We start from the raw sequence: 914,247 nt of genomic DNA, 5'->3' as shown, positions 1-914,247 counted from the left end.
AGGCCTGATCGAGTACCGGTCTGTCGAGCTGCTGCGCAGTGTGGGGATCGCGGACGTGGATCTCGAGTTCACGATCCAGAACGGCCGCATGGAGTTCCGGACCCCGACCGCGTCGACGGTGTTCGACTACGGCGGGCTGACCGGCGGCCGCACGAACTACATCTATCCGCAGCACCAGCTGGTCGGGGCCCTGTGCGACGCGCTGGTCGCCGACGGCGGCGACGTCCGGTTCAGCACGCCCATCGCCGCGGTGCGCCAGAACGGCGACGGTGTCGTCGTCATGCGTGCGGACGGGAGCGAGATCCGCGCGCAAGCCGTGGTCGGGTGCGAGGGCGCGCACAGCGTGGTCGCGACCGCGATGACGGGCCTGCGGACGAACGAGGTGGACCTGCCCGCCCGCATCGTCGCGGTGATCGCCGACGCCCCGCCGTTGGAGGAGCACACGATCTACGGGCTGCACCCGCGGGGCTTCGCGGGGCAGATGCGCAGGGGGCCCCAGCAGACGCGCTACTACGTGGAGGTGCCGGGCACGGACACGGCCGCGGACTGGCCGGAGGACCGGATCCGCGAGGAGCTGGGGCTCCGCCTCGACATCCACGGCAAGCTCGACGGGGTGCCGTTCAGCGAGCCGGTCCTGGTCGATCTCCGCGTTCGCGTGAACGAACCCATGCAGGACGGCCGACTCTTCCTCGCAGGCGACGCCGCGCACCTCATCACGGCCGCGGCAGGCAAGGGGATGAACCTGGCCATCCAGGACGCCGTCGAACTGGCCGCCGGGTTGATCGACCGCCTCGGCCCGGCGGGCGACGACCGCCGCCTGGCCGCGTACTCCGCCACCCGGCTGCCCGCGATCTGGCGGACCGAGGCCTTCTCGCTGTGGTACCTGCGGATCCTCCTCGCCGGCCTCCACGACGGCACGGAGCCTGCGGGCACCGTGCCGGGCGGGTTCACGAACGGCGCGCGGGAGGGCTGGCTGGCGGCGCTGCTGGGCGACCCGCTGCTGGCGCGCTGGTTCGCACACGCCTACGCCGGGGTCGACACCTCGCCCTGAGCCGCTATCGGGCCGCCGCGACGATCTCGGCCAACCGCCCCGCGGTGGCCCGGGCCTGCTCGGCCGTGGGCGCCTCGACCATCACGCGCACGAGCTGCTCCGTGCCCGACGGCCGCAGCAGCACGCGGCCGGAACCGCCGAGCTCGACCTCGGCCTTCTCGACGGCCTCGCGGACGGCGGCCGACCCGGCCACCGCGGCCTTGTCGGCCACCCGCACGTTCTGCAGCACCTGAGGCAGGGGCGTGACGATCGCGGCGAGATCGGCGAGGGAGCGGCCGGTGGCTGCCATGCGCGCCATGAGCCGCAGCGCGGTGAGCAAGCCGTCGCCGGTGGTGGAGTACCGCGGCATGACCACGTGCCCCGACTGCTCGCCGCCGAGGCTGAACCCGCCCTCGCGCAGCTCCTCCAGCACGTACCGGTCGCCGACCGCCGTGGTGCGGACCGTGATCCCGGCCTCGCGCATCGCCAGGTGCAGGCCGAGGTTGCTCATGACGGTGGCGACGAGGGTGTCGTCTGCCAGCTCGCCCGACTCCCTCATGGCGACGGCCAGCACGGCCATGATCTGGTCGCCGTCGACCTCGGCGCCGGTGGCGTCGACGGCGAGGCAGCGGTCGGCGTCGCCGTCGTGGGCGATGCCCAGGTCGGCGCCGTGCGCCCGGACGGCCTCCCGGAGCGGCCCGAGGTGCGTGGAGCCGACGCCGTCGTTGATGTTGAGCCCGTCGGGCTCTGCGTGCAGCGCCACGACGTCGGCGCCGGCCCGCCGGTAGGTCCCCGGAGCGACGGTGGAGGCGGCGCCGTGCGCGCAGTCGACCACCACACGCAGCCCGGCCAGCGGGGCCGGCGTGACGGCGAGCAGGTGGTCGCGGTACCGATCGACGGCGTCGGCGAGGTCGCGCACCCGCCCGATGGCCGCACCGGTGGGCCGTTCCGCGGCGGCGCCCAGCCCGTCCTCGACGGCGCTCTCCACCGAGTCGGGGAGCTTGTGGCCGCCTGCCGCGAACAGCTTGATGCCGTTGTCCGGCATCGGGTTGTGCGACGCGGAGATCATCACGCCGAGATCGGCCCCGAGGTCACCCACCAGGAACGCCACCGCGGGCGTGGGCAGGACCCCGACGCGCACCGCGTCGGCACCGGCCGAGGTGAGCCCGGCGACGACCGCGGCCTCGAGCATCTCGCCGCTCGCGCGCGGGTCCCGGCCGACGACGGCGATCGGGCGGCGCGAGCGGTCGCGCTCGGCGAGCACGCGGGCAGCCGACGCGGAGAGCGCCACGGCGAGCTCCGGGATGAGGAGCTCGCCGTTGGCCAGTCCGCGGACGCCGTCGGTGCCGAACAGACGCCGTGCGCTCAAAACGTCAGCGCTTGCTGTACTGAGGTGCCTTGCGGGCCTTCTTCAGGCCGTACTTCTTGCGCTCGATGACCCGCGGGTCACGGGTGAGGAAGCCGGCCTTCTTGAGCGGCGGGCGGTCCTCGGAGTCGGCCTCGATCAGCGCACGGGCAATGGCCAGCCGCAGCGCACCGGCCTGGCCGGAGGTGCCGCCGCCCTTGAGGTTGGCGAAGATGTCGAAGCGCTCGGTCTTCTCGACCGTGACCAGCGGCTCGCGGATCAGCTGCTGGTGCAGCTTGTTCGGGAAGTACTCCTCGAGCGACTTGCCGTTGAGGCGGAACTCGCCGGACCCGGGCATGAGCCGCACACGGACCACGGCCTCCTTGCGGCGGCCGACGGTCTGGATCGGGCGGTCGGAGTAGACGGCCGGGATCTCGGGCAGCGCGACGTCGGCACCGATCTCGGTGTCGTACTCGTCGGCAGCGTCGGCGAGCTCGGTGGCCTCGGCGTCGACCGCGGCCTCCTCGACGGCCTCGAACTCGGACTCGGGCGTGGTCACGGGCTGTCCCTCTTCTGGCGTGGTCGCTTCTGGAGTGGTCACTGGGCGACCTGGGTGATCTCGAACGCGGCCGGCTTCTGCGCGGCGTGCGGGTGCTCGGGGCCGGCGTAGACCTTGAGCTTCTTGGCCATCGCCCGGCCGAGGCGGTTCTTCGGGAGCATGCCCTTGATCGCCTTCTCGACCAGCCGGTCCGGGTGCTTCTCGATCATCTCGCCGACGGAGCGCTGCTTGAGGCCGCCGGGGAAGCCGCTGTGGCGGTAGACGAACTTGTCGTCCCGCTTGGTGCCGGACACCGCGATCTTCTCGGCGTTGACGATGATGACGAAGTCGCCCGTGTCCATGTGCGGGGCGTAGGTCGGCTTGTGCTTGCCGCGCAGCAGGGTGGCGGCATGCGTGGCGAGGCGGCCGAGCACCACGTCCGTGGCGTCGATCACGTGCCAGGCGCGGGTGATCTCGCCGGGCTTGGGGCTGTACGTGGGCACGGACCTACCTCGTCGCTGTCGTCTGCTCGTGGGAGCTGCCTCTGGTGCGTGAGTGCGGCATGCTGGGGCGCCGGGCCCGTGGGCCGGGCCGTGCGGGCCGTGGTGGCACGGCCGCGGGTGTCCACCCGCCGCACATCGAATAACGAGGGTACCCGCCGCGTCGGAGGAGGGTCAAAACGCCCCCCTCCGACGAAGCGGGACCCCTTCGCTCACGCGCGCCAGCGTGATGCGTTGGACTGTTCGACCTGACGGTAGCTCTCGTTCGCCGTGCCCAGCGCGACGCCGATCCGCCCCAGCACGTTCGCGAGGCCTGCGGCGGCGGTGTCCCACTGACGCTGCTTGGCCTGGTACTCGGTGGCGGCCTGGCCCTCCCAGGTGGCGACCAGCGGCGCCAGGAACCGCTTCAGGTCCTCCAGCTGGCCGGTCATCCGGCCGGCCACGCCGGAGACGTCGGACTGCGCGGCCTCGAGCGCCGCGAAGGTGACCTTGATCTCGCTCATGACTCCCCCTCAGCCCAACGCCGCGCGGATCGCGGACATGTCGCTCGTGTGCTGGTCCTCCTGCGCCTGGTAGCTCACGCCGCTGCCCTGGATCGACTCGCCGATGCCGCGCAGGGCGTCGTTCAGCGCCTTGGCATCGGTGTCCCAGCGCACCATGAGGTTGGCGAACTCGGTGGCGGCCGCGCCCCGCCACGCCCCGGCGAGCGGGGCGAGCCGCGCTCGCAACGTGGCGAGGTCGGCCTGCACCGTGTCGTTCACGCTGAGCACGTGCTTCGCGGCCGCCTGCATCTCCTCGACGCTGGTGCCGAACCCCTGGGTCATGCCGGTCTCCTCCCGTGCGGATGCCGTCACGCTCGCACCGACACCCGCTCCGCCGGGGCGGAATGCGGCGGATCGTTCGCAGCTGTGAACGCTCGGAGCGAGGCGGAGGCCGCTGGTCCCCTCAGCCGGCGCGAACCGACGCCACGACGACGGCGCACGCCGCCCGCACCGCCTCCGCACCCGCGGGCGTGTGCCGGCAGCCGACGCTGAGCTGCGCGTCACGGTCGAGCACGACGTACCAGTCGACGACGGTTCCGCCCGGATCCTCCTGCCGGTACGCGGTGACCTGCCGCCCGGCGAAGTGCCCGGCCGGGTCGTAACCGGAGAACGCGGAGCCCTCCCGCAGCGCGGCGTCGTACGCGGCGCGCAGCTCGGCCCGCGCCCGCTGCGGCTCGGCGGCCGTGTCGTAGCCGAGCGGGGAGCGCTCGACGGCGATCAGGTCGCTGCCCTCGGGCGCGGCGACCGGGGTGAGCAGAACCCTGCGCCGCTCGGGGAGCCCGCCGGTGTGCTCCCAGCCCGCGGGCACGTCGAGCCGGTAGCCGTACTGCACGAGGGCACCCGCCGGCACGGCCTCGGCGCCGGGCGGCACCAAGAGCCACCCGAGCAGGAGCAACGAGGCGAGTCCAACAGCAGCAGCAACCCCCAGAAGCGCCCCCCGCAGGGCCCGCCTCGGACGAGCAGGCAGCCGCGGCAGGTAGGGCCCAGCTTGGAGCCGTACTGCTGTTTCCGGGCGCTCGAGAGAGCAGTGGGGCTCCAAGGTGCGTTCCAGGGCGCCCAGGACCGCGGCCGCCTCCGGGCGTGGAGGCACCTCGGCCTGCGTGAGGCCTGACTCGTCGACCACGCGGGCCAGCAGCGGGGTACGGGCCACCCCGCCGATCAGCACGACGCGGGGAGCGCCCGACACCACCTCGCGCAGCGCCGCCACCGCGGCCGTCAGCGGCTCGGCGAGCAACGGCCGCACCTGCGCGGCTTCGACGCCGTCGACGGCCGGGAGCAGCGACAGCGCCTCCCGCACCGCCCGGGCCGCCGCCGGGTCGCGGCCGGTGTGCGCGGCCACCAGCTCGTCGAGGAGCCGCCCGCCCACCTCCCCGGCGGCAACGGCCCGGACGCGGCCGGCCGCGTCCAGCCGGGTGGCCTCCGTCGTGGACGCGCCGACGTCGAGCACGGCCACCTCGCCCTCGCCTGCGGCTGCGAGCGGGGCGGGCACGGTGCGCACCGCGGCGGCGAGCCCGGCGCAGTCCCGGGCCCACTGCGCGGCGCGTTCGGGCGGCCACCGCGCGGGGTGGACGAGCACCAGCTCCCGCGGAGGCGGGCCGACCAGGTCGGCGAGCAGCGCGGCGACCCCGGGCCCCGAGGCGGGCAGCTCGGCGATCAGCCACGGCGCGCCGTCGTCCCCCGCGCCCGCGATCCGGACGAAGCCGGCGCCTTCCTGGACGGCGACGCGCACGGGGCGCACTAGGCGTCCTCGTCCGGCGGCAGCCACGCGAGCTGGACGCGGCGGGTGTTGCGGCGCCGGTCGACCAGCACCCCGCGCCCCGGCGGCTCGGACGCGGGCTTGGCCGTGCCGAGCAGGGCGCCCTCGTCGGGGCTGCCGTTCATGACGAGGCCCGGAACGGCGAGCTCGCGCAGCCGCCCGAGCACGGGGTCGTACAGGGCCCGCGCGGCCCCGCCGCAGCGCCGGGCGACGACGAGGTGCAGCCCGACGTCCTTGGCCTGCGCGAGGAACTCGACGAGCGGGAGCAGCGGGTTCGCCGAGCCGCCGCCGGGAGCGACGAGGTCGTAGTCGTCGACGAGGACGTACACGTCGGGCCCGGTCCACCAGCTGCGTTCCCTCAGCTCGCGTGGGGTGACGCCGGGGCCGGGCAGCCGCCTGCGCAGCGAGTCGGCCACGTCGCGGGCGGCCGACGCCGTGGCGTCGGCGGTGCTGGTGTAGCCGATCAGGTGGGAGTCCGGGACCGCGCCGAGGAGGGTGCGCCGGTGGTCGACCACCACGATGCGCGCCTCCTCCGGTGGGAAGGCCGTCACGACGCCGTGCGCGACCAGCCGCAGCAGCGCGGTCTTGCCGCTCTCGGCGTCGGCGAAGCACAGCAGGTGGGGGTCGGCGGCGGGGTCGAGCACGACCCGCGCGAGCCGCTCCTCGTCGACCCCGAGCGGGATCCCGGCGGCACCCGGCGGCAGCCGGTCGAGGTCGATGCGGTCGGGCAGCAGGCGCACCGGGGCGAATCCCGGGCCCGGCCGGGCGGCGCCGATCTCGGCCACGAGGCCCGGGAGGTCGCCGGTGGAGGTCCGGGGCGCCGCGACGACGGCGGGGGCGCCGTCGGCCGCGAGCCCGTGCCCCGGGCGGGCGGGCACGCCCGCGGCCCGGCGCCGGTCGACCTCGGACTCCGTCGGCTCCCCCAGCCGCAGCTCGATCCGCCCGCCGACGAGGTCCTTCAGCGCGGGCCGCAGCTCGCTCCACCGGTTGGCCGACAGCGCGAGGTGCAGCCCGTAGGACAGGCCCTGCGCGGCCAGCGGCAGCAGCCGTGCCTCCAGGTCGTCGAACTCGCCCCGCAGGACGAGGTACCCGTCGACGACGAGCAGGACGTCGGTGGCCGGTTCGTCGGGGAACGCGCCAGCGGCCCGGCGGGCCCTGAAGTCCTCGACCGACGCGATCCCGTGCTCGCGGAAGAGCTGCTCGCGCCGCGCGAGCACGGCCGCGAACTCGGCGACGACCCGGCGCACGAGGTCCGGCTGCTGCCGGTCGGCCACGGTGCCGACGTGGGGGAGCCCGGCCAGCGCGCCCAGCGCGCCGCCGCCGAAGTCGAGGACGTGCACGCCGAGCTCGGCGGGCGTGCTGGTGAGCGCCAGCCCCAGCACGGCGGTGGCGAGCACCGAGGACTTGCCGCTGCGCGGGGCGCCGACCACGGCGAAGTGCCCGGATCCACCGGCCAGGTCGACGACGAGCGCGTCGCGGCGCTGCTGGTAGGGCCGGTCGACGAGCCCGACGGCCACCCGCAGCGGGCCGGCAGCCAGCCCGGCCACCTCGTCCAGCGGCGGCGGGTCGCCCAGCGGGGGAAGCCAGACCTGGTGGGCAGGCGGGCCGGAGCCGGCCATCGCCGCGATGACGGCGTCGAGGACGGTGGGCCCCTCGTCGAGGTCCTCGTCGGGTGGTGTCGCCTGCTCGGACTCACGCACCGGTGCCACCCGGAACGGGTGTGCCCGCGGCCGCTGCGGCGCCGGGCCCGCCGAGCGGGGCGCCGTGTCCGGGCCCGACACGTACGCCGAGCGGAACCGCACGAGCTCGCCGGTGCCGGTGGCGAGGAACGCCGACCCGGGCGCGGACGGCAACTGGTGCGCGTCCGGCACGCCGAGGACGGCCCGCGACTCCGCTGCGGAGAACGTGCGCAGCGCGATCCGGTAGGACAGGTGCGACTCGAGCCCGCGCAGCCTGCCCTCGTCGAGGCGCTGCGAGGCCAGCAGCAGGTGCAGCCCGAGCGAGCGCCCGAGACGGCCGATCGTGACGAGCAGGTCGATCAGTTCCGGCCGCTGCGCGAGCAGCTCGGAGAACTCGTCGACCACGACGAACAGGGCCGGCAGCGGCGGCAGGTCGGCGCCGGAGCGCCGGGCCGCGGCGTACTCGGTGACCCCGACGAGGTTGCCCGCCGCCCGCAGCAGCTCCTGCCGGCGCGTGATCTCGCCTGCGAGCGCGTCGGCCATGCGGTCGACGAGGCCGATCTCGTCGGCGAGGTTCGTGATCACCGCGGAGACGTGCGGGAGACCGGCGAGCCCGAGGAACGTGGCGCCGCCCTTGAAGTCGACGAGGACGAGGTTGAGCTCCTCGGATGAGTGGGTGGCGGCCAGTCCGAGCACGAGCGTGCGGAGCAGCTCGCTCTTGCCCGAACCGGTGGCGCCGACGCAGAGCCCGTGCGGGCCGCTGCCGCCCAGCGCCGCCTCCTTGAGGTCGAGGGTGACCGCGCCGCCGCTCTCGTCGATGCCGATCGGCACGCGCAGCCGGTCGGCCTCCGAGCGCGCCCAGCGGGCCCGCAGCGCGGCGATCCCGGCCGGGCCGGGCGCGAGGCCGAGGAGCGCGCGCAGCCCGGGCGGTGCCGCCGTGGCCGCGTCTCCGGCCGTCGTGACGTCCGCCGCGCGGTGGCGCGCCAGCCTGCGGGCCAGCGCCGCGGCCTCCGCAACCGTGAGCCCGTCGGGGCGCCCGATCACGACGGGCTGCTCGTCGCCACCGCCCCGCAGCAGGAGGTCCGGCGCGACCTGCAGCCGCACCACCGACGGGGCCGGGCGCCTGCCCGTGGGGGCTCCGACCCGCAGCACGGAGACGCCGGCGACCCCGGACCACGCCCCCGGCCCCTCGGCGACGTCGTCGACGACCACCAGCAGGTGCGGCTCGCCGATGCCCGGGCCGGGTGGGCGGCCTGCGAGCTCGGCGAGCCACCAGTGCCGCACGTCGTCGGCGTCCGCCGTGATCATCCGCACCGGGCCGACCAGGTCGTGACGACGCGGGTGCCCGGCGTGCGGGAGCCACTTCACCCACTCCCACTCGTGGGCCAGCGATGGCGGCGCCACGACCGCGAGCAGCGCGTCGGCGGGTGCGTGCCAGAGCGCGTACTGGACGACGGCGGCGCGGGCCAGCGCACGCACGCGGTCCATCCCGGCACCACCCGCCGGTTCCAGCCACACGATGCCGCTCGCCCGCAGCGACAACGCGACCGGCAGGTCCGGCACGACCGCGTGGCTCAGCAGGAACCGGCGCAGCGCGAGCGCGGCGACCGGTTCGAGGCCGTCGACCGGCCCGGTCTGCGGCGGCACCAGCCGGGTGGCGAGGCGCTGGGCGCCCCGCCCGACGCGGACGTGGGCGAAATCGGGGTCGGCGGGCCGCCGCTCCCACATCCGGCCCGCCCGCAACACGGCAGGCCACGCGGAGGGCTCGGGGTGCGACCACTCCAGCGCCGCCCGCTGCTCGGCAGCGATCCGCCGCACCCGGTCCCGGAGCACGGACAGGTACCGCAGGTAGTCGCGGCGGTCCTCGTCGATGTCGGCCGTGCGGCTGCCACCGCCGCGCCCGCTGCCGGTGAGCAGCATGCCGAGCGAGGAGATCGCGAACATGCCGCCGAAGAGCCACGACGTCGGATCCCGCACGCCGAGCACGGCGATGAAGCCCACCGACCCGACCAGCATGGCCAGCGGCAGCATCCGCTGCAGCACACCCGCCGGGATGATCCGCTCCGGCTCCGGCGGCGGTTCGAGCGTGAGCTCGCCGCCCGGCATCCTGGGTGGTGCGGGCCGCGATCTACCGGTGCTCATGTTCGGACTCCACGAGTTCTGCGAATCGGCCCCGCCGGGCCACGAGCGCTGCGATGCTAGGCAGCCGACGGGGAGCGCCGGGGCCGTTTGGCAGAACTCGTCCGGCCGGCATCCCGCGGAGGGGACCAGGGACCAGCATGCTCACCGCAGGTCAGGAGGCGGCGTACCGCGCGCCCTACTGCCGCCTCACGGTGCTCGCTCCACGGGCGGCGGTGGACGTCGCGCTGCCCGCGGACGTGCCGGTGGCCGAGCTGGTCCCGATGATGCTCGACCTGGTCGGCGAGCCCCAGTTCGGTGTCCGCCCGGTGCCGTGGCGGCTCACCGGTGCGGCGGGCGCGCCGCTCCCGCCGGGAGCGTCCCTCGCCGAGCTCGGCGTGCCCGACGGCGAGCTGCTGCGGCTCGCGCCGGACCTGCCGCCACCACCCCCACCGGTGTTCGACGACCCCGTCGACGCGCTCGCCTCCCGCGCGGGCGGCACGGGGCCCGACGACCGGCGGTTCCCCGCGGCGGCGGTGTTGCTGGTGGTCGTGGCCGCAGCGGTGCTGCTCGCCGTCGGCTCCCCCGACACCGCGGTGCTGCGCGCGGTCGCCGCCACGCTCGCGGCAGGGGCGGCGGTGGGTCTGGCGGCCCGGTCGGCGCGCGTGGAGCCGGAGGCCCACACCCTGCTCGCGGGGCGCACCGCAGCACTCGCGGCAGTTCCGTTCGCCGCCGCGGCCGGCTGGGCCGCGCTGCCCGGTTCCTCCGCCGCCGCGCAGCTGCTGCTCGCCACGGCGGCCGCCGGCACGGTCGCGGCGGCCGCCCAGATCGCGCTCCGCGTCGTGTCGCCGGTGCTCGTCGCCGCAGTGGTGGCCGCCGTGCCCGTGGGGCTCGGTGCCGTCGCCGTGTTGCGCCTGGAGAGCCCGCTGTCGTCCGTCGCGGCGGCGGTGGGGGCGTTCGCCGTGGCCGTCGGGCCGCTGCTGCCCCGGATCGCGCTCCGGTTGGCCGGGCTGCCCCGCCCGGTGGTGCCCGCCGACGGCTCCGAGCTCGTCGAGGCCGACCGCGGCCCCGACGTCCTGCCACCCGACGAGTTCGCCGAACGCTCCGACCTCGCCCGCGGCTACCTCGCCGGGCTCGCGGGCGGGTGCGCCGCCGTGGCCGTGGCGGGAGCGCTCCCGGCTGCGGCCGCGGGTGGCTGGGCCGGGCCGGCACTGGCCTGCGTGATCATCGCTGTGCTCGCACTGCGGGCCCGCGGCTTCGCCGATCCCGCGCCGTCACGCACGCTGCTCGGCTGCGCGGTCGTCGGCCTGGCCGGGCTCGCGATCCTCACGGCCGCCCGGCCCGAGCCGATTCCGCGGCTCGTGGCGGTCGGCGTCCTGCTCGTGGTGGCCGGGGTGGGCCTCGTCGCCATCGGCCGGAGCAGCCCCGCCGGGTCCCCGGTGGCGCGGCGGGCGGTCGACCTGCTCGACGTGGTCCTCGTCGCGGCGGCCGTGCCGCTCGCCCTGGCGGCCATGGACCTCTTCCGGCTCGTCCGCGGGCTGTGAGCGTGCCGATGCCCGCTCCGGTACCGGGGTCCGCCCCTGGACGGCGCTCGGGCGCATCCCGCAGCGGCAACCGGCGGTTGGGCGTCGGGTTGGCAGCGGCGGCCCTCGTGGGTCTCGCGCCCGCGATCGCCGTCCCTGACGCTCCCCGGGTCACCGCCGTGGTCGCGCCGGCGGCGGCCGTGACCCAGCCCGTGCCACCCGGGATCACCGGTGACCTCGCACCGCCCCCGCCACCGCGCGTCTCGGTGGCGCCACCTCGGGGGCAGCAGCCGGGCCCGGCACCCGGGATCCGGGCGGCCGCACGTTGCGCGCCACCCCGCGCCGACGCACCGGGCGTACCGTCCGGTCCGGGCAGCGTCTCCGCGCGGCTGCGCCTCGCCGACGTGCATCAGCTCGCCACCGGGCGTGGCCAGGTGATCGCCGTGATCGACACCGGGATCGCGCCGCACCCGCTGCTGGGTTCCCGGTTGCGCGGGGGCGGCGACTACCTCACCGGCGGCGACGGCCTCGACGACTGCGACGGCCACGGCACGGCCGTCGCCGGGCTGCTCGCCGCCGGGCCCGTCCGCGGGGAGCGCTCCACCACGCCGGTCGGGATCGCCCCGCAGGCACAGCTGCTCGCGATCCGCCAGTCCAGCCCCTCGTTCGACGTCCCCGCGCCCGACGGCGGCCGCCGCGCGGCGGGCGACACCGCCACCCTCGCCGAGGCGGTGGCGCTGGCCGTCCGCTCGGGCGCGGACGTCGTCAACATCTCCGAGGCCGTCTGCCTGCCCGCGGCGCGCGCGGCCGCGGCGGGCGCTGCGCTGCAGGCGGCGTTGCGGGCCGCCACCGCCGCGGACGTCGTTGTGGTCGCCGCAGCGGGCAACGTGGGTTCGGGCGGCTGCACGGCGAACGGCCGGGGGCAGGTCGCGCTCCCCGGCTGGTACGACGCCGACGTGCTGACCGTCGGCGCGGTCGGCCCGGACGACACCCCGGCCCCGTTCACGATGCCCGGTCCGTGGGTCGACGTGGCGGCGCCCGGCACCGGGCTGCGCTCGCTCGCCGTCGGCGGCGGCACAACCGGCGGCCTGGACGGCACCAGCTTCGCGGCGCCGTGGGTCGCGGGGCTCGCCGCGCTGGTCCGCGAGCGGTTCCCCGAGCTCACGTCGACCGAGGTCGTGGACCGCATCGTGGCCACCGCTCGCCGGGCACCCGACGGTGCCGGCGCGCTGGGGCGCGGTGTGGTGGATCCCGTCGCCGCGCTCACCACGCTGCCGGCGCGCCTCACCGCCGGCCCGGAGCAGCTGGCGAACGCCGCGGCGCTGGTGGCCGAGCTCCCCGGCACCCGGCCGGCGCCGGCCGAGCCCCCTGCGCCCGACCGCCCCCTCGACCTACTGGCCGCCGCGGTCCTGCTGGCCGCGGCGGGCGTCTCGGTGGCGGTGCTCCGCCGCCGCCCGAGGCGCGGGTAGCGCCCTCGCCCCATCCCGACGAACGGCCCTGTTGTGCCACCGAGGGCTGCGCGCTTGCTTCGCGGCGCGCGCAGCCCTCGGACATGCATGGCGTCGGATACACACCGACGAACGCGCCGTTCGTCGGATGGCTACGGGGCCGGGAGCACGTCGACCACCTGCCCCGCAGCGGCCAGGTCCAGGGTCGGCCCGGTCGGCAGCAGACGCAGGACCGCCTCGGGAGCGGGTTCGGTGGCTGTGACGCCCAGCGCGGCGGCGGTGGCATCGTCGGCGACGGCGTGGGCCACGCCGCTGCCGGACACCAGCCACAGCGGCCCCGTGCTCGGTTCCCGGCCGGGCCCGGTGCCGCGGACGGCCCCGCCCGGCCCGACGGCCACCGCGTCGACCCGGTCGCCGGGCCCGTCGGACTGGGCGAGCTGCACGGGGGCCGGGCCCGCGAGGGGCGGCGCCGCGCCCGTCCAGACGGTGCCGTCCGGGTCGCCACCCGCGGCCCACGTCCAGCAGAGCACCGGTGCCTCCGCGGCCTCCGTCAGCCGCGGGGCGACGTCGGGCCAACCGCCGACGGGCAGCTCGTCGACGACGGCCGCGCCGGCCAGCTCCGCGGCACCCACCGGCTGCGGCTCGCGCGCCCCCGAGGCCGCCCCCAGCAGCTCGGCCAGCACCGCGGGCACCTCCTGCACCCCGCCCGCGAGCACCACGTAGTGCTGCGGGGCGGCGCCCGGCGGGCGGGCGACGAGCACGTCGCCGATCCGGCCCGGCAGCCCGTCCGGCGCCCGCCTGCCCCGCCCCGGCACCGCCGGGTTGACCAGCGGCGGTCCCTCGGGCAGCAACGACAGCAGGGCCGGTGTCACCGGCCGCGGCACCCGGCCGGTGATCCCCAGCGCCGCGGCGAGCCGCCCGTCCTCGGCGGCGACGCGGTGCCGCCGGCCCGCCATGACGAGCCACGTGGTGTCGTCCGCGTCGAGCAGCACCCCGGCATCGGCAGGGGGCGGCGGGAGCGGCGGGGCACCGCCGATCACCGTGGTGCCGGCGAGCGCACCCTCGGGCGTGACGGAGTCGCAGACGGCCCAGCCGGGCGCCACCGGCGGCCCGTCGGGACGCACCGCCAGCGCGCCGGGGACGGCGGCAGCGGGCGTGCGCGGGGCGCCGTCGAGGAGGGCGTCCGGGACCGGGACGGGCGTGGCCGCTGCCGGGTCGGCGTCGGTGCTCCCACCGGCCCGCAGGGCGGCGAGCACGAGCCGCGCGGCCGGCAGGTTCGCCACCGGGACCAGCCGGTCCGGGCCGTGGGCCACCGCGTACATGGCACCGGAGCTCGCGCCGACGACCACGGCCTGGCGCGTCCAGTCCGGCTGCGGCGACACCGCCGCGAGCACCGCGGCCCCGCACAGACCGAGCAGCCCGAGCACGACGCCGACCAGCGCGGCGCGCCGCTGGGACCGGATCTGCTCGTGCAGCGGCACCGGGTCGCCGCGCACCAGCGCCGCCTCGAGCCGCCGCAGGCCGAACCGGTAGGCGTCGGCCTGGTCACGAGTGGCCGGTGCCGGCACGGCGGTCGCTCGGCGGGACACGGCCCGACGTTAGCGGCGGTGCCCCGTCCGGCGGGGGCGTTCGGAGGAATCCGGCGACGGCCGCGCTCAGCCGACCGAGATGGCGTCCAGCCGCTCCCGCAGGAACGGTGCGGACACGACCGGCTCCAGGTCGGCCCGCCGCCCCAGCGGCGGCGCGAGCGGCGTGACCAGCGCGTCGTGGTCGAGCTCGAAGAAGAACACGAGCGAGACGAGCTCCTCGTCCGGAGCGTCCGCCTGGGGCGGGAGCACCCGGTGCCGGCCGGAGCGCCAGCGCAGCCCGGTCCAGTGGGCGAGGAGGTCGCCGATGTTGACGGTGAACGCGGCCGGGTCGTACGGGGCGTCGGACCAACCCGCGCCGTCGACGTCGACCTGCAGCCCGCCGGCGCCCGGCTCGCGGTCGAGCACGGTGACCGTGCCGAAGTCGGTGTGGGCGCCGATCCGGAACTGGCCGGGCGCAGGCTCACCGACCTCCCTGAGCGGTGGGTACCGGTTGATGTTGAACGTCCAGGTCGGGTTCTTCGCGAGCGCGGTCAAGGCGTCGCGCTGCAGGCCGAGCGCGTCGGCGCACAGCTCCAGCAGCTCCAGCGACACCGTGGTCATCGCCGCGACGTAGCGGCCGACCGCCTCCTGCAGTTCCGGCACCTCGGCGGGCCACACGTTCGGCGGGAACCACACGGCGTCGACCTCGGGATCCCCGGTGGGGGTGTCCGGCCCCACCGCGAACGACTCCTTGAGGTCCGGCGGGGTCTCCACGCCCTCGACGTTGCCGTTGGCCTCCACGCCCGGCGCGAGCCAACCCCGCCCGCCGATCCGCACGGAGTACTTCTGCTTGACCTCGGTGGGCAGGGCGAAGAACCGCCGCGCGGCGGCCCGTACGTCCGCGCGCAGGGCGTCGTCCACACCGTGCCCGGCCGCCAGCAGGAAGCCGGCCCGCTGCAGCGCGGTGTCCACGGTCGGGCCGATGGTCGGGTCGCCCTCGCGCCAGGCCGCCAGGTCGATCGTGGGAATCATGAAGTGACCTCTCCGATGTCCTCGTACCAGAGCTCGGGGCGTGCGGCGATGAAGTCGGTCATGAGGGCGACGCAGCGCTCGTCGTCGAGCAGCGTGATCCCGACGCCGTGCTCGGCGAGCCAGTCGTGCCCGCCCGAGAACGTCCGCGCCTCGCCGATCACCACCGCGCCGATCCCGAACTGGCGCACGAGCCCCGAGCAGTACCAGCACGGGGAGAGCGTGGTGACCATGATCGTGCTGCGGTAGTCCCGCTGCCGGCCTGCGGCCCGGAAGGCCGCCGTCTCCGCGTGCATCGACGGGTCGCCGTCCTGCACGCGCCGGTTGTGCCCGCGGCCGAGCAGGGTGCCGTCGGCGGCGAACAGGGCGGCCCCGATCGGGATGCCGCCCTCGTCGAGGCCGGTCTTCGCCTCGTCGAGCGCGACGTCGAGCAACGCAGCAGGGTCGAGAGCCACGGACGTCACTCTGCGGTCCCCGGGGTGTGCGCCGCAAGCCGCGGGTACAGCAGCGCGTACACCGCGGCCGCCAGCACGAAGCCGACGACGAACGTCACGTCGCCCACGCCGGGCACGAGCGCCGGCACCAGGCCGGTGAACAGCGCCTGGTTGGAGAACAGGGGTACCGAGACCACGATGCCCGCCAGCAGCGCGACGACGCCCGCGTGGTTGCGGTAGCCGCGGTCGTAGAGCATCCCGACCGACACCCCGTCGCGGCGCAGGTACTGGTCGGTGAGCACCACGCCCAGCCACGGCCCGATCCAGTAGACGATGACGAGCAGGAACGCCTCGTAGCTGTGCGCGGCATCGGCGAGCGCGATCAGGGCGATCACGAAACCGACCACGCCGAACGCGAGCGCCACCACGGCGCGCGCCCAGCGCAGCGGCACGTCCACGCCGAGGCTGAGGAACGCCATCGCGCCCGAGTAGACGTTCAGCACGTTGGCGGCCACGGCACCGAGCGCGATCGCCAGCAGGGTGAGCGCGGCGAGCGCGCCGGGCAGCACGCCGACGAACGCGGTGGTGGGGTTGTCCGACGCCGCCCCGACCGCCGCGGTGGCGCTGACCGACGCGGCACCCACGATCATCAGCACGCTCGTGGAGCCGAAGAGCCCCAGCCCGGCGGCGAGCCCCGTGCGCAGCGGCGGGGAATCGGCGGGCAGGTAGCGCGCGTAGTCGGCCGCGTACGGGCTCCAGCCGGCCGTGTAGCCGACAACCGCCCCGACGGTGAGCAGGAACCCGCCGACGCCGCCCGCACCGCCGTCCACCGGGACGTAGCCCGGGTCGGTGTGGGCGAGCACGATCACCGCGCCGATCGCGAACACGATGGCGAGCACCGGGAACGCGAACCGTTCGAACGCCTGCACGAGGTTGTGCCCGAAGAAGGCGACACCGATCTGCACCAGCACGACGACCACCAGCCAGGCCGCGGCCGGCAGGTCCGTGAGCGACGCCAGCGCGAACGCGGCGCTGACGCTGTTGACGGCGAACCAGCCGAAGCCGGACGTGATCGTCATCAACGCGGAGGGCAGGGCGTTGCCGCGGTAGCCGAACGCCGCCCTGCCGAGCACCATCTGCGGCACCCCGACCGACGGCGCTCGCGCCGACAGCGTCCCGTGGGCGAGTGCGGAGATCCCGTTGCCGAGCAGGATGGCCGCGACGGCCTGCGGGAACGTCAGCCCGAACGCCGACACGGACAGGACACCGACGAAGACCGTGGCGAACTCGAGGTTCGGCGACGTCCACGTCCAGAACAGCTGGCGGGGCCTGCCGTGCCGCTCGGCGGCGGGGATCGGCTCGTTCCCACCCGGCTCGACGGCCGCCACCCGATCGCCGTAGTGGCGGTCGGCGGCGGTGGCAGCGGGTGATTGCTCGGCGGTCACCGCATCACTCTCAACCGCGTACGCCGCCCGGGCAACTGCCCGGCGCAGTCGTTAACCGCGATGTTCGTTCACACGCACGACCGTCAGGTCGAGGGCCCGCAGGATCGCCTGCATCTGCTCGGCAGCGGGACGGCCCCGGCGCTCCCGCAACTGGCGAACGGCCTGGTCGAGCTGCTCCGTGGTGATCGTCCGCGCCGGAACGTGGTGCCCGGGACGGCGGCCGACGTCCAGGGAGACGCCCCTGCAGTCGGCGGCGGTGCGGTCCGGGTTACCCAGCCGGACGTCAGGCGTCGTCGTCAAGGCGTCTCCGTTCGTGGCGCGCAACGGGTGAGGCTCGATCCATCGGGTGAACAACCGAGCCGGCGTCACGGTACGTGTTGTCCCTCTTGGTGGGAATTGCCGGGCAGGAAAATTCACGTACCACGCCGAGAGGAGCACCGAACGTAACCCGTTCGGCCTAGCGGTTCTCAGGCCGGAGGGACGCGCAGGCGCCGCGTCGCATGGGCCCGAGCGGCCAGCTCGGACGCGGGCGGGTAGTCCACCGCCACCAGGGTGAGCCCCTGTGCCGGCGCCACCGGCACCTCGCTCGCGCGCTCCGAGCGCAGCAGCAGATCCGCGGGCCATGCCACGGCACGCCTGCCGCGCCCGACGTCGAGCAGCGCGCCGACCAGGCTGCGCACCATCGAGTGGCAGAACGCGTCGGCCGCCACCGCGGCCTGCACCACCCCGTCGGCATCACGCGACCAGGTCAGCTCCTGCAACGCCCGCACCGTGGTGGCGCCCTCCCGCCGCTTGCAGAACGCGGCGAAGTCGTGCTCCCCCAGCAGCCCGTCCGAAGCCGCCTGCACGGCGTCGAGATCGAGCGGGTGCGGCCAGGAGAGCGTGTCGCGGGCGCGCAGCGGCTCGGCGCCGTACGGGGCCGTGGCGATCCGGTAGCGGTAGTGGCGGCGCAACGCGGAGAAGCGGGCATCGAACTCCTCGGGCACCTGCGAGACGGCCCGCACCCGCACGTCCGGCGGCAGCAGCCGGGCGAGCCTGCGCACCAGCCAGCCCGTGTCGAGGCGCGCCGCAATGTCGGCGTGGGCGACCTGACCGGTCGCGTGCACCCCGGCGTCGGTGCGACCGGCCACGGTCAGGGGCACGGGCTCCCGCAGGACGACGCCGAGCGCGTCCTCGAGCACCCCGCACACCGTGCGGCGGCCCGGCTGACGGGCCCATCCGGAGAAGTCGGTGCCGTCGTAGGAGATGTCGAGCCGGAAGCGCGAGCGCGGCGCCCGAGGAACGCCGTCGAGCCCGCCGTCCTGGTGGACGACGGGCTCGACGGGTTGTTCCTGCGTGATCAGGACTCCTCGGAGTCGCCGTCCTCACGCTGGGAGGCGGGCAGCTGGAAACCGGCGGCCTCGGCGGCCTCCGGCGTCGCGAACCAGACCTCGGCCACGGTGCGGTCGTAGTGCGCCGATCCGGGTACGTGGTACAGCTTCGAGTCCTCGTTGCCCTTGATCGGGAAGCCCTCCGGGGCCTCGGACGCGTCGGCGAGCGGGGCGTGGCTGCCCTCGCCGTACGGCGCGTCCTCGGTGGAGGCGCTCTCCTCGACCGTGTCGGCGGCGGTCTCCTCCGAAGCAGGCGTGGCCTCGTCGGCCGGCGCCGCGGCCTTCTCCTGCCGCTGCTGCTGCGAGGCCGCGACGCGGCGGGCGCGGTCGGCCTCGTCGGTGACGGTCTTCTGCGCGACCAGCTCGATCACCGCCATGGGGGCGTTGTCGCCCTTGCGCGGAAGCGTCTTGGTGATCCGCGTGTAGCCACCGTTGCGGTCGGAGAAGAACGGCCCGATCTCCTCGATGAGCCGGTGCACGACGTCCTTGCGCCGGATCACCTTGAGGATCTCGCGGCGGTTGTGCAGGTCGCCCCGCTTCGCCTTGGTGATCAGCCGCTCCGCGTACGGCCGGAGCCGGCGGGCCTTCGCCTCGGTGGTGGTGATCCGACCGTGCTCGAACAGCGCCGTGGCCAGGTTGGCCAGGATCAGCCGCTGGTGCGCGGGCGACCCGCCGAGACGGGGGCCCTTGGTGGGCTGAGGCATGGCTACAGCTGCTCCGTTTCTGCGTAGTCCTGACCGTCGTCCCCGAAGCGGTCGGGGTCGAACGCGGTGTCGGACCCGTACTCGACGGCGGCGGCCGACGGGTCGAATCCGGGCGGGCTGTCCTTCAGCGCCAGGCCGAGGCCGACGAGCTTCATCTTGACCTCGTCGATCGACTTCGCACCGAAGTTGCGGATGTCGAGCAGGTCGGCCTCGCTGCGGCCCACCAGCTCACCGACGGTGTGGATGCCCTCGCGCTTGAGGCAGTTGTAGGAGCGGACGGTGAGGTCCAGCTCCTCGATCGGCATCGCGAAGGCCGCGATGGTGTCGGCCTCCTGCGGCGACGGGCCGATCTCGATGCCCTCGGCGTCGACGTTGAGCTCGCGGGCGAGCCCGAACAGCTCCACGAGGGTCTTGCCGGCCGAGGCCAGCGCGTCCCGCGGGGTGATCGAGGGCTTGGTCTCCACGTCGAGCACCAGCTTGTCGAAGTCGGTGCGCTGCTCGACGCGGGTGGCCTCGACCTTGTAGGTGACCTTCATGACCGGCGAGTAGATCGAGTCGACCGGGATGCGGCCGATCTCGGCGCCGGTGGCCTTGTTCTGCATGGCCGGCACGTAGCCGCGGCCCCGCTCGACGACGAGCTCGACCTCGAGGCGGCCCTTGTCGTTCAGGGTGGCGATGTGCAGGTCCGGGTTGTGCACGGTGACACCGGCGGGCGGCACGATGTCGCCCGCGGTGACGGTACCGGGGCCCTGCTTGCGCAGGTACATGGTCACCGGCTCGTCCTCCTCGGAGCTGACGACGAGCTCCTTGAGGTTGAGGATGATGTCGGTGACGTCCTCCTTGACCCCGGGCACGGTGGTGAACTCGTGCAGGACGCCGTCGATGCGGATGCTCGTGACGGCGGCGCCGGGGATGGAGGAGAGCAGCGTGCGCCGGAGCGAGTTGCCCAGCGTGTAGCCGAAGCCCGGCTCCAGCGGCTCGATGACGAACCGGGAGCGGGTGTCGACGACCGTTTCCTCGGAAAGGGTGGGGCGCTGAGAGATCAGCATGTGTCGGTGCCTCCTAACACCCTGCGGCAACCGCTATTTGATGCCGCAGTGGACCCCCGGCCCCTCCTGCGGGGCCGGGGGTTTTCGAACTACCTACCCGAAGAGATCACTTCGAGTAGAGCTCGACGATCAGCTGCTCGTTGACCTGCGTGTCGATCTGGGCCCGCTCGGGGAGCTGGTGCACCAGGATCCGCAGGTTCGAGGGGACGACCTGCAGCCAGGCCGGGACCGGACGGTCGCCGAGGAGCTCCTTGGCGATGATGAACGGGTCCGTGGAGAGCGACTTGGGCCGCACGTCGATGACGTCGTACTGCGAGACGCGGTAGCTGGGGATGTCGACCTTCTGGCCGTTGACCACGAAGTGGCCGTGGCTCACCAGCTGCCGGGCCATGCGCCGGGTGCGGGCCAGACCCGCCCGGTACACGACGTTGTCGAGCCGGGACTCGAGGATCTGCAGCAGGTTGTCGCCGGTCTTGCCCTGGCGGCGGTTGGCTTCCTCGTAGTAGCGGCTGAACTGCTTCTCGAGCACGCCGTAGGCGAACTTCGCCTTCTGCTTCTCCTGCATCTGCAGGAGGTACTCGGTCTCCTTGATCCGGATCCGGCCGTGCTGGCCGGGCGGGTAGGGACGGCGCTCGAACGCCTGGTCGCCGCCGACGAGGTCGACCTTCAGCCGGCGGGACTTGCGGGTCATGGGGCCGGTGTAACGAGCCATGTCTGGTTACTCCCTTCCCCTAGACCCGGCGCCGCTTGGGCGGACGGCAGCCGTTGTGCGGCTGCGGGGTGACGTCGGAGATCGTGCCGACCTCGAGGCCGGCTGCCTGCAGCGAACGGATCGCGGTCTCCCGGCCGGAGCCGGGACCCTTCACGAACACGTCGACCTTCTTCATGCCGTGCTCGGCGGCCTTGCGGGCGGCGTTCTCGGCGGCCATCTGCGCCGCGAACGGCGTGGACTTGCGCGAGCCCTTGAAGCCGACGTGGCCCGCGGAGGCCCACGCGATCACGGCGCCGTTGGGGTCGGTGATCGAGACGATCGTGTTGTTGAACGTGCTCTTGATGTGGGCCTGGCCCACGGCGATGTTCTTCTTCTCCTTGCGGCGGACCTTCTTGGGCCCGGCCGCAGCGCGGCTGCGGGGCGGCATTACTTCTTACCTGCCTTCTTCTTGCCGGCCACGGTCTTCTTCGGACCCTTGCGGCTACGGGCGTTGGTCTTGGTGCGCTGGCCACGCACCGGCAGGCCCCGACGGTGCCGGATCCCCTGGTAGCAGCCGATCTCGATCTTGCGGCGGATGTCGGCCTGCACCTCGCGGCGCAGGTCGCCCTCGACGCGGTAGTTGTTCTCGATGTACTCGCGGAGGGCGGCGATGTCCTCGTCCGTGAGGTCGCGCGAGCGCAGGTCCGGGCTGATGCCGGTGGCCTGCAGGATCTCCTTGGACCGGGTGCGCCCGATCCCGTAGATGTAGGTCAGCGCGATCTCCATCCGCTTCTCGCGGGGGAGGTCGACGCCGGACAGGCGTGCCATGCGGCGGTGTTCTCCTCGGTGTTCGCCAGGTCTGCCCAGCGCCCGTCCCGGGCGGAGTTCCGCCCGGGCCCCGGCCTGGTTCCGGGGGTGGTGGCGCCCGTGTGGCGCGGTAGGCGCGCTGGGTTCCTCTTCTGGTGTGCCGCGGCTAGCGGGTGATCAGCCCTGGCGCTGCTTGTGGCGCAGGTTCTCGCAGATCACCATGACCCGCCCGTGACGGCGGATCACCTTGCACTTGTCGCAGATCTTCTTGACGCTCGGCTGGACCTTCACGTCCGTCGCTCTCTCGTTGGTCAGGTCGTCACTTGTAGCGGTAGACGATGCGGCCGCGGGTCAGGTCGTACGGCGACAGCTCGACCACGACCCGGTCCTCGGGGAGGATCCGGATGTAGTGCTGACGCATCTTGCCGCTGATGTGTGCGAGGACCCGGTGTCCGTTCTCCAGCTCCACGCGGAACATCGCGTTCGGCAGGGGCTCGACGACCCGGCCCTCGACCTCGATCGCCCCGTCCTTCTTGGCCATGTCCTCCGCGTTCCGTGACAGGTGGACGTACTCTTCGTTCGTGCTCGGGCACGTCGCTGCTCCGGGACCGTGAGGTGCGGGAGGCACGACGGAACCGGCGCCAGTAGGCGCGCCGAAAGACCAGTGTACGACCGTTGCGCGGGCTCCCGCACATGGGGTAGGCGCCGCCGTCGTCCGGTCTCGCCGGAATCGGGAGGATCCTGTCGGTCCGCCGCGTTACCGTGCTTGACCTCGACTCGGATTCACATGGTCCCGTGGAACGGTGATGACCGCACAGCTCTCCGGCAGCCGGCTACCCCGGCCCCTCCGACCGTTCCGCCACCGCGAGTACCGCCTGCTGGCCACCTCCATGGCGGCGTCGCTGTTCGCCAGCGGGCTGTGGCTCGTCGCAGGCGTCTACCAGGTCATCGCGCTCGGCGGCGGCCCGAGCGAACTGTCGATCGTGGCCACGGCCACCGCCGTGGGGCTGCTGGTCAGTGCCCTCGGGGGCGGGGTCGCCGCCGACCGGCTGCCGAAGCGGGCCCTCCTGCTCGGGGTCGAGGGCGTCCGTGTCGTGTCGGCCGCCACGGCGGGCGCGCTGGCCGTCACGGGGGCTCTTCAGCTGTGGCACCTCGCCGTCATCTCGTTCGTGCTCGGCGCGGCCGAGGCCTTCTTCTTCCCGGCCTACTCGGCGATCCTGCCCACCCTCCTGCCCGCCGACGAGCTGCTCGCCGCCAACGGCGTCGAGGGCACCCTGCGGCCGGTGGCCCAGCAGGCGCTCGGCCCTGCGCTCGCGGGCGTGCTGGTCGGCGCGTTCGCACCGAGCGCCGCACTGCTGCTCGCGGCCGCCATCTACGCGATCGCCGCGGTCACGCTGGTGGCGATGCGGCGGGTCGCCGTTCCGGCGGCGGGCGAGCGCAGCTCGGTGCTCGGCGACCTGGCGGAGGGCTTCCGCTACCTGTTCCGCACCGGGTGGCTGTTCGCCACGCTGGCCTTCGCCACGCTCTACGTGCTCGTGCTGATCGGCCCGATCGAGGTGCTCCTGCCGTTCGCGGTGCGCGACCAGACCGGCGGTGGAGCCAGCAGCTTCGCGCTCGTGCTGGGTGCGTTCGGGGTCGGCGGCGCGATCGGGTCGCTGGTCGTGTCGTCGTGGCGATTGCCCCGCCGCTACCTCACGGCGATGATCCTCCTGTGGGGAGCGGGGGCCGCCCCGCTCGCCCTGATCGGCGTCACCACACACCTGTGGGTCATGGCCGCCGCCACCTTCGTCGTGGGGTTCACCGGCGCGGCCGCGATGGTCATCTGGGGCACTCTGCTGCAGCGGCGGGTCCCGCCGCACCTGCTCGGGCGCGTCTCCAGCCTCGACTTCTTCGTGTCGCTCGCCCTCATGCCGGTGTCGATGGCCGTGGCCGGCCCCGTCGGCGAGCAGCTCGGCGTGCCGATGACGTTCGTGCTGGCCGGGCTCGTGCCGGTGTTCCTGGCCGTCGCCGCGATCCTCGGCTGGCGGCTCCCCGCCGACGAGATCGCCCATCCCCTCGACGGCCCCCTCGACGCCACTGACGACCCGGCGCCCGTGTCCGCGGCCTGACGGTCGGCGGCACGGCTCGTCGGCGCTGAGGCAGCCGAACCGCGGTGAGACCGAGGCCACTGTCACCAGCCCACCAGGTGTCTCGTCTCAGGTGCGACGAGATCGGGAGAGTGGGAGGAGACCGTGATGCGGGTCTTCGTTGCAGGAGGCACGGGAGCGCTGGGTCGGCGGCTGGTCCGGCAGCTCGTGGCGCATGGCCACGAGGTGACCGCGACGACCCGGAGCGCGGGCAAGGCCGGTGAGCTGGCGGCGCTCGGCGCCCGTCCCGTCGTGGTGGACGGGCTGGACGGCCTCGGGGTCGGGCGGGCGGTCGCCGAGGCGCAGCCGGACGCGATCGTGCACCAGATGACCGCGCTCGCCGGGGTGGCCGACCTGCGGCACTTCGACCGCTGGTTCGCCACCACGAACGAGCTGCGCACCACCGGCACGCGGCACCTGCTGGCCGCGGCGCAGGCGAGCGGGGTCGAGAAGGTGGTCGCGCAGAGCTACACCGGCTGGACGAACATCCGGACGGGCGGGCCGGTGAAGACCGAGGACGACCCGCTCGACCCGCATCCGGCGAAGGCGCAGCGGGAGAGCATGGCCGCGGTGCAGTTCCTGGAGCGGGCGGTGACCGGGGCACCGCTCACCGGGATCGTGCTGCGCTACGGCAACTTCTACGGGCCGGGAGCGTCGGAGTCGATGGTGGAGCTGGTCCGGGCCCGCCGGTTGCCGATCATCGGCAGGGGCACCGGGGTGTGGTCGTTCATCCACCTCGACGACGCCGCCACCGCTACGGTCGCCGCCGTGGAGCGAGGCACCGCAGGCGTCTACAACGTCGTCGACGACGACCCGGCGCCGGTGGCGGAGTGGCTGCCCCACCTCGCCGAGGCCGTCGGTGCCAAGCCGCCGCTGCGGCTGCCGGTCTGGCTCGCCCGGGCGGCGGCCGGGGAGGTCGTGGTTGGGTGGATGACCGAGGGCCGGGGCGCGTCCAACGACAGGGCGAAGAGCGAGCTGGACTGGCGCCCCGCCTGGACCAGCTGGCGGGACGGCTTCCGCCATGGGCTGACCGACGTCGCGGAGGCCCGCCCGTGACGGATCCCGAGGAACCGCCGGCAGCACTGCGCCCGCTGTTGTTCTCGATCGCCTACCGGATGCTCGGCACGGTCAGCGACGCCGAGGACATCGTCCAGGAGACCTTCCTCCGGTACCAGCGGGCGCTCGCCGACGGCACCCGGATCGAGTCGACGCGGGCCTACCTCTCCGCCGTGACGACGCGGCTGGCGATCGACCACCTGCGCTCGGCCCGCGTGCGCCGCGAGTCGTACGTCGGGCAGTGGCTCCCCGAGCCGCTTCTCACCGACCACGGCGAGGAGGACCCCGCCGCACACGCGGAGCAGGCCGACTCGCTGTCGATGGCCTTCCTCCTCGTGCTGGAGCGGCTGAACCCGGTCGAGCGGGCCGTGTTCCTGCTCCACGACGTGTTCGGCTACGGCTACGACGAGGTGGCCCGGATCGTCGGCAAGACCGAGGCGAACAGCCGCCAGCTGGCGACCCGGGCCCGCCGCCACCTCGAGGAGAGCAGGCAGCGGTTCGACGCCTCCCGGCAGGAGCAGCAGGACCTCGCCGAACGGTTCTTCGCCGCCGTCACCGACGGCGACGTGGACCGGCTCGTCGACGTACTGGCCGCCGACGTCGTCGTCTACGGGGACGGGGGCGGCAAGGCCCCGCAGTGGATGGTGCCGATCGCGGGCGTCGACAAGGTGGCGCGCCTGTTCGCCGCGGTGGGCCGCCAGATGCGCGAGGTCGGCGTCCGGCTGCAGCTGCGGGAGGTCAACGGGCATCCGGGGGCGCTCGTGCTCGACGCCGACGGGCGCATCATCAACGTCTTCGTGCTCGACCTCGCCGACGGCGTCGTGCAGACCGTCCGATCGGTCATCAACCCGGACAAGCTCCGCCACCTCGGGCCGGTCGCCGACGTGCGGGCCCTCATGCGCGAGCTCCGGTCGCGGCCGGAGTGACACCCGCGAGGCGCGGGCGCCGAGGGCCGCGGAAGGCAGGGCCGAGACGATCGGGCATGGCCGCCAGAGCCTCGGACATGGGCCCCCGGCCTGCTGTTCCCTAGCGTCGGTCCCCTGATCGACGGAGGGACAGGACATGAAGATCGCCGTCTACGGTGCGAGCGGGTTCACCGGAGGGCTCGCCGCGGCCGAGCTGGGCCGCCGGGGCCTCTCCCCCGTGCTCGTCGGCCGCGACGCGGAACGGCTGCGCAAGGCGGCCGCCGACGCGGGGGTGGCTGGAGCCGAGGTCCGGGTCGCAGGGCTCGACGATCCGCGCGCGCTTGCCGCGGCGTTCGACGGCTGCGACGCGGTGCTCAACGCCGCGGGGCCGTTCGCGCTCTGGGGCGAGCCGGTGGTGCGCGCGGCGATCGCCGCCGGGTGCCACTACCTCGACACCGCGGGCGAGCAGGTCTACATCCGGCACGTCCTCGACACCGCAGGCCCCGATGCGGAACGGGCCGGGGTGACGGTCGTCCCGGCCATGGCCGACGACGGCGGCCCCGGCGACCTGATCGCCCACCTGACCGCACGCGAGCTCACGACCGTCGCCGACCTGCTCGTCGTCGACGCGCGACGGCCCGGGGCGGCCTCGCGCGGAACGGCCCGCTCGATGAGCGCCGTCTTCGACGCGGGCCCGCTCGAGTACGTCGGCGGGACGTGGCGACCGGCGACGGGCGGCGGCTCGTGGATCGCCGTGCCCGGCGAGGCCGAGCAGGTCTCTCTGACGCCGTTCGCCCTGCCCGGCATCGTGACCGTGCCCCGGCACGTCCCGGCGGGGCGGGTGCGCAGCGGCATCCGGACCGAGGTGGCCGAGCTGTTCGCCTCGCTCACCCCGGACGTGGTCGACTCGGTTCCCGAGGTGCTGGACCAGGAGGCGCGGAGCACGAACCGCTGGCTGATGCTGGTCGAAGCCGTCGACGACGCAGGGCGGCGGGCCAGGGGCTGGGCGACCGGGCCGGACGCCTACGGCCTCACCGCGGTGATCGCCGTGGAAGGCGCGCGCCGGCTCGTCGCGGGCGGCGCCCCGGCCGGGGCGCTCACGCCGGCCCAGGCGTTCGACGCGGCCGATTTCCTCGACGCCCTGGCCCCCCACGGCGTCACCTGGCAGATCGCCTGACGACGCCGGGCAGCTCAGAATGTGTTCGAGAAGCCCGCATGTGGGCGCAGACGCCCTGTGATCCAGCAGGTCCCGGCCGCCCTGGGCGGCCCGCTCCGCGCTTCTCGAACACGTTCTCAGGGTTGCCCGATCCGGTCCACCTGCTCCGGCGCCACCGGCCGGTGCACCGGGTCGGAGAAGATCACGTGCGTGTTCGGGTCGGCCTGGCTGAGCGCCCACAGCCCCACGGCGTCGGCCGCGGCGAACACCACCGCGGCGAGGATCGCGAGCACCAGCCGCCTGCGCCGGTAACGCCGCCGCCACCCGGCGCTCACCCGCCGGTACGCGTCCGGGTCGGTGCTGACGCCTGCCGCGAGGGCGTCGAACGCCTCGCGCAGCCGCTCGTCGGTGCCCGGTGTGGTCATCTGCGCTCCTCGAGCACTCGCGACAGCGCGGCCATCCCACGGGAGACGTGCACCTTGACCGATCCCGCCGTGATCCCCATCGCGTCTGCGATCTCGCTTTCGCGCAGGTCGAGCCAAAACCGTAACACCAAGGCCTCCCGCTGCCTGGCCGGCAACGCGCGCACCGCGTCCACCAGCGCCTTCTGATCGTCCCGGAGCACGGCGCGCTCCTCGCCGGAGGCCGCGTGCGCCCGTTCGTCACCCGTCCGTGCCGCGTGCTTGCGCACGACCTGCAGGTGCCGGATGCGCATCCGCGTCAGGTTCACCACCACCGAGCGCAGATAGGTGGCGGCCGCCTCCGGACTGCGCAGCCGCGGCCACCTGCGGTAGAGCTGGTAGAAGGCCTCCGCGACGACGTCCTCGGCGTCGTCGGCACCCAGCAGCACCGCCAGCCGCACGAGTGGCAGGTGGTGGACCTCGAAGAGCTCGGCGACGGCGGCCTCCCGGTCGGCATCGGGCTCGGTGCGTGCGGCGGCGCCGCGCACGACCGTGCCGGTCTCCTTCACCCCGCCACCTCCGCGCGCCCGGCGAACACGGGCGTGAACACCGCGGCAACGGCGAGGTTCACCGCCAGCGCGACGACGGCGACGTAGAGCAGGACGGGCCCGATCGCCACCACCGAGGTGAAGCCGCCCGCCACCGCGAGCACGGTGCCGACGAGCATCCCCGCCGCCCAGCCGACGAGCAGCGCGGAGCGGTGCCACCAGCCGGTGAACAGGCCCAGCACGACGGCCGGGAACGTCTGCAGGATCCAGATGCCGCCGAGCAACTGGAGGTTGATGGCGTCCTGCTCGCGCAGCCCGAACACGAACGCGAGCGCCGCCACCTTCGCCAGCAGCGACACCCACCGCGCCACCCGCACCTCCTGCTTGGGCGTGGCGTGCGGCAGGAAGAACTCGGCGTAGACGTTGCGGGTGAACAGGGCCGCCACCGCAACCGACATCACCGCGGCCGGCACCAGGGCGCCGACGGCGAGCGCCCCGAACACCGCGCCGCTGGCCAGCTCGGGCAGGAGCTCCCGCACCAGCAGCGGGACGGCGACCTCGGCGTTGCCCACCGGCGCCACGACACCAGCGGCCAGTGCCGCCACGCCGAGCAGCCCGAAGAGGCCGAGCACGAACGTCCACGCGGGCATGGCGACGGTGCTGCGGCGCAGCGCGTCGGGGCTGTCGGCGGCGAAGGCCGCGGTGAGCACGTGCGGGTACATCGGGAGGGCGAGCGCTGAGCCCAGCGCGAGGGTGGCGAACGCCGGGTGCAACGCCGGATCGAGCAGCAGGCCGCCGCCGGTGCCGTCGGTCCGCAGCTCGCGGTCGGCGCTGTCGAACATCGCGGCGAACCCGCCGAGGCGCTCGAGCGCCACGGTCAGGACCCCGACCGCGGCCCCGAACACGAGCACGCCCTTGACCAGCGAGATCACGGCCGGCACCCGAAGCCCGCTGCGGAACGTCGCGCCCGCGAGCACCGCGAAGACGGCGGTGAGGACGAGGTCACCCGCCAGGCCCTCCGGGTACAGCCCGCCGGCGGCGAGCACCGCGCGCACGCCGAGCAGCTGCAGCGCGATGTAGGGCATCGTCGCAAGCACCCCGGTGAGCGCGACCACGAGCATGAGCGCGGGCGAGTCGTAGCGGGCACGCACGTAGTCGGCCACGGTCACCGCGCCGGTCTCCCTCGCCGCCGTCCACAGCTTCGGGAGCAGCACGAACAGCACCGGGCAGAGGATCACCGTGTAGGCCAGCGGGAAGAAGCCCAGCGCGCCCGTGCCGTAGGCGAGGCCGGGCACGGCGGCGAACGTGTAGGCGGTGAAGATCGAGCCGCCCAGCAGGAACCAGGTGACCCCGGTCCCGAACCGCCGGTCACCCAGCGCCCACCCCTCGAGGTGGGGCAGTACGTCGCGGCGGTGGAACCAGCGGGCGGAGAACGCCAGCATCGACGTCACGCCGAGCACGGCGATGAACGCGAGGGTGGCCAGCGGCTCGTCCATGGCCCCCACACCTCATCAGGCGGTCCCGCCCGTGTCCATGCCCCCTGCAACCGGAAAGTCTGCGATGCATGTCAACCGGGGGCAGGATGTCGGCAACTACTGCTCGGACCACGGCGACGGCGCCGTGGAGGGGCGAGGAGATGTGATGTTGCAGAGGCTGGGATCCCGGCACTTCCCGGGAGGCAGGGCATGACGCTCACCGAGGCACGGCAGCGGATGAACCCGCGTTCGGTGCTGATCTGGACGGCCGTCGCCATCGTCGGCGCGGTGGCGTGGGGCGTGCTGGCCACATCCCGCGGGGAGAACGTCTCCGCGATCTGGCTGGTGGCCGCCGCGCTCGGCTCGTACGCGATCGCCTACCGCTTCTACGCGCGGTTCATCGTCAAACGGGTCCTGAAGGCCGACGACAACCGCGCCACCCCCGGCGAACGCCTGGACAACGGCACCGACTTCCAGCCGATGGACCGGCGGGTGCTGTTCGGCCACCACTTCGCGGCGATCGCGGGCGCAGGCCCACTCGTCGGCCCGGTGCTGGCCGCCCAGATGGGGTACCTGCCCGGCACGATCTGGATCATCGTGGGCGTCATCTTCGCCGGCGCGGTGCAGGACATGGTCGTGCTGTTCTTCTCGATGCGCCGCGACGGCCGCAGCCTCGGCCAGATGGCGCGCGACGAGATCGGCGTCGTCGGCGGCGTCGCGGCCCTCATCGCCGTGTTCGCCATCATGATCATCCTGCTGGCGGTGCTGGCCCTCGTCGTCGTGAACGCACTCGCGCACTCCCCGTGGGGCACCTTCTCCATCGCGATGACGATCCCGATCGCCCTGTTCATGGGCTTCTACATGCGCAACATCCGGCCCGGCCGCGTCGTGGAGACGAGCCTCATCGGCGTGGCGCTGCTGCTGCTCGCGATCGTCGCGGGCGGCTGGGTGCAGAACTCGAGCTGGGCCGATGCCTTCACGCTCGACCCGCGCACGCTGGTGATCTGCCTGATCATCTACGGCTTCGCCGCCTCGGTGCTGCCGGTCTGGATGCTGCTCGCCCCGCGCGACTACCTGTCGACCTTCATGAAGATCGGCACGATCGTGCTGCTCGCGCTCGGCGTGATCTTCACCGCGCCGACGCTGCAGACCGCGGCGTTCACGGACTTCGCCTTCTCCGGCACCGGCCCGGTGTTCGCCGGGTCGCTGTTCCCGTTCGTGTTCATCACGATCGCGTGCGGCGCGCTCTCCGGCTTCCACTCGCTGGTCTCGTCGGGCACCACACCGAAGCTGATCCAGAAGGAGTCGCAGGTCCGGCTCATCGGCTACGGCGCGATGCTCATGGAGTCCTTCGTCGCGATCATGGCGCTGATCGCGGCCTGCATCCTGGACCCAGGGCTCTACTTCGCGATGAACGCGCCCGCCGGAGTGCTCGGCACCACGGTCGAGTCCGCGTCGGAGGCCGTGAACAGGCTCGGCTTCACGATCACGCCGGAGGCGCTCGCCGGCGCCGCTGCCGCGGTGCAGGAAAGCACCCTCGTCGCCCGTACCGGCGGTGCGCCCACCCTCGCCGTGGGCATGTCGGAGATCTTCTCCGGAGCCTTCGGCGGCGACGCCCTCAAGGCGTTCTGGTACCACTTCGCGATCATGTTCGAGGCGCTGTTCATCCTCACCACGGTGGACGCGGGCACCCGCGTCGGGCGCTACATGCTGCAGGACACCCTCGGCAACGTCTACAAGCCGTTCTCGAACGTGAACTGGAAGCCCGGTCTGTGGATCACCAGCGCGGTCGTCGTGCTGGCGTGGGGCTACTTCCTGTACGCGGGTGTCACCGACCCGCTGGGCGGCATCAACCAGCTCTTCCCGCTGTTCGGCATCGCCAACCAGCTGCTGGCGGCGGTGGCGCTGACGGTGGCGACCACGATCCTGATCAAGACGGGTCGTGCGAAGTACGCATGGGTCACGCTCATCCCGCTCGCGTGGGACGCGGCCGTCACGCTCACGGCGAGCTGGCAGAAGATCTTCTCACCCGTGCCGTCGCTGGGCTTCTTCGCCCAGCGCGACCGCTACGCCGCGGCACTGGAGCAGGGCCAGGTGCTGGCCCCCGCGAAGGACATCGACGACATGCACACCGTCGTGCTGAACTCCACGGTCGACGGCGTCCTGTCGATCCTCTTCGCCGTCCTGATCGTCATCGTGATCGTGAACGCGATGTTCGTCTGGTACCGGGCGCTCACCTCGTCCGAGCCGCTGCCGAGCACGGAGGTGCCCGCGACGCCGTCGAACATCGTGGCGCCCTCGGGACTCATCGCCACGGCGGAGGAGAAGCGGGCGCTCGCGGCGGCCGGGGAACGGTCGTGACCACCCTCGCGAGGGCGTGGCGGGGCGTGCGCTGGTACCTGCGCGAGCTCACCGGCGAGACGCAGTACGACCGCTACGTGGAGCGGCACGCCCGCGAGCACGCCGGCACTCCGCCGCTCTCCCGGCGGGAGTTCGAGCGCCGTCGGATCGACGGGCAGGAGCCCAAGCCGGGCAGCCGCTGCTGCTGAGCCCCTCGTAGCAGCGCCACCGTTGCAGCAGAGCCACTTTCCCGCAGTCACGCTGCAGGAAGGTGGCTCTGCTGCGATATGGGCGCCCGCACCTGGCCGAGCGCCCTGTGGTGAGGCTAACCTCACTTCGTGATCAGTCGCTCCACCCACAGGCAGACGTCGGCCGAGCTCGGTCCGGCGGCGTGATGGGCGCCCCGGACCTGCTCACCGCTCGCGTGCAGGCGGTGCGCACGCTGTGCCCCAACATGATCCGGATCGTCCTCGGCGGCGGTGACCTCGCCTCGTACGTCCCGGCCGGCGTGCCGGACGAGGCGGTCGCTCTCTGGTTCCGGGGCGCGGGCCCATCGGCCGAGCCGATCGGCCGGAACTACAGCGTCCGCGCCTTCGACACCGCCCGTGCCGAGATGACCATCGACTTCGTCGTGCACGACGGCGGCGCGGCGGCCCAGTGGGCCAAGCGGGCCACCCCCGGTGACGAGGTGGAGATCAGCCGGCCGCGCAGCTGGTACCGGCCGGCACCGGACACCGAGTGGCTACTGCTCGTCGCCGACCTCGCCGGCCTCCCGGCACTGGCCCGGATCCTCGAGGAGCGGGACCCGGCCGTACCGGCGCACGCCATCGTCGAGGTGATCGACGAGCAGGAGCTCGCCATGCTGCCGGAAGCACCGGGCGTCACCGTGGACTGCAGCACCGGCACCGGCAACGGGGTCGCCCCGAGCGTGCTGTCCGATCGGGTCCGCGCCCATCCCCTGCCCCCGGGCACCGGGTACGCCTGGTTCGCCGGCGAGGCGGGTGAAGCCCGGCAGGTCCGCAAGTTCCTGCGCACCGACCACGGCTGGAGCCGGGACCGGCTCGACGCCATCGGCTACTGGCGCGTCGAGGCCGAGCGCTGGACGGCGCGCTACGAGCGCGTGCAGAACGAGTTGATCGCCGTCTACCGGGGCGCGCTCGAGGCCGGGCGCAGCGAGAAGGAAGCGAGCGAGCTGTACGACGACGCCCTCGAGCGGGCCGGCCTCTGACGCGTGAGTGGTGACGGGTGCTCCCGCACTCGTCACCACTCACGAGCCCGTCAGAGCGCCTTGAGCTCCTCGGTCACCTCGGAGACGCTCTTCTTCGCGTCGCCGAAGAGCATGGAGGTGTTCTCGGCGTAGAACAGGGGGTTGTCGATGCCGGCGAAGCCGCTGCTCATCGAGCGCTTGAGCACGATCACCGATTTCGACTCGTCGACGTTGAGGATCGGCATCCCGTGGATGGGTGAGCTCGGGTCGGTGCGGGCGGCGGGGTTGGTGACGTCGTTCGCCCCGATCACCAGCGTGACGTCGGTGCGGGTGAACTCGCCGTTGATCTCGTCCATCTCCTTGAGCGCGTCGTAGGAGACGTCGGCCTCGGCGAGCAGCACGTTCATGTGCCCCGGCATCCGGCCGGCCACGGGGTGGATGGCGTACTTGACCTCCACGCCCTTGGCCTCCAGCAGGTCGGCCATCTCCTTCACGGCGTGCTGCGCCTGTGCCACGGCCATGCCGTACCCGGGCACGACGATCACCTGCGCCGCGTACGCCATCTGGATCGCAGCGTCGGCTGCGGACGTCGACTTCACGGTGCGCTCCACACCGTCGTCCGCCCCGGGCAGCGTGGTGGTGCCACCGAACCCGCCCGCGACGATCGCCGGGATGGAACGGTTCATCGCCGTGGCCATCAGGTTGGTCAGGATCGAGCCGGACGCCCCGACGATCATGCCGGCGACGATCATGGCGGTGTTGTCCAGCGCGAGGCCGGCGGCAGCGGCCGAGAGCCCGGTGAGGGCGTTGAGCAGCGAGATCACCACCGGCATGTCGGCGCCGCCGATCGGCAGCACCACCAGCACGCCGAGCACCGCAGCCAGCACCAGCAGGCCGACGATCCAGATCTGCGGTGCCCCGCCCATACCGGCCACGACTGCGCAGACGACCGCGCCGAGCAGCAGGAGGCCGTTGACGAACTGCTGCGCCTTGCCCAGCCCGATGGGGCGCCCCGGGAGGATCTCCTGCAGCTTGCCGAAGGCGATCAGCGAGCCCCAGAACGAGATCGACCCGACGATCGCTGCGAACATCGACGCCACGATCACGTGACCGGGCTCGGCGAGGAAGCCGTCCGTGGTGCGGAACTCCGACCACGCGATGAGCGCCACCGCCCCGCCGCCGACGCCGTTGAACAGCGCCACCATCTGCGGCATCGCGGTCATCTTCACCTGCCGGGCGGACGGCACGCCCAGTGCCGTGCCGACCACGAGGCCGACCACGATCAGCAGCCAGTTGTGCTCCACCTGCAGCAGCGTGGCCACCACCGCGAGCGCCATGCCGGCGGCGGCGATCCAGTTGCCGCGCACCGCCGTCTTCGGGCCGGTGAGGCCCATCAGGCCGTAGATGAAGAGCGAGAACGCGATGATGTAGAGGATCGCGACGAGAGCGTCCATCAGGAGTCGCCCTTCCCGTTCGACGCGATCTTCTCCGCGGCCGGGGCCTGCGGCTTGGCCTTGAACATGCCGAGCATCCGGTCGGTCACGAGGAAGCCACCGATCACGTTGATCATGCCGAACGCGATGGCGACGACCAGGAGGATCGCGTCCACGACCGACGGGTTCTCCAGGTGGCCGAGCACGATCAGGCCGCCGAGCAGCACGATGCCGTGGATCGCGTTGGTGCCCGACATCAGCGGCGTGTGCAGCGTGTTGGGCACCTTCGAGATCACCGCGAAGCCGACGAAGCCGGCCAGCACCAGGATCGCGAGGTTCGCCAGCAGTCCGGTTTCCATCAGTCCCTCCCGCGGGTGACGCAGGACTTCGCGAGCACCTCGTCGTCCCAGTTCGGCGCGACGGCGCCGGACTCGTCGAGCATCAGTTCGAGCAGCGCCGAGACGTTGCGCGCGTACAGCTCCGACGCGTGCTCGGGCATCGTGGCCGGCAGGTTCAGCGGGGCCGCGATCGTGACGTCGTGCTTGACGACCACCTTGCCGGGCTCGGTGAGCTCGCAGTTGCCGCCGCTCTCCCCCGCCAGGTCGACGACCACGCTGCCCGGCCGCATGCCCTTCACGGCCGCGGCGGTGACCAGGGTGGGCGCCGTGCGGCCGGGCACGTTCGCCGTGGTGATGACGACGTCGAAGCCCGTGATCGCCTCCTCGAGGCGCTTCTGCTGCTCCGACCGCTCATCGGCTGTGAGCTCGCGGGCGTAGCCGCCCTCCCCCGCAGCCTCGATCCCGAGGTCGAGCCACTGGGCGCCGAGCGAGCGCACCTGGTCGGCCACCTCGGGTCGCACGTCGTAGCCGGTGGTGCGGGCGCCGAGCCGCTTCGCGGTGGCCAGCGCCTGCAGACCCGCGACACCCACGCCGAGCACGAGCGCGGTAGCGGGCTTCACCGTGCCGGCGGCCGTGGTGAGCATCGGGAAGAAGCGCGTGCTGTGCTCCGCGGCGAGCAGCACGGCCTTGTAGCCGGCGACGTTCGCCTGCGACGACAACGCGTCCATCGACTGGGCCCGAGAGATGCGCGGGACCGCCTCCATCGCGAAGCCCTGGACGCCTGCCTTGGCCAGCGCGTCGACGGTGTCCGGCGACGTGAGCGGCGCGAGGAACCCGATCAGCGTGCTGCCACCGGCCAGCTTGCCGATCTCCTCGGGGGTGGGCGGGTTCACCTTGGCCACGACGTCACACGGCCACGGGTCCCCGATCGTGGCCCCCGCCTGCGTGAACAGCTCGTCGGGGATCAGCGCGCCGAGCCCGGCCCCGGCCTCGACCACGACGTCCACACCCCGCGTTCGAAGCTTCTCGACGACCTTCGGCACCAGGGCGACCCGGCGCTCCCCGGCGGCAGTCTCGCGCGGCACCCCGACGGTGGTCCGTCGCGGTACTGTGGATTCTGTATTCACAAGACCGGAGCCTAGCCCACGGCACGCCCGATCAGGGGACGAGTGTGACGTGCGCGGCCCGAACGCGCACTTCGCCCCCTGTGTCTGTGCTACTCGGAAGATCGCCGCCACCGGCTCCGGCGGACCAACGCATGTGTCCTCGGTGGCGGCGCATCGTCCGGGCCCAGCCCGCCTGGCCTTTGGTGGCGCCCCGCATCGTCAGGCCCAACCCCACCGGGCCTTCGGTCGCGCCGCGCATCGTGCGGGGCCGCCCCTCAGAGCTCAAGGGCGCCTACGGCGTCGCTTCGCGATCGCTTCGCGACCCTTGACCTCCGAGTCTCTGCGACCCCTGAGGGCAGCACTACGCGGGCAGGCCAGGGGCCTGCCCTCCTGGCGCGCGGCGCCACCGAAGGCGGTCCCACGGCCAAGATCGAGGCTCCGGCGTGGAAAACGGCCGAAAACGACACGGCAACGCGCCGAACAGCCGATCATGCCGCCCGCAGCGCCGCCAACAGCCGACTTCACATACCCAGTACGGACTTCACACAAGGCCGGCCTTCTGTGAAGTCGCCACTAGGTGTGTGAAGTGGCTATCCGCGGAGGGAGAGGGCTCCCGGGATCGGCCCGAGGAGTCCATCAATGTCGCCGCCGAGCCCATGGTGCGCTGATCGGAACGATCTCCGCAGCTCGCGCGCCCGTTCTCCGCCCACGCGCCCCGTCGAGCGGGTGCCTGGACCGACACGGGGGCGAACAGACACCAGGAGCACGACCGGCACGCAGGCCCACGATCACGTGCCGTGAGACCGGCCTGCCGGCGGCGCCGCGCGCCACGACGGGCAGGCCCCGGCCCGCCCGCACCGCATTCCCCGCACAATGCGCGGCGTCGTCAGGAGGCCTGAACCCGGAAGCCTGCCCGGCAGGGGGATCAGGGAAGGGTGAGGATCCTGGGGCCGTCATCGGTGATCGCGACGCTGTGCTCCCAGTGCACCGCCCGGCTGCCGTCGGCCGTGACCACGGTCCAGCCGTCGTCCAGCTCGACGGTCTCCGGGTCACCGGCAGTGAGCATCGGCTCCACGGCGAGGGCCATCCCGGGTAGCAGCCGCGGCCCTTGACCGGGGTCGCCGTAGTTGGGCAGGAACGGGTCCATGTGCATCGACGTTCCGATGCCGTGCCCGCCGTACTCGGCGACGATCCCGTACCGCACACCGTCGCGCTCACCGGCAGCCTCGGCGGCCACCTGCACGGCGTGCGAGATGTCGGTGAGCCGGCCGCCGGCGCGCACGGCGGCGATCCCCGCGTGCAGCGCCTCCTCGCAGGCGGCCGACAGGGCGAGATCGGCGGACGAGACCGCGCCGATCGGGATCGTCACCGCAGCGTCGCCGTGCCAGCCGTCGAGGATCGCCCCGCAGTCGACGGAGATCAGGTCACCGTCGGCGAGGATCTGGGAGGCCGCCGGGATGCCGTGCACGATCTGCTCGTTCACCGAGGCGCAGATGGATGCGGGGTAGCCGTGGTACCCGAGGAACGACGGGGTGGCCCCGCCGTCCCGGATGGTCTGCTCGGCGAGCGCGTCCAGCTCCGCCGTGCTCACCCCGGCCTTCGCCGCCTCGACGACCGCGGCCAGCGTGCGGGCGACGAGAGCACCCGCGGCGCGCATCGCATCCAGCTCACCGGGGGTCTTCAGCTCGATGTCCCGCCCCCGCCAGCGCGCGATCAACCCGCGAACGCCCCTGCGCCCCGAACTCATCGATCCCGGAGCGCGTCGGAGATCCGGTCGGTGATCTCCTCGACGGCGCCCACGGCGTCGATGGTCACCAGCCGGTCGCGGTAGTGATCCAGCAGCGGCGCGGTCTCCGCGCGGTAGACCTCCTGGCGGCGACGGATGACGTCCTCGGTGTCGTCGGTGCGCCCCCGGCCGAGCAGCCGGCGCACCAGCTCGTCCTCGGGCACCTTCAACTCGACGACCGTGTCGATGTCCTCGCCGCGCTCGGCCAGCAACTGGTCGAGCGAGTTCGACTGGCTCAGGTTGCGCGGGAAGCCGTCGAGCACGAAGCCCTTCGCCGCGTCGTCCTCGGCGAGGCGCTCGCGCATCATCGCGATGGTGACGCTGTCCGGCACGAGGTCGCCCGCGTCGATGTACCGCTTGGCCTCGAGCCCGATCGGCGTCTCGGCGCCCGGCCGCAGGTTGGCGCGGAACAGATCACCGCTGGAGATGTGTGGCACGTCCAGGTGCTCCGCGAGACGCACCGCCTGGGTGCCCTTGCCCGCGCCTGGTGGACCGACCAGAAGAAGACGCACGCGACACCGACCTCCTGAACTCGACAACGAACCGAACCCGACCGATCGACCGACGCTAACGCAGGAAACCGTCGTACTTGCGTTGCATGAGCTGGCTCTCGATCTGCTTGACGGTGTCGAGGCCCACTCCGACCATGATCAGCACAGCGGTGCCCCCGAAGGGGAAGTTCTGGTTCTGGCCTGAGCCGGTGATGCCGAGGAAGAAGTTCGGCAGCACCGCGACGATGCCGAGGTACAGGGAGCCGGGCAGCGTGATGCGGGACAGGACGAACTGCAGGTACTCCGCGGTCGGCCGGCCCGGGCGGATGCCCGGGATGAAGCCGCCGAACTTCTTCATCTCGTCGGCCCGTTCCTCGGGGTTGAACGTGATGCCGACGTAGAAGTAGGTGAAGAAGATGATCAGCGCGATGTACAGCGTGATGTGGACCCAGCTCGACTGGTCGACGAGATAGGTCTGCACGAACTGCTGGAACCCGCCGCCGGTGGTGCCGGCTAGCCGAGAGATCAGGTCCGGCAGGTACAGCAGCGAGGAGCCGAAGATGACCGGGATGACACCGGCCTGGTTGACCTTCAGCGGCAGGTAGGTGGAGGTGCCGCCGTACATGCGGCGCCCGACCATCCGCTTGGCGTACTGCACCGGGATCCGGCGCTGCCCCTGCTCGACGAACACCACGCTCGCGATGATGGCCAGGCCGAAGAAGCAGACACCCGCGAAGACCAGGCCGCCGTTCTGCAGGATGTTGGCGCCCTCGCCGGGGATCCGGGCCGCGATCGAGGTGAAGATCAGCAGCGACATGCCGTTGCCGATGCCGCGCTCGGTGACCTGCTCACCCAGCCACATGATGACCGCGGTGCCGGCCGTCATCACGATCACGATCACCGAGAGCGTGAAGATGTTGGACTCGGGGATCACCGGGAGGGAGCAGTTGGTGAACAGCTGCCCGCGGTCGGCCAGCGCGACGATGCCGGTGGCCTGCAGGATGGCGAGCGCGATCGTGAGGTACCGGGTGTACTGGGTCAGCTTGCTCTGACCCGACTGCCCTTCCTTCTTGAGCTGCTCGAAGCGCGGGATGACCACCGTGAGCAGCTGGATGATGATGCTCGAGGTGATGTACGGCATGATGCCGAGCGCGAAGATCGACAGCTGCAGCAGCGCGCCGCCGGAGAACAGGTTGATCAGCGAGTAGATGCTCGCGTTGTCGCTCTGCTCGACCTGTTCGAGGCACTCCTGGATGTTCGGGTAGGACACCCCGGGCGACGGGATCGAGCACCCGAGCCGGTACACCGCGATGATCCCCAGCGTGAAGAGGATCTTCTTCCGCAGGTCCGGCGTGGTCAGTGCCGACCGAAAAGCGCCTAGCACTCGGTGATCCTCCTGTACTGGGTGGCCCGCTCCGCGGCGGGCCCGTCCGTCGCGATCGAGAGCGACGTTTCGCCGGGCTCCCGCTGGACTTCGACGAACCCGGGCACGAACGACTCTAACAGCGGCCGCTCCACCCGTACGGCACGGACCGGCCCATATCAGGGCCGGTCCGCACCGAACAGGCGTGAACTGTCTACAGTTCCGTGACGCTGCCGCCCGCGGCCGTGATCTTGTCGCGGGCGCTGCCGGAGAAGGCGTGGGCGCTCACGGTGAGCGCGACGCCGTCCAGGTCGCCGTTGCCGAGAACCTTGACGAGCTGGTTGCGCCGCACCGCGCCGGCCGCGACAAGCTCGTCGGGACCGATGGTGCCGCCCTCGGGGAACAGCTGGGCGAGGTCGCCCACGTTCACCACCTGGTACTCGACGCGGAACCGGTTCTTGAAGCCCTTGAGCTTCGGCAGCCGCATGTGCAGCGGCATCTGGCCACCCTCGAAGGCCGGCGAGACGGTCTTGCGTGCCTTGGTGCCCTTGGTACCTCGGCCCGCCGTCTTGCCCTTGCTGCCTTCGCCGCGCCCGACCCGGGTCTTCTCGGTCTTGGCTCCCGGGGCGGGGCGGAGGTGGTGGATCTTGATGGTGGTCATCAGGAGCCGACCTCCTCGACCGTCACGAGGTGACGGACGGTGTGGATCATGCCGCGGATCTGCGGGGTGTCGTCCCGCTCGACCGTCTGGCGGATCTTGCGCAGACCCAGCGACTTCAGGGTGGCGCGCTGGTTCTGCTTGCAGCCGATGCTGCTGCGGACCTGGGTGATCGCGAGCTTCGCCGCGTTGGTCGTTTCGGCCATCACGACCTCGCACCCTGCGCAGCGGCCGCACGGGCCCGCAGCATCTCGGCGGGGGCGACGTCCTCGAGCGGCAGGCCGCGGCGGGCCGCGACCTCCTCGGGCCGCTGGATCTGCTTCAGCGCGTCCACCGTGGCGTGCACGATGTTGATCGCGTTGTCGCTGCCCAGCGACTTCGACAGGACGTCGTGGATGCCCGCGCACTCCAGCACGGCGCGCACCGGGCCACCGGCGATGACACCGGTACCTGGGCTCGCCGGGCGGAGCATGACGACGCCCGCGGCGGCCTCGCCCTGCACGCGGTGGACGATCGTGCCGCCGATGCGCGGGACGCGGAAGAAGTTCTTCTTCGCCTCCTCCACGCCCTTGGCGATCGCCGCCGGCACCTCCTTGGCCTTGCCGTAGCCGACGCCGACCATGCCGTCGCCGTCACCCACGATCATGAGGGCGGTGAAGCTGAAGCGCCGGCCACCCTTGACCACCTTGGCCACGCGGTTGATCGTGACCAGGCGCTCGATGTACGGGGTCTTGTCCTGGGCCGCCCCGCCACGGCCTCCGTCCCGGCGGTCCCGGCGGTCGCGGTTGTCGCCGCCCCCAGGGCCCCCGCCGTCACGCCGTGTGCGTCCCGGCATCAGACGTTCCCTTCCATCTTGTTCGTGTACATCAGAACTCCAGCCCGCCTTCGCGGGCGGCGTCGGCCAGCGCCGCGATGCGCCCGTGGTAGTCGTAGCCACCCCGGTCGAAGACCACAGCGCTGACGCCGGCCTCGCGGGCGCGGGCGGCCACCAGCTCGCCGACCTTCGCCGCGCGGGCCTTCTTGTCGCCGTCCAGCGCGCGGACGTCGGCCTCGAGCGAGGACGCCGAGGCCAGCGTGTGGCCGGCGACGTCGTCGATCAGCTGCACGAGGATGTGCCGCGAGCTGCGCTTGACGGCCAGACGCGGACGCTCGGCGCTGCCGACGACCTTCTTGCGCAGGCGCGCGTGCCGGCGGGTGATCGCGGTGCGGCGCTTGGCCGACACCTGGGAAGCTACGCGCTTCCTGGCGTTGGCGGAGATCGTCTGCGTCGAATCGCTCTGGGCCATGATCACTTACCCGTCTTTCCGACCTTGCGGCGGACGTTCTCGCCCGCGTACCGCACACCCTTGCCCTTGTACGGCTCGGGCTTGCGGATCTTGCGGATGTTGGCTGCGGTCTCGCCGACCAGCTGCTTGTCGATGCCGCTGACCGAGAACCGGGTGGGCGTCTCCACCGCGAAGGTGATGCCCTCCGGCGGCTCGACCACGACGGGGTGGCTGAAGCCGAGCGCGAACTCGAGGTTGGAGCCCTTCAGCGCGACGCGGTAACCGACGCCGACGATCTCCAGCCTCTTCTCGTAGCCGGAGGTGACGCCGACGACGAGGTTGTTCACCAGCGAGCGGGTGAGGCCGTGGTAGGCCTTGCTACGACGCTCGTCGTCGGGGCGCTTCACGAGGATGGCGCCGTCGTCACCGCGCTCGACCGTGATCGGCTCGATGACGGTGTGCGACAGGGTGCCCTTGGGGCCCTTCACGGTCACCGTGCGGCCGTCGATGGAGACGTCCACCCCGGCGGGCACGGTGACGGGCAGCTTCCCGATGCGGGACATGTCTTCTACCCCCTCACCAGACGTAGGCGAGGACTTCCCCGCCCACGCCGTTCTTCTTCGCCTGCTGGTCGGTCTGGAGACCGCTGGACGTCGAGATGATCGCTACGCCGAGGCCGCCGAGGACCCGGGGCAGGTTGGTGTTCTTCGCGTACACCCGCAGGCCGGGCTTCGACACGCGCCGCAGACCGGCGATGCTGCGCTCCCGGTTGCGCCCGTACTTCAGCTCGATGACCAGGTTCTTGCCGACCTCGGCGTCCTCCACGTGGTGGGAGGCGATGTAACCCTCCTTCTGGAGGATCTCCGCGATCGCGACCTTGAGCTTCGAGTGCGGCATCACCACGCGGTCGTGGTACGCCGAGTTGGCATTGCGCAGACGCGTGAGCATGTCTGCGATGGGGTCGGTCATCGTCATGTGACGTCGTCACTTTCCCGCCGTGGTTCCCCGGTGCCGGGGCCTGCGGCGAACAGGATTACCAGGAGGACTTGTTCACGCCGGGCAGCTCGCCCGCGTGAGCCATGTCCCGGACGCAGACGCGGCAGAGGCCGAACTTGCGCAGGACTGCCCGCGGCCGGCCGCACTTCTGGCAGCGGGTGTAACCCCGCACCTTGAACTTCGGCTTGCGCGCGGCCTTGATGATGAGAGCCTTCTTGGCCATCTCACGCCTCCCAGACAGGCAGTAGGGGAAGCCGAGCTAGCGTCTGGGCCATCTCACGCCTCCTTGAAAGGGAAGCCGAGCTTGCGCAGGAGCGCCCGGCCTTCCTCGTCGGTCGTGGCCGTGGTGACGACCGTGATGTCCATGCCGCGCGGCCGGTCGATCGTGTCCGGGTCGATCTCGTGGAACATCGACTGCTCCGTGAGCCCGAACGTGTAGTTGCCCCGCCCGTCGAACTGCGTGGCCGAGAGGCCACGGAAGTCGCGGATACGCGGCAGCGCGATCGTCAGCAGGCGGTCGAGGAACTCCCACATCCGGTCGCCGCGCAGGGTGACCTTGGCGCCGATCGGCATGCCCTCACGCAACTTGAACTGCGCGATGGACTTGGTGGCGCGGCGGATCTGCGGCTTCTGACCGGTGATGGTGGCCAGGTCGCGGACCGCGCCGTCGATCAGCTTCGCGTCGCGGGCGGCCTCGCCGACACCCATGTTGACGACGACCTTGACGACGCCGGGGATCTGCATGACGTTCCCGTAGGAGAACTGGTCACGCAGCTCCGACTTGATCTCGTCGAGGTAGCGCTGCTTGAGCCGGGGCGCGGTGCGCTCGGCGGTGGGTGCGCTCATCAGATCTCCTTCCCGGAACGCCGGGAGATCCGGACGCGCTTGCCGTCGTCGGTGGCCTTCTTGCCGACGCGGGTGGGCTTGCCGTCACCATCGACCAGCATCACGTTCGAGACGTGGATGGCGGCCTCGGTGGTGATGATCCCGCCGGACTGCGCGCCGCGCTGGTTCTGGGTGATCCGGGTGTGCTTCTTGATCCGGTTGACACCCTCGACGAGCACGCGCTGCGTGTCCGGGTAGGCCTGGATGACCTTGCCCTTCGCGCCCTTGTCCTTGCCGGCGATCACCTGCACGGTGTCGCCCTTCTTGATCTTCATGTCAGAGCACCTCCGGGGCGAGGGAGATGATCTTCATGAACCGCTTGTCGCGCAGCTCGCGCCCGACCGGGCCGAAGATGCGGGTCCCCCGCGGCTCGCCGTCCTGCTTGATGAGCACGGCGGCGTTCTCGTCGAACCGGATGTAGGACCCGTCCGGCCGCCTGCGCTCCTTGACGGTGCGCACGATGACGGCCTTGACCACGTCACCGCGCTTCACGCCGGCGCCGGGGATGGCGTCCTTCACCGTGGCGACGATCGTGTCGCCGATTCCTGCGTAGCGCCGACCGGAGCCGCCCAGCACCCGGATGCACAGGATCTCCTTGGCACCGGTGTTGTCGGCGACGCGCAGCCGCGACTCCTGCTGGATCACTTCGCCTTCTCCAGGATCTCCACCAGCCGCCAGCGCTTGGTGGCCGACAGCGGGCGGGTCTCCATCAGCCGGACGCGGTCGCCGATCCCGGCCGTGTTGGCCTCGTCGTGCGCCTTGACCTTGCTGGTCCGGCGGATGACCTTCGCGTACAGCGGGTGCTTCACGCGGTCCTCGAGCTCGACCACGATGGTCTTGTCCATCTTGTCGGACACGACCAGGCCCTCACGGACCTTGCGCTCCCCGCGGACCTGAGCCTTCTCACTCATGCCGCACCCTCGTCGTTCTCATCGGGGGCGGCCGAGAGGCCCAGCTCGCGCTCGCGCATGATCGTGTAGATCCGCGCGATGTCGTGCCGGACGGTACGCAGCCGCCGGTTGTTGTCCAGCTGCCCGGTGGCCATCTGGAAGCGGAGGTTGAACAGCTCCTCCTTGGCCTCCCGCACGCGCAGCACGAGCTCCTCGTCGGAGAGCTCACGCAGCTCGGCAGCGGTGGTCGTGCCTGCGGCCATCAGATGTCACCACCTTCACGGGTCACGATCCGGCACTTCATCGGCAGCTTGTGGATCGCGCGACGCAGCGCCTCACGAGCCGTCTGCTCGTTCGGGTAGCTCATCTCGAACACGACCCGGCCGGGCTTGATGTTGGCGACCCACTTCTCCGGCGAACCCTTGCCGGAACCCATGCGGGTCTCGGCGGGCTTCTTGGTGAGCGGGCGGTCCGGGAAGACGTTGATCCAGACCTTGCCGCCACGGCGGATGTGCCGGTTGATGGCGATACGGGCGGACTCGATCTGCCGGTTGGTGATGTAGGCAGGCTCGAGCGCCTGGATGCCGAAGTCGCCGAAGGTCACCCGCGTGCCGCCGGTCGCCATGCCGGTGCGGTGCGGACGGTGCTGCTTGCGGTGCTTGACCTTGCGTGGGATCAGCATGGGTCAGCTCCCACCCTGCTCGTTCTCGACGGTGGCGGTGGCGGTACCGCCACCCGACGACTGCTCGGCGGCGGCCCGCCCGGCCTCGGTGCCCGAGCCGGTGGTGCCCGACGCACCCGAGCGACGACGCTGCGGACGGTCCCGACGCGGACGCTCCGGAGCGGCAGCCGCGGCAGCGACGCCCTCCCGGCGGCCACCGACGACGTCGCCCTTGTAGATCCACACCTTCACGCCGATGCGGCCGAACGTGGTGCGGGCCTCGAACAGGCCGTAGTCGATGTCGGCGCGCAGCGTGTGCAGCGGCACGCGACCCTCGCGGTAGAACTCCGAACGCGACATCTCCGCGCCACCGAGGCGGCCGGAGCACTGGATCCGGATGCCCTTGACCTGCGGGCTGCGCATGGCGGACTGGATGCCCTTGCGCATCGCGCGGCGGAACGCCACCCGGTTGGACAGCTGCTCGGCGACCGCCTGGGCCACGAGCTGCGCGTCCGACTCCGAGTTCTTCACCTCGAGGATGTTCAGCTGCACCTGCTTCTTGGTGAGCTTCTCGAGCTGGCCGCGGATGCGGTCGGCCTCGGCGCCACGGCGGCCGATCACGATGCCCGGGCGCGCGGTGTGGATGTCCACCCGCACGCGGTCACGGGTGCGCTCGATCTCGACCTTCGAGATGCCGGCCCGCTCCATGCCCTTGGAGAGCATGCGGCGGATCTCGACATCCTCCTTGACGTACTCGGCGTACTGCTTGTCGGCATACCAGCGCGACTTCCAGTCGGTGGTGATGCCGAGCCGGAACCCGTGCGGGTTGATCTTCTGACCCATCAGCGGGTCCTCCCCTTCGCACCGCGGGCGCCGCGACCGGCCTTGACCGGCTGCGACTCGACCTCGACGGTGATGTGGCTCGTGCGCTTGCGGATCCGGTAGGCGCGGCCCTGGGCCCGCGGCCGGATGCGCTTGAGCGTCGGGCCCTCGTCGGCGTAGGCCGCCGCCACCACGAGGGTGTCGGGGTCCAGGTCGAGGTTGTTCTCGGCGTTGGCCGCGGCGCTCGCCACGACCTTGAACAGCGGCTGGGCCGCTGCCTGCGGCGAGAACCGCAGGATGTCGAGTGCCTCCTGGACCGGGCGGTCCTTGATCAGCGCAACGACCCGCCGCACCTTCGTGGGCGACATGTGCACGTACCGCGCCACCGCGCGCGCCCGTGCGGGCGCGGCGGCAGGGGCTTCGGTGGTCTCAGCCACTTCTCTCTCCTCTGCTACCAGTGCCCGCGCCTCGCACGCCCTCGCTGAGCTCGGGCGGGCGCTGCGCGCAGGCGCTGTGTCGATGATTCGCTCGCAAGCTCGCTCATCGCCTACGCGCCTTGCGGTCGTCCTTGATGTGGCCCCGGAAGGTGCGCGTGGGCGCGAACTCCCCGAGCTTGTGACCCACCATCGAGTCCGACACGAAGACCGGCACGTGCTTGCGGCCGTCGTGCACCGCGATCGTGTGGCCGATCATGTCGGGGATGATGGTCGAACGGCGGGACCAGGTCCTGATCACCGTCTTCTTGCCCGACTCGTTGAGGGCGTCCACCTTCTTGAGCAGGTGGTCGTCCACGAACGGGCCCTTCTTCAGGCTGCGCGGCATTTCTTACCTCCCTGCTCAGCGCTTCTTGCCGGTGCGACGCCGGCGAACGATCAACTTGTCGGACGGCTTGGTGCGGCGGGTGCGGCCCTCGGGCTTGCCCGCGGGGTTGACCGGGTGGCGACCACCCGAGGTCTTCCCCTCACCACCACCGTGGGGGTGGTCGACCGGGTTCATGGCGACACCGCGGACGGTGGGGCGCTTGCCCTTCCACCGCATCCGGCCCGCCTTGCCCCAGTTGATGTTGGAGTGCTCGGAGTTGCCCACCTCGCCGACGGTGGCGCGGCAGCGCACGTCGACGTTGCGGATCTCCCCGGACGGCATGCGCAGCTGCGCGTAGGGGCCGTCCTTGGCGACCAGCTGCACGCTGGAACCCGCGGAGCGGGCGATCTTGGCGCCGCCGCCGGGGCGGAGCTCGATCGCGTGCACCACGGTGCCGGTGGGGATGTTGCGCAGCGGCAGGTTGTTGCCGACCTTGATGTCGGCGCGCGGACCGGCTTCCACCGTGTCGCCCTGCTTGAGCTTCGCCGGCGCGATGATGTAGCGCTTCTCGCCGTCGGCGTAGTGCAGCAGCGCGATGCGGCTGGTGCGGTTCGGGTCGTACTCGATGTGAGCGACCTTGGCCGGGATGCCGTCCTTGTCGTTGCGCCGGAAGTCGATCAGGCGGTAGGCGCGCTTGTGGCCGCCGCCCTGGTGCCGGGTGGTGACCCGCCCGTGCACGTTGCGGCCGCCCTTGCTGTGCAGCGGGCGGATCAGCGACTTCTCGGGCGTCGAACGCGTGATCTCGGCGAAGTCCGAGACACTCGACCCACGACGACCCGGGGTCGTCGGCTTGTACTTGCGGATGCCCATATGTGTCGTCAGCCCCTCAGCTCGCCCGGCCGCCGAACACGTCGATCGTCCGGCTCTCCTCGGAGAGCGTGACGACCGCGCGCTTGGTGTCCTTGCGCTTGCCGTAGCCGGTGCGGGTGCGCTTGCGCTTGCCCGGGCGGTTCAGCGTGTTGACGCTGAGCACCTTGACCCCGAACACCTTCTCCACGGCGATCTTGATCTCGGTCTTGTTCGCGTCGGGGGCGACGACGAAGGTGTACTGGCGCTCCTCGAGCAGCCCGTAGCTCTTCTCCGACACCACCGGCGCGAGCAGGATGTCCCGCGGATCGGGGATCACTTGTCAGCCTCCTTGCGCTGCGACGGCGGGGCGGAGAACCCTGCCGCCTCGGCCGCCTCGGCGGAGGCGAACCAGACCTCGGCCTCCGTGCGGGCGTAGAACGAGCTGCCCGGCACGTGGTAGAGCATCGAGTCGGCGTTGCCCTTCACGGGGAAGCCCTCCGGCTGCGAGCCGTCGGCCAGCGGAGCGTGGCTCTGCGGCCCGTACGGCCCGGCCTCGGCGCCCTTCTCGAGCGACGCGGCCTCGCTCTCCCGCGCGATGGCCCTGGCGACCGCCGCCTTCGGCGTGGCGATCGGGCCGGCGAGGAAGGCGTCGAGCGCCTCCTGGGTGAACACCACCGCGTCGTTGACCAGCACGTCGTACGTGTTGAGCTGGTCGGGCGCGATCAGGTGCACCGTGGGCAGGTTCCGCAGCGACAGCCAGCTCGTCTCGTCGTCACGACCGAGCACCACCAGCACGCGCTTCGCCTCGCCCGCGACGGCCTCGATCGCCTTGCGCGCGGACTTCGTGGACGGGGTGTCCCCCGTGACGACCGCGGAGACGACGTGGACCAGCCCGGCGCGCGCCCGGTCGGAGAGGGCACCGCGCAGGGCGGCGGCCTTCATCTTCTTCGGGGTCTTCTGCGTGTAGTCCCGCGGCGTGGGGCCGTGGACCACACCGCCACCCGCGAACTGCGGGGCGCGGGTCGAACCCTGGCGGGCGCGGCCGGTGCCCTTCTGGCGGTACGGCTTCTTGCCGCCGCCACGCACCTCACCGCGGGTCTTCGTGTCGTGCGTGCCCTGGCGGGCCGCCGCCAGCTGGGCCACCACGACCTGGTGCATCAGCGGCACGTTGGCCGTGACGTCGAAGACGTGGTCGGGCAGCTCGACGGTGCCGCCCTTCGTGCCCTCGGGGGACAGGACGTCGACGGAGCTCACTTCACACCACCCTTCGCGGCCGTCTTGACGAGGAGGAGGCCGCCGCGCGGACCGGGAACGGCGCCCTTGATCAGCAGCAGCCCGTTGTCGGTGTCCACGCGGTGCACCGTGAGGTTCTGCGTGGTGACGCGCGCGTTGCCCATCCGGCCGGCCATGCGCAGGCCCTTGAAGACCCGACCGGGCGTGGCGCAGCCGCCGATGGAACCCGGCGAGCGGTGCTTGCGCTGGGTGCCGTGGCTGTTGCCCAGGCCCTTGAAGCCGTGGCGCTTCATGACACCCGCGGTGCCCTTGCCCTTGCTGGTGCCCACCACGTCCACGGCGGCGCCGGCGTCGAACACCTCGGCGGTGATCTCCTGCCCCACCGTGTACTCGCCGGCGTCGGCCGTACGCAGCTCGACCAGGTGCCGGCGCGGCGTGGTGCCCGCCTTGCCGAAGTGGCCGGTGCGCGGCTTGTTCACCTTGCGCGGGTCGATCGACCCGTAGGCGAGCTGCACGGCGGTGTAGCCGTCGGTCTCCGGCGTGCGGACCTGCGTCACCACGTTCGGGCCCGCCTGGACCACGGTGACCGGGACCACCCGGTTGTTCTCGTCGAAGACCTGGGTCATCCCGAGCTTCGTGCCCAGGATCCCGGTGATCTTGCGTTCGGTCATCGGTCCAAGCCCTACTGGATGTTGACGTCGACGCTGGCCGGAAGGTCGATGCGCATCAGCGCGTCGACCGTCTTCGGCGTCGGGTCGAGGATGTCGATCAGCCGCTTGTGGGTGCGCATCTCGAAGTGCTCCCGCGAGTCCTTGTACTTGTGCGGCGAGCGGATGACGCAGTAGATGTTCTTCTCCGTCGGCAGCGGCACCGGCCCGACGACCCGAGCGCCCGTGCGGGTGACCGTCTCGACGATCTTGCGCGCGGAGGCGTCGATGGCCTCGTGGTCATAGGCCTTCAGCCTGATGCGGATCTTTTGTCCCGCCATGGTCGTCGGTCGTCCTTCTCTTCCTGCCGCTTCTGTACGCAAGTCCGGGGTCTGCACACCGAGGAGCGCGCTCACCTGTTGCCTGGGCGGTCTCACTCGTGGTGGCTCCGGTCCACGAGGTCGGGCGTGTCGCGCCGTGACCTCATACCGGTCCCCGGGCCGCCTGCGTCCCCCTGGGGGGTAGCTGTGCTCAGGGGCTGGGCGTGGGTGCGGCGCACTCGAACTCTTGTCCTGGGACGGAGTCCGGGCGCGCCGCAGCCCTACGCGCAACCCGTCAAGGATGCCACACGTCGATGTGGCGCCCTCGACCGGGGGGTGCTACTTGTTGATCTTGGTGACCTGGCCGGCGCCCACGGTCCGACCACCCTCGCGGATGGCGAACTGCAGGCCCTCCTCCATGGCGATCGGCTGGATCAGCTGAACGCTCATCGAGGTGTTGTCGCCGGGCATGACCATCTCGGTGCCCGAAGGCAGCGTCACGACGCCGGTCACGTCCGTGGTCCGGAAGTAGAACTGCGGACGGTAGTTGTTGAAGAACGGCGTGTGGCGGCCACCCTCGTCCTTGGACAGGATGTAGACCTGGCCCTCGAACTCGGTGTGCGGGGTGATCGAGCCCGGCTTCACGACGACCTGGCCGCGCTCGACGTCCTCGCGCTTGACACCGCGGAGCAGCAGACCGACGTTCTCGCCCGCACGACCCTCGTCGAGGATCTTGCGGAACATCTCGACACCGGTGACGGTGGTCGAGGTCGACTTCTCGCGGATACCCACGATCTCGACGGTCTCGTTCACCTTGACGATGCCGCGCTCGATGCGGCCGGTGACCACGGTGCCGCGACCGGTGATCGTGAAGACGTCCTCGACGGGCATGAGGAACGGCTTCTCGGTGTCGCGCTCCGGCTCCGGGATCGACTCGTCGACCGCGTCCATGAGCTCGAGGAGCTTGTCGCCCCACTCCTTGTCGCCCTCGAGCGCCTTGAGCGCCGAGACGCGGACGATCGGCAGGTCGTCGCCCGGGTACTCCTGCGAGGACAGCAGCTCCCGGACCTCCAGCTCGACGAGCTCGAGGATCTCCTCGTCGTCGACCATGTCGGCCTTGTTCAGGGCCACCACGATGTACGGCACGCCGACCTGGCGGGCGAGCAGCACGTGCTCACGCGTCTGCGGCATCGGGCCGTCGGTGGCGGCGACCACCAGGATCGCGCCGTCCATCTGGGCGGCACCGGTGATCATGTTCTTGATGTAGTCGGCGTGACCAGGGCAGTCGACGTGCGCGTAGTGGCGCTTCTCGGTCTGGTACTCGACGTGCGCGATCGAGATGGTGATACCGCGCTGGCGCTCCTCGGGAGCCTTGTCGATCTGGTCGAACGCCGAAGCCTCGTTGAGGTTCGGGTACTTGTCGTGCAGAACCTTGGTGATGGCCGCCGTCAGCGTGGTCTTGCCGTGGTCGATGTGACCGATCGTGCCGATGTTGACGTGCGGCTTGGTCCGCTCGAACTTCGCCTTCGCCACTGCAGGGTCCTCCTGGACTGGTTTCTTCTTGTCCGCCGTGCTGACGGCAGGTCTTGGGGTGGTGCTCGGAATGAGCCGCGGACCTTACCGGCCCGCGGCACACCCCATTTATTCGCCCGTGGCCTTGGCGATGATCTCCTTGGCCACGTTGGTCGGGACCTCCGCGTAGGAGTCGAAGACCATCGTGTAGTTCGCCCGGCCCTGGGTCCGCGACCGCAGGTCGCCGACGTAGCCGAACATCTCCGAGAGCGGCACCAGCGCCTTGACGACGCGGGCACCGGCCCGCTCCTCCATGGCCTGGATCTGGCCACGGCGGGAGTTGAGGTCGCCGATCACGTCGCCCATGTAGTCCTCGGGCGTGGTGACCTCGACGGCCATCATCGGCTCGAGCAGGGCCGGGTCGGCCTTGCGCGCAGCCTCCTTGAGGGCCATCGAACCGGCGACCTTGAACGCCATCTCGGACGAGTCGACCTCGTGGTACTGGCCGTCGAGCAGCGTCAGCTTGATACCGGTCAGCGGGTAACCCGCCAGCACGCCGTACTGCATGGCGTCCTGCGCACCGGCATCGACCGACGGGATGTACTCCCGCGGGATCCGGCCACCGGTGACCTTGTTGTCGAACTCGTACAGCGCACCGTCGGCCGTGTCGAGCGGCTCGAGCTTGATGATGACGCGGGCGAACTGGCCCGAACCACCGGTCTGCTTCTTGTGCGTGTACTCGTACTTGTCGACCGTCCGGCGGATGGTCTCGCGGTAGGCCACCTGCGGCTTGCCGATGTTGGCCTCGACCTTGAACTCGCTCTTCATGCGGTTGACCAGCACCTCGAGGTGCAGCTCACCCATGCCGGCGAGGATGGTCTGGCCGGTCTCGTCGTCCAGGGAGACCTGGAACGTCGGGTCCTCCTCGGCGAGCTTCTGGATCGCCGTGGAGAGCTTCTCCTGGTCGGCCTTGGTCTTCGGCTCGACCGCGACCTGGATGACCGGGTCGGGGAAGGTCATCGACTCCAGCACGATCGGCGCCTGCGCGTCGCTCAGCGTGTCGCCGGTGGTGGTGTCCTTCAGCCCGATGACCGCGTAGATGTGACCGACAAGGGCCTCGTCGACCGGGTTCTCCTTGTTGGCGTGCATCTGGAAGATCTTCCCGATGCGCTCCTTGCGGTCCTTGGTCGAGTTGATGACCTGGGAGCCCGCGGCGACCCGGCCCGAGTAGACCCGGATGTAGGTCAGCTTGCCGAAGAACGGGTGCGCCGCGATCTTGAAGGCGAGCGCCGAGAACGGCTCCTCCTTCTCCGGCTTGCGGAAGGCGGGGGTCTCCCCGTCCTGCAGCGTGCCCTCGACCGGCGGCAGCTCGATCGGCGACGGCAGGTAGTCGATCACGGCGTCGAGCAGGGGCTGCACGCCCTTGTTCTTGAACGCCGAGCCGCAGAGCACCGGGTAGGCGCTGCGGTTCTTCACGATCCTGCGGATGCCGTGCTTGATCTGCTCGACGGTCAGCTCCTCGCCGCCGAGGTAGAGCTCCATGAGCTCGTCGTCGGTATCGGCGACGGCCTCGACGAGCGCCGTGCGGTACTCCTCGGCGCGCTCGCGCAGGTCGGCCGGGATCTCCTCGACGGTGTAGTCCTCGCCCTTCTGGACCTCACCGCGCCAGGTGAGCGCGCGCATCTCGACCAGGTCGACGACACCGATGAAGTCGTTCTCCGAGCCGATGGGCAGCTGGATCGGGAGCGGCTTGGCGGCGAGACGGTCCTGGATCGTGCCGACGGTGAAGTAGAAGTCCGCGCCCAGCTTGTCCATCTTGTTGACGAAGCAGATGCGCGGGACGTCGTACTTGGTGGCCTGCCGCCAGACCTGCTCGGACTGCGGCTCGACGCCCTCCTTGCCGTCGAAGACGGCGACGGCACCATCGAGCACCCGCAGGTTGCGCTCCACCTCGACGGTGAAGTCGACGTGCCCGGGGGTGTCGATCAGGTTGATCTGGTGGTCTTTCCAGAAGCAGGTCGTCGCGGCGGACGTGATCGTGATGCCGCGCTTCTGCTCCTCCTCCATCCAGTCCATCGTGGCCGCGCCGTCGTGGACTTCACCGATCTTGTAGTTGATCCCGGTGTAGAACAGGATCCGCTCGGTGGTGGTGGTCTTGCCGGCGTCGATGTGCGCCATGATGCCGATGTTGCGGACCTTGCCCAGGTCCGTCAGCACGTCCCGTGCCACTTCAGATTCTCCCTCGGATTGGCGCGGACGATCGGCCCGTCACCAGCGGTAGTGGGCGAAGGCCTTGTTGGACTCCGCCATCTTGTGCATGTCCTCGCGCCGCTTCACGCTGGCGCCCAGCCCGTTGCTCGCGTCGAGCAGCTCGTTCATCAGGCGGTCGACCATCGTCTTCTCGCGGCGCGCCTTGGAGAAGTTCACCAGCCAGCGCAGCGCGAGAGTGGTCTGCCGGGAGGCCCTGACCTCGACCGGCACCTGGTACGTGGCACCACCCACGCGGCGGCTCTTGACCTCCAGAGCCGGCTTCACGTTGTCCATGGCGCGCTTGAGCGTGACGACCGGGTCGGTGCCGGTCTTCTCCCGGGTGCCCTCGAGGGCGGCGTAGACGATGCGCTCTGCGAGCGACCGCTTGCCGTCCTTGAGGACCTTGTTCACCAGCTGGGTGACCAGCGGGGAACCGTAGACCGGGTCGGAGACCAGCGGGCGCTTCGGCGCCGCTCCCTTGCGCGGCATCAGCTCTTCTCCTTCTTCGCGCCGTAGCGGCTGCGGGACTGCTTGCGGTTGCGGACACCCTGGGTGTCCAGCGAACCGCGGATGATCTTGTAGCGGACACCCGGCAGGTCCTTCACCCGGCCACCGCGCACCAGCACGATCGAGTGCTCCTGGAGGTTGTGCCCCTCACCCGGGATGTAGGCCGTGACCTCGATGTCGCTGGAGAGCCGCACGCGCGCCACCTTGCGCAGCGCGGAGTTCGGCTTCTTCGGCGTGGTGGTGTACACGCGGGTGCACACGCCGCGCCGCTGCGGGCTCCCCTTGAGCGCTGCGGTCTTGGTCTTGCCGACCTTGTCCTGACGGCCCTTGCGGACCAGCTGCTGGATCGTGGGCATGAACCGTCTGCTTCTTCCCGTCGGTGGTTCTTGGAGCTTCGTTGTGGAGCGGTAGTTCTGGGTTGCTCGTGCGGGCTACCCGGCCCCCGAGGTCGGGCGTGTCCCGAGGTCGGGCGTACTGCTACCCGGGCACCGAGCAATGAGATCGGGGGACCTCACGGGGGCCAGGGCCCGCGCACCCCGAGGCCAACGACCACCAGGCACGCAGATTGGCCCGACCGTGGCCGAGCGCAAGACAACAGGTTACCCGCCCCGTCGGAGAGGGGTCAAAACGGGTCCTGGACAGCGCCTGTCGGTATCGGCAGAGTGCCTCACCGACGCCGCCGCCGCAAGGGGACACGCCCGCTCGCCGCTTCCCAGCCCCCGCTCGTCGCAGGTCACCGGGGCGTTCCCTCCACGTGCGGTGCAAGTTACCGTCCGGTATGCGGTTGCCCCGTCGCGTCGTCCGGCAGCTCACCCGCGGCGTCGTGCGTCCACTGCTCTCCCCTCGGTTCCCGCTCGTCCTGCGACGCCCGCTGCTGGACGTCACCGGTCGTGTCGTGCCCCTCCCGCGCGGCACCCGCCGCAGCCGCGGCACGCTCGGCGGAGTACCCACCGAACGGGTGGCGACACGCGAGGCCGCCGGACCGCACCAGGTGCTGTACGTGCACGGCGGCGGCTACCAGACCGGTTCACCGGCCTCGCACCGCGCGCTCGCCGCGCACCTGAGCCGGGCCGCGGGCGCTCCCGTGCACCTGCCGGTCTACCGGCTGGCACCGGAACACCCCTACCCCGCCGCCGTGGACGACGTGGTGAGCGCCTACCTGGCCCTGCGCGACGCAGGACACCCACCTCAACGCATCGCGGTGGCCGGTGATTCCGCGGGCGGTGGACTCGTCATGGCACTGGTGCTGCGGCTGCGCGCGGCGGGCGAGGAGCTGCCGGGGTCGATCGGGTTGATCTCCCCGTGGCTGGACCTCGACCTCACCTCGCCGCTGCTCGCGGTCAACGCCGGCACCGACGCCATGCTCGACCCGAACTGGCTCCCGGACGCCGTCGACCGGTACTTGGGCGTCGCGGGCCCGCGAGCCGCCGGAGCGGAGCAGGGGCAGATCGACAAGAGGCAGATCGACACGGTGCTGCGGCCGCTCGACGCCGACCTGGCCGGCCTCCCGCCGGTACACGTGATCGCGGGCGGCGACGAGGTCCTGCTCGGCGACTCCGACACCCTGGTGGCGCGGATACGGGCCGCGGGCAGCCGCGTCGACTACCTGCGCGCCGAGGGTCTGTGGCACGCCTTCCCGGTGTTCGCCGGGATGCTGCGCGAGGCCGACGAGGCGGTCGCCGCGCTCGGGGCGGCGATGCGTTCTGACTGCGCCGGGGGCCCAGCGAGCGGGCCGAGTGGGACCACGACGTCGACCTCGCCGGCAGGCGGGTCGCCGTGATCGGCACCGGTGCGAGCGCGATCCAGTTCGTCCCCGCGGCGCGCGCTACCCGTCGGCGGGGCGCGTGGGCGGCGAAGGGGTGGGTGAGCGATCGTCTGCCGGGTGCGGGGCGGTCAGGGCCGCCAGCGCGCGCAGGCCGGCCACCACCTCGGCTCCGGTCGGGGCCGTGTCGGGGTCGAGCAGGTGCTGCATCAGCACGCCGGAGATCAGGGCCGACTGCACGGCACCGATCGTGCGGGCGTCCTTCTCCTCGACCGCGGACTCGTCGATGCCGAGGAGTTGCGCTGCGATCCCCTCCCGCCCCTGCCGCTGCCCGTCGGACAGCTGTGTCCGCAGAGCGGGGTTGTGCTCGGCCTGCAGCAGCGCGTCGATCGTGGCGCGCCACATCGGGCGGTGGGTCGTGTAGGAGCGCACCGTCTCGTCCCAGAACGCCTCGTAGCTCCCCACCGCACCGAGCGCGGCGAGCGCGTTCCCGGTCTCGGTGCCCCACTCGTCGATCGCCTGGATGAGCGCTGCCGTCAGCAGGGCCTCGCGGGATCCGAAGTGGTAGCCGATCGCGGCGTGGCTGACGCCTGCGGCCGCTGCGATCTCCCGGACGGTGCTGCGGGCCCAGCCCTTCTCCTCGAGACACGTGATCGCGCCCGCGAGCAGGTCCTCCCGGTTCCCCATGCGGGCAGGCTAGCGCACGGTTTGCCCAAGTGGTTTGCCCAAGTGGTTTGACCAATTGTGCAAGGCGTGCGTACCGTCCCCGGCACACCGACCGAGGGGGAACAACGTGCACGTCCTGATCTCCGGAGCGAGCGTGGCCGGGCCCACGCTCGCGTACTGGCTCCTGCGGCGCGGCTACGACGTGACCGTGGTCGAGCAGGCGCCCCGACTGCGGACCGGTGGCCACGGCGTCGACTTCCGCGGAGCACAGATGGAGCTGCTGCGCCGGATGGACCTGGTCGACTCCGTGCGCGCCGCGGAGACCGGGATGGGCGAGCAGGTCGTCGTCGACGAATCAGGGCGCGCGCTCGTCACGCTGCCCGCCGCGTTCATGAGCGGCGAGGTCGAGATCCAGCGCGGCGACCTCGCGCGCATCCTGTACGAGCGCACCCGCGAGGACGCCGAGTACGTGTTCGGCGACTCGATCACCGCGCTCGCGCAGGACGCGAGCGGCGTCGACGCCACCTTCGAGCGCGGCGGGACGCGCCGCTTCGACTTCGTGGTCGGTGCGGACGGCACGCACTCCGGGGTGCGCTCCCTCGTCTGGGGCCCCGAGGAGCGGTTCTCGACGTTCCTCGGCTTCTACCAGGCGGGCTTCAGCGTCCCCAACCACTGGGGCCTCGACCACTCCGGCCTGCTCCACAACGAGCCCGGTCTCGGCGTGATGATCTCCAGCGGCCGCGACGCGGCGACAGCGGGTGTCGGGCTGGTGTTCTCCGCTCCACCGCTCGAGTACGACCGCCGCGACCGCGATCAGATCGTCGGCATCGTGACCGACCGGTTCGCCGACGCGGGGTGGGAGGTGCCGCGGCTGCTCACCGGGCTCGCATCGGCGACCGACCTGTGGTTCGACCGGTTCGCCCAGATCCACCTCTCCCGCTGGTCGCAGGGCCGCATCGTGCTCCTCGGCGATGCGGCATGGGCTGCGGGCCCCGGCGGAAGCGGCACAGGCCTGGCGATGGCGGGCGCCTACATCCTGGCCGCCGAGCTCGCGGCGGCGGGCGGCGATCACACGACCGCCTTCGCCCGGTACGAGGCCGCGCTGCGCAAGGGCGCCGTCAGCGGGCAGAAGCAGGCGCGCAACGCGGGCCCCTTCCTGGCCCCGCCGACCACGGCGAAGATCCGACGTCGCAACCGCGTCTACCGGGTGCTGTCGAGCCGCCTGCTGCTCCCTCTGTTCGTGCGCCTGACAGAGGGCTCGGCGAACACGGTGCGACTGGACCGGTACCCGGCCGACGGCACGCTGGTCCGATAGCACAACGGCGTGCCCGGTCGGCGCCTCCCGCCGACCGGGCACGCGAGGACGTCGGGTCTCAGGCGTCCTTCGACCACTCGATGATCTGGAGGTAGTTCCCGTCGGGGTCGGCGAACGTGCCGAACCTGCCCTTCGGCCGGTCCGCGATCGAGATCCACTCCACGCCGGCCGCGTTCAGCTGGGCCTCCACGGCGTCGAAGTCGTCGACGTGGAAGTTGACGATCGCGCGGCCCGGTTGGTCGTTCTTCGCCTCGACGTCGTCGCGCCCGTCGATGACCAGCAGGAAGCCGCCGAGGTCGATCGCGCCCTCACCGGTGAACTCCGGCGCCAGCGCCTTGATGTACCAAGCCCGCAGCTCGGCGGGACGGGTGGTGCCGAGCAGCATGCTGCCGGGCTTGAGCGTCGTCATCGATGATCTCCTTTTCCGCGAATCCGGAACTCAGTCCACAAGTGCGCCACCGGAGAGGTTGACAACTGTTCCGGTCATGGCTCCAGCGCGATCCGAAGCCAGGAACGCGGCGGTCTCGGCGATTTCGGAGAGCGTGGGCAGCCTCTTCAGGAGCGTTCCCTGCGCCAATCCGCCTTCGAGGAACTCCTGGACCGACTGCCCGGCTGCCGCCGCGGACTGCGTGAAGAGGTCCTTCGTGTAGGAACCCGCTGCCGGCGCATCGACGACGGCGTGGGGGCGGATGTCGACCACCCGGATGTTGCCGGGTGCCAGCTCGGCGGCCAGCAGCCGCGAGAACGCCTCCTTGCCGGCCGCGCTCACGCCGTGCCCCAGGATGCCGCCGATGGCCAGTTTGGCACCCGGTTCGGACAGGGTCAGGATGACGCCGGGACGCTCGCGACCCATGTGCCGTGCCACGGCCTTGCTCGTGATGAACAGCGGCCGCAGAAAACCGTCGATCGGCCGCATGAACTCCTCCAGCGAGAGGTCCGCCAGCAGAGTCCCCTGGTCGTGCATGACGCTCACGGCGTTGACGGCGACGTCGATGCTGCCGGCCGTCGCCGCGATCGCATCGGCGTGCTCCTGGACCGCCCGCTCGTCGAGAACGTCGACGTGCGCGGTCTCGACCGTTCCACCCGCCGCGGCGATGTCGTGCGCCACGGCGTCGAGCTTCGCCTGCGTCCGCCCGGCGATGAAGACGCTCGCGCCTTCCCGGGCGAACACCCGTGCGATGGCACCACCGATGGCTCCGCCGCCGCCGTAGATCACAGCGTTCTTCTTCTCGAGCAGCAAGCCGCTCATGTGCGTCCTCCAGGTGTTCGTTTCTTCCGTGATCACGCGGGCTCGGGGGCCACGTCCGCCGCCACTACGGGCTCCGCCGCGTCCGCAGTGGCCGGAGGCTTCAGGAAGCTGGTGGCCCAGGCGACCGGGATGGAGACCATCGCGATGATCAGGCCGATGATCACCGCGGACGAGGCGGTGGAGCTGCCGATCGCCACGCCACCGCCGTATGCGCCCAACGCGATCCCCACGTTGGCCGCGGAGACGGGCAGCGAGGACGCCAGCTGGCCACCCGGGCCGGCCAGGCTCACCACGCGGTACTGCAACGAGGGCACCATGCCCATCGCGAACGAGCCGAGAGCCAGTAGCGCCAGCGCCACGAGCGCGGCGATCGTGCCGGCGAGGTAGAGCACCAGCAGGGAGACCGCCACCCCGATGGCGCCGACGATCAGGGTGCGCGCGGCGTCCTGGTCGGCGAACCGACCGCCTGCGAACGAGCCCACCGCGGCGGCCACACCGTAGGCCAGGAGGAACACGCTGATCAGCGCGCCGGAGATGCCCGTGATGCTCTCCAGGAACGGCACGATGTACGTGAGCGCCGAGTAGACCGCCGCGAACGCCAGTGCGTTCATGAGCAGCGCGGCGAGCACCCGTGGTGCGAACGCGTACCTGGCCTGGCTGCCCGCGCCGCCACCGGTGCTGGACATGGACGGGATCACCACCAGCGTGGCGATCAGCGCCACCACACCGAGCACGGCGACCGCCGTGAACGAACCGCGCCAGCCCAGCACCTGACCGACCAGCGTGCCCAGCGGCACGCCCAACGCGGTCGACACGAAGAGCCCCGAGACGACCACCGAGATCGCCCGGCCCATGCGCTCCGGCGGGACGATCGACATCGCCAGCACGAACCCGACGGCGACGAACAGGCCGTGCAGTGCTCCGACGGTGGTGCGGGCCACGACGAACAGCCCGAATGTGCCGGTCAGCACCGGGATCAGGGTGAGGAGGACGACCAGGGCGACCGTCGCGATCAGGATCGTCCGCTTGTTCAGCCTGATCGTCAGTGCGGTCAGGATCGGGCCCCCATGGCCAGGCCCAACGCATAAGCGGTCACCAGAACGCCCGCAGTGGGGATGGAGACCTGGAGGTCGGCCGCGATCAGGGTCAGCAAGCCGACCACGAGCAGTTCGCCGCTGCCCAGCACGAACATTCCCAGGAACAGCGTGGCCAGAGCGAGGTTCGTCCTGCCCCGACTCAGCGTTTCCGGCTGAGTACTCGTCTGCTTCATCCTGCTCCCTCTCGAGGAATCCCTCGCGCTGGTGCTGCCGCAGAGGGTCGCCAGATGGGCCCGGTGATCTCGACCTCGTCCGCCGAGGCCGTCCTGGCAGTACGGCCATGCACCCCGGTGCTCGGGCCGGCACGTCCTGCACGACCTGCGCCCGAGCAGACCGTAGCCATGTGTGGTTGCAAAAGTCAACCATTATCGCTTGCGTATAACAACTAGGAGCTGTGGTAGTTTCGGATCAGTTCGACGAGGAGGGCGGCATGCCGACCAGCCGTAGCTATCGGGACTCATGTGCGATCGCCCGTGCCCTCGACGTCGTCGGGGAGCGATGGGCCCTACTGGTCGTCCGCGAGCTGCTCCTGGCGCCTCAGCGCTTCTCGGAGCTGCGTCGGGCGCTCCCCCACGTCAGCTCGAACCTGCTCGCAGACCGACTCCGCGAACTGGAGGACAAGGGGGTGATCCACCGGCCGGCACCCACGGAAGGCCCGCGGGCCTACGAACTGACCGAACGGGGCCGGAAGCTGGAACCGATCCTGATGGCTCTGAGCGACTGGGGCATGGACGCGCCGCAACCCCCGCCGCCGAGCTCGCTCAGCGCCACATCCGTGCTGATCTTCCTGCAACGTGCCGCTCGCCCCGACCCCGCGGCGCCGCCGACGAGTTGCCGTCTCGAGCTCGAGGGCCGGGTGTGGACGGTCCGCCTGGCGTCCGGACGGGTCGAGGTGCAGCCCGGTGAACCTGCAACGGCAGCCGCCTCGCTCCGTACGGAGCCCATGACGCTCAGCGCCCTGCTCACCGACCCGGCCACACTCGACACCGCATGCGCCGACGGCAGCGCCACCGTCGTGGGAGATCTGTCGGCCATCGACCGGCTGCTGCGCGCGGTCACCGAGCCGTGGCCCTCCGGCGACCAGCCGGCCGCCACCCAGGAGCGCCACTCAGAAGTGGCCGTCCCCCACAGCCGCTAGATCTCCGGCGCTCGCCCGGCCGCACGTCCACCTCGTGACCGACCCCATCGCCGAGGTCGCCGCCATGGGCGTCCGCACGGCGGACGGCGCGGAGCACGCCGCCGACGAAGGTGTTCGGCCCCGGCGGGCACGAGCTCTCCGAACGGTGGCGCGACGGCGCGAGCGCCCACCTCGGCATCACCGTGCCACGCTTCCCGAACCTCTGCCTGCTCTACGCCGAACACGAGCCTCGGCTCCGGCTCGATCGTGCACATGCTGGAGTGCAGATCGGCTACGTGCGGCAGGCGCTCGAGCTGCTGCGCTGCGGCGTGCCCACGCTCACCGTGCGCCCCGAGGTTGCCGCCCGGTTCGACGCCGAGGTCCAGCAACGCCTCGCCCACTCGGTGTGGACCGGCTGCCGCAGCTGCTACCGCACGGCGAGCCGCCGGACCATGAACAACTGGCCGGGCACGATGCGGGAGTACGCCAGGCGCACGAGGCGCTTGGACGGCGGGCAGTACGTGGCGCAGGCCTGATCACAGACCGAACGGCACTTCCGTCCCGCTCCCCTGGACGGCTGCGCCGCTCGTACAGCCCGGGTCCGTCCACATCCTGACTCAGGTCCGCAAGGGTCCTGAGCTCATCCCCTCCCCTCTCCCGGACGCGCACGATCAGCGCACGCCTGGTCGGGCAGCCCTGCGCACGGACGAGCTCGCCGTCCACGCGGCCGGCGCCACGGTCGTCCCGGTCGGCCACCTCGCCTGAGCTCGGGCTCACCGACCGCACACGCTTACCGCCGCAAAGGAAGAGTGTTACATTGCGATATACCAATATTCGCTGGCCAAAGGGGCCGGCGATCACAGCGGTCGCGCTGGCTGGGCTACCCCGCTCGCCAGACCGCGCAACCAACAAGGAGGTACCACCTTGACGATCGGCATCCTGGGCACCGGACGCATGGGAGTGCGGCTCGCGGCGATGTACAGCGCGGCCGGACGCGACGTCATCCTCGGCTCTCGCGATCCGGACCGCGCCCGGACGATCGCCACCACGCTGGCTCATCCCCGTCTGACGGGCGGCGCCTACCAGGACGCCCTCGAAGCGCCGGTGGTCCTGCCGGCCATCTTCATCCGCGACGGGCTGCTCGATCGGCTGGAAGCGCTGCGTGACCAGCTCGCCGGCAAGATCCTGATCGACATCACCAACCCGTTCAACGACGACTACAGCGACTTCATCACCCCGTGGACGACCAGTGGCGCCGAACAGATCGCCGAGCGGCTGCCCGGGACACGGGTGGTCGGCGCGTTCAAGAACGTGTGGTGGGTGGTCTTCGACGCCCCCGACTTCGACGGGACGGTGAGCGACGTCTTCGTCGTCTCCGATGACGAAGAGGCCAAGCAGCAGGTCGTCCGCCTCGGGGAGGGCACCCCGTTCCGTTACCTCGACGCGGGACGGCTCAGCAACGCCCGCACGGTGGAACGGATGACCCTGCTCAGCGGCGAGCTCGGTAGCCGCTACGACTTCTTCCCCCGGATGAACTACAAGCTGCTCGGCACGAGCTGGACGCCGGGCCAAGCCGATCACACGATCGGGTCGCTGATCGGGTGACCTGACGTGCGCGGTCACCGGCACCGGCGGGACCCGTTGCCACCATCGTGGCCTCGGAACCCCTGGCGCCGGTGGCCGCCGGTCGCTCCTGCCGCGACGCGTTTCTGGCCGACGGAGATCACCGTGGGCCGACACTGACAGATCGAACACGTACAGGAACGGATGGCGTCGATGATCGAACCACTGCAACGCCTGCACGACGCGGGCCTGCACCTACCCGAGGCACCCCCGCCACTGGGCTCCTACGTGCCGGCCATCCGAGCGGGCGGTCTGCTCTACCTCAGTGGCATGCTTCCCCTCCGCCAGGGGGCGCCGGGCGTGACCGGGCGGGTCGGAGAGGACCTCGATCCCGATCAAGGCCGCTCCGCCGCCGCGATGGCCGCGCTCAACGCACTGGCCGTCGTCCACGCGGCGGTCGGCCTCGCCGCCGTGTCCGGCGTGGTCAGGTTGGCGGTGCACATCGCCTGCCCACCAGGATTCCAACGGCACGCCGAGGTCGCCGACGGCGCATCGCAGGTGTTCGACATCGCCTTCACACCGGCACGACACAGCAGGCTCGCCTTCGGCTCCACCGCGCTGCCCGCGGGCATGCCCGTCGAACTCGACGTCATCGCGGCCCTGCGCTGAGGGGGGCCACCGGGCGCCCGCCCCGCCACGGCCCGGAGGTCACCGTGAACCGGCCCGACACCTGGCCCGCACCCGCGGCACACCACCCGCACTGCGACGACTCGCTACAGCACCCCGGTCGCGGACAGCTGAGACCGGGTCCGCCGGTCGACCCGGCGTACCTGATGGATCGACCGCGACCGGGGAGGAACCGGGAGTCGCAGGACTCGCCTCTCGACCAGGTCGAGGACGGATGCGCGTTGCTCGCGATTGTTGTCGCCCCGGGCCGCGGAGCCGACGGGACCATCGCCTGGAACGAGATGCGCGCGCAAGCAGCGGCCCTGTTCGAGACTGCTCCCGAACGTCATGAGCGGCCGACTCCAGCGCCCTTGCGGGACACGTCACAATGCTTCGGCCAACGTATCGAGGAAGCGCTTTATCTCTTCGTCGTCCCGCTTGTAGAAATGCCAGTGGCCGATTTTCTGGCGGGTCAGGAGCTTCGCCTGGTAGAGGATCTTCAGATGCGCGGACACGGCCGGTTGGGACAGCCCGGTGCGTTCCTGAATCACCGAGACACACACGCCTTCGACGTCGAAGTCGCCGATCTCCTGGTGGCCGAAGTTGCGGGCGGGGTCTTTGAGCCAGTGCAGGATGTCGAGCCGGGTGGCGCTGGCCAGAGCGCGGAAGACCTCTTCGCTCACTGCCCGCTCCGTCTTGCTCACAGGGCAGAGAGTACCAGGATGCAACGATTGACAGACATATCCGAATTGCCCATGGCGCTGACTCGCGCCCGGCATCGTGATGCTCGACAACGCCCCGATGTGCTGGCGATCGCGGGGAGGTGACACCCGATCGGGACGAGCGTGCCGCGAGTGCGGGGAGGGGGAAGCAGAACGGGGCCGGTCACCTCCACGGGAGAGAGGTGTCCGGCCCCGTTCAGGGCATCGGGCAGCCGGTCCGGAGGGCCGTCGCCCCCCGGTACCGGATTGCTCCTACCTACCGGTAGTCGCGCCCGAAGTCGTAGTCGTCCAGCGGCACCGCGGCACCGGTGCCCGTGCCGAACACGTCGGGGCTGTAGTAGCCGTCGTCGTAGCTCGGCAGCGCGTAGGCGGCCGCGCGGGCCTCCTCCGTGGGCTGGACCTGGATGTTGCGGTACCGGTTGATGCCGGTACCGGCCGGGATCAGCTTGCCGATGATCACGTTCTCCTTCAGCCCGACGAGCTTGTCGCGCTTTCCGTTGATCGCGGCATCGGTGAGGATCTTCGTGGTCTCCTGGAACGAAGCCGCGGACAGCCACGACTCGGTGGCCAGCGAGGCCTTCGTGATCCCCATCAGCACCGGGCGGCCGGAGGCCGGCTCGCCGCCCTCGGCCACCACGCGCCGGTTCTCCGACTCGAACTCGCCGCGCTCGGCCAGCGCACCGGGCAGGAACTCGGTGGCACCCGAGTCGATGATCGTGACCCGGCGGAGCATCTGCCGGACGATGACCTCGATGTGCTTGTCGTGGATGTCCACGCTCTGCGTGCGGTACACCTTCTGCACCTCACGCACCAGGTGCAGCTGCACCTCGCGCGGGCCCATGACGCGCAGCACCTCGTGCGGGTCGGCCGTGCCCTCGAGGAGCAGCTGGCCCACGTGCACGTGGTCGCCGTCGGCCAGCGGCCGCTCGACGCCGTCGACGACGGTCATCGCCAGCCACTGCCGCTTCGACAGCTTCTCGTAGACGATCTCCTCGCTGCCGTCGTCCGGCGTGAGGGTGATCTTCCAGAAGCGCTCGCCGTCCTCGATGGAGATCCGGCCGTCGACGTCGGCGATCGGCGCCTTGCCCTTCGGCACGCGAGCCTCGAACAGCTCCGTGACGCGGGGCAGACCGGTGGTGATGTCGTCACCGGCGACACCGCCCTGGTGGAACGTGCGCATCGTCAGCTGTGTGCCGGGCTCACCGATGGACTGCGCGGCGACGATGCCGACGGCCTCGCCGACGTCCACCAGCTTGCCGGTGGCCATCGAGCGGCCGTAGCACATGCCGCAGATCCCGGTGGCCGAGGCGCAGGTCAGGGCGCTGCGCACCTTGATCTGCCGGACGCCCGCCGCGACCAGCGCGTCGAGCGCCGGGTCGCCGAGGTCGTCTCCCCGACGCACGATGAGCTGCCCGTCCGGACCCGTGACGTCCTCGGCGGACGACCGGGCGTACACCGAGGTGCGCAGGTAGCGGTGCGGGATCAGACGCCCGTCCGACAGCTCCTCGGTGACCGGCATCGTGATGCTGCGCTCGGTGCCGCAGTCGACCTCGCGGACGATGACGTCCTGCGACACGTCCACCAGACGCCGGGTGAGGTAACCCGAGTCGGCGGTGCGCAGCGCCGTGTCGGCCAGACCCTTGCGGGTGCCGTGGGTGGAGATGAAGTACTCACCCACCGACAGGCCCTCGCGGAAGTTGGACTTGATCGGACGGGGGATGTACTCGCCCTTCGGGTTGGCCACCAGACCACGCATCCCGGCGAGCTGCCGGACCTGGGTCATGTTGCCCGCCGCGCCCGACTTCACGATCGTCGGGATCGGGTTGTCCTCGGGGAAGTTCTCCTCCATGGCCCGGGCGACCTCTTCCGTCGCCTGGGTCCAGATCTTGACCATCTCGTCGTTGCGCTCCTGGTGCGACAGGGCACCGCGCTGGTAGCGCTTGTTGATCTGGTCGGCCTTGGCCTCGTAGCCGTCGAGGATCTCCTGCTTGTTGGCAGGCACGATGACATCGGAGATGGCCAGGGTGACGCCGGAGCGCGTGGCCCAGTAGAAGCCCGCCTCCTTGAGGCGGTCGAGGACCTGCGCGACCTCGGTCATCGAGTACCGCTCGGCCAGGTCGTTGATGATCGTGGCCTGGCGCTTCTTGGGCAGCGGCTCGTTGACGTACGGGTAGTCCGCCGGCAGCAGCTCGTTGAACATGACCCGGCCGAGAGTGGTCTCGGCGAGCCACGGGTCGCCCGCCTGCCAGCCGTCGGCCTCCAGCGAGGTGACGACGTCGGCCGGCGGGACCACGCCGGTGAGGCGGATCTTGATCGGGGCCTGCAGGTGCAGCGCCTTCCGGTCGTAGGCCATGATCGCCTCGGCGGGCGAGGAGTACACCTGGCCCGCACCGGTGGCCTCGTCGCGCTGCCGGGAGAGGTGGTACAGCCCGGTGACCATGTCCAGACGGGGCATGGCCAGCGGACGGCCCGACGCGGGCGACAGGATGTTGTTGCTCGAGAGCATCAGCACCCGGGCCTCGGACTGCGCCTCGGCCGACAGCGGCAGGTGCACCGCCATCTGGTCACCGTCGAAGTCGGCGTTGAACGCCTCGCAGACCAGCGGGTGCAGCTGGATGGCCTTGCCCTCCACCAGCTGCGGCTCGAAGGCCTGGATGCCGAGGCGGTGCAGTGTGGGCGCGCGGTTGAGCAGCACCGGGTGCTCGGAGATGACCTCCTCGAGCACGTCCCACACCTGCGAGCGGCCGCGCTCCACCATGCGCTTCGCAGACTTGATGTTCTGCGCGTGGTTGAGGTCGACCAGCCGCTTCATGACGAACGGCTTGAACAGCTCCAGCGCCATGCCCTTGGGCAGACCGCACTGGTGCAGCTTGAGCTGCGGGCCGACCACGATGACCGAACGGCCCGAGTAGTCGACGCGCTTGCCGAGCAGGTTCTGGCGGAACCGGCCCTGCTTGCCCTTGAGCAGATCGGACAGCGACTTGAGCGGGCGGTTGCCCGGGCCGGTGACCGGCCGGCCACGGCGGCCGTTGTCGAACAGCGCGTCGACGGCCTCCTGCAGCATCCGCTTCTCGTTGTTGACGATGATCTCGGGCGCGCCGAGGTCGATCAGCCTCTTGAGGCGGTTGTTGCGGTTGATGACCCGGCGGTACAGGTCGTTCAGGTCGGAGGTGGCGAAGCGGCCACCGTCGAGCTGCACCATCGGGCGCAGGTCCGGCGGGATGACCGGGACGCAGTCGAGCACCATGCCCATCGGGCTGTTGCCCGTGGACTGGAACGCCGCGACGACCTTGAGCCGCTTGAGGGCGCGGAGCTTCTTCTGCCCCTTGCCGCTGCGGATGGTCTCCCGCAGGCTCTCGGCCTCGGCCTCGATGTCGAAGTTCTGCAGCAGCGTCTGGATCGCCTCGGCGCCCATGGCGCCGGTGAAGTAGTCGCCGTACCGGTCGTAGAGCTCGCGGTAGAGCCCCTCGTCGGCGATCAGCTGCTGGACGTCGAGCTTGTTGAAGGTGGTCCAGATCTCGTCGAGCCGGTCCAGCTCGCGCTGGGCGCGGTCGCGGAGCTGGCGCATCTCGCGCTCGCCACCCTCCTTGACCTTGCGGCGGACGTCGCTCTTGGCGCCCTCCGCCTCCAGCTCGGCCAGGTCGGCCTCGAGCTTCTGGGCCCGGGCCTCCAGGTCGGCGTCGCGCCGGTTCTCGACCCGCTTGCGCTCCACGCTCATCTCGTTCTCGAGCGTGGAGAGGTCCTGGTGGCGCAGCTCCGTGTTCACCGAGGTGATCACGTAAGCGGCGAAGTAAATGATCTTCTCGAGGTCCTTGGGAGCCAGGTCGAGCAGGTAGCCCAGGCGGCTCGGGACGCCCTTGAAGTACCAGATGTGCGTGACCGGGGCGGCCAGCTCGATGTGGCCCATCCGCTCGCGCCGCACCTTGGCGCGGGTGACCTCCACGCCGCAGCGCTCACAGATGATGCCCTTGAACCGGACGCGCTTGTACTTGCCGCAGTAGCACTCCCAGTCGCGGGTGGGACCGAAGATCTTCTCGCAGAAGAGCCCGTCCTTCTCCGGCTTCAGGGTGCGGTAGTTGATGGTCTCGGGCTTCTTGACCTCGCCGTGCGACCACTGGCGGATGTCCTCGGCGGTCGCCAGGCCGATGCGCAGCTCGTCGAAGAAGTTGACGTCGAGCAAATTCGTTTCCTTCGTTCGTATTCGGCTCTGGGCGGCGGTCAGTTGACGACGTCGTCGACGGTCATCGAGTCGGAACCGGGACGGCTGGACAGGTTGATGCCCAGGTTCGCCGCGGCCCGCTCGAGGTCCTCGTCGTCGGTGTCGCGCATCTCGATCGCCGCGCCGTCGCTCGAGAGCACCTCGACGTTCAGGCAGAGCGACTGGAGCTCCTTGAGGAGCACCTTGAACGACTCCGGAATGCCCGGCTCGGGGATGTTCTCGCCCTTGACGATGGCCTCGTAGACCTTCACGCGGCCCACCACGTCGTCGGACTTGATGGTGAGCAGCTCCTGCAGGGTGTAGGCGGCGCCGTAGGCCTGCATCGCCCAGCACTCCATCTCGCCGAACCGCTGGCCACCGAACTGGGCCTTACCGCCCAGCGGCTGCTGCGTGATCATCGAGTAGGGGCCGGTGGAGCGCGCGTGGATCTTGTCGTCCACCAGGTGGGCCAGTTTCAGGATGTACATGTAGCCGACGGCCACCGGGAACGGGTACGGCTCGCCGGAACGCCCGTCGAGCAGCGTGGCCTTCCCGTCCGGGCCGACCATGCGCTCGCCGTCGCGGTTGGGCCGGGTGGAGCCCAACAGCCCGGTGATCTCGTGCTCGCGAGCGCCGTCGAAGACCGGGGTGGCGGTGCGGGTGCCGGGCGGCACCGCGTACAGCTCCTCGGGCATCTTCGACGCCCACTCCGGCTCGCCGTCGATCTCCCAGCCGGACTTGGCGATCCACCCGAGGTGGGTCTCCAGGATCTGGCCGATGTTCATACGACGCGGCACACCGTGGGTGTTGAGGATGATGTCGACCGGCGTGCCGTCCGGCAGGAACGGCATGTCCTCGACGGGCAGGATCTTGCCGATCACGCCCTTGTTGCCGTGACGGCCGGCGAGCTTGTCGCCGTCCTGGATCTTGCGCTTCTGGGCCACGTAGACCCGGACCAGCTCGTTGACGCCGGGCGCCAGCTCGTCCTCGTCGTCGCGGGAGAAGACGCGGATGCCGATGACCTTGCCGTTCTCGCCGTGCGGCACCTTGAGGGAGGTGTCGCGCACCTCGCGGGCCTTCTCGCCGAAGATCGCGCGCAGCAGGCGCTCCTCGGGGGTCAGCTCGGTCTCACCCTTCGGGGTGACCTTGCCGACGAGGATGTCACCCGGCTGCACCTCGGCACCGATGCGGATGATGCCGCGCTCGTCGAGGTCGGCGAGGACCTCCTCGGAGACGTTCGGGATGTCCCGGGTGATCTCCTCGGCGCCCAGCTTCGTGTCGCGGGCGTCGATCTCGTGCTCCTCGATGTGGATCGACGTGAGCACGTCGTCCTGCACGAGGCGCTGCGAGAGGATGATCGCGTCCTCGTAGTTGTGGCCCTCCCACGGCATGATCGCCACGAGCAGGTTCTTGCCGAGGGCCATCTCGCCGTCCTCGGTGCACGGCCCGTCGGCGATGACCTGGCCGGCCTCGACGCGGTCGCCCTCGTCGACGATCGGCTTCTGGTTGTTGCACGTGCCCTGGTTGGACCGGCGGAACTTGTTCAGCCGGTACGTGGTGCGCGTGCCGTCGTCGGCCATCACCGTGATGTAGTCGGCGCACAGCTCCTCGACCACACCGGGCTTGTCGGCCACCAGCACGTCGCCCGCGTCGACCGCGGCACGCAGCTCCATGCCGGTGCCGACCAGCGGGGCCTCGCTGCGCAGCAGCGGCACCGCCTGGCGCTGCATGTTGGCGCCCATCAGCGCGCGGTTGGCGTCGTCGTGCTCGAGGAACGGGATGAGCGCGGTGGCCACCGACACCATCTGCCGCGGGGAGACGTCGATGTAGTCGACGCCCGCCGGGGAGATGTAGTCGAGCTCGCCGCCCTTGCGGCGGACGAGGACGCGGTCCTCCTGGAAGTTGCCGTCGTCGTCGAGCGGCGCGTTGGCCTGCGCGACGACGAAGCGGTCCTCCTCGTCGGCGGTGAGGTAGTCGATCTGGTCGGTGACCCGGCCGTCGACCACCTTGCGGTACGGGGTCTGGATGAACCCGAACGGGTTGACCTGCGCGTACGTGGACAGCGACCCGATCAGGCCGATGTTCGGACCCTCGGGGGTCTCGATCGGGCACATGCGGCCGTAGTGGCTGGGGTGCACGTCGCGCACCTCCATGCCGGCCCGCTCCCGGGACAGACCGCCCGGGCCCAGCGCGTTGAGCCGGCGCTTGTGCGTCAGCCCCGCGAGGGGGTTGTGCTGGTCCATGAACTGCGACAGCTGCGAGGTGCCGAAGAACTCCTTGATCGCCGCCACGACCGGGCGGATGTTGATCAGGGTCTGCGGCGTGATGGCCTCGACGTCCTGCGTGGTCATGCGCTCGCGGACGACGCGCTCCATGCGGGACAGACCGACGCGGACCTGGTTCTGGATCAGCTCGCCGACCGTGCGGATGCGCCGGTTGCCGAAGTGGTCGATGTCGTCGACCTCGACCGGGATCTCGGAGGCGTTCTCACCCTCGCCGATCGCCATCGCGGTCTCGCCTGCGTGCAGCCGGACGAGGTACTCGATGGTGGTGGCGATGTCCTCCTCGGTGAGCGTGCCCACCGACATGTCGATCGAGAGGCCCAGCTTCTTGTTGGCCTTGTAGCGGCCGACCTTGGCCAGGTCGTAGCGCTTGTCCTTGAAGAACAGGTTCTCGAGCAGCGTCTGGGCGCTCTCACGCGTGGGCGGCTCGCCCGGGCGCAGCTTGCGGTAGATGTCGAGCAACGCCTCGTCCTGGCCCGCGGTGTGGTCCTTCTCGAGCGTGGCGAGGACGGTCTCGGAGAACCCGAACCGCTCCCGGATCTGCTCGTTGGTCCACCCCAGCGCCTTGAGCAGCACGGTGACCGGCTGGCGGCGCTTGCGGTCGATGCGGACGCCGACGGTGTCGCGCTTGTCGACGTCGAACTCGAGCCACGCACCCCGACTCGGGATGATCTTGACCGAGTAGACGTCCTTCTCGGTCGTCTTGTCGATCGTGTGGTCGAAGTAGATGCCGGGGGACCGCACCAGCTGCGACACGACGACACGCTCGGTGCCGTTGATGATGAACGTGCCCTTGCTCGTCATCACCGGGAAGTCACCCATGAACACCGTCTGGCTCTTGATCTCGCCGGTGGTGTTGTTGGTGAACTCCGCCGTGACGAACAGCGGGGCGGCGTAGGTCATGTCCTTGTCGCGGCACTCCTCCTCGGAGGCCTTGACCTCGTCGAAGCGAGGGTCGGAGAACGACAGGGACATCGAGCCGGAGAAGTCCTCGATCGGCGAGATCTCCTGCAGGATCTCCTCGAGACCTCCGATCGGGTTCTCGTCGCCGGCGTCGATCCGGCGCTGGAACCAGGCCTCGTCGCCGACCAGCCACTGGAAGGACTGGATCTGCAGGTCGAGGAGGTCGGGCACCTCGAGCGGCTCACGGATCTTCGCGAAGGTGACCCGGGTGGGCGCACCGGGGAAGTTCGGGTTGGCCGAGACGGCAGCGGGCGCGGGGGTCGCGAGGGGGCTGGTGGCGCGGGACGAAGCCAAGATGCGTCCTTCCGAGAACTGCGCTCTCGTTCTGGCGGGCACCGGCTCCACGCGATACCGTCTGCTCGTCCGCCCCGGACGGGAGGTCCGGGGCGAGCGGGCCGACGGATGCAGGATCCGACGCACGCCGTCTGTTGTCATGGCGCAGCCATCGCCATACGCACGTGAGCCCGGAAGGGACACCCTGGAGCGGGAGGACTCCTCTGAGCGCGCGCGAGCTGGACGAGGGCAGCGCAAAGAGGCAGTCTAGCTGCAAATGCAGCCGCTGTCGAGATGGGTCCGCAAGGCAACCATCGAGACCTAAGAGTGACCTGACGAGCGCATCCCGTCAAGACTCTACGCGCCGGTAAGTGGTCCTTTTCGCGGGACGAGCGGCATGGCGCTGCAGCTCCATGGCCTGAGCTGCCGTTCGCCGAGCGCCTCCGCCCCGTCGAGTGACCGCCGAACGGGCGGAACGGTCGATGCCGTCCGCCTGCGGGCTTCACCGGCCCGTCGCCGGAACGTGTCGCCATCGTCACCTCCGGCGGCCGGCCCACCTCTCGGTCAGGGGGCCCCGGAGTTCCTTGACACCGTCTCACGGGCGAGCTGACGATCGTGGCCAGGGGCAGGGAGGCGACGATGGAGTCCGCTACGAGCACGTACGACGCGCGGCCGTGGCTGGCGCGCTACGCCGCCGGGCAGCCGCACGATCTGGAGCTCGAGCACGGCGACGCACTGGCCATGTTCCGGGCCGCGGTGGCGCGCAACCCCGGCGGCGACGCCGTGCGGTACTTCGACGGCCGGATCACGCTGCGCGAGCTCGACGAGCTCTCCGACGCGTTCGCCGCCGGTCTCCTCGACTCCGGCCTGGCGGCGGGCGACCGGGTGGGGCTGTACCTGCAGAACGTGCCGCAGTTCGTCATCGGGCTCCTCGGCACATGGAAGGCGGGCGGCGTCGCCGTGCCGATCAACCCGATGAACCGGCAGCGCGAGCTGGAGCTCCTGCTCACCGACTCGGGCGCCCGGGTGCTGGTGTGTCTGCAGAGCCTCTATCGCGACGTCGCGGCCGACGTGGTCGGGCGCACCGGGGTGCGGACCGTGGTCACGACGTCCGAGCTCGAGTACCAGAGCCGGAACGACCCGCGCGCCTTCGGCGGGTCCGAGCACATCGACGTGCCGGGCACGCTCGACATGGGAGAGCTGATCGGCCGGTTCCGCGGGGGGACCCCGCCCCCGGTGGCGTTCTCGCCCGACGACACCGCGTTCCTCACCTACACGTCCGGCACCACCGGCCCGCCCAAGGGCGCCATGAACACCCACCGGAACGTGGTGTTCAACAGCCAGGCCTACCGCGAGTGGTGCAACCTCGACGCCGACGACGTCGTGCTCGGCGTGGCCCCGCTGTTCCACATCACCGGGCTCATCGCCGGGATCACCACGGCGCTGCTGCTCGGCGCTCCGCTCGTGCTGTTCCACCGGTTCGAGCCCGCGCTCGCGATCGACGTGATCCGCGAGCAGCGTCCGACGTTCACGGTCGGCTCGATCACCGTGTTCATCGCGCTGATGAACGCCCCCGACGCCGAGCGCGACGCGCTCGCGTCCCTGGAGAAGATCTGGTCGGGCGGAGCGCCCATCCCACCGTCGACGGTGAAGGCGTTCTCGGCGACGTTCGGCCGGTACATCCACAACATCTACGGGCTCACCGAGACCACCTCGCCGTCGCACGGCGTGCCGAAGGGGGCCGAGGCGCCGGTGGACGACGCGTCCGGTGCGCTGTCGGTCGGCGTGCCGCTCTACAACACCGTCGTGCGCATCCTCGGCGACGACGGGGAGGAGCTCCCACCCGGCGAGATCGGCGAGATCGTGACGAGCGGTCCCCAGGTCGTGCCCGGCTACTGGAACAAGCCGGAGGAGACCGAGCGCGCGATCCCCGGCGGGGCGCTGCACACCGGGGACGTCGGGTACATGGACACGGACGGCTGGTTCTACATCGTCGACCGCAAGAAGGACCAGATCAACGCAGGCGGCTACAAGGTGTGGCCGCGCGAGGTGGAGGACGTGCTCTACGAGCACGACGCCGTGCGGGAGGCGGCGGTGGTCGGCGTGCCGCACCCGTACCGCGGTGAGACGGTGAAGGCCTATGTCAGCCTCCGGCCGGGGCGCAGCGCCGACGAGGCCGAGCTGATCGCGTTCTGCCGGGAGCGGATGGCGGCCTACAAGTACCCGCGTCAGGTGGAGTTCCTGGACGAGATCCCGAAGACGGTGACGGGCAAGCTGCTGCGGCGCGAGCTGCGCGCCAGGGGCTGACCCCGGAAAGCACGAAGCGGCACCCCCGAGGGGATGCCGCTTCGTCGGACGGTGCCGGGTGTCAGCTCAGGCTGACCTTGGCGCCGGCCTCCTCGAGCTTGGTCTTGGCCGCCTCGGCGGCGTCCTTGGCGACCGCCTCGAGGATCGGCTTCGGGGCCGACTCGACGAGGTCCTTGGCCTCCTTGAGGCCCAGGCCCGAGACGAGCTCGCGGACGACCTTGATGACCTGGATCTTCTTGTCACCGGCGGCCTCGAGGACGACGTTGAACTCGTCCTTCTCCTCGGCGGCCTCGGCCGGGGCGCCGGCGGCGGCCGGGCCGGCAGCGGCGACGGCGACCGGAGCGGCCGCGGTGACGTCGAAGGTCTCCTCGAACTTCTTCACGAACTCCGAGAGCTCGATGAGGGTGAGGTCCTTGAAGGCCTCGAGCAGCTCGTCGGTGGACAGCTTCGCCATGGTGGTTCCTCTTCCAGTGGTGCGGTACGGGGGGTGGTCAGCTCGCGGTCTCGGAGTCGGTGGCGGCCTCGGCCGGAGCCGCACCGCCCTCCTCCGCGCGCTTGTCGGCCAGCGCCTGGGCCAGGCGGGCCACCTGCGACGCCGGGGCGGCGAACAGGCCTGCGGCCTTGGCCATGGTGCCCTTCATCGCGCCGGCCAGCTTCGACAGCAGGACCTCGCGGGACTCCAGGTCGGCGAGCTGGTTGACCTCTGCGACGGTCAGCGTGCGACCGTCCATGTAGCCACCCTTGATCACCAGGCCCTGGTTGGCCCTGGCGAAGTCGCGCAGCGCCTTGGCGGCGTCGACGGGCTCGCCGGTGATGAACGTGATCGCCGTCGGGCCGACGAGCAGCTGCTCGAGCCCTTCGACGCCCGCGTCCTCGGCAGCGCGCTTGACCAGCGTGTTCTTGGCGACGCGGTAGGTCGCGCCGTCGCCGAGCGACCGGCGCAGGGTCGTCAGCTGGGACATCGTGAGGCCGCGGTACTCGGTGACCACCGAGGCGGACGCGCCCCGGAAGTTCTCGGCGATCTCCTCGACCGCCGCGACCTTGTCGGGTCGGGCCATCCTCGCCTCCTCTCGTCGTGGTCGGTGTTCTTCCTGCGGTTCGCACCCACCGACGACCTCGGAAACGACGAACGCCCCGGCGCAGGAGCGCACGGGGCGTGGCGAGGGGCGCGCACGAGCGCACCCCGCGATGACCTCGTCCTCCTGCGCGGGCCGCCCGCGGATGCGGGGCCTTCGTGTGCCCGGTGAGGGGCACAGACCTGCGGTCTTCGGTGGAACCGTCGTCCAGGATACGCGACCCGGTCCGGTGTCCCGCGAGACGGGTCAGAGTGGCGTGACGGCGGCGATCTTCCAGCGGCCGTCCACCCGCTCCCCCGTGACCGCGAGGCGGCCGGCCGCGGCGAGCTGCTGCGACTGCGCGTCCGGCGCGGCACGGGTGGCCTGCTGGTCGACGAACGCGATCAGCACGGCCCGGTCACCGGTGATCTCCTTGACCGCCGTGCGGGTGACCGTGGCCGACACCACCGCCTGCTGCTCCGGCGCCCGGGCCCTGACCTCGCCGAACAGGCGGTCGAACTCGGCCGCGAACTCCGGCGTGATCACGTCGCGGGCGGCGTTCTCGTTCTCGTCGAGCCGCGCGAAGTCGAACGAGTACACGGTCTCGATCGCGTCGGACAGCTGGCCGGCCACCTCCGTGGTGGTCCCGACGTCGACCAGCGCGGTGTTGGCCGCCGCCGGGGTGCCGCGCAGGCGCGCGTCCTGGACGCCTGCGACCACGGCCACGGTGGCGAGCACGAGCACCGCCACCGCGAGCAACGGCACGGCCCTGCGTCGCACGAGGGCGGTGAGCCGGGCCCCGCGACCTGCCGCGGAGGGCTCGGTGGCGTCGTCGCCCGTGCCGTCCGCGGTCGCGGTGGCCGGGGTGGACTCCGCGGGTTCGGCCGCGCCGGTGCGGGCCGTCTTCCGGCCGGGCTCGCCCGCGGCCTTCGCCCGCTTCCCGGCCGCGACCACCGGCAGCTGCTCGGTCCGGCCGGAGGTCTCCCCCTCGGCCTCGAGATCCGCGGCGGGAGCGGCCTCGCCGGCGGGAGCGGGCTTCGGGCGCGGGCGCTTCGGCCTGGCCTTGCCGCCCCCGTTCCGGTCCGGGCCCGCCGGCGGCGCGGCCTCGGGCTTGCGGTCGGGCGGTGCGGCCACCCTGCTGTCGGCGGCGTCGCCCGGTCCGTCCTCGATCCGCTCGGAAGGGCGGGGCACGGCGGGCGCCATCCCGGCCACCCGGGGGCGGCGGGACGGGGTCGGGCGGGGGCGCGGGGAACGCGGACGAGGTGGCATTCGGGGTGCTCCTGTCAGCTCGGCGTGCGGACCGGGGCCACCCGGCTCGCCTTCCAGCCCTGGTCGGTGCGGGTCATCTCCAGCTCGAGCCGCTGGCGGGTGACCACGGGACCCTGGCCCTCCGGCCGGACCTCGACGTCGACGGCCACCAGCACGCGGGCGGTACCGGCACGCACGTCCAGCTCGGCGACGCCGGCGTCCGGCACGGTGGCGACCGTGACCCGCTTGGCCTGCGTGACGACCTGCTCGTACTCGGCGCGGTTCGCGCGGAACTCGTCGAGCAGGGTGCCGGTCGACGTCTGCTCCCACAGGTCCAGCCCGGGGGCGACGTTCTGGTAGTCGAGGGTGTTCAGGTTGATCGCGGCCTGGCGGGCGTCGACCAGCACGGCCTCGCGCTCGGCCGCGAGCTCCAGCCCCTCGTCGCCGAGCGCGAGGACCCACCGGCCGCCGAAGAACAGGGCGGCGAGCGCGGCGAGCGCCACCAGCGCGGCGAGCGCGCGCACGGGGGTGATCTCGAAACGGCGCCGCGGCGGCGCCGGATCCGGGTCCTTCTGTTGCGTGATGGGCTTCTCGAGGACGGTCATGCGGCTCTCCGTCGGGGGTCGGGTCGGCGCGGATGTCCAGGGTCAACTGAGGATCTGGGCCAGGGAGCTGAGCGGCGGGAGCGAGCCGACGCGGTCGGGGATCACGGGAGCGGATCCGGCGGGCAGGCCACCCCTCGGGGGCCCGGACGGGGCGTCGGCGGGCGCCGTCGGGGTCTTCGCGTCCGGGACGTTCTGCGCGCCTCGGACGTCGATCGGGCTCCCCTGGGGTTCGGCGCAGTATGCCTTGCGGTTGATCGGCGCCTCCGACACGTCGCTGCCGGGGCGCCGGTTGGTGCCCTCGTAGCCCCGGGTGCAGGGCGGCGGGTCGAAGAGGTTGCTGAGCACGAGCCCGAGGTGCGCGGTGCCGTCGCCGGGCACGACGGTGTACGTCGTGGTCGTGACGCCCGGGTAGGTGACGAGGATCTGGCGGAGCGCGGCCTGGCGCGGCTCGGCGACGCGCGAGATCGTCAGCAGGTCGGCGATGAGCTGTCCGAGGCCGCTGCCGCTCTCCCGCAGCAGGCCCCTGATCTCGGTGGACGCCTCGGGGCCGGTCTCCATGAGCCTGCGCAGGTCCGGGTCGGACTCGGCGAGCTGGTCGGCGAGCAGCGCGAGATCCTCGCTGAAGCTCCGGAAGGAGCCCGAGACCTCGTTCTGCGTGGTGAGCACCGTGCGGCCGTCCTCGATGAGGCGGATCGTCTCGGGCAGCGCCTCCACGGCGTCCTCGGTGAACGCGTTGGTGGTGTCGAGGAGCTTCTGCAGCGGCAGCGCGGTGTCGGAGAAGGCGTCGCCGAGCTCACCGACGACGGTGCGCAGCGAGTCCAGCGGCACCGACCGGACGAAGTCGTCGAGGCTGACGACCAGCTCCTCGACCGGCACCGGCGTGCTCGTGCGGCCCACCGGGATCACCGAACCGTCCTGGAGGTACGGGCCGTCGTCGCTCGCCGGCAGCAGGTCGACGTACTGCTCGCCGATCGCGGAGAGGTTGTGCACGGCCGCGTCGACGTCGGCGGGGATCGCGGGGGCGTCGCGCCGGATGTCCAGCTGCGCCTCCACCCCCTCCGGGGTGATCGTCAGCGGGCCGACCCGGCCGACGCTCACACCCCGGTACGTCACGTCGGCGCCGGTGAAGATCCCCCCGGACTGGGCGAGCTGCACGCGCACCGGATAGGTCGTGGCGCCGAACAGGTCGCCGAACCCGGCGTAGCGGAACCCGGCGTATCCGACGCCGAGCACGGTGATCAGCAGGAACGCCACCAACTGCAGCCGCACGACCCTGGTGATCATCGGTCACCTCCGAGCAGGCCGCCGAGCAACCCGCCCTCGCGGGTGGGCTCGGCCCCTTCCTCCGGCGGCTCGGCCGAGCCGGAGGTCGGCGGCGGCTGCACCTCACCGGGCAACGGCAGCAGATCGCCCTCGCCGATGAGCGGGAAGTCCGGCAGCGACGGGCTCGTCGGGCCGAGCAACGGCCCGAGCAGCTGCGAGGTGGGCGGCAGCATCCCGAGCGGCCCGTCCGGGCCGGGGAACGGCTCGCCGGAGCGAGCCATGTTCTTGAGGAGCTCGCTCAGGTCGAGGTCGAGCTTGACGTACAGGTTGGAGTAGTCGCCCGCGAACGCGTCGACCGTGCCGTCGCTGAACGGGAAGGTGGGCAGCAGGCTCAGCGAGTTCACCAGGTCGGGCCCCGACTCGACGAGCTTCGCCAGCACCGGCCGCAGCAGCTCGAGGTCGGCGACCACGTCGTCCCGGCTCCGGTTCACCACGTTGGTGGCCACCCCCGAGAGCCGGTCGAGCGCCTGCAGCATGTCGACGAGCTTGGCGCGCTGGTCCTCCAGCTCGCGCAGGCCAGGCGGTAGGTCCTGCAGCGCCGTCTCGATCTGCCCGCTGCGGTCGCGCAGCGTGCCTGCGAGGCGGTTGATCTCGTCGATGGCCCGCGTGATCTCACCCTTGTGGTCATCGAGGGCCCCGACGAGCACGTTGAGGTCGTCGAGGAGCGCGCGGATCTCCGGCTCGTTGCCCTCGAGGGCCTTGTTGAGCTCGTCCGCGATCGTCCGGATCTGCGCGACGACCCCGCCGTTGAGCAACAGCGACAGCGCGCCGAGCACCTCCTCGACCTCGGCGGCCCGGCTGGTGCGCAGCAGCGGGATGGTGGCGCCGTCGGCGATGCGGCCGGGCGCGGCGTTCCGCGGCGCCTGCAGCTCGACGAACTTCTCGCCCAGCAGGCTCGTGGTGCGCACCCGGGCCTCGGCGTCGGGTGGCAGCGCGACGTCACCGTTGACGAACACGGTGACCTCCGCCGTCCAGTCGGGGCCCACCCTGATGTCGCTGACCGTCCCGACCGGCACGTCGGCCACCTTCACCAGCGACTGCGGCACGAGGTCGACGACGTCGGTGAACTCGATCGTCAGTCGGTACGGGTTGTCGCCGAGGTTCGCGCCGCCCGGCAGGTCGACGCCCCGCAGGCCGCCCGACAGCGCGCCGCAGCCGCTCGTGAGCAGCACGGCGGCGGTCGCGGCGGCGGCGATGCGGCGGGTCACCGGTCACCCCCGAACAGCCCCGAGAGACCGCCCGAGCGTTCGTCGGACTCGTCCTGCTCAGCGCCCTGGTTCCGATCGGACCCCTCGGCGTCGTCCGGCTCGGCCCGGCGCGTCGACTCCGGTCGTGGCTGCTGCGAGGTCGGCTCCGCCCGCTCCCCCTCCGGCTGTGCGGACGGGGCGGACGGGGCGGGCAGGCCGGGCAGCGGCAACGCGGCCTGGGGTGCCGCGGGGTCCTTCTCGGTCGGCAACGCGAGCCCCGGCACGGGCGGGGGCTGGCCGCTCTGCAACGCGGTGATCACGTCGGCCGCGCTGGGCAGCGGGACGAGACCGTCAAGGACAGGGGCGAGCTTGCCGCACGGCTCGATGAGCTCGTTCGGCACCGGTCCGCTGCGGCGCAGCAGCTCGCAGACCAGTGCCGGGATCGGCATCGTGAGCTCGTTGATGTCCGCCCGGGCGTCGAGCGTGCCGGACGAGCCGTTGTAGGCCAGCGAGAGGTTGCCGAGCGCCACCGGCGCGACGTCGAGGACCTCGGCGAGGGCCTTGCGCTGGTCGACGACCACCTCGGTGACGTCCGTCAGCTTGTCGACGTTGGACTTGACGAGCTCCCGGTTGTCCCGCACGAAGTCGGCCACCTCGCCGAGCGCGATGGACAGCTCCCGCACCGCCGTGGCCAGGTCGCCCCGCTCGTCGGCGAGGAAGCCGGCGACGTCGGCGAGCCGCTTGTTGAACTCGCGCACCTCGCCGTCGTTCGCGGCGAGCATGGACGTGAAGGACTGGAGCTCCTTCACCGTGCCGAAGAGGTCCTCGCGGGAATCGGCGAGGGTGCCGGAGAGCTCGCCGAGGTTGCGGATCGTGTCGTTCAGCGCGCGGCCGTTGCCGTCGAGGTTCGCGGCGCCGACGTCGAGTGCGTCCGACAGCGCCCCCTGGGCGTTGACGCCGCTGGGCCCCAGCGCGTCGGCGAGCTCGTCGGCGGTGCGTGCGAGGTCGTCGACGCCGAGCGGCACCGCGGTGCGCTCGAGCGGGATCACGGCGCCGTCCCGCAGCTCGGGGCCGCCGGACCAGGTCGGGGCGAGCTGGATGTAGCGGCCGGTCACCAGGCTCGGCGAGACGACGACGGCCATCGCGTCGGCGGGCAGCTTGAGGTCGGGGTCGTCGATGCGCATCTCGACACGCACCCGCGTGCCCTCCGGGGTGATGCTGACGATGTCGCCGACCCGCACGCCCAGCACCCGCACCGAGTTGTCCTCGAACACACCGGTCGCCGACGTGAAGTAGGCGGTGATCATCCGGGACGGGCCCTGGAGCACGAGGTAGAGCGCGCTGGCCACCAGCACGGCGATCACGGCGATGAGCCCGGTGAACTGGAGCTGCCTGCGGTCGGTCGGGGTGAGTCCCATCAGCAGCCCCCTGGGTTGATCGGGCCCGCGGAGGGCGGGAGCAGCGCGCAGATGTAGTTGTCGAACCACTCGCCGTTGCCCGTGGCGTTGGCGAAGAGCCGCACGAACACCGCGAGGTCGCGGATGCCGGCGCCGAGCGAGTCCCGGTTGCGCTGCAGCAGCGCGGCCACCCGGTCGAGCTGCTCCAGCGTCGGCCGCAGCTGCTCCTCGTTGTCGGCGACGAGCCCGCGCAACTGCTCGGACAGCGCGATCGTGCCGTCGAGGAGCCTGCTGATCGCCTCCCGCCTGCGCTGGAGCTCGCCGAGCAGCAGGTTGCCGTCCTTCAGCAGCTTCTCGACCTCGGCGTTGCGGTCGGCCAGCACGCCCGCGAGCTCATGGGTGCCCGCGAGCAGCCTGCGGATCTCCTCGTCGCGGCTCGCGATCGTGGTGGACAGCCGCGAAAGCCCGTCGAGCGCCCCCCGGATCTCCGGCGGGGTGTCGCGGAAGGTGTCCGAGAGCGTGTTCAGGCTCTGCGCGAGCTGCCCCGTGTCGATCTGGTCGAGGGTGCCGGACAGCCCGTCGAACGCCTCCACCACGTCGAACGGGGACGAGGTGCGGGAGAGCGGGATGGTCCGGTCGGGGTTCAGGTCGTCGTCACCCTGCGGGTCGAGCGCGAGCGTCTTGGCGCCGAGCAGGGTGCGGATCTGGATCGAAGCCGACGTGCGGTCACCGACCCACGCGTCGGTGACCTTGAACGTGACGAGCACGTGGTCGCCCTCGAGCTCGACGTCCTGGACGCGGCCCGCCTCGACACCCGCCACCGTGACCATGTCGCCCGCCGTGAGCCCGGCGGCCTCGCGGAACTCGGCCTTGTATGTGGTGCCGCCGCCGAAGAGCGCCGGCCCGTTGAACGCGAGCACCACCACGAGCACGATCGTCAGCAGGCCGATGATCGCCGTCGCGACGGGGTTGCGGGTGCCCGGCATCAGTTGCCTCCGAGCGAGATGTCGGACAGCAGGGGCAGGTCGGGCGCGGGCAGGTCCGGCACGGGAAGGTCGGGCACGCCGGGTTCGCCGCCCGGCAGGGGCAGGTCGGGAAGGGGCAGTCCGGCGAGCGAGTCGGTGTTGCCGCTGTCCTCGCCGTCGGGGTCGGCCCCGCAGCGGGGCTGACCGCTGGCGAACACCGGGATCTCGAAGGTCGGGATGTACGGCGAGAGGCCGACCTTGCCGCTCGCCCCGCACAGGTAGAAGTTGAACCAGCTGCCGTAGCTGCCTGCGCGGATGACCTTCTCGAGCTTGGGCGGCAGGTTCCTGATCGTCCGCTCGAGGTGCTCGTCCTGCGCGTTGAGGTTCTCCGCCAGGTCGCCGAGGTGCCCGATGTCGTCGCGCAGCGGCGGCCGGGCGTCCTCCAGGAAGCCCGCGGTCACCTCGGTGAGCTCCCCGATCGAGACGATCGCGTCGCCGATCGGCTCGCGGTCCTGCGCGAGGCCGGACACCAGCGCCTGCAGTGAGCTGATGAGCTCCGACAGCTGCTCGTCGCGCGCGTTCACGGTGTCGAGCACCGCGTTGAGGTTGTCGATCACCTGGCCGATCACCTCGTCGCGGTCGGCGAGGGTGTTGGTGAGCGATGCGGTGTGGGCGAGCAGGCTCTTCACCGTGCCGCCCTGGCCCTGCAGCACCTGGATGATCTCGAAGGAGAGCTGGTTCACCTGGTCCGGGTCGAGCGCGGTGAGCAGCGGCTTGAACCCGTTGAAGAGCACGGTGAGGTTGAGCGGCGGGCGCGTGCGCTCCACGGGGATCGTGCCGCCTTCGGGCAGCGTCTCGCCGGAGGGCCCCGCGCCCTGCTCGAGCGCGAGGTAGCGCTGCCCGATGAGGTTGCGGTACAGGATCGACGCCCCCACCGACGCCGGGAGCGGCTGGTCGGCCGCCACGCTGAACTCGACCTCCGCGAACCGCCGGTCGGCGATCCGCACGTCGTCGACGGTGCCGACGATCACCCCGGCGATCCGCACGTCGTCGCCGGGCAACAGCCCGCTCGCGTCGGTGAAGCGCGCGGTGTAGGTGGTGCGGGCGCCACCGGAGGCGTTGGCGATGGTCAGGGCGAGCACGGTGGTGCACAGCGCCACCACCACCGCGAGCGACAGGAACTTGACCAGTGGGGCGACCGGGATCCGCTTCATCGCTCGCCCTCGCTGGCGCTCGGACGGCGCTTCGCGCAGCCGCTGTGCTGATGATTCGCTCGCTGACGCTCGCTCATGTCACCTTCACCTCGGTCCCGCGGTAGAGCGGACCGACGAGCATCGTGCTCCACGCGGGCATCGCGTCGGGCGACGTGCCCTGCTGGAGCGCCAGCAGCTCGTTGACGACCTGGCGCTCACCCGGCGAGTTGGGCACGCCCATGTCGGCGCCCGAGTAGGACGTCGGGACGGCCCCGAAGTCCTCCGCGTCGCCGTACTGGGTGGTCGTCGGCGGGTTGTCGTGCGGCTCCGTGCCGTCCTTGAACGGGCCGTCCGGCGGCTGGTCCGGCCCCGGGGTGAGGATCGGGTAGCAGCGGGGGCCACGGTCGTCGAGGTAGCGCGGCTCGTCCTGGTCGGGGATGTACTTGCCCTGGCTCGCGACGATCTCGATGGTGGCGCGCAGGCCGGGGTTGTCGCTGCCGGCGCCGAACGCCTCGTCGAGCCGCGGTACGAGCCCGGCCAGCTGGTTGAACAGGCACGGGAACTCCGGCGAGTACCGGGCGAGGGTCGCGAGCGTCGGACGGGCCGAGTCGGCGAGCGCGATGATGTTGTCGCCGTTGGCGTCCAGGAACCCGCGCAGGTCGTCCGACGCGGCGGTGACGCTGGTCAGCAGCTCGCGCAGCTGGGCGCGCTGCTCCACCACCGTGCGGCTGGTGACGGTGAAGTCCTCCAGCGCGTCGAGCAGGTCCGGGGCGGCCGCGTCGACGTTGCGGGCGAAGTCGGCGAGCTCGGTGATGTCCGCCTGCAGGTCCGGGATGGCCGGGCGGAGGCCCGACGTCAGCTGCTGCAGCCGCACCAGCGTCTGCCCCAGGTTCTCACCGCGCCCTTCGAGGGCCTGCGACATCGCGCCGAGCGTGGTGGCCAGCTCCTGCGGCTCGACGGCCGTGAGCAGCGGGAGCAGGCCGTCGAGCACGCGCTCCAGCTCGCGGGCCGACGCACTGCGGTCCATCGGGATCACGTCCCCGGCCGAGAGCAGCTGCGCGCGCGGGCCGTCGGGCAGCACGAGCGAGACGTAGCGCTCACCGAAGAGCGTCTTGGGGATGAGCTGCGCCGAGACGTTCGCCGGGATCAGGTCGACCTTGTCCGGGTCGATCGTGAGCTGCACCGTGGCGTTCTCGCCGTCGGTGGTGACGGACGTGACCTTCCCGACGTCCAGCCCGCGAACCTTGACGTCGGCCTTCTCGGCGAGCTGGTTGCCGACCCGGTCCACCTGCAGCGTGACCGGAACGCCGCGGTCGAACGCCCCGGCGTAGCTCCCGACCGACAGCCCGACGAGCGCCAGCAGCACGACGACGAACAGCAACCCCTGCAAACGGCGTTTCATCCGGCCACCCGCACCGACGTCTCGGTGCCGAACAGCACCAGCGTGAGGAAGAAGTCGAGGATCGCGGTGCTCACGATCGACAGCCGCACCGAGCGGCCCACCGCGATGCCGACACCCGCGGGGCCACCGCGGGCCGTGTACCCGTAGTGGCAGTGGATCAGGATGATGACGACCGCGAAGACGATCACCTTGAGGTACGAGTACAGGACGTCGGTGACCGGCAGGAACAGGTCGAAGTAGTGGTCGTACGTGCCGCCGGCGAGGCCGTTGATCAACGTCACGTTCAGCCGGGACGCCGCGAAGCTCGCCAGCAGGCCGATCGTGTACATCGGGATGATCGCGATGACGCCGGCGATCATGCGGGTGGTGATGAGGAACGGCACGCTGGGCACGGCCATCACCTCCAGCGCGTCGACCTCCTCCGAGATCCGCATCGCGCCCAGCTGCGCGGTGAAGCCGGCGCCGAGCGTGGCCGTCAGCGCGGCCGCGGCGACGAGCGGGGCGATGTCGCGGGTGTTGAAGTAGGCCGTGATGAAGCCGGTGAGCGCCTCGACGCCGAGCGAGTCGAGCGCGCGGAAGCCCTGCAGACCCACGAGGCTGCCGACGAACAGCGACAGCGACAGCATCACGCCCGCCGTGCCGAGGATGACGATGAGCGCGCCGGACCCGAAGCTGACCTCGGCGAGCAGGCGCCCGATCTCGCCGCGGTACCGGCGCAGCGTGCGCGGCGTCCACGCGATCGCGCGCACGTAGAGCGAGAGCTGGTCGCCCAGCTGGTCGAGGACGGTCAGCGGGCCCGTGACGACGCGCCGCGCCCTGCCGTTCAGCAGCGCCACGTCACGACCCCTTCGGCGGGACGAGCTCGAGGTACAGGCCCGTCAGCACGAGGTTGATCAGGAACACGAGCACGAACGAGATGACGACGGACTGGTTCACCGCGTCACCGACGCCCTTGGGCCCCGGCGGTGGGTTGAGGCCCCGATAGGCCGCCACGACACCGGCCGTGAAGCCGAACAGGAACGCCTTGATCTCGCTCACGACGATGTCGGAGACCTGCGCCACGGCGGAGAAGCTCGCGATGTACGCCCCGGGCGTGCCGCCCTGGACGATCACGTTGAAGTAGTAGCCGCCCGCCACACCGACCACGCTGGCCAGCCCGTTGAGCACCACGGCGGTGGTGGCCATCGCGAGCACGCGCGGCACCACGAGCCGCTGGATCGGCGAGATGCCCAGCACCTCCATGGCCGCGATCTCCTCGCGGATGGTGCGCGCGCCCAGGTCGGCGCAGACCGCACTCCCGCCGGCTCCGGCGATCAGCAGCGCGGTGACGATCGGGGCGGCCTGCTGCACGATCGCGAGCACCGCACCGGCGCCGGTCTGACTCTGCGCGCCGAACTGCCGGGTGAGCTCGGCCAGCAGCAGCGCGATCGTGGCGCCGAACGGGATCGTGAACAACGCCGTCGGCAGCGCCGAGACCTTGGTGACGAACCACGTCTGCTCGATGTACTCGGCCAGCTGGAAGGGCGGCTGGAAGGCGTTGCGCACCACGGCCACACCGAGGCCGAAGAGCCGGCCGACCGGGGTGAGGGCACGGGTGATCGGGGCGGGAGCTGTCATCGGCTGCCTCAGGCCCGGCCCTCGTCACGGGACGACGGGTCGTCGTAGCCGGGGTCGAAACCGCCGATCACCTCGGTGGGCTCGTCGCGGGCGAGGTCCGGCGACGCGAACCGCGGCCGCGGCAGGGGCCGCGGGATCGGACCGGTGGGCGGGTCGGCGGGCATGTCATCCTGCGCGTAGCTGTCGCGGATGGCCTGCTGCGCCGCCGGCGGGAGCGTGTGCAGCATCTGCAGCACGCGCTCGCGCCTGCGGCCGACGGCGCGACGCTCCCCCACCCCGGTGCTCGGCTGAAGCTGCGGCTTGAGCGGGGGCAGGCCCTCCAGCTCGCCCGCCTCCTCCATCTCGCGGGCCGCCTGGGCGGTGTCCTTCTCCTCCGACATGCCGATCGGGCCCTCGCGGCGCCCGTTGAGGAACTGCGCGACCACCGGTTCCTCCGAGGTCAGCAGCACCTCGCGCGGCCCGAACATCGCCAGGTGCTTGCGGTAGAGCATCCCGATGTTGTCCGGCACCGTCTGCGCGGTGTTGATGTCGTGCGTGACGATCAGGAACGTGGCGTCCGTCTGCGCGTTCAGGTCGATGATCAGCTGGTTGAGGTACGCGGTGCGCACCGGGTCGAGGCCCGAGTCCGGCTCGTCGAACAGGATGATCTCGGGGTCGAGCACCAGCGCCCTGGCCAGCCCGGCCCGCTTGCGCATGCCGCCGGAGATCTCCCCGGGGAGCTTGTCCTCGTCGCCGGTGAGGCCGACCATCGCCATCTTCTCCTCGACGATGTCCCGGATCTCCGACTCGGACTTCTTCGTGTGCTCGCGCAGCGGGAACGCGATGTTGTCGTAGAGGTTCATGGAGCCGAACAGCGCGCCGTCCTGGAACAGCACGCCGAACAGCTTGCGCAGCTCGTACAGGCGCGACTCCGAGCACCGCACGAGGTCGGTGTCGTGGATGAAGATGGAGCCCTGCTCCGGCTTCAGCAGGCCGATCAGCGTCTTCAGGAACACCGACTTGCCCGTGCCCGACGGGCCGAGCAGCACCGACACCTCGCCGGGCGGGAGCGTGAGCGTGACGTCGGACCAGATGTTGGCGCGCCCGAAGGACTTGGACAGCCCTTCGACCTTCACCTCGACACCCGCCACCGACGCCTCCTGAACGAATTCCGGTGGGGCCTTGCCGACTCTGGCGCGGAGCTGGGCGGCGGCTCCCATAACGGGTCAACGACACCCGCCGAGGCGGGTTACTCGCGAGTCAGGTCCCGAGCGGGAAGTTGCTCCGATCGGACCGTAGCAGGTCGACCAGGCGCAGTACGCGGTCGCTCTGCGTCCCCGAAACCCCACCCGACCGGCGACGATGTTCACTCCCCGAAATATCTGTTGACGCATATATACGCTTGATGTGATACTTGGGCCGTGGACGTGTTCGAAGCCGTCGCGGAGCCCCATCGGCGGGTACTTCTCGATCTGCTCGTCGAGCGGGAGCGACCCGCGGGCGAGCTCGTCGCGAGCCTGCCCGCGCTCACCCAGCCCGCCGTGTCCCGCCATCTGCGGATCCTGCGCGAGGTCGGCCTCGTCGAGGTCCGCCCCGACGGGCAACGACGGATCTACTCCCTGCGGGCCGAGCGGCTGATCGAGATCGACAGCTGGCTCAGCCGGTACCGCAGGTACTGGCACGACCACCTCGCCGCCCTGGAGCAACACCTCGCAGAACGGAACGACAGATGACCGACGACCGCTACGGAGACCTGGTGATCGACGGCGACCACGCCACGATCACCTTCCGCCGCCACCTGCCTCACCCGGTCCACGCGGTGTGGGCCGCGCTCACCGACCCGGCCGAGCGCGCGGCCTGGTTCGGCGAGACCGTCATCGACGGCCGCGCGGGCGGCACGATCGAGATGGTGGCCGCGGAGCCGCCCGCCGCCGTCGAGCAGAAGCGCATGACCGGCCGCATCCTCGTCTGGGATCCGCCGCACGTGCTCGAGCACGAGTGGCACCAGCGCATCGTCGAGGACGGGGTCGTCCGCTACGAGCTCGTCGAGGACGGCACGGGAACACTGCTCACGTTCACCCACCGCGGCCTGTCCGTCCGCAACGCCAAGGGGTTCATCCCCGGCACCCACGCCTTCCTCGACCGGCTGGAGGCGCACCTCGGCGACGCCCCGCTCCCGAACTGGAGCGAGCGGTACGCCGAGGCGGCCCCGGCCTACCCGAGCTGGGCCTGACGCAGCTGCGCCGGTCTCAGCCTCTGACCGCAGCCGCGAGCGACGCGACGCGGGCCGTGCGCTGCCCGCGTCGCCAGCACAGCACCCAGCGCACCGGGGGCGAACCCGGCTCGAACGGCACCATGGCCAGGCTCGGGCGGGCGAAGTAGTCGGCGGCGTGCGCGGCCAGCGGGCAGACGCCCTCACCGGCTGCGATGAGCGCCATGAGTTCCAGCAGGGTGCCCGCGGTGCGGTCGGGCCCCCGCCGGTAGGGCGCGGCGCGCCGGCCCGCCCGGAACACGGTCTCGCCGTCGAGGTCGGCCAGTGCCACGGTCTCCCGGTCCGCCAGGCGGTGCCCGCGCGCCACCGCGAGCACCACGGGCTCGCGGTACACCTCGGGCCCCTCCTCGAACGCCCCCTCGTCGACCGGGGCGTTCGTGACGGCGACGTCGACCTCGCCATCGCGCAGCAGGTCGAGCGGATCGGTGAAGCCGGTCTCGCGGAACACGACCTCGACGCTCGGGTGCCGCGCCCGGAAGCGGGCGAACACGTCGGCGGCGAGCTCCGCCACGGCGGGCGCCTCCAGCCCGACGGCGAGCGTGCCGGTGACCCCCCGGCCCGCCGCGACCGCCGCGGCGATGCCCTTCTCGATGCGGTCGTGGCCGGCGCGCACGTCGGCGTACAGCGCGGCGCCGACGGGGGTGAGGGCCACCCGGCGGCTGGTGCGCTCGAACAGCGAGACGCCGAACCGCCGCTCGAGCTTCGCGATCGTCTGGCTGACCCGGGCCTGGGAGACGAGCAACCGCTGCGCCGTACGCCCGAAGTGCAGCTCTTCCGCGAGGGTCAGGAAGATCTCGATCTCCCGGCGTTCCATAACTCAGAGGTTATCAGTCCATGCCGGATCCGTCGTTGTTCCCGCAGGTCAGCACACAGATAGTCGAGGCATGACAAGCTTCCTCTCCGCCGCCGATCCCGGTTACGACACCGAGCGCACCGGCTACAACCTCTCCGTCGAACACGAGCCCGAGGTCGTCGTGCCCGCCGCCTCCGTCGACGACGTCGTCGCGGCGATCCGCTACGCCACCGCCCGCGGCCTCGGGGTCGCCGTACAGGCAACCGGCCACGGCCCGTCGCGCAGTGCCGACGGCGCCGTCCTGATCACCACGTCCCGGATGGACGGCATCACGATCGACCCGGTCGCCCGCACCGCGCGCGTCGAGGCGGGCGTCCGCGGCGGTGCGTTGGTGCGCGCGGCCGCCGAGCACGGCCTCGCCCCGCTGAACGGTTCCTCGCCCGAGGTCGGGGTGGTCTCCTACCACCTCGGCGGCGGCATCGGGATGCTCGGGCGCAGCCTCGGCTGGGCCGTCGACCACATCCGCGCGCTGGAGGTCGTCACGGCCGACGGCGTGCTGCGCCGGGCGACGGCCTCCGAGGAGACCGAGCTGTTCTGGGCGCTGCGCGGGGGCGGCAAGGGCACGCTCGGCGTCGTGGTCGCGATCGAGATCGACCTGCACCCGGTGGCGCGGCTGTACGGGGGCGGCATGCATTTCGCCGCGGCCGACGCGCAGCGCGTGCTCACCACCTGGGCCGAGTGGATCCGGACCGCACCGGAGGCCATGGGCTCGTCGGTCCTGCTGATCCGGATGCCGGACCTGCCCGTGCTGCCCGACGCGTTGCGCGGCCGGTACGTCGTCCACGTCCGGTTCGCGTTCACCGGCAGCGCCGAGGACGGGGAACGGCTGGTGCGCCCGTTCCGCGGCCTCGGGCCGGTGACCGACACCGTCGCGGAGATGCCGTACTCGGCGGTCGGCTCGATCCACGCCGAGCCGACGACCCCGGTGCCGTTCCACGCCCGCAACGCGATGCTGGCGTCCCTCGACGCCGCGGCCGTCGCGGAGCTGCTGCGCCACGCGGGGCCCGGCGCGGACGCGCCGTACCTGGTCGAGCTGCGGCTCATGGGCGGCGCGCTCGCCCGGCCCCGGGCGGTGCCCAGCGCGCTCGCCCGCCGCGACGGCGCGTTCGTGCTGTACGCGGGCGCGGCGGCGGAGCCCGAGCAGGTGCCCGCGCTGCGGGCGGCGTACGACCGGCTGTTCGCGGCGATGGCGCCGTGGAGCACCGGCGGGGTGTGCGTGAACTTCCTGTCGGGGCCGGACGTCACCGCGGCGCAGCTGGCCACCGGCTACCTGCCGGCCGACGCCGCCCGGCTCGCGGCGGTCAAGCGCGCCGTCGACCCGGACGACGTGTTCCGCGTCCACCACGGGCGCGCGTGACCGATCAGCCGGCGGCGACCAGCTGCGCGGAGTCCTCGGCGTGGAAGCGCTCCTCGAGCGCCTCCGGGCTCGCGTCCAGGTCGATCGTGCGCAGGTCGGCACCCCTGGCCGTCTCGATCGCGCCGAGGCGGCGGCCGACCTTGTCCATCGCGTACTCCGCCATCTCGTTCATGTCGACGGGGAACGGCGGCGGCCCGTCCCACCGCTCGAACGTCGCGGTCACCACGCCCATCGCCGGAACGAGCAGCTCCTGCATCCGCTCGTCGACGGCGTCCCACAGGGTGTCGTCGGCGGCGACGTGGCGGCGGCAGGTGAACGTGCCCCACGCCATGTGCCGGCGCTCGTCGTCGCCGATGTGCTTGATGATCTGCTGCATCCCGGGCAGGATCCCGCGGCTCGCGCAGATCTTCTGCCACGAGAAGTAGCCGGTGAGGGCGAGCGTGCCCTCGACGATGTGGTTGTACGTCACCGACGCCCGGATCTGGTTGCGCGGCGACGGGTCCTGCGCGAGCGTCTGCAGGCTCTCCGGCAGCTCCTTGGTGAAGATCTGCTGGTAGGGCTCGTTGTCGGCGATGTAGGTGTGCAGGTCGTCGGTGATGCCGACGGCGTCGAACCAGCGGCGGAAGGCCTCGGTGTGCTTGGCCTCCTCGTACACGAACTGGGTCAGGTACATCTCGTCGGCGAGCCTGCCCTCGGCGGCCATCGCCGCGAGGAACGGCTGCAGGTCCTGCGTGACCGACTCCTCGCCCGCCATGAACTGCGCGGCGAGGGAGCAGGTCCACCAGCGCTCGTCGTCGGTCATCGCGGCGACGTCGGCCGCGTCCTGGCTCAGGTCGATGTCCGCCGGGTTCCACTGGCGGCCGTTGCCCTTGGTGAACAGCCGCATCGGGAACGAGTCGAAGTGGATCCCGCCCTTCCGCAGGCTGGTGAAGCCGGTGCGCTCGGACATCGTCGTCCTCCTCAGAATCGGATGAGACCGCGGATGTTGCGGCCCTCGCGCATGTCCTGGTAGCCGGTGTTGATCTCGTCCAGCGCGTACTCGCGCGTGATCAGCTCGGCGAGCTTGAGCTGGCCGAGGTTGTGCATCTCCAGCAGCCGGGGCACGTCGTGCTGGCCGTTCGAGCTGCCGAAGAGCGCCCCGCGCACCTGCTTCTCGTAGAGCGTGAGCTCCAGCAGCGACATGGACACGGTGTCCTCGCCGGGGTGCCCGAGAGCCGTGACGACGACGCGGCCCCGCTTGCCCACCAGCTGCAGCGCCGGCTGCAGCTGCGCGCCCTCCGCGACACCGGTGGTGAGGATCGCGGCGTCGGCCAGCTGGCCGCGGGTGATCGACGAGACGGTGTTCCAGGCCTCGTCCATGCTCGCCGCGACGTGCGTGGCGCCCAGCTCGAGCGCCTTCTCCCGCTTGAACTCCACCGGGTCGACCGCCACCACGTAGCGGCAGCCTGCGATCCGCGCGCCCTGCACCGCGTTGGCACCGATGCCGCCGACACCGATGACGACGGCGGTGTCGCCCGCGCGCAGCTCCGCGGTGCGCACGGCCGAGCCGAAGCCCGTCGTGACGCCGCAGCCCACGAGTGCGGCCAGGTGCAGCGGGAACCCCTCGTCGATCTTCACGACCGACTTGACCGGCACCACCGTGTGCTTCGCGAACGTGCCGAGCAGGCACATCTGCCCGATGTCCTCGCCGCGCGCGTGGAAGCGGTAGGTGCCGTCGAGCTGCGGCCCCAGCGTGGCGCCCGCGCCATCGTCGCAGAGGGCCGTGTAGCCGCGGACGCAGTAGCTGCAACGCCCGCAGCTGGGCAGGAACGTCATGACGACCGGGTCGCCGACCTCGACCTCGGTGACGCCCGGCCCGACCTCCAGGATCCGGCCCGCGCCCTCGTGGCCCCCGACCATCGGGTACGCGACCGGCAGGTCGCCGGTGACCAGGTGCTCGTCGGAGTGGCACAGGCCGCTCGCCGCGAGCTCGACGAGCACCTCGCCCGCGCGCGGCCCGTCGAGCTCGACCTCGCCGACCTCCCACTTCCCGCCGAGTTCCCAGAGCACCGCTGCCGTGGTCTTCATGGCGTCAGCATGACCGCGATCACGTCGGCGCACAGGGGGCCGCGGGTTCCTGCCATGGCCCGCGGGTGCCACACCACCCGTCCGGGTCGGGCAGAACGCCCGACTCGCCACGTCGGGATGTCGGACTCGCCGTGTCGAGATGTCGGACTCGCGGGTGAGTCGGACGTTCGGGCACGCCGTGTCCGGCATTTCAGGCCGACGGGAGGGGGAGCTCGAGGTGCGCGACGAGGCCGCCGTCGTCGCGGGGCAGGAAGCGCAGCTCGCCGTCCATCGCAGCCACGAGGGCCTCCACGATCCACAGGCCCAGCCCTGCGGTCCCCCGGCGCTCCCCCAGTGCCACGCCCTTGGCCGTGACCACACCTTCCTGGCCGGGCGGCAGGCCGGGGCCGCGGTCGCGGACCTCGACGACCAGCTGCCCGTCGGAGTGCCGCAGGTCGAGCTCGACGGGCGCGTCCCCGCTGTGCCGGGCGGCGTTCTCGACCAGGTTCGTGAGGACCCGGCGCAGCCGCTGCGGGTCGCAGCGCACCGCGGCTTCCGGCGGCTCGACGTCTGCCACCCGCCGCTCCGGAGCGACCCCCGCCGCGTCGAGGACGGCATCGGCCAGCTCCGCCAACCGGACCGTCCGCTCGCGCACCCGGCCGAGCGGGCTCCCCTCCTGCACGGCGACGTCGGCGAGGCCGTCGAGCATGTCGCGCAGGTGCACGGCGTGCTCGGCGAGCAGGCGGGTGGCCGTCTCCCGGGCGGGACCGGAGAGCCGGTCGGCGGCGAGGTCCGCCGACAGCGCGGTGAGCGACGCGACCGGCGTGCGGAACTCGTGCAGCACGACGCGAACGCCGTCCAGCCGCGCCTGCTGGGCGGCCAGCAGCCGGGACCTCAGGTCGCGCTCCTCCAGGAACGCCTCGTGCTCGGCGCGCGCCCGCGCCCGCGACTCCGCGGCGGCCTCGTACTGGCGTTCCAGCATCCGCAGCAGCACCCCGACGAGCACGGCGGCCGCGACGAGGTAACCGGTCCACCACACGCCGGCCATCCACCGGTCGGACACCGACACCTGCGGATCGGAGCCCGCGAGTGCGGCGACCGTGAAGCCGGCACCCACCCCGAGGGCGCCGAGCCTGCCCACCACCACACCGCCGCGCACCGCACCCGCGATCACGACGAGGGGCAGGATCGCGACCATCACGCTGTCCGCGCCGCCGGTGAGCCCGCAGGCCAGCAGCGCGAGCGCCGCGTCGACCGAGGTCGCGACCCGCGGCGGGACCAGCCGCCGCCCCCACCACTCCCCGACGCCGAGCACCAGTGCGTAGGCGAGCGTGACCAGCACGAGCGCCCCGAGCAAGGCCGCCCGGCCGCGGGCGAGCCCCGGCTCCAGCACGAGCGCGACCCCGACCGAGCAGACGACCAGCAGCCGGATGACGACGGCCGTGCGCTCCTCCAGGGCGCGGAGAGCCACGTCGGCGTCCATCGGGCCAGCATCTCCCACCGACCCCCACGCCTCGGCACGCCCCGCGGGTGATCCCCGTGCTCGACCGCCGAATCCAGCTCGGTCGCCCGACTCGCCGTGGCGCAACGCACGACTCGCTCCCACCTGGCGCGAGTCCGACATCTCGACACGGTGAATCGCGCGTTCGGACCCGGGCTCGCGGGAGGCGCGGGGTACTACGGTCCACCCCGTGCGCGGGGGCAGGTACGTCGTGGTCATCGTGGACGACCACGCCCTGTTCTCCCAGGGCCTCGCGCTGCTGCTCGAGTCACGCGCGGGCGACACCTTCCTCGTAGCCGGCTCCACCACGGCCGGCGAGCAGGCCGTCGCGCTCGTCGGGCGCGAGGCCGCCGACATCGCGATCGTCGACCTCGCGCTCCCGCCGCTGGGCGGCGTGGAGACGATCCGGCGGATCACCGCCGCCTACCCGCGCACGCGCATCCTCGCGCTCTCGGGCACCGAGGACCTCGGCCTCGCGACCGCCGCCCTGCGCGCCGGGGCCGCCGGGTTCCTGGCCAAGTCGGCCGATCCCGAGGTGCTGGTCGCACCGCTGCTGACGATCGCGGCGGGCGTCCGGGTCGTGCCAGCCGACCTGCTCGACGCGCTGCTCGCAGCGGGTGACCGGACGGGCGAGGGCGTCGTGGAGCGGCTGGAGGACCGGGAGCTGCAGCTGTGGGCGCTGCTCGCGCGGGGCCTGGAGACCAGCGAGATCGCCAAGGTGATGCTCGTGAGCGAGCGGACGGCCAAGCGGATGATCGCGAGCCTGCTGCACAGGCTCGGCGCGGCCAACCGCATCGAGGCCGCGGCGCTCGCGGGCCGCTACGGCCTGCTCGACGACGCCCCCCACCGCCCTCGCTGACACTCCGTCCCCGTTCCGACGAACGGCGCGTTCGTCGGTACCTATCCGACGAACGCGCCGTTCGTCGGTACGGGGTTGGCCCGTGCGGGCCGCGTGTGGCCCGATCGTGGGGTCGCCTGGCCGGCGATCGCTCCGCAAGACTCATCCCGTCGGCAACGAACGGGGAGGCGACGAGTGGCGGCGTTTCGCGACGAGGCGGAGGTCTACGAGTTCCTCGGCGGGATCTTCCGGCGCGGCATGCAGGACCCGGTGCTGGTGGAGAAGCTCAGGCCCAGCGGGATCGTCCTGCGGATCACCTACAGCGAGCCGGACGCCGTGCTCACGGTGGACATGCCGAACACGCAGATCTACGAGGGCGCGGGCAACGGCCCCGAGCCGAACGTCGAGCTGTTCATGAGCGCCGACACCGGCAACCGGTTCTGGCTCGGCAAGGTGATCCTCCCCGTCGCGCTCGCGAAGGGGCAGGTACGGGCCAAGGGTCCGGTCGCGAAGCTGCTCACCGTGCTGCCGATGGCGAAGGGCATGTTCGGCCCGTACCGCGAGCAGCTGGAGGCGGCGGGGCGGACGGATCTCCTGAGCGCCTGAGTCCGATCGGGTGAAGATCCGATTGGGCCACACGGTCCACGCCGATACTCCACTGTGGATACCGTGTGGCTGGACGTCAGCATGTGGACCGGACTGCGCGGCAACTTCCACCCGTTCATGGACATCGCGTGCGAGTCGCCGGACCCACCTCCCGCCGATGCCGGCGAGTGGCAGCAGTGGGCCGGCTCGTACCTGGCCGCCGTCGCTCAGCGGGAGGCATGGCAGGCCGGCCGCTACGCCTATCGCGCGGAGCGCCGCGACGACGGCGGCCACCCGGTCGAGGTCCTGACGCGGGGCCAGTGGGAGTGGAGCCCGACCACCACCCCCGGCTGATCCACGCGCCTACGATTGGCCTGCACAGGCAATGCCAATCGCAGGGAGTGGACCGCGTGGACCGTGCCGACATCGAACGCCGGATCGGCGCACGGAGCTTCGCCCGCCTGCTGGGCGACTGGCGCCCACCAGGCGGAAAGGGCCTCGCCGATGCGCTGGCCGACCGGATCCGGCTGCTCGTCCTCGACGGGAGGCTGCCGCTGCAGACCCGGCTGCCCGCGGAGCGCGAGCTCGCGGCGGCCATCGCGGTCAGCCGCACCACGGTGGCCACCGCGTACGAGGCACTGCGCAGCGAAGGCGTGCTCCGCAGCAGGCGCGGGGCGGGCAGCTGGACCCAGCTCCCGGCAGGCCCCCCGGACGACGCAGGGCCTGCGCCGTTCTCGCCGCTCGGCGACAACGCGCTGTACGACCTCGCGCACGCCGCTCTCCCCGCACCGTCCGCCGCGCTGCGCACGGCCGCCGCGGCCGCCGTACGGGACCTCGACATCCTGATGGCCGGCCACGGTTACGACCTCAGCGGCCAGCCCGCGCTGCGCGCCGCGATCGCCGACCGGTACACCGCCAGGGGTCTCCCGACCACGCCGGACCAGGTGCTGGTCACGGCGGGCGGCGTGCACGGGATCCACCTCGCCCTCATGGTGCTGGCCGGACCGGGCGACCGCGTGCTCGTCGAGCACCCGACCTACCCGAACGCGCTCGGCGCGGTGACCACCCGCGGCGCCCGCCCCGTCCCGGTCCCGATGGCGCCGGCCGGGGACGGAGGCAGCCGGTGGGACCTCGACCTGCTCACGTCGGCAGTTCGCGACGCAGCACCGCGACTCGCCTATCTCATGCCCGACTTCCAGAACCCCACCGGTGCCCTGCTCGACGACGCCGACCGCGCCCGGCTCGTGGAGCTGGCCCGGCGGACCGGCACCACCCTCCTGATCGACGAGACCCTCATCGACCTCGCGCTGGACGGCCAGACGGTGGTGCCCGTCGCCGCGCACGGTGCCGCCGACTCACCGCTCGTGCTGAGCATCGGGTCGGCGAGCAAGACGTTCTGGGGCGGGTTGCGGATCGGCTGGATCCGCACGTCGGCCGCGATGGTGCGCAGGCTTGCCGCGGCCAGGGCCGGTGTCGACCTGGGCGGACCGGTGCTGGAGCAGCTCACCGTCGCCCGCCTGATGGCCGAGCACGACTCCGTCGTCACGAGCCGGCGGCGCGAGCTGGTCGCCGCCCGCGACCACCTGCTCGGCAGGATCGCCCGCACCTTCCCCGGCTGGCTGCCGTCGCGCCCCGGTGGCGGGCTGAGCCTGTGGGTCGATCTCGGCCGGCCCGAGTCGAGCCGGCTGACCAGCGCCGCACGGCGCCACGACGTCCTGCTCGCGGCGGGTCCCCGGTTCGGTCTCGACGGGGCGTTCGAGCGGTACCTGCGGCTGCCGTACACACTGCGCCAGGACCGGATGGACGAGGCCCTCGATCGGCTCGCCGCCGCCTGGGCGGGCCTCGACCGCCCGGGCCCGGCGGTGGAGAGCGAGCCGGTGGCCGTTGCGTGATCAGCCCTCGGCCCCGGACGTGCGAATAGGGTGTCCTCGGCCTCGCGCGAGTGGGCCGGCGCCGTCCCCCGGGAGGCGCGCAGGGAGCGAGGAACGAGCGACGGAGCACCGGGGAGCAGGACGGCGCCTGAATGGCCCGCGAGCCCGCCGGAGCGGAGCGGAGGCAGATGAACACAGCCACAGGACCGTTGGCCGGGCTGAAGGTCGTGGAGCTGGCCGGCATCGGGCCGGGACCGCACGCCGCGATGGTGCTGGCCGATCTCGGCGCCCAGATCGTGCGGGTCGACCGGCCGTCCGGCGGCCTGCAGCTCGGCGACCCGGGCGCCCCGGACCCGACGCTGCGCGGCAGGCGCCGGGTCACCGCCGACCTGAAGGACGAGGCGGGCCGGGAGACGGTACTGCGCCTCGTCGAGCACGCCGACGTCCTGCTGGAGGGCTACCGGCCGGGCGTCACCGAGCGGCTCGGCGTCGGTCCCGCCGACTGCCACGCGCGCAACCCGCGCCTCGTCTACGCCCGGATGACCGGGTGGGGACAGGACGGGCCGCTCGCCGCCCGCGCCGGCCATGACATCAACTACATCTCGCTCACCGGTGCCCTGCACGCCATCGGCCGGGCCGGGGAACGCCCGGTGCCGCCCCTCAACCTCGTCGGCGACTTCGGCGGGGGCTCGATGCTGCTGGTCATCGGCGTGCTCGCGGCGCTCTGGGAGGCGCAGCGTTCCGGGCAGGGGCAGGTGGTGGACGCCGCGATGGTGGACGGCGCCTCGCTCCTCGTCCAGATGATGTGGGGTCTGCGCGGGCAGGGGCTGTGGACCGACGCGCGCGAGGCCAACCTGCTCGACGGCCACGCGCCGTTCTACGACACCTACACCTGCTCGGACGGAAGGCACGTGGCGGTCGGGGCGATCGAGCCGCAGTTCTACGCCGCGCTGCTGGCCGGGCTCGGCCTCGACGGCGAGGGGCTGCCCGACCAGCACGACCCCTCCGGCTGGCCGAAGCTGCGGGCCCGCTTCGTCGAGGTCTTCGCCACGCGCACCCGGGACGAGTGGGCGGAGGTGTTCGCCGGCACCGACGCGTGCGTCACGCCGGTGCTGTCGTTCGCCGAGGTGCCCGGGCACCCGCACGTGGCCGCCCGATGCACGATCGTCGAACGGGACGGGATGCCCCAGGCCGCCCCCGCCCCGAGGTTCTCCCGCACATCCCCCACGCTCCCCGGCCCGCCCGCCGACCCGGAACCGGTGGAGCAGGTACTGGCCGACTGGTCCCGCTGACCCCGACTCGCGCGAGTCGGGGCGTGGATGCGACGAAGCCCCCGGCGCGGGAGGCGCCGGGGGCTTCGGGAAGAAACGTGCGTCAGGCGGTGGCGGTGTCATCCACCAGCAGGTTGCGGGTGCGGTTCGGGTCGACCGGGATGCCGGGGCCCGTGGTGGTGGAGACCGTGACCTTCTTCAGGTAGCGGCCCTTCGCGGCCGAGGGCTTGGCCCGCAGGATCTCCTCGAGGGCGGCGCCGTAGTTCTCCACCAGCTTCTCGGTGTCGAACGAGGCCTTGCCGATGACGAAGTGCAGGTTGGCCTGCTTGTCCACCCGGAAGTTGATCTTCCCGCCCTTGATGTCCTGGACGGCCTTGGTGACGTCCGGGGTGACGGTGCCGGTCTTCGGGTTCGGCATCAGGCCGCGCGGGCCGAGGATGCGGGCGATCCGGCCGACCTTGGCCATCTGGTCCGGCGTGGCGATCGCCGCGTCGAAGTCCAGCCAGCCGCCCTGGATGCGCTCGATGAGGTCCTCGGCGCCCACCACGTCGGCGCCTGCGGCCTCGGCCTCCGCGGCCTTGTCACCGGTGGCGAACACGATGACGCGCGCCGTCTTGCCGGTGCCGTGAGGCAGGTTCACGGTGCCGCGGACCATCTGGTCGGCCTTGCGGGGGTCGACCCCGAGCCGCATGGCCACCTCGACGGTGGCGTCCATCCTGGAGCTCGAGGTCTCCTTCGCCAGCCGGGCGGCCTCGAGCGGGCTGTAGATCCGGCCCGCCTCGATCTTCTCCGCCGCCTGGCGGTACACCTTGCTGCGCTGTGCCATTGCTCTGTCCTCTTGTCCCTTGTCAAGTCGTGGTTGCGAGCCGAGCCAGCTCTCCCACGCGTGCTGCGGCTGGGATCAGCCGTTGACGGTGATGCCCATCGACCGCGCGGTGCCGGCGATGATCTTGGCGGCCTGGTCGATGTCGTTGGCGTTGAGGTCGCGCATCTTGGCCTGCGCGATCTGCCGCACCTGCTCCATGGTCACCGAGGCGACCTTGGTCTTGTGCGGCTCGCCGCTGCCCTTCTCCACACCGGCCGCCTTGAGCAGCAGCCTGGCGGCGGGCGGCGTCTTGAGCTCGAAGGTGAACGAGCGGTCCTCGTACACCGAGATCTCGACGGGCACCACGTCGCCGCGCTGCGACTCGGTGGCGGCGTTGTACGCCTTGCAGAACTCCATGATGTTGACGCCGTGCTGGCCGAGCGCGGGGCCGACCGGCGGGGCGGGCGTGGCTGCACCCGCCTTGATCTGGAGCTTGATGATCGCGGAGAGCTTCCGCTTCTTGGGAGGCATGTCGTTTCCCTGTCGTGGTTTTCCTGCGCGCCGCGGACCTGCCTGCCGCGGCGGGGGTCAGATCTTCGAGACCTGGCTGAACGCCAGCTCGACGGGGGTCTCGCGGCCGAAGATCGACACGAGGACCTTGAGCTTCTGCGCGTCGACGTTGACCTCGTTGATGGTGGCCGGGAGCGTGGCGAACGGACCGTCCATCACGGTGACCGACTCGCCGACCTCGAAGTCGACCTCGACGGCCGCCTTGCCTGCGGCGCCGGACGCGACGTCGGCCTTGGCCCCGCCGCCCGCGGCGGCCGCCTGCTTGGGCTCGACCTTCGGGAGCAGGAACTTGATGACGTCGTCGTGCGACAGCGGCGACGGGCGCGACGTGGCGCCCACGAAGCCGGTGACGCCGGGGGTGTTGCGGACCGCACCCCACGACTGGTCGTTGAGCTCCATCCGGACGAGGATGTAGCCGGGCAGCACCTTGCGCTGCACCTGCTTGCGCTGCCCGTTCTTGATCTCGGTGACCTCTTCGGTGGGCACCTCGACCTGGAAGATGTAGTCCTCGACGTCGAGGGTCTGGATGCGGGTCTCGAGGTTGGTCTTCACCTTGTTCTCGTAGCCCGCGTAGGAGTGCACGACGTACCAGTCGCCGGGCGCGCGCCGCAGCGCGGCCCGCATCTCCTCGACCGGGTCGACCTCTTCCTCGACGGCGTCGGCCTCGGGTTCGGTGTTCTCGGCGTCGGTGTCCTGGACGTCCACGTCCTCGACGGCGGTGTCCTCGGCGTCGGTGGGGTCGTCCGCGTCGGTGAGCTCGGCGTCGGCGGCCTCGGCCGGCTCCTCGACGGTGGCCGCGGCCTCCGCCGCGCCATCGAGCTGGTCAGCCTCGCGCTCGGTCACGTGCCTCTCGCTTCCTTCGTCCGTGTCGTGCGTGCTGGCGGCCGCGGTCACGTGCCGAACACGTACTGCACACCCTGCGCGAACGCCAGGTCCAGCAGCCAGACCAGCGCGACCATGAACGACACGAAGACCAGCACGACGATCGTGTAGGTGACCAGCTGGTTGCGGGTCGGCCAGATGACCTTCCGCAGCTCGGCGACCACCTCCCGCAGGAACCGGGCGAGCTTGGCGAACGGCGACACGCGCGCCGGGCGGGCCTCGCGGACCGCGGCCCGACCGCCCCGCGTGTCGCCGGTGGGCGCAGGACCGGAGCGCCGACCCCGACGGTCGGCGGCGGTGCTCGGGCGCTCCCGCCCGTCCCCGCTCGCCTCGCGTTCCTCAGTCACGCCCGCATCCTCCAGCTCACCAGCGGCCCGGCCGCCGTTCGTGCCTTACTCCGATCCAGCACATCCTGCAGTGGCAGGGGCGACAGGACTTGAACCTGCAACCTGCGGTTTTGGAGACCGCTGCTCTGCCAATTGAGCTACACCCCTAGACCAGCTCCGGCCCATGAGCCGGAGGGGTGCATCACGGATGCGACACACCCAGCACGTCGAGTGTACGGCACCCCTTACGGGCGTCCGTCACCGCACACCCCCGGTGGGGCACCAAGGCCGTGCGTGACCCGCTGGGGGAGGATGCTGCCATGGCTGCCAGCACCCCGACGAGCACGGTCCCCGCCACCCGCCGCATCTCGGCCCGCATCGGCGGCATCGCCGAGTCGGCGACGATGGCCGTGGACGCGAAGGCGAAGGCCCTGAAGGCCGCGGGGCGTCCCGTCATCGGCTTCGGTGCCGGGGAACCGGACTTCCCGACGCCCGCCGCCGTCGTGGCCGCGGCCGAGGCGGCCTGCGCCGACCAGCGCAACCACCGGTACACCCCCGCCGCGGGCCTGCCCGAGCTGCGGGAGGCGATCGCCGCGAAGACGCTCCGGGACTCCGGGCTCGAGATCGCCCCGTCCCAGGTGCTCGTGACGAATGGCGGCAAGCAGGCCGTCTACCAGGCGTTCGCCACATTGATCGACCCCGGCGACGAGGTCCTGCTGCCGACGCCCTACTGGACGACCTACCCGGAGGCGATCGCGCTCGCCGAGGGCGTGACCGTGCCGGTGGTCTGCGGGCCGGAGGCGGACTACCTACCGTCGGTGGAGCAGCTCGAGGAGGCGCGCACCGAGCGCACGAAGGTGCTGCTGTGGTGCTCGCCCTCGAACCCCACGGGCGCGGTGGCCTCCCGCGAGCTCACGGAGGCGGTCGGGCGCTGGGCCGTCGAGCACGGCATCTGGGTGGTCACCGACGAGATCTACGAGCACCTCGTCTACGACGGCGCGGAGGCCGTCTCGATGCCGGTCGTCGTGCCGGAGCTCGCCGACACGTGCGTGGTGATCAACGGCGTCGCCAAGACCTACGCGATGACCGGCTGGCGGGTGGGCTGGCTGGCCGGTCCGGCCGACGTGGTGAAGGCGGCCACCAACCTGCAGTCGCACCTGTCGTCCAACGTCGCCAATGTCTCCCAGCGCGCGGCGCTGGCGGCGATCTCGGGCCCGCTCGACGCGGTGCACGAGATGCGCGCTGCGTTCGACCGCAGGCGCCGCACGATCGTGGACCTGCTGCGGGCGATCCCGGGCGTCGAGTGCCCGACGCCGCGTGGGGCGTTCTACGCGTACGCGTCCGTGCAGGGGCTGCTCGGCAAGGAGCTGCGCGGTTCCCGTCCGCGGACGAGCGTGGAGCTGGCCGCCGCGGTGCTGGAGCACGCCGAGGTGGCGGTGGTACCCGGGGAGGCGTTCGGCACGCCCGGGTTCTTCCGCCTGTCCTACGCCCTCGGCGACGACGACCTGCGCACGGGCGTGGAGCGGATGGGCGCGCTGCTGTCCGAGGCGAAGTGAGTGCGCCGGCCGGGCCCGTCGGGCCCGGCCGGCGGAGGTTCATTTGTCGAGCTCGGCGAGCGCGACGAGCGCCGCGGCCCGGTTCGCGTACTTCCACTTGCCGAGGTCGCCCACGGTCTTGATGCCGAGCTCCTTCAGCGCCTCGGCGTGCCTGTCGCTGAGCCCTTCGAGCGCGGACGGCGGCGCCTTGAGGATCTCGGCGGCCGTCTTGTCCTCCCACGCCTTGTCCACGAGCTTGCCGAACTGCACGACGTGCTCCCTCCCCGTCAAGCCGGTGTTGGCGTGGCCGAGGATCGACCCGAACACATCGACCGGCAACTCGGAGCGGTCACTCCGACGGGACGGCCACCTCGGCGATCGCGCGGCCCAGCACGGTCTTGCCCTCGAACGCGGCCGTGATGGCGACCTTCGCGATGCGCTCGCCGCCCTCGGGCTCGCTGAGGCCGGTGACCTTGCCGCTCAGCTCGACGAGGGCGCCATCGTCGTCGTCCGGGACGACGACGGGCCGCGTGAAGCGCACGCCGTAGGTGCGCACGGCGGCCGGGCTGCCCGCCCAGTCGGTGACGAGGCGCCCGGTGAGCGCCATCGTGAGCATGCCGTGGGCGATGACGCCGGGCAGGCCCGCCGAGGTGGCGACGCGGTCGCTCCAGTGGATCGGGTTGAAGTCGCCGGACGCGCCCGCGTAGCGCACGAGGTCGGCGCGCGTGACCCGCACCGACAGCGGCGGCAGCTCGTCACCGACGGCCGTCACGACTCCCCCTCGGCGGCGGTGACGAGCAGGAGCTTCGTGGTGGCAACCGGCTCGCCGTCGGTGTCGGCGACCTCGCAGCGCAGGGTGAGCATGTGGCTCCCGCCTCGGGTCCTGAGGTCGTCGACGTGGATCGTGGTGACCAGGTCGTCGCCACCGCAGATCGGGCGGTGCAGCGTGATCGACTGGTCGCCGTGGACCATGCGGAGGTAGTCCCAGCCGAACGCCGGGTCACGCAGGAAGGCCTCGATCGCCGGCATGGTGAACGTCACGGCGAACGTGGGGGGCGCGACGACGTCGGGATGGCCTGCGGCCCGCGCCGCGTCGACGTCCAGACACACGGAAGCGCCCTCACCGATGGCGAGGGCGAACTCCCGGATCTTCTCGCGGCCGACCTGGTAGGGAGCGGTCGGGGGCAGCGCCTTCCCGACGTAGGAAACGTCGGGCACGCTCAGCGCGTCTCGCGGTGCTCGCGATGGGTGCCGCAGTTGGGGCAGAACTTCTTGATCGCGAGCCGGTCGGGGTCGTTGCGCCGGTTCTTCTTGGTGATGTAGTTGCGGTGCTTGCACTGCTCGCACGCCAGCGTGATCTTCGGCCGGACGTCCGTGGCCTTCGCCATCGCGGGTGCCTCCTGCTGAGCTGTCTGCTTGATCTGGGTAGAGATGGTAGCGGCGGCCGGACTTGAACCGGCGACACAGCGATTATGAGCCGCTTGCTCTACCGACTGAGCTACGCCGCTTCGCGGAGCCGGGTCAGCCGCTCCGCAGAGCCCCTTTACGGAATCGAACCGTAGACCTTCTCCTTACCATGGAGACGCTCTGCCGACTGAGCTAAAGGGGCGGCAGACCGGGCGGACGGTCACTCCCGCACGGCCGCAGACGATGCTACACAACCCTCCGGTGAGGCCGGAAACGGGTACCTCCTCACCAGCTCGACTTGCGCACCCCCGGGAGGTAGCCGGCGTGCACGAGCTCGCGCAGCCGCACGCGGGACACCCCGAAGGCACGCAGGTGGCCGCGCGGGCGGCCGTCCACGGAGTCGCGGTTGCGCACGCGGGTGGCGCTCGCGTCGCGGGGCTGGCGGGCGAGCTCCCGCTGCGCCGCCGCCCTCTCCTCATGTGTTGCGGTCGGCCGGGCGAGCACGGCCTTCAGCTCCGCCCGCCGGGCCGCGAACCGCGCCACGACGGCCTTGCGGCGTTCGTTGCGGGCGATCTTCGCCTTCGTCGCCATCAGACCTTCCCCCCACGGGCCCTGATCTTCGCCACCGCGGCGTCGACGCCGATCCGGTCGATCGTGCGGATCGCGTCGGTGGACAGGCGCAGCCGCACGTACCGCCCCTCCGCCGGGTACCAGTAGCGCTTGGACTGGATGTTCGGGTCCCATCGCCTGCTCGTGCGGCGGTGGGAGTGCGAGACGGACTTGCCGAACCCGGGCTCGCGCCCGGTGAGCTGGCAGCGTCGGGACACGGTCAGCCCCTCCCGGCGTGCGGGTAGGGCAGGAGCGCCATCTCACGGGCGTTGCGGATCGCGATCGCGACCCGGCGCTGCTGCTGGGGCGTCAGGCCCGTCACCCGGCGGGCCCTGATCTTCCCGCGGTCGGAGATGAAGGTGCGCAGCAGCGTCCCGGGGGATGGCAGCCGCCGGAGCCTGCGGAGGCGGCGGGGCGGGTAAGGACAGTCCTTCCAGTCGACCTCCGTGATCCCCCTCGTGTGCAGGGGGTTGGCCTTCCGCTTCAGCGGCCGGCGCGCGGCGGGCCGCATCTCAGCGCTCCTCGCGGAACTCGACGTGGCGCCGGACCGCGGGGTCGTACTTGCGCAGCACCATCCGGTCCGGGTCGTTGCGCCGGTTCTTGCGGGTCACGTACGTCGTACCGGTGTCGGCCGTCGACCGCAGCCTGACGATCGGGCGCAGCTCGTTGCGAGCCATCTCCCACCCTCCTCACAAACGACATTCATTTTCATCTAGGCTCAACGTACCCGACCGAGGAGGGATTCCGTGAGCCGACCCGAGCTGCTGGTGCTCAGCGGGCTGCACGCGCCGGGTGTCGAGGCCGTGATCGCCCGGATCAGGACGCTCGACCCGGACGTCGCCGTCCTGCACCACGACCTGCGCGACATCGCGTCCGGGCGGCTGTACCGGCGGCTGCGCCACGGCGACCGCGACGATCAGGCGGTGCTGGAGCTCGCGCACGGCTGCCTGTCCTGCACCTTGCGCGAGGATCTCCTGCCGCAGCTGCACGCGCTCAGCGGACCGGGCGGCCCGCAGCGGATCGTGCTGCACCTCGACCCGGTGCTCGAGCCCGAGCAGGTCTGCTGGTCCCTGCTGCACGTGCTCGTCGACGGCGCGCCGATCATCGACCGCGCCGACCTGCGCGGTGTGATCACCTGCATCGATCCCGGCAGCTGGCTCGACGACGCCACCGGCGACATCACGATCGGCGAACGCGGACTGGCCGAGCTGCCCGACGACGAGCGGACGGTGGCACAGGTCGCCGTCGGGCAGGCCGAGTTCGCCGACCTGCTCGTGCACACCGGCACCGCCGACGCCTGGCAGCTCGCCCGCACCGACGCCGTGCTGGAGCGGCTGGCGCCGGGCACGCAGCGGATGTTCCTGTCCGGGCTCGACGCGCGCGTGCTGCTCGCCGACCTCCCACCGGCCGCCCGCCGCGGCCGTCCCGACGACGTGCACGGCCCACTGCTGCGCGGGGAGCCACCGCTCGGTCGCGACTGCGGCGTGCAGCTCTCGGTGTTCTCCGCACGGCGGCCGTTCCACCCGGAACGCCTGCACGAGGCGATCGACGCGCTGCTCGACGGCGTGGTGCGCACGCGCGGTCGGATCTGGCTCGCCACGCGGCCGGAGGCCGTGCTCTGGCTCGAGTCGGCGGGCGGCGGGCTGCGGATCGGGCACGCAGGCGAGTGGCTGGCCGGCGGGGACGCCGACGCGTGGGCCGCGGCGGATCCCGAGCGGCGCGCGCTCGCGTCGCTCGGCTGGCACCCCCGCTTCGGCGACCGCGCCCAGGACATCGTCGTGCTCTCCCACGACACCGACCCGACCGGCATCGAGGCCGCACTCGCCGAAGCGCTGCTGACCGACGCCGAGCTGGCCGCGGGCGAGGCGGCGTGGCGCACCTTCCCCGACCCGTTCGGCTGGTGGCACACCGATCCCTGCGACCCACCCGCCGGACTCGCCGCCACCGGCCACCCGGACACCGAGCACGAGGAGCACTGATGGCCGTCCCGAAGCGCCGCACGTCCCGGTCGAACACCCGCAAGCGCCGGGCGCAGTGGAAGGCGACCCTGCCCGACCTGGTGCCGATCACGATCGCCGGCCGCCGCCACCTCGTCCCCCGCCGCCTGGTGCGCGCCTACCAGCGGGGCCTGCTGACCCCGGAGTGATCCCGCCCGCCCACTCGCGCCCCCGGCGTCGAGTGATGCACCCGGGTCGCGCGGCCCGACAAGGGAGCGTGGGCGAAGAACGGGTGCGTGATGTCCGCAGCCACGCACACCCGGTACTCCGCGGCGCCTTGATCAGCACTTCGGCGCGTTCCCGGCCGAATGTGGCCGTGCTCGCACCCAACCGGTGATCATGGCCGTGCAGCCGCCTCGGGGGGATGGTGCGTGCAGGCCTTGATCAGCAGTTCGGCGCGTTGGCGGCCGGATACCGCCGTCTTCGCGCCAACCCGGTGATCACGGCCGTGCAGCCGCCTCCCGGAGAGGCGCGTGCAGGGGCTTGATCAGCAGCTCGGCGCGCTCCCGGCCGAATATCGCCGTCCTCGCACCCAGCCGGTGATCACGGCCGTGCAGCCGCCTCCCGGAGAGGCGCGTGCAGAGGCTTGATCAGCAGCTCGGCACGCTCCCGGCCGAATACCGCCGTCCTCGCACCCAGCCGGTGATCACGGCCGTGCAGCCGCCTCCCGGAGAGGCGCGTGCAGAGGCTTGATCAGCAGCTCGGCACGCTCCCGGCCGAATATCGCCGTCCTCGCACCCAGGTGGTGATCATGGCCCGTGCAGCCGCGTCCGGGAGGGGACGCGTGCAGAGGCTTGATCAGCAGCTCGGCGCGCTCCCGGCCGAATACCGCCGTCCTCGCACCCAGCCGGTGATCACGGCCGTGCAGCCGCCTCCCGGAGAGGCGCGTGCAGAGGCTTGATCAGCAGCTCGGCACGCTTGCGGCCGAATACCGCCGTCCTCGCACCGAAGCGCTGATCATGCCCGGGAAGCCGCCTCCGGTGGCGCCGCGCGCCCAGAGGGCAGGCCCCTGGCCTGCCCGCGCAGCCTGCCCGAGGGGTCGCAGAGGCTCGCCTGTCAAGGGTCGCGCAGCGATCGCGAAGCGACGCCGGAGGCGCCCTTGACAGGTGAGGGGCGGCCCCGCACGATGCGCGGCGCCACCGGAGGCCCTCCACCGGCCGATACGCGGCCCGCACCACGCGCGGCGCCACCGGACGCCTTCCGCCGGCCGATGCGCGGCCCCGCACCACGCGCGGCGCCACCGGAGACCCTCCACCGGCCAATGCGCGGCCCCGCACCACGCGCGGCGCCACCGGAGACCCTCCACCGGCCAATGCGCGGCCCCGCACCACGCGCGGCGCCACCGGAGACCCTCCACCGGCCGATGCGCGGCCCCGCACCACGCGCGGCGCCACCGGAGGGCACCCGCTCAGGCCTCCAGTGACGCGGCCAGTTCACGCAGGTCAACCGGGAGTAAGGGGTCCCGCCGGACCCCTTACCCGGGATGCGCGGCCGACCCGACGAGCACGACGTGATCGCCCGATGTGCTGAACGGGCCCTCAGGCCGAATCTGGTCCCATGCTCATCGACATCTCGCACCTGACCACCGAGTCCGAGAGCCGCCGCGCCGCGCTGCTGGCCGACGCCGAGAACTACCGGCTCGCCCGGCTCGCCCGCCGGGCCCGCAGGCGCCGGGACACGCCGCGCGGTGATCCGCCCCAGCGCGATCGCTCGGAGCCGGGTGGAACACCGCGCAATCACGAGGCAGGACGTCGGTACGCCGTGTCACGATGACCGGCGTGGCGCGGCTGGGGGTCGGCATCGAGCTGGTGGGGCGCCGGCACGAGGTGTCGGCGCTCACCGACGCCCTCGAACGCGCCGCCGTCGGCAAGCCCACCGGGCTGTTGATGTCGGGTGACGCCGGGGTGGGCAAGTCCCGGCTGGTGGCCGAGGCGGTCGAGCGGGCGGCCGGGTCGGGGTTCACGGTTTTGGTGGGCCGGTGCCTCGACACCGCCGAGTCCGCGCTGCCGTACCTGCCGTTCACCGAGATCGTCGGCGCGCTGGCGGCCACGCGTCCCGAGCTGGTCGCCGAGCACGTCGCGCTGCGGCACCTGCTGCCGGGCGGCCTGGCGAGGGCGGCCGCCACCGGGGAGCAGCGCGACCTGGGCCAGCTGCAGGTGTTCGACGCCGTCCTCTCGGTGCTCGACCACCTCACGGCCGCCACGCCCGCGCTGCTGGTGGTGGAGGACATGCACTGGTCCGACCGCTCCAGCCGCGATCTGCTGTTCTTCCTGCTCTCCCGGCTCACCGGCCAGCGGCTCGTGGTGCTGGCCACCTACCGCAGCGACGACCTCCACCGGCGCCACCCGCTGCGGCCGCTGCTCTCGGAGCTGGTGCGGCTGCCCCAGGTCGAGCGGATCGACCTCGGGCCGCTCGACTCCCGCGAGTCGCTCGAGCTCGTGCGCAGGCTCGCCGACGGCGGCCTCCCGGAGGCGAAGCTGCGGCGGATCGCCCGGCGCAGCGAGGGCAACGCGTTCTTCGCGGAGGAGCTCGTGTCCGCCTCCTCCGACGGCCTGCCGCACGGGCTCGTCGAGGTGCTGGTGGCGCGCATCGAGGGCCTCTCCCCCACCACCCAGCGGGTGCTGCGGATCGCCTCCGTCGCCGGGCGCCGGGTGAGCCACCGCAAGCTCGCGGCGGTCTCCGGTCTGCCCGACGACGATCTGGAGCAGGCGCTGCGCGAGGCGGCCGCGCACCACGTCCTCGTCGCGGCCCACACCGAGCAGCGCGCGTTCGGCGACGACGGCTACCACTTCCGGCACGCCCTGCTGCGCGAGGCGATCTACCACGACCTGCTGCCCGGCGAGCGGAGCCGGGTGCACGCCGCGTACGCCGAGCTGCTCGCGGTGCCGGGGGGCACGGGCCCGCGCGGGGTCGCCGAGCCCGGCCGGGCCGCGGAGCTGGCCCACCACGCGATGGCGGGCCACGACCTGCGGCTCGCGCTGGCGGCGTCGGTGCAGGCCGCGATGGAGGCCGACGACCGCGAGGCCCCTGCCGAGGTCCTGCTGCACTCCGAGCGGGCCATCGAGCTGTGGCGCGCGGTGCCCGATGCGGAGGCGGTGGCCGGTATCGACGAGTGTTCGGTCACCCGGTGGGCCGCGTGGGGTGCGAGCAGCACCGGCGACCCCGACCGCGGCATCGCGCTCGGCAGGCGGGCGCTCGAGCTCGCCGAGGAGCGCGGCGACCCGGCGCTCACCGCCCGGATCGGTCAGCGGTACGCGTTGCGGTTGCTGGATCTGCCGGGCCGGGAGCAGGAAGCCCTCGCCACCGCCCGCCGCGCGCTGGCCCTGCTCGAGCGCGAGCCGCCGTCGTCGGAACTCGCCTGGATCCACACCACGCTCGCCCGGGTGCTCACCCGGATCGACCACTTCGCGGAGGCCGTCTCCGAGGCGGAGACGGCGCTCGCGGTGGCCGAGCACCTGCCGCCGGGTCCCGACAGCGACCTCGATGCCGCCAAGGCCGACGCCCTGGTCTCGCTCGCGGTGTGCGCGGAGTACGGCGGCGACCCCGAACGCGCCCGGCAGCTGCTCGGCGAGGCCAAGTCGCTGGCGCGGCCGTCCGGCAACCTGACCGTCGAGCTGCGCGCCTACTACTCGCTCGGCATCTCCCTGCTGGACGAGGGACGGCTCGCCGAGGCGGGTGCTGAGTTCGCCGCAGGAGAGGAGCGGGCCGCTTCCACCGGCACCACGTGGAGTGCGTACGGCCTGAACCTGCGGGTGGCCCATGTGATCGCTCGGTTCATGCGCGGCGAGTGGGACGCCGCGGAGGCGGCCGCCGAGATCGCGGGTGAGTCGGTGTCGGCCGTCGTCGCCACCCGGCTCGCCGCGGCGGGCCTGCTCACCGCGGTGGGCCGGGGCCGGTTCGGGCCGGTGCAGCGACGGCTCGCGGAACTGCGCGACTCCACACCCGTCGACGAGCAGGTGATCCTGCTGATGGGGCAGGCGGGCGCCGAGGCCGCGCTCTGGCAGGGCCGGCCCGACGAGGCGGCACGCCGGGTGCGGGAGGCCATCGCCGGCCTCGAGATCGGCTCCTACACCGAGCTCACGCCCCACCTCGGCCGCATCATGCTCGGCGCGCTGGGCGCGGCCGCCCACGTCGAGATGGCAGCGGCCGGCCTGCAGCCCGTCGAGGAGGCCACGGCGGAAGCGGGCGAGATGGTGCGGATCGCCGAGCAGGCCGCCGTACGGGGCCTCCCCCGCGCCGGCACGCTCGGGCCCGAGGGCACGGCGTGGTTGCAGCGCGCGCGGGCCGAGCTCACCCGGCTCACCGGTCCGCCCGATCCCGCCGTGTGGCGGGAGGTCGCCGACGCGTTCGGCTACGAGACGGGCGGCACCGGCCCGTGCTCCGGCCCGGCGCCGGTCGGCTACCGCCAGGCCTACGCGCTGCTGCGGCACGCAGAGGCCGTGCTGGCGAGCGGCGGCTCCCGCCCTCCGGTCGAGCCCGATCTGCGCGCCGCGTACGCCACCGCCACCGCGTTCGGCGCCGCGCCGCTCGCCGACGCCCTGCGCCGGCTCGCCGAGCGGGCGGGCGTGCAGCTGGAGGCGGGGGCGCCGAGCCCGGCGCCGGCCGGGGCCGACCCGCTCACTCCCCGGGAGCGTTCGGTGCTCGCGCTGGTGGCCGAGGGCGGCACCAACCGGCAGGTCGGCGCCGAGCTGTTCATCAGCGAGAAGACGGTGAGCGTGCACCTGTCCCGGGTGATGGCGAAGCTGGGCGCGAGCAGCCGCACGGAAGCGGTCAGCATCGCGTACGCACGGGGCCTGTTGGCCCCGGCAGACCGGGAGCCGGCGCGGCCGACCCCTTGAGGATTACCCCTCGGTAACTACTGTGGATGTGATCGGGTCCACAATCGGGGGAGGTCCAAAGATGGGCACGAGCACCGCGACGAGCGTCTGGGCCGGGCGGCCGGACCTGTCCGACATCGGATTCTGGACGGCGCCGATCACCGAGCGGGCCGCCGCATTCGCCGCGCTCCGGGAGCACGAGCCGGTGCCGTTCTTCCCCGAGCCGGACATCGGGCTCCCCCGCGGGCCCGGCTTCTGGGCCCTCACGAGGCTGGCCGACGTCGTCGAGGCCAGCCGCAACGCCGGGGTGTTCATCTCGGGCAAGGGCGCGACCAACGTCGTGGACCAGCCGCCGGAGTTCCGCGAGTTCTACGGCTCGATGATCAACATGGACGATCCGCGGCACGCCCGGCTGCGCCGCATCGTCTCCCGCGGGTTCACCCCGAGGCGGCTCGCCGACCTCACCGACGAGGTGCAGCGCACCGCTCGCACGATCGTCGACGACGTGATCGAGCAGGGCGAGTGCGACGCGGTCAGCGCTATCTCGGCCCGCCTGCCGCTGAAGATCGTGTGCGACATGATGGGCGTGCCGGAGAGCCAGTACGGGTTCGTGTTCGACCGCTCGAACATCATCCTGGGGCCGAACGACCCCGAGTACGTCGCGGAGACCGGCAACATCATCACCGCCCTCCTGCAGGCGGGCCACGACCTGGCCGAGCTGATGCGCGACCTGGGCAGGCACCGCGCCGAGAACCCGACGGACGACGTCACGTCGGCCCTGGTCAACGCGGAGATCGACGGCGAGCGCCTCACCCCCGACGAGCTGGCGAGCTTCTTCATCCTGCTCGTCGTGGCCGGCAACGAGACCACCCGCAACGCGATCAGCTGGGGTTTGCACCTGCTCACCGAGCACCCCGAGCAGCGGGCGGTGTGGCTGGCCGACATCGACGGCGTCACACCCACCGCGGTGGAGGAGATCGTCAGGTGGGCGTCTCCGGTGATCTACATGCGGCGCACGCTCGCCGTCGACGCCGTGCTGGGCGGTCAGCAGATGCGGGAGGGCGACAAGGTCGCGCTGTTCTACTGGGCGGCCAACCGCGACCCGGCGACCTTCCGCGACCCGGACGCGCTCGACGTCCGCCGCTCGCCCAACCCGCACGTGGGCTTCGGCGGCGCGGGCCCGCACTTCTGCCTGGGCGCCCACCTGGCGCGCCGGGAGATGACGGTGATGTTCCGCGAGCTGCTCACCCGGGTTCCCGACATCGCGGCCACCGCACCGCCGCAGCGGCTGACGTCGATGTTCATCAACGGCATCAAGCGCCTACCGGTGGCGTTCACGCCCGGTGGGGTGGGCTGATGGACTACCCGGAGATCCCCGTCGGCGCGATGCTCGCGGGGTCGGCACGTCGCTTCGGGGAGCGCACGGCCGTGCACTACTACGGCCGGGAGCTCACGTTCACGCAGCTGTACGCGCGGGCGTCGGCGTTCGCGCAGGCGCTTCGCGCGGCCGGGATCGGCCGTGGTGACGTCGTGGCGCTGCACCTGCCGAACTGCCCGCAGTACCCGATCGCGTACTACGGCACGCTGATGGCCGGCGCCACCTTCTCCCCGGCCAACCCGCTGCTCCCGCCGGCCGACCTCGCCGCGCAGCTCGCCGACTGCGGCGCCGTCGCCGCGCTGACCTGGGCACCCGTCGCGCCTGCACTCGCGGCCGCGCTGCCTTCCACCCGTATCCGGCTCGTGCTGGCCACCGACCGCGCGCAGTCGCTCGACCCGGGCACCACCGTCGCCGTGCCGGGGGCGCAGGACTTCGAGGTGTTCCACGCCGACGCGCCGCAGACCCCGCCCGACGTCACGATCGACGTGCACACCGATCTCGCCCACCTCGCCTACACCGGCGGCACCACCGGACGGTCGAAGGGCGTGCTGCTGCCACACCGCAACGTCGTGGCGAACACCCTCCAGTCGGCCTGCTGGGGCAGCGGCTCGGTTCCCGACCTCGACAGGGACGGCGGACTCGTGCTCGATCAGGTGGAGCCCCCGGAGGAGCGGCCGGTGCGGCTCGGCACCGGGTGCGCCGTCACGGTCACCCCGTGGTTCCACGCCATGGGCACCATCGGCGGCATGAACGTGCCGATGCTGCGGGGCGACACGCTCGTGCTGCACGACCGGTTCGACCCGGGCGCCTACCTCGCCGACGCCGAGCGGTTCCGCGTCACGACGCTGGGCGGCGCCCCGCCGCTGTTCGGGGCGCTGCTGCGGCACCCGGACCTCGCCACCCGGGATCTGTCTTCGGTCCGGTCGATCGCATCGGGGGCCGCCCCGATGCCGGTGGAGATGATCGAGGCGCTGCACCGGCGCTTCGGGCCGGACGTCGTGATCTCGGAGGGGTACGGCCTCACCGAGGTCACGATGGTGGCCACACAGGGCCCGCTCGCCCGCTCGGCGGTCCGCAAGCCCGGTACGGTCGGGCCGCCGGTGTTCGACACCGAGATCCGCATCGTCGGCCCGGCCGCGACCGGCCTGGAGCCGCTCCCACCGGGCGAACCGGGGGAGGTGTGCATCCGCGGGCCGCAGGTGATGGTCGGCTACAAGGACCGTCCCGAGGAGACGGCCGCCGCGCTCGTGGACGGCTGGCTGCGCACCGGTGACATCGGCACCCTCGACGAGGACGGCTATCTGTCGATCGTCGACCGCAAGAAGGACATGCTGCTCTACAAGGGCTACAACGTGTACCCGCGGGAGCTGGAGGAGCTGCTGCACGCCCGGCCCGGTGTGGTCGGGGCGGCGGTCGTGGGGCGCCCGGACCCCCTGGCCGGCGAGCTGCCGGTGGCGTTCGTCGTGGCGCCCGGCCTCGGCGCGCCGGAGGGCGACGCGCTGATGGATGCGGTCAACGCGCAGGTGCTGCCGTACAAGCGGCTGCGCGAGGTGCACCTGGTGGACGAGATCCCGGTCTCGGCCGCGGGCAAGGTGCTCAAACGTGCACTCCGGGACCGCCTGACGCCGCAGGGTTAACGCCGGGCGACGGGGGCGCGATAGCAGGAGCATGGCTGCTCCTGCCGCGTTCCCCACCTTCCGCGCCACACGTCGCCGACGGGCCGCGCGGGTGCGCGCCGGGATCGCGCTCGTGGGCTACGCGGGCAGCTTCGTCACGCTGGCCGCGATGCTCGTGCTGGCGGCCACGGCGGGCGCACTCGCCGACGGGGTGCCGGCAGACGACTCGACCGTGACCGCGACGTACGAGCGGTAGCGCCCGTCAGGCGGCGTCGGCCTCCGCAGTCGGCTGCGGGATCGGTGACTTCAGCACGTGATCGACCAGGCGCATCACGAGCTGCTCGCCACCGAGCCGGTACCCGAACTCCTCCCATGTGAGCAGCTCACGAGACACCAGCTCACCGACCGGCCCGGGGTACAGCCGGGTGGCGCGGAACGCCGCGGCGCGCAGCCGCATCTTCTCGTGATGGTCCATCGGAGCGGGATCCATTCGACTCACCTCCGCAGTGCAAAATGCGGTCCGACGCGCTCGGCGTTGAGTCGCCGCCCGTGGTTGCTCCCATGGTGAACTACCGGTGTCGGGACGCAAGAGAGAAGCATACGGAAGAGTGAGCGACATCTCATTTCCTGGCCACCTCTCCGGCCGCGCGGTGACCAGGGCATTCCCTGCAATTGCCTGAGCAAACCTCTCGTGCAATTGCCTGGCGATTCGGGTGGCTTCCGCCGGGGCCACGGCCGCCGTAGCGTCGGGCCATGGCGACTCCAGCCCGCTCCACCCTGCGCACCCGCGACGTCCTGTGGGCGGACGTCGAGGACGTGTACGGCGCGATCCTCGCCCACCCGTTCCTCACCGGGCTGGCCGACGGCACCCTGGCCCGGGAGTCCTTCCGGCACTACATCGTGCAGGACGCGCACTACCTGCGTGGGTACGCGCGGGCGCTGGCGGTCTGCGCCGCCAAGGCACCGGACGAGAGCGGCACGGTGATGTTCGCGGAGCACGCGGCGCAGGCGATCGCGGCCGAACGCGACCTGCACGCGGCGTTGATGGCCGAGCTCGGCTCCTCGCCCGAGGAGGCGGCGCTCGAGCCGGTGGCACCCACCACGCAGGCCTACATCAGCTATCTGCTCGCCACGGCATACGGCGGATCATTCGCAGAGGCGATCGGAGCAGTGCTGCCGTGCTATTGGATCTATGCGCGGGTCGGTGACGAGCTGATCGCCCGCAGTTCACCCGACCCGCTCTACGCCCGCTGGATCGCGATGTACGGCAGCGAGGATTTCCAGGCGGTGGTCGACTCGGTGCTCGAGCTCACCGACCGGGTGGGCGAGACGCTCTCCGACTCCGAGCGCGCGCTGATGCGCCAGCACTTCCGTCGCACGTCGACGTACGAGTGGATGTTCTGGGACGCCGGGTACCGGCGGGAGGTCTGGCCCCTCTAACGCTGGTCGAGCCGGTCGGGGATCAGGACGTGGAGCAGGAAGCCGACCACGGCCACCACGATGGCCCCGAGGAACGCCGCGCCGAACCCGCCGACCTCGAACGGCAACCCGAGCCCGCCGGCGAGCGCGCCGACGAGCATGAAGAGCAGCGCGTTGACCACCAGCCCGATGAAGCCGAGCGTCAGGATGTAGAACGGGCAGCCGACCACCTTGATCAACGGTTTCAGCACGGCGTTGACGAGGCCGAAGATCAGCGCGACCCCGACCAGCGTGCCGATGCGGGCGCCGGTGGTGCCGGCCGTGTTGTCGATGCCGGGGACGATCAGGGTGGCCACCCACAGGCTGACCGCCACCACGGCCACCCGGATGACGAGCGCGAGCGCGTTGGACATCCCGATCAGTCCACCAGCGCCTGGTTGATCAACGCCCGCAGCTGCAACCGGATGGGATAGGTGCTCGACGGGAGCAGCTGGGTGAAGAACATCGCGGTGACCTCCGCGGCCGGGTCGACGTAGAACGCGGTGCTGGCGAGCCCGCCCCACGCGTACTCGCCCTCGTGCGTGAGTGTCTTCCCGGCCGCCGCGTCCACGACCACCGACACGCCGAGACCGAAGCCGACCCCCCTGTTCGGCGACTCGGAGGAGATCGGCCTGCCGAACGCCTTGAGGTCGGCACCGCCCGGCAGGTGGTTGCGGGTCATGTAGGCGATCGTGCGCGGGCCCAGCAACCGGACGCCGTCGAGCTCGCCGCCTCGGGCGAGCATCTGGGTGAAGCGGTGGTAGTCGGCGGCGGTGGAGACCAGGCCGCCACCGCCCGACAGGAAGGTCGGCTCGCGGGTGGCGTTGTCGCCCAAGGACGTGTTGCGCAGCAGCCCGCCTGCCGGGTTCGGCATGTACAGGCCTGCGAGCCGGTCGAGCTCGTCGGGAGCGACGTGGAACGCCGTGTCGTCCATGCCGAGCGGCGCGAAAACCTCCTCGGCGAAGAACGTGTCGAGCCGCTGCCCGGACACCACCTCGACGATCCGGCCGAGCACGTCGGTGGCCACGGAGTAGTTCCACTCGGAGCCCGGCTCGAACAGCAGCGGGAGGGACGCCCACACGTCGCAGGCCGTGGCGAGGTCCATCCCGCGGGGAGCCCCGAACTCGAAGCCCTTCGCGCGGTAGATCTCGTCGACGGCGTGGGCGTGGTGCCAGCCGTAGGTGAGCCCTGCCGTGTGGGTGAGCAGGTGCCAGATGCGCATCGGCTCGGAGGCAGGCGCGGTGCCGGGGTTCGCCGCCGAACCGGCGCGGTACACCCGCAGGTCGGCGAAGGACGGGATGTAGCGGGCCACCGGGTCGGTGAGCTCGAGCAGGCCGCGCTCGTAGAGCATCAGCACGGCCGCCGAGGTGATCGGCTTGGTCATCGAGTAGATGCGCCAGATCGTGTCGTCGGCCACGGGGCGCTGGGCCTCGATGTCGGCGAGCCCGTGGTGGGCGTGGAGCACCAGCCGGCCCCGGCGCGCCACCGCGACCGTCCAGCCCGCGAGCCTGCCGTCGTCGACGTAACGGCGGTAGTGCGAGACGACCCGCTGCAGCCGCTGCGCGTCGAACCCGACCTCCTCGGGCTCCGCGTCCACCTTGAGCTCTGCCACGGAGCCGACAGTACCGCCGAACTGATCGCCTCCGGCCGTTGCAGCAAAGCCACTTCGCTGACGTCAGGCGTTCCGGACCGTGCAGGGTGGAGCCCGTGGACAGCACCCTCAGCGCCGTCGTCGTACCGATCCCCGAAGCCGAGCCCCGGGTGGGCGCACTGCGTGCCGCGCTGGACCCGTCCGCCGCGCTCGGCGTGCCGGCGCACGTGACGATCATGTTCCCGTTCGTCCCGCCCGCGCGCATCGACGAGGGAGTACTGACCGCGCTCGGTGAGGTGTTCGCCGCCGCGCCGGCGTTCGACGTCCGGTTCTCGGCGCTGGGCTGGTTCGAGGACGCCGTCTGGTGGGCACCGGAGCCCGCCGAGCCGTTCGTGGCGCTGACCCGTGCGGTGTCCGCCCGGTTCGGTCTGAAACCGTACGAAGGTGAGCACGGCGACGACGTCGTGCCGCACCTGACCATCGGACACCGCGCACCGATCGAGCGGCTGCGCGCCGCGGAGGCCGAGGTGGCGACCGGGCCGCCGGTGCGCGTGGCCGTGCAGTCCGCGGTGCTCATGACCGGCTCCCGCGTTCCCGGGTCGTGGACGACGCTGGCCGAGCTCCGGCTCGGCGGGAGATGATCGGTCGGTGGGCGTGACACGGCGGGTCGGAACGCACGACTCGCCGCACCGGAACGGCAGACTCGCCGTCGGGCCGGCGGGCGACGACGAGGTGATCCGGGCCTTGCTGCGGCGGCAGGCAGCCGGAAGCAGGTCCGACGGGAATCGCATCGCGCTCGCGGTGAGCGGCGGCGGGATGCGCGGCGCGTACGCGGGCGGGATGGTGCACGCACTCACCGACGCGGGGCTCGCGCCGTTCTTCGACGTCGTCTACGGCAGCTCCGCCGGTGCCTTCGTCGGGGCCGGGCTGCTGCTGGGCAGCGGACGGGGGTCGGCGGCGATCTTCTACGAGGACATGGCCTGCCGCGAGTTCATCGACCCGCGCCGGTTCCCGCGCCGGCCCCTCGTGTCGCTGGACCACCTGCTCGACGAGGTCCTCGTCCGCTCGAAACCGCTCGACTGGGAGCGGCTGCGGGACTCCCCCGTGCCGCTGCGCGTGGTGGCGACCGCGCTCGACGATCTGGCGCCGCACGTGCTGGAGCCGGCCACGTCGGCGGAGTGGAAGCTCGCCCTGAGGGCCACCGCCTCGATCCCGCTGCTGGCCGGCCCGGCCGTCGAGCTGCACGGGCAGCGCTGGATCGACGGGTCGATCGGCGAGCCGCTTCCCGTGCTGCGGGCGCTCGCCGACGGCGCGACGCACGTGCTCGCGCTGTTCACCAGGGCGCCGTCCGAGCTGCGGCGCGGCGATCCCGGCGGGCCTGCCGGCTGGGCGCGCGCCCTCGACCGCCTCGCGCCCGGGCTCGGTCAGATGGCGCAGGAGGCCCGGCGGCACGCCCCCGTGCTCGCCGTGCTGGACGATGCCGCGCACCCGTCCCGAGACGGTGCCCACCTGCTGGCGATGCTCCCGGAGCGGGACGAGGGGGTCCGCGGCCTCACCACCGACGTCGCGCGTGTCGAGCGGGCCGCGCAGGCGGGCTACGCCGCGGTGGTCACGGCGCTCGCCCGCGTGCGAAGGTGATCGGATGGACGCCGACGTCATCGTCGTGGGGGCCGGTCTCGCCGGTCTGGTCGCCACCGCCGAGCTGGCCGGCGCCGGCAAGAAGGTGCTGCTGCTCGACCAGGAGCCCGAGACGGGCATCGGCGGGCAGGCGTTCTGGGCGTTCGGCGGGCTGTTCCTGATCGACAGCCCCGAGCAGCGCCGGATGGGCGTGCGCGACTCCGTCGACCTCGCGCTCCAGGACTGGCTCGGCACCGCCGCCTTCGACCGCGGTGTCGACGACCCGGCGGGCGAGGACTTCTGGGCCCGCCAGTGGGCCACCGCCTACGTCGACTTCGCCCACTCGGAGAAGCGCGCGTGGCTGCACGGTCTGGGCGTGCGTTGGTTCCCGGTGGTCGGCTGGGCCGAGCGGGGCGGCGGCCTGGCCGACGGCCACGGCAACTCGGTCCCGCGCTTCCACATCGTGTGGGGCACCGGGCCCGGACTGCTGGACCCGTTCGTGCGGCAGGTGCGGGACGCCGCGGCGCGCGGGCTCGTCGAGCTGCGGTTCCGGCACCGCGTCGACGGGCTGTCGGTCACCGGCGGCGTCGTCGACGGCGTGCACGGCGCGGTGCTCGAGCCGAGCTCCGCGGCGCGCGGCACGGCCAGCTCACGCACCGAGGTGGGCGAGTTCGCGCTGCGCGCGCAGGCCGTGATCGTCACGTCCGGCGGGATCGGCGGCAACCACGACCTCGTCCGCGCGAACTGGCCGTCCCGGCTGGGTCCCGCGCCCAGGAGGATGCTCTCCGGGGTGCCCGAGCACGTCGACGGGCGGATGCTGGGCGTCGCCGAGGAGGCCGGCGGGCGCGTGGTCAACCGCGACCGCATGTGGCACTACACCGAGGGCGTCCGCAACTGGAACCCGATCTGGGTGCGGCACGGCATCCGGATCCTGGCCGGCCCGTCGTCGCTGTGGTTCGACGCGAGGGGCCGCCGGTTCCCCGCACCGTGCTTCCCCGGTTTCGACACGCTCGCCACCTTGGCGGCCATCACCGCGAGCGGCCACGACCACTCATGGTTCGTGCTCACCCAGAAGATCATCGAGAAGGAGTTCGCGCTGTCGGGCTCCGAGCAGAACCCGGACCTCACGGGCAAGGACATCCGCAAGGTGCTCTCCCGCGTGCGGCCGGGCGCGCCTCCGCCGGTGGAGGCGTTCAAGCAGCACGGCGCCGATTTCGTCGTGGCCGACACGCTCCCCGGGCTCGTGGCCGGGATGAACGAGCTCACCGACGAGCCGCTGATCGACCTCGCCGAGCTGGAGGGCCAGATCCTCGCGCGTGACCGCGAGATCGAGAACCCGTTCACGAAGGACCTGCAGGTCACCGCCGTGCACGGGGCCCGGCGCTACCGCGGCGACCGGCTGGTCCGCACCGCGATCCCGCACAAGATCCTCGACCCCGCGAACGGGCCGCTGATCGCCGTGCAGCTGCACGTCCTCACCCGCAAGACGCTCGGCGGCCTGCAGACCGACCTGTCCGGACGGGTCCTGCGCGCCGACGCCACCCCGTTCCCGGGGTTGTATGCAGCGGGCGAGGTCGCAGGCTTCGGCGGCGGGGGCGTGCACGGGCACGCCTCGCTGGAAGGCACGTTCCTGGGCGGCTGCCTGTTCTCGGGCCGCCAGGCGGGCCGCGCGGTGTCCCTCGCCCTCTGAGAAAACGGGTTCGGGGGCCGCAGCGGGCCGTGCGATGCTGATCGCGTGCGCCGGACCGCCGTGATCATGATGCCCCTTCGGGGCTCCTCCGGCGTGCGCTGACCCCAGCCATCCCACCCGATGCCCCGCTGCTGCGGGGCCTACTGCGGTGTCCGCATCCGGGGCGGAACGGACGCCGATGAACGGCTTCTACGTCACCACCGCCATCCCCTACGTCAATGCGGCCCCGCACCTGGGGCACGCGCTCGAGCTCGTGCAGGCCGACGTGCTCGCCCGGCACCGGCGCCGCCGCGGGCAACCGGTGCGCCTGCTCACCGGCACCGACGAGAACGCCCTCAAGAACGTCACGGCGGCACGGGCGGCCGGTGTCGCCGTGCCCGAGTTCGTCGCGGCGGGGGCCGACCGGTTCGCCGCGCTGCGCGGGCCGCTCTCGCTCTCGTTCGACGACTTCATCAGGACCAGCGCCGATCCACGCCACCGCCGCGGCGTCGAGCTGCTGTGGCGCCGGTGCGCCCCCGACCTGTACCGGCGCCGCTACGAGGGCAGGTACTGCGCGGGCTGCGAGCAGTTCTACGCCCCCGCCGAGCTGGTGGCGGGACGTTGCCCGGAGCACGGCACCGAGCCCGAGCACATCGCAGAGGAGAACTGGTTCTTCCGGCTCTCCCGGTACGGGGATGCGATCGAGGAGGCGATCGTGTCCGGCCGCGTCCGGATCGAGCCGGAGACGCGGCGCAACGAGGTGCTCGCGTTCGTCAGGAGCGGTCTCGCCGACATCAGCGTCTCCCGGCCCGCCGCCCGGGCCGGCGGCTGGGGCATCCCGGTGCCGGACGACCCCGAGCAGGTCGTCTACGTCTGGTGGGACGCGCTCGCGAACTACATCACCCCGCTCACCGGCGACGAGCTGGACGAGTGGTGGCTGCGTTCAGCGGAACGCGTGCACGTGGTCGGGAAGGGGATCGTGCGGTTCCACGCCGTGCACTGGCTCGCGCTGCTGACCGCCGTCGGGCTCCCGCTGCCCACCGCGATCTTCGTGCACCCGTACCTCACCATCGGCGGGTCGAAGATCGCCAAGAGCGCAGGCACCGGGGTCGACCCCCTGGAGCTGGTCGCACGCTTCGGCGTCGACGCCGTGCGCTGGTGGCTGCTGCGCGAGGCATCGGGGCGCTCCGACACCGACTTCACGGTCGCCCGGCTCGTCGACCGGGCCGACCGCGAACTCGCCGGCGGCCTGGGCAACCTGGTCCAGCGCCTGGTCGTGCTCGCACACCGGATCGGCGACGGCCGCCTGGCACGCGGGACGCCGGGCGAGGCCACGGCGGCCGCGACCGCGCTGCCCGGGCGGATCGACGCCGCGCTGGCGCGGTTCGACCTGCGCGGGGCGACGGCGGCGATCTGGTCGTTCGTCGAGGTCGCCAACCGCGTTCTGGAGCGGGAGCGGCCGTGGGAGCGCACTGCCGCGGACCGGGAGGGCGTGCTGGCCGGCCTGGTCGACGCGTGCCGGATCACCGTCGGTGAGTGCCTGCCGTTCCTCCCCGACGGCGCGGCGGAGCTCCTGGCCCGGCTGGGTGCGGGCGACGCGGTCGGACCCGCGGGTGCGGTCTTCCGGCGGCTCGGGCCGGTCGCGGAGCCCGCTCGTGTGGAGGCGGAGCCGGAAGGGACTCGTCCACGCCCCCGAGCATGGACGAGTCCCGTGCACGGTGCCGCGCATGGCGGACTTCATCAGCCGCAGGCCAAGCGGTTGACGACGGTTTCAGTCGAGGGACACCCCCGCGGCCGGGGTCACCCGGGCGGCCCGGTGGGCCGGGAGAACACTGGCGAGCAGTCCGGCCAGGGTGGCGATGAGGACGACGGCGCCCAGTGACGGCCAGGGGATGACCATCGTGGCGTGGGTGAGGGCCCGCTTCACGAACGTCTCGTAGCCGACCCAGGCGAACCCGACGCCGATCACGGTGCCGAGCACGGTGGCCACCACCGAGAGCAGCAACGCCTCGGCGGCCAGCGTCCGCCGCAGCTGCCCGCGGGTCAGCCCGAGCGCACGCAGCAGCGCGTGCTCGCGGGCGCGTTCGAGGACCGACAGCCCCAGGGTGTTCCCGATCCCGATCAGCGCGATCGCCACGGAGACGCCGAGCAGGCCGAGCGCCGACCCGGCGAGGAGGTCGCGCTCCCGGTTCGCCGCCGCCTGGGCCTGCAACCGGTCCTCCAGCTGCGCGCCGGCCGCATCCGCCAGCCCGTCCAGGTCGTCGACGAGCTTCAGCGGGTCGGCGCCTGCGGTGGCGCGGACCCACACGACGCGCGGTTCGGGGGCGTCGGTGAGCTGTGCCAGGGTCTGCGGTGCGAGCATGCCGGCCCGGCCCCAGCCGGAGAGCGAGACGACCCGCAGCCGGGCTTCGCGGTCGCCGACGCGCACCGTGACCTGGTCCCCGGGCCGGACGCTCGGGTCGGTGAAGGCGTCCAGGTCGAGCCGGATCGTCCCGGGCTCCACCTGGGCGAAGCTCCCACCGTCGCGGGCCACCTGCGGCGCGGCCGACGTGGTGAGGACCGGCAGCGGTGCGTCGAACCCGGAGACCCGGGCCACGGCGCCGTCCACGGCGACGGCCTGTTCGACACCGGGAGTGCGACGTACCCGGTCGAGGAGGTCGGTGGGGACCGGTTCCTCGAGCGAGGTGAGCGCGGCGTCGATGGGGTTGTGCCTGACGTTCACCTCGTCCAGCCCCGCACGCCAGGTGGCCATCCCGGTGAGCACGGCGGTCGTCAGGGTGGCCCCGACCAGCAGGGCGGCGGTGGTGGTGGCGGTCCGGCGCGGGTCGCGCACGGCGTTCTGGGTGGCCAGCCGGCCGGCGCGGCCGAGCAGCGCCCCGCTGACCCGCACCAGGCGGGGCACCAGCACCGGCCCGAGCAGCAGCACGCCGGTGAACACCGCTGCTCCGCCGGCCACCATGAACAGCGTGCTGTCCCGGACCATCGCGGCCGCGAGCAGGGCCGGCCCGGTGAGCAGGAGCAGCGCGGCGAGCCCCAGCCGCACCCGGCCGGTGGCGGTGCGCACGTCGAGCGCGGCCGGCGGGCGCAGCGCCGCCAGCGGGCTCACCCGGATCACCTGCCGGGTCGGCAGCCAGGACGCGAGCATGGTGACCAGCAGGCCGACGGCGAACCCGCCCAGCAGCCAGGGCACAGGCGGTGCGGGAGCGGCCAACGGGGTGGGGGCGAGGGTGTTGATCAGGGGGAGCAGGCCGTAGCCGAGCCCGACGCCGACCAGCGTCCCGGCCACGGACGCGAGCCCGCCGACGGCGGCCGCCTCCCGGCGTACCGAACCCAGCACCTGCGCCCGGGTGGCGCCGACGCAGCGCAGCAGCGCGAAGTCGCGCAGGCGCCCCGCGAACAGGATGGAGAACGTGTTCGCGACGACCAGGACCGAGACCACGAGCGCGACGCCGGCGAACAACAGACCCATCAACGCCATGAAGTCCACATCGTTGTTGAGCGCGGCCAGGCTTTCCCCGATGTAGTCCTCGACCGGCTGCACCGTCATGCCTTCCGGGAGCTGACCCACTTCCCCCCGCACCGCCACCTGGACGTGGAAGGTGGGGTGGTCGCGCCACTGCAGGTACTGCGGCCACGTGACGTACACCGAGGACTGGGTCCAGGTGGACGGGGAGTCCACGAAGCCGACCACCTCCAGTTCGGCGGTGGTGGCGCCCTCGCCGACCCGGATCCGGTCACCGATCGCGACCTCGTGGGCCTGGGCGTCCCACACGTGCATCACCGCCTCGCCGGTGTGTGCCGGGAAGCGGCCCGAGACGAGCTTCTGCCAGCGAAGCTCCTCCCCGGCCGCGATCGGCCCCACGGTCGTCTCGCCCCGCAAGTCGCCCACGCCGAGTGGGGCGCCGCCTTCGGTGTACGCAGGCAGGTCGACCCGGCCGAGCCCGGACGCGTTGTCGCCGAGGCGGTCGACGAGCTCGATCGCGTCCGACTCGGGTCCGTCCTCGGGCGCCTCGACCACGTGGTCGGCACCGCGGTACGGCGCTCCGGCGTTTTCCATGAACCCGGCCCGTGCCCCGGAGGTGAGCACGCCGATCACGACGACGAAGGCGACCGAGGCGATCACCGCGGTCGCCGCCGCGAGGTAGCGGCGGGCGTGGATGCGCAGGGAGGCGAGGAGGAGGGTGCGCATCAGGCGATCAGCCCGTCCTGCATGGTGACCACGTCGTCGGCGTAGCTCGCGGCGTCCCGGTCGTGGGTGACCATCACGACGGTCCGGCCCAGCTCGCGCACCGCGGCGTGCGGGGGTTGTCCAGCATTCTGGTCACTTCTGCATCCTCGGATCGTGCGTGGGATCGGCGTACATCCGCGGGCAACTGTCATCGACGGCGTCGGGGCGCAGTTCGAAGTGCCAAGGCTCGTTGCGGTAGATCTGGCACAACCCGTACCCGGCGCCGTGGTCGGACAGCCACGCCGCGGCAGCGGTGGGCCCGATGTCGACCGCGTCCCCCGACACGTGCGGAGACGTGTCCGCTGTGGCGACCCACCGGGCGGCCTCCTTCTCCGAGCCGTACTCGGCGATGGCCTCACGAAGCAGCTGATCCTGGTACTCCCGGGAACGCCAGCCGCTGTTGACGGAGAACTCGACCCCGCCGCGCGCTGCGTCCTTCGCGGCCCGGCGCAGCGCCTCCAGCAGACCCGCATCGAGTTCGGCCACGGCCGGGAACTCGTCGTCGAACACCGTCACGCCGTCGGGGACGACACCGTCGGCCTCGCCGACAGCACCACGGCGGTCACCGTCACGATCGTCGCTGCGTGGTGGAGGAGGACGCGGTGGGACGTCATCTGCCTGCCGGGCCTCGGTGGCCGGGTTCGTGGCGGAAGCGGATCGCGCGGGGGCATCGGATGCCGCCGACGGGGACGAGGACGCCCACGTCCGGTAACCGAGGGCTCCGGTCACCGCGGCGAAGACCACCGCCACCGCGATCAGGATCGTCAATCGGGCCGGCCGGGACGCTGTTCGTGCCGGTCCGCGGTGGGACACACCACCGGCCGCCGCAGCATGGTGGTGCCGGGACGGAGGCGCTTGCCGGTACGCCGGCGGCATGCGCCGGCCGGCGGCATCGGGAGCACGCGGGTGCCGGACGTCGAGGACGAGCCCTACCTGGTGGCGGCCGACCGCGATGGGCTGCGTCGGGAAGTCATCGCCGAACGCATCGTCGCCGCGGGTTGCGGCGATCCGGTCGACGGCTCCGCTCGGCGCCCAGGCCGTCCGGCTCACTTCGGGCCCCGGTCCGCGCGCATGAGCTCGTCGCACTTCTCACTCGCGGACTTCATGTCCGGGTCGTCGCCGTAGTACAGGATGTGCGCGTTGGCGTCGGGGTCCGGGAAGTCCTCCACGCCGTTCTCGCGCATGCACCTGGCCGACTCGCGGCGTTCTTTCAGCAGCTCCTGCAGCTCGGCGGGACTCGGAGCGGGTCCCGTGGGCCCGGTCTGATCGCCGACGTCACCGGTGAGGCCGTCCGTCGTGGCCGGCTTCTCGCCGCCACCGCCGCCGGCCTCGGCAGGAGCGTTCGAGCAGCCCGTGCCGATCAGGGCGACCAGGGCGACGGCGGCCACCAGCCGTCCGGACGGCGCCACGCGCAGTACCGCGGGCGTGCCGGGGGCCGAGGACGCCAGAGACCGGGCTGCTTCTCGTGCCGGCGCGTTGGAGGTCATGCCTCCAGTCAAGGAAGGGTGGTGTTGCCGGCACGTATCCGGTTTTCGATATGCCGACGATATGCGCAGGCTCCCCGGCGGCCCTCGCCCGCGGCGCGCTGGTGACAAGTGCTCCTGTTCCTGCTACCCGGGCAGCGGGTGCCAGCGGCCGAGCCCTTGCAGAAAGAGCTCACGACGGGTCGAGGAACGGCGTGAGCACGGCCAGCAGCTCCTCGGGCGCCTCCTCCGGGACGAAGTGCCCGCCCGGCACGCGGGCCGCGGTGACGTCGTCGGCCCAGGCGGCCCAGACCTCAGGGGCGTCGGCGAGCTGCGTCTCGTCCGCGCCGGTGACGACCAGGAGGGGCGCGGCGATCCGCCGCCCGGCATCGCGGTCGGCGGCGTCGTGCACGCGGTCGAGGTGGAAGCTGGCGCGGTAGTCGCCGCACATCGCGGCGATCGTGTCCGGGGTGGCCGCGGCGAGGTACTCGGCCCGGTGCCGGGCGTCGATCGCGGCGGGGCGACTCGTCCAGGTGTCGAACGCGTGGTCCAGCAGCGCGGCCGGGTCGGCCCCGACCAGCCGCTCGGGGAACGGCGCCGGCTGCGCCAGCAGGAACCACGGCCAGTACCCCAGCGACGGCCCGCCGCCCATGCGGGCGAACTGGTCGAGCGTCGACACGATGTTGAGCACCGCCGCCCGCTCGATCCGCTCGGGATGGTCGAGGGCCATCCGGTAGGCGACGCGCGCGCCGCGGTCGTGCCCCGTGACGGAGAACCGCCGGTGGCCCAGTTGCTCCATCAGCTCGACGAGCTCGCGCGCCATCTCCCGCTTGGTGTAGCCCTCGCCCCGCGGTCCACCGGCCGGCGCGCGCGATGCGCCGTACCCGCGGATGTCGGGCGCGACGACGGTGTGGCCCCGGGCCAGCGCCGGAGCGACGCCGGACCAGCAGGCGTGCGTCTGAGGGAAGCCGTGGAGCAGCAGGAGCGGCGGGCCCTGGCCACCCAGGGTGACGCTGTACTCGGCCTCGCCGACGATGACCCGCCTGCCCTCGAACCCCGACCACGGCACCGGCCGATCATGCCGCGCGACATCGGATCCGGCGACCGGTTGCAGGAGCCGGCCGCCCTAGACGCGGGCGGCCAGCTGGGCATCGATCCGGGACAGGACGCTCGCGAGGACCTCGAGGGTGCCGTTCAGGTCGCCCGGGCGTTCGAGGGAGTGATCGGCGCCCGGAACCTCGAAGACCTGCGCGCCGGTGGCGGCGGCCGCGGCGCCGTCCCAGTACGGATCGGCGGTGCCCCCGATCAACAGCGTGGACGCGGCTGCGCGCGCCGCGGCCCGGCGCACGTCCTCGACGCCCAGCAGCGGGGTGAGCCAGATGCCGGGCACGCCCCGCGCGGCGGCGGCCGGCAGCGCGAGCGAACCGAGCGACTTGCCGACGACGAGGTCCCGCGCCGGGTCGGCCGTGGCGAGCACCTCCCCCGCGAAGGCGGCGATCGCACCCTGGTCGGCCGGGTCGAGTCCGGGGACCTTCTCCCAGTCGACCGTCCGGACCGCCCACCCGCGGCCGCGCAGCAGCACGCGGGCGTAGTAGAGCAGCGGAGCCTGCGGACCGTATCCGCGTCCCGGCAGCAGCGTGGCCACGGGCGCGCCGGGGGCGGCCCGCTCCGTCTCGACGGCTGCCATGTGCCGAGGGTGGCACAGCAGCGGCGCCCTGGACAGGGAGATCACCTACTGTCGGGCCGGTGGCTCCCCGGCGCGCGCGGATCGGTGTCTCGATCGTCTTCCTGGTCTGCGGGGCCGCCTTCGCCACCTGGGCCGCCCGTGTGCCGGCCGCGCAGGAGCGGCTCGGTCTCACCGAGGGCGAGCTCGCGCTCGGCCTCTTCGGGCTCGCCGCCGGGTCGGTGCTCGCGCTGGTCGGCGCGGGAGCGCTCGTCACGCTGATCGGCAGCAAGCGGACCAGCATCCTCGGCGCCACGGTGCTGTGCGCCGGTCTGCCGGCCGTCGCGGCGGCACCCGACCTCGGGCTGTTCGTCGCCGCGCTCGCCGTGCTCGGCGCGGGCAACAGCCTGCTCGACGTGGCCATGAACGCCCACGCCGCACGCGTCGAGAATGCCTACGGGCGCCCGATCTTCGCCGGGTTCCACGCGTTCTGGAACATCGGCGGGCTGGGCGGGTCCGGGCTCGCCGCCGGGTTGGCGGCCGCCGACGTGCCGATCGGCGTGCACTTCCCGATCGCCGCCGCGGTCCTGCTCGGGGCCGCGCTCGGGGCGACCACGGCGTTCCTGCCCGGCACCGACCCGGGCGCCGGCGGACCGGCCTTCTCCCTCCCGGGCCGCGCGCTCGTGCCCCTGGGGGTGATCGCGTTCTGCGGGTTCCTCGCGGAGGGCACGGTGAACGACTGGAGCGCGGTCCTCCTCACCACCGCCTCGGGAGCGTCGGATTCCGTCGCGTCGCTCGGCTACTTCGCGTTCTCCATCACGATGATCGGTGTCCGGCTCATGGCGGACCGGTTCGTCGTCCGGGCGGGCGCCGTCCGGGTCATGCGGGTCGCGGCCGCCGTCACCGTCGCCGGCTTCGCGATCGTGGTCCTCGCCCCGGTACCTGCGGTCGGGATCGCCGGGTTCGCGGTGGTCGGCCTCGGCGCTGCGGCGATCGTGCCGGTGGCGTGGAGCGTGGCCGCGCAGAAGGAGCCGAATGCGCCCGGCCGGGCCATCGCCGCGGTCGCGACCTGCGGCTACCTCGGGTTCCTCGTCGGGCCGGTCCTCGTCGGTGTCCTCGCGTCCGCGATCGGCCTGGCCGGTGCGGTCGCCGTGGCCGGTGCGGCCCCGCTCGTGGTGTTCCTCCTCGCACCGTCGCTGCGGGTCGCTGCGAGACTCCCCCGATGACGATCAGTGCGGACCGGCGGGTCTGCTTCGCAGGCGACTCGTACGTCGCCGGCGTCGGGGACCCCGAGCACCGGGGGTGGGTCGGCCGCGTCGTGGCGCAGTCGTACCGCGGCGGACGTCCCGTCACGGCCTACAACCTGGGCGTCCGCCGGGACACGAGCGAGGACGTGCGACGGCGGCTGCCTGCGGAGACGGGGGCCCGCTGGGTCGCGGGCTGCGACAACCGCCTGGTGGTCTCGTTCGGGGTGAACGACACCACCGAGGTCGACGGCGCCGTCCGCGTCACGCCGGAACGGAGCGTGGCCCACCTGCGTGGCATCGCCGAGGATGCGGTCGCACAGGGCGTCCCGCTGCTCGTGGTCGGGCCGCCGCCGGTGGCCGAACCCGATCAGAACGAGCGGATCGAGGCACTCGACGGGCTGTTCGCCGGATCCGCCGATGGGGTGTTCACGTACGTGAGCGTGTTCGGCGCGCTCCGGGTCGAGCGGGACTGGATGCGCGCCGTGGCCATCGGGGACGGTGCGCACCCCGGTGCCGAGGGCTACCGCCTGCTCGCCGAGCTCGTCCGGCCCGCCTGGGAGGACTGGCTCGGCTAGCTCGGCTAGGAGCTAGAGGGCGAGCTTCATGCCCTCGTGCGACGCCACGAACCCGAGGCGCTCGTAGAACCGGTGGGCATCGGTCCGACGCTTGTCGGTGGTGAGCTGGACGAGCGCGCACCCCCGCCGCCGCGACTCCTCGATCGCCCAGCCCATCATCTGCGCGCCCACCCCGCGGCCGCGGACGTCCGCGTGCACCCGGACGGCCTCGATCTGCGCCCGCAGCGCCCCGCGCCGCGCGAGGCCGGGGATGAAGCTCAGCTGCATCGTCCCGATCACCCGTCCCGCGTCGACGGCGACGACGAGCAGGTGCGCCGGGTCGGCGGCGATCGCGTCGAAGGCCTCCCGGTACGGCCCCAGGTCGTCCGCCACCTCGCGCTGGACGCCGAGCTGGTCGGCGGCGAGCAGCGCCACGACCTCGGGCAGGTCGTCGGGCACCGCTCGCCGGAGCGTGACGGTGCCGTCGAGCGTCGCAAGATCCTCCATGCGGCGATCCTCCACGGAACCGCGGCTCGGGGCGATCGTGTTGCCGTGGTTCGCCGCACCGATCCTCGTTGCCCGGTGGGACGCCACGTGCTCTGATGTGCCGCATGTCGTGCGTGCAGATGTGGTGGTGGTCGCCTCTCCGGCGACCGTGACCGCTGCACCGTGCTCGGCCGCCCCCACCGGCCGCCGAGCACGTCACGCCTTCGGTGATCATGCGAGGCGGCCCGATCCCGGAAGGACCGCCATGGCCCGCCTCTTCCCGACCGTGCTCGCCGCCCTGATCCGCGGCGACGACCTGCCCGCCGCGCTCACCGAGCGGGTGATGGACGAGATCGTCTCCGACGCCGCCACGCCGGCGCAGATCGCGGCGTTCGCCGTCCTGCTACGCGCCAAGGGGGAGACCGCGGACGAGATCACCGGACTGGTCGCGTCGCTGATGCGCCACGCCACGCCGGTGCCGATCGACGGTCACGCCGTGGACGTCGTGGGCACCGGCGGCGACGGCGCCGACACCGTCAACGTCTCGACGATGGCCGCGCTCGTGGTGGCCGGCACGGGACGGCGCGTGGTCAAGCACGGGGCGCGCAGCGCGTCGTCGGCGTGCGGGGCGGCCGACGTGCTGGAGGAGCTCGGGGTCCGGATCGACCTGCCGGCGGCCGGGGTCGCCCGCACCGTCACGACCGCGGGCATCGGCTTCTGCTTCGCCCCGGTCTTCCAGCCGGGCCTGCGCCACACGTCGGTCCCCCGCCGCCAGATAGGCGTGCCCACGGTCTTCAACCTGCTCGGGCCGCTGATCAACCCGGCGCGCCCGCCCGCGTCGCTGATCGGGTGTGCCGACCCGGGCAAGGCTCCGCTGCTCGCCCAGGTGTTCGCCGACCGGGGCGTCACGGCTCTCGTCGTCCGGGGCGACGACGGTCTCGACGAGCTCACGACGACGACCACGTCCACGATGTGGATCGCGGACGGCGGCGGGGTCGAGCGGGTGCGTGTCGACCCCGCGGCGCTCGGCATCCCGCTCGCGCCCGCGGGCGCCCTGCGCGGCGGCGACCGCGTGCACAACGCGGCGATCGTCCGCGCCGTGCTCGGCGGGCAGCCGGGGCCGGTCCGCGACGCCGTGCTCCTCAACGCCGCTGCCGCGATCGTCGCCCACGACGGCGCGCACCCGGCGCTCGAGGCCTTCCCGGACGCGCTCGCCCTCGCCGGTGAGTCGATCGACTCGGGCGCCGCCGCCCGCACCCTCGACGCGTGGACCCGGTTCAGTCCCGGGTCTTGATCCGCTTCATCGTCTGGTGGGACACCACCCGCGACACCGCGGGCAGCCCGAGCAGCTTCATGTGGTGCTCCTCGTACGCGGTCTGGTCGGCCACGAGGACGCGGAGGAAGTAGTCGGGTCGCCCGAACATCCGGCGGAACTCGACCACCTCGTCGAACCCGGCCACGGCCGCCTCGAAGTCCTGGAGGGTGCCCAGGTCGGTGACGGTGATCTCCACGGAGACGATCACCTCGAAGCTCTGCCCGGTGGCCACCGGGTCGACCGTGGCCCGGTACCCATTGATCACCCCGGCCTCTTCGAGGCGCTTGACGCGCCGCAGGCACGGCGGCGGCGTCAGTCCCACTCGTCGCGCCAGCTCGACGTTGCTCAACCGGCCGTCACGCTGCAGTTGGAACAATATTTCGCGGTCGATGGCGTCGAGGCGATAGGGCTTGCGCACCAGCGCAGGATATCGGCACAAATGGAAATCACCTTGCGCACAGATCGACATATCGTTCCAGCATGGAGGTCCGGCGAGCCCTGAGCGACGCGCTCTCGGTGGGTTTCGCGGCCGCCGCGATGGGGCTGGCGTTCGGGGTGCTCGTCACCCGCTCCGGCCTCGAGTGGTGGTGGGCCACGATCTTCGCCTCGGTGATCTTCGCGGGCTCGCTGGAGTTCCTGCTCCTCGGTCTGGTCACCGCGCTCGCCCCGCTCGGCCAGATCGCGGCCGCGGCATTCCTGGTCAACTTCCGGCACGTGTTCTACGCGCTGTCCTTCCCGCTCCACCGCGTCCCGGGCGTCGCAGCGAAGGCCTACAGCACCTTCGCCCTCACCGACGAGGCCTACGCCGTGACGGCCCGCCCCGAGGCGCAGACGTGGAGCAGGGAGCGGATCCTGTGGCTGCAGGCCTTCGTGCACCTGTTCTGGGTCGGCAGCGTGACGATCGGAGCCCTCGGCGGAACGCTGATCCCGCCGGGCGTGCGGGGACTCGACTTCGCGGTCACCGCGCTCTTCGTCGTGCTCGGGATCGACGCCTTCCGCGCCCGCCGCGACGTCCCGGCCGCCGTGGTCGCGGTCGCGTGCGCCCTGGCCGGGCACGTCGTGTTCGGCGAGCAGATGCTGGTGGCCGCGCTGGCGATGTTCACCGTGTTCCTGCTCGCCAGGTACGCGAGCCGCCGTGCCTGACGTCGGCTACCTGGCCTCCGTCGTGGCCGTCGCCTCCACCGTGACGTGGGCACTGCGCGCGCTGCCCTTCGCACTGCTCGCGCCGCTGCGCGCCAGCTCGGTGGTGCCCTACCTCGCCACGAGCATGCCCGTCGGGGTGATGGCCATCCTGGTGGTCCACACCCTGCGGCACACACCGCTCACCGCGCCGCCCTACGGCGCCACCGTCGGGATCGCGCTCGCCGCCACGGTGGCGCTGCACCTCTGGCGGCACAACGTGGTGCTGAGCATCGCCGGCGGTACCGCGGTCCACGTGGTCCTCGCCAGCGTCGTGTTCACCGGCTGACCGGTCACGCCGTGCAGTTGGGCGCGGCCGCGGCTCTCGCCCCGGTGAACGGGGCTAATGTCGCACCGTGATGAAGCCTGCTGGTGACGAGCTTCGACCGGATGGTGGCGAGGCACTCGCCGGGTATCCGCAAGAGGAGCAGCTGATCGATGTCCGGCGGGTTGATCGGCCGGATGCTGTGGTGGTGCGTGTCAGCGGCGCGGTCGACGTCCTCACCGCACCTCGGCTGAGGTCCGCGCTCGCCGTCGCCCTGGAACACCTCGACGGCCGCCCGGTCGTCGTCGACCTCGCTGCCGTGCGGTTCCTCGGCTCGCCGGGGCTGCGCGCGTTGGCGGAGAGCGCCGAGCAGGCGTCGACGAAGCCGGGCTTCCAGCCGCTACGCGTGGTGGTCGACAGCAACCGGCCCGTTCTGCGCCCGATCGAGCTGACCGGATACGACGCGATCCTCGCCCTGTACCACGACATCGAGGACGCGGTGACGGGTAACGCGCTCAACTAGCGGGTAGAAAGCAGAACACGCTCCCACCACCGACGAAGGACAGCAGTGATGTGATGCCGCCATCCGAGCAGGACGAGCGGCCCGGCTGCATCCCTCGGCCGCTCCCGGGCGGGGCAGACGGCCCACCGCTCGCCGAGGATCTCCACTTCGAGCTGGCACCGGAGTTGGTGGCGCCCTCGATCGCGCGCGAGCGCTTCGAGCGGTGGTTGCGCGACCTCGGCTGGCCGAGCGGGCAGAGCGACGACCTGGTGCTCGCGCTCAGCGAGGCGGTCAGCAACAGCATCGAGCACGGCTACCGGATCCACCCCGGCCCGGCTCCAGAGCCGCTCGGGGCGGGAGCGGTGGAGGTACGGGCACGGGTGCTGACCGAGGCGAACGGCGTGCGCCGGATCGCCCTCACCGTGCGGGACCACGGGCGCTGGCGCGAGCCGATCGGGCCGGCCCGCTTCCGGGGCCACGGACTCAGCATCATCCGGGCCTGCGCAGACGAGTTCGACATCAACGGCGACGACACCGGCACCACGCTCACGCTCACCTCCCGGGCGGCGCCGGCCCCGCCCGCCGCCCCCTGATCCCGCACCGCCACCGGATCGGCTCGAGTTGTGACATCGAGATCCGGCACATCGGACAAAACCGCCCTAGCATTGCGTGGGCGGGTGGGGACCGCGAGGCGCGGAGGTTCGAGGCATGGGAGCCGATCCTGTGATGGTCGTCGTCCGGGTCAAAGCGCCGGCCGACGTCGATCCGTACACGCTCGAGGCGGAGCTGACCCGAGCGATCTGCGCACGGCCGATGACGGCCGAGCTGGTCCTGCTGCCGTCGTGGCGACGGCGGTCGGAGGGTGGGCTGCGCCGGCACGATTTCGTCGCGCTGCTGTGCGCCGCGAGGACCAGAAGTCCCTCCGAGCTCACCAGGGCCGCCGAGAAGATCATGGGCAAGGCGGTGCGGAAGAGGTTCGGGGTTGCCGCGTCGGCGAAGGTGAGACCGGCCCGATCTCCCGAGGAGATCGACGCCTTCTGGTGCAGCCTGCGAGGCACGCCGTGCCGCCTGTGAGAGCGCGCCGGCGGCGTTCCTTCGGCGGTACCGTTCCCACCACCGACCAGTGACGGGACAGGGCGAGCCGGCCCTGCCCTGGCACGCCTTCCCGCTCGGTCTCCTCGGCACGGACCAGGGTGGCGTCGACCGGACCTGCCGCAGATCGCTGCGCGAGGTGATCGGATGGCTGCCCCACACGGCCGCGCTCGGCGCGGACGGGCTGCTGCTCGGACCGGTCTTCGCGTCCCTCTCGCACGGCTACGACACGGTGACCACCGGACGATCGATGATCGGCTCGGCGCCGTGGCCGAGCTCGACGCACTCCTCGCCGCCGCGTCCTCGCACGGCATCGCCGTCGTGCTGGACGGGGCCTTCGCGTATGCCTCCCGGGCGTTCTGGCGCTGACCGTGCCCGCCGAGCTCGACGACCCCTGGTTCGCGCGGGACCACCACGGCGACCTGGTGCCGTGGCGGGTCGAGTCGCTCGTCACACCGGACTACGACTCCACCGGCTACCAGTCCTACGTCGCGGACGTCATGACGTTCTGGCTGGATCGCGGCGTCGCCGGATGGCGCCTCGACTCGGCATGGTCGGTCCCGGCGAGCTTCTGGCGCAGAGTGCTCACATCGGCGCCGACCTATGCCACTCGACGACGCTGTGATCATGTAGGGCGGCGCGAGAAGGGAAGACATGAAGGCTGAGCCGGTCCACATCCTGCTGATCTCCGGCAGTACCCGCGGCGCATCGACCAACACCGCGGTACTGCGCACCGCCGAAGCCGTCGCGCCGGACGGGGTCACGACCGCACGCCCGGAACTCCTCGCCGCGCTCCCGGCCTTCAACCCCGACGACGACCACGAACCACTACATCCCGCCGTCGCCGCCCTGAGGCGCGAGATCGGCGAAGCGGCCGCCGTGCTGTTCTGCACCCCGGAGTACGCCGGTGCGCTGCCGGGCAGCTTCAAGAACCTGCTCGACGACCTGCAGCGCCACGTGCGCCGACCGCAGGCACCGAGCGACGGGCCGAACGCGAGCTCGGGCGGCTGAGGCACCGCCGGGGCGGGCCGCGAGGCCCGCACCGTCGACGACCGCGAGCCCACCGAGCCGCCCGACGCCCGCAGCTCCGAGGCGCGACAACATCGACGACGCCTCACCACCATCGGCTCAACCGCTCACGATCAACCGGTACCCCGCATCGAGCCGGTCGAGGGTCGACAAACCGTGGTGGCGCTCGTGCCAGACGCCGGAGTCGAGGTCGGCGGCGAGCGCCGACAGGCCGTCGACGAGCTCGCTCGGGTCGGCTTGGGCCAGCATCGAGATCCCTGCGCGCACCCTCGGGTCGAGGTACGCCTCGGGGCGGCGCCAGAAGGCCGCCCCGAAGCCGTCGGTGCAGTCGTGCGGAACCAGCACCGGTTCGACTCGCGCCCCGGACAGCAGCTCGGCAAGACGGGAGACGGGCACCGCGTGACCCGCGCTGACCGCGGCGGCGGCCGGGAGGTACTCGCGGACCAGCCAGAAGTCGCGGAGCACCGACTGGTCCCAGGTGAGGATCACAACCCGCTGCCGGGCGACCCGGCGGAGCTCGGCGATCCCGGCCTCGACATCGGTCCAGTGGTGGACGGTCAGCACCGCGAGCGCGGCGTCGACACTTCCGTCGGACAGGGGCAGTGCCTCGGCCGCACCGCGCACGCAGGGAGCGGCCCCGTCAGGGCGTTGCGCGATCATGATCGAGCTGGGCTCGACCGCCACGACCGTCTCGGCGGGCTCGTAGGAACCCGTGCCGGCGCCGACGTTCACGACACTCGTCATACCGGCCAGCGCAGCGGCCACCTGCGCCGCGATCCTCGGGTCCGGCCTGCGAGTCGTCCCGTAGCTGCGGCCGATCCGGTCGTAGACGGTCATCATCGGATCATGGCAGCGGCTGCTCAGCGGGTGAAGGTCGTGCTGAGTGCGTCCTCGGGTCGCCTCCGGCACGACGATCCACGCGAATACCCTGCCTGCGGTGCCTCGACCGCGTGACCGGAGGAGTCGATGCTGGGATGACGGCAGGGCGACCGATGCCCACACAGGACGACGTGCTCGGGTACTTCGACACGCTGTCGAACTGGGGACGGTGGGGCGACGACGACGAGCTCGGCACTCTGAACCACATCACCGACGACGTCCGGCTGGCGGCGGCGCGGGCCGTGCGCCACGGCAGGAGCGTGTCGTGCGCATGGGAGATCGCCGTGCCGGGGGAGATGGAGCGGTCGACGACGACGTGCCCGTGCGCCGCCGACATGCCTGGCGCAGAGAACATGCCGGTGCGGTTCCACAACGACAGGCGCTGGGGCTTCTCGTCCGAGCAGGTCGGCATCACGTTCCACGGCAACACCGTCACCCACGTCGACTCGCCGTGCCACATCTTCTGGGACGGCACGATGTACAACGGGCGCTCGCACTCGCTGGTCGACCCCGCAACGGGATCAGCATGGGCGGCCGTCACGGCGGCGGCGAACGGGATCGTCACGCGAGGTGTCCTGCTGGACATCGCGAGGGTCCGCGATGTGCCGTGGTTGGAACCGGGGCAGGGTGTGTTCCCCGACGATCTCGAGGAGGCCGAGCGTCGCCAGGGCGTGCGGGTGCGGCCCGGCGATGCGGTGCTGCTGCGGACCGGCTACGGCCGCGTCCGGCACGAGGCCGGTGTGACGCACGGCATCACGCAGGCCGGCTGGCACGCGTCCTGCCTGCCGTGGCTGCACGAACGGGAGGTCGCGCTGATCGGCGCCGACACCCCGCAGGACGTTCAGCCGTCGGGGTACGAAGACGTGTTGATGCCGGTTCACGCCGTGAGCCTCGTCGCGATGGGTCTGTGGATGGTCGACAACTGCGACCTGGAGGCGTGCGCGACGACGGCCGCCGAGCTCGGCCAGTGGGACTTCCACCTCGCAGTCGCGCCGGTCCGCTTCGCCGGAACGTCCGGCAGCCCGGTCAACCCGATCGCCACATTCTGACCGCGGTTCACGAGGGGTGCGATGCCATGAAGGACCGGCCCGCACCTGGCTCACGTGACCGACGCGCGCCCGGGGAGCGCCTGAGGTGACCGGTACTGCCAGTGCCTCCCCCCGGTTCGAGTGCACACCTACCGTGGACTCATGGGCTCCATCGACCCCCGCAAGGAGATCCGGGAGTTCCTGAGCACGCGACGTGCCCGGATCACCCCCGAAGAGGCAGGTCTGCCCGCCTACGGTGGCAACCGCCGCGTGAAGGGCATGCGTCGCGAGGAGGTCGCCATGCTCGCCGGTGTCTCGGTCGACTACTACGTCCGGATGGAGCGCGGCAGCCTGGCCGGCGCCTCGGACAGCGTCCTCGAGGCCATCACCAACGCACTACGGCTCGACGAGGCCGAGCGCGCCCACCTGTTCGCCCTGGCCCGCGAGAGCCGAACACGCAGCCGGCGCTCCGCCCCCTCCACCATCCGCCCCACGATCCAGCAGGTGCTGGACGCGATGACCGACGCACCGGCCTGGGTTGGCAACGGCCGACTCGACGTCGTCGCGATGAACCAACTCGCCCGGGCGCTCTACTCCCCTGTGCTCGCCGACCCCCGACGGCCGGCCAACACCACCCGGTTCGTCTACCTGAACCCGGAGGCAGCCCAGGAGTTCTTCGTCGACTACGACCGGATCGCCGACGACGCCGCCGCCATGCTCCGCCTGGAGGCCGGCCGCAACCCCCACGACAAGGCACTCATCGAGCTGGTCGGTGAGCTGTCCACCCGCTCCGAGCGGTTCCGCCGCCGCTGGGCATCCCAGGACGTGAAGTTCCACCCCCGCGGCCGCAAGCGGCTTCGCCACCCCGTCGTCGGCCAACTCGACCTCGACTCCGAGTCGATGGAGCTCTCCTCCGCGCCGGGGCTGCAGCTCTACGTCTACACCGCGGCCGCCGGCACACCGACCGCCGACGCGCTCACACTGCTCGCCTCCTGGGCAGCCTCCCACGACGGCCTCCCCACCGAGGCCGTCCAGGCCGCCACCAGCTGACTGTCGGGGCCGCGGTCGAGCGCGAACGACGAGGCCTCTCCACGGGTCCCGGGTCTCGGGAGGGAGCGGGAACCGTGCGACCGGCCGCATCGCGACCGGTCGCACGGGAGTGCGTCACGGCGTGACGAGGACCTTCAGGGCGGCCCGCTCGTCCATGGCGCGGTAGCCGTCGGACACCTCGTCGAGGCCGATGGTGCGGTCGAACACCTTGCCCGGGTGAAGACGGCCCTCGAGGACGTCCGGCAGCAGCTCGTCGATGTAGGCCCGCACCGGCGCCGGGCCACCGGTGAGGGTGACGCTCGGGCGGAACAGGCTGCCCATCCCGACCGGGGCCTCCTCGTACTGCGGCACGCCGACCCGGCTGATCACGCCGCCCGCGCGGACCACGCCGACCGCCTGGTCGTACGCCGGGCGGTGGCCGACGGCCTCGAGCACGGCGTGCGTGCCGTGGCCACCGGTCAGCTCGCGCACCTTCTCGACGCCATCGTCACCGCGCTCGGGCACGACGTCGGTCGCTCCGAACTCGCGGCCCAGATCGGTGCGGTCCTCGTGGCGGCCCATCAGGATGATCCGTTGGGCGCCGAGCCGCTTCGCCGACAGCACAGCCAGCAGGCCCACCGCACCGTCACCGATCACGGTCACGGTCGTCTGCTCGTTCACGCCGGCCTTCACCGCCGCGTGGTGGCCGGTGCCGAACACGTCGGCGAGGGTCAGCAGCGACGGCAGCAGCGGCGAGTCCTCACCAACCGGGATCGGCACGAGGGTGCCCTGCGCCTGCGGCACCCGAACCGCCTCGGCCTGAGCGCCGGCGAAGAACCCGCCTTTCGGGCACGAGGTGTGCAGCCCTTCCCGGCAGAACTCGCAGGTGTTGTCCGCGTAGGCGAACGGGCTGACGACCATGTCCCCCTTCTTCAGCCCGGACACCTCCGTGCCGATCTCCTCGACGACACCGAGGAACTCGTGCCCCATCGGCACACCCTTCGCGCTCGCCGGCATCGAGTGGTAGGGGTGCAGGTCGGTGCCGCACACGCACGCCCGCACCACGCGCACGACCGCGTCGGTCGGCTCCTGCAGCACCGGGTCGGGCAGGGTCTCCATCCGGACGTCGCCGGCGCCGTACATGACAGTTGCTCGCATCAGGTCCTCGGAACTGGTCGGTCGGTCTCGACGTCCAGAAAACCCCCGTACGCCGCGCCCAGGGAGTGCCTGATGTGCCAGGTACTGCGAGGGCCCCCAGGACGACGCCGTGCGCCGTCGAGTGGAGGCAGCGCTCCGCGCCGGGGACGTGAAGGTCGGTCCGTGAACGGTCCGTGGACAGTCGTGAGGGGCCGGACACCGTCGGACGGACGAGAACGGCCCCCGACCGCGTTTCCGCTGGTCGGGGGCCGTTCACCCCGGGTGTGGCGGGTGAAGGATTCGAACCTTCGTAGGTTGAGCCGACGGATTTACAGGCAATGCCCGCTCTCCTTCGCGTGGCCTGCTGACCTGCTGAAACAGGGCGGGTCTGCAGGCGGACGCGCCCGGCGCCCCACGGACGACCCACTATGAAGGCGGGATCCTGTGCCCGCACCGCTTGGACGACGTCTACCGGCTCGGCTGCTGCGCATCGTCGGCGCGGCCCACCAGTCCCGGCACGACCAGTCCCCCGCTGGCACTGAGGGCCTTCCGATTGGCCACGCGCGGCCGAGTGCGCATGTGAAGGCACGGCTGCCGGCACCTGGTCGGGCTGCTCCTCGGACATGGCCCACCTGCGCAAGGACCTCGCGCGCCTGGGGGGTGGGGTGATGGAACCTGCGCCCCGGCGGGTGCCAGGCGGTTCTCGACGGTCTTGGCGGATGTGCGCCTGCGAGGTCATCTCGGCGGCGAAGTCGTGGAAGCGCCCGGACCGGTCGGCTGCGATCCGCGGCGAGCGGCAGCGGGTGCTCGAGGCCCCGGGCGGCGGCGCGTGCCGAGTGGGAGCTGTGGCTCCGAGACGGGAAGGAAGAGGGACTTAGGAAGCTGTCACAGCCAGTCCGCAGGGTCAGCGGGCTGTGATCTGCGTACCGTTCGCCGGTGCTCCCCCTGCCCGTGCATCCGATGATCGCGCGCCCGGCGACCGAGCTTCCGACGGGTAGCGGGTGGGCCTACGAGCCGAAGGCGGATGGGTTCCTCAACTGAACTCCACGATCGGGTGTGCCCGTCGGGCTTCGGCTTCGGCGCGGCGTCCTCGCAGGTGGGTGAGGCTTTTCTCGAGCGCAGCGACTTCGCCGAGCCAGACGTTGTCGCGGGCCTAAGCGAGCCGGGCCTCGGCGTTGGCGGTCATCTCCTCACGCCGTCCGAGCTGGGCGCGAAAGAGCCGGAAGAACCGGCAGCGGGTGCAGGCGTGCTCGTGGACGCAGGGTGTGTGGTGCCGTAGGGGGTGCCGAGACGCGAGAACCTGCGGAGTAACCGTCAGTCGTCGATGACACCTTGCTCACGGCAGCAGCTGTGCGTCCACTGCCGCGATCGCCTCAGCCGCCGCCCCAGCACCGCTGCGGCCTCAGGGAGCGACCATGTCAGGAACGACGGTGTCGATCGCCTCGTGCTTCTTCCCGAAGAGCACGTACTCGTCATCCATGATCGCCCGGGGGTTGAACTGCGGGTCGGCGAGGAAGCCGTGCACGCGCCGGCGCTGCATGCCCATATTGCCGCCGTCGTAGATCGGGAAGACCGACGCCTCGCGCAGCAGCTTGCCGAACCCATGGACGGCGTCCAGGCTGTTCACCCCGACGACCTGCATGCACTTGTACACGCAGTCGAACATCATCTCGGTGACCTGGATCTTGTTCATAGCCCCGACGAGCTCCGCGTGCTGGTCGTGCTTGTCGAGGTAGTCCGCGGCCCGCCAGGTGAAGTACCGGCCCATCTCGATCTTCGCGGCCACGTCGCCGAGGACGTAGCCGGCGTTCTGGAAGTGGATGATCGGCTTGAGCGCGCCTGCCGTGTTGTTCCTAGCGAAGTCCAGGGCCTTCTCGTACGCGGCCCGGGCCACACCGACCGCGGCGATCGCGGCGACCGGACCCGACCACGCGAAGTTCCGGTTGATCACGAAGTCGCCGTTGCCCTCGGCTCCGGGCAGCAGGTTCGCCGCCGGGACACGCGCGTTGTCGAAGACCACCTCGGCGTTGGCGGTGAGCCGGTGCCCCTCCTTGTCGATGTACTTGTAGGTGATCCCCGGCGTGCCCCGCTCGATGACGATGGCGGAGAGCCCGTCCGTGCCGCCCTTCTGCGGGTCCGTGCGGACGATCGCCGTCTGCAGGTTGACACCCTGCTCGTCCCAGCCGGCCGCCGACGGCCAGTACTTGCGTCCGTTGAGCACGTAGTGGTCGCCGTCTCGTTCTGCAATCAGGCCGACCCCCGCGGGACGGGGTAGCGGGATATCGAAGTTGGCGGTGCCTCCCGGGTTGCCCGGCGGCTCACTGGCGGTCCAACCACCGAGAAACTCGCCGGACGGGTCCGACGTCGCGGCACGCAGGAAGCGCTCCTTCTGCTCCTCCGAGCCGTACCAGGCCACGGGCATGAGCCCGAGGCCGTTGCACAGGACCGTGCAGGCGAACCCGGGGTCGACGGCGCAGATCTCCTCGGCCGCGATCACGAGATCCACGCACGACACGCCCATGCCGCCGTACTGCCTCGGCAGCATGCACATGGCGATCCCGGCCTTGTACGCCTCGACGTAGGCGGGCTTGGTCCGCTGGACCGCGCGCACCGGGTCCGGCTCCCGGTCGGCCTCCGGAACGATCGGGGCCAGCACATCACGCGCGAAGGCACGGACGTCGTGCTGCAGCTTCCGCTGCTCGTCGGAGAGGGTGAAATTGATGCTCATGCTGCCGGTGCTCCCTTCCGTCGCCGGCCCGGCACGTTGCGATCCCGGCGACGCGCCCGTCCGGCACACCTGTGCCGGCGCAAGGCTTCTCCCAGGGGTCCCAGGCGTGAAGACCGGCGGCGCGAGTCGCCACCAATTGCGCAACTGCGCTTAACGGGCGTGCCCCGATCGGAGGCCGCGGAACGGCGGTCCTACTGCCAGGCCATGATCGCGTCCAGGACGCCTTCGGTGACGGCGCCGGCGAGCTGTGCGAGCGCGAGCATTCGAACGCCGACGGTACGGTAGAACAGCGCGTCGGTGGCCGCTTGCGTTGCCGCGTAGGTGGGGGCATGCAGCCAGCTCGCGACGGGCGCGTGCCCCGTCTTCCTGCCGGGCCTGCTTCCACTGGGCCATGTCGTCCTGCACGAGGTAGTCGCCACCCGGGTGGCCACACTGGCGCGGCCCATTCCGTCCAGCTGGCTCGGGTAGCTCTCCAGCAAGCCGATCAACTACCGGCCCGTCGTGCCGGACAGGGTCGTGGAGCTTGACGTCGACACAGCCTTCGAGCATCAGCGGTGGCGCCACGGAGCACGGTTCGTTTCCGCCCACACCAACAGCCTGCGGACGTTCGGCCCGCGACCCTGTACCCAGCGCTCAGGTTCCGAGTTCAGTCAACTGATCGCGCGATCGCGACCGTCGCCGAGGACCGCGTGCGGCTACAGTCACGGCAGCTGCACTCGCTCACCCCGTTCTTCCCGGACGTGGTCGACGCCCTCGGCACGTGGTTCCGCAACGTCGTGCTCGACGGTGAGCTCGTCGTGTGCGGCGACGGTCGGCTCGACTTCACCGCGCTCCAGCGCCGGCTCGCCAGCTCGCGCGTGGCCGCCGAGGCACCGGCGTCCTTCCTCGTGTTCGACGTGCTCGAGGCGGGCGGAACCGACCTGCGCGCCTATCCGTACAAGGTACGGCGGGCCGTGCTGCAACGGCTGCTCGACGGGCTCGCACCGCCGCTCGCACTCGTGCCGATGACCACCGACGCCACCGCGGCCCGCGGCTGCCTCACCGGGCACCTCGATGCAGGGATCGAGGGAGTCGTCGCGAAGCGGCTCAACCAGCCATACCGGCCCCGCTCGACCTGGCGGAAGGTGCGCGCCTACACCAGCATGGAGGCGATCGTCGGCGGCGTGCTCGGCCCAATCTCTGCACCGGTCGCGCTCGTCCTCGGCCGCCCCGACCAACGCGGCGAACTCCGAGTGGTCGGCCGCACCACGCCGATCCCCCGACACCTGCGGGCCGAAATCGGTACCCAGCTGCGTCCCGCCTGCGCAGCACATCCCTGGCCAGCCGTGCTGCGCCCGGCGCGATACGGAGACAGCGCTCCCGTCGAGTACGCAAGGGTCGAACCGCGGGTGGTGGTCGAGCTGGTCGTCGACGCGGCGATCGGCAGGGTGCAAGGGCGACCCGTCTGGCGTCACCCCGCGAACCTGCGGCGAATACGCGCAGAGTTGCATCCGATGGACCTTTCGCCACTTGCCAGTGACGCCTGGTCAGAGTGAGATCCGATAGCCCTCGGCCTCGGATCCTCTCCTGACGTCGATCAACCCCGAGCCGAACAGCTGACACATTGTTGTGTTAGATGCAACGCGTGGATGAGGTTCTGGATACGCCCGGGTCGGCGCGTTTGGTGCTGGCCGAGGGCGTGTCCTACCTCGATCCGGCGCCGGCGGTGTTCGAGGCGATGTTGCAGGGCTGGGCGCGCCAGCAGCGGGTCCGCTTCCTGAAGGCGGAGACGATCCAGCGTCGGCAAGACCTGGTCCGGCGGGTGGTGCGCTTCTCGGGGCAGTACCCGTGGGAGTGGACGGCGGCGGAGCTCGAGGCGTTCATCGATAGCCGGCGCTCGGCTGCGCAGATCGTCGTGTCGACCGCGCGCGGCTACCTGGGCGGGCTGCAGATGTTCCTGGGCTACCTGACCGACCCGCGCTACGGGTGGCCGGAGGCGTGCCGCGAACGATTCGGGCGCGCGCCGGTGCAGCTGTTGGGCGAGTGGAACACGATCGCGCATGTCAGCGCCTACGAGGGCGGGCCGGGTCGGCGGCCGTTGAGCTATGACGAGGTGCAGGCGTTGTTCGATGCCGCCGACGGGCTCGTGGACGAGATCCGTGCCCGAGGGCGCAAGGGCGGGCTGGCGGCGCAGCGCGATGCCGCCGTGCTCAAGACGGTCTACGCGTTCGGGTTGCGTCGCCAGGAGGCGTGGGGCCTGGACCTGGCCGACCTGCGGCGTAACCCGAAGGTGCCCGGGTTCGGGCAGATGGGGGCGTTGCTGGTGCGGTGGGGCAAGTCGTCGCGGGGCAGCCCACCGAAGCGGCGCACGGTGCTGCTGGTGCCGGAGATGGACTGGGTGGTGCCACTGCTGGAGCAATGGCTGCACGAGGTCCGGCCCCGGTTCGGCCCGGGTGGGCATCCGGCGCTGTTCACCACGGAGCGGCGGGGGCGGATGTCGATGCGTGGGATCAACGATGCGTTCGTCGCGGCCCGCGATGCCGCCGGGCTGGACGGTGTGTTGGATCTGCACTGCCTGCGGCACTCGTATGTGACGCACTTGATCGAGTTCGACTACCCGGAGCGGTTCGTGCAGGACCAGGTCGGTCACGCATACGCCTCGACCACCGCGCTCTACACCGGGGTGTGACTACCGCAACCGGCTGCTCACCCAGGCTCTGCAGGCCCAGGAGCAGCAGTGGGAGGAACAGCGATGATCCGCAAGATGGGCATCGAGTGGCATCTGCGGCTGCGGATGGCCGAGCGCGGGTTGTTCGCCACCTCCGAGCTGCTGCCGCTGCTGGCCGAGCGCGGTATCCACCTGTCCCGGGAGCAGGTCTACCGGCTGGTGACCCAGCCACCGCAGCGGCTGAGCATGGACACCCTCGCCGCGCTCTGCGACATCCTCGGCTGCTCCCCGAACGACTTGATCGAGGTGCAGGCGGTGAACAAGCAGGTCCGCAAGGCGAGTGGGGACGCTGGCCGACCGGCTCCGCCGCCGGTCCGCCGGACCACGATTCGTCGGCCCGGCTCCGGCGGAGAGCCGAGGTGAGCACGGCGGCCGCCGATGCCGCCCGTCAGCGCGTGCTCACGCTGCTCACCACGCAGCTTCCCGACCTGGACGCGCAGGCCGCGGACCAGGCGCTGGTGACGGCGAACGCGGCCGGGCAGGCGTTGTGGGATATCGACAGGCACCTGGCCGTCCACCCGGATGCGCTCGTCTCCGGTTCGCCCGACGTTCCGCCGTCGGTGTTCCGGCTGGTGGTCGTGCTCGAGGCGGCCGGGCATCCGGTGCGCGTGCCGCACTGCGCCGGCTGCGGTCAGCGGAAGCCCCTGCCCCAACGCATCCCGGCCGGACGGGTCTGCGTCAGCTGCCGGTCGAAGGCCGTGCCGCCCCACCCCTGCACCCGGTGCGGCCAGCGGAAGCAGGTAGTCGCGCAATGGCCGATGGGGCCGGTTTGTCGACGCTGCTACCGAGAAGTCCGGGGCAGACCGGCACCCTGCGGCGGCTGCGGCGCCATCAAGCCGCTGATCGGCGTCGACGGCCGCGGCCGCGGCGTCTGCGGGGCTTGCGCCGGAGGGCGCTTCGACTATGTCTGCCGGCGCTGCGGCGGTGGGGAGGAGCGCTACCAGGACGGCAACTGCGTCCGGTGCGTCGCGATCGAACGCCTGCACGAGCAGTTCCGCGGCCCGACCGGCCAAGTGCTCGACGTGTTGGTGCCGCTGCTCGCGGCGCTGGCTCAGGCGGATCGCCCCCGATCGGTGCTGGAGTGGCTGCGCCGAGACGACGGCGGCGCGCAGGTCCTGCGGCAGCTGGGCGCCGCGGGGGTGGAGCCCACCCACGAGGTCCTGGACTCCCTGCCGCCTACGGGTGTGAACGCGCTGCGGCAGATGCTGGTGCACGTCGGGGCGCTCCCGGCTCGGATCGAGTACCTCGAACGGGTGCCAGCCTGGCTGAACCGGCAGCTGGCGCTGCTGCCCGAGCAACACCGCCAGGTCATCCACGTCTACGTCACCTGGTCGGTGCTGCGACGGGCGCGCCAGCGCGCCGCGCACGCCCGCTTCACCGAAGCCAGTGCACACAACCTCCGCGGCCGAGTCAGGGCGGCCCTCGCGTTCCTGCGGTGGCTGGATGAACGGCACGTCGCGCTCGCCGATGTCACCCAGGCCCTGATCGACCAGTGGCTCAGCGAGGGCGCCTGCACCCGGAGGGTCGTCAAGGACTTCCTCGACTGGGCCGCTGGCCGAGGCCTCGCCCCCGAACTCGACATCCGCTACCTACCTCCGTCCGAGCCCGACCTGTCGGTCACCAACGAGGAACGCTGGGAACAGCTGCGCCGCTGCCTCCACGACGCCACGCTGCCCCTCGAAGTCCGGGCCGCTGGCGGGCTCGTCCTGCTCTACGGGCTCCCGGTCAGCCGGATCAGCGAGCTCACCGCCGAGCACCTGATCTCCACCGAGACCGGCCACGTCCTGCAGCTCGGCGGGCACCGCACCGCGTTGCCTCCGCCCCTCGCCGCGCTGCTTACCGACCTCGCCCGCACCGCGGTCACCACCTCAACCGTCGGCCGCAGCGTCCCCGGGCCACGCTGGCTGTTCCCCGGCGGGCTGCCCGGGCAACACTTCACACCAGGCCGCCTCGCCAACATGCTCAATCGCCACGGCATCCGAGTCCGCGTGGGTCGCAACTCCGCGCTCGCCGCCCTTGCCGCCGACATCCCCGCCGCCGCGTTGAGTCCGCTACTCGGGATCAGCATCGAAGCCGCCGTGCGCTGGACCCACCGGGCCAAGCGTGACTGGCAGGCATACATCCAGGCACGAGCGACAGCACCTGCCGCCCCGGATCGTGACAGCAACGGTGCGATGGACGCACCGGCCACCGAGCAGGGCGCATCGCGCAGCGGACGAGTGAGGCCCTAGCCTCCGCCGGCTGCGACGAGGAGGGAGCGCTCTTCCGTGGACGCCTGTGCCCGGGCTCATGACCTCTAAAGGCTTGCCAGATCGCGAGCCGCAGAACGATCACGTGGGAAGGCTTCTTAAACGCCAGGGATCACGCAGACAGAACCAGATGGCTGGATGGACCGATCGGAGTCGGCCTGCTGGGCTGCTTACGAGGATGCTCGGCGCAGGTGTGCTCGCCGTCGCCGCGCCATCCAGCCCGAAGCCGACGATCTCGTGGAGCCGGACTCCCACATGCCTTCCCCATCGATCCCGAACGTCTGCGATCGACACGCCGCCGCAAGCCGATCCCTCCGCCGGCAGGGAACTATCGACGCACCCCTCCTCCGCCGGCGCGCCCCCTTCCCGCTCACGCCGCCGGTCGACGGGGCGCGTCAGCCGAACCCGGGTGGGTCGGCGGACGAGCGGTGCGTGAATGCGTCCCGGAATCGGTCGAGCGCCTCCAGTGGGTCGTGCGAAGCCCAGCCTTCCAATCCGACCACGCCGTCGTAGCCGAGGCGCGCCAGGGTCGCAGCGATGGCGGGGTAATGGATCTCACCGGTGCCGGGTTCGCAGCGGCCGGGGACGTCGGCGACCTGGATCTCCCCGACGACCGGCAGCGCCCGCTCGACCAGCTGCACGAGGTTCCCCTCGCCGATCTGGGCGTGGTAGAGGTCGAGGTTGAGCCGCAGGTGCGGGCTGTCGACGGCCTCGACGAGCGCGAGCGTGTCGGCCGCCCTCGCGAACGGCACCCCCGGGTGGTCGACTGCGGTGTTGAGGTTCTCCAGGGTGAACATGCGCCCGGCGCGCTCCGCCAGCTCGGCGAGCCGAGCCAGCGTCCGCGCCGCGGTCAGCCACATCCGCGGCGTGACGACCGGCGAGGCCACCACGGGCAGGCCGCGGTCGTCGAGGCCGGTGCCGTGCACGTTGAGTCGGGGGCAGTCGAGCTCCTCGGCGACCCGCAGTGACCGCTCCGCGGTGCGCAGCAGTTCCTCGGCTCCGTCCGGGTCGGAGAGGGTGCCTCGGATGTAGCCGGTCATCGAGGTGAACCTCGCCCCGGTCTTGGCGAGCGCGGCGATGTCCTTGGCCGTCCAGTCCCAGATCTCGACCTCGAACCCGAGGTCGGCGATGCGGCGCACCCGCTCCTCGATCGGCTGGTCGAGGAACAGCATCTCGGCGCAGGCGGCGAGCCGGAATCCGGTCACTTCGCGACCTCCTCGATCCGGACCGGACGCCCGGCGCGCACCGATCCGGCCGCCGCCAGCGCGATCGCCAGCGCCGCGCGCGCGTCCTCCCCGCCCACCGGGGCCGGCGTCCGGTCGCGGACGGCGGCGACGAAGGCGGCCAGCTCGGCGACGTAGGCGCCGGCCAGGAGCTCCTGGTCGCTGCGGGCCATCTCGACCGTGCGGCCGGCCGCGCCGGAGAAGATCATCCCGGTGCGGCGGCCGTCGCCCAAGGTCGCCATGCCCCCCGATCCGAACACCTCGCCGCGCACGTCGTAGCCGTACGCGGCCTCGAAGCACGCCTCCGCGACACCGGTGGCACCGTTGGTGAACCGCACCACCACCACCGCGGTGTCGAGCAGCCCGCGCTCCCGCCACTCGGGCTCGACGAGCGCGTCGGCGGTGGCGTAGACCTCGACGGCCTCCGCGCCCGGGTTGAGGAACCGCAGGGTGTCGAAGTCGTGGATCAGGGTCTCGTTGAAGATCGTGTCCGGCGGCACCCGGGACGGGTCGAACCCACCGGGGTCGCGGGTGACCGAGCGCAGCAGCCGCGGGATGCCCAGCCGGCCGTCGTCGAGCAGGGCGCGGGCGGCCTGCCAGTCCGGGGCGAAGCGCCGGTTGAACCCCACCTGCAGCACCACCCCGGCGGCGCGGGCGGCGTCGATCGCCCGGTCGGCGTCGGGCAGCGAGAGCGCCATCGGCTTCTCGCAGAACACCCCCTTGCCCGCCCGGGCCGCGGCCACCACCAGATCGGCGTGGAAGCGGGCGGGCGCGGCGATCACCACCGCGTCGACGCCCGGATCGGCGAACGCCTCCGCCGGGTCGGAGTAGGCGCGGTCCGCGCCCAGGCGCTCGGCCACCCCCGGCGCCGGGTCCGCCACCGCCACCAGCCGCGCCCCCGGGATCCGGCGCGCGAGCGACTCGCCGTGGAACGACCCCATCCGCCCCGACCCGACCAGGGCCACCCCGATCGCGTTCATCCGCTCCTCCTCGAGCCTAGAACGTTCTATGGCGCGCTAGCCTAGAACGTTCTAGGCGAGATCGGTAGGGTGTGGGGGTGACCCGAGCAGAGCGCGCTCGCCGGCCGACCCTCGCTGACGTCGCAGCCAGGGCGGGCGTGTCCGTCGCCCTCGTCTCGATCGTGATGCGCGACGTCCCGGGCGCGAGCCCGGCCTCACGGCAGCGGGTGCTGCAGGCCGCCGACGAGCTGGGCTACCGCCCGGACACCCGCGCCAGGCTGCTGCGCAGCAGTCGCAGCCGGCTGCTCGGCGTCGTCTTCGGGGTGCAGCACGCCTTCCACGGCGACCTGGTCAGCGGCCTCTACACCGCCGCTGACCGCGTCGGCTACGAACTGGCACTGAGCGCCGTCACCCCACAGCGCGACGAGCAGCGGGCCGCGGCGAGCCTGCTGCAGGACCGCTGCGAGGCGCTCGTCCTGCTCGGCCCGCACACGCGCACGGCCCACCTCGCCGAGCTCGCCGCCCGCCTGCCCGTCGTGGTCGTGGCGCGCGCGGTCCGCCACCGCGACGTCGACGTCGTCCGCACCGCCGACGAGTCGGGTCTGCACGAGGCCGTTGACCACCTCGTCGGCCTCGGCCACCGCCGGATCGCCCACGTCGACGGCGGCCGCGCCCCGGGAGCCGCCGAGCGCCGCCGCGGCTACCGCGACGCCATGCGCCACCACGGCCTCGCCGCCGACGTGCATGTCCTGTCGGGCGGGCTCACCGAGGACGACGGCGCCGCGGCCGCCCGCGCCCTGCTCGACCTCACCCCGCGGCCGACCGCCGTGACCGTGTTCAACGACCGCTGCGCCCTCGGCGTGCTCGATGTGCTCCAGCGCGCCGGCCTGGCCGTACCCGGCGACATCAGCGTCGTGGGCTACGACGACAGCCGCCTCGCCCGCCTGTCACACGTCGGCCTGACCACCATCGCCCAGGACATCGAGCAGATCACCACGCTCGCCGTCACCCGCGCGATCGACCGGCTCGAGCGCAACCCGGTCAGCCACCGGGAGCTAGTCGTCCCACCCCACCTGGTCGTCCGCACCACCACCTGCCCGCCGCCCGCCACCTGCCCGCCGCCCGCCACCTGATCGAGCGAATCGTGGCGCGTGGCCCCGACGCCGACGAATGCTCTCTCGGGTCTCACACCAACGGTGGCTCCTGCACACGACTGCTCGAGCAACGTCGGCGCACCGTGCACCGCGGGCCGGGCCAACCTCGACCGCCCGGCACAAGGCACGGAACCCGGCGGGAGAGCTCGCGGCTGATCTCCGCAGCCGCGGCGACCGGCAGGCCGATGGTAAACAGGTCGACGTCCGACTCCGCGATCCGCGCTTGGCCGGTCGCGACGGAGCCGTACAAGTAGAGCGAGACGTTGCTGTCGACCTTGCCGACCTCCGCCACCACGGCGCGAACGACCGGCTCGAAGGCGCGACGGGCACACGATCCCGCGGCGCTCCGGTCATGATCGTCCCGTCAGGCCTGACACCTCACCAGGATCACGCACAGGGAGCCCTCGAAATCCGGGTGGACGAGCGTCACCGCTCAACGAGCTGGGCAACGGCGGCCGGTATCGAAGGACCGCCACGAGATCACCACGGTATGAAGCATCGTGCCTGGCTCACGCACGCTCAACGGAGATCCCGGAGCCTGCGGCGTTCGCCGCGTCCTGCACCCAAACGAGCAGTACTCGACGGTACCCACCCGCGCCCGGCGGTCGAGTACCGCGCGTCGTGGAGCATTGCGCAGGGTTCGAATACCTACCGTCCGCCAGCTGTGCGCTATGACCTCCACCCCAACGACATCAGCGCGGCCGCCTCAGCTTCAGCTGCAGTCCCACATCGTGCCCGGCAGTCTCATCCTTCCGAGTGAAATGAGCGAACGCGCAGCGGTTCGCTCCAATTCAAGCGAGGACGCGGCGCAATCATTCCCTTGGCACGACTGGAAGATCACGCTTCTCAGGGAAGAAGCCGTACCTGCCTTCCGCAGACTTTGTGAAGCGAATAGTTCTAGCATTCTTTTCGGCTACGTCAGCCGGCGGGTCTACGTTCTCCAAAACGATGGTCTGGCCAGGAAAGTCGGTAGCGAGATAGCGGAAGAACGACTCGGCCACGTAACCACTAACGGCCTCCGACTCGGCCTCGTCATCTTGAGGAGGACCGTAGGGCTCTCGGTATGTCACAAGAGGCGAGTCGAGGATTGCGAAACCAGGATGAGGCAAGTCACGCTCAACGCAGTAATTGAGCAATGCCACCTTAAACGCGGCGTGCAAGATCGACCTCATACCCTTCCCGCGATTGGGCCGCGCTCTCCCCGCAACGACAATATCGTCGATTTCTTGGTCAAAGTGAATCGGCTCGTACTCTTGAACTCCCCACTCGGACAGGACTGCCGAGACCGAATCGGAGAAGTCTTTCAGCACCATCCCATTCGGTGTTCCTGCGGGGCGTTGCACGTCCTTGACCGCTTCTAGGCTCTCGCCTTCAGAGTAGGTAGCCCTAATCTCGCCAAGTCGCTCCAGCTGCTCGTAAAGCCCGAGACTTCGCTCGACCTGAGAGCGAGCATCCAACAACGCTGTCATTTCGTCTTTGACTGGTGAGATCTGACCGTCCAGTGCCGTTAGGCTGCGTTCGTGAGTTGCGATCTCCTGCTCAGCAGCCGCGAGCTCAACTCTGGTCGCGCCAGCTTCCCTGTCGAGGTCTGAAATTGTCTTTTGAAGATCCGCCAGTAGCTCGCGTGTCCGCCGGCTTTCAGCTTCCACCGAGACGGCGATATCTGTCGCCTCCCCATGGTCATGATTCAGCGGATTCTGATGCTCAACCTCTGCACCGCAGATACACACACGCCGGGGGTGAAGTAGCCGAAGAGGGTACCAACTTCGCCAACTATCTCAAGCCGCGCCAAATCCGACTCGTACTTCTCGCCGAGGAGGTTGAATCGAGCGGTTAGATTGGCAATTTCGGTCAATCTTTCCTGGGCTCTGTATTGCAGTTGCTACCCAAGCCACCAGGTACCCGACAACGAACTCGATCCCCGTCAGGTCCACGCATCCCCCATCAGTGGTGGGTCTCCGGCAGCACCCCGACGATCACCTGGAGATCAGCAATTGTGGGAGTCAGCCGTACACAGTGCCCGAGTCATGTCGCAGCAACCCGAAGAGATGTAACAGCGCCGGCGGCGATTGGGCACCAGGCGTCATCACTCGGCGGCCGGAAACCGCGCGTCCGGATGCTTACGACGGGCGTCCATCGCGGCTGCCGTGCTGTCGCCGACGATGCACGGAGGCTAGGCACGACCGCTCAAGATGACAGGTCGTGCCAGACACCACGCGCCTTGGCAGCCGGCCCACGGACGGCCCACGGACGGTCGGCCACAGCCGGTGCGAGCCGGACACCACCGGACACACGAGAACGGCCCCCGACCAGCGTTTCCCCTGGTCGGGGGCCGTTCACCCCGGGTGTGGCGGGTGAAGGATTCGAACCTTCGTAGGCTGAGCCGACGGATTTACAGTCCGCTCCCTTTGGCCACTCGGGCAACCCGCCCCGGTGCGCCGTGGCGCGGACACGAGGATACGACAGTGAAAATCCGGGTTCCGCAGGGGCCCGGCCGAGGAGGAGGCACGCGGTGGCAGACCCGTCGTTCGACGTGGTGAGCAAGGTCGACAGGCAGGAGGTCGACAACGCCCTCAACCAGGCCGCGAAGGAGCTCTCGCAGCGGTTCGACTTCCGCGGCACGGGCACCTCGATCGCGTGGGCGGGCGAGGAGGCCGTGACCATCGAGTCGGAGACCGAGGAGCGCGCCAAGGCGGCCGTCGAGGTCTTCAAGGAGAAGCTGATCAAGCGGAACATCTCGTTGAAGGCCCTCGAGATGGGCGAGCCGGCGGTGTCCGGGAAGACCTACAAGATCAGCGGCAAGATCCTGCAGGGCATCGCGGCCGACAAGGCCAAGGAGATCAGCAAGACCATCCGGGACGAGAAGCTCAAGGGCGTGCAGGCGCAGATCCAGGGCGACCAGCTGCGGGTCTCGGGCAAGAAGAAGGACGACCTGCAGGCCGTGATCGCGCTGCTCAAGAGCAAGGACTTCGGGATCGCGCTGCAGTTCACCAACTACCGCTGACGCTCCGGGCCCGACCAGCGTGATCGTCGGTGTGGTGTGTCCCGTGGCGAGCTGCACCGACCTCACGTTCACCCCACTTCGCGTCGCCGCCGCCGGCACTTGACCTCAACGAGAGTCGAGGTTCTACGGTGCTGATCGACTGGCGCGAGTCGTCCACGGCGCTCGAGGAGCAGGTAGTGATCGTCACCATCGCCAGGGTTGCCGACCCCGATCGGTTCCTGGAGGTCTTCACGACCGTCGGCGCGGAGAAGCGGCGGGAGCACGGCTGCCGGGGTGCCCGGGTCTATTTCGATCCCGACGACGCGCACCGGGTGTGGTCGGTCTTCGACTGGGACGCGAAGGACTACGACGAGTTCCTCGCGGACCCCGAGATCCCGGCCATCGCACGAGAGCTCGGGATCCAGGCGCCCCCCGTGCACGTCGTCGCCGCGACCGAGCTCGACGCCTGACCGCTACGCAGGGAGAGAGTTTCGCCATGGCCGGCACGCCCTCGCAGGCCCGCAGGTTCAGCTCGGCGATCGGCGACGACGCCGTCCGCTTCGGCGACGGGATCCTCATCGCGCCCGCCCTCGGCAAAGAGACCAGCAGGTCGATGAGCGCCTACACGTCGTTCTTCCATGCGGGGGCGCGTGCCGACCTGCCGGCCTCCTACGAGGAGGTCTGGGTGGTGCTCAGCGGAGCGCTACGAGTGGGCGCCGAGGGCGACGCCGTGACGGTGCGCGCGGGCGACTTCGTGCACGTTCCGGAGCAGGCGCCCGGGGTCGTCGAGGCCATCGAGGACACCACCATGGTCTGCGTGTCGGTGCCCGCTCATTGACGAGGGCGCCGGTCACAACCACCGCTGGAGAGCGAACGCCTTCCGGTAGCACCGCGCGCGATCAACGATGAGCGCTTGACTCGATCAGCCCCCGCGGTGTGCCATGGCAGTGACATCGGTCACATGGCCGATGGCGCGGAGGTGGATCGTGATCGGCACGAGGACTCCCTTCACCAGCGAACGCGCGCCCTGCGGGAAGCGGGTGAGCGGCACCCGCTACTTCGAGGACGACGGCTCCGGCATCCGGTGTGACGACATCACCTACGCGTGCGGCTGCCGGTCGATCTCCCACCAGTTCCATGACGGCAGCTGCCGCACGAGGGTGACCCGGCACGACGGCCGCGTGCTGCTCAACGAGCTCTCCGCCGAACACGCCGAGTAGCTCCCGATGGGCGACCACGACGTCGTGGTGGTGGGGGGTGGTGGCGCAGGGCTGCGCGCTGCCATCGCGATCGTGGAGGCCCAGCCCCGGCTCTCCGTGGCGGTGGTGTCGAAGGTCTACCCGATGCGCAGCCACACCGTGTCTGCGGAAGGCGGGGCCGCCGCCGTCATCGGCAACGACGACAGCCTCGACGAGCACGCGTACGACACCGTGTCGGGCAGCGACTGGCTCTGCGACCAGGATGCCGTGGAGGCGTTCGTCGAGGAGGCGCCGCGGGAGCTGCTGCAACTGGAGCACTGGGGCTGTCCGTGGAGCCGCCGACCCGACGGCGAGGTCGCCGTGCGCGCGTTCGGTGGCATGAAGAAGATGCGCACCTGGTTCGCCGCGGACAAGACCGGCTTCCACCTGCTGCACACGCTGTTCCAGACGTCGCTGCAGTTCCCGCAGATCGTCCGCTACGACGAGTGGTACGTCACGAAGCTCCTCGTGGACGACGGCGTCGTCCGCGGGGCCGTCGGGATCGAGCTGGCCACCGGCCGGATCGAGGCCATCACGGGACGCGCGGTCGTGCTGTGCACGGGCGGGTGCGGGCGCGTCTTCCCGTTCACGACCAACGGCAACATCAAGACCGGGGACGGGATGGCGCTGGCCTACCGTGCCGGCGCCCCGCTCAAGGACATGGAGTTCGTCCAGTACCACCCGACCGGCCTGCCGTTCACGGGCATCCTGATCACCGAGGCGGCCCGGGCGGAGGGCGGGTGGCTGCTCAACAAGGACGGCTACCGCTACCTGCAGGACTACGACCTCGGGACGCCCTCACCCACGCCGGTGATGCGCAGCATGGAGCTCGGGCCGCGCGATCGGGTCTCCCAGGCCTTCGTGCACGAGCAGGAGAAGGGCAACACGGTCGACACGCCCTACGGCCCGGTCGTCTACCTGGACCTGCGCCACCTCGGGGAGAAGGTGATCGACGCCAAGCTGCCGTTCGTGCGCGAACTGTGCCGGCAGTACGAGCGCATCGATCCGGTGCACGAGCTGATCCCGGTACGGCCGGTGCAGCACTACATGATGGGCGGCGTCCACACCGACATCCACGGCGCCACCGGGCTCGCCGGCCTGTTCGCCGCGGGCGAGGTGGCGTGCGTGAGCATCAACGGCGCCAACCGGCTCGGCTCGAACTCGCTGCCGGAGTGCCTGGTGTTCGGGCGCAGGGCGGGGATCGCGGCTGCCGAGTACGCCGCCGCCGACACGGGGGCCCCGAGCGTCGAGGCCCAGCTCGCCGACGAGCGCCGGCGGCTCGAGCACGACCTGGTGGCCCGCCGCAACGGCCGCGAGCGGATCGCCGACGTGCGCACCGACATGCAGCACGCGATGGAGGGCAGCGTCGGCATCTTCCGCGACACCGAGTCGCTGCTCACGGGCGTCGAGCAGCTCGCCGAGCTGCGGGAGCGGTTCGACAAGGCCACCCTCGAGGACACGAGCCGCACGTTCAACACCGAGCTCGTCGCGGCGCTGGAGCTCGGGTTCATGCTCGACGTGGCCGAGACGATGGTGGCGAGCGCGCTGCGCCGCGAGGAGTCGCGCGGCGCCCACCAGCGCACCGACTTCCCCCGCCGCGACGACACGCGGTTCCTCGCCCACACGCTCGTCACCCGACGCCCGGACGGGGCACCGCACGTGGAGTACCTGCCGGTGACGATCACCCGCTGGCCGCCGGGCGAGCGGGTCTACGGGAGGTGAGCGCGTGCCCGACATGATCACGTTGCAGGTGACCCGCTACCGGCCGGAGTCGGAGAGCGCGCCGACGGTGCAGGACTACGAGGTGCCGATGCGGGAGGAGTGGGCGGTCCTCGACGGCCTGAACTACGTCAAGGACCACCTCGACGGCACGCTGTCGTTCCGCTGGTCGTGCCGGATGGGGATCTGCGGCAGCTGCGGGATGACCGTCAACGGCGACCCCGCCCTGACCTGCGGCACCTTCCTCACCGACTACGCGCCGGGCCCCGTCCGGGTCGAACCGCTGGCGAACTTCCCCGTGATCCGCGACCTCGTCGTGGAGATCGACGACTTCCTGCACAAGCTGCCCGAGGTGAAGCCCTGGCTCGTGCGCGACGACGACGGCGGCGTGGCCGACGTGGAGTTCCTGCAGACGCCGGAACAGCTGGACGCGTACAAGCAGTACAGCATGTGCATCAACTGCATGCTGTGCTACTCCGCGTGCCCGGTGTACGGGATCGAGCCCGACTTCCTCGGCCCCGCGGCCATCGCCCTCGCCCAGCGCTACAACCTCGACTCCCGCGACCAGGGCGCCCACCAGCGGCTGGACGTGCTCGCCACCGATGCGGGTGTGTGGGCGTGCACCTACGTCGGCGAGTGCACCCGAGCGTGCCCGAAGGGCGTGGACCCTGCGGGGGCGATCCAGCGCTACAAGCTGACGGCCGCGGCGCGGACGCTGCTGCCGTGGAGCAGACGGTGAGCGCGCCGTACCGGCAGCCCCTCCCGCTGTTCTGGTGGACGCGCCGCCGCTCGTACCTGCTGTTCGTGCTGCGGGAGCTGTCGAGCGTCGCCGTGGCGTGGTTCGTGGTGCACTTCCTGCTGCTGGTCACCGCGGTCCACCGCGGCCCGGCCGCCTACCGGGAGTTCATCGAGTGGAGCGCGGGCCCGCTGATCCTCCTGGTGAACCTCGTCGCGCTGGCGTTCGTGCTGCTGCACGCCGTCACGTGGTTCAACCTGGCCCCGAAGGCACTCGTCGTGCGGATGCAGGGGCGTCAGGTGCCACCGCAGGCGGTGGCGGCGGGGCACTTCGGCGCGTGGTTCGTGGTGTCCGCGGTCGTGGCCTGGATCCTGGTGGTGATGCTCTGATGGCCAGGCCGTCGAGGGTCGAGGCCGCAGCGTGGCTGATGTTCAGCGCCGGGGGCATGGTCACCGCGTTGCTCGTCCCGGTGCTGATGCTGCTCTTCGGCGTGCTGTTCCCGCTGGGGCTGCTCACCCCACCCGATCACGCCGGGTTCGCGGCGCTACTGGGACACCCGCTGGTCCGGATCCTGCTGCTCGGGCTGTGCGTGCTCGCGCTGCTGCACTGGGCCCACCGGTTCCGCTACACCCTCTTCGACGGCCTGCAGCTCGATCGGATGCGGACGCCGATCAGCGTGCTCTGCTACGCAGCCGTGCTGGCCGGTTCGGTCTGGGCGGCGGTCGTGCTGTTCGGCTAGGGTGTAGCGACTCAGGACGTTGTTGACAGTTCGGTCAGCGTGTCGGCTTGATCGAGGGAGGACCTCCGGGCGGAGTGGGTGTGTCTCACGCACTCGCTCCAGGCCCAGGAGGTCCTCGTGGCGCACCGTAACGCCCGCACCACCGTCTTTGCGCGGCGGCTCATCGTCGAACGCTTCCTCGCCGGGTGGCCAGCGGCGCGGATCGCCGAGCAACTCGGCGTCTCCCGAGCGACGGTGCACAAGTGGGTCCGCCGCTACCGCGAGGAGGGCTGGGACGGACTTGCCGACCGCTCGTCGCGGCCGCACACCAGCCCGAACCGCGTCGCCGCACAGATCGAGGACCGCATCCTCGAGTTGCGAGCCACCGCGCATCGGGGAGCGGTGTTCCTGGCCGGCGAGCTCGGCCTGGTCGCCTCCACCGTCGGCCGGGTGCTGGCCCGCCACCAGGTGCCGCACCTGGCCGCGATCGACCCGATCACCGGCGCACCGGTCCGGCGCCGCCACTGCGGGATCCGCTACGAACGCCCCCACCCCGGGGATCTGATCCACATCGATGTCAAGAAGTTGGGCCGGGTCCCTGACGGCGGCGGCTGGCGGCTGCACGGGCGCCGAGAAGCCCGCCAGAGCGGAATCGGGCGCGGAATCGGGCGCGGGATCGGCTACGACTACCTGCACGTCGCGGTCGATGACCACTCCCGGCTGGCCTACATCGAAGCGCTGCCCGACGAACGCGACACCACCTGCGCCGGGTTCCTGCACCGGGCCGTGGCCTGGTTCCGCGAGCACGGCGTGCGAGTGCTGCGGGTCCTGACCGACAACGCCAAGGTCTACCGGATCGGGCAGGACTGGCGGGCGGTGTGTGTCGCGCTCGGGATCCGGCGCCGGTTCACCAAACCCGGCTGCCCCTGGACCAACGGCAAAGCTGAACGGCTCAACCGCACCCTGCTGACCGAGTTCGCCTACGCCCAACCCTGGCTGTCCAACCACGACCGGCTCACCGCCCTGGACAGCTGGGTCGAGCACTACAACACTCGACGCGCCCACTCCGCCCTCGGCGGCCGCCCTCCGATCACCCGACTCGCCGCATGACCGTCAACCTCCCGAGTCAGTACAGCTAGCGCCTGTTTAGAAAGTGGATCTTCGTCGTCGGCCAGCGCGTGTCGGTCGGCGGAGATGAGTGAGGCCTCCGGTAGATGGATCAACGACCAAGAAGACCATCACCACCGGAGACCTCGTGGGGACCGTACCCGCGGGTGCCCGTCATGACCTCACCGACGCGCAGTGGCAGCTGCTTGCACCCCTGCTACCTGCGGTGAGTGGGCGTGGGCGGCCCCGAACGTGGACCAGACGACAGTTGATCGACGGGATCCGGTGGCGGACCCGTGCCGGCACACCGTGGCGGGACATACCCGAGCGGTACGGGTCCTGGCAGTCGGTCTACGGCCTGTTCCGGGCCTGGCAACGTGACGGCATCTGGACCCGGATCATGGAACGCCTGCAGCAACTCGGTGACGAGGCTGGCCTGATCTGCTGGGACGTGTCGGTGGACTCCACGATCGTGCGGGCGCACCAGCACGCCGCGGGCGCCCGCCAAGACCCGGCCGGTCAAGTCGAACCACCCGGTGATGAGCCGGCCGACCACGCACTCGGCCGGTCCCGTGGCGGATGGACCACAAAGCTGCATCTGGCTTCTGAGCAGGGGCGTAAGCCGCTGTCGATGCTGCTCACCGCCGGGCATCGAGGAGACAGCCCGCAGTTCGTGCCGGTCCTGGAACGCATCCGGGTCCTGCGGCCCGGGCAGGGGCGGCCCCGGACCCGACCGGACCGGGTACTGGCCGACAAGGCCTACTCATCCTGGGCCAACCGCGCCTACCTACGCCGACGCGGTATCCGCGCGACTATCCCGATCAAGCGCGACCAGCAGGCCCACCGGCGTAAGCGTGGATCACGTGGTGGACGGCCTCCACGGTTCGACCCCGACATCTACCGCCAGCGGCATGCCGTTGAGTGCAGCATCAACCTGCACAAACAGCACCGAGGGTTCGCCACCCGCTACGACAAGCTCGCCCTGCGCTTCGAAGCCACCACCCAGATCGTAGAGATCAACATCTGGCTCCGCCGATTAGTAAACACGCGCTAGGGCCGTACCGAGGAGAACCGTCGACGAGCGATCCGCGCACGCCTCGCCGATGCTCCCGCTCTCCGCCCGCGCCGCCCGTCGACGGGGCGCGTCAACGGACTGGGGGTGCGTGAGCGGCGTCGCGGTGCCTGAGCAGGAGCTCCGCCACCGCCGCAGGGGCCTCCACGTGCGCGTTGTGGCCCAGCCCCGGCAGATCGACGGGCGACGGGACGAGCGCGCGCAACTGCTCGGCGCTGACCATGGTGTCGTGCTCACCCCTGGCCAGGACGACCGGAACGGGCGCGGCCGCCAGCAGGGCGGCGAGCTGCGGGTCACCCACACCGAACGCGCGGGGGTCGAGCGCCGGGCGCCACATCCCGTCCCGCTCGACCACGCCCGCGAGCGCGGCGGCCGAGTCGGGGGCCACGAGGCCGTCGAGGCCCGACACGCGCAGGTGCCGGGCCACGGCCTCGTCGCGGGTGGCGAACCGGGCCGGCTCGCGGGCGGCCAGCGCGGCGGCCCGGGCGAGCTCCTCCGGCGTCCAGGCGACCTTGATGCCCAGGCCGATCACCGCGCGGACGCCGGGCCGCGCGGCCAGGTGCAGCCCGACCACACCGCCGAAGGAGTGCCCGAGGACGACGGTGCCGGCCGGGTCCACCATGTCGGCGACGGCCTCGGCCACGCCGGCGAACGTGTAGGCAGGCAGCGGGGCGGAACCGCCGTGGCCCGGCAGGTCGGGCGCCACCCATGCGCCGGGCAGCAGCGGCAGGAGCCCGTCCCAGACCTCGGCCGTGGCACCGAGCCCGTGCAGCAGCAGCACCACCGGTTCGCCCCGGCCACCGGACCGCACCCGCAGCTCCATGCCGCCAGCATGGCGCACGCACCCGCCGTGCACATCGCAGCGCCACCCTGCACACCGTGGGACGTGTGCACCGTGGACGCGGGATGTGCACGGTCGGCTCAGGCGCTGACCGGGGCCTCCATGCGCCGGCAGGCCTGGGCGTAGGCCACCGGGGTCATTCCGATGGCCGCGGTGAAGTCGCGGATGAAGTGGCTCTGGTCGAAGTAGCCGAGCTCGGCGGCCACGTCCGCCCACGGCCGGTGCTGCTCCCGGGCGAGCACGGCGGCGGCCTCGTGCAGGCGGTAGCGGCGCAGCACCCACTTCGGGCTGACCCCGACGTACCGCTGGAACAGCCGCTGCAGCGTGCGGGGGTTGATGTTGAACCTCTCGGTGACGTCGTCGACACGGGCGATCGTGCGGTCGTGCAGCAGCGCGGCGACGATGCGCTGGACGACGTCGACCTGTGGATCCGGCGGCGGCCGGCGCTCCCGCAGGAACTCCTCGACGAGCGCGACGAGCCGGTCGGCCCCGGGCGCCGCAGCCATCCGCTCGGCGAGCGCCGTGGCGGCCGGGCCCCACAGCTGCTCGGCGGGCAGCACGGCCCCGGTGATGTCGGAAAGCGGCCGACCGAGGAACGGCAGGAACCCGCCGGGCCGGAACTTGACCCCGAAGACCCGGCCTGCGCCGCGGTAGACGTAGGTGAAGCGCTCCCGCCCGACGCCGGACACGGCGAACCTGCCCCCGTCGAGCCAGAGGTTGACGCACGGGTGCGGGAGCAGCGTGACGGAGCCCTCCCGCCCCGGTGGCAGGTCCCACGACACGAGCCAGTGGCGCTCCACGAGGTCGGCCAGGTCGTCGGCGGCGGGAAACCGGTCGAGGCAGTAGCGGTCGTCCCCGCGGTCCGGCTCGAATCCCGTGCGCACGCCGAGCACGCCGTATTCGCTCGTGGTGGCGACGGGTCGATCAGGCACGGGAACAGGATGCCCCAGTGGCCCGACACTCACCCCCGGTGCAGGTGCATCTCCTCCAGCCGCCGGATCCGCTCACCCAGCGGTGGGTGGGTGGAGAACAGCCGCGTGAGCTGCTCACCGGCGCGGAACGGGCTGGCGATCATCAGGTGGGACTGCGACGCCAGCTGAGGATCGGGCGGCAGCGGCGCGAGCTGGGTGCCGCGCTCCAGCTTGCGCAGCGCGGACGCCAGCGCGAGGGGGTCGCCGGTGAGCCGGGCGCCGCTCGCGTCGGCCTGGAACTCCCGCGACCGGCTCACCGCCATCTGCACGACCCCGGCCGCGACCGGGCCCAACAGCGAGATCAGCAGCAGGGCGATCGGGTTGGGTCGGTCCTCGTCGCTGCCGCCGAACAGGCCGGCGAACATCGCGATGTTGGCCAGGAAACTCACCATGGAGGCGAGCGCGCCCGCCACCGAGGAGATGAGGATGTCGCGGTTGTAGACGTGGGAGAGCTCGTGGCCCAGCACGGCGCGCAGCTCCCGCTCGTCGAGCATCTGGAGCAGACCGGTGGTGGCGCACACCGCGGCGTGGCGCGGGCTGCGCCCGGTGGCGAACGCGTTGGGCGCCGCCGTGGGGCTCACGTAGAGCCGCGGCATCGGCTGGCGCGCCGCCCGCGACAGCTCCCGCACGATCTCGTACATCACCGGGTGCTCCGGCTCGGTGATCGGCCGGGCGTGCATGGCCCGCAACGCGATCTTGTCGGAGTTGAAGTACGCGTAGCCGTTGACGCCCAGCGCCACGAACAGGGCGATCACGAGCCCCGTGCGGCCTCCGAGAAGCGAACCGACGAGGAGCACGAGCGCGGAGAGACCGCCCAGCAACACGGCTGTCTTCAGCCCGTTCATCGACTTGTGCACTTCCGGGTCCTTCCTCCCCCGGCTCCTTCAACGAGCAACCACCAGGCCGTGTTCCGGGCACTGGTTGTAGATCGTCGCGTCTGAGGGCCCGGAGGGCTTCCGGCTGTCCGCGGCCTCGGGTTGCTGCGCCTGTGATCGACGGGGTGCGAGCACGGCCAGATCGAGGGTGTTGTCGAATCAGGCGTGTTGGTGCCTGTCCAGGCCTGCAGCGATCACGGGGCAGGTCGCTGAGAGGGCGCCGAGTCCGTGGCGGTCGGTGGGGCCTGCTGGCGGCGCCGCGCATCGTGCGTGGCCAGCATTGCGGGCAGGCCGGGGGTCTGCCCGATGGGCGCGCGCCGCCGCCAGCAGGCCGGTCTCACCGAGCACGTGAAGGTGGGCTTCCGTGCCGGTCGCGCACCTGGTGTGCGCTCGCGCGCCCCGTGTCGGCCCACGCGCCTGGTCGACGGGGCGCGTGGGCGGTGAACGGGTGCGTGAGCAGCGGAGATCGTTCCGAGCTGCACACCAGGGGCTCGGCGGGGACGTTGTGGCGCCGCGCGCCTCCGGGCAGGCCTTTGCCTGCCCGCGTTGGTTTGCCCGTAGGGGCCGCAGAGGCTCAGAGGTCAAGGGTCGCGAAGCGATCGCGCAGCGACGCCGTAGGCGCCCTTGACATCTGAGGGGCGGCCCCCGCACGATGCGCGGCGCCACCGAAGGCCCTGGTCCAAGGCGGCTACGGAGACCCTGGCGCCACCGAAGGCCCCAGCACACGCGCACCACAGCTCCCATTGCCCGGACACCTCACCAAAGGCGCCATGACCGGATTCGCCAACACCCTCGATCCGGCCGCGTGCGCGCCGAACCGCTGATCACGACATTCCGCGGAACGCGCCGGGTACGGGGTCGAGGGGAACGGGAGCGAACACGCAAGAAGCCCGGATGTCGGGCGGGCACGAGGTGATCCGAGCCGGGAACGGCGCGCCCATCGCAACACCCGACCAGGCCGACCAGACGGGCCCGCGCTCACGACGCCGAGCGGCATGATCCGAACTAGCGGTTGTCCATTGCTGTGGCCACAACCGTGGACAACCGATACCGCGGATCATGGGAGGCAAGATCCCGTGCAGCGGTTGCCTATCGCTGTCGCCACAGCAATTGACAACCGCTACTGCGGATCATTCGCGCGACCACCGCGAACGCGCCGATGCACCATGATCACGGAATCCGGTGGTAACACCACTGGGCTAGTCCACCCACCACCACCCGTCACCGAGTTCGACGGCACGGCGCGAGGAATCGCCGAAGACGTGCACCGGCTCTCGCCCGACCCCGCGGCCGTGGGCGAAACCGCCCCCTCCGTCGCGGAACCCGAGGTACGCCGGCACCAGGAGCACGGAACCGTCGAGCTGCCTGCTGCTCTCCAACGCCGTCGGCGCCATGCGCCCCGTTACGGAGATCGAACGCAGCCCCGGCGGCAGCTCGACGCCGTAGTAGTCCCACCCACCGGGCGTGCCGAGTCCCCCCGATTCCGCCAGCTCCGCCGCCGCGACGAACTCGGCCCGATGGGTCGTGAACCAGAACCGCGCGAACGCGACGTTCCAGTCCACCGCGAAGCAGAGCATTGCGGCGGCCACCACGACGGGCACCATCGCGACCGCCAGCGGGCTGCCGTACCGACGGACCAGCAGCAGCACCAGCATCGCGGTAGCGCCGATCGCCGCCACCAGCACAGAACCGATCAGCACCAAGCCCAGCAGGAAGAGGTGGTGGACGATCCACGGTCTGAAGAGCAATGCGAGCACGGCGCCGCTCCACGCGGCCAGCGCTGCGCCTGCGGCTGTCCATGTCCGGGAGGGGCGGGGCACGGGGGCTCCTCTGCGTTGCTGTTCGCTCCGGCTGCTGTTCGATCCCTGACGACCCGTCGCGCCCGGGACCGGTTGGGGCGATCCGGGCGGAAGGCAGGATGTGGGTATGGCCACCGACGTCCGCACGAAGACGACCGACGGCGTCGCCGTCCTCACGCTGTCGAACCCGGAACGGCGCAACGCCCTGAACATCGAGCTGTCCGGCAAGCTCGCCGAGGCCGTGCGCGCCGCGGCCGCCGACGACGCGGTCGGCGCGATCGTCGTGACCGGGGAGGAGCCGGCGTTCTGCGCAGGCGGCGACCTGAGCGAGCTCGCCACCGCCGACCCGGCCACGCTGCACACGGTCTACGCAGGCTTCCTCGCCGTCGCCGAGTGCCCGCTGCCGACGATCGCGGCCGTCAACGGTGCCGCCGTCGGCGCGGGGCTGAACCTCGCACTGGCGTGCGACCTGCGGCTGGCCGGGCCGCGGGCGCGGTTCGAGTCCCGGTTCCTCCCGCTCGGTCTGCACCCCGGAGGCGGCTATACGTGGATGGTGCAGCGGGTACTCGGCCCGCAAGGCGCCGCCGCGCTCACGCTTTTCGGCGAGGTCGTGGACGCCGGCGAGGCGGCGCGGATCGGACTGGTGCACCGTGTTGCCGAAGACGTGGTGGGAGCCGCCGTCGAGCTCGCCGCCCACGCGGCGGCGGCCCCCCGTGACCTCGTGCGCACCACGAAGGCGACGCTTCGGCTCACGGCCGGCATGGCGACCCAGGCCGAGGCCGTCGAGGTCGAGGTGCGGGCGCAGGCCGAGTCTGTGCGATCGGTGGAGTTCCGCGACCGGCTCGCCGCCCTCCAGGCGACGATCAGCAGGTCGGGCCGGTAACACCGTGTTTCGACCATGCGAACGATCGGGTGTGACGTGGACCGGGGCGCGACGACACTCCGACGTAGTGCGAGCTAACCTCGGAAGACAACACAGAGCACGCCCCGTCGACCCGAGGACCGACCTCGAATGACTTCTGACACCGCCGTCGATCATCTCTCAGCACCGTCCGGCGGCGGACGTGAGGTAGTAGAGCGCGATCGCGTCGTCATCCGCTTCGCCGGCGACTCCGGTGACGGCATGCAGCTCACCGGCGACCGCTTCACCTCCGAGACCGCGGCGTTCGGCAACGACCTCTCGACGCTCCCGAACTTCCCCGCCGAGATCCGGGCCCCCGCCGGCACCTTGCCGGGCGTGTCGTCGTTCCAGCTGCACTTCGCGAACTACGACATCCTCACCCCCGGCGACCGCCCCGACGTCCTCGTCGCGATGAACCCGGCCGCGCTGAAGGCCAACGTCGGCGACCTGCCCGCCGGCGGCATCCTCATCGTCAACACCGACGAGTTCACCAAGCGCAACCTGACGAAGGTCGGCTACCAGGCCAACCCGCTCGAGGACGGCTCGCTCGAGCAGTACTCGGTGTTCCCGGTCGCGATGGCCACGCTCACCCGCGGGGCGCTGGAGGAGACCGGGCTGTCGAAGAAGGACGCGGAGCGGGCGAAGAACATGTTCGCCCTCGGGCTGCTGTCCTGGATGTACCACCGCCCGCACGAGAGCACCGAGCGGTTCCTGCGGGAGAAGTTCGCCCGCAGGCCCGACCTCGCCGAGGCCAACATCCTCGCCTTCAAGGCGGGCCACGCGTACGGCGAGACCACCGAGTCCTTCGCCGTCACCTACGAGGTGGCGCCCGCCAAGCTGGACGTCGGCACCTACCGGCAGATCACCGGCAACACCGCGCTCGCCTACGGGATCGTCACGGCCGGGCAGCTGTCCGGGCTGCCGGTGTTCCTCGGTTCCTACCCGATCACCCCGGCGTCGGACATCCTGCACGAGCTGTCGAAGCACAAGTCGTTCGGCGTCACCACGTTCCAGGCCGAGGACGAGATCGCAGGCGTCGGCGCGGCGCTGGGCGCGGCCTTCGGTGGCGCGCTCGGCGTCACCACCACGTCCGGGCCGGGCATCTCGCTGAAGTCCGAGACGATCGGCCTCGCGGTGGCGCTCGAGCTGCCGCTGCTGGTCGTCGACGTGCAGCGCGGCGGCCCGTCCACCGGCCTGCCCACCAAGACCGAGCAGGCCGACCTGCTGCAGGCCCTGCACGGCCGCAACGGCGAGGCGCCGCTGCCGGTCATCGCGCCGCGCTCGCCCGCCGACTGCTTCGACGCCGTTCTGGAGGCCGTGCGGCTCGCGGTCACCTACCGCACGCCGGTGATCCTGCTGTCGGACGGCTCGCTGGCCAACGGGTCGGAGCCGTGGAAGGTGCCGGACGCCACCACGCTCCCGACGTTCGACCCCGGCTTCGCCACCGCGCCGAACGCCCCCGACGGCTCGGGCGAGTTCTGGCCCTACTTCCGCGACGAGGAAACCCTCGCCCGGCCGTGGGCGGTACCCGGCACACCTGGTCTCGAGCACCGGATCGGTGGCCTGGAGAAGGCCGACGGCCGGGGCGGGATCTCCTACGACCCGGACAACCACGACCGGATGGTCCGGCTGCGCGCCGCCAAGATCGACGGCATCCCGGTGCCGGACATCGAGGTCGACGACCCGGACGGCGACGCCGAGCTGCTCGTGCTGGGCTGGGGTTCGACCTACGGCCCGATCGGCGCGGGCGCCCGCCGCGTCCGCGCGATGGGCCGCAAGGTGGCGCAGGCACACCTGCGGCACCTCAGCCCGCTCCCCGCAAATCTCGGCGAGGTGCTCGCCCGCTACCGCACCGTGGTGGTGCCCGAGATGAACCTCGGCCAGCTCGCCATGGTGCTGCGTGCGCGCTACCTCGTCGACGTCAAGAGCTACACCAAGGTCGCCGGCCTGCCCTTCAAGGCCGAAGAGCTGCAGGACCTGTTCCTGGACTACCTCAACGGGGTGCGTGCATGACTGCGATCGACCTCGGGCTCCCCTCCCCGGGTGGGCTCGACGGGGTTCCGACCACCGACCAGAAGCAGACCGCCAAGGACTACACCTCCGACCAGGAGGTGCGCTGGTGCCCGGGCTGCGGCGACTACGCGGTGCTCGCCGCCGTGCGCCAGTTCCTGCCGACGCTGGGCATCAAGCGCGAGAACACGGTGTTCGTGTCGGGCATCGGCTGCAGCTCGCGGTTCCCGTACTACCTCAACACCTACGGGATGCACTCGATCCACGGCCGCGCCCCCGCCATCGCCACCGGCCTCGCCACGTCGCGCCCCGACCTGTCGGTCTGGGTCGTCACCGGTGACGGCGACGCGCTCTCCATCGGCGGCAACCACCTGATCCACGCCCTGCGCCGCAACGTCAACCTCAAGATCCTGCTGTTCAACAACCGGATCTACGGTCTGACCAAGGGCCAGTACTCGCCCACCAGCGAGGAAGGCAAGGTCACCAAGTCCACGCCGATGGGCTCGATCGACCACCCGTTCAACCCGATCTCGCTGGCGCTCGGCGCCGAGGCCACCTTCATCGGGCGCGCCCTCGACTCCGACCGCAAGGGCCTCACCGAGGTGCTCGGCGCGGCCGCCGCCCACCGCGGCAGCGCACTCGTCGAGATCTTCCAGGACTGCCCGATCTTCAACGACGGCAGCTTCGACGTGCTGCGCAAGGGCGAGGAGGCCGAGGAGCGGGTGATCCCGGTGCGCCACGGCGAGCCCATCCGCTTCGGCCCGGCGGCCGACGACGGGCTGGGCAGCTACGCCGTCGTGCGCGAGGGCTTCGGGCTCACCGTCGCCAAGATGAACGAGGTGGACGCCGACCAGGTCGTCGTGCACGACGCAGGGGACGTCAACCTGGCGTTCGCCCTGTCGCGCCTGTCCGACCAGGACCTCAACCACACCGTCACCGGCATCTTCCGCAACGCCGACCGCACCACGTACGACGACGCGGTCCGCGCGCAGGTGGCCAAGGCCACGGAGAAGGGGACCCGCGATCTGCAGGCCCTGCTCAACGGCCGCGACACCTGGACGATCGCCGGCTGACCCGGTCGCACGGAACGGGCCCCGCCGGAAGTTCCGGCGGGGCCCGTTCAACTACTGGCGTCGATCAGCCGAACAGCGACGTGACGAGCGACTGGATCAGACCGAGCGGGCCGCTGGGGGCAGGCTCCTCGATCGGGGCCGGGGCAGGCTCGTCCAGCTCCGGCTCCTCCTCCGGGTCGGTCGTGGTGTCCGACTCGTCGGTCGCGGAGTCCGACTCGTCCGAGGTGCTGTCCGACTCGTCGGGCGTGCTGTCCGACTCGTCGGTGGTGGCGTCCGACTCCGGCGCGGAGGTCGACTCGGAGTCCGACGTCGAATCCGTGTCCTCCTCCTCGTCCGGCTCGGGAAGGGTGGTCGACTCGTGCTCAACGGGCGACGCGATCGGGGGGAGCGGAACGATCTGCGAGGCGTTCGCCTCGGCAGCGGACGCGACACCGGCCGAGGCCAGAATCGCGAGAAGTGCGGTCGCACCGACGGTCAGAGTCTTCTTCAGCATCATTTCCTCACCATCGCGACACGTTGTTCGCGATTGCGGTTGTCACCTGATTGGGGAGCGGGGAGCCGCGGGTGAGGCTAGGGGGATCCCACCGAACGTGACACTCGGGTCACTCGATCGAGTGGTGATCCATCACTGAAGCGGATCTTGCTTCGTTTACGGTGCGATCTATGCGTGATCGTCCCACCCGGTGAAACCGGCCGCGCGGGCCTCCTCCGTGGTGCGGAACCAGGCGTCCCCGCGTGTGCGCAGGTAGTAGGGCGAGTCCGGCGTGTGGAAGCGGCGGGAACCCTCGTTGGCCTTGACCTGGTGGTCCGGGGACGGGCTCGAGCCGTCCGCGGCGGGGAGCAGCGAGCCGGGGTACGGCCCAGGGCGAGCGGAGGCCGCCGAGACCGCGGCCGCGGCGGCGGACAACGACGTCGCGGGACCGACGAGACCGGAGTCGAGCGCCGCGAGCGCCGAGCCGGCGGGATGGGGCCTCCGCGGTTCGGGCGGCCTGCGCTCGCCGGGCCCGGCAGGCGATCCGGGGAGTGGCTGCTCCTCACGGGGAGCCGGGATGCTCGTCGCGGCACCGCGGCGATCATCCAGGAGCCCGGTGCGTGGCTGCTCACCGGCGGCTCCCGGGTCCTCCGCCTCGAACACCTCGGGCTCGGCCGCACCGGCCGAGTCGGCAGCAGCGTCGATCTCGGCGCCCGGATCGACCGATCCCGGCTGCTCGGCGGGCGGGTCCGGCTCGGCCACCCGGTCTGCGCGAGCGGCATCGGACGGCTCGGCGACGCCATCGGTGCCACCCGGACCGGCCGCTTGCGTGTCATCGGAAGCACGCGCATCGGCGACCCGCGACCGCGCGGCTGCCTCCGATCCGGCCGTCCCGGCATCAGGATCGCCGGCGGGCTCGGCGGCGGCCGCCTGCGCCGGAGCGGCCCGGTCCGGCGGATCCGCGGCCCTCGCGTCGGTACCGGCGTCCGCGTCCGGCTCGTCGGGAGCCGGCTCGGTGGCCCTGGCGTCCTTCTCGGTGTGCGCCGCCGCGATGGCGGCGGCCCCGACCGCCCCGGCGGCGCCTCCCGCCGCGGCAGCCGCGATCTCGACGTCCGGCGCCCCGGAACCGGTTCGCCGCCGCGAGCGCAGCAGGGCCACCGCGACGAGCAGCGCGACGACCACGACGGCCAGTACCACCCACCACCAGATCTGACCCACGACGCATCCCTTCCTGAGAGCGACCGGACCGGTGCATATCACGATCCGGCGGTGTGCACAGGTGCTCGCCGGCCCGACCACCCGGCCGGGCGCCGTTTGCGGTGTCCGAAGTCGGCTGCGCCGATGGCCGGACTCGTGTGCACGTGCAGGCCCGGGAAAATCTCGGAAGAGATCCAGCGGCGATGTCGAACCGTGGTGAACCCGTTCGTGGCCATGGTGGGAGAACGGCAGCCAGCGCGAAGGGAACCGCGACCATGAAGCTGACGACCTTCACGAATGTCTCCGTCGATGGGGTGACGCAAGGACATCGACGGATCGATGCAGAGACCCGGCGCGGAGCCGGCGCGCCGGACGAGGACGGCAGCAGCGGATTCGAGCGCTTCGGATGGGCCCCGCCGCTGCTCGACGACAGGGCCTCGACGTTCATCAGCCAGGCCTTCCAGCGCGCCGACGCGTTCCTGTTCGGCCGGCGGACCTACGAGATCTTCGCCGGCTCATGGGGAACAGGCATGGATCCGGGAAACCCCGTCGGAGAGGCGTTGAACACGCGCCCCAAGTACGTCGCCTCGACCACGCTCACCGACCTGCGATGGGCGAACACGACCGTCCTGTCCGGTGACGTCGCGGGCGCCACCGGCGAGCTGAGGGCCCAGCCGGGGGGCGACCTGCAGGTGTGGGGCAGTGGCACTCTGATCCGCTGGCTGCTCGACCAGCGACTGGTCGACGAGATCGTGCTGCTCACCTATCCCGTGGTCGTCGGCCAGGGCACGCGGCTCTTCCCCGCCACCGGCCCGGACATCGGACTCGAGCTGGTCGACCTGCAGTCCACCCCGAAGGGGCTGACGATCCACACCTACCGCACCACTGGGCGCCCGCAGTACGAGACGGCCATGACGTGAAGCAAGTCAGCGGCCGTGATCACCTGCTGTCGCCGGGGCCGGGCTCGTCGACAGGGCTGCCCTGGGCCGGGATCTCGGCGGTCGGCGACGCGTCCCGGCGGTGCGCTCCGCCGGCGACCCCGAGGCGGTCCAGCGCCCCGGCAGCGCTCGAACCGAGGCGGCGCCGAGTGGTGGGCTCGTTCCGGTGGGTGTCGAGGTTCGCGAGTGCCGGCTCCGCCGGCGCGGGTGGCGGCGCGGTCGGAGCCGCAGGCTCGATGCGCGGCAGGCCGGCCGCCCGGTGCTGGATCCGCGGCGGCGCGGGGCGGAACAGCGGGTGCGACCGGTGCTGCGGGCGCCCACGGACGAACAGCAGCCACGTCACCGCGGACCCCGCGAGGAACGCGATCGCGCACAGGAACCAGACCCGCGCGAACGTCTCGGCCATGCCGCCTCCCCTATCCGACCGTGATCTCGACCCGTCTGCTCTCCTCCACCGTGGCGAGCGGCCGGATCGCACCGGCACCTCTGGCGGTGATCCGCTCGGCCGGGACTCCGGCCGCCACCAGTGCCTCAGCCACCACCGCGGCCCGCTGGTCGGAGAGCCGCTGGACGGCGTCCGGGCCGCCGGGGGTGTCTGCCACGTGGCCCTCCACCAGCACCGGCACGGCCGGACCCGCCGCGAGCAGCTCCCCTACCCGCCGGGCCGTGTCGGCCGCAGGCCCCGTGAGTGCGGCCGAGTCGGCGGTGAAGCGGATCGGATGCGCGGCCAGCACCTGTGCCAGGTCGGCGGCCGTCGGATCCGGCGGCTCGGCGGGCGCCGGATCCGTGACGACGACCGGCGCGGCAGCGGTCGGAGACGTGGTGGACGGCGCCGTCGCCGGCATCGCGAGCGGCGCGGCCGACGACGGCGGACCCGCCCACGGGAGCGCGAGACCCGCGAGCACGGCGGGCACCGCGAGCAGCGCCACCAGCCACCATGCACGGGCATGCGCCACAGCCACTCCCTGACCCTCCGCGATCGGCCCCTTACCGTGGCACGACATGCGCCGCCAGGCCAGTGCTGTCCGTCCCGACGAACGGCGCGTTCGTCGGACGGGGATCAGGCCGTCCGGTCCACCACGTAGGTCGTGAGGGAGGCCAGTGCTTCCGTTGCCGGGCACGCCGGGAGCTTGCCGAGCTCCGTGCGGGCTGCCGCCGCCTGGTCGGCCAGCACGTCGCGGGCGCGGGCCAGGCCGCGGCCGGTGCGCAGCAGCTCCAGCGCCTCGTCCACCTCGGCGTCGTCGGCGATGGGGCGCGACAGCAGCACACCGAGGCGGTCGACGTCCGGACCGCTGTCCTGCAGGGCGTAGAGCATCGGCAGGGTGTGGATGCCCTCGCGCAGGTCGGTGCCGGGCGTCTTCCCGGAGCTGTCGGACGGCGAGGCGATGTCGATGACGTCGTCGGAGATCTGGAAGGCGGTGCCGATGGTGGCGCCGAACCGACGCAGCGCCTCCACCTGCTCGGGCGCGCATCCGGAGAACATGCCGCCGTACCGGCCGGAGGTGGCGATCAGGGAACCCGTCTTCTCCGCGATGACGGCGAGGTAGTGCTCCACGGGGTCCTCGCCTGGCCGTGGGCCGCGGGTCTCGCGCATCTGACCGGTGACGAGCTCGGCGAAGGTCTCCGCGATGATCCGCACCGCGGCCGGGCCCAGGTCGGCCACGAGGCGCGACGCGTGGGCGAAGAGGAAGTCGCCGGTGAGGATCGCCACGGTGTTGTCCCACCGGGAGTTGGCGCTCTCGGCCCCGCGCCGCATCGTGGCCGAGTCCATGACGTCGTCGTGGTACAGCGTGGCGAGGTGGATCAGCTCGACCACCGCGGCGGCCGTGAACACGTCCTCGTCGTCGGGCCGGGGACCGATCTGCGCGGCGAGCAGCGTGAAGAGCGGGCGGAACCGCTTGCCACCCGCGTCGATGAGGTGCAACGACGTCTCGGTGACGAACTGGTAGTCGCTGTGCACCTCCCGATGCAGCAGCTCCTCCACGCGGGAGAGGCCCTCCGCCGTGGCAGCGGCGAGCCCCGGGTCTGCGAGCTCGACGCCCGCAATCGCGTTCGCGTTCACGTCCCCCAGCTTTTCACGGTCCTCAGCCGACGAAGCCGCCGCCCGCTGCCCAGTTGAGCGCCAGCGTCGGCGCGATCCCGAGCAGTAGCGTGACGATCACACCGAGCGTGATCGCCGCCGTGGTGAACGCACCGGGCACGGTGACGGTCGGTCCGTCGGCGGCGGGCTCGCTGAAGTACATCAGCACGATCACGCGGATGTAGAAGAAGGCGGCCACGGCGCTCGCCACCAGCGCGATCACCACGAGCGGCGCCATCCCGTCCCCGAGCGCAGCGGCGAACACCGCGAACTTGGCGGTGAACCCGCTCGTGAGCGGGATGCCTGCGAGCGCGAGCAGCAGGAACGTCATCACGCCCGCGACGACCGGTGAGCGCTTCGCCAGGCCGGCCCACTGCGAGAGGTGGGTGGCCTCACCGTCGGCGTCGCGGACCAGGCTGATCACGCCGAACACCGCGATGGTGGTGAAGCCGTAGGCCAGCAGGTAGAACAGCGTGCTCGAGACGCCCGCGTCCGTGACGGCCATGGCACCCAGCAGCAGGAAGCCCGCGTGGGCCACGGACGAGTAGGCGATCATGCGCTTGATGTCGGTCTGGGTCAGGCCGAGCACCGCGCCGATCGCCATCGAGACGATCGCCACGGCCCACAGCACGCCGCGCCACTCCCAGCGCATGTCACCGAACGCGACGTGCAGCACCCGCACGATCGCCCCGAAGGCGGCGACCTTGGTGCAGGCCGCCATGAACGCGGTGACCGGTGTGGGGGCGCCCTGGTAGACGTCGGGCGTCCACGTGTGGAACGGCCCGACCGAGCCCTTGAACATCAGGCCGACGACCAGCAGCGCGAGCCCGCCGAGCAGCAGCGCGTCGGACGCCGCGGAGCCGACGGAGGCCTGCGCGATCTCGGTGAACCGCACCGACCCGGCGTACCCGTAGATCAGCGCGAGCCCGTAGAGGAAGAACGCCGACGCGAACGCCCCCAGCAGGAAGTACTTGACGGCCGCCTCCTGCGAGAGCAGCCTGCGCCGCCGGGCGAGCCCGCACATCAGGTAGAGCGGCAGCGACAGCACCTCGAGCGCCACGAACATCGTGAGCAGGTCGTTCGCCGCGACGAACGTCATCATCCCGCCGAGCGCGAAGAGCGTGAACGGGAAGACCTCGGTCTGCATGGTGGGCGCGAGCCCTGGCGCGCCGTAGGAGCGGTCCTGCGGGGGCTCGGTGAGCGAGCTCGTGCCGCCGCCGATGGCAGCACGCGACGCGGCCGACGCGAGGATGGCCCCGCCCGGCTCCACGGAGCGGTCGGCGATCAGCAGCACGCTCGCCAGCCCGAGCGCCAGCAGCGCGCCCCACAGGAACAGCGTGGGCCGGTCCACGGCGAGCGCGTCGGCGATCGTGGTGATGCCGTCCGGGCTGCTGCCCGTGTACAGGCCGAGCGCGAGCCCGGCACCGCCGAGCGCGACGACGGAGAGGGCCACCTGCGCGGGCCAGCGCTGGTGCCGCGGCAGGAACGCCTCGACGAGCACGGCCACGCAGGCCGCGCCGAGCACGATCAGCAGTGGCGCGATCGCGGCGTAGTCGATGGGGGGCACGCTGAGCGAGCCCTGGGCGAGCGGGGTCACCGAATTCCTCCCACCGGGTCGGAGAGGCCCACCTCGTTCATGGTGGCCACCACCGACGGGTTGATGACGTCGAGCACCGGGCCCGGGAAGAAGCCGAGCGCGATGATCAACACGATCAGGGGCGTGAGCACGGCGATCTCCCGGCCGGACAGGTCGGGGAAGGCACCCTTCTTCGCCGCGGCCTCCGGGGCGATCATCGTGCCGGGTCCGCCTGCCCGCTCCAGCGCGCCGAGCACCGCGGCGCCGCGCACCGGGCCCTGCATGGTCTGCTGGTAGACCCAGAGCACGTACAGCGCCGCGAAGATGATCCCGACGGTGGCCAGGATCGTGTAGACCGGCTCCCGCGGGAACGAGCCGAGCAGCACCAGGAACTCGCTGACGAACGAGTTGGTGCCCGGCAGCGCCAGCGACGCGAGCCCCGCGAGCAGGAACGTGCCCGCGAGCAGCGGCGCGAGCTTGTGCACGCCGCCGTAGTCGCCGATCAGGCGGGACCCACCGCGCACGATGAGGAAGCCGATCACGATGAACAGCATCCCGGTCGTGATGCCGTGGTTGACCATATACAGCGTGGCCCCGGCGAACGCCTGGCTGGAGAAGGCGAAGACGCCCAGCGCGATGAACCCGAAGTGGGCGATCGAGGTGTAGGACACGAACCGCTTCAGGTCGGTCTGCGCCACGGCGAGCAGCGCGGCGTACAGGATCCCGATCACCGCGAGCGTGAGCACGAGCGGGGCGAGCCGCTGGGACGCGAGCGGGAACAGCGGCAGGCAGTAGCGCAGGAACCCGAACGTGCCGACCTTGTCCAGCACGCCGACGAGCAGCACGCCGGCCCCGATCGGGGCCTCGGCACCGGCGTCGGGCAGCCACGTGTGGAAGGGCACCAGCGGCGCCTTGATCGCGAACGCGACGAAGAAGCCGAGGAAGAGCCAGATCTGCGTGGACTCCGGCACCGTGGCGGCGATCGACTGGAGTTCCTCCCAGGAGAAGGTCGCCTCGCCGAGGGCCGTGCCGCTCACGACGTACAGCCCGATCACCGACGCCAGCATGATCAGCCCGCCGAGCAGCGAGTACAGGAAGAACTTCACCGCGGCGTACTGCCTGCGCGGCCCGCCGAAGCGCCCGATGAGGAAGTACATCGGGATCAGCATGGCCTCGAAGAACACGTAGAACAGGAACACGTCGGTGGCGGCGAACACCCCGACGAGCAGGCCCTGGGTGGCCAGCAGCAGCGCGAAGAAGCCGGACTCCGTGCGTCCCTCCGGGATCTCCTGGTTCCAGGAGAAGCCCATCACGATCGGCATGAGCACCGCGATCAGCGCGAGCATCACGAGCGCGATGCCGTCGATGCCGAGGGCGAAGCTCGTGCCGAACGCCGGGATCCACGGCACGGAGAGCTCGAGCTGGAACCGCGAGCCGTTCTCCACGGCCGAGGGCGAGTACGACAGCCATGTGATGACCGTGAGCACCAGCGACGCCAGCGCGAAGCCCATCGCGGTGAGCTTGGCGCCGCGCGGGTTGCCCGTCATCGGCGCGACGACCAGCGCGCCGACGAGCGGCAGCACCAGCAGGATCAGGAGAAGCACGCTTCCTCCGTCGTTCATGCGAACCGCACCGCAAGCAGGGCCGCGACGACGAGGACCCCGCCGCCGAGCATGGAGAGCGCGTACGAGCGGACGAAGCCGGTCTGCAGCCTGCGCAGCCGGCCCGAGCTGCCCCCGAGCAGGGCGGCGGTGCCGTTGACCACCCCGTCGACGCCGCGGTTGTCCAGGTAGACGAGCGCACGCGCGAGCCAGGTGCCCGGCCGCGCGATGAGCGCCTCGTTGATCGCGTTGGCGTACAGGTCCTTGCGGGCCGCGCGCACCGGCAGCGCCACCGGCTCGGGCCGCTCCACCGGCGTCGGCCGGCGGCCCACCGTGAGCCAGGCGATCAGCACGCCGAGCGCGGAGAAGCCGACCACCAGGAACGGCACGTACTCGTGGGCGATCGCGCCGCCGTGCGGCTCCTCCAGCTCACCCAGCGACGGGGCGAGCCAGTCGACCAGGACGTGGTTGTAGTTGAGCAGGAAGCCCGCACCGACCGAGCCGAACGCCAGCACGATCATCGGGAGCGTCATGACGGCGGGCGACTCGTGCGGGTGGTAGTCGTGGCCGTCGGCGCTCTTCAGCTTCTCCCAGCGCTTCTCGCCGAAGAACGTCATGAACATCAGCCGCGTCATGTAGAACGCGGTGAGCCCGGCCGCGAGCGTGGCCGCGCCGCCGAACACCCAGCCCTGCCATCCGGGCTGGCCGAAGGACGCGGCGATGATCTCGTCCTTCGAGAAGTACCCGGACAGGAACGGGAAGCCGATCAGCGCCAGGTAGCCCAGCCCGAACGTCACGAACGTGATCGGCATGTAGCGGGCGAGCCCGCCGTAGCGGCGCATGTCGACGTCGTCGTGCATCGCGTGCATCACCGAGCCTGCGCCGAGGAAGAGCCCCGCCTTGAAGAAGCCGTGGGTGAGCAGGTGGAAGATGCCCAGCGCGTAGCCGGCCGGGCCGAGCCCGACCGCGAGGATCATGTAGCCGATCTGGCTCACCGTCGAGTAGGCGAGCACCTTCTTGATGTCGTCGTAGGCGCAGCCGATGATCGCCCCGATCAGCAGGGTGATCACGCCGACCAGCGCGACGACCAGCCGCCCGGTCTCGGTCAGGTTGTAGATCGGGCTCGTGCGCGCGATGAGGTAGACGCCCGCGGTGACCATCGTTGCCGCGTGGATCAGCGCCGAGACCGGCGTGGGGCCCTCCATCGCGTCCGGGAGCCATGCCTGCAGCGGGAACTGGCCGGACTTGCCGCACGCCCCGAGCAGCAGCAGCACGGTGATCGCGATGATCGTGCCGCCGTCGATCTCGCCGATCCGCTCGAAGACCTCGGTGTACTGCAGCGTGCCCAGGTTCGTCCAGAGCAGGAAGATCGCGAGCGCGAGCCCGACGTCACCGACGCGGTTCATCAGGAACGCCTTCTTCGCGGCCGTGGCGGCCGACGGGCGGTCCTGGTAGAAGCCGATCAGCAGGTAGGACGCCAGGCCGACGCCCTCCCAGCCGAGGTAGAGCATCACGAAGTTGTTGCCGAGTACCAGCAGCAGCATCGCCGTGACGAACAGGTTGAACTGCGCGAAGAACCGCCTGCGCGCCGATGCGTCGCTTGGCTCGCCGTCACCGTGCGGTGCCATGTACCCGACGGCGTACAGGTGGATCAGCCCACCGACGCCGGTGATGAGCAGCACGAACGTGAGCGACAGCGGGTCGAGCCGCATCCCGAAGTCGACGGAGAGGTCGCCGACGGCGATCCACTGGAAGAGCGACAGCTCCCGGGTGCGTTCCTCGGGCGCGAGCCCCGCCGTCTCCAGGAAGATCAGCAGGCCGATCACGAACGACCCGGCCACCGTGAGCGCGCCCAGCCAGTGACCCCACGCGTCCGCGCGCCGCCCGAGGACGAACAGCACGAGCGCACCCGCCGCGGGGAGCGCGAACAGCAGCCAGGCGAGCGAGGCCATGCCGGCCGCGGCGCCGACATGCGGCAGCTCAGCGGCCGCGAGCATCGCGTTCACGAGCGGGCTCCGAGTTCAGGAAAGCCACAGCCACGCCACTGGTGGCTGTCTGCCTGCTTCACGACGGCATTCAGCCACCAGACACACATGGCAGGACCGCCAAGGCCAGGAAAGTGGCTTTCCTGAACCTCCGGCGCGAGCGCGCCTGTCGGACGACGGCTTGGCACGGGGAGCTCCTTGCCTCAGTACTTGAGCAGGTTCGCGTCGTCGATCGACGCGGTCCGGCGGGTGCGGAAGATCGACATGATGATCGCGAGACCGACGACGACCTCCGCCGCGGCCACCACCATCACGAAGAACGCCATGACCTGGCCGTCGAGCTCGCCGTGGATGCGGGCGAACGTGACCAGCGAGAGGTTGACGGCGTTCAGCATCAGCTCGATGCACATGAACACGACGATCGCGTTGCGCCGCACCAGCACGCCGACCGCGCCGATCGAGAACAGCAGCGCGGAGAGCAGCAGGTAGTAGGTGGGGGTCACTTGGACTCCTCGGCGGTTTCGTCGTGCTCGGCGCGGCCGCCGGTGAGGGCGTGGGCGTCGGGGCCGGGCTCGTCCTCGATCTCGCGCACCGGAGTGGCGTCGATGATCGCGGAGATGGACTCCGGCGCGATCGAGCCGTCGGGCAGCACGGCCGGCACCGCGACCGAGTTGCCGGTGGCGTAGACGCCGGGGCCGGGCAGCGGGGAGATCCGGTCGTGCTCGCCGCGCAGCCGCGCCTCCACGGTGGCCCGCTGCCCGCGCTTGGCGTGGCCGCGGCCCTGCGCGTACCCCAGCACCATGGCGCCCAGCGCCGCCGTGATGAGCAGCGCCGAGGTGAGCTCGAAGGCGAACAGGTAGTCGGTGAAGATCAGCGCGCCGAGCCCCGTGACGTTGCCGGAGGAGCCGGCGCCGCCGGCGGCGAGGCCGACCGGGGTGACCGAGGTGAGCGAGCGGCCGACGGTGGCCACCAGCAGCACCGCCAGCCCGACGCCCAGTGCGAGCGCCGCGAGCCGCTGCCCGCGCAGCACCTCGACGACCGAGTCCGAGCTGTCCCGTCCGACCAGCATCAGGACGAACAGGAACAGCATCATCACGGCGCCGGTGTAGACGATGATCTGCACGAAGCCCAGGAACGGCGCCTGCTGCACGATGTAGAGGATCGCCAGGCTGAACATCGTGCCGATCAGCCCGAGCGCGGAGTGCACGGCGTTGCGGGCGAACACCATGCCGAGCGCGCCGAGCAGGGCGAGCGGGCCGAGGACCCAGAACGTGATGGCCTCGCCGGTGCTGACGACGTCGCCCGCGGGCGCGGCCTGGGCGAGGAGATCGAGAGTCACTTGACCTGCTCCCCCACCGGGTCGTTCTCGGCTCCCTTGCGGGCGAGCACCGGACCCTGCACGTAGTAGTCCTGCTCGTTGTCGCCCAGCCGCATCGGGTGCGGCGGCTGCTCCATGCCGGGCAGCAGCGGCGCGAGCAACTGCTCCTTGGTGTAGATCAGGTCCTGCCGGTTGTCGTCGGCCAGCTCGTAGAAGTTGGTCATCGTGAGCGACCGCGTGGGGCAGGCCTCGATGCACAGGCCGCAGCCGATGCAGCGCAGGTAGTTGATCTGGTAGATCGCGCCGTAGCGCTCACCGGGCGAGTAGCGCTCCTCCTCGGTGTTGTCGCCGCCCTCCACGTAGATCGCGTCGGCGGGACACGCCCATGCGCACAGCTCGCAGCCCACGCACTTCTCCAGCCCGTCCGGGTGCCGGTTGAGCTGGTGCCGGCCGTGGTAGCGCGGCGCGGCGGGCGGGAAGTCCTCCGGGTACTCCTCGGTGACGACCTTCTTGAACATCGTCCCGAAGGTGACGCCGAAGCCCTTGAAGAAGTCGAACATCTACTCGGTCTCCTTCCCGCTGAGAGCGGGCGTCCGATCCGCCGCGGTGGTCTCCACGCGGCGGGGGCGCAGCTTGTGCCGTGGCGGCTTGGGCACCACCAGGTCGAGCGGGGGCACCGGGTAGTCCGAGGCAGGCTCCACCATCGCCGGGCCCTCCACCTTGCGGTCCGGCACCAGGAACGCCACCAGCAGCACCACCGCCAGCGCGATCCCCAACCCGATCAGCAACGCCGACACCTGACCACCGCTGGTCCGCCAGGTCCGGATCGCGAAGATCGCCAGGATCCACAGCAGGCTGCCCGGCACCAGGACCTTCCAGCCCAGCCGCATGAACTGGTCGTAGCGCAACCGCGGCAGCGTGCCCCGCAACCAGATGAACACGAACAGGAACACGAACGTCTTGATCAGGAACGCCACGAACTGCAGCCAGCCGTTGCCGTTGAGGAACGACAGCGGCCACGGCCACATCCCGCCACCCAGGAACAGGGTGGTGGCCATCGCCGACACCGTCACCATGTTCACGTACTCGGCCAGGAAGAACAGCGCGAACTTCAGCGACGAGTACTCGGTGTGGAACCCGCCCACCAGCTCCGACTCCGCCTCCGGCAGGTCGAACGGGGCCCGGTTGGTCTCCCCGACCATCGAGATCACGAACGCCACGAAGCTCGGCGCCAGAAGCAGCAGGTACCAGCCGCTTGCCTGCGAGGCCACGATGTCGGCGGTGGACAGCGACCCGGCGTAGAGGATCACGCCCACGATCGACAGGCCGAGCGCGATCTCGTAGGAGATCACCTGCGCCGCGCTGCGCAGCGCCGCGAGCAGCGGGTACGGCGACCCGGACGCCCAGCCGCCCAGCACGATCCCGTACACCCCGATCGAGGAGCAGGCCAGCACCACCAGCACCCCGACCGGAAGGTCGACCAGCTGCAGCACCGTCGGCTCGCCGAAGATCGACACCTCGCCGCCGAACGGGATCACGGAGAACGCCACGAACGCCGGGATCGTCGAGATGACCGGGGCGATGAAGTACACCCGCTTGTCGGCCATCACCGGCATGATGTCTTCCTTGAAGGCGAGCTTGAGCCCGTCCGCAAGCGACTGGAGCCAGCCTCCCGGGCCGGTGCGGTTCGGGCCGGGACGCTGCTGCATCCGGCCCACCACCTTGCGCTCCCAGTTGATCATGAAGAGCGTCAGCACCACGCCGATCGCGAACAGCGCCACGACCTTCAGCAGGATCAGCCACAGCGGGTCGTCCGCCAGCAGCTCCTGCGCCCGGTTCATGCCCTCCTGCGCCTGCGCCAGGTTCATGCCGTCACCCCCACCAGGTCGCCGTGGCCGGCGCCGAGGACGGTGCGGACACGGGAGTCACCCGAGTTGCCCGGCAGCCACACCACGCCGTCGGGCAGGTCGGCCAGCGCCACCGGCAGCGTGATCTCGCCGCGGTCGGTGCGCACGGTGGCGGGGGCGCCCTCGGTCAGCCCGAGCACCTCCGCCGTAGCGGCGTTCACCCGGACGTACGCCGGGCGCGCGGTTCCGGCCAGCGCAGGCTCGTCCGTCGTGAGGGTCGAGCCGTCGATCAGCTGGCGCCAGCTGGAGAGCACGGCCTGCCCGAACCCGGGCCGCAGCGGCTCGCTCGCCGGAACGGTCGGCGCGGCCGGGGCGGCACCCGCCCAGCTGCCGAGCCGGGAGAGCTCGCCCGCGGCGGCCGCGGGCGTCTGGGTGAACAGGTCGACGTCCATCTCGACGGCGAGGGTGTCCAGGACGCGGCAGTCCGGGAGCACGCCGCTCGCGTCGAGGGCCGGGCCGAACTCGCGGCGCCGTCCCTCCCAGTTCAGGTAGCTGCCCGCGCGCTGGGCGTCCGGGGCCACCGGCAGCACCACGTCGGCCAGCTCGGTGACGGCCGAGGAGTGCAGCTCCAGGCTCACGAGGAACCCGACGTCGCGCAGCGCCGCCAGCGCGGCGGCCGGGTCGGCGAGGTCGTAGGGGTCGACTCCGCCGACGACCAGCGCAGCCAGCTCGCCGTTCGCGGCGGCGGCGAGGATCTCGTCGGTGTCGCGGCCGGGGGTGTCCGGCAGCGTTCCCGCCGCGAGGCCCCACGCCCGCTCGGCCTCGGCCCGCGCGGCGGCGTCGGCCACCGGGCGGCCGCCGGGCAGCAGCGTGGGCACGGCGCCCGCGTCGAGGGCACCGCGGTCACCCGCGCGGCGCGGGACCCAGCCGATCGCCGCGCCGGTGCGCTGTCCGAGGGCCGCGACGGCGGAGTAGAGGCCGGGCACCTCGGCGGCGCGCTCGCCGACCAGGATCACGCCCCCTCCCCGCAGCGCGTCCACGACGTGCTCCGGCAGGTCGGCCAGTACGGCGGCCTCGGCCCCCGGCACCGCCGGGATCAGGTTGTCCTTGGCCGCCGGTGCGGCGGCGCCGGTCTCGAGCGACGTGCGCTCGACGGCCGGGGTGGTCCACTGGCCGAGGTGGAAGACGCGCTGACCGTGCTTGCGGGCCGCCTTGCGCAGCCGCAGGTAGACGATCGGCGCCTCCTCCTCGGGCTCCAGCGCGACGCAGAGCACGGCGGGCGCGGCCTCGAGGCGGGTGTAGCTGAGGTGCTCGGGGCCCTTCCCGACGACGTGCGAGGCGAGGAACTCCAGCTCCTCGGCCGAGTTCACCCGCGCCCGGAAGTCGACGTCGTTGGTGCCGGCGGCGACGCGCGCGAACTTGCCGTACGCGTAGGCGTCCTCGACGGTGAGCCGGCCACCGGCCAGCACCCCGATCCCGCCGTCGCGGGCCGCCAGCAGGCCGTCGGCCGCGACGCGCAGCGCCTCGGTCCACGACGCCTCGGCCAGCTGCCCGTCGGCGCCGCGGACGAGCGGCCGGGTGATGCGGCCCTTCGACTTCAGGTACCGGAACCCGAACCGGGTCTTGTCGTCGATCCACTCCTCGTTGACGTCGGGGTCGTTGCCCGACAGCCTGCGCATGACCGTGCCCCGGCGGGTGTCGATGCGGATCGCGGCACCACTCGAGGTGTGCTCGTCGACGCCGGGCGTGGAGACGAGGTCGAACGGGCGGGAGCGGAACCGGTAGGCGGCGCTGGTGAGCGCGCCGACCGGGCAGATCTGGATGGTGTTGCCGGAGAAGTAGCTCTGGAACGGCTTGTCCTCGGCCACGCCGATCTGCTGCTGCGCACCGCGCTCGAGCAGGTCGATGAAGGGGTCGCCGGCGATCTCCTCGGAGAACCGGGTGCAGCGCTGGCAGAGCACGCAGCGCTCGCGGTCCAGCAGCACCTGCGTGGAGATCGGGAGCGGCTTCGGGAAGGTCCGCTTCGTGTCGACGAACCGGGAGTCGGTGCGCCCGGTGCTCATCGCCTGGTTCTGCAGGGGGCACTCGCCGCCCTTGTCGCAGATCGGGCAGTCGAGCGGGTGGTTGATGAGCAGCAGCTCCATCACCCCCTCCTGGGCCTTCTTGGCCACCGGGGAGGAGTGCTGGGTCTTGACGACCATGCCGTCCGCCACGGTCATGGTGCAGCTGGCCTGCGGCTTCGGCATCGGCCTGCCGCCCATCTCCACCTCGACGAGGCACTGGCGGCACGCACCGGCCGGGTCGAGCAGCGGGTGGTCGCAGAAGCGCGGCACGATGATGCCGAGCCGCTCACAGGTGCGGATCAGGATCTCACCCTTGGGGGCGTCGACCTCGATCCCGTCGATCGTGAGGCGGACGTGGCCCTCGGGGACGGGCCGCGCCTCCTTCTTCTCCTCGGGGGCGATCGTCATGCCTGGGCTCCAACCAGATCGTCCAGCTGTTCCGGACGCTGCACGGCGGGCTGCTCCGCGATGAGGTCCAGGAACTCCTGGCGGAAGTACTTGATGGCGCTCGTGATCGGGCTCGTCGCGCCGTCGCCGAGTGCGCAGAAGGATCGCCCGAGGATGTTGTCGCAGATGTCGAGCATCGTCTCGACGTCGGCCTCGGTGCCCTGGCCGTGCACCATCCGCTCGAGGATCTGCACCAGCCAGAAGGTGCCCTCGCGGCACGGCGTGCACTTGCCGCACGACTCGTGCTTGTAGAACTCGGTCCACTTCATCACGGCCCACGGCACGGAGACGGTCTCGTTGAAGACCTGCACGGCCGTGGTGCCCAGCATCGAGCCCGCCGCGGCGGCGCCCTCGAAGTCGAGCGGGACGTCGAGGTGCTCGGCCGTGAAGATCGGGGTGGACGAGCCGCCGGGGGTCCAGAACTTGAGCGGGATGCCGTCCTTCATGCCGCCGGCGAGCTCCAGCAGCTGCCGCAGCGTGATGCCGAGCGGCGCCTCGTACTGGCCGGGCCGCTCGACGTGGCCGGACACCGAGTAGATCTTCGGGCCGGGGCTCTTCTCCGAGCCCATCGACCGGAACCAGTCGCTGCCGCCCATCACGATCGCGGGAACCGAGGCGATGGTCTCGACGTTGTTCACCACTGTCGGCGAGGCGTAGAGCCCCGACGTGGCCGGGAAGGGAGGCTTGAGGCGAGGTTGGCCGCGACGACCTTCGAGCGAGTCGAGCAGCGCCGTCTCCTCGCCGCAGATGTAGGCGCCCGCACCGGCGTGCACCACGATCTCGAGGTCGAACCCGGAGCCGAGGATGTTCGTGCCGAGGTAGCCCTTCGCGCGGGCCTCCTCCACCGCCCGGCGCACCCGGCGGATGCAGTGCAGCGCCTCGCCCCGCACGTAGATCGCGCAGAAGTTCGCGCGGATCGCGAAGCACGTGATGATGCAGCCCTCGATGAGCGAGTGCGGGTCGGCCATCATCGTCGGGATGTCCTTGCAGGTGCCCGGCTCGCCCTCGTCGGCGTTCACCACGAGGTACTTGGGCTTGGCTCCCGGACCGGTGGGCCCCTGCGGGATGAAGCTCCACTTCAGGCCGGTGGGGAAGCCCGCCCCGCCCCGGCCGCGCAGGCCGGAGTCCTTCACCAGCTGGATGAGCTGGTCGGGGTGGGCGGTGAGCGCGTGCCGCAGGGCCTGGTAGCCCTCCAGCTGCTCGTAGGTGTCGATCGACCACGAGCGCGGCGACTGCCAGCGCCGGGTGAGCACCGGTGTCAGTTGATCCACAACAGCTTCCATCCGGGCTACTTCCCCTCCGGCAGAGCAGGGAACGCGGGCGGGGAGTCGGGCATCGCGGGGGCGGTCCAGCCGCGCTCGGAGGCGAGCTGCGCGCCGCGCAGCGACTCCGGCGCCGCGGACCGGCCTTCCACGCTGGTCTCCAGGTCCGGGAAGATCCCGGCGAGCTCGAGCTCCACCGTGCGGAAGTCGGTGAGCGGGGCCCCCCGCGTGGGGTGCGGCTTCTCGCCCCGCTGCAGCGCCTCCACGAGGTCCTCGGCCGACTCGAGCGTCTGGTTGTCGAAGTACTCGTAGTTGACCTGGAGCACCGGCGCGAGGTCGCAGGCCGCGAGGCACTCGGCGTGCTCCAGGGTGATCGAGCCTTCTGTCCCGGGCTCGCCCGCGGTCTCCTCGTGCCCGACCCCGAGCTTCTCCGACAGCCGCTTGTAGATGTCGTCGCCGCCCAGGGCCGCGCACAGCGTGTTGGTGCAGACGCTCACCAGGTGCTCGCCACACGGAGTGCGCTTGTACATCGTGTAGAAGGTGGCCACGGCCGACACCTCGGCCGTGGTCAGCTCCAGCGCGTCGGCGCAGTAGCGGATGCCGTCCTGGCTGACGTGACCCTCCACGGACTGCACCAGGTGCAGCAGCGGCAGCAGCGCCGACCGGGACTGCGGGTAGCGCGCGATGATCTCCTTCGTGCGCTGCCGGGTGAGCTCGTCGAACTTCTCGACGACCGGCCCGGCGTCCTCGACGACGGACTCGAACACCACTTCCTCCGGCCCGGTGATCGGGCCGTAGGACTCCGGCGTTCCCTCCGGGAGAGTCATCGCACGACCTCGCTGCGCTCGGTCGACAATGCCTCAGAGCGCTGTGACATTGGTTCGCTCGCAAGCTCGCTCACCGGTCAACACCTCCCATGACGGGGTCGATCGACGCGACCGCCGCGATGACGTCGGCGACCATGCCGCCCTCGCTCATCGCAGGCATCGTCTGCAGGTTCACGAAGCTGGGGTCGCGCACGTGGACGCGCACCGGCCTCGTGCCGCCGTCGGACACCAGGTGGTAGCCCAGCTCGCCGCGGGGCGACTCGATCGCCGTGTACACCTGGCCCGCCGGCACCGAGAAGCCCTCGGTGACCAGCTTGAAGTGGTGGATCAGCGACTCCATCGACTGACCCATGATCTTGCGGACGTGCTCGAGGCTGTTGCCCATGCCGTCGGAGGCGATGGACAGCTGCGCGGGCCAGGCGACCTTGCGGTCCTCGACCATCACCGGGCCCGGCTCCATCTTCGCCGCCGCCTGCTCGATGATCTTGAGCGACTCGTGGATCTCGGCGAGGCGCAGCCGGTAGCGCGCGTAGCAGTCGGCCTCGGTGGCCACCGGGACCTCGAAGTCGTACTCCTCGTAGCCGCAGTACGGCTCGATCTTGCGCAGATCCCACGGCAGGCCGGCCGCGCGCAGGATCGGGCCGGTGGCGCCGAGCGCGAGGCAGCCGTCCACCGGCAGGTAGCCGACGTTCTCCAGGCGCTGGCGCCAGATCGGCTGGCCGGTGAGCAGGTTGTCGTAGTCCGGCAGCCGCTTGCGCATGATCGAGACGAAGTCGGCGACCCGCTCCTCCCAGCCATCGGGGAGGTCCTGGGCGAGCCCGCCGGGGCGGACGAACGCGTGGTTCATCCGCAGGCCGGTGAGGAACTCCAGCAGGTGGAGCACCTCCTCGCGCTCGCGGAACCCGGCCGTCATGCCGGTGAGCGCGCCGAGCTCCATCCCGCCGGTGGCGAGGCACACCAGGTGCGAGCCGATGCGGTTGATCTCCATCAGCAGCACGCGGGCCACCTGCGCCCGGCGCGGCGCCTCCACCCCCAGCAGCTTCTCGACGGCGAGGCAGTAGCCGACCTCGTTGAAGATCGGCGCGAGGTAGTCCATGCGCGTCACGAACGTGACGCCCTGGGTCCAGGTGCGGTACTCGCAGTTCTTCTCGATGCCGGTGTGCAGGTAGCCGATCACCGAGCGGGCCTGCTGCACCGTCTCGCCCTCGAGCTCGAGCACCAGCCGCAGCACGCCGTGCGTGGACGGGTGCTGCGGTCCCATGTTGATGACGATGCGGTCGTCGTGCTCCTCGTCGAGGAACGTGTCCCAGTCGCCGCCGGTGACCGTGTAGACGGTGCCCTCGGTGGTCTCGCGCGCGGGGGCGTAGGCGTCTTCCCTGATCTCTGTCACGTGTAGGACCGCCTTTGATCCGGGGGCGGGATCTCCGCGCCCTTGTACTCCACCGGGATCCCGCCGAGCGGGTAGTCCTTGCGCTGCGGGTGGCCGTCCCAGTCGTCCGGCATGAGGATGCGGGTGAGCGCCGGGTGACCGTCGAAGACGATGCCGAACATGTCCCACGTCTCGCGCTCGTGCCAGTCGGCCGTGGGGTAGACCTCGACGACGCTCGGCACGTGCGGGTCGTCGACGTCGACCGACACCTCGAGGCGGATGCGGCGACGGTAGGTCATCGACGTGAGGTGGTAGACGACGTGCAGCCGCTGCGGCACGTCCGCCCCGTAGTCGACGCCGGAGACCGAGGAGCACAGCTCGAAGCGCAGGCCGTCCTCGTCGCGCAGCGTGCGGCAGACGTCGACGATCGACTCGCGCCGCACGTAGAAGGTGATCTCGCCGCGGTCGATCGTGATCTGCTGCACGGCGCCCTGCGGGATGCCGCGCTCGGCGAGGGCCTCGCCGAACTCGTCGGCGAAGTCGTCGAACCAGCCGCCGAAGGGGCGCTCGGCCGGGGCGGGCACGTGCGCGGGGAGGCGGAGGCCGCCGAAGCCGGACGTGTCGCCGGAGTCGGAGACACCGAACATGCCGCGCCGCTCGCGGGTGGGCCCGATGCGGGTGCCGCCCTCGGGCGTGGTTTGCTCGTCGGCCTCGGTGCCGGACGGCGCGTCGATCGGGGCGGAGGCCTGCTCGACCTCGCCGCCCTTCGCGTCCTGCGCCCCTCGCGCCCGCTGCTCGACGGCGTCGGCCCCGCTCTGCTGCGCGGAGGACCCGGGCGTGCCGGTGGCCGGCTTGGGGTCGCTGTTCTTGTCGTCAGCAGCGTTCTCGTCAGCCATCCCGCGTCACTTCTTCTTCGCGTACTTGATCGACGACGGCACCAGCTCGGTCTTGTGGCCGCTCGCGGCCAACTCGGCGGCCCGCCGCGACCCGAGCGGCTCGTCCATGATCTTGGCGTGGATCTTGAGGATCGCGTCCATCAGCATCTCCGGCCGCGGCGGGCAGCCCGGCAGGTACATGTCGACGGGCACGACGTGGTCGACGCCCTGCACGATCGCGTAGTTGTTGAACATCCCGCCGGACGAGGCGCAGACGCCCATCGCGAGCACCCAGCGGGGCTCGGGCATCTGGTCGTAGATCTGGCGCAGGACCGGTGCCATCTTGTTGCTCACCCGGCCTGCGACGATCATCAGGTCCGCCTGGCGCGGCGAGGCGCGGAAGACCTCCATGCCGAAGCGTGCGAGGTCGTAGCGGGGCGCGCCGGTGGTCATCATCTCGATGGCGCAGCAGGCGAGCCCGAACGTGGCGGGCCACAGCGACGACTTGCGCGTCCAGTTGACCAGCTTCTCGACGCTGGTCAGCAGTACGCCGCTGGGCAGGTGCTCTTCCAGACCCATCTCAGTTCCAATCCAGCCCGCCGCGACGCCAGACGTAGACGTACGCGAAGCCGACCGTGACGATGAACAGCACGATCTCCACCAGCCCGAACACGCCGAGCGCGTCGGCGCTCACCGCGAACGGGTAGAGGAAGACCATCTCGATGTCGAACAGGATGAACAGCATCGCCGTGAGGTAGTAGGCGACCGGCATCCGGCCCCCGCCCACCACCGGCTGGGGCGACGGCTCGATGCCGCACTCGTAGGCGTCGAGCTTGGCGCGGTTGTAGCGGCGTGGGCCGACGTACGGCGCCGCTGTCACCGAGAACAGGGCGAACGCACCTGCCAGGGCGAACAACAGCACCAGCGGGAGGTAGGGGTCGAGCATCCGTTCACCCTCGTCGTCTCGTCTTCGTCTTCTTTGTCGAATCGCTTTATTGATTCCGCCCGGGACCCTAGGTCGGACTCGGCGCCCGACCGGACCCAGGCAAGCCTTACTACAAGCTCGGTGTGAGCCTGGTCATCGCGGTGATCAGACGGTCGCTGACCGCGCCGTCCCTCGGGTCGTACAGGTTGGCGAGCAGCTTCAGGATGAAGCGCATGAGCGTGGTGCGCGGGAGGCCGTACTTCGTGGCCATCCCCATGATCGTCGGGTTGCCGATGAGCTTCGAGAACAGGTTGCCGATGCGGTAGTAGCTGCCGAGCGCCTGGCTCACCGCGGCCGGGTACCCGGCGAGCGCCGCCTCGGCCGATGCGCCGGAGCGGGCGTGGGCCTGCACCGCGCAGCGCGCCGCGATCGCGGCCGACTCCATCGCGTAGGCGATTCCCTCCCCGTTGAACGGGTTGACCATGCCGCCCGCGTCGCCGACCAGCAGCAGCCCCGGCCGGTAGTGCGGGGTGCGGTTGAAGCCCATCGGCAGGGCCGCACCGCCGACGGTGCCCACGGCGTTCTCGTCGCGGTAGCCCCACTCCTCCGGCGTGCCGTCCAGCCACGACTTGAGCAGTGCGCGGTAGTCGGTGCTGCCGTAGGCCTTCGACGTGGACAGGATCCCGAGCCCCACGTTGGAGGTGCCGTCGCCCATCCCGAAGATCCAGCCGTACCCGGGCAGCAGCTTCGGGTTCTTCGGGTCGGAGCGGTCCCACAGCTCCAGGTGGCTCTCGAGGAAGTCGTCGTGCGTGCGCGGGGAGTTGTAGTAGCGGCGCACGGCCACGCCCATCGGGCGGTCCTCGCGCTTGACCATCCCGACGGAGAGCGCCAGCCGCGCGCTGACGCCGTCACAGGCCAGGGTGATCGGAGCGCGGTAGGAGACCGGGCGTTTCTCCTTGCCCTTCCCGACGGTGCCCCTGACGCCGACGACCCGGCCGGTGCGCTCGTCGGTGATCGCCTCGCTGACCGTGGTGTCCTCGTGCAACCGGGCACCGAGCTTTTCGGCGTGGCGCACGAGCAGCTCGTCGAAGTCCTGGCGGGGGCGCACGGCCCCGTAGTTCGGGAAGTTCGCGAGCGTCGGCCAGTCGAGCTCGAGGGTGACCCCGCCGCCCACCACCCGCAGGCCCTTGTTGTGCAGCCAACCGTTCGCTTGCGAGCAGTCGATCCCGAGGTCGATGAGCTGCTTCATGCCGCGCGGCGTGAAGCCGTCGCCGCACACCTTGGGCCGCGGGAACGTCGACTTCTCCAGCAGCAGGACGTCCAGTCCTGCCCTGGCGAGGTATGCGGCGGCGGTGGATCCCGCGGGACCCGCGCCGACGACGATGACGTCGGCGTCCGATGTGGTGGATTCGGGCGCGACCAATGCGGCTCCTTGTGAACGGATTCACGAAGTCGTACTGAGTCTAAGCACCCTGGTCGAGGGATGCCCGCGCAGGTTGGTGACCGGCCCTCGTCGGCGGGGCCACACCCACTCTCACGGCAGGTCGCGCAGCGCCTCCTCGAGGCCCCGCAGGTACTCCTCGCGGGTGCCCTCGGCGATCGCGCCCCACTGCGCAGCCGGACGGCTCAGCGCGGTCGCACCGGTGAAGACGCCCATGCCGTGCAGGTTGATCCAGCGGTGGTCGTAGTCGTGCGGGGTCGCCCGGTCCCACCCGACCACGCGCTCGACGACGGCCCGCAGCCCGGCCGGATCGGCGAAGGCGTGGCGGTTGATGCTCGGGCCGTAGTGCCGCGTGAGCGCCGCGACGGCGGCCCCGGCCGTCGGGTCCGCAGCCCGGTTCGCGTCGAACCGGGCCCGCAGCTGGGCGGCGTAGAACCAGAACACCGCCTCGTCGCGCCGTCCCGCGACGAACAGCTCCGCGGCCGCGGCGGCGAGCACCGGCGGGGCGTACCGCTGCGGAGCGGCGAGCACCGCGGCAACGGCGGGAGCCGGATCGGGACCGTGCAGCGCGGCGAGCACCGCGTTCTGCCGCGAGATGTCGATCGTGGCGTACTCCCCGGCCGGTTGTACCGGGATCTGGTGCCCGAGCGGTTCGTCCATGCGCCCGAGCGTCCGCCGGCCCGCCGGGCAGCGCATCCGTACGCCTACGCAGCCCGGTGGTTCGCCCGTCGACCGGGCCGGTCGGCTCAGCCCGCGCGGGTGGCGCGATGCAGCGCGACGGTGCCGAGAGCCAGGTTCCGCCAGGCGACGTCGCTCCAGCCCGCCTTCGCGATGCGGCGGGCGAGCTCCGGCTGGGCCGGCCAGTCGCGGATCGACTCGCCCAGGTATGTGTAGGCCTCGGGGTTGCTCGACACCCGCCGGGCGATCGCGGGGAGCACGTGCTCGAGGCCGATGTAGTAGGCCACCCGGAACGGCGCGACCGTCGGCGTGCCGAACTCGCACACGACGAGCCGCCCCCCGGGCCGCGTGACCCGCGCGAGCTCCGCGAGCGCCGCCTCGGTGTCGCTGATGTTGCGCAGCCCGAACGAGATCGTCACGGCGTCGAACACCCCGTCGCGGAACGGCAGGTGCAGCGCGTCGGCGGCCACCTTCGGCACCGGGCGGTGGGCGCCTGCCCGCAGCATGCCGAGGGAGAAGTCGGCCGCGACGCACCACGCGCCGGAGTGCCGCAGCTCCACGGTCGACACGGAGGTGCCCGCCGCGAGGTCGAGCACCCGCTCCCCGGGGCGCAGCCCGAGCGCGTCCCGCGTGATGCGCCGCCACCGCCGGTCCTGACCCGCGGTGAGCACGGTGTTGGTCAGGTCATAGCGACGCGCGACGCCGTCGAACATCGCCGCGACGTCGTGCGGGTCCTTGTCGAGGTCGGCCCTGCTCACGCGGGGAACGCTACGCGAGGAGCCCGCGCCCGGCGGTGCCGGGCGCGGGCGGGTTCCGCGGGTCAGGCGGGGCGCAGCAGGTCGTCGAGGCCGACGCGGTGGTAGAAGTCGACCCGGATGCGGTCGCCGTGGTCGAAGACCTCCTCGGCACCGTCGTGCGCGGGGTCGACGTGCACGCGGAACGGCCGCTGGCCCTTGGGCAGGTCGACCACCCGGGCGATCTGGCGGGCCACCTCCGCCGGGTCGGCGTCGGGCGGCGTCAACCGCGCCAGGCGCTCGGCCACCTGGTCGAGCAGGCCGGCGTAGCGCTCCTCGTAGGCGGCCACGACCTCCGCGGTCTCCGCATGGCCTGCGTGGGCGAAGTGGTTCGTCCCGCTCGTGAAGGCGCCGGGCACCACGATCGTGGTGTCGATGCCGAAGCGCGCAAGCTCGGCCGCGTAGCTCACGGCCAGCGCGTCCTCGGCCGCCTTCGCCGCGAAGTACGGGGCGAGGTAGGGCGGGGTGCCGCCCCGGCTGCTGCTGGAGCCGACCCACACCACGAGCCCGTCGCCCTGGGCCCGCAGGTGCGGCAGGGCGGCCCGGTTGACGCGCTGCGTGGACAGCACGTTGACGTCGTAGACGGCCGCCAGCTGCTCCGGGGTGAACGCCTCGGCCGGCCCGAGCACCATGTGCCCCGCGTTGTGCACGACCACGTCGAGGCGGCCGACCTCGGCGATGATGCGTTCGACGGCCGCGTCCACCGACGCCTGGTCGCCGACGTCCATCTCGACGGCGCGCAGGTCGACCCCGTGCTCCCTCGCGTACTCGGCCAGTTCCGCGACGGCGGGCGCGTTGCGGCCGGCGGTCTGGCGCATGCCGGCGTAGACGGTGTGCCCCGCGTCGGCGAGCGCCCTGACCGTGAGCGCGCCGAACCCGCTGGACGCCCCGGTGACGACGATGTTCCTGGTGGTCTTCTTGCTGGTGTTCTCGGTCATGATCCCTCTCCTGCTCAGATGATTCCGCCGTTGGCGTAGAGGACCTGCCCGTTGATCCAGCGGGCCGGGCCGGCGAGGAAGGCGACTGCCTCGGCGATGTCGGCGGGCGCGCCGAGTCGCTCCAGCGGGGCCATCGAGGCCATGTGGTCGATCACCGACTGCTCTTTGCCCTCGAGGTACAGCGGGGTGGCGGTCGGGCCGGGCGCGACGGCGTTGACGGTGATGTCGCGACCGCGCAGCTCCCTGGCCAGGATCAGGGTCATCGCGTCGACGGCGCCCTTGCTGGCGGCGTACGCGGTGTACGTCGGCAGGGCGATCTTCGTCACCGACGTGGAGAAGTTGATGATCGCGCCGCCGCTGCGGACGCGGCGGGCGGCCTGCTGGTCGACCACGAAGGTCCCGCGGATGTTGGTGCGGTGCATCCGGTCGAGGTCGTCGAGGTCGAGCTCGGCGAGCGGCGAGAGCAGCATGATCCCCGCCGTGTGCACGACCACGTCGACGCCGCCGTAGCGCCGCTCCGCCTCGTCGAAGAGGGCGGCCACCTCGTTCTCGTTCGCGACGTCCGCCCGGAACGCGGCGGCGGTGCCACCGGCGGCCACGATCGCGTCGACGGTCTCCTCGGCCCGCCCCGGGTTGCCCGCGTAGTGCACCAGCACGGTCATCCCGTCGGCGGCCAGTCGCTCGGCGACCGCCCGTCCGATGCCGCCCGAACCGCCGGTCACGATCGCGACCCTCGACGTGCTCTCGGTCATGGTCCCGCTCCTTCGTAACGTCGTTTCACTCGATCTGGAACGACGCTAACACCGGAAGTCGTAGCCGCGCTACAGAATCTACGAATCGCTGCTATGACGTGCGTAACACTCGTACGGCTACATCGTTAGTGCCGCTACGCTCATGGGGTGGACATGCGCACGCGGATGCTCGAGGCAGCCGAAGAGCTGCTGAACGCCTCACCGGACCGCGACATCGCCACGCGCGCGGTGTGCGAGGCGGTCGGCGTCGGGGCGCCCGTGCTGTACCGGCTGTTCGGGGACAAGAACGGCCTGCTCAGCGCGCTCGTGGACTACGGGTTCGACCGCTACCTGGCCACGAAGCGGGCCGCCGAACCGTCCGAGGACCCCGTCACGGACCTGCGCAACGGGTGGGACACCCACGTCGAGTTCGCGAAGTCCCACCCCGCCGTCTACCGGCTGATGTTCTCGCCGAGCTTCGCCACGGTCCCCTCCGCCGCGCAGGAGGCGATGCGCCTGCTGCGGGAGACCCTCGACCGGTGCGCGGCGGCGGGCAGGCTGCGGATCGGGTCGGGCACGGCCGCCCAGATGATCATGTCCGCGAACATCGGGGTGGCGCTGAACCTCGTCACGCAGCCCGAGAACTACCCCGACCCGGACCTCTCCCGGCGGGTGCGCGACGCCGTCCACGCCGCGGTGCTGGTCCCCGACCGCGCCACCGCGCACGCAGGCGGCGACGGCTCACTGGTCGTCGCGGCCTTGCAGCTCGCCGCCATCCTGCGCGACCACGAGACCGGACTCGGCGAGCCGGAGACCGCGCTGCTGCTGCACTGGCTCGACACCCTCGCGAGCGTGAGGGCGTAGTCGCGCCGACCGCGGCGCGTGCGCGGCGTCAGGACGCGGCCAGCATCCCCAGCATCCCGGTCACGGAGGCCGGCCAGCCGAACTGCTCCGCCCGTGCCCGCGCCGCGCCCCGCCGGCTCGCCTCGTCGGCGGCGAGCAGCGTGGTGACGCCCGCGGCGAAGGCCTCCGGCCGGTCCAGCGCGGCGGCCCCCGACGGGCCGACGATCTCCGGCAGCGCCGACGAGGCCGACACCACCACCGGCGTGCCGCTGGCGAGCGCCTCCAGCGCGGACAGCCCGAACGTCTCGTGCGGGCCGGGGGCGAGCGAGACGTCCGCCGAGGCCAGCAGCCGGGCGAGCCGGCCGCGGTCGCGGACGAAACCCACGAACGTCACCGGAAGCCCCGCGGCGCGCCGTTCCAGGGCGGGCCTGCGCGGTCCGTCCCCCGCGACGACCAGCCGCACCCGGTGCCCCGCCGCACGCAGCGCGGCCACCGTGTCGATGCTGCGCTCGGGGTGTTTCTCCGGCGAGAGCCGCCCGCAGTGCACGAGGAGGGTCTCGGCCCCGCCCGCGAGGCCGGCCCGCAGTTCGCTGTCGTGGTGGCGGGGCGAGAAGGTCGTGAGGTCGACGCCGAGCGGGACCTGCGCGACGTTGCGCGCCCCGATGCGGTCGAACTCGGCCCGCGCGAACGACGTCGTGCAGACGACGGTGTCGTAAGCGGCGGCCATCCGGGCGTTCGCCAGGTCGGCGACGCGGCGGGCCGTCGCGCCGGGCAGCAGGAACTGGGCGAGCAGCCGGTCGAGCCGCTCGTGGGAGATCACCACGCTCGGCACGCCGTGCCGGGCCGCCCACGCGCCGAGCCCGCGCAGGGTGAGCCGGTCGGACACCTCGATCGCGTCGGGGCGCAGCCGTTCCAGCAACCGCTGCACCCGCCACGGGTCGACCGCCCGGTAGCCGCCGGTGCCGGGCAGCCGGGGCGCGGCGATCGTGACGCGCCGGATCCCGGTGGGCAGGAGCTCGTCCCCGGATCGCGGGCCGGGCACCACGAGCACGACCTCGTGCCCCCGCGCTCCGTAACCGGCGCCGAGGTGGTGCAGCGCGGTGCGCAGGCCACCCGACCGCGGGCCGTAGAAGTTGGCCAGCTGGACGATCCTCAACAGTGCCCCCCGCCGGAAGTCCGGTGCATGTATCGGCGGATCCAGCTTTCCGCTGGGTGTGCCGGCGTGCCGGCCTCGTATTGGACATACTCGGCCGGTTCGCCGGTGCGCCCAGCGGGAAGCTGGGCCGTCGAGGCATGTGCGGGACTTCCGGCGGGGGGCACTAGGCCGCCGCTGCGCTGTGGCCGCCGATGACCTCGGCGTAGTGCGCCAGCAGCTCGTCGCACACCGCCGACCAGGTGCGGCGCAGCACCGACCGCCGCGCCGCTGCGCCGAACCGGCCGCGCAGCTGCGGATCGGCGAGGGTCTCCACCGCGGCCCGCAGCTCGGCGTCCGCTGCTACGGCTGCCGGGTCGTCCGCGGCGGCCCCGTCGGGGTGTGGCGGCACCAGGAAGCCGGTACGCCCGGGCAGCACCAGGTCGCGCGGGCCGCCCGCGTCCGGTGCCACGACGGGCAACCCCGACGCGAGCGCCTCCTGCGCCGCCTGGCAGAACGTCTCGGACGGCCCGGTGTGGACGAACACGTCCAGCGATGCGTAGATCCGGGCGAGGTCGTCGCCCTCCCGGAACCCGAGGAACGCCGCGCCCGGCAGGATCGCCCGCAGGCGCTCCTCGCTGGGCCCGCCGCCCACCACGACGAGCCGGGTGCCCGGCAGCCCTTCCAGCGCGGCGAGCCGCTCGACCTGCTTCTCGGGTGCCAGCCGCCCGACGTACCCGACCAGCAGCTCGCCCCGGGGAGCCAGCTCGGCGCGCAACGCGTCGTCGCGCTTCGACGGGGTGAACCGCCGGGTGTCGACGCCCCGCGCCCACTGGTGCACCCGGGGCACGCCCCGGGCCCGCAGCGCAGCGGTGGCCCAGCTCGACGGCGCGAGCGTGCGGTCGGCCTGCCCGTGCAGCCGGCACGTCCAGCGCCACGCCGCGCGCGCGGTGAGGCCGAGGCCGTAGGAGGAGGCGAAGCCGGCCACGTCGGTCTGGTAGACCGCGACCGTCGGGATGCCCAGCCTGCGCGCCGCCGCGAGCCCCCGGTACCCGACGACGAACGGCGCCGCGAGGTGCACCACGTCCGGCGAGAACTCGCGCAGCGCCGTGAGCACGCGCCTGCTCGGCACGCCGACCGGCATCGACGACACGACCGGCAGGTTCATCTCCCTGATCCGCACGACGGGCGCGCCCGCGTACTCGGTGGGGCCGTCGATGCCGGGCGCGACGACCAGCACCTCGTGCCCCGCCTCGGTGAGGTGCTCGACCACCCGCAGCACCGAGTTGGTGACGCCGTTGACCACGGGGAGGAAGCATTCGGAGACGATCGCGACGCGCACGGTGGCACCGTCCCCCGGCCGGGGATCGCGCCGGTGGCTTGCCATCGAACTGCGAGCCAACTCTGTCTTGTCATTGCCTCCGCTCCGCTCCGGCGGGCTCGCGGGCCTTCAATGCGCCGCCGGCCCGCTCGCGGGTGTCTGTCGCACAGTTGGCCGTGTGATCGTCGGCACGTCACCTGCGTGACGCACCCGGGACACCGGAGCCGGTGACGCTCGGGCCACATGACCGTCCAGCAGGAACCGAGCGCACCCCCGGCGCCCCTCCCTGTGGAAGCCGGGCTGATGTCCCGTGCCCTCGAGGTGGCCGGGCGGCTCGCCAACGACGCGGCCGAGGTGATCACGGCCACCGCGGGCCGGGAGCACCACAGCGGTGCCGCGCACAAGGCCAACCCCTTCGACTGGGTCACCGACACCGACCGGACCCTCGAGCGCCACACCCGCCGGGTGCTCGCCGCGGAGTTCCCCGGCGTGCCCGTGGTCGGCGAGGAGTACGGCGCCGACCCGGACGCGCACCGCGCCCCGTACCGGTGGGTCGTCGACCCGGTGGACGGCACCGCAAACTACGTCGCGGGATTCCCGTGGTGCGCATACAGTCTCGCGCTGGTGGACGCCTCCGGGCCGGTCGTGGGGGTGATCGCCGACCCGAGCCGGGCCCAGATCTACGCCGCCGCCCGCGGACGAGGGGTGCGGGCGAACGGCGTCCCGGTCCGGGTCGTGCCCCGGCCTCCGGCGGGCGGGCTGATCTGCGCCGAGCTCGGACCCGATCGCACCGCCTCGTTCACCCGCCACGCCACCGCGGCCCACGCCGGGATCCGTTCCCTCGGCTCGTCGGCGCTCGCGGTCACCCAGGTGGCGCTCGGGCACGCCGTCGCCGCGGTGCTCGAGGGCTACCGCGAGTGGGACGTCGCGGGCGCCGCCTGCCTCGCCGTGGAGGCAGGCGCCGTGATCGTGGACGGGAACGGGTGCCCCGATCCCCTGCCAACGGACGCCATGATCGTCGCGGTGCCGGGAGCGCTCGACGCCGTGCTGGCCTGGTGGCGCGCGTCCGAGGTCTGACCCGGCCCCCGAATCACGTTCTCGATGCGGGTGAGTCGCGGGCCGGGCGCGGGTTAGGGTCGGGCATCAGTACCACCGTCTCGCGCGCCGGCTTCGCCGTGCGCGCCACGCCGTTCGCGTTCGTCGTCATCTGGGCTTCCGGCTTCGTCGTCGCGAAGTACGCCGCCCCGTACGCGGAGCCGCTGAGCTTCCTGGTGGTGCGCTACGCGGGCGTGATCGTTCTGATGCTCGCCCTCGCGGTCGCGGCGGGAGCGCCGTGGCCACGCGGGCGGCAGGCGCTGCACATCGCGGTGGCCGGCGTCGGGATCCAGGCGGGCTACCTCGGCGGCGTGTGGGCCGCGGTCGCCGCCGGGATGCCGGCCGGCGTCGCGGCGCTCGTGGTGAACCTGCAGCCGGTGCTCACCGCGGTGTTCGCCGGGCTGCTCGGCGAACGGCTGGGCACGCGGCAGGTGATCGGGCTGCTCCTCGGGTTCGTGGGCGTCGCGCTGGTGGTGTCCAACCGGCTCACCACCGAAGGCCTGTCACCCGGGACGCTCGGCCTCACGGTCATGGCCCTGCTCGCGATCACGATCGGCACGCTCTACCAGAAGCGGTTCTGCCCGCAGTTCGACCTGCGCACCGGCCAGGTGGTGCAGTTCGTTGCGTCGGTCGTGGTGACGTTGCCGTTCGCGCTCGCGTTCGAGTCGTTCCGGTTCGACTGGACACCTCAGCTCGTGGGCGCGCTGGCTTGGTCGGTACTGGTGCTCACCGGCGGGGGCATCTCGCTGCTGTTCCTCATGCTGCGCCGCGGCGCAGCGGCCCAGGTCACCAGCTACTTCTACCTCGTGCCCGGGATCACGGCCCTGATGGCGTTCGTGATGTTCGGGGAGTCGCTCGGCGTCGTGGCGCTCGGCGGGATGGCGGTCACCGTGCTCGGGGTCGCGCTGGCCACACGCCGAACCGAGTAGCGTCCGCGGCATGGTGAGCCTCGACGACGTGGCCGGCATGGCAACCGAGCTGCCGGGGGTCGTCGAACTCGAACGGCACGGCAGCAGGGCGTGGGCGGTGCAGGGCACCACGAAGCGCGGCGGGCCGAAGGTCTTCGCCTGGGAACGGGCGTTCAGCAAGGCCGACATCCGCCGGTACGGCGCCGAGACCCCACCGGACGGCCCGATCCTCGCGATCCGCGTCGCCGACCTCCACGAGAAGGAGGCGGTGCTCGCCGCGAACACGGGCGCGTTCTTCACGATCCCGCACTTCGACGGCTACGCGGCGGTGCTCGTCGAGCTGGACGAGGTCACCGAGGCCGCGCTGCGGGACGCGATCCTCGACGGCTGGCTGGCCTGCGCCCCGCCCGAGCTCGCCGATCGGTACCGCGCAGGCTAGTGCTCCCCGCCGGGAGCACTAGGCGCGGCGGCGGCGCCGCAGCCAGAAGGCGATGGGCCCCAGCACGGCCCACACCAGCGCCACGCCGAGGGCGAGGGGGGCCGCCTGATCGAGCGCGCTGCGCCCGGCCACCCGGGCGAGCTCCGGGTCGGCCAGGTCGTACTCGACGGCCACCGACTCGCCAACCTCGAGCCCGGACGGGTAGAAGACCCCGTGCTCGGGCACCACGGTCTCGCCGCTGGCCACCGTGAAGCGGACGACCGTGCGGGCGAACGTCGACCCGTCCAGCACCTCGGCCTGCGCGTAGCCGGGGTTGGCCGAGATGGAACGGTCGTTCACGGCGGCACCGGCCAGCGCGAGCAGGCCGAGCACCGTGGCGAGCACCGCGATCCCCGTGACGATCTCGGAGGCCCTGGTCGCCGCGAAGCGACCGACCGGGCCCACCAGCGATGCCAGCTCGTCGATCGCGCGGGTGCGCCCGGTGCCTGTCGTCTGGGTGCCACTCGTCACGTCCCCCATCGTATGAGGCCTGGTGAGGGCACCGGTGTGGCCGGTGCCTCCCGGGCCGCGCGCACACGAACGCCAACCGCCTCCTACTCTCGGATTCGTGACGATCGCCCCGCTACCGACCGGGTTGGGCGTGCGAACCAGGCTCGTCGGCGACCCGGGCGGCCTGCTCGAGCTGCTTCCCGACGACCGCAACCCGCTGTCGTGGGTGCGGGGATCCGACGGCCTCGTCGGGTGGGGTGAGGTCGCCCGCATCACCGTCGCGGGGCAGAACCGGTTCGCCGAGGCCGACGCGTGGTGGCGCTCCTTCACCGCGGGGCTGCGGGTCGACGACGCCGTCGACGTACCCGGTACGGGCCCGGTGGCGTTCGTCAGCTTCACGTTCGCCGAGAACTCACCGGGCTCGGTGCTGGTCGTCCCGCGGGTGCTCGTCGGGCGGCGCAACGGGGTCGCGTGGATCACCGAGTTCTCCCGCGGTGACGGCCCGCCCGCGGTGCGGGCGGTCACCCCGGTCCGGCCGAGCGGCACGCTGCGGTTCGCCGACGGTCTGCTGCCGGTGGCGGGCTACCGGAACGCGGTGGCGGAGGCGGTCCGCCGGATGCGGGCGGGCGAGCTCGACAAGGCCGCGCTCGCCCACGACCTGCTCGCGGTGGGCGACGCCCCGCTCGACCCGCGGTTCCTGCTCGCAGGCCTGGCCCGCCGCTACCCCACGTGCTGGTCCTACTCCGTGGACGGGCTCGTCGGCGCCACCCCGGAGCTCCTGGTGCGCCGCGAGGACGGCACCGTCTCGTCGCGGGTGCTCGCCGGCACGATCTGGCCGGGTGAGTGCGACGACCTGCCCGGCCAGCTGCTCGGCTCGGCCAAGGACCGCCACGAGCACGCGCTCGCCGTCGACTCGCTCGCCGACGCGCTCCGCCCGATGTGCACCACGCTCGACGTGCCCGAGACGCCGTCGGTGATCGCGTTGCGCAACGTCTCCCACCTGGCCAGCGACGTGCACGGGAAGCTCGACCCGCAGGCACCCGCCTCGCTGCTGCAGCTCGCCGAGGCCGTGCACCCCACGGCGGCGGTCGGTGGCACGCCGCGCGACGCCGCGCTCGCCCTGATCGCCGAGCTGGAGGGCATGGACCGCGGCCGGTACGCCGGTCCCGTCGGCTGGATGGACGGCGCAGGCGACGGCGAGCTCGGCATCGCCCTACGGTGCGCGCAGCTGGACGGGCCGGTCGCGCGCCTGTTCGCCGGCTGCGGGATCGTCGCCGACTCCGATCCGGACACCGAGGTGCGGGAGGCCGCAGCGAAGATGGTCGCGGTCCGCGACGCGCTGGAGGACTCCGGCCAGGACTGACTGCTGGACAAACCCGCTCCTCATGGCATACATGTATGTACATGACTGGACAGGTGGGGTTCAGCAAGCGGTCCCGGTTGGTCGAGGACCTGACCGAGCGGATCCGCTCCGGCCGACTGGCCCGCGGCGAGCGGCTGCCGGGTGAGAACCAGCTGGCGGCGAGCTACCAGGTCAGCCGCGGCACCGTCCGCAGCGCCCTGTCGGAGCTGCAGCGCCGCAACCTGATCGCCACCGAGACCGGCGTCGGTTCGTTCGTCACGTTCGACGGCGTGGCGCTCGACCAGAGCGTCGGCTGGGCCCGCGCCCTCGCCGACGCCGGGTCGGACGTCACCGTGGAGCTGCTCGGCATCGAGCGGGGCGGGGCCGCGGATCTCGTCGATCGCCACGGCCCGCTCGTCACCATCCGGCGGCTGCGCCGGACGGCGGCCGGCCCGGTCTCCCTGGAGACGTCCGCGGTTCCGGCCACCGGCGCGCTCGCCGACCTGCCCGTGCGCGGCCTCGTCGACGGCTCGATCACGGCGACGCTGCGGGCTGCCGGGCTGAGCGGCACGAACGGCGAGCAGTGGATCTCGACCGTCCCCCTCGACGAGGAGGCCGCCGCCCTGCTCGAACGCAGAACCGGTGAGCTGTTCCTCCACTCGACCCGCACCACGCTGACCAGCGACGGAAACCTCGTCGAGCACGTCGAGAGCTTGCTGGACCCGGCGCGGTTCCGGTTCCACCTGACGTTCGGCGATCGATGAGCCAGCTTGCGAGCGAATCGATGTCACAGCGCGAGCGGGACCGGGCGATCGGCGCGCTCGCCGGACTCGCCCTCGGCGACGCGCTGGGCATGCCCACGCAGTCGATGTCGCGGGAGTGGATCACCTCGCGGTACGGGCGCGTGACCACGCTGCTCGACGCCGCCCCCGACCAGCCGATCGCGCCGGGGATGCCGGCGGGCTCGGTCACCGACGACACGGAGCAGGCGCTGCTGCTCGCCGGGCTGCTGATCGACGGGGCCGGCCGCGTCGACGCGACCGCGTTCGCGGACGCGCTGGAGCGGTGGGAGGCCGACATGGTCCGCCGTGGCTCGGCGGACCTGCTCGGCCCGTCGACCAAGCGCGCGATCCAGCGCCTGCGGGCGGGCGAGGCGCCGGACGAGGCCGGTCGCGACGGCACCACCAACGGGGCCGCGATGCGGGTGGCACCCGTGGGGATCGCCGTGCCGGTGTCGGACCACGACGCGCTGCTCGACGCCGTCGTGCAGGCCAGCCGGGTGACCCACAACTCCTCCATCGGGATCGCCGCGGCCGCCGCGGTGGCCGCGGCCGTCTCCACAGGCGTCGCGGGCGAGGGCCTGAGCAGCGCACTCGACGCCGCCGAGCACGCCGCGGCCGCCGGTGCGCGGCGCGGCCACTGGGCCGCGGGCGGCGACATCGCCGCCCGCATCCGCTGGGCCCGCGGCTTCGTCCGCGGCCGGGGCCGCGCCGACCTCGCCGACGCCGTCGCGGACGTGATCGGCACGTCCGTGGCGGCGCAGGAGTCGGTGGTGGCGGCGTTCGCGCTCGCCGAGGCGCTCGGCGACGCCCCCCTCGAAGCGCTCACCCTCGCGGCCGAGATCGGCGGCGACACCGACACGGTCGCCGCGATCTGCGGCGCCGTGCTCGGCGCGCACCACGGCGTGGGCGGGCTGCCCGCGGACCTGCTCGACACGGTCCTGCGGGTCAACGGCCTCGATCCGGCACCCGTCGCCGACGGGCTGCTCCAACTCCGGCACGGGAGCTCGACATGACCACCACCAGCGAAGGCCCCAGCACCGGGAGGGTCGAAGCCGCGCTCGAGACGCGCGGCATCGAGCCGGTGCCCGCCGACGAGCGTCACGGGCGCCCCGCCCAGCTGTTCTGGGTGTGGTTCGCCGCCAACATCTCGATCCTCGGCCTGCCGCTGGGCGCCACCCTCGTGGCGCTGGGGCTCACCGTGTGGCAGGCGGTGGTCGTCGCGGCCATCGGCTCGGTCGGCTCGTTCGCGATCGTCGGGGCGGTGTCGATCGCAGGCCGCCGCGGCGGCGCCCCCGGCCTCACGCTGTCGCGGGCCGTGTTCGGGGCGCGCGGCAACATCGGCCCCACCGCCGTCTCGCTGATCTCCCGGCTGGGCTGGGAGACGGTCAACACGACTACGGCGGCGTTCGCGCTGCTCTCGCTGTGCACGATCCTGTTCGGCGCCAGCCCGGCCGCCACCGACCACCCCTGGCTGACCGTCGCGTGCATCACGGTGTTCGTGCTGCTCACGGTGGTCGTGTCCGGGCTGGGGCACGCCGTGCTCGTGTCCGTGCAGCGCTGGGCGACCTGGGTGTTCGGCGCGCTCAACATCGTGGTCGGCGCCTTCCTCGTCGCCACCGTCGACTGGGCGGCCGTCGGCGCGGCCACCCCCGCGCCCGTCGGCACGATGATCGCGGGCGTCGGCATCATCGCGGCCGGCACCGGCATCGGGTGGGCGAACGCGTCGGCCGACGTCTCGCGCTACCAGGCACCCGGCGTGAAGGCAGGCTCGCTGGTGCTCTCGGCGGCCGCGGGGGCGGGCATCCCGCTGGTGCTCCTCATTTCCCTGGGAAGCATGCTCGCCGCGGGCGACCCGTCGCTGGCCGACGCGGGCGACCCGGTGGCCGCCATCCGCGCCATGCTGCCGACCTGGATGGCGGTGCCGTACCTGGTGGCGGCGTTCGGCGGGCTGCTGCTGTCCAACCACCTGTCCGTCTACTCCGCGGGGCTCACCACCCTGACGCTCGGCCTGCGGATGCCGCGCGTGTACGCCGTGGTCGTCGACGTGGTGGTGACGTTCGTCGGGGCGATCTACTTCATCCTCGTCGCCGACGACTTCTACGGCCCGTTCATCGCGTTCATCAGCCTCCTCGCCGTACCGATCACGGCCTGGGTCGGTGTATTCGCCACCGACATGCTCCGCCGCGAGCACTACGACCCGGTCGCGCTGATGGACGTGCGCCGGACCAGCGCGTACTGGTACCGCGGCGGTGTCGAGTGGCGGGCCGTCACGGCATGGGCCGCCGCGATCGTCGCCGGCTACCTGTTCGTCACCGCCGGCCCGTCGGACGCGCCGTGGTTCAGCGGACCGCTCGCCGGGAGCTGGCTCGGGGAGAACGGGCTCGGCTGGGTGGTCACCTTCGTCGTGGCCGCAGGGATCTACGGCGGGCTGGGCGGGGCCCGGCGATGACCGGCCGGCTGATCCACACCGGGCAGGTGATCCTCGACCTGGTGATGCGGGTGAAGGGGCTGCCGCCGGTCGGCGGGGACGTGTTCGCCTCGCACACCGACCTGCAGCCCGGCGGCGGGTTCAACGTCATGGCCGCGGCCGCGCGGGCCGGGGCCGAGGTCGTGTACGCGGGCGGGCACGGCGGCGGCCGGTTCGGCGACCTCGCGCGCGCCGCCATGGCCGCCGAGGGCATCACGACAGCGCTCCCGCCCACCCCGGGATCGGACACCGGGATCTGCGTCGTGCTCGTGGACGGCACCGGCGAGCGCACGTTCGTGACGGGCAGCGGGGCCGAGTCGACCGTCGACGCCGCCGCGCTCGCGGCCGTACCGGTCACCGCCGCGGACGTGGTGTACGTGAGCGGCTACAGCCTGCTCGTCCCGGACAAGGCGGCCGTCCTGCTCGACCGGCTCGCCACCCTCGACGGCCCGACGGTGCTGGTCGACCCCGGGCCGCTCGTCGGGGAGATCGACCCCACCGCCTGGACCCGGCTCCTGGAACGCACGTCGATCCTCTCCGCGAACGCCCGCGAGGCACGCATCCTCACCGGCGAGACCGACCGCCGGGAGGCCTCGGCGAAGCTCGCCAGGCGCCTTCCCCCGTCGGCGGCCGTGATCGTGCGCGACGGCGCGGCGGGTTGCCTCGTCACCCGCGACGGCACCACGACGCACGTCCCCGGCATCCCGGTCGAGACCGTCGACACCACGGGGGCGGGCGACGCGCACTGCGGTGTGCTCGCCGCCGAGCTCCTGCTCGGGGCGGACCTCGTCGGCGCCGCGACCCGCGCGAACGCGGCGGCCGCCCTCGCCGTGACGCGTCCCGGCCCCGCCACCGCACCCACCCGCGAAGAGGTGGACCTGCTTCTGGCGACGACCTCCTGAACCGGGCGGAAGGCCGGCCCGAGTTCAGGAAAGCCACATTCAGGAACCACAAGGCCCTGAATGTGGCTTTCCTGAACCAGCGACCGAGCCGTCTGGCAGGCTCAGTAGACCTCCGTCAGTACCGCGTCGACGGCCGCGCGGAGCTTCGCGTGTCCTTCCCGTAGCTCGCGGCGCCCGGCGCGCACCTCGACGACCCGCAGCCCGGGCGCCGGGGCGAGCGCGTCGGCGAGGTCCGGCAGCTCCACCTGCACGTGACCGGTGCCGGTCGCCGCGCACAGGGCGGCCAGGTCGACGCCGTGCGGCGTGCCGAACACCCGCTCGAACGCGGCGGCGTGTTCCGGGGCACCCTGCTCCAGCAGCTCGAAGATGCCGCCGCCGTCGTCGTTGAGCACCACGATCGTGAGGTCGGGGCGCGGCTCGTCCGGACCGAGGACGAGGCCGGTGGTGTCGTGCAGGAGCGTGAGGTCGCCGAGCAGCACGTACGCGGGCCCGTCGTGCACGAGTGCGGCACCGACGGCCGTCGAGACCGTGCCGTCGATGCCGGCGACACCCCGGTTCGCGAGCACCGTGAGGTCGCGGCGCGGCACGGCGGCGAGCGCGACGTCGCGCACCGGGTTGGACGAGCCGAGCACCAGCTGCGCGCCGGGCGGCAGCGCAGCCACCAGCTCGCGGGCCAGGCGCAGCCCACCGGGCGCGGCGGGGTCGTCGAGCGCCTTGTCGAGGGCGTCCGCCGCGGCGGCGTCCGCGGCGCGCCACCGGTCGGTCCACGACCGGTCGGGGCGCAGCGGCGGAAGGCTCCCGATCGCGCGGACGCTGCCCGCGACGTCGGTCCATGGCAGGCCGCGGGGATCGGCGAGCACGTGGACCGCGACGTCCGGGTCGGCGAGTAGCCGCTGAACGGGACGGTGCAGCGTGGGACGCCCCGCCACCACCACCTGGGCCGGCCGCAGCGCGGGGACGGCCCCGAGCAGCCACGGGCCGGTGCGCACCGCTGCTCGCCAGGCCGCTGACGCGGGTTCGGCGACCACCGGGACCGGCAGGTCGAGCAGGCCGTCCGGCGCGCCGTGACCGGCGATGACCAGCGTGGGGGCCGACGGGTCGAGCGGCAGCGGTCCCGCATGGCGGGCGACCGGCGCCACCCGCGTCCGCGGCCGGCCGTCCGGCCGGCCCGCGGGAGCTTCGCCGGGGCCGTCGGGCACCAGGGGCTCGGCGAAGGGGAGGTTCAGGTGCACGGGGCCGGGCGGCGCCCCGGTGGCCGCGGCGACCAGCCGGTCGACGAACGAGCGCAGCCGGGCGGGATCGCCGTCCACCGCCGCGTTCACGGCCAGCCGCACCGCGCCGCCGAACAGCCCGGCCTGCTCGATCGTCTGGCTGGCCCCGGTGCCGATCACGTCCGGCGGCCGGTCGGCGCTCAGCACCACCAGCGGAACGCCCGCGTACGACGCCTCCAGCACCGCGGGATGCAGGTTCGCCACGGCCGTGCCCGACGTCGTGCAGACCGGCACCGGGCGCCCCGACCGCAACGCGATCCCGAGCGCGAGGAAACCGGCCGTGCGCTCGTCGATCCGGACGTGCAGCCGCAGCCGGCCGGCCGCGTCCGCGGCGTGCAGGGCGAACGACAACGGTGCGTTGCGGGACCCGGGGCACAGCACCGCGTCGGTGACGCCGCAGCGGACCAGCTCGTCGACGACCAGCCGCGCGTGGGTCGTCGACGGGTTCACGAGACGTGAGCCTAGGCCGGGATGACCTGGAAGGCGGTGGCGAGGCGGGACCCGGGCAGGCGGGCGGCGGCTTCCTCGGCGGCCCCGCGCAGGAACGTCTCCGCGTCGCCCATCGGCCCGCCGAGCGCCTCCAGGTAGGCCCTGTGGGCGCGCAGCGACGCCACCCCGCGGTCGAAGTGCTCCTCGACGTCCACGGCGTGCCCGGACAGCGGCGAGGCCATGACCAGCACCTGGCGCACACCGCTCCACGGCTCGCCGACCTCGGGGAACAGCCAGCGGTTGGCCGCGTCCCGCACGGCGTCGAGGGTGGCCTGCCCGACCGCCCGGTGATCGGCCATGTTGTAGTGCCCGCCCGGGAAGGTGTCGTGGTGGTTCACCGTGATCACCAAATCGGGGCGGTGCCTGCGGATCGCGGCCGCGATGTCACGGCGAAGCGGCACCCCGTAGGTGATCAGCCCGTCCGGGTGGTCGAGGAACTCCACGACGTCGACGCCGACCTCCGCCGCTGCCGCGCGCTGCTCGGCCTCCCGCAGCGGTCCGCACTCGGCAGGCGGCAGCGTGTCGATCCCCGCTTCTCCGCGGGTGACGAGGAGGTAGGCGATGTGACGGCCTTGTGCGGTCCAGCGCGCGACGGCGGCCGCGCCGCCGTACTCGAGGTCGTCAGGATGGGCGACGACGGCGAGCCCGCGCTCGAACTCCTCCGGGAACGGCTGGAATGGTTCGGACATGGGGCGATCTTGCCCTCCCGGCCGCCGCTTCGGGCGCAAGGCGTAGCGTCGACCCGACGAGGGGGGCACGACGCGTGCCCGGACCAGGAGCTTTGATCACATGACCGCCACACGCCCGGCGACGGACCGGCCCGGCGAAACCACCCTCGACCACCTCCTCACGGTGCTCGCCGCGCCCGCGGAGCTGCTCTCCGACCCCGACGGCCAGGTCCGTCCCGAGGGCGCACAGGGCTTCTACGTGGGCGACACCCGCTACTGCAACCGCCTGGAGATCGACGTCCAGGGCGTCGATCTGCAGTTCGCGGCGGCCGGCCTCGATGGGGCCGGCCGCGCGTCGTTCGAGGGCGAACTTCCCGGCGTGCGGGTGCGCCGCGAGCGCCGCATCGCCGATCGCACGGCGGTCGAGGAGATCACCCTGCACAACTCCGGGAGCGCTCCGGTCGAGCTACGGCTGGTCCTGCGCGCCCGCAGCGACCTGTCGGCCACCCCGGTGGTCAAGTCCGGCGCGCCGCTCTCGGAGGTCCCGCCCACAGTCCACGGTGGCGAGATCCGGTGGTCCCGCCACGACGTCGCCGCCTCGCTCACCACGGCGCCCGCTCCCGGCGAGATCGACACCGACGGCCCCGACGCCGTGCTGAGCTGGCCGCTGCGCCTCACCCCGGACGCGCGCTGGGCGCTGCAGGTCGTCCTCACGCCGTCGCCGGCCGGGCCGGAGGACTTCCGGACGGCCGACCCGCTCGAATGGCGGCTGGACGAGCGCGCGGTGGGCGGACCGCGTGGCGACCTGGTGCAGCGCAGCCTCGCCGATCTCGACGGCCTGCTCCTCGCCGACCCGATCGACCCCGCCGACCGGTTCGCCGCGGCCGGGAGCCCCTGGTTCTGCACGCTGTTCGGGCGCGACTCGCTGTGGACGGCACGGATGATGCTGCCGATGTCCACCACGCTCGCCGGCGGCACCCTGCGGGTGCTGGCGCGGCGACAGGGTCGGGTCAGCAACCCGCGCGGCGAGGAGGAGCCCGGCAAGATCATCCACGAGTTCCGGCCGAACGGGCTGCAGGCGGGCGGGCTGGACCTGCCGCCGAGCTACTACGGCACGGTCGACGCCACGCCGCTGTGGTGCTGCCTGCTGCACGACGCCTGGCAGGCCGGCCTCCCCGAGGCGGAGGTGGCCGCGCTGCTGCCGAACCTGGAGGCCGCGCTCGGCTGGATCAAGCGCACCGCGGGCGACTACGGGTTCCTCAGCTACCGCCGCTCGTCCGGCAGCGGCCTGGCCAACCAGGGGTGGAAGGACTCGCCGGGCGCCGTGCGCTGGGCCGACGGGACGATCGCCGCCCAGCCACTGGCGCTGTGCGAGGTGCAGGGCTACGCGTACGCGGCGGCCCGCGGTGGGGCCGCGGTGCTCGCGGCGTTCGACCGGCCGGGCGCCGACGAGTGGCGGCAGTGGGCCGACCGGCTGGCCGCCCTGTTCCGCGCGACCTACTGGATCGACGACCCGGACGGCCGCTACCCCGCCATCGCGCTCGACGGGCACGGACGGGCGGTCACCGGACCGGCGTCGAACATGGCCCACCTGCTGACCACCGGGATCCTCGACCCGGACGAGGCCCAGCTCGTGGCCGACCGGCTCGCCCGCCCCGACCTCGACGGCGGCCGCGGCCTGCGCACGCTGTCGAGCACCAACGGCGGCTACGACCCGCTCACCTACCACCGCGGCTCCGTGTGGCCCCACGACACCGCGATCGCCGTGCTCGGCCTCGCAGGCGTCGGCCGGCACGAGGTCGCCCGCTCGCTCGGTGAAGGCCTCGTCGCCGCGGCCGGGGACTTCGCCGACCGACTGCCCGAGCTCTACGCCGAGATCGACGGCGAGGCCGTCAGCTACCCCACGGCGTGCCGCCCCCAGGCCTGGGCCGCGGCAGGCGCGATCGCGGTGGTGTCCTACCTCGACGCCGGCGTCGTGCCCGCCTGGGCCACCCCGCAGTAGCCCGCCCGCACGCAGGACTCACCGCACCGCAACGCAAGACTCGCCGTGCAGGAACGCAAGACTCGCCGTGCAGGAACGCAAGACTCGCCGTGCAGGAACGTCGGACTCGCCGGTCGAAAACGCAAGACTCACCCGCTTCAGCGGGTGCCGAGGCGGGCGTCGACGGCGTCGGGTGCGAAGACCTCGTCGACCGCCAGCTCGCTCATCCCCACGACCGAGGCGCGGTCGCCGAGCGTCGTGCTCACCACGCGCAGGCGGCGGGTGGCCCGGGGCAGTGAGCGCTGGTAGATCAGCTCGCGCATGCCCGTGACGAAGTACTCGTTGGTCTGGGCCATCTCGCCTGCGAGCACGAGGATCTCCGGGTTGAGCACCGAGACGACGGTGGTCATCACCTCCCCGGCGAGCTGCCCCGCCGCCCGGACGGCGGCGATGGCGTCCGGGTCGCCCTCCTGCACCAGCCGGCGCACGTCCACGGCGCTCGAGACGTCCTTGCCCATGGCGGCGAGCCTGCGGGCGAGCGCGTCCCCGGACGCCACGGCGGCCAGGCAACCCACGGCACCGCACGCACACCGCTCGTCGTGGCCGTACATGCGGATGTGGCCGATGTCGCCCGCCCCGCCGTCGATGCCTCGGTAGAGCCGCCCGTCGATGACGATCCCGGCGCCGATGCCGCTGCCGACGGTCACGAGCAGCAACGCCGGGACGCTCGGCCAGTTCGCCCGCTGCTCACCCAGGGCCATGAGGTTGGCGTCGTTCTCGACGAACACGGGCACGCCGAGCCGTCGCACGAGCCGGTCGCGCACCGGGTAGTCGTGCCAGCCCGGCATCACCGGCGGCTGCATGACCCGCCCGGCGGCGACGTCCACCGGGCCGGGCACGCCCACCCCGAGCGCGACGGTGCGCGCCGAGTCGATCCCGGACTCGGCGACGAGCCGGTCCAGCTCGGATTCGACCGCGCCGAGCACGGGCTCGGGCCCGGCGGCGACGGGCATGTCGAACACCCGCCGGTGCAGCTCCCGCCCGCCCAGGTCGACGGCGGTGAGCTCGACGCGGTCCCGGTGCACGCCGGCGACGAGGACGTGGCCGAAGCCCTCGTCGAAGGCGAGGGCCCCGGCGGGGCGGCCGCGGCCCTCGGCCTCACCGGCCGACTCGCGCAGCAGGCCCGCTCCGAGCAGCGCGTCCACCCGCTGCGTGACGGTGGACCGCGACAGCCCGGTGACCCGGATCAGGTCGCGGCGGGTGGTCGCGATCCCCCGCCGGACGAGCAGCAGCAGCCGGCCCGCCGACACCGGGTTGCCGGACGCGACCCGCTCCTGGTCGATCACCGACATCGGGGCACCAGCTCCACCTCAGCCCTTCTCGGCTCCCGCTGTGAGCCCTTCGGTGAGCAGTTTCTCGCTCGCGAAGAACACGACGATGATCGGGAGCGTCACGATGACGGAGCCCGCCATCAGGACGGTGGTCGGGATCTCGATGCTGCCGGCGAGCTGGGACAGGCCGAGCGACACGGTCCAGCGGTCGCGCTCCTCGATGAGGAAGAGCAGCGCGAACAGGAACTCGTTCCACGCGATCATGAAGATGAACAGGGCGTTCGCGATGATCGCCGGCATGGCCAGCGGCAGGCTGATCCGCCACATGACGCCCAGCCGCGAGCACCCGTCGATCGCGGCGGCCTCCTCGAGGCTCACCGGCACGGTGTCGAAGTAGTTGCGCAGCATGTAGATCGACACCGCGACGACCTGCGAGACGTACACGATCAGCAGCCCGACGAGCGTGCCGCGCAGCCCGATCCGGGTGAAGAACACGAAGAGCGGGACGGCGAGCAGGATCGGCGGGAACAGGTACACGGCCAGGAACAGCACGCCGACCTGCCTGCGGCCGAAGAACTGCAGGCGGCTGACGGCGTAGGCGCCGGGCAGCGCGATCAGCAAAGTGAGCGCCACGGTGCCGAACGCGACGACCGCGCTGTTCGCCAGGAAGATCAGGAAGCCCTGCCCGCCCGCGCTCGGCGGGGCGACCACGCTGCCGTAGCTGTCGAGGTTCACCTCCGACGGCGGCAGCCACAGCGCCCCCGGGTCCTGCAGCACCCGGTCGAGCGGGCGCAGCGACAGCAGGCCCATGTAGTAGAACGGGAAGATCGTGATGATCAGCAGCAGGACGATCGTCACGATCCGCAGGACCCCGAAGACGCGGGTCTCGACGGTGTCGCGGGTCATGGTCGCCATCAGGAGCGCTCCTCCCGCGGCGCCAGCCGCCACAGGTAGAGGCCGATGAGGGCGGCGAGGATCGCGGCGAGCACGAGCGCCTGCGCCGCCGCACCGCCGATGTCCCCGCGGGCGGTGAGGGCGCTGAACACCGAGACCGCCACCACCTCGGTTCCGGCGCCACCGCCGGTGAGCAGGTAGATGTCGTCGAAGCTGTTGAACGTCCAGATGAACCGCAGCACGGCGAGCACGGCGATCGTGGGCAGCAGCTGCGGGAGCACGACGTAGCGGAAGCGCTGGGTGAGGGTGGCGCCGTCCACGGTGGCGGCCTCCTCCAGCGTGGCAGGCACCGCCTGCAGCCGCGCCGTCAGGAACAGGAACGCGAACGGGAACGACCGCCACGCCTCGAAGGCGATCACCGTGAGCAGGGCCGTCGGCACCCCGATCGTCAGGCCGAAGAGCGAGATGTCGCTGCTGCGCTGGGACAGGAACGCGATCGGCTCGTCCCACCCCAGCAGCCTGGTGCCCCAGTGGTTCACGACGCCGAACTGCGGGTTGAGCATCGTGGACCACGAGAAGGTCGCGGCGACGATCGGCGCCACGTACGGCAGCAGCATCACCGCCCGCACGAGCCCGCGGCCGCGGAAGGGCCGCCGCAGCGCGAGCGCGGCGACGAGGCCGAGCCCGATCGCTCCCGCCGTGCCCAGCACGGAGTACGTGAGGGTGGTGGCCAGCGCGCTCCAGAACGTCGGCGCCGTGAAGACGTTGTCGAAGTTGCTCAGCGTGAACTCGCCGAACAGCCCCGAGCTGCGCAGGTTCAGCAGGCGCAGCCGCTGGAACGCCAGCAGCACCGTCCAGACGATCGGGACGACCACCATCGCGAGGACGATCACCACGGTCGGGGAGATCAGCGCGAGCCCGGCGCGGGCATCGGCGGCGGCCAGCGTGCGGCCGGTGCCCCGCTCCTCGGGTGGGGTGGTTCCCGGCGGGCGTATCCCGGCTTCGGTACTCATGCCCCGCGACCCGTCATCGGAGGCTGTCCTGGATCGCGCGCAGGGCGTCGGCGGCCTGCTTCGCGGCACCCTGGGCGTCGGTGCCACCACTCGTCACGGCGGCCACGGCGGCGGGAACGGGCAGCTCGCCGAGCGAGGCGCCGATCAGGTCGCCCTGACCCTGGGTGATCCCCCAGCGGGTGAAGTCCTCGGGGCCGGTGGCGAGGGCGTCCAGCACGTCCTGCGGGTAGAACTGCTGCAGCGGGCCCTCGGTGTCAACGCCCACCGGCAGGGTCTCCCAGGTGTCGACGAAGTCGGTGGCGCCCGGCGAGCTGCCGGTGCGGGCCGGGAACTTGCCCTCCGGGGCGAACGCGAGCCAGTCGACGTAGCCGTCGCTCAGCATGAACTGGACGAACCGCTGCGCCGGCTCGGCGCTGGCGTCGGAGGTGATCGCCCACGAGATCACCTCGCCGAACTGCGCGGGCTCGGTGCCGTCCGGCCCCTGCAGGCCGGTGACGATGGCGGTGTTGCGGGCCAGGAACGTCGGGTCGGCCACGCACTCCGGGCAGCTCGGCTTGGCGTCGTTGCGCAGCCCTGCCAGCTCGTCGAGCAGGAACGTCGACCAGATCGCCATCGCCGACTGTCCGGCGAAGTACGCCGCACGAACGGTGTCGACGTCCTGGGTGCCCGGCACCGAGTAGTCGCTGATCAGCTGGCGGTAGAACTCGAACGCCGCGACGCACTGCGGGCTGTCGATGGTGATCTCGCCTGCCTCGTCCACCATCTGGCAGCCGTTGGCGAGCGCGATGTGCTCGAACGTCTGCTGGGTGAACGCGTCGCCCGGCGCGGTGGCCCCGACGAAGCCCGCCACCTGCGGGGTGTGGAGCGTGCGCGCCGCGTTGAGGATCGCGTCGTAGGTGTTCGGGGCCTGCAGCCCGGCGGCCTCGAACAGGTCGCGCCGGTAGTACAGCAGCTGCGACCAGGCCTCGGTGGGTACGGACAGCTGCTCCTCGCCCTCGCGGGTGAGCTGCAGCGCGGTCTGGTTCCAGGTCTCCGGCCCGAGCGCCTCGACCACGGCGGCCGTCGCCTCGCTGTTGACCAGGTCGTTCGTGGCGAGCGTGCGGACGGACGACAGCGGGATCGAGCCGATCACGTCCGGCAGGTCACCGGCGGCCGCGGCCGCGGTGAGGGTCTGGTTGAACTGGTCCTCCTCGACCCCGACGAGGTCGACCCGGATCCCGGTCTGCTGGGTGAACCGGTCGATGATCGCCTGGGTGGCGGCGACGCGGTCGGGCAAAGTGTCGGCGGTCCAGACGGTGATCGCGTTCGCGTCACCGCCGTCCTCGCCTCCCCCGCCCCCGCAGGCGGAGACCGCCATGACGGCGACGAGCCCTACGGCGATTCCGACACGCCGGGTCACGGTTCTCATCACTGGTTCCCCCATCGCTGCTGCGTCGGCACCCTTCGCGCGCCGCAAGTGAACCCGTTCGACAGCTTGATCCACAACCGCTGGCCGGGTCTTTTTTTGCCTGATGCTCACTCGTAATACGCGCAGTGCTAGCGTCATAAACGTCGGATGTGAGGCGTAGAACGCGAGGTCAGCTCCATGGATGCCGTCGAAGAGGAGCCAGCCAACGGGGACCCGCTCGTGGTGGCGCTCACCGGGCCGCGTCAGGTCGAGGTGCTGCGCTCACCACGTGCCGCGATCCCACCCGGCCACGTACGGGTGCGCACCCTCTACTCCGGGATCTCCGCAGGCACCGAGCTGACCCTCTACCGGGGCACCAACCCGCACCTGGACCGGCGCTGGGACCCCGACCGCAGGCTCTTCGTGGACGAGGCCGCGGTGAGCGCCTACCCGAACACGGTGTGGGGCTACAGCGAGGTCGGCGAGGTCGTCGAGCTGGGAAGCGACGTCGACGACGCCCTGCTCGGCGTCACCGTCTGGGGGCTGTGGAGCCACTCCGGCGAAGTCGTGCTGCCGGTCGAGAAGATCGATGGCCGCGTGCTCCCCGCGGGACTCGACCCGCTCGCGGGCACGTTCGCCCGGGTCGGCGCCGTCGCGCTCAACGCCGTGCTCGCCGCCGACGTGCACATCGGTGAGACCGTCGCCGTGTTCGGCCAGGGCGTGCTGGGCCTGATCGCCACCCAGCTCACCCTCGGCAGCGGCGCCGAGGTCGTCGCCGTCGACGGGATCGAGGCCCGCCGCAAGCAGGCTGCCGCGTTCGGAGCCGCCCACGTCCTCGACCCCGTTGCCGACGACGTGGGCGAGCGGATCAAGGAGCTCACCGGGGGCCGCGGCGCGGACGTCTGCATCGAGATCAGCGGGGCCTACCGCGCCCTGCACGAGGCCGTGCGCGGCTGCGCGGTCGGCGGCCGGGTCGTGGCCGCCGGCTTCTACCAGGGCGACGGGCTCGGGCTGCGGCTCGGCGAGGAGTTCCACCACAACCGCGTGCAGATCGTCTCCTCGCAGATCTCCTCGGCGCCGCTCGCGATCGCCCAGCGCTGGAGCCCCGAGCGACTGCACCGCACCGTGATCGACCTGGTCGCCGCGGGCCGCCTGGACGTGCTGTCGCTGGTCAGCCACGTCGTACCGGCCCCGTTGGCCGCCGACGCGTACGCACTGCTGGACGCCGACCCCGCATCGGCGCTCCAGGTCGTCCTCGACTTCCGCCCCGAACCCGCCATCGAACTCCGGAGCGCCTCATGAGGCTCACCTGCCAGGAGCAACTGCTGCCCGGCGGCACGCTGCAGGAGAAGTGGGACGCCGCGCAGGCGTTCGGCTACGACGGCATCGAGCTGCGCGGCCAGGGTGGGCACCGCATCCGCGAGCGCCTCCCGGAGCTGCACCGCGCCCGCCGCGACGGCGTCGTGATGCCCACGGTCTGCGTGGAGATGCTGCACTTCATCGGCGACTTCGACGCCGACCGCAGGCGCGACGCGCTGGAGAACATGCGCACCCAGCTGTCGGTGATCGCCGAGCTCGGCGGCACCGCGGCGATGACGCCCGCGGCGTACGGGATGTTCTCCCGGCGGCTGCCCCCGTTCGAGCCGCCGCGCGACGAGGCGGGCGACCGCGCCGTGCTGCTGGACGCCCTCGGCGACCTGGGCGAGCACGCGCGTCGCGAGGGCGTGCGGATCCTGCTCGAGCCGCTGAACCGCTACGAGGACCACATGGTCAACCGCCTCGAGCAGGCCGTCGAGCTCGCCGAGGCCACCGGCCTCGACAGCGTGGGCGTGGTGGCGGACTCGTACCACATGAACATCGAGGAGGCCGACCCGCAGAGCGCGCTGGTCGCCGCCGCACACCGCCTGCACCACGTGCAGGTGTCGGACTCCAACCGGCTCGAGCCCGGCGCGGGGCACCTGGACTGGACGGCGTTCGTCGCCGCGCTCGCGAGCATCGGCTACGCAGGCGACCTCGCCGCGGAGTGCCGACTGTCCGGCCCCGCCGAGCAGGCGCTGCCGAAGGCCGCGGCGACCCTGCGCGCCGCCGGGGCCGGCCGTGCGTGACACCGAGCTGCGCCGGCAGGCGATCGACGTGCTGCGCGGCAACTGGGAGCGCGGGCACACCGTGCCGTCGCGGCGGCTCTACCCGCACCAGTGGAGCTGGGACTCCGCGTTCATCGCGATCGGGTGGGCCCGCACCTCCCCCGGGCGCGGGCGCCACGAACTGGAGTCGCTGCTGGCCGCGCAGTGGGCCGACGGGCGCCTGCCGCAGATCGTGTTCAACCCCGCGGTCGCGCGAGACGCCTACTTCCCCGGGCCCGACTTCTGGCGTTCCCGGGACGTGCCTGGCGCCCCGCGGCGCGAGACGTCCGGGATCGTGCAGCCGCCGGTGCACGCGGTGGCCGCGCTCGAGGTCCACCGCGCCTCGCCCACCCTGGGCAGGCTCTTCCTCCGTCGCGTGTACCCCGGCCTGAAGGCCCAGAACGACTACCTGCTGCGCGACCGCGCCGACGGCTCCACCGATGCGCGCGGGGGCCTCGTCACGATCGTCCACCCGTGGGAGTCCGGCCAGGACAACTCACCCGCGTGGGACGCCGAGCTGGCCCGCGTGCCCGCGGACGTCCAGGTGCTGTCCGCGCACCGGCGCCGCGACCTCGACCACGTCGACGCCACCGAGCGACCCACCGCCGCGGACTACGCCCGCTACGTCGCGATCGTCGACAACTACCGCGAGCACGGCTACCGCGATGAGGCGGGCGCGCACCTCTTCGTCGCGGTCGACCCGCTGTTCAACGCGCTGCTGGCCTGGTCGGAGGAGGCGCTCGCCGAGATCGCCGACATCATCGGCAAGCCGTCGGAGCCGCACCGCGAGCGCGCGGCCGCCATCCGCGACGCCCTCATGGCCCGCTGCTACGACCGCGCCGCCGGGCACTTCTTCGCACTCGACCGCGACGGCGAGCGCGTCCCCGAGCACTGCGTCGGCGGCCTGGCGCCGCTGGTGCTCGACCTGCCGGCCGACGTCGTCGACGCCCTGGTGGCAGGCATGACCGGCCCGCGCTTCGCACTGAACGACCGCGTCCCGCTGCCCAGCTACGACCTCACCGGCCCCGCGTTCGACACCACCCGCTACTGGCGCGGCCCGGCATGGATCAACACCAGCTGGGTCGTCCTGCGCGGGCTGGAGCGCCACGGCCGGCAGGCCGAAGCGGCGACCCTGCGCGCCGCCATGCTCAACGCGGTGCGGCAGGAGGGCTTCCGGGAGTACTTCGACCCGCGCACGGGCGCCGGGCGTGGGGTGGCGGACTTCAGCTGGTCCGCGGCGCTGACCCTGGACCTGCTGGCGACGGGCGCCGCCCCCGCCCCCGCCCCGCGACCGCTGACCGGCGCTCCGAGCTGAGGCCCCGGGTCCGTCAGCGGGGCTCCAGGACGCCAGGAGCTCGACGCAGGCGTCGAGGTCGAGCACTTGCCGGAATCCCCTCGCTTGAACAACTGTTGAACCGGTTGTGACGCTGTCGTCTCCCACCACCCGCCTCCTCCAGGTCCGCTCCGTCTACGCCGAACCCGAGGCCCTCGCCTCCCCGCGCGGGCAGCAGGTCCTCTCCCGCTTCCCCGACGCCGAGATCGTCGAGGTGCCGTCGCACTGGCAGATCCCGGAGCTGCACGGCAACGCCGGGAAAGTCGACCGGTGGGTGCGGGTCAAGACCGAGACGCTGGTGCTGGGCGTCAAGAAGTCGCTCTCGGCGCGGCCCAACGGGCGCTCCAGCGACTTCATCGCGCCGTCGACGTCCAACGGGTGCGCCATGGCCTGCGCCTACTGCTACGTGCCGCGGCGCAAGGGCTACGCCAACCCGATCACGGTGTTCACCAACATCGACAAGATCACGAAGTACCTGCGTGGCCACGTGTCCCGGCAGGGCGTGAAGCCCGAACCCGACCAGGTCGACCCCCACGCGTGGGTCTACGACATCGGCGAGAACAGCGACTGCTCGGTGGATGCACTGGTCAGCGACAACGTGGCCGACCTCGTCGCCACCTTCCGCGAGCTGCCCACCGCCAAGGCGAGCTTCGCCACGAAGTTCGTCAACCGCGACCTGCTCGGCTACGACCCGCAGGGCCGCACCCGCGTCCGGTTCTCGCTCATGCCGGACGACGACGCGAAGCTGCTCGACATCCGCACGAGCTCGATCAGCGAGCGCATCGCCGCAATCGACGACTTCGTCGAGGCCGGCTACGAGGTGCACCTCAACCTCTCACCCGTCGTGCTGCGCGAGGGGTGGGAGCGGGACTGGGCGGACCTGTTGCAGCGCCTCGACGGCGAGCTCGGCGCGCCCTTCAAGGAGCAGGCCGCCTGCGAGATCATCATGTTGACGCACAACCAGGACCTGCACGAGGTCAACCTCGGCTGGCACCCCAAGGCCGAGGACGTGCTGTGGCGGCCGGAGCTGCAGCAGGCCAAGCGGTCGCAGACCGGCATGTGGAACGTCCGGTACCGCAACAACCACAAGCGCGAGGGCGTGCAGCGGTTGCAGGACCTCATCGCCGCGAACACCCCCTGGCTACGCGTGCGCTACGCGTTCTGATCCCTCAGTCCGAGACGCGGAGCAGCCAGGACCGCAGGGCCGTGGCCAGAGCGACCGGGGCGTCGAGCTGGATCAGGTGCCCCGCACCGGCGATGCGGGTGAACGCCGCCCCGCGGATGCCCCCGGCGAGCCGCTCCCCGGTCCCGACCGGGATCCACGTGTCCTCGGTGCCCCACAGGACGCTCACGGGGATGTCGATCCGGCCGAGCAGCGCCTCGTTCTCGGCGAGGTAGCGCTCGTCGTAGGCGGCGATCTGCCGGTAGAACGCGGGCTGGCCCTCCTCGCCGAGCCACGGAGCGACGAGCGAGGCGAGGTCGTCCTCGCGCAGCTCGCGGTGGCCGGCACTGCCGATGTACGCCCTGACCAGCGCTTCGTGGATGTACGGCGGCACCTGCGCGAGCACGTCGGGGTGCCGCTTCACGAGCCGGAAGAACGGCGAGCCCGACGGCGGGATCGCGACGACGTCCGCCAGCAGCAGCGACGCGTACGGAACCTCGTGCACCAGGTGGGCACGCAGCGAGACGGCGCCGCCGTAGTCGTGCGCGACGACGTGCGGCCGGTCGAGACCCCAGTGCGCGAGCAGCGCCGTGAACGCGTCGGCCTGCACGCCGAAGTCGACCGGGTGGCCGGGGTCCTTCGAGGAGCGGCCGTAGCCCGGCATGTCCCACAGGTGCACCGTGAAGTCGGTGCTCAGCGCTTCGGCGAACGGCCGCCACAACCACGACGACCACGGCGTGCCATGGCAGAACACGACCGCGGGCCCGGACCCGGCGCGACCCCAGGCGATCCGCCGCCCCTCCCACGAGAACGTCTCACCGAGATCCATGTCCGGCACGGTAGGGCACCACGAGGCGGTCGCAGGCCCGCCGGTCGGTGCCCACCACCGACGTCACCAACAGCCGAGCCCGCTCTCGGATTCTCCGAGCACGTGGCCTTAGGGTCGGTGCGCATGACCGACCCGCGCACACTTCCGAACGACCGTTTCGGGTACAGCGTCTACGCGTTGGTCGCTCATGCCTCCCCCGAGCAGGTGCGGATGGTCGACGAAGTCAGGGAGGCCGTCGGCCAGGAACGCGCCGTCATCCCGGCACACGTCACGGTCAGGGGCACCTTCCACGGGATTGCGAGCCTCGATCAGATGCGCGCGCTGCTGAGGGAGACCGCGGGCGGGCTGGAACCGGCGCAGGTCACGTTCGGCCCCGGCGGATGGACGATCCACCCGGACGGGGACCGGCACAGCTGTGGGATGCCGTGCGTGACGACGCCGGCCCTGGTTTCGCTCCACCATGCCTTCGATGCCGTGATCAGGCCCCGCTCCGTGGACGCCTATGGCGACGGCTACCGCGCCCACCTGACGTTGTTCCAGGACTGCGCCCGGGAGCAGGTCCAGCGGGCCGGGGCGGTGGTCGCCGGGCCGGACATCGGTACCGGGTTCGAGTTCGACTCGGTGGAGCTCATGGGACGGGTCGGCCCCGCCTTCGGAGGCGAGTGGGTGCTGATCGAGTCGTTCCCCCTCGCCCCTCGTCCGCCGCAGGCGGGGTGACGGCGGGCAGTAGCGTGGGTGGCGACATGACCGCCACCATCCAGGCCACCGGGCTCGCCGCTGCGCACGGCGCCCGCGTTCTCTTCTCGGACCTCGACCTGATCGTCTCCCCCGGCGACGTGGTCGGGCTCGTCGGCGCCAACGGCGCGGGCAAGTCCACGCTGCTGCGATTGCTCGCCGGTGAACAGGACCCCGAGGACGGCAAGATCGTCGTCAGCCCACCCGACGCGACGGTCGGGCATCTGCCACAGGAGCCGGACCGGCGTCCTGGCGAGACGGTTGCGGCGTTCCTCGCGCGCCGCACGGGCGTCGCCGCGGCGCAGGCCGAGATGGACGCCGCGGCGGAGGCGCTCGGCAGCGGTTCCCCCGGCGCCGACGACGCGTACGCCGCCGCGCTGGACCGCTGGCTCTCCCTCGGCGGTGCCGATCTCGACGAGCGCGCCGGGGAGATCGCGGCCGAGGTCGGGCTCGGTGTTGATCTCGATGCGGAGATGACCGCGCTGTCGGGCGGGCAGGCCGCCCGCGCCGGGCTCGCCGCGCTGCTGCTGTCGCGCTACGACGTGCTGCTGCTCGACGAGCCCACCAACGACCTCGACCTCGACGGCCTCGAGCGCCTCGAGCGGTTCGTCCAGGGGCTGCGCTCTCCCGCGGTGATCGTCAGCCATGACCGGGAGTTCCTCGCCCGCACCGTGAACCGGGTCGTCGAGCTCGACCTCGTGCAGCAGCAGGTCGGCGTCTACGACGGCGGCTACGACAGCTACCTCGCCGAGCGCGAGGTCGCCCGCAGGCACGCCCGTGAGGCGTACGAGGAGTACGACGAGAAGCTCTCCGGGCTCAAGGACCGCGCGCAGATGCAGCGCAACTGGATGGCGCAGGGCGTGCGCAACGCGCGCCGCAAGTCGACGGACAACGACAAGATCGGCCGCAAGCTGCGCGCCGAGGCCAGCGAGAAGCAGGCCGCGAAAGCCCGGCAGACGCAGCGGATGATCGAGCGCCTCGACGTGGTCGAGGAGCCGCGCAAGGAGTGGGAGCTGCGGATGACGATCGCCGCGGCGCCGCGCTCCGGCACGGTGGTGGCCTCGATGTCCGGCGCGGTCGTCCGGCGCGGGCCGTTCGTGCTCGGCCCGGTCGACGCGCAGGTCGACTGGGCCGACCGCATCGTGATCACCGGGGCCAACGGTTCCGGCAAGTCCACGCTGCTCGGGGCCCTGCTGGGACGCATCCCCGTCGACGAGGGCAGCGCTGGGCTCGGCTCAGGGGTGCGGGTCGGCGAGATCGACCAGGCCCGCGGCCTGTTCCTGGGTCCGGAACCCCTGGTGCGGGCGTTCGGCAACGCGATTCCCGACTGGGCCGAGTCGGACGTCCGCACGCTGCTCGCCAAGTTCGGGCTGGCGGCCGAGCACGTGCCACGCCCGGCCGGGTCGCTCTCGCCGGGCGAGCGCACCCGCGCCGCGCTCGCGCTGCTGCAGGCCCGCGAGGTGAACCTGCTCGTGCTCGACGAGCCGACGAACCACCTCGACCTGCCGGCGATCGAGCAGCTGGAGCAGGCGCTCGACACGTTCCCCGGCACCGTCCTGCTGGTGACCCACGACCGCCGGATGCTGGACACGGTGCGCACGACGCGCCGCTGGCAGGTCGAGGCCGGCCGCCTGACGGAGTCCTGATGCCGGCAATGTGGCTTTGCTGACGTCCAGCGTCAGCAAAGCCACTCTGCTGATCCGAGAGGGACGACCTCAGCTCGGGCGCGCGGGCGGCGACTGCGTCTTCAACGGGTCGCGCTCCACCACGTCGCCCAGCGCCTCGTCGATGCGCTTCAGGACCTCGTCCTCCAGCCGCACGCCGCTGGCGCCGGCGTTGTCGGCCACCTGCTCCGGCCGGGACGCCCCGATGATCGCCGCGGCCACGTTCTGGTTCTGCAGCACCCAGGCCACGGCGAGCTGGGCCATCGTGAGCCCGAGGTCGGACGCGATCGGCGCCAGCGCCTGGATGCGGGTGAGCGTCTCGTCGTCCATCCACCGCTGGATGAAGGTGGCGCCACCCTTCTCGTCGGTGGCCCTGGATCCGGGCGGGGGCGCGGCGCCGGGCTTGTACTTCCCGGTGAGCGCGCCCTGCGCGATCGGCGAGAAGACGACCTGGCTGATGCCGAGTTCCTCCGACGCAGGCACGACCTCGCTCTCGATCACCCGCCACAGCATCGAGTACTGCGGCTGGTTGGACACGAGCGAGAAGCCGAGGTCCTTCGCGAGGGCCTGGCCGTCGCGCAGCTGCTGCGCGGTCCACTCGCTCACGCCGATGTAGAGGGCCTTGCCCGCGCGGACGACGTCGGCGAACGCCTGCATCGTCTCCTCGAGCGGCGTCTCGACGTCGTAGCGGTGGGCCTGGTAGAGGTCGACGTAGTCGGTCTGCAGCCGGCGCAGGCTGCCGTCGATCGACTCCATGATGTGCTTGCGGGACAGGCCGGAGTCGTTCGGGCCCTTCGGCCCGGTCGGCCAGTAGACCTTGGTGAGGATCTCCAGCGAGGCGCGCCGCTCTCCCTTGAGCGCCTCGCCGAGCACGGACTCGGCCGCGCCGTTCGCGTACGCGTCGGCGGTGTCGAATGTGGTGATCCCGGCGTCGAGGGCCGCGCGCACGCACGCGACGGCGGCGTCGTTCTCGACCTGGGAGCCGTGGGTGATCCAGTTGCCGTATGTGATCTCGGAGACCTTCAGGCCGGATCGGCCGAGGTAGCGGTGTTCCACACCTGAACACTAGATCGCGAGGTCGTTGACCGCCCGCAACACAGGGGCCCGCGTGAGCGCCGTCGCATCGAGGTCGCCGCTCGTCACGGTGAAGGTGTGGCTCTCCCCCGCCACGAGCGTGACCATGCCGGTGTCCACGCGAGCGGCGGCGTCCAGCCGGTCGGGGAACAGACAGAGGTCCTTGACGAGCGCGGTCGCGGCGACCCGCACCGTGTAGCCGTCCGGGGTGCGCTCGGCCTCCACCGCCACCGCCTCGGCCGTCGGCACCAGCTTCAGGGCGGTGTCCTCCCGGAAGTACCAGTAGGCATCCGTCCCGACCTGCAGGAACTCCTCCTCGGGCGAGCCCGGGGTGACGAGGCCGGCGGGCAGCGGCACGGCGACCGCGCTGCGCGGGCCGACCGTGACGGGAACCGTCTCGCTCGCGAGCACCGCGCTGCCGGCGCCGGTCCGCCGCCGGGAGACGGTGAGGCGCTGCGACCACTCCCGCGGCGAGTCGTTGTGCACCACCAGCGCGGGCACCCCGTCCCGCGGCTGCACGGTGACGAGCGTGTCGGCGTAGACCCGCCGCAGCACGTGCCACAGCGGCTTGCGGATGCCGCGGGAGTCCACGGCGGCCCACGAGATCACCGGCCAGTTGTCGTTGAGCTGCCAGACGACGGCGCCGGTGTTGCGCGGGAACAGGCTGCGGAAGTGCTCGATCCCGTACCCGACGGCCCGGGCCTGGTTGAGCTGGGTGATCCAGTGCCACTCGTCGATGTCGCGCCACCGCGGCAGGTGGTCGCCGAGGCCGCGCTCCAGCTTGAGGTTGCCGTCGGCGGCCTTCTGGTGCACGAGCATCTGCGGGCCGTACGGGTCGAGGGGCTCGTCGTGCACGACGGACGTCAACGTGGACCAGGCCGGCGGGCCCTGGAAGCCGAACTCGGCCGCGAACCGGGGCGCGTGGTCGCGGTAGGTCGAGTAGTCGACCTGGTTCCACACGTCCCAGAGGTGCATGGTGCCGCTGCACGCGTCGTTGGGATGGATGAACGGGCTGAACGAGTACGGGCTCCCCGGCGAGTAGGGCGTGCGCGGGTCCAGCTCCGCGACGATCGCCGGCAGCAGCTCGAGGTAGTAACCCGCGCCCCAGGTGCGGCCGGCGAGCGGGTGCCGCCAACCCCACTCGACGAATCCCCAGATGTTCTCGTTGCAGCCGTTCCAGAGCGCGAGGCTGGCGTGCTGGGACAGCCGCGTGACGGCCTCGCGCGCCTCCGCCTCGACCTCGCCCCGCAGCGGCTCCTCCTCCGCGTACGCGGCACAGGCGAACAGGAAGTCCTGCCAGACGAGCACGCCGAGCTCGTCGCACGCCTCGTAGAAGTGCTCGCTCTCGTAGATCCCGCCACCCCAGACGCGCAGCAGGTTCATGCCGGCGTCCGCGGCGTCGCCGATGCTGCGCCGGTAGCTCTCCGCCGTCAGCCGGGTGACGAATGCGTCGTCCGGGATCCAGTTGGCGCCCCGGACGTACACCGGCTCGCCGTTCACCGCGATCGTGAAGGGCTCGCCGTGCTCGTCGGGGGCGACGTCGAGCGTCACCGTGCGGAAGCCGACGCGACCGTCCCAGGTGTCCACGCCACCGCCCGCGGTGCTCGCCTCGACCGCGACGGGGTAGAGCGGCTGGTCGCCGTGCCCGCGCGGCCACCACAGGTCCACGTCCTCGACGACGGCCGTGACCAGCACCGACGTCTGCCCTGCCGGGACGCTCGCGGCGGCGCGGACCTCGCCCACCCGCAGCGCGACGGTGGCGTCGCCCGCCGGATCGGCCCATGCCAGCTCGACGTGCGCGGCGAGGACGCCACAGTCGCCGTCCACGGTGGCGAGTGGGCGCACGGACGCGATCCGCACACCGCTCCAGGACTCGATGCGGATCGGCCGCCAGATGCCGACGGTCGCGACGTCGGGGCCCCAGTCCCAGCCGTAGTTGCTGGCCGTCTTGCGGATGGCGTTGTACGGGTGGTGGTTGACGTGCGGGCGCGGCCCGAGCTCGGCGGAGAGCCGCTCGGCGGCGTCCACGGGCGCGGCGAACGCGACGACGAGCTCGTTCTCACCGGCGACGAGCGCGGTGGTGACGTCGAAGCGGTGGGTGCGGTGCTGGTTGGCCGTGCGGCCCAGCTCGACGCCGTTGAGAGTGACGGTGGCGATCGTGTCCAGGCCCTCGGCCACCAGCTCCTGCCGGGCGCCGCCGTCGGGCTCCCAGGCGAACCGCGCGCGATAGGTCCAGTCGGTGCGACCGATCCAGGCGAACGCGCTCTCGTTGTCGCCGTCGAAGACGTCGGGGATCGCGCCGGCGGCCATCAGGTCGGTGTGCACCTCGCCGGGCACGGTGGCCGGGTGTGTCCCGGAACGTCCGTGCACCGACCAGCGGACACCGGCCCCGCTCGTGAGGTGGACCTGGCGGAGCGTGGCGGGGGCCTCGAGCGTCACCGGGCGAACTTTACCGGTTCATCTCGCCGGAACATCCGGACATGACGGCGGGCGGCCCCGATGTCACGGAACCGCCCGCTGGTCGGTCGGTGTCGGTCAGGCCTCCGGTCGATCCTGCACGCCGATCGCGAAGCGCAGCTCCTGCCCACCGTCGGGGCCGGCCACTGGCTGCACGTCCAGCACCTTGTCGTCGAGCACTTGGGCGACCACCGGCTCGAGGAACACGCTCACGCCGTCCCCGGACAGCACCACGTCGTCGTTGTCCGGCCGGCCGGCCAGCGAGAGCTCCAGCCCCTGCTCGGGATCGGGGGCGGAGATGCGCAGACCACCCCCGTCGGGCAGCTCGGCGTCGGTGGTCAGGGTCCTGATGGCTTCGGCCGCTGTATCGGTGATTGCCAACATGCCGCGCCAGGGTAGGCGCGATCGGACGACCTCGCAGACCGTGGCTCAGCCGAAGGTGTCGGGATCGGGCCCGAGGCGGGTTCCGGAGTCGAGCTCGTCGATGGTGGCGATGTCGTCGGGGCTCAGCTCGAAGTCGAACACGTCGATGTTCTCCCGGATCCGCGACGGCGTGACCGACTTCGGGAAGACGATGTTGTCCTGCTGGATGTGCCAGCGCAGCACGATCTGCGCCGGGCTCCTGCCGTACTTCTCCGCGAGCGCGACGACCCGCTCGTCCCGCAGGAGGTCGCCGCCCTTGCCGATCGGGCTCCACGCCTCCGTCGCGATCCCGTGCTCGCGGTGGTAGGCCTGCAGCTCGCGCTGCGCGAGCAGCGGGTGCAGCTCGATCTGGTTCACGGCGGGCACGGTGCCGGTCTCGGCCGCCAGCCGCTCCAGGTGCGGCACCTGGAAGTTCGACACGCCGATCGAGCGGGCCTTTGAATTGAAGGTGCCGTCGGAGAGGATCTTCTCGAACGCGCGCCACGTCTCGACGTAACGGTCGGCGTGCGGCCGCGGCCAGTGGATCAGGTAGAGGTCGACGAAGTCGAGGCCCAGCTTCTGCAGGCTCTCGTCGAGCGCGGCGATGGCCTCGTCGTGACCGTGCCGGTTGTTGATGAGCTTGGTGGTGACGAACACCTCCTCGCGCGCCAACCCGGACTCCCGGACCGCCTTCCCGACGCCCTCCTCGTTGCCGTAGCCCTGAGCCGTGTCGATGTGCCGGTAGCCGGCGTCGAGGGCCGTGCGCACGACCTCGGCCGTCCTGGCCGGTTCGACCTGGAAGACGCCGAACCCGAACTGCGGGATCTGCACTCCGTTGTTGAGGCGGATGTTCGGTACCTGCGACATGGCTACTGTCTACCCTGAGCGTCCGCGGCCGTACCGGCGATCCCCGTCACCCACTCGTTGCCACGCTTCGGCCACCTCGGCGGCCGCGCTCGCGGCCTGGGCGCGCCCGGCGCGCGCCGCAGCGGCGCGGCGTGCCGGGTCCAACACGTTGCGCCCGATCGCGGCCAGCGCCTCGGCGTCGGGGCTGACGAGAGCCACCCGTGCCCCCCGGGCCCGCAGCGCCGCGATCTGCGTCCCGACCCCGATCATGGGGCCGATCGCGCGCACGATCGGCGCCAGCACCACCACCCGGTCGTACCCGGCGGCGAGGTCGGCGTTGGCGGGCGAGCGCAGGCCGCCGTCGACGAGCCGCCGCCCGCCGGTGCTCACGGGCGCCCACACGCCGGGGACCGCGCAGCTCGCCGCCACGGCCTCCACGAGGGGCGCCCCGGAGTCCCGGTCGAGCACGACGAACTCGCCCGTGTCGGCGTCGACCGCGGTGATCCGCAGCGCCCGCCCTGGCCACTCGTGCACCGGGAGCCGCCGTCCGATCACCGCGATCCGGTCCGACGCCGGGCCGGTCCGCGCGCGGAGCGCGAACCGGCCGATCCGCGCACGCACCCGCTGCGGGTCCCGGCCGCCTGCCACCGCGGCGAGGGCGAGCCGCACCAACGTGCCCGAGCCGAGCGCGGCGGCGACCTCACCGTCCGGCGGTACGAGCTGGGCGGCGTAGCGCTCCTCGGGATCGACGCCCGTGGCGAGCTGCGTTCCCACGATCGCTCCCGCGGACGTGCCGACGATCAGGTCGGCACCGGCGAGGTCGATGCCGCGCTCACGCAGGCCGCACAGCATCCCGAGCTCCCAGGCCACCCCGGTGATCCCACCGCCTCCGAGGACGAGCGCCCGACCCATGACCGGAACTGTAGTTGACACCGTTCCATACCTACTAGTAGGTATGGAACCGTGGATGCGCGAACCAGGCTGCTCGACGCCGCGAAACAGCTCGTGTGGGACCGCGGCGTCGAGGCCACCAGCCCGAACATGGTCCTGGCCCGCAGCGGCGTCGGGCAGGGCAGCCTCTACCACCACTTCGGGTCGAAAGCGGCGTGGGCCGAGGCGGCGATCACGGCGCTCGCCGCGGACCTCACGGCCGAGACCGACGAGCTGTTCTCCGCGCACCCCACCGGCGTCGAGCAGCTACGGGCCTACCTGACCCGCCCCCGACCGGCGCTCGACGGTTGCCGGCTCGGCCGGCTCGCGTTCGACCCCGAGATCCGGGCCGACGACGCGCTCAGGGCCCCCATCAGCGCCTACTTCGAGCACCTGCGCGCACTGCTCCGGCCCGCGGTGCACGCCACCGGCGTCGACGACACCGACGGCGTCGTCGAGGCGATCTGCGCCGTCGTGCAGGGCGGCTACGTCACCTCCCGGCTCAGCGACGACCCGGACGCGCTCGACCGGGCCTGCCGCGGGCTGCTCACCCTGCTCGGGATCCCACCCCACTGATCGGAGGCACCCATGCCCCTCGTCCGAGTCGACGCCGTCGCGGCCGACCCGCAGCAGCTGGACGCGATCGGCGACGCCGTGCACGCGGCGCTCGTCGACGGGTTCGGCATCCCGGCCGACGACCGCTTCCAGGTGCTGCGCGGCGCGGCGGGCGACCGCGTCGTCTACGACCCCGGCTTCCGCGGCGTCGACCGCGACGACGGCGCCGTGTTCGTGCAGGTCTTCCTGCGCCGCGGCCGCACCGACGAGCAGAAGCGCGCGTTCTACCGCGCCCTCGCGAAGCACGCCGGGCTCGCCGGGATCGAGCCCCGCAACCTGGTCGTCGCCCTCACCGAGAACGGCCTGGCCGACTGGTCGTTCGGCAACGGCGAGGCCCAGTACCTGGACGACCCGCCGTCATGAGCTCCCCGAGTCGGTCGGCTTCGCCGGGGGCGGGCTGTGGCCGTGCCCATGGCCGTGCCCATGACCGTGCCCATGACCGTGCCCATGACCATGACCCTGGCTGGGGCCGGGCACCGGGTCCCCCGCCCGCAGCGGCGCGCCGTGGAACCGGCCCTCGTGGGCGATGATCGGCCGCTGGTCACCGGCCAGCTCGGGGTGCTTCGCCTCCAGCCGCTGCCGCTGGTCCCACTGCCGCCGCAGGCCGGTGACGTACTCGCGGTCGCCGTTGTACGTGCCGCGCCACGTCTGCGGCATCTGCTCCTTGGAGAGCCCGGTCCCGGCCTGGCCGAGCAGGCTCGGCCCGGCCGGGATCTTCTGCGGGGTGCCACCACAGGCCGGGCAGCCCGGCGTCGGCGCGTCGATCCCGACGAGCCGCTCGAAGCGCTCGCCGCAGTCGCACCGGTAGACGTAGATCGGCACGACTACCAGTTCTCCACGGACTTGGTGAGGATGTCGGCGATGTCGTCCTCGGTGGGCGTCTTCGGGCAGGTGGCGAGCAGCCGCTGCTGCTTCATCGTCCCCGGCACGAGGTCGGGCACGTCCGCCTCCGTGTAGCCGACCCCGCCGATCCCGTTCGGGATCCCGATGTCGCGCATCAGCGAGACCAGCACGGACGGGAGCTGCTCGCGCTGGTCGTTCACCTTCTCCGCCCGCGGGTCGAGCATCTCCGCGGCCCGCAGGTGCCGCTCGGGGGCGCTCTCGAAGGAGAACCGGAACGCCTCGGGCGCCGTCAGCGACACGGACTGGCCGTGCGGCACCATCGGCTCCTCCTGCGGGTAGCCCGCGGGGTGGTAGTCCTTCACCATGCCGGCGATCGGGTAGGCGTTGGCGTGCGGGATGTGCACGCCCGAGTTGCCGAAGCCCATGCCGGCGAACGTGGCCGCCATCATCATGTTCGACCGCGCCTCGACGTCGTCGGCGCCGCGGTGCACCGCGGTGCGGAACGAGCGCGCGATGAGGTCGAGGGACTTCTCGCACCACAGGTCGGACACCGGGTTCGAGCCGCAGTAGGTCACCCGCTCCTCGGGCTTCTTGCGGTCGAACGCGGTGTACCAGCGGGCGGTGTAGGACTCGAGCGCGTGGCAGACGATGTCCATCCCCGAGGCGGCGGTGATCTCCGGCGGCAGGGTCATCGTCAGCAGCGGGTCGATCACGGCGAGGGTCGGGCGCAGCCGCCAGTGGCTGATCCCGGTCTTGACCTTCATCGACAGGATGTCCAGCACGCACATCGCCGTGGACTCCGAGCCGGTGCCCGCCGTCGTCGGGATCGCGATGAGCGGCTTGAGCTGGCCCGGCGGCGTCTTCGCGGCGCCGATCGGCTTGTTGATGTAGTCCATCAGCTCGCCGGGGTGGCTGGTGAGCAGGTTGATCGCCTTGGCGGTGTCGATCGCCGACCCGCCGCCGACGGCGACGAACCCGTCCCACGGCCCCTGCGCGCGGGCGTACTCGGTGGCCTTGTTCATCGAGTCGTCGGTGGGCTCGACGTGCACCCCGTCGAAGATCTCCGACTCGATGTCGTACCGGCGAAGGTTGTCGGCGATCCGCGCGGGCACGCCCAGCGCGTGAACGCCCGGATCGGTGACGATCAGGACCCGGCGTACGCCATAGCCGGACATCTCGAAACCGACCTCGTCGGATGCGCCCGCGCCGAACTTCAGCGGCGGCGCGCCCCAGGTGAAGATCGTCTCCTCGGAGAGGTCGACAGCGGTCATGTGTACGAGCCCTCCGGCGCGGTGCGCAGCTGGTGGATCTGCTCGGCGTCGTGTCCGAAGACCATCTGCGCGCCGGTTCGTTCCTGGATGCCGCGCAGCTTCTCCACGGACGCGTAGAACTGCTCGAGGTTGTTGACGATCGCGGCGGGTGTGGCGGGCGGGCCGTAGCTCTCGCCCATGTACACCGCGTCGGATGTGAAGATCATCGGGCCGGTGTCGGGCAGGTCCACCTGCATCGACATGCACCCCACCGTGTGACCTGGCGTCTCGATCAGGGTGACGCCGGGGAGGAACTCGGTGTCGCCGGAGACGGTCTGGAAGTCGAGCCCCTCGTAGTCGGTCTTGAGGTGCGCGCCGACGAACAACCCGTCGAAACCGAACGCGAAGTCCTTCTCCCGCTGGTGGCACACGAGCTTCGCACCGGTGTTCCGGAACATCTGGGCGTTGCCGGCGTGGTCGAAGTGCAGGTGCGACAGGACCACGTAGTCGATCTCGTCGAGGCCGACGCCCATCTGGTTCAGCCGCGAGTCGAGGTACTCCTCCTCGCTCACGTGGTCGTACGGGAAGAACTCCTGGAGGCCCGTCGGCCCCCACCGCTCCTCCCAGTCACGCGGGCAGCTGGTGTCCCACAGAAGCTTGCCCTCGTCGGTCTCGACGAGGACGCAGTGCGAGGGGACGTCGACCCACGGGGCCGGACCATCCTTGTGGCTGCGGTCGGTGATCGATCGGCCGGGTTTGAGCAACAGCCAGGTCAGGTCGGCGGTCATCGCTCCGCAGGGGATCACGCTCACCTTGTTAGCGGTCGCCATCATGATCCTCTCGACGCTGAGGGAGTGGCCTCCTCGACCGTTGCACCCGGGTTGCGACCCGTCAATCGATGCGCACTGATCGATGGATCAGGTTCGCCGGCCGAGGTGAACGGCGGCGCGTAGGGATGAGGCACCTCACCCAGTGCCGGGGTGGTTCGAGGTTGACGGCTCTGATCGGTGGTTGGAGCATCCAGCAGTCGCTGCGAGCCCGGCGGCCGACGCAGCCGACCACTGAGGAGGCACCGCGATGACCGGCAGTCGCGCGCTCACCCGGACGCCGCGCCGCGGGGCGGACGGACAGCCGTGACCGACCTCGACGAACGGTGGCAGCGGGCGCTGCTCGACCTGATCGCGCGGTCCCATCTCCTCCCCGGGGACGGGATCGCGCCTGCCCTCGACGAGATCCTCGCGCCGCTGCGGCTGCGCACCGAGGTCTACCTGATCGACCACGAGCAGGTCGAGCTGCGGTCGTTGCGGGCCGGCGTCCCGGCGATCCCCGCGGACGGCACCCTCGCCGGCCGGGCGTACCAGCTGGGAGCCGTCCTGGAGGGAGCCGACGGCGACGACCACGTCGTCTGGGTCCCGCTGATCGACGGGGTATCGCGCCTGGGCTTGGTCCGGGTGCAGCTCCCGTCCGACGACGCCGTGGCGCGGGACCCGCAGCTCGGTCCGCGGTGCGCCGTCGTCTGCAGCACGCTCGCCCACGTCCTCGCGTCCAAGCTCCAGCACAGCGACCTGCTCGCCACCGTGCAGCGCGCCCGGCCGATGTCCGTGGCGGGCGAGCTGCTGTGGCAACTGCTGCCGCCGCTGACCGTCGGCACCGAGTCGCTCGCCCTCTCGGCCCTGCTGGAGCCCGCCTACGACGTGGGCGGGGATGCCTTCGACTACTCGCTCGGCGCCCGCGAGGCGCAGTTCGCGATCCTCGACTCGTCGGGGCACGACCTGAGCGCCGGCCTCACGACCTCCGTCGCGCTCGCCGCGGCGCGCACCGCCCGGCGCCAGGGCATGGATCTCCTCGGCGTGGCCGAACGCATCGACGCCGCGCTGGTCGGCCAGTTCACCGACTTCCGTTTCGTCACCGGTGTGCTCGCCCGGCTCGACCTCGTCACGGGTCGGCTGCGCTACCTCATCGCAGGCCATCCCTCACCCTTGCTCCTGCGCGGCGGCCGGGTCGTGGGCAGCCTGGACGCCAGCCGGCGGATGCCGTTCGGGCGGATCGCGTCACTCGCACCGCAGACCGCGGTGCCCGCCGAGGAGCTACTGGAGCCCGGCGACCGGTTGCTCCTGCACAGCGACGGCGTGGTGGAGGCACGTGACGCGGACGGCGCGGAGTTCGGCATCGACCGGCTGGTCGAGCTGGCCGAGCGCGCGGCCGCCGACGGCCTCCCGGCGCCGGAGACGCTGCGCAGGCTCGCCCGCGCCGTCCGCCGGCACCGTGATGGCGAGCTCCAGGACGACGCCACCCTGATGCTCGTCGAGTGGTCCGGCCGCGCGGCCGCCCGGCTGCTGACGGAAGCGACGACCAGAAGGGCCGAACCCGGCGGCGACATAGGGTCGAGGCGTGGATCCTGACTCCCCGTCCGAGCTGTTCGACCCCGCCGCGTGGCGACCGGTCGAGGGCTTCGACTTCGCCGACATCACCTACCACCGGGCCGTCGACACCGGAGCGGTGCGGATCGCGTTCGACCGCCCCGAGGTCCGCAACGCGTTCCGGCCCGGCACGGTGGACGAGCTCTACCGCGCCCTCGACCACGCCCGGCAGACCCCGGACGTCGGCTGCGTGCTGCTCACCGGCAACGGACCGTCCCCGAAGGACGGCGGGTGGGCGTTCTGCTCGGGGGGCGACCAGCGCATCCGGGGGCGCACGGGCTACCAGTACGCCTCCGGCGAGACCGCGGAGACGGTCGACCCCGCCCGGGCAGGCAGGCTGCACATCCTCGAGTGCCAGCGGCTCATCCGCTTCATGCCCAAGGTCGTGATCGCGGTCGTGCCCGGCTGGGCCGCGGGCGGCGGCCACTCGCTGCACGTCACGTGCGACATGACGCTCGCCAGCGCCGAGCACGCCCGGTTCAAGCAGACCGACGCCGACGTCGGGTCGTTCGACGGCGGCTACGGCTCGGCGTACCTGGCCCGGCAGGTGGGCCAGAAGTTCGCCCGCGAGATCTTCTTCCTCGGGCGCGAGTACACGGCGCAGGACGCCCACCGCATGGGCATGGTCAACGCCGTCGTGCCGCACGCCGACCTGGAGAAGGTCGCGCTGGAGTGGGCGCGGGAGGTCAACCGCAAGTCGCCGACGGCCCAGCGGATGCTGAAGTACGCGTTCAACCTCATCGACGACGGGCTGGTCGGCCAGCAGCTGTTCGCAGGCGAGGCCACGAGGCTGGCGTACATGACGGACGAGGCGGTCGAGGGCCGCGACGCGTTCCTGCAGAAGCGCGAGCCCGACTGGACCCCGTACCCGTGGCACTACTGAGCACGGTGCCCGTCGACGGCTCGCCCGCGGCCGTCGACGGGCTCGTCACGGCGCTGCGCCACGCCCTCGCGGGCGGCCCCGCGGTGCTGCCGGTCGGCCCCGGCGAGTCCGGCGTCGCGGGCGATCCGGGCGAGGGGGCCGCGGTCGTGATCGCCACCTCCGGCTCGACGGGCGCCGCGAAGCACGTGGTGCTCTCGGCGGGCGCGCTGCAGGCCTCCGCGCAGGCCACGGCCGAGCGGCTCGGCGGCCCCGCCCGGTGGCTGCTCGCACTGCCCGCCCACCACGTCGCGGGCGTGCAGGTGGTGGTCCGCTCCCTGCTCGCGGGCACGCCGCCGGTGGTGCAGGACCTGCGGGCCGGCTTCCGCCCCGAGGCCTTCGCCGCCGCCACCCGCGAGCTCGGGCCCGACCGGCGCTGCACGAGCCTCGTGCCCACGCAGCTCGGGAGGATCCTCGATTCCGGCGGTGCCGCTCTCGACGCGCTGCGCGGCTACTCCGCCGTGCTCGTCGGCGGGGCCGCCCTCGCGCCGCAGCTGCACGAGCGGGCGCTCGCGGCGGGCATCGCGGTCGTCACCACGTACGGGATGAGCGAGACCGCGGGCGGATGCGTCTACGACGGTGTCCCCCTCGGCGGGGTGCGCGTCGAGCTGGAGGAAGGCGGGCGGATCCGGCTCGGTGGCCCGACCCTCGCCGACGGCTACCTCGGCGATTCCGGGCTCACCGCGGCCGCCTTCGCGGACGGGTGGTTCCGCACCGGCGATCTCGGGCGCTGGCGCGCAGGTCGGCTCGAGGTGCTCGGGCGAGCCGACGACATGATCGTCACCGGTGGGGAGAAGGTCGCTCCCGCGGCCGTGGAGACGGTGCTCACCGCGCAGGACGGCGTGACCGCCGCCTGCGTCGTCGGAGTGCCCGACCCCGAGTGGGGGCAGGTCGTCGCCGCGGCCGTGGTGGTCGACGGCTCCCTCGACGGGGCGCTCGCCGAGCGGTTGCGGGCCGCCGTGCGCGCCGCGCTCGGGCGGACCGCGGTGCCCCGGGTCCTGCGCGCCGTGCCCCGGATCCCGCTGCGCGGAATCGGCAAACCCGATCGGATGGCGACGGCCCGCCTGATCACAGCCGACGCGGGCCCTGCCCCGATCGACACCGCGTCACACCCCCGGAACGGCTGATCTCGCCCTACATCCCTTCGGGCCTGTCACTCTCCGTTTCTTGACGAACACGAAGCATCCTCGGTCTCCTGCCCCCTGAGGCACACCCGTCACAGGAGCACCAGGGACGACAGCATGAAGTGGGGCACGGCGACCGCACTGCTCGGCATCGCGAGCAGCCTCGCGCTCGGTCCCACCACGCCCGCGGAAGCCGGCCCCCCGGCCACCTCCTGGACCGCCGACCTCCGGCACGGGGAGGCCTCGGGCGTCGTGCTCCACGGGGGCGTGGCCCGGATCGACCCGCGCACCGCGTTCGTCGCCGTCGCCGAAGAGGCGCCCGCGGACGCAACGGCCCAGCCGACGGGCCTGCTGACCTTCCCCGCCCGCCGGCTCGATGCCGCGACCGACCGCGTCGCCGTCACGGTGACGGGCCAGGTGCCTGCCGGCGCCACCGCTACCGTCGACGTCAGGGGCCGGCGCGGCACCGGCGGGTGGACGGAGTGGATCCCCGCCGCGCCCGCGCCCGACGGCCCGGCCGTCACGCTCCCGACCGCGTCGGCGGAGGTGCAGGCCCGGCTCGTCCTCTCCGGGGACCCGGGGGCCGGGCCGACCGTCCGGGAGGTCGCCCTCGCCGCCCGTCCGGCGCCACCGGGCCGGGCCGAGTCCGATGGGAGAACGCTCGCAGCGTCCTACCGGGTGTTCGCCACGCGCGAGGGTCTCGTCGGTGGCACCACCGCGAACGGGCACGTGATCCGGGCCCGCGACCACTTCGTGGCGCTCCCGTCCCGCAGGGCACTCGCGCCGCGGGGCAGCAGCGACTACTCGGTCAAGGTGTGCGCGCCGACCGGGCGCTGCGCGTTCGCCCCCGTGTGGGACGTCGGGCCGTGGAACACCCGCGACGACTACTGGAACCCCGGCCACCAGCGGCAGCAGTGGGGTGACCTGCCCCAAGGGGTGCCGCAGGCCCAGGCCGCCCACGACAGGGGCTACAACGGCGGGAAGGACCAGTACAACCGCAAGGTCGCCAATCCGGCCGGCATCGACCTCGCCGACGGCCTCTTCTGGGACGCCCTCGGCCTGAAGAACAACGCCTGGGTCCAGGTCGAGTACCTGTGGACCGGCAAGGAGAGCCTGGCCAGGGTGCAGGCCGGCACCGACGTCCTCGCGGCCCCCGACGCCGCGGCCGAGGTCGTCGGGTTCGCGGCCGGGCGCGCCTCCGTGCCCGTGCAGTGCGTGCAGGACCGCTGGCTGCGGATCGGCCGGAACGAGTACGTCGAGGCCGCCGCGGTCCGCAGCCCACCTCAGGTCGCCGCCTGCTCCCCGCCGAACGCGCCCTGAGAGTCGCAAACCATCACGGCGAGTCTTGCGTTTCCCACGGCGAGTTGCGCGTTCCCCATGGACCAGCCGCACCCACGGCGCGATCGACGGGCGGGATAACGTGCGTGTGTGGCCACGCTCGCGCAGTGGGTGGAGGGTGCTCGACCGCGCACCCTGCCGACCGCCCTCTCCCCCGTCATCGCCGGCACCGGAGCAGCGATCGGGCACGGCGTCGTCGCACCGGGACGTGCGCTGCTGGCGCTGGTCGTCGCGGTCTCGCTCATGATCGGCGTGAACTACGCCAACGACTACTCCGACGGCATCCGCGGCACCGACGACGACCGCGTCGGGCCGTTGCGGTTGGTCGGGTCGCGTCTCGCCGCGCCGTCGACGGTCCGGACCGCGGCGTTCTTCGCGTTCGGGCTGGCAGGCGTCGCCGGGTTGACCCTGATATCGCTGAGCCAGCAGTGGTGGCTGATCGCCGTGGGCGCGGTCAGCATCGTGGCCGCCTGGTTCTACACCGGCGGCTCCCACCCCTACGGCTACCTGGGCTTCGGGGAGATCGCGGTCTTCGTCTTCTACGGTCTCGTCGGCGTGCTCGGCACCGTGCTCACGCAGAGCGGGCCGCCCGGGGCGCTCGCCGTGGTCACCGCGATCGGCGTCGGCATGCTCACGAGCGCCGTCCTGGTGGCCAACAACCTGCGGGACATCCCCACCGACGCCGCCGTGGGCAAGCGCACCCTCGCCGTGCGGATGGGCGATCGGGACACCCGCCGCCTCTACGCAGCGCTGACGTTGCTGCCGTTCCTGCTGTCCGTGGGCGCCGGGCTGCGCAGCTGGCCGATGTTGCTGGCCCTGCTGGCGCTGCCGTTCGCGATCCTCCCGATCCGGGACGTCCTGGGCGGGGCGGAGGGCAAGAAGCTCATCCGGGTGCTGGCCCAGACCGGCGTGCTGCTGCTGGCCTGGTCAGTGCTGACCGCGATCGGCCTCGCGGTCGGACGCTTCGTCTGACGCGACGGGCGGCGGGTCGGACGGCACCGGCCCGTCACCGCGCAGCCTCGCCCGCAGGGCCTCGCGCTCGCGGGCCCGACGCTCCCGCGTCGCGCTCAGCGCGATCTCGAGCCGCGCGCGCAGGCCGCGGAAGAGAACCATCGACAGCGGCAGCGCCACGATCAGCGCCACCAGCACCGCGATGACGAACGGCGCGCCTGCGACCATCAGCAGCGCTGTGACGAGAGCGACCAGCGCCACGCGGGCGGCCGTGTAGAGCGCCACGGTGGCGGCCAGGCCGGGCTGCCGCTCGGTAGGGGTCGGCGACGTCATACGCCGAGCGTACGACCGGTCCGCCACACTGGTCTCCGCACCCGGGGAGACCTGTCCGGTTCGTCCTTTAAGAGCCCTTTACCTGCAGACAACCGTTCGAGTACCTGGGGTCCGAGGTGTCACGATAGCCCGGAAGCACCGCGTTCTGGGAGGTCATGGATGTCGATCACGGCGCACACCGGCAGCAACGAGCGCCTGCTCACCCCCGGCGAGGTGGCAGCGCTCTTCCGAGTCGACCCCAAGACGGTCACCCGCTGGGCGTCCGCGGGCCGGATCGGCTCGATCCGCACGCCCGGCGGCCACCGGCGGTTCCGCGAGTCAGAGGTGCGCAGCATGCTGGCCGACCTCACGAGCGAGGCCACGCTGCCGCCCGCCCGCCCCTGAACGAGCCCCGCTCACAGCACTTCACCCCGCCCCCGCACGTCCTCGGCTAACCTCGGGTGCGGAGGTGGTTCGACAATGCTGTTCCTCATCGCATTCGTCGGCGCCGCGATCATCGCTCTGGTGCTGTGGAAGGCGATGAACTCCGGCGCCGTCGAGTTCCCGCAGCCCCAGCGGCGAGGTCCGGTGGTCGGGCCGAGCCGCGCACCACGCGTGAGCGGCCCGGACGACGATCCCGACTTCCTGCGTCAGCTCGACGAGAAGGTCCGCAGGCGCGACGAGCCGCCAGGAGCCTGAGGCCGGCCGGCCCGCCGAGCGATCAGGCGGGTGGCCCCTCGAACGCGTCGGCCACCGCCGCCGCGAGCTCCAGCAACGCGAGCCGGGTAGCCGGCTCGAGCCGGTCGAGGTCCACTTCGGCGCCCTCCTCGAGGTGGGCGTCGAACGGGATCTGCGCCACCATGCGGCAGCGCGCCGCGAAGTGCTCCGCCACCTTCCCGAGGTCCACCCCACCTGCCGAGCGGTGCACGCTGTTGATCACCGCGACGGAGTTCTTCACCAGGTCGCCGTGGCCGTGGGCGTCGAGCCAGTCCATCGTGGCCGATGCGCTGCGCGCCCCGTCGATCGAGCCGGACGACACGATGATCAGCTGATCGGCGAGCCCGAGCACGCCGTACATCGCCGAGTGCATGAGCCCGGTGCCGCAGTCGGTGAGCACGATGTTGTAGAAGTGCTCGAGCAGCGTGACGGTGCGGCGGTAGTCGTCCTCGCTGAACGCCTCCGAGACCGCGGGGTCCTGCTCGCTCGCCAGCACCTCGAGGCGCGACGCCCCCTGCGAGGTGTAGGCCCGCACGTCGCTGTAGCGGCGCACGCGCTGGGCGTCGCGCAGCAGGTTGCGCACGGTGGCGCTGGTCTCGAGCGGGATCTTCTGGCTGAGCGTGCCGCGGTCCGGGTTGGCGTCGACCGCCACCACGCGGTCGCCGCGCAGCGAGGCGAACGTGGCGCCCAGCGTGGCGGTGACCGTGGTCTTGCCGACGCCGCCCTTGAGGCTCAGTATGGCGATCTTGTAGCAGCCGAGCAGCGGGCGGTTGACCCGCGCCGTCAGCTCCCGCTTGCGGATGTCGGCCGGGCTCTCACCCGGGTTGATCAGCCGCCCCGACAGGAGGTAGACGAACCGCCGCCAACCGGACTGCGGGGGCCTGCGCGTGGGCGTCAGCACCCGTGCGGTGGTCAGATCGGGGCGCGCCGCACGGCCGCTGCGGGCCCGCTGGGCCTCCTGGGCCGCCACCGCGCCGGGGTCGATCCAGCGCGCGGTGCCACGTGGCGGGGTACGGGGCTCGGCGGGCGGTGGCTCCGCGGGCGCCTCCGGCGCGGACTCGTCGGCGCGCAGCTCGTTCGGCATCGTGGTGTCGCCGACGCCGGGCTCGACGGGGCGCGGCGCGTCGGGGTCGGGACGGGGCGCAGGCGGCTCCGGAGGGGCGAGCGGCGCCGCCGCCCGGGAGGTGGGGGCGCCCCAGCGCTCGCGGACGTACCGGCCTACGGACCCGTCCGGGTAGTCGCGATCGTCACCGGTTTGACGCTCTGTCATCAGTACATCCCGCCGAGCGCATTGAGTCGACCGTTGAGCCCCCACACGGACGCCGACGGTAGTCGGCCGACTGCCCGGGGTCGAGGCGCGGCCGGGTGGCGCCGTGTCACGCGGCGTCAGCCCACCCCGGCGTACGAGTGCAGACCGGCGACGACCATGTTGATGAAGAAGAGGTTGAAGATAATCGTAGCGAAGCCGGCGACGTTGACCCACGCCGCCCGACCGGTGCGCCAGCCCGCGGTGGCCCTGGCGTGCAGGTACGCCGCGTAGATCACCCAGGACACGAACGCGACGGTCTCCTTCGGGTCCCACCCCCAGAACCGGCCCCAGGCCGCCTCCGCCCAGATCGCGCCCGTGATGATCGCGAACGTGAACAGCGGGAACGCCACGATCGTGACGCGGTAGGCGAGCCGGTCGAGCGCGTCCGCGGCGGGCAGCTTCTCGGCCACGGCGGCGAGCCATCCCGAGCGGCGCAGCAGGAACAAAAGGCTGACGACACCCGAGACGATCAGCAGGCCGGACGAGACGCTGATGGTGCTGACGTGGATGCTCATCCAGTACGAGCGCAGCGGCGGCACCACGGGTCCGGCGGGCGCGTAGAGCACCGAACCGGCCAGCGCCATCAGGACGAGCACCGGGAACAGCACGAACGGGCCCGCGGGCCGCGCGGTGGGCGACCGGCGCAGCACGACGAGCCACGTGACGACCGCGGCGAGGGTGATCGCCGAGATGAACTCGTACATGTTGCCCATCGGCCAACGCTCGGCCGCGATACCGCGGGTGGCGATCGACGCGAGGTGCAGCACAGCACCGAGCACGGTCACCGCGACGGCCATCCGACCGAACCGCTCGGGCCGGCTCCGCACCGGCTCGTGGTCCGCCGCATCGTCCGCTCCACCGGCGCCCACCAGGACGGGTGCCTGCGCCCGCGCCGCGGCGAACTCCACCGCGTGGAAGATCATCGCCAGCGCGTAGACCGCGGCGGCCGCCACGAAGAGGCGATCGCTGGTGGTGGCGAGTTCGACGAGCATCAGTCCTCCGGTGGTGCCTTCGGTGAGTCCAGCAGGTCCGCGCGCAAGCGGTCGAACTCCTCGCCGTAGCCCGCTCGGTCGGTACGGGCCAGGCCGCCGAGCTCGACGACGGTGCGGGTGCCGTCGTCGGCCGGCGTGAGCCGGGCCCAGAACCGGCGTCTGCGGATCGTCAGCGAGAGGCCGAGGCCGCCGAGCAGGAGCACGGCGAAGACGAGCACGGCCTCCTGACCCGGGTCGTAGCTGACCTGCAGGTAGGCCCAGTCCTGCACGCCGTCGAAGCGGACGACGGTGCCGTCGTCGAGGGTCAGGGACTGGCCCGGCACCAGGTTGGCCCGCGCGATCCGGGCCAGCGCACCGGAGTCGATCATGCGCTGGTCCACCTGGAAGATCGACTGGCCGCGGCCGTCGTCGAGCCCGAGGTCGCCGCGCAGCACGTCGACCGCCACCTCGGGGGCGAGCAGCGCCGGGAACACCGAGGTGACGACGTTCCCACCCGACGACGTGGGAGCGAAGAGCCCGGTGACGGCGAGCTGGGAGGTGCGCCGCTTCTCGTCGTCGGTGACGCCGGGCGGCTCGAACTTGGTGGCGCCCTCCGAGAGCAGGGTCGCCTGGTCGACCGGCCGCCACTGGATCTCGCCGGTGCGCTGCTGCCCGTCCGGCCACGTGACGGTGAAGCGCGGCGCGTACCCGTGGCCGAGCAGGTAGACGCGGTTGCCGTCGACCCGCAGGGGGTGGTTGACCTCCAGCAGGTGGGGGCGCCACTGGTCGACGCCCGCTTCGACGTCCTCCGCGCTCTGGTAGGACAGCGTGCCGCGGAAGCTCTCCGCCTGCCCGTTCGGCTGGAAGTCGGCCTGGAAGTCGTCGAGGCGCACGCAGAACGGGGTGAGGTCGGTGCCGTCGACGCGCAGCCCGGCGCGGAACGTGTCGTAGCCGAGGATGCCGGTGTTGCAGAACTGGCCGCCGCCCGACATGACGATGACCTGGCCCTCGTAGCCGAAGAGCTTGCCGGCGGCGAAGCCGAGGAGCAGGCCGATCAGGCTCAGGTGGAACAGCAGGTTGCCCGCCTCGCGCAGGTACCCCTTCTCGGCGGAGAGCGTGCGCCCGTCCCCGTCCGGTCGCTCGACGAGCCGCCACCCGCGCAGGCGGGAGCGAACGCGCTCCTCTGCCTCGTCGATGCCGAGGTCGAGGGTGGCGCTCGCGTGGTGCGGCATCCGCGCCAGGTTGCGCGGGGTCGCCACCGGCTCCGCCCTGATCACCGCGAGGTGCTCGAGGGTGCGCGGCAGCACGCAGCCGATGAGCGAGATCATCAGCAGCAGGTAGATCGCCGCGAACCAGGGCGCGGCGAAGAGGTCGAAGAACCCGAGGCGGTCGAGCGTGGGTGCGAGCCAGGGGTAGTCGGCGAAGTACTGGTCGACGAGCCGCTGGTTGAGCGACCGCTGCGGCAGCAGCGCCCCGGGGAGCGCGGCGAGCGCCAGCAGGAAGAGCAGCACGAGCGCCGTGCGCATGGAGGTGAGCCCACGCCACGCGTTGCGCAGCACCGCCCACACCCCCGCGAGTCGCGGTGAGGGTGCACGCGAGTCGCGCTCCGGGCGCGCGCGAGTCGGGCTGTCGGTGGACGTCGCCATCTACAGCACCGGGACGAAGCCTGCGATGGACACCTGCAGCTTGGCGAGCAGGGCACCCCACACGCCGGTGACGAGCATGACCCCGACCGCGACCATCAGCGCCCCGCCCGCGAGCTGGATCGCGCGGGTGTGGCGGCGCAGCCAGCCGAGCGCCCGCACGGCCCGCGACGCGCCGAGCGCGATGAGCACGAACGGCAGCCCGAGCCCCGCGCAGTACGCGATCGTGAGCACGACACCGCGCAGGGAACCACCGCCGGTGCCCGCGGCCACCGCGACCACGCCCGCGAGCGTCGGCCCGATGCAGGGCACCCACCCGAGGCCGAACACCGCCCCCAGCAGCGGTGCGCCCCAGACACCCGCCCGCGGCACCCAGTGCACCCGCTTCTCCCGCTGGAGCACCGGCACGAGGCCGACGAACGCCAGCCCCATCACGATCATCACGACGCCACCCGCACGCTGCAGCGCGGCCTCGTTGGCCACGAGCGCGTCGGCCAGCCAGACGACGCCGGTGAGGATCGCACCGAACACGACCGTGAACCCCGCGACGAAGAGCGCGGCGGCCCCCGCCACCCGGAACCGGCCGGACCGCCGCTCCCCCGCCTCCGCGGCCGTGGCCGGTGGGGCGTCCGCGCCGACGAGACCGGCGAGGTAGGCGAGGTAGCCCGGGACGAGCGGGACCACGCACGGCGACGCGAAGCTGACCGCGCCGGCCAGCACGGCCACGGCGGCTGCGAGCAGCAGCGGTCCGGAGACCGCGAGCGTCGTCGAGGGGTCCATCACCCACGAGGGTAGGCCGCGTGCTAGTGGCGGCGCGCACCGGGTTCTACATCGTGTAGTGGACGCGTGGTGCGTCGCGAGCTGCCTGCTCACCGGGGTGAGACCGCCCAGGTCGGCGCGCCATGCCGGTCGTGACCGCCTTCGCCGACCTGCCGCCGCCGGCGTGGGCAGTGACCCTCCGGATCTGCCACGACCGGATCCGGTGACGCGCCCCGAGGGCCCGGAGGTGTGGTTTGCCGCTCGATCCGGCGGGTAGCGGACTACGTAGCGCGACAACGAGACCGACACGTACGGCGCAAGCCGGAACGGAGGTTCGAGATGAGCGACCCGCGGAAGCAAGCGGGCCTGTCGGGGGAGGAACTGGAGGCTCAGGCCGCCACGGCGGTGCCGGACAAGGAGGTCGTCTCGATCCTCGACCTCAACGCGGACATCGATCTCGCGATCGACGCGGCCGCACCGATCGACCTGGCCGTCGCCGCGAACGCGAACGTCGCTGCTCCCATCGACGCCGCCGTCGGGGCCAACGTCCTGTCGACCGGGTCCACCGCGCAGGCGCTCAGCGACCAGGGCGCGCTGATCACGCAGGGCATCAACGCCGACGCGACGGCGCACGCCACCCAGGACAGCGCGATCGACCAGGGCAACGACGTCGTCGACACCGGCGCCGCGTCGACCGGCACGGCCGACAGCCCGGCCACCGGCACCGCCCCGGCGACCGACACGGCGGGGACCGACACGGCGGGGACCGGAACGGCCGACGCCGCCGGGGACAGCGCCGCCTCGCCGACCGGCGCGACGACCCCGGACGGCACCGACGCCACGGACGGCGACGCCGCAGGCACGGCCGGCAGCACCGTCGGCAGCACTGTCGGCAACACCGTCGGCGGCACGACGGACGCGGCGAGCGGTGCACTGGACGGCGACCTGCTGAACGTCGATGTGAACGTCGACGCCGACGCCGACCTGGCGGCACCGATCAACGGCGCGGTGGCCGCCAACGCCAACGTGGCCGCCCCGATCGACGCCGCGGTGGCCGCCAACATCGGGTCGGACAGCAGCGAGGCGGTCGCGGTCTCGCAGCAGGACGCCATCATCAACCAGTCCATCGAGGGGTCGGCCGAGGCGAGTTCCGACCAGCAGTCCGACATCGAGCAGTAGGTGCGGTGGCACGCATGACCGTGCTGCCGTCCACCCCCGGCCGGCCCGGCGACGCACGGTCGCCGGGTCCGGTCGCGAGCCCCTCCGAGATCCTCCGTCTCGCCGAGGGCGTGCAGCTCATCGGCGAGACGGCGGGATCCGGCTATCGTCAGCCGCCGTCGCTGGTCCGCCGCGCGGACGGCCAGACGATCCAGCTCACCCCGCTGCTCTACCTCGTCCTGTCGCACATCGACGGAACCCGGACCGTCGACGAGGTAGCGGCCCGGGTCAGCGAGGGTTTCGGACGGACCGTCACGCCGGACAACGTCCGCGCGCTGGTCGACCGCCAGCTGCGTCCGGTCGGTCTGCTGGTCCGGCCGGACGGGTCCCAGCCGGAGGTGCGCAAGTCCGATCCCCTGCTGGGGCTGCGGTTCCGGTACGCCGTCACCGATCCGGAGCGCACCAGGCGCCTCACCGAACCGTTCGCGCGCCTGTTCCACCCGCTTGTGGTCACCGTGGTGCTCGCCGCGTTCCTCGGCGTGTGCTGGTGGGTGCTGGTGGAGCGGGGCCTCGCCTCCGCGACGTACGAAGCCTTCGACAAGCCGGGCCTGCTGCTCCTCGTCTTCGTGGTCACCGTGCTCTCCGCCGGCTTCCACGAGTTCGGTCACGCGGCCGCTGCGCGCCGCGGCGGCGCCACTCCCGGGAAGATGGGCGCCGGGGTCTACCTCGTCTGGCCGGCGTTCTACACCGACGTGACCGACTCCTACCGGCTCGGCAAGGGCGGGCGCATCCGGACCGACCTGGGCGGTCTGTACTTCAACGCGATCGTCGCCGTCGCCGTCGCCGGTGTCTGGTGGGCGACGGGCTACGACGCGCTGCTGCTCGTCGTGGCCACGCAGATCCTGCAGATGGTCCGGCAGCTCCTCCCGCTGGTGCGGTTCGACGGCTACCACGTGCTGGCGGACCTCACCGGTGTGCCGGACCTCTTCCAGCGGATCGGACCGACGCTGCGGGGCCTCCTGCCCTGGCGGTGGGGCGACCCGAAGAGCACGGTGCTGAAGCCCTGGGCGCGCGCCGTGGTCTCGCTGTGGGTGCTCATCGTCGTACCCGTACTGGCGTTCTCCCTCTTCATCATCGTCATCACCCTCCCCCGGCTCCTCGGCACCGCATGGGCGAACCTCGGGAAGCAGGCGGGCCTGACCGATCGCGCGTGGCTGGACGGGGACCTGCTGGAGGTCGCGGCGCGGGTGCTGGCCATCGTCGCCCTCGCGTTCCCGGTCCTCGCGATCGGCGTGGTCCTGGCCCGCCTGGTGCACCGCATCCTCACGACGACCTGGCGCCGTACCACGGGGAAGCCGCTGCGGCGGGCGCTGGCGGGACTCGTCGCCGTCGTCGTCATCGCCGGCCTGGCGTGGACCTGGTGGCCGCGCACCGGAACCTACCGGCCCGTGCAGCCCTACGAGGGCGGCACGCTGGTGCAGGCGGTGTCGGCGGCGACGTCCGGTCTGCCCCCGCTCTCCCCGGCCGGCGCCACGCCCACCGGGCTCGTCGAGGGACAGCGCGGACGGATGGTCACCGCCTGGCCCGACGAGAACGAGCGTCCGACTCGCGAGAAGCCGAAGCTCGCGCTGGTCCTCGTGCCGCGCGGGTACGACCCGGGCGCCGGCGGCACCACCTCGGGGACGTCCCCGGCGCGCGGGTACGACCCGGGCGCCGGCGGCGCCACCTCGGGGACGTCCCCGGATACGCCACCACCTCCGGGGCCGGACGCCGGCGCGGGGACGGAACCCGGCCCGGACCCGGCCGGCGGTGCGGCGGGCGGCGAACCCGCCCCGCCGGCTCACCCATGGGTCTTCCCGTTCGACCGGCCGTTGCAGCCCGGGGAGGGCGACAACCAGGCGCTGGCCGTGAACACGGCCGACAACACGGTCGCCTACGACGTCGCGTTCGCGCTGGTGTGGGTGGAGGGCGACGTGCCGGCCCTGAACCGGAACGAGGCGTACGCGTTCGCCAGCTGCACGGGCTGTGCGGCGGTCGCCGTCGGGTTCCAGGTCGTGCTCGTCGTCGGGGAGAACCACATCGCCGCTCCGCAGAACATCGCGGCGGCCGTCAACTACGACTGCGTCAACTGCCTCACCTATGCGCTCGCCGCCCAGCTGTTCGTCACGCTGGACGGGCCGCTCAGCGACGCCGGCATGGCCGAGCTGACCGCGCTGTGGGAGCAGATCGAGGCGTTCGGCACGCGGATCCCCGACGTCCCGCTGTCGGAGATCCAGGCCCGGCTCGACGACTTCGAGAGGCAGATCCTGCAGGTCATCGAGAAGGACCAGGGCCCGCTCACCGGGCAGCCGACACCGGCGATCCCCAGCGGCGCCGCCGAGCCCGCCGAGCGCGCCCCCGGCGACAGCACGACGTCCAGCACGCCCGGCCCCGCGCCCGGCCCGGCGTCGCCGGACGGGGCCTCGTCCGCACCGTCGTCGCCGGAGGAGGACGGAACACCGACCGGCGGCGGAACGGCCGGGGACACCGGCGATGCCGGCACCCGCCCGGAGGGCTCGACCCAGCCGTCGCCCGCCGAGCCGTCGCCCGCCGAGCCGACGTCCGCGCCCGAGCCGACGTCCGCGCCGATGCCGCCGTCGACTGCGGAGCCGCTGCCGGGGGGCTGACCGGTCCGGCGACCTGCGCGGTGGTCAGGCCGCCGGGGGCGGTTCCGCCTGCAGGCGCTGGACCAGCGGCATCAGCTCCGGCACGCGGACCACCGTCAGGAACACCGCAGCCACGCGGTGCTGCTGGTCGAGCACCAGCGTGGACGGCACGGTGTTGCGCGGGTAGCCGCTGAGGCGGGCCAGGACGCGGCCGGGCGGGTCGAAGATCGAGTCGAACGTGACGCCGCGATCGCGGACGAAGTCGGCGGCCGCCTGGCGCTCGTCGCGGACGTCGATGCCGAGCACGACGGCGCCGGTCTGCTCCTGCACGAACTGCAGCCCGGGCATCTCCTCGCGGCAGGGGCCGCACCACGAGCCCCAGATGTTGACGATCACGACCTTGCCCGCGTGGTCGTCGAGGCCGACCGTGGCGCCGTCGTGCAGCAGGCTGTCGCCCGAGATGCCCCTGACGGTGCCGCGGCTCTCCGGCGGGTCGTAGAGGATCGTGGTCTGGCCGCCGGGCGCGACGAACTGGAAGTCCCCGCCGGTGGCCACCGCCTCCTTGGTGGAGGAGCAGCCGGCGAGGAACACCGCGACGAGCGCGACGGCGAGCAGGCGGATCATGCGCCCGTCTGCCTCGGATCGCTGCCCCCGGCGGGCTCGGTGTAGCGCAGCTGCGTGAGCTCGCTCCCGGTGAAGACGAGCGAGGTGAGCGACGCCAGCGCGCACTGCCTGCGCCGGGGGTCGTGCCACAGGCGCTGCCCGGTGACGAACCGGCGGAGCGTCCAGATCGGAAGCTGGTGCGACACGCACACCGCCTCGTGCCCGACGGCGAGCTCCCGAGCGCGGTGGACGGCGGCGACCATGCGGTGCGCGATCTGCAGGTACGGCTCCCCCCATGACGGGGTGAAGGGGTCGCGCAGCAGGGGCCAGTGGCGCGGGCTGCGCAGGGCGCCGCCGCCGACGGAGACGGTCTGGCCCTCGAACCGGTTGTCGGCCTCGATCAGGTCGTCGTCCACCTGCACGTCCAGCCCGTGGAGCGCCGCGATCGGCGCGGCGGTCTCCTGCGCGCGTTCCAGAGGGGAGGCCACGACGGCGGTGACGTCCGCGTCGGCGAGCGACTTGGCGACGATCTCGGCCTGGTTGCGACCGTTCTCGGAGAGGTGGTAGCCGGGAAGGCGCCCGTAGAGGAGCCCGGTGGGGTTGTGCACCTCGCCGTGGCGCAGCAGGTGGACGATCGTGCGCGGGCCTGTCATTGGCCTGCCTCGGCGGGCGGGATCGCGGTGGCCGCGGCCTTCGCCGCCGCCGGGAGCGCGTCGGCGATCACCTGCCAGGTGTCGTCGTCGAGCGCAGCGGACACGAACCAGGCCTCGAACGCGCTCGGCGGCGCGTAGACCCCGCGGTCGAGCAACGCGTGGAAGAAGCCGGGGAACCGCCAGGTGGCCGCGGCCTGGGCGCCCGCGTAGTCGTGCACCTCGTCGTCGGTGAAGAACACCGAGAGGAGGTTGCCGGCGAACTGGACGCGGTGCGGCACGCCCTCGGCCTTCAGCGCGTCGCCGATCAGGCCGCTCAGCCGGGCGGCGTTCGCGTCGAGCGCCGCGTAGACGTCCGCGTCGGCATGCCGCAGGGTGGCCAGGCCCGCGGCGACGGCGACGGGGTTACCGGAGAGCGTCCCCGCCTGGTAGACGGGGCCGGCCGGGGCGAGGTAGCTCATGTGCGCCGCGGGACCACCGAACGCCGCGGCGGGCAGTCCACCGGACATGACCTTGCCGAACGTGTACAGATCGCCCGCGACGCCGTCCAGGCCGAACCACCCGGAGGAGGACACCCGGAACCCGGTCATCACCTCGTCGATCACGAGCAGCGCGCCCGCCTGGTGGCAGATCTCCCGCAGGCCTGCGTTGAAGCCGGGCCGGGGGGCGATCGCGCCCATGTTGCCCGCCGCCGCCTCGGTGATCACGCAGGCGATGTCGGCGCCGCGCTCGGCGAACACCGCCCGCACGGCGTCGAGGTCGTTGTACGGGAGCACGATCGTGTCGGCGGCCTGCGCGCCGGTGACGCCGGGGCTGGTCGGGAGGCCGAGCGTGGCCACCCCGGAGCCGGCCTGGGCGAGCAGTGCATCGACGTGCCCGTGGTAGCAACCCGCGAACTTGACGACGCCGCGGCGGCCGGTGATCCCGCGGGCGAGCCGGATCGCGCTCATGGTGGCCTCGGTGCCGGAGTTGACCAGCCGGACCTGCTCGACCGGCTCGACACGGCCGATGATCTCCTCGGCGAGCTCGACCTCGGCGGGCGTCGGCGCTCCGAAGGACAGACCGTGCGTGGCCGCCTCCCGCACCGCGTCGACGACCGCCGGATGGGCGTGCCCGAGGATCATCGGGCCCCACGAGCTGACGAGGTCGACGTAGCGGTTCCCGTCGGCGTCGGTGAGCCACGGGCCGGACGCGGACACGAGGAACCGCGGCGTACCGCCGACCGCGGAGAACGCCCGGACCGGGGAGTTCACCCCACCCGGGATCGCGGCGGACGCCCTCTCGAACAGGCGTCGCGAGTTCTCGGTGCGCGCGGCGGCCTCGGGGCCGGACGGGATCGGCGAGCTAGCCACGGGAGCCAGTCTCACATCCGGCCGTCGGCCGACGTGGCCCGGCCTGGTGGTCCCGACTAGCGCGCGCTCCGGAACCACCGGCTGAGCTCGGGCAGGAACGTGATGACCGTGCCGCCGACCGAGGCCGCCACGACGAGCAGGATGAACACCAGGCTGCCGCTGTCACCGGCGGCTCCGGAGAACATGCTGACCAGCATCAGCAGGGTGAAGCCGACCGTCATGATCGTCAGGATGATGCGCGCCCATGTGCGACCCAGGAACGTCAGCACGGCGAACAGGACGTAGAGCACGGCCACCAGGAGGATGACGGCCGCGACCCCCCGCAGGGCCGAGACGGCCATCTCCGGGGTGAGACCCGCCTGCGCCAGCTGCTCCTCGTACCCCGGTGGGATCGTGCTCGCGTCCAGCGGTGCGGCGAGCAGCAGCACGCCGGCCGCGAGGAACGGGAGCGCGCTGAGGATCAGCAGCACGAGCGAGAGGATCATGAGCCCGGGACGCGAGACCCGGCCGCCGTCGTCGGGGCCGAGACCGGCGGCGTCACCGCTGAACGGCGTGCCTGCGTACTGACCGGGCTGGCCGTAGGGGTTGTACTGCTGCGGCTGGCCGTACTGACCGGGCTGCCCGCCGTACTGACCGGGCTGCCCGTACTGCGGCTGGCCCTGCTGCGCGTACGGGTTGTAAGGAGGCGCCTGGCCGTACCCGGGCGGCGGCTGCTGACCGTACTGGCCGGGTTGGGTGTACTGGCCCGGCTGCCCGTACTGCCCCGGCTGGCCGTACGGCGGCTGCTGACCGTACTGCTGCTGGTCGTACTGCGGCGGTTGGCCGTACTGCCCCGGCTGGGGATAGGGCTGCTGGCCGTACTGGCCAGGCTGCTGCCCCTGGGAATCCGGCTGCCCCGACCCTTCGCCCGGCGAAGCGGCACCCGACCGGTCGTCGGGCTCGTGTCCCCCGCTACGCGGGTCGGAGGGTGTACTCACGGCGTCACCGTAGGACCGTGCGTCCTGGCCTGTCCACGGCTGATCTCAGTCCTTGCGCTTGTGGATGTCCTCGGACATCCGGACCACTGCGTAGAAGAACTCGAGCGTGACCCTGAAGAAGATCAGGTAGAACAGCACGGCGATGCCGCCACCGATCAGGGTGACCAGACCGATGCCCACACCCTGGGCGAACCCCGAGATGAGCAGGCCGATGTAGACCAGGCCCAGCAGCACCATCCCGACGATGTAGAGGATCTTCACGACGGCCGGGGTGGCGAAGGTGTTGAACTCGAAGTCGAACAGAGCCCCGAACGGGCTGCTCGCCTGCCCCTGCGGGCCGCCGACGGGCTGGCCGGGAGGCGGCCCGTACGCACCGGGCTGCCCCGGCTGCTGCTGGTAGCCGCCCCAGGCGGGCGGAGGCTGCTGCTGCCCGAACCCACTCGGGTACGGCGGCGGCTGCTGCCCGCCCTGCCAACCCTGCTGGCCGGGCTGGTACTCGCCGGGAGCACCCGGGTCGTTGCTCATCGCAGATCCTCCACCTGATCAAAGGGGCCGTGATCGTAACCCCTGCGCCCGTTCCGCGCGGGTGCCCCGTGGGAACACCCGGTTGCGAACGGGTCACAGCCGGGTCGCGACCTCTGTGGCCCAGTACGTCAGAACGATGTCGGCGCCGGCCCGGCGGATGCCTGTGAGCGTCTCCAGAACGGCGCGGTCGCGCTCGATCCACCCGTTGGCGGCGGCCGCCTCGACCATCGCGTACTCGCCCGAGACCTGGTACGCGGCCACCGGGACGTCGGACACCTCCGCCACGGCGCGCAGGACGTCGAGGTAGGCCATGGCCGGCTTGACCATCACCATGTCGGCGCCCTCCTCGAGGTCGAGGGCGAGCTCGCGAAGCGCCTCGCGCACGTTGGCGCTGTCCTGCTGGTAGGTCTTGCGGTCGCCGGTGAGCTGCGACTCGACGGCCTGCCGGAACGGCCCGTAGAACGCGGAGGTGTACTTCGCCGTGTAGGCGAGGATGCCGGCGTCGACGTGGCCTGCGGCGTCGAGGGCATCCCGGATCACGCCGACCTGGCCGTCCATCATCCCGCTGGGCCCGACCACGTGCGCGCCCGCCTCGACCTGGGCCACCGCCATGTCCGCGTAGACGGCGAGGGTGGCGTCGTTGTCCACCCGGCCCTCGGAGTCGAGCACGCCGCAGTGGCCGTGGTCGGTGAACTCGTCGAGGCAGGTGTCGGCCATCACGACCGTGGCGTCGCCCACCTCGGCCCGCACGTCGCGCAGCGCGACGTTCAGCACGCCGTCCGGGTCGACGCCCGCCGACCCGGTGGCGTCGTGGCGCTCCGGCACGCCGAACAGCATCAGCCCGCCCACCCCCGCCTCGACCGCCTCGACCGCGGCCTTGCGCAGCGAGTCGCGCGTGTGCTGCACGACCCCCGGCATCGACGGGATCGGCACCGGCTCGGCGGCGCCCTCCTTGACGAACATCGGCAGCACCAGGTGCCGTGGCCGCAGGTCGGTTTCGGCGACGAGCCGGCGCAGGGCCGGGGTGGTGCGCAGCCGCCGCGGCCGGTGGGTGGGAAACGCCATGGGGCCAGCCTACGACCGGGCCTCCAGGACCCTGCGTTCAGGAAAGCCACATTCAGGGCCTACGAAGCCCTGAATGTGGCTTTCCTGAACTTCCGGGCTCAGCGGCGCCGGGCCTTCACCTTCCGCGGCGGGGGCAGGGCGCCCTCCGCGCGGAGCTTCGCAGCGTGGGCGGCCAGCGCGTCGACCAGCGCGGGAACACGCGCCTCTGCCGGCTGCACGTCGACCCGAAGGCCGAACTCGCGGGCCGTCTCGGCCGTCTGCGGGCCGATGCAGGCCACGATCGTGCGGGCGTGCGGCTTGCCGGCGATGCCGACGAGGTTGCGCACCGTGGACGACGAGGTGAAGCACACCGCGTCGAAGCCGCCGGTCTTGATGGCCTCGCGGATCGGGGCGGGCGGCGGCGCGGCGCGCACCGTGCGGTACGCGGTGACGTCGTCGATCTCCCAGCCACGCTCGCGCAGGCCGGCGGCGAGGGTCTCGGTGGCGATGTCGGCGCGCGGGAGCAGCACGCGGTCGACCGGGTCGAGCACGTCGTCGTAGGGCGGGAAGATGCTCAGCAGGCCCTCGGAGGAGGAGTCCTGACCCTCGTCGATCGACGGCACGAGCTCCGGGTTGATACCGAAGCCCCGCACCTTCTCGGCGGTGGCAGCGCCGACACAGGCGATCTTGACGCCGGAGAACGCGCGGGCGTCCAGCCCGAACTCGGCGAACTTCTCCCACACCGCGCGCACCGCGTTGGTGGAGGTGAACACCACCCACTGGTAGCGGCCGTCGACGAGGCCCTTCACCGCGCGCTCCATCTGCGTGGGCGAGCGCGGGGGCTCGACGGCGATGGTGGGCACCTCCTCGGCGGAGGCACCGTGCACGGCGAGGCGCTCGCTCATCGCGCCTGCCTGGTCCTTGGTGCGCGGCACGAGCACGCGCCAGCCGTACAGCGCGCGCGACTCCCACCACGACAGCTCGGCGCGCAGCCCGACCTCCGCGCCGACGGTGACGACGAGCGGGCCCTCGAGCTCGGACGCCTCGGCGGCCATGGTCGCGAGGGTGCTCTGGACCGTCTTCTGCGTGGTGTGCGTGCCGTTCACGGTGACGGCGACCGGGGTCTGCGCGGGGACGCCGTGCTCGGTGAGCGCTGCGGCGACCTCGGGCAGGTGCGACGCGGTGGCGTGCAGCACGAAGGTGCCCGGCGCCGCCGCCAGCCGCGGCCAGTCGACGCCGGCACGCACGTCGGCCTCCATGTGCGCCGAGCCGAGCGGCACGCCCGCGTAGGCCGGCACGGCCGTGCCCGCGGGGACGCCCGGCACGACGTCGAACGGCACGGCGGCCGCGGCCACCGCGATGGCCTCCTGCACGACCGAGTCGAGGGTGAACGGGTCACCGCTGACCAGGCGCGTGACGCTGCGACCCGACTGCACCTCGGTGATGAGGTCCTTCGCGACGTCGCCCGGCTGCCCGACGGCCGGGCGTACCTCGGCCCCGTCGGCGACGAGCGCCAGTACCTGGTCCGGGACGTCCGAGTCCGTGATGACGAGCGGTGCGCTCGCGAGGGCCTCCCGCGCGCGGACGGTCAGCAGGCCGGGGTCGCCGGGGCCACTGCCCACGAAAGCGACCCGTCCCGGGTTGGGCGAAGGTGTCATCTCGGAACTCCCGATCCAGCGTTTCTCGGAAGGGCGTCGAGGCCCCCCATGTCGAGCAACTCGGCGGCCAGTGCCGCACCGAGCTTCTCGGCGTCGTCCATGTCTCCGGTGACGGAGGCGCGCAGCAACGCCCCGTCGATCGTGCCGACCACCGCTCGCAGGGAGAGGCGGTCGACGACCTTGCCGTCGTCGTCCAGATCGGAGACGACGTCCGCCAGCGCCCCGACCGGCGCGCTGCAGCCGGCCTCGAGGGTGGCCAGCACCGCGCGCTCGGAGACCACCGCGGCCCGCGTGAACGGGTCGTCGAGGACCGCGGCGAGGGCGTTGCCGATCTCGAGGTCCTGCGCCCGGCACTCCACCGCCAGCGCACCCTGGGCGGGCGCGGGCAGCATCTGCAGCGGGTCGAGCAGCTCGGTGGCCTCGGCGAGGCGCCCCAGCCGGGACAGCCCGGCGGCCGCGACGACCACGCCGTCGAGCTCGCCGGAACGCACCTTGCCGACGCGGGTGTCGACGTTGCCGCGGATCGCGACGACGTCGAGCCCCAGGCCCAGCGCATCGAGCTGCGCGATGCGTCGCGGCGAGCCGGTGCCGACCCGCGCGCCGGGCGGGAGCTCACCGAGCACCATGCCGTCGCGCGCCACCAGCGCGTCGCGGGGGTCCTCCCGCGCGGGCACGGCCGCGAGGCGCAGCCGCGGGTCGGGCGCGGTGGGCAGATCCTTGTAGGAGTGCACGGCGACGTCGACCTCGCCGCGCGCCAGCGCGTCCCGCAGTGCGGACACGAACACCCCGACGCCCAGCTGCGCGACCGGCGCCGACGAGCGGTCGCCGGACGTGCTGACCTCGACCAGTTCGCACTCGTGGCCCGCGGCCCGCAGCCGATCGGCGACGATCCCGGTCTGGGCCATGGCGAGCGCGCTCGGCCGGGTGCCGATACGCAACTTCATGCGTCCTGCCCCTCGTGCGAGTCGGTGCGGACCTCCAGCGCGGCGAGCACGTCGCCGCTGCGCTGGATGGCCACCGCAGCCGGGGTCTGCGGGTCGAGCTCGAACAGCGCGCGCAGCGCCGCAGCGTAGCTGTCGCCGTCGGGCCCCTCGGCCAGCCGTTTCACCTGCACGGTGGGGGTGTGCAGGAGCTTGTCGACGACCCGGCGGACGCTGCGACCGAACTCATCGCGCACCTTGGGCTCGAGGTCGGGCAGCCGCGAGTCGAGCCGCAGCAGCTCGGCGTCGATCACCTCGGACGCGCGCCTGCGCAGCGCGGTGACGGTGGGCGTGACCTCGGCGGAGCGCTGCGCGGCGAGGTAGGCCTGCGCCTCCTCGGCGACCAGCTGCTGCGCGGCGGCGACGGCGGCGCCCCGCTCCCCCGATGCCAGCCTGCGCTGCAGTGCGGCCAGGTCGACCACCGAGACGCCCGGCAGCTCGGCCACCCGCGCGTCGACGTCGCGGGGCAGCCCCAGGTCGACGACCGCGAGCCGCCGTCCGGCCCGCTCCGCGACCGCCTCGGCCACCGTGTCGAGCTCGACGACGGTGCCGACGGCTCCGGTGCACGCCACCATCAGGTCGGCCCTGGCGAGCTCAGCGGCCAGCCCGTCCAGCGTGGCGGTGCGCGCGGGCGTGCCCTGCGCACGGGTGTTCTCGGCCAGCCGCTCCGCCCGCTCGGCCGACCGGTTGAGCACCACGATCTCCGCGACCCCGGCCCGCCGCAGGTGGGCGGCCGCGAGCGCGCCCATGGCGCCCGCCCCGACGATCACGGCCCGCTGCCCGGCGAGCTCCCCGCCGAGCCGGCCGGCGGCGTCGGCGAGCGACTCGGAGACGACGGAGGCGCCCGCCGTGTCGATGCCGGTGCTGGCGTGCACGCGCTTGCCGACGCGCAGCGCCTGCTGCGCGAGCTCGTGCAGGGTGCGCCCGACGGTGCCGGCCTCGTCGGCCGTGGCGTACGCGGTGCGCAGCTGGCCGAGGATCTGGGCCTCGCCGACCACCATCGAGTCGAGGCCTGCGGCCACCGCGAACAGGTGCTGCACGGCCGAGCCCGCGTAGTGCACGAAGACGTGCTCGGTGAGCTCGGTGAGCGACATCCCGGCGTGCCGCGCGAGCACCGCCGAGACGTCGGCGAGGCCGCCGTGGAAGGCGTCGACGACCGCGACGACCTCGATGCGGTTGCACGTGGAGAGCAGCACGGCCTCCGACACGTGCTGCCCGCGCAGCAGCTCCTCGAGCAGCTTCGGGACCTCGGTGGCCCCGACGGCGGCGCGTTCGAGCACGTGCACCGGCGCGCTGCGGTGCGACAGACCCACGACGAGCACGGTCATGACAGCAACCTCCCCGCCCCGTTGACGGGGTGGCCGTTGACCGCCGTGGCCTGCTCGGCGGCCGCCACGTGCTTGCGCGCCACGTGGAACGCCAGGATCTGCAGCTCCACGGCGAGGTCGACCTTGCGCACCTCGACCTCGTCGGGCACCTGCAGCACGACGGGGGCGAAGTTGAGGATGCAGCGCACGCCCGCCTCGACGAACAGGTCGCACACGCCCTGCGCCGCCTGCGCGGGTGTGGCGATCATCCCGATGGTGACGCCGCGTTCGGCGCAGACCTCGGGGATCGCCCGGACGTGCTCGACGAGGATGCCGTTGATGTGGATGCCGACGAGATCGGGGTCGACGTCGAACAGCGCGGTGACGGGGAAGCCCCGCCCGCCGAAGCCGACGTAGCCGGCGAGCGCGTGCCCGAGGTTGCCGATGCCGACGAGCGCGACGGCCTGCCGGTGGTTGAGCCCGAGGGTGCGCTCGAGCTGGTGCACCAGCGCCGCGACCTCGTACCCGACCCCGCGGATGCCGTAGGAGCCGATGTAGGACAGGTCCTTGCGCAGCTTCGCCGGGTTGACGCCGGTGGCGGCGGCGAGCTCGTCGCTGGACACCGTGTCGGCGCCCTCCTCCGCGAGCTCGCCGAGCTTGCGGAGGTAGACGGCGAGCCGGGCGACGCTGGCCTCGGGGATCGACCGCAGCGGGGCGGGCGGATCCGCGGAGCCGGCATGCGGCGGCTTCGTCACGCTCACGTCTCCTCGATGCTGCTGTGCCCGGTGCTGCCGGCGATGGCGGCGGACCGCCTCGCCTGATGGATTCGAGCCGAATACCCCGGGTCCGGGTGTTGACTGCGACTGGATTACACGGTAGTCGCTTGTGAACGCACGCACAAAGTTGCGATCTTGAACGTCGGCGTGCACACGCGGCCGGTGTGCCGCACTCGACCGATGGTCGTCCCACGACTGCCGCTCGTCGCGGCCACGGATCGGGAGCCCGGCCGTGGCGGCCGCCACCATCTGCACCATGGCCGGGACCTCGGAGATCTCGGTCACGCCGTTTCGGCTGCCATCGGACCCGAGGTCACCGGCCCTGTCGGCGGCCCGGTGCCCGTCTCCCTCCACGGCAGCCTCCCGCGCCGGCAGGTGCTCGTGATCCCGGATCAGCGGTCGATCGACGATCGGCCGTTCCCTTCCGTCGAACGGCGCCGTCGAACGGCGCCGCCGCTGCTCAGCGGACCGAGAACGCGACGTCGGGCCATCCGGTCGCCCCGTCCGGGACGGGATCGGCCTCCGTCGCGGTCTGCACGACGCCGTCGGCGGCGGTGGCCCGGCTGCGCACGGAGTGGCCGCCGGGCGCGACGTCGAACTCCGCGCGCCACATCCGCCACGTGTCGCCGCTGACCTCGGTGGCGAGCTCGGCGTCCTGCCACGGGCCGCCGTCCATGCTCACCTCGACCCGCGCGATGCCCGTCGGCTGGGACCAGGCGATGCCCGCGACCGTGACCCGGCCCGCAGGCAGTTCGGCGAACCCGCGCGGGCTGTCGATGCGCGACTGGGTCTTGATCGGCGCCCGCTGCGCCCACCCGCGTTGCAGCCAGAAGCCGTCCTTCGCGGCGAACGTCGTGAGCTCCAGACCGGTGACCCACTTCGTGGCCGAGACGAACCCGTACAGGCCGGGGACGACCATCCGCACCGGGAACCCGTGCTCCAGCGGCAACGCCTCCCCGTTCATGCCGATCGCGAGCATCGCGCCACGGCCCGGTTCCAGCAGCACGTCCACCGGCGTGCCGGTGTACCAGCCGTCGACGCTCGTGGAGAAGGCCTGGTCCGCGCCCGGCCGCACGCCGACCTCGAGGAGGAGGTCGCGCAGGTCGACCCCCGTGAACGTCGCGGTGGAGATCAGGTCACCTCCGACCGGGTTGGACACGCAGGTGAGCGTGACCGGGCGTTCGACGAGCGGCCGGGAGAGGAGGTCGTCGAAGGTCAGGGTGCGCTCCGCGTCGACCATCCCGTGGATGCGCAAGGACCAGTCCTCGGCCGCCAGCGCCGGGACCCGCAGTGCCGTGTCGATGCGGTAGAAGTCGGCGTTCGGCGTCAGGAAGGTGGGTGTGCCCGCTTCCGGGAAGGCGGCCGAGGCCGGGATCGCGGGGGCGCGCTCGGTGAGCCGGGCCGCCGCGATCCGTGCCGTGACCGGCCCTCTGAGGTCCCCCGCGCCGCGGCCGAGCCACGACCCCACGGCCCCACCGGCGAACGAGGCCACGCCCACGGCCGCCGCCGACCGCACGAGGAGCGCGCGACGGCTCACGTCTGCCGGCCGCACCGCTTCGCCGGGACGGTCCGCCGCGGCGAGCGCGAGGCCGTGCAGCCACCGGAGCACCGCCACGCCCACCACCAGCGAGACCGTCGGCGCGAGCATGTCGAGCGGGGAGAAGGACGGCTCGAACATCACCGCTCCCAGCCCGAGCACGCCGAGCGCGACCACGACCGCGATCCCCGGCCCCGGGTGCCGGCGGGACGCGATGCCCGCGAGCGCGGCGAGACCCGCGATCACCACGGCCATCCCGGCCAGCAGCACCGGCTTGTCGGCGGTGCCGAAGGCGGCCTTCGCGAACTCGACGAGCCAGTGGGGGGACAGGCGCACCACCGCGTCGCCGACGGCGAGGTACGGCGACGACGCCGGCGAGAGGAGGCCCGCCACCAGCTGCCCTGCCGCGACGGCCGCGGCGACGGCCAGCACCCCCACGAGCGCGGCCCACCCCCGCGGGATCGTGGGTGCGGCGGGTTCGCCTGCCCGATCCGGTGCCTCCGTGATGCTCACGGGACAAGTCTGGCCCCGCCCGACCGCCACGGATGTGACGATCCGGGGACGGCGCGGCACTCCCGACCTCGGCGAGGCAGGAGCGTCAGGCCAACGCCGCGCGGAGGCGGTCCTCCTCCACCCGCCAGAAGCCGTGCTCCCGGCCGTCGACCTCGATCACGGGCACCCGGTCGCCGTACTCCGCACGCAGATCCTGGTCGGAGTCGACGTCGACGGTTGTCCAGCCCGCCCCGACGTCGGCGCAGATCCGCGCGACCTCGGCCTCGGCCGCGGCGCAGAGGCCGCAGCCTGCGCGGGTGTAGACGGTGACCCGGGGCGCCGTCACGAGCGCCCCGCCAGTTGACGGCGCGCCACCTTGCCGGTGGGGGTGCGTGGGAGCGCGTCGGTGAACTCGATCACCGACGGCACCTTGAACCGGGCGAGCCGCTCCGTGCAGTGCACGAGCACCTCGTCCTCCGTCAGCTGCGCGCCCTCGGCGCGCACCAGCACGGCCTTGACCGCCTCGCCGCTGTTCTCGTCGGGTACGCCGACGACTGCGGCCTCGGCCACCGCGGACAGCTCCGCGAGCACCGTCTCCACCTCGCGGGGGTAGACGTTGAAACCGTTGACGATCACGAGGTCCGACGAGCGGTCGACGAGGTGCAGGTCGCCGTCGTGGTCGAGGAAGCCGACGTCGGCGGTGCGGAACCAGCCGTCGGCGTCCGGACCGCCCGTGCCGTCGGGCCAGTAGCCGGAGAAGAGGTTGGGCCCGCGCACCGCCACCAGCCCGGTGTCGTGCGCAGGGTCGGAGATGTCCTCGTCGATGTCCTCGGGGTCGGGAGCGGCGACGGCCTCCTCGATGGGACGGCCCTCGCGGTCGACCAGGCGCAGCTCGAGGCCCGGCAGGGCACGCCCGACCGATCCGGGCTTCGGAGGACTGCCGATCGGGTTCATCGTGAGCACGGGGCCCGCCTCGGTGAGCCCGTACCCCTCGTAGATCGGCAGGCCGGTGACGGTGCGGAACTCGTCCAACCACTGCGGCGGCAGCGGCGCCCCGCCGGACGTGCACAACCGCAGGCCCGCGGTGGCCGCGTGCAGGTCGCCGGGCGGGAGCTCGAGCAGCGCCCGGAACATCGACGGCACGCCCGCCATCCCGCTCACGCGTTCCCGGACGAGCACCTCGGCGACGTGGGCGGGGTCGAAGCGCTCGGTGAGCACGACCGTGGCACCCGCCCAGCAGGCCTGCAGGAGCCCGGCGGCGAGCCCGAACACGTGGAACAGCGGGATGGACAGCAGCACCCGGTCGACCGGGAGCACGGGCGCGGGCCGCAGCGAGGCGGTCTGCTCGCGGTTGGCGAGCACGGCCCGGTGGGAGAGCTGCACGCCGCGCGGGCGGCCCGTCGTGCCGGACGTGTAGATCAGCAGGGCGAGGTCCTCGCCGCCGCCGACCGCCTCCACCGCGGGGGGGTCCGCGGCGGGGCGAAGATCGGGCGGCGGGAGCAGGGTCGCCCCGCGCGGCGGGCCGCAACGCTGTGCCGCCTCGTCACCCTCCGCAGCCACGACGACCGCCGGCCGGCAGTCGTCGAGCACGATCTCGAGCTCCCGCGCCACCGCGACCGGCCCGAACGGGACGGACACCGCGCCCGCCCGGAGCGCACCGAGCACCGACACGCAGAACGCCGCGCCGTTGCCGAGCCGCACCAGCACGCGTTCGCCCGCCCCGGCACCCGCCGCCCGCAAGCGGGTGGCCTCTGCGCTGACGGCGGCGTCGAACTGCGCCCACGTGAGCGTGACGTCGCTGGTGACGTCGACGATCGCGGCCAGGTCGGGCGTGCTGCGCGCCGCCCGAGCGACCAGATCGGCCAGGTGGTGCGGGTTCCCGTCCTGCGGGCCGCCGGTAGGGCTGTCCACGGTTCTCCCAGGGGTCGGCGCTGCGCCGGATGGCCTCGACCGCGAGTCTGACACGAACCGGGCGGCGCGGCGGCTGGGAACTGGGCGCTCGGCGCTCCTGCCCGAAGGCATCGCCTCCACGACACGCGGAAAACGGTGACACTGACCGCGCGTAGTCGGCCGCTCACCGGACCGCAGGCGCGGCGAACGGTGGTGCGTGTTTCGCCACATCTGGCCGCCCGTATGCTCCGCCGCTACAGCCAACTCAACGGCCGACCCACGAGATCGTCGCGAAGCTCACCCGAGGGAGTGGCATGCAGCCTGTCGCCGCCGGCGCACCGCGGGCCGACCCGACGGACGCCTGTGCGTTGCGCAGACGCTCGGCACGGCGTCCTGACCAACGACGCACCGACCACCGACCCGGTCACAGGGCCTGCCGGGAGCCATGACCCGTCCCGCGCGACAGCCTCGGCTGCTCCCCACCGAGACCGCCCGTCCCCCCGCGGGTGAAGAGGTACAGATGCCCCCGACCACAGCTCCCCGCGTAGGTCCTCCCGGGCCGGCGGCCCGCACGGGCGCCCCCCGCCCTCCGCTCCCCCTCCCCCGACGGCACAGCCCCGGCGAGTCCGCGCCGCCCGCAGGCGACGCGGCCGGCCGGCAGCACGACGCGACGCCCGCGCCGCACGAGGAGACCGGCGGCGCATGGGCGCTGGTGAAGGCGGCGCAGGAAGGCGACATGGTCGCCTTCGGCGACCTGTTCGACCGCTACTACGACGTCGTCTTCCGCTACGTGCTCTTCCGCACCGGCGACCGCACCCTCGCCGAGGACCTGACGCAGGAGACCTTCGTCCGCGCCCTGCGCCGCATCTCGTCGGTCAGCTACCAGGGCCGGGACATCGGTGCGTGGTTCGTCACCATCGCGCGGAACCTGATCTTCGACCACGTGAAGTCGAGCCGGTACCGGCTGGAGCAGACGACGAGCGAGATCGTCGAGCTCTCGCCGAGCACGGGTGGCCCGGAACAGGCGGTGCTGGACGGCGCCACCAACGACGAGCTGCTCCGCTGTGTCCGGAAACTCAACCCCGACCAGCAGGAATGCATCCAGCTCCGATTCCTGCAAGGCCTGTCCGTGGCCGAAACGGCCGAGATCATGGACCGCAACGAGGGCGCCGTCAAGGCCCTTCAACATCGAGCGGTCCGACGGCTCGCCCAGCTGCTCCCGGAGGGTCTCCGATGATCCGCAGCGATATCGCATCGACCGCCCGTCGCGTTACAGGTGCGGCGAATGAACGACTCAATGCGGTGAACGGTCTTGGCGCCGTAACCACTGGCCGCGCTGCTCGTTGTAGGGCTGAACGCCGCGCCGCGCACGCCCGCGGCACGGGTACTGACAGCGCAGGGATGCAGTGAGGACGGCCAACATGCCCGCCGGACAGGGCAAGGACGCAGAGCGGTTCGCCGCCGCCGTGGAGTCGGGGACACCCCTCGGCATCACGGACGACGCCGATCTGGCGCGGGAACTCGAGATCGTGGCGATGCTGCGGTCGCGGGGCACGGCATTCGCGCCGGACGCCGAGACGAAGGCCCGGGCCAAGCAACGCCTCATGGCAGTGCTCGCCGCCGAGCAGGGCGGCCCGAGACAGGCACCCCGCCCCGCGGCTGCGCCACCGGCGGTGGAGGCGGAGCTCACCGCGCCGCTCGGCCGGCTCGTCGAGCGCCCGGACGTGGACCCCGCGGCCGAGACGACGCTGATGGAGCCGGTCACCGCGGACTCCACACCCGATTCCGACGAGGACTCGGGCACCGTGGTCGAACCGATCCCGCTCCACAGCAGGCGTGCTCGCCGCGCCCGGCACACCCTCGGTCGCACCAAGCGGCCTGCTCCGGCCGGACTGCGTGGCCGCGTGGTGTTCGTCGGTGCGGCCGCTGCCGCGGCGCTGCTCGCGATCGCCAGTGGTGGGGTGCTCGTCAGCAGCGACGCGCTGCCTGGTGACACCCTCTACCCGGTCAAGCGGGTCGCCGAGTCGGCAGGACTCGCCCTCGCCTTCGACGACGCCAGCCGGGCACGCCGGCACCTGGAGATCGCCGCGACCCGGCTGTCCGAGGTGGAGCAGCTCGCCCGCAATTCGCAGACCGCACCGGCGCCCGAGGTGTTCACCACGGCGATGGACGACTTCGACACGGCCACCAGCGAGGGGTCCCAGCTGTTGCTCTCCGCCGCCGAGCAGGACCAGCGCGGCACCGCGGCCGAGGATCTGCACAAGTGGGCCTCCGAGCAGTCCGAGCGGCTCACCGAGCTGGAGCCTGAGCTGCCCGCCGCGGCGGATGCCGACGAGTCGAAGGAACTGCTCGAGCGGCTGCTCGGCCAGACCGCGAGCACCGACGCGGACACCTCTCGGCGCACGGCGGACGAGAGCACCGACGAGCCGGACACCGGGAACGCCGACGAGGACACGACCTCCACCCCGGACAAGGAGGACTCGTCGGACACGAGCAAGACCGACGAGCCGTCGCGCGGTTCCGACAAGAGCACCGATCGCGAGAACCCGCAGCTGCTTCCCGACCTCGCCCCGAACACGAACAAGGGCGAGGACGAGAAGACGACCGGCACCGAGAGCGAGGACGAGGACGGCAAGTCGTCATCCGAGTCGGACTCGGATGACGAGGGTGACGGCAACGTGTCGGTGCCGCTCCCGCTGCTGCCCCCGGTCACGCTGCCGCCGCTCCTGCCGGGGATGCCGGGGATCACCATCGGCTGAGTCGCTTCGTCGTGAAGGCCGCTGCGGGACGCCCTCCCGCGGCGGCCTTCTCGTTGTGCGGGATGTCACGGTCGGCAATCCACTGGTCACCGAACCGCACTCGTCCGTCCGATCGGCAACAGTAGGCTGGGACGACGAATACCCACGGAGGCCCGTAGGTGGTTGAACAAGAACCTCGCGAACCGCTGTCGCCCATCGGCCCGGGCGAGCTGAGCGGGGCCACGGAGACACCGGGCGTGGTCGGTTCCGCCACTGCCACCGATCCAGCGGTACGCGCCGGTCAGGCCGCTGCGGCGGCCGCTGTGGCCGCAGGCGACAGCGGCCCGGCCGACGTCCCGCTCACCGATCTCACGGCCGCCGCGTTCTTCGACGTCGACAACACGATGATGGTCGGCGCCTCGATCTTCCACTTCGCTCGCGGGCTGGCCGCGCGGAAGTTCTTCACCACGGCCGACCTCATCGGCTTCGCGTGGCAGCAGCTGAAGTTCCGCATCGGCGGCCGGGAGACCACGTACTCCACCACCACCGGCCGCGACACCGCGCTCTCGTTCGTCGCGGGGCGTCCGGTGGCGGAGATCACCGCGCTCGGCGAGGAGATCTACGACGAGCTGATGGCCGACCGGATCTGGGCCGGCACCCGTGCCCTCGCCCAGATGCACCTGGACGCGGGCCAGCGCGTCTGGCTCGTCACCGCCACGCCCGTCGAGCTGGCGCTCATCATCGCCCGCAGGCTCGGGCTCACCGGGGCGCTGGGCACGGTGGCCGAGAGCGTCGACGGGCTCTACACCGGCCGGCTGGTCGGTGAGATCCTGCACGGCCCGGCGAAGGCCCACGCCGTGCGGGCGCTGGCCGTCACCGAAGGACTGGACCTGCGCCGCTGCACGGCCTACTCCGACTCGGTGAACGACGTCCCCATGCTCTCCGCCGTCGGCACCGCGGTGGCCGTCAACCCCGACTCCGAGCTGCGCGACATCGCGAAGGAGCGGGGCTGGCAGATCCGCGACTTCCGCACGGGCCGCAGGGCGGCCAAGATCGGCGTGCCCTCGGTCCTGGGTGCGGGTGCGATCGCGGGCGCCGTCGCAGCAGGGCTGGCCGCACGCAAGCGATGAGTTCGCGGCGCGCGGGTGGTCGTACAGACGACCCCCGTCTCCCCGTGGAGGACCGATGTTGATCATCGCAGGTTGGCTTCGCGTCGACCCCGCGTCGCGCACCGACTACCTGGAGGGCTGCGCCGCCGTCGTCGAGCAGGCCCGCAGCGCGCCCGGCTGCCTGGACTTCGCCCTCTCCGCCGACCTGCTCGATCCCGGGCGCATCAACGTTCACGAGCGCTGGGAGTCCGACGAGCAGCTGCGCGCCTTCCGCGGCAGCGGCCCGGACGTCGGGCAGGCAGCGCAGATCCGCGACGCCGAGGTGCTCAGGTATCGCATCTCCGCCACTGAACCCGCCTGAGGGCGGGCGGTCAGCCGAAGAACGCGCTCCGACGCTGGCTGAGCAGCCGGTAGAGCGTGTGCTGGATCGTCTCGCGCACCTGGTCGGTCAGGTTGAACACGGTCATCGGATCGTCCGCCTCTGCGGGGTCGATCGAGTCGGTGCGGATCGGCTCGCCGAACTCGATGTACCACTTCGACGGCAGCGGCACGAGCCCGAGCGGCCCGAACAGCGGGAACAACGGCGTGATCGGGAAGTACGGCGCGTTGAACAGCCGGGCGAGCGGCTTGACGTCGCCGATCTTCGGATAGATCTCCTCCGCCCCGACGATCGCGCACGGGATGATCGGCACCCCGCAGCGCATCGCGGCCGAGACGAAGCCGCCACGCCCGAACCGCTGCAGCTTGTACCGGTCGCGGAACGGCTTGCCGATCCCCTTGAAGCCCTCCGGCCACACGCCCACGAGCTCGCCCGACGACATGAGCCGCTCCGCGTCGGGCGTGCACGCGAGCGTGCTGCCCTGTTTGCGCGCCAGCGCGCCCACCACGGGCAATCGGAACATCAGGTCGGCACCGAGCATCCGCAGGTGCCGTTGCGAGGGGTGGTCGTCGTGCAGGGCCACGGCCGTCATCAGGGAGTCGAGCGGGAGCGTGCCCGAGTGGTTGGCCACCACGAGCGCACCCCCGACGTCCGGCACGTGGTCCATGCCGATCGTCTCCACGCGGAACCAGCTGCGGTACAGCGGCCGGAGCGCGGGCAGGATGACGTGCTCGGTGAGGTCGGCGTCGAACCCGAACTCGTCGACGGCGTAGTCGCCCTCCAACCGCCTGCGCAGGAACGCGAGCGATTCGGCCAGGGCCTCCTCCCACGGGGGCGGGCCGGCGTCCTCGGACTCGGTGACGGGCGGCACCTCGTCGGCGTCACTCCATGTCCTCCGGCGATCGTCGGCGCGCAGCGGGATCACCCGGGCTTCGGACATGACGGCTCGCTCCTCCTCGGCCCGAGGGCCTGCAGGGCTGTGCACGGCGCGGCGGCGGGGCGTCATCGCGGCATCCTCATCGCGGCATCCTCATCCTGGTCTCTCATCGCAGCACGGTCATCGCAGCACCCGCGCGGCGGCGAGCACGCCCTGCTCCAGCGTGGCGAACCGCTCCGGGTCCACAACGGGGCGCAGGCCGCGCCCGCGGACGTAGTCGTCGAAGGCCTGCACGGTGGTCCACCGCGGCGTGAAGCCGAACTGCCGGCGCAGCCGGCGGTTGTCCACCACACGGCCGAAGTTGAGCAGCCGCATCTGCTCCGGGGAGAAGTCGACCAGCCGGGCACCGCGGAACAGCCTGCCCACCGGGCCCACGATCGGGCTCGGGACGGGGATCGGCACGCGGCCCGCCCGGCGGATGGCCTGCGAGAGCAGCAGCACCCCGTCCGCGGCGACGTTGAAGACGCCCGGGATGTCCTCGCTCGCCGCGCGCTCGAGAACCGCGAGCCCGTCCTCCTCGTGCAGCAGCTGGACGCGCGCGTCGTACCCGAGCACGATCGGCACGGCCGGCAGCGCGAAGTACCGGGTGAACACCGTGTCGATGCGCGGACCGATGAAGTTCGAGAACCGCAGCGTGGTGACCGACACGTCGGGACGCCTGCGGGCGAACCCGCGCAGGTAGCCCTCGATCTCGACGGCATCCTTGGCGTACCCGCCGGACGGCAGGTCCTTCGGCGTCATGGTCTCGTCGAACAGGGCCGGGTCGCGCGGGCTGGACCCGTACACGGCAGTGGTGGACTTGAGCACCATGCGCCGCACCGAGGGCGCCTTCTGGCACGCCGCGAGCAGCTGCATCGTGCCGATGACGTTCATCTCCTTCATCGCCACCCGGCCGCCGGACGAGCCCGGGTTGGCCGAGAGCGAGGCGTGGACGACGGTGTCGACCGACGCGGTGGAGATGACCTTCGAGATCAGCGGGTTGCGGATGTCGGCGCGAACGAACTCGGCGCGCCCCATCCGGCGGAGAAGGTCGCGCGGGGGCGGCACGGTGTCCACCCCGAGCACCCGGTCGATGTCCGGGTTCTGCGCGAGTCGGGCAGCGAGATGACCACCGAGGAACCGACTGACCCCGGTGACGAGCACGACGGATGGCGGCACGGCCCTACCCCAGGAACGCAACGGATGCGGCGAGTGACCGATGGTAGACCGCCCCCGGCCGGAGCGTGGCTACGACTTCGCGGTAGTGAGCGGACGCACCGCAGGTAAACGCAATCCCGGGCGCGACCTGGGGCCGCGCCCGGGATCGTTCACTTGCCGAGCTTGCGCCGCTGCACGCGGGTCCTGCGGAGGAGCTTGCGGTGCTTCTTCTTCGACATCCGCTTGCGGCGCTTCTTGATGACGGAGCCCATACGTGGCGGCCCTTCCTGTCGGGACGCGGCCCGGGGCGGGCCACTTTCGTGCGGTGGAGGTGCGGCCGGCCGCATGCAGCGCGACGGGCGTGCGCGGCCGGGCGATGACCGGGGGCCCACTCTACCGGGGGTTCTCGGGCCGGGAGCGCCCCCGGGGGTACGACGGCAGCCGACGACCGGCTCAGCCGGCGTCGAAGTAGGCGCTGCGGAGGTACTCCTCCACCGCACTCTTCGGAACGCGGAACGAGCGTCCGACGCGCGCGGCGGGCAGCTCCCCGCCGTGCACGAGCCGGTACACGGTCATCTTCGACACCCGCATCATGGCCGCGACCTCGGCGACCGTCAGGAACTGCACCTGCGAGAGGTGTATCTCCGAAGGCTCGGACGGCATCGGATCACCGCTTTCGTGGTCGCATCGGCCGCCCGGTCTCCCGTGGCCGGGACGACGTCGATGTTCCGAATGAGCTTAGCGGTGCAGATGTGACGTGATCGAGGGGAGTCGTGCGCAGGAGGGTGACCGGAAGCGGCGCGTCGGGGTGATTCCGCAGCACCGTTCGGGGCAAGCGGGCGTCAGTGCGCTGCCTTGCCCAGCTCCACCGACCGGTCGCGCGCCGCTTCGATCGCCGCGATCAGAGCGGCTCGCACGCCGTGCCGCTCGAGCTCGCGGATCGCCGCGATCGTGGTGCCTGCGGGCGAGGTGACCGCCTCGCGCAGGATCACCGGATGGTCGGCGGACTCGCGCAGCATCCGGGCGGCGCCGAACGCCGACTGCACGATGAGGTCGGCGGCGACGGCACGTGGCAGGCCGAGCAGGATCCCCGCGTCGATCATCGCCTCGACGAGGAAGAAGAAGTAGGCCGGCCCGGAACCGGACAGTGCCGTCACCGCGTCCTGCTGCGACTCCGGGACCCGCACCACCCGCCCGACCGAGGCGAGCATCTTCTCCACCTCGGTGAGCTGCTCGTCGGTGGCGTGCGTGCCCGGGGAGATCGCGCTCATCGCCTCGCCCACCAGCATCGGGGTGTTCGGCATCACCCGGACGACGGGGGTGTCGGCCGGGAGGGCGCCCTCGAACAGCGCCGTCGGGAGCCCGGCGCAGAGCGACACGACGAGGGTGCCGGGACGCAGCACGCGGGCGAGCTCGGTGAGGACGGGCGTGATGTCCTGGGGCTTGACGGCCACCACCACGATGTCCGCGCGCTGGGTCGCGGTCGGCACGTCGACCGCCTCGACGCCGAGCCGGGCGGTGAGCTCGGCGGCCCGCTCCGGGTGCCGCTCGGTGAACACGAGATCGGCGGCGGACCACCCACCGGCGAGCAGCCCCGCCAGCAGCGCCTCACCGATCTTCCCCGCTCCGAGCACAGCGATCCGTGTCATGTGGGGGAACGGTAGTCGCCCCGCTATGCATCGAGTGGGGACAGGGCCAGCTGACGGGCCTGGCAGACCAGCCGACCGGCGGCGTCGACCACCGTGACGTCCTCGTCGAACCAGTCGCCTGCCACCGCCTTCGTCCGCGCCTCGATCCGCAGCCAGCCCGGCGCCGGGCGCTCCCGCAGCAACGCCGTGAGCTGCACGGTGGGCGCCCAGCCGATGCGGCCGCCGAGGTTGAACACGGTGGGCGCCATGATGTCCCCGCCGAGCAGGGCGAACAGGACGTCGGTCGGCTCGCCGCGCGGACGCGCCCAGCCGCGCAGCAGCGGTGGCCCTTGCTCGCCCCGGGCGAAGGCGAAGGTCGGGGCGTCGTAGCGCAGCTCGCATGCGTTCGCGATGCCGATGGCGACGCCCTGCTCCCGCGGATCGATCGCGTCCGCGGTCGGCTCCGCAGGCATCTCGGGTAGATCGCTCCACCGCACGCCGTCGTCCGGCAGCCGGCCCGCGGTCACCGTCGCGGCGAGCACGAGCCGGCCGTCCTGGCGCATCCGGACCGCCACGACCGACACCGTGCGGCCGAGCTTGAGCACCTCGGTGTCGAGCTCCACCGGTCCCGGGTCGGGGGCGCGGAGGTAGTCGGCGGCGACGGCGACCGGATCCGGGGTCGCACCCGGCCTCTCGGCGTCGACGCGGGCCAGGCCGGCGCGGGCGAGCAGCACCATCAGCAGGCCGCCGTGCGCCTTGGGGCCGACCGTGAAGAGGGTGCCCAGCTCGGCGCCGAACCGGCCGGCACCGAGTGGGGTCAGCTCGATCGCCTCGCGGAACGGCCGCTCGGTTTCGGTGCTCGCGGTGGAGGGTCGCACGGAACAGTGCGTATCACCGCGGCCCGCCCCTGCGCGCGCCGATGTGATCCGCGTCTACCGGACGGGTACGGGGGCCGGACGGGCCGTGGGCTGCAGGTGCAGCCGGGCGAACAGCAACGACTCGGCGAGCAACGCCGCGCGCTCGGGCCGGGTGCGGCAGCGCCGCGTGCTGACCTCGACGACGACAACGCCGTCGAAGCCGGACGCCGCGAGGCGCTCGCAGACCTCGGCGCACGGCTCACCGCCACGTCCTGGCACGAGGTGCTCGTCGCGCGGGGCACCGCTGCCGTCGGCGAGGTGGACGTGCGTGAGCGCGGTTCCCATCCGGTCCAGCAGGGCGAGCGCGTCGACGGCGGCGGCCGCGGTGTGGGACAGGTCGAGCGTGTAGTGCGCGTGACCGACCTCGGTGGGGTCGAATCCCGGGCTGTAGGGCACGGTGCGCATGCCGGACCGGGTGATCGGGAACATGTTCTCCACGGCGAGCGCGACCCCGGCGTGCTCGCCCGCACGCGCGACCTCGTCGGAGAACTGCGCGGCGTAGCGGCGCTGCCAGCGGAACGGCGGGTGCAGCACGACGGTGCGGCAGTCGAGGGTGGCCGCGGCCGCCACCGAGCGCCGGATCCGGCCGATCGGGTCGGCGCTCCACACCCGTTGCGTGACGGCCAGGCACGGCGCGTGCACCGCCAGCACGGGTATCCCGAAGCGCTCGGCGAGCCGGGCGACCGCGGGGATGTCCTGGCTGATCGGGTCGGTCCAGACCATCAGCTCGACGCCGTCGTACCCGAGCTCGGCGGCGAGCTCGAACGCCACCCGCGCCGACTCGGGGTAGACCGAGGCGGTCGAGAGCGCGACCGGCGGGGCCGGCGACAGCCCGGGCGGCATCTCGGAGGTCATCTCCCGAGCAACACGAGGATGGCCGGGGAGACCGTGAGGAGCAGGCCGACGAGCACAGCGAACAGGGTGGTGCGCAGGTCGCTGCTGCGCAACAGCGCCCGGACGACCACGACGAGGCCGACGGTGACGAGCACCGCCGCGGCCAGCGCCACCACGGGGAGGTCGCGCCAGAGGAAGCGGAACCCGACCCACAGCGCCGCGCCACCGATCGCACCCGCGATCCACTGCGCGATCACCGCGGCCCATGCCGGGCCCCCGGCCGCCTGCTCCTTCTCCTCCGTCTGGGCGGAGCGGCGGCGGACCGGGGCATCGTCGTCGTCCCCACCGGCGAAGATGCCGGTGGGTTCCTCGCCGACGCCCTTGCGGTCGAGCCCTGCCGGGTAGTCGGCCCGGTAGTAGTCGTCGTCCTCGTCGCCGTCGTCGTCGAACGACACCGGCGCCGCGGCCTGGGTGGGCGGCCCGCCGTCGTCACCGCGGCGCATGCCATCGGTGCGGTCGCGGTGCCACGCCTCCGCGCCCGCGGGCGGGGCGCCCACCATCGTGGACGGCCCCTCGTCCGGCTCGAACTCGTCGTCCGGATCCTGGGGACGGCGCCTGCCCTGGGTGCGGTCGCGGTGCCACGCCTCCGCACCGACAGGTGGCGCGCCGACCATCGTGGACGGGCCGCCGTCGTCGTCGGGGTCGTCGGGCTCCGGCTCGGGCCGCCTGCGCGGCTGCTGGATCCGGCTGGTGACGCCCGGATCGGCAGCGGCCGCCCGGCCACCCCGGACGTGCGGCATCTGCTCGGTGGGCACCTGTTCGTCGACCGGCGGGGCGGCGGCCGGGCCGGGGGCGACGTCGGGCTCCGGCGCCTCCCACGACGGCCGCCCCAGGGAACGGAGGTCCCGGGCCCGCGGCTCGCGACCGTTCGGCTCGGGCTCAGCGCCGCGGGGATCCCAGGCGGGTGTCTCCCGCTCCCGCGGCCGGCGGGGCGGTTCGCCCTGGGGCTCCCATGCCGGGGCCGGGTCACGCGACTCCCATGCCGGCGGCGCCTCCCGCTCCTCCGGCGCCCGTCGGGCACGTCGCGGTGGAGCCTCCACGGGCTCCGGGTCGGCGTAGCGGGGCTCGCGTGCCGGGGCGGCGCCCCACTGCTCCTGCAGGGGGCGGGCGTCCCGGCCTGGTGCGTCACGACGCCCGGTGTCCCAGCGGTCCTGGTCGTCCCACTGCCCGCCGTCCCACCGCTCGGACGCCCAGTCGTCGGCCCCCGGCTCGTCGGCGCCCCACGGGTCGGCGGCCCGCGGCTCGACCGCGCGCGGCTCGACCGGCCGCGGATCAACCGGCCGCGGCTCGACCGGCCGCGGCGGCTCTGGTGCCCGCCGCTCCGGGGCCCTGCGCTCAGGTGCCCGCTGCTCGGGCGCCCACTGTTCGGGTGCCCGCTGCTCGGGTGCCCGCTGCTCGGGTGCCCGCTGCTCTGCAGCCCAGTCGGGGTCGCCGCCGGTGCGGCGCCTGCCGCCCGGGTCCCGAGCGATCGGCGGGGGCGCCGGGTCGGGTGCGGCCCGGCGCGGCTCCCGGGGTGGTGCCGATCGCCAGTCCGACGGATCGGCGGCGGGGGCGGCGTACGCCTCCTCGTCCGGCTCGTCGGTTTCCCGGCGACGCCGCCGACGACCGCCGGACACGTTGCCGTCGCCGTGCGCGGCGAGCAGCTCGGCGACTGTGCGCTGGCGTGGGTGGTCGGTCTCGGAGCTCATCCAGTACACCGTGCCTCGTACGTCGTCAAGCGTCCAAGCCGTTCGGGCGCGTCCTGCGCCGAGCGGTCGATCTGGGCCGTCCCATCGAGCGTGTCGAGCCTTCTGAGGATCACTCCCTCCCGCAACGCCCACGGGTAGATCTCGAGCTGCGGAACCCGCAGGGCCCGCATCGCGGCCTCCGCGACGAGCGCGCCGGCGGCGAGTTGGTGGGCCCGGCTCGCGCTGACACCTTCGAGCTCGGCGAGATCACCGGGCGACATGCGGGTGACGAACGCGGCCAGCTGCCTGAGCGCGACGTCGGTGAGTGTGCGCCGCACCCGGGGCCCGGCACCGGAGGGCGCGGCGCCCGCGAGGCGGGCGAGGGAGCGGAACGTCTTCGAGGTGCCGACGGCGAGGTCCGGCGGGTTCGACCGCCGCAGCTCCTTCGCCACCGGGGCCAGCTCGGCGTCGAGGTGCTCGCGCAACGCCTCGATCTCCTTGCGCCCCGGCGGGTCGGTGCGGAAGAAGTCGCGGGTGAGCCGGGCCGCGCCGAGCGGGAGCGACGCCGCGACGGCCGGTTGCTCGTCGATCCCCGTGGCCAGCTCGAGGGAGCCGCCGCCGATGTCGAGCACGAGCAGCCTGCCCGCCGACCACCCGTACCAGCGGCGGACCGCCAGGAAGGTGTAGCGCGCCTCGTCCTCGCCGGGCAGCACCTCCAGCCCGACGCCGGTGCGCTGCCGCACGCGCTCGAGCACGGCGGCCGAGTTGGTGGCATCGCGCAGCGCCGAGGTGGCGAACGCGATCAGGTCCTCGCAGCCCGCGGCCGCGGCGGCCGCACCGCCCCGCTCGACGGCCCTGACGAGCGCGTCGGACCCCGCCGTCGTGAGCGCACCCGTGTCGTCGAGGTGGTCCGTGAGGCGCAGCTGGGTCTTGTCCGACGTCATCGGAGTGGGGTGGGCACCGCGGTGCGCGTCCACCACGAGGAGGTGGACGGTGTTGGAACCGACGTCGAGCACACCGAGGCGCACGACCCCAGGCTACTGCGCGTACGTGACGCTCTTGTGACCTAGCCGGATGTGAGTCGCGACGGACGGGCTCCTACCTGCGGCGATGCATGAGTTGTCCACATGCCCACATAGTTGTCCACAGGCTCGGGTCGATCGCGCCCACAGGGGCGTGCCGTCCGGGAGGATCGCCACATGGACGGGGAGGGCGAGATCGAACGCGCGGTGCGCGAGCAGTCGGTCGAGCACGCGGAGCCGCGCCGGCTCTCGCTCCGCCTCGACGACGACGTCGAGGAGATCCGTGTTGGAGCGGCTTCCCGGAGAGTCCCCCGGCTGAGCGTAGGGGCATTCCGGACGAATCGCGGGCACCCTGGGAGCATGCGCTTCCACCTACGCAAGACGCTGCGCGTCGGCCCCGTCCGCATCCACCTCACCGAGCGCGGAGTCAAGTCGTGGGGGCTGCGGCTCGGGCGGTGGTCGTGGAGCGCGCGCACCCGGCGGCACACCCTCGACACCCCGGGCCCGGGTTACCTGCGCTCCCGCGGACGGCACCACTAGCAACCGCATTCTCGATCCGCGGCCGCGGCTGTCCCTGCTGCCTACGCCTCGAACTTGTAGCCGAGCCCGCGCACCGTCACCAGGTGGCGCGGGGCGGACGGGTCGGCCTCGACCTTCGAGCGCAGCCGCTTGACGTGCACGTCGAGGGTCTTCGTGTCGCCCACGTAGTCGGCGCCCCACACGCGGTCGATCAGCTGCCCGCGGGTGAGCACGCGGCCGACGTTGCGCAGGAGGTACTCGAGGAGGTCGAACTCCTTCAGCGGCAGCGCCACGTCCGCGCCGTTGACCGACACGACGTGCCGCTCGACGTCCATCCGGACGGGGCCTGCCTCGAGCACGCCGGGCTGGCCGTCGTTCTCGGCACCCGCCTCGCCGCCGCGCCGCAGCACCGCGCGGACGCGCGCGATCAGCTCGCGGGCCGAGTACGGCTTCGTCACGTAGTCGTCGGCGCCCAGCTCGAGGCCGACCACCTTGTCGATCTCGCTGTCCCGGGCCGTCACCATGATCACCGGGACGGCGGAGCGGGTGCGGAGGGCCTTGCAGACGTCGGTGCCGCTCATGCCGGGGAGCATGAGGTCGAGCAGCACGATGTCGGCACCGTTGCGGTCGAACTCCTCGAGCGCGTCCTGCCCGGTGGCGGCGACGGCCGTGGTGAAGCCCTCCTTGCGGAGCAGGAACGCGAGCGGGTCTGCGAAGGACTCCTCGTCCTCGACGATGAGCACCCTTGTCATGGATCTCCTCACCTCACCCGACGCGGTCGGGCACATCGACGGGCCGGCTCGTGGGGTCGGCGAGCCCGTGGTCGGGTACTGCGTCGGGCCCGGCATCGGACCCGCTGGACTCGGTCTCGGGTTCGACGTGCACGGGCAGGCGCATCGTGAACGTCGACCCGGTGCCGGGGCTGCTCCACAGCCGCACCTCGCCGCCGTGGTTGGCGAGCACGTGCTTGACGATCGCCAGGCCGAGGCCGGTGCCGCCGGTGGCGCGCGACCGGGCGGGGTCGACGCGGAAGAACCGTTCGAAGACGCGCTTCTGGTGCTCGGGCGCGATGCCGATGCCGCGGTCGGTGACGGCGATCTCGACCCAGTGCCCGCATCGCCGGCGCGACACCGAGACCGCCGAGTCGGCGGGCGAGTACGCGATGGCGTTCTCGACCAGGTTGGACAGGGCCGTGACCAGCAACGTCAGGTCGCCTTCGACCTCGAGGCCGGTCGGCCGGTCGACGATGATCTCGATGCCGGCCGCCTCGGCGGACAGCCGCGAGCGGGCGAGCGCCTCCTGCACGACCTCGTCGACGTCCACGACCTGCAGCTCCGGCAGCCGCTCAGCGCCGGTGAGCCGGGACAGCGCGATCAGCTCGGTGACGAGGTTGCCCAGCCGGTTGGCCTCGTTGAGGATCTTCGTGCCGAACCGGCGCACCTCGACGGGGTCGTCGACCGCGTCGAGCACGGCCTCGGCGAGCAACCCGATGGCCCCCACCGGTGTCTTCAGCTCGTGGCTGACGTTCGCCACGAAGTCGCGCCGGGTGGCCTCCAGCCGCACCGCCTCGGACGTGTCGGCCGCCTCGACCATGCTGAAGCCGCCGCCCAGCGGGCGCACGTGGGCCAGCACGGCCGCGGGCTGGCGGCCGCGGTGGTCGAGCGGGGAGAGGTCGACGTCCACGGTGGTGCCCGAGTGGAGCACGTGCTGGCTCGCGGTGGCGGCACGCGCATCGGGGAGGTCGCCGCGCACCACGCCGAGCTCGGCGGCGCGCGGGTTGTGCAGCACGACGTCGCCGCTGCGGTCGAGCACGGCGAGGCCCTCGTCCGTGGATCGGAACACCCGTTCCAGCAGGTCGGCGACGGTCGGGTCGGGCACCGGCGCGACCGGCACGGGGATGGGCTCCTCGCGCCGGCGCCCCCGACGGAGCCCGAGCAGCAGGCCGAGCACCAGCGCACCCGCCGCGATCGCCACGCAGAGCAGCGCGTCCACGAGCGCATGGTAGGCAGGCCGACCACGGGTGAGGCCAGCTCAGAAGGCCCGTCGTGACGTGCCTGACGTCGTAGAACGGCTAAATTCCCCGTCCGTTCACGCCCAGTTCACCCAAGCGGGCGATCCGGCGGCGCGGCGCCCATGCCGACGGCGTGCTCGATCGCCGGACTCACCGGGTCCGGACGTCGGACTCGCGTGCCCTCGGGCGAGTCCGACGTCTCGGCGCGCCGGGTCGGGCGTCCGAGCACGCGGTGCCCGGGTGTCGGTGGACGACGGTGCGGGTCAGCGCCCCTGCGCGGCCACTGCCGCCGCCGCCGCGACCGCGGCATCCGGGTCGAGGTACTGCCCGCCCGGCTCCGTCGGACGCAGCTCGTCGTCCAGCTCGTAGCGCAGCGGGATGCCGGTGGGGATGTTCAGGCCGACGATGTCCTCGTCGGAGATCCCGTCGAGGTGCTTCACCAGCGCCCGCAGCGAGTTGCCGTGCGCGGCCAGCAGCACGACCTTCCCGGCGCGCAGGTCGGGCACGACCGCCGACTCCCAGTAGGGCAGGAACCGCTTGACGACGTCGGCGAGGCACTCCGTGCGCGGGACCTCGCCGGCGGCGTACCGGGGGTCGCCCTCCTGGTCGTACTCGGAACCCGCCTCGATGGGCGGCGGCGGCACGTCGTACGAGCGGCGCCACTCCATGAACTGCGCCTCGCCGAACTCCTCGAGCGTCTGCTTCTTGTCCTTGCCCTGCAGCGCGCCGTAGTGCCGCTCGTTGAGCCGCCAGTCCCGCCGCACCGGGATCCAGTGCCGGTCGCACGCGTCCAGGGCGATGTTCGCGGTGGAGATCGCCCGCCGCAGCAGCGACGTGTGCACGACGTCGGGCAGCAGCCCCACCTCGCGCATCAGCTCGCCCCCGCGGCGGGCCTCCTGCTCCCCCGTCTCGGAGAGCGGCACGTCCACCCATCCGGTGAACAGGTTCTCCGCGTTCCACACGCTCTGCCCGTGTCGCAGCAGCACCAGTGTTCCCATGCGCGCAACTCTGCCAGGCCTGCGGAACCTGTCAGGTGGCCACCGTCAGGCTGCGCAGTGATGTCTCGAACACGTTCCCGTACCCGTCCCACGTGTCGGCGAGTGCCGTGCCGGTGACCACGACGGTCTCGGCCCCGCCGTGGAGCGCCACCACTTGCAGGTTGCGCAGCTCGAGGCCGCTGTCGGGGTCCTGGTAGGTGCCGCCGAGCAGGTGCGCGGGCGACCCGTCGGGAAGGGTGACCGGCTCGTCGGCGGTGGGCACGTAGTCCGCGAGCGCCCGCACCTCCCGCCGGGCCCCGGTGACGATGCCGGGCAGGTCGGTGCGGGCGGGCACGACGATCACGTTGATGTTGGCGCGGAACCGTCCACCGGGCGACGCCGACACCTGCGGGTCGCTGAAGATCACGGCGGTGCTCTCCGCTCCACTCGTGTCCACCGTCCAGCCCGGTGGCGGGACGACGTCGAAGCGGCTCAGCGCGTCGCGGAACGAGGCTCCGGGCGGGCGCGGGGACGGGGCCGGGCGGACGAGCGCCGCGGGGTCGGCCGCCGGGGAGCCGGGCACCGCGACGGTGCACCCGGCCGCGCTCGCCGCCGCGACCAGCGCGAGAGCGATGACGATCGTCCGGATGCCCATGCCGCCTCCTCGAGAGGCCTCCGGGTCAGCCTGGCAGGACGCCGCGCGCGTCGCCGCCGGGAACACCCAACCCGCTGAGCACCGCTCGGGTGATCTCGCGCAGCTGCCCGACCTGCTCGGGGGTGAGCCGGTCGAACAGGTGACGCCGGACGCTGCAGACATGGCCGGGCGCCGCGGCCGCGAGCGCGGCGAAACCTTCCTCGGTGAGCTGCGCGAACGTGCTGCGCCGATCCTCGGAGCACGGCTTGCGCCGCACCCACCCCTTGCGCTCCAGCCGCGCGACGGCGTGCGAGAGGCGGCTCTGCGAGCTCTGGGTCATGGCGGCGAGCTCGCTCATGCGCAGGCTGCGGTCCGGCACGTCGGACAGCATCGCCAGGATCAGGTAGTAGGCAAGAGGCATCCCCGCGTCGCGCTGCAGCTGGCGGTCCAGCGCACCATCCAGGAGTGTGGTGGCCGCGACGTAGGAGAGCCACGTCTCCAGCTCGTCGGGCTCCAGCCACCGGGTCTCGTCACCGCTCACGGCCCAAGGATAGCTCCTGAAACTTGAACATTCATGAGTTGATGGCTACTATCAGGTTGAGCTCTCAACCACTGGAGGAGCCATGCCGGTCCAGCGGCTCAACCACGCCGTGCTCTACGTGCGCGACCTCGACCGCAGCGTCGCGTTCTACACCGAGGCGCTGGGGTTCCGGGTCGTCAACCAGATCCAGGGCCGCGCCGCGTTCCTGCAGGCCGAAGGCTCCACGAACGACCACGACCTGGGTCTGTTCGCCATCGGCGCGGCCGCGGGCGACTCCGCCGCGGGCCGGTCGACGGTGGGCCTCTACCACCTGGCGTGGGAGGTCGACACGCTCGCCGAGCTGCAACGGCTCGCGGGCGTCCTGCGCGAGAAGGGCTCGCTCGTCGGCGCGTCCGACCACGGCACCACGAAGGCGCTCTACGCCCACGACCCGGACGGCCTCGAGTTCGAGGTGTCCTGGCTGGTGCCGGCCGACCGGCTCGGGCCCGACGTCACGATGAAGACCGTTCCGCTCGACCTCGACGCGGCCATCGCGGAGTACGGCGCACAGACCCGCGGCGGCGTCGGCGTCTCCGTCTAGGCGGAGATGTCCATCCGGTAGCCCTCGCGGTTGGAGAACCGGGCCGTGACGCTGAAGCGGTCGGCCCGCACCAGCGTCTGGCGCCACTCGACGGGCCGATCGCCCGCGCAGCCCAGCCGGTCGATCGCGAACGCCGCGACGCCGTCGGGGATGGCCAGCAGGTCGCGCTCGCCGGGACCGGGCACGACGGCCCGCACCCGCTCGCTCCCGCCGGTGACGTGCACCCCGCACCGCGACGCGTAGACGGTGTAGAGCGCGGTGCGCCCGAAGTCGACGTCGAGCAGCGGGGCGGCCAGCCGCTCCGGCAGCCAGACCCGGTCGACGGCGAGCGGCTCCGAGTCGGCGAGCCGCAACCGCTCGAGGTGCACCAGCGGCGTCGACTCCTCGAGCCCGAGGCGGGCCGCCACCACCCCGTCGGCGCGCACGTCGAGGGTGCGCACCACGCTGCGCTGGACGCGGCCGGTGGCCTCCACCGCCGAGAACAGGCTGAAGACCTCCCCGAGCGGCTGTTCGATCTCGGTGGGCTCGGCGCGGCGCGGGGTGCGCCCACGGCCGGCGATGACCAGGCCCTCCTCGCGCAGCCTGCGCACCGCCTCACGCACGGTGTGGCGGCTCACGCCGTACTCGCCGACGAGGGCCAGCTCCCCCGGGAAGCTGGCGGCGAACTCGTCCTGGTCGAGGCGTCGGCGCAGGTCGGCGAGAAGCTGTGCCCAGAGCGGCTCGCCTGCGAGTCGGTCGAGCGTGGCGGCGGTCATCGGAGGAGAACTCCCCATCGGTCCGGTGCGGCGTGGACGCATGTGGCCTGCCGCGGACCGCGGGAGCGGCGTCAGCAGGCCGGGTGCGGGCGACACCGGCGGTCGTCGACCGAGAGCTGGTCGGCCCCGATCAGGCAGACGCAGAACGCGCGCCGCTGCGGGACGAGCTCACCGACCATGTGGCCAGTGCACCAGAGCAGCACCGAACGGGCAACGTGGTGTGGCCTACTCCTACCCTGCGGCCGCCGCGCGCAGGCGTTCGGACAGCAGGCGGAGCGTCTCGCGCAGCTCGCGGATCTCGCCACGGCCGAGGCCGGTGGCGGCGCCGACGTTCACCTGCGTCTCCGCGACGCGCGTCTCCAGCCCGCGGCCTGCCTCGGTGAGCGAGACCAGCACCGACCTCTCGTCCCCGGCCTGGCGGGCGCGCGTGATCAGCCCGGCGGCCTCCAGCCGCTTCAGCAGCGGGGAGAGGGTGCCCGTCTCCAGCTGCAGCGCCTTGCCGATTGCGGTGACGGTGGACTCGCCCCGCTCCCACAGCACGAGCAGCACGAGGTACTGGGGGTAGGTGAGGTCGAGGGCGTCGAGCATGGGCCGGTAGCAGCTCGTCATCGCCCGCGACGCGGCGTAGAGGGCGAAGCACAGCTGCTCGTCGAGCGGGGTCGACCGCACCGGTCCTGCCTGCGCCATCCGCACACCGTAGGACTCCTGACGGCAACAGCTCCAGCCGCACGAGCGGGTGAGCGGGGCGCCACCGCGCCGGCACCGACGACGAAATCCGGTGCGGGCTGCGGCCGCATGACGGGATGCTGGCCGGATGGGCACGCTCGGGGACGTGGTTTTCGACTGCCGGCATCCGGCCTCGCTCGCGCGGTTCTGGGCGGCCGCGTTGGACGGCTACCGGGTCGCCCCGTACGACGAGGCGGAGCTGGCGCGGCTGCGGTCGATGGGCGTCGAGGACCCGGAGGACGACCCGTCGGTGCTGGTCGAGCCCCCCACGGGCGGCGGGCCGCGGCTGTGGTTCACGCGGGTGCCGGAGCCGAAGACCGTGAAGAACCGGGTGCACCTGGACCTGTTCGCCGCGGACGTCGCCGCCGAGGCGGAGCGCCTGGTCGGGCTGGGCGCCCGCGTGCTCGCGGAGGTCGAGGACTGGGTGGTGCTGGCCGACCCGGAAGACGGCGAGTTCTGCGTCCACCCGGCGCGCTGACCGGCGGGCTACCCGGACAGGCGGGATCCGGGTCCGGCCAGGATCTCGCGGATCTCCACGGTGTCCTCGTCGGCGTACCGGTCGAGCGTGGCCGCGATGTCGAGCAGGTCGGCGTGGCTGGAGTACTCGCCCAGTTCGGCGACGAGCCGGTCGTCGTGCCCGTTCCACGCGCGGCCGAGCGACCGCACCGTCACCGAGATCGAGATCCGCGCCGACACGCGCACCCGCTCCGACCGGAACGACGCGCGCGACGCCACACTGAACCGGGCCATGCCTCACTGTGCGCCCGGTCACATGGCGGCACAAGCGGTAGGGTGACCTGGTGATCGCCGGAAGGGTGAGGTGGCGCGGACCGTCCGTCTGACGGCCCTGCCCACCCACATGCGGAGCCGTCTTCGGACGGTTGCTCGGCGTACCGGCCGGAGACCGCTCCCGGAACCCCGGGACCACTCCAGTGCATTCGTCCTCCGTTTCGTGGCGGGATGGCGGCGTCCTGCGGCAAGCCCGCTGGCTCACCGCCGATGCCCGCCGCCCACCCACCACCGTTCAGGTCGTCGGTGACGGCCTGTCCGCCGACCGCGCCTGCCGGCTCGCCACCGGCGGCGCCGGCCTGCTGTGGCGCGGCGACTACCACAACGCACGCGCGCTGCTCGACGCCATGGCGCGCCGGATCGACCGGTCCGCCGGCCGGCGCAGGCCGCTGCCGCCCGCCGGGGAGTTCCACCGCCTGCGCCAGCACCGCGCCCGCCGCGCCCGGCTGCTGGGAGCCGTCCTCGTCGAGCTGGGCGCCGGCCACCGGCTCGACCTCGGGCGGGCACCGGACGTGGCCGCCGCGTGCCGGGAGGTCTACGGGCCGTCCGACGCGACCGCGGTGCTCGCACTGCGCGAGCTGATCGGTGTGCTGGGCGCCCACGAGTGGCGCCGCACGGGGATCCCGATCCCCGCGCTCGGTGCGCGCATCCACCCGCACCACGGCGTCTTCGCGCCCACGCGCACCGACTACGTCGACCTCGTCGCACAGGCTCCGCTCCCTCCGGTGCGGACGGCGTTCGACGTCGGCACCGGCACCGGCGTGCTCGCCGCACTCCTGCTGCACCGGGGCGTGCCTGCGGTCGTGGCCACCGACGTGGAACCGCGCGCGGTCACCTGCGCGCGGGAGAACCTGCACCGCCTCGGGTTCGCCGGACGGTCGCGGGTGCTGCAGCGCAACCTGTTCCCGCCGGGTCGCGCGGACCTGGTGGTCTGCAACCCACCGTGGATCCCGGGCTCCCCGACGTCGCCGCTGGAGGCCGGGATCTACGACCGGAACGGCACTGTGCTCTCCGCGTTCGTCCGCGGGCTGCCCGACCACCTCACGCAGCGGGGCGAGGCCTGGCTCGTCGTGTCGGACCTGCCGGAGTTGCTCGGCCTGCGCGACCCCGCAGCGCTGCCGGCCCTCGTCTCGGCAGCCGGACTGGTGGTACTCGGCCGCCTCACCGCACCGCCGACGACCCGGGGCCTGCCCTACGACGACCCGCTCGCCCGGCTGCGCGGCCAGGAGACGATCACGCTGTGGCGGCTCGGCCGGGACTGGGAGTGCTAGTCCGAGACGAAGCAGAACTCGTTGCCGTCCGGGTCGGTGAGCACGTGGAAGCGCCCGCTCTCGTCGACGACGAGACCGCCGACGGGCGTCGCCCCCAGCTCGGTCGCCCGCGCGACGGCCGCGGGGATCTCCCCCGGGTCGACCTCGAGGTCGAGGTGCAGCCGGTTCTTGCCCGCCTTCGCCTCCGGCACCAGCTGGAACGTCAACGCGGGGAAGCCGGGTGGCACGACGTAGGCCCACCCGTCGGGCCGGTCCACCGGCTCGCCGCCGAGCAGCGCGGCCCAGAAGCGGACGAGGCGCGCCGGTTCCCGGCTGTCGATCACGATCTGCTGCAGGCGGATGCGCATCCCGGAACCGTACGGATCCGCGTCCGCCAGGGGCGTAAACCGACTCCGTTCGACGAGACCGCGCACTAGGGTCGCTCCGGTGGCGGAGCGCTTTCTCACGCGTGCGGATCTCCGGGCGGATCTCCAGGAGCTGGGGCTGCGGCCGGGCGATGCGGTTCTGGCACACGGTGCCCTGAGCAAGGTGGGGCGGCTGCTGAACGGCCCGGACGCCGTCATCGGGGCGCTGCTCGACGCGGTGTCGCCCGGCGGCACCGTCCTCGCCTACACCGACTGGGACGCGCTCTACGACGAACTGCTGGACGCCGACGGCCGCGTGCCGGACCGGTGGCGTCCGCACATCCCGCCGTTCGACCCGCGCGCGTCGCGGTCAGCCCGTGACAACGGGGCGCTGCCCGAGTTCCTGCGCACGACGCCGGGCGCGCTGCGCAGCGGCAACCCTGGGGCGTCCGTCGCGGCGCTGGGTGCGCGCGCCGAGTGGTTCACCGCCGATCACCCGCTCGACTACGGCTACGGCCCCGGCTCGCCACTGGCCAAGCTGGTGGAGGCGGGCGGCAAGGTCGTGATGATCGGCGCGCCGCCGGACACCATGACCCTGCTGCACCACGCCGAGCACCTCGCCGACCTCCCGGGCAAGAGGGTGCTCCGCTACGAGGTGCCGCTCGCGACCGGCAACGGCGTCGAGTGGCGCACCGTGGAGGAGTTCGACACCTGCGACCCGGTCGTCGACGGGTTCGCCGAGGACTACTTCGCCGAGATCGTGCGGGACTTCCTCGCGAGCGGGCGGGGCGCGCGCGGCCGGGTCGGCGAGGCCGACAGCATCCTCGTGGACGCGCCTGCGGTCTGTTCGTTCGCCGTCAGGTGGATGGAGAAGCACTGCCCCCGCTGATTGGCATCTTGCTTCCACGCCGGATTGGCCATCGAAGAAGTCCACCCAGCGTCGGAGGATGCAGGGCGTGTACGTGCCCGCCCAGTTCGCCCCCGACGAAGCCGACGTGCAGCGCCTGCTCGCCCACCATCGCGCCGCAGACCTGATCACCACAGGCCCGGACGGGCTCGAAGCCACGATGCTGCCCCTCCTCCACGACCCGGAGCAGGGCACGCTGCTCGGCCACTTCGCGCGCAACAACGACCACTGGAAGCGGGCCGACGGCCGGCCCTGCCTGGTGATCGTCCGCGGACCCGACTCCTACATCAGCCCGACCTGGTACGCGTCGAAGGCCGAGCACGGGCGGGTCGTCCCGACGTGGAACTACGTGACCGCGCACGTCCACGGGCACGTGACCGTCCACGACGACGTCGACTGGCTGGATTCGCTCGTGCGGCGGCTCACCGACGCGCACGAAGCCGACCGGCCGGCACCGTGGGGCGTCGACGACGCCCCCGAGAAGTTCGTCCGGGGTCAGCTGCGCGCGATCGTCGGGGTCGAGGTGCGCATCGAGCGCATCGACGCGAAGTTCAAGCTCAGCCAGAACCGGCCCGGCGCCGACATCGACGGCGTCGTCGCGGGTCTGCGCTCGGTGGGGGACGCCGCCGGATCCGAGGCGGTCGCGGCACACCGGCCCTGACCGGTCCGCGGATCTTTCCGCCGACCCCGATGAGTTCGTGGCTTGCGCCGGGTCATCACCGGCATGGGCGATTCGGATGCCGGCCTGGGCAAGGTCGTTGTGAACAGGGCGATGTCGCTGGACGGCTTCATCGCAGGCCCCGACGACGCGATGGACTGGGTCGTGGAGTACGACAAGAAGTACTCGTTTCCCGAGGTCATGTCGGCCACCGGCGCCATGCTCGTCGGCCGGGGCACCTACGAGGTCGCCAAGCGGATGTCCGACGAGGACACCGACTACGACGGGGGGCCGGTGTTCGTCCTGACGCACCAGCCGCCGGACGAGCCGGAGCAAGGGGTCACATTTCTCACCTGCGATCTCGCGGAGGCCATCGCCACGGCGCGCGCCGCCGCCCGCGGGAAGAACCTGGAGATCCTCGGTGCCGACCTCGCCAGCCAGTGCCTGCGGCGAGGGCTCGTCGACGAGGTACTGGTGTATGTCCTGCCGGTGCTGGTCGGCGACGGCGTGCGCTTCTCGACCTCGGGCCTCGGCAGGATCGACCTGGAACCGTTCAGCAACACGCAGTCGGGTCCCGTGACGATGCTCCGCTTCCGCGTGCGGAAGTAGGCGGCCCAGCACCGAGGCGGCGTGTGACCCGCCGGCGTCCGGTCGCCCCGGGACGCCGGCGAGCACCGCTCCCGCTGGTCAGCGTGACATCAGGGCCGTCCGGACGGATCAGCTCGTCGCGGCTTCCCTGGCGCGCAGGTCCTTGCGAAGGATCTTGCCCGACGCCGACTTCGGGATCTGGTCGATGAACTCGACCACCCGCACCTTCTTGTGCGGGGCGATCCGCTCCGCCACGAACGCCATCACGTCGTCGGCGGTGAGGTCGGCTGCGTTCTCCTGGCGCACCACGAACGCCTTCGGCACCTCCTCGCCCTCGGCGTCACGCACCCCGATGACCGCGGCGTCGGCGATCTTGTCGTGGGTCAGGAGCAGGGCCTCGAGCTCGGCGGGCGGCACCTGGTAGCCCTTGTACTTGATCAGCTCCTTGACCCGGTCGACGATCGTGAACACGCCGTCCTCGGTGACCGTGGCGACGTCTCCGGTGTGCAGGTAGCCCTCGTCGTCGAGCGTGATGGCGGTGGCCTCGGCGTTGTTGAGGTACCCGGACATGACGTTCGGGCCCTTGACCCACAGCTCGCCGCGTTCGCCGGGCCCGACCTCCTCGCCGGTCTCCGGGTCCACGAGCTTGGACACGACGTTCGGGATGGCGAACCCGCAGCTGTTGAGGTCCAGGTCGGGGCGGTCGTCCGGCATGCAGTGGCTCACCGGGGAGAGCTCGGTCATCCCGTAGCCCTGCAGCACCGTGCAGCCGAGGCGCTTGGCGACGGCGTGCCCGAGCTCGGCGTCGAGCGGGGCGGCACCCGAGAAGATCACGTCGATGCAGGTGAGGTCGTACTGGTCGACGATCGGGTGCTTGGCCAACGCGACTGCGACCGGCGGCGCGATGTACACCCGCCCCACCCGGTACTCGGAGATGATCCGGAGGAACTCCTGCAGGTCGAAGCGCGGCATGGTGACGACCGTGGAGCGCTTGTGCAGGCCCTGGTTCATCATCACCGTCATGCCGTAGATGTGGAAGAACGGCAGCACGGCGAGGATCTTGGTGTCGTTGGTGACGTCGCCCATCACGGAGATCTGCTGGAGGTTCGCCACGAGGTTGCGGTGGGTGAGGATCACGCCCTTGGCCCGCCCGGTGGTGCCGGACGAGTAGGGCAGCACGGCGGTGTCGGCCGCCGTCACGGTCTGGGCCGGCGGCTGTGCGGTGGTGGCGAGCAGGTCGCGCAGGCTCGTGTGGCCCTCGGCCCCGTCGAGGACGATGACCGCGTCGTTCGACAGACCGACCTCCGCGGCCGCCGCTCGGGCACGGTCGAGGAACGGCGACACGGTGAACAGCAGCTTCGCGCCCGAGTCCGATAGCTGGTGGGCGAGCTCGCCGGGGGTGTAGAGCGAGTTGACGCTCGTGACGATGGCGTTCGCACGGAGGATGCCGTGGAAGACGGCCACGTAGTGCGGGGTGTTCGGGGCGAACAGCGCCACGACGTCGCCCGCTCCGATCCCGCGTTCCGCCAGTGCCGCTGCGATCTTGCCGACCATGCCCTCCAGCTCGGCGAAGGTGATCGTCGCCCCGGATGAACCGTCGATCAGCGCCGGCGCTCCTGCCTTCTCACCGAAGTCGGTGAAGAGGAAGTCGAAGAGCGACACGTCGGGGATCTCGACGTCCGGATAGGGGCTGCGGACGGGCATGCGGACGCTCCTTTGCGGGTGGCAGTAGCGGGACTCTACCCATCAGTAGGGCGCAATGGTCCAGACCGCATAGTGGCTCCGACCGGCGGCTTTCACCTGAATGGCCTAGCTCGGAAGGGTTGTCTTGATCGTCAGCGCCTGCCAGGGTGAGCGCGCTGGCCCTGGCGAGCCCCACTCGCCCGGCCGGACCGGAGCGGCGTCCCCTCGCCGTCCCGGTTGCCACCGGCGTGCGGTGCCCCCGATCGCACGGTCGAAGTGGCGGTTCCAGCGGAGTGGCCCGAGTTCATGACTCCCCCTCAGATCCCGGGCCGCTCCGCCCTATCCGGGGAAGATTCCCGATGAGCGGCAACGGGTGGCTCTGAGACGGACTTCCGGTAGCGCCGCGGGCCGGCTCAGTCCTCGTGGCTCTCCGGCCGGGTCTCGGAGGTGCCTCCGAAACCCGGTGCGAGGTCGGCGGGATCCGGGCTGTCCGGTTCGGCTTCCGGTCCGCCCTCCGGCGGATCCGGCTGCACGATGCCGGCCGGGTTCGGTGTGACCTCACTCGTGTCGGTACCGGGAGGAACGCTCGACTCCTGCTCCTCGGTCATCACGTCGACCTCGCCATCTCGCTGTGCGGCCTTCGCTGGGCGGCTGCCCACCCACGAACCGGTCCAAACGCACGCGAGGTGAAATGTCAGTGCACGTCGGCACAGCGGGTACCTCCTCAGGACTCCCCATCGGATCCCGGGCCGCTCCGCCCACCCGCTCCAGCCGTGGCAGCCGTACGCCGTGTCCGGACGATCCGGCGGCCGAGCAGCGCGAAACCGGCCAGCACCGCGATCACCGGCAGGAACGGCAGCACGAACCCCACCACCGCGGCCGCCGCCGAGCCGATGGCGCGCAACCCCTCCCATCCTGCGGCGAGGCCGTCGAGGAAACCGGGTGCCGGTTGCGTCTCCGGCGGTGTGGCGGCGCCCGGGCCGCGCAGGTCCACGGTCAGCGTCGACAGCGCCACCTGGTCCCGCAGTGCCGCGAGCCTGCGCGTGAGGGAGTCGAGCTCGGACTCCCGCCGGGCGAGCTCCGACTCGATCGCCACCACGTCGCCGATCGACGTCGCCTCGGCGAGCAGCCCGCGGACCCGCGCCACGCTCGCGGTCTGGGTCGCCACCCTCGCGTCGAGGTCCACGACCTCCTCCGTGGCGTCGAGCACCTGGCTGCTGCGGGCCGTCACGCGTCCGTACCCGGCGATCTCGTCGAGTAGCCGATCGAGAGCGTCGGCGGGTACCCGCAGCACCAGCCAGCTGCCGTTGTCCCCCGACTGCTCCTCCGTGACGAACCCGCCGACGCTCGCGGCGGCCGTGCGGACCTGGCGAACCGCGGCGACCGGGTCGCCCACGTCGACCGTCAGCTGCGCGGTACGCACCAGCTCGCGCTGCACGCCCCCGATCGGGACGCCCGGGGGCTGCGCGCCTTTCCCACCGGCCTGCGGGGCCGCCAGGTCGGTGTCCCCGCGCTCCTGCGCCGCGGATCCCGCACCGATCGCGGGGACCGGACGCGACGGGGAGACGGCCGTGACGTCGCTTCCGCCGCCGCTGTCTGCGCCCTGCACGATCGCAACCGCAGCCATCAGCACCGCGAGCACGACCCCCGACCCGACCAGCACCGCCCGACGCCTGAGCTTCGTCCGCACCACCGCCACCGCCTCCTCGTCCTGATCCCGCAGTCAGGACGGAGGGCAGGGCACGGCGGGTTGGCCGCCGCGGATCACGATCCCGTCACGGCCCCGGCCGGTCCGCGAGACTCACCCGGCTCGAACGCAAGGCTCGCCCTCCCCGAACGGGGAGCTCGATGGCGCGCGACGCGGCGGCGGGTCAGGTGAACAGGTGCTCGAAGGCGCGGAGGTTGGCGAGGCTCTCGCCGCGGTCCTGGCGCCAGGCGTGCTCGCGGCGGATCGAGGTGGCGAAACCCAGCTCGAGCAGCGTGTTGAAGTCGCCGTCGGCGGCCTCGAGGACCTGGCCGAGCACGCGGTCGAGCTCCTCGGCCGTGACGGCGTGCAGGCCGACCCGGCCGATCAGGTGGATGTCGCCGACGCGGTCGAGCGCGTAGTGCACGCCGTAGAGCCGCGCGTTGCGCTGCAGCAGGAACCGGTAGACCGCGTCGTGGGCCTCGTCCGGCTGCCGGCAGACGAACGCCTGGACGAAGAGCGCGTGCTCGCGCACGAGGAGCCAGCAGTGGGTCTGCAGCCGGTTCGTGCCGGGCAGCGTCACGAGGAACTGGCCGGGCTCCCGACGGTGGTGGTCCACGCCGAGCTCGGCCAGCGCGGCGCCGACCGTGGCGTCGACGGCCTGTGGATCCGCTGCGGTCACCGCTCGATCATCCCGGCCGCCAGCCCGGCGCGCATGGCCTGCCGCTGGCGCTCGGCGGACTCGGCGGCCGCGTCGGCGTAGGTGCGGAGGAGCGAGTCGGCGGTGCGGTCCCACGAGAACCGGTGGGCGTGCTGCACGGTGTGAGCGGCCAGCTCGGCGCGGCGTCCGGGCACGAGCGCCACGGAGCCCAGCGCGTCGGCCCACTGCTCGTCGCCGTGGCCGTCGACGAGCAGGCCGGTGACGCCGTCGGCCACCGCGACCGGCAGCCCGCCCACCCGCGCAGCGATGACCGGGGTACCGCAGGCCTGCGCCTCCAGCGCGACGAGGCCGAACGACTCGTTGTGGCTCGGCACGGCGACGACGTCGGCGGCCCGGTAGACGTCGACGAGACCGTCGCGGGTCTGGGGCGGCAGGAAGCGCAGCACGTCGGTGATGCCGAGGGCGGAGCCGAGCCCCTGCAGGGCGGTGGGCTCGGCGAGACCGCTGCCCGACGGCCCGCCTGCGACGAGCACGACCAGCCGGGACCGCAGCGCCGGGTCGCGGCGGATCAGCTCGGCGGCGGCCCGCAGCAGCACGTGCGGCGCCTTGAGCGGCTGGATCCGCCCGGCGAACGCCAGCACGACGGCGTCCGGCGGAACGTCGAGCGCGCGGCGCGCCGCCGCCTGGTCTCCGGGGGTGAATCGGGCCAGGTCGACGCCGGGCGGGATCGCGACGGTGCGGCGCGGGTCGGCGTCGTAGAGCTCGACGAGCTGGCGCGTCTCCTCGTCGGTGTTGGTGACCAGCCGGTCGGCCTCGACCACGACCTGGTCCTCGCCGATCACGCGGACCATCGGCTCCGGCGAGTCGCCCGCGGCGAGCGCCGAGTTCTTGACCTTGGCGAGGGTGTGGGCGCTGTGCACGAGCGGCACGCCCCAGCGGTCCCGTGCCAGCCAGCCGACCTGACCGGACAGCCAGTAGTGCGAGTGCACGACGTCGTAGTAGCCGGGCTCCTGGTGGGCCTCGGTGCGCAGCACGCCGGCGGTGAAGGCGCACAGCTGTGCCGGCAGGTCGTGCTTGCCGAGGCCCTCGAACGGACCCGCGACGACGTGCCGCACGAGCACGCCGGGCGCGAGCTCCACGACAGGAGGGAGATCCGACGAGGTCGCGCGGGTGAAGATCTCGACAGCGACGCCGCGGCGGGCCATCCGGGTGGCGGTCTCCACGATGTAGACGTTCATGCCGCCTGCATCACCCGTGCCGGGCTGCTCCAGCGGCGAGGTGTGGACGGACAGCAGGCACACCCGGTCGGGTCGCCGCGGTGCGCCGGTGCGGGCGGAGGTCACGACCCTGTGTAGCACGCGGCGGGCCGCGTCAACCGGACGAGTCCGTTCCGGCCGGCTCCTCGGTGAGCAGGCCGAGCAGCGCGTGCACGGGGTCGCTCGCGTGCCACCGCCCCGACGTATCACGCCAGGCAGGGACGCGGAACCGGCCCGAATCCGGCCGTTTCACCTGCACCCACAGCTCGTCGTGGACGGTGAGCTCGCCCTCTGGCACCGGCATGTCGAGGGTGTGGCACGCCACGACGATCTCGGCGAGCTCGGCCCAGCGCACGTTCCGGCCGGCACCTTCGACGTCGGCCACGACCACGTCCGACGCGAGGGGGAGGTCGAGCAGGTCGGCCAGCGCCGACGGGTCGCCGCCGGTGGCGAGCTCTCCGGCCGGCAGCACCGCGGCGAGCCACGGCCGGTCCAGCACCATCGCGACGTCGACGTCCGCGACCGACCCGTCCAGGGCCCTGACGCGTTCGGGGAGCTCCAGGTCGACCGGGTCGACGCGGCCGTCGGCCACGGCGTCGGCGAGCTCGGCGTACGCCTCCGCGGCGAGCGCGACGTCCGGGGTGCGGTCCGGGTCGGCCAGCCGCGCCAGCAGGTCGGCGGCCGTCCACGTGTCGGGGACGCGCAGGTCGGCCCGCACCCCGATCGCGGCGAGAACGGCCTCGTCCGGGAGCCCGTCACCGGGCGGCGGGTCGTAGAGCGGGGCCAGGTCGGTTGCGGTCGGGAGCCGCCAGTGCGCCGGGCGGTGGGTGCCGATCCGGGCGTGCCGCCCGAGCCACCACGCCGTGTACGAGCCGGGCGCGGTGAGCGCGGCCCTGGTGTCCCGCTCGCCCGCGAGCAACGCGAGCGCAGCGGGCCACGCGTCGTCGGCCACGAGGTCCAGGTCGCGTACCGCCACGAGGCGCGTCGGCGGGGCCTCGCGCGCGTCCCACCAGCGCTCCTCGTCGTCGAGGTCGTGGTCGGGCGCCACCGGCTCCTCGTCGACGAGCACCGAGAACCCGTCCAGGACACCGACGGCGAGCAGCGCGGCCCGCGGCACACGGGCGGCGAACGCGGGGTCGAGCACGTCGAGCGGGACGTCCGGGGCCAGCAGCGGGCGCAGCGCGGCGTCCGGGAGCATGAGCTCGTCGGCCCGCGCGGGTAGGCCCTCGGCGTCGGGGAGGGCCAGTGCCGCGAGCGCATCGGGGGCGCTCCCGGTCTCGGCGACGAGCGCCAGCACCGCCTCCGCCAGCGGGCGGACGTCCAGCCCGGCCTCGGCGTCGTCCACCGACCGCTCGACGGCGTCGGTCAGCGCCGGGTGCTCCAGCAAGGCACCCGCCTCTGCGGCGCTCGCACCGAGCCGCTCCAGCAGGGGATGCACGGCCTCGGGATGCGCGATGTGCAGCCCGGGCAGCCCGAGAGCGGCGACCCGCTCCACACCACCGTCGGGGACTGCAGGCGGGAGCAGCACCGTCGCCGGCCCGGCCGCCGTCCGGCCGTCGGCCAGCGGGACGGGGAGGGCGCGCAGCTCGTCCGTCGCGCCCGGCATCGTGTCCGCGAGGGGTGCCACGGCCTCGTAGAGCGAGCGCCACCACGACGGCGGCTGATCCACCCCGAGCAGCCGCTGCACCAGCTCGGCGAGCGGCATCCGGTGCACGCCGAGCTCGGCCAGCACGGCCGGGTTGGTGCCCGGCGCGACCGGTGTGAGCAGCCGGTCGAACCCGGCGTCGGCGAGCAGCCCGGGCAGCGCAGCGGCCGGACCGTCGAGCGGCGGGACGTCCAGCCACTCCGCACGTCCCGGCGCGAGCTCAGCGCCCGTGACGGCGGGCAGCCACGCCGCGCCGCGCATGGCGTCGGAGAGCAGCTCACGCAGCTGCCCGTCCAGCTGCGAGCGGGGAAAGCCCGGCTGGGGCGCGAGCGTGAGGCGGGCCTCGGGAGCGACGGCGCGCACCAGGTCGACGTACGCCGCGGCGGCCGCGGCCAGCACCGCGTCGGCGGCCGGGCCCGGCCGCACACGGCGGCGGTCCGGCTCGAGTGGCACGGTCGCGATCAGCCGCGCGGGGAGCGAGAGCCGTTCCTCGGTGCCGGTCGGGGCATGCAGGACGTCGGCGTCCAGGGGGTCCGGGCCCCCGCCCGCGGTCAGCGGCAGCGCCCAGCACACCGACCAGTCCCGCCGCCCCCGCTGCTCGACGGCCTCCGCCCGCGCCGCGACGTCGTCGACGCGACCGGCCGCGCGGGCCAGGAGCCAGCGCCGCCCCGCGACCGTCACCTCGTCGGGACCGGGCCCGTCCGTGCGGGCCAAGACGAGCTCACCGACGACGATCTCGACGAGGTCGGGCAACGCGAGCAGCAGGTCGGCGGCTGCGTCGCGGGCCTCGGCGAGCAGGGCGGCCGCGTCGGCACCCGGTCGCAACGGCAACCGCACCTCGGTGTCGTAGCCGGCGAGCGGGGGTTCGTCGGTCGGCCAGACCAGCCGCAGGACCGGCGGCTCGTCGCGGAGCGCCAGCTCGGCCGCGGGCCCCGGGATCGCGGCGACCGCGGCGGCCGTGCGCTCCGCCGAGAACTCCACACCGCCGCCCGTGCTGAGCACCCGCGGGGCGGCCGACAGCGCCAGCACCGCCGCGAAACCGACGCCGAACCGGCCGACCGAGCTCGGGTCGTCCCGCTTCGCGGAAGCCCGCAACGACGCGAGCGCGGCGACGCCCGCGGCGTCCAGCGGCGCGCCGGTGTTGGCGACCGCCAGCTCGCCGTCACGGAATTCCACGCGCATGCGCCCCGGCACGCCCGCCGCACGCGCCGCGTCGGCGGCGTTCTGGGCGAGCTCGACGAACCACGCGTCGGCGTAGCCGCCGAGCCGCAGGTCCTCCTCTGCGTTGGCGTCCTCGCGGAAGCGGGTCGGCGAGTCCGCCCACGCGGAGAGGACGGCGGAACGCAGCTCCGCCGTGCGATGAGGATCGTCCACTACCGGCCGATCGGCTCCAGGTCGATGCCGTCGTCGTAGACGAGATCGGCGACGGCGACCGGCGACGTGGTGTCGGGTTGCACGTCGGAGTGGGCGCCGCAGCCGAAGCCCATGTCGACCACCGAGCCGTCGGCGGGCGAGTACTCGTTGCCGCACACCCCGAACTCGGCCCGCAGCGAGCCGGCGAGCGGGAAGAAGAAGCCGCAGGTGCCGCACGGTGCAGGGGCGGCGCGGGCCATGTCGGAGGCCGGGCCGTGCGGTCCATCGCGCCAGCGCCGCGCGGCCTCGTCGCGCCCGTGCCGGGAGGGCACGAGGCGTCGGCCCAGCCCCACCTCGAGGGCGACCTCCTCGACGGCCGGGTCGTCGGAGGCGATGTAACCCGGCACCAGCCGTGGATCGTCCTGCGGGGCGGGCAGCAGGTCGCCCACGCCGAGGTCGCCCGGCCGCACGCGCTCCTCCCACGGCACCCACGCAGGTGCCACGAGCGCGTCGGGGCCGGGGATGAGCACGACCTCGCTGACCGTGACGGGCGCGTCGTCGCCCGCCGTGGCCAGCGTGACGCACCAGCGCCAGCCCTGGTAGCCGCCCTGGGTGGCGGCGAAGTGGTGGCTGACGGCGTGGGGGCTCTCTGCGACGGCCTCCAGGTGGTCGCCGACGGCCCCGTCGGCGGCATGCGGGCCGAGGTCCGCCGCGGCCTCATCGACCGCCGCGGCCCGAGCCTGCTCCACCGCGTCCACGAGCCGGGCGGGCGGGTCGAGGGTCGGTACGGCGTTCACCGGAGGGATTGTGCCACCCTCTCCGCCATGACCTTCGGGCGTGCACTGCTCGGGGCGCTGGCACTGGCGCTGGCCGGGTGCGCCGCCGCGGCCCCGGCCCCCGCCCCGGACCCGGCCCCGGACGTGGAGCGGCTGCGCCCCACCGTGCTCGCCGAGCTGCCGCACGACACCGACGCGTTCACCCAGGGACTCGAGCTCGCCCCGGACGGGGCGCTGTACGAAGGCACCGGGCTGGCCGGGCGGTCCCGGCTGCGGGAGCTTGACCCGGCCACGGGCGAGGTCCGGCGCGAGGTGCCGCTGCCCGGCCGGTTGTTCGGCGAGGGCATCACCGTGGTCGACGACCGGATCTGGCAGCTCACCTGGCAGGACGGCGTCGCTCTCGAGTGGGACCGCGCCGGCCTGACGTTGCTGCGTCAGGTGCCGATCGACGGCGAGGGCTGGGGCCTGTGCCGCGACGGCGGCCGCCTCGTGCGCAGCGACGGCACCGACCGGCTGCGCTTCCACGACCCCGAGTCGTTCGCCGAGACCGGGTCGGTCGCCGTCACCCTCGACGGCGAGCCGGTCACCGAGATCAACGAGCTGGAATGCGTCGGCGGGCAGGTGTGGGCCAACGTCTGGCAGACCGACCGGATCGTGCGGATCGATCCGGCCGACGGCCGGGTCACGGCGGTCGTGGACGCCGCAGGGCTGCTCGACGACCAGCGCCGCGCGGGCGCCGACGTGCTCAACGGCATCGCCGCGCTCGGGGGCGACGAGTACCTCTTGACGGGGAAGCTCTGGCCGGCGGCGTTCCGGGTGCGCTTCACCCCCGGCGGATAGATCGCAAAAGGCCCCTGACGTCGCGCCGATGGGTCAGAATGGAGCCGTGGCCCGTCCCGAGTCGCCCCAGCCCCGCCCCGGCCATCGCGGCCGCCGCACGTGGGCCACGGACGACGACGGGCGCACGCCCACGCCGGACGAGCCCGACACCGACCGCTACGTGCCCCCCAGGCGCTACCCGTGGCACGACGACCCGGACTACGACCCGGCGGCCCACCGCCGCACGCCCCCACCGCGCACGTGGACACCGCCGCCCGCTCAGGACGAAATCGAGCCGCCCGCCGAGCCACCCGCCGAGCCCCCTGCCGAGCCGCCCACCCGGCGGATGCCGCGCAAGCTCACCGTCACCCGGGTGGCCGCGCTGCGCAGCCGAGAGCTGACCCAGGGCGGCATCCGGGCGTTCCACCGCGCCACCACGGCCGACGGGGCCGACCGCTCCGGCCTCACCGCGCTCACCTACGCCACGATGATGACCTACGCGGTCGACGCCGCCGTGGCCGTCGCGCTGGCCAACACGCTGTTCTTCGCCGCTGCAACGGCCGAGAGCAAGACGAACGTCGCGCTCTACCTGATCATCACCGTGGCGCCGTTCGCGGTGGTGGCACCGGTGATCGGGCCGATGCTCGACCGCCTGCAACGGGGCCGGCGGGCCGCGCTCGCCGTCTCGTTCGCCGGACGGGCGGTGCTCGCCGTCGTGATGGCCTTCAACTACGAGAACTGGCTCCTGTACCCGGCTGCGCTGGGCGCGATGGTGCTGAGCAAGTCGTTCGCGGTGCTCAAGGCGGCCGTCACACCACGGGTGCTGCCGAGCGCGATCACGCTGGTCACCACGAACTCCCGGCTCACCACGTTCGGGCTGGTCGCAGGCGGCGTCGGGGGCGCGGTGGCGGCGGGCGTCGCCTGGCTGTGGGACTCGCCGGGCGCGCTGATCTTCACCGCGGTCCTCGCGGTGGCGGGCACGGTCGTGTGCCTGCGCATCCCGCGCTGGGTCGAGTCCACCATCGGCGAGGTCGCCGCCACCCTGCGCACCACAGCGCGCGGCAGGCGCACCCCGATGGGCAGGCACGTCACGGTGGCGCTGTGGGGCAACGGCGCGGTCCGGATCCTCACCGGGTTCCTCACGCTGTACGTCGCGTTCGTGGTGCGGGAGCAGTCGGAGGCCGACCCGGCATGGCAGCTCTTCCTGATCGGCATAGTCGGCGCCGCGGCCGGCCTCGGCTCGTTCACCGGCAACGCGGCGGGCGCCAGGCGCCAGTTCCTCAGGTCTGACGCCGTGATCATGTCGTGCGTCACGGCGGCCGTCGTCGTCAGCGCCGTGGCCGCGCTGCTGCCGGGCATCGCCACCGCCGCGCTCGTCGGCCTGATCGGCGCCGCGGCCAGCGCGCTCGCGAAGGTCTGCCTCGACGCGGTGATCCAGCGCGATCTCCCCGAGGAGTCCAGGGCGTCCGCGTTCGGGCGCTCGGAGACCGTGCTCGCGCTCGCGTGGGTCTTCGGCGGGGCGGTGGGCGTGCTGCTGCCGCACGACACGTTCTGGCTCGGCTTCGCGGTGATCGCCGCGGTCGTCGCACTCGCCGGGGCGCAGTCGGCGCTGGTGGCCCGTGGCCGCAGCCTCCTGCCGTTCCTCGGCCACCGGGTTCCGAGGACCGGGTGAACCGCGCTTCCGTACGGTGGTGCGCGTGCCGCGCCGCCTGCTCGCCGTCCCCGTCGCCGCGCTGATCCTCGCCGGCTGCGGGGCCACGGATCCGCCGCCGCCACCCCAGGTGACGTTCACGGCGGGCGCGGCCAGCGTCGTCGCCCGCCCCGCTCAGTACTGCGACGTCGAGCTCACGCAGTGCCTCACCGACGTCGCCGCCCCGGTGCGGTTCGCCGTGCCACCGGGCACCCCGGTGCAGGTCACGGTCCCACCGGAGATCGCGGAGACGCCCTGGCAGGTCGTGTTCAGCTACGCGGACGCGGCGGGCACCGCGACCGACGAGCGCAGCCCCGTGTTCGCCCCGAACGCGCGCAGCGACTGGACGCTGCAACTGGGCGGGCCGGAAGACCGGCTGCTCACCGCAGAGGTGCAGCAGTACGGACCACCCCCGCAGCCGAACCCCCAGACCGGGGAGATGGAGTTCCCGATCCGGGCGAGCTGGGTGCTGAACGCGAGCTAACCCGCCTAGCCGTCGAGGTCGCGGGCCACCGCGCGCACGACGTCGGCGGAGAGCTTGCACGTGCGGCGGTCCGGGTAGCGGCCCCGGCGCAGGTCCGGCTGGACCTTCGTCTCGAGCAACCGGATCATGTCCTCGATCAGGCTGTGCAGGTCCTCGGCCGGTCGCCGCGTGGCCTCGACGACGGACGGCGGCTTGTCGACGAGCCGCACCGACAGCGCTTGCGGCCCGCGCCTGCCCTCCGCCATCCCGAACTCGACGCGCTGGCCCGCCTTGAGCGCCTGCACCCCGGCCGGCAGCGCGGCCTTGCGGACGTAGACGTCCTCGCCGCCGTCCTGAGCGAGGAACCCGAAGCCCTTGTCGGCGTCGTACCACTTGACCCTGCCGGTCGGCACCCTGCTCACCCGTTCCTCGATCGAACCCGACGTCATGCGGCGCCACGGCGGACCGCATGACGAACGCGCCCCGAGATGCCGGGCCGCCACTTGGTCGGCCCATCGAGCGACACCGGGACGCGTGCGCCCCACCCTAGTCCGAGCGACCCACGACGCGCACCCGTTCAATTCCCGCCAATCCGACGGCGGCGCATCCGGGAGAGCCTCGTGGCACTGCCCCGGTCAGGCGTTGCGGACCCTCGCGGCGTCCCCCAGGTCCAGCAGCTCCACGCTCTTCTCCCGCATCTCCACCTTCCGGACCTTGCCGGTGACGGTCATCGGAAAGGAGTCGACCGCCAGCACGTAGCGGGGGATCTTGTAGTGGGCCAGCTTGCCGGCGGCGAACTCGCGCAGGGCCTCGGCGGTGAGCTCCGGCGCGCCCTCCCGCAGCGTCACCCAGGCGCACAGCTCCTCGCCGTACCGCTCGTCGGGAACGCCGACGACCTGCGCGTCGAGGACGTCCGGGTGGGTGTAGAGGAACTCCTCGATCTCCCGCGGGTAGATGTTCTCCCCGCCGCGGATCACCATGTCCTTGATCCGGCCGGTGATGTTGACGTAGCCGTCGGCGTCCATCACGCCGAGGTCACCGGTGTGCATCCAGCGGGCCCGGTCGATCGCCTCGGCGGTCTTCTCCGGCTCCTCCCAGTACCCGAGCATCACCGAGTAGCCGCGGGTGCACAGCTCGCCGGGCTCGCCGCGGGGCAGGGTCAGGCCGGTCTCCGGATCGACGATCTTGACCTCGACGTGCGGGTGCACCCGCCCGACCGTCGACACCCGCCGCTCCAGCGAGTCGTCGGCGCGGGTCTGGGTGGAGACCGGTGACGTCTCGGTCATGCCGTAGCAGATCGTCACCTCGGTCATGCCCATCCGGTCCACGACCTGCTTCATGACCTCCACCGGGCACGGCGAGCCGGCCATGATCCCGGTGCGCAGCGACGACAGGTCGTAGGAGTCGAAGTCGGGGGCGTTCAGCTCCGCGATGAACATCGTGGGGACGCCGTACAGCGACGTGCAGCGCTCCTGCGCGACGGCCTTCAGCGTGGCCTTCGGGTCGAAGCCGGGGCCGGGGATCACCATCGTCGCGCCGTTCGTCGTGCAGCCGAGGTTGCCCATCACCATGCCGAAGCAGTGGTAGAAGGGCACGGGGATGCACACCCGGTCGTCGGAGGTGTAGCCGCACAGCCGTCCCACGAAGTAGCCGTTGTTGAGGATGTTGTGGTGGGACAGCGTGGCGCCCTTCGGGAAGCCCGTCGTCCCGGACGTGTACTGGATGTTGATCGGGTCGTCCGGGCTCAACGCCGCCTGCAGGCGGGCGAGCTCGGCGCGGTCGCCGCCGCGGCCGTCGGCCATCAGCTCGTCCCAGTTCGGCCGCCCGATGAGGATCACCTGCCGCAGCGCGGGGCAGTTCGACCGGACGTCCTTGATCATCGCCTCGTAGTCGGACGTCTTGAAGCTCGGCGTGGCCACGAGCATCGAGATCCCGGCCTGGTTCAGCACGTACTCCAGCTCGTGCGTGCGGTAGGCCGGGTTGATGTTGACCAGGATCGCCCCGAGCTTCGCGGTGGCGAACTGGACCAGCGTCCACTCGGGGAGGTTGGGCGCCCAGATGCCGATCCGGTCGCCCTTCACGACGCCTGCCGCGTGCAGGCCGAGTGCGAGCGCGTCGACGTCCTCGCGCAGCTGCCCGTAGGTCCACCGCCGCCCGCTCGGCACGTCCACGAGCGCCTCGGCGTCGGGACGGGCGGCGGCGGTGCGGTCGAAGTTGTCCCCGATGGTGTCGCCGAGCAGCGGGACGTCGGACGTCCCGGAGGCGTACGACGGAACGGCGGGTGCGGCAGCGGACACGGCGATGGGTCCTTTCGACGTCATCGGCGGTGGGTGCCGCTCATCCTGCGACGGCCGATCCGCCCTCGCCACCTCCGGATGGGGAGGAAACCCGCTCGCGGTCGGCCGATACCCTCGGAAGATGCACGATCCGCGGGTGCTTCTCGACCCTGCCACCGACGCCGTCCGCAAGCTCGCCCGGCGGGGCTACACGCTGGACGTGGCGTCCCTGGAGAAGCTGCTGGCCTCCCGCAACTCGGCCATCCAACGGGGCGACGAGGCACGTGCCGAGTCGAAGCGCGTCGCCACCGCCGTCAAGGGCGCCGCGCCCGAGGAGCGCGAGTCGCTGGTCGCCCGCGCCCGCGAGCTCAAGGCCGTCGTCTCGGCGGCGGAGGACGAGCACCGCACCGCGGAGTCCGAGCTGCAGGAACTCCTGCTCGGCATCCCCAACCTGCCCGCCGACGAGCTGCCCGACGGCGCGAGCGACGAGGACGCCGAGCAGGTGCGCACGTGGGGCGAGCCGCAGGAGTTCGACTTCGCCCCGCTCGACCACGTCGACCTCGGGGAGAAGCTCGGCATCCTCGACCTACCCCGGGCCACCAAGCTCGCCGGGCCGCGGTTCGCGGTGCTGCGCGGCAAGGGGGCGGCGCTCGAGCGGGCGATCGCGCGTTACCTGCTCGACCTGCACACCGATCGGCACGGGTACACGGAGTTCTCGGTGCCCACCCTCGTCAATCGCGTCACGATGACGGGAACGGGCCAGCTGCCGAAGTTCGAGCAGGACCTGTTCAAGACGGGCGTGGCCGACCGCGAGCTCTTCCTCATCCCCACCGCCGAGGTACCGCTCACGAACCTGCACGCGAAGGAGACGCTCGAGCTCGAGCAGCTGCCGCTCGCGTACACCGCACACACGCCGTGCTTCCGCTCGGAGGCCGGCTCGTACGGCAAGGACACGCGCGGCCTGATCCGGCTGCACGAGTTCTCGAAGGTGGAGCTCGTGCGCATCGCCGACGCCGAGCGCTCGCGCGAGGAGCTCGAAGTGCTGCTCGGGCACGCCGAGGCCGCGATGCGGGGCCTCGGCCTCGCCTACCGCGTGGTGAAGCTCGCCGCAGGCGACATCGGCTTCTCGGCGGAGTTCACCTACGACATCGAGGTGTGGCTGCCCGGGCAGGGCGCCTACCGGGAGATCAGCTCGGTGTCGGACTTCGGCACCTTCCAGGCCCGCCGCGCCGGCATCCGCACGAAGGCCAAGGACGGCAGGCGCGGCTTCGCCGCCACTCTCAACGGGTCCGGGCTGCCGATCGGGCGCACGCTCGTCGCGGTGCTGGAGCAGGGGCAGCAGGCCGACGGCTCGGTCCGCCTGCCGGAGGCCTTGGTCCCGTACGCGGGCTTCGAGGTGCTCGAGCCGGCCTGAGACGGCGACTCGGGTACCCCGAGAGCGCCGCTCGCTGGGCGTGACTCCCTTCGGTTCAGGCGAGCGGCTCGTCGGCGAGGTAGGGCGGGGCGGGCTCGTACTGGACGTACCGGCGCACCCGGTGCGCGTGGTCGCGGCCGTGCAGGCGACCCACCAGCCACAGCGCCATGTCGATGCCGGCGGACACGCCCTGGCTCGTGACGACGTTGCCGTCCACGACGTAGCGGGCGTCGCGGACGACGATGACGTCGCCCGTCGCTTCGAGGCGGTCCTCGTAGGCGAAGTGCGTGGCCACGCGGCGGCCGTGCGCCACGCCCGATGCGTGCAGGAGCGCGGCACCGGTGCAAACACTGGTCACCCAGGACGCCTCGGCGGCCACCTTGGTGATCCAGCCGGTGACCACGGGGTTGTGCACCTGGGTCTCGCGGGCGCCGTTGCCACCCGGCACCAGCAGCACGTCCAGCGGTGGGTGGTCGTCGAGCGTGTGGTCGGGCAGCACCCGCATGCCCTTGTTGCAGCGGACGGGGTCGGTGGTCTCCGCGATCAGCACGGCGGTGTCGGCGCCATCGCGCAGCATCGACGACGCGGTGAAGATCTCCCACGGGCCGACGAAGTCCAGCTCCTCGGCCCGGTCGAAGATCAGCAGTCCGTAGGTGGTCACGCGTACTCCCTCATCGATCGGAATCGTTCGCGGTAGTCGGACGGGGCGACGCCGATGTGGCGGTGGAACGCGCGACGCAGCGACTCGCCCGTGCCGAAGCCCAGGCGGCGCGCGATCGCCTCGACGGGGTCGTCGGCCTCGGCGAGCACCCGGCGCGCGGCCTCGATCCGCACCCGTTCCACGTACGCGGCGGGCGGCATGCCCAGCTCGGCGGTGAACCTGCGTTGCAGGTGGCGCGGGCTGAGCCCGGCACGGGCCGCCAGGTCGGAGATGCCGTGCGGCCCGCCGGGGTCGGCGTTCACCGCAGCCACCGCCGTCCGGATGGGGTCGCTGGCCGGGCGCACCGCCCACAGCGGCACGCTGAACTGCGACTGGCTGCCCGGACGGCGCAGGAACAGCACCAGCTCCTGGGCGACCGCGTGCGCCACGTCGCGTCCGTGGTCGTCCTCCACCAGCGCGAGGGCGAGGTCCATGCCCGCGGTGACGCCCGCGGACGTCCAGACCCGGCCGTCCCGGATGAAGATCGGGTCGCAGTCGACGGTCACCTCGGGGTGTTCGCGGCGCAGCTGCTCCTCGCGCCTCCAGTGCGTCGTGACCCGCCGCCCGCTGAGCACGCCCGCCGCGGCCAACAGGAAGGCGCCGCTGCAGACCGACGTCACGCGGCGCGCCCCGGCGGCCGCAGCGGCGATCCAGCCGACCAGCGCCAGGTCCGCGCGGGCCTGGTCGACCCCGAACCCGCCCGTGACGACGAGCGTGTCGATCCCGTCGGGCTCGAGGTCCGCCACCGCGTGCTCGGCGTGGACGGGCAGCCCGCTGTTCGCCCGGACGAGGCCCGATGTGGGCGCCACGATCCGGCACTCGTAGCCGCCGTCGGTCAGCACGGCCGCGTGGGCGAACACCTCGTGCGGACCCACGAGGTCCAGTGGTTGGAACCCGTCGTAGATCACGAGGGCGACGCGGCGCATGCCATCCAGGCTGGTCAGTCAGCGCTCATGGCGTCAACGACGGGCAGCCCACACCTTGCGCCATCGGCTCGGCGTCAGAGCCCGCCGGTGTTGAGCAGCCGATTGGGCGTGCCGCCGGTCTCGCCGCCGCCCACCACGCCGGGCGTGGCGTGCTCGATGATCCACTTCTCGATCACGTCGCTCGGGGTGTCGCCGTAGGTCTGCTTGTACAGCGCGGCGACGCCAGCGGCGTGCGGCGCGGCCATCGACGTGCCCGTGTAGGACGCCGTTCCGCCGCCGGGCACCGTCGAGCGGATGCTCGTGCCGGGCGCGTAGAGGTCCACGCAGCGGCCCGTGGACGAGCTGGCCGCGCGCTGGTCCTCGATCGTGGAGTTGGCGACGACGAGGACGCCGGGAACCGCTCGGGGAGCCACCGTGCAGTCGTCGGCCCCCGAGTTGCCTGCCGACGAGGCCACGAACACCCCCCTGCCGACGAGCCCGGCCACCGCCGAGAGCAGCACATCCGACCCGCCGTAGCTCCACGACATGACCGCCACGGCAGGCGGCTGGGCGTTGGTCGCGACGTGGTCGATCCCGGCGAGCAGCGACGAGAGGGTGCCCGCCCCGGTGCAGTCGAGCACCTTCACCGAGCGCACCCGCGCCTTCTTGGCCACGCCGTGGTCCCGGGACGCCGCGATGCCGGCCACGACGGTGCCGTGCCCGTCGCAGTCGCGGTCGTCCTCGTCCACGGTGTTCAGCACCCACTCCGCCCGCCCCTCGAACTGGGGGTGCGCGACGTCCACGCCGGTGTCCAGCACGTACACGGTGACGCCCTCTCCGGTCGCCTTCGTCGTGTAGCGGTGGTCGAGGGGGAGCCCGCGCTGGTCGATGCGGTCGAGGCCCCAGTTGGGCGGGTCGGGCTGCTCTCCCTCGGTGAGGTCCGGCTCGCGCTTGGGATCGAGCGGCACGACCCGCCGGTCCTCCTCCACCCCGAGCACCCCGCTGCGCGCTCGCAGCCGGTCGACCTGGGCGGGGGTCAACCGGGCCGCGAAACCGGCGAAGGCGTGGTCGAAGGTCACGGTCGGCCGGACACCGAGGTCGGCGGCCGCGGCCGTCGCGTCGGCGGTGGTGCGGGCGTGCACGACGTAGGCCATCGCATCACCGAGGTCGTCCCGGGCCTCCGCACTCCCGGGCAGCGTGACCGCGACGACCAGCTGCAGCACGATCACCACAGGGGCGATGCGCAGGAGGAACCGCGTCACGGTCAGCGACGCTACGGATCTTGCACGGGTGGGAACAGAGCACGATCGTGGCTGGTGTGACATGTGTGACCTATGGTGTGACGCGGCGTTCCGGCGTTCCCGGCACGGGGTACAGCGTCGGGCGAATCAGGAGGTTGCGTCTCCGGCCGCGTGGATCGCCACCTCGGTGGCCTTCACCGCGAACCACACCCGCGCCCCCGGCTCCGCGCCGAGCTCGGCCACCGCGGCTGGGGTGATGTCGGCGGCGAGGCCGTCCACCCACGCCGGCCCACCGGGCGCCGCCGCGGCCCGCAGGCGCACGACGTCGCCGTGCGGTTCGATCGCCGCCACCTGCACGGGCAGCACGTTGCGAGGGCTGCCGTGCGGGCGCTCGGCGAACACCGCCACCGCCGACGGCGGGAACACCGCGACGGCCGGCTCGCCCTCGACGAGTCCACCGTCCCGGCCGGCGACGACGGTGCCGTCCGGGGCGAGCAGGCCGTCGGGGCAGGCGGTGCCGGGCACCAGGTCGAGTCCGGCGATCCGCGCCGTGAACGGGCTGCGCGGGCGGGCCAGCACCTCCCGCGTCGGCCCCTGCTCGACGACCCGGCCGCCGGTGAGCACGACGACCCGGTCCGCCAGCACGAGCGCGTCGAGGGCGGAGTGCGTGACCAGCACGGCGGTCTGGCCGGCCGCGCGCACCACCCGTCGCAGCAGCGAGCGCATGGCGGGCGTCGCGTCCACGTCCAACGCCGCGAGGGGCTCGTCGAGCAGCAACAGGTCCGGGCGCGGCGCGAGCGCGCGGGCCAGCGCCACCCGCTGCTGCTGACCGCCCGACATCCGAGCCGGACGACGGTCGGCGAGCTCGCCCGCGTCCACGGCGGCGAGCAGCTCCTTCGCCCGCAGCTCGGCCTCCCGTCGCGAGACGCCCTGGGCCCGCGGCCCGAACGCGACGTTGCCGAGCGCGGTGAGGTGCGGGAACAGCAGCGGTTCCTGCGCGAGCAGGCCGACACCGCGCTGGTGCGGCGGCACGTGCACGCCGGCGGCCGGGTCGGCGACGGTGGTGTCCCCGAGCCGGACGTGCCCCTCGTCGGGGCGCAGCAGCCCGGCCAGCACACCGAGCAGCGTGGACTTGCCTGCGCCGTTCGGTCCGAGCACCGCGAGCACCTCGCCCGTGGCCGCCTGCAACGTCACGTCCAGCGTGAACGTGGAGCGCCGGACGACGACGTGCGCGTCGAGGGCCGTCACCGGATCCCCTCGACGGTCCGGGGACGGGCGAACGCGATCACGACGACCGCCACCACGACGAGCAGCAACGACAGCGCCACCGCCGCGTCCACGTCGCTCTCCCGTTCCAGGTAGACCAGCAGCGGGAGCGTGCGGGTCGTGCCCTGCAGGCTGCCGGAGAAGGCGATCGTCGCCCCGAACTCGCCGAGGCAGCGGGCGAATGCCAGTACCGCTCCGGACGCGAGGCCCGGCAGCACCAGCGGCACCGTGACGCGGCGGAAGGCGAGCCAGGGGGCGGCACCGAGCGTGGCCGCGACCGCCTCGTACCGGCGCCCCGCGGTGCGCAGCGACCCCTCCAGGCTCACCACGAGGAACGGCAGTGCCACGAACGTCTGCGCGAGCACCACCGACGCCGTCGTGAACGGCACCGTGATCCCGAACGCGAGGTCGAGCCCCCGTCCGACGAGCCCGGTGCGGCCCAGCAGGAAGAGCAGCGCGAGCCCTCCGACCACGGGTGGCAGCACCAGCGGCAACAACACGACCGACCGCAACACCCGCAGTCCACGCACCCGCCCCCTGGCCAGCACCACGGCGAGCGGGCCGCCGAGCACGATGCACAGCAGCGTCGAGATCCCGGCCGTCAGCAGCGAGAGCCGCAGCGCGTCGAGGGCGGACTCACTGAGCAGCAGCTCGGGGAGCCGCGGCCAGTCCGCACGCAGCGCGAGCCCCGCGACCGGCAACGCGATCAGCGCGAACGCGAGCGCGGCCGGCACCCAGAGGAGCCGGGGCAGCCCGACGCCGGTCTCGTGGTCGTCGGAGCGGCGCACCGCGGGCCGGGTCACGGACTGCCGAAGCCCGCCGATCCCAGCACCGCACGCCCCTCGGCTCCCGTCACGAGCTCCTGGAACGCGCGGGCGAGATCCGCATTGGGCGCGTCGGCGATCACCGCGATCGGGTAGTCGTTGACCGCCTGCGCCGCCTCCGGGAACCCGACGCCCTGCACGTCGTCCCCCGCGGCACGGACGTCGGTGGCGTAGACCAGGCCGGCGTCGGCATTGCCGGTGGTGACCTTCCCGAGCGTCGACTTGACGTCCGGCTCCTCGCTCACGGGGATCAGCGTCACGCCCGTGGTCTGCTCGATCTTCTCGGCGGCCGCTCCGCACGGCACCTGCGGAGCGCAGACCACGACCTTCAGGTCGGGACGGGCGAGATCGGCGAACGACGCGATCCCGGCCGGGTTGCCGGGCGGGGTGACGATCTCCAGGACGTTCGTGGCGAACACGGTGGGCTCGCCGTCGACGAGCCCGGCGTCGGACACGGTCGTCATCGTCGAGGTGTTGGCCGCGGCGAACAGGTCGGCCGGGCCGCCGTTGACGATCTGCTGCGCCAGGTCCGAGGACGCGCCGAAGTTGAACACGACGTCGACGCCCGGGTGGACCTCCTCGAACCGCGGCTCGAGCTCGCTGAACACCTCGGTGAGCGACGCGGCGGCGAACACCGTGAGCGTCCGCTGCTCGGGCTGCTGCGGGCCGGACGACCCCCCGCCGCCCGCCCCGCCGCAGCCTGCGAGCAGCACCGCCAGCGCGACCGCAGACGCCGTCCGGAGCCTCATGAACTCGCTCCCGGGGTCTCGACTACCACCGTGGTCGACTTGATCACGGCCACGGCGAGCGCGCCGGGCTCGAGGCCCATCTCCCGCACGGCCTCGCTGGACATCAGCGAGACGATGCGGTGCGGGCCGCACTGCATCTCCACCTGCGCCATCACCCGGTCGGCGACCACGGACGTGACGAGGCCGACCAGCCGGTTGCGCGCGGAGCTCTGCACGTCGGACGGGTCCGGGGGTGCGGTCGCGTGGTCGCGGGCGAATGCCGCGAGCGCGGCTCCGTCGATGACCTTGCGATTCGACGCGTCGACCTGCACCGGCAGCGCGCCCGCATCGACCCAGCGACGTACGGTGTCGTCGCTGACGCCGAGCAGCCGCGCGGCGTCGGCAATCCTGAACTGCGGCACGATCCGCACAATAGTTCCGCGGATGCGACTGACACCACCGTGTTCCCATCCTGTGGTTGGGTGCTGGTCGTGGACTTCGAACCCAGCACCGTGGCTGCCGACCACACAAAGCGGATGCGCGCGTTCCTCGACGAGAAGATCCTCCCGGCCGAGGCCGAGTACGAGTCCTTCCGGGCCGAGCGCCGGGGCACCCCGCAGGAGTGGGACCTGCCGCCCGTCGTCGAGGAGCTGAAGACGGAGGCGCGCGCCCGCGGGCTGTGGAACCTCTTCCTGCCGAGCGTCTCGGGTCTGTCCAACCTCGAGTACGCCCCGGTCGCGGAGGTCTCCGGCTGGTCGCCGACGATCGCGCCGGAGGCCATCAACTGCCAGGCGCCGGACACCGGCAACATGGAGACCCTGCACCTCTTCGGCACGCCCGAGCAGAAGGAGCAGTGGCTCGAGCCGCTGCTGGAGGGCGAGATCCGCTCGGCCTTCGCGATGACCGAGCCCGACGTCGCCTCGTCCGACGCGACGAACGTCCAGACCCGGATCCGCCGCGACGGCGACGAGTACGTGATCAGCGGGCGCAAGTGGTGGATCTCCGGCACCGCCGATCCCCGCTGCAAGATCTTCATCGTCATGGGCAAGACCGACCCGGAGGCGGCGAAGCACCGGCAGCAGTCGATGGTGCTGGTGCCGCGCGACACGCCCGGCCTGGAGATCAAGCGGCACCTGCCCACGTTCGGCTACCAGGACCAGCACGGGCACTCCGAGCTGGAGTTCCACGACGTGCGCGTCCCGGTGTCGAACCTGCTCGGCGAGGAGGGCGGGGGCTTCGCGATCGCCCAGGCCCGGCTCGGCCCCGGACGGATCCACCACTGCATGCGCCTGATCGGCATGGCCGAGCGCGCCATCGACCTCATGGTGCGCCGCGCCCGCTCCCGCACGGCGTTCGGCCGGCCGCTCGCCGACCAGGGCGTGGTGCGCGAGCAGATCGCCCATTCGCGGATCGAGGTCGAGCAGGCCCGGCTGCTCGTCCTCAAGACGGCGTGGCTCATCGACCGGTACGGCTCGAAGGGCGCTGCCACCGAGATCGCCGCGATCAAGGCCCTCTGCCCCCGCATGGCGTGCGGCGTGATCGACCGCGCCATGCAGGTGCACGGCGGCGCAGGCATGAGCGACGACGTGCCACTGGCCGCCTTCTACGTCTGGGCCCGGGCCCTGCGCTTCGCCGACGGCCCCGACGAGGTCCACCTGCGCACGGTCGCCCGCCAGGAACTGGGCCGCCACGACTGACGCAGGCGGGTCCGACACCCCCACCCGGCGAGTCCGACGTTTCCGCACGGCGAGTCCGACATCCCGACACGGCGAGTCCGACGCTCCGGCACGGCGAGTCCGACACCCCGACAGGCGAGTTCGGCGTTGCGGTACCGCGCGCGGGCACGGCACGTGCGCGTACGGCGGGCTCGCCGTGACTGGACGCCGGACTCACCCGCGCCGGATGTCGGACTCGCCGTGTTCGTACGTCGGACTCGGCCAAACTTTTGGACAGCTCGTGGAGCGGCATCTGCGGGGGTTCTGGATTCTGGCAGGCGCAGCTGCGGAACGGTGACCATGCCGTGATCCAGCGTCCCTCCGGGACCCTTTTGGGGCTATTACGCTCGTGGCGTGACGGCAACCGAGCTCGGACTTCCGGCGGTGCGGGGCGCGACCCCCCGCGATCCGGCGCGTCCCGCCGACCCGCGGCTCGTCGACTCGTTCGGCAGGGTCGCCACCGACTTGCGGATCTCCCTCACCGACCGCTGCAACCTGCGCTGCTCGTACTGCATGCCGGCCGAGGGGCTGGACTGGATGCCGCGCGACGAGCAGCTCACCGACGACGAGCTGATCCGGCTGATCACGATCGCGGTGCGCGACCTCGGCGTGCACGAGCTGCGGTTCACCGGTGGCGAGCCGTTGCTGCGCCGCGGGCTGGAGAACCTCATCGCCGCGTCGGCCGCGCTGCAACCGCGACCCGACATCTCGCTCACCACCAACGGCATCGGCCTCGGCCGCCGGGCGGAGGCGCTCGCCGAGGCCGGCGTCAACCGGCTCAACGTCTCGATGGACACGCTCCGGCCGGACCGGTTCGCCACGATCACGCGCCGCGACCGCCTCGCGGACGTCCTGGAGGGGCTCGCCGCCGCGCGCACCGCGGGCCTCGACCCCATCAAGATCAACAGCGTGCTCCTGCGCGGCGTGAACGACGACGAGGCCGTCCCGCTCCTGCGCTTCGCCCTCGAGCACGGCTACGAGCAGCGCTTCATCGAGCAGATGCCGCTCGACGCCCAGCACGGCTGGGAACGCTCCGAGATGATCACGGCGGGCGAGGTGATGGAGCGGCTGCGGCAGAGCTACACGCTCACGCCGGACACCACCGAGCGCGGCGGCGCGCCGGCCGAACGCTGGCTGGTGGACGGCGGCCCGGCCGTCGTCGGCGTGATCGCCTCCGTCACCCGTCCGTTCTGCGGCGCCTGCGACCGCACCCGGCTCACCGCCGACGGTCAGGTCCGCTCGTGCCTGTTCGCCCGCACGGAGACCGACCTGCGGGCGCTGGTGCGGGGTGGCGCGTCCGACGCCGAGATCGCCGACACGTGGCGGCACGCCATGTGGGGCAAGCTCGCCGGGCACGGGATCGACGATCCCGGGTTCCTGCAGCCCGACCGTCCGATGAGCGCGATCGGCGGCTGAGATGACGTCCACGACGACCGTCACCATCACCGTGCGCTACTTCGCGGCGGCCCGCGCCGCCGCGGGCGTCGAGACCGAGCTCCTCGAGGTGGCCGGCACGGTCGACGACGCGATCCGGACCATCCGCGAACGCCACGGCGCCGGGCTGGGCCGGGTGCTCGCCCGCTGCAGTTACCTGCTCGACGAGGTCGCCGTCCGCGACCGGTCCACACCGCTGCCGGCCGGGGCCACGCTGGACGTCCTGCCGCCCTTCGCCGGAGGCTGAGCCCTCAGGGCCACACCGTGACGATGCCGGCGATCAGGACGAGCTTCAGCAGCCAGTCGCCGGCGTGGATCGCGGCAAGGGGCGCGGGCACCCGCTCGTGGAACACCGACCCGGACAGCAGGACGGCCGGGAACGCGACCCAGAGCACGAGCGCGAGCCCCAGTGCCGGGACGAGCCCGCCGATCCCCAGGCCCGTGACGAGCCACGCCACGGCGGCCGCGACGGCGCCGCCCCGGACCAGCTCGACCACCGCCGTGACCGGAACCGATCGGCGCGGCCCGGCGTAGGCGGGCGAGAGCCGCGCGAGCCGGGAGCCGAGGGCGGCGTAGTAGGCGCCGCTCGCCAGGAACGCGACGACGGCGGAGACGAGGACGGCGAGGAGGTTCATGACTGGCTTCTTCCGGTCGGAGGGTGTTCTCGACCGGGACGTCGAGGCCGGGCCGCCGTTCTCGACATCCGCCGCAACAGCGCGGGCTCCGGGTGCGAGCAGTACGAGGTACCGAGCGGGGCGCCGTCGTGCTCGTGGGATCGATCAGCGGGCCGCCGTCCGCTACCCCCCGACGATGTCGCGGTAGCTGCGCCAGGTCCGGGCCCTGGTCGCCACCCCCTCCGCCGCGAGCAGCGCGTGCGCGATCGCCCGGCTGACGACGTCGGCGGCCGCGGCGTGCAGCGCGACGAGGCCGGGTAGGTCCGGGGTGGGCCGGGTTGCGGTGGACAGCCCGAAGACCACGTCGCCGTCGGTCGCGGTGTGGGCGGGCGCGACGGCGCGGGCGAGGCCGTCGTGGCCCATGGTCGCCAGCCGCCCGCACCCGGCCTTGTCCAGCGTGACGTCCGTGGCCACGACGGCGAGCGTGGTGGCAGTGCCCAGCGCGGGCGGCTGGGGCGCTGCGCGCAGCTCGTCGAGGGCCGCGGCGTCGACGCTGACCGCCGGGAACTCGCCGGGCAGCCCGGCGCGCACCCCGTACAGCTCCCCGGTCGCCGGATCGACCGCCGAGCCGGCGGCGTTCGCGACGACGAGGGCCGCAACGACCGCTCCGTCGTCCAGCACGGCGCTGGCCGTACCGATCCCGCCCTTGATCCCGCCTGCGAGAGCACCGGTGCCTGCGCCGACGACACCCTGCGGTATCGGCCCGTCGCTCGCCGCGTCGTAGGCGGCGGCGCCGGTGGCCGCGTCCGGCCGGACGGTGAAGTCGCCGCCGCGGCCGAGGTCGAACACGACGGCGCCCGGCACGATCGGCACGACTCCACCCGGCACGGGGAAGCCGATGCCCGCCTCCTCGAGCCGGGCCACCACACCGCCGGCCGCCGCGAGCCCGTAGGCGCTGCCACCGGAGAGCACCACGGCGTGCACCCGCTGGACGGTGGCACCCGGGTGCAGCAGGTCGGTCTCACGCGTGCCGGGCGCCGCGCCCCGGACGTCCGCACCGGCCACCGCGCCGCCCTCGGGGGCGAGCACGACCGTCGTGCCGCTCATAGCGCCCGGCCCCTCGAGCGAGGCGTGGCCCACGCGCAGGCCGGGAACGTCGGTCAGAGCGTTGTGGGGTCCGGGACGCATCGGATCATCATCCCTGTGGCCGATTCCCGCCAGCAAGCTTTACCGACGTGGGTGAAGGTGGAGGCATGACCGCAGTGCTCGACCGACTGGACGTGCCCGCCCTGCAGGAGCGCCTCGACACCGACGGCGTCGCGGGCACGCAGGCGCTGCTCGCACCCGAGCAGTGCGCGGACGTGATCGCGATGTTCGACGAGGACGAGCGGTTCCGCAGCACCGTGGTGATGGCCCGGCACGCGTTCGGCGAAGGCAGCTACCGGTACTTCGCCGACCCGCTCCCGCCGCTGGTCCAGCAGTTGCGGGAGCAGCTGTACCCGCCACTCGCGGAGATCGCCAACACCTGGGCGGAACGGCTGGGCGAGCGGACGTTCCCGACCGAGCTGGACGCGCTGCTGGCCGAGTGCGCCGCCGCCGGGCAGCACCGTCCCACGCCGCTCGTGCTGCGGTACGGCCCGGGCGGTTACAACTGCCTGCACCAGGACGTCTACGGGGACCTGACCTTCCCGCTGCAGTTCCTCGTGATGCTCAGCCGCCCCGACGAGGACTTCACCGGCGGCGAGAGCGTGTTCGTGGAGCAGCGCCCACGCCAGCAGTCACGGCCGATCGTGTTGCGCCCACGGCAGGGCGAGGCGGTCGTGTTCCCGGTGCACCACCGGCCGCAGCACGGATCCCGCGGGTTCCACCGGGTGCAGATGCGGCACGGGGTCAGCGCCGTGCACAGCGGGAGCCGGCACGTGCTGGGGATCATCTTCCACAACGCCCGGTGATCCGGCGGCCCTGCGCCCGACCGAGACGGCTCGGTGCCGGCTACCCCGGCCTCGGGGCGTCGAGGAAGGCCGGGACGATCGAGGGCAGCTCTGGCCGGTGCATCACCCCGATGTGCGTCGTGCCGGGCAGCACCGCCAGCTGCGACTGCGGGAGCCCGGCGATGTCGCCGTTCACGGCCCCGCCGAGCAGCCGGAAGAACTCCGTGACGTGATCGATGCGCACCACGTCGGAGTCCCCGACCACGAGGAGGACCGGGGCTGCCAGCGACTGGATGGTGCTCGCCGAGTGCTTCGGGTAGTTCAGCTGGAGATCCTTGTTCTTCTCCACCAGCGACCCGAAGTCGTCCGGCCGAGACGCGGCAGCCAGGTAGTACTCGTGGAAGGGCGTGCCGTGCAGCATCTCCGGCTGAAGCCCGGCCAGCCCTTCGATGAGGCCGGGGTGCATGCCCGCCGGGTCGTACATCGGCGAGACGAGCACGAGCTTGTGCACCAGGGCCGGCTCCTTCAGACCCATGTCCAGCGCGACGGCCGCACCGGTGCTGAAGCCGAGGACGTCGGCCTGCTGCACACCGAGCTGCCGCAGCAGCGCGGTGGTGTCGGCCGCCATCTGGTCCACGCGCAACGGCCGGTCGACGTCGGCGGTGTGCCCGTGCGCCTGCTGCTCGACGGCGATCACCCGCCGGTCCCTGGCCAGCACCGGGATGAGCTCGCCGAAGTCGGGCTGGATGCCCGACAACGAGCCGTGCAGCAGCACGAGGGGCCGACCGGTCTCCGGACCGTGGACCTCGTAGTACATCTCGAGGCCGTCGATCGAGGCGTACCGCCCGGGTGCCGGGGCACCGGCGGCCTGCGACGGCTCCGGGCCGTTGCCGGCACCCGCTCCACAGCCTGCGACGGCGGCGAGCGCGGTCACCGCGGCGAGCGCGACACGCGTTGCCCTGGTCATGTAGGAACTCCTGTCGGATGTGGACGGCCACCGGCGAAAGCCGGAAGGTGCAGATCAGTACGCCGGTTCCCGGCTCGTAGTGATCGACACCAGGCCGGTCGCCTGCTGGGCCCGTCGCCCTCGCCGATCATCGGCATGCGGAGCGAACTCGGACACGGGGGCCAGCCTGACAGCCGCGCTTTCGATTTCCTTGCGGTCGCCTGCCGGCTCGGCACAACCGGCGAGGACCAGGCCGTCGATCCGGAGGGACACGCCAAGATCGTTCCGAGACGCGCCCTAGGGTAGGGCGAGTGCGGTTCGGTGTGCTCGGTCCGGTGGCCGTGTGGACGGATGCCGGACTACCGGTCAGGATCCCCGGCCGGAAGGTGCGCGCGCTGCTCGCCGACCTGCTGGCGCACGCGGGCCGTCCCGTTCCGGCCGATCGGCTGATCGACGACATCTGGGGCGAGCGGCCGCCGCCCAGCGCGCAGGCGACGCTCCTGGCGAAGGTCTCGCAGCTGCGCCGTGCACTGGAGGACGCCGAACCGGGTGGGCGCGACCTCGTGGTGTCGGGACCGGCGGGCTTCGCGCTGCGCCCCGCCCCGGACGCGGTCGACGCGCGCCGGTTCTCCAGGCTCACCGCGCAGGCACGGGGAGCCGAGCCGCGGGTAGCGGCGGCGCTGCTCGCCGAGGCGCTGGAGCTCTGGCGCGGGCCCGCCCTCGCCGACTTCGCCGACGCCCCGTTCGCCGCAGGCTTCGTCGCCCACCTCGCCGACCAGCGGCTCGAGGCTCAGGAGGACGCCGCCGAGCTGCGCCTCGAGCTCGGCCAGCACGCCGAGCTCGCCGGCGAGCTCATCGCGCTGGTGGCCGAGCACCCGTTGCGGGAACGGCTGCGCGGCTGCGCGATGCGCGCCCTGTACCGAGCGGGCCGCCAGGCCGAGGCGCTGGCGACCTACCAGGACGTGCAGACCCGGCTCGCCGACGAGCTGGGGATCGACCCGAGCCCGGAACTGGCCGCTCTGCACCAGGCGATCCTCACGAGGGACCCGGCGCTCGACCCGACCCCGCCCACAGCGGGCAGACGCAGGGGCAACCTTCCCGCCGCGCGCACGGAGCTCGTCGGCAGGGACAGCGCCGTGATCGACGTGCGGAAGCTGCTCGGCGCCGACCGGCTGGTCACCCTGACCGGGCCGGGGGGAGTCGGCAAGACCAGGCTGGCGCTGGCCGCGGCCGAGGCCGCCGCTGACGACTTCGACGACGGGGCGTGGCTGGTCGAGCTGGCCGCGGCCGCGCGGCCCGGCGATCCGGACGTGCTCGGGTCGCTGGCCGAGGCCGCCCTCTCGGCGCTGAACGTCCGGGTCACGGCGCACCCGGGGCAGCAGGCTTCTCCGCCCGAACGGCTGGCCGACGTGCTGCGGCCGCAACAGCTGCTGCTCGTACTGGACAACTGTGAACACGTCGTCGAGCACGTCGCCGACCTCGTCGAACTGCTGCTGCGGGCGGCACCGGGCCTGCGGGTGCTGGCCACCAGCCGGGAACCGCTCGCTCTGGCAGGCGAGGTGGTGTGGAGCGTCGCGCCGCTGGACGTACCCCTGCCGGGCGCCGACGACCCGGCACACGTCGCGGACAGCAGCGCAGCCCGGCTGTTCGTCGCGCGGGCCGCGGCCGCGGCCACGAGCTTCCGGCTCGATGCGGACACGGCGGCGCCGATCGCCGTGCTGTGCCGGCGGCTGGACGGGATCCCGCTGGCGCTGGAGTTGGCGGCCACGCGCGTGCGCGCCCTCGGGTTGGACGGCGTCGTGGCCCGGCTGGATGACAGGTTCCGGCTGCTCGGCGTCGGCCACCGCGGTGCCCCGCCCCGCCAGCAGACGCTGCAGGCCATGATCGATTGGAGCTGGGAGCTGCTCACGTCTCCCGAGCAGGTTCTGCTGAGGCGCCTCGCCGTGCACATCGGCGGCGCCACCGCGGATGCCGTCGCGGCAGTCAGCGCCGATGACGATCTGCCGGCGTGCGACGTGCCGGATCTGCTCGCCCGCCTCGTGGACCGCTCCCTCGTCGAGGTGACCCCCGGTGCGGGGCGGCGCTTCCGGCTGCTGGAGTCCGTGGCCGAGTACAGCCTCGGCAAATTGCACGACGCCGGCGAGGACGACGTCCTGCGCCGCCGCCACGCCGACCACTACCTGGCACTGGCCGAAGAGACCGCGCCCGGCCTGCACGGTGCGCAGCAGCCGCACCGGCTCGCCCTGCTCGACGCCGAGACGGCCAACCTGCGAGCCGCGATCGCGGCGAGTGACTCGGAACGCGCGCTGCGCCTGGTCACGACGCTGTGCTGGTACTGGGTGCTGCGGGGGCGTCTTGACGAGGCGCGCAGGGCACTGGACACCGCCCTCGCGCTGGACGGCCCGGCGCCCGCGGGACTGCGCGCCACCGCCGTGGCGTGGCGGGCCGGTATCGCACTCATGCTGGGCCTACCCGAGGCGTCCGCCGCGTACGCGGCGGGTCTGCCGGCCCTGGACGCGATCACCGACCCCGTCGTGCGGGCCCGTGCCACGTGGTTCCTCGCCGACACCGGCACGGCGAGCGATCTTCCCAGTGCCACCGAGCTGTTCGAGCGGGCGCTGGCGATCAGCCGCGCCTGCGGGGACCGCTGGACGGAAGGCGCAGCGCGCCTGGGCCGCGCCAGGCTCGCCCACGTGCGCGGCGACCTCCGCACCCTGGAACGCGAAGCCGGCCGGGCGGCCGAGCTGTTCCGCGAGACCGGCGACCGCTGGGGCCAGCTGCAGGCGACGTGCTGGCTGGGCGCGCTGGCCGAGCTCGGCGCCGACCACGAACGGGCCGCCGCACTGCACCGGGAGGGGCTGCGCTGGTGCGAGGAGCTCGGCCTGTGGCCCGAGGTGTCGTCCCGGCTGGCGTGGCTCGGCTGGATCGCGACGCAATCCGGGGACCACGCCCGAGCGAGAGCGCACGGCGAGCGGGCGCTCGCGGTCGCCACCGAGCAGGGCTTCCACGACGGGCTGACGTTCGCCCGCATCGTGCTCGGCTACGCGAGCCGCAGGCAGGGAAGGCTCGACGCGGCTCAGCAGCATCTCGACACGGTCCTCGACGGCACGCCGCGGTGTGCCGACATCGCGGTCCACCTGCCGATGGTGCTCACCGAGCTCGGCTTCCTCGCCGAGCTACGCGGTGACCCGCACACGGCGTTCCGCCTGCACGGCGAGGCCTACGACCTAGCCCGGAAGATCAGTGCTCCCCGGGACACCTCGCAGGCCCTCGAAGGGCTCGCCGCCGCCCTCGCCGCCGCCGGGTCGCCCGCAGCGGCCGCGACCGTGCTGGGGGCGGCGGCCGCGGCCCGCGCCGCGGCGGAGCTGCCGACGGCGCCCGCCGAGCGCGCCGACGTGGACCGCGCCACCGCCGCCGCCCGCGCCGTCCTCGGCCGGCCCGCCTTCACCGAGGCGTTCGAGGCAGGCGGCGATCTCACGCCCGACGAGGCACGCGTCCATGCCGAGCGCGCCCTCTCCCCCGCTGTGTGACCGCGAGGCGCCGGATTGCAGCAAGGCCACCTTCATGCCACGTCATGGCATGAAGGTGGCCTTGCTGCAACGAGACCGGGCGTCAGCGGCGCGCGCGGCGGATCAGGAAGATGATGAGCAGGAGCAGCGCGCCCCCGGCCACCGGGGCCAGGCGCTTGAGCACCGGGGCGCCCGCCGTGTCGAGCAGGTCGATCGCGTCGACCTCGCTGCGCAGCGGGCCGCTGCTGGTCGTCGCCTTCGGCGCGAGCACCGGCCCCTTCGCGGCGGCCGCTGCCTCCGCCGATCCGCTGCCGTTCGTGCGGCCGCTCGTGGCCGGTGCGGCGACCGTTCCGGCCGCAGCCGCGGGCGCGGACGCACCCTCACCGCTCGGCGCCGCCGGGGAAGGCGACGGCTTGGCCGGGGCGGGCGCCGCCGCTGCGGGCGCCTCGGCCGCCGGCGCGAGCTTGCTGGCCACGCAGGCCGAGAACTGCCCGATGATCTTGTCTGCGACGTCGGAGATGACACCGCGGCCGAACTGGGCGGGCCGGCCCGTGATGGTCATGTCGGTGACCATGGTGACGGCGGTGCGGTTGGGCCCGTCGGCGACCATCGTGCCGGTGACGGTGGCACTCGCCGTGCCGTTGCCGCGGGAGTCGCGCCCATTCGCCTCGATGACGACCTTGTGGTTCGCGTCGTCGCGCGTGACGTACGTGCCCTTCCCCTTGTAGGTGAGCGAGATCGGCCCGAGCTTCACCTTGACGGTGCCGGTGAAAGAGTCGCCCTCGTACTCCTGCAGGGTGGCGCCCGGGAAGCAGGGAGCCACCGTCTCCGGCGTGTTCAGCGCCTCCCACGCCTTGTCGATCGGCGCGTCGATCGTGAACTTGTTCTCCAGCTGCATCTTCTCTGTCTCCTCCAAAAGCCGCAGGACGCCTGCCCCGGATGACCCGAGCAGACGTCCTGCGGAACGAGCGTCAGCCTGCGGCCGCCAACACCGCGCGGCCGGTGAGCACCTTGGCCAGATGTTCACGGTAGTCCGCAGCCGCATCCGCGTCACTCGGCGCGGCGGTGCCCTCGGTGACCCGTTCGGCCGCTGCGCGTACCGCCTCCGCGGTGGCGGGTTGCCCCACGAGCGCCTGCTCCACACCTGCGGCGCGGATCGGTGTGCTGCCCATGTTCGTGAGCCCCACCCGCGCCTCCGCGATCGTGCCGCCCTCGACCCGGACGGCGGCCGCGATCGCGACCATCGACCAGGCCTGCGCTGTGCGGTTGAACTTCTCGTAGTGGCTGCCCCAGCCCGTGTACTTCGGGAACCGGATCTCGGTGAGGATGTCGCCCTCGCCGAGCGCCGTGGTGAAGTAGTCGACGAAGAACTGCGGCGCAGGCACCGTGCGGCTGCCGGACGGTCCGGCGATCACGAGCTCGGCGTCGAGGGCGAGCGCGACCGCACCGAGGTCGCCCGCCGGGTCGGCGTGGGCGAGCGACCCGCCGAGCGTGCCGCGGTGGCGCACCTGGCTGTCGGCGACGGTCTCGGTGGCCTGCGCCAGCAGCGCGACGTGCCGCTGCACGGACTCGTCGCGGATGATGTCGTAGTACGACGTCATCGCCCCGACGACCACGCGGTCGCCCTCTTCCCGGATCCCGCGCAGCTCGGCGATCCCGCCGAGATCGACGAGCAGGGTGGGGGCGGCGAGCCGCAGCCGCAGCACCGGGAGCAGGCTCTGCCCGCCGGCGAGGATCTTCGCGTCGTCGCCTGCCTCCTGCAGAGCCCGGACTGCCTCGTCGACCGACGACGGCTTGACGTAGTCGAACTGGGCGGGGATCACTGGACCTCTCCCTGGGGGTTGTTCGGGTCGATCGAGCCGAGGCCCGCGCCCGGAGAATGGGTGTCGACCGGAGTGTCCTGCGTGGAACGGCCCTTCGCGTCCTGGATGGCCCGCCACACGCGCTGCGACGTGCACGGCATCTCGACCTCCATGACGCCGAGGTCGCGCAGGGCGTCGATCACGCCGTTGACGATGGCCGGGGTGGACGCGATGGTGCCCGCCTCGCCGACTCCCTTCACCCCCAGCGGGTTGGAAGTGGCCGGCGTGCTCACGACGTGGGTGTCGAAGCTCGGCAGGTCGGCGGACGAGGGCAGCGTGTAGTCGACGAACGTTCCGTTGACCAGCGTGCCCTGCTCGTCGTAGTTGGCCTCCTCGAACAGGGCCTGTGCGATGCCCTGTGCGAGCCCGCCGTGCACCTGTCCCTCGACGATCAGGGGGTTGATCACGTTGCCGATGTCGTCCACGCAGACGTACTTGCGCACGCTGACGTGCCCGGTCTCGGTGTCGACCTCGATCGCGGCGAGGTGCGTGCCGTGCGGGAAGGAGAAGTTCTCCGGGTCGTACACGGCGTCGGCGTCGAGCGAGGGCTCCATCCCCTCCGGGAGGTCGTGCGCCATGAACGCGGCGAACGCGATCTCCTGGATGGCCTTGCCCTTGTCCGTGCCGCGCACCGAGAACGTGCCGTTCTCGAACTCGATGTCGTTCTCGTCGGCCTCGAGCATGTGCGCCGCGAGCTTCCTGGCCTTCGCGATCACCTTCTCCGCCGCGTTGACGATCGCGATGCCGCCGACGGCGAGCGAGCGCGACCCGTAGGTGTCGAGGCCCTTCGGCGATATCTGGGTGTCGCCGTGCAGGATCTCGACGTCCTCGAACGGCACGCCGAGCTGGTCGGCCACGATCTGGCTGAACGCCGTCTCGTGACCCTGCCCGTGCGGTGAGGCCCCGGTGATGACCTCGACCTTGCCGGTGGCGAGCATCCGGATGCTCGCGGCCTCCCAGCCGCCCGCACCGTAGGCCAGCGACCCGAGCACCCGGGACGGGGCCAGCCCGCACATCTCGGTGAACGTCGAGATCCCGATGCCGAGCTGCACCGGGTCGCCCGAGCGCCTGCGCTCCTCCTGCTCGCGGCGCAGGCCCGCGTAGTCGAACAGGTCCATCGCCTGCCGCGTGGCCTGCTCGTAGTTGCCGGAGTCGTAGGTGAGCCCGCACACCGTGGTGAACGGGAACTCCTCGTGCTTGATCCAGTTCTGCTGGCGCAGCTCCATCGGGTCGCGGCCGAGCTCGGCCGCCAGCTCGTCCATGATCCGCTCGATCGCGAACGTGGCCTCGGGCCGTCCCGCGCCCCGGTAGGCGTCCGTCAGCGTCTTCGTGGTGAAGACGTTGGTGCAGGTGAACTTGTAGGCCGGGATCTTGTAGATCGCGTTGAACATGAACGCGCCCAGGATCGGCACGCCGGGTCCGACGAGGCCGAGGTAGGCGCCCATGTCGGCCAGCAGCTTGACGTCGAGGCCGGTGACCGTGCCGTCCTTCTTGGCCGTGATCGTGATGTCCTGGATCTGGTCGCGCCCGTGGTGGGCCGCGAGCAGCGACTCCGACCGCGTCTCGGTCCACTTGACCGGCTTGCCGAGCTTCTGCGCCAGCACGACGCAGAGCATCTCCTCGGGGATCACGCCGATCTTGCCGCCGAACCCGCCGCCGACGTCGGGGGCGATGACCCGCAGCTTGCTCTCGGGGACGCCGAGCACCACCGACGTCATCGTGCGCAGGATGTGCGGGATCTGGGTGGCCGAGTAGAAGGTGATCTGCTCGCCGGTGGGGTCCACGACCACCGAGCGCGGCTCCATGAACGCCGGGATGAGCCGCTGCTGGCGGAACCGGCGGCGCACCACGACGGAGTCGGGGTCGGACTCGGCCGCGGCGATCGCGTCGGCGACGTTGTCGCCGGTGCCCGCCTCGCCGGAGTCGAACACCCAGGTGGCGCTCTCGTTGGTGCCGAGGTCGGGGTGCACGAGCGTGGCGCCGTCGGCGAGCGCGGCCTCCATGTCGAGCACCGGGTCGAGCGGCTCGTAGTCGACGTCGACGAGGTCCGCGGCGTCCCTGGCCGCCGCGATCGACCGGGCGACGACGACGGCGACGCCCTCGCCCGCGAAGTGCACGGTGCCGCTGGCGAGCAGGGGCCGCTGCGGCGCCTTCTGATCGGGCGTGATCGGCCACGCGCACGGCAGGCCGACGGACTCGACGCCGAGATCGGCTGCGGTGTAGACGCCGACGACGCCGGGGGCCTTCTTCGCGGCGGACGTGTCGATCCCGTTGATCCGCGCGTGCGCGAACGTCGACCGGACCACGGAGACGTGCAGCGTGCCGGCGGGGGTGATCGCGTCGGTGTACCGGGAGCGGCCCGTGATCAGGCGCGCGTCCTCCTTGCGGACGCGGGCACGCCCGATCTCGCCGGATGTGGTGGGTTCGGCGGTCGTCGTCATGTCACTGCCCTCCCGCGACCGGGCTGGGCGTGTCGACCGGCGCCGTGGCGCTCGGCTTCATCGCCTGCGCCGCGCTCTGCACGGCCCGGACGATGTTCTGGTAGCCGGTGCAGCGGCAGAGGTTGCCCTCGAGCCCCTCGCGCACGGCGTGCTCGTCGGGGTCGGGGTTGTCGCCGAGCAGGTCGACCGCCTGCATGATCATGCCGGGCGTGCAGTAGCCGCACTGCAGCGCGTGGCACTCGTTGAACGCCTTCTGCACCGGGTGCAGCTCGCCGTCGCGGGCGAGCCCCTCGATCGTCGTGACCTCCGCGCCGTCGGCCTGCACCGCGAGCACGGAACAGGACTTCACGCTCTGCCCGTTCAGGTGCACCGTGCAGGCACCACAGTTGCTGGTGTCGCAGCCGACGACCGTGCCGGTCTTCCCCAGGCGCTCCCTCAGGTAGTACACCAACAGCATGCGGGGTTCGACGTCGTCGACGTACTCCACGCCGTCGACGGTGACCCGAACCTGTGCCATGTGACCTCTCCTCACCACGAGCGCTGTGCCGCTGACAGAGCGGCACTGGACGCACCGGGCGCAGCCGAGCCACGCCCGGGTGCCGCGCACGACGTTGTGGCGGCGCCCACAATCAGACCGCCGATCATCCGGGCATGCAAGGGCGATGAACCGCACTCCGTCGAAGGACACCGGCCTGCCCGATCCCGATCGTCGGGCGGTCCGCATTCTCGGAACCAGCGGCGCCTAGTAGTCGCAGATGCGGAACGCGGGCAATGTCAGGTTCACCTGTCCGGACGGCGCGGTGAAGATCACTCGACCCGGGGTCAGAGGTCGGGAGAGCGGTCGGGGCCGGTACCCACCGGGCGCAGCGGCTCGAGCGTGCGGTGGCGCAGCGCACCCCACCACAGGCCACCGCCGTAGGCGAGGTCGTCGAGTCTGCGGGCGAGCACGTACCCGAGCAGACCGGGCCGGTCCGGGGCGTGGCGCTTGCGCCACCAGTCGAGCACGCCTTCGGCCAGCGCGATCACGGCGACGGTGCGGCGAGCGCGGCGTGACACCAGCGCCGCGACCAGCGCGATCGGCCAGTAGTGGCGCGTGACGGCGTCGGCGGTCTGCTGCACCGTGCCGACGGCGCCGAGGCCGATCAGCCTGGCGGCGGTGCGGCGCGGCTCGCGTACCGGCAGCTTTCGCGCGAGCTGTTCGGCGGCACCGGCCGCCACGGCGAGCGCCGCGAGAACCGACCACGGTCGCCCGCGCAGCAGCAGCGCCGACACCGCCGCCGACCAGGTGTTGAGCACCATCGGCGGTACCGACCCGGGGTGGCGCAGCGACAGCGGCGCGGCGCCCGTGCCGTAGTACGCCTTGCGCAGCCACCAGGCGCGCAGCGTCGTCCGGTGCTCGTGCGCCACCCGGGACGCGGGCTCGTAGCGCAGGCGCCAACCCGCCTCGTGCAGCCGCAGCACGAGGTCGACGTCCTCCGCGACGTGCATCCGCTCGTCGAAGCCGTCGCCGACGGCGTCGCGGCGCACCACGAGAGCCGCGCTCGGCACGTAGGCCACCCGGCTCTTCGGTACCACCAGCGCCGGATCTGCGCCCAGGTCCAGCGATGAGCGCACCGACTCGTACCCGCCCAGCCAGCCGTGGCCGGCCAGCGCCACGATCCGCGGCGCCGCCAGCGCCACCACCGGGTCGGCGAAGCGGGCGAGCAGCGGGCCGAGCCACCCGGGCTGCGGGACCACGTCGGAGTCGAGGAACGCGACGAGCGGGGTGCGCGCGGCCGCGAGCCCGGCGTTGCGGGCCGCGGCGGGACCCCTCGCCTCCGGGTGGCGCAGGAGCACCGCCCCCGCCCGCTCGGCGACGGCCCGGATGCCCGCCGCGTCCTCGGAACCGTCGTCGACGACGATCGTGGCGCCGAGGTCGGCGGGCAGGGCGGCGAGCAGGCGGGCGAGCCCGTCGACCCGGTCCTTCACCGGCACGACGACCGTGACGTCCGCCGCGGGCGGGACCGCGGCCGCCGGCACGGACACCGGGTGCGCGATGCCGGCGTCGAGCAGCCTGCGCGCGAGCTTCGCCGCCATCGGGTCGCGGACCTCGAGCGCGCCGTCCTCGAGCCGGGCCGCCGCGGCGGCGGACAGCCGCAGCATCCGCGGCGGGGCACCGCCGAAGAGTGCGGTGCCGTCGTCGACGACGATCGCGTGCCGGTCGAGGAGGATCCGCATCCCGTCCGGCACCGCCTCCTCCACGTGCACGAGCCTAGATCCAACGCACCTCGGAGCCATACTGCTGAGAGTCGGGCTCCGGAACAGCATTACGGCTCCAGGGTGTGGCTGGGATGCTCGTGGGGTGATCGAGCCGCTGCTGCCCGAGTACGGACGCCGTTCGCTCGCCGAGGTGCTGCCGGCGCTGCTCGCCGCGCTCGGCGTGCCCGGGCCCGCACCCGCGCTCGCCGTGCCGCCGATGCGCGCGGCGGCGCTGCTGCTCGTCGACGGGCTCGGCAGCGAGCTGCTGCGCCGGCACGCCGACGACGCGCCGTTCCTCGCGAGCCTGCCCGACCTCGGGCCGCTCACCGCCGGGTTCCCGTCGAGCACGTCGGTCAGCCTCGCGTCGCTCGGCACCGGGGTGCCGCCGGGCGCGCACGGCCTGCTCGGGATCGTGCTGCGCACGGACGGCGAGCTCCTCGACACCCTGCGCTGGACGGTCCAGGGAAACCGCGCCGACGTGCGCGAGCGGCTGGTGCCGGAAGAGGTCCAGCCGGTACCCACCGCGCTGGAGCGAGCCGCGGGCGACGGCGTCGGGGTCACCGTGGTGTCGCTGAGCGAGTTCGAGGGATCCGGGCTGACCAGGGCAACGCTGCGCGGCGGCCGCTTCCGGGGCACGTACGCGATGGGCGACCTGGCCGCGGGCGTCCTCGCTGCGACCGCGGGCCCCGGCCGGCAGCTCTGCTACGGCTACCACCGCGATCTGGACGCGCTGGGACACGTCTACGGCCCCGGATCGCTGCCGTGGCGGCTGCAGCTCACCCAGATCGACCGGCTCGCCGAGCTCGTCGCCGATCGGCTGCCACCGGACGCGGTTCTCGCGATCACCGGCGACCACGGCATGGTCGCGGTCGACCGGCGATACGACGTGGACACCGACGCAGTGCTGTCCGACGGCGTCGCGCAGCTGGCAGGCGATCCCCGCGCCCGGCACGTCCACGTCCGGCGCGGCGCACGCGACGACGTACTCGCCACCTGGACCGAGGTGCTGGGGGACGGGGCGTGGGTCGTGCCCGGGGAGCAGGCGGTCGCCGAGGGCTGGTTCGGCCTCCCGGTGGCACCGCACGCCCGCGACCGCATCGGCGACGTCGTGGTCGCCGCGCGCGGAGGCACGGCCGTGATCCGCTCACGGGGGGAGCGGCTCATCTCGCGCATGCCGGGCCAGCACGGATCGCTCACCGCCGACGAACAGCTCGTCCCGCTCCTGCTCGCCTCGCCGCACCCGACCAGGTGAACTCGTCCGGACACGCCGGGCCGCCAACCTCAGATGTTCCTCAATTCTGTGGCAGCGCGGTCCACGATTCCCTCACCCTGGTCTGACCTGCTGAACGGGGGGATCGCGATGGAGCTCGTCGTCGACGTCGAGCTGACTGTCCGTGACCGGGCCATCCTGCGCGAAGTGGCGCACGGACGTGCCGAGCTCGTCTGGGGCTCGGAGCCCGATCTCTACCTCGACGGTCGCTTCTGCTGCGACCAGAACGCCGTGCACCGGCTGGTGCGCGCGGGCCTGATCGCCCCCGCCGTCGAGGGCACGGTCGGCCAGCGCATCCCGGCAGTGATCACCACGGCCGGCCGCCTGGAGCTCGTGGCCTGACGTCCCGGCTCGCAGGGCGGCGGTAGCGTCCACGCTCGTGAGCGAGCGTCAGCGAGCGAACCGATGTCACAGCGCTAGCGCGAAGCGCCGGCTGAGCGCCGGCGAAGCCGTGCGGTGAGCAAGCCGTCCGCGCGACAGGAGCGCATCCTCGCGGTCCTGCGATCCCGCGGATCCGCGCGGGTGGCCGAGCTCGCCCGCGAGTTCGACGTCTCCCCGATCACGCTGCGCCGCGACGTCGAGGCGCTGGCCCGTGACGAGCAGGTCGTCCGCAGCCACGGCGTCGTCCGGCTGCCCTCGGCTCGGCGCACCGACCGATCACTGCGGCCCGTCGCCGACGTCGTGGTGCTGATGGCCCCGCTGCACAACACCTACCTCGGGCAGATCATCACAGGGGCCCGGGAGGCCGCGGAGCAGCAGGGCCTGCGCTGGGAGCTGCTCGGCGTCGAGGAGAAGGAGCCGACGCGGTCGGCGATACGCCGCGCCTGCGCGGTGCCCGGTGCGCTGGGGGCGCTCATCATCCCGCGGTGGCGCTCGGCCGCCGCCGTCGCGGCCGAGGACACGGTCCCCGCCGACGACGGCACGCCGCTCGCGCCCGCGGTGCTCCTCGAACGCTTCCCGCCGGTGGGCAGCGTGCTCGCCGAGCTCGACGCGGTACGCACCGACCACACCCGCGGGGTGCTGCTCGCCCTGCGCCACCTGCGCGAGCGCGGGCACACCCGGATCCTGCTCGCCGCGCGCGACGACAGCCCGACGGCCCGCACCATCCGGGCGGCGTTCTTGCGGCTGATCCCCGAGCTCGGGTTGCCGCTGCTGGCCGAGCCGTTGCTCAGCGCCCCCGGCGCGGCCCCCGACCCGGCCACGCCCATGCCGTACCTGCCCGCGGCGATCCGGGAGACCGGCGCGACCGCGCTCCTCGCCCACAGCGACGTCGACGCGCTCAACCTCGTCACGCAGCTGCACGCCGCCGGGATCCGGGTGCCGGACGACCTCTCGGTCGTCGCCTACGACGACATGATCGCCAACCTCGGCGGCCCGGAGCTGACGGTGGTGGCGCCGCCGAAGCGCCAGGTCGGACGGGAGGCGCTCGCGCTGCTGCTGGACCGGGTGGAGCGGGGCGGACCGGTGCGGCACGTCGAGCTGCTGCCGGCTCTCGTGGACCGGGGCTCGGTGCGCACGATAGCCTCATTCTGATCGTTCGATCATTTCGATCGTTCGACCTTGATATGGATCCTTCGCTCCGCGATCGTGTGTGGAAAGCGCTCTCTCGATGACGAGGGGAACGTCCATGCCCCACCGATCCCGCGTGCTGGCCTGTGCGGTGACCGCCGCCGTGCTCACGCTCTCCGCGTGTTCGAGCGCGGCGCCACCGCCCTCCGGAGGCGGGCCCACGGTGATCACGTTCTGGTCCTCGCTGCGCGGCACCCAGCCGGTCGTCGACGCGTTCAACGCCACGCACACCGCCATCCAGGTCGACCTCGAGGTCACCCCGACCGGCACCGGCGGCACGAACGCCAAGCTCACGAACGCCACGCGTGCCGGCAACGCCCCCGACGTCGCCACCCTGGAGTACAACGCCCTGCCCGCGTTCGCGCTGGACGGGGCCGTGCTGGACGTCACCGACCGGGTCGACGAGGCGTTCCGCGCAGCGCTGCTGCCGCAGGCGTGGGACCAGACCACGTTCGACGGGCGCGTCTACGCGGTGCCGCTCGACATCGAGCCGATGATCCTGTTCTACCGCCGGGACCTGTTCGAGCAGCACGGCATCGCGGTACCGACGACGTGGTCCGAGTTCGAGCAGGCCGCCCGGGACCTCAAGGCCGCCGCGCCCGACGTCCGGCTCGGCACGTTCTTCACCAACAGCGCACCGCACCTGGCCGGGTTCGCCGACCAGGCAGGCGGGCAGTGGTTCTCCACCGAGGGCGGCCGGTGGAACCTCGACTTCACCGACCCGGGCACCACGCGCGTCGCCGAGTACTGGCAGCGGCTGGCCGACGAGGATCTCGTGCAGGTCGCGCCGGGCAACAGCCAGCAGTGGAACGCGGCGATCAACAACGGATCGGTCGCCACGTACATCGACGGGGCGTGGGCGGCCGCGGCCCTCATGCGCTCCGCGCCCGGCGGCGCGGGCAAGTGGGCGGCGGCGCCGCTGCCCCAGTGGGACCCGGCGCAGCCGCGCGTGGGCGTCAAGGGCGGCTCGGTGTTCGCGGTCACGGCAGGCAGCGAGCACCCGGAGGCCGCGATGGAGTTCCTCCGCTGGATGGTCACCGACCCCGAGGCGTTCCGGGCCCGCCTGTCCAGCGGCGCGAGCAGCATGTACCCCGCGGCTCCGGCCCTGGTCGGTGTGGCGGACGAGGGCTTCGACCGCAGCTACTTCGGCGGCCAGGACGTCTACGCCCTGTTCCGCGAGCAGGCCGCGACCGTGCCAGAGGGCTGGGTCTGGGGCCCCCGGATGACCGCCACCAACCAGCTGATCCAGGAGGGACTGGCCCGCGTCCGGTACGGCGGCACCGTCGTCGAGGCGCTGGAGCAGGCCCAGGAGGAGTCGTTGCCCGACATGCGCGCACTGGGACTGGCGGTGGCCGCACGATGACCACCATCCTCGAGACCCCGACCGCGACCTCGGTAGCCGCCGGCGGCCGGAGCCGCAGCGGCCGGAGCGGGCCACGCGTCCCCGGGCAGCGGAAGGCCGTGGCCGTGCTGCTCGTCCCGTTCGGCCTGCTCTGCCTCGCCGTGTTCGCCGTCCCCGCGGTCTACGCGGTCTACCTGAGCTTCTTCTCGACGTCGCACTCCGGGCTCGGCTTCGGCAACGCGCGCACCGTGTTCGTCGGCTTCCGCAACTTCGTCGTCGTGCTCACCGACCCGAGCTTCCTGCGCAGCATCGGCGTCACGCTTGCCTACATCGTGGTGTTCATCCCGCTGCTCGTCGCGGGTTCGCTGCTGATGGCGCTGCTGCTGGACTCCGGGCTGGCCCGGGGCAGGCGGTTCGCGCAGACGGTGCTGTTCCTGCCGCACGCGATCCCGGGGATCATCGCCGCGATCATCTGGCTGTACCTCTACACGCCGGGCATCAGCCCGGTGCTCGCCGCGCTGGCGGGCCTGGACGTCCGCATCGACTTCCTGGGCCAGGCGCTGCTCATCCCGTCGCTGGTGAACATCGCGCTCTGGGGCGGCCTCGGCTACAACACCGTGATCTTCTACGCGGCGCTGCAGGCCGTGCCGCGGGAGGTGATGGAGGCGGCGGCGGTGGACGGCGCAGGGGCGGTGCGCACCGCGCTGCGCGTGAAGGTGCCCCTGGTGCGCGCCGCGGTGGTGACGGTCGCGATGTTCACGCTGGTGGGCTCGCTGCAGCTGTTCACGGAGCCGATGCTGCTCGCGCAGGCGACCCCGCTGGTCGGGTCGCGGTTCACGCCGAACATGTACATCTTCGAAGCCGCGTTCAACCGCAGCAACTACGGGCTCGCCTCGGCGGCGTCGGTGCTGCTGCTCGTCCTGTGCTGCCTGCTGTCCTACGCGGTGGCCCGCTTCAGCTCGCGAGGAGCCAAGGCATGACGACCGCCGATCGCCGGGTGCACCGCGGCACCCGCGTCGGTGCGATCACGACCAACGTCGTGGTCGCGGCCGGCACCCTGTACGCGCTCCTGCCGCTGATGTGGCTGCTGCTCGCGGCCACGAAGGACACGCAGGCCCTGTTCAGCAGCAACCTGATGGACCTCGCGAACTTCGACCTCGTCGGCAACGTCCGGGCCCTGCTCGCCGAGGACGACGGGATCTACCTGCGCTGGTACGCCAACAGCATCCTGTACGCGGTGATCGGCGCAGCGGTCGGTGCGCTCGTCAGCACGGCGGCCGGGTACGTGTTCGACAAGTACGAGTTCCGCGGGAAGAAGCAGTTCTACGCGCTCGTGCTGATCAGCGTCATGATCCCGGGCACCGTGCTGGCCCTGCCGATGTACCTGATCGCGTCCCGGCTCGGGCTGGCCAACTCGATGTGGGCGGTGTTCATCGCGGTGCTGTTCAACCCGTTCGGCGTGTACCTCGCCCGCATGTTCGCCACCGGCTACGTCCCGGGCGAGGTGCTCGAGGCCGCCCGCGTCGACGGGGCGTCCGAGCTGCACATCTTCTTCCGCATCGGGCTGCGGATGCTCGGGCCGGGCTTCGTCACGGTGTTCCTGTTCCAGCTCACCGCGATCTGGAACAACTTCTTCCTCCCGCTCGTGATGCTGTCCGACGAGAACCTCTATCCGATCAGCCTCGGCCTCTACACCTGGAACAGCGCCGCAACGACCTTCCCGGACTACTACCCGCTCGTCGTGATCGGTTCGCTGCTCGCGCTGGTCCCGCTCGTCGTGGCGTTCCTGATGTTGCAGCGGTACTGGCGATCGGGCCTGACGGCAGGGAGTGTGAAGTAGTGGCGCGCGCGGCGTTCGCGATGGCCACCAGCACCGCCCGGCAGCTGCTGCACCCGGCAGCCGTCGAGCGGATCGCGGCCGCCGTCGACATCGACCCGGACGTGGTCTTCGACGGGTTCGAACGCGCCGATCTCGCCGGCGTGGAGCTGCTGATCACCGGCTGGGGCTGCGCACCGATCACCGCGGACGTCCTCGCCGCGGCACCCCGGCTCCGCGCGATCGTCCACACGGCCGGCACCGTGCGCCGCCACGTCACCGAGGAGTGCTGGGAGCGGGGCATCGTCGTCAGCTCGGCGGCGGCGGCCAACGCCGTTCCGGTGGCCGAGTACTCCGTGGCGATGATCCTGCTCGCCGGCAAGCGGGTGCCGGACATCGCTCGGGAGTTCCGCGCGGCGCGGGCGCAACGCGACTGGAACACGCTCTACCCCGACGCCGGCAACTACGGCGCCACCGTCGGCCTGCTCGGGGCCTCGTTGATCGGCCGCCGGGTGGCCGACCTGCTACGGCCGTTCGACCTCGACGTCCTCCTGCACGACCCGTACGTGGCCGACGCCGAGGTACGGGCGCTCGGCGCCGAGCCGGTGGGGCTCGACGACCTGTTCGCCCGCTCGGGTGTGGTGTCGCTGCACGCGCCGCTGCTGCCCGAGACCACCGGCATGGTCGACGCCCGGCTGCTCGGGCTCATGCGCGACGGAGCCACCCTGCTCAACACCGCGCGTGGCGGGCTCGTCGACCACGCCGCACTGGAACGCGAGCTGCTGTCCGGGCGGCTGCGCGCCGTGCTCGACGTGACGACCCCGGAGCCGCTGCCCCCCGGCTCACCGCTGTGGGACTGCGACGGGGTGCTGCTCACCCCGCACGTCGCCGGGTCGAAGGGCAACGAGCTGCGCAGGCTCGCAGACGCCGCGGCCGACGAGGTGCAGCGGTGGGCCGCGGGTCAACCGTTCGCCCATCCGGTGCGACGCGAGCTTCTCCCGCTGACCGCTTGAGAAGAGGAGACCCCCGATTCCCGTCGACGACCACGACCTGAGCCCGCACACCGGCTGGACCCGCAAGCACTGGACCACCGTCGCCGACGACCTGCTCGCCGCCGTGCAGCGCTACCGCTCACCCCGGGGCGGCCGGATCGACCTGCCCGGCGCGCCCGCGAAGGCCGGCGTCGTCTCCGACGGCCTCGAGGGGTTCGCCCGCACGTTCCTGCTCGCGGCGTTCCGCGCCGCCGGTGACGGGGACGGCACCGCGCTCGCCCCCTACCGCGAGGGCCTGGTGAGCGGGCCGGGGCCGACCGGTCCCGACGCGTGGCCGCCCATCGGCTCGCACGGGCCCGGTGGGCAGCCGATGGTGGAGTCGGCGTCGGTGGCGCTCGGACTGCTCACCGCGCGGCGCTGGACGTGGGATCTGCTCGGCGCCGCCGAACAGGACCGTCTCGAAGGGTGGCTGCGCGGCGCCCTGCGGAACGAGCCCGCGCCGAACAACTGGTATCTGTTCCCGATGGCGGTGGCCGCGTTCCTCGACGAGGTGGGCCGCGGCGACGCCGAGACGGCCCGCGCCATCGACCGCGCGCACGACCTCCTCGAAGGCTGGTACCGGGGCGACGGCTGGTACAGCGACGGTGACGGCCGCGCCTTCGACCACTACATCGGCTGGGCCATGCACCTCTACCCCGTGCTGGTCGCGCACCTGCGCGGCGACACCGCCCAGCTGGAACGCCTCGGCCCGCGGCTGGAGGAGTTCCTCGGCTCGTTCGCCGCCACGTTCGACGCCAACGGGGCGTCGCTCCACCAGGGCCGCTCGCTCACCTACCGCACCGCTGCGCTGGCGGCCGTCGCGCTGGGCGAGGTGGTCGGGTGGACGCCGCTGCGGCCGGGCCAGACCCGGCGGATCCTGTCGGCGGGCCTGCGCTACTTCCTCGACCGCGGCGCGCTCACCGACGGGATCTTCTCCCGCGGCTGGCACGGCCCGCACGCCGCCACCCTGCAGACCTACTCCGGGCCCGCCTCGCCGTACTGGGCGAGCAAGGGCTTCGTCGGGCTGCTCCTACCGGAGACGGCGCCGCTCTGGACGGCCGTCGAGGAGCCGCCGCCGTCGGCAGGGCCGGACCGCACGATCGTCATCCCGTCCGTCGGCTGGCTGGTGCAGACGACCGAGGCGGACGGCATGGTGCGCGTGCACAACCACGGCAGCGACCACCTGAACCCGTGGGACGCCGACGGCGGCGATCCCGACCCGCTCTACGCCCGGCTCGCCTACTCCACCCGCACCGGCCCGACCGCCGTCCGCAACGCGCCCGACAACCACATCGCCCTGCACGTCCGCGGCCGGGAGAGCGTCCGGCGGCGGATCCACCCGATCGGCAGCGGTCCCGACTGGGTGGCCTCGTGGCACCAGCCGCAGTTCCCGGGCCCGCCCGCCTTCCCGGGCGGCCCGCCGGTCGCGGGCGGGCCCGTGCTGCCCCAGGGCCGGATCGAGAGCCTGGTCGTCGCGCGGGGCGCGTGGGAGGTGCACGCCCACCGGCTGCGTGCCGTGCCCGCCGGCACTCCCGTCACGGTGACGGGATGGGCGCTGGCCGCCGCGACCCCGCAGGAGCTCGAACCGCAGGTCGACAGCGTCGCGGTCGCGATGCGCACCGGCGAAACGGCGGCCCGTCTCATCGGCTGCAACGGCTTCGACGCCGCCGAGGTCCAGCGGGCCCCGCAGGGCACGGCCTACGGCGCGTGGGCGCTGGTGCCGACCCTGCGCGGCACCGTGGTGCCGGGCGAGCTGCTGGTGAGCGCTTCGACGCTCACGGCGGCACCCGATTCCGGCGCCCCCGAGGTCGAGGTGGCGGGCGCCGAGGTGTCGATCGGCTGGCCCGACGGTGGCCGCACGACGTGCACCTGGACCGCCCCGACCCCGGTGGTGGTGACGACGCCCTCGCACTCGGACATCGATGTGTGACCGGATCGACCCCAGCGAGCGGATTTTCGTGGGCGACATCGCTCGTTGACCGATGCGTAGCACCGCGGCCGCAGGCTTGCAGCCGCTCCCCCCGCGAACACGCTCCCCCAGGTAGTTGCCCATGTTGTACGGATCCGACGTACCCGATCCCGCCGATACCGTCCCCAGCGTCCTGCCCGGTTACCGGTTCCCCTGCCCGGACATCGCCAGCGTCGACCGGCACATCGCCGAGCGGCGAGAGCACATGGGGCCGCGCTCCAACCTCACCCCCAAGTTCAAGGAGGCGGCACGGCAGGACATCGACCGGCTGCTGGAACGGCGCCTCTACCTGATGACCGTCCACCTCGCCGATCTCGTTCGGGAGTCCGGGCAGGCGGCAGAGGCCGCCTGAGCCGCCACGGCGAGGCGTCCGGGCCGGGGATCGCCAGAAGTGGTGTGAGGGCGGCAGATCGAGGGTGTTGCCTTAAGCCGGCGGATCTCTCGGAGAGGCCGCCGCGACCGCGCTCATGGCTGTCGGTGGGGCCTCCTGACGGCGCCGCGCATTGTGCGGGCAAGCAGATGCGGGGAGGCCGCCGGCCCGCCCGATGGGCCGCGCGGCGCCGCCAGCAGGCCGGTCTCACGGACACGCGACGGCGAACCTCCACGCCGGTCACGCACCCGGTGTGCGCTCACGCACCCCGTGTCGGCCCACGCACCGCGTCGACGGGGCGCCTGAGCTGACAACGGGTGCGTGAGCGGTGCAGATCGTTCGATCAGCGCGGCACGGGCTCGGCGGGGACCCTGATGTGCGTCTCGCGGCGATCACAGCGGCGGTGCCGCGGGGCTGCGCCGGGGGACTGCCCAGTGGGGCGGGCGGCGCCGCCAGCAGGCCGGTGCCACGGGCAGGTGAAGGTGGGCTCCGTGCCGGCCACGCGCCCGGTGTCCGCTCGCGCGCCCCGTGTCGGCCCACGCACCCGGTCGATGGCCTGCCTGGGTGAAGAACGGGTGCGTGAGCGGTGCAGATCGTTCCGAGCAGCACACCAGGCGGCGGAGACGCTGAGGTGCTCCTCGGGCCGATCACGAGCCCTGTCCGCGCCACTGTGGCGGCGCTTCGCGCCCGCTGGAGCGACGTGATCGGCAGTTCGGGGCGTTCCCGTGTCGTTTTGCCCGCTTTCGCGCCGCACCGGAACGCCGAGCGGCCCAGCTCGACGAGCACGGCACGCAGGGCCTCGTGCCCGATCGACAGCGTGCCGAGGAAGCCGTCGTGCTCGCCCGACGCGCCGTAGGCGAGGGGCGGCGCGACCAGCACGGTGACGGGATGGGCGCTGGCCGCCGCGACCCCGCAGGAGCTCGATCCGCAGGTCGACGGCGTCGCGGTTGCGCACCGGCGAAACGGTCACCAGGCTGTTCGGCTGCCACGGTTCCGACGACGCCCAGGTCCAGCGAGCCCCGCCGGGCACGGCCTACGGCGGGTGGGCGCTCGTGCCAACCTCCGCGGCACGGTCGTGCCGGTCGAGCTACTGGTCAGCGCCTTGACGCTCACGGCGGCTCCGTCCGCGGGAACCCCGAAGTTGAGGCCCGACAGCGCGGTCGCGGTGACCTGGCCGGATGGCACCGACACGGCCTGCACCTGGGACGGAGAGCTCCGGAAGCTGACCACGCTCCCCTGAAGCAGGGCCGCTGCTCCGAAGGAGTGCACTTTCTCGCGGTGGCGCGCAAAGAGGCAACATCGGGCGGCTCGATCGCGACGTACGTGCCGCGCTCGTCGAACGCGCATTGGTTATCGAGGGGCGCAGATGAAGAACCAGTTCGAGAGCAACAGCATCAACGCTTCCGTTGTCCAGATCAGTGATGTGATCGCGAATCTCGGCCCAGTGCTCGCGATGTCCGAAGCGGCGACGGCCCGATCCCGGCTCACCGAGGTACGCAACCGCGTCGACGAACTCACCCGGACCGGTGCGGTCGATCAGGCGAGAGCTGAAGAGATGCTGGCGCTGACTCGCGCAGCCGAAGCCGAGATGGGCGGGGACCAGCCGGACCGCGGGCGAGCCATCACCGCGCTGACGCGACTCAAGTCCGTGGCGGAGGGCCTCACTGCGACGGCCGGCATCGCCGAGGCGATCGACGGGATCGTACGAACTCTGGCCGGGGCGTAATGAGCAAGGAGAACAGGTTCGAGCGGATCGACGCTCAGATCGTTCAGATCGCCGATACGATCCACCAGACGACCGGCCCCACGACCGATCCCGGCCGGATCGGGCGCGAATTCCTTGATCAGGGCCAGTACGAACTGGCAGCTCGGCAGTTCAGGGACGCATTGGCCGCAAGGCCGACCGACGTACACCTGAATTTCCTGCGCGCCATCGCCTTGCTGCAGGGCCGACGACCGAACCGCCACAGCAGGGAGATGATCTCCCAGATTCGTGCGCATCTCCGGGCGGCCGCCGACCTCCCGGAGGCGCGTGTTCTGCACGCCCTGGTGATCGAGGATGCCGGGCTTCGCTGGCGGCGGGCGGACCATCCGCCCGAGGACGTCCTCGACACCGCTCGCCACACGGCGAGCGATTCTGCGGAGCTCATCCTCCGCCACGTGCCGGCCCGCGAGGCGCGCGTCTGGCGCGTCCTGGCGCAGCGCCGGGAGGGCGACGGATCACGATGACGACAACGATCGGACAACCGGACACGGAGGAGCGGAGAAAGAAGGTCCGCAAGTACTTCAAGATCACGCCGGACGCACGGGAAGAGACTCGCGCGATCCGTGTGATGTGGGTAGGCGTCGTCGGACTCATCGGCGCAGCCACCCTGCTGATCGCCCAGCAATCGTTGCTGGCTTTGTTGGCGGCCGGTGTCGGCGCCATTGCCGCGCTCCAAGGACGAATCGCGCTCTCGTCCTATCGCAGGCGTTACGAGGCCGCCGAGCCGAAGCCTTCCGATGTCGATATGGACCGTATCCTCAACCAGGACCTCGCCAGGGTGGCCCGTCGCGCAATGGAGCGGCTCGACGTCACGGCGGACGAGTTGGAGCTCCGCAGCTACGAGGTGGATCAGTGGGCGCAGATCAGCGGGCGCCGCAGGCTCGCCGATCAGGGCCGCGGCCCACTGGTGGTATTCGGGCCGGCCGAGAGATCGCGGGGACGGCAGGGCGTAGACCGGGTCTGGCGATTCGCCGTGTACGAGGTCATGGTCATCTGTCCGACCGGACACCACCTGGCAATCTACGAGTGCGTGCTCGATTTCGTTACAGGCCGCCGCAGGAACGAGGACACCCACGAGTACCACTACCCGGACGTCGTCGCCGTCACGACGAAGACGCGGGCGCCGGAAGGATTTCAGTTGATCCTTCCCGGCGGCGGGACCAGCGATACGGCGTTCCGTCACACCATGACCCGTGAGTTCCAGATCATCGTCTCCAGCGGAGATCGAAGCTCGATCATCGTCGAGATCCGAGATGACGACCGGCCGGAACAGGAGTTCAAGCTGCAGGAGTCCGGCATCGACCGTGTGATTGCCGCGGTGCGCCGAATGCTGCGGGAGAAGAAGGGCGGGGTAGCGCCAACTCTGTGACACGACGACACGCACGGCAGGCGGATGCCCGACCGCCTGGCCCGGGTCGTCAGGTCAGGCGGCCGGCTGGGTCCGGGCGCCAGCGCGCGAGACCGGCTGTGAGCTCTGCGGTCATCTCGCCCAGCAGGCGCTCGCCTTCCGGCGCGCTCGCGCCGGTCGGGTCGCCCAGCACGCCGTTCGGGCTCACCGCCGCCACGCCACCCGCCCGCATAGCGGGGAGCAGCTCGGTGAGCGGCGCGGTCGCCCCCGGTTCGGCGGCGCCCAGCCGGACCGCGCCGGGGTCCAGCGCGAGCAGAATCGACGTCTCGGTGCGGCCCGCGTGCGCGTCCCCGCCGGCCACGACGCACGGCGACCACGCCGCGTCGCGGCCCTCGTGGCGCAGCTGCGCCACCGCCTCAGGGACGGTGGGGAGGTTGCCGCCGTGCCCGTTGACGAACACGAGCCGCGACGCCCATCCGAACGCCGAGCGCCCCAGCTCGACGAGGACCGCACCGAGCGCCTCGTGCCCGATCGACAACGTGCCCGGGAAGCCTTCGTGCTCGCCGGAGGCGCCGTAGGCGAGCGGGGGCGCTACCAGCAACGCGGGGTCGACCACGGCAACCCGGGCGGCGACGGCCGCGGCGACCCGGGCGTCGGTGTCGAGCGGCAGGTGCGGACCGTGCTGCTCGAGCGCACCGAGCGGAACGAGCACGGTGGCGGCGGGCACCTCGGGCCACGCCCGGTCACCGAGTTTCATGCGCGCCGTTCGTCAGGTTCCGGCGACCGGCACCCGGAGGCCGGCGAGGGGGCTCTCGTCGCATGCCCGGTCCGGGCGCATCCCGATCGAGACGGGCACGGGACCCCTGGAGTTGCGCGGTGCCGACCGGGAGTGGTCGACGTCCGACTTCGGGATCACCGTGTCGGCGTTCCGGGCGGCGAGGGCCTGCTCGCCGAAGCCGCGGACGCACTCCGGGTCGGGGCCGTCGAGGGGGAGGCCGGTGAAGAACTTGGCCGCCATGCAGCCGCCCTGGCAGGAGTCGTAGAAGCCGCAGCTGCGGCACGCACCGCCGGTCTGCGGCTGCCGGAGCTCGGCGAACAGCTCCGAGCCGCGCCACACCTCCTGGAACCCGCCCGGCGAGCGCACGTTGCCCGCCAGGAAGTTCTCGTGGATCGCGAACGGGCAGGCGTAGACGTCGCCGACGGGGTCGATCAGGCAGACCACCCGACCTGCCCCGCACAGGTTCAGCCCCGGCAGCGCCTCGCCGTAGGCGGAGAGGTGGAAGAACGAGTCGCCGGTGAGCACGTTCTCTCCGCGCGCCACCAGCCAGTCGTAGAGCTGCCGCTGTTGCGCGGCCGTGGGGTGCAGCTCGTCCCACACGTCCGCGCCTCGCCCCGACGGGCGCAGCCGCGTGATGCGCAGCTGCGCGCCGAACTCGTCGGCGATCGCCTTGAACTCGTCGAGCTGGTCGACGTTCTGCCGGGTCATGACCACGCTGATCTTGGGCTGGCCGAACCCGGCCTCGGCCAGGTTCTCCAGGGCCCTGATCGCGGTGGCGTACGAGCCCGGGCCGCGGACGTGGTCGTTGACCTCAGCGGTGGCGCCGTCGAGCGAGATCTGCACGTCGACGTAGTCGGTGGCCGCGAGCTGGGCGGCTCGCGCCTTGTCGAGCTTGATCCCGTTGGTCGAGAACTTGACGCCGACGTCGTGGGTGACCGCGTAGTCGAGCAGCTCCCAGAAGTCGGAGCGGACGGTCGGCTCGCCGCCGCCGATGTTGACGTAGAAGACCTGCATCCGCTGCAGCTCGTCGATCACCGACTTCGCCTCGGCGGTGCTGAGCTCGCGCGGATCGCGCCGTCCGGAGGACGACAGGCAGTGCACGCACGCGAGGTTGCAGGCGTAGGTGAGCTCCCAGGTGAGGCAGATCGGGGAGTTCAGGCCGTACTGGAAGTGCTCGACCAGCTTCACGGGCGCTCCTCGATGGTTCCGTTGGCGGCCAGGCCTGCCAGTGCCCGCAGGTAGGCGGGCCGCTGCGCCTCCTCGACGCCCGCCGCCTCGATCGCGGCGTGCACGGACGGGTGCCGCTCCAACCCGGAGACGACCTCGACGAGCTGGGGCGTCTTCAGGAACGACAGCCTGCGGGTGCCGAAGTGGTAGACCAGCGCCCCGAACGGCTCGGGGCGCACGGCCACGCGCGGGCTGCAGCGGTGCGGCAGCGCGGGGTCGAAGACCGGGGCGTCAGTAGACACCGCACATGCCGTCGATCGAGACCTCCTCGACGAGGGTCTCCTCGACCACGGGCTCCTCGGCAGCGGCCTGGGACTCGCTGGTGGGCGACATGCGCATCCTCCTGACGACGGTGGCTGGGATGTGACGGACGTTAATTGACACGCCGTGTCAAAGACAAGGCCCGGCAGACTGCCCGGGTGGAGTCCGAGGTCCTGTTGCACATGTGCACCGCCGCCGAGTGGGAGTGCGCTCGCGCGGCCGGTGCGGTCGCTCCGCCGTCGCTCGCGGAGGTCGGGTTCGTGCACCTCTCCACGCCCGAGCAGGTGGCGCTCCCGGCGAACCGGCTGTTCCGAGGCCGGTCCGACGTCCTGCTGCTGGTGATCGACCCGGCCCGCGTCGGCGTCGAGATCCGCTGGGAACCGGGGGTGCCGGGCGACCCCGGGTCGATGCGCTTCCCCCACGCCTACGGTCCGGTCCCGACGTCGGCGGTGACGGCCACCCTGCCCTACCGGCCAGGCGACGACGGCACCTTCACCGCACCATCCCTGCCTGCCTGATCCCCGGCGACGGCCCGGCGGGCGTCCTCCGCCACGAGATCGGCGTTGATCGCCGCCCCGGCCGCCAGCCCGGCCGCGGCCGCACCGATCACCTGTGTCTGCACGTCGGTGACGTTGCCGGCGGCCCAGACGCCGGGGACGGCGGTGGCACCGCGCGGTCCGACGGGCACCGCGCTGCCGATCACGTGCTCACCCATCCGCACCTCCTGCGCGACCAGGCCCGGCACCGGGGGCACGCGGGCGGTGAACCGCGGCGCGACGACGAGCACCTCGCGCGCTACCGTCCGGCCCGAGACCAGGCGGACGCCCGCCAGCCGATCGTCGACGACCTCCAGCCCGGCGACCTCCCCATCCACGACCGCGACGCCGAGCGCGGCCAGCTGCTCCCACTCCTCCTCGGAAAGATCGGGTCCGGTGTGCAGGAACAGCGTCAGGTCATCGGTGAGCTGCCGGAACAGCAACGCCTGGTGCACGGCCATCGGCCCGGCCGCCAGTACGCCGACGGCCCGGTCGCGCACCTCCCAGCCGTGGCAGAACGGGCAGTGCAGCACGTCCCGGCCCCACCGCTGCGCCAGCCCGGGCACCTCGGGCAGCTCGTCGACCAGGCCCGTCGCGACGAGCAGCCTGCGGGCCGACTCCGTGCGCCCGTCGTCGAGCCGGACCCGGAATCCCGGCTCGACCTCCACCACGTTCCCGCGCACCACTTCCCCGCCGTAACCGAGCACCTCCGCACGGCCCGCCGCGAGCAGCTCACCCGGCGGCGTGCCCTCGCGGGTCAGGAAGTTGTGCACCCCGTCGGCGGGCGCGTTGCGCGGCTCACCACCGTCCACTACCAGCACCGAGCGCCGGGAGCGGAGCAGGGCCGTTGCCCCGGCCAGCCCGGCCGCTCCCCCGCCGATCACGATCACGTCATGGGTCATGCCGCCCACTCTGGGCATGCGCCGACGAGCCGGCCCGGTTTATTGCCACTCCGGCAAAGGTGATCCGGTGCATCAGCAGTTCCAGCGGGCCCCGGTCGGCGTGGCGCAGCCACAGCGGGGCCGCGACGAGCAGGAGCCCCGAGACACCGGACCAGAGGGCGAGCACGAACCACGGGCCCGTCCCGGCGAACCGTTCCGCCAACCCGAGGCCCCAGCCGTAGCAGAGCACCGCGGCGAGCAGGTTCTGCAGGACGTAGCACGAGAGCGCCGTGCGCCCGACCGCGGTGAGCCCGTGCCGGATCGGGCCGGGCCCGCGGCGGGCGCGCTGCACGAGGGCCGTGCCGAGCCCGAGCAGGCCGAGCGCGACGAGCGGTGGCGCGAGGTAGCGGTCCACCAGGAACCAGTCCGGGCCTGCGGCCGCCGTCAGCGCGTTCAGCGGAACCCCGACGCCGAGTCCGACCACCATGAGCCTGCGGCGGATCGGCGCCGCCGCGTCGGTGAACGCGCCCGCGCGCACCAGCCGGGACCCGGCGAGGAAGAGCACGACGGCCGACGGGACGATCAGCAGCAGCTCGGCCCGGAACAGGGTGGCGTACTCCAGGCGCAACAGGACCTGGCGCGGCCAGCTCGCCGTGAGGGCCGGGTCGGGCGCCGAACCGGACGCGTCGGCGTCCGGCGTCACCACCAGCAACGCCGTGACCGCGAGCAGCACCGCGACGTAGACCGCCCCGACCGCGCCCGCCCACGCCCGCACCGCCCGGTCACTGCGCCCCACCAGGTACGCCACCAGGAACGACGCGATCGCGTACCCCATCAGGACGTCGAACTCGAACACCAGGACGTAGTGCACGAGCCCCTCGACGAACAGGATCGCCGCGCGCACCGGGTACCTGCCGGGCCACGGGTTCCCCCGGCGCACCGCCGACCGGTACTGCAGTTCGATCCCCACGCCGAACAGCAGCGTGAGCAGCGCGAGGAACTTGCCGTTGGTGACCGTCTGCAGCGCGGTCTCGAGCGGATCGCCCTCTGTGAACGCCGTCGAGATCCACGCCGCAGGCCCGCCGGGCCCGGCGAACAGCCAGACGTTCGTGCCGAACGTCCCGAGGATCGCGACGCCCCGGAGGACGTCGAGCGCGTCGATCCGGCCTCGCCCGGCGGTCATGGTCATGGGAGGGAGGGTCACCCGGCGCAGCAGCCCGCGTCGTCGGGCGATGGATCGATCCGGAATCCGACCTTGGATCGACACCGCCCGGCTGCTCGTCGAGGCACGGGTGCCGGTGGGGTGCGCCCCACCCGGATCACGGGGGTCTTCGCCAGGGACGCATGCGTGCGCCGTCCTTGGCGTCTGCGCCGTGGAGCCCACATCGCCGCAGCGCACGAGGACCGATCTCCTGCTGTTCTTCACCGGTACGTTCGCGGTGAGCTGTCTGCTGTGGGGCGCGGCGCTGCTCGCCGGAGGCGACATCGGGCAACCACTCCCCGGGCTCCTGTTCGTCGTGGGCGCGTTCGGCCCGACAGCGGTCGCGCTGCTGCTGTGGTGCGCCGGCAGACGCCGCCCGCGTGGGCACAACCCGTTCCGCGTGGCGGGCCGGTGGTTGCTGCCCGCCCTGCTGCTCGGCGCCACGCCCGCACTCGTCGCGGCCGCTGATGGTGATCGGGTTCGTGCTCGTCGCCGGCCCGCTGTCGGAGGAGTTCGGCTGGCGGGGCTACGCGCAGCCCCGTCTCCGCCGGACGCTCCCGCCGGGGCGGACGGCCGTGCTGCTCGGCCTGGTCTGGGCCGCGTGGCATGTGCCGTTGTTCCTGCTCACCGGCACGACGCAGGCCGAGACCGGGCTGGACAGCTGGGAGACGCTGTTCTTCTTCGCGGCGTTCGTGCCGATGAGCTACACGATCTGGGTGGTGTCGGAGCGGATGCGCGGCGGGGTCGCCGCGGCCGTCGCGGTGCATTTCGCGAGCAACGGCGCGGCCGGCCTGTTCCCGACGTCCTCGACCGCCGGCGCGCTCGTGGCCACGGCGGTGGCCACCGTGATCGCCGTGGCGCTGCACGTACTGGTCGGCCGTAACGGCGTCGCCCGCTGCCGTCGCGCACCGGGACGCCACCGGCGTGCCCGGAGGCGCCTGAGCCCACGTACCACCTTCGATCGACGCGAGCGGCGGGCCACCGCGTGTTCAATGGCTGCGTGAAGGGTTGGCTCGCGGGGCGCGAACGGTGGGACGACGCGCTGCACGTGGTCGGCTACTTCGCGGTCGGCGTGTTGCTGTATCTGATGGTGCCCGACGTCGCACTCCGCTTCGGCGACGCGCCCCTGCCGCCGGTCTGGGCCGTGCTCGGGCTCCTGGTGGTCGGCGCGCTCGGCCACACCCAGCGCCGGGTGCGGCCGGTCCTCGGGCTCGCGATCGCGCTCGTGGCGCTGTTCGGGATGGTGCAGCTGTCGTTCGTGCCGCTCGCGCTGATGCTGGTGCTCGGCGACCTGCTGTACTGCTCGGTCCTCCACGCGTCCCGGCGGCTCAGCTTGGCGGTGGCGTGCACCGCGGCGGCCGTGGCCGGTGGCGCCGCGCTGGTCAGCCTCGTGTACGACGGCGGGCGGGCGGCCGTCCTCACGATCCTCAACCTCGGGCTCGTGCTCGCGGTACCGGTGCTGTGGGGCCGGGAGGTACGCCTGCACCGCGGGCAGGCCGACGCCGAGCGGGAGCGGGCCGAGCAGGCGTCCCGGATGGCCGAGCTCGACCGCGCCGCGGCGGTGGCGGCCGAGCGGGCGCGGATGGCCCGCGACCTGCACGACGTGATCGCGGGGCAGCTCTCCGGCATCGCGATCCAGTCCGAGGCGGCGCTCAACCTGCCGGATGCCGACCCGGCGGTGCTGCGACGGGTGCTGCAGTCGGTGCGCCGCGACAGCGTGGCGTCGCTGGCCGAGATGCGCACGATGATCGGCCTGCTGCGGGCGGACGGCGCGGGCGACGGCGACCCGCGTACCGCGCCCGCCGGGCTCGACCGGCTCGGCGCGCTCCTCGAGTCCGCCGCAGGCACGGGACTGCGGATCGAGGTGGACGACGCGCGCCGCGGCGCGGCCGAGCTGCCGGCCGCGGTGGACCTGGCCGCCTTCCGCATCGTCCAGGAGGCGTTGACGAACGCCGCCAAGCACGCGCCGGGCAGCCGGGTGCGCCTGCACCTGGACCACCACGACGGAGAGCTGGTGATCGAGATCGAGAACGACCTCGTGCCCGGGGCACGGGCCGGTGGGGGCACCGGCACGGGGCTGCTGGGCCTGGGCGAGCGCGCGGACGCCGTGGGCGGCGCCGTCACGGCGGGACCGGACGGCGGCCGCTGGCGCGTGCGTGCCGCGCTGCCCCTGCCTGCTCCGGCCGGAGCGCCCCGGTGAACGCCGGGCCCGTGCGCGTGGTCGTGGCCGACGACCAGGCGGCGATCCGCACGGGGCTGGTGATGATCCTCGACTCCGCCCCGGACATCGAGGTGGTCGGGGAGGCCGCCGACGGGCTCGCCGCCGTGTCCATGGCCCGCGACCGCAAGCCGGACGTCGTGCTGATGGACATCCGGATGCCCGGCATCGACGGCATCGAAGCCACCCGCAGGCTGATCGGGGAATCGGTGTGCGAGGTGCTCGTGCTCACCACCTTCGACCTCGACGAGTACGTCGACTCCGCGCTCGCCGCCGGAGCGGCGGGCTTCCTGCTCAAGTCGGTGGAGGCACCGGCGCTGCTCGCCGCCGTGCGCGCGGTGGCCCGGGGTGACGGCGTGCTCGCGCCCGAGGTCACCCGGCGGGTGATCGCCCGGCTCGGCGCCCCGGCCCGCAGGCCGGTCCGGCCACCCGGCTTCGACGAGCTCACCCCGCGCGAGCTGGACGTGCTCGCCTGCCTGGGCCGGGGCCTGTCCAACGCGGAGATCTCGGCGGAGCTGGTGATCACCGAGGCCACGACGAAGACACACGTCTCGCGGGTCCTCACGAAGCTGGGCCTGCGCTCGCGGGTGCAGGCGGCGATCGCGGCCCAGGACGGTGGTCTGGCCGACTAAAATGAGCAAGTCCGAATCGATCAGCTGCCGTAGATGATCGGTGGCGGGCCGGCCGCCTGACGTGTTGTGCGATCGCACCGGTTCGGTTCGAGCAGGCGCGGCCGATCCGAACTCGCGCGTTCCGCGGAACGCCCGAGGCGGTCCCGGGGACAGGGGTTGCCGGGGCGCGCCGTTCCCGGCTCGGGCCGAACGGAATCGGCGTGGCCGCGGTCTCGTGGTGGGCTCACCGGCTCGCGTCGAATCGCACACGCGGCGTGTGTGGCCGGTTTGGGATCACTACCGAATAGCGTGGTTGCGCGGGTAGCCGTCCCCGGCTTGAGGGCACGCCAGTGATCGACGAGACCGTCACTGCTGGGTGCCTGCGCAACTATCCTGGGGTCCCGTTCCTCCCTTTCCGGATGGTTGTCGGAGCCGTTTGGTGCGTTCCGCAGAACGCTCACGCGGCCGTGCGGATCCGGCGGGGGAGCAGGGCGTCCAGGATGGGGTCCGGGTCGAGGCGGTCGCCGTACCAGTCGGGGGTGAGGGTGGTGTGGTCGATCTGTAGCCAGGCGCGGGTGTGCATTTCGAAGAGGCTTTCGGTGTTGCCGGTCAACGGCGTTGGGATGGCCGGGATCGGGGTGCCATCGGGTCGGCGGAACTCCCACCGGCCGGGCAGTCGGCGGATGCGGTAGCCGTGGTCGTGGATGAGGCGGTGGTGGAAGGAGCAGATCAGGATCAGGTTGTCGACATCCGTGCGGCCGCCCAGCCACCAGGGGACGACGTGGTGGGCGTGCAGATGCCGGGTGTGGGTGCAGCCGGGGAACTGACACCCCTCCCCATCCCGCACGGTCAACGCCGCGATCTGCGCCGGGGTGGCCAGGCGCCGGTTGCGCCCCAGATACATCCGGTTCGACGTGCGATCGTTCAGCAGCACCTGCACCCGGGCGTCACAAGCCAGCCGCTCGGCGGTCGAAGCGGGGACCTCGGGCCCGTCGTCGAGGCGGGCGGTGCCGGTGCTGGCGTCGAGGTGCACGATCACCCGCGCCTTACCGCGCTCCACGACCGGGGCCGACTCCGACTCGGCGTGGCCATTGACCAGGGTGAGCAGCGCGTCCACGCGGCGGGCGGCCACCCGATCCACCGCCGGCCCAGGCTCTTGCTCCAGCGCCCGCTCGTCCACGTCGTCGGGTGAGGGTGTGACCGGGTGGGCGACCGGGGTGCGGGCTGGCACCAGGGCTTCGATCGAGGCGACCAGGGCGGCGCCTTCGTCGGGGGTGAGGCGGGCGCGCAGGACCAGCGACCCGTCCTCGTCCCACTGCCAGGACAGCGACCGCCGCACGGCGTGGTCGGCGGGTGGGGTGTGGCGGCGCCGCACCGCCCGGACCACGGTCTCCACGTGGCTGGCCGTGCCGTGCCGCGCCAGGTTGCGCAGCACCTGCTCGGCGGTGTCCGGGTCGGCCACCGTGGTGTGCCGCAGGTCGGATTCACCGGCGGCGATCTCGGCGGCGAGGCGGGTCAGGGTCGCGGTGTCGGACCCGGTGATCCGGGTGATGGCCCGGACCTTGGAGTAGGAGAGCTGGCCGGCGGCGAACGCCTCACGGATGCGCGGCAGGTTGCGCAGGGCGTGCGCGACGCGGAGGCGTTCGGCGGCGGTGCGCAGGTTCATCCCGGCCCGCCAGGACAGCCAGTGCGCACAGGAGCGGATCCCGTCACCGGCCCAGCCGTTGCGCTGATCGAACTCGGCCAGCAGTTGCAGGAATCGGCATTCGGCAGCGGCGATGTGCCCGGCCAGGCCGAGCAGTTCGGATTCCAGGTCGTCGAGGGGTATGGCCTGCAGTGGGGTGGGGAGCGAAAATGATCGACACGACATACCTCCCGAGGTGTCGGAGCCAATGCTCAATCTAAGGATGGCAGTCGGGTCCGACAATTTCCGCGTTCCGCGGAACGCGGGGACGGGGGACGAAGACAGGCAACTGCTTCGTAGGGAAGCTATAGGCGATGGGTCGGGACCACAGGATAGTTGCCTAGGCACCCGGCGGTGACGGTCTCGTCGAGAACCGCCGTGCCCTCAAGCCGGGGACGGCCGCCAAAGCGACCACGCTATTCGGTAGTGATCCCAACCCAGCCATCCTCCCCACGCGCGAAGCACGCCGGGAACGGCGTGACAGCGCCCGAGACACAGCTGAGGTCGATCGCAACGGCCGCCCGAGGCGACCGGGCTCGCCCACGAGAGAGGCCGAACGCGGACGCCGGCACCCCGATCAGACGCCGCAATGGTTCCCGCGACGGTGTGATCTCCCCCGGCAGGCGGGCAAACGGGCCGGAGTACTGATACCGGTGCGGATTCGGTCACCGCCGTGCGGCCGTACGGTCCGCTGCACATGCCGAGCGAGAGGACGTCGCCCTCATGACCAAGGTGATCGCCGACATCTCGATGTCGCTGGACGGATATGTCACCGCACCCGGCGCGGACGAGGAGCACGGTCTCGGGATCGGCGGCGAGGCGATCCACGCGTGGGTGCTCGAGGAGCCCCGCTCTCCCGTCGACGAAGCGGTACTGGCCCGCAGCTTCGACCAGACCGGCGCGGTGGTGATGGGGCGGCGGCTGTTCGACGTCGTGGACGGGCCGCACGGCTGGAACGACGACGTCGGGTACGGGTACGACCAGGACCAGTCGGCTGCACCGCCGTGCTTCGTCGTCACCCACGCGCCGCCTGCCCAGGTGCGGCTCGCGTCCCGGTTCCGGTTCGTGACCGAAGGGGTGGCGGCCGCGATCGACCAGGCGCGGGCGGCTGGCGGCAAGGACGTCTTCGTCATGGGCGGCGCGAACGTCATCGACCAGAGCCTCGCGGCCGGGCTGGTCGACGAGCTCCGCATCCACCTGTCCCCGCTGTTGCTCGGCGGTGGCACGCGGCTGTTCGACCTCGTCGGCCCGACGACGCTGGTCCAGCACCGAGTCGCCGCGGGCGACGCATCTCACCTTCGAGGTCGTCGAGGACCAGGCAGACGACCGACCGGCTCACCCGAGATGAGCGCGCTCAGGCGTCCTCGTACCGGTTCTGCACCTGCCGCCCCGCGGCGTCGAAGTAGTACTCGCCGTCCGAACCGGAGATCTCGATCTCGTAGAACTCGCCCGCCGGCGTGACCTCGATCTCCCACTTCTCGACCACCCCGCCGGCCGTGCCCCGCACGGCCTCGCGGACAGGAGCCGGGAAGCCCGCGCCGTCGACGACCTCGACCTCCGTCTCCAGCCACTGCCCGGAGGAGTCGAACTCGGCCTCGAACGCCCCGTCGTCACCGCCGAAGGCGGCCTCCCAGCCGTAGGGCTGCCGCTCCCACGTCACCGGCTCGGCGCCCGGATACCGCTGCTGGAAGGCCTGCTGGACGGGCGAGGGTGCGGCGCTGCAGCCCGTCGCGCCGGTGACGACCAGCGTGGCCGCCATGACCGACAGGATGCGAGCGGCTCGGGTGATCACCCGCGGAACGTACGGGGTCTCGGTGAACTGCGGGGGGGCGCGCCTCAGCGGACCTTTGCGGAGAGCTTGATCGGGTCGCGGAGATCCGCTGCCGCCGTGCGGGGGGCCGAGGGGGCGGCGGCCACGGAGACCATCGCGACGATCGCGGTGAGGGCCGCGAGCGCGATGCGCGAGACCGGCCGCGTGCCCGGACGGCCCAGGCGGTGGCGCCCGTGGTTGACGACCCGGGACCGCGCCGACGACCGGAGTGCCAGCGACGCGGCCGGCGAGGCCGGGTCGGCCGAGAGGGCGGCCGCGACGGCGGCGGCGGGAGGCCTGCGACGCGGATCGTCCTGCATCATCGCGTTCAGGACGGTGCTGAGCCCGGCGGGCAGCCCCTCGGGCACCGCCGGGGAGCGGTACAGCCGCGCGGTGGCCGACTCGACCGCCGCACCGGGGTACTCCCGCCGCCCGGTGAGCGCCTCCAGCAGCACGAGACCGAGCGCGTAGACGTCGGTGGCCGGCGCCACGCGCTCCCCGCGGACCTGCTCGGGAGCCAGGTAGGCGGCGGTGCCCACGACGCAGCCGTCGGCGGTGGCCGCGGTGGCCTCGAGGGCGCGGGCGATGCCGAAGTCGGCCAGGCGCGGACGCCCTCCGTTGCCGAGCAGGACGTTGGCCGGCTTGACGTCGCGGTGCACGATGCCCACCGCGTGCACGTAGGCCAGCGCGTCGGCGAGGTGGGCACCGAGCCGGCGCACCGGGCCAGGGGCGAGCGGCGGGCCGGAGGCGATCCGCTGGGCGAGGGTCGGCCCCTCGACCAGGTCCGTGACGACGAACGGGCAGTCGTCCACCAGCCCGCCGTCGTGCAACCGGACGAGCCCCGGATGGTCCAGCCGTGCCAGCAGCGCCATCTCCTGGCGCTGCTGCCTCAGATCTCGCTCCGACCCGCCCGGCCGGAAGCACTTGATCGCTACCTCGACACCGCGCCGCAGGTCACGGGCCCGGTGCACGACGGCGGACGAACCGGCGCCGAGCACGGGCCCGAGCTCGTAGCGGCCGGCGACGACGCGGGGAGCGTCGCCGAACGCAGCAGCCTCGTCGGGGGCCATACGGAAGTCTTTCCCCCGTACGGGGCAGCTACGCACGGATCCGGGAAACTTGGACCCGGACGTGCGTCACCCGTTGGCGGCAGTGGTGAGTGCCCGGCGGGTGAGCACGCGTGCGAGGTGACGCCGGTACTCCGCGGTAGCCCCGGTATCCGTGGGCGGCTCGGTGCGCTCGGCGGCGAGCGCGGCGGCCTCCTCGATGGAAGCGCCGTCGGCGAGCGCAGCCTCGGTCTGCGAGGCCCGCAGCGGGGTGGGGCCCATGTTCACCAGTCCCACCCGGCCGTCGACGACCGCGACCCCGACGATCGCCCAGTCGTTGGCGCGCCGGGTGAACTTCTCGTACGCCCAGCCCGCTCCGCCCGTGCGCGGCACCCGGATCTCGACGATCAGCTCGTCGGGCTCCTTCACCGACGAGAACACGCCGGTGTAGAAGCCGGTGATCGGCACCTGCCGCTCGCCCCGCGGGCTGCGCAGCACCACCGTGCCGCCGAGCGCGAGCACGGCGGCGGGGAGGTCGGACGCCGGGTCGGCGTGGGCGAGCGAGCCGCCGAGCGTGCCGCGGTGGCGCACCTGCGGGTCGCCCACCGTGCGCGCGACGGCCGGCAACAGCGGGCACTCGGCCGCCAGCACGTCCGAGGTCTCGACGGTGCTGTGCCGCGTGCCTGCGCCGATCGCGACCTCGTCGCCGTCGACCCGGATGTATTGCAGGTCGGCCAGCTTGCCGATGTCGATCACCAGCTCGGGCGCTGCCAGCCGCAGCTTCATGACCGGGAGCAGCGAGTGGCCCCCCGCGAGCAGCGTGGCGTCCTCGCCGTGCTCCTCCAGCAGGGCGAGGACCCCGTCCACCGACTCGGGACGCGCGTAGGCGAATCCGACGGGGATCATGCGGGGCTCCCGGTGGAGAAGCCGGGCGCGGTGAGCTCGGCGGGCGAGTCCTCGGCCTCCGCCGGGTCCTTCCCCGCCGCGGCGAGCACGGCCCGGACGATGTTGTGGTAGCCGGTGCAGCGGCAGAGGTTGCCCTCGAGGCCCTCGCGCACCTCCCGCTCGGACGGCTGCGGGTTCTCCGAGAGCAGCCCGACGGCGGCCATCACCATGCCCGGCGTGCAGAAGCCGCACTGCAGGCCGTGCTCGGCGTGGAACGCCGCGGCCACCGGGTGCAGGTGCTCCGGGTCGGGCGAGAGCCCCTCCATCGTGGTGACCGACTGCTGGTCGGCCTGGACGGCGAGCACCGTGCACGACTTCACCGACTCGCCGTCGAGCAGCACGGTGCACGCGCCGCAGGACGTGGTGTCGCAGCCGATGTTGGTGGCCTTGAGCCCGATCACATCGCGCAGGTAGTGCACGAGGAGCAGGCGCGGCTCGACCTCGGCACTGGTCGGCTCGCCGTTGACGGTGATCTGGACCTTCTCTGTCATTTCGCGCCTCCGGCGGCCTGGATGGCCTCCCAGACCCGCAGCGGGGTGGTCGGTATGTCGATGTGGCGGACGCCGAGATGGGACACGGCGTCGACCACCGCGCTCTGCACGGCGGGGGTGGCGCCGATCGTGCCGGCTTCGCCGATGCCCTTCGCGCCGATCGGGTTGAGCGGCGTGGGCGTCTCCATGTTCACGAGCGTGAAGCTCGGCAGCTCGGCCGCGGACGGGAACCCGTAGTCGGCGAACGTCGCGGTGAGCGGGTTGCCGTCGGCGTCGTAGACGACCTCCTCGAGCAGGGCCTGCGAGATGCCCTGCGCGATGCCGCCGTGGCGCTGGCCCTCCGCGAGGAGCGGGTTGAGCACCGGGCCCGCGTCGTCGACCGTGACGATCCGGTCGACCACCGCCTTGCCCGACTCGACGTCGACCTCGACCACCGCGACGTGCGCGCCGAACGGGAACGTCGCTGCCCCGCTGTCGAACGCGGTGTCGACGCGCAGCTTCTCCTTCGCGGCCAGCTCGGCGAGGTCCACGCCGGTGCCGGTGCCCTTCACGGTCACCCGGCCGTCGGCGACCTCGAGGTCCTCGACGCTCGCCTCGAGCAGGTCGGCCGCGCGCTGCTTGGCGATCTCCACCAGCTGGCCGGCCGCCTGGTACACCGCGACCCCACCGGTCTGCAGACTCCGGGAGCCCATCGTGCCCACGCCGCGCGGGATCAGGTCGGTGTCGCCGTGCTTGACGGTGATCTTCTCGATCGGGATGCCGAGGTGCTCGCTCGCGAGCATCGCCCACGCCGTCGCGTGGCCCTGACCGTGTGGAGACGTCCCGGTGAGCACGGTCACGGTTCCGTCGGCGTGCACCTCGACCGAGGCATCCTCGCGGAACTCGCCGCCGCCGGTGATCTCGACGTACGCGGAGACGCCGATGCCGAGCTGCACGGTGTCGCCGCGCTCCCGCCGAGCGGCCTGCTCGGCCCGCAGCTCGGCGTACCCGGCCGCCTCGAGCACCCGGTCGATCGCCTTGGCGTACTCGCCGGTGTCGTAGACGGCGCCGCCCTTCGTGGTGAACGGGAACTTGTCCGGCGCCACCACGTTGCGCTTGCGCACCTCGGCCGGGTCCATGCCGATCTCGGCCGCGAACAGGTCCATCGCCCGCTCGATCGCCGCGGTGGCCTCCGGACGGCCCGCGCCGCGGTAGGCGCCGGTGGGCGTGGCCGTCGTGACGAGCACCCGTGCCCGCGACTCGACCTTGGGGATGTCGTAGACGCCCGGAGCCATCTGCCGCGTGAAGAACGGGAGGAACGTGCCGATCGCCGGGTAGCCGCCCGCGTCGGCGAGCACGTCGAGGCGGTAGGCGAGGACGGTGCCGTCGCGGCGCCCGCCGATCGTCAGGGTCTGCAGCTGGGCGCGGCCCTGCACCATCCCGGTCATGTTCTCCGAGCGGGTCTCCGTCCAGCGGACGGGACGTCCGACCTGCTTGGCGAGCCACGCGACCAGTGCGAACGTCGGGTCGGCCCCGATCTTCGCGCCGAACCCGCCGCCGACGTCCGGCAGGATCACGTGGACCTGGGATGCATCGATGCCGAGCCAGCCCGCCACCTCGTCGCGGGCCATCTGCGCGTTCTGCGAGGAGGCGAACAGCGTGAGCCGCCCGTCGTCGCCCCACACGGCGGCGGCGGCCCGCGTCTCGAGGGGGGCGGCGGCGAGGCGCTGGTTCACGATCTCGCGCGTGACCACGACCTCGCAGTCGTCGAAGAGGTGGTCGTCGAACGGCCCGTCCTCGAACGTCAGCGCGAGGTTGGTGCCGGCGTCGTCGAACAGGACGACGTCGTCGGACAGCGCCTCCTTCAGTCCGATCACGGCCGGCAGCGGGTCGTAGTCGACCTCCACCAGCTCGGCAGCGTCCTGGCCCTGGTACGGATGCTCGGTGAGGACGGCCGCGACCGGCTCCCCCACGAAACGCACCCGGTCGGTGGCCAGGAACGGCCGGACCATCGCCTTGTTCGCCGCCGGGAACAGCAGTGCCGGCCCGAAGTCGAGGTCGGCGGCCGTGAACACCCCGACGACGCCGGGCGCGGCCTTGGCCGCCTCGACGTCGATCCCGGTGATCCGGCCGTGTGCCAGCGGGGACCGCACGAGCGTGAGGTGCAGTGCACCGGTCAACCGCTCGTCGGTCAGGTCGTCGGTGTACGTCGCGCCCCTCGAGAGGAACACCGGATCCTCTGTGCGGACCACGCGCGTGCCCATGATGCTCATCGCCCGGGATGCTAGCCCTCCGACCCGCCCGGGCGCCTGTACGGCGGCGATCCTTCCGCGGCGTGGAACCTGATCAACCGGTCAGGTCGACGGGCGGCGCTCGCGCAGCGCAACCAGGCACTCACCCCCTTGGTCGACAGGGTGGCGCTGCAAGATCTGATCCTGCAGCGGAATTTCCTGCGCAGGAAATTCCTTCGTAGGATCAGGGCGTGAGGTTCCTGAACCGCGTGGACGAGCTGGCGCAGCTCCGTGCGCGCGTGAACGGCGGCGACGCCGAGCTGCTGGTCGTCTACGGGCGACGACGGATCGGGAAGACCGAGCTCCTCACCCACCTCACGAGTGGTGTCAGATCGCTGTACATCGAGGCCACCGACTCGGTGCCGGCGGATCAGCTGCGAGACCTCGGCGCGGAGCTCGCGCGCGTGTCGGGCGACGAGCTGCTCGCCGCCCAGCCCCTCCTGAGCTGGTCCGCCGCGCTCGCCGCGATCGGCCGGTTCACCGGAGAGCAGCGCACCCTCGTGGTGCTCGACGAGTTCCAGCTGCTCGCCAGGCGTTCCCCCGAACTGGAGACGGTGCTGAGCCAGTGGTGGCGGACCACCGGGAGGCGGCTCCCGATCGTCCTCGTCCTCGCCGGCAGCGAGCTCTCCTTCTTCGAGGACGAGGTGCTCGCCGGGCAGCTCTACGGCAGGCGCACCGGACAACTTCGCCTCGAGCCGTTCACCGCGCGCGACGCAGGACTGTTCCAGCCGGGGTATTCGGCCGAGGATCGGATCCGCGCGTACGCGGTGTGCGGTGGCGTGCCGTACTACCTCGACCGTTTTCTGGACACCCGCACGCTCGCCACGAACCTCCTCGAAGAGGTGTTCCAGCGGACCGGCCTGCTGCACGACGAGGCCGAGCTGATGCTGCGGCAGTCGATACCGGCCCCGGCGAACCACATCGCCGTCCTGCGATCGATCGCTCAAGGGCACAACCGCAACAACCAGATCAGCCAGCGCACCGGGCTCGCCGCGGCCCACGTCACGAAGCTGCTGGACGTCCTGGAACGACTCGGTCTCGTCGAGCGGCTCCGGCCCATCACGGCGTCGCCGAAGGCGCGGCGGACCGCCTATGCGATCGCCGACCCGTTCCTGCGGTTCCACTACAGGTTCGTGGAACCCGCGCGCTCCCAGCTCCGCACGACGTCGCTCGCATCCGCGTACGTCCAGGACACCGTCCTTCCCCAGCTCGACGCCTTCACCGCCCGGACGTGGGAAGAGGTCTGCCAGCAGCACGTGCTCGCGACCGTGCCCGGGGTCACCGCCGTCGGCCGCTGGTGGGGTCCGGTCCCGACCGGCGACGGGCGGCGCACCGAGGAGCGGGAGATCGACGTCGTCGGGGTCGACGGCGAACGCTCGGTCGTCGTACTCGGCACGTGCAAGTGGACCGCGCGCCCGGCCGGCCTCGGAGAGCTGAACCTGCTGGACCACCTCGCCCCTTTCGCGGGGGCCCGGGCGGCGCGGCGCTTCGTCTTCTCCCGCAGCGGGTTCGACGTCGAGCTGACGGCCCGGGCCGCCCAGGACCCCACGGTGACGCTGGTGTCGCCGGCGGACATCTACGCCTGAGGCTCCGTCCGGAGGCCACCATGGGGACGTGGCATCCACCGTCGAGGCCGAGTTCGCCGCCGCCGTCGCCCCGTTCCGCGGTGAGGTCATCGCGCACTGCTACCGGATGCTCGGCTCGCTCACCGACGCCGAGGACGTCGTGCAGGAGTCCTGGCTGCGGGCGTGGCAGGCCTGGCCCGGCTTCGAGCCCCGCCTGGACGACCGGGAGCGGTCCGTCCGCGCGTGGCTGTACCGGATCGCCACCAACCGCTGCCTGACGTTCCTCGGGCGCGCCGCGCGCCGCGAGCTGCCCACCGCGGTGACCCCTGCCGAGGCGGAGGAGGTGCGGTGGCTGGAGCCGCTGCCCGGCGACCGGATGGCGTATGCCGACCGCCTCGACCCGGCGGAGCGGCTGGTTGCGTGGGAGAGCGTCGAGCTGGCCTTCCTGGTGGCGCTGCAGCACCTGCCGCCCCGGCAGCGCGCCGCGCTGCTGCTGCGCGAGGTGCTGGGCTACTCGGCCGCCGAGACGGCCGGCCTGCTCGACACCTCCGTCGCGTCGGTGAACAGCGCCCTCCAGCGCGCCCGCCTGCTGCGCGAGCGGCCGGCACCGGATCGGAACACCCCGGAGACGGCCGAGCTGGCCCGCCGCTACGCCGCCGCGTGGGAAGCCGGTGACGTCGACGCGATCGTGGCGATGCTCGCCGAGGACGCGCGCTACTCGATGCCTCCGCTGCCAGAGTGGTACGCCGGCCGAGCCGCGATCCGGGAGTTCCTGGTCACCGGGCCCCTCACCCACCGGTGGCGCTTCCTCGCGACGAACGCCAACGGCATGCCGGCGTTCGCGACGTACATGTGGGACGGCGCCGCCCACGTCCCGATGGGGCTCGACGTGCTCACCGTGCGCGGCGGCGTGGTGCACGAGGTCGTGTCGTTCCTCGACGCCGACTTCGCCGAGTTCGGGCTTCCGAGGCGGATCGACGGCGAGCCCGGCTGAACGGTGCCGACCCGACCGATGAGTTCCCGCGCCGGTCGGGGTTGTCCATGGCGACCCCCCGACGAAAGGAGCAGGACAGTGGCCGAAGAGGAGATCCGGGAGCTGATCGAGCGGTGGACCGCCGCCGTGCACGCAGGCGACCTCGACACCGTGCTGGCCGACCACACCGGCGACATCGTGATGTTCGACGTGCCCCCGCCCCAGGACGGCGTCCGCGGCATCGAGCCCTACCGCGCCACCTGGCCGGGCTTCTTCGAGTGGCAGGCGAAGGGAGCGACGTTCGAGATCGTGGAGCTCGACGTCACGGCCGGCGAGGACGTCGCGTTCGCGTGGGCGCTGCTGCGGTGCGGCACCGCCGAGGAGCACGCGGCCCACCCCGAGCAGCGGCTGCGGATCACGTTCGGCCTGCGCAAGGAGAACGGACGCTGGCAGGTGGCCCACGAGCACCACTCGTTCCCCGACAAGACCGCCGTCGCGGACGTGCACCCGTAGTCGACCCCTGTGTCAGCAAAGCCACTTTCATGACACGTGAGGACATGAAAGTGGCTTTGCTGACATCTCAGGCCAGGGGGAGGTGGAGACGCCCTCCGCCCTCCGTGAACTCCGCCGCCTTCTCCGCCATGCCGGCCTCGATCGCGGCCACCGTCGTCAGGCCGTTGGCCTCGGCGTAGTCGCGGACGTCCTGCGTGATCCGCATCGAGCAGAACTTCGGCCCGCACATGGAGCAGAAGTGCGCGGACTTGGCCGGTTCGGCGGGCAGGGTCTCGTCGTGGAAGGCGAGGGCGGTGTCCGGGTCGAGCGACAGGTGGAACTGGTCGAGCCAGCGGAACTCGAACCGGGCCGCGGAGAGCGCGTCGTCACGGGCCTGGGCGCGCGGGTGCTCCTTGGCCAGGTCGGCGGCGTGGGCGGCGATCTTGTAGGTGATCACGCCGGTCTTCACGTCGTCGCGGTTCGGGAGTCCGAGGTGCTCCTTCGGCGTGACGTAGCAGAGCATCGCCGTACCGGCCTGCGCGATCCGGGCCGCGCCGATCGCGCTCGTGATGTGGTCGTAGCCGGGCGCGATGTCGGTGGCGAGCGGGCCGAGGGTGTAGAACGGCGCCTCGCCGCACCACTCCTCCTCCAGCCGCACGTTCTCGTCGACCTTGTGCAGCGGGACGTGCCCGGGCCCCTCGATCATCACCTGGACGTCCTTCGCCCGGGCGATCGCGGTGAGCTCCCCGAGGGTCTTCAGCTCGGCCAGCTGCGCCTCGTCGTTCGCGTCGGCGATCGAGCCCGGCCGCAGCCCGTCACCGAGGGAGAAGGTGACGTCGAAGGCGCGCAGGATGTCGCAGAGCTCGGAGAAGTGCGTGTAGAGGAACGACTCGCGGTGGTGGGCGAGGCACCAGGCGGCCATGATCGACCCACCGCGGGAGACGATCCCGGTGACGCGCTTCGCGGTGAGCGGCACGTAGCGCAGCAGCACGCCCGCGTGCACCGTCATGTAGTCGACGCCCTGTTCGCACTGCTCGACCACGACGTCGCGGTAGAGCTCCCACGACAGCTTCGCGGGGTCGCCACCCGCCTTCTCGAGGGCCTGGTAGATCGGCACCGTGCCGATCGGGACGGGCGAGTTGCGCAGGATCCACTCGCGCGTCTCGGAGATCTGCCTGCCCGTGGAGAGGTCCATGACGGTGTCGGCGCCCCAGCGGGTGGCCCACACCATCTTCTCCACCTCCTCCTCGATCGAGGAGGTCACGGCGGAGTTGCCGATGTTGGCGTTGACCTTCACCAGGAACCTCTTGCCGATCACCATCGGCTCGGACTCGGGGTGCCGCCGGTTGGCCGGGATCACCGCCCGGCCGCGGGCGACCTCGTCCCGCACCAGCTCGGCGTCGACACCCTCCCGGATCGCGGCGAACCGCATCTCCGGCGTGATCACACCGGCCCGGGCGTACGAGAGCTGGGTGCCCGGCTCGCGTGCCGCGATCCACGGGGCGCGCAGCGGCGGCAGCCCGGCCGCGAGGTCGATCGTGGCGGTGTCGTCGGTGTACGGGCCCGAGGTGTCGTAGACGTCGTGGTGCTCACCGGTGGACAGTTCGATGCGGCGGACGGGGACGCGCAGCCCGTCCGGTCCCTCGAGATACGCCTTGTGCGAGCCCCTCGCGGGGCCGGTCGTGACGGACGGCGCTACAGCGGTCATCGCTGGTGTTCTCCCTACGTCGGCATTACCCGGACAGGTTCTGCGGTCGGCTGCACATGCCCTCTCAGCCCGTTGCGCTCACGAGCTCCCGCGGTGTGTTCAGTTGTGATCGGACTTCAGACGGTCTGCTCCCACCAGTTCCGGACCGTCCACAGCGGCGAGATCGGGCCGTGGCCCGCGCCGAGGGGATAGGAGTGCCGCACGGCCTCGACGACGTAGCGCTTGCCGAACGCGACGGCCTCCGGCACGGACATGCCGCGCGCGAGACCCGACGCGATGGCAGAGGCCATGTTGTCGCCGCCGCCGTGGGTGTTGCCGGTGTCGAACCGGGGCCCTGGCAGCTCGGTGAAGGTGTGGCCGTCGTAGAGCAGGTCGACGCACACGTCGGTGTCCTCGCGCAGGTGCCCGCCCTTGACCAGCACGTACTGCGGCCCGAACGCGTGCATCACCTTGGCCGCCTCGTACTGGGCTGCGCGGTCGTGGACGTCGACCTCGGCGAGCAGCCGCACCTCGTCGAGGTTGGGTGTGGCCAGCAGGGCACGGGGGAAGAGCAGGGTGCGGTAGGCGTCGAGGGCCGAGTCGGCGAGCAGCGGGTCGCCGTGCATGGACGCGGCGACGGGATCGATGACCAGCGGGATGCCGACTCCGCCGATCCCCACCCGGTCGCACGCCGCGACGATCGCCTCGATGATCGGGGTGTCGGCGAGCATGCCGGTCTTCACGGCGCCCAGCGCGATGTCCGTGGCCACGGCCTCGATCTGGGCCGCGACGGTCTCCGGCGGGATCGTGTGCACGCCGGTGACGCCGGTGGTGTTCTGCACGGTGACCGCGGTGACGGCCACGCAGCCGTGGGCCCCGCAGGCCGCCATGGCCCGCAGGTCGGCCGCGACGCCCGCGCCGCCGCCGGAGTCGGTGCCCGCGATCGTCATGACGGTCGGGGGTGTGGTGCCCACCGTGGGCTCAGCCATTTTCGCCTCCCTACGCCGGCATTACCCGGACAGGTTCCTGCGGTCGGTGGCGCACCAGCCACCCTCTCAGCCCGCTGCTGCGAGCTCCCGTCTACGCCCGACCGTAACCCGTCCGGAGGGGCGAGGGAAGATCCGGCAGGGCCGCCGTGTTGGACCACCACATGCCACTCGAGGGTGAATACGAGATCAGCCCCACCGGATGGGTGCGGGAGCAGACCGAGAAGATCTTCGAGACCGGGACGACGGAGAGCGTCGACATCAAGGGCCGTCGCGTCGTGCTGTTGACCACCCGCGGCGCCAAGACGGGCAAGCTGCGCAAGGTGCCGCTGATGCGCGTGGAGCACGGGGGCCACTACGCCATCGTCGCTTCCCTCGGCGGCGCCCCGAAGCACCCCGTCTGGTACTACAACGTCAAGGCCGAGCCGCACGTCGAGCTGCAGGACGGCACGGAGACCGGTGACTTCAAGGCGCGCGAGGTCACCGGCGAGGAGAAGGCGATCTGGTGGGAACGGGCCGTCGAGGCCTACCCGGACTACGCCGACTACCAGAAGAAGACGACCCGCGAGATCCCGGTCTTCGTCCTGGAACCGCTCGTGGCCTGACCCGATCACGGGCGGTCCCCGTCGACCGCGGCGAGGTACGCCCGCAGGACGGGCGCCGCGATGTGGGCCGCGTCGCCCCGTGAGCCGCGCCGGTCGTGCTGCACGTAGGTGACCGCCGCGACGCGCAGCCGGCCGTGCTCCCGCACGAGCACCGGTCCACCGGAGTTGCCGCGCTGCACCCGCCACGGCGTCCAGAGCACGGCGCCGCCGTCGCGCGCGACGAGCCGACCGACCCCGATCGCGGGGAGCGGCACCGGGTTCGCCGGCCAGACGAACCGCGGCACCCCGCCGTGCGGGTAGCCGACCGACAGCGCGAGCGCGTCCACCGCGTCCGCCGTGGAGATCTGGAGCGACTCCACCGGGAGACCGGCGGAGTCGATCCGGAGCAGGCGCAGGTCGGACTCCTGCGCCAGCTGCCGGCACCGCGCTTCGTCGAGGTCCGGCACGTGCTCGGCGAGCGCCCCCGCGAACCGCTCGGGGTCCGGGCGCGGGAGCGGGGCGGCGGCGCGGACCGTCCCGGCCACGCTGACGCGCGCCGAGCGCGCGGCGCCGATCACGTGATCGTTGGTCACCAGGTCGGCATGCCTGCCGTCGTTGCGGATCACGAACGCGGTGCCCCGGCTCGACCGCGTCTCGATGCTGACCACCGCGTCGATCTCCGGGGGCGGGTTCCCGGGCAGCTCCACGGCCTGCAGCGCCGTGCGTGGCCACCCCGAGAGCCCGAACCGCCCCGAGACCGTCACCCGCCCCGACGCGCTCGAGCCGGCGCCGGCCAGCTCGTCGAGCGCCTCCCCTGCCGTCACCACGGGTTGGGCCGTGCGGATCATCGGTGGCCGTCGCGCGTGCACCCGCCAGATCAGCACCCCGGTCACGACCGCCGTGAGGACCCAGCCCGCCGACGCCGACCAGCCCGGGATGATCCCGGTCTCCACGAACGGGGAGTGGATGAGCTGGACGGTGACGCCCGCTCCCAGTGCCGCGCCCGGCAGGCCGACCAGCCGCTCGAACAGGCACATCCCGCCGAAGACCGCGACGGCGGTCGCCACCCCGCAGGTGATCAGGACGGTCGGGTCGGACGTCCGCCCCGCGGCCACGAGGACCATCGCCGCGGTCCACCCACCCGCCAGCATCGCGGTGGCGGGCGGCGCCCACCACAGCAATGCCCGCAGGAGCGGGTACCGCTGCGCCGGGACCTCCTCCGGCTTCACGCGCAGGACGTGGGCCGTCTCCGCGTCCGGTGCGGACCTGATCTCGATCATCGACGGGGATTCCTCTCCATCTGGCGGCCACGGCGGCCGCCACGGTTGAACTGCGCCATCACGCGAACCTCCCGGGGAACACCCTCATCAGTTCGTTCCACGTGGCGGCCAGGCCGGGATGCAGATCGAGCGTCGGGACCCAGTCCCGCCGGATCCATTCCAGCCGGCTGGTTTCCCGATTTCGGCGGAATCCGATGTCCCGCGAGCTCACCACGGCGAACACCGTGGTGAACCCCCAACCGCCGTGATCGTCCAGGAACGACCCGAGAATCGTGTAAGCCGACGGGAGGAGGCCGCCTTCCTCAGCGGCTTCCCGGATCGCCGCCTGTTCCGCCGACTCGCCCGCCTCGCGGGCGCCGCCCAGCAGGCCCCAGGTCCCCGCGTAGTCGCCGCGCGCCCGCTGCTGCAGCAGGAACCAATCCATCCCGTCGCCGTCGCGGTACCAGGGCAGGAGGCCGGCGGCGCCGTGGATGCCCCAATGGTTCTCGCCACACTGGCACTCGAAACCGTTCGGGCCGGGCGGCCGCACCGAGCGTTCACCGACGAGCTGCGCCGCGAGCACCTCCGCCGCCCGCGGCGTGTGGAAGGAGACCTGGTCACCGGAAGCGTTCACCTCGCCGCCGGCCAGGAAGTCGCGAACGCTGTACAGCACCGGTCCCCGCACCCAGTCGAACGCGTGCCTGCGGCCCTTGAGGCGCATCATCCGGACGAATTCCTGGTACTCCCGGCTCGCTCTCGGGAACCAGATCCCGGACATCTCGTTCAACGCCTCGGCCGGTACGTCGAACCGGAGGACGACCGGAACTCCCCCGTGCGCCTGCGCGCGCTTGCGTGCCATTCGGCGGGCGTCCCAGTGATCGGGTGTCGTGTAGAAGCCGGTTCCGAAATCGGTGCGATCGCGCTGAACGGAGAGGTCGATGCCCCGGCTGCGGATGCTGTCGGCGCCGCGGTCGGTCGTGCCGTGGTACAGCGTCACCGTTCCCGACATCGCGGTACCCGGCTGCTCGCCCGGCGCGTCCGGATCGGGGGGCGTCCAGACCTGCATGGACGGCCGCGGCGCCACCCCGGTCCCGACCGCCTGAACGGTGGCCGTGGCGTCGGCCATCAGGGCCACGACGTTGGCGTTCGGGCCGGCCGCCGAGATGGCGCCGGGCAGGGGGCCGAGCACGTCGAGCACGCGCGACGACCGGGCGGGATCCGAATGGAGCGCGACCACCACGGCGGCGTGGACGAGGCTGAGCCACGAGCCGTTGCGCTCGCCGGCAGGCGTCCGCGTCACCGCCGAGGCAGCGCGCAGCACATCCGTCAGTGCGCTCGTGTGCTCCGCGAGGTTGCGATCGGTCCACAGCCGCACCAGCCGCGCGAGGTCCCGCGCATCCCGCCGCTTCTTCGGCAGCTCGCGCAACCACCCCGGATCGCCGACGAGCGCGACCAGGACCCCGAGCGCGACCCGGGCGGGCAGGCTCGCCGTCGGCCACCACTTCGCGAGCCAGGACGGCGAGCCCAGACGCGGTGCGATCCAGCGCAGGTAGTCGTCGGCGAGCTCTCGACCACCGCGGAGGGATCCGGCCAGCAGCCTCTCGGCGATGCGTTGCAGGGCGGTCTCGTACCCGTCGCGGGCGGCACCGTCCTCGACGATCCGCTCGAGAACCAGACCCGCGACTCCCCAGAACGCCGGATCGTCGGCGTCCGTGGCACGCAGGCGCTCCAGCGGATCGGCGGGCGGCGGGGCCCGGCTGCGTGCCCCGTCGATCGCCTCCCGGAGCGCACCGAGCCGGGCCAGCTCGGCGTAGCGCTCCTCGCCGACCGCGACGACCAGGCCGTCGGCGTCGTACCACGCGAACGTCACGAGCCGCTCGACGAGATCGGCCGCCTCCGCTTCCGACACGTGACCACGCAGCTCGGCGGCGAGCAGCTCCCCGCGGAAGACCAGCAAAGCCTCGTCGGTGCGCAGCCCCGCCACGGGCGGATCCCGGTTGCCCCCTGACCCGTCCGGAGGCGCCGCCTGCTCCTGCCGGATCCGGGCCAGGGCCCACGTGATCAGCTGCGTCTGTTCCGGGCTGAAGCCGGGCCGGTACGCATGGTCGGGCAGCCGCTCACCCGGATGGGCCGCGGCCGCGATCTCCTGCGCCTCCGCGAGCTGCTCGCGCAGCCAGCCGGGCAACCGCCCCGCGGCGACGACCTGGCTCATCCAGTCCACCCGGGCACCGACGATCAACCGCCGCGCGGGGTCGCGGATCACCGCCAGCAGCTCGGCGCGCCGCTCGACGACGTACTCGTAGCCGGCGAGCACGTCGGCCTCGGTCAGCACGCCGAAGATCTCCTGCGCCGACCGCGTCTCGAACGGTGCTCCCTCGATCACGATCTGGAAATGCGCCTCGGCCGGCTCGGGGTCCAGCCTCATGCCCGCGTCGAAGTCGACCAGCCCGACGTTCCCGAACCGGTCCAGGACGAGATTGATCTTCTTCACCGCGCGCAGGTCGATGTCGCCGAGCACCGATGCGATCCCGAGGAGGCGGGCCACCTGGGCGCGCTGGAGCGGCTCGTCGAGGTCGACCTCGCTGCCGCCGCGGTAGTGGCCGACCTCGACCGTCTCGCCCGCCCCCAGCACCACCCCGCCGTGGGGGTCCAGCACGTGCTCGGGCAGAACGGCCGGCCAGGTGAGCACGGCCGGTGCGCCCAGTACCCGGTACGCGGCCGCGGTGTCGAGCGCGCGGTCCAGGTGCTCCGGGCCGCGGGGGTGCACCACCAGCAGGCGGGGATCGGGGCCACGCACCCTCACCAGCACGGCGGTCGGCAGGCCGCGCTTGCGGTCCAAGGTCGCCACGTACTCGACGGCGGGCAAGGTCGCAGGCGCCACGGCCACCCGGTCGCCGAGGGACGGGTCAACGTCCCGCACGACGGGCCGCCACCCATTGTCGGGGTTGCCGCCGTACAGCCCGCGCACGATCTCGTGTTCGAGCGCGACCCGGGTCTGCTCGTCGAACCCGCTGATCACGGCGCCGGACGACTCCACGGGGGTGATCACCGCGAGGCGATCGACGTCGAGGACGTGGAGAACGCGCACGTCGCGCAGCCCGCGCACGGCGAGCGCCGGGGTGCGGCCCGCGCGGAACGGCCACAGGCCCACCGACACCCAGAGCCCGCTCGGGCCGAGCTCGAGCGGATCAACCGGGACGAGATCGTTCCGGGCCCACAGCTCGCGCACCTCGTCCAGCACCGGCGCGACCGCGGCCGGATCGGTGACGACGACGAGACCGCGGTCCGATTCGGCGATCACGACGCCGCGCCGTTCGGTCGGCCGGTGCGCTCCGCCACCCAGACCCGGGACGATCGCCGCCGCCATCGCGGCAGCGCCCGCGTCCCCGCCCACGTACCCCCAGAGGGCGGCGCCTGCGATGAGGCCTGCGCCGACCTGCCACGGCGGGCGCAGCTCGTACCAGGCCCGCACCAGGTGGCGCACCCAGTCGGCGGGGTCGCGCCCACGCAGCTCGGGCACGGTCACGACGACCAGCGCCACCAGCCCGGGCAGGACGGCCAGCACCAGGCCGACGACCACCGCGGGCACGCCGTACCCGGTCGCGGCCGCCACCCAGCCGGTCGCCGTGCCCAGCAGCACCCACCGCAGCCGGCTCACCAGTCCCTTGCCTGCGGCGACGGCGGCGTCCAGTGGCCACCGCAGCAGGTCGACGATCGCCTCGCCGATCGTCCCCAGCGTGCGGCCGACCCACTCGCCCGCTGCCCTCAGCATCCGGTAGACGACGTAGGCGGCCGCGAGCAGCACGAGCGCCTTCAGGACCGTGGTGTCCCCTTCGGCGGCGGCTGGTGCGGCGTGGTGCAGCGACGTCGCCTCGGCCGTGCCGCTTCCACCTGGCACCGCCGCCAGGCCCCACCACGCGGCGCCGGTGAGTCCGGCGATCGTCAGGGCCGTCCCGAGGCCGGAGCCACCGGTCCGTCCGGTACCGGGCCGGGCCTGCCACAGGTGGTAGCGGGCAGCGGCGAGCGCGAAGCCGGCCAGGCCGGGCAGCTCGTCGGGCAGCTCGCCCTCCACGTAGGCGAGCAGGCCCGCGGGCGGCTCGCCCGGGATCGTCCAGCGTGCCAACACCGCGGCCAGCGGGTCGCCGAGTTCCGCGGGGAGCCTGCCGATGAGCAGGCCCAGGCTGCGGTGGGCCTGTTCGAGATCCGCACGAGTCGGGCGGTGGCCGGTCGACGGCGGGGTGAGCGCCCGGCGGATCGCCGCGAGGCCGGCCGCGTCGACGGCGTGGTGCAGGTGCACGCGCCAGGCTGTGGGCTGCCCGACGGCGAGGGCGGCCTCGGCGAGCCGAGCGGCCGGGGACCTCTCGGCGCCGAGCAGCACGGACGCCAGGTCGATCGCACGATCGGCCGCGGCGGCGTCGGCGGGGGGACCCCGCGCGGCCTGCAGCTCCAGCCACCACCTGCGGGCGAGGTGCACCAGCCGGTCGAACGCGGCGTCGAACCCGGCATCGGGGAGGCGACCGTCGCGGCGGGAGCCGAGCTCGGCCGCGATGTGATCCAGGGCGAACTCCACCCGGCGCAGGTGGCGCCGCGCCTCGCCGGGGCGGCCTGCGTCCCGGGCGGCGCCGGCCAGGTCCAGCCGCAGGGCGACGTGGTCGAGCAGCACTGCAGGCGTGGCGCCTGCCGCACGAACCTCGGCGCGGGCGGCGGCGGCACCGGCGACCAGCAGCGGGGCGACGAGCGCGGTGGCCAGCCCGCTCTCCCGGTCGATGTGCGTGATCATCCCGGCGACCTGGCCGTCCTTGGTGAGCACCGGGCTGCCCAGGGCAGCGGGGTCGAGCGGTGCGGCGAGGGTGACCGTCGCCGGACCGGTGGCGACGACCGGGGCGAGGGTCGGGCGCAGCACCTGCGCGGCGTCCCGGGCGGCCACCAGCAACGGCGTGCCCACCGCCACCGCATCCGTGGTGACGGGGAGCGGCACGGCGTGCAGCCCGGGCACGTGCAGCACCACGAGGTCGGCGGTGCCCAGGTCGAAGCCGAACAGCATCCGGCCGAGCCTGCGGGCCCGCGCGACGAGCGGGGCGGCCACCCCGAACGAGTCCGGGGTCAGCGCGATCACCTCGTCCGGAGCCACCCCGTCGACCGTGACGTCCCACAGGTCACGGCCGGCGAACGCGCTCAGCGGGGCGAGGACGAGGTCGGGGGCGACCGCCCATCCGGTGCCGAGCAGCTCGCCGCCGCCGCGGACGGCCAGCACCGAGTCGACGAGCCACATCTCCCGTTGCGAGAGGTCGCCGGTCGCAGTGGGGAAGGCGTTCACCAACCGATGCCGGCCACCCCGGACCCGCTGGACCACGAGCACCAGCTCCGGGGCATCGGTGGCGTCCGGGCCGAGCAGCCGCAGCCCGTCCGGGACGGCGCTCGCGACCCGGTGGATCTCCGTCCGGCCGATCACCGCGGCCGGGCCGCGCGATGCCTGCCACGCCCGGCCGATCAGCGCGATCAACCACCCGCTGCGCTCGATCGGGCTCAACGGGCGGTGCTCGCCGACCAGCCAGGCCGAGGCCAGCGCCGTCAACGGTCCACCCGGTGCGAGGGTGCCCGGCAGCTCCAGCCCGGTGTCGCCGGGCGCGCGCGGCGGGACCGGTGCCGGTCGGACGTCGAGAACGCTCACCCATCCGCCGTCGTCGAGCACCAGGCCGGGATGCTCGGTCACCGCGGCACGGACCAGCTCGACCGGCGCGGGGGCCAGCTCGGCCAGGGACGTCAGCGTCCTGTCGAGGCCGTCGCGGTCCATCACGTCGAACACGCGCTGCCCGATCCGGTGCAGCACCCCGGGCGTGCCCGTCGCGGCGAGCAGCTCGGCGGCCTGGGCCTCGGCCCGGTCCAGGGCATGGGCAGGGTGGTCGTCCACCCGCGCGGGCCAGGCGCCGGGCCGCGCCAGCGCCGCGCGCGCGGCGGGGATCCCGTCCCCGGCCCGCGCGAGCCGGACCAGGGCGGCGTCGACCCGGCCGAGCTCCCACGCAGCCGACGCCCACTCGACCTGCCGCACCACGAACCGGATCAGCCGGCGCACCCGGAGGGCCTCCTCGACGGCGGCGGGAACCCCCCGCACGAGCGCGGCGAGCCGATCGTCGAACTCGACGAGCGGGTCGTCCACCCACAGGCCCCGGCGGACCGCCACGGGCAGCTGCAGGATCCCTTCGAGGAACAGCGCCCGGTCGGTGACGACCGTCGACGCGTCGAACGCCAGGTAGACGACCACCACCTGATCCATCCCCGCGGCTGCGAGCATCTCGGACAGCCGCTCGTTCAGCTGGTCGACCAGGGCCAGGGTGGAGGGCTCGGCCGCCCCGGCAGCGTGCGACGTCAGCTCGTCGCTGCGCCGCTCGATGGCGTCCGCCGCGGCCCGTTCGGCCAGCGCAGCGCGCACCAGCTCGACGTGGGTCGCGGTCGGTGCGACGCGCTCACCGGCGCTGTCGTAGGCGATCGCGTTCACGAGCGGGAACGCGGCGGCCAGCAGCCGGATGATCTCGGCTTCGTCCTCGTCGTGGGTCAGCCCGGCATCGTTGCGTTCCCTGATCCGGCCCTGGCGGTGGAAGAAGTCCTCGTGCGCCAGCAGCTGCTCGAACAGCCCGGCCACGCGCAGCCGGTACAGGGTCGGGGCGAAGACCACCACGACGTCGCGGTCGGCCCAGTAGTATCCGACGAGCCGTCCGGGCAGGTCGGCGAGCCCGTTCGCGCGCAGCAGGTCGTACACCGCCTCGTCCAGCGGGATCTCCAGCACGCCGGGCGGCGCTCGCGGGTCGGCGGGGTCGTTCTCGTGGGTGGTGCCGAGGCGCTCGAGCTGGGGCAGCAGCTTCACCCACCGGTCCTCCCGGCCCGTGCCCCACTCACCGTCGAGCACCGCACCGCTCTGCCCGCTGGGACCGGGCGGGTTCACCGCCCGGTCGAGCTCGGCGGCGAACAGTTCGCCCGCTGCCCGCTGACGCGCCGTCATCCCGTCGTGCAGCCGCCGGGCGTGGCCCAGCAACGTTCGCCAGTGCTCGGTGAGCGGGCCGGGATCGGCGAGCGCCTCCTTCAGCGTCGTCTCGTACTCCCGCCACCTCGCGATCTGCTGATCGGCGTTCCGCCGCGCGTGCCGGGTGATGTTCGCGTCGTACAGGTCCTGGTAGGCGATCAGCCACAGTTGCCATTTCAGGCGGAAGCCCATCAGTCCCTCGATCAGCGGGTCCGGAACGCCCGCCGCGCGCACCGCGTCCATCTCGTCGACTACGGCCTGGCTGATCGCGTCCCGGAGGGCTTCCGCGGCCGGGGTCGGGGTGCCCAGCTCCGGGATGTCGGACAGGGACTCGCGCAGCCGCTGGTGGGCGATCCAGACCTCGACGACGGCCGGCGCGGCGGCGGGATCGGCGAACAGCCGGTCCAGCGTCTCGCGCAGCTGGACGACGGCGTCGTGCCAGTCCTCACCCCGGACGGCCCTCGGGTCGACGAGCAGCGCCAGCGCGGCGAGATCGGTGGACCACCGGGGTTGCCACTCGGACAGCCGGCGGGCCGCCGCCTCGACCGGCCCCACCGCGAGCGCGGTCGGGTCGGCCTCCAGCGCGCGCAACCACTGCTCCACCAACCGACCAGCGTTCTGGCGGCGCCGCTCCCGCCACGCGCCCAGCTCGTCGGGCGAGGTGGGCCGCTCGACGCGGTAGGTGTGCTCGTGGTCGAGCACCTGCTCCAGCCAGTCCGCAGGCAGCAGCCCCCCGCGCTGCAGCCACCGGATGACGGCCAGCTGTTCGTCCGTCACGTACACCCGCCCGTCGAGGGTGTAGGCGATGACGTTGCGCAGTGTCTCGTCGCCGATCCCGTGATCGCGCAGCGCCCGCGCCGGCACCAGCACGCCACGGCCACCGCCGTGCCGCGTCGGCAACGGGGACGGCGGGGTCTCCCGCAGCGCGGCCTCGTAGCCGTCCCGCGCCGCGTCGGAGAGTTCCACCGCCAGCGCTCCGGATCCGGTGTTCCTGCCATCGGCGGCGTCGGGCTCCGCGCGGTGCGCGCGCACGAACCTGGCGGCACGTTCGCGGGCGCCCATCACCGCGGAGTTGGCCAGCAGCGCCCAGCGCAGCCATTGCGGTACCCAACCGAACAGCGCGTGCAGCAGCTCGTGGACGGGGTCGATCATCCGCAGCAAGGTCACCAGGCCTGCGGTCGCCACCGCGATCACCACGACGTTCGCGGCGAAGACCACGACCGCGGCCAACCGCGTACGCACGGACACGGGACCGCGTGGCTGCGGGTTGCGCGCGAGCTCCACGACGGTGTGGCCCGCACCGAGAAGCCCGAGGACCCCGACCAGGCCCAGGTAGAGCCCGGCGTGCCAGGCGACCGGCTGCCCGCCGAACAACGGCAATCCCGCCCAGGCCAACCCGACGACCGCCGCGGCGACCGTGAATCCCACGACTGCGGCCGTCCCGGTGAACGGAACGGCCTTGCGGCCCCAGGAACTGCTGCGGGCCAGCGAGCCGGCCACCCCGGCCACCGCGGAGAGCCCGAGGACCGCAGCCAGCGACCCGACACCGGGTTCGACGCCGAAGACCGGCAGCCCCCACGCCAACAGCCAAACCTGCAACAGGAACCCGATGAGCCCGATCACCTTGCTGGTGCGCGCCAGCTGGCGACGCACCTTCGCGGGCGCGCTCGAGAACTCCGCGGCCAGCGCGACGCCGACGGCCCAGACCAGCCACGCCCCGAAGCCGAGGGCGACGTACACCAGCCACGTCGGAGCCACCCAGCCACCGACCGCGACGCCGGCCGTGCCGGCCGCCGCAACGCCCGGGGTGGCCGCCAATGCCAGCGCGGCGACGGCCCCCACCACCGCGGCCCGGGCCAGGCCTGCCGCCCAACGGGCCAGGCCTGCCGCTGCCCGGCCACCGGTCCGTGCCCAGAACCCGGCGACGCCGGACGGGCCGCCGCTCGACGGCCTCGACGGACCCGCAGGACCCGACGGGCCTGCCGGTGGCGGCCCGCGCAGGTTGTGCCCGAGCTCGGCCAGCCCGCGCTCGATCAGCACCACCTGCTCGCCGGTCAGGCCGATGGCCCGCAGCTCGCCGGCGGTGTGGGTGATCAGGTCCCCGATGTTGAGGATGCCGTGGCCCTCGAGCACCGCCATGATCTCGGCGGCGGTGGCGTTGCCCGCCTGCCCCGCGATCGCGGCTTCGAGCCGGGCGATCGACCCGACCTTGAACCGGGTCACGAGGCGCGCGACGACGAACATCACGCCGGTGACCACCACGTAGCCGATCCCCAACGTGAGCTCGACGGCCCCGGCGGTGGCGACGGTGAGCCCGCCCGGGGCCAGCCCGGCCACCACGAGCTGCGTCAGCCCGACCCCGGCGGCGGCGCCGAGCTGGGTACCCACCAGGAACCGGCTGGTGCCGGCCACGCCACGGGTCAGCGCCGTGGTCGGACCCATCGGCAGCTGGAACGCGATGCTGACCGCCACGAACATCCCGACCAGTGGGATGGCCGAGCTCGCCGCGTGCGGCCATGCCAGCAGCGCCCCCAGGAGCAGCGGCACCGTGACCATCGGGAGCGAGGCGCCCACCAGCGTGCCCATCCACGGCCGCTTCGCCTTGGCCCCGGCCCACCACCCGTTCGCCCACACCGCCGCGTACCGGTGCACGAACGTCACGACCGCGGCCGCCCACACCACGAACTGCGCGTCCAGCCACGGCATGTGCACCTTGAGCATCGGCGAAACCGCGCCGAGCATCCAGCCGATCGGGAACCCGATCAGGAACCCGAGCAGCGGCACCGACACCACGAACCGCAGCGGCGCCCGCCACGCCCGCTTCGCCGCGGCGGCCATGCTGTCGCGGGCCTGCCGCCACGACGAGCCCGCCACCGCCGGGGGTGCGAGCCCACCTCGCAGCGCCACCCAGGTGGCGGCGCTGAGCGCTGCCGTCATCAGGCCGAGCGCCACCGCGGCGCCGCGCCATCCGGACAACACGAACACCGAGCCGGCCACCGCCAGCGGTAGCCAGGCCCGGCCCACCGACGACCACGTCTGCACCCGGTCCTGCCGGTCCCCGGCAGCGGCGGCCTCGAGCGGGTGTCGAGCCAGCGACGCCTGGAAGATCGCCGATGCTGAGATCATCATGCCGCCCAGCCCGTAGAGGACGAGCAGCACGCCGAACGCGGCGGGCGCCACCGCGATCGCGGCGAGGGCGGCGGAGGCGGCCAGCCCGATGCCCAGCGCCGCGTTCACCCCGAGCCGCTTGCCGAACACCGCGTTCACCAGCAACGACAGGCCACCCACGCCCCAGCCGGCGAACGCCAGCAGCAGGGTCGACGTGGCCGGGACGCCGTAGGTGGCGGCGATGTCGAACGTGGCGTAGGTGGCGGCCATCGCCACCGTCATCCCGACGCCCACGTGCAGGCCGAGGAGCTCGCCCTGCCGGGCGCGCAGCCACCCGGACAGCCTGGCGCCGGCAACCAGCCGCTCTCCCGTCCCGCGCGCCAGGCTGCCGGACAGGGCCGTCGCCCGCGCCAGCACCAGCCGGGCGACCAGTCCGATGGTGTGCAGCCCGTGCCACAGCCCGGTGTGCCGATCGGCGGCCAGGTGGAAGTCGTGCTCGTGGGCCAGCAAGCGCGTCCACCAGCTCGCCGGGAGCCGGCCGGCGCCGATGAGCGCGTCGATCTCGGCGAGGGTGTCGGCGAAGACCAGCACCACGCCGCGGGCATGCCAGCCGAACGCGATCACACCTTCGGCCCCGGCGGGGCGCAGACCGGCCGGCGCCACCAGCACGGTCACCCCGGGCGGGGCGCGCGGCAGGTGCGAGAACCGCTCGCGGTCCACGGGCACCGCGGCGTCGTACAGCGTTCGCGCGGCGCCCTCCATCGCCCGCAGCGCCCGGTGCCCGAACGGGTTGACGGCCACCAACCCGCCTTCGCCTGGCGCGGTGCCGCGCAGCGCTGCCTCGACCCGGGCGAGGACGCGCTGGTCCCGGTCCTTGTTGAGCAGTCTCGCCGCCTCGGTGGGGGTGACGAGCCGGACCGACGCGGTTTCCCTGCCGCCCTCCACGTACGGGGTGGGATCGGGTGACAGCGGGCTCCCACCGTCGCGAACGCCGAGGTAGAAGCGGGTGATGGTGGTGTTCCCCCGGTGGTCGCCGAGGTAGCCGACGATCCTGGCGCGCAGCCCGGTTTCCTCCCAGACCTCGCGGTGCGCGTTCTGCTGGGCGCTCAGTCCGGGTTCGACGCGCCCCTTGGGGAAGGTGAACCGATAGCCGCCGAATCCTCCCTTCGGTTCGATCAGCCACAGCTTGCCCCGTTCGACGATCACGATGCCCGCGGAGACCGTCGCTGCACTCGGCAGCGGCGGTTCGGACACGTCGACGTCGGCGATGGCGGCGAAGGCCGGCTCGGTGGGCAGCGTGATCCCGGCGCGGTCGGCGATGTCGGCACGGCGCGCCTTCAGCCGCGCGGCGAGCATCCGCGTGGTGTGCGGCGCGAACCCGGCAGCGTTGACCGCGGCATCGATGCGTTCGGATGAGACACCGGCGACGAGCTGGGCGGAGGCCGTCAACTGGGCGTCGGTCATGTCGCCGAACACCGAGGCGGCCTGGGGGTTGCGGGCGTCCGGATCGTGCGAGCTGGTCCGTCCGCGCAGCACGTCCCACTCGGTGACGACGTCGCCGAACGCGGCGCCCTTCGCCGCGCCGCGAGCCCGGAACAGCAGGCCACCACCGAGGTCGGCCCAGAACGGCTCGTCGCCGTCGGTGAGGATGTTGTCGCCGCTGCCCACGACGTCCCAGTTGCCCAGCCAGGCAGCGGGGGCGAAGCCCTGCTGCACCCTGGCCCGGTAGTGCCGGCTGCGCACTCGCTCCCCGAAGTCGTGGCGTGCGTCCGGGCGGATCTTCGACGCGACGCCCAGCCGGCCGCCGGGGAGGATCACCAGCCGCAGCTCGGCCGTGTCGACGCGAGCCAGCCGGGCGAGTACCGCGGTCAGCACCTCGTTGCGGGCGTGGTCCTTCGAGTGCGATCGCTTGACGTAGTAGTCGGTGCCGTCGGCCGCCCGGTAGGTGCCACCAGGGTTGGAGCCGCGCTGCCCACCGACCTTCCTCCAGCCGCGGGCAACCACCGGCGTGAACCACTCGAGCACATCCCCCGTCCCCGCCGCGGCGAGCTCGATCGGCGACGGGGCGGACACCTCGTCGAGCAGGTGTTCATCGGCCCAGGTGAACTGGTAGTCGATCCCGGGGAACGGGGACGGGGTGATGCCGACGAGCACGGACCGGTGCCCACGGGGCAGCAGTCCTTCGTTCTTCGGGTAGATGCCCGTCGCGGCCAGCCAGACCGCGTTGTCGGTGAGGTAGGCGTTGAGGACGGACAGCCCGCCGCGGGTACTGGCGTAGGCCATCGCGTAGTCGCGCTCGTAGCTGACGAACTGGATGGAGTCGGTCTCCCGCACGTCGCCCAGCGCGAACGGAGAGCTCGACTGGCCTTCCGCGACGATGGTGGCCGCCGTGGCCGGATCGGCGGGCAGCGGCGGCAGGGTGGGGTGCCAGCTCTCCCCGCGGTAGACGACCTCGACGGGCGCGCGCCCGGCCAGCAGGAGCGCGTCGTCCACCTGCTCGGCCTCCCGCAGCAGGTCCGGCCTGAGCTCGTCCTCGGGCGGATTGCTCCCCCACTGCTTCAGACGCTGCAGGTAGGCCTGCACCTGACGGTTGTTGCCGCGGAACAGCTTGATCGCGTCCCGCAGCTCCTGATCGCGCTTCACCAGCCTCCACCAGCGGGTCGACCGCTCGCGGGCATCACCGGGGGTGGTCGGCTGCGCGGAGGTCAGGGCCGCGGGGAGCTCGGTGGCCTCGGATCGGCTCGTGCGCCGGCTCTGGGTGAGCACCGTCCGCGCGCTGTGGTGCCGGCGCCAGGTCGTCGCGTCGGACTGCAGGGACAGCGAGCCCATCCGCACCACCACTCGCAGGGGCCCGCTGACGTCCCGCAGCTCGTCGGGGTCGAGCGGATCGGCCAGGCCGGGCTCGGGCACCTCGAGCTGGTACTCGCTGACCAGTGCGTAGGCCGCGTCGCGATGCGCCGCCACGGACACCAGCAGCCGCGACGCGTGCTCGACGAGCTCCTCGAGCCGCCAGTCCTCATCGCCCCGCCGCGAGTCGACGGACGAGCGGGACGGGGTGTGCCGCGCGATCCGGCCGAGGAGGAGTTCGAGTTCGTCGATCATCAGCGTGAGCCGGTCGAGCAGCCGGCCCAGCCGCTCGCCGGTCTCACCCGCGTCGACAGCGGGAAGCGCGGCCCGCCATGCGGTGATCCCCTCGCGGAGCCGCACGAGAGGGCCTGCTGCGTCGACATCGCCGGGCAGGCCGGCGACCGGTTGCCCGGTGGGCGCCTCGGGCTCGAGCGCGTCGACGACCACGACCCGGACCAGCTCACCGTTCGGGCGGGTGAGTAGGAACATCCGTTGATCGCCGATGAACAGGTGGTGCACGTCGAGGCCGCCCGCCCGGGCGACGGGCGCGTGGCCTCGTGGATCCTCGGCCAGCAGGCTCGGGGCTGGCGCACCCGCCTTGGCGACGATGAGCATCAGCGCCAGCCGGCGCAGCGGGGATGCGGCCTGCCAGAACTCGTCCAACCAGCCCGGCACGCTTCCCCGTCCGGTGGCGGCGGCGAGGGCCTCGGCCAGCCAGGCGGGCGGAACCGCGAGGTCGCTCGCCGCGGCCGGCTCTCGCACCCCGCCGTCGAGGGCGGCGGCAAGGGTGGTGAACGCCGCCCGATCCAGCCCGTCCCGCGGCCCGATCGGGAGCTGAGCCAGCTGACCCAGCAGGTCGGTGACCTGCCGCCAGTACCCGAGGTCGCCGGGTTCGCCGGCCAGCCGGCCGTACAACCGTGACAGCACCGAGTACAGCTGGGCACGGTCGTGGGCCGCGACGGCGTCCGCCGCCAGGTCGAGCGCGGCCAGCTGGTGGAAGACGCCCGCGAGGCCGAGCCGCTCGCCGGCCAGGCCGAAGTCCGGCCGTTCGCCCCGCAGCGCCTTGCGGGACTCGGCCAGCACGTTCGAGGCCGCCGGGGCCAAGGCGTCGGTCAGCTGGCCGGGCGAAACCTCGGCAAGGCTGAACACCCCGGCCGCCACCAACGCCTCGGCCGCCGGTGCGCGCTGCTCCCGGCTCGCCCCGGCCCAACTGTCGGCCAGCTCACCGGCCAGCTCCTCGACCCGGCCGTGCCGTTCGTCGCGGGCGACCATCGCCACCAGCAGCCGCAATGCATCCGGCACCAGCCGCTTCGCCTGCTGGAACTCCTCGCGGGTGTGGTTGTGGTACCCGGGGTGGCGCAGGAACCTCCAGCCGTTCTGTTCGATCAGCGCCAGAAGCGCGTCGATCGTGAGGGCGAACCTGCCCAGCAACCAGGCCAGCGGGTCCTCGCCCCTGTCGGCGGCCCCCCGCTGAGCCGCGACCGCGGCGAGCACGTCACGCCAGACGGCCAACCGCGGGCCCGGCCCACCGGCCACCATGTCGGTGACCAGCATCTTGACCAGCTCGCCGTCCGGGCGCGTGATCAGCAGCACGCGAACGTCGTCGACCGTCGCCTGGCGGACGTCCAGTCCTGCGACCCGGGCGATCGGGGCGCCGCCGGCCTGCCACGCAGCGCCCGCGCGCAGGAGCGCGATCCGCAGGTCGGGGTGCCACAACACCCACGGCACCTCGACCGGCTCATCGTTGTTCCTCAGGAGTGCGGCCGCCGCGGCGGACCGGCGCACCGAGAGCACGCGATCCGTCCCCTGGCGCAACCGCATCACGTCGGCACCGTCGCCGTTGTGTTCCTGCACCCACGGGGCGGGCAGGTACTCGCCGACCGCGCGGGCGTAGTGGGCGAGGCGACGCGCCGCCGGCGTGCGGGACCGCACCACGGGCCCCAGCTCTCCCCACACCCACCAGAACGGGATGTGCAACCCGAGCCGGCTCCGCGCGGGCCGGTGGGTGAAGCGGTGCCGGCCGTCCCGGCGCGCCCAGGAGTAGAGGTCGTGCAGCGCGCGGTGGTTCCCACCCGCGATCAGGGCCTCGATCTCCCGATGCGCACGCACGGGCGCGCCGCCTGGGTCCAGCGCGGTTTCGATCGGCAACGCCAGCTGGACGGCGTAACCGGGCTCGACGCCGAACCAGTGCGCCAGCAGCGCCACCGCCGTCATCTCCGCCAGGCCGGCGGCGTCGGCGCCGTAGATCCGCAGCACGCCGGTGGCCGGGTCCCACCTCGCGCCCGCGTCGATCGGCAGCCCGCCGCCCGGGTCGGCGACCGGCCCGGTCATGCGGTGGAACGCGATCGGGAGCAGCGGCCTCCGGCCGAATCGCAACCCAGCGCGGGCCCGCAGCAGGAGCACCGCGGGACCCCGGTGCCTGCCGGCGAGCAGCTCCGAGGTGGCCCGGGCCAGCAGCGCCGGCAGCGAGAACCCGCGCGCGCCGCGCAGCTCGGCGGCGAGGTCCGCGACGGTGTCCGGGTCGGACAGCTCCGAACCGGACAGGGCGGCGACGAGCGCGGGCTGCCACAGCGGCGAGCCCGCGCCGTGCGGCAGGCGCACCCAGCCGTGCCGGGCGAGCCACGGCCACTCGCGCAACGCCGCCTCCCGGACCTCCTGCCACACGTGGTCGGGTCCGCGCGAGCGTTCGCTCCATCCGGAGAACCGGTCGCGCTCGTGCCCGTACCGGCTCCACCGGTCGGCCTCGACGTGGCGGTGGCGCTCCTCGACCCGGGCGTCGGTGGTGTAGCCCTGCCCCTCCACCTCGGCGACGGTCAACCGGTAGAGCAGCCCGGGCACCTCCGGCACCCCGGCCCGAGTCAGCGCCTCGGCGAGCTCGCGCTCGGACACGACGACCAGGTCGGTGGCCTCCGCGGGCAGCATCCGCAGCAGCCGGCGCGACCGAAGCGGTCGCAGCGCCGGCAGAACGCCGCTCAGCGCGTCGCGTTCGGAAACCCGCAGCTGCCCGACCCCCGGTGGACCGTCGAACGCCTCGTCGTCGGTCTCGCCGTAGCGGTGGAAACCCAGCTCCAGGCCGTCGGCCTGCTCCACCAGCAGGGTCACGTCACGGTGGTTGCGGCGCACCTCGTCGGCCTTCGCGGCGAATTCGGCGGCGTAGTCGAGTGCCGCCCGCAGGAACGCCCGTTCGAGCTCGGAGGCACCGAAGGCGTGGCGAATCCAGGTGACGAGCGCGCCTGCGTCGGGGTCGAACTGCTCGATCAACCGGTCCAGGAACGGTCCTGCGAGCTGCCGGAGCTGGGAGAGGGTCCGCACCGGCACCCACTTCGCGGAGATCCCTGCTGCGTCCGCTGTGCCGCCGACCGCCAGGCGCGCTACCCACGGCACCTGCGCCGCGCTGAACCCGGCCCACGCAGCGAAGTGGGTGGCGACCAGCGCGTAGACCTCGAGGCCGTCGCCTCTCAGGCCGAAGAGGTGCAACCGGCGAACGCCGTCGGCCCCGACGTCGAGCCGGTACTCGGCCGCCGTCAGGTACGGGACCGCATCGCTGGTCAGCTCGTTGGTGCCGTGGTGCCTGACCAGCACCGGCAGGTCCTCGGCCGTCCTGCCGGACCGTGCCAGCAGCTCGCCGACCGCCGGGCCGTCGGTCCGCCCCGAGACCAGCTCGACCGTCGCTCGCCGCCACAACCCGACCCAGTCGCGCACCTGCGCCGGCGCGTCGCTCGGCAGCGCCGGCATCGCCCGGAGGTCCTCGATCTCCCACTCGTCGAACGTGGTCGGTCGGCCGGTCGGCCCGTGGCGGCTGCTCGACCGGACCCTGACTCCGGGGATCGGCGCGAGCACACCCGATTCGGCTCCCGCCTCGGGCAGCAACACACCGCGCTGTCCCTCTCCGCCGTGTCCCTCGCCGCGCTGTCGGTCGCCGCGCTCCCCGGCCGGTCCTCCGAACCCGCCGTCCGGCGGCAACACCACCATTGCGAGCCCGCCGACCGCGGTGACCCCCGGAATGCCGACGGCGGCGCCGATGGCGACCCCCGCGGCGAAGGAAGCGACGCGCAGCAGGAAGGCGTGGCCGACGTCGCTACCGGCCGCGGCCAGCAAGAGGTGCAACCGGCTCGGCATCGGCGACGCCGGGTCCCACCGGTGTCGCAGCACGGTTCCCACCTGCCGCAGGACGACGGCTTCCAACAGGATCACCAGCCCGGCGCCGACGACCTCCCACCCGGCGCCGGCCGCGATGAGGCTCCCGCCGGCCGCCATCCCGGCCCCGGCCAGGACCTCCGGCCTCAGCAGCGCTCCGATCAACGTCCTGACCCACGACCCGCCACCACCGCCGGCCGCAGCCCCTTTCCGGGCCTCCTCGGGGGGCGGGCCGCGCGCCGGGTGCAGGAACCGCTCGCGGTCCAGGGGATCGGTGCTCGCGTGCGGGACAGCGGCGCCCTGCTCCAGCAGCACGACGGCCACCACGGGCCAGGCGATGGCGAGCCCCGGCTCCAGCGGCAGCGTGGGAACGTCGTCGACGGGGAACCAGCGAACGTCGGCGCTCTCGCCGCGCGCGCTACCCGACAGCCTTGTCGTGATCAGCGAATCGGCGTGCCCGAGCACGGTGACGAACGACCAGTCGCCGTGGTCGTCCACGTAGCTGCGTCCGGCCAGCGTGTAGTCGTGGCCGACGCGGAGCCCGGTCTCCTCGAACGTCTCCCGGACAGCGGTCCCGTCGGGGACCTCCCCCGGCGCGGCGGCACCACCCGGCAACCCCCACGTGCCCGCGTGCTGGTTCCTCCTCGCCCGCTGCTGCAGGAGCACCCACCGCGTCCCGTTCGGTGCGCGATGCACGAGCAGCAGGCCCGCTGCGCCCGCCGGTCCCCGATGCCGGTGACCGCAGCCCGTGCAGGAGGTCCACCGCGGCTTCCCGAAGCGTGGGTGACGAACTGCGGGCGGGGCCGTGGGCACACCGAGCCGGCTGCGGACGAGACCGAGGAAGCCGTCCAGGCTCTCGACGGAAGCGCCGCCGGCGAGGCCGGCCGAGCCGTGCTCGGCGAGCAGGCCGAGGAACCCGCCCCACCAGTGTTTGCCCAGCAGGCGGTACTCCTTGGTGTGACGCACGGTCGCGCCCACCATCTCGGTGGTCAGGTACGCCACCCTGTCGGTGGCGTCGAGGGACACCACCAGCCGGTTGGCGAGCCGGACCGCCTCCACGGCATCCGTCCCGCGACCCGCCAGGACCTGGGCCAGGTTCGTGGGCGCCACCACCCGCACCTCCCAGCCGCGCAGCCGGGTGCGCAGCGGCCCGAGCACCCACCGCTCCGACCGGAGCAACGCCCGTGCGCTGCCCGATCCCCGCGGGGACCGGCCCGCCGCGGCCTCCCACGCCTGCGCCAACGCCGTGCGGATCTCCCCCTGCTCGTTCTCGGTGAACGGACGGGTACCGACCACCGCGTCCGGCACGACGGGAACCCGCCGGAGCAGCCGCCACGTCCAGCGGTGCCCGGCCAGCCACGAGCGATGGGTGAGATGAACGACCTCCCGGGCGAGGCGGTGCGCCGCCACGTAGACCGGGAATCCGACCACCAACGGCGGACCGAGCGCGGTCACCAGGACGACGGCCACCGCCATCCCCGCCCCGAACAGGAGGTAGCGGCCCGGGGACGGGGTCTCCCCCTTCGTGAAGAGCCGCTCGACGGGGTCCTTCAACGTCGCCACGTGGTACAGCGACCGGTACTTGCCCCCGCGGGCGATGCGGGCGGCCAGCGCACCGCGCAGGACCTCGTCCCGGAGTCCGGGCCACGGCGCCTCCGGCCCCTCGGGGCCCGCCTCGACCAGGACGAGTGTCCAGCGCCCCCGCCGGTCCTGCTGCTTGTACAGCACGTGGAAGGTGGTGCCGGGCCGGAAGGTCACCTCGTGGTGAGCGGGGACGCTCGAGACCAGCCCGCTGTACCCCCCGGTGACCGAGAAGATCCGGAACTTCACCGTCGGCGAGAAGCCCTTGCGCTTGCTGGCGCTGATGATCTGCGACTCGGTCACCGTCCGGCCGGGCACGTAGCGCTCCACGAACCGGTTCGCCGAGCCGGCGCTCTCGAAGTACACCCCCCGGTTCACCCAGCCGCGGACCGGGAGCTGGTTCAACCCGGACACCAGCATGCGGATGTGCACCGTCCACCTGGCGAGCTCGGCGACGTCCACCGAGCGCAGCGCGCGGTTGAACCGGGAGCCCCACCTCGTGTAGTCGCGGCCCGCGAGCAGGTCCTCGGCCGGCACGCCGGCCAGCTCGGGATGCCAGGCGAGCAACCTCCGGAGCGACGGCGCGATCAAACCCCGCTTCATCAGGCGCATCCGGTGCGTGCCGAGCAGCTCGCGGTACTCGGCGCGCTCGGCGTCGGTGGCCCGGTACTCGTGGCCCAGCCACCACTCGCGCATCACATCGGTCAGCGCCACCCGCGAACCGTCGTCGGAGACGAACAGCTCACCACCGGATGCCCCCACCACGTACCGGAGCGTGTTGCCCGTGAGCGAGAACCGGCGCTCGACGTCGCGCACACCGAGCACGCCCTCCGGACTCCCCCGCAGCAACGCCACGATCGCGCCGGTCAGCCGCTCGACCTCGCGCGCGGTCGGCTCCGCGTGCGCGGCCGACCGCGGCAGCCGGCCCATGACCGCGTCGACGTGCCGTTGGTGGACCTCCTCGCTGCGCAGGCCCCGGACCCGGTCGTCGATCTCGATCCGCAGGATCTCGCCGAGCAACCCGGCCGCACGCAGCCGCGCGAACATCTCGTCGGTGAGGACGACGACCGCGCCCTCTTCCGTGTGCAACGTGTAGGCGCCCAGGTGGTCCGCCACGCGGCCCAGGCCGCGCACGCGCAGGAACGCACCCGGCACCAGGACCACCTGCACCGGCGGTCCACGAGGCGACGCAGGCAGCTCGGCCGGGTTGATCGGCTTGGCCACGCGGCGCCGCAACGCCGACCTCAGCACCGACTGCAGCAGCGGCTCATCACCGGGCAGGAACCCACCGTGGATCGCGGCACCGTCGCCGCCGCGGACGGTGCCGGCCAGCAGGGCGGCGGACACGGCCGGCCAGGTCGCCGCGAGACCCGGGTGCAGCGGCAGCGTGTGCAGCTCGTCGACCCGGACCCATCGCAGTTCGATGCTCTCCTTCCTCGCCTTCCCCGACATGCGGGGCCGGACCAGCGAGGCGGCGTGGGCGAGCACCGTCGTGTAGGCCCAGTTGCCGTGGTCGTCGACGTAGCTCCGCCCGGCCAACGTGTAGTCGACCGAAGCGCGGAGCCCGGTCTCCTCGAGCGTCTCCCGGACCGCGGCCTGCTCGGCGGTCTCCCCCTGCTCGAGAGCCCCACCGGGCAGCGACCAGGTGCCCGCGTGCTGGTTCCGGCTCGACCGGTGCTGCATGAGCACCCAGTTCGTCCCGTCCGGCGCGCGGTGCACGAGCAGCATTCCGGCCGCGCCGTATGCGCCCCAGTGCCGCTGGCCGCAAGCGGTGCAGTCGGTCCATCTACGCGGCGCCGGCCGGCCGGGCCAGCGGGCGGGCGGTGCGGCGGCGGCCGCGGAGGCCGGGCCGGTGAACAGACCGATGAAGCCGTCGAGGCTCTCCACCGCGGTGGTCTCGCGCCGCGTGGATCCGGAGAACAGCTCGGCCCACCAGTGCTTGTCCAGCAGGCGGTGGTTGTCGGTGTTCCGCAGGGTCGCCAGCACCATGTCGGTGGTGACGTAGACCGCATGATGGGCGGCGTCCACGGACACCACCAGCTGGCGGGCGAGCGTCCGGGCCGTCTCAAGGTCCATTCCTCCGCGGACCAGTTCCCTGGTGACGTGCCCGGTCGCGACCATGCGGATCCGCCAGCCCGGCAGCGCGTGCTGGAGCGGCCCGAGCACCCACCACCGCACCTTGATCAGATCCCATGCGCTGTGGAGGTGGTGCGGTAGCCCCGGCGAGGTCCTCGCCGACGCCCACGGCAACGCGTCGGCGAGCGCATGCTGCTCGTTCTCGCCGAGCGGGCGGATGCCCAGCGTTCCGCTCGACAGGTGAGGGGACTGGCGCAACAGCGATCCGCTCGCCGCACCCGCTGCCGACCATGCGTGGTAGCCGAGGTGGAGGAGCCCGCGGCCGAGCATCGTGAACGGCCGCAACGCGAAGGCCAGCCCGATGGTGACGACCAGCAACGCACCGGCCACGACCACAGCCGCAAGCCACAGCGGCAGGAGGACCACCATGGAGATGAGGACGACCGGTCCCGACGCGAAGAGCATCATGTCGTCGATCCGGTCGCCGATCCGCTTCAGCGTGTGGCTGTGCGCCTCCGGGATGAACTTGCCGCTGCGCGCGACCCGAGCGGCCAGCTCGGCCCGCCGAGCCTCGTCGCGGACTCCGGGCCACGGTGCACCCGGCCCCTCCGGGCCTGCCTCGACCATGACGATCGTCCAACGCCCGCGCCGACGCTCGTGCCGGTGGACGACGTGGAACGTCGTGCCCGGGCGGAACACGACCTCGTAGTCCGTCTTGCTCCACGAGACCAGCTGGCCATCCCCACCGGTGATCGAGAAGATCCGGAACCGAACCGTCGCCCGGTACCCCTTGTACTTGCTGGTGCTGATCACCTGCGACTCGGTCACGGTCCGCCCCGGCACGTAACGCTCGACGTACCGGGCCGCCTCTTCCCTGCTGCCGAAGAAGACGCCGCGGTTCACCCAACCGCGGAACGGGATCTGGTTCAGCCCCGAAACCAGCAACCGGATCTGAGAGGTCAGACCGGCCATCTCGGTCAGCGCCAACGACCGCAGGGGCCCGTTGAAGATCGCACTCCGCTTGACGTATCCCCGAACACCGGACAGGTCCTGCCACGGCACGTTGGCCAGTTCCGAATGCTTGGCCTGACGCGCCTTGATGAAGTCCTCCCAGATCGCGAAATGCGCGGCCCGTTCGGCGTCGCTCACCCGGAATTCGTTGCCCAGCCACCACTCGCGCATGACCTCGGTGAGCGCAAGCTTGGACCCGTCGTCCGAGATGAACAGCTCTCCCTCGGATGCCCACTCCACGTAGCGCAGCTCGCGGACGCTGAGCGAGAACTGCTCCGCGACGTCGTTGGCAGACCGCACACCGTCGGGGCTCTCGCGCAGGACCGCCACGATCTCGCCGGTCACCCGGAGGATCTCGCGCGCAGTCGCCTCTGGACGCCTGCGCGGCGAAGGCAGCCGCTCCATGGTCGCGTCCACCAGCTGTTGGTGGGCGTCCTCGTCGCGCAGGGTGTGCACCCGGTCGTCGATCTCGATCCAGAGGATCTCGTCCAGCAGACGGGCGGCGCGCAGCCGAGCGAACATCCGCAGGGTGAAGAACACCACCGGGCCGTCCTCGGTGTGCAAGGTGTAAGCGCCCAGGTGGTCGGCCACCCGGTTCAGGCCCCGCTCCCGCAGGAACGCGCCGGGAACCCGGACCACCGGTGCCGGCGGCGGACCGCGCGGCGACGCCGGCAACCGGGCCGGGTCCAGCGGCTTCGCCACACCCCGCCGCAGCGACTCCCGCAGCACCGCCTGCAACACCGGCTCCTCACCCGGCAGGAACCCACCCCGGATCGCCGCGCCGCCGGTGGACCGGGAACCGGTCAGCGCCACCCGCGAACCGTCGTCGGAGACGAACAGCTCGCCACCGGATGCCCCCACCACGTACCGGAGCGTCTTGCCCGTGAGCGAGAACCGGCGCTCGACGTCGCGCACACCGAGCACGCCCTCCGGACTCCCCCGCAGCAACGCCACGATCGCGCCGGTCAGCCGCTCGACCTCGCGCGCGGTCGGCTCCGCCTGCCCGAGGCGGGGCAGCCACCCCAGCACCGCGTCGACGCGTCGCTGGTGGGCGTCCTCGGTGCGCCGGCCCTGTACCCGGTCCTCGATCTCGATGCGCAGGATCTCGCCGAGCAGACCGGCGGCACGCAGCCGCGCGAACATCTCGTCGGTGAACACGACCACCGGCCCGCGCTCGGTGTGCAGTGTGTAGGCACCCAAGTGGTCCGCCACCCGGCCCAGGCCCCGCACCCGCAGGAAGGCACCCGGAACGACGACCGCCCGGACCGGCGTGCCGCGCGGGACGCCCGGCAGCTCGGCCGGGTCCACCGGTCTCGCGATCCCCCGCCGCAGCGCCGCCCGCAGGAGCGAAGCCAGCAGCGGTTCCTCCCCGGGCAGGAAACCACCCTGGACGGCAGCACCGTTGCCGGCCGAGATCTGTCCGAACTCCCGGGCGGTGCGCAGTGGGGACGACACCAGCAGCAGGGCCGGTGCCCATCGGCCGAGACCGGCGACGAGCAATGTGGGCACCAGCCCGAATTGCGTCGCGGCGAAGCCGGCGAGCAGGGCACCGGGTGCCATGCCGATCCGGGAGATCCACTCGATTGCGGCGAGGGTGCGGGTTTCCAGCTCCGGCGGCGTGACTGAAGCACGGTAGGGACCGGTGACGACCATCGACACTGCAGCCGACGCGCTCGCGACAGTCAGGGTGGCGGCGACGAGCAGGATCCCCCACCCGGGCTGTGCCAGCGGCAACAGCAGGTAGAGCGGCCCCGGCCAGACCGTGGCGATCCAGAAGAGCCGTGCGTTGCCGACCCGTTTCGCCTTGAGCCGGCCGGACCACCCCACCGGCGCGGCGGTGGGTGGAGGTTGGAGCAGCTGACGCGCGAGCCGGGCGCCGAGAACACCGCCGAGCGCGGCAACGCTGGTGACGGCGCCGAACTGGAGCGACGAGGCGTCGAGCGACTTGACCAGGAACACGACCAGCAGCGCGCTGGTCGCCGCGGAGAAGGAGTTCGCAGTCGCGTACACCGCACTCGTCCTGCCGAGCACCGGATGGCCTGCGACGAAACGCACGCCTTCGGTGATGCCGCGCAGCGTGCTGAACGCTCCCGCCCTGGTCGACGCGCGCTCGCCCGGTGCAGGGCTGCCTTCGATGGTGCGGACGCGGGTCAGCGCGAACGCGTTGAACGCATAGGAGGCGGCATCGGCGACGATCGCGGTCACGGTGCCGATCGCGGAGGCCAGCGACACCCCCAGGGTCGGCCCGGCCGCTCGCGCGACGGACTGGTCGGTGAGCAGCTTCGCGCGGATGTCGCGCAGGCGTCGCTGGTCGCCGCCGGCGAGCGCGTCGACATGGGACTGCGCGGCGATCTGGAAGAACACCTCCAGCAGAGCGAGACCGCCGACCACCGCGTAGAGCTGGGCAAGGCTGAACACCCCGGCCAACGCGGCGAGCGGAATCGATGCCAGCAGCACCACGCGCGAGAGCTCGATGCGGATCATCAGCGGCCGCTTCCGCACCCCCTCCAGCCAGGAGCCCGCGGGCAGCGACACCAGCAGGAAGGCGACGGCCGACAGGAACGTCAGGACGCTGACCTGCAGCGTCGAGGCGTCCAGGACCGTCACCGCGATCCACGGCACCAGCAACGTCGAGACCTGCGAGCCCAGCGCGCTGACCGCTTGACCGGACCGGTACCACGCGGAGTCGCGGTCGGCGAGCGCCATGGCCGCGATCAGCGGCGCGGCCAACTCGGCGGCATGTGCGGCGTGTCGGTGGCCGGTGTGCTCGTCGCCGTGCAGGTGGAAGTCGCGCTCGTGGACGAGGAGCCGGTACCACCACCGCGCCGGCAACCGACCGGCCCGAACGTGTCCGGAGATCTCTTCGAGCATCGCCAGGGTGACGACCACGACACCGTTGCGGGCCTGCGGTACCGCATGGTCCTTCCATCCGAACGCCACCAGCCGGTCGGCATGGGAGACCACGACGTCATCGCCCGCCACCAGCACCCGGACGCCGGGTGGTCCCGGCGGCATCCGGAACGCCAGCCCCTCCAGCGGGACCAGCTTGCCGGCCTGCGTGCGCAGGTCTCGCACCACCTGCGCCCGCTGCGCGCTCACCAGATCCTCGCCGAGCACCACCGCCCCACCGTCGCCACCCGGTGCGATGTCGTGCCGGGGGCCGGGCCCGGCACGCTCGGCCTCGTAGTAGCGCCGCACCGCCCGCTCGTCCAGCCCGGCCCAGTTGCGGAAGTCGGACCGGTAGCCGTTCCTGGTCAGCAAGCGGTCCGCCGCCCGGACCGCGCGGGCCCGGTTGTAGCGCTGCAACGCGACCAGCAGGGTGTTCCACACGAAGAGCCCCGCGTCATCCCAGAACTCCGAGCCGAACCCCCCTGCCGTCGCCTCGTCGAACATCTGCGCGCTCGTGGAGATCACCACCGCGAGGTGGAGCATCTCGTTGAACACGCTGCCGCCGAGCGCGAACCTGGTCACCGCCTCCAACGGGGGCTGCCTCCCGTCGAGCCGGTAGTTGCGGGAGAGGCGGCCCTCCCAAGGCACGGTCAGCCGCCCCACGGTGCCCATCACGACCCGGCGGACCAGTGGGCTGCCGAACCGCTCGTGCCGGCGCACCGACGCCTCCGCGTCGCGCGGGATCAGGTACCGCAGCAGCATGCCGCGCACGGGGCCGACGCCGGTGTGCTGCAGCAGCTGCCGCACGGTCGGCGGCGGCGTCCGGCGGGCCCGGTCGAGACGCTCGAGCAGCTCGGCGGCGACCTCCTGTCGCGAGCGGCCGTCCGCCGAGCGGGTGTGCCCCTCGATCCGGAACCGGGTCTCGTAGGCGATCAGGTCGGTGAACCACTCCGGGTTCAGGCGACCGGACTCGACGAGCCGATGCACCTCCTCCAACACGTGTTGGAAGATCACGATCGCCCCGTTGGGGGCGTCCACCGGATGCACCCACCCGAACGCGACCAGCACCTCACGTGGGTTCGACACCCCGGCGTCACGCAACGCGGCAACCGTCGACGCCTCCGCGTCCCACGTCCAGATCGGGGGCGCCCACCGCGGCGACGGCCGCGGCAACAGCGGGAACTGCCACCACGCCACCGAACGCATGTACAACACGAGCTCGGGCATCCGCCGCAGCACCGCTCTGACGACCGGGGTGACCAGATCACCGACCGCCAGCGGGCCGCCCCGCCCGCCACCGCCCGCGGTACCGGTGTCGGTCGCGCCGGTCTCGGCCGCCGGCCCCGACCCCGGCGGAGGTCCTCGCGGTGACTCCGGCAGCCGGGCCGGATCCCGCGGCCCAGCCACACCCCGCCGCAGCGCCTCTTGCAGCGGCTCCTCGCCGGGCAGGACGCCTCCCCGGATCGCCGCACCGGCGTGCGGTCGGTGCTCACCGCCGTCGCGAGTGACGGCCGTCCAGCCGGTTCGGGCGAACGCTGCCTCGACGACAGCCGTCAGCAGCCGGTTCTCGGCGTCGGTGTCGGCGTACGCGCGCCGGCTCCGGGTGAGCACGGTGAGCTCGGCGCCGGCCACGGTGCCGGCCGCCGGCACCAGTGCCTCGGTGCTCGGCCCGGGCACCAGCCACAAGGTGCCGTCGGCGCGCAGCTCCCAGCCCACGGGTGCCCCGGTGCCCATCAGCGCGGCCGCTTCGGGGCTGCCCACCTCGACCGCGCCCTCGGCGTTCTCGCGGTGGCCGTGCGGGTTGGCGAACGTCGGCAGCGATGCGGCGAGAACCTTCCATGCCTGCCGCCCGGTCGTCGGGGCCGCCGGCTGCTCGACGACCAGCAGCCGCACGAGCTCGTCACCCTCGACGATCAGCGAGTACACCGCCCCGTCGTGCAAGACCTGCCGGACGGTCAGCGAACCGGACGCCAGCACGGGACCGCCCGCGGCCCGCCACAGCCGCGCGACCAGCTCGAAGGTTCCGAGCCTCGGGTCGAGCAGCGGGGTCGAGGCGGGGAAGTCGGCATCCACCAGCAGCGGTGCGCTGACCCCCGGCCCACCCAGCCGCCACAGGTCGCGTCCACCCCGGGTGACCGGGGTGAACCCGGCCCGGTCGGCGAGCCGGACCACCACCGCGTCACCGGCGCCGAGCGTGATCGCCAGCCGGGCGTCGGCGACGATGGCCCTGACCAGCGCGGGGTGCACCGCGACGGCCGGCTCGAACGACTCGTACCGCTCGGCCAGCACCATCTCGCCCGCCGTGTGCAAGTGCTCGACCAGCCAGCCGGTGATTCCGGCGTCGAGCCGGGTGACCCGGCCCGACCGGTTGTCCGCCAGCGCGCGGGTCGATTCCAGCAGGTAGCGGTTGACGATGTACCCGGCCTGCTCGATGCCGCCCGGCACGGCGGCGACGTCGGCCAGGCCCGCCTCGGCGTCGGTGAGCAGCTCCGCCGCGTAGTCGCGGTCGTCCTCGCCTGCGTACCGGTCGCTGAGCAGGTCGTGGGCCAGCACGAGCCGGTCGCGCGCGGCACGCAGCATCCACGCCACCGTGTCGGGGCGCACCCGGCCCTGCGCGGGCGCCGTGGCCGGGGACCACACCTCGAAGGTCTCGGTGTAGGTGCTGGGCAGGGGGCGGTGGCCGGGGATGGTCACCCGGGAGGCCGGGCTTGCCGCGAACACGTCGGCGGAGATGCCGCGCGCCGTGCCCTTCTCGTCGAGGTCGGCCTCTGCCCCGTTCCACTTGCCGTACGGGAAGAGCTGGATGCTCCGGGCCCGGGTGACCGCGCCCGAAGCCGTGGGCAGGAGGTCCGGGTCGTACCACGTGGTCGGGCGGGTCTGCTTGAGGTGGTCCACGCCCAGCTCGGTGGCCCATCCGGTGAGGAACCCGACGAACGCCGGCCCGAGGTCCAGATCCCCGCGGTCGGTCATGACGTGGCTGAGCGGGAGGATCTCGTTGTCGGTGACGAACACCGCGAGCCGGGCGATCCGCTCGCCGACGGAGCCGTGCGCGTCGAGCTCGCGGGCGTAGATCACCGCGATCCGCGGGTGCAGCACGTTCTCCTGGGCGTACTCCCGCTCCACCCCGGTCAGCAGGTGCTGGCAGGCGTTCCCGAACCCGCAGCCCAGGTGGAGGATCTCCACCGGGTCGGTGGAGACGTCGAGCTGGACGTGCCGACCGTCGATCGAGAGACGCTCCGGGGCCGGGGCGTGCTCGCGCGCCACCCACGGCCGTACCCCGCCCAGCCGGACGGTCAGCTGGTCGTGCCACCAGGTCCAGGCCACGGTGGCTGCCTCGTCGGCGTCACCGCCGCGGTGGAGTACCGCGAAGTAGCGGGCCAGCAGCTGCTCGAGGTCCCAGCGGCTCTTCCCCCGGTACTCCACCAGGGCGTTCCACAGCATGCCCCCGGGCTTGAGCTGCACCGCCCGCGAGGGCGACAGCCACACCCGCAGCAGCGCCCCGATGCTGCGTCCGACGGTCCGGCGCAGCTGCCGCTCGTACGCGGTGAGCGGGGCGGCCCGCTTCGCCGCGCGCGCCGGTTTTCCAGCGGCCAGCGTGCGCAGGTCGGCCTGGACGGGCGCGGTCAGGTCCAGCTTCGCGAGCACGCCGTCCAGCCGGGCAAGTGTTCGCGCCAGGCCCAGCCACGCACCCAGGTACAGCTTGCGGTCCTGGCCCCACTCGGCGCCCGGCGCGTTCGCGAGCAGCTCGTCCAGTGCAGGGCCCCATGTCATGCCGAGCAACGCCTCGGTCAGGTCCGACAGCACGGCCGCACCGCGGCGGCGCTTGGGCAGGTCCGCCAACCACGGCGCCCGGCCGGTGGCCGCGATCAACAGCGCCAGCGCGAGCCGGTCGCGCATGGACGCCTTGCGCGTCCACGACCGCTCCAGCCAGTACGGCCGGCCCAGCGCGTCGGCCACCCAGCTCGGCAGGGTGGCGACCGCGCTCCACGCCGGGTCGTCGGCGGCGGCGAACGGGCGCCGGGATGCCTGGAACAGCCGGACGACCAGCACGGTCCGCCACGCCTCCGCCCCGGCGACCGGTTCGGCGGCCAGGTCCCGCAACACACCCATCGCGGTGAGCCACAGCTGCGTGCTCGGCGAGGAGCCCAGGGAGCGGTCGTCGGTGATCCGGAGGATCCGCCGAGCCAGGTCCAGCCGCCGCGCGACCACGGCCAGCTCGCCGGTCAGCTGTGCGCGCACCGCCGGGTCCGCGACCTCGGCGAGCCGCTCGGTGAGCAGGGCCGACTGAGTCGTGGCGTCCGCGACCTCGGAGTACGCCGCCGCCGTCCAGCGCCCGGGCCGGTGCTCGGCCGCCGCCGACAGCGCGGACTCGACGATCGAGGCCAGCTCGGCCAGGCCCTCGGCCACCGACGTCCGCAGGCCGGCCTGCTCGGCCGCCAACGCGTCCAGCCACTGCCCGACCAACCGCTGAGCGCTGCCCCGGCGCCGCTCCCGCCACGCCGCCAGCTCCTCGACGGACACCGGGCGGTCGACCCGGTACGCGTGCTCGTGCGCGAGCACCCGCTCCAGGAAGTCCGCCGGCAGCAACGCCTTGGCCTGCAGCCGCCGCATCACCGCCAATTGCTCGTCGGTGACGTACACCCGCCCGTCGAGCGTGTACGCGATGACGTTGCGCAACGTGGTGTCGCCGACACCCCGGTGCCGCAGGTCCGCTGCGCGCACCAGCCGGCCGCCGGCGCCGCCGCCGTCACGGGTCAGCAGCCGGGTCGGCGTGGCCGCTCCCAGCGCGGCCTCGAAACCGTCACGAGCCACGCCCAACGGCTCCACCGCCAGCGCACCACCGGACGGTTGCCGAGCGCCGCACGCTTCGCAGAACCGATGGTCGGGCGCGACCACCTCGCCGCACTGCGCGCAGTCATGCGGTGCCGCGGCTTCTTCCCGGGGGATGTCGGTGGCGAGCGCCCGCTCGGCGCGTTCGAGGACCTCTCGTGCCTCCGAGCGCGAAACCGGATGCGCGTCGGCGCGAGCGAGGAACGCGCGGAGCGCCGCCAGTTCACCGATCAGCTCGCGGTGCAGCCCACGCAGGGTCTGGCCACCCGGTGGGGCCAGGTCGCTGACGTCTTCCCACACCATGTGCGCCAGGTACGCGCCGTCGTCGTGGCGGGTCAGCCGCAGATCGCGGACCACGAATGCGGAACCGGGGATGAAGGTGAGCTCGTGGAAGAGCCCCCCGGCGAACCAGTCGATCACCCGGAAGGAGTCCCGGCCGGTGCGCGAACGGACCTCGATGGTGACCGGATTCTCGCTGTAGTACGCGGTGCGCAGCCCGGCGGTCGGGTCAGCGCCCGGCGGCGCGTACCCGGGGATCTCCGTGCTCCCGAACCCGGGGTCGACCACGAGCCCGCCGATCGGGTGGGTCTCGGGGAGCCGAGCGATGTCCCGCTGGGACAGCCAGATGCCCCGATAGGCGGAGGTGCCGCTGACGGCGGGTAGCTGGTTGAACCCGGAGGTCGCGGTCCGGATGAAGGCGTCGTGGCGCCTGATCTGCTCGGGGTCGCCGGAGCGCAGCGCCGCATTGGGTTCGGCGTAGAACGCCGACAGGTACACGATCATCGCGTGCAGGTCCGCACGCGGGATGTCGCGGAGCGCACCCCGGGACTGGATCGTGTCGATCAGCCGGTGGATGCGCGTGGCGATTCCGGAGTCGACCGGCGGGTTGGCCAGGTAGCGACGCTGGTCCTCGGCGGAGGAACGGAAGTCGGGGTTGCCGTAGTACTCGCCGTACGCGGCGGCGGGTTGATCGCTGGTCACCGGGAGGGGGTCGGTGCCCAGTGCCGCGAGCACCGGGTGGCGTGCGAGGACGGCCTCGGCTTCGGCCGCCAGCGCGCGCAGCCACTGCCCGGCCAACCGCTGAGCGCTGCCCCGGCGCCGCTCCCGCCACGCCGCCAACTCCTCGACGGACACCGGGCGGTCGACCCGGTACGTGTGCTCGTGCGCGAGCACCCGCTCCAGGAAGTCCGCCGGCAGCAGGCCCTTGGCCTGCAGCCGCCGCATCGCCGACAGCTGCTCGTCCGTGACGTACACCCGCCCGTCGAGCGTGTAGGCGATGACGCTCCGCAGCGTCTCGTCGCCGACGCCGCGCTCGCGAAGCGCCGCCGCGGACACCAACAAGCCACCGGCGCCACCGTCACGGGTCAGCAGCCGGGTCGGCCGGGCCGCCCCCAGCGCAGCCTCGAAACCGTCGCGGGCCGCGCCCAACGACTCCACCGCCAGCGCACCGACCCGCGGACCACCGGCCGGGCTGGGCGGCGGGCCACGCGGGCGGGCCGCCGCGAACGGCAGCCTCGGCGCGATGTCCTGCTTCCAGGTACCGGTCGCGCGGACCCGGCGCAGCCCCTCGACCCCGAGGAAGGTGATCAGGCCGTAGGCGCCGAACACCAGGCTCGCGACCTGGACGGCCAGGTTGTCCGGGTTGAGGTTGATCAGACCGAGTGCGATCAGCGAAGCGCCGATCGTGAAGTTCGCGGTGGCGCCGCGCTTGGGGGCCTTGCGGCCGAGCGACAGCTCCAGCGCCACACCCAGGCGGGAGGCGTAGTAGGTGGTGCCGGTGAGCACCGCCGCGGACAGCGCCGACAGGAAGTTCAGGTCGGCCGCGAACTGCACGGTGAGCAGGAAGTTGGCGAGCGTCAGCACCGGGAAGCCGATGACCTGCACCATCCACCGGAAGCGGGGGTGCCCGCCGATGTCGTAGCCGGCCCAGCCACTCGCCGCGGAGGCCGCGGCGTGCAGCAGGAACGCGGCGTCGGCCACCGCGTAGATGGCATTGACCCAGAACGCCAGGCCGCCGCTGGCCGCGGCGAGCGCGATGTGCCCGATCAGGTTGACGAGGAACGTCGCCGCCAGCGTCGTGTGCAGGGCCCGGCCGAACCGCCCGGAGTGCGGGTTCATGTCCATGATCGAGTTGGCCGTGGCGCCGATCAACCGGCTGATCCGGTCCTGGTAGATCGAGTACTCCTTCACGGCCAGCTTCTGCCGGTCCGAGACCCGCTCGTCCGGCAGCAGCGGCACGTGGCGCAGCGCCGCGGCCAGGCGCATGAACTCGTCGGTGAGGCGGTCGAACTCGGCCAGCACGTACCGCAGGTGATCCGCCCGCCCGCGGCCGGGCACCGGCTCCAGCTCGTACGGCAGGTTCTTGCGGATCAGGTGCGTCTGCCAAGCGATCACGTTCAGGTCGACCCGGCCCCGCTCGATGATCGACTCGCCGAACACCCGGGCCTGCTGGGTGTGCGCGGTGCGGGTCAGCGTGATCGTCCCGCGCACGATGAACGCCAGGCTGTTGGTGATGGTGAGGATCCCGGTCGGCGCCAGTGCGGTGACCGGCCCGAACGCCATCGCCACCCCGATGGCCATCAGCGCGCCGCCGATCGCCATGTTGATCCGGAAGTTCCTGCGCAGGGTCTGCCGCATCTCGCGGATCGCGTTCTCGCTGTTCCCGGCCTCCTGCTGCGTGGCCTCCACGTCGTCGCGGACCGCGTCCATCCACTCGGTGCGCCCCGCCGACCCCGGGGTGGTGCCGGTGGCGGTGTCGACCTGGGCGGCGAGCACGATGGCCTGGACGCTGTAGTCGACGCCGAGCTCGGTGGCCCGCTCCGCCGGACGCAGCCCGCTGCGCTCGAGCCACTTGTCGGCCAGCCCGTCGAGCCGGCCGTTGACCTTGGCCACCTGCTCGGAAGCGGCCAGCTGCAGCGCCCGCTTGTAGAGGCCGAACGTGTTGCGGCCCTCCACGACGGCCGGGGTCACCGCGTGGTGCCAGCGCAGCATCGAGCGCATCTGCTCGTGCGCGTGCCAGTTGCCCGGGCCGACCAGTACGTGGTCGGGGTCGACCGTCCGCCCGCCGACGCGCTGCTCCTCCACCCACGACCGGACGAACCGCTCCCGCTCGATGGGCAGCGCCCGCAGGAAGCCGTCCCAGCGCCCGGAGGTGATCTCGGCGAAGGCCCACTGCTGGCCACGGCGGCGCGCGTTGCCGTACACGCGGTTGGCGTTGCCGTGCAGCATCAGCTGGACGGCCCGCTTGCCGCCCCGCTGCCCCTCGATCTCCTCGAACAGCGGCGTCATGTCGTGGTAGTGCCGCTCATAGTTGTCCTCGGTGGGTGCCTTGACCGAGTCCGAGCCCCACAGGAACCGGGTCGGGTGGTCGAGCACCAGCCGCACGAACCGCTTGCGGATCGCCTCGCTGGCGTAGATGTGTTGTGCGAGGTCGTTCCAGGAGACGTCGAAGTTGACCTGCTCCTCGGGGAAGTTGCGCAGCACCCAGTCGATCGCCTCGAGGTGGTTCTCCGAGAGCGTGGTCCACTTCCCGGTGCCGAGGTGCGCGAGCACCACGTTGGCCTTGGGGTACTGGCGCAGCAGTCCGAGCAGCGGCACGAAGAAGCGCTCGTCGGGGGTGCCCGCCCGGTAGAGGCCGTCGGCGCGCAGCCGGGCGAGGCCCGCGTCGTTGTGGATGATCACCATCTGGCCGGTCTCGGCGGAGGCCTGCAGCAGCTCGCGGGTGTGCGGCGAGTACATGTCGGGCGCGGCGTCGGGCAGCGTCGCGGCCAGCCGGTGCTTCGACAGGTCGGCGAGCAGCGTGCGCAGCGCGCCGACGTTCGCGCTGAGCCGCTCGAGCAGCTCCAGCGGGTCGAGGCCGGTGCCGGTGTGGTCGGTGGGGAACACGTCGACCAGGCCGGGCGCCACCTTGTGCAGGTGGGTGAAGCTGATCTTCTCGGTGCGCAGCGCCTTCTTGACGACCTTGGCGGCGCTGATCAGCTTGCCCGCGTAGTCCACGTACTCCGGGTTGAGCACGTGCGCGGCCTGGGGACCGAGCAGCCGGGTCACACCCTCCTTCGCGAAGGTGGTCTCGGCCACCGCGTAGGCCATGTCCGGGTGCGTGATCAGCATGGCGTGCAGGTAGCCGCGCGCACCCGGGATGTCCAGCCGCGCCCCCGAGATGCCCGGCACCACTCGCCACCGCAGGTTCTCGTCCAGGTTCCGGACGCTGTCGAAGAGCCGGACGTCGGGGAACTTGCCGCGCATGGCGAGCATCGGGATGTTGAAGGTGATGCCCAGCCGGTAGACGCCGATCTGCGCGTAGTAGAACGTGCCCGACCCGGCGGTGAACAGGCCCATGCCGCGCTGCGGGATCGGCGAGAGGATCACCGTGCCCTGGTGCCCGGCGCCCCGCATCATCTTCAGCTGGTTCTCGATCCGCACGTAGCGCGGGTCGGAGTAGTCGTTGTGGTGCAGGTGGGTGTCCCACAGCAGCCCGAGCGCGCGGCGCTGCTTGCCGATCAGCTCGGCGGCCCTCCGCTCGACCCCGAGCTCGACCAGCCGCTCGCGCAGCAGCTCGACGTCACGGGTGTCGATCGACGCTGCCGATGCCCGGTACTCGGCCGGCACCGGCGGCACGCCGCTCACCCATGCCCGCCAGCGCGCCCACGCCGCGGCCCGGACCGGGATGAGCTTGTCCACCCAGCGCAGCCGCTCGCCCGGGTTCGCCTCCGGGAACCGGGTCATCTCCGCGACGGTGTCGAACGGGATACCGGTGGCCTTGTGGATCCGGAAGTTCGACATGCCGTTCTCGGACGCCTCCGCGACCGCGCCCTTCACCGCGTCGTAGAAGGCGACCAGGGCGTTGCCCTCGTCGACCAGCTTCTCGTCGACCCACTCGGTGGTGTGGCGCAGGTCGTGGCGCATGCCCTGCAGCAGGGCCCGCAGGAAGTCGGTGACATCCGTTCCCGCGGTCCACCCCGACGGGGCGATCGACTGCTTGCCGGCGACGACGGCGGCCTCCGCGACCACGGCCGGCAGCTCGAGCAGGGTGGCGGCCCGCGCGATCGCCGCGCCCTCGGACAGGCTCGCGTCGGCGTCGCGCAGCGCCTCCACGGTGAACGTCACCCAGTCCCTGCGGTCGTCCCACCTCTCCACGGCGGTCTGCAGGTCGCCGACGGCCGCCTCGTAGGCGTCGAGCGTGCGATCCACGGCCTCGGTCTTGGCGTCGACCACGGCCATCAGCTGCCGCTTCACGGAGAACGCGTAGCCGTGCCTGCGGGCCCAGCGCTGGTGCCGCCCGTGCTGGGTGACGGCCTCGTGCTGGGCGCTGAGCACCGCGCTGTGGAACTCACTGGCGTAGCGCAGCACCACGGGCCGCCAGCGCGGCTGCCCGGCGAAGGCGTCGAGGATGCGGTCACGCACCTGGCCGTACTCGCCCGCGAGCACGGCCAGCACGTCCGCCCGGCCGTCGGCCACGAGCTGGGCGAGCTCGCGGCGGGCGCGTGCGGTGAGGAGCTCGCCGTCCTGGTGGGCCGGGTCGGCCACGGCGCGCTCGGCCAGCACCGCGACGGTGTGCGCCTGCTCGTGGGTGAACCCGGCCCACGGCGCGAACAGCGCCTCCACCAGCTCGTGCAGCACGCCGGCCGCATCGCCCGCGTAGACGTGCAGCGTGCCGTCCGGACCGAACCGGTGCCCGGCATCGGCCGACAGGCCCGTGCGCGGGTCGGCGATCGGCCGGTTCAACCGGCGGAACACGATCGCGGGTGGCGCCCTCGGGGCGGCCGGGTACCGGCGCCGCAGCTCGGACGCCGCCGGGCCGTCGAACACCCCGTCCAGGTACTCGGCGGCGGCCTGTCGCCACAGCCCCACCAGGTCGGACGGCTCGCCGGGCCCGACCGGCACGGTGCCGCCTGCGCGCAGCCGCTCTGCCATCTCGGCCCGCGTGTCCCGGGACAGGACCCGCCCGCCCAGCTTGCGGCCGAACGCGGTCTCGTCCATCCGGGAGCCGTGCGGCTTGCGCAGCCCGGAGGGGGACGCGGGACCCGTTGAGGTGGATCCACCGGGGGTGACGACGCCGCCGCCCATGGCCTTCTCGGCGTCCAGGGCGGCGCGCGTGGACCGCACCTCGTCCGTCGAGCGCTTCACCGCAGCCTCCAGCCGCTTGCGGTGCGCCTCGACGGCGCGCAGCGCCCGGCCGGGGGCCATCTCGAGGATGTCGGGCGACAGCGGGTCGCCCGGCGGGTCGAGCGTCAGGTCGGGATTGCGGGAGATCGCGGCCACGACGTCCACGCCGAGTCCCAGCGCGGCCGCTACCGCCTTGATCACGTCGGCATCGCTCCGGCGGCCGGTGGAGCGCAGCTGGCTCACCAGCCACGGCACCGAGCCGTGCGTGAACTCGTGCAGCCGGACCACGGCCTCGTCGTTGCGGGCGAGCGCCTCGTCATGGGCCACCGCGGCGGGGGTCGGGACCCGCCCGGCCTCCACCCAGCGGGTGACCTCGCGACGAGGCAGGCCGAGCAGCCTGCCCACCTGGCGGGCCGAGAGCCCGTTGTTGAGGGCGTGCAGAGCGGCGTCGCGGCGCAGCGCGATCAGCTCGTCCGGGCCGAGGGCGATCACGGTGTGGTCGACCGGCCGGTGCCACAGGCTCCACCGCCGGACCACCAGGTCGCCCACCACGGTGAACCGCTCGCTGAGGGCGACGGCCTCGCGCATCCGGCGGATCCGCGTCAGCCGCGGGTCGTCGATGGGCAGCGCGATGACGTCGCCGCGCATCACCCGCCGGACGCGGTACTCCGCCCACCAGCGGTACGCCTCCCGTGCGCCGCTGCGCACGTGCCGCACCGGGTGCGCCAGCCCGCTGTCGACGAGCCGGACCAGGTCGGCGACGGCGCCGAACATCTCGCGCAGCCACTTGATCGGGTGCCGCAGCTCGAGCAGATCGACGTCGCGGCCCGTGGTGACGCCGATACCCATCAGCACGATCAGCCCGGACACGAAGGCGGCCGCGACCTGGTCGGCCACCGCGGCCGGCAGGCCGACCAGCGCCGCCACCCCGCCGAGCACGACCACGAGGGAGCCGAACGCGTCGGACAGCGCGTGCGCCGCGGACGCCTTGCCCGTGCTGTTGCCGGTCCGCTGGTAGAGCCAGAAGCCCACCCCGTTGGCGACGAGCCCCAGCGCGCCGGCGCCGACCACCCACCACGGTGATCCCGTCAGGTGGTGCGCGCCGCTGATGGCGTCGACACCGATCAGCACGCCGCTGACCAGGATGGCGACCCCGATCAACCGGTCCACGGTCGTGTCGAACCGCTTCGCCGCGATCCGCGCCGCCACGATCGCCAGCAGACCGGGCATCAGGTCGGCCAGGTTGTGGAGCGCGTCGGCGAGCACCGCTCCGGAGCCGGTCAGCAGCCCGATGACGATCCCCGACGCGGCGGCGACCGTGAGCACCGGCAGGGCGATCCAGGCCGCCCCGGCCAGTCCCAGCCGGGCCCACTCGCGCTCGATCGAGGTACCCCGGGCGATGTCGGGTACCTCGACCTCCCCGTGTCCGTGACCGTGCTCGGTGCGCGCGTCCGGCCGCCAGGACCCGACCCGGCGTTCGAACAACGCGGCCGACCGCGTCGTGACGCCGGTCGCGGTCCGCACGTACGTGAACCCGAACCGCAGGTGCAGCTGGTGCAGCTCGGCGTTGGAGGTCCACGCGTCCAGCCGCACCCACTCCCGGCCGGAGTCGACGGCGATCCGGTCGGCGTGCGCGAGCAGCGCTGCGCCCACGCCCTGGCCCGCGGCGTCCACGCCGACCATCAGGCGGTGGACCATCACCGCGGTCGCCAGCTCCTCGGCCGTCCACAGGCCGGGCGTCGCCTGGAAGTCGATCGCGATCGTGCCCAGCACCTTGCCGTCGCGGGTGGTGGCCATCCAGGTCCGCCCGGCCCGCACGGACTCGGCCACCCGCGCCCGCCAGGTGTCGAGTGTGATGCCACCGGTCCACTGGTCCGAGCCGCGTGCCTCGAGCCACTCCGCCCGCTCCAGGCGCAGCTGCACCACCGCGTCGACGTCGGCATCGGTGGCCCGGCGGATCACCAGGTCCGGGTTCGCCGCGCCGGCCGGCCCGCCGAGGGCCGCCCGGTGCCGCCACCACGCGCGCAGCCCGAACCAGGCGGCCACCGCGCCGGCGAGCGCGCCGATCGCGCCGCCCACGACGAACAGCACGCGGGCGACCGGGGAGGTCCCCTCGTTCCCAGGCGGTGCGCGGATGCCCGGCTGGCCCGTCCGGGAGTTCGTCGTCGCAGGCGACGTACTCGGTTGCGCCTTGCCGGTCGCCGGCGTGTTCGGCGCCTGCGTGCTCGGCACCACCGCCGCGGGCGGCCCGGTACCCGGGTTGGCGGGCGCGCTGACCGAGGGCGCTGCCGGCGACTGGCTCTGCGCCGGGCCGTTGTCGAGCGGCCCGCCGAGCAGCAGCACCGCGAGGACACCGGCTGCCGCCGCCACGCGCGCGACCCGCCCGGGGCGGGCAGGGCCGGTCGGCCCGGCGCGCGGCCCGGACGGACCGACACCCGGGCCGGACGGACCTGCGGATCCGCCCGGCCCGCCCGGACCGGTCGGCCCGCTGGGGCCGGTGGGCCCGCGCGGCCCGGACGACGGCGGGCCGCCCGGGTGCGCCGGCAACGACCGGTTGGGCACCTCACGGCGCGGGATCAGGCGGACCAGGCGCTCCACCAGACCCCGGACGACGATGACGATCGGCACGGAGGCGCCGATCCCGAGGCCGACGAGCTGCACCCACGTGTTGCCCGGGTTGAGGTTCATCAGGCCCAGCGCGATCAGGGAGGAGCCGATCATGAAGTTCGCGGCCGCCCCGCGCTTGGGCGCTCGCCGGCCCAGGTTCAGCTCCAGCGCCACACCGCGGTTCAGCACGTACGCGGTGGTGAACGTCAGCACCAGCGCCGAGAGCGCCGGGATCACCTCGCCCTCCGCCGCGAACTGGACGCCGAGCAGGAGGTTGGCCGTGGTCAGCACCAGGAAGCCGGGCACCTGGACCATGAACCGGAACCACGGGTGGGTGCTGGTGTCGTAGCCTGCCCAGCCGCTCGCGGCGCCCGCCACGGCGTGCAACCCGAAGATGGCGTCCGAGATCGCGTACGCCGCGTTGACCGTGAACGTCAGGGGGTCGTTCGCGGCCACCGCGAGCGCGATGTGCCCGATCAGGTTCACCATGAACGTGGTCGCGAGCGTGGTGTGCACCAGCCGGCCGGTGATCCCGGAGTGCGGGTTCAGCCCGACGATCGAGTTGGCCGTCGCGCCGATCAACCGGCTGATCCGGTCCTGGTAGGTGGAGTACTCGGCCACCGCGAGCTTCTGGCGGGCCGCGACCGAGACCCCGTTCAGCGGGGTGTAGCGGATCGTGGCCGCCAGCTTGAGGAACTCGTCGGTGAGCCGGTCGAACTCGGCGAGCTTGGCCTCCACCAGGTCCGGGTCCCGCTTGCCGACCACGCGGGTGAGCTCGTCGGGCAGGTACTTGCGGATCAGGTTGGCCTGCCAGGCGATCACGTTCAGGTCGATCCGACCCCGCTCGATGATCGACTCACCGAACACGCGGGCCTGCTGGCCGTGCCCGGTCCGCGTCACGGTGATCAGGCCTCGCGCGATGAACGCGAGGCTGTTGGACATCGCCAGCACGCCGGCGGGAACCAGCTGCGGGATCGGCCCGAACCAGGCCAGCCAGGCACCGGTGGCCATCAGCCCGGCCCCGATCGCCATGTTGATGCGGAAGTTCCTGCGCAGCTCCTTGCGCAGCTCACCGATCCTGCGCTCGGTGGCGTTCGCCTCCCGCTGGGTGCCGTCCACGTCGGCCAGCACCTTGTCCATCCACTCGCGACGGTCGGGACCGCCGCTCCTGGTGCCGGTGATCAGGTCGACCTGCTGTGCCGCCACGATCGCCTCGGGCGTGTAGTCGACGCCGAGCACGGCGGCGTCGTCGGCGGGTCGCAGCCCACCGCGCTCCTTCCACGACAGGGCCAGCTGGGTGAGCCGTTCGCTGAGCACGATCTTGGCGTCGAGCGCGATCAGCCGCAGGGCCCGCCAGCGCAGCCGCAGGGTGTCCTTGCCCGCCACGACCTTGCCGGTGACCGCCCAGTGCCAGCGGACGAACGACTGCATCTGCTCGTGCTCGCGCCAGTTGCCCGGACCGTCCGCGACGATCGCCCCACCGGCGTCGCGCGTCGCGACCCGGCCCGCCCTCTGCTGCTCGTCGACCCACTCGAGCACGAACTGCTTGCGGTTCTCCGGCAGCGCGTCGAGGAACGCGTCCCACTTGCCCGAGGTGATCTCGGTGAACGCCCACTGCTGGCCGCGACGGGTGGCGTTGCCGAGCACCCTGGCGGCGTTGCCGTGCAGCATGAGCTGGACGGCCCGCTTCCCGCCGGCCTTGGACTCGATCTCCTCGAACAGCGGCGTCATGTCGTGGTAGTGCCGCTCGTAGTTGTCCGGCGTCGGCGCTTTGACCGAGTCCGAACCCCACAGGAAGCGCGTCGGGTGGTCGAGCACCAGCTGGACGAACCGCTTGCGTGTCGTCGCGCTGGCCTTGATGTGCTGGGCCAGGTCGTTCCACGAGACGTCGAAGTTGACCTGCTCCTCGGGGAACTGCCGCAGGATCCAGTCGATGACGTCGAGGTGGGTGTCGGAGAACGTGGTCCACTTGCCGAGCCCGAGGTGCGCCATCACCACGTTGGCCCCCGGGTACTTGCGCAGCAGCCCGATCAGCGGCATCAGGTAGCGCTCGTCGGTCTCGCCGGCCTTGTAGAGGCCGTCGATGCCCAACCGGGCCAGGCCTGCGTCGTTGTGGATGATCACCATCTGGCCGGTCTCCTGCGAGGCCCGCAGGAGCTCCTCGGTGTGCGGGCTGTACATCTGCAGCTCGCCGGTGTCGGACCGGTAGGCCTTCGCCGCGGCGCGGGCCAGGCTCTTCGCCTTCCTGGACAGCGACAGCTCGTCGAGCAGCTGCTCCAGCTCGTGCCGGTTGTCGTTCAGCCGCTCGAGGAGCGCGACCGGATCCAGCGTGGTGCCCCCACCACCTGCCGGGAACACCTCGGCGAGGCCGGGGGCCACCTCGACCAGGTACTTGCGGCTGATGTGGTGCTTGCCCAGCGAGCGCTTGACGTGCCGGGCGGCGTCGATCAGCTTGCCCGCGTACTCCAGGTAGTCGGGGTTGAGCACGTGCGCAGCCTGGCGGCCGAGGAGCCGGGTCACGCCCTCCTTGGCGAACGTGGTCTCGGCCACCGCGTAGGCCAGGTCCGGGTGCGTGATCAGCATCGCGTGCAGGTAGCCCCGGGCGCCCGGTATGTCCACCCGTGCCCCCGAGATGCCCGGGATGGCCCGCCAGCCCAGGTCGGCGTCCTTCGTCCTCAGCTCGCGCACGCTGTCGAACAGCCGGACGTCGGGGAACTTGCCGTGCATCGTCAGCATCGGCACCCCGAACGTGATGCCGAGCCGGATCACGCCGATCTGGGCGTAGTAGAAGCTGCCCGAGCCTGCGGTGAAGATGCCCCGTCCGCGCTGCGGGATCGGCGAGAGGATCACGACGCCCTGCATGCCCGCGGCCCGCATGTACTTCAGCTGGCTGGCGATGCGGGTGTAGCGCGGGTCGGAGTAGTCGTTGTGGTGCAGGTGGGTGTCCCACAGCAGCCCCAGTGCACGGCGCTCCTTGCCGACCAGAGCCGCGGCCCGCTCCTCGACGCCGAGGGCGACCAGGCGTGCCTGCAGCTCCCCGAGATCCCGGGTGTCGATCGAGTTCGCGGCGGCCCGGTACTCGCGAGGCGGCGCGGCCTCCGCGTGGGCCCAGGCCCAGATCGCGGCGTAGGTCTGGATGAACTTGTCCACGATCGGCATCCGCTCGCGCGGGTTCGGCTCCATCCGGCCGGTCATCGCGGAGACCGTCTCGAAGTCGATCCCGGTGGACTTGTGGATGCGGAAGTTCGACATGCCCTGCCGCGAGGCCTCGGCGACCGCGCCCTCCACCGCCTGGTAGAAGCCGGGGGCCGCCCCGGCCGGGTCCTCCCGGGTGAGCGTGTCCCCGAAGACCCGCAGCGTCTGGTCCACCCGCATGCTGGTGTCCTCGAGCGCGCCACGGCGGGTGTCCATCATCGCGCGGAGCTGCTCGGCAGCCGGCACCTCCGGGTTCCAGTGGTCCGGTGCCGTGGCGGGCAGGCCCGCGTGGACGGCGTGCGCCACCACCGGGGCCGGCAGGTCGAGCAGCGTGCGAGCCCGCTCGATCGCCGCTTCCTCGGAGAGCGCGGCGTCCGCCGCGCGTAGCGCCGCGACCGCGAAGGCGGCCAGGTCGGCGCGGCCCGCCCAGTTCGTCACGGCCTTGTCGAGCTGGGCGGCGGCACTGGTGAACTCGTCCGCCGCCGCGTCCAGCCCGGTGCTCGCGGCGGCACCGTTCACCGCTTCCACCAGGGTGCGCTTGATGCTCGGGAGGAACGCCCGGACCCGGGCGTTGCGGCGCCTGTCGAGGAACTCGTCGACCAGCGGGCCCAGGGTCTCCTCGGCGAGGCCGTGGAACGCTTCGGCGTAGCCGAGCAGCAGGTTGCGCCATGCCGGCTGGCCCTCGAACGCCTCGAGGATCTGCCCGCGGACCTCGTCGTACCCGCGCACCAGCACGGTGAGGGCGTCGGTGCGACGCTCGCGCGCGAGCTGGTCGATCTCGCGGCGGGCGCGGGCGGTCAGCCAGGAGCCACCCTGCTGCGCCGGGTCGGCCACCCCGCGCTCGGCGAGCACCGCGATGGCGTGCGCCTGCGCGGGCGTGAAGCCGGCCCATGGCGCGAAGAGCGCCTCCACCAGCTCGTGCAGCACACCGGCGGCCGTGCCGGTGTCACTGACGTAGACGTGCAGCGTGCCGTCCCCGCCGACCTTGTGCCCGGCGTCAGCGACCAGCCCGGTGGCCCGATCGACGATCGGCGCGAACAGCCAGTGGAACTCCACCGTCGGCGGGCCCCGCGGGTACCGGGCCAGCAGCTCGGACAGCGCGGGTCCGCCGACCACACCGTCCAGCAGCTCGGCGGCGGCCTGCTGCCACAGCGGCATCAGCTCGGCAGGCAGCCCCGCCAGGGTGGGCAGCGTGTGGGAGCGCAGCTGGTCGGCCAGCCCCGCCCGCTCGTCGGGGCTCATGCGCACACCGAACAGCCAGCGGCGGAATCCGGACTCGTCGAGCCCGGAGCCGTGCGGCTTGCGCAGCCCGCTCGCCGACCCGGTACCCGCGGTGCCGCCGGTGGCCCCCGTGCCCCGGGCGGCGCGCTCGGTGTCGAGGTCCCCCTTCGCGTCGCGCAGCGCCTCGGCCGCCTCCTCCGCCTTCCTGGCCAGCTGCGCGACCTTTGCCCGCACCGCCGCGAGCGCCTGGGTTCCGCTCATCTCCAGGATTTCCGGAGCCAGCAGCGCCGGCGGATGCACCTGGTGACGCTGCCGGTCCAGCGCCCGGACCTCCCGCCAGTCCATACCCACCGCGCCGGCGACCCGCTTGTAGACCAGCAGCTCGCTGAGCAGGCCGTCCTTGCGCAGCCACATCACCAACCACGGCACCCAGCCGGACACCTTCGCCAACTCCGCCTGCGCCTTCGCACTCGCGTCCAGTGCTGCCCGGTAGGCGTTCTCGGCGTCCGTTGGCCTGCGGCCGGACCCGTGGCCGGTGAGCCGCCCGAACGTCTGGCCCAACCTCCGGCCCGACACGGCCAGCAGCGGGCGTAGCCCGAGCCAGGCCACCAGCGCGTCGACGACGGCGCCGGCAGCGCGGCGCACGATCCGGCGGATCCCCAACGGCGGGGCCTGGAGGCCGGGAGCCCCGGTCGTCGACGTCACGGTCGGAGTGGTCGGAGTGGTCGGGGTGCTCGTCGACGTCGCGGGCGTCGGACCGATCGGTCCCGGAGTGCCGGACCCCGGTGTGCTGGGGCCGTCCGGGCCGCCCGGTGGGCCGCGGATGGCCCAGATCCAGATCAGCGTGGTGATCACACCGATCACGCCACCGGTGATCGCGACCGCGGCGGGCAGCGCCGGCCAACCCACGAACAGCGCAGCCGCAGCCAGCGCGTTCACCACCGTGAGCGCCGCTGCGACCAGCGCGTGCCTCGCCTTCGCCCAACCCGTCAGCTGAGGCCGGGTCAGCGCCCAGTGCAACAGACCGGCCAGCGTGAGCGTGCCGGTCACCGTGATCAGCAAGGGCAGGTGGTGCAGCTGGTAGAGCAGCCCGTACACGGCGATCGTCGCTGCCGAGTACACCGTGAAGAACTTGACGAGCTTCGCCGGCAGGTCCCGGCGGAGCACCTTGCCGAGCAGGTGCAGCAGCGCCTCCCCACCGAACCCGGTGAACGTGGTCACCACCAGGGCGAACACGACCGGGTGGATGTTGACGATCGTGTCGTAGGTGGGGTGGAAGACCACCGCGTAGACCATGAACGGGATCGAGACCAAGGTCGCGGTGGCCCCGAGCGTGGCGAGGCGGTCGGTGACCCGGTTCCACCACGCGGTGAACGTGACCTTGGCCGGCGTCGACGTGGTGAAGAGCGCCGCCAGCATCGAGAGCGCGCCGACCACCGTGGTCACCGCGGCCACACCGAACAGCCCGGAGATCCACCGGTTCGCGTCCGGTGCCGCGGCGTTCAGCATCCCCTGCAGGTGCAGCGGGATGTTCACCGACAGCGTGGCCACGATCGCCGTCAGCAGGCCGCGCTGCACCCACACGTTCTGCGACAGCAGCAGCTTGAAGGTGTTGAGGCTGCCCCGTACCTGGAACGCCACCATCGCGCTGATCGTCGGCAGCGCCCAGAGCATCTGGGCTCCGGTGGCGGCCACGAACACCGCACCCACCGCGATGTGCACCAACCCGGCCGGGCTGAGCACCACCCTGGTCACGGTCTTCGTGTTCTGCCACAGCCGGTCCGCCCACGCCCGGAGTGCGGCACCCCAGTACGACGCTGTCCACTGGATCGGCCAGGCGTCCCGGAACGCCCGGAACCGGTCGGCAACGGCCGCACCCCACCCGGACACCACCGCGCGCACCGCGTGGAACGCGGCGATCAGCTCGGCGCGGGTCGGCGCCCGGATCTGCGCCGGTGTCCACCTCGACCGCGCGAGGGCCACCGCCGCCGCACCCGCGACGACCACTCCGGCGAGCGTCGCCGTGGTGCCCGTGCCGAACACGACGAGCGTGGCGCCACCCGCGACACCCAACCCGGCACCCACCCGCAGCGCGGCACGAGCCCGGCCCGGTCCCATCGGTGTGGCCCACAGAGCCTCGGCTGCCCGGGCCGCACGGCCCGGTAGCCCGCGCACCGCGTGAACGAGCCGCGCGGCATCCCACGACCGGATCGAGCTCACCAGGCGGCGCAGCCCGAACCAGGCCGCCAACCCGACGACCAGCGCGCCGCCGACCAGCAACAGAACCTGCCCGACGCCCGACGGCGGGCCCCGGATCCCGGGCTGCTCGGTCGGGTTCGTCGCCGGACCGGGCGTCTGCCTCACCGTCGCCCCGGGCGTCTGCGTCGCGTCCGGTGTCCCCGTCTCCGGACCGGTCGTCGGAGTCTGCGACGTCGGCGGCCCGGTCGTGGGCGGCCCGGTCGTCGGGGGCGTCGTCGGCTTGTCGGTCGGCTTGTCGGTCGGCTTCTCCGACGGCTGCACCGGCGGCGGAGCCGCGCCGGGCACGTTCCAGTTCTCGCCCGGGTGGATGAGGTTCTCGTCCCGGCCCGCGAGCGTGTCGCGGTTGGCGTCGGCGATGTCCGTCCAGTCGCGCAGCCCGAACCGGTGGGCGATCCAGGTCAGGTTGTCGCCGTGGCCCTGGGTCTTCCAGGTGTTCCCGGTACCGGCGGGGGCCGCGAACCGGGTTCCCTCGGGCAGCGTGGCACGGTCGCTCGCCGGCAGGCTCATGCCGGGGTTCGCCGCCTGGATCGCGGCGCGCACCGAGGCCGGGGTCGTGGCCAGACCGTCCGCCAGGCTCGCCACCGAGTCGGGCCGCTGTGTCACGACGTCACGGCCGGCATTCGTCTGCGTGTCCTGCCCGGTCAGCGTCGGCAGGTTCAGCACGGTGCCCGCGCTGACGTTGGTCATCTCGACCTGCACGACCGCGTTCGGCTCGCGCACCGGCGCGTCCGGCTGGTGCGCCAGGCCGCCCACCATCGACAGGCCCAGCACGCCGAGCACCGCGGTGGCGGTGACACCGGTGCCGATCCGCCTGCCCATCCGGACCGGCATCGGCGAGCCGCCTCGTGCCGGGTGCGTCCAGCGGTAGGTCAGGACGGCTGCGGCCGCGACGAGCACGCCGCCGCTCACGAGCGTGACCGGGTGCAGCAGGCCGTGCTCGAGCACCCACCACAGACCGGTCGCGGGGATGCCCGTGACCGCGGAGGCCACGAGGACGACCCTGCCGATCCGCCGCGCCATGGTGGGCGAGCCACGCGACCGCGGGTCGCCCATCCCGTGCAGTGCCACGATCGTGATCGCGGCGGCCAGCCCGCCGACCAGCACCAGCAGCGGGGCGGCGAGGCCGTGCCCGGTCAACGCCAGCCACCCGGCGGTGCCCAGCACGGGGGCAGCCGTCGACAGCACGCCGAGGAACCCGCGCGGCACGTCCGGCTGCAGTCCGGCGGGACCGAACCGGCCGGTGCCCTTGCGCGCCGGCGCCGGCAGCCGAGCCTTCAGCGCCTGCAGCACGCCGTTCAGCAGTCGCACACCTGCGGCGATCGCCCCGCCGACGGCGAGCAGGCCCACCCCGGGCACACCTGCGAACACCAGCGGCAACCCGAGCAGGCCCACGCCGACCAGCGTGATCAGCGCCGGGCGCTGTGCGACCGGGACGACCAGCAACGGAGTGCCGATCAGAACCCGGTCCCTCCACCGCCGGGCGGCCATGCCGCTGGCGGTGGGTGTCGGGAGGCTCGCCTCGGCAGGCGGGCCGCGGTTCCGGACCAGGTGGACGATGGCGACCACGGCCCCGGCCAACGCCATGCCGGCCACACCGAGCGCGATCATGCCGGGCGCGCTCATACCGGCCAGGACCGCCAGTCCGGCACCGGCGGCGCCGGTCAGCGCGCCCGCTCCGGCCGCGACGCGGGCCGGGAACCGACGCTGCTGTGGCGCAGGCCCGATCGGAGCCTGCCCGTGCCGCGCGCCGACGTGCGCGTCGAGCACCAGCAGAGCCACGTGCTGGCTCATCCCACCCACCTGGCGCGCCTGGGCCGGCTGCGCCATCCGGAGCGAGCCGGACCCGTAGGAGACGAGCGTGGCCACCTCGGACTCGGTGAGCTTGCCCTCGCGGGCCCGGACGAGCAGTGCCCGGGCGGGCTCCGGCAGTCCGTCGGCGAGCACCGAGAGCTCGGCGATCGCAGTCGTCAGCCGCATCCGGTGCATCCAGCCGAACGTGGCCGCGCGGTTCGGGTCACGGGCCTGCCCCGCCGCGATGTGCAGTGCGGTGAGCAGCTCCTCGTGCCCCCACTCCAGGTTTCCGGCCAGCTCTGCGGCGACGTGCCGGTCGCGGGTGTCTCCTCGGCGCCCCGGCACCGCACCGCGCGCCCCGAGCTGGGCGATCGCCCGGCGGACGGCCCGGATCGTGTGGGCGGGCAGGTCGAGGTCGGCGAGCTGGTCGCGGGACAGCGCTGCCAGCTGCGCCAGCGAGGTGATCCCGGTCCGGACCAGCACCCGGTAGACCCGCTCCTGGTGCCGGGCGGGCAGCTGGACGATGAACTCCTCGATCCGGTCCGCGCGCTGCCAGAGCGCGGCCCGCTCGGCCGGGTGCAGGTCGAAGTCATGCACCGCGCGCAGCGCGTCGCGCACCTGCCGCCACAAGCCGGTGCTCGCAGCCGGGTCGCGCAGCATCGACTCGACCGCCTCGCGCAGCGTCGCGGCGCCCAGCTCGGCCTCCGCCCGCGCGATCGTGCGCTCGCGCATGCGCCGGTGCAGCTGGTGAAGATCCAGGCCGACCATCTGGGCCATGACCTGCTCGGGCAGCCACTCCACGATGTCCTCGGGGCTCAGCCAGTCCGCATCGTCCACGAGCTCGTCGCGGACCGCCCGCCGCAGGGCGTCGATGCTCATCCCGGCCGCCTCGGCGAGGACCTCGTCCCGCATCGCCTCCCGCGCATCCGCCGGGTCCAGCCCCCTGGCCGCCAGCCGGTCGTGGACCTTCTCCCACAGCTGCTCGACCGTCAGCCCGACCGCCTGGGCCAGGAACTCGTCCGGCACGGACTCCCACAGCTCCATCAGGTCCCAGCGGTCCTGCCCGAACAGGACGACCTGGTTGCGAACCCGCTGCAGCAGCTCCTGGACGCTCATCCCGGCAGCGGCGGCCACGACCTCGTTGCGCACCAGGTCCCGCACGTCCTCGACGTCCAGCCCCAGTGCCTCCGCGAGCAGCGGCAGCGCGACCGCCTCGGCGATGATCGCGTCGCGCGCGTCCGCCTCGGTGCGCACGCCCCGGCCGGCGGGTTCCCGGCCGCCGAGCAGCGCGTTGTTGTGGAACTCGCGAGTCAGCTTCTCGCCGATCCCATCGATGATCCCGGCCACCTGGTGCGGCTGGACGGCCGCGTGCCGGTCGAGGATCTGCTCGTTGAGCCGCCGCGCGATCGCCGCTTCCGACAGACCTGCCGCGTAGTCCAGGAGCGCCCGCAGCTCGCGGTCGCTCAGCGCCGTCAGCCGCAGCCGGTCTGCCGGATCGACCCGGATCGGCGCCGCGTCGAGTTCGGGCTCGGCCGTCCGCTCCTGCTCCCGATGGGCCAGCTCCTGCGCGGCAACGACAAGGGTCGCGACGAACGTCGGGCGGTCCAGCCCCAGTTTCCCGCGCAGTTCGGTGTTCCGCTCGAACGCGCGCAGCTCGTCGGCGATGCTCTCCTGCCGCTCGAACGCACCAGCGAGGTCGTCCTGGGTGTACTGGTACGGCATCCAGGTCCGCTGCGGGATCAGCTCCGCCAGCCGCTGAGCGGCCGCCGGGTCGGCGTCGTTCACGTATTGCTTCGCCAGCTGCTGGACCTCGGTGTTCTGCTCGTCGGAGAGCCCTGCGACCGGCTCCTCGAGCAGGGCCGCTTCCAGGTGCGCGAGGTCGAAGGCGACGTCACTGGGAAGGGCCGGGAGGTTCACGACCTCGTCGCCCGCCAGTACCTGCTTGGCGAGCTCGACCTCGGCCTTGGCCTCGTTCTTGGCGGCCTTGTCCGTAGCGGCCGAGGTGCCGAACTCCAGCTCGAGGAGCGTCTTGACCTCGTTCTCGTGGCGGGCGACGCGGAACAGGGCGTCCAATCCGTCGATGTCCACGGCTTCGGTCAGCTCGCTGGTGACATCCCGTACCGCTTCGTGGCGCTGGTTCGCCCGGCGCTGCAGGACCCGGTCCTCGGGCGAGCGGTGGATGATGGCGCTGCCGTTCTGGCCGTTCCGGGCGGCGCGACCGCGCAGCTGGCCATCAGCCCGCGCCGACACCTGCTCGCCGAGGCCGATGACCGCCAGCCCGCCGCGCGCGTCGAGGTCTGCGCCCTCGGCCTTCTGGCGGGCTGCCACCCGCGCGTACACCGCCTCGTACTCGGCCTGGTAGCGCGCCTTGTCCCGGCTCCAGCCCGGGTAGCGCCGGTTCATCTCGCGCGCGGTCATCCACACCACGTCGCCACCGAGCATGATGTCGGTGGCCCGGTTGCTCATGGTGCTCACCGTCACCGCGCCCTTGCGGCCGGCCCTGGCCGTGATGACACCCTCGCTGCCGATGTTCTCCGCGGTGAGGGTGCGGTGCTCGACCCCCGCCTCCCGCAGCATCCGCGAGATGATCGCCGCCTCGGTGGCGTCGGGGACGTCGATCAACACCGGGCGCCCGTCCGCGTGCGCGGTCACCGCGTCGGCCACCACGCCCTCCCGGGCCGACTGCCGGTTCGGGTGGTCGACTGGGTCGAAGTCGATCCGGTGCACCCCGTTGTGCGGCTCCAGGTAGATCACGTCCTTGTCGTACTGCTGCCGGAACGCGGGCTCGGTCTCGCCGATGACGCCGGTCATCCCCGCGGTGTCCCGCTCGCCGATGAACTCGCGGATGCTCATGGAGGCGACCGTCCGGGACGGCTTGCCGATCTCGAGGTCGGGGTGGTTCAGCGACTCGGCGTACTCGATGGCCTCCTGCAAGCCGTTGTTGAAGCGGCGCCCCGGAAGCGGACGGCGGTACTTGCCGACGAGCACGACCATGTACTTGCCCGTGACCGGGTGGGGCTTGACGACGTAGTCCAGTCCTGGGGAACGGCCGCCCTCGTTGAGCACGTGACGTTGCGTCAACGCCTGGTTGATCCGGTTCACCAGCGGGTCGTTCTCCGCCAACTTCCGGCCGCCTCGATCGGCCGGCAGGCGCTCGATGAACTCGAGGCCCTTCGTGGTCACCTTCGCGGTGCCGCCGTGCGCATCCCACTCGATCTTGACGTGCGCGGTCCCGTCACCGTTGCCCACATCCAGCCGCGCGGCGATGTTGTAGGCGTACTCCAGTTCCGCGAGCGGCACCTCCGCGTTCGGGACCTCGTCGGCGATGCGATAGCGCATGTTCGCGTCGTCGATGAGGAAGAGGTCGACCTCGTCGAAGATCAGGAACCCGCCCCGGCCGTCCTGCACCGGCTTCTTCGCATCGCGGGTCAGGTCACGCAGCTTCACCAGCGCCGCGCGGTCGCCGCCCCGCGCCTGCTCGAGAAGGGTGGTCAGCTCTGCCTTGTCGAGCTGTGGGATGCCCGATCGGTCGCGCAGCAGGTCGAACACGATCTCGGCGGTGCCGACCGTGACGTCCGCCTGGTAGGCGTCCCGCTTCCCGGACGGGCTCCGCGTGTCGACCACCAGCTCCGCGGATGCGCCGAGCCGCCCACCGATCCGCTTGACCTCGGCGACGGCCTTGCCCGCGGAGTTGTCGTCGGTAGTCAGCCAGTGCACGCCACGGCCGTCCACCGCCCGCACCAGCGCTGCGACCGCGCCGGCGAGCGTCTTGCCCTCGCCGGTCCGCATCTCCACGACGTAACCGCGCACCATCGCGAGCGCGCCGGCCACCTGGTCCGGGCGCACGACCTTGCCGTCCTGGAGCCCTGGCTTGCTCGGCCGGGCCGAGGCCTCGCACACCAGGCCCAGGCACTCCAGCTCGACGTCCTCGATGCGACGCTCACCGCTGGACACCTGCCGGGTGAGCTCTTGGTACCGGTCCCGCAGCCACTTCGTGGTGCGCCAGCCGAACTTCCGGATGTGGCGGTGCACCGCCGCCAGGTCCGCCTCGGACAGAGCCTCGGCACCGCGCATTCCGACCGTGGCAACCCGCCCCGCGTCCTCGCCGGTCGGCTTGTAGTAGAAGACGTCGCCCGCGCCCTGCAGCGCAGCTTCGATCTGCGCCTCCGGAACTCCCAGCTCCCGCGCCAGTTCCTCGGCAGGAGCCGTGTAGCCCTTCTTGGCCTCGATCCTGGCCGACATCGCGTCGCGCACCTGGGCGGCCAGGGCCGGGTCAGGGCCGTACGCGCCGTCGCCGGGCTCTTCGGTGATGCGTGGCCCGCCCTCGGCGGCCGCGCCGCGCTCGGGGTCGAGCAGCGCGTCGATGACCTCTTCCATCGCGCGGTTGCCCGCTTCGAAGGCGTCGTCGTGCTCGTTCCTCCCCTTCGACGACTCGCTGGAGGCGTCGTAGGACATCCGGAGGCCGTTCTCGCTCGCTCGGCCGTGCCGGTAGTGCCGGACGAACCCGACCTGCTCGCCGGTGGCCGGGTTGGCTTCGACGAAGTACTCGAAGTCGCCCAGGTCCCCCTGCTGACCGATCCGGTCGGCGAGCTCCTGCTCCGTCATCGGCTTGCGCGTCAGACCCCTGCGGATCTCACCGGCGACCTCGCTCGCCCTGCGCACGGGCATGCCGCGCATGGCCCGCGTCAGCTTCTTGGCCGTGGGCCCCTTGCCCGCCGTCCGCGAAGCCGTGCCGCCACCCGGCTGGGTGGGCGGCTCGGACGCAGTGGCGACCGAATCGCCCTCGCGACCGGAACCGGTCTTCGTTGCTTCGATGCCAGCGGGCTCACCCGCTGGTTCTGCCGCTCCCCGCTTGGCGTCGGCGTTCTGCTCCGCCGCCGAGGAGGCGCGGTTCAGGGAGATCTCGGTGTTGCCGTCTTGGTCGTGGATCTCCTCACTCGGGTTGCGCTTCTGACCTGCCGACCGTGCCTGTCCCGCCTCCGTCCTGTCGATCGGCGCCTCGACGGTACGAGCGCCTTCCACACCGACGTTGTCCCGACCGGCAGCGTCCGTCGCGACGGCGTCCTTGCCCGCCTGCTGTCCGCTGCCTGCAGCGTCCCGACCGATGCCGTTCGGCTCGGCGGGAGCGACCTCCACCCGGCCGGCGTCGCCGGCCTTACCGGTGGTCGCGGACTCGGCCGGGGGCGGAATCCCGGTCGCGGTGTTGGCATCGTGGTTCGGCGCCGGTGCCTCACCGGAACTGGTCTTCGCGAGGGGCCCGTCGACCGAACGTCGCCCGGCAGGATCCGGGCCGGCGCCCGAGTCTGTACCACCCGGCTTGGGGCCTGGCGGGTCGCCACGACCGGATCCGGCATTCTCGTTGTTTCGCCCGACCGGCAAGGCCGGGTTCTCCGGGCCGCCTGGGTTCGGCGGAAGCTTCTGTGGTTCTTGCGGCGTCGGGCCCGAGGACTTCTCGGCTCCGGCACTCGTGCCGTCGGCGGTACCGCGAGGGCCGGGGGCGGTGGTGACGCCACGGTGTCCACCACCGGTAGCGCCGCTGGAACCGGGTTCGGCGGTACCCGTCCCGGTGTGGGCGGTGTTGATGCCTTCCTTACCGCCCGTGGCCGGCGTGGGCGCGGCGATCGGACCGGAGCCCGACTCAGCGACGGCGCCCGCGGCCACGGACTGACCAGTCGGGTTCGAGGGCACGGCGGCCGGCGGGTCCCGGGCGCCAACGGCACCGGGAGCCCCGGGGCTCGCCAGCTGGGCCTGGTCGGGCCGAACGGTCTGTCCGACACCCCGGGTCGCGACTGGTTCGGACCCCGGGGGCGCCAGGTCCGGCCCGGCCCGCGGGGGCGCGGGCGGCTGCTGCCCGCCAGGTTGCGCGATCTCGAGGCCGGCGCCCGGGTCGGACCCGCCCATCGGGTTGCTCCCCGGTCGGGCACCCGCGGCGACGCCTGCGATCCCGTCGCCGGACGCTTCGCCGGCGACGGACCGCCCCTGCGAGCGGGCCGGGACATCGCCCGTCGCACCTTCCCCGGCCGTGCGCGGTGCAGCAAGGCCCGCCTCCTGCTCAGCAGGCGCCGGAACGGCAGGCCGATCCCGTTCGGCTCGGCTCAGCACGTCAAGGGCGTCCTGCTCGGCACGGGCCCGAATGGCGGCCTCATCCTGCTGGGCGCGGGCCCGGATAGCGGCCTCGTCCTGCTCGGCACGGGCCCGGATGGCGGCGACGTCCTCCTCCGCACGGGCCCGAATGCCGGCCTCATCCAGCTCCGCCCGAGTCCGGCCGTCAGCGATCTGCTGCCGATCCGCCTGGTCCCGAAGCGCCGCGGACTCCTTGTCACCCGTTGCCCGGGCCTCAGCCGCCTCCTGATCGGCGCGTGCCCGAACCGCCGCGGCCTCCTGGTCGGCCTGCTGCCGGACCACTGCGGCGTCGCGATCCGCTTGCGCCCGGATCTCGGCGGCCTGCCGATCCGCCTGCTGCCGGGCCGGGGTGTCAGCGGCGTCGCGCGCCTGCCGCACAGCGGCCGGGGCGTCGAGCTCGGTGCGGGCCGGAGCCTCCTCGCCGGCCCGGACCCGCCCGGCGACGCCGTCCTCGACCGGACGGGCGCCCGGCCCCTCGGTGACGCCCTCGCCCGCGGGCCGCGGGTTGGCGGACTCACCCATGTCACCGCGGGTGGTGCCACGCGGCGAAATCGTGGCGGGGTCGGCCGGCTGCTGGCCGCGGCCGCCGACACCGTCAACCGCGGTGGCGGGGTCCGTGCCCGGCCGGGCCTGCTCCCCGGGCACACCCGTCGCCTCGTGCGCCGTGGACGATCCGGTCCGCGACCCACCGCCGCGGTTGAGCGGGTCACCGGCTCCGGGATTGGAGCCGGAGCCGCGTCCGGTACCTGCGGGCGCGGAGCCCTCGGACGATGTGCCGCCGGACCCGGTACCGGACCCACCCGTGGCTCCGTTGCCGCCGGGACCGGAGCCGCCGCTGCCTGCACCGCTCGCACCCGAGCCGGTGCCCGTGCCGGATCCGCTCGTGCCGGGATTGGCCGGCGGTGGCGCGGCGGGCTTGGGCGGTCCAGGCGGCAGGCTGCCGGGCGGGGTGGCCGGCGAGCCACCCGGCGGGGTCCCCGGCGGCGCGTCGCCCTGAGGCGGAGTGGTGTTGCCGGAACGGGCAAGGCCGACCGGGAACCGGGTCTTGGTGACCATGCCGATCCCGCCGATCGCAAGCGGCGCGGCCATCATCGACCAGGTCGCCCACAGTCCGGACACGGCCTCGGACCGCTGCGCCGGGGTCATGTCCCTCTTGTTCTTGTGGTACGAGATCGTGCCGTCGACCGCCGTGTAACCGAAGACACCGAAGCCTGCCCAGTTGAAGGCGCTGTGGGCATACGCGGCCCGGGAGGCCGTGCCGTTGACCATCGCCTTGATCCCCGGGCTGTACGCCTGGTGCGCGGCCGTCCACGTCCCCTGCCATCCGGGCGCGCCGGTGGCCCACTTCCCGCTGAACGTCCGCCCCCAGAACGACGTGCCGGCGCCCGCGGCACCTCTCGCTCCTGCACTCGCCGCGCCCGCCGCCGCCTCCGCGGCGGTGGCTCTGGCGGCGCCGGTGAATGCAGCCTTGATCCCGATGCCCATACCGGTTGCGGCCAGCAGGTTGCCCGCCATGCCGATGTAGTCGGCCCGGGCGGCGGGGTTGGACCAGCTGTTGGACTGGCCGTGGTTACTGCGGTTGATCATGTTGGAGGCCACGTCGTACGTGGTGTAGGCGATCCCGCCTGCGATCAAGGCGGTACCTCCGATCGCCGCGGCAGCGCCGAGCGGTGAGGCAGCACCCAGGGTCGCCAGCGTGGCGAAGCCGCCGCCGACCCACAGCAACGCGCCGCCGACCACCATGGCGCCACCCACGACCCAGTGCTTGGCCTTGTCCCAGCCGGAGATGTGTCTGCCCGACGTGGTGGTGAGCTCACAGCCGCAGTCGGTGGCCGGCTTGTCGGTGCTGTCGAGCCTGCCGAACTTGTCCACGCCTTCGATACCGAGATTCGACGGCGCGATCAGCGTGCCGTCCTCTGCGAGCATCTCGTTGTTGTTGCGGAAGTCGTCGAGGCTGCCGAAGTGCGCACCGGTCGCATCGATGTAGCGGTAGCTGCCGTCGTCCTGCTTCACGCGGAACAGGGTGACGGTGGTCCACCCGCCCTCCTGGTTTTCGGTGTCGGGCTGGTAGTACGGCATTCGGATCGCTTCGACCTTGCTGCCGTCCCCGGCCTTCTCGCCGATGGTGTTCAGCACATTGCGGGCCTGCTCGCGCGCCTTCTCGTTGCGGTCACCACCCAACTCCTCATAGATGGCCGCGAAGCTGCGGTCGATCTCCTGCGGACGCCGCTCGGCCTCCATGATCTTCGGAGTCCGCCCGAACGCTGCCGCAGCCGCCTGCGCATCGAGGTCCATCGTCTCATCGATGATCTTGCGCAAGGGGCCCTGGTAAGCGTCCCAATCGGCCTTGAACTTGGCCGCCGCGTGGATGTAGCGGAAGTCCTGCAACATGGTCGAGGGCAGAGCTCTCCCGCCCATCAAACTCTCGTTTGGCGCGATGCTATTGCCCGGCTTGTAATTCTTGGGCGCCGCGAACGGCTTGTCGCGAACCGCGTTGTATTGCAGCTCGGTGAGCGAGGTGAGCGTCCCGAACGTCTCCGACAAGGTCTGCTGACGCTTCTGCGGCGACACCGAGAGTCGCTGGTAGAGGTTGTTGACCCGGTTGTGCCGGTCGAAAGCACCGTGCAGGTCGCCGGCCCATGCCTGGTTGCCGGAGGCGTCCGCGTAAGCCAGGTCGGTCTGCCGGAGCACCTTCTCCTTGGCGTCGATGTCGGCTTGCAGCGGTCGTGCGATCGCGGTGATCGCGTCCTTCTCGCGGTTGATCGACTGGTACTCGCCCTGGAGCCAGATCGACTCGCCGACGGTCGGGCCGCCGCGATCCTTGATCCGCTGGAAGGCGGCGTTGTACCTGGCGACGCGGTCGTTCAGGTTCTGGCTGCGCTCCCCGATCGCGGACTGCAACGCCAGCTGGGCGTTGCCGACGTCCTTCTGCTGCTCGGCGACGATCCGGATCGCCTCGTCCTGCTGGCCAGGCGTCGGCGCCTTCGACGGGTCGTAGCCCGGCACCAGCTTGTCGATCAGCTGGCGGTTGTTGCCCACGGCCTGGTTGGCGGCGGTGAAGTCGTCCATCGACCAGGACGCGTGACGCATCGCCTGCAGCCGGCTCTGCGCCGGCAGCCACTTCTCCAGCATGCCCGGTGCCTTGTCATCGATCTCCTTGCGGAGGGGATCGATCTCGGCCCACTCGCCTGCGTCGATGTGGTTGTCGCCCTCGAGTGCGTTCTCGGTCAGCCCGGCCAGCTTGTCGATCTTCGGCTCGAGCTCCTTGTACTTCGGACCCATGTCCTTCTGGGTCACGGTGTCGTCCAGGATGGACATCTGGGCGCCGTCGAGCTGGGCCCGGGACAGCTCGCCGATGTCGCGGTTGTGGGCCGTGATCAGGTCCTCGCGACCGGCCGCCTTGAGCTGGTCGATCTCGTTCTGGCTCAGCGGCCGCCGATCATCCGGCTTGCGGTCCAGCAGCTTCTTCCCGTCCGGGCCGGTGACCTCGGAGAGATCCTTCGCGGTTTCCTCGGTGACCTTCAGGCTGGGGTCGAGCACCGCGACCATCGCCGCGATGGTTCCCTTCGGGGCCTCGATCGACTCGGAGCCCGAGCCGCTGCAGTCGCCCCCCTCCGCGCAGAAGCGGCCGGCGTGCTTCCCGTCCTTGTCGCGGTAGAGCAGCCCGGTGCGAACACCGATCGGGTTGCCCTCGGCGTCCGTGTACGGCTTGCCGTCCTTGTCGACCTTGACGGTGGCGTTCTGGATGTCGCCTTCCTTGTTGAAGCCGTAGCAGCCACCGCCTGCGCCGGACGCGTTGCAGATCGCGCCCCCGCCCTGACCGTCGGCGCTGCGGTTGTACTGGGTGAACCCGCAGTAGTCACCGGCCGTGCAGGATTGCTTGTCCCCCCACGGGGTGTAGCGCGAGACCGGTCCGCCGTTGCTGTCGTCGAACAGCTCGACGCTGCCGTAACCGTTCGGGAAGCGGCCGGTGCCGGTCGGCAGCTGCTCGGTGATGCGGCAGTTCTTGCACGCCGTCACCGGGTCGTAGATGGCCTTGCCGTTCGCGCCGTCGTTGAACGAGCCCGGCATGGTGCGGATGCAGTCGCCCTCGCACCACAGGGATCCGCCCTTGCCGTCCTTGTCCGGAGTGGTCCCCTTGATCCCCTGGCTCAGGTCGCCGCCAGTGATCTGGATCTTGTAGACGTTCTTGCCGTCCTCGCCCTTGTAGTTGGGGTCCACGAACTGGATGTAGCCGGTGGTGTTCTTCACCGAGTAGATCCCGGGGCTCCCGTCGCGCGAGCGGCCGATGATGTCGGTGACACCGACGTTCGCGCCCTTGTTGTCCGCGTGGACGATGTCGCCCTGCTTGTTGGTGAAGTGGCCCGGCCCGATGAACTTGATCTGCGCCGGGCTGCCGTTGGCGTCCTGCGCCTGGATCTGGCCCCACTTGCCGTCGATCGTCAGGTGCTCACCGGTCGGGGAGGTCCACTCGCAGCCGCCGTTGCACGTGGAGGTGAACGGAGAACCCTTCTTGTTCGAGAACCGGACGTTGTTCTGTCCCTCTTCGGCAGCGGCCTTGCGCGTGAAGATCATCTTGTCGCCGCTGCGCCCGTCGACAGCCATACCCTTGCCGCGGGCCCACGCCTCGGCGTTGCCCTCGGCGTCCTGGGCCATCCCGACGCCGTTCTCGCCGCGCACCTCGTGCCGCTTGTCCGGGCGGCCCGCCACGGGCATCGAGCCGTAGTAGTCCCCGTGGGGGTTCCTCTGGCCGTGGTCATTGCCGCCGGTGATCCCGTCGATGGTCTTGCTGCACGGGGCCTGGCAGGTGTACGTCGTGGGCTCGTCCTGGCCCTTCGGCTTGATCTTGATGACGATCTGGCCGTTCTCGCCGGGCGTGACCTCGACGGCGTCGTGGTTCGGGTCGACGTCCTCGATCTTGATCGGCTTGCCGTTCTTGTCCACGGCCATGCCGAGGCCGCTGGTGTCGACCGGCTTGGCCGGGATGAAGTCGGCACCACGTCCGCCCTTGTCACAGGAGCCGTTGCCGGTGCATCCGGCCTCGGCGACACCGTCGGGGCCGGCGATGGCCACCGCCCAGGCGCCACAGCCGCCGTTGCCGGAGCCGGAGCAGGTCGCCCACTTCTCCGCGATGTACTTGCCGTACGGCGTGTTCAGTTCGTCGTACGCCTCGGCGTGCGCGGAGTAGGTGGCGGTGCAGTTCGCCGCTCCGGAGCAGGACGCGCCTGCGTTGGCGAAGCCGTCGCCGGCCACCGCGTAGGCCATCACACCGACGCCGCCGCCGCCCATGCCGCCACCGCCGGAGCCGTGTGCGTACGCCTTGGCCCACGACCCGGAGGGGTGCGAGTCCGACGCCGACGCGGTCGCCGAGTACGAGTGGGTGCAGTTCGTGCCCGGCGACCCCATGCACGATGCCGACGCCGAAGCCGAACCCGGGCTGGCCTGCGCGGACGCCGACACCATGACGCCACCGCCACCCATGCCACCGCCACCAGAACCGTGAGCGTAGGCATTCGCCGAGGCACCGGCCGCCGAGGCCGACGCGGACGCGGTCGCGGAGAACGAATGCGTGCAGTTCGTCCCCGGCGACCCCATGCACGACGCCGACGCCGAAGCCGAACCCGGGCTCGCCTGGGCAGACGCCGACACCATGACGCCACCGCCACCCATGCCGCCACCGCCGGAACCGTGAGCGTAGGCATTCGCCGAGGCACCGGCCGCCGACGCAGACGCGGACGCGGTCGCGGAGTAGTGGTGGCTGCAGCTCGTCCCCGCGGTGCCCGTGCAGGACGCCGACGCGGCCGCAGAGCCCGGACCCGCCTGCGCCGTCGCGGTGGTCATCGCCTGGCCGCCGCCGAAGGTGCCGGCGCCACGACCGGTGGCCGATGCGTTCGCGCTGGTTCCCGGACCGGTGGCCGAGGCCGCACTGTGTGCCCGGTAGGAGTAGCGGCAGCCGGATCCCTCGCTGCCCTGGCAGGCCGCAGCGGCCATCGCCACGTCGTCGGTCGCCTGGGCGGCGGCGGTCGTCGTGCAGCCACCGTTGGCGTTGTCGCCGCAGCTGGCCGTCGCGACAGCGGAGTTCCCTCCGGTCGCGGCTTGCGCGTCGCTGCGAGTGGAGTAGGAGCAGCTGGAGCCATCGGTGCCCTGGCAGGTCGCGGAGGCCTGCGCTCCGGCTTCCTTGCTCGCCCCGACAAGGCTGGAGCCGGCGCACCCGCCGTCGGCGCCGGCGGTGCAGTCGCTGCGCGAGACCGCCGAGCTCGTGCCACCCGGCGCGGCGGCCCGCGCGACACCTTCGGTGTGCGTCCTGCAGCCGGTACCCACGCACTGGGCGCTCACCTGGACTGCGTTCTCGGCGGCGAGTCCGCCGGTAGCGGCCTGGCAACCTCCGGCCGCCTGGCAGGTGGCGGCGGCGTTGCCCCGAACATCGCTCGCGCCGACTGCATTCGACTCGGACGTGGCCCGGGCGGCGCAGCCGGCCTTGGTGCCGTCGTCACATACGGCGGTCACCGACGCGGTCGTGGTGGCGAACCGCTGCTCAGCCTTGGCTCCCGGCGCGGTGGCCGCGGTCGCGGAGGCGACGCTGATCCGTGCCTGGCATGCGGTGGTGCCGGCACAACCGGTCGACCCCGTGGCGGTGCTGGTGCTGCGCTCACCCTTGGGACCGGCGACGGCCCTGACGCTGCCCGTGACCTTCCCGGTGCATCCGGCCTCGGGGCACACAAGCTGGGAGCTGGCCTGGGCGCTGCCGGAGGAGCCCGGAATCCGCTTGGCATCCTTGCCGCTACCGGTGGTCTGGCCGGAGTCGCGGAAGGCCGACGCGATGGCGTCGCTCGCCACGACGCACCCGCCCGCAGCGGCAGTGCAGGTGGCCGCGGTCTGCGTCCGACCGGGCATGCCGCTCGTGCCACCGGTGGTCGCGGCGGTGCACCCGGCCCCGGCGCACTGCGCGGTCGCACCCGACTGCGACAACGTGGCCGGCGCGTCGGTGACCGGCTTCGCAGCCAGCTTCGCGGCCTCGGCGGCGGTCTTGCGCGCGTCCTTCGCCGCGGCTGCGGCGTCGGCGGCGGTCTTCAGTTGTGCGGCGGTCGCACCCGGACGGGCGGCGACCTTCGCGGCCTGCGCGGCGAGCCGCTCGGCTTCCTTCGCCTGCTGCTCGGCCTGCTCGGCCTGGGTGTTCTGCTGCTCCGCGATGATGTCGGCCACGACCTGGCCGGAGCCCGCGGAGGAATCGGTCTGGGCATGGCAGCCGCTGACCGAGCTGGTGCAGCTGCCGCTGGAGGTGGTGGTGCCGGTCCCCGGAGGACCACGCGCCCCGTTGCCGTCGTTCACCGCCGAGGGCCCGTCCTGACCGGTGGCCGAGCTTCGCGCCGTGCCGGAGCACAGCGTGCCCCCGGCGCAGTCCATCGTGGCCGAGGCCATCGACCAGCTCGACGCACCCTGCACCGTCGGGCCACCCGAGTTCGCGCTCGAACCCGGCGCCACCGGTGCGGGCACCGTCGCCGGCTGGTCGGAGCCCTGACCCTGCTGCCCGTCGGCAGGCGTCTGCCCCTGTTCCCCGGTGGTCTCCGAGGCGACGGTCGCGTTCGCCGTCGAGCGGGCCTGCACCAGCGGCGCGATCACGTTCCCGTCCGGGCCGCTGGACGCACCCGAGTTGGTGACCGCCTGGCACACCCCACCCGACACGCCCTCACACGATCCCTCGGACCGCGAGCCGCGCGGGTCGGCCGACACACTCGGGTCGGTCGCGGACGCCGCGCTGGTGACCTTGCCCGTGCAGGCCGCCTGGCCCTCGCACACCAGCACCGCACCCGCCGCCGAGGCCGCCGACGGACCCGCCACCAACCGGGCGGTGTTCACCGGCTGCGCCGTCCCGTCCGCCTGCGGACCGGACAACGCCAGCGCCGCACCCGGACCCGTCGACGCCGTCGACACCGACCGCACCTGACAACCACCCGTGCCACCGGTGCAGGACGCGATGCCCTCCGAGGTCCGCGGCTTCCCGCCCGCGACCGCACCGTCCCACGCGCTGGTGGTGGTGCGCACCGAACCGGAGCAGGCCGTTCCCGCGTCACAGGCCAGGCTGGCACTCGACGACGAGGTCGAGGACGGCCCGGACAACGACTGGCCCGGCAGCGGCTTCCCGGTGTTCGGGTCCACCGCCACGAAGTCCGGGGCACTGGAGGCCGACGACGAGGTCTCGCCGGAGCAGCCACCACCGGTCACCGTGCACTCCGTGGTCGCGGAGGTGCCGCGGGCGTGCGGGGACACCCCGGTGTCCCGGGCGCTGGTCGAGCTGGTCGCGGTCCCGCCGCACTCGGTCGCGGCACCGGAGCACTGCACCGAACCCGCGGCGTGGGACACGCTCACCGGGCCGGACACCGCGGCCACACCGGACGCCGGGTCGACATCGGCCGGGTCTCGGTCGGCGACCGTGGTGTCCGCCGCGGTGGTGCAGCCACCACCGGCACCGTGCGCGGTGCAGGACGAGGTGCCCGTGCTGTCGCGCACACCCTTCACATCACCCGACGCGCCACCCGCGGTCGTGCTCTTGCCCGACGCGACACAGGTCGCGGCGGCGCACTCGATCTCGCTACCCGCCGTGCTCGATGCGGTCAGCTCCCGCGCGGCCGGGGCCTTTGCCTTCGCCGCGGCACCGAGCTGGTCCGACCAGGAGGTCTCACCGGCGTTGTCGGACACCTGGGAGTCCGACTCGATCCCGCACCCACCGGCCTTCGCCTCACACGACGAGGAAGCCTTCGTAGTGCGAACCGGGGCCGCCGCCCCCGCGGTCGCCGGGGCACCGGTGACGGTGCCGTTGGTGGCGCTGCTGGCCTTACCGCTGCAGCCGGCCGCGTCGCAGTCGACGTTCGCGCCCGCAGAGCTGGAGGCGGTGGCGTCGCCGTCGGTCAGCGCCGCGGGCCGCACCGTCCCGCCGGTGAGCCGGTCGGTCCAGGAGTCCTGCTCGTCGACCTGGCTGTCCACATCGGTGCTGCTGTAGGCCTGGCAACCGCTGCCCGCCGACTCGCACGACGCGGTGCCGGAGCTCTTGCGCTCCGCACCCGCGGCGACCCCACGGCCGGTGCCCGCGGTGCTGGTCGTGCCGGTACCGGTGCAACCCGCCTCGCAGTCGACCTCGACCACCGCGTCGCTGCTGCCCGCGCTGCCCGCCGAGTCCTCGTCATCCGCGCCGGACCGGCTGCGGGTCGTGCACCCGCCACCGGAGACGGTGCACTCGGCCTTGCCGTTGGTTGCCGACTCCGGCCCGTCCTGCGCGGTCTTCGCCGCAGCGGCGCCGGCGCCCTTCTCCGTGCCGGTCTTGTGGCCGGCGTCGGTGGTGCTGCTCGCCGACCCCGTGCACTTCGCCGCGCAGTCGACATCCGCGTCGGCCACGACCTCGTCGGTGGACTCCTCGTCGCCCAGGTCCACCTTGCTGGAGGTGCCACAGCCGCCGGCGCCCTCGCAGTGCGCGGTGCTGCTGCCCTTCCGGCTCGCCTGGTCGGTGTCCCCGTTCGCCGCGGCGGTGGACGCCAGCCGGGCCTGCGGGCGCTCGCTGCCCGAGCCGGTGCTGCTGCTGTCGCAGCTACCGCCCGCGGTGTCACAGCCCGCCTCGGCACCCTCGCGATCCGCGGAGGAATCGGTGCCGCACGCCCCGGTGCACGCCGCCTGCGCGGCCGTGCGACGTTCCGCACCGCCCGGGGATGCCCCCTCGCGGGCGGGTCCGGACGAATCCGTACGACAGCCTCCGCCGCCGGACTCGCACTCCGCCGACGCACCCTCACGATCGGCCCGGCTGGACTGCCCACAGCTGCCCGGGTCGCCGTCGCACCTCGCGGACGCCTTCGTCACCTCACCGTCGGCACCGCGACTGGACGCACTACTCCCACAACCGGTGTCGTCACACGAGGCCTCGGCCTTGGAGTCGCCCGCCGACGAGGACGCGCCACACCCGGACGACACCCCGGACAGGCACACCTTCCGCTCGGAGTCCCGCGTCCCGTCCGCGGACTCGCTCGCCGACCCGCAGGCCGTGAACGCCCCGTCGGAGCCACAGCCGGCCGCCGAGCCCTCACCGTCCAGGTCGTCCTCCGACACCGTCTCCACGTGCCGGTCGGTGGCGTCCATCAGCTCGTCGGTGGCCTCGTAGACCTCGTCACGCTGCTTCTCGTACGCCTTGACGTTCTTCTTGTGCGCGGCCGCGGTCACCGTGCCGCCGGCGACCTTCTTCTCCTCGGCCTTCAGCTTCTTCTCGCTGTCGCTGAGCTTCTCGTGCCCGTCGACGACCTCGTCGACCAGCTCGGCGCGATCCTCCGACAGCTCCGCCCGGTCCGCCCCGTACTGCTGCTGCAGCTTCTTGTGCTCGGCGGCCTGCTTGTCGTACTCGGCCTTGGTGGCCTTGCCCGACGCGACGTCCTTCTTCGTCTGCTGGAGCTTCTTCTCGCTCTTGTCGACCTCGATCCGGCCCTCGAGCACCCGCTCGGTCTGCTCGGCCGAATCGTCGGACTCCCAGTTGTCATCGTCGTCCTCGTCGCGCGGTGGCGCCCGGGACCGCGTGTCCGAGAACTCGCGCGAGGACAGCGTGGACATCTCATCCGAGGTCAGATCCGAGCAACCGCCGTCGCCGCACAGCTGCTCGCGCTCCTCGGCGTCGAGGCCGGCCAGCTTCTTCGCCGTCGCCTTCTCGTCGTCGCCCGCGGACAGGAGCTTGGCGAGGGCCTTCTCGTCCTGAGCCGACACCTTCTCGTCGCCGGCCTTGCCGTCGGCGCGGGTGTCGCCGCGCTGGATCGCCTTTCGGACCTCACCCTCGATCCGCTTCACGTCGCCCTCGGAGACATCCGCGTGATCGGCGGCCACCCGCGCGGCCTCGCGCACCAGCCCCTTGACCGCCTTGCCGACGTCACCGTCGACCTCGCCGTCGGCGACGTCCCGCGCGAACTCACCGGCCCGCTCGACGAGGCGCCGAACATCCGCGCCCCGGTCCTTCTTGCCGTCGTCGCTCTCGTCGTCGCCGCGAGCCAGCGCCGACCCGATCCGCTCGGACACGGCGCGCCGCAGCTCGGCCGAGGCACGATCGGCCTTCTTGTCGGCAGCCTTGTCCGAGTCGTCATCGGCGCGGTGCCGCGAGCCGACGGCCTCGGCGATGTCACCGGCCAGCTTCGCCCACTTCTCGGCACGCTCACCGGAGTCGGGCTTCTTCTTGTCGTTCTTGCCGGACCGGTCCCCGGCCCGTGCCTTCTCGACGAGATCGTGCACCCAGCGAGTGGCTTCCCCGGCACGGTCGCCGCGCTCGTCATCGTCCTCGTCCGAGCGGCTGCCCTCACCGACGAGCTCCGCCAGGGCCTTCCTCGAGCCGTCCTTCTCGTCGGCGGAGTCCGCCGCCTCGGCCAGCCTCTCGGCCAAGCGACGGCCGGATTCCTCCTCGCCGTCCTCACGCTCGGACCCCGCCTTGCGCGCCCGGTCCGACAGCTCGCGAACTACGCTCCGTAGCCGCTCGCGGTCGTCGTCCTTCTTGGCCGAGCGCTTGCCCTCGTCGTCGCCCCGCTTCGATCGAGCGCCCTCGACCTTCTCCGCCACGTCCTTCGCGAACCGGCGCACCGCGCCCTCGACGTCGTCGCCCGCCTCCGAGACGCGCTCGCCCAACTCCTTCTCGAAGCGGCGTGCGCCGTCCTCGTCGCCGTTGCCGTCCGCCGCCTCCACAGCGTCGCGCGCGGCCTTCTTGCGGCGCGTGTCCTTTGCCCCGTCGTCGTCGCGATCGGCGGCACGCACCCGCGCCGCCCGGCCGTCCTGCTCCTCGTCCTCCGACCGCGCATCGCGATCGCCGACGCGCTCGGCGGCATCGTCGGTGGCGTCCTCCGCGGACTCCCGAGCGCGCTCGGTCCGCTCCCGCGCCTCGCCGAGCGCTCCCCGCACCCGCTCCCGCACGGCTTCCCGGATGCCGTCGCCATCGCCGCGCTCGGCGGCCTTCCGGACCGCGGCGACGCTGTCCCCGCCGTCGTCGTCCGACTCGGCGCCGTCCCGGCCACGGGCGTCGCTGCCGTCATCCTCGCCGTCGGTGTCGCGACCTCCGGAGCGCTCCTCGGCCCGCACCTTCTCGGTGTCGGCGTCGCCGAGCCGCCCCGCGGCCGCTCCGTCGGAGTCGGCGCGCTCGGAGCGATCCCGCTCCTTCGCGTCCTCGGCCTCCGACTCGTCCTGCGCGGAGTCACTCCCCTCGGACTCACGCTGCCCGGACTCACGTCGCTCGGAATCGCGCTCGTCGCGCTCCTCGTGCCGAACCTGCGGGTGATCGTCCGCGTCGTCGTTCTCGCGCTCACCCTTGTCGCGTTCCCGGTCGTCACCCGAACGCTCGTCGGTGCCGTCCTCGCGGGAGCGACGCTCACCCTCGTCGTCGGACTCCTCGCGGTCCTTCTTCTCGGACTTCTCGTCCTTCTTCTCGGACTTCTTCTTCTCGCTCTTCTCCGACTTCTTCTCGGACTTCTTCTCATCCTTGTCGGACTTCTTCTCCGACTTCTCGGACTCGTCCTCGTCCTTCTTGTCGGACTTACTTTCCTTCTTTTCTTTCTTTTCCTTCTTTTCTTTCTTCTCGCTCTTCTCAGACTTCTCGGACTTGTCGTCCCCGCCGCCGTCGGAGTCACCCCCGCCGTCGGAGTCGCCACCGCCCGAGTCGCCATCGCCGTCGCCACCTTGCCTGCTGCTTGCACCTCCCTTCATCAGGCTCTGCTGGACGGCCGCCGCCGGCACCACCGCAGCCGCGGACGCGGGCGTCGCGAGGAACGCCGCCCCGATCCACATCACCACCACGGCACCGGCCAGACCGAACACCCACCGCACGACCCACAGGAGCCGGTCCATCGGCGAGAGCCGCAGCCGCACGACACCAGCGCACGCGGAGAGGCCGGCGGCCTCACCGTCGTACGCGAAGTGCGTGGACATGGCTGCGACTCCCACAGGGTCGGTGGAGAACTACTGATGAGGTTCCGAGGCCTGCGACATCAGGCCCACAGGACGAAGAGAGGCATGCGAAAACAGGCTGATCCCGCACGTCGCGCCTGAGGCAGCGACCCACAGCCAGGCGGTGGATTCACGCCCGGCAGCCTTGCGGTCCCGACCCGCCCGTCGCGCAACGTCAGCAACAAGCAGATCCAAGATCGCAACCTCCTCCATGGGAGGAAGCCATCCGGAAGCTACCAGATGTTCATCAACTTCGTCGAGCCCTGTCGTGACATCGCTGCCCGACCGCCCCGATGCCACTGGTCCGACGCGCTCTCGCGGCCGGATCGGGCACCGCGGGCGGCGGTCGCGGGCGCGGCCGGAGCAGCGTCACCCGCCGAGCCGTGCACGCCCTCCGGGCCGGACATCCGAGCCACGAGGCGGCGGCGCGTCCGGGGTCCACGGAATCGGGCGGGCAGGCGCGGGTCCGGTCGTGGCTACGCGTGAATGGGCGCGACAGTGCCGCGGAGCGCGGCGCCGCCGAGCGCGCCCGCGGCTGCGGTGCCCCCGCACCGTCGCGCACGGAAGCCCCAGCCCGATCGATGTGCCTCCCTTTCCGGGCCGGTCCGACCACCCCGCGATCGCGTTCTCCGCGACGGCTCGCGTCTCCGCCGGGCGCATGACGAGCAGGAGGCGAAATCACGTCGTCCGGACGGGCAAGAATCGATGAACGTTCGTCGTCACCGCACGGGTGGAGCGATCTCATCAACGGTGATCCCGGCGACGCCGCCGTCCTGCGTCTCATCCGAGTGGTCCGGAAATGGCCCCGAGCACCCCCCGGCGTTGCGTCGACGTTCGGGGCGTGATCGGGTGAATGGGAGAGGAGGACGCCGGATGCCGCAGTGGACGCGCAGTCGACGAGGCTCACGCCGGACGCGCGAAGGCGCACACGAGATCGCCGCGCGCCATGCAGCCGGCGTCGATCTCTGGCGCGCGGGGCGCGCCGAGGAGGCCGTGGCCCTGATCGAAGAAGCCCTCGAAAGCTGCCGCGTCGGGCTGGGAGAGGACGACCCCGCCACGCTCACCGTCGCAGGCAACCTCGGCGCCGTCTGCTTCTCGGCAGGCGCGTGGCAGCGGGGCGTCGATCTGCTGGCGGCGAGCGTCGCCGATCGCACGCTCGTGTTCGGCCCGTCCGACCCCCGCACGCTGACGGCCGTGGACGCGCTCGCCACCGCCTACCGCGTCGTGGGCCGGATCGACGAGGCGGTCGCGCTGTCCGAGCGCGTGGCCGCCGAGCGCAGCCGGGCGCTCGGCCCCAGCCACCCCGACACCTTGACCTCACGGCTGGGGCACGCGCTCGCGCTGGCGGCGTTCGGCGACACCGAGCCGGCGCTCGCCCTCCTCGCCGCTGCCCTGAACGACGCGGAGCGGGCGCACGGGCCGCGTCACGAACACGTCATCGCGTTGCGCGCGAACCTCGCGGGCTGCCTCGCCCTGCTCGGGCGACCCGCCGAAGCCGCAGGCGAACTGCAGCGTGCCGCAGCCGACGCGGCTGCGCTCCTCGGCCGGGGGCACCCGGAGACCGAGGCGCTGTTCGCCGATCTGGCGCACGCACACGATCGGTCGTGGTTCTTCTCGATCGGCCGGATGGCGGACGTGAGCCGCGACCGCGGCTGATTCACCGGTCGTCGCGCAGGACCCCGGTAGTCACTCTCCGTAGCAGCGGGCGGGACGCGGCCGACGCCGCAACCACGAGCCCGACGCCCCCGGCGAGCGTCGCCGCGAGCACGGCGAGCCCGGACGGCTCCAGCACTCCGGACGCGGCCGCGAACGGGGACGCGCACAGCAGGCCCATCGCCAGCGCGATGGCGCCGACCACGAGCAGCGGGCGCAGCGTCTCCGCCCGGCGGGCGGCGTCGAGCACCCTGATCGGGGTGCCGGCGAGGCTCGACAGGCGCAGCGTGCGGCGGTGGTCCAGCACACGGGCGGCCGCGGTGGTGCCGGTGGCGGTGGCGGCGATGAGGAAGGTGCCTGCGAGCACCACGAGCGCGCCGGTCCGCAGATCGGCCACGAGCTGCCCGCCCTCGGCATCCGACTCGCGTTCGGTCAGCACCGGCTCGTCCGCGAGCGGTGCGAGCGCGGTGCGCACGACGTCGCGGTCGGCGGGGACCGTGGGAGCGACGGCGAGGCCCGGCTGCCCGTTCACGTCTGCCGGCACGACGTCGGCGGCGATCCCGCGCTCGACCAGCCGCGCGCGGACGGCCGCCTCGAGGTCGGCGACCGGTCCCGACGAGACGACGCGCAAGGCCGTGTCGTCCCCGTACGCGGCGGCCGGAACCGCGGCCGTCAGCGGTGCCAGGAACCCCGCCACGAACACGGCCATCGTGAGACCGGCGACCGGCCGGAACGCACCACGCGGGTCGTCGAGCAGCCTGCGCCCGGCGAGCAGCGCGGCCGGGGTGCGCGCCGAGCGCGCCATCCCGGCGCCGAGCAGCCGCACCACGAGCGGCCCGATCAGCGACACCGCGCCGAACATCGCGAGGACGCCGACACCGAACACCAGCCCGACGAGCGCGGCAGGTGTCACCTGGCGGGCACCGTTCGCGGCCGCGAACACGGCGACGCCGCCTGCGAGGCCGAGCAACCGCAGGAGCCGCGCCGAGCCGGGGCGCTGCCTGCGGACGACGCCGAGCGGTCCGATCACGACCTCGCGCATCCCACCGAGAGCGGACAGCGTCGCGAGGACGGCCACCCCGGCCACGATCCCGGCGACCGTCGCCGGTCCGGGACGCAGGTCGCCTGGGAACCACGCGCTCCCACCGAGTTCGATCGCCGCCAGCGCGGGCGCGACCGTCCACTGCAGTACAACGCCCGCCACGGCCGCCACGACGGCGATCACCGCGACCTCGGAGACCGCGGCCACGGTCACCTGCCCGGTGGACGCGCCCAGCAGGCGCATTGTCGCCAGTCGCTCGGCGCGCCGGACGGCACTCAGCCGGGCCGACGCACCGAGCAGGCTCGCCACCGGGAAGACGAGCAGCGCCGCCGCCACGTACGTGAGCTGGCGGTAGATCATCAGCAGGTCCGACGGCGCCGCGCCGAAGGCGGAGACCGGCACGGCGTCCGGGAGGTCGGCCGGTGCGGCGCCGACCACGGCGACCAGCTCGTCGGGCCCCATCAGCCCGGCGTCATCGATCATTCCCGCCGGTGCCGGGAACCGGGCGGCGAGCTGGTCCGGCGGGAGCTGCCGGGCGAGCGCGGCGAGCGCGGGCGAGAACCACACCTCGCCCGGCGGGGGGATCCTGGGCAGCCCCGGCGGGGTGGGAGCGCCGGGGGCAACGGCCGCGACGTCCACCCGGTGCACGACCCGGCCGGCCGCAGAGTCGACGCTCGTCCGCACCAGCGCGACGGGCACGCCGGCTCCCGCCGTCACGTCTCCGGTGCGCCACCCGACGCGGTCCTCACGGGCGTCCCAGCCGTGCACGGCGCCGAGCGCGACCGCGAGCAGCGCCGTACCCGTCGCGATCCCGATTCCGACCAGCGAGGCCGCCGTCATCGCGCGGCTCCCACCGAGCCGCAACAGCCGGAGGGAGAGCGCGGCGGAACGGACGATCACCGCGGACCGCCGAACCCGACGGCGGGGACCGGAACCGGGTCGGTCCGTCCGTCCCGCAGGACGATCACCCGGTGGCACCGCGCGGCGACATCGGCGTCGTGGGTGACGACCACGAGCCCGGTGCCGGTGCGCGCGGCGAGCCCGGTGAGCAGGTCGATCAGCGTGCGGCCCGTGTCGGTGTCGAGCGCCCCCGTCGGCTCGTCGGCGAACACGACCTCGGGCCCGGTCACCAGCGCTCGCGCGATCGCCACCCGCTGCTCCTGGCCCCCGGACAGCTGACCGGGCCTGCGCTGCTCGAGCCCGTCGAGGCCGAGCGCGGGGAACCACTCCGCGGCACGCGCCACCGCGGTACTGCGACCCACCCCGCCGAGCATCAACGGCAACGCCACGTTCTCGACGGCGGGCAGCTCCGGCAGCAACTGCCCGAACTGGAACACGAAACCCAGCCGCGATCCGCGCAGGGCGGTGCGCCGCGCCTCCGACCACCCGTCGATCCGGTCGGCGCCCAGCCACACCTCGCCGTCGTCCGGGCGCAGGATGCCGGCGAGGCAGTGCAGGAGCGTCGACTTGCCGGATCCGGACGGTCCGGTCACGGCCACCACTTCGCCGCGCTGGACCACGAGGTCCGCGCCCAGCAGCACCGGGGTCGCACCGAAGCGGTGCGTGAGCCGGATGCCGCGCAGCGCCGGTGGGCCGACCGTCACCGGCGGTTCCCGTCGGCGAGGTTCTCGAGGAGCGGGAGCGTCGCCATCACCACGAGGATGAGCACCCCGCCCACCCACGCCGCCGTGCCGAGGAACGCCACGATCATCTGTGCCATGCCGACACGATCGTCGGGCGGCACGGGCGCCCGCCTCGGCCGCAGGGCGGAACCCCGCACAGGCGGCTCGTACTTCCGGCCGAGGGGACCGCCGGCCTCCGCACATAGGCTCGTGCCGTGATCCGCCTGCTCCGCTGGATCCGGCGGCACGTCGGACTGGTCGCCGAACTGGCCGCCTACGGCTTCTGGCTGATGGTCGACCTCGTCGTGTCGGTCGTCGCGGGTCCGATCGGCGTCCTCGTCCCCGCTGTGGCCGTCCCCCTCGTCGTGCTGGCGCGCAGGCGACCCGGCGCCCGGCTGGTGCCCTCGGCCGCCGTCGCGATCGGCCTGTCCGTCGCGATCTCGCTGGTCTCGGCGGTGCAGGCCGCGGTGCTCCCGGTGATACCGGGACCGGTGTCCGCGCTGTCGTTCACCGAGCAGCTGGCGCTCGCCGTCGTCGTCGTCACCGTGCTGCACCGGTGCCCGCTGCGGCCCGCCCTGGTGCTCACGGCGGCCGCGGCGGTGGCCATCGTCGGCTCGCCGATCATGCGGGAGACCGAGACCGCCGCGAGCGGGTTCGGCGTGCTGTCGGCGCTCGGCTGGGGCGGCGCCGTCGCGGTCGGGCTCGTGCTCCGGGAGATCGACACCCGCAGGCGGGCCGCGGTGGAGGACATCCGGTCCACCGAGCGGATGGAGCTGGCCCGCGAGCTCCACGACGTCGTCGCGCACCACGTCACGGGCATCGTCGTCGCGGCCCAGGCCGCAGCCGTGGTCGCCCGCACCTCCCCCGACGACGTCGACCGCGCGCTCGCCGCCATCGAGCACGCGGGCACCGACGCGCTCACCGCGATGCGGCGGATGGTCGGGGTCCTGCGCGGGCAGGACGCCGAAGGCGGGCGGACCCCCGGTGCGGAGCTGGCCGAGGTGCGCACGCTCGTACAGCGGTTCGACCCCGACGCCCGCCTGGTACGCCTGTCCACCGACCCCGGGCTCGAGCACGCCGTGCTGCCACCGGGGGTGGCCGCGACCGGCTACCGGGTGGTGCAGGAAGCTCTCACCAACGTCCGCCGGCACGCGCCGCACGTCGCGACCGTCGAGGTGGACGTCCGGATCCGCGAGGAGGCCCTGCTGGTGTCGGTGCGCAACGACGGCGTCCCCCAGGCCCCGGTGAGCGGGCGGGTCGGAGGCGGGTTCGGCCTCGTGGGGATGGGTGAGCGGGTGGCCGCGCTGGACGGCACGCTCGCCGCGGGACCGACCGCTCCCGGGTTCTGGACGGTGTCGGTGCGGCTCCCGCTGCGAGGCGCCCGATGATCCGGGTGCTGCTCGCCGACGACCAGGAGATGGTGCGCACCGGCTTCCGGCTGATCCTCTCCGCCGAGCCGGGCGTCGAGGTGGTCGGCGAGGCCGGCAACGGCGTCGACGCCGTCACGCGGGCCCGGGAGCTGCGTCCCGACGTCGTGCTGATGGACATCCGGATGCCCCAGCTCGACGGTCTGGAGGCAACGCGCGTGCTCGTCGCCGACCCGAAGCCGCCGCGCATCGTCGTCGTCACGACGTTCGACCTCGACGAGTACGTCTACGGCGCGCTCCGCGCGGGCGCGTGCGGCTTCCTGCTCAAGGACGCGGGCCCGCGGCTGCTCGTCGAGGCCGTGCGGGCCGCGGCGGCGGGCGATGCGCTCGTCTCACCGTCGGTCACGGTGCGGCTGCTCGAACACCTGGCCACCAGCCCGGTGGCGCGCACACCGCGGCTGCCCGACCCGCTCTCGCCGCGGGAGCTGGACGTCGTGCGCGCCGTGGCGCGCGGCCGCACCAACGCCGAGATCGCCGCCGAGCTCTTCGTCTCCCTCTCGACGGTGAAGACGCACCTCACGAACATCCAGACCAAGCTGTCGGCCCGCAACCGCGTCGAGATCGCCGCGTGGGCGTGGGAGCACGGCCAGGTGCGCTGACCGCTGTACGGGGTGGCCACACAGGTGAGCGGTCGAGGAGAGGGGAAAGGCGTGCACACGCGAGAGGCCCCGGAGAGCCGGCGGCCGCCGTCGCGCCCGAGCCCGGAACGGCGCGCCCACCGCAACCTCACCCGACCAGATCAACTCGACGGCCCCGTTCCAGCCTGGCCGACGGCGCGAGCGGCATGCCACCGCTGAACGCGCCTGGCGGTGCCACCACCATGATCACGAAACCCGGGGGTAGTGCCGGCTAGGCCGTTGCCACGATCAGATAGCGCTCATCCTCAATGTGGCCTCCCCACAAGGCCGGGTCCGGCAGGTGGTGCAGCTCGACTGCGCTGGTCGCGCTCCGGACGAGCGGAAGCAGGTCCTCGGCAGGCAATCCGGCGCCCGTGTGCCAGCGCCCTTCCACGAGCACCAGCCGACCACCCGGCACGAGCAGGCTCGCCCAGCGGTGCAGGACTGCAGGCACGTCGGGCAAGGCCCAGAGGACGTGCCGTGACAGCACGACGTCGAACGGCCCACCTACCTGCGGATCGCGCGCATCACCCTCGAGGAGGGCGACCTCCACACCCAGGCGCCGGGCCTTCGCGGCCGCCTGCTCGAGCATCCGGGGAGAAAGATCGATCCCCTGCACGACGAAGCCGAGCGCTGCCATGAGGACGGCCACCGATCCGGTGCCGCAGCCGACGTCCAGGACCCGCGCCGGTGGCACCGGGAGCGCGTCCTGCAGCAGCGCCGCCCAGGCTGTGCGGACGCGCGCATCCGAGAGACCGTGATCGGGCTGCTCGTCGAAGCGGTTCGCCTGGTTGTCCCAGGCCTCCCGGATGGCGCGCGTCACACCGGCGACCGTACCGACGTCAGCCGAGCTCGGTCGGCACCGCGACGACGTCGACCATCGCCCCGTTGCGCAGCACCGTGACGGGGAGCGGCACGCCGATCGCGTCGCCGAACAGCTGGCGTTGGATGCCCTGGGCGTCCTGCACGGGCCTGCGGCCGACGTCGAGCACGAGGTCGCCGGCCCGCAGCCCGGCCCGCGCAGCGGGGCTGCCGCCGATCACCTCGGCGAGCCGCAACCCGTTCTTGCGCCCGTACTTCTCCGCGACGGCCGTGGGCACCGGCGCCGGGCTCCCGACCACGCCCAGGTAGGCCCGCCGCACCCGTCCGTGTGCGAGCAGCGTCTCCACGATCCGGCGCGTGGTGGCGTTGACCGGGACCGCGAGACCCAGCCCGATCCCCGCCACGGCGGTGTTGATGCCCACCACGCGAGCGTGGGAGTCGGCGAGTGCACCGCCGGAGTTCCCCGGGTTGAGCGCGGCGTCGGTCTGGATCACGTCCTCGACCACCCGCCCGGCCCGGCCGCTGCGGGTGGGCAGGGCCCTGCCGAGCGCGCTCACGACACCTGCGGTCACCGAACCGGCGAGGCCGAGCGGGTTCCCGACCGCCACGACGAGCTGGCCCACCACCAGCCCGTCGGCGTCGCCGAGGCGCGCGGGCGGCGGGAGGTCACCGGGCCGGTCGGCGCGCAGGACAGCCAGGTCGGACAGCGGGTCGGTGCCGACGACGGTGACGCCGGCCTGGGTGCCGTCGACGAAGTCGGCGCGGCCCGTGCGCGCCTCGCCGACCACGTGGGCGTTCGTGACGAGGATCCCGTCGCCGGGGACGACCACCGCGGACCCGCTGCCCCGGCCGGTGCGGACGGCGGCGACGCGCCCGGTGAGCTCGGCCGCCACAGCGCTCACGGTGCGGGAGTAGGAGTCGAGCTCGTCCATGACGGCCTCCTCGCGATTACAGCGTTGCACGTCTTGCGTGCACGAGGAGAACGCCGTGCCAGACCTCCGTGTTCCGCAGCGGCGTCCGCGCGTGGCTCGACTCTTCGAAGCGACATGCCTCGTGCGCCGCGAGCGCGCCGGGAAGGGCCCGCGAGCCCGCCGGAGCGGAGCGGAGACGATCAAGCAGAGTGGATCGGGCCCTCGCGCTCGGCGAGCCTGCTGCCCACGCCGCCCCAGTGCAGGGCGATCATCTCGGCGGCGATCGAGACCGCCGTCTCCTCCGGCGTGCGGGCGCCGAGGTCGAGGCCGATCGGGGAGGACATCCGGGCGATCTCCTCGTCCGTGACGCCCACCTCGCGCAGCCGGGCGAGGCGGTCCTCGTGGGTGCGCCGCGAACCCATCGCCCCGATGTAGCCCACCTCGGGCAGCCGCAGTGCGACCTCCAACAGGGGGACGTCGAACTTCGGGTCGTGGGTGAGCACGCACAGGGCGGTGCGCCCGTCGATCCGCCCCGCCTCGGCCTCGGCCTTCAGGTAGCGGTGCGGCCACTCGACCACCACCTCGTTGGCGCCGGGGAACCGGGACGCCGTGGCGAACACGGGTCGTGCGTCGCAGACGGTGACCCGGAAGCCGAGGAAGCTGCCGATCTTGGCGACGGCGGCGGCGAAGTCGATCGCGCCGAACACGATCATGCGGGGCGGCGGGGCGAACGACTCGACGAACACGTCGAGGCCCTCGCCGCGGCGCTGGCCGTCGACGCCGTAGTGCAGCATCGCGTTGCGGCCCGCGTCGAGCAGGCCGCGGGCGTCGTCGCGGACGGCGTCGTCGAGGCGGTCGGAGCCGGTGCCGCCCTCGGTGCGGTCCGGCCAGATCACGAGCCGCTTGCCCAGCCGCTCCGCGGGCCCGGCGACGACGGTGGCGACGGCCACCGGTGAGCCGGAGCGGATCGCGTCGGCCACGGTGGCGAGCTGTTCGTAGGTCGTGCGGTCGACCTTCTCCACGAAGATGTCGATGATCCCGCCGCAGGTGAGCCCCACGGCGAACGCGTCGTCGTCGGACACGCCGTAGCGCTGCAGCACCGGCCGCCCGTCGGAGAGCACCTGCTGGCCCAACTCGTACACCGCGCCCTCGACGCACCCGCCGGACACGCTCCCGACGGCCTCACCGCCGGGCCCGACGAGCATCGACGCGCCGGGCTGCCGGGGCGCGGAGCTGTACGTCCCGACGACCGTGGCGAGGGCCGCGGTCTGCCCGTTCTTCCACCAGCCCTCGAGCTGATCCACGACATCACGCATCTCGTACCACCTCGAGCAGTCGTTCCAGGGTGGCCAGACTGTGGCCCGCCAACAACTCGTCCAAGAACGGCAGCGCTGCGACTATTCCGCCCTGCACGGGCGCGTAGCCGTCCTTGCCGACGTGCGGGTTCACCCAGATCACGCGGTGGGCCAGCCGGCGCAGCCGGCTCATCTGTTCGCGCAGCACGTCGGTCTCGCCGCGCTCCCAGCCGTCGGAGAACACGACGACCACGGCCCGCCTGGCCGCGCCGCGCTGTCCCCACCGGTCGACGAAGGCGCGCAGCACCTCGCCGAGCCGGGTGCCCCCCGACCAGTCCGGGATCGCCTTCGCCGCTGCGGCGAGCGCCCGCTCCGGGTCGCGCATCCGCAACTCGCGGGTGACCCGGGTGAGCCGGGTGCCGAGCGTGAAGGCCTCCACCGAGGCCGGGCCCCGGCGGACCACGACGTGCGCGAAGCGGAGGAGCGCGTCGGCGTAGGGCTCCATCGAACCGGAGACGTCGAGCAGCAGCACGACGCGGCGAGCCCGCCGGGACCTGTCGCGCCTGCGCAGCTCGCGCAGCTCACCGTGGTTGCGCAGGGCGGCCCGCAGGGTGCGCCCCGGGTCGGTGCTGCCGTGGGTGGACGGGCGCAGCCTGCGCGACGCGCGGGTGGGCAACTGCGGGCGCAGCAGCGCCATCAGCCGGCGCAGGTGCTCCCGCTCGGCGGGCGTGAGCTCGCCGAGATCGCGGTGGCGCAGGATCTCGGTGCCGCTCGCCCGCGCGTGGATCTGGGGGGAGTCCGAGCCCTCCTCGCCGCCCTCCGCCTCCTCCGGGGTGAGCGCGGCCAGCCGCGGCGGAGGCGGCGGCCGCTCGTCGCGCACCTGGGTGCGACCACCCTGCCCCGGCTCGAACCAGCCGGCGAACGCCTGGTCGTAGCGCGGCAGGTCGTCGGGGTCGGAGCAGAGGGTGAGCCGCCCGGCCCAGTACGTATGCGTCCGGTCGGTCACGTCGAGCGCGTCGAGCGCGGAGAGGAAGGCCACCACCCGGTCGGTGGTGATGGCGAGCCCGGCGTTGCGGAGCACGACCGTGAACCCCACGAGCCCGGGGAGCGGGTCCGTGGCCTGCGGTGTGAGCGTCGGTCCCATCCGGTCTCAGGACGCGAGGAGGGTGTCCAGCTGGACGCGGATGCGATCGGCGTCCTCGCGGTACTTCAGGACGGCACCCAGCGTGGCTGCCGCGGCGTCGACGTCGAGGTGCCGGGCGCCGACCAGCTGCAGCGCCCGCGCCCAGTCGATCGTCTCGGCGACGCCGGGCGGCTTGAGCAGGTCCAGCTGGCGCAGCTTCCGCACCGCTCCCGCGACCTGGGCGGCGAGCCGCTCGGGCACACCGGGCAGCCGCGAGTGCAGGATCTGGATCTCGCGCTGCAGGTCCGGGTGGTCCAGCCAGAGGTAGAGGCAGCGTCGCTTGAGCGCGTCGTGCACCTCTCGCGTGCGGTTGGAGGTGAGGACGACGAGCGGCGGTTCCTTCGCCCTGATCTCGCCGACCTCCGGGATCGACACGGCGTGCTCGGTGAGCACCTCGAGGAGGAAGGCCTCGAACTCGTCGTCGGCGCGGTCGATCTCGTCGATCAGCAGCACGCTCGGGCTCGTCTGCAGGGCGCGCAGGATGGGGCGGGCGAGCAGGAAGCGGGGGTCGTAGAGCGAGGCCTCGACCGCGTCGGCGTCGAGGGTCTCCCCGGTGGCCGACGCCGCCGCCTCCAGGGCGCGCAGGTGCAGCAGCTGCCGGGGGAAGTCCCAGTCGTAGAGGGCCTGGGAGGCGTCGATGCCGTCGTGGCACTGCAGCCGGATCAGCTCGGCGTCCAACACCTGGGCGAGCGCCTGCGCCAGCGCGGTCTTACCCGTGCCCGGTTCCCCCTCGCAGAACAGCGGACGGTTCATCTGCATCGCGAGGAACGCGGCGGTGGCGAGTCCGTCGTCGGCGAGGTAGCCGGTGGAGCGCAGGGCCGCCGCCAGCTCCGCGGGCGACCCCGCGGCATTCGAGGGGCGTTCTGTCACGGTTCCAGCATGACGGACCGGCAGCCGGGCAGCCACTACTGGTGAGCCCGGTCATGCCTGCTGCGTAACCGATCGATCACGGAGCGTCACATTGAACGCGGCGCAATCGGTAATACTTCCGGTTTGGAGATATTGGTTCCGCCGTGATGGAACCGTGATCAGACCTCTGCTGACCTGGGCGTATCCGCTTATCGTCAAGTCAATCGCTCCATTAACGTGAGGTTGCTCACGTCTGCAGAGTTTGACGATTCGCGGGATCCGGCTCGTACGGTCAACGAGCGGTCGGATCGGAAGGTTCGACCGAAATGCATCCGGAACCGTCGCACTACACCCGGTCCCACGGTTCCGGTCCGTCGAGCAGAAGGCGGGGCCGGGTCGAGCACGGCATTCATGAGTGCCATCCCCCGTGGCAATTCATGATCACCAGAACGTGATCAGCGGGCTTCCTCCAGCCCGCTGACGAGCACGTTCGCTTCGTCAGTGCGAGCAGGAGACACCGAAATGACTTCACGACCCGATTCCCGCCTGGGCCGAAAGCTGGTGCGACTGGCCGTCGTCGGTGCAGTTGCGGTCGGCGCCCCCTTCGCCGTCGCCGGGACCGCGAACGCGGCCTCGACCTCGACCTGGGACAAGCTCGCGAAGTGCGAGAGCGGCGGTAACTGGAAGATCAACACCGGAAACGGTTACTACGGTGGTCTGCAGTTCAGCCACCGCACCTGGCGCGCCCACGGCGGCCAGGGCATGGCCCACCAGGCCAGCAAGGCGCAGCAGATCAAGGTCGCGGAGCGCGTCCTCGCGAACCAGGGCTGGAAGGCGTGGCCGTCCTGCTCGAAGAAGCTGGGCCTGCGCGGCCGCGACTGATCCGATGGCGAGGCGCCGATGCCGAGCCGGCGGCGCTCAGGCCGAGCCGACCCACTCGTCGGTGCCGTCGGCGAACAGCTGGTGCTTCCAGACGGGCAGCAGGCGCTTGACCTCGTCCACCAGCTCGGCACAGGCCGCGAAGGCCTCCTTCCGGTGATCGGCGGCGACGGCGCAGGCCAGCGCCACGTCGCCGATCCCGAGCGGGCCGATCCGGTGGCTCACCGCGATCGCTCGCACCCCGACGGCCCTGGCCGCGACGTCCGCGGCGACCTCGGCCACGACCTTCTCCGCGGTGGGGTGGGCGCTGTACTCGAGACCGCGCACGGCGCGCCCGCCGTCGTGGTCGCGCACCACCCCGGCGAACGTGACCACCGCCCCCGCGGCGGCCTGGTCCACGAGCGCCGCGTGCTCCGCGACGTCGAGCGGGGCCTCGCCGACCTCGGCGCGCAGCACGGCGGCGCCGGTCCCGGTTCCGGTCATCGGTGGTCCCCTCCTCGCAGCTGGTCGACGGCGTGGTCGAGCACGTCGGCCAGCACGGCCAGACCGTCTCGAACTCCACCTGTCGATCCGGGCAGGTTCACGACCAGTGTGCGCCCCGCGACGCCGGTCAGCCCGCGCGACAGCACCGCCGTCGGCACGGTCGGGGCGCCGGCGGCCCGGATCGCGTCGGCCAGCCCCGGCACCTCGTAGTCGAGCACGCCCCGGGTGACCTCGGGGGTGGCGTCGGTCGGCGAGATCCCGGTGCCACCGGTCGTGATCACGACGTCGACCCCGTCGGCGACGGCCGCCCGCAGGGCCTCGCCCACGGGCTCCCCGTCCGGTACGACCACGGGCTCCGGGGTGGCGTACCCGCGTTCACGCAGCCACTCGACGATGATCGGGCCGCCGCGGTCGGCGTAGACGCCTGCCGCCGCCCGGTTCGACGCCGTGACCACCCGCGCCCGCCGCTCCGCGGTCACGACCGGTCCTCGGGCCGGGTCCAGGTGCCGGTCTTGCCGCCCTCCTTGCGCTCGACGCGGACCGCGTCGAGGACGGCGGCGGGATCGACGGCCTTCACCATGTCGTGCAGCGTGAGCCCGGCGACGGCGACGGCCGTCAGCGCCTCCATCTCCACGCCGGTGCGGTCGGTGGTGCGCACCGTCGCCCGGATCCGGACCTCGTCGCCCTCTGCCTCGAGGTCGACCACGACACCGCTCAGCGCGATCGGGTGGCACAGCGGGACCAGATCGGGCGTGCGCTTGGCGCCCATGATCCCGGCGATCCGGGCCGTGGCGAGCGCGTCGCCCTTGGGCAGCCCGTCGCGGCGCAGCAGGTCCACCACCTCGGCCGTGGTGCGCAGCCGTCCGGTGGCCACGGCGGTGCGCGCGGTGGCCTCCTTGCCGGTGACATCGACCATGCGGGCCGCACCGGCGGCGTCGACGTGGGTCAGCTCCACAGGGGAACCCTACGACCTCGACCGTGACCGGGCCGAGACCCACTAGAAACGTGATCTAGGCCACTACTTAGCAACCTGAAAATATCTTGACCGTTGAGCGGGACGTCGCAGCTGAGCTGCGCAGATCGAGCGTTCAACCGCTGTTCACTCACCGCACCGAGGATGCCGGTGGCCGCGGCGGGGGTTTTCGATCGGCTGAACCGGACGTAACGTCCCTCCTCGGTTCGCCCGGGTGCCCCAGATCCGGACGGATCCCGGGAATCGCAGCGCTCCCCTGTCCGGCGATCCCGGCCCCGCCCCCGACGAAGCGCAGGACAGGAAACGGACCCGCGGCCGATCAGGCCGCGCCGCCAGCTCCCCGGCGGTCGTCGTCCGGATGCGCAGCGCGCGGAGTTGCCCCATGGCCCGCTACCGCGGCCGTCACCGTGCCCCGAGCAGGACCGGTCGGACCATCGCCCGCACCGCCGTCGCTGGCGCCGTCGCAGGCGCCCCGCTGCTCGTCGCAGCCCCCGCCAACGCCGCCCCGGACTCGGCGTGGGACAAGCTCGCCCAGTGCGAGAGCGGCGGCCGGTGGGACATCAACACCGGAAACGGCTACCACGGTGGCCTGCAGTTCTCGCCGAAGACGTGGTCGGGCTTCGGCGGCAAGGAGTTCGCTCCGGTGGCCTACAAGGCCAGCCGTGAGGAGCAGATCATCGTCGCCGAGCGCGTGCTCGCCAAGCAGGGCTGGAACGCCTGGCCTTCCTGCTCGCGCAAGACGGGCGTCCGCGGCGAGTCCTCCACCCAGCGCGAGGCCTCGGCACGCAAGTCCGGCAACTCCGGCGAGCAGGTGCGCCTGGCCGCCCAGGAGACCACGACGAGCGGCGACTACGTCGTCAAGCGCGGCGACACCCTCGGCCGCATCGCGGCCGCCAACAAGGTCGCAGGCGGCTGGAAGGCGCTCCTCGAGAAGAACCCGGCGCTGAAGGCCGACCCGGACAACCTCAAGGTGGGCCAGCGCCTCACCCTCTGATCCCACGCCGAATTCCGCGCTCGCGCACCGACCTCAGTCGGTGTGCGAGCGCGGAATTCGTTGTGCGACACGATCGAGCTGCTCCGGCGTGTCCACGTCGTCCGGCACGGCGAGGTCGCCGCACTCGATCAGTTCCAGGTCCGGGTGGCCCGACAGGTACGTGCGGGCGCCGGAGTCGCCAGTTGCCGCGTCCCGGACACCGGGCCAGTGGGCCCGCCCGAGCAGCACCGGATGGGCCGGCCGACCCTCGTAGGCCGCGCGGGCGAGCACATCGGGGGAGGACAGGACCGCGAGGCGGGCCACTGCCGCAGGGGTGACCCCGGGCAGATCCACCAGGTGCACGAGCGCGGCGTCCGGCACCGGATCCAGCCCTTCGAGCGCGGCGAGCCCGGCGCGGAGGGACGCGCCCATGCCCTCTTCCCAGTCCGGAGCGAGAACCGCACGCACACCGGACGGCAGCAGCGGCTCGACCTCCTCGGCCGCAGCACCGAGGACGGCCAGCAGCGGCGTGCAGCCGCCGCCGGCGAGCACCTCGACGGCCCGCCGGACGAGCGGCTCGCCGTCGAACCGCACGAGCGCCTTGGGCCGGCCCATCCGCCTGCCGGCGCCTGCGGCGAGCAGCAGCCCGGCGGGGGCTATCGGTTGATCTCCGTCCTGGGGTGGACGTAAGGCACCTCGTCGAGCGGGAACTCCACGTCCCCGAACGGGGAGAGCGAGCCCTGAAGCGGGCTGGCGAGCTCGGTGACGGGGTGCTCGCCGTCGGGAAGTTCCGGCCACGTCGGGTCGATCCGGCGGGAGCGCTCGGCCACTGTGTCCTCCTCGTTCTCGGTGGTCACCAGCAGTATCCCGCACCGGCTGCCGAGCCGTCGCGGACTACCGTGGAAGCGATGCCCACCAGAGTGTCCCGCCCGGCGGGGCTCGGCTCGTCCCTCGACGGCCCGGCCGCCCGCCGGCTGCGTTGTCGGCAGGCCCGAGTACGCCCAGTACGCGGGCCTGCCTCCGCCTTGCCCGCGGACGGCTGGATCCGCCGATGAACGCACCAGCCCCACCGGGCGGGACACTGGTCGACTGGCTGCGCGCCCAGGACGACGAGACGCTCGCCACGCTGCTGCGGCTGCGCCCCGACCTCGGCGTGCCGCCGCCCGCGGACCTCGTCGTGCTGGCCACCCGGGCCGGCGTCCGCGCCTCCGTGCACCGCGCCTGCGACGACCTCGACAGCGTCACGCTCGCCGTGCTGGAGGCCGCCGTCGTCGCCGACGCCGACACCACGCCCGTCGCCGCCGCCGAGCTCGCCCGGCTGCTCGGCCCCGACCTGCCCGCCGGCACGCTCGACGCGGCGCTCCGGGCCCTGCGGGCCCGCGCGCTGCTCTGGGGTCCCGACGACGCGCTCTCGCTCGTACCCGCCGCCCGCGATGTGGTGCCGCGGCATCCCGGTGGCCTCGGGAGGCCTGCCTCCGGGCCCGCCGGGTCGTCCGCGCTGCCGGAGCTGCTCGCCGCCGTCACGCCCGAGGAGCGCCGCGTGCTGGAGGCCTTGGCCGCAGGCCCCCCGATCGGGCGCAGCCGATCGGGCACCGACCCCGACAGCCCGGTCGGGCGGTTGCTCGCTCGCGGGCTGCTGCTGCGCGTCGACTCCGAGACCGTCGAGCTGCCCCGCCAGGTCGGCCTCGCGCTGCGCGGCGACCGGCCGATGGGTCAGGTCCCGGTCGCGCCGCCTGACGTCGGCGCCGTGGACCGGGGCTCGGGAGTCGTCGACCGCACGGCCGGTGGCGCCGCGTTGGAGGTGCTGCGCCGCCTCGACCTGCTGATCGCCTTCTGGGCCCACACGCCGCCGCCCGTGCTGCGCTCCGGCGGCCTCGGCGTGCGCGAGCTGCGCAGGGCCGCCCGCGAGATGGACACCGACGAGACCACGGCGGCCCTGCTCGTCGAGCTCGCCCTCGCCGCCGACCTCGTGGGCGAGAGCGACGGAGTAGCTCCCGACTGGGTGCCCACCACCACCGCGGACGTGTGGGCGGCCGGCGGGCCGGAGACGCGCTGGTCGGCCATCGCCCGCACCTGGCTGGACCTGCCCCGCCTCCCCGGTCTCATCGGCCGCAAGGACGACGCCGGCCGCCCCATCTCCGCGCTCTCCGACGGCGTCCGCCGCCCGCTCGCGCCCCGAGACCGCCGCCGGGTGCTGGCCGGGCTCGCGGAGCTGCCACCCGGCACCGCACCAGCGTCCGCCACCGCGCTCGCCGACCTGCTCGCCTGGCGCGCCCCGCGGCGCGGCGGGCGGTTGCGCGACGAGCTCGTCACGTGGGTGCTCGCGGAGGCCACGGTGCTGGGCGTCGTGGCCCTCGACGCCATCACCGGGCCGGGTCGGGCGCTGCTCACCGATCCGGATCGGATCGTCGCCGCCCTGCGCGTCACGCTGCCCGAGCCGGTCGACCATGTACTCCTGCAGGCCGACCTCACCGCGGTCGCCCCCGGGCCCCTGGAGACCGCGCTGGCGCGCGAGCTGGACCTGGTGGCCGACGTCGAGTCGGCGGGCGGGGCCACGGTGTACCGCTTCACCGAGGCCACGATCCGCCGGGCACTCGACGCCGGGCGCTCGGCCGCAGATCTGCACGAGCTGTTCGCGAAGCGCTCGGCCACCCCGGTGCCGCAGGGCCTCACCTATCTCGTGGACGACGTGGCGCGCAGGCACGGGCAGCTCCGCGGCGGCGTGGCGGCCTCGTTCCTGCGCTCCGACGACGAGGTCCTCGTCGCCGAGGTGCTCGCCCACCCGGGCACCGCCGCACTCGAGCTGCGGCGCATCGCCCCGACGGTGCTCGTCTCCCCGCTGCCGCTGGCCGAGCTGCTGGACGCACTGCGCGCGGCAGGCTTCAGCCCGGCCGCGGAAGACACCGGAGGGGCCGTGCTCGACCTGAGCGACCGCGGCCGCCGCACGTCCCCCCGCCGCCGCACGGCGGCCCGAACGGGCCCTCCGGAACCGGACGCCGAGCAGCTCGCCGCGCTGGTGTCGCGCATGCGGGCGGGCGATGCGATGGCCGGGGTCCGCAGGGGCGCCTCCGCCGCCACCACCAACGGCTCGACGCTCGACATGCTCCGCTCGGCCGCGGCCGACCGCCGCAGCGTCTGGATCGGGTTCGTCGACGCCCACGGCGTGTCGAGCGAACGCGTGCTCGAACCGCATTCCGTCGGCGGTGGCGTGGTGGAGGGCCGCGACGCGGTGGACGGTGCGGTGTATCGGGTGCCGCTGCACCGCATCACCAGCATCGCGGCGGTGGAGGACTGACCCTGATACGAGCCCGTGCCTCGGTGTGAGCAGCACGCGGCCGCGTGGCCGTCCTTCTCGCGCCGACGGCCACCCGCCGCCCGAGGCCGGGCGGCGCCGTGGGTCAGCGCGCCCCTGCGGTCATCCGGTGGTGCATGGCGTGCTCCACCAGCGCGATCAGAGTCTGCTTCGTGGACTGGCGGTTGCGCGCGTCGCAGCTGATGATCGGGATGTTCGCGTCGATCGACATGGCTTCCCGCACGTCCTCGATGCGGTGCTGGAGCAGCCCGTCGAAGCAGTTCAGACCCACGATGTACGGCAGGCCGCGGTCCTCGAAGAAGTCGATCGCCGCGAACGAGTCGGCGAGCCGGCGGGTGTCCACCAGCACCACCGCGCCGATCGCACCGCGCACCAGGTCGTCCCACATGAACCAGAAGCGGTGCTGCCCGGGGGTGCCGAACAGGTACAGGATCAGGTCGGCGTCGAGCGAGACGCGACCGAAGTCCATCGCCACCGTGGTGGTCTGCTTGTTCGGCGTGGCGGCGAGATCGTCCACGCCCGCGCTGGCCTCGGTCATCACGGCCTCGGTGGTGAGCGGCATGATCTCGGACACCGAGCCGACGAACGTCGTCTTGCCGACACCGAAGCCGCCGGCCACCACGATCTTGGCGGAGATCGTGGCCGCCGTGGCGATCGCCGGGGGCCGGCCGGGGTAACTAGAGCCGACGGAGTCCACTCAACACCCTTTCCATCAATGCGAGATCCGGCTCGTTGCCGGTGCTGCTCGCTGTCTGGTGCACGGTCACCAGGTTGAGCCCAACCATGTCGCCCAGTACCACCCGGGCCACGCCGAGCGGAATCGACAGGAGGGCCGCGACTTCGGCGACCGACCGCGTCTGCTCGCAGAGCTCCGCGACGGCCCGGTGCTCCATCTGAAGCAGACCCATCTGGTCCTTGGCGCGCTGGCTGGTCGAGACGAGCGCCTCGATGGCCAGGTCGAGGCCTGACTTCGTGCGTCCGCGGGTCCAGGCGTACGGTCGGACGGCGGATGCCGCGCCCTCCAGCCCTCCCTGGTCTGCAGGGACCCCGCGCAGGTCGATCGGCGCCGTGGGCTGCCCGGGCAGCGGCGCCTGGGGCACCTGCGCCGGCTGCGGCGCCGGCATGGCCGCAGGAGCGGGCGCCTCCGCGACGGCGCCCTCGGGCGTGTCGACGTCGGTTCCCCGCCTGCGGCCCCACCGCCTGCGGCGGGACGAACGACCAGCGTCGAAGCTGAAGCCGTTCATGACGTCGGCGAAAGTCGGCTCCGACGGTTGCCGGCGCTCGTCGTCGGGACCGGTGCTCATCGCATGGCCTCGCTTCGCTCAGCCAGCCCGTCGTGAATGAACGCAGTGCGCAGGCGCTGCGACAATGGTTCGCTCGCAAGCTCGCTCACGGGACGTTCACCTGCTTCCTGCCGATCGATGGCTGCGGTGTGTGGTGGACCGGGCGGTGACCGCTCAGCGGCCGAACGTTCCCTGCAGTTCGGCGCGCAGCTCGGGGGTGAGCAGCTGACCGACCCTGTCGACCAGCAGCGTCATCTCGTATCCGATCAGGCCGATGTCACAACTCGGTGACGCCAGCACCGCGAGGCAGGAACCGTCGCTGATCGACATCAGGAGCACGATGCCGCGATCCATCTCGACGACCGTCTGGACCACACCGCCAGCGTCGAAGCAACGCGCCGCGCCCTGGGTGAGGCTGACCAGACCCGACGCAACCGCGGCGAGCTGATCGGCGCGGTCGCGCGGGAGCCGGTCGGATGCCGTGAGCAGCAGACCGTCTGCGGACACGACGATGGCGTGGGCCACGCCGGGCACACGCTCCGCGAAGTTCGTGACCAGCCATCCGAACCGGCTCGGCTGGACCTGTGGCACCGTCATGAGGACTCCTCGTCGTGATTACCACCCGCATTGGCGGGACCCGTACCACCGTTGTGCTGCTGAGCGCCGCGACCCCTGCTCTCGCGACCCTGGCGAACGCCCTGCTGGTAGCTCGCGAGACGGCCACGGATGCTCTCCGCGCTGCGAGTGGAACCTGCCGGCGGTGCCAGTACCGAAGATCCTGCACTGCCGGGCACCAGTCGCGCACGCGGCCGACGCTTCGGCAACCCGGCCGCCGTGAGCTCGTCAGGACGCTCCTCGAGCGCGCCGCTGGCAGCCCGCCATCCCTCGTCGGCCATGCTCGCGAACTCGTGCTCGGCGGGCGGCTGTGGCTGCTGCTGCGGCTGTGGCTGCTGCGGCTCGGGCGCCGGCGTGATCGGAACCTCCGCGGTGGGCGGCGGTGCCGGGACCGGAGCCGGAGCGGGCCGCGGGGACGGCGCGGGCCGCGGAGTCGGCCGCGGCGCCGCGGGCGGCGGAGCCGCAGGCGGCCGGGCGGCAGGCGGTGCAGCAGGCGGCGGAGCGGCAGGCGGTGCAGCGGGCGACGGGGCAGCGGGCGGCGATGCACTCGGCCCGGCCTCGGCCCGCGCGGTGCCGTTCTGCTGCTCGTACTCGACCGGGATCTGCCGGTTCGAGCGGAACCACGCCGACGCGATCTCCTCGAAGATCGGGGTGGTCTCCCCGAGATCGAACCCGGTGGCCGGCCGGCTGCCGATACCGGGAATGGGAGCTTCGGAGATGACCGGCACGCTGGGCGCGAAGAGCGTGTCGGCATCCGACGCCTGCGGTGCCGACTCGGCCGCCGGGGCCTGCTCCTGGGCCGGCGCGGCGCCGGCCTGGGAGAACGGCCGCGGTGTCGGCCGCGGCGTGGGCCGGGGAGCCGGCTGCGGGGCCGGCGCCTGCGCCGCGGGCTGCTGGTGGTCCGGCTGCCGCGGTGCAGACTCCTCCTCCGCCTGCTCCTGCGCTGTCGCCTGCGATTCGGTGGACCGGGCCTCGGGCTGCTGCGTCGCGGGCTGCTGCGGCTCCGCCGACGCGCGGCGCACCACGGGCATGGGCATCGTGGGCGGGGACACCGCGGCAGCGCCCTCGCTGCTGCGCTGCTGACCCGCGAACGGCTGCTCCGCCTTCTCCTGCTCACCCTGCGACGGCCCGGCCCAGTCGGCCGCGGCCCGCCGCTCCCGCTCCGGCTGCCGGGACGGCGGCGCCTGCCGGGACCGCGTGGCAGGCGGCTGGGCGGAAGGCGGCTGGGTGGCTGCCGGCGGGGCGGGGTCGGGCTCGGCGGCCGGCTGCTGCTGCGCCGACTGCTGCTGCGCCGCTCGCTGCTGCTCCTGCTGGGACGGGGTCTGCTCCGCCGCGGGCCACGACGGCAGCCCGGGCCGGCCGGGCGTGCGCCGCGGCAGGCCGGAGGGGGTGGGGGGCGCGACGGGCGGCACGGCCTGCCCGTTCACCGGCTTCCCGGACTGCGGGTCGTGCTCCGCGCCGGTGGCCGATCGGTCCGTGTCCTGGTCCGTGCCCTGGTCTGCGCCCGGGTCCGAGCCGCCGGCGAGGCCGACGGCGTGGCCGTTGCGGGGCTCGGCGCTGCCCTGCTCGGGCATCGCGGCGGCCGCCTCCTCCGCGCGGGCGGCCGCGGCCCGTGCCGCGGCCTCCTGGTCGCGACGGGCCTGCGCGGCGACCTCGCGAGCCTGCTCCTCGGGGGGTTCGGTACCGCCGCGCTCGGAGCGGTCGCCACCCTCGGGAGGTCCGGACGGGCCGCCGGGGCGGAGGGTGGATCCCGGGCGCCTGCTGGGCAGGGCCGGCGGCTGGTTGCCGACCGGGCCGCCGGGCGGCGGGGTGAACAGCTGCCCGTCGCCGCCCACCGGCGCGTCGAAGACACCCGTGGGGTTGGCGGTGCCGTCGGTGCCGGCGATCAGCGCAGAGAGCCCACCGCTGCGCCCAGTGCCGTTGACACCGCGCTGCGGCGGCACCGCGGGACGCCCGCCCCCAGCGCCCGCGACGAGGGGGAGGCTCGCGGTGCGGCTCAGCTCGACCGGCTCGATGGACGGGATGAGGTGCGCCGGAACGGTGACCGAAGCGGTGAGGCCGGATCCCTGGCCGCCCGCCGACGAGCTCAGGCGGACGCCGATGCCGTGGCGGGTGGCGAGGCGGCCGACCACGAACAGGCCCATCCGCCGCGACGCCGACACGTCCACCGACGACGGCCCGCCGAGGCGCTGGTTGGCGTCGGCCAGCTCGTGCTCGGCCATGCCGACGCCGCGGTCGGCGATCTCGACCACGATCGACCCGTCGCTGGCGCGAGCGGTGCTCATGACCACCTGCGAGTCGGGCGGGGAGAAGTTGGTGGCGTTGTCCAGCAGCTCGGCCAGCAGGTGCACGACGTCGGAGGCCGCGCGCCCGGCGACCGTGGCGGTGGGCGGGGTCTGCACGACGATCCGCTGGTAGGACTCGACCTCCGACACCGCGGCCCGGAGCACGTCGACCATCGGCACCGGCGCGATGTTGCGCTTGGCGAGGTCGGTGCCGGCGAGGACCAGCAGGTTCTCGCTGTTGCGCCGCATACGGGTGGCGAGGTGGTCGAGCTGGAAGAGGTTCGCCAGCTGGTCGGAGTCCTGCTCGTTGCTCTCCAGCTGCTCGATCAGCTGCAGCTGGCGTTCGACGAGCGCCTGGCTGCGGCGGGAGAGGTTGACGAACATCGCGCTGACCCCCGCCTGCAGGGCGGCCTGCTCGGCCGCGAGGCGGACGGCCTGCCCGTGCACCGCGTCGAACGCGCGGGCCACCTGGCCGACCTCGTCGCGCCCGACGAGGGGCACCGGGTCGACGGTGACGTCCGGGGCGTGCCCGGCGCGCATGCGCTCGACGGCCTCCGGCAGCCGCCGCTCGGCGACGTCGAGGGCGGACGAGCGCAGCACCCGCAGCGAACGGATCAGGGCGCGGGCGAGGAGCACCGCCACCGCGATACCGGCCAGGAGGCCCAGCATCAGGACCACGGCGTTGACGCCGGCGAGGTTGCTGGCCTCCTCCTCGGCCGCGACGCTCGCCGCCACCAGCTCGTTGCGCAGCAGGTCGCCGGAGCGTTCGACCGCGGCGCGGGAGCCGTTGTAGGCGGTGTCCCACTCGTACGACGGGACGGTGATCGGCCGGTCCGGTGGCGTGCCGACGATGGTCGCCTCGAGCCGCTCGCGCTGGGCGTTGGCCGCGTCGTCGAGGAAGTTGCCGAACCGGACGAACTGCTCGGCCGTGAGCGCGGCCTGGTAGTCGCGGAACGCCCCCTCGAGCTCGGTGTCGGTGCCGACCTCGGTGGCGTCGGCGGGCGGCAGGCTGCCCGAGCGGATGGCCGCACCGAGGATCGTGTGCTGCACGGCGAGCTGCTCGCCTGCGGCCTTGACCGCGTTGAGCGCGTCGGCGAGGCCCGCGGTGCCCGGGGTGCGCACCTCGCGCAGCAGGGCGCGGTCGAGGACGTCGAGGCTCGTGATCACCTCGCTGTAGCGGTCGAGGATCTGCCTGCTGCCGATGCTCGGGTTGTCGGTGACGTCGGCGCGCAGGTTCTGCAGCTGGCCGATCTGTCCCTTGGTCTGGGCCAGGGCCGAGAGGCTGGTGGGCTCGAGCCCGGGGGCGCCCTCCAGCGCGGCGAGCATCTCCTCGGCCTCGGCCTCGCTCTGGTTGAAGCCGATCTCGAGGACGCCGCGGTCACCCTGGCGCCCGCCCGCCACGAAGAGCGTTGCCTCGTCCCGTTCCTGGCGGAGGGCGTCCGCGGTGCCGGCCACCCGCTGCTGCACCTCGACCAGTTCGGTGCTCTGCCCGAGCTCGGCGGCAGCCCCTGCCTGGTCGGAGACGCGCAGGATGCCGAGGGCCAGAGCGAGCAGTGCGGGAACTATCCCGACCACCACCAGCTTGGCCGTCAGCGTCCAGTTACGCGGGTTCAGCCGCTCGGACCAGGACTGCCTGGTCTCGGTGCTGGTCACGTCAACGTCCCCCTGAGGATTGCCGGCGACGATCTGCCGCACTCTGGCACGCACACGCAACTATTCGCGAGTGCGAGCCGGACGAGCTGCGGCCCCTGGTCGGTGGGTGGCCGGGTACGGGCGTGATGCCCGGGCAACAAGAGCATCGGGTCGATCCGTCGCGCCTTCGGTCGGGGGCGAACCGGTCGGGTGTCCCGGCCCGCGTCGTGCGCGCTCCGATCCGACACGCGCCCTCTGGGGAAGGGCGTTGACCTCCCGGACCCGGTACGATCGCGGTGGCACACGTGCGCTCTCGGACAGAGCCCGGGAAGTATAGCCCGAGCTCAGAGGGCCCCCATCCGTCGAGGTCGGCATCGCCGATTCGTTCCCCCGAATGGACCTACCAAGCACGCTGTGTAGCGTCTCTCGGGGCTCCATTCGCCTGCAAGGAGTACGCACCGATCATGACCGACGGGCCGCTCATCGTCCAGTCCGACAAGACGTTGCTGCTCGAGGTCGACCACCCCGACGCCCCGGCAGCGCGCGCCGCGATCGCGCCGTTCGCCGAGCTCGAGCGCGCGCCTGAGCACGTCCACACCTACCGCGTCACCCCCCTCGCCCTGTGGAACGCCCGCGCCGCGGGCCACGACGCCGAGCAGGTGGTCGACGCGCTCGTCCGCTACTCGCGGTACGCCGTCCCGCAGCCGCTGCTCGTCGACGTCGTCGACACGATGGGCCGCTACGGGCGCCTGCAGCTCACCAACTCGCCGGTGCACGGGCTCGTGATGGTCGCGCTCGACCGCGCGGTGCTGGAGGAGGTGCTCCGCCAGAAGAAGATCGCCCCGCTGCTGGGCAACCGCATCGACGACGACACCGTCGCCGTGCACCCCTCCGAGCGCGGGCACCTCAAGCAGGCGCTGCTCAAGATCGGCTGGCCCGCCGAGGACCTCGCGGGCTACGTCGACGGGGAGGCGCACCCCATCGCGCTGGCCGAGGACGGCTGGTCGCTGCGCAGTTACCAGCGCGAGGCCGTCGAGGGCTTCTGGGCGGGCGGCTCCGGCGTGGTGGTGCTGCCGTGCGGGGCCGGCAAGACGCTCGTGGGTGCGGCGGCGATGGCGCAGGCCCAGGCCACCACGCTGATCCTGGTGACGAACACCGTGGCGGGCCGCCAGTGGAAGCGCGAGCTGGTGGCGCGCACCAGCCTCACCGAGGACGAGATCGGCGAGTACTCGGGCGAGCGCAAGGAGATCCGCCCGGTCACGATCGCGACCTACCAGGTGATGACCCGCAAGAGCAAGGGCGAGTACAAGCACCTCGACCTGTTCGACTCGCGGGACTGGGGCCTGATCATCTACGACGAGGTGCACCTGCTGCCGGCGCCGGTCTTCCGGATGACGGCCGACCTGCAGTCGCGGCGGCGCCTCGGCCTCACCGCCACCCTCGTCCGCGAGGACGGCCGCGAGGGCGACGTCTTCTCCCTCATCGGCCCGAAGCGCTACGACGCGCCGTGGCGCGACATCGAGCAGCAGGGCTGGATCGCCCCGGCCGAGTGCACCGAGGTGCGCGTCACGCTCACCGACAACGAGCGGATGGGCTACGCGGTCGCCGAGGCGGAGGAGCGCTACCGGGTGGCCTCCACGGCGCACACGAAGCTCGCCGTCGTGAAGGGCATCCTCGGGCGCCATCCCGGCGAGCCGGCGCTCGTCATCGGGGCGTACCTCGAACAGCTGGACGAGCTGGGGCAGGTGCTGGACGCCCCCGTGATCCAGGGGTCCACGAAGAACCGCGAGCGGGAGGCGCTGTACGACTCCTTCCGCCGGGGAGAGCTCCCGGTGCTGGTGGTGAGCAAGGTGGCCAACTTCTCCATCGACCTGCCCGAGGCCAGCGTCGCCATCCAGGTCTCCGGCACGTTCGGCTCCCGCCAGGAGGAGGCGCAGCGGCTCGGCAGGCTGCTGCGGCCCAAGGCCGACGGCCGGCAGGCCCACTTCTACTCGGTCGTCTCGCGCGACACCCTCGACACCGACTACGCCGCGCACCGGCAGCGCTTCCTCGCGGAGCAGGGCTACGCCTACCGGATCGTCGACGCCGACGACCTGCTCGGACCCGCTGTGCCCGATGTGAGCTGAACGGGCGAGCCGGCGTATTTCTGTCACCCGTCCCGGTGTCCTCGCTGTGCACGAGCTCTGGGCAGGTAGGACACTGGCGGCGCCCGCGACCAGGGAGCGGTCATCAGCACACTCGGCTGGATCATGGTCGTGGCGGCGGTCTGGCTGGCCGTCGCCGCGGTCGTCGGCGTGCTCATCGGCCGGATGATCCGCGAGCGGGACCGTCAGGTGCCCCCTGCTCCCGAGCCGCCACCGGCGACCGACGCCGAGACGCACGCCCGGACGCACCGGGTGCACGGCCGGGGCAGGCAGCGCCGCTCGTGACGGCCCACTCGGAGAAGCTCTGCGCACCCTCTGCATTCGGGGCTGTCGCAGGCTCGTGACCTGTGTCATCGTCCGCGGATGGCGTCGAGTGGGGAAGCCGCGGCGGAGCGGGTCCTCGGGCAGGAGCACCTGCTCAACACGCTGCTCGCCGAGCGCGACGGGCTGCTGTCGGTGCTCGACCGGGTGCTGGCGCTGCACGGCACCGCACGGCTGATCCGCGAGGCCGCCGGGGCCGACGCGGGGTTCGTCGCCGAGGTCGAGGGCACCTCACAGGCCGTCATCAGGTGGCTGGCCGGCAACCGCACCGACTCCCTGCAGGACCTCGCCGTGCCGATCGGGCAGGGTGTCGGCGGCCGGGTGCTGGCCCTGGGTCGCCCGGTGCGGGTCAGTGACTACGTCACCGCGCGCACCATCACCCACCAGTTCGACGGGCTCGTGAGCCGTGAGGACATGTCCGCGATGCTCGCGGTCCCGATCCTGGAGGACCGGCCAGGGAGCACCCGCACGGTCGCCGTCGCGTACGCGGCCCTGCGCGGACCCGGCCAGTTCGGTGACGATGCCGTCCGCGCCGTGCAGGCGGTGGCGGCCGACGCGGCCCGTGCGCTGCGCCTCGCGGACCGGGCCGCGCTGGTCCAGGCAACTGCCGTGGCGGCGGAACGGCAGCGGATGCAGGCGGCGCTGCACGACTCGGTCGGCGCCATGCTGTTCTCGATCGGTGCCCAGGTCCGCGACCTGCGCTCGACGCTGCCGGACAACCCGATCCTGCGTTCCCGGCTGGGGCGCCTCGAGTCCGACATCTCGGCGGCGTCGCTCGCGCTGCGCGAGGCGCTACTGGCACTCGCCGAGTCGAGTCCCGAGCGTGCGCTGCCGATCGAGATCGCCGAGCACTGCCGCAGCTTCGAGGCGCGCACCGGCGTGCCGGCGAGGTTCATCCAGCTGGGGCAGGTTCCCCCGCTGGACGCCGAGCGGACGACGTTGCTGATCAGCGCGGTGCGGGAGGGCCTGCTCAACGTCGAGAAGCACGCCGAGGCCGCCGCCGTCGTGGTCAGCCTCGGCGAGGTCGACGGTGGGGTGCAGGTCGCGGTGGCCGACGACGGTGCCGTGCGCCGGGCGGACGGCGGCGAGGAACCGGGCGACGGCACCGGGCTGGGCGTCCGGCTGCTGGCGGACAAGGCGTCCCGGCTCGGCGGCCGGGCGAGTCTCGTGCACGACGAGGACGGAGGCACGACCCTGCGGCTACTGGTGCCCGGACCGCCCCGATGACCCCGGCCCGCGTCATGGTGGTGGACGACCACCCGGTCGTCCGCGACGGCGTCGCGCTGCTGCTGCGGAACGAGCCGGCGCTGGTCGTCGTCGGGTCGGCGGAGAGCGGGCGGGCGGCGCTCGAGCGGGCCGCCGCGCTGCGTCCCGATCTGGTGCTGCTCGACCTGCGACTGCCCGACATGCTCGCGCCCGAGGTGGTGTCCGGGTTGCGGGCAGCGGTGCCCGCGGCTCGGGTGGTTGTCTTCACCGCCCACGGCGACCACCACGGGGTGCAGGCCGCCCTCGACGCGGGCGCGCACGGCGCGTTGCTCAAGGACGCCGCCGTCACCGACCTCGTGGCGGCGTTGCGCCGCGTGCTGCGCGGCGAGCGCGTGTGCGATCCGCGGATGGTGCCCGACGAGCCCCCCGGCCGGTCCGCGCTGGCCCGCAGCGGGCTGACCCGGCGCGAGTACGAGGTGCTGCGCCTCGCCGCGCAGGGCCGCACCAACCCGGAGATCGCCGAGACCACCGGCCTGACCCGCAACACCGTGAAGACGTACCTGCAGTCGGCGCTGCACAAGCTGGGCGCCCGCAACCGCGTGGAGGCGATCGGCAAGGCGAGCGAGGCCGGGCTGCTGTAGTAGTTGCAGCCGGAGTTCATGACGGTCGGTAGGCCCTTGATCGGCAGTCGGTACGAGAACGGCCGGATACGAGGGTGTTGCCGAATGAAGCGCGCCTCTTCGGCAAGGTGGTGATCATTCCGAGATGAGCACCGCCGCCCGCGTGGGGGCGCTGAGGCGCATCTCGCGCCGATCGTGAGGGCCGTCGCCGGTGCTGCCACCCTCGCCTGACCCGAGATCGGTGGTTTGGCGCGTTCCTGGCCGTATTCGGCCGTCTTCGCACCGAAGCATTGATCATGCCCGCCCACACCGCCTGGTCAAGCAGCGCCATCGTCCCCGCCGCCCAGACCACCTCGGCGCCCGGATTCGGCGACACCTTCATATGACCGTTGTCGCGCCGAACCGCCGATCACGGGGCGCCGGTGCGTTTCAGCGGCGGCGGGCGCGGCGGAGGCCGAGGCGCAGGCGGCTGCGCCCCGGCTGGGCCGCGGGCCCGGGCGCGCGCCCGTTGCCGGGGCGGGCGGCGCGTTGCATGACGCCTGCCGGGTCGTCGCCGAACCGGCGCATGGCGCGGGCGACGGCGCTGGCCCGCCCGGCCACGCGGTGCCGGAGCGGCGACCGGAGCCCGAGCCGCCGGGCCGAGCGCGCAGCCCGCGCGATCGCCCGCCGCTCCCTGACCGGCACACCCCATGCCTCCGGGTGCCGGGTGAGCCAGTGGTGCCGGTGCGCCGTGTAGGGGATCGAGCCGAGGTAGACCAGCGCCACGATGCCCAGCCCGAGGAACGGCACGGTGATGAGCACGGCCGCGGCGATCGCGACGAGCACCAGCAGCGGCGCGATGTAGTTCGGTGACACCCGGACGCTCTTGAACGACAAGGTGGGCAGTCGGCTCACCATGAGCGCCGCGATGACGAGCGCCCACCCGGCCACCAGCGGTGGAGCCGACCACCAGCCGGGCCCGAAGTGCAGCGTGACGTAGAGCGGGATCCCGGCCGACATGGCGGCGGCGGGCGCGGGCACGCCGACGAAGAACTCCCGCGTGAACGGGAACTCGTCCTCGACGTCGAGGAGCGTGTTGAAGCGGGCGAGCCGCAGCATCATGCAGACGGCGAAGACGAGCGCGACGATCCAGCCGTACTGATTGCCCTCCAGCCCCCAGATGTAGAGGACGAGCGCGGGCGCGACGCCGAACGAGACGAGGTCGGCGAGCGAGTCGAGCTCGGCCCCGATCCGGGTGGTGGCGTCGAGGAGGCGGGCGAGCCTGCCGTCCAGCGCGTCGCACAGCGCGGCGGCCCCGACGGCGGCGACGCACAGCTCGAACCGTCCGCTGAGCGCGAAGTACACCGCCGACAGGCCGGAGCACAGCGCGAGGACGGTGACGGCGTTCGGCAACAGCCGCACTCCCGCGCGGTAGTTGGGGGCGGTCATCTGACGCTCCTGGGGAGTTCGGCCAGCACCGTCTCGCCGCCGATCGTGCGCTGCCCCGGCGCGACCGTGACGCGCGATCCGGGCGGCAGGTAGACGTCGACGCGCGAACCGAAGCGGATGAGCCCGAACGTCTCGCCGGCGGCGACCTCGTCGCCGGGGCCGATGTCGCAGACGATGCGGCGTGCGAGCAGCCCTGCGATCTGGACGACACCGAGCCGCGTGCCGTCCGTCGTCTCGAACAGCACGGCGTTGCGCTCGTTGTCCTCACTGGCCTTGTCGAGGTCGGCGGAGAGGAAGGTGCCGGGCCGGTAGGACACGTCGAGCACCCTGCCGTCGACCGGCACCCGCTGCACGTGCACGTCCAGAACGGACAGGAAGACGCTGACGCGCGGCGCGGGTTCCGGTGGAAGGTCCAGTTCGGCGGGGGGCGGGACGTCCGAGACCGTGGCCACCGTGCCGTCGGCCGCGGCGAGCACGACCCCGGTGAGCGGGGGACGCACCCGGCGGGGATTGCGGAAGAACAGGGCGGTGGCCGCGGTGGCGAGCAGGCCCGCGACGGCGCCTCGACCCGTCGCTACCCGGACGGCGGCGGCCGCGCCCGCAACCGCCGCGACGAGCGGGCGCCCGCCGGGGTGCATGGGCGGGATGGTGGCCCGGATCAGCCCGGCGACGTGCGGCAGCGACAACGCTGCGCCTGATTGCCTCCGCTGCGCTCCGGCGCGCTCGCGGGCCTCCTGAGGCCGCTCGCTGGGCAGGGCGGACGCGGCATCGACAGGTGGCCTCGGGTCGTGCATGGAAGCGGATCGGCTCCTCCGGCGTGGCGACCCCGTCGGGCCGCGGTGGCGGCGGCTACGGTACGCCAGGGAAGGTGGGCGCCTGCCGATGTGGTCACGTTCCGCGAACTCGCGGTGACGTGGGCAGGAACCGGGCAACGCAAAGGGCCGGGGCCGCCATCCCCCGAGACGACGACCCCGGCCGTGGAACCGCTCGTCCGCTCCCCAGCGACGGGCGGTAGGTCCAGTGCGTTGTGGCCCGGTTACCCGGTCCACTCCCGAATTATCCCCGAGCCCCCGTTCAATCGTCCAGGTCACAGGGTGAGGAACCCCGTGATGTGCACCGATCGGCCGAACGCTCACCAGTAAGACGCTCCGCAAGCTTCGATCGTTGCCTGCTTCGTTTGTGATCCGCACCACAATCTACTGGGCCATCACCCGTCCAGCAACCATGTCTCGACACGCGATCCCTCCGGCAGATCCGTGACGTCCTCGGGCACGACGACGAAGCACTCGGCCCGGGCGAGCGCGCCGAGCAGGTGCGACGCCGGCCCGCCGAGCTCCCGGACGGTGCCGTTCACCGCATCGAGGACGCCTCGCCGGAACTGCCTGCGCCCCGCGGGCGAGCTCCAGCGCTCACCCAGCGTGGCCGTCACGACCGGTCGGCGGGGATGCGGGTGCCCGAGCGCGGCCCGCAGCGCGGGCCGGACGAACACCTCGAACGACACGTGCGAGCTGACGGGGTTGCCGGGCAGCGTCACCACACCGACGCCGCCCAGCTCGGCCAGGCGTCCGGCGCCCTGGGGGCCGCCGGGCTGCATCGCGACCTTCACGAACTCGACGCCGCGGCCGGTGAAGGCGTCCTTCACGACCTCGTAGGCGCCTGCGCTCACCCCGCCCGACGTGAGCAGGAGGTCGACGCTGCCGTCGGCGAGCCGTTCACGGAGGCGCCCGAGGAACTGCTCGACGTCGTCGGGGACGAAGCGCAGCAGCTCCGCGCTGCCGCCTGCGTCCTCGACCGCGGCGGCGAGCATCGGCCCGTTCGACTCGTAGATCTGCCCGGGCCGCAGGGGCGTGCCGGGGGCGACGAGCTCCGACCCGGTGGAGAGCACGAGCACGCGGGGCCTGCGCCGGACCGGGACGGTCTCGCAGCCGACGGCCGCGGCCACGCCGACCTGCGGCGCCCCCAGCACCGTGCCGGCGCTCAGCACGACCTCGCCCGCCCGCACGTCCTCTCCCGCGCGCCGGATGTGCGCGCCCGGGGCGGGCGCGGCCGAGAGCCGCACGCGGTCGAGACCACCGTCCGTCTGCTCGACGGGGACGACGGCGTCCGCGCCGGCAGGCACCGGCGCCCCGGTCATGATCCGGTGGGTCGTGCCGGGGCGCAGCGGGGGGACGTCCGTGCGGCCCGCCGGGATGTCCGCCTCCACCGGCAGCTCCACGGGAGCGCCCGCCACTTCGGCGGCCCGTACGGCGTAGCCGTCCATCGCCGAGTTGTCGAACGAGGGGAGCGCGACGCCCGCCACGACATCGGCCGCCAGCACCCGCCCCCGGGCCTGCCCGACCGGGACGTCTTCGGCCGGCATCGGGGTCAGCAGCGCGGCGACGACCGCGCGGTGCTCGTCGACACTTCTCGGGGAGCTCGCCACGGGGGACATCGTGCCGGACCCCGCTCGCTCGTCCCGGACGAGAGGGGCGATCTGGGGTAGCGTCGGCCACGTCAGCGAGTCATCCCGGCGGCATGGTCGGTGGCACCAGGCCGCCCGAGATGGCTCGGTTAGCACAACTGCACGCGCAGTACTGCAACATGGAGGTGCCGTGGCCCAGGGCACGGTCAAGTGGTTCAACGCGGAGAAGGGCTTCGGCTTCATCGCCACCGACGGCGGGCCGGACGTCTTCGTGCACTACAGCGCGATCCAGTCCGAGGGTTTCCGCACCCTGGACGAGGGCGACCGCGTCGAGTTCGAGACGACGGCCGGTCGCGACGGGCGCAGCCAGGCCGACGCCGTCCGTCGGATCGGGTAGGGCGGCGACGCTCCACGGCGTATCGGGGGGATCGGCGAGCAGCCGGTCCCCCCGACCCGTCTCCACCGGGAGCCTCCGGCCGGGTCGCTTGCACTCGTATGCCACGAGTGCTAGAACCGGAACTGGCACTCGGGACGGTAGAGTGCCAATCGTCGGGCGGGTGAGATCGGCGCAGGGTTGTCGATCGTCCGTCGCGGGCGCGCGCTCGACACGAGACTTTCGGGTCATCCCAATCGGAGGACTACACCCCCATGGCGAAGCAGATCGCGTTCGACGAGGAGGCGCGCCGCGGGCTCGAGCGTGGCATGAACACCCTCGCCGATGCCGTGAAGGTGACGCTGGGCCCGCGCGGCCGCAACGTCGTGCTGGAGAAGAAGTGGGGCGCGCCCACCATCACCAACGATGGTGTGTCGATCGCCAAGGAGATCGAGCTCGAGGACCCCTGGGAGAAGATCGGGGCCGAGCTGGTCAAGGAGGTCGCCAAGAAGACCGACGACATCGCCGGTGACGGCACCACCACCGCCACCGTGCTGGCCCAGGCCCTCGTCCGCGAGGGGCTGCGCAACGTCGCCGCCGGCGCGAACCCCATGGCGCTGAAGCGGGGCATCGAGAAGGCCGTCGAGGCCGTCTCCGAGGCGCTGCTCAAGTCCGCCAAGGAGGTCGAGACCAAGGAGCAGATCGCGGCCACCGCGTCGATCTCCGCGGCCGACGCCACCATCGGCGAGCTGATCGCCGAGGCGATGGACAAGGTCGGCAAGGAAGGCGTCATCACCGTCGAGGAGTCGCAGACCTTCGGGCTGGAGCTGGAGCTCACCGAGGGCATGCGCTTCGACAAGGGCTACATCTCGCCCTACTTCGTCACCGACGCCGAGCGCATGGAGGCCGAGCTCGAGGACCCGTACATCCTCCTCGTCTCGGGCAAGATCTCCACGGTCAAGGACCTGCTCCCGCTGCTGGAGAAGGTCATGCAGACCGGCAAGCCGCTGGCGATCATCGCCGAGGACGTCGAGGGCGAGGCCCTGGCCACCCTGGTCGTCAACAAGATCCGCGGCACCTTCAAGTCCGTCGCCGTCAAGGCACCGGGCTTCGGTGACCGTCGCGAGGCGATGCTGACCGACATGGCCATCCTCACCGGTGGCGAGGTGATCTCGGAGAAGGTCGGCCTCAAGCTGGAGAACGCCGACCTGGGCCTGCTCGGCCGCGCCCGCAAGGTCGTGGTCACCAAGGACGAGACCACCATCGTCGACGGCTCCGGCGACGCCGACCAGATCGCCGGGCGGGTCAACCAGATCCGCTCCGAGATCGAACGCACCGACTCCGACTACGACCGCGAGAAGCTGCAGGAGCGGCTGGCCAAGCTGGCCGGCGGCGTCGCGGTCATCAAGGCAGGCGCGGCCACCGAGGTCGAGCTCAAGGAGCGCAAGCACCGCATCGAGGACGCGGTGCGCAACGCCAAGGCCGCGGTCGAGGAGGGCATCGTCGCCGGCGGCGGCGTCGCCCTGATCCAGGCCGGCGCGGGTCTGTTCGAGGGCCTGGGCCTGGACGGTGACGAGGCCACCGGCGCGAACATCGTCAAGGTCGCGCTGGAGGCCCCGCTCAAGCAGATCGCGGTCAACGCCGGCCTCGAGGGCGGCGTCGTCGCGGAGAAGGTCCGCGGCCTCAACGCCGGCGAGGGCCTGGACGCGGCCACCGGCGAGTACAAGGACCTGATCAAGGCCGGCATCATCGACCCCGCCAAGGTCACCCGCTCGGCCCTGCAGAACGCCGCCTCCATCGCGGCGCTGTTCCTCACCACCGAGGCCGTCATCGCCGACAAGCCGGAGAAGAACCCGGCTCCGGCCGGCGGCGACCCGTCGGGCGGCATGGGCGGCATGGACTTCTGAGTCCGCCCCAGCAGTACCCGCACGTCCCGCAGGGGCGGCACCCGCACCGGGTGCCGCCCCTGCGGCGTTGCGGGCGGGATCGGTTCCGCGTCCGGCCCTCCTGATCACGGGCCCGGAGCGTCTGCGAACCGGCTTTGCTGCAACCGCGAGCCGGTCTGACGCCCATCGGGGGAATGCGCATTCCTGCAGCGCGTGGGCGGGGTAGGCTCGCGCGACGCGGACCCGGTCGGGTCGCGTCGACACCAGCGTGGCGTCCGGCGGTCCCACCCGGTGTACCCCCAGGGAGGGAGGCCCGAGATGAGGGAGCGCGGCGATCGGATTCCCGGCGCGTCGGTCACCCTGCTCGACGTCGCCAAGGCGGCGGGCGTCTCGCTGGCCACGGCGTCGAGAGCGCTCAACGGCAGCACCCGGAGGGTGCGGCCCGACCTGCAGGAGCGCGTGCTCGCCGCGGCGGACGCGCTGCACTACTCGGCCAACGCCCAGGCGCAGGCCATGGCGCGGGGCCGCACGAACATCGTGGGGCTCGTGCTCAGCGACGTGGCCGATCCGTACTTCTCCTCCATCGCGGCCGGGGCGATCCGGGCCGCCGAGGAGGAGCAGCTCGTGGTCACGATGGCGTGCACGTTCGGGCGGGAGGAGCGCGAGCTCGACTACCTCGCGGCCCTGCGGGGGCAGCGCGCGCGAGCCGTGATCATCGTCGGGAGCCGGGTGCAGGACCGCGGCCTGCTCGACCGGCTGGGCGCAGAGGTGCGCGCGTTCGAGCAGGCAGGCGGGCGCGTGGCGTTCGTCAGCCAGCGCAAGATCCCGGCCGACACGGTGGTGGTGGAGAACCGGGGTGGGGCCCGGGCGCTGGCCGAGGCGCTCTGCGGGCTCGGCCACCGGCGGTTCGCGGTGCTCGCCGGACGGTCCGACCTCCTGACGGCTCGTGACCGCAGCGCCGGGTTCCGCGAGGGTGCCGCCCGCGCGGGGGTGCGGATCGACGCCGACGACGTCGTGTACGGCGGGTTCACCCGCGACGGCGGCTACGCGGCGATGAACGAGCTGCTCGAGCGCGGCACGGACGCCACGTGCGTCTTCGCGGTCAACGACGTGATGGCGGTGGGGGCGATGGCCGCGCTCCGCGACCGCGGGGTGGCGCTGCCGTCCGGGATGGCGGTGGCCGGCTTCGACGACATCGCCCCCCTGCGGGATGTCACCCCCGCCCTCACCACCGTGCGCCTGCCGCTGGAGGAGCTCGGCGCGGGCGCGTTGGAGATGGTGCTGCAGGAGCCGGCCGAGCAACCGCGGGTGCGCCGGGTGCGCGGGAAGGTCGTGCTGCGGGAGAGCACACCGCCGCTCGACGCTCAGGCGCCGCGGGCGTAGCGGCCGGGCGTCGTCCCGACCAGCCGCGTGAAGTGCCGGTGCAGGTGCGCCTGGTCGTGGAAGCCGACACCGGCGGCCACCTGCGCCACGGGCTCGCCGGTGAGCAGCCTGCGGCGGGCAGCCTCGACCCGCCGCCCGACGAGGTACCGGTGCGGCGGCAGCCCGTACGTTCGCGTGAACGTGCGCACCAGGTGCGCCGGGTGGGTGTGCAGCTGAGCGGCGGCATCGCGCAGGACCAGCCCCTCCACCATGCGGGCGTTGAGCAGGTCGCGCAGGTCGGCGGCCAGCCGGTCGGGCGCGGGTGGCGGCACGGGCGCCCGCAGGTGCTGCCGGATCCGGTCACCGATCAGGGCGAGGCGGCTCTCTGCCTCCAGCCCGGCCCCGGGTGTCTCCAGGACGCGGTGCAGCTGGTGGACGCGCGTGCGCAGCAGGGGGTCGGCGAGCGCGGGCGCATCGACGGCGCGCCCGGTGAGCGCGGTGTCGAGGACCTCGGCGTCCAGGTAGAGCACCCGCTTGCGGAAGCCGTGCGGTGTGGCAGAGCGCCCGGTGTGCGCGATGTTCGGCGGCAGCAGCGTGACGCCGGGGCGCAGGGCGCCGTGCTCGTGCCGGTCGAGGTCGTAGCGGATCGCGCCCTCGTCGACGACGAGCAACGTCCAGGTGTCGTGGGTGTGCTCGGGGTACGCGTGATCGGTGAACCACGCGTGGAAGACCTCCGCTATCCCGGGCACCCGCGGAGCCCACGCCCGCACGGCAGGCACGTGAAGAACGTACAAGACCGGGCACGGCGCGGGCGGGCACGCTCGGGACGTGCGTTTCGACACCAAGATCGCCGTGTTGCTGCGGGACGACCTGCAGGTCTGGCAGCGGCTGAACGTGACCGCGTTCCTGGCCAGCGGGATCGCTGCCAACACCGAGCTGCTCGGCGAGCCCTACACCGACGCGGACGGCACGTTGTACACGCCGATGTTCCGCCAGCCGGTGCTCGTCTTCACCGGCGGCTCCGACGTGATGGCTGCCGCCCACGAGCGGGCTGTGCGCCGCGGGCTGCCGACCGCCGTCTACACCGAGGAGATGTTCACGACCGGCCACGACGAGGCGAACCGGGCCGCCGTCCGGGCCGTCGCCTGCGACGATCTGAAGCTGGTCGGGCTGGCGGTGCACGGGCCCCGCAACGCCGTGGACAAGGTGCTCAAGGGCGCGACGCTGCACCCGTGAGCGCGACCGCCTCGCGCACCGCGGGCACGATGTCCCGGGCCCAGCGGGCGAGCGATGTGGCGTCCGGGGTGCCCCCGCTCGGCGAGAAGAGCATGAAACCCGACGCGCCGTGCTCCAGCACCGCTCCGGTCAGCTCCTCGACCCACTGCTCCGTCGAGCCGCCGACCCAGCGGCCATCGCCGTCGCGCGTGGCGGGGAGCGGCCGGTCGGTGATCCGCCCGGGGAAGTTGAAGATCGTGCGGACCTCGCGGGGATCGCGGCCGACCGCGGCGGCCGCGTCGTCGATCACCGGCCGCGACGACCGGTAGCGCTCGCTGAGCCAGTCGGCCGCGTGTCCTGGCAGCCAGCCGTCGGCGACGCGTCCGGTGGCGGCGAGGGACTTCGGGCCGACCGACCCGGTCCACACGGGCGGGGCCGCCGCCGGTGCCGGCTCGATCCGGTCGACCCGGTGGTACCGGCCCTCGAAGGTGACCGCAGGCCCGCCTCCCGACAGCTTCCTGATCAGGACGATCGCCTCCTCGAAGGCCTTCACGGCCTCGTCGGGCGCGAGCCGCGGCACACCCATGTCGGAGATCCGGTCCCAGAGTCCTCCGGCGCCCATCCCGAGCACGACGCGGCCGCCGGAGAGCGCCGAGAGCGACGTGACCGTCCGCGCGAGCATCGGAGCGGGACGCAGCGGCAGGTTGGTGACGTTGGCGAAGCCCGCGATGCGCTGGGTGCCGCCGAGGAGGAACCCGACGGCGGCGTAGGCGTCGAGGCGACCGCCGAGGTACGGGTGGTCCGACAGGGAGAAGAGGTCGAGCCCGTCCCGGTCGGCCTGCTGCACCATGTGCAGCAGCTCCGGCCCTTCCTCCACCGTGCTGTGGGCGCCGAAGCCGAAGACGACCTCGTGGTCAGGCATCGGCCTTCTCCTCTCGTGCGGTGCCGAACAGCGCGGCGAACTTGCCGACGCCCAGGTCGGCGCCCTTGTACTCGGCGACCGTCGTCGCCGGGGCCGCCACCGGACCGTCCGGTGTGGGCAGCTGGCCGACACCGCGACGCGGGCCGAGCGGGAGGAGGATCACCGGGTCGGGAGCCGGCTCATAGGTGGCGGTGGGCTGCTCGCCGCGCAGCTGAGCGGTGATGTTCTGCGCCACCACCTCGGCGTGCTGCATCGCGTGGCGGGCCATCTTCGCCTCGCTGACGTCGGTGATGTCGCCGATCGCGTAGACGTGGCCGTACCCGTGGACGGCGAGGTTCTCGTCGACCCGGACCTGTCCCCGTGGCGTGCGCGTCGTGAGCCTGCCGTCGGCGAGGTGTTCGCTGTTGATGTGCACGCCGTGGGCGCGGAACCAGATGTCGGCCATGAGCTGGTCGCCATCGGTGGTGGTGACGGTGAACGTCTCGGCCTGGCCGGGCTCCGGCGGCGGTGGCGCGGTGAGCAGCGTGCCGAGCCGCAGCCGGATGTCCAGCTCGTGGAGCTGGCGGTGGAGGTCCTCGCGCATCTCCGGCCGGAAGGCGGAGAGGAGCCGTTCGTTCGGGTCGATGACCGTGACCTGCTTGTGCGGCCATTCCGCCTTGATCTCCCCGGCCAGTTCCAGGCCGACCGGCCCGGCGCCCGCGATCAGCACGCGCTCCGCGCCGACCAGTTCCTTGTGGGTCCTGCGGAGGTCGTCGAGCGCCTCGCCCGTGGATTCAACACCGGGCTTGCCCGGGTGGGCGTAGCTGGAACCCGTGGCCAGGACCAGGTAGTCCGCCTCGACCCGCCTTCCCGAGGCCAGCTCGACACCGCGGGGATCCACCGAGACCGCACGGTCGCGGATCACGGTTCCCCGCGCGAGCAGGGTGTCGTAGGGGAAGAAGATGTTGTGCGCCCAGTCGGGCCGGGCAAGGGCTCGCAGTGACCCTGCCGAGTGGACGAACGCGTCCCGGGGATCGATGAGGACGACGTCCGCCTCGACGTCCAGTGCCTTGGCGACCGCCGAGCCCCCATACCCGCCGCCGACGACGACCACGGTAGGACTCATGACTCACACTCCAGACCGATCGAGAAGTTCGTGCCACGAACTATATTGATTCGTGGCACGAACTACACCGTGGCCCGGGTCACGCCTCCAGGAAGACCATCGGGACCTTGTTGTCCACGATGATGCGGCCGAGCAGGTCGGCGAGGGTGTCGCGCTCGGCGGCGCTGAGCGCTGCAGGCAGCTTCTCGACCCGCTTGCACGTCTCGACGTAGAACTCCTCGGCGAGCCGCCTGCCCTGCGGGGTGAGCGCCACCCGCACCGCCCGCATGTCCTGCGGATCCGGCTCCCGCCGGACCAGGCCGTTGCGCTCGGTGCGGTCCACCAGCCCCGTCAGGCTGGACTTGGCGAGGCCCAGCGTGGCACCCAGCTCGCCCATGCCGTACGGCTTTCCCATCAGCACGCACAGCAGCTGCCCCTGCTGCGGAGTGAGGCCGTGCTCCCGGCCGGACTCGGCGTAGACGGCGTTCACCAGGAACGCGGAGCGCACCAGCGCCCCGACGACTCCGATCTCATCGCCCGGTTCGGCCATGCCGAAATCCTACCGAAAATTCGCATGGCGAACTGTCCCGCGTCGGGCGATCCCCCTGGTGACGACGCCTCCCCTGGTGCACGATCTGCGACATGAGCACACCGCGTCGGGGACGGCGTCTCGAGACCGTCGAGGAACGCGAGTCGGTCACGCCGCTCGAGCTGTTCTTCGACCTCGTGTTCGTGTTCGCGCTCACGCAGGTCACCGAGTTCATGGCCGAGCACGCGCGCCCCGTCGACGTCCTGCGCGGCGTGCTGGCCATCACCGTGCTGTGGTGGTGCTGGATCGGCTACTCGTGGCTGTCCAGCCTGGTGCGGGCCGAGCAGGGGGCCATGCGCCTCGGGCTGTTCGCCGCGATGGCGGCCATGTTCGTCCAGGCCATCACGATCCCGGAGGCGTTCGACGATCTGCCGGGCGGTCTGCAGGGGCCGATGGTGTTCGCCTGTTGCTACTTCCTCGTCCGAGCTGTGCACGTCGCGCTGTTCTGGGTGGCCAGCCGGGACGACCAGCAGCTGCGCGGCCAGATCCTGCGCTTCCTGCCCTCGATGCTCGCCGGCACGATCCTGCTGCTGATCGCGTCCCAGACCACCGGCACCACGCAGACGGTGCTCTGGTTCGCCGCGCTCGCGGGCGACTACCTCGGCACGCTCGCGTCCGGCTCCAAGTGGCGGATGGGCTCGGCGCCCCACTTCGCCGAGCGGTACGGCCTGATCGTCATCGTGGCGCTCGGCGAGTCGATCGTGGCGATCGGGGTGGGCGTGGCCCACCTGCCGATCTCCTGGCCGATCATCGCGGCGTCCGTGCTCGGGCTCGTGGTGTCGGGCGCCCTGTGGTGGGCGTACTTCGACGTCACAGCGCTGATCGCCGAACGGGCCCTGTCCGCCGCCGACGGCGAGCGGCAGATCCGGCTCGCCCGCGCCGGCTACACGTTCCTGCACCTGCCGATGGTCGCCGGCATCGTCCTCATGGCCCTCGGCCTGAAGAAGGTGCTGAACTACGTCGGCGGCGAGGACGGCCACACGGTCGCCGACCCGATCTACGGCATCCCGCTCGTGGCCCTCTACGGCGGTGCCGTGCTGTACCTGCTGGGCCACGTCGGCTTCAAGCGCTGCCTCACCGGGTCACTCAACATCGAGCGGCTGGTCGTCGTGGTGGTCCTGCTCGCCCTGATCCCCGTCGTGGCGATGCTGCCTGCGCTGGTCACCCTGGCCGTGCTCGCGGTCGTGCTCAGCGCGCTGATCGGCTTCGAGACCTTCCGCCACGCCGAACAGCGCCGCCAGGTGCGCGGCTCCGCCAACGAGCACTGAGGCGTGGCTCACGGCTCGTCGGTCTCCGGGGCCAGCATCCAGATCGCGGCGTAGATGACGATGCCCGTGCCGAAACCGAGCACGGTGAGGGTGACGAGCCCGATGCGGATCACGGCCGCGTCCACGCCGAGGCTCTCCGCGAGCCCGCCGCAGACCCCACCGATCATGCGGTCGGTCCGGCTGCGGCGCAGCCGGAACTTCGGCTCGGCCGCAGGCTCCGGCACGGGCGCCAGGTAGGGCGGCACGCCCGCGTCGCCGGGGAGTGCCGGGTCGGGAGCGTCCTTGGTGAGGCGGGTGGTGGCCTGTTCGGTCGTCGAGTCCATGCCTCGACCCTCTCGCCTCCAGCGGCCCGCCGCCTCCGGGTCCGTCCCCGGCTCACCCCCGGATCCGACCCTGATCCGGGTCAGGCCCCCTGCTCGTGCGGCGCCTTGTACGACTCGGCCTCCGGCGCCGTGAACGGCGGGACGACCTGGCGCAGCCCACCTTCCTGGGCCGGGTCGGCCTGGGCGATGTAGACCGACCGGCTCGGCGGGGACCCGGCCTTCGAGAAGTCGAGCTCGCTCGCCACGAGATCCTCGGTGGTGATGCCCTGGCTCGCCAGGAACGCGTCGTGCACACCCTTGCGGGTGAGGTCGCCGTTCTCGCAGGCCCGCACGAGGATCTGCTCCCAGATCAGTCCGCCCGCGTACCCGTACGGCACGCCGTAGTTCTTGCCCGCGTCCGGGTTCTTCGCCTCGAACGCCTCCTGCACCTCCTTGGCCTTCGGCACGTCCGCGGAGTACGGGACGCTGCTGGCGACCACGTAGAGGTTGCCGACGGATGCCGCGGCAGGCCCGGCGAGGTTCGTGGCCGGGTCGAACACCGGGTTGTTGCCCAGCACCGGCACGTTCAGGCCGAGCGCGTTGGCGGCGTTGAGCGCGGACGCGGTCTGGGCGGGCGAGGTGGTCAGCAGGATCGCCTTGACGCCCGCGCCCTGGAAGCCGGTGACGATGTTCGTCATGTCGGTGTCGGTGGCGGCGATCTTCGCCGGCTGCAGGGTCATCCCGTGCTGCTGCGCGTAGTACTGCGCGCCGAGGAACCCGTTGTCCCCGTACTCCCCGCCGATGTAGATGTGGCCGAGCGTGTCGCCGTCGGCGATCAGGCCCTGCTGCTGCATGTAGGCGAGCCCGTTGATCATCTCCAGGTCGTAGGTGGTGCCGGGGATGATCTGGTAGGGATTGTCGAGGATGAACGACGACCAGGACAGCGCCAGCGAGGTCACCTCGTCGGTCTCCAGGTTGCCACGCAGTGCCGCGTTGATCGGGGAACCGAGCAGCTGCAGGTAGCCGAGCACGTTGGGCTGCTGCTGCCGGTACACCGTGGTGGCCGTGTCGGCCTTGTAGCCGCTGTCGGCGATCTCCAGCGCGATGCGCCGGCCGCAGACGCCGCCGCGGGCGTTCAGCTCGTCGGCCCACAGCTGGTTGCCCTGGGTGATACCGGTGCCGAGGTTGCGGAACGGCCCGGACGTGTCGGTCAGCACCCCGAGGGTGACGGTGTCGGCGCTCACGCCGACGTCGGTGGCGACCTCGCCCGCCCCACCGCCCGCTCCCGGCTCGGGCGCCCGCGTGCTGCAGCCCGCCAGCACCAGCGCCACGGCGATCGCCGCGGGAACGCAGGCGCGGCGCCAAGTCCGCCGTAGAGTCATGATCGGTCCTCTCCTGGGGGTGCCGACCGCGGCGCCGTTGCCGCGGTCCCGTCGGGATGGAGCCGGCGCGTCGCGAACCCCGCGATGCGACGGCCGATCGCCGCCAGCCCGCCCGGCTCGAAGAGCACCACGAGGATCACGGCGAGGCCGTAGACGTACAGGCTGATGACGTTCGGGGAGAGCCCGGCGAGCGTGTCGCCGAGTCCGAGCTCGTCGGCGAACAGCGTGAGCACCTGCGGTGTGCCGTAGACGATCAGGGCGCCCACCACCGCGCCGGCGATCGAGCCCAGCCCGCCGATGATCGCCATCGCGAGGAACGCGATGGAGGTGTTGAGCCCGTACGTGCCGAACTCGCTCTCGTCGGGCTTGAGCAGGCCCAGCCAGAGCGTGACCATCACCCCGGACAGGCCGGCGTACGCGGCGCTCACGGCGAAGGCTCCCGCCTTGGCCCGCAGCACGTTGACGCCCATCACGGCGGCAGCGGCCTCGTTGTCGCGCACCCCTCGCCACGCGCGGCCCACCCGGCTGCGCACGGCCCCGCGCGCCAGCACGAACGCGATCACGGTGAACGCGAGGAACAGGTACCAGAGCCGCTCCGACTGCCGGAACGGCACGCCGAGCACGGCGAGGTAGCCCTCGTTGCTGAACGAGAAGCCGAACAGCGAGAACGGCTCGGGGTTGCGCCCGCTCGCGGCGCCGCCGGTGAGCATCGGCAGGGCCTGCCCCAGGTAGAAGCCGAGGAACACCAGTGCGAGCGAGGCCACCCCCAGGTAGATGCCCTTGAGGCGGCCCGCCACCGGCGCGAACGCCAACCCGGCCAGCGCGGAGATCACGACCGCGCCGACCAGCGCGAGCAGCGGCGGCAGGCCCAGCCCGACGATGTACTCGCTGCCGGCCTGCTCGGTCTCGCCTGCCAGCACCGCGTAGGACGTGCCGCCGACGAGCAGGAAGAACGCGTGGGCGAGCGAGAGCAGCCCCGCCTGGCCGATCACGAGCGTCAGCCCGATCGCTCCGACGGCACCGACCATGACGTACTGGCCCGCCGACAGCAGGCCCGGCCCGACGTAGAGCGGGAGCACGAGCAGGACGAGCAGCAACGCCGCCCACGCGAGGGCCCGCAGCGCCGACCCGCGCCGCGATCGGGGTGCCGGGGCCGCGGGCGCGCGCACCGCCGTGATCACCTCAGACACGGCTGAGCTCCCTCGTGCCGAAGAGCCCTGCGGGCCGCACGACCAGCACGATGAGCATCACCAGGAAGACGGCCACCTTCGCGAACGGGATGGACACGTACACCTCGGTGAGCGCCTGCGTCAGACCGACGACGACCCCGCCGACGACCGCCCCCGCCGTCGAGTCGAGCCCGCCGATGATCGCGGCCGGGAACGCGGCGAACGCGATGGCGTGCGTGGTGCGGGAGAGCCCGGTGCCGGAGAAGTCCTGGGTGACGATGAACATCACGGCCACCCCCGCGAGCACCCCGGCCACCAGCCACGCCGTGGCCGTGACGCGCGAGCTGCGGATGCCCATGAGCGCCGCGGCCTCGCGGTTCTCCGCCTGGGCCCGCATCGCGATGCCCCAGTTCGTGAAGCGGAACGCCAGGAAGAACGCCGTGATCAGCACCAGCCCGACGACCAGCGCCACCAGTTGGGTGCTGAACAGCGTGACGCCGCCGAGCTGGATCGGCCGGGCGTCCCACGGCGCTCCCAGGTAGGGCACGGTCGTGCCGAGCCTGCGGAAGATGTCCTCGACGACCACGACGTCGATGCCGATCGTGAGCAGCGCGAGGCTGTCGGGGGTGGCGAAGCGGCTGCGCGAGAGCAGCAGCCGCTCGATCAGCAGCGCGGCCAGCCCCGCGCCCACCACTCCGAGCAGGGCAGCGAGCGGGAAGCCGAGGGTGTCGACGGTGACCGCGATGAGGTAGCCGCCGATCAGGGCCAACGACCCGTGCGCGAAGTTGATCACCTCGGTGGCCTTGAAGATGACGACGAAGCCCAGCGCGAGCAGCGCGTACACCGCGCCCTTGCCCAGGCCGTTCACGAGGAGCTGGACGAACGTGTTCATCGGGGCTCCTGCTCGTCGGCCGCCCCGAGGTAGGCGCGGACCACTTCGGGGTCGCGCTGCACGGCCGCAGGCTCGCCGTCGGCGATGAGGCGGCCGAAGTCGAGCACGCTGACCCGGTCGGCGATGCCCATGACGAGCCCCATGTCGTGCTCGACGAGCAGCACCGAGATGCCCAGCGCGTCGCGCAGGGCGCGGATGGTGCTCGCCATCACCGCGGTCTCCACGGCGTTGAGCCCGGCGACCGGCTCGTCCAGCAGCAGCACCCGCGGTTCGACGGCCAGGGCGCGCGCCACGTCCACGAGCTTCGCCACGCCGTAGGGCAGGGCCGCGACTGGCGTGTGCAGTCGGTCGGCGATTCCGAGGAACTCGCAGATCTCCTCCGCCCGCCCTACGTGCACCCGTTCCTGCCGGGCGACCCACGGCAACCGCAGGCCGCCCGACAGGAACCCGCCACGGGTGAGCGTGTGGCGGCCGAGCATGACGTTGTCCAGCACGGTCGAGTGCTGCGACAGGGCGATGTTCTGGAAGGAGCGGCCCACGCCGAGCCGGGCGAGGCGGTGCGGGCGCATCCCGGTCAGGACCGTGTCGCCGAGCCGGACCCGGCCCGCCGTCGGCCGGTAGACCCCGCAGATCACGTTGAAGCAGCTCGACTTGCCCGCGCCGTTCGGGCCGATGAGCGCGTGGACGGTGCCGGGGCGCACGGTGAACGACACGTCGTCGAGGGCGGTGACGCCGGCGAAGCGCAGGCTCACCCCCTCGACGCGCAGCTCGGGGACGTCGGCGCGGTCGGTCAGCGACTCGGCGTCCGCACGCGCGGTGTCCGCCTTCATGCCGTCCACCTCGCGAGGGTGCGTCCGGACAGCTGACGCTCCGCCTCGCGCGCCTCGGCCGCCGCCTGCTCGGCCGACTCGGCGTGCCCGCCGAGGTAGAGCCGCTGCACCTCGTCGCTGGCCGCCAGCTCCGAGGCCGGACCGGCCAGCGCGACGCGACCGACTTCCAGCGCCACGGCGTGGTCGGCCACCTGCAGCGCCATCGTCGCGTTCTGCTCCACGAGCACGACCGCCGTGCCCTGGGCGTGGATCTCGCTGATGATCGCCCCGATCCGCGCCACCATCTGCGGCGCGAGGCCGAGCGACGGCTCGTCGAGCAGGAGCAGCTTCGGCCCGGACATCAGGGCCCTGCCGATCGCCAGCATCTGCTGCTCGCCACCGGACAGCAGGCCCGCGCGCTGCCGCGCCCGCTCCACGAGCACGGGGAAGAGCTCGTGCACCCGCTCGCGCGCGGCTGCGCGGACAGCCGCCGAGCGGGCGCCCAGCCCGCCCGCGCGCAGGTTCTCCTCCACCGTCATCCGGGCGAACACCTGCCGGCCCTCCGGCACCGCGACCACCCCGCGGCGCACCACCGCGGCCGGGTCCATCCGGTCCACCCGGGTGCCGTCGACGAGGACCTCGCCCGCGGTGACCGCGCCTCCGTGCATCCGCACGGTGCCGGAGACGGTTCGCAGCAGGGTCGACTTCCCCGCTCCGTTGCCCCCGAGCACCGCGAGCACGCCGTCGCGGACCTCGACGTCCACGTCCTCGAGGGCCCGCACCGAGCGCCCGTAGCGCACCGACAGCCCGCGCACGCTCAGCACCGCGACCACTCCCGTCGCAGGTGCGCCGTACCTCGTCGTACCGCCACGCTCGAGCCCCTTCGCCCGGGCCGCCCCGCCGGCGGCCCGGCACATCGTGGTCAGGGATGTTCCGGCGAACCACCCCCACGTGGAGAGGGAGCGGCCGGAATGTTGACGCCCCGTTATCCGTCCGACGCCCGGCTGTAGCGCATCGCGCACGGCGCCACACCGACCGTGACCGCCACGGCGTCTCGGTGCGCGCACGGGTCCGCCCCGTCCCCGATAGCGTCTGCGGCGTGGTTCCCTCCATCACCCTGGTCGCCCGGCTCGCCGCCTCCGCAGCGGACGCCCGGCGGGGCGTCGTCCGGCTGCACCCCGAGGTCATCGACGCGCTCGGGCTGCGCTCGTGGGACGCCGTGACCCTCACGGGGGCGCGGGTGACCACGGCCCTCGTCGCGCCCTCCGAGGCGCCCGCGGGTCAGGCCACCCTCGACGACGTCACGCTCTCCAACGCCGGGCTCTCCGACGGCGCCGCCGTCGTCGTGGCACCGGCGAGCGTGCAGCCGGCCCGGCGGGTGCTGCTCACCGGGTCGCGGCTGGCGCGCGCCGCGCTCACGCCGGAGACGGTCCGGCTGGCGCTCGTGGGCAAGATCGTGACGGGCGGGGACGCCGTGTCGCTGCTGCCCCAGGACATCGCGCCGGCCCCCGGGCTGGACGCACCCGCGGCCCGGCAGCGGGTTGCAGGAGCGCTGGGGAGCGCGTGGACCACGGAGCTGCTCACCGTCGCATCCGTCGAGCCGGCCGGCGCGGTGGCCGTCCGGCCGAGCACCGTGGTGGGCTGGGAGGGTGGCGCGGCCACCGGCGGGGCCGTGGCCGCATCTCCAGCACAGGCCACGAGCGCGGGAACACCGGCCCGCCCCGTCACCGCGAACGCGCCCGCGGAGCCCGCCCTGCCGGTCGAGGAGCTCGTCGGCAACACCGAGGCGGCACGCAAGCTCGTCGAGTGGCTCGAGCTCACCCTCGACCGCCCCGAGCTGCTCACCCGCCTCGGCGGGTCCGCGCGCCTCGGCGTGCTGCTCGTGGGGCCGGAGGGGGTCGGCAAGCTGACCCTCGCGCGCAGCGCGGCCGCCGCCGTCGGGGCCACCACCGTCGAGCTCGCCGCGCCGGGGATCGCCGCCCTCGAAGCGGGCACCGCGTCGCAGCGCGTGCACGACATCGTCGGCAAGGCCCGTGCCGGCGGCCGCACGCTCCTCGTCGTCACCGACGTCGAGGCGCTGCTGCCGGCCGCGTCCCCACCGCCGCTCGCCACCGTGGCGCTGGACGCGCTGCGCGCCGCGGTGGACACCCCGGGGCTCGCGCTCGTCGCGACGACCTCGGCGCCGGAGTCGGTCGATCCTCGGCTGCGGGCGCCCGACCTCGTCGACCGCGAGCTCGGGCTCGCCCTGCCCGACCTGCGCACGCGCGCCGAGCTGCTAAGACGCCTGCTGGCCACCGTCCCGCTCGCCGACGGTGTGGAGCTCAAGGCCGTGGCCGAGCGCGCCCCCGGGTTCGTCGCCGCCGACCTGGTCGCCGTGCGCCGGGAGGCCGCGGTGCAGGCCGCGTTGCGGCATGCGGGCGAGGGCGAGCCGCGCATCACGCAGGAGGATCTGCTCGACGCCGTCGGCTCGGTCCGCCCGATCTCGATGTCCTCGTCGGACACCCTGCAGACCGGGGGCATCACGCTCGACCAGGTCGGGGACATGGTCGAGGTCAAGCAGGCGCTCACCGAGTCGGTGCTGTGGCCGCTGCAGTACCCCGACTCGTTCGCCCGGCTCGGCGTCGCCGCGCCGCGCGGTGTGCTCGTCTACGGCCCGCCCGGCTGCGGCAAGACGTTCCTGCTCCGCGCGCTCGCCGGCACCGGGCAGCTGAACGTCTTCGCCGTGAAGGGGGCCGAGCTGCTCGACAAGTACGTCGGCGAGTCCGAGCGCGCTGTCCGCGAGCTCTTCCGCAAGGCCGCTGACGCCGCGCCTGCGCTCGTCTTCCTCGACGAGGTGGACGCACTGGCGCCGCGGCGCGGGCAGTCGTCCGACTCGGGGGTGGCCGACCGGGTGGTCGCCGCCCTGCTCACCGAGCTCGACGGCGCCGAGCCCCGGCGGGACGTGATCGTCGTCGGCGCGACCAACCGGCCCGAGCTGATCGATCCCGCGCTGCTGCGGCCCGGGCGGCTCGAGCGGCTCGTGTACGTGCCGCCGCCGGACGCCGCGGCGCGCGCCGAGATCCTGCGGGCGGCGGGCCGGCACACCCCGCTTGCCCCGGACGTCGACCTCGATGCCCTCGGCGCCGAGCTGGAGGGCTACTCGGCCGCCGACTGCGCCGCCGTGCTGCGCGAGGCGGCGCTCACGGCGATGCGGGAGTCGCTGGAAGCGACCGAGGTGACCGCCGCGCACATCGCGGCGGCGCGGGCCGCGGTGCCGCCGTCGCTCGACCCGCTGCAGCTCGCCCAGCTGCAGGCCTACGCGGACCGCCGCCAGTCCTGATCGTGGCTCAGCGGCCGTAGTCGTTCGTGACGATCACGATGATGCCCGGAGAGGCGTGCTGGAGGCCTTCGAACCGGGGGTTGACCCGCATCCGGAACTGCTCGGCCAGCGCCTTGGCGGCCGCCTCCTCCTCGGTGCCGGGCCGGTAGTAGACCGTGGTCGTCGGGATGATGCCCTGCGGGTAGTTGCCGATCTCGTCGATCGGCCAGCCCGCCTTGCGGAAGTCCTCGGCGGCACGCGTGGCCAGGCCGCTGATCGTGCTGTTGTTGTAGACGCGCAGCGGGAGGCGGGCGACGCTCGTGCCGCCGCCGCCACCGCCACCGCTCCTCGCGGTCCCGGTGTCGCCGCCGGTGCGGGCACCGCTGCCACCGTCGCTCGGTGCGGGGGCCGGAGCGGCCATCGGCGCGCCGCCGCTCGGTGCAGGCGCCGGAGCCGGTGCTGCCGGCGCCTGTTGCGGTGCCGGGGCCGGTGCGGGAGCAGGCTCCTGCGCCGGGGCACCGGGAGCCGGTGCCGGTGCCTCGGGCGCAGGCACGCCGGGAGCGGGGGCGCCCGGAGCCGGTGCGGCCTGCGGTGCAGGTGCCGGTGCTCCGGGGGCCGCCTCCCCGGGTGCACCCGGGGCAGGTGCCGCTTCCCCGGGCGGAACGGCGCCCGGAACGGGCTCCCCGGGCACGGCACCCGGCGCGGGCTCTCCGGGCGCAGGCTCGGTGCCCGGCGGGAGCGGCATCCCGGCGGCGTCCGTGGGCAGGGGCCCGACGGGCGGCGGCACCTCGGCGGGCGCCGAGGTGACGTTCGACGCGTCGGCCGACGGGGTCACCGTGGTGGCCGGGTCGCCGCTCGTGGCCATGTTCACCAGGCCGATGATCGCGGCGACGACCGCGACGCCGATCAGCCCGAGTCCACCGAGCCGCAACGGCGAGGGACCGCCACCCGCACCTGGCGTGGTCACGACCGGACCTCGACTGCGGTCGCGGACTCGATCACGCTGGCCTCCGTGTGCTGGGGGTTCCGGTCAGTGCGGAGTCGCCGGGGCGACCCGATCGCCGATCATGCTGCCGTCACCACGGCTCGATTCCCAGGCGGCGCGCCGCACGAGTGCGTTGCCGGCTTGCGCGCAGCCGGCGGAGCCGCTTGACGAGCAGTGGGTCGACCGCCATCGCCTCCGGCTTGTCGACGAGGGCGTTGAGCACCTGGTAATAGCGTGTGGCGGACATGTCGAACAGCTCGCGGATGGCCTGTTCCTTGGCGCCCGCGTACTTCCACCACTGACCCTCGAAGGCGAGGATCTCGCGCTCCCTGCGGTCCAGCGCACCTGCCGCGCCGCCGACGGGAGCGCGCCCGCTGGGTTCGGTGGCCGACTCCATCACGCTCCTCGTGGGGCTCGCTGAGGGCGAATGACACACCTGTCATTCGCGTCGGCCATTGAACCACGGGGATCGGACAGGAACCGGGCAGCCACGCGCTGCCCGATCGGGAAACGGGGGCACCACGTAGGGTCGCGGCGTGTCCGTCCGTCCCATCCGCATCATCGGCGATCCGGTCCTGCACCGGCCCACCCGCCCCGTCGAAGCGTTCGACGACGAGCTGAAAACCCTGGTCGAGGACATGTTCGAGACCATGGCCGCCGCGGAAGGGGTGGGGCTCGCGGCGAACCAGATCGGGGTCGACCTGCGCGTGTTCGTCTACGACTGCCCGGACGAGGTGACGCGGACGCGGGTGCGGGGCGTCGTCGTCAACCCGGTGCTCGAGACGTCGGAGCGGCCCGAGACGATGCCGGACCCGGAGGACGACGAGGAGGGCTGCCTGTCGGTGCCCGCCGAGCACTTCCCCACCGGCCGCGCCGACTGGGCCCGTGTCACCGGGGTCGACACCGACGGCAAACCGGTGGAGGTGGAGGGCCGCGGGTTCCTCGCGCGCTGCCTGCAGCACGAGACCGACCACCTCGACGGCCTCATCTACATCGACCGTCTCGTGGGCCGCAACCAGCGCGCCGCGAAGAAGATGCTCAAGCGCAACGGCTGGGGTGTGCCGGGCCTGTCCTGGGACCCGGCCACGCAGGAGGCCGAGGACGTCTGACCGTACGCTCCGCGCACATGCGGTTCTACGCCGAGCGCCCGGCCAGGGCGGGCCTCCAGTTGCTGGGCGACCTGCTGGTAGCCGGGTGGATCTGGCTGACCGTCGCCGTCGCGCGCGCGGTCCACGACTTCGTGCTCGGCATGCAGGGTCCTGCCCGGACCCTCGCCGGAGCGGGCGAGTCCATCCGCGGGGCGTTCGACGCCGCGGCGCGCACCGCGTCGAACGTGCCGTTCGTCGGCGACGACCTCGCGCGGGCGCTGGGCGCCGGCACCGGAGCGGGCGACTCGCTGGTCAGCGCCGGACGCGAGCAGATGGAGGCGATCGCGCGGGTCGCGTTCGGAACCACCGTGGCGACGGTGCTGCTCGGCGCGATGCCGGTGCTGCTGATGTGGCTGCCCTTGCGGGTGCGCTACGCGCGGCTGGCCCGCTCCGCAGTCGCGGCACGCGCCGTCGACTCCGACCTCCTCGCGCTGCGTGCCATCACGCGCCGGCCGGTCCGCTCCCTCCTGCGGATCGCGCCCGATCCTGCGGCCTCGTGGCGGCGCGACGAGCGGGCCGTGGTGCACCGTCTTGCGGCTCTGGAGCTGCACAGCCTCGGCCTGCGCTCTCCCCGCACCCCGCCCGACTAGTGCTCCAGCTCCAGGTCTTCACGCCTACGGCCTCGGGATCGCCACCCGTGATCGGCGGGTCGGTGCGACAACGGCTGTATCCGGCCGCGGTCGCGCCGAACCGCTGATCAAGCCCGGGGTCCGAACCTCCGGTTGCCCATTGCTGTGGACACAACCATGAGCAACCGATACCGCGGATCATGGGCGGGAAGATCCCGTGTAGCGGTATCAGGCGACCGTGATCCGCTTGTCGTCGGACAGGACCGGGCGGCCCTCGCCGCCGGACGGGTCGTCCTCGCGGATGCGCAGCGTGTACTCGCCGGGCTCGAGGGTCACCGTGAAGGCGAACGGGGCGAAGCGTTGGCCCTCCGCCGTGCTCGCGACCCCCTTCTGGACGAGCTCACCGTCGCGCAGCACCTCCCAGAGCACGGTCGCCTCGAACACCGCCGCCTCACCGCGTACCTCGACCTCACGGCCGACCCGGGCGCCGTCGGCGGGCGAGTCGATCTGCACGAGCGAGCGCACCGCGTAGGGGTCGCCGCGCCCGACCGGCGCCGTGAGGTCCACGGCGCCCCAGAGGTCGTGCGCGGGAGCACCGTCGACGAGGAGCCGGACCGGGTCGGTCGACTGCAACGCGCCCTGCACCGTGAACACCAGCTGCTGCACGGTGACCTCGGCGAGCTCGGTGCCCATCCGCGTCGGCCCGACACCGCCGAGGTCGACGACGATCGCACCGCCCTCCCGGTGAACCGGTTCCCGCAGGGCGGAGCCGGGCGGCCAGTAGGTCCGGTAGTCGGGATCGGCACCGGTCGGGCCCGCGAGCATCTCGCGCACCGCGGCGCTCGCCGGGTCGCTCGTGACGACGGAGTGGAACTCCCGCTGCAGCCGGAAGCCCGCAGGCGTCTCGGCGACGTAGTAGACGGGCACCGCGACCCGCTCCCCCGCATCGGGCGTGCTCGTCGACGACGGCGCCAGCGACGGCGATGTACTGGGAGCGGCGCTGGTGGACGTCTCGGGCGTTCCGGACGAGGGCACCACGGGCTCCGCCGTCGGGCCGCCGCACCCGGCCACCAGCGTGAGAAGGACGAGCGCCCACATCTGCCGGGCCATCCGACCACCTCCGGCCCCAGGTTGACGCGTGCCGGTCCGCGCGACCGTCCGGCACGCCGAACCCACTCGGGTGCGCTCGCACCATCCGACGAACGGCGCGTTCGTCGGTACCTTTCCGACGAACGCGCCGTTCGTCGGAACGGTGCTCGGCTCAGGCGTCGACCGCGGGGGACGAGGCCTGGGCCCAGTAGCGGCGGGGGATGCGGCCCGCGAGGCGGGCGGCTCGGCCGGCCTCCACCGCGAGGCGCATCGCGTGGGCCATCCGCTCCGGGTCGCCCGCGCGCGTGACGGCGGTGGCGAGCAGCACCGCGTCGCAGCCCAGCTCCATCGCCTGCGCGGCTTCGGACGCCGTGCCGATGCCCGCGTCCAGCACGACCGGCACACCGGCCTGCTCGACGATCATCTCGATGTTGTGCGGGTTGCGGATGCCCAGGCCGGTGCCGATCGGCGAGCCGAGCGGCATGACGGCCGCGCACCCGACGCCTTCGAGCTTGCGCGCGAGGACCGGGTCGTCGTTGGTGTAGGGCAGCACGGTGAAGCCGTCGTCGACCAGCTGCTCCGCGGCGTCCAGCAGCTCGATCGGGTCGGGCAGCAGCGTGCGCTCGTCGGCGACCACCTCGAGCTTGACGAGGTCGGTCTCCAGGGCCTCCCGGGCGAGCCGAGCGGTGAGCACGGCCTCGGCGGCGGTGCGGCAGCCCGCGGTGTTGGGGAGGACCTCGATCCCGAGGCGGCGCAGCAGGTCGATCACCCCGGTGCCGGTGACGGCGTCGATCCGGCGCATGGCCACGGTGGTGAGGGCCGTGCCGGACGCCACCAGTGCCCGTTCGAGGATCTCCAGGTTCGAGGCCCCGCCCGTGCCCATGATCAGCCGGGACGGGATCTTGCGGTCGCCCACGAGAAGCGATTCGTCCATGGTCATCCTCCCTGCACCGCCGTCAGCACCTCCACGCGCGCCCCGTCGCCGAGCGCGACGGACGCCCAGTCGGCCCGTGGCACGACCTCTCCGTCGACCGCGACCGCGATCCCGCTCTCGGGAACCCCGAGCGCGACGAGCGCGTCGCGCACGCGCGCGCCGTCGGTGAGCTCACGCTCCTCACCGTTGATCCACACCTGCACGTGCTACCTCCTGGCGAACCGCGGGGGATGGAAGCCGGCGGAGCTTGCGGAGCCGGCGGGGCGGGTCAGAACAGCTCGGGACGGATCAGCGGCGCGGACGGGGTCGGCGACGGGTTCGCCGCGCAGCAACGCGACCACGGCGTCGGCGGTGACGGGCGCGAGCAGCATCCCGTTGCGGTGGTGTCCGGTGGCCACGAGCAGGCCGTCAGGGCCGAGCGCGCCGATCAGGGGCAGGTTGTCCGGGCTGCCGGGGCGCAGCCCCGCGGCGCTCTCCACCAGCGCGTACTCGGCGATGCCGGGCAGGATCCGCTCGGCGTCGCGCAGCAGGTCGCGCACCCCGCCGACGGTGACCTCGGTGTCGAATCCCTGCTCCGCCTGGGTGGCCCCGATGACCAGCCCGCCGTCGTCGCGGGGGACGACGTAGACCGGGCGGCCGTCCACGAGCGCGCGCACCGTGCGGCGCGGCGGCGGGAAGGCGCCCGCGCGGTGCGCGATGCGGAGGATCTCGCCCTTGACCGGGCGCACCATGCCGTCGAGCACCGGGTGCAGGGCACCCGAGTGCGCGCCCGCGGCGACCAGCACGGTGTCCGCCTCGACGTCCCCGCCGTCCGTGCGGACACCGGTGACCCGCGTGCCGTCGTCGACGATCGCACGGGCCGCGCGCTCGACGACCCGGACGCCGGCCCGCTCGGCGGCGGTGCGCAGGGCGGCGAGCAGCACCCGGTTGTCGACGGCGAGGTCGCCGGGCACGGACAGGCCACCGCGCACGTCCGGGCCCAGCGCGGGCTCCAGGCGGCGCAGCTCGCGGCCCGAGAGCCGCTCGACGTCGCGGCCGAGGCGGCCGAGGAAGTCCGCGAGCGTGTCCAGCTCGGCGCGGTCGCCGGAGCCGGTGGCCGCGACGACCGTGCCGTCGGTCCGCAGCCCGGCAGGCTGCCCGGCGGCCGCCTCCAGCTCGGCGGCGAACCCGGGCCAGCGCCGCACCGCGGCCTCGCCGAGCTCCAGCAGCTCCTCCTCGCCCGGCCACGCCTCCGTGACGGGCGCGAGCATGCCGCCCGCCACCCACGAGGCCCCGGAGGCGGGAGCCGGGTCGAGCACGGTGACCCGCAGGCCGGACGCGGCCGCACGCCATGCACAGGACAGGCCGATCACGCCTGCACCGATCACCGTCAACGAGTTCGACATCATCTCCGCTCCCTGCGCCGGCATGACCCGGATCAGGTTCGACGGTCGGGATCTGTTCCGATCCCCTCTCAGCCCGCCGTACGGGCTCCCGTGCGTCACCTGCCATTCAGCCTACGCCGTATCGATTGCCTCCGCTTCGCTCCGGCTTGTGAGCGGGCCCTCTGAGGAGCGCTCGCTCGGCGGACTGTCTCCCCTGATCCCAAGGCCGCGTATGGTCGGACGACGTGCCTGGCTTCGACGGCGCCACCGCGCGCAAGCGACTCGACGACGCCCGCCTCTACCTCTGCACCGGCGCCCGCCGCCGCACCGGCGACCTCGCGGAGTTCGCCGACGCGGCCCTCGCAGGCGGGGTCGACATCATCCAGCTGCGGGACAAGGGGCCGGACGGCCCCCTCGAAGCCCGCGACGAGCTCGCCGCGCTGGAGGTGCTCGCCGAGGCGTGCGCCCGCCACAGCGCCCTGCTCGCCGTGAACGACCGGGCCGACGTGGCCCTCGCGGCCGGTGCCGACGTCCTGCACCTGGGCCAGGACGACCTGCCCGTTCGGTGGGCCCGGGAGGTCGTGGGCGACGAGGTGGTGATCGGGCGCTCGTCGCACAGCCCGGAGGAGACCGCCGTCGCCGCCGACGAACCGGGGGTGGACTACTTCTGCGTCGGCCCCTGCTGGCCGACCCCCACGAAGCCCGGCCGCCCGGCCCCCGGCCTCGACCTGGTGCGCACCGTGGCCGGCCGGGCGCCGTCCCGACCCTGGTTCGCGATCGGCGGCATCGACCACTCCCGGCTCGACGAGGTGCTCGCCGCGGGCGCGGAGCGCATCGTGGTGGTGCGCGCGATCACCGAGGCGGAGGACCCGCGCGCCGCGGCGGCGGCGTTCGCGACGAAGCTGCGTCGCTGACCGGAGCGGTCACCGGGACCGCAGCGCCCGGCGGCCCGCCCACCGCGCCCGGTACCAGCGGATCATCCACAGCCAGCCCGGCTGGTCGCCCCGCGCGCGCCTGCGGCTGCCCGCCGCCGGCCTGCGAGTGCTGCGGTGGCTCGTCGTTCCGCTCACGCGGTCGATGGGCGGACCGGGCAGGACCGCGTTGTCACCCACGTCGCCGACGAGTACCCAGCCGGAGCCGGCCTGCAAGCCGGACCGCTGCCAGACCCGTTGTCCTGGTGCCGTACCCGTCACCGCGGCGGAGTTCACGGGTACGAGGATGTCCCATCGGGGCGGCGGAGTCGTCACGGCTCGCGGGCATCTTCACTACCGGCTGGCTGCAGTGCCCGCATGGGGGCGCGCGGGCCCGAGACCCGGCGCGGCGCCCTCACCAGGGCGGATCTCGTCGTGCCGGACCGGGCACGGTCGGCGTTCGCGAGCTGTAAGGATCACGCGGCCGTTCCGGCGGATAGCGTCCTCCCGTGCCGAGCACAGTCCGGGGACCGCGGGTCTCCGGGACCGCTGCCGATCTCGCCGCCGTGCTCGGGGCGGCGCTGGTCGTGGCGGTCGCGGCCATGGCCGGGCGGGCGCTGCTGGCGGGCGGGGTGGACATCTTCCTGCCGTTCCCGCCCCTGCTCGCCGAGTGGTTGCCGCACGTCGGGCCCGGAACGCCGGTCGCGGTGGTCGTCGCCGTGCTGGTCGTGACGCGTGGACCCGACCTGGCCGGCCGGCTGGCCTTGCGCCCCCTCCTGGCCGTCGGGTACGCCGCCGCGGTCGCGTGGACCGTGGCGCTCGCGCTGGTGGACGGGTGGCAGCGCGGGGTGGTGGAGCGGCTCGGCAGCAGCCAGGAGTACCTGCACGACGTGCCGCGCGTGACGGACGTCGGCGCGATGCTGCGCACGTTCGCCGACCACATCCTCACCGACCGGCCCGGCTTCTGGACGACGCACGTGGGTGCGCACCCGCCGGGAGCACTGCTGACGTTCGTGTGGCTGGAGCGGCTCGGGCTCGGCGGCGGCGGTCCCGCCGGGCTGTTCGTGATGCTGGTCGGGGCCTCCGCCCCGCTGGCGGTGGCCGTCGCGGTGCGGGCGCTGGGAGCCGCGGACCTCGCGCGCCGCGCACTGCCCTTCGGCGTGCTGCTGCCGGGCGCCGTGTGGGTCGGGGTCTCGGCGGACGGGATGTTCGCGGCCGTGCTCGCGTGGGGGGTCGCGCTGCTCGCCGTCGGCTGCACCCGGCTCGGGCCGCGGGCCGACATGGCCGCGCTGGCCGCCGGGGTGCTGCTCGGCTGGTGCCTGTACCTGTCGTACGGGCTGGTGCTGGGCGGGCTGCCCGCGCTCGCGGTGCTCGCGGCCACGCGCAACGTGCGGGCCGGCGCGCTCGCGGCCGTCGGGACGCTCGCGGTGGTCGGGGCGTTCACCGCGAGCGGGTTCTGGTGGTTCACCGGGTTCGAGCGGGTCCAGGTGATCTACGCGGCCAGCATCGCGGCGACGCGGCCCTACACCTACTTCGTCTGGGCCAACCTGGCGGCCGTGCTGTTCGCGCTCGGCCCCGCCGTCGTGGCCGGGCTGCGGAGGGCCGGTGCCCTCCCGGCCGGCGTCGCGCTCCTCGCCGGCGCCGGCCTCGCCGCGATCCTGCTCGCCGACGTGTCCGGGATGAGCAAGGGCGAGGTCGAGCGGATCTGGCTTCCGTTCGCCGTCTGGCTCGTGATCCCGTGCGCGCTGCTCCCGCGCGCCCGGTACTGGCTCGCGGCGCAGGCCGGGCTGGCGCTGGCGGTCAACCACCTGCTCCTGACGGTCTGGTAGCCACGCCGGACGAGCTCAGGTCGCTGCGCGTGACCGCGACCGCCACCTGACCAGCCGCACCAGGTAGAGCAGCGCCGACAGCCCGGCCATGGCGGCCACCAGCCCCAGCCACCGGCCCAGGTAGGGCTGCTGGTCGAGGCCGGTGGCCGCCAGGTGCGTCGCCTCCCCCTGACGCACGATTCCCGGCAGGAAGACGAGAAACGTGAGACCGGCGCCCAGCAGCGGCACCCGCACGTGGTTGACCACCGGCACCCGGAGCCGGGGCAGCCGTCCGAGCACCCGGTCGGCCAGCGCGTACAGCGGGAACAGCACGAGGTCGTGCACCACGGCGGCGCCGACGAACCACGTGAGCACCCGCAGCATGGCCGGGTCGCCGAGCAGGAACGACGCGGCGTACCCGGCGATCGCGAAGCAGGTCAGCAGCGCGATCAGGTGGGTGGGCCGGGCCCCGTAGCGGTCGGTGAAGCGGCGCATCACGCCTCCCTGAACTCGATCGAGCGCACCCACTTCGTGCAGCGGACACCGGGCAGGGCCGGCACGACGATCCGCGCCGGGAAGCCGTGGTCGAGGCTGAGATCGACGCCGTTCACCTGCAACGCGAGCAGGCCGTCCGGGTCGAGCACCTGCCCCGCGGTCAACGTCCCCCGGGCGAACGGCCCCTCCTCCAGCGACGCCACGAACGCCGACGCCGGCTGCGGCACGCCTGCGAGCGCGGCGAGGTCGCGCAACCGCACGCCGGTCCAGGTCTGCACCGTCGACCAGCCCTCGACGCACGCGATGGGCAGCCGCGCGGTGTGCTGGGGCAGCGCGGCGAGCTCGGCGCGGGAGAACGTCCGCGGGGTCGCACCCGCGAGCGCGAGCGTCCAGTCGGCGGCCGGGACGACCCCGGCGGCAGCCGCGGTGCGGTTCACCGGGAACCCGTTCGGGCCGTCCTCGGTGGTGCGCCCACGGGGGAGCAGCAGGGCGGACGAGCGCGCCGGGCCGTCGAGCACCTGCCCGATCGACAGGGCCGCGAGCAGCGCCGATCCACCACCGACCAGCGCGAGCGCACCCCGGCGGCTCATCGTGGGCGGCGCCGGGTCGAGGGCCACGAGGCCGGACCCGTCCGGCGGCTCGGGCTCCGTGCGGGCGAGCGGCGTGGCGAGCTCGCGACGCAGCGAGCGGGACCGCAGCCCGCGCACCATCGCCCCCAGCGTCAGCGCCACGTGCGCGACGAAGGCCGCGACGAAGACCCACGCCCCGAGGTAGTGCCCGGTGTAGAAGCTGAATCCGAACACGTAGTCGTACTGGATGTTGAGCAACCCGGTGACGATCTCGAAGAGCGCGCTCCCGACCAGCAGGAGCAGCGACGCCCGCTCGAGCGCGTGGGCGGGCGAGCGCACCGGCCGCCGGTCGAACAGCTTCGGGATCACCGACCACAGCTTGGCCAGCACCACAGGGACCAGCACGATCCCGAGCCCGACGTGCACGCCCTGCGTCAGCCGGAAGAGCCAGGACGGGCTGGTGGGCCAGTCGAACGGCGGCAGTTGCAGCAGGCCGACGTCGCCGGGGAGCCCCTGGGCGGGCCCGTAGGCGACGCGGTCGAGCAGCCCGGTGACGACCAGGACCGGCATCCCGGCGAGCAGCACGACGGCGAACACCGAGGTCAGCCACGGGCCGCGCAGCGGGCTGCGGAAACGAACGGTGGGCACGCCGTGGACGCTAGGTCCGCCGGACGGCTCCCATACGCCGGAACGGGGATCGGTGAGCGACTCGTAAGGGTCTCGGCCCGCGCGGATCCCTAGGCTCGGCTCATGACGGCGCGCGTGCTCGTGGTGGACGACGACGCGACGGTCCGCGACGTGGTCGGGCGCTACCTCGGCGAGGCCGGCTACCAGGTCGACCTCGCCGCGGACGGTCCCACCGGACTGCGGGCGGCCCGCGAGCGCGCCCCGGACGCCGTGGTCCTCGACCTGATGCTGCCGGGCATGACCGGCCTGGACGTCTGCCGCGCGCTGCGGGCGGAGGACGACCGCATGCCGATCGTGATGCTCACGGCGCTCGGCGAGGAGGACGACCGGGTGCTCGGCCTCGAGCTCGGCGCCGACGACTACGTCACGAAGCCGTTCAGCGCCCGCGAGCTGGTGCTGCGGATCGGCTCCGTGCTGCGGCGCTCCCGGCCGCCCGAGTCCGGGGCAGAGGTGCTCGTGGACGGCGAACTGCGCGTCGACCCGGCCGGTCGGCGCGCCCACCTGAACGGCCGTGAGCTGGCGCTGACCACCCGCGAGTTCGACCTGCTCGCGTACCTGCTCGCCCATCCGGGACGGGCGTACACCCGCTCGGAGCTCCTGGCCGAGGTGTGGGGCTGGGAGTTCGGCGACCAGTCCACGGTCACCGTGCACGTGCGGCGGCTGCGGGAGAAGATCGAGGCCGATCCGACCCGGCCCCGGCGGATCGCGACGATCTGGGGCACCGGCTACCGCTACGACCCAGGTGTCACCTCCGCATGAACGTCCTCGTCGAGCTGGCCAGGGCCGCGCCGATCGCGCTGCTGTCCGCGCTGCCCGTCGCGCTGGCAGGCGGGCTGGTCGTGCACCGGATGCGGCGCCGGTCGATGACCGCCACGATGACCGCGCTCGTGCTGGTGCCGCTCTTCGCCGCCCTCTTCGGCGTGGTGGCCACCAGCGGGTTCATGTACACGCCGCAGCTGGTGGGCACGGTCGCGGTGGTCGCCGTGGTCGCGGCGGTCACGGTGCCGGCCGGCATGTTGCTCGGACGCAGCGTGGCGCGCGAGACGCTGTGGCAGCGGGAGGCCCTCGAGGCCGAGCGGCAGGCCGAGGCCGCACGCCGGGAGCTGGTGGCGGGCATCGGCCACGACCTGCGCTCGCCGCTGGCCGGCATCCGCGGCATGACCGACGCGTTGCTCGACGGCGTGGTGCACCGCCCCGGCGAGGTGGACGAGTACCTGCGGCGGATCCGGCGGGAGACGGTGCGGATGGCCGCGATGGTCGAGGACCTGTTCCAGCTGTCGCGGGCCACGTCGGCCGCGCTGCGGCTGCCCGCCGAACGCCTCGCGCTCGGCGAGGTCGCCTCCGACGCGGTGGCCGCCGAGGCGGCGGTGGCCTCGGCGGCCGGCGTCACCGTCACGGCCACCGACCCCGCCTGCTGGCCGACAGTGCTCGGCAGCGACACCGACCTCGTGCGCGTGCTGCGCAACCTGCTCTCCAACGCGATCCGGCACACGCCCGCCGGGGAGACCGTGCGGATCTCGGCGGGCACGCGTGGCGCCGAAGCGTGGCTCGCCGTCCAGGACGGTTGCGGCGGCATCGCGGAGTCCGAACTGGAGCGGGTCTTCGACCCCGGCTACCGGGGGACGGCGGCACGCACCCCCGACGAGGCCTCCGGCGCCGGGCTCGGCCTGGCGATCGCGAAGGCGCTGGTGGAGGCCCAGCAGGGGAAGATCACCGTGCGGAACGCGCCGCCGGGCTGCCGGTTCGAGATCACGCTGCCCGCGGCGGACGTCCCGGCCCGGATCCCGTAGCGCTCCCGCTCCCGCACCCCTTCCCCGCGCCCTGTCTCCGTCGACGCGCTCTTCTCCGCCCGCGCGTCCCGTCGACGCGGCACGCCGGACGACACGGGGTGCATCAGGCGAGCAGGCGCAGCTCGCTGAAGCAGCGGCGGCCGGCGCGGGCGGCGATCACCTCCAGCCCGGCGGCCGCCGCCACCGCCCGCAGCGCATCCGCCCCGACCACGGCCCACGGCAGCGGTCGGCCTGCGCCCTCGGGCGTGTGCACCCGCGCCGTACCCGCCCAGTACGCGGCCGGGTCCGGGTCGGTCTCGACGAGCACGGTGCCGCCGGGGCGCAGGAGGGCGGCGGCCCGGCGCAGCAGCCGGAGCGGATCCCCGCCGATGCCGATGTTGCCGTCGGCCAGCAGCACGTGCTGCCAGCGGCCGGGGAGCACGTCGAACAGGTCGCGGTGCAGCACGGCCGCTCCGCGGGCCTTGCACCGCGTCACGGCCGCCGTCGAGCTGTCCACACCCAGCGCGGGGATCCCCCGGCTCCCCAGCGCGGCCACCAGTCGTCCCGGCCCGCAACCCAGGTCCAGCACCGGCCCCGTGCAGCGGTCGAGCAGCCAGGCGTCGTCGCCCGCGGCCTCGGCGTGCCACCGCCGTACCGCGAGCACCACCTCGGACCCGTCGCTGCGCAGCATCCGGGCCGGGACGCCGCGCAGCGCGGCGTCGAACCCGGGGTCCGGATGCGTCGGGCCTGAAGGCGGGCGCAGCAACCCCACCGGCTCGGTCACGGGCTCGAACGCTGCGATCACGACGCCGCCGCGAACGCCGGGCAGCGGGCCAGCGTGGCGGCGAACCGGCCACAGGGCGCCGCCGCGGCCACGACGAGGGCGTCGGCCGCGGTGTCGACGTCGGTCAGCTCCGGGAGCAGGCCCACGCGCAGCCCACCGTCGCGCAGGGCGCGCAGCGTGCGCTCCCCCGTGTCGGCGCGCGAGGTCGGCACGGCGGCGACCAGCCGCGCCGCCCGCGGGTCGCGCAACCCCATGGCCCACCAGCCGCCGTCGGCGGCAGGACCGAGCACGGCGTCCGTGCCGGGCGCGCGCAGCCGATCGAGGCAGGCCGCGAGCAGTGCCGAATCGGCCTGCGGGGTGTCCATGCCCAGCTGCAGCGTCGGGCGCCCGGGGAGCAACGCCGCGGTGTCGGCGTGGGCGGCGGCGATCCGCGCGCCGAGGGAGTCGCCGCGTTGGGGAAGGACCCGGGCTCGACGCAGCGCGGCGGTGAGCTCCGCACGCCGCACCGCCCCCGCGAGCCGGCCTGCGAGCGCGACGACGAGTTCGGCACCGGGCACGCCCACGGCCGCGTCGACGGTGTCGAGGAGCGAGGCGGCCGCCAGGTCGGCGGCCTCGTCCGGGGTGGCGGGCGGGCACAGCCGCGTCTTGACCCGACCCGGCTCCGGCGCCTTGGCCAGCAGGATCACGGCGGCCGGGATCACGAGAGCCCCGGTGCGGCGAGCAGCCGGCCCATGTCCCGGGCGGCGCGCACCGTGCCCCGCACGGAACCGGACACCTTGGACCGGCCACCTGCCCGGGGCCGGTACGCGACCTCCACCTCGTGCAGTCGCCAGCCCGCGGCGCCCGCGCGCAGCAGGAGCTCCAGCGGGTAGCCGAAGGCGCGGTCGGCGACGCCGAGGTCCAGCAGGGCCTGCCTGCGGCCGACCCGGATCGGCGCGATGTCGTGCACCGGCACGCCGCGTCTGCGCAGCAGCGCCGCGATCAGCGCGTTCCCCGCCCGCGCGTGCCACGGCCACGAACCCGCGAGGGGCACGCGCCTGCCGACGGCGAGGTCGGCATCGCCTGCGCGCACGGCGTCGGCCATCGGGGCCAGGACCGCCGGGTCGAGCGAGCCGTCCCCGTCGAGCACGGCGACGAACTCGTCCCGCGCCGCCAGCAGCCCGGCGTGGACGGCGGCCCCGTAGCCACGGTGGGGTTCGACGACGACCCGGGCGCCGTGCGCGGCGGCGACGGCGGCCGTGCCGTCCGTCGAGCCGTTGTCGACGACGAGCACCGGCCAGCCCGCCGGCAGCTCGGCCAGCACAGCGGGCAGGGCGTCCGCCTCGTCGAGGCAGGGAAGGACGATCTCCACGCCCGCGATCATCGGCCCGGAACGGCCTCCACGACCCCGGATCGCGGCTTACCGAACGGTGACGGCCGGTTCCCGCAGCGGATCGGTGGCGAACGCCGCGACGCCCTCGGCGAACGTGACGGCGGCGGTGAACCCCAGTCGGGCCGTCGCCCGGGCCGGGTCGGCGACCACGTGCCGGACGTCGCCGGGCCGGGCGCCGCCGACCACCACCGGCGCCGGCCCGCCCATCCGCTCGGCCAGCTCCCGCGCCAGCTCGCCCACCGTGTGCGGCTCGCCGGAGCAGACGTTCACCGCCTCGAACCCGTCCGCGTCGTTCGTCAACGCCAGCGCGTTGGCCGCGGCGACGTCGGTGACGTGGACGAAGTCGCGGCGCTGGCGGCCGTCCTCCAGCACGCGCGGTGGCTCACCCCGCTCCAGCGCGGAGCGGAAGATCGACGCGACCCCGGCGTACGGGGTGTCGCGGGGCATCCGCGGGCCGTAGACGTTGTGGTAGCGCAGCGACCACACCCTGCCGCCGCACTGCCGCGCCCACGCGCTCGCGAGGTGTTCCTGGGCGAGCTTCGTGGCCGCGTACGTGCTGCGCGGGTCCGGCGGTGCGTCCTCGCCGACGAGCCCGCCCGTGAGCTCCCGCCCGCAGCGCGGGCAGCGCGGCTCGTACCGCCCGGCGGCGAGATCGGCGGCCGCCCGCGAGAGCGGCCGGACGACGCCGTGCTCCGCACAGTCGTAGCGCCCCTCGCCGTACACGACCATCGATCCGGCCAGCACGAGCCTCCGCACGCCGGCCACGTGCATCGCGGCGAGCAGCACCGCGGTGCCCAGGTCGTTGTGCGCGGCGTACGCGGGGGCGTCCGACGGATCGACCCCGTGCCCCACCATCGCGGCCTGGTGGCACACGGCGTCCACCCCGGGCAGCAGCCGGGCCAGCAGGCCGTCGTCGCGCACGTCGCCGACGACGTGCTCGTGCGGCGGCGCCCAGCCCCCGGACCCGTGCGCCTGTGGCAGCAGCGCGTCGAGCAGCAGCACGTCGTGGCCGTCGGCGGCGAGCCGGCCGGCAACGTGCGATCCGACGAACCCGGCGCCCCCGGTGATCAACACTCGCATCGACCGAGGTTAGGTGCGAAGCCGCGGCCGGGGGACGGGCCGTTCGCAACTCGTCACATCCGGGCGCGCGCCGGGAAGGCCTCAGTCGTTCTCACGCAGGCCCGGGACCAGGAGATCCGAGGTGGGTTGCGGGGTGGCGCTGCCGCTGCTGCGCTCCCGGGTCGCCTCGGGGTCCGACCTCCGCTCGTCGGTGGGCGAGGGCTCGGCGCTCGAAGTGGCCTCGTCCGTCGGCGCGGGTTCCGTGGTCGGCTCCGCGCTCGGCGTGGGCTGCTGCGACGTCGTCTCGCTGCGTTCCCGGTCCTCGTTGCCGCCCGCGGGAGGCGTCAGGACCCGGCCGACCGATGTGCCCGGCTGCCCGGTGGTGAGCGAGGCGCCCTTCGCCCACTCCAGCCCGGTGACCACCAGGAGCCCGATCACGAAGACCAGCACCGTCGCACCTGCCCACAGCCAGACCTTGCGCGGCCTGCGCAGGACGGGCTCGACGTGCAGCTGCGTCGTCGCGGGTTCGGCCGGGCCCCGCTGCTGCGGCACCGTCAGCTGGACGGTCGGGGTGTCGGAGAGGTCGGTGCGGCTGCCCGGGCTCAGCCGGACGCGGGCGAGGATGGTGTCGCGGGTGCGGTCGAGGGAGCGCTGGTAGAACGTCGTGGCCACCGTGCTGGCCACCGAGCCGAGCGCGGCGCCCGCCACCGTGCCGGTGGCACCGAAGTACGACCCGAGCACGGCGCTCGTGACCGCGGCCCCGGCACCGGCGATGACCTTGTTGACGGTCAGGTCCGGCGCCTTCGCGGGCGTGGTCGCCTCGGGTTCCGGGCCCGGGCGGTCAGCGGTGGGACTGGGTCGAGGCGCGGTGGGCTGGGGCATGGCTCCCTGGTGTGGGTCGTCCGGCTGTTTCCGTCCGCTTCCAACGACAGTACCCGCCGGGATCGCTCCGAACGATCAGGCTTCGTGAGCGTCTTCACGCGGGGGCGCGGGATGGCGTGGTCCACCGTGACCGGCCGGTAGCGCCGAGCGGAGCACCGGCCACGAGAGCGCGACGCACAGCGCCACGAGCGGCCAGGTGAGCACCGTGCGGGCGATGCCGAGCGCGACCACGGCATCGGCCGCGTACAGGGGGAGGAACACGGCGAGCCGCACGAGGTACTGCCCGACCCATACCCAGCTGGCGCGCTGGTAGCCGCGCAGGAGGTCGGGGTCGCGGCGCCAGCGCGTGCGCTGACCGAGCACGGTGCCCACGACCAGCCCGAGCAGCGGCCAGCGCACCGCGATCGACACGGCCCATGCGAGCGCGCTCGCCGCGTTGCTCACGATCTGGACCAGGAAGAAGTCGACGGCGCGGCCGGTGTACAGGGCGATCAGCGCCGCCACCGCCACGCCGAGCAGGCCGAACAGCACCGCGCGCGGGCGACCGCCGCGCACGAGCCGGACCACCGCAACCACGGCACCGACGAGCACGGCCGCCCCGCCCGCCCAGGCGATCGGGGACGCCCAGCCCGACGCGTCGGCGAGCGTGAAAGCGGCCACGAACGCGACGACCGGCACCGTGGCGTCGACGGCGCCGCCGCGCCCGCCGAGGACCTCGGCGAGGCCCGGCTCGGCCGCGTCCTTCCGACTTCCCATGAGCTAAGGGTGCCCTATCTCCACGAATGGATCACCCCCACTGGCGTCTACCGCAGGTACTGGGTGATATTGGAGGATGCTTTGCCCGTCCGGTGGATGACGGGTTCGTGAACGAAAGGGGGCGGTGGCCGATGAGACCCATCAGCAGCTTCCTCGCGCTGGGGGACAGCTTCACAGAAGGCTTGGACGACTGGCGTCCCGACGGTACTCCCCGAGGCTGGGCCGACCGCGTGGCCGAGCAGCTGAGCGCCTCCCGTCCGGGCTTCCGCTACGCCAACCTCGCCGTGCGCGGCAAGCTCCTCGACCAGATCGTCGAGGACCAGATCCCGGTGGCCGAGCGGCTGCGCCCCGACCTGATCACGTTCTGCGCGGGCGGCAACGACATCATCCGGTTCTCCTGCGACACCGACGACCTCGCCCGCCGCTTCGACGCCGCGCTCGCCCGGGTCACCGCCACCGGGGCGCACGTGCTGGTGTTCACGGGCTTCGACCTCGGCCGGATGCACCCGATCATCCGCCGGCTGCGCGGACGCGTCGCCTGCTACAACGAGCTGATGCGCGCGAGCGCCGAGCGCCACGGCAGCACCGTCGTCGACCTGTGGGGGATGGCGCCGCTCGCCGACCCGCGCAGCTGGGGCCGCGACCGCCTGCACCTCACCGCCGAGGGCCATCGCCGGGTCGCCCTGCGCGTGCTGGAGGCACTCGGCGAGCCCGTCATCGACGACTGGCGCACCCCGCTCCCCGAGATGAGCCCGCCACCCTGGCAGGACTGGGTGCGTGAGGACCTGCGGTGGATGCGCGACTTCGTGATGCCCTACGTCCGCAGGCGCCTGCGCGGCCACGCCACGGGTGACGGTTACCTGCCCAAGCGCCCCGAGCTCCTCCCGCTGCGCACCCTCGAACACCCGTAAGCGGTCCGCGTTCAGGAGCGCGGCAGGCCGATGGCGTCGGCCACCCGGTCGACGTGGAAGTCGCCGTCGCCGAACGCGAGCGCGGCGCTGGTCGCGTGCTGCAGGTAGTGGTGCAGGTGGTGCTCGGCGGTGAACCCGATGGCCCCGTGCACCTGGTGCCCGAGCGCGCACACGCGCTGGTAGGCGTCGCTCACCCAGGACTTGGCCACCGCCACGGTCAGCGCCACCTGGTCGGGGTCCTGGCCGGGCGCCGTGAGCCGCCAGATCGCCTCGAAGGCGATGAACCGCGCGGTGAGGACGTCGATCGCCATGTCCGCGCAGTGGTGCTGCACGGCCTGGAAGCTGCCGATCGGGCGCCTGAACTGCTCGCGCTGCCCCGCGTACTCGACGGTCATGTCCAGCACGCGCTGCGCGCCACCGACCATCTCGGCACAGGTGGCGGCCGCCCCGAACGCGGCCGCCGTCCCCGCCACCGCCGCGCCCCCGCCGACCTCGCCGAGGACGCGGTCGGCAGGCACCGCGACGCCCGCGAACCGGACGTCGTTCTCCGCGTTCGGGCCCACCACGTCGAGCCGCTCGGTCGTGACGCCCGCCTCGACGCGATCGACGAGGAACGCCGTGAGCGCGTCTCCGGTCGTTGCCACCACCAGCAGGTCGTCGGCGGCGTGCGCGAACGGCACGAACCGCGTGCGGCCGTCGAGGACGTACCCGTCGCCCGACTCCGTTGCGGTGACCGTCGCCCCGTCGGCGTAGGCGATGGTGCGCCCCTCCACGATCCCGCGCAGCCAGCGCTCCCGCTGCTCCGCCGAGCCGTGTCGCTCGATCGTCGCGGCCCCGCAGGCCACGGTGTGCAGGAACGGGCTCGGCACCTGGGCCGCACCCATCTCCTCGACGAGCAGGCAGGCTTCGAGGAAGCCCTCGCCGACCCCGCCGTAGGCCTCCGGCACGGCGAGCCCGGTCCAGCCGAGCTCGACCATCTCCTTCCAGAGGTCGGCCGAGAAGCCCGCCGGGTCCCCGGCCACCGCAGCGACGCCGCCCGTCGCCACCCGCCCGGCGAGCACCTCACGGGCGGTGCTGCGGATGAGCTCCTGGTCCTCGGTCAGCGTCAGATCCATGCGACGTTCCCTGTCAGTTGGCCGGCGAGATCTTGTCCGAGCGCACCCACACGCCGGGCCGTTCCTCCCAGAACAGCTGCACGAGCACGCCGCCCGCGTGCTTCGGGTGGATGAACGTGTGCTTCCACGCCGCGCCGTCCTTGACGCCCTCCTCGTCGTCGAAGGTCGGGATGTCGTGGGCGCGGCAGGCGGCCAGCGCGGCCTCCCAGTCGGCCACCTCGAACGTCACGTGGTGAGCGGCGGCGCCGTTGCGGGCGAGGAACTTGTCCACGAACGAGTCCTCGCCGCGGCCGGTGATCACCTCCCAGCAGATGCTGGAGCCCGGGATGTTGAGCACGAGGTCGGCCATGTCGGGGATCTCGTCGTCGGCCGTGCGCCAGACCTCGACGAAGCCTGCGAGGTCGGAGTACCAGCGCGACAGCTCGTCGCGGTCGTGGAAGGCCTGGCAGATGTGGTCGATCCCGCGGATGCCGAGGGTGGGGCCGTCCGCGGGGTCGACGGGCCTGACCGCCGTCGCCTCGTCGTCACCGAGCATCGCGAGGTTGCCCGGCCCGCGCAGCCGCCACAGCACCCCGGGTCCGTGCTCGGGTGGCGACAGCGACGCCTCCACCCAGCGGCCCGCCACCGAGTCGGTGATCTTCAGGCCGCGCTCGTCGAGCTCGGCGACCGCGGCGTCCAGGTCCGGCACCTCGGCACCGACGTGGTGCAGCCCCGGGCGGCCGCCCTTCTCGTCGAGCCATTTCCGCAGTGCCCCGCCCTCGCCGGACGGCGCGAGCACCACCCATGCCTGACCCGCGGCGCCGGGAACGGCGAGCCGGACCCCCCGCACGCCCGCCTCCGGGTTGTCCCACACGTGGGTGCGGTGAAAGCCGAAGAGCCCCTCCAGGAGCGCGAGCTGCTTGTCCAGGTCCGGCGTCGCGACGGCGACGTGGTCGATCCGGTAGATCTTGAGCATCTTCTCGTGACTCCTCAGCTGGGGTGCGGCTCGATCCAGTCGTAGCCGGCCGTCACCAGCTCCTTGACCAGGCGGAGGTTGTAGCGGTTCATCGCCGCGATCCGCTCGGCGAGCGCGGCCACCTTCTCGTCGAACTCGTCGGCCGGGAACACGTCGTTGACCAGGCCGATCTGCAGCGCGCGCTGCGCGTCGAGCTGCACGCCCGTGAAGAGCATCTCCTTGGCCCGCGCCATCCCGACCCGGGCCGGCAGCCGCTTGAGCCCGCCCCAGCCGGGCGCACTGCCGCCCACCTCGGGCTGGTCCGGGTCCTCCTTGCCGTCCATGAACTTCGGCTGGTGCGGCGGCCGGGCGGAGAGGGTGATCTCCACCAGTCCCATCTTCGCGTTGTCCGCGCAGACGATGAAGTCCGCACCCAGTGCCAGCTCCAGCCCGCCGCCGACGGCGTAGCCGCGCACCGCGGCGAACACCGGGATCGAGAGCCGCTCCATCATCGAGAACGTCTTCTCGCCGAGCCGGCCCTGCTCGATCCGGTCGGCCTTGGTGAGCGACTCCGACCAGTCCAGGTCCATGCCGGCGCAGAACCCCTTCTCGCCCGCCCCTTGCAGCACCGCGACGCAGACCTCGGGGTCGTCGTCGATGTCGGTGAAGACCTTCCGCAGGCCGTGCATCATCTCCGGGGTCAGGGAGTTGAGCTTCTTCGGCCGGTCGAGGGTGATCCAGCAGACGCGGTCCTTGACCGCGACGTCCAGTCCTTCGGTCATGTGTCCTCCTAGGAACGGGGCAGGCCGAGGCCCCGCGTGGCGATGACGTTGCGCTGGATCTCCGACGCGCCGCCGAGGAAGGTGGCGGCCACGGAGTCCATGCGCATGTGGGTGAAGGCGGCGCCCAGCGGGGCGTCCCGGCGCTGCCACAGCAATCCGTGCCGGCCGAACACGTGGGCGCCGGTGCGGGCGAGCCGCTGGTGCAGCTCGGCGCTGAAGAGCTGGTTGACCGAGGCCTCGTAGCCCGGCACCGGGTTGGTCACGCTGTAGCGGGCGATGTTGTACAGCACCCGCATCTCGACGTAGCGCCGCGCGATCTCCTGCCGGGCGCCGCGCTCCCAGCCCTCCCGCAGGTGCTCCCGCCCCTCGGGCGTGCCGATGTGCTCGACGAGGCGGGCGATCGCCTGCTCGTACTTGATCGTGGCCCCGATCCCGGCCCGTTCGAAGCTGAGCGCGTCCATCGCCACGTACCAGCCCCGGTTCTCCTCCCCGACCCGGTTGGCGACGGGCACGCGGGCACCCTCGAAGAAGATCTCCGAGAACGGCGCGTCGCCGCGGATGTCGCGGATCGGGCGGACCGTGACGCCGGGCGTGTCGACGTCGACGAGCAGGAATGTGATCCCGCGGTGCTTCGGCGCCGCGTCCGGATCGGTGCGGACCAGCACGAACAGCCAGTCGGCGTGGTGGCCGAGCGAGGTCCAGACCTTCTGCCCGTCCACCACGTAGTGGTCGCCGTCGCGCACCGCCCTCGTGCGAAGGCCGGCCAGGTCGGAGCCCGCGCCGGGCTCGGAGAAGCCCTGCGCCCACGTGCGCTCACCGCGGGCGATCGGCGGCAGGTGCTCGGCGCGCTGCGCCTCGGTGCCGTGGGCGAGCAGGGTGGGACCGAGCAGGAAGGCGCCGATGCCGTTCACCGTCGGCACCCGCGCCCGCATCATCTCCTCCTGGAGGATGAACTCCTCCATCGCCGACAGGCCGGCGCCGCCGTACTCCACCGGCCAGTGCGGCGTGATCCAGCCGCGTTCCGCGAGCGCGGCCGCCCACGCGCGGGCGCCCTCCCGGCGCGCCGCATCCGGGCTGTTGCGGTCGACCGCCCAGTTGTAGCCCCAGACGTCCTCCGGCTCGAGGCTCTGCTCGGCGTCCGGGTCCGGCGTGTACGTGGCCGGGAACCGGTCGCGGACGAACGCGCGCACCTCCTCGCGGAACGCCGCCTGCTCAGGGGTGTCCTCCCAGTTCATGCCGTCCTTCCCGGGGTCGCCTCCGCGGCCGCGGATGCCTGGCTCGCCCGCGTGCTCGGCGCGGCCTGCTCCCGGTCCCACGTACCCGGCGTGATGCCCTGGTCACCCCTGGCGCGCAGCTCGTGCTTGGCCACCTTGTCGGTCGGGGTGCGCGGCAGCTCGCCGACGAACTCGATGTAGCGCGGCACCATGAACGACGGCAGCTTGGCTGCGCAGTACGCGGCCAGCCCGGGCGCCGACAGGTCGCTCCCCGGCGCGCGCACCACCGCCAGCTTGACGTCCTCCTCGCCCAGCTCGGACGGCACGCCGAACGCCGCGGACTCGACGATTTCCGGGTGCAGGTTGACCTCGCACTCGATGTCGAACGCCGAGATGTTCTCGCCGCGCCTGCGGATGGCGTCGGCGATCCGGTCGAGGAAGTAGAAGTAGCCGTCGTCGTCGCGCCACGCCCGGTCGCCGGTGTGGAACCACATGTTGCGGAACGCCCGCGCCGTGGCCTCTGGCATGCCGTAGTAGCCGGTGGTGATCACGAACGGCTGCTTGGGCCGCACCACGAGCTCGCCCGGCTCGCCTGCCGGGACCTCGCGGTCGTCCTCGTCGACGACCGCGACCTCGAAGCGTTCCGCGTGGGCCTGTCCCATCGAGCCGAGGCGCCACTGCCCGTACGGGCTGCCGGTGGCGATGCCGACCTCGGTGCTGGTGTAGGTCTCGGCCGAGCGGACCCCGAAGCGTTCGAGCAGCGGCGCGTCGAGCGCGGACTTGCCCATGTAGAACGTCTCGAGGGGGTGGTCGTGGTCCCGGGGCCCGGCCGGCGCGCTCAGCAGGATCGGGATCATCGCGAACACGCTCATCGTGACCTGGGCGTCGAAGTACCGCACGTCGTCCCAGAACCGCGAGGCGCTGAACCGCTCCACGATGCCGATCGGGCTGCCCGACAGCAGCGACGAGAACACGCCGTCCCACAGCCCGGCTGCGTGGAAGAGCGGCAACGGGCAGTACGTCGTCTTCCCCCACCTGTCGAGGAAGTCCAGCGAGTCGTACGCGCAGGCCATGGCCAACGCGTGCGGCACCATCGCGCCCTTGGAACGGCCCGTGGTGCCGGACGTGTACATGATCGCCTGCAGGTCGGAGAACCGCGCGCCGCCCTGCACCGGGTCGGCGCCGTGCGCGAGCAGGCGCGACATCGGGATCGTGCCGTCACCGAGCACGGCGAGCGAGGGCTCCTGCCCGCGGACGATCACCCGGATCGGCCGGGGGACCACCGGCAGCACCTCCGGGAGCCGATCGGTGAACTCGGCGTCGATCAGCAGCGTCGAGACGTCGGCGCTGTCCAGCACGTGCCGCAGCAGCTCCCCGCGGTACGCCGTGTTCACCGGCACCGCGACCGCGCCGAGCCGCGCGAGCGCGACGATCACCGGCACGAACTCGGGGCAGTTCGGCAGCATCACCGCCACGTGGTGGCCGCGACCCACGCCCTCGGCGGCGAACCCGTTCGCGTACCTGTCGGCGGCGACGTCCACCTCGGCGAAGGACAGCTCGCCGTCGCGGAACTTCAGGAACGCCGCGTCCCCGTGGGTCTCGGCCCGCGACCTGAGCACGTCGCCGAGCACGAGGCCCTCCAGCCACTCCTGGTTCATGACACCTCCCTCGACCGGGCGAACGGCTGCCGCCCTGCGTGGCGGCAGCCGTTCGCGACCGGCGCGGCGACCTCCCTCAGGAGGCCTCCGCCGCCGGTGCGGGCTCGACGATCAGCGGGTACACGCCGTTCTCGTCGTGCACCTCGCGACCGGTCACCGGCGGGTTGAACACGCACACCGTGCGCATCTGCGTCCGCGGGCGCAGCTGGTGGTGCTCGTGGCCGTTCAGGACGTAGACCGAGCCCGGCCCGAGCTGGTAGGTCACGTCGTTGTCCTTGTCGAGGAGCTCGCCCTCGCCCTCGATGATCCAGACCGCCTCGATGTGGTTGGCGTACCAGAAGTCGTTGACCGAACCGGCCTCGAGCACGGTCTCGTGCAGCGAGAACCCGACGCCGTCGCCGGCCAGCACGATGCGCTTGCTCCGCCAGTGCTCGGTCTTGACGTCGCGCTCGGTGTCGGTGATCTCCTCGATCGTCCGGACGATCACGCGGACATCCCTTCGGTCACGGCGCGGACGGACTCGCTGACGACGGCCAGTCCCTCCTCCAGCTCGGCGTCGGTGATCGTGAGCGGGGGCATGAGTTTCATGACCTCGTCGGTGGGGCCTGCGGTCTCGATGATCAGCCCCCGTTCGAACGCCGCGGCGCACGCCTTGGCGGCGAGCTCGGGCTGGGAGAAGGACAGGCCGCGGGCGAGGCCGCGCCCCTTCGGCGTGAGCTCCACACCTTCCGAGGCCGCCGCCAGCGCGGCGAGGGCCTCGGCCACCCGCTCCCCCTTGGCGATGGTGGAGCGTTCGAGGGTGTCGTCGGTCCAGAACTCGCGCAGCGCGGCGGTGGCGGTCACGAACGCGGGGTTGTGCCCGCGGAACGTGCCGTTGTGCTCGCCGGGCCCCCACTGGTCGAGCTCGGGCTTGATGAGCGTGAGGGCCATCGGGAGGCCGTAGCCGCTGATCGACTTCGACAGGCAGACGATGTCGGGTTTGATGCCTGCGGCCTCGAACGAGAAGAACGGGCCGGTGCGGCCGACGCCCATCTGCACGTCGTCCACGATCAGGATCAAGCCGTTGCGCCGGCACAGGTCCTCCAGCGCCTGCAGCCACTCGACGCGGGCCGGGTTGATGCCGCCCTCGCCCTGCACCGTCTCGACGATGACGCCTGCGGGCTCGTTCAGGCCGCTGCCCGCGTCGCCGAGCAGCTTCTCGAACCACAGGAAGTCCGGGACCGTGCCGTCGAAGTAGTTGTCGAACGGCATCGGGGTGGCGTGTACGAGCGGGACACCGGCCCCACCGCGTTTCATCGAGTTCCCGGTGACGGACAGGGCACCCAGCGTCATGCCGTGGAACCCGTTCGTAAAGTTGATCATCGACTCGCGACCGGTGATCTTGCGCGCCAGCTTGAGGGCCGACTCGACGGTGTTGGCGCCGGTCGGCCCGGGGAACTGGACCTTGTAGTCGAGCCCCCGCGGTTTCAGCACGACGTCCTCGAACGTCCGCAGGAACTCACCCTTGGCCACGGTGTACATGTCGAGGCCGTGGGTGATGCCGTCCCGCGCGAGGTACTCCATGAGCGGTGCTTTGAGCTCCGGCGGGTTGTGCCCGTAGTTGAGCGCGCCGGCGCCGGCGAAGAAATCCAGATAGTTTTTGCCGTCGATGTCGGTGATCCGCGACCCCTTGGCGGTGTCGAATACCACCGGCCAGCTGCGGCAGTAACTGCGGACCTCGGACTCCAGGTCGTCGAAGACGGTCGTTTCCACGGGCCTCTCCCTGCGAAACGGTCGAAGTGATCGTCAGGTCAGCGGTGGACCGGTCCGATCCGAAACAAGATCTCTGGTGCGTGGCCGTCGCCGAGCAGTTCTGCGCCGAACAGCTCGCTGTGCCGCACCGGAGCGGCACGCCGCTCGGCGAATCGGCTGAAGAGGGCGATCGACCCGGTGTTGTCGGGGGTGACGGTGGCCTCGAGGTGATCCACCCCGGGCACGCGGTCGAACAGCGCGTCGAGCATCGCCGCGGCCACGCCTTGACCGCGCACCGCGGCGTCCACGCCGACCTGCCAGACGACCAGCGCGGACGGCTCCTCCGGCCGACGGAACCCGGTGACGAACCCGACCACGTTCCCGTCGTGGCGCGCCACCACCGACGTGGCGGCGAAATCACGACACCACAACAGGTAGGCGTATCGGGAGTTCAGATCGAGAACCCCGGTGGCCTCCGCCAGGCGCCAGCACGCGACCCCGTCGGCGACCTCCGGGTGACCGATCGTCAGCTGTTCCCCGATGTTTGGACGTGTGCGGTCGGGGGATCCAACAGGTGCGGCCATGTCCCAGGAACTTAACAGGCGGGAAACTGGGCCGCCGATCTCGGCATGGTCCGCATCGGTAAAGTATGTGAGCGCTATCACAATAGCGTTTGGCGATCAACGCTATTGGGGACGGTACTGTTCCGCCAGGTCAGAGGGCGATTTCGCCGCCTCGAACGCGGGGTTGACGACACTGTTTCAGGTGCAGATCACGAAATCGCAACGACGATCACACCCCGCTAGGCTGACCCCGTGCCACCCACCAGCGCGCCCCGGTCCGTCGTCGTCACCGGAGGCGGTCGCGGCGTCGGCAGGGCGGTCGTCGAACGGCTTCTGCGCGACGGTGCGCACGTGGTCGCGATCGAGCTCGATGCGGGCGCCCTCGACTGGCTCGCCGCCCATCCCCGCGCCGCCGGCGTAGCGGGCAGCGCCGCCGACGAGGCCGTCACCGAGGCGGCCGCCGATCGCGCCGAGCACGCCGCGCCGCTCACGGGCTGGGTCAACAACGCCGCCGTCTTCCGCGACGCGTCGGTGCACACCGCACCGGCGCGCGAGGTACTCGACCTCGTCCACACCAACCTCGCCCCGGCCGTCGTCGGCGCCACCACCGCGGTGCGCCGGTTCCTCGCGGCGGGCACCGGCGGCGCGATCGTCAACGTCTCCTCCCACCAGGCCCAGCGCGCCGTGCCGGGCTGCACCCCCTACGTCACCGCGAAGGCGGCGATCGAGGGCCTCACGCGCGCGCTCGCCGTCGAGTACGGGCCGCGCGGCGTGCGGGTGAACGCCGTGGCGCTCGGCTCGATCGCCACCGAGCGGTACGAGGCGTACCTCGACGATCTCGGTCACTCCGGCGCCGCGCACGTCGAGGAGGAGATGCGGAGGATCCACCCGCTCGGCCGGGTCGGGGCGGCGGCGGAGGTGGCGTCGGTGATCGCGCACCTGCTGTCCGACGACGCCTCGTACGTCACCGGCGCCACGGTGCCGGTGGACGGCGGCCGTTCGGTGCTCGCCCGAGACCCGGAAGCGCATGAGACCTGAGCCGTTCGGCCGCTCGACAGACACGAGGAGCGGTGGTGAACTGACCGGCTCATCGGCGCGGAGGAGGGTCGCCATGACCAAGTTCGCAGCGTTCTTCAGCTACAAGCCGGAGACGTGGAACCAGATGCTGATGAAGCCGGGGGACCGCACGGCCGCGGTCCGGGATCTCGCGTCCGCCGTCGGCGGATCTCTGGAGTCGATGTACTTCATGTTCGGTGAACGCGACGGGTTCGTCGTCTTCGACGTCCCGGACCGGAACGCCGCTGCCGCCGTCGCCATCGCCGTGAACAGCAGCGGGGCGTTCTCGCACATGGAGACGCGCGAGCTCATCTCGCCGGACGACCTGCCGGCGGTGCTGGAGAAGGCCGCGAGCGCACGGGAGTCCTACCGGCCGCCGGGGCAGTGACGCGCAGCGCGTTCAGCGTCACCATCTGGTGCGCCACGTCGCCCCAGTCGACGGCCTCCACCAGACCCGCCGAGCCCGGCCGCCGCCACCACGGCCGCACGGCGCGCCAGCCACCGTCCTCGCGCTGCTTGCCGGCCACCACCCGCCGGGCCCGGTCGGTACGCGGGTCGTCCCGGCAACCGGCCCGGTCGAGCACGACGAGCGCCTGCAGCACGTCGTAGTGCCAGTACGGCGGGTAGTGCAGGTCGACCACCGACCGGTGCAACGGCCGGTCGGTGCCGGCCGCGAAGACGACGTGGCGCGCCAGCAGGACCTCGGCCGCCGCCGTGGCGGCGCGCCGGCTCCGCGCGTCACCCGTCGCCGTCGCGTACTCGGACAGGCCCCACAGCGCGGGCAGCGTCTCGTGCACCGACGACCGGTGGGCCGCGGGGCGGCGGTCGCAGTTCCAGCCGCCGTCCGGCCACTGCCCGCCGACGAGGTGCTCGACCAGCCGCGCCACCCGCTCGTCGGCCGCCATGCCGAGCCGGCAGGCGACCGCCACCGCGTTCCCCTCCTGCGACGCGTGCATGCGGCGCAGGCCGTCCACCACCAGGACACCGGCGAGCCGATCCGGCGCGGCCCAGCAGTCGAGCACGGTCTCCGCCGCCCGCACGGCCGGCTCGTACCCGGCCGGGATCCCCAGCTCCACGAGCGAGACGAGCCGCCAGTGCGCCCCGGTCCACTTGGCGTACGGGCGTGCCGGCACGCGCGTGTCCTCGAGACCGGCCAGCAGCCCGCGCACGATCGGGCTCAGCAGTACGTCGCCGTCCGGGGCGGGCTCGCCGAGCAGGTCGCGGCGGGCGAGCACGCGGACGGCCGGGTCGGCGTCGATGGCCAGCCGCGCGGCGACGGCGCCCGGTGCTGGAGGCACCTGCGCATCAGAGCACACACGGAGGCACCCGGGACCCGTCCGTGGCACGACCAGCACGGTGACCAGAACCCCGACCACGAGCACGACGGCCCCCGCCGAGCCCGGCGAGCTGCGCACCGACCGGACCCAGCACGGCCCCGGTAGGGAGTCGCAGCGTCCTCGACGATCTGTGCCTCTCCGGCACCGCGGCGTCGGCCGCCGACATCAGCGGGTTCTTCCGGGGCCCTGCGATGCGCTACCTCACCGCGCTCCTGAGCCCGCTCAGTCCCCCAACGCGGCGTGGATCAGACTGCGGAGCTCGTCGTCGGAGACGGCGGCAGCGTCCGCCGGCCGCAGCTGGATCGTCCCCTTGCTGGTCCGGAGCTCCGGGTGCCGGGCGGTGAAGGCGGCGACGGCCTCCTGGCCCCAGCCGTAGAGCGACACGCCGTGCCGCCACACACCGACGTGGAGCCGGCGCGTGCCCACCACGTACGTCGGCATCTTGTAGGAGAGGACGACGGCGGCGTCGGGATGCTGCTCGCGGATCAGCCGGTGCACGCGGTCGAACAGCGGGCGGAACCCGGGGTCGATGCCATCGACGTAAGCCTGAACCGCAGCGTCCACCCCGCCATCTTCACGCTGTCCCGACTTCCTCGGGAGGGTCGGCCGGAAATCAGTCACGAGCCCGGGGGGACGCGTGGTGAGCACGACCAGGCGCCGTAGGTCAGAGCAGCGCGTCGAGGTCGATCTCAACGGGGAACGGCTCCGCGGTCGTGAAGGCGCCGGTAACGGCTCCGTCGTCGGCGTACCCGAACTCTCCGGCGAGGTGGCAGGCGAGCAGCGAGACCGGCGGGTCGATGTCGATGATCCAGTAGTGCGGGATGCCGGCGTCGGCGTATTCGCTGCGCTTGAGGACGTGGTCCGTGCGCTTCGACCCGGGAGACAGCACCTCCACGATCACGAGGTACTCGGCCACGGTCAGCAGGTGCAGCGGGGCGACGGGCTGGATCGTCATGGCGCCTCCTCCCGTCGGCCGTCAGTGTGGCACGCGGCTACCGTGCCCGGATGGATCAACGGGCGGACGTGGTCGCGAAGGCCGATCTCCACCGCTACCTGCAGGCCGGCCGCGACGCGTTGCTGTCGAAGCTCGACGGGCTCGGCGAGCGCGACGTCCGCAGGCCGCTGACCCCCACCGGCACCAACCTGCTCGGGCTGGTCAAGCACCTCGCCGCCATGGAGCTCGGGTACTTCGGCGAGGTGTTCGACCGCCCCTTCGAGGTGCCCGGACCGTGGTTCGGCGCGGACGCAGAACCCAACGCGGACATGTACGCGACGGCCGACGAGTCGCGCGAGTACATCGTCGACCTCTACCGCCGGTCGTGCGCGCTGTCGGACGCCACGATCGAGGAGCTCCCCCTGGACGCGGCCGGGCACGTGCCCTGGTGGGGCGAACCCCGCGTCACCCTGCACCGCGTCCTCGTGCACATGATCGCCGAGACCCACCGCCACGCCGGGCACGCCGACATCGTGCGGGAGCTGGTCGACGGCACGGCCGGCATGCGACGGCCGGGCGACAACATGGCCGACGGCGACGCGGCCTGGTGGGCCGCCTACCGGGATCGGCTCGAGCGGCTGGCCGGTGGCTGAGATGCGCGTCCTCACCCTGAACGTCCTCGCGCCCGCCTACCACGGCTGGGACCGGCGCCGCCGGGCGCTCGTGGCCGGGATCCGCGCCCTCGCCCCCGACGTCATCGCCCTCCAGGAGGTCGTGGACGTCCCCGACCTGCTGGGACCGGGCTGGCACGAGGTGTGGCACTCCCGCCGCGGCGAGGGCGGCGACGGGGCCGCGCTCGCCAGCCGCTGGCCGATCGGGGAGGTGCACGAGATCGACGGCCGCGTCACCCCGCGCGCCCGTGACCTCCCGTGGTCCGGCACGGTTGTCGCCGAGGTGCGCGCGCCGGAACCGTTCCTCGTCGTGCACCACAAGCCGCTCTACCGGCTCGACGGCGAACGGGAGCGGGAGCTGCAGGCCGTCGCCGCGGCGCGGCTCGTCGAGACGGTGGCCCCCGACCCGGACCGGCACGTGGTGCTGCTCGGCGACTTCGACGCCCGCCCCGACTCCGCGAGCATGCGGTTCTGGACCGGCCGGCAGTCCCTGGACGCCATGAGCGTCTGCTACCACGACGCATGGGAGACGGTGCACGGCGACGAGCCCGGCCACACCTTCACACCGGAGAACCCGCTGGTCCAGGCGGGCGGGTTCCACCTCGTCCGTGGCCGGCGGATCGACTACGTGCTGGTGCGCGGCCGCCCGCAGGGCCCGACCCTGCAGGTGGTCTCCTGCGAGCGGGCGCTCGTCGAGCCCGTCGACGGCGTACAGGCGAGCGACCACTACGGCGTCGTCGCGGACCTCGTCGTGCCCGAGCGGCCGCCGGGGACACAGGGCACCCTGTGAGGCCGGAGGACGAGGTGCTCGCCGCAGCCGCGGCCCGCGCCGACGCCCTCGCCCGCGGCGACACCGACGCCCTCCGGGCCCTCCTGCACCCGGGGTTCGCCTGGACCTCGCACCGCGGAGAGACCTTCGACCGCGAGACGTACGTCCGGCGCAACACGGGCGGCGAGCTGCGCTGGTACGGCCAGACTCTCGAGGACGTCCAGGTGGTCGTCGTCGGCGGCACGGCCGTGCTGCGCTGTACCGCGGTCGATCGCGTCGAGGCCGACGGCCCGGCGGAGTTCCGCATGCCGATGACCCAGACCTGGGTCCGCTCCGGCCAGGGCTGGCTCTGCCTCGCCGGTCACGCCGGCCCGCGCTCGGTCTGAGTGTTCCGTCGCCTCCCGGGGTAGGCCAGGAGGTGATCACCTGTCATGTCCGCTACGAGATCGACCCGGGCCGCATCGAGGCGTTCGAGGCGTTCGCCGAGCGATGGATGCGGCTCGTCGAGCGCCACGGCGGTGTCCACCACGGCTACTTCCTGCCTGCCGAGGGTGCGAGCGACATCGCCTACGCCTTGTTCAGCTTCCCCAGCCTCGCCGACTACGAGCGGTATCGCAGTCGTTTCGGCGTGGATCCCGAGTTCGTCGATGCCGATCGGATCCGCGACGAGTCCGGATGCGTGCGCCGCTACGAGCGCACGTTCCTGCGGCCGCTTCTGCCCTCGGCTCACTGACCGGGCCGCGGGGCGCGCCGGATCGGCGCGATGGTCGGCACGGGGTCAATTGTCAGGAAGTCGATCACCAGCCGGGTGACGAGCTCGGGTTTCTCCTCGACGAGCAGGTGCGAGCTGCCCGGCACCACCGCCAGCTCGGAGTTCGGGATGCCGCGGTAGAGCTGCAGCGTGTGCTCCAGGTGCACGATGTCGTCGTCGCCGGACACCACGAGCGTGCGCGCTGCCACCTCCGCGAGCTGCTCGAAGGCCAGCGTCGGGCCGGTCCGCGCCAGCTCGACCACCTTCGCGACGACCACCGGGAAGTGCTCGATGCCGTCGGGCGAGAGCTCGCCGTAAGCGGTGGCGAGCGGCGAGGCCACAATCTCGGCAACGGCGTCCGGCGAATCGAGGAGGCCTGCCTGCAGCCCTTCCACGTGGAACTGCCCACTGATCAGCACGAGGCGGCGGACCAGGTCCGGGCGCTCCAGCGCCACGTGCAGCGCGGTGGTGGCGCCGGCGCTGTAACCGACGAGGTCTGCCGGGCCGCCGACCACCTCCTCCAGGAAGGCCACGGTGTCCGCGGCGAACCCGGGGAGGCTGTACGGGCCGTCGACATCCGGCGTGCGGCCGTGGCCGCGCCGCTCCGGCGTGAAGACGCGGAAGTGCGCGGTGTAGACCTCGAGGGCGCGGTCCAGCTCGCGCGCATCGCTGAAGCCGCCGTGCAGGTACACGAGGGGCTCGCCGGAGCCGTGCACGGCGTACCAGGTGCCGATCATCGATCCCATACCCGTATGACGGCTCGACGTCGGCGGATTCATCGGTCCGGTGGCTGCGCGTTCGGCAACCGGATCCCGCTGAACCCGAGGCTGCTCGCCACGATCGCTTCCCAGAGCGGCCACAGCCGCGGGAGCACGCGCAGCTCGATGCCGGCCTCCTCGTGGAGCGCGAAGAGGTCACCGACCCGCTCCGGCGGCCCGAGCGGCCGCACTCGCACCTCCGCGACGTGCGCGGACGGCTCCGGCTCCCCGTTCCGGCGCGCCGGCTCCGGCTCCTCGAACGGGCGGAACGGCGCGGCCGGGAGCCGGTAGGCGTAGAGCCGCACCGTGCGCATCCGCTCCAGCCACGCGTACTCGACGGCGTGCAGGCGTGGCGCCGCGGACGGGCCGATGATGCGTGCCGCGTCGGCGGCCGTCGAGCTCGCGGTGGGCCAGGCGAGCACCCGGGGGCACTGGCGCGGGAACCAGTACGCGGGCGCCCGCGGCGCGTCGACGGCCCACACGTACGCCCCCGGCACGCGCGCGGTGGCGGCGACGTGCGGGACGAACTCGGTGATCGTGGGGTCCTCCGAGAAGTGGAGGACCTCGCCGTCACCGGGGCGCACGCTACTTTCTGCCGTACTCGGCCTGGACGTCGGCCTTCCACGCCTCGTACTCGGCGCGGTCGTCCTGCAGCCCCATCTCCGCGACGCAGTCGGCGCACCGGCCGACCACCCAGAGGAGCGAGACCCGGGAGCAGCGCGTGCAGGGCCGCGGCTCCGCCATCACGGTGTCCTCGACAGCGACGGTCACGCGGCCGATCCTGCCACGGGCCGGGCCGGTAGCGTCGCAGCGCGTGAGCCCCGACGAGATGCTCGTGGCCGCCATCCAGGTGGCGGAGGACGGCCTGGCCGCCGGCGAGCTACCGATCGGCGCGGTGGTGGTGATGGGCGACGACGTCGTCGGCCGGGCCTTCACCCAGGAGAAGACCCAGGGCCGCCGCCTGGTCCACGCCGACCTGCTCGCGATGACCGAGGCCGACCGTGCACTCGGTTGGAGGCGCCGGCCGGCGCCGCTCACGCTCGCCGTCAACCTGGAGCCGTGCGTGATGTGCCTCGGCGCCGCCATGGCCATGGGCGTCTCGCAGATCTACTTCGGGTTGGAGTCACCGGGAGACGGTGCGTCGGCAGTCGCGGCGGAACGGCGGCCTCTCAGTGCTGACCTGCCGGAGTACGCAGCACCGGCGATCACCGGTGGGATCCGGCGCGAGGAGGTCCGCGAGCAGTTCCGCCGCTACTGCGAAGGTGCCGCCGACTCCGGGATGCGCCGCTGGGCGGCGACGCTGGCCTGACATCCGGCATGGGCGGGGTGACGGCAAGCGGAACCCCCGGCTCCTGTCCACGCCGTCGGCACGGCCGCGCTCAGCCCCCTGACCCGGCCTCAGTCGGTGCCGGGTTCCTCGTCCGTCCTCCCGGGTGATGCGTCGCCCGACGGAGCATCGCGCCCGAGCCTGCGGTTCAGCGCGTCGGCCGCACGGACACCGAACAGGCATCCGCCGGTTCCGGCCAGGGCCGCAGCGACGAACCCTGCGATCTCCAGCACCGTCACGAGGTGCGCTCGGGCATCTCTGCGTACTCGTGCAACCTCGAGACCTCTCGTGGGACGGGGAGCGCGGCAGCGCAAGATCACTCGAGAGGATGATCGGCTCGCGGGGCCGGAGCGTTAGTGCGCGCCGCGGCCCGGCGCTATCCGGGAGGCAGGGTCCAGAGGCCGCGGGGCTTCCGGTGGTGCGTCCCGCGGAACGGCCGGTTCACCGCCTCCTTCACGAACCACCACCCCTCCTCCTCCGTCTCCGCCCACCCGTGCGAGGACTTCCCCTCGTCCAACACCACCGTCCACCGGTACCGCCCGCTGCGCTCGTGGAACGTCACCGACGCCCGCCCCTGCTGACGCGTGATCTGCAGCCGCGCCTCCGCCTCGTCCGGTGCCTCACCCATCGCGAACCCGCCCCCCGGTAGCTCGGTCATCCAGAACGCCATGGATAGAGGGTATCGAACATTCGGGAGTACACGGTAGTGAACAACCCGATTAAACCCTGAGTGAGCTGGAGCAACTATCAACGGCAAGGCCTTCGACCTAGCGTCGAAGCGTGACAGGAGGGACCGGCGACCGCGGACGACGCCCGCTCATCACGACGCGGGACCTCGCTCGGCACCTCCAGGTCCACCCCAAGACCGTTCAGGAGTGGGTGCGCAGCGGCCGGATCACCCCGACCGCCGTGACCCCGGGCGGGCAGTTCCGCTTCGACCTGGACGACGTCCTCAAGCAGCTCGGGCAGCCCAGGAAGCGGCCGGACGCGGACTGAGCGGCGAGGGTCGGTCGGTCTTGGGGCTCGCAGCGGTGCGTCCAACCGGTTCACCACGAGCCGGCGATGGTGATCGATCCGGCCGCCGTGAATCGCCCTCGGAAGGGCTGCCGGGCGAAGCTCGGAATGATCGATCAGTCCGACGGTACGAGAATCGCCCCATCGAGGGCGACGAGCCGGATCTCGGAACGATCAGCTGTCGCCGACGTCCGGACGTCCTCTCGCGGCAGCGTCGCAGCCGGACGGGTTGCCTGCGGATGCGGGCGTGCGGCACCGAAGCGGGGTGTGTCGCGACGAGGACACGCGCCACGTCAGCGGCCCGACGGACGGATGGGACGTTCCCGGCGAATCTGGTGACCAGCGAGCCGCACCGGGCTGCTCGCACCACCGGAGGGAATCACGATGCTCGCCAATCGGCGCAGTCGGTTGATCGCCAAGTTCCTCGCCGCGTCCGCGCTCGCCGGGTCCGCCTTGCTCAGTCCCGCGGCGGGCGCCGCCTCGGCCGCGATGACCACGCCCGGCGCCAACCAGGTTCCGCCGGACCGGGTGGTCACCTTGATCAACAAGCAGGGCCAGGTCCTGGAAGACAGCTTCGGCACCTTGACCCTGGGTTTCCGGAACAACAGCGACGACGAGAAGTGGATCAAGGACTATCGCACGGTCGACGGCTCTATCGTGCGACTCGAGAACGTCGCCAGCGGACGCTGCGTCTTCGCGCCACAGCAGTCGTCGCTGATCAGCAAGGTCACCATGGGCGAGTGCAACCTGACGAACCGCGCGCACAACGAGTGGCGCATCACGCCCCAACCCGGTGGACACGAGAGCTACACGACCTACTTCGGCAAGCCGAAGGGTCTCGCGATCACCAGCTTCAACAACCTCAACCTGCAGCAGCTCAGCGGCACCGAGAACCAACTGTTCCGGGAGGGCTGATCTGACCGACACGGCTGTCGAGGGCTCGACGGTGCGCCCCGACGGTCGCCCGCAGGACGAGGGGCCGAGCGCAGCGTGCCGGCCCATCTCGGATGGCTGGATTCGAGCTGCGCCGGCTCACTCCGAAACGGGCAGGCACTCGGCGAGCAGCGCGACGACGTCGCGCCAGGCCCGCTGGGCGTGCCGCGGGTGGTGGCCGACGCCGGGGAGCAGAGTCTGGTCGGTCCGCGTCATCGGGTGGTGAAAAGCGTGCAGAGCGCCGCCGTAGACGACCATGCGCCAGTCGACGCCGGCGGCCTGCATCTCGGCAGCGAACGCGTCCCGTTGCGCGGGCGGCTGGATGGGGTCCTCCGACCCGACCCCGGCCCACACCGGGCAGCGGATGCGCGCCGCTTCGCCCGGTCGGCCCGTGATCAGCCCGTTGACCGTCGCGATCGCGCGCAGCTCGACGCCGTCACGCCCGAGTTCCAGCGCGATGGCTCCCCCGGTGCCGTAGCCGATGGCGGCGATCCGGTCGGGGTCGGTCCGCGGTTCGGCACACAGCACGTCGAGTGCCGCGTGGCCGATGCCCCGCATCCGATCGGGGTCGGCGAGCAGCGGCATGCAGCGCGCCAACATCTCCTGAGGGTCGGTGAACCAGCGCCCGCCGTGGATGTCGAAGGCCAGTGCCACGTATCCCAGCTCAGCGAGGGCGTCGGCCCGTCGGCGCTGGACGTCGTCGATCCCCGTCCCCTCGGGCCCGAGCAGGACCGCGGGCCGGCGGTCGACACCGGCGGGGAGCGCGAGGTGCCCGATCATCGTCATGCCATCGGCCGGGTACTCGACCGTGCGCGTCGTGACCGTCGTCATGGGTCCGGACGGTACTGATCGTCGAGCCCGGCCGGGCGCGTGTTCACCGCCGGCGGAAGAGCGCGGGCAGCGACGATGGCCGGAACGGGGGCGCCATACCCACGCGCTCAGCCTGCCTGCTGCGGTCACTCGGCGCGGGAAACGGCGTCGCCCTCTTCGACGAACCCTGGGCGTGGTCACCAGGACCCCGCGCGCCGATTGCGGGCCGGGCGTAGCCCCTGCCCCAGCAGAGGGCTGTGGAGCCGGAGGTCGGGATCGAACCGACGACCTACCGCTTACAAGGCGGTTGCTCTACCACTGAGCTACACCGGCCGGTTACCGCCGCCATCCTAGTCGCGCGATCGTGAGCCCCACCTACCCTGGGCGGCATGCCGCAGTCGATCGCCGCAACCGGGGGTGCGGTCCCCGGATGACGCCAGGCGAACGGTTCACCCGCCGGGTCCGCACCGCCCTCCGCCGCGAGGCGCACGGCCTGCTGCACGCCGGGCCGCCCACGATGCAGCTGATGCGGCCGCTCGGTCCCAGCGTGCCGGACGACGCGCGCGTGCAGCAGGTGCTCGACCTGTGCATGCGCGTGGGCGAGGTGCTGCTCTCGAGCGGCGAGAGCGTGGACGAGACGACGCAGACGATGATCCGGCTGGCCTCGACGGCCGGGCTCTCGGCCGTCGACGTCGACATCACGTTCAGCTCGATCAGCATGTGCTGCCACCGGGGCATGGCGGCTGCGCCGGTCACGTCCATGCGGCTGGTCCGCTATCGCGCGCTCGACCTGACGCGGCTGGAGGAGGTCGCCGAGATCGTCCAGCGGGTGGAGCGGGCCGAGCTCGACGTGGAGTCGGCGTCGGCCGCGCTCTCCGAGGCGGTCAGCGCCCCGCACCCGTACCCGCGATGGGTCGCCACGGCCGGCTGGGCCGGGCTCGCCGCGTCCGTCGCGCTCCTCCTCGGCGCCGCGCCGATCACCGCCCTGGCGGCGTTCCTCGTCACCGGTCTCATCGACCGGCTCGGCCGGCTGCTCAACCGCTGGGGGCTGCCCTCGTTCTTCCGGCAGGTGGTCGGCGGGCTGGTCGCCACCGGCGCCACGCTGGCGCTGTTCGCGGCGGGCGTGATCCCGCCGGGCACCCGACCATCGCTCGTGGTGGCGGCGAGCATCACGGTGTTGCTGTCGGGCCTGTCGGTCGTCGGCACGGTGCAGGACGCGATCTCGAGCTACTACGTCACGTCCGCGGGCCGGGTGATGGAGATCGCGCTGCTCTCCGCGGGCCTGCTCACCGGCGTCGTGCTCGCGCTGAAGATCGGGTTCACGTTCGGGGTCGCGCTCGAGGTGGCAGGCGAGCTGCCCACCGGCGCGGGCCGGTTCAGCCTCTCCCTGCTGGCCGCGGCGCTGGCGGCGGCATCCTTCTCGCTGGCCGGTTACGCGCGGTGGCGGCCGCTGCTCGCCGCGGGTCTGGCCGGCGCGGCCGGCTGGGGCACGTACGGGGCGCTCACCCAGGTCCTGGCGGTCGGGCCGGTCGCGGCCACCGGCGCGGCCGCGGTCGTGGTGGGGATCGCGACAGGGCTGCTGCGCAGGGCCGGAGGCATCTCACCGCTCGTCGTCACGCTCGCCGGCATCACCCCGCTGCTGCCGGGATTCACCGCCTACCGCGGCTTCTACCAGCTCGCCGTCGAGGGTCTGGCCGACGGCCTGGTCACCGTCACGGTCGCGCTCGGCATCGGGCTCGCACTGGCCGCGGGCGTCGCGTTCGGCGACTTCGTGGCGCGACCGCGCCGTCCCGCCATACCCACCATCGTCGAAACGGCGCCATCGGAGGCCGAGCGGCAGTAGGCTCATGTGCTCAGTGCACGGCCTCGCTGCGCTCGGCCGGCGCTTCGCGATGCGCTGTGACATTGCTTCGCTCGCAAGCTCGCTCAGGTCGCACGAGGAGGAACATGCCGTCCGGCACCGCGCAGTCCGCCGATTTCGTGGTCGTGGCCAACCGGCTACCGGTCGACCTGGAGAAGCTGCCCGACGGCTCCCAGCGTTGGAAGCGCAGCCCGGGTGGCCTCGTCACGGCTCTCGAACCGATGCTGCGCAGCCGCGACGGCGCGTGGGTGGGCTGGCCGGGCCTGGCCGACGCCGACGTCGAGCCGCTCGTCGAGGACGGCCTGCACCTGCACCCCGTGCGCCTGGCGGCGCAGGAGGTCGAGGAGTACTACGAGGGCTTCTCGAACGGCACGCTCTGGCCGCTCTACCACGACGTGGTCGCCCCGCCCGCGTTCCACCGCCACTGGTGGCAGACGTACGTGCGGGTCAACCAGCGGTTCGCGGAGGTCGTGGCGCGGGTCGCGGCGAAGGGTGCCACGGTCTGGGTGCAGGACTACCAGCTCCAGCTGCTCCCGGCGGCGCTGCGCGAGCTGCGCCCCGATCTGCGGATCGGGTTCTTCCTGCACATCCCCTTCCCGCCCACCGAGCTGTTCATGCAGCTCCCGTGGCGCAGGCGCATCGTGGAGGGTCTCCTCGGCGCCGACCTCGTCGGCTTCCACACCCCCGGCGGCGCCCGCAACTTCCGCTGGTTGGCCACGAGGCTCGCCGGCGCGAGCCCTGGCCACGGGCGCACCGAGGTCGTCGTCGGCGACCGCACGGTCAAGCTCGGGGCGTTCCCGATCTCGATCGACTCCGCCAACCTCGACCGGATGTCGCGCAGCCCCGAGGTGCTGGAGCGGGCGAAGCAGATCCGCGCCGACCTCGGCGACCCGAAGCGCGTCGTCCTCGGCGTCGACCGGCTGGACTACACCAAGGGCATCGACGTCCGGCTGCGGGCCTTCGAGGAGCTGCTCGTGGAGGGCCGGATCAGTCCCGAGGACACCGTGATGATCCAGCTGGCCACGCCGAGCCGCGAGCGCGTCGAGCACTACCAGAAGATGCGCAACGACATCGAGCAGGCCGTCGGCCGCATCAACGGCGAGTACGCGCGGGTCGGGCACCCCGCGGTGCACTACCTGCACCAGTCGCTGCCACGGGAGGAGCTGGTCGCATTCTTCGTGGCGGCCGACGTCATGCTCGTCACCCCGCTCCGCGACGGGATGAACCTCGTCGCCAAGGAGTACGTGGCGTGCCGCCACGACAACGGCGGCGCCCTGGTGCTGTCGGAGTTCGCCGGCGCCGCCCTCGAGCTCAAGGACGCGCTGCTGGTCAACCCGCACGACACCGACGGTGTCAAGAACGCGCTCCACAACGCCCTCACCCTGGATCCGGACGAGGGCCGCAGGCGGATGCGGGCGCTGCGCCGCCAGGTGCTGAACCACGACGTCGACCGGTGGGCGCGCACCTTCCTCGACGCGCTCGGGCTCCCGCCCAGCGACAAGGCGTGACGATGACCGACCTCCACGGGGCCGTGCAGGCGCTCGCCCGCGTTCCCCGGCTGATCGTGGCCCTGGACTTCGACGGGGTGCTCGCCCCGATCGTCTCCGTCCCGTCGGACGCGCGGCCGCTCCCGGAGAGCGCGGCGGCGATCGAGGAGCTGGTGGCCCTGCCCGACACCACCGTCGCGCTGCTGTCCGGCCGCGGCCGGGCCGACCTGGCCGCCGTCTCCGGCTTCGGCAGCCCGGTCCGACTGATCGGCAGCCACGGCAGCGAGTTCGACGACGACGGCTCCGCCCTGCTCGACGAGGAGCAACGCGCGCGTCTCGATCACCTGGCGGCCGAGCTGCGAGAGCTCGTCGGCGGGCAGCCGGGGGTCACGCTGGAGGCGAAACCCGCCGGCGTGGCCGTGCACGTCCGGAACGCGCCGCCCGAGGTGGGCACCCGCGTGCTCGACGCCGTGCGGGCCGGCCCGGCCACCTGGGACGGGATCGAGGCCACCCCGGGCAAGGCGGTGCTCGACCTGTCCGTCGCGCGGATGGACAAGGGCGCGGCGCTCGACCTGCTGCGCGAGCGCGAGGCGGCCGATGCCGTGCTGTTCGCAGGCGACGACGTCACCGACGAGACGGCGTTCGCCCGGCTGCGGCCCGGCGACGTGGGTGTGAAGGTCGGCCCCGGCGACACGGCCGCGCAGCACCGGGTGGACGCACCACCCGACATCACCACGCTGCTGCAGCAGCTGGTCGAGGCCCGCCGCTCCGGATCCTGATCACGGGGAACTACGGCCGTTCAGCACGAAGACGCCGGTCGTAGTTCTGCTGGCACTCCTGGATCTCGTCGGCGTGGCCGACGGTCCAGTCGTACAGATGACCGAACGGCTCCCGCAGGGATTCGCCGAGCGAGGTGAGCGAGTACTCGACCCCGACCGGTGAGGTGGGCAGCACGTGCCGCTCGATCATGCCGTTGCGTTCCAGGCGGCGCAGGGTCTGTGTCAGGACCCGCTGGGTCACGCCCTCGAGGCGGCGCTTGATGTCGTTGAACCGGCGGGGTCTGTCGAGGACGGCCATCACCATCATCGACCACTTGTCGGCGATCTGGTCGAGGATCGGGCGGCTGGGGCAGTCGGCCCGGTAGACGATGCCGGTGTCCGGGCCGGGAACAGCCATGTCGGTATCCTCCGCGATCCTTGCGATGCCGAAAGTGCGTTATTGACGTTGATCGTCCGCCGCCACAGTCTAGGTATACATCGGGAACCTAGATGCCTGCCTGGTACGGATCGGAGATCTTCATGCACGACGGCGCCTTTGCGACCCTGCGGGTGAGCCGCGAGGCCGGCATCGTCCGGGTCACCCTCGACAACCCGCCCGTCAACGTCCTGGATGTCGCCCTCATGTCCGACCTCATGGATCTGCTGAGGGCGCTGCGGGACGACGAGTCGGTCCGGGTGATCGTGTTCGACAGCGCCGACCCGGACTTCTTCATCGCCCATGTCGACATGTCCCTCGTCGACGCGCCGGACGCCTTCGACGAGCTCGCGGCCGACGCACCAGAAGGCGTCAACGTCTTCCAAGCCCTCGGGGAACAGTTGCGGCACCAGCCGCAGGTGACGATCGTCAAGCTCGCAGGCCTGGCGCGGGGCGGAGGGGCGGAGTTCGTCGTGGCCGCGGACATGGCTTTCGCAGCGATCGGCCGCGCCGGGCTCGGCCAGATCGAGGCCCTCATGGGCATCGTCCCCGGCGGCGGAGGCACCCAGTACCTCGCCGGTCGGGTTGGCCGGCACCGTGCTCTGGAGGTGGTGCTCGGGGCCGACCTGTACGACGCGGAGACCGCCGAGCGCTACGGCTGGGTCAACCGGGCCGTCCCCGCCGAAGAGCTCGACGACGTTGTCGACCGACTCGCCCGCAACATCGCCGCACTGCCCGAGGGAGTCGTCGCCGCGGCCAAGCGCGCCATCCTTCCGGACGACCTGTCGGAGGGCTTGCTGCGAGAACACGACGCCTGGGCAGGCCAGGTCGTTCGACCCGCGGCCGAGCGGTTGATCCGGGGCGGACTGTCGCACGGCGCCCAGACTCGCGACGGCGAACGGGATCTGGAGGGATTGCTCCGCGGGCTGGCCGGCTGATCAGCGGAGACACCCACGCGACGATCACGCGGGGTCGGCGGTCGCCAGGCGCCGGTCGGCTTCCTTTCAGGTCAGCGGGAGGGATTCGGCGGGCGTCGTCCAGAACCGGAACGCCGAGTCGGCCATCGCCGCGCGCTGGCGACGCATCACCGATCGGTGCGGTTCGCCGCGCACGGCGGCGTCCAGCGCCGCCCGGTCGCGCCATGCGCTGAGCGTGGCGAACTCGCGGCGCAGCGGGTGGGCGACCAGCGAGACCCCGACCGCGCCGTCGGCCTTGCGCATCTGCGCGAGCACGCGCATGGAGTCGATGAAGAACAGCAGGACGTGGCGGAGGCCGCGCACGCGGAAGCGGGAGGCCATCACGACCACCTCGCTCGTGGGCGCGGCCTGCGCGGCGGGGATCCAGGGCAGGGTGGGCACGGCACGCTCCTTCGGTCTTGTCGCTGACAAGATGCCTTCGGCCGCGCATCTTGTCAATGGCAAGACCTGCGGTAGGGTGTTGGCGTGCCCTACCACCACGGTGACCTGCGCCGCGCCCTGCTCGACACCGCGCTCGAGGCCATCGGGGAGCAGGGCCCGGCCGCGCTGAGCCTGCGTGACGTCGCGCGCCGCGCCGGCGTCTCGCACGCCGCCCCGACCCACCACTTCCCCGACAAGACCGCCCTGCTCACGGCGCTCGCCGCCGAGGGGTGGTCGCTGCTCGCCGACGCGCTGCGGGAGGCGGCCGCGAACGAGGGCGAGTTCGCCGAGCTCGGCGTCGCCTACGTCGTGTTCGCCACGTCGCACCCGGCCCACTTCGCCGTGATGCGGGCGCCCGGCCTGGCCCGCGCCGACGACCCCGAGCTGGAGGCCGCCATGTCGCGGGCGCGTGCCGAGATGCGATCCGGCGTGCAGCGGTTCGAGGCCGGCAGCACGCGCGACGCCGACACCACGGCGCTTGCCGCGTGGTCCCTGGTGCACGGCCTGGCCGCCCTGATCCTGGAAGGCGCGGTGCCGCTGAAGGCCGATGCGGACGTGGCCGAGGTGGCGCGCGCGGTGACGGCCCGCCTCCGCCCCCCGCCCTGATCCGACGAACGGCGCGCTCGTCGGTACCTATCCGACGAACGCGCCGTTCGTCGGAAACAGAGGCGTCACCAACCCGAGAAGAAGCGCTCCTCCACCCGCGGGCGGGCGCTCGTCATGCCGACGATCAGCTCGGTGGGCAGGGTCACCCGGCGCGGCCGGTTGCGGTCGCCACGCTCCAGGAGCAGCTCGCCTGCCACGCGTCCCTTCTCCAGCACGGGCTGGCGCACGGTCGTGAGCCCGGCGCGCTCGGCCTCGGGCACCCCGTCGAAGCCGGTGATCGTGAGCTGGTCGGGCACGGCCAGGCCGCGCTCGGCGCCGTGGCGCAGCGCGCCGAGGGCGAGGATGTCGGAGGTGCAGATCAGCGCGGTGACGTCGGGATGGGCCGCGAGCAGCGCACCGGCCGCGTCCTTGCCCGCGTCGACGCTGTGCTCGAAGCGCTCGTGCACCGGCACGTCCGCCCAGTCGACACCGACTTCGGCGAGCCCGTCCCGGATGCCGGAGAGCCGGTCGCGCTGCACCGGGTAGGTGGCGTTCGCCTGCCGCTCCGGGCTGGCCGGACCGTCGTTGTGGCCGGCCGCGAGGCGCATGCAGAGCACGCCGACCCGGCGGTGACCGAGGCCGGTGAGGTGCCGCGTGAGCGCGAGCATCCCCGCCCTGTCGTCGACGCCGACCCGGTCGACGCCCTCAACTCCCATCGGCTGGTCGCACACGACCGTGGGGACCGGGCGTTCGAGCACGGCGAGGAAGTGCGGGTCGTCCTCCCGCACGGAGTAGACGACGAACCCGTCGACGCCCGCCTGGTGCACGGCCGTGACATCCGCCTGGTCGGGACTGACCGGGACCAGCAACAGCCCCTGACCCGCCTGCTCGCACGCGAGCGCGAGCCCTTCGAGGAACCCGGTGGCGGCAGGGTCGCGGAACGCGTAGGACAGCGCCTCGGTGAGCAGCAGGCCGACGGCACCCGCCTTGCGGGTGCGCAGGGATCGTGCGACCGGGTCCGGCCCCGGGTAACCCAGCCTTCGCGCCGCCTCGAGCACACGGGCGCGCAAGGGCGCAGAGAGCTGGTCAGGACGGTTGTAGGCGTTCGAGACCGTCGTCCGCGAGACACCGAGTTCGGCAGCGAGCGAGGCGAGAGTCGCGGGACGGCGGACGTTGGGAGGCCCGGCCATCGTCGAACCGTAACGGTTCAGACACTCGCCGGGAAAGTCGTGTGACACGGCCCTCCGATCCGGCGACGCCCGAACGGCTACAGTGAATCGACAACGGTTATCAATTCGATCGATCCCGGGGAGTGCACTCGCCATGCCGTTCCGTCGCGCAGCCGTCGCCGCGCTCGCCGTGCTCACCGTCGCGGGCTGCGGCTCCGGCACCGAAACGCCCGCCGCCGCTCCACCCGCCGAGGACACGGCGCTGCCCGTCGTCGCCTCCACGAACGTCTACGGCAGCATCGTCGAGGCCGTGGGCGGGGACCACGTGAACGTCGACTCGCTGATCGACGATCCCGCCGCCGACCCCCACTCGTACGAGAGCACGCCCGCGGATGCCGCGGCCGTCGCGAAGGCCCGGCTCGTCGTCGTCAACGGCGGCGGCTACGACGACTTCCTGACGCGGCTCGTGGAGTCCTCCGGGACCAACCCGACCGTGGTCGACGTGGCCGCGGTCTCCGGCCTGGTGCCCGCGGAGGAGCAGCACGCCGAGGGAGAGCCCGAGGGCGAGGAGCACGGGCACGAGCACGGCGAGTTCAACGAGCACTTCTGGTACAGCCTCCCCACCGTGCAGAAGGTCGCGACGCAGATCGCCGCCGATCTCGGCGCCGCCGACCCGGCCGACGCCGCCGAGTTCACGGCCAACGCCGAGGCCTTCAACGCGCGGGTGGCCGAGCTGATCACCCGGGCCGAGGCCATCGGCAAGGCGCAGCCCGGGGCCCGCATCGCCGTCACCGAGCCGGTGCCGGGCCACCTCGTGGAGACGGCCGGGCTCACCGACGTCACACCGCACGAGTTCACGGAGGCGATCGAGGAGGACACCGACCCGCCCGCCGCCGTGCTCCAGGAGACGCTCGCCCTGTTCTCCGGCGACCCGGTGCGCGCGCTCGTCGTCAACGCGCAGACCGAGACCCCCAGTACCGATCAGGTGCGGGAGGCGGCGCAGACTGCAGGGGTGCCTGTCGTCGAGATGACCGAGACCCTTCCCGAGGGCTCAGGGGACTACGTCGACTGGATGGGCGGCCAGATCGACGCCCTCGCCGGCGCCCTCGGTACGCCCTCGCCCGGAAGCTGACGCCCATGGCCGCCCCTCCCACCACACCCACGGACGTCTCGGCGCTGCCCGTCGCCGCGCCCGCGGTGTCGCTGCGCGGGGCGCGCGTGAGCTTCGGTGAGCGCACGCTGTGGGACGGGCTCGACCTCGACGTCGCCCCCGGCGAGTTCGTGACGGTCCTCGGCCCCAACGGCTCCGGAAAGACCACGCTCGTGCGCGTCCTGCTCGGACTGCTCCCCCTCACGGCCGGTGAGGTGCGGATCGCGGGCCGGCCACCACGTCGCGGGAGCCCGAGCATCGGTTACGTCCCTCAGCAGAAGGCCCTCGACCCCGACCTGCCGCTGCGCGGCCGCGACCTCGTCGGGCTCGGGCTCGACGGCCACCGTTTCGGCATCGGTTTCCGCGGCCGGCGGGAGCGCCGCGAGCGGGTGGCCGCCGCCCTCGCCGCCGTCGGGGGCAGCGCGTACGCCGACGCGCCGGTCGGGCGGCTCTCCGGCGGCGAGCAGCAGCGGCTGCGCGTGGCGCAGGCCCTGGTCGGCGGCCCGGACGTACTGCTGTGCGACGAGCCACTGCTCTCGCTCGACCTGTCCCACCAGCGCACGGTCACCCGGCTCATCGACGAGCGGCGCCGGGCCGCCGGCACGGCCGTGCTGTTCGTGACGCACGAGATCAACCCCGTGCTCCCGCTCGTCGACCGCGTGCTCTACCTCGTGAACGGCCGGTTCCGCATCGGCCCGCCCGAGGAGGTCATGACCTCCGAGGTGCTGTCGGAGCTCTACCGCACCCGGGTCGACGTCCTACGGGTGCGCGGGCGGCTGGTCGTCGTCGGGGCCGAGGACCACGGCGAGCACTGCCACGAGGAGTCGGCGTGACCGAACTCCTCGGCAGGCTGTTCTCGTTCGAGGGCATCGGCGAGCTGCTCGACGTGCCCTTCGTGCAGTCCGCCCTGATCGCCTGCGCCGTGCTCGGGCTGGTGGCGGGCGTGCTGGCTCCGCTGATCGTCTCCCGCGGGATGTCCTTCGCCGTGCACGGCACCGCGGAGCTCTCCTTCACGGGTGGGGCGGCTGCGCTCCTCACCGGCATCGGTGTGGAGTTCGGCGCGGTCGCCGGGGCGGTGGTGGCGGCGCTCGTGTTCGGCTTCCTCGGATTGCGCCAGCGCGAGCGCGACTCGGTGATCGGCGTGGTGCTCGCCTTCGGCCTCGGCCTTGGGGTCCTGATGCTCGCGCTCTACCCCGGGCGCGCATCGAACAAGTTCGGGCTGCTCACCGGGTCCATCGTGGCCGTCGACACCACGAACATCACGGTGCTGGGCACCGTGTCGGTGATCGTGATCGGCGCGCTGGCCGTGCTGTACCGACCGCTGCTGTTCGCCAGCGTGGATCCCGATGTCGCACTCGCCCGCGGCGTACCGGTGCGCATGCTGTCGCTGGTGTTCGCGGTACTGGTCGGGCTCACCACGGCGCTGGTTGTGCCGATCGTCGGCGCGATCCTGGTGCTCACGGTGATGATCACACCCGGAGCCGCGGCCGCGCGCGTGACGGCCAACCCGGTGGTGGCGACCGTCCTGGCGGTCGTCTTCGCCGAGACCGCCCTGCTCGGCGGAATCCTGCTCTCCCTCGCCCCCGGCCTGCCGATCTCCGGCTACGTGGCCGCGATCGCGTTCCTGATCTACGTGGCCTGCCGGCTGGTCGGCCGCAGGCGCCGGGCCGCCGTCGTCGTCTGACTCTCAGGCGCCTCGGATGCGGCGCTGGCGGGCCACCTCGGCGAGCACCACGCCCGCGGCCACCGATGCGTTCAGCGACTCGACCTGCCCGGCCAGCGGGATCGAGACCGTGACGTCGCAGGTCTGCTTGACCAGCCGCGACAGGCCCTTGCCCTCCGAACCGACCACGAGCACGAGCGGGTCGGCGGCCAGCTCGAAGTCGTCGAGCGACACCGAGCCCTCCGCGTCGAGCCCGGCGACCATGAACCCGGCCGTGGCGTACTCCCGCAGCGTGCGGGTGAGGTTGGTGGCGCGGGCCACCGGGACGCGGGCGGCCGTACCGGCCGAGGTGCGCCACGCGACGGCCGTCATGCCGGCGGCCCGCCGCTGCGGCACGACGACACCGTGGCCCCCGAACGCCCCGACCGAACGCACGACGGCGCCGAGGTTGCGCGGGTCGGTGACGCCGTCGAGCGCCACGATCAGGCCCGGCTCGGCCGCCTCGCTCGCGGCCTCCAGCAGCTCGTCGGGGTGTGCATAGGCGTACGGCGGCACCTGCAGCGCGAGGCCCTGGTGCAGCGCCCCGCCGGTGATCCGGTCGAGATCGGCGCGCGGGACCTCGAGGATCGAGATGCCGCGGTCGGCCGCCAGCTGGACGGCCTCGGCCACCCGCTCGTCGGCATTCGTACCCAGCGCCACGTGCAGCGCGGTGGCAGGCACCCCGGCGCGCAGGCACTCGACCACGGGGTTGCGGCCGAGCACGGTCTCCGGGGTCTCGCCGTCGCCGGGACGGCGCCGGTCGGCCGCGCGGCCACCCTGCTTCGTCTTTGCGTTGGCGGCGCGAGCGGCCCGCCGGGCAGCCGGGTGACCGGGCCGCATCTCCGCGGGCGGCGTGGGGCCCTTGCCCTGCAGCGCGCGTCGCCGCTGGCCACCGGAGCCGACGACCATCCCCTTCTTGGTGCCCTCCTTGCGCATCGCTCCGCGGCGTTTGGAATTGCCGGCCATCTATCCGTCCTTCAGTGACCAGGTGGGGCCATCGGGGGAGTCCTCCACGGCGATCCCCGCGGCGGTGAGGCGGTTGCGCACATCGTCGGCTGCAGCGAAGTCGCGGCGGGCGCGCGCCTCCTGGCGCTGGGCGAGGAGCTCCTCGACGAGCGCGGAGAGCGCACCGGTGGCGATGTCGGCCGAGCGGTCGGCCTCGGCCCAGTGCGGGTCGAGCGGGTCGAGCCCGAGCAGGCCCGTCATCGCCCGCACGGAACCGGCGGCGGCCAGCGCCGAGGGCCGGTCACCACCGTCGAGGGCCGCGTTGCCCTCCCGGACGGCACCGTGGATGGCGGCGAGCGCGGCCGGGGTGCCGAGGTCGTCGTCCATCGCCGCCGTGAACTCCGGCGACACCGTCCCCAGCTCGGGGGTGCCCACCCGCTCCCGCACGCGGTGCACGAACGACTCGATGCGCCGGTACGCGGCCACCGCCTCCTGCAGCGCGGTGTCGGAGTACTCGATGGACGAACGGTAGTGCGGCCCGACCAGGTAGTAGCGCAGCTCCACGCCCCGCACGCGCTGCAGCAACGCCTCGATCGAGAGCGTGTTGCCCAGCGACTTTGACATCTTCTCGCCGCCCATGGTGACCCACGCGTTGTGCAGCCAGTACCGGGCGAACGGGTCGCCCGCCGCGTTGGACTGCGCACGCTCGTTCTCGTGGTGCGGGAACACCAGGTCGAGACCGCCGCCGTGGATGTCGAACTCCGGGCCGAGGTAGAAGGTGGCCATGGCCGAGCACTCCAGGTGCCAGCCGGGACGCCCGCGGCCCCACGGCGTGGGCCACGACGGCTCACCGGGCTTCGCGGCCTTCCACAGCGTGAAGTCCTGCGCATCGCGCTTGGCGCCGATGTCCCCCTCGCCCTGCGCGACGTCGTCCACCTTCTGGTGCGACAACTCGCCGTAGGTCGGGAACGAGCGCACCGCGAAGTAGACGTCGCCGCCCGCCGGATAGGCGTTGCCCCGCTCGACCAGGCGCTCGATCAGCTCGACCATCTGCGTGACGTGCCCCGTGGCGCGCGGCTCCACAGAAGCGGGGAGGCAACCCAGCGCGTCGTAGGCGGCCGAGAACGCCCGCTCGTGGGTGGCGGCCCACTCCCACCACGGCCGGCCGGCCTCCGCTGACTTGCGCAGGATCTTGTCGTCGATGTCGGTGACGTTGCGGACCAGCGCGACGTCCAGCCCGCCGTGGGCGAGCCAGCGGCGCAGCACGTCGTAGTTCAGGCTGGAGCGCACGTGCCCGATGTGCGGCAGACCCTGCACGGTGGCCCCACACACGTACATCGACGCAGCCCCGGCCCGCAGGGGGACGAAGTCCCTCTGCATCCTGGTGGCGGTGTCGTGCAGGCGAAGGCTCACGACACCAGGGTACGGAGCCGGTGTGGCGTGCATCGCGCGCGGTGTTCCGTTTCGTCCACGACGGGCGCCCGCGGCCCCGCCACGATGGTCGGTATGAGTGAGATCACGGCCCTCTACCCGCGGCTCGTCGTCGAGGGCGCCGACGCCGCGCTCGACTTCTACGCCCGCGCGCTCGGCGGCACCGTCACCGAGCGCTACACCGGCCCGGACGGCCGCGTCGTGCACGCGATGGTCGAGGCGGGCCCGGCCCGCTTCGCCGTCAAGGACGCGGGCGACGGCGACCCGGCGCCCACGAGCGAAAACGTTGACAACGGCATCCCGGTGATCATGTCGCTCGACGTGTCCGACGCGGACGCCGTGGCCGAACGCATGCTCGGCGCGGGCGCGACGGTGATCTTCCCGATCGCCGACCGCGGCTACAGCTACGGCGGCCGCCTGCGTGACCCGTTCGGCCACCAGTGGCTGATCGCCCAGCACAGCGAGGACCTCACGCCGGAGCAGATCCAGGAACGCGTGGGCTGACGCGGGTGGTTCAGGAAAGCCACATTCAGGGCCTTGCAGGCCAGGAAAGTGGCTTTCCTGGCCTCAGTGCCCGGCCAACAGCAGCGCGGTGGCGATCGCGGCGATGCCCTCGCCGCGGCCCGTGAGCCCCAGGCCGTCGGTGGTGGTGCCGGAGACCGACACCGGGCCGCCCACCGCGTCGGAGAGCACCTGTTGGGCCTCGTCGCGGCGGGTGCCGATCTTCGGCCGGTTGCCGATGACCTGGACCGCGGCGTTGCCGACCCGCCAGCCCTCCGCGGCGACGAGCCTGCGCACCTCGCCGAGCAGGGAGAGCCCGCTCGCACCCGCCCACTCGGGACGCCCGGTGCCGAACACCGCCCCGACGTCGCCGAGCCCGGCAGCGGAGAGCAACGCGTCGCACAGGGCGTGTGCGGCGACGTCGCCGTCGGAGTGGCCGGCACAACCGTCCACGCCGTCCCAGCGCAGCCCGGCGATCCAGCACTCGCGGCCCGGAGCAACGGGGTGCACGTCCGTGCCGATCCCGACCCTCACAGCCGGATCCTCCCGTTCGCGATCAGCTCGGCGAGCTCCAGGTCCCACTCACTGCGCACGGCGAAGGCAGCCGGGTGCCCGGTGACCGTCCACACCTCGCCCCCCGCCGCCGCATGCCGGCGAACCGCGTCCAGGGGGTCGTCACAGGCGTCTGCCGGCAGCATCCGGGCACGCACGGCCATCGGGGTCTGCAGGACGCGCAGGGTCGCACGGTCGGGGGTGCCGGTGACGGCGCCGCGATCATCCACCGACTTCACCGTGTCGGTGAGGGGCAGCGCGGGTACGGCCATGGCGTGATCACCGCGAACCGCCTCGACGACGGCCGCGGCGAGCTCGCCGGGAGCCAGCGGCCGGCAGGCGTCGTGCAGCAGCACGATGTCGCCACCACTTGCAGTGGCGACATCGTCACTTCCCGTCTCATCCCGTCGTTGGACGGTGTGTGCCCGGACCGCAGGCGACCCCACGTCGACGGGCATGCCTGCGCAGACACGTCGGATCTCCGGGTGCAGCGCTTCAGCCGCGGCAACGCTGACCCGCTGGACCGGCACGCCGTTCAGCAGCGCACGCACGGCCCGCGCAACCATGGGAACGCCGGCAACGGGCGTCAGGGCATGCGCGGACCGGGCCACGACCACCGCGACAAGGTGCATCGGACGGTCGTCGGAGAGAGGCAGGGCTACCGCGCTCAGGCGGTGGCGGTGGCCAGCACCTCGTCGAGCAGGACCTCGGCCCGCTCCTCGTCGGTGCCCTCGGCGAGCGCCAGCTCGCTCACGAGGATCTGCCGGGCCTTCGCCAGCATGCGCTTCTCGCCCGCGGACAGGCCGCGGTCCTTCTCCCGGCGCCAGAGGTCGCGAACGACCTCGGCGACCTTGTTCACATCACCAGAGGCGAGCTTCTCGAGATTGGCCTTGTACCGGCGCGACCAGTTGGTCGGCTCCTCGGTGTGCGGGGCGCGGAGCACCTCGAACACCCGATCCAGACCTTCTTGTCCCACCACGTCGCGGACGCCGACCACCTCGGCGTTCTCGGCGGGAACACGCACCGTGAGATCACCCTGCGCGACCTTGAGGACGAGATACTTGCGCTCCTCGCCCTTGATCGTCCGAGTCTCGATGGCCTCGATGAGAGCGGCACCGTGGTGCGGGTAGACGACGGTCTCTCCGACCTTGAAAACCATGTGTCCTCTGCCCCTTTCGCTGCCTCCAGGTTAACACGCCCGAACCCGCCTTCGCTCCCCGGTGTGCACTGTCGTCGCAGGTCAGGGGATTGACAATGGCGACGAAACGTGCAGGTGCGCGTGCACCCGACCGGGCGAGGGGACCGCGACCAGCACTGCTACCCGTGGCGTTAGGCTTCGAGGAGGTCGCACCCGGCGACCACCCTGCGATCACTGCGGGCACTCGGCGCCCGCACCCGTCGCGGCGCCGGCCCCCGTGCGGCGCGGTGCCCGGCAATGAGGAAGGACGTCACACAGGTGAGCGACCCCCGCCGGAACCGAGCACAACTCGTCATCGGCGCCCTGATCGCGGCCGTCGCGGTCGCCGGCTGCGGTGCCGGGCAGATCACGCAGACGAGCCGCCAGGTCGCAGCCGTCGAGGGAGCCAACGCGACCTCGAACCAGATCTCGGTCCGCAACGCGATGATCGAGTTCGACGAGCCGGCCCACGGTGCCGCGATCTACCCGGTCGGCGGCAGCGCGCCGTTGCAGATGGTCATCGTCAACACGGGCGCCGAGCTGGACCGCCTGGTGGCCGCCAGCAGCCCGGTGGCCTCGTCGGTGGAGATCAGCGGCGTCCTGCGCATCCCGGGCGGACAGGCCCTCACGATCGAGGGCGCACCCGCTGCCGCGCCAGCACCCGCGGAGGGTGCGCCGCCCGCCACTCCCGGGGCCACGCCGAGCCAGACGGCCGCTCCCGCGCCACCCACGAGCGCGCCCGCAGCCGCGGAGCCCGCTCCCGCCGCGCAGCCGTCGGCTGCCGAGGGTGAGTCCGGGGCCGGGCACATCGTGCTCACCGGGCTGCGCGAGGACGTCCAGGCGGGGCTGACCTACCCGCTCATCCTCACGTTCGAGCGCGCGGGCGAGGTGCGCTTCGACGTGCCGGTCGCCAACCCGGAGACGCTCCGCGAGGACGCGGCGCACTAGTGGTTCCGGTCGGAACCACCAGGCGCGCATGACCCCGCGCACCCGCACGGCCCGCGGTGGCTACCGCTGCGCGGAGTGCGGGCACCAGGCCGCGCAGTGGGTCGGCCGCTGCCCCACCTGCCAGGCGTGGGGCACCCTCGAGGAGGCCGCGCCGGTCGCCGCCGCCCGGCCGCGGCAGCGCGTCGCCGCAGGGGCGCCGACCGCACCGGCCCGGCGGATCGCCGACGTCGCGCTCGACTCGGCGCGCGCCCGGGCCACCGGCGTGTCCGAGCTGGACCGGGTGCTGGGCGGCGGGCTCGTGCCCGGCGCGGTCGTCCTGCTGGCCGGGGAGCCGGGCGTGGGCAAGTCGACGCTGTTGCTCGAGGTGGCCGCGCAGGCCGCGCGGACCGGGCGCGTGCTGTACGTCACGGGCGAGGAGTCGGCGGGCCAGGTGCGGCTGCGCGCCGAGCGCACCGGCGCCGTGCACGACGAGCTGTACCTCGCCGCCGAGTCCGACCTCGGCGCCATCGTCGGCCACATCGACGAGCTCCGCCCGGACCTGCTGATCGTCGACTCCGTGCAGACGATGTCGACCGGCGACGCGGACGGCGCCCCGGGCGGGGTCACCCAGACCCGAGCGGTCACGGTGTCCCTCACCGCGCTGGCCAAGGAGCGCGGGCTGCCCGTGCTGCTCGTGGGACATGTCACAAAGGACGGCGGCATCGCCGGTCCACGCGTGCTGGAGCACGTCGTCGACGTCGTGCTGGCGTTCGAGGGCGACAAGCACTCGACGCTGCGGATGGTGCGCGGCGTCAAGAACCGCTTCGGCCCCGCCGACGAGGTCGGCTGCTTCGAGATGCGCGACTCGGGCATCGTCGGCATGCCCGACCCGTCGGGGCTCTTCCTCGCCCGCTTCGGCGGGCCGCCGGTGCCCGGCACGGCGGTCACCGTGGTCATGGACGGCCGCAGGCCGCTGCCCGCCGAGCTGCAGGCCCTCGTGACGGGCAAGGACATCCCCAGCCCGCGCCGCGCCGTCAGCGGCCTCGACAGCGCCCGCGTCGCGATGCTGCTCGCCGTGCTCGAGAAGCGGGCGGGCGTCCGGCTGCACGACGCCGAGGTGTACGCCGCCACCGTCGGCGGCATGCGCGTGGTCGAGCCGGCCGCCGACCTCGCGCTCGCACTGGCGATCACCTCGGCGCGCCGCGACGTCGCCCTCCCGGCCGACGTCGTCGTGCTCGGCGAGCTCGGCCTCGCGGGCGAGGTACGCCGCGTCGCGGGCATCGAACGACGGCTGGCCGAGGCCGCCCGCCTCGGTTTCACCCACGCCCTGGTCCCGCCCGACAGCGGCAAGGCGCCCGATGGCATGCGCCTGACGGAGGTCCGCGACGTGGGCGTGGTCCTGGACGCGATCCGCTGAGGGCCTCAGGGGCTCCAGGGGATCCGGACGAACTGCGTGGGTGGGCTGATCACGTCGTCCACCCTCGTCAGCAGGCGGTACTCGCCCGCCGGCACCGTCTCGCGGTGCGCCGGGCAGCCGGGGGCCGAGGTGCGGCCCGCCCAGCGCACGGAGAACGCCACGGGCTCACCGGGAGCGAGCGTGCGCAGGTCAGCACCCTTTGCCGATGAGCAGTCATTGCTCGACCACAGCCGCAGGCCGCCGTCCGCGCTCCAGACGACGATCTCCTGGCGGACCGGGTCGAGGTCGCGCACGCACGGCTGCACCGAGGTGTTGGTGACGACCAGCCGCAGCAACGTCCGATCGCCGACGCGGTGTTCGGCGCCGTCCACCTCGGCCTTGACGGCGATCATCTCGTTCGTGCACGGCACCGGCTCGGGCGGCGGCGCGGGTGTCGGAGACGGCGCCGGCGGGGACGGCACCGGCGTCGGCAGCGAGGACATCGGCAGCGGGGACGTCGGCGGCGCGGAGTTCGTGACGGGTTGCTCGCCGGTGGGTGGCGCCTGCCCTGCTTCGGTGGTGACAGGCGTCGGAGGCGTGGACCCCGCCGCCCCCGGCTGCGCCGCCGTGGAGGGCTGCGCTGTGGAGGGCGGAGTTGAGGAGGGCAGCGCAGCGGCGAGCGGCGCGGCCGGGGGCGGGGAGGCCTCCTGGGGAGCGGACACGGCTGCACGGCTGGCCGGGCGGACGGTCTCGGGTTCTACGGGCGTGCTGGTGAGGGCGGCGACCCCCCAGGTGAGCAGCACGATCACGGCGGCTGCAGAGGCGATGGCGACCCAACGCCGTCTCCAATAGACGGACGCGGGTAGCGGACCCACCGGCTCCCACACATCACGCAGGGTATATCGCCAACTACCACGAGTCGCGAACCAGGGCACGCCACGGCGCGTCGCGACGCGCCGGAAGCACCCGAGCGGCGGTCGATCATTCGGGCCAGCAGCTGCACCGATCGGTGCGTGGAAGCGAATCGACGGCAGTGAGACCTCGAGCCGAGCGAGCAGGCCGGCGACGTTCCGCGGGGGAGGCGCGCAGGGAGCGAGGAACGAGCGACCGAGCACCGGAGGAGCGGAACGTCGCCTCGAAGGCCCGCGAGCACGCCGGAGCGAAGCGGAGGCCATCGAACACGACATGGCACGATCGTCAGCCGTGTCGATGGCCGCACTCGTGCTCGACTGGTACCCCGCCGCGGCGCGCGATCTCCCGTGGCGCCGCGCGGACACCACGCCGTGGGGGGTGCTCGTGAGCGAGTTCATGCTGCAGCAGACGCCGGTCGCTCGCGTCGAACCGGTGTGGACGGAGTGGCTCGCGCGCTGGCCCGCCCCGTCGGCGATGGCCGCGGCGTCGCGCGCCGAGGTGCTGCGCGCGTGGGGCAAGCTCGGCTACCCCCGCCGTGCGCTGCGCCTGCACGAGACCGCAGGCGTGATCGCGAGCGAGCACGGGGACGTCGTCCCGTCCGATGTCGAGGCCCTCGAAGCACTGCCCGGCATCGGTTCGTACACGGCGCGCGCGGTTGCGGCGTTCGGCTACGGACGGCGCTGCCCGGTGGTCGACACGAACGTCCGCCGCGTCGTCGCCCGCGCCGTGCACGGTCGCGGTGACGCCGGCCCGGCCCGCACCGCGGCCGACCTCGCCGACGTGGACGCTCTGCTCCCGCCCGACGACCACTCCGCCGCCGTGGTCTCCGCCGGTCTGATGGAGCTGGGAGCCGTCGTGTGCACGGCGCGGGCCCCGCGCTGCGGGATCTGCCCGGTACGCGAGGAGTGCGCGTGGCGGGCGGCAGGCCGGCCGGAGTACACCGGCCCGCGCCGGCCGGTCCAGGGCTTCGCCGGCACCGACCGGCAGGTCCGCGGCCGCCTCCTCGACGTCCTGCGCGGGGCGGACGGGCCCGTGGAGCGCGCCGCGCTCGATGCAGCATGGGACGACGCGGCCCAGCGCGACCGCTGCCTCGACTCGCTGCTCGTCGACGGGCTCGCCGAGCAGCACGACGACGGCCGTTTCGCGCTTCCCGCCTGATGGGCCAGACCGTCCGCTTCCGCCTCGACGAGGCCGCATGCGCCGAGCTCACCGCGCTGCGTTCGCGGCTGTCCGGCCACGGGATCGCCACCCCCACCGAGCCGCCGTCCGTGATCGCGGCGGCGGCCGGGGCGATCCCGCAGGCCGCCCAGGAGGCGCTCGCCGCGGAGGTGCGGCTGCTCGCCCTGCCGTCGATCTGGCTGGAGACCCTCGGCACGGTGGCCGGACGGCCCGACGAGCTCGTGCTCGCCGCCGTGGTCGACGCCGAACTGCTCGCCGTGCACGGTGCCGTGCACGACGCGCTGGCCGGGCGCGTGCGCTCCCCGCTCGCGGCCTACCTGCCCGGCACGTGGCTGCCGCATTGCGTGCTCGCGAGCGAGCGCCCCGCCGAGGCGTTCGCGCTCCTGCACCCGGTGCCCACCGTCCGGGCGCGCGTGGTGGCCGTCGACGCCGGCTGATCAGGGACCGGCGAGCCCGGCGTCCCGCAGCCGGCGGAACGCCGCGCGCCGTCGCTCCCCCGTGAGCGCGTCGATGTAGAGCTCGCCACGCAGGTGGTCTGTCTCGTGCTGCAGGCAGCGGGCGAGCTCCCCGGTGCCCTCGACGGCCACCGGCCGCCCCTCCACGTCCACGCCCTCCACGCGCGCGTACGCCGCCCGCAGCCGCGGCGCGGAGACGCCGGGCACGGACAGACAGGCCTCCTCGCCGTCGTACTCACCGTCGGTGGCGACCAGCCGCGGGTTGACGACGTATCCGCGTGCGCCGTCGACGTCGTAGGAGAAGGCCGCCAGCGACACGCCGATCTGGTTGGCCGCGAGCCCGGCGCGCCCGGGCACCGAGACCGTGTCCATCAGGTCGCCGACCAGCGCGGCGAGCGCGGCGTCGAACTCCGTCACCTGCAGGCACGGCGTCCGCAGCACCGGGTCGCCGATCAACCGCAGCTCCCGGACGGTCACGAGGCACCGCCCAGCTTGCCGAGCCGGTCCAGCACGAGCGCGTGCCATTCCAGCTCCGCCCGCAACCGCAGCCGGGCGTGCTCGAGCACGAGGTCGTCGGCCGGGGTCTGGTCCGGCCAGCGGCGCTCGGCGAGGTGGTCGAGCCGGGAGAGCCGCGCGGTCAGGTCGCGGACCCGGTCCTCCACGTGGCCGCGCAGCGTGGCTTCGTCCACGTCGGACGCCGTGGCGAGCGCGAGGTCGACCGGGTCGGGTGGGAACCGGACCTCCTCGAACGCCTCCGCCTGCAGCACGGCGAGCTCGCGGCGGCCCTCGTCGGTGATCTCGTAGACGGTGCGGGCCGGCAGGCGCCCCTGCTGCTCGGTGCGCAAGGCCCGGACCAGGCCCTCGCCCTCCAACCGGTGCAGCGCACCGTAGAGCGAGCCCGGGCGCACGTCGGACCACAGCTCGGCCCGGTCCACCCGGGCGTCGCGTCGGATCTGGTGGCCGTACATCGCGCCGCCCTTGGCGAGCGCGCTCAGCACGAACAGCCTCGTCGGGTTCACGGACGACAGTAAAGCACTCACATATGAGTACTCAGAAACGACTCGATGAGCGGCTGGAAGCCCGGCCCCGCGTGCACCAGGTGCCCCGTGCCCGGCACGCGCACGTGCGTCGCTTCGTCCATGCGGGCCGCCATCAGGGCCATCTGCCCCGACGGCGCCACACTTTCCTCCGCTTCGACGAGAAGCGCCGGGCAACGGACGGAGGCCACCGCCGCCCAGTGGTCGCGCTCGGCCCACTCGGCCGCGATCGCGGTGGTGTGGTCGACCCGGGCCAGCAGGTGGTAGCCGTCGGCCCGCTCCTCGACGCACTCGGTCATGTACTCGCCGAACTCGGGACGCGGGTACCCGAACGCCCGCCGCACCGCCGCCAGCGACGGGAACGGCTGCGGGAGCGCGGTGAACCACGCCCGTGCGTCCGCGGCGCTGCGCCCCCGGAAGTCGACGCCCATGTCCTCCACCACGAGCGCGCACACCAGCTCCGGGCGCCGGGCCGCGGCCACCAGACCGTGCAGGCCGCCCATGGAGTGCCCGATCACCACGGCGGGCCCGAGCTCGGTGAGCACGTCGACGACGTCCGCGACCATCCGGTCGGTGGTCCACGGTCCGCGCGCTCCCGAGCGGCCGTGCCCGCGCGCGTCCACGCCGACGACCCGGCCGCGGCAGGCCAGCCACTCGGCGACCGCCCACCACGTGCTCGCCCGCCCCATGAGCCCGTGCAGCAGCAGGATCGGCGTGCCGGCGCCGCCGAACTCGGTGACGGCCAGCTCGAGCCCGTCGGAGGCCCGCACCGCGCGCCTACCCGTCCCCACCGGCCCGCCTCATGTCCTCGAGCACGAGCGGACGGCCCGGGAGTTGAGCACCCGGACGGGCGCGCAGCCCGTCGAGCACGACCGCGACGTGGCGCTCGAGGAGCACAGCGAGATCATCGGCATCCACATCGCACATCGCATCGCGGCTCGAGCTGCCGGCCGGGTCGGCCCCGTAGCCACTACCCTTGTGGCCATGGCCGTCGTGAAGATCAATGCGATCGAGGTGCCCGAGGGCGCGGGCGAGGAGCTGGAGAGGCGGTTCGCCAACCGGCTGCACGCCGTGGACGGCCAGCCGGGCTTCCTGTCGTTCGAGCTGCTGCGCCCGGTGTCCGGCGACAACCGCTACTTCGTCGTCACCCACTGGGAGGACGACGAGTCGTTCCAGGCGTGGATGAAAGGCGCCGGCATGCAGGCCCACTCCGGCGAGCGGGCGCGCCCGGTGGGCACCGGATCGTCGCTGCTGGAGTTCGAGGTCGTTCAGCAGTCGCGCGCCGCAGGCGCCTGACCTGGTCCGATCCGCTCACAGGACGGTCGGCGCGCTACAGGTGGAATCCGGCGGTGGTGAACACCCACAACGAGGACGTGAGCCACAGCGCGACGAGCACCGAGAAGAGCACGCCGCCCACCGCCGGTACGGCCCATCGTGGCAGCCACGGTCGCGTGAGCAGCAGCATCTTCGCGGTGAACGCCCCGTACAGCAGGCAGCCGACGAGCGAGTGCACCAGCACCCGTGGGTCGTCGAACCGAAATCCGAGTGCGTAGAGGCAATGGACCGCCACGGGCACCGTGAAGAGCACCGCGAAACGCCCGGACCACCGGTGAACGGCGGGCAGGTTCGGCAGGTCGACCGTGATGCGGCCGTCCAGGACCATCGCCGTCAAGATCTGCACGAGCGCGAGGACGAACGCGAGGGTGGTCAGCCAGGCCTTCACGTACAGGGTTCCGGAGAATCCCGGGAGGGCGAGCGACAGCCCGGTCGCGGTGTGCAGACGGCCGTACACGCCGAGCACGACGGCCACGCCCGTACCCACCGCAACCGGCACGGCGACCGCGGTCCACGACGCGGCAGCGGGCGCGGCCGCCGATGGCACCGGCGGAGCCGTGGCGCGGGGGCGCGTGAGGTCGGGGTCGGGCGTGGTCATCGCGGGACGACCGGGTCCCCGCCGCCGATGCGCTTCACCTCGACGTCCACGCCGCGGAGTTCGAACTCGTCGAGGTCGTTCGGATCGAGCTCGGGTGCCGGTCCCCTCTTCCCCGCCACGTTGTTGATGCCGACCTGGCGCCCGCTGGGCAGGACGATCCAGCCGATGCGGTTGGGCTCCCCGTCCACGGTGGCCTGCCCCTCGTAGATGCCGGCGGGCGGCCCCGCCACCGCCGCGGAGAACGGCAGTTGCTGCTCGGCGACCGTGACCATGCCGAGTGCCGCGTCGTCGGAGAGCGTGGCGGTGAGCTGGGCGCCGTTCCGCCCCTGCAGGTTCACCTGCTCGCCGGAGACCGTGCCTTCCAGCCAGGACTCGATCCGCTTCCCGTCACAGATGTAGGCGGATGCCTGCTCGCCGGACACGGCGACCGCCACGGTGACCTCGTTGCCGCTGGTGTGCCCGGTGTAGACGCCTTCCCGTGCCGGGGCGGGCGGCGTGGTGGTCGGGGGTGGGTCGTCCGCGATGGCGAGGGGCGGTGCGGCCGGCGCGGGCTTCGCGGCGGGGGCGGGCGTCCGCACCAGGCTCACGACGAGGACGACGACGGCGAGCACGCCGACGGCGGCAAGGGTGACCAATGGACCACGCGTTCTCATGTTCCCCCCGGGTGCGGCGCCCCGACCGAGTCAGCACACCGCGTCACGCAGCCGTTGCACGTTGCTCTCTACCACCTGCCGGCCGTCAGTGCCACGGACCTGGAAGCAGTAGGCCGCCGAGGGTTCCGTCGCGACCGTCACGGTCGTCGCTTCACCGGCGGGCTCGTCGCGCGGTTGCTCGCCCTGCCTCGTCACGACGAGGGTGTAGGTCAGCCCGGGGGTGCCGGACCAGCTCAACCTGGTGGCGAGGGCGCCGAGCGGATCAGGGGGTGCAAGCTCGACGACCGAAACGCCCGGAGTGCTGGCGGCCGGTGGCGCATCGCCGGCCGTTCCCGAGGTCACGACCGCCGAGACGAGGATGCCGCCGGCGAGGATCAGGCTCACCGCTGCGATGACGACGAGCCGTGGATGCGCGCGTGCGACCTTCGAGATCGACCGTTCCGGGCGGGGCGCCCGCATCCGGGGCACGGACGACCTCGGCGAGGCCGCGGGCGGCGCATCGGCGATGGCGACGGTCTTCTCGCTGCCCAGCCCGGTGCCGTCCGGTGGGCCGGAGTGTGCCGCGGGTGGTGCGTGGGGTTGGGTGAGGTCGTCCCCCAGCCGGGTCAGCTCGTCCGCGACCGTGCTGAGCTCCGGGCGCAGGCCCGGCTCCTTCGCCAGCATCCCCGAGACCAGCCCTTCCAGGCGGTCGCTCACGGAGGTGCCGGCAGGCCAGGAGACCGGTTCCTCGAGGACCCGCCGGTTGCGCGCGGCTTCCGACTCGCCCCATTGCAGCCCGAACGGGGCGCGACCGGTCAGCATCGCGTAGAGGGTCGCGCCGAGCCCGTACACGTCGGTCCGCTCGTCGATCCTGCCCTCGTGGCTGAGGGCTTCGGGCGCCGCGTAGGCGGGGTTGAAGCCGCTGGCGGTGTTGCCGCGGTAGTCGCGCAGGACGGCGAGCCCGAAGTCGGCCAGAACCGGCGCGCCCGACGACCGGATGAGGACGTTCTGCGGCGTGACGTCGCCGTGGATCACCTGAGCCGAGTGGGCGGCGAGCAGGGCGATCGCGACGCGGTACCCGAGCTCCACGGCCTCCAGTTCCGGGAGCGCCCCGCCGCGACGGACCACCAGCTGCTGCAGCGAGCTGTCGCACAGCTCCGTGACCAGATACGGCCGCCCATCCGGGAGAAGACCCGCGTCGTACACGCGTATCACGTGCAGGTGGTCGTCCAGCCGGCTCACCGCCTGGCATTCGGCTCGGAACTGGTTCGCCACCGCCGGCTCGTGCAAGGCGACCCGGAAAACCTTCAGCGCCACCCACCGTCCGAGGTGGGCCTGGCGAGCGCGATAGACATCGGCGAAGCCACCGGCGCCGATGGGGGAAACGTCGATCAATCCGGACAGGTCCGGGGTTTCGGCAGGCCCCGCTGTCCGCATGCATCAGAGCGTAACGTCGCCGTGAGATGCTCGCGCGAAGCAGGCGGCGAGCGCGACGAGGCATGCGGCCGCCACCGTGAGCAGGAACCCGGAGGCAGCCCCGCCGGCTTCGACGACGATGCCGGCGAGCCCGCCTGCCGTGGCGATGCCCGCTGCACTGGCGGAAGCCGACCACGTCAGCGCCCGGGTCAGCTCCGAGGCGGGAACGCAGGCCTCCAGCGAACGGCCGACGCGGATCCGATGCGGGGCAGCGACGCGCCGGCAAGCGCGCCAACGCGCACAGCAGCGGAAGCGCGGGACTCGCCGTCGTGGCCACGAGCAGCCCGCCGACCGCTGCGGAGTGGCTGAGCGAGGTCGCGGCCAGTACGCGCCGTTGGCCGCAACGGTCCATCGCACGCGCGACGTGCGGCGCACCCACCGCTTCCGCCACGGCGAAGGCGGCAGCGACCGCGCCCGCAACGGCGAAGGAGCCGCTGCCGTCCCGAACGGTCGCGAGCAGCCCCAGCCTGGACATCGCGACGCCGAGACGCCCCAGGCTCGAGGTGCAGAGGAACGCCAGAGCGCCGGGAACGCGAGCCAGCGCGAAATAGCGATCGGTCGACACGAGGTCGCCTTTCGCGTGCGGTCAGGGCGTCACGACCGCCAGAAGCGTCGGGTCTGGGCGTTCGGTCCTGTCGCGAGCGGCCGTCCAAATGCCCGGATGACCGGGCCGGCCGCGCCACCGCACTAGAGACCGGGCGAGCGTAGCGCCCGACGCGAAGCCCAACTCGCCGAGACCGACAGCAATGCCTGGCTCAGGTCGATGCGATTGCTCGATCGTGGAGTTCGGTCGAGGAAACGAGCTAGTTTCTGCGCGTCGGCCGGCAGAGGGGGAACCGGGGTACGGATGCGACTGACCGTGGAGGACGACGCCACCGGCGTCAAGAGCGACGTCCACGTCGACTGCGAGCCCTCCGACCGCGTCAGCGACGTCCTGACCATGATCGGCACGGTCATCCCGGTGCAGGGCACCCCGGTGGTGGACGGCGGCCCTCTGACGCCCGAGCAGCCCGTCGCCGTCTCGCCGCTGCGGGACGGCAGCGTGCTGCACTACGGTCGCGGGCCGCAGCTCGCCCCCGTGCGATTCGCGCCGCCGCTCGTGCTCCGGGTGGTGTCCGGTGCCGCCGCCGGAACCGAGCTCCCCCTCGTGCCCGGCCAGGCCGTGGTCATGGGGCGCGCGGCCTCCTGCCAGCTCGTACTCGACGATCCCGACGTGTCCCGCAAGCACGCCCAACTCGTCGTCGGGCCCAACCGCGTGACGCTCGCCGACCTCGGTTCCCGCAACGGCGTGCTGCTGGACGGGCGCGCGGTCGCGGGCGCCGCGGACGTCGACGGCAAGGTCATCCAGATCGGCGGGAGCCGCCTGGTGGTGGAGGCGCTGCGGGACAGGGCGGCAGTCGTGAGGCGCGGGGACTCCGGCGAGGTCCTGCTCAACCGCACCCCCAGATCGCGGCCGGCCCGCTTCGAACCGCCGACCGTCGCGATGCCTGCCGTCCCCGCCGACGACGACGATCGCGGCTTCCCGGTGCTCCCCGCGCTGCTCCCGCTGGTCGCCGCCGTCGTGATGGCCCTCGTGCTGCGGAACGCGATCTTCCTCCTGTTCGGCCTGCTGAGCCCGCTCATGTTGATCGGCAGCTGGTGGACCGAGCGGCGCAGGCAGGCGCGCCGCGGCCTGCGCAACGAGGAGACGTACCACTCCGAGCTGACCGCGGCGCGCGTGCGGATCGAGGCGGCCACCGACGACGAGGACGCCGACCTGCGGGCCGCCTGGCCGGACCCGGCGACCACGGTGCGTACGGCCATCACGCCGAGGGCCCAGCTGTGGGAACGACAACCGGCCGACGACGACTGGCTCGCGGTCCGGTTGGGCCGGGCCGACCGCCCGGCCGCCGTGAAGATCACCGGTGATCCGCCCCAGGACTGGTCACCGCCCGTGCTGCGGCTGGCACCGCTCGGGATCAGCCTGGTCGCCCAGCCGATGCTCGGACTCGCGGGCCCGCCCGGCTGGGTCGACACCCAGCTCGCCTGGGTGGTCACCCAGCTGGCCGTCCACCACAGCCCGGACGAACTGCGGATCGCCGTCATCGCTCCGGACGCGGGCGAGGAGCAGCTCGGCTGGCTGCGCTGGCTGCCCCACCTCCGGACGGACGACGGATCCGTCCGGGCCGGGTGGGATGCGCAGGGCGCGGAAAGGATGATCAAGTCCCTGGGGGACGAGCTGCAGCGCCGCTCCGCGGGCCGATCGCGCGAGCCGTCCTCCGATCGGCGTGCCCGTCCGGATCTCGTCGTCGTACTCGCCGGCACCGCGGATCTGCGTCGTCGACCCCAGCTCACCAACCTCCTGAACCGAGGACCGGCCGCCGGCCTGCGCTTCGTGTGCGCCGAGACCGACGAACGGCAGCTGCCCGACGGCGCGCGGGCGCGCTTGGTGGCGACCGGGCGGGACGTGGTCCTGCGCGTCGACCGCGGGGAGTCGCCGACGGTCGTGCCCGACGAGATCACCCCGGGCACCGCCGAGCTCGTGGCCCGGGCACTGGCTCCGGTGCGCCGCGTCGGCGACGCGCCCGGCCATGACGTTCCCTCGTCGATCCGGCTGACCGAGCTGGCCGGCGAGCCGGAGGCGGGCGAGATCCGGGCAGCGTGGGGGCTGCTCCAGGACCAGACCGAGGTCGTCATCGGCGCGGACGCCGACGGTCCCGTCCTCGTGGACATCGCCCGCGACGGCCCGCACGCCCTGGTCGCGGGCATCTCCGGCTCCGGCAAGAGCGACTTCCTGCGCACGCTGATCGCCGGCCTGGCGAGGGCGAACCCGCCGACGGGGCTCAACTTCCTGTTCCTCGACTACAAGGGCGGCGCCACCTTCAAGGACCTGGACGCCCTGCCGCACGTCGTCGGCTCCGTCACGAACCTGGACACGCGGCTCGCCGCCAGGGCCCTGTCGTCGCTCCGCGCCGAGCTGAACAGGCGCCAGGCGCAGCTGGCCGCCGCCGGTGCCGAGGACCTCGCCGACTACCGGCGGCGAGCGCTCGCCGATCCGACGTTGCCGCCGTTTCCCCGGCTCGTCGTGGTCGCCGACGAGCTGGCGGAGCTCGAGGAACAGCTCCAGTCGCTGGTCGACGGCCTCGTCAACGTGGCGAGGATCGGTCGCTCGCTGGGGGTTCACCTGGTCCTGGCGACGCAGAAGGCGGCGGGGGTCGTCGACGGCCAGATCCGCGCCAACACCGACCTCCGGGTGTGCCTGCGGGTCAAGGAGATCGGCGACAGCCAGGACGTCATCGATACGCCCGACGCCGCCTACCTCCCCAACGCCCACCCCGGCCGGGCCCTGCTCGTCCGAGGCGGCGGCCCGCCGCAGCTGCTGCAGACGGCTCGGATCACGGCGCCCAGGCGCTCGACCCCGGGAAACGTCCGACGGGCCGTCGCACTGCGCTGGTTCGACATGACCCCTCCGCCGGCGGCCGAGGCGAGCAAGGACGAGCTGGCCACGGACCTGAACGTCCTCGTGGACGCGGTGCGCGCGGCCGCCGACGCCGAGGGCCTCACCCCGCCCTACCGACCGTGGCTGCCGCCGCTGCCCCCCGCGCTGGCCCTGGACGCTCTGCCGCCGACGAGGTTCGCGATCCCGCTCGGGCTGTGGGACCGGCCCCAGGAGCAGCGCCAGGACGTTCTGGAGGTGCCGCTCGGTTCGGGCCACCTCGCGATCGTCGGAAGCGGTCGCAGCGGCCGCACCACCGCGCTGCGCGCGGTCGCCGTGGGCCTAGCCCGTGCCGCCGATGCGGCCGAGCTGCACCTGCACGTCGTTGACGGATTCGGCGGCCTCTCGGGGCTCGACGCACTGCCCCACACCGGGGTCGTGGTCGCCCCCGACGACTCCGAGCGGCTGGAACGGCTGCTCAACCGGCTCGCCACGACCATGCGGGATCGGCGCCGCGACCTGAGCCGGCTCGGGGCGACGAGCGTCGCCGAGCTGTGGTCGCGGGGCGCCGCCGATGCGCCGCCGCACGTCGTGCTGCTCGTCGACGGCTGGGAAGGACTGCTCGAGAGCGTCGACGGCGCAGCCCAGACGACGATGCTCGAACTGCTCTCCGGAGGAGCCGCCGCGGGGGTCACGGTGTGCCTGGCGGGGGACGAACGGATACTCAAGTCCCGCCTGCTCGCTCGGCTCACCCATCGGCTGTGCCTGCGGCTGAACAACCCGACGGACGCGACCCTGCTCGGCCTACAGGTGCGCAATCTGCCGGAGGACCTCCCGCCCGGGCGCGCCCTGTGGGCCGGTGACGGAGGGCAGGTCCAGGTGCCCCTGCTCGCGACCGATCCGTCCGGCCCGGCGCAGGCGGCCGCGCTGGCCGACATCGCAGCCCGGCTGCACGCCGACGCCGAGGATCCGGGCACTGCACGCGCACCAATGCGACTGGACCGGCTGCCGGAGCAGATCACGCTGGCCGATGCCACCCGCCTCGGCGCCCGGCCGACGACCGGGAAGCACATCCTGCTGGGAGTGAGCGGCGACCGGCTGAGCCCCGTATGGGCGAGCCTGGACGCCGGGCCGCTGGTGATCGCCGGCCCGGCCGGCTCCGGCCGCAGCACCGCCGCCGCCGCTGTCGCCGCGTCCGCCGGGGGGAGCGGCCTTCGCGTGCTGCTCGGCGTCCACCGTCGAACGCCGGTCCACGAGTGCGCGGCCGAGGCCGGGGTCGAGGTGGTGACGAGCGGCGAGGTCGCCGACGTCCTTAACCGTTCCCCAGCCGATCTCGTCGTGCTCGACGACGTCGACCGCTTCCCGCCCGATGACGACATGGTCGAGCGCTTCACGAAACCCGACGGCCCGTCGCTCGCCGTCGTGGCGCTGCTGGACTCGTTCGGCTTCGGGGCCACCGGCCTGTTGAAGGTCGCACGGACCCGCCCGGGCTCCGTCGTGCTGCTCTGCCCGCCCAACCACCTCGTCGCCGCCAACGTCGGGGTGACGTTGGAGCGGGGCATGGGGTTCAGCGGACCGCCCGGCCGGGCCTACCTGGTGGCGGAAGGAAGGATGCTGCTGGGTCAGGTGCCGGAGGTCTAGAGACCCGGTTGCGGCAGCGCGGCGGCGGCGCGACGTCGGAACTCCTCGGGAATCTCGACGTCGAGCAGGAGGAGTTCGAAATGGGTTTCCTGGCGGACCTTCTCCAAGCTCACCGTCGGCATGACGACCCACGGCTGCTCGTCGCCGCAGCAGTCCACCAAGCGGTCGAGGGCTGAGTACACGAGGAGCGCCAACGGGCCGTCCCGCGTCGGTCGAAGATCGACGATCAGGTCCTCAGCACCATTGGTCAGCGGCGAACACGGCACATACACCACGGGTGGAATTTCAATCTTCACAGCGGCCCTGCTCATGACTCCTCCGTTCGGTCGGTATATGGAGCCTCGTCAAGCGACGACGTTCCCGCTTCGAATGCGCCGCTCACCCACCGGCGTGAGGAGCTCGCCTCGGGACTCGGGATGAGCGTGGTAGTACCGCAGAGCGTGGTATGCCACCGCCGGATCGACCGCGAGCGAGCGTGCACGTACAACGAGGGACGGAAGCAGTCCGAATTCGTCCGGCTTGCCCATCCAATGCGTCCGACGTATCCATGCACCATCCGAAGGGAACGTCCGCACGACGATGAGCGGCCCGGCGCCGAGTTCCATCGCGGACACCTCGAGCACCGCGCTCCACGGAACGAAGTGCTCGAACGTGTGACTCCGATGGTGGATCCCGGCCGGCGTCAATGCCAGCCAGCCCTTCACGATGCGCCCACTGACGAACTCGATGAACAGCCACAGGAAGAGCAATGCACCGAACCCGGCGATGGCGACCGCGATCGCATTGGCCTGGGGTACCGGGGGAGGCATCTCCCAACCCAGGACACCGCCGGCTGCGTGCACTCCCAGAAAGGCGGAGCCCATCAGGAGGGCCGCGGTGAGGCCGTAGTACCGCCAGGTCGAGAAGCACAGCACGACGCCCCCGCGGCCATGTGCGGTCGGCCGCGACCTGACCGCGCGCGATGACGTGCGACGGCGCAGCCGCCACATCGACAGGGAGAGCGCGGTGAGCACACCCGGGAAGGCGCCACCGGCGAAGAAGAACGCGGCAGTGCCGAGATCGCCGGCGGACGAGGCCAGAGCACCGAGCCCGGTGAACCCCAGCGTGAGGGCACCCAGAAACCCGTCCCCCAGCACCGTCGCCGGCCTGGGTCGAGGTGTGGACCACTCGGCCGGCCAGGGCAGCCGAGCAGTGCCATTGCCGACTCTTCTCACGATGCCGTCTCCCTCACCAACACGATGGCTCCCTTCCCGTCCCGAGCGAGCCGTCAAAAAATGGCGTCCCAGATCTTCTTTGCTCCCTTGACCGCATCGTCGATGGGCCTGGTCGCGTTCTCGACCGCTTCCTTCAGCGGCTTCGGTAGTTGGTCGTATCCCCAATCGATGACAGCGCTGGTGGCGACCCCGAAGCCCCAGCCGATCACCGCACCGGCCGCCGTTCCGACCACCGGGCCTCCTACGACGGACCCGATCAACGCTCCGAACCTCGCCCCGGTCACGCCTGCGGCGAGAGTGCCACCGACACCGGAGACCGCTGCCTTGACGAGCGGCTTGCCGTTCAGGATGTCGTAGCCGATTCCGGCATGCGCTGATTCCCAGGCCGGTGACCCCGATCCTGGTACCGACCCTGCGGCCGACCGAGTCGGCCCGCCGCCTCAGCGCATCGGCCTCGTCGCGCTTGCGCTGAGCCAGCTCGTTCTGGAATCTCGCCTCCGGCGATCCACCCGGTGCGGCGCGATATCTCTCGTCGGCCGTCCCGGCCTCATCCGTCAGCCCGGTGGATTCCCGCAAAAGACCGCTCACGCGATGTGTCGCAATGCCTCCGGCGACGCCGCCGACCGTGAGGTCCGACGCGTGGAGCAACCACTTGTCCCGGAGATCGTCCGTGATGTTCTTGCCGATCTCATCGGCGATGTTCCCGGCGACGGCGGCGTGACGCCCGGCAGGCGACGGCCCGCCTGGTGCGGTCTTGCGCCTGTGTCAGGTAGCGGATGTTGATCCCGGCGCTGCTGGCGGCGTCGAGCTCGCGCACGCACCTGACCGCGGCGGCATCCCGTCGGTCCGCTGCCCCGTCGGCCTTCTGCTGCGCGGCTCGAAGTGCCTGATCAGCTTGATCGACAGCGGCGCCCGCTGTGCTCGCACGCTCGAGGGCGTCGGCGCGGCGTTGCTCCGCGTCCCCGGCCGCGAGTGGGTCGAGCCGGGCGCGGGCCTCGTCGGCAGCGGCGGCGTGCCGGACCGCGTCCGCTGAGTCGCGCTCGGCGGTGGCCCGGTCACGGTCGCCGGACGCCGTGGTCGCCTCGGCCTCGGCGGCGCGTGCTGCGTCCTGGGCGGCGGCGAGCTCGGTGGCGTAGGTCGCCAGGGCCTGGCTCGCCGCGCCGTAAGAGGCGGCGAGCCTGGTGAGGTCCGGGCCGGTCTCGGCCAGTAGCGCGGCGAACCCGTCGGCGGCCTGGCCGCGCCACATCTGCGGCCCGACCCCGGTCTCGATCGCGCGCAGCCGCGACTCGATCTCCCGGGCGCGGGCCTCCACCGTAGCCAGCTGCGCGGATACGCGGCGGACCTGTTCGGGATCACCGGTATCGGGGTGACCAGTGGGACCGGAGTGCTCATGCCGTCTCCGTGGGTGCTGACGTGGCCGGGTGGTCGGCGACCCGCGCGGTGGACCCGTCCACAGCCGCGGAGGCTACGGGCAGGGCCCCGCGTCGCGGGCCGGAATGGAACAAGAAACCGGGATCGCGACCCGCGCCGCGCGCAGCGATTCCTCGGTCTCCTCGTACGTGCGAGGACGGTCGCAGCCGGGCCCGCCACCGAGGCAGGAAGAGTTCTTCGGATCCGCATAACATCAACCTGTGATCAGGGGGGCAGAGCCGACCGCGCGCCTGAGCGGGCTGATCCCACCCGGATCCCGGGCACCGCAAGCCGTCGACCTGTATCCGAGCCAGGTCTGGACGGTCGGACGCCGCGACGAGGAGTTCCTCGCCGCCCGCCCCGAGCTCGCAGCAACCCACCTGGCGGTCCCCGACGCCCGTCCGGACCTCTCCGTCCGCCAGCTCGAGCTCCGGGTCGGCACCGTCGGCGTGGCGATTCGCAGCCAGCGGGGGAGCAGCGTGGTGGTCGACGGCATCGTCCGGCCCGAGCCGGTGGTCCTGACGTTGGGCACGAGCTACGTCAGCCCCACGCCGTCGGGCCAGTACGTGGACTTCGAGCTCACGGTGTTGCGCGCCGAGGACTTCGGCGCGCCGGACACCCCCGACAACAGCGGGACCACGCTCCTGCTGCAGATCAACCTGGAGCGCTCGTCCCTCGCCTGGACGGTGGGGCACGCGTTGGCCTGGCCGTGCATGCCGTGCCGCAGGCGCCCGCACAACGCCGGGTGGTCCGGTCGCGATGTCGCCAACCGGTTGGAGCAGCTCGGCTGGACGATCGCCGAGCAGAACCTGATCACCGTGCTCGGTCGCCAGTTGCACGGCTTGGCCGAGCGGGTGGCAAATGCGCGGTTGACCGACGGCCGGCGGGCGGATCAGGTGTTCCCGTCCTGGCCGCCGTGGCTCGACGAGGAGTCGAGCGACGAGACCCGGGACCAGCGCGCCGAGCGGCGGAACCGGTACGTGGCCGAAGCGCTCTGGCGGGCGAGGGCCGTCAGCCCGGACGTGATCGACGGCCCGCTCCACCGCGCTTGACGCGATGCGGCAGATCCGCGCGTGGGGTCCGTCGCGGCGACGCGCACGGGTACCCGGCAACCGCGGCCGGCACCACCCCCCAGAGGCACCGGCCGCGGCCCGCCTGCGGGCCTGTTGTTCCGGCCCGCGCACCCGTATCGATCGCGTACGGCACCCGAGGGTTGGGCCGCGGCGGAGTGACGTAGGACACACTCGCCCCGGTGTCGATATCGGCGTCGCTCGCTCGCCGCACAGGTGGGACGCAAACCGGACAACAGGAGGGACCGAGAATGCGAGTCATGGTGCTCATCAAGGCCACCGAGCAGAGCGAGGCCGGCGAGCTGCCGAGCCAGGAGCTGCTCGAGCAGATGACGGCCTACAACGAGGAGCTGGTGAAGGCCGGTGTGATCCTCGGCGGCGACGGCCTGCACCCCAGTTCGAAGGGGGTGCGCGTCGAGTTCGCCGGCAGCGAGCGGAAGGTGATCGACGGGCCGTTCGCCGAGACGAAGGAGCTGCTCGCGGGCTACTGGGTCTGGCAGGTCAAGTCGATGGACGAGGCCATCGAGTGGGTCAAGCGGATCCCGAACCCGACGGGCGAGCAGTCCCTGGTGGAGATCCGTCCGGTCTTCGAGGCAGAGGACTTCGGCGACGCGCTCACACCGGAGCTGCGCGAGAAGGACGCGCAGCTGCGGGCCCAGGTCGAGGGCGACTGATGGCGGAGGCCGACGTCCGGCGCACCATCGAGGCCGTGTGGCGGATCGAGTCCGCACGCCTGATCGCGGGCGCCGCCCGCCTGGTGCGGGACGTCGGCCTCGCCGAGGACCTCGCCCAGGAGGCGCTCGTCGCCGCCCTGGAGGACTGGCCCGAGTCGGGCGTCCCGAAGAACCCGGGCGCCTGGCTCATGGCCACGGCCAAGCACCGCGGCATCGACCGGCTGCGCCGAGCGGACGTCCACCAACGCAAGATCGAGGAACTCGGCCGGGAGGCGGAGATCCATCCGCAGAAGACCGCGGAGCCCGACGCGGACGACCCGTTCGACGACGATCTCCTGCGGCTCGTCTTCATCGCGTGCCACCCCGTCATCTCCACAGAGGCGCGGGTGGCGCTCACGCTCCGGCTCCTGTGCGGGTTGACGACCAGGGAGATCGCGCGGGCATACCTGGTGTCGGAGTCCACCGTGGCCCAGCGCATCGTCCGGGCGAAGCGGACGCTGTCCGCGGCCCGGGTGCCGTTCGAGATCCCCGCGCGAGGTGAGCTGCGGGAGCGCGTCGCCTCGGTGCTCGAGGTCATCTACCTGATCTTCAACGAGGGCTACTCCGCCACTTCCGGCGACACCGTGATCCGGCCCGAACTGATGGAGGAGGCTTTGCGGCTCGGGCGCATCCTCGCCGAACTGCTTCCTCGCGAGGCCGAGGTCCACGGCCTCGTCGCGCTGATGGAACTGCAGGCATCGCGCACCCGGGCCCGGATCTCGCCGTCGGGCGGCCAGGTGCTGCTGCTCGACCAGGACCGCTCGCGCTGGGACTGGCTCCTCGTCGGACGCGGGCTCGCCGCGCTGGAGCGTGCCTACGCGACCGGCGGCCCGATCGGCCCCTACACGTTGCAGGCCGGCATCGCGGCCTGTCATTCCCGGGCCCGGGCGGCCGAGGACACCGACTGGGAGCGGATCGTCGCGCTCTACGACGGGCTGGCCCAGCTCATGCCCTCGCCGGTGGTGGAGCTCAACCGGGCCGTGGCCATCGGGATGGCGTTCGGCCCGCGGGCGGCGCTCGAGGTCGTGGAGACCCTCCGGGAGGACCCCGCGCTCGACGGTTACTACCTGCTGCCCACCGTCCGCGGGGACCTGCTGGAGAAGCTGGGCCGCCATGCTGAGGCCGCTGCCGAGTTCGAGCGAGCAGCGCTGCTCACCGCCAACACGCGGCAACGGGCCGCGTTGCTGGAACGGGCAGCGGCCTGTCACACCTGAACGTCCTCGATCCGGTCGTCCAATCGCACGGCACCGCAGCCGCGGGAGCGACCACGGAATGGTCACAGCGATGTTCGGCGGCTGCTCCTGGGCTTTCCCGCGGCTCAGCGGTCAGCGGGCCGGTGAGTCGGGGTGCTCGTCGAGCTCGTCCGGAATGCCGTCATCGTCGCTGTCGGCGAGGAGCGGGTCGAGTCGGCCCGCCCGCACCGCCTCCAGCTGCGCAGCCAGGGCGATGCCGGCGAGCAGGGCGATTCCCGTGACGTTCGCCCACAGCAGCAGCGCCATGATCGCGGTCAGCGGGCCGTAGGTGTCGTCGAAGCCAGCCGCCACCACGACGTACAGGGCCAGCAGTCCGGAGCCCGCGAGCCACGCGAGCACGGTGACGGCAGCCCCGACAGCGAGCCAGCTGAGACCCGGCTGGCTGCGCCGCGGGGCGTACCGGAACAGCAGCGTGACTGCCACGACGAGCGCCGCCAGCCCCAGCGGCCAGCGCAGCGCGTCCCAGACCTCCTCAACGCCGTCACCCCACCGGTAGACGGCCTCCATCGCCTCACCGAACGGCTCGCCGGCCACGATCAGCAGCAGGCCCACCGCCATCGCGACGCCCGCGGTGGCCGTGAGCAGCGCGGCCCGGCCGTACTTGCGCAGCACCTTCCGGTCGCGCTTGGTGCCGTAGATCCGGTTGGCGCCCCGCTCCAGCTGCGCGAACGCCGATGTCGCCGCCGCGAACGCGGTGGCGAGCCCCAGCACCACCACTACCTCCCCGCGCTCGCTGCCCTCGTCGGTGCCCTCGAGCACCTCGGCCAGCAGTGAGTCGCTGCTGCCCGGCGAGATCGCCATCACCGTGCGGGCCACCACCTCGGCGAACGACTCGGCCCCGAGCGCCGTTGCCAGCCCGGCGCCCGCGATCACCAGCGGCACCGCGGCGAGGGCGAGCTGCAGGGCGAACGCCCGCGCATGGCTGAACCCGTCGCCGTACCGGAATCGGACGAACGAGGCGACGAGCAGGTGCCGCGGGCCGTAGTGGCGCACGGTGTGCCACGCGTCGTCGGCGGAGAGCAGCTCGCCTGACATGAGCTCGGTCTCCGGGACGACACGCACCGAGCTCACGCTGCGAATCTATCCCGGGGGCATCGGCGCGACGAGGGCCGCGAGGATTCGCACGTTGCGCGGTGCACGGGTGCCGCCCCCCGGCACGACCGGCACCACCCACCGGCCGGTGTTCCGGCCGGCAGACGATGACCACGGCGACGTTTGCGCGCCCAGCTCCGCCGGCTCGCCCAGATCCGCGGACAGCAGAACGGCCCGCCCGGACCTGGGTCCGGGCGGGCCGTCCGCTCGTCTTGCTATGCGATCACTCGTCGCCCTGCTTCGCCATGTCGACCGGCGGGGAGTCCGGCACCGTCACCGGCTTCGGCTCGCCGCGGAAGACGAACTTGGCCTTGTCGTCGGCGGTGCGGCCTTCGGGGGCGTCGGGGTCGAAGCCCTCGACGTCGACGACCACGATCTGACCGGGCTCCACCTCGCCGAAGAGGATCTTCTCCGACAGCTGGTCCTCGATCTCGCGCTGGATGGTGCGGCGCAGCGGCCGTGCACCCAGCACCGGGTCGAACCCGCGGCGGGCGAGCAGCTTCTTGGCGGTCGGCGTGAGCTCGATCGCCATGTCCTTGCCCGCCAGCTGCGTCTCCACGCGGCTGATCATGAGGTCGACCATCGTGATGATCTGCTCCTCGGTCAGCTGGTGGAAGACGATGATGTCGTCGATGCGGTTGAGGAACTCGGGCCGGAAGTGCTTCTTCAGCTCGTCCTCGACCTTGTTCTTCATCCGCTCGTAGTTCGACCTCTCGTCGTTGCTCTGGGCGAACCCGAGCCCGACCGCCTTGGAGATGTCCTGGGTGCCGAGGTTCGAGGTGAAGATGATCACCGTGTTCTTGAAGTCCACCGTGCGGCCCTGGCCATCGGTCAGGCGGCCGTCCTCCAGCACCTGCAGGAGGGTGTTGTAGACCTCCTGGTGCGCCTTCTCGATCTCGTCGAACAGCACCACCGAGAACGGCTTGCGCCGCACCTTCTCGGTGAGCTGGCCGCCCTCCTCGTAGCCCACGTACCCGGGAGGGGCACCGAAGAGCCGCGACGCGGTGTAGCGGTCGTGGAACTCGCCCATGTCGATCTGGATGAGGGCGTCGTCCTCGCCGAACAGGAAGTTGGCCAGCGCCTTGGACAGCTCGGTCTTACCGACACCGGACGGGCCGGCGAAGATGAACGAGCCGGACGGGCGCTTCGGGTCCTTCAGGCCGGCGCGCGTGCGGCGGATGGCCTGCGACACCGACTTGACGGCCTCCTCCTGGCCGATGATCCGCTTGTGCAGCTCGTCCTCCATGCGGAGCAGACGCGTGGTCTCCTCCTCGGTGAGCTTGAACACCGGGATCCCGGTCCAGTTGGCGAGCACCTCGGCGATCTGTTCGTCGTCGACCTCGGCGACGACGTCCAGGTCACCGGACTTCCACTGCTTCTCCCGCTCGCCCTTCTGGCCGAGCAGCTGCTTCTCCTGGTCGCGCAGGTGCGCGGCCCGCTCGAAGTCCTGCGCGTCGATCGCCGACTCCTTGTCGCGACGCACGGCCGCGATCTTCTCGTCGAACTCGCGCAGGTCCGGCGGAGCGGTCATCCGGCGGATGCGCATCCGGGCACCGGCCTCGTCGATCAGGTCGATCGCCTTGTCCGGCAGGAAGCGGTCGGAGATGTACCGGTCGGCCAGCGTGGCCGCGGCCACCAGCGCCGGGTCGGTGATCGTGACGCGGTGGTGCGCCTCGTACCGGTCGCGCAGGCCCTTGAGGATCTCGATGGTGTGCGTGACGCTCGGCTCGCCCACCTGGATCGGCTGGAAGCGGCGCTCCAGGGCCGGGTCCTTCTCGACGTACTTGCGGTACTCGTCGAGCGTGGTGGCGCCGATCGTCTGCAGCTCGCCACGGGCCAGCATCGGCTTGAGGATCGACGCTGCGTCGATGGCGCCCTCGGCGGCACCGGCACCGACCAACGTGTGGAGCTCGTCGATGAACAGGATGATGTCGCCGCGGGTGCGGATCTCCTTGAGCACCTTCTTCAGGCGCTCCTCGAAGTCACCGCGGTAGCGGGAGCCCGCGACCAGAGAGCCCAGGTCGAGCGTGTAGAGCTGCTTGTCCTTGAGCGTCTCGGGGACCTCGCCCTTGACGATGCCCTGGGCCAGCCCCTCGACGACGGCGGTCTTGCCGACGCCGGGCTCGCCGATCAGCACCGGGTTGTTCTTGGTCCTCCGGGAGAGGACCTGCATGACCCGCTCGATCTCCTTCTCCCGGCCGATGACCGGGTCCAGCTTGCCCTCGCGGGCCGACTGGGTGAGGTTGCGACCGAACTGGTCGAGGACGAGCGAGGAGCTGGGGGTGCCCTCGCCGCGGCCGCCGGAGGTGCCCTCCGCGGGTTCCTTGCCCTGGTAGCCGGACAGGAGCTGCAGGACCTGCTGGCGGACCCGGTTGAGGTCGGCGCCCAGCTTCACGAGGACCTGGGCGGCCACGCCCTCGCCCTCGCGGATCAGGCCGAGCAGGATGTGCTCCGTGCCGATGTAGTTGTGGCCGAGCTGCAGCGCCTCGCGGAGCGACAGCTCCAGCACCTTCTTGGCGCGCGGCGTGAACGGGATGTGCCCGCTCGGCGCCTGCTGGCCCTGGCCGATGATCTCCTCGACCTGCTGGCGGACGCCCTCCAGCGCGATGCCCAACGACTCCAAGGCCTTCGCGGCCACACCTTCACCCTCGTGGATCAGGCCCAGGAGGATGTGCTCGGTGCCGATGTAGTTGTGGTTGAGCATCCGGGCCTCTTCTTGGGCCAGGACGACAACCCGCCTCGCTCGGTCGGTGAACCTCTCGAACATTTACGCTCCTAGCCTGCTGCGCCATGCACCGGCGCACTAGCGCACCGTGTACACCCCGTGGCTTCCACTGTATCGGCCCGGGGCGGGGGATCGCGCCTCTCGCACGTACCCGTGACAACGCGTTCACGCCTGGCCGAATTCCACCTCGGGGAGGACCCCCTGGTCAGCGGCGGTTCGATGGCCCGTTCAGGGGTACCTGACCGCCCGGCGAATCACCGCGCCGGAGTCCCGGCCGGGCCATGGTCGTTTCGAGACGCTCAGCGACCGCCTGCCGCCGCACGATCCGCCGCCTTCTCCGCCTGCCAGCCGTCCTCGTCCACGCCGCGACGCCAGTAGCCGGACACGGAGAGCAGCTCCCGCGGCACCGCACGCTCGTCGACGAGATGCCGCCGCACCCCACGCACGATGCCCGCCTCGCCGTGCACGAATGCGTGGACCCGCCCGGGCGGGAACTCGAGCGACCGGACGGCGTCGAGCAGCTGCTCCGGTGCGCCCGGCCTGCGGTGCAACCAGGTGGTGTGCAGCACGCCGGTACAGCCGAGCTCCTGCTCCTCGGCGGCGTCGGCGACCTCGAGCATGGCCACCACCCGCACGCCCGCCGGCACGCGCTCGCACGCGGCCGCGATCGCGGGCAGCGCGCTCTCGTCGCCGACCATGAGATGCCAGTCGGCGTCCGGGTCGGGAGCGTAGGCACCGCCGGGTCCGGCCAGCCTCAGCACGTCGCCCGGGCGGGCCGCCGCGGCCCACGGCCCGGCGAGCCCGACGTCGCCGTGGTGGACGAAGTCGATCGTCAGCTCGCCCGCGGCGTGGTCGAGCGCCCGCACCGTGTACGTACGCATCGCCGGCCACTGGTCGCGGGGGAGTTCGGACCGGATCGCGTCCATGTCGAACGGCTCGGGATACCGGACGCCCGGGCGCGGAAAGAGGATCTTGACGTAGCGGTCCGTGTGGGGGGTGTCGGGAAACGCCGCGAGCTCTTCCCCTCCCGCGACGACGCGGATCATGTGCGGTGTGAGCCGTTCGGTGCGGCGCACCTCGAGAGTGGTCGTCCTGCGCGCCACCTGGCCTCCTCGGGTCGGTTCCTGAGGTCAGCCTAACCACACAATCGCTGCGAGGCGGGCGGGCGGGCTCAGTTCTCCTTGTGATATGCCTCGAGCACCTCGGCCGGGATACGCCCGCGGTCGGAGACCTTCATGCCCCGCTTGCGAGCCCATTCCCGGATTGCCTGATTCTGTTCCCGGTCGATGGACGGCCGCCGGGCCGGACCCGTGCCGGCACCTCCGGAGCGGCTACGCCGACCACCCGATCGACGGGCCGCCGCGACGTACGACGCCAGCGCGTCGCGCAGCTTGCCCGCATTCGCCTTCGACAGGTCGATCTCGTAGTTCTTGCCGTCGATACCGAACTCGATCGTCTCGTCGGCCGCCTCTCCGTCCAGGTCGTCGATCAGTCGGACCTCACGGATCTGCGCCATCGCCGCAACCCTCCACACTTCGCGCCTGCTTCTGACCGCGGCAATGCCGCGATCGGAACCATAAACCCGATCCGGCGGTTCGTCGAGTCACCCTGTCCGGTGTCGCGTCACAGTTACTCAGAACGCACGAGCGGGTACAGAATGGTTTCGCGGATTCCGAGCCCGGTGAGCGTCATGAGCAGCCGGTCGATGCCCATTCCCATGCCTCCGGTGGGCGGCAATCCGTACTCCATGGCGCGCAGGAAGTCCTCGTCCAGCTGCATCGCCTCTGGATCGCCCGCCGCTGCCTGCAACGACTGCGCAGTGAGCCGTTCGCGCTGGTCGACCGGGTCGACCAGTTCCGAGTAGGCCGTGGCCAACTCCGTACCGAAGGCAACGAGATCCCATGCTTCGGCGAGCCGCGGATCAGCGCGGTGCCGCCTGGTCAGCGGCCGCACCTCGATCGGGTAGTCACGGACGAACGTCGGGTCCTTCAGCGTGTGCTCGACGAGCTTCTCGAACAGTTCGAGTACGATCTGGCCCGCGGTGTGCGAAGCGTCGACTTCCACATCATGAGCGATCGCGAGCTTGTGCAGCTCCTCCACGGAGGTGTCCGGCGTCACCTGCTGTCCGACGGCTTCCGAGACAGCCTCATGCAGTGTGATCGATCGCCACTCGCCGCCCAGGTCGTGTTCCGTGCCGTCGGCGTGGCGCACAACGGTCGAGCCGAACACGGCGCGAGCCGAGGCGAGCACCAACTCACGGGTGAGCTCGGCCATGTCGTCGTACGTGGCGTAGGCCTGGTAGGCCTCGAGCATCGCGAACTCCGGCGAGTGCGACGAGTCGATGCCCTCGTTCCGGAAGTTCCGATTGATCTCGAAGACGCGCTCGATGCCGCCGACCACGCATCGCTTGAGGAACAGTTCCGGAGCGATCCGCAGGTACAGATCCGTGGCCAGGGCGTTGGAGTGCGTGACGAACGGGCGCGCGGTGGCCCCGCCGTGCTGCAGCTGCAGCATCGGCGTCTCGACCTCGACGAACGACCTTTCGTGCAGCACGGACCGCAGGGTCTGCACGACCGTGGCCCGCCGCAGCACCGTCTCCCTGGCCTGCGGCCGCACGATGAGGTCGACGTAGCGCTGCCGCACGCGCGTCTCCTCCGAGAGCTCGCGGTGCGCCACCGGAAGGGGTCGCAGGGCCTTGGCGGCCAGCTGCCAGCTGTCGGCCATCACCGACAGCTCGCCGCGCCGCGAGGTGATCACCTCGCCGTGCACCTGGACGTGGTCGCCGAGGTCGACCTGCGCCTTCCAGCGCGCGAGCTCCTCCTCGCCGACCAGCGCGAGGGACAGCATCGCCTGCAGCTCGGTGCCGTCACCCTCGCGCAGGGTGGCGAAGCACAGCTTGCCGGTGTTGCGCAGGAACATCACCCGCCCGGTGACGGCGACGATGTCGCCGGTGGCCGTGTCCGGCGGGAGGTCGGGGTGGGCGGCACGTACCTCGCGGAGGGTGTGGGTGCGCTCGACGGCCACCGGGTACGGGTCGCGGTTCTGCTCGAGCAGCGCCGCCCGCTTGGCCCGGCGGACCCGCATCTGCTCGGGCAGGTCGTCGTCAGGGCTGGTGGGGGGCTCGTTGCTCACGGTGTCAAGGGTAGTGAGGCGTATCGAGCGGAATTCGCTCGCCCGCCCGTTGGCGGCCCGTACGGTCGACGGACGTGACCTCCTCCTCGCGGGCCCGCTCGTTCGGCGCGGCGGCTGCAGCTTATGCACAACATCGACCCGGCTACCCGGCCGCGGCCGTCGACTGGGCGCTGGCGCCCGTCGCCGGGGGCGCGTTGCGGCTGCTGGACCTCGCCGCCGGCACCGGGAAGCTCACCGAGGGGCTGATCACACGGGGCACGGTCACCGCCGTCGAGCCCGATCCCGCGATGCTCGCCCAGCTGCGGGCCCGCTTCCCCGGCGTGGACGCGCTCGAAGGCAGCGCCGAGGCGATCCCGCTGCCGGACGCGTCCTTCGACGCGGTGCTCGTCGGGCAGGCGTGGCACTGGTTCGACGCCGACCGCGCCTTCGCGGAGGTGGCCCGGGTGCTGCGGCCGGGCGGGGTGCTCGCCGTGCTGTGGAACGGCGACGACGCGCACGTCGACTGGGTGCGCGGCATGTACGAGGCCGGGTGCTGGAACTCCACGGTGGTCCGGGCGCCGGACGACGAACCGTCGCTGCCGGCCCACCCGGCGTTCACGCCGGACGGGTTCGCACAGTTCACCAACCCGATCCCGACCACCGTCGACGGGCTGATCGCCTCTCTCCGCACCCACTCGTGGGCCCTCACCGCCGAGCCGGCCGTCCGGGAGGCCACGTTCGACCGCATCCGGGCCTACCTCGCGACTCGCCCCGAGACCGCGCCGGGGGAATTCGACCACCCGCTCGTCACCGACGTGGTGCGGGTGGTGCGGCGGGAGCGGGGCCCGTACTGGAACGCGTGACGAGGTGTGACGGCAGCAGCACGCGCCGGTCCCGCTCGCCCTCCGGGTTCTCGACCAGCTCCATCAGCAGCTCGACGGCGAGCCGGCCCGCCTCGCCGCCGCGGCCGTGCACGGTGGTGAGCGGGGGGTAGGTCGTCGCAGCGAGGATGTCGTCGCAGCCGATGATCGACACCTCGGCCGGAACGGCGATCCGGTGCTCGGCCATCCCGGCGAGCGCGCCCTGAGCGAGCCCGTCGTCGAAGGCGATGGCGGCGGTGGCGCCCGTGGCGAGCACCTCCGCGGCCGCGGCGCGTCCCTCGTCGTGCTCCGGGCGGTGGGAGCGAAGGACGGTTCCGATGATCCCGCGAGCGGTGCACCGCTCCCGCACCGCGTCGCGGCGCTGCTCGTCCGACCACGACCCCGCCGGCCCGCTGATGTAGGCGATGTGGCGGTGGCCGAGCCCGGCGAGGTGGTCGACGGCCTCGCGGATCCCGGGCGCGGAGTCGACGAGGATCCGCGGCACCCCTGCCACGTCCCGGTTGACCAGCACGAGCGGATGTCCCCGCCGGGCCACCTCACGAAGCTGCTCCTCCGGCAGCCGGGAGGACACCAGCACCACGCCGTCGGTGCGCCGCTCCAGCTCGGCCAGGAGGTCGAGCTCCTTCGCCGGGTCCTCGTCGGTGTCGCCGACGACGGTGCTGACGCCACCGGTGGCCGCGTTTGCCTGCGCGGCGCGGATCACAGGCGGGAAGAACGGGTTCGCGATGTCGGGCACCACCACGGCGATCATCCCGAGCCGTCCCGTGCTCAGCGCCCGCGCGGCGTGGCTCGGCTTGTAGCCCAGCCGCGCCGCGACCTCCGTGACGTGCGCGACCGTGCTCTCCTTCAGGCGGTGGGGATGGGAGAACACGCGGGAGACCGTCGATGTCGACACCCCCGCCGCAGCGGCGACGACCTTGATCGTGGGCGCCTGGCGGCGCCCGTCCAGACGGGCCACGAGCTGCACTTTACGGCGCCCGGGTGCGGGCCAGGACTTGACGTGCAACCGGTTGCACGCGAGCATTCCCCGCCATCGGGTTCCTGGGACGGCATCCCGACGGAGCGAGCGGGCCGGCGCCGCCTTGCGGGGGAGGCGCGCAGGGCGCGAGGAACGAGCGCCCGAGCACCGGAGGAGCAAGGCGGCGCCTGAAGGGCCCGCGAGCCGCCGGAGCGCGGCGGAGGCAATCGGACATGGAGGAGCGATGGACCTGCTCGACTGGTTGGTCGTCGGCGGCTACTTCGTCGTGATGGTGGTGATCGGGCTGTGGGCGAAGGCCCGCATCCACGACTCCCGCGACTTCTTCACCGCGGGCGGGCGGATGCCGTGGTGGCTCTCGGGCATCTCGCACCACATGTCGGGCTACAGCTCGGCGGTGTTCGTCGGCTACGCCGCGATCGCCTACACCCAGGGGTTCGTGCTCTACGTCTGGTGGGCGCTCGGGATCACCTTCGCGATGGTGGTCGGCGCGTTCCTGTTCGTCCCCCGCTGGCCGCGGCTCCGACAGCGGCTGGGGATCATCTCGCCGCTGGAGTACCTGCGGATCCGCTACGGCGTGCCCACCCAGCAGCTGCTCGCCTGGAGCGGAACGGCGCTCAAGGTCTTCGACGTCGGCGCCAAGTGGACCGCCACCGCGCTCCTGCTGAACGTGTTCGCGGACGTACCGCTCGCCCTCGGCATCCTGCTCACCGGCGGGGTCACGCTCGTCTACTCGACGATCGGCGGGCTCTGGGCCGACGCGCTCACCGACATGGGCCAGTTCGTCATCCAGCTCGTCGCCGGCATCGTCATGTTCTTCGCGGTCCTCGCCGCCCTCGACGGCATCCCCACCCTGTGGACGCTGTGGGACAAGCTGCCCGAGGGCAACTCCCAGCCGTTCAACGGCCAGTACACCGCGCTGTTCGTGTTCGTCTACCTGCTGATCAACACGCTGTCCTACAACGGGGGCACCTGGAACCTCGCGCAGCGGTTCATCGCCTCCCCCACCGGCAGCACGGCCCGGCGCGCTGCGCTGCTCTCCGCCGCGCTCTACCTGGTCTGGCCGCTGGTGATGTTCTTCCCGATGTGGGCGGCGCCGGTGCTGCTGCCGGGCCTGGCGAAGCCGGACCAGTCCTACGCGCTGCTCACCGAGCAGCTGCTGCCCGCCGGGCTCGTCGGACTGGTGCTCGCGGGGCTCTTCTCGCACACGATGGCGATGACCGGTTCGGACGCCAACGCGATCTCCTCGGTCGTGACGCGCGACATCATCCCCGCGATCTGGAAGCGTGGCCGCGCGCTCGACACCAGGGCAGAGCTGATCATCGGCCGGATCAGCGTGTTCACGTTCATCGCCCTGAGCATGGTGATCGCCCTGACCGCCGACAGCTTCGGCGGCGTGCTCGGCCTGATCATCCTGTGGTTCGGCGGGCTGGTCGGCCCGATCGCCATCCCGATGCTGCTGGGCATGCTGCCCGCGTTCAAGCGGTGCGGACCGGTCGCGGCGATCACCTCGTGGGCCGTCGGCCTCGCGGTCTTCGCGCTCACCCGCTACGGGTTCGACGTCTCGCAGCTCGCGCCGGACCAGGCCACCGCGGTCCAGGTCGGCGGACCGGTCGTCTGCTCGATCATCGCGTTCGTCGTCATCGGGCTCGTCGCACCGTGGCGCAACGCCGCTTCCGACGAGCTGGTCGACGCGATCTCCCGCGACGAGCCCGCTGCCGAGCCGGTCCGGTGAGGTACCGCGACCACCTCGTCGACGACGTGCTGGCCTGGTGGGTGGCCAACGGGCCCGACCCCGAGCACGGCGGGGTGCTCACCTGCTGGGACAACGCCGGCACCCGCCTCGTCAGAGGCGACAAGTACACCTGGTCACAGGGCCGCTGGGCCTGGCTCACCGCCCGGGTGGCGCTCGCCGCGCACCTGCTCGACGTCGATGCCGGCTGGTACGCCGACCAGGCCGTCCGCACCGCCCGGTTCGTCCGCGACCACGCGCTCCTGCCCGACGGCACCACCGCGTTCGTGACGAACAGGGCAGGCGACGAGGCGGGGCCGCACACGAGCGTCTACGCCGACCTGTTCGCCGCACTCGGGTTCGCCGGCGCCGCGCGGCTGCACCCCGAAGGGGAGTGGGGCGGGCACGCGGAGGACCTGCTGCTCCGCTCGGCTGCAGCCATCGAGGCCGGCAGCTTCCGGTCCGAGCCGTACCCGGTACCGGCAGGGCACCGGTCGTTCGGGCTGCCGATGATCCTCGTCGGGGTCGGCGAGCAGGTGCACCGCGCCACGGGCTCGGCGGCGTCCGCGGCCGTCGTGCGGGAAGCCGCGCAGCAGATCGAGGAGCACCACCTCGTCGGCGACGACGTCGCGGAGATGCCCTCGGCCGCGGACGGGCTGCTGTCGCGCCACCGCACCCCGGGGCACGTGCTGGAGGCGGCGTGGTTCCTGCACCACGCCCGCGACCTCCTGGCCGGGTCCGCACTCGCCGAACCGGACCGCCTCGCGGAGATCGCCGTCCACGCGCTCGAGCTCGGGTGGGACGGCGTCCACGGCGGGATGTTGCGCTACGTCGACCGGGACGGCGGGGAGCCCACCGGCGCCCGCACCGACGACCCGTACGAGGCGCTCGTGGTGGACACGTGGGACACGAAGCTGTGGTGGCCGCACGCTGAGGCGCTCTACGCAACGGCCCTGCTCGTGCCGGAGCACCACGCACGGCTGCACGAGTACGTGTTCCGGACGTTCCCGGAGGGGCCGGGCCGGGAGTGGACGCAGATCCGCACCCGCGACGGCACGCCCGTGGACAAGACCGTCGCACTCCCGGTGAAGGACCCGTTCCACATCGCGCGCGCACTGCTCATGCTGGTGGAGCTGGAAGGAGAAGGGTGAGAAACGAAGTCCCGGGCATGCCGAGGGTGCGGTCCTTCCCGGACCGGGCGGCGATGGGCGCGGCGGCCGCCGCCGACGTCGCCGCGGAACTGCGGGCCCGCCTCGCCGAGCAGGACGCCGTACGGATGATCTTCGCGGCGGCGCCGAGCCAGAGCGACCTGCTCGACCACCTGGTCTCCGCACCGGGCATCGACTGGACCCGCGTGACGGCGTTCCACATGGACGAGTACCTCGGCCTGGCCCCGGATGACCCGGCGCGGTTCGCGAACTGGCTGGACCGCGCGATCTTCACCCGGGTCCCGTTCGGACAGGTGCACCGCATCGATCCGGACGCGGGGGTGGCCACGTACGGGAAGCTGCTGGCCGAGGCGCCCGTCGACGTCGTCTGCCTCGGGATCGGCCAGAACGGCCACCTGGCGTTCAACGACCCGCCGGTGGCCGACCTGGACGACCCCGAGGACGTCAAGGTCGTGGAGCTGGACCGCACCTGCCGGCGGCAGCAGGTCGACGACGGCGCCTTCCCGAGCTTCGAGGACGTGCCGACCCACGCGGTCACGCTCACGATCCCTCGGCTGCTGGACGCCCGCAGGCTGTTCTGCGTGGTCCCCGGGGCGTCGAAGCGGCACGCGGTCGACCGCGCGTTGCACGCCCCGATCTCCGCGGCCGACCCGGCGACGGCGCTGCGGACGCACCCCGACGTCACCCTCTACCTCGACCGTGAGAGTTCGCCCGCGGAGGACATCCAGTGAGCGGCGGGCGCGCCTCGAAGGCCCGCACGCCCGCCGGAGCGGAGCGGAGGCAAATGAGCACAGGTGACGCGACGTTCCGCGGCTACCTCGACACCGTCCACGGTTACCTGGAACGGATCCTCGCCGAGGAGTCCGGCGCGATCCGTGCCGCCGCGGAGCTGCTGGCCGACCAGATCGCGGCCGACCGGCTCGTCCACGTGTTCGGCCCCGGTGGGCACTCCAACCTCGCCGCGCAGGAGGTGTTCTTCCGCGCGGGCGGGCTCATGCACATCTCGGCGATCCTCGACGAGGGCACCCTGCTGTCGAACGGCGCGCTGCGTTCGATGGCGATCGAGCGCACGCCCGGCTACGGGCGGGTCGTGATCTCCGACCGCGGGCTCGGCGAGGGCGACCTGCTGGTGCTCGTCAACGCCTACGGGATCAACGCCGCGCTGATCGACGCCGCGCTCACCGCCCGGGAGCGCGGCGCGCGGCTGATCGGCATCAGCTCCCGCGAGCACGCCGAGAACACCTCGCCCGACCACCCGGCGCGGCACCCGTCGAAGGCGAACCTGCACGACCTCGTGGACGTGGCCATCGACAGCAAGGTGCCGATCGGCGACGCCGTGATGCACGTGCCCGGCTCGGCCGAACCCGTCGCCGCGGTCTCGACGTTCACGAACGCCTACGTGCTCAACTGCCTCACGCTCGCCACCGTCGAGGCGCTCGCCGCGCGCGGGATCGAGCCGCCGGTGTGGCGCAGCGGCAACGCGCCGGGCGGCGACGAGGCGAACGGCCGGTTCCTCGAGCGCTTCCGCGGGCGGGTGCGCTCCCTCTGATGGGCACTCTGAAGGTCCGCGGGCGGGACCCGGCGAGCGGGCGTCTCCTGGAGGTCTCCACCGACGGCGCGGTGATCGCGCACGTCCGGTACGTCGACGGCGCCGAGGACGCCCCGTTCCTGCTCCCCGGGCTGGTCGACCTGCAGGTCAACGGCTACGGCGGCCACGACGTCAACGGGCCGGACGTCACGGCGGACGAGGTGATCGCGCTCGTCCGCGCGCTGGCACCGGCGGGGACCACCACGCTCGTGCCGACCGTCATCACGGCGGCGGAGGCGGACATCGTGCGCTCGCTGCGGGCGGTCGCCGAGGCCAGGGCGCGCGACGGGGCCACGCGGCGGGCCGTCCCGTTCGTGCACGTGGAGGGCCCGCACATCTCCGCCGAGGACGGGCCGCGGGGCGCGCACCCGGCCGGGCACGTCAGAGCACCCGACCCGGCGGAGTTCGACCGCTGGCAGCGGGCCTGCGACGGTCTGGTCGGCATCGTCACGCTCTCGCCGCACCACCCGGAGGCGGTCGCCTACACCGAATACCTGACGCGGGCCGGCGTGGTCGTCGCGATCGGCCACACGCACGCCTCCCCGGAGGAGGTGCGGGCAGTCACCGACGCAGGCGCGCGGATGTCGACCCACCTCGGCAACGGAGCGCACGCCGTGCTCGCCCGGCACCCGAACCACCTGTGGGCCCAGCTCGCGGACGACCGGCTGACGGCCGGGTTCATCGCGGACGGGCACCACCTGCCCGCCGACACGCTCACCGCCATGCTCCGCGCGAAGGGCCTCGAACGCTCGTTCCTGGTGTCCGACTCGGTCGCGCTGGCCGGGATGCCGCCCGGCGAGTACTCCAGCCCGATCGGCGGGTCGGTCGAGCTCTCCGGCGACGGCAGGCTCTCGGTGGCAGGCACGCCCTACCTCGCGGGCGCGGCCCGGTCGCTCGCCGACGGCCTCGCGCAGGCCGTCCGCATGACCGGGATCGCGCTGGGTGACGCGGTGCGGCTCGTCACCGCGAACCCGGGGCGGTTCGTCGGCCGGCGCGGCCTGCTTGCGCCGGGTGCTCAGGCGGACCTGGTGCTCATGGACCCCGAACTCCGGGTCCAGCGCGTGGTCGCCGCGGGTTCGGAGATCGTGGGATGAGGGCAGGCGTCGCGGTCCGGGACGTGACGCCCCCGCTCGGCGTGGCCATGTCGGGTTTCGTCGCCCGCACCTCGCCTGCGACCGGGGTGCACGACCCGCTGCTGGTGCACGCGCTGGTGGTGGGGGACACGGCGCTGCTCACGGTCGACGTCGTCGGGCTGCACGAGGACGACTGCGCGCGGATCCGGCAGCGGTGCGCCCTGCCCGCCGACCACGTCGTGGTGCACGCGACCCACACGCACGGCGGCCCGGCGAGCATGCGCGGACGGCTCGGCGGACCGGTCGACGAGGCCTGGCTGGAGCGGCTGATCAGCACGTGCGTCGAGGCCGTGGACGCCGCGCTCGCGGGGGCCGAGCCGGTCGAGGTGCGCGCGGGGTACGGGTCGGATCCCGGCGTGGCGCGCAACCGGCGAAGGCCCGGCGGACCGGTCGACCGCACGCTCCCGGTGGTGCACCTGCGCCGACCGGATGGCTCGCTGCTGGCCGGAGTCGTCTCCTACGCCTGCCACCCGGTGGTGCTCGGCGCGGACAACACGCTGCTCACCGCCGACTACCCCGGTGTCGTCCGCCGGGTGCTCGCCGAACGGCTCGGCGGGCCGGTCCTGTTCGTGACCGGCTGCGCAGGCGACGCCAACACCGGGCACACCGCGGCCGCGTCGATCTCCACCGCCCCGGCGGCCGAGCGCACGTTCGCCGAGTGCGAGCGGGTGGGCGGCCTGGTCGCCGCGGCCGCGCTGGCCGCCACCCCGTCCCCCGGCTCGGCACACGTCGCGGCCGTGCGCCGGGAGGTGCTGCTCGACCTCGGCGTACCCGACATCGCCCCCGGCGACGTCGCGGCGTGGGAGGCGGACTCGGTGCGGGCCGACCCGGCCCGGGCCGAGCTGCTGCGCTGCTGGGCGGGCTGGGGCCGCCGGCAGCTCGCCGCGCCGGCCGCTCGCGCCGCGCCATGGGCCGGCTCGGTGACCGCGTTGCGGTGGGGCCCCGCGGTGATCGTCGCGCTGCCCGGGGAACCGTTCGCGGCCGCCGCCCACGAGATCCGCGCACACGCGGGCCCCGGCGACACCGTGCTCGTGGCCGGCTACTCCGACGGCTGCCCCGGCTACCTGCCGCCCGCCGAGGAGTACGCCCACGGCGGCTACGAGGTGGAGGAGGCCAACCGCTACTACGGCCTTGCCGGCCCGTTCGCCGAAGGCGGGTCGGAGCGGCTTGTCGCGGCCGCCGTACCGCTGCTCAGCCGGCTGCCGGGGTGACCGTTCGGCTCGCGGTGGCAGCGGCGTTGCGCTGGTACGTCAGGCGCAGGCCGAGCAGCGTCAGGTCCGGCACGAACTCGGTGATCGTCTCCGACTCGCCCATCATGAGCGGCGCGAGCCCGCCGGTGCCGAGGACGGTCACCGGGCCCGCTTTCGGGCCGAGCTCGGCGACGATGCGCCGCACCAGCCCGTCCACCTGCCCGGCGAAGCCGAAGAGCACACCGGACTGCAAGCACTCCACCGTGTTCTTGCCGATCACCGAGCGCGGCCGCACCAGCTCGACGGTGCGCAGCGCCGCGGCGCGGGTCGCCAGCGCCTCCATCGAGATCTCGATCCCCGGCGCGAGCGCTCCGCCGAGGAACTCGCCCTTCGCGGAGACGACGTCGATGTTGGTGGACGTCCCGAAGTCGACCACGACGCACGCGGTGCTGTAGAGCCGGTGCGCGGCGAGGGTGTTCATCACGCGGTCGGCGCCCACCTCCCGCGGGTTGTCCACGAGCAGCGGCACCCCGGTCCGGACGCCGGGCCCGACGACGACGGCCGGCACGTCCCGGCGGTCGATGAGCAGCCGCAGCTCGCGCAGCAGGGTGGGCACGGTCGAGAGCGCCGCGATCCCGGTGACCTGCCCGGCGTACGGCCCGAGCAGGCCGGCGAACGCGACGTCCAGCTCGTCGGCTGTCATGCGCGGGTCGGTGCGCATCCGCCAGTCGCGCACCAGCGGCGGGTCCACCTCGTCGGCGGAGCCGGGCTCGTCCGCGTAGAGGCCGAGCGCGATCTGGGTGTTCCCGACATCCACGCAGAGCAGCACGGCGGCGCCCCTACAGCTGGACCGGGACGTTGTCGATCAGGCGGGTGCCACCGAGGCGCGCGGCGACGAGCAGCCGCGCGCGGCCGACCTGCGGGTCCGGACCGAGGTCCGGGTCGGTGAGCTCCAGGTAGTCGACCGCCACCGCGGGTTCCTCGGCGAGCACGGCCCGCGCGGTGTCCAGCACGGCCTGCGGCCCGCGCGCCGACACGGCCGCACCGGCGGCGAGGGCCCGTTGCAGCACGGGCGCGCGGCGCCGGTCCTCGGCCGACAGGTATGCGTTGCGGGAGGAGAGCGCGAGCCCGTCCGGCTCCCGCACGGTCGGCACACCGACCACCGAGAGCGGGAAGTCCAGGTCCCGCACCATCTTCTTGACGAGGACGAGCTGCTGGTAGTCCTTCTCGCCGAAGAAGGCGAGGTCGGGCCCCACGACGTGGAACAGCTTCGCCACGACCGTGAGCACCCCGGCGAAGTGCCCCGGCCGCACCGCACCCTCGAGCCGCTCGCCCAGCGGTCCCGGCACGACGGTGGTGTCGGCACCTTCGGGGTACATGTCCGGCACGCCGGGCAGGAACACCAGCTCCGCACCCTCCTCCCGGCACGCCTCCAGATCGGCTTCGAGGGGCCGCGGGTAGCGCTCCAGGTCCTCCCCCGGCCCGAACTGCAGCGGGTTGACGAAGATCGACACGACCGGCACCACCGCGCCCGGGGCCCGGCGGGCGTGCCGGATCAGCTCGCGGTGGCCGTCGTGGAGGGCACCCATCGTCGGCACGAGCGCGATCTTGCGGCCCGCGGCCCGCAGCGCCCGCGTGACCGGGGCGATCTCGCTCGGCGAGCGGTGCACGGTCAGTGCGCCGCGGGCGTAGCCACCCAGGGTGCGTGCCCCGCCGCCGACGGACGAGGCGGCCATCTGCCGAGTCATGGTTTCTCCTGGAGGATCTCGAGCACGTCGTGGGCGGCGTGATCGGGCAGCAGCCCGGCGTCGACGGCGCGGTGCGCGGTGCGGCCGGCGAGCACGCGATAGGTCTCGGCGAGGTCCGGGTCGGCGGCGTCGAGCTCGCGCAGGTGGATGCGCACCGTCCCGACGTCGCCGCGGGCCACCGGGCCGGTCAGCGCTCGGTCGCCGTGGCGCAGCGCGTTGTCCAGCGCAGCGGAGAGCAACGGCGCGACGAGCCGTTCGGCGGAGCCGATGCCGGCTCGTTCCAGCGTCTCGACGCAGTCACGCACGAGCGTGACCAGGTGGTTGGCGCCGTGCGCCAGCGCCGCGTGGTACAGCGGGCGCACCTCCTCGGGGACGCGCACCGGCTCGGCGCCCATCTCGACGACCAGCGCCTCGCCCACGCTCCACGCCGCCTCGTCGCCCGCCGCGGCCGTGACGCCGACGCTGCAGGCGGCGAGCCGGGCGACGTCCTCGGTGCGGCCGGTGAACGTCATCACCGGGTGCAGCGCCAGCGGCAGCACGCCGTACTCGGCGGCGGGGGCGAGCACCGACACCCCGTGCGCACCCGAGGTGTGGACCACGATCTGGCCTGCCCGAAAGCTGCCCGCGGCGGCGAGGCCGCGCACGAGGCCGGGGAGGACGTCGTCGGGGACGGCGAGCAGGGCCAGGTCGACACCGGCGACGACGGCGTCCGGCGGGCGCAGTGGGACGTCCGGGAGGAGCGCGGCGGCACGCTTCACCGACTCCCGCGACACCCCCGAGGTGGCCACGACCCGATGCCCAGCGTCCGCCCAGGACGCCCCCACGACGGCACCGACGCGCCCGGCCGACACGACGCCGACCGCAAGCCGCGCAGGCCTGCCAGCGCTCATCGCCTCACTCCTCGTTCCAGTCCCGTCACGCGGGTACCAGACGGCGCGCCCAGGCTAACCGGCCGCGGAGGCCCACACCGAGCAGCGGTGACGCGCTTCACCGGCTCGTGTGCCCCGGATCCTCGTCCGACGAACGGCCCGTTCGTCGGTACCTATCCGACGCCAAGCATGTCTGAGGCTGGGCGCGCCGCGAAGCAAGCGCGCAGCCCTCAGTGGCACGACAGCGCCGTTCGTCGGAACGGGCATCGGCTCAGCGGCGCCAGGGCCCCTGCGGCGGGGGCGGTGGGTAGCTCCGGCGCGGCGGGTGGCCGGGGTGGTACGGCGGTGCCGCCGCCTGGTGGGCCCGCGGTGGGGCGGGAGGTGGGCCGGGGGGCGGCGGCGCCCAGCCGGGCGGGCGGTGGTGGCGGATCGCGACGGTGAGCGCCTCCGGGTGCCCCACGGCACGCGCGCGGGCCTGGCGCACCGCCTCGACGGCCTCTGCGTGCCACATCGGTCCGAGCGGGCCCATGGTGCCGCGAGCCATCCGGTCGCGGAGGAACGCCAGCTCCGTGACCGCGGCCTGGTACTCCGCCACGGCCTTCGCGACCCGGCGCCCGGACCGCCGGCGCACGGCCGCCCGCCACCCCTGCCGGCCGGCCAGGCTCGACAGGAGCGGCACCTCGCTCGGCACGATCCATCCGGCGGCGGCGAAGCCGGGCAGCTGCGCGGCCACGATGCGCTGCTCGCGGCGACGCTGCCAGACCACGACGATCACCAGCGCGACGAACAGCGGCACCATGACGAAGCCGTAGACCGCGAGGAAGAGACCCCCGTCGAGCACCGAGGCGGACGTGTTCCACAGCGAGTGCAGCGCGACCGCCACCACGTAGCCGATCGCGACCGCCGCGACCTTCCGGCCCGCGGACGCGCTGCGCGACGCGATCCCGGCCCCGATCCCGATCATGGCGGTGAACAGGGGGTGGGCGAAGGGCGAGAGCACCCCTCGCAGCACCAGGACGCCGAGCACGCTGCCGATCTGGCCGACTCCCGCGTCCTCGGTGAACGCCCGGCCGAGGTAGAGGATGTTCTCGGTGAACGCGAACCCTGCGGCCACCAGCCCGGCGTAGACGATCCCGTCGACCACGCCGTCGAACTCCCGGCGCCGGAAGGACAGCATCCCGACGAGGAACGCACCCTTCACGGCCTCCTCGACGACCGGCGCCACCGCCACGGCCCCGAAGAAGTCGGCCTGGTCACGGCCCAGCACCTGGTCGACGACCATGCTCGCGCTGCTGTTGATCAGCAGGGCGGTCAGCGCGGCGAAGCAGGCGCCCCAACCGAACGCGACGAGCAGCGTGCGCGGCGGCTCGGGCTCCCAGCGGTCGATCCACAGGAAAGTGGCCACCACGGGCCCGACCGGTACCAGCGCGCACAGGGCCCCGACCACCACTCCCGTGGCGCCCACGCTGTTGCTCAGCAGCCCGAGCACGACGAGGCCGCAGAACCCGAGCGCGACCAACCCGAGGACCGGCGCGAGCACCCCGCGGCGCTGCCTGCCCGGGGTGGGCATCGGGATGACGCGCGTCGCCTGGGTCATGGGCGAGGAGCCTACGGGTGATCAGCCCGTCGGCGAGTGGCCGTTCGGCTCGTCGCCCGGGTCGTCCGGCGTGCGGCAGCAGTGTTCGAGCCACAGCGCCCCGCCCACCAGCCCGAGCGCGCAGACGATGCCCACCACGCCGGCGAGGGAGTCGCTGCCCGCGGCCGTGACCTCACCGGCGAGCGGCAGGACGTGCGCGAGCAGCCCGCCCCACGCGCCGGTCATGATCGCGCCGGCGAGCGAGGACGCCTTCGCCAACAGCACGGCGCGGGCCGCGACCAGCGGTTGCACCGGCTGCGTGCCGGGCCGGCGACGGATGCGGGCGCGCAGCATGTTGCCCCCGATCGCCTCCGCGATGCCCAGCACGCCGAGCGTTGCCCCCGCGAAGAGCGGAAACTCCGGAAGCGAGCCGTAGGTCAGCCGGACGAGGATGCCCACGACCACCGCGGTGACGAGGGCGACGGCGAACAGGTCCCGCGGCCGCGTCGGGGTCACCGGGCCGCCATCAGGGTGAGGTCGTCGCGGCGGCGCATCCCGTCCTCGGCCCCCGGTCCGAGCGCCGCGAGCAGGGCCGCCACCGGTCCGTGGCCGGGCAGCACCGCCTCGGGGTCGACGTCGAGCCAGGGGCGCAGCACGGTGGCCCGCTCCGGCGTGCCGGGGTGCGGGAGCAGCAGGTCCGGGTGGTCGCTCAGCACCGGACCGTCCGGACCGTCGACGGTGACCACGTCCACGTCCAGCGTGCGCGGGCCCCAGCGCACGTCCCGTACCCGCCCCGCGGCGCGCTCGAGCTCCTGGCCACGGCGCAGCCAGCCCCACGCGTCGACGCCCGGGTCGTCGACGACGAGCACGGCGTTGAGGAAGTCGTCCTGCTCGACCCCGCCCCACGGCGCGGTCTCGTACACCGGCGACGCCGCCCGCACCGCGTGGCCGAAGCCCGTGACGGCCGAGCGCAGGTGTGCGAACCGGTCGCCGAGGTTCGAGCCGAGGGAGAGCACGGCGCGCGTCACGCGGGAACCACCCGCCCCCGGCCGACCGCGCGGGTGCGGCGCGCGACGACCGCGACGTCGGCGAACTCGAGGGGGATCGGCGCCTGCGGCTTGTGCAGCACGACCTCCACGGTCTGCACCCGCAGGTCGGCGAACACGTCGTCCGCCACGCGCCCGGCGACGGCTTCGATGAGGTTGCACGGCGGCCCGCCGATGATCGCGGCGGCCCGCTGGGCCATCGCGCCGTAGTCGATGGTGTCCTCGAGCCGGTCGGAACGGGCCGCGTGGGTGAGGTCCATCCACACGGTGATGTCGACGACGAAGTCCTGGCCGTCGCGGCGTTCGTGCTCGTACACGCCGTGGTGCCCCCGCACTCGCAGCCCGCGCAGCTCGATGCGATCCGCCACTGGGTCCTCCACCGCTATCGCTCTGCCGTGCCGTCCCACGCCGCCGCCACCCGCACGGCGTCGAGCGTGCCGACCACATCGTGCACCCGCACGCCCCACGCACCGCGGTGGGCCGCGAGCGCGCTCACCGCGGCCGTGGCGACGTCCCGGCCGGCCGTCGGGCGCGGCACATCCTGTTCATCGGCGAGCAGCGTGCCGAGGAACCGCTTGCGGGACGCTCCGACGAGCACCGGGAACCCCAGCTCGACGAGCACGTCCATCCTGCGCAGCAACGCCCAGTTGTGTGCGGCGGTCTTCGCGAACCCGAGCCCCGGGTCGAGCACCAGCCGCGTGGGCTCCACCCCGGCGGCAACGGCCGCGTCCACACGCGCGGACAGCTCGTCGCGCACGTCGGCGACGACGTCGCCGTAGTGGGCGAGGGTGTTCATGCGGTCGCTGTGCCCGCGCCAGTGCATGAGGATCCACGGCACCCGCGCCGACGCCACCGCCTTGCCCATCGTGGGATCGGCCAGCCCGCCGGAGACGTCGTTGACGACGGCCGCCCCGGCCTCGACGGCGGCCTCGGCGACCGTGGCCCGCGTGGTGTCGATGCTGACGCGCACACCCTCGGCGACGAGCTCCCGCACCACCGGGAGCACCCTGGCCAGCTCGGTCTGGGGTTCGACGCGGGGTGCGCCGGGCCGCGTGGACTCCCCACCGACGTCCACCAGGTCGGCGCCCGCGTCGCGCATCGCCACCCCGTGAGCGACGGCCTGCTCGCGGTCGAGCCACCGGCCCCCGTCGGAGAACGAGTCCGGCGTGACGTTGAGGATGCCCATCACGACGCACCGCCCGGGATCCGGCAGCCCCGCACTCACGGGGTTCACCCGTTCCGGATCAGCGCGAGCACCTCGGCGCGGGAGGTCGGCGACGACCGGAGCATCCCGCGCACGGCGGACGTGGTGGTGCGCGAGCCGGGTTTGCGGATCCCCCGCATGCCCATGCAGAGGTGCTCGGCCTCGATCACCACGATCACGCCCTTCGGTTCCAGCTTGCGCACCAGCGCATCGGCCACCTGCGCCGTGAGCCGCTCCTGCACCTGTGGCCGCCGCGCGTACAGGTCGACGAGCCGGGCGATCTTCGACAGCCCGGTGACCCGCCCGTCGGGGTTCGGGATGTAGCCGACGTGCGCCACACCGTGGAAGGGCACCAGGTGGTGCTCGCACATCGAGAACATCGGGATGTCCTTGACCAGGATCAACTCCTGGTGGTGCTCGTCGAACGTGCGGTCCAGCACCTCGTCCGGATCGGAGTAGAGACCCTGGAAGATCTCCGCGTACGACCGCGCGACGCGAGCAGGCGTGTCCCGCAGGCCTTCGCGGTCGGGGTCCTCCCCGATCGCGAGGAGCAGCTCCCGCACCGCTGCCTCGGCCCGCGCGTGATCGATCACCGGCCGGCCGTTCCTGGACGCCGTCTCGGACGCCGGTCCACCGGGTACCGCTGCACTCAGCGTGAGCCGCCCTCGTCCGACCCGGAGCCGCTCTCCCCGCTCGACTTGTCGAGGGACGGCTTCTCGGGCTGTGGCTGCTGCTGTGCCTGCTCGCCTGCACCGTTGGCACCGGCCTGCTGCTGCGGCGGGGCCACCTGGTTCTGCGGCGGACCCCACTGCGGGGTGGGCTGCTGCCAGTGGCCGGGCGGCGGCCAGCTCTGGCCGTGCGGGGTGGTGGCGGGCCGCCAGTCCGGCGGAGCGCCGTAGTTGTGCGGCACCGAGTTGGGCTGCGGCTGCCCGCCCCATCCCTGCTGCGGCACGGGCTGGCCCTGCTGGGGGTAGCCACCGGGGAACGGCTGGCCCGGACCACCCGGGTAGCCGCCGGGTGGCGTGGGAACCGGGCCACCGTTGGGGCCGGGAGCCGGCACGCCGTTGGCACCGCCCGGGTAGGAGCCGACGGGCGCGGGTTCACGGACCGGCTCGGTGTGGGGCGGCCACGGCTCGCCGCGCTCCCGCGCGCGTTCCGCCGGTGTCTTGATCGGCGGCTTGTCGGACGGCGTGCGCTCACCGAAGTCGTTGAACGCCGTGATCCGGGGCCGCTTCTCCACGGCGCTGAAGATGCGCTGCAGGTCGTGGCGGGTGAGCGTCTCCTTCTCGAGCAGCTCGAACACCAGGTCGTCGAGGACGTCGCGGTAGGTGTTGAGGATCTCCCACGCCTCGGTGTGCGCCGCCTCGATCAGCGCGCGCACCTCCTCGTCGATCTCGTGGGCGACCTCGAGCGAGTAGTCGGCCTGCGCGCCCATCGAGCGACCCAGGAAGGGGTCGCCCTGGTCACGGCCGTAGCGCACGGCGCCGAGCCGGGCGCTCATGCCGTACTCGGTGACCATGGCCTTGGCGATCTTGGTGGCCTGGTCGATGTCGCTGGACGCGCCGGTGGTGGGCTCGTGGAAGACGAGCTCCTCCGCGCTGCGCCCGCCCATGGCGAAGACCAGCCGGGCGATCATCTCCGACCGGGTCATCAGGCCCTTGTCGTCCTCGGGGACGACGAGGGCGTGGCCGCCGGTGCGCCCGCGCGGCAGGATCGTGAGCTTGTAGACCGGCTCCAGGTCGGGCATCGCCCACGCCGCGAGCGCGTGGCCGCCCTCGTGGTAGGCGGTGATCTTCTTCTCCTGCTCGGAGATGATCTTGCCCTTGCGGCGCGGCCCGCCGACGACCCGGTCGACCGACTCCTCGAGCGCAGCGGCGTTGATCAGGGTGCCGTTCTCCCGCGCGGTGAGCAGCGCGGCCTCGTTGATGACGTTGGCGAGGTCGGCGCCGGACATCCCGACCGTGCGCTTCGCCAGCGACTCGAAGTCGACGTCTGGCGCGAACGGCTTGCCCTTCGCGTGCACGTGGAGGATCGAGCGGCGACCGGCGAGGTCGGGAGCGCTCACCGGGATCTGCCGGTCGAACCGGCCGGGACGCAGCAGGGCGGGATCGAGGATGTCGGGCCGGTTGGTGGCCGCGATCAGGATGATGCCGCCGCGGGCGTCGAACCCGTCCATCTCGACGAGCAGCTGGTTGAGCGTCTGCTCGCGCTCGTCGTGCCCACCGCCGAGGCCCGCGCCGCGCTGGCGGCCGACGGCGTCGATCTCGTCGACGAAGATGATGCAGGGGGAGTTCTGCTTGGCCTGCTCGAACAGGTCGCGCACCCGCGAGGCACCGACACCGACGAACATCTCGACGAAATCGGAACCGGAGATCGTGTAGAACGGCACGCCCGCCTCGCCCGCGACCGCGCGCGCCAGCAGCGTCTTTCCGGTGCCGGGCGGGCCGTAGAGCAGCACGCCCTTCGGGATCTTCGCGCCGAGCGCCTGGTAACGCGCCGGGTTCTGCAGGAAGTCCTTGATCTCGTGCAGCTCCTCGACCGCCTCGTCGGCGCCCGCGACGTCACCGAAGGTGGTCTTCGGCATGTCCTTGTTGAGCTGCTTGGCCTTCGACTTCCCGAAGGACATCACCCGGTTCCCGCCGCCCTGGGCGTTGTTCATCATCCAGAACAGGATGAGCAGCACGAGGCCGAGCGGGATCAGATAGATCAGCATCGTGGTCAGGAACGAGTCCTGGCGCACGGTGGTGTTGAACGCCGGGTTGTTGCTCGCGTTCTCGAGGGCCTCGACGATCGTGCCCGCGGTCTGCGCCGGGTACTGGGTGATGATCTGCGTGCTGCCCTCGACGGGCTGGGCGAGGGTGAGCCGAAGCCGCTGCTCCCGGTCCTCGATGAGCGCGTTGGTGACCTTGCCCTCGGAGATCTGCGCGAGCGCCACGGAGGTGTCCACCCGCGTGTAGTCGCGCGTGTCGTCGAACAGCACGCTGAACGTGAAGTAGACCAGGATCGCGGCGAGGATCCAGATCAGCGGGTTGCGGAGCAGGCGCTTGCGGTCCATTCAGCTTCGGCCGTGGCGGCCTTCACCCTTCCTGGCGAAGATTCTCCAGCGGAGACCCGGCGCAGCGGACTGACCGGCCCTGAGTCCGCCAGGATAGCGGGCCGCGAGCACAGCTGCGTCGTCGATGTCCATCCACGTACCCCTTACGGGTACGTGCGCTTTCAACGAGCGGTGGCGAACCGGAGTTCCCGGAGGCCATATCCCCACGCGCGCGGTGTCGTTGGGCCCATTGGCTGATGGTGATCACGACGTGGCCGGCGACGACGCCGGGCAGTGGGGGGTAGGTGGCATGACGGCGAGGGCCCGTGGCGTCGCGGTGGCGGTCGCGCTCGGTGGGATCGCGCTCGGGGCGGTGCTCGCTCCGGCGGCCACGGCCGCACCTGCGCAGTCCGGCCCCGGCGGGTGGGCACCTGCCGACTCCGCCGCGATCCGGCCCGGCGTCGTCACCGACACCGAGGGCGGCGGGTCCTGCACGAGCAACTTCGTGTTCACCAGCGGCGACCGCACGTTCCTCGGCCAGGCCGCGCACTGCGCGGGAACCGGTGATGCCACCGAGACCGACGGGTGCGACTCCGGCACCGTCGGCCTCGGCGCCCCGGTGGCCATCAAGGCCACGGACGGCACCGACCGCGCGGGGCGCCTCGCGTACAGCTCGTGGGTGGCGATGCAGGCGAACGGGGAGACCGACCCCGATGTCTGCTCCTTCAACGACTTCGCCCTCGTCGAGGTCGCCTCCGAGGACGTGGCCGACGTCAACCCGACCCTCCCCGTGTTCGGCGGCCCGACCGGCATCGACACCGACGGCGTCGGCACGGGCGACCTGGTGTACAGCATCGGCAACTCCCCGCTCCGCCTGGGGATCAGCGCGCTCGGCCCGAAGGTCGGCATCAACGTCTCCGACACCGGCGGCGGGCGCAACCACGACGTCTACACGCTCACGCCCGGCATCCCCGGCGACTCGGGCAGCGGCTTCGTCGACGACTCGGGGGCCGCGTTCGGGGTGCTGTCCACGTTGAACCTCGCGCCGCTGCCGGCCAGCAACGGGGTCATCGACCTGGCCCACGCGCTCGAGTACGCCCGCGCGCACGGTGACGTGGGCGACGTCGAGCTCGCGCTCGGCACCGAGCCGTTCAACTCCGCGCCTGCTGCCGGGCTCCCGCTCCCGGCGCTGCCCGCACTACCCGCCCTTCCCACGCTCGGCGGCTGAGAACGAGCCGATGACCTGCGCGGCGAAGCCCTGCTCAACCGGCTGTCACGCGTACACGGCCGGGTCGAGCGTGCCGATGAACGGCAGGTCGCGGTAACGCTCCGCGTAGTCGAGGCCGTAACCCACGACGAACTCGTTGGGGATGTCGAAGCCGATGTACTTCACGGGGACGTCGACCTTCACCGCGTCCGGCTTGCGCAGCAGCGTGCAGACCGACATCGACGCGGGCTGGCGCGACTCGAGGTTCTTGAGCAGCCAGGACAGCGTGAGGCCCGAGTCGATGATGTCCTCGACGATGAGCACGTCACGGCCGGCGATGTCGCGGTCGAGGTCTTTGAGAATGCGCACGACGCCCGACGAGGACGTGGCCGAGCCGTAGGAGCTCACCGCCATGAACTCGAGCTGCACCGGCACCGGCAGCGCCCGCGCGAGATCGGTCATGAACATCACGGCGCCCTTGAGAACGCCGACGAGCAGCAGGTCCGAGTCGGAAGCGGCGCGGTCGGCGGCGATCTGCGCGGCCAGCTCGGCGGTCCGCTCCCGGATCGCCTCTTCTGTGATCAGCGTCGATGCGATCTCACCGTCGTACACGGTGGGCGGCCTCCTGAGAGTCGGGGGATCAGCCGCCGGGATGCCAGCGGATCGGGCGCAGGGAGAGCCTGCCATGCGCACGCACCAGCTCCAACCCACCCGGTAGGGCGACACCGCCACGGGCCGGCCCCTGACGTGCGAGATCGTCGGCTGCCCTGAGGTGCTCGTCGGTGAGAGCCGTCACGTCGGCGGTGGTCAGCCAGGCCCGCAGCACCCGGCGGCGCAGCGCCGCGGGCACACCCTCGAGCGAGGAGATGAGCAGGCCCGCCTCCGGGTCGAGGCCACGGTCGAGCAGGTCGGCCGCCACGGCGTCGAGCGCCTCGCCGTCCTCGCGCAGCTGTCGCGCCGTGCGGGCGAGCGCCTCCGCGACGCCACCCGACAGCACGTCCTCCAGCAGGGGCAGCACCTCGTGGCGCAGGCGGACGCGGGTGAACCGGGGGTCGGTGTTGTGCGGGTCGTCCCACACCGGCAGGCCCGCGGCCGTGCACGCCGCCCGCGTCACCGTGCGGCGCACCCCGAGCAGCGGGCGGCACCACGGCGCGTCCCACGCCCGCATCCCGGCGAGCGATCGGGCGCCGGACCCCCGGCCCAGCCCGAGCAGCACGGTCTCGGCCTGGTCGTCGAGGGTGTGGCCGAGCAGCACGGGCGAGTCCGGGTGCGGCCGGGCGGCACGGAGGGCCGCATAGCGGGCGCGGCGGGCGGCGGCCTCTATCCCGCCCTTCCCCGTGACCTCGACCCGGTGGACGGTCGCCGGGATTCCCAGGCCGTCGAGGAGCTCGGCGGTGGCGGCGGCGCGTTCCGCGGAGCCGTCCTGCAGGCCGTGGTCGACGACGGCGCCGTGCACGGCGCCCCGCCCCCGCACCGCCACCGCCGCGGCGGCGAGGGCGAGGGAATCGGCTCCGCCGGAGCAGGCGACGAGCAGCGGGACGTCCCGGTGCGGCGCGGGTAGCGCAGCGAGCGCGGCCCGAAGGGCCCGCCGCACCGCAGGCACCGCAGGGTCCTGTCCCACGCGCGGACTCTAGTGCGAGTACCCGCCGGGATCAGAGGCCGTGGACGCGCGTCAGCCAGCGGCCCGGGTGAGCCAGCTCCTGGCGGGTGGGCAACGTCTCGGGGCTCTCCCACACGCGGTTGAAGCCGTCCATGCCCGCGGCGAGCACCACGTGCCGGGTGAACGCGGACCCGACTGCGTACTGGCGGACCTTGGCCTCCACGCCGAGCAGGGCGCGCAGCAGCCGGTCGACGATGCCACCGCCGCGGCGGCGCACCGTGAACCGGTTGCGGATGGTGGCGACCGTCGGCACGACGGACGGGCCGACGGCGTCCATCACGTGGTCGGCGTGGCCCTCCAGCAGGGTCGTGAGGGCGAGCAGCCGGTCGAGCACGGCCCGCTGCTCCGGCCCTTGCAGCAGCTCGATGATCGCGAGCGAGTCGCCGCCGGTCTCGCGCAGCGACCGCACCACGTCGGGCAGGCGCTCCAGGACGGCGCCACGGTCGGTCTGCGCGATAGACAGGAACCGGCCCACCTCATCGGCGAAGTAGGACCGCAGCCACGGCACGGCGGTGAACTGGAGCCGGTGGGTGGCCTCGTGCAGGCAGACCCACAGTCCGAAGTCGGTGCTGGGCACGTCGAGCGCCTTCTGGGCCGCGTGCACGTTGGGCGCGACGAGCAGCAGGCGCCCGCCGCCGTCCGCGCCACCGAACGGGTCGTACTGGCCGAGCACCCGCCCGCCCAGGTACGCGACCACGCTGCCGACCTGCAGGCCCGCCGTGCGCGCGGTGACGCTGCGGGCCACCCGCGACACCTCCGGCAGCTGGGCGCCCGCCGTGAGCGTGGCCATGCCCACGACGGCGGCGGCCGCCCATGCCTTGCGGTCCACCACGTCGGCCGGGAGCAGGGGCAGGCCGTGCCCGAGACCGGTGATCTCCCGGACGTGCCGCTCGGCGACGGCGGCATCGGCGCGCAGGCGCTGCACGAGCTCGGCGGCCTCGGCGGGGGTGGCGTCCGGGCCGGGCTGCATGAGCCGGCCCGCGGTGCGACTCGCGAGGTCCCAGTCGACCGGGAGCCCGTGCTCGCCCCGTGGACTCGTCGTGGGCTGGTCGGCGTCGGTCACGTACGGCACGGGTCCACGCTACGTGCCCGACGGTGCCGTGAGTGGGTACGAGTGTCCGAGCACTCGCATCCGCTCACGATCGGCGGCAGCCGCAGCGGCTCAGCTCGGCGGCCATGGCGTCGTGCAACGGCCGGACGGTCGCCGGGCTGGCCCCGTTGGACATCAGGGCGAAGACCAGCAGCTTCCCGTCCGTGTCGGTGACGACGCCTGCGAGGCTGCTCACGCCGGTGAGCGAGCCGGTCTTCGCGCGGACGACGCCGCGCCCGGCCGCGGCCTGCCCGTCGCGGGCGTACCGGTCGTCGAGCGTGCCGACGCCGCCGGCCACGGGGAGGCCCGTCAGGATGGGGCGCAGGAACTGCGTGTCGAGCGGACCCTTCGCCGGCGACGCGGCAGCGGCGAGGATCTCCCCCAGCAACCGGGCGGGCACCTGGTCTTGTGTGGAGAGGCCGCTGCCGTCCACCATCTCGGCGTCGGTCGTGTCGATCCCCGCCTGCCGGAGCGCGGCGAGGACGGACTGGGCCGCGCCGGCGTACGACGGCTCCGCCTGCCTGGCGATCGCCACTTCACGCGCGAGCACCTCGGCCAGCACGTTGTCCGAGGTGCGCAGCGCGTGCTCCGCGAGCTCGCTCACCGGCGCCGACCCCACCGCGGCGATCGCGGTGGCGTCCGGCGCCGCCGTGCCCTTCTCGACGTCGGCGACACCCAGCGCGTCGGCGAGCGCGCGGGCCGCCGTGAGCGCGGGGTCAGAGACGCGCGGGCCGTCCTGCAGCTTCGGGTCGATCCGCCCGCCGTCGAGCATCACCGGCTCGATCGGCGTGATGAACCCGGCGGCGACGTCGCCGGGGCTCCAGCCGGGGGCGAGCCCGTCGGCCGTGTAGCGGCTCGTGTCGACGAGCACCCGGCGGATCGGGCCGGGCGCCTTCTTCTTCACCGCTTCGGCGAGCTCGCCCACCGTGGGCGCGGCCGGGTACAGGCTGTCCTCGGCGGCCGGGAGCGCGGTGAGCGTCGGGTCCCCGCCGCCCACCAGCACCACCGTGCCCGGATCGGGGCCGGTGACGACGCGGGTGATCAGCCGGTCGGTCGGGTTGAGCGCGAGCAGCGCCGCGGCGGCGGTGACCAGCTTCGCGGTGGAGGCCGGCACGAGCGGCCGCTCGGGGGTGTGGCCCCACAGCTCGCTGTCGGAGGCCGGGTCGATCACCACACCGGCGAACTTGCCGGGCATGTCGGCGGCGGCCCGGTCGAGCGCGGCGCTCAACCCCGCCGGGGTGGGGGCCGGGGCGTCGGGCGGGAGCGGCCCCAGCGCGGGGTGGGGAACGGGTGGCAGCGGCGCGGGCGCCGGCGCGACGAGGCCGAGGCGCTGCACGAGGGCCGGGCCGGTGAGGGCGATCGCGCCGCCCGCGCCACCGGCCACCGCGAGCACGACGAGCACGGCGATCGTCCGCCGCGCACCGCGACCGGGCAGTCGCAGCGAGTCACCGATTCGTCGCCCGATGCCCACGGGCGCCCTCCCTCGATTCCCTTGGAGCGCAGGAGGCGCGCCCCGGACGTCGGCGTCGCCGACGCGGTGCACCAGACTAGTGTCCGCCGCTGGGGGCCAGTGCGGGTATCGGCGGATCCAGGGTTTCCGCTGGGTGTGCCGGCGGGCCGGCCTCGTATCGGAATACTCGGCCGGTTCGCCGGTGCGCCCAGCGGGAAGCTGGGCCGTCGAGATCTGTGCTGGCCCCCCAGCGGCGGACACTCGAGGCGCCGGAGCCGGTCGCCCGACCGGTACCGGCCATCCATCCGACCGACGGACCAGCAGGAGAGCGCCAGTGGACTTCGACGTCACCATCGAGATCCCCAAGGGCGGCCGCAACAAGTACGAGGTGGACCACGCCACGGGACGCATCCGGCTCGACCGGACGCTGTTCACCGCCACCCAGTACCCGGCCGACTACGGGTTCATCGAGGACAGTCTGGGCGAGGACGGCGACCCGCTCGACGCGCTCGTGCTCGTGCAGGAGCCGACCTTCCCGGGCTGCCTGATCCGCTCGCGCGCGATCGGCATGTTCCGGATGAAGGACGAGAAGGGCGGCGACGACAAGGTCCTCTGCGTGCCCTCCGACGACCCGCGCCAGGAACACCTGCGCGACATCCACCACCTCCCCGAGTTCGACCGGATGGAGATCCAGCACTTCTTCGAGATCTACAAGGCGCTCGAACCCGGGAAGAGCGTGGAGGGCGCCATGTGGGTCGGGAGGGCCGACGCCGAGCGGGAGATCAAGGCCTCCTGGCAGCGGGCCAAGGTGGCCGGCGGGCACCAGCACTAACCCGCTGCGCGCACGGCCAGGTCCCACACCCGGATCGCGTTGTCCCGCGCGCCCGACACCAGGATCGGGCGCCCGTTCAGGTCCGCCACTCCCAGCGCGGTGAGTGCGGCCTCGTGCCCGGTCATCGGGGCGCCGAGCTGCCGCCCGCTGTCGACGTCCCGGACGACCATCGGCCCCGGTCACCCTCACAGGCCACGACGGGCCGGCCGTCGAGCACGGCGAGCGCGCTCACCCCGGATCCGCCGCCGATGTCGTGCCGGCGCACCACGGCCCCGGTGTGCAGGTCGACCACCTCGAGACGCTCGGCGGTGCGGACGAGCACGGTGGCTCCGTCGAGGACGGCGATCTCCCCCGTCGCGCCGGTCCGGACGACCGGCTCCCCGGTGACGAAGTCCCAGACCTGCGTCAGGTTCCGGGCGATCACGTGTGCGACGAGGCACAGCCGACCGTCGATCACGGCGGTGCTCAGGTCTGGACCCGCGCCTGCGGCCTCGGGGGGCGGCCAGGAGGCCCGGTGAGCAGCACGTCAGCGCCCTCGAGCGGCCGGTCGCCGAGGCCACTGCGACGCAGCGACTCCATGGCCGCGCCGATCTGCCCCTCGATCGCCTCCGCGCGGGGCGGCGCCGGCGGCCCGTCGCGCAGCACGTCGTCGAGGCTCGGGCCGCGGACGAGCCGCATGTCCAGGTAGAGCCGGCCGTCGATCTCACCGTGGCGGTGGATGGGCACGACGTGCGGCTCGCGCAGTGCGCTCAGCAGGCCGGCATCCCGCCGGAACCGGGCGCGGAACGCGGGGGCGGCCGACGGCGCCTGGTCGAACACCTTGAGCGCCACGACCCGGTCGTGGTGACTCGTGTCCCGGGCGCGGTAGACCCATCGTCGCTCCCCTCGCGCTGCTCTCGACGGGGTCGACCAGGGCGCGACACATCTGGTTGGGGTGACCGCGGTCACGTGCGTTGGCGGTCCTCGAATGCGCTGGCGAAGCGGCCCAGCAGCTCGGTGAACTTGCGCCGATCCGCCACCGACCAGTCCGCGAGCATCTCGGCGAACCGCTGGATCCGCATGCGGCGGTTCTCCTCGAACACCCGCCGCCCCTCGTCCGTTGCGGTGAGCAGGGTGGCCCGCCCGTCCTCCGGGTCCGCCATCCGTTCCACGAGGCCGAGCCGCACGAGGTGCGCGACCTGCCGGCTGATCGTCGACGGATCCGAGTGCACCGCCTCCGCGAGCGCACCCGCGCGCTGCGGGCCGCCCTTCACGAGGTGGACGAGCAGGAAGTAGGTGGCCCGCTCCACCGCGTCGGGGTGCTCGGCCTGGTACTGCGCCTGCCTGCGGTCCATCAGGCGGAGCAGCCGGATGAGCTGGCCACTCACGTCATCGGCCAAGGCGAGGTCGTCGTCGGACGGCACCGCGCGAGCATGGACCGCCGGCATCGTTCGGGCAATACGCCCCGAATGTGACACTCAGCTGCCTAGGAGGGTCCTGAACAGCTCCGGCCGTAGCGAGCGACGTCCAGGTGGTGCCATCGCAAGCGGTTCACCGTGATCCCTCTCGACCTGTTCCCGCGCGTCCCGCTTGGCGGTGACCGACGACCCCCAGTTGGACTTGTCCCGGATCCACATCCTGGGGTAGGTGCACCAGTAGCCCTCCAGCGGCGGCCCGCGAACCCGGTGTTGTTCCTGCTGCTGTTCACCCGGGCCGTGATGTCGCTCACCGCTGCCGCGAAGACGTTCCACTGGGAGTGACCCGCAGGCTGTCGACGGCCGCCGCGAGCCGGACTACCCCGGCGGCGATCCGCTCCTGGGGCTGTACGGCGAAGTTCAGGCGGATGTGCCCGGCGCCGTCCTCCGGGCGGAGGAAGAACCGGGACCCGGGCGCCACGTCCACTCCCCGGTCCCGGGCCGCCCGGAGCAGTGTGTCCGAGCGGACCCCCGCGGGCAGGGCCACCCAAGCGAACAGCCCACCGGCCGGGAGTGCGAACCCGGCGTCCGGCAGGTGCTCGGCGAGAGCGCTCCGCAGGGCGTCCCGCCGCTCGCGGTAGAGGCGGCCGGTGCGGCGGAGGTTGGTCTGGTAGCGGCCCACCGTGACGAAGCGGTCCAGCGCCCGCTGCAGCAGGAGGGAGGTTCCCAGGTCGGTGACCTGCTTGGCCTCCACAAGGCGCTGGCGGACCGGGCCGTCGACGACCAGGTAACCGATGCGCAGCCCTGGCATCAGGAGCTTGGAGAACGTGCCCGCGTAGAGGACGTGGCCCCCGTCGTCCAGTGACTTGATCGCCGGCGTCGCGCGTCCGGAGTAGCGCAGGTCGCCGGCGAAGTCGTCCTCGAAGACCGGCACGCCGTGCACGCGGGCGAGCTCCAGCAGCGCGTGGCGCCGGGAGCCGCTCAAGCTCGCGCCGGTCGGGTTCTGGAAGTTCGGCACCACGTACAGCAGGCGCGGGCGGGGCCGATCCAACAGGCGGTGCCGCTCCAGCAATTCGGCGAGGACGTCGACCCGCAGCCCGTGCCCGTCGACCGGGACGCCGACCAGCTGCGCGCCGGCGGCCCGCAGCAATCGCAGCGCGAGGTCGTAGGTGGGTTCCTCCACCAGCACCGTGTCGCCGGGACGCACCAGCACCTGGCAGACCAGGGCAAGGGCCTGCTGGGAACCCGAGGTGATCAGCACCGATTCGGGTGGGACGCCGATCCCCTGGCTGGCCAGCAGCTGCGTCACCGTCCGGCGCAGGGACGGGTCGCCGGCCGGGTCGGGGCCGTAGCTCAGCGCCGCCGCGCCCTCCCGTGCCAGCACCTGCCGGATCGTCCGGCCGAACTCGGCCACCGGGTAGGCCGCCGGGTCACCGACTCCGGTGAACGCGACGACGTCCGGCCCCCGGGGCCCGGCCTCAGCCGGTTCCGACGTCTCAGCACTGCCCTGCCACGCCGGCCATGTTCCGCCTCGCCGGTCGCCCGGAGCCGCGCCCACGGCCGTCGTGGGCAGGACCGGAGCGACCCGGGTCCCGCTGCCGACGGCGGCGACGACCAGCCCCGCGCTCTCCAGCTCCGCGTACGCCGTCCCCACTGTGACCCGGCTGACGCCGAGGTCGGCGGCGAGCGCGCGGCTGGACGGCAGGCGGCTGTCCACCGGCAGCGCGCCGGTCGTGATCGCGTCCCGGAGCCAGCCCTCCAGCTGCCGGTAGAGCGGCACCCGGCTATCCGGGTCCAGTGGAATCCGCACCCGGCGAGACTAGCGGAAATGGTCCTATTGGATTGACCCAGGAGTGGCCGTGGCGGCCGGACCATCGGGCTCATACCGTCGATGTGTGAACCCCGTTCTGGTTCGCGACTCGCATCGACGAGAGGAGATCGGCATGACACCGGCAGAACCGCGGACACTAGGCCGATCGGGCATCGAAGTGTCCGCCCTCGGGCTGGGCTGTTGGGCGATCGGAGGAACCTGGACGTTCCTGGGCTCCCCCGGCGGCTGGAGCGCGGTGGACGACGACGAGTCCGTGCGCGCCCTGCGCCGCGCCCACGAGCTCGGCGTCACCTTCTTCGACACCGCGGCGAACTACGGGGCCGGACACAGCGAGCGGATCCTCGGCCGCGCGTTCGCGGGCCAGCGGGACGACGTGGTACTCGCTACCAAGTTCGGCTACCGCGTCGACGAGGCACAGCGCGCCGTCTCCGAGTTCGAGGAACCGACGTCCGACGCCGAGCTGGAGTCCCGCATTCGGCAGGAACTCGCGGCGAGCCTGCGGCGACTGGGCACCGACCACATCGACGTCTATCAGCTCCACGTCGGCGACCTGCCGGCCGAGCAGGCGCTCCGGATGGTCGACGTGCTGGCGGATCTCGTCCGCGAGGGAAAGATCCGCGCCTGGGGATGGAGCACCGACGACGCCGCCTCGATCCGTGCACTCGCCGACGCCCCCGGGTTCTCGGTGGTCCAGCACGGCTTGAGCGTCCTGGGCTACGAGGACCCCGCCGTCCTGGCGCTCTGCGACGAGTTCAACCTGGCCAGCATCAATCGAAGCCCGCTGGCGATGGGCGCGCTGACCGGGAAGTTCACCCCGTCCACGACGTTCGCCGACGACGACCAGCGCAGCCGCGCCGCCTGGCACCCGGCGTTCGCCGCCGGTCGGCCGACGGCGGACTGGCTGACCCGGCTGGACGCCGTCCGCGACGTCCTGACCAGCGACGGCCGGACCCTGGCGCAGGGCGCGCTGGCCTGGATCTGGGCCCGCAGCCCGCGCACGGTGCCGATCCCCGGCTTCAAGACCGTGGCGCAGGTCGAGGAGAACGCCGCAGCCCTGGCCGCGGGGCCGTTGACCCGCGCCCAGATGGCCGAGATCGCGGGCATCCTCGACGGGGCAGCGGTCGGCTGAGCACCCGCTGCGACCCAACCGCTCCGCAGACGTATCGGGCGCGGCGATGGGTGTGACCGTGAGACATGCCGCCGTCCAGGCAGACAACGTCGCAGCTCACGACCCACGCCTCCGGTCGGGAGCGATCGCGTTCCGCCAGCAGCACGCCCCATCACCTGCACCAGCGGGGTGCCGCATCAGCGGATGCCCGGGAGGCAGGACACCGCGGCCTTGCCCTCCCCTCTGCCGCCTGGGCGTCGCGCAGTAGGTCGGAGTCGTTCAGGGCGCTCCTAGGGCGCGCCATCCGAGTGCGGTGATGCTCGCCGGGCCGACGGGCCGGCCTGGGTCGGGTGGGTCGATCAGGCCCGCGGTCACCAGCCGGTGGCCTGCGGCGGAGTCGGCACAGGCGAGGCCGTCGATCAGGAGTACCGGCTGCCAGCCACTGCCGAGTCGGCAACGTCCCGCGGCGACCGCGCGCAGCAGGGCCCGGTCCCGCCCGCTCAACGTCGCAGTTCCCGCGACAGCCATCTCCCTCGACCCCTCTCGCAACGGTGTTCTACGAGAGCTGTCGTACCCCGCGGTGATGGTGTTTCACGTCATGATCAGGCAGTCACCCGTTCGAAGACCGCGGCGAGACCCTGCCCGCCACCGATGCACATGGTCTCGAGGCCGTACCGGGCCTCGCGACGCTGCATCTCCCGCGTGAGCGTGGCGAGGATCCGGCCGCCCGTGGCGCCGACGGGATGACCGAGCGAGATACCGGACCCGTTGACGTTGAGCCGCTCGAAGTCCTCCGGCACGAGCTTCCACTCCCGCGTGACGGCGAGCACCTGCGCTGCGAAGGCCTCGTTGAGCTCGATCAGGTCCATGTCGGCGAGCGTCAGCCCGGCGGCGTCGAGCGCCTTCGCCGCGGCCGGCACCGGCCCGATGCCCATCGTGGCGGGCGGCACCCCGCCGATACCCCAGGACACGAGCCTGACCAGCGGCCGCAGCCCCAGCTCGGCGGCCCTCGCCGGGTGGGTGACGACGCAGACGGCGGCACCGTCGTTCTGACCGCTGGCGTTGCCCGCCGTCACCGTGGCCTCCGGGTCGTCACGGCCCAGCACGGGCCGCAGTCCGGCGAGCTTCTCGACGGTGGAGTCGGGGCGGATGTGCTCGTCGGCGTCGACGACCGTGTCGCCCTTCCGGCCCTTCACCGTGACCGGGACGATCTCGTCGGCGAAGCGGCCCTCGTCCCGAGCGGCCGCCGCGCGCCGGTGGGAGCGGACGGCGAACTCGTCCTGCTCCTCGCGCGGGATCCCGTACTCCCGGCGCAGGTTCTCGGCCGTCTCCAGCATCCCGCCCGGCACCGGGTGGTTGATCCCGCCTGCGGTGACGCGACCGCGGGCGAGCGCGTCGTGCAGCATGACCCCTGGCCCGCCCTTGACGCCCCAGCGCATCCCCGTGGAGTAGAACGGCGCGCTCGACATCGACTCGGCACCACCGGCGAGCACCAGCTCCGCCACGCCGGACTGCACCTGCATCGCCGCGTACAGCACGGCCTGCAGGCCCGAGCCGCAGCGCCGGTCGATCTGCAGGCCGGGGACCGTGACCGGCAGCCCGGCGTCCAGCACGGCCACGCGGCCGATCGCGGGCGCGTCCATGGTGGGGTAGCAGTGCCCGAGCACCACGTCGTCCACGGAGTCCGGGGGCAGCCCGGTGCGATCCACGAGGGCGCGGATCACCGTGGCCGCGAGCTCGTGTGCTGGCACGTCCCGCAGCGCACCCCCGAACCCGCCCACCGGGGTCCGCAGCGGTTCGCAGATCACCGCGTCACGCATCGAATTTCCTCCTCAGACGTACTGCCGGGTGAGCCACTCCGCGACGAGCGCGGGACGCTCCGACCCCTCGATCTCGACCGTCACCCTGGTGGTCATCTGCACGCCGCCCGACACGTCGGCGACCTCGACGAGGTCGATGTTGCCCCGCACCTTGCTCCCGACCGGCACGGGTGAGGTGAACCGCACGCGGTTCAGCCCGTAGTTGACGCCCATCTTCGTGCCCTCGATGCGGTAGGTCTGCTTCACGAAGTGCGGGAGCAGCGACAGCGTGAGGAACCCGTGGGCGATGGTGCCGCCGAACGGACCCGCCTTCGCGCGCTCCTCGTCGATGTGGATCCACTGGTGGTCGAGGGTGGCGTCGGCGAACGTGTCGATCTGGGACTGATCGACCGTGATCCAGTCACTCACGCCGAGCGGGGACCCCGCCGCCGCACGTAGCTCGTCGACACCGTTGAAGACGCGCATGCTCCGCTCCGATCGTCCGCGACCCTGCCGGTCACCCTGCCACAGCGCGCGACCGCCGACAGGCTGCTCGTGAGCGCCGCCACGGGCCCAGGAATGGGCGTGAGCGTCATCGCGCGGCCGTCCGACGGTCACCTGTCTCACCTACCGTGGGGGCGTGGCCTCCTCCCGACGTCTCCGCGCCCTGATCACCAACGACGACGGCATCGACTCGCCGGGCCTCGTGGCCCTCGCAACCGGAGCCCGGGACGCCGGCTTCGACGTCGTGGTCGCGGCCCCGCACGTCGACGCGAGCGGCGTGGGCGGATCGGTACTGGCCGTCCGGGACGGCAGGCGCGTCCGCGTGCACCGCCGGGAGCTTCCCGAGCTGCCGGACGTCCCCGCGTTCGCCGTCGAGGGCCACCCCGCGTTCATCGTCCACTCGGCGGGCCGCGGCTGGCTGGACCCGGAGCCGGACGTGGTGCTGTCCGGCATCAACGTCGGCGCCAACCTCGGGCACGCGGTGCTGCACTCCGGCACGATCGGCGCGGCGCTCGCGGCGTCGCTGCACGGGTGGCGGGGGCTCGCGGTCTCGCTCGGCACCCCGCTGATCGAGCCGGAGCGCCCGCACTGGGAGTCCGCGCTCAAGGTGCTTCCCGACGTGCTCGACGTGCTGCTCGGGGCCCCGGACGGCACGGTGCTCTCGCTCAACGTGCCGGACCTGCCCGTGAGCGAGCTCGGCGAGCTGCGCGAGGCGCGGCTCGCGCACTGGGGTTCGGTCCGGGTGCGCGTCGACCACGTCAGCGGCGAGGACGTCGACCTGCTACACACCCACGAGGCCGAACTGGCCGGCGAGCTCGAGCCGGACACCGACACCGCCCTGCTGGCCGCCGGGCACCCGACCCTCACCGAACTGCAGTCGGTGACCGACCGGCCCGGCCTGCTCTCCGGCGGATCCCTGCGCAGGCGCGCCAGCTAGTCCTCGGCGCTAGTGCTCGTCGCCGCCGGTCAGCTCGTGCTCGAGCCGGTCGGCGACGTCCACCACGAGCCGGAACGGCCGGTCGAAGCCGTCGAGAGCGGTGTCGCCGAACGGGATGGAGTGGCGGAAGAGCGCCACGCCGTTCGCGGCCACCACACCGCCCGCCACGCTCTCGCTCGCGCGCTCGAGCATCCGGGCGAGGTCGAGGTCGGCCACCCGCCCGATCGGCGAGGTGATCTCCGCCCACGGATGGTCGTCCTCGCCCGTCACCAGCCGTACCACCACGAGCTGCGTGCGGTCCGCCGTCGTGGGCAGCCGGAACCACAGCTCGCCTTCGGCCTGCCGCATGATCTCGTAGCGCACCCGCACGAACGCCACGAGGTCGTCCCACTCAGCCACCCCGCCACCTCCTGCGGCGGACACTAGCGGCATCAGCTCATCAGCTGATCGACCGGTGCCCAGTCGTCGGTGAGCACGGGCGCGTCCCCGGCGAAGCGCAGCGCGGCGGCCCCGTCGAGCACCGATGCGGGCTCGCCGCGCACCGCGGCCCGCTGGGCCAGCTCGGCGACGTCGATCGGGCGGTCCGAGGCCACGATCACGGCGTTGCCCCCACCGCCCGGCGCGAGCTGCTCGGGCCGGGCCAGCAGCGCGACGTGCGGGAACTTGTGGGACAGGGTCGCCACCTCGGCGGCGAGCAGGCGCCACGGCTCGTGGTCGATCACGTTCAGCACGTAGACGCCGTCGTGGCGCAGCACGCGGTGCACGTCGGCGACGAACTCGGCGGTGGCCAGGTGCCACGGCACCGAGCGGGCGCCGAAGGCGTCCCCGAACACGACGTCCGCGGACGCGTCCGGCACCGCGGCGAGCAGGCTGCGCGCGTCACCGATCCGGACGTCGACACCGGGGATCCCGCCCACGCCGAGCTCTCTGCGGCCCAGCTCGACGACCCCCTCGTCCACCTCGAGCACCGTGGAGGCCGAGCCGGGGCGGGTGGCGGCGAGCCAGCGCGGCATCGTGAAGCCACCCCCGCCGACGTGCACCGCGTCGAGCGGGACGCCCGGGGCGAACGCGGTGTCGATCGCGTCGGCGAACCGCCGGGTGTAGGCGAACCGCAGGTGCGCGGGATCGGCCATGTCCACGGCGGAGTGGTCCAGGTCGTCGAGCACCAGCACGCGGACGTCCGGGTCGGCCGGGTCGGCGCGCACGCTCGCGCAGTAGTAGACGGTGTCGACGTCGCACCGCCCGGGCACCGCCACGAGCGCGGCGGCCAGCACAGCGGCGGCGACGGCCGTGCCGGTGACCGTCCTGCCGACCGGCATCGCGGCCGTGACCAGCGCGAGCACCAGGCACGCTGCGGCCGTGACAAGAAGGATCATGGCCACCGGCAGCAACGCGACGAGCACGAAGCCGGTGAGGAACACCCCGGCCAGCGACCCGACCGTCCCCGCGGCGGACAGCCCGCCGATCACGGCGCCGGACCCCTCGACGTGCGCGATCCGGGCGCGGGTGACCGCGGGCGTCACCATCGCGAGCGCGGTGACCGACACGAGCGTGGACGCCGCCACCAGCACGATCGCGGCCAGCGGGCCGGGGCCGAGCGCCGGGCCGAGCACCCGGACCATGGGCCGGACCGCCAGCACCCCGAGCCCGCCCACGGCCAGCGCGCCCGCTGCGACCCGGCGCGGCGGGAGCACGTCGGCCCAGCGCCCACCCAGCGACGCGCCGGCGGCGATGCCCGCGAGCGCCACGCCGATCACGGCCGACGTCGACTCGAGCGTCAGCCCCACGTACGGCGCCACGAGCCGCGTCGCCAGCGTCTCCACCACCAGGATCGCGGCACCGCTCACGAGTACGACGATCCGGGCGAACAGGGCGTTCACCCCACCATCCTCGCGCCCGGCGCCCCGTGATCGACGGCGGGGAGGGTTACAGGCCCAGGTGGCGGGCGATGAGCATGCGCTGGACCTCGCTCGTGCCCTCCCCGATCTCCAGGATCTTGGCGTCGCGGTAGAAGCGCCCCACCGGGTACTCGTTCATGAAGCCGTAGCCGCCGAACACCTGGGTGGCGTCGCGGGCGTTGTCCATCGCCGCGTTGGACGCCACCAGCTTGGCGATCGCCGCCTCCTTCTTGAACGGCTCGCCGCGCAGCATCTTCGCCGCGGCGGCGTAGTAGGCGAGGCGGGCGGTGTGCGCCCTCGCCTCCATGTCGGCGATCTTGAACTGGATCGCCTGGTAGCTGCCGATCGGTGAGCCGAACGCCTCGCGCTCCCGGGCGTAGCGCACCGACTCGTCCACGCAGCCCTGCGCGAGCCCGACCGAGAGGGCCGCGATCGCGACCCGGCCCTCGTCGAGGATCGACAGGAACTGCGCGTACCCGCGGCCGCGCTCGCCGAGCAGGTTCTCGGCAGGCACCCGGCAGTCGTCGAAGAAGAGCTCGCGGGTGTCGGAGGCGCGCCAGCCGACCTTCGAGTACTTCTGCGAGACCCGGAAGCCGGGCGTGCCGGCGGGCACGATGATCGCCGAGATCTCCTTGCGGCCGTCCTCGCCGACGCCGGTGATCGCGGTGACCGTGACGATCGAGGTGATGTCGGTGCCGGCGTTCGTGATGAACGCCTTGGAGCCGTTGATCACCCACTCGTCGCCGTCGAGCCGGGCGGTGGTGCGGGTGGCGCCCGCATCCGAGCCGCCCCCTGGCTCGGTGAGCCCGAAGGCACCGAGCTTCTCCCCGGCCGCGAGCGCGGGCAGCCACCGCCGCTTCTGGTCGGCGGTGCCGAAGCGGTGGAGCGGCATGGCACCGAGCGACACCCCGGCCTCGAGCGTGATCGCCACCGACGAGTCGACGCGCGCGAGCTCTTCGAGGGCGAGGCACAGCGCGAAGTAGTCACCGCCCATGCCGCCGTGCTCCTCGTCGATGGGCAGGCCGAACAGGCCCATCGCGCCCATCCGCGCCACCAGCTGGTACGGGAACTCGCCGCGCTCGTAGAGCTCGCCGATGACGGGGGCGACCTCCTTGCGGGCGAAGTCCTCGACCGTGGCGCGCAGCGCCTCGTGCTCCTCGCTCAGTGTGAGGTCCATCAGTCCACCTCCGGTTCCACGACCAGCAGCACGGCGTCCTTCGCGACCGTGTCGCCCGGCCGGGCGCGCAGCTCGCGGACGGCCCCCGCGACGGGGGCGGTGAGCACGTGCTCCATCTTCATCGCCTCCACGACGACCAGCCGGGCGCCCGCCTCGACCGGCTGCCCGTCCTCGACCTCGACCGCGGTGACGGTCCCGGGCATCGGCGAGAGCACCGGCCCGCCTGCCCCGGACTCCGCCGACGCCGCCGCGTCGAGCGGCGCCTGCTCGCGGATGCCCCACGCCCGCCCGTCCCGGCCGAGCCAGAGGGTGTCGCCGTCGAGCGCGCAGGCGTAGCGCCGGGTGAGCCCGTCGAGGGTCACGACCAGGGTGTCCCCGTCACGCTGCGCGGCACACGGCAGCGGTTCGGCGTCACCGACCGCCACCTCCGCCGCCGCGGCCCTGCCCCGGATGCGCACGGCGACCGGGTCGTGCCCGCCCACCGACATCCGCCACACAGTCCAGGCGGGCTCACCGACCCGCCAGCCGCCGGGCACGTCGAACGGGTCCACCACCGGGCCGACCGGCTCCAGCACGAGCAGGGCGTGCGCGGCGGCCGCCGCGAGCACGTCGGCCGGCAGGTCGGCGGCCGTCCAGTCGGGGAGCCTGCGCGCGACGAGCCCGGTGTCCAGGCGGCCTGCCCGCACGTCCGGGTCTGCGAGCAGGGCGCGCAGGAATCCGATGTTGGTGTCGACCCCGAGCAGCACGGTGTCGCGGAGCGCGGCGTCGAGCCTGCGCATCGCCTCGGCGCGGTCGGCGCCGTGCGCGATCACCTTGGCGAGCATCGGGTCGTAGTCGCTGCCGACCACGCTGCCCGTCGCGATGCCGGAGTCGACGCGCACGCCGGACGGCTCGCGCAGGACCAGCACCCGCCCACCGGTCGGCAGGAAGCCCGCGGCGGGGTCCTCTGCGTAGATCCGCGCCTCCACGGCGTGCCCGGACGACCGGATGCGTTCCGGCCACGGCCGCACCTCGCCTGCCGCGATGCGCAACTGCGCCTCGACGAGGTCGACGTCGTACACCGCCTCGGTGACCGGGTGCTCCACCTGCAGCCGGGTGTTCATCTCCATGAAGTAGAAGCGGTCCGGGTCGTCCGCTCCGACGATGAACTCCACCGTTCCGGCGCCGGTGTAGCCCACCGCCCGCGCCGCCTCGACCGCGGCGGCCCCCATCGCCTCCCGCTGCTCGTCGGTGAGCAGCGCCGATGGCGCCTCCTCGACGATCTTCTGGTGGCGCCGCTGCAGGCTGCACTCACGCTCGCCCAGGTGCACGACGTCGCCATGGGCGTCGGCGAGCACCTGGATCTCGATGTGCCGGGGCGTCGCGATCAGGCGCTCGACGAGCAGGGTCTCGTCACCGAACGCGCCGCGCGCTTCTCGTCGTGCCGACGCGATCGCGTCGGGCAGGTCGTCGGACCGGTGCACCTCGCGCATGCCCTTGCCGCCGCCGCCCGCACTCGGCTTGAGCAGCACCGGGTAGCCGATCTCCTCGACGGCGGCCGCGAGCTCGTCGTCGGTGAGCCCCGCCCCGTCGGAACCGGGGACGACCGGGACCCCGGCCTTGGCCACCGTGGCCTTCGCGGCGATCTTGTCGCCCATGGCCTCGATCGCCGAAGCCGGTGGTCCGACGAACACGATCCCGGCATCCGCGCACGCCGCGGCGAACGCCGTGTTCTCGGACAGGAACCCGTAGCCGGGGTGGATCGCCTGGGCGCCGGTCGCGGCGGCCGCGTCCAGCACCGCCGGGATTGACAGGTAGCTCCGGCCTGCCGGGGCGGGCCCGATCCGCACGGCGCTGTCCGCGAGCCGGACGTGCGGCGCACCCGCGTCGGCGTCGGAGTAGATGGCGACGGAACGGATCCCCATGCGCCGCAGCGTGCGCAGCACGCGCACGGCGATCTCACCGCGGTTCGCGACGAGCACGGTGTCGAACACGCGCGCCTCCCTGGTTCCGATTCGGTTCCGACGAGCGGCGCGTTCGTCGGATGGGTACCGACGAACGCGCCGTTCGTCGGAAGGGCTCACATGCGGAAGACCCCGAAGCCGGGCGGTTCCAGCGGCGCGTTCGCCGCTGCGCTCAGAGCCAGGCCCAGGACCGTCCGGGTGTCCTTCGGGTCGATCACGCCGTCGTCCCAGAGCCGGGCCGTGGAGTAGTACGGGTTGCCCTGGTGCTCGTACTGGGCGCGGACGGCGTCCGGGTCCGCCCCCGAGCCGACGGTCGCGAGCACGGTGGCCGCCTGCTCCCCACCCATCACGGAGATCCGCGCGTTCGGCCACATGAACAGGAACCGGGGCGAGTACGCGCGCCCGCACATCGAGTAGTTCCCGGCCCCGAAGGACCCGCCGATGATCACGGTGAACTTCGGGACGCGCGTCGTGGCCACGGCGGTGACCATCTTCGCGCCGTGCTTGGCGATCCCGCCCGCCTCGTACTCCCGCCCGACCATGAAGCCGGAGATGTTCTGCAGGAACACCAGCGGTACGCCCCGCTGGTCGCACAGCTCGATGAAGTGCGCACCCTTCTGCGCCGACTCGGAGAACAGGATCCCGTTGTTCGCGACGATCCCCACCGGGTGCCCGTGGATGCGCGCGAAGCCGGTGACGAGCGTGGTGCCGAACTCGGCCTTGAACTCGTGCAGCCGCGAGCCGTCGACGATCCGGGTGATCACCTCGCGCACGTCGTAGGGCGTGCGGGAGTCGGTGGGCACGACGTCGTACAGCTCGTCCGGGTCGGCGAGCGGCTCGTCGGCAGGCGCCACGTCCCACGGCCGGGGCGCGCGCGGCCCGAGCGTGCCGACGACTCCGCGCACGATGCGCAGTGCGTGCGCGTCGTCCTCGGCGAGGTGGTCGGCGACCCCGGAGACGCGTGCGTGCAGGTCGCCCCCGCCCAGCTCCTCCGCCGTGACGACCTCCCCGGTGGCGGCCTTCACCAGCGGCGGACCGCCGAGGAAGATCGTGCCCTGGTTGCGGACGATCACGGCCTCGTCGCTCATCGCAGGCACGTACGCCCCGCCCGCGGTGCACGAGCCGAGCACCGCCGCGATCTGCGGGATACCGCGGGCGGACATCTGCGCCTGGTTGTAGAAGATGCGCCCGAAGTGCTCCCGGTCGGGGAACACGGAGTCCTGCTCCGGCAGGTATGCGCCGCCGGAGTCGACCAGGTAGATGCACGGCAGGCGGTTGTGCAGCGCCACCTCCTGCGCACGCAGGTGCTTCTTCACCGTCATCGGGTAGTACGTGCCGCCCTTGACGGTGGCGTCGTTCGCGACGACCACGACCTCGCGCCCGGCCACCCGCCCGACGCCGGTGATCATGCCCGCTCCCGGCGCCTCGTCGCCGTACATGCCGTTCGCGGCGAGCGGGGAGAGCTCGAGGAACGGGCTCGACGGGTCGACGAGGGCGTCGACCCGGTCCCGCGGCAGCAGCTTCCCGCGTTCGACGTGCCGCGCCCGCGCGCGCCCCGGTCCACCGAGGGCGGCGGCGGCGAGGCGGGCCTTCAGGTCGGCCACCAGCTCGTGGTGGGCAGCAGCGTTGCGTTGCTCTGCGCCGGACGTGGCGACGGGCATCGGACCTCCTTCGGTCGCAGCCGACGCGATGTTAACGTTCATTAACCAAGGTCGCCAGTACGACCCGTTCGGGTGCGGCCCCGGAAGTGGGATCCGCTAACGTTCGGTTGATCAACATCGGCCCGCCCGGAGGATCGCTGCCGTGACCTCGTCGACCGGATCCGCTCCCCAGCGATCGAACGCCTCGTCCCGGTGGGCGCAGCCCGTCCCCCGCCGGACCGACGAGAACCTCAAACACGTCCACCGCAAGATCGACCGGAATCTGAAGTCCGGCGGGCCGCTCGTGGACAACGGTCCGTTGCTCGACCCGGGCTCCCGGCAGCCGCGCCTCCCCGGCGCCCCGAGCCTGATGGCCCGGCTGGGCCACCTCGCCGCGACCGCCCCGACCGGCACCACGGTCCACGCGCCCGCCACGACAGCGGAGCCCGGCGGGGACGACTTCCTGGCCAGGGCGAACGCGGAGCGCCTCGCGAAGCAGTGGGAGGACGTCACCGCGCGGCTCCTGCGCGACTTCGCACCCAACGGCGGCACCGACGCCGAGCGGGTGCTGCGGTACATCGCCGAGCAGCGCAAGGAGCTCGACTCGGCGACGGTGCGCGACTACCTGCCGGTCCTCGTCGACAAGGCGGTCCGGCGCCTCCTGGACCCTGACGCAGCAGGCCGGGCCTAGCACCCCCACCGCCACGGCGGTCGCGGTGGCGTGCTGCCGGCCCGCCAGGGCAGCCGCGCAGGCGGCTGTCGCCACCGCCTCGAGTGGTCGGCTCAGCTCGCGCTGTCCGCCGGCACCGCCGCGGCCAGCCGGGCGCTCATCTCCTCGAGGAACTTCCCGGTCGCCGTGCCGAGGATGCCCAGGCACCGCAGGAGGTGCGCGTGGACGTCCGCCGGGCTGCCCACGAGCAGCTCGACCGAGGCGCTCACGTTGTCCTGCGCGGGGTTGAGGTACACCTTCGCGACCTTGGTGGCCCGCGACGCGGCGGAAGCCGCGAGCGCCGCCTCCTCGACCTCCGCCTCGTTCGAGAGCGGGAAGAAGTTCGGGAACAGCAGGTGGAAGTACTGCTCGTCCTGCGTCTCCATGATGAAGTGGTGCCGGCCCTCGTACCGGAAGTGGATGTCGCCCTCTTCGTCCACCTTCGGCCGGAAGCCCTGCTCCGCCAGGAACTCGACATGCAGATCCCGGATCTCGTCCCAACCCACCGTTAACCCCCCGTTCACCCGATCGGACTACTCGCAAATGATCATAGGGCTGCTTGCCGAGTGGCCCCTCCACTGGTCGGCCGAGCCCATGACCGCCACCGATGGCCGCTGGTACAGGTCGATGTCACCACGCGAGCGACGGACGCCAGCTGCTCGTCTTCCGCGGGCTCATGGGGTTCGGGTTCGGGGGTGAGTGGGCGGTCGGGGCGATCCTGATCGGCGAGACCGTCCGGGCGCGGTACCGCGGGCGGGCGGTCGGCACCGTGCAGAGCGGCTGGGCCGTCGGGTGGGGTGTCGCGGTCGGGCTGTACGTGCTGACGCAGTCGCTGTTCCCGCCCGAGACTGCGTGGCGACTGCTCTTCGCGCTGGGGGTGCTGCCCGCGCTGGGGGTGTTCTGGATCCGCGGCACGTGCCCGAACCCGAGGTGTTCGTCCGGCCCGCCGATCGGCGCGGCGATCGTCCGTCCTTCCTCGGGATCTTCCGCCCCGACCTGCTGCGCACCACGGTGGTGTGCGCGCTGCTGTGCACCGGCGCCCAAGGCGGCTACCGACCGGCTCGGGCGCAGGCCCGCGCTCGTCGTGTGCGCGGTGGCGGCGTTCGTGATCGTCCTGCCCATGACGTTGCTGAACCTGCCCACGCCCGTGTTCACGGTGCTCGCGCTGCCGCTCGGCTTCGTGGCCTCGGCGTACTTCAGCGGGCTCGGCGCCCTGCTCACCGAGCAGTACCCCACCGAGCTGCGCGGATCCGGCCAGGGCTTCTGCCACAACTTCGGCCGCGGGATCGGTGCGCTGTTCCCGCTGCTCGTGGGCCTGCTGGCCGATGCGCTCTCGATCGGGGTCGCCATCGCGATGTTCGCCGGGATCGCCTACCTCGTGATGGCGTTCTGCGCGCTCCTGCTGCCGGAGACGCGCGGGGCCGAGCTCACCGGCACGGTCCCGTGAACGGCCGGGCCGATAGCGTCTAGGTGTGCGCGTACTGCTGGTCGAGGACGAGGTGCCGCTCGCGGAGATGGTGCGGCGCGGGCTCGCCGCCGAAGGGCACTCGGTGGAGGTCGTGCACGACGGGATATCGGGGCTCGCGGCGGCGAGCACCGGGCAGCACGACGTCGTGGTCCTCGACATCATGCTCCCCGGCCTGTCCGGGTACCGGATCCTGCAACGGCTGCGCGCCGCGGAGATCTGGACGCCGGTGCTCATGCTCACCGCGAAGGACGGCGAGTACGACGAGGCCGACGCCTTCGACCTCGGCGCCGACGACTACCTGGTCAAGCCGTTCTCGTTCGTCGTGCTCCTCGCCCGGCTGCGTGCGCTGCTGCGCCGGGCCGGCGAGGCCCGTCCCACGGTGCTGACGGTCGGCGACCTGACGCTCGATCCCGCCCGGCACCGGGTGCACCGGGGCGAGGTCGAGATCACGCTCACCCCGCGCGAGTTCGGCGTGCTGGAGCACCTGATGCGGCACGCGGGCGAGGTCGTCACCAAGACCGACATCCTGCGCGCCGTCTGGGACGCGCACTACGAGGGCGAGGTCAACGTCGTCGAGGTGTACGTCGGCTACCTGCGCCGCAAGATCGATGCGCCGTTCGGCACCAGGAGCATCGAGACGCTGCGCGGCGTCGGCTACCGCATGGCGGAGCCCGGCTGAGGTCGCGGCGACGGGATCCGGCCGGACCGGGACGCCGGTTTCGGTTCCTCGGGCGGGACGACCGGGATGCCGCTCGGCGCCGTGACGGGATCGCGCCGGGCCTCCTCGTCACGGACGGGCTCCCGCCCCGGCTGCACTGGCCGGGGGCCGCGCCGCGCACGTCGGGGCGGCCCCTGCACCTGCCCCGGCACGTGGCCCCAGGCGGCCTCGCCGGTCCACGCCTCGTCGCCCGTCCACGCAGGCTCGGTGGGCCGAGCAGGGGCAGCGAACCATCCGTTGCCGGAAGCCGTCCGCTTCGTCGGCGGCGGGGGCGGAACCGGCGCCGCGGTGGCCACGGCCGCCTGGCCGACGGTCTTCGGGTCCGGCCTGCTCACTGCCTCGGCGCGCGGGACCTCCTCCGGCTGTGCATCGGGTGCGGCGGCCGCCGGGATCCGCACCCGGAACAGCGCCCCGCCGTCCGGGCCGTCGGTGACCTCGACCGTGCCGCCGTGCGCGGCCACCACCTCGGCGACGATCGCCAGCCCGAGGCCTGAGCCGCCGTCGGTGCGGGCGCGGGCGTCGTCGAGACGCACGAACCGCTCGAAGACCCGAGCCCGGTCGGACTCGGGCACGCCCGCCCCGTCGTCGGAGACCTCGAGGACCGCCGTGTCACCGTCGCGCCCGACGGTGACCAGCACGCGGGAACGCGCGTGCCGGCGTGCGTTGTCGACCAGGTTGCGCACCACCCGCGCCAGCTGCCCGCGGTCGCCGATGACGCGCACGGGCACCGCCCGCACTTCGGCGACCACCACTCCGTCGGCCGGCCGGCCCCGCTCGAGCTCGGCGACCTCGTCGAGGTCGACCTCCTCGCGCCGCGGCTGCAGCCCGCGCTCATCGGCCCTCGCGAGCAGGATCAACCCTTCGACCAGGTTGTTCAGGCGGGCGGCCTCCCCACGCAGCGCCGTGACCGTGCTGCCGTCGACCGTGCCGTTCTGCATGAGCTCCAGACCGGTGGCGATCGTGGCGAGCGGGCTGCGCAGCTCGTGGCTCGCGTCGGCGACGAACCGCCGCTGCACGCCCTGGGCGTCCTCCAGGCGCGCGAGCATGGCGTTCATGGTCTCGGCGAGCCGGCCCACCTCGTCGCGCGCGGGCGGCACCGGCACCCGCTGCCCGAGGTCCTTCTCGGTCATCGCGGCCACCTGCCCGCGCATCGCCTCGACGGGACGCAGCGCGCGGCCGGAGAACAGGTAGGTGGTGACGCCGGTGACCACGATCAGCAGCGGGACGCCCCAGAGCAGGTAGAACAGCAGCGTGCGGGTGGCCGCCTCGACCGCGGTGAGCGGCGCGGCGTAGAGCAGGATGACGTCGTTGCGCCCCGAGTCGGCGCCGGTCGCGACGAGCACCGTGTCCACGACGCTGCCGTCGACCTTCCGCACGGGCACGCCGGACTGGACGACGGTCTCCCCGTCGGCCGGGCGGACGTCCGACATCAGGACGTCGCGGCCGACCGCGTCGGTGCCGGCCTCAGTGGTCCACGTGGGCGGGTCGTCGCCGTACTCGACCCTCACCTGCGCGAGGTCGGACTCCCGGATGAGCTGGTCGAGCGCGTCGCGCGCGTTCTCGTTGGCCTGGCCCCTCCAGTTGCCCTCGAGCCGGTCGACGATCACCTGGGCCTGGGCCCTGGCCTCCGCCTGGACCTGCTGGCGCAGCGACTGCTGGACGAGCAGCACCAGCGCGACGCCGGCCACCGCCAGTGCGAGCGCGACCACGACGGCTGCGGACAGCGCCGACACCGCACGCACGCCCATGCGTGCGCGCAGCCATCCCAGCGGCCGGGGCATCGATACAGGGTAGCGAGCGCCGCTGTGGCCCTGCTGAGATCAGCGAGCCTGTTAGCGGGTGTTAACTCGCGGTTAGGCTGCGGTGCATGGCCACCCCCGCGGCATCCCCAGCCGGCAGCAGGCGGGAGCAGATCCTCGCGGTGGCCGCGCAGCTGTTCGCCCGGCACGGGTTCCACGGCGTCAGCATCGCCGACCTCGGCGCCGCGGTCGGGGTCAGCGGGCCTGCGCTCTACCGGCACTTCCCGGGCAAGGAGGCCCTGCTCGCAGAGCTTCTGGTCGGGATCAGCGAGCATCTGCTGGCCGGCGGACAGGCCAGGGCAGCACAGACCGCAGACCCGCACGAGCTGCTCGCCGCGCTCGTCGCGTTCCACGCCGAGTTCGCCCAGCGCGAGCCGGAACTCATCGTCGTGCAGGACCGCGACCTCGCGAACCTGCCGGCCCCTGACCGCAGGAAGGTACGGCGGCTGCAGCGCACCTACGTCGAGATCTGGGTCGACGCGCTGGTGAGCGCGCACCCCGGCCTTCCGGTGGACGCGGCCCGCACCGCCGCGCACGGGACGTTCGGGCTCCTCAACTCCACCCCGCACGCCGGCCGCTCGCCGGAGGCCGCGACGCTGCTGCAGACGATGGCACTGGCGGCGCTGCGTTCCCTGCCCTGATCGCGCTCGCGCCACCCTGTGGAGAACCACAGGCGATCTCCGCCGATCGCCCCATGGGCCGTCGACCTGGGCGTTCCTAACGTCGTCCCCGTGAGATCGAACCGCATGCTCCTCCGGCTGGCGGTCGCCGGAACCGCTGTGATCACCTCGGCGTGCTCGCTCCTGGCCCCCGACCCCTTCCCGCGTTCCGCCCTGCAATCGGGCCTCGACCGCCTCGTGGAGACGCAGGCGGCGACGGCCGCGATGCTCCGCATCCGGGAAGGGGAGCACGAGTGGGCAGCGGGAGCGGGCGCGCAAGCACTCGCGTCGTCGGTTCCCGTGAGCACGTCGGGCCGGTTCCGGATCGGCAGCGTCACGAAGACGTTCGTCGCCACCGTGGTCCTGCAACTGGCGGACGAGGGCCGCCTCGCGCTCGACGACCCGATCGCCCGCCACCTGCCGGGCATCGTGCCGGGCGGTGAGGCGATCACCGTCCGGCAGCTCCTGAACCACACCAGCGGCATCTACGACTACGCACACGAGCGGGACTGGTCCACGAACCGCTGGCGCGGCGAGGCGCGGTTCCGCACCTACCGGCCGCAGGAGCTGCTCGACGTCGCGTTCGCGCGGCTGCCCCACTTCCCGCCCGGGCAGGGCTGGCACTACTCGAACACGAACTACGTCGTGGCCGGGCTGCTCGTCGAGAAGCTGACCGGCAAGCCCTACGGCGACGCCGTCACCGAGCGGATCATCCGGCCGCTCCGGCTCAACCGGACGACGGTGCCGGGCACCGACCCGACCGTTCCGGAGCCGCACGCGCACGGTTACACGGAGGTCGCGGGCACGCTCGTCGACGCGACCGAGATGAACCCGTCGCTGGACTGGGCGGCTGGTGAGATGATCTCGACGGCGGACGACCTGGACCGCTTCTTCTCCGCCCTGCTCGGCGGCGAGCTCATGAGCGCCGCCGCGTCGACCGCCATGCGCGACACGGTCGAGACCGGCCAGGTGTTCCGGTACGGGCTCGGTCTCCAGCGGTACGACCTGCCGTGCGGCGCCTCGGTCTACGGGCATGGCGGCGAGCTGCTCGGGTACCTCACCTACGCGATGGCCTCTCCCGACGGCCACCGGCAGCTCGCACTCTCCTACAACCCGCTCCGGTCCCGGGAAGGCACGAGCGAGATCGTCATCGGACTCTTCGCCAACGGGTTCTGTCCGCCCGCGCCGTGAGCGGGGCGGGCCGTCGACCGAGGAGGGGGGATCGGTCGACGGCCCTGACCGCGCATCGGGCCGGGCGGGCACACCCGTACCGCGTGTCCAGCGCGGTCGCGCACAGTGTCCGCCCGCGTACGTGCGCTGTACAGAGGATGTTCCCGCAGATCGCCTGCTCACACAGTCGTTACAAGAAGATAGCCTTGAAGTATTGCTGGATCGTTGAACGATCCCTACGCTCCCATGCAAACCAGCGGCGGTGTGCCGCGGGTCACCCTGGAGGGAGCCACCGATGAGCGATACGAAGGCGGTGCCCGCGATCGGCTCGGCAACGAGCCGCAGCGCGGTGCTCGGCGCCATGTTCCTGATGGCCACCAGTGCCATCGGACCGGGCTTCATCACCCAGACCGCAACGTTCACCGCGCAGCTCGGCGCGGCGTTCGCGTTCGCGATCCTGGCGTCGATCCTGGTGGACATCGCGGTCCAGCTGAACGTATGGCGGGTGATCGGCGTGTCCGGTCAGCGCGGGCACGAGCTGGGCAACAAGATCCTCCCCGGCGTCGGCTGGGTGTTGGCGGCACTCGTCGTGATCGGCGGGCTGGTGTTCAACATCGGCAACGTCGGCGGCACCGGGCTCGGCGTCAACGCGATGCTCGGCGTCGACGCCCGGATCGGCGGGGTGATCTCCGCGGTGATCGCGATCGCCATCTTCCTCAGCAAGAAGGCCGGCGTCGCGCTGGACCGGATCGTCGTCGTGCTGGGCGCGCTGATGATCCTCATGACGACGTACGTCGCGATCGTCTCGCAGCCGCCGGTCGGCGACGCCCTGCGCAGCTTCGTGCTGCCGGACCAGGTGGACTTCCTGGTCATCACGACCCTGATCGGCGGCACCGTCGGCGGGTACATCACCTACGCGGGCGCGCACCGGCTGCTCGACTCCGGCATGACCGGGCCCGAGCACGCCGACAGCATCGCCAAGAGCTCGGTCATCGGCATCATCGTCACCGGGATCATGCGCGTGGTGCTGTTCCTCGCGGTGCTCGGCGTGGTCGCGGGCGGCGTCGCGCTGGCGAAGGACAACCCGGCCGGCAGTGCATTCCAGGCGGCCGCGGGCGAGGTCGGCCTCCGGCTGTTCGGGATCATCCTGTGGGCGGCGGCCATCACCTCCGTCATCGGGGCGGCCTACACCTCGGTCTCGTTCCTGACCCGCTCCACGACGAGCGAGCGCACGCGCAACCTGCTCACGATCGGCTTCATCGCCCTCTCGGCGGTGATCTACCTGCTGCTCGGCGCCGCACCGGCCGCGCTGCTGGTGTTCGCGGGCGCCTTCAACGGGCTGATCCTGCCGATCGGCTTCACGGTCGTGCTCTGGGTGGCCTGGCGTCGACGTGACCTGCTGGGCGGCTACAAGTACCCGGCCTGGCTGCTCGGCATCGGCGTCGCCGCATGGTTGCTCACCCTTTACATGGGCTACGCGTCCCTCTCCGGACTGGGCAAGCTGTTCGCATGAGCGTGGATCTGAACTCGGACGTCGGAGAGTCGTTCGGCCGGTGGGAGCTGGGGGACGACGCGGCGATGCTCGCGCTCGTCACCTCGGCGAACGTCGCGTGTGGTTTCCACGCGGGCGACCCGACGACTCTCCGACGGACCTGTGCCCTGGCCGCGCAGCGCGGGGTCGCGGTCGGGGCACAGGTCGGGTACCGCGACCTGGCGGGGTTCGGGCGGCGGTTCATCGACGTCGCGCCTGCCGAGCTGACCGACGACGTCGTGTACCAGATCGGGGCGCTCGACGGGATCTGCCGGGCCGCAGGCACACGCGTGAGGTACGTGAAACCGCACGGGGCGCTCTACAACGCGATCGTGCACCACGAGGCGCAGGCTGCCGCCGTGGTGGCCGCCGTCCGCGCGTACGACCCGGAGCTCCCGGTGCTCGGCCTGCCCGGCTCGGTGTTCCTCGCCGCGGCCGAGGAGGCCGGGCTGCGCACGGTGCGGGAGTTCTTCGTCGACCGGGGCTACACCCCGCAGGCCACGCTGGTGCCGCGTTCCCAGCCGGGCGCCCTGCTGCACGACCCGCACGAGGTCACCGCCCGCGTGCTGCGAATGGTCACCGACGGCGAGGTCACCGCGGTGGACGGCACCGACGTGCACGTGAACGCCGAGTCGGCGTGCGTCCACGGCGACTCGCCGGGTGCGGTTGCGATGGCCGAAGCGGTGCGCGCCGGGTTGGAGGCCGCGGGCGTGCAGCTGCGCCCGTTCGTGGAGGAGTCGGGGTGAAGGTACTGCCGTGTGGGGACAGCGGGCTGCTCGTCGAGGTCGACGGGTTGCCCGAGGTGCTCGCGCTCGCCGACGCGGTGCGCGCGGCGCCGCCGACCGGCGTCCTCGACGTCGTCTCGGCGGCCCGCACGGTGCTGCTCTGCGTCGAGCCGGGCACCGACCTCACCGAGGTCCGGCGCGCGGTGCTGGACCTCGACGTCGAGCCGGGCGCGGCTCTGTCCGAGGGGGAGCGGGTGGAGATCGAGGTCGTCTACGACGGCCCCGACCTCGAGGAGGTCGGCGAGCTCACCGGGCTCGGCGCCGACGGGGTGGTGGCCGCGCACACCGGCACCCCGTGGCGGGCCGCGTTCGGGGGGTTCGCTCCCGGCTTCGCGTACCTGGTCGGCGGCGACCCGCGGCTCGAGGTTCCCCGGCGGCAGGTGTCGCGCACGTCGGTGCCCGCCGGATCGGTCGGGCTGGCAGGCGAGTTCAGCGGCGTGTACCCGCGTTCGTCGCCCGGCGGTTGGCAGCTGATCGGCCACACCGACGCGGAACTTTGGAACATCGACCGCGGTGCGCTACTACAGCCCGGGTGCACGGTCGAGTTCAAGGCGGTCCGATGACCCGCAAGCTGGAGGTGGTCGCCACCGGCGCGCTGGCGCTGGTGGAGGACCTGGGACGGCCCGGGCTCGCCGCCACCGGGGTGGGTCGTTCAGGTGCCGCCGACCGCAGGGCGCTGCGACTGGCCAACCGGCTCGTCGCGAACCCCGAGGGCGCCGCGGGCATCGAGGTCGTGTTCGGCGGGCTCGCCGTGCGGGCCCACGGCCTGCTGACGGTGGCGCTGTCCGGGGCGCCCGCCCCCGCCGACGTCGACGGCACACCGGTCGGGCACCACGCCCTTGTCACGCTGCGGCCGGGCCAGGTGCTTCGGCTGGGGGTGCCGCCCACCGGCCTCCGGACCTACCTCGCCGTGCGCGGCGGCATCGCCGTGGATCCGGTGCTCGGGTCGCGCAGCACCGACATCCTCTCCGGCCTCGGGCCAGAGAAGCTGACGCCGGGGACGATGCTCCCGATCGGGACGGAGCCCGACGCCCTGCCCCTGATCGACGTCGCGCCCGTGGCGGTGCCGACCGGTGACGAGGTCGTGCTCAGGGCCGTCGCCGGCCCGCGCGCCGAGTTCTTCACCGACGTCGGGGCGCTCGCCCGCACCACCTGGACGGCCTCCAGTCGCAGCGACCGGGTCGGCATGCGGCTCGAGGGCGATCCCCTCGAACGCGCCGACTCGGGGGAGCTGCCGAGCGAGGGCATCATCCGCGGCTCCGTGCAGGTGCCGCCCGGCGGCGAGCCGGTGCTGTTCCTCGCCGACCACCCCGTCACCGGCGGCTACCCGGTAGCTGCAGTCGTCCTCGACGCCGACGTCGACCGGGCCGCGCAGGTACGCCCCGGCCAGCACGTGCGGTTCGTCCTCGTCCCGCCCCCGTGGAAGGAGCGCTCGTGAGCCGCACCGAATCCCCCGCCGCAGCGCGCGCGAAGTTCCGGGCCGGTCTGGTCACGCCCACCGCGGGCTGGTGCGACGGCTACACGCAGGCCAACCTGATCGCGGTGCCGAAGGACATCGCGTGGGACTTCCTGCTGTTCGCCCAGCGCAACCCGCAGCCCTGCCCGGTGCTGGACGTGCTGGAGGCGGGGTCGGTCTCCGGCCCGCTGCTCGACGGCGACATCCGCACCGACATCCCGCGCTACCGCGTCTACGTCGACGGCGAGGTGGCCGAGGAGCCCACCGACGTCCGCGGGTGGTGGCGGGACGACCTCGTCGGGTTCCTCATCGGCTGCAGCTTCACCTTCGAGCGCGCGCTCGGTGCCGCCGGGGTGCCGGTGCGGCACGTCGAGCAGGGCGTGAACGTGCCGATGTACCGCACGTCGGTGCGCTGCCGGCCGACCGGTGCCATCAGCGGCCCGATGGTGGTGTCGATGCGGCCGGTTCCGAAGGACCTGGTCGAGACGGCGGTGCGCGTCACGGCGGCCTATCCCGCGGTGCACGGCGCGCCCGTGCACGTCGGCGACCCGCGCGACCTCGGCATCCGCGACCTCGACTCCCCCGACTACGGCGACCCCGTGCGGATCGAACCCGGGGACGTGCCGGTGTTCTGGGGCTGCGGGGTCACCCCGCAGGCCGCGGTCGTCGAGTCGAAGCCTGCGCTCGCGATCGCGCACGCACCGGGGCACATGCTGATCACGGATGCCGAGGACGAGGACTACCGCATCCGCGATGTGTGACAGGAGCTGACCTACACCGCTCCTACCGTCATCGGTGTGAGCAACGAGATCCGCCCCTTCCGCATCGACGTCCCGCAGGCCGACCTGGACGACCTCACCGACCGGCTCGCCCGCACCCGCTGGCCACGGCAGCTGCCCGGCGGGTGGGGCCGCGGCGTGCCCGTCGCGCAGCTGCGGGAGCTCGCCGAGTACTGGCGCACCGGCTTCGACTGGCGCGCGCAGGAGGCGCGGCTCGACGAGTTCCCGCAGTTCCTGACCGAGATCGACGGCCAGCGCATCCACTTCCTGCACGTCCGCTCGCCGGAGCCGAACGCGCTCCCGCTGGTGATCACCCACAGCTGGCCCAACTCGATCGCCGAGTTCCTGCAGGTCATCGGCCCCCTCACCGACCCGAGGGCGCACGGCGGCGACCCGGACCGGGCGTTCCACGTGGTGGCGCCGTCGCTGCCGGGCTTCGCCTTCTCGACCTTCCCCGAGCCGGCCGACGAACGGCCGTGGACCGCGGAGCGCGTGGCGCGGACCTGGGCCGAGCTGATGGCGCGGCTGGGCTACGAGCGGTACGGGGCGCACGGGAACGACGCGGGGGCGGTCGTGTCGCCGCATCTGGCGCTCGTCGACGCGGAGCACCTCGTCGGCGTGCACATGACCGGCGGCGTGGGGATCCCGACCGGTGACCCCCGTGAGCTGGAGGGCCTGACCGACGACGACCGCGCGGGCCTGGAGCGGCTGGCCGAACTCTTCGCGGGCGGCAGCGGGTACGGGACGTACCTGGCCAACCGCCCGCAGACGCTCGCGTACGGCTGGCTCGACTCGCCGGTGGCGCAGCTGGCCTACCTGGTGGAGCGGCTCGCCGAGTTCGACGGCTGGCCGGCAGGCCCGGACGCGCTGCTGCCGCACCTCGACCGCGACCAGCTGCTCACCACCGCGTCGCTGTACTGGTTCACGGGCACGGGCGGCTCGTCGTCGTGGACGTACTACGACGGCGCCGCCGGGATGCCGATCGACCAGGCCGTGGTGCCCACCGGCGTCTCCCACGGCGGCCCGGACGCCTTCCGGCGCATCGCCGAGCGGAACAACGACATCGTGCAGTGGACGGGCCGGGAGGCCGCGAGCCACATGGTCGCGATGGCGGCCGCCGCGGGGCTCGTGTCCGACATCCAGGAGTTCTTCGGCAAGCTCCGCTAACGCCTGCGCGACAGCCCGACGCCGACCAGGCAGACCGCGCCACCGACGATCGCGAGGGGCGGGGGCACCTCGCCCAGCAGCGAGGCGGACATGAGGATCGTGATCGGCGGCACCACGTACGTGCTCACCCCCAGCCGCCCGGCGTCCATCCGCGCGAGCGCGTACGCCCACGTGCTGAACGCGAGCGCGGTGGGCACGATCCCGAGGTAGACCAGGCCTGCGGTCGCCCCCGCCGGTGCGGCGGCCAGCCCGGTGACCAGTCCCGGCGTGAACGGCACGCACGCGAGCGCGCCGATGGTGCAGGCGAGCCAGGTGACCTGCAGCCCGGGCAACCGGCGCAGCACCGGCTTCTGCGCGAGCACCCCGACCGCGTACGTGACGGCCGCGACGAGGCTGAGCACCACACCGAGCAGGTCGGCCTCGGCGGCGTTCGACGTGGCCGCCCCGACCAGGACCGCACCTGCGAACGCGACGAGGGCACCGACCACCAGCCATCGCGGGAAGCCCTCGCCGAGCAGCAGCCCGGCGAACAGCGCGATGAGGATCGGCCCGACGTTCACCAGCATCGCCGTGGTGCCGGCGTCGATGCGCTGCTCGGCCGCGTTCAGCGCGAGGTTGTAGATCCCGAACCACGCGATCCCGCACAGGACGATCAGCGCCCACTCCCTGCGCGTCGGCCACACCCAGCGGCGCGCGACCAGCAGCCCCGCTCCGAGCGCGAGCGACCCGACGAGCAGCCGGCCCAGCGTCAGCGGGCCGGGCTCGTAATGCGCCGCGACGGCGCGGATCCCCACGAACGCCGACGCCCACGCGAGCACCGTGAACCCGACGGCCAGCAGGGCGCCCCACCGGTAGCGCGAAGCCGGGACGACGGGCCGGACGGCCGGGGAGGTCATGACCCGACGCTAACTCCACGCACCCGCCCCGACCACGCGGTTTTCGGCCATCGAGCTGCAAGATCCAGCCGTCCTCGGGTGAACGCCGATGTGTTGCATTTTCGACCTCCTGGAGCCCAGGAATGCAACACAAGTACTGATAGAGTTTAAGAGTGCAGGCAAGTTCATTCGCTCTGAGGGCTCCGGGATCACTTGTGCCGATCAGTGGCAGCGATCCACGGTACGGCCGATGGGAGCACGTCGCGTTCGTCCCGGACCCGCTGCCATCCGCGACCCCCGAGCTGAGCGTGATCACCTTCAACGAGGTCGCCGAAGCACGTGCCGCACTGGCCTCACTCAACAGCACCGCCCGCCAGTTGCCGAACCCGAGCCTTCTCCGCCGTCCGACGCTGCGGCGGGAGGCACAGAGCACCTCCGCCCTCGAAGGCACGTACGCCCCGCTGCAGGCCGTGCTCGCTGCTGATGAAGAACACGACCCCGCCGACGCGAACATGCGCGAGGTCCTGAACTACGTCCGTACGGCCGAGCACGCCTTCGCTTGGCACGCGGACGGACGACCGCTGTCCATGAACCTTCTCACCGAGCTCCACGGCATCCTCGTCCGAGGAACGAGCGCCGACACCGATCAGGCTGGCAGGGTGCGCAGCATTCAGGTCGCGATCGGCGGTCATGCAGGCGGTCGTGTGCAGGACTCGCGGTTCGTGCCCAGGCCTCCCGGGCCCGAGCTCGAGGCACAGATCCGTGACTGGCTGGGGTGGGTCGAGGGCTCGCCGGGCAGGGACATCGACCCTGTGATCGCCGCCGGTATGGCCCACTATCACTTCGAGGCGCTGCATCCGTTCAACGACGGCAACGGGCGGATCGGCCGCCTCCTGATCGTTCTCCACCTCATGGTCACCGCGGTGATCACCGAACCGACCCTGACCGTTTCACCCTGGTTCGAGGCCCGCCGCGCCGACTACTACGACGCCCTGATGGCGGTGAGCACCACGCGCGACTGGGACCGGTGGATCCGCTTCTTCGCACGTGGACTCGCCGCTTCGGCCCAGGACACCGAGCAGCGTTTGCTGGATCTGCTCGCAGCGCAGGGCAGCCTCAAAGCGACGATCCGTCGAGCGGGACTTCGCGCGAACACCGCCAGCAACCTCGTGGACTTCGCTCTGGCACAACCGATCTTCACGGTGCGGCAGGTCGAGCGGCACCTGGAGGTGACCTACGCCCGCGCGAACCAGCTCGTGGCGCAGCTCGTCGAGCTCGGTGTGCTTCACCGGTTCGACGACAGCACTTACGGCCGCGAGTTCACCGCCCCCGAGATCCTCGCGATCCTTCTCCGCGGCTAGTTGCCCCGCGACGGCGCGGCGGCCGCCGCCGATTCGTCCCGCTCCGGCCGAGCACGCTCCTTCGGGGTGGCGAGGCGGGTGGGGGCGGTGCGGCCGCGGAGCACGGTCTCGTCGCCGAGCTCCCAGCGCGCGGCCTCGTCCTCCGCGGCCATGGCCACGGCGTCCGCGGCGGCGAGGACGCGGCCGGGCACGGTCTTGGCCAGTTCGGTGAGCCGGGCGGCCTCGTTCACCGGGTCACCGATCACGGTGTACTCGTAGCGGCGGACGTCGCCGACGTTGCCCGCCACGGCCTCGCCCGCCGAGATCCCGATGCCGGCGGTGATGTCGGGCAGCTCCGCCGCGAGGCGGTCGGCCAGCACCCGCCCGCCGGCGAGCGCGCAGCCGGCCGGGTCCGTCCCGTCCACCGGCGCGCCGAAGACGGCGAGCGCGGCATCGCCCTCGAACTTGTTGATCCAGCCGTCGTGCTCCTCGACCACCTCGACGACGACGGCGAAGAAGCGGTTCAGCAGGCCGACGACCTCCTCCGGCGGCCGCTCGGCGGTGAGCGAGGTCGACCCGACCAGGTCCACGAACAGCACGCCGACCCGGCGGACCTCGCCGCCGAGGCGGACCTCGCCTGCCGCGGCCGCCGCGCGCGCCACGTCCCGTCCCACGTGCCGGCCGAAGAGGTCGTGGATCCGCTCGCGCTCGCGCAGGCCCGCGACCATCGTGTTGAAGCCGGACTGCAGCTGCCCGAGCTCGGTGCCGTCGTAGACCGTGACGCCTGCGTCGAGCTCGCCGTGCTGCACCCGCCGCATCGCCCGGCGCACCGCGTTCACCGGGTCGGCGACCGCGCGGGCGGCACCCACGGTCACGAGCAGGCCGGCGCCGAGCGCGGTGCCGCCGATCGCGAGCACGATCACCGCGAGCCGGTCGGCGGGCACGTCCTCGTACACCAGCGCCGAGACGGCCGTCAGCATCAGCCCGACCACCGGGACGCCCGTGCCGAGGGCCCAGAACAGCAGCGACCGCACGACGATGCCGGGCAGCCCGCGCCGCGGCTTCGGCGGGTGCGCGCCCAGCACCTTCGCCGCGGTGCGCCGCAGGATGCGCTCGCTGAGCAGGTACGCCAGGGCGCACGTCGTGATGCCACCGAGCACGATCGTCTCGCCGACCGACAGCGCCAGCCGCGCCGAGTACGGCAGGTTGAGCAGCACGAACACCGTGGCGGCCAACGCCCACAGCACGGTCTGCACCGTGACGAGCCGCAACGGCCCGTACAGCACCATCCGCCGCTCGCGGCGTTGCTCGGCGTCCGCCTCGCCACTGCGCAGGCGGAACCGGCGCCCACCCCACAGCAACCCGATCGGCACGGCCAGCAGCAGGTACACCCCGAACGCCACGAGGTTGAGCGTGCGGACCCGGCCGGGGTCGGTGAGCGGGCCCTCCGGCAGCACCCAGGCCGCCAGCACGAACACGACGACGGCGCCGACGACGTTCGCGACCACGACGGCGACCGCCAGCGCGATCCGGGCGGGCCAGTCGATGACCCACCGCCGGACCCGCCTGCTGCGCGCCATGAGCACCAAGCTTAGGCCGATCGGAGGAGCCTCCCCCGCACCTACCGTTCCGACGAGCGGCGCGTTCGTCGGAATCAGGGCGGGGTGATGCGCGCCTTCAGGTGGGCCGCCTTGCGGCCGCGGACCTCCACGTTCCACGCGTCGCCTTCCGCGCGCGTGCGCAGCTCCACCGTGGAGGGGAGCAGCAGCGGCTTGCCGAACGCCACGTCGAAGGTGAGGGCCTCCGGGAGCCGGCCCTGCAACGCGGCGAGGGCGTGTGCCGCCGTCCACATGCCATGGGCGATCGCGCGCGGGAAACCGAACGCCTTCGCCGTCCACGGGTGCAGGTGGATGGGGTTCACGTCGCCGCTCACGCGGGCGTAGCGGCGGCCGGTCCCGGCGTCGACCCGCCAGGTGGCGACCGGCACCTCGTCCTCGGTCCCCGGCGGCTCGGCCGGATCGGGCGGGCCCTCCGGCGCGGTGGCGCCGCGGGCGAGGTAGGTGCTGCAGCCCTCCCAGACCACCTCGCCCGCGGCGTCGATCTCGGCGACGAGGTCGACCTGGGCGCCCTTCGGGTGCGCCCGCAATCGCTCGGCGTGGACGCGCACGGCGAGCGGCTCAGCGGCGTCGATCGCCCGGTGCGCGGAGATCCGGTTGCGGACGTGCACGAGCCCGGGCAGTGGCAGCGGGAACGACCGCCGCGCCATCAGCTCCACCTGCAGCGGGAACGCCAGCACGTGCGGGTAGGTCACCGGCAGGGTGTCGGCCACCGGGAAACCGCACACGTGCGCGTACTCCGCGAGGTGGTCGCGGTCGACGCAGATGTCCCTGCTCAGCGCGGTGTCGGGCAGTTCGTGGCCCCGCGGGCCGACCGCGCCGATCGCCGCCTTGACGTACAGGGTGCCGAGGCCGGCCATCAGGCCCCCAACATGTTCTGGCCGTCGACACGGACCACCTGCCCGGTGACGCCTGCCGTCGCCGCCTGGCCGAGCCAGCCCACGGCCTCGGCGACGTCGATGGGGAGCCCGCCCTGCCGGAGGCTGTTGACCCGCCTCCCCGCCTCCCGGGTTGCGAGCGGCATCTTCGCCGTCATCGCGGTCTCGATGAAGCCCGGCGCGATCGCGTTGATCGTGGCGCCCCTCCCGGCCAGCTGCGGGGCGAGCGCACGGACCATCCCGATCACACCCGCCTTGCTCGCCGCGTAGTTCGTCTGCCCGCGGTTGCCCGCGATCCCGCTCATCGACGAGATGCAGACGATCCGCGCGCTGTCGCCGAGCAGGCCGGCGTCCGCGAGCAGCGCCCGGTTGATCGCGAGCTGGGAGCGCAGGTTGACCGCGAGCACGGCGTTCCAGCGGTCCGCGTCCATGTTGGCCAGCAGCTTGTCGCGGGTGATGCCGGCGTTGTGCACCACCACGTCGACCCGGCCGTGCCGCTCGCGCAGGTGCGCGAGCAGCCGGTCGGGTGCGTCGGCGGCGGTGATGTCGAGCTGCAGCGCGGTGCCGCCGGTGCGGTTGGCCACCCGGGCCAGCGCGTCGCCCGCCGCGGGGACGTCCACGGCGACGATCGTGGCGCCGTCCCGGTGCAGCGTGTCGGCGATGGCCTCGCCGATGCCGCGCGCCGCCCCCGTCACCACGGCGATCCGTCCGGCGAGCGGGCGCGCCGGGTCCCTGGGCTCGACCGGCCCGACCGGTGCCGCGACCCGCACGACCTGCCCGGACACGAACGCCGAGCGGGCGGACAGGAAGAACCGCAGCGTCGAGGCGAGCGCGTCGGCGCCGGCGTCGGGCGCGACGACGAGCAGGTTGGCCGTGGCGCCCGCCCGCACCTCTTTGCCCGCCGAGCGGACCAGCCCCTCCAGGGCCTGGGCGACGGCCGCGGCCTCGACGTCGTCCTCGGCCGCCACCGGACCGAGCAGCAGCAGCCGCCCGGACGGGGCGAGCCGCCGGACCGCGGGAGTGAGGAACTCCCTGGCGGTGGCGAGGTCGTCGAGGGTGCGCGCCCCGGTCGCGTCGAGGACGGCCCCGGCCACCGTCCCGTCCTCGCCCGCCTCGGCCACCCCCGCGTCGGCGAGCAGGGCGCGGACGTCGTCGGCGAGCCCGCCCTTCCCGACGCTGCCGACGAGCGCGGGCCCGTCGAGCAGCGGTTGGCCGGGCTCGTAGCGGCGCAGCACCGGGATGCGCGGCACCCCGAGCTGCTGGACGAGCCGGTACTGCGACAGGTCGCGCAGTGTGTCCTTCATCGGGGTGTCCTTCATCAGGCCGCCTCCAGGATCGCGACGACGCCCTGACCACCTGCGGCGCAGATGCTGATCAGACCGCGGGCCGGGGCGCCCTTCTCGTGCAGCAGCTTCGCGAGCGTGGCGACGATCCGGCCGCCGGTGGCCGCGAACGGGTGGCCGGTGGCGAGCGACGACCCCGCGACGTTGAGCTTCGACCGGTCGATCGAGCCGAGCGGCACGTCCAGGCCGAGCCGCTCCTTCGCGAACGCCGGGTCCTCCCACGCCTTGAGCGTGGCGAGCACGGTGGAGGCGAACGCCTCGTGGATCTCGTAGAAATCGAAGTCCTGCAGCGTCAGGCCGTTGCGCTCGAGCAGCCGCGGCACGGCGTACACAGGCGCGGTGAGCAGCCCCTCGCGGCCGTGCACGAAGTCGACGGCCGCGGTCTCCGCGTCGACCACGTGCGCGAGCACCGGCAGCCGGTGCTCGGCGGCCCACTCGTCGGAGCCGAGCAGCACGGCCGAGGCCCCGTCGGTGAGCGGCGTGGAGTTGCCTGCGGTCATGCTCGCGCCCTCGCCCTTGCCGAAGACCGGCTTCAGTTTCGCGAGCTTCTCCACCGAACTGTCCGGGCGCAGGTTCTGGTCGCGGGTGAGGCCGAGGAACGGCGTGACCAGGTCGTCGAAGAAGCCGCGGTCGTAGGCGGCGGCGAGGTTGCGGTGGCTCGCGACGGTGAGCTCGTCCTGCTCCTCGCGCCCGACCTGCCACTCGACGGCGGTGATCGCCGCGTGCTCGCCCATCGACAGCCCGGTGCGCGGCTCGGCGTTGCGCGGGATCTCCGGCACGATCTGGCCCGGCCGCAGCCCCCGCAGCGCAGTCATACGCGCCCCGAGGGTCTTCGCGGCGTTGAGGGCCATCAGGACGCGGCGCAGATCGTCGTTCAGGGCGATGGGCGCATCGCTGGCCGTGTCGACGCCCGCCGCGATCCCGCTGTCCACCTGCCCGAGCGCGATCTTGTTGGCGACCAGGACGACCGTCTCCAGTCCGGTACCGCAGGCCTGCTGGACGTCGTAGGCGGGCGTGTACGGCGAGAGCGTGCTGCCGAGCACGGCCTCGCGCGTGAGGTCGCGGTCGCGGCTGTGCTTGAGCACCGCGCCCCCGGCCACCTCGCCCAGCCGCTGCCCGGCCAGGCCGAAGCGGGCCGCGAGACCGTCGAGCGTGGCCGTGAGCATGTCGAGGTTGGACGCGCGGGCGTACGAGCCGTTCGCGCGGGCGAACGGGATGCGGTTGCCGCCGATGACGGCGGCCTTCCTCCGGGTCTCCGGCATGTCGGTTCTCCTACCCACGAGTAGCCGGTACCCAAAGTACCCGGTACCGTCGGTGTCGTGCAGTCGGTACGGGATCGGCGGGCCAGCCGGTGGGACGACCACCGGCGCACCCGCCGTGCCGAGCTCACCGACGCCGCCATCGCCGCGATCCGCGCGCATGGCGCGGGCGTGGGAATGGACGATGTGGCCGCCGCAGCGCGCACGAGCAAGACCGCCGTCTACCGGCACTTCGCCGACCGCAACCAGCTCTACGTCGCGGTATGCGAACGGGTGGCGGAGGTGCTGCTCGGGCAGGTGCGCTCCGCGATGGACGGCGCCGCGGGCCCGCGCGCGAAGACCGCCGCCGCAATCGCGGCGTACCTACGGCTGATCGAGCACGACCCCGAGGTGTACCGGTTCGTGGTGCACCGGCCGCTGGCCGACGCCGACCTGGTCGCCGACCTCGTCTCCCTGATCGGCGACCAGGTGGCGGAGGTCATCGGCGAGCAGCTGACCGCGGCCGGCGCCGATCCCGCACCCGCGGTGCCGTGGGGCCACGGGGTGGTCGGCATGGTCCGCTCGGCGGCGGACAACTGGATCGCCCGTCCGGCGGGTATGAGCAGGGAGCAGTTGGCCGATCACCTCACCGCCCTCGCATGGGCGGGGCTGTCCGGGGTGGTCGGCCGCACCGAGGAGGAGACGTCATGACGGTCGACCGGCACGCGCTGCAGGGCGTCCTCGACGGCAGGTGGGCGCACGTCCGCGACGAGATCCGCGCCCAGATGGACGAGCTCGCGTTCAACCCCGACCCGAACCTCTCCACCGAGGAGTACCGGGCGCTCACCACCGACAACCTGCGGCTGCTCGCGAACACGGGCAGGCCCCGGCAGGGCTTCGACCCGGCCTACGGAGGAGGCGGCGACGTCGGCGGCGTGGTCACCGCGTTCGCGATGCTCGGCTACGGCGACCTGTCGCTGCTGGTCAAGGCCGGGGTGCAGTGGGGGCTCTTCGGCGGCGCGGTGCAGGTGCTCGGCACATCCCGGCACCATGACGAGTACCTGAAGCAGATCATGGACGGCGAGCTGCTCGGCTGCTTCGCGATGACCGAGACCGGCCACGGCTCCGACGTGCAGCACCTGCGCACCACCGCCACGTTCGACCCGGCCACGCAGGAGTTCGACGTCCACACGCCGGACCCGGGCGCCCGCAAGGACTACATCGGCAACGCCGCCCGCGACGGCCGCATGGCCGTGGTCTTCGCGCAGCTCGTCACGCAAGGGCGGTCCCACGGTGTGCACGCCCTGCTCGTCCCGATCCGCGACGAGAGCGGCGCGCCGATGCCGGGCGTCACGATCGGCGACTGCGGCCGGAAGGCGGGCCTCAACGGCGTCGACAACGGCCGGCTGACGTTCGACCACGTCCGCGTGCCGCGCGAGGCGCTGCTCAACCGGTTCGGCGACATCACAGAGGACGGCACGTACACCAGCTCGATCGCCAACGAGACCCGCCGGTTCTTCACGATGCTCGGCACGCTCGTCCGCGGGCGGATCAGCGTGGCGGGCGGCGCCGGCACCGCCACGCAGAAGGCGCTCGCGCTGGCGATCCGCTACGGCGCCGTGCGGCGGCAGTTCGCCGACCCGGCGACCGGCGAGGAGGTCGTGGTGCTCGACTACCTCGTGCACCAGCGCAAGCTCCTGCCCGCGCTCGCCACCACCTATGCGCTGCACTTCGCTCAGAGCGACCTCGTCTCGGACATGCACGATCTGCAGGCGCCCGGTGCCGAAGGCGACGAGTGGCGCCAGCGCGACCTGGAGACCCGCGCCGCCGGCATCAAGGCCGTGGCCACCTGGCACGCCACGGCCACGATCCAGACCTGTCGGGAGGCGTGCGGCGGCGCGGGCTACCTCGCCGAGAACCTGCTGCCGACGCTCAAGGCCGACACCGACGTGTTCACCACGTTCGAGGGTGACAACACCGTGCTGCTGCAGCTCGTCGCGAAGACGCTGCTGTCGGACTACGGCCGCCGCGTCGCCCGGCTCGACCTGGCGGGCAAGGCCCGGTTCGCGGCCGACCTGGTGGCCGACACCGTGACCGAGCGCACCGGCCTGCGCGCCCTCCTGCGCCGCGGCGACATCCGGGACCGCGCGTACCAGCGGTGGCTGCTCGTCGAGCGCGAGCAGCACCTGCTCGCGAACGCGGCGCAGCGGATGCGCAGGGCGCTCGCACCGGGTGCCGACCAGTTCGGGATCTTCAACGGGGCCCAGGACCACCTGCTCGTCGCCGCCCGCGCCCACGTCGACCGGATCGTGTTCGACTCCTTCGCGGCCGCGGTCGACCACACCGGCGACGCAGGCGTGCGCGACCTGCTCGCGGACGTGCTGCGGCTCTACGCGCTGACCGTCATCGAGAACGACCGGGCGTTCTTCATCGAGCACTCCTACCTGACGCCGGGCCGCGCCAAGGCCGTCACGCAGGCGGTCAACGCCCTCTGCGGGCGGCTGCGCCCGCACGCCCGCACCCTCGTCGACGGCTTCGGGATCCCCGAGCGGTGGATCGACTGCCCGCTGCTGGACGGCGAGCACGAGACCGCCGCCGTCCTGCCGCAGCGGGAGGACGAGCCGACGGACCTGGCGTCCGTGGGCTGAGCGCCGCCGCCGGCGCGCAGTGGTTCAGGTCCCGGCCTGAACGGCTGCACGCTCGGCGCGCGCCCGCTGCACGTCGGGGATGTGGGTGTCGATCCACTCCAGCAGCCCGGCGAGGTGGGTGGTGACCTCCTGCCCGAGGTCGGTGAGGCTGTAGGTCACCTGCGGCGGCGCGGTGGGCACGACCTCGCGGCGCACGAACCCGTCTGTCTCGAGCGTCCGCAGCGTCTGGGCGAGCATCTTCTCGCTCACCCCTCCGATCGCCCGGCGCAGCGCGCTGTACCGCAGCGGCCGGCCGCGCAGGGCCACCAGCACGAGCACCGCCCACTTGCTCGTGACGTGATCGAGCACGCCCCGTGCCGGGCACCGGCTGTCGAACACGTCACCCCGTCCGAGGCTCATGGCCTCGATGACCTGCATGCTCACGTCGGCCTCCGGTGCTCACCTCGAGGTACGTACTTACCAAGAGAGAGTAGCAAGCATACGGTCAGTACCGTTCCAGACACCAGCGAACGGAGAAGTGCATGTACGTCATCACCGGGGTGACCGGGAAGCTCGGCCGCGTGGCCGTCGAGGACCTGCTGACGCGGGTGCCGGCCGCCGAGGTCGCCGCGGTGGCCCGCGACCCGCGCAAGGCCGCCGACCTCGCCGAGGGCGGTGTGGACGTCCGCCGGGGCGACTACGAGGACCCCGCGTCCCTGCGAGCGGCGTTCACCGGGGCCGACGTCCTGCTCCTCGTCTCCTCACCGGACATCACGCCCGGCGCACGCGCCCGCCAGCACGGAAACGCGATCGACGCCGCCGTCGCCGCCGGCGTGGGACGGGTCGTCTACACGAGCGCGATCGGCGCCGAGAACGGGCAGGGGTTCCTCGCCGACCACACGGTCACGGAGGAGCTGCTCGCCGGGTCGGGCCTGCCACACACCGTGCTGCGCAACACCTTCTACACGGAGGTGCTGGTCAACCCCGGTCTTCGCGCGGCCGTCGACGCGGGCGAGTTGCTCGGCGCCGACAACGGCGTGCCGGTCAACCTCGCGACGATCGCCGATCTCGGGGTCGCCGCCTCCGTCGCGGTCGCGGGCGACGGGCACGAGGGCGCGGTCTACGAGCTGCGCGGCCCGGTCTGGACGCTGGCCGACCTCGCCCAGACCGTCTCCGAGGTCTCCGGGAAGGACGTCACCTACCGGCCGGCCCCGGTCGAGGAGCTCGGCCAGGCAGGTTTCGTCCACCAGCTGATCGCGTCGGGGCTCTTCTCCGAGCCGGCCGATGACCTGGAGAAGCTGATCGGCCGCGCGCCGACGGGCTTGCGCGAGGCGGTCGAGACCGCGCTGCGCGACTGACGATCACCGGCCCCGTCGCCTCGTCCCACGCGCCTTGCGGCTCGCCCGGGCGATACGTCCCGAAGGTCCATTCGAAGCCTTCGGGATCGGCGATCCGGCAGCGGTGGTTGCCCCACTCGGTGTCGGCGGGCTCCCAGATCCCGGTGGCCCCGGCCGCGAGCGCGCGGGCGTACACGGCATCGACTTCGGTGGCGTCGGCGACGCTGACGTAGGCCCCGAAGCCGGTCGTGTCGCCCTTGCGCGGGGGACGCTCGTAGCCGTCACGGTCGCTGAACACGACGATGGCGGCGTCGTCACGACGGAGCTCGGAGTGGAGGATGCCGCCGGCGTCGTCGGGGAACGATGTGATGGTGTCGAACCCGAAGACCCGTTCCAGCCAGGAGAGGGCGGCCGGGGCGTCCCGGTACCCGAAGTAGGCGTGCAGGGCGGCGGGCCTGCTCGTACTGGCCATGGGGCTCGTCTCGGTCATGGCCCGAGCCTGCCGCCCCCAGCGGTCAGTTCCCGTCCTCATCGGCGAGCTTCGCGTGCTGCGCGCGCAGCTCGCGCTTGAGGATCTTGCCGCTGGGGTTCTTCGGCAGCGCGTCGGCGAACACCACGTACTTCGGGCACTTGTAGCCTGCGAGGTGCTGCCGGGCGTGTGCCAGCACGGCGTCGGCCGTGAGGCCCGCGTCCGGCTTCGGGACGACGACCGCGGTGACCGCCTCGATCCAGTGCGGGTGGCTGATCCCGAACACGGCGACCTCGGCAACGCCGTCGAGGAGGTAGATCGCCTCCTCGACCTCGCGGCTGGCCACGTTCTCGCCGCCGGTCTTGATCATGTCCTTCTTGCGGTCGACGACCGAGAGGTAGCCGTCGGAGTCCAAGATCCCGAGGTCGCCGGAGTGGAACCAGCCGCCGCGGAACGCCTCGGCGGTCTTGTCCTCGTCGTTGTAGTAGCCCAGCGCGGCGTGCGGGCTGCGGTGCACGATCTCGCCGATCTCGCCCGGCGGCACGGGCTCGCCGAGGTCGTCGACCAGCATCGTCTCCACGTTGACGGCGGCCCGCCCCGCCGAACCGGCCTTCGGCAGCTGCTCGTGCGGGCGCAGGATCGTCGCGAGCGGGGCCATCTCGGTCTGGCCGTAGAAGTTCCAGAGCTGCACGTCGGGCAGCCGGCGCTGCAGCTCCTTGAGCACCTCGACCGGCATCGCGGACGCGCCGTAGTACCCCTTGCGCAGGCTCGACAGGTCGCGGGTGTCGAAGTCGGGGTGGCGCAGCAGGGAGATCCACACCGTCGGCGGGCAGAACAGCTTCGTCGCCCGCTCGGCCTCGATCGTCGCGAGCAGGGCGGCCGGGTCCGGCGCCGGCAGGATGATGCTGGTCGCGCCCAGGTAGACGTCGACGGAGAAGAAGCAGTCCAGCTGCGCGCAGTGGTACATCGGCAGCGAGTGCACCTCGACGTCGTCGGCGCTCATGCCGCCGTCGATCACGCACGAGACGTACTGGGCGATGAGCGACCGGCTCGAGAGCATCACGCCCTTCGGCCGCGACTCGGTGCCGGACGTGTACATGAGCCGGAGCGGGTCGTCGTCGGCGACGGCCACCTCCGGGTCGTGCCCGGGACCCGCCGTCCACCAGTCGGCGACGTCCTCCCAGCCGTCGGCCGCACCGCCGATGCGACCGCGCACGCCCTCTTTGAGCCCGGCCTCCGCCAGCGCCTGCTCCGCGGTCTCGGTGAGCACGTCCTGCGCCACCATCCCGGTCGCGCCGGAGTGGCCGAGGATGAAGGCGATCTCGGACGGGCCGAGCATGAAGTTCACCGGCACCAGCACCACGCCCAGCTTGGCGGTGGCGAACGCGATCACCGCGTACTCCCAGCAGTTGCGCGACAGCAACGCCAGGCGGTCGCCCTTCGTCACACCGCGGGCGGCGAGCGCGTTCGCCAGCCGGTTCGCGGCGGCGTCGAACTCGGCGTAGGTGAAGCGCCGCTCGCCGGACACCACCGCGAGCTTGTCCGGGTACCGCAGCGCGGTGCGCCGCAACAGGTCACCGATCCCGTGCTGGCGGGCGCGGGCGATCGCGGCGGCGGTGTCGGGGGTGAAGGGCGCGGCGGTGGACGGCACGGCGTCGGGCATGCCCGGATGATGCCGGACGCGGCGCGCACGACGCACCTGTCCGATCGTCGGTGCGCGTTCTACGGTCGGGGCGTGTCCATCGCCGCGGAGCTCGCCGACGTCGTCGACCGGATCGCCCACTCCGATGCCGACCTGCACGCGTTCGTCGACGAGCCCGGCCGGGCCGATCGGGTCCGCGCCGAGGTCGACGCGATGACCCGGCGTTGGCCGGATCCCGAGCACCGGCCGCCGCTCCACGGCGTCCCGCTGGGCGTGAAGGACGTGTTCCGGGTCGACGGGCTACCGACCCGCGCCGGGTCGGCCGTGCCCGCCGAACTCCTCGATGGTGCGGAGGCCACGGCGGTCACCCGGCTGCGCGCGGCCGGCGCGGTGGTGGCCGGCAAGACCGTCACCACCGAGTTCGCCTACTTCGCGCCCGGCCCGACCCGCAACCCGCACCACCCGGAACACACGCCGGGCGGGTCGAGCAGCGGGTCGGCGGCCGCGGTGGCCGCCGGGCTGGTGCCGCTCGCGCTCGGCACGCAGACCGTCGGCTCCGTCATCCGCCCGGCCGCCTACTGCGGGTGCATCGGGTTCAAGCCGACGTACGGCCGCGTGCCCTGCGACGGGGTGATCGCCAACGCGCCGACCTTCGACACGGTCGGGCTGTTCGCCGCGGATCCGCCTCTCGCCATGGCGGCCACCGCGGCCCTCGTCCACGGCTGGGGCCCCGTAGCGCCCGGCGAGCGGCCGGTGCTCGGCGTACCCGCCGGGCCGTACCTGGACCAGGCCGACGTCGGCGCGTGCGGGGCGTTCGCCACGCAGATCACCGCCTTGCGCGCGGCCGGGTACGACGTGCGCGAGGTCGCGGCGGTCGACGACATCGCGCAGGTCAACCGCCGGCAGATCGTGGTCAACCTCGTCGAGCTGGCCCGCGGCCACGAGGCGTGGTTCGACCGGTACGCCGACCGCTACCGCCCGCAGACCGCCGCGGCCATCCGCGAGGGCCGCTCGATCGACGTCGCGACGTACCGCGCGGCGCTCGACGGGGTCCACGCACTCCGGCGCACGCTGCCGCAGCTCATGGCGGACGCGGGGATCGACGTCTGGATCTGCCCGTCGGCCACCGGTCCCGCTCCGCGCGGGCTCGACACCACGGGAAGCCCGGCGATGAGCGTGCCGTGGACCCAGGCGGGCCTCCCGGCGCTCTCGCTGCCGGCGAGCACGGTGGTCCGCGACCCCGGTGGCCCTGCGCTCCCGGTGGGCCTGCAGTGCGTGGGCCGCCCCGGCGCGGACGAACGGCTGCTCGCCTGGGCGCCGGACATCGCGGAGGCCGTGCGTTGATCCGACGAACGGCGCGTTCGTCGGAACCTATCCGGCGCCATGCATGTCTGAGGGCTGGGCGCGCCGCGAAGCAAGCGCGCAGCCCCCGGTGGCACGACAGCGCCGCTCGTCGGGATCATCGGAGCTCGAACTCCTCGCCCGCCCTGAGCTCCCCGGCGCCGGTGACGTCCGCGTAGGCGCCTGCGCACGCCCACGTCCCGAGGCCGGGGATCTCCACGCGGTTGTGCTTCGCGATCGTGCGGAGGGTGTCGGCGTCGCGGGGCAGTTCGCCCTGCGCGAGCGTGGTCATGACGCAGCGCATCGTGGGGATCGAGACCGCGGCGGTCGCACCGCCCGTGAACGCGACGGTCCTGCCGGACCATCCGTTCTCCACGAAACCGTCCCCCTCGGCGTCGAGCACGACGTTGGGGCGGTAGCGCCGCTCGTCGAACGTGGCGCTGGGCGCGAGCTCGCGCAGCCGCTGCAGCGTGGCCGTGGTGAGCAGGTGCAGCACCGCGAGGTCGAAGAACGCCGGGTGCGGGGCCATCGCGGCGAGGTCGAACCGGCTCACCCGCTCCCCGGTGTCCTCGTCCCGCACGCGGGTGCCGGCGATGACCGCCTCTGGGGCGAGCCCGTCGATGTCGGGCCACACCTCCTCGAACCCCGCACCTTCCGGCGGGGTGGCGATCAGCCGGACGTCACGGCCGATGGCGGCGCTCAGCGCGGCGTCGATGTCGGCGTCGCCGCTGTGGTGCACAGAACCGTCGGGGAACGTGATCTCGACCGACGGCGCCACGTCCCGTTCCGGCTCATCGACGCAGTGGGCCGAGAACCCCAGCAGCCCGCCCCAGAGGCGCGGCACCTTCGCGCTGGCCACGGTGCCGGTCTCGACGTCGACGAGGGCGTAGGCGCGGTCGCCGACGATCCCGCGCTCGTCGACCCGGCAGCGCTGCAGCGACTCGCCGAGCATCGACTTGACCGGGTAGCGGTACAACGCTGTGACAGCCACCACCGGTTTCTAGCAGGTGGGGCGGCCCGCCGTCAGGACGCGCGGCCCGTCCTCGGTGATCGCGATCGTGTGCTCGGCGTGGGCGGCGCGGCTGCCGTCGGCGGTGCGGATCGTCCAGCCGTCGCGGTCGTGGCGGTAGGAATCGGCACCGCCGGCCTGCAGCATCGGTTCGAGGGCGATCACCAGCCCGGACCGCAGCACCAGCCCGCGACCGGGCCGCCCCTCGTTGGCCACACTCGGGGACTCGTGCATGGAGCGGCCCACGCCGTGCCCGCCGTGATCGGCCAGCAGCCCGTAGCCGCCCGCGCGCGCGACCGTGCCGATGGCGTGCGCGATGTCGCCCAGCCGGGCACCCGGCACCGCGGCCGCGATCCCCGCGGCGAGCGCGCGCTCGGCCGTCTCGATCAGCGCAGCGTCCCGCGGGTCGCCGCCGTCCACGAGGGTGCTGAACGCCGCGTCGGCGCACCAGCCGTCGAGGTGCACGGCGAGGTCGACGCTCAGGACGTCGCCGCGACGCAGCCGCTCCCGCCCCGGGATGCCGTGCACGACGGCGTCGTCGACGCTCGCGCAGATCACCCCCGGATACGGGGTGGGCGCCCACGACGGGTGGTAGCCGAGGAAGCTCGGGACCGCATCGGCTTCGGCGATCAGGTCGGCCGCGAGCCGGTCCAGCTCACCTGTGGTGACGCCGGGCGCGACCTGCGCGCGCACGGCCGCCAGGACGTCCGCCACGATCTTGCCGGCGGCCTCGCACGCGTCCACCTCGGAGGCGGTCTTCAGCTCGATCACGCAGATAACTATACCGGTATTAGTATTGGCCGCATGGTGCGCGTCCCGCTGACCCCTGCCGACCGCGAGCGCGGCGAGCGGCTGGGCCTGCTCCTGCGCGAGGCGCGCGGCGACCGCAGCCTCGTGGAGGTGGCCGCGGCGGCCGGGATCTCGGCGGAGACACTGCGCAAGATCGAGACGGGACGGATCCCCACCCCTGCGTTCTTCACGGTCGCCGCGCTCGCGAACACCCTCGGTCTGTCCCTCGACACGGTCGCCGCCACCACCACGCCCGCCGGCGCACCGTTCACCTCGACCTGACTCCAGCTCCTCGTCGAGTCGGTGCCGCCCGGGTCACCTGGCGAAGGTGAAGAGCCGTCGCGTGCCGTTCGGCCGCCTGGAGGGTGCCCGCAACACCCCGGCCCCGACCGACCAACCCTCTCCCGGCGCGGCGAGGAACGCCGTCTCCGCCACACCGGACGCCGCGAACCACGCTCGGATGCGCGAGGTCGCATCCGGTGCTCGCCGGTGCCGGGTCCAGATCACCGTGCCGCCGTGGGCGAGCAGCGACGGCACCGCGGCCACGGTGCGCTCGATGTCCCCGTCCGGCACATTGCCGAAGATCCCGCACAGGAGGAGCAGGTCGGCAGGCGCCGCGTCGTCGTACGCCTCCGTCGTGCCCGCATCTGCCGTCACCACCTCGATCGACGGCGGCGCCGCCGCGCGGGCGGCCGCCGCGAGCTCCGGGTCGAGCTCGACGAGCCGCCCGCGCACGTCACCTCCGCGCGGGTGACCGGCCAGCACCGGGAGCACGTCCCTCCCCTGACCCGCACACAGCGAGAGCAGCCGGAGCGGGCCGGGCCCGGCCCGGTCCAGGGCGAGTGCGATCTGCTGCTGCACGGCGGCCAGGCGTTGCGCCATCGGGCTCGCCGCGTCGTCGTACTCCGCGTGCCAGCTCCTCCAGTCGGCCACCGTCAGCCTGCGGCGGCGCGCAACGCGACCAGCCGCGCCGCCGCCTCGGTGAGCACCTCGTCGCGCTTGCAGAAGGCGAAGCGGACCAGTGAGCGGCCCAGCTCCGGGTCGGCGCAGAACACCGACACCGGTACCGCCGCCACGCCCACGCGTTCGGGGAGGCTCCAGCAGAACTCGGCGCCGTCGGTGAAGCCCAGCGGCGTGACGTCGGTGACCACGAAGTAGGTGCCTGCGGTGTCGAACACCGTGAAGCCGGCCTCGCGCAGCCCGCCGGACAGGAGGTCGCGCTTGCGCTGCAGGTCGCCTGCCAGCTGTGAGTAGAAGGAGTCGGGCAGGCCGAGCGCGGCCGCGATCGCCGGCTGGAACGGTGCGCCGCTGACGTAGGTGAGGAACTGCTTCGCCGCGCGCACGGCGGAGACGAGCTCGCCGGGCCCGTGCACCCAGCCGACCTTCCAGCCGGTGACGGAGAATGTCTTGCCTGCCGAGGAGATCGTGAGCGTGCGCTCGTCCATCCCCGGCAGGGTCGCCATCGGCACGTGCGGGCGCCCGTCGTAGATCATGTGCTCGTACACCTCGTCGGTGACGACCACCGCGTCGTGCTCGGCGGCCAGCTCGCCGATCAGCGTGAGTTGCTCGCGGTCGAACACCGTCCCGGTCGGGTTGTGCGGGGTGTTGACCAGCACGACTCGGGTGCGGGCCGAGAACGCGGCGCGCAGCTCATCGGGGTCGAACGCGAAACCGAGCCCGGACGGCCGCAGCGGAACGGGCCGGATCACCGCGTTCGCCAGCGCGATCGTGGCCGCGTACGAGTCGTAGTACGGCTGGAACGTCACGACCTCGTCACCCGCCTCGCAGAGCGCGAGCACGGCTGACGCGATCGCCTCGGTGGCGCCGGTGGTGACGAGCACGGTGTCCGGGTCGACGTCGAGGTCGTAGAAGCGGCGCTGGTGCTCGGCCACGGCGGCGCGCAGCTCGGGCACCCCGATCCCGGGCGGGTACTGGTTGATCCCCGCCTGGATGTTCGCCGCGGCGTCGCTGAGCAGCGAGGCCGGGCCGTCGGTGTCGGGGAAGCCCTGACCGAGGTTGATCGCGCCGGTCCGCAGTGCGAGCGCCGACATCTCGGCGAAGATCGTGGAGGTGTGGGCGCGCATGCGTTCTACGAGCATGGGTGCACGGTACGTCCACGGTGTCGGGGCGCGCTCCTAACCTGCACCCATGCCACTGCCCGAGCGCGAACGCCAGGAGTTCCTCGCCGAGCCGCACGTCGCGGCGCTGTCCGTCGCCGCGGGGCCCGACCGCGCCCCGCTGGTCGTGCCGATCTGGTACCAGTACGAGCCGGGCGGCGACATCTGGTTCCACACGCAGGTCGGCTCCCGCAAGGCGAAGCTGATCGACGCCGCCGGGCGCGTCTCGCTGATGATCGACGAGGCGGGTGCGCGCGTCAGGTACGTGTCGGTCGAAGGCCCGGTCGTGCGCACCGAGCCCGGCTCCGCCGAGGTGGTGCGCACGATGACGGCCCGGTACCTGCCCCCGGAGCGGGTCGACGCCTACGTCGAGTTCGCACTGGCCGAACACGGGGAGCAGGTCGTCTACCACGTCCGCCCCGAACGCTGGCTCTCCGCGGACATGTCCGGCTAGGCCACGGAACGCCCCGCGCAGAAGCCGTGATCAGCAGTTCGGTGCGATGGCGGCGACATCCGGCCGTTGTCGCACCGACCTGCCGATCACGAGGCCACCGGAGGCCGGTGGCGGGGAAGCCCGTCATGAACGGACACGACGATCCACAGCTGGAGTACCAGGCCCGGTTCACCAGCCCCGCATGTCCACCGGCCACGTCTCCAGCACGGTCTCGCCGTCCACGAGGTGCATCTGCTCGTGGAGGGCCACGGTCGGGTCGACGTGGGCCGGGAGCACACGCAGCCGCTCGCCCACGCGAACGGGTTCCTCGGGCGCGAACGTCGTGTGCTCGTCGGAGCAGAACCACACCTGAGCGCCCTCGATCGTCGGCAGACCGTGGTCCATGCCGAGCGATTTGAGGCCGACGTCGACCACGGCGTGGTCCGGCGACACCGAGATCACCGTGCCCAGCACGGAGAGCGCCTGGCCGAACGGGTGGCCGATCTTGCCGTACGCGGTGTCCATCAGCGCGTACGAGCCGGCCTGGATCTCGGTGGCCCAGGTGTTGTCGAGGTACGTGCCGGTGCCGCCGGCGCTGATGATCTCGCCGCCCACGTCCTCGGCGGCCCGCACCAGGATCGCCATGGCGTCGCCCGTCATCCGGGCGCGGTCGGCCGGGTCGGGCACGAGCATGAGGTGGCCCTCGTAGCCCATCACCCCGCGGACGTGCAGGCCGGCGGCCCGCGCGGCAGAGGCCAGATCGCCGGCCTTCTCCGGCGGGCAGCCGCAGCGGGGGAGCCCGACGTTCACGTCCACGAGGACCTCGCGGACCCCACCCGCGGTGGCGGCGGCGATCGTCTCGAGCGAGTCGACGGCAACGGTCACCCGCGCTCCGTCCGCCACCAGCGCGCCGAGGCGGCGCGTGTCGAGCACCTCGTTGGCGAGCAGGAGGTCCGCGCCGAGCCCGGCGGCCGCCATCACCTCGCACTCCCGGACGGTGGCGCACGTGAACCCCTCGTGCCCGTGCCCGGCCTGCCGCCGCGCGAGCGCCGTGGTCTTGTGCGCCTTGACGTGCGGACGCAGCCGCGGGCCCGGCAGGGCCGCGCTCATCGTCGCGAGGTTGGCGTCGAGGACGTCGCGCTCGACGAGCAGGGCGGGGGTGGTGAGGTCGGTGATCAGCACGGGCTAGTGTCCCCCTTGGTGTCCTGCCCCACAGAAGTCACCGAGCCGGAATGCCGCGACGACGTTTCGTCTTGATCGACCAGTGACGCTTGCTCCCGACCGTGTCCCCTCAGCCGTTCCGGACACCCGGGGGGATCGCCTCCGGCTCGTGCTGGTGCTCGGCTCGTTCATCGCGCTCGGCCCGCTGACCATCGACATGTACCTGCCGGCGCTGCCGACGATCACCGGTGAGCTGCTCACCACCGACGCCGCCGTGCAGCTGACGCTCACCGGCACGCTGCTGGGGCTCGGCCTCGGCCAGCTGGTGATCGGCCCGCTCGCCGACCGGTACGGGCGCAAGCGGCCTCTGATCGCGGGTGTCGCCGTCCACGTGCTCGCCTCCGTGCTGTGCATCGTCGCGCCGAACGTGGCCGTGCTCGGCGGGCTGCGGCTGCTGCAGGGCCTCGGGGCGGCGGCGGGCTCGGTGATCGCGATGGCGATCGTCCGTGACCTCTACACCGGCCGTGCCGCGGCCACCCTGCTCTCGCGGCTGATCCTGGTGATGGGTGCGGCACCGGTACTCGCTCCGACGCTCGGGTCGTGGGTGCTCGCCTTCACCTCGTGGCGCGGCGTGTTCGGCGTCCTCGCCCTCTACAGCCTGCTGCTCCTGCCGGTCGCGGCCCGCGCACTGCCCGAGACGCTGCCCCCGGAGCGCCGCGTCACCTCGGGCGTCGTCGGCACACTGCGCACCTACCGCCACCTGTTGCGCGACCGCACCTTCCTCGGGCTGATGTTCGTCGCCGGCCTGGCGATGTCGGCCGTGATGAGCTACGTCTCGGGCGCGTCGTTCGTGTTCCAGGAGCAGTTCGGGCTGAACCAGCAGCAGTTCGGGCTCGCGTTCTCCAGCGGCGCCATCTGGCTGATCCTGGCCAGCCAGCTCAACCCCGTTCTCCTGCGCCGCTTCGAGCCGCACCAGCTGCTGCTCGGCGCGATCGCCATGGCCGCGGCGGCGGGCCTGCTGATGGTCGCCGTCGCCGTCTCGGGCGTGGGTGGCCTGTTCGGGGTGCTCGTCCCGCTCTGGCTGGTGCTGCTCTCCGTCGGCTTCGGGCTGCCGAACGCACCCGCGGTCGCGCTCGCGAGGCACGGCGAGACCGCGGGCACGGCAGCCGCCCTGCTCGGTGCGACGCAGTTCGGCGTCGGCGCGCTGATCTCGCCGCTGGTCGGTGTGCTGGGCAACGACGCGGTCGCCATGAGCACGGCGATCGCGGCCGGACTGGTGCTGTCGCTGACGGTGCTCGTGCTGGTCGTGCGGCCGTGGCGGCTGGTCGACGACTCCGAGCCTGCGCCGGTGCCGGCCGCCGCCTAGGAGGAACGGGTGGTGCGCACCGCGAAGAACGGCAGGAACGCCTGGGAGAGCGGGCCGATCGCCAGCGCGTAGAGCACGGTGCCGACGCCGACCGTGCCGCCGAGCAACCACCCGCACCCCAGCACGGCCACCTCGATGCAGGTGCGCACCAGGCGGACGGACCGTCCGGTGCGGGCCGACAGCCCGGTCATCAGCCCGTCACGCGGGCCGGGCCCGAGCCGTGCCCCGACGTACGCGGCGGTCGCCACACCGTTCAGCACGACGCCGCCGACGAGCAGCGCGATCCGCGCGACGAGCGCATCCGGGGCGGGCAGCACCGCGAGCGCGACGTCGACGACGGCGGCGATCACGACCACGTTGGCCACCGTGCCGATGCCCGGCCGCTGGCGCAGCGGGATCCACAGCAGCAGCACGATGACCCCCGTGATCGCGGTGATCACGCCGAAGCTGAGCGGGGTCTGCCTGGTGAGGCCCTCGTGCAGCACGTCCCACGGGTTCAACCCCAGCCCGCTGCGGACCTGCATCGCCATGCTCACCGCGTACAGCACGAGCCCGAGGAGGAGCTGCGGTAGCCGGCGGCCGGGGTTGCGGGAGACGGGAATCGGGCGGAGATCGACGACGGCCACCATTCCATCGTGGGTGTTCGGCACGCAACCGCCGATGGCCAATCCGGCGCTGGTGGACCGGCGCGCGATGATGGCGGCCTCTCGACCGCGGAGGTCACCGTGCGCAGGTTGTCCGTACTGATCGGGGTGCTGCTCGTGCTCGTGCTGGGCGGCGGCAGCGCAGCGGCCGAACCGCCGCTGCGCCTCGACGGCCGCGTCACGGACCGGGCCGGCGCGCTCGCACCGAACGAGCTCGCGGAGGTCCAGGAGGCGATCGAGCTGCTCCGGGCCGAGAACAACGTGGACCTCTTCGTCGTCTTCGTCGACTCGTTCGACGGCACCGGCGGGGAGGAGTGGGCCCACGAGACCGCGAGGCTCTCGCAGCTCGGTGAGGAGGACGCGCTGCTCGCCGTCGCCGTCGGGGACCGCGCCTACGGCCTCTCGGTGGCCGACGGCTTCCCGGTCGAGGAGTCCCGGGTGGACCAGATCCGCACCGAGGACGTCGAACCGCGGCTCTCCGCGGAGGCGTGGGCCGGTGCGGCGGTCGCGCTGGCCGACGGGCTGCGTTCCGGCAGCGACGGCACGTTCGGGCTCGGGCTGGCGGTGGTCGGCGGCGCCGTCCTGGTCGGTGGGGGCGCCTACCTCCTGCACCGCAGGCGCCGCCGCTCCGCGGAGGCGACCCCGGCCCGCGAACTGCCACCGGACGAGTTCCCTGACGTCTCGACCGCCGACCTCGCCTACCGGGCGAGCGCGGCACTGATCGAGGTCGACGACGCCGTGCGCACCTCGGAGCAGGAGCTTGCCGCGGCGCGGGCCCATTTCGGCGCGGACGCGGTGGCGGAGTTCGCGGCCGCGCTGGAGCAGTCGCGCGCCGACATGCTGCGCGCGTTCGCGCTGCGCCAGCAGCTCGACGACGACCAGCCCGAGGACGAGCGCGCGACGCGCGCCCTGCACGCCGAGATCGTCCGGATCTCGGCGTCGGCGGACGACCGGCTCGACGCGCAGGTTGCGGCCTTCGACGCCCTGCGCGGCCTGGAGGCGCGGGCACCCGAGTACGTCGCCGAGCTGCACACCCGCCTCGACGGCGTCCGCGCGCGGCTTCCGGAGGTCGACGCGGCATGGGCGGAGCTGCAGACCCGTTACGCGGCCACCGCGCTCGAACCGGTGGCGGGCGACCTCGACCAGTCGCGGGAGCTGCTCGCGGCTGCTGGCGCCGAGCTCGTGGAGGCTCAGGAGAGCCTGGCCGAGAGCGAGAGCCCCGCCCGGGGCGTGCCGGAAGCCGGTGAGCCGACCGCAAGCGGTCCCGCGGCCGCCGTCGTCGCCGCCCGGGCGGCGGAGGATGCCATCACGCAGGCCGAGACCCTGCTCGACGGCGTCGCGCGCCGCGAGTCCGAGCTCGCCGCCGCCGCGGAGAAGGTGCCGGCCGCCCGTGCGGAGGTGGAGCTGGACCTCGCCGAGGCCCGGGCGATGCCCGGCGACGCGATCGCCCCGGTGGTCGCGCGTGCGGCGGCCGCGCTCGCCGCGGCCGACGAGGCGGCCGGCGGGTCGCGGCCGGACCCGATCGCGGCGCTGCGGTTGCTCGGCGAGGCGGGCAGCGCCCTCGACCAGGGGATCGCCGACGCCCGTGCGGCCGTCGAGCGCGAGCGGAAGGCCGCGGCCGCGCTCGAACAGGCCGTGCTCACCGCGCGGTCGAGCGTGGACGCGGCGGACGACTTCGTGACCACCCGGCGCGGGGCGGTCGGCGCGCGGGCCCGCACGCGGATCGCGGAGGCCCGCCGTCACCTCGATCGAGCCGCAGGTCCCGATCCGGTGGCCGCACTGCGGGAGGCGCAGCAGGCCGACACGCTCGCCCAGGAGGCGCTGCAACTGGCCCAGGCGGACGTGTCGCAGTGGTCGCGCCCCGGTGTGACCACGAGTGCAGGCGCCGACCTCGCGGGTCTGATCCTCGGCGGCATCCTCTCCGGCGCGACCAGCAGCTACCGCGGGCACCGGCGCGGTGGCGGCGGCTTCTCACCGGGCAGCTTCGGCGGTTCGTCCAGCCGCGGCCGCCGGGGTGGCGGCGGCCGCTTCTGACTCTCGGCCCGCCGACGAGGCATGATCATCAGCTCGACGATCCACGCGAGTTCGCCGGTGATCCTGGGTCAGGCCGGCGTGACCCGCACCCCCACCACCCGCCGGTCCGCCGTCGAGATCTCGTGCACCGGGCCCGTCAGTTCCACCTCGCCCGTGAGCACCTGCTCGGCGCAGCTGCGCCCGACGAACAGGCGCACGGCGCCCGGCTCGACCACCCGCACCATGCGCCGGTCGGTGAAGGCCAGCCGGTGCGTCGGCACGTCGAGCTCGACGTCGGCGCTCTGGCCCGGCTCCAGGTGCACCCGGGCGTAGCCGAGCAGCTGCGCCACCGGGCGGGTCACGGAGGCGACGACGTCGGTGGCGTAGAGCTGCACGACGTCGGCACCCGCGCGGTCGCCGGTGTTCGTCACCCGGCAGCTCACGACGATCGCGCCGTCGGTGGGCACCTGTGACGCGGCGATCCGCAGGTCGGTGTGGGTGAACGTCGTGTAGGACAGCCCGTGCCCGAAGGGGCGGACCGGGGCGGTGTCGAGGTTGCTCACCGAGCTCGCCCCGCCCAGCGGCGGGTGCAGGTAGCTGTAGGGCTGGGCCCCGACGGAGCGCGGCATGCTCACAGGCAGCCGACCCGACGGGTTGATCCGCCCAGAGAGCACACCGGCCACGGTGGCGGCGCCCTCCTGGCCGGGGAAGAACGCCTGCACGACCGCGGCACACCGGTCGAGGGCCCAGTCCACGGCGTAGGGGCGGCCGGTGAGGAGCACCAGCACCACCGGGGTGCCGGTCTCCAGCAGCTCCTCGACGAGCAGGCGCTGCACACCGGGCAGGTCGAGCGAGTCGGCGTCGCAACCCTCGCCGGAAGTACCCCGGCCGAAGAGGCCGGCACGGTCGCCGACGACCGCGACGCACAGCTCGGCGTCCCGCGCCGCAGCGACCGCCTCGGCGAAGCCGCTGGTGTCGTCGGTGTCGACGTCCGCGCCCCTGGCATGGGTGATCGCGGCGGCGGGCAGCTCGGCGCGCAGCGCCTCCAGCACGCTCGCGATCTCCAGGCCCGGCTCGACGCCCTCGTGCAGGGAGAGCACGTGGTTGAGGAAGCTGTAGCAGCCGAAGAGCGCCGCGGTGTCATCTGCGTTCGGACCGACGACGGCCACCCGGGACGGCGCCGCGAGCGGCAGGGTGCCGTCGTTGGACAGCAGCACCACCGACTCCTCGGCCAGCCGGGCCGCCAGGGCCCGGTGCTCGGGCGGGTCGAGGTCGATGGCGCCCACGTCGGCGTAGTCCTCGGGTTGCCGGTCGAGCAGGCCCAGCCGCGCCTTCTGGCGCAGCACCCGCTCCAGCGCCCGGTCGACGACGGACTCCGGCAGCTCCCCGGACCGCACCCGGTCGGTCAGGGGTTGCAGGTACGCGTTGCCGGTCGGCAGCTCCACGTCGATGCCGGCGGCGATCGCCTGCGCGGCGGCGTCGCCGAGGTCCGTGGCGACCTTGTGCAGGGTGTGCAGGAACGCGACGGCGAAGTAGTCGGCGACCACGGTGCCGGTGAACCCCCACCGATCCCGCAGGACACCCGTGAGCAGGTCGGCGTCTGCGGCCGCCGGCAGCCCGTCGACCTCCGCGTAGGAGTTCATGACCGAGTCGACGCCCCCGTCGAGCACCGCCATCTCGAACGGCGGCAGCAGGACGTCGGCCACCTCCCGCGGCCCGGCGTGCACCGGGGCGAGGTTGCGGCCCGCCCGCGAGGCCGAGTAACCCACGAAGTGCTTGAGCGTGGCGATCACGCCTGTGGACTGCACGCCGCGCACGTAGGCCGTGGCGATCGTGCCGACGACGTAGGGGTCCTCGGAGATGCACTCCTCCACGCGGCCCCAACGCGCGTCGCGCACGACGTCCAGCACGGGGGCGAGCCCCTGGTGCACGCCGAGGCTGCGCATGGACGCGCCGATCGCCGCACCCATCTGCTCGACGAGCGCGGGGTCGAAGCTCGCACCCCAGGACAGCGGCGCGGGGAACGTGGTCGCCTTCCACGCGGCGAGCCCGGTGAGGCACTCCTCGTGCACGAGTGCGGGGATCCCGAGCCGGGTGTGCTCGACGAGCCAGCGCTGCTTGGCGGCCAGGGCCAGCGCCCCTTCGACCGGGTCGACGGGGGCCGTGCCGAACGGGCGGGTGAGCTGGCCGAGGCCGTGGGCCGCGAACGCCTCGAAACCGGTGTCGTCGGCCTGCATCGCGTCCTGCATCGGGGCGACGTCGCCGCCCTCTCCGGTCCCCCCGCGGCCCTCCCAGAGCCCGACCAGCTGGGCGAGCTTCTCCTCGAGGGTCATCCCGGCGATGAGCTCGCCGACCCGGGACGACGCACGGGTGGACGCCTCGGTGCTCATGGACACCTTCCTCGGGTCCGAAAGTTTCCGACACTTGCGATTTGCCGCGCTGACGGTAGGTTCGGCCCCGCTCCGCGTCAAGCCATGGGGAGGAACGTCATGCCCAGCCATCGCGTGACGATCGCCGAGATCGCCGCTACTGCCGGCGTGTCGGTGCCCACTGTGTCGAAGGTCCTCAACGGCCGGGCCGATGTCTCGGAGTCCACGCGCAGGCGGGTGCAGCAGATCATGGCCGACCGCGGGTACCAGCGGCGCGCCTCCGGAGCGCAACGTCCGGTCGGCCTGATCGACATGGCCGTGCCCGGCCTCGACTCCCCGTGGGTCGTCGACGTGTTGCGCGGCGCGGAGGCCGAGGCCCACAAGGTCGGCAGCCAGATCGTCCTCACCACCACAGGGAGGGCTCCGGCCGGCGACCGGCGGTGGCTGGACCGGCTGGCCACCCGCCGCTCCGACGGCCTCGTGCTGGTGGTCAGCGAGGCGGCGCCGGAGGCGGTCGAGCAGCTCGCGGCCCTGCACACGCCGGTGGTGCTGCTCGACCCCGTCGGCGGCAGCGACCCGTCGTTCGCCACGGTCGGCGCCACGAACTGGGCTGGCGGCCTCTCGGCGGTCGAGCACCTCGTCTCGCTCGGCCACCGCCGGATCGCCGTGCTCTCCGGACCCCCGCAGCTGGTCTGCAGCCAGGAACGTGTGGAGGGCTACCGCGCCGCGCTCGGCCGGGCCGGCATCGCCGCGGACGAGCGGCTCGTGCAGTTCACCGACTTCTGCACGAGCGGCGGCCGGGAAGGCGCCCGCACGGTGCTCGACCTGCCCGACCCACCGACCGCCGTCTTCGCGTGCTCCGACATGCAGGCGCTCGGCGTCTACCAGGAGGCGGCGGAACGAGGACTGCGCATCCCGGAGGACATCAGCGTCGTGGGCTTCGACGACATCTCGTTCAGCGAGCTGACGACCCCCCCGCTCACCACGGTGCGCCAACCGCTGGCCCGGATGGCGGCCGAAGCGGTCCGGCTCCTGCTCGACGCGGGCGACCAGATGCCCGGTCCGCCGCCGCGCGTGGAGCTGGCGACCCACCTGGTCGTCCGCGGCAGCACCGGGCCGGCCCCACGATCAGCCCAGGACGCCGCCGCGAGGACCGGGTAGCCGGGTCTCGAAGTCGATCAGGCCGACCCAGGTCGGACGGACCCCGATCCGTGCGGTCCGGGTCCCGGGGTCCTGCGCCGCCGCGACGAACGACGCGGACGCCTCCTCCCCGAGGTACCGCCGTGCCGCGGCGAGGTGCTCCGGGGTCAGGCCGTCGACCTCCGTCACGACCGCGCGGCCCCGGATCAGCAGCGCGTGCGGCACAGCGTCGTCGGTGTCGATCGTGATCGCGACGTCCGGGTTCTCACGCAGCACCTCGACCCGGCGAGCCGGATGACGGATCCCGGGACCGGCCAGGAACGTGCACATCACGATCTCCTCCCCGGTCCAGACGAACCAGGTCGGGATCACCCGCGGCGTGCCGTCGGTCCAGACGAAGGCAAGGCGGGCCGGAATGGACGAGTTCAACAGGTCGCGCGCCGGGGCGGAATCGAGCAGGCGCAGATCGCCCTGGGGAAGGTTCATGAACTTTCGACGAACGGCGGAGGCTCCCATCGACCGCAGACGCCGCCGGAGGAGCGTATAGTTGCCTATTGGCAAGCAACTATACGGAGGTCACATGGCAGTGATCGGCGAGCGTGCGCTCGCCCCCCTGGACGCACTGCGTCGCCAGACGTTCGCATCCCTCTCCACCCCGAACTACCGCCGGTTCATCACAGGCCAGGCCGTCTCGATGGCGGGCACCTGGATGCAGACGATCGCCCAGTCCTGGCTGGTCCTGCAGCTCACCGGGTCGGCCACCGCCGTGGGCCTGGTGGTCGCCCTGCAGACGCTGCCCATCCTGCTGTTCGGCCCGTACGCCGGTGTGGTCGTCGACCGGCTCGACAAGCGCAGGCTGATGATCGGCCTGCTGGTCCTCATGGGCGCGCAGGCGATGGTCCTCGGCGTCCTGACCGCCACGGGCACCGTCCAGCTGTGGCACGTCTACCTGCTCGCGTTCGTGCTCGGCACGGTCAGCAGCCTCGAGAACCCCGCGCGCCAGACGTTCGTGCTCGAGCTGGTGGGCCCGGACAACCTGCGCAACGCGGTCAGCCTCAACTCCGTGCTCGTGAACGTCGCCCGCGCGGTCGGACCGGCACTCGCGGGCATCGTGATCGCCACCGGCGGCATGGCCGTCTGCTTCCTGCTCAACGCGGCCAGCTTCGCCGCGGTCATCGGCTCCCTGCTGCGGCTCGACGTCCCCGCCCTCACCCCGACGACACCCGCTCCCCGCGCGCCCGGCCAGCTGCGCGAAGGTTTCGACTACGTCCGTCGCACACCGGCACTCGCGGTGCCGCTGCTGACCATGGCGCTGATCGGGTGCCTCGCCTTCGAGTTCCAGGTGGTGCTCCCGATCGTGGCCAGCGAGACGTTCGCGGGCGACGCCAGCACCTACGGCTTCCTGACGGCGGCCATGGGCGTCGGCGCGGTGATCGGCGGCCTGTGCATGGCCGCGTGGGGCCGTACCGGGCTGTGGTCGCTCGCCGCCTCGGCATGCGCGTTCGGCCTGGCGATGCTCGCCACCGCGCTCGCTCCCACCCTGGGTTTCGCGCTGCTCGGGATGGGACTCGTGGGCGCCGCGAGCGTGGCCTTCCAGTCGACGGGCAACAGCACCCTCCAGCTGACCTCGGCTCCCCACATGCGGGGGCGCGTCATGGCGTTGTGGGCCGTGGCGTTCCTCGGCTCGACGCCCATCGGCGGCCCGATCGCGGGCTACGTCAGCCAGCACTTCGGCGGGCGGGCCGGCCTCGCGCTGGGGGCGGTGGCCTGCCTCGTGGCCGCGGCGCTCACCGCGCTCGTCGCGCGGCGGGAGCACGCGGCACCGGCCGTCGTGTAGCGGACGGACGAGTGGAGGATCGGCAAACGGACACAGCCCGGCCTCAGTGTGGGCAGCGTCGTCCCGGGCGCCGATAATCGCGGCATGACCGCGGTGCGGGTTGTCGTTGCCGATGACGACGTCCTGCTCCGGGAAGGACTGGCCAGCCTGCTCGATCGGAGCGGGTTCGAGGTGGTCGGGCAGGCCGGCGACGCGTCGCGGCTCCTGGAGCTGGTGCGAGACACCGAGCCCGACCTGGTGATCGTCGACATCAGGATGCCGCCGGCACACACCACGGAGGGGCTCGACGCGGCCAAGGAGATCCGCCGGGACCGGCCGGACATGGGCATCCTGGTCCTCTCCGCCCACGCCGAGGTCGATCACGCCATGGAGCTGCTGGCCAGCGGCCGTGGGATCGGCTACCTGCTCAAGAGCCGGGTCAGCGACGTGGCCGAGTTCATCGAAACGCTCGAGCGGATCGCAAGGGGCGGTTCGGTCGTCGACCCGGCGCTCGTGCAGGAGCTCGTCAGCGCGCGCAAGCGCAACGATCCCCTCGCAGTGGTCAGCGAGCGGGAGCGCGACGTGCTCACGCTCATGGCCGAGGGCCGGTCCAACGCCGGGATCGCCCGCCGGTTGTGGATCACGGAGGGCACCGTCGAGAAACACGTGCGCAGCATCCTCACGAAGCTGGGCCTGCCCGACACCGATGACGACCACCGCCGCGTGCTCGCGGTGCTCACGTTCCTGGAGCAGCGCTGACCACCGGGTCAGCGACGCTCAGCGGTCGCCGACGCCCACGAGGTCGTACACCGCGCGTCCGGAGATGAGGTTCTTCGGCAGGAAGCCTGCGGCGGGGCTCGCCGCGATCAGATCGGCGAAGTCGTCCTGGTCGCGGGTGGAGATGAGGACGACGCGAGCCTCGAGGTCCGGGAAGTCCGCCACTAGGCGGCGGGTGACCTCGAAGCCGCTCTCGGCGCCGAGGCTGATGTCGACGAGTACGACGTCCGGGTGCAGCTCCTCCGCCAGCCGGAGGGCCTCCTTCTGCGTCGTGGCCATGCCCACGACGTCCATGCCGTCGCGCGCGAGGCGATCCCGGGCGACCGCGAGGAATCGCTCGTTGTCGTCCACGATCATGCACCGCCCCACGCGATCAGGATTGCAGCGGCGCCACCCGTGCACATTGAAGGTAGCGGGAAGGTGAGGGTCGCCGCGAGCAGAGGCTTCCTGCCAGCCGGTACCGGAGATGGCCGCGAGCCCTGACGACGGCTGCCGCCTCGGCCGTCATTCTGTAAATCGTGAACACCGCGGCACTGCTGAGTAGCGCGATGACCGACTACTTCCTTGCCAACGGCACGAACAAGGCCCCGGCCACACAGGCTCCCGCCCACATCGCGTCGTGGCTGGACACCAGGGGCTACCGCATCGTCCGCTTCCCCGGTCCAGGGCCGGTGGATCCGGGCGACGAGGATCTCGTCGCCCGGATCACCGCCCTGATCGACTGGGAGACGTGTGGGCAGGAGGACGACCGGCGCGCGATCGTGCGCCAGATCCTCACCAGCCTCTCCGCCGCGCCCGCAGGGCACACCGACGTCGGCCGCGCCGCGTGATGGCCACGCGCCGCCCGCCCGACCGACCGTTCCGCACCGTGCAGGGCGGCCGGGCGAAGGCCGAGCACCCCGATCCCGACCGGAGTCCCGATGCGTTTCCCGATCCGCCTCAGCCACCAGCTGCGCCGGGCGGCGGACGCGGTGACCGGCTGGATCGGAAGACCGAGGGGTGCCGCGCTCTCCCCCCGCGCGGCACCCCTCACCCCGGTCCCCGCAGGCGCGGCCTGCTGCGGTCCCTGCTCGGTGGAGCTGCCAGGGGAAGCCGCGTGACCCCGCTGCGCAGGCCGGGCGACCAGCGCACCCACGAGCCGGTGCGCGCGATCGTCGAGCTACCGGAGCCGATCCGGCCTGCCGGGCAGGCCGAGCGGGCCCCCCACAGGCAGACGTGGCCGGGCGGGATCCACCTGCTGGGCGGGGCGATCCTCGTGATCCCCGGCCGCACGCTGGACGATCCGGACGACGCACGCGCGCTGGCGGCCGCCATCCTGGCCGCCGCCGCCCGCATGGAGGCCACCCGCTGATGGTGACACCGCTCCTCGTGGTCTACCTCGTCGTCGGCGCGATCCTGCTGATCGTGCTCGCCGGGTTCGACGGGCCCAACGTCACCGCCGCATTACGGCGGGATCTGCGCGCGTTGCGCGCCCACGGATCTCTCGCACTGGTCGCCGGCGGTCCGGTCTGGGTGGCGGGCGCCGTCATCGCGTGGCCGGTGGTCGCCGCCTGCGAGGCGATCGACTGGCGCGAGCGTGGCCTGACCTGAGCGTCAACCGTCCAGCTCGACCGGACCCTCCTGGGGCTGCATGCCGAGCTGGTCGGCCACCGCGCCGAGCACGTCCTGCACGGCGATCGTGTCGGCCAGTGGCATCACCGCGCTCTCCGTCCGCCCGGCGAGCACGCCGTCGGTGACCTCGCGCAGCTCGTGCACGTACCCGCCACCGGTGTGCGGGCGCGTGATCTCCTCGGGTTCGCGGCCGGTGCGGTGGAGCACGATCGTGTCGGGGTGGTGGAACCGGGGCAGGACGTCGATCCAGCCGTCGGTGCCGAACACCCGCATCTGCCCCGGCGTGGCGCAGCGCAGCGACGTGAACAGCGACGCGGTGCGCCCGTCGGACCAGCCGAGCAGCACGGCTTCCTCGATGTCCACGCCGGACGGCGCGAGGACGCCGTGCGCCGCCACGCTGTCCGGCGTCCCGAGCACCATCTGCGCGAACGAGACCGGGTAGACCGTGAGGTCGAACAGGGCGCCGCCGCCGACCGCCGGGTTGTAGAACCGGTCGTGGGGGTCGGTGGGTGCGTTCACCCCGAGCTCGCCCTGCACGCCGCGGACCTCGCCGATCGCGCCGTCCGCGAGCAGCTCGCGCAGCCGCACGATCGCGGGCTGGAAGCGGGTCCACATCGCCTCCATCACGAACACGCCGGCGTCGGCCGCCGCCGCCGCGATCTCCCGGGTGGCAGCCGGGGTGACCGTGAATGCCTTCTCGACCAGCAGGGCCTTGCCCGCCTTGAGCGCCGCGAGCGCCACGGCGCGGTGCTGGGGGTGCGGCGTGGCGATGTAGAGGGCGTCCACATCCGGGTCGTCCACGATCGCGCGGTAGGAGTCGTGTGCTCGCTCGATCCCGTTGGCGTCGGCGAACGCCAGCGCGCGCTCGGCGGACCGCGACGCCACCGCGACCACCTCGGCGTCGGGCATGTGCACGAAGTCGCGCACGACCTTGGCCGCGATACGGCCCGGACCCACCACTCCCCAGCGAACGTTCGTCATGACGACCATCCTCACCCACGTCCCTCCACACCCTGTGGACAACCCCGTGGAAGGATCCGAACGGCTGTTCGAGATCTACGGCTCGACCTCGAGCACTCCGGCGAGCGAGCGTTCGAACTCGGCGGACAGATCGGTGCCCTCCATCGCCGTCCACACCGCGTCCACGAGGATCGACGGCGGCTCCCGCGGCAGCGCGACGAGCCCGACGGGCGGGTTCGGGTTGGGGTCGGCGAGCGGGCGGACGCAGCTCCCCGCCGGCACGCCGAACGCGTGCACCCACGCGTGCGACACGATGCTCGACAGGCCCCCGGTCGCGATGTGCGCGTACAGCGCACCGACGTTGTCGGTCTCCATCACCGGCGCCAACCGGGCCCCTGCAGTCGCCATCGCCGCGTCGAGGATCCGCCGGTTCCGCATGTCCTGGGTGAGGGCGCAGAGCGGCAGCTCCGCCGCCGCGGCCCACCCCACGACCCGTTCGTGGGACAGCGGGTCGTCGGCCGGCATCAGCAACAGGAAGCGCTCCCGGTACAGCTGCGCCACCCGCATCGACGCGGCCGACTCGTCGTCGAGGTAGGTGACGCCCACGTCGAGCTCGAAGTCGGCGAGCCGGCGCGCGATCTCCCGGGACGAGAGGGCCTCGATCCGCACGAGCGCCCGCGGATGCGCGGCCTCGAACCGAGCCGTGATCAGCGGCGTCGCCGGCACCGCCGTGGGGATGGCACCGATCCGCAGCGTGGCGCTCAACCCACCCCGCATCCGGTCCACGTCGGTGCGCAGCCCGTCGCGCTCGGCGAGGATCCGGTGTGCCCAGCCCACGACGCGCTGACCCTCCGGCGTGAACCCGCCGAAGCGCTGCCCGCGCAGCACGATCGGGACGTCCAGCTCGTGCTCCAGCCTGCGGATCGCCGCGGAGAGCGCGGGCTGGCTGACGTGGCATGCCGCCGCGGCCCGGCCGAAGTGCCGTTCCTTGGCGAGCGCGACGAGGTACTCCAGCTGGCGGATCAGCACGTCCCCCGTCACGAGATCAGCCTAGGGCCGCGTCCAGCGCCGGGACGAGTTGCTCCTCCTCGTACGAGAGGTGGCGTTCGAGCTCGTCGGTGAGCCGGTCGACCTCGCGCCGCAGCAGCAGCGGGTCCCCCGGCCCGTCGACGGTCGCCTGCAGCTGAGCGACGAGCGCGGCGATCCGCTCGTGCTCGACGTGCAGCCGCTCGAGGGTGGCTGCCAGGTCGGGCCGCTGGGCGGCGAGCAGCGGGAAGAGCGCGCCGTCCTCGCCGGCGTGGTGGTTGTGCAGACCGGCGCAGAGCGTCAGGCAGTTGACCCGCAGCTGCGCGCCCACGCTCGTGCCGGCGGCCGCGACCTCGGCGCGGATCAGGGCGAGCTCGCGGCGGAACGCGTCGTGGATCCGAGTGAGGGCGGCACCGCCCGACACGGCCGGGCCTGCGGCGAACCGCGGCGGGCCGGGCAGTGGCCGCAGGGACACGACGGGCAGGACGCGCCCGGACCGCTCCTCGTACTCGGCCCAGCCGGGGTCGGTCTCCACGGCCCGGGTGAAGGCCTGGTCGCGGTCGCCGCCCTCCAGGACGACGGCCAGCGCGTCGGCGATGAAGACGCCGTCCTCCACCGTGACGCGTGGCTGCGCGACGAGGTTGTGGAACCACGCCGGGTGCCGCGGCGAGCCACCGGCCGAGCCGATGACGAGGAACTGGTGGCCGCCGTCGGGCAGATAGGCCAACGGCACGGTGTGCGGGGCGCCGGACCGCGCCCCCGTGGTGGTCAACAGGAGCAGGCGGGCGCCTTCGAAGGGCCGACCGACGCGCCCGGCGTTGGCGCGGAATTCGTCGATGACCTGTTGCTGGAGATCAAGGGGCATGCGGGTGGGCGATCCTCTCTCACGAAGTCCGTTGGATGCGGGTGTTCGTGAGAAGGCGGCGGGCTCCGGGCCCGCCCGGGCGTCACGCCCTGGCCGGGCGCCCCGTCCGTGAGTGGCCCATGGCCGACCCGGCAGTCACGCGGCGGACAGTAGTGAAGCGCGGAGCGGCGATCAAACGCGATCGCGACGGCCGCGCGAGATCCGCGTGAGGAGCGTGGACGCGCCGGGGCCGGTCAGCTCACCCCGCTCCACCGGTCGGGCGGTGATCGCGAGGAGCAGCGCCTCGGCCGAGCCGCGCACCTCCGGCCCGTCGCCGTGGCTCCAGTCCACGTCCTCCGCGACGAGCCGCAGACCGTCCACCGTGCTCCGCGGACTGCGGGCGAACACCACCGCGAGGGGACCGCCGACGCCCACCATGAGGTCCGCGGTGATCCGGAACGCCTCCGGCGGCATCGGCCGGGGCCGCAGCAGCGGTCTGCGGATGTCCAGTTCGTGCGTGATGAGGTCGGCGAGCACGTGCGTACGCGTGACGAAGAGCGGTGAGCGCTGGTCGTCGACGATCTCCCGGAGGCGCCGGACCAGCGTGGCAGGCTCCTGCTGCCCCCACCGCCGCGCGCTCTCGGCCACCACGTGGTTGACCCGGAACCCGCCGCGGGCCAGCGCCAGGACGGTGCCCGCGGGCGGCTCGATCGGGCCGTGCACGATGTGGGCCACGACGTCCCGGACCCGCCACGCCGGGCACAGCGAGGGAACCTCCCAGTCCTCGGGCGCGAGGGTGTCCAGGAAGTCGGCGAGCGCCCGCCGCTCCGCGGCGATGAGCGGTCCCACCTCGACCACGCCGGAAGTGTGACAGCCCGTGGCGCGAGCGGCCACTACCGTCCGTGGCATGCACCGCAGCCGGGTCTACGCCGTCATCATCGACGCCCCCATCGAGGAGGCGGCGCGGGCAGCGGAGTTCTGGTCGGCCGCCCTCGGCGTGCCGGCCCGCCCGCTCTCGGACCAGCCCCAGTTCGCCTCGCTGCGCGGCGCGGTCCCCGGGCTGGTCACCGCGGTCCAGGCCGTCGACGACGCGCCCGGCATCCACATCGACATCGAGTCCGACGACCCGGATGCCGAGACCTCCCGCCTGCTCGCGCTCGGAGCGGAGCAGATCGGTCGGTGGCTGGAGTGCCGGATCCTGCGCGTCCCGGGCGGGCACGTGGTGTGCGTGCTGCCCGTGGAGAGCGATCCCGAGCTCTTCGACGCTCAGGCCACGACCTGGCCCTGACGCGGTCGCGGGCGGCCCGCCGGACGAGGTCGGGCACCAGCGTGAGGATCCCATCTCCCTGAGCGTGTCCATCGGCCCGTAGAGGTCACGGATGGATCATTGACCTGCGCAGAGAGATAGGGTGGGGCGATAGATCACGAGCTCGAGGCCCGACCGAGAGTTTGGGGTGGGGGTGACCACGAACGCTTCTCCCCCGCCGGACGGCGGTGCTGGCGTGGGGGCGCTGCTGCAGGCTTGGCGAGCGCGGGCGCTGCTGACCCAGGAGCAGCTCGCCGATCGAGCGGGGCTGAGCGTGCGCACGGTCCGCCGGTTGGAGACGGGCGCCGCGATCCGGCCGCAGGGTTCCACGCTCCGCCGGCTGATCGAGGCGTTGAACCTGGGGCCGGCCCAGCTGGAGGAGCTCGCCGCAGCAGCACGTGCGCAACCGGTCGGAGGCGAACCGGCGGAGGCGACCCGACCACGTTCGCCGTCTCCGGCACACGGCGAGCCGTCGGAGCGGGTCGGGATGCCCGTGCTGCGGCAGTTGCCGGCGGCGCCTCCGCTGTTCACCGGCCGGTCGCTGGAGCTGAGCGATCTCGAACGGGCTCATGACATGGGCTCGGTGGTGATCGTGACGATCGACGGGATGGCCGGGATCGGGAAGACCGCCCTGGCACTGCACGCTGCGCATCGGTTGTCGGGTGAGTACCCCGACGGGCAGCTCTTCCTGAACCTGCACGGCTACACGCAAGGTGTGGACCCCGTACAGCCGGGCGAGGCCCTGGATCGGCTGCTGCGGGCGCTGGGAGTGCCGGCGGAACAGATCCCGGCGCACACGGAGGACCGGGCCGCGTTGTACCGCAGCCGGCTGGCCGATCGGAAGATACTGGTCGTGCTGGACAACGTGGCCGGCGAGGCACAGGTGCGTCCACTGCTGCCGGCCACCCCCGGATCGCTGGCTCTGGTGACCAGTAGACGCCGGCTGATCGGGCTGGATCACACACTGACGGTCTCGCTGGATGTGCTCCCGCAACCGGATGCGGTCGCGCTGTTCGCACGGTCCGCGGGGGTCGGCGCCCACGACGCAGGGGTCGACGATGTCGTCGAGCTGTGCGGGCGCCTGCCATTGGCTCTGCGGATCGCGGCCGCTCGGCTGCGGTCGCGTCCGACGTGGGCGGCGGGGCACCTGCTGGAGCGGCTGCGTGATCGGCAGGAACGGCTCGGCGAGCTGGAACTGGGGGAGCGCAGCGTCACGGCGGCGCTGGACATGTCGTACCTGCAGCTCGATCCTGAGCTGCAGCGCGCGTACCGGTTGTGCGGCCCGCTCCCGGAATCCAGCTTCGACGTCTACGTGGCCGCGGCACTGGTCGACGTCACGGAGGGCCGAGCCGCGCGGCTGCTCGACGACCTGCTCGACGTGAACCTGTTGCAGGAGCTGGTGCCGGGCAGGTACGCGTTCCACGATCTGGTCCGCTCCCACGCCACAGCGGCGGCGGAACGCGAGGAGCCGGATCGCATGGCCGCGTTCGGCCGGATGTTCGACTACTACAGCCACACCGCGTCGGTGGCGATGGACGTGCTGTACCCCTACGAACGGGAACGGCGCCCACCGGCACCCCCGTCCGCCACCCCGACACCCGACTTCCCCGATCCGGCCGAGGCCGCCGCGTGGCTCGACCTCGAACTGCCCAACCTGCTCACCGCTGCCCGATATGCCGCCCAGTTCTGCCCACGCGGCCACCCCGTGCACCTGTCGACCACCCTGGATCGGTATCTGCGCACGCGGGACCGCTACGCCGAGGCGGAAGTACTGCACCAGCAGGCGCTGACCGTCGCTCGCCGCAACGGCGACGCGGCCGGCGAGGCGGACGTGCTCACCAGCCTGGGCCACGTCAACCGCCGGAAGGGCCGGACCACCCTGGCGGCCGACCACTACCGAAGCGCGCTGGCCATCGCACGCTCCGTCGGCGACCGCCGGGCCGAGGTGGACGCGCTGCTCGGCCTCGGTTTCCTCGTGAGCCTGCAGGGCAGCCACGAGGCCGCCATCGAGCACGTCCGCCGGGCGCTCGAGATCAGTCGTCGGATCGCGCACCGGAGCGGAGAAGCGGATGCCCTGTACCGCCTCGGCTGGCTGCATCTGACGCAAGGCGAACCTGCTGCGCCCGACGGGTCCGACCCCGGCACCAGGTACGAGCGGGCGGCCGGCTTCTTCGAGCAGGCGCGTGCGCTCGCCCGGAAGATCGACAACTCCCTCTGCGAACTCCACGCCCTGCTCGGTCAGGCGTGGGTCCACCGGGTGCTGGGCCGCCATGGGCCGGCTGAGGACGCCTACACGGAGGGCCTCCGCCTGGCCGAACGGCTGAGCAACGTCAACGGCGTGTTCGAGGCCTTGGACGGAACGGGACGCCTCGACTCCGCTGCAGGGCGGGTCGAGCAGGCGTTGGCCCGCCACAGCAGGGCCCTCGAACTCGCCACCGACCTCGGACAACCCATCGACCAGGCCCGTTCCCACGACGGCATCGCCCGCGCCCACCACGCGCTGGGCCGGCGGGGGGAGGCACGCCGGCACTGGCAGGCTGCGCTGGACATCCTCTCGGACCTCGGCACGGACATCACCGCGGACGAGGAGTTCGGCACCGCCGAGATCCGTGCCCGCCTCGACGATTGCGACGCCTGATCGAGAGGCGCCGTCGGAGGGCGGCGCGTTGCCGAGCTCTTCGACGCTCAGGCCACGACCTGGCCCTGACGCACCTGCGGGGCGGCCCTCCGGACGAGGTCGGGCACCAGCGTCAGGATCCCGAGCAGCGCGAGCCCGGCCCCGAGCCAGAGCGGCGCCCGCAGGCCGAACCCGTCGAGCGCGAGCCCGCCGACGGCGGAGCTGACGATGATCCCGCCGGTGATGAACGAGCCGTGGATCGTGTTGACCAGCGGCCCGACGTTGCCGGCCCGCTGCACCCGAACACCCATCGCGGGGTTCATCGTCACGCCGACCAGCCCGATCCCGAGCATGCACGCCACGGCCGCCGCGCTGACGTGCGCGAACAGCGCGAAGCCGGTGAGGAACACCAGGTTCAGCACGAGCCCACCGAGCAGCACGGCGAGCGCGTGCCCGTCGGCGAGGCGTCCGACGATCATGTTGCCGACGACCGTGGCCGCCCCGTAGGCCACGAGCAGCACCGGGACGGCACCGGCGTCGAAGCCGCTGATCCCGGTGAGGATCGGGTTGAGGAAGCTGAAGGCGGAGAACGTCGCACCGATCACGAGCAGGCTGGTGGAGAGCACCAGCCATAGCCGCGGGCTCCGGAAGACTCCGAGCTCCTGGCGCAGCGAACCGCCGGCGATACGCGCCAGCGCGGGCACCCAGCCGAAGGTGCACAGCGCCGCCACCACGGTGAGCACCGAGATCGCCCAGAACGCCGCGCGCCACCCGTACACCTCGCCGATGAACGTGGCCAGCGGAAGCCCGAGCAGCGTGCCCAGCATGAGGCCGTTGATGACGAGCGCCATCGCCCGGCCCCGCACCTCGGGCTGCACGAGCACGACGGAGATGGAGACCGCGGCACCGAAGAACGCCTGCGACGCGGTGCCGGTGACCAGCCGCGCGAGCACCATCACCGGGTAGTTCGGCGCGACGGCGGCCAGGACGTTCCCCGCGAGGAAGATCGCGAACAGCAGCATCAGCGCGTTCTTCGGGCGCAGTCGCATCACGAGGACGGTCAGCACCGGGCCGCCGACGGCCATCGCCGCCGCGAACGCGGTGATCAGGTAGCCGACCTCGGAGATCGAGACGTCCAGACCCGAGGCGATCTGCGGCATGAGGCCTGCGACGACGAACTCGCTCGTGACCATGGCGAAGATGCCGAGGGCCATCACGTACACGGCGCGGGGCATGTACTCCTCCTGGTTTTGTACTGATGTATCCATAACTTGGACATGCGGTCGAACCGCGGCCGGCAGGCTCAGGTCAGCCGACCAGCGCGTCCAGCGCCGTGTCGGCGATCGATTGCAGGGCGGCCCGGTCGGCGCCACCCTGCCCGGCCACGCGCATCCCGCCGATCACCGCGTTCAGGTAGCGCGCCAGCGCGTCCGGGTCACGCCCCGACGTGATCTCGCCGGCCCGCTGGGCGGCTGCGATCACGATTCGCAGCGCCGCGGCACGCCGCTCGCCGTCCCGGTCGAGGATCTCGGCGGCCTCGGGGTCCCGGCCGGCGAGCTCGACCGTGGTGTTGACGGTGAGGCAGCCGATGCTGCGACCGTCCCGCCGGGTGGCCATCTCCCCGTCGATCACCGCCGAGAAGAGGGCCCGCAACCGCTCGATCGGCGCTCGACCCTCGTCCTCGAGGATCCCCAGCTGGGTCGTGCTCATCATCTCCACGTAGTGCAGCAGCGATCGCCGGAAGAGCTCGTGCTTGCTGCTGAACGTGTTGTAGATGCTGCTGCGACCCAGCCCGGTGGCGGCGCAGAGGTCCTCCGTGGTGGTGGCCTCGTAGCCGTTGGCCCAGAACGTGCGCATCGCGGCGTCGACGGCGCAGTCCTCGTCGAAGGTCCGGGGGCGGGGCATGCGGGCACCGTAACACGTTCTGGAATGCTCAGTGCAAAACAGGCCGGTCAGTAGCAGTCGACCCGTGTCTGCGTGCGCGTGAACCTCTCGATCCACAGCCGCTGCGCCTGCCGCAGCGGCATGCGGTTCAGGTACGACGTGGTGGCGTTCCGCTGCCTGCGGACCATCACCAGACCCGCGGCGACCAGCACGTCGAGATGCTTGCTGATCGCCTGCCGGGACTGCGCGAAGCCCGTGGCGAACTCACCCACCCGCTGCCCGTCCCGGTCGAGCAGCCGGTCGAGCAGTGCCCGCCTCGTGGGGTCGGACACGGCCGAGAGACGAGGTCGAGCCGCCGCTCCGCGTCACCAAGGATCACGCCACGGTGGCGTCATCCAGGAACAAACACTCCAGGGGTCGAGATGGCGATTCCGAGCTCGGAATGCGTCGACCGTGACGGGCCAGATCACGCGCGTCGATTCGGATTCGACAACGAACAACCTCGACCCGCCCAGCGCAGTCGCGTAGAGCACTGTCAGTGCGGTCGGAGACGGTGAACGCCGTCGCAGATCGCGCTGACGCTGCGCGCAGTGGGTGGCCTGAGCACAGCGGAGATCGCCAGGGTGCAGCCCATGACGGGTACCTGCCGGACGACGAGGCGACGCTGACCCACGTCACCTTCCACCGGCTCACCGGCACCGGCGGGCCGACGACCGTGCCGGCCGGGGTGGGGCAGGCACTACGCCGCCCATGACGCGCCGGACCTGCTCGTCTCGGACATGCGGCAGTCCTTCGCGGCGGCCGTGTGGTGATCACCAGGAGTGCTGTGGCCGATCACCAACCGTTCACCGGTCCTCGTCGAGCCGGATGAGCTGTGCCCATCGTGGCGGCGGGTCGCCGAGCTGTCGCGCCAACCGCAGCCGCGAGCGGTACTTCCTGACGCTCGGCGCGGTGCTGTCGAACCAGCTGGTGACGCTCGGCCAAACCTTCCGTGTTCCCTCACCCTCGGTGATCACCCATACCGGCGGATCCGCCTGGTGGAGGTCGACGCCGTCAACGACGTGGTAGCTGTAGGCCTGGTGCTCGACGAGGACGAGCATCCCCTCGGCGTCGGCGAGTGGGTTGTCCTCGAGTTGGGCGAGCGTGGCCAGGGCGTTCTGCTTCTCCTCCTGACCGACCACCGCGGCGCCCAGAGAACTTCCGGCCAACCACAGCCCGTGTTCGAGACCGATCAACCTCAGCGCCTCCCGGAAGGCCGCGGGGACGCGTACCGCTCCTTGGGCGGCAGCCATGGCGTCGATCTGGTCGTCCGACGCGCCGGCCATGAACTCGGGCTTCAGGCCCTCCGAGATCACCCGCTGGAACGTGGCCCGGATCGCTTCGGCCGAGGTCCGTTCATCGGGACTCATCTGTCGAGCCTCTCCTGAGCGAGGTTGCGGACCTCGAAGCGGCCGCCGACACCGGGGAACGCCGAACGGTAGGAGTACAACACGTCGGTGCAGGAGTCGCAGACCTGCGCGTCCAGCGGATGGGTACGGCCGGAGGGAAGGTCGACGACGAGCCGGACGTCGCCCTTGATGTCGTTCACAGTGAACGGAGTGTAATCAGTGCCATTGCGCTCGGCATTGCGCCGAGCGTTCCTGTTCAGGATCTCGATCGTTTTCTCGACACGGTCCCTCGCCCGCGCTGCCTCCCCCTGGGCATCATCGGGGTATTCCTTGCGACGGAACTTGACGTCGTTCTCGACAGTTCTGACGGCTTTGAATATCGCTGCATCGACTTCACGTCGGCTGAGCCCGCTCACCGCCTCGAGCTGCCGTCGAGCCAGCTCTTCGAGCAGGACTGCCTCGGAGTCCTTGTCGCGGTCCCACGCGTTGCTCCCTCGCAAGGTCGGCGAATCCGCGTCGTACGGTGCCGCGTCCTTGGTCTCGAACAAGCGCCAGCGCTCGTGCGGAGCCTTCGGTGTCGCGTCGGACGGCGGCCAATCACCCGGACCGCCGCTGTAACCGTGGAGGTCGATGATCTGCCCGTTGTCCGCGCGGTATCGAAGCGTGCTGAGGGCCCGCTTGTTCGGACGTCGCCCCTTGTCGAGGTCGGGGTCCGAGCCACCGTTCATCGCCCTGACCTGCTCAGCACCCTCCTCGCGGAGCGCCTTGTTGTGCTCGACGAGCTCTTCGAAGTCCTCCTCGCGAGTCCGCTGGTACTGCGGGCTGGAGGTGTCGACGGTGGTGGTGAGGTCTGTCTCGTCCGGGTTGGGGTGATCGTCGGCGACGCTGCGGTCTTCGACACCGGTGGTGCGAGCGCCATCGAGCGGCTGCGCTTCCCGGTCGCCGCTGGGTGCGGTATCGACCTGCTGGTGGCCATCGGGGCGCGGCGGTGACGGGTCCGATTCGAGCGACGAGACCGCACCGTCGGGGATCGGCGGCGAGCCGGGTCGCTGGACTCCACGTTCGTCGGAGTCGCCCTGGCCGCCAGCCCGCAGCGGCGCTTCCGGCCTGGAGCCAGGAGTGCCGACCCCGAGGGGAGGAGGGCGCTCGTATCGATCGCTCGGGTGATCACGGCGGGCGCCGAACCGTTCGCCGATCCCGGGCGCACCCCCGGCAGAGGGGCTCAGCTCCAGCAGGTGCTCCGGATCGATCTGGAAAGCGGAGAGCGCGTCGTTGATCTGCCTCTCGAGGTCGACGTCCCGCCGCTCGGTCTGCTTCAACGCATTCACAGACCATCGCACCGAGCCGTCGGGCGAGATGAGATCGTTCAAGGAATCGATCGGACGCCCTGGCAGACCGGCGAGTGAGCCGTTGCGTCCGAGTTCGGCGGCACGGCGAGCCGTCACGTCGGCGGCGTGGTCCAGGTTCTGGATCCGGTACAGCTGCAAACCGAAGTAGTCGGTCGCGCCATCCGGTCGCCCGTCGCGTTTCTGCGAGAGACGTTCGAGAGCGGCGACGAGCGGGTCGTCCTGGGCCGCGACCGCAGCGCGCTCGGAAGGCTGGAGGCTGTCGAGCTCGACCTCCCTGCCGTGGACCCGGACCTTCTTCACGCCGCTCTCGGCGAGCTCGACCGCATGCAGGGCGCCGGCACGGGCGACGGTGGCGGCGCGGGCAGCCGCGCGGGCGGCCGAGGTCGCGGCCATCGCCGGTATGCGCAGGCCCATGGATGCCGCCCCGCCGACGACCGAGAAGGGTGTGATGTCCTCGAGGAAGGTGAGGACCGGGTGGTCCCGGTAGCCCATCAGGCCGGTGCTCGGGTCCCCGTTGATGACCTTGTCGAAGTCGCCCTGGAAGATCGCCGGCCCCCAGCGGCGCCCCATGTTGGCCGTCGGCGTCACGAACATGTTCCCGAGGAAGGGATCCCGGCGGGTGAAGGACTCGTCCCAGGTGTCACCGGGTCGCGGCTCGATCCGTGCTTCGGTGGACGCGTCGAAATGCGGGCCGGTGGGGTCGAATGCCGCTCGCTGCACACCGGCGTAGTACTGGCCCGACTGGACGGCCCACTCGCCCATTCGGATCATGCCGACGGGCGCGTAGCCGACGATCGCCCCGACGTCGCGGATGGCATTGCCGAAGACGGTGTCCTTCGTCTTGACGCCGAGCTTCTCCTCGATTCCGGACGCCGTGCTGTCGGCCATCCCTGCAACCGTCTCGCCGACACGCAGGTAGTAGCGCACCCCGGCGTCAGGATTGACGTCCTCGAGGATCTCCCTGTCCTCGGCGGACAAGAACCTCGTGACGCGGTCGAAGTCCTCGATCCGGCCGTTCTCGACGAGCAGCATGAAGTCGTCGTGCCGCTTGGCCTTCTGTTCCGGCGTCTCGTCGGGCGAGGCCGGAAAATAAAGGCCGACGAGGCTCTCCATGTCACCGGCGACGAGCCGTTCGAACTCGGCCGACGTGTAGTGCGCGGCCAATCGAGCACGTTCGTCACGGTTCTGGGCCTCGAAGACCTGGCGAACCCGGTTTCCCCGGTCGTCGGAGATCCGCTCAGCGAAGCCGGGCAGTGCGATCGCGGCTGCCGCGGCCAGCTGCGCGTCCGGGGCACCGCTCGAGGGCAGTCGCATGTCGCCGGCCGGGCGGCTCGTGAGAAGCGAGTCGCGGACGTTCGCGTAGGCGAGGTCTCCCAGGGTGCCCAGGTCGATGACCAGCTCCGAAGCGCGGTTCAGATCTTCCGCACCGGCTCCTTCGGGTACCGCCAACTCGATTGCCTGGATCTTGTCCAGGTTCGCGGCGGCCGCCCTCAGGTCGTTCGCTGCCGCGGCGTTCCCGCTGGCCTCGGCGATGGCGATGTCGACGGGGATGAGGGCACCCATCTTCTCGCGCACGTCGGCACGGTTCTCGAGGATCTCCGAGTTGAGCTGCGCCTGCGCAGCCACGATCTGCCCGTACTGGATGTCCAGCAGCAGAGCCTCGTCCGGGCTCGCCCCTCCGCGCTCACGGGCCGCGGCGATCTTCGCGTCGTAATCGCTGACGAAGTCGTTGAAGTCGCCGACCCTGGTTTGGACCGATTCCTGCTGCCCGCGCGCGAAGGCCAGATACCCTTGGCGGCTCTTCAGCTCGTCGAGGGCCTCCTCGGCGGTCCCGCCCGGAACGAGTGCGTCGACCACCCGCGGGTCGGACAGCAGCTCCGTTCGCCGGTCTCCCTGGCGGGTCATCGGGTCGTAGGGGATGTAGGGCGCCAGGTCGGCGAGCGCATCGGCAGGGCCCGTCGACGCGGCGACGGCCGCGTCGACGGCCGCTGTGAGACCGTCGCCCTCACCGCCGTCGACCTGCCCGTCGGCCAGGGCCGGGTGGGCGAGGACCTCCGTCGTTCCGGGCTCGATCGCCCCGGTTCCGCCGGCTCGGTCGATCACGTAGGACGGGGCGACCGCCTTGTCGAACGTCTCGACCCCGATCTTGCTGATCTCGAGGCCGAGATCGGTGCGGTATTCCTCGACGGCAGTGGATCGGGCGTTCTCTGCCGCCCCGGCACTCATGCCGCTGAGCAGAGCCTCCTGGTAGGCGAGTTCACCGGCTCGCTGAACGCCGGCCGCAACGGTCGCCGCCGCCTCCGCCGCCTCGTGGTCGAGGATGGGCTGGAGGTGGTTGTCGGGCACATCGGGCCGGTTGAGCCCGACGCCGGCACCGCGCCACACGTCCTCAGCGGCTTGGGTGATGGCGCTGTGGTTCTGGGCCGCCAGCATCTTGAGCTTGCCCCGCTGCGGAGCGGCGTTGACCACGTCGAGGTAGTCGTTCTGGAAGAGCCGGCCCGAGTTGTCCGCTTGTCCTGCCGTCGCGCCGTGTCGCAACGCGAAGTCGCGACCGAGGGCAGCGGCTTCACCGGCCAGTTCCAGCGCGGATTGCATGCTGGCGTTCGCGGCCGCGGCGGTATTGACGACCGTGCGCGCGTCCCTGTCGTCGGATTGCGCGGCCGTGTACTTGGCCTCGAAGGCCTCCGCTGCTCTGTCGCCGGCCGCCTGGAGCGCGTCGAATCGGAGCTTGTGATCGACAGCCGCCTTGAGCTCGCCCATCGCGCCCGCCTGCCCCTTGGCGACCACGGCGGGAACGTTGCCGCGGGGATCGACGGCGGTTCCCGCGACCGCGTCGAAGTAGCTGGCCCGGTAGTTCTGGGCGGCTTTGTCGGCCCGAGCCGGGCTGGCTCCGTTGGCCACGGCTTGCTCGCGCGCGGTGGCGGCGGTCTGGTCCGCCTCGGCCTCCATCCGCTGCTTCGCTTTTTCGGTGTGCCGGTGCGCCTTGATGATCTGGTTGTCGGGGACGTCGCGCGTCTTGGTCCGGTCGTACACGCGCAGGTCACGGCCGGTCTGTTCGGCCTTTCGCTGGGTGGCGGGGTCGAGCTTCGCAATCGGGTATGCGGCTTCGGCGGCCTGGATCTTCCAGCCCGCAGGGGCGAGCAGGGTGAACCTGGGGTTCGAGACCGTCTGCCGGAAGTTCGAGCAGTCGCCCGTGCATTGCACGTTGTTGCCGTTGCGGAAGAGGCCGCACCCGCTGCCCCGCGATCCGGCGCAGTCGCCGAGTCGGCGGGCGTTCCAGATTCCGCCGTCCTGCTCGTATGTCTGCTGCTGGCCCCAACTGATGTCGAACTCGATGTGTGCCGCGTAGGACTTCGTGCAGCGTGCCTGGTTGGAGCAGCCGACTCCGGCGATGGCGTACCCGTCACCGGCGTCCGCCTGCGCATACACCCAGCCGCCGCCGGCGCCAGTCGCACCGCCGCCGGAGTCGCGCGCGGCGGCCCGTGCCCACGATCCCGACGCGTGCGCCGCGTGATCCGACGCGACCACCGACCAGCTGTGGCTGCAACTCGAACCCGGCGTACCCGCGCACTTGGCACCGGCCAGCGCGTAGTCCGCGTTCGCCGCGACCTGCACAGAGCTCGCGCATTCCCCGTTCGCCCCGGCCGTGCAGTCGGAGCGGGCATCGGCCGTGTTGTGCCCACCCGGCCACGCGGCACGGGCGTTGCCGGCGGTGTGGGTCTGGCAGCCGGTGCCCGCACAACCCGCGGTGACGTTGACGAAGCCGGCCCCGACCGAGGCGCTGACATCGGCCTGGCAGCCGCTGGTCACCGCGCAGGTCGCGGTCGCCGTGGCGTTGATCCGGCCCGAGGCGGCGTGCGCGGACGCGCTGCTGGTCACCGTGCCCGTGCAGCCGGCCTCGGGGCAGGCGAGGCGGGACCCGGCCTGGCCGCTGCCGGAAACACCCGGGGCGGGCGCGCCGGCCTGGCGTGGGCCACTGTGGACGGAGGCGCTGGCGTCGCTCACTGCCATGCAGCCCGAGGCCGCTGCTGTGCACGTGCCGTTCGTGGTCGACGTGCCGGGCGCGCCGGATGTGGCTCCGGTCGTGCCGGCGGTGCAGCCCTGCCCGGCGCACAGCGCGGCCGCCGAGGACTCCGACACGGCGGCGGGGGCGCCGGTCACCGGCTTCCTGGCCACCTCGGCGGCCTGGGCGGCGGCCTTCCCGGCCAGCTGCGCGGCTGCGGCTGCGTCGGCAGCTGCCTTCTTCTGTCCTGGGGTGGCGCCTGCCTGCGCGGCGATGCGCGCGGCGTAGGCGGCCACCAGTGTCGCCTGCGCGGCCTGGTCGGCCAGCTGCTCGACGATGGCGTTCTGCTTTTCGGCGACGATGTCGGCCACCACTTGGCCGCTCGCCGCGGTGGAACTGGTCTGCGCCTGGCAGCCGGACGAACTGCTTGCGCAGGTGGCGCTGGTGGTAGACGCGCCCTCCGGAGGACCGCGCGCCCCGTTCGCCCCGGGCACCGAGATCGGGCCGTCGCTGCCGGCGGCCGAGGTGCGTGCTCCGCCGGAACAGGCGGTGCCGGCTGCGCAGTCCAGGGTCGCCGACGCCATCGTCCAGCTGGAGGCGCCCGGAACCATCGGCGCACCGGAGTTCGCGCTCGACCCTGGCGCGGTCGGCACCGGCAGCGTCGCAGGCTGGTCCTGCACAGGCGTGCCGTCCTGCGGCTGCTCCGCCGGCGCCTGCTCACCCGTCGTGCCCGACGTGACGGTCGCGTTCGCCGTCGACCGCTCCGCCACGAGCGGCGCGATCACGTTCGCGTCCGGACCGGACGACGCACCGGAGTTGGTGACGGCCTGGCAGACACCGCCCGAGACGCCCTCGCAGGAGCCCTCGCTGTGTGAGCCCCGCGGGTCCGCCGACACCGCCGGGTCGGTGGCGGTCGCGGCGCTCGTGACCTTGCCGGCGCACGAAGCCTCTCCCGCGCACGTCATGGCGGCGCCTGCGGCGGAGGCCGCGGACGGGCCCGCGGGCAGCCGGGCCGCGTTCACCTGCTGCCCGTCGCCGGCCAGCGCGACTGCGGCACCGGGGCCGGAGGAGGCGCTCGACGCCGAGCGGACCTCGCAGCCGCCGGTCGCTCCCGTGCAGGACGCGGTGCCCTCCGAGGTGCGGGGCGTGCCGTTCGCGATCGCGCCGTCCCATGCCGTCGTGCTCGTGCGCACCGAGCCGGAACAGGCCGTGCCCGCGGCGCACACGACGCTCGCGCTCGACGACGAGGTCGACGAGGGCCCGGCGGTCGGCTGCCCGGCCACCGGCAGGCCGGTGTTCGGGTCGGTCACCACGAAGTCGGGGGCGCTGGACGCCACCGAGCTCGTCCGACCGGAGCAGCCGCCGCCGTCGACCGTGCACTCGGCCGTGGCAGAGGTGCCGCGGGCGTGCGGAGACACCCCGGTGTCGAGCGCGCTCGTCGACGAGGCCGCCGTCCCGCCGCACTCCCCGACGCCGCCGACGCACCGCACGGACGCGGTCGCGTGGGACACGCTGACCGGGCCGGACACGGCCGCGACCACGCCGTCGGACGACGGCTCGCGGTCGGCGACCGTCGTGTCGGTGGCGGATGCGCAGCCACCGCCGGCACCTCGTGCGGTGCAGGACGATCCACCCGTGCTGCTGCGCACGCCGGCGACGTCACCCGACGCCGCGCCGGAGGTCGTGCTCCACCCGCGGCCCGTGCAGGTCGCCGCGGCGCAGTCGACCCGCGCCCCGGTCTCGCTGCCCGCGCTCAGCCGCTGCTGCGATCGAGGGGCTGGGCTCGCGGCAGCGTCGCTCACGTGGGAGGTCGAGTCCGTGGCGCAGCCACCGTCGTTGGCCGCACAGGTCGACGCCGCGCTGGTCTCGCGCACCGGCGCAGGCCCGCCCGCCACAGCGGGCGCTCCCGTCACCTTCCCGGCGGTCTTCGCGCCGGCCTCACCCGAGCAGCCGGCGGCGTCGCCGCAGTCCACGCTCGCCGCCGCCGTGCTCGACGCGGCCAGGTCCGCCTGATCCACCCACGCGTGGCCGTCGAGCCGCGTCTCGCCGGCGGCCTCGCAGGCCCCGCCCCGGGCGACACAGCTGGCCGCGGCGTTGCTCTGCCGCGCCGTGCCGGCCTTCGACTCGGAGGCCGTGCCGCTCGTGACGGCGGTGCCCCGGCCGGTGCACCCGGCCGCGCAGTCGACCTCGACCGCGGCGTCGGCACCGCCGCCGGCCTCGGCCCCGCTCCGCGCAGCGCACGCTCCGCCGGAGACGGTGCAGCCGGCCTTGCCACTGCTGGTCGCCTCCGCCGTCATGGCCTCGGCGGTCGTGACGCGGGCAGCGGAGTCCTTGTCGGCGGCGCCGGCCGTCCCGGTGCCCGCCTCGCTCGTCGTGCCCGCCTCATGGGCGTCGCCGGTCGTGCTGGCCGCTCCGGTGCAGCCGGCCTCGCACCGGACCTCGGCGTCGGCGACCACAGTCTCGCCGTCCTCGCCCAGGTCCACCGCGCTGGAGGTGCGGCAGCCGCCGCTGCCCTCGCAGCGGGCCGCCCCGCCGCCCTCGGCGCGCACCTTCTCGTCGGTCGTGCTGACGGCGCGCACGTCACGGTCCCGGGAGTCGTCTTCGGCGGCGGAGCCCTTGCTGCGGCTGTCGCAGCCGCCACCCGCGGTCTCGCACGACGCCTCGGCCCCGTCCCGGTCGGCAGCGGTGCTCACACCGCACGTGCCGCTGCACGACGCCGACGCCGCCGTCTTGCGCTCCGAGCCGGCGGAGGGCGCACCCGTGTCCCTGGTCGGTCCTCTGGACCCGCTCCGACACGAGCCGCCGTCCGACTCACAGTCGGCGCTCGCTCGTTCACGGGTCGCCGTGCTCGACTGCTCGCACCCGCGCGCGTTCCCATCACATCGGGCGGACGCGCTGGTGACCTCACCGCCGACGCCGCGGCTGGACGCGCTGCTCCCGCACCCGGAGTCGTCACACGACGCCTCCGCCTTCGACCCCCCGGACGAAGACGACGCCCCGCAGCTCGACACCCCGGACAGGCACAGCCGTCGCTCCGAGTCCCGCTCACCATCCGCCGACTCACTCGCCGACCCGCAGCCGACGAACGCCCCGTCGGAATCACAGCCGGCGGACGCGCCCTCGCCGTCGAGGTCGTCCTCGGACACCGTCCGCACCTCGCGGTCGGTGGCCTCCATCAACTCCTCGGTGGCCTCGTAGACGTCGTCCCGCCGCTCCTCGAAGTCGGCGACGTTCTCCTCGTGCGTGTTGCGGTCGGCCGCACCCGAAGCGACGCGCTTCTCCTCGGCCGCCAGCTCCTTCTCCCGCTGGGACAGCTCGCGGTGACCGTCGACGACCTCGTCGACCAGCTCGACCTCGTCGTCCGAGGCCTCCTCGCGGTTCTCCGCGGCCCGTTTCTCCAGCTCCGCGTGCTCGGACGCCTTCTTGTCGTAGTCGGCCTTCGTGGTCTTTCCCGCGGCGAGCTTCTTCTCCTCCTCGGCGAGCTCTTCCTCGCTCTTGTCGACCTCGAGACGGTCCTCGAGCACCCGCTCGGTCCGCTCGGCCGAATCCTCGTCCTCCCGGTCGTCGTCGGAGTCCTCGTCATCCGAGTCGCGGCGCTCCGCCGGTGGGTCGCGAGCACTCAGGAGGGAGACCGCCTCCAGCTCCGAGCCCGAGGCCGCGCACTCCTCGCCGCCGCCGCACGTCTCCTCGTGGTCGTCGGTGAGCTCCGCGGTGTCCGCGAGCGGCTGGACGTGCTCGTCCTCGTCGGTGCGGCCCCGGTCTGCGCCCGCCGACTCCTCGCGCGTGGTGTCGACGATCCTGCGGACGTCGTCCTCCGACATCTCGGACCGGTCCGCGGCCGAGCGCACGGCGTCGTCCACGAGATCCCGCACGTCGGCGCTGTCGCGGTCCGCGGAGTCGTCGCCGTCCTCGTGAGCCCGGTCCGCCAGCTCGCTCACCTGATCGGCGGCTTCCGCGACCAGACGAACGACGTCACGCTCCGCCGACTCCTCGTCCTCCCGGCGCGTGGGCGCGTCGTCCTCGTCCCGCTCGTCGGACGCCCCCTCGTCGGACGCCGCCTCCCGGACGGCCTCGCGCACGCGATCCTCGATCGCGGACCGCAACCGCTCCTCGCCCGAGTCGTCGGCGCGCTCGCCGCCGGCGGACTTCCGCAACCCGTCGTGGAGCCGGCGCTTCTCCTCGCGGCCGTCGCGGGAACCGCTCTCGTCCCGGGCGGATCCGGCGTCGGTGTCCACGACGGACACGTCAACGTCGTCAGCACGATCGGACTCCTCACGATCACGCCGCTCGGCCACCCGATCACTGATCCGCTCCAGCGCCTCCTCGACCGCGCGCCCGGCACGGGCCTTCTCGGCGGCCCGGCCCTTTCTCGGGTCGTCGTCGGCGTCCTCCGCGGACTCCGCGTCGGCGTCCCGGACGGACACGTCATCGTCGTCGTCCGCGCCGGCCTGCTCACCGCTCACCGGGTCCGAGTCGTCGCCTCCCTGATCGCCGTCGGCGGCGCGCTCGGTGTCGGCGGCACGGTCGTCGTCGCCGGTGCGGGTGCGCGGGCTCCGGCTCACGTTCTCGGCGGAGTCGTCCGCGGATTCGGCGGCGGTGTCATCGCCGTCCCGCCCCTTGTCCCGATCGGTTCGCTCCGCGTCCTCGTCGCTCTTGTCGTCGCGCTCGTCGGGGCGTTCCTGTGCGTTCTGCCGCCGCGGCTGATCGTACTTGCTCTCGCGCCGGCTCTCGGACCGTTCTTCGTTCTCGCCATCGCGACGGTTGTCGCGCGAGTCGTCCTCGCGGGAGCCGGCGCCGTCGGACCGACCCTCGCCATCCTTCTTGCCGGACTCGCGCTCCTCCGACTCCGCGTCCTTCTCCGACGCCTTCTTCTCGGATTGCTTCTTCTCGGATTTCTTCTCGTTCGAGTCCTCGTCGGAGTCCTTCTTCTGCGAGGCCTTCTTCTCGGACTCCTTCTTCTGGGAGTCCTTCTTCTCGGACTTCTTCCGGTCCGAGCCCTCCTCGTCGGACTCCTTCTTCTTCGATGCCTTCTTGTCGGACTTCTTCTCGTCCGAATCCTTCTTGTCCGACTCCTTCTTCCCGGAGTCGCTCTCCTTCTTCTCGCTGTCGTCGCCAGAAGAGTCGGAGTCGCCGTCCGAGGAGTCCGAGCCGGAATCGGAGTCACCGTCGCCTCCACCGGCGGGCCTGATGCCACCTCCCTTCACCAGGCCCTGCTGAGCAATCACCGCCGGAACGGTCACCGCGGCGGCGGCCGGAGTCGCGGCGAGGAATGCCGCACCCAGCCACAGCACGACAACTGCTCCGGCCAACCCGAGAGTCCAGCGGATCGCGCCCCAGATCCGGTCCCGCAACGAGAACCGCAGCCGCACGACGGCGCCGGCGCACACGGGGAGGCCCGAGGCCTCACCGTCGTGTGCGGACTGGCGCCACATGCCGGACCTACTTCCTGGATCGGAGGTTCCGTGGGGTTCACGGGAGATGGATCGCGATCAGATCGCGGAGAGCTGAACAGAGCAGGACGCGGAATGTTCCTGCGTCACGGCCGGAAACGGCGCGACAGCGGTCTTCTCCCGTTGCGACCGAGTCGAGCAACGAGACAACCGACTTCAGGGCCCTCGACCGCGACACGTCAACGATCGACGGAAACCCGTACCTCCGGTCTGCGAACGCCGGGGCGGTCGGAAGCCATATGCGTTGCGACTGGGTCTGCAACGCTGGCCCCACCACTCCTGCTGAGGCAGGTGGAAGTGACGACGACGCTACTGGCGGCCAGGTGGCCCGGGAAGGCAGGATCTGGACAGCCATCGCCGGATTCGCGACACCGCGGGTCGGCGATCGACGGCCCCGCAGCCGCCCGGATCGTTCCGCCGACCCGGTCGGAAGGCGTGCGAGGACCACGCCGGCCGATCCGTGCGTATACGACCGATCGCGACAGATACCCGGCTCGCGCCCGCACCGACTTCCTGATCCGCTGCCGCATGCCGGAATCCTCCGAATGAGCCGTGCCGAGTCCCGCCACCCGATGTCCGAAGTCGTGCACACCGTTGCCCTGCCGGACGACCAGTCGCACCTGTTGCCTAGTGCGTTGACCACGAACGTTCACCGGGTTGGCGACACGCCGGGCAGCGTCCCGGGCGTGGAGTCGCGTTGATCCCACTCTCGGTCCCGACGTGAGGTCGGGATCGAGGGTTGAGGTCTGGATGGCAGAACCGGTCAGAGCGCGCAGGCTCACCGATGCGGAGGGCCAGCGGTTGACCCAGATCGTGCGCCGGGGCAAGCACGGCTCGATCCGGGTCCGCCGAGCGATGATCATCATGGCGTCGTCGTCGGGTACTCCGGTTCCCGCGATCGCCCGGCTGGTCGCCGCGGATGAGGACACGGTCCGGGACGTGATCCACGCGTTCAACCGGCGGGGGTTGGCCGCGCTGGACCCTCAGTGGGCGGGAGGCCGTCCCCGCCTGATCAGCGATGAGGACATCGAGTTCGTCATCGCGACGGCCACCACTCGCCCGCGCAAGCTCGGGCGCCCGTTCACCCGCTGGAGCTTGCGCAAGCTCGCCGCGTATCTGGCCGAGCACCCGGACCGACCGATACGGATTGGGTACGAGCGGCTGCGTCAACTGCTGCGTGAGCGGCGGGTGTCGTTCCAGCGGACCCGGACCTGGAAGGAGTCGCGCGACCCGGACAAGGACGCCAAGCTGGACCGGATCGAGGAAGTGACCGCCAAGTTCCCGAACCGGTGCTTCGCGTTCGACCAGTTCGGGCCGCTGTCGATCCGCCCCTGCCACGGCTCCACCTGGGCGCTCGAGTCCAAACCGACCCGGCTGCCCGCGACCTACACTCGCACGCACGGCATCCGCTACTTCCACGGCTGCTACAGCCTCGGCGATGACCAGCTCTGGGGTGTCATCCGGCGCCGCAAAGGCGGCGACCACACCCTCGCCGCACTCAAATCGATCCGAGCCGCCCGACCCGACGGCGCACCCATCTACGTGATCCTGGACAACCTGTCGGCGAACAAGACACCGAAGATCCGGGCGTGGGCGGCCCGCAACAAGGTCGAGCTGTGTTTCACCCCGACTTACGCCTCTTGGGCCAATCCGATCGAGGCCCAGTTCGGGCCGCTGCGGACCTTCGTCATGGGCGCCTCGAACCACCCCAACCACACCGTCCTGGCCCGCGAGCTGCACGCCTACCTGCGTTGGCGCAACGCCAACGCCCGCCACCCCGACGTCCTCGCGGCCCAGCGCCGCGAACGAGCCCGGGTCCGCAGCGAACGCCAACAACGCTGGGGCCGACCCCGCGCCGCCGCATGATCAAACCCGGCGAACGTATGTGGTCAACGCACTAGCGGACTGGACCGACCGCGATGGTCGGCGCCCCGTCTCTTCCTTCCGAGCGAGCTCGACGGCGTTCGCGGCGCCCCCCCGGTGGACGCCCGCCGCCGGTTGATCGGATCCGATTTCCGTGCCGCGGACACGGTGGAGACACCGCGCACGGCGGCACGACCGGCCCTAGCTCGGCGGGACGAGCATGGTGCTCGGCGCACGCCATTTCCCACGACCGCGACCGCGGGCTCCACCCGCCCGGGCTCCTGCACGAATACCGGTCGTCACCGGCGGCCCGACATTCCTCGCGAGCCGAGCCCAGCTTCTCCGGGAGAGATGTCCGCCAATGCCCGGCCCGCCGGGTCTGTTCGGGCGATTCGTCCTCGCGGCCCGGTGTCAAAGGGCGGGCGCACCGTGCACGTCACCTCATTGCCGGCCGCTGTTCCCCGGTGATGCCGGAAGGACGCCAGCGGATTCGACAGACCGGCACCTGTGTCAGCGGTTACCCGGGCACATCGTCGTTGCCATCCGGCTCATCGAGGAGTCGTAGTCGCGCGCGGATGGACGCCGCGCTGACCTCAGGATCCTCGGTTCCCTCGGAACCGAGTCGCGTCAGGATCGTCAGCGCCTGCTGCCAGTGCCGGCGCGCCTCGGCGGTGTCGCCGAGGTCGTGATGGGCGTGCGCGAGACCGTCGTGCGCGCGGGCCTCCTCGGCGGCCTGGCCGAGCCGGATGGCGAGGTCGAGCGCCCGCTCGTGGTCGGCGATCGCCTCGCGGTACCGACCGGCGATGTGGTGGAGCCGCGCGATGCCGTACAACGCCTCGAATCGGTAGCTGCCGCTGCCGATCTCGGTGGCGAGCCGAAGCGCCTCCCGGAACCGAACTTCCGCTTCCTCGGAGAGACCGCGGCTGCGGTGGAGGGAGCCGAGCGCGATCAGGGCGTCGAGCTCGCCGAGGGACTGGCCCGATGCCTGCGCGACCTGCAGGCTGCGCTCCGCGTACGCCACGGCCTCCGCGGGCCGCCCGCAGAGCCGGTACGAGCGCACCAGCCCGCTCAGGGCGAGCACCTCGCCGTGCGAATGCCCGATGTCGCGCGCGAGCTCGTCCGCTCGCTCGAAGATGCCGATCGCTTCCCGTCCCTGTGCCATGCGCACCCAGCCGAGGCCGAGCAGGCCTTCCAGCTCGCGGCCGCGATCACCGCTGTGAGAGGCGATCCTCAGCACCTCGGTGAAGCTCACGGTCGCCTGCGGGTACCTGCTCTGCATCAGGTGCACCTGACCGAGCCCGATGAGCGAGTTGAGCTCGCCGTGCCGGTCGTCGGTGGCCCGAGCGATCCGGCGCGCCGCCGCGAAGAGATCGACCGCCTGCTCACGCTCTCCGCGGAGCCTGCGAATGTGGCCGAGGTCGTTGAGAGCGTCGAGCTCGCCTGCGGGGTCGGCGGCCGCGCGTGCGGCCGCGAGGGCTCGGGTGTGCAGGTCCGCGGCGTTGCCGATGCGTCCACGGCTGCGCAGGTGGCGGTGCATCGTGACGGAGAGCTCCACGACGCGTTCGGGCCAGCCGTACCGGTCCGCGACCTCCACGACGGCGAGCAGGTTGGGCAGCTCGGTGTCCAACCAGGCCCCCGCCTCGGCGCCGTCGGTCCCGGACGACTCGTCGATCGCGCCCGTCGGGGACCTGAACCTGTTCTCGCGGTCGTACGGGTAGGCCGCGTCGATCGCACGGCGTGCGGACCGGCAGTAGTGGTCGACCAACCGGCGGAGCGCGGACAGGCGCGCGGACTCGGCATCCTCCTCGACCACCGCCCGCGCGGCGTGCACCCGGGTCAGGTCGTGGAACCGGTAACGGCCCGGCCCGGGCTCCTGCAGCAGGTGCGCGTCGAGCAGCTGGTCGACCAGCCGGCCGGCGTCCGTCGCGGGCCTGCCGACGAGCGCGGCCGCCGCACCCACGTCCAGCTCGACGCCGGGATGCAGTCCGAGCATCCGGTACGCCTGCCGCTGTTCCGGGTCGAGCTGGACGTAGGAGAGCTCGAGCGCCGCAGCGACGCTGCGGTCGCCCACTTCGAACTCCGCGACGGACCGCACGTCACGCAGGCGGTTGACGAGATGCGCCGCCGTCCACGACGGCCGGGAGCGGAGGCGCGCCGCCGCGAGCCGGATCGCCAGCGGGAGCCGCCCGCACAGCTCGACCACCTCGGTCAGCCGATCCGCCGATTCCGCGCTCCCAACACTGCGCCCCGAGCTGCGGACGAACAGCGTGACGGCGTCCTCGGCAGGCAGGAGATCCAGCGAGTGCGCGCGCGTGACGTCGAGGCCGGTGAGCCTGGACCGGCTGGTGATCATCACCAGACAGCCGCTCGCCGCGGGGAGGAGGGGAGCGATCTGCGCCTCGCTCGCGGCGTTGTCGAGGAGCACGAGCACCCGCCTCCCGGCGAGGAGGCTGCGGTAGAGGGCGGCCCGGTCGTCCACGTCGCCGGGGATGTTCGGCCCCGGGACCCCGAGCGAGCGCAGCAGCCGGTGGAGCGCGTCACCCGGGTCGACGGGCGGGACACCACGCGCGTAACCCTGCAGATCGAGGAAGAGCTGGCCGTCTGGATAGCGACCCGACCACCGGTGAGCGGCGTGGACGGCGAAGGCCGTCTTGCCGATCCCCGCCATCCCGTCGATGGCGATGATCACCGGACCGGCCCCGGCCCGCACCTCCTCGAGCGCCTCGAGATCGGCGTCCCGCCCGGTGAACTGCGGCGGTGCGAGTGGGAGCTGCCGCGCCACAGGGACGGCGGCTACGGGCGGACCCGCCGGAACCCCGCTCGGCTCGCCCGCGGCCGCTTCCACGAGGAGCGCCAATTCCTCGGCCTCCGGCCCGAGCGCGTCGACCAGCCGGCGCAGCGAGCCGCTCTGCGGACGTCCGTGCGTGCGGCCGCGCTCCAATCGGCGGATGGTGCGAACGCTCAGTCCGGAGCGCTCGGCCAGCTCCTCCTGGGTGAGGAGCGCCCGCTCGCGCAGGGATCGCAGCAGATCGCCGAACCCGGCGGCCCCGTCACCGCCGGCTGCGCGTTCCTCGGACCCCGTGGACATCGCGGTCCCCCTTCGTCGACGCATCCCGGTCGAACGACCCACTCAACCGCACATCGATCGTTGTCACCTGGATCGTGACGATCTCCGTCGGGGGCCGACGAGGGCAACCGCTCGCAGGCGACACCACGGGTACTCCCGCGGGAGTACCCGTGGATGTGATCATTGCGGAATGAGCTTCGAACCGGAGGTCCGCACGGTCGCGGGAACCGTCCGCGGCACGCGCCACGGCGCCGTCGCGGCCTTTCGCGGCATCCCCTACGCCCAGCCACCCGTCGACGCACTGCGGTTCCGGGCTCCGGTTCCGGCTCTGGCCTGGGACGGGGTCCGCGATGCCGCCGCGTTCGGCCCACCGGTCCCGCAACCGGCGTCGCCGCCCGACGCGTCCGACGACTGGCTGACGCTCAACGTCTGGTCCCCCGACCTCGGCGCCACCGGCCTACCCGTGATGGTGTGGATCCACGGCGGCGCCTACCTGCACGGCAGCTCGGCCAATCCGAACCACGACGGTGCAGTCCTCGCCGCGGAGGGCGCCGTCGTCGTCAGCCTGAACTACCGCATGGGGGTGGAGGGCTTCGCGCATCTCGCGGGCGCGCCGGACAACCGGGGCATCCTCGACCAGATCCTCGCCCTGCGCTGGGTGCAGGACAACGTCGCGGCGTTCGGCGGCGATCCCGGCAACGTCACGGTGTTCGGCCAGTCGGCGGGTGCGGGCTCGGTGGCGGCGCTGCTCGCCATGCCCGCGGCGGCCGGGCTCTTCCGCAGGGCGATCGTGCAGAGCCTGCCGGGCACGTTCTTCACCACCCGGCTCGCGGCGGACGTCTCGTCGGCGATCGCCTCGAACGTCGGCGCCGAACCCACCGCCGCCGGGCTGGCCCGCATCCCACCGTCCGAGCTGGTGCGGGTGACCCAGGCCGTCGTCCGCTCGCTGCCGCGGCGGGTCAGGACCTGGGGACCGATGGCGACGACCCCGACGCCGTTCTCCCCCGTGGTCGACGGCGACACGCTGCCGCGGGCGCCGTGGCCGGCCCTGTCCGATGGCACCGCGCCCGGCGTCGACCTGCTCGTGGGCCACACGCGTGACGAGTACCGCCAGCTCGCGGCCCGGCGCGGCGGCGAGATCACCGACGCGCAGGCGAGCGCCACGCTGGACAAGCTGGTCCCCGGCGGTGACGCCGCCTACCGTGCGGCCTACCCCGACGCGAGCCCCGCGCTGCTGCACGAGCTGGTCAACTCGGACTGGCTGATGCGGATGCCCAGCATCCAGCTCGCCGACGCCCGGCACGACGGCGGCGGTCGGGCCTGGACGTACGAGCTCCGCTGGGGTCCCGGGCCGGACGGCGCCTCGCACGGCCTGGACGTCCTGCTCGTCTTCGGCTCGATCGACGTGGACGCGCTGCGGGCCACGTTCGGTGCCGATGTCGCCGACCAGGCCGCCGATCTGTCCCAGGTCATGCGGGCCGACTGGCTCCGCTTCGCGACGACGGGCGACCCGGGCTGGCCACGCTCCGCGCCGCCGGAGCGGTTCACCCGCGTGTACGACGCGGTGGCGACGGTGCAGCCCTACCCAGAGGAGGCGTCCCGCCGGATCTGGGAGAAGCACATGTTCGACACGCAGGATCTCCTGCTGATCACCTCGTAGCCGAGCCCAGGGCTGCGCGTGTACGGGCCGGCAGCCCGGCGACGACCTGCTCGTACGAGTCGTGCACGAGATCGAGCAGGTCGTCGTCCGGGACGTCACCGTCCAGGCTGATCGTGTTCCACAACCTCTTGTTGACGTGGTACCCGGGGACGACGGACCGGTACTGCTCGCGGAGCTGACGGGCCCGTTCGGGGTCGCACTTCAGCGTCACATCGGGTGGCGCGGCGTGCGGCTGGAAGATGGCGAAGACCTTGCCGGCCACCTTGTACACCGGCACGCCCTCCGCGAACGGCTCCTCGACGGTGGCGTGCGGCATCGCACCCAGAACCGTTGCAAGCTCGTCCGGCGTCACCGAGGGAACCCCGCATCCGCGCGGCCGGCGCGCCGCGCTCGTCGAGCGTACAACCGGATCACGTGTTCGCGGATCGGCCGAGGAGCCCCGTGAGGATCGACGAAGGGCGTCGCGGAGCGGGTCAGCGCCGGGAGGCTTGATTGCCCGGGTCCTCAGCCCCTCGATCTCGTCGCCGGCAGGTAGGCCTGGTCAGCCGAGCTCCTGGGACAGCGCGATGATGATGCCCTCCGGACCGCGGACGTAGCAGAGCCGATAGCTGTCTTCGTACTGGGACACCTCGCCGACGAGTTCGGCGCCGTGGGTGCGCAGGCGGGCAACGACGTCCTCGATGTCCTCGACGGTGAACATGATGCGACGCAAGCCCAACGTGTTCGCCGGCGCGTTCGGCTCGGCGGTGGTGGCCACCGGGTTGTGGAACTTCGTCAGCTCGACCTGGCCGTGGCCGTCCGGGGTGCGCATGAAGGCGACCTCGATCCGGACGCCGTCGAGCCCGGCGATGCGGTCCACCCAACGCCCCTCGGCCGGCCCCTTGCCCACCAGCTCCATGCCGAGTTCGAGGAAGAACGCGGTAGCGGCCTCGAGGTCGTCGACAACGACGCCGACGTGGTCCATACGCTTGATCGTCATGCCGGGGCTCCTCGGTGTTGGTTCGGCCGGGTGGCCGCATCTGCGCGGGGGACGGAGCCGTCGGGCGGTTCTCGACATCCCCGGCCACATCTCTTCGAGAACCTCCTGACGCAGCACGGCTCGGCAGCCGGCGTGCCTGGCTGAGCCGGCGGCCCGGAGTTCCATCTCGAGCCGGTCGTGGCCGTCCGGGCATCAGCCCTCGACGAACGAGCGCAGCACGTCGGCGTAGTGCCGGTCGGTCAGGCCGCCGAACACGTCCCGCGGCCCGCTCCTACCCCCTCTCTCGGCCTCGAGCGGGCACCCGGTGACGTTCTCGACGACGATCGGCTCTCCGACCGGTGCGCCGGCGCGGGCCTCACGGACGACCACCTCGATGGTGGCGCTGCGCAGGGGCAGGATCCTGCGGTGGAGTTCCCGGTGGGGTCGATGACGCAGCTCGTCACCTGCCCGCCCGAGGCCACGCGCTCGGCGCACGCCACGAGCTGGACGTCCTGCGGCGCCCCCCGGCTCCACGAGCCGCGCCGGCGCTGCTCACAACGTCCGGGGCGTCCGAGCCCCAGTTGTGGGACAACCATGCGGCCGCGAGCACGGCGAAGACGACCGAGAGGCGGAAGACGGTCTGCAGCCGGTCTGGTGGATCGGTCACGTACCCGTGTAGACGTCCCTCCCGGCTCGAACTGGGGCCGGTGGGTACGAGCCGGAACGGCCTGCGTCGGTTGGGGCCGCCCGGCGAGCGGGGCGAGGGGCGTCGTGGTGTTGCGGTACGACCAGGAAGATCGCACGTAGCGCCGCATCATGCGGGCGGCCAGGGCCGAACGGGCCTGGCGGTCGCACACCATGGGCAGAGGTCAGTGGCTGGGAAGTCGGCCGGTCGAGCCGTCGGTCAGCGCTCGACTGATCTTCCCCAGGCCGCTTCTGACCAGTTCGCCGTACGCATCATCGCCGAGCGCATCGCTCACGGTCCGTGCCTTGCTGAGATACTCGTGGGCGCGTTCCGCGTCGCCGAGCCGCCGGTGATCATCCGCGAGGCTCAGGTACAGCGACGGCATGAACCCTCGAACCTGCAACGACTCGTGGTACTCCTGCGCCCGCTCGTCGGTCACACCGGCAACGGCCGCCAGCGCACGCTCGTCCCACATCAGCTCGTCCCGGTCATCGTCCTGGAGGTCCGCCAAGAAGTGCGCGATCACGCAGCGGTGGAAGGCATCTCCCCCGCGCTGCTCGACTTCGGCCCAGATCGCCTCCAGGTCCTCCCTGGCAGTCGTTCGATCGCCCGCCTGCCCGCTCTGCACAGCAGCAGTCACGCGGTTCATCACGTCGTCTTCCATCCAGCCACTCCTGGTCGATGCCAACGACCCTGCACTCTCCACCCTCAGGTAGGTCGAGGGTCAAGCCTCGTCAGAACTCCGGCGATCTTCCGGTGGTGATCTCCTCGCGGCGGGGCTTGCCCTGCCGGGCCGGTGGTTCGAGCCACAATGGATGTGGCGCGCCGGATGGGAGCCGCGCGGTGGGGCGAGTGAGGAGCGGAGCTGCTACCCGAACTGCCCGGAAGCCCTCGCACAAGGGCCCATGGGGGAACGTGCTGGTGAGCTGTGGAGCCGCCTTGGGGAGTCGAACCCCAGACCTAGGCATTACGAGTGCCTTGAGAGCGTTTACAGCCGTTTGCAATCCAGGCCTCGGTCCAGTGTCCCTCGCGTTCGACGATGGTCAGCACCCGTAGATAGGCGTCGGCGCGTCGCTGCTCGATTGGGCCTTCGCGTGCGGTCTTCGCGGTGTTGTGTGCACTCCAGGCGGTGGCTGAGGCGCTGAGCGCGCCGACGACCACGGATATCAAGGCGGCGACGAAGGCGACTGCGATGGCAGCATCCACGGCAAGCATCGGCCCGCTTCCGCTGCTGTTACCGCTGGGCGGCCGCAGCGTCGAGCAGCTCGACGACGAGCACGAGCGGCGCGGCGTTCCGGTCCGGGGCGGTGATGACCGGCATGACGCGCTCGACGTGCGCGTCGTCGTCATCGGCCACGACCCCCGCGTCGACGAGCCCGTCGACGACGAGCGGACGTCGCTACCGAGCGAGCGCTACGACACCCGGCCGTTCCTCAAGCAGCGGCCCGTGTACCGCGGTCGCCCTGGCCCTCCCGGTTGCGAATGGGTCGGGCTAGCGCAAAGATCTTAAGCCCGTGCGTACCTCTTCTGACAACAGCTGCGGCTGCTCCCATGCCGCGAAGTGCCCGCCTTTGTCGAGCTTGTTGTAATGGATGAGGTTGGGATAGGCCTGCTCTGCCCAACTCCGCGGGGCCTGAATTTGCTCGTCAGGAAAGACACTCACCGCAACCGGGATGGAAATGTTCTTGGGTCCGAAGTCGGCCTTGGCGAACCCCTCCCTATAAAGTCGAGCCGCAGAGATCGTCGTGTTCGTCAACCAGAAGAGCGTGGCGTTGTCGAGCACATCGTCCCGGGTAAGGCCTGTTGGCTCCCCGTCAAAAGCACGTGCGATCAGCTGCAGACTAACCGGGTCGTGGTCTAGCATCCAGGCCGCCACGCCGACGGGTGAATCCGCGACGCCATACATCGTTTGCGGGTGCGACGCCATGAAGAACTGAGTTGGAATAGTCTTGTATAAAACGACAATCGTCTCGTACGCGCGCTTCTCTTCGGCCGAGAGACCCGATGGCGGCGGGCTGCCGGCCGCGGCCGCCTTGTTGATTTCGGGGGGAATCGCGTTGGGGAGGTTCGTGTGGAAACCGATCAATTCCGGATATCCCTGCGTCGCCATCACGTCGTTGATAATCGCGCCCCAATCCCCGCCTTGCGCCACATATCGCGTGTATCCAAGGCGCTTCATCAGCACCGCCCAGGCACGCGCGATGCGCGCTTGGTCCCAGCCGGGACTCGTCGGCTTGCCGGAGAATCCGTAGCCCGGCATCGACGGAATCACCAGATGGAAAGCGTCCGATGCGCTCGCGCCATGTGCCGTCGGATTGGTCAGCGGATCGATGATCTTCAGCTGCTCGATGACCGAGCCGGGCCATCCGTGCGTGACGATGAGCGGCAACGCATCTTCATCTTCCGAACGAACGTGAATGAAATGAATGTCCAGCCCATCGATCTCGGTGATGAAGTGCGGTAGGGCCTTCAGTTTCTCCTCGCACTTGCGCCAGTCGTACTCCGTCTCCCAATAGCGCGCGAGTGCCTGCATCGTCGCGAGCCGCGGCCCCTGCGACTGATCTTCGACAGTTTCCTTTTCGGGCCAGCGCGTCGCCGCGATACGCCGGCGGAGGTCGACGAGATCCTCTTCCGGAACGTCGTCGATGCGGAAGGGGCGGACTTCGAGATCGGTCATGGTGGTCTCCTTTAGGTGTGGGCCTGCCGGTTGATGTACTCGTAGCGCACCTGCGCACCGTCCGGCGCGGTGACGGACGTGACGCTCCCATGTAGGAGAAGCGAGCCATCGTCCTCCGTCGTAGAGCGTCTGCAAGCCGCCGAATGCGTCCCGGGGCTCGGTCCGATTGTTCTGCCATTTGTAGGCTGCCTTTATGGGGTGGATCGCCTAGGCGGCCCCGCCGTACAGGTGCACACGTTGTGCTCGCCCTGGACGGTCGGGTTGGCCGCGTACCGCAGGTCGTTGGCGTAGAACCGCTGGAGGTACGCCGGCGACGCGTCGTTGCGCTCCGGGTCGTAGATGCCGGTGTGGTCGTAGCGGACCATCCCCTTCCGACATCGCCGCTGCTGGTCCGCACGTAGCGCAGCAGCCGGCCGGGCCCATCGATGTCGATGCCGGGCTGGCTGGTAAGGGTGAGCTCCGAGCCCAGTACGCGGTGGCGGTGGTAGTGGCCCGACGCGAACAGCCACCCGGTGCGACGATCGAGGCCGCGCGGACCGAGCTCACCGCGGTCGAGCAGGACTGGTTCATGGACACGGCGCAGCGGCTGGTCACCCGCCTGGCACCGGCCTACCTCGGTGATCTCCGCGAGGCCTGCGAGCTCGCCCGGCCGTTGCTCCCACCCACTCGTTTGCCCGCGCTCGAGCAGCTGATCACCGCCGTCACGCGCGCTGGGCGCCACTGTCCGGCTCAGCGCGTGAGATTCGGTGATACGGCCTGGCGTCCGCACTGGTCAGCGGCCTGTGAAGGGCGATCACCTGATCCCCTATCAACGATGGGGCAGCCGGTCCAGGTCGATCGGGGCCGGCTCGTCGTGGAGCGCGTCGAGCGCGGCCGCCGCGGCCTCGAGCCGCGCCCGCATCGTGGGGGTTGCGTCCAGTCGGCTGACGTCGACGTCGGCCAGGACCAAACGGAGGTGCGCGGCCAACTTGGTGACCCGCTCGAGGTCCAGGGCGTCGGTAGCGGCTCGACCTGACCGACCTTCTGCCCGGCCGCCCGCATCCGGCGGGCCGTCTCGATCGCCGCCCGCTCCAACGCGGTGCGGCCGCGCAGCCGCCGGCCCTGCGAGTCGACCACCCGCACACCGTCACGCGCGGCGCCCGGCCCGGCACCGGCGGCCATCGTCGTCGAACAGGTCGGGCCGCTTCCGGCTCATCCGCGCCGCCGGATCACCACATGGCGGCGGCGCGGGCCGAACCGGCGGTCAAGCAGCAGCCGCGGACCGGGGTCGTACGGGTCCGGGCGGCCGCAGACGAGCGCAGCAGCAGCTCAAGCCGACGACGCGCGTCCGGTACGAGGCGATCGTGGAGAAGCACATCCGGCCCAGATGACGGAACGTCGCCCTGGCCGAGGTTGCCCCGGCCGACGTCGCCGCATGGCCCGGCGAGCTCAGCGCGTCCGGGCTCGCCCCGGCGGCCGTGCACTACATCCACCGAGTGCTCGCGCTCGCGCTGAAGTACGCAGTGCTCGACGGCCGGCTGTCCCGCAACCCCGCCGCCGGTGTGCCGCTCCCGCGGGCGACGGCCCGACCGAAGGTGTTCCTGACGCACGCGCAGGTTCAGCAGCTGGCCGACGAGTGCGGCGAGTACGCGACCCCGATCTACGTTCTGGGGTACATCGGATTGCGCTGGGGCGAGGTCGCGGCATTGCGGGTGCGAGACGTCGACCTGATGCGGCGACGGCGGCACATCGAGCAGGCGATGGCCGAGGTGAAGGGCCGGGCCGAGCTCGGTACGCCGAAGGATCACGAACGCCGGTCGGTGCCAATCCCCGAGTTCCTACTGACCGACCTGGAGAAGGCGATCGCGGCCCGGGGGCACCGGCCCGACGATCTCCTGTTCCCCGCACCTGAGGGCGGGTTCCTGCGCAACGGCAACTTCCGCAAGCGGGTGTTCGACGCCGCGGCGAAGCGGGCCGGCATCGTCGGCGTCACCCCTCACGGGCTGCGGCACACGGCGGCGTCGCTGGCGGTGCAGGCGGGCGCGTCCGTCCTCGCGGTTTGCCGGATGCTCGGGCACAGCTCACCGAAGGTCACGTTGGAGGTCTACGCGAAGCTGTTTGACGACGACTTGGACACGCTGGCGAGCCGCCTCCACACCGCCACGATCACATCGGATGCGGACCAGGTGCGGACCAACCGACGGGTGATCATGCTCCCCGAGCGGGCCGCAAGCGGGCGGGATGCCGTATGACCTGCGTATCTACATGGAGCCGCCTTGGGGAGTCGAACCCCAGACCTACGCATTACGAGTGCGTCGCTCTAACCGACTGAGCTAAGGCGGCGGGTGGTGCGCGGCCCAGTGTAGCGACCGGCCTCCGGCACCCTGTCGCCCGGCCCGGTGAGCCGCTGACCGGCGGATACAGTGGCCTGGCCGGTACCGAGCGCTGGAGGCCGCCCCGTGGAGAAGATCGACCTGGCGTACGTCGGCGCGCTCTACCGCGAGTACGCGGGCGACCTCGCCGCGGTGGGGAAGCAGCAGCGGGAGTACGCGGAGTCGATGGGTGCGCGGATGACCCCGCAGCTCGACGACCTCGAGGCGGAGATCACCTACCTCCTGCTGCGAGCGACGCGGCCGGCGATCGTGATGGAGCTGGGGACGTTCCACGGCTGGTCGACGTCGTGGATCCTCAGCGCGCTCCGCGACAACGGGGTGGGGGAGCTGCACAGCTTCGACCGGATCGACAATGTCGTGCGCAACGTGCCGCCGGATCTGGCGGACGGGCGCTGGACGTTCGTACCGGGCGACATTCGGGAGACCCTGGACCGCGTGCCCGCCGACACCGGCTACCTCTTCGTCGACGCCGCGCACAGCAGCCGCTTCGCGCGCTGGTACCTCGAGCACCTGTTCCCGCGGGTGCCGTCCGGGATCCCGGTGAGCGTGCACGACGTCTTCCACTTCCGCACCACGCTGCCCCTGCACGAGGGGAAGGTCGTCGTCCGCTGGCTGGACGAGCGGGGCGTGGAGTTCTTCACCCCGTCACGCGCGAAGGCCCGGGGCGTCTACGGGACGCTCACCGGGCTGCGCGAGGAGCTGGGGTTGTCGCCGGTACGCGGGCCCGGCGACAACCCGATGATCTTCTTCCGGATGCCTCAGGCGTAGAAGGCGCGGATCTCCTCCGCCAGGTCCTGCGGCACCTCCATCGCCGCGAAGTGCCCGCCGCGCGGCCGCTCGGTCCACGACACGATGTTCGTGTTGTCCCGCTCGGCGAAGGGCCGCATCGACTTGAAGTCGTCGGCGAACACCGTGACGCCGATCGGCCCGTTGTTGACGACGGGCTCGGCGTTCCGCTCGGCGTGGTGGTAGCGCGCGGCCGTCGCCGAGGTGTTCGTGAGCCAGTAGAGCGTCACCTGCGTCAGGACTTGGTCCCGGCTCACCAGGCTCGTGCCGTTGCCGAAGTTCTCGAACAGTTCGTTGTAGGCGAGCTGGCCGACCGGCGAGTCCGACAGGGCCGCCGCGATCGTCTGCGGCCGGGAGGCGTTCATCAGCGCGTACCCGTTGACGGTCTGGAACCAGCCCGCGAACTCCAGCGCCGCGTAGTCGGCCGGCGTCATCTTCTCGAACTCCGCCGGGTCGCCGGACGGGAACGAGAAGAGCTGCAGCACGTGGGCGCCGAGGAACCCGGGCGGGTTCAGGATCGCGAGCTCCCGGGAGACCATCGCCCCGCCGTCGCTCCCGTGTGCTGCGTACGAGTCGTACCCGAGCCCGCGCATCAACGCGTCCCAGGTGCGAGCCACCCGCGCCATCGTCCACTCGCCCTCGGCGAGCGGGGTGCTGAACCCGAAGCCGGGGATCGAGGGGATCACGACGTGGAAGGCGTCCTCGGCACGGCCGCCGTGCGCCTCCGGGTCCGTGAGCGGGCCGATCACGTCGAGGAAGTCGGCGAAGGAGCCCGGGTAGGTGTGGGTCAGCACGATCGGGGTGGCGTCCTCGACGGCCGAGCGCACGTGCAGGAAGTGGACGGTCTGGCCGTCGATCTCGGTGAGGAAGTGCGGGAACTCGTTCATCCGCGCCTCCTGCGCCCGCCAGTCGAACGCGGTGCGCCAGTGCCCCACCATCTCGCGCAGGTAGCCGACCGGGGTGCCGTAGCTCCAGTCGTCGCCCGGAGCCGGCTCGGGGAAGCGGGTGATCTCGAGCCGGTGCTGCAGGTCGTCGAGGTCGGCCTGGGGGACCGCGATCTCGAAGGGGCGGAGGGAGAGCGTCTGGGTGCTGGTCATGGTGGCTACGCTATCGGCGGTACCGGCACGGTTCGTTCCTGTACTCGGAGGACTTGTGCGAGAAACTTCCGGGCGCCTGCTCACCCTGCTCGGGCTGCTCCAGACGCCCCGCACGTGGCCGGCGGCCGACCTGGCCGACCGGCTCGACGTGGGCGAGCGGACCGTCCGCAAGGACGTCGAGCGGCTCAGGGCGCTCGACTACCCGATCGACACGATCCGCGGGCCGAAGGGCGGCTATCGGCTCGGCGACCACGGCAAGCTCCCACCCCTGTTGCTCGACGACGAGGAGGCCGTGGCGATCGCGGTCGGGCTGCGGGCGGTCACCGCGGTGCGGGGAATCGAGGAGTCGAGCGCTCTGGCGCTCGCGAAGCTCGAACACGTGCTGCCGTCCCGGCTGCGCCGCAGGGTCAGGGCCCTGCACGAGAGCACCTCGACCGGCCCGGCGGACACCGCCACCAACGTGACCGTCACGCCCGTCGACCCGGCCCTGCTCACCGAACTCGCGGTGGCCGTTCGCGACAGCACCGGCATCCGCTTCGTCCACCGCGACGACGAGCACGTGGAGGCCGAGCCGTACCGGCTGGTGAGCTGGCAGCAGCGGTGGTACGTGGTGGCCCGCGAGCGGCGCACCCGGGAGTGGCGCAGCTACCGCGTGGACTGGATGCGGCTCAAGGTGCCGGGCGGCGCCCGCTTCACACCCGACCCGCTTCCCGGTGGGGACTACACCGCGTTCGTGCTGCGCGATGTCGCGTTCACCGGCTGGTCGGTGCACGCGCGGATCGAGGTGGACGCCCCCGCCGAGGAGGTGCTCGCCCGCATCAACCCGACGGTCGGGGTGGTGGAGACCATCGACGAGCACCGGAGCGTGCTCGTCACCGGCGGCGACAGCCTGGAGATCGTGGCGGTGTGGATCGGGATGCTCGGGCTCGACTTCCACGTCACCGAGCCGCCCGAGCTGGTCGACCACATCCGCAGGCTCGCGGTTCGCTATGCGGACGCCCTGCCGGCGCGCACCCGCAGCAGCTGAAACCAGCCGCGACGCCGGGCGGGCCGCGCTCCGGACGCCGACGGGGCGCGCCCGGCCGTGCGGGCGAGCCGGTAGGCGTCGGCCTCCGCCTGCAGGGCACGGCGGCGGTCGGCGGCGATGTCGGCGGCGGCGTGGAGCTGGTTCAGCATGCCTGGAACGATCGTCGGCCGCGGCGGCCGGGACATCCGTGCGGACCACGGACCGACCACGGATTCGGGTCCGTGCGTGCCGCACTCAGACCACGACGGCACCCATCGCGGCCAACTCCGACGCGCCCCGCTCGCGGTCGGCGCCACCGGCGAGGACGAGGCTGCGGGCCCACTGGTAACGGCAACCGGCCGCCTCCAGCGCATCGGCGGCGGCGAGGACGCCCGTGCGGTCGCCGGCCGCGAGGGCCGACGCGCGGTGCACGAGGGCGGCCGTGACGGCGTTCTCGGCCGTGGTGGCGCGGACGGCGGCGATGCGCCCCGCGGCGTCCGGCTGCCCGGCGAGCACCCCCGCCTCGGCCCACGCCGCGGCGTACCACGGCCGCCAGATGCCCTGGTACCAGCGCCGCAGCTCGTGAGGCGGGATCTCGAGGCACCGCACGGCGTCGTGGGCGCGACCCAGGTGGAGCAGCATGAGCGCCTCGAAGAACGCGCTGGAGTGCTGGTCGTGGTTCTGACGCGCCGTGGGTACGAGCGCGGTGACGATCCGCATCCACTCGTCATGGCCTGCGGTGTCACCGCGCATGCCGTGGACCATGGCCATCGCCCGCGCGGCCCGCCGCAGGGTGGGGACGCGCGGGCTCCCGGCCCGCTCCCAACCCTCGCGGAACCGATCGCCTGCGGCGAGGGCGCGCTCCCAGTCGCCTTCGAGGGAGGACACCACGATCAAGCGGGCCACCGCGACGTGCGCGTCCTCGCGGTGCAGTGGGAGGTCACGCAGCCGCTCCGCGAGCCTGCGCGCCTCCTCGAGGTCGCCCGCCGCGATCGCGGACTCGACGGCCATGACGTGGGCGTCGGACAGCTCGAAGCCGACGCACGGATCGAGCACCTGTGGCGTCAGCAGCTCGATGCGGTGCAGCGCGCTCGCGAGCGCTGCTCGGCTCTCCCCGCGAGAGAGCTGGATCGTGGTGAGCCGGTCGAGCGAGGAGCTCTCGGCCATCACATCGCCCGACCTGCGCGCGAGGGCCAGGGCGGCGTGGACGATCTCGGCAGTCGCCTCCTCGGTCTCCAGCACCGCGAACGCCTCGGCCGCCGCGATACGTGCCCGGGTGACCAGGTCCTCGCCCGCCACGCGCGAGGCCTCGTCCAGCAGCGCGCGCGGCGCGAGCTCATCGGTGCAGGCCGCGATGGTGCCGGCCGCCCGGTTCAACAGCTCGGCGGCTCGCGCGAGGTTCCGGGCCGCCGCCGCGGTGTCGCCCGCGCGGAGGCAGAGGTCGGCCGCAGCGCGGTGCAGCCGGATCGCGTCGTCCCCGGCGAGCCGGTTGGCCGCCACCCCCGCGGCGAGGTGCAGGGCCTCCGCCGCGCGCCGGTCGTCGGGCGCCAGCTCGGCCGCCTGTTCGAAGCGCCACTGCGCCTCGCTCGTGATGCCGCGGCGGTGGCACAGCGTGGCGAGCAGCATCTTGCCCTCGAACGCGTCCTTCGAGCCGGTGTCGACGGCCCAGCCCAGGCCGGCCCGCAGCTCGTCGGCGAGCCGGTCGAACCGGGACCGCCAGCCGGGCGTGTCGACCACCTCGTCGGCGAGCAGCTCGGTGCCGGCGTGCCACGCCCAGCTCAGGTGCCGGGAGCGGCACTCCGCGAGCTCGCCCTCGTCGTCCAGCAGCTCCACGCCGTACTGCCGCACGGTCTCCAACGCCCGGTAGCGCGTGCCGTCGGAGCCCGAGACGGGCACCAGCAGGCTGTGGTCGGCGAGCGCCGCGAGATGGGCGGCGACCTCACGCGGGGCCATCTCCGCCACCGCCGCCGCGCTCTCGGCCCGGAACGGCCCGGCGAACACCGCCACCCGGCGCAGCACCTCCCTGGCCTGCGGTTCGAGCAGCGCGTAGCTCCAGTCGAGCGTGGAGCGCAGGGACCGGTGCCTGCTGTCGACGCGGCGCGCTCCGGTGAGCAGCTGCAGCCGGTCGGCCAACCCGGCCTCCAGACCGTCGACGCCGAGCGCGGGCAGCCGGGCGGCCGCCAGCTCGATGGCGAGCGGCACGCCGTCGAGCCCGCGGCAGATCGTGGCGATGCGCGACCGCTCCGCCGGGCCCAGCGCGACGCCCGCCGCCGCGGCCCGCTCACCGAAGAGCGCCACCGCATCGCCGTCCGCGCCGTCACCGACGGACAACCCGTCCACCGGGAACACCCGCTCGAACGGCAGCAACAGCCGCGCGCGGCTGGTGGCGAGCACCGTGACGCCCGGGCTGCCGGCGAGCAGCCGCTCCACGAGATCGGCGACGCCGTCCAGGAGGTGCTCGCAGTTGTCCAGCAGCAGCAACGCGTGCCGGCGGGTGGCCCAGTCGAGCACGGTCTGCTGCCGCGTGCGGCCCTGCTGCTCACCGAGGCCGAGCGCGGCCGCGATCGTCGACGCGATCATGGAGGCGTCGGTGACCGGGACGAGGTCGACGTACCAGACCCCGTCGGCGAACCGGTGGCTGACGTCGGACGCGACGGCGAGCGCGAGCCGCGTCTTCCCCACCCCGCCCGGCCCGATCGCGCTGACCAGCCGCTGCCCGTCGAGCGCGGCGGCCAGCTCCGCGCGTTCCCTGGCCCGGCCGACGAACGAGGTGAGCGCCGGCGGGAGGCCGGCGGGCGGTGGCTGGGTGGCCACGCGCTCGCCTGCGATCAGGGTGAGCGCCCTGCGGTCGTCCGCGCCCAGCTTCCGCAGCAGCGAGGAGACGTGGCTCTCGACGGTGCGGACCGAGATGAACAGCCGGGCCGCGATCTCGGCGTTGCTCAGGTGCTCACCAACCGCGGCCAGCACCTCGGCCTCACGCGCCGAGATGACGGTGCCCACCGGATGCCCCACCCGGATGATTCTGCCGGACGGCGCCGACAGGGCCCGATGTTTTCAGCCGCGCTGCAGCGCAGTCATCATCGCCTCGACCGCGATCTCCGGCTTCACGTTCTGGTCGAGCGCGGTGCGGCAGGCCAGCACGGCCTCCAGCCGGCGCAGCACCGACTCGGCGGACCAGTCGGTGGCAGCCCGGCGGACATCGGCATCGCGGTCGGGATGGGTGAGCGGCACCTGGGCGCCGCTGCCCACCACCAGCGCGTCGCGGAGGAATCCGGCCAGGTCGACGAGTGCCCGGTCGAGCGCATCCCGCTGGGTACGCGTGTTGCGCGACTTCTGCTGGCGCTCCAGGTCCCGTTCGGCGGCCTTCGCCCCGCGCGCGGCCGCCGCGACCCCCTTGCCGGTGCCACCGGCACCCATCGCGACGGCGAGCTCCTCGCGCTCGGCCGCGTCGCGGCTCTCGCTGAGCTCGGTGGCCTCTGCCTTGGCGTCGCGGACCAGGTCGCCTGCGTAGGCGAAGGCGTCGCCGAGGTTGCGCACGCGCAGCGGTAGCCCCAGCACCAGCTCGCGGTGGGCCCGCGCCACCGGGTCGCGAGCGAGCCTGCGCGCCCGTCCGACGTGCCCGCCCGCCACCGACGCCGCCCAGCTCGCCGTCTCCGGGTCGATCCCGTCCCTGCGAACCAGCACGTCGGCGATGGCCGCTGCCGACGGCGTGCGCAAGGGGACCGGCCGGCACCGCGACCGGATGGTGACGGCGACGTCCTCCGGGTGGTCCGACGGCGCGCAGAGCAGGAAGATCGTCTGCTCCGGCGGCTCCTCGATCGACTTGAGCAGGGCGTTGGCGGCGTTCTCGGTGAGCCGGTCGGCGTCGGTGATGATCAGGACCTGGTAGCGCCCCGTGGCCGGCCTGCGGGCGGCGGACTGCACCAGCAGCCGCATCGACCGCACCGAGATCGACAGCCCCTCCGGCACCACCTCACGCACGTCGGAGTGTGTGCCCGCCAGGACGGTGTGGCAGGACGCGCACTCCCCGCACCCGTGCAGGGGGCACTGCAGGGCCGCGGCGAACGCGCGTGCAGCCACCGACCGGCCCGACCCCGGCGGGCCGGTGAAGAGCCACGCGTGGGTCATGGCCGCGGGGTCGGACGCCGCGGCCGAGAGCTCTGCGACGGCGGCCGGCTGCCCCACCACCTCGTCCCACACGCTCAACGAACGGCCTCGCTACGCTCGGCCGTCGCTTCGCACAGGCGCTGTGACATTGCTTCGCTCGCAAGCTCGCTCATCGGACCACCGCCGCGTCACCGTCGTGGGCGGGCGGCTTCGGCAGCACCGGCTGCAGGCCGGAGAAGACGCGCTCGGCCACCTCCTCGGGCGAGCCGTCGGGGTCGACCACCACGTAGCGGTGCGGCTCGGCCGCCGCCATCCGCGTGAGCAGCCGCTGCACGCGCACGTGCTCCTCACCCGCGACGCCGCCGACCTGCGGCGGCGCGTCCACCGGCGCCCTGTCGAGCAGCACCGAGACGTCCGGCCGCAGCCGGCCGGTGGCCCACGCGGCGAGGCTCTCCAGCTCGCTGGGGTCGAGCCCGGGCTGGCCGGCCGACGAGGCACGGTCGGCCGCCACCCCGAACTGCACCAGCGGGCTAACCAGGAACCTGTCGACCACCACCACCGCTCCCTTGGCCAACGCGGGCCGGATCACGCGTTCCACCTGGTCGGCCCGCACCGCCGCCGCGGCGAGGGCCTGCGCTCGCGGCCCGGAGAGCGCCGCCTCCCGGGTGGCCGCGGTCCACCGCTCCCGGTCCCGTTCCCCGCCGTCGGGCTCCACCACGAGGTGGCCGGCTGCCCGCAGCCGCCGGACCAGCCTGGCCGCCTGCTCGGTGGTCTCCTCGGCCGCGGCGCCTTCCACGGCGATCAGCACGCCCGTGCCGTGACGCGGCTCGCCGCGGCGCAGAGCGGCCAGCAGGTCGGGCAGGATCGGCTCGGTGCGCCGGTCGTCCATCTGCCGGTAGGCGAGCATCCCGACCACCGCGGCCACGATGCCGCCCGCCAGCATCACCACGCGGGTGCCGTCGACGAGGACCGGGTAGCCGAACACCTCGATCCAGCGGGCGTTCACGACGCCGACGATCAGCGGGACCAGCGCCATCGAGCCGAGCAGCGTGAGCCGCACGATCGACTGCACGAACGCGACGATCCGGCCGCGGACCTCGTCGGCGACCTGCGCGCCGATGATCGTGAGGCCGGTGAGGAAGGCGATCCCGGCGAACCCGCCGACCAGCATGACGGCGCCGATCGCCACGAACAGGTGCGGGGCGACCGACACCAGCACCAGCGCGATCCCGGCCGCGACGATCGCCGCGCCGAACAGCCGGTTGTGCGGGATGCGGCGGGCCATCCGCGGCGCCGCCCCCATCCCGAACGCCAGCCCGACGAACACCGACGCGAACAGCACGCCGTACGCGGCGTTGCCGCCACCGAGGCTGGCCGCGTAGAGGGTGGCAGAGCCCACCACGGTGCCGCCCGCCGCGAACGCGCCGACGATCCCGATGACCAGCCCGCGGACCAGCGGTGTGCGCACCACGAACGACGCGCCGTCGCGGAGCATGGCGATCAGGCCAGGGCCCGCGGCCCTGCGTTCCGTGGCGCGCCCCGAGATCTCCGGGATGCGGAACCAGACCGTGAGCGCGATGACGAGGTACGCGACCCCGCTCATGACGAGGGCGACGAACACGGTGGGCAGTGCCGACCCGCTGCCGCCGACGACCCCGCCCACGCGGGTGATCACCGCGAACAGGCTGGCCGCGGTGATCACCGCGACGCCGTAGGTCATCACGAGGTTGAGCTGGTTGGCCGTCTCCACCTGGTCGGGCCTGCGCAGCAGGTTGGGCACCGACGCGTCCTTGGCCGGGATCCAGAACAGCGCGCAGATCTCGATCAGGAACGTGGCGACGAACAGCCACCACAGCGACCCCACGAGCGGGATCGAGACGAAGAGCCCGAACCGGAGCAGGTCGCACACCACCATCACGCGGCGGCGGTCGAACTTGTCGGCCAGCGCCCCGGCGAGCGGCCCGAGGACGAGCGCCGGGAACAGCTTGGTGGCCACCACCCCGCCGAGCGCGAAGCTCTGCGCGGCGTAACCGCTGGTGAGCTGGGTGGCGAGTGCGGAGAGCGCGAGCAGGCTCATCCAGTCGCAGATGCCCGCGGCCGAGGTGACGAGCCACAACCTGCGGAACGCCGGGATGGCGAGCACGCTGCGGACGCGGAGCGAGGTGGGGGCGCTCAGCTGCGTGGCGATCGCTCCTCACCTCCTCCGGGGCGTGGGCCTGCCGTTGTCGGTCAGGGTATCCGGGGGTACCCACAACACCGGTGCGGGCCGCAGCGCCGCCACAGCGGGTTCTCAGTGCCCGTGCGGCCGCACTACCAGGGGTTCTCGAGGATCGCCGAGATCATCTGGATGATGATCAGCGCGAACACCAGCAGGAAGAACGCGTTGAACAGCCGCGAGCCGAACCGCCCGCGGGTCAGGCGGGAGAGCCCGAGGATACCGGGCTCCTCGACGATCCGCGGCCGCGGCGGCGGATCGGACGGCCCCGGGGTGCGGGGGCGGGGGACCGCCGGCCCTGGCCTGCTGTCCGCGGACGAGCCGTCGGCACGCGCGTCCCGCGCGGACGACGAACCATCCGAACAGGCAGTCACGCGGGCGGATGGTAGGTGCGGGTACCTCCTCGATCGAGGAAGCGCCGGCCGTGCCGCCGCAACGCTCACCCGTACGGGCGAAGCGTGCGGGATGCGGCGGGCCCCCTTTCGAGGGCGTCGCGCGCCTGTGATCCGCGCTGTCCGGCTGTGGTCCGCTCGGCGACCGCCGGCTAGTCCCCGTCCCCGCCGTCGTCATCGTCGTCGTCATCGTCGCCGGGTGCGTCGGGGGCCGGCGGCGCCTCACCGCTCGAGATGCTGATCTCGACGGTCTCGCCGGGCAGCGCCGACCCGCGCGGGCTCTGGCCGACGACCGTGCCCCGGTCGGCCGCGTTGTCGACCTCGCGCACCGACACCTGCCAGCCCGCCTCCTCGAGCTCCTCGCGCGCCTCGTTCTCCGAGTCGCCGATGACGTCGGGGATGCGGGACTCCTCGCCACCGACGAGGAACCTGTCCTCCACGACGGGGAAGGCCAGCGGCGGCAGCGGGTCGAGCAGCGGTTTCATCGCGCCGAACCACGTCTCGGCGGGCGTCTTGCCGCCGAAGATGTTGCCGCTGCGACACGGGAACGGCGAGCCCGCGCCGTCGCAGAGCGGGCGGGGCGAGCGGGAGTTGTCGAACGTGATCACCGCGCCGGCCATCTGCGGGACGAACCCGACGAACGCCGCCGACTTGTGCTGCTGGGTGGTGCCGGTCTTGCCGGCCATCGGCCGGTTCCAGCCCACCTGGCCGGCGGCGCCTGCCGCGGTGCCGCCGGGCAGGTCGTCCTTGCCGAGCGCGTTGAACATCGCGTTGGCCAGCCCCGGCTCGACGGCCTGCTCGCAGGGGGCCTCGGTGACCGGGACCGGGTTGCCGGCGACATCGGTGATCGACTCGATCGGGCTGGGCGGGCACCACTTGCCAGCGCTGGCGAGCGTGGCGCCGACGTTGGCCAGCTCCAGCACGCTCGTGGGGCTGACACCGAGGGTGAACGACGCCAGGTTCTGCGCCTTGGTGACCTCGGCGATCGAGCGGTCGGTCGGCCTGCCGGTCCTCGGGTCGACGAACGGGGTGGTGGCGAGCGAGCGCATCCCCAGCCGCACCGCCATGTCGACGACCGGCGGGACCCCGGTGAACTCCTCCAGCTTGATGAACGCGGTGTTGGGCGACTGCGCCAGCGCGTCGGTGAGCGACATGCGCTCGGGCATGTTCTCGTTGGAGTTGCGGACCGGGAGCGGCCGGCCCGCGCCGTCGACGTAGATCGGGGAGGCGTACCCGCTCGGCGGCACCGAGAGCTCGTAGTTGATGCCCATGCCCTTCTCGAGGGCCGCGGCGGCGGTGAAGATCTTGTAGGTGGAGCCCGCACCCAGGTTGACCGGCTCGTACGGCAGCCCGTAGCTCGTCTCCATCTCCTCGGCGTCGAGGCCGAACGTGCGGCTGGACGCCATGCCGAGCACGCGGTGCTTCTCGGTGCCGGGCTGCACCACCGACATCACGTTGGCGACGTTCGGCTGGCGCGGCGGGACCTCCGCGTCGAGCGAGGCCTTCATGTGGTTGAGCACGTTGCGGTCGAGCGTGCTCTTGATCGTGTAGCCGCCGCGGTTGAGCTGCTCGAGGGAGAACCCGGCCTCGGTGAGGTACTCCACCACGTACTTGCAGAAGAACCCGGCGTCGCCCGCGCCGATGCACCCGTTGGGCTGGGTGTTGAGCGGGTCGGCCAGATCGAGCGGCGCGGCGAGCGCCGCCTCCGCCTGCGCCTGGTCGATCATCTGCTGGTCACGCATCTGCTGGATGACGAGGTTGCGCCGCTCGAGCGCGGCCTGCGGGTTGGTGACCGGGTCGAACGCCGACGTGCTGTTGACCATCCCGGCGAGCAGCGCGGCCTGGGGAACCGTGAGCTGGTCGGGCGTGGTGTTGAAGTACGTGCGCGCCGCCGCCGCGATCCCGGCCGCCCCGTTGCCGAACGAGACGATGTTGAGGTACCGGGTGAGGATCTCGTCCTTGGAGAGCCGCTGCTCCATCTGGAGCGCGATCTGCGCTTCCTTGAGCTTGCGCGCGGGGGTCTGCTCGGTGGCCTTGAGCCGCTCCGTCTCGGTCTCGGCCGCCACGTAGAGCATGTAGTTCTTGACGTACTGCTGGGTGAGCGTGGACGCGCCCTGCACGACCGTGCCGGACGCGGAGTTGGCCGCGAGGGCACGCAGCGTGCCCTGCCAGTCGACGCCTTGGTGCTGGTAGAACCGCCGGTCCTCGATCGCGACGATCGCCGCCTTCATGGCGGGCGAGATCTGGTCGGCCGTGACGGAGTGGCGGTTCTGGCCCTGCTCGAAGAACCGCGCGATCGGCACGCCGGACGAGTCGGTGACCGTGGTGGTCTGCGGCAGCGGGCCGTCCACGAGGTCTGCCGACACCGTGTTGACGCTGTCTCCGGTGTCGCTCGCGACCAGCCCGAGGCCGGCGGCGACGGGGAAGGTCATCCCCGCGACGACCACACCGGCGAGGAGCCCGAGCCCGAGCAGCAGGCCGATCGGCCGGGCGAGATGGCGCGGGAAGCTCACGGAGCGCCAGGGTACGCGGGCCTCCGGACGGAGTAGGGGAGATCACCCGACCGCGATTGAGTAGTTTTGCTCGGTTTCCGGTGGAACCCGGCCTGGTGAGAATCCGTCTGTGCTGGTCATGACGTGCACGGGATCCGGGGAGGGTGACCATGGCGGGCCGGTGGAACTGGCGGGGGGCTGCGCGGTGCCGGACGACCGATGCGGAAGATCTCTTCGTCACGGGGGCGCGGCAGCGGGAGGCGAAGCTGTTCTGCCGTGCCTGCCCGGTGCGCACCGAGTGCCTCGCCCACGCCCTCGACCAGCGCATCGAGTTCGGGGTGTGGGGCGGCATGACCGAGCGCGAGCGGCGGGCGCTCCTGCGCGCCCGGCCCGACGTGCGCTCATGGGCCGACCTGCTGCACGACGCGCGGGCCGCCCACTACGAGTCGGCTGCGGAGGAGACGGCCGAGCAGCTGGCCCGCGCCGCCGAGCTCGAGGAGCAGCGCAGGAGGCTCGACGAGTCCGCCTGATCGGGCGAAGGGCGCCGCTCACGCCCGCAGCGCCTCCAGCATCCGGAGCAGCGCCGCGAGCACGGCATCCAGGTCGCCGGGGTCACCGGTCTCGGCGAGCCACAGGGCGGCCTCGTTCATCGCGCCGGACAGCAGCCGGACCAGTGGCTGCACCGGCTGCGCCGCGATCACACCGGCCTCGATCAGGGCCGTGAGGGCGTCCGCGAGGTGGCGCGCCGAACCGGCCTCGTCCATCGCGCGCCACTCGCTCCACCCCAGCACGGCCGGGCCGTCGATCAGCATGATCCGCCGGACGGCGGGGTCGGTGCTCGCCGTGAGGAAGGCGCGGCAGCCGGCGGTCAGCTGGGCCCACGCGTCCGTCCCGGTGTCCGCGGTGGTGGCCACGGTGTGCGCGACGTCCGCCTGCACCTGCGCGAGCACCGCCCGGAAGAGCTCGGACTTGCCGCCCTCGAAGTGGTGGTAGAGCGCGCCCTTGGTGACGCCGGCCTCACGCACGATCTCCGCGAGCCCCACGGCGGCGTACCCGCGCGTCGCGAACAGGTCCCTGCTCACGTCCAGCAGTACCGCGCGCGTCCGCTCGCGCTGCTGCGCCCTCGTCATCGACCCTCCGTTGACATACCGATGGTATGCGAACTACGTTATTCGCATACCGATGGTATGTCAACCGAGGAGGCACGATGCAGCTGACCAGCTTCTACCCCGTGATCGGCACGTCCCGGCTGCCGGAGGCGCACGACTTCTACACGCGCCACTTCGGGTTCGAGACCACGTTCGAGGCCGACTGGTACGTCAGCCTGCGCCGCGCAGGCCCGCCGTCCTACGAGCTCGCACTCCTCGACCACACCCACCCCACCGTCCCCGAGGGCTACCGCCGCCCGGTCCGGGGCCTGCTGCTCAACTTCGAGGTGGCGGACGTGGACACCGAGTGGGAGCGCCTCGTCGTGCAGGGCGGCCTGCGGCCGGAGCTCGAGCTGCGCAGCGAGCCGTTCGGGCAGCGCCACTTCATCGTCGCCGACCCGAGCGGGGTGCTGATCGACGTGATCACGCCCATCCCGCCCGACCCGGAGTTCGCCGCAGGCTTCGCCGGGTGAGTCGCCTCAGCGGGCCGAGCGCAGGGGCTGCGCGTGGGACTGGGTCGAGTCGGCGAGACGCTCGCCGACCTCCCGCAGGCCGTCCAGGTCGGCGATGTCACCCGCGATCGCCGGGACCCTGGCCACCGCAACGCCGGGGTGGGCGCCGGTGAACCGGGAGAGCAGGCGCTCCTCGCGGTCGGCGAGGTCCACGCGGTCGGCGTGCAGCCGCAGCACGGCCGCTGCGAGCGGGGTCGAGCGCAGTCCCTCCGCCGCGGCACGGGCCTTGGTGGCGGAGAGGTCGGCCAGCACCGGGTGGGTGCGGTTGAGCACGAGACCGGCGAGCGGCATGTCGTCCTCGGCGAGGCGGTCGACGAAGTAGGCGGCCTCGCGCAGCGCGTCCGGCTCGGGGGCGGCCACCACGAGGAACGCCGTGCCCGGCGAGCGCAGCAGGGCGTAGGTGGCCGAGGCCCGCTCCCGGAACCCGCCGAACATCGTGTCGAACGCCTGCACGAACGCGGACGCGTCGGCCAGCATCTGGCCGCCGAGGATCGTCGAGACGCCCTTCGCGAACAGCGAGAAGCCCGCGCCCACGAGCTTGCGCAGCCCTCGCCCGCTCGCCCGCGCGGGTGCCGAGAGCAGCCGGATCATGCGGCCGTCGAGGAAGGTGGACATGCGCTGCGGCGCGTCGAGGAAGTCCAGGGCGGAACGCGATGGCGGCGTGTCGACGACGATGAGGTCCCACTCGCCGGTGGCCGCGAGCTGCCCCAGCTTCTCCATCGCCATGTACTCCTGCGTGCCGGAGAACGAGGAGGAGATGGTCTGGTAGAAGGGGTTGGCGATGATCGCCTCGGCCCGCTCGGGCTCGGCGTGCGCGTGGACCATCTCGTCGAAGGTCCGGCGCATGTCCAGCATCATCGCGTGCAGCTCGCCCCGCGCGCCCGTCACGAGGCCCGGCTCGTTGCCGAGTGCCTGCATGCCCAGTGCCTGCGCCAGGCGGCGCGCCGGGTCGATGGTGAGCACGACGGTGCGCCTGCCGCGCTCGGCGGCGCGGATCGCGAGCGCGGCCGACGTCGTGGTCTTGCCGACACCGCCGGAGCCGCAGCACACGACGATGCGGGTGTCGGGGTCGTCCAGCATGGTGTCGATGTCGAGCTCCGGTACCGGGCGGGGGCTCACGAGTCCTCCTCGCTGACGCTCGTCGGCCGCGTTCGCCGGACTGCTGCGTCGATTGGTTCGCTCGCAAGCTCGCTCACGCGCCCACCTCGCTCAGCGCCTGCTCGCCGACGCCCTGGTTCCTCAGCGACTCGGCCAGCTCGTAGAGCGAGCCGAGGTCGACGCCCTCCACGAGCTGGGGCAGCTCCAGCCGCGGCAGCGCGGCGGCCTCCTCCAGCCGGGCCAGCGCCGCGGCCTCGCCGTGCACCCGCACGGCGTGCTCCACCGTCTCGGCCACGAGCCCGTCGATCACGTCGGCGGGCAGGTCGAGGCCCGCGGCCGCGAGACCGGAACGGATGCGGCCGGAATCGACCCGGCCGCCCGCCGCCGCGGCCACCGACCGGTCGGGAAGCCACTGCTGGCGCACCCTGTTGACGATCACCGCGCCCACCGGGAACCCGGCGGCGATGAGCTCGTCGACGGTCTCGAGGGTCTCGGTGACCGGCAGGTCCTCCAGCAGCGTGACCAGGTGCACCGCGGTGAGCGGGGAGTGCAGCACCTCCACCACACCCGCGGCCTGGCTGTGGATCGGGCCGGTGCGCGCCAGGTCGGCCATCGCCTTTGTGACGTCGAGGAACCGCACCACCCGGCCGGTGGGGGGCGCGTCGAGCACCACGGCGTCGTACACCGGGCGCCCGTCGGCGTCGCGCCGGTTGACGCATTCCTTGACCTTGCCGGTGAGCAGCACGTCACGCAGCCCCGGGGCGAGGGTGGTGGCGAACTCGACCGCGCCCATCCTGCGCAGCGTGCGCCCCGCCATGCCGAGCCGGTAGAACAGCTCGAAGTACTCCAGCAGCGCCGCCTCCGCGTCCACCGCGAGCGCCCTGACCTCGCCCCCACCCGGGGCGATGGCGATCCGGCGTTCCTCGTACGGGAGCGGGGCCGTGTCGAACAGCTGGGCGACGCCCTGCCGGCCCTCCACCTCGACGAGCAGGGTGCGCCTGCCCTCGGAGGCCAGTGCCAGCGCCAGCGCGGCGGCCACGGTGGTCTTGCCCGTGCCGCCCTTGCCGGAGACGACGTGCAAGCGGGCCGCCGACAGCGCCGCTGGCCAAGATGAACTCACCGTTCCAGGTTACGGAGGCCCGGCGCGGGCGGCCGTCCGAGCGGATGAGGCGCTGGCTACAGTGACCTGTCATGACCTCCCCCGGTTCGTCGGACGTCAGGTGGGAATACCTCACCGCTCCCGTGCTCATCCACAGCACGCAGGCAATCCTCAACAACTTCGGGCGGGACGGCTGGGAGCTCGTCACCGTCACCACCGGCGCCAACCCCGAACAGCTCGTGGCGTGGTTCAAGCGCCCGGTACGGGGTTGACGCGGTGGCCACCCCGAGCGAGCGACTCGACCAGCTGGGCATCACGCTGCCTGCCGTGCCCGCACCCGCGGGCTCCTACATCTCCGCCCGCCGATCCGGCTCGCTGGTGTTCACCGCCGGCCAGGTGCCGCTCGTCGACGGGAAGCCGGCCGCGCTGGGCAAGGTCGGAGCCGAGATCAGCATCGAGGAGGCCTCCGCGCTGGCGCGCATCTGCGCGCTGAACGCGCTCGCCGCCGTCGACGCGCTCGTGGGCATCGACGCGGTCGCGGGCGTCGTGAAGGTCGTCGGGTTCGTCGCGTCGGCGCCCGGGTTCACCGACCAGCCGAAGGTGATCAACGGCGCGTCCGACCTGCTCGGCGAGATCTTCGGCGACGCAGGCAGGCACGCGCGGTCCGCCGTCGGCGTGGCCGAGCTCCCGCTCGGCGTCCCGGTCGAGGTCGAGGTGGTCGTGGAGCTGGCCGGATCGTGAGTGCGCGAGCAGGGCGGCGCCTCATGAGGCCCGCGAGCCCGCCGGAGCGGAGCGGAGGCGAATGAGCACCGCCCATGCCGCGTCCCACGAGCTGCTCCTGCGGCTCGCAGGCCGCCTTCCCGACGAGCTGCTGTGGCGGATGCGGGACTGGCTCTCCGACGACGGGCAGGAGGTGCTCGGCTCCACCCTGCCCCGCGAGCTGCTGCGCCACCGGGTCGGCATCACCGACACCGAGCGCGAGCTGCTCGAGACGGCCGTCGGTTCCGCGCACCCGCTGCTCGACGCGGTGCTGCCCGCCGCAGAGCCGCCGCCGACCCGCGCCACGTTCCAGCCGGGCGGCGGCGCGGTCGACACCCCCGCGCTCGCCGTGCTCGCGGTCGTCCGCGGCCACGCCGGATGTGTCGAGCTCCGCCAGTCGTGGCGCGAGTCGCAACGGATCGTGCTGGTGCTCGGCGCCGAACGGCCGTGGGAACTCGCCGGGACGCTCCAGCGGGTGATGCGCGCCCACGGCGACCGCACACCGTGCGTGGAGGTGCTCCCACCGCACGGGGAGCGCTCCTCGTACCACCAGGCAGCCATCATCGGATCCAGGCCGCTGTGGCGATCCGCCACCGCGCTGGTCGGCGCGTGAGGGGAGCGACCGACTCTAGGGGAGGAGGCCAGGTGGAGGACCCGACGTCGGGCACGACGCACGACCTGCTGCTGGCACTGGCCGGGCGGGTCGACGACGACCTGTTGCGCTGGGCACGCGAGCTGGTCGCACTCGGCGAGGACGCCCGTGCCGTCGAGATGCTCACCGCGAGCCTGGTCGCCGCGAGAGCGGTCCTGCCATCGCCGGTCCGTTCCGCCCTCGTGGCCGCGGCCCGCACCGCCCGCACCGATCTCGGACCCGCCGCCGCGCTGCCGCCGCCCCTGCCCGAGAACGGCACCGAGCACCGGTTCGCCGCACCCGTCGGCGACGACCCGGTGGCCGGGGCGGTGCTGGAGTTCCCGGCTCGCCCGCTCACCGGCTGCCGCGTGCTGCTCGCCCGTCGTCTCACCCCAGCAGGCGCTGCCCCGGGACCGCTCCCGCATCCGGTCGTCCTGGTCAGGGTGCACGACCACACCCGCCGTGCCGACGTGCTCGCCTACCAGCTCGGGGCGGCCCTCGAGCGGGCAGGCGCCCCGGCGTCGGTCGAGGTGCTGCCGGCCGACGGCCCGGTGCCGGCCTACCACGCCGCGGCGCTCGACGCCGCCGTCGAGCTGCGCGACGACGTGGCCGACGAACGCCCGTGGCGGCCCGCACCCGAGCCCGCGCCCGCGCCGCGCCCGCAGCCGGCACCCCCAGTGCAGCGCCACGCGCTCGCCCCACCCCTCGGCCCGCCGCCCCGGCGACGGGCCCCCGATCCCCACCCCCTCGCCCCCGAGCCGCCCACGCCTGCGCCGCGGTACGCGAACGAGGTGGACCGTCCGCGTGATCCCGAGCCCCAGGTCGACGGCCGCGCTGCGGAGGACAGCGCCGCCGCCACCGCGCGGCTGCGACCTGCCGGCGAGCGGCCGCAAGGGCCCGAGCCCACCACCCGGCTGACGGCCGAGCCCTCACATCGTCTCGGCGACTCCCCCGACGACCAGCACGACGAGTACGAGGACGACGCGCCGGACGACGAGGACGACGTCGAGGACCGCTACGACGACGGCGGCCGTTACGACGGCGACCGCTACGACGGCGACCACGACGGGGACGGCGACGACGCCGAACAGCCGGACGACGAGCAGGCGACGGCCCACGCGGAGGAGGCGTTCCCGGAACCGCCGTCGCCGCACCCGCTCGCGGCCCCCCGGCCGCTGCCGGTGCGCGACGAGCCGCGTCCCGTGCGGCCCACCCCGCTGCCGTCGGCCCCGCCGCCACCCCCACCCACGCCGATGCCGTCGCGCGACGGCCGGCCCCGGCCCACCGTCACACCGATCTCGCGGCCGGCGGCGAACCCGATCCCGCTGGTCAGGCGCGGCGGCCCCAACCCGATCCCGCGGCCGCTCCCGGTCACCGACCCACGCCCGTCGCTGCGGCGCGCCGACGACGACCGGGACGAGCTCCAGCCGCCCGTCGACGAGCGCCCCGAGCCGCCACAGGAGCCGCCACCCGCGCGGCGCGACACGCCTGCCTTCGAGTCGCTGAGCGATCCGCTGAACGGGCCGTTGCACCAGCCCCTGCTCGCGCCGCTGCTCGACCCCACCAGGCCGGAGGACGACCCCCTCGGCTCCGCCGACAAGCCGTCCGGCGACGGGCGCCCCGACGACAGGCGCCCCGACGACAGGCGCGCTGACGACAGGCGCGCCGAACCCGCCGCCCCGCAGAGCGACGACGACTGGTCGCAGGACTGGCTCTCGGGCACTTGGGCGATGGCCCCGTCGGCCCTAGACGAGCCCGCCGACACCCGGCGGGAGCCGGAGCCCGAGCGAGGGCCCGTCGAGGACGTCGAACCCGGCCGTCCGGCGCCACGCCCGGTGCCCCGCTCCCCGGCCCGGCACCGCTTCCCGGACGACCCGCCCGCGAACGGCTCCTCCGCCGATCGCGACCGGACGGAGGAGGCCGGCGACGAGCCGTCCGGGCAGGATCGTGAGGAACGCGAGGAGATCGGGCTGCGCCCCGATTCGATCGCCCGGCTGAGCGACGCCGACCGTCAGCTGCTGGCCCGCCTGCAGGCCGAGCTCCTCGAGGGACGCCGGCAGCGGATCGGCCGCCGCATCACCAACGGAGTGCCCACGAACGGCAGCCACCGCGGCACCCCGCCCGACTACACCAACTGAGACGCGCTCGGCTCGCGCACACCCACGCGGCGACTCGCGTCAGGCCACCGCGATGCGGACGGCTTCCACGAGCTCCTGCACGCGCAGGCCGCGGGTGACGTCGAGGGCGGGCGGCGGGCCGGAGCCGTCAACGGCGGCGACGAGCTCGTCGAGCAGCGCGGCGTAGCAGGTGGGGGCGTCGGCGCCGCGGCCGGCGAGCCGGTGCCTCCCTGCGCCGCCGAACACCGTGAACTCGATCTCCGACGGGTCGACGGGCACGCGCATCGACAGCGTCACGGTGCTCTGCGCCCCGCCGGTGTGCAGGAGCCCGAAGCGCCAGAAGTCGGGCTCCTCGTACCGCGCCCACGGCACGTCGACGACCGGCCCGAGCGCGGCGTCGAGGAGATCGATCACGTGCGGCCCGAGGTCGGACAGCGCGCCCTCGTCGGCCCGCCATGGCGACGCGGAGTACGGCCCGCCCAGCAGCGACCCGGAGATCCAGCGGGCGAACGCCACGGTGTCCGCCCCGGCCGGCTCAGCAGGCATCTCCGCGAGCCAGTCGCGCACGGAAGGGGCGTGCCGCATCGTCAGAACCATCGTCGACCGCACGCCGGCCCGCTCGACCGCGTCGACCACCGCCCGGGCGTCCTCGACGGTGCCCGCGAGCGGCTTCTCGCAGATCAGGTGCTTGCCCGCGGCCGCGGCGAAGAGCGCGAGCCGGCCCTGCGCCTGCGGCGGCACGGCGAAGGCGACCGCGTCCACCGCGTCGAACAGCACCTCGAGGTCGGTGTAGGCGCGCGCGCCGAACTCGGCGGCGAGCTCGGATGCGGCCTGCGGACGGCGGGTCCACACGGCTGCGAGCTCGGTGCCGGCGTGGGCCGCGAGGCCCGGCGCGTGCACCGTGCGGGCCCACGGGCCGCCGCCGACCAGTCCCACCCGCAGCCGATCCATGGCGCACATCCTGCCCCGAGCAGCAGCGCCGCCCCCACTAGCCTCGCCTGCATGACCTCCGCACCGGTGATCCCGCGGCCTGCCGCGACCGTGCTGCTGGTGCGTGACCACCCCCATCCGCCACCCGGGCGCTCCCCGCTGCAGGTCTTCCTGCAGCGCCGCGTGACGGAGATGGCGTTCGCGGGCGGGATGACGGTGTTCCCCGGCGGCGGGGTGGACGCGAGCGACCGCCCCCACCCGGACCGCTGGGCGGGCCCGGAACCGCGGTGGTGGGCCGAGCGGCTCGGGGTCGACGCCGACCTGGCAGGTGCCTTCGTGCACGCCGCTGTCCGCGAGACCTTCGAGGAGTGCGGGGTGCTGCTGGCCGGGCCGCGCACACCGGCCGGGCTGGACCGGCTCCGGGCCGATGTCGTCGCCCGGCGCCGGTCGTTCGACGACGTGCTGGCCGGCGCCGGGCTGGTGCTGCGGGCCGACCTGCTGCACGCCTGGGCCCGCTGGATCACGCCTCACGACTACCCGCGCCGCTACGACACCGCGTTCTTCGTGGCGCGGGTGCCCGACGGGCAGGAGGCGGACGCGCACACCACGGAGGCGGTCGAGGCCGTCTGGTGGCATCCCGACGAGGCCCTCGAACGCTGGCAGGAGGACGAGATGCAGCTGATGCCGCCGACGGCGCGCACCCTGCAGGAGATCGCCGGGTTCGGCGAGAGCGCCGCGGTGCTCGGCGCGGCGGCGGAGCGGGTGATCCGGCCGATCACACCCGTGGTGCGCAGGGACGGCGACCGGCTCGTCTCCGTGCTGCCCGACCGCACGACGTTCCCCGCCGTCGGCTTCCCCGGCCACCTCGCATGACCGGCCCCGCCTACGGCGTGCAGCGGCCGGTGACCCCGCTGGCCTCGGTGCTGCTCGCCGAGAACCCCTCCCCGATGACCCTCGACGGCACGAACACCTGGGTGCTGCGGGCGCCGGGCGAGGAGAGGTGCGTGGTGGTCGACCCCGGTGAGGAGGACGACGTGCACCTGCGGCGGGTGGCCGCTCAGGGCCCGGTCGCGCTGGTGCTGCTCACCCACCGCCACCACGACCACGCAGGCGGCGCGCGCCGCTTCGCCGCGCTCACGGGCGCCCCGGTGCGGGCCCTCGATCCCTCGCTCGTGCTCGGGTCGGAGGCACTCGGCGACGGAGACGTCGTGGCGGCCGCGGGCGTCGAGCTGCGGGTGGTCGCCACCCCCGGCCACACGTCCGACTCGCTGTCGTTCCTGCTCGACGGGCCGGGCGCCGACCAGGCCGTGCTCACCGGAGACACGATCCTCGGCCGCGGCACCACCGTGATCGCCCACCCGGACGGTGCGCTCGGCCCCTACCTCGCCTCGCTGCGCCGGCTCGCCGACCTCGAGCCGGGCACCGCGGTGCTGCCGGGCCACGGACCCGAGCTCCCGGACGCGCCGTCCGTCGCCACGGCGTACCTCGCCCACCGCGAGGAGCGGCTGGAGCAGGTGCGGGCAGCGCTCGCGCAGCTCGGTCAGGACGCCACGCCCCGCCAGGTGGTGGAGCTGGTCTACGCCGACGTCGACCGGGTGCTCTGGCCCGCTGCGGAACTCTCGGTCCGCGCCCAGCTGGACCACCTCCGCACGCCCTGACCCGTTGCAGCATGGCCACCTTCATGCCACCTCGTTGCGTGAAGGTGGCCATGCTGCAATCAGGCGACCGGGGCCGGCGCCTCCACCGGCTGCGGCAGCAGCGTCGACCGGCGCAGCCACAGCACCATCGCCAGCACCACGCCTGCCGCCCCGCCGGACACGAACGCCGCGGGCGGGCCGAACGCCTCCACGACGAGCCCCGCGCTCGACTGGCCGGTGGCGATACCGAGGGTGGCGGCCGTGATCACCCATCCGAACGCCTCGGCGGCGGCGCCGGGCGGGGCCGCGATGTCGACGGCGAGGGAGTGGCCGGTGACCTGGGGTGTGATCAGCGCTCCCGACACGATCATCGTGATCACGAGCACCGCCATCGAGCCGGTGGGTCCGACGAGCGCCATCGCGGCCACCAGCACCGCGAAGCCGCCGAGCAGCGCCGGCATGCGCAGGTGCAGCGGGCGCGGCCACGGGCGCATCCCGTAGAGCACGCCTGCGAGCACCGAAGAGATCGACCACGCCGACAGGAGCACGCCGCCCAGCGTGGGTGAGCCCGCCGCCGCGGTGACCGCGGGGAGGCCGACCTCCACCGAGCCGATGACCAGCCCGAACCCGAGGGAGGCCACGGCCACCGTGCGCATCCCCGGCCTGCCGAGCGCGCCCAGGAGGGAGACACCGCCGTGAGCGGGGGTGCGCCCGATCCCGCGGGCCGGGCCGCTCAGCGCGAACGCGCCTGCCCCGAGCGCCATCGCGGAGCCGGCCACGACGAGGCCTAGGCCCGGCCAGGGCGCCGCCACCAGGAACGCGGCGATCGCCGGGCCGAGGATGAAGAAGACCTCCAGGCTGATGGCCTCGTACGTGAGGGCTGCCGAGCGGGCGGAGCCTGCCGGCACGAGCACCGTCCACAGCGATCGGGAGGCCCCCTCGAGCGCGGGCCGGACGATCCCCGCGCCGGTGGCCAGCGCCACCACCACCGGCAGCGGCTGCCCGGTCTCGATGGCGGTCACCAGAGCCGTGACGGCCAGCACGAAGAGCACGACGACCGTCAGCAGCGGTCGGCTCGGGCCCAGCCGGTCGACCACCCGGCCCTGGGCCACCGAGCCCGCGGCCACACCGATCATCTGCCCGGCCGAGACCAGGCCCGCCGCGGCGAACGACCCGGTCTCCCGCTGGACGTAGAGCAGCGTCGCCAGCGGCAGCATCGCGATCGGGAACCGGCCGACGGCGGAGGCGAGGACCGGCACCACGGCCCCTGGAGCCGTGAGGGCGGCGCGGTAGTCGGCGAGCGACGCTGATGACGACATGGCCCCAGGGTCGCACATTCTGGTACGGCCGTACCACTAATTTCGGCCGAACATGAACGGACGGCACTGCCGAGAGGCAGTGCCGTCCGTCAGGTGAGGATCTCGAGGGCTACCGGGCGCGGCGGGCGAGCCGCTCCGGCTCGAGGATCAGCACGCTCTTGCCCTCCAGGCGCAGCCAGCCGCGGTGGGCGAAGTCCGCGAGCGCCTTGTTGACGGTCTCCCGGCTCGCCCCGACGAGCTGGGCGATCTCCTCCTGCGTGAGGTCGTGCGTGACGCGCAGCAGGCCCGACTCCTGCGAACCGAACTGGCGCGCGAGCTGCAGCAGCGCCTTCGCGACACGCCCGGGGACGTCGGTGAAGATGAGGTCGGCGAGCGCGTTGTTCGTGCGCCGCAGCCGGCGGGCCAGCACGCGCAGCAGCTGCTCGGCGATCTCCGGGCGCTTGCCGATCCACTCCCGCAGCGCGGGCCGGTCCATCGTGTACGTGCGGACCTCGGTGACGGCGGTGGCCGACGACGTGCGCGGGCCCGGGTCGAAGATGGACAGCTCGCCGAACATGTCCGACGGGCCGGCCACCATGAGCAGGTTCTCCCGGCCGTCGGGCGACTTCCGCCCGATCTTGACCTTGCCGCTGCCCACGATGTACAGCCGGTCGCCCGGCTCACCCTCGGCGAAGATCACGTGGCCACGCGGGAACTCCGCGGGCTCGAGCGCCTGGGCCAGCGCCTCGGCCGCGTGGGGCTCAACACCCTGGAAAATCCCTGCGCGGATCAGTATCTCGTCCACTGCGTCGCTCCTCGTCCCAGGCCGCTGCCCCGCGGCCGGATCACCGGCCGGTCAGTCTAGGGGTTGCGCGCACCCTGTGTGACGCCGCAGCCGTCGAATTCCCTGCCCGACCGGGCGAGTTTCACCCGGTCTCGCCCTCGTGGCCCGGTCAAGCCGCCTTGCTGCGCCGGGTCGACTTGCGCCCTCGCGAGCCCCGGTTGCGCAGCCGGAAGAGCTCCAGTGCTCGCCCCGACCCCTGTCGGAAGAGGGCGCGCACCTCGTCGGGGCGAGGGCGTTCGAGGAGCTCTTCGACCTCTTCAGGGCGCACGGTCGCCTCCCGCAGCCGGGACTCGACGCGCTCCATCCCGAGCGCGAAGAACATCACCAGTAGCGGCACGAGGACGGACAACCAGGCAGTCATATCGCGTCCGATGCTCTCGCACCGCGCCGGGCAACTCGCGCCGGGGGTCGACGAGTTCCCATCCCGTTACCACTTCGTGACCTGGACCAGCACTCTCCGTGACGATCCACACGCCCGGTGACCCGCCGGCGTCACAGGTTGTCGGAGGGCTTCCGTAGGCTCCTCCACCGTGACCATCGCCTCCCGGAGCACGCCGACGGCACGCAGCGCGGCGCGGCTCGCCAAGCGGGTCGCCGCCGGGGAGCCTGCGCTCGGCCGCTCCCGGCGCGTCGCGCGCATGCTGCGCACGCTGGCCGCCACCCACCCCGATGCCCACTGCGAGCTCGACTTCACCACGCCGCTCGAGCTCGCCGTCGCCACGATCCTGTCCGCGCAGTCCACCGACAAGATGGTCAACTCCGTCACGCCTGCGCTCTTCCGGCGCTACCCCACCGCGCTCGACTACGCGCAGGCCGACCGCGCCGAGCTCGAGGAGATGATCCACAGCACCGGCTTCTTCCGGAACAAGGCCAACTCGCTGATCGGGATGGGCCGGGCCGTCGTCGAGAAGCACGACGGCGTGCTGCCGCACACGCTCGAGGAGCTCGTGGCCCTGCCCGGGATCGGCCGCAAGACCGCCAACGTGATCCTCGGCAACGCGTTCGGCATCCCCGGCATCACGGTCGACACCCACTTCGGGCGCCTGGTGCGGCGCTGGGGCTGGACCGGCGAGGAGGACCCGGTCAAGGTCGAGCACGCGGTCGGCGCGCTCGTGCCCAAGCGGGACTGGACGATGGTGTCCCACTACGTGATCTTCCACGGCCGGCGCGTCTGCCACGCGCGCAAGCCGGCGTGCGGCGCGTGCACGCTCTCCGCCGACTGCCCCGCCTACGGCGCAGGCCCCACCGACCCGGTACAGGCCGCCGCCCTGGTGAAGGGCCCGTCGCGCCCCCACCTGCTGGCCATGGTCGGCATCCCCGACGACGAGGCACCTCCCGCGGCAGGCGGCGAGGACGCCGACGCCCCGTGAGCGGGGAGCTCCGGGTGCGCCGCTCGGAGGTCGTCGCCACGCTGGTGGTCGTGCTGCTCGCGGCGGTGGCGGTGTTCGCGCTGTGGCCGCGCGATAGCGACACCTCCGCGCCCCCTGCTGGGACCATGGAGCAGGTGCAGGTCTCCGACGCCGACCTCGCCGCACCCAGGGCGGCCGCGGGATCCGTACCGTGCCCGGGCCCCACGGGCGCGGCTCCTGCAGGTCCACTCGCCGGGGTCACGGCCCCGTGCCTGGGCGCCCCCGGCGCCGTGGACGTCGGGGCGGCGCTCGCGGGCCGTCCGGCGCTGGTCAACGTGTGGGCGTCCTGGTGCGTGCCCTGCCGCGAGGAGCTGCCTGCACTCGCCGAGTACGCGGCGCGGCCGGGGGCGGTGCCGGTGCTCACCGTCGACACCCGCGACGACCCGCGGGCCGCGCTCTCGCTGCTCGCCGAGCTCCAGATCAGGCTGCCATCGGTCATCGACGCCGACGGCGTGCTGCGCGCTGCGCTCCACGTGCCCCCCGCGCTGCCCGCCTCGTACGTCGTGCGAGCCGACGGCTCGGTCGCCCGCGTCGACCCGCCCACGCCGTTCCGCACCGCCGACGAGGTCGCCGCCGCCGTGGAGCGCCTCTCGTGAACCTCCGACCCGAGCTCGCCCCGGAGTGGCTTCGACCGCTGCTGTCCGGCGTCCACGGGATCGACGCCGCCGAGCTGGTGCGCCACCGCCTGCCGCCGCCTGCCCGCGGCCGGCGCGCATCCGTGCTGGTGCTCTTCGGCGACGAGGCCGCCCACGGGCCGGACGTCCTGCTCCTCGAGCGCGCCAGCACGCTGCGCCAGCACGCCGGGCAGGTCGCCTTCCCGGGCGGGGGCGCCGACGCCGACGACCCCGACGCGGTGGCCACCGCTCTGCGGGAGGCGGAGGAGGAGGCGGGCGTCGAGCCGGACGGGGTGGTGCCGCTCGCGGTGCTCCCCGACCTGGTCGTGCCGCCGTCCGGGTTCATCGTCACGCCCGTGCTCGCCCACTGGGCGCGCCCGGTGGCGGTGCACGCGGTCGACCCGCGCGAAACGGCCAGCGTGGTGCGGGTGCCCATCGCCGCCCTCGCCGACCCGACGCACCGCATCCTGGTCCGTCACCCGTCCGGGTTCACCGGTCCTGCCTTCGTCACGGCGGGGTTGCTCGTCTGGGGTTTCACCGGGGGCCTATTGTCCGCGCTGTTGGATCGAGGCGGATGGGCGCGTCCGTGGGACACCACTCGGGTGATGGACCTCGACGCAGCGTGGTCGTTGGCGCGGGCCCGTCAGCAGGAGATCGCAGGATCGTGAGGGTGGGGGCAGGGGCGGCGTGAGTTGGGTTGATCTCGTCGTCGTCCTGCTCGCCCTGATCGCGGCCGTATCGGGATGGCGCCACGGCATGGCCGTGGCGCTGCTGTCGTTCGTCGGCGTGCTCACCGGCGCGGTGCTCGGCGTGCGGCTCGCGCCCCTGCTCGCGGCGGGCGTCGAGGCGCCCACCACGCGCGTGATCGTCAGCATCGTCGTGGTGGTGCTGCTGGTGGCGCTCGGTGAGACCACCGGCGTCTTCTTCGGCAGGCGCATCCGCGACCGCATCACCGGGCACCGGTCCCTGCAGGTCGACTCCACGCTGGGTTCGGTGCTGCAGGCGATCACGGTCGTCGTGGCGGCATGGCTCGTCGCGCTCCCGCTCGCCTCGGCCAGCTTCCCCGGCCTCGCCGCCGGGGTGCGCGGCTCCGAGGTCCTGCGCGCGGTCGACAACGTGATGCCCGAGGCGGCCAAGGCGTTGCCCGAGGAGCTGCGGCAGCTGCTCAACAACTCCGGCTTCCCGGACGTGCTGAGCCCGTTCGCGGAGACCCCGATCACCGAGGTCGGCGCGCCCGACCCCGCGCTGGCGCAGAGCCCGATCGTCTCCGACGTCGCGAGCAGCGTGCTCAAGGTCCGCGGCCGCGCGCCCTCGTGCGCCCGGCAGCTCGAAGGCACCGGGTTCGTGATCGCCCCGGAACTGGTGATGACCAACGCGCACGTCGTCGCGGGCACGGCCGAGACGGGCGTGGAGGTGGTCGGCAGGCGCGGCCGGGTGCAGGAGCTCGACGCCGAGGTGGTGCTCTACGACCCGGCCGTGGACGTCGCGGTGCTCCGCGTGCCCGACCTCGCCGCCGAACCGCTCCCGTTCGACCCCCGCCCCGCGTCGGCGGGCGACGACGCGATCATCGTCGGCTACCCGCTCGACGGCCCGTACACGGCCACGGCGGCCAAGGTCCGCTCCATGATCCGGCTCAAGGGCCCCGACATCTACGACGACGGCGAGGTCACCCGCGAGGTGTACACGGTGCGGGCCGTGGTCCGTTCCGGCAACTCCGGCGGCCCGATGATCGCGCCGGACGGCCGCGTGATCGGCGTCGTGTTCGGCGCCGCGCTCGACGACCAGGAGACCGGCTTCGTCCTCACCGTCGAGCAGGTCCGCGGCGCCGTGCAGGCGGCCAACAGCCTGCGCCGCGAGGTCGACACGGGCAGCTGCGCCGCCTGACCGTGCCAACGGGCCGCCGACGCACCCCGGGTCGCCCGGCGCTACCCGTCGACAGGTAGCGCGGGCGGACAGCAGGGGCGCGGGCGGAGAACGGGCGCGTGAGCGGCGCAGATCGTTCCGATCAGCACACCACGGGCTCGGCGAGGACGTTGATGTACACCTCGGGCCGATCCCGGGAGCCCTCGGGCGGCGTGATCCGCAGTTCGGCGCATTCCCGGCTGAATACGGCCGCTTTCGCACCGACGCGTTGATCACGCCCGTCGGACCGCCTTCGGTGGCGCCGCGCGCCCGAAGGGCAGGCCGGTGGCCTGCCCCTGTTGTGCTGCCCGAGAGGGGCCGCAGAGGCTCGGAGGTCAAGGGTCGCGCAGCGATCGCGGAGCGACGCCGCAGGCGCCCTTGAGCTCTGAGGGGCGGCCCCGCACAATGCGCGGCGCCACCGAAGGCCCCGAGCGCCTACTCGAACCATCGGGCCCGCTTCAGCCGACCGCCGGATCAGCGCTGTCGAACTCGCCGCCACGAACGCCTGCGAGGAAGGCCGCCCAGTCGGCGGCGGCATGGCGGTGCGCGGGGAGGGCGCGGTTCTTCGTGTCCCGCACCGCGACCGCGCCGGGCAGGAACGCCACCTCGACGCAGTTCTCGCCGTTGCCACCGCTGAAACTGCTCGTGAACCAGCGGAGCTCGTCGTCGCCCACGGCCTTCTCCTTCGGACGGGCTCACCTCCGGGCCAGCCGCTGGATCAGCGCCAGTGACTCGGCCGGGTCGAGCGCGTCGGACAGCACGCACTCGAACGCCACCCTAGCCCGCGCGACCTCCGCCTCCTTGTGGAGTATCAGAGCGCCGATGGTGTGCTCGACGTGGGCCATTTCGGGCTCGCCGAGCTCACCGAAGCTGAGGATTGTGAAGCTGGAGGCCAAGCCGGCATGGGCGCCGACAGCGCTCGGCAGCACCCTCAGCGTCACCGTGTCCAGGTCGGCGAGCACGGCGATCTGCTCGAGCTGCCTGCGCAGGACCTCCGGGCCGCCCACCGGCCGGTACAGGGCCGACTCGTCGACCACCGTCACCAGCTCCAACGGGTTCTCCTCGGAGTTCAACCGCTGCTGGCGGTACATCCGGGCCGCGACCTCGTTGTCCAGCTCCTCATCGGTGCGCCGCACCGGAACCCCCCGCATCAGGGCCCTGGCGTAATCGGCGGTCTGCAACAGGCCGGGTACGTAGCCGAGGGTGAAGACCTGGACCCGACGCGCCTCGGTCTCGAAGGCGATGTAGCTGTTGTTGCCCAGCCCGTAGGCCCGCCACCATCCGGGCTGCTGGGCCTCCCTGGCGAGTTCGAGCAGCTCGTTCCACCGGACCCCGCCGACGTCGTACACGTCGAGCATGCTCTTCACCCAGTGCACGTCGATCACGACCTGGGCGTTCTCGATCCGGCTGAGCTTGCTCACCGAGAAGTCCAGCTTCGGCGCCGCCTGCTCCAGGGTGAGCCCGGACTGCTCGCGCAGCAGCTTCAGCTGCCGGGCCAGCACCCGCCGTCGGATCATCGATCCCTCGTGCCGCGTCACGTGACCCCCCGCTCCGTCTCGATCACGGATCGTGGCACGGGGAAACCCGGGATCGGGAATCCCACTGCCGTGCTCGCTCACTCCCGAGACCGACACACACACACGCCTTCACGCGATCGGGTCAACAACGCGCCGAGTTCGGCCTATTCTCCCAGCGTGAACCGGGTCGGACCTCGATCGACTGCCGCCCTCGGGGTGATCGCACCGCTGTTGTCCGGGGCAGTGGCTGCCGCGGCCTCCGTGCTGCTGCTCGGCTGGCCTCAGCGGCCACCGCTGCCCGGGCAGGTGGGTGCGGTGGCCGCTGTGGTGCTGGCGGTGGTGGCGGTGGTGCTCGTGTTCGCGCCGGCCGTGCGGCCGCGGTCAGACGTCGCGCGTGATCGTCTGCTCGCGGCCGGGGCCGACGCCGATCGCGCTGACCGGAGCCCCGGTCAGCTCCTCGATCCGCTCCACGTAGGCGCGGGCGGTGGCCGGGAGGTCGTCGAAGGTGCGGCAGGCCGAGATGTCCTCGAACCAGCCCGGGAGCTCCTCGTAGACCGGCAGGGCGTGGTGGACGTCGGTCTGCGTCATCGGCATGTCGTCGACCCGCCGCCCGTCGACCTCGTAGCCGACGCAGATCGGCACCGTCTCCAGGCCGGAGAGCACGTCGAGCTTGGTGAGGAAGAAGTCGGTGATGCCGTTGACGCGCACGGCGTAGCGGCCGATGACGGCGTCGAACCAGCCACAGCGGCGCGGACGCCCGGTCGTGACCCCCACCTCGCCGCCGGCCTTGCGCAGGTGCTCGCCCATCGCGTCGAGCAGCTCCGTGGGGAACGGACCTGAGCCGACGCGGGTGGTGTAGGCCTTGAGGATCCCGATCACCCGCGTGATCCTGCTGGGACCGATCCCCGAGCCGACCGCCGCGCCGCCCGCCGTCGGGTTCGAGCTGGTGACGAACGGGTAGGTGCCGTGGTCGACGTCGAGCAGGGTGCCCTGGGACCCCTCCAGCAGCACCGTCTCACCGGCCTCGAGGGCCTTGTTGAGCAGCAGGCGCGTGTCGGCGATCCGGTCGGCGAACTTGCGGCCGTGCGCCAGCACGGTGTCGACGACCTCGTCGACCGAGAGCGCCCGCCGGTTGTAGACCTTGACGAGCACCTGGTTCTTGTAGTCGAGGGCGGCCTCGACCTTCTGGTGCAGGATCTTCTCGTCGAGCACGTCCGCCACGCGGACCCCGACGCGGGCCACCTTGTCCTGGTAGGCCGGCCCGATCCCGCGGCCGGTGGTGCCGATCTTGGCCTTGCCCAGGAACCGCTCGGTGACCTTGTCGATCGCCACGTGGTACGGCATGATCAAGTGCGCATCCGCGCTGATCAGAAGATTGCTCGTGTCCACGCCGCGCGCCTCGAGGCCGGAGAGCTCGTCGAGCAGCACGCCGGGGTCCACCACGACGCCATTGCCGATCACGTTCTTGACGCCGGGGGTGAGGATCCCGGACGGGATGAGGTGGAGAGCGAAGTCCTGACCGTTCGGCAGCACCACCGTGTGGCCGGCGTTGTTGCCGCCCTGGTAACGAACCACCCACTGGACCTGGCTACCGAGAATGTCGGTGGCCTTGCCCTTGCCTTCGTCGCCCCATTGGGCGCCGATCAGCACGATCGCCGGCATGTGAAACTCCAGTCCTGGCCGCACCTCAACCGCGGCGGGGAAGGGTAACCGATCAGTGAGCCCGATCGATTCGGACGTGGTGCTGCTGACCTGCTCCGATCAGGGGCAGGCCCGGCGGCTCCCCGTGCACGGTAGTCGCCCTGGTGGTCCGCTCGCTGCCCTCACCGCCGTGGCCTTGCCCGCTCGCCCCGGCCGCACCGACCTCGACCCCGTGCTCGCCGAGCACGCCCCGCGACGGGTCGTGGTCGCCGGCACCGACGCCGACCTCGCCGCCGTGCTGCTGCGGCTGCTGCGCACCGAGCGGCTGGACGTCGAGGTGGCGTACGTGCCGGCGCGGCGCTCGCCCGCCACCAGGGCCTGGGGCTTGCCGACCGGATCCGCCGCCGCGGCGCTGGCCGTCGCGGGGACCGCGTCCCCCGTACCGCTCGCGCGCGACGACACCGGCGGGGTGCTCGTGGGCCGCGGGGAGATCCGCGACGTCCGCGGCGAGTGCTACTGCGACGAGAATCTCGTACTGCGCGGGCGCGCCCGCCGCCTCGTCGTCGCCCCCGGACCGCACGGGATCGCCGTGCGGGCCGGCTGGGGTGGCCGGGCACCGGACGGGCGCATGCGGCCGGTGCCCGCCCGCGCCCCCCGCGGTGCGGGCTCCGGGCTGGGCAGGGCGGTGCAGGTGGGCTGCGAGCCCGCGATCGTGGTGGCGGACGGCGTACCGCACCCGCGTCCGGTTCCCCGCAGGACCTGGTACCGGCATACGTCCGACTGGCTGCTCGTGCGCCCCTGAACGCAGGAGCAGGGTCACACCGAGTGAGGGCAGGACACACCGTGTTCACCTGATCAGATCACGCGCGAAACATCGCGTTCCTACGTTCGGCCGAGGGCCGGAGCACGGCGGCCCGTCGTCTCGGAAGGAACGCCTGTGACCACATCTCGATCTCGCCGGGCCATCAGGGCCGCTGCCCTGCTGACAGCCGGCCTGATGCTGTCCGCCTGCGGCGCCCGCGTCGACGCCGCCGGATCCGGCGGCCCGGCCGCCGCCCCGTCCTGCGTCGACACATCGGGCAACGAGATCAAGATCGGTTTCCTGAACTCGCGCTCCGGCACGATGGCGATCAGCGAGAACACCGTCTTCGACTCGCTGTCCCTCGCCGCGGAGCAGATCAACGCCGCAGGCGGGGTGCTGGGCAAGCAGCTCTCGGTCGTCGCGGAGGACGGCGCGTCGGAGCCCACGATCTTCGCCGAGAAGGCGCAGAAGCTGATCCGCAGCGACTGCGTAGCGGCGGTGTTCGGCGGCTGGACCTCCTCGTCGCGCAAGGCGATGCTGCCGGTGTTCGAGAGCAACAACTCGCTGCTCTTCTACCCGGTGCAGTACGAGGGCCTGGAGTCGTCGAAGAACATCTTCTACACCGGCGCCACCACCAACCAGCAGATCATCCCGGCGCTGGACTACCTGAAGGAGCAGGGCGTCACGAGCCTGTTCCTCGTGGGCAGCGACTACGTCTTCCCGCAGACCGCCAACAAGATCATCAAGGCGTACGCGGCCGCGAACGGCATCGAGGTCAAGGGCGAGGAGTACGCACCGCTCGGCCACACCGACTTCGCCACGATCGTCGCCAAGGTCCGCGACGCCGGCGCCGGCGCGGTGTTCAACACGCTCAACGGCGACTCCAACGTCGCGTTCTTCAAGGAGTACAAGAACCTCGGCCTGACGCCGGCCGCGATGCCGGTGATCAGCGTGTCGATCGCCGAGGAGGAGGTCGGCGGCATCGGCGTGGACAACATCGTCGGCCAGCCGGTGGCCTGGAACTACTACCAGACGATCGACACGCCCACGAACCAGCAGTTCGTCGAGGCCTTCAAGGCGAAGTACGGGGCGACCCGCGTGACGTCGGACCCGATGGAGGCGGCGTACGCGTCGCTGTTCCTGTGGAAGGGCATGGTCGAGAAGGCCGGCTCGTTCGACGTCGCCGCCGTGCAGGCCGCGGCCGGCGGGGTGAGCTACGACGCCCCCGAAGGCACCGTCACCGTCAACGGCGAGAACCACCACATCGCCAAGACCGCCCTGATCGGCAAGATCGGCGCCGACGGCCTCATCCACACCGAGTGGTCCTCGGGCGCGCCGATCGAGCCGGACCCGTACCTGACGACGTACCCGTGGGCCTCCGGCCTCGCGAGCTGACGTGGACGTCCTCGTCACGCAGATCTTCAACGGCCTGTCCGGCGGCTCGATCCTGCTGCTCGCGGCGCTCGGCCTCGCCCTCACGTTCGGCCAGATGGGCGTGATCAACATGGCGCACGGCGAGTTCATCATGGCCGGCGCCTACACCGCCTACGTCACGCAGAACGTGCTGGGCTCCGCCGGGCTGTCACTGGTGGTGTCGCTGCCGATCGCGTTCGCGGTCGGCGGCGTGCTCGGGGTGGTCCTCGAGGCCACGCTGCTGCGCCGGATGTACCACCGGCCGCTGGACACCCTGCTCGTCACCTGGGGGGTCTCGCTGGTGCTGCAGCAACTGGCCCGGGACGTGTTCGGCACGGCGGGCGTCGACGTGCCGGCGCCCGGCTGGCTCTCCGGGCCGGTCGAGCTGCTCGGGTTCTCGTTCCCGCGCACGCGGCTGTTCATCCTGCTGCTCGCGGTGGCGGCGTTCGTCGCGCTCGCCGCCGCGCTGCGCTACACCGCGCTCGGGCGGCGGATCCGCGCCACCGTGCAGAACCGGCCCCTCGCGGAGACCTCCGGGATCTCCACGCGCGCCACGGACCGCCTGACGTTCTTCATCGGGTCCGGTCTCGCGGGCGTCGCGGGGGTGGCGCTCACGCTGATGGGCTCGATCTCGCCCAACCTCGGTACGTCCTACATCGTCGACGCGTTCCTCGTGGTCGTCGTCGGCGGGATCGGCCAGATCAGGGGCGCGGTGATCGCCGCGTTCCTGCTCGGCGTGGCGCAGAGCTGGATCGAGTACTCCACCACCGCGTCGATCGCGAAGGTGCTGGTGTTCGCGCTGATCGTCGCGTTCCTGCAGGTCCGACCCCAGGGGATCTTCACCGTGCGCACCAGGAGCCTCGCATGAACCGGCGCTGGGCGGTGCCCGCCGCGTTCGCCGTGGCCGCCGTGCTGCTCTTCGCCGTGGCCCCGCTCGCGCTCAGCCCGTTCCGGCTCGACCAGCTCGGCCGCTACCTCTGCTTCGCCATCGTCGCGGTCGGGATCGGGCTGGCGTGGGGCCGCGGCGGGATGCTGACCCTCGGCCAGGGCGTGTTCTTCGGGATGGGCGCCTACCTGATGGCGATGCACCTGAAGCTCGCCGACGCCGGTCCCGGCGGCACGCCCGACTTCATGGCGCTGATCTCGTCGGACGGCGTGCCGTGGTGGTGGGAGCCGTTCCGCTCCGAGGTCGTCACGCTGCTCGCGATCCTGCTGCTGCCCGCAGCCGTCGCCGCCGTGCTGGGCCTCGCGACGTTCCGGCGCAGGGTGCGCGGGGCGTACTTCGCGATCCTGTCCCAGGCCCTCGCCGCGGCCTTCGCGATCCTGTTGATCGGCAATCCGACCGGTACCGGCGGCTCCACCGGCCTGTCCGGCTTCCGCGGCTTCTTCGGGTTCGCGCTCTCCGACCCCGCGAACCGCCTGGTGCTGTTCTTCACGGCAGCAGGCGTGCTGCTGCTCGTGCTCGCGCTCGTCCGCCAGCTCATGGTGAGCCGCTTCGGCGAGCTGCTCGTGGCCTGCCGCGACGCCGAGGAGCGGGTGCGGTTCCTCGGCTACGACCCGGCGAACGTCAAGACGGTCGCGTTCGTGGTGGCGGCGTTCATGGCCGGCATCGCGGGGGCGCTGTTCGTGCCGATCGTCGGCATCGTCTCGCCCAACGACGTCGGCATCGTGCCGTCCATCGGGATGCTCATCGGCGTCGCCATCGGCGGACGCACCACGCTGTTCGGGCCGGTGCTGGGCGCGATCGCGGTGGCGTGGGCGGGCAGCGCGCTCTCCGAGCAGTTCCCGTCGGGCTGGACCTACGCCCAGGGGCTGCTGTTCATGCTGGTGATCGCCTTCCTGCCCGGCGGGCTCGCGTCGCTGGCGTGGCGGCGGCGGGCGCGTGCGGCGGGACCGGCTCCGGTCCCGGCACCCCTTCCGGCTACGCAATGAGCGAGCGCACGTCTCCCTGTGGGGGAGACCCGCTGAGTGCCGCTTGCCGGCCGGCGCCGTCTTGCGGGGGAGGCGCGCAGGGAGCGAGGAACGAGCGACCGAGCACCGGAGGAGCAAGGCGGCGTCATCAAGGGCCCGCAAGCCCGCCGGAGCGGAGCGGAGGCAGATGAACAGGGACTACTTGGAGATCTCGGGCCTCACCGTCAGCTTCGACGGGTTCGTGGCCGTCGACGGCGTGGACCTCTCGGTGCTGCCGGGCGACCTGCGGTTCCTCATCGGGCCCAACGGCGCAGGCAAGACCACCCTGATCGACGCCGTCTCCGGGCTCGTGCCGGCCACCGGGTCGGTCCGCTACGGCGGGCACGAGCTCACCGGCCGCAAGGTGCACCGGATCGCCCGGCTCGGCGTGGGCCGCACCTTCCAGACCGCCACCGTGTTCGAGGAGCTCACGGTGCTGCAGAACCTCGACATCGCCGCCGGCCACCGCCGCGGGCCCCTCACGCTGGTCCGGCGCAGGCGGGACATCCCGGAGGAGGTCGAGCGGGCCCTCGAAACGGTCGGGCTGACCGAGCTGGTCGACGCCCCGGCCGGGGTGCTCGCGCACGGCCAGAAGCAGTGGCTCGAGATCGGCATGCTGCTCGTGCAGGACGCCCGCTTGCTCATGCTGGACGAGCCCGTGGCGGGCATGAGCGCGGAGGAGAAGGACGAGACGGGCCGGCTGCTGCAGCGCATCGGCGCCGACCGAACCGTCGTGGTCGTGGAGCACGACATGGACTTCATGCGCTCCTTCGCGAACTCCGTCACCGTGCTCCACGCCGGGAAGGTGCTCGCCGAGGGCAGCGTCCGCGAGGTGCAGGCCGACCCCCGCGTGCAGGAGGTCTACCTCGGACCCGGCCACCACTCGCAGGCCGAGGTCGAGACGGTCCTCGGAGAGGTGTCGTAGATGCTGACCATGACCGACGTCGAGGTCGGCTACGGCCGCACGTCCGTGATCCACGGCGTCACGATCGGGGTGCCCGCCGACGGGGTCGTCGCCGTGATGGGCCACAACGGCGCAGGCAAGACCACCCTGCTGCGTGCGGCCGTCGGGCTGTTGCCCACCCGGTCGGGCCGGATCCTGCTGGACGGCGAGGACGTCACCGGCACCCATCCGCACCAGCGGGTGCGACGCGGTCTCGCGTACGTGCCGCAGGGCCAGCAGTCGTTCGGGCAGCTGACCACGCTGGAGAACCTGCAGGTCGTCGCCGACACGAAGCCCCGCGGCAAGGGCCTGATCGACGAGGCGCTCGACCTCTTCCCGGCGCTGAAGGACCTGCTCGGGCGGCGCGCCGGGCTGCTGTCTGGCGGGCAGCGCCAGCAGCTCGCCATCGCCCGCGCGCTGATCACCCAGCCGCGGATGCTCATCCTCGACGAGCCCACCGAGGGCATCCAGCCCTCCGTGGTGGCCGAGATCGAGGACGCGATCCGTGGGCTCACCCGCCGCGGCGGGCTGTCGGTGCTGCTGGTCGAGCAGCACGTCGGCTTCGCCCTCGACGCCGCGAACCACTACTACGTGCTCGCTTCGGGGCGGGTGACGGCGGAGGGCAGCGGCGGCGCCGACTCGGTCACCGACGTGCGGTCGGCGATGGCGATCTAGGAGCGTGCTGAAGGGCCCCGGCCGTAGCGAGCGGCGTCCAGGTGGCCACATCGCAAGGCGGAGGAGGAGGCCGATACCGGGTCGTATCTGCGACGACGACAACGCAGCGAGGTGGCCGCCTGGGCGTCGCGCAGTAGGTCGGGGCTCTTCAGCACGCTCCTACATGGGCTCGAGGACGACGACCGGGATCTCCCGGTCGGTGTAGGTCGCGTAGGCCGCATAGGGCCGGTAGACCTGCACGAGCCGACCCCACAGCCGCTCGCGTTCCTCCCCTTCCGCGACCCGCGGCCGCACCCGGCGACGCACGCCGCCCGGCAGTTCGACCTCCGTCATCGGCATCGACATGAGGTTGTGGAACCAGGCCGGGTGCGTGTCGGTGCCCCCTTTCGACCCCACGACGACGAGGTTCGGGGCGTCGTCCAGGTAGATCAGGGGGTTGGTGCGCGGGACGCCCGACCTGCGGCCGACGTGGTCGAGCAGCAGGACGGGTGCACCGCGGAAGGTCCCCCCGACGCGCCCTCCGCTCCAGCGGAAGAGGACCCGGTTCAGGCGGGCGCCATGGCGGTGCAACTTCCAGAACGGGGACGAGGCAGGCGGGGCCTTGGGCATGCCAGATTCTGTCATAGTATGACAGTTGACAGCAAGTGACACATGGCGCTTTGTGTCGCGATCGTGCTCGGCGTACGGTGCCCCGGTGAGTGGATCCGGGCTGCGCGAACGCAAGAAGCAGCGAACGCGCGAGGCCCTGACCGACGCCGCCTGCGCGCTGTTCGCGCGCCAGGGAGTCGAGAACACCACCGTCGAGCAGATCGCGGTGGCCATCGACATCTCGCCGCGGACGTTCTTCCGCTACTTCTCGTCGAAGGAGGACGTCGCCGTCTCGGTGCTGGACCAGCAGGTCACCGAGGTGATCCGCGCGCTGGAGGCGCGCCCGCCCGCGGAGTCGGTGCTCACGGCGTTGCGCCGGGCCGTCGTCGGGACGGTGCGCGCACACGAGGACGCAGGGTCGGAAGACGGCGGGATCCGCCTCCGGAGCGTCCGCGCACTGCTGCTCAGCAGCCCGACCGTGCGGGCGGCATCGCTGCACCGGGGAGCGCTCCGCAGCGGCGAGATGGCGCGCCTGCTCGCGATGCGGATGGGCGTCGACCCGGCCCGCGACGGACGGCCGCAGCTGGTGGCGACGATCGTGCTGTGCGCGCTCGAGGCCGCGGTGGGCGAATGGCAGGTCCACCGGCCGGACGCGCCCCTGTCGAACCTGCTCGAGGAGGCGTTCGACCTGCTGGCGGGAGGTCTGGACTACCCGTCTGCTACCCCACGGCGCTCCTGATCAGATCGCGCACCGGGCCGGCGTCGATCCCGCGGTTCTCCAGCTCCTGGACGATGGCGTCGGCCACCGCGGCCGCACCCTGGGCCGCGACCTCGGGCCCCGCCTGCGCGATCTCGCTCTCGACGTTCTGCCGCAGCACCGAGCCGCCGTACCAGAGGCCCATCACGAGGGCGGCGACCGGCAGCAGCAGCGACGCGGCGAGGCCGAGCCCGGCGAGCGCCTTGGGGCGGGCGATCACGAGGGCGATCACGGCGAGCACGAACACCACGAGCGCCGCGAACATCACCGTGCCCAGGCTCAACACCTGGCCGCCGACGCCACCGACCCCGTCGCCGGACGTGATGCGGACCGACGCGAGCGTCTGGTAGGTCAGGTAGTACATCAGCGCCGACACGGCCAGCGCCAGGAGCAGCACCAGGCCTGCGAAGACCTGCCCGCGCCTGCGCGGCCGCCCCGACGAGTAGTCGTCGTAGTCGTCATCGGGAGGGTGGCGCGGCACCGGGCTTCGCGGGATCTCCGCCCGCACGGTCGGGATCGGCGTGGTGGGGAGGAACGCCGTCCTGTCCTGCGCCGCCGGGGGCGGGCCGGCGGGTCGGTGGCCGGCCGGGTGGGGAGCGGTCGGATGGGGAGCGGTCGGGTAGTGAGCTGTCGGTCGGGGAGCCGCATCGAAACGTGGCGGGCCCCACTGCGTTGGCTCGCTCATCCGGGCACCCTCTCACGATCAGGTGAGGGCTGCCCGGTGCAGGCGCATGCGCTCCGTCACGGAGGCCGCCGCAGAAACATGATCGAAGCATCCGAGTAACAAACCGCGGTGAGGATGGCGCCATGCACCTGAGCCCCCAGGAGCGCGACAAGCTGCTCGTCCACGTCGCGGCCGACGTCGCGCGGGCCCGCAAGGCACGCGGGCTGCGGATGAACTACCCCGAGGCGGTCGCGCTGATCACCGACCACGTGCTGGAGGGTGCGCGAGACGGGCGCACGGTCGGGGAGCTCATGTCGAGCGGACGAGAAGTGCTCTCGAAGGACGACGTGCTCGACGGCGTGGGCGAGATGCTCGACTCGGTGCAGGTCGAGGCCACCTTCCCGGACGGCACCAAGCTCGTCACCGTCCACAGCCCGATCGTCTGATGGCCGGCTCAGCAGGACCGGGTGGCCCCGGTGAGATCATCCCCGGGGAGGGGGCCGTGCCGCTCAACCCCGGCCGGGATCGGGTCACCGTCGTCGTCACCAACGCGGCGGACCGGCCCGTGCAGGTCGGTTCCCACTTCCACTTCGCCGCGGTGAACCCCGGCCTGGAGTTCGACCGGGCCGCTGCGTGGGGCCGCCACCTCGACATCCCCGCGGGCACGTCCGTGCGGTTCGAACCGGGCGTCGAGCGCGAGGTCGTGCTCGTGCCGCTCGCCGGCGCCCGCCGGGTGCCCGGCCTGCGCCCCGAGTTCGCAGGCGCTCTCGACGAGCGCGGATCGGAGCCCACACCGTGACGTCCATCGAACGCAGCCGCTACATCGACCTGTTCGGGCCCACGGCCGGTGACCGCATCCGGCTGGCCGACACCAACCTGCTGATCGAGGTCACCGAGGACCGCAGCCGCGGTCGCGCGTCCGGCGACGAGGTGCTGTTCGGCGGCGGCAAGGTGATCCGCGAGTCGATGGGCCAGTCCACGCGCACCAGCGCAGAGGGCGCCGCGGACCTCGTGATCACCGGAGCGGTCGTGCTCGACCACTGGGGCGTGGTCAAGGCCGACGTCGGCATTCGCGACGGCCGGATCGTCGGCATCGGCAAGGCAGGCAACCCCGACACGATGGACGGCGTCGACGATGCGCTGGTCATCGGCCCGTCCACCGAGGTGATCGCCGGGAACGGGAGGATCCTCACCGCGGGTGGGATCGACTGCCACGTCCACTTCATCACCCCGGGCCTGATCGACACCGCGCTCGCCGCGGGACTCACGACGCTGGCGGGCGGCGGCACCGGCCCGGCGGAGGGCACGAAGGCCACGACCGTGACGCCGGGGCCGCGCGCCATCGGCCGCATGCTGCAGGCCCTCGATCACCTCCCGATCAACGTGCTGCTGATGGGGAAGGGCAACACCACCAGCGCCGACGCGCTGTGGGAGCAGCTGCGGGCCGGCGCGGGCGGGTTCAAGCTGCACGAGGACTGGGGCACGACCCCGGCGGCGATCGACGCCTGCCTGCGGGTGGCCGACGCGTCCGGCGTGCAGGTCGCGATCCACACCGACACGCTCAACGAGGCGGGCTTCCTCTCCTCGACCCTCGCCGCGATCGGCGGCCGCTCGATCAACGCCTTCCACACCGAGGGCGCGGGCGGCGGGCACGCGCCGGACATCATCGAGGTGGTCGCGCAGGCGAACGTGCTCCCGTCGTCGACCAACCCGACCCGCCCGCACACCGTGAACACGATCGACGAGCACCTCGACATGCTCATGGTCTGCCACCACCTCAACGCCGGCGTGCCCGAGGACCTCGCCTTCGCCGAGAGCCGCATCCGGCCCAGCACCATCGCGGCCGAGGACTTCCTGCACGACATGGGCGCGATCTCGATGATGAGCTCGGACTCGCAGGCCATGGGCCGGATCGGCGAGGTGATCATCCGGACATGGCAGACGGCGCACGTCATGAAGGCCGCCCGCGGCGCGCTGCCCGGCGACGGCCGCGCCGACAACGTCCGGGCGCAGCGCTACATCGCCAAGTACACGATCAACCCGGCGCTCGCGCACGGCATGGCGGACGAGATCGGCTCGGTCGAGGTGGGCAAGCTCGCCGACCTCGTGCTGTGGGAGCCGAAGTTCTTCGGCGTCCGACCCGAGCTGGTGCTCAAGGGCGGGTTCATCGCGTGGGCGCAGATGGGCGACGCCAACGCGTCGATCCCCACCCCGCAGCCGGTGTTCCCCCGCCCGATGTTCGGGGCCGCACCGCTCGTCGCGGCCGAGACGAGCCGGAACTTCGTGGCCGCCGCCGCCCTCGACGCCGGCCTCGACCACCTGCGGCTCACCAAGCCGGCGCTCGCGGTGGCCGACACCCGATCGGTGTCCAAGGCGGACATGATCGCCAACGCCGCCACACCCGAGGTGAAGGTCGACCCGGACTCGTTCGCCGTGCGCATCGACGGCGAGCTGGTCGAACCGGCCCCGGTGTCCGAGCTGCCGATGGCGCAGCGCTACTTCCTGTTCTGATGAGCTCGCTCGCCGCCCTCACCCTCGCCGACGCCCGCTTCCCCGGGGGCGGCCACGTGCACTCCGGCGGGCTGGAGGAGGCCGTCGCCCGCGGGCTCGTCACGGGCGTGGCCGACCTGGCGCCGTTCCTGCACGGCCGGCTGCGGACGGCCGGGCTGGTCGCGGCCGCGTTCGCCGCCGCGGCGGTCGCGACCGCCCGCGGCGCCGGGGACCCGTTCGCCGTCCTCGACGCGGAGCTGGACGCCAGGACGCCTGCCGCCGCCCAGCGCGAGGCGTCCCGGGCCCAGGGCCGGGCCGCCCTGCGCGCGGCACGCGTGGCATGGCCGTCGCCGGTGCTGGACACGCTCGTGGCCGCAGCGGCCCGGCCGCACCATCCGCTGCTGGTCGGGGCCGTGATCGGAATCGACGGCGGGAGCCCGGCAGAGGCCGCGCAGTGTGCCGCCTACCTCGCCCTGAGCGGGCCGGCGTCGGCCGCCGTGCGGCTGCTCGGCCTGGACCCGTTCGCCGTCAACGCCGCGGTGGTCGCGCTGCGGCCCGCGCTCGACGCGGTCGTCGCCGAGGCGGCCGCGTCCCGGCCTGCCGACCGGCTGCCTGCGCCCGGCGCGCCGGTGCTCGACCTCATGGCCCAGGCCCACGTTCGTCAACACCGGGAGCAGGTGCGTCTCTTTGTCAGCTGAGCGGAGCGTGCGGAGCGAACATGAGCACTAGTCATGGTCATGGCCACGATCACCTGATCAGTCTCGACCCGACAGAGTCGGAGCCCGACCGGCACGAACCGCTGGAGCCGCGCGGTCGCGCGGTGCGGATCGGCATCGGCGGGCCCGTCGGCAGCGGCAAGACCGCGCTGGTGGCGGCCCTGGCCCGCGCGCTGGGCGAGCGGCTGAACCTCGCCGTCGTGACCAACGACATCTACACCACCGAGGACGCCGACTTCCTGCGTCGCAACGCGGTGCTCGCGCCCGAGCGGATCGAGGCCGTGCAGACCGGCTGCTGCCCGCACACCGCGATCCGCGACGACATCACCGCCAACCTCGACGCGATCGAGCTGCTCGAGGAGCGGTTCGGCGACCTCGACCTGGTGCTGGTCGAGAGCGGCGGCGACAACCTCACCGCGGTGTTCAGCCGCGGGCTGGTGGACCGGCAGATCTTCGTGGTGGACGTGGCAGGCGGGGACAAGGTGCCGCGCAAGGGCGGGCCGGGGGTCACCACCGCCGACCTGCTCGTGATCAACAAGATCGATCTCGCCCCGCTCGTCGGCGCCGACCTGGACGTCATGACCTCGGACGCGCACCGCATGCGCGGCGAGCTGCCCGTGATCGCGCAGTCGCTGGTGGCCGACCCGGCCGCCACGGAGGTCGCCGAGTGGGTCCTCGCCCAGGTGGCGACCGTCAGCACCCCGGTCTAGTGCGAGGGAGGGCACGCGTCGTCGTCGAGCTCGGCCCGGACGGGCGCAGCGTCGTACGGGAGCTGCGCTCGCAGCCTCCGTTGGCGCTGCTGCCCCAGCGGGGCGCCGCGGCCGCACGTTCGCCGGTGGCCACCGTGCACATGGTCGGCTCGGCCACGAGCCCGCTGGGCGGCGACGACGTGGCCCTCGACGTCGAGGTCGGGCCGGGCGCCGACCTCGTGCTCACCGGGGTGGCCGCAGCACTGGCGCTGCCCGGGCAGACCGGCAGGCCCAGCCGCCTCGTGATCCGGTTGCTGGTGGCCGACGGCGCCGGGCTGCAGTTCCTCCCCGAACCGACCGTGGTCACGCGGCGCGCCGACCACCACGGCGAGCTGCACGTCGGGCTCGGCGCCGGGTCGCGGCTGCGGTGCCGGGAGGTGCTGGTGGCGGGCCGCAGCGGCGAGGCGTCCGGCCGGTTCCGCGGGCTCGTCCGCGTGCGGGACGGGGCCCGGCCGCTGCTCGTGCAGGAGCAGGAGCTGGGCGACGCCGCGCTCCAGGCCTCACCCGCGCACCTGGCGGGCCGGCGGGTGCTGGGCACCGAGGTGCTCGTGTGGGGGGAGGACCCTGCTGAGGCGGTGGCCGGGGGCTGGTGGTCGCTCAGCCCGCTGCCCGGCCGGGGCAGCCTGGCCACGGCCGTCGGCAGCGACGCGGTCTCCGCGCAGCGCGCGCTCGCCGATGCCGTTGCCGCCCACCCCGGCTGGTCGGCGGGCGTGGTCGGCGACCAGCCGGCCGTACGGTGAGGCGATGACCGGTCACGGGCCCCGGCGCCGCCTGCCGGACGACGTCTCCACGTTCGTGGCGGAGCTGTCGCGGTCGCGCCGCACCGGCGCGCCGGAGGCGGTGCTCGACGAGCTGCGCCGCGTGATCCTCGCCGGCGACGCCCCTCCCGGCCTCGCGATCCCCTGCGACGAGGTGGCGGCGCTGTTCGAGGTCAGCGTGATCCCGGTGCGCGAGGCCTTGAAGACGCTGGTCGGCGAGGGCCTGGTGGAACACCGGCGGCGCGGCGGCTACACCGTGGCGTGCCTGACCCCGGCCGAGCTCGACGAGCTGTACGTGGTGCGCGGCGTGCTGGAGCAGGCCGCACTGGCGGCGGCCGTCGCGCAGGCGGACGGCGCGGACCACGCCGGTGCCCGGGAGGCCCACCACGCGCTCGCCGCCGCCATCGAGGACGGCGACGTGCGGCGCTACAACCGCGAGAGCCGCCGGTTCCACCTCGCGCTCGTCGCCCCGGCTGGGATGCACCGGTTGCAGGCGATGCTGGAGTCGGCGTGGAACCTCACCGAGCCGTACCAGCCGATGGCGCAGGTGCCGCTCGCGGAGCGGCGCGCCCTGCACGCCGAGCACGAGCAGATGCTGGCGGCGTTCGTGGCAGGCGACGCGGAGACGCTGCGGGAGCGGGCCGCGGCCCACCACGAGCACCTGCGCCGGACGGTGTCGGGCACAGCCGACGGCGTGCGGCCATAGGCCGCGTTCAGGAGGTCCGGATCGCGGTCTTCGCGCCCAGGCGGCCGCTGGCTGCGTTGTCGGCCCGACCGGGTATTCCAGTACGACGGCTCGAACCTCCGCCTTGCCAGCGGCCGCCTGGATCACGAAGCCCATCGACCCGGACCTCCTGAACACGGCCTAGGTTGCGCTCATGGCGTCCCCGCGGATCCTCGTGATCAACCCGAACACCACCGCCGCGATGACCGACTCGATCGGAGCCTGTGCCGCGGCCGCTGCGAGCCCGGGCACCACCGTCACCGCCGTGACGCCTGCGATGGGGCCCGCCTCGATCGAGAGCCACTACGACGAGGCGCTCGCCGTGCCCGGCATGCTCGCCGAGATCGCCCGCGCCGAGGCGGACGGATCCGCCGACGGCTACGTGATCGCCTGCTTCGGCGACCCCGGGCTCGACGCCGCGCGCGAGCTGGCCCGCGGACCGGTGGTCGGGATCGCCGAGGCCGCGATGCGCACCGCCGCCTACCTGGGGCGCGGGTTCAGCGTGGTCACCACCCTCGACCGCACCCGGGGACGCGCCGAGGACCTCGCCGCCCACTACGGGCTCGCCCGCTTCTGCCGCCGTGTACGGGCGTGCGAGATCGGCGTGCTCGCCCTCGAGGAGCCCGGCGCGCGGGAGGTGGTGCTCGCCGAGTGCAGGCGGGCCGTCACCGAGGACGGCTCGGACGCCGTGGTGCTGGGCTGCGCGGGCATGGCGGAGCTGTGCGCGGAGATCAGCGCGGAGATCGGCGTGCCCGTGGTGGACGGGGTGGCGGCCGCCACCCGGACCGTGGAGACGCTGGTGGCGCTGGGTCTGCGCACCGGCGACCGCGGTGAGTTCGCCCGTCCGCCTGCCAAGCCGTACACCGGGTTGCTGCGCGATTTCCAGGTCGCGCCGCGAATTATAAGTTGAGATTTGTTTCCTTCAGCGCAATACGGCGTGAATCATCGGGCGAGACCCACTGACGCGCCGGGATGTCGCTTACCGTCCCGAGCGGGATCGTATCCGGACTGCTGCGGGAGGCGTGATGACCGATTCCCTCACCCACTCCGACGCGACTGAGCCCGATTCTCCGGGCCGTCCCCACTACGACCCCCGCCTCACGAACGAGGACCTGGCGCCGCTGCGGGAGCAGCGCTGGGGCTCGTACAACTTCTTCGCGTTCTGGATGTCCGACGTGCACAGCGTCGGCGGCTACGTCACGGCGGGCAGCCTGTTCGCGCTCGGGCTCGCCGCCTGGCAGGTCCTCGTCGCGCTGCTGATCGGGATCTCGATCGTCTACCTGCTGTGCAACCTGGTGGCGCGGCCGAGCCAGGCCACCGGCACCCCGTACCCGGTGATCTCCCGGGTGGCGTTCGGCGTGCTCGGCGCGAACATCCCGGCGATCATCCGCGGCCTCATCGCCGTGGCCTGGTACGGGATCCAGACCTACCTCGCGTCGGCGTCACTCGTGGTCGTCGCGCTGAAGCTGTGGCCGTACGTCGCGCCCTATGCCGACGCCGAGGCGTACGGGTTCGCCGGCCTCTCGCTGCTCGGCTGGGGTGCGTTCCTCGCGATGTGGGTGCTGCAGGCCGCGGTGTTCTGGAACGGGATGGAGGCCATCCGCAAGTTCATCGACTTCTGTGGCCCCGCGGTCTACGTGGTGATGTTCCTGCTCGCCGGCTACCTCGTGATCGAGGCGGGCTGGGATGCGATCGACCTGAACCTGGTGGAGGTCAGCATCACCGGGTGGGCCTCGGTGCCGGTGATGCTCACGGCGATCGCGCTCGTCGTGTCCTACTTCTCCGGGCCGATGCTCAACTACGGCGACTTCGCCCGCTACGGGCGCGCGTTCGCCGCCGTCAAACGGGGCAACTTCCTCGGGCTCCCCGTGAACTTCCTGGCTTTCGCACTGCTCACGGTCATCACCACGGCGGCCACCCTGCCCGTCTTCGGCGAGCTGATCACCGACCCGGTCGAGACGGTGGCGCGGCTGGACAACACCTACGCCGTGGTGCTCGGCGCGCTGACGTTCATGATCGCGACGATCGGGATCAACATCGTCGCGAACTTCGTCTCGCCCGCCTTCGACTTCTCCAACGTCGCGCCGCAGCGGATCAGCTGGCGCGCCGGCGGGATGATCGCCGCCGTCGGCTCGGTGCTGATCACACCGTGGAACCTCTACTCCAGCCCCGAGGTCATCCACTACACGCTCGACACGCTCGGCGCCTTCATCGGCCCGCTCTACGGCGTGCTCATCGCCGACTACTACCTGGTGAAGAAGCGACACGTGGTGGTCGACGACCTGTACACGATGCGCCCGGACGGCACCTACCACTACCGGGGCGGTTACAACCCGGTGGCGATCGGCGCCACAGCGGTGGGCGCGACCGTCGCCATGCTCGTGGTGTTCCTCGGCTCCGCCGACGCCGCCGCGTTCAGCTGGTTCATCGGCGCCGGGCTCGCGTTCGCCGGGTACCTGGCGATCTCCAGGCGGGCCTAGCACGACGGCCTCGGCGCGTTCGCCGGTTGTCGCGCGCGTGCCAGGGCCTTCGGTGGCGCGCCTGACCAGGGCCTTCGGTGGCGCCGCGCAGTGTGCGGGGCCCCTCAGAGCCTCTGCGGCCCCTCCGGGCAGTCTTACGTGGGCAGGCCGGGGCCTGCCCGTTGGGTGCGCGGCGCCACCGAAGGCCGGTCCGACGGGCATGATCGACGCGTCGGTGCCTCTGCGGCCGTCTGTCGCCGTGGATGCGCCGGAACACCGATCATGAGGCCAGAACGGGCCGGTGATCAGCGATTCGGCGCACCCACGGCTGTCCGAGTGGCCGTGAGCGCACCGAACCGGCGATCATGGCGCGGGCGAGGACGACAACACCGGCAGCGGCCGCCATGATCGCGGCGAGACGCGCGTCAGGGTCCTCGCCGGGGCTGTGGCGTCCAGCTCGGAGTGATCACCGCCGCTCACACGCCCCTTCGCGCCGGCCGCGGAGATCGCCATCATGTGCCCGTGGCACCGCCTGCTGGCGGCGCCGCGCACCCACCGGGCAGGCCCCGGCCTGCCCGCAAGGCTTGCCCGAGGGGTCGCAGAGGCTCGCAGGTCAAGGGGCCGCGGAGCGGCTCGCGGAGCGACGCGCAGCGCCCTTGACCTGGGAGGGGCGGCCCCGCACACTGCGCGGCGCCGCCAGCAGGCCCACCGACAACCAAGAGCACGGTCGCGGCGCCCCTCAACCGCTACATGTGATGAACGGTTCGCGGCAGGTGCCGCGCCGGCCGCCGACCATAGAGCGCGCGATCACAGGGGCGCTAGGCCGCCGGACGTTCGTGGTAGGTGTCGACGTACTCCTGGTGCGACAGCCGTGCGATCGCGTCCATCACCTCGTCGGTGACGGCGCGGCGGATGGCGTTGGAGCCCTCCAGGCCCTCGTACCGGCTGAAGTCGAGCGGCTGCCCGAACCGGACGACCACCCGGTACGGCCGGGGGAACCGCTTGCCCACCGGCTGCACCCGCTCGGTGCCGATCAGCCCGACCGGCACGACCGGTGCGCCGGTGGCGAGCGCGAGGCTGGCCACACCGGTGTGCCCGCGGTGCAACCGGCCGTCGAGCGACCGCGTGCCCTCGGGGTAGATCGCGAACGCACCGCCTCCGTCGAGCACCTCGCGCGCCGCGTGCAGGGCCGCCAGCCCCGCCTTGGCGTTCGCGCGGTCGACGGGTACGTACCCCAGCGCCGACAGGAACGACGCCAGCGCGCGGCCGCGCAGGCCACTGCGGACGAAGTACTCCGCCTTGCCCAGGAAGGACACCGGCCGCCCGGCCGTCAACGCGATCACCGCGGTGTCGACGGCGGCGCGGTGGTTGGACGCGAGGATCACCGCGCCCTTCCGCGGCACCCACTCCGCGCCGTGCACCACCGGGCGGTAGATGAACCTGGCGAGCGGGGCGAGCAACCAGCGCACGAGCAGATGCACGGGCGAGGAACGTCGATCGGGTCCGCTGGGTTCCCGACCGGGAACAACCGCCCGAAGGACCACCCGGACGGCCGCATGGAACGGGCGCGTCAGTCCTCGTCCTGGTCGCCGCGCATCGCCGCGAGGGCCTCCTGCCGGGGCAGCCCGGTGGCCTGCAGCAGGTCCAGGGCGATCGAGCGCGCCTGCGCCACGATCACGACCTCCGACGGGCCGGGCGTGAACGTGCCGGCGATGGCCCGCACGTGCCGCACGACGTCGATCACGGGTTCGCGGGCCTGCTCCCGGTCTCCGTCGCGTCCCAGCTGCGCGGTGAGCGTCCGGACGGCATTGGCCAGCTCGTTCAGGACGTCGGCGAGCTCGGGCGCGGCGGGCTCGTCGTCGCAGAGCGCGGTGTAGGTGCGGCGCACGAGCACGCGGGCGTTGCGCATGGCGTAGTCGGCGCGCTCGGCGAGCTCCGCGAACCGGGCGAGCTCCCGGCGGCGACGGCGCAGCAGCGGGGAGACCCGGGTGACCTCGTGGCCGCCCCGCAGCGCGCCGCGCAACTCGTCGATGAGCGGCTGGCTGGCCCTGGCCCTCGCCAGCGCGGCGGACGCGCCCTCGGCGTCGCGCTTCCGCAGCGCCTCCGCGGTCTCGACGAGCACGGCGGCGAGCTCGTCGAGCAGGGCCCGCGACTCGCGGCGGACCGGGCCCACCGGGTCCGACGGCAGCACGGCGGCCACGAGGAGACCGACGGTTCCGCCGATCAAGGCGTCGATGCAGCGGTCGAAGCCACCGGCGTCGCCCGGTGGCAGGAGGGTGGCCACGAGCACGGCGGACGCGCCCGCTTGGGCGACGAGCAGGGTGGCCCCGTCGGTGAACACTGCCACGGCCATGGCGAGCGCGACCACGAGCGTGATCTGCCACGTGCCGCTGCCGATCACGGAGATCAGCAGGTCACCGACGAGCACGCCGAGGCTCACCCCGACGACCAGCTCGGCCACCCGGCGCAGGCGGCTGCCCAGCGAGACCCCGAGGCTGATCACCGCGGCGATCGGCGCGAAGAACGGGCGGGCGTGCCCGACCAGGTCGTTCGCGACGAACCACGCGCCGCCCGCGGCGACGGCGCACTGCGCGATCGGCAGGGCGGACAGCTGCAGCCTGCGGCTTCCGGCCGCGAGCCGGGTGCCCAGCCGGGCCGTGGGCACCACTTCGGTCAGCCGAGGCCGAGCGCGGCCGCCGCCTCGGGGTCGGAGTCGGAGAGGAAGACACGGCAGCGTTCCGCCTCGTCGGTCTCCCCGATCGCCGCGGCGGCCTTGTGGAGGGCGGCCAGTGCCCGCAGGAAGCCCCGGTTCGGCTCGTGCGACCACGGCACCGGGCCGAACCCCTTCCACCCCGAGCGGCGCAGCTGGTCGAGCCCCCGGTGGTAGCCGGTGCGGGCGTAGGCGTACCCGGTGATCGTCTCCCCGGCGGCGAGCGCGCCTTCGGCGAGCACCGCCCATGCGAGGCTCGACGTCGGGTGTGCCGCCGCGACCTGCGCGGCGTCGGTGCCCCGGTCCAGCTCGGCGGCGGCCGGGTCGACCGGCAGCAGCGTCGGCTCCGGCCCGAGCAGGTTCCCCTGAAGACTCATCGTGCGGCCTCGCTGACGCTCTGCCGATGATTCGCTCGCTGACGCTCGCTCATCGCAGCGTGGTGCCCGTCGACTTGAGGTTCTCGCAGGCGTGCGTCACCCGCGCGGCCATCCCGGCCTCGGCGGCCTTCATGTACGAGCGCGGGTCGTAGACCTTCTTGTTGCCCACCTCGCCGTCGATCTTGAGCACGCCGTCGTAGTTGGTGAACATGTGCGCGGCGATCGGGCGCGTGAACGCGTACTGGGTGTCGGTGTCGATGTTCATCTTCACGACGCCGTAGCTCACGGCCTCGTGGATCTCCTCGAGCAGCGAGCCGGACCCGCCGTGGAAGACCAGGTCGAGCGGCTTCGAGCCCTCCGCCAGCCCCAGCTTGGCGGTGGCGACCTCCTGGCCCTGCTTGAGGATCTCCGGGCGGAGCTTGACGTTGCCCGGCTTGTAGACGCCGTGGACGTTGCCGAACGTGGCCGCGAGCAGGTAGCGACCCTTCTCCCCGCCGCCGAGCGCCTCCACCGTGGCCTCGTAGTCGCCGGGCGCGGTGTAGAGCTTCTCGTTGATGTCGTTGGCGACGCCGTCCTCCTCACCGCCCACGACGCCGATCTCCACCTCGAGGATGATCTTCGCCTTGACCGCGCTGTCGAGCAGCTCGGCGGCGATCCGCAGGTTCTCGTGCAGCTCGGTGGCGGAGCCGTCCCACATGTGCGACTGGAACAGCGGGTTCTCGCCCCGGTCGACCCGCTCCCGGCTGATCGCGATCAGCGGGCGGACGTAGGTGTCGAGCTTGTCCTTGGGGCAGTGGTCGGTGTGCAGCGCGATGTTGACCGGGTATTTCTCGGCCACCACGTGCGCGAACTCGGCGAGCGCCACGGCGCCCGTGACCATGTCCTTGACCTTGCCGCCGGAGGCGAACTCCGCCCCGCCGGTGGAGAACTGCACGATGCCGTCGCTCTCCGCCTCGGCGAAGCCACGCAGCGCGGCGTTCAGCGTCTCCGAGCTCGTGACGTTGATGGCCGGGTAGGCGAACTCACCGCTCTTGGCCTTGTCCAGCATCTCGTTGTAGATCTCGGGGGTGGCGATCGGCACGGCTGACCTCCTCGACTCGCGGCTTGCATCAGTATCCCGCACGGCCCGCTCGCCGTCCCCGGCGGCGGCGCCCACTAGTCTTGGTGGGGTGCTGGGGGATGGCGGGGGAAATGCCGTCGAGGCCACGCTGTCGCGACTGCGACGCCTCGACGCGCGGCCCGAGCACGCCCACGCGCCGGGCGCCCCCCTCACGATCTCCGACCTGTACCGCGACCACCGCATGCGGATGGTGCGCCTCGCCGTGCTGCTCGTCGACGACCCGAGCACGGCCGAGGACGTCGTGCAGGAGGCGTTCGCCGGGTTGCACCGGCACTGGTCGGGGCTGCGCGACGAGGCCGCGGCCGTCGGCTACCTGCGCACCGCGGTCGTGAACGGGTCGCGCTCGGTGCTGCGCCGCAGGCGCACCGCGCGCGACTACGTGCCCCCGCACCAGGTGAACGCCCGCTCGGCCGAGTCCCTCGCGATGCTCTCCGCCGAGCACCAGGCGGTGGTCGACGCGCTCTCCACGCTGCCGCCCCGGCAGCGCGAGGTGCTGGTACTGCGGTACTACGGAGGCCTGACCGAGGCCGAGATCGCCGACGCCACCGGCATCAGCCGCGGCACGGTCAAGTCCACGGCCAGCCGGGCCCTCGACGCCGTCGCCCGGGTCATGGGTTCGCGTACCTGACGAGGGCGCGTCTGCCGGTCAGCGGGCGGGCCTCTCTGCAGCGGGCTCGAGCTGCGGGCAGCTCGCCGTCCAGTGGTACGGGGAGGCCGGGGCGGGCGCGGCGGAAGCCCGGCGTGGAACTCCGAGCCATGCCACAAGGCCGCCCAGCAGGAACATGCCCGCGCAGATCAGCATGGCGGCGTCGAATCCCCGGTCGAGGGCGGCCGGGTCGTCGGCGGCGTCCTGCGGCAGCCCGGCCAGCAGCGGGAGCGCGGCGACCACGATCAGACCGGCGGCTCTGGCCACCCCGTTGTTGACCGCGCTGGCGATACCCGCGCGCGCGTCGGGAACGGCGCTGAGCACGGTGGTGGTGATGGGTGGGGTGATCAGCGGGATGCCGATGCCGGTGAGGACGACGACAGGGAGCACCTCGGCCGGATAGGACGACTGGGTGCCGATCCGGGTTGCGAGCAGCAGCGCCACGGCACAACACAGCGAGCCGGCCGCCAGCGGGACGTGCGGACCGATGCGGGCGGTGAGCGCACCGGCCCTCGCCGACAGCGCCAACGTCAGCACGGTGAGCGGGAGCAGCGCCAGCCCGGTCGCCAGCGGGGCGTAGCCGACGGTGAGCTGCAACTGGATCGGCAGGAAGAAGATGAACCCGGCCAGCGCGCCGTACAGGAAGAAGCTGGCGAGATTGGCGGCGCTGAACCGTCGTGACGCGAACAGTCCCAGCGGCAGCATCGGGGCCTGGCTGCGGCGCTCGACCCGCACGAAGCCCGCGAAGGCGACCAGACCCACCGCTGCGGCGATCCAACCGCCGCTGGAGGGCTGGATCAGTGCATAGGTCACGCCACCGAGTCCCACCGCCGCCAGCAGCGCTCCCGCCACGTCGAAGCGGTGAGCGGGGCGGTCGTCCCGGCTTTCGGGCACGTGGCGGGCCAGGAGCACCGCGATCACGACCGCGATCGGGAGGTTGACGAGGAACACCCACCGCCAGCCCGCCGCGTCCACCAGCGCGCCGCCGACCAGCGGGCCGGCAGCGCCTGCCATCCCGCTCAACCCCGACCACCAGCCCACTGCTCGCGCCCGATCGTCCGGATGGAACGAGGCCTGGATCAGAGCAAGGGACCCCGGGACGATCAGCGCTCCGCCGATGCCCTGCAACACCCGCCCCGCGATCAGCCAGGCCGCGCTGGGCGCGAGACCGCACAGCAGCGACGCGGCCGCGAACCACACCACACCGACCAGGTAGACCCGCCGCCTGCCGAAGCGGTCACCGAGCCCACCGCCCAAGAGGATCAACGCGGACAGGACCAAGGTGAACGCGTTGACCGTCCACTGCAACTCGGCCAGGGACGCGTCCAGGCCGCGCTCGAGCGCGGGCAGGGCCACGTTCACCACGGTCGTCTCCAGCAGCACCAACCCGGAGCCGAGCGCGGTGACGGCCAGCACCCACCTGCCGGCCGGTTCGGCCAACCGGACACTCGTCGGCATCGCGGCATCCATGCGTCGATGGTTCGGTGCCGCTTCGATCCGATCAACGGCGGACTTCGCTACGATCGATTCGTCGCACGAATCGATCCGGGGTGGTCATGGACCTCGATCAGATACGCATCGCGCTGGTGCTCGGCGAGGAGCTGCACTTCGGACGCACCGCGAGCCGGCTGCACATCTCCCAACCACGGGTCTCACAGCGGCTGGCCGCGCTGGAACGCGAGCTCGGCGGGATGCTGTTCGACCGGACGAGCCGCCGGGTTCGGCTGACACCACTGGGCATGCGATTCCGCGACGAGGTCGGCACGGCCTACGAGCAGCTGCTCGCCGCCGGTCAGTGCGTACGGGACGCCGGCCGGCGGCTCGCCGGGGAGATCCGGATCGGTTTCACCCCGACGACGGCAGGCAGGGCGCTCGCCGACTTCGTGCGGGCGTTCGAGCGCCGGCACCCCGACGTTTCCGTGATCCACCGGGAAGTCACCTTCGCACGGCCGTACGACGATCTGCGGACCGGTGAGATCGACGTCCTCCTGATGTGGCGGACCGGGGCGGCGGGCGGCGACCTCACCGAAGGTCCTGCGATCGACCGGCAGGAGCGGGTGGCCGTGATGACCGCCGACCACCCGCTCGCCGGGCGCCGGTCGATATCGGCGTTGGAGGTCGACCACTGGACGCTGATGACCAACTTCGCACCACCACAAGTCCTCGACACGATCCTCCCGCCCATGAACGTCGACGGAACCCCCATCCCGCGGGTGCGGGTGGAGACCACGATCAGCACGATGGCCGAGTACGTCGCCCATGTCTCGAAGGGCTCGTTCGTGCACCCCACCGTGCGTTCGCTGTCCGAGGTGGTGAACCGTGACGATCTGACGTACGTCCCGATCAACGACCTCCCACCGTTGGACCTGTGCCTGGTCTGGTGCACGTCCCACGAGAACGCCACCATCCGCGCCGCTGCAGCGGTGGCCGGGACGCTCGATCCGCCTACCGCGTAGGGCGGAGGTCGCCGACGTGTGCGCGGACGGCCGCCACGGTGGCCTCCTCCGCCTCGTCAATCCCGGGGCTCGACAGAGCGTCCGGGAGCGGCCCGGATCGCCGGGCCCGTCGACCCAGATCGGCCGGACGCGCCCTTTTACGGCACGATAGGCCTGTGACCGCGACCGACGAGTCCGAGCGTCGGCTCGCCGAAGCGCTGCAGGCAAGGGCCACCGGCGCCGGCGGCCGGGGCGCCACGCGCCCGGCGCGCCACGTCTCCGGGCGGGCCGGCACGAGCACCGCAACCGCACTCCTGCTCGCCCTGCTCGGCGGTGCCGCGCTGGGCACGATGCTCGGCCTGATGTCCCTGCTGGCCCCAGGCGTGCTGCCCCCGCTGGGGTGACCGGTACCGTCTCTTGTCGTGACGCTCGCACTCGGCCCGGAGTGGCTGCAGCCCGACACGATCATCTCGTGGCTCGGGCCATGGGCGCTCGTCGGGCTCGCCCTGATCATCTTCGCCGAGTGCGGCCTGCTTCTCGGCTTCTTCCTGCCAGGTGACTCGCTGCTGTTCACCGCGGGACTCTTCGTCGCGCAGGGCGCGATCGACGCACCGCTGTGGCTGGTGTGCACGATCCTGGTGGCCGCCGCCGTCATCGGCAACGCCACCGGTTACTGGGTGGGGTACAAGGCGGGGCCGGCGATCTTCGACAAGCCGCAGTCCCGCTTGTTCAAGCCCGAGCACGTCGTGAAGACACAGGGCTTCTTCGACAAGTACGGCAACCGCGCCATCGTGCTCGCGCGGTTCGTGCCGATCGTGCGCACCTTCATCACGGTCATGGCGGGTGTCGGCCGGATGGACGCGCGCCGCTACTTCACCTACTCCGTGATCGGCGGCGTCGTGTGGGCCGCGGGCGTCACCGTCCTCGGCTTCTGGCTGGGCCAGTTCGCGTTCGTGCGCGCGAACATCGAGCTGATGCTGATCCTCATCGTCGCGCTCTCGGTGCTGCCGATCGTCGTCGAATTGCTGCGCGCGCGGCGCAAGCCGGGCAGGCAGGCGGCGTAACGCACGGCCGAGCGCCGACGACCGTCCGGGAAGCCGCCTAGTCTGGAGTCCCGTGACCGTCGCCCTGCCGCAGCTCGCCCTCGCCGGCCCGCTCGACCAGGCGGGCCCGATCACGGTGTGGGCGATCGTCCTCACCTTCGTCTTCCTCGAGTGCGCCTTCATCATCGGGATGTTCCTGCCCGGCGACTCGCTCCTGCTGGCAGCCGGGGTGGTGCTCGCCCACGGCTCCCATGAGGCCACCGCGTGGACGCTCGGGTTCGTGGCCGCGGCCGTCGCCGTCGGGGGCAACCAGGTGGGCTACCTCGTGGGCCGCTACGCGGGCACCCGCATGCTCGCCCGCCGCGAGGGCCGCATCCTCAACCGCGCCAACCTCGAACGCGCCGCCGCGTTCTTCGAGCGCTGGGGTTTCTGGGCCATCGTGGTGGCCCGCTGGCTGCCGTGGGTGCGCACCCTCGCGCCGATGATCGCCGGCGCCGCCCGGATGGACAACCGCCGCTACATCGTGGCCAACGCCGTCGGCGCGCTCCTGTGGGTGCCCACCCTGATCATGCTCGGGTACTACGGCGCCGGTCTGCTCGACACGCTCCCGTGGCTCAAGGAGGTGGCCACGATCCTCGCCGTCGGCTTCTTCGTCGTCGGCAGCGGCTACGGGCTCTACCGGTACCTGCAGGACGTGCGCAAGCCGGTCGACGAGGCCGCCCCCCACCCCGAGGACGGGCCCGAGGACCTGCGCGACGCCGCCTGACCTCCCGCGAGTCGCGCTCTCCGTGCACGCGCGTCGTGGATCGTCGCGACGGCCTCAGGCCTCCTGCAGGCGTGCGGCGGCCTCCAGGAGCATCCAGCCGGACAGCTGCACGGACAGGTCGGCCTCCGGCAGCCCGGGCCGCGGCTCCGGCGCGGGGTCACGCCACTCGGCCGAGAACACCGGCCCACCCCCGATCTCGGCCCGGCCCTTCCAGACCGCCTCGGCGTTGGCGAACACCAGCTCGCGCGTGGCGACTGCCAGCTCGGGGACGCGCAGGGCCGCGTCGGCGAGGTAGCGGGCCGTGATGCCGGCGAAGAGGCCGCCATCGCCCCCGCCCGAACCGGGCAGCACGCCGTCCGGCCCGGCGAGCCGCCGCCGTACCGCGTCGACGAGGGCGAGCGCCCGGTCGGTCCAGCGCTGGTGGCCGTCGCGGGCGGCGAGCTCCACGCACGCCCCCAGGTAGACGCCCTGGTTGTAGGTGTAGATGTACGGCTCGACGGCGCGCACAGTGCCGTCGGCCGCGATCCGCACGCCGTCGCGGACCAGCCCGGAGTCGGGATCGACCAGCGTCTCGGCCATCCAGTCGGTGATGGCGGCGGCGAATGCGGACTGCCCGTCGCGCGCCAGCAGGATGGCCGCCGGGCCGTTGGCGGGAGCCGCCTTGAAGTCGTCGTCGCGGCGCCACCAGATCCCGCCGCCACCGCCTTCGGTCCAGCCGTCGTGCAACCGGATCATGATCCTCGGCAGCGCCGAATGGCCGGACCGCCCGACCAGGGTGCCCCCGCGTTGCAGCGCGAGACCGAGCCAGGCGATGTCGTCGTAGTAGCGGTTCAGCCACGACCCGCCGTTGCGCAGCCGCACGCTGCGGGCGAACGCCGCGATCGCCTTGGGCCGCGACCGGTTCGGTGCGCGCAGCTGCGCGTCGATCAGGCAGTCGAGCAGGTGCGCCTGCCACCAGTAGTGCCACGGCGCGAGCGCGGCGGGCGCCCGGCGCGGCCAGCGGACCCGACCGATCCGGGTGCCCGGCAGCACGCCACCGATGCGGCGCAGATGCCGGCGGACGACAGCGCGCTCGGCGATGCCCGCCCGCTCCCTCCAGTCGACGTCCGCCGCAGCCATCTGGCCAGTCTGCCCGATGTCCGAAACCGAGGGATCCGCGTCGTTGACGCCAAGATCGGGCCGGGTGACGCTGGGTTCGTGCCCGTCCACGAGGTCCTGATCCCGCTGTTCGACGGGGTTCAGCCGCTCGACGTGGCGGGGCCCCACGAGGTGCTGGCCGGTGCCGGACAGCTGCTGGAGCACCGTGGACGCGGCTCCGGCTACCGCGTGACGCTGGCGGCGGAGCGGCCGGGCCCGGTCCGCGGGCTCAGCGGCCTGCAGCTGGTGGCCGACGTCCCGTTGCCCGAGTCGGGACCGATCGGCACCCTGCTCGTGCCCGGCGGCGAGACCGCAACCGGTATGTCCGGCGCCGACCCGTTCGTCGACTGGCTGCGCCGTGCGGCCGGCCGCGCCGAGCGGGTCGTGTCCGTGTGCACCGGATCCTTCGCACTCGCCGCCGCCGGTCTGCTGGACGGGCTGTGCGCCACCACCCACTGGCACTACGCGCTCGACCTCGCCCGCGCCCACCCGTCCGTCGACGTCCGCCCCGACGCGATCTACCTGCGGCAGGGCCGGATCTGGACGTCAGCGGGCGTCACCGCGGGCATCGACCTCGCGCTCGCGCTCGTGGAAGCCGACCACGGTGCCGAGGTCGCCCAACACGTGGCCCGCCACCTCGTGGTGTTCCTGCGCAGGCCCGGCGGGCAGAGCCAGTTCGCCGGCCCGGTGTGGACGCCGCCGGCGCGCCGGCCGGGCGTCCGCGAGGCCCAGGACCTCATCCACGGCGACCCGACCGCCGACCTGCGCGTATCGGTGCTCGCCTCCCGGGTGGGGATGAGCGAGCGGCACTTCAGCCGGGAGTTCACCCGTGCGCTCGGCTGCCCGCCCGGGGACTACGTCGAGCAGGTGCGCGTCGACACCGCCCGCCGCCTGCTGGAGACCGAGCCGGTGCTCGTCACGGTGGCCGCCGCCCGCGCCGGCTTCGGTTCCGCCGAGACGATGCGCCGCGCCTTCCTGCGCCGCCTCGGCGTCGCACCCGACCACTACCGCCGCCGCTTCGCGGTCCACTAGAGAGGATTCCCATGCAGGTCGCGATCGCCCTGTTCCCCCGCGTCACCGCACTCGACGCCATCGGGCCCTACGAGGTGCTGCAGCGCGTTCCGGAGCTGGACGTCGTGTTCACCGGCGAGCGGCGCGGCGAGGTCCGCGCCGACAACGGGTTCCTCGGCATCACGGTCGACGCCACCTTCGCCGACGTGCCCGCCCCGGACGTGGTGGTCGTGCCCGGCGGGGTCGGCACCGGCGACCTGCTCGCAGGCGGGCCGTACCTCGAGTGGCTGCGCGCCGTACACCCCGGCACCCGGTACACGACGTCGGTCTGCAGCGGCTCGATCGCCCTCGCAGCGGCCGGCCTGCTCGACGGGCTCACCGCCACGACGCACTGGAGCGCCTACGAGCACCTGCGCCGGTTCGGTGCCGAGCCCGTCCAGGAACGGGTGGTGGAGCACCTCGACCGGCGGATCATCACCGCCGCGGGCGTGTCCTCCGGCATCGACATGGCCATCCGGCTCGTCGAGCTGCTCGTCGACGACGTGGCGGCGAAGGCCGCGCAGGTGTTCATCGAGTACGACCCGCAGCCCCCGTTCGACGCCGGGCACCCGAGCAAGGTCGACGCCGCCGTAATGGAACGGGTGGCGGAGTACGCGAAGGTGCGCGCCTGAGCGTCAGGCTCCCGACCAGACGCGGAAGAGGGCGATCGTCTCGGCCAGCTGCGAGTGCAGTGGCACCGGCAGCTCGCCGAGGCCGAACCAGCCCAGCTCGTCGAACTTGTGCGGTTCCCCGATGGCGACCGCTGCCGGGTCCACGTGCACGGCGTTGACGACGGCCACCCAGTGCGATCCGTCGCGCAGGACGTTCCGGACACCGATCGTCTCGACGTCCAGCGCGTCGGCCGTGTACTCCTCTCGCACCTCGCGCCTGACGGCATCGGCGAACGACTCGCCGTGCTCCAGTGCTCCCGCGCCGGTGTCCCACGTACCCGGCTCGTCCCGCGCGCCTGCACCGCGCCGGGCGAGCAGCACCCGGCCCCGCCCGTCGTGGCAGATGAAGACGACCGAGACGGCCGGGTCCTTCTGCGGATCAACGGCCATGACAAACCCTCCGGGCTAGAAGTGCTCCGTCAGCGCTCGGAAGTGCTCGAGGTGCAGCACCCCCCGGTCCGTGGGGTCGAGCTCGTCGTGCTCGAGCACCCACGTGTGCTGGTTCGGGATGAAGACGGCGTTCAGGCCCGCCGCGCGGGCCGGGAGGATGTCCGAGCGGGGGGAGTTGCCGATCATCCAGGTCGCGCCCGGCACGAGGCCCTGCTCGGCGACGAGCGACCGGTAGGTGCCGGCGTGCTTCTCGGCCACGATGTGCACGCTCGCGAAGTGGTGCGCGAGGGTCGAGGCGTCGATCTTGCGCTGCTGCTCGGCCGGATCGCCCTTCGTCAGCAGCAGGAGCTCGTGGCGGCGACCGAGCTCGGCGAGGGTGTCCGCGACCCCTGGCACGAGCTCGACCTCGTCGAACACGAGAGCCGCCGCCAGCTCCTCGATCTCCCGCGCCTCTGCGGGGCCGACGGGTCGCTCGCTGAGCCGCTCGAAGCAGTCGTGCAGGCTGCGCAGGAAGCTCGCGGTGCCGTACCCGTGCACGACGACGTTGGCGCGCTCGACCTCGTCGAGCACGGCGCGCGTGGCGGCGCGGTCGAGGGTGGGGTGGGCGAGCCAGTCGAGGTACGCGTCGATGACCCGCTCGAACAGGACGTTGTTCTCCCACAGGGTGTCGTCGGCGTCGAAGACGAGCGTCTGGCGGTGGGTCGGCACGGGCCGAGCGTACAAATCCCGGCGCGCGAGCCTCACTGGATTTGTCGGGGATCGAATGTATGTTCGACACATGGAGCACATCGCATCCACCCACCAGGCCGACCAGTACGACGCCTGGCAACGCGACACGATCCGTCGCCACGGCTGGGCGCTGCAGCCCATGCCCGGCGACGAGGACGGCCCGTCGTACGTCTACACGGTCGGTCTGTCCGGCTTCGGCCACCCCGAGCTCATACTCTTCGCCACCGCTCCCGGCGTCGCGGCCAGGGTGCTGAACGACCTGGGCGAGCTGGTCCGCCTCGGCCGCGGCCTCGCGCCCGGCGAGCGGGTCCGGCTGCGCTGCGGCGACGTCCACCTGCTCACGTTCCCCGAGTCGGCCGACTGGCTCTTCGCCGCCAACGACCTCTACCGCGCACCGGGCGGTCCGCCGGTCAGCGCGCTACTGGTTGTGCCGGCCGACGAGCTCGCGCCGGTCTGACGCCTGAACGCGGGCGATGGCGGCACCGCGCGCTCGACACGGTCCTCGCAGGCCTCCCGGCCCATGTGGGGCGCGTGGCCGCGCTGTCCCACTACCACGCGGCCTCGAGGTCGGCGTGCTGCCGGATCCAAGCGTGCATCGCGATGCCGGCGGCCACGCCCGCGTTGATCGACCGGGTGGAGCCGAACTGGGCGATGGAGACGGTCAGCGCGGCCGCGGCGTGGGCCTCATCGGTCACCCCGGGGCCTTCCTGGCCGAAGAGCAGCATGCACTCCCGCGGCAGGCGGGCGGTCTCGATCCGCGCAGCTCCGGGGGTGTTGTCCACCGCCACCAAGGTGAGGCCGTGCGCGCGGGCGAACTCCTCGAGGCCTGCCACGTCGTCGTGGTGATGCACCCGCAGATAGCGGTCGGTCACCATCGCGCCGCGCCGGTTCCACCGCCTGCGGCCGACGATGTGCACGCCCGCCGCGGCGAACGCGTTGGCCGTGCGCACCACGGTGCCGATGTTGTGGTCGTGGCCGAAGTTCTCGATGGCGACGTGGAACGGGTGGGCGCGGCGCACCAGGTCGGCGGCCACCGCGTCGCGGCGCCAGTAGCGGTACGCGTCCACCACGTTGCGCGAGTCGCCGTGCTCGAGCAGCTCGGGGTCGTACCGTTCGTCGCGCGGCCACGCCGCGGGTCCACCCGGCCACGGCCCCACACCCACCTGGCCCGCAACCGCCCACTCGCTGGGCCCGGCCACGTCGGCCTCCACATCCATGCGGCGATGATGCCTGCCGGACGCCCGCCTCAGCTCGGCGCGGGGAGCTTCGCCACCGCGGCACCGGCGACCGCCGTCGCCGCACCGCACGTATCGGCGCCCGCGCGCTGGTCGTAGACGTAGACCGACACCGCTTCGACGTACGCGACGATCCGGCCCCGCACCTCGTCGGTGGCCCGCCACACCTGGGAACGATCGTCACCGCCGAGCTGCTCGTGCAGCCGGTAACGACCCCCGACGAGCAGGCCGCCGCGTTCCCGAAGGCGCTCTCCACGTCGCGCAGGATCGTCACGGACCCGGGGAGGGGTTCCCGGCGATGCGTCAGGGAGCCGCCGAGGCAGCGATACCGGTGTCGGTCGGCTCGCGGGTCGGCGGGCGGGAAACGCGAGCGCCGTAGCGCAACGCGCTTCCGGAACAGCGACTCGATCTCGACGATGCCGGCACCTGAGAACATGTTCATGAACGCGCCGGCATCGAGGAAGGCATGGGGTTTGCCGGTCTCCCGAAGTCGTATTCGGGGCGCCACCGACGGCGGGAGCGCCGTCGCCAGGACGACCAGCAGGGGCCGAGCCGGGCATCGGGACGGCGAGCCGTGGCGTCCCCTGCCGTGACCTGGCGGTGATCTCGGGGTACGCGGCGAGCCTCCGGCCTGGGAATGCGCCGAACGGTTGCGGCGCTTTTCGTCTCGGAATGATCACGGGTCGCCCGGTCGTCGACCCGTCCGGCGACGCGCCGGCGCCGCTCGCACGCAGTGACGTCCCCCTGCGGTACAGGGCCGTCGACGAATGGCGTGATCCGTCCGAATCGCAAGGATGAGCGGTCACTGCCTGAAGGCGTTACGTCGCGTTCGGTCCAACCATTACGGCAAACGGTGCAATCCGACGCCATTCGTCGCGCCGGCAACCGCTTCCGGCCCACTGCACTCTCAGCTTCGCAACCACGATGCCGCGCCACCTCTTACGGTCACCGGCCATGGAGCAGCGGCTACTGCGCGTGTCGTGGTTGAGCGGACTCGGGGCCGTCATCGGCGTCCCGGCGCTCGCCTACCTCGCGCTGTCGTCGTCCGGTGGGCTCTGGCACCGGCTCTCGGTGCTCACCGGTCTTCTCGCGCTGTCGGCACTCGTGTCCGCCGCCGTGCTGCCGTCACGCTTGCGCTCGCTCAACCGCGCCTTCGGCATCGAGTCGGTGATCGACCTGCACCGATTCCTCGGGGTGGTCACCGCGGCGCTCGTGTTCGCCCACCTCGCCTGCGTGGTGGCGGCCGACCCGGCCAACGTCACCCTGCTCGACCTCACCTCGGCCCCCGGCCGGGCGAAGGCGGCCACCGTCTCGACGCTGGCGCTCGTCGCACTGGCCGGCCTGACCGTGATGCGGAACCAGGCCCGGCTGTCCTACGAGCTGTGGAAGTGGTCGCACGTCACGCTCGCGGCCACCGCGCTCGTCGCCGCGGCGCTGCACGTCTGGCTGCTCGACCAGCTGGTGCGCGACGCCACGATCGGCCCGATGTTCGTGCTCCTCGTCCTGCTGCTCGCGGTGGTCTTCGGGCACCGCTGGGTATGGCGCCGGCTGTTCGACCCGTCCACCGAGTTCGTCGTCCGCGACATCCGCCGCGAGAACCCCACGGTGAGCACGCTGGTGCTCGAACCGTGCAGCCGGTCCGGCGGGCCCGCGACGACATGGGCGTTCGCCCCCGGCCAGTTCGCCTGGATCCGCCTGGGCCGCTCCGCGATGGCCGAGGAACACCCCTTCACCATCGCGTCGAGCGCCCACTCCGACGCCACCGAGTTCACGATCCGCCACACGGGCGACTTCACCCGCGCGCTGCGCCGCCTCCCCATCGGCGCCACCGTGTGGGTGGACGGGCCGCACGGTGCCTTCACCAACGACGTCGAGACGTCGGCAGGCTTCGTCATGATCGCCGGCGGCGTCGGCATCACCCCGATGATGAGCATGCTGCGTACCGCCGCCCATCGGTGCGACCCGCGCCCGTACCGACTCATCGTCGTCGCGAGCGCCCCGGAGGACCTGCTGTTCCGGGCGGAGCTCGCGCAGCTGCGGCGCATCGTCGACCTCGAGGTCACCGAGGTGCTGCGCCGGCCCGTGGAGGGCTGGTCGGGTCCCACCGGGGACGTCAACGCCGAGCTGCTCTCGGCGGTGCTCGGCGGAACCCCGCCCCCGGCGGAGGTGGACTACTTCATCTGCGGTCCGCCGGCCCTCGTCACCGACGCCCTCGGCGCCCTGGACCTCCTCGGCGCCGCTCCCGACCGCATCTACACCGAACAGTTCGACATGGCTTGAGCGAGCGCTCCCCCAGCTCCCCCCTCGCTCCCCAAGAGGAAGGCCCCCATGCTCCGCCGGATCCCCCGAATACTCCGCGGTGCCGTCGTCATCACGGTGCTGCTCGCCGTCTCGGCCTCGGTGTACCAGTCCTGGGCCACCGGGGCACCCGGCACGAGCGGTTGGACGCAGACGCAGTGGGGCCCGCTCGGGCCCGCCGATCGGGACCTGCTCGTCAGGGTCCGGCTCGCCGGGCTGTGGGAAGGTCCCACCGGCCAGCAGGCCGAGCAGATGGCCACCCGCGGCGAGGTACGCGAGGTCGGCCGCAAGCTCGCCGAGGAACACGCCCAGCTCGACGAGGAGGTGCGCAAGGTCGCCGACCAGCTCGGCGTTCCGCTGCCCAGCGGGCCCAACGCCCAGCAGATGGCGTGGATGTCCGAGATCTCGTCGAAGACCGGCTCGGACTACGACCGCACGTTCGTGCAGATCGTGCGCGAGGCCCACGGGCAGATCCTCCCGGTGATCTCCGAGGTGCGCAGCAGCACCCAGAACGACCTCATCCGAACGTTCGCCGAAACGGGCAACGAGTTCGTCACTCGCCATCACCAGTACCTGGAGAGCACCGGGCTGGTCGACTACTCGGCGCTGCCCCACCACGGCCCCGGCCTGCTCGGCGGCGGCACCGAGATGAGCGACCTGCTCGTGCCGTTCCTCGTGTTCATCGCCGCGCTGCTCGCCGCGATCGCCCTCTTCTGGGGCCTGCGCAACCGGACGGCCCCCAGCCGCCGTCAGCGCGTCACCGTCCCCCAGCCTCCGATCTCGCATCCCGCCACGCGCCTCCCGGAGCTCACCGCGGTGGCCGCGATTCCGGCACCGCGCGGCATGGGCATCGACGACACCGGCCCGATCCCCGTGATCAGCGACGTCCCCGTGGCCACGGTCTCGGACACCGGCGCCTACCGGCTGTCCCCGGACTCCGGCGGACACGCCGCGGTCAGGAGGACCCGCAGCACCACCGCGCTGGTCGACACCGGGCCCCAGCGGGCCGCGACCGACTCCGGCTCCCACCGGTCCGTCGACGACTCCGGCTCATACCGATCGGTCACCGACACCGGCTCCCAGCGAGCCGTCAGCGACACCGGCTCACACCGATCCGCCTCCACGTCCGGTTCCCACCGGATGCCGCGCTCCCGGCGAGCACGGCACTCGACGCGGCGCTAGCTCCCCGCTCTCCGCGCCGCAGCACCGGCGGCCCATCCGCCGGTGTGCCTGTCCCCGATCCCCGAACGGAGGACCCATGTCCCCGAGCAGTACAGCCCGACATTTCTCTACCCGGCGGAAGATCGGTCTCTGCGCCGCCGCTCTCGTAGTGACAGTGTTACCCACCGCTTGTGGCGCCGCCTACGCCGACGACAGCGCTCCTGAAGTCGTGGAGGTCGGTGGTGTATCGGCAGCTGAGCCGATCCCTGACGAGGGCGACGCCGCTGCGAACGACGCCCCCGCGGAGGAAGGCGCCGCAGAGCAAGGCGCCCAACAGGGCGAGGAGCCGGCCGGCGCCGTTGCGGAGGAACCGCCACCCGAGGAAGGTGAGGCGGCCCAGCAGCGCGGTCGGAACGACGGCCGGAACAACGATGGCCGAGGCGATGGCCGAGGCGGCCGGGACATCGGCGACGGTCGCGGTAATGAGGGCGGCCAGGCCGGAGGCCGACCCGGCAAGCCCGACGGCGGAGTGGAGCCGCCGCCCCCCGCCAACGAAGGCGGCAACGAAGGCAACAACGGGCTCGACGTCCTCGGCACGGACTGCACCAACAGCCAGCTGGAACCGCACACCGGGTTCGAGGTGGCACCGGCCTGCGTCTCCACCTCCTTCGGTGAGGTCGCGGCGGAGGAGAACAGCCCGTCGCTGCTCATCACGGAGGCCCCGCAGACCGTGGCCGTCGGCGAGGACTTCACGATCGCGGTGAGCACCCGCAACCTCGTCCGCGACCGCTTCCTCGGCGCCGCCGCCGGCGGCTACTACCTGGAGAGCTCTTTCCTGAACGAGGAGGGCCTCCAGCGTGGTCACTTCCACACGGCGTGCCGGGTGCTCGATAGCACCGCTGAGGCGCCCGACGCGGCACCGGCCCCGGAGTTCTTCGTCGCCACGCAGGACAACGGTGGCGGTGCGGCTCCGGACACGGTGGAGATCACGGTGCCCGGCATAGACACCGCGGGCACCGTCCAGTGCGCGTCGTGGGCCGGCGACGGTTCTCACCGCACCCCGATGATGCAGCGGGCGAACCAGACACCGGCATTCGACGCCGTCCGCATCACGGTTCAGTAGCAGAAGACCGCATCGGAGCGCGGCGGCCGTGCTTCCCCGCCGGCCGCCGCGTCCCGGACCCCGAACTGAGGACCCATGTCCCCGAACAGCACCGCCCGGCATCCCTCGACCACTCGCAAGATCGCTCTCTACGCCGCCGCCGTTGTGGTGACGCTCCTACCCACCGCGTGCGGAACCGCCTTGGCCGACAGCGGCGACACCGGCACTACCACCGTGGAGGTTGGTGGTGTCGACGCCGCTGAGCCGATCGACGACGAGGACGGCGCCGCCGCGGAGGGCGGAGCCGACGAGGAGCAGTCCGGCGAGTCCGATGGCGAGGATGAACCCGCCGATGAGGGAAATGCCTCGGAGGACGGGGACCCGGCGCAGGGCGAGCAGAACGACGGTCAGACCGACGGGGACGACGCACGGGGCGACGAGAACGACCCGGGGAACGGCCGCGATGAAGAGGAGAAGCCGCCTCCCGCCGACGGTGAGGACGGGAAAGACGAGAAGGACGAGAAGGACGAGAAACAAGACGACGACGAGCTCGACGTCCTCGGCACGGACTGCACCAACAGCCGGCTGGAACCGCACACCGGGTTCGAGGTGGCGCCGGCCTGCGTCTCGACCTCCTTCGGGGAGGTCGCGGATGAGGACAACAGCCCGTCGCTGCTCATCACGGACGCGCCGCAGACCGTCGGCGCCGACCAGGAGTTCACGATCTCGGTGAGCACCCGCAACCTCATCCGCGACCGCTTCCTCGGCGCCGCCGCCGGCGGCTACTACCGGGAGAGCTCGTTCCTGAACGAGGACGGCATCCAGCGCGGCCACTTCCACACGGCCTGCCGCATGCTCGAGAGCACTGATGAGGCGCCCGACGCGGCACCGGCCCCGGAGTTCTTCCTGGCCACCCAGGACAACGGCGGCGGTGAGGCCCCGGACACCGTGAACATCACGGTGAGCGGCCTACCGGCCGGCACCGCCCAGTGCGCCGTGTGGGCCGGTGACGGGTCCCACCGCGTCCCGATGATGCAGCGGGCGAACCAGACCCCGGCATTCGACGTAGTCCGGATCACCGTCCAGTAGCTAGTGCCCCGCTAGGCGAGGCCGATGTCGGCCAGGCCGAGCAGCGCGCGGTAGCGCACCCCCTCGGCCTCGATGGCTTCACGGGCGCCGGTGTCGCGATCCACCACGGTCGCGACACCGGCGACCTCGGCTCCGGCCTCCCGAACCGCGTGGACCGCCGTGAGCACCGACGCGCCGGTCGTCGAGGTGTCCTCCACGACGAGCACGGTGCGGCCCGCGATGTCCGGCCCCTCGATGAGCCGCTGCATCCCGTGCTGCTTGGTGTTCTTGCGGACGACGAACGCGTCCACCGGAGGGGTCTCGGGCGCGATGGCGCGCTCGGCGGCCGCGGCGTGCAGCACGGCGTCGGCCACCGGGTCGGCGCCGAGGGTGAGGCCGCCGACGGAGGAGTACTCCCAGTCGGCCGTGAGCACCCGCAGCAGCCGCCCGACGAGCGGGGCGGCCCGGTGCTCGAGCGTGACGCGGCGCAGATCGATGTAGTAGTCGGCCTCGGCGCCCGAGGACAGCGTGACCCGCCCGTGCACCACGCCCAGCTCGCGGACCAGCGCCGCCAGCTCCTCGCGCTCGCTGTCCGCGCTCATCGCTCGCCCTCGCTGCGTTCACCCCGCCGCTCGCCGGCGGCGATCAACCGCCGCAGCACCGGCCGCGGCAACAGATCGATCAGGGCGGCGAGCACCTTGTACTGCGGGCTCGGCACGGAAACCACCTTCCCCCTCGCCAGGTCGGCGAGACACTCCTCGACGACGCGCTCCGCGTCCAGCCACATGAGCCCGCGGCGTGCGCCCACCTCCAGTCCGGCACGCTCGTGGAACTCGGTGCGGACGAATCCGGGGCACAGCACGAGCGCGCGCACCCCACTGCCGGCGAGCGTCGCCGCGATGCCCTCGGTGAAGACGGTGACCCACGCCTTCTCGGCCGTGTAGGTCGAGCGGCTGCCGGTGACGAATCCGAGCATGCTCGACACGTTCACCACGGCACCACGCCCCCGCTGGACCATCCCCGGCACGGCGGCCCGCGTCAGCTGCAGCACGGCGGTGACGTTGAGGTCGTGCTGGCGGAGCAACGCGGCCGGGTCGGCCGCCAGAAAGCGATGCGGCTGCGTGGCGCCCGCGTTGTTGACCAGCAGGTCGACCGGGGCATCCGGATCGGCCAGCCGCTCCGCGACCCGCTCCCGCCCCTCGACGGTCGTGAGGTCGGCCGCCAGCACCTGCACGGACACCCCGCGCTCGCGGTGCCGGGCGGCGGCCGCCTCCAGCCGCTCGCCGTCGCGGGCGACGAGCACGAGGTCACGGCCGTCCCGGGCGAGTCTGCTCGCGAAGGCGGCACCGATCCCCGACGTCGCCCCGGTGATCAATGCGGTGGGCACGACCCCGACCCTACTTGTGGACGCTCAGGACTCCTTGCGGAGCCGCACACCGAGCCCCTGCTCCAGGGCGGTGGCGAACTCGGCGAGGTCGGCGAGCAGGTCCTGCACGCGCTCGGCGTTCGAGCTCAGCGGCGCCGTGGCGAGCACCCACGACTCCTCACCCCAGAGCAGCTCGACGTCGTCGCCCAGCGCATCCGCGGCGGTGGCGAGCCGCGGCGTGAGCAACGGACGCACCGCGGCGGCGTCGGAGACGAACGCGTACCGCTCGCCGACGGGCTGCAGCAGGTCCAGCCCTGCGTCGTCGGGCAGCGGGGCCGACGGGAGCCGCAGCTCGACGGCCGCCGGCAGCGGCTCCTGCAGCTGCACCGCGACCAGCACCGAGGTCAGCCGCCCGGCCTGCTCGTGGTCGAACACGTACGCCATCCGGGGCCCGTCCGGCGTGGGCACGTCACCGCTGATCAGGTTCCGTGCCACGCCCGGGCCGCCCTGGTGGATGGTGCCGTAGCGCCAGCGGCTGGGAAGCACCGGATCGGTGTCCAGGAACTCCCAGCCGCGCAGCGCGGCCCACCGCTTCCGGTCCTTCGCCCCGGAGCCGCGACGGCTGTCGGCGAGCAGCAAGACTGCACCTACCAGCAGCGCGATCACGGCTATGACGAACCACACCGTCGACGAGAGGCCCACGGTCGAGCAGCGTAGCGGCGCAAGGCCCCGACGACCGTGAACGCCACGGGGGCGTTAGATCATCGTGGCCGGAAGCCCTCGCCCGACGATCAGCGCGCCGGTGCCTCCCTCCGCCGTGGGATCGAGGTCGACCCGCACCGCGTCACCCTCACGGATCTCGCCCGCGAGCAGCTCTCTGGCCAGCTGGTCGCCGATCGCGGACTGGACGAGCCTGCGCAGCGGCCGCGCCCCGTAGACCGGGTCGAAGCCGTTCATCGCCAGCCACTCCCGCCCGGCGTCGGTGACCTCCAGGCTGAGCCGGCGCTTCGCCAGCCGCTGGCGCAGCCGGTCGAGCTGGATGTCGACGATCGCGGTGAGCTCCTCCGTGGACAGCGCGTGGAAGACCACGACGTCGTCGAGCCGGTTGAGGAACTCCGGCTTGAAGTGCTGGCGGACGATCGTCATCACCGCGTCCTTGCGACCCCGGTCGTCGAGCCCCGGGTCGGCGATGGCCTGCGAGCCCAGGTTGGAGGTGAGTACGAGGATCGTGTTGCGGAAGTCGACCGTGCGGCCCTGGCCGTCGGTGAGCCTGCCGTCGTCGAGCACCTGCAGCAAGGTGTCGAAGACGTCCGAGTGCGCCTTCTCGACCTCGTCGAACAGCACCACCGAGTACGGGCGCCTCCGCACGGCCTCGGTGAGCTGCCCGCCCTGGTCGTAGCCGACGTAGCCGGGCGGGGCACCGACCAGCCGGGCGACCGAGTGCTTCTCGGAGTACTCGCTCATGTCGATGCGGATCATCGCCCGCTCGTCGTCGAACAGGAACTCCGCGAGCGCCTTGGCCAGCTCGGTCTTGCCGACGCCGGTGGGGCCGAGGAACAGGAACGACCCGGTGGGCCGGTTCTCGTCGGAGATCCCGGCGCGGGCGCGCCGCACGGCGTCGGACACCGCGCGGACGGCCTCGGTCTGGCCGACCACGCGCCTGCCGAGCTCGTCCTCCATGCGCAGCAGCTTGGCGGTCTCGCCCTCGAGCAGCCGCCCGGCGGGGATGCCGGTCCACGCGGACACGACGTCGGCGACGTCGTCGGGGCCGACCTCCTCCTTCAGCATCACGTCGGCGTCGGGCGCGGTGACCGCCGTGGCCTCGGCGAGCTTCTTCTCCAGCGCCGGGATCCGGCCGTACCGCAGCTCGGCGGCCTTGCCCAGGTCACCGTCGCGCTCGGCGCGCTCCGACTCGCCGCGCAGCCCTTCCAGCTGCTCCTTCAGCTCGCGCACCGACTCGATGGCCTGCTTCTCGTTCTGCCACCGCGCGGTGAGCGCGGACAGCTTCTCCCGCTGCTCGGCCAGCTCGGCCCGCAGCGCGGCCAGCCGCTCGACGGACGCGGGGTCGGACTCCTTCTCCAGGGCCATCTCCTCGATCTCCAGCCGGCGCACGGCGCGCTCGACGGTGTCGATCTCGACGGGCCTGGAGTCGATCTCCATCCGCAGCCGCGACGCCGCCTCGTCGACGAGGTCGATCGCCTTGTCCGGCAGGAACCGGGCGGTGATGTAGCGGTCGGACAGCGTGGCGGCGGCCACGAGCGCGGCGTCGGTGATGCGGACACCGTGGTGCACCTCGTAGCGCTCCTTGAGCCCGCGCAGGATGCCGACGGTGTCCTCGACCGACGGCTCGCCGACCAGCACCTGCTGGAACCGGCGCTCCAGCGCCGGGTCCTTCTCGATGCGCTGGCGGTACTCGTCGAGCGTGGTGGCACCGACCATCCGCAGCTCGCCGCGGGCGAGCATCGGCTTGATCATGTTGCCGGCGTCCATCGCGCCCTCACCGGTGGCGCCTGCGCCGACGATCGTGTGCAGCTCGTCGATGAACGTGATGACCTGCCCCGCGCTGTCGGTGATCTCCTTGAGCACGGCCTTCAGCCGCTCCTCGAACTCACCGCGGTACTTCGCGCCCGCGACCATCGCGCCCAGGTCGAGCGCGACCACCCGCTTGCCGCGCAGCGACTCCGGGACGTCGCCCGCCACGATCCGCTGGGCGAGGCCCTCGACGATGGCGGTCTTGCCGACACCCGGCTCGCCGATCAGCACCGGGTTGTTCTTGGTGCGCCGCGAGAGCACCTGCACGACGCGGCGGATCTCGGTGTCGCGCCCGATCACCGGGTCGAGCTCGCCCTTGCGCGCCCGCTCGGTGAGGTCGACGCCGTACTTCTCCAGGGCCTGGTAGGTGCCCTCCGGGTCGGGGCTCGTGACCCGGCTCGACCCGCGGACCTTGGTGAAGGCCTCCCGGAGGGCGTCGGGTGTGGCGCCGTGGCGGCGCAGCAGATCCGCCACCTGGCTGCGCGCGGACGCGAGACCGACGAGCAGGTGCTCGGTGGAGACGTACTCGTCGCCCATCTCGGTGGCGAGCTGCTGGGCGGTGTTGATCGCGGCGAGCGCCTCGCGGGACAGCTGCGGCGCGCTGACCGTGGAGCCCGAGGCGGAGGGCAGCCGGTTGCCGAGCTGGGTGAGCTCGCTGCGCACGGCCGCCGCGTCGGCACCGACCGCGGCGAGCAGCGGCGCGGCGATACCGTCGGTCTGGGCCAGCAGCGCGCCGAGCAGGTGCACAGGCCCCACGTCCGGGTTGCCGGCGAGGGCCGCCGCCTGCGCCGCGGCCGAGATGGCCTGCTGCGTCTTGGTGGTGGGGTTGAAGTCCATCCCCTCGGTTCCTCCTGCACGTGGTCGTCCGGGCACCATCGTGCCCGTCGAGAGGAACAACGTCAGGAAAGTTGAGTGTGTTCCGCTCAAGGGCCAATCTTCGGCGCCCGATTGCCTCCGCTTCGCTCCGGCGGGCTTGCGGGCCTTCGGCGACGCCGTCTTGCTCCGCCGGTGCTCGGTCGCTCGTCCCGCGCTCCCCGCGCGCCTCCCCCGCAAGACGGCGTCGGCCCGCAAGCGATACTCCGACCGATGCCTGATGACGTGCTCCTCACCAGTCTGCTCACCGCGGTCGACGCCGCTCCCGACGACGTCCCGCTGCGGCTGCACGTGGCCGGGCTCCTCGCCGAGCGCGGCCGGCCCGCCGACGCCCTGCAGCACTGCAGCCAGGCGCTCGCCCGCGACCCGGGCAACGCCGAGGCCCTCGCGCTGCTGCAGCGTCTCACCACCACGATGGCCCCACCGGCCGCGCCACCGCCCGTCACGCCGCCGCCCGTCACACCGCCGCCGGCCCCACCGCGGCCCGAGCCGCAGCGGTTGCGCGGCTACGACTGGACCCGGGCCGAGGACGACGTGGCCGGCATCGCGGAACCCGTTCCCGCCGAGGACGACGCGCCCTCGCCGGTGGTCGAGGACATCGAGCAGCCGGGCGTCCGGCTCGCCGACGTCGGCGGCATGGAGCAGGTCAAGGAGCGCCTCGAGCTCTCCTTCCTCGGTCCGATGCGCAACCCGCAGCTCGCCAAGGCGTTCGGCAAGAGCCTCTCCGGCGGCCTCCTGCTCTACGGCCCGCCCGGATGCGGCAAGACGTTCATCGCACGGGCGGTGGCGGGCGAGCTCGGGGCGAGCTTCTTCAGCGTCGGCATCTCCGACGTCCTCGACATGTACACCGGGCAGAGCGAGCGCAACCTCGCCCAGATCTTCGCCGAGGCCCGCCGCCGCGCCCCCTGCGTGCTGTTCTTCGACGAGCTGGACGCGCTCGGCCAGAAGCGGTCGCACCTCGCGCACTCGACGAGCATGCGCAACACCGTCAACCAGATGCTCTCCGAGTTGGACTCGGTCACCTCCGACAACGACGGCGTGTTCGTCCTCGGCGCCACCAACCACCCGTGGGACATCGACAGCGCGCTGCGCAGGCCCGGCCGGTTCGACCGCATGGTGCTCGTGCTCCCGCCCGACGCTCCCGCCCGTGCCTCCATCCTGCGCTACCACCTGCGGGAGCGGCCGGTGTCGGAAGTGAACCTCGAACGCATCGTCAAGCTCACGGAGCACTTCTCCGGCGCCGACCTCGCACACATCTGCACCACCGCGGCCGAGCGCGCCCTCGCGCTGTCGATGCGGGACGGCCGGTTGCACGCGCTCACGACGAACGACCTCGAGGCGGCCGTCAGGGAGATCCGCCCGAGCACCGGGCCGTGGTTCGCCACCGCCCGCAACGTGGTGGCGTTCGCCAACACCGACGGCGAGTACGACGACCTGTCGGCGTACCTGCGGAAGAACAAGAAGCTGTGAGCGATGCCGCGCTGCAGCGCGCCGAGAACCTGCGCCTGCTCGGCCGGCTCGACGACGCCGAGCGGACGTTGCGCGAGGCGCTGGCCGCCGCTCCGCACGACGCCGGGCTGCTGAGCGAGCTGGCGTGGGTGCTGGATCTCGCCGACCGGCAGGCGGAGGGGCTCGTGGCGGCCGAGGCGGCGATCGCCTTCGAGCCCCAGGAGGCCCGCCACCACCAGATCCGGGCCTCGCTGCTCTCCGGGCTGAACCGGCACGACGATGCCGTGCGGGCCGCGTTCACGGCAGGCTCATTGCGTCCGGAGGATCCCAAGATCGCCCGGACCTGCGCGCGGGTGCTCTCCGTCGCGGGCCGCAAGCGCGAGGCCTACGACGCCGCGCGGCACGCGGTCGCGCTCGATCCGGAGTCCTCGGCCGCGCATCTCCTGGTCGCCGACATCGCCGACGACATCCGCGACCGGCAGACCGCCCGCCGGGCCTACGAGGAGGCGTTGCGGCTGGACCCGCAGAACGCCCTCGCCCGCCACGACCTCGCCGTGCTCGACATCAACACCGGTCATCCCGCGAAGGGGCTGCGCGGCCTCGTCGAGGCCGGGTCGCTCGACCCCACGATGCCGATCGTGCTGCGGACCATCGCCTTCGTGCTCTGGAAGCTGTCGTGGCGGCTGCGGATGCTGTTCATCCCGGCGACGATCGCCTGTGTGGCGGCCTCGGCCGGCCAGGTCGACGAGGCGACCTGGCCGGCCCGGATCGCCGCCGCCGTCTCCCTGCTGGCGATCGGGCTGCTGACCTGGTGGACGGTGCACGACCTGCCCACCGGCACCCGGCCGGCGGTGCTGGCGGCCATGCGCAGGGACGGACCGCTGCGCGTCACCTACCTCGGGCTGGCCGCGTGCGCGCTCCTCTTCCTCGCGGTGGCCGTCACCGGCTTCGGCGTGTTCGCGGGGCTCGTGTGGCTCGTACTCGGCCTGCTCGCGGTGCTGGCGCTGGTCGTCGGGGCGCTGCGAAAGCTACGCCGGTTCTGACCGGGCGGGCGGGCGCGGCCTCCGGTTCCACGTGAAACCGCGTCCACTCCGCCGGTCAGCGGGACCGCAGGACCCGCGAGCTGCCTCCGCCGAGGTGGGTGGTGCTCGGGAAACGTCTGCGCCCGGCGTGCGGGCGTGGCCGCCACCGCGGCGTCTCCTTCGCCCGGAAGTAGTCGCCACCCTTGCGGCCCGGGTCGTCGGTGCCCCACTCCCGCTTCTCGGACACGCGCGCCATGCGCGGGATGTGCTTGCGGCAGTGGATGTAGGCCTCCTCGACCTCGACGACGACCCACCGCTCCGCCCGCCGTCCGTGTTCGGAGTCCGTCGGCACCTGCGGGAACGCCGCGGCGAACTCCGCCGCCTCCACGATCCGGGCCGTGCCGTTGACGTGCAGCCCGATGAGGTCCTCCACGAAGTCGACCATCAGCAGGCCGACGTGCGCGTTCTCCGAGATGTTGCCGAGGCTCGCGTGCACGCCGTTGCCGCGGTACTCCGGGTACGCGAGCGTGCGGGCGTCGAGGACGCGGATGAACCCGGGAGGCCCGGCGCGCAGCGACGCGTCGCACTCACCGCGCGCATCCGCCGAGGCCACGAACACCATCTCCATCCGCTGGACGAACGCCACCATGGTCGGCAGCAAACGATCTCTGACCTGCTCGGCGTAGAAGCGGTGAGCGCGCGCTTCCGTGCCATGAGCGCACTGGAGGGCATGCTCACCCGCCGAACCTGGCACCGGATCGCACTCGACGGACGGCGACGCCACCTCCACGGTGCGTTGGACGGTCGTCGGGCGGGTCTGGGCGAGAGGTTGGGTTCGGGGAGCCACCGCTCCACCGTGCCATCCGAGCGCTGAAGAGTCACCGAAGACCGTTCAGCGCGATAAGCTGGCGCCCCGAGGACCCCGGTCCCGTGCTCCCCGTTCCGACGAGCAGGAAGAAGCCGGCCTTCATGACCGCTGAACAGTTGCTCACTGCTGATCTGTCCAGCATCGGTGAGCCCCGCGGTGAAGAGCACGGCCTGACACAGCTCATCAGGGACAGCTGGACGGAGGTCGAGCCGCAGGTCGAGGAGATGGGGCGACTCTTCTACGCCACCCTGTTCCGGATCGCACCGGAGACCCGGGACCTGTTCCCGGTCAACATGGAGGTGCAGCGCAGCCGCCTCATGCGCGCGCTCGTGCACGTCGTGCAGATGGTCGACCAGCCAGATGAGCTCGTGCCCTTCCTGGAGCAGCTCGGGCGCGACCACCGCAAGTTCGGCGTCGTCGCCCAGCACTACGATGCGGTCGGCGAAGCGTTGATCACCGCGATCGCCACCACCGCGGGCCCCGCCTGGACTCCCACCGTGCGCGACGCGTGGGTCGATGCCTTTTCCGCGGTGTCCACCGCGATGCGCACCGCGGCCCAGGCCGAGCGCGGGCCGGCGTCGTGGCTCGGCCGGGTGGTCGGCCACGAGCGCCTCGGCTGGGACCTCGCGATCATCACCGTCCAGACCGGCGAGCCGATCCCGTACCGCGCGGGCCAGTACGTCAGCGTCGAGACCCCGCAACGCCCCCGGCTGTGGCGCTACCTCTCGCCCGCCAACGCCCCACGCGAGGACGGGACGCTCGAGTTCCACGTCCGCGCGGTCGACGGCGGCTGGGTCAGCCGCGCCATCGTCGCCCACTCCCGCATCGGCGACACCTGGCGCATCGGCCCCCCGATGGGCCGCATGCACGTCGATCCCACCACCGGACGCGACCTGCTGATGGTCAGCGGCGGCACCGGCATGGCCCCCATCAAGGCCTTGCTCGAGGACATCGCGGATCGGCCGGAACAACCCCGCACCCAGGTGTTCGTCGGCGGCCGCACCTGGGACGACCTCTACGACTTCGCCAACCTGCGCAAGTTCTCCTACAGCAACACCTGGCTCGACGTCATCCCCGTCGTCGAGGAGGAAGAGGGCTCCTCCGGCGCCGAGCACGGCACCCTCGCCGACGTCGTCACCCGCTACGGCGCCTGGGCCGACCACGACGTCCTGGTCTGCGGTTCGCCCGCGATGATCCGCGCCACGGTCTCCCGGATGCTGGTCGCCGGCACGCCGCTCGACCGGATCAAGTACGACCCGTTCACGATGGACTAGTACCGGGCACATGGCGGGACGCTCCACCGAACGTCGGTGGCTCGCACAAAGGAACCACATCACTCGCGCGACTAGGCCATTCGGGGATGTCGGTAACTCCCCGTATGAGCATGTGACCTCTCCTGGGCTGACCGTTCTCGATCTCTCTTGTTCGAGCCCAGAGGGAGATCCACTCTCAGTGCGTGCAGAGACATGGCCGTAGCGTCCGCAGCCGTTCACTGGCCCGAGCTACCGTTGTCATCGTCACCGTTCTCGGCGTTCTCATGTGAACAGCAGGTACCGGCTTTGCCCAGCCTCCGCCTCCGTGCATCAACTACGTTCATCATGAGGAAGCAGGGCACGTCGAAGTCGATCTTCGCTTCGATCCCGAAGTTGGACCGTAACCAGCATTTCCGGGAACTCGGTCAAACTCGGGTTTCGCACTACGACGGCGGCCGATGAGCAAACCGTCGCGCTGCCCGACTTCGTCCTTCCGGAGGGATCGGGAACAGCCCGCTCCGCCGGCTGACCACTTCCTACCAGGCGTCCGCCGAGCGAACGGCGAGGACGTGCAGCTCCCGTGTTCCGCGGAACGCGTCGCGGCCGTGCAGGATCCGGTAGTTGTCCAGCGCCATGAGATCGCCCGCCTCGAGCCGGAATCGCGGGGCGCAGTCGAAGGCCGTGGCGAGAACGTCGGCGTACTCGTCGAGGAACGCCATGTGCTCGTCCCACCGCGGTTCGCGGGGCACGGGAGCGGCGTAGTCGCTCGCCCGCACCACGCGCCGCCCCCCGCGGGTCCACTCGACGAGCCTGCGGACGAGCGGCGTCGCCGGCACCCCCCGGGCCGGCGTGCGCCATCCGCCGAAGTAGTCGACGTCGCAGCGGGCGAGGAACGCGTGCAGCTCGGGTGCGGCTTCGGCGAGGCGGTCGACAAGGGCGTACCCGTCGATCAGAACCGAGTCGCCGCCGGACTGCGCGGGGGACGAGCAGAGCATGTAGAGGTAGTCCTCATCCGGCTCGCGCAGCGGCACGCGGCGGCCGTGGACCTCGACCACGACGTTCGCGCCGTCCGAGTGCAGCCCGAGCGCCGGGCTGTCGGTGCCGCCCTGGGGGCGGATCCCGGTCAGCGCGCGCAACCGGCCGCCGAGGGTCCGGCCGGCGGCCACCACCAGCTCGTCGGGGTCGGTCGGGGTGTTCGGCACGATCACCACGCCGTCGCGCTCGAACACGGCGCGGCACTCCCGCACGTCGACCCGCGCGGGCACGACACCGGCCGCGCCGAGCGCATCCTTCAGGTCGGGCCGCACATCGCCCAGCCGCCTGCCGCTCGCCTCGGTCGTCGCCACACCCGCTCCTGTCGCCAGTGATCTGCAACAGCAGCCTACGTGCCGGACCAGTGGCGCTCCAAGCGGCGCCCGAGGACGGTGACGCACGTCGCCGCGAGGACGATCGCCGTGGCCGGCAGCAGCACCAGCTGCGGGGCGAGGAACATGAACTGCCGCCCCTCGGCGAGCATCACCCCCCACTCGGGCGTCGGGGGCTGGACGCCGAGGCCGAGGAACGACAGCCCGGCGATCGACAGCAGAACGTTCGCGAACCGGAGGCACGCGTGCGCGATGAGCGGGCGCAGCGCGTTCGGCAGGACGTGGCGCACCGCGATGCGGACCGGTCCGGCGCCGATCGCCACCGCGCCCTCGACGTACTCCCGCGCGCGCTCGCGGAGGGTGAGGTGGTGCGCGAGCCGCGCGAACGGCGACCACCCGGTGACGAGGACCGCGAGCAGCAGCGTGCCGGTGCCCGGCTCGCGCACCGCTGCGACAACGAGCCCGACGACGATCGTGGGGATGGCGACGAGGACGTCGACGGCCCGCTGCACGAGCCCGGCCGCGACGCCGCCTGCGTAGCCGGAGAGCACACCGGCGGCAGTGCCCAGCAGCGCGCAGACGACCAGGGCGACGGCGGTGAGCCCGACGGATATCCACGCGCCGTCGATCAGGCGGGCGAGCACGTCACGCCCGAGGTGGTCGGTGCCCAGCGGGTGGACGAGCGACGGCGCCGCGAAGCGGTCCGTGAGATCGGTGGCCACCGGGTCCAGCGGAAGCAGCCACACGATCGCGACCGCGGCCACCAGGAGTCCGGCCGACAGCCGCTTCATCGCTGCACCGCCGCCCGGGCGACCGGGTCGAGCGCGAGTTGCAGCACCTCGGCGGCCAGCGCGGCCACCACGGCGACGACCACGACGGCGAGCAACCCGGCCTGGACCATCGGCAGGTCCTGGCCGAGCACGGCGTCGTAGAGCAGCCTGCCCAGCCCCGGCACCGCGAACACGACCTCGACGACGACGGCCCCGCTGAGCAGGCCCGCGAAGAACAGCCCCGAGAGCGACGTCACGGCGGTGAGCGCCAGCCGAGCCGCGTGACGCCACAGCACGACGCCGTCGGTGAGGCCCTTCGCCCGCGCCAGCACCACGTGCGGGCGCGACAGCACGTCGGCCGTCTCGGCCCGGGTGAGCTGGGCCGCCAGCGCCGCCGGGAACGCCGCGAGCGTCAGCGCGGGGAGCACGGCCTGTGCCGGGCTGCCCCATCCCAATGCCGGGAGCAGCGGCACCGCCACCGCGAGCAGCAGGACCAGCACCGGCGCGAGGATGAACTCCGGCACGGCGACCCCCAGCACCGACGTCACCGTCACGATCCGGTCCACCAGCCCTCCCGGGCGGCGGGCCGCGTGCACCCCGGCGGGTATCCCGATCGCCGCGGCGAGCGCGAGCGCCAGCACCGTGAGCACCGCAGACACGCCGAGCGCCGACGTGAGTTGCGGGGCAACGGGCGCGCGGGTCGCGTACGACAGCCCGAGATCGCCGGTGAGGACGTGCCCGAACCAGCGGAGGAACTGCTCCGGCAACGGTCGGTCGAGCCCGAGCTCGGCGGCCACCCGCGCCGCGACCACCGGGTCGGGCTCGGCCTCCGCCACCCGGGTCCGCAGCACGGCACGGACGGTGTCCACGCCGGCGAGCCGCGGCAGCAGGAAGATCAGCACGGACGCGACCAGGACGGCCGCGGGCAGCGACACGAGGCGACGGATGATCATCCGGTGACGGCGAGCTGCGACGTCACCAGCTGCTTCGCCATCGGGTCGAGCGTGTAGCCGACCACGTTCCGGGAGACGCCGTTCTCCTGCGAGTGCACGAGCGGAACGCCGACCACGTCGTCGACGAGCATGCGGGCGGCCGCGCGGAAGACGTCCTGACGCGTGCCGGCATCCGTGGCCGTGTCGAGCCTGGCGACCAAGGAGTCGAACGCGGGCGAGCAGTAGTGGTTGAGGTTGTAGGAGCCGTCGCAGGCGTAGTCGCTCCGCAGCGTCGCGCCCGCGTCCGGCACATCCGTGAGGTAGCTGCGGGAGAGCAGGAACATGTCGTAGCGGCCCGCGAGCACCTCCGGTTCCTGGGTGCCGTACTCGCCGATCCGGATCTCGGCGTCGATGCCGACCTCGCGCAGCATCGCCTGCACGGCCGTGGCGAGCGTGGGCAGCTCCGGGCGGTTCTGGTAGGTCCAGAGCCGCACCGGCAACGGGTTGTCGGGACCGTGCCCGGCCTGGACGAGCAGCGCCTTGGCTCCCTCGATGTCGGGCGCGGGCGGCGGCTCGTGGGCGCCCCACGCGACCGCGGGGCCGAACAGCTCGGAGGCCGGGATCGCCGACCCCGCCAGCGCCTGCTCGGCGAGCGCCGTGCGATCGACGGCTCGTGCGACCGCCTGCCGGATCCGCGGGTCGGAGAACGGGGCGGCCGACTGGTTCAGCAGCAGCAAGACCGTGCGGGGAGCGGCGACCGTCTGCTCGTCGAACCCCGAACCCGCCGAGAACTCCAGCAGCGACGACTCCGGCAGCCCCTGTGCGATGTCGACGTCGCCTGCCCGGAGCGCGAGAGCTCGTGCGGCCGGGTCCGTGACGAACGTTGTGGTCACCCGTGCGAGCGCAGGCCGGCCGCCCCAGTAGCCGTCGAACCGCTCCAGCGATGCCCGCTGCGCGCCCTCCACCGCGGTGAGCCGCATGGGCCCGGTGCCCGTCCCGATCACGGAAGGCGCGCCGCCGGTGTAGGCGGACGCGGCGAGGATCACAGCGTTCGGGCTGCTCATCCGCAGCGGCAGGATCGGGTCCGGATGCGTCGTCGCGACCTGCACGGAGTTCGCGCCGTCCTCGACGACGGTCAGGCCGAGCCCGCGCAGCGCCCGCGGCGGCGCCGCGACCCCGGCCACATGGCCGAGCGCCGTGACGACGGCGGCCGGCGTCAATGGAGTGCCGTCGTGGAACGTCACTCCAGCACGCAGCACGAACCGCCAGGTGAGCGGATCGACCTGCGTCCAGGACTCCGCGAGCGCCGGGCGCACCTGCCCGTCGGCCGTGGCGCTGGTCAGCGCCTCGGTGACGCCGAGCTGGGTGAGGATGTACGGGTCGTCGGTGTCGATCGCGTACCCCGAGCGCGGGGAGAACTGCGGGGCGATCCGCAGCTCGCCGTCCGGCACCGGCGTGCCGCCGTCCGTGCCCGGCCCGCGACCGCACGCGGCGAAGAGTGCCAGCACCGTCACCACGACCGTGAGGACGGAGCACCGGTGCAGGTGTGCGCTGCGCATCGAGGGCCTTTCACACGATCGGGGAGGCGGCGCACGGATCATCTGCAGGTATGTACAACCTGTCAAATAAGTGCACTTACGTGCATGGATGCATACCAGCCCGGCTTTGGCACATCCTTGCGGCAGATGCTAGTAGTTGGCAGCAATGACGACCACCGCGCCTGCGGGGCGCCGCTTCGGTGCGCTGCGCGACTTCGGCCGCCTGCCCCGGGTCATGCGGCTCCTCGTGCTCACCCAGCTGGCCTTCAACATCGGCTTCTACATGGTGCTGCCCTACCTGGCGACGCACCTCACGGAGAACCTCGCGCTCGCCGGCGCGGTGGTCGGGCTCGTACTCGGCCTGCGCACCTTCAGCCAGCAGGGCCTGTTCGTCGTCGGCGGCACGCTCACCGACCGGATCGGCGCGAAGCCGGTCGTCCTCGCCGGCTGCGCGCTCCGGGCCGCCGGTTTCGTCCTGCTCGGGATCGCCGAGAGCCTGCCGGCCGTGCTCGCAGGCGCCATGCTGACCGGGTTCGCAGCAGCCCTGTTCTCGCCTGCCGTGGAGTCGTCCCTCGCCCGGGAGGCCGGCGAGCAGGCGGAGGCGGGCGGGCCCGCCCGGGCGGACGTGTTCGCGATGCTCGCGATCAGCGGCCAGGTCGGCACCGTCGTGGGGCCACTTCTCGGCGCGTCGCTGCTCGCCGTCGGGTTCCGGCTCTCGTGTCTCGTGGCCGCCGTCGTGTTCGTGCTGATCGGTCTCGCCCACCTGCGGTGGCTGCCGCGCCGACCCCCGCAGCACGCCGGCGAGCGCGTGCTCGCCGGGTGGGCCGAGGTGGTGCGCAACCGGCGGTTCATGGCGTTCGCGGCGGGCTACTCCGGCTACCTGCTCTGCTACAACCAGCTCTACCTGGCCTTGCCCGCCGAGCTGCGCAGGGCCACCGGTGATCAGGCCGCACTGGGCTGGCTCTTCGTGCTCGCCTCCGTGATGGTGATCGCCGGGCAGCTGCCGGCTACCCGGTGGGGCCGCCGGATCGGTGCGGCTCGCGCGATCGTGCTCGGATTCGGGCTCATGGCCCTGTCGTTCCTCACGGTGGCGATCGCCGTGCTGCTGCCCGGATCCACCGCAGGCGTGCCGCTGTGGCCGGCCGTGACGATGGTCGTGCTGCTCACCGCCGGGGAGATGCTCGCCGTCCCCGTCGCCCAGGACCTCGTCCCCCGGCTCGCAGGCGAGCGGCGGCTCGGCGTCTACTTCGGGGTGCTGTCCTCGGCCGGCGGGGTCGCCGTGCTCGCCGGCAGCACCGTGGTGGGTGCCTTGCTCGACCCCGCGGTGGCGGCACCGGCCGTGCCATGGCTGGTGCTCGCGGGCGTGCCCGCGGCGAGCGCCGTGATCATCAGCATGCTGGCCCGGCGCGGCTCGCTGACGGCCTCGCCGTGACCAGCAGGACCTGCTACTTGCGTGGCTTCGGCCGCCAGACGACGAGTGCCTGGCGCCGGTCGACCGGCACCAGGTCACGCCGGTACGAGGCGTGCACCGCGGCCGCGGCCTGCTCGGCGGCGACGCGGGCGGCGGCCAGCTCCTGCTCCAGCTCCTCCAGGCGACCACGCAGCTCGTCGACCACCTGCTCCAGCTCGATGATCCGCTTGATGCCGGCCAGGTTGACGCCCTGCTCCTGGGAGAGCCGCTGCACCTCGCGCAGCAGCGCGATGTCGCGCGGCGAGTAACGCCGCCCACCGCCGGCCGCCCGGCCGGGGCTGACCAGCCCCAGCCGGTCGTAGCTGCGCAGTGTCTGGGCGTGCAGGCCCGCGAGCTCGGCCGCCACGGAGATCACGAAGATGGGGCTGTCCATGTTCGTGCCGGGCGGCAGCCCGTGGCCATCGGTGGTCATCGCGCACCTCCGAGCAGGTCGGCTCGCGGGTCGAACTCCTTCGTGGCCTCTGCGTAGGACTCCAACGCCTCGGTGGCCTTGTCGTCGAGCCGGGACGGCACCGCCACCTCGACGGTGACGAGCAGGTCGCCCGTCTTGCCCTTGCGCTGCACCCCGCGCCCGCGCACCCGGAAGGTACGGCCGCTCGCCGTGCCGGCCGGGACCCGCAGCGACACCGTGGAATCGAGCGTGGGCACGGTGACCGTGCTCCCCAGGACGAGCTCCGGGTAGGTGACCGGAACGGTCAGCGTGAGGTCGTCCGGGTTGCGCTCCGACCGGCCGAAGAGCCGGTGGGGCGTGACGTGCACCTTCACGTACAGGTCGCCCGCCGGTGCGCCGCCCCGGCCCGGTTCGCCCTGGCCCTTGAGCCGGATCTGCTGACCGTCGGCCACCCCTGCCGGGATGCGCACGGTGATCGTGCGGGTGCGCGTGCTCACGCCGTCGCCTGCGCAATCGGGGCACGGGTCGTCGATGATCCGGCCGGTGCCGCGGCAGTCGCGGCACGGCTCGGAGAACGCGAACGCGCCCTGGCTGCGGCTCACCAGGCCGACACCACCGCACGTGGGGCACGTGCGCGGGGTGCTCCCCGGCCGCGACCCGGTGCCGCCGCAGCGCTCGCAGCGGCCGGGCGAGGTGAGCCGCAGCTGCACCTCGGCCCCGCGCACGGCGTCGACGAAGTCGATCCGCAGCTCGCTCTCGACATCGGCTCCCCGCTGGCTGCGGGTGGTGGTGGGACCGGCGCCCCGGTTGCCGAACAGGCCACCGAAGAGGTCACCGAGCCCGCCGGGACCGGGGGCTCCCCCGGTCCCGGCCCGTGCGAACAGGTCGTTCAGGTCGAAGCCCTGACCGGCGGCGCCGGACCCGAAGCCACCGGGGAAGCCCCCGGCGCCGAACCCGCCGCCACCGGCGAAGAGCGCACGAGTCTCGTCGTACTCGCGGCGCTTCTTCTCGTCGGACAGCACCCCGTACGCCTCGGACACGGCCTTGAATCGGGCCTCGGCCTTGGCATCGCCGGGATTGGCGTCCGGGTGCAGCTCGCGAGCGAGCTTCCGGTACGCCTTCTTGATCTCGTCCGCCGAGGCGCCGGAGGCGACGCCCAGCTCGCGGTAGAAGTCCTTCTCGATCCAGTCCCGCTGGGTCACTCCGCCTCCTCTGCCTGTCTCAGGGCTCTACGGCCGGATCGGTTGGTGTGGTGGTGGCGTCGCCGTTCCGGGGGTCGGCCTGCGCCAGGTCGTCGGCACGGTCGGCCACCGTGACCATCGCCGGCCGCAGCACGCGGTCGGCGATGCGGTAGCCGCGGCGCAGCACCGCGGAGACCACGGTGACCGTGGGCCCCTGGACGGTGCTGGCCTCGTGCTGCACGGCCTCGTGGACGGACGGGTCGAAGGGCTCGCCCTCCAGCCCGAACGGCTCGAGCCCGAGCTTCTGGGTGACGGCCACCAGCTTGTCGGCCACCGACTTGAACGGGCCGGTGAGGTCGCCGTGGGCCTCCGCGCGGTCGAGGTCGTCGAGCACGGTGAGCAGCTCGGACACGAACTGCACACGGGCCCCGACCAGCACGCTCTCCCGGTCGCGCTCGACGCGCCGCCGGTAGTTGGCGTACTCCGCGGTGACCCGCTGCAGGTCGGCGGTGCGCTCGGCGACCTGCGAAGCGAGCTCAGCGGCCGCGACGGAGTCCGGTCCGACAGCCTGCTCGGCGGGCTGCTCCGGTGCGTCGGGGCCGGCCCCGGCCGACCGCTCGGCCGGGGGCCGCACCTCGCCGGTGACCGGGTCGATCCGGCGCCGGTCCCGGACCACGACCCGCTCCCCGTCGCCGTTCTCGGCGCCTTCGTTGCGGTCGTGGGTCGTCACTTCTTGTCCTTCTCCTCGTCGACGATCTCGGCGTCCACCACGTCGTCGGCCCCGCCGCCGGCCTGCTGGCCACCGGCCGCGCCCGCGTCACCGGGGTTGGCGCTGGTCGCGCCCTCGGCACCCGGCTGCTGGTACAGGGCGGAGCCCATCTTCTGGGACTCGGTGGCGAGCTTCTCCATCGCCGCCTTGATGGCGTCGGTGTCGGTGCCCTTCAGCGCGGTCTGCGCCTCGCCGAGAGCGGCGTTGACCGAGTCCTTGACGTCGCCGGGCAGCTTCTCGTCGTTCTCCTTGACGAACTTCTCCGTCTGGTAGACGAGCGACTCGGCCTGGTTGCGAACCTCGGCCTCCTCACGCCGCTTCTTGTCCTCCTCGGCGTGCTGCTCGGCCTCGCGCATCATCCGGTCGATCTCGTCCTTGCCGAGGGCGGATCCACCGGTGATCGTCATGGCCTGGCTCTTGCCGGTGCCCAGGTCCTTCGCGGAGACGTTCACGATGCCGTTGGCGTCGATGTCGAAGGAGACCTCGATCTGCGGCACGCCGCGTGGAGCGGGTGGAAGACCCGTGAGCTCGAACATGCCGAGCTTCTTGTTGTAGGCCGCGATCTCGCGCTCGCCCTGGAACACCTGGATCTGCACGGACGGCTGGTTGTCGTCGGCCGTGGTGAAGATCTCCGACCGCTTGGTGGGGATCGTGGTGTTGCGCTCGATGAGCTTGGTCATCACGCCGCCCTTGGTCTCGATGCCCAGGGACAGCGGGGTGACGTCGAGCAGCAGGACGTCCTTGACCTCGCCGCGCAGCACGCCGGCCTGCAGGGCCGCGCCGACGGCGACGACCTCGTCCGGGTTGACGCCCTTGTTGGGCTCCTTGCCGCCGGTGAGCTCCTTCACCAGGTCGGTGACCGCCGGCATGCGGGTGGAACCGCCGACGAGGACGACGTGGTCGATCTGGCCGACCGAGATGCCTGCGTCCTTGATCACCTGGTTGAAGGGGGCACGGGTGCGGTCGAGCAGGTCCGAGGTGATCCGCTGGAACTCGGCGCGCGAGAGCGTCTCGTCCAGGAACAGCGGGTTCTTGTCGGCGTCGACCGTGATGTAGGGCAGGTTGATCGTGGCCGTCGACTGGCTCGACAGCTCGATCTTCGCCTTCTCCGCGGCCTCCCGCAGCCGCTGCATCGCCATCTTGTCCTTGGTCAGGTCGATGCCGTTGCTGCTCTTGAACTTCTCGACGAGCCAGTTGATGATCCGCTCGTCCCAGTCGTCGCCACCGAGGTGGTTGTCGCCGTTGGTGGCCTTCACCTCGACGACGCCCTCGCCGATCTCCAGCAGCGACACGTCGAACGTGCCTCCGCCGAGGTCGAAGACGAGGATGGTCTGCTCCTTCTCGCCCTTGTCGAGCCCGTAGGCCAGCGCGGCCGCGGTGGGCTCGTTGACGATGCGCAGCACGTTGAGGCCCGCGATCTGCCCGGCCTCCTTGGTGGCCTGGCGCTGCGCGTCCTCGAAGTAGGCGGGCACGGTGATCACGGCGTCGGTGATCTCCTCGCCCAGGTAGGCCTCAGCGTCCCGCTTGAGCTTCTGCAGCACGCGGGCGCTGATCTCCTGCGCGGCGTACTTCTTGCCGTCGACGTCGGGCGTGGTCCAGTTCGTGCCGATGTGCCGCTTGACCGACCGGATGGTGCGGTCCACGTTGGTGACGGCCTGGTTCTTCGCCGACTGGCCGACGAGCACCTCGCCGTTCCGAGCGAACGCGACGACCGACGGCGTGGTGCGCGAGCCCTCCGAGTTGGCAATGACCGTCGGCTCGCCACCTTCGAGGACGGCGACGACGGAGTTGGTGGTCCCGAGGTCGATGCCGACCGCACGAGCCATGGTGTGTGCCTCCGATGATGGGGTAGCTTGAGCTGCCTTCACTCAAGTCTGCCACGGGCGCGGCTCACCGCGCCCCTGACGTCTTGAGTCGGCCACGCTCAACTTGCTCGACCCGTCCAACGCAGGGGAATGCGATCGTGTTCCCGGCCCGCCTCGACCGGCCGCCCGACCGGCGGATCCGGGGCGGCTACAGCGGGGCGGCCGGGCGCGGTTCCACGCGGCCCGCCGAGGCCGGCGGCAGCGGGTCCTCCACCGGGGCGAGCACCCGGTGGTGCTCCGGGTCGGCCACCACGTTCTCGTCCGCGTCGGCGTACTCCAGCTGCCCCTCCGGACCGAGGTCCGCGTGGTAGCCCGCGGCTGCGAGCTGCTCCTCGTCGAGGTCGACCAGGAGCTCCCAGCGGCTCGGCACCACCTTGTAGTCGGGCCACGGCAGGTGCCCGTACGCGTCGTGCAGGTCGGCGAGCAGCCCGACGAACACCTGCTGCCAACGCAGGGGCATCGACTGCGCGAGCGAGCGCGGCACCACGAGGTGGTCCTCGGTCGCACCGAGTGCGGGCCGGTCGAGGTAGTCCTGCACCGGCGTGGTGGATGCCGGGACGGAGCTGTCGGGGGGCATGTCTGACTCACTGACTCCTGGTCGTGCTGGTGGCCGAGGCCGACAGTATCGAGACCGCTATGCGGTGTTCGGCGTGGTGCCCGGGCGCGTCGCGAGCGGCACGAGCTCCTTGAAGTTCCACGGCACGGGCCGTACCCGCACCTGCTCGCCGGTGTAGGGCGCCTCCACCATCTGGTCGTCGCCCAGGTACATCGTGACGTGGTGGATCGTGGAGGGATCGGACGGGTCGGTGGCGTAGAACAGCAGGTCACCCGGCTGCGCCTGGGAGATCGGGACGTGCCCGCCCGCGTAGAACTGCTGGCGCGACACCCGCGGCAGGTTGATCCCCGCCGCCTGGAAGGCGCGCAGCATGAGACCCGAGCAGTCGTAGGTGTTCGGGCCGGTGGCGCCCCAGACGTAGGGCTTGCCCACCTCACCGAGCGCGAACGCGATCGCCGCGCCCGCCACGCCCTCCGGCAGCACCGCGGTGCGCCCGCAGCCCGTCGGGTCGGCGACGTCCGCGAGCTCCTGCACCAGCTCGGCGGCGAGGCCCTCCCACTTCGCGTAGGCGTCCGGGAAGGCGGACCGCTGCACGGTCTGCGCCGCCACCGTGACCGGCATGGCCTCCCAGGCCGGGACCTCCAGCAGGCGCTCGATGAAGATGCGCGTGGCGTAGACAGGGTCGGTGACCTGGGCCGGCGAACCCCATCCCTGCGAGGGGCGCTGCTGGAAGAGCCCGAGGGAGTCGCGGTCCCCGTAGTTGATGTTGCGGAGCGTCGACTCCTGCATCGCCGTGGCGAGCGCGATCAGCCACGCCCGCGGCGGCGCCCCCATGTCACGGGCGACCCCGATGATCGTTGCCGCGTTCCGCCGCTGCTCATCGCTCAGGTCACCGATCCGGGTACCGGCCCGGCTACCGGCCAGTGGACCGACCGGGGCGCGCACACTGGGATCACACGCGCCGTAACCGGGTGTCCCGCCGCTGAAGCCGCCGGTGCTCGCGGTGAAGGCCATGAAACCGACGCCGAGGAAGAGGCCGAGCGCCGCGACGAGGACGACGACCGGCAGGAGCAGCCGCAGCGGACGCAAGGTGCGCATCTCGTGTGCCCCGCCGTCTCATTCCCGGTCGTAGCCGGCGACGCGCCAGCCGTCCTCGGTGCGCACGACCAGCACGAGCAGCTTCAGCCTGTCGGTCGGCACCTCCACCTGCACCGAGCGCGCGGCGACCCGAACGGGGCGGGGCTCGCCGGTGACACGCGTCGCGGGGATGTTCTCGGGGTCCACCCCCGAGAGCACCCCGAGGTACTCGTCGGTGGTGGTGCTGCGCAGGCCGTCCAGCCACTCCTGCGCGGTGGTGCCCGCCCGCGGGCGCACCCACGCCCCTGCCCACCGCGCGGCCACCTCGACCGCCGCCCTGGGCGCCGCGGAGAGCGGCAGCTGGGACGGGGTGAGCTCGGGGACCGGCGGCAGCATCGTCGGCGTCGGCGTGCGGGCGGCCGCCGGTGCGCGGCCATCCGACGTGAGCCCGCCGGAGGCATCCGCAGGTCCGCTGGCCGCACGCCCCGGGCCGAGCGCGGCGATCGCGAAGGTCGCACCCACCGCCACGGCGATCACGAGGGCCGTCGTGACCGCGAGCCGCAACGGTGACCGCAACGGCCACGCCCAGATCGCCCGGTACGCAGCGGACCGGCCGTGCGGCGTCCTAATCGGCACGGCCGCCGCCGGGGAAGTGGACCGTCTGCTCCGCGCGCGGCCGGTAGATGCGGTAGACCGGCACGCCGTCCACGATCTCGGCCTGCACCGGGCGGACGTCGCCGGGGCGCAGCGGCACGGCGTCGGGCCTGCGGTAGATCACCCGGTCGTCCACGTCGCCGGAGTCGTTCCAGCTCGGCATCCCGCCGGTCGCCACCCCGTCGTCGGGAGGCGCAGGCAACGCCGGGCGGCGCGCGCTCGGAACGAACGCGGGCGACGACCTGTCCGCCCCCGCGGTCCTGGGCGCAGGCACGTCCGCGGCGGGCGCGGACACCCGCAGGCCGGGCTCCGACTCCGGCCGCAGTCCCTCGGAACGGCCCGCGCTCGCCATCGCACCGCGCCGCTCGTCCCACCACCGGGTCTGGCGATCGTCTGCGCCCTCGGGGGCGCCACGCACCCGCTGCCACACCCGCGACAGCGGCCCGGTGCCTGCGCCCGGCACGATGCCGCCGAACTGCTCGCGCGTGAGCGACACCATCGACACGAGCCGCCGGAAGGGCCGCGCGACGGCCCACAGGACCACCGTGACCACACCCGTGACGAGCAGCGCCAGCCACAGGTCGATCCCCGAACCGGGCCGGAAGAGCGACACGACCAGCAGCGCGTGCAGGCCGGCGAGCGCCCCGACCACGAGCGTGTTGACGATCGCCGCGCCCGCGACGCGCAGCAGCGCAGGCATGATGTCCGGCTTGAGGATCGCGACGACGGCGACGGCGGGTGCCGTCATCACCATCAACCGCAGCACCAGCATCGCCACCAGCACGAGCACCTTGGACAGGAGCTGGAACAGCGCGATGCACATCGCCTGGACGACCGCCAGGACGCCTGCGCCGACGCGGCTGCCGGCCTCGCCCTGGAAGTACGGGTACCGGTCGCCCATGCGCGCTGCGATCGCGGCGAAGTCGGCCTTCTTCTGCTCGGCCAGCGCCAAGGTGTCCCGGCGCTCGGCGACCTCGTTGATGGTGAACGTCTGCGCCCGCAGCAGGTCGCGGCCCAGCTCCTGGGCCTGCGGTACGTCCGGCGCGCCGAACTCGCCGCGCAGCCAGTTCTGGTAGACGACCTGGTCGACGAGCACCGTCGGCAGCGTGTCCCTCGTGCCGAGGCCGACCTGGCCGAGGAAGCCCTCCTGCATCTGGGTGACGCCGTCGAGCAGCAGGCCATCGGCCGCCTTCGCCCAGTCGACCGGCGCCAGGTAGGCCGCGGACCCGACGACGAGCGCCACCACGGCGAGCGCCGCCCGCTGCGTCTGACGCGCCAGGTCACCGCGCAGCGCGAGCACCAGGAGGATCACGGCCAGCACCAACAGCACGGGGCCGATGAAGGTGGTGAACACCGCGTCGTACATCGCCCGCGTGCCGTCGCCGATCAGCTGGTCGAGCGGCGAGAGCAGCTCGCCGCCGTCGGCGATGAGGTAGTGCGCCCAGTTGACGCCGCCGACCACGAACTTCGCGACGTTCAGGGCCTGGTTGCCCAGCCAGGTGTCGGTGGTGGTCGACGGGTTGAACGCCGCGCCGGCGCACCCGATGTCGTAGTTGTGCCAGACGAGCCCGGCGTAGCCGACCTCGCGGTAGACGCTTCCCTCGACCCCGCCCGACGCCCGCGGCGCGTCGAGCGACCCGACGAGCCCGGTGCCCGGCCGGTCCGGTTCCGGCGACTCCCTGCAGTCGAAGCCCTGCCCGAACGCGGGCTGCCCGAGCAGGACCGAGCCGCCGACGAGCCCGGCGACGACCAGCACCGCCATGCGCCTGCGCGGCCGCGCGCCGGGAACTCCGCGATGCCGCCGGGCGCGGCGGCGACGCAACGCGACGGTGACGGCCGCCGCGATCACCAGGGCGACCGGCAGCCAGCCCTCGGCTGCCGGGAGGCCTCCGGACATCACCGACGGGCCTCCCCGGCCGCCGGTACGCGGCCCTCGGCGGAGTGACCGTTGCTCTCGCCGGGCGGCGCGGACGGCTCGTCGAGGTCCACGTCCGGGTCCATGCCCGGGTCGACGTCGCCCAGCAGGTCGAGATCCTCGTCGTGGCGCAGCCGGGGGCCGTCGCCGTTGCGGGCGGCGGCGCCGGGACGGCCGACGAGCAGGCCATCCACGTCGTCGAGGTCCTCGAACTCCTCGTCACCGTCGAGCTCGGCGGGCACGGGCACGAGATCCTCGCCGAGGTCGCCACCCACGTCGACGACGGGGCCGACCGGGCGGCCGAGCACCACCCGGCGAGGTGGCGCCTGCTCGTCGGACGCGCGCACCGCGGGCGGGGTGACGACCGGTGCGCCGCTCACGGAGATCCGGTTCGCGTCCGGGTTGGTGTCGAGGGCCTCCCGGACGTGCTCGAGGTGCGGTGCCTCGAGGTCGATCCGGATCTTCTCCACGCCGCCGTGGCCGTCGGCGAAGATGAACTGGCGCGGGGTGTCGTCGGGCCGGTCGTCGTTGCGCGGGCGCGGCGACAGGGTGCCGAGCATCTGCTCGTATCCCACGCCGGTGGGCACCTTGAGCAGCCGCAGCGCGTCCCGCTGGGCCTCCTCGTCGTCGGTGCGGCCGACGAACACGGCGTTGACCAGCGACGCGAACCCAGAGACGCGCAGCAGGTCGCCCGCCAGCTGCGACGCGAAGAGCGCGCGGACGTTGAACTTGCGGGAGTCACGGGCGAGCCGGTCGATCAGCACCTTGCCCGTGGGCACCTGCGACAGGAAGTGCGTCTCGTCCAGCGCCACACCCTTGCGCAGGTTCCGGTCGGCGTCGTAGATCGTGCGTTGCGTGAGCCAGGAGGCGAGGTTCAGCAGCTCGACGGCGAGGGCCTCGGCGTCGGTCCACTCCTCGCGCGGGCTGCCGGGCCGGGGCAGCGTCATGCCCTGCATCGTGAGCACCGTGAGGCGGTAGTCGCGGTCGGCCTGCCACGGGTCGTCGCGGGAGGTGTCCGGGAACAACAGGGCGGCCTGCGGCAGCTCCCGCCGCTCGGACAGGAAGTCGGCCACGACACCGGCGTGGTCCTCGCCGTCGCGGGCGTGGCGGCGCAGCACGTCGATGACCTGGCCCGGGTGCCGGTCGGGAGCGCCGCCGACCTCCCGCACCGCACGCAGCAGCACGATCCGGGTGTGCGGGATCCGGGCGACGTCGTAGGGCAGCAGCCCGGTGAGGACGTCGAGGACGAGCCTGCGGCGGGTGGCCGCGGCGAGCGACCGTTCCCGGCGCCACGCCCGCTCGGGGTCCTCCTCGTCGGCGAAGTGCTCCGGACGCGGCTCGGCGACCACGCGGTAGGGGTTGAGGATGCCCGGGTCGGCCCGCAGCAGGTTGATGTGCCGGGAGAACGGCGCCAGCTCGGGCAGACGGGTGAGCTGTGCGAGCGGACCCGACGGGTCCAGCAGCGTCCAGCGCGCCCCCGCCCGCAGCGTCTTGTAGGTGATCAGGCCGGTCAGGAACGACTTCCCGGACCCGAGGCCACCGACCACGGCCGTGAGCCCGGAGGCGCGGCGCACCTCCTGGGCGAGCCACGGGTCCCAGGCCACCGGTCGCCGCGTAGCGGTGCAGGTCTCGCCGATCATGATGCCGCGCCGGTCGCCCACGGAGGCGGTGGCTGCGGGCACGGCCGCCGCGGCCCACATGACCGAACCACGCCTGCGGTACGCGGTGGACGCGAGCGGCTCGCCCGGGATGAACTCGCGCGCGTAGCGGTACTGGGCCTCGGGGTGCTCGATCTGCACCTTCGGCCGGTAGACGTCGAGCACCTGCTGGGCGCGGCTGATGGCCTCGGCCTCGTCCTTGCCGGAGACGGCGATCCGCCACCAGCCGTACAGGCGCGTGTTGAGCTGGGTGAGCCCGCTCGTCAGCTCGTCCTCGACCTCCAGCACGCGGTCGGCCTGGCGGGCGAGCGACATCGGCGGGTCGAGGTCGTGGTCGTGGGTGTAGTGCCGGATCTGGCTGCGCACCTTGCCCATCTGGCGCTGCAGCTCGCCCGCGACCTCCTCGGGCTTGCGCACGTAGATGCGCGCCGACCACTCCACCGGGAAGGGCAGCCGGTCCGAGTGCTGCATCCACGGGTCGTCGACCTCGGGGATGCGCAGGCCCTCCATCAGGCCGAGCGAGAGGACCGCGACGTTCCGGCTCACCGTCTGCGCGCGCAGCCGCCCCACCACCTGCACGGTGGGGGCGTAGGGCTCCTGGTGCATCTCGACGCCGTCGGTGAACGCGGCGAGGTCCTCGGTCTCCCACCGGTGCGACCCGCCCGGCACGACGTTCAGCGTGCGCGGCGCGGGCAGGCCGAGCGAGCAGGACCGGTGCATCAGCCACGCGATGTCGTCGGACGAGGCCGGCACGGCGTCGAGCCCTGCCCCGGCGACCAGCGCGTCCAGGTGGGCGACCTCCGAGGACAGCGCGGCGATCTCCGCGCGGACCGCGGCCGGAGCGACCTTGCCGAGCACCGGGGCGGCGCGCTCGACCCACCGGTCCAGGGTGCGGCGCCCGGACACCTCGATGCCGAGGAACACCTCCTTGTCCGACATGGACAGGCCCATCAGGTGGCGCTGCTCGCCCTCGAGGAAACCGTCCCAGCCGAGCGCACCCGCGACGTCGGGCATCCGGCCGAGCGCGTTGTGGTCGAACGACTCCGCCCACATGTGCACGGGGTAGGGCCGCGTGGTGACACGCAGGTGCAGCCAGCGGCCCTGCAGCTCGCCGAGCTGCGCCGCGATCTGGCGGATCAACGCCTCGCGCTGGGAGTCGCTGCGGAAGCTCCACGCCTGCGCCGCGAGCCGGTACCAGGCCATGACCTGCGTGCCGGTGCGGGTCAGGTGCCCTTCGATGGAGCGCAGCGCGATGTTGGGCTCGTACGTCGGCAGCCCGCCGTCCCCTGCGAGCGCACGACCGCGGCGCCGGCTCGCGCGCTCGTTGGGTCTCCGGCCCGCGTCACCTCGTGACACGCGAATGTCCCTTCCGGCTGCCGGGCTGCACCCGGCGCCCTGCCTGCTGCTGCACCCCGCGCCGGGGCGAGGCGCGGCGCGTCTTGCGCGATCCGGCCACCGGACCGACCCGGACGTGACTCGAGCGGATCACCCCGCCCGTCCCGGCCGTGCGCCTGCGCGGCCCCGTGATCTCGTGCCGGAAGAGCCCGACGACCTGCCCGAGCGGGCGCTCGTAGTCGATGCGCTGGCCGATGAACCGCGTGATCAGCACGGTGAGCACGAGCGCCCACGCGACCGAGAAGAAGTCGAGCCCGATCCCGACCCGACGCTGGACGAACATGATCACGATCATGACAAGGAGGCCGAGCCCGTAGCTCACGTACCTCGCACGCCAGGGGAACGTGGCGCGCGGCGGCCCGAGCCAGACGGAGTCGACGCGATAGATCTCGTCGTCGGTGCGGACCAGCATCACCCGACGAGGAGGCCGGCCAGGAAGCTGCCGATCTCCGGGCCGTTGCCGGACACCGCGATGCCGAGGGCGATGAGGCCGACGATCAGGCCGACGCTGCGGCGCGCGACGCCCGCGTTGTCCCCCTTGCCCCCTATCCACAGGAGGATGATCGCGATGCCGAGCAGGATGAGCGGGATCACGTTGTCCTGGATCCACCCTTGAAGACCGCCGGTGCTCAGAGCCTGCGCCTGCAGTACGAGCACCTGTGGTCCGGTCATGACGGCTCCTCCTCGTGGCGCTGCCAACCCGAGTTCGCCGCGTACCCGACCACCTCGGGCTGGTGGACGCCCGACCCTGGACTGTCGGGCATTTCGCGCCCGAGTAGACCATGCTGACCAGGGCGAGCATAGAGGGTCGCCCGCGCGTCAGAGCCGAGTGACACGGACAGCAATTCGGCGCGCCGCAGGGGTGAACGAGAAGATCGAGAGCCCTCGATCTGGACCGGTTGAGTGACGAATTTCCGCCTCGTACCCGGCGGCGCGATCCCCGACGGCGGGTTAGGGTCACATCGCGCTCCGCTGTTACCGGCGAGTAGGTTGCGGCCTGATCAGCCGGAACGATGCAGCCGGCCGGCGGGGAGCACGGGTCTACCCTGCTCCGCAACGGCCCGCGGTCCACCACCCGCGGCGCCAGCCCTGGGAGGAAAGCCGTGGTTGTCCGACTCGTCATCGGCCTGGCGATGACAGTGCTCGCACTGGCGGTGTCCGGCCGCCGCGCCTACTGGCTCTACACGCTGATCAGGTCCGGCCAACCGGCGCGTGACCGGCTCCAGCAGGTGAACGAGCGGATCAAAGCGCAGTTCGTGGAGGTGTTCGGCCAGCGCAAGCTGCTGCGGTGGTCGGTGCCGGGGCTGGCGCACTTCTTCACGTTCTGGGCGTTCGTGATCTTGATCACGGTCTACCTCGAGGCGTACGGCGCGCTGTTCGACCACGACTTCCACATCCCGCTGATCGGCCGCTGGCCCGTCCTCGGGTTCCTGCAGGACTTCATCGCCTCCGCCGCGCTCATCTCGCTTGCCGTGTTCTCGGTGATCCGCATCCGCAACGCCCCGCAGCGGCTGGAGCGGGCGTCGCGGTTCTACGGCTCGCACACCGGGGGCGCCTGGCTGATCCTGTTCATGATCTTCAACGTGCTGTGGACGATGTTCTTCTTCCGCGGCGCGTCCTCCGCACTGGGCGTGTTCCCCTACGAATCGGGGGCGTTCGTCTCACTGGCGGTCGGGCAGCTGTTCTCCGGCCTGTCGGAGCCCACGCTGTTCGTGCTGGAGAGCGTCGGGCTGCTGCTGCACATCGGCGTGATGCTCGTGTTCACGGTGATCATCGCCTACTCGAAGCACCTGCACATCTTCACCGCCCCGCTCAACGTGTCGGCCAAGCGGCTGCCCAAGGCGCTGGGCCCGCTGCAGCCGATCGAGCACGACGGCAAGCCGATCGACTTCGAGGACCCGCCCGACGAGGCGGCGTTCGGCCGCGGCAAGGTCGAGGACTTCACCTGGAAGGGCATGCTCGACTTCGCGACCTGCACCGAGTGCGGCCGCTGCCAGAGCCAGTGCCCGGCGTGGAACACCGGCAAGCCGCTGTCCCCGAAGCTCGTGATCATGGACCTGCGGGACCACCTCCTCGCCAAGGCCCCCTACATCATCGGCGGCAAGGACGCCCCGGAGGAGGGGTCGATCGACTTCTCCGCCGGCCTGACCGCGCACCCCGGCCACGGCGTCCCGGAGTCCGGTTTCGAGCGCGTGCGCGGCTCCGGCCCCGAGCAGGCCGGCCGTCCGCTGGTGGGCACGCTGGAGCAGGGTGGGGTGATCGACCCCGACGTGCTCTGGTCGTGCACCACCTGCGGGGCGTGCGTGGAGCAGTGCCCCGTCGACATCGAGCACGTCGACCACATCGTCGACATGCGCCGCCACCAGGTGCTGATCGAGTCGGAGTTCCCGTCCGAGCTCGGCGTGCTGTTCCGCAACCTGGAGAACAAGGGCAACCCCTGGGGCCAGAACGCCAAGGACCGGCTCGAGTGGACCAAGAACCTCGACTTCGAGGTCCCGGTCTTCGACGGCGAGCTGTCCGCCGACACGGAGTACCTGTTCTGGGTCGGCTGCGCGGGCGCGTTCGACGACAACGCCAAGAAGACCGTCCGCGCCACCGCCGAGCTGCTGCACCGCGCCGGCGTGGACTACGTGGTGCTCGGCCCCGAGGAGTCGTGCACCGGTGACCCGGCGCGCCGCTCGGGCAACGAGTTCCTGTTCCAGATGCTCGCGCAGCAGAACGTCGAGGTCCTCAACGCGGTGTTCGAGGGTCGGGAGCCGGGCACCCGCAAGATCGTGACGACCTGCCCGCACTGCCTCAACACGCTCGGCCGCGAGTACCCGCAGCTGGACGGGCACTACGAGGTGGTGCACCACACCCAGCTGCTCAACAAGCTGGTCCGCGAGGGCAAGCTGGTGCCGGTCTCCGCCCCGGACGCGATGACCGACGTGACCTACCACGACCCGTGCTACCTGGGCCGGCACAACGAGGTCTACGCCGAACCCCGCGAGCTCGTGGGCGCCGCCGGCGTGAAGCTCGCCGAGATGCCCCGGCACGCCGACCGGTCCTTCTGCTGCGGCGCGGGCGGCGCCCGCATGTGGATGGAGGAGAAGATCGGCAAGCGGGTCAACCTCGAGCGGGTCGACGAGGCGCTCGGCACCGGCGCCGAGAAGATCGCCACCGGCTGCCCGTTCTGCCGCGTGATGTTCTCCGACGGCCTCACGCAGCGCCAGAGCGAGGACAAGGGCGGAGGCGTCGAGATCCTCGACGTGTCGCAGATGCTGCTCGCCGCGGTCAAGCGCGGTGACGCGACCGAGAACGGCCACGTCACCGACGCGGTCGACACCCTAGGCGCCGGGGCGCCGCACACCGCGGAGACGACCCCGGCCAGCGGCACGCGCGCGAACGGTCCTGGCGACGAGGCCGCCGCCCAGGCGGATCCGGCGGGCGACGTCTCGGTCGGCGGCGCCGGGACCGGAGGCGCCGAGCCGAAGGGTGCCCACGCCGACGGATCAGCGCACGATCAGGAGCGCTGACGGGTCGGTGTAGCGCGGAAGCGCCTCTCAGCCCGCGCAGGGAGCGAAGCCACGCACGGCGAAGCGCTGGACGGCCGGGTCGGTCTGCATGATCAGGATGCGTCCGACCTCCCGCCCGGCGGCGCTCGACCATGCCGTCGAGCACGCGTCGACGACCAGGCCGTCCGGGGATGACTGCGGCTGGGGCACGCTCTTCTCGTCCTGGCCAGGCGCCCCCGAGACCCGGCGGTGCAGCTCAGCCACGGCATCCGGGCAACTCCCCGTGCGCACGGCCCCGAGGAGTTGAGCCTCCGCCTCGGGCGTGAGGAGGCGGCAGATCGGGTCTGCGTCGTCCTCCTGCACGGCAGTGAGGATTGCGGGCAGGACCCGGGCGGCCCGCGTCTCGCCCAGCTGTACGCGCATCGGATCGCCGGCCCTGGCCTGGATCTGCTCCAGCTCGACCCGGTCCTGGTGGACCGACAGGCCGAAGCCGATCCCGCTCACCACGCACAGCACCGCCCCGACGGCCGCGAGCCGCCACCAGGGCAGCTGGGCGAGCCCGGCCAGCAGGACGCCGATGCTCGCGGCGAGGGCCCACGCCCACGGCCCGGTGCTCACCATCAGCCCGATGACGACGGCGAGGCCGGCGAGCGGGATGTCCCAGCCGCGGAGGGGGCCGTCGAGCCGCAACAACCGCAGCACGACGAGAGCGGCGATCCCGATCATCCAGGGGATCCAGGAGAAGCCGGCGAACGGCCAGAGCAGCAGGGCGGCCGCCAGGACGGCGAGCCCGGCTGCTCCCCGGGGCGAGCGGGAGAAGCGTCGCCAGTCGAACCGCGGGCGGGGCGGCCGCGAGCCGTTGCCCGGGGCCGGGCCGGGCGGGACCGGCACGGGCGGCGGGTACGCCGGACGCGCTTCGGGAAGCCACGGGGGGCGGCCGGGTTCGCGCGGCGGTTCCACGCGGCCCGAGATTACTGTGTTCTCCCCCTCTGCGGCGCTCCGGCGCGGCGCCACTCGAGCGGTGAAGCGCCGTGGGCGCGCCGGAACCGCCGGGCGAAGTAGCCGGGGTCCCGGTAGCCCACGCGGGTGCCGACGGCCTCGACGGTCAGCTCGGTCTCGGCGAGCAACCGCCGCGCCTCCACCATCCGCCGTTCGGTGATCCACTGCTGCACCGTGCGGCCGGTCTTGCGCCCCACCACGGTGGTGAGGTGGCCCGGCGTGAGGCCGACCGTCGCGGCGACGTCCGAGAGGGTCAGCGGTCCGCGGAAGCCTGCCTCGATCGCGTCGAAGACGGCCGCGAGCTGCGGCTCGTCGCGGAGGACGAGCCCGTCGGAGAGGTCGGCCGCGAGCCGCGAGACCGCGACGAGCAGCAGGGTGAGGTGCGCGATCGCGGCCTCGTTGCACCCGTCGCGCCGCTCCCGCACCTCCCGCTCGACCGCGACGATGTGCTCGACGAACGCGGGACGCTCGCCCGGCGGGACGTGCAGCCGTTGGGCCCCGCCCGCCACACCCCTGACGAAGGGGAAGAGCAGGGGATGGGCCCGCCATGACAGGAACGCGCCGAGGTCACCCGGCTCCATCACGTCGGCCGGGAAGTACACCGACCAGCCGTCGGCGGCGTGCAGCTCGCGCTCGACGAACGTGACCACCTCGCCGGGGGCCACCAAGAGCACGTCACCGGCCTCCACCTGCCACTCCCGGTCGTCCAGCCGCACCCGTCCACCGCCGCGCTCGACGTACACGAGCACGAGGAAGTCGTGGGCGTGCGGGCTGGGGGGAACGATGTCCGGCCTCGTGTGGCCGTCCCGAACGCGGACCACACCGACCGGTGGGACTCCGGGCACCCGGCGGTAGCCGTAGACCGGCACACCGCTGCCGGCCGCCGTTCGAACGAGGACCGAAGATAGTCCTGGCACCTCCGACGAACGTCCCTTGGCAGCAGGTTCCGACCCCTCCAGCCTGGAGTGTGACATCGGAACATCGTCACATCCGAGAGGGACCGCCGCCATGGCCCACAGCCATCACGAGCACGACTACCTGCCCGCGATGGGCAGGGACCGGCTGCTGCCGCTCTACGACCCGTTCACCTGGCTGCTGGGCGCACCGCGCGTGCACCGGCGCCTCGTCGAGCTGGCCGCCATCGAACCCGGGCACCGGGTGCTCGAGATCGGCTGCGGCACCGGCAACCTCGCGCTCCGCGCGCACCGCATGCATCCCGACGCGGAACTGGTCGGCATCGACCCAGACCCGCTCGCCCTCGCCCGGGCCCGCCGCAAGGCCGAGCGCGCGGGCCGCCCCGTGCGCTTCGACCAGGGGAAGGCGGGCGAGCTGCCCTATCCGGACGAGAGCGTTGACCGGGTGCTCTCCGCGTTCATGTTCCACCACCTCGACGACGCGGAGAAGCACCGCGCGCTCGCCGAGATCCGTCGCGTACTGCGCCCGGGCGGGCAGCTTCACCTGGTCGACATCGCCGGCCACCACGGGGGCGGCTTCCGCCACCGGATGGCGCGCAGCGAGTACCTGCGGGACAACGCAGGCGAGGGCATCCCCGACCGCATGCGCGAAGCCGGCCTCACCGACGTGCGGACCGGCGAGCGCGGCCGCCTCCGCACCACCTTCTACCGCGCGAGCCGCAGCTAGTGCTCCCCGCCGGAAGTTCGCCAAGGGTCTCGGCGGCCACCGATACCCCCGACGAACCTCCGGCGGGAAGCACTAGCGCCGGGTGTCGGCCCGGTGGAAGTTCCGGTAGGCCCGGGACGGCGTCGGGCCCCGCTGCCCCTGGTAGCGGGAGCCGACGCCCTGGCTGCCGTAGGGCCGCTCGGCGGGGTTGGAGAGCCGGAACAGGCAGAGCTGCCCGATCTTCATCCCCGGCCACAAGGTGATCGGCAGGTTCGCGACGTTCGACAGCTCGAGGGTGATGTGCCCGGTGAAGCCGGGGTCGATGAAGCCGGCCGTCGAGTGGGTGAGCAGGCCGAGCCGCCCGAGGCTCGACTTGCCTTCGAGCCGGCCGGCCAGGTCGTCGGGCAGCGCGACCTCCTCGAAGGTCGAGCCGAGCACGAACTCCCCGGGGTGCAGGACGAACGGTTCGTCGCCCTGGGTCTCGACGGGCGAGGTCAGCTCGTCCTGCTGCTGGGCCGGGTCGATGTGGGTGTAGCGGGAGTTCTGGAAGACGCGGAAGAAGCGGTCGAGGCGCACGTCGATGCTCGACGGCTGGAGCATCGATTCGTCCCACGGGTCGAGCACCAGCCGACCGGCGTCGATCTCCTTGCGCAGGTCACCGTCGGACAGCAGCACCGCGCAAGGGTAGCTAGTTCAGACCTGGGTGTTCGTCGGGGACTGCGAGCCGAGCAGCGGCGACGGGCACAGCCCGAACATCCACGCGACCGCCTGCTCGACGCGCGCGGCCGCGAGCCCGTCCGACGGGGTGACGGGGGTGATCCCGGCAGTGGCGATGATCTGCCGGACCGTGGTCATGACGGCCGGGCTCAGGATGCTGCGGATCGAGTCGCCCGGTTGCGGGATGTTCGGCCCGTCGACGAGCACGGCAGGCGTGCCGAGCCCGGGCGCGTCGGCCACCAGGTCGGGGTCGTCGGAGACGAGCACGGCGCTCGCGGCGACCAGCTGCACCAGCTCCGCGAGCGGCATGCTGCTCACGACCCTAGCCCGCTCGTGCTCCAGCAACGGGTAGGCGGCGCCGTGACCGGCGAGCTTCCCGAACACCACGATCTCGATGCCCGGCTCGTGCTCGAGGAGGTCCGGGAGACCGGCGAGCACGCCGAGCGAGTCGTTGCGGTCCAGCCCGACCAGCACCAGGCGCGGCCCGCCGGCCCACACCCGCCGCACGAGGCGCGCGAACCACAGGTCGGCGGGCTGCGGGTTGGCCGTCATGGTCTCGCCGACCGCGATCGCGTTCGGCCCCACCGAGCTACCCGTCCCGGACTGCTCCGCCACGAGGAACAGCGACGCGAGCTGGCCGATGATGCGGCGGTTGGCCTCCTGCGGGAAGGGGCACAGCAGGTCGTCGGTGGCCACCCCGCTCTGCAGGTGCACAACCGGGATCTGCCGCCAGAACGCGACCTGTGCGGCCACCGCCGCGGTCATGCCACCGCCGTAGACCATCACGGCCGACGGGTCGAGATCGACGAGCACCTCGTCGAGGCGCGCCATGAGCGTGGCCGCTATGGCGGCGGGGTGCGGGGCAGGCGGTTCCCGCAGCAGCACGGTGACGTCCGCAGGCACCCCGAGCGCCTCGAAGGCCTCGTGGACCGACATCGGGTCGGGTCCTGTCGCGACCGTGATGGCGCGGATGCGGTCGGCCTCGGCGAACGCGGTGGAGACCGGCGCGAGCCGCGCCACCTCGGGGAGGCTGCCGGCAACGAGCAGGACGTCGTGGTCGTGCTCGGGGTCGGGGAGCGCGCCAAGCGACGTTTCGAACTCGGTCATGGCAAGATCCTTCGGCCGGGGGAGCTGGCCTGACGGGTCCCTGGAGTGTGAACCTGGCATGGACCGGGCGTCGAGAGTCCGTCTCAACTACTGGTTCCGAAAGGGTGAGAACCACCCTGATGGTCGTACGCAACGGGGCTTGGCGGTGACGCAGCGTGAGATGCTAGGCTTCGATCGCACCATGCGGATGTAGTTCAATGGTAGAACATCAGCTTCCCAAGCTGAGAACGCGGGTTCGATTCCCGTCATCCGCTCCACCGCAAAGGCCCAGCTCACACGGTGTCCACACCGGAGCTGGGCCTTCATCGTTCCCATGGTCGACAGGGCTCGCAGCAACAGCACAGCAACTAGGAAGCGACCTCGTCACCCTCGGATGCGCGCCGCCGGCCCCGGTGCTCATCCACGAGAGCGAACAGACGGTCACCCGCTGACTCCAGATCCCCGTAACAGCGCCCGACCCTGCACGCCGGTGAACACCAGCGCGTCCGCTGCAACGCCACTCCACCTGCTGCCACCGCCCGCGAAACCAGATGCTGTCATCGTTGCGTTCATGGCAGTCCTGCAGCTCACCGCGATAATCGTCGAGGACTACGACGACGCGATCGCCTTCTTCACCCAGGCGCTGGGATTCGAGCTGGCCGAGGACTCGCCGGCCCACACCAACGACGGCCGTCCCAAGCGCTGGGTGGTCGTCCGCCCGCCGGGCGCAGAGACCGGCATCCTCCTCGCCCGCGCCGACGGCGAACACCAGATCGCTGCGATCGGCAATCAGCACGCCGGTCGGGTCGGCTTCTTCCTCCGCGTCGATGACTTCGACGCCAGCTTCCGGCGAATGCACGCCGCCGGCGTCGAGTTCCTCACCGAGCCCCGAACTGAGCCCTACGGCCGGGTCGCCGTCTTCCGCGACGTCGCCGGCAACCGTTGGGACCTTCTCGGCCCCGCCGCCTCTCCCTGATCTCGGTCCGGGACCACTCCAATCACGTGACGGACCAAGCGGTCGCGGAGCTGGTGCGGACCGCTTGCCCGGCCCCGTGATGCCGCCTGCCGGTCGCCCACACGGCCAACGCGCAGGCCGCGAATCCGGCCCCGAGGAGACTGGAGCCCGCCCAGCCGTGGGCGGTGAAGACGGCGGTGGTCGCGACTGCGCCGAGGGCGGAGCCGAGCGAGTAGAAGACCATGTAGCCGCCGATGACGCTGCTGGTGCGATCCGGATGCGCGGCGGTGAGCAGGTGCTGGTTGCTCACGTGCACCGCCTGGACGGCGAAGTCGAGAACCACGATTCCGACGACGAGGGGCCACAGCGACCACGACAGCTGCGCGATCGCTGCCCACGAGAGGATGAGCAGGCCGAGCGCGAGGCCGGTGACCGGGGCCGCCCGTCCCGCATCCGCCCACCGTCCCGCGCGGGCCGCGCCGAGCGCGCCGGCGAGCCCGGCGATGCCGAACAGTCCGATCTGGCTCTCGCTCAGCTGCCAAGGCGGGTCCGCCAGCGGCAGGGACAGTCCGCTCCACAGGGTTCCGAACGATGCGAACAGGAAGAACGCGATGAGCCCGCGCGTCAGGAAGAGTCGCTGCCCGAACAGCCCGCCGAGTGAGACGACGGCCGGCCCGTACCCCGTGGTGCGGTTCGTGCGCCCCTCCGACGGCAGGACGACGAGGACGAGGGCCGCGAGCCCCAGCGACAGCACCGCGAGCACGGCGTAGACGCTCCGCCAGCCCCACAGCTGCGCGAGCGCGCCGGTGACGACCCGCGCACCGAGGATGCCGACCACGACGCCCGAGGTCACGACACCGATGTTCCGTCCGCGTTCGGCAGGCGGCGAGACGGACGCGGCGTAGGCCACCGTCGTCTGAACCACGACCGCGAACACCCCGGCCGCGGCGAGCCCCGCGAACGCCACCCATGCGGCGGACGCCGAGGCCGTCAAGATCATGCCCCCCGCGGTGAGCGCCAGGTGCACGGCGATGAGCCTGCGCCTGTCGACCACGTCCCCGAGCGGAACCAGCAGGACCAGCCCGGCCAGGTATCCGACCTGGCCGGCCGCGACGATCCACCCGGCGAGCGCTGCCGACACACCGAGATCGCGTCCCATCGGCTCCAGGACCGGCTGCGCGGCGTAGATGCTCGCCACAGCGACACCGCACACCACCGCGAGCAGCAACCGCCGCCACCCACCCATCGCCGTCCAACTCCCAATCAGTAGCAGTTTGCAACCAATCGGACCGTACGGCAGGATGGTTTCAATCCGCAACTCATCGGGAGGTGTCATGTCGCGTGCCACGCGCCCGCCGGACCTCGCCTGGACCGACGCCGACTGCCCCGTGGCCCGCACGCTCGACCTCGTCGGTGACAGGTGGAGCCTCCTCGTCGTCCGCGACGCGATGGACGGGGCGCGCTCGTTCACCGAGTTCCAGCGACGCACCGGCATCGCCCGCAACATCCTCAGCGACCGCCTCCGCAAGCTCACCGCTCACGGGCTACTCGCCCAGCGCGCCGCACCATCGGGCCGCCGCCAGGAGTACGTGCTCACCGACGCCGGGCGCGACCTCTTCCCCGTCATCCTCACGCTGCGACAGTGGGGAGAACGCCACGCCTTCGCCCCCGGCGAGACCCACTCCACCCTCGTCGACCAGCACGGCACCCCGGTTCCGGAGTTCGCACCGACCGGCGCCGACGGCACCGTCCTCGACGCCGACACCACCCGCGTGCAGAAGACCGGTTAGCACGCAGCCCTCTGCGCGGTCGGACTCGCAGACCCGCCACCCACGCGGCGGGCAGAGACGGTGACAGCGGAGCCGGCCCACCAACCGTGCAGACACGGCCCGCGCCGTGGACGCTCGCGGGGCAGTGCCGACGCCGTGATACTCGACGGATGGAGTACGTCGCCCGGGCGCCGGCGCCTGCGCTGGCCTCCATCGTGGACGACCTCTACTACCTCGCCGGCACACCGCCATACCCACGGCTCACGATCCCCCCGATGCCCTCGGCGCTGGTGATCATCAATCTCGCAGCCCCGTTCCGGGTCACCCACCCGGGCGGCAGCGAGGACTTCGCGGACGGGTGCGTGTGGGCGACGCCTGCCTGTCGGACGACCTTCGAGTACCCCCGGAACACGAGGTCGGTCGGCGTACACCTCAAGCCGTGGGGGCTGGTGCCGCTCACCGGCGTGCCGGCGGCGATGCTCGGTCTGCCGGTTCCGGTCGAGGCGGTCTGGGGCGCTTTTGCGAAGGAGCTGGCCGACCGGCTCGATGACGCCGCCACACCCGCGGCCATGCTGGATATCCTCGAAGCCGCGCTCCTGGCCCGCGCGAGGCCGGTGGCCGGGCTCGGACTGGTGCACGACACGAGCACCCGGATCGGCCGGAGCGCGGGCAGCCTCTCCATCGCAAGGCTGACCGACGCGGCCGGCGTCAGCAGCACACATCTCACCGCGCGGTTCAAGCACCTGGTGGGGACCACGCCGAAGCGCCTCGCGCGCACGTACCGCTTCGCCGAGGTCGTCAGATCGATCAACCCCGCCTGCGACGTCGACTGGGCGGAGGTCGCGCATCGGGCCGGCTACTACGACCAGCCCCATTTCACCCATGAGCTGCAGCGGTTCACCGGGCTCACGCCCACGGCGTACCTCGACCTGCGCCGACGATTCGCCGCCGAGCATCCCGACAACGCTCTCGACGTCGGGCCGCTGCCGCCCGTGTGATTTTCTACAAGCCGGCTCGCGCGGACGCCGGCCAGGATCGGGGCATGAGCAAGGTGGTCATGCAGACGATCGTGTCGGTCGACGGGTTCATCGCGACGGACGACGACCAGGTGGGACCGCTGTTCGACTGGTTCGGGACCGGTGACAGGCCGCTGTACGAGAACGGCCCGCTCGTCACCGGGCGGTCCTACGACTACTACCGGCCGATGCTGGACGCGATCGGCGCGCTGGTCGTCGGCCGGCACGTCTTCGACATAACCGACGGCTGGGGAGGCAGGCCTCCCGCGGGAGACCACTGCGTGGTCGTCTCGCACCGGCCGGCGCCCGATGGCTGGGACACCTCCGCGCCGTTCCACTTCGTCGACGACGTGAGCGATGCCGTGCGCCTCGCCAAGGAGCTCGCCGGGGACCGGACCGTCTCGATCGCGGCGGGTGACGTCGGCGGGCAGATCTTCGAGGCCGGGCTCGTCGACGAGGTCGCACTCGACGTGGTGCCGGTGGTGTTCGGCACGGGCAAGCGCTACTTCGGCCGGCTCTCGAAGCAGGTCCTGCTCGAGGACCCCGACGAGGTCGTCCAGGGCGACCGGGTGCTCCACCTGCGCTTCCGGGTCCGGAAGTGATCGCGTCGACCCATCAGCCTCGACGGTCAGTCGGAGTCGGCCAGCCACGCCAGCAAGCGGCCCTGCGACCAGCAGCGGCCGACGGCCTCGGTGCGCAGGGTCGACGCGTCGAACACCGCCAGGCCGATGATGCTGTGGCCGGAGGCCCGGCGATCGCCCAGCGTCGGTATCGCCGGCGCGACCCCGACCCCCTCCGCTGACACCCACGCCACCGCCCGGCGGGTCGCCGCTTCGTCGAGGCGGTGCAGGAAACGCAGGCGGCTCTCGAGCGGGAGGCGCGACAGCGTCCACGTCGTGGTGACGACAGGCAGGGCGTCCGCGGGCACCCGGGCGAAGGCGTCGGGCAGCACCTCGAGGGCGTCACCTCGCAGCAGCAGCGGAGGGGCCGTCGCCGCCAACGCGATCTCCGCGTCGAGCCGCGCCGCCCGCTCCGGCTGGTCCGGCCACAGGCAGGCGCGCAACCACCGGGCCTCGTCCGCGTCGGTCACGTCGACCGGATCGAGGTCGACGCCGACCCGGGCGACCACCTCGGGCATCGCCCGCGTCGGGATGGACCGGTCTCCCACGACCGAGGACGACATCTGCACCGGAGACGCCGGGTCGCCCAGCACCTGTCTGTTGCTGTAGGTGATGCCGACGCGATCGACGTTGAGGTTGAGCCCGGCCGAGCAGCCCACGTCGATCAGCCCGACCGCATTCGCGCCCACCCGGCGCGCCGCCTCGGCGATGGCCGGATACAGCACGGGGCAGCGTCCGGTCTCGTCCGTCCGCGGCCGCCGGCGCGCGGCGACGGCCACGACCGACTCGGTCATCCGCAGCAGCGTGTCGATCGCCGCGCGCGCGGCGGCGTCGCCGTCCGCAGCGGCATAGGCGGCGGCGAGCGCCGGGGCGCGTCCGGCGAGGGCGAGGTCGTGCAGCGCGGCGAGGATCACCGCGGGGTGCCGCTTGCGGGCAGGAGCCGCCTCGATGGCGCGCAGCGCCTCGTCGGACTCGCTCAGGGCGACGGCGACGCGCTCGTACAGCGGCGACGTTCCGGCGGCGTCGGCCTCACCGAAGCGCCGGTACACCTGGGCGAGTGTGCGGGCCCTACCCACCGGGTTCGGCGCTTCCTGCGGGCGGCCACGGCACCCGACGATTCTAGGGAGCCTGCGGACCGGGTTTCGGGGTGCGCCCCCCCTACGGGAGCGGCTTGGACATCTGAATCGTCGCGACGGCATAGCCGCTCTTGCGGTACAGCGCGATCGCCGCCTCGTTCGTGCCGACGACGTTGAGGCCGAGGCGAGCCTTGCCGTCGCGCACGACCAGCGCCTCGACCTCGGCGAGGATCGCCGAGCCGTACCCCTTGCGGCGGGCGCGCTGGTGGACGTTGATGTCGTACAGCCACGCGGCGTCGGAACCCTCGGCGCGGTTCGGGTCGGGTCCCACCCACGCGTTCCCGACGGGCGTGCCCGCGGCGTCCTCGGCGATCACGAGCGTGTGGTTCGGGGTGGCGACACCGTCGGGCAGGTAGTGCGCGATCCCGCCGGCGGCCTTGGCGCGGGCCTCCTCCTCGGGCATCGTCGCGACGAGCTCCGCGACGACCGCGGCCTGCACCTCGTCGACGTACGAGCGGTACTCGTCCTCGGTCATCGCGCGCAGCGTCACCCGTGGTCGATCCATACCCTCATCGTGTCCAGAGAGCCCTCGGAGATCAACGCATGCCGGAACCGCGCGACTACGACGCCGACCCCGAGCGGTATCGGCTGGGCATGCGCGTGACGGCCGCGCACTGCGCGCCGGGGGTGAACCTGCAGGCCCGGATCGTCGAGCACCTCCTGGCGGCGGGCGTCACCACCGTGCTCGACGCGGGCTGTGGCGACGGCGCCCTCGCCGCGGGCGCGGCCGGCTACCCCCTGGAGGTCATCGGGCTGGACGCGGCCGTCCCGATGGTCGCGGCCGCCCGCGCGCACGGACCGGTCGTGCGCGGCGACATCGCGGCCCTCCCGGTGGCGGACGCGAGCGTCGACGCGGTAGTCATGGTCAACGTGCTCTACCACCTCGACCGGCCGGCGGTCGCGCTCCGCGAGGCGCGCAGGGTCCTGAGACCGGACGGGCTCTTCGTCGCCGGGACGGTGGCGCGCTCGGACTCACCCGAGCTGGCACCGTTCTGGCGGCCGACGCCGGGAACCTTCGACGCCGAGAACGCGGGCGGCATCGTGGCGGCCGTGTTCGGCGCCGTGACCGTCGAGGCGTGGGACGCCCCGCTCGTGACGCTCCCCGACCGCGACGCCGTGCGGGACTACCTGCGCGCCCGGTTCGTGCCACCGGACGACGCCGGCCGCCTCGCCGACGCGGTCGCGGCGCGCGGCCCGCTCCCGCTACCGGTGACCAAACGCGGCGCGCTGCTGCTCGCACGCCACTGACCAGGTGTACCGCCGGCACGACAGCGAAGTGGCCCCGTGGATCAGTCGGGCAACAGCGGCACCGTGAGGCCCTGGTCGCGGCCGAGCAGCACCGCCCGCGTGACCGCCGAGGTGCCGAACCGCCGGTGCACCTCGTCCAGCGCGGTGTCGAGGGCATCGGCGTCGCCCTCGTCGAACGGCAGCTCGAGCTGCACCGTTGCGTCGTCGTCGAGGTTGCCCACGGCGATGCCGACGAGCGTGCACCCCCGCTCCCTGATGAGCGGCTGCGCCCTGGCGACGAGCGCGCGTACCGCGGCGAGCACCTCGGTGGTGCCCGACGCCGGCTGGGCGAGGGTGTGGGAGCGGGAGATGCGGGAGAAGTCGGCGAACCGCAACCGCAGCATCACGGTGCGGCCCACGCGGTGGGCCTTCCGCATGCGGCGCGTGACGCGGTCGACCAGCCCGACGACCACGGCGTCGATGCTCTCCGGCGTGTGCGGGCCGCGCCCGATGGCCCGCTGGGAGCCGATCGAGCCGCGCCTGCGGCCCACCACGACCGGACGCGGGTCGCTGCCCCGGGCGAGCGCGTGCAGATGGCGGCCCAGCGCTCGACCCAGCGTGGACACCAGCACGGACTCGGGGAGCGCGGCGACCTCACCCACGCTCGAGATGCCGTACTCGCGCAGCTTGGCCGCCGTGATGCGACCGACGCCCCACAGCCGCTCCACGGCGAGCGGGTGCAGGAAGGCCAGCTCCCCGTCGGGCGGGACGACGAGCAGCCCGTCTGGCTTGGCCACCCCGCTCGCGACCTTGGCCAGGAACTTCGTGCGGGCCACACCCACGGTGATCGGCAGGCCGACGCGCTCGCGCACCTCCCTGCGCAACCGCACCGCGATGTCGATCGGAGGGCCGGAGATCCGGCGCAGGCCGCCGACGTCGAGGAACGCCTCGTCGATCGACAGGCCCTCCACCAGCGGCGTGGTCTGCCGGAACACCTCGAACACGGCTTTGCTGGCCGCCGAGTACGCCGACATCCGCGGCGGGACGACGATCGCGTGCGGGCACAGGGCGAGTGCCTGCCGGCCGCCCATGGCGGTGGCCACCCCGCACGCCTTGGCCTCGTAGCTGGCCGCCAGCACCACGCCCCCGCCGACGATCACCGGCCGCCCGCGCAGCCGCGGGTCGTCGCGCTGCTCGACCGAGGCGTAGAACGCGTCGAGATCGGCATGGAGGATGGAGGCCTCGCCAGGCACGAACATATGTTCGCATCGACCGCCGACAACCGCGAGAAACCCGTTGTCCGCAACGGGAGGATCGGGCTCGTGGAACCGACCGGTCGCCGGGTGCGCGCACTCGTGGTGCACGACGGCGCCCTCCTCGGCGTGCTGCCCCCGTTCGAGGTGACGAGCCCGTGGTGGTCGGACGTCGAGCCGGTCGCGGCCGAGCTGGATCGGCGGCTCGGCGCCCGCACGGCCGTGCTCCGCATGGTCACGGCCACCGGCATCGGGATGCGCGGCGGCGAGGTGACCTACGTGGCCGAGGCGCTGACCCCACCGACGTCGCCACCGGAATGGGACGGGGCTCCCGATCCCGGTGTGCTCGCACCGCAGGAGCACCGGATGCGCTGGGCGGAGCCCGGCGGGCCTGCGCGGGTGCTGGACTGGGCGGCGGCCGAGCTGCGCGCGCTGGAGCAGCCGCTCACCGGCCCACCCGTGCAGGTGAAGTCGTGGAACCTCTCCTGCCTCTACCGGCTGCCCACCACGGCCGGACCCGTCTGGATCAAGTGCACGCCTCCGTTCCTCGGGCCCGAGGCGCTGGCCGCCGGCTACGTGGCCCAGCACGACCCGGACCTCGTTCCCACGGTGCTGGCCTCCACCACCGACGGCGGGTGCACGTTGATGGCCGACGTGCCCGGCAGGGACTGCTGGGATGCCGACGCATCCACGATCGGCGGGGTGTTGCCTCGGTACGTCACCGTGCAGGCCGCGCTCGCCGGACACGCACTGCCCGCTCTGCCCGACCGCCGGGTCTCCACGCTCGCCGCCCGCGCCGAACGCCTGCTCGCTCCGGACGTGACCGGCGAGCTCGACGCCGCCGAGCGGCAGGCGCTCACCCGCGTCGTGGCCGAGCTGCCGCACCGCGCGGCCGCGATCGCCGCCGCGGGGTTGCCCGAGACCCTCCTGCACGGCGACTTCCACCCGGGCAACTGGCGCTCCGACGGTCGGCGCCACGTCGTCTTCGACTGGTGCGAAGGCAGCCGCGGCCACCCCGCGTGCGACGTTCTGCGGCTCGCCGGATGGCTACCGGCCCCGCTGGCCGAGCTTGCCGCGGAACTGTGGGCGGCCGAGTGGCGCGCCGCGGTACCCGGATGCGACCCGGACAGGGCCGCGGAGCTGGTGCGGCCCGTCCAGCACCTCGAGGCCGCACTCACCTACCAGCGGTTCCTCGACGGCATCGAGCCGGACGAGCGGCGCTACCACGAAGGCGATCCGGCGGACCAGATCCGTGAGGCGCTCGCTCACTGCCGCACGTAGGCCTCCCGGGCCTTCCGCAGCTCCTCGCCGTGCGCGGCGTTCCAGGCGCACGAGGCGGCGAGCGGCGCGAACAGCGAGCGGCCGAGCGCGGTGAGGGCGTACTCGACGTGCGGCGGGATTCCGGGGTGCGCGGTGCGGGTGACCAGCCCGTCGCGCTCCATCGCGCGCAGCGACTCGGTGAGGACCTTCGGGGTGATGGGCGCGAGCGGGACCTGCAGTTCGGAGAACCGGCGCGGGCCGTCGCGCAGGCAGACGAGGATCTTCGCCGTCCACTTGTCGCCGATCCGGACCGGGAGCGTGGTGTGGTCGGCACAGCAGGCGAACATGTCGGGGTCGAGCGGTTCGGGCACGCGGCGAGCGTACGTCCGTGCTGGTCGCGGCCACTATCGTTGCGGGAACCGGCCACCCGGCTCCTAGCGTGCGTCCCATGGGAAAGATCGTGGTCTTCGGAGCTGGTGGTCGGGCCGGTCGCAGGGTGGTGGAGGAAGCCGCGGCGCGCGGGCACGCCGTCACGGCCGTGACGCGCACCCCGGACAGCCGGTTCGCGGACCGGCGCATCACGGTGGTCGGCGGAGACGTCACGGACCCGGCGAGCGTGGCCGCGGCGGCCACCGGGCACGACGCGGCGATCACCGCGGCGGCCCGGCTCGACGTGCCGGCCGTCGAGTTCTACACGGCGGCGACGCGGGCGCTGGTGGCCGGGCTGACCGAGGTGGGCGTCTCCCGGCTCGTCCTCGTGGGGATCGGCTCGGCGTTGGAGGTGGAGCCGGGCCACCGCATGCTCGACGACCCGGCCTTCCCGGCAGACCACCGGGCCTTCGCGCTCGGCCACGTCGCCCAGCTCGACGTGCTCGCCGATGCCTCGATCGACTGGGTCGTGCTCGCACCGCCGCCGGTGTTCCTCGACGAGAGCGCCGCCCGCACCGGCCGCTACCGCACCGGCGGCCAGACGCTACTGGTGCCGTCACCCGGGTCGTTCTCCTACGCCGATCTCGCAGTCGCCCTCGTCGACGAGGCGGAATCTCCGCGGCACCACCGGACGATGGTCGCCGTGGGCCCCTGACCCCGGCTCAGAGGCGGGCACCGCATCGTTCAGGGGCGAGCGCACGCCGCAGGTGCCGCCCGGTGATCGAGGCCTCGTGCGCCACGAGGGCGCACGGGGTGCCGGTGAACACGATCCGCCCGCCCTCGCGACCCGGCCCCGGTCCGAGCTCGATCACCCGGTCGGCCCGGGCGACCACGTCGAGGTCGTGTTCCACCACCACGACCGTGCTGCCGCGCTCCACCAGCCGGTGCAGGACCTCGAGCAGCCGCGCGACGTCGCTCGGGTGCAAACCGGCGGTCGGCTCGTCGAGCACGACCACACCACCCTCGACGGCGGGCTCGGCGGCGAGCTTCAGCCGCTGCCGCTCCCCACCGGAGAGGGTGGTGAGCGGGCGATCGAGTGTCAGGTGACCGAGCCCGACGTCCACCGTGCGATCGAGCGCAGGCCGCACCGCGGGCAGGACCGCACGCGCCTCGTCGACGGTGAGGGCGAGCACGTCGGCGATCGTGCGGCCGTGCAGCCGGTGGCGCAGCGCCTCGTCCGAGAAGCGCGAACCGCCGCACGCCTCGCAGACGGTGCTGACGGGATCGAGGAACGCGAGATCGGTCTCGATCACGCCGCGGCCCCGGCACACCGGGCACGCACCGGCGGAGTTGGGGCTGAACAGGGCCGCGGGCACGCCGTTCGCCCTAGCGAACGCTGCCCGCAGCGGATCGAGGACCCCCAGGTACGAGGCGGGGGTGGAGCGGCGGGACCCGCGCGGCGGGGACTGGTCCACCACCAGCACCTCCGGGTGGACGCGCGGCAGCACCTCGGTGACCAGCGTGCTCTTGCCCGAACCCGCGACACCGCTGACGACCGTGAGCACCCCGCGCGGCACCGTCACGTCCACGTCGCGCAGGTTGTGCAGAGACGCACCCCCGATCCGCAGCTCACCGGTCGGCCTGCGGGGCGAGCGGTTGAGCACCGGGCGGCTGCGCAGTGCCCGGCCGGTGGCCGTGTCCGAGCGCGTCAGCCCGGCCACGTCACCGGTGTACAGGACCCGGCCGCCCGCGGTGCCTGCGCCCGGGCCCAGGTCGACGACGTGGTCGGCCGCGGCGATCACGTCCCGGTCGTGCTCCACCACGAGCACGGTGTTGCCCTTGTCGCGCAACCGGCGCAGCAGCCCGATGAGCCGGTCCACGTCGTGCGGGTGCAGCCCTGCGCTCGGCTCGTCGAGGATGTAGGTGAGGTCGGTGAGGCTGCTGCCGAGCTGGCGGACCATCGTGATGCGCTGCGCCTCACCGCCGGAGAGCGTCGGGGTCTCGCGGTCGAGGCTCAGGTACCCGAGCCCGACGTCGACGAGCGCGTCGAGCCGGTGCACGACGGCTCGCACGATCGGTGCCGCCACCGGGAGCTCGATCGTGCGCAGGAACGCGGCCAGGTCGCCGAGCTCGAGGCGGCCGCAGTCGACGATGCTGCGGCCGTCGATCGTCGCGCTGCGGGCGGCGGCGTTCAGCCGGGCGCCGTGGCACTCCGGGCACGGCAGGCGGGTGACCAGCCGCTCGACCTCCTCGCGCACGCGCCGCGGCACCTTCGAGTGCCCGCCCGCCAGGTAGTCGCGCCGGATCCGGGGGATGACGCCGAGGTAGGTGCCGGTACGCGGGAACTCGGGGTCCGGGCTCGGCGGGGTCATCTCCTCGGCGTGCAGCAACGCGTCCCACTCGTCGGGGCGGTAGTCCCGCAGCGGCTTCGCGCGGTCGACGAGACCCGAGTGCACGTACCGCTTCCACCGGTAGGTGCCGGGCTGGAAGGTCGACATGCGGATGGCGCCCTCGTCGAGCGATCGATCGCGGTCGACCAGCCGGTCGACGTCGATGTCGACCACCGATCCGAGCCCCTCGCACCGCGGGCACATCCCGCTCGGGTCGTTGAACGAGAACGCGGGCGAATACCCGACGTGCGGCGTCGCGACGCGCGAGTACAGCAGCCGCAACAACGGGGCGATGTCGGTGGCGGTGCCGACCGTAGAGCGTGCGTTCCCCCCGATGCGGCGCTGGTCGACCACGATCGCGGCCGAGAGGTTCTCCAGCACGTCCACGTCCGGCTGGCCCTGGTGGGTGAGCCGGTTGCGCACGAACGCCGGGAACATCTCGCCGAGCTGCCGTCGCGACTCCGCGGCGATCGTGTCGAACACGAGTGACGACTTCCCCGACCCGGACACCCCGGTCACGACCGTGAGCCTGCCCTTCGGGATCTCGACGGTGACGTCGCGCAGGTTGTTCTCCCTGGCGCCCACCACGCGGATGACATCCATACCGTCACGCTACGAACGATCGCGGCCAGATCCTGGCCACATCTCATGCCTGGATGTTCTGTGTCGAAAGCTCCGGGAGCGCTTGCGGGCCGGAGCGAAGCGGAGGCGAGATGGGTACAGACCCGAGCCGACGGATGCTCGCGTTGCTGTCCACGCTGCAGGACGGCCGCACGTGGAGCGGGGCTGATCTGGCGTCCCGGCTCGGCACCAGCCCGCGCACGCTGCGCCGCGACATCGACCGGCTGCGCGAGCTCGGCTACCCGGTGCAGGCCCGACCCGGTCCGGGTGGTCACTACCAGCTGGTGGCCGGCACGGCGATGCCGCCGCTCCTGCTCGACGACGACGAGGCCGTCGCGATCGCGGTCGGGCTGCGGCTCGCAGCGGGCGGCCGGACCCGGATCGACGACGAGGAGGGCGCGGCGTCCCGCGCCCTGCGCAAGCTGGAGCAGGTGCTCCCGGCCCGGCTGCGACGCAAGGTCACCGCCCTGCACCGGGCCACCGAGACCGCGCCCGCCCCGGGCGCCGCGGTGAGCACGCGGCTGCTGAGCCTCGTCGGAACGGCCGCGGAGCAGCACGAACGGCTCGTGTTCGGCTACCGCTCCCGGGACGGGGAGCCGACCGAACGACGGGTGGAGCCGTACCGGCAGGTGCTCGCCGACCGGAGCTGGTACTTGCTGGGCTGGGATCTCGACCGCGGTGACTGGCGGACGTTCCGGCTCGACCGCGTGACGGGCGCCCGCACCACCGGCGAGCGGTTCACGCCCCGCGAGCTGCCCGCCGAGTCGGCCGCCGCCTACCTCGACGCGAGGCTGAAGGCCCCGCGACATCGCGCCGTGCTGACCTTCATCGCCCCGTACCGGCAGATGATCGACCGCCTCGCGCACCAGGACGGCACGCTCGAACGGATCGACGACGACCGCTGCCGCTACACGACCTGGGTCGACTCGTTCGAGTGGCTGGCGGTCACGACCGCGATCCTCGGCGTCGAGTTCCGCGTCGAGGAGCCTGCGGGCTTCGCGGAGTACTGCGCGGGGCTGCGCGACCGGCTGGGACGCGCGGTCACCTAGTGCGGCGCGGCCGCAACGGTGGGGCCTTCGCGATCACGACGGTGCCGGCGAGGGCCGCCGCGAGCCCGAGCGCGAGCACCCAGCCCCAGCCGGGCCGCACGGGGTCGCCCAGCAGCCAGATCCCGACCATGCCCGGCAGGAGCACCTCGGTGACCGTGAAGACCGCCGTGACCGCGCCGACCTCGCCCCGGGAGAGCGCCGCCGTGTAGCCCACCATGCCGACCAGCCAGAACCCGACCACGAGGTACGTCGAGGGCTGCCCGAGCAGGAGCGCGAGGTCGAGCCCCTCACCGGTCTGGACGTGCGCGGCGCGCACCGACACGGCGCCGCCCCCGAACCCGAGGCCCGACGCGATGGCGAGCGGCCAAGCGTGCTTGCCCTGCCGGAGGATGAGCACGCCCACCGCCAGCAGGAGAACGGACGCCAGCAGTACGACGTCGACGCCCGGCCGGTGCACCGGGGGTCGCTCGCTGCCCGCACTGGCGGCGACGAGCACCAGGCCGGCGAGGCATCCGGTGACGGCGAGCCGCGTGGTCATCGGCAGCCGGGCCCCGATCAACCGGGCGCTCACCAGCGCGGTGAGCGCGATCGTGCCCCCGATCACGGCCTGGACCGCGAACACCGGCAGCACCCGCAACGCCATGACGGCGCATCCCCACGCCACCAGGTCCAGCAGCATCCCGGCGAGGTAGCGCGGCTGAACGGCCGCAGGTCTGGTACGCGTGGCCCGGCGGGCACCGGCCGCCTGGAGCAACGCCCCGCAGCTGTTGAGGACCATCGCAACAGCTGCGAACAGGATCCCCACCAGCACGGCGTTCAGCATGCCTCACTGGGCCGCGACCGGTCGTGGTCAGGGCTCGCGTCAGGGCCGGGGACGCTGCCTGGAGACCTCGAAGAAGCCGCTCATCAGGCCGCCGGGGAGCGCGGCATCGGGGTCCCAGCGGGACGCCCGATGCTCCTCCAGCTTCCGGCGCGGTGCCTCCGAAGCGCGGACGACCAGGAGCGCGATCAGCGTGAGGACGATCACGGGCACCCCGATCACCAGGATCGGCCACCCGAAGTACCCGTACGCCACGAGCAAGGCCGCCAGCTCCAGGCCGACGACCAACGCTCCCATCCGCAGCACGGCGGTATTCCCTTCTCGGTGTTTCGGTGTCTCAGAGGGTCGGCGGATCCGCCGGGGCCTCGGGCCCCACCTGCTCGAGATCGGCAGCGGGACCGGCCGCGTTACTGTCGCCCTCGCCCCCACCACCGGACTCGGAGTCGGAGTCGCTGCCGCTCGAGTCGCCCTCGGAGTCGCTGTCGGGCTCCTTGGTCGCGTCGCTGTCCTTCGTGGGCTCGCTGGCCTTGGTCGTCGTCTTGGTCGCGGCCGGCGGCTCCTCCTCCGCGGAGGTCGTCGGACCGCTGGTCGCCTCGCCGGGCGGCGGCACCGCGGCGCCCGGCTCGTTCCCGCCGCCGGAGCTGCGGCCGCCACCGCTGCTCCCGCCGGAGTCGGACGGCGCGGAGTCGGAGAGGGTGCTCTCGCTACCCGTGCTGTCCGCGGGCGTGGCAGATCCGGTCGGCCACAGGACGAACGCCAGCACCACGGCGCCCGCGGCCAGCAGCGCGCCCAGCCCGATCACCATCGCGCTGGGCCGGCGCCGCTGCGGCAGATCCGGCTCGCGGTCGTCGTAGTCGTCGTAGTCCCACTCCGGCTCCGGCTGCTGGTGGGCGTGCCGGGACCGCTGCTGGACCGGCTCCGTGAGCATCGCGGCAGCCGGTTCGGGAGCGGGGCGGCCCGGCGGCCCGTACGGGCCGGGGCGGGCGCCGTGAGGCGGCGGGGCGCCGGGACCGTCGTTGTAGGGACCGTCGTTGTAGGGGGCCTCGTTGTACGGCCCGCTGTAGGGCATTCCCGGCATTCCGGGAGGCGGCGGAGCCATCCGCGGCGGCCGGGCAGGCGGTGCCGCCGGCGGCATCGCCGGGGCGCCCGCAGGCGCCGCGGCGGGCTGGGGCGCCAGCGAGAGAGCAGCACCCTTGGCGATGGCGTTCTTCGGGTCGGCGTCCACCGCGACGGGCCGGCCGAGCTGCTCGGAGACCAGCTGTGCGACGAGCGGGATCCGCGAGGAGCCGCCGACGAGCAGCACGGCGGTGAGCTGGTCCGGCGCGAAGCCCGCCGAGATCACCGCGGATCGCAGCGCCGCGACGGTGTCCTCCACCTGCGGGCGGATCATCGCCTCGAACTCGCTGCGGTGCAGCCGGACGGAACCGCGGGACGAGGGGAGCAGCACCGGGATCGACACCTCGGTGTCGCTGGAGAGGGCCTCCTTGGCCTCGGTGCACTCGCGCCGGATGCGCGCCACGGCCGAGAGCACGGCCGGATCGGTGTCGTCGAGCTCGGCGAAGGCGTCGGGCATGCCCTCGAGCACGTGCTCGAACACGGCCTGGTCGAAGTCGATGCCGCCGAGCCGCTCGAGGCCCTCCGGCCTCCCGACCAGCCTGAAGTCGACGTCGCCCTTGCGCACGATCGCGGCGTCGAACGTGCCGCCGCCGAAGTCGTAGACGGCGATCGTGGACCCGGCGGCCACCCGCTCGTTCGCGGCGTAGCTCGTGGCGGCTGCCTGCGGCTCGGCCATGAACGTGACGGTGAGGCCCTGGTTGGCGAGGGCGGCGGACAGCAGTTCCTTCTTGTGCTGCCCCCATGCGGCGGGGTGGGTGACGGCGATCCGCTCGGCGGGACCGCCCTCACGCTCCGCCACGCGGTCGACCACCCAGCGGACGAGCCACGCGGACAGGTCCTGCGGGGCCCACGGCCGGCCCGCCACCATCACGGGAGTCGGATCACCGATGCGGCGCTTGAACTCGCGGACCACCCGGTCCGGGTCGGTCAGGGCCCGGCGTTCGGCGGCCTCACCGACCACGATCGCGCCGTCCTGCCCGACGAACACGACCGACGGGACCGTGGCGCCGCGGCTACCGAGGGTGACGACCTCGGGTTCTCCCCAGCGGTTGCCCGAGGAGCGACACACTGCGGCGCAGGTGAACGTCGTCCCCAGGTCGATCCCGAGCTGGTACGCCATACCTTTCCCCTCACCCCGACAACCGGTCAGCAGACCGGTCCCACCATCGCATCGCGGGCTCCCGGCCTGTCGTTAGCCCCCTCCGCGGGCCCTATTGGACCAAGGACCTCCCCCGAGTCCCCCTATCGGGGGTCCCCCTAATCCCCCGAACGGAGGCTTCCCGCAACTGTGGGGGATCCCCGATGGCCCAGCAACTCCTGCGCCCTACGTTGTGTTCAACGCGGCCTACCCAACCGCAGTGACGCAACCCAGAGGAGACATCGGCATGACGCTCATGGAGTTCATTCTCAACCTGCTCTCCGACGACGAGGCCCGCCAGGACTTCGCGGACAACCCGGACCAGGCCCTCGACGACGCCGGCCTGGGCAACCTCAGCGCTGACGACGTCCGGGACGCGCTCGAACTCATGCACGACGACAGCCAGAACGCCGACTTCAGCCGCGAGTACAACACCGGCGGCAACGAGGTCAACATCGCCGCCCCCGAGCCGGTGGACGGCTCCGAGTCGGCGGCCGACTACGTCAGCAAGTACATCTACAACAACTACATCACCAACGAGGGTGACACGATCACCGACAACTCGATCAACCAGCAGATCGACACGGGCGGCGGCGACTTCGAGCAGGACATCGACGTCGACTCCACCGTCGCCTCGGGTGACGGCGCCGTGGCCGCCGGTGACGACATCGAGGACTCGACGATCACCACCGGCAACGACAACATCGTCGGTGACAACAACATCGAGGGTGACGGCAACACCTCGATCTCCGGCGACGGCAACTCGGCCGTGGTCGGCGACGGCAACACCACCGGCTTCGGCGACGGCGACGTGTCCTCGACCGAGATCGACGGCAACGTCAACGTCGACGACGGCAGCTCGTTCGCGATCGGTGGCAGCTCCTCGGTCGACAACTCGAACTACGAGGACAACGACACCGACATCGACGCCAGCGACAACTCGGTGAACGACTCGTTCAACGAGACCTCCTCGTGGGAGGACAACTCGACCAGCGAGGACAACGACTCGTACAGCAACTACGAGGACAGCTCGGACAACAGCTACCGCGAGGACAACGACTCGACCAGCACGGACGACCACAGCAGCGTCGACTCGGACGTCTCGATCCAGGCCTGATCGACTGCGCCGACCGCGGCCCCGCCACCGGCATCGCCGGGGGCGGGGTCGCGGCGTTGCGGGACCACCCCGATGGCCGGATCCCCTAATGCGGGATCGGTGGACGGTGCCGCATCCCCGATTGCCGCGGGCCGTCCCGGACCTACCGTTCTGTCCGATCCCACCACGCACGGAGACCAGTCGATGGCCGAGACGCTGTCCCTGATGGAGTTCCTGCAGGCGCTCCTCACCGACGCAGGGCTGCGCGGCGACTTCGGGCACGACCCGCAGGGCACGCTCACGGCCCACGGCCTGGCCGGTCTCACGCCCGCCGACGTGCACGACGCGCTCGTGCTCGTGCAGGACACCCAGACCGTCGACTACTCCTTCGACGCCACGACCGCCCCGCCGCCACCTCCGCCTGCCGGCGACGGCCACGAGGCCGCCGTGGAGTACCTGGCCCGCTACCTCGCGGGCCCGCACGACCCTGTGGCCGAGCAGTGGGCAGACCCCGACACCGACCCCGCCGACGACCAGGACCACGACCTCGGCGGGGTTCCGCTCGGCGGTTTCGGAGCCGGTGACGCCACCGGGTACGGAGCCGGGTCGGAGCCGGCGGACGCGATCGGCGGATGGGCCGCCGCCGAGCCGGATCACGGTCGCGACGACCAGATCACCGCCGACCTCGACGACATCGGCCACCTCGACGATTTCGACGACGTCGACGACCTCGGCGCGTTCACGAGCTTCGCGGACCTCTCCGAGGACGCAGCGGACGGCCCCGACGGCGGCCCGCCCGGGTCCGAAGGGGCTTGATCCCCTCCCGGTTTCCCCCTATCCCCGAACCCCCTACGGGGCGGGCCCCGGATCCCCGTACGGGTGCGAATCCCGGACTCTGGGCGATCCCCGATGGCCCGGATGGCCGATAGCCATAGCGTTCGGACCAACGCCGGACGACCCCGAACCCGGCATCCCCACCCATGGAGTTGAGCCACGATGTCGACGACGAACCTGCTCGAACTGCTCCTCAACCTGCTCCGCGACCCGAGCGCGTACCGCGAGGACCCGGAGGGATTCCTCGCCTCGTGCGGGGACGTGTCGCCCGAAGACATCCGTGAGGCACTGGTCCTGCTGCAGGACCGGCAGGACGCCGACTTCAGCCGCGAGTACAACACCGGCGGCAACCACGTTCACGTGCCCCCGCCGCCGCCCGCGCCCGCGCCGGAGCCCGGTGAGAGCAACCAGGAGGCCGCGATCCGCTACCTGGACACCTACGTCACCAACAACTACATCACCAACGAGGGCGACACGATCACCGACAACTCGATCAACCAGCAGATCGACACGGGTGGCGGTGACTTCGACCAGGACATCGACGTCGACTCCGTGGTGGCCTCCGGCGACGGTTCGGTGGCGGCGGGCGACGACATCGAGGACTCCGACATCACGACGGGCGACGACAACATCGTCGGCGACGACAACGTGGACGGGGACGACAACACCTCGATCGACGGGGACGACAACGAGGTCGTGGACGGCGACGACAACACCGTCGGCTTCGGCGAGGGCGACACCTCCTCCACCGAGATCGACGGCGACGTCTCCGTCGACGACGGCAGCTCCCTCGCGGTCGACGGCAGCTCTGCCGTCGACAACTCGAACCGCGAGGACAACGACACGGCCGTCGACGCGAGCGACAACTCGACGAACGACTCCGGCAACACCACGGCCGACTGGCAGGACACCTCGGTCACCGAGGACAACGACTCGTACAGCTCCTACCAGGACGGCGCCGACAACAGCACCTACGTGGACAACGACACGACCACGACGGACAGCCACGCCAGCACCCAGGAGTCCTACAGCGCCGAGGTCGTCTGATCACTGGCCGCACCGCCCGGTGACCGGCGCTGTAGCCTCCCCGGGTGACGCGCCACCGGCCCCGCCACCCCACGGGAGTACCCGAGGTGGCGGGGCCGGTGTCGTAGCGGCCGATCCGGTGAGCCAGTATCGGGGCGAGGGTCAGCATCTGACGACGAGGAGGGAAGGACCGGCGTGGCGGTTCCCGCAGCGGTCGAGTTGGTCGACCTCGCGCTGAAAGCAACCACCGCCTACGAGCGTCCCGACCTCGGTGGGCGACTGCTCCAGACCCGCAAGCGGCTCGCCGACCCCGATGTGCGCGTGCTCATCGTCGGCGAGTTCAAGCAGGGCAAGAGCCAGCTGGTCAACGCGCTGGTGAACGCCCCCGTGTGCCCGGTGGACGACGACGTCGCCACCGCGGTGCCCACCGTGGTGAAGTACGCCGAGACCACCAAGGCCGAGCTGGTGCGCGAGAGCGAGTCGGCCGACTCCGCCGAGCGCACCGCGGTGCAGGCCACCCAGCTGGCACAGCACGTCTCCGAGGCGGGCAACCCGGGCAACAAGGCGTTGATCAGCTACGCCGAGGTGGGGCTGCCGCGCAAGCTGCTGTCCGGCGGGCTGGTGCTCGTCGACACCCCGGGCGTCGGAGGCCTCGGATCGGCCCACGGCGCGGCCACGATGTCCGCCCTCCCCGGCGCCGACGCCGTGCTGCTCGTCTCCGACGCCGCCCAGGAGTACACCGCCCCCGAGCTCGAGTTCCTCGACGCGGCGATGAAGCTGTGCCCCAACGTCGCGTGCGTGCTCACCAAGACCGACCTCTACCCGCACTGGCGGCGCATCGAGGAGCTCGACCGCGGCCACCTCCGCAGGGCGGGTGTCGACGCCGAGATCTTCCCGGTGTCGTCGGTGCTGCGGCTGCACGCGGCCAAGGAGCAGGACACCGAGCTGATGGACGAGTCCGGCTTCAAGCCGCTCGTCGACTACCTGCTGCACAAGGTCGTGGCGCAGTCCGACGAGCTCGACCGGCGCTCCACGAGCCACGACGTGCTCTCGGTGGCCGAGCAGCTGTCGTCCGGCATGAAGGCCGAGCTCTCCATCCTGGAGGACCCGCAGAAGGTCAACGCCCTCGTCGAGGACCTGACCAAGGCGAAGGCACGTGCCGACGAGCTCAAGCAGCGCTCGTCCCGCTGGCAGATCACCCTGAACGACGGCGTGGCCGACCTCCAGTCCGACATCGGCTACGACCTGCGCGACCGGTTGCGCACGATCGGGCGCGAGGCCGAGCAGCTCATCGACGACTCCGACCCGGCCGAGGTGTGGGAACAGTTCTCCGACTGGTTCCACCAGCAGATCTCCTCGGCGGCATCGGCCAACTTCGTCTGGGCGGCCGAGCGGGCGCGCTGGCTCGCGGCGCAGGTGGCCGAGCACTTCGCGGCGGGCGCCGACATCGCCATGCCCGAGCTGAGGTTCGACGACGAGGGCATCGCCGGCAAGGTCGACGCGCTCACCAAGCCGGAGGTGGAGAAACTCACCCGCGGAGGACAGCTCCTCAAAGGCATGCAGGGCGGTTACGGCGGCATGCTGATGTTCGGCATGCTGGGCACGCTGGCCGGGCTGCCGATCTTCGCGGGCGCCCCGGCCGGCGTGCTCCTGGGCATCAAGGCCGTGCGCGACGAGAAGAAGCGGATGCTGCAGAAGCGCCGCAGCGACGCGAAGAACGGGGTGCGCAAGCACATCGACGAGGTCACGTTCCAGGTGGGCAAGGACTCCACCGACATGCTGCGGCGCACCCAGCGCCAGCTGCGCGACCACTTCAGCGCGCTCGCCGAGGAGATGAGCACCTCGATCGCCGCATCGGTGCAGGCCGCGCAGAACGCCCTGAAGACCAACACGTCAGGCCGGGAGAAGCGGATCAAGGACCTCAAGGCCGAGCTGGCCCGCATCGACGGCATGGCGCAGCGCGCCAAGGCGCTCGTGAGCGACAGACGACCGGCCGTGACGGCGGGAGGTGCCGCATGAGTGCGCCCGCACCCCCGCTCGGCGCCGCGGTCCGGATCCTGCTGCGCCACGCCATCGAGGCCTACCAGGACAGCCCGCAGGCGCACGGCTGGCTCACCCACAACCTCCAGCGGTTCGACGAGCCGCTGCGGGTCGCCATCGCCGGCAAGGTGAAGGCGGGCAAGTCGACGCTGCTCAACGCGCTGGTCGGGGAGCAGATCGCCCCGACGGACGCCGGCGAGTGCACGCGCGTCGTCACCTGGTACGTCGATGCCCAGTTCCCCCGCGTCACGATGTACCCGCGCGGCTCGGAGCCGCAGCAGCTCACGATCAACCGCTCCACCGGTGGGCTCTCGTTCGACCTGCACGGCTATCCGGTGGAGAAGGTCGACAAGCTCGAGGTGGAATGGCCGTCGCAGAGCCTGCGCACGCAGACGCTCATCGACACCCCGGGCATCGCATCGCTGTCGGCGGACACGTCGTCGCGTGCGGGCGCGTTCCTCGCGCCGGAGGACGCCCCCACCCAGGCCGACGCCGTCATCTACCTGATGCGGCACCTGCACAACACGGACGTGCGATTCCTCGAGTCGTTCTTCGACCAGGGCGTCGCCCGGGCCACGCCGGTGAACACGATCGGCGTGCTCTCGCGTGCCGACGAGATCGGCGCGGGCCGGCTGAACGCGCTCACGTCCGCCCGGAAGATCGCCCGGCGCTACCGGGCCGACGACAAGATCCGCGGGCTGTGCCAGACCGTGGTGGCCGTCGCGGGACTGCTGGCCCAGACCGGCCGCACGATGCGCCAGGGCGAGTTCACCGCGCTCACCGCGCTGGCCGCGATGCCCCGGTCTGACATCGAGTCGATGCTGCTGTCGGCCGACCGGTTCTCCCGCACCGAGCTCGACGCGCGCGACGCCCCCGACTCGCAGACCCGTGCCCAGCTGATGGAGCGGTTCGGGATGTTCGGCGTGCGGCTTGCGACCACGCTGATCCGCCAGGGCATGACCGACCCGAACGCCATCTCGGCCGAGCTCGTCAAGCGCAGCGGCCTCGACGAGCTGCGCAGCGTGCTCGCCACGCAGTTCACGGAGCGCCGCGACCTGCTCAAGGCGCGGTCGGCGCTGTTGGCGGTCGACCTGGTGCTCACCCGCGAACCCCGTCCGGACACCGCGCCGCTCGCGGCCGACGTGGAGCGCATCCTCGCGGGAGCGCACGAGTTCGCCGAGCTTCGGCTGCTCTCCGCACTGCGCGCCGGCGCGATCAAGCTGCCCAAGGACGTGTTGCAGGAGGCCGAGCGGCTGCTGGGCGGCGACGGCGGGTCGGCCGCGGCCCGGCTCGGCCTGGAGCCCGACGCGGGCCCGCAGGAGGTGTGGGACGCCGCCCTCGACGCGGCGGGTCGCTGGCGGCGCAGGGGCGAGAGCCCGATGTCCAGCCGTGCGGTCGCCGACGTGTCGCGCGAGGTGGTTCGCAGCTGCGAGGGCATCCTCGCCGGCATGCGCCAGGCCTACGGCGAGTAGCGAGGGGCGCCGCCACGGCGCCGTTGTACCGCCGATCTTGTGCGCGGGCGCCTGCTAGCGGGGAACACCCGTCCGGTTCCAGGTGCGGTCGAGGAAGTCGGCGACGAGCGGGGCGATCTCCGGCAGGTGGGTCTCCAGGGCGAAGTGGCCTGCGTCGAACAGGTGCAGCTCGGCCTCCGGGAGGTCGTGCAGGTAGGCGCGGGCGCCGGGCTCGGGGAAGAACGGGTCGCCGACGCCCCACGTGATGAGCGTGGGCGGGGTGTACGTGCGCAGCCAGCTCTGCCAACGCTCGTAGCGCTCGACGTTCGAGTGGTAGTCGAACGCCAGCGCGAGCTGCGCCTCCTTGCGGCCGGGTAGGTCCAGGAAGTACTGGTCGAGCGTCCAGCCGTCCGGGGCCAGTGCCGCCGGTTCGCGCACGCCGGTCTCGTACTGCATGCGCGTACCGGCGGGGGTCAGCAGATCACGGATCGACTCGTGGGCTCCTGGCGTCTCGCGGCGCAGCGCGATGAAGTCACGGGCGCCGTCGGACAGTCCTTCGTCGTAGGCGTTGCCGTTCTGCACGACCAGGCCCGCGATCCACTCGGGGTGCCGCTCGGCGAGCCGGAAACCGACCGGCGCGCCGAAGTCGAACACGTACATGACGAATCGGGTGAGGCCGAGCGCCCGCACGAAGCCCTCGGTGACGTCGGCGAGCCGGGTGAAGGAGTAGGCGAAGTCCTCCGGGGCCTCGGTGTGCCCGAAGCCGGGATAGTCGGGCGCGACGAGCCGGTAACGGGAGCCCAGGACGTCGATGAGGCGCCGGAACTGGTGAGAGGCGGACGGGAAGCCGTGCAGCAGCAACAGCACCGGCGCATCCGACCGCTCGGGCAGCGACTCGCGGTAGAAGACCCGGACCCCGTCGACGTCGAGGTGGCGGTGGGCGGTGCGGGCGATCAGGGGGGAGACCATGGCTAACGCTTTCTGTCGAAGATATTGCGTTAGGTATAGCCGCCGGCTGACTAACCTGTCAACGGCCCGATGTAACATTAGCCCGGTGAGCTACCTGATCCCGTTGACCGGGGAACCGCTGGCCCTGGACCTGGTGAACACCCACCCGGTCGCGGGCGATCTGCTGGTCACCCCCGCCGATCTGAGCAGCTGGCTGGTGCTGCAGTCCGAACGGTTCGGCGAGGCGGCCGAGCTGGCGGACACCGAACCGGGCGTCGACGGCCTCGAGGCCGTCCGGAACGTCCGGGACCACGTCGCCCACGCCCTCGACCGCGTCCGCCGCGGCGAGCGGCCGTCAGCGGACGACCTGGACGCCCTCAACCGGGCCCAGCGCCTCGCGCCCGCGGTTCTCGAGCTCGCCTGGGGCGGCACGGCGGTCACCGCGACGCGCCGCCGCACGGGGACACCCGCCGAACAGCTGGCCGCATGGCTCGCCGAGGCCTGCGCCGAGTTCCTGGCCGGCCCCCTCGTCACCAAGGTCCGTCAATGCGAGGCCGACGGCTGCGTCATGCTGTTCGTCCCGGCCCACCCTCGCCGCCGCTGGTGCTCCGCCACCCGCTGCGGCAACCGCGTCCGGGTCGCCCGGCACTACCAGCGCCACAAGCCGGCTTGAGATACGGGTGGCCGTCTCAGGCCTCGGTGCCGGGCCCGACGATCTGGCGCAGGTGGGCGAACAGCTCGCCGCGGCTGCCCGAGCCGAGGCGCTGACGCATCCGCGCGACGTGGTGCTCCACGGTCTTGGCCGAGATGAACAGGCGCTCGCCGATCTGCCGGTAGGTCAGGCCCTCCAGCACGAGCCCGGCCACCTCCCGCTCGCGGTCGCTCAGCGGGCCCTCGGCGCCGTCGGACACCGGATCCGGCAGGGGCTCGGCCTCCGCGGTGGTGTCCGGCACCGTGCGCGGGCCGCCGTCGGTGTCGGCCTCCACCGCCACGGTGCGCGATGCGGGACCCGTGCTCTGCAGCGCGCGGGCGCATCCGAGCAGGGCCGTCATGGCCTTGCGGTCGCGGGTGCGGATCGCGGCCTGGCCCGCGAGCTTGCCGCCCTCCCACGCCATCCCGACGGCGTGCAGCCCACGGGCGGCCGCCTCCACGCCCGCGGCGTCGACCTCTGCGTCCAGGAGCCGGACCCAGTGCTGGGCGGCCGAGGCCATCGCGGCCGCGTACCGGCTGCCGTTGGCCGCCGCCTCGAGCGCCGCCGCGTGCCGCTTCGCCGCCTCGCGGTTCTCGGACAGGATCGCGGCCTGCAGGCCCGACCAGTGCAGCGGCGCCGCCCACAGCGCGGGGTCGCCGAGCCGGGAGAGCAGGTCGGTGGCCTCGTCGAGGTGCGGACGCACCCAGCTCGACTCCCTCAGCCTGGTGGCGGCCACCCACAGCTCGCCGAGCTGCTGCAGCACGAACAGGTCCACCGGGTGCCGCACGATCGCCTCGCGCGCCCGGCCCCATGCCGTCATGAGCACGGCGAGGTCGCCGGCCCGCCGGGCGAGCGCGACGTCCAGGGCCGCCGCCAGCAGCTCGTCGCGCGGTTCCAGGACGGCGCCCGGCGGTGAGGCAAGGGTGAGTGCCGAACGCGCGGCGCCGGTGGCACCGCGGAACAGCGCGATCCAACCGAGCAGGAGGCGGTGGCGGGTGACCGACCCGCGCCCGCCCAGCCCGACCCGCAGGGCGCGTTCCAGCACCGACTGCGCCACGTCGAGCTCACCGCAGTGCACGGCGACCAGCGCCGCGAGCGCGGCCGGGGTGTCCGGCAGCAGCGCCGCCCGCTGCGAGGCCTCCAGCAGCGACGCCGCGCGCGTCAGCTGCGACAGCGCCGCGGTGGGCGACCCGGCCACCGAGTCGTAGACGCCCTGGGCCATCAGCTCCTCGGCGCCTGCCAGCAGGGTGGGCGGGCGCACCGGGATGCCGTTGCCCGCCGCGGGCGCCTCCAGCAGCTTGCCGGCCTCGTCGAGCGCGCCGGTGCCGATGAGCGCGGGCACGGCGAGCACGGCGGTGGGGCCCATGGCGGGCTCCAGCGCCGTGCTCATCCACCGGTACACGTCCGCGCTGCGGCCGAGCAACCCCCGGTGGGCGAGGACGGCGGCCGCGACCGTGCCGGCCCGCACCGCCTCCGCGGGCAGCACCCGGTCGGGATCGGAGAGCACCTGGTCGGCCTGGGTGAGCGCGAGGTCGAGGTCGCCGGTGAGCACGGCGGCCTCGGCGCGGCTGGCCGCGAGACCGAGCGCGGGGCTCCCGGCGCGCACGGCGGCGTCGAACAGCTCGCCCGCGGCCGGTGACCCGGTGCGCAACGCCTCCTCGGCGGCCGAGGTGAACACGGCCGCGACCCTGGATCCGCTGGCTCCCGTGCCCAGCAGGCCGCGGGCCGCGGCGAGCACGTTGCCCCCGCGGTCGAGCTCGATCTCGGCGAGGGTGCGCCGCAGTTCCACCCGGGACGCCTGCGGGGTGCGCGCCAGCACAGCAGCGGAGACGAGCGGGACGGCCCTCCCGTCGCCGGTGAGCATGCCCGCGGCCCGCGCGGCCTCCAGCAGCTCGTCGAGCTGTGCCGCGCCGTCGTCGGGGGAGAGCCCCAGCAGCGGAACGAGCACCTCGGACTCCAGTGGGGCACCGAGCGCGCGAGCCACGAGCAGGGCGCCCACCCCGTCGCCGAGGCCGTGCACCAGGTAGCCGAGTTGCACCAGCAGGCCGGCAGGCGGCTCGGCGGGCAGCGGCACGCCCCGTACGCAGTCCGACCCGGTCCGTTCCAGGAGCGCCCCGAGCAGCCGATCGACCAGCGCCGGCAGGCCTGCGGTCTGCTCGAACACGTGGTCCACCAGCTCCGCGGGCGGACCGTCACCCCCAAGCAGCAGAGCGGCCCGCGCCGCGACGCCGGTGCGGTCGAGCGCCTCCAGCACCACGGGCGGGCGGGTGGCCGCGAGAGCGCTCCCGAGCGCGGCGGTGCCGGGCGGCCGCGGCCACGGCCGGTGTGCCACGACCAGGTGGCCGCGGGGCGCCGCCGCGAGCACCGCGAGCCGATCCAGGGCGTCCGGGGGGAGCAGGTGGGCGTCGTCGAGCAGGAGCGCGTCGTCGGCTCCCAGCTCCGTGAGACCGGCGATGTCCCGGTGGACGGTCAGGCCCGCTGCCGCGAACGCCGCGGCGAGCGCGTCGAGCAACGCGGACTTGCCGTGCCCGCCCGGACCGATCACGTCCACCCGGCGCGTCGACGTGGAACGCGCAGCGGCCTCGTGCAGGAGCCGACGCGCCACGGGCGAGCCCGTGAGCAGCCTCTCCGACGCTCGCGGCGCCGGTTGGGTACGCGTCGACACTGATCGGAGATTACTCACCAGCGGTGTGGCGGCCGGCGTCCGGCGGCCGCGGCGTGTGCCCAGCGGTCCCCCCCGATCAGGTGAGTGGCACGATCACGGCGGCCGGCATCCGTCCGGAACGATGCCGTAGTGGCTTGCGGAAGGCGGCGCCTCGTAGGGCCCGCAAGCCCGCCGGAGCGGAGCGGAGGCAAGTGAGCGCAGTCTGGGCGATCGTGCTGGCCGGCGGGGCCTCTCGGCGGTTCGGCGAGCGGGCCAAGCAGTTCGAGCACGTCGGCGGCGTGCCGATGGTGGCCCGCACGGTGGCGGCCGCGCGCCGCACCTGCGACGGCGTCGTGCTCGTGCTGCCTCCGGGACGCGCGTGGACGGGCGAGCCGGTCGACGCCGTCGCCGAAGGTGGCGACCACCAGTCGGAGTCGCTCCGCTCGGGGCTCGCGGCCGTACCCGCCGACGCGGCGATCGTCGCCGTTGCCGACCCGGCCCACCCCCTGGCATCCGACGCGCTGTTCGACGCCGTGGTGGAGGCCGTGCGCGGCGGCGCCGACGGCGCCGTGCCGGTGATCCCGGTGCTCGAGGTCGTGCAGCGGGTCCGCGACGGCCAGGTGGTCGAGACACTGCCGAAGGACGAGCTCGTGCTCACGCAGACACCCCAGGCGTTCCGCGCGGACGTGCTACGCGCCGTGCACGCCGACCGGCCGCGTCCGGTCGAGAACTCGGGGCTGCTGGTCGAACGGGGCCACCGCGTCGTCACCGTTTCGGGTGACGTGGGCAACGTCCATGTGACGACTCCGCAGGAGCTTGCGATAGCAGAACGTCTCGTCCTTCACGAGATTTGCTCCCCGAGCCCGGCATGCACTACGACATCGGATCGAGCGGCCGGCCTCGCCGACCACACCGAGTAGCTCCCCATACATCGGAGGGACACGCTTCCTGATGGACTACGACACTCCCGTTGTCATCCTGTGCGGCGGACAGGGCACCCGTATCCGCGAGGTGAGCGAACGCCTGCCGAAGGCCATGGTGGACATCGGCGGACGCCCGATCCTGTGGCACATCATGAAGCTCTACAGCCACTACGGGTACCGCCGCTTCATCCTCTGCCTCGGTTACAAGGGCTGGGAGATCAAGCAGTTCTTCCTCGACTACCGGGCACACATGTCCGATTTCACCCTTTCGCTCTCCGAGGGTGACCACCAGCCGTGGTTCCGCAACGGCGTGGCCGACGAGAACTGGGAGATCACCTTCGCCGAGACCGGCCTCGAGGCGGGCACCGGCGCGCGGCTGCGGCGCATCCGCGACTACATCGACACCCCGCAGTTCATGATGACCTACGGCGACGGCGTCAGCGCCGTGGACATCGGGAACCTCGCGAAGGTCCACGCCGACGGCGGCCGCATCGGCACCGTCACCGGCGTGCACCCCACGTCGAAGTTCGGCGAGATGCAGGTCGACGGCAACGTCGTCGCGGAGTTCAACGAGAAGCCCACCCAGGTCACGGGCTGGGTGAGCGGCGGGTACTTCGTGTTCGAGAAGTCGTTCCTCGACGACTACCTCGACGACGAGGAGGACCTGTTCCTCGAGGCGGAACCGCTGCAGCGCCTCGCCCGCGACAAGCAGCTCACGGTGAACAAGCACGAGGGCTTCTGGGCCGCGATGGACACCTACAAGGACTACCAGGCGCTCAACGCACTCTGGGCCAAGGGCGACGCGCCCTGGAAGGTCTGGGAGGACCGCAACCGCACCTGATTACCGGGCGGATCGCCCTCACGGGCGGCGTTCGGCGGCGCTCAGCAGGCGCTTCCACTCCTCCGTGCCGGGCAGGGCGGAGGCGCGCACGGCGCCGTCGGGGGTGAGGGCGCGCACGGCGAGCGTGACCTCCTGCTGGTCCGCACCCTTCGCGGTCACGAGCAACGGCCACGTCTCCCCGCCGATCAGCCCGTTGACCTCCTCGGTGCGGTGCGCCTGCTGGTACTGCCGCACGGCTGCGACCGTCCGCGCGTCGAAGCGGCCGTTCGGCTGCACGTCGGTGAGGCCGGCGGCGCGCAGGAGGTGCTGGGCCGCCTGCACCACGGGGCCGGAGCTCTCGGGACGCAGCAGCGGCCACGACGCCCGCCGGGCAGTCCGGCCGGACAGCGGCTGACCGAGCGCGTCCGCGACCTCGCTGCGCAGCCGCGGCAACATCGCGTAGAACGCGTCACCGGGGCAGAGCGTGTCCTTGAAGTCGCGGTGCCCGCCGATCTCGGTCGGCGGGATGCCGTACTGCTGGCAGATGTAGGCGCACATGGCCCGCAACCGGCTCCAGAGCCGGTCCGGCGGCGTGAGCGCCGTGTAGGTGCCCTCGTTCTCGATGCCGACGGCTTCGACGTTCTGCCCGGTGCAGTGTGCGCCCTCGACGTGCCGGTCGCCCGCGCGCAACACCTCGAGACTGCCGTGCCTGCCCTCCAGGATGTGACCGCCGCGGCTGATCGTGAAGTTCTGCCCGGTGTCGATCCAGCCGCGCCGGTCCATGTGGAAGTCCTGGATCGTGCGGGCCACGAACTCGGCGGCGCCCCGGCTGTAGTCCTCGACGTTCGCCGTCGCGGTGTGGTGCACGATGATCCGCAGCGGCCGCCGGTCCCACACGGGGATGACGCCCGACGGTGCGCGGGCCCCCCACGCGTCGCAGCCGATGACCGGCGGGGCCGTCGCCGCCGGTCCGGCCCACGCCTCGGAAGGCCGGATCAGGCCGCCGATCGTCCCGGTGAGGACGAGCCCGCCGAGGAGGACGTTGCGGCGGGATGCACCCGGACCCCACACCTCGCCCTCCCATCGACGGTCCCCTCGTTGATCTCCGAACGATGAGCGACGCAAACGCGGCAGACAACGTTGCGGCTCGAAGGTGTGATCGCCCGGACGGGGCCGTGCCGGATTGCCTCCGCTGCGCTCCGGCGGCTCGCTGGCCCTTCAGGCGTTGCCGGCCCGCTCGCACCTTGCTGGGGTTACCGATGAGTAATACCCTTGGGTTACCGACGAGTAGGACGTCCCACCCTGCTGAGGAGCGATGCACGATGGGCCACTTCAGGAGCAACCTGCGGGACCTCGAGTTCAACCTGTTCGAGGTCTTCCGGGTGCAGGACCGGCTGGGCACTGCTCCCTTCGACGGCGTGGACGCCGACACGGTGCGCGGCGTGCTCACCGAGCTGAACACCCTGGCCACCGGCCCGCTCGCGGAGTCGTTCGCCGACGCCGACCGCAACCCGCCGGTCTTCGACCCGGCCACCCACTCCGTCACGCTCCCGCAGTCGCTCAAGGACAGCTACCGCGCGCTGTGGGAGGGCGAGTGGTGGCGCCTGTCCCTGCCTGCCGAGCTCGGCGGCTACGGCATCCCGGCCACGGTGCAGTGGGCGGCGTCCGAGCTGATCCTGGGCTCCAACCCGGCAGCCTTCATGTACATGGCGGGCCCGAACTTCGCCGCCGTCGTGCACCGCAACGGCACCGAGCAGCAGAAGCGCTGGGCCGAACTCATGATCGAGCGCGGCTGGGGTGCCACCATGGTGCTCACCGAGCCCGACGCCGGATCCGACGTCGGCGCAGGCCGCACGAAGGCGTTCCAGCAGCCCGACGGCAGCTGGCACCTCGACGGCGTCAAGCGCTTCATCACCTCGGGCGAGCACGACCTGACCGAGAACATCATGCATCTCGTGCTGGCCCGCCCCGAGGGCCCGGGGATCACGCCGAGGCCGGGCACCAAGGGCCTGTCGCTCTTCCTCGTGCCGAAGTTCCACTTCGACCCGGAGACCGGCGAGCCGGGCGAGCGCAACGGCGCCTTCGTCACCGGCGTCGAGCACAAGATGGGCCTCAAGGCGTCCACCACCTGCGAGCTGACCTTCGGCCAGCACGGCATCCCCGCGGTCGGCTGGCTGCTGGGCGAGGTGCACGACGGCATCGCGCAGATGTTCCAGGTGATCGAGTACGCCCGGATGATGGTGGGCACGAAGGCGATCGGCACGCTCTCGGCCGGCTACCTCGCCGCGCTCGAGTACGCCAAGGAGCGCGTGCAGGGCGCCGACCTGACGAGGATGCTCGACAAGACCGCACCGCGGGTGACGATCACGCACCATCCGGACGTGCGCCGCATCCTCATGCTGCAGAAGGCCTACGCCGAGGGCCTGCGCGCGCTCTACACCTACACCGCGACGTTCCAGGACCAGGTCAAGGAGGGTGAAGCGTCCGGAGCGGACACCATGCTCGCGGAGCGGGTCAACGACCTGCTGCTGCCCATCGTCAAGGGCGTGGGCTCCGAGCGCGCCAGCGAGCAGCTGCTGCTCTCGCTGCAGACCCTCGGCGGCTCGGGCTACCTGCAGGACTACCCGATCGAGCAGTACATCCGCGACGCGAAGATCGACTCGCTCTACGAGGGCACGACCGCGATCCAGTCGCTGGACTTCCTGTTCCGCAAGATCGTGCGCGACAACGGCCAGGCGATCGGCCACGTGGCGGGTGAGATCAAGGCGTTCCTCGACTCGGAGTCGGGCAACGGGCGGCTCAAGGAGGAGCGGGCGCTGCTCGCCACGGCCCTCGCCGACGTCCAGGGCATGCTGGGCACCCTCACCGGCTTCCTCATGGCATCGGCCGAGGATCCGACGAGCCTCTACAAGGTCGGGCAGAACACCGTCCGGCTGCTGATGGCCGTCGGCGACCTGCTGATCGGCTGGCTCCTGCTGCGCCAGGCCGACGTGGCACTCACCGCGCTCGGCGGGGAGCCCTCCGCCCGCGACGTGGCCTTCTACGAGGGCAAGGTGGGCGCCGCGCGCTTCTTCGCCAAGTCCGTGCTGCCGCAGCTGAGCGCCCAGCGTGCGGTGGTGGAGGCCACGGACAACAGCCTCATGGATCTCCCGGAAGCCGCGTTCTGATGACGAGCGGCGCGTTCGTCGGTACCTATCCGACGAACGCGCCGCTCGTCGGGGAAGTCAGGGGGCGAGGCCGGCGAGCACGGCCTCCGCCTTCGCGCGGATCCGTGCGACCGCGTCCTCGCCGAGGGGGAGCCGCAGTGGCGGGTCCTCCCGGTCGGCCAGCCCGACGATCGCCGCCGCCGCGGCTGCGGGATCCCCGCCGGGGACGCCGTCGTCGTACTGCTCGACGGTGTCCCCCGCAGGCGCGTAGGCGGCGATCGGCTCGCTCGCCTTCTCGGAGCTCGACACGGCGAACCCCGTCTCGAACACGCCCGGCTGCACGATCGTGACGCGCACGCCGAACGGGGCGAGCTCCTCCGCGAGCGCCTCGCCGATGGCCTCGACGGCGAACTTGCTGGCGGCGTACACGCCGAACCCCGCCCCGGACGAGAAGCCGCCCATCGAGCTCATCATGACGATGCGGCCCGACCGCTGCCGGCGCATCACGGGCAGCACGGACCTCGTGACCGCCAGTACACCGAGCACGTTCGGTTCGAAGAGCGCGCGGGCATCGCCGAGCGTGGTCTCCTCCACCGCCCCGAACAGCCCTCGGCCCGCGTTGTTCACGAGCACGTCGATCCGGCCGAACGCCTCGAGCGCTCGCTCGACGGCCGCCCGCGCCGCGGGCTCCGACGTGACGTCGAGGGGGACGACCGCCAGCCGGTCTCGCGGAGCGTCGAGCGCCGCGGCCGCCAGCTGCGGGCGGCGCGCGGTGGCGACGACCGCGTCCCCGCGGTCGAGGGCCTGCCGGCTGATCTCCAGCCCGAAGCCGCTCGACGCCCCTGTGACGAACCACACCCTCACCGCTCGCTCCCGTCTGCCGATCCGAGTACCGGCTCCCAGCTCATCCGCCCGCTCCTGATGTCGTCGCGGATCGAGCGGGTGAGCTCCAGATCTGCCCGCAGGTGTGCCTGGTGGTGGCGCATCTCCACGAGCGCCACTGGCGGAACGCCCTGCTCGATCAGCGCGTCGTGGCGCGTGCCCGCGGCGGCGAGCTCGCCTTCGAGCAGCACGGCGCGCAGCTCGAGCCGGCGCGCCGCGTCCGTGGGCGGCACCAGCGACAGGAACGCCAGCGCGGCGCCGTACGTCGTGGGCTCCGGAGCGACCGTCGACAGCAGCTCGCGCAGCCGGTCCCCTGCGACCTCGCGGCCGGCGTCGGTGATCTCGTAGACGGTGCGCTCGGGCCGCCTGCCCTGACGGCTCACCTCGACCGGGGCGATCAGCTCCGCCTTCACCAGGGACTCCACGGAGTAGTACAGCGCACCGTGCGTCACCTTGATCATCCGGTCGAGGCCCTCGTCCCGCATGCGCTGCCGCAGCTCGTAGGGGTGCTGCGGACGCTCGGCGAGCAGTCGCAGCAGGGCCATCCCCAGCAGGTTCACGGGCTTCACGACGACTCCGGTCCGATTCGAATAGTCCAATCAGACTATAACGTGGTCCGGAGACGTCGACCGGCGCCCGGCTCGATGCCGAGCGCCGTTCGCGCGAAGGATCAGCTGCCCTGGACCTGGAAGCCCTGCTCCGTGGCGTAGGCGCGCAGCCGCTCACCCCATGCGTCGAGGCCTGCCTGCAGGTCGGTGCGGTTGACGATCGCCTGCCCGATCGTGTCGGGGAAGACGGACTCGGTGTAGTCCTGGAAGGGCGTGTACTGCCAGCCCTCCGAGACCTGCTTCGAGGCCTCGACGTAGACCTGGTTGGCCTGCTGCCCGCCGAGGAACGGCATCGGCGCGGCGAGCCACGCCGGGTCCTCGACGAGCGCCCGGGTGGCCGGGTACAGCAGGCTGGTCTCGTTCAGCGCCTTGGCCGCCGCCGGGTCGGAGTTCAGCCAGATCGCGAACTCGGCCGCGGCGGCGGGGCACTCGCTCTGCGTGGTGACCGCCACGGACGAGCCGCCGTTCTCGGGCACCACCGGCTCGCCGTAGTTCGGCATCGGCGCCACCCGCCACTGGCCCTCGGCCTGTGGGATCACGGTCTGCAGGAACGTCGGCGCCCAGGCACCGGCCACCCAGGTGGCGAAGCGGCCCTCTGCCATGCCCCGGTACCACTCGTCCGTGAAGCCGGGCACGGGCTCGACGAGGCGCTCGGACACCAGCGTGTTGAACGTCCGCACCCAGGTGGCCGTGCCCTCGTCGGAGAAGTCGATGGTGAGCGACGACTCGCCCTCGAGCTCGAACGGCCGCGCTCCGGCCTGCCACAGCAGGCTCGAGACGCCGCCGGCGTCGTCCGGGCCGAGGTGCCCGATGAAGCGGTCGGGACCACTCGCCTGGATCTTCCGGCCCGCCTCGATGTACTCGTCCCACGTGGTGGGGACCGGGATGCCGAGGCCGTCGAAGATGTCCGGCCGGTACAGCATGATCATGGGGCCGGTGTCCTGCGGGATGCCGTAGATCCCGTCACCGAACTTCACCTGCTGCCACGCCGAGGGCAGGAACCGGTTCTCCACGTCGGCCGCGCCGTACTGGGTGAGGTCGACGAGCGACTCGGTGAGCGTGAACGCGGGGATGTTCTTGAACTCCATCTGCACGGCGTCGGGGGCGCCGGTGCCGGCCGAGAGCACGGTTCGCAGCTGCGTGTAGTGCTCGTCGCCCTGCCCGACGTTGGACACCTGTACGTCCACGCCCGGATGGGACTGCTCGTACAGGTCGACGGCCGCCTGGATGTTGGGCACCCAGGTCCAGAGCGTGAGCGGGCCGTCGCAGGTCTCCCCGCCGCCACCGCCCCCGCCACCATCGCCGCCGCTGCACGCGGACAGCGCCATGGCGAGCGCGACGGATGCCGCCGCGAGCGTGCTCCGTGATCGGATCATCGGTTTCGGTCCTCCCCGGGGTCGGTGGCACTCACTGCTTGACGGCGCCCATCGCGATGCCCGCCTGCCAATACCGCTGCAGCACGAGGAACACCGCGATCAGCGGGATGATCGCCAGCAGCGAGCCCGTGATGACGAGGTTGAACACCGCCACGCCGCCCCCGCCCGCGGCGTAGGCCTGCTCGTTCCACTGCTTGAGCCCGACCGTGAGCGGGAACCAGGCCGGGTCGTTGAGGACGATCAGCGGCAGGAAGTAGTTGTTCCAGACGTGGACGAGCTGGAACAGCAGCACGGTCACGAAGCCGGGCGCCAGCAGCCGCATCGCCACCGACCAGAAGATCCGCAGCTCACCGGCGCCGTCCAGCCGGGCCGCCTCGAGCAGCTCGTCGGGCACGGCCGCGGCCGCGTAGATCCACATCAGGTAGAGCCCGAACGGGCTCGCCAGCGACGGGATGATCACCGCGAACGGCGTGTCGACCAGCTGCACCGAGCTCAGCAGCAGGTACGTGGGGATCGCCAGCGCGGTGACCGGCACCATCACCGCGCCGAGCACGCCCGCGAGCAGCAGCCGCCGACCGGGGAAGTCGAACTTCGCGACGCCGTAGCCGCCCAGCGCCGCGAGCAGTGCGGCACCGCCCGCGCCGACCACCGCGTACACGACCGTGTTCAGGAACCACCGGACGTAGATCCCGTCGGTGTAGGTCAGCACGTCGCGCACGTTCTCGAACAGGTGGAAGTCGTCGGCGAACCAGAGCCCGAAGCTCTCGAACAGCCCGGTGCTGCTCTTCGTCGAGTTGATGGCGAGCCAGGCGAGGGGCAGCAGGAAGTAGGCCAGCAGGCCGAGCAGCATCGCGGTGAGGACGACGCTCGGCCTGCGGGTGCGGCTTCCGCCCTCGGCGGCCGCTCGCCGCGTCGATCGCGCGCGCTGGGCGGGCGCGGTGTCCACGGCGGTCACAGGATCCGCTCCCGCCGCGCGGTGGTCAGCTGCACGACGTAGGCGACGACGATCGTCGCCACGCCGAGCAGCACGGAGAGCGCGGCCGAGTAGTCGACCAGCTGGCCGTTGAAGGCGAGCTCGTAGGCGTAGATGTTGGGCGTGTACGAGGTGGTGATCACGGCGGGCGCGAGGTCCGCCATCACCTTCGGCTCGGTGAAGAGCTGGAAGCTGCCGATCACCGAGAAGATCGTCGCGAGCAGCAGCGCGGGGCGCAGCGCGGGCAGCTTGACGCTCCAGACCTTCCGGAACTCACCCGCTCCGTCGACCTCGGCCGCGTCGTAGAGGTCGTGCGGGATCGCGCGCAGCGCCGCGTAGAGGATCAGCATGTTGTAGCCGACGTACTGCCAGGTGACGATGTTGGCCAGCGCAGGCAGCATGAGCGTCTGCCCGAAGAAGTCCGGTGGGTCGACGCCGAACGCGTCGGCGATCTGCCCCGTGAGACCGAACTGGCCGCCGTACAGGAAGCCCCACATGAGCGTGCCCACCACGGCGGGTACCGCGTAGGGCACGAAGACGCCCAGCCGGAACAGCTTCGGCCACCACACCCGCCTGCTGTCGATCGCCAGCGCCACGAACAGCGCGAGCAGCAGCATCACCGGCACCTGGAAGACCAGGAACAGCGCGACGCGCCCGAGCCCGGCGATGAACTCGGGGTCCACGGCGGCGCGGAGGTAGTTGTCCAGGCCGACGAACGTGGTGCCGCCGATCAGCCGCCGCCGGAAGAGGCTCAGGACCAGCGCGTACAGCAGCGGCGCGACGATCGCGGCGACGAACACGAGCAGGAACGGGGCGAAGAACAAGAACCCGGTGAGGGCTCGCCGCCGGGACGGGTGCGCATGCTCCCGCACGACCGTGCCATGGCTCGCAACCGCCATCGGCGATCCTCCTCGATCGTCGCCACGCCGCGGCCGCAAGTGTGAGCGCTCACACACTGGCGGTCAAGAGGGGTCCGAAAGACGTTGCTTGCCTGAGACCGGCGCCCCGGCCTTATCGTGTGAGCGTTCACAGTCGAGGCGGGGAGGCGCCATGGTCGACAGCAGTGCCCCCCGCGCCACCGGCCGGCACGGCACGCCGGTCATGACGGACGTCGCCGCACTGGCAGGCGTCTCCTACCAGACCGTCTCGCGCGTGATCAACGATCAGCCCGGCGTGCGCGACTCCACCCGCGAGCGGGTGCTCGCCGCGATGCGCGAGCTCGGCTACCGGCCCAGCGCGGCCGCCCGCTCGCTCGCCTCGGGGCGGTCACGCACGATCGGGATCGTCACGATCGGCACCGATCTGTACGGGCCGGCCACCACGCTGCGGGGCGTCGAAGCGGCGGTTCGCGACGCGGGGTACGCGGTGAGCACCGAGAGCCTCTCGCGCTTCGACCGGGCCTCGGCGCTGGCCGCCGTCGACCGCATGGCCGCACAGCGCGTCGAGGGCGTCCTGGCGATCGACCCCGAGGTCGATGCCGACGCCGCGCTTCGCGCCATTTCGCCGACGGTCCCGCTCATGGTCCTGCGCGGCGGCCTCGACGCCGTGTCGGCCGGCGTCCAGTTCGACTCGACCGCCGGTGCCCACAACGCCGTCCGGCACCTGCTCGACCTCGGCCATCCCACCGTCCGGCACCTCGCCGGGCCGCTGCGCTTCGAGGCGGCCCGCTCGCGGGTACGGGGCTGGCGCGCGGCGCTCGAGGCAGCGGGAGCGCCGGTCCACGAGCCGCTGCAGGGCGACTGGAGCGCGCGCTCCGGCTACGCCACCGGCCGGATCCTCGCGGCCGACCCCGACGTGAGCGCCGTGTTCGCCGCCAACGACCAGATGGCGGTCGGACTCATGCTCGCGCTGCACGAGGCAGGCCGCGCCGTGCCCGGCGACGTCAGCGTGATCGGCTTCGACGACATCCCCGAGGCCGCCTACCTCATCCCGCCGCTCACCACCCTGCGCCAGGACTTCATCGACGAGGGCCGCCGCGCCGTCGCGATGCTGCTCGCCCAGATCGAGCACCCCGGCGCCGCCGAGCCCATCCCGGTGCGGATGGTCCCCGACCTGATCGTGCGCTCCAGCACCGGCCGGTACACCCCAGGAGGGATCCGCAAGTGACGCCTGCGTCCTACGTCGAGGACCCACGCCCGGACGCCCGCGTGCTGCCGCCGCGGGCGGCGGCGAGGTCGAACGCGCCCCGGCTGGGCCTGAACGGGCAGTGGCGGTTCGACCTGGCCGAGACGGTCGCGGAGGCACCTGCGGGGTTCGCCGAGCCCGGCTTCGACGACAGCGCGTGGGCACAGCTGCCGGTGCCCGCCCACTGGCAGCTGCACGGGTACGGCAGGCCCGCCTACACCAACACGCGCTACCCGTTCCCGATCGACCCGCCCCGCGTGCCCACCGAGAACCCGACGGGCAGCTACCGCCGCACCGTCGCGGTGCCGGCGGGGTGGTCCGGCTCCCGTGTCGTGCTGCGGTTCGAGGGCGTCGACTCCTGCTTCGCCGTCTGGGTCAACGGCCACGAGGTCGGCACCGCCCAGGGCAGCAGGCTCCCGACCGAGTTCGACGTCACCGAGGTCGTCCGCCCCGGCGCCGACAACCTGGTGGCGGTACGGGTGCACCAGTGGTCGGCGGGGAGCTACCTCGAGGACCAGGACATGTGGTGGATGTCCGGGATCTTCCGGGACGTCTCACTGCTGTCCCGGCCGGCGGGCGGGGTGGACGACGTGTTCGTGCACGCCGGCTACGAGGACGGGGCCGGCACCCTCCGCGTCGACGTCACGGGGGATGCGGGGGCCCGCATCCTGGTGCCCGAGCTCGGTGTCGACATCGCCCCCGGCGAGGAGGTGCGCCTCCCGGCCGCGCAGCCGTGGAGCGCCGAGGTGCCCCGGCTCTACGGCCTCCACGTGGTGACCGACGCCGAGCGCGTCGACCTGCGCGTCGGGTTCCGCACCGTGCGGATCTCCGACGGGCTGCTCACCGTCAACGGCAACCGGGTGCTGCTGCGGGGCGTGAACCGGCACGAGTTCCACCCCGACCGCGGCCGTGCCGTCACCGAGCAGGACATGCTCGACGACGTGCTGCTGATGAAGCGGCACAACATCAACGCGGTGCGCACCAGCCACTACCCGCCGCACCCCCGCTTCCTGGAGCTGTGCGACGAGTACGGCCTGTACGTCGTGGACGAGTGCGACCTCGAGACCCACGGCTTCGTGCACGTGGGCTGGCGGGGCAACCCCACCGACGACCCGATGTGGGGCGACGCGTACGCCGACCGGATGCGCCGGATGGTCGAGCGCGACAAGAACCACGCATCCGTGGTCATGTGGTCGCTCGGCAACGAGTCCTGGACCGGCCGCAACCTCGAGCGCATGTACCGCTACGCCCACGAGCGCGACCCGGGCCGGCCGGTGCACTACGAGCACTGCCCCGACGGACGCTGGTCCGACGTCTACAGCCGGATGTACGCCTCGCAGGCCGAGACCGACCTCATCGGTCGCCGGGAGGAGCCTGCACGGGGCGTCGACCCGGTGCAGGACGCGGCCCGGCGGGCCGCGCCGTTCGTGCTCTGCGAGTACGCCCACGCGATGGGCAACGGGCCGGGCGGGCTCACCGAGTACCAGGAGCTGTTCGAGACCCACCCCCGCTGCCAGGGCGGGTTCGTGTGGGAGTGGATCGACCACGGCCTCCGCACCCGCGACGCGCAGGGCCGCGAGTTCTTCGGCTACGGCGGCGACTTCGGCGAGGAGCTGCACGACGGCAACTTCGTCGCCGACGGGCTGCTCTTCCCGGACCGCACGCCCTCACCGGGGCTGCACGAGTTCGCCAAGGTGATCGAGCCGGTGCGGATCAGCGGCACCCCGGACGGGCGCCTGCGCATCACCAACCTGCACGAGGTGCTCGACCTCGGCCACCTGCGCTTCCCGTGGACCGTCGAGGAGGAGGGCGTCGAGGTCGAGGCGGGCGAGCTGGACGTGCCGCGGGTAGCGGCGGGCCACAGCGTCGAGCTGGACCTGCCGGCCAAGGCGGCAGGCGACGCCGAGACGTGGCTGACCGTGCGCGCCGTCCTCGCCGCCGACGCGACCTGGGCCCCTGCCGGCCACGAGATCGCATGGGGTCAGGTGCGGCTCGTGGAGCGGCCGAGGATCGCGGTCGCTCCGGCCACCGGAGCACCGGCGCTGGACCGGATCCGCGGCGTGCTCACCGGGCTCGCCGGCATCGCGGTGGACGGCCCGCGCCTCGACGCGTGGCGCGCCCCCACCGACAACGACCGGATCCCGCGCGATTCGGCCGCCGAGGCGTGGCGGGCGACGGGCCTGCACCGGCTGCGGCACCGGGTGCTCGACGTGCGCGACGAGGACGGTGGGGTGGTCGTCGTCCGCACCCGCACGGCGCCGGCCGCCCTCGACGCGGGGCTCCTGTCCACGATGCGCTGGACCCCGCTCACGGGCGGCGGGCTGCTGCTCGACGTCTCGGTGCGTCCGGAAGGCGAGTGGCCCGGGCCCATCCCGCGGCTGGGTCTGGTCTGGTCGCTGCCGGCCGAGCTGGACGACGTCACGTGGTACGGCGGCGGCCCCGGCGAGGCATATCCGGACACCCTCCGCGCGGCCCGCGTCGGCCGGTTCACGAGCTCGGTGGACGGGTTGCAGACGCCCTACGTCATGCCGCAGGAGAACGGCAGGCGGGCGGACGTGCGCTGGGCCCAGCTCACGGGCGGGGGTGCCGGCCTGCGGATCGAGGCGCTGCCCGTGGACGACGGGGATGCGGAGACGTCCGGGCTCGCGACGTCCGGGCTCGCGACCTTCGGGCTCGCGACCTTCGGGCTCACCGTGCGGCGCTGGACCAGCGCCGCACTCGACTCCGCGCAGCACCCCGTCGACCTCGTGCCGGGTGACCGGGTCCACCTCACCGTCGACCTCGCCCACCGCGGTGTGGGCACCGCGAGCTGCGGGCCCGACGTGCTGCCGCAGCACGAGCTGCATGCGGCGCCCGCGCGGATACGGCTCGCGATGACTCCGGTCTGATCGGGGGTTCGTCAGCCCGCGATGTAGTTCTGCAGTTGGGCGCGTTCGGACTCCAGCAGGTCGATGCGCGCCTTCACCAGGTCGCCGATGCTGACGATCCCGACCAACCGGCCGTCCACGACCACGGGGAGGTGCCGGAAGCGCCGGGAGGTCATGACCGCGGCGAGATCGCTGACGTCGTCGCCGGGGCCGCACGTGGTGACCTCGGTGGTCATGATGTCCGCCACCTTGGCCTGCAGGAGCGCCGCACCGCCCGCGTGCAGGCGACGCACCACGTCGCGTTCGGAGACGATGCCGATGATGTCGTCGTTCTCGACGACCGGCAACGCACCCACGTTGTGGGCGGCGAGCTCGCCGAGGAGTTCTGTGACCGTGACATCGGGCCCCACCGTCGCCACGGTGGTGCCCTTTCTGCGCAGTACGTCCGCGATCCGCATCGCATGGACCCCCGATCTCGTCGCCGCTGAACAACCGAGGGTACGAACTGGGGTCCCGCTTCCGGAACCCCCGACGCAAGTGAGCCCGTGCCGGCCGGTGCCGTCAGTCCTCGCAGACCACCCGCGGGGACGGGTTGTAGCGGGTGGTGATGGTCTCCCTGGTGACCTCGCCGGTGTTGACGTCGCGCCGGGTGCGGGTGTCGGTGATCGTGAACCCGGGGGCCCCGTTGCTGGGGTGGCAGTCCTCGCCCGACGGGATCGTGACCTCGTTGGGCTGGGTCGGGTTGGTCCGCGGCCCGAACTCGCCGGTGACCTCGTACCTGCGCTGACCGTAGATCTGCACCGTGACCGACGTCGGCGTCCACCGCGTGCGGATCATGATCGGGCTCGGGTTGTCGTTGCGGAACTTGTTGTCGATGGCACCGGTGGCGATCGTCGCCTCGCGGCCGGCCGGGTACCGGCTGATGTAGAAGCTGTGCGCCTTGTGCTCGAGCAGGGTCATCCCGGCGAAGTAGGCCGCGTTGTACAGCGTGGTGGACACCTGCGACGCCCCGCCGGCGATGCCGCGCGACGCCCGCCCGTTGTCGATCACACCGGCCTCGACGTACCCGTTGGCCGCGGTGCGCGGCCCGGTGGCGGCGTCCAGGCTGAACACCTCTCCCGGCTGCACGATCTTCCCGTTGATCAGCTCGGCGGCCCGGCGGATGTTCCGGCCCGAGTCCGGGGCGAACCCGCCCGTCGTGAACTCCCCGATGATCTCCGGGTTGCCCAGCGCCCGCAGCTCCTCCGTGGTGATCTCGGCCGGCTTCTCGGCGTAGACCGCGGTGACCTCGCGCGGCTCCGGGTTGCCCAGCACCCCGACCAGCGCGGCGACCGTGGCCTCGTAGTCGACACCGCGCCCGTCCTGGGACGGCACGACGACGGGGCTGCCGCCGGCGAAGTCGAAGGTGGCGTCCCGGCCTGGCTTCTCCGACTCCGCCATCTGCGGCGCGAGTGCGTCCTGGATCGCCTGCTGGTTCAGCTCCGGCACGAGTGCGCCGTTCTCGGCCAGGAAGCTCAGCGACGCGGCGATCACGTCCGGGGTGACCGTGCCCTGCACCCCGTTCTCCCCGACGACCGTGATCCGCGCGGCCACCGCGGGCCGCGCGACCTCCTGGATCGCCGTGGCCACGTCCTCGGCCGTGGTGGTGGGCGCGAGCTCGGAGATGGGCAGCTCGACCGCACTCCCGTTCGCCCAGTCCCGCTTCAGGACGTCGCCGGCCGCGACCACGTCGAGCTGCTGGCCCGGCTTCGGGTCCACCGGCTGGGGCTGCGTGCCCTCGAACCGCACCGTCCCCTCGGTCGGCTCCCGGTCGACGACCGGGCCGAGCTGCTCGAGCGCCTGGTTGAGCGCGGTCGGGTCGGCGATCGTCACCACGCCGACCTCTCGATCCGTGAAGAACGACGTGATCCTCGTGATCGGGTTCAGCGGCTGGGAGCCGGCCCGCGCCAGGGTGTCCTCCCAGTCGATGGACAGCCCCGCCGCGGCGGGGTCGATCTCCCCGCGGGCGTCGCCGACGGTGACCGGGATCGGACCGCCGGTGCGGGCGCCGATCTCCGAGCGCAGCTGCGCCTCGGCGTCGGCCAGGGACATGCCGCCCACGCCGATCCCGGCGACCGTGACCCCACGCGGCATCGATCCGGAGCTCAGCAGCAGATCGCCGCCGTAGAGCAGGCCGAGCGCACCGACGGCCGCGGCGAGCACCAGCATCCGCCTTCGTCCGCGGCCGGGCCTGCGCTCGCCACCGGTGCTGTCCGGTCCGTCGGGCCCGCCGGGTCCGCCGGGTCCGACGTGGGTCGGGGCTTCGGCAGGCGGCAGCGGCGGCCGGGGCGCCATGGGCGGGATCCGCTCGATCCGCTCCGTGGCGGGTTCGTCGACCGCGAGCGGTGAACGGGCCGGTGCGTGCGGCAGCATCTGGGTGGCGCCGTCGGCGCCACGTGGCCGGGACGACCCCGGCACGGCCGCCGGGACGACAACCGTGGTCGCCTCGCTGGAGCGCTTCTCGCCCGTCGGGTGCGAGGTGGCCGGAGCCCACGGGGCCGCGGCAGGACGCTGGGGTGCGGAAGGACGCGGGCCCGCCACCTGGTGCGCCCCGGCGGGCGGGTGCGGTTCCGGGGACGGGCGGGCGCCGGGTGAGGGACGCTGGGCCGCCGCGCGGACCGTGGGGGCCTCACCCTCGGCGGGTTGGCCGCTCGCGCCGCGACCGTTCCCGGCCTGGCCGCCCGCCGGTGCTCCGTTCGGCGCCTGGCCGCCCGCCGTCCGCCCGTTCGGGTGCTCGCCGTTCCCGGCTCGACCGTCGGGTGCCGGCGCGCGCCCTGCGGGCGTGCGGACCGTGGGGCTCTCGTCGCCGCCGGGTGCCGCCGGTCCGGACGGGGCCGGGCGCGGCGACGGGCGGGGCGACGGCGTGGGTCGTGCGCCCTCGCCGTCCGCGCGCTCGGCCGTCCGCACCGGGGAGTCCGGCTGCGCGTCCCCCGACGCAGCCTGCTCGGCGCCCCCCGTCTCGCGCGCGCTCTCCTTGATCTCCGGCTCCGAAGAAGCCGTCGCCTCCCCAGGCGATGACTGCCGCTCGGGCATGAAGTCCGTTTCCCCTCGACGATCGGACCGGGCGGAAGCCCGGTCCGTCACAGGTACAGCCCCGTACCGTGCTCGGTGCGCTCCGTGGCGACGGCGTGCACTTCCCGTTCCCGCAGGACCAGGTAGGTGGCGCCCTGCACGTCGACCTCGTACTGGTCGTCGCGTGCGAACAGCACCCGGTCACCCACCTTGACGGTGCGGACGTGCGCTCCCGTGCCGAGCACCTCCCCCCATACAAGACGCCTGGCGACCTCCGCGGTTGCGGGGATGACGATTCCCGCACCGCTACGCCGCTCCCCGGCCGAGTCCGGCTTCACCAGGACCCGGTCGTGCAGCATCTGGATCTCGAGCTTGGCGTCCTGCATCGCACCGATGCTACGAGGGGGCGTCGACAGCGCCCTGACCGGCCCGAAGATGCGGAAAGCCCCGCGGTGCTGTCAGGTCGGGGGTCCGACAGCGCCGCGGGGCTGTACCTGGAATCGGACATCGGACGCCGACTGTTACTTGTGGCCGCGATACGGCCAGGTTTCACTCGTTCGGAGTAGTGAAATCAGGGCTGTGTGAGCAGGTATCGCCCGAAGTGGGGCACGGTGAACGCGATCTGCCCCCGCTGGGCCGAGAAGACGAGGCCCTTCTTCAACAGGCTGTCACGGGCCGGGGAGAGGGAGGACGCCTTGCGGCCGAGGTGATCGGCGATCCCGGCGGTCCCGACCGGCTCGTCCCTGCCTTCCGAGAGTTCGGCCATCGCGCGCAGGTACTCCCGCTCCGCCGGCGTGGCCCGCTCGTAACGGGACCCGAAGAAGCCGACGGCGAGCTCGCTCTCGGCCTCCGGCGCCGCCAGCTTGACGTCCGGCGCACAGATGGGGCTGCGGGGCGCGGCGTCCCATGCCGCCTTCCCGTAGGCCTGCACGAAGTACGGGTAACCACCGGAGGCCTCGTACAACGCGTCGAGGGCGTCGGCGTCGAACGTCGCCTCCTCCCGCTCGGCGGGTGCGAGCAGCGCGAAGTCGGCGTCGACACGGTCGAGCTTGTCGATGCGCGCGTACTTGAACAGCCGCTCCGAGTAGGACTTGGACGCCGAGAGCACCGCGGGCAGGTGCGGCAGGCCGGCCCCCACCACCACCAGCGGGGCACGGGACTGCGACAGCTCGTGGCACGCCGCGCAGAGCGCCGAGATGTCCTCCGGCCGCAGGTCCTGCATCTCGTCGATGAGCACGGCCACGCCGGACCCGACCTCCTGCGCGAGCTCCGCCACCTCGGTGAACAGCTCCACGAGGTCGATCTCGATGTCGCCGGAGTCGGCCCTGCCGTGGGTGGCAGCCACGTCGATGCCCGGCTGCCAGCGCTCGCGCAGCTTGGCGTTGTCGGGCGCCGAGCGCATCGCGAACGCCTTCAGCACCCCGAGCACCTCGTCGACGCGGTCGGGCTCGAGCGGCTCGTCGCCTGCCCGCTCGGGATCCCGGTGGCGCACGGCGAGGTCGCGGATCGCGCGGTGCAGCGCCGCGGCGAGCGGGCGGCGCAGGTCGGCGTCCGGCCGGGCCTCGATCTTGCCCGCACCCCACCCGGCCCGCATCGCCATCGACCGCAGCTCCCCGAGCAGCACGGTCTTGCCGACCCCGCGCAGGCCGGTGAGCACGAGGCTGCGCTCCGGCCGGCCGCGGGCCACCCGCTCGAGCACGATCTCGAACGCGTCGAGCTCCTTGTCGCGACCGGCGAGCTCGGGGGGCCGCTGGCCCGCGCCGGGCGCGAACGGATTGCGCACGGGGTCCACGGATCGGACGGTATCGGCGAATCTTGTCCGGACCGTAGAAGCGGCTATCGAACTCGATGGCGTGTCGCCGATCGCCTGTTCTACCGCTGTCTCGGATGGGCACTAGACAATGTGATACTCCGGGATCGAGGCCTCGACGAACGACGCGCCCACCTCCGTCAGCCGTTCAACGGCGTAGGCCGGGTCGATCAGCGACTCGGGGGTGTGGATGCCCGGCCGGGGACGCTCGTCACGCAAACCGATCAGCCGTTCGACACCGAGGGCGACGCCGAGCGAGGTGAGCGGGCGCTGCCCATCCGGATGGACGAGGTACCGGCTGACGCGATTCGGCGCGCCCGCCGCGTCCGCCCCCTCGATGTCGATCCGCACCTCGAGCGAAGGGGCTCCGCCGTGGCGCCGTCCCGTCGACTCGCCCAGGGCGTAGTCGAAGCGGACGTTCGGCGCTCCCGTCGCTAAGGCGAGGCTCGGCACGTCGAGGATCGGGACGCTCTGGGCCGGCAGGACGGTGCCGTCCGAAGCGCGCACCTCGGCCTGCGAATCGGAGGCCATGAGCCAGGTGAAGACGCCGTCCCGGCGCCGCAGTCCCGCGGAGGATGCCGTGTACAACCGCTCGAGGTCCCTCAGTCCCGCGGGTCCGCCGGCGTCCAGCTCATCCAGCACGGCGCCGATGCGGATGCTGTCGACCCGGTCGAACTCCCGGGCCATGTGCAGCACGGCGAGCACACCGGTCCCGGCGGTGAAGTGGCTGGCCAGCAGGATCGGCGAGGCGCTCGCCCGCTTGGCGCCCGCCACGACCTCCGGCGCGACGTCGACCAGGCCACTGGAGATGCTGAGGTACGGCGCTTCGCGCTGCTGTGCGTAGTGCAGCCCGTGCAGGTGGTCGTCCCAGATCGCAGCGACCACGGCCGAGTGGCTGCTGTCGGCCGGGAGACCGAGATCGCTGCGTCCCAGGTCGACGGTGACCGCCGTGGCGCCGCCGAGCTCGTCGGCCACCCGCTGCGCGCGGCCGATGTCGCGGCCGGCGATCGTCAGCGGAAGCGTCGGGTGCCATTTCCGCAGGAGTGCGGCGGTCCCCGCGCCCGCCTGGCCCGAACCACCCAAGATCAGTACTGGCTCCACGACTGGTCGCTCCCTCCGATAGCTACATTTTGTAACTTACACTTTGTAGCTAGACTTGCCCCGGAACGCAAGGAGGACGATGGCCACCTCACCGACGCGCCTGTCCAAGCAGGCGAGGCGGGAGCAGTTGCTCGACACCGCCCTGGAGATCGTGCGGGAGCAGGGCGCGGACGGGCTGACCCTCGTGACGCTCGCGGAGGCCGCCGGGGTGAGCAGGCCGATCGCGTACGACCACTTCGGCACCCGCGCCGGTCTCCTGCTCGCGCTCTACCGGCGGCTCGAGGAACGGCACCGGGCCGCCGTGACCGCGGCGTTGGAGGGCGCCGAACCCGGCGCAGGCGCGATCGCCCGCGTCATGAGTGCCGCGTACTTCGCCTGCGCCACCGACATGCCGGAGTTCACCGCCGTCTCCGCGGCGCTGAAGGGCAACCCGGAGGCGGAGGCGCTCCAGCACGAGATGCTCGACGGCTACACGGAGGTGATGGCGGCCGCGCTGGCTCCGCACTCGACCCTCCCGGCCGAGGCGCTCCAGCTGCGCTGCATCGGTGTGCTCGGTGCCGCCGAGGCGATCGCCGTCGAGATGAACCGGGGACGCACCACCGCCCCGGACGCCGTCACCGCGCTGGCCGACCTGATCGTGGGCAGCCTCGCCACCGACCGCTGAACCAGTGCTTCCCCGATCAAGCGCGGCGGGTGGCCGCGTCGGCCATGCAGAACAGGCCGAACGCCGCGAACCCCGCGGCCACCACGGCGAGCAACCAGCTCCCCACCCCGGTGCTGCCCAGCGCGCGCAGCGCCGTGTCGAGCCCGCCTGCCCAGCCGGGATCCGCGGACAGCGCGGCCGCAGCGGCGAGACCGCCCACCACACCGATGGCGAGCGCGCGGGCGAGGTGCCCGACCACCCCCACCACCTCGATCGCGTTCCGCACACCGGGCGCGAGCCTGCGGACGTCGAGATCGCCCATGAACGTGCGGCGCACGCCGGTGTACGTCATCGCCGCCGCGATCCCGATCAGCACGACGGCAGCGAGCCCCAGCAGCACCCGCCCGGCGGGGAGCTCCAGCACGTGCGCCGCCAGCTGCTGCACGGTGGTGCCGTTGGCCGTTCGGATGCCCGTGAGGTACTCGATGACGATCCCCGCGAGCCCGCTCATCGCGATCGACTTGGCGATCGCGCCCACCCGTTTGCGCATCCGCTCGTTGCCGTGCACCCACCTGAACCCGATCGCGGCGGCCGTGACCTGCCACACCGCAAAGGCGACCAGGCCGACCACTGCCACGGCGAGGGCGAAGACCCCGCCCGGCGTGCGGGCGATCGTCCCGACCGCGCCCGCGGCGTCCGGCGGGGCGTCGGGTACGCCGAAGGCCACCTGGAGCGCGAGCCACGCGACGACGAGGTGCACCACGCCGTAGCCGACGAGGCCGATCCGGCCGAGCCCGTCGACCACCTGCCCGGGCGCGTCGGAACGCCCCTCACGCACGAGCCGCCTCAGGCGCGCGAGGGGTCCAGCCATTCCATCACTCCAGTATGTCGCCGAATATGTCGCTGTATTGGCAGCGTTCTAGAGAACCGGATACTTCCTCATCTGGTTTGCTGGAATTGTGACGGAGATCGTGACCGAGGGAAGCGGCTGGTACGAGCAGCCGGGCGACCGGGCCGAGCTCGACGTGAGCTTCACGGCCGTGGCCCGCACGCGCTCCGATGCCGTGCGCGACCTCGGCCGGCGCATGGCGGCCGCGGAACCGGCGCTCACCCGGCCCGGCCTGCAGGTCCGGCACCGCCGGGTGCGGGTGCACAACGAGTGGCGGGGCAACAAGGTGGTCGGCTGCCGGGCCGGTGAGGACCTCGCGCTCCTCGTCACGGACGTCGCCGAGCTGGACGCGGTGCTGTCGGCGCTGGTGGGGGCCGAGCCCACCGGTCTGCAGGGACCGACCTGGGTGCTCGAGGACACCGCCGCGGCGCACCGCGAGGCGCAGAAACGCGCGGTTGCCGACGCGCGGACCCGCGCCGAGGGCTACGCCATGGCGCTCGGGGCGACGCTCGGGCCGTTGCTGAGGCTGTCCGAGGCACCCGAGCACGGCGCCCCGATCTCCTACCGGATGGCGGCGGCCGAGGCGGCAGGCCCCGACGTGCGCGCGCTGGGCCTGGAACCGGAACCGGTGCGGGTCACGGCGAGGTGCACGACCACATGGGCCCTGGATCTCTGACCGGGCGACTTCACATACCCAGCACCGACTTCACACAGGGCCGGCCTGATCCGAAAATCGAGTCGGGGACGGGCGAACGGGACCACCGGCTCGGCCGGGTGGAGGTGCCGAGTCGAGCGGGCTAGCTGGAGCTCAGCTCAGGGCGAAGCTCAGGCTGCGGGTTCGACGGTGACCTTGTAGCCGAGGGCTTCGAGTTGGTGGATGTGGTTGCGCCTGCGGCGTTCGACGTTGATCCGCTTGTCGTAGAAGTCCGAGCCGAGATCGCTGTAGCGCGCCTTCGGGTCGGACAGCAGATGCCAGATGATCACCAGCATGGAGCGGCCGACCGCAACGATCGCTTTCTGCTTGCCTATTCGCCGGGCCAGCCGCCGGTAGCGCTCGCCGAGGAAGGTGTCGGTCCTGCCGGCGGTCATCGCTGCCTCGCCCAGGATCCGGGCCAGGTAGCGGTTGCCGGGTCCGGTCGGTGAGCGGCCCTTCTTCCTGCCCGCCGACTGCTTGACCCCCGGGGTGTACTTCGCCCACGAGGCCAGGTGTCCCGGGGTGGGGAAGCGGCTCATGTCCATCCCGATCTCCGCGATCACCCCGGCGGCGGCGATCGGGCCGAACCCGGTGATCTCATCGATCCGCTCGACCGCCGAGACGAAAGGGGTGATCAGCTCCTCGATCACCGCGTCGAGCTCGGCGATGTCGGCGTTCAGGGCGTCGATGCGGGCCAGCATCTTGCCCAGCAGGAACCCGTGGTGGTCGGTGAAGTGGCCGTGGAACGCCTCGATCAACGCCGGGATCTTGCGCCGCATCCGGGCCTTGGCCATCTCGGCCAACTCGACCGGGTTCCGCCGCCCGGCGATCAACGCGGCCATCATCTCCCGCCCGGACGCCCCGAAGATGTCACTGGCCACCACCGACAACTTGATCTGGGCGTCTTCGAGCAGCTTCTCGGCCCGCTGCTTCTCCGCGGTCCGCGCCTCGATCAGGTCCACCCGGTAGCGGGCCACATCCCGCAACCGGCGGATCTCGGCCGGGGGCACGAAACTCCGGCGCAGCATCTGCCGCTCGGCGACCTTGCACAGCCACACCGAGTCCAGCTTGTCGGTCTTGGGCCGCCCGGGCAGGTGCCTGACGTCGCGGGCGTTGACCAGCCACGTCTCGAACCCCTGGGCCTCGAGCAGGTAGAACACCGGTTTCCAGTAGTCCGAGGTCGCCTCCATCACCACCCGGGTCACCCCCAGACAGCGCAGGTGATCTGCCATCCCGAGCAGCGAGCGGGTCATCGTCGAGTAGGTCGTAACCTCCTGCAGCCGCCGACCCGGCTTGCCCTCGTGCGGCACCCGGACACAACACACCACCTCCGCCTTGCCGATATCCAGCGCCGCGACCCGCGCGATGATCTCCTCAACCTGAGGGTCTTCCTCGAGCACCACGCCCTCCTCGCTCGCCTCCGCCACCGCGACGACTGCCCGCGAGGGCCACAAGGGACCGGCAAATCTGAACCGCGTGCTCAAAGCGACAATGAAGCTCCCAGGAGCGCGGCCCTCTCCACCCCGCTTGTGTACGACCTCTTACGATCAAGGAGGGTCGGCGTCAGCGGGCAGCCACCACGGATTTTCCCGGCCGAACGCCCGCCCCACCAGGGCCAAGACGCTTGTGTGGAGTCGGGAGACGGTGTGTGAAGTCGGTCGGGTCAGCGCGGGTCGCCGGGCACCACGGTGCCCTCGATCACGAGGCGGTCGGGGCGGGGCGCGTCGGGCTCGACCACCTCGCCGTCGACCACCGGCGCCTGGGCGCGGATCCGTGCGGAGCGCAGCTCGGGTGAGCGCTCCTCGGCGGCGCGCACCAGCCTGCGCCGCACCAGTGCGCGGGTGGGCGACAGCACCAGCAGCAGGCCTGCGAGGTCGGTGACCAGGCCGGGCACGAACAGCAGCACGCCGCCCGCGGCCACGAGCATGCCGTCGGTGATCTCGTTGGTGGGCACCCGCCGGTTGTTCACGGCCTCGGCGAGGGCCTGCGCGGCCCGCACCCCTTCCCGGCGCGCGAGCCACAGGCCGACGACGGAACCGGCCAGGAGCACGAGAAGCGTCCAGCCCAGCCCGATCGCCGAACCGAGCGCGACCAGCGCGACGATCTCGATCACGAGGTACAGGAGCACGAACGCCATGCCTGGTTAACGCACGAGGTGCCGCCGATGCTCCCGACGTGGGGTCACGAGTCGGTCACCACGTGAGCGCGAGCCCCGGGTCCGTCAGCAGCGCGCCGACATCGGCGAGGAAGCGGGAGCCCTGCTCGCCGTCGACGAGCCGGTGGTCGAACGACAGCGCCAGCTGGCACACGGTGCGCACCGCGAGCTCGCCGTCCACCACCCACGCCATCGGCTTGATCGCGCCCACCGCGAGGATCGCCGCCTCCCCCGGGTTGAGGATCGGGGTGCCGGTGTCCACGCCGAACACGCCGACGTTGGTGATGGTGAAGGTGCCGCCGACCAGGTCGGCGGGCGGCGTCTTCCCGGCCCGCGCGGTCTCGGTGAGGTCGGCGAGCGCACCGGCCAGCTCCCGCAGGGAGAGCGTGTCGGCGTCGCGGATCTTCGGCACGATCAGGCCACGCGGGGTGGCCGCGGCGATCCCGAGCTGCACCCGGTCGTAGTAGACGATCTCCCCGGCGGGCTCGTCCCAGGACGCGTTCACCTCGGGGGTGCGCTTCGCGGCCAGGCACACCGCCTTCGCCACGAACGCCAGTGGCGTGAGCTTCACGTCGGCGTACTCGCGGGTGCCCCTCAACCGGTCCCGCAGCGCCATCGTGGCCGTGACGTCGACGGCGAGGAACTCGGTGACGTGGGGCGCGGTGAACGCGCTGCCCGCCACGGCCGCCGCGGTGGCCTTGCGCACCCCGCGGATCGGCTCCCTGCGCACCCCGCCCACGCTCGCGGCGGGTGCGCTCGGGGCCGGAGCGCTCGGGGCCGGGGCGGCCGCGGTCTCCACGTCGGCACGGGTGATCACGCCACCCTCACCACTGCCGCGGATGCTGCGCAGGTCGATCCCGAGGTCCTTGGCGAGCTTGCGCACGGGCGGCTTGGCGAGCGGGACCGGCTCGGGCGCCGCCTCCGCTTCCGCAGCATGGCGGCCCTGCCCCGCAGCCGCCGGAGCACGACCGTCGTCCTGTGGTTCGGGTGCCTGGTCCGCCGCGGTCGCCGACCTGCGCGGGCGGCGGGTCGCCGAGGCCTGACGGGGGCCGTAGCCCACCAGGTTGGGGACCGCCTCGTCGTCGCCCGCCGTCACGGCCGGCGCGCCGCCACCGGTGTCGATCGTGATGATCGGCGTGCCGACCTCGATCGTCACACCGGGTTCCACGAGCAGCTCGCCGACCGTGCCGGCCCAGGGGCATGGCAGCTCGACGGCGGCCTTCGCCGTTTCGATCTCGCAGATGACCTGGTTGACCGTGACGGTGTCGCCCGGCTCGACCTGCCAGGCGACGATCTCGGCCTCGGTGAGGCCCTCGCCGACGTCGGGCATGGGGAACTCGCGCAGTGCCACCGTCGTCACCAGGCCAGCGAGCGGTCGACGGCGTCGAGGACACGGTCGAGGTCGGGGAGGTAGTCCTCCTCGCACTTCGACGGCGGGTAGGGCGTGTCGAACCCGGTGACCCGCAGCACCGGTGCTTCGAGGGAGTAGAACGCCTCCTGCTGGACGCGGGCGGCGATCTCGGAGGTGATCGACGACTCCGACGGCGCCTCGGACACCACGACGAGGCGGCCGGTGCGGCGCACCGACTCCACGACGGGGTCGAGGTCGAGCGGGGACAGCGTGCGCAGGTCGATCACCTCGATGTCGTGGCCCTCGGTCTCGGCGGCGGAGGCGGCGGCGAGACAGGTCTTGAGCATCGGCCCGTAGGTGGCGACCGTCAGCGTGCTGCCCGGGCGCACCACGCGGGAGGCGAAGAGCGGCTGCGGCTCGGCGTCCGGGTCGACCTCGCCCTTCTCCCAGTACCGCCGCTTGGGCTCGAAGAAGATCACCGGATCGTCGCTCGCGATGGCCTGCTGGATCATCCAGTAGGCGTCGGCCGGGTTCGAGCAGGCCACGACCTTCAGCCCCGCGGCGTGCGCGAAGTACGACTCGGGCGACTCGCTGTGGTGCTCGACGGCGCCGATGCCGCCGCCGAACGGGATGCGCACCACGACCGGCACCGCGACCTTGCCCTGCGATCGGTAGTGCAGCTTGGCCAGCTGGGAGACGATCTGGTCGAAGCCGGGGAAGACGAACCCGTCGAACTGGATCTCGCACACCGGCCGGAAGCCGCGGATCGCGAGGCCGATGGCGGTGCCGATGATGCCCGACTCCGCCAGGGGGGTGTCGAGCACGCGCTGCTCGCCGAAGTCCTTCTGCAGTCCGTCGGTGACGCGGTAGACGCCGCCGAGCTTGCCGACGTCCTCGCCCATCACGATGACCTTCGGGTCGCGCTCCATCGCCGCCCGCAGGCCGTTGTTCAGCGCCTTGGCCAGTGTCGTCTGGGCCATCTCAGACCCCCTCGAAGGAGGCGTGGTACTCCAGGTACGCGGCGCGCTGCGCCTCCAGCACCGGCGACGGTTCCGCGTAGACCTGCGAGAACATCCGGTCCGGGGCGGGCTGGGGCATGTTCTCGCAGAACTCGCGGAACCGCGCGGCCAGCTCGTCGGACTCGGCCTGCACCTCGTCGAAGAACTCCTGCCCGACGTGGTGCTCGCGCACCAGGTTGACGCGCACCCGCTCGATCGGGTCCTTGAGCTTCCACAGCTCCAGTTCGTCGGCGAGGCGGTAGCGCGACGGGTCGTCGGACGTGGTGTGCGCGTCCATGCGGTACGTGAACGCCTCGATCAGCACCGGGCCGTTGCCGGAACGGCACTCCTCGAGCGCCCAGCGCGTGACGGCGAGGCAGGCCAGCACGTCGTTGCCGTCGACCCGGATGCCGGGGAACCCGTAGCCGGTGGCGCGCTTGTAGAGCGGCACCCGGCTCTGCCGCTCGGTGGGCTCGGAGATGGCCCACTGGTTGTTCTGGCAGTAGAAGACGACCGGCGCGTCGTACACGGCGGCCCAGACGAAGCCTTCGTGCACGTCGCCCTGGCTGGTGGCGCCGTCGCCGAAGAAGCAGATCGTGGCCTCGCTGTCCGGGCCCTCTCCGACCTTGCCCTCGAACTTCTGGCCCATCGCGTAGCCGGTGGCGTTGAGGACCTGGTTGCCGATGACGATCGTGTAGAGGTGGAAGCGGGACGCCTTGGGGTCCCAGCTGCCGTGGTCGGTGCCGCGGAAGATGCCGAGCAGTTCGGTGGGGTCGATCCCGCGGGTCCACGCCACCCCGTGCTCCCGGTACGACGGGAACGCCATGTCCTGGGGCGCCATGGCCCGCCCCGCCCCGATCTGCGCGGCCTCCTGACCGAGCAGCGGAACCCAGATCCCGAGCTGGCCCTGGCGCTGCAGCGCGTTGCCCTCCCGGTCGAACCGGCGCACCAGCACCAGGTCCCGGTAGAGGCTGCGCAGGGCGTCGACGTCGAGGTCCGTGGCGTAGGAGTCGAAGCGGGGATCGGACACCCGCTCCCCCTCTGGCGTGAGGAGCTGCACGAGCTCCGGATCGCCCTCGTCGGTGGCCTTCAGGCCGGCGACCACGTGCTCACGGCTGGGCCGCGACTCCTGAACGCCCGCCTTGGGTGGGATCCAGTCCTGCGGAACGGACACGGTGCCTCCTCGTGCTCATCGACCTGCTCCCGTTCGTGGCGGGACGCAGGGCGGGGCGCGTCCGGTCGGGGGCACCCCGGTGCGGGACCCCGACCGGCTCAGGGCGCCATCCTGACACGGCACACACGCGCAGGGGAGATGCCCCGCGAGCCCTTCCGGAGCTGTGAGACACCCGACCGAGGGGACCGCGTCTCGAGGGCCTGCGAGCCGCCGGAGCGAAGCGGAGGCGATCAGGTACGAGCGACCGAGCACCGGAGGAGCAGGGCGGCGCCTCGAAGGCTGCCCCGCCGGGGCGGAGCGCCGGCAATCCGGCAGAGAAACGGCACGTCCCGGTCGTCGGGACGTGCCGTTCGGCACTGCCGGCCTGCGGCTACCGGCCCGGCTCGGTGGGGCCTGCCTGGCCCGGCTGGGGCTGCTGGGGCTGCTGGGGCGTCGACGGCGGCGGCGGGGTCGGCGCCGTGTAATCGGCCGTCTTGCCGAAGCCCGCGTTCTGCTCGTAACCCTGCGTGTAACCGTTGCCGGTGGCGCCGTACCCGGGCGTCTGCCGGATCCCGGCGAGCCCCTTCGCCTTGTCGGCCGCGCCGCGGATCTGGCCCGAGTACTTGCCCTTCGTCTGCTTGTCGACGAACGCCGCGGCCTGGTCGAGGTACTTGGCCGCCTTGTCCGGGTTGCTCTTCGCGTAGCGGCGAGCTGCCTCGGCCGCGGTGGCCAGCAGTGCGAGGCGTTTGATCAAGGCCATCGGGTCCTCCGTTGAGTGGTCTCACCGCGGACAACGCGTACACGGTGTCTGCCGGTTCCGGGGGTACCCAACCTAGCCCTGCTCCTCACTGGACATCCCAACCGAATCACTCTGGGTGATGTCACACAACAGTGACCACCGCCGAGGTGTCCGAAAGACGTACGAGTGGCAGCATCCCCGCGTACTCACCGCCCACGAGGAGGTCCATCGTGCCCGCCATCCGCCGTTCGTTCCCGGTCGCGCTCGGCGCAGCCGCGCTCGCCACCCTGCTCGCAGGGTGCGGTGCAGGCGGCGACGGCAGCGGCGGCGCGCCACCGGCGGGCGCGCCCGGGGCCGCCCCGGGCGGCGCCGCCCCCACCGAGACCGTTCCGACGGTGGCCCGCGACGACGCGCTCGCCGCGATGGTGCCGCAGCAGATCGCGTCCGACGGCGTGCTCCAGTTCGGGGTGGACGCCTCCTACGCGCCGAACGAGTTCACCGCCCCCGACGGCACGACGATCATCGGGATGGACGTCGACCTCGGCACGGCGATCGGTCAGAAGCTGGGGCTCAAGGCGCAGTTCGAGAACACGCAGTTCTCCGGGATCATCGCCGGCGTCGAGGCCGGGCGCTACGAGATGGCGATGTCGTCGTTCACGATCAACGATGAACGCACGCAGGTCGTCGACATGGTCAGCTACTTCACGGCGGGCACCAGCATCGCCGTCGCGTCGGGCAACCCGCAGAACGTCAACCCCGACGACCTCTGCGGCCTGGCCGTGGGGGTGCAGGCCGGCACCGTGCAGGTCGAGGATCTCGCCGCCCGCAACGAGAAGTGCACGGCGGAGGGCAAGCCCGCGATCCAGGTGACGGAGCTGCAGGCGCAGTCCGACGTGACCCTCGCGCTCGCGGCCAACCGGATCGTCGCCATGCTCGCCGACTCGCCCGTCGTCGCCTACGCGGTCACCACCACCGACGGGGCGGTCGAGGAGCTCGGCGACGCCTACGACACCGCGCCGTACGGCGCCGCCCTGCCGAAGGGCCAGGGCCAGTACGCCGAGGCCGTGCGCGGTGCCGTGCAGGCCCTGATCGACGACGGCACCTACGCGGCGATCCTCGAGAAGTGGAACGTGTCCGACGGCGCGATCCAGACCTCGGAGATCCGGAGCTGACGACGTGACAGGCGTGTCTCCGCCGATCGAGAAGGCAGGGCGGCCGGAGCCGATCAAGGCGGTGCCGGTGCGCCACCCCGGCCGGTGGCTCGCCGTCGCGGTGATGGCCGTGCTGACGGCGATGTTCGTCAACACGGTGCTCACCAACGACGGCTTCCGGTGGCGGATCGTCGGGCAGTACCTGTTCTCCCCGCCGATCCTCAACGGCCTGCAGAACACGCTGGTCCTGACCGTGTTGTCGATGTTCATCGGGATCGTCGGCGGGGTCGCGCTCGCGGTCATGCGGCTGTCTCCGAACCCGATCCTGTCCGGCGTCTCGGCCGTCTACATCTGGCTGTTCCGCGGCACCCCGGTGATCGCGCAGCTGCTGTTCTGGAACTTCCTGGCCGCGCTCTACCCGCGGTTGTCGCTCGGCATCCCGTTCGGGCCGGAGTTCGTCTCGTTCGACACCAACCAGCTGATCAACCAGTTCGCCGCGTGCCTGCTCGGCCTGGGCCTCAACGAGGCCGCCTACATGGCGGAGATCGTTCGCGGCGGGCTGCAGTCGGTGGATCAAGGGCAGACCGAAGCGGCCGGGGCGCTCGGTATGTCACGGGCGCAGACGTTGCGCCGGATCGTGCTTCCCCAGGCCATGCGGGTGATCATCCCGCCCACGGGGAACGAGACCATCTCGATGCTCAAGACCACCTCGCTCGTGGTCGTCATCGGGTACTTCGAGCTGATGACATCGGCTCAGCGGATCTACGCGGTCAACTTCCAGACGATCCCGCTGCTCATCGTGGTGTCCATCTGGTACCTGGCACTGACCTCGCTCCTGTCGGTCGGGCAGTACTACATCGAGCGCTACTACGGGCGCGGCACCACCCGGATGCAGACCGGTGCGCGGCTCTTCCCCAGGCGCAAACCGGAGCAGCAATCATGAGCGAGCTTGCGAGCGAATCAATGTCACAGCGCCTGCGCGAAGCGCCGGCCGAGGGCAGCGAGGCCGAGCGTTGAGCGTTCCCATGGTCGAGGCGGCCGACGTCCACAAGAGCTTCGGGCGGGTGGAGGTGCTGCGCGGCATCGACCTCACCGTCCAGCCGGGCGAGGTGGCCTGCGTCATCGGGCCGTCCGGCTCCGGCAAGTCCACGTTCCTGCGCTGCATCAACCACCTCGAGCGCATCGACGCCGGGCAGATGCGGGTGAACGGGGAGCTGATCGGCTACCGGGAGGCCGGCGGCAAGCTCTACGAGCTGCGCGAGTCCGAGGTCGCGCGGCAGCGCCGCGACATCGGCATGGTGTTCCAGCGCTTCAACCTCTTCCCGCACATGACGGCGGCCGAGAACGTCATGGAGGCGCCGCGCACCGTCCGGCGCGAGCAGCGGCAGGCCGCCCGCAAGCGTGCCGTCGAGCTGCTCGACCGCGTCGGGCTCGTCGACAAGTGCGACTCGTACCCCACGCAGCTCTCCGGCGGGCAGCAGCAGCGGGTGGCGATCGCGCGGGCGCTGGCGATGGAGCCGCGGCTCATGCTCTTCGACGAGCCCACGTCCGCGCTCGACCCCGAACTCGTCGGCGAGGTCCTCGACGTGATGCGCGGCCTGGCCCGCGACGGCATGACGATGGTGGTGGTCACGCACGAGATGGGCTTCGCGCGCGAGGTCGGCGACTCGCTGGTGTTCATGGACGAGGGCCGTGTGGTGGAGGCGGGCAACCCGCGCGAGGTGCTGACCAACCCGCAGCACGAACGCACGAAGCTGTTCCTGTCGAAGGTGCTCTGAACAGGACCGTCATCGCGGCGCCATGCGGATCGCGCCGTCGAGGCGGATCACCTCGCCGTTGAGCATGGGATTGGCGACGACCGCCATGACGAGGTCGGCGAACTCGGCGGGTGTGCCCAGCCGAGACGGGTGCGGCACCTGAGCTCCGAGGGAGTCGCGCGCCTCCTGCGGCAGGCCGGCCAGCATCGGGGTGTCGAACAGGCCCGGCGCGATCGCCACCACCCGGACCGCCACCTGCGCCAGCTCGCGCGCGATCGGCAGGGTCATGCCGACGACCCCGCCCTTCGCCGCGGCGTACGCGGCCTGCCCGACCTGGCCCTCGAACGCGGCCACGGAAGCCGTCGTGACGAGCACCCCGCGCTCCTCGCCGACGGGCACGGTGGCCGCCATCCGCTCGGCGGCGAGCCGGAGCACGTTGAAGGTGCCGACGAGGTTGACGTGCACGGACCGGACGAACAGGTCCAGCGGGTGCGGTCCGGCGCGGCCGAGCACCCGGGCGGCCGGCGCGGTGCCGGCGCACGTGACCGCCACGCGCAGCGGCCCGAGCGCCGCCGCCGTGTCCAGCGCGGCCGCGACCGACTCCTCGTCCGTGACGTCCGCGGCGGCGAACCGCGCCCGCTTCCCGAGCCGGGCCGCCACGTCGGCGCCGGGGGACGACGGCAGGTCCACCAGCACGACGTGCGCGCCTGCGGCGAGCAGCCGCTCGGCGGTCGCGAGGCCGAGGCCGGATGCCGCACCGGTGACGACGGCGGCCGCGCCGGAGATCTCCATGTCAGCTCCCCAGCAGCTCGACGATCGTGGCGTTGGCCTGCCCGCCGCCCTCGCACATCGTCTGCAGGCCGTAGCGGATCCCGTCCTCGCGCATGCGGTGCACGAGCGTGGTCATGAGCCGGGCGCCGGAAGCACCCAGCGGGTGGCCGAGCGCGATGGCTCCGCCGTCCCGGTTCAGCAGGGCGGGGTCGGCCCCGATGTCTGCGAGCCACGCGAGCGGCACGGGCGCGAACGCCTCGTTGACCTCGAAGGCGCCGATCTCGTCGAGCCGCAGCCCCGACCGGGCGAGCGCCTTCTGCGTGGCCGGGATCGGCGCGGTCAGCATGATCACCGGGTCTGCGGCGGCCAGCACCGCCGTGTGCACGCGGGCGATGGGCACGAGGCCGAGCCGGCGCGCCTGCTCGGAGGTGGTCATGAGCAGGGCCGCGGCGCCGTCGGAGATCTGGGACGCGTTGCCCGCGGTGATCACCCCGTCGCCTGCGCGGAACACCGGGGCGAGCGCGGCGAGGGCCTGAGGGGTCGAGCCGCGGCGCACCCCCTCGTCGCGGACGACGAGGTCGCCGTCCGGAAGCCGGACCGGGGCGATCTGCCCGTCGAACCGGCCCGCGTCCTGCGCCGCAGCAGCCTTCTCGTGCGACGCGAGGGAGAAGTCGTCGAGCTGCGTGCGGCTGAGGCCCCACTGCTGCGCGACCAGCTCCGCACCGATGCCCTGGGTCGGTGTGACGCCGCCGTAGCGGGCGTGGAAGCGGGGGCCCAGCGGATCGGCGTCCTGCGCGGCGGACCCCATCGGCACCCGCGACATCGACTCGACACCGCCCGCGACGACCACGTCGTAGTGCCCGGCCACGAGGCCTGCCGCCGCGAAGTGCAGCGCCTGCTGGGAAGAGCCGCACTGCCGGTCGACGGTGACGCCCGGGATCGTCTCCGGCCACCCTGCGGCCAGCACCGCCGTGCGGGCGATGTCGAGCGTCTGCTCCCCGGCCTGGGACACGCAGCCCCAGACCACGTCGTCGACGACGGTCGGGTCGACCCCGGTGCGCTCGACGAGCGCCTCGAGCACGTGCGCCGACAGGTCCGCCGAATGCACCCCGGAGAGGGCGCCCTTGCGCCGGCCCACCGGAGTGCGCACGGCATCCACGATCACTGCATCCCGCATGGGAGTCCTCTCCTCTACTCGGCCAGGAGACCCGCGCCGCGCAGCCGGGCGGCGAGGTCGGGGTGCGCTGCCAGGAAGCCCTCTCTGACCTCGGCCACCGCGGCGCGCCAGCGGGCCACCTCGGGTCCCGGGAGAACGGTGTACGTGGCGCCGTCGGCGGCCGCGTCCGCGACGACGCGCTCGTCGTCCTGCTGCATCCGCACCCAGGTGTCGGTGACCTCGCGCCCGGCGTCGACCACGGCCGCGCGTTCGGGCGCCGGCAGCGCGGCCAGCCAGGCGGCGTCCGCGACCACGCCGTAGGTGATCATCATCAGTCCGGGCGCCTGCACGGCGTGCGGTGCGTCGCCGCGCACCTCCGACGTCCATCCGCCCGGCGAGGTGAACACACCGTCGACCTCGTCGCGGCCCATGGCCTCCCGGATCCGCGGGATCGGGATCGCCACCGGCTCGGCGTCGAGACCCCGCATGACGCTCTCGTAGATGCCGCCGCCCGCGACCCGGATCCGGCGGCCCGCGAGGTCCTCGAGTCGCCGGACGTCCGCCTCCGGGAAGGCGAAGAGCTGGTCGGCGCCGCGCATGAGCCCGAGCAGCTCGACGCCGTGCGGGCGCACGAGGTCGGCGAGCGCCTCGGTGGCGGCGGTGCGGCGGGCTGGGTCGGCCATCGTGGCGTCGTCCAGGCCGAACGGGAGGTTCATGAAGCCTGCCCGCGGCTCCAGTGCCTCGAGGTGGGCCATGTTGACCGCGGCGATCTGGGCGGTGCCCGCGAGCACGGCGTCCAGGGACGCCCGGCCGGCCAGCACCTCGCCCTGTGGGTTGGTGCGGACCGCGAGGGCGCCGCCGGTGCGGTCGCCGATCCCCGCGGCGAACGCCTCGAGGTGCGGGATGCGCGGGTGGGTGCCGGGGATGTCGTGGACGAACGCCACGTCCACTGCCTGCGGGGGTACTGCCGGCGGGGGTTCGGCCGGCGCCGGCGCGGCGCACGCCGCGACCAGCAGGGCGACCGCTGCGCCGAGCACGTGCGCCGGCCTCACGACGAGCTCCGCAGCCGGGCCCGCTGCAGCTTGCCGACCTCGTTGCGGGGCAGCGCGTCGGTCCAGTCGACGACGCGCGGGCTGGCGTGCGGCCCGATCCGCCGGGCGACCGTCTCCCGCACCGCCTGCTCGACCTCGTCACGGGGTACCGCGGGATCGGCGGCCACGAGCACCGCCCGGACGACCGTGCCGCCGCGCGTGCCAGGGGCGGCGACGACGGCGACCTCGGCGACGGCCGGGTGCTCGCCGATGACGCGCTCCACCTCGACCGGGCCGACGTTGTAGCCGCGGGTGACGATGATGTCGCCCTCCCGGCCGAGGAACTGCCAGCGACCGTCGGGGCGCACCACGGCGCGGTCGTCGGTGACGAACAGGTCGTCCTGCCAGCGGGCCGTCCACGCCTCCGGCCGGTTCTCGTACCCGGCGGTGAGCGTGTAGCGGGGCCTGCGGATCGCGACGAGGCCGCTGGTGCCCTCCGGCACCGGCGCGCCGGACGCGTCGACGAGCGTGACGGCGAACCCGGGCAACGGGCCGCCGAGCGTGCCCGCCAGCGGCGCCGCGCCGTCGGCGAGGTCGCAGAGCACCATGCCGATCTCGCTGAGGCCGTACCCGTCGCGGATCGCGGGCGCGCCCGCGGCGGTCCAGCGCTGCGCCGTGTCGGCGTCGAGGGGCTCGCCCGCGGCCGCGGCGGCCCGCAGCTCGGCGGGCACACCCTGCTGCGCGAGCGGACCGAGCAGCCTGCGGTAGGCGCTCGGGGCGCCGGCGACGCAGGTGACGCGCTCCTCTCGCATCAGTCGCCACCACGCATCGGGGTCGAAGTCGCCGTCGTAGATCACCCGCGGCACGCCGAGCGCCATCGGTGCCGCTCCCGCGGAGTACAGCCCGTACGCCCAGCCCGGGTCCGCCGAGGTGAACAGCAGGTCGCGCCGGCCCACGCCGAGCCCGTAGCGGGCGAACGGCAGCACCGCGAGAAGCGCCGAGTGCGGCATCGCGCACGCCTTCGGCTCGCCGGTGGTGCCGCTGGTGAACAGCAGGGTGGCGAGATCGGACGCGGCCGTCTCGACCGCGGGGCCGTCCGCGGTGACGGCATCGAGCTCGGCCCAGAAGCTCCGCTCGGCGGATCGGCGACCGGGCGTCACCGTCAGGACCTCCGGCGCCGGGTCCAACGCCGCAAGGGCGTCGTCCAGCCCGGCGCGCCAACGGTGGTCGGCGACCACGAGGCGCGCCCCGGAGGAGCGCAGCCGCACGGCGAGGGCGTCGGTGCCGAAGCCGCAGAACAGGGGCACGTAGACCAGGCCGCTGCGCCATGCGGCGACCGCGGTGATCCAGCTCTCCGCCTGCCGGGAGAGCAGGCCCGCCACGCGGTCGCCGCGGCGCAGTCCGGCGCGGGCGAACACCGCGGCGGCACGGGCGGCTGCGCGGTCGAGCTCGCCGTAGGTCCAGCGCTCGGCCGAGCCGTCGGCGTGCCGGACGACGAGCGCGAGCCGGCCCGCCGCGCTCGCATACCGGCCGCACACCTCCTGCGCGGTGTTGAGCCCGGCGCCCGGGTCGCGGGACAGCCCGGCCTCCACCTGCTGCCAGACGCGATCGGCAACCGCGGTGCGGCCGTTCATCGCGCACCCGCCGGTGCGTACCGCAACCCGACCAGGGTGACGGCGCAGGCGACCACGATGTAGAGCGCGATCACCGACGAGCCGCCGAACGCGGTGAAGAGCGCGACCGCGACGAACGGGGCCGGCCCGCTCGTGATCATGCCGCCCACCTGGTAGGCGACGGACGCGCCTGTGTAGCGCAGCCGCGCCTCGAAGATCTCGGCGAGGAATCCCGCGATCGCGGCGTACGTGACGGCATGCCCGATCGTCACGACGAGGATCATTGCGGCGAGCACGGCCAACGGCTCGCCGGTGTCGAACAGCCAGAAGAACGGGAAGGCCGCCGCCGCCATGTAGGCGGCGCCGATCGTCAGCATCCGGCGGCGCCCGATCCGGTCGGCCAGCGTGGCCGCGAACGGCACCGTGGCGATGTCGAGCAGGCACGCCGCCAGCAGGCACAGCAGGATGACCTCGCGGGAGACGCCGACCGCGCTCGGCCCGTAGGACAGCACGAAGACCGACACCACGTAGAACGGGACGTTGGCCGCCGCCTGCGTGGCCATCCCGACGAGCAGCGGGCGCGGGGCGCTCCGCAGCGCCTCGCCGAGCGGGAACTTCGCCACCACCCCGGACTCCCGGACCTGCCGGAACGCGGGCGACTCGACGATCTGCATCCGCACGTAGAGCCCGACGAGCACCAGCACGACGCTGGCCAGGAACGGCACGCGCCAGCCCCACGACAGCAGCTGCTCCTCGGGGAGCTGCTGCACGGCGAGGAACGCCGCTGACGACAGCACGAGCCCGGCGGGCACCCCGGCCTGCGGGAAGCTGCCGTAGAACGCCCGGCGGCCCGGCGGCGCGTGCTCGACGGCCATCAGGACGGCGCCGCCCCACTCGCCACCCACGGCGAACCCCTGCACCAGCCGGGCCAGCACGAGCAGCAGCGGCGCCACCGCCCCCGCCTGCTCGTAGGTGGGCAGCAACCCGATCGCCACCGTGGACGAGCCCATCAGCACCAGGGACAGCACGAGCATCCGCTTGCGGCCGATCCGGTCCCCGAAGTGCCCGAACACGATGCCGCCGACCGGGCGGGCGGCGAACGCGACACCGAAGGTCGCGAGCGCGGCCAGCGTGCCCGCTGCCGGGCTCAGCGTGGGGAAGAACTGCTGGTTGAACACCAGCGTGGCCGCAGCGCCGAACAGGAAGAAGTCGTACCACTCGATGGCGGTGCCGATGAAGCTGGCCAGCGCCACGCGGCCGGGGTGGACCCCGGCGCGCTCGTCGGTCTGGATCGCCACGGATGCCTCCGGCGTCGTCGAGGAAGGTCTTGGCCAGAAAAGCACAGCGAGCATCGAATTCCAAGGTGTTTGGATCGATCGGTCCAAACTTTTTCGAGAAAGAAGATCGCTGGTGAGCCGGTGAGACGGACGACACTGGCCTTTGCTTGGACCGATCGGTACATTCCTTGAGCATGAGCCGATGCGATGAGCGGGCCGTCCTCGTCACGGGGGCCTCGCGCGGGATCGGCGCCGGCATCGCCAGGGAGCTGCTCCGCCGGGGGCGGCGGGTGGCGGGCGGGTACCGCACCGCCCCCGACCCGGCCTGGGCGGGGGAACCGGACCGGGTGCTCCCCGTCCGGTACGACCTGGCCGACGACGCGAGCGCCGCGGCAGCCGTCCGGGACGTGACCGATGCGTGGGGCCGGCTCGACGGGGTGATCTGCAACGCCGGGTGCTGGCGGGGCGGGCGCCTCACCGCGATGGACCCGGGGGAGTGGTGGCGCGTCGTCGAGGTCAACGTGCGGGGGAGCGCGGCGCTGGCGCGGGCGGCGCTGCCGGCGCTCGCGGCGTCGCGGCAGCCGAGCATCGTGCTCGTCTCGTCCGTCGTCGGGCTGATTGGGCACGCCGGCGACACCGCCTATGCCAGCGCGAAGGCGGCCCTCGTCGGGTTCGCCCGGTCGCTCGCCAAGGAGGTCGCCGCCGACGGCGTGCGGGTCAACGTCCTGGCGCCGGGGTTCGTCGACACCGACATGACGGCCGCGGTCCCGGTGCGCTCCCGGCAGGCCATCGCCGACGCCACGCTGCTCGGCCGCTTCGGCACGGTCGAGGAGATCGCGCGCGCCGCCACCTTCCTGTCCGAGGACGCCACCTTCTGCACCGGGACCGTGCTGACCGCCGACGGCGGCTGGTCCCTCTGACTCCGCCACGAGAGGAACACCCATGCCCACCGACGCGCAGCTGACCGACGACGAGTACCGCAAGCTCCGCGAGACGATCACGTCCGCGATCTGGGACGAGCTGGACCCGCTGGAACAGCGGATCGAGGACGAGGAGCGCATCCCCTACGACATCGTGCTCCCGGTGCTGCGCCGGTGCGGCGCGTTCGGGCTGCTCGTGCCGCGCCGGTTCGGCGGGAGCGGCCTGTCGATCGCGCGCTACCTGCCGATCATCGCGGAGTTCGCCAAGATCCAGGGCGGGATCCGGGTGCTCGTTCACGTGCACAACTCGTTCGCCCACGCCCTCTCCGAGATCGGCGACCCGGCTCAGCAGGCGGCGCTGCTGCCCGGCGCGGCCACCGGTGAGCGGTCGCTCGCGTTCGCACTCACCGAGCCCGACCACGGCTCCGGGGCGGACCTGGGCACAGTGGCGCGGCGCGACGGCGACGGCTACGTGCTCGACGGGCGCAAGTGGCTCATCACCAACTCCGACATCGCCTCCCACTTCATGGTGTTCGCCAAGACCGCGCCCGGGGCGGTCTCGGCGCTGCTCGTCGAGCGCGGGGCGCCCGGCCTCACCATCGAGCCGCTCCCGGAGACGATGGGCTGCAAGGGCGGCGAGCACGGCCTGCTGACCCTCGACGGCGTGCGCGTGGCGGCGCCCGCGCTCGTCGGACGTGAGGGGCAGGGGCAGGAGCACCTGGAGCGGGCCCTGGAGATCAGCCGCGTCTTCATCGCCGCGAGCTCGCTCGGCACCGCGGAGCGCTCGCTCGAGCTGTCGCTGCGGCACGCGCAGTCGCGGGTGACGTTCGGCAGGCCGATCGCCGAGCGCCAGGCCGTGCAGCGCTACCTGGCCGAGATGGCGATCGACGTCTACGCACTGCGCGGCATGCTCGCCGACGCGGCCGCCAAGTGGGACGCGGGCGGGCGCATTCCCGCCGAGTCCTCGATGGTGAAGCAGTTCGGGCTCGAGGCCGTCGGGCGCGTGACCGACCGGGCACTGCTCGTCCACGGCGGGATCGGCTACACGCGCCGCCACCCGGTGGAGCGGCTGTACCGCGACGCGCGGCTGAACTGGCTCGAGGAGGGCACGCCCACCATCCAGTACCTGGTCACCGCGCGCGAACTCGTCGCCGGGTACGCATTCGCCGACGCGTTCGACGGGGCGGCCTAACCTGGACGCGTGCGGGGCGGACCGGTCGGGAGCGGTGGATGGCGACGAGCACGTTCGACCTGAACCGTGAGCGGGTCGTGGCGGTGGCGGCCGAGCTCTTCGCCCGCCACGGCTACCACGGCACGGGGATCGCCGAGCTCGGTAAGGCCGTCGGCCTCGGCCGCGGCGCCCTCTACCACTACATCGAGAGCAAGGAAGCCCTGCTCTACGCGATCAGCCGCACGCAGGTCGACCGCATGAACGCCCACGCGGAACAGGCGCTGGCGAGCGCGCTGTCGCCGGAGGAACTGCTGCACGAGATGGCCCGCGGGCTGCTCCGCAACATCGCCGAGCACCGCGCCGAGTGGGCCGTGTTCTTCCGCGACTACTCGGCGCTGACGGGCGAGCGGCGCGACAAGGTGATCGCGGCACGCGAGCGTTACGAGGGGTACTGGCGCCAGGCACTGGACCGGGGCGTCGCGTCCGGCGCGCTGCGGCCGGCACCGCCGCTGCTGGTGAAGGGCATCCTCGGAATGCTCAACTACACCTACCTGTGGTTCGAACCCGACGGCGAGCTGTCACCTGAGGAGCTGGCCGACGAGTACGTCGACCTCCTCCTGCGCGGCATCCGCGTCTCGTCCTGACCGCAGGAGCGGGCGAGGGCCGGAGGCCCACACACGCGCGACCACCGCCGAACGCGCCGGCGGACCATGATCACGGATCCGGCAGTGGTACGAGGGCACCGCAGTAGGTGATCCAGCGGCCTGGCTGGGGCTCTGCGAGCCACGAGTCGACGGAGAACGGCCTGCCCCGCCCCTCGGCGGCCTGATTGAACCAGGTCAGCGCTTCGGCCAGTGCCACGAGGGCCGGTCCAGCATGTCCTGGCCCGCCAGGACGGTGGCACCGACTTCCTTCTCCAGCTCCAGCAGTGCCGCGGCGTCGTCGACGGATTCGAGGGCGCGCACGAGCGGCCGCGCGTGCGTGACGACGACGACCTGGGTGCGGGCGGCGGCGATGGAGATCAGCGCGGCGAGGGCGGGGAGCAGGTCGGGGTGCAGGCTCGTCTCCGGCTCGTTGAGCACCAGCAGCTCCGGCGGGCGCGGGGTCAGCAGCGCCGCCACCCACAGCAGGTAGCGCAGCGTGCCGTCGGACAGCTCGGCGGCCGACAGCGGGCGCAGCAGCCCGTGCTGGCGGAACCTCAGCTCGAACCGGCCGTCATCGCCGGACGCCACCTGCAGCCGCGAGCCCGGGAACGCGTTGTCGACGGCGGCGTGCAGACCGTCGGCGTCGCCGACCTCCTGGATCGTCTGCAGCGCGGCGGCGAGATCGGCGCCGTCGTGGTCGAGCACGGGGGTGCGGGTGCCCACCCGCGCCTGGCGGGCGGGGGCGTCGGCGTCGGTGCGGAAGTGGTCGTAGAACCGCCACGAGCGGATGCGCTCCCGCACGAGCAGCACCTCGGGGGAGATCCGCGGGTCGGCGAACGCGGTGAGCATGCTGTCGGTGAGGCCGATGCGCTGTGGCTGCCCACCCCACGCCCCGCTCTCCGCCCGCGTGCGAACCACGGGCCCGGCCCGGTCGGCGAGCAGCGTGGCCGGCTTCAGCACCGAGCCCCGCCAGACGCACTCCCGCTTGAACTCGGGATCGCGGTTGAAGGCCGTCTCCGTGGGGATCGGCATGCCCAGGTCGAGGGCGTAGCCGAACTCGTCGCCCGCGAAGCCGAGCCGCAGCCCGACGGGCTTGGTGCGCCGCGTGCCCTGGACCGGCGCCCTGCCCTCCCGGACCGCCCGGCCGACCGATTCCGGACCCGCCCACAGCGCCGACGGCAGCCCGCCCTCCCGCGCGAGCGCGGCGACCGCCCCGTTGCGTGCGGCGTCGGCCAGCAGGCGCAGCGCCCGGTAGAGGCTGGACTTCCCGCTCCCGTTCGCCCCGGTGACGACGGTGAGCCGGGACAGCGGCAGCACGAGATCGCGCAGCGAGCGGTAGTTCTCGACGGCGAGCGTGGTCAGCACCGGTCGGACGCTAACCGGCGGCACCGACAGCGGCGGGGCCCGCCGTCGCCTCGACGGCGGCCCGGACGAACGCTGCGGCGCGGCGGTCACGTTCCCCGGCCCTCCACGCGATCGACACGACGTACGGGGAGGCGTCCGGCACAGGGCGATACGCGACATCCGGCCGCGGGGTGAGCCGCGCGAGCGACTCCGGCACGGGATCGGCCGGGAGATCGCCCGGCGGCTGGCTGCTGGGGGGATGACCGTCTACGCGGGCGCGAGGGACGAGGAACAGGGCCGCACCTCGGCCCGGGAACTCGCGGGCGACGTGCGGTTCGTGCACGTCGACGTGACCCGTGAGGACGCGGTGCACGCCGCGGTGGACCGGATCCGCCAGGAGTCCGGCCGGCTCGATTTCTTTGATCAACGCGGGTGTCGCGACCGAATGGGGCGTCGATCCGGCCGACGTGCACGCGGAGCTGCTGCGCCGGGCGTACGAGGTGAACGTGTTCGGGGTTGTGACGGTTACGCGCGCGGCGATCCCGCTGCTGCGCCGCTCGGCGGCTGCCCGGGTCGTCAACACGGCCAGCCCGCTGGGCTCGCTCACGCTGATGACCGACCCGGCGAGCCCGGTGTCGCAGAGCAGCCTGCTCGCCTACAACTCCTCGAAGGCCGCGCTCAACGCGCTCACCGTGATGTACGCGAACGTGCTCCGGCCGGACGGGATCCTGGTGAACGCGGCGAACCCCGGTCTGGTGGCCACCGACCTCAACGGCTTCACCGCAGGCGCCACGACCGACGGCCTCACGGTCCGCACGCCCGAGCGCGGCGCCGAGGTGCCGGTGCGGCTCGCGCTGCTCGGCCCGGACGGGCCCACCGGCCGGTTCTTCGGCGATGACGAGTTCGCAGTTGCCGGGACCGTCCCGTGGTGAGGCCAGGTCCTGACAGACTCGACAGGTGGCCGTCACCGACGAGGCGATCCTCAAGATCAAGGCGATGATCCGGTCCGGCGAGCTGCGCCCGGGGGACCGGCTGCCGCCGGAGAAGGAGCTGTCCGAGGCGCTCGGGCTCTCCCGCAGCTCGCTGCGCGAGGCGGTGAAGGCCCTGGAAGTGATCCGCGTGCTGGACGTGCGGCGCGGTGACGGCACGTACGTCACCAGCCTGACGCCCGACATCCTGCTCGACGCGATGTCGTTCGTCGTCGACATCCACCAGGACTCGTCGGTGCTGGAGCTGTTCGAGGTGCGCCGGATCCTGGAACCGGCCGCGGCCACGCTCGCCGCCCCCCGGACCACCGCCGACGACATCGCGCACCTGAACGACCTGCTCGCCCAGGTGCACGGCACCACGTCGGTGGACGACCTGGTGGCCCACGACCAGGTGTTCCACCGCTACATCGCCGAGCTGGCCGGCAACGCCTACCTGACGAGCCTGCTCGAGACGCTCTCCAGCAGCACCATGCGCGCGCGGATCTGGCGAGGGCTCTCGGAGGAGGGCGCGGTGGAGCGCACGCTGACCGAGCACCGCGCCATCGTCGAGGCGCTGGCACGGGGCGACGCGACGCTCGCGGCGGCGCACGCGACGGTGCACATCAACGGCGTCGCGGAGTGGCTGCGCCAGGCGATGGGCTGAGGCCCCCCAAGTACAGGAAAGCCACATTCAGGGCCTTGCGGTTCCTGAATGTGGCTTTCCTGAACCGGCAGGCGGCCTACTGGTAGAGCAGCGGCTGGATCTGCGGGCTGTCGATGTTGCTCTTGTCGTACCAGTAGAAACCGGTGTCGATCACCTTCGGCAGCTGCTCGCCGCGGTGGGCCTTGGCCGCCGCGTCGACGAGCGCCTTGCCCATGCCGATCGGGTCCTGGGTGACCGCGCCGAGCATCTGCCCGTTCCGGATCGCCTCGATCTGGCCGGTGCCGGAGTCGAAGCCGATGACGGTGAGCCCGGTCTTGCCGCTCTCCGCGACCCCGCGCAGGACGCCGATCGCCGAGCCCTCGTTGGCGGCGTAGATGCCGCGCAGGTCCGGGTTGGCGGCGATGATCGCCTTGGTGATGTCGGCGGACTTGGCCTGGTCGCCGCCGCCGTACTGCGGGTCGAGGACCTGGATGCCCGGTGCGTTGGTGCGCATCCACTCAAGGAAGCCGTCGCGGCGGTCCTGCCCGGTGCGGCTGGTCTGGTCGTGCACGACCAGACCGACCTTGCCGGTGCCGCCGAGCGCCTCGGCCATGTGCTTCGCGGCCTCGGCCGCGGCGGCCTTGTTGTCGGTTGCCGCGGTGGTGAGCGGGATGTCGCTGTCGACCCCGGAGTCGAACGCGATCACCGGGATGTTGCTGCTCCGCGCCTGCTGCAGCAGCGGGGCCGCGGCACGCGAGTCGAGGGCGGCGAAGCCGAGCACGTCGGGCTGGCGGCCCAGCGCGTTGGTCAGCATCGTCACCTGGGCCTCGACCTCGGACTCGCTGGCCGGCCCCTCGAAGCTGATCCGCACGCCCTGCACGGCCGCTTCCTGCTCCGCGCCCTGCTTGACGGCCTGCCAGAACTGGTGCTGGAAACCCTTGGAGACGATGGCGATGTACGGCTGTTCGCCGCCCGCGCCCGCGTCGGACGAGCCGCCGCACGCCGCGGCCGTCAAGGCGAAGGCGGCCGCCGCGAAAGCCGCTCCGATCCGGTGGATCCGCATGTCGATCGAGCTCCCTTGGTCGAGCGTGGTGAAGAAAATCTAGCGGTCAGGCGGTGGTGCTCTTGCGTGCCCGGTCTGCGTACACGGCGAGCAGGATCACGCAGCCGAGGATGACGTTCTGCCATTCCTGCGGGATCGACATGATCTGCAACCCGTTGTTCAGCACCGAGATGATCAGGGCACCGATGACCGTACCGACAATCGAGCCCTTGCCCCCCGAGAGGGAGGTGCCTCCGATCACGACGGCCGCGATCGCCTGGAGCTCGTAGCCCATGCCGGTGGCGGGCTGGGCCGAACCGAGGCGGGCCGAGATCATCACGCCCGCGAGACCGGTGAACAGGCCGGCGAGCGTGTAGATGATGATCTTCCACCGGCGCACGTCGATGCCGGAGAGCGCGGTGGCCTCCTCGTTGCTGCCGATGGAGTAGGTGTAGCGCCCGAGCACCGTCTTGTTGAGCAGCACACCGGCGATCACCGCGGCCAGCGCCAGGATGATCACGGCGTTCGGGAAGTTGGCGCCGGGGATGATGCTGCCGATCGAGATGTCGATGTAGGCCGGGGTCTGGTCGAAGTAGATCGGCGTGCTGTTCGAGACGACCAGCGCCAGCCCCTGCGCCACCAGCATCATCGCCAGCGTCGCGATGAACGGCGGCAGCCCGAGCAGGGCCACGTTCAGGCCGTTGACCAGCCCGAGGAGCCCGCCGAAGAGGATCGCGCCGAGCACGCCGAGCGGAAGCGGGACCCCCGCGTTGACGATCAGCACCCCGGACATCACGGCGCACAGCGTCATGCCGGTGCCGATCGACAGGTCGATACCACCCGTGATGATCACGAAGGTGGTGCCGAGCGCGAGCGTGCCGATCACGACCGTCGAGAACAGGATGTTGGTGATGTTGCCGTAGTTGAAGAAGTTCGGGCTGACGATCGAGAAGAACACGAAGATCACGAGCAGGCTCGCGAATGCGAGGAACTGCTGCAGCCCGGCCCGCAGCGAGTGGCGCACCCCTGCGGGCGCTTCCTTGCGCTGCTCCTCCTCGGTCGCGGTGGGGGTTGTCAACTCACGGCCTCCGTCTCCGGACGCAGGGTGGCGAAGTGCATGACGCTCTCCTGGGTGGCTTCGGCTGCATCGAGCTGCCCGGTGACCCGGCCCTCGCTCATCACGACGACCCGGTGCGACATCCTCAGCACCTCCGGCAGCTCGGAGGAGATCATGATGATCGACTTGCCCTGGGCGGCGAGGTCGTTGAGCAACCGGTAGATCTCCTCCTTGGCGCCCACGTCGATCCCGCGGGTCGGCTCGTCGAAGATCAGGACGTCGCAGTCCTTGACCAGCCACTTCGCGATGACGACCTTCTGCTGGTTGCCACCGGAGAGGAACTTGGCGGTCTGCTCGATCGACGGGGTCCGGATGCGCAGCGAGTCGACGACCTCCCGCGAGCGGGCCCGCATCGTCTTGTCCTTGACGAACCCCCAGGACTGGAACCTCTCGCGGATCGAGCTGAGCCCGATGTTGGCGTTGACGTCCTGGTCGAGCAGCAGCCCGAGGTGCTTGCGGTCCTCGGACAGGTAGCCGATGCGGTGCCTGGCCGCCTCGGCCGGCGAGGTGATCCGCACCGGCTTCCCCCGCAGCTCGACCGTGCCCGACTCCACGGGGTCGGCGCCGACGAGCGCGCGGGCCACCTCGGTGCGCCCGGCGCCCATCAGCCCGGCGAAGCCGAGGATCTCGCCCTCGCGCAGGTCGAAGGAGACGTCCTTCAGCAGCTCCTTGGTGGTGAGCCCGCGCACCGAGAGCACGACGGGCCGGTCGTCCCGCACGCCTTCGGGCCCGAGGCCACCGAGGATCTCCCGGCCCACCATCCGCGAGATGACCTCGGGCATCGTCGTGGTGGCCGTATCGAGGGTGTCGATGTAGCGGCCGTCGCGGATCACGGTGATCCGGTCGCTGATCACCTTCAGCTCGTCCATCCGGTGCGAGATGTAGATGACGCCGGTGTCCGGGCGGCGGAAGCGCCGGATGAGGTCGTGCAGCACCCGCACCTCGGCGTCGTTCAGCGCTGCCGTGGGCTCGTCCATGATCAGGATGCGGGGCTCGTAGGACAGGGCCTTCGCGATCTCCACCATCTGCTGCTTCGCGACGGTCAGGTCGCCCACCCGCTGCCCTGGCTTCAACGGCATGTGCAGCCGGTCGAGCAGCTCGGCGGTCTTCGCCTCCAGGGCCCGCTCGCCGAGGAAGAAGCGCCCGGCCTTCGGCTCACGGCCGATGAAGATGTTCTGTGCGACCGTGAGGTCGGGCATCAGGTTGAACTCCTGGTGGATGATGCTGATGCCCTGCTCCAGCGCGTCGCGCGGGCCGCTCACCTGCAGCGGCTTCCCCTCGAGGAAGAACTCGCCCTCGTCCGCGGTGTAGATGCCCGACAGCAGCTTCATGAGCGTGGACTTGCCCGCGCCGTTCTCCCCGACGAGCGCGAGCACCTCGCCGCGGCGCAGCTCGATGTGCATGTCCTGCAGCGCCCGCACGCCCGGGAAGCTCTTCCCGACGCCCTTCGCCTGCAGCAGCAACGTCTCGGTCGTGGACGTCGCGGTCTTGGACGTCTCGGTCACGTCACGACCCCCTTCCGGAGGATCGCGTTGCCGTACACGCGGGTCTCGCCGGTGCGCACGATCAGGTACGCGGGCGCGGCGGCGTCGTAGAAGGCGAACCGGTCGAGGAAGCGCACCTCGCCCGTGCCTGCGGCGGTGATGAGCTCCTTCTGCACGGGGAGCTGCTCGCCGTCCGGCGTGGCCATGAGGTCGACGGCGGGCGCGTCGTCCAGCGGGACGACGGTGCGGATCGCCGCCATGAGATCCGGTGTCGCGACGCCAGGCAGATCCAGCACGCGAGAGCCCAGCCGGTGGGCCGGGAAGTGCGCGTCGGCGAGCACGACGGCGTCCGAATGGCCCATGGCGTCGAGGTGGGCGAGCAGCGGCCCGGTCAGGAGCGGGTGGATGCCGGAGAGCACGGCTCCTCCTTGTCTGATTGCCTTCGCTTCGCTCCGGCGGCTCGCGGGCCTTCGAGGCGCCGCCTTGCTCCTCCGGTGCTCGGTCGCTCGTTCCTCGCTCCCTGCGCGCCTCCCCCGCAGGACAGCGCCGGCCCGCTCGCGTTCATCGGCCTCCACTCCGAACTGGCAGATCCGCGGCGAGCCCGTAGACCCGCTGGGCGGTACCCGCGAGGATCTTGCCCTGCTCCGCGTCGGTCAGCTCACCGAGGAGCACGGCCATGACCTCCCAGGTACCGGTGTAGCCCGCCGTGAGCAACGTCATCGGCCAGTCGCTGCCCCACATCAGCCGGTCTGGGCCGAACAGCTCCAGCGCCGCCTCCCACGACGGGCGGATACCGGCGGCCGTGAACGGCTCGCCGCGCACCTGCAGGCCCGACACCTTCGCCACGGTGTTCGGCCGGGCGGCCACCGCGGCGAACGCCTCACGCCAATCGGGGAAGTCCCACCTCCCGTGCGGAGGCTTGCCGAGGTGGTCGAGCACGACCGTGAGCTCGGGCAGCGCTCCGGCCAGCTCCGCGGTGGCGGTGAGGTGACGGGGCCAGGCGTCCGGCACGTCGTAGGGCAGGCCGCGCTCGGCGAGCAGCCCGAGCGACGTGCGCACGGCCGGCAGCGCGAGGAAGTCGTCGCGAGGGTCGTCGTGCACCAGGTGGCGAACCCCGCGGAACGCCGGGTCGGCGGCGAACCGGTCGAGCTGGGCGGCGGCGACGGCCGGGTCGTCCAGCTGCACCCAGCCGACGACCCCGGCCACCCAGTCGTGCTCGGCCGCGACCTCGAGCATGAACTCGGTGTCGGCGACCGAGTCATCGGCCTGTACGAGCACCGCCCGCTCCACGCCGACCGCGGCCAGCTCGCCGTGTGCTCGCTCCGCGGTGATCGTGGTGTGCAGCGGGCCGTGCTCGGGGGTGATCCACTGGTACGCGCTGCGCTGCAGGTCCCAGAGGTGCAGGTGGACGTCTATCACGGCAGGAACCCCTCGACCGCGAGCTGCTCCCACAGTTCCTCGGGGATCGGCTCGCCGATCCGGGCCACGTTCTGCTCGATGTGCGCGGGTTCGGTGGCTCCCAGCACGACCGAGCGGACCACCGGCTCGCGCAGCGGGAACTGCAGCGCTGCGGCCGGGAGCTCGACCCCGTACTTCCCGCACACCATCGCGAGCCGCTGCGCCTTCTCGACGACCTCGGCCGGGGCGTCGCCGTACTCGTAGCGCGCACCGGGTCCCGGCGTCGAGGTCGCGAGCAACCCGGAGTTGAAGGCGCCCGCGACCGCGATGCCGATCCCGCGCTCCCGGCACTCCGGGATCAGCTCGGGCGCGGCGGGCTGCTCGAGCAGCGTGTACCGGCCGGCGACCATCAGCAGGTCGAGATCGCCCGCGCGCACGCCGGCCAGGTGGGCCGCCACCGACTTGGACCCGATCCCCACCGCGCGCACGAGACCTTCCTCGCGCAGCGCGACGAGGGCGGGCACGGCGGTCGCGACCGACGCCTCCATGTCCGGGTACTCGTCGGGATCGTGCAGGAACAGCACGTCGACGCGGTCGAGGCCGAGCCGCTCGAGGGACTCGTCCAGGCTGCGGCGCACGCAACCGGCCGAGGCGTCCCACACCCGGCGGACGTCGGCGGGCACCACGAACCCGCCTTCCTCGTCCGACTCATCTGATGTTTCGGGGCTCGGCTCCAGCCGCCGGCCCACCTTGGTGGAGACGACGAACTCGTCGCGCGGCTTGGTGGCGAGGAACGCGCCGAGCCGGCGCTCGGCGAGCCCGAGCCCGTAGTGGGGTGCCGTGTCGAAGTAGCGGATGCCCGCGTCCCAGGCCGCCTGCAGCACGGCGTGCGCCTGCTCGTCGGACATCTCCGTGAAGAGGTTGCCGAGGTTGGCCCCGCCGAAGCCGAGCTTCCCGAGCGGGGGCATGCGGTCAGGCATCGCGCACCACCGTGTACCCGGCGAGGGAGGCGGCGTGCATCTCGGTGCCCGCGCCGGGCTCGGTGGGCGTCCGGTACCGGCCGCCGGTCACCTGGACGGGTGTGACGAAGTGCTCGTGGAGGTGGTCCACGAACTCGATCATGCGCCCGTCGAGCCGCCCCGACACGGCGACGTAGTCGAACATCGCCAGGTGCTGCACCGCCTCGCAGAGCCCCACACCGCCTGCGTGGGGGCAGACCGGCACCCCGAACTTGGCCGCGAGCAGCAGCATCGCGACGTTCTCGTTGACGCCGGCCACGCGCGTGGCGTCGATCTGGAGCACCTGCAGCGCGTCGTGGGCGAGGAACTGCTTGGCCATCACCCGGTTGGCCATGTGCTCGCCGGTGGCCACCGGAATGGGCGCGATGCCCCGGGCGATGGCGGCGTGCCCGAGCACGTCGTCCGGGCTGGTGGGTTCCTCCACCCATGCGAGGTCGAAGCTCGCCAGCTCCTTGATCCACGCGATGGCGTCGGAGACGTCCCAGCGTTGGTTGGCGTCCACGGCGATCCGGATGTCGGGTCCGACGGCCTCGCGGGCGATCCGCAGCCTGCGCACGTCGTCGGCGAGGTCACCGCCGACCTTGAGCTTGATCTGGTCGAACCCCTCGTCGACCGCCTCCCGGCACAGCCGCGCCAGCTTCTCGTCGTCGTAGCCGAGCCAGCCGGGGGTGGTGGTGTAGGCGGGATAGCCCTCGCGCAGGAGCCGCTCCTGCCGCTCGGCGCGGCCCGGCTCGGCGGCGCGCAGGATCTGCAGCGCCTCCTCGGGGGTGAGCGCATCGGTGAGGTAGCGGAAGTCGACGAGGTCGACCAGCTGCTCGGGCGTCATCGCGGCCAGGACCTGCCACAGCGGGCGGCCCTCCCGCTTGGCCCGCAGGTCCCACAGCGCGTTGACGACCGCGCCGATCGCCATGTGCATGACGCCCTTCTCCGGGCCCAGCCAGCGCAGCTGCGAGTCGTGCACCAGCTCGCGCCAGGTGTCGCCCATCCCGCCGAGCAGCGGCTCGACGTCCTTGCCGACGAGGTGGCCGGAGAGGGCCTCGATCGCGGCGACCTGCACGTCGTTGCCCCGGCCGATGGTGAAGACGAACCCGTGTCCGGAGTCGCCTGCGTCCGTGACGATCCGGACGTACGCGGCGGAGTAGTCGGGGTCGGGGTTCATCGCGTCCGACCCGTCGAGCTGGAGCGAGGTCGGGAACCGCACGTCCGCGGTCTCCAGGGCGGTGATGCGGCTCACGCGCAGTCCTTTCTGCCGATGCGGGGCTCACCGTAGACATCGGATGTCTACCGGTCAAGCAACGAGTTCCGTGGCACGGCTGAGCAGCCCGGGGTGCCGTCCTGTCCCTCGACCGGGGAGTACCCGCGGGACCCGGGGTCGGCACTGCGCGTCGGGCCGATCGCCACCGGTCTGCGGCCGGCATCGGTCGATCACAGCGGCGGCGGAAGGTAGGTTCCCTAGCGGACATCAGATCTTTTGCTACCTCGACGTCTTGGAGCCGCGATGAAGCTCGCTCGACTCGGACCTGCCGGAGCCGAGATCCCCGCACTCGTCACCGACACCGCGACCTACGACCTGCGCGGGCTCGCCCGCGACATCGACGCCGGCTTCCTCGCCCGCGACGGAGTGGCCGAAGTGCGCGCGGCCGCGGACGCGGGCTCGCTCCCGGTGCTGGAGGGGGCGGCGGACCTGCGCGTCGGCTCGCCCGTCGCCCGTCCCGGAGCGGTGATCTGCATCGGGATGAACTACGCGGCGCACGCCGCCGAGTCCGGCGCGGCGCCGCCGGAGCACCCGGTGGTCTTCTTCAAGACGCCGAACACGGTGGGCGGCCCGAACGACGACGTCGCCATGCCGCGCAGCGAGAACGCCAAGGTCGACTGGGAGGTCGAGCTCGGCGTCGTGATCGGAAGCACCGCCGCCTACCTCGATTCGCCCGAGCAGAGCCTCGCCCACGTGGCCGGCTTCGTGGTGGCCGACGACCTGTCGGAGCGCTACGCCCAGATCGAGGTCTCGGGCGGTCAGTGGAGCAAGGGCAAGTGCGCACCCGGGTTCTGCCCGACGGGGCCGTGGCTCGTGACGCCCGACGAGGTGGATCACGGCAACCTGCGCCTGCGCAGCTGGGTGAACGGCGACCCGCGCCAGGACTCCACCACGAAGGACATGATCTTCGACGTCGAGTTCATCGTCTGGCACCTGTCGCAGTACATGACGCTCGAGCCGGGCGACCTGGTGATCACCGGCACCCCGCAGGGCGTCGCCCTCTCCGGGCGGTTCCCGTTCCTGAAGGCGGGCGACGTGGTGGAGATCGAGATCGAGGGCCTCGGCCGCCAGCGCCACACGTTCGTGGAGGGTCGCTGATGGCGGGGGAGTTCGACGGGCTGGTCGCGGCCGTCACGGGCGGGGCGTCGGGGATCGGCGCGGCGATCGCGCAGCGGCTGATGGCCGACGGCGCCCGCGTCGCCGTGCTGGACCGGGACGTGAGCAACCCGCCGGAAGGCGCGCTCGCCGTGCAGGCCGACGTCAGCGACGACGCCTCGGTGCGGGCCGCCGTGGATCGCGTGCTGCAGGAGTGGGACCGCCTCGACGTGCTGGTGAACAACGCCGGCATCGGGGCGCAGGGCACCGTCGCGGACAACTCCGACGACGAGTGGCTCCAAGTGCTGAACGTCAACCTGCTGGGGATGGTCCGCACCGCCCGGGCGGCGCTGCCCGCGTTGCGGAGGTCCCCGTCCGCCGCGATCGTCAACACCGGCTCGATCGCCGCCACCGCGGGCATCCCGCAGCGGGCCGTCTACAGCGCGAGCAAGGGTGCCGTGCACGCCCTCACCAGGGCGATGGCCGCCGACCACCTCGCCGAGGGCATCCGGGTCTGCGCCGTCGCGCCGGGCACCGCCGACACCCCCTGGATCGGGCGGCTGCTGGAGCGCGCCGACGACCCGGCTGCGGAGCGGGCTGCTCTGGAGGCACGCCAGCCGCACGGGCGGCTCGTGTCGGCCGAGGAGGTGGCCGGCGCGGTGGCCTACCTGGCGAGCCCGCGCTCGACCTCGACCACCGGCATCGTGCTCGCCGTGGACGGCGGGATGCAGGAGCTGCGCCTCAGGCCGAGGTCGTAGCCGGCTCCCGCACCCCTCCTCCGCCCGTGCTCAGGCCGTGGCGTTCAGGCCTCCGCCCACGATCTCCGCGGGGTGGAGCCCGGACGCCCCGGTCAGCAGCCGGGCGAGCCGGCGGGCGAGCGCGTCGGTGCTGAAGTGCTCCTCGGCGATCTTCTCGTTGTGGTCGAGCAGGGCGGGGTCGGGCTCGGCCAACCACGCCGCCAGCCGCGCCGGGTCGTCGACGGGGAACCAGCGGAAGCCGAACGCCCGTAGTTCCGCCGCGACGGGGAAGTCGGCCACGACGATGGGCCTGCGGTGCAGGGCCGCCTCGATCATGGGGAGCCCGAACCCCTCCCACGACGACGGCAGCACGACCGCATCGCACGCGGCGTAGGCGGCCGCCATGTCCACCCCGTCGGGCAGCCTGCGGCGAACCGGCACCCGGGCGCGCTCCAGCAGGCGCTCCAGCTCGCCCGCGTAGCCGTCCTCCGCGGGACCGGTGAGCCAGAAGGTGGCGCCGAGCGTCTCGGCGATCGCGAGGCCGACGTCGACGTTCTTGCGGGGGATCGCCCGCGTCGGCTGCAGGATCAGCAGCTCGGCACCGACACCGAGGGCGGCGCGGACCGGGTCCCGTGCCTCCGGGCGGCGCTCCTCGGAGAAGCCGTGGTAGATCGTGGTGGCCGCGATCCCGCGGCGGGCCGCGAGCTCGGCCCGGGCGAGCTCGTTGACGGTGACGTGCCGCCACCCCGGGTCGTCCGGCGGCCACGTGGTGATGCCGGCGTAGCGCTCGCGTTCCCACGGCAGGTCGTGGTGGCGCAGCACCGCAGTCCGTCCGCGCAGGTACTCGGCCACCGCCTCGCCCGCCGCGATGTTCATCGGCAACGAACAGATGTTGTCGGCGATCACGACGTCGGCGTCGTCCAGCGCAGCGGCCAGCTCGTGCCGCGACGGCGGGTTCGCCGCGTCGAGAGCGAGGCCGGGCACCGTCACGTCCGGATCACCGTCCCCTGCGACCGTACGCACCCGCATGCCGAGCAGTTGCAGTGCACCGGCCCATTGGGCCGCCGTGACCGACACGCCGTCGGCCGTACCCAGGCGGTAGGAGACGATCGCCGCCCGTTTCCCGAACAGGTTCGCCATCATCTGATCGTCTCCGTCCTCCGTCACAACCACGTGTACGTGCGGTTGCGTGCGCATGCGCGCGGGGCATATCAGGTCCGGGGCAGCCTTCCCATCAGGTAGAACTCCGGGTTCGGGCGCAGCGCCGTGAGGTGTGCGAGCCGGTTGGACATCGCGAACAGCGCCGTGATGGCACCGACGTCCCAGATCTCCTCGTCGGTCAGCCCGGCCGCCCGCGCGTCGTCCAGCTCGGCCTCGGTGAGGGCGGCGGAGTCGGTGGCGACCAGCAGCGCGAGATCGACGATCGCCCGTTCACGCCTGCTCAGCTCGACGCCCCACGGGTTGCTCGCCACCCGGTCGGCGATCTCCGGGTCCTTCGTGCGGACACGCAGGATCGCCCCGTGGGCCACGATGCAGTAGGTGCAGTGGTTCGCACCCGACGTCGCGACGACCACCAGCTCCCGCTCGGCGCGGCTCAACCCGTCGTCGGAGTCCATCAACGCGTCGTGGTAGTCCAGGAATGCCCGCAGCTCCGCCGGCCTGCGCGCGAGCGCGCGGAACACATTCGGCACGAAGCCCGACTTCTCGGCGATGACGCCGACCCGCGCGCGCAGGTCGTCGGGCATGTCCTCCAGCTCGACGTGGCCGAACCGGCTCACGGGGACCGCTTCTGTCATACCCCGAAGCTAACCCGCCGGGCTTTCCTCTCATAGCGCTCGACTCGGGCTCTCCGAACCGGGACCATGCGGACATGGCCGTGCCCGAGGAGATCCGCATGCGCCTGTCGCACTGGTGCGCCGCGCGTGTCCCCGCCGGGGAGCGCGACCACCGCCAGATCGCCTACACCATCCACGGTGACGCGATCACGATCCAGGAGCGCAGGCCGCCCGCCTACCCGGAGCTCGGTCCCGCCTGGTCGGCCACCCCCGTGGCCCGCCTGCTCCGCCGGCCCGACGGGTGGCTGCTGGAGCGCCCTGCCGGCCGCGGCGAGTGGCGGCACGACACGACCGGGAGTGATCCGATCGCGCTGCTGGAGAGCGTGCGCGCCTAGGAGCGCCCTGAACAGGATCCTCCTAGCCGGCCTGGCCGACGGGTGCCGCCGCCCGGGCCGACGAGCCGCCGTTGAACGGCACGACCCGCCCACCGGCGGCGCGGCCCTGGATCACCAGTGCCGACGCGCGCTGCAGCACGCTCAGCAGCGTGGGGCTGTCGGCCCGCGCATCCCCCGGCCCGCTGACGGCGACGATCCGCGGGGCCACGGCGCTGAGCAGCAAGCGCTCCACGCCGAGCCCGCTCGCGCCCACCACGAGCACGACGTCGGCGCTGTCGGGCGGGGGAAGCGTGGAGAGCAGCGGCTCCACCGGCACGAACGACACGAACCCGAGCGCGGCTGGTGCGGTCTCGGCGAGCGCCGCCCAGGCCACGGCGAGGCGCGGGGCGCCCTCCTCGAGGCGCTGCAGCAGGAGCACGCGCATCTGATCGTCGCGCTGCTCCCGCCGAGCGGCGCCGAGTGCGTCGAGGGCGGCCGCGTAGCCGGCGGCGTCGCGCTCGCGCAACGCGACGACCGCCTGTTCGTGCTCGGGCGCCGTGGCGGTGGCCGGGCTGAGCACGGCCAGCGCGTCGGCCAGCGCGTCGAGCCGCCGGGCGGCGTCGACACCCGAGCCGTGCACGGCGAACTCCAGGATGCCGGTCGCGACCTGCTGGGCGGCATCGACGTCGGGGACCGACAGCGGCGAGTCGGCCGCGAGGAACAACACGTCGTGGCGGAGGGCGCCCACCGAACGGGCCGCCGTGGCGATCCTGCCCAGTCCGTCGTTGATCTCGGCCAGCTCGATCTCGTCGGCCGGGATGGGTACCCCGAGCTCGGCGCAGGCGGCGTCGATGCGGGCCTGGCGCTCGACCAGCTCGAGGTACTCGAGCACCCGGTCGATGTCCTCTTCGTTCTCGGGCTGCCGCGACCCGATCCGCGCCACGTCGAGCACCGGCTGGACGTCGCGCTGGGCCGCGGGCCGGAAGTACGAGCGCGAACGGCCGCCCGCGGCGAGGAACTCGCGGTACCGGGTGAGGACCTCCACCACGCCCGGCGGAGGGGCCGCCGTGAACGACACCGGCGGGGCGGAGCGGGTGCGGTCGAGAACGGCGACGACCTCGGCGGTGTCCTCGTGCATCCGGTCGAACGTGGCCCGGTGCTGCCCGTAGATCAGTTCGGACAGCAGCTGCCACGCCCACGCGTGCTCGGCGCGGGACGGCATGGCGGCCAGCGAGCGCTCGACGCACTCGGCCACGGACGTGACGGCGGCGCGGCGGTCCTCGTCGAGGTCGGCGAGGAGGGTGGGCAGCACCCACTCGCCGTCTCCCGCGGCCTCGGAGCCCGCGGCGAGCGCGCACAGCTGCGCGACCTCTCCGGCGTCCGGGACGGCCGACTCCGGCGGGAGGAGCTGGTCACCGCGCGCCCTGCGCTCCGGCGTGGACGTGGCGAGCAGCCGGCGGAGCTCGCGCAGCTCCGCGGGCGGGAGCCCGGGCAGGTGGGGCAGGGCGCGGTCGACCGCCTCGGGCGGCAATGCTGCGCGGACGGCGGCGAGCTCGGCGGGCACCGCCCCCGTGACGACGACCCGCCGCCCGTCGGCGAGCAGCGCGGCGACGGCCCGCGCGGTGGCGGGCACGTCGAAGTCCTCGAGGACGACCAGCGTGTTGTCCCGGACCGCCGAGACCAGCGACGCCGCGTCCTCCACCGGTCTGCGGGGCGGAGGGGGGAGCTCGGCGACGGAGGCGGCGAGCGCCTCGGCGAGTCGGCGCACCCCCGGCGGCGGGTTGCCCACCGCGATCGCATGGTGGATCTGCGTCTGCGCGTCGGTCGTGGACTGGTCCGATCCCGCCGCCGCCAGACGGTCGACGAAGACGGCGAGGTCGTCGTCCTCGCCGTTCCGGTTCGCCGTTCCGACTTCGAGCACGTGGTCACCTCCGCTTCCACCGCTCGGGCGGTGGTCACCCCTCGTATCGCCGGCGCCGTTCGACTGTTGCACCGGGGAAACCGGGGCGACAGCGTTCCGCCGTCGCGTAGCGCCAGAACGGCCGCTCGCGGCGGCGTCCGGCCACCCGATCGGGGAGGCAGGCGAGTCGATCAACCGAGCGGTGACGACGAGAACGATTAAGACACCTGAACGGTGCGAGATCACTCGACGAGCGGGCGTTGCCGTGCGGTGAACGGTGGGTTACGTCAGGATGACTCGCCGAGCGGGGGCCGCGTGCGGAGGTGGACCGCCGCGAGACACGCGATGGTGACCGGGATCCACGCGAACTGGGCCCAGTAGAAGAACGGCATCCCGGCGAGGCGCGGCTCGACGGAGTTGAACCACGGGGTCACGAGCGTGAGGAACGGCACGAGCAGGAGCAGATGCCATCGACCCACGCCGGTCATCGTAAGCCGCAGCGGAGGAACGGCCCGTCCGTCCCGGGGATCGCAGGCGAACGGGCCGTTCCGCAGGAGCGGGTCGGGCTACGCGCCGAGGCGGAGCTTGAGGGCCTCCAGCTCGTCGCGCATCGACGTGGGCAGGCGGTCGCCGATCTTCTCGAACCACTCCTCGATGAGCGGGATCTCCGCCTTCCACTCCTCGGTGTCGACCGCGAGCGCCGCTTCGATGTCGGCGACGGGCACGTCGAGGCCGTCGAGGTCCAGCGCGTCGGCGGCGGGGACGTAGCCGATGGCGGTCTCGGTGGCCGGTGCCGTGCCCTCGATCCGCTCGATCGCCCACTTCAGCACGCGCGAGTTCTCGCCGAAGCCCGGCCACAGGAAGCGGCCGTCCTCGCCGCGGCGGAACCAGTTGACGTAGAAGATCCGGGGCAGCTTGTCGGCGTCGGCGCCCTTGCCGACGTTCACCCAGTGCTGGAAGTAGTCGCCCGCGTTGTAGCCGAGGAAGGGCAGCATCGCCATCGGGTCGCGCCGCACCTGGCCCTTCCCGCCCTTGGCCGCGGCCGTCATCTCGCTCGACATGGTGGCGCCCATGAAGGTGCCGTGCTGCCAGTCACGCGACTCGGTGATCAGCGGGACCGTGGTCTTGCGGCGGCCCCCGAAGAGGATCGCCGAGATCGGCACGCCCTGCGGGTCGTTCCACTCCGGCGCCACCACGGGGCACTGCGCGATCGGCGTGGTGTAGCGCGAGTTGGGGTGGGCGGCCGGCTTGTCCGAGTCCGGGGTCCAGTCCTCGCCCAGCCACGACGTCAGGTGCTGCGGCTCGCCCTCGAGCCCCTCCCACCACACGTCGCCGTCGTCGGTGAGCGCGACGTTGGTGAAGAGCGAGTTGCCCTTTTCGATCGTGCGCATCGCATTCGGATTGGTCTTCCAGTTCGTTCCCGGAGCCACCCCGAAGAAGCCGAACTCGGGGTTCACCGCGTAGAGGCGACCGTCCTCACCGAAACGCATCCACGCGATGTCGTCACCGATCGTCTCGGCGCGCCAACCGGGCACGGTCGGCTGCAACATGGCCAGGTTGGTCTTGCCGCACGCCGACGGGAACGCCGCCGCCACGTAGTACGCCTTCTCCTCCGGCGAGATCAATTTGAGGATCAGCATGTGCTCGGCGAGCCAGCCCTCGTCGTGCGCGATCGCGGATGCGATCCGCAGCGCGTAGCACTTCTTGCCCAGCAGGGCGTTGCCGCCGTAGCCGGAGCCGAAGCTCCAGATCTCGCGGGTCTCCGGGAAGTGGCTGATGTACTTCGTGTCGTTGCACGGCCACGGCACGTCCTCCTGGCCGGGCTCGAGCGGAGCGCCCACGGAGTGCAGGCCCTTCACGAACGAGCCGCCGCGGTCGGCGAAGAGCGGCAGCACGGACGCACCCATCCGCGTCATGATCCGCATGGAGACGACCACGTACTCGGAGTCGGTGATCTCGACGCCGAGCATGGGGATCTCCGCATCGGTCGGGCCCATGCAGAACGGGATGACGTACATCGTCCGGCCGCGCATGCACCCGCGGTAGAGATCCGTCATCGTGCTCTTCATCTCGGCCGGGTCCATCCAGTTGTTGGTGGGGCCCGCACCGTCCCGCTCGGCGCTGCAGATGAAGGTGCGCTCCTCGACACGCGCGACGTCGTCGGGGTCGGAGGCGGCCCAGAACGAATTCGGTTTCTTCGACTCGTTGAGCTTCACGAAGGTGCCCGCCTCGACGAGCTGCGCCGTCATGCGGTCCCACTCCGCGTCGGACCCGTCGCACCACACGACCCGGTCCGGCGTGGTGAGGTCCGCGACCTCGCGCACCCAGGACAGCAGCTCAGCGTTCGCGGTGGGCGCCCCGTCGATCCCCGACACGGTCATCGCAGTCATATCGTCCTCGCTCCTCGCCGGCTCCCCGGTCCTGGAAATGCTGCGCACACCCGACCCTGATTCGGGTGGGTGTGCTCTGGAGAGATGGGTATCGACGGTACCTGTGAGCACCTATTCCGTGCACGACGAGTGGCTGTCGGCTCACTCACAGGACCGATCAGGTAATCGATTCAGAAGAATCGAAAGCGCTTTCCCTCCGATTCAGCTCCCATGACACGGGTGGACGGGTAGTTCATGCCGATCCGGGTACCCCTACCTGTGAGCGCCCACACCTCGCGAGCACCCCACGGCCGTGGACTGTGCCGCTGCGGGCGCGTACGCTCTTGAACACGTTCAAAAGTTCGGGGAGGGCCCGATGGAGTCCGAGATGACCCAGTACGTCGTGTTGCTCGCAGTGTCGGTGGGGCTGACCTTCCTCGTGGGCCAGCTCCTCATCAGGGCGGGCGAGCCGTTCCTGCAGGAGGTGTTCCACGACGAGAAGGTCACCCGGTCGGTCAACCTGCTGCTGTCGGTGCTGTTCCACCTGGTCACACTGGGTGTGTTGGCGATCATCTCGGTGAGCGACGTCGTCGGCGACAACTCGGTGCAGACCTTCGTCGTCAAGCTCGGCGTCGTGCTGTTGACGCTCGGCATCGCCTACGGGATCTCGATGCTCGTCCTGATCCGCGTGCGGGAGCGCAGGCGTGCGGCCGACATCTCCGAGCAGGTCCAGGAGCGGCTGGCCGACCGCGGGATCAACACCGTGCACACCCCGCCGGCGGGTGAGCACGGCCATCTGTGACGACCACTCGCGGGAGCACCCGCGACGCCATCGTCAGCGCCGCGCTCGAGCTGTTCCGGGAGCGCGGCTTCGACGGCACCACGATGCGTGCCGTCGCCGAGCGTGCCGGCGTGTCCGTCGGCAACGCCTACTACTACTTCTCCTCGAAGGACGAGCTGGTCCAGGGCTTCTACGACCAGCTCGTCGCGGAGCACCGCGCGCTCGCGCTGCCCGAGCTGGCCCGGCACACCGATCTCGCGGAGCGGCTCGGCGCCGCGCTCCACTGCTGGGTCACGGTGGCCGAGCCGTACCGGGAGTTCGCGGGCCGCTTCTTCGCGGTGGCCGCCCAGCCCGGCAACCCGCTGTCGCCGTTCAGCGCTGAGGCCGGTCCCGCACGCGCCGCCGCGGTGGATCTCTACCGGGAGGTGCTCGCAGGCGCCCGGGTCGACCCCGACCCAGAGCTGGCGCGCGAGCTCCCCGAGCTGCTGTGGCTGCAGCACCTGGGGATCGTGCTGTTCTGGGTGCACGACCGCTCCGACGGCGCCGCCCGCACGCGCCTGCTCGTCGACCGCACCGTGCCGATGGTCGCGCGGCTCGTCCGGCTCTCGCGGATGCCGGTGCTGCGCCCGCTCGGCCGCCAGGTCGTCGACCTGGTCCGGCTGTTGCGCGACCGGCACTGAGGTGCGGCTGCCATCGCCCTGCCTGATCGTGCTGGCGGGCCCGGTCGCGTCCGGCAAGTCGACGTGGGCCGCGGAGCACTTCCCACCGGACGCGGTGGTCTCCAGCGACCGCCTCCGGGCGCTGGTCGGGGCGGGGGAGGACGACATCGCGGCCAGCGCCGACGCGCTCGCCCTCCTCGACGAGGTCGTCGCCCGGCGCGCCGCACGCCGGTTGACCACGGTCGTCGACTCCACCGGGCTCGATGCGTCGAAGCGCGCGACCTGGCTGGGCCTCGCCCGCCGGCACGGCCTGGCGTGCGTCGCCGTCGTGTTCGACACCCCGGCGGGCGTCTGCAGGGCCCGCAACCGCGCCCGCGCACGACCGGTGCCGGCCGGCGTGCTGACCGCGCAGCTCAAGGCGTGGCCTGCGGTGCGAGAGGCGCTGGCAGGCGAAGGGTTCGACGAGGTGCTCGCACCGGAGCCGGTCCGGGTGGTGCCGCAGGCGTTCCTGGGCTCGGCCACGGCGGCGGACCGCCAGCGGGAAGCGCCCGTCGGGCTGCGGTTCGCGCTGCACCTCGGTGAGTTCCGCGGCGGGGCCGCCGGGCTCCGGCACCGGCTGCGCGAGATCGCGATCACGGCCGAGTCCGCCGGCTTCGACGCCGTCTACGTGATGGACCACTTCCGGCAGATCCCGCAGCTCGGCCGGGCGTGGGAGGACTTCCCCGAGAGCTTCACCACCCTCGCGTGGCTCGCCGCGTGCACCGAACGGGTCCGGCTCGGCACCCTCGTCACCGCCGTGACGCACCGCAACGTCGGCCACCTCGCCAAGATCGTCGCCACGCTCGACGTGCTGAGCGGTGGCCGCGCGATCTGCGGCCTCGGGCTGGGCTGGTTCGAGGCCGAGCACCGCGCCTACGGGTTCACCTTCCCGCCGCTCGCCGAGCGGTACGCCCTGCTCGAGGACGCGCTCGCGGCGCTGCCGGTGCTGTGGGGGCCTGGCGGGAAGGCCTTCCGCGGGCGGGTGCTCGACCTGCCCGACACCTCCGGCTACCCCCGGCCGCTCCAGGAGCACGTGCCGATCGTGCTCGGCGGTGGGGGCGAGCGGCGCACGCTGCCGCTCGCCGCCCGCTACGCCGACGTCGCCAACGTGCTGGGTGACCTGCCCTCCGTCGCGCGCAAGGCCGCGGTGCTGCGCGAACACTGCGCCCGCACCGGCCGCGACGTCGAGCTGTCGCACCTCACCACCGCCCTCGTCGGCAGGGACCCCGCCGAGGTGGTCGCCCTCGTCGAGTCGCACCGGCCACGGGCCGTCGACGCAGGCCGGTACGCCGAGCAGGTGCACGCCGGCACCGTGGCCGATCACGTCGGACGGTTCCGCGAGCTCGCCGAGATCGGGGTCACCGAGGTCGCGGTTCGCCTGCCCGACCTGCGCGACCCGTCCCCCGTGTCGCGGATGGCCGAGGTCATCGCGGCGTTCAGGGGATGAGCACCATGCGCCCCCGCAACCCGCCGCCTGCCACCTTCCGGTAGGCGGCAGGGGCCTCGTCGAGCGCGTGCACGCCCGCCACCCGCGCGCTGATCACCCCGACCTCGGCCAGGCAGGCGAGCCGGCGCAGCCGGTCACAGTCGGCGCTGACGAGCACGGTGTGCACCCGGATCCCGCGCAAGGGCGCAGGGGGCGGGGTCGCCACGAGATGCGCGAACGCGCCCCCGTTGCGCACGGTCTCCTGCGCGGCGATCCCGACGAGCGCGGCGTCGACGACGCCGTCCACGCCACCCGGCACGAGCTCGCGCACGGCGGTCGGCAGATCGGCGCCGCGGGGCACCACGTGCCGCGCCCCCAGCTCGCGTACCAGCGGTTCGTCGGCCGGGGCGGCGACCGCTATGACGTCCAGGCCGAGATGGCGGGCGAGCTGCACGGCGAACCCGCCGACCGCACCGGCCGCACCCGTGACGAGCAGCGTGGCCCCGGGCGGGAGCGCCAGCAGGTCGAGCGCCTGGTCGGCGGTGAGGGCGTTCAGGGGGATCGTCGACGCCGCCACCGGGTCGAGGCCGCGCGGGGCGGGCGCGACCGCGGTCGCATCGAGCACGACCTGCTCCGCGTGTGTCTTGAGCGGCCTTCCGAGCAGGTCGGCCAGGCCGACCACGGCGGTGCCGATCTGCAGGTCCACGCCGGGCCCGACCGCGTCGACCGTGCCGGCCACGTCCCACCCCAGCCCGAACTGCTCGCGCGGCGCGGTGAGCCCGATCTGCACCAGCGCACCGCTCGCGACGGCCACGTCGACTGGGTTCACCGCGGCCGCGGCCACCGCGATCCGGACGTGTCCCGGCCCGGGCACCGGAACCGGGGTGTCGATCAGTTCGATCGCGTCGGGGCCGTCGAGCCGCCGCGCCACCAGCGCACGCATGTCCTTGCTCCTCCTCGGTTCGATGAGCCGGAAACCACCATCGGAGAGTTACTCTTCATCGGGAAGAAGGCACCTGGAGGTGCGTATCGCACATCGAGGAGAGAGATGACCACGCGCACCGCGAGCGAGCGCCGCGCGGAGGCGGCGCAGCGGTACGACGCCTACCTCGCGGCCTGCCCCACCCGGCAGCTGCTGGACCGGATCAGCGACAAGTGGGTCACGCTGGTGTTGTCGGCGCTGGCGGGCGGGCCGCAGCGGTACTCGGACCTGAGCAGGCGCATCGCGGGCGTCAGCCAGAAGATGCTCACCCAGACCCTGCGCTCGCTCGAGCGGGACGGGCTGGTCAGCCGGGCCGTCACCCCGTCGGTGCCGGTGCGGGTCGACTACGCGCTCACCCCGCTCGGCAGCACGCTCATGCCGCTGCTCGCCCACATCAAGGAGTGGGCCGAGCACCACATGGACGAGGTGGCGGCGGCGCGCACCGGGTACGACGGGGCTAGCGGTTCCGCAGCCCCGTGAACACCGTCAGTGCGACGAGAACGAGCACGGCGGTGCCGGTCAGCGCGGTGATCCCCACCGCACCGGTGAACGCGGCCTGCGCGGAGGACAGCAGCTCGCCCGCCGGCGCGCCGGTGAGCCGTTGCGCGACGCCGACCGCCCCGCCCAGCGTCTCGCGCGCCGTCGCGGCGTAGGTCGGCCCCACGCTGCTCGGCACGTCCACGCCGGCGCGGTACGCCGCCGAGAGCACGCTGCCGAGGACCGCCGTGCCGAGCACGGCGCCGATCTCGTAGGCCGTCTCGGACACGGCCGACGCCGAGCCGGCGCGATCGGCGGGAGCCGCGGTGAGGATCGCGTCGTTCGTGACCGTCTCCGACAGGCCGATCCCGGCTCCGACCAGCACGCTCGCCGCCAGCAACACGGCGACCGACGAGCCTGCGCCCATGAGCGTGCACAGCAGGTACCCCGACGCCGCCAGCAACAGCCCGGCGGGCACCAGCGCACGCAGCGGGTACCTCCGGCCCAACCGCGCGGCCGTCAGGCCTGCGAGCATCGTCACGACGAAGCCGGGCAGCAGCACGAGACCGGCGTCCATCGGCGACAGACCCTGCACGAGCACGAGGTACTGCGCCGAGAAGAACAGCAGGCCGGTGAGGGCGAACATCGTGGTGGCGTTGGCGAGCGCCGAGAGCCGCAGCACCGGCGAGGCGAAGAGCGTGACGTCGAGCAGCGGCTCCTCGCCCGCGGCCCGCCGCGCCTCTGCGCGCCGCACGAACAGCACGCCCGCGACGACGGCGACCAGCAGCGCCAGCGCGGCCGTCGCGGTGACCCCGTCGTGCGCAACGATCTTCACGGCCAGCACCGCCGGCGCCATCGCGAGCAACGAGAGCACCACGCCGAGCGGGTCGAACCGGCCGGGGTTAGCCATGCGCGACTCCGGGAGCAACGCCGGGCCGAGCACGAGCAGCACCAGCATCACCGGCACGTTGACCAGGAACACCGAGCCCCACCAGAAGTGCTGCAGGAGCAGCCCGCCCACGATCGGGCCGAGCGCCGAACCGGCGGCGAACCCGGTGGCCCACACGGCCACGGCGAACCGGCGCTGGGCGCGATCCCGGAAGATCGTGCGCAGCAGCGCGAGGGTGGCGGGCATCAGCATGGCGCCGAAGAACCCGAGCAGCGCGCGGGCCGCCACCAGGTGCGTCGCGTCCGTCGCGAAGGCCGCGATGAGCGAGACGGCGCCGAAGCCCGCCACGCCGACCATCAGCGTGCGACGCCGGCCGACCCGGTCGCCGAGCGTGCCCATGGTCACGAGGAGGCCGGCCAGGACGAGCGGGTAGACGTCCACCAGCCACAGCAGCTGCGCCGCCGACGGCGACAGCGCCGTGCTGATCGCCGGCAGGGCGAATCCCAGCACGGTGTTGTCGATCGTGACGAGCAGCGTGGGCAGGAGCAGCACGGCCAGTGCTGCCCACTCACGGCGGCCGGCGAGAGCAGAGCGGGGAGCGGTGACGGTCAACGGTCTTCCTCGGGAGTAGCGGATCCTCGACTGTACCGTCTAGACGGTTTAGAGTGCCTGGTCATTCCCGTCACGCCGGACCGCCTAGACTCGCCGGGTGCCGAGCGCCCGCGACCGTGTGCTGGACGCCTACGAGACCCTGCTGATCGAGCACGGCGGTGCGGCCATCACGCTGGACGCCGTCGTCGCGGCCGCGGGCGTCTCCAAGGGCGGGCTGCTCTACCACTTCGCGTCGAAGGAGGCGCTCGCCGCCGGCCTGCTCGACCGGCTGCGGGAGCGCAGCGCGGCCGACGCCGAGGCGATCCGCAGCGCACCCGACGGCGCCGTCGCCTACTACGTCCGCACGTCGGCGCCCGGCGGAGCCTCACCCGGCGGCCTCACCCGCACCTACCTCGCCGTCCTCCGGCTCGCCGACAGCACCGCGGCCGGGAAGGCCGTCCGGGACGCGCTCGCGCGGGTCGACGCCGACGGCTACGCGGCGCTGCTGGACGAACTCCACGACCCGGTGCTCGCCTGGCTCGCGCAGCTCGTGGGCGACGGTCTCTACCTGCGCACGCTCACCGGCACGCCGCTGCCCCCGGACCTGGGCGTGGACGACCTCCTGGACCGGATGCGCCAGTACGTGCCCCGGCAGGCGTAGCTCGAGCCGGGGGCCGCGCCACCGGCTAGCGCGGGGCCAGTCGCGGCACCACCGGGCGCAGCCAGGGCAGGTTCACGCTCTCCTGCACCGCGCGGGCGAAGAGCCACAGCTGCACCCGCTCGCGGTCCAGTCCCGCGAGGTCGGCCATCCGGCGGGCGAGCCCCCGCGGGTCGGCGACCAGCCGGTCGCGGCAGTTGAGCATGTGCTGCAGGACGTCGTAGGCCGGGTCGCCGACGTACGGCTTGGGGTCGATGATCAGCCACGGCTCCCGCTGTGCCGCGAGCACGTTCTCCGCGTGCAGGTCGGTGACCAGCAGCCGCTGCGGGACGTCCTCCCGGGGCAGGCCGCGGAAGAGCTCCACACCCGCGCGGGCCAGTCCCGGGTCGAGCGCATCGGGCTCGTCGGCGAGGTCGTCGGAGAACTCGTCGGCCCACCAGTCGCACATGCGGACGAGCGGGCGGAACGGGTGCCCGGCGGGCGGCTCGCGCCACAGCCGCCGCAGCAGGCCGGCCACGACCTCGTCCTGCTCCGGCTCGGCGAGCGCGCTCTTGCAGGTGGTGCCGGGCTCGCAGCGCTCCAGCAGCAGCGCGGTGGTGGGGCCGTCGACGTGCACCTCGAACACCTGCACGGCGCCATGGCCCGCCCAGACCCGCAACCCCTCGGCCTCGTCCCGGCCCTCCTCGTGCGTCCAGCCGACCTTCAGCACGAGGTCACGCCCCGCACCGTCGCGGGCGGGCGCCACCCAGGACACCTGGCCGCCGGGCTGGAACGGTGCCCCGACGTCGAGGGACCACCGCTCGGCCAGCCGACCGACGATCTCCGGCAGCCGCTCGACCCACACCTTGCGCTCGGGCGAGTCGTCCTCGGCGACGGACTCGACCAGGTTGGTGGGGAGCGGGAAGGAGGCCACGAGATCCATCCTCCCGGCGATGCCGATCAGATTGCCGGAGAAGACCTGATCCGCCTGCCGCCGGGTGTGCCGCCTCAGCGACCGGCGACCATCGCCTCCCTGGCGATCACCGGGAGCGGGATGGGCAGCCGGTGGACCGTGACGTTCCAGTAGCGGACCTCGGGATCGCCCGCCCGCCACGCGTTGGCCAGGCGGGTGGTGGCATCGGCGTCCGTACGGCGACGCGGGCGCGGGCGCATGCCACAGCGCCTGCGCACCTCACGGTCCAGCGCCCGCCATGCATCGTCGGCGGTGCTGTGCACGCTGACGGTGGCTGGCTCGTCCGCGTCCCCGACGAGCAGGGTGTATGCGCTCACGACCTCGAACGACACTCCTCGCCCCTTCCCGGTCCAGCGACCCGGCGACGACGTCGGCGCTCTGTCGAAGTAGTCAACGGCAAACACTGGCCGTGAGGTGCCGATTGGCCCGGCGACGCGCCGACCGGTTCGCCGACCGGGGTCGAACGGCCGATCGAGCTGTGACGCACGACACCTCCGATCGGATGAACTGCGCGACGGCCGTTCGGCGATTCGCCCCTAGCGGCCGAGCGACACCGAGGACATGTTGAACTCCGGCACCCGGGCGGGCGGCATGGCCGTGCGCGTGAACCAGTCCTTCCACTCGCGCGGGATCGTGCGCTCGGTGGCGCCGACCTCGGTGGCTCGCCGCAGCACGTCGAGGGGCGAGTAGTTGAAGCGGAAGTTGTGGTCGACCTCGCCCACGACCTCGCCGCCCTCCACGAGGTAGACGCCGTCGCGGGTGAGCCCCGTGAGGAGCAGGGTGGTCGGGTCGACCTCCCGGATGTACCAGAGGCAGGTGAGCAGCAGGCCGCGCTCGGTGCGGGCGACGAGATCGGAGATCGAGTCCGCCGAGCCCCCGGTGAGGAGCAGGTTCTCCCCGGCAGGTGTGAATCGCGTGCCGAACTCCACCGCCTCGGCGCGGGAGTAGACGAGGTCGCCGATCGTGCCCTCGCTGACCCACTCCGCGCGCCGGGTGGGCGCGCCGTTGTCGAAGACCGAGATGCCCTCGCCGGAGCGGGAGGCCGTGAGGAACGGCTCGTACTCCAGGCCCGGCGCGGCCGGGTCGCTGGCGAGCGTGAGCGGCAGCGCGGTGAGCTTCTCGCCCACCCGCGGCCCGTCGGGCCCTGCCAGCGCGCTGCGTCCCTCCTGCGCGGGGCGGCCCTCCATGGACCAGGCGAGGTACACCATCAGGTCCGCGACGGCCGACGGCGGCAGCAGGGTCTCGTACCGGCCGGCCGGCAGCGTGACGCGCCGGTTGCCCCAGGTCAGCCGCCGGTCGGCCTCGGCGGCCAGCGCGAGCACGTCGACGTCGGTGAAGTCGGCCGTTGAGGCCCCGGTCCACGCCGAGCCGTTCAGGTCCTTGGTCTTGGCGTTCAGCTCAACCGAGCCGGTGGGCTGCACCCAGCGCCTGCGGATCCCGGTGGACGTGCCGAGCCACACCGTGGAGAGCTCGTGGGATGCGAAGCCGTACTGGCGGTGCGGCCCCGCGAGCACCTCGGCCAGCCCGTCGGCGAACCCGCCGAACACCCCGATCGAGGTCTCGACGGCGGGCTCGTCCCACGACGGGTCGTCGGTGTCCGGCCCCAGCAGCGGCGCCGCGTCCTTCGCGGGCCCTGCGTCCCGCGCCGCGGCCTCTGCGGCGCGCACCAGCTGCTCCACCTGGGCGCTGTCGGTGATCGCGACGCTCGAGCTCACGACGCCGGCCGCGGTGCCGCCCTCGACCGCGACGAACGCGATCACCGTGGTGCGCCGGGACGTGGTGTGCCCGTTCGTCGTCATCGTCGAGTTGGCCCACCGCAGCGCGGCCTCGCTCGACTCGCGCACGAGCACGGCACACCCGTGCAGGTGCCGCGCCGCGGCGAGGGTGCGTTCGACGACCTCCTGGGCTCTCACCGGCCCTCCTCCTGCGTGTTCAGCACGTTGACGCCGCGGAACCGGGCCGCCGGGCACCCGTGGCTCACCGCCGCGACCTGCCCCGGCTGGGCCTTCCCGCAGTTCATCGCGCCCTGCAGCTGCCAGGTCGACGGTCCGCCGACGGCGTCCATCGAGCCCCAGAAGTCGGTGGTGGTGGCCTGGTAGGCGACGTCGCGCAGCTGCCCGGCGAGCTTCCCGCCCTCGATGCGGTAGAAGCGCTGGCCGGTGAACTGGAAGTTGTAGCGCTGCATGTCGATCGACCACGACTTGTCGCCCACGACGTAGATGCCGCGGTCGACGCCGGCGATCAGCTCGTCCACGCTCGTGTCCCGCTCGGGGTCCGGCCGCAGGGACACGTTCGCCATCCGCTGGATCGGCACGTGGTGGGGCGAGTCGGCGAACGCGCACCCGTTGCTGCGCTCGAGCCCCAGCCGCGGCGCGAACGTGCGGTCCAGCTGGTAGCCGACCAGCACCCCGTCGCGGACGAGGTCCCACTCCGTGGTGGCCACGCCGTCGTCGTCGTAGCCGATGGTGGCGAGGCCGTGGGGCACCGTCCGGTCGCCGGTGACGTGCATGAGCTGCGAGCCGTAGCGCAGCCGCCCGAGCTGGTCGGGCGTGGCGAAGCTGGTGCCCGCGTACGCCGCCTCGTACCCGATGGCGCGGTCGTACTCCGTGGCGTGGCCCACCGACTCGTGGATGGTGAGCCACAGGTTCGTCGGGTCGATCACCAGGTCGTAGGCGCCCGCCGCCACCGACGGCGCCTTCACCTTCTCGGCGAGCAGCTCGGGCATCCGGGCGAGCTCGTCGTCGAAGTCCCAGCCCGTGCCCGTGAGGTACTCCCAGCCACGGCCGGCGGGCGGGGCCAGCGAGGCCATCGTCTCGAAGCCGCCCGCCGCCCGGTCGACGGCGGTGGCGACGACCGACGGCCCGATCCGCACCCGCTGCTGGACGGTGCTCGTGCCCGCCGTGTCGGCGTAGAACTTGTTCTCCCGCACCTGCGAGACGGCCGCGTGCACGTGGTCGACACCGTCGGAGGCGAGCAGCCGTCCCGACCACTCCGCGAGCAGCGCGACCTTCTCCCGCACGGGCACGGTGAACGGGTCGACGTCGTACGCCGACACCCATTCCGCGCCCGCGTACACCGGCTCGTCGGCGCGCACGACCCGCTCCACCGCCACCGGCGCGAGCGTGCGGGCCACGTCGACCGCGCGTGCGGCGGTGGCAGCGGCGCGCTCGGGCGTGAGCTCGACGTGGGATGCGAAGCCCCACACCCCGTCGACGATCACGCGCACGGCGAGGCCGATGGTCGTGGTGTCGCTGACACCGGTGACGGATCCGTCCCGCAGGTCGATCCCCTGGGACTGGATCCGCTCGACGCGCAGGTCGGCGTGCTGGGCACCGAGCTCACGCGCACGGCTCAGCGCGGCGTCGGCCAGCGCGGACAGCGGGAGCGCACGGAACTCCGGGTCGATGCGATCGGCGGGCACATGACCAACCTACTGATCTCCCGGATCGTCGGGATCCACGAACCCGCCGTCCACCGCCTGCTCCCGGACGACGGCATCCGGCCCGATCCGCAGCACCTGGTCGGCGAAGCGGTCACCGTCGATGTCGATCGCGACCACGAGATCGATCCCGTCGACGGTGACGAGCGTGTCCGGCCTGCCGTCGCCGTCGGTGTCGAATCCCGTGCCGACGTCGAAGGCCTCGTCCGGCACCCGGCCCGGCTCATCCACGGCTGCCTGCCCTGTCGGGGGCGAGCGAGGCCAGCTCGCGGTCGACGGCGGCGCGCCGGCGCAGCACGGCGGCGTCCAGCGCGGCGGAGGCGTCGAGCTCGAGCTCGACGAGCCTGCGGTCCAGGTCGGCCTCGATCGCCGCGGCCGCCGCGCCGATGATCTGCTCGACCCTTCGCTGCAGGCGGTCGCGTTCGGCGGCGGTACGCCGGGCGCGGGCGGCGACGACGAGCGCCGTGAGCCCCACGCCCACGGCGAGCGGTGCGAGCGCCGGACCACCGAGCGCAGGCAACCCGGCAAGCGGCAGGGCGGCGAGGGGGAGCAGGGCGAGCCGCCCGAGCGCCGCTGCATCGACCATCCCCGCGAGGAGCGTGCGATCCGGCGTCGCCGGTCCCGGGGGCGGCGGCGGACCGGGCGGGCGGGGTGCAGGCATGCGGGGCCTGCCGGGTTCGAGTGCCAGCCCGCGCTCGGTGGCGATCCGCCGCAGCGGAGGGCCCAGCTCGGCCGCCCAGCGGGCCGCGGTGGCCGCCGCGATCGTGCCGACGGCGGCCGTGACGTGCTCGGGCAGCCGATCGCGCGCGGCCCGGTCGCCGCGCCGGACGTGCTCGGCCGCCTCGCGGCGCAGGCCCGCCAACGAGGCGGACGCGTCGCGCGCGGCGGAGAGCCTGCTCAGGGCGAGGCAGCTGCGCAGCTCGCCACGATGACCACCGGCCAGCCGCTCTCGCAGCTCCCGCAGCTCGCGGCGGCGGGCCAGGACGGCGTCGGCGTAGCGGTCCGGCATGGCAGCAGCCTGTCAGCACGCCGCGTCGCAGAGGGCCCGATCGGGCCGGAACGTGTGCGGGTGCGAACGATCAGGGGCCGCAGTCGACCCGAACCCGGTGCTCGGTGAACCGGTCGATCCACGCCGACTTGATCGTGCGCAGCGGGAAGCGGTTGAGCCGGTACACCACCGCGCGATCGGTCCGGTCGACCGTGACGAGGTGCGCCTGCTCCAGGATCTCCAGGTGCTTGACCGCTGCCTGCCGGGAGACGTTCAGGCCCGCGGTGAGCTGGGCCTGACGCTGACCGTCCTTGTCGAGCAACCTATCGAGGAGCCTGCGCCGCGTCACGTCGCTGAGCGCGAAGAAGACCCGGCTCTCCTGCCCTGTGGTACCCAGCTCGGTCTCGGTGTCCACCTACACCCCTGCCTCGGTAGCGCCGCCGCCGAGGCTATCGATCGTTCAACGATCTGACAAGAGTTCGATCCTCTACTCGGCTGCTTCTGCTTCGGCCACGAGGCGCGCGTACCGCGTTCCCGCGGCGAGCAGGACGAGGCCCGCGCCGAGGAAGGCCGCCACGCGGGCCAGCCCGTCGAGTGCCACGAGGTCGAACAGCACGAGCTTCGCCACCGCGCTCCCCACCAGCACCATCCCGGCGATCCGCAGGGCAGGCCTGCGGATCCCCCTGGCGAGCAGGACGAGCGCCACCACCGTCCACGACACGGTGACGAGCGCGTGGCCCGCCGTGAACCCTCCACGGTCGTCGGACACGAGCAGGGCGAGCGTGACCACGAGCGACGTCACGCCGTAGAGGCCCACGACGCCCGCCGGCACCCACAGCGGGGCGGACGCCGGGTCCGGGCGCACCAGTCCGATCCGGACACCGGCCACCAGCGCCGCCACCGCGAACACCAGCACAAGGGCCGACACCGCGGTCCCGACGAGGAGCGGGCCGCCGGCGAACGCGGGATGGCGGACGAGGCGCTCGAGCGGCGCGTCGCGGCCGAGCGCGATCAGCACGGCGATCGCGCCGTAGGTCGTGCCGATCGCGAGCGGCAGGCGGGCCCGCAGCTGCGCCGCCAGCACCGTGGCGACGATCGCCTGGCCGAACAGCACGACGGTGGCCGTGGATCCCTCGAGCGCGAGGAACGTGGCCTGGAACAGCCCCACCGCGGCCGCGGCGACGGCCACGACCCTGATCGCACGCGGGGTGCCCGGCACCGCCGCGAAGGCGGCGAGCGCGACCACCGCCACGGCGACGAGGGCGGCGCCGTCCCATCCGCCCCACGCGGCCGACGTCGCGAGGACCGCCACCGGCGCCGCGGCCACCAACGCTCCTACCGGGCCGGCCGGCAACAGCCGGGCCGCAGGCAACGCGGAGGCGAGCCCCGCGACGAGCGCCCCGATCGCAACGGCGACCGTGGGCACGCGTTCCGCGACGTCCGCCAGGCCGCCCACGGCTGCGCCGTACACCGCAGGGCCCGCCGCCGCCACGAGCGCGAGCACCGGCCAGCGCCGCCGCAGCACCACCGGCAACGTCGCGAGCTGCAGCGCCAGCACGAGCGCGACGAGCAGCCAGCCCCACGCGAGGACGGGCGCGAGCGCCGCGGCACCCACCACCACGCCACCGCCGAGCACCTGCGCGCGCCACCGGTCGGCGAGCCCGAGCCCGCACGCCGCGACCAGCAGAGCCAGCAGCAGTGCTGGCGTCGGCGCGAGGAGTTCGTACCGGGCGGTGGCGGCCGCGACCGTGAGGTAGAGCGTCGCGAAGCCGGTGCCGGCCAGTGCGAGCGCACCGACGCGGGCGTCCGTCCTGCGATGCAGGCGCAGCGCGACACCGATCAGCGCGGCGCCGAGCACCACCCCGCTCGTCACCCGGCCCATCGGGCTGAACCAGTCCCGGGACGCCGCCAACGCGAGGAGCAGGACGACGCCGAGCAGCGTCACGCCGCCGCCGGTCCAGGCGAGCACGCGAGCACCCGACATCTGCGAGCGCCGACGGGGCGCCCGCGGCCCGCCCCCGGGGGCCGCGGGCGCCTGGGAATGTGTTCGAGAAGCGCGGAGCGGGCCGCCGAGGGCAGCGGGGACCTGCTGGTTCACCGGCGCCTGCGGCCCACACGGGGGCTTCTCGGACACATTCTGCGGCCCGCCCGTCCCCCACGGGCCGGGCCATCCCTGGGCGACCGGCGCGGCGGCGACCGCGGCGGACGGCACGGACCAGCCAGGTGCTCCGGGGAACCCCTCCGTCCCCGGAGTACCCGCCCGCTCCGCGGCACGCAGCCGCAGCAACTCGGCGCCGAGCCCGTCGAGCCGCCTGCTCAGCAGGTTCAGCTCGGCCGCCATCGCCGCGTACGGATCGGTGCCCATGCCGAGAAGCATTCGCGCTCGGGCTACCCGCGGATTCCGTAGCGCTACCTGGTTCAGGTCACGAAAGGATCACGACACCCTGAGGGTCCGCGGCGCGCCCTCAGCCACACCAGGAGCCCGAACGGGCACAGTGACGAAGAGGAAGAGCCGCTCCCCGCGCCGACACCCCCCCAGGGTGACGAGGTGGCGCTGGGTGCAGGACCGCGCCGCGCGGGGGCCGGCGCGGTCCACCCGGCCGAGCGAATCGAGGAAGGGGGGCAACCACTCAGCGCTTCCGCGCGTCATCAATTACGTGACCACGGTCCAGCGCACAGCGACAACCCATCGGAGCGACTGCCCGTCCGGGCGACCCGCTCCCCGTCACCCGCAACCCGCGCGGGTCGGCTTCGTTGTCCCGCTGGAGCGGACCCGTCTGGAGGATGTGTGAGCGCCGTTTCATCCGCCCGTGCGGCCGCCTACGGCGGCCCGGCTCCCTCCGAGCTGAACGCGCAACGCCCGACACGCATGCCGCGGCCGCACGCGCAGCGCAGCCGCACGCCGTTCCCCACCGTCTCGGTGATCGTCCCGACGCGCAACGAGGCCCGCAACCTCGAGATCGTGCTTCCGGCGATCGCCGCGGTGCGCCCCACCGTCCACGAGATCATCGTGGTCGACGGCAACTCCACCGACGGCACCGTGGAGACGGCCAAGCGGGTGCTGCCGTGGGTCCGGGTGATCAAGCAGACGCGCAAGGGCAAGGGCAACGCCATGGCCTGCGGGTTCGCCGCGGCCACGGGTGACGTCCTCGTCATGTTCGACGCCGACGGATCCGCCGACCCGTCCGAGATCCCGGCGTTCGTCGCGGCGCTGGTGGCGGGTGCCGACTTCGCCAAGGGCAGCCGGTTCACCCCCGGCGGCGGCAGCGACGACATCACGCTGCTGCGCAAGTCCGGCAACGCAGGGCTCAACGGTGTTGCCAACGCGCTGTTCGGCACGAGCTACACCGACCTCTGCTACGGCTACAACGCCTTCTGGGCCGACCTGCTCCCGCTGCTCGAGCTGCCTCCGATCGACGCGCCCGCGCCGGCGGACGGGATGCTCTGGGGCGACGGCTTCGAGATCGAGACCGTGCTGAACTGCCGGGTCGCCGCGGCCGGTCTGAAGATCACCGAAGTGCCGTCCATCGAGCGCCAGCGGGTCTTCGGGGACACCAACCTGCGCACCTTCGCCGACGGCGCACGGGTGCTGCGTACCCTTCTGGCCGAGCACCGGCGGGCCGACCGCCGGAAGTCCGACCGCCGCTCCTGACGCGCGGTCGCTCGGTAGGAGGAGACCCCGTGGAGAGTGCGGCCGTCACGGCGACCGTCGTGGTCTGCGTGTACACCGAGAAGCGGTGGGACGACATCGTCGCCGCCGTGGCCTCGGTCGCCGCGCAGGACGTGGCGGCGGCGGAGACCCTCGTGATCGTCGACCACAACCCGGCGCTGCTCTCGCGGGCGCAGCAGGAGTTCGGTCCGCGTGGTGTCCGGGTGCTGCCGAACGCCCACAAGCAGGGGTTGTCCGGGGCGCGCAACACGGCCATCGCCGAGGCGGTCGGCGACGTCGTGGTGTTCCTCGACGACGACGCCGCTGCCCGGCTCGGCTGGCTCGCCGCGCTCCTCGCGCCCTACGGCGACCCGGCCGTCAAGGCCGTTGGCGGCGTGGCGCACCCGCGCTGGCCGGTCAACCGGCCGCGGGTGCTGCCCGGCGCCGCGCCGTACGACCCCAACGCCACCGGCGAGCTCGACTGGATCGTCGGGTGCACGTACACCGGCCAGCCCCTCCGCCAGGCCGAGGTGCGCAACCTCATGGGCTGCAACATGTCGTTCCGACGCGAAGTGTTCGAGCGGGTCGGCGGCTTCGCCGAGGACATCGGGCGCATCGGCAAGAACCCGCTGGGCTGCGAGGAGACCGAGCTCTGCATCCGGGCCCGGCAGCACTACCAGCGGGCGGGCGAGAAGATCCGGATCCTGTTCGAGCCCGGCGCCGTCGTCGACCACCGCGTGAGCGCCGACCGCGTCGAGTGGGCCTACCTGCGGCGGCGCAGCTGGTCGGAAGGCCTGTCGAAGGCGGCCGTCTCCAAGCTCGTGGGCAGCGACGACGCCCTGTCCACCGAGCGGAGCTACGTGGCGCGGGTGCTGCCCATCGCCGTGCTGCGCGAGCTCAAGGAGGGCCGCGTGTCGTCCGCGGCCGCCGTCGTCACCGCACTGGCCTGCACCACCGCCGGCTACGTGCGCGGCAAGCTCCCCGGTGCCACGTCCGGCGTGCGGTTGCCCGCCGCCGAGGCCGCCCGCCAGCACAGCGCCGGATGAGGCCTGGGGTGGCCGAGGCACCACACCCGCCGATCCCCACCTTCGTCCACCACCGCAGCCGGCTCACCGAGGGCCAGCAGCACGCGTGGGACCGCTGGTGGCCGGAACGCGGCCGGGACGTCAGCGCCATCCTGAGCGGCGCCGAACCGTACGACCCGCCTGCCTGGTTCGGGCGCACGGCCCCGCTCGTGCTGGAGATCGGATCCGGGATGGGGGAGTCCACGGCCGCGCTCGCCGCGGCGGCCCCCGAGATCGACCACATCGCCGTCGAGGTGTACGAGCCGGGGCTCGCCCAGCTGCTGATGCGGCTCGCCGACGCGGGGCTCACCAACGTCACCCTGCTGCGCGGCGACGCCGTGGCGCTGCTGCGGGAGCAGGTGCCGCCGGCGTCGCTGGCCGGGATCCGGATCTTCTTCCCGGACCCGTGGCCCAAGCGGCGCCACCGCAAGCGCCGCCTCGTCCAGCCGGACTTCATCGCGCTCGCGGCGTCGCGGCTGGAGCCGGGCGGCTTCCTGCACCTCGCCACCGACTGGGACGACTACGCGGTGCAGATGCGCGCCGTGTGCGACGCCGAACCGGCGCTCGAGAACACCGCCGCCGGCCGGCCCGGCGGCTGGACCCCGCGCCCGGACTGGCGACCGGTCACGAAGTTCGAGCAGCGGGCGCGCCTCGAAGGGCGCACTGTGCGTGACCTCCTGTATCGGGCTCGTCACGCGGAAGCACCTCGCGACGACGGACCGTAGCCGGGTAGGAAGGTCGGGGGCCCCTGACCGGCTCGAGATCGGCGGCGTGACGTATCCCGCCGCACCGTTCAACGGCTGGTACCTCGGCACGGAGATCGGCGCGCGCAACCTCGTCGACGCCGACCGTTACGACCTCCTCCCGGTGATCGCCGAGCGGCTCGGCCTGGACACGAGTTCCGAGCGGACGCTGTGGCGCGACCGCGCGCTCGTCGAGATGGTGCGGGCCGTGCAGGACTCGTTCGACCTCGCGGGCGTGACGATGGCCGACCACCACAACGAGTCGCGCCGGTTCCTCGGCACGGCGAGTCCGACGTCTCGGCACGGCGAGTCCGACGTCTCAACACGGCGAGTCCATCGTCTCGGCACGGCGAGTCCAGCGTCCCGGCACGGCGAGTCCAGCGTCCCGGCACGGCGAGTCCGACGTTCGCGCGGGGCGAGTCCGGCGTTCGTGCAGCGCCGTCAGCCGGGCGCCGGGAGGCCGGGGACCTGGCGGGTGCGGCCACGGAACTCGGCCACCGGGTCCTCCCCGACCCGGACCGTGACGTCGTAGAGCCCCGAGCGGCCCACCCGGGCCCGCTCGACCGCCTCGGCGACGAGCTCGGCGCCCAGCGCGACGGGACGCAGGAACGTGATGTCGGCACCGGCCGCGACGGCGGACGTGCCGTAGCTGTTGGACGCGTACGCGAGCGCGGCGTCGGCCAGGAAGAACAGGTATCCACCGTGGCAGATGCCGTGCCCGTTGACGTGCCGCTCTTCGACGGTCAGCGCGACGCGGGCCCGGCCCGGCGCGACGTCGAGCAGCCGCACGCCCACCCCGCGGCCCGCGGCGTCGGCCAGCTCCATCGCCGCGGCCGTCCCCCGGGCGACCTCGAGCTCATCGGCCATGTTGGATCGCCTCCGCTTCGCTCCGGCGGGCTCGCGGGCCTCCGCGGCACCGCCGCTCACCGGGTATCGATCCACGTCTCGTGCAGGTGCCGCGAGCGCAGGCCGTGCGGCGCGGAGGTGTGCGGCTCCAGCAGCACGGTGCTGCGCCGGCCCGACCGGCCCGCCGGACCGTCCTGCCATTCCTCGTACGTCACGACGACACCACCGGCGTCGGCATGGACGAGCGCGACCTCTGAGATGCGGATCCGCAGACCGGGAGCGGTGCCGTGCGCGCCTTCGAAGCCGGGCAGGAGCTCGTCCCTGCGCAGCAGCGCGCCGTCCGGCGCGACCATCGTGAACTCCGGCGAGTGCGCGTCGACGAAGGCGGCGAACGCCTCGGCCGTGCGCGGGGCGCGGCCGGTGAGCCAGTCCTCGATGACCCGGTGCAGGCCGTCGATCTGGGCGGCACAGCGGTCGCGCAGCTCGTCCATCACCGCTGGATGCTATCCGGATAGGGTCGTCCGATGATCCCGACCGGGACGGTGCCCCCGGCACCGCGCGCGCTCCTCGTGTGGGATGCGCCGAACATGGACATGAGCCTCGGCTCGCTGCTCGGGGCTCGCCCCACCGCGGCGTTCCGGCCGCGGTTCGACGCCGTGGGACGCTGGCTGCTCGAGCTCGCCGGGCCGGACTCGGTGGCGGAGGCCACCGTGTTCACCAACGTGGCGCCGGGCAGCACCGAGGTGGTCCGGCCATGGGTCGAGGCGCTGCGCAACGTGGGCTTCGCGGTGTTCGCGAAACCGAAGCTCACCGAGGACTCCGACGTGGACGACGACATGCTCGCCCACATCAGCCTGCGCGCCTCGGAAGGCGCCCTGCGGCACCTCGTGGTCGCGTCCGGCGACGGCCGCGCGTTCCGCGAGCCGCTGGAGGAGCTCGACGCCGCGGGCACGGCCGTCACGGTCATCGGGTTCCGCGAGCACGCGAGCTTCGCGCTCAACTCCGAGGTGATCGAGTTCGTCGACCTGGAGGACATCGACGGGGTGTTCCGAGAGCCGCTCCCACGCATCACGCTCGACAGCCTGCCCGACACCGGGGCGTGGCTGCCGCCGTTCCGCTCGCTGCGCTCGCTGCTGGAGCCACGCCGATGACGGCCATCCGGCTCGTCGCGCCGGTGGTGCTGCCGTGCGACCCCGGCTGCTCGGTGCTGCGCGACGCCGTGGTGGACGTCGACGCCGACGGCAGGATCGCCTACGTCGGCCCGCGGGCGAGCGCGCCTGCCGGCGCGGGCCCCGTGCGGATGCTGCCGGGCGCGCTGCTCCCCGGCCTGGTGAACACCCACGCGCACACGCCCATGATCGCGCTGCGGGGCATGGGCGGGGACCTCCCGCTGATGCGCTGGCTGCAGGACGTGATGTGGCCGGCCGAGGGTCGGCTCGATGCGGACGACGTGCACGTCGCCATGACGTCCGGCTGCATCGAGCTGCTGCGCACCGGCTGCACGACGAGCGTCGAGATGTACTTCTTCACCGACGCGGTGATCGACGCGGTGTCGACCGTCGGGTCCCGGGTGGTGCTGACCCCGGGGATCATCGCCGCGCCGGGATGGGATCGCCTCGGCACCTGGGAGCAGATGCGTGACGACGTCTCAGCCCGGATCGACGCGATCGGCGTCCGGTCCGGGCCCGGGAAGCGGATCGAGCTCGGCTACGGCCCGCACGCGGCGTACACGCTCCCGCCCCACGCGCTCGCGTCGGTGGCCGAGCACGCCCGCGCCCGCGACGCGCTGATGCACATCCACGTGGCCGAGACCGTGGAGGAGGATCAGGCCCAGCGGGCGTCGCACGGGTCGGTGCCCGCCCTGCTCGACGAGGTCGGCGCGCTCGGCGGCCGGGTCCTCGCCGCCCACGGCGTGCACCTCTCCGAGGCCGACATCGCCCTGCTCGCCTCCCGAGGCGCCGCAGTCGCCCACTGCCCGGGATCCAACGCCAAGCTCGCCGCAGGCATCGCCCGCGTGACGGCGCTGCGGCGGGCCGGGATCCGGGTCGGCCTCGGGACCGACGGCCCCGCGTCCGGCGACGACCTCGACATGTGGGCCGAGGCCCGCCTCGCCGGCCTGCTCGCCCGCGTGGGCAGCGGGGACGCCGCCGCCCTCACGGCGGCCGAGCTGCTGCTGATGTCCACCCGGGACGGCGCCGCCGCCATCGGCCGCGCCGACATCGGCGCCCTCGAAGCGGGGCGCTGGGCCGACCTCGTGCACGTGGACCTGGACGACCCGGCCTTCGTCGCTCCCGAGGACGACCCCCAGCTGCTGTCGAACCTGGTGTGGGCCGGGGGGTCCCGCCTGGTGCGGGACGTGTGGGTCGCCGGGGAGCAGGTGCTCGCCGACGGCGAGCCGACCCGGGTGGACCGGCGGGCCGCCACGGTCGCCCTGCGGGACGTGGCGGCCCGGCTCCGCGGCCCCCACCCCGCCCGGACGTGAGTCCCGCGCACCTCGGACCAGCGGGGGCCTAGCGGACGCGGTGGTGGCGACCCGTCTCGGGCAGCTCGCGGCAGCGACGCGTCGACGCGGGGGGCTGGACGGGGATCGGCGCGGTGAGCGGGTCGCGGTGGAACTCGTCGACCGGATCGGCCGAGTAGGCCTGTTCGTGCTGGCGACTGCGCCAGCCGCGCCGCGTCAGTGCGTGGAAGATCGGCGTCAGCGCGGCTTCCTCGCTGTAGGAGTGGCGGCCGGAAGCCGGTCCCCACTCCTCGTCCGCGTTCGGATAGCGGGTGGCCGCCCACCAGTCGAGGTCCGTCACAATCTCGGACACACGTCACCTCCGTCGTGATCCCCATGCGCCGTCGATTCCCGCATGCGGCCCCCTACCGGCAGGGCCGTCCGGCGCATCTACCACCCACAACGGGGACACCCGGGCGGGGAAACGGCTGGATCACGCCCGTTACCGGGGCACGAGCCGATTCCGCTCGATCGGGTGGATCCGGCGCGTCGCGACGCTCTCCCGAGTAACGGGCACCACGCGCAGTCTCCGCCGCGGCGCGCCGAGATCAGGCCGCGGTGTCGAGCTCGTCGACGGTGTCGAGGTCCAGCGGGAGGGCCGCCGCGCGGACGTTCTCCTCCAGGTGCCCGACATCGCCGGTGCCCGGGATCGGCAGCATCACCGACGAGCGCTGAAGCAACCAGGCGAGCGCGACCTGTGCCGGGGTGGCGCCGAGCCGCTGTGCCGTCCCGTCCAGCGCGCCACCGGGCTCCGCCAACCGTCCGGCCGCGATCGGCGCCCACGGGATGAAGCCGATGCCTTGCTCGGTGCAGAAGCGCAGCACGTCGTCGCTGCTGCGGTCGGCGATGTTGTACCGGTTCTGCACGGTGGCGACGTCGACCACGAGGCGGGCGGCCTCGATCTGGTCGACCCCGACCTCGGACAGGCCGACGGCGGCCACCTTGCCCACCGACTGCAGCTCGGCGAGCGCGCCGAACTGCTCGTCGGCGGGCACCTGCGGGTCGACGCGGTGCAGCTGGAACAGGTCGATCCGCTCGACGCCGAGCTTGCGCAGGCTCTGGTCGCACTGCTGGCGCAGGTACTCGGGCCTGCCGTAGGCGTGCCACTCGTCGGGACCGGTGCGCAGCAGGCCGGCCTTCGTGGCGATCGTCAGGCCGTCGTAGGGGTGCAGCGCCTCGCGCAGGAGTTCCTCGGCCACGTCGGGGCCGTAGGAGTCGGCGGTGTCGAACAGGTCGACCCCGAGGTCGGCCGCACGTCGCAGCACGGCCACGGCGGCGTCGCGATCGGCGGGCGGTCCCCACACGCCCGGGCCGGTGAGCCGCATCGTGCCGAAGCCGAGACGGTGGACCGGGCGGCCCTGCTCGCCGCCCAGGCTGAAGCGGCCGGATGCGGCGGCGGGGCGGGTGTCGGAGAGGGTGCTCACCCCGCACACCATTGCACCGGCCCTTGCCGGACCGCCGCAGAACGTGACAGGCGCCTCGCCCAGCGTCATGGGGATCACCCGCTGGTGCCACACGCAGGAATGGGAGCGTCCTCGATTGCCGGGTCCGGGCAGGCGCACTACCGTTCCGGCGTGGCCAAGATCGTGCCGTTGCCGCAGGCCGTGTCGGAGCTCGTGCACGACGGGGACACCGTCGCCCTCGAGGGTTTCACGCACCTGATCCCGTTCGCCGCTGGTCACGAGATCATTCGCCAGCACCGGCGAGACCTCACGCTCGTGCGGATGACCCCCGACCTCATCTACGACCAGATGATCGGCGCCGGCTGCGCGTCTCGGCTGGTGTTCTCCTGGGGCGGCAACCCCGGCGTCGGGTCGCTGCACCGGATGCGCGACGCGCTCGCCACCGGCTGGCCCGTCCCGCTCGAGATCGAGGAGCACAGCCACGCCGGCATGGCCAACCGGTACGTGGCAGGCGCCTCCGGGCTGCCGTTCGCGGTGCTCCGCGGCTACAGCGGCACCGATCTGCCCCACCACACCGACACGATCTCCACCGTGCAGTGCCCGTTCACGGGCGAACGGCTGGCCGCCGTCGCCGCGCTCAACCCCGACGTCGCGATCGTGCACGCCCAGCGCGCCGACCGCGACGGCAACGTCCAGCTGTGGGGCATCACGGGCGTGCAGAAGGAGGCCGTGCTCGCGGCCCGCCGTTCGCTCGCCACCGTCGAGGAGATCGTCGACGAGCTGACGCCGGTGCCGGGGGCCGTGGTGCTGCCCGGGTGGGTGCTCGACGCCGTGGCGACGGCTCCGGGAGGCGCGGCGCCGTCGTACGCACACGGGTACTACGAGCGCGACAACGCCGCGTACCGGGCCTGGGACGCGATCAGCCGCGACCGGGAGGCGTTCCTGCGCTGGCGACGCACGATCGAGGAGGCGGCATGACCGGCACCGCGGAGCCCGTGGCCGGAACGCAGTCGGCGACGACCTGGAGCGCCGACGAGATGATGAGCATCGCGGCTTCCCGCGCCCTGCGCGACGGGCAGGCCTGCTTCGTCGGGATCGGCCTGCCGTCCACGGCCGCCAACCTCGCCCGCAGGCTGCACGCCCCGCGGCTGGTGCTCATCTACGAGTCGGGCACCCTCGACACCACGCCGGCGGAGCTGCCGCTCTCCATCGGCGACGGCATCCTCGCCGACTCCGCGCTCACCGTCGTCAGCGTCCCGGAGATCTTCAACTACTGGCTGCAGCCGGGCCGCATCGACGTCGGGTTCCTCTCCGGCGCCCAGATCGACCGGCTCGGAAACATCAACACGACCGTGATCGGCGAGTACGACGAGCCGGCCGTCCGCCTGCCCGGCTCGGGAGGCGCTCCCGAGATCGCCGCCTCGTGCCGCGAGGTGATCGTCGTGATGCGGCACCGGCTGCGGGCGTTCGTCGAGCAGGTCGACTTCGTGACCTCCGTCGGGCACGGCAGCGGGCGAGGCGACCGGGAGCTGCTCGGGCTGCGCGGGGCCGGCCCCGTCCGCGTGATCACCGATCTCGGCGTCCTCGAACCGGACCCGGACACGGCCGAGCTGGTGCTCACCGCGCTGCACCAGGGCGTGACGGTGGAGCAGGTGCGGGCCGAGACCGGGTGGCCGCTGCAGGTCGCCGCCGATCTGGTCATCACCGCGCCGCCCAGCACGACCGAGCTGGAGACGCTGCGCTCCATGCGCACCGTCGGCGAGAAGGGGACCTCGTGAGCGTCGAGCTGCACCACGTCGACGAGGGGCCGCGCGACGCGCCCGCGCTCGTGCTGTCCGGGTCGCTCGGTTCCACGCTGGACATGTGGCGGCCGCAGGTCGCGCCGCTCACGGAGCGGTTCCGGGTGATCCGGGTGGACCACCGCGGGCACGGCGGCTCCCCGGTGCCGCCCGGCCCGTACGTGATCGCCGACCTCGCGGGCGACGTGCTCGCCCTGCTCGACCGGCTCGGCCTGGAGCGGGTGGCGTGGTGCGGGCTGTCGATGGGCGGGATGATCGGGATGTACCTGGGGTCCGAGGCGCCCGAACGGGTCTCGAGCCTCACCCTGTGCTGCACCTCCTCGAACTTCCCCGACACCACGGTCTGGAAGGAGCGCATCGCGGCGGTCTCCTCCGGCGGCACCGCACCGCTCGCGGAGGGCATCGTGTCGCGGTGGTTCACGCCCGGCTGGGCCGCGGCGCACCCGGACGCGGTCGCCGAGGCGGCGGCGTGGGTCGCGGGCACCCCGGACGACGGCTACCTCGCCTGCTGCCAGGCGCTGGAGGTGTGGGACCACCGCGACCGGCTCGGCGCGATCACGGCGCCCACGCTGGTGATCGCCGGTTCCGCCGACCCGTCCACGCCCGTGGAACCGCACGCACGCACGATCGTCGAGGGCATCCCCGGCGCGCGGCTGGAGGTGCTGGAGGCCGCCCACCTCGCCACGATCGAGGCCGCCGACGAGGCGACGAGGCTGATCGAGGAGCACGTGGCCGCTCACCCGGCCTGAGATCGCAGCAGCGGCGGCGAGGCCAGGTCACGGCGGATCCGCGGGCGCGTCGGGCAGCGGATCGGCACCGGCCAGCCTGCGGCTGTTGTGGACGGTCATCAGCCGCACCTCGTCGTCGGTGAACCCGGCGGCCAGCAGGCGGTCGGCGGCCAGCGCGAGCCCGTCCTCGACCGGCGGGTTGAACGGCTGGCCCAGGTCGCTCGAGATCACCGAGTGGCGCGGCCCGACCTCGCGGATGTTCCCCAGCCACACGTCCCAGGACACCTTGCCGGTGTACGGGGTTGTGTAACAACGTTCCAGCACGGCGCCCTTCGCCGCGAGCGCGCGCTGGCGCTGCACGCCGATGCGTTGCGAGGTGAACTCCGGGTGCGTGACGACGATCCGCCGCACGCCTTCGTCGAGCGCGGCGTCGATGACCGCCGCCGACTCGTCCTGGTGCAGGTGCCCGGTGGCGAGCGTCATGTCGTGCTTGGCGACGAGCCGCAGAACCTGCCGCGTGCGCTCCAGCACCTCGCCATCCGGGTCCAGCACGTCCACCGGATCGGCGGCCATGCCGGCCGCGGCGAGGTCGGCCTGCAGTTGCGCCCACATCGGCGGTTTCGCACCCTCTGGCTCCTCGGCCAGGCAGGAGCGCTGGTTGGCGCTGTCCACGGTGGGCAGCCACACGAACCGCGCTCCCCCGCGGCCGGCGATCTCCACCGCGATCGGGTTGAGCCCGCCGACGGAGGCGTTGAGCGTGATGGCCCCGAGCGCGTCGACGCCGGGATGGGCCCGCCGGACCACCTCCGCCCGTTCCGCGGTGGGTGCGTAGTGCGACTTGAGGACGAAGCCCGCCATGCCGACGGCCGCGAACCGCTCCGCGAGGGTGACGTCGTCGATCCGCCGTCGCATCACGTCGGGCGCGACGTGGATGTGCACGTCGTAGGCACCGCGCACCAGCTCGCGAGCGTGGGCCGATGGGCGTGGATGGCCGGTCATGGATCTCCTTCGCTGCAACCGCCGCCCGAATTGTCGACAATCATGGCGGCAGCATCAAGGCGGTCCGTCGTGCCGCCGAGGAGAGGAAGCCCATGACCGCAACGATCGCCGTGCTCGGCCTGGGCGAGGCCGGCGGCGCGCTGGCCCGCGACCTGTTCGCGGCGGGCGCCGTGGTGCGGGGCTACGACCCCGCCGTCCCCGCGACGGACGGCGTGCTCGACACGGGTTCCGAGGCCGAGGCCGCCGAGGGCGCCGACGTCGTGCTGAGCGTGAACAGCGCGTCCGCCGCTGTCGACGCGCTGACCGCCGGGGTCGGCGCCGCCGCGATGTGGGCCGACCTCAACACGGCGTCCCCCGGGACGAAGCGTCGGCTCGCCGAGATCGCGGCGGCCCACGGGGTGCCGTTCGCCGACGTGGCGATCATGGCGCCGGTCCCGGGGCACGGGCTGCGGGTGCCGATGCTCGCCACGGGAGAGGGCGCCATGCGCGTGGCGGAGATCCTGCGTCCGTTCGGCGCGTCGGTCGAGGTCATGGCCGGGCCGGCCGGGCTGGCGGCCGAACGCAAGCTGCTGCGGAGCGTGTTCTTCAAGGGGATGTCGGCCGCTGTGGTCGAGGCCCTGACCGCGGCCCGGGCCGCGGGGTGCGAGGACTGGCTCCGGGGGCTCATCGAGAACGAGCTCACGCGTGCCGACGCCACCACGGTGGAGCGGCTGGTCACCGGGTCCTACCGGCACGCGGTGCGCCGCACGGCGGAGATGGCGGCGGCCGCCTCGATGCTCGACGAGCTCGGCGTTCCCGCCGACGTCGCGAGGGCGGCCCGGGACCACCTCAGCCGACTGTGACGGCCATCACTCAGCTGCCGTGACAAGAGCCCTGCCCCGGCTCCGACCTCTTCGCGTGGAGCAACTGCTGAGAGTCCAGAACTTCAACGTCTCGCGGGACGGGTTCGGCGCGGGCGAGCGCCAGAGCCTCGAGAGGCCGTTCGGTCATGCCGACCCGGGCGACATGTTCGCCTGGGCCGGCGCCACGGCGAGCTGGCCCATGCGCACCGACCCCGGCGGAAGCCGGGGCCTCGACGACTACCTCACCCGGGACTACGCCAACAACATCGGTGCCGAGATCATGGGCCGCAACAAGTTCGGCCCGCTGCGCGGCCCGTGGCGCGACCACGACTGGCGTGGCTGGTGGGGCGACGAGCCCCCGTTCCGCACGCCGGTGTTCGTGCTGACCCACCACGAACGCCCCTCGTTCACCCTCTCCGACACCACGTTCCACTTCGTCGACGGCGACCCGGCCGCCGTCCTCGAGCAGGCGCGGGAGGCGGCCTGCGGCAAGGACGTCCGGCTCGGTGGCGGCCCCACCACCATCCGGGAGTTCCTCGACGCCGACCTCGTCGACACCATGCACGTGGCGGTCTCACAGGTGGAGCTCGGATCCGGGGTGCGGCTCTGGGAGTCGCCCGACGAGCTGCTCGACCGCTTCCACCTCGAGATCGTGCCCAGCCCGAGCGGCGTGACGCACCACCTGTTCTGGCGGAGGTGATTCCTCAGGTGAGACCCACGCCCGCGGCCGGCTGATCGGCCGAGGGACGGGTCCACCACACCGCCTCTCCACGGGTGAGGCCGGGGAGGCTGCGCTGCACCGCGTCCGTCCGGCGGGCCGGAACGGTGCCCCTGAGCCGCCACCGGCCGGCGTCGCCGGCGGTCTCCGCGATGCGCGCCCCGAGCGCGGTGATGCGCGAGGCGACCTCGCTGAGCACGTCGGCCGGGATCTCCAGCTCGAACGCGTGGTACGGCTCGTACACCTGCGTGCCCGCGCGTTCCAGTGCCGTGGCCAGCACCACCGCGGTCAGGCCTCGGAAGTCGGCGGCCACGCTCATCGGGGCGAGGAAGCCGGAGCGGACGAGCGTGACCCGGCAGTCGGTCACGGACCACCCCTGCGGTCCCTGCCTGCTCGCGAGGTGCACGGTCTCCTCGATGGCGGTGTGGAACGCGCGCGGGAGCGCCCCGAGCTCGGTCACGTACCGGAACGTCACACCGCTGTCGCGGGGCCCCGGCTCGACGCGCAGGCCGACCGTCGCCCAGAAGCGGCCGAGCGCAGGCCCGCGCCGTCCGAACTCCTCGACGGCCTCGCCCACGCCGACCGGCCGCTCGACGCACTCGATCCGGCTCGGCGTGAAGTCCGCCTCGACGCCGTGCTCGACGGTGAGCCGCTCCGCGATGACCTCCTTCTGCACCTCGCCGTACAGCAGCACCTCGGTGGCGCCGCCCGGGACCACCTGCGCGTGGATCAGCGGGTCCTCGTCCGCGAGGCTCATGAGCGCCGCGTGCAGGCGGCCCGCATCGGCCGGGTCGCGTGGCTGCACGGCCGTGCGCAGCGTCGGGCGGGCGAAACGCGGGCCTTCCTCGTCACCGTCCAGGCCGATCCGGTCACCCACCTTCGGTTCCAGGCCGCCCAGCCGGCCGATGTCACCGGCCGACAGCCGTGCGGTGCCGTTCCGCCCGATCACCCGGAGGGACGTCACCTGCGCCTCCCGCTCCTCGCAGCCGCCGTCCCGGTGGCGCCTGTGGATCACGACGTGCTGCCGCGGCCGCACCTCTCCCGCGAAGAGCCGCAGGTAGGCGAGCTTCTCCCCGGACGGCGTCCGCTCGACGGCGAACACGGTGCCCTGCGGCTCGGCCGCGGCCACCACCGGTGCGGGCCGGAGCAGCCGCACGATCCCGTCGAGCAGCGCCGGGATGCCCGCACCGCTCACCGCGGAACCCGCGTACAGCGGGTGGACCCGCCCGGCGGCGGTACCGGCCGCCAGCGCGTCCACGACCTCGGCGGTCGTCAGCGGCGGGCCGTCCACGACGCGGGCGAGCACGCGGTCGTCGGCCTCGGCGAGCGCCTCCACGATCTCGGGCGCGTCGAGCGGCTCCGCGAGCGCAGCAGCCACCCGCGTCCCGAGGCCGCTGGTTCTCGTCATCCTGATCGGATTCGGGGCGATCGTTCGCCTGACCTCGGCGAGCAGCTCCTCGTGCCGCGCGCCGCGGCGGTCGATCTTGTTGACGAACAGCAGGGTGGGCAGCCGCATGTCCCACACCGTGCGCATCAGCACCCGCGTCTGCGCCTGCACCCCCTCGACGGCGGAGAGAACGAGCACCACCCCGTCGAGCACGCCGAGCGCGCGCTCGACCTCCGCGATGAAGTCCGGGTGGCCCGGGGTGTCGATGAGGTTGACCTGGGTGGTGCCGACCGTGAAAGCCGCCACCGCTGAGCGGACGGTGATCCCGCGCTGCCGCTCGATGGCGCCGGTGTCGGTCTGGGTGTCGCCGCCATCGACACTGCCGAGGCGCGCGATGGCGCCGGTGTCGAAGAGCAGGCGCTCGGTGAGGCTGGTCTTACCGGCGTCGACGTGAGCGAGAATCCCGATGTTGAGGGGCATGGGCGACGAAGTCCTCGAATACCACGGAGCGATGGGGACGCTGGGGTGTTCCGAGGAGTTCGCGCATCGGGGGGCTCCGGTCGCCGGGAACGAGGACGCCGGTGATCGTCACCACCCGCATCGGGTGGTGCAACCGATTTCGGGCGCCTTACCGCGGGAGGGCTGGGTCTCCGGCAAGCGCCTTCGTGACCGCGGCCTCGTGGGCGAGCAGGGTGTCGACCACGAATCGGCGCTCCGCCGGCGCGTCAGCCGTGGGCCAGGTCGGAGAAGCGGCTGTAGTGCAGCTGGTGGGCCACCGTGATGGTGCTCGTGGGCCCGTTCCGGTGCTTGGCCAGGATCAGGTCGGCCTCGCCCGCCCGCGGGTCGTCGCGCTCGAACGCATCGGGGCGGTGCAGCAGGATCACCATGTCGGCGTCCTGCTCGATCGACCCGGACTCACGCAGGTCGGACAGCTGCGGGCGCTTGTCGGTGCGCTGTTCGGGGCCACGGTTCAGCTGGCTCATCGCCACGACCGGCACCTCCAGCTCCTTCGCGAGGAGCTTGATCTGCCGGGAGAACTCCGACACCTCCTGCTGCCGGGACTCGACCTTGCGGCCGGACGTCATCAGCTGCAGGTAGTCGAGGATGACGAGCTTGAGGTCGTGGCGCTGCTTGAGCCGCCGCGCCTTGGCGCGGATCTCCATCAGCGTGAGGTTGGGCGAGTCGTCGATGAACAGCGGCGCCTCGCTGATCTCACTCATGCGCCGCGCCATGCGCGTCCAGTCGTCGTCGCTCATCCGGCCGGCGCGCATGTCGGCCAGCCGGATCCGCGCCTCGGCCGACAGCAGGCGCATGACGATCTCGGACTTGCTCATCTCCAGCGAGAACACGACGCTCGTGAGGCCGTGCTTCACCGAGCACGACCTGGCGAAATCCAGCCCCAGGGTCGACTTCCCGAGACCGGGCCGCGCCGCCACGACGATCATCTGGCCGGGGTGCAGGCCGTTGGTGACGGCGTCGAGGTCGGCGAAGCCGGTGGGCACGCCGAGGGCCACGCCGCCGCGCGATGCGATGGCGTCGATCTCGTCCATCGTGGGCTGCAGCAGCTCCTCGAGCGGGACGAAGTCCTCGCTGGTGCTCCGCTCGGTGACCTCGTAGATCGCCGCCTGCGCGCGGTCGACGACGTCGTTGACCTCGGCTCCGTCGGCGCCGTGGTAGCCGAGCTGCACGATGCGCGTGCCCGCCTCGACGAGCCGGCGGAGGATCGCCTTCTCGGCGACGATCTCGGCGTAGTAGGCCGCGTTGGCGGCCGTGGGCACCGTCGCGATCAGCGTGTGCAGGTAGGGCGCGCCGCCGAGCCGGATCAGCTCGCCGCGGCGCTGCAGCTCCGCGGACACGGTGACGGCGTCGGCGGGCTCACCCCGGCCGTACAGGTCGAGGATGCAGTCGTAGACCGTCTGGTGGGCCGGCTTGTAGAAGTCGTCGGGCCGCAGGATCTCGACGACGTCGGCGATGGCGTCCTTGGACAGGAGCATGCCGCCGAGCACCGACTGCTCGGCCGTGAGGTCCTGCGGGGGCTGCCGGTCGAACACACCGTTCGTGTCAGGCCCCTCGCCCGCGGGGCGGACCGGACGCGGTCTCCCCGCCGGACGGTCGTCAGCCAGAGCCATACGTAGCGTCACCCCCTGCCGCCATTGTATCGAACAAAGGTTCGATAAGCTCGACGACGTCCGGATGACGTCCCGGAGAACGGGAACCGTCGGCCGAGTCGAGTCCTCGCACCCCGCAAGGCAGGTTAAGGGCCTGCTCCGAAGCGACCAAACCAGCCTGTGCGCGAAGCTGTGGACGGGCTGGGGACGGATCGGTGCCGCGCAGGGAAGACACAGGGGGCAACCTGTGGAAGACGTGGGGACAACTAGTCAATCTTCGGCGTATGTGCAGGTCAAAGCACTATAGGCAGATGTGGACAACTTTCTCTCGCGACACGCCGGACGAGGCGCTCTCGGCGTGTCGCCACGCCGCGGAGACCGCCCACTCGGCGCCTTCGGCCGAGCACTCGGCGACGCCGCCGTCACTTCTCGGCGCGCCACCTGGACGGGTGGCTCGACACCTCTCCGGAGTCCGCGGAAATGTGAACGGGGCGGAACGGTGGATCCCTGATCCACGTTCCGCCCCGTTCACTCTGAGTAACAGCGACGGCTGTACAGAAACGAGCGAGCCGTGTCCGCGGAGGTGCGGACACGGCTCGCTCGGCTCGTGCGATGAGGTCGATCAGCTGGCGACGACGTTCACGTCCAGCTCGGCGGTGACCTCGGGGTGCAGCCGCACGGCGACCTTGTGGGTGCCGACGGTCTTGATCTGCCCGGACACCTCGACGGTGCGCCGGTCGAGCGCGGGGCCGCCCGCGGTGCGGACGGCCTCGACCACGTCGGCGGCCGTGACCGAACCGAACAGGCGACCGGAGTCGCCCGCCGCCTTGGCCTTGACCGTGACGCTGAGCGCGCCGAGCTGGCCGGCGACCTCCTTGGCGTGGCCGAGGTCGCGGATCTGGCGGGCGCGCTGGGCGCGCTGGATCGCCGCCACCTGCTTCTCCGCGCCCCGGGTGGCCACGATGGCCAGCTTGCGGGGGAGCAGGAGGTTGCGGCCGTAGCCGTCCTTGACCTCGACGATGTCGCCCGGAGCACCCAGGTTGGGCACGTCGGCGGTGAGGATGAGCTTCATACCGGTACTCCTCCTCAGCGAGCGGTCGAGGTGTAGGGCAGCAGCGCGACCTCGCGGGAGTTCTTGACCGCGACCGCGACGTCACGCTGGTGCTGACGGCAGTTGCCGGTGACCCGGCGGGCCCGGATCTTGCCGCGGTCGGAGATGAACTTCCGCAGCAGGCCGGTGTCCTTGTAGTCGATCTCCTGGGCCTTGTCCTTGCAGAACGCGCACACCTTCTTCTTCGGCTTGCGCAGGACGGGCTTGGCCATGGGTAGTACTCCTGGTTGTTACGAGAGGCGTGGGGTCAGAAGGGGGGCTCGTCGTCGGCGATGGGGCCGCTGCCGGCAGGCGGCGCGGATCCCCACGGGTCGTCGGCGGGGGCTCCACCGGAGTACCCGCCGCCACCACCGCCGCCGCCACCGCCGCCGTAGCCTCCGCTGCCGCCGCCCCGGTTCACCTTGTTGACCTTGGCCGTGGCGTAGCGGAGCGACGGGCCGACCTCGTCGACCTCGAGCTCGACGACGGTGCGCTTCTCGCCCTCGCGGGTCTCGAACGACCGCTGCCGCAGGCGCCCGGACACCATCACGCGCATTCCGCGCGTGAGCGACTCGGCGACGTTCTCCGCCGCCTGCCGCCAGACGTTGCACCGCAGGAACAGCGCGTCGCCGTCCTTCCACTCGCCGGACTGGCGGTCGAAGGTGCGCGGGGTGGACGCCACCGTGAAGTTGGCGACCGCGGCCCCGGACGGGGTGAAGCGCAGCTCGGGGTCGGCGGTGAGGTTGCCGATCACCGTGATGACGGTCTCGCCGGCCATCGCGTCGGCGCCCTCAGCCCGCGGTGGCGGGCGCGGCCCGCTTCGGCTCGGCAACGGCCGCGCGCGCGGCCGCCTTCTTCGGCTCGCGACGCAGCACCTTGGTGCGCAGCACGGACTCGTTGAGGCCCAGCTGGCGGTCGAGCTCCGCGACGGTGGCCGGCTCGCAGGTGACCTCGAGGACGGCGTAGATGCCCTCGGCGTGCTTGGCGATCTCGTAGGCGAGCCTGCGCTTGCCCCACACCTCGATCTTCTCGACAGTGCCCTTGTCGCTGCGAACGACGTTGAGGAACGTCTCCAGGGACGGCGTCACAGTGCGCTCGTCCAGGCTGGGGTCGAGGATGACCATCAGCTCGTAATGACGCATGAGAACCACTCACCTCCTATGGACTGGAACGGCCGCGGTCCTTCCGCGACAGGAGGTTCTCATCGGACCCCGACAACAATCGCCGCCATCGGCGGCGCGCGGCGCTCGGCGAGCGCCGGTCGGGGTGACGCATCGAGGCTACCAGCGCGAACGCTGCGACCCGCGCGCGGGACCGGCGTTCGCGATCGCACACGCACCCATGGCGCCGCCGTCGGGGGTGGTCACTACTCTGGCCCGCATGCTCATCGGGGCACACGCGCGCGAGGACGACCCGCTCGTCTCGGCGGCGGAACGCGACGCCGACATCGTGCAGCTGTTCCTCGCCGACCCGCAGAGCTGGAAGAAGCCGCCGAGCCACCCTCAGGCCGCCCAGCTGCGGGAGAGCGACCTCACGGTCGTGGTCCACTCTCCCTACCCCGTCAACCTGGCTTCGCTGAACAACCGCATCCGCATCCCGTCCCGCAAGATCGTGGTGCAGCACGCGGAGCTCGCCGCCGAGCTCGGGGCGATCGGCCTCGTCGTCCACGGCGGGCACGTCACCCAGGGCGAGGACGCCGCGAAGGGCTTCGAGAACTGGCGCAAGTTCATCGAGCGGCAGATGGACGCGGGCGGGTTCGCGGTCCCGATCTTCATCGAGAACACGGCCGGCGGGGAGAACGCGATGGCCCGCCGGTTCGAGGACCTGGCCCGCCTGTGGGACGCGGTCGGCGAGTTCGGCGTGGGTTTCTGCCTCGACACCTGCCACGCGTTCTCCGCGGGCGTGGAGCTGGTTGACGTCGTCGACCGCGCCAAGGCCATCACCGGCCGGATCGACCTGGTCCACCTCAACAACTCGCGCGACGAGTTCGGCTCCTCCCGCGACCGCCACGCCAACATCGCCGACGGCACGATCGATCCCGAAGCACTGGTCGCCGTGTGCGCCGCGGCGGGCGCCCCGGTCGTGGTCGAGACACCGGCCGAGGGTCAGGCCGCCGACATCGCATTCCTGCGTGAGCGGCTCGGAGCGTGACGCCGGTGGCAGTGGCGGAACCCGTCCGCGGGTCCGGGCCGTGACCGGCGCAGCGGTGGGCACCGCACCGGGGGAGCAGGTCTCGGCCGCGGTGCACCCGGCCGCCCGCGCCGGCCGGCTGGTGCTCGCGGCGCTCGTGCTGCTCACCGGCGTCACGCTGCTGCTCGGCTACGAGAACAAGGCCCGCTGCACGGGCCCCGAGTTCGACCAGGCCGGCCGCAGCGCACCCGACTACAGGGTCCGCATCGAGCGCGACGTCTGCTACTCCGACATCCAGCACCTGTGGATCGGCCGGGACATCGACCGCCACGTCTTCCCCTACGTCAGCGGGTCGATCAGCCCGGAGGGCCAGCTGCTCGGGGGCTCCGTGGAGTACCCGGTGCTCACCGGGCTGCTCATCTGGGGTGGCGCACTGTTCGCCGACACCGACGCAGGCTTCCTCCTCGGGTCGGCGCTGCTGATGGCGCCGTTCGGGCTGGTCACCGGCTGGCTGCTGGGCCGGCTCGCGCGATGGCGGGCGCTGTTGTGGGCGCTCGGGCCGCCCCTCGTGCTCTACGCGTTCCACAACTGGGACCTCCCGGTGGTGGCCTGCGCCGTGGCCGCGGTGTTCGCCGTGCACGGCTGGCGCACCGACCGCACGCTCGCCCAGCGCGGCACCGTGGCGGGCGTGCTGCTCGGGCTGGGCTTCGCGTTCAAGCTGTACCCGGGTGCCTTCGTGCTGCCGCTCGCGCTGTACGTCCTCGTGGCCTCGCAGCCCGGCCGGCTGGACTGGCGCGCGGCGGTCCGGGGGCCGCTCGCGGCAGCGGCCACCGTGGTCCTGGTGAACGTGCCGTTCATGCTCGCCGGCTACGAGGGCTGGCGGGCGTCGTTCACGTTCCAGCAGCTGCGCAAGGTGGACTTCACCACCAACTCGATCTGGTTCTGGGGATTCCGCCCCGAGTCCGACCCCGACAACGTCGACTTCCAGTCGACCATGGACTGGCTCTCGCCCACCCTCGTGCTGCTGTCGTTCGCGGTGGCCGTCGCGGTGGGCTGGTGGCGCTACCGCCGCGAGGGCATCTACCCGTGGGTAGGGGTGAGTGCGGCGATGCTGTGCGGCTTCCTGCTGCTGCACAAGGTCCACTCACCGCAGTACACCCTGTGGCTCCTGCCGTTCTTCGTCCTGGTGCGGGTGCCGTGGTCGCTGGTCGGTGCCTACCTCGTCGCGGACCTCGCGATGGGGATCGGCATCTTCCGCTGGTACTACCAGCTCCATGCCGGCCTCCCGTCCGGCATATACGACGGCTTCGCCGCGCAGGCCGTCACGGTCGGGGTGTGGGGCCGGGCGGCGCTGCTCGTCGCGTTGTTCGTCGTGTTCCTGCGCGTCCACGACCGGCTCGCGGTCGCGGCGTCGCCGCGGCGCACGCCGTTGGCCGAGTCGGTGGGTTAGGCACCGGTACAGCGCACCCCGAGGGGCCGCACCGGAGCACCCGATCGTCGCCAACCCCCGGTGGGGACGGCGTTTCGCCGCTGGATTGTCGGCCCCTCGCGGTACCGTGCGAACCACAACATCTAGTGGCGATGTCGCGTGGATCACCTACATGTGGCATCGGAAAGGACACCGGCCCGTTCATGGCGCTTCCCGCACGCACCAGCGACCCAGCCCACTCGGCGCGGCAGCGGATGCCCCGCTCCCGCCGGGGTACCACCACCTCGTTCCAGGTCGCGGGCACCGAGTTCTGCGTCATCGCGAACGCCGACGAGCACGGGTCGCTGGGGGAGGTGTTCGCCAGGTTCGGCAAGGAGGGCTCCACCACGGCCGGTCTGATGGACCTGCTCTCGATCGCCGTCTCGCTCGGCCTGCAGCACGGCGTCCCGCTGGAGGAGTTCGTGGCGAAGTTCCGCAACCAACGCTTCGAGCCGATGGGCATGACGGACGACCCCGACATCCCCCAGGCCAGTTCGGTGGGCGACTACCTCGCCCGTCGGCTCGCCCACGACTGGCTGGACGTCGGCTCCCGCAAGGAGCTCGACCTCCTGACCCCCGACGAGGAAGCCGAGCTTCCGGCCGACGCGTACGCGCCCACCCCGCTGCGCAGGCCCGTCCGGGTGGCGCGCTCCTGATTCCCGGCGCAGCTACCGCCAGGCGAACACCGGCTGCTCGAAGTGGGCCACGCGGGTCGAACGGCCCTGCAGCACCACCTCGCGGAACTGGTGGAGCACGGCAGCGGTGGGCGCGTGCACGTACCGGCCGAGTATCGGCAGCTGGATCACGGGTGCATCCGACTCGGTGATCGTGACGAACCGCGGGTCCACGTCGATCGCGTCGAGGGACACCCGGTGCACCTCGGACACCTCCACCGGGTTGGGCCGCAACACCGGCTCGATGCCCGCCCACAGCACCACCGGCGTGATCAGGTACCCGGACCGCGTGGCGTAGTCGTCGAGGAGGCCCAGCTCGGCGTCGGCGTCCAGCACGAGGCCGAGCTCCTCGGCGAGCTCGCGACGGGCTGCCGCGGCCGGGGCCTCGCCCGGGTCCGTCCGGCCGCCCGGTAGCGCCCACTGACCGGCGTGCCCGCGCAACGTCGCCGCGCGCCGCGTGAGCAGGAACGCCGTGCCGTCCGCGACGAGGGTGATCCCGACGGCTGCCGGCTTGAGGTCCGGCCGATCCAGCGGCTGCCGGGAGAAGCGCCGCAACGCGGCGTCGACGTGATCGCGGGAGACGGGCACACCGGAAGCGTGCCAGCGGTCAGGCGGTCGTGCTGACCACCTTCGGGGGAGAGCTCGTCGCCGCGGGCCAGTCCGGGTCCGCGTCGACCGCTTCCCGCGCCCTCCGCACCGGGTCGGTGTCCGGGCGGAGCACTGTGCGCACCACCAGCACGCACAGCAGCACGACGACCGCGTCGCGCAGCACCACCGTGCCGAGGAACCAGTCCGGCGGCAGGCCCTTGTTCGCCGGGGTCAGGTAGTAGTACATCCGCGGTGCCCACACCAGCGCGTCCACCGCCATCCACGCCAGCAACAGCCGCCAGTGCGGGAGCGCGAGCACGGCGAGCGGCACGAGCCACAGCGAGTACTGAGGGCTCCACACCTTGTTCACCAACAGGAACGACGCAACCGTGAGGAAGGCGAGCGATGCCAGCCGCGGCGGCTGCGGTGCGCGCAGCGCCAGCACGCAGATCGCGACGCAGCAGAGCACGAAGAGCGCGGCCGACACGGCGTTGAGCACGGCGGGCGGCTCGCCGTCAGCGAGCTTGCCGTCGAAGCCGTGCCATCCGGTGAAGTACTGCACGACGAAGTAGAGCGAGTCCGGGTCGGCCGGGCGGGTGCGGTTGAGCCGGAAGAACTCCGCCCATCCCGTGAGGTACAGCAGCGCCACCGGCGCGTTGACGAGCACGAACGCTCCCACCGCTGCACCGATCGTGCGCAGGGCCGTGCTGATCCGGCGCGTGCGCAACGCCACGAGCAGGACAGGCAGGAGCAACATCAGCGGGTAGAACTTGAAGGCGCCACCGATCCCGAGCAGCGCGCCGGCGAGCAGCGGCCTCCGCCGGGCGAGCGCGAGCATCCCCGCGGTGGCGCAGGCGACGGCGAGCGCGTCGAAGTTGGTGAACACGTGCACCGCCACCAGCGGGGACAGCGCGACCAGCACCGCGTCCCACGGACGACTCGGCCGCAGCGCGTGCACCGCCCACACGGCCACGAGCCAGGCCAGCGCCAGCCATGCGGCGCTGATGTCGAAGTAGACGACGACGGGGAGCGCCGAGGGCAGGAGCGGGACCACGTTCGCTGCCGACACCCACGCATCGGCGAGCCGCGCGTTGACGTACTGGAAGTACCCTGTGAGCACCGGGTACTCCATGTACCGCACCTGCTCGTCGTCGGTGCCCTCTCCCTCGATCCACGGGTCGCGGTAGGGCACGGCACCGCGGTCGAGCCCTTCGATCCCCCAGAGCGGGACCGTGTCCGAGTAGCACATCGCGACGTACTGGCGGTTGTTGCGCCAGTCCAGCGCGACCGTGCCGTCATCGGTGGTGTACTGCTGCAGGCAGGGGGCCTTGCCCATCCAACCGAGCGCCAGCACCGCCACCGCGAGCAGCAGGATCACGCGCAGCGGCGTCCAGAACCGGCTCCGGCCGACGAGGGCGTGCCTGCCGAGCGGCCCGCCGATCAGCCGGCTCGCGGCGACCGCGAGCGGCTCGGACCAGGTGGGAACGACACGGGCGGGCGGGTTGTCCGGCTCCCGCACCCGCCGACTCACCCGACGGGACCGCTGTCGGACGTGCGGTCCACGGCCGAGCGGTCCGACTGACCGCGGCTCGCCGATCCCGACGTCCCGGACGTGCCCGTGTCCTGCGTGTCCGCGGACGTCGGCTGGTCGCTGCTCCGGCCGCCGTCCTCGTCTCCGCTGAAGTTGTTCGACCGGGAGTTGTTGTCTCCCGAGGAACCGTTGTCGTCGTCGGACGACCGGCTCGAGTCGCTGTCCCGGTCCTCGTCGCTGTCCGAGTCCTCGTCGTCCTCGTCGTCCTCGTCGGATGAGGACGACTCCTCGGAGTCGAACGACTCGTCGGTGGGCGGATCACCGATGGGGACGAAGGTGGAGAACTGCTCCGGCGGGTCGTCCTCGGTGGCCGTCTTCATGAACCCGTGCCAGATCTGGCCGGGCAGACCGCTGCCGAAGATCGGGCGATTCTGCGCGTTGCGGATCGGATCGCTCTTGTCCGTTCCCACCCAGACGGCCGTGGCCTTCCCCGGGGTGAACCCGACGAACCAGGCGTCGCGGTTGTCGGTGGCGCTGCCCTCGAGCTGCGCGGTGCCGGTCTTCGCCGCGACCTGGCGGCCCGGCAGGCCGTATCCCTTCTTGCCGGCCACGTCGAGCATCGCCTCGATGACGTTGCGCGCGACCTGCTGCGACATCACCTGCCGTCCGGTGTCGTCGCTGTGCTCGTAGAGGACCTCACCGTCGGCGGCCTCGACCCGCGACACGATGTAGGGCTCGTGGTAGACGCCCTCGGCGGCGAACGTGGCGTAGGCGGAGGCCATGTCGACCGGGTGCACCTCCTTGTCGCCCAGCGCGATACCACCGGTCGGGTTGGGCAGGAGGTCGTCCGGGATGCCGGCCTGGTGGGCGGCCTTGGCGACGTTGTCCGGTCCGACCTTGATGCCCAGCTCGTAGAACCAGGTGTTGATCGACTCTGTCATCGCGTACTTCGCGCCGCACAGTTCACAGCTGACGCCCTCGACGTTGCGCACCACGCCGGGCCGGCCGGTGAACGCCCGTGGTCCGCTGCCGTCGAGTTGGGTTCCGAGGCCGAAGCCGTCGTTCCCCTCCAGCGCGGCGGCCAGCACGAAGGGCTTGAACGACGACCCGGGCTGGCGGAAGGCCTCGCCCGCGTAGTCGATGCCCAGCCCGTTGGTCCCGCCGTAGTAGCTGAGGATCGCCCCCGTCTTCGGGTCGATGGAGACCAAGCCGCTGCGCAGGTTGTCGGGCTGCCGCGCCATCTGCTTCTTCACGACGTCCACGGCCTCGGCCTGCAGCGGTTGCTGGACCGTGGTGGTGACGGTGACGCCACGGGTCGCGATCAGGTCCTGGCTTACCCCCTTGGCCTCGAGCTCGGCGAGGGCGCGCTCGTAGATGTGGAACCGGTCGTCGTCGGGGACGCCACCGCCGGAGTTCTCCTGGACCTCCGGGAGCGCGGGGAAGGTCTGCGTGGCCCGCTCGGCCCGGTCGAGCCATCCCTGCTCGACCATGCCGTCGAGCACGAAGTTCCACCGCTCCTGCGAACGCTCGGGGTTCTTCGCGGGGTCCCAACGCGACGGGGCCTGGATGACGCCGGCGAGCATCGCACCCTCCGACACCGTCAGCTGCCCGACGTCCTTGTTGAAGTACGCGTGCGCCGCCGCCTGGACGCCGGACGCCCCTCGTCCCCAGTAGATCGTGTTGAGGTAGTTCTCGAGGATCTCGTCCTTGGTCTTCTCCCTGGAGATCTTGACCGCGAGGACGACCTCCTTGTACTTGCGCCAGAGGGAGAAGTCGTCCTCGCCGGTGGAGACCTTGATGTACTGCTGGGTGATGGTGGAACCACCACCGACACCGCCGGTGAGCTGGTTGTAGACCGCGCGGCCGATACCCATGAAGTCGAAGCCGGGGTTCGAGTAGAAGGAGCGGTCCTCCGCGGACAGCACCGCGTCGCGCACGTGCTTCGGGACCTTGTCGAGCGTGACCGCGATGCGGTTCTCGTTGTCCGGGCGCACGGTGGCGAGGTCCCCACCGTCCGCGAACTTGAAGGTGGCCACCTGCGCGAGCGCCACGTCCTGCGACGACGGCACCGGGAAGATGAACCAGCCGACGACGAACGCGACGAACGGGCCGAGCAGCAGCAGTCCGAGCACGACGTAGGAGATCCGGCGCACGCGGCGCCACGGCGAGACCTTCTTGCGCCCGCGACCGCCCGGTGCGGGTCGGCGGGGGCGATCCGCGGGCGCGGTGCGGGGGCCGTGACCGGACACGATGGCGGTGGGGTCGTCGTCGTCATCGTGGGTGAGCAGGGGGACCGCCTGCCTGGACCCCGGGGGCCGCCTGCCCTGGAGCGGCGGACCGTCGGCCCGGTAGCGCTGCGGCGGAACGCGGGGGTCCGGTGGCGGGCCCTGCCTGCGCTGCGCGCCGGGCGGCGCGCCCGGGCCACCGGGCCGGGGCGGCGGGCCACCGTACTGGTTGCGGGGACGGCCCCGCGGCGCGTCGAACCGGGGGTCGCGCTGATCACTCACCGCTGCTCCGGGGGTTCGGGGGAAGGGTTTGCGGTCACTCGGCGGCGGTCCTGCGTCGGTCGGACCTGCGGCTGTGGGGAGCGTCGCCGGTGCCCATCACGTAGGACAGAACGAGGTGATTCCAGCTGCAGGTGCGGCAGACCTCCACCACGTACACGGAGAAGTCGGCGTAGACGTTCGCCAGCTGCTCGATCTCCTCTGGCTTGCGTGCTGATCCCGCGGCGTGCTTGAGCTCGTCACCGAAGATCCACGAGACCTGCGTGAGCCGCTCCTTGCGGCAGACCGGGCACTGGCGATCGGTGGGCTCACCGTGGAAACGCGCTGCTCGGAGCAGGTACGGGCTCGCGTCGCACACCTCGGCGACACCGACCCGACCGGAGTGGACCTCAGCGAGCAGCGCACGGCGCTGCAACGCGTAGTCGACCACCTGCCGCTGGGTGCGCACCCGGTCAGGGTACGCGGACCCCACCCGCGAACGCGCGTGAACGCCTCCGGCAGCCCGATCGATCTACGGCGGATCACCCGCGCCCGATCTCGGGACTGCGCCATGATGTATCGGCCCGATATACTGCCTCGCGCTATCGGCACGTGGTATCGCGGCGCGGCAACGGAGGTGAGGTCGTCGTGCTCGAGCTGGCGATCCTCGGCCTGCTCCAGGAGGCCCCGGTCCACGGCTACGAGCTGCGCAAGCAGCTCGGGCTGAGGCTGGGCGGCTTCCGGCTGTTCTCCTACGGGTCGCTGTACCCGGCGCTGCGCCGCCTCACCCGCGCCGGCCTGATCGTCGAGGACCCCGAGCAGCCGGCACCGGAACCCGGGGCGTGGCCCCGGCGGAGCCGTCGTGTGTACCGGATCACAGCCGAGGGCAAGGAGCGCCTCGCCGAGCTGCTCTCCGAGGCCGGACCGCACGCGTGGGACGACGAGGGCTTCGGCGTCCACCTCGCGTTCTTCTCCCGCACACCCGCGGAGACGCGCATGCGGATCCTCGAGGGCCGCAGGAGGGCGGTCGAGGAGCGCCGTGAAGGGCTGCGGGCGGCCCTCGTCCGGGCGCGGGAGCAGATCGACAACTACACCCAGCAGCTCCACCAGCTCGGCCTCGACACCTGCGAGCGGGAGGTGCGGTGGCTCAACGAGCTGATCGCCACCGAGCGCGCGGCGCAGGGCGAGGCGGAACCCGCAGACCAGGAAGACGAGAGAAGGAGCCGCAATGAGTGAGGTCCGTGTCGCCGTCGTCGGCGTGGGGAACTGCGCGGCGTCGCTGGTGCAGGGCGTGCACTACTACGCGGACGCCGATCCGGCCACGCGCGTGCCCGGCCTGATGCACGTCGACTTCGGTGGGTACCACGTGCGCGACGTCAAGTTCGTGGCCGCGTTCGACGTCGACGCCAAGAAGGTCGGGCGCGACCTCTCCGAGGCGATCTCGGCCAGCGAGAACAACACGATCAAGATCTGCGACGTCCCGCCGCTCGGCGTTCCGGTGCAGCGCGGCCACACGCTCGACGGGCTGGGCCGGTTCTACCGCGAGACGATCGACGAGTCCGACGACGAGCCGGTCGACGTCGCGCAGGTGCTCCGCGACACCCGCGCCGACGTGGTCGTGTCCTACCTCCCGGTCGGTAGCGAGGCGGCCGACCGCTTCTACGCGCAGGCGGCCCTCGACGCGGGCGTCGCGTTCGTCAACGCCCTGCCGGTGTTCATCGCCTCCGACCCGGAGTGGGCCGAGAAGTTCCGCGTCGCGGGCGTGCCGATCATCGGCGACGACATCAAGAGCCAGGTCGGCGCCACCATCACCCACCGCGTACTCGCCCGGCTGTTCGAGGATCGCGGCGTGCAGCTCGACCGCACCATGCAGCTCAACGTGGGCGGGAACATGGACTTCCTGAACATGAAGGAGCTGGAGCGGCTGGAGTCGAAGAAGGTCTCGAAGACCCAGTCGGTCACGTCGCAGGTCGACCGCGACCTCGGCAAGGAGAACGTCCACATCGGGCCGTCGGACTACGTCGCGTGGCTCGACGACCGCAAGTGGGCCTACGTCCGGCTCGAGGGCAGGGCGTTCGGCGACGTGCCGCTGAACCTGGAGTACAAGCTCGAGGTCTGGGACTCACCCAACTCCGCGGGGATCATCATCGACGCCGTACGCGCGGCCAAGCTCGCCAAGGACCGGGGAATCGGCGGGCCCGTGCTCTCCGCGGCGAGCTACTTCATGAAGTCCCCGCCCGAGCAGTACAGCGACGACGTCGCCCGCCAGGCGGTGGAGGAGTTCATCCGCGGCGAACGGGAGCGCTGACCCCCTCCACCGGCTCCGGCACCCCATCCGGCCCCGGCCGTGGCCCTACCGCCACGACCGGGGCTGATTCGTTTGCAGATCGACAACCTTTCCCAAAACTCCGCCTCCGTTCCATTCCGGAAGCAACTTCACTCGTCTGATGCAATCACGAACGCATCTCGTCACATCTTGTGCCGCAGGTCACCCATGCTGCGGAGATCAACCCGGTCACGGAGCAGTACGCGCGTCCGGAACGTGCCCTATTCGGCCCAATCGACGGTGAGCAGGTTCACCGGATAGCGACCGATGAATTGAGAGCTTCGTCATGACTGGGCATTGAAATGCGTTCGTAATCTGCCGGACGGCTCTGCGCCACCGACGCTCAACGGGAGCGGCGGGCGCAGGGTCACCGCCGGACAGGCGGGATGTGGCACGGCCCGGATGCGAGATGGGGCCGTGCAGGACGCATCCCGTCGGTTCCTGCGGGCTCCCCCGGCCCGCGGGACCCGTCCGTCGGTGCTACCCCGAGGACCACCCCGTGCCCAAGCACCTCCCCGCTCTCGCGGTTCGCGCCGCCGTCGTGACCACCGCCGCTGCCGCCGCCTCCGTCTTCGCCGTGCTCCCCGGCGCCGCCGAGGCCGCTCCCGCCGCCCCCGTCGCGGTGACCGTCACCCCGGTCGTCCAGAGTGCGCCCGTGCTCGCCGAGCCCGCCGTTGCCGGTGCGGCAGCCGCTGCAACGCGGGCCGCAGCCGTCGACCACGCAATGAGCAAGGTCGGCTCCCCGTACCGGTACGGGGCGAGCGGCCCGAACGCCTTCGACTGCTCCGGCCTCGTCTCGTGGGCGTTCAAGAAGGCGGGCAAGTCGTTGCCGCGCACCAGTCGAGCGCAGTCGAAGGTCGGCACGCCCGTCTCGCGCGGCGAGCTGCAGCCCGGCGACCTCGTGTTCTTCTACAAGCCGGTGAGCCACGTCGGCATCTACATCGGCGACGGCAAGGTCGTGCACGCCAGCACCCGGAAGAGCCCGGTCAAGATCTCCGACATGGGCCGGATGAAGTTCAACTCCGCCCGCCGGATCTGACCCACGAGGTCCGCCGAAGGATCGATGCCCGGCCCGGCCGTCGCTCGTACGATCGGGCTCGTGAGCCCCGACGCCGACCGCAGCCGCATGCGCATCTCCGATGCCGACCGCGCTGCCACGGCCGAGCGGCTGCGGATCGCGCTCGACGAGGGCCGGCTCGATCTCTCCGAGTACGACGACCGCGTGCGCTCGGCGTACGCCGCAACCACCTACGGCGAGCTCGAGCCCATCACCGCCGATCTCCCACCGGTCACGGTGCCCGCCGTCGCGCAGCCGGCCGCGGCCCTCGAGCACCGCAAGTGGACGAACGAGTGGCGCGAGTGGCTGGGCGGCGCGATCATCATGATCGCCATCTGGGGCGGCACCTCACTGCTGTCCGGCTCCTTGCACTCGTTCTGGCCCGCGATCCCGCTCGGGATCTGGGCCGCGGTCCTCGTCGCGGGCGCGCTCGGCAAGAAGGAGAAGGGCGCCTGAGAGCTACCGGGCGGCGTCGGCGGCGATCGCCAACAGCGAGAGCGCGTCGTGGTCCGGCGTGCCCCGTGCAGCCTGGTGGACGGTGAGCCGGGTACTGCCGTCACCCGAGCGCAGCACCTCCCACACCAGGGAGAGCGTCCCCACCGCCGGGTGGTGGAAGACCTTCTGCGCGCCGCTCTTGCGACGGACGTCGTGGCGCTCCCAGAGCGAGGCGAACTCCGGGCTCACCGCCGACAGTTCCTCGACCAGCGCGGCGACGTCGGGCGCGTCCGGGTCGGTGGCGAGCACCGTGCGCAGGTCCGCAACCGCTCCCGCCGCCGACGACCGCCAGTCCCCGAACAGCGCAGGCGCCCCCGGATGCCGGAACATGTAGCGGATCGTGTTCCTCCGGCCGGGCGGCCACTCGACCAGACCGTGGTAGAGCGCGAGGCCCTCGGGATTGGCGGCGAGCACATCGCTGGTGCGGCTCAGCAGCAGTGCCGGGCACGGGCGCAGGTTCTCCAGGAGCAGCCGCATGCTCGCTGTGACCGCGCGGTCCGGCGGGCGGTGCACCCGCCTGCGCCTGGCGACGTGGTCGGCGAGCGCGAACAGGTGGGACCGCGCTTCGTCGTCGAGCCGCAACGCGCCGGCCAGCGCGCCGAGCACCGCGCTGCTCGGGTTCGTCTCCTTGCCCTGTTCCAGCCGGATGTAGTAGTCGACGCTCACTCCCGCGAGCGCGGCCAGCTCCTCCCGTCGAAGGCCGGGGGTGCGCCGCAGTCCCACGCCACCGGGCAACCCGACGTCCTCGGGGCGGATCCGGGCCCGGCGGGCCCGCAGGAAGGCGGCAAGCGCTGTCGAGCTCACGACGACCATCGTCCCAGCGACGCAACGGTCGTGGGTGGCCCTGCGACTGCCACCGAGGCCGCAACCAGGAACGGCGCGCCCTGAACGGCTCGCGTCCGCGCGCGCACCGTGGGGACATGCCGACGACCCCGCTGCGCGAGCAGCCCACCTCCACCGCCCCGCGACGCTGGAAGATGTGGGTGCTGCTGACCTGCGCGATCTACCCGCTGATCCTCGTCATCGTCACGCTGACGGATCCGGTCGTGCACGAGCTCCCGGCCGCCGTGCGCTTCATCGTGGTCGTGCCGATCATGACCGCGACCGTGGTCTGGGGCGTACTGCCTCGGATCCAGCGCTGGTTCGGCCGCTGGTTGACCCGGTGACCGACCTCAGATCACCACGTTGACCAGTCGGCCGGGCACCACGATCACCTTGCGGGGCGCCCGGCCGGCCAGCGCGGCGACGACCTTCTCGTCGGCCAACGCGGCGGCCTCCACCTGATCGGCCGTGGCGTCGGCCGCCACCGTGACGCGCGAGCGCACCTTGCCGTTGATCTGGATCGGGTACTCGACGGTGTCTGCGGCCAGGTACTGCTCGTCGGCCACCGGGAACGAGTGATAGGCCAGCGAGCCCTCGTGGCCCAGCAACGACCACAGCTCCTCCGCGATGTGCGGCGTCAGCGGCGCCATCATCAGCACCAGCGGCTCCGCGACGGAGCGGGGCACGCCGACCGTGCCGTAGACCTTGGTCAGGTGGTTGTTCAGCTCGATCAGCTTGGCCGCAGCCGTGTTGTAGCGCAGCGCGGCGTAGTCGCTGTGCACGCCGGCGATCACCCTGTGCAGCACCCGCAGCGTCTCGGTGTCGGGCTCGTCCTCGGTGACGCGGACCGCGCCGGTCTGCTCGTCCACCAGGTTGCGCCAGACGCGCTGCAGGAACCGGTGCGAACCGATCACGTCACGGGTGGACCAGGGCCGGGAGACCTCCAGCGGGCCCGTGGACATCTCGTACAAGCGGAAGGTGTCGGCGCCGTAGCGGTCGCACATCTCGTCGGGCGTCACCACGTTCTTCAGCGACTTGCCCATCTTCCCGTACTCGCGCCGCACCGGCTGACCGTTCCACGTGAAACGCCCCTCCTCGTCCTCGACCACCTCCTCGGCCGGGACGTAGGCACCGCGGGCGTCGGTGTAGGCGTAGGCCTGGATGTAGCCCTGGTTGACCAGCCTGCGGAACGGCTCCTCCGAGCTCAGGTGGCCCAGGTCGTACAGGACCTTGTGCCAGAACCGGGCGTACAGCAGGTGCAGCACGGCGTGCTCGACGCCGCCGACGTACAGGTCGACGCCACCGGGGTCGCCCGGCCGCGACGGGTCCTTGCCCATCCAGTACTGCTCGACGTCGGCGTCGACGAACCGCTCGTGGTTCTCCGGGTCCAGGTACCGGATCGGGTACCAGCACGAGCCGGCCCACTGGGGCATGGTGTTGGTCTCGCGGCGGTAGTGCTGCAGCCCCCTGTTGCCGTCGGCGGGACCCAGGTCCAGGTCGGTCTCGACCCACTGGGTGGCACGCGACAGCGGCGGCTCCGGCTCGGTGTCGGCGGCGTCCGGGTCGTAGGTCTTGGGGGAGTAGTCGTCGACGTCGGGCAGCTCGACCGGCAGCTGGTCGGCGGGCAGCGCGACCGGGCCGTCCTCGTCCCACACGATCGGGAACGGCTCACCCCAGTACCGCTGGCGGGAGAACAGCCAGTCGCGCAGCTTGTACTGCACGACGGCCTCGCCCGCTCCGCGCGCGGCCAGCCACCCGGTGATGGCCTGCTTCGCCTCGGCGACGCCCATGCCGTTCAGGCTGATCTCGTCGTTGGCCGAGTTGATCGCGGGACCGTCACCGGTGTACGCCTCGCCGTCCCAGCCCTCGCTGGGCTGGACGGTGCGCACGATCGGCAGGCCGAAGGCCTGGGCGAAGTCCCAGTCGCGCTGGTCCTGCCCGGGAACGGCCATGATCGCGCCGGTGCCGTAGCCCATCAGCACGTAGTCGGCGACGAAGACCGGGATCCGCTCGCCGTTCACCGGGTTGATGGCGTACGCGCCGGTGAAGACGCCGGTCTTCTCCTTGTTCTCCTGGCGGTCCAGCTCGGACTTGCGCGATGCGGCTTCCTGGTACGCACCGATCGCCTCCCGCGGTCCGGCCGCTCCGCCGGTCCACCGGGAGTCGACGCCGTCGGGCCACCGCTCGGGGACGATCGTGTCGATCAGCGGGTGCTCGGGCGCCAGCACCATGTACGTGGCGCCGAACAGCGTGTCCGGCCGGGTGGTGAAGACCTCGATCTCCGCGCCGTCGACGGGGAAGCGGACCTGCGCGCCCGCGGAGCGACCGATCCAGTTCCGCTGCATCGTCTTGATCGAGTCCGGCCAGTCCAGCCGGTCCAGGTCGTCGATCAGGCGGTCGGCGTAGGCCGTGATCCGCATCATCCACTGCTTCAGGTTGCGGCGGAACACGGGGAAGTTGCCCCGCTCGCTGCGCCCGTCGGCGGTGACCTCCTCGTTGGCCAGCACCGTGCCCAGACCGGGGCACCAGTTCACCGGCGCCTCGGAGATGTAGGCCAGCCGGTAGCCGTCGATCACGCTGCGCTGCTCGGCCCGCGTCAGCTCGCACCAACCGCGGCCATCCGGCGTCCGGCGCTCGTCCCGCGCGAACTCGGCCTCCAGCTCGGCGATGGGCCGGGCCTTCTGCTGCTTCTCGTCGTACCAGCTGTTGAAGATCTGCAGGAAGATCCACTGCGTCCAGCGGTAGAACTCGACGTCGGTGGTGGCCACCGAGCGGCGCTCGTCGTGGGCCAGGCCCAGCTGGCGCAGCTGCGCCTTGTAGCGCTTGATGTTCTCCTCGGTGGTCTTCCGCGGGTGCGTGCCGGTCTGCACCGCGTACTGCTCGGCGGGCAGCCCGAACGCGTCGAAGCCCATGGCGTGCAGCACGGTGCGGCCGTTCATCCGCAGGTAGCGGCCCAGCACGTCGGTGCCGATGAAGCCCAGCGGGTGGCCGACGTGCAGCCCCGCGCCGGACGGGTACGGGAACATGTCCAGCAGGTAGACCTTCTCGCGCCCCGTGGCCTCGGGATCCAGGCGGGTGGGATCAGCCCATGGCCCGGACGGGTTGGGCGCGTGGAACGTGCCCTCGCTCTCCCACCGGTCCTGCCACCGACGCTCGATCTGCGCGGCCAGCGCGGCGCCGTAGCGGAACAGCGGGGCACCCTCGTTGCCGGGTGCCTCGGCGCGCTCCGACGCGGCTGCGGTCGTGTCCGTGCTCATGTCCCGCTCCTGGGAAGTCCGTGGGGGCCCGAAAACCAGAAGACCCCCCTGCTCGAGGCAGAAGGGGTCGGCCGCGCCGTAGCGTGTGTGACACGCTCAGTGCGGCGCGGCCTCGAGAAGAAGTCGGCGGGCCACGTGACCAGGGTAGCGCCGGCGGTCCGGCCTGCGCGATCGGGTACAGCGAGCGTGCGGGCGCGAGCCGCCGAAGCGGAGCGGAGGCCATGAGCACCGCGTAGCCTGTTCGTCGTGCCGCTCCCCGTCCGCCTCACCCTGGGTGCCCTGCTCGTCGTGCTCGGTGCCGCGCTGCTCACGATCGCGATCCTCGGACTGCGCCGGAAGCTGAGGCGCAACCGCTGGGCAGGGGTGCGCACGGCTGCGAGCCTGCGCTCCGACGCCGCGTTCGCCGTGGCCAACCAGGTGGCGGCGGCCCCGCTCGGCGCGGCGGGCGCCGTGTCCGTCGCAGGCGGCGGCGCACTGCTGGCAGGAGCCACCGGCCTGCTCGGCTGGACCCTCGTCGTGGTGAGCGCGGTCGCGGCCTTCGTCCTCACCGGGGTCGGGGGTGTGGCGGGAGATCGCGCGGCGGCTGCCGTGCCGCCGCCGGAGCCCGGCCCGTCGGTGTGCGGCGGGACGTGCGCGGGCTGCGACCTCGTCGCCGGCTGCCGCACCGCGGCGGCCGGGGCCCAGCAGCAGCTCTGAACGGTTGGCCATGGCTGTGGTGACAGCCATGGGCAACCGATACTTGCGATCTTGGCGCTCATGATCTGCGGTGGCGGGTGCTCATGGTCATGGGCAACCGACAGTTCGGATCATGAGCATCCCGGCCGGTGAGGCCGTGGCCGCAGCTCGGGGCAGCCGCCGGGCCTGAGCCCGTCGCCCCTCGATCGGGTCCCGTCGAGTCGGTCCGGTCGGGCGGGGTTCCGGTGGGCTCGGCGCGCGAACCGGGGTCAGATCCCCCCGACTACCCGTCGATCACGACGACGCCAGTGCCCGCCTCCCGCGGAAGCCCTCCACGCACGGGCACAGCGACCGACAGCTGGAGCGCTCTAGTTGTTCCTCAGGTCCAGCGGGTAGGTCGCGAGCAGCGCCAGCGGCATGCCCTGCCGGCGCAGCACGTGCCCCCACAGGCGCCCGTCGTGGCGGGCCAGCACGTCGTCCGGGATCGCGGGCACGACGATCCAGTCGCCCCGCTCGATCTCACCCGCGAGCTGCCCGGCGTCCCAGCCCGAGTAGCCGGCGAACACGCGCAGGCCGCGCAGCCTCGGCGCGATCGCGGCCGGGTCGGAGTCGAGGTCGACGAGCGCCACCGGGCCGCGCACCGTGATCAGCCCGTCGACCGCGCCCGGGTCCTGGCCGGTTCGCACGGCCGCGAGGCACAGTGCCGTCTCGCTCTCCACCGGCCCTCCGACGAAGACCGCGGGCGGCTGCGACGACAGCGGCGCCCACGACGGGAGGACGTCGCGCACCGTGACCTCGCTCGGGCGGTTGAGGACGACGCCGAGGGTGCCCCGCGGACGGTGTTCGATGACGTAGATCACAGTGCGCCGGAAGTGGGGGTCGAGCAGTCCGGGAGCCGCCACCAACAACGTGCCTGGCGCCACCTCCGAACCGGGAGCCGAACCAGAACGGGAGCGCTCGTCCACCACGCGCCCATCGTCGCACCCCGCTCGGCGCAGTAGCCTCCAGCCGTGCCGTCATCGGGACCCGGGCTGCCGTCCGCCGCCGCCGAGGTCTCCGGCGCGACGCCGCACGTGCGCCTCGGCCTCGTCCGGCTAGTGCGCACCCGGGGCTTCCGCCGGCTGCTGGCCGTGCGCTTCGCCACGCAGTGGGGCGACGGCATGTTCCAGGCCGCGCTGGGCGGGGCCGTGCTGTTCAACCCGGAGCGGCAGGCCGACCCGATCGCCGTGGCGGCCGGGCTCGCCGTGCTGCTGCTGCCGTACTCGCTGATCGGGCCGTTCGCGGGCGCGCTCATCGACCGCTGGGACCGCAAGCGGGTTCTCATGGGTGCCAACGTCGTCCGCGCGGCGCTCGTGGTGGTCGTCGCGGCCGTGGTGATGTCCGGCGCGTCCGGCGTGGCGCTGTACCTGCCCGCACTGGCCGCGGCCGGGGTGAACCGGTTCGTGCTCGCCGCGCTGTCGGTCGCACTGCCCCACGTCGTGCCGCGCCGGCACCTGGTGGAGGCCAACACCTTCGCCGTCACCGCGGGCGCCGCGACAGCCGCCATCGGCGGGGCGACGGCGATCGGGCTGCGCGAGCTCGTCGGCACGGGCGACGCGGGCTCGGGCGCGGTGACGCTGATCGGGATCGCCGGCTCGTTGACGGCGGCGGTGCTGGCGGCCGGGTTCCGCCGCGGCAGGCTCGGACCCGACCGCACCGATGGCCGCCGGTCGACGGCGGGCAGCGTGCTGCACGGTTTCGCCGACGGGGCACGGGCGACGATCGCCACCCCGTCGGTGGCGGCGTCGTTCCTGGCGCTGGGGACGCACCGGCTCGCGTTCGGCGTCTCGACGCTGCTCTCGCTGCTGCTGTTCCGCTACGCCTTCACCGATGCCGGCCCGCTGCGCGCCGGCATGGCCGGCCTGGGCGAGGCGGTCGTGCTCGCCGCGGCCGGGCTGGGCACGGCGGCGCTGCTCGCCCCGTGGATGGTGCGCAGGTGGGGACGGCCGCGCACGGTGCGGGTGTCGCTCGTGGTCGCCACGGTCACGCAGCTCACCCTTGCCGCGCTGCTCTCGCTGCCCATCGTGATGGTGGCCGCGTTCGTACTGGGGCTCACCGGCCAGATCGTGAAGCTCTGCGCCGACGCCGCCGTGCAGGGCGAGGTGCGCGACGAAGTGCTCGGGCGGGTGTTCGCCCTCTACGACATCGTGTTCAACCTCGGGTACGTACTGGCGGTGGCCGCGGCTGCCCTGCTCAGCCCGCCGGACGGTGCCGCGCCGTGGCTGTTCGGCACGGCCGCCCTGCTGTACGTGCTCGGCTACCTGGGCCACGACATGCAGCTGCGCCGCGGCCGCCGGCTCGACGCGATGTCAGCGAAGCCACTTTCCTGACTTTCAGCGTCAGGGCCCGGAGGGCTCCGGACCCATGATGTGCATGATCATGTCGACACCATGGGTGTTCGACCCCGATCCGAGACCCGTGTTTTCGACTTGATCATGTAATGCGCGGCTCGGGCGCGCCGTTCCCGGCACCCCGCGCGCGACGGCGGCCAACTCGCCCGCGTGCGGACGCGCTCAGCCCAGATTGTCGGCCGCCCACGCGCGCAGCTCGGCTTCCGCCTCCTCGCGGGAGAGCGGACCGCGCTCCATGCGCAGGGCCAGCAGGTGCTTGTAGGCCCTGCCGACCTGCGGGCCCGGTGGGACGCCCAGCAGCCGCATGATCTCGTTCCCGTCCAGGTCGGGCCGGATGGCGTCGAGCGCCTCCTTCTCGCGCAGGCTGGCGATCCGCTCCTCGAGCGAGTCGTAGCTGCGCTGCAGCGCAGCGGCCCGCCTGCGGTTGCGGGTGGTGCAGTCCGAGCGCACGAGCTTGTGCAGCCGCTCGAGCAGCGGGCCTGCGTCGGTGACGTAGCGGCGGACCGCGGAGTCGGTCCACTCGCCGCCCGAGTAGCCGTGGAAGCGCAGGTGCAGGAACACGAGCTGGGCGACGTCGTCCACGATCGCCTTGGGGTACTTCAGCTCACGCAGCCGCCTGCGCACCATCTTCGCCCCGACCACCTCGTGGTGGTGGAAGCTCACGCGGCCGTCCGGCTCCTTGCGCCGCGTGTCGGGCTTGCCGATGTCGTGCAGCAGCGCGGCGAGCCGCAGCACGAGGTCGGGTCCGTCGGTCTCGCGGTCGATCGCCTGCTCCATGACCACGAGAGAGTGCGTGTAGACGTCCTTGTGCTGCATGTGCTCGTCGATCGCGAGCCGCATGGCGGGGACCTCGGGGAGCACGTGCTCGCACAGCCCGGTGTCGACCATCAGCTCGATGGCGCGCCGCGGGTGCGTGCCGAGGATCAGCTTGCTGAGCTCGGCCTGCACGCGCTCGCGCGTGATGCGGTCCAGCTCGTCCGCCATGTTCGTCATTGCGACGACAACCCGCTGAGCCGGGGTGAGTCCGAGCTGCGAGACGAACCGGGCGGCCCGCAGCATCCGCAGCGGGTCGTCGGCGAAGGAGTCCTCCGGGGCGGCGGGCGTGTCGAGGGTGCCGGCGGAGAGCGCGGCGAGCCCGCCGTACGGGTCGACGAACCGCCGCTCCGGGCCGGTGAGCTCCACCGCCATCGCGTTGACGGTGAAGTCCCGCCGCACGAGGTCGTCCTCGATCGAGTCACCGAAACGCACGATCGGGTTTCGGGAGACGCGGTCGTAGGCGTCGGCGCGGAACGTCGTGATCTCGACGGTGGTGCCGCGCTTGCGGGCCCCGACCGTGCCGAAGGCGATGCCGGTGTCCCAGACGGCGTCGGTCCAGCCGCGGACGACGTCGAGGATCTCCTCGGGCCGGGCGTCCGTGGTGAAGTCCAGGTCGGACACCTCGCGGCCGATGAGCGCGTCCCGGACGCTGCCGCCGACCAGGTAGAGCCGGTGGCCGGCATCGGCGAACCGGCTTGCGAGCTCCTCGGCGACGGGGCCGACCGTGACCATCTGCACGACCGCATTCTCCTGGGCTCGGAGAAGCTCGGGGGGCGCGGCGCCGGATGCCGTGGCGGGTGCAGACACGGCGCGCCAGTCTATGCGTAGCCGTCGAGGGGGGCGACGAGGACGGGGTGGCGAGCGGGCGGGGGCGCAGCGGACGCCGTTCGGCCGGGACACGGCACGCGGCTCGCGGCGGCGTTCAACGCCCCGCGCTCGTTACGATCCCCACATGTCCTCATCCCGCGGCCGCTCCGGGGGGCGTCGCGGGGGTCGTCCGGCCGAACGCCGCAGACGGCTGCGCACGGTCGACGAGACGTCGGCCGGCGGGCTCGTCGTCGACCACGCCACCGGCGCGGCCGCGGTGATCGGCCGCCTCGACCGCAGGGGGCGTCTGCTGTGGTCGCTGCCCAAGGGCCACATCGAGGCCGGTGAGACGGCCGAGGAGGCGGCGGTGCGCGAGGTCGAGGAGGAGACCGGCATCATCGGCCGCGTGGTCGCACCGCTCGGCACGATCGACTTCTGGTTCGTCGCCGAGGACCGCCGCGTCCACAAGACGGTCCACCACTTCCTGCTGCAGGCGCTCGGCGGGGAGCTGTCCGACGACGACGTCGAGGTCGCCGAGGTGGCGTGGGTGCCGCTCGACGAGCTCGAGGACCGCCTCGCCTACGCCGACGAACGCCGCTTGATCAGGCGAGCCACCGAGCTGCTGGAGGAGTCCGCGTGAAGCCGGTCGCGACCCTTGTCGCGATCACCCTGCTGACGCTGGCCGGGCTGTTCGGCCCCGGCCCGGTCCCCGGTGCGGCCGCGGCTCCCGCGGCACCGGGGCAGGTGGCGGACGGTCCGCTGCGGCTGGAGCTCCAGGAGATGTCCCCACGGGTGGTCACGACCGGCGGGACCCGCGACCTCGTGGTGGTCGGCACGCTCACCAACACCGGCGAGGTCCCGGTGCGCGACCTGACGATCCGGGTGCAGCGCGGCAACCCGCTCGAGACGGAGGGTGCGCTGCGGGACGCGCTGGACGGCACGGCCCGTACCGACGCGGTCACCCCCCAGTTCATGCCGCTCCCGGGCGAGCTCGCGCCCGGTGCGCAGCTGCCCGTACGGCTGACCCTCCCGCTGCGCGGATCACCCGAGACCAGCCTCGCGCTGAACGCCACCGGTGTGCACGAGCTGCTCGTGAACGTCAACGGGTCGCCGGGGGACGGGGCGCGCGCGCGGCTCGCCGCGGCGCGGATGCTCCTCCCGGTGCTGTCGCTGCCGCCGGACCCGGCCTCTCCCGACCAGGTGCCGCCGGCCACCACCGGCGGGGCCACCCCGTTCGCGCTGCTCGTTCCGATCGCCGACACCCCGCGCCGGCTCGCCACGGTCCCAGGTGAGCCCACGCTGCTCACCGACGACTACCTGGCGGCCTCCTTCGCTCCCGACGGGCGCCTCGGCGGGCTCGTCGCCGCGCTCGCCCGCAACGCGCCCGCGGATTCCCGGGTGCGCGAGGCGACGTGCCTCGCGGTCGACCCGGACCTGGTGGAGACCGCGGCCCTGATGCGGAGCCCGAACGGCTACCGGGTCGTCGGTCCGGACGGCAACCCGGTGCCGGGCACCGGCGGGGCGGTGGCGGGCCAGTGGCTCGACCAGCTCGCGTCGGTGGCGCGTGAGGGCTGCGTGGTCGCGCTGCCGTACGCCGACGCCGATCTGGTCGCGCTCACGCGGGCCGGCATGGCCGATCTCGCCACCTCGGCGATCACCGACGGCCGGCAGGTGCTGCAGGAGATCCTCCAGACACAGGTCGTGCCGGACGTCACCTGGCCGGTCGAAGGCGCGGTCGACGACGAGACGCTCGCGATGGCCGCCAGGGCGGAGGGCCGTTCGCTGCTGCTCGCGGCGGACGCCGTCGAGCAAGGGCGGACGACGCGCAACTCGGGCGTTCTCCCGATCGCGGGTGGGCAGCGCGCCCAGTTCACGGTGCTGACCGATCCGCTGCTCACCCGGGCGGCGGCCGGCCTCCCGGACGTACCCGGCGGAGACCTGGGTGCGGTGCGCAGCGGCTCGGCCCCGTCGGTCAGCCCGGCAGGCACCGCGAGCCCGCTCTCCACCCAGGACCTCATCGGCGCGCTCGCGTTCCGCACCCAGGAGCCGGGGGACGTCGCGGCGCCCGCGGGTGGGCCGCTCGTGCTCGCCCCGCCGCACCAGTGGACGGCCGACGGTCCCGCCGCGGACGCGCTGTTCGGCGCCGTGGACCAGCTGCTCGACGTCGGGCGGATCGTGCCGCGCGGGCTCGACGGCGTACTGGCCGTCGGGCCGCCGACGGGTGCGGCGGCGCTACCGATCATCTACCCGTTGCACGTCGGGGGCCGTGAGGTGACCGGGCCCGCGGTCGACACGCTCCGCACCACCGCCGCGGACATCGCGGATCTGGCCTCCGCCGCCGTACCGAACTCCGGCGTCGGCGTGAGCCCGGAGGAGGCCTTCACGCCCCTGCGGCGCGGTCTCCTGCGTCCGCTGTCGTCGGCGTGGCGGACCCGTCCGGAGGCCGCCGAATCCGCCGCGACGGAGATGGCCGACCGGGTGGCGGTGCTCCGGGGCTCGATCCGCGTGCTCGAGCCGCCCGGCCCGTACTCGCTCGGCACGTCGGACGCGCCGATCCTGATCACGGTGGCGAACGGCCTCCCGGTCACCATGCGGGTGGACGTGGAGATCCTGCCCTCCTCCGGCCTGCGCGTGGCCCCCATCGAGCCGCAGGAGGTGCCTCCGCTGGGCAGGCGCCAGGTGCGCGTGAGCGCGGAGGTGATCAGGTCCGGTCAGTTCAGCGTGCAGGCGGCGGTGCGTACACCCGACGGCGAACTGCTCGGGCAGCCGAGCCGGTTGCGGGTGCGCTCCACCGCCTACGGCACCATCACGGTGTGGTTGACGGCGAGCGCGGGCATCCTCCTCGTGGTGCTGGCCGGCCATCGGATCGTGCGCCGGATCCGTGGGGAACCACGGAACCCACCGCCCGGATCGGGCCCGCCCCCGCCGCCCCTCCCGGAGGCGCCGCCGGGCCCGCGTTCCCACCACACCGGCGACCCGTTCCCGGACCCGCTGGCCGTCACGGACCGCCTCCCGGCGGTGCGGCACCGCGGCGAGCGCCCGCCCCCTGGCCCGCCGCGCGTCCCGAGCCCGTGACCGACCCGGCGCCGGACGACGCGATCACCGAGCGGATCCCGATCGTGCCCGCGCCGCGCGCCGAACCGTCGCTCGGCCGGTCCAGCAGCCTGATGGCGCTGGGCAGCCTGGCCAGCCGGATCACCGGCTTCCTGCGGCAGGTCGCGCTGTTCACGGTGCTCGGCGCCACCGTGCTCAACGACTCCTACACGCTGTCCAACACCCTGCCCAACATCGTCTACGAGCTGCTCATCGGTGGCGCCCTGAGCAGCATGATGATCCCGCTGCTGGTCAGGGCCCAGCGCGAGGATCCCGACGGCGGCGATGCCTACACCCGCAAGCTGATCACCATCGCCGGCGCGGCGCTGCTGCTCGCCACTGCGGCCGGGATGCTCGCCGCGCCACTGTTGACCCAGCTCTACCTGGGCGGGCAGGCGAGCTCCACGGCCGACCCGCAGCTCGCCACCACGCTCGCCTACATGCTCCTGCCGCAGATCTTCTTCTACGGCCTGGGGGCGCTGCTCGGCGCCGTGCTCAACAGCCGCGGCTCGTTCGGCGCGTTCGGCTGGGCACCGGTGCTGAACAACGTCGTCGTGCTCGCCGTGGTGGGCGTCTACCTCGTCGTGCCCGAGGGCGCCCGTCTGCTCGTGCTGGGCGTCGGCACCACGCTCGGGATCGCCGCGCAGACGCTCGTGCTGTTGCCCGCCGCACGCCGCGTCGGCTTCTCCTACCGCCCGCTGTGGGGCTGGGATCCTCGCCTGACGAAGGCGGCGGGCCTCGGCGCGTGGGCGGTGGCCTACGTGCTGATCGGGCAGGCCGGCCTGATCGTCACCACGCGGGTGGCCACCGGGTCCGACGCCGGGGCGTTCGCGATCTACACGAACGCGTGGCTGCTCCTGCAGGTGCCCTACGGCGTGCTCGGGGTGTCGCTGCTCACCGCGCTCATGCCGCGCATGTCGCGGGCCGCGGCCGAGGGCCGCACCGGCGACGTCGCGGCCGACCTCGGGCTGGGCGGCAAGCTCGCCTCGGTGCTGCTGGTGCCGATCTCGGTGCT

846 protein-coding genes, 8 tRNA genes, 6 pseudogenes and 1 riboswitch (2 of these 861 only partly in view) are annotated in these 914,247 nt (G+C 72.7%); of the genes and pseudogenes, 345 read left to right on the top strand and 515 right to left on the bottom strand.

The features are described from left to right. Positions 1–1,051: the 3' portion of an FAD-dependent monooxygenase gene (locus FHX44_RS21260; protein ID WP_170308975.1), read on the top strand. The gene continues 113 nt to the left of window position 1, outside the view; only the last 1,051 of its 1,164 coding nucleotides appear in the window; its start codon lies off the left edge, out of view; its stop codon occupies positions 1,049–1,051. 4 nt (positions 1,052–1,055) lie between these two features. Here the strand turns inward: FHX44_RS21260 and glmM are convergent, their stop codons facing one another. The 7 genes from glmM to eccCa all read right to left on the bottom strand — a co-directional run bounded on the left by glmM (position 1,056) and on the right by eccCa (position 9,532). Then, positions 1,056–2,399 carry a phosphoglucosamine mutase gene (gene glmM / locus FHX44_RS21255; RefSeq protein WP_147257402.1) on the bottom strand — a complete coding sequence of 448 codons (1,344 nt, stop codon included), beginning with the start codon at positions 2,397–2,399 and terminating at the stop codon, positions 1,056–1,058. 4 nt (positions 2,400–2,403) lie between these two features. Further along, a complete protein-coding gene (rpsI, locus tag FHX44_RS21250) occupies positions 2,404–2,934 on the bottom strand; it encodes a 30S ribosomal protein S9 (RefSeq protein WP_212612574.1) in 531 nt (176 codons plus the stop codon). Positions 2,935–2,972: 38 nt separating this feature from the next. Next, positions 2,973–3,416, bottom strand: a complete 444-nt coding sequence (gene rplM / locus FHX44_RS21245) for a 50S ribosomal protein L13 (protein WP_147257400.1) — start codon at positions 3,414–3,416, stop codon at positions 2,973–2,975. A gap of 209 nt (positions 3,417–3,625) precedes the next feature. Next, positions 3,626–3,916 (bottom strand): WXG100 family type VII secretion target, encoded by a 291-nt coding sequence (locus tag FHX44_RS21240; RefSeq protein WP_147257399.1) that lies wholly within the window; start codon positions 3,914–3,916, stop codon positions 3,626–3,628. Positions 3,917–3,925: 9 nt separating this feature from the next. After that, a complete protein-coding gene (locus FHX44_RS21235; protein WP_147257398.1) occupies positions 3,926–4,237 on the bottom strand; it encodes a WXG100 family type VII secretion target in 312 nt (103 codons plus the stop codon). Between the two features lie 121 nt (positions 4,238–4,358). Beyond that, a complete protein-coding gene (locus FHX44_RS21230; protein WP_147257397.1) occupies positions 4,359–5,693 on the bottom strand; it encodes a type VII secretion-associated protein in 1,335 nt (444 codons plus the stop codon). Beyond that, a complete protein-coding gene (eccCa, locus tag FHX44_RS21225; protein ID WP_147257396.1) occupies positions 5,693–9,532 on the bottom strand; it encodes a type VII secretion protein EccCa in 3,840 nt (1,279 codons plus the stop codon). Before eccCa ends, FHX44_RS21230 begins: the two co-directional genes overlap by 1 nt. Before the next feature lie 137 nt (positions 9,533–9,669). Here eccCa and eccD point away from each other — a divergent pair, with 137 nt between their 5' ends. Then, complete coding sequence (eccD, locus tag FHX44_RS21220; protein WP_170308974.1) at positions 9,670–11,052, top strand: type VII secretion integral membrane protein EccD; 1,383 nt, start codon at positions 9,670–9,672, stop codon at positions 11,050–11,052. A gap of 107 nt (positions 11,053–11,159) precedes the next feature. Further along, positions 11,160–12,500, top strand: a complete 1,341-nt coding sequence (gene mycP / locus FHX44_RS21215; RefSeq protein ID WP_170308973.1) for a type VII secretion-associated serine protease mycosin — start codon at positions 11,160–11,162, stop codon at positions 12,498–12,500. 131 nt (positions 12,501–12,631) lie between these two features. On the opposite strand, the gene eccB is transcribed toward mycP, so the two are convergent. The 13 genes from eccB to infA all read right to left on the bottom strand — a co-directional run bounded on the left by eccB (position 12,632) and on the right by infA (position 22,117). Next, positions 12,632–14,068: a type VII secretion protein EccB gene (gene eccB, locus FHX44_RS21210; protein ID WP_147257393.1), complete on the bottom strand. Its 1,437-nt coding sequence runs from the start codon at positions 14,066–14,068 to the stop codon at positions 12,632–12,634. A gap of 66 nt (positions 14,069–14,134) precedes the next feature. Then, positions 14,135–15,079: an isopenicillin N synthase family dioxygenase gene (locus tag FHX44_RS21205; protein ID WP_147257392.1), complete on the bottom strand. Its 945-nt coding sequence runs from the start codon at positions 15,077–15,079 to the stop codon at positions 14,135–14,137. After that, on the bottom strand, positions 15,076–15,531 hold the full coding sequence (locus tag FHX44_RS21200; protein WP_147257391.1) for a nucleoside deaminase: 456 nt from the start codon (positions 15,529–15,531) through the stop codon (positions 15,076–15,078). The genes FHX44_RS21205 and FHX44_RS21200 overlap by 4 nt, the downstream gene beginning before the upstream one ends. Positions 15,532–15,536: 5 nt before the next feature. Next, complete coding sequence (locus FHX44_RS21195) at positions 15,537–16,955, bottom strand: purine-cytosine permease family protein (protein ID WP_147257390.1); 1,419 nt, start codon at positions 16,953–16,955, stop codon at positions 15,537–15,539. Between the two features lie 51 nt (positions 16,956–17,006). Further along, positions 17,007–17,255, bottom strand: coding sequence for a hypothetical protein (locus FHX44_RS21190; protein ID WP_147257389.1), 249 nt, complete (start codon positions 17,253–17,255; stop codon positions 17,007–17,009). A gap of 167 nt (positions 17,256–17,422) precedes the next feature. After that, the gene (truA, locus tag FHX44_RS21185; RefSeq protein WP_246170981.1) at positions 17,423–18,202 is read right to left on the bottom strand and encodes a tRNA pseudouridine(38-40) synthase TruA; all 780 of its coding nucleotides are present in this window, start codon (positions 18,200–18,202) and stop codon (positions 17,423–17,425) included. A gap of 92 nt (positions 18,203–18,294) precedes the next feature. Further along, positions 18,295–19,029 (bottom strand): 50S ribosomal protein L17, sunset domain variant, encoded by a 735-nt coding sequence (gene rplQ / locus FHX44_RS21180; protein ID WP_147257387.1) that lies wholly within the window; start codon positions 19,027–19,029, stop codon positions 18,295–18,297. Between the two features lie 2 nt (positions 19,030–19,031). Beyond that, on the bottom strand, positions 19,032–20,078 hold the full coding sequence (locus tag FHX44_RS21175; RefSeq protein ID WP_147257386.1) for a DNA-directed RNA polymerase subunit alpha: 1,047 nt from the start codon (positions 20,076–20,078) through the stop codon (positions 19,032–19,034). Positions 20,079–20,184: 106 nt separating this feature from the next. Then, positions 20,185–20,790, bottom strand: a complete 606-nt coding sequence (gene rpsD / locus FHX44_RS21170; protein WP_147257385.1) for a 30S ribosomal protein S4 — start codon at positions 20,788–20,790, stop codon at positions 20,185–20,187. 19 nt (positions 20,791–20,809) lie between these two features. Then, complete coding sequence (rpsK, locus tag FHX44_RS21165; RefSeq protein ID WP_147257384.1) at positions 20,810–21,217, bottom strand: 30S ribosomal protein S11; 408 nt, start codon at positions 21,215–21,217, stop codon at positions 20,810–20,812. Then, a complete protein-coding gene (gene rpsM, locus FHX44_RS21160) occupies positions 21,217–21,597 on the bottom strand; it encodes a 30S ribosomal protein S13 (protein WP_147257383.1) in 381 nt (126 codons plus the stop codon). The genes rpsK and rpsM overlap by 1 nt, the downstream gene beginning before the upstream one ends. A gap of 156 nt (positions 21,598–21,753) precedes the next feature. Then, the gene (rpmJ, locus tag FHX44_RS21155; protein WP_010148647.1) at positions 21,754–21,867 is read right to left on the bottom strand and encodes a 50S ribosomal protein L36; all 114 of its coding nucleotides are present in this window, start codon (positions 21,865–21,867) and stop codon (positions 21,754–21,756) included. Positions 21,868–21,895: 28 nt separating this feature from the next. Beyond that, the gene (gene infA, locus FHX44_RS21150) at positions 21,896–22,117 is read right to left on the bottom strand and encodes a translation initiation factor IF-1 (protein ID WP_028929190.1); all 222 of its coding nucleotides are present in this window, start codon (positions 22,115–22,117) and stop codon (positions 21,896–21,898) included. A 265-nt stretch (positions 22,118–22,382) separates the two neighbouring features. Between infA and FHX44_RS21145 the strand changes: the two genes are divergently transcribed. The 4 genes from FHX44_RS21145 (at position 22,383) to FHX44_RS21130 (ending at position 26,840) form a co-directional block, all read left to right on the top strand. Then, entirely contained in the window at positions 22,383–23,684 is a 1,302-nt protein-coding gene (locus FHX44_RS21145) for an MFS transporter (RefSeq protein ID WP_147257382.1), read from the top strand. Positions 23,685–23,810: 126 nt separating this feature from the next. Continuing rightward, complete coding sequence (locus FHX44_RS21140; protein ID WP_147257381.1) at positions 23,811–24,758, top strand: NAD-dependent epimerase/dehydratase family protein; 948 nt, start codon at positions 23,811–23,813, stop codon at positions 24,756–24,758. After that, positions 24,755–25,684 (top strand): RNA polymerase sigma-70 factor, encoded by a 930-nt coding sequence (locus FHX44_RS21135; protein ID WP_246170499.1) that lies wholly within the window; start codon positions 24,755–24,757, stop codon positions 25,682–25,684. Before FHX44_RS21140 ends, FHX44_RS21135 begins: the two co-directional genes overlap by 4 nt. Positions 25,685–25,820: 136 nt before the next feature. Next, positions 25,821–26,840 (top strand): saccharopine dehydrogenase family protein, encoded by a 1,020-nt coding sequence (locus FHX44_RS21130; RefSeq protein ID WP_147257380.1) that lies wholly within the window; start codon positions 25,821–25,823, stop codon positions 26,838–26,840. A gap of 116 nt (positions 26,841–26,956) precedes the next feature. On the opposite strand, the gene FHX44_RS21125 is transcribed toward FHX44_RS21130, so the two are convergent. Genes FHX44_RS21125 through FHX44_RS21115 form a run of 3 tightly spaced genes read right to left on the bottom strand, consistent with a single transcriptional unit; the run spans position 26,957 to position 29,264 of the window. After that, positions 26,957–27,244, bottom strand: coding sequence for a hypothetical protein (locus FHX44_RS21125; protein ID WP_147257379.1), 288 nt, complete (start codon positions 27,242–27,244; stop codon positions 26,957–26,959). Beyond that, complete coding sequence (locus FHX44_RS21120; RefSeq protein ID WP_147257378.1) at positions 27,241–27,789, bottom strand: RNA polymerase sigma factor; 549 nt, start codon at positions 27,787–27,789, stop codon at positions 27,241–27,243. The genes FHX44_RS21125 and FHX44_RS21120 overlap by 4 nt, the downstream gene beginning before the upstream one ends. Next, positions 27,786–29,264 (bottom strand): sodium:solute symporter family protein, encoded by a 1,479-nt coding sequence (locus tag FHX44_RS21115; protein WP_147257377.1) that lies wholly within the window; start codon positions 29,262–29,264, stop codon positions 27,786–27,788. The genes FHX44_RS21120 and FHX44_RS21115 overlap by 4 nt, the downstream gene beginning before the upstream one ends. Before the next feature lie 189 nt (positions 29,265–29,453). Here FHX44_RS21115 and FHX44_RS21110 point away from each other — a divergent pair, with 189 nt between their 5' ends. The 3 genes from FHX44_RS21110 (at position 29,454) to FHX44_RS21100 (ending at position 32,811) form a co-directional block, all read left to right on the top strand. Continuing rightward, a complete protein-coding gene (locus tag FHX44_RS21110; RefSeq protein ID WP_281287902.1) occupies positions 29,454–31,604 on the top strand; it encodes a carbon starvation CstA family protein in 2,151 nt (716 codons plus the stop codon). After that, positions 31,601–31,792 (top strand): YbdD/YjiX family protein, encoded by a 192-nt coding sequence (locus FHX44_RS21105; protein WP_147257376.1) that lies wholly within the window; start codon positions 31,601–31,603, stop codon positions 31,790–31,792. The genes FHX44_RS21110 and FHX44_RS21105 overlap by 4 nt, the downstream gene beginning before the upstream one ends. 185 nt (positions 31,793–31,977) lie before the next feature. Further along, a complete protein-coding gene (locus FHX44_RS21100; RefSeq protein ID WP_147257375.1) occupies positions 31,978–32,811 on the top strand; it encodes a siderophore-interacting protein in 834 nt (277 codons plus the stop codon). 50 nt (positions 32,812–32,861) lie between these two features. Here the strand turns inward: FHX44_RS21100 and FHX44_RS21095 are convergent, their stop codons facing one another. From FHX44_RS21095 to rpsL, 31 genes are all read right to left on the bottom strand, one after another. Beyond that, on the bottom strand, positions 32,862–34,244 hold the full coding sequence (locus tag FHX44_RS21095) for an NAD(P)(+) transhydrogenase (Re/Si-specific) subunit beta (protein WP_147257374.1): 1,383 nt from the start codon (positions 34,242–34,244) through the stop codon (positions 32,862–32,864). Continuing rightward, complete coding sequence (locus FHX44_RS21090; RefSeq protein ID WP_142106608.1) at positions 34,244–34,582, bottom strand: NAD(P) transhydrogenase subunit alpha part 2; 339 nt, start codon at positions 34,580–34,582, stop codon at positions 34,244–34,246. Before FHX44_RS21090 ends, FHX44_RS21095 begins: the two co-directional genes overlap by 1 nt. Beyond that, positions 34,582–35,646, bottom strand: coding sequence for a Re/Si-specific NAD(P)(+) transhydrogenase subunit alpha (locus FHX44_RS21085; RefSeq protein ID WP_246170498.1), 1,065 nt, complete (start codon positions 35,644–35,646; stop codon positions 34,582–34,584). The genes FHX44_RS21090 and FHX44_RS21085 overlap by 1 nt, the downstream gene beginning before the upstream one ends. 946 nt (positions 35,647–36,592) lie before the next feature. Beyond that, positions 36,593–37,414 (bottom strand): type I methionyl aminopeptidase, encoded by an 822-nt coding sequence (gene map, locus FHX44_RS21080; RefSeq protein ID WP_147257372.1) that lies wholly within the window; start codon positions 37,412–37,414, stop codon positions 36,593–36,595. Continuing rightward, positions 37,411–37,965, bottom strand: a complete 555-nt coding sequence (locus FHX44_RS21075) for an adenylate kinase (protein WP_147257371.1) — start codon at positions 37,963–37,965, stop codon at positions 37,411–37,413. The genes map (FHX44_RS21080) and FHX44_RS21075 overlap by 4 nt, the downstream gene beginning before the upstream one ends. A 55-nt stretch (positions 37,966–38,020) precedes the next feature. Next, a complete protein-coding gene (gene secY / locus FHX44_RS21070; protein ID WP_147257370.1) occupies positions 38,021–39,328 on the bottom strand; it encodes a preprotein translocase subunit SecY in 1,308 nt (435 codons plus the stop codon). Positions 39,329–39,521: 193 nt separating this feature from the next. Next, complete coding sequence (gene rplO / locus FHX44_RS21065) at positions 39,522–39,968, bottom strand: 50S ribosomal protein L15 (RefSeq protein ID WP_147257369.1); 447 nt, start codon at positions 39,966–39,968, stop codon at positions 39,522–39,524. Then, positions 39,968–40,171 (bottom strand): 50S ribosomal protein L30, encoded by a 204-nt coding sequence (gene rpmD, locus FHX44_RS21060; RefSeq protein ID WP_147257368.1) that lies wholly within the window; start codon positions 40,169–40,171, stop codon positions 39,968–39,970. Before rpmD ends, rplO begins: the two co-directional genes overlap by 1 nt. Then, the gene (gene rpsE, locus FHX44_RS21055; RefSeq protein ID WP_147257367.1) at positions 40,171–40,800 is read right to left on the bottom strand and encodes a 30S ribosomal protein S5; all 630 of its coding nucleotides are present in this window, start codon (positions 40,798–40,800) and stop codon (positions 40,171–40,173) included. Before rpsE ends, rpmD begins: the two co-directional genes overlap by 1 nt. 31 nt (positions 40,801–40,831) lie before the next feature. After that, positions 40,832–41,251 (bottom strand): 50S ribosomal protein L18, encoded by a 420-nt coding sequence (gene rplR / locus FHX44_RS21050; RefSeq protein ID WP_147257366.1) that lies wholly within the window; start codon positions 41,249–41,251, stop codon positions 40,832–40,834. Between the two features lie 2 nt (positions 41,252–41,253). Then, positions 41,254–41,793, bottom strand: a complete 540-nt coding sequence (rplF, locus tag FHX44_RS21045) for a 50S ribosomal protein L6 (RefSeq protein ID WP_147257365.1) — start codon at positions 41,791–41,793, stop codon at positions 41,254–41,256. Positions 41,794–41,806: 13 nt separating this feature from the next. Next, the gene (rpsH, locus tag FHX44_RS21040; protein ID WP_147257364.1) at positions 41,807–42,205 is read right to left on the bottom strand and encodes a 30S ribosomal protein S8; all 399 of its coding nucleotides are present in this window, start codon (positions 42,203–42,205) and stop codon (positions 41,807–41,809) included. A gap of 58 nt (positions 42,206–42,263) precedes the next feature. Then, positions 42,264–42,449, bottom strand: coding sequence for a type Z 30S ribosomal protein S14 (locus FHX44_RS21035; protein WP_147257363.1), 186 nt, complete (start codon positions 42,447–42,449; stop codon positions 42,264–42,266). A 53-nt stretch (positions 42,450–42,502) separates the two neighbouring features. Continuing rightward, entirely contained in the window at positions 42,503–43,072 is a 570-nt protein-coding gene (rplE, locus tag FHX44_RS21030; RefSeq protein WP_147257362.1) for a 50S ribosomal protein L5, read from the bottom strand. Beyond that, entirely contained in the window at positions 43,072–43,386 is a 315-nt protein-coding gene (gene rplX / locus FHX44_RS21025) for a 50S ribosomal protein L24 (protein WP_147257361.1), read from the bottom strand. Before rplX ends, rplE begins: the two co-directional genes overlap by 1 nt. 1 nt (position 43,387) lies before the next feature. Further along, positions 43,388–43,756 carry a 50S ribosomal protein L14 gene (gene rplN / locus FHX44_RS21020; protein ID WP_142106622.1) on the bottom strand — a complete coding sequence of 123 codons (369 nt, stop codon included), beginning with the start codon at positions 43,754–43,756 and terminating at the stop codon, positions 43,388–43,390. Continuing rightward, the gene (rpsQ, locus tag FHX44_RS21015; protein ID WP_147257360.1) at positions 43,753–44,022 is read right to left on the bottom strand and encodes a 30S ribosomal protein S17; all 270 of its coding nucleotides are present in this window, start codon (positions 44,020–44,022) and stop codon (positions 43,753–43,755) included. The genes rplN and rpsQ overlap by 4 nt, the downstream gene beginning before the upstream one ends. Then, a complete protein-coding gene (gene rpmC, locus FHX44_RS21010; protein ID WP_147257359.1) occupies positions 44,019–44,264 on the bottom strand; it encodes a 50S ribosomal protein L29 in 246 nt (81 codons plus the stop codon). The genes rpsQ and rpmC overlap by 4 nt, the downstream gene beginning before the upstream one ends. Beyond that, positions 44,264–44,683, bottom strand: a complete 420-nt coding sequence (gene rplP, locus FHX44_RS21005) for a 50S ribosomal protein L16 (RefSeq protein WP_147257358.1) — start codon at positions 44,681–44,683, stop codon at positions 44,264–44,266. The genes rpmC and rplP overlap by 1 nt, the downstream gene beginning before the upstream one ends. 3 nt (positions 44,684–44,686) lie before the next feature. After that, positions 44,687–45,505, bottom strand: a complete 819-nt coding sequence (gene rpsC / locus FHX44_RS21000; protein WP_147257357.1) for a 30S ribosomal protein S3 — start codon at positions 45,503–45,505, stop codon at positions 44,687–44,689. Then, positions 45,505–45,921: a 50S ribosomal protein L22 gene (gene rplV, locus FHX44_RS20995; protein WP_147257356.1), complete on the bottom strand. Its 417-nt coding sequence runs from the start codon at positions 45,919–45,921 to the stop codon at positions 45,505–45,507. The genes rpsC and rplV overlap by 1 nt, the downstream gene beginning before the upstream one ends. Positions 45,922–46,024: 103 nt before the next feature. Beyond that, positions 46,025–46,306, bottom strand: coding sequence for a 30S ribosomal protein S19 (gene rpsS, locus FHX44_RS20990; protein WP_020622935.1), 282 nt, complete (start codon positions 46,304–46,306; stop codon positions 46,025–46,027). 15 nt (positions 46,307–46,321) lie between these two features. After that, a complete protein-coding gene (rplB, locus tag FHX44_RS20985; RefSeq protein WP_147257355.1) occupies positions 46,322–47,155 on the bottom strand; it encodes a 50S ribosomal protein L2 in 834 nt (277 codons plus the stop codon). 16 nt (positions 47,156–47,171) lie between these two features. After that, positions 47,172–47,471, bottom strand: a complete 300-nt coding sequence (gene rplW, locus FHX44_RS20980; protein WP_147257354.1) for a 50S ribosomal protein L23 — start codon at positions 47,469–47,471, stop codon at positions 47,172–47,174. Beyond that, positions 47,468–48,388: a 50S ribosomal protein L4, sunset domain variant gene (rplD, locus tag FHX44_RS20975; protein ID WP_147257353.1), complete on the bottom strand. Its 921-nt coding sequence runs from the start codon at positions 48,386–48,388 to the stop codon at positions 47,468–47,470. Before rplD ends, rplW begins: the two co-directional genes overlap by 4 nt. Then, entirely contained in the window at positions 48,385–49,038 is a 654-nt protein-coding gene (gene rplC, locus FHX44_RS20970) for a 50S ribosomal protein L3 (RefSeq protein WP_147257352.1), read from the bottom strand. Before rplC ends, rplD begins: the two co-directional genes overlap by 4 nt. Positions 49,039–49,049: 11 nt before the next feature. Next, entirely contained in the window at positions 49,050–49,355 is a 306-nt protein-coding gene (gene rpsJ, locus FHX44_RS20965; RefSeq protein ID WP_040804197.1) for a 30S ribosomal protein S10, read from the bottom strand. A 318-nt stretch (positions 49,356–49,673) separates the two neighbouring features. Further along, positions 49,674–50,867 (bottom strand): elongation factor Tu, encoded by a 1,194-nt coding sequence (gene tuf / locus FHX44_RS20960; protein ID WP_147257351.1) that lies wholly within the window; start codon positions 50,865–50,867, stop codon positions 49,674–49,676. 108 nt (positions 50,868–50,975) lie between these two features. Next, the gene (fusA, locus tag FHX44_RS20955) at positions 50,976–53,075 is read right to left on the bottom strand and encodes an elongation factor G (RefSeq protein ID WP_147257350.1); all 2,100 of its coding nucleotides are present in this window, start codon (positions 53,073–53,075) and stop codon (positions 50,976–50,978) included. A 39-nt stretch (positions 53,076–53,114) separates the two neighbouring features. Further along, positions 53,115–53,585 carry a 30S ribosomal protein S7 gene (gene rpsG / locus FHX44_RS20950; RefSeq protein ID WP_147257349.1) on the bottom strand — a complete coding sequence of 157 codons (471 nt, stop codon included), beginning with the start codon at positions 53,583–53,585 and terminating at the stop codon, positions 53,115–53,117. Beyond that, positions 53,585–53,959: a 30S ribosomal protein S12 gene (rpsL, locus tag FHX44_RS20945; RefSeq protein ID WP_142051261.1), complete on the bottom strand. Its 375-nt coding sequence runs from the start codon at positions 53,957–53,959 to the stop codon at positions 53,585–53,587. The genes rpsG and rpsL overlap by 1 nt, the downstream gene beginning before the upstream one ends. A gap of 422 nt (positions 53,960–54,381) precedes the next feature. Between rpsL and FHX44_RS20940 the strand changes: the two are divergent. Next, a pseudogene (locus tag FHX44_RS20940) lies at positions 54,382–55,227 on the top strand (alpha/beta hydrolase); the annotation flags it as partial. A 201-nt stretch (positions 55,228–55,428) separates the two neighbouring features. On the opposite strand, the gene FHX44_RS20935 reads toward FHX44_RS20940, so the two are convergent. Beyond that, positions 55,429–56,052: a TetR/AcrR family transcriptional regulator gene (locus FHX44_RS20935; RefSeq protein WP_147257347.1), complete on the bottom strand. Its 624-nt coding sequence runs from the start codon at positions 56,050–56,052 to the stop codon at positions 55,429–55,431. A gap of 106 nt (positions 56,053–56,158) precedes the next feature. On the opposite strand from FHX44_RS20935, the gene FHX44_RS20930 reads away from it, so the two are divergent. Then, positions 56,159–57,346: an FAD-dependent monooxygenase gene (locus FHX44_RS20930; protein WP_147257346.1), complete on the top strand. Its 1,188-nt coding sequence runs from the start codon at positions 56,159–56,161 to the stop codon at positions 57,344–57,346. 58 nt (positions 57,347–57,404) lie between these two features. On the opposite strand, the gene FHX44_RS20925 is transcribed toward FHX44_RS20930, so the two are convergent. The 4 genes from FHX44_RS20925 to FHX44_RS43345 are packed head-to-tail and all read right to left on the bottom strand — an operon-like array spanning position 57,405 to position 59,865. Then, entirely contained in the window at positions 57,405–57,755 is a 351-nt protein-coding gene (locus tag FHX44_RS20925) for a VOC family protein (RefSeq protein ID WP_147257345.1), read from the bottom strand. A gap of 30 nt (positions 57,756–57,785) precedes the next feature. Beyond that, complete coding sequence (locus FHX44_RS20920) at positions 57,786–58,586, bottom strand: SDR family NAD(P)-dependent oxidoreductase (protein WP_170308971.1); 801 nt, start codon at positions 58,584–58,586, stop codon at positions 57,786–57,788. A gap of 41 nt (positions 58,587–58,627) precedes the next feature. Further along, positions 58,628–59,608: an MFS transporter gene (locus tag FHX44_RS20915; protein ID WP_246170980.1), complete on the bottom strand. Its 981-nt coding sequence runs from the start codon at positions 59,606–59,608 to the stop codon at positions 58,628–58,630. Positions 59,609–59,646: 38 nt separating this feature from the next. Beyond that, complete coding sequence (locus tag FHX44_RS43345; protein WP_246171065.1) at positions 59,647–59,865, bottom strand: hypothetical protein; 219 nt, start codon at positions 59,863–59,865, stop codon at positions 59,647–59,649. Positions 59,866–60,122: 257 nt separating this feature from the next. Between FHX44_RS43345 and FHX44_RS20910 the strand changes: the two genes are divergently transcribed. The 4 genes from FHX44_RS20910 (at position 60,123) to FHX44_RS20895 (ending at position 63,041) form a co-directional block, all read left to right on the top strand. Then, complete coding sequence (locus tag FHX44_RS20910) at positions 60,123–60,830, top strand: winged helix-turn-helix transcriptional regulator (RefSeq protein WP_147257343.1); 708 nt, start codon at positions 60,123–60,125, stop codon at positions 60,828–60,830. 110 nt (positions 60,831–60,940) lie between these two features. Then, positions 60,941–61,345 (top strand): hypothetical protein, encoded by a 405-nt coding sequence (locus FHX44_RS20905; RefSeq protein WP_147257342.1) that lies wholly within the window; start codon positions 60,941–60,943, stop codon positions 61,343–61,345. 388 nt (positions 61,346–61,733) lie between these two features. After that, positions 61,734–62,414 carry an NADPH-dependent F420 reductase gene (locus tag FHX44_RS20900; protein WP_212612571.1) on the top strand — a complete coding sequence of 227 codons (681 nt, stop codon included), beginning with the start codon at positions 61,734–61,736 and terminating at the stop codon, positions 62,412–62,414. Positions 62,415–62,585: 171 nt separating this feature from the next. Further along, on the top strand, positions 62,586–63,041 hold the full coding sequence (locus FHX44_RS20895) for a RidA family protein (protein WP_212612570.1): 456 nt from the start codon (positions 62,586–62,588) through the stop codon (positions 63,039–63,041). 380 nt (positions 63,042–63,421) lie between these two features. Here the strand turns inward: FHX44_RS20895 and FHX44_RS20890 are convergent, their stop codons facing one another. The 3 genes from FHX44_RS20890 to rpoB all read right to left on the bottom strand — a co-directional run bounded on the left by FHX44_RS20890 (position 63,422) and on the right by rpoB (position 71,497). Continuing rightward, positions 63,422–63,742, bottom strand: coding sequence for an ArsR/SmtB family transcription factor (locus FHX44_RS20890; protein ID WP_212612569.1), 321 nt, complete (start codon positions 63,740–63,742; stop codon positions 63,422–63,424). Between the two features lie 274 nt (positions 63,743–64,016). Further along, positions 64,017–67,940 carry a DNA-directed RNA polymerase subunit beta' gene (locus FHX44_RS20885; RefSeq protein ID WP_147257340.1) on the bottom strand — a complete coding sequence of 1,308 codons (3,924 nt, stop codon included), beginning with the start codon at positions 67,938–67,940 and terminating at the stop codon, positions 64,017–64,019. Positions 67,941–67,978: 38 nt separating this feature from the next. Next, positions 67,979–71,497: a DNA-directed RNA polymerase subunit beta gene (gene rpoB / locus FHX44_RS20880; RefSeq protein ID WP_147257339.1), complete on the bottom strand. Its 3,519-nt coding sequence runs from the start codon at positions 71,495–71,497 to the stop codon at positions 67,979–67,981. Positions 71,498–72,115: 618 nt separating this feature from the next. Here rpoB and FHX44_RS20875 point away from each other — a divergent pair. Then, positions 72,116–73,783, top strand: a complete 1,668-nt coding sequence (locus tag FHX44_RS20875; protein WP_147257338.1) for a long-chain-fatty-acid--CoA ligase — start codon at positions 72,116–72,118, stop codon at positions 73,781–73,783. 61 nt (positions 73,784–73,844) lie between these two features. Here the strand turns inward: FHX44_RS20875 and rplL are convergent, their stop codons facing one another. From rplL to FHX44_RS20810, 13 genes are all read right to left on the bottom strand, one after another. Next, positions 73,845–74,237 carry a 50S ribosomal protein L7/L12 gene (gene rplL, locus FHX44_RS20870; RefSeq protein WP_147257337.1) on the bottom strand — a complete coding sequence of 131 codons (393 nt, stop codon included), beginning with the start codon at positions 74,235–74,237 and terminating at the stop codon, positions 73,845–73,847. A gap of 37 nt (positions 74,238–74,274) precedes the next feature. Beyond that, the gene (gene rplJ, locus FHX44_RS20865) at positions 74,275–74,841 is read right to left on the bottom strand and encodes a 50S ribosomal protein L10 (RefSeq protein WP_147257336.1); all 567 of its coding nucleotides are present in this window, start codon (positions 74,839–74,841) and stop codon (positions 74,275–74,277) included. 264 nt (positions 74,842–75,105) lie between these two features. Further along, positions 75,106–76,041: a hypothetical protein gene (locus FHX44_RS20860; protein WP_147257335.1), complete on the bottom strand. Its 936-nt coding sequence runs from the start codon at positions 76,039–76,041 to the stop codon at positions 75,106–75,108. 80 nt (positions 76,042–76,121) lie between these two features. After that, positions 76,122–76,691 carry a hypothetical protein gene (locus FHX44_RS20855; protein ID WP_147257334.1) on the bottom strand — a complete coding sequence of 190 codons (570 nt, stop codon included), beginning with the start codon at positions 76,689–76,691 and terminating at the stop codon, positions 76,122–76,124. Positions 76,692–76,733: 42 nt separating this feature from the next. Next, a complete protein-coding gene (locus tag FHX44_RS20850) occupies positions 76,734–77,975 on the bottom strand; it encodes an MlaD family protein (RefSeq protein ID WP_147257333.1) in 1,242 nt (413 codons plus the stop codon). Next, positions 77,972–79,222 (bottom strand): MCE family protein, encoded by a 1,251-nt coding sequence (locus FHX44_RS20845; protein WP_147257332.1) that lies wholly within the window; start codon positions 79,220–79,222, stop codon positions 77,972–77,974. The genes FHX44_RS20850 and FHX44_RS20845 overlap by 4 nt, the downstream gene beginning before the upstream one ends. Beyond that, positions 79,219–80,619, bottom strand: coding sequence for an MCE family protein (locus FHX44_RS20840; protein WP_147257331.1), 1,401 nt, complete (start codon positions 80,617–80,619; stop codon positions 79,219–79,221). Before FHX44_RS20840 ends, FHX44_RS20845 begins: the two co-directional genes overlap by 4 nt. Continuing rightward, the gene (locus FHX44_RS20835) at positions 80,619–81,584 is read right to left on the bottom strand and encodes an MCE family protein (protein ID WP_147257330.1); all 966 of its coding nucleotides are present in this window, start codon (positions 81,582–81,584) and stop codon (positions 80,619–80,621) included. The genes FHX44_RS20840 and FHX44_RS20835 overlap by 1 nt, the downstream gene beginning before the upstream one ends. Beyond that, the gene (locus FHX44_RS20830) at positions 81,584–82,777 is read right to left on the bottom strand and encodes an MCE family protein (protein WP_147257329.1); all 1,194 of its coding nucleotides are present in this window, start codon (positions 82,775–82,777) and stop codon (positions 81,584–81,586) included. The genes FHX44_RS20835 and FHX44_RS20830 overlap by 1 nt, the downstream gene beginning before the upstream one ends. 73 nt (positions 82,778–82,850) lie before the next feature. Continuing rightward, entirely contained in the window at positions 82,851–84,158 is a 1,308-nt protein-coding gene (locus FHX44_RS20825; protein WP_147257328.1) for an MCE family protein, read from the bottom strand. Beyond that, a complete protein-coding gene (locus tag FHX44_RS20820; RefSeq protein ID WP_147257327.1) occupies positions 84,155–84,994 on the bottom strand; it encodes an MlaE family ABC transporter permease in 840 nt (279 codons plus the stop codon). The genes FHX44_RS20825 and FHX44_RS20820 overlap by 4 nt, the downstream gene beginning before the upstream one ends. 1 nt (position 84,995) lies before the next feature. Beyond that, positions 84,996–85,775 carry an MlaE family ABC transporter permease gene (locus FHX44_RS20815; protein WP_147257326.1) on the bottom strand — a complete coding sequence of 260 codons (780 nt, stop codon included), beginning with the start codon at positions 85,773–85,775 and terminating at the stop codon, positions 84,996–84,998. Between the two features lie 8 nt (positions 85,776–85,783). Then, on the bottom strand, positions 85,784–86,905 hold the full coding sequence (locus FHX44_RS20810) for an ABC transporter ATP-binding protein (protein ID WP_281287901.1): 1,122 nt from the start codon (positions 86,903–86,905) through the stop codon (positions 85,784–85,786). Positions 86,906–87,175: 270 nt separating this feature from the next. Here FHX44_RS20810 and FHX44_RS20805 point away from each other — a divergent pair, with 270 nt between their 5' ends. Beyond that, on the top strand, positions 87,176–87,487 hold the full coding sequence (locus tag FHX44_RS20805) for an ArsR/SmtB family transcription factor (protein WP_147257325.1): 312 nt from the start codon (positions 87,176–87,178) through the stop codon (positions 87,485–87,487). After that, positions 87,484–87,987 carry an SRPBCC family protein gene (locus tag FHX44_RS20800; protein WP_147257324.1) on the top strand — a complete coding sequence of 168 codons (504 nt, stop codon included), beginning with the start codon at positions 87,484–87,486 and terminating at the stop codon, positions 87,985–87,987. Before FHX44_RS20805 ends, FHX44_RS20800 begins: the two co-directional genes overlap by 4 nt. Positions 87,988–88,003: 16 nt before the next feature. Here the strand turns inward: FHX44_RS20800 and FHX44_RS20795 are convergent, their stop codons facing one another. Beyond that, positions 88,004–88,840 carry a LysR family transcriptional regulator gene (locus FHX44_RS20795; protein ID WP_147257323.1) on the bottom strand — a complete coding sequence of 279 codons (837 nt, stop codon included), beginning with the start codon at positions 88,838–88,840 and terminating at the stop codon, positions 88,004–88,006. A 70-nt stretch (positions 88,841–88,910) separates the two neighbouring features. On the opposite strand from FHX44_RS20795, the gene FHX44_RS20790 reads away from it, so the two are divergent. Then, positions 88,911–90,236: an FAD-binding oxidoreductase gene (locus FHX44_RS20790; protein WP_147257322.1), complete on the top strand. Its 1,326-nt coding sequence runs from the start codon at positions 88,911–88,913 to the stop codon at positions 90,234–90,236. 4 nt (positions 90,237–90,240) lie between these two features. On the opposite strand, the gene FHX44_RS20785 is transcribed toward FHX44_RS20790, so the two are convergent. The 3 genes from FHX44_RS20785 to FHX44_RS20775 all read right to left on the bottom strand — a co-directional run bounded on the left by FHX44_RS20785 (position 90,241) and on the right by FHX44_RS20775 (position 93,765). Further along, on the bottom strand, positions 90,241–91,185 hold the full coding sequence (locus FHX44_RS20785; protein ID WP_147257321.1) for a R2-like ligand-binding oxidase: 945 nt from the start codon (positions 91,183–91,185) through the stop codon (positions 90,241–90,243). An 11-nt stretch (positions 91,186–91,196) separates the two neighbouring features. Then, positions 91,197–92,303 carry an NDMA-dependent alcohol dehydrogenase gene (locus tag FHX44_RS20780; protein WP_147257320.1) on the bottom strand — a complete coding sequence of 369 codons (1,107 nt, stop codon included), beginning with the start codon at positions 92,301–92,303 and terminating at the stop codon, positions 91,197–91,199. Between the two features lie 190 nt (positions 92,304–92,493). Next, positions 92,494–93,765: a sensor histidine kinase gene (locus tag FHX44_RS20775; protein ID WP_147257319.1), complete on the bottom strand. Its 1,272-nt coding sequence runs from the start codon at positions 93,763–93,765 to the stop codon at positions 92,494–92,496. Between the two features lie 208 nt (positions 93,766–93,973). Here FHX44_RS20775 and FHX44_RS20770 point away from each other — a divergent pair, with 208 nt between their 5' ends. The 5 genes from FHX44_RS20770 to FHX44_RS20755 all read left to right on the top strand — a co-directional run bounded on the left by FHX44_RS20770 (position 93,974) and on the right by FHX44_RS20755 (position 98,369). Beyond that, complete coding sequence (locus FHX44_RS20770; protein ID WP_147257318.1) at positions 93,974–94,642, top strand: response regulator transcription factor; 669 nt, start codon at positions 93,974–93,976, stop codon at positions 94,640–94,642. Positions 94,643–94,816: 174 nt separating this feature from the next. After that, the gene (locus tag FHX44_RS20765) at positions 94,817–95,227 is read left to right on the top strand and encodes a sterol carrier protein (RefSeq protein ID WP_147257317.1); all 411 of its coding nucleotides are present in this window, start codon (positions 94,817–94,819) and stop codon (positions 95,225–95,227) included. 63 nt (positions 95,228–95,290) lie between these two features. Beyond that, positions 95,291–95,560, top strand: a complete 270-nt coding sequence (locus FHX44_RS42215; protein ID WP_170308970.1) for a hypothetical protein — start codon at positions 95,291–95,293, stop codon at positions 95,558–95,560. A 56-nt stretch (positions 95,561–95,616) separates the two neighbouring features. Next, on the top strand, positions 95,617–97,098 hold the full coding sequence (gene yczR / locus FHX44_RS20760; RefSeq protein WP_212612568.1) for a MocR-like transcription factor YczR: 1,482 nt from the start codon (positions 95,617–95,619) through the stop codon (positions 97,096–97,098). 167 nt (positions 97,099–97,265) lie between these two features. Further along, positions 97,266–98,369: a CaiB/BaiF CoA transferase family protein gene (locus FHX44_RS20755; RefSeq protein ID WP_147257315.1), complete on the top strand. Its 1,104-nt coding sequence runs from the start codon at positions 97,266–97,268 to the stop codon at positions 98,367–98,369. Between the two features lie 82 nt (positions 98,370–98,451). Here FHX44_RS20755 and rplA read toward each other — a convergent pair whose 3' ends face one another. The 5 genes from rplA to FHX44_RS20730 all read right to left on the bottom strand — a co-directional run bounded on the left by rplA (position 98,452) and on the right by FHX44_RS20730 (position 101,099). After that, positions 98,452–99,174, bottom strand: coding sequence for a 50S ribosomal protein L1 (gene rplA, locus FHX44_RS20750; protein WP_147257314.1), 723 nt, complete (start codon positions 99,172–99,174; stop codon positions 98,452–98,454). 75 nt (positions 99,175–99,249) lie between these two features. After that, entirely contained in the window at positions 99,250–99,684 is a 435-nt protein-coding gene (gene rplK / locus FHX44_RS20745; protein ID WP_147257313.1) for a 50S ribosomal protein L11, read from the bottom strand. Between the two features lie 57 nt (positions 99,685–99,741). Then, complete coding sequence (gene nusG / locus FHX44_RS20740) at positions 99,742–100,566, bottom strand: transcription termination/antitermination protein NusG (protein ID WP_147257312.1); 825 nt, start codon at positions 100,564–100,566, stop codon at positions 99,742–99,744. A gap of 47 nt (positions 100,567–100,613) precedes the next feature. Next, positions 100,614–100,952 carry a preprotein translocase subunit SecE gene (gene secE / locus FHX44_RS20735; protein WP_147257311.1) on the bottom strand — a complete coding sequence of 113 codons (339 nt, stop codon included), beginning with the start codon at positions 100,950–100,952 and terminating at the stop codon, positions 100,614–100,616. Positions 100,953–101,023: 71 nt separating this feature from the next. Next, a tRNA-Trp gene (locus tag FHX44_RS20730) sits at positions 101,024–101,099 on the bottom strand. Between the two features lie 152 nt (positions 101,100–101,251). Between FHX44_RS20730 and FHX44_RS20725 the strand changes: the two genes are divergently transcribed. Further along, positions 101,252–102,487, top strand: a complete 1,236-nt coding sequence (locus FHX44_RS20725) for a pyridoxal phosphate-dependent aminotransferase (protein WP_147257310.1) — start codon at positions 101,252–101,254, stop codon at positions 102,485–102,487. Between the two features lie 39 nt (positions 102,488–102,526). On the opposite strand, the gene FHX44_RS20720 is transcribed toward FHX44_RS20725, so the two are convergent. From FHX44_RS20720 to rpmG (FHX44_RS20675), 10 genes are all read right to left on the bottom strand, one after another. Further along, a complete protein-coding gene (locus tag FHX44_RS20720; protein ID WP_147257309.1) occupies positions 102,527–102,736 on the bottom strand; it encodes a hypothetical protein in 210 nt (69 codons plus the stop codon). A 79-nt stretch (positions 102,737–102,815) separates the two neighbouring features. After that, positions 102,816–103,238 (bottom strand): MaoC family dehydratase, encoded by a 423-nt coding sequence (locus tag FHX44_RS20715; RefSeq protein WP_147257308.1) that lies wholly within the window; start codon positions 103,236–103,238, stop codon positions 102,816–102,818. Continuing rightward, entirely contained in the window at positions 103,235–103,684 is a 450-nt protein-coding gene (locus tag FHX44_RS20710; RefSeq protein WP_212612567.1) for an FAS1-like dehydratase domain-containing protein, read from the bottom strand. Before FHX44_RS20710 ends, FHX44_RS20715 begins: the two co-directional genes overlap by 4 nt. Positions 103,685–103,686: 2 nt before the next feature. Continuing rightward, complete coding sequence (rpmG, locus tag FHX44_RS20705) at positions 103,687–103,854, bottom strand: 50S ribosomal protein L33 (protein WP_094926598.1); 168 nt, start codon at positions 103,852–103,854, stop codon at positions 103,687–103,689. A 44-nt stretch (positions 103,855–103,898) separates the two neighbouring features. Beyond that, positions 103,899–103,974, bottom strand: a tRNA-Met gene (locus FHX44_RS20700). Positions 103,975–104,002: 28 nt separating this feature from the next. Then, a tRNA-Thr gene (locus FHX44_RS20695) sits at positions 104,003–104,075 on the bottom strand. An 83-nt stretch (positions 104,076–104,158) separates the two neighbouring features. Then, a complete protein-coding gene (gene rpsN / locus FHX44_RS20690; protein WP_147257307.1) occupies positions 104,159–104,464 on the bottom strand; it encodes a 30S ribosomal protein S14 in 306 nt (101 codons plus the stop codon). After that, a complete protein-coding gene (gene rpmB / locus FHX44_RS20685) occupies positions 104,464–104,700 on the bottom strand; it encodes a 50S ribosomal protein L28 (protein ID WP_147257306.1) in 237 nt (78 codons plus the stop codon). The genes rpsN and rpmB overlap by 1 nt, the downstream gene beginning before the upstream one ends. Before the next feature lie 2 nt (positions 104,701–104,702). Further along, positions 104,703–104,993, bottom strand: a complete 291-nt coding sequence (rpsR, locus tag FHX44_RS20680; protein ID WP_147257305.1) for a 30S ribosomal protein S18 — start codon at positions 104,991–104,993, stop codon at positions 104,703–104,705. A gap of 1 nt (position 104,994) precedes the next feature. Further along, the gene (rpmG, locus tag FHX44_RS20675) at positions 104,995–105,159 is read right to left on the bottom strand and encodes a 50S ribosomal protein L33 (RefSeq protein WP_147257304.1); all 165 of its coding nucleotides are present in this window, start codon (positions 105,157–105,159) and stop codon (positions 104,995–104,997) included. Positions 105,160–105,228: 69 nt separating this feature from the next. On the opposite strand from rpmG (FHX44_RS20675), the gene mrf reads away from it, so the two are divergent. From mrf to FHX44_RS20640, 7 genes are all read left to right on the top strand, one after another. Continuing rightward, the gene (gene mrf / locus FHX44_RS20670) at positions 105,229–106,461 is read left to right on the top strand and encodes a ribosome hibernation factor-recruiting GTPase MRF (protein WP_147257303.1); all 1,233 of its coding nucleotides are present in this window, start codon (positions 105,229–105,231) and stop codon (positions 106,459–106,461) included. Beyond that, positions 106,461–106,628: a 50S ribosomal protein L32 gene (gene rpmF, locus FHX44_RS20665; protein ID WP_147257302.1), complete on the top strand. Its 168-nt coding sequence runs from the start codon at positions 106,461–106,463 to the stop codon at positions 106,626–106,628. Before mrf ends, rpmF begins: the two co-directional genes overlap by 1 nt. 1,408 nt (positions 106,629–108,036) lie before the next feature. Further along, positions 108,037–108,252 (top strand): hypothetical protein, encoded by a 216-nt coding sequence (locus FHX44_RS20660; protein WP_147257301.1) that lies wholly within the window; start codon positions 108,037–108,039, stop codon positions 108,250–108,252. A gap of 5 nt (positions 108,253–108,257) precedes the next feature. After that, positions 108,258–111,317, top strand: a complete 3,060-nt coding sequence (locus tag FHX44_RS20655) for a helix-turn-helix transcriptional regulator (RefSeq protein WP_170308969.1) — start codon at positions 108,258–108,260, stop codon at positions 111,315–111,317. Between the two features lie 61 nt (positions 111,318–111,378). Continuing rightward, positions 111,379–112,653, top strand: a complete 1,275-nt coding sequence (locus FHX44_RS20650) for a cytochrome P450 (RefSeq protein ID WP_147257299.1) — start codon at positions 111,379–111,381, stop codon at positions 112,651–112,653. Beyond that, a complete protein-coding gene (locus FHX44_RS20645) occupies positions 112,653–114,311 on the top strand; it encodes a class I adenylate-forming enzyme family protein (RefSeq protein WP_147257298.1) in 1,659 nt (552 codons plus the stop codon). Before FHX44_RS20650 ends, FHX44_RS20645 begins: the two co-directional genes overlap by 1 nt. Before the next feature lie 31 nt (positions 114,312–114,342). After that, positions 114,343–114,546, top strand: coding sequence for a hypothetical protein (locus tag FHX44_RS20640; RefSeq protein ID WP_147257297.1), 204 nt, complete (start codon positions 114,343–114,345; stop codon positions 114,544–114,546). Positions 114,547–114,552: 6 nt separating this feature from the next. Here FHX44_RS20640 and FHX44_RS20635 read toward each other — a convergent pair whose 3' ends face one another. Then, on the bottom strand, positions 114,553–114,780 hold the full coding sequence (locus tag FHX44_RS20635; protein ID WP_246170497.1) for a hypothetical protein: 228 nt from the start codon (positions 114,778–114,780) through the stop codon (positions 114,553–114,555). A gap of 263 nt (positions 114,781–115,043) precedes the next feature. Between FHX44_RS20635 and tenA the strand changes: the two genes are divergently transcribed. After that, positions 115,044–115,730: a thiaminase II gene (gene tenA / locus FHX44_RS20630; protein ID WP_147257296.1), complete on the top strand. Its 687-nt coding sequence runs from the start codon at positions 115,044–115,046 to the stop codon at positions 115,728–115,730. On the opposite strand, the gene FHX44_RS20625 is transcribed toward tenA, so the two are convergent. Continuing rightward, on the bottom strand, positions 115,727–116,122 hold the full coding sequence (locus tag FHX44_RS20625; RefSeq protein ID WP_147257295.1) for a phage holin family protein: 396 nt from the start codon (positions 116,120–116,122) through the stop codon (positions 115,727–115,729). The genes tenA and FHX44_RS20625 overlap by 4 nt on opposite strands. Positions 116,123–116,127: 5 nt before the next feature. After that, the gene (locus tag FHX44_RS20620) at positions 116,128–117,360 is read right to left on the bottom strand and encodes a serine hydrolase domain-containing protein (RefSeq protein ID WP_147257294.1); all 1,233 of its coding nucleotides are present in this window, start codon (positions 117,358–117,360) and stop codon (positions 116,128–116,130) included. Between the two features lie 95 nt (positions 117,361–117,455). On the opposite strand from FHX44_RS20620, the gene FHX44_RS20615 reads away from it, so the two are divergent. The 4 genes from FHX44_RS20615 to metG all read left to right on the top strand — a co-directional run bounded on the left by FHX44_RS20615 (position 117,456) and on the right by metG (position 122,507). Then, the gene (locus FHX44_RS20615) at positions 117,456–117,980 is read left to right on the top strand and encodes a 2'-5' RNA ligase family protein (protein ID WP_147257293.1); all 525 of its coding nucleotides are present in this window, start codon (positions 117,456–117,458) and stop codon (positions 117,978–117,980) included. A gap of 7 nt (positions 117,981–117,987) precedes the next feature. Then, entirely contained in the window at positions 117,988–118,977 is a 990-nt protein-coding gene (locus FHX44_RS20610; RefSeq protein ID WP_147257292.1) for a patatin-like phospholipase family protein, read from the top strand. A 4-nt stretch (positions 118,978–118,981) separates the two neighbouring features. After that, positions 118,982–120,646, top strand: a complete 1,665-nt coding sequence (locus tag FHX44_RS20605; RefSeq protein ID WP_147257291.1) for an FAD-binding dehydrogenase — start codon at positions 118,982–118,984, stop codon at positions 120,644–120,646. A 178-nt stretch (positions 120,647–120,824) separates the two neighbouring features. After that, positions 120,825–122,507 (top strand): methionine--tRNA ligase, encoded by a 1,683-nt coding sequence (metG, locus tag FHX44_RS20600; protein WP_147257290.1) that lies wholly within the window; start codon positions 120,825–120,827, stop codon positions 122,505–122,507. Here metG and FHX44_RS20595 read toward each other — a convergent pair. From FHX44_RS20595 to FHX44_RS20570, 5 genes are all read right to left on the bottom strand, one after another. Continuing rightward, positions 122,397–124,814, bottom strand: coding sequence for an ABC transporter permease (locus FHX44_RS20595; protein ID WP_147257289.1), 2,418 nt, complete (start codon positions 124,812–124,814; stop codon positions 122,397–122,399). The two genes, metG and FHX44_RS20595, sit on opposite strands and share 111 nt — an antisense overlap. Positions 124,815–124,946: 132 nt before the next feature. Then, positions 124,947–125,603: a M15 family metallopeptidase gene (locus FHX44_RS20585; RefSeq protein WP_246170496.1), complete on the bottom strand. Its 657-nt coding sequence runs from the start codon at positions 125,601–125,603 to the stop codon at positions 124,947–124,949. 296 nt (positions 125,604–125,899) lie between these two features. After that, the gene (locus tag FHX44_RS20580) at positions 125,900–126,340 is read right to left on the bottom strand and encodes a hypothetical protein (RefSeq protein WP_147257288.1); all 441 of its coding nucleotides are present in this window, start codon (positions 126,338–126,340) and stop codon (positions 125,900–125,902) included. A 169-nt stretch (positions 126,341–126,509) separates the two neighbouring features. Further along, positions 126,510–127,385: an alpha/beta fold hydrolase gene (locus FHX44_RS20575; RefSeq protein ID WP_170308968.1), complete on the bottom strand. Its 876-nt coding sequence runs from the start codon at positions 127,383–127,385 to the stop codon at positions 126,510–126,512. Between the two features lie 57 nt (positions 127,386–127,442). Then, the gene (locus FHX44_RS20570; RefSeq protein WP_147257286.1) at positions 127,443–128,003 is read right to left on the bottom strand and encodes an alpha/beta hydrolase; all 561 of its coding nucleotides are present in this window, start codon (positions 128,001–128,003) and stop codon (positions 127,443–127,445) included. A gap of 59 nt (positions 128,004–128,062) precedes the next feature. Between FHX44_RS20570 and FHX44_RS20565 the strand changes: the two genes are divergently transcribed. Both FHX44_RS20565 and FHX44_RS20560 read left to right on the top strand, forming a co-directional pair. Further along, positions 128,063–129,205, top strand: coding sequence for an MFS transporter (locus FHX44_RS20565; RefSeq protein WP_147257285.1), 1,143 nt, complete (start codon positions 128,063–128,065; stop codon positions 129,203–129,205). Continuing rightward, the gene (locus tag FHX44_RS20560) at positions 129,202–129,801 is read left to right on the top strand and encodes a GDSL-type esterase/lipase family protein (RefSeq protein ID WP_147257284.1); all 600 of its coding nucleotides are present in this window, start codon (positions 129,202–129,204) and stop codon (positions 129,799–129,801) included. The genes FHX44_RS20565 and FHX44_RS20560 overlap by 4 nt, the downstream gene beginning before the upstream one ends. Before the next feature lie 12 nt (positions 129,802–129,813). Here the strand turns inward: FHX44_RS20560 and FHX44_RS20555 are convergent, their stop codons facing one another. Next, complete coding sequence (locus tag FHX44_RS20555) at positions 129,814–130,287, bottom strand: GNAT family N-acetyltransferase (RefSeq protein ID WP_147257283.1); 474 nt, start codon at positions 130,285–130,287, stop codon at positions 129,814–129,816. A gap of 244 nt (positions 130,288–130,531) precedes the next feature. Between FHX44_RS20555 and trpD the strand changes: the two genes are divergently transcribed. Further along, positions 130,532–131,560, top strand: a complete 1,029-nt coding sequence (trpD, locus tag FHX44_RS20550; RefSeq protein WP_147257282.1) for an anthranilate phosphoribosyltransferase — start codon at positions 130,532–130,534, stop codon at positions 131,558–131,560. Here the strand turns inward: trpD and FHX44_RS20545 are convergent. Beyond that, the gene (locus tag FHX44_RS20545) at positions 131,544–131,999 is read right to left on the bottom strand and encodes an Lrp/AsnC family transcriptional regulator (protein WP_342792777.1); all 456 of its coding nucleotides are present in this window, start codon (positions 131,997–131,999) and stop codon (positions 131,544–131,546) included. The two genes, trpD and FHX44_RS20545, sit on opposite strands and share 17 nt — an antisense overlap. Positions 132,000–132,061: 62 nt before the next feature. Here FHX44_RS20545 and FHX44_RS20540 point away from each other — a divergent pair, with 62 nt between their 5' ends. From FHX44_RS20540 to FHX44_RS20510, 7 genes are all read left to right on the top strand, one after another. Further along, the gene (locus FHX44_RS20540; protein WP_147257280.1) at positions 132,062–132,724 is read left to right on the top strand and encodes an AzlC family ABC transporter permease; all 663 of its coding nucleotides are present in this window, start codon (positions 132,062–132,064) and stop codon (positions 132,722–132,724) included. Beyond that, on the top strand, positions 132,717–133,049 hold the full coding sequence (locus FHX44_RS20535) for a branched-chain amino acid transporter permease (protein WP_147257279.1): 333 nt from the start codon (positions 132,717–132,719) through the stop codon (positions 133,047–133,049). The genes FHX44_RS20540 and FHX44_RS20535 overlap by 8 nt, the downstream gene beginning before the upstream one ends. A gap of 70 nt (positions 133,050–133,119) precedes the next feature. Further along, complete coding sequence (locus tag FHX44_RS20530; protein WP_147261338.1) at positions 133,120–133,548, top strand: STAS domain-containing protein; 429 nt, start codon at positions 133,120–133,122, stop codon at positions 133,546–133,548. Positions 133,549–133,601: 53 nt separating this feature from the next. After that, positions 133,602–134,120 (top strand): ATP-binding protein, encoded by a 519-nt coding sequence (locus FHX44_RS20525; RefSeq protein WP_147257278.1) that lies wholly within the window; start codon positions 133,602–133,604, stop codon positions 134,118–134,120. Positions 134,121–134,235: 115 nt separating this feature from the next. Then, entirely contained in the window at positions 134,236–134,601 is a 366-nt protein-coding gene (locus tag FHX44_RS20520) for a hypothetical protein (RefSeq protein WP_147257277.1), read from the top strand. A gap of 389 nt (positions 134,602–134,990) precedes the next feature. Then, entirely contained in the window at positions 134,991–135,284 is a 294-nt protein-coding gene (locus tag FHX44_RS20515; protein ID WP_147257276.1) for an alpha-amylase family glycosyl hydrolase, read from the top strand. Then, the gene (locus FHX44_RS20510) at positions 135,274–135,630 is read left to right on the top strand and encodes an NADPH-dependent FMN reductase (protein ID WP_147257275.1); all 357 of its coding nucleotides are present in this window, start codon (positions 135,274–135,276) and stop codon (positions 135,628–135,630) included. The genes FHX44_RS20515 and FHX44_RS20510 overlap by 11 nt, the downstream gene beginning before the upstream one ends. A gap of 117 nt (positions 135,631–135,747) precedes the next feature. Here FHX44_RS20510 and FHX44_RS20505 read toward each other — a convergent pair whose 3' ends face one another. Next, on the bottom strand, positions 135,748–136,485 hold the full coding sequence (locus tag FHX44_RS20505) for a class I SAM-dependent methyltransferase (RefSeq protein ID WP_147257274.1): 738 nt from the start codon (positions 136,483–136,485) through the stop codon (positions 135,748–135,750). 155 nt (positions 136,486–136,640) lie between these two features. Between FHX44_RS20505 and FHX44_RS20500 the strand changes: the two genes are divergently transcribed. Beyond that, positions 136,641–137,576, top strand: coding sequence for a cyclase family protein (locus tag FHX44_RS20500; RefSeq protein WP_147261337.1), 936 nt, complete (start codon positions 136,641–136,643; stop codon positions 137,574–137,576). A gap of 141 nt (positions 137,577–137,717) precedes the next feature. Beyond that, a complete protein-coding gene (locus tag FHX44_RS20495; RefSeq protein ID WP_147257273.1) occupies positions 137,718–138,605 on the top strand; it encodes a helix-turn-helix transcriptional regulator in 888 nt (295 codons plus the stop codon). Between the two features lie 114 nt (positions 138,606–138,719). Here FHX44_RS20495 and FHX44_RS20490 read toward each other — a convergent pair whose 3' ends face one another. The 3 genes from FHX44_RS20490 to FHX44_RS20475 all read right to left on the bottom strand — a co-directional run bounded on the left by FHX44_RS20490 (position 138,720) and on the right by FHX44_RS20475 (position 142,937). Beyond that, on the bottom strand, positions 138,720–139,742 hold the full coding sequence (locus FHX44_RS20490) for a zinc-binding dehydrogenase (RefSeq protein ID WP_212612564.1): 1,023 nt from the start codon (positions 139,740–139,742) through the stop codon (positions 138,720–138,722). Between the two features lie 1,381 nt (positions 139,743–141,123). Continuing rightward, the gene (locus FHX44_RS20480; protein WP_147257272.1) at positions 141,124–142,449 is read right to left on the bottom strand and encodes an acyl-CoA dehydrogenase family protein; all 1,326 of its coding nucleotides are present in this window, start codon (positions 142,447–142,449) and stop codon (positions 141,124–141,126) included. A 191-nt stretch (positions 142,450–142,640) separates the two neighbouring features. After that, positions 142,641–142,937: a hypothetical protein gene (locus FHX44_RS20475; RefSeq protein ID WP_147257271.1), complete on the bottom strand. Its 297-nt coding sequence runs from the start codon at positions 142,935–142,937 to the stop codon at positions 142,641–142,643. 66 nt (positions 142,938–143,003) lie between these two features. On the opposite strand from FHX44_RS20475, the gene FHX44_RS20470 reads away from it, so the two are divergent. The 4 genes from FHX44_RS20470 (at position 143,004) to FHX44_RS20455 (ending at position 147,387) form a co-directional block, all read left to right on the top strand. After that, positions 143,004–143,984, top strand: a complete 981-nt coding sequence (locus FHX44_RS20470; RefSeq protein WP_147257270.1) for an ATP-dependent DNA ligase — start codon at positions 143,004–143,006, stop codon at positions 143,982–143,984. Positions 143,985–144,073: 89 nt separating this feature from the next. Then, positions 144,074–145,117 (top strand): tyrosine-type recombinase/integrase, encoded by a 1,044-nt coding sequence (locus tag FHX44_RS20465; protein WP_212612563.1) that lies wholly within the window; start codon positions 144,074–144,076, stop codon positions 145,115–145,117. 63 nt (positions 145,118–145,180) lie between these two features. Beyond that, positions 145,181–145,519, top strand: coding sequence for a helix-turn-helix domain-containing protein (locus FHX44_RS20460; RefSeq protein WP_147257269.1), 339 nt, complete (start codon positions 145,181–145,183; stop codon positions 145,517–145,519). Continuing rightward, complete coding sequence (locus FHX44_RS20455; RefSeq protein WP_147257268.1) at positions 145,516–147,387, top strand: hypothetical protein; 1,872 nt, start codon at positions 145,516–145,518, stop codon at positions 147,385–147,387. The genes FHX44_RS20460 and FHX44_RS20455 overlap by 4 nt, the downstream gene beginning before the upstream one ends. A 413-nt stretch (positions 147,388–147,800) precedes the next feature. On the opposite strand, the gene FHX44_RS20450 is transcribed toward FHX44_RS20455, so the two are convergent. After that, complete coding sequence (locus tag FHX44_RS20450) at positions 147,801–148,610, bottom strand: TIM barrel protein (protein ID WP_147257267.1); 810 nt, start codon at positions 148,608–148,610, stop codon at positions 147,801–147,803. Then, a complete protein-coding gene (locus FHX44_RS20445; RefSeq protein ID WP_147257266.1) occupies positions 148,607–149,608 on the bottom strand; it encodes a Gfo/Idh/MocA family oxidoreductase in 1,002 nt (333 codons plus the stop codon). Before FHX44_RS20445 ends, FHX44_RS20450 begins: the two co-directional genes overlap by 4 nt. Positions 149,609–149,685: 77 nt before the next feature. On the opposite strand from FHX44_RS20445, the gene FHX44_RS20440 reads away from it, so the two are divergent. Beyond that, positions 149,686–150,720 carry a LacI family DNA-binding transcriptional regulator gene (locus FHX44_RS20440; protein WP_212612562.1) on the top strand — a complete coding sequence of 345 codons (1,035 nt, stop codon included), beginning with the start codon at positions 149,686–149,688 and terminating at the stop codon, positions 150,718–150,720. Positions 150,721–150,772: 52 nt separating this feature from the next. Here FHX44_RS20440 and FHX44_RS44250 read toward each other — a convergent pair whose 3' ends face one another. From FHX44_RS44250 to FHX44_RS20425, 3 genes are all read right to left on the bottom strand, one after another. Next, positions 150,773–151,033, bottom strand: coding sequence for a nucleotidyltransferase domain-containing protein (locus FHX44_RS44250; RefSeq protein ID WP_425469193.1), 261 nt, complete (start codon positions 151,031–151,033; stop codon positions 150,773–150,775). Positions 151,034–151,553: 520 nt separating this feature from the next. After that, positions 151,554–152,390: a hypothetical protein gene (locus tag FHX44_RS20430; protein ID WP_147257264.1), complete on the bottom strand. Its 837-nt coding sequence runs from the start codon at positions 152,388–152,390 to the stop codon at positions 151,554–151,556. 699 nt (positions 152,391–153,089) lie between these two features. Further along, a tRNA-Tyr gene (locus tag FHX44_RS20425) sits at positions 153,090–153,171 on the bottom strand. Positions 153,172–153,253: 82 nt separating this feature from the next. On the opposite strand from FHX44_RS20425, the gene FHX44_RS20420 reads away from it, so the two are divergent. The 10 genes from FHX44_RS20420 (at position 153,254) to FHX44_RS20375 (ending at position 160,296) form a co-directional block, all read left to right on the top strand. After that, the gene (locus tag FHX44_RS20420) at positions 153,254–153,745 is read left to right on the top strand and encodes a YajQ family cyclic di-GMP-binding protein (RefSeq protein ID WP_170308967.1); all 492 of its coding nucleotides are present in this window, start codon (positions 153,254–153,256) and stop codon (positions 153,743–153,745) included. A 128-nt stretch (positions 153,746–153,873) separates the two neighbouring features. Continuing rightward, positions 153,874–154,194 carry a hypothetical protein gene (locus FHX44_RS20415; protein ID WP_246170495.1) on the top strand — a complete coding sequence of 107 codons (321 nt, stop codon included), beginning with the start codon at positions 153,874–153,876 and terminating at the stop codon, positions 154,192–154,194. A 26-nt stretch (positions 154,195–154,220) separates the two neighbouring features. Then, positions 154,221–154,562 carry a cupin domain-containing protein gene (locus FHX44_RS20410; protein ID WP_147257262.1) on the top strand — a complete coding sequence of 114 codons (342 nt, stop codon included), beginning with the start codon at positions 154,221–154,223 and terminating at the stop codon, positions 154,560–154,562. A 148-nt stretch (positions 154,563–154,710) separates the two neighbouring features. After that, the gene (locus tag FHX44_RS20405; protein ID WP_212612561.1) at positions 154,711–154,944 is read left to right on the top strand and encodes a hypothetical protein; all 234 of its coding nucleotides are present in this window, start codon (positions 154,711–154,713) and stop codon (positions 154,942–154,944) included. A 6-nt stretch (positions 154,945–154,950) separates the two neighbouring features. After that, positions 154,951–156,684 (top strand): fumarate reductase (quinol) flavoprotein subunit, encoded by a 1,734-nt coding sequence (gene frdA, locus FHX44_RS20400; protein ID WP_147257261.1) that lies wholly within the window; start codon positions 154,951–154,953, stop codon positions 156,682–156,684. 13 nt (positions 156,685–156,697) lie between these two features. Then, entirely contained in the window at positions 156,698–157,420 is a 723-nt protein-coding gene (gene sdhB / locus FHX44_RS20395; protein ID WP_342793512.1) for a succinate dehydrogenase iron-sulfur subunit, read from the top strand. Further along, on the top strand, positions 157,405–157,806 hold the full coding sequence (locus FHX44_RS20390) for a fumarate reductase subunit C (RefSeq protein WP_147257259.1): 402 nt from the start codon (positions 157,405–157,407) through the stop codon (positions 157,804–157,806). Before sdhB ends, FHX44_RS20390 begins: the two co-directional genes overlap by 16 nt. Continuing rightward, positions 157,806–158,156, top strand: a complete 351-nt coding sequence (locus FHX44_RS20385) for a fumarate reductase subunit D (RefSeq protein WP_147257258.1) — start codon at positions 157,806–157,808, stop codon at positions 158,154–158,156. The genes FHX44_RS20390 and FHX44_RS20385 overlap by 1 nt, the downstream gene beginning before the upstream one ends. A 117-nt stretch (positions 158,157–158,273) precedes the next feature. After that, positions 158,274–159,245 (top strand): IS481 family transposase, encoded by a 972-nt coding sequence (locus FHX44_RS20380; protein WP_147253972.1) that lies wholly within the window; start codon positions 158,274–158,276, stop codon positions 159,243–159,245. A 145-nt stretch (positions 159,246–159,390) separates the two neighbouring features. After that, positions 159,391–160,296 carry an IS5 family transposase gene (locus FHX44_RS20375; protein ID WP_147254064.1) on the top strand — a complete coding sequence of 302 codons (906 nt, stop codon included), beginning with the start codon at positions 159,391–159,393 and terminating at the stop codon, positions 160,294–160,296. Positions 160,297–160,387: 91 nt separating this feature from the next. Here the strand turns inward: FHX44_RS20375 and FHX44_RS20370 are convergent, their stop codons facing one another. From FHX44_RS20370 to FHX44_RS20355, 4 genes are all read right to left on the bottom strand, one after another. Beyond that, positions 160,388–161,137, bottom strand: coding sequence for an alpha/beta fold hydrolase (locus FHX44_RS20370; protein ID WP_147257257.1), 750 nt, complete (start codon positions 161,135–161,137; stop codon positions 160,388–160,390). A gap of 98 nt (positions 161,138–161,235) precedes the next feature. Continuing rightward, positions 161,236–162,087 (bottom strand): helix-turn-helix domain-containing protein, encoded by an 852-nt coding sequence (locus tag FHX44_RS20365; RefSeq protein WP_147257256.1) that lies wholly within the window; start codon positions 162,085–162,087, stop codon positions 161,236–161,238. A 29-nt stretch (positions 162,088–162,116) separates the two neighbouring features. After that, positions 162,117–162,983 carry a zinc metalloprotease HtpX gene (gene htpX, locus FHX44_RS20360; RefSeq protein ID WP_147257254.1) on the bottom strand — a complete coding sequence of 289 codons (867 nt, stop codon included), beginning with the start codon at positions 162,981–162,983 and terminating at the stop codon, positions 162,117–162,119. A 1,217-nt stretch (positions 162,984–164,200) separates the two neighbouring features. After that, entirely contained in the window at positions 164,201–164,821 is a 621-nt protein-coding gene (locus tag FHX44_RS20355; RefSeq protein ID WP_147257253.1) for a hypothetical protein, read from the bottom strand. A gap of 106 nt (positions 164,822–164,927) precedes the next feature. On the opposite strand from FHX44_RS20355, the gene FHX44_RS20350 reads away from it, so the two are divergent. The 3 genes from FHX44_RS20350 (at position 164,928) to FHX44_RS20340 (ending at position 168,784) form a co-directional block, all read left to right on the top strand. After that, positions 164,928–165,683 (top strand): enoyl-CoA hydratase, encoded by a 756-nt coding sequence (locus tag FHX44_RS20350; protein WP_147257252.1) that lies wholly within the window; start codon positions 164,928–164,930, stop codon positions 165,681–165,683. 129 nt (positions 165,684–165,812) lie between these two features. Further along, the gene (locus tag FHX44_RS20345; RefSeq protein WP_147257251.1) at positions 165,813–167,714 is read left to right on the top strand and encodes a 2-oxoacid:acceptor oxidoreductase subunit alpha; all 1,902 of its coding nucleotides are present in this window, start codon (positions 165,813–165,815) and stop codon (positions 167,712–167,714) included. Further along, positions 167,711–168,784, top strand: coding sequence for a 2-oxoacid:ferredoxin oxidoreductase subunit beta (locus tag FHX44_RS20340; protein WP_147257250.1), 1,074 nt, complete (start codon positions 167,711–167,713; stop codon positions 168,782–168,784). The genes FHX44_RS20345 and FHX44_RS20340 overlap by 4 nt, the downstream gene beginning before the upstream one ends. A 64-nt stretch (positions 168,785–168,848) precedes the next feature. On the opposite strand, the gene FHX44_RS20335 is transcribed toward FHX44_RS20340, so the two are convergent. Continuing rightward, positions 168,849–169,277 (bottom strand): hypothetical protein, encoded by a 429-nt coding sequence (locus FHX44_RS20335; protein ID WP_212612560.1) that lies wholly within the window; start codon positions 169,275–169,277, stop codon positions 168,849–168,851. Positions 169,278–169,445: 168 nt separating this feature from the next. Further along, positions 169,446–170,474, bottom strand: coding sequence for a sunset domain-containing protein (locus FHX44_RS20330; RefSeq protein ID WP_147257248.1), 1,029 nt, complete (start codon positions 170,472–170,474; stop codon positions 169,446–169,448). A 254-nt stretch (positions 170,475–170,728) separates the two neighbouring features. Here FHX44_RS20330 and FHX44_RS20325 point away from each other — a divergent pair, with 254 nt between their 5' ends. Next, the gene (locus tag FHX44_RS20325) at positions 170,729–171,373 is read left to right on the top strand and encodes a dihydrofolate reductase family protein (protein ID WP_147257247.1); all 645 of its coding nucleotides are present in this window, start codon (positions 170,729–170,731) and stop codon (positions 171,371–171,373) included. Between the two features lie 19 nt (positions 171,374–171,392). Here FHX44_RS20325 and FHX44_RS20320 read toward each other — a convergent pair whose 3' ends face one another. From FHX44_RS20320 to FHX44_RS20215, 22 genes are all read right to left on the bottom strand, one after another. Further along, entirely contained in the window at positions 171,393–171,797 is a 405-nt protein-coding gene (locus FHX44_RS20320) for a hypothetical protein (RefSeq protein ID WP_147257246.1), read from the bottom strand. Between the two features lie 10 nt (positions 171,798–171,807). Further along, complete coding sequence (locus FHX44_RS20315) at positions 171,808–172,347, bottom strand: OmpA family protein (RefSeq protein ID WP_147257245.1); 540 nt, start codon at positions 172,345–172,347, stop codon at positions 171,808–171,810. Positions 172,348–172,451: 104 nt separating this feature from the next. Then, complete coding sequence (locus FHX44_RS20310) at positions 172,452–173,453, bottom strand: polyprenyl synthetase family protein (protein WP_147257244.1); 1,002 nt, start codon at positions 173,451–173,453, stop codon at positions 172,452–172,454. A 22-nt stretch (positions 173,454–173,475) separates the two neighbouring features. Then, positions 173,476–175,068, bottom strand: a complete 1,593-nt coding sequence (gene nuoN, locus FHX44_RS20305; protein WP_147257243.1) for an NADH-quinone oxidoreductase subunit NuoN — start codon at positions 175,066–175,068, stop codon at positions 173,476–173,478. Then, positions 175,065–176,669 carry an NADH-quinone oxidoreductase subunit M gene (locus tag FHX44_RS20300; protein WP_147257242.1) on the bottom strand — a complete coding sequence of 535 codons (1,605 nt, stop codon included), beginning with the start codon at positions 176,667–176,669 and terminating at the stop codon, positions 175,065–175,067. Before FHX44_RS20300 ends, nuoN begins: the two co-directional genes overlap by 4 nt. Further along, a complete protein-coding gene (gene nuoL / locus FHX44_RS20295; protein WP_147261333.1) occupies positions 176,666–178,600 on the bottom strand; it encodes an NADH-quinone oxidoreductase subunit L in 1,935 nt (644 codons plus the stop codon). The genes FHX44_RS20300 and nuoL overlap by 4 nt, the downstream gene beginning before the upstream one ends. Before the next feature lie 236 nt (positions 178,601–178,836). Next, on the bottom strand, positions 178,837–179,136 hold the full coding sequence (gene nuoK / locus FHX44_RS20290; RefSeq protein WP_147257241.1) for an NADH-quinone oxidoreductase subunit NuoK: 300 nt from the start codon (positions 179,134–179,136) through the stop codon (positions 178,837–178,839). Beyond that, positions 179,133–179,972 carry an NADH-quinone oxidoreductase subunit J gene (locus FHX44_RS20285; protein WP_147257240.1) on the bottom strand — a complete coding sequence of 280 codons (840 nt, stop codon included), beginning with the start codon at positions 179,970–179,972 and terminating at the stop codon, positions 179,133–179,135. Before FHX44_RS20285 ends, nuoK begins: the two co-directional genes overlap by 4 nt. Further along, positions 179,969–180,511, bottom strand: coding sequence for an NADH-quinone oxidoreductase subunit NuoI (nuoI, locus tag FHX44_RS20280; RefSeq protein ID WP_147257239.1), 543 nt, complete (start codon positions 180,509–180,511; stop codon positions 179,969–179,971). Before nuoI ends, FHX44_RS20285 begins: the two co-directional genes overlap by 4 nt. Further along, the gene (nuoH, locus tag FHX44_RS20275) at positions 180,512–181,792 is read right to left on the bottom strand and encodes an NADH-quinone oxidoreductase subunit NuoH (protein WP_147261332.1); all 1,281 of its coding nucleotides are present in this window, start codon (positions 181,790–181,792) and stop codon (positions 180,512–180,514) included. It abuts the gene before it with no gap. A gap of 23 nt (positions 181,793–181,815) precedes the next feature. Further along, the gene (locus tag FHX44_RS20270; protein ID WP_147257238.1) at positions 181,816–184,269 is read right to left on the bottom strand and encodes an NADH-quinone oxidoreductase subunit G; all 2,454 of its coding nucleotides are present in this window, start codon (positions 184,267–184,269) and stop codon (positions 181,816–181,818) included. Continuing rightward, on the bottom strand, positions 184,266–185,591 hold the full coding sequence (nuoF, locus tag FHX44_RS20265; protein WP_147257237.1) for an NADH-quinone oxidoreductase subunit NuoF: 1,326 nt from the start codon (positions 185,589–185,591) through the stop codon (positions 184,266–184,268). Before nuoF ends, FHX44_RS20270 begins: the two co-directional genes overlap by 4 nt. Before the next feature lie 5 nt (positions 185,592–185,596). Continuing rightward, positions 185,597–186,397, bottom strand: coding sequence for an NADH-quinone oxidoreductase subunit NuoE (nuoE, locus tag FHX44_RS20260; RefSeq protein ID WP_147257236.1), 801 nt, complete (start codon positions 186,395–186,397; stop codon positions 185,597–185,599). A 70-nt stretch (positions 186,398–186,467) separates the two neighbouring features. Next, positions 186,468–187,787 (bottom strand): NADH-quinone oxidoreductase subunit D, encoded by a 1,320-nt coding sequence (locus FHX44_RS20255; RefSeq protein WP_147257234.1) that lies wholly within the window; start codon positions 187,785–187,787, stop codon positions 186,468–186,470. Beyond that, on the bottom strand, positions 187,784–188,662 hold the full coding sequence (locus FHX44_RS20250) for an NADH-quinone oxidoreductase subunit C (protein ID WP_246170494.1): 879 nt from the start codon (positions 188,660–188,662) through the stop codon (positions 187,784–187,786). Before FHX44_RS20250 ends, FHX44_RS20255 begins: the two co-directional genes overlap by 4 nt. Positions 188,663–188,668: 6 nt before the next feature. Further along, the gene (locus tag FHX44_RS20245; RefSeq protein ID WP_147257233.1) at positions 188,669–189,220 is read right to left on the bottom strand and encodes a NuoB/complex I 20 kDa subunit family protein; all 552 of its coding nucleotides are present in this window, start codon (positions 189,218–189,220) and stop codon (positions 188,669–188,671) included. A 1-nt stretch (position 189,221) separates the two neighbouring features. Beyond that, a complete protein-coding gene (locus FHX44_RS20240; protein WP_147257232.1) occupies positions 189,222–189,587 on the bottom strand; it encodes an NADH-quinone oxidoreductase subunit A in 366 nt (121 codons plus the stop codon). 109 nt (positions 189,588–189,696) lie between these two features. Then, complete coding sequence (locus tag FHX44_RS20235) at positions 189,697–190,989, bottom strand: geranylgeranyl reductase family protein (protein ID WP_147257231.1); 1,293 nt, start codon at positions 190,987–190,989, stop codon at positions 189,697–189,699. 111 nt (positions 190,990–191,100) lie between these two features. After that, positions 191,101–191,667: a hypothetical protein gene (locus FHX44_RS20230; RefSeq protein ID WP_147257230.1), complete on the bottom strand. Its 567-nt coding sequence runs from the start codon at positions 191,665–191,667 to the stop codon at positions 191,101–191,103. Positions 191,668–191,753: 86 nt separating this feature from the next. Then, the gene (locus tag FHX44_RS20225; RefSeq protein ID WP_147257229.1) at positions 191,754–192,443 is read right to left on the bottom strand and encodes a demethylmenaquinone methyltransferase; all 690 of its coding nucleotides are present in this window, start codon (positions 192,441–192,443) and stop codon (positions 191,754–191,756) included. Between the two features lie 62 nt (positions 192,444–192,505). Continuing rightward, the gene (locus FHX44_RS20220) at positions 192,506–193,417 is read right to left on the bottom strand and encodes an SDR family oxidoreductase (protein ID WP_147257228.1); all 912 of its coding nucleotides are present in this window, start codon (positions 193,415–193,417) and stop codon (positions 192,506–192,508) included. Positions 193,418–193,431: 14 nt separating this feature from the next. Next, entirely contained in the window at positions 193,432–194,169 is a 738-nt protein-coding gene (locus tag FHX44_RS20215) for an SDR family oxidoreductase (RefSeq protein ID WP_147257227.1), read from the bottom strand. Between the two features lie 153 nt (positions 194,170–194,322). Here FHX44_RS20215 and FHX44_RS20210 point away from each other — a divergent pair, with 153 nt between their 5' ends. After that, entirely contained in the window at positions 194,323–195,012 is a 690-nt protein-coding gene (locus FHX44_RS20210) for a TetR/AcrR family transcriptional regulator (RefSeq protein WP_246170978.1), read from the top strand. 28 nt (positions 195,013–195,040) lie between these two features. Here the strand turns inward: FHX44_RS20210 and FHX44_RS20205 are convergent, their stop codons facing one another. Further along, positions 195,041–196,147, bottom strand: a complete 1,107-nt coding sequence (locus FHX44_RS20205; RefSeq protein ID WP_147257225.1) for a glycosyltransferase family 4 protein — start codon at positions 196,145–196,147, stop codon at positions 195,041–195,043. A 163-nt stretch (positions 196,148–196,310) separates the two neighbouring features. Further along, positions 196,311–197,465 carry a glycosyltransferase family 4 protein gene (locus FHX44_RS20200; RefSeq protein ID WP_212612559.1) on the bottom strand — a complete coding sequence of 385 codons (1,155 nt, stop codon included), beginning with the start codon at positions 197,463–197,465 and terminating at the stop codon, positions 196,311–196,313. 222 nt (positions 197,466–197,687) lie between these two features. On the opposite strand from FHX44_RS20200, the gene FHX44_RS20195 reads away from it, so the two are divergent. The 3 genes from FHX44_RS20195 to FHX44_RS20185 all read left to right on the top strand — a co-directional run bounded on the left by FHX44_RS20195 (position 197,688) and on the right by FHX44_RS20185 (position 199,886). Continuing rightward, positions 197,688–198,521: an inositol monophosphatase family protein gene (locus FHX44_RS20195; RefSeq protein WP_147257223.1), complete on the top strand. Its 834-nt coding sequence runs from the start codon at positions 197,688–197,690 to the stop codon at positions 198,519–198,521. Positions 198,522–198,619: 98 nt separating this feature from the next. Next, complete coding sequence (locus tag FHX44_RS20190; RefSeq protein ID WP_212612558.1) at positions 198,620–199,468, top strand: DMT family transporter; 849 nt, start codon at positions 198,620–198,622, stop codon at positions 199,466–199,468. Positions 199,469–199,478: 10 nt separating this feature from the next. Continuing rightward, a complete protein-coding gene (locus FHX44_RS20185; RefSeq protein ID WP_147257222.1) occupies positions 199,479–199,886 on the top strand; it encodes an MmcQ/YjbR family DNA-binding protein in 408 nt (135 codons plus the stop codon). Between the two features lie 18 nt (positions 199,887–199,904). Here the strand turns inward: FHX44_RS20185 and FHX44_RS20180 are convergent, their stop codons facing one another. Continuing rightward, entirely contained in the window at positions 199,905–200,396 is a 492-nt protein-coding gene (locus tag FHX44_RS20180) for a DUF3592 domain-containing protein (protein ID WP_147257221.1), read from the bottom strand. 97 nt (positions 200,397–200,493) lie between these two features. Between FHX44_RS20180 and FHX44_RS20175 the strand changes: the two genes are divergently transcribed. From FHX44_RS20175 to FHX44_RS20155, 5 genes are read left to right on the top strand one after another with little or no spacing between them, the layout of a single operon-like run. Then, positions 200,494–201,738, top strand: a complete 1,245-nt coding sequence (locus FHX44_RS20175) for an isochorismate synthase (RefSeq protein ID WP_246170493.1) — start codon at positions 200,494–200,496, stop codon at positions 201,736–201,738. Between the two features lie 35 nt (positions 201,739–201,773). After that, positions 201,774–202,481: a GntR family transcriptional regulator gene (locus FHX44_RS20170; RefSeq protein ID WP_147257220.1), complete on the top strand. Its 708-nt coding sequence runs from the start codon at positions 201,774–201,776 to the stop codon at positions 202,479–202,481. Next, on the top strand, positions 202,478–203,512 hold the full coding sequence (locus FHX44_RS20165) for an ADP-ribosylglycohydrolase family protein (protein ID WP_342792769.1): 1,035 nt from the start codon (positions 202,478–202,480) through the stop codon (positions 203,510–203,512). Before FHX44_RS20170 ends, FHX44_RS20165 begins: the two co-directional genes overlap by 4 nt. After that, a complete protein-coding gene (locus FHX44_RS20160) occupies positions 203,509–204,948 on the top strand; it encodes a purine-cytosine permease family protein (RefSeq protein WP_147257219.1) in 1,440 nt (479 codons plus the stop codon). The genes FHX44_RS20165 and FHX44_RS20160 overlap by 4 nt, the downstream gene beginning before the upstream one ends. After that, the gene (locus FHX44_RS20155) at positions 204,945–205,868 is read left to right on the top strand and encodes a PfkB family carbohydrate kinase (RefSeq protein ID WP_147257218.1); all 924 of its coding nucleotides are present in this window, start codon (positions 204,945–204,947) and stop codon (positions 205,866–205,868) included. Before FHX44_RS20160 ends, FHX44_RS20155 begins: the two co-directional genes overlap by 4 nt. A 101-nt stretch (positions 205,869–205,969) precedes the next feature. Here the strand turns inward: FHX44_RS20155 and menD are convergent, their stop codons facing one another. Both menD and FHX44_RS20145 read right to left on the bottom strand, forming a co-directional pair. After that, complete coding sequence (menD, locus tag FHX44_RS20150; protein WP_147257217.1) at positions 205,970–207,589, bottom strand: 2-succinyl-5-enolpyruvyl-6-hydroxy-3-cyclohexene-1-carboxylic-acid synthase; 1,620 nt, start codon at positions 207,587–207,589, stop codon at positions 205,970–205,972. Between the two features lie 11 nt (positions 207,590–207,600). Further along, positions 207,601–208,317: a PIG-L deacetylase family protein gene (locus tag FHX44_RS20145; RefSeq protein ID WP_147257216.1), complete on the bottom strand. Its 717-nt coding sequence runs from the start codon at positions 208,315–208,317 to the stop codon at positions 207,601–207,603. 100 nt (positions 208,318–208,417) lie between these two features. Here FHX44_RS20145 and FHX44_RS20140 point away from each other — a divergent pair, with 100 nt between their 5' ends. Then, positions 208,418–210,298, top strand: a complete 1,881-nt coding sequence (locus tag FHX44_RS20140; RefSeq protein WP_147257215.1) for a glycogen debranching N-terminal domain-containing protein — start codon at positions 208,418–208,420, stop codon at positions 210,296–210,298. Positions 210,299–210,435: 137 nt separating this feature from the next. On the opposite strand, the gene FHX44_RS20135 is transcribed toward FHX44_RS20140, so the two are convergent. Genes FHX44_RS20135 through FHX44_RS20120 form a run of 4 tightly spaced genes read right to left on the bottom strand, consistent with a single transcriptional unit; the run spans position 210,436 to position 214,914 of the window. After that, complete coding sequence (locus tag FHX44_RS20135) at positions 210,436–211,629, bottom strand: ROK family transcriptional regulator (protein ID WP_147257214.1); 1,194 nt, start codon at positions 211,627–211,629, stop codon at positions 210,436–210,438. Between the two features lie 18 nt (positions 211,630–211,647). Beyond that, a complete protein-coding gene (locus FHX44_RS20130) occupies positions 211,648–212,523 on the bottom strand; it encodes a carbohydrate ABC transporter permease (protein ID WP_212612557.1) in 876 nt (291 codons plus the stop codon). Next, complete coding sequence (locus FHX44_RS20125; RefSeq protein ID WP_147257213.1) at positions 212,523–213,515, bottom strand: carbohydrate ABC transporter permease; 993 nt, start codon at positions 213,513–213,515, stop codon at positions 212,523–212,525. The genes FHX44_RS20130 and FHX44_RS20125 overlap by 1 nt, the downstream gene beginning before the upstream one ends. A gap of 13 nt (positions 213,516–213,528) precedes the next feature. Continuing rightward, a complete protein-coding gene (locus tag FHX44_RS20120; protein ID WP_212612556.1) occupies positions 213,529–214,914 on the bottom strand; it encodes an ABC transporter substrate-binding protein in 1,386 nt (461 codons plus the stop codon). Between the two features lie 186 nt (positions 214,915–215,100). Between FHX44_RS20120 and FHX44_RS20115 the strand changes: the two genes are divergently transcribed. The 4 genes from FHX44_RS20115 to FHX44_RS20100 all read left to right on the top strand — a co-directional run bounded on the left by FHX44_RS20115 (position 215,101) and on the right by FHX44_RS20100 (position 219,523). Then, entirely contained in the window at positions 215,101–216,204 is a 1,104-nt protein-coding gene (locus FHX44_RS20115; RefSeq protein WP_147257211.1) for a zinc-binding dehydrogenase, read from the top strand. Next, on the top strand, positions 216,201–217,007 hold the full coding sequence (locus FHX44_RS20110; protein ID WP_147257210.1) for a sugar phosphate isomerase/epimerase family protein: 807 nt from the start codon (positions 216,201–216,203) through the stop codon (positions 217,005–217,007). Before FHX44_RS20115 ends, FHX44_RS20110 begins: the two co-directional genes overlap by 4 nt. Further along, complete coding sequence (locus FHX44_RS20105) at positions 217,000–218,340, top strand: MGH1-like glycoside hydrolase domain-containing protein (protein WP_147257209.1); 1,341 nt, start codon at positions 217,000–217,002, stop codon at positions 218,338–218,340. The genes FHX44_RS20110 and FHX44_RS20105 overlap by 8 nt, the downstream gene beginning before the upstream one ends. 106 nt (positions 218,341–218,446) lie before the next feature. Next, the gene (locus tag FHX44_RS20100; protein ID WP_147257208.1) at positions 218,447–219,523 is read left to right on the top strand and encodes a spore photoproduct lyase family protein; all 1,077 of its coding nucleotides are present in this window, start codon (positions 218,447–218,449) and stop codon (positions 219,521–219,523) included. 4 nt (positions 219,524–219,527) lie between these two features. Here the strand turns inward: FHX44_RS20100 and FHX44_RS20095 are convergent, their stop codons facing one another. Then, entirely contained in the window at positions 219,528–220,349 is an 822-nt protein-coding gene (locus FHX44_RS20095) for an alpha/beta fold hydrolase (RefSeq protein ID WP_147257207.1), read from the bottom strand. Positions 220,350–220,472: 123 nt separating this feature from the next. Between FHX44_RS20095 and FHX44_RS20090 the strand changes: the two genes are divergently transcribed. Both FHX44_RS20090 and FHX44_RS20085 read left to right on the top strand, forming a co-directional pair. Then, the gene (locus tag FHX44_RS20090) at positions 220,473–221,066 is read left to right on the top strand and encodes a 2'-5' RNA ligase family protein (RefSeq protein WP_170308966.1); all 594 of its coding nucleotides are present in this window, start codon (positions 220,473–220,475) and stop codon (positions 221,064–221,066) included. A gap of 26 nt (positions 221,067–221,092) precedes the next feature. Then, positions 221,093–222,730, top strand: a complete 1,638-nt coding sequence (locus tag FHX44_RS20085) for an ABC-F family ATP-binding cassette domain-containing protein (RefSeq protein WP_147257205.1) — start codon at positions 221,093–221,095, stop codon at positions 222,728–222,730. 69 nt (positions 222,731–222,799) lie between these two features. Here FHX44_RS20085 and FHX44_RS20080 read toward each other — a convergent pair whose 3' ends face one another. The 5 genes from FHX44_RS20080 to FHX44_RS20060 all read right to left on the bottom strand — a co-directional run bounded on the left by FHX44_RS20080 (position 222,800) and on the right by FHX44_RS20060 (position 228,439). Next, positions 222,800–223,804: an aldo/keto reductase family protein gene (locus FHX44_RS20080; RefSeq protein ID WP_147257204.1), complete on the bottom strand. Its 1,005-nt coding sequence runs from the start codon at positions 223,802–223,804 to the stop codon at positions 222,800–222,802. A gap of 9 nt (positions 223,805–223,813) precedes the next feature. Then, positions 223,814–226,261 (bottom strand): glycoside hydrolase family 2 protein, encoded by a 2,448-nt coding sequence (locus FHX44_RS20075; RefSeq protein WP_212612555.1) that lies wholly within the window; start codon positions 226,259–226,261, stop codon positions 223,814–223,816. Positions 226,262–226,357: 96 nt separating this feature from the next. Beyond that, a complete protein-coding gene (locus FHX44_RS20070) occupies positions 226,358–226,663 on the bottom strand; it encodes an adhesin (RefSeq protein WP_147257203.1) in 306 nt (101 codons plus the stop codon). Positions 226,664–226,708: 45 nt separating this feature from the next. After that, positions 226,709–227,548 carry an aldo/keto reductase gene (locus FHX44_RS20065; protein ID WP_147257202.1) on the bottom strand — a complete coding sequence of 280 codons (840 nt, stop codon included), beginning with the start codon at positions 227,546–227,548 and terminating at the stop codon, positions 226,709–226,711. A gap of 9 nt (positions 227,549–227,557) precedes the next feature. Then, the gene (locus FHX44_RS20060) at positions 227,558–228,439 is read right to left on the bottom strand and encodes a patatin-like phospholipase family protein (protein ID WP_147257201.1); all 882 of its coding nucleotides are present in this window, start codon (positions 228,437–228,439) and stop codon (positions 227,558–227,560) included. A gap of 51 nt (positions 228,440–228,490) precedes the next feature. Here FHX44_RS20060 and FHX44_RS20055 point away from each other — a divergent pair, with 51 nt between their 5' ends. Further along, on the top strand, positions 228,491–229,033 hold the full coding sequence (locus FHX44_RS20055; protein WP_147257200.1) for a TetR/AcrR family transcriptional regulator: 543 nt from the start codon (positions 228,491–228,493) through the stop codon (positions 229,031–229,033). 12 nt (positions 229,034–229,045) lie between these two features. Next, entirely contained in the window at positions 229,046–229,435 is a 390-nt protein-coding gene (locus FHX44_RS20050) for a tautomerase family protein (RefSeq protein WP_147257199.1), read from the top strand. Here FHX44_RS20050 and FHX44_RS20045 read toward each other — a convergent pair. The 3 genes from FHX44_RS20045 to FHX44_RS20035 are packed head-to-tail and all read right to left on the bottom strand — an operon-like array spanning position 229,430 to position 231,995. Further along, the gene (locus FHX44_RS20045) at positions 229,430–229,894 is read right to left on the bottom strand and encodes an FmdB family zinc ribbon protein (RefSeq protein WP_147257198.1); all 465 of its coding nucleotides are present in this window, start codon (positions 229,892–229,894) and stop codon (positions 229,430–229,432) included. The two genes, FHX44_RS20050 and FHX44_RS20045, sit on opposite strands and share 6 nt — an antisense overlap. Before the next feature lie 2 nt (positions 229,895–229,896). Continuing rightward, positions 229,897–231,186, bottom strand: coding sequence for a hydroxyacid-oxoacid transhydrogenase (locus FHX44_RS20040; protein ID WP_147257197.1), 1,290 nt, complete (start codon positions 231,184–231,186; stop codon positions 229,897–229,899). Then, complete coding sequence (locus FHX44_RS20035; RefSeq protein WP_147257196.1) at positions 231,183–231,995, bottom strand: N-acyl homoserine lactonase family protein; 813 nt, start codon at positions 231,993–231,995, stop codon at positions 231,183–231,185. Before FHX44_RS20035 ends, FHX44_RS20040 begins: the two co-directional genes overlap by 4 nt. Before the next feature lie 303 nt (positions 231,996–232,298). Here FHX44_RS20035 and FHX44_RS20030 point away from each other — a divergent pair, with 303 nt between their 5' ends. The 5 genes from FHX44_RS20030 (at position 232,299) to FHX44_RS20010 (ending at position 237,938) form a co-directional block, all read left to right on the top strand. After that, positions 232,299–233,567: a PP2C family protein-serine/threonine phosphatase gene (locus FHX44_RS20030; RefSeq protein ID WP_147257195.1), complete on the top strand. Its 1,269-nt coding sequence runs from the start codon at positions 232,299–232,301 to the stop codon at positions 233,565–233,567. Further along, positions 233,557–234,468, top strand: a complete 912-nt coding sequence (locus tag FHX44_RS20025) for a 1,4-dihydroxy-2-naphthoyl-CoA synthase (protein WP_147257194.1) — start codon at positions 233,557–233,559, stop codon at positions 234,466–234,468. Before FHX44_RS20030 ends, FHX44_RS20025 begins: the two co-directional genes overlap by 11 nt. Then, a complete protein-coding gene (menE, locus tag FHX44_RS20020; RefSeq protein ID WP_147261325.1) occupies positions 234,465–235,631 on the top strand; it encodes an o-succinylbenzoate--CoA ligase in 1,167 nt (388 codons plus the stop codon). The genes FHX44_RS20025 and menE overlap by 4 nt, the downstream gene beginning before the upstream one ends. A 114-nt stretch (positions 235,632–235,745) precedes the next feature. After that, the gene (locus FHX44_RS20015; RefSeq protein WP_147257193.1) at positions 235,746–236,948 is read left to right on the top strand and encodes a hypothetical protein; all 1,203 of its coding nucleotides are present in this window, start codon (positions 235,746–235,748) and stop codon (positions 236,946–236,948) included. A 108-nt stretch (positions 236,949–237,056) separates the two neighbouring features. Further along, on the top strand, positions 237,057–237,938 hold the full coding sequence (locus FHX44_RS20010; protein ID WP_147257192.1) for a 1,4-dihydroxy-2-naphthoate polyprenyltransferase: 882 nt from the start codon (positions 237,057–237,059) through the stop codon (positions 237,936–237,938). Here the strand turns inward: FHX44_RS20010 and FHX44_RS20005 are convergent. Next, positions 237,894–238,250 (bottom strand): DUF4229 domain-containing protein, encoded by a 357-nt coding sequence (locus tag FHX44_RS20005; protein WP_147257191.1) that lies wholly within the window; start codon positions 238,248–238,250, stop codon positions 237,894–237,896. The genes FHX44_RS20010 and FHX44_RS20005 overlap by 45 nt on opposite strands. 165 nt (positions 238,251–238,415) lie before the next feature. Between FHX44_RS20005 and FHX44_RS20000 the strand changes: the two genes are divergently transcribed. Together FHX44_RS20000 and FHX44_RS19995 are read left to right on the top strand one after the other, a co-directional pair. Then, on the top strand, positions 238,416–238,634 hold the full coding sequence (locus FHX44_RS20000; protein ID WP_142107696.1) for a BldC family transcriptional regulator: 219 nt from the start codon (positions 238,416–238,418) through the stop codon (positions 238,632–238,634). A 75-nt stretch (positions 238,635–238,709) separates the two neighbouring features. Beyond that, the gene (locus FHX44_RS19995; RefSeq protein WP_147257190.1) at positions 238,710–238,928 is read left to right on the top strand and encodes a hypothetical protein; all 219 of its coding nucleotides are present in this window, start codon (positions 238,710–238,712) and stop codon (positions 238,926–238,928) included. 22 nt (positions 238,929–238,950) lie between these two features. Here the strand turns inward: FHX44_RS19995 and FHX44_RS19990 are convergent, their stop codons facing one another. From FHX44_RS19990 to FHX44_RS19975, 4 genes are all read right to left on the bottom strand, one after another. Next, a complete protein-coding gene (locus tag FHX44_RS19990) occupies positions 238,951–240,216 on the bottom strand; it encodes a MinD/ParA family ATP-binding protein (RefSeq protein ID WP_147257189.1) in 1,266 nt (421 codons plus the stop codon). Between the two features lie 116 nt (positions 240,217–240,332). Continuing rightward, positions 240,333–241,247 carry a c-type cytochrome biogenesis protein CcsB gene (gene ccsB, locus FHX44_RS19985; protein WP_147257188.1) on the bottom strand — a complete coding sequence of 305 codons (915 nt, stop codon included), beginning with the start codon at positions 241,245–241,247 and terminating at the stop codon, positions 240,333–240,335. Then, a complete protein-coding gene (resB, locus tag FHX44_RS19980; protein WP_147257187.1) occupies positions 241,247–242,872 on the bottom strand; it encodes a cytochrome c biogenesis protein ResB in 1,626 nt (541 codons plus the stop codon). Before resB ends, ccsB begins: the two co-directional genes overlap by 1 nt. Further along, positions 242,873–243,649 (bottom strand): cytochrome c biogenesis CcdA family protein, encoded by a 777-nt coding sequence (locus tag FHX44_RS19975; protein ID WP_147257186.1) that lies wholly within the window; start codon positions 243,647–243,649, stop codon positions 242,873–242,875. It lies immediately after the preceding gene. A gap of 318 nt (positions 243,650–243,967) precedes the next feature. Here FHX44_RS19975 and FHX44_RS43335 point away from each other — a divergent pair, with 318 nt between their 5' ends. After that, positions 243,968–244,807 carry a peptidoglycan-binding protein gene (locus FHX44_RS43335; RefSeq protein ID WP_147257185.1) on the top strand — a complete coding sequence of 280 codons (840 nt, stop codon included), beginning with the start codon at positions 243,968–243,970 and terminating at the stop codon, positions 244,805–244,807. Between the two features lie 14 nt (positions 244,808–244,821). After that, complete coding sequence (locus FHX44_RS19965; RefSeq protein WP_147257184.1) at positions 244,822–247,452, top strand: hypothetical protein; 2,631 nt, start codon at positions 244,822–244,824, stop codon at positions 247,450–247,452. A gap of 24 nt (positions 247,453–247,476) precedes the next feature. Here FHX44_RS19965 and FHX44_RS19960 read toward each other — a convergent pair whose 3' ends face one another. The 13 genes from FHX44_RS19960 to FHX44_RS19900 form a co-directional block, all read right to left on the bottom strand. Next, positions 247,477–248,055, bottom strand: coding sequence for a TlpA family protein disulfide reductase (locus FHX44_RS19960; RefSeq protein ID WP_147257183.1), 579 nt, complete (start codon positions 248,053–248,055; stop codon positions 247,477–247,479). Then, on the bottom strand, positions 248,052–248,687 hold the full coding sequence (locus FHX44_RS19955; protein WP_147257182.1) for a histidine phosphatase family protein: 636 nt from the start codon (positions 248,685–248,687) through the stop codon (positions 248,052–248,054). Before FHX44_RS19955 ends, FHX44_RS19960 begins: the two co-directional genes overlap by 4 nt. Continuing rightward, on the bottom strand, positions 248,684–250,021 hold the full coding sequence (hemL, locus tag FHX44_RS19950) for a glutamate-1-semialdehyde 2,1-aminomutase (RefSeq protein ID WP_147261324.1): 1,338 nt from the start codon (positions 250,019–250,021) through the stop codon (positions 248,684–248,686). Before hemL ends, FHX44_RS19955 begins: the two co-directional genes overlap by 4 nt. A gap of 71 nt (positions 250,022–250,092) precedes the next feature. After that, complete coding sequence (locus tag FHX44_RS43330; RefSeq protein WP_246170491.1) at positions 250,093–251,013, bottom strand: hypothetical protein; 921 nt, start codon at positions 251,011–251,013, stop codon at positions 250,093–250,095. A gap of 45 nt (positions 251,014–251,058) precedes the next feature. After that, positions 251,059–251,538: a DUF4282 domain-containing protein gene (locus FHX44_RS19940; RefSeq protein ID WP_147257181.1), complete on the bottom strand. Its 480-nt coding sequence runs from the start codon at positions 251,536–251,538 to the stop codon at positions 251,059–251,061. 93 nt (positions 251,539–251,631) lie between these two features. Beyond that, on the bottom strand, positions 251,632–252,603 hold the full coding sequence (gene hemB, locus FHX44_RS19935) for a porphobilinogen synthase (RefSeq protein ID WP_147257180.1): 972 nt from the start codon (positions 252,601–252,603) through the stop codon (positions 251,632–251,634). Between the two features lie 98 nt (positions 252,604–252,701). Further along, positions 252,702–254,240 (bottom strand): bifunctional uroporphyrinogen-III C-methyltransferase/uroporphyrinogen-III synthase, encoded by a 1,539-nt coding sequence (locus FHX44_RS19930; RefSeq protein ID WP_147257179.1) that lies wholly within the window; start codon positions 254,238–254,240, stop codon positions 252,702–252,704. After that, positions 254,237–255,184, bottom strand: coding sequence for a hydroxymethylbilane synthase (hemC, locus tag FHX44_RS19925; protein ID WP_147257178.1), 948 nt, complete (start codon positions 255,182–255,184; stop codon positions 254,237–254,239). The genes FHX44_RS19930 and hemC overlap by 4 nt, the downstream gene beginning before the upstream one ends. Further along, complete coding sequence (locus FHX44_RS19920; RefSeq protein ID WP_147257177.1) at positions 255,181–256,548, bottom strand: glutamyl-tRNA reductase; 1,368 nt, start codon at positions 256,546–256,548, stop codon at positions 255,181–255,183. Before FHX44_RS19920 ends, hemC begins: the two co-directional genes overlap by 4 nt. Next, positions 256,545–257,288 (bottom strand): redox-sensing transcriptional repressor Rex, encoded by a 744-nt coding sequence (locus FHX44_RS19915; protein WP_147257176.1) that lies wholly within the window; start codon positions 257,286–257,288, stop codon positions 256,545–256,547. The genes FHX44_RS19920 and FHX44_RS19915 overlap by 4 nt, the downstream gene beginning before the upstream one ends. Before the next feature lie 475 nt (positions 257,289–257,763). Further along, a complete protein-coding gene (locus FHX44_RS19910) occupies positions 257,764–259,353 on the bottom strand; it encodes a molybdopterin-dependent oxidoreductase (RefSeq protein WP_425469144.1) in 1,590 nt (529 codons plus the stop codon). Positions 259,354–259,438: 85 nt separating this feature from the next. Continuing rightward, a complete protein-coding gene (locus FHX44_RS19905; RefSeq protein ID WP_147257175.1) occupies positions 259,439–259,678 on the bottom strand; it encodes a glutaredoxin family protein in 240 nt (79 codons plus the stop codon). Further along, complete coding sequence (locus FHX44_RS19900) at positions 259,675–261,243, bottom strand: AMP-binding protein (RefSeq protein WP_246170489.1); 1,569 nt, start codon at positions 261,241–261,243, stop codon at positions 259,675–259,677. Before FHX44_RS19900 ends, FHX44_RS19905 begins: the two co-directional genes overlap by 4 nt. Positions 261,244–261,742: 499 nt before the next feature. On the opposite strand from FHX44_RS19900, the gene FHX44_RS19895 reads away from it, so the two are divergent. The 4 genes from FHX44_RS19895 (at position 261,743) to FHX44_RS19880 (ending at position 265,430) form a co-directional block, all read left to right on the top strand. Next, positions 261,743–262,459: a sigma-70 family RNA polymerase sigma factor gene (locus tag FHX44_RS19895; RefSeq protein ID WP_147257173.1), complete on the top strand. Its 717-nt coding sequence runs from the start codon at positions 261,743–261,745 to the stop codon at positions 262,457–262,459. A gap of 184 nt (positions 262,460–262,643) precedes the next feature. Then, positions 262,644–263,981 (top strand): DUF5667 domain-containing protein, encoded by a 1,338-nt coding sequence (locus FHX44_RS19890; RefSeq protein WP_147257172.1) that lies wholly within the window; start codon positions 262,644–262,646, stop codon positions 263,979–263,981. A 236-nt stretch (positions 263,982–264,217) separates the two neighbouring features. Continuing rightward, on the top strand, positions 264,218–265,090 hold the full coding sequence (locus FHX44_RS19885) for an HAD family hydrolase (protein WP_246170975.1): 873 nt from the start codon (positions 264,218–264,220) through the stop codon (positions 265,088–265,090). A gap of 55 nt (positions 265,091–265,145) precedes the next feature. Beyond that, positions 265,146–265,430, top strand: a complete 285-nt coding sequence (locus FHX44_RS19880) for a putative quinol monooxygenase (protein ID WP_147257171.1) — start codon at positions 265,146–265,148, stop codon at positions 265,428–265,430. 10 nt (positions 265,431–265,440) lie between these two features. On the opposite strand, the gene FHX44_RS19875 is transcribed toward FHX44_RS19880, so the two are convergent. From FHX44_RS19875 to FHX44_RS19835, 9 genes are all read right to left on the bottom strand, one after another. Then, positions 265,441–266,388 carry a lysophospholipid acyltransferase family protein gene (locus FHX44_RS19875; protein WP_147261321.1) on the bottom strand — a complete coding sequence of 316 codons (948 nt, stop codon included), beginning with the start codon at positions 266,386–266,388 and terminating at the stop codon, positions 265,441–265,443. A 117-nt stretch (positions 266,389–266,505) separates the two neighbouring features. Beyond that, positions 266,506–267,543 (bottom strand): NAD-dependent epimerase/dehydratase family protein, encoded by a 1,038-nt coding sequence (locus FHX44_RS19870; RefSeq protein WP_147257170.1) that lies wholly within the window; start codon positions 267,541–267,543, stop codon positions 266,506–266,508. Between the two features lie 149 nt (positions 267,544–267,692). Beyond that, the gene (locus FHX44_RS19865; protein ID WP_003402602.1) at positions 267,693–267,794 is read right to left on the bottom strand and encodes a 30S ribosomal protein bS22; all 102 of its coding nucleotides are present in this window, start codon (positions 267,792–267,794) and stop codon (positions 267,693–267,695) included. Positions 267,795–267,975: 181 nt separating this feature from the next. Further along, the gene (locus tag FHX44_RS19860) at positions 267,976–268,185 is read right to left on the bottom strand and encodes a helix-turn-helix domain-containing protein (RefSeq protein ID WP_147257169.1); all 210 of its coding nucleotides are present in this window, start codon (positions 268,183–268,185) and stop codon (positions 267,976–267,978) included. A 179-nt stretch (positions 268,186–268,364) separates the two neighbouring features. Then, positions 268,365–269,171, bottom strand: a complete 807-nt coding sequence (proC, locus tag FHX44_RS19855; protein WP_147257168.1) for a pyrroline-5-carboxylate reductase — start codon at positions 269,169–269,171, stop codon at positions 268,365–268,367. A gap of 23 nt (positions 269,172–269,194) precedes the next feature. Further along, positions 269,195–270,028, bottom strand: a complete 834-nt coding sequence (locus tag FHX44_RS19850; RefSeq protein WP_246170488.1) for a thioesterase family protein — start codon at positions 270,026–270,028, stop codon at positions 269,195–269,197. A gap of 54 nt (positions 270,029–270,082) precedes the next feature. After that, complete coding sequence (locus FHX44_RS19845) at positions 270,083–270,922, bottom strand: sugar phosphate isomerase/epimerase family protein (protein WP_147257167.1); 840 nt, start codon at positions 270,920–270,922, stop codon at positions 270,083–270,085. Further along, positions 270,919–272,649: a hypothetical protein gene (locus FHX44_RS19840; protein ID WP_147257166.1), complete on the bottom strand. Its 1,731-nt coding sequence runs from the start codon at positions 272,647–272,649 to the stop codon at positions 270,919–270,921. The genes FHX44_RS19845 and FHX44_RS19840 overlap by 4 nt, the downstream gene beginning before the upstream one ends. Continuing rightward, positions 272,646–273,656 (bottom strand): Ppx/GppA family phosphatase, encoded by a 1,011-nt coding sequence (locus FHX44_RS19835; protein ID WP_147257165.1) that lies wholly within the window; start codon positions 273,654–273,656, stop codon positions 272,646–272,648. The genes FHX44_RS19840 and FHX44_RS19835 overlap by 4 nt, the downstream gene beginning before the upstream one ends. Positions 273,657–274,010: 354 nt before the next feature. Here FHX44_RS19835 and FHX44_RS19830 point away from each other — a divergent pair, with 354 nt between their 5' ends. Further along, a complete protein-coding gene (locus FHX44_RS19830; protein WP_147257164.1) occupies positions 274,011–274,190 on the top strand; it encodes a DUF4236 domain-containing protein in 180 nt (59 codons plus the stop codon). A 41-nt stretch (positions 274,191–274,231) separates the two neighbouring features. On the opposite strand, the gene FHX44_RS19825 is transcribed toward FHX44_RS19830, so the two are convergent. The 5 genes from FHX44_RS19825 to FHX44_RS19805 form a co-directional block, all read right to left on the bottom strand. Next, a complete protein-coding gene (locus FHX44_RS19825) occupies positions 274,232–274,921 on the bottom strand; it encodes a response regulator transcription factor (RefSeq protein ID WP_147257163.1) in 690 nt (229 codons plus the stop codon). A gap of 13 nt (positions 274,922–274,934) precedes the next feature. Continuing rightward, on the bottom strand, positions 274,935–276,161 hold the full coding sequence (locus FHX44_RS19820; RefSeq protein WP_147257162.1) for a sensor histidine kinase: 1,227 nt from the start codon (positions 276,159–276,161) through the stop codon (positions 274,935–274,937). A gap of 282 nt (positions 276,162–276,443) precedes the next feature. Further along, positions 276,444–277,178, bottom strand: a complete 735-nt coding sequence (locus tag FHX44_RS19815; protein WP_147257161.1) for a phosphoglyceromutase — start codon at positions 277,176–277,178, stop codon at positions 276,444–276,446. Positions 277,179–277,209: 31 nt separating this feature from the next. Then, on the bottom strand, positions 277,210–277,812 hold the full coding sequence (locus FHX44_RS19810) for a hypothetical protein (RefSeq protein ID WP_147257160.1): 603 nt from the start codon (positions 277,810–277,812) through the stop codon (positions 277,210–277,212). A 25-nt stretch (positions 277,813–277,837) separates the two neighbouring features. After that, a complete protein-coding gene (locus FHX44_RS19805; protein WP_147257159.1) occupies positions 277,838–278,332 on the bottom strand; it encodes a MarR family winged helix-turn-helix transcriptional regulator in 495 nt (164 codons plus the stop codon). Between the two features lie 82 nt (positions 278,333–278,414). Between FHX44_RS19805 and FHX44_RS19800 the strand changes: the two genes are divergently transcribed. Further along, complete coding sequence (locus FHX44_RS19800; protein ID WP_147257158.1) at positions 278,415–278,912, top strand: VOC family protein; 498 nt, start codon at positions 278,415–278,417, stop codon at positions 278,910–278,912. Here FHX44_RS19800 and FHX44_RS19795 read toward each other — a convergent pair. Together FHX44_RS19795 and FHX44_RS19790 are read right to left on the bottom strand one after the other, a co-directional pair. Further along, on the bottom strand, positions 278,909–279,667 hold the full coding sequence (locus FHX44_RS19795; RefSeq protein ID WP_147257157.1) for a GntR family transcriptional regulator: 759 nt from the start codon (positions 279,665–279,667) through the stop codon (positions 278,909–278,911). The genes FHX44_RS19800 and FHX44_RS19795 overlap by 4 nt on opposite strands. A 231-nt stretch (positions 279,668–279,898) precedes the next feature. Then, entirely contained in the window at positions 279,899–280,354 is a 456-nt protein-coding gene (locus FHX44_RS19790; protein ID WP_147257156.1) for a MarR family winged helix-turn-helix transcriptional regulator, read from the bottom strand. A 127-nt stretch (positions 280,355–280,481) separates the two neighbouring features. Between FHX44_RS19790 and FHX44_RS19785 the strand changes: the two genes are divergently transcribed. Beyond that, on the top strand, positions 280,482–280,871 hold the full coding sequence (locus FHX44_RS19785) for a VOC family protein (RefSeq protein WP_147257155.1): 390 nt from the start codon (positions 280,482–280,484) through the stop codon (positions 280,869–280,871). Positions 280,872–280,879: 8 nt separating this feature from the next. On the opposite strand, the gene FHX44_RS19780 is transcribed toward FHX44_RS19785, so the two are convergent. Continuing rightward, positions 280,880–281,143, bottom strand: a complete 264-nt coding sequence (locus FHX44_RS19780; RefSeq protein ID WP_147257154.1) for a hypothetical protein — start codon at positions 281,141–281,143, stop codon at positions 280,880–280,882. Between the two features lie 182 nt (positions 281,144–281,325). Here FHX44_RS19780 and FHX44_RS19775 point away from each other — a divergent pair, with 182 nt between their 5' ends. Continuing rightward, positions 281,326–282,453: a methyltransferase gene (locus FHX44_RS19775; protein ID WP_147257153.1), complete on the top strand. Its 1,128-nt coding sequence runs from the start codon at positions 281,326–281,328 to the stop codon at positions 282,451–282,453. Here the strand turns inward: FHX44_RS19775 and FHX44_RS19770 are convergent. Continuing rightward, positions 282,450–282,800 carry a VOC family protein gene (locus tag FHX44_RS19770; RefSeq protein WP_147257152.1) on the bottom strand — a complete coding sequence of 117 codons (351 nt, stop codon included), beginning with the start codon at positions 282,798–282,800 and terminating at the stop codon, positions 282,450–282,452. The genes FHX44_RS19775 and FHX44_RS19770 overlap by 4 nt on opposite strands. A 79-nt stretch (positions 282,801–282,879) precedes the next feature. Here FHX44_RS19770 and aac(3) point away from each other — a divergent pair, with 79 nt between their 5' ends. From aac(3) to FHX44_RS19755, 3 genes are all read left to right on the top strand, one after another. Continuing rightward, positions 282,880–283,686, top strand: a complete 807-nt coding sequence (gene aac(3), locus FHX44_RS19765; RefSeq protein WP_246170487.1) for an aminoglycoside 3-N-acetyltransferase — start codon at positions 282,880–282,882, stop codon at positions 283,684–283,686. Positions 283,687–283,744: 58 nt separating this feature from the next. Further along, positions 283,745–284,365 carry an FMN-binding negative transcriptional regulator gene (locus FHX44_RS19760; RefSeq protein WP_246170486.1) on the top strand — a complete coding sequence of 207 codons (621 nt, stop codon included), beginning with the start codon at positions 283,745–283,747 and terminating at the stop codon, positions 284,363–284,365. A gap of 63 nt (positions 284,366–284,428) precedes the next feature. Continuing rightward, positions 284,429–284,971, top strand: coding sequence for a dihydrofolate reductase family protein (locus tag FHX44_RS19755; RefSeq protein ID WP_147257150.1), 543 nt, complete (start codon positions 284,429–284,431; stop codon positions 284,969–284,971). Between the two features lie 108 nt (positions 284,972–285,079). Here the strand turns inward: FHX44_RS19755 and FHX44_RS19750 are convergent, their stop codons facing one another. The 7 genes from FHX44_RS19750 to FHX44_RS19720 all read right to left on the bottom strand — a co-directional run bounded on the left by FHX44_RS19750 (position 285,080) and on the right by FHX44_RS19720 (position 294,038). Continuing rightward, positions 285,080–286,654, bottom strand: coding sequence for a 4-coumarate--CoA ligase family protein (locus FHX44_RS19750; RefSeq protein ID WP_147257149.1), 1,575 nt, complete (start codon positions 286,652–286,654; stop codon positions 285,080–285,082). A gap of 392 nt (positions 286,655–287,046) precedes the next feature. Further along, the gene (locus FHX44_RS19745; protein ID WP_147257148.1) at positions 287,047–287,241 is read right to left on the bottom strand and encodes a hypothetical protein; all 195 of its coding nucleotides are present in this window, start codon (positions 287,239–287,241) and stop codon (positions 287,047–287,049) included. Between the two features lie 116 nt (positions 287,242–287,357). Then, entirely contained in the window at positions 287,358–288,323 is a 966-nt protein-coding gene (locus FHX44_RS19740; protein ID WP_147257147.1) for a DUF4349 domain-containing protein, read from the bottom strand. A gap of 181 nt (positions 288,324–288,504) precedes the next feature. Further along, the gene (locus tag FHX44_RS19735; RefSeq protein WP_147257146.1) at positions 288,505–288,999 is read right to left on the bottom strand and encodes a type III secretion system chaperone family protein; all 495 of its coding nucleotides are present in this window, start codon (positions 288,997–288,999) and stop codon (positions 288,505–288,507) included. Continuing rightward, positions 288,996–290,321 carry a D-inositol-3-phosphate glycosyltransferase gene (gene mshA, locus FHX44_RS19730; RefSeq protein WP_147257145.1) on the bottom strand — a complete coding sequence of 442 codons (1,326 nt, stop codon included), beginning with the start codon at positions 290,319–290,321 and terminating at the stop codon, positions 288,996–288,998. Before mshA ends, FHX44_RS19735 begins: the two co-directional genes overlap by 4 nt. Before the next feature lie 28 nt (positions 290,322–290,349). Next, positions 290,350–293,253, bottom strand: a complete 2,904-nt coding sequence (locus FHX44_RS19725) for a sacsin N-terminal ATP-binding-like domain-containing protein (RefSeq protein WP_147257144.1) — start codon at positions 293,251–293,253, stop codon at positions 290,350–290,352. Beyond that, positions 293,253–294,038 carry a DUF3027 domain-containing protein gene (locus FHX44_RS19720; protein WP_147261318.1) on the bottom strand — a complete coding sequence of 262 codons (786 nt, stop codon included), beginning with the start codon at positions 294,036–294,038 and terminating at the stop codon, positions 293,253–293,255. The genes FHX44_RS19725 and FHX44_RS19720 overlap by 1 nt, the downstream gene beginning before the upstream one ends. A gap of 18 nt (positions 294,039–294,056) precedes the next feature. Here FHX44_RS19720 and FHX44_RS19715 point away from each other — a divergent pair, with 18 nt between their 5' ends. Genes FHX44_RS19715 through FHX44_RS19705 form a run of 3 tightly spaced genes read left to right on the top strand, consistent with a single transcriptional unit; the run spans position 294,057 to position 297,001 of the window. Beyond that, on the top strand, positions 294,057–294,848 hold the full coding sequence (locus FHX44_RS19715; protein ID WP_147257143.1) for a glutaminyl-peptide cyclotransferase: 792 nt from the start codon (positions 294,057–294,059) through the stop codon (positions 294,846–294,848). 46 nt (positions 294,849–294,894) lie between these two features. Then, positions 294,895–296,499, top strand: a complete 1,605-nt coding sequence (locus FHX44_RS19710) for an MFS transporter (RefSeq protein WP_246170485.1) — start codon at positions 294,895–294,897, stop codon at positions 296,497–296,499. 25 nt (positions 296,500–296,524) lie between these two features. After that, positions 296,525–297,001 (top strand): DUF2771 family protein, encoded by a 477-nt coding sequence (locus FHX44_RS19705; RefSeq protein ID WP_170308965.1) that lies wholly within the window; start codon positions 296,525–296,527, stop codon positions 296,999–297,001. Positions 297,002–297,006: 5 nt separating this feature from the next. On the opposite strand, the gene FHX44_RS19700 is transcribed toward FHX44_RS19705, so the two are convergent. Together FHX44_RS19700 and FHX44_RS19695 are read right to left on the bottom strand one after the other, a co-directional pair. Further along, positions 297,007–297,393 (bottom strand): cold-shock protein, encoded by a 387-nt coding sequence (locus tag FHX44_RS19700; protein ID WP_212613015.1) that lies wholly within the window; start codon positions 297,391–297,393, stop codon positions 297,007–297,009. Positions 297,394–297,615: 222 nt separating this feature from the next. Further along, positions 297,616–299,277: an AMP-binding protein gene (locus FHX44_RS19695; RefSeq protein WP_212612554.1), complete on the bottom strand. Its 1,662-nt coding sequence runs from the start codon at positions 299,275–299,277 to the stop codon at positions 297,616–297,618. A gap of 121 nt (positions 299,278–299,398) precedes the next feature. Between FHX44_RS19695 and serS the strand changes: the two genes are divergently transcribed. After that, positions 299,399–300,670, top strand: coding sequence for a serine--tRNA ligase (gene serS / locus FHX44_RS19690; RefSeq protein WP_147257138.1), 1,272 nt, complete (start codon positions 299,399–299,401; stop codon positions 300,668–300,670). A 55-nt stretch (positions 300,671–300,725) separates the two neighbouring features. Here the strand turns inward: serS and FHX44_RS19685 are convergent, their stop codons facing one another. The 7 genes from FHX44_RS19685 to FHX44_RS19655 all read right to left on the bottom strand — a co-directional run bounded on the left by FHX44_RS19685 (position 300,726) and on the right by FHX44_RS19655 (position 306,756). Continuing rightward, positions 300,726–301,331, bottom strand: coding sequence for a DJ-1/PfpI family protein (locus tag FHX44_RS19685; protein WP_147257137.1), 606 nt, complete (start codon positions 301,329–301,331; stop codon positions 300,726–300,728). Next, positions 301,328–302,296, bottom strand: coding sequence for a GlxA family transcriptional regulator (locus FHX44_RS19680; protein ID WP_147257136.1), 969 nt, complete (start codon positions 302,294–302,296; stop codon positions 301,328–301,330). Before FHX44_RS19680 ends, FHX44_RS19685 begins: the two co-directional genes overlap by 4 nt. Positions 302,297–302,370: 74 nt before the next feature. After that, complete coding sequence (locus FHX44_RS19675) at positions 302,371–303,537, bottom strand: S8 family peptidase (RefSeq protein ID WP_246170484.1); 1,167 nt, start codon at positions 303,535–303,537, stop codon at positions 302,371–302,373. A gap of 126 nt (positions 303,538–303,663) precedes the next feature. Then, entirely contained in the window at positions 303,664–304,764 is a 1,101-nt protein-coding gene (locus tag FHX44_RS19670; RefSeq protein WP_147257134.1) for a sulfate/molybdate ABC transporter ATP-binding protein, read from the bottom strand. After that, positions 304,761–305,585 (bottom strand): ABC transporter permease, encoded by an 825-nt coding sequence (locus FHX44_RS19665; RefSeq protein WP_246170483.1) that lies wholly within the window; start codon positions 305,583–305,585, stop codon positions 304,761–304,763. Before FHX44_RS19665 ends, FHX44_RS19670 begins: the two co-directional genes overlap by 4 nt. After that, a complete protein-coding gene (gene modA, locus FHX44_RS19660; protein WP_147257133.1) occupies positions 305,582–306,355 on the bottom strand; it encodes a molybdate ABC transporter substrate-binding protein in 774 nt (257 codons plus the stop codon). The genes FHX44_RS19665 and modA overlap by 4 nt, the downstream gene beginning before the upstream one ends. Beyond that, positions 306,352–306,756, bottom strand: coding sequence for a TOBE domain-containing protein (locus FHX44_RS19655; RefSeq protein ID WP_147257132.1), 405 nt, complete (start codon positions 306,754–306,756; stop codon positions 306,352–306,354). The genes modA and FHX44_RS19655 overlap by 4 nt, the downstream gene beginning before the upstream one ends. A gap of 69 nt (positions 306,757–306,825) precedes the next feature. Between FHX44_RS19655 and FHX44_RS19650 the strand changes: the two genes are divergently transcribed. From FHX44_RS19650 to FHX44_RS19640, 3 genes are all read left to right on the top strand, one after another. Next, on the top strand, positions 306,826–308,031 hold the full coding sequence (locus tag FHX44_RS19650; RefSeq protein ID WP_147261316.1) for an acyl-CoA dehydrogenase family protein: 1,206 nt from the start codon (positions 306,826–306,828) through the stop codon (positions 308,029–308,031). A 372-nt stretch (positions 308,032–308,403) separates the two neighbouring features. Then, complete coding sequence (gene moaA / locus FHX44_RS19645) at positions 308,404–309,465, top strand: GTP 3',8-cyclase MoaA (protein ID WP_147257131.1); 1,062 nt, start codon at positions 308,404–308,406, stop codon at positions 309,463–309,465. Position 309,466: 1 nt separating this feature from the next. Then, on the top strand, positions 309,467–309,730 hold the full coding sequence (locus tag FHX44_RS19640; RefSeq protein ID WP_147257130.1) for a MoaD/ThiS family protein: 264 nt from the start codon (positions 309,467–309,469) through the stop codon (positions 309,728–309,730). A gap of 4 nt (positions 309,731–309,734) precedes the next feature. On the opposite strand, the gene FHX44_RS19635 is transcribed toward FHX44_RS19640, so the two are convergent. Continuing rightward, positions 309,735–310,118: a DUF1761 domain-containing protein gene (locus tag FHX44_RS19635; RefSeq protein ID WP_147257129.1), complete on the bottom strand. Its 384-nt coding sequence runs from the start codon at positions 310,116–310,118 to the stop codon at positions 309,735–309,737. A 162-nt stretch (positions 310,119–310,280) separates the two neighbouring features. Continuing rightward, a complete protein-coding gene (locus FHX44_RS19630) occupies positions 310,281–311,285 on the bottom strand; it encodes a P1 family peptidase (protein WP_147257128.1) in 1,005 nt (334 codons plus the stop codon). Positions 311,286–311,350: 65 nt separating this feature from the next. Here FHX44_RS19630 and FHX44_RS19625 point away from each other — a divergent pair, with 65 nt between their 5' ends. After that, positions 311,351–312,049 carry a 2OG-Fe(II) oxygenase gene (locus tag FHX44_RS19625; RefSeq protein ID WP_147257127.1) on the top strand — a complete coding sequence of 233 codons (699 nt, stop codon included), beginning with the start codon at positions 311,351–311,353 and terminating at the stop codon, positions 312,047–312,049. A gap of 40 nt (positions 312,050–312,089) precedes the next feature. Here FHX44_RS19625 and FHX44_RS19620 read toward each other — a convergent pair whose 3' ends face one another. After that, positions 312,090–312,995 (bottom strand): alpha/beta fold hydrolase, encoded by a 906-nt coding sequence (locus FHX44_RS19620; RefSeq protein ID WP_147257126.1) that lies wholly within the window; start codon positions 312,993–312,995, stop codon positions 312,090–312,092. 290 nt (positions 312,996–313,285) lie between these two features. On the opposite strand from FHX44_RS19620, the gene FHX44_RS19615 reads away from it, so the two are divergent. Beyond that, the gene (locus FHX44_RS19615) at positions 313,286–316,504 is read left to right on the top strand and encodes an ATP-binding protein (RefSeq protein WP_147257125.1); all 3,219 of its coding nucleotides are present in this window, start codon (positions 313,286–313,288) and stop codon (positions 316,502–316,504) included. Positions 316,505–316,586: 82 nt separating this feature from the next. Here FHX44_RS19615 and FHX44_RS19610 read toward each other — a convergent pair whose 3' ends face one another. The 5 genes from FHX44_RS19610 to mftF all read right to left on the bottom strand — a co-directional run bounded on the left by FHX44_RS19610 (position 316,587) and on the right by mftF (position 323,027). Next, positions 316,587–317,381 (bottom strand): SRPBCC family protein, encoded by a 795-nt coding sequence (locus FHX44_RS19610; RefSeq protein WP_147257124.1) that lies wholly within the window; start codon positions 317,379–317,381, stop codon positions 316,587–316,589. 73 nt (positions 317,382–317,454) lie between these two features. Then, the gene (locus tag FHX44_RS19605) at positions 317,455–318,306 is read right to left on the bottom strand and encodes an FAD binding domain-containing protein (RefSeq protein ID WP_147257123.1); all 852 of its coding nucleotides are present in this window, start codon (positions 318,304–318,306) and stop codon (positions 317,455–317,457) included. Further along, positions 318,303–320,786 (bottom strand): xanthine dehydrogenase family protein molybdopterin-binding subunit, encoded by a 2,484-nt coding sequence (locus FHX44_RS19600; RefSeq protein ID WP_147257122.1) that lies wholly within the window; start codon positions 320,784–320,786, stop codon positions 318,303–318,305. The genes FHX44_RS19605 and FHX44_RS19600 overlap by 4 nt, the downstream gene beginning before the upstream one ends. Before the next feature lies 1 nt (position 320,787). Next, positions 320,788–321,303 (bottom strand): (2Fe-2S)-binding protein, encoded by a 516-nt coding sequence (locus FHX44_RS19595; protein WP_147257121.1) that lies wholly within the window; start codon positions 321,301–321,303, stop codon positions 320,788–320,790. Between the two features lie 305 nt (positions 321,304–321,608). Next, a complete protein-coding gene (gene mftF, locus FHX44_RS19590; protein ID WP_246170482.1) occupies positions 321,609–323,027 on the bottom strand; it encodes a mycofactocin biosynthesis glycosyltransferase MftF in 1,419 nt (472 codons plus the stop codon). Positions 323,028–323,130: 103 nt separating this feature from the next. Here mftF and FHX44_RS19585 point away from each other — a divergent pair, with 103 nt between their 5' ends. From FHX44_RS19585 to FHX44_RS19545, 9 genes are all read left to right on the top strand, one after another. Further along, positions 323,131–324,276, top strand: coding sequence for an alkaline phosphatase family protein (locus FHX44_RS19585; RefSeq protein ID WP_212613013.1), 1,146 nt, complete (start codon positions 323,131–323,133; stop codon positions 324,274–324,276). A 108-nt stretch (positions 324,277–324,384) separates the two neighbouring features. Beyond that, positions 324,385–324,636, top strand: coding sequence for a hypothetical protein (locus FHX44_RS19580; RefSeq protein WP_147257119.1), 252 nt, complete (start codon positions 324,385–324,387; stop codon positions 324,634–324,636). 114 nt (positions 324,637–324,750) lie between these two features. After that, positions 324,751–325,827 (top strand): LacI family DNA-binding transcriptional regulator, encoded by a 1,077-nt coding sequence (locus FHX44_RS19575; RefSeq protein ID WP_147257118.1) that lies wholly within the window; start codon positions 324,751–324,753, stop codon positions 325,825–325,827. A 94-nt stretch (positions 325,828–325,921) separates the two neighbouring features. Next, positions 325,922–327,226 carry an ABC transporter substrate-binding protein gene (locus tag FHX44_RS19570; RefSeq protein WP_147257117.1) on the top strand — a complete coding sequence of 435 codons (1,305 nt, stop codon included), beginning with the start codon at positions 325,922–325,924 and terminating at the stop codon, positions 327,224–327,226. Beyond that, the gene (locus FHX44_RS19565) at positions 327,223–328,185 is read left to right on the top strand and encodes a carbohydrate ABC transporter permease (protein WP_147257116.1); all 963 of its coding nucleotides are present in this window, start codon (positions 327,223–327,225) and stop codon (positions 328,183–328,185) included. The genes FHX44_RS19570 and FHX44_RS19565 overlap by 4 nt, the downstream gene beginning before the upstream one ends. Further along, complete coding sequence (locus tag FHX44_RS19560) at positions 328,182–329,045, top strand: carbohydrate ABC transporter permease (protein WP_147257115.1); 864 nt, start codon at positions 328,182–328,184, stop codon at positions 329,043–329,045. The genes FHX44_RS19565 and FHX44_RS19560 overlap by 4 nt, the downstream gene beginning before the upstream one ends. Continuing rightward, entirely contained in the window at positions 329,045–330,034 is a 990-nt protein-coding gene (locus FHX44_RS19555) for a hydroxyacid dehydrogenase (protein WP_246170481.1), read from the top strand. Before FHX44_RS19560 ends, FHX44_RS19555 begins: the two co-directional genes overlap by 1 nt. A 16-nt stretch (positions 330,035–330,050) precedes the next feature. Beyond that, on the top strand, positions 330,051–331,982 hold the full coding sequence (locus FHX44_RS19550; RefSeq protein WP_147257114.1) for a DUF2264 domain-containing protein: 1,932 nt from the start codon (positions 330,051–330,053) through the stop codon (positions 331,980–331,982). A 121-nt stretch (positions 331,983–332,103) separates the two neighbouring features. After that, entirely contained in the window at positions 332,104–332,373 is a 270-nt protein-coding gene (locus tag FHX44_RS19545) for a hypothetical protein (RefSeq protein ID WP_147257113.1), read from the top strand. Between the two features lie 258 nt (positions 332,374–332,631). Here the strand turns inward: FHX44_RS19545 and FHX44_RS44245 are convergent. Beyond that, positions 332,632–333,285, bottom strand: a pseudogene (locus FHX44_RS44245) (creatininase family protein); the annotation flags it as partial. Between the two features lie 472 nt (positions 333,286–333,757). On the opposite strand from FHX44_RS44245, the gene FHX44_RS19535 reads away from it, so the two are divergent. From FHX44_RS19535 to FHX44_RS19525, 3 genes are read left to right on the top strand one after another with little or no spacing between them, the layout of a single operon-like run. Beyond that, positions 333,758–334,117, top strand: coding sequence for a hypothetical protein (locus tag FHX44_RS19535; protein ID WP_147257111.1), 360 nt, complete (start codon positions 333,758–333,760; stop codon positions 334,115–334,117). Then, positions 334,117–334,620: a hypothetical protein gene (locus FHX44_RS19530; protein ID WP_147257110.1), complete on the top strand. Its 504-nt coding sequence runs from the start codon at positions 334,117–334,119 to the stop codon at positions 334,618–334,620. The genes FHX44_RS19535 and FHX44_RS19530 overlap by 1 nt, the downstream gene beginning before the upstream one ends. Further along, positions 334,617–335,525: a hypothetical protein gene (locus FHX44_RS19525; RefSeq protein WP_147257109.1), complete on the top strand. Its 909-nt coding sequence runs from the start codon at positions 334,617–334,619 to the stop codon at positions 335,523–335,525. The genes FHX44_RS19530 and FHX44_RS19525 overlap by 4 nt, the downstream gene beginning before the upstream one ends. Before the next feature lie 49 nt (positions 335,526–335,574). Here the strand turns inward: FHX44_RS19525 and mftE are convergent, their stop codons facing one another. The 4 genes from mftE to mftA are packed head-to-tail and all read right to left on the bottom strand — an operon-like array spanning position 335,575 to position 337,842. Continuing rightward, entirely contained in the window at positions 335,575–336,261 is a 687-nt protein-coding gene (gene mftE / locus FHX44_RS19520) for a mycofactocin biosynthesis peptidyl-dipeptidase MftE (RefSeq protein ID WP_147257108.1), read from the bottom strand. Positions 336,262–336,273: 12 nt separating this feature from the next. Further along, positions 336,274–337,470 (bottom strand): mycofactocin radical SAM maturase, encoded by a 1,197-nt coding sequence (mftC, locus tag FHX44_RS19515; protein WP_147257107.1) that lies wholly within the window; start codon positions 337,468–337,470, stop codon positions 336,274–336,276. Then, positions 337,467–337,751: a mycofactocin biosynthesis chaperone MftB gene (gene mftB / locus FHX44_RS19510; RefSeq protein ID WP_147257106.1), complete on the bottom strand. Its 285-nt coding sequence runs from the start codon at positions 337,749–337,751 to the stop codon at positions 337,467–337,469. Before mftB ends, mftC begins: the two co-directional genes overlap by 4 nt. Then, a complete protein-coding gene (gene mftA, locus FHX44_RS19505) occupies positions 337,741–337,842 on the bottom strand; it encodes a mycofactocin precursor MftA (RefSeq protein WP_075955157.1) in 102 nt (33 codons plus the stop codon). The genes mftB and mftA overlap by 11 nt, the downstream gene beginning before the upstream one ends. An 86-nt stretch (positions 337,843–337,928) precedes the next feature. Between mftA and FHX44_RS19500 the strand changes: the two genes are divergently transcribed. Next, on the top strand, positions 337,929–338,288 hold the full coding sequence (locus tag FHX44_RS19500; RefSeq protein WP_246170479.1) for a DUF952 domain-containing protein: 360 nt from the start codon (positions 337,929–337,931) through the stop codon (positions 338,286–338,288). On the opposite strand, the gene FHX44_RS19495 is transcribed toward FHX44_RS19500, so the two are convergent. Next, positions 338,237–339,208: an NAD(P)/FAD-dependent oxidoreductase gene (locus tag FHX44_RS19495; protein ID WP_246170478.1), complete on the bottom strand. Its 972-nt coding sequence runs from the start codon at positions 339,206–339,208 to the stop codon at positions 338,237–338,239. The genes FHX44_RS19500 and FHX44_RS19495 overlap by 52 nt on opposite strands. Then, positions 339,198–340,376 (bottom strand): DUF418 domain-containing protein, encoded by a 1,179-nt coding sequence (locus FHX44_RS19490; RefSeq protein ID WP_147257104.1) that lies wholly within the window; start codon positions 340,374–340,376, stop codon positions 339,198–339,200. Before FHX44_RS19490 ends, FHX44_RS19495 begins: the two co-directional genes overlap by 11 nt. A 479-nt stretch (positions 340,377–340,855) precedes the next feature. Between FHX44_RS19490 and FHX44_RS19485 the strand changes: the two genes are divergently transcribed. The 3 genes from FHX44_RS19485 to FHX44_RS19475 are packed head-to-tail and all read left to right on the top strand — an operon-like array spanning position 340,856 to position 343,238. Next, a complete protein-coding gene (locus FHX44_RS19485; protein WP_147257103.1) occupies positions 340,856–341,392 on the top strand; it encodes a CPBP family intramembrane glutamic endopeptidase in 537 nt (178 codons plus the stop codon). Beyond that, positions 341,389–342,588: a sensor histidine kinase gene (locus tag FHX44_RS19480; RefSeq protein WP_147257102.1), complete on the top strand. Its 1,200-nt coding sequence runs from the start codon at positions 341,389–341,391 to the stop codon at positions 342,586–342,588. The genes FHX44_RS19485 and FHX44_RS19480 overlap by 4 nt, the downstream gene beginning before the upstream one ends. Continuing rightward, the gene (locus tag FHX44_RS19475; protein WP_147257101.1) at positions 342,585–343,238 is read left to right on the top strand and encodes a response regulator transcription factor; all 654 of its coding nucleotides are present in this window, start codon (positions 342,585–342,587) and stop codon (positions 343,236–343,238) included. Before FHX44_RS19480 ends, FHX44_RS19475 begins: the two co-directional genes overlap by 4 nt. A 436-nt stretch (positions 343,239–343,674) precedes the next feature. On the opposite strand, the gene FHX44_RS19470 is transcribed toward FHX44_RS19475, so the two are convergent. Next, positions 343,675–345,117, bottom strand: coding sequence for an HNH endonuclease signature motif containing protein (locus tag FHX44_RS19470; protein WP_147257100.1), 1,443 nt, complete (start codon positions 345,115–345,117; stop codon positions 343,675–343,677). Positions 345,118–345,624: 507 nt separating this feature from the next. On the opposite strand from FHX44_RS19470, the gene FHX44_RS19465 reads away from it, so the two are divergent. Further along, positions 345,625–346,362: a dihydrofolate reductase family protein gene (locus FHX44_RS19465; RefSeq protein ID WP_246170477.1), complete on the top strand. Its 738-nt coding sequence runs from the start codon at positions 345,625–345,627 to the stop codon at positions 346,360–346,362. Here the strand turns inward: FHX44_RS19465 and FHX44_RS19460 are convergent. From FHX44_RS19460 to FHX44_RS19440, 5 genes are all read right to left on the bottom strand, one after another. After that, on the bottom strand, positions 346,256–346,693 hold the full coding sequence (locus tag FHX44_RS19460) for a PepSY-like domain-containing protein (RefSeq protein WP_147257099.1): 438 nt from the start codon (positions 346,691–346,693) through the stop codon (positions 346,256–346,258). The two genes, FHX44_RS19465 and FHX44_RS19460, sit on opposite strands and share 107 nt — an antisense overlap. A 44-nt stretch (positions 346,694–346,737) precedes the next feature. Next, complete coding sequence (locus FHX44_RS19455; protein ID WP_147257098.1) at positions 346,738–347,781, bottom strand: serine/threonine-protein kinase; 1,044 nt, start codon at positions 347,779–347,781, stop codon at positions 346,738–346,740. 66 nt (positions 347,782–347,847) lie between these two features. Next, entirely contained in the window at positions 347,848–348,663 is an 816-nt protein-coding gene (locus FHX44_RS19450; protein WP_147257097.1) for an FAD binding domain-containing protein, read from the bottom strand. Continuing rightward, complete coding sequence (locus tag FHX44_RS19445; protein WP_147257096.1) at positions 348,660–349,193, bottom strand: (2Fe-2S)-binding protein; 534 nt, start codon at positions 349,191–349,193, stop codon at positions 348,660–348,662. Before FHX44_RS19445 ends, FHX44_RS19450 begins: the two co-directional genes overlap by 4 nt. Beyond that, entirely contained in the window at positions 349,190–351,445 is a 2,256-nt protein-coding gene (locus FHX44_RS19440) for a xanthine dehydrogenase family protein molybdopterin-binding subunit (protein ID WP_147257095.1), read from the bottom strand. Before FHX44_RS19440 ends, FHX44_RS19445 begins: the two co-directional genes overlap by 4 nt. 209 nt (positions 351,446–351,654) lie before the next feature. Here FHX44_RS19440 and FHX44_RS19435 point away from each other — a divergent pair, with 209 nt between their 5' ends. From FHX44_RS19435 to FHX44_RS19425, 3 genes are all read left to right on the top strand, one after another. Beyond that, entirely contained in the window at positions 351,655–353,049 is a 1,395-nt protein-coding gene (locus FHX44_RS19435; protein WP_147257094.1) for an ATP-binding protein, read from the top strand. 28 nt (positions 353,050–353,077) lie between these two features. After that, positions 353,078–354,022 (top strand): RNA polymerase subunit sigma-70, encoded by a 945-nt coding sequence (locus tag FHX44_RS19430; protein ID WP_147257093.1) that lies wholly within the window; start codon positions 353,078–353,080, stop codon positions 354,020–354,022. 78 nt (positions 354,023–354,100) lie between these two features. Next, positions 354,101–354,514 (top strand): YybH family protein, encoded by a 414-nt coding sequence (locus FHX44_RS19425; RefSeq protein ID WP_212612553.1) that lies wholly within the window; start codon positions 354,101–354,103, stop codon positions 354,512–354,514. 67 nt (positions 354,515–354,581) lie between these two features. On the opposite strand, the gene thiC is transcribed toward FHX44_RS19425, so the two are convergent. After that, on the bottom strand, positions 354,582–356,201 hold the full coding sequence (gene thiC, locus FHX44_RS19420) for a phosphomethylpyrimidine synthase ThiC (RefSeq protein WP_147257091.1): 1,620 nt from the start codon (positions 356,199–356,201) through the stop codon (positions 354,582–354,584). 116 nt (positions 356,202–356,317) lie between these two features. Further along, positions 356,318–357,169, bottom strand: coding sequence for a bifunctional hydroxymethylpyrimidine kinase/phosphomethylpyrimidine kinase (gene thiD / locus FHX44_RS19415; RefSeq protein ID WP_147257090.1), 852 nt, complete (start codon positions 357,167–357,169; stop codon positions 356,318–356,320). Positions 357,170–357,330: 161 nt separating this feature from the next. Here thiD and FHX44_RS19410 point away from each other — a divergent pair, with 161 nt between their 5' ends. Then, on the top strand, positions 357,331–357,771 hold the full coding sequence (locus tag FHX44_RS19410; RefSeq protein ID WP_147257089.1) for a nitroreductase family deazaflavin-dependent oxidoreductase: 441 nt from the start codon (positions 357,331–357,333) through the stop codon (positions 357,769–357,771). A 5-nt stretch (positions 357,772–357,776) separates the two neighbouring features. Here the strand turns inward: FHX44_RS19410 and FHX44_RS19405 are convergent, their stop codons facing one another. Both FHX44_RS19405 and FHX44_RS19400 read right to left on the bottom strand, forming a co-directional pair. Then, positions 357,777–359,030: a S1 family peptidase gene (locus tag FHX44_RS19405; RefSeq protein ID WP_147257088.1), complete on the bottom strand. Its 1,254-nt coding sequence runs from the start codon at positions 359,028–359,030 to the stop codon at positions 357,777–357,779. A 58-nt stretch (positions 359,031–359,088) separates the two neighbouring features. Continuing rightward, positions 359,089–424,734, bottom strand: a complete 65,646-nt coding sequence (locus FHX44_RS19400) for a GNAT family N-acetyltransferase (protein WP_147257087.1) — start codon at positions 424,732–424,734, stop codon at positions 359,089–359,091. Positions 424,735–425,238: 504 nt separating this feature from the next. Here FHX44_RS19400 and FHX44_RS19395 point away from each other — a divergent pair. Further along, positions 425,239–426,408 (top strand): tetratricopeptide repeat protein, encoded by a 1,170-nt coding sequence (locus FHX44_RS19395; RefSeq protein ID WP_147257086.1) that lies wholly within the window; start codon positions 425,239–425,241, stop codon positions 426,406–426,408. Position 426,409: 1 nt separating this feature from the next. On the opposite strand, the gene FHX44_RS19390 is transcribed toward FHX44_RS19395, so the two are convergent. Beyond that, complete coding sequence (locus FHX44_RS19390; protein WP_147257085.1) at positions 426,410–428,347, bottom strand: FtsX-like permease family protein; 1,938 nt, start codon at positions 428,345–428,347, stop codon at positions 426,410–426,412. After that, positions 428,344–429,051 carry an ABC transporter ATP-binding protein gene (locus tag FHX44_RS19385; RefSeq protein ID WP_246170475.1) on the bottom strand — a complete coding sequence of 236 codons (708 nt, stop codon included), beginning with the start codon at positions 429,049–429,051 and terminating at the stop codon, positions 428,344–428,346. The genes FHX44_RS19390 and FHX44_RS19385 overlap by 4 nt, the downstream gene beginning before the upstream one ends. 233 nt (positions 429,052–429,284) lie before the next feature. Between FHX44_RS19385 and FHX44_RS19380 the strand changes: the two genes are divergently transcribed. Beyond that, the gene (locus tag FHX44_RS19380; protein ID WP_147257083.1) at positions 429,285–430,457 is read left to right on the top strand and encodes a sensor histidine kinase; all 1,173 of its coding nucleotides are present in this window, start codon (positions 429,285–429,287) and stop codon (positions 430,455–430,457) included. Further along, positions 430,454–431,095 carry a response regulator gene (locus FHX44_RS19375; RefSeq protein ID WP_147257082.1) on the top strand — a complete coding sequence of 214 codons (642 nt, stop codon included), beginning with the start codon at positions 430,454–430,456 and terminating at the stop codon, positions 431,093–431,095. Before FHX44_RS19380 ends, FHX44_RS19375 begins: the two co-directional genes overlap by 4 nt. Before the next feature lie 250 nt (positions 431,096–431,345). On the opposite strand, the gene FHX44_RS19370 is transcribed toward FHX44_RS19375, so the two are convergent. From FHX44_RS19370 to FHX44_RS19350, 5 genes are all read right to left on the bottom strand, one after another. After that, on the bottom strand, positions 431,346–431,936 hold the full coding sequence (locus tag FHX44_RS19370) for a class I SAM-dependent methyltransferase (protein ID WP_246170474.1): 591 nt from the start codon (positions 431,934–431,936) through the stop codon (positions 431,346–431,348). Between the two features lie 19 nt (positions 431,937–431,955). After that, positions 431,956–432,867, bottom strand: a complete 912-nt coding sequence (locus FHX44_RS19365; protein ID WP_147257081.1) for a S1C family serine protease — start codon at positions 432,865–432,867, stop codon at positions 431,956–431,958. A 179-nt stretch (positions 432,868–433,046) separates the two neighbouring features. Beyond that, positions 433,047–434,162 carry an XdhC family protein gene (locus tag FHX44_RS19360; protein WP_147257080.1) on the bottom strand — a complete coding sequence of 372 codons (1,116 nt, stop codon included), beginning with the start codon at positions 434,160–434,162 and terminating at the stop codon, positions 433,047–433,049. Beyond that, entirely contained in the window at positions 434,155–435,285 is a 1,131-nt protein-coding gene (locus FHX44_RS19355; protein WP_147257079.1) for a vWA domain-containing protein, read from the bottom strand. Before FHX44_RS19355 ends, FHX44_RS19360 begins: the two co-directional genes overlap by 8 nt. 6 nt (positions 435,286–435,291) lie before the next feature. Continuing rightward, complete coding sequence (locus FHX44_RS19350) at positions 435,292–436,194, bottom strand: AAA family ATPase (protein ID WP_147257078.1); 903 nt, start codon at positions 436,192–436,194, stop codon at positions 435,292–435,294. 540 nt (positions 436,195–436,734) lie between these two features. On the opposite strand from FHX44_RS19350, the gene FHX44_RS19345 reads away from it, so the two are divergent. Continuing rightward, complete coding sequence (locus FHX44_RS19345; protein WP_425469143.1) at positions 436,735–437,055, top strand: transglycosylase family protein; 321 nt, start codon at positions 436,735–436,737, stop codon at positions 437,053–437,055. A gap of 36 nt (positions 437,056–437,091) precedes the next feature. Here FHX44_RS19345 and FHX44_RS43885 read toward each other — a convergent pair. Next, positions 437,092–437,990: pseudogene (locus tag FHX44_RS43885) on the bottom strand (molybdenum cofactor biosynthesis protein MoaE). Between the two features lie 20 nt (positions 437,991–438,010). Further along, on the bottom strand, positions 438,011–438,490 hold the full coding sequence (gene moaC / locus FHX44_RS19330; RefSeq protein WP_147257074.1) for a cyclic pyranopterin monophosphate synthase MoaC: 480 nt from the start codon (positions 438,488–438,490) through the stop codon (positions 438,011–438,013). 400 nt (positions 438,491–438,890) lie between these two features. On the opposite strand from moaC, the gene FHX44_RS19325 reads away from it, so the two are divergent. Further along, the gene (locus tag FHX44_RS19325) at positions 438,891–439,502 is read left to right on the top strand and encodes a LysM peptidoglycan-binding domain-containing protein (protein WP_147257073.1); all 612 of its coding nucleotides are present in this window, start codon (positions 438,891–438,893) and stop codon (positions 439,500–439,502) included. A 33-nt stretch (positions 439,503–439,535) separates the two neighbouring features. On the opposite strand, the gene FHX44_RS19320 is transcribed toward FHX44_RS19325, so the two are convergent. Both FHX44_RS19320 and FHX44_RS19315 read right to left on the bottom strand, forming a co-directional pair. Further along, positions 439,536–440,141 carry a nucleotidyltransferase family protein gene (locus tag FHX44_RS19320; RefSeq protein ID WP_147261311.1) on the bottom strand — a complete coding sequence of 202 codons (606 nt, stop codon included), beginning with the start codon at positions 440,139–440,141 and terminating at the stop codon, positions 439,536–439,538. Then, complete coding sequence (locus FHX44_RS19315) at positions 440,138–440,338, bottom strand: hypothetical protein (RefSeq protein WP_147257072.1); 201 nt, start codon at positions 440,336–440,338, stop codon at positions 440,138–440,140. Before FHX44_RS19315 ends, FHX44_RS19320 begins: the two co-directional genes overlap by 4 nt. A 194-nt stretch (positions 440,339–440,532) precedes the next feature. Between FHX44_RS19315 and FHX44_RS19310 the strand changes: the two genes are divergently transcribed. Then, on the top strand, positions 440,533–442,776 hold the full coding sequence (locus FHX44_RS19310; protein WP_147257071.1) for a helicase-associated domain-containing protein: 2,244 nt from the start codon (positions 440,533–440,535) through the stop codon (positions 442,774–442,776). 103 nt (positions 442,777–442,879) lie between these two features. On the opposite strand, the gene FHX44_RS19305 is transcribed toward FHX44_RS19310, so the two are convergent. From FHX44_RS19305 to FHX44_RS19290, 4 genes are all read right to left on the bottom strand, one after another. Beyond that, positions 442,880–443,491 (bottom strand): GTP-binding protein, encoded by a 612-nt coding sequence (locus tag FHX44_RS19305; protein ID WP_147257070.1) that lies wholly within the window; start codon positions 443,489–443,491, stop codon positions 442,880–442,882. Continuing rightward, positions 443,472–444,098: a DUF742 domain-containing protein gene (locus tag FHX44_RS19300; RefSeq protein ID WP_147257069.1), complete on the bottom strand. Its 627-nt coding sequence runs from the start codon at positions 444,096–444,098 to the stop codon at positions 443,472–443,474. The genes FHX44_RS19305 and FHX44_RS19300 overlap by 20 nt, the downstream gene beginning before the upstream one ends. A gap of 153 nt (positions 444,099–444,251) precedes the next feature. Next, positions 444,252–444,674: a roadblock/LC7 domain-containing protein gene (locus FHX44_RS19295; protein ID WP_075953485.1), complete on the bottom strand. Its 423-nt coding sequence runs from the start codon at positions 444,672–444,674 to the stop codon at positions 444,252–444,254. After that, complete coding sequence (locus FHX44_RS19290; protein ID WP_170308963.1) at positions 444,671–448,630, bottom strand: sensor histidine kinase; 3,960 nt, start codon at positions 448,628–448,630, stop codon at positions 444,671–444,673. Before FHX44_RS19290 ends, FHX44_RS19295 begins: the two co-directional genes overlap by 4 nt. 443 nt (positions 448,631–449,073) lie before the next feature. On the opposite strand from FHX44_RS19290, the gene FHX44_RS19285 reads away from it, so the two are divergent. The 4 genes from FHX44_RS19285 to FHX44_RS19270 all read left to right on the top strand — a co-directional run bounded on the left by FHX44_RS19285 (position 449,074) and on the right by FHX44_RS19270 (position 452,921). Next, the gene (locus tag FHX44_RS19285) at positions 449,074–450,735 is read left to right on the top strand and encodes a DNA repair helicase XPB (protein WP_147257067.1); all 1,662 of its coding nucleotides are present in this window, start codon (positions 449,074–449,076) and stop codon (positions 450,733–450,735) included. A gap of 123 nt (positions 450,736–450,858) precedes the next feature. Beyond that, on the top strand, positions 450,859–451,038 hold the full coding sequence (locus FHX44_RS19280) for a hypothetical protein (protein WP_147257066.1): 180 nt from the start codon (positions 450,859–450,861) through the stop codon (positions 451,036–451,038). Positions 451,039–451,116: 78 nt separating this feature from the next. Beyond that, the gene (locus tag FHX44_RS19275; RefSeq protein WP_147257065.1) at positions 451,117–452,301 is read left to right on the top strand and encodes a GAF domain-containing sensor histidine kinase; all 1,185 of its coding nucleotides are present in this window, start codon (positions 451,117–451,119) and stop codon (positions 452,299–452,301) included. Further along, positions 452,298–452,921 carry a response regulator gene (locus tag FHX44_RS19270; RefSeq protein WP_147257064.1) on the top strand — a complete coding sequence of 208 codons (624 nt, stop codon included), beginning with the start codon at positions 452,298–452,300 and terminating at the stop codon, positions 452,919–452,921. Before FHX44_RS19275 ends, FHX44_RS19270 begins: the two co-directional genes overlap by 4 nt. Before the next feature lie 408 nt (positions 452,922–453,329). On the opposite strand, the gene FHX44_RS19265 is transcribed toward FHX44_RS19270, so the two are convergent. From FHX44_RS19265 to moeA, 3 genes are all read right to left on the bottom strand, one after another. Further along, a complete protein-coding gene (locus FHX44_RS19265) occupies positions 453,330–454,328 on the bottom strand; it encodes a CDP-alcohol phosphatidyltransferase family protein (protein WP_147257063.1) in 999 nt (332 codons plus the stop codon). Next, entirely contained in the window at positions 454,325–455,122 is a 798-nt protein-coding gene (locus tag FHX44_RS19260) for a phosphatidylserine decarboxylase (protein WP_147257062.1), read from the bottom strand. The genes FHX44_RS19265 and FHX44_RS19260 overlap by 4 nt, the downstream gene beginning before the upstream one ends. Before the next feature lie 413 nt (positions 455,123–455,535). Continuing rightward, positions 455,536–456,759 carry a molybdopterin molybdotransferase MoeA gene (gene moeA / locus FHX44_RS19255; protein WP_147257061.1) on the bottom strand — a complete coding sequence of 408 codons (1,224 nt, stop codon included), beginning with the start codon at positions 456,757–456,759 and terminating at the stop codon, positions 455,536–455,538. A 160-nt stretch (positions 456,760–456,919) separates the two neighbouring features. Here moeA and FHX44_RS19250 point away from each other — a divergent pair, with 160 nt between their 5' ends. From FHX44_RS19250 to FHX44_RS19240, 3 genes are all read left to right on the top strand, one after another. Beyond that, on the top strand, positions 456,920–457,126 hold the full coding sequence (locus tag FHX44_RS19250; protein WP_147257060.1) for a cold-shock protein: 207 nt from the start codon (positions 456,920–456,922) through the stop codon (positions 457,124–457,126). A 251-nt stretch (positions 457,127–457,377) separates the two neighbouring features. Next, positions 457,378–459,009 carry a chaperonin GroEL gene (groL, locus tag FHX44_RS19245; protein ID WP_147257059.1) on the top strand — a complete coding sequence of 544 codons (1,632 nt, stop codon included), beginning with the start codon at positions 457,378–457,380 and terminating at the stop codon, positions 459,007–459,009. A 297-nt stretch (positions 459,010–459,306) separates the two neighbouring features. Further along, positions 459,307–460,371, top strand: coding sequence for a LacI family DNA-binding transcriptional regulator (locus FHX44_RS19240; protein WP_147257058.1), 1,065 nt, complete (start codon positions 459,307–459,309; stop codon positions 460,369–460,371). Here FHX44_RS19240 and FHX44_RS19235 read toward each other — a convergent pair. Next, positions 460,353–461,129 carry a helix-turn-helix transcriptional regulator gene (locus FHX44_RS19235; RefSeq protein ID WP_147257057.1) on the bottom strand — a complete coding sequence of 259 codons (777 nt, stop codon included), beginning with the start codon at positions 461,127–461,129 and terminating at the stop codon, positions 460,353–460,355. The genes FHX44_RS19240 and FHX44_RS19235 overlap by 19 nt on opposite strands. 49 nt (positions 461,130–461,178) lie before the next feature. On the opposite strand from FHX44_RS19235, the gene FHX44_RS19230 reads away from it, so the two are divergent. Next, positions 461,179–461,586 (top strand): DUF2000 family protein, encoded by a 408-nt coding sequence (locus tag FHX44_RS19230; protein WP_147257056.1) that lies wholly within the window; start codon positions 461,179–461,181, stop codon positions 461,584–461,586. Here FHX44_RS19230 and FHX44_RS19225 read toward each other — a convergent pair. The 3 genes from FHX44_RS19225 to FHX44_RS19215 form a co-directional block, all read right to left on the bottom strand. Continuing rightward, positions 461,561–462,487: an LLM class flavin-dependent oxidoreductase gene (locus tag FHX44_RS19225; protein ID WP_147257055.1), complete on the bottom strand. Its 927-nt coding sequence runs from the start codon at positions 462,485–462,487 to the stop codon at positions 461,561–461,563. The two genes, FHX44_RS19230 and FHX44_RS19225, sit on opposite strands and share 26 nt — an antisense overlap. After that, positions 462,480–463,592: an NAD(P)/FAD-dependent oxidoreductase gene (locus tag FHX44_RS19220; RefSeq protein WP_147257054.1), complete on the bottom strand. Its 1,113-nt coding sequence runs from the start codon at positions 463,590–463,592 to the stop codon at positions 462,480–462,482. Before FHX44_RS19220 ends, FHX44_RS19225 begins: the two co-directional genes overlap by 8 nt. A gap of 79 nt (positions 463,593–463,671) precedes the next feature. After that, complete coding sequence (locus FHX44_RS19215; RefSeq protein ID WP_212612552.1) at positions 463,672–464,121, bottom strand: MarR family winged helix-turn-helix transcriptional regulator; 450 nt, start codon at positions 464,119–464,121, stop codon at positions 463,672–463,674. Positions 464,122–464,213: 92 nt separating this feature from the next. Here FHX44_RS19215 and FHX44_RS19210 point away from each other — a divergent pair, with 92 nt between their 5' ends. Further along, entirely contained in the window at positions 464,214–465,428 is a 1,215-nt protein-coding gene (locus tag FHX44_RS19210) for a low temperature requirement protein A (protein ID WP_147257053.1), read from the top strand. 8 nt (positions 465,429–465,436) lie between these two features. Here FHX44_RS19210 and FHX44_RS43320 read toward each other — a convergent pair whose 3' ends face one another. The 6 genes from FHX44_RS43320 to FHX44_RS19180 all read right to left on the bottom strand — a co-directional run bounded on the left by FHX44_RS43320 (position 465,437) and on the right by FHX44_RS19180 (position 470,806). Continuing rightward, positions 465,437–465,751: a PspC domain-containing protein gene (locus tag FHX44_RS43320; protein WP_147257052.1), complete on the bottom strand. Its 315-nt coding sequence runs from the start codon at positions 465,749–465,751 to the stop codon at positions 465,437–465,439. Positions 465,752–465,831: 80 nt separating this feature from the next. Beyond that, positions 465,832–467,112, bottom strand: coding sequence for an ABC transporter substrate-binding protein (locus tag FHX44_RS19200; RefSeq protein WP_147257051.1), 1,281 nt, complete (start codon positions 467,110–467,112; stop codon positions 465,832–465,834). Beyond that, positions 467,109–468,302 (bottom strand): branched-chain amino acid ABC transporter permease, encoded by a 1,194-nt coding sequence (locus tag FHX44_RS19195; RefSeq protein WP_147257050.1) that lies wholly within the window; start codon positions 468,300–468,302, stop codon positions 467,109–467,111. The genes FHX44_RS19200 and FHX44_RS19195 overlap by 4 nt, the downstream gene beginning before the upstream one ends. After that, positions 468,295–469,173: a branched-chain amino acid ABC transporter permease gene (locus FHX44_RS19190; protein ID WP_147257049.1), complete on the bottom strand. Its 879-nt coding sequence runs from the start codon at positions 469,171–469,173 to the stop codon at positions 468,295–468,297. The genes FHX44_RS19195 and FHX44_RS19190 overlap by 8 nt, the downstream gene beginning before the upstream one ends. Continuing rightward, a complete protein-coding gene (locus FHX44_RS19185) occupies positions 469,170–470,003 on the bottom strand; it encodes an ABC transporter ATP-binding protein (protein WP_147257048.1) in 834 nt (277 codons plus the stop codon). The genes FHX44_RS19190 and FHX44_RS19185 overlap by 4 nt, the downstream gene beginning before the upstream one ends. Next, complete coding sequence (locus FHX44_RS19180; protein WP_147257047.1) at positions 470,000–470,806, bottom strand: ABC transporter ATP-binding protein; 807 nt, start codon at positions 470,804–470,806, stop codon at positions 470,000–470,002. Before FHX44_RS19180 ends, FHX44_RS19185 begins: the two co-directional genes overlap by 4 nt. A gap of 275 nt (positions 470,807–471,081) precedes the next feature. On the opposite strand from FHX44_RS19180, the gene FHX44_RS19175 reads away from it, so the two are divergent. Beyond that, positions 471,082–473,301: an AAA family ATPase gene (locus FHX44_RS19175; protein WP_246170472.1), complete on the top strand. Its 2,220-nt coding sequence runs from the start codon at positions 471,082–471,084 to the stop codon at positions 473,299–473,301. A 7-nt stretch (positions 473,302–473,308) separates the two neighbouring features. Here the strand turns inward: FHX44_RS19175 and FHX44_RS44025 are convergent, their stop codons facing one another. Both FHX44_RS44025 and napA read right to left on the bottom strand, forming a co-directional pair. Continuing rightward, positions 473,309–474,247, bottom strand: coding sequence for a LytR C-terminal domain-containing protein (locus FHX44_RS44025; protein WP_342792728.1), 939 nt, complete (start codon positions 474,245–474,247; stop codon positions 473,309–473,311). 109 nt (positions 474,248–474,356) lie between these two features. Next, a complete protein-coding gene (gene napA / locus FHX44_RS19165; protein WP_147257045.1) occupies positions 474,357–474,662 on the bottom strand; it encodes a nucleoid-associated protein NapA in 306 nt (101 codons plus the stop codon). Positions 474,663–474,801: 139 nt separating this feature from the next. On the opposite strand from napA, the gene FHX44_RS19160 reads away from it, so the two are divergent. Then, positions 474,802–475,374, top strand: a complete 573-nt coding sequence (locus FHX44_RS19160; RefSeq protein WP_147257044.1) for a peptide deformylase — start codon at positions 474,802–474,804, stop codon at positions 475,372–475,374. Between the two features lie 17 nt (positions 475,375–475,391). Continuing rightward, a complete protein-coding gene (locus FHX44_RS19155; RefSeq protein WP_147257043.1) occupies positions 475,392–476,003 on the top strand; it encodes a hypothetical protein in 612 nt (203 codons plus the stop codon). Between the two features lie 207 nt (positions 476,004–476,210). Here the strand turns inward: FHX44_RS19155 and FHX44_RS19150 are convergent, their stop codons facing one another. From FHX44_RS19150 to thiO, 4 genes are all read right to left on the bottom strand, one after another. Then, positions 476,211–477,092 carry a Gmad2 immunoglobulin-like domain-containing protein gene (locus tag FHX44_RS19150; RefSeq protein WP_147257042.1) on the bottom strand — a complete coding sequence of 294 codons (882 nt, stop codon included), beginning with the start codon at positions 477,090–477,092 and terminating at the stop codon, positions 476,211–476,213. 151 nt (positions 477,093–477,243) lie between these two features. After that, positions 477,244–478,011 carry a thiazole synthase gene (gene thiG / locus FHX44_RS19145; RefSeq protein WP_425469142.1) on the bottom strand — a complete coding sequence of 256 codons (768 nt, stop codon included), beginning with the start codon at positions 478,009–478,011 and terminating at the stop codon, positions 477,244–477,246. Continuing rightward, entirely contained in the window at positions 478,008–478,208 is a 201-nt protein-coding gene (thiS, locus tag FHX44_RS19140; protein ID WP_147257040.1) for a sulfur carrier protein ThiS, read from the bottom strand. Before thiS ends, thiG begins: the two co-directional genes overlap by 4 nt. 3 nt (positions 478,209–478,211) lie before the next feature. After that, positions 478,212–479,393, bottom strand: coding sequence for a glycine oxidase ThiO (gene thiO, locus FHX44_RS19135; protein WP_147257039.1), 1,182 nt, complete (start codon positions 479,391–479,393; stop codon positions 478,212–478,214). Further along, a riboswitch (TPP riboswitch) is annotated at positions 479,383–479,492 on the bottom strand. (Overlaps the previous gene by 11 nt.) A 122-nt stretch (positions 479,493–479,614) precedes the next feature. Between thiO and thiE the strand changes: the two genes are divergently transcribed. After that, on the top strand, positions 479,615–480,283 hold the full coding sequence (gene thiE / locus FHX44_RS19130; protein WP_147257038.1) for a thiamine phosphate synthase: 669 nt from the start codon (positions 479,615–479,617) through the stop codon (positions 480,281–480,283). Between the two features lie 9 nt (positions 480,284–480,292). Here thiE and FHX44_RS19125 read toward each other — a convergent pair whose 3' ends face one another. Further along, complete coding sequence (locus FHX44_RS19125; protein WP_147257037.1) at positions 480,293–480,577, bottom strand: hypothetical protein; 285 nt, start codon at positions 480,575–480,577, stop codon at positions 480,293–480,295. Positions 480,578–480,789: 212 nt separating this feature from the next. Here FHX44_RS19125 and FHX44_RS19120 point away from each other — a divergent pair, with 212 nt between their 5' ends. After that, positions 480,790–482,109, top strand: coding sequence for a hypothetical protein (locus FHX44_RS19120; RefSeq protein WP_147257036.1), 1,320 nt, complete (start codon positions 480,790–480,792; stop codon positions 482,107–482,109). Between the two features lie 15 nt (positions 482,110–482,124). Here FHX44_RS19120 and FHX44_RS19115 read toward each other — a convergent pair whose 3' ends face one another. Continuing rightward, entirely contained in the window at positions 482,125–482,583 is a 459-nt protein-coding gene (locus FHX44_RS19115; RefSeq protein ID WP_147257035.1) for a hypothetical protein, read from the bottom strand. Then, the gene (locus tag FHX44_RS19110) at positions 482,583–483,800 is read right to left on the bottom strand and encodes a molybdopterin-dependent oxidoreductase (protein ID WP_246170471.1); all 1,218 of its coding nucleotides are present in this window, start codon (positions 483,798–483,800) and stop codon (positions 482,583–482,585) included. Before FHX44_RS19110 ends, FHX44_RS19115 begins: the two co-directional genes overlap by 1 nt. Before the next feature lie 102 nt (positions 483,801–483,902). On the opposite strand from FHX44_RS19110, the gene FHX44_RS19105 reads away from it, so the two are divergent. Together FHX44_RS19105 and FHX44_RS19100 are read left to right on the top strand one after the other, a co-directional pair. Then, positions 483,903–484,598 carry a response regulator transcription factor gene (locus FHX44_RS19105; RefSeq protein ID WP_147257034.1) on the top strand — a complete coding sequence of 232 codons (696 nt, stop codon included), beginning with the start codon at positions 483,903–483,905 and terminating at the stop codon, positions 484,596–484,598. Continuing rightward, a complete protein-coding gene (locus tag FHX44_RS19100) occupies positions 484,595–485,629 on the top strand; it encodes a sensor histidine kinase (protein WP_147257033.1) in 1,035 nt (344 codons plus the stop codon). Before FHX44_RS19105 ends, FHX44_RS19100 begins: the two co-directional genes overlap by 4 nt. 103 nt (positions 485,630–485,732) lie before the next feature. Here the strand turns inward: FHX44_RS19100 and FHX44_RS19095 are convergent, their stop codons facing one another. The 6 genes from FHX44_RS19095 to FHX44_RS19070 form a co-directional block, all read right to left on the bottom strand. Continuing rightward, positions 485,733–486,392, bottom strand: coding sequence for a methyltransferase domain-containing protein (locus tag FHX44_RS19095; protein ID WP_246170470.1), 660 nt, complete (start codon positions 486,390–486,392; stop codon positions 485,733–485,735). Positions 486,393–486,409: 17 nt separating this feature from the next. Next, entirely contained in the window at positions 486,410–487,093 is a 684-nt protein-coding gene (locus FHX44_RS19090; protein WP_425469141.1) for a TIGR04282 family arsenosugar biosynthesis glycosyltransferase, read from the bottom strand. Then, the gene (locus FHX44_RS19085; RefSeq protein ID WP_147257032.1) at positions 487,090–487,755 is read right to left on the bottom strand and encodes a glycosyltransferase family 2 protein; all 666 of its coding nucleotides are present in this window, start codon (positions 487,753–487,755) and stop codon (positions 487,090–487,092) included. Before FHX44_RS19085 ends, FHX44_RS19090 begins: the two co-directional genes overlap by 4 nt. 36 nt (positions 487,756–487,791) lie before the next feature. Further along, positions 487,792–488,844 carry an NAD-dependent epimerase/dehydratase family protein gene (locus tag FHX44_RS19080; RefSeq protein WP_147257031.1) on the bottom strand — a complete coding sequence of 351 codons (1,053 nt, stop codon included), beginning with the start codon at positions 488,842–488,844 and terminating at the stop codon, positions 487,792–487,794. Positions 488,845–488,925: 81 nt separating this feature from the next. Beyond that, positions 488,926–489,705, bottom strand: coding sequence for a hypothetical protein (locus FHX44_RS19075; protein WP_147257030.1), 780 nt, complete (start codon positions 489,703–489,705; stop codon positions 488,926–488,928). A gap of 75 nt (positions 489,706–489,780) precedes the next feature. Further along, positions 489,781–490,461: a DUF3159 domain-containing protein gene (locus tag FHX44_RS19070; protein ID WP_147257029.1), complete on the bottom strand. Its 681-nt coding sequence runs from the start codon at positions 490,459–490,461 to the stop codon at positions 489,781–489,783. 131 nt (positions 490,462–490,592) lie between these two features. Here FHX44_RS19070 and FHX44_RS19065 point away from each other — a divergent pair, with 131 nt between their 5' ends. After that, complete coding sequence (locus tag FHX44_RS19065) at positions 490,593–491,372, top strand: SGNH/GDSL hydrolase family protein (protein ID WP_147257028.1); 780 nt, start codon at positions 490,593–490,595, stop codon at positions 491,370–491,372. Positions 491,373–491,383: 11 nt separating this feature from the next. Here FHX44_RS19065 and FHX44_RS19060 read toward each other — a convergent pair whose 3' ends face one another. The 8 genes from FHX44_RS19060 to ectA form a co-directional block, all read right to left on the bottom strand. Beyond that, positions 491,384–492,487, bottom strand: a complete 1,104-nt coding sequence (locus tag FHX44_RS19060; RefSeq protein WP_147257027.1) for an acyl-CoA dehydrogenase family protein — start codon at positions 492,485–492,487, stop codon at positions 491,384–491,386. A 13-nt stretch (positions 492,488–492,500) separates the two neighbouring features. Continuing rightward, complete coding sequence (locus tag FHX44_RS19055; protein WP_147257026.1) at positions 492,501–493,442, bottom strand: VOC family protein; 942 nt, start codon at positions 493,440–493,442, stop codon at positions 492,501–492,503. A gap of 14 nt (positions 493,443–493,456) precedes the next feature. Then, the gene (locus tag FHX44_RS19050; protein ID WP_147257025.1) at positions 493,457–494,203 is read right to left on the bottom strand and encodes an enoyl-CoA hydratase/isomerase family protein; all 747 of its coding nucleotides are present in this window, start codon (positions 494,201–494,203) and stop codon (positions 493,457–493,459) included. Between the two features lie 8 nt (positions 494,204–494,211). After that, a complete protein-coding gene (locus FHX44_RS19045) occupies positions 494,212–495,438 on the bottom strand; it encodes an acyl-CoA dehydrogenase family protein (RefSeq protein ID WP_147257024.1) in 1,227 nt (408 codons plus the stop codon). Then, positions 495,435–497,075, bottom strand: a complete 1,641-nt coding sequence (locus tag FHX44_RS19040; RefSeq protein WP_147257023.1) for an AMP-binding protein — start codon at positions 497,073–497,075, stop codon at positions 495,435–495,437. Before FHX44_RS19040 ends, FHX44_RS19045 begins: the two co-directional genes overlap by 4 nt. A 76-nt stretch (positions 497,076–497,151) precedes the next feature. Continuing rightward, positions 497,152–497,562 (bottom strand): ectoine synthase, encoded by a 411-nt coding sequence (locus FHX44_RS19035; RefSeq protein ID WP_147257022.1) that lies wholly within the window; start codon positions 497,560–497,562, stop codon positions 497,152–497,154. Further along, on the bottom strand, positions 497,559–498,827 hold the full coding sequence (gene ectB, locus FHX44_RS19030) for a diaminobutyrate--2-oxoglutarate transaminase (protein WP_147257021.1): 1,269 nt from the start codon (positions 498,825–498,827) through the stop codon (positions 497,559–497,561). The genes FHX44_RS19035 and ectB overlap by 4 nt, the downstream gene beginning before the upstream one ends. Before the next feature lie 38 nt (positions 498,828–498,865). After that, positions 498,866–499,390 carry a diaminobutyrate acetyltransferase gene (gene ectA, locus FHX44_RS19025; protein ID WP_147257020.1) on the bottom strand — a complete coding sequence of 175 codons (525 nt, stop codon included), beginning with the start codon at positions 499,388–499,390 and terminating at the stop codon, positions 498,866–498,868. Between the two features lie 231 nt (positions 499,391–499,621). Here ectA and FHX44_RS19020 point away from each other — a divergent pair, with 231 nt between their 5' ends. Then, entirely contained in the window at positions 499,622–500,407 is a 786-nt protein-coding gene (locus tag FHX44_RS19020; protein ID WP_147257019.1) for an SDR family NAD(P)-dependent oxidoreductase, read from the top strand. Positions 500,408–500,480: 73 nt separating this feature from the next. Then, positions 500,481–500,813: a GYD domain-containing protein gene (locus FHX44_RS19015; RefSeq protein ID WP_170308962.1), complete on the top strand. Its 333-nt coding sequence runs from the start codon at positions 500,481–500,483 to the stop codon at positions 500,811–500,813. Here the strand turns inward: FHX44_RS19015 and FHX44_RS19010 are convergent. The 3 genes from FHX44_RS19010 to FHX44_RS19000 all read right to left on the bottom strand — a co-directional run bounded on the left by FHX44_RS19010 (position 500,734) and on the right by FHX44_RS19000 (position 502,717). Then, a complete protein-coding gene (locus FHX44_RS19010; RefSeq protein WP_212612551.1) occupies positions 500,734–501,723 on the bottom strand; it encodes a prenyltransferase/squalene oxidase repeat-containing protein in 990 nt (329 codons plus the stop codon). The genes FHX44_RS19015 and FHX44_RS19010 overlap by 80 nt on opposite strands. 261 nt (positions 501,724–501,984) lie before the next feature. Continuing rightward, positions 501,985–502,326, bottom strand: coding sequence for an iron chaperone (locus tag FHX44_RS19005; protein WP_147257017.1), 342 nt, complete (start codon positions 502,324–502,326; stop codon positions 501,985–501,987). 100 nt (positions 502,327–502,426) lie between these two features. Then, entirely contained in the window at positions 502,427–502,717 is a 291-nt protein-coding gene (locus FHX44_RS19000; protein ID WP_147257016.1) for a Uma2 family endonuclease, read from the bottom strand. 50 nt (positions 502,718–502,767) lie between these two features. On the opposite strand from FHX44_RS19000, the gene FHX44_RS18995 reads away from it, so the two are divergent. Genes FHX44_RS18995 through FHX44_RS18980 form a run of 4 tightly spaced genes read left to right on the top strand, consistent with a single transcriptional unit; the run spans position 502,768 to position 504,869 of the window. Further along, positions 502,768–503,349: a DinB family protein gene (locus FHX44_RS18995; RefSeq protein WP_147257015.1), complete on the top strand. Its 582-nt coding sequence runs from the start codon at positions 502,768–502,770 to the stop codon at positions 503,347–503,349. Between the two features lies 1 nt (position 503,350). Beyond that, positions 503,351–504,157, top strand: coding sequence for an endonuclease/exonuclease/phosphatase family protein (locus FHX44_RS18990; RefSeq protein WP_147257014.1), 807 nt, complete (start codon positions 503,351–503,353; stop codon positions 504,155–504,157). After that, positions 504,154–504,522 (top strand): nuclear transport factor 2 family protein, encoded by a 369-nt coding sequence (locus FHX44_RS42210; protein ID WP_170308961.1) that lies wholly within the window; start codon positions 504,154–504,156, stop codon positions 504,520–504,522. Before FHX44_RS18990 ends, FHX44_RS42210 begins: the two co-directional genes overlap by 4 nt. A 32-nt stretch (positions 504,523–504,554) precedes the next feature. Beyond that, on the top strand, positions 504,555–504,869 hold the full coding sequence (locus FHX44_RS18980) for an NIPSNAP family protein (RefSeq protein ID WP_147257012.1): 315 nt from the start codon (positions 504,555–504,557) through the stop codon (positions 504,867–504,869). Here FHX44_RS18980 and FHX44_RS18975 read toward each other — a convergent pair. Genes FHX44_RS18975 through FHX44_RS18965 form a run of 3 tightly spaced genes read right to left on the bottom strand, consistent with a single transcriptional unit; the run spans position 504,863 to position 506,416 of the window. Next, positions 504,863–505,633, bottom strand: a complete 771-nt coding sequence (locus tag FHX44_RS18975) for an alpha/beta fold hydrolase (protein ID WP_212612550.1) — start codon at positions 505,631–505,633, stop codon at positions 504,863–504,865. The two genes, FHX44_RS18980 and FHX44_RS18975, sit on opposite strands and share 7 nt — an antisense overlap. A gap of 29 nt (positions 505,634–505,662) precedes the next feature. Beyond that, positions 505,663–506,229, bottom strand: coding sequence for a DUF6886 family protein (locus FHX44_RS18970; RefSeq protein WP_147257010.1), 567 nt, complete (start codon positions 506,227–506,229; stop codon positions 505,663–505,665). Between the two features lies 1 nt (position 506,230). Beyond that, positions 506,231–506,416 carry a hypothetical protein gene (locus FHX44_RS18965; RefSeq protein WP_147257009.1) on the bottom strand — a complete coding sequence of 62 codons (186 nt, stop codon included), beginning with the start codon at positions 506,414–506,416 and terminating at the stop codon, positions 506,231–506,233. Positions 506,417–506,459: 43 nt separating this feature from the next. Here FHX44_RS18965 and FHX44_RS18960 point away from each other — a divergent pair, with 43 nt between their 5' ends. Next, complete coding sequence (locus tag FHX44_RS18960; RefSeq protein WP_212612549.1) at positions 506,460–506,954, top strand: deaminase; 495 nt, start codon at positions 506,460–506,462, stop codon at positions 506,952–506,954. A gap of 394 nt (positions 506,955–507,348) precedes the next feature. Here the strand turns inward: FHX44_RS18960 and FHX44_RS18955 are convergent, their stop codons facing one another. Beyond that, a complete protein-coding gene (locus FHX44_RS18955) occupies positions 507,349–507,642 on the bottom strand; it encodes a hypothetical protein (RefSeq protein WP_147257008.1) in 294 nt (97 codons plus the stop codon). A 110-nt stretch (positions 507,643–507,752) separates the two neighbouring features. Between FHX44_RS18955 and FHX44_RS18950 the strand changes: the two genes are divergently transcribed. Both FHX44_RS18950 and FHX44_RS18945 read left to right on the top strand, forming a co-directional pair. Then, positions 507,753–507,968 carry a helix-turn-helix domain-containing protein gene (locus FHX44_RS18950; RefSeq protein WP_147257007.1) on the top strand — a complete coding sequence of 72 codons (216 nt, stop codon included), beginning with the start codon at positions 507,753–507,755 and terminating at the stop codon, positions 507,966–507,968. 402 nt (positions 507,969–508,370) lie between these two features. Next, positions 508,371–508,901: an RICIN domain-containing protein gene (locus tag FHX44_RS18945; RefSeq protein WP_147257006.1), complete on the top strand. Its 531-nt coding sequence runs from the start codon at positions 508,371–508,373 to the stop codon at positions 508,899–508,901. A 117-nt stretch (positions 508,902–509,018) separates the two neighbouring features. Here FHX44_RS18945 and FHX44_RS18940 read toward each other — a convergent pair whose 3' ends face one another. Further along, entirely contained in the window at positions 509,019–509,750 is a 732-nt protein-coding gene (locus FHX44_RS18940) for a dienelactone hydrolase family protein (protein WP_147257005.1), read from the bottom strand. Between the two features lie 237 nt (positions 509,751–509,987). Beyond that, a tRNA-Thr gene (locus FHX44_RS18935) sits at positions 509,988–510,062 on the bottom strand. A gap of 97 nt (positions 510,063–510,159) precedes the next feature. On the opposite strand from FHX44_RS18935, the gene FHX44_RS18930 reads away from it, so the two are divergent. From FHX44_RS18930 to otsB, 3 genes are all read left to right on the top strand, one after another. Further along, positions 510,160–511,572 carry a threonine/serine exporter family protein gene (locus FHX44_RS18930; protein WP_147257004.1) on the top strand — a complete coding sequence of 471 codons (1,413 nt, stop codon included), beginning with the start codon at positions 510,160–510,162 and terminating at the stop codon, positions 511,570–511,572. 104 nt (positions 511,573–511,676) lie between these two features. Then, on the top strand, positions 511,677–513,098 hold the full coding sequence (locus FHX44_RS18925) for an alpha,alpha-trehalose-phosphate synthase (UDP-forming) (RefSeq protein ID WP_147257003.1): 1,422 nt from the start codon (positions 511,677–511,679) through the stop codon (positions 513,096–513,098). Between the two features lie 2 nt (positions 513,099–513,100). Beyond that, positions 513,101–513,856, top strand: coding sequence for a trehalose-phosphatase (gene otsB, locus FHX44_RS18920; RefSeq protein ID WP_147257002.1), 756 nt, complete (start codon positions 513,101–513,103; stop codon positions 513,854–513,856). Between the two features lie 10 nt (positions 513,857–513,866). On the opposite strand, the gene FHX44_RS18915 is transcribed toward otsB, so the two are convergent. Next, positions 513,867–514,253 (bottom strand): winged helix-turn-helix transcriptional regulator, encoded by a 387-nt coding sequence (locus tag FHX44_RS18915; RefSeq protein WP_147257001.1) that lies wholly within the window; start codon positions 514,251–514,253, stop codon positions 513,867–513,869. Between the two features lie 122 nt (positions 514,254–514,375). Here FHX44_RS18915 and FHX44_RS18910 point away from each other — a divergent pair, with 122 nt between their 5' ends. Beyond that, positions 514,376–515,209 carry an enoyl-CoA hydratase/isomerase family protein gene (locus tag FHX44_RS18910; RefSeq protein ID WP_147261303.1) on the top strand — a complete coding sequence of 278 codons (834 nt, stop codon included), beginning with the start codon at positions 514,376–514,378 and terminating at the stop codon, positions 515,207–515,209. 66 nt (positions 515,210–515,275) lie between these two features. On the opposite strand, the gene FHX44_RS18905 is transcribed toward FHX44_RS18910, so the two are convergent. After that, on the bottom strand, positions 515,276–515,629 hold the full coding sequence (locus FHX44_RS18905; protein WP_147257000.1) for a DUF3291 domain-containing protein: 354 nt from the start codon (positions 515,627–515,629) through the stop codon (positions 515,276–515,278). An 84-nt stretch (positions 515,630–515,713) separates the two neighbouring features. On the opposite strand from FHX44_RS18905, the gene FHX44_RS18900 reads away from it, so the two are divergent. Continuing rightward, a complete protein-coding gene (locus FHX44_RS18900; protein WP_147256999.1) occupies positions 515,714–516,274 on the top strand; it encodes a TetR/AcrR family transcriptional regulator in 561 nt (186 codons plus the stop codon). Positions 516,275–516,339: 65 nt separating this feature from the next. On the opposite strand, the gene FHX44_RS18895 is transcribed toward FHX44_RS18900, so the two are convergent. Further along, positions 516,340–517,443, bottom strand: coding sequence for a LacI family DNA-binding transcriptional regulator (locus FHX44_RS18895; protein ID WP_147256998.1), 1,104 nt, complete (start codon positions 517,441–517,443; stop codon positions 516,340–516,342). A gap of 133 nt (positions 517,444–517,576) precedes the next feature. Here FHX44_RS18895 and FHX44_RS18890 point away from each other — a divergent pair, with 133 nt between their 5' ends. The 3 genes from FHX44_RS18890 to FHX44_RS18880 are packed head-to-tail and all read left to right on the top strand — an operon-like array spanning position 517,577 to position 520,256. Next, on the top strand, positions 517,577–518,554 hold the full coding sequence (locus tag FHX44_RS18890) for a metal ABC transporter solute-binding protein, Zn/Mn family (protein WP_147256997.1): 978 nt from the start codon (positions 517,577–517,579) through the stop codon (positions 518,552–518,554). A 5-nt stretch (positions 518,555–518,559) separates the two neighbouring features. Beyond that, positions 518,560–519,405 carry a metal ABC transporter ATP-binding protein gene (locus FHX44_RS18885; protein WP_147256996.1) on the top strand — a complete coding sequence of 282 codons (846 nt, stop codon included), beginning with the start codon at positions 518,560–518,562 and terminating at the stop codon, positions 519,403–519,405. After that, entirely contained in the window at positions 519,402–520,256 is an 855-nt protein-coding gene (locus tag FHX44_RS18880; RefSeq protein ID WP_147256995.1) for a metal ABC transporter permease, read from the top strand. The genes FHX44_RS18885 and FHX44_RS18880 overlap by 4 nt, the downstream gene beginning before the upstream one ends. Positions 520,257–520,259: 3 nt before the next feature. On the opposite strand, the gene rlmB is transcribed toward FHX44_RS18880, so the two are convergent. Further along, positions 520,260–521,240 (bottom strand): 23S rRNA (guanosine(2251)-2'-O)-methyltransferase RlmB, encoded by a 981-nt coding sequence (rlmB, locus tag FHX44_RS18875; RefSeq protein ID WP_147256994.1) that lies wholly within the window; start codon positions 521,238–521,240, stop codon positions 520,260–520,262. Beyond that, positions 521,241–522,632, bottom strand: a complete 1,392-nt coding sequence (cysS, locus tag FHX44_RS18870; RefSeq protein WP_212612548.1) for a cysteine--tRNA ligase — start codon at positions 522,630–522,632, stop codon at positions 521,241–521,243. 93 nt (positions 522,633–522,725) lie between these two features. On the opposite strand from cysS, the gene FHX44_RS18865 reads away from it, so the two are divergent. Next, positions 522,726–523,154 carry a VOC family protein gene (locus tag FHX44_RS18865; RefSeq protein ID WP_147256992.1) on the top strand — a complete coding sequence of 143 codons (429 nt, stop codon included), beginning with the start codon at positions 522,726–522,728 and terminating at the stop codon, positions 523,152–523,154. 63 nt (positions 523,155–523,217) lie between these two features. Here the strand turns inward: FHX44_RS18865 and ispF are convergent, their stop codons facing one another. From ispF to FHX44_RS18850, 3 genes are read right to left on the bottom strand one after another with little or no spacing between them, the layout of a single operon-like run. Next, positions 523,218–523,685, bottom strand: coding sequence for a 2-C-methyl-D-erythritol 2,4-cyclodiphosphate synthase (gene ispF, locus FHX44_RS18860; RefSeq protein WP_147256991.1), 468 nt, complete (start codon positions 523,683–523,685; stop codon positions 523,218–523,220). Then, a complete protein-coding gene (locus FHX44_RS18855) occupies positions 523,682–524,335 on the bottom strand; it encodes an IspD/TarI family cytidylyltransferase (protein WP_147256990.1) in 654 nt (217 codons plus the stop codon). The genes ispF and FHX44_RS18855 overlap by 4 nt, the downstream gene beginning before the upstream one ends. Before the next feature lie 35 nt (positions 524,336–524,370). Continuing rightward, positions 524,371–524,862: a CarD family transcriptional regulator gene (locus FHX44_RS18850; RefSeq protein WP_075953662.1), complete on the bottom strand. Its 492-nt coding sequence runs from the start codon at positions 524,860–524,862 to the stop codon at positions 524,371–524,373. Between the two features lie 297 nt (positions 524,863–525,159). Here FHX44_RS18850 and FHX44_RS18845 point away from each other — a divergent pair, with 297 nt between their 5' ends. Both FHX44_RS18845 and radA read left to right on the top strand, forming a co-directional pair. After that, positions 525,160–525,828, top strand: a complete 669-nt coding sequence (locus tag FHX44_RS18845) for a copper chaperone PCu(A)C domain-containing protein (RefSeq protein WP_170308960.1) — start codon at positions 525,160–525,162, stop codon at positions 525,826–525,828. Between the two features lie 28 nt (positions 525,829–525,856). Next, entirely contained in the window at positions 525,857–527,224 is a 1,368-nt protein-coding gene (gene radA / locus FHX44_RS18840; protein ID WP_147256988.1) for a DNA repair protein RadA, read from the top strand. A gap of 5 nt (positions 527,225–527,229) precedes the next feature. On the opposite strand, the gene FHX44_RS18835 is transcribed toward radA, so the two are convergent. Continuing rightward, a complete protein-coding gene (locus FHX44_RS18835) occupies positions 527,230–527,616 on the bottom strand; it encodes a hypothetical protein (protein WP_147256987.1) in 387 nt (128 codons plus the stop codon). 7 nt (positions 527,617–527,623) lie between these two features. On the opposite strand from FHX44_RS18835, the gene FHX44_RS18830 reads away from it, so the two are divergent. The 3 genes from FHX44_RS18830 to FHX44_RS18820 all read left to right on the top strand — a co-directional run bounded on the left by FHX44_RS18830 (position 527,624) and on the right by FHX44_RS18820 (position 529,731). Beyond that, positions 527,624–528,055, top strand: a complete 432-nt coding sequence (locus FHX44_RS18830) for a hypothetical protein (RefSeq protein WP_147256986.1) — start codon at positions 527,624–527,626, stop codon at positions 528,053–528,055. A gap of 333 nt (positions 528,056–528,388) precedes the next feature. After that, positions 528,389–529,273, top strand: a complete 885-nt coding sequence (locus tag FHX44_RS18825; RefSeq protein ID WP_425469140.1) for an HhH-GPD family protein — start codon at positions 528,389–528,391, stop codon at positions 529,271–529,273. Further along, positions 529,273–529,731 (top strand): 2'-5' RNA ligase family protein, encoded by a 459-nt coding sequence (locus tag FHX44_RS18820; protein WP_147256985.1) that lies wholly within the window; start codon positions 529,273–529,275, stop codon positions 529,729–529,731. The genes FHX44_RS18825 and FHX44_RS18820 overlap by 1 nt, the downstream gene beginning before the upstream one ends. Here the strand turns inward: FHX44_RS18820 and FHX44_RS18815 are convergent, their stop codons facing one another. Genes FHX44_RS18815 through FHX44_RS18805 form a run of 3 tightly spaced genes read right to left on the bottom strand, consistent with a single transcriptional unit; the run spans position 529,732 to position 531,577 of the window. After that, positions 529,732–530,226 carry a peptide deformylase gene (locus FHX44_RS18815; RefSeq protein ID WP_147256984.1) on the bottom strand — a complete coding sequence of 165 codons (495 nt, stop codon included), beginning with the start codon at positions 530,224–530,226 and terminating at the stop codon, positions 529,732–529,734. After that, the gene (locus tag FHX44_RS18810; protein WP_147256983.1) at positions 530,223–530,768 is read right to left on the bottom strand and encodes a PadR family transcriptional regulator; all 546 of its coding nucleotides are present in this window, start codon (positions 530,766–530,768) and stop codon (positions 530,223–530,225) included. The genes FHX44_RS18815 and FHX44_RS18810 overlap by 4 nt, the downstream gene beginning before the upstream one ends. Positions 530,769–530,785: 17 nt before the next feature. Continuing rightward, complete coding sequence (locus tag FHX44_RS18805; RefSeq protein WP_246170469.1) at positions 530,786–531,577, bottom strand: alpha/beta fold hydrolase; 792 nt, start codon at positions 531,575–531,577, stop codon at positions 530,786–530,788. A 193-nt stretch (positions 531,578–531,770) separates the two neighbouring features. Between FHX44_RS18805 and FHX44_RS18800 the strand changes: the two genes are divergently transcribed. After that, complete coding sequence (locus tag FHX44_RS18800; protein WP_147256982.1) at positions 531,771–532,082, top strand: antibiotic biosynthesis monooxygenase family protein; 312 nt, start codon at positions 531,771–531,773, stop codon at positions 532,080–532,082. Between the two features lie 34 nt (positions 532,083–532,116). Here the strand turns inward: FHX44_RS18800 and FHX44_RS18795 are convergent, their stop codons facing one another. The 3 genes from FHX44_RS18795 to FHX44_RS18785 are packed head-to-tail and all read right to left on the bottom strand — an operon-like array spanning position 532,117 to position 534,788. Then, positions 532,117–532,719 carry a DUF6529 family protein gene (locus tag FHX44_RS18795; RefSeq protein ID WP_170308959.1) on the bottom strand — a complete coding sequence of 201 codons (603 nt, stop codon included), beginning with the start codon at positions 532,717–532,719 and terminating at the stop codon, positions 532,117–532,119. Next, positions 532,716–533,372 (bottom strand): hypothetical protein, encoded by a 657-nt coding sequence (locus FHX44_RS18790; RefSeq protein WP_147256981.1) that lies wholly within the window; start codon positions 533,370–533,372, stop codon positions 532,716–532,718. The genes FHX44_RS18795 and FHX44_RS18790 overlap by 4 nt, the downstream gene beginning before the upstream one ends. A 30-nt stretch (positions 533,373–533,402) precedes the next feature. Next, the gene (locus FHX44_RS18785; RefSeq protein ID WP_147256980.1) at positions 533,403–534,788 is read right to left on the bottom strand and encodes a protein kinase domain-containing protein; all 1,386 of its coding nucleotides are present in this window, start codon (positions 534,786–534,788) and stop codon (positions 533,403–533,405) included. Between the two features lie 886 nt (positions 534,789–535,674). On the opposite strand from FHX44_RS18785, the gene FHX44_RS18780 reads away from it, so the two are divergent. Further along, positions 535,675–539,883 carry a type VII secretion EssC family protein gene (locus FHX44_RS18780; RefSeq protein WP_170308958.1) on the top strand — a complete coding sequence of 1,403 codons (4,209 nt, stop codon included), beginning with the start codon at positions 535,675–535,677 and terminating at the stop codon, positions 539,881–539,883. Here the strand turns inward: FHX44_RS18780 and FHX44_RS18775 are convergent. The 4 genes from FHX44_RS18775 to FHX44_RS18760 form a co-directional block, all read right to left on the bottom strand. Then, a complete protein-coding gene (locus tag FHX44_RS18775; RefSeq protein ID WP_212612547.1) occupies positions 539,880–540,194 on the bottom strand; it encodes an SAV_915 family protein in 315 nt (104 codons plus the stop codon). The two genes, FHX44_RS18780 and FHX44_RS18775, sit on opposite strands and share 4 nt — an antisense overlap. A gap of 33 nt (positions 540,195–540,227) precedes the next feature. Beyond that, complete coding sequence (locus FHX44_RS18770) at positions 540,228–541,019, bottom strand: hypothetical protein (protein WP_147256978.1); 792 nt, start codon at positions 541,017–541,019, stop codon at positions 540,228–540,230. A 131-nt stretch (positions 541,020–541,150) separates the two neighbouring features. Then, the gene (locus FHX44_RS18765) at positions 541,151–541,330 is read right to left on the bottom strand and encodes a hypothetical protein (RefSeq protein ID WP_147256977.1); all 180 of its coding nucleotides are present in this window, start codon (positions 541,328–541,330) and stop codon (positions 541,151–541,153) included. Between the two features lie 455 nt (positions 541,331–541,785). Next, positions 541,786–542,553: a WXG100 family type VII secretion target gene (locus FHX44_RS18760; RefSeq protein WP_147256976.1), complete on the bottom strand. Its 768-nt coding sequence runs from the start codon at positions 542,551–542,553 to the stop codon at positions 541,786–541,788. A 175-nt stretch (positions 542,554–542,728) separates the two neighbouring features. Here FHX44_RS18760 and FHX44_RS18755 point away from each other — a divergent pair, with 175 nt between their 5' ends. From FHX44_RS18755 to FHX44_RS18745, 3 genes are all read left to right on the top strand, one after another. Then, entirely contained in the window at positions 542,729–543,559 is an 831-nt protein-coding gene (locus FHX44_RS18755; RefSeq protein ID WP_147256975.1) for a hypothetical protein, read from the top strand. A 269-nt stretch (positions 543,560–543,828) separates the two neighbouring features. After that, a complete protein-coding gene (locus FHX44_RS18750; protein ID WP_147256974.1) occupies positions 543,829–544,251 on the top strand; it encodes a YciI family protein in 423 nt (140 codons plus the stop codon). Continuing rightward, positions 544,251–545,504, top strand: a complete 1,254-nt coding sequence (locus FHX44_RS18745; protein WP_147256973.1) for an RNA polymerase sigma factor — start codon at positions 544,251–544,253, stop codon at positions 545,502–545,504. The genes FHX44_RS18750 and FHX44_RS18745 overlap by 1 nt, the downstream gene beginning before the upstream one ends. Before the next feature lie 111 nt (positions 545,505–545,615). On the opposite strand, the gene FHX44_RS18740 is transcribed toward FHX44_RS18745, so the two are convergent. From FHX44_RS18740 to lysS, 5 genes are all read right to left on the bottom strand, one after another. Then, complete coding sequence (locus FHX44_RS18740) at positions 545,616–546,614, bottom strand: YihY/virulence factor BrkB family protein (RefSeq protein ID WP_212612546.1); 999 nt, start codon at positions 546,612–546,614, stop codon at positions 545,616–545,618. Between the two features lie 244 nt (positions 546,615–546,858). Next, the gene (locus FHX44_RS18735) at positions 546,859–549,402 is read right to left on the bottom strand and encodes an ATP-dependent Clp protease ATP-binding subunit (protein ID WP_147256972.1); all 2,544 of its coding nucleotides are present in this window, start codon (positions 549,400–549,402) and stop codon (positions 546,859–546,861) included. 257 nt (positions 549,403–549,659) lie between these two features. Beyond that, positions 549,660–550,406 (bottom strand): siderophore-interacting protein, encoded by a 747-nt coding sequence (locus tag FHX44_RS18730; protein WP_246170969.1) that lies wholly within the window; start codon positions 550,404–550,406, stop codon positions 549,660–549,662. 125 nt (positions 550,407–550,531) lie between these two features. Continuing rightward, entirely contained in the window at positions 550,532–550,876 is a 345-nt protein-coding gene (locus FHX44_RS18725; RefSeq protein WP_147256970.1) for a histone-like nucleoid-structuring protein Lsr2, read from the bottom strand. Between the two features lie 113 nt (positions 550,877–550,989). After that, the gene (gene lysS / locus FHX44_RS18720) at positions 550,990–552,444 is read right to left on the bottom strand and encodes a lysine--tRNA ligase (protein ID WP_147261297.1); all 1,455 of its coding nucleotides are present in this window, start codon (positions 552,442–552,444) and stop codon (positions 550,990–550,992) included. 122 nt (positions 552,445–552,566) lie between these two features. Here lysS and FHX44_RS18715 point away from each other — a divergent pair, with 122 nt between their 5' ends. Next, positions 552,567–553,334, top strand: coding sequence for a class I SAM-dependent methyltransferase (locus FHX44_RS18715; RefSeq protein WP_147256969.1), 768 nt, complete (start codon positions 552,567–552,569; stop codon positions 553,332–553,334). Here the strand turns inward: FHX44_RS18715 and FHX44_RS18710 are convergent. After that, positions 553,279–554,310, bottom strand: coding sequence for a LacI family DNA-binding transcriptional regulator (locus FHX44_RS18710; protein WP_212612545.1), 1,032 nt, complete (start codon positions 554,308–554,310; stop codon positions 553,279–553,281). The genes FHX44_RS18715 and FHX44_RS18710 overlap by 56 nt on opposite strands. 244 nt (positions 554,311–554,554) lie before the next feature. Between FHX44_RS18710 and FHX44_RS18705 the strand changes: the two genes are divergently transcribed. Genes FHX44_RS18705 through FHX44_RS18680 form a run of 6 tightly spaced genes read left to right on the top strand, consistent with a single transcriptional unit; the run spans position 554,555 to position 561,161 of the window. Next, positions 554,555–556,063, top strand: a complete 1,509-nt coding sequence (locus tag FHX44_RS18705; RefSeq protein ID WP_147256967.1) for a sodium:solute symporter family protein — start codon at positions 554,555–554,557, stop codon at positions 556,061–556,063. Continuing rightward, positions 556,060–557,211 (top strand): AGE family epimerase/isomerase, encoded by a 1,152-nt coding sequence (locus tag FHX44_RS18700; RefSeq protein ID WP_147256966.1) that lies wholly within the window; start codon positions 556,060–556,062, stop codon positions 557,209–557,211. The genes FHX44_RS18705 and FHX44_RS18700 overlap by 4 nt, the downstream gene beginning before the upstream one ends. Beyond that, on the top strand, positions 557,208–557,960 hold the full coding sequence (locus FHX44_RS18695) for a 6-phosphogluconolactonase (RefSeq protein ID WP_212612544.1): 753 nt from the start codon (positions 557,208–557,210) through the stop codon (positions 557,958–557,960). The genes FHX44_RS18700 and FHX44_RS18695 overlap by 4 nt, the downstream gene beginning before the upstream one ends. 53 nt (positions 557,961–558,013) lie before the next feature. Next, complete coding sequence (locus FHX44_RS18690) at positions 558,014–558,778, top strand: sugar isomerase domain-containing protein (RefSeq protein ID WP_147256965.1); 765 nt, start codon at positions 558,014–558,016, stop codon at positions 558,776–558,778. Next, positions 558,778–559,911 (top strand): N-acetylglucosamine-6-phosphate deacetylase, encoded by a 1,134-nt coding sequence (locus tag FHX44_RS18685; protein WP_147256964.1) that lies wholly within the window; start codon positions 558,778–558,780, stop codon positions 559,909–559,911. The genes FHX44_RS18690 and FHX44_RS18685 overlap by 1 nt, the downstream gene beginning before the upstream one ends. Continuing rightward, entirely contained in the window at positions 559,908–561,161 is a 1,254-nt protein-coding gene (locus FHX44_RS18680; protein ID WP_147256963.1) for an alkaline ceramidase, read from the top strand. The genes FHX44_RS18685 and FHX44_RS18680 overlap by 4 nt, the downstream gene beginning before the upstream one ends. Here the strand turns inward: FHX44_RS18680 and FHX44_RS18675 are convergent. From FHX44_RS18675 to ftsH, 10 genes are all read right to left on the bottom strand, one after another. Then, positions 561,142–561,969, bottom strand: a complete 828-nt coding sequence (locus tag FHX44_RS18675) for a type III pantothenate kinase (RefSeq protein WP_147256962.1) — start codon at positions 561,967–561,969, stop codon at positions 561,142–561,144. The genes FHX44_RS18680 and FHX44_RS18675 overlap by 20 nt on opposite strands. Before the next feature lie 10 nt (positions 561,970–561,979). Further along, positions 561,980–562,888, bottom strand: a complete 909-nt coding sequence (gene panC / locus FHX44_RS18670) for a pantoate--beta-alanine ligase (protein WP_246170467.1) — start codon at positions 562,886–562,888, stop codon at positions 561,980–561,982. Continuing rightward, complete coding sequence (locus FHX44_RS18665) at positions 562,885–563,778, bottom strand: Rossmann-like and DUF2520 domain-containing protein (protein ID WP_147256961.1); 894 nt, start codon at positions 563,776–563,778, stop codon at positions 562,885–562,887. The genes panC and FHX44_RS18665 overlap by 4 nt, the downstream gene beginning before the upstream one ends. 250 nt (positions 563,779–564,028) lie before the next feature. Next, on the bottom strand, positions 564,029–565,354 hold the full coding sequence (locus FHX44_RS18660; RefSeq protein ID WP_147256960.1) for a PrsW family intramembrane metalloprotease: 1,326 nt from the start codon (positions 565,352–565,354) through the stop codon (positions 564,029–564,031). A gap of 21 nt (positions 565,355–565,375) precedes the next feature. Further along, positions 565,376–565,849: a DUF3180 domain-containing protein gene (locus FHX44_RS18655; RefSeq protein WP_147256959.1), complete on the bottom strand. Its 474-nt coding sequence runs from the start codon at positions 565,847–565,849 to the stop codon at positions 565,376–565,378. Then, on the bottom strand, positions 565,846–566,361 hold the full coding sequence (gene folK, locus FHX44_RS18650) for a 2-amino-4-hydroxy-6-hydroxymethyldihydropteridine diphosphokinase (protein ID WP_147256958.1): 516 nt from the start codon (positions 566,359–566,361) through the stop codon (positions 565,846–565,848). Before folK ends, FHX44_RS18655 begins: the two co-directional genes overlap by 4 nt. Further along, positions 566,358–566,747, bottom strand: coding sequence for a dihydroneopterin aldolase (gene folB, locus FHX44_RS18645; RefSeq protein ID WP_147256957.1), 390 nt, complete (start codon positions 566,745–566,747; stop codon positions 566,358–566,360). Before folB ends, folK begins: the two co-directional genes overlap by 4 nt. A 14-nt stretch (positions 566,748–566,761) precedes the next feature. Beyond that, positions 566,762–567,565: a dihydropteroate synthase gene (folP, locus tag FHX44_RS18640; RefSeq protein WP_212613010.1), complete on the bottom strand. Its 804-nt coding sequence runs from the start codon at positions 567,563–567,565 to the stop codon at positions 566,762–566,764. A 44-nt stretch (positions 567,566–567,609) separates the two neighbouring features. Further along, positions 567,610–568,236: a GTP cyclohydrolase I FolE gene (gene folE, locus FHX44_RS18635; RefSeq protein WP_147261294.1), complete on the bottom strand. Its 627-nt coding sequence runs from the start codon at positions 568,234–568,236 to the stop codon at positions 567,610–567,612. Then, positions 568,233–570,638, bottom strand: a complete 2,406-nt coding sequence (gene ftsH / locus FHX44_RS18630) for an ATP-dependent zinc metalloprotease FtsH (RefSeq protein WP_147256955.1) — start codon at positions 570,636–570,638, stop codon at positions 568,233–568,235. The genes folE and ftsH overlap by 4 nt, the downstream gene beginning before the upstream one ends. A 250-nt stretch (positions 570,639–570,888) precedes the next feature. Between ftsH and FHX44_RS18625 the strand changes: the two genes are divergently transcribed. Beyond that, a complete protein-coding gene (locus FHX44_RS18625) occupies positions 570,889–571,845 on the top strand; it encodes a serine protease (RefSeq protein WP_212612543.1) in 957 nt (318 codons plus the stop codon). A gap of 45 nt (positions 571,846–571,890) precedes the next feature. Here the strand turns inward: FHX44_RS18625 and hpt are convergent, their stop codons facing one another. The 4 genes from hpt to dacB form a co-directional block, all read right to left on the bottom strand. Next, positions 571,891–572,436, bottom strand: a complete 546-nt coding sequence (gene hpt, locus FHX44_RS18620) for a hypoxanthine phosphoribosyltransferase (protein ID WP_147256954.1) — start codon at positions 572,434–572,436, stop codon at positions 571,891–571,893. Between the two features lie 28 nt (positions 572,437–572,464). After that, positions 572,465–573,445, bottom strand: a complete 981-nt coding sequence (gene tilS / locus FHX44_RS18615; protein ID WP_147256953.1) for a tRNA lysidine(34) synthetase TilS — start codon at positions 573,443–573,445, stop codon at positions 572,465–572,467. Between the two features lie 31 nt (positions 573,446–573,476). Further along, the gene (locus FHX44_RS18610; RefSeq protein WP_246170968.1) at positions 573,477–574,547 is read right to left on the bottom strand and encodes a zinc-dependent metalloprotease; all 1,071 of its coding nucleotides are present in this window, start codon (positions 574,545–574,547) and stop codon (positions 573,477–573,479) included. A 73-nt stretch (positions 574,548–574,620) separates the two neighbouring features. After that, complete coding sequence (gene dacB, locus FHX44_RS18605) at positions 574,621–576,045, bottom strand: D-alanyl-D-alanine carboxypeptidase/D-alanyl-D-alanine endopeptidase (protein ID WP_170308957.1); 1,425 nt, start codon at positions 576,043–576,045, stop codon at positions 574,621–574,623. Between the two features lie 313 nt (positions 576,046–576,358). Between dacB and FHX44_RS18600 the strand changes: the two genes are divergently transcribed. Then, positions 576,359–576,856 carry an inorganic diphosphatase gene (locus tag FHX44_RS18600; protein ID WP_147256951.1) on the top strand — a complete coding sequence of 166 codons (498 nt, stop codon included), beginning with the start codon at positions 576,359–576,361 and terminating at the stop codon, positions 576,854–576,856. Here FHX44_RS18600 and FHX44_RS43880 read toward each other — a convergent pair. From FHX44_RS43880 to pdxR, 5 genes are all read right to left on the bottom strand, one after another. Then, on the bottom strand, positions 576,853–576,981 hold the full coding sequence (locus FHX44_RS43880) for a hypothetical protein (RefSeq protein ID WP_281287900.1): 129 nt from the start codon (positions 576,979–576,981) through the stop codon (positions 576,853–576,855). The genes FHX44_RS18600 and FHX44_RS43880 overlap by 4 nt on opposite strands. Further along, entirely contained in the window at positions 576,978–577,313 is a 336-nt protein-coding gene (locus tag FHX44_RS18595) for a hypothetical protein (RefSeq protein WP_147256950.1), read from the bottom strand. The genes FHX44_RS43880 and FHX44_RS18595 overlap by 4 nt, the downstream gene beginning before the upstream one ends. A gap of 8 nt (positions 577,314–577,321) precedes the next feature. Then, positions 577,322–577,687, bottom strand: coding sequence for a protein kinase family protein (locus FHX44_RS18590; protein ID WP_147256949.1), 366 nt, complete (start codon positions 577,685–577,687; stop codon positions 577,322–577,324). 113 nt (positions 577,688–577,800) lie between these two features. Then, positions 577,801–578,259 (bottom strand): MarR family winged helix-turn-helix transcriptional regulator, encoded by a 459-nt coding sequence (locus FHX44_RS18585; RefSeq protein ID WP_246170465.1) that lies wholly within the window; start codon positions 578,257–578,259, stop codon positions 577,801–577,803. A gap of 301 nt (positions 578,260–578,560) precedes the next feature. Continuing rightward, complete coding sequence (gene pdxR, locus FHX44_RS18580) at positions 578,561–580,060, bottom strand: MocR-like pyridoxine biosynthesis transcription factor PdxR (protein ID WP_147256947.1); 1,500 nt, start codon at positions 580,058–580,060, stop codon at positions 578,561–578,563. Positions 580,061–580,193: 133 nt separating this feature from the next. Here pdxR and FHX44_RS18575 point away from each other — a divergent pair, with 133 nt between their 5' ends. Continuing rightward, complete coding sequence (locus FHX44_RS18575) at positions 580,194–581,210, top strand: aldo/keto reductase (protein WP_147256946.1); 1,017 nt, start codon at positions 580,194–580,196, stop codon at positions 581,208–581,210. A gap of 258 nt (positions 581,211–581,468) precedes the next feature. On the opposite strand, the gene FHX44_RS18570 is transcribed toward FHX44_RS18575, so the two are convergent. The 3 genes from FHX44_RS18570 to FHX44_RS18560 form a co-directional block, all read right to left on the bottom strand. After that, on the bottom strand, positions 581,469–581,717 hold the full coding sequence (locus FHX44_RS18570) for a hypothetical protein (protein ID WP_147256945.1): 249 nt from the start codon (positions 581,715–581,717) through the stop codon (positions 581,469–581,471). Between the two features lie 74 nt (positions 581,718–581,791). Beyond that, entirely contained in the window at positions 581,792–583,009 is a 1,218-nt protein-coding gene (locus FHX44_RS18565; protein ID WP_147256944.1) for an acetyl-CoA C-acetyltransferase, read from the bottom strand. 12 nt (positions 583,010–583,021) lie between these two features. Further along, positions 583,022–583,474 carry a MaoC family dehydratase gene (locus FHX44_RS18560; protein ID WP_147256943.1) on the bottom strand — a complete coding sequence of 151 codons (453 nt, stop codon included), beginning with the start codon at positions 583,472–583,474 and terminating at the stop codon, positions 583,022–583,024. Positions 583,475–583,628: 154 nt separating this feature from the next. Here FHX44_RS18560 and surE point away from each other — a divergent pair, with 154 nt between their 5' ends. Beyond that, positions 583,629–584,429, top strand: coding sequence for a 5'/3'-nucleotidase SurE (surE, locus tag FHX44_RS18555; protein ID WP_147256942.1), 801 nt, complete (start codon positions 583,629–583,631; stop codon positions 584,427–584,429). A gap of 9 nt (positions 584,430–584,438) precedes the next feature. On the opposite strand, the gene FHX44_RS18550 is transcribed toward surE, so the two are convergent. The 5 genes from FHX44_RS18550 to FHX44_RS18530 form a co-directional block, all read right to left on the bottom strand. After that, complete coding sequence (locus tag FHX44_RS18550; protein ID WP_147256941.1) at positions 584,439–584,828, bottom strand: hypothetical protein; 390 nt, start codon at positions 584,826–584,828, stop codon at positions 584,439–584,441. A 32-nt stretch (positions 584,829–584,860) separates the two neighbouring features. Further along, the gene (locus FHX44_RS18545) at positions 584,861–586,309 is read right to left on the bottom strand and encodes a fused MFS/spermidine synthase (RefSeq protein ID WP_147256940.1); all 1,449 of its coding nucleotides are present in this window, start codon (positions 586,307–586,309) and stop codon (positions 584,861–584,863) included. Positions 586,310–586,355: 46 nt separating this feature from the next. Further along, a complete protein-coding gene (locus tag FHX44_RS18540; protein WP_212612542.1) occupies positions 586,356–587,504 on the bottom strand; it encodes an acyl-CoA dehydrogenase family protein in 1,149 nt (382 codons plus the stop codon). Beyond that, positions 587,504–589,477, bottom strand: a complete 1,974-nt coding sequence (locus FHX44_RS18535; protein ID WP_147256939.1) for an acetyl/propionyl/methylcrotonyl-CoA carboxylase subunit alpha — start codon at positions 589,475–589,477, stop codon at positions 587,504–587,506. The genes FHX44_RS18540 and FHX44_RS18535 overlap by 1 nt, the downstream gene beginning before the upstream one ends. Positions 589,478–589,563: 86 nt before the next feature. Beyond that, positions 589,564–591,108, bottom strand: a complete 1,545-nt coding sequence (locus tag FHX44_RS18530; RefSeq protein ID WP_147256938.1) for a carboxyl transferase domain-containing protein — start codon at positions 591,106–591,108, stop codon at positions 589,564–589,566. A gap of 142 nt (positions 591,109–591,250) precedes the next feature. On the opposite strand from FHX44_RS18530, the gene FHX44_RS18525 reads away from it, so the two are divergent. Next, complete coding sequence (locus tag FHX44_RS18525) at positions 591,251–591,778, top strand: three-helix bundle dimerization domain-containing protein (protein ID WP_147256937.1); 528 nt, start codon at positions 591,251–591,253, stop codon at positions 591,776–591,778. A gap of 92 nt (positions 591,779–591,870) precedes the next feature. Here the strand turns inward: FHX44_RS18525 and FHX44_RS18520 are convergent, their stop codons facing one another. After that, a complete protein-coding gene (locus FHX44_RS18520; RefSeq protein ID WP_147256936.1) occupies positions 591,871–592,302 on the bottom strand; it encodes a hypothetical protein in 432 nt (143 codons plus the stop codon). Between the two features lie 101 nt (positions 592,303–592,403). Here FHX44_RS18520 and FHX44_RS42820 point away from each other — a divergent pair, with 101 nt between their 5' ends. Further along, the gene (locus FHX44_RS42820; protein ID WP_212612541.1) at positions 592,404–593,243 is read left to right on the top strand and encodes an MFS transporter; all 840 of its coding nucleotides are present in this window, start codon (positions 592,404–592,406) and stop codon (positions 593,241–593,243) included. Between the two features lie 25 nt (positions 593,244–593,268). Then, the gene (locus tag FHX44_RS18505) at positions 593,269–593,943 is read left to right on the top strand and encodes a response regulator transcription factor (RefSeq protein WP_147256935.1); all 675 of its coding nucleotides are present in this window, start codon (positions 593,269–593,271) and stop codon (positions 593,941–593,943) included. Here FHX44_RS18505 and FHX44_RS18500 read toward each other — a convergent pair. After that, the gene (locus FHX44_RS18500; RefSeq protein WP_147256934.1) at positions 593,919–595,763 is read right to left on the bottom strand and encodes a sensor histidine kinase; all 1,845 of its coding nucleotides are present in this window, start codon (positions 595,761–595,763) and stop codon (positions 593,919–593,921) included. The genes FHX44_RS18505 and FHX44_RS18500 overlap by 25 nt on opposite strands. Before the next feature lie 86 nt (positions 595,764–595,849). On the opposite strand from FHX44_RS18500, the gene FHX44_RS18495 reads away from it, so the two are divergent. From FHX44_RS18495 to FHX44_RS18460, 8 genes are all read left to right on the top strand, one after another. Next, the gene (locus tag FHX44_RS18495; RefSeq protein WP_147256933.1) at positions 595,850–596,422 is read left to right on the top strand and encodes an SACE_7040 family transcriptional regulator; all 573 of its coding nucleotides are present in this window, start codon (positions 595,850–595,852) and stop codon (positions 596,420–596,422) included. Between the two features lie 90 nt (positions 596,423–596,512). Next, a complete protein-coding gene (locus FHX44_RS18490) occupies positions 596,513–597,631 on the top strand; it encodes a serine hydrolase domain-containing protein (protein WP_212612540.1) in 1,119 nt (372 codons plus the stop codon). 274 nt (positions 597,632–597,905) lie between these two features. Further along, positions 597,906–599,123, top strand: coding sequence for an NRAMP family divalent metal transporter (locus tag FHX44_RS18485; protein WP_147256932.1), 1,218 nt, complete (start codon positions 597,906–597,908; stop codon positions 599,121–599,123). Continuing rightward, positions 599,120–599,887 (top strand): LamB/YcsF family protein, encoded by a 768-nt coding sequence (locus tag FHX44_RS18480; RefSeq protein WP_147256931.1) that lies wholly within the window; start codon positions 599,120–599,122, stop codon positions 599,885–599,887. Before FHX44_RS18485 ends, FHX44_RS18480 begins: the two co-directional genes overlap by 4 nt. Beyond that, positions 599,884–600,489: a 5-oxoprolinase subunit B family protein gene (locus FHX44_RS18475; protein WP_147256930.1), complete on the top strand. Its 606-nt coding sequence runs from the start codon at positions 599,884–599,886 to the stop codon at positions 600,487–600,489. Before FHX44_RS18480 ends, FHX44_RS18475 begins: the two co-directional genes overlap by 4 nt. Further along, positions 600,486–601,364, top strand: coding sequence for a 5-oxoprolinase subunit C family protein (locus tag FHX44_RS18470; RefSeq protein ID WP_147256929.1), 879 nt, complete (start codon positions 600,486–600,488; stop codon positions 601,362–601,364). Before FHX44_RS18475 ends, FHX44_RS18470 begins: the two co-directional genes overlap by 4 nt. Beyond that, a complete protein-coding gene (locus FHX44_RS18465; RefSeq protein ID WP_147256928.1) occupies positions 601,361–602,143 on the top strand; it encodes a putative hydro-lyase in 783 nt (260 codons plus the stop codon). Before FHX44_RS18470 ends, FHX44_RS18465 begins: the two co-directional genes overlap by 4 nt. Before the next feature lie 36 nt (positions 602,144–602,179). Continuing rightward, on the top strand, positions 602,180–603,328 hold the full coding sequence (locus FHX44_RS18460; protein ID WP_147256927.1) for an epoxide hydrolase family protein: 1,149 nt from the start codon (positions 602,180–602,182) through the stop codon (positions 603,326–603,328). On the opposite strand, the gene FHX44_RS18455 is transcribed toward FHX44_RS18460, so the two are convergent. After that, entirely contained in the window at positions 603,325–604,224 is a 900-nt protein-coding gene (locus FHX44_RS18455; protein ID WP_147256926.1) for a DMT family transporter, read from the bottom strand. The genes FHX44_RS18460 and FHX44_RS18455 overlap by 4 nt on opposite strands. 194 nt (positions 604,225–604,418) lie before the next feature. On the opposite strand from FHX44_RS18455, the gene FHX44_RS18450 reads away from it, so the two are divergent. Continuing rightward, positions 604,419–605,564, top strand: coding sequence for a Fic family protein (locus FHX44_RS18450; protein WP_212612539.1), 1,146 nt, complete (start codon positions 604,419–604,421; stop codon positions 605,562–605,564). Here the strand turns inward: FHX44_RS18450 and FHX44_RS18445 are convergent. From FHX44_RS18445 to FHX44_RS18430, 4 genes are all read right to left on the bottom strand, one after another. Further along, complete coding sequence (locus tag FHX44_RS18445) at positions 605,561–607,123, bottom strand: adenylate/guanylate cyclase domain-containing protein (protein ID WP_147256925.1); 1,563 nt, start codon at positions 607,121–607,123, stop codon at positions 605,561–605,563. The genes FHX44_RS18450 and FHX44_RS18445 overlap by 4 nt on opposite strands. A 74-nt stretch (positions 607,124–607,197) precedes the next feature. Then, complete coding sequence (locus tag FHX44_RS18440) at positions 607,198–608,019, bottom strand: MaoC family dehydratase (protein WP_147256924.1); 822 nt, start codon at positions 608,017–608,019, stop codon at positions 607,198–607,200. Then, complete coding sequence (locus FHX44_RS18435; protein ID WP_147256923.1) at positions 608,019–609,356, bottom strand: 3-oxoacyl-ACP reductase; 1,338 nt, start codon at positions 609,354–609,356, stop codon at positions 608,019–608,021. Before FHX44_RS18435 ends, FHX44_RS18440 begins: the two co-directional genes overlap by 1 nt. Further along, positions 609,356–610,642, bottom strand: a complete 1,287-nt coding sequence (locus FHX44_RS18430; protein ID WP_147256922.1) for an acetyl-CoA C-acetyltransferase — start codon at positions 610,640–610,642, stop codon at positions 609,356–609,358. The genes FHX44_RS18435 and FHX44_RS18430 overlap by 1 nt, the downstream gene beginning before the upstream one ends. A gap of 57 nt (positions 610,643–610,699) precedes the next feature. Between FHX44_RS18430 and FHX44_RS18425 the strand changes: the two genes are divergently transcribed. Next, positions 610,700–611,329 carry a TetR family transcriptional regulator gene (locus FHX44_RS18425; RefSeq protein ID WP_147256921.1) on the top strand — a complete coding sequence of 210 codons (630 nt, stop codon included), beginning with the start codon at positions 610,700–610,702 and terminating at the stop codon, positions 611,327–611,329. Next, the gene (locus tag FHX44_RS18420; protein ID WP_147256920.1) at positions 611,326–613,266 is read left to right on the top strand and encodes an acyl-CoA dehydrogenase family protein; all 1,941 of its coding nucleotides are present in this window, start codon (positions 611,326–611,328) and stop codon (positions 613,264–613,266) included. The genes FHX44_RS18425 and FHX44_RS18420 overlap by 4 nt, the downstream gene beginning before the upstream one ends. Positions 613,267–613,290: 24 nt before the next feature. Here the strand turns inward: FHX44_RS18420 and FHX44_RS18415 are convergent, their stop codons facing one another. Then, a complete protein-coding gene (locus FHX44_RS18415) occupies positions 613,291–613,683 on the bottom strand; it encodes a winged helix-turn-helix transcriptional regulator (RefSeq protein WP_147261287.1) in 393 nt (130 codons plus the stop codon). A 104-nt stretch (positions 613,684–613,787) separates the two neighbouring features. Between FHX44_RS18415 and FHX44_RS43315 the strand changes: the two genes are divergently transcribed. Beyond that, a complete protein-coding gene (locus tag FHX44_RS43315) occupies positions 613,788–614,603 on the top strand; it encodes an NAD(P)H-binding protein (protein WP_147256919.1) in 816 nt (271 codons plus the stop codon). A gap of 73 nt (positions 614,604–614,676) precedes the next feature. Here the strand turns inward: FHX44_RS43315 and FHX44_RS43310 are convergent. Both FHX44_RS43310 and FHX44_RS18400 read right to left on the bottom strand, forming a co-directional pair. Beyond that, positions 614,677–615,054: pseudogene (locus FHX44_RS43310) on the bottom strand (VOC family protein); the annotation flags it as partial. Positions 615,055–615,097: 43 nt separating this feature from the next. Next, the gene (locus tag FHX44_RS18400; protein ID WP_147256918.1) at positions 615,098–616,714 is read right to left on the bottom strand and encodes an acyl-CoA synthetase; all 1,617 of its coding nucleotides are present in this window, start codon (positions 616,712–616,714) and stop codon (positions 615,098–615,100) included. Between the two features lie 72 nt (positions 616,715–616,786). Here FHX44_RS18400 and FHX44_RS18395 point away from each other — a divergent pair, with 72 nt between their 5' ends. Continuing rightward, entirely contained in the window at positions 616,787–618,037 is a 1,251-nt protein-coding gene (locus FHX44_RS18395; RefSeq protein ID WP_212612538.1) for an amidase, read from the top strand. Between the two features lie 115 nt (positions 618,038–618,152). Here FHX44_RS18395 and FHX44_RS18390 read toward each other — a convergent pair whose 3' ends face one another. Both FHX44_RS18390 and map (FHX44_RS18385) read right to left on the bottom strand, forming a co-directional pair. Next, positions 618,153–619,025, bottom strand: coding sequence for an MOSC domain-containing protein (locus tag FHX44_RS18390; RefSeq protein ID WP_147256917.1), 873 nt, complete (start codon positions 619,023–619,025; stop codon positions 618,153–618,155). Positions 619,026–619,034: 9 nt separating this feature from the next. Beyond that, entirely contained in the window at positions 619,035–619,814 is a 780-nt protein-coding gene (gene map / locus FHX44_RS18385; RefSeq protein ID WP_147256916.1) for a type I methionyl aminopeptidase, read from the bottom strand. A 33-nt stretch (positions 619,815–619,847) separates the two neighbouring features. On the opposite strand from map (FHX44_RS18385), the gene FHX44_RS18380 reads away from it, so the two are divergent. Continuing rightward, on the top strand, positions 619,848–620,114 hold the full coding sequence (locus FHX44_RS18380; RefSeq protein ID WP_212612537.1) for a helix-turn-helix domain-containing protein: 267 nt from the start codon (positions 619,848–619,850) through the stop codon (positions 620,112–620,114). Between the two features lie 33 nt (positions 620,115–620,147). Here FHX44_RS18380 and FHX44_RS18375 read toward each other — a convergent pair whose 3' ends face one another. Next, positions 620,148–620,765 (bottom strand): SAM-dependent methyltransferase, encoded by a 618-nt coding sequence (locus tag FHX44_RS18375; RefSeq protein WP_147256915.1) that lies wholly within the window; start codon positions 620,763–620,765, stop codon positions 620,148–620,150. Positions 620,766–620,767: 2 nt separating this feature from the next. Continuing rightward, the gene (locus tag FHX44_RS18370; protein WP_147256914.1) at positions 620,768–621,931 is read right to left on the bottom strand and encodes a pyridoxal phosphate-dependent aminotransferase; all 1,164 of its coding nucleotides are present in this window, start codon (positions 621,929–621,931) and stop codon (positions 620,768–620,770) included. 49 nt (positions 621,932–621,980) lie between these two features. Here FHX44_RS18370 and FHX44_RS18365 point away from each other — a divergent pair, with 49 nt between their 5' ends. After that, positions 621,981–622,403: a pyridoxamine 5'-phosphate oxidase family protein gene (locus FHX44_RS18365; protein WP_147256913.1), complete on the top strand. Its 423-nt coding sequence runs from the start codon at positions 621,981–621,983 to the stop codon at positions 622,401–622,403. 168 nt (positions 622,404–622,571) lie between these two features. Here the strand turns inward: FHX44_RS18365 and FHX44_RS18360 are convergent, their stop codons facing one another. Beyond that, the gene (locus FHX44_RS18360; protein ID WP_147256912.1) at positions 622,572–623,564 is read right to left on the bottom strand and encodes an alanine racemase; all 993 of its coding nucleotides are present in this window, start codon (positions 623,562–623,564) and stop codon (positions 622,572–622,574) included. Positions 623,565–623,712: 148 nt separating this feature from the next. Here FHX44_RS18360 and FHX44_RS18355 point away from each other — a divergent pair, with 148 nt between their 5' ends. Continuing rightward, positions 623,713–624,909, top strand: a complete 1,197-nt coding sequence (locus FHX44_RS18355) for a Bcr/CflA family efflux MFS transporter (protein WP_246170463.1) — start codon at positions 623,713–623,715, stop codon at positions 624,907–624,909. Here the strand turns inward: FHX44_RS18355 and yczE are convergent. Further along, positions 624,906–625,538: a membrane protein YczE gene (yczE, locus tag FHX44_RS42205; RefSeq protein ID WP_170309306.1), complete on the bottom strand. Its 633-nt coding sequence runs from the start codon at positions 625,536–625,538 to the stop codon at positions 624,906–624,908. The genes FHX44_RS18355 and yczE overlap by 4 nt on opposite strands. 96 nt (positions 625,539–625,634) lie before the next feature. On the opposite strand from yczE, the gene FHX44_RS18345 reads away from it, so the two are divergent. Beyond that, on the top strand, positions 625,635–627,587 hold the full coding sequence (locus tag FHX44_RS18345; protein WP_147256910.1) for a TPM domain-containing protein: 1,953 nt from the start codon (positions 625,635–625,637) through the stop codon (positions 627,585–627,587). A gap of 68 nt (positions 627,588–627,655) precedes the next feature. On the opposite strand, the gene FHX44_RS18340 is transcribed toward FHX44_RS18345, so the two are convergent. Continuing rightward, entirely contained in the window at positions 627,656–629,956 is a 2,301-nt protein-coding gene (locus tag FHX44_RS18340; RefSeq protein WP_147256909.1) for a beta-xylosidase/alpha-l-arabinosidase, read from the bottom strand. A gap of 99 nt (positions 629,957–630,055) precedes the next feature. Here FHX44_RS18340 and FHX44_RS18335 point away from each other — a divergent pair, with 99 nt between their 5' ends. After that, positions 630,056–631,096: a LacI family DNA-binding transcriptional regulator gene (locus FHX44_RS18335; protein WP_147256908.1), complete on the top strand. Its 1,041-nt coding sequence runs from the start codon at positions 630,056–630,058 to the stop codon at positions 631,094–631,096. On the opposite strand, the gene FHX44_RS18330 is transcribed toward FHX44_RS18335, so the two are convergent. Continuing rightward, complete coding sequence (locus tag FHX44_RS18330) at positions 631,064–631,561, bottom strand: pyridoxamine 5'-phosphate oxidase family protein (protein WP_147256907.1); 498 nt, start codon at positions 631,559–631,561, stop codon at positions 631,064–631,066. The genes FHX44_RS18335 and FHX44_RS18330 overlap by 33 nt on opposite strands. Before the next feature lie 94 nt (positions 631,562–631,655). Here FHX44_RS18330 and FHX44_RS18325 point away from each other — a divergent pair, with 94 nt between their 5' ends. Both FHX44_RS18325 and FHX44_RS18320 read left to right on the top strand, forming a co-directional pair. Further along, positions 631,656–632,912, top strand: a complete 1,257-nt coding sequence (locus FHX44_RS18325; RefSeq protein WP_147256906.1) for an MFS transporter — start codon at positions 631,656–631,658, stop codon at positions 632,910–632,912. A 48-nt stretch (positions 632,913–632,960) separates the two neighbouring features. Further along, positions 632,961–633,650, top strand: coding sequence for a response regulator (locus FHX44_RS18320; protein WP_342792707.1), 690 nt, complete (start codon positions 632,961–632,963; stop codon positions 633,648–633,650). 18 nt (positions 633,651–633,668) lie between these two features. On the opposite strand, the gene FHX44_RS18315 is transcribed toward FHX44_RS18320, so the two are convergent. Beyond that, complete coding sequence (locus tag FHX44_RS18315; protein ID WP_246170462.1) at positions 633,669–634,019, bottom strand: response regulator; 351 nt, start codon at positions 634,017–634,019, stop codon at positions 633,669–633,671. Positions 634,020–634,186: 167 nt separating this feature from the next. Between FHX44_RS18315 and FHX44_RS18310 the strand changes: the two genes are divergently transcribed. The 3 genes from FHX44_RS18310 to FHX44_RS18300 all read left to right on the top strand — a co-directional run bounded on the left by FHX44_RS18310 (position 634,187) and on the right by FHX44_RS18300 (position 635,258). Beyond that, on the top strand, positions 634,187–634,498 hold the full coding sequence (locus FHX44_RS18310) for a hypothetical protein (protein ID WP_147256904.1): 312 nt from the start codon (positions 634,187–634,189) through the stop codon (positions 634,496–634,498). A gap of 266 nt (positions 634,499–634,764) precedes the next feature. Then, the gene (locus FHX44_RS18305; protein ID WP_147256903.1) at positions 634,765–635,019 is read left to right on the top strand and encodes a hypothetical protein; all 255 of its coding nucleotides are present in this window, start codon (positions 634,765–634,767) and stop codon (positions 635,017–635,019) included. Beyond that, on the top strand, positions 635,019–635,258 hold the full coding sequence (locus FHX44_RS18300) for a hypothetical protein (RefSeq protein ID WP_147256902.1): 240 nt from the start codon (positions 635,019–635,021) through the stop codon (positions 635,256–635,258). The genes FHX44_RS18305 and FHX44_RS18300 overlap by 1 nt, the downstream gene beginning before the upstream one ends. Positions 635,259–635,261: 3 nt before the next feature. Here the strand turns inward: FHX44_RS18300 and FHX44_RS18295 are convergent, their stop codons facing one another. From FHX44_RS18295 to FHX44_RS18280, 4 genes are all read right to left on the bottom strand, one after another. Further along, positions 635,262–636,260 (bottom strand): Gfo/Idh/MocA family protein, encoded by a 999-nt coding sequence (locus FHX44_RS18295; protein ID WP_212612536.1) that lies wholly within the window; start codon positions 636,258–636,260, stop codon positions 635,262–635,264. Positions 636,261–636,335: 75 nt separating this feature from the next. After that, positions 636,336–637,280: a LysR family transcriptional regulator gene (locus FHX44_RS18290; RefSeq protein ID WP_147256901.1), complete on the bottom strand. Its 945-nt coding sequence runs from the start codon at positions 637,278–637,280 to the stop codon at positions 636,336–636,338. A gap of 4 nt (positions 637,281–637,284) precedes the next feature. After that, positions 637,285–638,130 (bottom strand): nitroreductase/quinone reductase family protein, encoded by an 846-nt coding sequence (locus FHX44_RS18285; RefSeq protein ID WP_147256900.1) that lies wholly within the window; start codon positions 638,128–638,130, stop codon positions 637,285–637,287. A 171-nt stretch (positions 638,131–638,301) separates the two neighbouring features. Then, a complete protein-coding gene (locus FHX44_RS18280; protein ID WP_170308955.1) occupies positions 638,302–638,967 on the bottom strand; it encodes a maleylpyruvate isomerase family mycothiol-dependent enzyme in 666 nt (221 codons plus the stop codon). Positions 638,968–639,016: 49 nt separating this feature from the next. Here FHX44_RS18280 and FHX44_RS18275 point away from each other — a divergent pair, with 49 nt between their 5' ends. Then, positions 639,017–639,397 (top strand): VOC family protein, encoded by a 381-nt coding sequence (locus FHX44_RS18275; RefSeq protein WP_147256898.1) that lies wholly within the window; start codon positions 639,017–639,019, stop codon positions 639,395–639,397. A 214-nt stretch (positions 639,398–639,611) separates the two neighbouring features. After that, positions 639,612–642,053 carry an ATP-binding protein gene (locus FHX44_RS18270; protein ID WP_147256897.1) on the top strand — a complete coding sequence of 814 codons (2,442 nt, stop codon included), beginning with the start codon at positions 639,612–639,614 and terminating at the stop codon, positions 642,051–642,053. A 47-nt stretch (positions 642,054–642,100) separates the two neighbouring features. Here FHX44_RS18270 and FHX44_RS18265 read toward each other — a convergent pair whose 3' ends face one another. From FHX44_RS18265 to FHX44_RS18245, 5 genes are all read right to left on the bottom strand, one after another. Next, positions 642,101–643,267: an MFS transporter gene (locus tag FHX44_RS18265; protein WP_147256896.1), complete on the bottom strand. Its 1,167-nt coding sequence runs from the start codon at positions 643,265–643,267 to the stop codon at positions 642,101–642,103. A gap of 73 nt (positions 643,268–643,340) precedes the next feature. Further along, positions 643,341–643,937: a TetR/AcrR family transcriptional regulator gene (locus FHX44_RS18260; protein WP_147256895.1), complete on the bottom strand. Its 597-nt coding sequence runs from the start codon at positions 643,935–643,937 to the stop codon at positions 643,341–643,343. 47 nt (positions 643,938–643,984) lie between these two features. Further along, positions 643,985–644,248, bottom strand: coding sequence for an ArsR/SmtB family transcription factor (locus tag FHX44_RS18255; RefSeq protein WP_147256894.1), 264 nt, complete (start codon positions 644,246–644,248; stop codon positions 643,985–643,987). 513 nt (positions 644,249–644,761) lie between these two features. After that, complete coding sequence (locus tag FHX44_RS18250; protein WP_147256893.1) at positions 644,762–645,325, bottom strand: hypothetical protein; 564 nt, start codon at positions 645,323–645,325, stop codon at positions 644,762–644,764. Then, positions 645,322–651,030, bottom strand: coding sequence for a hypothetical protein (locus tag FHX44_RS18245; protein ID WP_170308954.1), 5,709 nt, complete (start codon positions 651,028–651,030; stop codon positions 645,322–645,324). The genes FHX44_RS18250 and FHX44_RS18245 overlap by 4 nt, the downstream gene beginning before the upstream one ends. On the opposite strand from FHX44_RS18245, the gene FHX44_RS18240 reads away from it, so the two are divergent. From FHX44_RS18240 to FHX44_RS18225, 4 genes are all read left to right on the top strand, one after another. After that, positions 651,017–652,669 carry a hypothetical protein gene (locus FHX44_RS18240; RefSeq protein WP_147256891.1) on the top strand — a complete coding sequence of 551 codons (1,653 nt, stop codon included), beginning with the start codon at positions 651,017–651,019 and terminating at the stop codon, positions 652,667–652,669. The two genes, FHX44_RS18245 and FHX44_RS18240, sit on opposite strands and share 14 nt — an antisense overlap. A gap of 96 nt (positions 652,670–652,765) precedes the next feature. Beyond that, entirely contained in the window at positions 652,766–653,854 is a 1,089-nt protein-coding gene (locus FHX44_RS18235) for a hypothetical protein (protein WP_147256890.1), read from the top strand. 41 nt (positions 653,855–653,895) lie between these two features. After that, the gene (locus FHX44_RS18230) at positions 653,896–656,655 is read left to right on the top strand and encodes a hypothetical protein (protein WP_147256889.1); all 2,760 of its coding nucleotides are present in this window, start codon (positions 653,896–653,898) and stop codon (positions 656,653–656,655) included. A 201-nt stretch (positions 656,656–656,856) separates the two neighbouring features. Continuing rightward, a complete protein-coding gene (locus FHX44_RS18225; protein ID WP_147256888.1) occupies positions 656,857–657,972 on the top strand; it encodes an IS630 family transposase in 1,116 nt (371 codons plus the stop codon). A gap of 514 nt (positions 657,973–658,486) precedes the next feature. On the opposite strand, the gene FHX44_RS18220 is transcribed toward FHX44_RS18225, so the two are convergent. Beyond that, positions 658,487–661,057 (bottom strand): ATP-binding protein, encoded by a 2,571-nt coding sequence (locus FHX44_RS18220; RefSeq protein WP_170308953.1) that lies wholly within the window; start codon positions 661,055–661,057, stop codon positions 658,487–658,489. A gap of 169 nt (positions 661,058–661,226) precedes the next feature. Here FHX44_RS18220 and FHX44_RS18215 point away from each other — a divergent pair, with 169 nt between their 5' ends. After that, positions 661,227–662,696 (top strand): carboxylesterase/lipase family protein, encoded by a 1,470-nt coding sequence (locus tag FHX44_RS18215; RefSeq protein ID WP_147256886.1) that lies wholly within the window; start codon positions 661,227–661,229, stop codon positions 662,694–662,696. Here FHX44_RS18215 and FHX44_RS18210 read toward each other — a convergent pair. The 5 genes from FHX44_RS18210 to FHX44_RS18190 all read right to left on the bottom strand — a co-directional run bounded on the left by FHX44_RS18210 (position 662,686) and on the right by FHX44_RS18190 (position 665,350). Next, positions 662,686–663,048, bottom strand: a complete 363-nt coding sequence (locus FHX44_RS18210) for an MmcQ/YjbR family DNA-binding protein (RefSeq protein ID WP_212612535.1) — start codon at positions 663,046–663,048, stop codon at positions 662,686–662,688. The two genes, FHX44_RS18215 and FHX44_RS18210, sit on opposite strands and share 11 nt — an antisense overlap. A 189-nt stretch (positions 663,049–663,237) precedes the next feature. Beyond that, the gene (locus FHX44_RS18205; protein WP_147256885.1) at positions 663,238–663,675 is read right to left on the bottom strand and encodes a VOC family protein; all 438 of its coding nucleotides are present in this window, start codon (positions 663,673–663,675) and stop codon (positions 663,238–663,240) included. Positions 663,676–663,867: 192 nt separating this feature from the next. Beyond that, positions 663,868–664,149, bottom strand: a complete 282-nt coding sequence (locus tag FHX44_RS18200; RefSeq protein WP_147256884.1) for a hypothetical protein — start codon at positions 664,147–664,149, stop codon at positions 663,868–663,870. Between the two features lie 374 nt (positions 664,150–664,523). Beyond that, positions 664,524–665,003 carry a PLC family EF-hand domain-containing protein gene (locus tag FHX44_RS18195; RefSeq protein WP_147256883.1) on the bottom strand — a complete coding sequence of 160 codons (480 nt, stop codon included), beginning with the start codon at positions 665,001–665,003 and terminating at the stop codon, positions 664,524–664,526. Between the two features lie 265 nt (positions 665,004–665,268). Further along, positions 665,269–665,350 (bottom strand) — tRNA-Thr (locus FHX44_RS18190). A 118-nt stretch (positions 665,351–665,468) separates the two neighbouring features. On the opposite strand from FHX44_RS18190, the gene FHX44_RS18185 reads away from it, so the two are divergent. Continuing rightward, positions 665,469–665,849 (top strand): hypothetical protein, encoded by a 381-nt coding sequence (locus tag FHX44_RS18185; RefSeq protein WP_147256882.1) that lies wholly within the window; start codon positions 665,469–665,471, stop codon positions 665,847–665,849. Here the strand turns inward: FHX44_RS18185 and FHX44_RS18180 are convergent. The 3 genes from FHX44_RS18180 to FHX44_RS18175 form a co-directional block, all read right to left on the bottom strand. Next, complete coding sequence (locus FHX44_RS18180; RefSeq protein ID WP_147256881.1) at positions 665,832–667,016, bottom strand: epoxide hydrolase family protein; 1,185 nt, start codon at positions 667,014–667,016, stop codon at positions 665,832–665,834. The two genes, FHX44_RS18185 and FHX44_RS18180, sit on opposite strands and share 18 nt — an antisense overlap. 191 nt (positions 667,017–667,207) lie before the next feature. After that, entirely contained in the window at positions 667,208–667,381 is a 174-nt protein-coding gene (locus FHX44_RS42200; protein ID WP_170308952.1) for a hypothetical protein, read from the bottom strand. 443 nt (positions 667,382–667,824) lie between these two features. Then, positions 667,825–667,983: a hypothetical protein gene (locus FHX44_RS18175; protein ID WP_212612534.1), complete on the bottom strand. Its 159-nt coding sequence runs from the start codon at positions 667,981–667,983 to the stop codon at positions 667,825–667,827. Between the two features lie 490 nt (positions 667,984–668,473). On the opposite strand from FHX44_RS18175, the gene FHX44_RS18170 reads away from it, so the two are divergent. After that, complete coding sequence (locus FHX44_RS18170) at positions 668,474–669,247, top strand: tyrosine-type recombinase/integrase (RefSeq protein WP_170308951.1); 774 nt, start codon at positions 668,474–668,476, stop codon at positions 669,245–669,247. A gap of 14 nt (positions 669,248–669,261) precedes the next feature. Here the strand turns inward: FHX44_RS18170 and FHX44_RS18165 are convergent. Then, positions 669,262–669,338: transfer RNA gene (locus FHX44_RS18165), tRNA-Thr, on the bottom strand. 116 nt (positions 669,339–669,454) lie between these two features. Here FHX44_RS18165 and FHX44_RS18160 point away from each other — a divergent pair. Then, on the top strand, positions 669,455–670,156 hold the full coding sequence (locus FHX44_RS18160; protein ID WP_147256878.1) for a class I SAM-dependent methyltransferase: 702 nt from the start codon (positions 669,455–669,457) through the stop codon (positions 670,154–670,156). Here FHX44_RS18160 and FHX44_RS18155 read toward each other — a convergent pair. After that, positions 670,147–671,271 (bottom strand): epoxide hydrolase family protein, encoded by a 1,125-nt coding sequence (locus FHX44_RS18155; protein WP_147256877.1) that lies wholly within the window; start codon positions 671,269–671,271, stop codon positions 670,147–670,149. The two genes, FHX44_RS18160 and FHX44_RS18155, sit on opposite strands and share 10 nt — an antisense overlap. 55 nt (positions 671,272–671,326) lie before the next feature. Between FHX44_RS18155 and FHX44_RS18150 the strand changes: the two genes are divergently transcribed. Continuing rightward, a complete protein-coding gene (locus tag FHX44_RS18150; protein WP_147256876.1) occupies positions 671,327–672,298 on the top strand; it encodes a helix-turn-helix transcriptional regulator in 972 nt (323 codons plus the stop codon). Here the strand turns inward: FHX44_RS18150 and FHX44_RS18145 are convergent. From FHX44_RS18145 to FHX44_RS18120, 6 genes are all read right to left on the bottom strand, one after another. Continuing rightward, the gene (locus tag FHX44_RS18145; RefSeq protein WP_147256875.1) at positions 672,259–672,447 is read right to left on the bottom strand and encodes a hypothetical protein; all 189 of its coding nucleotides are present in this window, start codon (positions 672,445–672,447) and stop codon (positions 672,259–672,261) included. The genes FHX44_RS18150 and FHX44_RS18145 overlap by 40 nt on opposite strands. A gap of 85 nt (positions 672,448–672,532) precedes the next feature. Then, the gene (locus tag FHX44_RS18140; protein ID WP_212612533.1) at positions 672,533–675,289 is read right to left on the bottom strand and encodes an ATP-binding protein; all 2,757 of its coding nucleotides are present in this window, start codon (positions 675,287–675,289) and stop codon (positions 672,533–672,535) included. Between the two features lie 42 nt (positions 675,290–675,331). Further along, entirely contained in the window at positions 675,332–676,483 is a 1,152-nt protein-coding gene (locus FHX44_RS18135) for a DNA polymerase III subunit delta' (protein ID WP_147256874.1), read from the bottom strand. Between the two features lie 70 nt (positions 676,484–676,553). Beyond that, positions 676,554–678,527, bottom strand: a complete 1,974-nt coding sequence (locus tag FHX44_RS18130) for a bifunctional MFS transporter/dTMP kinase (protein ID WP_170308950.1) — start codon at positions 678,525–678,527, stop codon at positions 676,554–676,556. A 167-nt stretch (positions 678,528–678,694) separates the two neighbouring features. Next, positions 678,695–678,973: a hypothetical protein gene (locus FHX44_RS18125; protein ID WP_147256872.1), complete on the bottom strand. Its 279-nt coding sequence runs from the start codon at positions 678,971–678,973 to the stop codon at positions 678,695–678,697. Between the two features lie 170 nt (positions 678,974–679,143). Then, positions 679,144–681,504: a transglycosylase domain-containing protein gene (locus FHX44_RS18120; RefSeq protein WP_246170461.1), complete on the bottom strand. Its 2,361-nt coding sequence runs from the start codon at positions 681,502–681,504 to the stop codon at positions 679,144–679,146. Positions 681,505–681,653: 149 nt separating this feature from the next. Between FHX44_RS18120 and FHX44_RS18115 the strand changes: the two genes are divergently transcribed. Then, positions 681,654–682,013 carry a WhiB family transcriptional regulator gene (locus FHX44_RS18115; RefSeq protein ID WP_147256871.1) on the top strand — a complete coding sequence of 120 codons (360 nt, stop codon included), beginning with the start codon at positions 681,654–681,656 and terminating at the stop codon, positions 682,011–682,013. 18 nt (positions 682,014–682,031) lie between these two features. On the opposite strand, the gene FHX44_RS18110 is transcribed toward FHX44_RS18115, so the two are convergent. Next, positions 682,032–682,613, bottom strand: a complete 582-nt coding sequence (locus FHX44_RS18110; RefSeq protein WP_147256870.1) for a TetR/AcrR family transcriptional regulator — start codon at positions 682,611–682,613, stop codon at positions 682,032–682,034. A gap of 77 nt (positions 682,614–682,690) precedes the next feature. Between FHX44_RS18110 and FHX44_RS18105 the strand changes: the two genes are divergently transcribed. Then, positions 682,691–683,104, top strand: coding sequence for a VOC family protein (locus FHX44_RS18105; protein ID WP_147256869.1), 414 nt, complete (start codon positions 682,691–682,693; stop codon positions 683,102–683,104). A 6-nt stretch (positions 683,105–683,110) separates the two neighbouring features. Here the strand turns inward: FHX44_RS18105 and bagB are convergent, their stop codons facing one another. Both bagB and bagA read right to left on the bottom strand, forming a co-directional pair. Beyond that, the gene (bagB, locus tag FHX44_RS18100) at positions 683,111–684,262 is read right to left on the bottom strand and encodes an ArsA family ATPase (RefSeq protein WP_484291874.1); all 1,152 of its coding nucleotides are present in this window, start codon (positions 684,260–684,262) and stop codon (positions 683,111–683,113) included. A gap of 73 nt (positions 684,263–684,335) precedes the next feature. Then, positions 684,336–685,361: an ATPase BagA gene (gene bagA / locus FHX44_RS18095; RefSeq protein WP_147256868.1), complete on the bottom strand. Its 1,026-nt coding sequence runs from the start codon at positions 685,359–685,361 to the stop codon at positions 684,336–684,338. Positions 685,362–685,432: 71 nt separating this feature from the next. Between bagA and sp36 the strand changes: the two genes are divergently transcribed. From sp36 to FHX44_RS42195, 4 genes are all read left to right on the top strand, one after another. Next, the gene (gene sp36, locus FHX44_RS18090; protein WP_147256867.1) at positions 685,433–685,612 is read left to right on the top strand and encodes a Sp36 family protein; all 180 of its coding nucleotides are present in this window, start codon (positions 685,433–685,435) and stop codon (positions 685,610–685,612) included. 4 nt (positions 685,613–685,616) lie between these two features. Then, a complete protein-coding gene (locus FHX44_RS18085; protein ID WP_147256866.1) occupies positions 685,617–686,081 on the top strand; it encodes a RidA family protein in 465 nt (154 codons plus the stop codon). Positions 686,082–686,142: 61 nt separating this feature from the next. Continuing rightward, entirely contained in the window at positions 686,143–686,712 is a 570-nt protein-coding gene (locus FHX44_RS18080; protein WP_147256865.1) for a hypothetical protein, read from the top strand. Between the two features lie 32 nt (positions 686,713–686,744). After that, positions 686,745–688,868: a hypothetical protein gene (locus FHX44_RS42195; protein WP_170308949.1), complete on the top strand. Its 2,124-nt coding sequence runs from the start codon at positions 686,745–686,747 to the stop codon at positions 688,866–688,868. A gap of 39 nt (positions 688,869–688,907) precedes the next feature. Here the strand turns inward: FHX44_RS42195 and FHX44_RS18070 are convergent, their stop codons facing one another. Continuing rightward, positions 688,908–689,798 carry a Gfo/Idh/MocA family protein gene (locus FHX44_RS18070; RefSeq protein ID WP_170308948.1) on the bottom strand — a complete coding sequence of 297 codons (891 nt, stop codon included), beginning with the start codon at positions 689,796–689,798 and terminating at the stop codon, positions 688,908–688,910. A 51-nt stretch (positions 689,799–689,849) separates the two neighbouring features. Here FHX44_RS18070 and FHX44_RS18065 point away from each other — a divergent pair, with 51 nt between their 5' ends. Further along, positions 689,850–690,650, top strand: coding sequence for an NUDIX hydrolase (locus FHX44_RS18065; protein WP_147256863.1), 801 nt, complete (start codon positions 689,850–689,852; stop codon positions 690,648–690,650). Next, on the top strand, positions 690,647–691,435 hold the full coding sequence (locus tag FHX44_RS43875; RefSeq protein ID WP_147256862.1) for an MBL fold metallo-hydrolase: 789 nt from the start codon (positions 690,647–690,649) through the stop codon (positions 691,433–691,435). Before FHX44_RS18065 ends, FHX44_RS43875 begins: the two co-directional genes overlap by 4 nt. 59 nt (positions 691,436–691,494) lie before the next feature. Here the strand turns inward: FHX44_RS43875 and FHX44_RS18055 are convergent, their stop codons facing one another. From FHX44_RS18055 to FHX44_RS18045, 3 genes are all read right to left on the bottom strand, one after another. Then, positions 691,495–692,733: an MFS transporter gene (locus tag FHX44_RS18055; protein WP_147256861.1), complete on the bottom strand. Its 1,239-nt coding sequence runs from the start codon at positions 692,731–692,733 to the stop codon at positions 691,495–691,497. Positions 692,734–692,842: 109 nt separating this feature from the next. Next, complete coding sequence (locus FHX44_RS18050) at positions 692,843–693,517, bottom strand: Crp/Fnr family transcriptional regulator (protein ID WP_147256860.1); 675 nt, start codon at positions 693,515–693,517, stop codon at positions 692,843–692,845. A gap of 148 nt (positions 693,518–693,665) precedes the next feature. Next, complete coding sequence (locus FHX44_RS18045; protein WP_147256859.1) at positions 693,666–693,917, bottom strand: hypothetical protein; 252 nt, start codon at positions 693,915–693,917, stop codon at positions 693,666–693,668. Positions 693,918–694,194: 277 nt separating this feature from the next. On the opposite strand from FHX44_RS18045, the gene nth reads away from it, so the two are divergent. Genes nth through FHX44_RS18025 form a run of 4 tightly spaced genes read left to right on the top strand, consistent with a single transcriptional unit; the run spans position 694,195 to position 697,463 of the window. Continuing rightward, on the top strand, positions 694,195–694,926 hold the full coding sequence (gene nth / locus FHX44_RS18040; protein WP_147261279.1) for an endonuclease III: 732 nt from the start codon (positions 694,195–694,197) through the stop codon (positions 694,924–694,926). Continuing rightward, the gene (locus tag FHX44_RS18035; protein ID WP_246170460.1) at positions 694,923–695,561 is read left to right on the top strand and encodes a TlpA family protein disulfide reductase; all 639 of its coding nucleotides are present in this window, start codon (positions 694,923–694,925) and stop codon (positions 695,559–695,561) included. Before nth ends, FHX44_RS18035 begins: the two co-directional genes overlap by 4 nt. Further along, positions 695,558–696,247 (top strand): NUDIX hydrolase, encoded by a 690-nt coding sequence (locus tag FHX44_RS18030; protein WP_147256858.1) that lies wholly within the window; start codon positions 695,558–695,560, stop codon positions 696,245–696,247. Before FHX44_RS18035 ends, FHX44_RS18030 begins: the two co-directional genes overlap by 4 nt. A 19-nt stretch (positions 696,248–696,266) precedes the next feature. Continuing rightward, positions 696,267–697,463 carry a MarP family serine protease gene (locus tag FHX44_RS18025; protein WP_147256857.1) on the top strand — a complete coding sequence of 399 codons (1,197 nt, stop codon included), beginning with the start codon at positions 696,267–696,269 and terminating at the stop codon, positions 697,461–697,463. A gap of 476 nt (positions 697,464–697,939) precedes the next feature. On the opposite strand, the gene FHX44_RS18020 is transcribed toward FHX44_RS18025, so the two are convergent. The 3 genes from FHX44_RS18020 to FHX44_RS18010 form a co-directional block, all read right to left on the bottom strand. After that, complete coding sequence (locus tag FHX44_RS18020; protein ID WP_147256856.1) at positions 697,940–698,155, bottom strand: DUF397 domain-containing protein; 216 nt, start codon at positions 698,153–698,155, stop codon at positions 697,940–697,942. A 21-nt stretch (positions 698,156–698,176) separates the two neighbouring features. Next, positions 698,177–698,998, bottom strand: a complete 822-nt coding sequence (locus FHX44_RS18015) for a helix-turn-helix domain-containing protein (RefSeq protein ID WP_147256855.1) — start codon at positions 698,996–698,998, stop codon at positions 698,177–698,179. A gap of 381 nt (positions 698,999–699,379) precedes the next feature. After that, on the bottom strand, positions 699,380–700,660 hold the full coding sequence (locus tag FHX44_RS18010; RefSeq protein ID WP_147256854.1) for an adenylosuccinate synthase: 1,281 nt from the start codon (positions 700,658–700,660) through the stop codon (positions 699,380–699,382). 169 nt (positions 700,661–700,829) lie between these two features. Between FHX44_RS18010 and FHX44_RS18005 the strand changes: the two genes are divergently transcribed. The 6 genes from FHX44_RS18005 to urtE all read left to right on the top strand — a co-directional run bounded on the left by FHX44_RS18005 (position 700,830) and on the right by urtE (position 706,422). Further along, positions 700,830–701,441 carry a hypothetical protein gene (locus tag FHX44_RS18005; RefSeq protein ID WP_170308947.1) on the top strand — a complete coding sequence of 204 codons (612 nt, stop codon included), beginning with the start codon at positions 700,830–700,832 and terminating at the stop codon, positions 701,439–701,441. Between the two features lie 135 nt (positions 701,442–701,576). Beyond that, positions 701,577–702,836: an urea ABC transporter substrate-binding protein gene (gene urtA / locus FHX44_RS18000; RefSeq protein ID WP_246170459.1), complete on the top strand. Its 1,260-nt coding sequence runs from the start codon at positions 701,577–701,579 to the stop codon at positions 702,834–702,836. Between the two features lies 1 nt (position 702,837). Further along, entirely contained in the window at positions 702,838–703,722 is an 885-nt protein-coding gene (gene urtB, locus FHX44_RS17995) for an urea ABC transporter permease subunit UrtB (protein WP_147256853.1), read from the top strand. Next, positions 703,719–704,786: an urea ABC transporter permease subunit UrtC gene (urtC, locus tag FHX44_RS17990; RefSeq protein ID WP_147256852.1), complete on the top strand. Its 1,068-nt coding sequence runs from the start codon at positions 703,719–703,721 to the stop codon at positions 704,784–704,786. Before urtB ends, urtC begins: the two co-directional genes overlap by 4 nt. Positions 704,787–704,952: 166 nt before the next feature. Next, positions 704,953–705,729 (top strand): urea ABC transporter ATP-binding protein UrtD, encoded by a 777-nt coding sequence (gene urtD, locus FHX44_RS17985; RefSeq protein WP_147256851.1) that lies wholly within the window; start codon positions 704,953–704,955, stop codon positions 705,727–705,729. After that, entirely contained in the window at positions 705,730–706,422 is a 693-nt protein-coding gene (urtE, locus tag FHX44_RS17980) for an urea ABC transporter ATP-binding subunit UrtE (protein WP_147256850.1), read from the top strand. Positions 706,423–706,581: 159 nt separating this feature from the next. Here urtE and FHX44_RS17975 read toward each other — a convergent pair whose 3' ends face one another. After that, the gene (locus FHX44_RS17975) at positions 706,582–707,031 is read right to left on the bottom strand and encodes a nitroreductase/quinone reductase family protein (protein WP_147256849.1); all 450 of its coding nucleotides are present in this window, start codon (positions 707,029–707,031) and stop codon (positions 706,582–706,584) included. A gap of 85 nt (positions 707,032–707,116) precedes the next feature. Here FHX44_RS17975 and FHX44_RS17970 point away from each other — a divergent pair, with 85 nt between their 5' ends. Then, positions 707,117–707,749, top strand: coding sequence for a TetR family transcriptional regulator (locus FHX44_RS17970; protein WP_147256848.1), 633 nt, complete (start codon positions 707,117–707,119; stop codon positions 707,747–707,749). Here FHX44_RS17970 and FHX44_RS17965 read toward each other — a convergent pair. Next, on the bottom strand, positions 707,730–708,452 hold the full coding sequence (locus tag FHX44_RS17965) for a hypothetical protein (RefSeq protein ID WP_147256847.1): 723 nt from the start codon (positions 708,450–708,452) through the stop codon (positions 707,730–707,732). The two genes, FHX44_RS17970 and FHX44_RS17965, sit on opposite strands and share 20 nt — an antisense overlap. Positions 708,453–708,574: 122 nt before the next feature. Here FHX44_RS17965 and FHX44_RS17960 point away from each other — a divergent pair, with 122 nt between their 5' ends. The 9 genes from FHX44_RS17960 (at position 708,575) to FHX44_RS17920 (ending at position 716,348) form a co-directional block, all read left to right on the top strand. Beyond that, the gene (locus tag FHX44_RS17960; protein ID WP_147256846.1) at positions 708,575–708,877 is read left to right on the top strand and encodes an urease subunit gamma; all 303 of its coding nucleotides are present in this window, start codon (positions 708,575–708,577) and stop codon (positions 708,875–708,877) included. Beyond that, on the top strand, positions 708,877–709,230 hold the full coding sequence (locus tag FHX44_RS17955) for an urease subunit beta (protein ID WP_147256845.1): 354 nt from the start codon (positions 708,877–708,879) through the stop codon (positions 709,228–709,230). Before FHX44_RS17960 ends, FHX44_RS17955 begins: the two co-directional genes overlap by 1 nt. Continuing rightward, positions 709,227–710,942 carry an urease subunit alpha gene (locus tag FHX44_RS17950; protein ID WP_147256844.1) on the top strand — a complete coding sequence of 572 codons (1,716 nt, stop codon included), beginning with the start codon at positions 709,227–709,229 and terminating at the stop codon, positions 710,940–710,942. Before FHX44_RS17955 ends, FHX44_RS17950 begins: the two co-directional genes overlap by 4 nt. Next, positions 710,942–711,619 (top strand): urease accessory protein UreF, encoded by a 678-nt coding sequence (locus tag FHX44_RS17945; RefSeq protein ID WP_147256843.1) that lies wholly within the window; start codon positions 710,942–710,944, stop codon positions 711,617–711,619. Before FHX44_RS17950 ends, FHX44_RS17945 begins: the two co-directional genes overlap by 1 nt. A 20-nt stretch (positions 711,620–711,639) precedes the next feature. Then, positions 711,640–712,347 carry an urease accessory protein UreG gene (gene ureG, locus FHX44_RS17940; RefSeq protein WP_147256842.1) on the top strand — a complete coding sequence of 236 codons (708 nt, stop codon included), beginning with the start codon at positions 711,640–711,642 and terminating at the stop codon, positions 712,345–712,347. Beyond that, positions 712,347–713,126, top strand: coding sequence for an urease accessory protein UreD (locus FHX44_RS17935; RefSeq protein WP_147256841.1), 780 nt, complete (start codon positions 712,347–712,349; stop codon positions 713,124–713,126). The genes ureG and FHX44_RS17935 overlap by 1 nt, the downstream gene beginning before the upstream one ends. Positions 713,127–713,130: 4 nt before the next feature. Further along, positions 713,131–713,850 carry a GntR family transcriptional regulator gene (locus tag FHX44_RS17930; RefSeq protein WP_147256840.1) on the top strand — a complete coding sequence of 240 codons (720 nt, stop codon included), beginning with the start codon at positions 713,131–713,133 and terminating at the stop codon, positions 713,848–713,850. Positions 713,851–714,022: 172 nt separating this feature from the next. Continuing rightward, a complete protein-coding gene (locus tag FHX44_RS17925) occupies positions 714,023–714,778 on the top strand; it encodes an aspartate/glutamate racemase family protein (RefSeq protein WP_147256839.1) in 756 nt (251 codons plus the stop codon). Positions 714,779–714,893: 115 nt separating this feature from the next. Beyond that, positions 714,894–716,348 (top strand): NCS1 family nucleobase:cation symporter-1, encoded by a 1,455-nt coding sequence (locus tag FHX44_RS17920; RefSeq protein ID WP_147256838.1) that lies wholly within the window; start codon positions 714,894–714,896, stop codon positions 716,346–716,348. A gap of 797 nt (positions 716,349–717,145) precedes the next feature. Here the strand turns inward: FHX44_RS17920 and FHX44_RS17915 are convergent. From FHX44_RS17915 to fbaA, 4 genes are all read right to left on the bottom strand, one after another. Then, positions 717,146–717,808: a lysophospholipid acyltransferase family protein gene (locus tag FHX44_RS17915; protein ID WP_147256837.1), complete on the bottom strand. Its 663-nt coding sequence runs from the start codon at positions 717,806–717,808 to the stop codon at positions 717,146–717,148. 89 nt (positions 717,809–717,897) lie between these two features. Next, complete coding sequence (locus tag FHX44_RS17910; protein ID WP_246170458.1) at positions 717,898–718,995, bottom strand: FUSC family protein; 1,098 nt, start codon at positions 718,993–718,995, stop codon at positions 717,898–717,900. A 5-nt stretch (positions 718,996–719,000) separates the two neighbouring features. Then, complete coding sequence (locus tag FHX44_RS17905) at positions 719,001–719,414, bottom strand: DUF3151 domain-containing protein (protein WP_147256836.1); 414 nt, start codon at positions 719,412–719,414, stop codon at positions 719,001–719,003. 49 nt (positions 719,415–719,463) lie between these two features. After that, the gene (gene fbaA, locus FHX44_RS17900; RefSeq protein WP_147256835.1) at positions 719,464–720,495 is read right to left on the bottom strand and encodes a class II fructose-bisphosphate aldolase; all 1,032 of its coding nucleotides are present in this window, start codon (positions 720,493–720,495) and stop codon (positions 719,464–719,466) included. An 88-nt stretch (positions 720,496–720,583) separates the two neighbouring features. Between fbaA and FHX44_RS17895 the strand changes: the two genes are divergently transcribed. Further along, on the top strand, positions 720,584–721,162 hold the full coding sequence (locus FHX44_RS17895) for a SigE family RNA polymerase sigma factor (protein ID WP_147256834.1): 579 nt from the start codon (positions 720,584–720,586) through the stop codon (positions 721,160–721,162). Positions 721,163–721,180: 18 nt separating this feature from the next. Here the strand turns inward: FHX44_RS17895 and FHX44_RS17890 are convergent, their stop codons facing one another. Continuing rightward, positions 721,181–722,638, bottom strand: coding sequence for an MFS transporter (locus FHX44_RS17890; RefSeq protein WP_212612532.1), 1,458 nt, complete (start codon positions 722,636–722,638; stop codon positions 721,181–721,183). A gap of 98 nt (positions 722,639–722,736) precedes the next feature. On the opposite strand from FHX44_RS17890, the gene FHX44_RS17885 reads away from it, so the two are divergent. The 4 genes from FHX44_RS17885 (at position 722,737) to FHX44_RS17870 (ending at position 725,424) form a co-directional block, all read left to right on the top strand. Continuing rightward, positions 722,737–723,636 carry a LysR family transcriptional regulator gene (locus FHX44_RS17885; RefSeq protein WP_147256832.1) on the top strand — a complete coding sequence of 300 codons (900 nt, stop codon included), beginning with the start codon at positions 722,737–722,739 and terminating at the stop codon, positions 723,634–723,636. A 155-nt stretch (positions 723,637–723,791) separates the two neighbouring features. Beyond that, positions 723,792–724,019 carry a hypothetical protein gene (locus tag FHX44_RS17880; RefSeq protein ID WP_147256831.1) on the top strand — a complete coding sequence of 76 codons (228 nt, stop codon included), beginning with the start codon at positions 723,792–723,794 and terminating at the stop codon, positions 724,017–724,019. An 18-nt stretch (positions 724,020–724,037) separates the two neighbouring features. Then, positions 724,038–724,679 carry a DedA family protein gene (locus FHX44_RS17875; protein ID WP_147256830.1) on the top strand — a complete coding sequence of 214 codons (642 nt, stop codon included), beginning with the start codon at positions 724,038–724,040 and terminating at the stop codon, positions 724,677–724,679. 52 nt (positions 724,680–724,731) lie between these two features. Beyond that, positions 724,732–725,424, top strand: coding sequence for a DedA family protein (locus tag FHX44_RS17870; protein ID WP_246170457.1), 693 nt, complete (start codon positions 724,732–724,734; stop codon positions 725,422–725,424). 54 nt (positions 725,425–725,478) lie between these two features. Here the strand turns inward: FHX44_RS17870 and FHX44_RS17865 are convergent, their stop codons facing one another. Further along, positions 725,479–726,543 (bottom strand): glycoside hydrolase family 76 protein, encoded by a 1,065-nt coding sequence (locus tag FHX44_RS17865; protein WP_147256829.1) that lies wholly within the window; start codon positions 726,541–726,543, stop codon positions 725,479–725,481. Between the two features lie 78 nt (positions 726,544–726,621). Here FHX44_RS17865 and FHX44_RS17860 point away from each other — a divergent pair, with 78 nt between their 5' ends. Next, positions 726,622–727,593: a GlxA family transcriptional regulator gene (locus FHX44_RS17860; protein ID WP_246170456.1), complete on the top strand. Its 972-nt coding sequence runs from the start codon at positions 726,622–726,624 to the stop codon at positions 727,591–727,593. Between the two features lie 11 nt (positions 727,594–727,604). Next, positions 727,605–728,243 (top strand): DJ-1/PfpI family protein, encoded by a 639-nt coding sequence (locus FHX44_RS17855; RefSeq protein ID WP_147256827.1) that lies wholly within the window; start codon positions 727,605–727,607, stop codon positions 728,241–728,243. Between the two features lie 3 nt (positions 728,244–728,246). Here FHX44_RS17855 and FHX44_RS17850 read toward each other — a convergent pair whose 3' ends face one another. Both FHX44_RS17850 and FHX44_RS17845 read right to left on the bottom strand, forming a co-directional pair. Beyond that, positions 728,247–728,672 (bottom strand): NUDIX domain-containing protein, encoded by a 426-nt coding sequence (locus tag FHX44_RS17850; RefSeq protein WP_147256826.1) that lies wholly within the window; start codon positions 728,670–728,672, stop codon positions 728,247–728,249. 15 nt (positions 728,673–728,687) lie between these two features. Beyond that, the gene (locus FHX44_RS17845; protein ID WP_246170455.1) at positions 728,688–729,380 is read right to left on the bottom strand and encodes an HAD family hydrolase; all 693 of its coding nucleotides are present in this window, start codon (positions 729,378–729,380) and stop codon (positions 728,688–728,690) included. 70 nt (positions 729,381–729,450) lie between these two features. Between FHX44_RS17845 and FHX44_RS17840 the strand changes: the two genes are divergently transcribed. After that, positions 729,451–729,858 carry a DUF4262 domain-containing protein gene (locus FHX44_RS17840; RefSeq protein ID WP_170308946.1) on the top strand — a complete coding sequence of 136 codons (408 nt, stop codon included), beginning with the start codon at positions 729,451–729,453 and terminating at the stop codon, positions 729,856–729,858. 91 nt (positions 729,859–729,949) lie between these two features. On the opposite strand, the gene FHX44_RS17835 is transcribed toward FHX44_RS17840, so the two are convergent. Further along, positions 729,950–730,618, bottom strand: coding sequence for a TrmH family RNA methyltransferase (locus FHX44_RS17835; RefSeq protein WP_147256823.1), 669 nt, complete (start codon positions 730,616–730,618; stop codon positions 729,950–729,952). A gap of 29 nt (positions 730,619–730,647) precedes the next feature. Beyond that, positions 730,648–730,803 (bottom strand): hypothetical protein, encoded by a 156-nt coding sequence (locus FHX44_RS42190; RefSeq protein WP_170308945.1) that lies wholly within the window; start codon positions 730,801–730,803, stop codon positions 730,648–730,650. A 787-nt stretch (positions 730,804–731,590) separates the two neighbouring features. Here FHX44_RS42190 and FHX44_RS17830 point away from each other — a divergent pair. From FHX44_RS17830 to FHX44_RS17815, 4 genes are all read left to right on the top strand, one after another. After that, on the top strand, positions 731,591–732,916 hold the full coding sequence (locus tag FHX44_RS17830; protein WP_170308944.1) for a ferredoxin reductase family protein: 1,326 nt from the start codon (positions 731,591–731,593) through the stop codon (positions 732,914–732,916). Between the two features lie 48 nt (positions 732,917–732,964). After that, positions 732,965–734,116 (top strand): DUF4142 domain-containing protein, encoded by a 1,152-nt coding sequence (locus FHX44_RS17825; RefSeq protein ID WP_147256821.1) that lies wholly within the window; start codon positions 732,965–732,967, stop codon positions 734,114–734,116. 508 nt (positions 734,117–734,624) lie between these two features. Further along, positions 734,625–735,218 (top strand): hypothetical protein, encoded by a 594-nt coding sequence (locus FHX44_RS17820; protein WP_147256820.1) that lies wholly within the window; start codon positions 734,625–734,627, stop codon positions 735,216–735,218. Positions 735,219–735,293: 75 nt separating this feature from the next. Further along, the gene (locus FHX44_RS17815) at positions 735,294–736,286 is read left to right on the top strand and encodes a Pecanex-like protein 1 (RefSeq protein WP_147256819.1); all 993 of its coding nucleotides are present in this window, start codon (positions 735,294–735,296) and stop codon (positions 736,284–736,286) included. Between the two features lie 11 nt (positions 736,287–736,297). Here the strand turns inward: FHX44_RS17815 and pyrE are convergent, their stop codons facing one another. From pyrE to clpB, 4 genes are read right to left on the bottom strand one after another with little or no spacing between them, the layout of a single operon-like run. Continuing rightward, positions 736,298–736,867, bottom strand: coding sequence for an orotate phosphoribosyltransferase (pyrE, locus tag FHX44_RS17810; protein ID WP_147256818.1), 570 nt, complete (start codon positions 736,865–736,867; stop codon positions 736,298–736,300). Next, a complete protein-coding gene (locus FHX44_RS17805) occupies positions 736,864–737,652 on the bottom strand; it encodes an SDR family NAD(P)-dependent oxidoreductase (RefSeq protein ID WP_147256817.1) in 789 nt (262 codons plus the stop codon). The genes pyrE and FHX44_RS17805 overlap by 4 nt, the downstream gene beginning before the upstream one ends. A 24-nt stretch (positions 737,653–737,676) precedes the next feature. After that, positions 737,677–738,333, bottom strand: coding sequence for a type III secretion system chaperone family protein (locus FHX44_RS17800; protein ID WP_147256816.1), 657 nt, complete (start codon positions 738,331–738,333; stop codon positions 737,677–737,679). A gap of 54 nt (positions 738,334–738,387) precedes the next feature. Further along, positions 738,388–741,000: an ATP-dependent chaperone ClpB gene (gene clpB, locus FHX44_RS17795; protein WP_147256815.1), complete on the bottom strand. Its 2,613-nt coding sequence runs from the start codon at positions 740,998–741,000 to the stop codon at positions 738,388–738,390. A 249-nt stretch (positions 741,001–741,249) separates the two neighbouring features. Here clpB and FHX44_RS17790 point away from each other — a divergent pair, with 249 nt between their 5' ends. After that, positions 741,250–742,506 (top strand): ATP-binding protein, encoded by a 1,257-nt coding sequence (locus FHX44_RS17790; RefSeq protein ID WP_147256814.1) that lies wholly within the window; start codon positions 741,250–741,252, stop codon positions 742,504–742,506. Then, positions 742,503–743,528 carry a tetratricopeptide repeat protein gene (locus FHX44_RS17785; protein ID WP_147256813.1) on the top strand — a complete coding sequence of 342 codons (1,026 nt, stop codon included), beginning with the start codon at positions 742,503–742,505 and terminating at the stop codon, positions 743,526–743,528. The genes FHX44_RS17790 and FHX44_RS17785 overlap by 4 nt, the downstream gene beginning before the upstream one ends. Before the next feature lie 55 nt (positions 743,529–743,583). On the opposite strand, the gene FHX44_RS17780 is transcribed toward FHX44_RS17785, so the two are convergent. After that, a complete protein-coding gene (locus FHX44_RS17780; protein WP_342792698.1) occupies positions 743,584–744,156 on the bottom strand; it encodes a pyridoxamine 5'-phosphate oxidase family protein in 573 nt (190 codons plus the stop codon). Between the two features lie 389 nt (positions 744,157–744,545). Here FHX44_RS17780 and FHX44_RS17775 point away from each other — a divergent pair, with 389 nt between their 5' ends. After that, the gene (locus tag FHX44_RS17775) at positions 744,546–745,649 is read left to right on the top strand and encodes a globin domain-containing protein (RefSeq protein WP_147261273.1); all 1,104 of its coding nucleotides are present in this window, start codon (positions 744,546–744,548) and stop codon (positions 745,647–745,649) included. Between the two features lie 515 nt (positions 745,650–746,164). On the opposite strand, the gene FHX44_RS17770 is transcribed toward FHX44_RS17775, so the two are convergent. The 4 genes from FHX44_RS17770 to FHX44_RS17755 are packed head-to-tail and all read right to left on the bottom strand — an operon-like array spanning position 746,165 to position 750,253. Beyond that, entirely contained in the window at positions 746,165–746,974 is an 810-nt protein-coding gene (locus FHX44_RS17770; protein ID WP_170308943.1) for a TauD/TfdA family dioxygenase, read from the bottom strand. Between the two features lie 35 nt (positions 746,975–747,009). Beyond that, positions 747,010–747,783, bottom strand: coding sequence for an ABC transporter permease (locus tag FHX44_RS17765; protein ID WP_147256810.1), 774 nt, complete (start codon positions 747,781–747,783; stop codon positions 747,010–747,012). Beyond that, complete coding sequence (locus tag FHX44_RS17760; RefSeq protein WP_147256809.1) at positions 747,780–748,715, bottom strand: ABC transporter permease; 936 nt, start codon at positions 748,713–748,715, stop codon at positions 747,780–747,782. The genes FHX44_RS17765 and FHX44_RS17760 overlap by 4 nt, the downstream gene beginning before the upstream one ends. Then, positions 748,712–750,253 carry an ABC transporter substrate-binding protein gene (locus FHX44_RS17755; protein ID WP_147256808.1) on the bottom strand — a complete coding sequence of 514 codons (1,542 nt, stop codon included), beginning with the start codon at positions 750,251–750,253 and terminating at the stop codon, positions 748,712–748,714. The genes FHX44_RS17760 and FHX44_RS17755 overlap by 4 nt, the downstream gene beginning before the upstream one ends. Positions 750,254–750,398: 145 nt before the next feature. Here FHX44_RS17755 and FHX44_RS17750 point away from each other — a divergent pair, with 145 nt between their 5' ends. Beyond that, positions 750,399–751,664 carry an MDR family MFS transporter gene (locus tag FHX44_RS17750; RefSeq protein WP_147256807.1) on the top strand — a complete coding sequence of 422 codons (1,266 nt, stop codon included), beginning with the start codon at positions 750,399–750,401 and terminating at the stop codon, positions 751,662–751,664. 13 nt (positions 751,665–751,677) lie between these two features. Here the strand turns inward: FHX44_RS17750 and FHX44_RS17745 are convergent, their stop codons facing one another. From FHX44_RS17745 to FHX44_RS17695, 11 genes are all read right to left on the bottom strand, one after another. Beyond that, entirely contained in the window at positions 751,678–752,115 is a 438-nt protein-coding gene (locus FHX44_RS17745) for a heat shock protein transcriptional repressor HspR (protein ID WP_147256806.1), read from the bottom strand. After that, positions 752,112–753,296, bottom strand: a complete 1,185-nt coding sequence (gene dnaJ, locus FHX44_RS17740) for a molecular chaperone DnaJ (RefSeq protein ID WP_147256805.1) — start codon at positions 753,294–753,296, stop codon at positions 752,112–752,114. Before dnaJ ends, FHX44_RS17745 begins: the two co-directional genes overlap by 4 nt. A 19-nt stretch (positions 753,297–753,315) precedes the next feature. Further along, the gene (gene grpE, locus FHX44_RS17735; RefSeq protein WP_147256804.1) at positions 753,316–754,005 is read right to left on the bottom strand and encodes a nucleotide exchange factor GrpE; all 690 of its coding nucleotides are present in this window, start codon (positions 754,003–754,005) and stop codon (positions 753,316–753,318) included. After that, positions 754,002–755,870, bottom strand: coding sequence for a molecular chaperone DnaK (gene dnaK / locus FHX44_RS17730; protein ID WP_147256803.1), 1,869 nt, complete (start codon positions 755,868–755,870; stop codon positions 754,002–754,004). Before dnaK ends, grpE begins: the two co-directional genes overlap by 4 nt. Positions 755,871–756,057: 187 nt before the next feature. Then, positions 756,058–756,486 carry a hypothetical protein gene (locus FHX44_RS17725; RefSeq protein WP_147256802.1) on the bottom strand — a complete coding sequence of 143 codons (429 nt, stop codon included), beginning with the start codon at positions 756,484–756,486 and terminating at the stop codon, positions 756,058–756,060. A 57-nt stretch (positions 756,487–756,543) separates the two neighbouring features. Further along, positions 756,544–757,563: a C40 family peptidase gene (locus FHX44_RS17720; RefSeq protein ID WP_147256801.1), complete on the bottom strand. Its 1,020-nt coding sequence runs from the start codon at positions 757,561–757,563 to the stop codon at positions 756,544–756,546. Positions 757,564–757,581: 18 nt separating this feature from the next. Continuing rightward, entirely contained in the window at positions 757,582–758,178 is a 597-nt protein-coding gene (locus FHX44_RS17715; RefSeq protein ID WP_147256800.1) for a hypothetical protein, read from the bottom strand. Continuing rightward, positions 758,168–760,093 carry a hypothetical protein gene (locus tag FHX44_RS17710; protein ID WP_147256799.1) on the bottom strand — a complete coding sequence of 642 codons (1,926 nt, stop codon included), beginning with the start codon at positions 760,091–760,093 and terminating at the stop codon, positions 758,168–758,170. The genes FHX44_RS17715 and FHX44_RS17710 overlap by 11 nt, the downstream gene beginning before the upstream one ends. Then, positions 760,093–763,125 (bottom strand): ATP-binding protein, encoded by a 3,033-nt coding sequence (locus FHX44_RS17705; protein WP_425469139.1) that lies wholly within the window; start codon positions 763,123–763,125, stop codon positions 760,093–760,095. Before FHX44_RS17705 ends, FHX44_RS17710 begins: the two co-directional genes overlap by 1 nt. Next, a complete protein-coding gene (locus FHX44_RS17700; protein ID WP_147256798.1) occupies positions 763,112–763,576 on the bottom strand; it encodes a hypothetical protein in 465 nt (154 codons plus the stop codon). Before FHX44_RS17700 ends, FHX44_RS17705 begins: the two co-directional genes overlap by 14 nt. Beyond that, positions 763,576–763,836, bottom strand: a complete 261-nt coding sequence (locus tag FHX44_RS17695) for a hypothetical protein (protein WP_147256797.1) — start codon at positions 763,834–763,836, stop codon at positions 763,576–763,578. Before FHX44_RS17695 ends, FHX44_RS17700 begins: the two co-directional genes overlap by 1 nt. 431 nt (positions 763,837–764,267) lie before the next feature. Here FHX44_RS17695 and FHX44_RS17690 point away from each other — a divergent pair, with 431 nt between their 5' ends. Continuing rightward, positions 764,268–766,679: a 4Fe-4S dicluster domain-containing protein gene (locus FHX44_RS17690; RefSeq protein WP_246170454.1), complete on the top strand. Its 2,412-nt coding sequence runs from the start codon at positions 764,268–764,270 to the stop codon at positions 766,677–766,679. A gap of 27 nt (positions 766,680–766,706) precedes the next feature. Here the strand turns inward: FHX44_RS17690 and FHX44_RS17685 are convergent, their stop codons facing one another. Both FHX44_RS17685 and FHX44_RS17680 read right to left on the bottom strand, forming a co-directional pair. Continuing rightward, the gene (locus FHX44_RS17685) at positions 766,707–767,549 is read right to left on the bottom strand and encodes a cytochrome d ubiquinol oxidase subunit II (protein ID WP_147256796.1); all 843 of its coding nucleotides are present in this window, start codon (positions 767,547–767,549) and stop codon (positions 766,707–766,709) included. Between the two features lie 80 nt (positions 767,550–767,629). Continuing rightward, entirely contained in the window at positions 767,630–768,631 is a 1,002-nt protein-coding gene (locus FHX44_RS17680; RefSeq protein ID WP_212612530.1) for an AraC family transcriptional regulator, read from the bottom strand. A gap of 34 nt (positions 768,632–768,665) precedes the next feature. On the opposite strand from FHX44_RS17680, the gene FHX44_RS17675 reads away from it, so the two are divergent. After that, entirely contained in the window at positions 768,666–769,298 is a 633-nt protein-coding gene (locus FHX44_RS17675) for a class I SAM-dependent methyltransferase (protein ID WP_147256795.1), read from the top strand. A 72-nt stretch (positions 769,299–769,370) separates the two neighbouring features. Here the strand turns inward: FHX44_RS17675 and dcd are convergent, their stop codons facing one another. Both dcd and FHX44_RS17665 read right to left on the bottom strand, forming a co-directional pair. Beyond that, positions 769,371–769,952 carry a dCTP deaminase gene (dcd, locus tag FHX44_RS17670; RefSeq protein ID WP_147256794.1) on the bottom strand — a complete coding sequence of 194 codons (582 nt, stop codon included), beginning with the start codon at positions 769,950–769,952 and terminating at the stop codon, positions 769,371–769,373. 18 nt (positions 769,953–769,970) lie between these two features. Then, positions 769,971–771,101 (bottom strand): UDP-N-acetylglucosamine 2-epimerase, encoded by a 1,131-nt coding sequence (locus FHX44_RS17665; protein WP_147256793.1) that lies wholly within the window; start codon positions 771,099–771,101, stop codon positions 769,971–769,973. A 183-nt stretch (positions 771,102–771,284) separates the two neighbouring features. On the opposite strand from FHX44_RS17665, the gene FHX44_RS17660 reads away from it, so the two are divergent. Both FHX44_RS17660 and FHX44_RS17655 read left to right on the top strand, forming a co-directional pair. Continuing rightward, a tRNA-Gly gene (locus FHX44_RS17660) sits at positions 771,285–771,358 on the top strand. A 293-nt stretch (positions 771,359–771,651) separates the two neighbouring features. Then, positions 771,652–772,056 carry a VOC family protein gene (locus tag FHX44_RS17655; protein WP_147261271.1) on the top strand — a complete coding sequence of 135 codons (405 nt, stop codon included), beginning with the start codon at positions 771,652–771,654 and terminating at the stop codon, positions 772,054–772,056. A 22-nt stretch (positions 772,057–772,078) separates the two neighbouring features. Here the strand turns inward: FHX44_RS17655 and FHX44_RS17650 are convergent, their stop codons facing one another. Further along, positions 772,079–773,281 (bottom strand): MFS transporter, encoded by a 1,203-nt coding sequence (locus FHX44_RS17650; protein WP_147256792.1) that lies wholly within the window; start codon positions 773,279–773,281, stop codon positions 772,079–772,081. An 88-nt stretch (positions 773,282–773,369) separates the two neighbouring features. Here FHX44_RS17650 and FHX44_RS17645 point away from each other — a divergent pair, with 88 nt between their 5' ends. The 3 genes from FHX44_RS17645 (at position 773,370) to FHX44_RS17635 (ending at position 775,422) form a co-directional block, all read left to right on the top strand. Further along, positions 773,370–773,825 (top strand): winged helix-turn-helix transcriptional regulator, encoded by a 456-nt coding sequence (locus FHX44_RS17645; protein ID WP_147256791.1) that lies wholly within the window; start codon positions 773,370–773,372, stop codon positions 773,823–773,825. Between the two features lie 149 nt (positions 773,826–773,974). Continuing rightward, positions 773,975–774,802, top strand: a complete 828-nt coding sequence (locus tag FHX44_RS17640) for a helix-turn-helix domain-containing protein (RefSeq protein WP_147256790.1) — start codon at positions 773,975–773,977, stop codon at positions 774,800–774,802. Positions 774,803–774,846: 44 nt separating this feature from the next. Beyond that, positions 774,847–775,422: a dihydrofolate reductase family protein gene (locus FHX44_RS17635; RefSeq protein WP_147256789.1), complete on the top strand. Its 576-nt coding sequence runs from the start codon at positions 774,847–774,849 to the stop codon at positions 775,420–775,422. A 26-nt stretch (positions 775,423–775,448) separates the two neighbouring features. Here FHX44_RS17635 and FHX44_RS17630 read toward each other — a convergent pair whose 3' ends face one another. Together FHX44_RS17630 and FHX44_RS17625 are read right to left on the bottom strand one after the other, a co-directional pair. Further along, on the bottom strand, positions 775,449–776,489 hold the full coding sequence (locus FHX44_RS17630) for a DUF2332 domain-containing protein (RefSeq protein WP_212612529.1): 1,041 nt from the start codon (positions 776,487–776,489) through the stop codon (positions 775,449–775,451). 109 nt (positions 776,490–776,598) lie between these two features. Then, entirely contained in the window at positions 776,599–777,081 is a 483-nt protein-coding gene (locus tag FHX44_RS17625; protein ID WP_147256787.1) for a GNAT family N-acetyltransferase, read from the bottom strand. A gap of 38 nt (positions 777,082–777,119) precedes the next feature. Here FHX44_RS17625 and FHX44_RS17620 point away from each other — a divergent pair, with 38 nt between their 5' ends. Beyond that, entirely contained in the window at positions 777,120–777,824 is a 705-nt protein-coding gene (locus FHX44_RS17620; RefSeq protein ID WP_147256786.1) for a class I SAM-dependent methyltransferase, read from the top strand. A gap of 41 nt (positions 777,825–777,865) precedes the next feature. On the opposite strand, the gene dinB is transcribed toward FHX44_RS17620, so the two are convergent. Next, positions 777,866–779,062 (bottom strand): DNA polymerase IV, encoded by a 1,197-nt coding sequence (gene dinB / locus FHX44_RS17615; RefSeq protein ID WP_147256785.1) that lies wholly within the window; start codon positions 779,060–779,062, stop codon positions 777,866–777,868. 63 nt (positions 779,063–779,125) lie between these two features. Between dinB and FHX44_RS17610 the strand changes: the two genes are divergently transcribed. Then, a complete protein-coding gene (locus FHX44_RS17610; protein WP_170308942.1) occupies positions 779,126–780,337 on the top strand; it encodes an aminoglycoside phosphotransferase family protein in 1,212 nt (403 codons plus the stop codon). Here FHX44_RS17610 and FHX44_RS17605 read toward each other — a convergent pair. After that, positions 780,322–780,687 (bottom strand): winged helix-turn-helix transcriptional regulator, encoded by a 366-nt coding sequence (locus FHX44_RS17605; RefSeq protein ID WP_246170453.1) that lies wholly within the window; start codon positions 780,685–780,687, stop codon positions 780,322–780,324. The two genes, FHX44_RS17610 and FHX44_RS17605, sit on opposite strands and share 16 nt — an antisense overlap. A 77-nt stretch (positions 780,688–780,764) precedes the next feature. On the opposite strand from FHX44_RS17605, the gene FHX44_RS17600 reads away from it, so the two are divergent. Continuing rightward, positions 780,765–781,400 (top strand): NAD(P)-dependent oxidoreductase, encoded by a 636-nt coding sequence (locus FHX44_RS17600; RefSeq protein ID WP_147256783.1) that lies wholly within the window; start codon positions 780,765–780,767, stop codon positions 781,398–781,400. A 7-nt stretch (positions 781,401–781,407) separates the two neighbouring features. Here FHX44_RS17600 and FHX44_RS17595 read toward each other — a convergent pair whose 3' ends face one another. After that, a complete protein-coding gene (locus tag FHX44_RS17595) occupies positions 781,408–783,678 on the bottom strand; it encodes an excinuclease ABC subunit UvrA (RefSeq protein ID WP_147256782.1) in 2,271 nt (756 codons plus the stop codon). A 110-nt stretch (positions 783,679–783,788) separates the two neighbouring features. Here FHX44_RS17595 and FHX44_RS17590 point away from each other — a divergent pair, with 110 nt between their 5' ends. Next, on the top strand, positions 783,789–784,745 hold the full coding sequence (locus tag FHX44_RS17590) for a helix-turn-helix transcriptional regulator (RefSeq protein ID WP_212612528.1): 957 nt from the start codon (positions 783,789–783,791) through the stop codon (positions 784,743–784,745). Here FHX44_RS17590 and FHX44_RS17585 read toward each other — a convergent pair. From FHX44_RS17585 to FHX44_RS17575, 3 genes are read right to left on the bottom strand one after another with little or no spacing between them, the layout of a single operon-like run. Beyond that, positions 784,738–785,556: a hypothetical protein gene (locus FHX44_RS17585; RefSeq protein ID WP_147256781.1), complete on the bottom strand. Its 819-nt coding sequence runs from the start codon at positions 785,554–785,556 to the stop codon at positions 784,738–784,740. The two genes, FHX44_RS17590 and FHX44_RS17585, sit on opposite strands and share 8 nt — an antisense overlap. 51 nt (positions 785,557–785,607) lie before the next feature. After that, positions 785,608–785,871, bottom strand: coding sequence for a hypothetical protein (locus FHX44_RS17580; protein WP_147256780.1), 264 nt, complete (start codon positions 785,869–785,871; stop codon positions 785,608–785,610). Between the two features lie 31 nt (positions 785,872–785,902). After that, positions 785,903–787,801, bottom strand: coding sequence for an Hsp70 family protein (locus tag FHX44_RS17575; RefSeq protein WP_212612527.1), 1,899 nt, complete (start codon positions 787,799–787,801; stop codon positions 785,903–785,905). A gap of 265 nt (positions 787,802–788,066) precedes the next feature. Here FHX44_RS17575 and FHX44_RS17570 point away from each other — a divergent pair, with 265 nt between their 5' ends. The 5 genes from FHX44_RS17570 to FHX44_RS17550 all read left to right on the top strand — a co-directional run bounded on the left by FHX44_RS17570 (position 788,067) and on the right by FHX44_RS17550 (position 794,287). Continuing rightward, positions 788,067–788,936 (top strand): IniB N-terminal domain-containing protein, encoded by an 870-nt coding sequence (locus FHX44_RS17570; protein WP_147256779.1) that lies wholly within the window; start codon positions 788,067–788,069, stop codon positions 788,934–788,936. A gap of 183 nt (positions 788,937–789,119) precedes the next feature. Next, positions 789,120–789,731 (top strand): IniB N-terminal domain-containing protein, encoded by a 612-nt coding sequence (locus tag FHX44_RS17565; RefSeq protein WP_147256778.1) that lies wholly within the window; start codon positions 789,120–789,122, stop codon positions 789,729–789,731. A 180-nt stretch (positions 789,732–789,911) separates the two neighbouring features. Continuing rightward, a complete protein-coding gene (locus tag FHX44_RS17560; RefSeq protein WP_147256777.1) occupies positions 789,912–790,796 on the top strand; it encodes a hypothetical protein in 885 nt (294 codons plus the stop codon). Positions 790,797–790,970: 174 nt separating this feature from the next. Further along, entirely contained in the window at positions 790,971–792,794 is a 1,824-nt protein-coding gene (locus FHX44_RS17555) for a dynamin family protein (RefSeq protein ID WP_147256776.1), read from the top strand. Beyond that, a complete protein-coding gene (locus FHX44_RS17550) occupies positions 792,791–794,287 on the top strand; it encodes a dynamin family protein (protein WP_147256775.1) in 1,497 nt (498 codons plus the stop codon). Before FHX44_RS17555 ends, FHX44_RS17550 begins: the two co-directional genes overlap by 4 nt. 54 nt (positions 794,288–794,341) lie before the next feature. Here the strand turns inward: FHX44_RS17550 and FHX44_RS17545 are convergent, their stop codons facing one another. Beyond that, entirely contained in the window at positions 794,342–795,235 is an 894-nt protein-coding gene (locus tag FHX44_RS17545) for an alpha/beta fold hydrolase (RefSeq protein ID WP_147256774.1), read from the bottom strand. Between the two features lie 85 nt (positions 795,236–795,320). Here FHX44_RS17545 and FHX44_RS17540 point away from each other — a divergent pair, with 85 nt between their 5' ends. After that, positions 795,321–795,887, top strand: coding sequence for a CGNR zinc finger domain-containing protein (locus FHX44_RS17540; RefSeq protein WP_147256773.1), 567 nt, complete (start codon positions 795,321–795,323; stop codon positions 795,885–795,887). Between the two features lie 16 nt (positions 795,888–795,903). On the opposite strand, the gene FHX44_RS17535 is transcribed toward FHX44_RS17540, so the two are convergent. After that, positions 795,904–798,510 (bottom strand): LuxR C-terminal-related transcriptional regulator, encoded by a 2,607-nt coding sequence (locus FHX44_RS17535; RefSeq protein ID WP_147256772.1) that lies wholly within the window; start codon positions 798,508–798,510, stop codon positions 795,904–795,906. A gap of 251 nt (positions 798,511–798,761) precedes the next feature. Between FHX44_RS17535 and FHX44_RS17530 the strand changes: the two genes are divergently transcribed. Both FHX44_RS17530 and FHX44_RS17525 read left to right on the top strand, forming a co-directional pair. Continuing rightward, on the top strand, positions 798,762–799,469 hold the full coding sequence (locus tag FHX44_RS17530) for an IspD/TarI family cytidylyltransferase (RefSeq protein ID WP_212612526.1): 708 nt from the start codon (positions 798,762–798,764) through the stop codon (positions 799,467–799,469). A gap of 31 nt (positions 799,470–799,500) precedes the next feature. Then, positions 799,501–800,313, top strand: a complete 813-nt coding sequence (locus FHX44_RS17525; RefSeq protein WP_147256771.1) for a glucose-1-phosphate cytidylyltransferase — start codon at positions 799,501–799,503, stop codon at positions 800,311–800,313. A gap of 18 nt (positions 800,314–800,331) precedes the next feature. Here FHX44_RS17525 and FHX44_RS17520 read toward each other — a convergent pair whose 3' ends face one another. Next, the gene (locus FHX44_RS17520; RefSeq protein ID WP_147256770.1) at positions 800,332–801,363 is read right to left on the bottom strand and encodes a peptidoglycan recognition protein family protein; all 1,032 of its coding nucleotides are present in this window, start codon (positions 801,361–801,363) and stop codon (positions 800,332–800,334) included. A 251-nt stretch (positions 801,364–801,614) separates the two neighbouring features. Between FHX44_RS17520 and FHX44_RS17515 the strand changes: the two genes are divergently transcribed. Then, positions 801,615–803,459: an acyl-CoA dehydrogenase gene (locus FHX44_RS17515; protein ID WP_147256769.1), complete on the top strand. Its 1,845-nt coding sequence runs from the start codon at positions 801,615–801,617 to the stop codon at positions 803,457–803,459. Positions 803,460–803,516: 57 nt separating this feature from the next. Here FHX44_RS17515 and FHX44_RS17510 read toward each other — a convergent pair whose 3' ends face one another. From FHX44_RS17510 to FHX44_RS17490, 5 genes are all read right to left on the bottom strand, one after another. Beyond that, entirely contained in the window at positions 803,517–804,302 is a 786-nt protein-coding gene (locus FHX44_RS17510; protein ID WP_147256768.1) for an SDR family oxidoreductase, read from the bottom strand. Beyond that, entirely contained in the window at positions 804,299–804,889 is a 591-nt protein-coding gene (locus FHX44_RS17505; protein ID WP_147256767.1) for a PadR family transcriptional regulator, read from the bottom strand. The genes FHX44_RS17510 and FHX44_RS17505 overlap by 4 nt, the downstream gene beginning before the upstream one ends. Before the next feature lie 101 nt (positions 804,890–804,990). Then, positions 804,991–806,304 carry an extracellular solute-binding protein gene (locus FHX44_RS17500; RefSeq protein WP_147256766.1) on the bottom strand — a complete coding sequence of 438 codons (1,314 nt, stop codon included), beginning with the start codon at positions 806,302–806,304 and terminating at the stop codon, positions 804,991–804,993. 31 nt (positions 806,305–806,335) lie between these two features. Further along, complete coding sequence (locus FHX44_RS17495; protein WP_147261267.1) at positions 806,336–807,154, bottom strand: carbohydrate ABC transporter permease; 819 nt, start codon at positions 807,152–807,154, stop codon at positions 806,336–806,338. Positions 807,155–807,255: 101 nt separating this feature from the next. Continuing rightward, positions 807,256–808,176: a carbohydrate ABC transporter permease gene (locus tag FHX44_RS17490; RefSeq protein WP_147256765.1), complete on the bottom strand. Its 921-nt coding sequence runs from the start codon at positions 808,174–808,176 to the stop codon at positions 807,256–807,258. Positions 808,177–808,327: 151 nt separating this feature from the next. Here FHX44_RS17490 and FHX44_RS17485 point away from each other — a divergent pair, with 151 nt between their 5' ends. Together FHX44_RS17485 and FHX44_RS17480 are read left to right on the top strand one after the other, a co-directional pair. After that, on the top strand, positions 808,328–809,383 hold the full coding sequence (locus FHX44_RS17485; RefSeq protein WP_147256764.1) for a LacI family DNA-binding transcriptional regulator: 1,056 nt from the start codon (positions 808,328–808,330) through the stop codon (positions 809,381–809,383). Further along, positions 809,380–812,289 (top strand): glycoside hydrolase family 2 TIM barrel-domain containing protein, encoded by a 2,910-nt coding sequence (locus tag FHX44_RS17480; protein WP_147256763.1) that lies wholly within the window; start codon positions 809,380–809,382, stop codon positions 812,287–812,289. The genes FHX44_RS17485 and FHX44_RS17480 overlap by 4 nt, the downstream gene beginning before the upstream one ends. Before the next feature lie 11 nt (positions 812,290–812,300). On the opposite strand, the gene FHX44_RS17475 is transcribed toward FHX44_RS17480, so the two are convergent. From FHX44_RS17475 to FHX44_RS17455, 5 genes are all read right to left on the bottom strand, one after another. Continuing rightward, positions 812,301–812,726: a CBS domain-containing protein gene (locus tag FHX44_RS17475; RefSeq protein WP_147256762.1), complete on the bottom strand. Its 426-nt coding sequence runs from the start codon at positions 812,724–812,726 to the stop codon at positions 812,301–812,303. Positions 812,727–812,829: 103 nt separating this feature from the next. Continuing rightward, entirely contained in the window at positions 812,830–815,340 is a 2,511-nt protein-coding gene (locus tag FHX44_RS17470) for a VanW family protein (RefSeq protein ID WP_212612525.1), read from the bottom strand. 47 nt (positions 815,341–815,387) lie between these two features. Further along, the gene (locus tag FHX44_RS17465; RefSeq protein WP_147256761.1) at positions 815,388–815,705 is read right to left on the bottom strand and encodes a GroES family chaperonin; all 318 of its coding nucleotides are present in this window, start codon (positions 815,703–815,705) and stop codon (positions 815,388–815,390) included. A 185-nt stretch (positions 815,706–815,890) separates the two neighbouring features. Continuing rightward, complete coding sequence (locus FHX44_RS17460; RefSeq protein WP_147256760.1) at positions 815,891–817,111, bottom strand: ATP-binding protein; 1,221 nt, start codon at positions 817,109–817,111, stop codon at positions 815,891–815,893. Between the two features lie 102 nt (positions 817,112–817,213). After that, entirely contained in the window at positions 817,214–818,230 is a 1,017-nt protein-coding gene (locus FHX44_RS17455) for a saccharopine dehydrogenase family protein (protein WP_147256759.1), read from the bottom strand. A gap of 79 nt (positions 818,231–818,309) precedes the next feature. Between FHX44_RS17455 and FHX44_RS17450 the strand changes: the two genes are divergently transcribed. Then, a complete protein-coding gene (locus FHX44_RS17450; RefSeq protein ID WP_147256758.1) occupies positions 818,310–818,894 on the top strand; it encodes a TetR/AcrR family transcriptional regulator in 585 nt (194 codons plus the stop codon). Between the two features lie 16 nt (positions 818,895–818,910). Here FHX44_RS17450 and FHX44_RS17445 read toward each other — a convergent pair whose 3' ends face one another. Beyond that, the gene (locus FHX44_RS17445; RefSeq protein ID WP_147256757.1) at positions 818,911–819,744 is read right to left on the bottom strand and encodes a DUF1206 domain-containing protein; all 834 of its coding nucleotides are present in this window, start codon (positions 819,742–819,744) and stop codon (positions 818,911–818,913) included. A gap of 88 nt (positions 819,745–819,832) precedes the next feature. On the opposite strand from FHX44_RS17445, the gene FHX44_RS17440 reads away from it, so the two are divergent. Next, complete coding sequence (locus FHX44_RS17440) at positions 819,833–820,438, top strand: SIMPL domain-containing protein (protein WP_147256756.1); 606 nt, start codon at positions 819,833–819,835, stop codon at positions 820,436–820,438. Positions 820,439–820,587: 149 nt separating this feature from the next. Here the strand turns inward: FHX44_RS17440 and FHX44_RS17435 are convergent, their stop codons facing one another. The 6 genes from FHX44_RS17435 to FHX44_RS17410 form a co-directional block, all read right to left on the bottom strand. Then, complete coding sequence (locus FHX44_RS17435) at positions 820,588–821,883, bottom strand: IS110 family RNA-guided transposase (protein ID WP_246170452.1); 1,296 nt, start codon at positions 821,881–821,883, stop codon at positions 820,588–820,590. A gap of 236 nt (positions 821,884–822,119) precedes the next feature. Further along, positions 822,120–822,593 carry an FxsA family protein gene (locus FHX44_RS17430; protein WP_147256754.1) on the bottom strand — a complete coding sequence of 158 codons (474 nt, stop codon included), beginning with the start codon at positions 822,591–822,593 and terminating at the stop codon, positions 822,120–822,122. Positions 822,594–822,648: 55 nt separating this feature from the next. Continuing rightward, the gene (locus FHX44_RS17425) at positions 822,649–823,941 is read right to left on the bottom strand and encodes a dihydrolipoamide acetyltransferase family protein (RefSeq protein ID WP_147261265.1); all 1,293 of its coding nucleotides are present in this window, start codon (positions 823,939–823,941) and stop codon (positions 822,649–822,651) included. Between the two features lie 26 nt (positions 823,942–823,967). Continuing rightward, a complete protein-coding gene (locus tag FHX44_RS17420) occupies positions 823,968–824,942 on the bottom strand; it encodes an alpha-ketoacid dehydrogenase subunit beta (protein WP_147256753.1) in 975 nt (324 codons plus the stop codon). Position 824,943: 1 nt separating this feature from the next. After that, positions 824,944–826,134 (bottom strand): pyruvate dehydrogenase (acetyl-transferring) E1 component subunit alpha, encoded by a 1,191-nt coding sequence (gene pdhA / locus FHX44_RS17415; RefSeq protein WP_147256752.1) that lies wholly within the window; start codon positions 826,132–826,134, stop codon positions 824,944–824,946. A 370-nt stretch (positions 826,135–826,504) separates the two neighbouring features. Then, complete coding sequence (locus FHX44_RS17410; RefSeq protein ID WP_147256751.1) at positions 826,505–826,873, bottom strand: antitoxin; 369 nt, start codon at positions 826,871–826,873, stop codon at positions 826,505–826,507. Between the two features lie 209 nt (positions 826,874–827,082). Between FHX44_RS17410 and FHX44_RS17405 the strand changes: the two genes are divergently transcribed. The 3 genes from FHX44_RS17405 to FHX44_RS17395 all read left to right on the top strand — a co-directional run bounded on the left by FHX44_RS17405 (position 827,083) and on the right by FHX44_RS17395 (position 829,781). Beyond that, positions 827,083–828,024, top strand: coding sequence for an ABC transporter substrate-binding protein (locus FHX44_RS17405; protein ID WP_246170451.1), 942 nt, complete (start codon positions 827,083–827,085; stop codon positions 828,022–828,024). A 4-nt stretch (positions 828,025–828,028) separates the two neighbouring features. Beyond that, complete coding sequence (locus FHX44_RS17400; protein WP_246170450.1) at positions 828,029–828,946, top strand: amino acid ABC transporter permease; 918 nt, start codon at positions 828,029–828,031, stop codon at positions 828,944–828,946. A gap of 82 nt (positions 828,947–829,028) precedes the next feature. After that, on the top strand, positions 829,029–829,781 hold the full coding sequence (locus FHX44_RS17395) for an amino acid ABC transporter ATP-binding protein (RefSeq protein WP_147261262.1): 753 nt from the start codon (positions 829,029–829,031) through the stop codon (positions 829,779–829,781). A gap of 9 nt (positions 829,782–829,790) precedes the next feature. Here FHX44_RS17395 and FHX44_RS17390 read toward each other — a convergent pair whose 3' ends face one another. Genes FHX44_RS17390 through FHX44_RS17370 form a run of 5 tightly spaced genes read right to left on the bottom strand, consistent with a single transcriptional unit; the run spans position 829,791 to position 835,629 of the window. After that, on the bottom strand, positions 829,791–830,552 hold the full coding sequence (locus tag FHX44_RS17390) for an SDR family NAD(P)-dependent oxidoreductase (RefSeq protein ID WP_147256750.1): 762 nt from the start codon (positions 830,550–830,552) through the stop codon (positions 829,791–829,793). Position 830,553: 1 nt separating this feature from the next. Then, on the bottom strand, positions 830,554–831,708 hold the full coding sequence (locus tag FHX44_RS17385) for a thiolase family protein (RefSeq protein WP_147256749.1): 1,155 nt from the start codon (positions 831,706–831,708) through the stop codon (positions 830,554–830,556). 14 nt (positions 831,709–831,722) lie between these two features. After that, complete coding sequence (locus FHX44_RS17380; RefSeq protein WP_170308940.1) at positions 831,723–832,739, bottom strand: TRAP transporter substrate-binding protein; 1,017 nt, start codon at positions 832,737–832,739, stop codon at positions 831,723–831,725. Further along, on the bottom strand, positions 832,736–834,352 hold the full coding sequence (locus FHX44_RS17375) for an AMP-binding protein (protein WP_147256747.1): 1,617 nt from the start codon (positions 834,350–834,352) through the stop codon (positions 832,736–832,738). The genes FHX44_RS17380 and FHX44_RS17375 overlap by 4 nt, the downstream gene beginning before the upstream one ends. After that, complete coding sequence (locus FHX44_RS17370) at positions 834,349–835,629, bottom strand: MFS transporter (protein ID WP_212612524.1); 1,281 nt, start codon at positions 835,627–835,629, stop codon at positions 834,349–834,351. Before FHX44_RS17370 ends, FHX44_RS17375 begins: the two co-directional genes overlap by 4 nt. A gap of 173 nt (positions 835,630–835,802) precedes the next feature. Here FHX44_RS17370 and FHX44_RS17365 point away from each other — a divergent pair, with 173 nt between their 5' ends. From FHX44_RS17365 to FHX44_RS17355, 3 genes are read left to right on the top strand one after another with little or no spacing between them, the layout of a single operon-like run. Further along, positions 835,803–836,528, top strand: a complete 726-nt coding sequence (locus FHX44_RS17365) for an SDR family oxidoreductase (RefSeq protein ID WP_147256745.1) — start codon at positions 835,803–835,805, stop codon at positions 836,526–836,528. A 22-nt stretch (positions 836,529–836,550) separates the two neighbouring features. Further along, on the top strand, positions 836,551–837,720 hold the full coding sequence (locus FHX44_RS17360) for an acyl-CoA dehydrogenase family protein (protein WP_147256744.1): 1,170 nt from the start codon (positions 836,551–836,553) through the stop codon (positions 837,718–837,720). A 38-nt stretch (positions 837,721–837,758) separates the two neighbouring features. Further along, a complete protein-coding gene (locus tag FHX44_RS17355) occupies positions 837,759–838,343 on the top strand; it encodes a TetR/AcrR family transcriptional regulator (protein ID WP_147256743.1) in 585 nt (194 codons plus the stop codon). 195 nt (positions 838,344–838,538) lie between these two features. On the opposite strand, the gene FHX44_RS17350 is transcribed toward FHX44_RS17355, so the two are convergent. After that, positions 838,539–839,708: an AAA family ATPase gene (locus FHX44_RS17350; protein ID WP_147256742.1), complete on the bottom strand. Its 1,170-nt coding sequence runs from the start codon at positions 839,706–839,708 to the stop codon at positions 838,539–838,541. A gap of 238 nt (positions 839,709–839,946) precedes the next feature. Here FHX44_RS17350 and FHX44_RS43870 point away from each other — a divergent pair. From FHX44_RS43870 to FHX44_RS17340, 3 genes and pseudogenes are all read left to right on the top strand, one after another. Then, a pseudogene (locus FHX44_RS43870) lies at positions 839,947–840,048 on the top strand (hypothetical protein); the annotation flags it as partial. A 58-nt stretch (positions 840,049–840,106) separates the two neighbouring features. Further along, positions 840,107–840,619, top strand: a complete 513-nt coding sequence (locus tag FHX44_RS17345; protein ID WP_281287899.1) for an SDR family NAD(P)-dependent oxidoreductase — start codon at positions 840,107–840,109, stop codon at positions 840,617–840,619. A 25-nt stretch (positions 840,620–840,644) separates the two neighbouring features. After that, a complete protein-coding gene (locus FHX44_RS17340; RefSeq protein WP_147256741.1) occupies positions 840,645–841,319 on the top strand; it encodes a FadR/GntR family transcriptional regulator in 675 nt (224 codons plus the stop codon). A 76-nt stretch (positions 841,320–841,395) separates the two neighbouring features. Here FHX44_RS17340 and FHX44_RS17335 read toward each other — a convergent pair whose 3' ends face one another. The 7 genes from FHX44_RS17335 to FHX44_RS17305 all read right to left on the bottom strand — a co-directional run bounded on the left by FHX44_RS17335 (position 841,396) and on the right by FHX44_RS17305 (position 848,592). Continuing rightward, the gene (locus FHX44_RS17335) at positions 841,396–842,361 is read right to left on the bottom strand and encodes an ABC transporter substrate-binding protein (RefSeq protein ID WP_147256740.1); all 966 of its coding nucleotides are present in this window, start codon (positions 842,359–842,361) and stop codon (positions 841,396–841,398) included. Positions 842,362–842,407: 46 nt separating this feature from the next. Continuing rightward, complete coding sequence (locus FHX44_RS17330; protein WP_147256739.1) at positions 842,408–843,418, bottom strand: ABC transporter permease; 1,011 nt, start codon at positions 843,416–843,418, stop codon at positions 842,408–842,410. Then, positions 843,415–844,962 carry a sugar ABC transporter ATP-binding protein gene (locus FHX44_RS17325; protein ID WP_246170449.1) on the bottom strand — a complete coding sequence of 516 codons (1,548 nt, stop codon included), beginning with the start codon at positions 844,960–844,962 and terminating at the stop codon, positions 843,415–843,417. The genes FHX44_RS17330 and FHX44_RS17325 overlap by 4 nt, the downstream gene beginning before the upstream one ends. Continuing rightward, complete coding sequence (locus FHX44_RS17320) at positions 844,959–845,360, bottom strand: RbsD/FucU family protein (protein WP_147256738.1); 402 nt, start codon at positions 845,358–845,360, stop codon at positions 844,959–844,961. The genes FHX44_RS17325 and FHX44_RS17320 overlap by 4 nt, the downstream gene beginning before the upstream one ends. Positions 845,361–845,502: 142 nt before the next feature. Beyond that, positions 845,503–846,360 (bottom strand): amidohydrolase family protein, encoded by an 858-nt coding sequence (locus FHX44_RS17315; RefSeq protein WP_147256737.1) that lies wholly within the window; start codon positions 846,358–846,360, stop codon positions 845,503–845,505. Further along, on the bottom strand, positions 846,357–847,319 hold the full coding sequence (locus tag FHX44_RS17310) for an aldo/keto reductase (RefSeq protein WP_246170448.1): 963 nt from the start codon (positions 847,317–847,319) through the stop codon (positions 846,357–846,359). The genes FHX44_RS17315 and FHX44_RS17310 overlap by 4 nt, the downstream gene beginning before the upstream one ends. After that, positions 847,312–848,592, bottom strand: a complete 1,281-nt coding sequence (locus FHX44_RS17305) for an L-fuconate dehydratase (RefSeq protein WP_147256736.1) — start codon at positions 848,590–848,592, stop codon at positions 847,312–847,314. Before FHX44_RS17305 ends, FHX44_RS17310 begins: the two co-directional genes overlap by 8 nt. A gap of 264 nt (positions 848,593–848,856) precedes the next feature. Here FHX44_RS17305 and FHX44_RS17300 point away from each other — a divergent pair, with 264 nt between their 5' ends. Both FHX44_RS17300 and FHX44_RS17295 read left to right on the top strand, forming a co-directional pair. Further along, the gene (locus FHX44_RS17300; RefSeq protein WP_147256735.1) at positions 848,857–849,711 is read left to right on the top strand and encodes a fumarylacetoacetate hydrolase family protein; all 855 of its coding nucleotides are present in this window, start codon (positions 848,857–848,859) and stop codon (positions 849,709–849,711) included. Beyond that, a complete protein-coding gene (locus tag FHX44_RS17295; protein WP_147256734.1) occupies positions 849,711–850,466 on the top strand; it encodes an SDR family NAD(P)-dependent oxidoreductase in 756 nt (251 codons plus the stop codon). Before FHX44_RS17300 ends, FHX44_RS17295 begins: the two co-directional genes overlap by 1 nt. A 30-nt stretch (positions 850,467–850,496) precedes the next feature. On the opposite strand, the gene FHX44_RS17290 is transcribed toward FHX44_RS17295, so the two are convergent. Both FHX44_RS17290 and FHX44_RS17285 read right to left on the bottom strand, forming a co-directional pair. Continuing rightward, entirely contained in the window at positions 850,497–851,585 is a 1,089-nt protein-coding gene (locus tag FHX44_RS17290; protein ID WP_170308939.1) for a glycosyltransferase, read from the bottom strand. Between the two features lie 71 nt (positions 851,586–851,656). Continuing rightward, a complete protein-coding gene (locus tag FHX44_RS17285; protein WP_147256732.1) occupies positions 851,657–852,241 on the bottom strand; it encodes a peroxidase-related enzyme in 585 nt (194 codons plus the stop codon). Between the two features lie 74 nt (positions 852,242–852,315). Here FHX44_RS17285 and FHX44_RS17280 point away from each other — a divergent pair, with 74 nt between their 5' ends. Further along, a complete protein-coding gene (locus FHX44_RS17280; protein ID WP_147256731.1) occupies positions 852,316–852,615 on the top strand; it encodes a DUF3024 domain-containing protein in 300 nt (99 codons plus the stop codon). Positions 852,616–852,637: 22 nt separating this feature from the next. Here FHX44_RS17280 and FHX44_RS17275 read toward each other — a convergent pair whose 3' ends face one another. The 3 genes from FHX44_RS17275 to FHX44_RS17265 form a co-directional block, all read right to left on the bottom strand. Continuing rightward, a complete protein-coding gene (locus tag FHX44_RS17275) occupies positions 852,638–854,515 on the bottom strand; it encodes a hypothetical protein (RefSeq protein WP_147256730.1) in 1,878 nt (625 codons plus the stop codon). 266 nt (positions 854,516–854,781) lie between these two features. Further along, positions 854,782–854,973: a DUF3311 domain-containing protein gene (locus FHX44_RS17270; RefSeq protein WP_246170447.1), complete on the bottom strand. Its 192-nt coding sequence runs from the start codon at positions 854,971–854,973 to the stop codon at positions 854,782–854,784. 87 nt (positions 854,974–855,060) lie between these two features. Then, on the bottom strand, positions 855,061–856,884 hold the full coding sequence (locus tag FHX44_RS17265) for a phosphoenolpyruvate carboxykinase (GTP) (RefSeq protein ID WP_147256728.1): 1,824 nt from the start codon (positions 856,882–856,884) through the stop codon (positions 855,061–855,063). Between the two features lie 355 nt (positions 856,885–857,239). On the opposite strand from FHX44_RS17265, the gene FHX44_RS17260 reads away from it, so the two are divergent. From FHX44_RS17260 to FHX44_RS17250, 3 genes are read left to right on the top strand one after another with little or no spacing between them, the layout of a single operon-like run. Continuing rightward, positions 857,240–857,665 carry a hypothetical protein gene (locus tag FHX44_RS17260; protein ID WP_246170446.1) on the top strand — a complete coding sequence of 142 codons (426 nt, stop codon included), beginning with the start codon at positions 857,240–857,242 and terminating at the stop codon, positions 857,663–857,665. Beyond that, positions 857,662–858,324 (top strand): TetR/AcrR family transcriptional regulator, encoded by a 663-nt coding sequence (locus FHX44_RS17255; RefSeq protein WP_147256727.1) that lies wholly within the window; start codon positions 857,662–857,664, stop codon positions 858,322–858,324. Before FHX44_RS17260 ends, FHX44_RS17255 begins: the two co-directional genes overlap by 4 nt. Position 858,325: 1 nt before the next feature. Beyond that, positions 858,326–859,789 (top strand): TIGR03560 family F420-dependent LLM class oxidoreductase, encoded by a 1,464-nt coding sequence (locus FHX44_RS17250; protein ID WP_212612522.1) that lies wholly within the window; start codon positions 858,326–858,328, stop codon positions 859,787–859,789. Here the strand turns inward: FHX44_RS17250 and FHX44_RS17245 are convergent. Next, entirely contained in the window at positions 859,779–860,711 is a 933-nt protein-coding gene (locus FHX44_RS17245) for an NADP-dependent oxidoreductase (protein ID WP_147256726.1), read from the bottom strand. The two genes, FHX44_RS17250 and FHX44_RS17245, sit on opposite strands and share 11 nt — an antisense overlap. Before the next feature lie 105 nt (positions 860,712–860,816). On the opposite strand from FHX44_RS17245, the gene FHX44_RS17240 reads away from it, so the two are divergent. Beyond that, positions 860,817–861,230, top strand: coding sequence for a winged helix-turn-helix transcriptional regulator (locus tag FHX44_RS17240; RefSeq protein ID WP_147256725.1), 414 nt, complete (start codon positions 860,817–860,819; stop codon positions 861,228–861,230). On the opposite strand, the gene FHX44_RS17235 is transcribed toward FHX44_RS17240, so the two are convergent. Further along, positions 861,208–862,728 (bottom strand): MFS transporter, encoded by a 1,521-nt coding sequence (locus tag FHX44_RS17235; protein WP_147256724.1) that lies wholly within the window; start codon positions 862,726–862,728, stop codon positions 861,208–861,210. The genes FHX44_RS17240 and FHX44_RS17235 overlap by 23 nt on opposite strands. A 97-nt stretch (positions 862,729–862,825) precedes the next feature. On the opposite strand from FHX44_RS17235, the gene FHX44_RS17230 reads away from it, so the two are divergent. Beyond that, positions 862,826–863,368 carry a TetR/AcrR family transcriptional regulator gene (locus FHX44_RS17230; protein ID WP_147256723.1) on the top strand — a complete coding sequence of 181 codons (543 nt, stop codon included), beginning with the start codon at positions 862,826–862,828 and terminating at the stop codon, positions 863,366–863,368. A gap of 25 nt (positions 863,369–863,393) precedes the next feature. Here FHX44_RS17230 and FHX44_RS17225 read toward each other — a convergent pair whose 3' ends face one another. The 8 genes from FHX44_RS17225 to FHX44_RS17190 form a co-directional block, all read right to left on the bottom strand. Beyond that, positions 863,394–864,278 carry an aminoglycoside phosphotransferase family protein gene (locus FHX44_RS17225; protein WP_212612521.1) on the bottom strand — a complete coding sequence of 295 codons (885 nt, stop codon included), beginning with the start codon at positions 864,276–864,278 and terminating at the stop codon, positions 863,394–863,396. 74 nt (positions 864,279–864,352) lie between these two features. Further along, on the bottom strand, positions 864,353–864,634 hold the full coding sequence (locus tag FHX44_RS17220) for a hypothetical protein (RefSeq protein WP_246170445.1): 282 nt from the start codon (positions 864,632–864,634) through the stop codon (positions 864,353–864,355). A 219-nt stretch (positions 864,635–864,853) separates the two neighbouring features. After that, positions 864,854–866,230: a metallopeptidase TldD-related protein gene (locus FHX44_RS17215; RefSeq protein ID WP_147256720.1), complete on the bottom strand. Its 1,377-nt coding sequence runs from the start codon at positions 866,228–866,230 to the stop codon at positions 864,854–864,856. Then, a complete protein-coding gene (locus FHX44_RS17210) occupies positions 866,227–867,738 on the bottom strand; it encodes a TldD/PmbA family protein (RefSeq protein WP_147256719.1) in 1,512 nt (503 codons plus the stop codon). Before FHX44_RS17210 ends, FHX44_RS17215 begins: the two co-directional genes overlap by 4 nt. Before the next feature lie 9 nt (positions 867,739–867,747). Further along, positions 867,748–867,987: a hypothetical protein gene (locus FHX44_RS17205; protein WP_147256718.1), complete on the bottom strand. Its 240-nt coding sequence runs from the start codon at positions 867,985–867,987 to the stop codon at positions 867,748–867,750. After that, positions 867,980–868,765 (bottom strand): hypothetical protein, encoded by a 786-nt coding sequence (locus FHX44_RS17200; protein ID WP_147256717.1) that lies wholly within the window; start codon positions 868,763–868,765, stop codon positions 867,980–867,982. The genes FHX44_RS17205 and FHX44_RS17200 overlap by 8 nt, the downstream gene beginning before the upstream one ends. Before the next feature lie 70 nt (positions 868,766–868,835). Continuing rightward, positions 868,836–869,159 (bottom strand): ArsR/SmtB family transcription factor, encoded by a 324-nt coding sequence (locus FHX44_RS17195; protein ID WP_147256716.1) that lies wholly within the window; start codon positions 869,157–869,159, stop codon positions 868,836–868,838. A 72-nt stretch (positions 869,160–869,231) separates the two neighbouring features. Further along, a complete protein-coding gene (locus FHX44_RS17190) occupies positions 869,232–871,109 on the bottom strand; it encodes a DUF2339 domain-containing protein (protein WP_147256715.1) in 1,878 nt (625 codons plus the stop codon). Positions 871,110–871,532: 423 nt separating this feature from the next. Here FHX44_RS17190 and FHX44_RS17185 point away from each other — a divergent pair, with 423 nt between their 5' ends. The 4 genes and pseudogenes from FHX44_RS17185 to FHX44_RS17170 all read left to right on the top strand — a co-directional run. Then, entirely contained in the window at positions 871,533–872,396 is an 864-nt protein-coding gene (locus FHX44_RS17185; protein WP_246170444.1) for a glycosyltransferase family 2 protein, read from the top strand. A 29-nt stretch (positions 872,397–872,425) separates the two neighbouring features. Next, entirely contained in the window at positions 872,426–873,439 is a 1,014-nt protein-coding gene (locus tag FHX44_RS17180) for a glycosyltransferase (RefSeq protein WP_147256714.1), read from the top strand. Further along, positions 873,436–874,182, top strand: coding sequence for a tRNA (guanosine(46)-N7)-methyltransferase TrmB (trmB, locus tag FHX44_RS17175; RefSeq protein ID WP_147256713.1), 747 nt, complete (start codon positions 873,436–873,438; stop codon positions 874,180–874,182). Before FHX44_RS17180 ends, trmB begins: the two co-directional genes overlap by 4 nt. A 28-nt stretch (positions 874,183–874,210) precedes the next feature. After that, positions 874,211–874,507: pseudogene (locus FHX44_RS17170) on the top strand (nitric oxide synthase oxygenase); the annotation flags it as partial. Positions 874,508–874,641: 134 nt separating this feature from the next. Here the strand turns inward: FHX44_RS17170 and paaI are convergent. After that, complete coding sequence (gene paaI, locus FHX44_RS17165) at positions 874,642–875,067, bottom strand: hydroxyphenylacetyl-CoA thioesterase PaaI (protein WP_246170442.1); 426 nt, start codon at positions 875,065–875,067, stop codon at positions 874,642–874,644. A 56-nt stretch (positions 875,068–875,123) separates the two neighbouring features. After that, complete coding sequence (locus FHX44_RS17160) at positions 875,124–875,540, bottom strand: DUF4440 domain-containing protein (RefSeq protein ID WP_147256712.1); 417 nt, start codon at positions 875,538–875,540, stop codon at positions 875,124–875,126. A gap of 30 nt (positions 875,541–875,570) precedes the next feature. Here FHX44_RS17160 and FHX44_RS17155 point away from each other — a divergent pair, with 30 nt between their 5' ends. Both FHX44_RS17155 and FHX44_RS17150 read left to right on the top strand, forming a co-directional pair. Beyond that, positions 875,571–876,197 (top strand): NYN domain-containing protein, encoded by a 627-nt coding sequence (locus FHX44_RS17155; RefSeq protein WP_147256711.1) that lies wholly within the window; start codon positions 875,571–875,573, stop codon positions 876,195–876,197. Continuing rightward, complete coding sequence (locus FHX44_RS17150; protein ID WP_147256710.1) at positions 876,194–877,528, top strand: amidohydrolase family protein; 1,335 nt, start codon at positions 876,194–876,196, stop codon at positions 877,526–877,528. Before FHX44_RS17155 ends, FHX44_RS17150 begins: the two co-directional genes overlap by 4 nt. 28 nt (positions 877,529–877,556) lie before the next feature. Here the strand turns inward: FHX44_RS17150 and FHX44_RS17145 are convergent, their stop codons facing one another. Both FHX44_RS17145 and FHX44_RS17140 read right to left on the bottom strand, forming a co-directional pair. Then, entirely contained in the window at positions 877,557–877,859 is a 303-nt protein-coding gene (locus tag FHX44_RS17145; protein ID WP_147256709.1) for a hypothetical protein, read from the bottom strand. A 235-nt stretch (positions 877,860–878,094) separates the two neighbouring features. Beyond that, complete coding sequence (locus tag FHX44_RS17140; RefSeq protein WP_281287898.1) at positions 878,095–878,970, bottom strand: aldo/keto reductase; 876 nt, start codon at positions 878,968–878,970, stop codon at positions 878,095–878,097. 150 nt (positions 878,971–879,120) lie between these two features. On the opposite strand from FHX44_RS17140, the gene FHX44_RS17135 reads away from it, so the two are divergent. From FHX44_RS17135 to pcaD, 3 genes are read left to right on the top strand one after another with little or no spacing between them, the layout of a single operon-like run. Continuing rightward, a complete protein-coding gene (locus FHX44_RS17135) occupies positions 879,121–879,927 on the top strand; it encodes a CoA transferase subunit A (RefSeq protein ID WP_147256708.1) in 807 nt (268 codons plus the stop codon). Beyond that, positions 879,924–880,727: a CoA-transferase subunit beta gene (locus FHX44_RS17130; protein WP_147256707.1), complete on the top strand. Its 804-nt coding sequence runs from the start codon at positions 879,924–879,926 to the stop codon at positions 880,725–880,727. The genes FHX44_RS17135 and FHX44_RS17130 overlap by 4 nt, the downstream gene beginning before the upstream one ends. Beyond that, a complete protein-coding gene (gene pcaD, locus FHX44_RS17125) occupies positions 880,724–881,497 on the top strand; it encodes a 3-oxoadipate enol-lactonase (protein WP_147256706.1) in 774 nt (257 codons plus the stop codon). The genes FHX44_RS17130 and pcaD overlap by 4 nt, the downstream gene beginning before the upstream one ends. Before the next feature lie 27 nt (positions 881,498–881,524). Here pcaD and FHX44_RS17120 read toward each other — a convergent pair whose 3' ends face one another. Then, positions 881,525–882,475, bottom strand: a complete 951-nt coding sequence (locus FHX44_RS17120; protein WP_147256705.1) for a DUF6282 family protein — start codon at positions 882,473–882,475, stop codon at positions 881,525–881,527. Between the two features lie 92 nt (positions 882,476–882,567). Between FHX44_RS17120 and FHX44_RS17115 the strand changes: the two genes are divergently transcribed. Together FHX44_RS17115 and FHX44_RS17110 are read left to right on the top strand one after the other, a co-directional pair. Beyond that, the gene (locus FHX44_RS17115) at positions 882,568–883,317 is read left to right on the top strand and encodes a DUF1932 domain-containing protein (protein WP_147256704.1); all 750 of its coding nucleotides are present in this window, start codon (positions 882,568–882,570) and stop codon (positions 883,315–883,317) included. Between the two features lie 55 nt (positions 883,318–883,372). Then, on the top strand, positions 883,373–884,017 hold the full coding sequence (locus FHX44_RS17110) for a dihydrofolate reductase family protein (RefSeq protein ID WP_147256703.1): 645 nt from the start codon (positions 883,373–883,375) through the stop codon (positions 884,015–884,017). 4 nt (positions 884,018–884,021) lie between these two features. Here FHX44_RS17110 and FHX44_RS17105 read toward each other — a convergent pair whose 3' ends face one another. From FHX44_RS17105 to rpsF, 6 genes are all read right to left on the bottom strand, one after another. After that, the gene (locus FHX44_RS17105; protein ID WP_147256702.1) at positions 884,022–885,902 is read right to left on the bottom strand and encodes an elongation factor G; all 1,881 of its coding nucleotides are present in this window, start codon (positions 885,900–885,902) and stop codon (positions 884,022–884,024) included. A gap of 245 nt (positions 885,903–886,147) precedes the next feature. Next, on the bottom strand, positions 886,148–887,551 hold the full coding sequence (dnaB, locus tag FHX44_RS17100) for a replicative DNA helicase (RefSeq protein ID WP_147256701.1): 1,404 nt from the start codon (positions 887,549–887,551) through the stop codon (positions 886,148–886,150). 601 nt (positions 887,552–888,152) lie between these two features. Then, the gene (gene rplI, locus FHX44_RS17095) at positions 888,153–888,602 is read right to left on the bottom strand and encodes a 50S ribosomal protein L9 (protein WP_147256700.1); all 450 of its coding nucleotides are present in this window, start codon (positions 888,600–888,602) and stop codon (positions 888,153–888,155) included. 14 nt (positions 888,603–888,616) lie between these two features. Beyond that, the gene (gene rpsR, locus FHX44_RS17090; RefSeq protein WP_013678623.1) at positions 888,617–888,853 is read right to left on the bottom strand and encodes a 30S ribosomal protein S18; all 237 of its coding nucleotides are present in this window, start codon (positions 888,851–888,853) and stop codon (positions 888,617–888,619) included. Between the two features lie 35 nt (positions 888,854–888,888). Next, a complete protein-coding gene (locus FHX44_RS17085) occupies positions 888,889–889,398 on the bottom strand; it encodes a single-stranded DNA-binding protein (RefSeq protein WP_147256699.1) in 510 nt (169 codons plus the stop codon). Positions 889,399–889,411: 13 nt separating this feature from the next. Then, positions 889,412–889,762 carry a 30S ribosomal protein S6 gene (gene rpsF / locus FHX44_RS17080; protein ID WP_147256698.1) on the bottom strand — a complete coding sequence of 117 codons (351 nt, stop codon included), beginning with the start codon at positions 889,760–889,762 and terminating at the stop codon, positions 889,412–889,414. A gap of 238 nt (positions 889,763–890,000) precedes the next feature. Between rpsF and FHX44_RS17075 the strand changes: the two genes are divergently transcribed. From FHX44_RS17075 to FHX44_RS17065, 3 genes are all read left to right on the top strand, one after another. Continuing rightward, positions 890,001–890,771 (top strand): deoxyribonuclease IV, encoded by a 771-nt coding sequence (locus FHX44_RS17075; protein WP_147256697.1) that lies wholly within the window; start codon positions 890,001–890,003, stop codon positions 890,769–890,771. Between the two features lie 40 nt (positions 890,772–890,811). After that, positions 890,812–892,200 (top strand): glycosyltransferase family 87 protein, encoded by a 1,389-nt coding sequence (locus FHX44_RS17070; protein ID WP_425469137.1) that lies wholly within the window; start codon positions 890,812–890,814, stop codon positions 892,198–892,200. A gap of 182 nt (positions 892,201–892,382) precedes the next feature. After that, the gene (locus FHX44_RS17065; RefSeq protein WP_147256696.1) at positions 892,383–892,874 is read left to right on the top strand and encodes a TSCPD domain-containing protein; all 492 of its coding nucleotides are present in this window, start codon (positions 892,383–892,385) and stop codon (positions 892,872–892,874) included. A 12-nt stretch (positions 892,875–892,886) separates the two neighbouring features. On the opposite strand, the gene FHX44_RS17060 is transcribed toward FHX44_RS17065, so the two are convergent. From FHX44_RS17060 to FHX44_RS17045, 4 genes are read right to left on the bottom strand one after another with little or no spacing between them, the layout of a single operon-like run. Then, on the bottom strand, positions 892,887–893,480 hold the full coding sequence (locus tag FHX44_RS17060; RefSeq protein WP_147256695.1) for an NUDIX hydrolase: 594 nt from the start codon (positions 893,478–893,480) through the stop codon (positions 892,887–892,889). Positions 893,481–893,499: 19 nt separating this feature from the next. Beyond that, on the bottom strand, positions 893,500–895,011 hold the full coding sequence (locus FHX44_RS17055) for a glycosyltransferase family 87 protein (protein WP_147256694.1): 1,512 nt from the start codon (positions 895,009–895,011) through the stop codon (positions 893,500–893,502). After that, positions 895,008–897,518 carry a transglycosylase domain-containing protein gene (locus tag FHX44_RS17050; RefSeq protein WP_246170441.1) on the bottom strand — a complete coding sequence of 837 codons (2,511 nt, stop codon included), beginning with the start codon at positions 897,516–897,518 and terminating at the stop codon, positions 895,008–895,010. The genes FHX44_RS17055 and FHX44_RS17050 overlap by 4 nt, the downstream gene beginning before the upstream one ends. A 34-nt stretch (positions 897,519–897,552) precedes the next feature. Beyond that, complete coding sequence (locus tag FHX44_RS17045; RefSeq protein ID WP_147256693.1) at positions 897,553–897,963, bottom strand: DUF5318 domain-containing protein; 411 nt, start codon at positions 897,961–897,963, stop codon at positions 897,553–897,555. 179 nt (positions 897,964–898,142) lie between these two features. Here FHX44_RS17045 and FHX44_RS17040 point away from each other — a divergent pair, with 179 nt between their 5' ends. From FHX44_RS17040 to FHX44_RS17025, 4 genes are all read left to right on the top strand, one after another. After that, a complete protein-coding gene (locus FHX44_RS17040; protein ID WP_147256692.1) occupies positions 898,143–898,730 on the top strand; it encodes a PadR family transcriptional regulator in 588 nt (195 codons plus the stop codon). After that, positions 898,723–899,802: an inositol-3-phosphate synthase gene (locus FHX44_RS17035; RefSeq protein WP_147256691.1), complete on the top strand. Its 1,080-nt coding sequence runs from the start codon at positions 898,723–898,725 to the stop codon at positions 899,800–899,802. The genes FHX44_RS17040 and FHX44_RS17035 overlap by 8 nt, the downstream gene beginning before the upstream one ends. A 517-nt stretch (positions 899,803–900,319) precedes the next feature. Then, entirely contained in the window at positions 900,320–900,859 is a 540-nt protein-coding gene (locus tag FHX44_RS44240; protein WP_425469136.1) for a C40 family peptidase, read from the top strand. A gap of 60 nt (positions 900,860–900,919) precedes the next feature. Further along, positions 900,920–901,333, top strand: a complete 414-nt coding sequence (locus FHX44_RS17025; protein WP_246170440.1) for a DUF1707 SHOCT-like domain-containing protein — start codon at positions 900,920–900,922, stop codon at positions 901,331–901,333. Between the two features lie 3 nt (positions 901,334–901,336). Here FHX44_RS17025 and FHX44_RS17020 read toward each other — a convergent pair whose 3' ends face one another. Next, on the bottom strand, positions 901,337–902,176 hold the full coding sequence (locus tag FHX44_RS17020) for a helix-turn-helix domain-containing protein (RefSeq protein WP_212612520.1): 840 nt from the start codon (positions 902,174–902,176) through the stop codon (positions 901,337–901,339). Positions 902,177–902,292: 116 nt separating this feature from the next. Between FHX44_RS17020 and FHX44_RS17015 the strand changes: the two genes are divergently transcribed. Then, positions 902,293–902,538, top strand: a complete 246-nt coding sequence (locus tag FHX44_RS17015) for a putative antibiotic biosynthesis monooxygenase (RefSeq protein ID WP_147256688.1) — start codon at positions 902,293–902,295, stop codon at positions 902,536–902,538. A 6-nt stretch (positions 902,539–902,544) separates the two neighbouring features. Here the strand turns inward: FHX44_RS17015 and leuS are convergent, their stop codons facing one another. Beyond that, the gene (leuS, locus tag FHX44_RS17010; protein ID WP_147256687.1) at positions 902,545–905,451 is read right to left on the bottom strand and encodes a leucine--tRNA ligase; all 2,907 of its coding nucleotides are present in this window, start codon (positions 905,449–905,451) and stop codon (positions 902,545–902,547) included. A gap of 246 nt (positions 905,452–905,697) precedes the next feature. Here leuS and FHX44_RS17005 point away from each other — a divergent pair, with 246 nt between their 5' ends. Continuing rightward, positions 905,698–906,147 carry an SdpI family protein gene (locus FHX44_RS17005; RefSeq protein ID WP_246170439.1) on the top strand — a complete coding sequence of 150 codons (450 nt, stop codon included), beginning with the start codon at positions 905,698–905,700 and terminating at the stop codon, positions 906,145–906,147. Between the two features lie 347 nt (positions 906,148–906,494). Here the strand turns inward: FHX44_RS17005 and FHX44_RS17000 are convergent, their stop codons facing one another. Beyond that, positions 906,495–907,049, bottom strand: coding sequence for a YqgE/AlgH family protein (locus tag FHX44_RS17000; RefSeq protein WP_246170438.1), 555 nt, complete (start codon positions 907,047–907,049; stop codon positions 906,495–906,497). A gap of 87 nt (positions 907,050–907,136) precedes the next feature. Here FHX44_RS17000 and FHX44_RS16995 point away from each other — a divergent pair, with 87 nt between their 5' ends. Next, a complete protein-coding gene (locus FHX44_RS16995; protein WP_246170437.1) occupies positions 907,137–908,495 on the top strand; it encodes an MFS transporter in 1,359 nt (452 codons plus the stop codon). 183 nt (positions 908,496–908,678) lie between these two features. Here the strand turns inward: FHX44_RS16995 and FHX44_RS16990 are convergent, their stop codons facing one another. Then, positions 908,679–910,064 carry a CCA tRNA nucleotidyltransferase gene (locus tag FHX44_RS16990; protein ID WP_147261249.1) on the bottom strand — a complete coding sequence of 462 codons (1,386 nt, stop codon included), beginning with the start codon at positions 910,062–910,064 and terminating at the stop codon, positions 908,679–908,681. A gap of 220 nt (positions 910,065–910,284) precedes the next feature. On the opposite strand from FHX44_RS16990, the gene FHX44_RS16985 reads away from it, so the two are divergent. The 3 genes in view from FHX44_RS16985 to murJ are tightly spaced (each overlapping or abutting the next) and all read left to right on the top strand, a layout consistent with a single transcriptional unit that may run on beyond the window. Then, entirely contained in the window at positions 910,285–910,779 is a 495-nt protein-coding gene (locus FHX44_RS16985) for an NUDIX domain-containing protein (RefSeq protein ID WP_147256685.1), read from the top strand. Further along, a complete protein-coding gene (locus FHX44_RS16980; protein WP_147256684.1) occupies positions 910,776–913,214 on the top strand; it encodes a DUF6049 family protein in 2,439 nt (812 codons plus the stop codon). Before FHX44_RS16985 ends, FHX44_RS16980 begins: the two co-directional genes overlap by 4 nt. Then, positions 913,211–914,247 carry the 5' portion of a murein biosynthesis integral membrane protein MurJ gene (gene murJ, locus FHX44_RS16975; protein WP_246170435.1) on the top strand. The gene runs 631 nt beyond the window's last position, so only the first 1,037 of its 1,668 coding nucleotides appear in the window; the start codon lies at positions 913,211–913,213; its stop codon lies beyond the right edge, outside the window. The genes FHX44_RS16980 and murJ overlap by 4 nt, the downstream gene beginning before the upstream one ends.

The sequence above is a fragment of the Pseudonocardia hierapolitana genome, from assembly GCF_007994075.1.
Taxonomy (GTDB): Bacteria; Actinomycetota; Actinomycetes; order Mycobacteriales; family Pseudonocardiaceae; genus Pseudonocardia; species Pseudonocardia hierapolitana.
The sequence above is the reverse complement of the archived record's forward strand: the minus strand, read 5'-3'. Positions and strand labels throughout refer to the sequence as shown.

Coding starts and splice junctions, on each gene's coding strand:
- FHX44_RS17695 (WP_147256797.1), bottom strand. CDS start 763,836: ATGACCGGACCACAGGTGCTCGTACTGCAGGCGCAGGCTCTGAGCACC.
- FHX44_RS20155 (WP_147257218.1), top strand. CDS start 204,945: ATGACCGGCCGGCTGATCCACACCGGGCAGGTGATCCTCGACCTGGTG.
- rplP (WP_147257358.1), bottom strand. CDS start 44,683: ATGCTGATCCCACGCAAGGTCAAGCACCGCAAGCAGCACCGTCCGCAC.
- FHX44_RS19525 (WP_147257109.1), top strand. CDS start 334,617: ATGACGACAACGATCGGACAACCGGACACGGAGGAGCGGAGAAAGAAG.
- FHX44_RS19465 (WP_246170477.1), top strand. CDS start 345,625: ATGACCAAGGTGATCGCCGACATCTCGATGTCGCTGGACGGATATGTC.
- FHX44_RS21130 (WP_147257380.1), top strand. CDS start 25,821: ATGAAGATCGCCGTCTACGGTGCGAGCGGGTTCACCGGAGGGCTCGCC.
- FHX44_RS18495 (WP_147256933.1), top strand. CDS start 595,850: ATGGCCACCCCCGCGGCATCCCCAGCCGGCAGCAGGCGGGAGCAGATC.
- FHX44_RS18955 (WP_147257008.1), bottom strand. CDS start 507,642: ATGGCGTTCTGGATGACCGAGCTACCGGGGGGCGGGTTCGCGATGGGT.
- FHX44_RS19105 (WP_147257034.1), top strand. CDS start 483,903: ATGACGGCGCGCGTGCTCGTGGTGGACGACGACGCGACGGTCCGCGAC.
- FHX44_RS17700 (WP_147256798.1), bottom strand. CDS start 763,576: ATGCTGGTCCGCACCGACGACGAGATCTATCGCGTCGACTCCGTCTGG.
- nuoF (WP_147257237.1), bottom strand. CDS start 185,591: ATGGAAGCTGTTGTGGATCAACTGACACCGGTGCTCACCCGGCGCTGG.
- FHX44_RS19060 (WP_147257027.1), bottom strand. CDS start 492,487: ATGGATCTGACGCTGACCGAGGACCAGGAGCTCATCCGCAGCACCGCC.
- FHX44_RS17560 (WP_147256777.1), top strand. CDS start 789,912: ATGTCGACGACGAACCTGCTCGAACTGCTCCTCAACCTGCTCCGCGAC.
- FHX44_RS17745 (WP_147256806.1), bottom strand. CDS start 752,115: ATGACCACCGATGGCCACGGGCTGCCGCCCGGCACGAACATGGACAGC.
- FHX44_RS20785 (WP_147257321.1), bottom strand. CDS start 91,185: ATGTCCGAGCGCACCGGCTTCACCAGCCTGCGGAAGGGCGGGATCCAC.
- FHX44_RS21140 (WP_147257381.1), top strand. CDS start 23,811: ATGCGGGTCTTCGTTGCAGGAGGCACGGGAGCGCTGGGTCGGCGGCTG.
- FHX44_RS17075 (WP_147256697.1), top strand. CDS start 890,001: ATGCTCATCGGGGCACACGCGCGCGAGGACGACCCGCTCGTCTCGGCG.
- rpsE (WP_147257367.1), bottom strand. CDS start 40,800: ATGCCGGGACGCACACGGCGTGACGGCGGGGGCCCTGGGGGCGGCGAC.
- FHX44_RS42820 (WP_212612541.1), top strand. CDS start 592,404: ATGGCCGCTGGTACAGGTCGATGTCACCACGCGAGCGACGGACGCCAG.
- FHX44_RS18180 (WP_147256881.1), bottom strand. CDS start 667,016: ATGACCGATCTCGAAGTCCGCCCCTTCCGCATCGACGACGTTCCGGAA.
- FHX44_RS17855 (WP_147256827.1), top strand. CDS start 727,605: ATGCAGGTCGCGATCGCCCTGTTCCCCCGCGTCACCGCACTCGACGCC.
- FHX44_RS18145 (WP_147256875.1), bottom strand. CDS start 672,447: ATGCTGAACCAGCTCCACGCCGCCGCCGACATCGCCGCCGACCGCCGC.
- FHX44_RS17360 (WP_147256744.1), top strand. CDS start 836,551: ATGCCCACCGACGCGCAGCTGACCGACGACGAGTACCGCAAGCTCCGC.
- rplJ (WP_147257336.1), bottom strand. CDS start 74,841: ATGGCCCGACCCGACAAGGTCGCGGCGGTCGAGGAGATCGCCGAGAAC.
- FHX44_RS18665 (WP_147256961.1), bottom strand. CDS start 563,778: ATGAGCGCTGGCAGGCCTGCGCGGCTTGCGGTCGGCGTCGTGTCGGCC.
- FHX44_RS20270 (WP_147257238.1), bottom strand. CDS start 184,269: ATGACGATCGCCCCCGAGGAGAAGAAGGAGGCGCGGCCCGTCCCCGAG.
- FHX44_RS18215 (WP_147256886.1), top strand. CDS start 661,227: ATGAGCTTCGAACCGGAGGTCCGCACGGTCGCGGGAACCGTCCGCGGC.
- FHX44_RS17665 (WP_147256793.1), bottom strand. CDS start 771,101: ATGACCGAGTTCGAAACGTCGCTTGGCGCGCTCCCCGACCCCGAGCAC.
- FHX44_RS17420 (WP_147256753.1), bottom strand. CDS start 824,942: ATGGCCCAGACGACACTGGCCAAGGCGCTGAACAACGGCCTGCGGGCG.
- FHX44_RS17600 (WP_147256783.1), top strand. CDS start 780,765: ATGGGAAAGATCGTGGTCTTCGGAGCTGGTGGTCGGGCCGGTCGCAGG.
- FHX44_RS17765 (WP_147256810.1), bottom strand. CDS start 747,783: ATGAAGCGGCTGTCGGCCGGACTCCTGGTGGCCGCGGTCGCGATCGTG.
- FHX44_RS17635 (WP_147256789.1), top strand. CDS start 774,847: ATGAGCAAGGTGGTCATGCAGACGATCGTGTCGGTCGACGGGTTCATC.
- FHX44_RS20460 (WP_147257269.1), top strand. CDS start 145,181: ATGATCCGCAAGATGGGCATCGAGTGGCATCTGCGGCTGCGGATGGCC.
- FHX44_RS17655 (WP_147261271.1), top strand. CDS start 771,652: ATGGCAGTCCTGCAGCTCACCGCGATAATCGTCGAGGACTACGACGAC.
- FHX44_RS20085 (WP_147257205.1), top strand. CDS start 221,093: ATGACCGCCACCATCCAGGCCACCGGGCTCGCCGCTGCGCACGGCGCC.
- FHX44_RS16990 (WP_147261249.1), bottom strand. CDS start 910,064: ATGGTCACGGTCGGCCCCGTCGCCGAGGAGCTCGCAAGCCGGTTCGCC.
- FHX44_RS19375 (WP_147257082.1), top strand. CDS start 430,454: ATGATCCGGGTGCTGCTCGCCGACGACCAGGAGATGGTGCGCACCGGC.
- FHX44_RS19810 (WP_147257160.1), bottom strand. CDS start 277,812: ATGGGCATCCGGACGATCGTCATCGCTCTCGCGCTGGTCGCGGCGGCG.
- FHX44_RS18250 (WP_147256893.1), bottom strand. CDS start 645,325: ATGAGTCCCGATGAACGGACCTCGGCCGAAGCGATCCGGGCCACGTTC.
- rpsR (WP_013678623.1), bottom strand. CDS start 888,853: ATGGCCAAGCCCGTCCTGCGCAAGCCGAAGAAGAAGGTGTGCGCGTTC.
- FHX44_RS17645 (WP_147256791.1), top strand. CDS start 773,370: ATGTCGCGTGCCACGCGCCCGCCGGACCTCGCCTGGACCGACGCCGAC.
- FHX44_RS20220 (WP_147257228.1), bottom strand. CDS start 193,417: ATGACCGAGAACACCAGCAAGAAGACCACCAGGAACATCGTCGTCACC.
- FHX44_RS17780 (WP_342792698.1), bottom strand. CDS start 744,156: ATGGTGGCGTTCGTCCAGCGGATGGAGATGGTGTTCGTGGCCTCGGCG.
- FHX44_RS18885 (WP_147256996.1), top strand. CDS start 518,560: ATGGCCGCCCCTCCCACCACACCCACGGACGTCTCGGCGCTGCCCGTC.
- FHX44_RS17570 (WP_147256779.1), top strand. CDS start 788,067: ATGACGCTCATGGAGTTCATTCTCAACCTGCTCTCCGACGACGAGGCC.
- FHX44_RS17085 (WP_147256699.1), bottom strand. CDS start 889,398: ATGGCCGGCGAGACCGTCATCACGGTGATCGGCAACCTCACCGCCGAC.
- FHX44_RS19045 (WP_147257024.1), bottom strand. CDS start 495,438: ATGAACTGGGAGGACACCCCTGAGCAGGCGGCGTTCCGCGAGGAGGTG.
- FHX44_RS20070 (WP_147257203.1), bottom strand. CDS start 226,663: ATGTTGGCAATCACCGATACAGCGGCCGAAGCCATCAGGACCCTGACC.
- FHX44_RS18470 (WP_147256929.1), top strand. CDS start 600,486: ATGACCCGCAAGCTGGAGGTGGTCGCCACCGGCGCGCTGGCGCTGGTG.
- FHX44_RS20625 (WP_147257295.1), bottom strand. CDS start 116,122: ATGTCCAACGCGCTCGCGCTCGTCATCCGGGTGGCCGTGGTGGCGGTC.
- FHX44_RS20500 (WP_147261337.1), top strand. CDS start 136,641: ATGCCCACACAGGACGACGTGCTCGGGTACTTCGACACGCTGTCGAAC.
- FHX44_RS18265 (WP_147256896.1), bottom strand. CDS start 643,267: ATGCCCCGCGCCGTGTACGTGATGGCCCTCGGCATCTTCGCCATGGTC.
- FHX44_RS19280 (WP_147257066.1), top strand. CDS start 450,859: ATGGTCGTGGCGGCGGTCTGGCTGGCCGTCGCCGCGGTCGTCGGCGTG.
- dnaB (WP_147256701.1), bottom strand. CDS start 887,551: ATGGCTCTGGCTGACGACCGTCCGGCGGGGAGACCGCGTCCGGTCCGC.
- FHX44_RS19940 (WP_147257181.1), bottom strand. CDS start 251,538: ATGAGCAACGACCCGGGTGCTCCCGGCGAGTACCAGCCCGGCCAGCAG.
- FHX44_RS17475 (WP_147256762.1), bottom strand. CDS start 812,726: ATGCGGATCGCGGACGTACTGCGCAGAAAGGGCACCACCGTGGCGACG.
- FHX44_RS21095 (WP_147257374.1), bottom strand. CDS start 34,244: ATGGACGCTCTCGTCGCGATCCTCTACATCATCGCGTTCTCGCTCTTC.
- FHX44_RS20345 (WP_147257251.1), top strand. CDS start 165,813: ATGACTTCTGACACCGCCGTCGATCATCTCTCAGCACCGTCCGGCGGC.
- FHX44_RS19325 (WP_147257073.1), top strand. CDS start 438,891: ATGGCCCGCTACCGCGGCCGTCACCGTGCCCCGAGCAGGACCGGTCGG.
- FHX44_RS18115 (WP_147256871.1), top strand. CDS start 681,654: ATGGCGGGCCGGTGGAACTGGCGGGGGGCTGCGCGGTGCCGGACGACC.
- FHX44_RS17115 (WP_147256704.1), top strand. CDS start 882,568: ATGACCGCAACGATCGCCGTGCTCGGCCTGGGCGAGGCCGGCGGCGCG.
- FHX44_RS19815 (WP_147257161.1), bottom strand. CDS start 277,178: ATGGGAACACTGGTGCTGCTGCGACACGGGCAGAGCGTGTGGAACGCG.
- FHX44_RS18785 (WP_147256980.1), bottom strand. CDS start 534,788: ATGCGGACAGCGGGGCCTGCCGAAACCCCGGACCTGTCCGGATTGATC.
- FHX44_RS19275 (WP_147257065.1), top strand. CDS start 451,117: ATGGCGTCGAGTGGGGAAGCCGCGGCGGAGCGGGTCCTCGGGCAGGAG.
- FHX44_RS20170 (WP_147257220.1), top strand. CDS start 201,774: ATGTACATGACTGGACAGGTGGGGTTCAGCAAGCGGTCCCGGTTGGTC.
- rpsQ (WP_147257360.1), bottom strand. CDS start 44,022: ATGAGTGAGAAGGCTCAGGTCCGCGGGGAGCGCAAGGTCCGTGAGGGC.
- FHX44_RS18335 (WP_147256908.1), top strand. CDS start 630,056: ATGCCCAGCCATCGCGTGACGATCGCCGAGATCGCCGCTACTGCCGGC.
- FHX44_RS18575 (WP_147256946.1), top strand. CDS start 580,194: ATGACACCGGCAGAACCGCGGACACTAGGCCGATCGGGCATCGAAGTG.
- rpsR (WP_147257305.1), bottom strand. CDS start 104,993: ATGCGGCCCGCCGCGCGCCGGCCGCTGAAGCGGAAGGCCAACCCCCTG.
- FHX44_RS18045 (WP_147256859.1), bottom strand. CDS start 693,917: ATGACTGCCTGGTTGTCCGTCCTCGTGCCGCTACTGGTGATGTTCTTC.
- FHX44_RS18790 (WP_147256981.1), bottom strand. CDS start 533,372: ATGAGAACGCGTGGTCCATTGGTCACCCTTGCCGCCGTCGGCGTGCTC.
- FHX44_RS19975 (WP_147257186.1), bottom strand. CDS start 243,649: ATGGACCCCTCGACGACGCTCGCGGTCTCCGGACCGCTGCTGCTCGCA.
- thiG (WP_425469142.1), bottom strand. CDS start 478,011: ATGACCATGGACGAATCGCTTCTCGTGGGCGACCGCAAGATCCCGTCC.
- FHX44_RS18225 (WP_147256888.1), top strand. CDS start 656,857: ATGGCAGAACCGGTCAGAGCGCGCAGGCTCACCGATGCGGAGGGCCAG.
- FHX44_RS17155 (WP_147256711.1), top strand. CDS start 875,571: ATGATCCCGACCGGGACGGTGCCCCCGGCACCGCGCGCGCTCCTCGTG.
- FHX44_RS18570 (WP_147256945.1), bottom strand. CDS start 581,717: ATGGCTGTCGCGGGAACTGCGACGTTGAGCGGGCGGGACCGGGCCCTG.
- rplA (WP_147257314.1), bottom strand. CDS start 99,174: ATGGCACAGCGCAGCAAGGTGTACCGCCAGGCGGCGGAGAAGATCGAG.
- panC (WP_246170467.1), bottom strand. CDS start 562,888: ATGACTCGGCAGATGGCCGCCTCGTCCGTCGGCGGCGGGGCACGCACC.
- serS (WP_147257138.1), top strand. CDS start 299,399: ATGCACGATCCGCGGGTGCTTCTCGACCCTGCCACCGACGCCGTCCGC.
- FHX44_RS21110 (WP_281287902.1), top strand. CDS start 29,454: ATGACGCTCACCGAGGCACGGCAGCGGATGAACCCGCGTTCGGTGCTG.
- rpsL (WP_142051261.1), bottom strand. CDS start 53,959: ATGCCCACGATCCAGCAGCTGGTCCGCAAGGGCCGTCAGGACAAGGTC.
- FHX44_RS18325 (WP_147256906.1), top strand. CDS start 631,656: ATGGCAGTGATCGGCGAGCGTGCGCTCGCCCCCCTGGACGCACTGCGT.
- FHX44_RS18440 (WP_147256924.1), bottom strand. CDS start 608,019: ATGGCCGGCCTCGGCACCCTGTACGTCAAGGCGGCGATCGGCGCGGTC.
- FHX44_RS19880 (WP_147257171.1), top strand. CDS start 265,146: ATGTTGATCATCGCAGGTTGGCTTCGCGTCGACCCCGCGTCGCGCACC.
- FHX44_RS20910 (WP_147257343.1), top strand. CDS start 60,123: ATGCCGACCAGCCGTAGCTATCGGGACTCATGTGCGATCGCCCGTGCC.
- FHX44_RS17465 (WP_147256761.1), bottom strand. CDS start 815,705: ATGCAGGACGCCAAGCTCGAGATCCAGATGCTGCACGACCGGGTCCTG.
- dnaK (WP_147256803.1), bottom strand. CDS start 755,870: ATGGCTCGTGCGGTCGGCATCGACCTCGGGACCACCAACTCCGTCGTC.
- FHX44_RS18485 (WP_147256932.1), top strand. CDS start 597,906: ATGAGCGATACGAAGGCGGTGCCCGCGATCGGCTCGGCAACGAGCCGC.
- FHX44_RS19780 (WP_147257154.1), bottom strand. CDS start 281,143: ATGGCCCGGTTCAGTGTGGCGTCGCGCGCGTCGTTCCGGTCGGAGCGG.
- rpmG (WP_094926598.1), bottom strand. CDS start 103,854: ATGGCGAAGGCCACGGACGTCCGGCCGAAGATCACGCTGGCGTGCGAG.
- FHX44_RS20125 (WP_147257213.1), bottom strand. CDS start 213,515: ATGAGTACCGAAGCCGGGATACGCCCGCCGGGAACCACCCCACCCGAG.
- FHX44_RS19760 (WP_246170486.1), top strand. CDS start 283,745: ATGCAGGGCGTGTACGTGCCCGCCCAGTTCGCCCCCGACGAAGCCGAC.
- FHX44_RS19155 (WP_147257043.1), top strand. CDS start 475,392: ATGCGGTTCTACGCCGAGCGCCCGGCCAGGGCGGGCCTCCAGTTGCTG.
- FHX44_RS19000 (WP_147257016.1), bottom strand. CDS start 502,717: ATGACGATCCAGCCCGTCGCCCCGCTGCACCTGCTGACCGTGGCCGAG.
- FHX44_RS18565 (WP_147256944.1), bottom strand. CDS start 583,009: ATGCGTGACGCGGTGATCTGCGAACCGCTGCGGACCCCGGTGGGCGGG.
- FHX44_RS19100 (WP_147257033.1), top strand. CDS start 484,595: ATGAACGTCCTCGTCGAGCTGGCCAGGGCCGCGCCGATCGCGCTGCTG.
- FHX44_RS20325 (WP_147257247.1), top strand. CDS start 170,729: ATGAAGCTGACGACCTTCACGAATGTCTCCGTCGATGGGGTGACGCAA.
- FHX44_RS18995 (WP_147257015.1), top strand. CDS start 502,768: ATGGATCAACGGGCGGACGTGGTCGCGAAGGCCGATCTCCACCGCTAC.
- FHX44_RS17640 (WP_147256790.1), top strand. CDS start 773,975: ATGGAGTACGTCGCCCGGGCGCCGGCGCCTGCGCTGGCCTCCATCGTG.
- FHX44_RS19075 (WP_147257030.1), bottom strand. CDS start 489,705: ATGCCCCAGCCCACCGCGCCTCGACCCAGTCCCACCGCTGACCGCCCG.
- FHX44_RS18110 (WP_147256870.1), bottom strand. CDS start 682,613: ATGACGAGGGCGCAGCAGCGCGAGCGGACGCGCGCGGTACTGCTGGAC.
- FHX44_RS20525 (WP_147257278.1), top strand. CDS start 133,602: ATGCCGCCATCCGAGCAGGACGAGCGGCCCGGCTGCATCCCTCGGCCG.
- FHX44_RS17930 (WP_147256840.1), top strand. CDS start 713,131: ATGACCGGTCACGGGCCCCGGCGCCGCCTGCCGGACGACGTCTCCACG.
- FHX44_RS20320 (WP_147257246.1), bottom strand. CDS start 171,797: ATGGCCGAGACGTTCGCGCGGGTCTGGTTCCTGTGCGCGATCGCGTTC.
- FHX44_RS18295 (WP_212612536.1), bottom strand. CDS start 636,260: ATGACGAACGTTCGCTGGGGAGTGGTGGGTCCGGGCCGTATCGCGGCC.
- FHX44_RS19295 (WP_075953485.1), bottom strand. CDS start 444,674: ATGACGGTGCCACAGGTCCAGCCGAGCCGGTTCGGATGGCTGGTCACG.
- FHX44_RS18925 (WP_147257003.1), top strand. CDS start 511,677: ATGCCGTCCGGCACCGCGCAGTCCGCCGATTTCGTGGTCGTGGCCAAC.
- rplR (WP_147257366.1), bottom strand. CDS start 41,251: ATGGCCCAGAGCGATTCGACGCAGACGATCTCCGCCAACGCCAGGAAG.
- mftA (WP_075955157.1), bottom strand. CDS start 337,842: ATGTCGCCCACCAGCGAGTCCCAGGCCGCTGCCGAGGAGCCCGTGGTC.
- rlmB (WP_147256994.1), bottom strand. CDS start 521,240: ATGGCCGGCAATTCCAAACGCCGCGGAGCGATGCGCAAGGAGGGCACC.
- FHX44_RS17290 (WP_170308939.1), bottom strand. CDS start 851,585: ATGGCGAACCTGTTCGGGAAACGGGCGGCGATCGTCTCCTACCGCCTG.
- FHX44_RS19190 (WP_147257049.1), bottom strand. CDS start 469,173: ATGAACACGTTCGTCCAGCTCCTCGTGAACGGCCTGGGCAAGGGCGCG.
- mftE (WP_147257108.1), bottom strand. CDS start 336,261: ATGAAACTCGGTGACCGGGCGTGGCCCGAGGTGCCCGCCGCCACCGTG.
- FHX44_RS21240 (WP_147257399.1), bottom strand. CDS start 3,916: ATGAGCGAGATCAAGGTCACCTTCGCGGCGCTCGAGGCCGCGCAGTCC.
- FHX44_RS18825 (WP_425469140.1), top strand. CDS start 528,389: ATGGCACGATCGTCAGCCGTGTCGATGGCCGCACTCGTGCTCGACTGG.
- ftsH (WP_147256955.1), bottom strand. CDS start 570,638: ATGGACCGCAAGCGCCTGCTCCGCAACCCGCTGATCTGGATCCTCGCC.
- FHX44_RS20050 (WP_147257199.1), top strand. CDS start 229,046: ATGCCCCTCGTCCGAGTCGACGCCGTCGCGGCCGACCCGCAGCAGCTG.
- FHX44_RS19625 (WP_147257127.1), top strand. CDS start 311,351: ATGACCGCAGTGCTCGACCGACTGGACGTGCCCGCCCTGCAGGAGCGC.
- FHX44_RS17595 (WP_147256782.1), bottom strand. CDS start 783,678: ATGGATGTCATCCGCGTGGTGGGCGCCAGGGAGAACAACCTGCGCGAC.
- FHX44_RS19745 (WP_147257148.1), bottom strand. CDS start 287,241: ATGACCGAGGAGCAGGAGTCGAGCGTTCCTCCCGGTACCGACACGAGT.
- FHX44_RS18380 (WP_212612537.1), top strand. CDS start 619,848: ATGGTGCGCGTCCCGCTGACCCCTGCCGACCGCGAGCGCGGCGAGCGG.
- FHX44_RS17260 (WP_246170446.1), top strand. CDS start 857,240: ATGGAGTCCGAGATGACCCAGTACGTCGTGTTGCTCGCAGTGTCGGTG.
- FHX44_RS18010 (WP_147256854.1), bottom strand. CDS start 700,660: ATGCCGGCGATCGTGCTGATCGGCGCCCAATGGGGCGACGAAGGCAAG.
- FHX44_RS20895 (WP_212612570.1), top strand. CDS start 62,586: ATGATCGAACCACTGCAACGCCTGCACGACGCGGGCCTGCACCTACCC.
- FHX44_RS19365 (WP_147257081.1), bottom strand. CDS start 432,867: ATGGACGAGCTCGACTCCTACTCCCGCACCGTGAGCGCTGTGGCGGCC.
- FHX44_RS18560 (WP_147256943.1), bottom strand. CDS start 583,474: ATGCGCGTCTTCAACGGTGTCGACGAGCTACGTGCGGCGGCGGGGTCC.
- FHX44_RS20580 (WP_147257288.1), bottom strand. CDS start 126,340: ATGACCTCCAACGCGCCGGCACGAGAAGCAGCCCGGTCTCTGGCGTCC.
- FHX44_RS20490 (WP_212612564.1), bottom strand. CDS start 139,742: ATGCGAGCAACTGTCATGTACGGCGCCGGCGACGTCCGGATGGAGACC.
- FHX44_RS17565 (WP_147256778.1), top strand. CDS start 789,120: ATGGCCGAGACGCTGTCCCTGATGGAGTTCCTGCAGGCGCTCCTCACC.
- FHX44_RS17150 (WP_147256710.1), top strand. CDS start 876,194: ATGACGGCCATCCGGCTCGTCGCGCCGGTGGTGCTGCCGTGCGACCCC.
- FHX44_RS18195 (WP_147256883.1), bottom strand. CDS start 665,003: ATGGAAGACGACGTGATGAACCGCGTGACTGCTGCTGTGCAGAGCGGG.
- FHX44_RS17720 (WP_147256801.1), bottom strand. CDS start 757,563: ATGCGCACCTTGCGTCCGCTGCGGCTGCTCCTGCCGGTCGTCGTCCTC.
- FHX44_RS19440 (WP_147257095.1), bottom strand. CDS start 351,445: ATGAGCATCATGGGCACGCGCGTGGTCCGCACAGAGGATCCGGTGTTC.
- FHX44_RS20240 (WP_147257232.1), bottom strand. CDS start 189,587: ATGCTCGACCCCTACCTCCCGCTGGTGCTGTTGTTCGCCCTGGCAGGT.
- FHX44_RS18705 (WP_147256967.1), top strand. CDS start 554,555: ATGGACCTGCTCGACTGGTTGGTCGTCGGCGGCTACTTCGTCGTGATG.
- FHX44_RS19185 (WP_147257048.1), bottom strand. CDS start 470,003: ATGAAGGCGGACACCGCGCGTGCGGACGCCGAGTCGCTGACCGACCGC.
- FHX44_RS19845 (WP_147257167.1), bottom strand. CDS start 270,922: ATGACCTCCGAGATGCCGCCCGGGCTGTCGCCGGCCCCGCCGGTCGCG.
- FHX44_RS19825 (WP_147257163.1), bottom strand. CDS start 274,921: ATGACAAGGGTGCTCATCGTCGAGGACGAGGAGTCCTTCGCAGACCCG.
- FHX44_RS20835 (WP_147257330.1), bottom strand. CDS start 81,584: ATGCCGGGCACCCGCAACCCCGTCGCGACGGCGATCATCGGCCTGCTG.
- FHX44_RS17755 (WP_147256808.1), bottom strand. CDS start 750,253: ATGCGCAGCGCACACCTGCACCGGTGCTCCGTCCTCACGGTCGTGGTG.
- FHX44_RS18340 (WP_147256909.1), bottom strand. CDS start 629,956: ATGAGCACCGAGGCGTCCACCCGTGCGTCGTCCCGGGTCGGCGAGCTC.
- frdA (WP_147257261.1), top strand. CDS start 154,951: ATGGGCGACCACGACGTCGTGGTGGTGGGGGGTGGTGGCGCAGGGCTG.
- FHX44_RS20510 (WP_147257275.1), top strand. CDS start 135,274: ATGAAGGCTGAGCCGGTCCACATCCTGCTGATCTCCGGCAGTACCCGC.
- FHX44_RS18500 (WP_147256934.1), bottom strand. CDS start 595,763: ATGCCCCGGCCGCTGGGATGGCTGCGCGCACGCATGGGCGTGCGTGCG.
- FHX44_RS20540 (WP_147257280.1), top strand. CDS start 132,062: ATGGAGGTCCGGCGAGCCCTGAGCGACGCGCTCTCGGTGGGTTTCGCG.
- FHX44_RS20300 (WP_147257242.1), bottom strand. CDS start 176,669: ATGAACGACGGAGGAAGCGTGCTTCTCCTGATCCTGCTGGTGCTGCCG.
- leuS (WP_147256687.1), bottom strand. CDS start 905,451: ATGAGCACGGACACGACCGCAGCCGCGTCGGAGCGCGCCGAGGCACCC.
- FHX44_RS19610 (WP_147257124.1), bottom strand. CDS start 317,381: ATGCAGCTGGAGAACAAGTTCACGATCGACGCGCCGATCGACAAGGCG.
- FHX44_RS17825 (WP_147256821.1), top strand. CDS start 732,965: ATGCTCCGCCGGATCCCCCGAATACTCCGCGGTGCCGTCGTCATCACG.
- FHX44_RS20165 (WP_342792769.1), top strand. CDS start 202,478: ATGAGCCAGCTTGCGAGCGAATCGATGTCACAGCGCGAGCGGGACCGG.
- map (WP_147257372.1), bottom strand. CDS start 37,414: ATGAGTTCGGGGCGCAGGGGCGTTCGCGGGTTGATCGCGCGCTGGCGG.
- FHX44_RS18080 (WP_147256865.1), top strand. CDS start 686,143: ATGAGCACCGCCCATGCCGCGTCCCACGAGCTGCTCCTGCGGCTCGCA.
- sp36 (WP_147256867.1), top strand. CDS start 685,433: ATGACCTCCCCCGGTTCGTCGGACGTCAGGTGGGAATACCTCACCGCT.
- FHX44_RS17470 (WP_212612525.1), bottom strand. CDS start 815,340: ATGCCCGAGCGGCAGTCATCGCCTGGGGAGGCGACGGCTTCTTCGGAG.
- FHX44_RS18990 (WP_147257014.1), top strand. CDS start 503,351: ATGCGCGTCCTCACCCTGAACGTCCTCGCGCCCGCCTACCACGGCTGG.
- FHX44_RS18300 (WP_147256902.1), top strand. CDS start 635,019: ATGGTGACACCGCTCCTCGTGGTCTACCTCGTCGTCGGCGCGATCCTG.
- rpsC (WP_147257357.1), bottom strand. CDS start 45,505: ATGGGTCAGAAGATCAACCCGCACGGGTTCCGGCTCGGCATCACCACC.
- FHX44_RS17500 (WP_147256766.1), bottom strand. CDS start 806,304: ATGATCCGATCACGGAGCACGCTCGCGGCGGCATCCGTCGCGCTCGCC.
- FHX44_RS19785 (WP_147257155.1), top strand. CDS start 280,482: ATGGGCACGCTCGGGGACGTGGTTTTCGACTGCCGGCATCCGGCCTCG.
- FHX44_RS19630 (WP_147257128.1), bottom strand. CDS start 311,285: ATGCGTCCCGGACCCCACAACGCTCTGACCGACGTTCCCGGCCTGCGC.
- FHX44_RS17710 (WP_147256799.1), bottom strand. CDS start 760,093: ATGTCCGGAGGCCTCCCGGCAGCCGAGGGCTGGCTGCCGGTCGCCCTG.
- FHX44_RS20065 (WP_147257202.1), bottom strand. CDS start 227,548: ATGTCGCAGGTACCGAACATCCGCCTCAACAACGGAGTGCAGATCCCG.
- ectA (WP_147257020.1), bottom strand. CDS start 499,390: ATGGCCGCACCTGTTGGATCCCCCGACCGCACACGTCCAAACATCGGG.
- FHX44_RS17850 (WP_147256826.1), bottom strand. CDS start 728,672: ATGGCCGTTGATCCGCAGAAGGACCCGGCCGTCTCGGTCGTCTTCATC.
- FHX44_RS19455 (WP_147257098.1), bottom strand. CDS start 347,781: ATGGCCCCCGACGAGGCTGCTGCGTTCGGCGACGCTCCCCGCGTCGTC.
- FHX44_RS17410 (WP_147256751.1), bottom strand. CDS start 826,873: ATGGCCTTGATCAAACGCCTCGCACTGCTGGCCACCGCGGCCGAGGCA.
- FHX44_RS20860 (WP_147257335.1), bottom strand. CDS start 76,041: ATGGCGCCCGCCGTGCCCCGCCCTTCCGAGCGGATCGAGGACGGACCG.
- FHX44_RS19965 (WP_147257184.1), top strand. CDS start 244,822: ATGACCGTGCTGCCGTCCACCCCCGGCCGGCCCGGCGACGCACGGTCG.
- FHX44_RS17190 (WP_147256715.1), bottom strand. CDS start 871,109: ATGGGCACCGATCCGTACGCGGCGATGGCGGCCGAGCTGAACCTGCTG.
- FHX44_RS17035 (WP_147256691.1), top strand. CDS start 898,723: ATGAGTGAGGTCCGTGTCGCCGTCGTCGGCGTGGGGAACTGCGCGGCG.
- FHX44_RS18850 (WP_075953662.1), bottom strand. CDS start 524,862: ATGGTTTTCAAGGTCGGAGAGACCGTCGTCTACCCGCACCACGGTGCC.
- FHX44_RS20340 (WP_147257250.1), top strand. CDS start 167,711: ATGACTGCGATCGACCTCGGGCTCCCCTCCCCGGGTGGGCTCGACGGG.
- FHX44_RS20245 (WP_147257233.1), bottom strand. CDS start 189,220: ATGGGTCTGGAAGAGCACCTGCCCAGCGGCGTACTGCTGACCAGCGTC.
- FHX44_RS20650 (WP_147257299.1), top strand. CDS start 111,379: ATGGGCACGAGCACCGCGACGAGCGTCTGGGCCGGGCGGCCGGACCTG.
- FHX44_RS18435 (WP_147256923.1), bottom strand. CDS start 609,356: ATGAAGGACACCCCGATGAAGGACACACTGCGCGACCTGTCGCAGTAC.
- FHX44_RS20875 (WP_147257338.1), top strand. CDS start 72,116: ATGGAGTCCGCTACGAGCACGTACGACGCGCGGCCGTGGCTGGCGCGC.
- trpD (WP_147257282.1), top strand. CDS start 130,532: ATGGCCCGCCTCTTCCCGACCGTGCTCGCCGCCCTGATCCGCGGCGAC.
- FHX44_RS20160 (WP_147257219.1), top strand. CDS start 203,509: ATGACCACCACCAGCGAAGGCCCCAGCACCGGGAGGGTCGAAGCCGCG.
- rplF (WP_147257365.1), bottom strand. CDS start 41,793: ATGTCCCGCATCGGGAAGCTGCCCGTCACCGTGCCCGCCGGGGTGGAC.
- FHX44_RS18365 (WP_147256913.1), top strand. CDS start 621,981: ATGCCACTGCCCGAGCGCGAACGCCAGGAGTTCCTCGCCGAGCCGCAC.
- FHX44_RS17335 (WP_147256740.1), bottom strand. CDS start 842,361: ATGCGGATCCACCGGATCGGAGCGGCTTTCGCGGCGGCCGCCTTCGCC.
- FHX44_RS19990 (WP_147257189.1), bottom strand. CDS start 240,216: ATGACAGAGCGTCAAACCGGTGACGATCGCGACTACCCGGACGGGTCC.
- FHX44_RS17130 (WP_147256707.1), top strand. CDS start 879,924: ATGACCGGCACCGCGGAGCCCGTGGCCGGAACGCAGTCGGCGACGACC.
- FHX44_RS19570 (WP_147257117.1), top strand. CDS start 325,922: ATGCCCCACCGATCCCGCGTGCTGGCCTGTGCGGTGACCGCCGCCGTG.
- FHX44_RS19795 (WP_147257157.1), bottom strand. CDS start 279,667: ATGACCGCCGCCACGCTCGACCGACTCGCAGGCGAGCCGCTCTGGGCA.
- eccCa (WP_147257396.1), bottom strand. CDS start 9,532: ATGAGCACCGGTAGATCGCGGCCCGCACCACCCAGGATGCCGGGCGGC.
- FHX44_RS19405 (WP_147257088.1), bottom strand. CDS start 359,030: ATGATCGAGATCAGGTCCGCACCGGACGCGGAGACGGCCCACGTCCTG.
- FHX44_RS17515 (WP_147256769.1), top strand. CDS start 801,615: ATGGGCCACTTCAGGAGCAACCTGCGGGACCTCGAGTTCAACCTGTTC.
- FHX44_RS19495 (WP_246170478.1), bottom strand. CDS start 339,208: ATGACCCATGACGTGATCGTGATCGGCGGGGGAGCGGCCGGGCTGGCC.
- FHX44_RS18430 (WP_147256922.1), bottom strand. CDS start 610,642: ATGCCGGAGACCCGGAGGAAGGCCGCCGTCATCGGCGGCAACCGCATC.
- rpmF (WP_147257302.1), top strand. CDS start 106,461: ATGGCCGTCCCGAAGCGCCGCACGTCCCGGTCGAACACCCGCAAGCGC.
- FHX44_RS17905 (WP_147256836.1), bottom strand. CDS start 719,414: ATGAGTCTTCAGGGGAACCTGCTCGGGCCGGAGCCGACGCTGCTGCCG.
- FHX44_RS18070 (WP_170308948.1), bottom strand. CDS start 689,798: ATGGATCGGCTGCGGGTGGGACTGGTCGGCGGCGGCCCGTGGGCCCGC.
- FHX44_RS20060 (WP_147257201.1), bottom strand. CDS start 228,439: ATGGGTCGGGCGCTCGTCCTCGGAGGCGGTGGGATCACCGGGGTGGCC.
- FHX44_RS17015 (WP_147256688.1), top strand. CDS start 902,293: ATGCCGACGACCCCGCTGCGCGAGCAGCCCACCTCCACCGCCCCGCGA.
- FHX44_RS20605 (WP_147257291.1), top strand. CDS start 118,982: ATGGACGCCGACGTCATCGTCGTGGGGGCCGGTCTCGCCGGTCTGGTC.
- FHX44_RS43880 (WP_281287900.1), bottom strand. CDS start 576,981: ATGACCGGGCACGAGGCCGCACTCACCGCGCTGGGAGTGGCGGACCTG.
- FHX44_RS21090 (WP_142106608.1), bottom strand. CDS start 34,582: ATGGAAACCGGACTGCTGGCGAACCTCGCGATCCTGGTGCTGGCCGGC.
- FHX44_RS19840 (WP_147257166.1), bottom strand. CDS start 272,649: ATGAGCTCCGAGACCGACCACCCACGCCAGCGCACAGTCGCCGAGCTG.
- FHX44_RS17750 (WP_147256807.1), top strand. CDS start 750,399: ATGACGACCACCGCGCCTGCGGGGCGCCGCTTCGGTGCGCTGCGCGAC.
- FHX44_RS19715 (WP_147257143.1), top strand. CDS start 294,057: ATGACCTTCGGGCGTGCACTGCTCGGGGCGCTGGCACTGGCGCTGGCC.
- FHX44_RS18480 (WP_147256931.1), top strand. CDS start 599,120: ATGAGCGTGGATCTGAACTCGGACGTCGGAGAGTCGTTCGGCCGGTGG.
- FHX44_RS20005 (WP_147257191.1), bottom strand. CDS start 238,250: ATGACGTCGCCGACCCCTACCGAGCGGCAGCCCGGCCTGGCCGCCACC.
- trmB (WP_147256713.1), top strand. CDS start 873,436: ATGAGGCCTGGGGTGGCCGAGGCACCACACCCGCCGATCCCCACCTTC.
- FHX44_RS20555 (WP_147257283.1), bottom strand. CDS start 130,287: ATGGAGGATCTTGCGACGCTCGACGGCACCGTCACGCTCCGGCGAGCG.
- hemC (WP_147257178.1), bottom strand. CDS start 255,184: ATGAAGTTGCGTATCGGCACCCGGCCGAGCGCGCTCGCCATGGCCCAG.
- FHX44_RS43345 (WP_246171065.1), bottom strand. CDS start 59,865: ATGAAGCAGACGAGTACTCAGCCGGAAACGCTGAGTCGGGGCAGGACG.
- FHX44_RS17265 (WP_147256728.1), bottom strand. CDS start 856,884: ATGACTGCGATGACCGTGTCGGGGATCGACGGGGCGCCCACCGCGAAC.
- FHX44_RS17625 (WP_147256787.1), bottom strand. CDS start 777,081: ATGGATCGACCACGGGTGACGCTGCGCGCGATGACCGAGGACGAGTAC.
- FHX44_RS17525 (WP_147256771.1), top strand. CDS start 799,501: ATGGACTACGACACTCCCGTTGTCATCCTGTGCGGCGGACAGGGCACC.
- rpsK (WP_147257384.1), bottom strand. CDS start 21,217: ATGCCGCCCCGCAGCCGCGCTGCGGCCGGGCCCAAGAAGGTCCGCCGC.
- rpsJ (WP_040804197.1), bottom strand. CDS start 49,355: ATGGCGGGACAAAAGATCCGCATCAGGCTGAAGGCCTATGACCACGAG.
- FHX44_RS20850 (WP_147257333.1), bottom strand. CDS start 77,975: ATGATCACCAGGGTCGTGCGGCTGCAGTTGGTGGCGTTCCTGCTGATC.
- FHX44_RS19960 (WP_147257183.1), bottom strand. CDS start 248,055: ATGATCCGCCTGCTCGCCGTCGCGCTCGTCGCGGTGTTCCTCGCCGGC.
- FHX44_RS19065 (WP_147257028.1), top strand. CDS start 490,593: ATGAGACCCATCAGCAGCTTCCTCGCGCTGGGGGACAGCTTCACAGAA.
- FHX44_RS17385 (WP_147256749.1), bottom strand. CDS start 831,708: ATGCGGGATGCAGTGATCGTGGATGCCGTGCGCACTCCGGTGGGCCGG.
- FHX44_RS17815 (WP_147256819.1), top strand. CDS start 735,294: ATGTCCCCGAACAGCACCGCCCGGCATCCCTCGACCACTCGCAAGATC.
- FHX44_RS19260 (WP_147257062.1), bottom strand. CDS start 455,122: ATGCACGACCCGAGGCCACCTGTCGATGCCGCGTCCGCCCTGCCCAGC.
- FHX44_RS20095 (WP_147257207.1), bottom strand. CDS start 220,349: ATGGATCTCGGTGAGACGTTCTCGTGGGAGGGGCGGCGGATCGCCTGG.
- FHX44_RS18415 (WP_147261287.1), bottom strand. CDS start 613,683: ATGCAGGTCATCGAGGCCATGAGCCTCGGACGGGGTGACGTGTTCGAC.
- FHX44_RS18530 (WP_147256938.1), bottom strand. CDS start 591,108: ATGCCCGTCGCCACGTCCGGCGCAGAGCAACGCAACGCTGCTGCCCAC.
- FHX44_RS19930 (WP_147257179.1), bottom strand. CDS start 254,240: ATGACACCTTCGCCCAACCCGGGACGGGTCGCTTTCGTGGGCAGTGGC.
- FHX44_RS20520 (WP_147257277.1), top strand. CDS start 134,236: ATGGGAGCCGATCCTGTGATGGTCGTCGTCCGGGTCAAAGCGCCGGCC.
- FHX44_RS19265 (WP_147257063.1), bottom strand. CDS start 454,328: ATGACCGCCCCCAACTACCGCGCGGGAGTGCGGCTGTTGCCGAACGCC.
- FHX44_RS18065 (WP_147256863.1), top strand. CDS start 689,850: ATGACCTCCGCACCGGTGATCCCGCGGCCTGCCGCGACCGTGCTGCTG.
- nth (WP_147261279.1), top strand. CDS start 694,195: ATGCTGCGCACGCTGGCCGCCACCCACCCCGATGCCCACTGCGAGCTC.
- FHX44_RS19770 (WP_147257152.1), bottom strand. CDS start 282,800: ATGCGCATCCGCCTGCAGCAGATCGTGATCGACAGCCGGGAACCGGCG.
- rplL (WP_147257337.1), bottom strand. CDS start 74,237: ATGGCGAAGCTGTCCACCGACGAGCTGCTCGAGGCCTTCAAGGACCTC.
- FHX44_RS21100 (WP_147257375.1), top strand. CDS start 31,978: ATGGGCGCCCCGGACCTGCTCACCGCTCGCGTGCAGGCGGTGCGCACG.
- FHX44_RS43335 (WP_147257185.1), top strand. CDS start 243,968: ATGAGCGACCCGCGGAAGCAAGCGGGCCTGTCGGGGGAGGAACTGGAG.
- FHX44_RS17590 (WP_212612528.1), top strand. CDS start 783,789: ATGGGTACAGACCCGAGCCGACGGATGCTCGCGTTGCTGTCCACGCTG.
- FHX44_RS19635 (WP_147257129.1), bottom strand. CDS start 310,118: ATGAACCTCCTCGCCGTCCTCGTCTCCGCCGTCGTCGCGTTCCTGGCG.
- urtE (WP_147256850.1), top strand. CDS start 705,730: ATGCTGACCATGACCGACGTCGAGGTCGGCTACGGCCGCACGTCCGTG.
- FHX44_RS20090 (WP_170308966.1), top strand. CDS start 220,473: ATGACCGACCCGCGCACACTTCCGAACGACCGTTTCGGGTACAGCGTC.
- FHX44_RS17445 (WP_147256757.1), bottom strand. CDS start 819,744: ATGGCTGGACCCCTCGCGCGCCTGAGGCGGCTCGTGCGTGAGGGGCGT.
- FHX44_RS20480 (WP_147257272.1), bottom strand. CDS start 142,449: ATGAGCATCAATTTCACCCTCTCCGACGAGCAGCGGAAGCTGCAGCAC.
- thiC (WP_147257091.1), bottom strand. CDS start 356,201: ATGACCGCTGTAGCGCCGTCCGTCACGACCGGCCCCGCGAGGGGCTCG.
- FHX44_RS19565 (WP_147257116.1), top strand. CDS start 327,223: ATGACCACCATCCTCGAGACCCCGACCGCGACCTCGGTAGCCGCCGGC.
- FHX44_RS19410 (WP_147257089.1), top strand. CDS start 357,331: ATGCCACTCGAGGGTGAATACGAGATCAGCCCCACCGGATGGGTGCGG.
- thiO (WP_147257039.1), bottom strand. CDS start 479,393: ATGATGTCGAACTCGTTGACGGTGATCGGTGCAGGCGTGATCGGCCTG.
- FHX44_RS17495 (WP_147261267.1), bottom strand. CDS start 807,154: ATGCTGCTCGGCCTGCTGGCCTACTTCCTGCTGCCCCTCGCCTGGCTC.
- FHX44_RS17065 (WP_147256696.1), top strand. CDS start 892,383: ATGGCGCTTCCCGCACGCACCAGCGACCCAGCCCACTCGGCGCGGCAG.
- FHX44_RS19015 (WP_170308962.1), top strand. CDS start 500,481: ATGACCAAGTTCGCAGCGTTCTTCAGCTACAAGCCGGAGACGTGGAAC.
- tenA (WP_147257296.1), top strand. CDS start 115,044: ATGGCGACTCCAGCCCGCTCCACCCTGCGCACCCGCGACGTCCTGTGG.
- FHX44_RS19300 (WP_147257069.1), bottom strand. CDS start 444,098: ATGAGCACCGGTCCCGACGACGAGCGCCGGCAACCGTCGGAGCCGACT.
- FHX44_RS17310 (WP_246170448.1), bottom strand. CDS start 847,319: ATGCCTGACCGCATGCCCCCGCTCGGGAAGCTCGGCTTCGGCGGGGCC.
- FHX44_RS20595 (WP_147257289.1), bottom strand. CDS start 124,814: ATGCGCACCCTCCTCCTCGCCTCCCTGCGCATCCACGCCCGCCGCTAC.
- FHX44_RS18155 (WP_147256877.1), bottom strand. CDS start 671,271: ATGACCAGCACCCAGACGCTCTCCCTCCGCCCCTTCGAGATCGCGGTC.
- rplK (WP_147257313.1), bottom strand. CDS start 99,684: ATGCCTCCCAAGAAGCGGAAGCTCTCCGCGATCATCAAGCTCCAGATC.
- FHX44_RS19485 (WP_147257103.1), top strand. CDS start 340,856: ATGGTGATCGGGTTCGTGCTCGTCGCCGGCCCGCTGTCGGAGGAGTTC.
- FHX44_RS18205 (WP_147256885.1), bottom strand. CDS start 663,675: ATGACGATCAAGCGTATGGACCACGTCGGCGTCGTTGTCGACGACCTC.
- FHX44_RS17430 (WP_147256754.1), bottom strand. CDS start 822,593: ATGGCGTTCGTGCTCCTGTACCTCGTGATCGAGATCGTCGCGCTGGTC.
- FHX44_RS17490 (WP_147256765.1), bottom strand. CDS start 808,176: ATGGCGGTTGCGAGCCATGGCACGGTCGTGCGGGAGCATGCGCACCCG.
- FHX44_RS43315 (WP_147256919.1), top strand. CDS start 613,788: ATGTACGTCATCACCGGGGTGACCGGGAAGCTCGGCCGCGTGGCCGTC.
- FHX44_RS18945 (WP_147257006.1), top strand. CDS start 508,371: ATGCTCGCCAATCGGCGCAGTCGGTTGATCGCCAAGTTCCTCGCCGCG.
- FHX44_RS19995 (WP_147257190.1), top strand. CDS start 238,710: ATGCTGTTCCTCATCGCATTCGTCGGCGCCGCGATCATCGCTCTGGTG.
- FHX44_RS18795 (WP_170308959.1), bottom strand. CDS start 532,719: ATGACCACGCCCGACCCCGACCTCACGCGCCCCCGCGCCACGGCTCCG.
- FHX44_RS17790 (WP_147256814.1), top strand. CDS start 741,250: ATGCCTGATGACGTGCTCCTCACCAGTCTGCTCACCGCGGTCGACGCC.
- nuoI (WP_147257239.1), bottom strand. CDS start 180,511: ATGTTCGACTTCTTCAAGGGCTTCGGCGTCACCTTCGGGACGATGTTC.
- FHX44_RS17285 (WP_147256732.1), bottom strand. CDS start 852,241: ATGACAGAAGCGGTCCCCGTGAGCCGGTTCGGCCACGTCGAGCTGGAG.
- FHX44_RS18915 (WP_147257001.1), bottom strand. CDS start 514,253: ATGGCTGTTCCCGGCCCGGACACCGGCATCGTCTACCGGGCCGACTGC.
- FHX44_RS19595 (WP_147257121.1), bottom strand. CDS start 321,303: ATGGCACAGGTTCGGGTCACCGTCGACGGCGTGGAGTACGTCGACGAC.
- FHX44_RS20830 (WP_147257329.1), bottom strand. CDS start 82,777: ATGAAGCGGATCCCGGTCGCCCCACTGGTCAAGTTCCTGTCGCTCGCG.
- FHX44_RS19150 (WP_147257042.1), bottom strand. CDS start 477,092: ATGGCCCGGCAGATGTGGGCGCTCGTCCTTCTCACGCTGGTGGCCGGG.
- FHX44_RS16985 (WP_147256685.1), top strand. CDS start 910,285: ATGTCCTCATCCCGCGGCCGCTCCGGGGGGCGTCGCGGGGGTCGTCCG.
- FHX44_RS20335 (WP_212612560.1), bottom strand. CDS start 169,277: ATGCTGAAGAAGACTCTGACCGTCGGTGCGACCGCACTTCTCGCGATT.
- FHX44_RS18725 (WP_147256970.1), bottom strand. CDS start 550,876: ATGGCGCAGATCCGTGAGGTCCGACTGATCGACGACCTGGACGGAGAG.
- FHX44_RS18975 (WP_212612550.1), bottom strand. CDS start 505,633: ATGGGATCGATGATCGGCACCTGGTACGCCGTGCACGGCTCCGGCGAG.
- FHX44_RS18895 (WP_147256998.1), bottom strand. CDS start 517,443: ATGGCCGGGCCTCCCAACGTCCGCCGTCCCGCGACTCTCGCCTCGCTC.
- urtC (WP_147256852.1), top strand. CDS start 703,719: ATGAACCGGCGCTGGGCGGTGCCCGCCGCGTTCGCCGTGGCCGCCGTG.
- moeA (WP_147257061.1), bottom strand. CDS start 456,759: ATGTCCCCCGTGGCGAGCTCCCCGAGAAGTGTCGACGAGCACCGCGCG.
- FHX44_RS17760 (WP_147256809.1), bottom strand. CDS start 748,715: ATGATCATCCGTCGCCTCGTGTCGCTGCCCGCGGCCGTCCTGGTCGCG.
- rplC (WP_147257352.1), bottom strand. CDS start 49,038: ATGACCGAACGCAAGATCACCGGGATCCTGGGCACGAAGCTCGGGATG.
- FHX44_RS17680 (WP_212612530.1), bottom strand. CDS start 768,631: ATGTCACACTCCAGGCTGGAGGGGTCGGAACCTGCTGCCAAGGGACGT.
- FHX44_RS17280 (WP_147256731.1), top strand. CDS start 852,316: ATGGCCGTGCCCGAGGAGATCCGCATGCGCCTGTCGCACTGGTGCGCC.
- FHX44_RS17200 (WP_147256717.1), bottom strand. CDS start 868,765: ATGCCGGACCGCTACGCCGACGCCGTCCTGGCCCGCCGCCGCGAGCTG.
- FHX44_RS17395 (WP_147261262.1), top strand. CDS start 829,029: ATGGTCGAGGCGGCCGACGTCCACAAGAGCTTCGGGCGGGTGGAGGTG.
- FHX44_RS19750 (WP_147257149.1), bottom strand. CDS start 286,654: ATGCCCGTCCGCAGCCCCTATCCGGACGTCGAGATCCCCGACGTGTCG.
- FHX44_RS19860 (WP_147257169.1), bottom strand. CDS start 268,185: ATGCCGTCCGAGCCTTCGGAGATACACCTCTCGCAGGTGCAGTTCCTG.
- FHX44_RS19400 (WP_147257087.1), bottom strand. CDS start 424,734: ATGTCCACGCACTTCGCGTACGACGGTGAGGCCGCCGGCCTCTCCGCG.
- FHX44_RS19955 (WP_147257182.1), bottom strand. CDS start 248,687: ATGACAGGCCCGCGCACGATCGTCCACCTGCTGCGCCACGGCGAGGTG.
- folP (WP_212613010.1), bottom strand. CDS start 567,565: ATGGGCATCCTCAACGTCACGCCGGACTCGTTCTCCGACGGGGGCCGG.
- FHX44_RS21125 (WP_147257379.1), bottom strand. CDS start 27,244: ATGACCACACCGGGCACCGACGAGCGGCTGCGCGAGGCGTTCGACGCC.
- FHX44_RS17245 (WP_147256726.1), bottom strand. CDS start 860,711: ATGCGTGCGCTGGTGGCGCGGCGGCTCGACGGCCCCGACGCGATCGAA.
- ureG (WP_147256842.1), top strand. CDS start 711,640: ATGAGCACTAGTCATGGTCATGGCCACGATCACCTGATCAGTCTCGAC.
- FHX44_RS19285 (WP_147257067.1), top strand. CDS start 449,074: ATGACCGACGGGCCGCTCATCGTCCAGTCCGACAAGACGTTGCTGCTC.
- FHX44_RS20230 (WP_147257230.1), bottom strand. CDS start 191,667: ATGGACGAACCGCTCGGGCACCAGATCCCGGTACAACCGGCCGGGGAG.
- FHX44_RS17965 (WP_147256847.1), bottom strand. CDS start 708,452: ATGAGCGAGCCAACGCAGTGGGGCCCGCCACGTTTCGATGCGGCTCCC.
- ccsB (WP_147257188.1), bottom strand. CDS start 241,247: ATGCTCGTCGAACTCGCCACCACCAGCGATCGCCTCTTCGTGGCGGCC.
- FHX44_RS19920 (WP_147257177.1), bottom strand. CDS start 256,548: ATGACCGTGCTCGTCGTGGGTCTGTCGCACCGCAGCGCGCCGGTGCAC.
- FHX44_RS18105 (WP_147256869.1), top strand. CDS start 682,691: ATGCAGCTGACCAGCTTCTACCCCGTGATCGGCACGTCCCGGCTGCCG.
- FHX44_RS18775 (WP_212612547.1), bottom strand. CDS start 540,194: ATGAGCAGGGCCGCTGTGAAGATTGAAATTCCACCCGTGGTGTATGTG.
- FHX44_RS18370 (WP_147256914.1), bottom strand. CDS start 621,931: ATGCTCGTAGAACGCATGCGCGCCCACACCTCCACGATCTTCGCCGAG.
- FHX44_RS20250 (WP_246170494.1), bottom strand. CDS start 188,662: ATGGCTGACGAGAACGCTGCTGACGACAAGAACAGCGACCCCAAGCCG.
- nuoE (WP_147257236.1), bottom strand. CDS start 186,397: ATGACTCTCCCGGAGGGAACGCCGGAGTCCTACGGCCCGATCACCGGG.
- FHX44_RS17425 (WP_147261265.1), bottom strand. CDS start 823,941: ATGCCCGACGTCGGCGAGGGCCTCACCGAGGCCGAGATCGTCGCCTGG.
- FHX44_RS42200 (WP_170308952.1), bottom strand. CDS start 667,381: ATGGTCCGCTACGACCACACCGGCATCTACGACCCGGAGCGCAACGAC.
- FHX44_RS17835 (WP_147256823.1), bottom strand. CDS start 730,618: ATGGATGTGGAGGCCGACGTGGCCGGGCCCAGCGAGTGGGCGGTTGCG.
- otsB (WP_147257002.1), top strand. CDS start 513,101: ATGACCGACCTCCACGGGGCCGTGCAGGCGCTCGCCCGCGTTCCCCGG.
- FHX44_RS20015 (WP_147257193.1), top strand. CDS start 235,746: ATGAAGTGGGGCACGGCGACCGCACTGCTCGGCATCGCGAGCAGCCTC.
- FHX44_RS20140 (WP_147257215.1), top strand. CDS start 208,418: ATGACCGCCACACGCCCGGCGACGGACCGGCCCGGCGAAACCACCCTC.
- resB (WP_147257187.1), bottom strand. CDS start 242,872: ATGGCGACGTCCACCGACAGCCCGACTCGCGCGCGCCCGGAGCGCGAC.
- FHX44_RS20350 (WP_147257252.1), top strand. CDS start 164,928: ATGGCCACCGACGTCCGCACGAAGACGACCGACGGCGTCGCCGTCCTC.
- FHX44_RS17975 (WP_147256849.1), bottom strand. CDS start 707,031: ATGCCCAAGGCCCCGCCTGCCTCGTCCCCGTTCTGGAAGTTGCACCGC.
- FHX44_RS17295 (WP_147256734.1), top strand. CDS start 849,711: ATGGCGGGGGAGTTCGACGGGCTGGTCGCGGCCGTCACGGGCGGGGCG.
- FHX44_RS20115 (WP_147257211.1), top strand. CDS start 215,101: ATGGATGCCGTCGAAGAGGAGCCAGCCAACGGGGACCCGCTCGTGGTG.
- dinB (WP_147256785.1), bottom strand. CDS start 779,062: ATGTTCGTGCCTGGCGAGGCCTCCATCCTCCATGCCGATCTCGACGCG.
- FHX44_RS19395 (WP_147257086.1), top strand. CDS start 425,239: ATGGGCGCGACAGTGCCGCGGAGCGCGGCGCCGCCGAGCGCGCCCGCG.
- FHX44_RS18660 (WP_147256960.1), bottom strand. CDS start 565,354: ATGACCCAGGCGACGCGCGTCATCCCGATGCCCACCCCGGGCAGGCAG.
- FHX44_RS17105 (WP_147256702.1), bottom strand. CDS start 885,902: ATGCCCCTCAACATCGGGATTCTCGCTCACGTCGACGCCGGTAAGACC.
- FHX44_RS17925 (WP_147256839.1), top strand. CDS start 714,023: ATGGCGTCCCCGCGGATCCTCGTGATCAACCCGAACACCACCGCCGCG.
- FHX44_RS19865 (WP_003402602.1), bottom strand. CDS start 267,794: ATGGGCTCCGTCATCAAGAAGCGCCGCAAGCGGATGTCGAAGAAGAAG.
- paaI (WP_246170442.1), bottom strand. CDS start 875,067: ATGGCCGATGAGCTCGAGGTCGCCCGGGGGACGGCCGCGGCGATGGAG.
- FHX44_RS20640 (WP_147257297.1), top strand. CDS start 114,343: ATGGCTGCTCCTGCCGCGTTCCCCACCTTCCGCGCCACACGTCGCCGA.
- FHX44_RS17830 (WP_170308944.1), top strand. CDS start 731,591: ATGGAGCAGCGGCTACTGCGCGTGTCGTGGTTGAGCGGACTCGGGGCC.
- FHX44_RS19800 (WP_147257158.1), top strand. CDS start 278,415: ATGCCGGTCCAGCGGCTCAACCACGCCGTGCTCTACGTGCGCGACCTC.
- FHX44_RS20840 (WP_147257331.1), bottom strand. CDS start 80,619: ATGGGACTCACCCCGACCGACCGCAGGCAGCTCCAGTTCACCGGGCTC.
- FHX44_RS19270 (WP_147257064.1), top strand. CDS start 452,298: ATGACCCCGGCCCGCGTCATGGTGGTGGACGACCACCCGGTCGTCCGC.
- FHX44_RS19225 (WP_147257055.1), bottom strand. CDS start 462,487: ATGCCTGACCACGAGGTCGTCTTCGGCTTCGGCGCCCACAGCACGGTG.
- FHX44_RS19895 (WP_147257173.1), top strand. CDS start 261,743: ATGCCCCCGACCACAGCTCCCCGCGTAGGTCCTCCCGGGCCGGCGGCC.
- FHX44_RS20035 (WP_147257196.1), bottom strand. CDS start 231,995: ATGGCGACCGCTAACAAGGTGAGCGTGATCCCCTGCGGAGCGATGACC.
- FHX44_RS19830 (WP_147257164.1), top strand. CDS start 274,011: ATGCGCTTCCACCTACGCAAGACGCTGCGCGTCGGCCCCGTCCGCATC.
- FHX44_RS20935 (WP_147257347.1), bottom strand. CDS start 56,052: ATGGGGAACCGGGAGGACCTGCTCGCGGGCGCGATCACGTGTCTCGAG.
- FHX44_RS20645 (WP_147257298.1), top strand. CDS start 112,653: ATGGACTACCCGGAGATCCCCGTCGGCGCGATGCTCGCGGGGTCGGCA.
- clpB (WP_147256815.1), bottom strand. CDS start 741,000: ATGGACTTCAACCCCACCACCAAGACGCAGCAGGCCATCTCGGCCGCG.
- FHX44_RS20635 (WP_246170497.1), bottom strand. CDS start 114,780: ATGGATCCCGCTCCGATGGACCATCACGAGAAGATGCGGCTGCGCGCC.
- FHX44_RS18285 (WP_147256900.1), bottom strand. CDS start 638,130: ATGCCCCTTGATCTCCAGCAACAGGTCATCGACGAATTCCGCGCCAAC.
- FHX44_RS18730 (WP_246170969.1), bottom strand. CDS start 550,406: ATGATCCGCGTCGTCGCGGGAGGGGAAGAGCTCGCGGCGTTTCCCGAC.
- FHX44_RS19240 (WP_147257058.1), top strand. CDS start 459,307: ATGAGGGAGCGCGGCGATCGGATTCCCGGCGCGTCGGTCACCCTGCTC.
- FHX44_RS21115 (WP_147257377.1), bottom strand. CDS start 29,264: ATGGACGAGCCGCTGGCCACCCTCGCGTTCATCGCCGTGCTCGGCGTG.
- FHX44_RS18680 (WP_147256963.1), top strand. CDS start 559,908: ATGAGGGCAGGCGTCGCGGTCCGGGACGTGACGCCCCCGCTCGGCGTG.
- FHX44_RS20815 (WP_147257326.1), bottom strand. CDS start 85,775: ATGACAGCTCCCGCCCCGATCACCCGTGCCCTCACCCCGGTCGGCCGG.
- rpmG (WP_147257304.1), bottom strand. CDS start 105,159: ATGGCTCGCAACGAGCTGCGCCCGATCGTCAGGCTGCGGTCGACGGCC.
- yczE (WP_170309306.1), bottom strand. CDS start 625,538: ATGGTGGCCGTCGTCGATCTCCGCCCGATTCCCGTCTCCCGCAACCCC.
- rplO (WP_147257369.1), bottom strand. CDS start 39,968: ATGACCACCATCAAGATCCACCACCTCCGCCCCGCCCCGGGAGCCAAG.
- FHX44_RS20925 (WP_147257345.1), bottom strand. CDS start 57,755: ATGACGACGCTCAAGCCCGGCAGCATGCTGCTCGGCACCACCCGTCCC.
- rplQ (WP_147257387.1), bottom strand. CDS start 19,029: ATGCCTCAGCCCACCAAGGGCCCCCGTCTCGGCGGGTCGCCCGCGCAC.
- FHX44_RS18780 (WP_170308958.1), top strand. CDS start 535,675: ATGCGACTGACCGTGGAGGACGACGCCACCGGCGTCAAGAGCGACGTC.
- rplX (WP_147257361.1), bottom strand. CDS start 43,386: ATGAAGATCAAGAAGGGCGACACCGTGCAGGTGATCGCCGGCAAGGAC.
- FHX44_RS19620 (WP_147257126.1), bottom strand. CDS start 312,995: ATGACCAGGGCAACGCGTGTCGCGCTCGCCGCGGTGACCGCGCTCGCC.
- FHX44_RS19535 (WP_147257111.1), top strand. CDS start 333,758: ATGAAGAACCAGTTCGAGAGCAACAGCATCAACGCTTCCGTTGTCCAG.
- FHX44_RS20825 (WP_147257328.1), bottom strand. CDS start 84,158: ATGAAACGCCGTTTGCAGGGGTTGCTGTTCGTCGTCGTGCTGCTGGCG.
- rpmC (WP_147257359.1), bottom strand. CDS start 44,264: ATGGCCGCAGGCACGACCACCGCTGCCGAGCTGCGTGAGCTCTCCGAC.
- FHX44_RS17365 (WP_147256745.1), top strand. CDS start 835,803: ATGAGCCGATGCGATGAGCGGGCCGTCCTCGTCACGGGGGCCTCGCGC.
- FHX44_RS18275 (WP_147256898.1), top strand. CDS start 639,017: ATGCACCGCAGCCGGGTCTACGCCGTCATCATCGACGCCCCCATCGAG.
- FHX44_RS19545 (WP_147257113.1), top strand. CDS start 332,104: ATGTTGTACGGATCCGACGTACCCGATCCCGCCGATACCGTCCCCAGC.
- FHX44_RS19875 (WP_147261321.1), bottom strand. CDS start 266,388: ATGTCCGAAGCCCGGGTGATCCCGCTGCGCGCCGACGATCGCCGGAGG.
- FHX44_RS21145 (WP_147257382.1), top strand. CDS start 22,383: ATGACCGCACAGCTCTCCGGCAGCCGGCTACCCCGGCCCCTCCGACCG.
- pyrE (WP_147256818.1), bottom strand. CDS start 736,867: ATGAGCGCGGACAGCGAGCGCGAGGAGCTGGCGGCGCTGGTCCGCGAG.
- FHX44_RS20145 (WP_147257216.1), bottom strand. CDS start 208,317: ATGTCCGAACCATTCCAGCCGTTCCCGGAGGAGTTCGAGCGCGGGCTC.
- FHX44_RS19220 (WP_147257054.1), bottom strand. CDS start 463,592: ATGAGTCCTACCGTGGTCGTCGTCGGCGGCGGGTATGGGGGCTCGGCG.
- FHX44_RS18820 (WP_147256985.1), top strand. CDS start 529,273: ATGGGCCAGACCGTCCGCTTCCGCCTCGACGAGGCCGCATGCGCCGAG.
- modA (WP_147257133.1), bottom strand. CDS start 306,355: ATGAGGCTCCGGACGGCGTCTGCGGTCGCGCTGGCGGTGCTGCTCGCA.
- FHX44_RS17300 (WP_147256735.1), top strand. CDS start 848,857: ATGAAGCTCGCTCGACTCGGACCTGCCGGAGCCGAGATCCCCGCACTC.
- FHX44_RS20370 (WP_147257257.1), bottom strand. CDS start 161,137: ATGGAGCTGCGGGTGCGGTCCGGTGGCCGGGGCGAACCGGTGGTGCTG.
- FHX44_RS19215 (WP_212612552.1), bottom strand. CDS start 464,121: ATGGCCGAACCGGGCGATGAGATCGGAGTCGTCGGGGCGCTGGTGCGC.
- napA (WP_147257045.1), bottom strand. CDS start 474,662: ATGGAGTCGGCCACCGAACCCAGCGGGCGCGCTCCCGTCGGCGGCGCG.
- FHX44_RS20775 (WP_147257319.1), bottom strand. CDS start 93,765: ATGGACGCCGACGTGGCTCTCCGCGCCCTGGAGGAGCGCACGGCCGTC.
- FHX44_RS17120 (WP_147256705.1), bottom strand. CDS start 882,475: ATGACCGGCCATCCACGCCCATCGGCCCACGCTCGCGAGCTGGTGCGC.
- FHX44_RS18890 (WP_147256997.1), top strand. CDS start 517,577: ATGCCGTTCCGTCGCGCAGCCGTCGCCGCGCTCGCCGTGCTCACCGTC.
- rpsM (WP_147257383.1), bottom strand. CDS start 21,597: ATGGCACGCCTGTCCGGCGTCGACCTCCCCCGCGAGAAGCGGATGGAG.
- FHX44_RS21175 (WP_147257386.1), bottom strand. CDS start 20,078: ATGCTGATCTCTCAGCGCCCCACCCTTTCCGAGGAAACGGTCGTCGAC.
- FHX44_RS20135 (WP_147257214.1), bottom strand. CDS start 211,629: ATGTCGGTGATCGACCAGGAGCGGGTCGCGTCCGGCAACCCGGTGTCG.
- FHX44_RS18015 (WP_147256855.1), bottom strand. CDS start 698,998: ATGATCCGACGGCGGGTGCTGGCCCGGCAGCTGAAGCTGCTGCGCGAG.
- thiD (WP_147257090.1), bottom strand. CDS start 357,169: ATGGCTGAGCCCACGGTGGGCACCACACCCCCGACCGTCATGACGATC.
- FHX44_RS17945 (WP_147256843.1), top strand. CDS start 710,942: ATGAGCTCGCTCGCCGCCCTCACCCTCGCCGACGCCCGCTTCCCCGGG.
- FHX44_RS19790 (WP_147257156.1), bottom strand. CDS start 280,354: ATGGCGCAGGCAGGACCGGTGCGGTCGACCCCGCTCGACGAGCAGCTG.
- FHX44_RS20660 (WP_147257301.1), top strand. CDS start 108,037: ATGCTCATCGACATCTCGCACCTGACCACCGAGTCCGAGAGCCGCCGC.
- FHX44_RS18220 (WP_170308953.1), bottom strand. CDS start 661,057: ATGTCCACGGGGTCCGAGGAACGCGCAGCCGGCGGTGACGGGGCCGCC.
- FHX44_RS20185 (WP_147257222.1), top strand. CDS start 199,479: ATGGTGAGCCTCGACGACGTGGCCGGCATGGCAACCGAGCTGCCGGGG.
- FHX44_RS20725 (WP_147257310.1), top strand. CDS start 101,252: ATGGCTGCCAGCACCCCGACGAGCACGGTCCCCGCCACCCGCCGCATC.
- FHX44_RS17960 (WP_147256846.1), top strand. CDS start 708,575: ATGCACCTGAGCCCCCAGGAGCGCGACAAGCTGCTCGTCCACGTCGCG.
- FHX44_RS17650 (WP_147256792.1), bottom strand. CDS start 773,281: ATGGGTGGGTGGCGGCGGTTGCTGCTCGCGGTGGTGTGCGGTGTCGCT.
- FHX44_RS19490 (WP_147257104.1), bottom strand. CDS start 340,376: ATGACCATGACCGCCGGGCGAGGCCGGATCGACGCGCTCGACGTCCTC.
- FHX44_RS20505 (WP_147257274.1), bottom strand. CDS start 136,485: ATGACCGTCTACGACCGGATCGGCCGCAGCTACGGGACGACTCGCAGG.
- groL (WP_147257059.1), top strand. CDS start 457,378: ATGGCGAAGCAGATCGCGTTCGACGAGGAGGCGCGCCGCGGGCTCGAG.
- radA (WP_147256988.1), top strand. CDS start 525,857: ATGACCCCGCGCACCCGCACGGCCCGCGGTGGCTACCGCTGCGCGGAG.
- FHX44_RS18855 (WP_147256990.1), bottom strand. CDS start 524,335: ATGCACCTTGTCGCGGTGGTCGTGGCCCGGTCCGCGCATGCCCTGACG.
- FHX44_RS17375 (WP_147256747.1), bottom strand. CDS start 834,352: ATGAACGGCCGCACCGCGGTTGCCGATCGCGTCTGGCAGCAGGTGGAG.
- rplI (WP_147256700.1), bottom strand. CDS start 888,602: ATGAAGCTCATCCTCACCGCCGACGTGCCCAACCTGGGTGCTCCGGGC.
- FHX44_RS21035 (WP_147257363.1), bottom strand. CDS start 42,449: ATGGCCAAGAAGGCTCTCATCATCAAGGCCGCGCGCAAGCCGAAGTTC.
- metG (WP_147257290.1), top strand. CDS start 120,825: ATGAACGGCTTCTACGTCACCACCGCCATCCCCTACGTCAATGCGGCC.
- proC (WP_147257168.1), bottom strand. CDS start 269,171: ATGACACGGATCGCTGTGCTCGGAGCGGGGAAGATCGGTGAGGCGCTG.
- FHX44_RS18445 (WP_147256925.1), bottom strand. CDS start 607,123: ATGGCGCGCAGCAGGCGGGTCCGGCGGTGGGTCATCGACTGGCCCGCC.
- FHX44_RS20130 (WP_212612557.1), bottom strand. CDS start 212,523: ATGGCGACCATGACCCGCGACACCGTCGAGACCCGCGTCTTCGGGGTC.
- rplB (WP_147257355.1), bottom strand. CDS start 47,155: ATGGGCATCCGCAAGTACAAGCCGACGACCCCGGGTCGTCGTGGGTCG.
- FHX44_RS18835 (WP_147256987.1), bottom strand. CDS start 527,616: ATGATCGCCGTCAAGGCCGAGGTGGACGGCGCCGAACACCGCGTCGGC.
- FHX44_RS18690 (WP_147256965.1), top strand. CDS start 558,014: ATGAGCACAGGTGACGCGACGTTCCGCGGCTACCTCGACACCGTCCAC.
- FHX44_RS19680 (WP_147257136.1), bottom strand. CDS start 302,296: ATGCGCCGCGTCGCCCTCGTGATCTACGACGGGTTCCAACCACTGGAC.
- nuoH (WP_147261332.1), bottom strand. CDS start 181,792: ATGAACCGGGCGCAGGAGCTGCTGGCGGACGACCCGCTGTGGCTGATC.
- FHX44_RS18910 (WP_147261303.1), top strand. CDS start 514,376: ATGCACGACGGCGCCTTTGCGACCCTGCGGGTGAGCCGCGAGGCCGGC.
- rplE (WP_147257362.1), bottom strand. CDS start 43,072: ATGAGCGCACCCACCGCCGAGCGCACCGCGCCCCGGCTCAAGCAGCGC.
- FHX44_RS19070 (WP_147257029.1), bottom strand. CDS start 490,461: ATGGGAAGTCGGAAGGACGCGGCCGAGCCGGGCCTCGCCGAGGTCCTC.
- FHX44_RS17550 (WP_147256775.1), top strand. CDS start 792,791: ATGAGTGCGCCCGCACCCCCGCTCGGCGCCGCGGTCCGGATCCTGCTG.
- FHX44_RS18240 (WP_147256891.1), top strand. CDS start 651,017: ATGTCGGCCACCACTTGGCCGCTCGCCGCGGTGGAACTGGTCTGCGCC.
- FHX44_RS19115 (WP_147257035.1), bottom strand. CDS start 482,583: ATGCGCCGCTTCACCGACCGCTACGGGGCCCGGCCCACCCACCTGATC.
- FHX44_RS18685 (WP_147256964.1), top strand. CDS start 558,778: ATGGGCACTCTGAAGGTCCGCGGGCGGGACCCGGCGAGCGGGCGTCTC.
- FHX44_RS19040 (WP_147257023.1), bottom strand. CDS start 497,075: ATGAACCAGGAGTGGCTGGAGGGCCTCGTGCTCGGCGACGTGCTCAGG.
- FHX44_RS21205 (WP_147257392.1), bottom strand. CDS start 15,079: ATGATTCCCACGATCGACCTGGCGGCCTGGCGCGAGGGCGACCCGACC.
- FHX44_RS19450 (WP_147257097.1), bottom strand. CDS start 348,663: ATGATCCCCGTCGGATTCGCCTACGCGCGTCCCGAGTCGGTGGACGGG.
- lysS (WP_147261297.1), bottom strand. CDS start 552,444: ATGCGGGTCCGCCGGGCCAAGCGGGCGGCGCTGCTCGAGCAGAACCGC.
- FHX44_RS19890 (WP_147257172.1), top strand. CDS start 262,644: ATGCCCGCCGGACAGGGCAAGGACGCAGAGCGGTTCGCCGCCGCCGTG.
- FHX44_RS20445 (WP_147257266.1), bottom strand. CDS start 149,608: ATGAACGCGATCGGGGTGGCCCTGGTCGGGTCGGGGCGGATGGGGTCG.
- FHX44_RS21235 (WP_147257398.1), bottom strand. CDS start 4,237: ATGACCCAGGGGTTCGGCACCAGCGTCGAGGAGATGCAGGCGGCCGCG.
- FHX44_RS19355 (WP_147257079.1), bottom strand. CDS start 435,285: ATGGGACCGACGCTCACACCGCAGGCCACGGACCCGCTCCCCGGGCTC.
- FHX44_RS19310 (WP_147257071.1), top strand. CDS start 440,533: ATGAACGCACCAGCCCCACCGGGCGGGACACTGGTCGACTGGCTGCGC.
- FHX44_RS19755 (WP_147257150.1), top strand. CDS start 284,429: ATGGGCGATTCGGATGCCGGCCTGGGCAAGGTCGTTGTGAACAGGGCG.
- FHX44_RS19080 (WP_147257031.1), bottom strand. CDS start 488,844: ATGCGAGTGTTGATCACCGGGGGCGCCGGGTTCGTCGGATCGCACGTT.
- FHX44_RS43875 (WP_147256862.1), top strand. CDS start 690,647: ATGACCGGCCCCGCCTACGGCGTGCAGCGGCCGGTGACCCCGCTGGCC.
- FHX44_RS18865 (WP_147256992.1), top strand. CDS start 522,726: ATGAGTGAGATCACGGCCCTCTACCCGCGGCTCGTCGTCGAGGGCGCC.
- urtD (WP_147256851.1), top strand. CDS start 704,953: ATGAACAGGGACTACTTGGAGATCTCGGGCCTCACCGTCAGCTTCGAC.
- FHX44_RS19050 (WP_147257025.1), bottom strand. CDS start 494,203: ATGACCGAAGGACTGGACGTCGCGGTCAAGGACCGCGTCTGCTGGATC.
- FHX44_RS17485 (WP_147256764.1), top strand. CDS start 808,328: ATGGTCGACAGCAGTGCCCCCCGCGCCACCGGCCGGCACGGCACGCCG.
- FHX44_RS19600 (WP_147257122.1), bottom strand. CDS start 320,786: ATGACGACGACCGCCGAACCCACCACATCCGGCGAGATCGGGCGTGCC.
- FHX44_RS19210 (WP_147257053.1), top strand. CDS start 464,214: ATGAGCACACCGCGTCGGGGACGGCGTCTCGAGACCGTCGAGGAACGC.
- FHX44_RS17725 (WP_147256802.1), bottom strand. CDS start 756,486: ATGCCCCCCGACAGCTCCGTCCCGGCATCCACCACGCCGGTGCAGGAC.
- FHX44_RS17450 (WP_147256758.1), top strand. CDS start 818,310: ATGGCCACCTCACCGACGCGCCTGTCCAAGCAGGCGAGGCGGGAGCAG.
- FHX44_RS18735 (WP_147256972.1), bottom strand. CDS start 549,402: ATGTTCGAGAGGTTCACCGACCGAGCGAGGCGGGTTGTCGTCCTGGCC.
- FHX44_RS43320 (WP_147257052.1), bottom strand. CDS start 465,751: ATGGACTCGACGACCGAACAGGCCACCACCCGCCTCACCAAGGACGCT.
- FHX44_RS18330 (WP_147256907.1), bottom strand. CDS start 631,561: ATGAACCTTCCCCAGGGCGATCTGCGCCTGCTCGATTCCGCCCCGGCG.
- FHX44_RS18055 (WP_147256861.1), bottom strand. CDS start 692,733: ATGTCGTCATCAGCGTCGCTCGCCGACTACCGCGCCGCCCTCACGGCT.
- sdhB (WP_342793512.1), top strand. CDS start 156,698: ATGATCACGTTGCAGGTGACCCGCTACCGGCCGGAGTCGGAGAGCGCG.
- FHX44_RS20570 (WP_147257286.1), bottom strand. CDS start 128,003: ATGGCAGCCGTCGAGACGGAGCGGGCCGCCCCCGGCGCGCCCGTGGCC.
- FHX44_RS17390 (WP_147256750.1), bottom strand. CDS start 830,552: ATGGAGATCTCCGGCGCGGCCGCCGTCGTCACCGGTGCGGCATCCGGC.
- FHX44_RS17840 (WP_170308946.1), top strand. CDS start 729,451: ATGGAGCACATCGCATCCACCCACCAGGCCGACCAGTACGACGCCTGG.
- infA (WP_028929190.1), bottom strand. CDS start 22,117: ATGGCCAAGAAGGACGGGGCGATCGAGGTCGAGGGCCGGGTCGTCGAG.
- FHX44_RS17885 (WP_147256832.1), top strand. CDS start 722,737: ATGGACCTCGATCAGATACGCATCGCGCTGGTGCTCGGCGAGGAGCTG.
- FHX44_RS20410 (WP_147257262.1), top strand. CDS start 154,221: ATGGCCGGCACGCCCTCGCAGGCCCGCAGGTTCAGCTCGGCGATCGGC.
- FHX44_RS20530 (WP_147261338.1), top strand. CDS start 133,120: ATGAAGCCTGCTGGTGACGAGCTTCGACCGGATGGTGGCGAGGCACTC.
- FHX44_RS20210 (WP_246170978.1), top strand. CDS start 194,323: ATGCGCACGCGGATGCTCGAGGCAGCCGAAGAGCTGCTGAACGCCTCA.
- FHX44_RS18750 (WP_147256974.1), top strand. CDS start 543,829: ATGCGAGTCATGGTGCTCATCAAGGCCACCGAGCAGAGCGAGGCCGGC.
- FHX44_RS18745 (WP_147256973.1), top strand. CDS start 544,251: ATGGCGGAGGCCGACGTCCGGCGCACCATCGAGGCCGTGTGGCGGATC.
- FHX44_RS17890 (WP_212612532.1), bottom strand. CDS start 722,638: ATGCCGACGAGTGTCCGGTTGGCCGAACCGGCCGGCAGGTGGGTGCTG.
- FHX44_RS20560 (WP_147257284.1), top strand. CDS start 129,202: ATGACGATCAGTGCGGACCGGCGGGTCTGCTTCGCAGGCGACTCGTAC.
- FHX44_RS19530 (WP_147257110.1), top strand. CDS start 334,117: ATGAGCAAGGAGAACAGGTTCGAGCGGATCGACGCTCAGATCGTTCAG.
- FHX44_RS19085 (WP_147257032.1), bottom strand. CDS start 487,755: ATGATCGCGGGCGTGGAGATCGTCCTTCCCTGCCTCGACGAGGCGGAC.
- hemB (WP_147257180.1), bottom strand. CDS start 252,603: ATGGCGTTTCCCACCCACCGGCCGCGGCGGCTGCGCACCACCCCGGCC.
- FHX44_RS20855 (WP_147257334.1), bottom strand. CDS start 76,691: ATGACCGTCCTCGAGAAGCCCATCACGCAACAGAAGGACCCGGATCCG.
- FHX44_RS20110 (WP_147257210.1), top strand. CDS start 216,201: ATGAGGCTCACCTGCCAGGAGCAACTGCTGCCCGGCGGCACGCTGCAG.
- rpsH (WP_147257364.1), bottom strand. CDS start 42,205: ATGACGATGACCGACCCCATCGCAGACATGCTCACGCGTCTGCGCAAT.
- nuoL (WP_147261333.1), bottom strand. CDS start 178,600: ATGGCCTCGCTCGCCTGGCTGCTGTTCGCGCTCCCCGCGGCGGGTGCG.
- FHX44_RS20790 (WP_147257322.1), top strand. CDS start 88,911: ATGACAAGCTTCCTCTCCGCCGCCGATCCCGGTTACGACACCGAGCGC.
- FHX44_RS19445 (WP_147257096.1), bottom strand. CDS start 349,193: ATGACAGAGAAGGTCCAGATCACCGTCAACGGCGAGCCGACCAGTGCC.
- FHX44_RS20495 (WP_147257273.1), top strand. CDS start 137,718: ATGGGCTCCATCGACCCCCGCAAGGAGATCCGGGAGTTCCTGAGCACG.
- FHX44_RS18420 (WP_147256920.1), top strand. CDS start 611,326: ATGACGGTCGACCGGCACGCGCTGCAGGGCGTCCTCGACGGCAGGTGG.
- FHX44_RS18540 (WP_212612542.1), bottom strand. CDS start 587,504: ATGGACCTCACACTGAGCGAGGAGCACGAGGCGCTGCGCGCCACGGTC.
- FHX44_RS20780 (WP_147257320.1), bottom strand. CDS start 92,303: ATGAAGACCACGGCAGCGGTGCTCTGGGAACTCGGCGGGAAGTGGGAG.
- FHX44_RS18800 (WP_147256982.1), top strand. CDS start 531,771: ATGGCCGTCGTGAAGATCAATGCGATCGAGGTGCCCGAGGGCGCGGGC.
- FHX44_RS17575 (WP_212612527.1), bottom strand. CDS start 787,801: ATGGCGTACCAGCTCGGGATCGACCTGGGGACGACGTTCACCTGCGCC.
- FHX44_RS20040 (WP_147257197.1), bottom strand. CDS start 231,186: ATGACCGCTGTCGACCTCTCCGAGGAGACGATCTTCACCTGGGGCGCG.
- FHX44_RS17545 (WP_147256774.1), bottom strand. CDS start 795,235: ATGGTCTCCCCCCTGATCGCCCGCACCGCCCACCGCCACCTCGACGTC.
- FHX44_RS20215 (WP_147257227.1), bottom strand. CDS start 194,169: ATGACCGAGAGCACGTCGAGGGTCGCGATCGTGACCGGCGGTTCGGGC.
- FHX44_RS19580 (WP_147257119.1), top strand. CDS start 324,385: ATGGAGCTCGTCGTCGACGTCGAGCTGACTGTCCGTGACCGGGCCATC.
- FHX44_RS20195 (WP_147257223.1), top strand. CDS start 197,688: ATGACCGTCCAGCAGGAACCGAGCGCACCCCCGGCGCCCCTCCCTGTG.
- FHX44_RS19360 (WP_147257080.1), bottom strand. CDS start 434,162: ATGCGTGATGTCGTGGATCAGCTCGAGGGCTGGTGGAAGAACGGGCAG.
- rpsS (WP_020622935.1), bottom strand. CDS start 46,306: ATGCCGCGCAGCCTGAAGAAGGGCCCGTTCGTGGACGACCACCTGCTC.
- FHX44_RS18940 (WP_147257005.1), bottom strand. CDS start 509,750: ATGACGACGGTCACGACGCGCACGGTCGAGTACCCGGCCGATGGCATG.
- rpmD (WP_147257368.1), bottom strand. CDS start 40,171: ATGGCCGAAACGACCAACGCGGCGAAGCTCGCGATCACCCAGGTCCGC.
- FHX44_RS17620 (WP_147256786.1), top strand. CDS start 777,120: ATGCCGGAACCGCGCGACTACGACGCCGACCCCGAGCGGTATCGGCTG.
- FHX44_RS20755 (WP_147257315.1), top strand. CDS start 97,266: ATGAACACAGCCACAGGACCGTTGGCCGGGCTGAAGGTCGTGGAGCTG.
- FHX44_RS18400 (WP_147256918.1), bottom strand. CDS start 616,714: ATGCCCGACGCCGTGCCGTCCACCGCCGCGCCCTTCACCCCCGACACC.
- FHX44_RS17675 (WP_147256795.1), top strand. CDS start 768,666: ATGGCCCACAGCCATCACGAGCACGACTACCTGCCCGCGATGGGCAGG.
- eccD (WP_170308974.1), top strand. CDS start 9,670: ATGCTCACCGCAGGTCAGGAGGCGGCGTACCGCGCGCCCTACTGCCGC.
- FHX44_RS20800 (WP_147257324.1), top strand. CDS start 87,484: ATGACCGACGACCGCTACGGAGACCTGGTGATCGACGGCGACCACGCC.
- FHX44_RS17955 (WP_147256845.1), top strand. CDS start 708,877: ATGGCCGGCTCAGCAGGACCGGGTGGCCCCGGTGAGATCATCCCCGGG.
- FHX44_RS19055 (WP_147257026.1), bottom strand. CDS start 493,442: ATGCTCAAGATCTACCGGATCGACCACGTCGCCGTCGCGACGCCGGAC.
- FHX44_RS20795 (WP_147257323.1), bottom strand. CDS start 88,840: ATGGAACGCCGGGAGATCGAGATCTTCCTGACCCTCGCGGAAGAGCTG.
- FHX44_RS17240 (WP_147256725.1), top strand. CDS start 860,817: ATGACCACGCGCACCGCGAGCGAGCGCCGCGCGGAGGCGGCGCAGCGG.
- FHX44_RS18455 (WP_147256926.1), bottom strand. CDS start 604,224: ATGACCTCCCCGGCCGTCCGGCCCGTCGTCCCGGCTTCGCGCTACCGG.
- FHX44_RS20385 (WP_147257258.1), top strand. CDS start 157,806: ATGGCCAGGCCGTCGAGGGTCGAGGCCGCAGCGTGGCTGATGTTCAGC.
- FHX44_RS17920 (WP_147256838.1), top strand. CDS start 714,894: ATGACCGATTCCCTCACCCACTCCGACGCGACTGAGCCCGATTCTCCG.
- FHX44_RS18260 (WP_147256895.1), bottom strand. CDS start 643,937: ATGCCCCGCCCCCGGACCTTCGACGAGGACTGCGCCGTCGACGCCGCG.
- FHX44_RS19640 (WP_147257130.1), top strand. CDS start 309,467: ATGACGTCCACGACGACCGTCACCATCACCGTGCGCTACTTCGCGGCG.
- FHX44_RS19200 (WP_147257051.1), bottom strand. CDS start 467,112: ATGACTCTACGGCGGACTTGGCGCCGCGCCTGCGTTCCCGCGGCGATC.
- rpsG (WP_147257349.1), bottom strand. CDS start 53,585: ATGCCGCGCAAGGGAGCGGCGCCGAAGCGCCCGCTGGTCTCCGACCCG.
- FHX44_RS17865 (WP_147256829.1), bottom strand. CDS start 726,543: ATGGCTGCGGCGGACGTCGACTGGAGGGAGCGGGCGGGCATCGCCGAG.
- rpsF (WP_147256698.1), bottom strand. CDS start 889,762: ATGCGTCATTACGAGCTGATGGTCATCCTCGACCCCAGCCTGGACGAG.
- FHX44_RS19560 (WP_147257115.1), top strand. CDS start 328,182: ATGACGACCGCCGATCGCCGGGTGCACCGCGGCACCCGCGTCGGTGCG.
- rpsN (WP_147257307.1), bottom strand. CDS start 104,464: ATGGCGACGAAGGCGAAGATCGCCCGCAACGAACGCCGCAAGGCCGTC.
- FHX44_RS18930 (WP_147257004.1), top strand. CDS start 510,160: ATGACGCCAGGCGAACGGTTCACCCGCCGGGTCCGCACCGCCCTCCGC.
- rpsD (WP_147257385.1), bottom strand. CDS start 20,790: ATGGCTCGTTACACCGGCCCCATGACCCGCAAGTCCCGCCGGCTGAAG.
- FHX44_RS17355 (WP_147256743.1), top strand. CDS start 837,759: ATGGCGACGAGCACGTTCGACCTGAACCGTGAGCGGGTCGTGGCGGTG.